This window comes from Pedobacter gandavensis (assembly GCF_014172405.1).
In the GTDB taxonomy this organism is placed as follows: Bacteria; Bacteroidota; Bacteroidia; order Sphingobacteriales; family Sphingobacteriaceae; genus Pedobacter; species Pedobacter gandavensis.
Genome location: NZ_WNXC01000001.1, coordinates 807399 through 1730144, shown reverse-complemented (window position 1 = coordinate 1730144; position 922746 = coordinate 807399). Strand labels below are relative to the sequence as shown.

Sequence of the window (922746 nt, the reverse complement as noted above, 5' to 3'; positions counted from 1 at the left end):
GCTTTCACCGCATCCTGCAAATTCACCAGAATCTTTTGCTGCTCTTCCGGGGTGAAATTTTCAGCATACAGTAGCTTCCAATCGGAAGTATATTGGTAGTATTTGGTGCCGCAAGTAGGTAAAATTGATAACTGTTGTAAATTGGTGCCAACAGGGAGATGAGAAAGTACCTGTTTTTGAAATTGAGGCCAATCCCCGCCAGAAATAATGGCCACATGAGCAACCTGAAGTAGATTGCTCAACAGTGTAGCCATTTCCGGATCAATAGCAGCCTTACTTTCCGCTAACGTTCCATCGAGATCAAAACTGATTAGTTTTTTCATGTTGGAGAATTTTAAACAGATGAAACTTTTTCTAGCGATGGATGGTATTCAGCCCTGCGTGCTGCACGGTTACAAGCTGCACGATGCGCCAGTGCTTTCTGTGCTGCAGAAACGTTTTTATCATTTCCTTTCCAGATTTCCAATGCAGGCTGTTGTATTGCTCTTGAAAATGAAAATGTCAATGGCCAGGGCAGCTGCGGCCCATATCTAAGCTGCATCATATTCAGTCGCTCAGTGGCTAAGACAGGAGATTGTCCTCCTGATAAAAAAGCAACCCCACCAACTGCAGCCGGTACAACTTTGAAAAACGAGCGGATGGTTTGTTGCGCAATCGTTTCTATGTCGCTCTGATCCGGACAGTTTAAGCCAGGTAAGATCATGTTGGGCTTTAAAATCATGCCCTCCAAACATACCTTTTGGTCATATAAGGCATTGAAAACTTCTTTTAAAACATCTTGGGTCACCGCTGCACAGGTCTGTAAGGTATGCTCACCCTCCATTAAGACTTCCGGTTCTACAATAGGTACTATTCCTGCCTGCTGGCAAATCGCAGCATATCGGGCCAGTGTAAAAGCATTTGCTGCAATGCAGGTCTTTGTAGGAAGGGCAGAGTCGATGTGGATCACTGCACGCCATTTTGCAAAGCGCAAGCCCATTAAATAGTAACCAATCATCCGTTCATTCAATCCGTCTAATCCTTCCGTAATCGTCTCTTCCGGGAAAAAGGAGAGTGGTATGGTGCCCTGATCGACTTTTATCCCCGGAATAATGTCCTTTTCCTTTAAAATGGTCAGAAATGATTGGCCATCATCCGTTTGCTGATGTAGGGTTTCTTCAAAAAGAATAGCACCGCTAATACTTTCTTCCAAATGAGGGGTCGTGACAATCATTTGGCGGTATTTCCGACGGTATTCTTCAGTTTGAGGAATGCCTAGGGCCTTAAATCTTCTGTTGCAGGTGCCTGTACTTTCGTCCATGGCCAATAAACCTTTGTCTGTAGCCATTAGCCTTTCAGCCAGGTTTTTAAGTTCTTGAGTGTTCATCATAAGAGAAGTAGTTTTAGCCTATCGCTTGATCTGAATTTAGGGCTCGTGTTAAAGGATGTTTATGGGATTCCAGAATCTCCCTCGTGGCTGAAAAACCCTGATGATGAAAGCTGCGGATGCCAAGTTTTTGAGCAGCCTGCATCAGCATCAACCGGTCATCAAAGTAGAGACATTCTTCAGGGGAGACTTGTGCAATCCCCATCGCCAGGTTAAAAATCCCCGGATCCGGCTTGCGCATACCCACTTCGCAAGAAGAAATAAACGCATCAAAACAGTCATGTAAGCCAAATTTCTGAATGCGGTAATTGTTGATTTCCCTACCTTCATTGTTGATCGAGATGAGCCTAAACCCACAGGTCTTTTTCCATTCTTTTAACCAGGGCAAAAAATCAGGGAGGGCCTGCGACTGTGCAAACATGAAATCCTTGAAATCTTGTTTACTGAATGATCTTGGATGATTAAACACCACAGTTTCCAGGTAATCATCTAAAGTGATTTTCCCAATCTCATATACATTGAAAATGAAATTGTGGAGCACCTCCATCTCCTCATGATTGAGGTTAAATCGCTCAGAAGCTAGCTGCCTGGACTGGTGTCCCCAGCCGTTATTCAACAGGACACCGCCAATGTCAAAAAAACACACTTTAATTTTGGAATCTTTCATACCTAAATTTTGATTATAACAATAAAATCAAACATTGGTTTGAACTTGGTTGCGCGGAAGAGCTACTTCTGTTCTGATAAAAGTCTTCTTTGCCAAGGATTAGAGCCAATTGTTTTATTTTCCCTGTAGCATAAGCAGGTAAGAAATAAGGGTAGGAGGTATCAGATAAAATTTGGGCTGTAAATTAAATCCGAATTAAGGCTTTTGTTTGGGTACTAAAAACAGGAGTAAAATAGAGGTGATTTTTAGGAAACCCGAAAACAGTTGTAAAGCGAAAGGCACGGTCATGGACTGATCCGGCATAACCAATAGCGGAATAGTACTCAAAACAGTCACAAATAAAACCACCCATTTTACCCAATGCTTTCCAATGAATGCAAAATATCCTAATGTCATGAACATCAATGAGGTTTCTATGCCAATACTAATGTCAAAATTTGCGTTTTCTCGACTGTGAATGACACCAACAATTAAGTCAATGAGGATGGCTGCGAAAATTAGGTAGGATGCTATTTTGAAACTCTTGTGGATCTGATTTTCCATTTCTATTTAAAAAAATGGCAAGGTACAATTTAAATAAGCAATTCTTAATGATGTGCCCGGTTCTTCTCCTAATTGATTTGAAAGGAATATAAAGCCGGTGACTTCATGGATAAGTCATCGGCTTTATGCATTAGTATTTCCAGTATATTAAACGTTCACAGTCAGGACAATCTTGCCCTGTGTTCTGCCAGTCTCCAAAGCTTTGTGGGCCTCTGCCATTTGATCAAAGTTAAAGATTTGAGAAACATGTGATTTTAGCTTTCCGTTTTTTAGTAATTCGGCAATATGAGGAATGTGGTGATCATCAGACTGTACCATCGTGAAATATCCATGGATACCCATGGCTTTCGCTTTTTCGGTTACTTCTTCCCGTAGTCCCGAAGGAATACTGATAATCGTTCCACCTTTTTTCATCACTTTTAAAGAGTGGTCAATATTATCTCCACCAATGGTGTCCAATACAAAATCAATGTTGTTGGTGAATTGCTCCAAAGGACCAGCAGTATAGTCAATATGTTCATCTGCACCCAAACTCATGATAAAATCTTTCTTTGCTGCGGAGGAAGTGCCAATCACATAAGCACCCAAATTTTTGGCAATCTGAACGGCATAATGACCAACTCCTCCTGCTGCCGCATGGATCAAGACGCGATCGCCAGCTTTAATTTTCATATGATCTACCAATACCTGCCAGGCCGTTAAAGCGGCTAGTGTAGCTGCTGCGGCATCAGTATGACTCACCTGACTGGGCTTTAAAGCCAATTGACTTGCCGGCGCAGCTACATATTCTGCATATCCTTTGCCATGGCCAGGAAAATTAACCATGCCAAATACTTCATCCCCAACTTTAAATTTTTCAGATCTTGATTCCTGCACAATTCCAGAAATGTCCCAACCGAGAATCATTGGCTTCTCGTCCTTTATCTTTCCATATACCCCTTTTCCTTCACGGGTTTTTATATCTACCGGATTAATACTGATTGCTTTTACCCGAACCAATACTTCAGCTTCTTTGATAACAGGGGGCTGTATTTCCTGGATCTGTAACTCATCTGCCGAGCCAAATTCCTTTAATATGATTGCTTTCATGAGGTCTTATTTTTTAATAAAATTAGCGCTATTGTGATTAAAATCTCTGTACATCTATTCGTTAAATCAGTAAATTCGTGCCATGCATAAGGAAAGTCTTTACGAGCCATTTGAGATCGTTTTTAAGGAATTGAATGAATGCCCTAAAAAAGCACATGAGCACAGTTTTTTTGAACTGGTTTACATTGTTTCCGGAACAGGAGAACAATGCATCAATAAGAATAGATTTAATTATCGCAAGGGACACCTGTTCCTGATCACTCCTGACGATTGTCATTCTTTTGATATTGAGGAGACTACTCAGTTTTTATTCATTCGTTTTAACAATATCTACATTAAAAACTCTGCAATACTTCAGGAAAATGTTCAAAAGCTGGAGTTTATTCTGCAGCATGCCAATCACCAGCCTGGTTGTATATTAAAAAATCAAGTAGATAAAACCTTGGTAGAGCCCATGATTAATGCCATTATCCGGGAATACGTGAATCGGGATCTTTACAATAAAGAGCTGATCCGCCAGCTGGTGAATACGTTGATTATTGTAGTAGCCAGGAATATCGCTAAATCCTTACCGGAACAGATCAATGAGCAATCGGAGGAAAAAGCACTGGACATTCTCGAATATATCCAGCGTCATATTTATAATCCTGAAAAATTGACCACCGAGCATTTGGGTGCAACATTCGGGATTTCGGAATCCTATATGGGGCGTTACTTTAAGAAGCATGCCAACGAAACCTTGCAGGACTACCTCATGCAGTATAAACTGAAACTTATTGAAAATAGGTTATTACATAGCAAACTTCGCATTGGTGAAATTGCCAGGGAGTTTAATTTTACGGATGAAAGCCATCTGAACAGGATGTTTAAAAAGTATAAGGGAGCCAGCCCTTCGGCATATCGTAAGGCAAGAATGAATGCTAGCTGAGCATTGGCACCTGCGTTAAAAACGTGGCAAATCGCGCGGGAACTTTTAGCAAAAGAAAAGGGAAATGATCAGATGACCATTTCCCTTATTCTAAATTAACGCTCTCCCATATAAGACGCTTATTGCGCTTAAATATTGTGTGGCAATTAAAATTTCTTAGAATATTTCAGTTCCAAATGATTGATCATCTCTTAAAACTAAGATTTTTTAGATAGTTTGATATCCATTAAATGAACCAGGTTTTATCATCCCTAAGTTGTTCCCATACACCAGAAAACACATCTCCAATTTCATTGAATCCGCCTTTAAATCTTAAACTATCTCCTGTAAAAGTCCAGGAATTATGATGAACAGTTGCAGTCATCAGTCCAGAGTTTCCCTGATTGTCATAATGTTGCATCGTGTAGTGCTGGTTTAAACTGTCATAACCAATAATTTCATGCGTTTTACTGGTATCCTTTCCTATGGTCACATCTGCCTGATGAAGTACAAAAAAACCGTCCACGATCCATTCATAAGTATCGGTTCCTATGATTTTTATTTCTGGAGCCTGACTGGAAGAAGGGATAGTTCCTTCTGTATCCCAGCTCCCAATGAACTTACTCAATTGATTGAAGGCTTCCTCGTTTTTTCTCATATGCTTGTTCAATTGGATTGTGGATTTTACAATTATTTCATCTCGATCAGTTGACTGGCAATTTTACCATTCCAAATGTATTTCTCTCGCTTCTTGGTTTCCTTGAAAGTTAATTCTTTCTGGTTAGGATCTATGACCTCTCCGTCAGTGATGTCCTTTATAATCAGCGCGGAATCAAGTTTATGCTCTGAGGGGAATATCAACTTTTCCTCATGGTAAAAAACACCAGCATCGCCAACATTACTCTTTTCAGGTAAGCGTAAAAACTCCGTACCTGTCCAGCCCACATAATAATGGTTCGTTGCTACGCCACAAGCTTCCCCTAAAAATCCGATACGGTAAATTGCTTGTAAACCCATTAAGCCCATATTATTCATGACTTTTGCTTCTGTAAAAGTTTGACCGCCTTTTTCTGTTAAAAATGAGGTTCGGCCAACTACATGTTGCGACGGATTCAAAATCTTAACTTCACAAAGCGCAAGATGAGCTTCATCATTAGATCGGTTCGGATATTTGTTGAAACCATACATCCAGAGTTGGTTTTCTTTGTCTTTATTTGTACCCAATGCAAGCAAGCCCAACCAGATAAATCCAGCACGTTTCTGCTTCCCAACGGTATATTCTACCTTATACCAAGGCGCATAAAAATCCTTGATCAAGGTATTGTTGTAAGCCTCACTTTTGATGACCACCTTGCTTCCGGCAGTCAAGGAGTCTAGAACACTCCCTTTTAAACTCGGGTTGTCTCGTAGATAGGCGATATCTGCAAAAACGTAGGCAGTGTCATTTAGCTTTTTATTCCAAAGATTAAATTCATCAGCAGCAGCATAAGCCGCAGGAGCCTCCTGTGCTTGAATATAAGAAGCATTAACGATCAATAATGCGACAAAAATATATTTTAACATAGTGCAAAGAAACAAAAAAACACTATAATTTAAAATTCAAATGATTATTCTCTAATGGGGAAAAATAGCTTGAGTATTGCCACAATCAATACTGCTTAAATTGCTAAAACTAAGAAAGCAGAAAAGCCCTTATGCTAGATTAGCAATAAGGGCTCTTTTATGTGGTGCTGATCTTTATGGAAAAGCGCTAATGTTTTACTATTTGTTTTCTTTAAACATGATGTTTAACACGTTTTGTACTTTAAGCGCGTCATCTTCAACTGTTTTTTGGATGGCTGCATTAAAGGATGAAGCAAACTCAGGGCTAATCAAGATTTGACCTTGCTCATTTGATACCGTAAGGTCAAATACATTACTTCCAAACTTCAAGGTGCTCTTAATTTTACTAACTTCTTTTTCAAGCGTTTTTACAAACTCATAGCTGTTGCTAATCTGGTCAAAGGCATCTTTTGCAGATTGGTATACCAGCTGCGTTTCTACATCTAGTCCATTGATGATAATGGTCGTTTTTTCTAATTCAGTTTTTAATGCTCCTTTAGCACTTTTATGTAGCTCCTGCAGATCTGGCAATAAGTCTTCACTGAGTATAATATCTTTCGGGTCTTTAATGTTGATTGTCAGATTTCCGTTGCTGTCAGATTGTTGCTCTAAAAGTATGCCTGCATTGCCATCTATCAGGGTTGCTTTGCTTTCAGAAGTGTAGTCAACTTTAATGCCGCTGATGACATCCTCGATGATGCTTACAACGCATTCCAGCACTGGATATGGAGTGATATTGTTCATTATGATAATTTTTCCGCAAAGGTAAGGCTTGCGTGCCATCGTTTACTCACAGAAAAGAAAAAAAGAATAGATTTTTATGGAATTATTCATTTTCAGAGCGGAATGGAACCCCCTGATACTTGCTAATCATGGGGTTTAAGAGGAGTAAAATCAATTGTAAACAGGTATCGCTAAATTGATTATAAAAAAAGGAATAAGCTCAGCTTATTCCTTTAATTCTTTAAGGTCGTTTTTGTTTAACCAACCCTTGGTCACTTGTCCGTCTTTGGCCGTATGCGTGACATAAATAAAACCTTTATCTTCCTCAATGACGTTAAACTTGGCATTGTTCCATAAACCCAGCACCCCATTTTTTTGAGAAGTAGGACTTGCTGCTTCATAAAAATAAATAGTTCCTTTAGGCAACTGGTATTTTTTACCCTCGCTCACAATCACAACTGCATTGTCTTTTGCCTTGGCTTCTGCTTCTGCACGCTTTGCTGCGGCAGCCATCTGCGCCTCATATTCTTTCTTCAAACTATCAATTTCAACTTTCTGAGCTGCGGTGTCAATGGCAACCGGCTGTACGGTAACTGCCGTCGTATCGGGCTCATCATGTGTTTCAGTGCTCGTGGTGTCCACTGCCGTAATTTTTGAAGAATCTATGGGTACGGTATGGACAGCTGGACCATCACCTTTCATGAAAAGGCCGTAAACAGCAAGCATACCTAAGATCAGAAGTGATAAAATCATGGTCGCAAAAACAGGCTTCGATACCATTACCTGATCGCCTGCTGGTGTTGCGGGAACGATTTCTTTCGGAGGTAGAGGAGCGGGCTTTGCTGGTAATTGAGCAACAGGTATTATCGTATCAGCACCCCTATGCATAATGGCATCCTGCAAAGCAGCACCATTCACATATCGATTTTCAGGGCGCTTTTCTAAACATTTTTTAATGACCTGCAACAGCCATATAGGCACATTGGCCTCCTTTTTTCGCTTCTCCGCATCCCAGCTTTCCGGTAATCGGTTGTTACGTAAAGTCACCGGGTCTGGCACCTCAGCTTCCATATGAGAAATCATGACCTGATTGCGCGAGCTTTCGTTCTTATTGATCAAAGGGAAAGGAACCGTTCCTGCAAGCAGTTCATAAAGGATAATGCCATAGCTGTATATATCCGTCTGAAAAAACATCTCGCCATCGTGCTGTTCCGGAGCCATAAACTCTACCGCACCGGCATGCCGCAGACTAGTTCTGCGTTGCTCGTCAGACATGATCGCCAAGCCAAAATCCAGCAATACATAGTTGCCGGTTTCCGTATTGAATTTTACGTTGTTACTTTTTACATCACCATGTTTAATACCTACACGGTGGCAATGAGCCAATGCATTGGCCAACTGCTCCGCCAGTTTAATCAACTCATTAATCGTGAATATTGGTGGGTGAGGAGGCATTAAAAGTTTCTCAAGATCAGGTCCTTCAATGTATTCCATCTCGATAAAAGGAAAGGAGCCACTTTCAGTAAGTCCGGATCCCAATATTTTTACCACATTGGGATTTGGTACTTCATTAACCTTCTTGAGCTTTTCTACCTCGTTTTTAAACCTGATGAAGTTCTTATCATCCTCACTTTCTGTATGTATCGGCGTAGGCATAATCTTCACTGCGGTGATGATGGTTCCTACCCGTTTACCTTTATATACAGAACCCTGGCCACCTGTACTTAAAGCACCCAGATTTTCTAATCCCTCTGTTATCGTAAAAACTTTACTCATTGTACAATATTAATAATTACTGTGTTCAATATAACTAAATTCCAAAACTGCAAGCTCACCTAAAATAATCTGATCGCCTTCTTGTAAGGTATGTCCAAGTTCAGCGACGTTTAGTTTTACGGGGGTATGGTCGCCTACCGACCGCATTCTTACCTTATTTCGTGGAGGAATCCCACCTTCATCGGCAAATAAAAGAAAAGATCCGGTATTGTTATCCCATTCTATATGCGCATGCTGTCTGCTGATGAATTTATTAGCCTCATTTGTGCTGGCATCAAGAAATGCAATGTGGTTGATCCTAAAAAAGCCATCACTCACCTGAACTTTTGGGGCTCTGCCGATATTGATCTTCCCATCTGTAGCACTGATCTTATATTCCGTTTTTTCCGACTCACCATTCAAGGTACGGATATAAGCTGTTTTAGATTTAGTCACCACCACATGCTCCGGCGTTCTGATGTAAAGTGCGGCATTGATGTTGGCTAACTTTATGGCATCTGCCGGCAATTCCGTAACGAAATTAACCTGCAATGTCCAGTCCGCCGGTAAATCTATCGCAAAATCATCAACGATGCGCTGGATTTCATTCTTAAATCGTATTTCATCATCCGCAAAAACAGCAGATTCATATAGGAAATTTTCAGCTGGCAAACAGGCCAGGAGTAGAGCGAGGCCTTTAATGTGCTTGCCTTCACCGCCTTCAAGTTTTTGAAGCTCCTGCTTTATAGCAGTCAGCAATGCCTCTCTGATGGCTTTTACATCCTGCAATGGCTCTGGTTTACGCTTATTAAATAGATTAAACATACAATCTCTTTTTTAAATGTCTTCGTTCTTTTGTTCTTTACTCAGGTAGCCTAGTTTGAGCAGGGCAGGGATCACATGCTGACCGGCAAGCCTTACCGCCCGACTTGAGCCACGTGTAGACTCAATTCTGATACAGACTACAATATGTCCTTTTCCATTGGCCTTAGGCGCATAAAAAGTATACCAGCCGTCGTTAATTTTTCCACCTTTCCAGACCCTTTCCGGTGTGCCTGTTTTTCCGGCTACCTTCAGGCCTAGCAAGTTGGTTTTATTTGCACTTTGCTTGAGCATGTAACCGCCTATGATATCCGCATATTCAGGGTTGTTGGCAATCTTAACGGCAGGGTTCACTGAAGTCGCCGAGTCACTAATTTTTAATACATAGCGGTTCGCAACGAGCTTGCCATGATTCGCCACCCCGGAAACCAATCGGGCTATCGAAGCAGGCGTAGCAATCAGCTCACCTTGTCCCCAGGCCATTCCTGAAATGCCTTTTGCCCTGGTCCGACGAATCCGCGCTGGATCATACTTCGGTTTGGTATTAAACTCTGTCTTCTCCCAAAGACTTCGCCATTTACTTTCTTGTTTGGTATTCGCGCTGTCTCTGCCATAGTAATACCCACCAACGCCATGTAAAAACATACCGGTTTTTAAATATAAGTTGGCCATTTCATCTTGCAGGTGTTCTTCATTCGCAATTTTTATGAAGTACACGTTGTTCGATTTTACGACTGCAGACTCCATGTCAATCCGCCCCGTTTCATCAGGCTCAATGCCTTTGGTTCGAATACGCTCCGCTGTAGTTACAGTATATGTTTTCTTCGCCGCATCAAGCCCCAGCTTGTTAAAAGCAGCCATAGCAGTTAATACTTTGGCTGTCGATCCAGGAGGGGTGGCGGTGGTAAAACCCAAATCTGAGGTCGTATACCATCCAACCAGTTTATTCTGTTCTGTGCTGCTCATGTTTAGCAAATCCCAGTTTTTAACCGGAGGGAGGGGGTAAACGGCTGATGTCAATACGTCACCAGTCGCATCTTCCATAATCACTACCGAAACCCGACTGTTTCTGATCGCCGTATCCTGAGCCATGGTATTTTGAATGGTCGTTTGTAAAGCCGCATCTAAAGTCAGCTTCACATTGCGATTCCGTTTTTTAAAGGCCTCAACTTCGTTGCTGTTAATACCAGATAATAAAAGTGGCGCTAATGCAGCATAATCTCTTTTGCTGACTGTCATTTCCTTTACGCCCCTTGGCAGGAATCTGTTCTCCCGATATTTATGCGCATGGGTATTGAAGGAAACCGTTGGCGTATGAAAGCCCCTGAGTTCTGCAGCATGCTCATACTCGGCAAAATAACCATTGGTGCTGCCGTTAAAAACATTCGTATTGTTATCACCAACCCAGAAAAACAACTGGTCTTCAAAAGGATAGTATCTGTCCATACGCTTGTGCGCCGCTGAATCCAGATTGTAACTGATCCCCGAGTTGTTAAGTTCCTGTTCTTGCTTTTTAATGTGTTCAGGGTTACTAGTAGCCAGAATCCGGCCATTTCGGTCGTAGAGGTCGCCAGCAGCCAGCTTGTTCATTAAAATGGCAATTCTCGGGTTATAACTGAACATACGTGAACCACTTTTATCCGCAACCAATGCCGGTTGAACCACCCATTTTTTATTGTGAATGATGTAACTACTTACCGTAACCCCCAGTGAAACTATGGCAACGCTCGCTGCAAGTAATGCCGGAACCAGGTTTTTATCTTGTTGTTTGGTGATGTAATTCATTTGTACATCGGTGCCTTTAACCAGGGAGACGGCCAGTAGGAAACCTGCTGCCAGCATATTGGCAACCAGTGAAGAACCGCCGTAACTGATAAATGGCAATGCAACTCCCGATAAGGGCAAGGCACCTGTAGAGCCTCCTGCGATGAGTAAAAATTGTATGAATAAGCTGATGCCCACTCCGGCAGACAAGTAAAACAGGAAGGGCATTCCCGTTTGCCGCCCAATAAGGATAGCCCGGTGTAAAAAGACCAGAAATAAAATAAATATGCCTATAATCCCGGCCAAGCCAAATTCTTCACCAATAGCTGGTAAAATCATGTCGGTATGCGCTTCAGGAATGGTTTTGGCAAAGCCCTGACCAATTCCCTGACCATTAATGCCACCGCTGGAAATCGCCCAGATTCCATTGGCAACCTGATCACCACCATATACTTCGTTGTTCCATGGATCCTGCCAGATCGATTTACGTTCACTAAGCCTGTTTACAGGCCCAGGAATAAGTTTGTCCAGGTAAGGAACCTGATCGATCAGTAAAAAGGCAGCCATCACCACCACAATCATGATGGCAGATTCACTGGTTTTTTTGTTGATCACCATAATCAATGAAACGAGTGCCGCCGTGACTAATGTCGCAATCCATACATTGAGTAACCATGCACTAAACACATAGATCATGATGGCAGTAAGCATCATCATAAAATCTCCACGTGAAAAAGAGAAGAGGATGATAAAGGTGAAACAAACCACCATGGCCGGGCCAAGATCACCCAGCAGCAAGTACAATAGTATGGCACCAAGAATGGCAATTAAAGCAAAAGAAAAGAAGAAATAACGTTTTTTCCAACTGCTGTATTCCGTAATGAATCGTTCATTGGTCGCAAAGAAACCTGCAAGAAACAGGATGATGGCGTATTTTACAATTTCACTGGGCTGTACACCAAATAAGTTGACCTTGACACCACTACCTTCCGGGCCGGTACCAAAAACGATGGTAAAGGCCAATAAACACAAGGCCAAAATTGCCCATTGCCAGCCCTTGGCCTTGCTGAATGCATTTTTAACCAGCAACATGCGGTATATGCGGGAGTCTACATTGAATTTGCGCATGTTTAAGGAGAGCATGATGCCCATACTTAAAATGCCCAAGCCATAAAAAATAAGACTATCCCGAGCCAGGAAACGATCACGTAGGGGATCTTGCAAACTCAATAAGGTAAGAAAAGATAGCCCCGTCATCAGCATGATAATGGGTAGTATCAATTGATCGGCCTTCGGATATTTGGCCTGTAGGAGTAAATGAAGTACGAAGAAGCCGCTAAAGAAACAAGCAACAATAATCCAATACCATTGGTTGTAATTTTCTGGTGTACGGACAATCAGCGACTTTTCCTTTTTAAGGATTTTGAAATCCCGTGTCGAAAAAAGCCTGATGCTATGTGGTGATTGTCTGAAATTAAGCGTAACCTCCTTGTCCAGCTCTTGCAGCCCCTGCGATTTTCCAAACTGAGCGCCTGGTTTTAGCGGAAGCACACTGTAAGCTTTATTGTCAGGGAGATGTTGGAAATGGTATTCGCCTTTGGCATCTGTTCTTAAATAGGCAATGAAATCATTGACCACCTCGTCCTCGGTATAAGCAGTGTCCTGAGGAAGGATCATTTGTAAGCGTACCAAAACTCCAGCAACGGCTCGATTCGCAGTGTCCGTGATTTTTCCACTTAGCCCATAGCTACCTTTTGCGAAGTCTTTTACCGCTGGTAATTGTTGAGGGTGCCGCTGTTCCTGAGTATATTTTAAGGAATCGGCTCCGGTAAAACCCAATAATAAGCGCGAAGCAAGTACCCGTTCTTTAAAGTTCTTCCCACCATTTGAAAAAGCAATATCTGCCGGAACAAAGAATTTGCGCTTGTTCAGCTCGCCGATATTGTCAATGGCCTCTTTATGTAGTAAAACCTGATTGGTCACCACTTCTTCAATCAGGTTGATGTCCTGCTTGTCCTCAAAGTAATAGCCTTTAATCAGGAGTTTTTTGATTCGTTTACCAGGCTCCGCATCATTTAAGTTAACCATGGTACCCTCCGTCAAACGCGGATGTACCTCCTTAAATGTTTGCTGCTGGATAAAATAAAGCGTCACAAATAAAGCACCCAATACAAGTGTGCTGAGCAATAAAAAGATACGCTCAACCTTTCTGTTTTGGAGGTTTGCTGTTTGTTTGGCCATAGGAGGATTAATTTGTTGAGATGGTTTAATTAACTTAATTATTTTTTGTTTGTAGCAGGTGGGTTTTTCTTGGCAACCGGCACATCAGTTCTGATGAATTGTACGTTTTTCAGTAGCACTCCCTTTTTCTGTAAAGCGCTGACATCATCAAAATTCTCAAAAGTAAAGTTCTCTAATAAGGTGCTTTTATTCACAGGCATGATCAGGAATGCCTGACCCTTGTATCCGGTATCACTTTTAATCACCAGGTTACTTTCTGCCTTTAAATATAAACTGTCTCTGTTAATCCGAATGGGTTCCGTAATCAGTATCGGTGATTTAAAAACTGCAGTATCCAATATCAGGATGTTTCCTTTCAGTTTGTTCAAGGTATCCTGTAGTTTAAAAGCTTGAGTAGGTTGAACAATTACGGAGTCAGGAACTGGATGAACGGGCCTTGGTGTATTGGACGTTTTCCACATAAAGAAAGCAATTGCAACAAACACAATAGCGGCCATAAGCAGCATGATGGTATTTATGGTACTGCCTTGCTTTTTCTTTGGACGATTAATCGAAACGACTTGATCCTCCTGGTTGGCCTGGTCTATAATAAGAGGCTCGGCCGCTAGAACAACAGTTTTCTCTTTCTTAGCCGGAGAGATTGGTTTTGTAGCCTCATGAACAAATGCCGCTTTATCATTTTTAACCAGAACTACCGTGATGTTATCGCGACCGCCATTGGCGTTGGCTGCCTCAATTAAGGCTGAACCCTTTTCGGCTAATGTCAGTTCTGTGGACAGTATATTGGTGATGCCTTCTTTATTCACCATGTCCGACAAGCCATCGCTGCAAAGCAGGATCAGATCACCCGGTAGGAAAGGAGAGTGCCCAGTTTCAATATAATCTTCCTGTTCCCTGATGTTATTTCCTGCAAACCCTAAGGCCTTGTTGATCTCGTTACGTTTAGGATGCTGCATGGCCTGTTCCTCGGTTAAGCGCCCCGAGTCTTCCAGGAAACCAACAAAAGATTGGTCCTTAGATATTTTTATTAAGGAATTGTCGCGCAACAAATAAAGTCTTGTATCGCCCACATGCGCATAGTAGAACTGGTTGTTTTTCAGATCTGCAATGGCGATGGTAAGCACACAAGCCATGTCTTCATGCTCCTTTTGCTGCTGTTTGGCAGCCAGAATCTGATCGTTTGCTTCGGCAATCGCATGTTGCATTAACTGACCGAGCGCTCCCGAAGGATTATCCAGGAGTCTTAAAATCGTGTCTCTGGCAATAGCGGCCGCAACTTCGCCGCCAGTATAACCTCCAACGCCATCTATGACGCAGGCAAGCACAAAATCTCCCCCGGCTATTTTTTCGGCAATAAAGGTATCTTCATTATTGCCCCGTACTTTTCCAGTATCTGTTATTCCAAAATAGTTGCTATCCATCATTCTTGTTGGTCGACTTTTTAATGGACACGAAATGTGCAATGAGTAATATTAAACATATAAGCAATAACGCTAAGGAAAGGATTTGCGACATAAATTAGGCTTTAAATATATTGATGCCAATAATTCCATTCAGGATGATTCTTGAATTTACAGGCAGTTCTACCCATTTCGGATCATCCGGATTACTGCGCTCGACCAGGTTTTCATTGAGGATAGTTTTTTCTCCGAAGGAAGCTAGGGAGAATTTTTCTTCAGTCTTACGGTATCTGATTTGTAAATGTGGCGAGTTTACCCATTCCGATGGAATTTTGAAAACATTCGAATCTGTTCTACTTTCCTCATTTCCGGAAACAATGATGTCATTAGACTTCATCAGGTATTCCAGCTTTTGTCCGGAGTAAGCCTTATCAGGTAGGGTAGTTTCAAATCTTGCCAATAATACATCTTCGGCTACCACTTCCGCTTTCGGGGCAAATTTTAAATTGGCCAGGTATGGGATCTCATAATAACCTTCGCTGTAAAATATAAAATCCTTTAAGATGTCGTTACTGATGTCGAATGTTTGAGCCAGTCCGGTTTGTCTAGGGATAAAAGTAACCCTCAGATTTTCTTGCTTCTGACCACTATCAGGCATTAATTTACCTATAAAACCTTTATCACCAGATTTGTAATCCGGATGCGAAACAAATCGAAACACCCATTTATTACTAGATGGCTCCACTCTTTTGCCAGTTGCGGCATAGTCGTTCAATATTTCATAAAATTTCTTTACAGATTCCTGGGCAATTAAGCCGAAGAGTCCGTTCTTGTTGTCCATAAACGCCCGGTAATCATCCGTGTTTAAGCAAATAATATATTCATGGTAAAAAACTACGCGTTCCGCAAAGGACAGCTCCCCAATAGATTCTTTGAATTTTTCTATGATATAGGCATAAACGGTATCGGGCGTAAGTGGCTGTGCTTTAGCTACCGGATCGGCATTGTTGTTACTTAAAAACCAATCTTGTATACCAATTCGCTGCCAAAAAGAAGGTTTTTCTTCCATTTCTAAACGTTTAATGATCTTGTAAATTTTATATAACGGTAAAGCTAGCCATTTCAATGTATAAACTAGCGATTCTTGTTTGTCAACAGCTCTTCAGGTATTTCTAAATCTGCTGCACGAGCTGCTTTAATATGTGCTTCTGCTTTCTTTTCGTCTTTAAATCCCACTTCATTCCTGTAAATTTTAGCGAGCTCTAGGTGTGCATGATGATACCCAAGGTCTAGCGAAAGTTCTAAGTATGCTATTGCCGATGCTATGTTTTTTTCGGTCCCCAGCCCATAGCAATATAAAATACCAAGATTATAGGCTGAAACCTCATTTCCTTGGTCAGCACCCAATTGATAATATTCAACCGCTTTTTCGTAGTCGCCTTTGGAATCGTGCAGATAACCCAGCCAGTTGTATTTGGGTTCTCCTTGCTTTGCTGCCGCTTGAAAGTGTTCCAGCGCTTTGCCTAGATTAAAAGGGATAAGTCCATCTTCTGCATAAATGTCTCCCAGGTTGTTATTGGCCAGAGCCAGTTGCGCATCAGCAGCTTTATTCAGCCAGTATAGTGCTTTATCAATATCCACCGGGCAGCCAATGCCCGATTTGTAGCACATACCCAGCCCGTTCATCGCATTTTCATTGTCTGCTAAAGCGCCTTTTTGATACCAAAAGAAGGCTTTTTGATCATCTTCATATCCCTTAACCATATAGTAAATGTGTGCAAGATTATTCATGGCAGGGGTATAGCCTTTCTCTGATGCGACCGTATAGAAACGGATGGCCTGGGCATAGTCTTCAAGGAGAAAAGCTTCTCCGGCAAGTTCGAATAAAGTATGTATATCGGTCAGTTCATCCTGGAGCTGCTGCTCCTCCATTTTTTTGCCTTTTCCATAAACTAACAGCCTTTTCCTACTTTCATATTCAAAATGGTACGCGTAATCATCGCCGGCATGTTCCAATGCAACTGCTTTTGGTGTTGGTCTAATCGCTGTCTCTGTAATGGTGTATACCTCGGCTGCTTTGAGAGCATAGGCAAAGCCCTCTTCACCTGGTTGTCGGATAACCAAGTCAAACGCAAAGTCGCTAAAATCATTGGTCGACAGATTTGCGATACACCAACTTTGATTTTTCTGCAAAGCGAAAACCATTTCATCGAGCCACATGATCTGCTGATAATTGTCCGGGGGAATAATCCAGGATAAACGTTCAGCGGTCCCATCATATATGCCTTTTTGATCCCCCTGCTGAACCAGTGCCATGTCTGTTTTGTAGCCTTTCATGGCAATTCCGATATCCAAAATTGCGTCGAACTCGCAGGGTAGTACAAAGTCTTCATTCTTTCTGCTGATGGCACCGTATTTTTTACCTTTTTTTAGGACCAGCAGATCCGGGAAATCGGTCTCCCGTCTTATTTTTTCAAACTCAGCAATGAGTGGTGTACCGTCCTTTTTATATATGGCGCTAAAATTGAAACCCTTGTGAGGTTTAATTAGTAACAGTCCATTTTCCAGGTTTTCTACAGTCTGAAGTGGGAATTCACCCAGATAATTGAAATACTGATTGAATATCTTTTGATTTTTCTGGTCTGTTACCTCAATATGGTAAAAGCCATAGCCCGCCTGGATTTCATTTTCATGTTCGAAATGAATAACGACCGCTCCTGAAGTATTGATGACACCCCAGAGTTCAGCTGTTTTTGCATTAAAATAGTCACCATCTTCAATGGCTTTAAGGTCATTGTAAATGAGCGGAGTAAGTTGGGTGCCATCAGTATTGATCAGCCCCATTTTTTCTTGCATGGCCACTACGGCGACTCCCGAATGTTCAAAGTCAAAAGCATCATCCCAGATTAATGGAAGTGCAATCCTTCCTGTAGTATCCACATACCCAAATTTGCCGTTTTTTGAAACTACTGCCAGGTCATGCGGACCAAAATTGTAAAATTCGTCGAACTGGGGATTTAACAATACCGCGCCATTTTTATCTTTTAGTCCCCAAAGTTGATTTTCTTCAAATATTTCAAATGCTGATTCTTCTTCATAAGGCTGCCAGATACAGGTCCAGCCATAATCATAGTCTTCATAATTTAATAGTTTTGGGAAGGAGGTAAAAGCAGGGCTGACATCTTTAAGCGCTTTATAGTTAAGGAGACTATGGTCTCCCGAGTCCATCGCCAAGGTGATGACTTGGTTGTTATGTGCGATGGTAGCCATCCAGTCCTTCGCCTGTTCAGCATGAGGCTTATCCTCCATATTTAATACATCCCACATATCGAGGTGGAGGTAACTTCCATCAAGTTGATCTAAATAATTGAATAGTTTGTCGCGGGCAGCTTTAAACTTTTCTATATTTTCGATGAGCTCAGGCTGGTCTTCCAAAAAATCATAAAACCGCTTCAGGTTCTCAATACCAGGTTTTGCATGATAGTACAGACCCGAGTCATTAAATTCCACGTGATTGTTGTAATTATTGCCAGAAATAAAGCCCCCTTCAATTAATAAAGGCTGAAGCATGAGCGGCATTTCATATCCCCATTCCATCATCATCGTATCGGCATTTTCTGCAATTGATGGGGTATTGATATTGTATAAATAGGTGCGGTGTGACAATTCAGCTTAAATTAAAAGGTTTTACAAATAGTTCAAAGCTTAGAGCCAATTTTATGCCATTTATTAAGAAAAACCTATTTCTTTCTCTTGCTGTAACGTTTGTGGTTAATGTGGTGTCTTACCACCATATAATTTTATATTTATACATGGCGCTTTCGATAACCAACCTTAGCAAACAATACAACGCAGAAAAGACCGCAGTTTCTAACTTTTCACTGACCATAAACAAGGGAGTTTTGGGTTTATTAGGGCCAAATGGCGCGGGTAAATCTACCTTAATGAAGATTATAGCTACCATTAGCAAACCTTCTGGAGGCAGCCTTCTTTTAGATGATATAGATATCGTCCAAAATCCCAATTCCATTCGCAAGGTGTTGGGTTATCTGCCACAAGATTTTGGGGTATACCCGAATCTCAACGCTTACGAGTTTCTGGAATATATTGCTGCCATGAAAGGGGTAGGCGGTAAAGGGCTTCGCCAACGAATTGACCTGCTGTTAGAAGGTGTTAACCTGACCGCGGATGCTAAACGTCCTATCGGGAGTTATTCTGGTGGAATGAAACAACGTATTGGTATCGCACAGGCCCTGCTGAATGATCCCAAGGTCTTGATTTTTGACGAACCTACCGTAGGGCTGGATCCTGAAGAGCGGATGCGGTTCCGACAATTGATTGCCGATTTAGCCCAGGATAGCATCATCATCCTTTCCTCACACATTGTTTCTGATATTGAAACCATTGCTGATGAAGTCGCGATTATGCAATCGGGTAAGCTGATCACGCATGCACCGCAACATGAGATCATTAAACAGGCAGAGGGACGCATCTTTGAAGTACTATTAAATAATAGCGAGCTTAACGCCTTCAAACATCAGCATAAAGTAATCGATACTGCACGTCAGGCAGACCAGATCAAGGTGCGCTATATCAGTACATCAGGGAGTGCTGCTCCATCATCCATTCCGGTTACTGCTACCTTAGAGGATGCCTACTTGTTCCTAACCCAAAACAATAGCTAAACGTATGCAATATATTTACCCGATCATCAAAGCTGATTACCTGCAACGTACCCGAAGCTATTCCTTTTTGATTACCCTGGCCATTACCATATTTATGGCCTATTCATTTATACCTGCCCAAGATGCGAGCTATACGACTTTAAGCGCCAATGGCTATAAGGGAGCCTACAATTCGGCCTGGGTAGGTTATGTATCAGGTATTATGACGACCATTATGTTGTCTTATTTTGGTTTTCTACTGATCAACAGTGGGATCAAAAAAGACATTGATACTGAAGTAGGGCTGATCATCGCCACTACACCCATTAGCAACTTTAAATACCTGTTGAGCAAACAGCTGAGTAATTATCTGGTATTGCTTACCATCGCTGGAATTACCTTCTGTGTCAGCATTGGGGTGTTTTTAATCCGTGGAACTGGCTATCCCTTTATTTTAAGCAATTTTATATTGCCCTATATGTTTTTTGCGGTGCCGGCATTGTTTGTCGTAGCCGCTCTGGCTGTAGTAGGAGAGGTGTTTTTAGGGAAGCGCAACATCCTTCAATATATTGTCTATTTCATGCTATGCGGTATTTGCATGGGCTTTATCAACAGCAAAAGCGAGGCTTCAGCCTCTGGTCTTTTTGACCCATTCGGCTTAAGTCTAATTACCAAAAGTGTAACCAATCACATCAATACCCATTATGCTGAAAACATCAAAGGGGTGTCCTTTGGTTTTATCTTTAATGGACAGAAAGTTTATAAGCCATTTGTTTGGGAAGGTTTGAATTGGTCAGCCCTATTTATTGGGAGTCGCCTGGTGTGGATGGCCATGGGTTTTGCATTGGTTTATATCTCTTCCCTGTTTTTTCATCGCTTCGATTTTAAGCAAGCGCTAAGCGCGAAAAAGAGTGAAAAGGAAGCCGCAAGTATCAGCCTGGCTCAACCGATGACCAAGCCAATCGGTATGAATAAGGCAGCGCTGCCCAGTCTAACTTTTAATTATGGTATCTATCCCTTAGTGAAGACAGAGTTCTTATTACTGATCAGGCAGGGCAACAAATGGTTGTGGCTGTTGAATTCGGGTCTATGGATCGCGATGTGTTTTGTGCCATTAAATATAGCACATGCCTATTTATTGCCCATCTTACTATTCTTACAGGTAACCCGTTGGTCGGAGTTGGCAACGAAAGAGAAGACTAACCGTGTCCATTATTTTGCCTATGCTTCCTATAAGCCCTTACAGCGAATGTTACCTGCACAGATTTTGGCCGGCATAGTTCTGGCAGTCAGTTTATGTTTGCCGGTGATTATTCGTTGCGCTTTAGCCGCTGGTATTTATGCGATCGTAGATGTGATCAATGGCGCAATATTTCTGGTGTTGTTAGCGGTCACCTTAGGGATATTAACCGGCGGTAAAAAGCTGTTCGAGGTGTTTTTCTTTTTGCTGACCTATAGCGTATTGAACAAGTTGCCTGTTACAGATTACTTAGGTAGCTTGCCCCATCAGAATATGAACTTGGGTCTGCTTTTGGTATTGGCTTTAAACCTGGTATTGTTACTTATTAGTTTCGTAGCGAGAAGATACCAGACCAGGCATTTGTAAGCCTGGCTGTTTCATTTCTGAAAATACGAATCATAAGAAATCTAAATTTATATGAACAAGCTGCTTTTATTTTTTTGCTTATTACTAATTTTTGCTTGTGGTGATGCCAGAAAAAAGCAGACTAACACAACAGCAGATACATTGGCCTCAAAGGCTAAGGGCCATGTTGAATCGGGGCAAAAAGATACCGTTCAATCTGGTCCAACTAAAAAGGAAAAACCTGAAGCGGAAGCTCCGGATCAGATTAATGATGAGATGATTCAAAAAGCGATTGTCTACAGGAGTGATAGCTCCTTGAATATGTTCGAAAATATTAGAGCAGATTATAGGATTTTTGGTTATCAAGCACCAGATACAAATTCAAGAAAACTGTTACTGGTATCTGTTTTTACAAAAGATGTAGAAGGGAATCCTTATCACTGCGATTATGGCTCCTATTACTATTCCGGGGCAATGGAGGATACCCAAATAAAATTTGTTAAACGTACTGGCGATTTTGTGGAGGCAAATTTAATAAAGGATAAGGTCATATTAACACCTATCTTTTTTCATAAAAGTTGGGTAGAATTTAAGGATTAAATGTTTCTTGAAGTGAATTTTGATATGAAAGTGGTGTAGTCCACTGTCACTTTAGATGTCTGGAAGTAGTATTATTCTCCGGCGTCTTTGATAATCTGAGTAGTCAACCACTCAGAAATTCTGAAGTTGGTTTGCTGTATCTTGATAATGTAGGGTTTAACTGAAGGAATAATACCATTAAGCTTGGCGTTGAGTATTACACCTATGGTTCCTATAATGTTTAGTTCAAGTTTCTTAGCAAATCTTCTGCCTCCTGCATCATCAATGATTAGAAGGTCGGCATGGATTTCTGCTGCAAGAGCCATCGCACTCGCCTCACCAATATCCACAATTTCAGCAAAATTATATAATAAGTCACGATTTCGTACTGCTATGACATCAACCCAACTAGGTAATCTTTTCCCATATTCAGCAGCGATCTCAGGGGTGGTAATTACTTGTTTGTACAAGGAGTGGAGCAAATGCATACCGTCTATTTTATCCAGCGTTATAAAACAGCTGGCATCGGTAATGACAATTTTATCCTGCATGAGCATGCCTGAATGTCTCAAGATCTTCAGATGCACTCTGGTCTAGGTAGTGTACGTCGTATTTGATCAGGATTTCAGCAAAATCCCATTTTTTCATCCCACACATTTCAGCGGCCTGTCTTAAGGTAAGCTTACCTGCTTCATACAACTTGGCTGCAATAAGGCGTATTGTTTCATCATGCTCTTTTTCAAGGGCATCTGGAACTTGTATAGTCATTGTAGTCATCTTATAAAGATACGTATTATTACAATTTAAAACAAAATATGTGCCTCTTATAGAGGCTTGGTAAAATTATAAGATATTGATTTTTTCTTTTCGGCTGACATGACCATTCTTATCAACTATTTGGAGGTAGTATTGCCCTTTTTCTAAAGCTAAACCATATTTTAAAGTATTTTTAGTTACTACAAACTGATCTACTGGGATGTCATTCTTTGGGTCCAAGGAAACAACCTGTACCAGGTTATCAATGTCTTTTTTGTTAACCGTTATCAAATGTAAATGCGTTCCCTTTTTTGATAGGGTATAATCTTTCCTTCCATATGCTTCTTGAGGGGATGGCCAGGCCACAAGTAGATCATAGGAACCTATTTCATCACCTGCGGATATCTTGGGTTTGTTGTTTTTATCTAAAACCACATATGGGATATTTATAGCTGAGTCTAATTTTTCTTTAAACTCATCCATACTATTGATCGACTGATTAATGGTTAGTGGATTGATACCCGAAAGAATTCTGAAATATTCAGCCATAAAAATGATATCTCCTCCTTTTTCCCAAATATGGCCATGACCAGCATGCACCAGGATCTTTGCCTGAGGATCTTTTTCTAAAATATGATACAAGTTCTTTGCCTGATTAACTTCCCTAATATTATCCAGATAGGATTCACTTTTGCCATCATACTCAGTTTCATCAGTACTTTCGTATGGAACAAGTTTAAAGCCAAGCTTTAATGCTTTTTTTAACAAATTGCCCATATTCGGTTCTTGTGTATAAAAACCAGATTTGATTTGAGGATATCCTAAATTGATACAGGAGGAATCATTCTCCAGAGCCTCTACGGCTAAGTATCTATAACCTAAAGCGTAAAAATCTTCCAATAAATTGTAACTCAGTAATCTATGCTTAGGTGTGTTGTGATCTTCATTGATCATCACGACTTGCTGATCTTTAGAAGCCTTGATAATATAGTCAATAGCCGGACTGAAATTAACTCCTTCACCTTTCATTGCCCGCAGTTTGCTTCTTTTCCAGTTTAGGGTATAAGTATCTCCAACTAATGATCCAAAGAATGCCAGCGCTTGATCTTCCAGGGTAGGTGGAGCAACATTTTCCTGGAGCTGATGCGCTAAATAATAAGCATTTTTAATTTTTAGCACAGTGTCCCGTGCGCCCAGATAGTTTCCGGCTTCTATCAATTTACCACCTATTTTAAACGGATCTGTGACCTGCTGTGAAAAAGTATATAATGGGAATAATAAAACGAAGTATAGTAACGTCTTTTTCATGAATGATCTGTTTACAATTTGGTATGTGTCCCCAATCTCCTCTGTCTCCTTTTTCGAAAACAAGATACAACTATATATTTAGTTTATGGAGTCTTGAACCCATCTTTTTATCATAACCCATACCTGTTTTATAATTTTCCCATGTGTGAAATATGGAACTGAATTTTCCAAAAGACGCATTGTTGTCACTGAAAATTATGAAAATAAAATCTCACAATATAAATCGACATTTAAACATCATAGTGATCAGCAATTAAATGAAAAGATTGTAAATAGGAAAACATACGATAAAGCTGCAGTTGAGGCTGCCAGGCGAGTGCTGGCTACTCGGGAACAAAGGTGATAATCATACAGATTAGACCATTTTTTTAAGCACCAACAGTCCCTGTCTTCACTTCTCCCGCCCGCTTATAATTGGCCATAATTACACCAGTTGGGGTAACAAAGCTCTCTACTAATTCAAATGCTGCAGGAATCGATTCACTGTCAAACAACTTCTTCCCTTTACCAAGAAGAACAGGATGAATATTGAGCCAGAATTCATCTACCAAATCATGCTTAAGTAATAGCTGGACGAGTTTGCTACTGCCCCAAATTTTGAGGTCAGGGCCATCAGAATTTTTTAGGTTTTCGATAGCCGACAGGCTGGAAAGGAACACAGAATTTTCCCAATCAGATTCATTCATGGTGTTGGACAACACGTATTTTTTGACCTCATTGATACCTGGCCAATGCTCAGCATGCTCAGGCCAGTAAGAAGCAAAAATCTCAAATGTTTTTCTGCCCAAAAGCAGGTCTGCAGGTTGCATCTGTTTTTGCATGACTTTTCCCGAAGTCTCATCAGCATAAGTTGCAGTCCAGCCGCCATATTTGAAGTCGTTTGATGGATCTTCCTCAGGTCCACCAGGTGCCTGCATGACGCCGTCTAATGTAATAAATGATAAAACAATAATTTTTCTCATCTCAACTAACCCTCATTTTAAAATTTGTCTAAAAAATTTTTCTAAATTCGGTCTCTTGCTTGTTTATCAGTAATATACCTTGTTTAAAGATACGCAAAATCAAGAACAGGTAGTTCATTTCTATAGAATAGACCCGCCTCTCAATTGAAAGTCTTTCTTAACACGTTCATATCTTTCCGGATCAATAGGCTTAGATGCTCGTTCTATAATACTTGATTTAAAGCCTAAGTCTAAAGCATCATTGGCGGTGTAATACACACAATAATCGGTAGCCAGTCCACAAACAGCTACCTCTGTAACGCCTCTTCCTTTAAGATAATCGGACATTCCTGTAGACTTTTTTCTGCCATTATCAAAAAAACCGCTGTAACTATCAATTTCTTTGTCCATCCCTTTTCTAAAAATAGCCTCAATAGCATTCGTTGAAAGTTCTGAAACCAATTCTGCTCCTTTTGTTCCCTGTATGCAATGCTCAGGCCATAGTACCTGATTTAATCCGTTTAACCATATTTCTTCAAATGGCTTTTTATTTGGGTGGGAAGTAAAGAAACTTTTATGACCTCTTGGATGCCAATCTTGAGTGGCTATTACCAGATCATATTTTGATTGTAGTTGGTTAATTGTTTGAACGATTTCATCACCATGGTTGACGGCTAAAGCGCCACCTGGTAAAAAATCATATTGCACATCGGTAATAATTAACGCGTTCATAAATAAAGTTTTGAGCTGATAACCGGCTTATATAGGACATAAACAATATCATCTTTTTTTTGTTACAAATGATTGATAACAGTACTGTTTAATAAGTAAAACATGATGGAAATTGGAATAGACAGTTTTGCTTCTGCGATGTACGGGAGCAACAGCCTTAGTAGCGTGGATGCGATGGAACAATTGTTAGATAGGATCGCTTTTGCTGATGAGGCAGGACTGGATGTTTTTGGCATTGGTGAGCATCATAAGAAGGGATATTTAGATTCTGCTACTGCTGTGATTCTGGGGGCTGCAGCTAGTCGCACTAAACGTATACGCTTAACCAGCGCAGTTACCGTGTTGAGTGCAGCGGATCCGGTAAGAACCTACCAGAGCTTTGCCACGCTTGATTTGATTTCAAAAGGGCGTGCTGAGTTGGTGGTTGGTCGCGGCTCGTCGGTAGAAGCTTATCCATTGTTTGGCTTTAGTCTGAACGATTATGATGCCCTGTTCAGAGAAAAGCTTGATTTGTTACTTAAAATACGTGATCAGGAGCTGGTAAGCTGGTCGGGTAAGTTTAGAGCCCCTCTGGATAATCAATCGGTTTATCCAAGGTCATTACAAGAAAAATTACCAGTTTGGCTAGGCGTGGGCGGTACACCGGAATCTTTTGTAAGGGCAGGTACATTGGGATTACCATTAATGGCTGCTGTTATCGGTGGTGAAACACATCGTTTTCGTCCATTGATCGACCTGTACCGCGAGGCAGGGCATAGGGCCGGATTTGCTGCGGATCAGCTAAAGGTAGGGTTACATTCACCAGGATATGTGGCATTAACCAATGAGCAGGCTGTTGCCGATTATTATCCCGGTTATGCAGAACTTTGGACAAAACTCGGCAGGGAACGAGGCTGGCCACCGGTAACCAAATCGCAGTTCGATACTTTGATCGCTCCAAAAGGCGTGCTTGTTGTTGGCGGACCTGAGCAAGTAGCAGATAAACTCTTGCGTCATAGTGAAGCACTAGGGGGTGTCGATCGGTTTACCTTTCAGATGGACAATGCCGGGCTAACTCATGCGCAATTATTAAGCTCAATTGAACTCATTGGCACTAAAGTGATGCCCCTTATCCAAAATGCTTAGCTGCCATTTCTACCAAAACTTCCACCATTGCTTTGATGAATCTGCGAGGGATCTATGGCCTCTAATATTTTTGTCGCCCAATCAGTTTTGTTGATCTGTGGCAGAATATAACTAATTTGTTTTAGTGTCAGGTAGAAATAGGGGTTGTAAGAACGCCATCTGTTTTCTTCAGCCAGGTATTCAAAAGTCTCTTTCAAGGGTGGATGCGCAGAGTATACATATAAGCGTTTCATGATTGCGAGCTTTACATGTAGATTTTTGTCATTGATTACGGCCTCGTTTAATAAGTTAAAGCTGAAATGATCTGAAACATCACAAAGAAACATTGCTAGTCTTATTCTATTGTCATCTGAACATGATTTAAAAGAAGCAGCTAACGCTTCTTGCTTTAAGGTAAACCGTTCCTTGATTTCGCTGATGTTTTTTTCGTTGAATGTCGGAATACCTTGAATTCTTTGTGGTCCAACATCAGTAGATTGAGTCATCATTGCCAAAATGGAACGGGGATATTCATTATTTGGGTCGATAGACAGGCTCTTCTTGATAAAAGAAACTCCGAGATCGTAAATTTCACCGGATTTTTGTTCATTGGCCAATTCGCAAATGGCATCTCCCAAACCATACCAGGCGTTTGAATGTTCTGGCTGAAGTTTAACACAAAATAAAAAGAAATGTACTGAAGCCGCGTAATTCTGCTCATGAAGGTAGGTAAGCGATATTTGTTCGTATAGGGTGTATTGTTCTTTTATGCTCATAAAATATCAGTTAATGGTGATGGCCAATTTCCGCTAAGCTTTGTCCTAATGCTGTGCGTGAATTTATAATTTAAAAACAGGATTTTTATCCTATTCTGAAATTAGATTGTAATCATCATATGTATTTTAAACATCTTTTATCTAGTAAATTAACTAACTTCAGGTTCTTGTAAATCAAAATCCTTTGAATCCCATGATAAACAGATTCGCGTTCTTAACAGTTATGCTGATTACACTATCGTATTTTAGTTCAGCGTCACCAATCTACAGCTATTCCAGACACAAAATAACAATGGATTATTCGGCTGCAGAGGAATTGATCAGATTAGTCGGCTTGAAAAGTGTGAGCGATGAAGAGTTGTCCAGGTTTGCATCGCTCTATGGGAATAAACTCTTGATCCAAAAAACCAGCAACTCGACTGGTGGTACTGAGCAAGTTTTTAAAAAGACCCTTAAAGAAATGATTACGACGGGTAAAGTTAATGGAGATGATCCCTACCAATGGGGGAAAGTGAGTATGGAGCTTCAGCATACAAAAAAGTTGATTGCAGGCTTAAAGCTAAATAAGGATTCATTTACTGTCGAAATACTAGAACGAATCAGTGCTTATACTCCGGCTATTCTCCCTCCACAAGAGCTTCGGGCCTATCTTCTGCTAGGCGGGACTGCTACAGGATTCGTTAGTGGTGATGAGGGGGCTTTTTGTGTTGCCTTACAGAATTTCGGGAGCGATTTTGAAGGTCTTAAAACAATTATGGTGCATGAGCTTTATCATGCTGTTCAGCAGGCTGGCCAAAATTCGAGAAAGAAGATGTTGGCAGATAAACCTACCTATAACACGAAGGCGACTTATTTTTTGATCTATAATCTTTGGTCGGAGGGGACTGCAGAAAGTTTAGGGGATTTTGGTCTGATTAAGAATCCAGGTAGATATTCGAAGATACAGCAAGAAAATCAACGAAAAAACGAGGAAAGGTTATTGGTGAATTTTAAATTGATCGAAATGATGCTATATAAAATGTATACCGACTCCAATGCTCGGTATGCAGCGGTCTATAATATTGGCTTCAGTCCGGTTTACGAGGAGGCTGCTTACTCCGTTGGTGCAGAGATGGCCAGAAAACTTGATCGCCTTCTGGGAAAAGAGGTGCTTGCAGAAATGGTCGTTCAGGATCCACTTGATTTTATCAGCAGTTACATTAAACTTTACCAAGATCAACCGAAAGAAGTGCCATACCAATTCGACAAAAGCACTGAGGCTATTGTTGAAAAACTACTGGCATGGAGGAACAGAATTTAAGTCTTTATACGGGTAATTTTCCACCAACCATGTCCGGCATGTCTTTTTTTACAGGTAAGGCGTAAATAACCCCTTAATTTGTCGTGATTGCACATTTTCACTTACATAGCTTTAGCGTAAATTTGAGTATACTAAATCAGGAAACACTTATGGCAACTCAAATTTTTGTGAACCTAGCGGTTAATGACCTCAACAGATCTGTAGATTTTTTTAGCAAACTTGGTTATACTTTTAACCCGAAATTTACCGATGAGAAAGCAACTTGCATGATCATCAGTGATACCATTTATGTAATGCTGCTGACAAAGCCGTTTTTTCAGACTTTTACTAAAAAGGAAATTGTAGATGCACACAAGGCGGTAGAGTGCTCTATCTGCTTATCTGCGGATAGTAAAGATGCTGTTAACGAAATGGTAGACAAAGCACAAGCAGCAGGTGCTACCATACCTAATCCGGCCAGCGACTACGGCTTTATGTACCAACATAGCTTTGAAGACCTGGATGGTCATCATTGGGAGTTTGTATGGATGGATCCTAATGGCGCACCAGAGCACCAGGGATAACAGCAATCTCCAGGTAAAAAAGAAAAGGGAAATCATCCTAAGACTATTTCCCTTTATCTAAATTAACGCTCTCATATATATAGACGCTCAATGTTGTTTTATATTGTATGGCTATTCCTTTTTCTTTGTTTACATAACAGTTGGAATATCCCGGTTTAGGATCTTTAATGCCGATTCCTTTTTTAACATGATGGCCTTCACTTCATTATATTCAAGTGGATAAAAATCATGGTTGTCCACCCCAATATCGAAGGACAATGAATTCATATCTTCTTCAAGTGTTCCGTGGGAGTGACCATACAAATGGAAACTGCCTCTACCTTTCCCATTCCAATTTCTGATGGCGTAATGAAACAGAATGATTTTTTGTTTCCCACCTTTTACGGTGTCGTCATTAATTTTCAGCTCATAATAATCCTTAACCCATTCAAATCTCTTTTTGCAGGCGAGTGCAGTCACTTCATGATTGCCCGTGATGAGGTAGGTACTTCCGTTTAAGCGTTTAAGGATTTCTTTTAGTCGTTCGGGGCGATTAAGAGCAAAATCTCCGAGGTAATAAACCGCATCTTTATCATTTACCTTTTCATTCCATTTCTGGATCATGATTTCATCCATTTCCTCTACACTTTTAAATGGCCTTCCGGCATATTCGATGATTCCGTTATGTCCGAAATGGTGATCAGAAGTAAACCAAATTTTATTCATTGAGCATTTTTTGTTGGAATCAAAACTAGTAAAAATTCAGCTGACCTATTTAGGTTGGTTGGCGCAAACCAAAGTTATTAAAACAGAGGTTGACGATTAGCCCATAAGCATCGGAAGTCCTGCGAAAATTGTAGCCGTTTAAAGCGAAAAAGCCTGCTGTCTTACGACTTGAATGATTTCCCGAGTCTTGATATGCTATTTTTTTAATGTGAAATATTTGTTTTGCATAGAGACAACTCCAAAGAGAATGACTGAAGCCAACAGAGCAAAAAGAATAATTTGTTTTGGTGCACTTGAATTGATTGCCTGAGGAATAAAAAATCCAGATGCTGTACATCCCAGTAAAATCCTTGCTTTTAAAAAAAGCACCAGTTTAGCTTCATTTTTAGTGAAATAACTGATTAGTAGGAAAAATCCTATCATCATTACTAATGCTACTATTACTTTTAATGTTTCCATATTAAAAAAAATGCTGGTGGAAGTGGTCTTGTTGTTTTATACAATTTATGCAAAATAATCCATTTCTATGTACCCTTTTTGATTTGACTGGACTAGTTGATGTCTTTCCGAAAGAAAGTGTAGCTGTTTTCTGCCTAATCAAAGAAAACTATATCGCTGAAGCCTTAAGGATTTCAATCGTCGACTGATGTCTTTGTCTTATATTAGCGACAACTGACAAAAACAAAAACGCTTACAAATTCATCATGCAGAATAACCTCAGATACATTATATTTACATTAAGTTTATTTGCCGCAAACTTTTCATATGCCCAAACTCAAAACCGTAATAACATTAAAATTGATAGCTTAACATTTGTTCAAACACGGGCAATATTGAACAATATTCCTACAGATAAGTTTCAAAAGCGAATCTATAAGCGAGACAATAAAGAATTACCTTATCGCCTTCTATTACCAAAGGACTATAAAAGCAATGAAAAATATCCATTGGTCATCACGCTGCATAACTCTACACGAATTGGAAAAGACAATGAAAAGCAATTAGAACCTTTATCACGTATCTGGATCAGAGACGAGATTTATGAAAGATATAAATGTATTGTTCTGGTTCCGCAGTTCAGTGAACGTTCTTCAAATTACGTAGAAAATGAAAATGGAGTGCTGATCTCAAAACCATCAGAAGAAGTCCGTGCGCTACTGGAACTGGTAAAGGATTTACAGAAAGAATACAGCAGCATAGACTCCAGAAGGGTTTACCTGATCGGTTATTCAATGGGAGCATCAACAGCACAGAATATGTTGAGTTTAGAACCAAATCGGTTTGCAGGTCTAGTTTCAGTGGCTGCGGTTCCAGATTTGTCAAATCTAAAGGCCTTAAAAAGCAAAAATATCTGGCTTATCCATGGGCAAAAAGATACGGAAAACCCATATATCGGAAGCAAAGCGCTTTTTGAAAATCTTGAGTACAGTAAAAAGATCATTTTTACCACATACTCAGAACTGAACCATGACAATATAACCATTCCATTGCTGCTGAATGAAACAGTGCCTAAGTGGTTATTTAAGCAATGGCGTAATTGAATTTGAAAATCTTTGTGAGATTCAGTAGTAACTTGCATTTTTTTTATGTTAAATTGATACTTTCTTATCGAGGTATTAATATGTTATTACTATAAATAAATTAACATGAAAAAAACATCTTTTTTTCTGCTACTTGTCGTGATAATGCTGCTGGCAACAGCTCAAACATATGCGCAGATCTCTTGGATAACAAAACAAATTGACGCCAGACTGTCTGTAAAGTTCCCGGGAGAGCCACAGAAAACGACAAAGAATGGCGTTGACAGTTATATCTTCTACGGAAAGGACAGTATTAGCTACAGCAGTACCTTGATAGATTATAAGGTCATGGCCCATCTGGACTCGGCCACTCTGGCGCCGATCAAGGACAGCCAGCGCTTTGCGGACAGAATGAGGGAGGTGACGCTTCGTAGTGAGTTGTCAATTAGATAGGTGATTTGTTTCTCATTTGTGCTATATGGATGCGTAATGTGCTTTTTTGATTTCCATCCTTAATTCCTTGTATATATCTTTGTCTCAGAGATGAAAAGCGAGTATATACAGAAAACCTTCGGAAATATTGATATTTATTTATTCGACCAATTGGCTAAAGGTACTTACGATGAGTGCAGTGCCATTCTAGATGCTGGTTGCGGAACAGGCAGAAACCTGCTTTACTTTTTAAAAAGTGGTGTAGAGGTTTTTGGCGTAGATCAAAACCCGGCAGCTATCTCACAGCTCAGAGGCCTTGCCAGTCAATTTTCTCATATCAATCCAGAAGCAAATTTCAAAGTATCAGCTGTAGAAAAGCTGCCCTTTGAACCAGAGCGGTTCGACCTGGTTATTAGTAGCGCCGTACTCCACTTCGCTGAGAATCTAAGCCACTTTAACGACATGCTGAATTCCATGTGGAGCGTCTTAAAGCCCGGAGGTTATTTTTTCTGCCGATTAGCATCAGATATAGGTATCGAATCGTTAGTTCAGTTCATTGGAAACGGTAGATATATACTTCCAGACGGATCGGAACGCTTTCTGGTCAATCAGGAAATGCTGCTTAGGCTTACCAGAAACCTTGGCGGGGAACTCCACGAGCCGATTAAAACCACTAACGTCCAGAACCTAAGAAGTATGACTACCTGGTGTGTGCGAAAAATGTTATAATCTTATGCGCTACTACCCGCTATTTTGGACACAACTAACCCTGATTTGGAAACAGCTAACATTTAACTTCTGCGGACTTTTGCATGATCAATTTTAAAACAAAGTAAAATGCAAAAGACACTTTTTATCACAGGTCAGTAAGTATTTCTGTTAAAAGCGGCAATAGCTTTCCGTTAAAGTCTTTATCAAATCTAGCCTTTCATTTATAAACCTAGTGTTAAAGAAAGGATTTGAAAAATCGTCAAAGTGTTCCTGATGGAAATTCATGAAAAATATCCAAAATCCAAAGCTTAAATATGGGATTGCGGCTAACTCATTTTCCTGAAGCTGTCTGATGTCCCTATAAGCTGCAACGAATACACTAAATTGGCGATCGGCCTCTTCCTGACTTATTTTTTTAAATGTAGCATGGAGCGAAAGGTCTAGCCAGAAAGTCATTAGATCATTAACTAAATGGCCCTTTCCAAGGAAATCAAAGTCAAAAAAAGTAACCTGATTTTCATTGTCAAAATGAAAGTTTTTTGGTAAAAGATCGTAGTGACAATAGCCATAGCTAAACTTAGATAAATCAAAAGTTTTAAGATTGCTGATCACCTTATTCATGGTATCATCGATCCATGCAGCCATAGGTGGATTTCTTTTGAGAATTGGCTCAAGTGCTTTTATGGGTTGTGTAATTGTTGTATTAACATCGTACTCTCGACGCTCAAATGGCAATGTAATTTCGGCCGAGACATTGTGGATCCTTGCGAGTTCTTTTCCAAGATGAGCAAGCTGGGGATCACTTAACATCCCGAATGATTCACCCTGGGCATAACTGAATAAGACACCGTATCTCGTGCCCTCGGCTGCATTAAACTTTAATATTTGTTCCTCATTTAAAGAACTTACAGGATATGAAACACGAATTCCTTTCTCCTTTAGTACATTCAAAAAGAATACTTCTGAGCTTATTTCTTCAAGTGATCTATGCGTATTTCTGTATATTCTAAAAATATACTTCTGATCTTTGGTTTCAACTTGGTAATGATCGTTCACACCACGCAACAAATACCTGCATTCAAGAACCTCAAATCCATATTCTTCTTGTAAAAAAATCTTTAATGCAGTTGATGATAACGTTGAATATTGAGTTTGAAAAATAGGCATAGGGGGCTAATATAAAACTTTTACCCTGACTTCGCAACGGGAAGAATAAAACCTATTCCATATGTTATGGAGTAGATAAATGTAGATGTTAAATGAAAAAACCTGCAAATCATACGATTTGCAGGTTTTTTCTAAATCTAGTCACTTAGTTGTGGAGGATGGGGGAGCTTGCCATGGATAATATCATTCTGATCCAATAGCGCATGTTGCCTACATAATCTCCTTCCTCATGAGCAGTGTAATCCGGAACTGCAGGAAGAGACCGGTGATTATATGCGTTTGGACGCTGCCATTTGTCTAGTTTGAATTCCAAAAGAACATGATAGTACTTCTGCTTGATGAGTCCGATATTTAAAATACCTATGGATTTGCGATTAAATGGGTTGTCTTTCAGGAAAAAAAGTATATGTTTAGAAGGGGCTATTTGATCAGCAAAGCGCTTTAATTCTTCATCATCCTTGCTGTCCAAAGCTTTAACAAGTGCGAATTTCAGCTCATCAAATGTTTCGTAGCCTTGGTGTGACGTCATTGCTGCCGGCTTGCCGATGAACTTGCCGTTCTGGTCAATGAGCCCCATTTGTCCATTGTAGAAGGAAAGGGAATATTCGTTGTATGCACGGTTCTTTTGTTAATTTATAATATTTCATACAAGTAGTGATTGTTTGTAGCTTACAAAAAAATGAATACATCCCTGTTTGAAAACTTTTCATTATTTTTATTGATTCCCCTGAATTATCTGACCATAAATTTAGCTTTCAAATATGCTCTTATTTCAAAATACACTTCGATCATTCACTTTTGTTATGTTCTTTTTTCTTCTTTATTCAGTTAATCTTGTGGCTCAGGTACCTGAAAAAAAAATCAGTGGAGACCCTCTGTTTTTCCTTGATGGAAGAGAAATGCTCAAATCCGAGTTAGGGAATGTTAATCCTAATGATATTGCATTGGTAACCGTGCTAAGGCAAGAAGCTTTTAAAAAGTACGGTGAAAAGGGTAAAAACGGAATTGTATTAATTGAAACAAAAGGTTACTGCCGAAAACTTTTTCAGGGGTACCTGTCTACAAAATCGGCGAAATACAAGATGTTACTTGGGGATAATGCTGATGACCAGAATATCCAGTATATTTTAAACGAAAAGGTCTTAAACAAAGATTATGAGGGCGATCTATCCAGCATTGCAGATAGTACATTTATTGATGTAAACATTATTAGTTCGGAAGCGCTTAAAGCTTATAAGGTAACAGATAAGCAGTATGGAGTGCTTATTAAAACAAAGGTGAAAGCTGAACCGGTGCGACAAGACGTTAAGCGACGTAAATTCGAACTACATCTTTAATTTAGTACCTTTAAAAATGAAAAAAGTACTCGTCTTCTTGTTTGCCTTTCTAGTTTGTCATCAACTGATTGCACAAGTGAAAATTACCCATTTGCATCAAAGAGCGGTAGCTGTGTTTGACAGTGTTATGGTGGCTCAGACTGGATTCGACTGTTTACAGTATAAGAACAAACTCTTAAGTGATGCTTATAAGTATAATAATTATCATGGCGGACCAATTTTTATGGGATCTGTAGTTACCGAAAAAGTGCCTGCAGTTACTGTCAATGGAGAATTTTTAATGCATATGACCCCGGAAAATATTTTTAAATATAAGCGTTTAATATCCTTTAAATATTACCCTAAAGGGAAGTCGCCTCTGGCTGCAGGGGTTACTGATCTGGGGCTACTTGCCTTTATTGCAGAATAGTTGCTGCTGACTTTTATTGCAGTTGCTAATCTCTAAGTTGGGTTTTTCTAAGCTCCGAAGTTCTGCTGCAATGAAATTTGAAAATGTGGGCTGACGTGAAAACGAAAGTGTATTGCTGGTATGGTTGTTTTTATTATGCTGTGGCAATGTTTTTCTGATATTCCTTGACAAGGACAATATCCAGGCGTGTTTCTTGCATAAAATCAAAATATATCGTTAACTTTATGTTGGCGATATCTCCCTGTATCATTTACTGAAGCATTTATAAACCTGAAGTTCAATAGCCATTTCTTCTGTTCAGGTATTAGCCGTTCCCAGAATCATCTTCCTATTTATTTCTGTTTTTTTTCTCTGTCACCCTTGATTTTTAAGGCGCTAAGGAGCCTGGTGTCACCAAAAATAATGAAATGTCAAGTTAATAGGACCGGCGAATGCCTCAAGCGGAGGGATCAGCCACAAATCAAAACAAAATGGAAACAACCAACCATCTGCCGGCAACATTATGCAGATTGGGTATCGAATCGTCAGTTCAGTTCATCGGAAACGGCAGATATATACTTCCAGACGGATCGGAACGCTTTCTGGTCAATCAGGAAATGTTGCTTAGGCTCACCAGAAGCCTTGGCGGGGAACTCCACGAACCTATCAAAACCACCAACGTCCAGCGCCTAAGAAGTATGACTACCTGGTGTGTGCGAAAAAAGTTATAATCTTATCTTCTTCGACTGCGAATTAATCTCTTTCACTCATACATAGGTAATTTGATAAGTAGAATGTGCATGCCTGTAACTCCTTTTAGAACGGATGATTGGGCGCTAAATCTAAACTAACAAAGAAATTGGTTCCTTTGTTTAATCCGCTTTCAAGCCAGATTTTTCCATTTTGTAATTCAACGTAGGTTTTAACTAGTTTTAGTCCTAAGCCTACACCTTTTTCTTTGTTGGTTCCATAAGTTCCATTACTCTTTAAAGAAAATATGAAGGGTTGCTGGTCTTCGGGAATACCAATACCGTTATCCTTTACAGATAGGATACATTTGCCATTTGCAGCCGATATGCTTAGTGTCACTGTTCCGCCTGGTAAAGAAAACTTTATGGCATTGTTTAATAAATTCCTAACAATGAGCTGTAGCATGTCAGGATCTGCTATTACCTTAAGGTTTTTATCTGCTAAAAAAATAAGATTGATATCTTTCTCCTGTGCTATGCTTTTTTGCAAACTGACAGTATGATTCAAAGTCTTATAAATAAAAATTGAACTTAGGGTTGCCTTAATTTCATCCATTTGATCCTTGGCCCATGACAATATGTTCTGAAGCATTTCGGAAGTTTGTCGGGTAGAAGATAGCAATTGCTTTTCCATTTCCATCTTTTCTTCATTGCTGAGATTTATTTTATTAAGTAGAGAAAGGTAGGCTTCTATAGAGGATAGTGGGGCGTTGAGATCATGGGCAACGATTGAAAATAATTTGTTTTTGGTTTGGTTGCTGTTTTCTAAAGCAACGAGGCGGTTTTTTGCAAGTTCTTTCTCTCTGTTGTAGTTCTTCTTTATATATACCGTAATGATGCATATAAGAACAACAACTTCTAAAAATGTTTGTGCTGTATCAATAAGTCTATGCTGTTCGTCAACATAAATTGATTTTACCATCTCAGGATGCAAGTATTCTACGGTTAAAAGAATGACCAGAAAAATGATGTTCAATGGTATCCATATCCAGAATTGCTTTTTGGGCGTTACCGTGCTGAGGATGAAAATGATGACGATAAATGTAAAAAGGTTGACCCCATTGGATCCATCAGCTGCAAAATAAGTCCCTCCGCAAAGTAGGTTAAATGAGATGGCAAATATTCCAATAGCTATATTTAATTTATCCTTATACCGAGACAAATAATAACCAAATAACAAAATGGCTATTAAAGGGAGCATCAGGTAGCCATATAAATCTAAGCCAAGTGCAAAATTTATTACGGCATTTATAGCAGCGATAGCAGTTGCAAAAATACTGACAGAATTGAAAATGCGTGATTCTATAGAATAATGCAATTCATCTCCAATTAATGCAGACCATTTTTTCTTTATTTGGTTTGGGGATTTCAATTTTGGGCCGTTAAATTCAAAGATAGAAAATAAACTCTTTTTACCTATAATCTTTGATTTACTTTACCCCTTGAATAATTAAAAGGTTACAACAACAACTGTATCCGTCGGGGTTGCAACTTTAACCCTAGTTCGGGCGATAAAAAGCATCCTGTTTGAAATCTTTTCATTATCATTACTTTTATTAATTCTCCTGAATTTTTTTGCCATAAATTAAGCTTTCAAATATGCTCTTGTTTCAAAATGCATTTCGATCATTCACTTTTGTTATTTTTATTTTTTTCTTTACTGCAGCTTGCTGTGTAAAGGTCCGGTAAAACTGCGGTATTCATTAGGTGTCATACCCGTTTTTTGCTTGAATAAACGTGTGAAATGTTGTTGGTATTTGAAGCCCAACTGAAAAGATATATCATTGATGGATTTACTGATATCGAATATTCTCAACTTAGCTTCCTCAATTAGTCTCGACTGGATATAATCCAACGCCGTATTTCCGGTTTCCTTTTTGATGAGGTCGCCGAAATAATTGGGCGAAAGGTGCAATTGTTCTGCACACCACGTCACGCTCGGTAAACCCAAATCCTGTCCCTTGGCAGAATGGAAATAATCATTCATCAGGTTTTCAAACCTCACTAAAATATCTTTATTGACATTGCTCCTTGTGATGAACTGGCGGTCATAGAACCGCATACAATAATTGAGCAATACCTCGATGTTGGAAACAATCAGCGTTTTGCTGTGCTTGTCAATATTCTGGTCAATTTCGGCAGCAATCTTTTCCAGGCAATCAATGATTGTCTTCCTTTCCTTTTTCGATAAGTGTAGTGCCTCATTTACTTCATATAAAAAGAAAGTATAGTCCTTTATATTCCTTCCCAATGAAGTGCCTGCAATCAGATCGGGATGAAAAAGCAATCCGTAGCCGGATGGCTTAATGGTCACGCCCTTGCTGTCAATCCCATAAATCTGTCCCGGAGATACAAATACTAATGTACCATCTTCATAGTCATAAGGCTGGCAGCCATAAGTTATATCTCCGCACTTAATATTTTTTAAGAATACTGCATAAAGTCCCATATATCGTCTGAACTGTTGTATGGTGGGTATCTCATTGAAGTTAACGACACTTATCAAGGGGTGTAGGGTATCTAAACCCGTAAACTGGTGGTATTGTCCTATCGTATCTATTCTATCTACCTGTTCCATAACGCAATATTTTATTGTACAAATTTAGCTAACCTAAACCCATATTGGCCGTATTATAGGTAAAATCAGTAAAAGTGGTAAAACAATCCGTGTCCTGTATAAGTATAAAAAGCAGTTGTTTACGAAATTTGCAGTGTACATTATTTGAGGGATAGGATGTGAAAAAATGTACAGAACTTTAAAGCTAGATAAAAAAATTATGAAAGATATAACGGATATATTCCACAGATTGAGAAACGGCCAAACAGTGTCCTTCCAGGACCCCGAAGCCTATAAATTGAGGGCAGCTTCGTTTGCCACGAAAAAACTGCTCAACACGATGAACAACTCGGCAGACCCGTCAGAAATCAGGGTTTTGTTGAGAGAGATTACAGGAAGTGAAATTGACGAAAGCGTTGCAGTCTTTACTCCGTTATACATCAATTACGGAAAACACACCAAGATTGGTAAAAATGTATTTATCAATTTCGACTGTGTGTTTTTGGATCTGGGAGGAATTACTATTGAAGATAATGTACAGATAGCACCTAAAGTCAGCTTACTGTCAGAGGGGCATCCCCTTAATCCCAAAGAAAGAAGCTCGCTGATGGTGGGGCATATCCTGATCAAAAAGAATGCGTGGATTGGGGCAAATGCAACCATATTGCCCGGAGTTACGATTGGCGAAAATGCCGTTGTAGCCGCAGGTGCTGTTGTTTCCAAAGACGTTCCCGACAATACTATAGTAGGTGGTGTTCCAGCAAAAATCATAAAAGGTATAGAATAAAAAAATGAAGTGTTATGAAAAAGCTGATGTACATCCTAATGCTCGTTACCACCTGCCTACAGAGTTATGCTTGTATCTCTTCGGGCAATACTCTGGTAAAAGACGAATCGCAAAATGACACCATTCAAAATATAAAAAATATGAGACTGAAAATAACCATAGGTAACAAAACGGCTACGACAGTTCTGTATGATAACCCTACCACAAGAGATTTTATAGCACAGCTTCCTTTAACGGTAGATATGGACGACTTCGCTGGAAAAGAAAAGATTTTCTACCCGGCCAAAAAGTTATCCACTGCCGAACGTAAAGCTGTCAGCGACCCCAAAATCGGAGATATAAACGTGTATGCCCCCTGGGGGAATATTGCAATTTTTTACGGCAGCTATTCCGGTTCCCCTGACCTTATCAGAATAGGTAGGATTACCGAGGGCATGGATGCTTTCTCTGTTTCCGGCACGATCAGCAAGGTAAAATTCGAGTTGGTAAAGTAATCCCAACTTTATTTTCTACAAATCATTTTCAACTTCTTATCATGTCATTGATATGAAAACTTTAAAATAAATACTTCAATTATGGAAAAAGATAACAATGAAACAGAAATGGGACGCAGAGATTTTCTTGCTACCTCCTCGTTGTCAGTAGCCGGATTGGTTGCAGGTTCAATTTTTACTCCTTCTGCTAACGCACAAACTAAAAATAATACAACAATGAAAAATAACAATATTATTGGGAGGGGGCCTTTCCCTGCAAAGGGTATGGCAGCCTATTCACCTGAAGGACCACTCAGATTAATGGATTTCCAACGCAGAGCAATAGGCCCAAAAGATGTGGCAATCAAGTTGCATTATTGTGGGGTATGTCATTCAGATATTCATACCATTCGACAGGATTGGGGAAAAATCACATTTCCTCAAATCGTAGGTCACGAATATACCGGTGTAGTGACAGGCGTAGGTTCCAGTGTAAGCAAATTTAAAGTTGGAGACCGAGTAGGTGTAGGTTGTATAGTTAATTCCTGTCGTCATTGTGCAGAATGTGAAGCCGGACACGAAAACTATTGCCTGAACGGTAATATCCAATCCTATGCATCGGTAGACCGTGATGGTACGATTACACAAGGCGGATATTCTACTTTTGCAGTAATTGATGAAGATTTTGTGATCAACATTCCCGATTCACTTGATCTAGCAGATGCAGGCCCACTTCTTTGTGCGGGAATTACAGTTTACTCGCCACTTCGCCATTGGGGTGTTACCGTGGGAAAAAAAATTGCAATATTGGGATTGGGTGGCTTAGGGCATATGGCTGTAAAACTTGCTAAAGCTTTAGGTGCTGAAGTGACAGTATTTACAACTTCAGCAGACAAGGAGGCCGATGCCAAACGCTTTGGTGCAACGAATGTGGTTCTCAATAAAGAAAAGGCCGATTATTCAGCCTACAAATTTGCTTTTGATTTTATCCTTGATACCATTCCTTACGAGCACAACATCAAACCATTTATCCCATTGTTAAAACGGGATGCTACTTTCTGCCGGGTTGGTGTTGGTAAAGTTCAGGACGATATTTCTACAGGACAGATGAGTCTGGTGATGTATAGAGCGGCTATTGCAGGGTCAAATACGGGAGGGATACAGGAAACTCAGGATATGATTAATTTTTGTGCACTTAACAAAATAACACCAGAAATTGTAAAAGTCCCAATGACTAGGGTAAATGATGCATGGAAAGATGTGTTTGAAAGAAAAGCCAGATACCGTTATGTATTAGACCTACAGACCATTTAAAAATATGCTTTAAAGTATGGAGTCATTGTCAATAACTCTTTAGTTGAATACTCATCACACGGAATACAGATTAACGCTGTCTGTCCCGGTACTATTGAAACCCCGATGGTTGATGATATGATTAAAAGTGGTAAATTTTCAGAAGAGGCTTTCAAAAGTGCTGCGCCTATCAAAAGGCTGGGTAAGGTTGAAGAAATCGCAGAAACCGTATTATTAATCCAACTGTATGTTGTGAAGATCTGAGGTATTTTTATAAACCACTTTTGCTTTGTCCTTTTGCCTGTATCGTTGAATACTGGTATAGATTTTCTTATCGATTGGATCTCCGAAATACACGCTCTTCTTTTTTGTAAGGGTAAGAATTTGTCTTTCAAAAAAGAAGATTGGACTCTAACCAATACTTGGTCAATTGATAATGGATAAGATTGGCCAATTTCTCAGTATTTAGCTATGGAATCGGTATAGATTAATTCTTTGATTGTAGTTTCTATTTTACGTTCAGCATTGGTGATTTTTTGTTTTTGTGCGTCATCAAACTAGTCAGGAACATAAAAGAACCCCAGATAAATGGTTACAACAAAGCCTAGAGATGTGATTAGATTAAAGAAGTTGACCAAAAGCCATTTCCAAATTGAGACCCATCATATGTATTGTGCTATATACATCAATATAGGATAGCTAGTTGGAATCTGATGTTCAGGACGAACTATATTAATATCCAAATGTTTTTTGATTTATTCAGTTCTCGAACATGCATAATTATCAATATAGCTTGTGTTGGAGCAATCAAATTGGTTTCTATATATCAGGCTTTAAAAAAAAGATTAGGATAAAAACTTCTAATTATTATATTTGTCCTACAAATAGGAATAACCAAATATATGAAAGACCTAAAAATTAATAATCAGCCAGTTACGCTGGTTGATCAGGTAGAAGCTAAATTACTTGAGTACATTAAAACGGAGGACTTAAATCCTGGATCACCTATGCCTAATGAGCAAACATTAGCAAAAGCTTTAGGAGTAGCCAGAGGAGTCTTAAGAGAAGCCCTAAGTAGGTTAAGGATGTTAGGCTTAATTGAAACCCGTACGCAAAGAGGAATGGTGCTGAAAGAGCCTTCTATTCTTGGGGGTATGCTTAGGGTTGCAGATCCCTTATTGTTAAGTGAGCTTTCTCTTTTAGATGTTTTGGAATTCAGGGTAGCATTAGAGCTCGGAATCTCAAGTGATATTTTTAGAAAAATCACTAAGAAAGATATAGAAGAATTAGAGGTCATTGTTGAAAAAGGAATCATTCTGGAACATAATGAATATGCGCTGGCTAGTGAGTACGCCTTTCACTCCAAATTATATGAAATTACCGGTAACCAAACCATTATTCAGTTTCAGAAAATCATCAATCCAATTATCACATTTGTGAAAGACAAGTTTGAAGAGAACTTTAAACCAATCAATATAGAATTGGAAAAAGAAAATAGGATTGTTACCCACGCTGACTTATTGGAGTGCATAAAAACAGGTGATGTAAATGCATATCGAGATAAACTGGATTGCCATTTTCTCATTTATAGTATCTTTTTAAATGAGAAAAGGAAACTGTCAAAAAAATAATTTCAATCAAATTATATACTTAAAAGCATGACACAACAACGATTTTTAAAAGGGTTGATTGCAGCCCCTTTCACACCAATGGACGAAGCCGGAAAGGTGAATCTTTCCGTTATTGAAACCTACGCAGGATTAATTGATAAAAATGAGGTTTCTGGAGTTTTTATCTGTGGTACAACAGGCGAGTCTATGTCGCTCACCACAGATGAACGAAAGCGCATCGCCGAGGCTTGGGTAGCGCAGGCCAATAAGCGTTTTAAAGTGATAGTTCATGTAGGTGGCACTAGTCAGCCGCAGTCAATTGAACTGGCAGCTCATGCTCAGGGGATAGGCGCAGATGCAATTTCTTTGATGGCCCCTGGTTTCTTTAAACCAGAGAAGGTAAAAGACCTGGTTGATTTTTTTGAACCTATCGCAGCAGCAGCAGCTTTATTACCCTTCTATTACTACAATATGCCATCCATTACAGGCGTTTTTTTGCCTGTAAATGAGTTTTTACTACAAGGAAAGGCGCGTATTCCTAATCTCAAAGGTGTAAAGTATACTCATAACAATCTTATGGAGATGCAACAATGCATCAACTTGAATGGTGGAGAATTTGAAGTACTGCATGGCTTTGATGAAATTTTATTAACTGGCCTGGCCATTGGTGCAACAGCAGCAGTAGGCAGTACTTATAATTATATCCCTGCACTGTATAACGAAATCATGGATTTGGTAAAACAGGGCAACCTTGAAAAAGCCAGAATACTGCAAAATGTTTCGGTAGATGTAATTAGTGTAGTCATCAAGCACGGAGGTGGGGTACGTGGAGGTAAGGCAATCATGAATTTGTTAGGACTTAACTGTGGCCCTTGCCGCTCACCAATAGCCGAATTTACTAAAGATGAGTATAAAGAACTAAAAGTCGATTTAGAAAAAATCGGTTTTTTTAACCTGGTGAATCAATTTTAATTAAATCAATGATAGAGGAGGGCTCATGATGACATAATCTAAATCTGGTTTGGATTTAAATAATCCGCAAACGTTGTTCATGCAATACATAAAGAGAGGTTATAATTTTCGACTCTTATAACCTCCCAAATTTAATCGAATGTTAAATTACAATTAACTTTTACAAAGATGAAAAAAAAAATTAGAACATTATGCGCTATTTTTTATCTATTTCTTGTTTCGCCACCTTTATTTGCACAAAATATAGGCGTTTCAGGTAGTGTTCTTGACGAAACTGGCGAAAGCTTAATAGGCGTCTCGGTTGTGTTGAAGGGGACCAAAAATGCAACGATAACCGATACACAAGGGAAATTCAGAATTCAAGCGCCAGAAGGCGCTATACTGGTGTTTTCTTACATCAGCTACCAAACGGAAGAGGTGGTGGTGAAGAACAATGTCCCTTTAAAGATCGTATTAAAGCCTGCTTCCAAAGGTTTGGACGAAGTGGTGGTGATTGGTTATGGAACACAATCAAAAAAAACAGTTACGTCAGCTATCAGTAAAGTAAGTGGAGATGTCCTGAAAGACATTCCCATTACTTCTGTAGGAGACGGACTTAAAGGGAAAGTTGCCGGGGCCCATTTTTATACCAGTAACAATAGCCCCGGTTCAGATCCGGTTATCCGTATTCGGGGTGGTTCTTCTATTAATAACAGCAATGAACCATTGGTGCTTGTAGATGGTGTAGAGAGAGGGTTAGGGGGGATAAATCCCAATGATATTGAATCGGTAGAGGTTTTAAAAGATGCGACATCCTCAGCTATTTACGGGGCCAGGGCATCCAATGGAGTAGTACTTATTACCACTAGAAAAGGGAGTAAAGGAAAGGAGCCGAGAATAACTTTCGAAGCTACCAATGCGATTCAGAATACGGAACGTACGTATGATTATATGAATGCAGCAGACTATATTAATACCGTGCGTCCTGCGGTGGCTGTCAGTAAGGCTGCTGCCACAAATTTTGCTTCAGGCTATTCTGCCAGCTCAGGTAACAATGAGTCTTCTGTTTACAGTTCCAGGTATCTGAATCCAGGAGAAACGGTTCCTGCCGGATATAAATCAATGGCAGATCCACTGGATCCTTCCAAAACACTCATTTTTCAAGATAATTCTTACGTAGACCAAATTTATCAACAAGCCTATTGGCAGAATTATTACCTCGGAATAGACGGTAGTTCCGAAAAGATTCAATACAATGCAAGTCTGGGGTATCTGGATGATGGTGGTGTGGCTATATCGACTGGTTTTAAGCGTTTTAGTGCACACGCGAATACCAGTGTTGAGCTCAGTAAAAAGTTAAAGTTTACCTCCGGTATTGATTTCTCCCAGGCATTAATGAAGGAATTCAGAAGTCAGTACCAGGTTATCACCAGGGGGCTCGCAACTCCGGCAACACAAAAGATTTATTTTGCCGACGGAACACCAACACCAGGATATAATGTGAGTTCTCCCAATCCTGTGTTTTATGACTATTACAACGATGATAATCAGAAAAGAAATTTGCTGACACTTAATGGAGCTTTAGATTATACCATTACAGAAGGTTTAAAAGCCAATGTACAAGCGTCCTTATTTACAAATACCTATCAGGCTGATTATTTTGAGAAAGCCAATATATTTAACGGTTCAAGAACAGCATCTACTAATCTTACAGACGTACAAAGAAAGCGTTTAGAAGGGTTCCTTTCGTATAATAAAACATTTCAGTCTACTCATAGTTTATCGGCTATGGCTGGCTATTCTTATCAGGATTATTATTATAAGTATGTTGGTGCCGCATCATCTGGTGCCAGTTCCGACAAAATTCCTAGTTTAAATGCCGGTCCCACAAAAACAGAAGCAACAAGTTTTTGGGAAAAAGAAGCATTAACAGGTTTTTTCGGTCGGTTCATGTACGACTATAGCAAAAAATATTTGTTTATGTTCACTTTCCGTGAAGATGGTTCATCACGCTTTGCTGCAGGTAAGCAATGGGGATTTTTTCCTGGGGTATCTGCCGGATGGGTATTAAGCGAAGAACAATTCCTGAAAAATTCCAAACAAATTTCAGAATTGAAAATAAGAACCAGCTACGGACAAACAGGAAACAATACGATTGGTTTGTATGATGCAGGAGGGAAATTTGCGGTGAATAGTAAGTACGATGGGGGCGCAGCGATTATACCATCGGCTATGCCGAATAGAAACCTGACCTGGGAAACGTCTACACAGCTGGATGTTGGGCTAGATGTTGGTTTATTTAATAACCGCATAAAAATTGCTGCCGACTATTTTAATAAAATCACCAATAATCTTTTATTTAACAAGGTATTGCCAAATACTTCTGGCTTTAGTTCTGTTCTCACCAATGTTGGTAAGGTGAAATTTGAAGGTTTCGAATTTGAAATTAATACTTCTAATATACGTAATGATAATTTTTCATGGGATTCCCGTTTGACCTGGAGTTTTGTGAAAAATAAGGTGCTTAAACTCCCTGCAAATGGAAATGACAAAAACCGCATCGGAGGTACTACCATAAAAATGCCTGATGGCTCTACTTATCAGATCGGAGGAATTGCGGAAGGTGAATCGCTATATGAATACTATGGATTTGTGACTGATGGCATACTTGAAACCCGGGAAGCCGCAGATAAGGCACGTTTTGATGAACAAGCGAGAGGTTATCGCTTTTCTGACGGATTAACAATTGCAGGCCGGAAAGAAGTAGGAGATTATGAATGGAAAGATAGAAATGGCGATGGAAGAATTAACGGTCAGGATATATTCAAATTAGGGTCAACCATGCCTACCATTACGGGAGGGCTAAACAATTCATTTTCTTATAAAAATTTCAGCCTCAATATTTTTGTTGACTGGGCATTGGGACATTCCATTAATGACAACGTAATGTCGAGATATTTTACAGGAATATTTGCGAATAACTTTCAACTGGTAAATGAGGTAAAGCAAGCCTGGAAGCAACCAGGAGACCAGACTATATATGCGAGATATACTGCCAATGATTCTGATGAAGGAAATAAAAATTTCCGGACAGCTTCCAATATTTTTAACTATAAAGCAGATTATTTGGCTATACGCGAATTGAGTCTTCAATATAAGTTTCCTGAAAATTTTGTAAAAAAACTTGGTGTTCAGGCTCTTAGTCTTTTAGTGGGAGGTAGCAATTTGCATTACTTTACTGCTGTGAAGGGGATTTCTCCCGAATTGGGGAGTGCAAGTCCATATGCTACTAATTTTAATACCTACCCACCAATCAGAAGAATTTCTTTTGGGGGAAAAGTGACTTTTTAAATAGTTGGTAAGAATATTTATCATTTAAGAAACTAAAATGAAAACAAGACATTACATCATTGTTCTATTTTTCGGCGGATGCATACTTAGTAGCTTAACCGCCTGCAAGAAAGCATTAGACATTACACAGGAGAGCGAGATCTCCTCCAACTCTATGTGGAAATCCCAGGGCGATGCAGAGGCTGCTGTAAATGGGATATATGTACAGCTTCGTGCCGCATTAGGTGCCAACTACGCAAATTGGGGAGATTACCGTTCCGGATTATATGGTCCAGGAAAAATCGCGGATGTGGGACAGGTAAATATTTTCAACAACACCATTTTCAGAGACAATGAAGGTACAGACTGGACGCTCCTCTATACCACCATCAACAATTGTAATCTGATACTTAAATATACTCCAGGTATCAGTTTCAGTTCTGATGCCGGGAAAAATGAAGTGATGGCCAATGCTTACTTCGTGAGGGCTTTTTGCTATTTCCAGATTGCGCGAATATGGGGAGATGCACCAGTTGTTACTTCGGGTTTTGAATCAGATAAACAAGACGATCTGTTGCCTTACAGGAAACCAGCGTTAGAAGTATTTGCTCAGGTAGAAACAGATGTGAATCAGGCCGTAAACCTAATGCCGCCAGGTGTTAATAAAAAGAAAAAGGCCTCTAAAGGATCAGTAAATATGCTTAAAGCGGATTACTACCTATGGAAAGCCAAAAGACTCAATGGTGGAAACTCAGCGCTTGAAATCGCAAATAAAGCCATTGATGAAGTATTCACTAGTGGCTATTCCTTAAGTCCTTCGTTCAGCTCTGTTTTCGGGGTAGCTAATGAATCGGGGCCGGAAATCATTTTCTCCATCAATTTGCTTAGAGATGAGTTTACTGGTGGGTACCCATCCTTGTATTTAATCCCAACACAATATGTGATTAACAAAGCATTGATAGAAAATCCGATTAAAATTGGAAGCGCACAGCAATACATTAGTGTAACTGATGCCTATGAAAACCTGATCTACGCCAATGCCAGTGACACGCGTTCTAAAACTAGTGTAATGATTTATCAGGAAGGTACTGAAAAGCATAGGTGGATCAATAAATTGTCAGGTGAGTGGGTAAATAATACCAGATTCTTTTCCTCTGATATCATCATTTACCGGCTATCTGAAGCTTACCTGATGAGGGCAGAAATATTAAATGCGTTGGATAAACCTCAGGAGGCTATGATTCCTTTAAATAGAATTGCAGAGCGGGCTTATGGTGTGCCTGATTTTTATCCTGCTGGTTTAGGTAAAACGGCTATTGATAATGCGATTATTAACGAAACATTGAAAGAGTTTGTGGCAGAAGGCAAGAGCTGGTGGGCCTTTGTACGCTTTGGCGTTGCATTTCAACGTGTTCCCGGACTGATCGGTAAGGAAACAAAAACCAATATCCTGCTTTGGCCAATTACTTCCGCCAGTATCAATAATAATCCAAATATTAAGCAAACGGAAGGTTTTAACTAGTTATTATGATAAAATTAATAAGATATATAGTTACGATTGCCGGAGTGTATGTAGCAACAAACTCAAATGCCCAGCAAAATCAGATAAAAGTAAATGTTGAACAACCCACTTTACCTGTCCTGACAGGTAAAGTGGTCAACCCTGTGTTAAAGTTTACACTCATAAAAGACAAGTCCTTAAAGACATTTGTTTTCAATCAGCTGGATGTTTCTTTGCAGGGTACGACAAATATTAGTGCTGTTCAAAGTTTGGCTTTAATACTCGACGATGGCTCAGGACAAAAGCCAGGGCCAGTTGAAATCGCGACATTGCTTAATCCTAAAAGCGTAAGCTCTTTTATACCAAAATATCTTGCAACTAAAGACACCACAATTGTCTGGTTGTCTGTTCGGTATAAAAACAATACAAATCTGAGTAACCGTTTTCGTGCAAATATCCTTTCGCTATCAACCAATTTTGGCAAGCTAAGTATTCCAGTGCAGGAATCTTCCTTTCAAAGGTTAGGATCAGCACTCAGGCAACACATGCAGGATGGGATAAATACTTCGAGAATCCCTGGAATTACTACTTCCAAAAAAGGGACATTGTTAGCGATTTATGACGGTAGGATTGAGAGTGACAGGGATTTACAGGGAGATATGGATATCTGTCTCAATCGTAGTTTAGATGGAGGAATCACCTGGAAACCTAAGCAGGTAATTATGGATATGAAAACCTGGGGTGGATTACCGCAAAAATACAATGGTGTTTCTGATGCTAATATCCTGGTTGATGAAAAGACAGGGGACATTTTTGTGATAGGCTTGTGGATGCATGGTATTCTTGATCCTGATAACGGGAAATGGGTAGAAGGTCTTAATGGGGGTAGTACACAATGGAATCACCAATGGCGTTCTTTTGGTTCACAACCAGGTTACGATGTGAAGCAATCTGCTCAGTTTTTGATCGTGAAAAGTACTGATGACGGTTTAACATGGTCAGCGCCTAAAAATATCACCAGACAGGTAAAAAAAGATTCCTGGTGGTTACTGGCACCTGCACCAGGACACGGCATCACTTTGACAGATGGTACATTGGTATTTCCCACGGAAGGAAGGGACGAAAAAGGAATACAGTTTTCAACCATCACCTGGAGCAAAGATGGTGGCGAAACCTGGAAAACAGGTAATCCCGCTTACACCAATACCAATGAATGTATGGCTGTTCAGCTTTCTGATGGGTCTATTATGTTAAACATGCGTGAACGGAGTAACAGGGGGAAAACCGCAGGTAACGGACGTGCCGTTGCCGTAAGTAAAGATCTTGGTCAGAGTTGGGTAGAACATCCCAGTTCAAGAAAAACCTTGATAGAACCAGCCTGTATGGCCAGCCTGCATAAACATAGCTACGTTGAAAATGGAAAGAAAAAGGAATTACTACTGTTTCTAAATCCAAATTCTACCACTAGCCGGAATCAGATGACACTTAAAGTGAGTTTTGACGATGGTAACACCTGGCCGGAATCGCACTGGATCTTACTGGATGCGTATAATGGCAATGGCTATTCCTGCATCACTTCAATAGACCAGAAAACCATAGGAGTAGTTTACGAAAGCAGTCAGGCAGACCTGGCCTTTCAGCAAATTACTCTTAAAGAAATCCTTAGAACCAAATAAAACCCAGATTAAGTTATGAAAAGAAGTGAAATCAACCAAATCATAAAAGACGCTTTAATGTTTTTTGAAAGTCAGCATTTTTTTCTTCCCCCATGGGCAAGATGGTCTCCCGAGGAATGGGAGACAAAAGGAGAAGAGTGTAACGAAATCCGCAACAATGGCTTAGGCTGGGACCTTACCGATTTTGGTTCAGGAGATTTTAACAGCAAAGGCCTTACCCTTTTTACCATTAGAAATGGTCATCTGGAAGGTGGAAAGAAAACCTATTGTGAAAAAATAATGTTGGTGCGCAACGAGCAGGTGACGCCGGCACATTTTCACTGGTATAAAACAGAAGATATTATCAACAGGGGCGGTGGGGTTCTTTGTATGCGCTTATGGCATTCAGATCAAAATGAAGCTCCTACCCAGGATGAAATATGGGTGCAAATGGATGGTATCACTAAACAGGTGATACCTGGTGACACTATTCGTTTACAGGTAGGAGAAAGTATCACCTTTGAACCCCTGTTATATCATTCTTTTTGGGCTGAAGAAGGCGATTGCATTGTTGGAGAAGTATCCACGGTGAATGATGATGCTAAAGACAATCGTTTTTGGGAGGAAGCCGGACGTTTTCCTGAAATTGAAGAAGATGTAGCCCCTGCCTATACCTTGTGTACAGAATACTTGAAATTCCAAAAAAACGCATAAGCCATGAATATAAAAAAAAGACTATTCGCCTTAATTTTCTTTAGCAGTACCGCCTTATTTTCTCCCGATCTATCTGCTCAAAAAAAAGCAGATCAGGTAGATTTGCTAGGTAAAGGTTCCTTCTCTATGGTCATTCTGCCAGACCCTCAGAACTATGTGAAATATGATTACAATCAACCTGTTTTTGAACTCATGACCGCTTGGGTAGCCGAAAATATCGAAAACCTAAACATCAATGCCGTAATCTGTACGGGGGATCTGGTAGACCAGAATGAATCATTGATCCCATTATATCCACGATATGCAAACATCAGCAGCACTGCCCAATGGGAATTTGTTTCAAAAGCTTTCAGCAGACTGGACCATAAAGTGCCCTATATCATTTCTCCGGGTAACCATGATTATGGCTATACCAGATCAGAAACAGATCACACCAATTTTCCTAAATATTTTCCTGTAGATCGAAATTCAGCATGGAAAAAGACCTTGGTCAGTGTTTGCAATAACCGTAAGGGCATGCCTACTTTAGAAAATTCAGCTTTTGAATTGCAAAATGAGAATTGGGGTAAGATACTGATCATTACTTCCGAATTTGCCCCTCGCGATGAGGTGTTAAACTGGGCCAAAGAACTGGCCGCCTCAACAACATACGCGAATCATAAAGTGATATTTTTAACACATTCCTATTTAACATGGGATGGTAAGCGGATTGAAAAAGAAAATTATAAAATCAGTCCCGCAAATGATGGACAACAAATATGGGATAAGCTGTTGTATACTTCTAAAAATATCCGCTTACTCATATCCGGTCATTTCGCAATTCCTGATGAGAATTTTGAACACAGTGTAGGACTGCGTACAGATAAAAATATAGCAGGCAAACAGGTTCATCAAATGATGTTCAATGCCCAGGCTTTAGGTGGTGGAATGAGTGGAAACGGCGGAGATGGGTGGTTACGTCTTCTTGAATTTCAACCAGATGGTAAAACCATAAAAATAAGAACTTATTCCCCTTTATTTGGCTTTTCGCCAACTACAAAACAATTTGCCTGGCGTAAAGCCCCATATGATCAGTTCACTTTAGTAATCGATTAATTATGATTAAGCATCATTTTCTATTGGCATTGCTTATCCTGTTTGGAATACAGGGATGTATTACTCAAAAAAATAAACAAATGAAAACCTACCAAATTATAAAAAGCTTATCTATCCAACCCCATCATAGTATCAATGCAAAAGAGTTTAAAATTCAATATAACGAGAATACAGAATTATGGGACAAATGCTTTCAGTTTATCAATGAAAATGATTTAGAGAAAATGGCACCGGGAAAATACCCCATTTCTGGAGAAAAGTGCTTTGCGGTAGTTAGTGAATATGAAACAAAAGCGCCTACTAAAACCAAGATTGAATCTCATAAAAAATATATTGACCTACAATACATCATTAAAGGAAAGGAACAGATTGGTGTAACGTCAGCCCTTTATGCCTCAGTGAAAGAGCCTTATGTTGCAAGCCGTGATGTTGCATTTTATCAAGCAGATCAACTCCATTATCATCAGGCAAAACCCTCTGAATTTTTTATTTTTTTTCCAGCCGACTATCACCAGCCCGGCGTGTGGCTTGACACTGCTACTCATGTGAAGAAACTAGTTATAAAAATAGAAAATCATGAGCATTAGTATCGTTAAAAGTAGTTACCACCCGCCTTTGGCAGGAGGCTGGCAGATAGTGGCCTTACTTAGTGTGGTTGGCTGTTTAAATTATCTGGATCGTACCATGATTACCACGATGAGAGAATCTATAACGCATGCATTGCCTATGAGCGACGCACAGTTTGGATTACTAACTTCAGTTTTTCTATGGACTTATGGGTTATTAAGTCCTTTTGCTGGCTTTCTGGCTGATAAATTTAATAGAAGCCGGGTAATTATAGTCAGCCTTTTCGTGTGGTCACTGGTGACCTGGTTAACTGCACATGTAACCAGTTTTGAACAATTGCTGGCTACCAGGGCATTGATGGGAATCAGTGAAGCTTGTTATATTCCTGCAGCATTGGCCATGATTACAGATTATCATCGTGGAAGTACAAGGTCTTTAGCCACCGGCCTTCATATGGGGGGGGTGATGTTCGGACAGAGCCTTGGCTTTCTAGGCGGTTGGATTGCCGAACGTTATTTATGGACTGATGCTTTTAATGTGTTTGGTTTAATTGGAGTAGGATATGCAGTCATTTTACTCTTTTTTCTTCGGGACTCGCCAGATAAAGAAAGAAATTCAGAATCAGGGCAAATAGAAGAAAAGGTGAATTTTTGGTCGGGGGTGTTTGGTTTATTTAAAAGACGGTCTTTTGTTCTTCTTTTAATATTCTGGGGTATGCTCGGCATTGTGGGCTGGATTATCATGGCATGGCTACCAACCTATTATCAGGAAAGTTTTAACTTGTCTCAAGCAACAGCAGGCTTGTATGCAACGGGATATGTTTATCCAGTATCCATGATTGGCGTTTTGGTAGGAGGTTTTCTATCCGACCGTTGGAGCAGAACAAATCCTTTAGCAAGAATTTATCTTCCTGCCATTGGCTTGTGTATTGCTGCAGCAGGTGTATTTTTTGCAGGAAGTACTGGAATGTTATACCTGGCTATAATAGGATTCATGCTATATGCTTTAACCCGGGTTTTTAGTGATACGAATTTAATGCCCATATTATGTATGATTTCAGATAGCCGTTATAGGGCCACGGGATACGGAGTGCTCAATATGTTTTCTTGCATTGTTGGTGGACTTGGAATTTATGTCAGTGGGGTATTGCGCGATGCTGATGTCAATTTAAGTATTATGTTTAAACTGGCAGCGGTTTCTATGCTGTTATGTGCTGCGGTATTACTACTGATTAAAGCAAAAATGGAACAAGTTAAATCATAAGTTGGTATATCAGAACCCGCTTATCAAATTTTAATCATGTTATGACTCCGGCACTGGGTACTGACCGGGATTGAATACTTCAATCCCGGTTTTTTATGGTTTTTCTGGGCTTAAATGTGCTTCAAAATGTCTCTTTATGCTAACGATTTTTCATTACAGGCTGTTCGCCGAAATTAGGGAGTCATTTACTATTCCTCTAATTCTTTTTTAAATCTAGAAGAAGCATTTTTTTAAGTTGAATATGTGTGAAATACCTTCAACACCGAATTACTCACCGTAACTATGCGAATTTAGGATGTTTTGAGGTTACCGGAAACGACAAAGCCTTAGAATCTATGATTCAAAGGCTTTTGTATGGTTTTGATTACCATTTTGGCGGAGAGTGGGGGATCGACAAAAACCGACTTTAAACACTCTTTATCCCGTATTTTATATCTTTTTTGCTCTTATGGCACCTAATTTGGGCACCACTAAAACAACACATAATCGCTATTCCTTGTATGCGTACAATTTATGTAAATTATTGAGTATTAAACAACAGCAGCGAATTATAACTGTTAAAGAGTTAAGCAAACGCGGAATAGTCCCAGATGCTGAAATTTTTATGAGATAGGAAAACAAGCTGCAGCTAATTTCTCTAGAGAAATGGAAAGATTGGCGATAAGAAAGGGCTTAGATCAAATGATCTTAAAAGTTACAATATTATTCACTAGCTATAATGCTATTGCATATATTTGAGCGTTGCCTTCAAGGCTGCAATAAACCACAAACTGAATAAATAACAGAGCCACAATTATGAGATTTTTATTAAAACTTTTTGTACAAAATCAAAATGATAAACCTAAACCACATATAGACATCCAAGAACATCTTGTTGCCGTAACGAAACATAAAATGATCAAAGCGGTTACGCTGCTCATCTGCCTGCTTGTTCAGTCGTCGCTATTTGCACAGGACAATCTTTCGGCACTTATACCCTTTCCGAATAAGATCGTACAAAAGGATATGCAAAGAAAATTTACGATTGCAGAGGGTACTTATATTGAACTAAGCTCGGATTCGTTAAGCTTCGAAGCAGAATATCTGCAAAAAATGCTGCGTGAACGCATGGGCGTTACGCTATCTATAAAGAAAGGTCCGGCAAAAAATGGCAAGGCAATAAAACTGGAGATAACTCCTTCTATAAAAGGCAGGGAACATTATGTTCTGAATATTTCGGACAGGGGAATCTCTGTTACAGGCGCCACCCGCGGTGCCGTCTTTTATGGGATCACTACATTGGACCAGATATTATTGGGAGACATTATTAATACGAAGCAACGTCGGGTTTCAGCACTGCTTATTGAAGATCAGCCCCGGATCGCTAGCAGAATGTTGATGCTTGACCCGGCACGTCACTTTTTACCAATAGACGATGTGAAGTTATTTGTAGCACAGATGGCGAAATACAAGTATAACGTTTTGCAGCTTCATTTAACGGATGATCAGGGCTGGCGAATTGAGATCAAGAAATATCCGATGCTCACAGATATTGGTGCCAGGCGTAACCCTAAAGGGGGCATGAAGGGACCGGACAACGGCTTTTATACGCAGGAGCAATTACGGGATCTGGTCAGGTATGCAGCCGATCGGAACGTTGAAATCATTCCCGAAATAGATATACCCGGACATACGTCGGCTATTATAGCCGCTTATCCGCAGCTGGGCTGTAAACATACGGATACCCTCACCAAGGTTATTGGTAAGAACATGAATCTTATGCTCTGCGCCAGCAACGACGCCGTCTATGAAATGTACAAGAACATTATCGGAGAGCTTGCAGCAGTTTTTCCTTCCAAACAGATCCATCTGGGCGGAGACGAATCTGTTATTGAAGAAAACTGGGCCAAATGCGACAGGTGTCAGTCGCTGAAGAAGCGCCTGAACTATGAGAAAGACAGCTCGTTGATGAATTATTTCTTTGGAAAGATGCTGTCCTTTGTACGTGAAGAAGGAAAGTTACCACTGCTGTGGTGTGAGCTGGATAACATCCGCCTGCCGGCTAGCAAATACCTGTTTTCTTATCCTAAAGATGCGACCCTTATTTCCTGGCGCAATGACCTTACACCTAAGTGTATTGAATTAACCAGGCAGTCGGGCAATCCGCTGATCCTGGCTCCCGGGGAGTTTACTTATTTCGATTATCCACAGTACACGAACGACCTGCCAGAAGAGAACAACTGGGGCATGCCCATCACAACGCTGAAGAAAGTTTACGCATTTGATCCGGGGTACGGACTTTCAGAACAAGATCAGGCACACATTGTTGGTGTTTGCGGAACTTTGTGGGGAGAGGCTATCAAAGATATCAATCGGGCCTTTTACATGACCTACCCCCGAGCTCTGGCGCTCGCAGAAGCCGGCTGGACTAACATGGAGCATAGAAGCTGGGACTCATTCAGGGACCGTATGTACTCCAATTTATCCTACCTTTTAAAGGCGGGTGTTTCCTTCAGAGTACCATTTGAACTGGCACAAAAAGAAGGGAACCGTGATGGTGTGGCTCATGGTCTTTTTGAAAATATTGGGCACATGATAGGTGCAACTGCAAAGACTGGTACCGATTTACTTAATGCGCTTATGGAACCTGTTTACGTGGCATCAGAAGTAAATCCAGTAGAAGAAGCGGAAAAACGTAGAGAGAAAAAGAGAGAAAACCTCGATCAAAGTCAAGGAATAGGCAGATGAAAAAATCTTTTTTAAAGAACAATGTTTTTTAAAAGAAAAACTAATATTAAATTGTAATCCATTGAATTAATATTAAGTTCAAAAAAAAACACCAAAATACATAAAGTTAAAATAGTTTCGCATATTTGAGAGTTGGTGGCAATATTACAAAACAACGTACAAAATGACAAAATACATAATAACATTATTTATAGTTTTTATCGGACAGACAAAACTTTTTTCTCAAAATCCTGAAAAAGTAACTATTGACAGCACACATTATTATTACAAACTTGTACCAAAGACAAAACCAGTCGGGACAATTATTATTCTTCACGGTGGTTCGGAAGATGCAAAAGGAGTAATGAACCAAATCACACTAGATGAAATTGCTCTTAAAAATAATTTCATTGTTGTTTTTCCCAATATTGAAGATGATGATTTTAAGATGACAATATCACAACAAATCATAGAAACTATTGCTAAGCAAATGGTTGAAAAACATAAAGTATCAAAAGACAAAATATTTCTTGGTGGACTTTCAGGCGGTGGAATGCAAACAATAACTTATACTGAAAGAGCGATTAGAGACAAAAATACTTACTTCACACCAAAAGCAATTTTTGCACTTGACCCACCACTTGACTATGAAAATATGTATTATCGTTATCAACGAGAAGTGGAAAGAAACTTTTCAGACGTTGGCGTAAACGAAGCAAAGTGGTTTTTGGAAGAAATGGAGAAAAATTTGGGAGGAACCCCTGAAACAGCGAAAGATGAATACATCAAAAATTCAATGTTTTCCTACAAACAAAAAGATGGTGGAAATGCAAAGTATTTAATTGATATTCCTATCAGAATTTATACAGAACCAGGAATAGAATGGCAATTAAAAAACAGACACCGAGATTTATACGACCTAAATTGTGCAGACATTTCAGCAATGATAAATTTTCTACAACTTAAAGGAAATAAAAATGCTGATATCGTGGTAACTCACGACAAAGGAGTAAGACCTGATGGAACAAAACACCCACATTCTTGGTCAATTATGGACGCGAAAAATTGTATGGCTTGGATTTTAAAACAAATGAAATAAAAAATACTGCCACCAACAAGGTATTGCCAAAAGCAGGGCTTTGTTTATACCAGTTGAATTATGTACCAGGAAAGATTTGTGGGTAAGCCTATCCAGTAGTGCCGCTGTCAGCACTGGATCCATACCGAAGATCTCATGCCATTTATCGAAGGATTTATTAGAAGTGATTGTGGATTTGATGCCGGTTCTTAAGGAAATGTGGTTGAAGAGCATTTCAGCACCTGGTTTATCAAATGAGATATAGCCTGATTCATCACAGATGACCAGATCATACTTTTCGAACTTTAGTTCCAGAGCACGTAGGGTTCTGGAAGAATGGCATTCCCTGATTTGCGTCAGCATTTTGGGGATAGAGGTAAACAGCACGCTTTTTCCCTGCTGACAAGCCTTGATTCCAAGTCCAATTGCGATATGCGTTTTGCCAGTTCCGGGGCTTCCACCCAGGATAACATTCTGTCCGGCATCAATAAAGTCCAGAGATAGATAGGGGAAATCGCGCCAATTTGATATTTTTTCTGTTTCTTCATGTAGAAGAGTAGGCTGAAATTAGTTTTCGTAATGTAGCACATTAAAATTTAAACAAATTTAGCTTTGCTACTACTATCAGTCAAGATGTTGATTTAGGTAACTGGTTCATTATTAATGAACTGAACCCTATTCGGTGAGTGCCTTAAATTGCCTTCAACTACTCACCGAATGACTCACCAACAATATGTGAATTGATGCTTTATTTGGCTTTGGTCTTAAATGAAAAAACCTGCAAATCGTATGATTTGCAGGTTTTTTCGAAATCTAGTCACCTAGTGGCGGAGAGTGGGGGATTCGAACCCGCGGACCCTTTGACAAGTCAACAGTTTTCAAGACTGCCGCAATCGACCACTCTGCCAACTCTCCGGCGCAAAAGTACAAATCTTAACTGGTTTTCCAAATTTAGATTGAAATATTTATCTATTTTTTTAAAAACAGCTATTTATGAGTAATGAGGGCTGATTCTTCCCGCTTTTTTATAAATAAGAATGATGGAGAAGATGCTGTTCCGACTCCTTTTCTGAAAAACAGCCAGCAATTTTAACCCTTATTTTTCCTGTTGCTGCTCAAATTTCTATTCTTTTACCCAAATGAACGTTCAAGGTGCTGAAAATACTGTCTTGTTCGCCCCCTCATTATGTCGTTTTTACACTGGTTTAAATTGCTTTTTCCCATCTAAATTTGAATAAGTAAAATTATTCTAAACCTAATAAGATGAAAAACACAATAATCAATCAAAGAATAACCACTAACTTATGGTTTGATAGGAATGCGGAAGAAGCGGTGAATTTTTACACAGCTATTTTTAAGAATTCTACTATTAAAGGAATGACCCATTATACGAAAGAAGGATTCGAAGTTCATCGTATGCCAGAAGGCACGGTGATGAACATTGTATTTGAACTGGATGGTCAGGAGTTTTTAGCTTTAAACGGAGGGCCGATTTTTAAATTTAATGAAGCAATCTCATTGGTTGTAAATTGTTCCGATCAAGAGGAAATAGACTATTACTGGGACAAGCTAGGTTCAGGTGGCGATCCAAATGCGCAAATATGTGGCTGGTTAAAAGACCAGTTTGGACTATCCTGGCAAATCGTTCCAACGTTATTATCCGACTTAATCACAAATAAAGACCAGGAAAAAACGAGTAGGGTAATGGCAGCAATGATGCAAATGAAAAAGATCGATGTCAGTCTGCTGGAAAAAGCTTTTGCTAAATAGAAAACCTTAATAATTTCATTAAAAACCAAACATAAAACCATAAACTGATGAAAAAGAACAAAATTATCTTCTGGGCGACAACCATTCTCATCTTCTTATTTGAAGGCGTGATGCCGGCACTTACTTCTCAAACTGAGATGGCAAAAGAGGGGATTCGACATCTCGGATATCCGGGGTATTTTGGTGTCGCACTTACTGTTTTTAAAATCCTGGGGGCACTGATTTTGATTATCCCTGCTGCACCAAAACGCGTTAAGGAATGGGCATACGCGGGTTTCGGATTCGATTTTATTTTTGCGTCCATTAGCCATGCTGCCGTAGACGGTTTCGGAATGGAGGCGATCTTTCCGCTAATTGTATTTGCAGTGTTGATTATTTCTTATGTGTATTATCATAAGGTCTATGATTCGGAAAGCCTTTAAACGAGTAAAGCCCAACTCAGTTGGGCTTTACCTTATATTTTTTGAATGGAGTAAATAATGATACTTCGCTCAATTATTACTTATTGTTCTCCAAATAATTTTCTAAAATACTTTTCAGATAAAGTTCTGGCTTAGGCATGATGATCACTGTGCCTGGCTCTTTATCTTGCGAATGCTTGATATAATTCGCTTTAATCTTTCCCCAGTCTTTCGAATAAAGCTGAATAAACATATCTACAAATTCTTTATCAGTATACTCTTTTGGAAGCTTACTTAATACAACTTCAATTTTCTCTTCTTTTCTATGTAATACTGCCATGGTAATTTCTTGATAATTTCTGCATCAAAGCTATGAAACTAAATTGAGTTAAGGCTTATGATTCTTCAGGATATCTACAGCAAAAGAATTTTTCGGGTAATCTTGTAGTTCGGACATGGTTCTGCAGCAACCAAGCCAGAGGTTGATTTCTTGATCTTGATTTCTAAAATAAAGCGTAAAATGAATCGATTTCTTACTTAACCAGGCTTCCCGGGCAGATGTTGCAGTTGATTTTTGAGGACTTTATATTCCTTTTCCAGACATTTAAATGCTTTGGTCTTGGGCTTCGTTCCGTAGTTATCTTTCAATTGACTTAAATAACTGCCTTCCACCTGATCAAATCTTGTTTTTACCTGCTGATATTTCTCTTTCGCCTCTTTTTCTTCCTTGTTTTTACCCAGTCCATTCAAATTACCCAGGTAAACACTGTCGGATATCCTTTCTCCATCCGCAGAAATAAAGGAAATATAAGGTTCTATCTGTTGATTCAGGGCCTCCTCATACATGGGAATAAAGCATTTCCCTTCAGATCTTCTGGCAACATTCAAGTAGTCCTGGTCACGTTTGGCTTCTGGAGTACAAATCATGACCATAACACTGTCGTTGTGCCTTAATTCGTCGTAATGCTTCGGATCCCAACTGATCTCTAATCCGCCATCAACTTTCTCGATCTTCAAATCTTTGGTTTCCGGCATCACACCTTTGCTCAGCATTACTTTGCTGTAATCGATGCTGATATTAGGATATTCCCCCTTTAAAGCCTCTTTTTTATGATAGGAGGTGGCCAGATTATGAGCATTATGAACCGTTCCTTTGGCCTGTAAACCATAGCCCAATTTAATAAAGCTACCCACTCTGTTGAGCAGTTTCATGGTCACTTCCATAGCCTGGTAATTGGCCAGTTGAAGTTTGCTGGGTTTACCTTTTCTCCCGATTAAACGGACTACAGGCTGCCCATTGAGCATATAGAAAACAAGATTGCCAACTTTTCCGTTGAGGTGACCCTGAGGGCCGTTTGAAGCGATAGCCATAGTTAAGAGGTTAATGGTTTGAGGTATAGTGTGGTTAAGTCGGGACTGAATAAGAGGAAGATACACATTTAATTCCAGGTAACACCTTATTGAGCTTTTATTTTATAAGCAATTAAATCAAAGTTATCTAGTGTTCTTCACGGGTTTGATGGGGCTATAAGCTTAGTTAGGCCCTATCAACCCCCAAATAAAGGAGCAGGAAAGCCCAGGTAAATGTAAGGTCAGTATAAGGCTACCTGCAGCTAACCATAAGGTAGCCTTCAGGAAATCCTCAAGGAAAAGAAGTCGGAATAAGGAGAAGTAGCGGAGCGGTACTTGAGAAGCTGAAATGTGGTGGTTAAATCAAGAATAAACCCCGATTTATTTGTGCTTAGTTGGCACTTTCTCGGGATGCAAGAATTTGTCAGTTTCGGCCCTCAATTCGTCTAACCGATGATTCACTAACTCAGTTTTTTTCTTGAGCTCTGCAGTGTGGGCTGCAAGGTTTTTAGTGATTTCTGCACTGCTTTGTGTGGTGTCTTTTTTATTTGATTGATCCATGACGATTGGAATTAATACTTAAATATACCAGAAAAAATAATTGCAAATATTAAAAACAGATTAAATTTTTATGCTCAAATCAAGGAGTATTTAGCTCCATTTTCATCTTCTTTTTTTACTTTTTTAAGGATTGATCAGTACGCGTTTTTTCGGTTTTTAAATCGTCGATTTCCTTGTTTAGAAAATACGATAAACCCGTTCTAATCACCACCGTGCCGGCTAATATGCCCAAATCTTGAAAAGTAGGATTAACAATGGTCTCAATAATATCCGAAGCAATTAAAAACTCTAGCCCCAGTAGTAAATAATAACCTACTTCAATCTTAATCTGAACGGTTCTATGTAAAGAAAAACCTTTACCTAAACGGTTGAATTCATTTTTCACAAAATGGAAAAGACCAATTGCGGCACCGTAACAGATGATCGCAATGCTGATATAACTGATGATATGAGAAGTGTAGATCAATATCTCATGCATCATAGTTACAATGTGTTTAAAATGTAATGAATTAACCCCCTTTTAATACAGGAAGTTACGAAAATATATTAAATTTTTATATCATTTTTAATTTCTTTCTTGCACTTGTAATCCTGCGGGGATATCCTCGTGATTTTGCTAGAGGTATACCATAAGATCTGAACCGATCAATCATAATATAGTCCATCAAAAGAACGGTTATATCCATTTTGGATTGCTCAAGTTCATTTATGTTTGCATCTGCTGATTATGAATTTGAAAATCAGTTGCGCACACAAATTTTAAAACGAATGAAGATTAGGTTTTTAGCAGTGATGGGGCTGCTGGTTATATTTATAAATAAAGGTGTTGCTCAGGAACAATTCTCCCTGGCCGGAACCTGGAAGTTTCAGTTAGACGAAGCCAATCATGGCGAAAAAGACAAATGGTTTGAAAAAGAATTAAAAGAAAGTATAGCGCTTCCTGGAACCACAGATCAGGCGAAAAAAGGCACAAAAACTGTAGGTGCTGATTACGGGATTTTATCCAGAGCCTATAAATATATCGGACCGGCATGGTACAGCAAAACCATCAATATCCCGGTATCCTGGAAAAACAAAGAAATTTCTCTGTTCCTGGAAAGGGTGATGTGGGAATCCAAAGTATGGGTAGACGGTAGGTTAATGACTACTCAGGATGGTCTTGGCGTTCCACACTTGCATACTTTAGGAAAACTGACACCAGGAAAACATCGCCTAACCATCCGCATCAATAATGAGCTGATTCATAATATTGGAGATAAGGGACATGCTTACACGGAATACACACAAAGTATCTGGAATGGAGCCGTAGGAAAAATAGAGTTGCGCACAACAGCAAGCACAGCTGTAGCCGATTTACAGGTTTATCCGGATGCAGAAAAGAGGGAAGTGAAACTGAAGATGACGGTTAAAAATCCACAGCAGATGAAGCTGAATTATCGCATCATAGACCTGCAAACAAATCAAACCGTTTTTAGTAAAGCCGGAGCTTTGTCGGCAGCAGGTTCAGAAACTCAGGTATTAAACCTGGATTTTCCCATTAAATTATGGGATGAGTTTAGTCCAAATCGATACCGAATGGAAGTTAAACTAGCCAACAAAAATGATAAATCTGTCGATTTTGGCTTCAGAAGTATCGGCCATACGAAATCGAAAGTTCTGATTAATAACCAACCGGTTTTTATGCGTGGTAACCTGGATTGTGTGCATTTTCCGATCACGGGATACCCTTCCTGCGAGGTCAAAGATTGGGAGCGTATTTTTAAGGTCTATAAATCTTATGGACTAAACCATGTGCGTTTCCATTCCTGGTGCCCTCCGGAAGCTGCTTTTGAAGCCGCAGATAAATTAGGAATTTACATTCAGGCGGAAGCCATCTGGATCGATTGGTGGATGACTGATCCGCCGAAAGACAGGCCGGACATGCTGACTAAAGGATTGCCTCCAGGCTTAGGGAAAAATCCTTCCGCAGATAAATATACCAAAGAAGAACTACAGCGAATGCTGGATGCTTATGGAAATCATCCTTCATTTACGATGATGTGTATCGGCAATGAACTCGGGAATTCTGATTTCAATGAGATGGCAAAATGGATCGAAAAGCTGAAAACGAACGACAATAGAAGGTTGTATGCCGTGTCTACAGCTAGAAAGATTATGCCGGTAGACGACTATTCTGCCACCCATAACATTCCAAATGTAGGCGGTACTTACGGTCTGCAAGGTGGAAGAAGTGATTACGACCTGGAGAAAAACTATTCGAAAAGTAACATCCCTATTTTCGCGCATGAGGTAGGACAGTTTCCAGTGTATCCATTATGGTCGGAGATTGATAAATACACAGGCGTTTTAAAAGCCAGAAACCTGGAAGTATGCAGGGCTTCAGCCATTGCCAATGGACTGGAAAATAAAGACCTGGCATTTCATCAAGCTTCAGGTGCTGTTCAAAAGATACTTTACAAGAGTTTAATTGAAAACTTTTACCGCACACCTTCCAGTGGAGGATTCCAGCTGTTGAGTATGCAGGATTACCAGGGACAGGGAGAAGCTTTAGTGGGATGGCTTGATGCTTTTTATGAAGATAAAGGAACCACGGATACGACCTATTTTAAGCAATACAACAATGAGGTAGTGCCTCTGGCCAGAATAAAGAAATTTGTATGGGAAAATACGGAGACTTTTACCGCTGCCTTAGAAGTAGCAAATTATGGAAGAGGAGACCTGAACACGGCGCTGGACTGGAAAATTATCGGAGCGAATCAGCAAGTATTAGGGCAAGGAACGCTACCTAAAACTTCGATCAAAAGAGGAGAAGTGAAAAGCTTCGGATCGATTGAAATGGCCTTGACGCAGGTTGCTAAAGCCACAAAAGCGAAACTGATGATCTCGCTACCAGGAACCAAATTCAGAAATGAATGGGACCTTTGGATTTATAATCCAGCAACAGTACAATTGGTTGCTACTGGAAGTGATCAGGCGCTAAATTCTGTAGTATTGGAAACCAGTGTGCTGGATGAAAATGCAATGAAGGCATTGGAAAATGGTAAAACGGTAATCCTTTTTGCAGCGAAGTTGGGAAATTCTGAGGTTTCCAGACCTTTATTCTTTACGCCGCTGTTTTGGTCAAATGTTTTCTTCCCAGGACAAGAGAACACTACTTTAGGAGCTTTGATCAATGATCAGCATCCCGCATTGAAAGGATTTCCAACGGAATCATTCTCGGATTGGCAATGGGAAAGCATCAGTAAAGGAAGGTCCTTTAAAATGAAAGACTGGCCTGAAAACCTAAATCCAATCGTACAGCCCATCAGTGATTTTCACCTGAATGAAAAACTGGCCGCGGTTTTTGAGTGTAAGGTTGGGAAAGGGAAATTATTAGTTTGTGGTTATGATATCGAAACACCAAAAAATCCAGTGGCAAAACAGTTGAAGTCTAGTTTGTTGACCTATGCGGCTGGTCCAGGTTTTAATCCTGAGGTTAAAGTAGATGCTGCACTGTTAAAGAAAACTTTTCCTTTCATAAAGGAGGCCGAATCAGCTGTCCCAGCTGCTTTTTCAGATGCTTTGGTGTATATGAAAACCGGTGATAAAGCACCCGTTTTGAAACGAAATACCACATATCAAATGAAAGGGGAAGAAGGAATCTGGGAATGGGAAGGGAAATCTGCCTGGTATGGTAAAAACCTCGAGATGACCATTAACCCACCGCAAGGCGTGATTGGCGAGTTATACCTACATTTTGAAGATTGGAACAATGAATCCAGATCTGCGAAAATATGGATCGATGGCAGGGAATTTATGACCGGTACGCTGGATAAAAAGGGAAAGTGGATCAAGCTGTTTGTGATGAGGGAAGATACGAATGATGGAAAACTCGGCATAAAAATTGAGTCAATGTCGGGCAGTAACGCAATGGTTAGTGAGGTGGTGTTTGTGGAGCAGAAATAGTTTTTAGCACTATTATGTTTATTTTTTTAGTAATAACTAAACCTTTATGCCGTTTCAATGTTATTGTTTTAGAATTATAAAATTATGAAAGTACCTATATTACCAGCTTTGTTGATTGCTGTGGCTTTATTAGGCCAGGGTTGCGTGAGCAATAAGAAGTTTGCAGATCTGCAATCCAGCTACAATCAATTACAAGAGAAAAATCAAGGTGTGAACCAGGAACTTGCGAGTTCTAACACACGCGTGAAAAGCTTAGAAGAGCAGATTGCTGCACAACGTGAGAACGTAAAAGCTTTGCAAATCGCATTGAACAAATGTTTAAATTCCAGTAGTCAGGGAAATACTAATATTTCGAAACTGGTAGATGAAATCAATGTCGCTAATAAGTACATCCAGCATTTGGTGAACACCAAAAATACCAGTGATTCTCTAAACCTGGTATTAACCACCAACCTGACCCGCTCTTTAAGCAGGGAAGAAATGAGTGATGTAGATATTAAAGTATTAAAAGGAGTAGTTTACATCTCGCTTGCCGATAATATGTTGTATAAATCAGGAAGCTATGAGATCTCTGATCAAGCAGGTGCAACTTTAAGTAAAATTGCAAAAATCATTAAAGATTACCAGAGTTATGATGTATTGATTGAAGGAAATACGGACAATGTACCTATTTCACAGGTTAATATTCGTAACAACTGGGATTTAAGTACGTTGAGAGCTTCCTCAGTAGTCATGTCTTTACAAAACAACTATGGCGTGATTCCTAAAAGGTTAACAGCTGCCGGAAGAGGGGAGTATAACCCGATTGCCAGCAATGATACCGCAGAGGGAAGAGCGAAAAACAGACGGACTGAAATCATCATTACTCCTAAGCTGGATCAGTTTATGGAGTTAATAGGAAAAGCCCCGGAACCAGTAAAAGAATAAATTTGTAATGCCCTGTTGATCTAAAGATCCTCAGGGCATTATTGTAAAATGACAAACTAAGCGTTCTCCAGCTCTTTTATGATCAGCTTTTTCATACCCATCATGGCTTTCATGGCCCGCTGACCGCGTTCCGGGTGACTGATTAATTGTACTATAGCTTTAGGAATGATCTGCCAGCTGATGCCAAACTGATCAATACACCAACCACAGGCGACTTCAAAGCCACCATTGGAGGTCAGTTGATCCCAATACTTATCAATTTCTTCCTGTGTTTCACATTCTACGACCAAGGAAATGGCGTCGTTAAATCCAAAAGCATGTGCTGCGGAACTGTCCATGGCCATCATCGTATAGTCATTCAGCTTATACTGTGCATGCTTGATGAAATCGGTACGGTCACCTTCACCTTCCGCGTATTTCTGGATACCCTGAATTACGGAATTCGGGAATAAACTAGTGTAAAAATTGATGGCAGTCTCTGCTTTACCAGCCCTGTCACCGGTAAACATTAAAGTCGGACAAAATTTCTGTGGCACATCTTCTTTTGTTCCGGTATACAGCTGCCAGGAGACGCCGTATTTGTCTTCAATCCAACCATATTTGGTGCTCCAGGGATAGCTGTCTAATGGCATCATAATTTTTCCGCCATCCTGTAGTTTGTTCCAGTATTTTTCTGTCTCTTCTGCATTTTCACCCAGAACCATAAAAGATATGGCGGGATTTGGATCAGTAGAAGGTCCTTCATTGAGCAACATAAATTTCTGTCCGCTCAGTTCTATTTGTATCACAAAAGGATGGGTCGTACCAATTTTACCTTCCCCAAAAGTCTGGGTATAAAATTCGGCTGCCTCTGTAATTTTTCCTCTGATGGTCAAGCAAGGATAAATGAAGTTTTTCATAATGATTAAGCTTTACAGTTATATAAACTAAGTTACAAAAAGACAAACTAGGAAAGGTGGGGCAGAAGAGACATTTTAATTGTTTATTAGTGCTCAGGTATTTCTAATTGGGGAAGGAATAGTTTTGCAATCGTTTGGGTTTTTATGTTTTCTGATTGAAATATAATGCGGCAGCGCCAAGGATGGGAATATGGTCAATTTCTGAAGCTGTGATCTGGATGTTTTTAACCACAGGCTGATACGGGAAATCTTGTAATTCTGCCCATAAAGTAGCTTCAAAAAATGGAAAGGATTTACTAACTGAGCCACCCAATACGATCATTTCCGGATCTACAGCATAGAGGATAGTTTTGATTAGCCAGCTGAGGTGTTTTCCGTATTCCTGGAAAATTTGTAAAGCTGCCGGATCTCCAGCCGCCGCTCTTTTGGAAACTTCCTCGCCAGAGCTTTGATGAAAATGACTAAAAAAACGACCACTACAATAGAATTCGTAATTGTGATCCAGGTAGGGGATCATGCCGAATTCGCCAGCTCCGCAATTGCGCCCTTCATAAAGGTGACCATCGCAGAGTAGCCCTGCAGCAACACCAGTGCCTAGAATTAAGCCTGTTAGGTTGTTTTTTCCTTTGCCTTTGCCATACTGAGATTCTCCGGCAGCAAAGCAATTGGCGTCATTGTTCATGAAAACGGGAACCTGGAAATGATGCTCCAAAATGGACCTTAATGGAACGGCCTTCCAGGAAGGGATATTCTGTACGTCATAAACAATGCCTTCTTTGGTATCCAGAATACCTGGAACACCAATTCCAATAGCTGCCACTTCAGGGTTGATCACCTTGCTGATGGAATTGATGACTTGATCAATAACAGTTTTTTCTTCGCTTTTGGATGAAATCCGATCGCTGTCGATTTTTATAATATCCTGTCCGTTTACTAATCCGGAGCGCACATTGGTACCCCCAAGGTCTACGCCAATCAGTGTTTTGTGGTTCATCAGCTACATTTTATTGTGGATACATTTCATTGCTTTTAGGGGAAATGACTTCCTGCTAATATAAACACGATTAGGCTAAAATGGTTTATTTTGTATATTTAAAACGAGAATAACCAAACCTAATAAAAGCTTTTTTAAGCAAGCCAACCAAATTTACTTAAATGAAGAGAATATTGTTAATGGGTGTATTGATGCTGGTGATGTTGACGCCACACTTAGCGAATGCACAATCAACTGATACTGACAAATTAATTATGCAAAGGATTGTACTGGATCTTAAAAAACCAGTGCAAGTTGTAGATAAATCCGCTGAAAAGAACCTGGCTTCCCTGGAAATCAATGGCAGCTGGAAAGACATTGATTATGGCGCTAAAACAATTACCAATTGGCAACCAGGACAACATTTAATCAGACTGGAGAACTTAATTCAGGCCTATGTGACAAAAGATAGCCGTTATTATGGTAAAGCTCAGCTGCTCGATGCGATTTCCCATGCTTTCAAATATTGGTACGATCAAGACCCAAAAAGCAGTAACTGGTGGCACAATGAAATTGCTACGCCTCAGGCTTTAGGAGAAATGCTAATCACCTTGCGCAGTGGTTCAGGCCGTATCCCTGCTGATCTGGAAGCACAATTGATCGAAAGAATGAAGCGTGGTAATCCTGAAAAACAAACAGGTGCCAATAAAACAGATATCGCCCTGCATTATTTTTATAGGGCATTGTTAACTAATGATCATGCTTTATTGGCGACTTCCACTGCGGAATTATTTGATCCAATTAAGTTGGTGCATTATAAAGAAGGGCTGCAGTATGATTTTTCTTATTTGCAGCATGGCCCGCAGCTACAAATATCAAGTTATGGCCTGGTGTTCATCACTGGGGTGCTGAAAATGATTAATTACGTACAAGGAACACCTTACGCAATTAGTAAGGAGAAATTACAGCTGTTTTCAAAGTATTACCGGGAGTCCTATTTAAAAGCCATCAGAGGCAGTTATATGGACTTTAACGTAGAAGGACGTGGGATCAGCCGCCCTGATATATTAAGCAAGCATACAGAGAAAACCAGGTTGCTGATTGCGGAGCAGATCGATCCAGAACACAAGGAGGAATGGCAAGCGGCAATTTCGCGAACAGACAGTACGAAGGCGCCTGATTATAAGATCGAGCCTATGCATAAACATTTTTGGAATGGAGATTATGTAATTCATGGCAGACCTGGCTACTCTTTTAATGTCAGAATGGTTAGCAATCGAACCAAACGCAGTGAGTCTGGAAACAAGGAGAACTTATATGGTAGATATTTGTCGGACGGCGCTACAAACATTCAGGTTAGGGGGCCAGAATATTTCAACATTATGCCCATTTGGGAGTGGGATAAGATTCCCGGTACCACAACCCGAGATTACCCTGCAGATCGCCTGACTTCAAAATTTTGGGGCGAAGATGGTAGCAATCCTTTTGCCGGTGGCGTGTCAGATGGTAAATATGGCGCAAGTGCTTATGCTTTGAATTATGACAGCCTTTCCGCAAAAAAAGCCTGGTTCTTTTTTGATCAGGAAGTAGTTTGCCTGGGCGCGGATATTCATAGCAATACACCAGAGTCAATCGTGACTACCCTTAACCAAAGCTGGTTAAATGGAGCGGTATTGGGTTCTGCTATAAAGGGTGATTTTGGAAAGGGAAAAATGGAAATGTTTAAAAATAATCAGAACAGCTGGATTTTGCATGATGGTATCGGTTACGTATTTCCTGAGTCCTCATCAGTAAGTTTGAGTAGCAATATCCAGACCGGAAGCTGGGCTCGAATTAACAATGCCCATCCAGATCAGGAGCTTTCCGGAAATGTTTTTAAGCTATGGATCAACCATGGTAAAAATCCGGAAAGTGCCAAATATGCTTATGTTGTAATTCCGGGGATTAAAAATGCGGAACCTTTGATAAATTTCAGCAAGTCCGGGATAAAGGTATTGTCTAACACTTCCGAAATTCAGGCGGTAGGCAATGAAAAACTAAATATGCTACAGGCAATATTCTATGCGCCTGGCGTGCTAAAAACATCAGAATATAGCATTAAGTCGGATAAGGCCTGTGCAGTTTTAATTAAATCGCTGAATGGGAAGATGCAGATTTCTGTTGCTGATCCATTGCAAACAGAAGTAAATGCCCTGATCAGTATTACGAATCTTAAGGATGGAAAAACTAAGGATTACCCGGTTAACTTTCCTCAGCAAGAATATGCCGGTTCTACCGTAACGCTTAAATAAATTGGAGATTATTTAACTGATATCGGGGATGAACTGATTATTACCCTCAAATAAATTAAATCGTCCCCCCTTTTTAATCCTGATGATGCTCAAATTTGGAAAACTACCTGTTTTGAGAATCCTGAATTAAACAGGAGCGATATCGAATAGACGAAGAATGATTTGAAACCTTTAATATCTAATAACCACAAATGAAATTGACCAATTTTAAAATGAAAAGAAACAGGCTGTTGCTGGTGTCAGCAGTAGCAGTTTCCGTAACCGCATCTTCTTTCTTGTTGCTTTCTCCAAAAACAGCGATGATTAAAAAGGATTTTGCTGTTGCGGAGCAGCAGTATGACCAATTGCTTAAAACCAGTAAAGACTTGACCCAGTTTCCCCGTACCACAAATAAAGATGGTTCGGTAAGATCAACAGATGTTTGGGATTGGACGGGCGGATTTTTCCCTGGAGGATTATGGTATTTGTATGAGTATACTCAAAAACCGGAGTGGAAAGCTGCTGCTACAGAATGGACGGAAGCACTTGAGAAAGGACAGTTTTTAACGCAACATCATGATGTAGGTTTTGTAATGTATTGTTCTTATGGTAATGCCTTGAGGTTTGAAAAGGATCCGGAGAAAATTGAAAAGTATCATAAGATATTGATCCAGTCGGCAGAGTCTGCATTGACGAGATTTGATCCAAAAGTAGGTCTGATTAAATCATGGAATGCTAAAAAATCATGGGATAAAAAGACGACCTGGCAATACCCGGTGATCATCGATAATATGATGAATTTAGAAATGCTTTGTTATGTTTCAAAACTAACAGGTAACCCTAAATATAAAGAGGTGGCGATGAGCCATGCTTTAAATACGATGAAGAACCATTTTAGACCAGATTTCAGCACGTATCATGTGGTAGATTACGATGCAAATGGCAATGTGATTCACCAGCAAACGAATCAGGGATATGCGGACAATTCGACCTGGTCAAGAGGACAAGGTTGGGCGATTTATGGTTTTACGATGATGTATAGAGAAACGAAAGACAAGCGTTTCCTGGAAGCAGCTCAAAAGGCAGCAGATTTTTACCTCAATCATCCTAATTTGCCAAAGGATAAAGTTCCTTACTGGGACTTTAATGTGAACCAGCCAGGTTATCAACCGGATTGGGCTTATGATGCGAAGAAATTGGATTACGTGCCAAGGGATGCTTCAGCCGCAGCATTGACCGCCTCTGGATTATTGGAGTTGAGCACGTTTGCGAGCAATGGCACTAAATACTTTAAGCAGGCAGAACTGATGTTGCAGTCTTTGTCGGGCACAGGTTATTTAGCCAAACCAGGTACCAATGCCGGATTTATTCTGAAACATTCTGTGGGGAGTTTCCCGCATAATTCTGAGATCGATGTGCCTTTAGTTTATGCAGATTATTACTTCTTAGAAGCCTTATTGAGGTATCAGAAGTTGTTGAAATAGTAGTACTATTAAAATTGAAACAGCCCTTAAATCTATTGATTTAAGGGCTGTTTTGTTGCATTTAGTTATACCAAATTCCCCATTAAAGGATCTGTAAAACTGTCTTTTGTATGTTCCGCATGTCCGGCAAATTGCTGGCTATACACTTGGTTTTTATCTGTGGATACGGTGAAATCATACCAACTGTGACTTGCTTTGAGGTCAATTGGAATAAATATTTCTTCCTGACCCTTATTTAAAACCGCATAGACCGCTGGTTTCTTATAACTGTTGTCTTTGACGGTTATTTTGATCGGATTTCCTTTGGCCAGTCTTCTGATGTGTAACAGCACATTCCCATTGGGTTTGCTGCCATCTTTTTCTGCCTGATACCTTAACGCGATTTCGATTTCAGGGTCATTGGCATTCCCTTTATATCGGCGGTAAAAACCATTGGCGCTGTAGACTTTTAAATCATAGGCTTCCTTATCGAAATCTGCTATTGGCCATTGGTAATCGATCGTATCACCGGCGTCGACTGTGAAATCCCAGTTTTTATCCCCTGCATAAACGATAAAACCAACGCCTTTTGCTTTATTGCCAAAGAACTTCTTGCCGGCAGTAAAATCGATCTTCAGTTGTTTGTTGGTTGGATCTAAAGCGGCATGCGCATAAAGCTCATAAGGGATGGCATTTGCCGGTTTGATACCTGGTTCTTGTTTCGGTAAATTCGGATTGCCTTTCGGGTTTTTTAGGATACCTGCAATGGCTGCTTTATCCAGGTTTTTGAAGTTGTCAGGTAGTTTTGCAAACTTAGCTTTGTGAATGCTTTCTAGGAAAGGCATTCTTTCAACTGCTTTTGGCAATGGAATATTTTCACCGTTGTAAGGTCTGAAAACAGAGGTTAAGTCGCCACAAAGGCTTCTTCTCCAGGAGCTGATGTTGTCTTCATGGATTTTCTGCCCGGTTTTATGAGAAAGGAAATGTTCCAGAAACTGGATCGAAGAGGTATGGTCGAAAGTTTGTGAGTTCACATATCCACCTCGTGACCATGGAGAAACCACTACCATCGGCACACGGAAACCTAATCCGATTGGACTTTCTCTTTTACTGTTGTCGCCAACATAAAGATATTCTGCACTGCTGTCTAATGATTTGGATACTTTTCCTTTGCGCTGGTCCTTTGGATCAGGAGCTACAAATGGAGGTAAATGGTCAAAATACCCATCATTCTCATCGTAAGTAAGGATAAAGATGGTTTTTTTCCATACTTCTGGGTTTTTCGTTAAAATGTCTATGGCTTCCGACAAGTACCAGGCTCCATACCAAGGGGCTCCTGGGTGATCTGAGAAGTTGGAAGGGGCAACCAGCCAGGAAACGGTAGGAAGTTTACCCGCATCAACATCTGCGCGAAATTGATGTAATACATCACCTTTCGGGATTTGTGCGGTTCTTTCCGTTCCATTGTCGTTATAGGTATGGGATTCCAGGGTATGGAAATCCGGGTCATTTCTATTGGTGACAAAAGCTCTTTTATGTAAATCCTGTTGTTCTGGACTTAGTTTTTCCAGCGGATTGAGTTCTAAAAATTCGATTTCTTTGGTGACAAACTGAAGGTTCTTTTGAAGTTTTGGATCTGCCTTTTCTTTCAATTTATTTTCCAGTTGAACTTTCGCTTTGCGGAGGTAAACCAAATGTTCCGGATGTCTTTTAACATGGTATTGCTTGAAAAACTCCATGTCGTTGTCGGTAAAGTTAGACAGCCAGCTGTCTTCTTCATCCTCCAGACCTACACCAACACTCAGTTCATTCTGATATATTTTCCAATCTACTTCATGTTTTGACAGACGTTCTGGAAAAGTGCTCCAGGATACGCGTTCTGAGCCATCAATGTAACCATTTGAATGGTGGGCTGTAGAGGTAGCGTTTTGTTCTTCCCTGATTTTGCCCGTCCAAAAGAAACAGCGGTTCGGACTTGTTCCTGTTAAAATAGAGCAAAAGTTATGGTCGCAAACGGTAAAAGCATCCGCCAAAGAGTAATAAAAAGGAATGTCTTCGCGGTTGTAATAACCCATGGTTAAGGGCATATCCGCATATTCTTTATTGCCGGATCTTTTCGCTTCTAACCAGCCGTCATAGCGGCCATTGTTGCGGGCATCCACCTGATTTTCCCAGGAATGGGGTAGGGCACTCATCCAGGTTGCTTTCGTGTCTTTAATATTTAAGCGGAAAGGGGCATAAGTTTCTCCCTTTTTGTTGCTTTGCAGCCATACCGGGTATTGATTGGGTAGGGTGATGGCTCTGGGATTGTTAAATCCTCTCACCCCTTTAAGTGTACCGAAGGCATGGTCAAAAGACCTGTTCTCTTGCATTAGAAATACGACATGTTCTGCATCTAAATACGTGCTTCCCAAGGTCGGGTTGATGGCCATTGCTCTTTGTATCGAGGCGGGTAATATGCCTGCAATACCCAGTGCGCCGGTCAGTAAGCTGGCTTTTTTAATGAAATCTCTTCTGCTTTCCATTTTTTGTGTGTGTAGTAATAAAAAGATTGATCAGCCTAAACTAAACATTCCTTTTAAAATTCTTATTGATGTGAGGTTAATTTTACCTACCAGGTCTGCTGGATGGCTTTTGCCCTTTCTTTCCTGGTGCTGGAGCTTCATTATTTCTGTTCCTTCTGGTTATTGTTTTGGAAAATTGTGATTCTTATTAGAAAATTAGGTTATTAAATGTATTTTAAGGCGAAAATTATCGCTTATGAAATTCCTGGCTCTAATCTTTTTTTTTCTGGTTCAAAGCACCTGCTTTGCACAAAATACAGTACGCTTGGAGATCGATGCACCAAAATTTAAGGACGGCACTAAAATGCAGATCTACCCAAATAATCCTTTAATCAGAAGGAGTGATAAAGTTGGGGAAGTTAGTTTGATTAATGGGAAAGCTACAGTAGAATTTGCAACTGGCAATGGAGACAGTTTTTCTCTTGCATTTAAGGAACAGCGTCTGGGTTTATATCTCGAACCAGGTACAGTAAAAGTCAATATACCGGATAGGGTACTTAAGGATGCTGGGGTAAGTGGTAGTAAATCTACTCAACAGATGGGCCAATGGTTCGCGGATTGGAAAAAGATGCCGATTTATGAAATCACGAGCAAGGCACAAGACAAATGGTTAGAAGCGACTACTGATGCGTTAAAAGCAGTAGCCAAGGAGGAGTATGATCCCATAAAAGCAATCTATGATCAGGAAAGAATGAGTTTCAATACCAAATGGATAATATCGAATCCTGATGCTGATGTGACTTCGGAAGTACTTAAATCCTGTAAAGGTTATATGCCAGATGATCAACTTGCAGCCTGGTATGAGGGGCTTAATGAAAGGGCGAAAGGTAATTTAGCTGGTAGATATATCAAGTATAATATAGATAGCCTTTTTGTCAATGGGACTGCGCCAGCATTTACACAAGCAGATACTGATGGCCACCTGGTAAAGCTTGCTGACTTTAGAGGTAAATACGTGTTGCTTGATTTTTGGGCTTCCTGGTGTCTGCCCCGAAGAGCGGAGAATCCATATCTACTTAAGCTCTACAATCGGTTTAAGGATCGCAACTTTACCATACTCGGAGTTTCATTGGATTCAGAAAGAAAACCCTGGTTAGAGGCAATAAAAAAAGATCAGGTTTTCTGGACGCAGGTATCTGAATTGAATGGGTTTGACAACTCGCTGATCACAAAGTATGCAATTAAAAGTGTGCCTGCGAATGTACTGATTGCCCCTGATGGGAAAATTATTGCGAAAAATATAGCTTTATGGTCATTGATGGAAATATTGGAGCGGCTGGATAAATAGTATTTAAAGATTTTAAAGGATATTAGTTAAATGAAGAAACGAATTGTAATTGCGGCGTTGCTGGTTTGTGCGTTTACCAAATTAACAGCACAAGATCATGGAGTTCATCAACAATCAACGGTTTACGAATGGCCAAAGGATCCGCTGGTAAAACAGAAACTGGATAAATGGCAGGATCAGAAATTTGGGATGATTGTTCATTGGGGATTGTATGCGGTTCCAGGAATCATTGAATCCTGGTCTATTTGTTCTGAAGACTGGATCGATAGAGATAGTACAAAAACCTATGGTGATTATAAAAAATGGTACTGGGGATTGAATAAAAGTTTTAACCCGGTGAATTTCAATCCGGAACAATGGGCTGCTGCAGGTAAAAATGCCGGTATGAAATACCTTGTTTTTACGACGAAACACCACGATGGTTTTGCGATGTTCGATACGAAGGAATCGGATTTTAGCATTGCTAAAGGTCCCTTTGCGGATAACCCAAAAGCGGATGTGGCAAAGTACGTCTTTGATGCATTTAGAAAACAGGGCTTTATGATTGGTGCTTATTTTTCTAAACCAGATTGGCATTCGCAATATTACTGGTGGTCTAAATATGCTACGGCAGATCGAAATAACAATTATGACATCAAAAAGAACCCATGGCGCTGGAATAAGTATAAATCATTCACTTATAACCAGCTGGAAGAACTGATGACAAATTACGGTAGCGTTGATATTTTATGGCTGGATGGCGGTTGGGTAAGGCCATTAGAAACGGTCAATGAAGAGGTGCTTTCCTGGGGTGCTAATATTCCAAAATGGAGCCAGGATATAGACATGCCTAAGATCGCCAGTATGGCAAGAAAAGCGCAGCCAGGTCTTTTGATGGTCGATAGAACGGTGCATGGTCCTTATGAAAACTATCAGACACCGGAACAAAAAATCCCGGATACCCAATTGAATTATCCATGGGAAAGCTGCATGACTTTAGGTGGGGCATGGGGATTTGTCAATAACGACCAGTATAAATCTGCAAATGTGGTGGTTCATAAGTTGGTAGAAATTGTAGCTAAAGGCGGAAGTTTGCTTTTAGGGATAGGACCCAAAGCCGATGGTACATTGCCAGATGAAGTGGTTCGTAAATTGAATGATATTGGAGAATGGACTGCTAAAAATGGAAAGGCCATTTATAACACGCGGATCACTAAAAACTACCACAGCGGACAAACTTGGTTTACCCAGAGTAAAGATGGAAAGAAACGTTATGCTATTTATTGCAAAACGGAGGGGGATAAACCTGCCGGTACCATTAGCTGGACTGGAAACTCACCGAAAAAAGGTACGGTAGTGACGATGCTTTCTAACGGTAAAAAACTAAAATGGACTAGTGTAAATGGGGAAACTACTGTAGTGCTTCCTGCGGGGCTTAAAGGTAATGAACCTGCTTTGTCCTTTGAATTTAGTCCGGCCGACTAAGGCTTTCTTTGTGTTCCTGAAATTTTAAAATGTGATTGATGAAGTTTATAATGATGAGAGTGGTTTTATTGTCTGCTCTGCTTGGAATTTTTAATGTAACAGTTGCAAGTGATACACTCGCTGTAGCTCATAAAAAAACAGTTAAACCTTTATATCAGAATCCCGCTGCTCCAATTGAAAAAAGGGTCAGTGATTTATTATCCCGGATGACTCCGGAAGAGAAATTCTGGCAGCTTTTTATGATACCCGGAGATCTGGATGGGGTAGATAAGAACCGCTACAAAAACGGTATTTTCGGATTGCAAGTCAGCGCAGTGACTCAAGGTGGCGGTGGGGCAGGACAAATGATGACTTACAATACGCAGGAAAATGCCTACACCCTTGCTAAAAAGATCAATGCGATACAACGCTATTTTATCAAAGAAACGCGTTTAGGGATTCCCATTATTGCATTTGATGAAGCGCTGCACGGGCTTGTTAGAAAAGGGGCTACTGCTTTTCCCCAGGCTATTGCGCTTGCTGCTAGTTTTAATACCGATATGATGGGGCAGGTGGCCGGCACGATTGCTCAGGAAACCAAACTAAGAGGAATAAGAGATATCTTAACACCGGTGATCAATATCGCATCAGATGTGCGCTGGGGTCGGACGGAGGAAACTTATGGAGAAGATCCTTTTCTTTCTACTCAAATGGGCCTGGCCTTTATTAGGGCATTTGAAAGCCAGAACATCATTACCACGCCTAAACATTTTGTAGCCAATGTTGGTGATGGTGGCCGTGATAGTTATCCCATTCATTTTAACGAACGCTTATTGGAGGAGGTTTATTTTCCACCCTTTAAGGCAGCGATACAACAGGGGCATAGTCGTTCACTCATGACTGCTTACAACACCGTTAATGGTACACCAGCTACTTCCAACAGTTATTTGCTGACTCAAAAATTAAAGACAGAATGGGGCTTTAAAGGCTTTGTGATTTCTGATGCCGGGGCGGTAGGCGGTGCAAATGTATTGCATTATACTGCTGCGGATTATAATGAGGCAACCAGACAAGCAATAATAGCTGGCCTGGATGTCATCTTTCAAACGGAGTTCGATCATTATAAATTGTTTATTACACCTTTTCTGGATGGATCAATTCCACAAAAACGGATAGATGATGCAGTTTCAAGAGTATTGACTGCCAAATTTGAATTGGGGCTTTTTGAAAATCCTTATGTTTCTGAAAAGGAAGCCCAGAAAGCTTTAACTGATCAAAGTCATAAAGCGATTGCGAAACAGGCAGCTTTACAGTCCTTTGTTTTACTGAAAAATGAAAACCATGTTTTACCGCTAAAAAATATTAGCAATATCCTGGTGCTTGGAGAGGATGCTATAGAGGGCCGTTTAGGTGGATATAGTGGAACGGGTAATGGTACGGTTAATATTGTGGAAGGCTTAAAGCAAAGAGCGGGCGACAAGATTAAGGTGACCTACAGTAAGGGGAGCAGCAGAAATCCGGTATCCTATGTGCCTGTTGCAAAGCAATTTTTAAAAGCGGGTACTGCACAAGGGCTTTTTGGGGAATATTTCGATAACCTTACTTTAAGCGGTGTACCTGTGCTTGCTAAAATAGATCCGCAAATAGATTTTATGTGGACGCTTTTTTCTCCGGACAAGCACTTGGCAACCGACCAATATTCCATTAGATGGAAGGGCAGTATTCAAGCTCCAAAATCAGGTACTTATCAGATCGGTCTGGAAGGAAATGATGGTTATAGGTTGTATCTGGACGGGAAGTTGTTGATTGATCAATGGGAAAAAAGATCCTATCATACACAACTGGTTCCTTTTTCTTTTGATCAGGATAAGTCGTACGAAATCCGCGTGGAGTTTAAAGAGCCTAAAGGGAATGCACATATTAAATTGATTTGGAATTATGAAGTAGCTGATCAGCAAGCGAAGGACTTGTCGGAGGCGATTAGATTGGCAGAAAATGCAGATGTGATTGTTGTTGCAGCAGGAATAAAAGAAGGGGAATTTCAAGATCGTGCTTTATTGAGCTTGCCAGGAAATCAGGAACAGCTGATTCAGGCGATGGAGAAATCCGGAAAACCAGTGGTGGTTTTATTGGTTGGCGGCAGTGCCATCACCATGGATTCCTGGCTTAAAGGTGCTGCGGCAGTGTTAAACGTTTGGTATCCTGGCGAAGAAGGTGGCCATGCCGTGGCGGAGACTTTATTTGGTGATTACAACCCGGCTGGACGTTTGCCGATTACTTATCCTATTCATGAATCGCAGTTGCCGCTGGTCTATAACCATAAGCCAACAGGTAGGGGCGATGATTATAATAACTTAAGTGGGGAGGCCCTTTTTCCTTTTGGTTTTGGACTGAGCTACACGACATTTGAGTATAAAGATTTGAAATTAAGTAAGCGCAATATTTCCCAAGCTGAGCGCATAACTGCAGACTTTACGTTACAAAATACAGGTCAGTATGATGGTGATGAAGTGGTTCAATTGTATGTTCGCGATCTGCTGAGTAGTGTTTCCAGACCAGTTTTGGAATTGAAAGCTTTTAAAAGGGTTCGTTTAAAAGCGGGAGAAGTTAAGCGGATTTCATTTGAAATTACACCGGATATGTTAAAGATGCTTGATGCAGAAATGAAGACAATTATTGAACCCGGAGATTTTAGAATAATGATTGGATCGTCCAGTAAAGAGCTGGTACTAAAAGAGAATTTGACAGTGGTAAAATAGGTTTATTTTGTGAGCCTACAATAGTTGTCGTTCCAATCGGTTAATACCTGAATAACCGGGAGTAAGGTGATCCCAATTTCTGTGAGTTTATATTCTACTCTTGGAGGTGATTCCGCGTATGCTTTTCTGCAAATGATCCCATCGCGCTCCAGTTCCCGGAGTTGTATGGTCAGTGTGGTCTGCGCAATATCATCCATTTTTCTTTTCAACTCTCCGAACCTGGAAACGCAATCATCAGCAATGATTTTTATCAGTAACATCTTCCATTTACCGCCCATAATTTTCAAGGCATTTGTCACGGCACAGTTATTTGTTGAATAATCGTCTTTTTCTGGTTTTGTAAGCCCTTGATTATGAATAATGGTATCGTTTTCCATACTAAGTATCGTTTTAATAACTACTTGTAGGTATTTACAAGTAGGGTAATATTTGTGGTGTGAACAGGGCCTGTTGTCTTGTTCAATTCCATTAAATTATGATCAAACAAATCGATAACAGAGGACCCTTATTTATTCTTTCCGCAGCAGCATTTCTATCCGTCCTGGATATTTTTATTGTAAATGTAGCACTTCCTACCATCAAAAAAGACATCAGTGCTACAGAAGCAGATATACAGATGGTGATCGCGGGGTATTTATTAGGCTATGCTGTTTTTTTGATTACCGGTGCCAGAGCAGGTGATTACTATGGGAAGAAAAGGGTTTATGTGATCTCCATGTGCTGTTTTACCCTGACTTCTTTGTTTTGTGGCATTGCGCAAACACCCATGCAACTTAACATTTCAAGGTCCTTACAAGGGATAAGTGCGGCATTTATGGTACCTCAAAGTCTGGCTTATATTCAGTTGCTTTTTCCTGATCAGGCAGCCAGAGTAAAGGCCTTGGGTTTTTATGGAAGTGTTGCCGGAATTGCATCGGTGATCGGGCAGTTTCTAGGTGGTTTTTTACCGGAGGTCCATTTTTCAAATGTGTTGTTTGCGCATATGGATGGCTGGCGACTGATTTTCTTAATCAATATTCCATTGGGAATTGCTGCGGCGACTACGGCATATCTGTATTTAAAGGAAAGCAAGGTCGCGCCGACTGGTAAGTTTGACTTTTCCGGTGTCGCATTGCTGAGCCTGGCGCTTTTATTTCTGGTGTATCCACTGATCAGGGGAAGAGAATTAGGTTGGCCTTTATGGAGTGTCGGACTGTTGGTCTCGTCTTTCCTATTGTTGTACGGCTTTGTGAAACATCAACAGGCTAAAATGAAAAGAGGTTTGAGCACCTTGATTAATGTTTATTTGTTTCGTTATCCGGATTTTAAGATGGGCCTTTTTATCGCGCTATTCTATTTCATCGCTCAGGATTCTTACTTTTTAATTACGGGATTGTTGTTGCAGGATGGCTTAAATGTCAGTTCCTCTGAAACGGGATTACTGTTTGTTTTTCAAGGGATAGGTTATGTTTTGGGGGCTGTAATTTCTGTTCATTTGATCGGGAAGTATGGCAGGAAAATCATCCAGCTGGCGGTGTTGTTGATGATGGGGTCTTTGGTTTTACATGGTATCTTGTTTAGTGTCTCCGGTTTGGATTGGTATTTATCTTATCCACTATTGCTGATGTATGGTGTTGGCTGCGGTTCGGTATTGCCCTCTATTATGTCCTTGGCCTTACAACGGATTCCTGGAGATTTAGCAGGATCTGCCTCGGGCTTATATTCAACGGTGCAACAAGCTGCAATTGCTTTGGGAATTGGGATAACCGGTGGTGTTTTCTTTTCTTTCCTGGAAGAACAAACGAACAAAGCGGCTTTTGTCAATGCGTATATCGGTGCAACCGGGGTAAATATCCTGGCCTTGGGGGCTGTGTTGTTTTTTCTGTATAGACTTCCAAAGGAGCTGAAACCGGAATTGCTACCGGAAAAAGCGTAACTGATGTAAAATGTTTGCCGGCCTATTTCTGATATTGTTTCGCATAAAAAAGGTTTAAACCTAAGCTTAAACCTTTTTTATAATTTGAGTATATGATACTGCTAAGGTGTTTTCTTTTGATTTGCTGCTGCCCAATCTTTGAATTGTCCAATCGCTTTGCTCAATACACCTGCAGAGCCTTTAAATTTACCTGATCCGCTAGGAACATCTCCCTGGCCGTACCACTCATAAAAACCTTGGTTTTTAACTACACGATCAATCATCGGGCGAACTTCTTCATAGGCTTCTTTTACAAAACCATTGGCGATAAGCTGCTGGATCATTCTGCCACCGAACCAGGTCCAGTCGCCACCATTTTGATAGACATAAGCTTTGCTCATTCCTCCTTTGAAAAATCCTTCAGGATAGGTCGGGTAAATGGTTAGCCCAATGCTGGGCATTCCGGAAAGTTTTACGTTTTCTACCATTTGCTTGTTGACCGTCGCTATTTCTTTTTTTGAAAGCAAGCCTGCTTCTATTGCAATTGCAGTGCCTCCATGGTAATAGATAGTGTTTTCATCAAATCCAGCAGGGATAGGTGATTTTCCCGGGTAAATATGTGGGATGAATTTTTGGTTTTTTGCATCCCAAAGGTACTTTCTTACCCGGTCATGGATTCCTTTTTCCAGTTTTTTCCATTGCGCTACTTTAGCGGGGTCAGGGACCACTTTTTCCAAATATTGCAAGGCAATTATGAACATGGCATTGTCGTAAACATCGATCGCTTCATTAGATAAGTTGTTCCAGTCGCAGCCAAAGGTATCGTTAGGTTGTACATCTCCCCAGTCGGCAGTCATTGCTCCCCACAGTAAACCGTATTGTTTGTTGTAACGCTCGCGCAACAAATAATCAATCATCTTTTCTATTCTGGCAAGGACGGTTACACCGGCTACCTTTTCATTTAATAGGCCAACATCTCCGGTTTTTTGAATGTATTTTCCTACGAGCTGGATCAATGAGGTTTCCTGATCGGTCTCTACTGTGTTCTTGAATCCTACATGAGCTGGTGCTGCATCTGAGTAATAGGGGGTGTCATCATTCCAGGTGAAATCTTTCTTGATGACATAACCATCTACCATCTCATCATTCTTCTGTTGGAGGGCAAAAAAGAGGAGGATGGCTCCACGAACGTCTGCTTTGGATTGAACATCTAAAGAAGTTTCAATCAGCGTATTGAAATCTCTGGCCCAGATCTGAGAGTAACCGCTTCCGGCATTGAAGCCTTCTTTGATCACGTTCTTTGCCAAACGATCAACGGTATTGAGTGAAGTATCTGCAAGAATTTTGGCGGCCAGTTCCTGTTGCTGAGTTTTTCCTTCAAAGTGGCAACCGATCACCAGGAAAGACAATAGACAGATGGTATATTTTTTCATAGGTTTTAAATTTGTTTGGTTAAATGGATGTTGTCAGATGCTGAACCGATCATGATGGTGAATGTACTGTTGGGTTCAAACACCTTTTTCATGTCCTTGTTGATGATGGAAAGTTCATCGGTGCTCAGTACAAACTCTACCAGTTTTGATGCTCCTGCTTTAAGTTTAACCCGTTCAAAATTCTTCAATTGTTTGATCGGTTGGGAGGTGGAAGCGAATTGGTTTTTTAGGTAGAGCTGTGCGACTTCCTCTCCATCCACTGTGCCGGTATTCTTCAGGGTAAAGGATACTTTGTAGCTTCCTTCGGTTTTGGAAATATTTAGTTGATCATAGGTAAAGGTGGTATAACTTTTTCCATAGCCAAATGGGTAGAGCGGAGTTGCTTCTTCTTCTACATAACGGTGGTCTAATGGACTTTTTCTATTGTAATGAATTGGGATTTGGCCTACACTTCTGGGTACAGAAATCGGGAGCCTGCCGGCAGGGTTATAGTCGCCGAACAATACATCTGCAATTGCAGAACCGCCTTCTTGTCCGGGGTACCAGGCGCAAATTAAAGCATCTGCATTTTCTTTTGCCCAGTTCATGTTGAGTGGTCTGCCTTGTATGTAGACCACAATTAGAGGTTTTCCTGTTTTCTTTAATGCACGTAATAAGTCCATTTGCTTGCCCAGGAGGTCAAGCGTAGCACGATCAAAACCTTCTCCACTTTCCATATCGGAGATCGTTGAAACAGTTGTAATTGCTGCGCCTGTTGCGGCATATTCCGTTTTAAAATCACGGGCACTTGATCCACCAACTACAGCGATGACTACATCTGCGGCTTCGGCTGCTGCGAGGGCTTGAGGAATGTTGGTATCAGTGGTATCACGGATCGCACAGCCTTTTACATAGCTGACTGCTGAAGCGGATAGTTTTGAGCGGATGCCTTGTAATACGGTGGTCACGCTTCCCTCGGGTTGCGGGGCAGTGTAATCACCCAGCATGTTGTATACATTGTCTGCATTAGGGCCTACCACGGCCACTTTAATCCCTTTTTTTAGTGGAAGGACGCTGTTTTTGTTTTCTAAGAGGATTATAGATTCCCTGGCCACCTGGCGAGATAGGTTGATGTTTTCTTTTGTTTTAATCTCCTTTTTAGCTTTTTGGGGAATGACAAATGGATGTTCAAATAAGCCCATTTCAAACTTTAGCCTAAGGATCCTGGATACGGCAGTATCAATTAGGCGTTCTTCTATTTTTCCTTGCGCTACCGCCGCGATCAGGTTGGGGTAGGCATTTCCTCCCAGATCTGCATCTAAACCTGCTGAAACCGCAAGTACGGCGGCTTCTGTATAATCTCTAGCGATGCGGTGACTTCCTTTGATACCTTCTATGCTTCCCAAATCAGAAACGGTAAACCCTTTAAAGCCCCATTCTTTTCTTAGAATATCCGTCAGTAAAAAGGAGTTGGAACTGCAAGGGATGCCATCAATGGAATTGTAAGCGGCCATAATCGATTTGGCTCCGGCGTTTATTGCAGATTGAAAAGGGGGTAGGAAGTATTCTCTAAGTTCTCTTTCGCCAACACTGGCAGCGGCACCATTGTGGCCTCCTTCAGGTATGGCATAGGCCACAAAATGTTTGAGAGTCGCTATTGTGCTATATGGATTTTCTAATTTGCCAGCACCTAAACCGGTGATGATGGAAGCGGCAAGTTTACCGGTTAGCACTGGATCTTCTCCGTAGCTTTCTTCTACACGGGACCAGCGCGGATCTCGCGATAAATCTAATACCGGACCGTAGCTGATGTGGCCGCCTTGCAGTCGGACTTCTTTGGCCACAGACTCCGCCATGTTTTTTAACAAGGCAGGGTTCCAGGTGGAAGCCTGACCAATACCCGTAGGGAATACCGTGGTGCCAATAGCCATGTGCCCATGAGGGGCTTCTTCTGCTAAAAATATAGGAATGCCAAGACGCGTGTTTGTAAGCATGTAGCGCTGTAATTCGTTTGCTGCTTGGGCAGACATTTCAGGGTTAAGACCATTGGCTAATGTTTTCTGCGTCCATGGATCGGCTCTGAATGTTGCCCAAAGCATGCCAATTTGCTTTTCTTTAACAAGTTCCTTGAATTTCTGAGATACTTTAACCTGGTTTCCTTGTCGCTCATACATTTCCCACCCAAGCGGACTTAACAATTGACCTACCTTTTCTTTTAGCGTCATTCGCTGAATCAAATCTTTAGTCCTTAGTGCGATAGGTTGATTGGCGTCTTTGTAAAGCGGTTGCTGGCAAAAGGCAGTCAGTGGAGCCGAAAGAAAAAAACAACAGGTCAATAGGCCAAGTCTATTCATGATGGTTTGGTTCTGGAATGTATGTACATACAAGTATAGCAAAATTTAAATGTCGTCAGTTAAAAATTGGAGATTTATCTTGAAATGCGGCTTGTTGATGATGTTAACTGGTTATTGTGTAATATATTTTAAAGTGTTGAGGAATTAAAATATATTTGACTAGTATGTGTATACATTCTCTTGGACTGCGTTTCTGTTTGTCTTTGCGAGCGTAAAACCTAAACCTTAAACCATGATGAGAAGGATTCTTTTAATATTATTAGTTAGTATTCAGGCGACGTTACTTTATGCACAAAAAGAGGCAGATCTGGTTCAATATGTGAAGCCGAATATTGGCTCTGCGCACAGTCGATATTTTTTCTATACGCCCGCAGCTGTTCCTTTTGGGATGGCCAAGCTGGCTCCGAGTACAAACGGTTCCGAAGGAAATCGCTCAGGATGGGAGGCTGTTGGTTATGATGACCGCCATCGTTCCATAGAAGGTTTCGCGAACTTTCATGAGTTTCAGATTGGAGGGGTTTTATTTGCCGCAACAGTAGGTAAGCTGAAAACCGTTCCAGGTAAACTGCAGGAGAAAAATTCCGGGTACAGGTCTTCTTTTGACAAGGCAGATGAGTATGCTACTGCGGGATATTATCGGGTACTATTAAAGGATTATCAAATAAAAGCGGAGCTCACTGCGACAGAGAGAGTGGGTTTTCATCAATATACATTTCCAGAAACGGACTCCGCAAATGTTATTTTTGATATTGGTCATAAGCTGGGAGAGAGCGGCCCGGTATTGGACGCTGAGGTGACTTATGATGGTCAGCATGTTTGGGGCTATGTGGTGACTAAGCCGGTCTATGTTCAGAAATATCAGGAGAAAGCAAATGTGACGATGTATTTTTATGCGGAGCTGGATAGAATTCCGGTTTCTTATGGTGCATTTATCGATAGTACGCAGTTTAATGGGCTTAAAACCATCAAAGGAAAAGGTGCGGGGATGTACCTGAGGTTTAAAACAAAAAAAGGAGATCAAATTGGAATTAAAACAGGTCTTTCTTATACTTCTGTAGAAAATGCAAAAGCGAATCTGGTCAAAGAAGCTTCCGGATTAAACTTTGAAAAAGCGAAGGTTAAAGCGATTCAGAATTGGAACCATTCTTTGGGCAGAATTGAAGTAAAAGGTGGACTTGTACAAGATCGCGTTAAGTTTTATACCGGGCTCTTTCATGCACTTTTAGGTAGAGGATTGGCGAATGATGTGAATGGTGCCTATCCGAAAAATGATGGTAGCATCGGTCAGATTCCGCTTTTGAAGAATGGTAAACTCTTACACAATCACTATAATACGGATGCAATTTGGGGCGCATTCTGGAACTTAACTCAGTTATGGGCTATTGCTTATCCAGAATATTACAATGATTGGGTACAAAGTCAATTGTTGGTGTATAAAGACGCAGGTTGGCTTGGCGATGGGATTGCAAATAGTAAATACGTATCTGGTGTAGGTACAAACTTCACAGGATTGGCCATTGCGGCGGCTTATAATGTAGGCATTCGGAATTATGATGTTCCCTTGGCTTATGCGGCGGTTCGGAAAAATGAATTGGAAGCGAAAGATCGGATTCCCGGAGCGGGAAAATTGGACGTCGGCGTTTTTGTAGCAAAGGGTTATTCTCCATTTGTAAAGGACCAGAGCGGTAATCCGGAATTAAACACACATGGTTCTCCTTTTGGGGCTTCTCATACCTTAGAATATTCATTCTCTTCATTTGCAGCTGCACAATTTGCTCATGCAGTTCATCAGCCTGAAGATTACAAACAGCTCATGAAACTTTCCGAGGGTTGGAAGTTACTTTATGATCCAGGTACGAAATTTATCAGGCCAAAAGATAGTCTAGGCAAATTTCTAGATCGCTTTAATCCTTTCGAATCCTGGCGCGGTTTTCAAGAAGGCAATGCCTGGCAATATACTTTTTATGTGCCTCATGCTCCAGAAGAACTGGTGGGGATGCTGGGCAAAGAGACATTTAGTCGCCGTTTAGACAGTATTTTTACGATTTCTCAGCAAAACTTATTTGGTGGAGGGAAGCATATTGATGCTTTTGCTGGAATTGAAGGGTTGTATAATCATGGGAATCAGCCGAACCTACATGTTTCCTGGTTGTTTCATTATGCAGGAAGGCCAGATCTGAGTCAAAAATGGGTAAGGGCAATCTGCAATGAGTTTTATGGAACCGATGGTATTCATGGTTATGGCTACGGTCAGGATGAGGATCAAGGACAGTTGGGTGCATGGTACGTATTGGCTGCCATGGGGCTTTTTGATGTCAAAGGGCTGACGGCACCGGAACCTTCTTTTTTAATTGGTGCGCCATTGTTTGAAAGTGTCAGGATCAAACTTCCTAAGGATATACAGAAAAAAGATTTTTTGATTCAGGTTTCTGAACAAGATCCAAATCATCCTTATATCCAGAGTGGCAAGCTCAATGGAAAGAACTTGACTGGGCTTAAGTTGAAGTTTGAGGATCTCCGTAAGGGTGGGGTACTTGAATTGGTACTTGGTGGCCAGGCTAAATCATTAAATACGGTTTCCCGTAATAAATAGAATTGTAGACTTCCTATTTTTGCAGTGTTGATCGGGATTGGTGACGTCTGAAAAATGATGATCACAGCACACCGATCAGCTCCCTAAAAATTTAATTAAGTCCCCCACCTTAATTAAGAACAGAAAAGCCCTTAAAATCTATGATTTAAGGGCTTTCTTATTAAGGCATAAATTCGGGCAGTTGTATAAAAATGAAAAGGGAAATAATCCTAAGACTATTTCCCTTTATCTAAATTAACGCTCTCACATATAAAGACGCTGAAACGATTGATATATTGTGCAGCATTTAAAATAAATGCTTGCCGCTGGACCGCGCTACATCAGTATTATAAAGAATAGCGTAAGGTAAGGCCATAAGTTCTTGGGTCACCAAGTACTCCGGCATATAAGCCAGAGTTACCTGCTGCGGCTTGTAATTGTTCGTAATAATGGGTATTTGTAATGTTTCTGCTCCAGGCGAAGATGGAGAACTTATCGGATTTAAATCCTAATCTCGCGTTTAGCAAGGAATAGCCCTCAACATTTAAAACACCTGAAGGTGTTGGGTTTGAAGAATATCCTGAACGGTAACTTGCATCAGCAGCAATAAAATACCTACCGAGTAAGCTAGACAAATTACCTGGGGTGCTAAATTCTGTACCGCCGGAAACATTCCATTTGGATATACCTGGCAGTCGTCCTCCTGAAGCATCTTTAAAAGCGACCTGAGTAGCAACACCGTTAACGAGTTCGGTATGTCCGGTTTCTTCTAAAGGTAGCGGGGCATTTGTGAATTTCACATATTTACCATCAAGATAAGCCAGGGCAGCATTTAAAGTCAAGAATCTTTTTACTTGATAAGTTGCATCTACTTCTAAGCCTTTTACATTCACCTTTTCTGCATTGGCAAGATAACCTCTGTTTACACCCAATTGTGGCGACTGTACATTGGTTTGGTAATCTTTAATGTCTGTATTAAAAGCACTAATGTTTACCAATGCACCTTTAAAAGGTTTGGTTTTAACACCTAATTCGTAATGTTGTACGTATTCTGGTTTTACAATCGCCAGAGATAAATCTGCTTCCCCAGTGGCAGTCGTTGGCAAGCCTCCTACGTTTACACCAACTGGTTTATAAGCGGTGGAGAAAGTTCCATAGGCATTTAGCTTAGGGCTAGGGCGGTAGGATAGGGTAAGGTTACCAGATAAGTTATTGTTGTCTGTACTGGTTTTGAATTGTTGGTTGCTGTAAACAGCTGTTTTGAGGGCAAGTAATGCTGCATCTGCGGTTTGCAGGCCTCCATAAGTTACGCGGTCATAATCCACATCTTTTTTATCATAGGTAAACCTTAAACCAGGTAAAATATGCAGTTTCGGAAGGAATTCCCAATCGGCTTGTGCAAATATGGCTGTACTTAATGATTTGATGCTGGAATTGGTTTTGATGCCATAGCCATCTAACAAGCCTGGTGTGGAATACAATGCCTGAGCTCCGGTATTCGCTGTTTGCACAAATCTCCACTGATCTTTACCGACCTCTTCGGTCTGTTCCAGTCCTTTCAAATTCTGGCCAAGGATAAATAGACCAATTACGCCACTTACTTTTTCAGCGATATTACCAGCATACCTAAGTTCTTGAGAATATTGATCATGGCGGGAGGTTCCCTGAGATTTGGTCAATGCAGACAATTCAGAAAAATCTCTGTCGTTTGTAGGATCCCAATTCCAGAATCTCCAGGCGGTAGTAGATGTCAGGGTTCCATTACCTAGTTTATAATCCAGGTTTACAGATAAGCCACCAATGGATTGGTTGTGCCTCCATGGTGTATTGGTATTGATTTCTCTTGAAAAAGGATCTATTTTAGGTTGTTGATAGCCCAGATCGGAAATGATTTTAGCATACTGGCGGTAAGCACTTCTTTCTGTGCTGGTTACTCCTGCAATCACCAATGGGTAACCTGCAGGATGTTGAATGCTGGCATCACCACTTAACAATACCTGTAATTTATCTGAGGGCGTAAAATACAACTGACCTTTAAAACCAAGGTTGTTTTGGCCACTATATTTGCGTTCTTCTCTGGTATTCCAAATTGTACCATCGCGTTGAGTTCCTGAGATGGACAATCTTGCGGCAAGATTTTTTGCTATACCTCCTGTAACGGAAGTTTTTGCTTGTATAAAATTATAGTTTCCAGCGCTCAGTTCTACTTTTGCACTTGGTGTCTGACTTGGTTTTGTGGTGCTGATGTTGAATGCACCGGCAGTCGTGTTTTTTCCGAACAAAGTACCTTGAGGGCCACGCAGAATCTCAATTTGATCTATGTCAAGGAAATCTGTAGAAGTAGCCGCAGGGCGGGCCTGATAAACGCCATCTACATAAAAGCCTACTCCAGGATCAATACCGTCGTTGGTTAAACCAAATGTGGAACCTAATCCTCTGATGTTAAGTGTGGTATTTCTCGCATTGGAGGCATACAGTTGTACGGAAGGAACGAGCTCTTTTAAACGGTTGACGTTAAAAGCTCCTGCGTTTTCTGCTGCTTGTCCGCCGATTACGGTAATGGCAATTGGTACATCTTGCAGCACTTCCGAGCGTCTCCTGGAGGTGACCACGATCTCATCGAGTAATTCGCTTTCAATCAGTGTCAATTCGAAGGGCGCTTCCTGAAACTTTAGAATTTGAAAATCCTGGGATTTGTAGCCAATTGAACTGACTCTGAGGTAAAATGGTAAATCTTGCTTGGAATCAATACTGAATTTTCCATCCTGATCTGCAGTTGTAGAAATCTTTGTGCCTCTGATGAGTACTGTGGCATGTGGTACCGGCGCGCCATTGCTACTTTTTATAACGCCTGTTGTCGCGGTTTGGGCAAAAACATAATTTACCAGGAGTATAAAGGAAAAGACGAGAAGTAATTTTTTTTTCATGATTTTAGTATGATATGGTTTGTTGGTTGATTATTGCAAAGCATGGCCATGGGGATGTTTTTAACATCCTTCATTTTAAAAAAATAGATAGGGGAATTTTATTCGCGCTTTAATTTGCGCAGCGATTATTTGTGCTGTATCAACAACAACAACAGGCTAAGCGGAAAGGGATTCCTGCTTCAAGGGTTTTTCTTTTTTTTCGTATAAAACGCAAATCTGTTTTCATTTGGTTGTATTGGTAATACTTTAATCGGTTATGCAAATATAGTACTCTTTTTGATTAATAGAATAAAATCTATGGATTTGGTAGTTTTTATTTGGAAGGACAATGGTAAACTGGGTTTTATATGGTCTATTTGGTTTATTACGTGTCTTTTAACAGTGTGTTTGTTCGCTCGGAAATTTGGATATTAAGAAAAATCAGGAAAAAATTGGGCTAGAAATTCGGTGAGCCTGGGAATGATTGGTGTTTATATTGGATGTTGTAGTAAACAAAAACATGTTATAGATATTTCTAATATCTGAGATGGAGCGTTTCACGCTGAATTTGAACGCAAGTAAGTATATCTATGCTTTAAGCACAACCGCTAAATTTAATATTGATGTGAACTTTTCGAATCAAAATATTCTGCAGAATGGTAACCTACAGGATTATAAAAACAATAATTACACCTTGAGTTTGGTGTTTGATAGTAAAATGTCAGAAAAATTTAATTTTAATCTGGAGGGCAGGGAAAGTTTTGGATCAGCAAAAACGACCAGTGCGTTGCAACCATTTCAGTCCTCATCAAGATCTGGACAATACAAAACCACTTTGGCTTACCAATTTCAAAAAACGATGATCGCGGAGACTAACTTCGAGTATCAATACTTTAGGGCAATCGGAGGAAAAACAAACTATTTCTTTAATGAGGCAAAGGTTACTTATACGCAACCGAAAAGTAAAACAGCCTATATTTTGGGGCTAAGTAATACCTTTAACGTGAGATCACTCATTTCACAATCCATAGATGCCAATTCAGATTTTTATCAAGAATATTTCTTGCGTCCACGAGTGATTTACCTGTCGGTCAAGTTCCTGTTGTAACATAATTGGTGTTTCCAATTGTCAATAAAAAGATTAACTTAGTTTTTAGTTTTAAGACAAATGAGTTGGTAATCTGCTGATTGTTGTTCTTTTCTTTCAGAGGGTAAATCAATTTACATGCTATGAACATTTTTATTTAATCTCTACTTAAGCACGATTAATTAAATGCATTCCTATGAAAAAAATAGTCTACATTTTATTTCCCCTGATGGTTTTGCTCGGGTGTAAAAAAAACAAGAATGAGGTCTACAGCGGTACTCTCCAAATTTTTGATCAGGGCTTGGTGTTTCAATCACCTATCAGAGTGATACAGGAGGGACAATCGGCTGCTTATAACCGACTGCTATTTACTCCTGTTCCAGGGCTTGCCACAAAAATAAGGTGGACGGTAGATGGTAAACAAGTATCGACGGACACCACCTTTACATTTACCCCAACTACAGGAGGTGAATTTGAGGTTAAATTGGAAGCCACATTTAATGGACAGACTGAAACACGTTTGTCTAGGGTTCTGGTAAATCCATCCAGCTATACACCCAAATTAAGCTCTTTTGTGCGCATGTCCTATCTTTCCGAAAATGGGATCTCTGCCCATGTGAACTGGTCCAATGTTTCTCATGTGGCTTTTAATGGCGCTCGGGTACTTGCCAATGGTAGTGTCGATTTTTCAAAAGGAGATCTGCATCAAAATGTAGATGAGTTGGTTGCCAGAGGCCATTTGAATGGTATTCCTGTGTTACTAGGTGTTACCGGCCGACTGCGGGGAATGGAAGGATGGACATTCCACGGTAATACGGATTTTGGTCGGAACATTAGTGATGTATCTCAAAGAGCTAAGTTGGTTAAAATCCTTGCTGAATATGTGCGGGAGCGGAAGCTAGATGGAATAGATGTGATGATGACAGACCTCAGTCACGAGTTATATGATATTCCTCGTAAAAGTGTTCAATCTGTTGGTCCTTTCTTGTCAGAGTTAAGGAAGGCATTACCTACAGGAAGTATGATTACTGCCACGGTAGCCATAGACTATTTGCACTGGGAATATACAGGGATGTCCACTGCTGATTGGATAAATGTTCGTGCATTTAATTATGAGAATCGTGTTGAGCCCGGAGCCCATCCAGGAAACCAATCTCCTCTTAGTTATATGATTCAAGGAGCAGAGCTCTGGCAAAATAAAGGTTTTCCGGCTAACAAAATTGTGATGGGAGTACCGGCTTTTGGTTTAAGGTATCTGGAATTAATAGGAGAGGGTGTAAATGCGACCTGGAAATCCTCTGATTACATCACCTATAGGGATATTTTGTTAAAAGATCCAACAGCTGCACAAAAAAACTTTACAGCTGCTGAAGCAAAAGGTGTTTATTATGATGGAATTCCACTGACTACTCAAAAAGCCAATTACATCAAGGAGAAGGGTTTTAAAGGAGTTTATCTTTGGGCTGGCGATTATGATGCAGTTGGTGAAAACTCCATGATGAAGACCATAAGTCAAATACTTCAATGACAGGTCCCAAACAAGGTGTTTAAGAAAGGGAGATTATTGCTCCTTTTCTTTCATGATGATGGATTGACCTTTAATAATGATGTTCAGTTGCTGAAGTGCAGAGATATTTTCCAATGGATTGGCATTCAATACCAATATATCTGAGTTTTTGCCCTGATGAAGGCTACCACTTTGATGAGTCATATTCATCATTTTTGCAGGTATGATGGTTGCCGATTGAAGTGCTTCCAAAGGACTAAATCCGAGGGATACGTAACTTTCCAGTTCTTGAATCAGACTTCCTTCATTGTCTGTGCCAGCAACAACGGGAATACCATAGGCATGAAGTTGTTTCAGGATTCTTTTATAATTCCCAATTTTCGGGTCTCCAGTTAAGGAATACACATTTAGTGTAGGGTCCAGATATATATTTTTCTCTTTAATGTGATCCAGTAAAACCTTATTGTCGGTGATCAGGTTATCTTTCCCCCATTTAAGACTATTCATGAAATAATGAATATGACTGATGCTTTTTATCCCGTTATCCACTACAGTACCCAGGAGGTAGCCGACAGGAAGATGACCAACCACATCCATATGGTAGCGGTTTGCTTCGGTTACAATTGCAGTTAAGACATTTTTCTTTACGTAAGAATATACTTTGATCTGGTCAAATCCAGTATCATAATATCTTTTTACTTCTTGTTTAGCCGTTTTATCATCTGTTGCGATAACAATGCCGAGGCTAAATTTTGAGTTCCCATCGATGACACCTGCGGTCATCAATCTTGGAGCGGGAAAATGGGGCTCGGCTATTGATTTCTTTAAGCGGGAAACAAAGTCAAATTCATTGGCCATATCCCTTACACTGGTTACTCCGGTCAGGAGTTCTTTTTTTAGGTAATCCGGATGGAAAATATGGACATGCATGTTCCATAAACCCGGAATCAAGAATTTATTGGTGACATCAATTACATGTGCTCCTTCCGGAATAAGCTGTCGATCTGTTTTTCCAATATATTCTATCTTTCCATTTTTAATCAACAGCATGTTGTCATATAGGATTTTTCCGCCATCGGCCAGGTCAATGACATTACCTCCAGTCAGCACGATGTTTTCGTAGGATACTGCCAGGCTTTTGTTTGCTTTCCTATAAGTTTCGATCAGATATTCATTTGATTTAATGTTGAAATTATTGAAAAAAGAAAGGTATTTGTTATCGATGATTTCTCTTTTGTCACCTTCTGTATCGCAACTGGCCAGGTATACCGCATGCCCCTCCGCATTGATCCAGAGTATTTCATTGTGCTGGTTTTTGAGTTCTATAACGCTTAATGTTTGTTGGGTTAAAGGGTCAGTTTCTTCTGCAATTTTCGTGATGGTGCTGAGTTCGCCATTCCAGGCAGATTTAATGGTTTTGGGCTTGCCATTTTTCAGCCAGAAGGAGAGGAGTTGCGATTTCATCCAGATAGAGCCGTTGTCACTTATCGGGAAGTTGGTACCTGTTATGAACGTAGTGTCAGCATGTTCTTTTTTAAATCTGGAGGTATGCCCTACAGAGCGATAGCTTGTCTTTTCGCTGTTGCTGGTAAACAAGCAATTTAAAGCCATATCAGCACCACGATCATTTGTGACGATGTTAATTTGGTCAGTTACCTGACCATTTGCTTGCGTACTGAGGACTTCTTCAGTACCGATTTTGCGTTCCATCTTATAGATAGAATAAATGATTTTATCCTGACTTAGACTGTGTTTAGGGAGTATCAATCCTCCCAGGATAGATAGGTAGATGAGCGCAATTTGTCTATTCACGATTGTATTTATTTGATTTCCTGACTCAATTCCTGAGCGATTTCCAGGTGCTTTCTCAATATAGGTAACTGTTTTAGTGTAAATAGCTTCAGTTCAGGATCTTTAGAATTACTGCCTACCGTATATAGCCTGAGGAGGTTTTGGTTGCTTTCCAGCATCATTTTAACAAAATCCTGATCTGTTTTAGGATTGCCACCCAATAATACCTGGTTCTCCAGTACCATGTTTTTCTGTGAACTGAGCTTTTTTAATTCCTTCTGAATCTCCGTATGATTGGCAGAAACCATGGAGGCGTAGTTTTTAATTTTGTCTTTGCTTGTGGTTCTACTGACCCTGTTGCTCGCTGTGATTTCCATTTGTTGAGCTGTGGCCATTCTATTGATCAACTCTTCGTCTGTCAGCATTTCCAGGTTCTGTGATTTCCCTTTTACTAGGTTATTGGCTCTTCCAATTGCACTGCTGGCTATGTTGGTTGCATTTTCCTTTGAACCCGGAGTTGCTGGTAGGCCGATTCCTGGGGTCAGTCCGTCGCCACTTGCATTAATTACAGATCTGGTCGGGTTTTTTAAACCGGGGGTAATGGTTGTAATTTTGCTGCGTTTTCTTTTTCCCTCATCAGGAGTGTTTTTGGAAGTCGAACAGGAATAGATCAGACAGGATAATAGGGCTGTAGCTGTGATTATGCGAAGTGTTTTCATAGATCGTGGTGATTAGATTGCCGAATCAAAATTATCGAATAATACAACGATAAGCTAAATTAAAATGTGTAAACTCTTATGTCCACCTGCTTTTGATCGATTCGGTTCTATGGAGCATCCCCCAGTCAATCATAGCGTCAATTACACTCGTTATTTGCTGACCAGATTCTGTGAGCAGGTATTCTATTAATACCGGAGTTTGATTGTACACTTTACGTTCTATAATTCCGTTGATTTCCAGTTCTTTCAATTCTTTTGATAACATTCTGGGAGTTATTTTATCGATGTTGTCTTGTAAATCTTTAAACCGGATTTTCCCGTGTAGTAACGAGGCAATTATCGGTAGCTTCCATTTACCATTTATGACATTTAAAGTGTCCGTTAAGGCCAGCACATAATGTCTTGGGCACTGTTGCACTTTATCTCTATCTAATAATTCCTTGAAATCACTCATATGATTATACTATTCTTAGTATACAAAAGTATAGACTAATCTTTAATAACAAAGTATACTTAGTATATTAATATGCCTAGGTTTACATCACAACAAAATATAGATTATGATTTTAGTAACAGGTGCCACAGGTCAATTCGGCTCGAAAGCCATAGACCATTTATTAAACAAAGGTGTTAGAACTTCGGAAATTTCCGCCTTAGTCAGAAACGCAGCAAATGCAGACCGTCTGAAAATCAGGGGAATTGAAGTAAAGGTTGGGGATTACACTGATTATGATTCGTTGGTTAAAGCATTTCAAGGAGTAGAGAAGCTATTATTGGTTTCCAGCAACGATAGACAAGCTGTCGAAAACAGGACCGCTCAGCACATAAACACCATAAAGGCTGCGAAAGAGGCCAATGTTAAACATATTGTTTATACCTCTTTTGTGAGGAAGACAAACTTTGAGAATTCGTCAATAGCCGCATTTCAGAATTCACATGCGCAAACAGAAGCATACCTGATGGCTAGTGGCATCGATTATACAATTCTTCAGAATGGTATTTATCTGGAAATGATCCCAGTTTTTGCTGGGGAAAAAGTAGCGGAGACTGGTGTTCTATTATTTCCTGCAAAGGAAGGTAAAGCAAGTTATGTGCTTCGCGAAGAGTTAGCAGAAGCTGCTGCGCAGGTATTAACTACAGAAGGACATGAAAATCAAATTTATAGTTTAACCAATTCTACTTCCGTCTCTTTTACTGAAATCGCGAAGGCTATAGCTGGTCAGTTGGGAAAAGAGGTTAAATATCAGTCCCTAGAAGTTGATCTATTTGAATCTAAAATGAAACAGCTTGAAGTTCCAGACCTGTATATTGGTATGTTTACCATGTGGGCGATGGCTCATGCAGAAGGCACAATGGATGTTTCAAATGATACGTTAGCAAGATTCTTAGGTAGAAAACCGACAACCATGACCCAGTTTATCGCTCAGATTTATTAGGTTGTTGTTTTCAAAATACACATCGTTTATATTTCAAAATTATGCATTTAATGGTGTAAGAAGGATAAAAGTTATTCGGTAGATAGAATGCTATTGCATATATTTGAGAGTTAGCTGTAATACCAACAGACCGCAGACCACGAAAAGGAATATAAATTGACGATATATTTTAACTGACTAATGACAAAAAACTGTTTAAATTGTAATGAGGTAATTGTAGAGAAATTTTGTAGTAATTGTAGCCAAGCAACATCCACACACAGAATTTCGTTACATCACGTTTTTCAACACGATTTTATTCACGGAATATTTCATTTTGACAAAGGCTTTTTCTACACCTTAAAAGAATTATTTACCAGACCAGGACATAGTATTAGAGAATATGTACAAGGAAAAAGATTAAAGCACTTTAATTCTTTTGCAACCATAATTCTTTTGATCACAATAGGTTATTTTATAAAAAAATGGACAAAATTTGATGCGTCTGTTTTGTATGAGGATAAAAAAACAGTAAAAGGTCTTTTGAAAGTACTAAAGGATTATTCAAAAATTACAGTTTTTCTGAACATACCAATTATTTCTTTGGTGAGTTATTGGTTTTTTAAGAAGAGTAAGCAAAATTATGCAGAAAACTTAATCCTCAATTTGTATTTGTTATGTGGAACATTAACCATTAGTCTTATCGCAACCATCTTTACGAATTTTAGTGATGACAAAGACTTCCTGGTTTCAGTAAACTATTTTGCGATTGCACTGACCTTGTTATATGTGATGATTTTCTATTGTCAATACTTTTCTGTTTTTGATTTTAAAAAATACCAACTAATAGGTCGAGTGGTAATTATTGCGGTTTTGTATTTAGGGACAAAATTTATGATAGATAATATTTTGAACATCATTGGACTTAGATATTTTCATTAAAACATAGGCAAACCGCAGTTTAGAATTTTTCAAGCCATCTCATTCGCAAGGGCTAACGTTTTGCTAGTATGTGATGATCGGGGTAAGAAAGTCTAAAGCCTCGATGATTACATACTAGCTGTTAGCTATAGCCCATTACTCATTTTTTGCAGCATTTATTAATTCTATAATCTTTAATGCTACACCGTTTGAGGATTGAAAATTTTGTCCAGTGACTATTCTTCCGTCCGTTTATACATGTGAGGCGTTACGAGCAGAAAACAAAAAAACTGCTCCTCCTTCTTCAATTGCCTTTTGAATTAAGAATGGAAAGTACTTAAAATAGTCTCCATCTTGCTTTTCGAATGAATCAGGGTAACCACTAATTTTGCGGTTCCATGACAAACAGAAGAGATGATCCCTTTATTTTCAGGCACATCATACATCGCAGATCCACCACCAATGTAATGAACAGCTTTATAATTTTTTGAATCAATTTCTGCAGGTTTTTTAGTGTTTTTTATGCCATACATAAAATCTGGGTCAAATAAATATTGCTTTTGCAAGGTGTCGGAAGTCAAAGTGTTTTTAAGAAGATGCAATGCTTAATATTTAACATCCGATTTCAGTTTAAAAGTATAGTCCTGCTATTAGTCCGATTATCCATTTTTTTTTCATTTGCTCTTACCATAGTTTTGTTAATGCGATAGTTTTTTTGACCTAAAACTTAACTATTCATTAACCTTATAGAATTCAATGAATCAAAAGATGTACTATTTACTCAGCGCCAACTGTAACCGTTACGGTAAAGGATCTGGGAAGTTCTAAATTATTGTATGCGCGGAGCGAATGGGGTGATCGCCGTGCAAACAAATAAAGCACAGGGTAAATTTGAAATTTCCTTTTCAGAGCAAGTCCAAATTACCAGTGCAAACATTTCACCGTTCCATCCATTAAATGCAAAACAGAAATTGGAGTGTTTTTCTGATATTCCTTGACAAGGACAATATCCACGTGTGTTCCTGGAATAAAATCAAAATATATCGTTATCTTTATGTTGGCGATATCTCCCTGCATCATTTAATGAAGCATTTATAAACCTGAAGTTCAATAGCTGTTTTTTCTGTTCAGGTATTAGCTGTTCCCATAATCATCTTCCTATTTATTTCTGTTTTTTTTCTCTGTCACCCTTGAATTTTAAGGTGCTAAGGAGCCTGGTGTCACCAAAAAATGAAATGTCAATTTAATAGGATCGGCCAATGCCTCAAGCGGAGGGATCAGCCACAAATCAAAACAAAATGGAAAAAGGGAACAACCAACCAACTGCCGCCAACATTATGCAGATTGGCACCGGATTCTGGGCTTCAAAAATTCTTTTGGCTGCAGTGAACTTTCAATTGTTCAGCCTCCTCGCAGAAAAGAAGACCATGTCAGCACAACAGATTAAAACTACGTTACAGCTTAAGTGTACAGACAGAAGTGTCTATGATTTTTTAGATGCATTGGCTGCATTTAAATTCCTGGATCGTGAAGGGCTTTTAGCAACCGCCCGTTACTCAAACAGTAGGGATTCAGATCTATTCCTGGATAAAAATAAACCCTCCTATATTGGCGGCATACTTGAAATGTTAAACAATCGTTTGTATCGCTTCTGGGGAAATCTGGAAGAAGGATTGCTTACCGGTTTACCACAGAATGAAGTTAAAGATGGGTTAGAGAGTCCTTTTGTAATGCTTTATAGAGATCCGGAAAAACTAAAGGAGTTTATTAATGCAATGGGCGGTATTCAGATGGGCAATTTTATAGCATTTGCGCAGCAATTTGATTTTTCAAAGTATAAAACACTGACAGACGCGGGAGGGGCAAGTGGCTTACTTTCTGTGATGGTTGCTAAGTATCAGGATCACATGACCTGTACAAGTTTTGATCTGCCAGCTGTGGAGTCAATGGCTAATGATAACATTCAACGTTTTCAATTGGCAGATAGGGTGAAAACAACGAGTGGAGATTTCTTTTCAGGACCCATACCAAATGGAGACGTTGTAGTTATGGGAAACATACTTCACGATTGGAATGAAGAGAAAAAACTGATTCTTATGAAAAAAGCATATGATGCGATTCCTTTTGGTGGTGCATTTGTCGCCATTGAAAATGTAATTGATGACGAAAGAAGACAAAATACCTTCGGACTGATGATGAGTTTAAATATGTTAATTGAAACAGGGGAGGGCTTTGATTACACATTCGCCGATTTTAACAGGTGGGCAAAGGTTGTGGGCTTCGACTCAACTTCAGTTGTTGCGCTGGCTGGATCAAGCAGCGCGGCAATAGCTTATAAATAAAAAATATTTTATATCATGGAACAAGAACTTGAAGTAATTCGCGACCAGCAAAAAGAATTATGGAATAAATTTTCACCTGGCTGGAAGAAATGGGACGAGCTTATGATGGATTTTTTAAAACCTATGGGTGATGAAATTGTCCGTGTGCTTAATCTCAAAAGTAATAATATGGTGCTTGATATTGCATCAGGCACGGGGGAGCCCGGATTAACAATAGCCTCCAGGTTGGATGCCGGAAAAGTTATACTGACCGACCTCGCAGAAGATATGTTGGAAATCGCTGCTGAAAATGCAGCAAGGAGAGGTATTACAAACATGGAAACACGGGTTTGTGATGTGAGCAATCTTCCATTTGCAGACAACTCTTTTGATGCCATAAGTTGCCGGTTTGGTTTCATGTTTTTCCCGGACATGCAGGTGGCAGCTAAGGAAATGGCAAGGGTGTTGAAGCCAGGAGGAAGAATTGCCACAGCAGTATGGAATATTCCTGAGAAGAATTTCTGGATTTCTGCAACTATGGGGGTGATTAATAAAAATATGGAACTACCCGCGGTCCCAGCCGGAGCCCCGGGGATGTTTCGCTGTGCCAAAACGGGTGTGATCTCTGACCTGTTTCTGGAATCGGGGTTGACCGACATTTCAGAAGTAGAAGTTGCAGGGAAATTGGATTGCAAGACAACAGACGTTTATTGGAAAATTATGAATGATGTGGCGGCCCCTGTTGTAGCAGCACTAAGTAAAGCAGATGAGGCTACGAAAGCTAAAATAAAGACAGAAGTTTTTGATTTACTGAACGAAAAATATCCTGATGGAAATGTGGTGATCGATTCCAGTGCTATTGTAATTTATGCGGAGAAAGGCTGAGTTCCTACTGACTCAAAATTTACTTACTGAACACTTACTAATTATCCTGCATAGTAGTATGACCGTATAGTCTCATATAATTGCAAAGGTATATCTACTCTTATTTTCTGTGGGACAATTCCTTTTCTAATCCAACAAAGCATTTGCAAAAACTGGCTGAGGAAATATAACATCAACTTTTATTCGCTATTTTGCTTCTCTTATCAGCTGACTGTTAAAAAAATAGCTGACGATCCATTTCCGCCAAGGCCGAGCCCTTGGTGTTTGCTGGAAAAAAATCATCCCTGCTCGCTGCGCTTGCGAGGTATTTTTTTCTGCAAAGCCTTGTCTTGAAAATGGATGGTGTTCAGGAGCGGTGGTTTACCAAAAAGACTGGAGTGGTTCTCTCGTTAGTTTGTGAAACCAAAGCTTGCATTACCTTCTCGACTATTTATTGATGCTTTCAATCTTTCAGTAAGTTCTAATTCCAAATCTTTATAATACCCATTATAAGATTGAGCTACTAATCCATTTTTATCCAATAAATAAAAGGAAGGATATCCATCATAGGGATATGCAACCTGTACAGCTTTTTCTGAAGTATAGCTTGGTGTTTTTACATTTTCCCTATGGTCAAATTTAATGATTGCCTCCTTTTGGTCTACAGGATAAATATTGACAATTACAAGTCCCTTTTCCTTGTATTTTTCATGAAGTCTGTTAAGCATCTGGGCAGCCCCGACACAATGCGGACAACCTATCAAACTAAAGTTTAGTAATACCAGTTTTCCTTTTAATTTTTTCAGATCAAAGGCATTGCCAGATAGATCGAAAGCTTTTATCGCAGGTGCAGGTGTTCCCTTTGGCAAAAACACAACAGGTTTACCTTTTGGTGGTATCCTAAAGTGGGTAGGGATCATAGCTATCGACAGGTCTGGAAAGTTCTTCTTGTCAAATTGATAATCGCTATAGGTATGGCTTTCGATGAGGGAAAAAATTGAACCATCATCTGCATTACCTTTCATTTGACGTGTAATATGTATGGGTAAATTGCTTTTTTTATCAATAATGAAGTGGGTTGCGTTATATTGACGGATATTATTTACAATAGTATCTGTTTTAATAGCGCTGATATTTGTATATGGAATATTGTTAATTACCGTATCTTGAAGCTGGCTGATTTTTGTTAGTGGCAGATGTGATAATTTATCCATACTTTGCGCCCAATACAGAAGTGTGCGGGTATTTTGCCCATCAACGCTTTCCTTCTGCACTGTATAGGTGCTATCCCTTAAGTTAAGTCTTACCATTTTATTTCCGTCAAAGGCATAAGAAGCATCACTACTCTTTAACAGATAATACCCGCCACCAACTGGCTCCGTGGGTAGGAGAAATAGCTGAGATTTCAGTGTATCCGCAGAAAAATCATCCTGAAAATGAAATTTAGTACGTACGATATCTGAATAGCTGAGGTTTTTAAAAGATCTAATTTTTAGCGCAGATTTTTGAAGTGTTTGCGCATTCGCCTCGACAAATCCCAGTAGGGAACAGAAGAGTATTGAGGAAAATTTGTTAGGCATAGATAATCTCATTTCTAAAAATAAGGTGAAAAATTAATATAGGCATTATTGTATTCAGTTAAAATATGTTAAAACCTCTCTAATGATTACAATTCATTGGGTTTATATCTAAGCCTTTTGGATGTGAGTTTCTTATTTTGCATCAGTGTTAGCTCCGCGGTTGTCAGGAACACCCTTTCGACCTTCTTAACTTTTGCCTTGTAATTTGCAAAGGGGGTTCTTCTCTATCCAGCCACTTGCCAGAGCAATGCGTATGATCTTGTTGAAGTTCTTTAAGTATTTGACGGTTGAATTATTGCCGCACCTGCGGACTGAACGGAGATGAAAATCGTATTCCATGATAAACTCGTGGTTGATTTTCTTAAGGTCGAGGTCGTCTACCCGATATTTCCATTGTATGAACCCAATGGTATGTTTGAGCGATGTCCGATAGCGTTCAGCGGTTCCCGAAGCACATTCCGTACCAACGAGCGCTTCGAGCTTCATGTTGTGATCACTGAACACGCCGACGATAGTTCTCTTGATAGTCCCCTTCCCGGTAAGCGCATCTCGCATCAACCTGGCCGTGATGGGTTCTTCGGTATCGGTGAGCCTTCTGTGAATCTCATAGAGCTTGTGCTGAAGGCTGTCAAGTAACTGGTTGAATGTACGCACCTCTTGGCGGTTGCCCTTCATCATCCCGGTCGATTGGTTCCAGTTTTCTGGTTCGCATGTGCGGCCTGCAGTTAATTCCTCACGTTTACCGTCTACAGTGATACGTAGGTATACAGGCAATGGGCCTTCCTGATAGTTTTTGGGCTTTTTTAGAAAAAAGCGCAACCCCTTTTTGATAGTTTTTCTGTTTCTTCATGTAGAAGAGTAGGCTGAAATTAGTTTTCATAATGTTGCACATTAAAATTTAAACAAATTTAGCTTTGCTACTACTGCCAGTCAAGATATTGGAATTTTCAACCTGTTCATTATCAATGAAATAAGGTCTATTCGGTGAGTACCTAAAAATACCTTCAACTACTCACCGAATGACTCACCAATTATATCTGAATTGATGCTTTATTTGGCTTTGGTTTTAAATGAAAAAACCCGCAAATCGTATGATTTGCAGGTTTTTTCGAAATCTAGTCACCTAGTGGCGGAGAGTGGGGGATTCCAATAAACCGAATTTAAATACTCTTGAGCCTGTATTTTATTCCTTTTTTGTTCATAGGACACCTTATTGGGGCACCATCAAAACAACACATAATCGCTATTCCTCGTTTACTTTCAATTTACGTAAATAATAGGAATAAATACAATAAAACACATTTAATTTATTGTATTTGTTGGCAGGTTTCTGTTTTTTTACTTAAGATACAATGTATCTGTTGGCTATGGATCGAGCTCTTCATAGTCTCTGTTTAAAAATTCGTTTTTCGATATTGTAGGTGTATTTTTTCTTTTGTAGCGTAATAAATTTACAAATGTTTTATGAAAACATTATGCTTAGGACAAGGAGATATACGCTAAGTTGGAAATTACACCAAAGCTCAGATCGATAAACACTATCCTAGAGATGAATATAGATCATTGATTTTCATATGAAGAAGACTGTATGGGAACATTCTGATGAATTAGTACTAGGAAGATAGGTATTCTTCTGTTCGATTGTATTTTATGCTTTGGTGTTTTTTTGTGTCAAATTGATGTTTGCTTATTGAAATAATATGATATCTTTACTGTATATAAAATAATATGAAAAAAACATCTTTTTTTCTGCTACTTGTATTGACAATGCTGGTTGGAACAGCTCAAATATATGCGCAGGCCTCCTGGGTAACAAAAAAAATTGACAATAGACTGTCTGTAAAATTTCCAGGAGAGCCACAGAAAACGATAAGAAACGGAGTTGACAGTTATATCTTCAAAGGAAATGACAGTATTAGTTACAGCAGTACCTTGATAGATTATAAGGTTTTGGCCCATTTGGACTCGGCCACTCTGGCGCCAATCAAGGACAGCCAGGGTTTTGTAGATAGAATGAAGGAGGGTATAGTTGCCCAAAAGGCCAATTATACCTTTGGAGATATCATTATTGGTACATGGAAAAACTATACTACTTATAATATCACGGGAGCTGACAATACCAACAAGAAAAAGCTTTTGATACACATGATATTGATCGGAAGTAAAATGTACATGCTTTCATACCTAGTGCCCGATGGACTGGTTACCAAAAACAATGAAATGTTTTTCGGTTCAGCCGAGCTATCAAAGATTTAGTGCTTAAAAAGCGGAAGGAGAGTTGTGTTATGATTCATTTGTTAGAAGCTTGGCAACTCATCCCATTTGATGGGAAGTGTCCAATTTGGTGGAGATAGCGGTAATAATTTTCCTCCATATTAAATATGGATGCCTCCTATCAGACCTAGACAGAGTCAATTGAGGGGAGATTCCATATCGGATAGGATTCGAATTATTGGCGCATTTTCGGACAGACCGTAAGTAAAAATCGTATCCATGGATAAAAGCATGGTCTACTTTTCTAATGTCTATATCACTGATGTTGTATTTCCATTGTAAAAAGTCCAGGGTGTGCTTTAAAGAGGTTCTGTAACGCTTCGCAGTGCCTTTAGAGAACCAGAGCCCACCAATGTTTCCATTTTGTGGTTATGGTCTTTAAATACGTCTATTAAGGTACATTGCTTTTCTATCTTTCCCTGAAACTGATCTCGTAATCTCTCGGCAGTGATGGAATCATCTTTTTCTGTTAATTGCCGATGTGCCTCGAATACCTTGTTTTTGCAAGTCGTCCAGATTAGCGTTAAAGGATTTTGCTTCTTCTTTTCTGCTATTACTACTACCTGATATCGTATTCCATTGTGAAGGTTCACAACTACGACCAGTGGTAACTTCCGCACGGTTGCCATTCACGGTAATGCGAAGATAGATAGGAGCAACCCCTTTTTGATAGTTTTTTGGCTTCTTCATATAGAAGAGCAAGCTGAAATTGGTTTTCATAATGTTAAACATTAATGGTGAACAAATTTAGCTTTGCAGTAATTAGAAATCAAGATGTTTAGTCTTGTAACCTGTTTATTGTCAGGTTTTTGATTGCTATTCGGTGAGTCTTTTGTGTTTTTAAATTTACTCACCGAATCACTCACCTATAGGATCGGAATTCGTGCGAAAATTGTAACCCTTTAAAATGCAAAAAGCCTGCTATCGTATGATTTGCAGGCTTTTTGTTGGTTTTGATACCATTGTGCGGAGAGTGGGGGATTCGAACCCGCGGACCCTTTGACAAGTCAACAGTTTTCAAGACTGCCGCAATCGACCACTCTGCCAACTCTCCGTCACAAAAGTACAAACTCCGATTGATTCTGCAAATTAAGAAATAGATAATTTAACGAAAACCTGATAAGCCCCTAAAAATGAGCCAGAATAATTTTCTGTCTTTCCGTTTAATCTGCCGTAGGACCCTGTTTTTTGAATAAATTGTAGCTGGGACGCAAGATTTTTACACTTCTTTTGGATAGATCGACACTCGCATTTAGCTCAAAACCGACTAATAGTATCAAAGAATTCAAATATAACCAGATCATCAAGACGATTAATGTGCTGATAGAGCCATAGATTTTATTGTAAGAGCTAAAATTATCTATGTAAAAGGAAAATCCCCAAATGGTTAGGAAGGCAAGTATCGTTGCCAGACAAGAGCCCGGACTAAAGAACTTCCATTTCTTCACATGGGAAGGACCGTATTTATACAGGATGGAAATGGTGACAAAATAAAGGATGCCTAATAGTGCCCATCTGGTGAGTTGAACCAGGTACACAATAAAGGAGCCTTTGATGTTTAATTTATTTAAAATGATCACCCCAATGGTCATTGCAACGATACAAATAATCACTGATAAAGCAATTGTAATCGTTAACAGCACTGCAATCAGCCGTTGCTTTAACCAGCTTCGATCTTCGATGATTAGGGAGGACTTGTTAAAGGCCATCATCAGACTATGCACCCCATTTGTGGCGAAAAATAGCGACAGGAAGAAACCAAATGAGAGTAAGCCTCCGTTCTGCTTATTCACAATCTCATTTAAGGTAGCCTCAAAGGCTTTGTAAGCATCTGCCGGCAATATGAGTACGATCAGTTCCATAAGTTGTTTCTGGAAGCCGATACGCTTTGGAATAAAGGGAATGAGGGTAAATAAAAAGATGATCGCTGGAAATAAGGCCAGCATAAAATTATAAGCGAGGGAAGAAGCTTTATTGACTAAAGAATCCTTCCCGATCTCTGTAAAGAAGAATGTGGCAACAGTATAGAGGGGTAGCGGACTGAAACCAGGAAGTATACATACTTTTGTCCAATCTATAAACAAAGCGTAAATCCTGATTTTTAGTAGTTGCTTATGTACCCACTCCATCTATCAAATTTAATTAAAAAATACCTTTAACTTCTCCATGAAATTTTCAGGAGGGGAGCAAGGTTTGTTCTTTGCCATGTCGACAAACACCAGGGTAGTTTTACCAATATTAATCAGCTCACCTGCCTCATTAAACAATTCGTATACAAAGTAGATACGAACACCTGGAAGTTCATGAATGGTAGTTTTGATCGTGATTTCCTGATCATAAAGGGCAGGTTTGATATACTTACAGTTCAGCTCTAAAACGGGCATCATGATGCCGCTGCTTTCCATACCCGCATAATCCATACCCAGGCTTCTCAACATTTCTACCCTTGCTACTTCATAATACTCCGCATAGTTGCCGTAATATACGTATCCCATCTGATCCGTCTCCCCGTATCGTACCCTTACTTTAGTGCTATGTGTAAACATCCTATTTGAAAATGTTGCGTTTGTTCAAGGCCTCTCTATATTTTTTCGCGTTGATCTCATGTTCCTGAACTGTAACTGCGAAATTATGGTAGCCAGAGAAGTCTTCTTTAGCACACATATAGATGTAATTGTTATTGTCTTTGTTCAATACGGCATCAATTGCATTGATACTTGGCATCATGATCGGCCCTGGAGGTAAACCTGCATATTTGTAGGTATTGTATCTCGAAGGTACTTGTAACAGTTTATTGGTTACCCTTTTTACTGTAAAGTCATCATTTGCAAAGATCACTGTTGGATCTGCCTGCAATAGAATTCCTTTTTTTAACCTGTTCAAGTATAAACCTGCAATGATAGGCATCTCTTTATCGTATAATGCCTCGGCATCTACAATAGAAGCCAATACCGAAACCTGAACCGGGCTTAGATTTAAAGCAGCAGCTTTACGTTTACGTTCATCATTCCAGAACTTGTCGTATTCCTTCTGCATTTTCTCGAAAAACTCCATTGGAGCAATGTTCCAGTACACCTCGTAAGTGTTTGGAATAAACATCGTATAAATGTTGTCTTTATTGAATCCGTATTTCTCAATTAATGCTGTAGAATCCAATACGCTGATGAAAGCTAAGGAATCGGCTTCCAGGTTTTTCGCAAGGTAACCTGCGAAATCTTCTTTCTTCCTGATGTTCTGGAATTTTAATTTAACTGGATCCTGGTTACCTGATTTCAGCATGTTGATCAACGTTCTGTTGTTCATTCCTTTGCTTACTTTATAGCGACCTGGTTTCAAGTTTTGTGCAAGATCCATTTTCGCTGCGGCCTGACTGAAAGACCCAATATCTGTCAATATATCTTTCTTGCGGATTTCCTCAAACAGGTCATCGAGGTGACTTCCAGTTCTTACATAGACAAATTTTTCATTGCCAGTGATGTTAGGGGCAAAGAAGACTTTGTAGAATTTCAATCCGAAATAACCACCAACCACTAACACGACCAGTATTGCGGCCAATATTACTTTAGTACTTTTTTTAAAGCTTTTCTCGTTTTCGTTTGACATATTATGATGGTAATAATTATTTTTTGTTAGACAAGGTAATGTTTACCGGCGTTCCGATTTTAACTTTTGTTACGGAATCCGTTAAGAAAGGATCTTGCTTTACAATCACCGCATTTGCAGTATCTGTAATTTCGCCCTCATAGAGCACGTTTCCTAAAGTTAACATGGCACCATTCTTTAAGGCGAACTTAGCTTCATCCATCGTTAAACCAATTAAAGATGGAATATCCACTTCTTCATTTCCTTTACCATCACCCAAAACCAAATCAATTCTAGATCCTTTAGGCATAGACTCTCCCGCTTTAATCGGTTGGCCGCCAAATAAAGCCTCTAACACCACATCTCTGGCTTGATCGGATTTATAAGTAGTATCTCCTACCTTTAGTCCGAAGCTTTCTATTAAAGCCTGTGCTTGTCTAAATGGTTTGAATTCGATATCCGGGAATTTAACGTTTGGAGCCATGGCTACATTTACCGTTAGATAGATGGTACGGTTGTCTTTTACAAAGGTATTGGCTTCAGGATCCTGATCAATGACAATGCCCGGAGGCGAATCCATGACAAACACAGAATCTACTTCGTAACGAAGGCCTAATGCCTCTAACTTGCTCACCGCTTGCGTGAAAGCAAGCCCTTTTACTTCAGGAACATTTAAGCCCTGACCGTGTTTGGTGTAATATCTTAAACTAAAGAAAGCCGCCAGGATGATGACCACCACCGTAGCTATCGCGGCAATGATGTTGGTTCTAAAGGATTTAGTCTTTAGGTAAGATATGAATTTGCTCATAGGAATTTTTTACTCATTAAGGTATAAAGCCCAAATTTAGGCTAAAAAAATATTTTATTGGAATTAAAATGACATCTGGGTCAACTAATTTATATTTGTGCTTACAATTGACTTATTACTTTGAATAGGTTTTAACACGCTTAAAAATGAAGAAAACATTAGCATTACTAACCGGTGGTACCACGGGTGAGTGGGTGATCTCGGTTAAAAGTGCAGCCACTATCGCTCAAAATCTGGATGCCGACAAGTTTGATGTTTATAAAATAATGCTAACCCAACAAGGTTGGTTTTATGAACCTGCAGACTCTGTAAGAATTGAGGTAGACAGAAATGACTTCTCCCTAAATATTAAAGGTAGAAAAGTCACTTTTGATGGCGTTTTTATAGCCATTCATGGCTCCCCGGGTGAGGATGGTAAATTACAAGGCTATTTCGATATGTTAAACCTGCCTTATACCACTTGTGATGCGCTGACTTCTGCGATCACGATGAATAAAGCATATACTAAAGCGATTGTTAAGGACATTGAAAACCTGCATGTAGCAAAGTCTGCGCAGATTTTTAAAAACATTCCTTACAGTGTGGAACAAATCAAAAAAGACCTTAAAGTACCTTATTTCGTAAAGCCAAATAGTGGTGGTAGTAGTATCGGAATGAGTAAGGTAAAGCATGGTGCTGATTTAGAAAAAGCGATTGAAAAAGCCTTTAAAGAAGATAATCAACTGCTGATTGAAGAGTTTATTTCCGGAAGGGAATTCACGGTAGGTGTAGTGAAACTGGATGGCAAGTTAGTGGTGCTTCCAGCTACAGAAGTGGAAACAGCAAAAGAGTTTTTTGATTTTGAAGCTAAATATACACCTGGAGTAGCCACAGAGACTACACCAGCAGCAATCAGACCAGAAACTAAGGCCAGAGTAGAGCAAATCGCTAAAGATGTATATTTGAATTTGAACTGTAGTGGGGTAGTCCGAATCGATTTTATCCTGACGGAAGATGAGGGTGATTTTTACTTTATTGAGGTCAATACCATCCCAGGACAAACAGCAACAAGTTTTATTCCACAACAAGTTGCCGCAATGGGCATGAAACTGAATGATTTTTACACCAAACTGGTTAAAGAAACCATTGGTTAAATAATGATATTAAAAAAAAAAAGCTCAGTCGTACTTTAGGTATGGCTGAGCTTTTTTTTGAGGCTGGCTTAATTAAAACCTGTATCCGATACTAAGTCCTGATCTCATTCCTGCCCATGGGCCCTTGAAATCAATTTTAGCACCTTCTGCGTCTACAGTAGATGTTGTTTTTACCAAAGGGATATTGTCAAGATCTGTTAATGCATCTCTTAATGCTTGTTGTTCATCAGAATTTAATTTCTTTTTCCCTGAGATACTGCCGGAGTTTGAACCATAGTTAGGACCTAAAATCCACCAGTCCAGATAAACCGCTTTGCTCAGTTTCCACTGTGCGCCAAAAAGTACACCACCAGTGATGGTATTCAGGCTACCCTTCATATCTATTTTATCCTTGATGGTAGTTGTGCCATCAGTTGCTTCAAAATTATATGGAAGGCTAACATCATACTTTGCATACCTTACAAATGGAGCAATGTAAAAACCACGGAATACACTTTGACCCAGATAAAACCTAACCTCCGGTGTGATGGCGAAGTTTCCGGTTTTGAAATCTTTAATGCTTTCCCAGGTTTGATCGTCATCAATCAAACTTTTAATCGTTGAACTGAATGGAACATGAGATTTTGGCATCATCCTGAACCCCATGGCTACCGAAATCTTATTGCTAACCGCGCGCTCATACTGGAAGGAATAGGTTTTTAAAGCCAAGGCAGCCACATTCCATTTAACCAGATTTTTTGCGTCACTATATTCATCTCCATAACTTGAATTGGCCTGTTGGGCAAAGCTGTTGGTAGCTGAAAAAGTTAACGCGGTTACTCCACATATCAACATTGTTTTAGTAAAGGTTTTTTTCATATAAATACAATTAGTTTTGAGCGGCCTAAATTATGTATTTAATAGTGTTAAACCTGTATGGTTTTCCATCTTCCTTTTTTAAACAAAATATATCCGGCAATGGCAATACCGATTTCGGCAACAGGAATCGCAATGAAGACACCAGTTGGGCCCATTTCAAAGTGTTTTGCCAGTATATAAGCCAATGGAATTTGAAATAACCAAAAGCCGAAAAAATTGACCCAGGTAGGCGTCCAGGTATCTCCGGCGCCGTTGAACGTGCTCACGAGTACCATTCCAATGCCGTAAAAGATGTAGCCAAGGCTCATAATCTGTAAGGCATGAAGCGCTACTTCCTGTACCAATTCATCATTGCTGAAAAAGGAAATGAAATAATATCCGCCAATAAAAGTAAAGGTCATCACCAGAAGCATATAGATGACAATGTATTTTGCGGTCTTCATCACGGAGTCCACGGCACGTTGCAAGTGTTTTGCACCTAGATTCTGGCCAACTAATGTGGCCGCAGCATTGCTCATTCCCCAGGCAGGAAGCATAAAGAACATCATCAGTCTTAATGCAGTTTGATAACCTGCTGAACCATGATCTCCACCAGTAGTTGCCACCAGTTGCGCTAGAAAAATCCAGCTGCAAGAAGCAATGATAAACTGGAAAATACCTGGTGTAGCAATTTTTAACAAGGCTTTCATTTGTTCAAAATGAGGCTTGAAGTAGGAGAGTTGTACTTTTAAAAGACCTTTGCCGCTTGCCAGGTGCCAAATCTGGTAGGCTACACCCATACTTCTTCCTATGGTGGTTGCAATTGCAGCTCCGGTTAGGCCAAAAGCAGGGATAGGACCAAAACCATTGATCAGAATTGGACATAAAATGATATTGGCAATGTTTGCGATCCATAGACTTTTCATCGCGATGGCTGCATTTCCAGCACCTCTGAAAATGCCATTGATCAGAAAAAGGAGCACAATAATGACACTGCCACCCATCATAATGCGGGTAAAAGTAGTGCCATGGGCAACGGTTTCATCGGATGCCCCCATTATTGATAAAATATCTGCAGCATAAATTACGCCTAAAACACTAATGATCAGGTTAAAGGCAACGGCAATAAGAATGGCCTGGACACCTGCTTTTGCTGCGGCTTCTGGATTTTTCTCGCCAATTCTTCTGGCAACAACTGCTGTTGCAGCCATGCTCATTCCTATAGCCAGGGAGTAAATAATAGTCAGGACAGATTCGGTTAATCCTACGGTTTGGATGGCGTGACTGCTATTCGGAAGGTGACCCACAAAATATAAATCGACCAATGCAAACACGGATTCCATTGCCATTTCCAACATCATTGGGATGGCCAGTAAGAGCACCCCTTTGCGGATGCTTCCTTGTGTAAAATCAAGGTCTTCGCCTTTTAGGGCTTGTTTTAAAAGAGATAATATTCTAGATAGCTTGCCCTGTGAAGCGGATTGGTGTGCTGTCATAAAAAAAGGAAAAAATTAGGAACTGAAATAATCAGCATAGAGGCGCTGATAAATATAGTTTTTTTATTCTGGAAGGCTTTCGGAAATTTTAATTAATCTTACGGTCATTATAGTTAATAAATCTAAAGCGCTATTGAAATGAAAATTACTGAGGTCAAAGTTTGGTTGGTTGAGGGGGTTAAATATAACTGGACACTTTTAAAAATATATACCGATACCGGGCATACAGGAGTTGGAGAAGCAACCAACTGGCCGGGAAGCCCAATCGTTTATCAGGCGGCAAAACATGTTGGCGAGCGCATCATTGGTTTAGATCCGATGAGAACTGATTTTATCTGGACAAAATTATACCGGGATCTTAACTGGATGGGGCCTTTTGGCGCAAGCATGTGTGCGATTTCTGCGATCGATATGGCCTTGCTTGACTTAAAAGGAAAAGTATTGAATACACCTTGCTATGAGCTGCTGGGTGGCGCTTTTCGTAAAGATATCTTGCTGTATGCGAACTACTGGTTTACTGGTGGCGGACATAATGCGGAAGATTATGCTGCTCAGGCATTAAAAGTAAAAGAAGCAGGATTCACCGGGTTGAAATTTGACCCTTTTGCACATACTAACTATTTATATGGAGAGGACCTTTCCAGTAATCTTCAATTGACCACAAAACAACAGGACCTTGCTTTTGAAGTAAGTAAGGCTGTTCGTGAAGCAGTAGGGCCTGATTTTGACATCATGATTGAAACCCATGCCATGCTCAATTACCGTGTGGCCGTAAAAATGGCGCAGCGTTTATCCGAATTGGACATTACCTGGTATGAGGAACCGGCTGGACCAGAAAGTGCAGATACTTTAAAAGCGATGAGAGATAGAATTCCTTCTAATGTATCGATTTGTGTGGGAGAACGCCATTATACACGCCATGGGATTCGTCCTTTATTGGAAAAGAATGTGTGCGACTTTATCATGCCAGACATTACCCGTTGTGGAGGTCCTTCAGAAATGAAGCGGATGGCGACAATGATGGAAGCTTACAATGTATTACTTGCACCACACAATCCGAATGGCCCATTGTCTACTTTGGCTTCTGCGCATGTTTGTGCTTCCGTACCAAACTTCTTCCGACAGGAGTTCATGTTTAACGATGTACCATGGAGGGATACCGTGATTACGCATCCAATTAAAGACATGATTAAAGATGGTCATTTGCATTTATCTGATCGTCCGGGTTTAGGCGTGGACCTGGTAGAAGAGGAAATGGAAAAACATCCTGGAATTGTAGTGCCAAGACCGGGGTTTTACGTATAAATCTGGCTTTAATTTATCAATCAAGTTTTTTAAGAAATAAGTATGTTCGAAATCAGTCTTCATGGGAAAGTAGCCTTAGTCACCGGTGTTACATCAGGTATAGGCTTAGGGGTGGCAAAGATGCTGGCAAAAGCCGGATGTGCCATTGCCGGTTGTGCCATGGATGAAGTTGATAGCCTAGCGGCAAAGCAATTTGTGACTACAATGGAAGGAGAAGGAGGGAGCGCATGGTATCAACAGGCAGACGTTACACAATCGGGCGAAATGGAGGTTTTCCTGGCTGGAGTTTTGGAGCGCTTCAATGGTCGGCTGGATATCCTGGTTTCCAATGCCGGAAGAAATTTCTTTCATGGGGCATTGGCTTGTGAGGAAAGCGAGTGGCAACAGAATATGGAGCTGAACCTATCCGCACATTGGCGATTGGCCAGGTTGTGTAAACCACATTTGGAACATTCGAAAGGGCTAATTATCATCATGACTTCAAATCATGCTTCGGCAACGATCCCCGGTTGCTTTCCTTATAATGTGAGCAAAACAGCTTTAACAGGTTTGGTGCGAAGTCTGGCAATAGAGTGGGGCCCAGCAATACGTACACTCGGAATTGCTCCCGGCTTTATCGACACACCCGGAAATCAAGATTGGTTCAATTCATTTGATCATCCTGATGAAGAAAAACAACGGACCATCAATTTACATCCGGTAAAGCGATTAGGGACACCAGAAGAGATTGGCGGTTGGTGTGTTTTTCTGGCCAGTGAATATGCAGCATTTGCCTCCGGGACTACTTATCTGATAGACGGCGGAAGAAGTGCATTAATGCAGGATAGCTGATGATCAATAAAATGGGCTTAGATTTTTAGGTTTCGTTTGAATTCTGAGGGACTAACTGTGGTATACTGCTTAAAATTCCTGTTGAAATTGGTCAGGTTATTAAAACCAGACTGAAAACAGATTTCGGTCATGCTGAGGTTGTCATCGAATAAAAGTTTACAGGCATGACCAATCCTTACCTCATTTACAAAGTGGGTAAATGTTTTCTGGGTGCGTCCTTTAAAATACTTGCAAAAGGCTGAAGTAGTCATGTTAGCCAGTGTTGCTGCGGTTTCCAGGGAAATGTCCTCGCTAAAGTTATCCATGATATACGTATAGATCCTACTGATTCGTTGCACATCTTTCTGGCTATGTGGGTTGGTGTAGCCAATACTAGATAGACATTTGTACTCTCGTGTTTCTGAAAGCAGGGTGATGATGCTCAATAAATGAAGAATTTTCCTTAGCCCGGTACTGAGCAATAATTGCTCTAATAACAAGACCACCTGTTTATGCGTCTCCCCATACACGCGAATCCCGCGGTTGATGTCTTTCAATAATTCGTGAAAATATGGGATTTCTTTTGAATTTATAAATTCCTCATTTAACCAATCCATTCTGAAGTAAGTGACAATGGCTGTCACCATTTGTTCGTTTCCAGGTTCATAGTACGATTTGTCGTTGTACATGACATGTGGAAGATTAGGGCCAATCAAAACCAAATCCCCTGCTTCAAAATTCTCAACACTATCGCCCACAATCCTTCTTCCCGTGCTTTTGGTGATGAGAACCATTTCATACTCTTTATGAAAATGAACCGGGTTACTGAGGTTTTTTACATTGATTTCTTTAACAAATATCGTGTTACGGTTTACGTTGTTGGTTTCAAGTAGAAGCGGTTGCATTTGTTGAATTTGCAACTTTTATTTCTAAATCTCCTATAATTAGACAATATAGTGTCAGTATTAGACAAATCTGGTATTGTAAAAGGGCTGGATTGGTGGTAATTTTATTTTACACAAATAAACCAAACCAAATTTAAGCAATGAAATTCCTGAGTAATAAGAAGCTATGGGTCCTATGCGTACTTTTTGTATTAGTCATTTCGGCTGTGCTGCTGATGCCCTATGAGAAAACGGTTGATTTTAATACGGAAGTAAAGCCGATTATCAATAAAAAATGTATCTCTTGTCACGGAGGCGTGAAAAAGCAAGGCGGATTTAGTTTCCTGTTTGAAAAGGAAGCTTTAGCAGCGACGAAAAGTGGCAAGCCGGCCATCATTCCTGGAAACCCGGAAGACAGTGAAATGATCAAAAGGTTGCTGACTAAAGATCCGGAGTTACGCATGCCTTATAAACATACTGCGCTGAGCGAAGAAGAGATTGATATTTTCACCAGATGGGTAAAACAAGGTGCCAAATGGGGAGACCACTGGGCTTATTTACCGGTTAAAGAAGTCGAAATTCCAGACGTTGATGAAGACTGGGGAAGAAATAACATTGACAAATTCATCCTTGCCAAGCTGGAGACTGAAAAACTAAAACCTTCAGCAGAAGCGGATAGGCCAACTTTATTGCGAAGACTTAGCCTGGATTTAATTGGAACGGTTCCTTCCGAATCCTTAATTAAACAATATTTCAAGAATAAAGATGCAGATAAAGCTTACGAAATTCTGGTAGATTCTTTATTGGCTTCCCCTCGTTTTGGCGAGAAGTGGGCCTCAATGTGGTTGGATGTAGCCCGTTATGCCGATACCAAAGGATATGAATCTGATGGCAATAGAAACATCTGGCAATACCGGGACTGGGTGATCCGCGCCTTTAATAAGGACAAACCTTACAATGAGTTTATCACCGAACAGATTGCGGGTGATTTCTTTGTGAATCCTACAGACGACCAATATATCGCGACTGCTTTCAACAGGAATACCATGACGAATGATGAAGGTGGGACAAATAATGAAGAGTTTAGGGTATCCGCAGTCATGGACCGGGTAAATACCACATGGGAAGGTTTGTTAAGTACCACTTTTGCTTGTGTACAATGCCATAGTCACCCTTATGATCCATTTAAAGACGATGAGTACTATAAATTCATGGCCTATTTTAACAATTCCAGGGATGAAGATTTAGCCTCTGAGTATCCTTTATTGAGACAGTATAATGATTCCCTGCAAAACAAGCTTACTTCTTTAACCACCTGGTTGAAGCAGAATGTTTCAGAAGGGAAATCAAAAGAGATACATAAATTCTTAAAAACGGGACAGCCGAGTATTAACTCTACCACGACTGATAAATTGGTGAATGCGGTTATCGGGAACAATAACATTGCGCTTTTCTTTAGAAACAATGCGGTGGCAAGAATTGAAAAGGTAGACCTGAGCCAGGTGGATCAATTGATCTATCGGTACAATTCCGGGAAAACCGGTGGTAAAATGCAATTGCGTTTAGACCAATCAGCCGGGCCTGTTATTGCCGAATGGAATGTTCCGGCAACAAAGGGGTACCAGAACCTACCGGTTGATTTTAAGACACAAACTGGAGTTCATGATGTCTACCTGAGTTATTATAATCCAACAGCAACGAACAAAGACGAGGTGGTGGTCACTTTCGATTGGTTTCATTTCGGTCAGCAATTTCCAGGAAAAAACAAGCCCAATTACGCAGAGAATAAGCAAACGTTCTGGGCGCTATTAAATGCGAATGTCAAAACGATCCCTGTGATGGTAGAAAATCCAAGTAACAGGTTGCGTAAGACTTACGTATTTGAACGTGGTGCATGGACTTCACATGGTAAGGAAGTGCAGCCGGGTGTGCCAAAAACATTGGCGTATGCGATGCCTGCAAATGCACCAAAAAACAGAATGGGACTGGCGATGTGGTTAACAGATGTGAAAAATCCGCTGCTTTCCAGAACTATGGCCAACCGTCTCTGGGAGCAGTTGTTTGGAACCGGGATCGTGGAAACGCTCGAGGATATGGGGACGCAAGGAATGAATCCTACCCACAAAGAGCTGTTAGACCATTTATCCTGGGAATTGATGCACGATTATAAATGGAGTGTGAAAAAGATGATCAAAGAGATGGTGATGAGCGCTACCTATAGACAAGATTCACGGATGACTGATCAGGTTAAAGAAAAAGATCCTTTCAATAAATTCTATGCACGCGGACCAAGAATGCGGTTATCGGCAGAACAATTACGCGACCAGCATTTGGCCATCAGCGGCATGCTTAGTAATAAAATGTATGGCGCAGGTGTTAAACCATGGCAACCAGAAGGCATTTGGAGTTCTCCTTACAATGGAGATCAGTGGAACAATTCAACCGGAGAAGATCAGTATAGAAGGGCGATTTATACCTATTGGAAAAGAACTTCTCCATATCCTTCCATGATTGCGTTTGATGGTGCGATGCGTGTAGCTTGTGCGCCACGAAGAATCCGTACCAACACACCATTGCAGGCATTGGTAACCCTTAATGACGGGGTGTACATTGATTTGGCCAAACATTTTGCCCTTAAGATGCAAAAGGAAGGGGGTAAGGAAATCCTGAAACAAATTGCCGCAGGGTATCAACAGATGTTGTATAAACCTATTCCGGCACAAAAACTGAAGATATTTGATGATTTATACCGTAAGGCATTGGCCGATTATAAGGTAAATCCTGCTAAAGTGAAGGAATTAATGGGTGACACCGTAAATAAAAGTCCGGAGACTGCTGCGCTGGTGATCGTAGCAAATGCAATGTTGAATCTTGACGAGGTGGTTACAAAAAATTAAATGATATGACTAGAGATGAATTAAACGCCTACCGCCTGGTTAAAGAAGCGAATGAGATCCAGGCCGCAGCTTATACACGTAGACATTTTTTAAAGGAAAGTGCAATGGGATTGGGGGCCCTCGCTATGGGTGCTTTATTTGGAAGCTGTAATTTTGGTGGGACTAAGGGAAATAACCCGGTTTTATATGATGCCGCCCATCCATTATTGCCAAAATCACCTCCGTTTTTAGGGAAGGCAAAGAGTGTGATTTATTTGCACATGGCTGGTGCACCTTCTCAATTGGAGCTGTTTGATTTTAAACCAGAACTGATGAAGATGAATGGACAGGATTGTCCGCCATCTTTACTGGCAGGGAAGAAATTTGCGTTTATTACCGGGGTGCCGAAGATGTTAGGGCCACAGGCAAATTTCGCGCAACATGGCCAAAGCAGGGCTTGGGTGAGTGACAATATGCCGCATTTCTCGACCATGACTGATGATGTGAGTTTCTTAAAAGCAGTGTCGACAGATCAGTTTAACCATGCACCCGCGCAATTGTTAATGCATACCGGAAGTGCCCGCTTGGGCAGACCAAGTATAGGCAGCTGGGTAACCTACGGACTGGGGACAGAGAATCAAAATCTGCCAGGTTTTGTAGTGCTCACCAGTGGAGGAAGTTTTCCTGATGCCGGTAAGAGCATCTGGGGAAGTGGATTTCTGCCTTCTGTTTATCAAGGCGTGCAATGTAGGAGTGAGGGAGACCCGGTATTGTTCATTAAAGATCCGCATGGCATGAGCAGGGATTTAAGAAAAGCCTCCATTGATGCCATCAATGCTTCAAATTTAGAAGAATATGCAACCTATAATGATCCGGAAATACAATCGCGCGTAGCGCAGTATGAAATGGCGTATCGCATGCAAATTTCTGCACCGGAAGTGATGAATATCAACAATGAACCACAATATATTCATGATATGTATGGCACGCAGCCGGGTAAAGCTTGCTTTGCCAATAATGTGTTGCTGGCGCGTAAATTAGTAGAGAAAGGTGTGCGCTTCGTACAGCTGTTCGACTGGGGCTGGGATGCGCATGGTGACGGACCAGCAAATTCTTTAAATATCGGTCTGAAGAACAAATGTCGCAGTACTGATAAGCCAATCACGGCGCTGCTGCTTGACCTTAAACAAAGAGGGATGTTGGAAGATACGCTTGTGGTTTGGGGTGGCGAATTTGGTCGGACGCCCATGATGGAGAACAGAAATGGTATACAAAATCCATACAATGGAAGAGATCACCATACAGAAGCTTTTACCATGTGGATGGCCGGTGGCGGTATCAAAAAAGGATATACACATGGTGAAACCGACGAAATTGGCTATAGTGCTGTTAGCGGAAAAGTAGATGCTTTTGATATACAGGCTACGATTTTAAATCAGCTGGGTTTCGACCATGAGCAGTTTACATTTCCCTTCCAGGGAAGGCCATTCCGATTGACGGATGTTGCAGGGAAAGTGATTAGAGATATCGTTGCTTAGCCTATTTATTAACCACCACATTTAATCACAATTACGACAAACTAAATGCATCAAAATAGAAGACATTTTTTGAAAACTACGGTAACGGCTGCTGCCGGAGGGATTCTTGCGCCTTATGCCGAAATTAAAGCTGCGGAACTCCCTTTTGTAAAGGCGAAAGCAGGTTATGAATTACTTTTTATGGCCACCTCATGGGGTTATGATGGCTCAACAGAAGATTTTTGCGCTTTGGCGAAAAAAGAGGGATATGAAGGGGTAGAAGTATGGTGGCCTGGCGATTTGGGCAGTCAGCAAGAGCTGTTTGCCGCTTTGAAAAAACACAATTTACAGGTCGGTTTTCTTTGTGGAGCTGGCGAAAATGATCCTGATCAGCACCTCAGCTCATTCATGAAAAATATAGATGCTGCAGTGGACAATAGTTTTCAGAAAGCGCTATACGTCAATTGTCATTCTGGAAGGGATTACTTTACTTATGAGCAGAATAAAAAAATCATTGATTACACTGTGAAAAAAACAAAGTCTTCAGGTATTCCAATTTATCATGAAACGCATCGAAGTAGGATGCTGTACGCTGCGCCAATTGCGAGGAACTTTGTAGAAAAGAACCCGGATTTGCGCATTACCCTGGACATTTCGCATTGGTGCGTGGTGCATGAAAGTTTGTTGGGCAATCAAAAAGAAACGATTGGGATGGTACTGGATCGGGTGGAGCATATCCATTCCAGAGTAGGCCATCCGGAAGGACCGCAAGTGAGCGATCCAAGGGCACCAGAATGGGGCGACGCCCTCAATGCACACCTGGCATGGTGGGATAAAGTGATTGAAAGGAAGAAAAGAAAAGGAGAGCGAATGACCATCCTTACGGAGTTTGGTCCGGCAGATTATATGCCTACTTTACCTTATACCCGGCAGCCAGTTGCTGATCAGTGGGGAATTAATGTATATATGATGAATTTATTACGCAAACGCTACCAATAAGAAGCATGATCATTTTAACTATACCTGAATTTATTGGCCGTTTTCATCCGATACTAGTCCACCTTCCTATAGGGATTTTATTACTGGGTTGTTTGTTTCAGCTGCTAACCTTGAATGCTAAGTTTGTTTTCCTGAAACCGGCCATTCCTATGATTTGCTTGTTAGGGGCCTTGGCTGCAATTTTTTCTTGCGCGAGCGGATATCTTTTGTCGGCCAGTGGGGATTATGATGGTAATCTGGTAGACCTCCATTTTTGGATGGGAATCAGTGTTTCGGTGATTTCATTACTACTTTATTTGATGTACTGGAAAGCAGTAAAGGAAATATTCTTGAATGTGACTTCCGCTGCTTTAATCATTTTGATTACCCTGACCGGGCATTATGGAGGTTCTCTTACCCATGGTTCTGATTACATGACTGCAGCATTAAAAGGAGAGGCGAGTAAGGTTGCAATTCCGCCAGTGCCCGATGTACAGAAAGCAATTGCCTATACGCATTTGGTTCAACCTCTGTTGCAAAACCGCTGTTATAGTTGCCATGGCTCCGAAAAACAAAAGGGGAAGCTGAGGATGGATAATATCAGTTTTATGCTGAAAGGTGGGGAAGATGGCGCGAGTCTGATTCCTGGTCGGGCGAATGAGAGTGATTTGATTAAAAGAATGCTGTTGCCGATTAGCAATGATGACCACATGCCGCCAAAAGAAAAGCCTCAGCTGACGGCCGAAGAGATTGCGATGTTGCAATGGTGGATCAATGAAGGGGCGACCGCTGATAAAAAAGTGTCGGATTTAAAGCAACCAGCAGAGATCAAACCGATATTACTGAGCTTTCAGACTGGAGCTGTGCTGGCTAAGAAAACTGTTGCTGCGGATATCCCGGAGGAAGAGGTAGAGAAAGCTGATGCTGCTGCAATTGAAAAATTAAAGAAGGTAGGCGTAGTGGTGATCCCGGTGTTGAGTAATAGCAATTATTTGTCGGCCAGCTTTGTAACGGCAAAGGCAGATCCAGCAGTTTTGAAGTTGTTGGAGGCTTTAAATAAACAGTTGATCTGGCTAAACTTGGCTAGCGCTTCGATCACCGATCAAACTATGGGGAATATTGTTAAACTGCAAAACCTGAGGAAAATTAACTTGAGTCATACCGCGATTACAGATCAGGGTTTAACCTTATTGAAAGACCTCAAAAAACTCCAGGTGATCAACCTGGTGGGGTCTAAAGTGACTGCCTTGGGTATTATCGCTCCGCTTACCGGGCTTAAAGAGTTGCAGCACCTTTATTTGTATCAGACTGGTGTGGAGCAGAAAGACCAGGCCAAATTGAAAGCTGCCTTTAAAAAGGTGAGTTTGGATTTCGGGAATTACACGTTGCCATTTTTAGCGCAAGACACGACGGTAGTTAAGTAATTATTTAAATAACAGGCCAGGGCTTGTTTCCTGTACTATTGTTTTGAACGATAGCACAGGAAACAAGCCTTTTTTTTACATGAAAAAATTTTAGCTTGGAATTATATATATTCGATATTAATATTTTAGTCTTAACGCGTTATAAGAATCCAGTCATGGCATTTCTACCCTATGAACAACTCAGTTATAAAAGTCCGCTTAAAATAGATGATGCAATAGAAAGACTAGGTGATAAAATTGATCCCTATCCTTCTTTGCTTAATTGGAAGTTTGGAAAGTTAGACCAACCATTTAAAGGAACAATGGATGGGAATGAGTTTGTGATTTCAAAGATTACATCTATAAATATGGGAATTCACCCCTATTTTTATGGAGAAATCAGGGAAAATGAAGCAGGAAGCATCATTCATATCGTCATAAGACCTTTCATTCCTATCATTGTATTTTCCGCATTATTTGGTGGTTTAGTCTTATTAATAGGCTTTTTAAATGATTTTATCTTGCCACGAATGCTTTTTCCCTTAGGGATCACCTTATTTATTTATACCGTGTTGACTGCGTCTTTCAAGTTTCAGGCTAGTTTTATAAAGGATGATCTTATGGAGATTTTTGAGGTGAAAGCAGTTTAATCTAGTATAAGAATAGGTAGCTGTCGTTTAGACTTATGTTTTTTTTTCTGAAAATAAAGGCCTTTATGCAAGTTTACTTGGGTTACAAATGGAAAAGAATGAAGTTCTTGCTGGAAAACGAGATCGGGTAGGCTCCTAAGATGTTTTTTCTTAAAAACTGACAAATTTTCATTTTATAGGTTACCGGAACTGAAATTCTTTCAGATAATAGTGCTTTTAAATAGCTTAAAACGCTGTTTTTTTGAATTGGCACAGGACTTGAAATATGCCTGGTGTATTTGATTTTTTTGAATTGATAGCTTAAGTTAAAAGTCTAAAAATAAAAGGAGGATTATATATGTCACTAGTAAAATTTAATAATGGAGCAAAAAACACTGGATTAATGAACGATTTCAATGATGTTTTCGGTTCAATATTTACCGATGCTTTATTGCCAAGTCACCTGATCACTAAAATACCTGCTGTAAATGTCAGCGAAACTAATGATCAGTACCACATTGAAATGGCTGTTCCAGGATTGAAAAAAGAAGATTTTAAAGTAAATCTTGAAGGAGATGTATTGACGATCTCTGCCGAGGTTAAAAAAGAAGATAAAAAAGAAGAAAAGCAATATAAGAAACAGGAGTTCAGTTACAGCTCATTCTTACGTTCCTTCACCTTGCCAGATTCAGTGGATCATGGCAGCATCGATGCAACCTATAAAGATGGTGTATTGGTGATTGAAGTTGCTAAAAAAGAAGAAGCTAAAAATTTAGTGCGTCAGATTGAAATTAAATAATTAGTAGCTCATCTGGCTTATTCAATCCGGCCGTCAGTTTTTAAAAGCTGACGGCTTTTTTTTGGTAATAATTAATAATTTATATGCTGTAAGCTTTGATCATTTCATCATTAACCTTGCAACCTTTACCGGTTTTTGTATCGATCATCACATAATCGAACCAACCATCAGAAGCAATTTTTTTTGTTCGCTTGTTTTCCATTTCAAATTGAACCCTGCAACCTTTTTCATTGATGGTTAAGATGCCGGTTCGAATTAAAATCACATCACCCAGAATCAAAGGTCGTTTGAAGTCAACATGAGCGGTACGTACCACCCAACCATAGCCACTCTCGAGGAAAGATTCCATAGACATGTTGTAAAACTCTTCCATCTGGTCGTAACGTGCAGAAAGTACATAGTCAAAATACTTGCTATTGTGTACATGCTGGAACATATCTATATCATCTGGGCGTACTTTTAATTCAGTTTCAAATATGCTGTATTCGTTCTTTTCCATGTTTTCCTCGTTTTACGGTCTGAAATTCTCGTTCGGGTTCAAAAATAAGGTTTAGATTTTGATATATTTAGCCCGGATGGCGTAAATTGAACCCGTATGACAATTGTTTTTTTTGCGATTCATTAAAACTTAAACTATCTTTGCACACAATTAATTAATCCATACACACTTTAGTATCATTCAAGAAATGTATTTAAGTAAAGAAAAGAAAGCCGAAATCTTCAAAACACACGGCGAAGTAGAAACTAACACTGGTTCTGCTGAAGGTCAAGTAGCATTGTTTACTTACCGTATTGCACATTTAACTGAGCACTTAAAGAAAAATCGTAAAGATTTCTCTACTCAGTTATCTCTACAAAAATTAGTAGGTAAACGCCGTGGTATTTTGGCATATCTATTTAAAAAAGATATCAATCGTTACCGTGCTGTTATCAAAGCTTTAGGCTTAAGGGACATTATCAAACCTTTAGGTTCAACTAGAGACAGCAAATAAGCGTTATAATATCAGGAAAAGCCATTCTTAGGGATGGCTTTTTTAATTGAATAATAAAATTAACATATATAAATCAGGTGTGTAGAAAGAGGAAAACACACCACAACACTCTTTAAATGAATGTAATAAAAAAATCGTTCGACCTTGGCGACGGACGAATTGTCGAAATTGAAACAGGAAAATTAGCGAAACAAGCTGATGGTTCTGTAGTTGTTAAAATGGGAGACACCATGCTATTGGCTACTGTAGTATCTTCAGTAGGTGCTAAAGCAGGTGTAGATTTCTTACCATTATCTGTAGATTATCAAGAGAAATATGCTGCCGCTGGCCGTATTCCTGGAGGTTTCTTACGTCGTGAGGCAAGATTATCAGACTATGAAGTTTTAATTTCTCGTTTGGTTGACCGTGCTTTACGCCCGATGTTCCCTGAAGATTACCACTCTGATACTCAGGTGATGATCACTTTGATCTCTTCTGACAAAAATATTATGCCAGACTGTTTAGCTGGATTAGCTGCTTCGGCTGCTATCGCGGTTTCAGATATTCCTTTCAACGGGCCAATCTCTGAAGTACGTGTTGCTAAAATCGACGGTAACTTTGTAATCAACCCTTATGTAAGCGATTTAGAGCGCGCAACAATGGAATTCCTTGTTGCCGGTACTGAAAGAGACATCGTAATGGTAGAAGGTGAAGCTGATGAGATTTCTGAAGCTGACATGGTGGAAGCTATTGAGTTCGCTCACAAAGCAATCATCGTGCAAGTTCAAGCTCAAAAAGAATTGGCTGAATTAGTAGGTAAGACGGTTAAACGTGCTTATTCTCATGAAAACAGCAATCCTGAATTAAGAGCAGATGTATTTGCTGCGACTTATGATAAAGTATATGCAGTTGCAAAAAGCAACACGAGCAAAGGTGAGCGTACTGATGCTTTCGCTGCTATCCTTGCTGAATTTGTACTTACTTTAGGTGAAGACATCGATGATGTAACTTCATTCTTAACTAAGAAATATTTCCATGATGTACAATATGATGCCATCCGTAACTTAGTATTAGATGAAGGAATTCGTTTAGACGGTCGTGATGTGCGCACTGTACGTCCTATCTGGTCTGAAGTAAGTTACCTTCCTTCTGCTCACGGTTCTGCAGTTTTCACTCGTGGTGAAACTCAAGCATTAACCACTGTTACTTTAGGTTCTAAAGATGACGAGCAAATGATTGATGGTGCATTCATCAATGGTTACAACAAATTCTTACTACACTATAACTTCCCTGGATTCTCTACTGGCGAGGTTCGCCCGAACAGAGGTGCTGGTCGTCGTGAAATTGGTCATGGTAACTTGGCTATGCGTTCATTGAAGAAAGTATTACCAGGATTAGAAGAAAACCCATACACGATTCGTATCGTTTCTGATATCTTAGAATCTAACGGTTCTTCATCAATGGCAACTGTTTGTGCTGGTACATTAGCATTAATGGATGCAGGTATTAAAATCAAAGCGCCAGTATCTGGTATTGCTATGGGATTAATCACTGATGAGAAAACTGGTAAATATGCGATCCTTTCAGATATCTTAGGTGATGAAGATCACTTAGGTGATATGGACTTTAAAGTAACTGGTACTGAAAAAGGTATTGTTGCTTGTCAGATGGACTTAAAAATCAATGGTTTGAAATGGGAAGTTTTAACTAACGCCCTTAACCAAGCTAAAGAAGCCCGTTTACACATCTTAAACGAAATGAAGAAAACGATTTCTGCACCACGTGAAGACTACAAAGATCACGCGCCACGTATCGTTTCTCTAACCATTGATAAAGAATTTATTGGTGCTGTAATCGGCCCAGGCGGTAAAATTATCCAGGAAATGCAACGCGAAACCGGCGCATCTATCTCTATTGAAGAAGTAGGTAACAAAGGTATCGTTGAAATCTTTGCGGATAACAAAGCTGCAATTGATGCTGCGGTAACCCGTATCAACGCGATTGCTGCTAAACCAGACATAGGTGCTACTTATGATGGTAAAGTGAAATCTATCATGCCATTTGGTGCATTCGTAGAAATCATGCCAGGAAAAGACGGATTATTACACATCTCTGAGATCGACTGGACTCGTTTAGAAACGATGGACGGTGTGTTCAAAGAAGGTGATAGAATTCAAGTGAAACTTTTGGATATTGACAAACAAGGAAAAATGAAACTTTCTAGAAAAGCTTTATTGCCTCGTCCAGCGAAACCAGAAGGAAACGCAGAAAACGCTCCTGCATAATTTCAAAACAATACTCAAAACCCCGCAATTCGCGGGGTTTTTTGGTTTAAAACAGCTTTATTTTATATATTTACCTAAGCATAAAACGATCCTATGAAACACCTCATCGCCCCCTCTGTACTCTCTGCTGATTTTGCAAACCTGCAACGTGATATTGAAATGATCAATTCTAGTGCGGCAGATTGGTTTCATGTAGATGTGATGGATGGCGTGTTTGTACCGAATATTTCTTTCGGATTTCCAGTGATGGAAGCCATTAATAAATATGCAACCAAACCATTGGACGTTCATTTGATGATTGTAAATCCAGATCAATATATCGAACGTTTCGCAGCAGCAGGAGCTGCTGTAATTACGGTTCATTATGAAGCTTGCGTGCATCTTCACCGCACTGTGCAGGCGATTCATGCGGCAGGATGTAAAGCTGGTGTGGCATTGAACCCACATACGCCTGTCGCTTTGTTAAAAGATATCCTTGCGGATTTGGACCTGGTATTGGTAATGTCTGTTAACCCTGGTTTCGGCGGACAAAAGTTTATTCCCAATACCCTAAATAAACTCAGAGAATTAAAGGCAATGGCTTTACAGATCAATCCGGACCTGATCATCGAAGTTGATGGTGGGGTAGGGATTCATAACCTGGAAGATTTAATCGATGCGGGTGCTATGGCATTCGTGGCTGGTAGTGCCATTTTTGCTGCTCCGGATCCAAAGGAAATGATTTCGGAGCTGAAAAACCTAAAAACAGGTACTTTAAACATCTAAGTTTCTTTTCAGCAAGCCAGCTAAATTCTTCCCATTCTCCCTTTAGGTTTAAACTCGTCCTGTAGGGCATTTAACCGCTGTTTTCTACGCAGCGTACCGGTGGGTGTTTGTCCTTTGTATCCCAATGATTTTCCCGCTAATGATTTAACTGGCAGGCCCATTCGGCCATAAATGTTCATTAATCTCAAAAATTAGAATCATTAAATCATATAAAATATTACATTTACAATCAATAAAAATAAACATAAAAATGAGACATAATTTCGGCGCTGGACCCTGTATCCTACCACAGGAAGTTTTCAAGCAAGCATCACAAGCAGTACTTGATTTTAAAGACGGCTTGTCTATTCTGGAGATCTCACACCGCACACCTGAATTCGAAGGTGTTGTGGAAGAGGCCGGGAAGTTGGTTAAAGAATTGTTAAATGTTCCTGCCGGTTATTCCGTTCTCTTTTTACAAGGTGGTGCGAGTTTGCAATTTGCAATGGTTCCTATGAACTTATTGCCTGAAGGCCAAACAGCCAGTTACCTGGAGACAGGAGTATGGGCAAACAAAGCGATTAAAGAAGTCGTTAATTTTGGAACTGCAAATATTGTAGCTTCATCAAAATCATCAAACTATACCTTTATTCCAAAAGGTTATAGCATCCCTGAAGATAGTGCTTATTTTCATTGTACCTCCAACAATACCATTTATGGAACGGAAATGTTCGACCTGCCGGAAACTAAAGTTCCTGTAGTTTGTGACATGTCCTCTGACATCATGAGCAGAGTGATTGACGTAGCTCAATACGACCTGATCTATGCTGGTGCACAGAAAAACATCGGCCCTGCCGGCTTAACTGTAGTGATCGTGAAAGACGAGATCTTAGGTAAAACAGGTAGAAAGATTCCTTCTATGTTAGACTATAAAGTGCATATCGAAGGTGGTTCTATGTACAATACTCCTCCGGTTTTCTCTATCTACGTGGCGATGTTAAACCTACGTTGGTTGAAATCTAAAGGTGGTGTTGCAGAAATTGAAAAAGAAAACATTGCAAAAGCAAGAGCTTTATACGCGGAAATCGATAGAAATCCATTGTTTAAAGGTACTTGTGCTGTAGAAGACCGTTCAAGAATGAACGTATGCTTCGTGATGGAAAATGCTGAATTAGAAAAACCATTCCTGAAATTTGCAGAAGAAAATGGGATTGAAGGCATCAAAGGACACAGAAGCGTAGGTGGTTTCAGAGCCTCTATGTACAATGCCTTGCCGATTACCAGTGTGCATACTTTAATTGAATTAATGCAGATTTTTGCAGAGAAACACCAATAAAATATATAATTGATGATTAAGATACTTGCCAACGATGGGATTGATCCTATCGGTAAATCCTTATTGGAACAAGCGGGTTTTGTAGTAGATACAGAGACCGTAGCTCAGGATAAATTAGCCGAAGCTTTACAGAATTACGATGCAATTACGGTACGTAGTGCCACAAAAGTTCGTCAGGAACTAATAGACCAATGCCCAAACCTTAAACTGATTGGTAGAGGTGGTGTAGGTATGGATAATATCGATGTAGATTACGCCAGAAGTAAAGGTCTTGCGGTAATCAATACACCAGCAGCATCTTCTTTATCAGTAGCGGAATTGGTATTCGCACACTTGTTTACAGGTGTACGTTTCCTACAAGAAGCGAACAGAAAAATGCCGGTAGAAGGTGATACTAAATTCAATGCCCTTAAAAAGGCTTATGCTAAAGGTGTAGAATTGAGAGGTAAAACCATCGGTATCATTGGATTCGGTAGAATCGGAAGAGAAACGGCTACGGTAGCTTTAGGCTTAGGTATGAACGTACTGGCTTATGACCTTTTCCCTTTCGAAGGAAACCTAACCTTGAATCTTCAAGGTGGTATTAAAGTTGATATTCCTGTGAAAACAGTATCCTTAGAAGAAGTGATCAGCAACAGTGATTTCATCAGTTTACATACGCCATTTGCAGACAAACCTATCTTAGGTGCTGCGGAGTTTGAGAAAATGAAACCAGGTGTTGGTGTGGTGAACTGTTCAAGAGGAGGTACCATTGACGAGGCAGCTTTAATTGCGGCTTTAGACAGTGGTAAACTTGCTTTCGCAGGCTTAGATGTGTTCGATAACGAACCAACTCCAGCAGCAGCTATTCTTCAACATGCTAAGATTTCTTTAACGCCACATATTGGTGCGGCTACTAATGAAGCACAAGAACGTATCGGTGTGGAATTAGCCAACCTCATTATTGCGCATTTTAATAAATAGTATCAATAGTATTTAATGAGGTATCCTAAATATTGGGTACCTCATTTCCTTCTCCTCCTATGCCAAATATAAAGCCTTTCTGTGGATTAAAACCTGCAGCACACCTGCAATCAAAGGTGGTTACCCGCCCATTGGAAAACTATGGCTCAGGAGAAGCGCGACTCATCGCTTCTGAGAATAGTTGTAGCTTTCTGCACCTGATCAATCCCGAATTAGATAATCCTTACCTTAGAGGAACCAGACAAGAGCTGATTTTTAAGAAAATTGCCGAGAATTTTGAAGGTTTCCTGGAGCATCATTATCTGGAGAGAGAAAAGTTGCCGGTGATTTATGTGTATCAGGTAATACACGATGGTTTGTGTCAGACCGGGATCTGGACTTTAACACACATCAACGATTACCTGGAAGGGCGAATCAAAAAACACGAATCTACCGTAGAGCGAAGAGAAAAGCTATTGGCTGATTATCTACAGCAAACCGGACTTGATGCTAATCCAGTCTTGATTACCTACCATCCTAATCCTACAATTGATGGTTTGATCAAAAAATACACCGCATTAAAACCCGAGCTCGATTTCATCTTTACCGATAAAAGTGAACATCGGATCTGGGCCATTGCTGATCCCGAAGATTTAAAGGAAATGGTTGCTGCTTTTGCGAAAATCCCTGCAGTTTACATTGCTGATGGCCACCATCGTGCGGCTTCCATGGCCAAAATGGGACTACAAAAACAAGCTTTAAACGAGGGAAAGCATAATGGATCTGAACTGTACAACTATTTTACTACGGTCTATATGAATACCGAAGAAGTCAAGGTGTTGGAGTTTAATAGATTGGTTAGAGATTTGGGTTCCATTACCGCAAAAGAGTTCATGGAAGATTTAAATAACTGTTTTGAAGTGGTTCCGGTAGCGGATGCCTTAAAGCCAAAACACCTCCATGAAATCGGGATGTATTTCCGCGGACAATGGTACGCGTTGAAACCTAAGCCGGCTATTTATGATGAGCATGATCCGGTAGGCGTATTAGATGTGAGTATTTTACAGAACTTTATACTGGAGCCAATTCTTGGCATCAAAGACCCGAGAACGGATGCCCGGATTACCTTTGAAGGTGGACGTACGAAGCTGAGCGAATTGCAGGAAAAAGTAGATAATGGCTTATTTGTCATCGCTTTTACTTTATTCCCAACCTCAGTAGCTCAGGTGATTGCAGTGGCAGAAGCTGATGGCGTCATGCCACCGAAATCAACATGGGTAGAGCCTAAGTTTTTAGTCGGACTCCTTACAAATTATTTTAACTAAGGTCGTTAAACAAACCTTTTTTATAACCAAACCAGACCATTCCAACAATCAGCAGACCTAGAAAAGCAATGACGTAATAATAAAAGGTCTTTCCCTTTTCTACCATTACAATTCTTTCTCTCAAGTTCTGATTCTGGTCTTGCAGTTTTTTGATAGACACCATGTAATTCTGGATTCGTCCATTCGTGGTATTGGAGTTGATGATCACGTTTTTTACCTCCTGGTCTTTGTAATCCATCAGTACTTTAAGCTCCTTAAAAACGTTATTGTCATTCAAGACAATTTGACGGAGGATCTCATTGGAATTCTTGATGTCCTTTTTAGTTTGAAAACCAAATATCCCCGTCCTGGCGTCCAGACTCTGGTCATATTGTCCGAATCTCACGCTGCGCTCTGCCAATAAGGCGTTGATTTTCAATCGTTGTAACTGATAAGCGCTCGTATCTACTCGTATAGCCGCGGCATTTAAGCTGAAAAATCCAACAAAAAGCAGCAGTAAGCAATTTTTAATCATTTGTGTGTGTTTCTTTCTATGGAGCAAGCAAACTCCATGCCTCAGCCTTAGCTGCGAAATTGGGTTTTACCTTAGCCCAGGTGTCTCGGAAGAGGGGAGAGCATCTGTAGGCTTCTAAATGGGCCTCATCCTTCCAGTGGCTGATCGTAAAGAAGAGGTTGTCTTGTTGATGGTCTTGGAGCAATTGAACACTGCTGCAGCCCTCAAATGCTGCGATCTGAGGTTGTAAAGTTTTAAAGTTCTCCTGGAACTCCGATACAAAATCAGCGTTAAATTGCATTTTTACCAGGCGAATCAACATAGATTTAAGGTTTAAGGATGAAACTCAACTCTGATGATGTCGTTGAGGTGTAAGCCCAATAAACCACTTGCTTTACCTTTGTTAATGGCAATTTCCAAGTGGTTACTAATGCCAAAAAGACAGAGCTTTTCGCCTTCTGGAACTTCATTATAATGCCAGCTGAGTTGGGTAATCGTTTCGCTTTTTCTGAAGTATAGCGTGAAGTCCCGGTTGCGCTGTATTTTGGTGAATAATTCTTTGGTAATGTTGGTGATCACATTGGAAAAAGTATCAATATAAATGACGCTTCCACGGATGATATCCCGTTCGATTACAGGGTTTAATAACATGCGTTCTTCCACGCTGTCCGTAGGCATGCCAATGTCTTTTAACCTGCCGCCTTTAGCCAGGTGAATGGCTGCTTTTACAAAGATATCTACGAGTGGGAAATGCAGGTATTTGAGATCTTGCATGATATTCAATTCCACGATCTCTTCCGGAAGGTCCTCAAACAATAAAGAAAAAATCCCATTGTCTGCACCTACAAAATAATGATCCCTGTATTTTAACGCAATGTATCTGGTGTTTTCACTAAACACAGAATCGATTCCAATTAAATGAACCGTGCCTTTAGGAAAATAAGGGTATACATTTTTTAAAACGAATGCCGCATAAGAGATATTGAAGGAAGGAACTTCATGCGTCACATCAACAATATTGGCTGTAGGCAAGATGCTCAGGATACTGCCTTTGAGGGCAGCCTGATAAAAATCTTTTGAACCTAAATCTGTTGTTAATGTAATTATGGCCATTAAAAATTGAATATTTATTCTTAATCTTGCGTAAGCGGCAAATCGCGTACAAATATTCAATTTTTATATCAAAATATACACCTCTTAAAAAAAACAATATTTTGAACGAACTTATTTTAACATTAGAATCGGTAGATCCGGTACAGTTTTGGGGAGCGAATAATGAGCACTATGAGCTGATTAAGAACGCTTTTCCTAAGCTTAAAGTGGTGGCAAGAGGAATTGAACTGAAAGTGTTTGGCGATGAAAAAGAACTTAAAGTTTTTGAGCAGAAGTATATTCTTTTGTTGGCCAGACTTGAAAATCACCTGGGTTTGAATGCAAGTGATGTGGAAACCATCCTGGATTCCAGCGGAAAAAGGACGGTTTCTGAAAAAGGAGCGGAAAAACCTGCAAGCCCAACTGGAGGCGGTGGAGAGGTCATCGTATTTGGAACGAATGGGTTAATGGTGAAAGCCAGAACAGCGAACCAGAGACGTATGGTAGACAGCATCGTGAAAAATGATGTATTATTTGCCATAGGCCCTGCAGGAACAGGAAAAACGTATACTGCAGTTGCACTTGCGGTGCGCGCACTGAAAAATAAAGAAATTAAAAGGATCATCCTGACCAGACCGGCGGTAGAAGCAGGTGAGAACCTGGGTTTTTTACCTGGCGATCTAAAGGAAAAAGTAGATCCTTACCTTAGACCATTATATGATGCCCTGGATGATATGATTCCAGCGGAAAAATTAAAGCAATATATTGAGAATAGAACCATAGAAATTGCCCCTTTGGCATTTATGCGTGGAAGAACACTCGATAACTGTTTTGTGATTCTGGATGAGGCTCAGAATTCAACTGACCTTCAGTTGAAGATGTTTCTCACCCGGATGGGCCCTTCTGCTAAGTTTATAGTGACGGGAGATGTGACGCAGATTGACTTGCCGAAAAAGACAATGTCTGGTCTGTTTAACGCCCTGCGTATCTTAGACGATATTCCTGGTATTGAAATTGTTTACCTGACGGGGGAAGATGTAGTGCGGCACAAACTGGTAAAAAGAATTTTACAAGCCTACGGCGATATCCAATAATTAAGAACAAATAACACAACAGCTCTTTGGCAAATACCATGACAGCAATTAAAGAAACCAATTTCAGCTTTCCAAAGCAAAGCAATTTTTACAAGGGAAAAGTGCGCGACGTATACACCATCAACAACCAGTTTATGGCGATGGTGGTGACCGATAGAATATCTGCATTCGATGTGGTATTACCCGAAGCAGTGCCTTTTAAAGGGCAGGTACTCAATCAGATTGCCGCTAAATTTTTAAATGCGACCAAAGATATCGTACAGAACTGGGTAATTGATGTACCGGACGAAATGGTAACCATCGGCCGCATTTGTGAGCCTTTCAAAGTAGAAATGGTTGTCCGCGGATACCTTGCAGGCCATGCCTGGAGAGAATATAGCGCCGGTAAACGCAGTGTTTGCGGAGTAGCTTTGCCAGAAGGATTGAAAGAAAATGATCAATTACCTCATCCGATCATCACCCCAACCACAAAGGCGGCTGTAGGTCATGATGAAGACATTTCAAGAGCAGATATCCTGGCTAAAGGAATTGTGTCTGTTGAAGATTATACACAATTAGAAGCTTACACTTTAGCACTATATGCACGTGGAACGGAAATGGCAGCAGAACGCGGCCTGATCCTCGTTGATACCAAATATGAATTCGGTAAAGTAGGCACAGCGATCTTTTTGATTGATGAAATCCATACGCCAGATTCTTCCCGTTATTTCTATGCGGAAGGGTATGCTGCACGTCAGGATGCGAATGAGCCTCAAAAGCAATTGTCAAAAGAATTTGTTCGTAAATGGCTAATTGAAAATGGTTTCCAGGGTAAGGACGGACAAGAAGTTCCGGTTATGACCCCAGAAATTGTAAACTCTATTTCTGAGCGTTACATCGAGCTTTATGAGCAAATTACAGGTGATGTTTTCGTGAAAAACGAAGCTTCCAATGTAATTCAACGCATTGAAGCGAATGTCACCAAATCTCTAAATCAACTTTTGGGAAATTAATTCCAAAGTTTCTATAATTTCAGACAGCCGCCGCTAGCCTTTATTTTGGTAGCGGCGGCTGTCTTTTTTTGTTAAAATCTGCTGATCTGGATTTTTCTTAGTGATTTATTAGGGTGATTGACACCAATACCAGATAAAATTAATTACTTTAGCAATAGAAATAAACAAAACAATATCATGAAATTTTCAGTTGACAAGCACGAAAAGTATGTGGTTCTTAAGCTTAGGGAATCTAAGTTTACCAATGACAATACGCCTAAGTTAAAATCTGAGTTCATTTTATTGAACGCAGAAGGATACCACAACATTGTACTGGATTTATCCGCCGTAAAAGAATGTAATGACTCACAGGATTTAAGCAGCCTGTTGGTGGGAGACCGCCTATGTAAAAAAGCAAATGGGTTGTTTATCGTTACCGGAATTAATCCTGAATTGGCTAAAATATTAGAAATGTCTAACCTGGACCAGTCGCTGGTGATCGTATCTAAATTAGATGAGGCAACAGACCTGATCTTTATGGAAGAGATTGAAAAGGAATTGTTGGGGAGTGTAGATAAAGGTTAATGAAATTTGAGGTTACCATTTTGGGTAGCAGTTCTGCTACTCCTGTATACAATAGAAATCCAAGTGCGCAGCTATTAAACTGTAATGAGAAGTTCTACCTGATCGACTGTGGGGAGGGAACTCAGCAGCAATTGATCAGATTTGGTTTTAAAGCCAGTAAAATAGATGTGATATTCATTAGCCATTTGCATGGAGATCATTATTTTGGATTAATTGGCCTGCTTTCTACCATGCACCTCAATGGAAGGATCAAACCAATTCATATTTATGGGCCACCAGCCTTAATGGAAATCCTGGAACTCCAGTTTAAGTATTCTGAAACCATCATCAAGTATCCTTTAGAATTTACGCCGATCAGCGCAGATGTACCCAAGGTTATTTTTGAAAATTCAGACCTGAGTGTTTCCACCATTATTCTCAACCATAGAATTCCATGTACCGGCTTTACCTTTACAGAGAAGAAAAGATTGCGTAAAGTGGTGATCGAAAAATTGGAGGCTGAAAACGTTCCATTGGAATACTATCCTTTGTTGAAAAGAGGCGTAGACCTTACTTTACCAGACGGAAGAACCTTACTAAATCTGGATTATACCGTGGATTCTGATCGTCCAAGAAAATATGCTTACTGTTCTGATACACTTTGTGATGGAAGCTATTTTGAAGAGATCAAGGATTGTGATACCCTGTATCATGAAGCGACTTTCTTACATGAGCTTTTGGAACGTGCCAATCAGACACACCATACCACTGCCTTACAAGCTGCTGAAACGGCCATAAAGACTGGGGCGCAAAAGTTACTCATCGGACATTTCTCCTCCAGATATAAAACCTTACAACCGCTATTGGAAGAAGCCGTTCAGGTTTTTGAAAATACACAGCTCGCTACCGAAGGCAGTACTTTCTCTATCTAATTTCCTGTTTACTAATCAATATTTCCCGAATGCACATTCGGGATTGTATTTTAATGCCTTAATTTTAAGCTGATTGCATAGGTATTGAGCATTATTCTTAAACTATGTGTGTACATACTGACATATATGATATATTTGTGTTTCATCAATTATTATGGACATCGCTAATAAAGAAAACCTCAACGAAAAAGACAGGAATACCCAGCAAGCGCTTTTACCTTTAATTAAGCCATGGGATAAAATGGTTACCTATGATATTTACCCAACAAGGGAAATTAGTCAGGGCAGCATCAATCCGGATTTAGAAGCATTATTTAGCTTGCTGCCTGCCGAAGGAAATCTGATCATCGATGGTGACGTGGGTATAGATTGGGAGACTTTTATTGGCCAGTCTAAAGCATTTCTCGCTCCTGATTGTTCCTGGTTCCATGTCCTAACAGCTTTAAAGCCGAGCACAGTAATTGAGCAGATGCTTCATCCATACCTACATAGCGATGGGGAAAATTCCATATTTGGTAAATCTTTTAGCGGGGAGCTTCAGGATTTTTTTGATCCAGAAAAGCTGAAAGAAATACAACCCACAACAGGAAGAAACATTGTTTATGGCACCGGAGCCAGTTTGGCCGGTTGGAAAGGGACACTGATTTACCTGGACCTTCCAAAGAATGAGCAGCAGTTTCGTTCCAGAGCCGGGCGTGTACTGAACATTGGTGCGAGAGAGATCGCAGATCCTAAAATACAATATAAACGGTTTTATTTTATAGACTGGCCGGTATTGAATCGCCATAAAGCAAAGTTGTTAGCTCAGATTGCGTATTTTATTGATGGACAACATAGCAAGGTTTACCCCTGGACTACCGGCGATACCTTTAGGGCCACACTTACCGAATTAAGTGAACATGCATTTCGTGCACGTCCCTGGTTTGAACCTGGGATCTGGGGGGGGAGCTGGATGATGGATCACATTCCACATTTGCCCAAGTCAGTACCAAATTATGCCTGGTCTTTTGAATTGATTAGTCCTGAAAACGGTATCCTTATCGCCGACAAAGGCAAGCTCCTGGAATTCTCTTTTGATTGGTTGATGTTTGCGCATTCCTCAGCCATATTGGGAAGCGCAGCACTAAAGTTTGGCACCTACTTCCCGATTCGTTTTGACTTCCTGGATACTTTTGATGGAGAGCACCTTTCAATTCAATGTCATCCTTCTTTAAAATACGCACAGGAAAATTTTGGCGAGCTCATCACACAGGATGAAACCTATTATATCCTGGATCAAAAAGGGGATTCTGGTGTTTATCTGGGCTTTACTGAGGAGAGTGATCCAGCATCATTTGAAAAGGATTTGAGACAAAGTTATGAAACCGGGCTAGCGCTACCAATTGAGCAACATGTGCAATTGATTCCTGCTAAAAAACATGATTTCTTCCTGATTCCTAACCGTACGGTACACAGTGCTGGGATCAATAACCTGGTGCTGGAAATCAGTAGTACACCTTATATTTTTACTTTCAAACTGTACGATTGGGTGCGGAAAGATTTGAATGGGATGCCAAGGCCGATCAATATAGACCACGGGATGAAGAACATCGATTTCTCTAGAAAAGGGAAGAAAGTTCATCAGGAACTCATTTCTAAGCCGGTCTTACTACAGCAAACGCCTACTATGGAACATTGGCATTTGCCCACACATGCCGAACATTTCTACGATGTAGAACGCTATGAATGGGAGGGGACGCTAGAAATCGAGTCTAAAGGTCATTGTCATATTTTGATGCTGGTAGAAGGAAATCAGGTCGAAATTAAAGGCAATGGCGAAAGTACCATTTATAATTATGCGGAAACGATTGTCCTACCCGCAGCAGTAAAGTCCTATACGATGACCTATTTGGGGGCTGGGAGAGGGAAATTGGTCAAGGCCTTCGTCAAAGACGAAGCGCTATAAGGCAGGAAAACCAAAATCAACCAATACCAAATATAAACCATATGACGAACCACAAAACTTTTCTTCTACTCATCACCATGATCGCTGCACTTGGGGGATTCCTCTTTGGCTTTGATATGGCGGTGGTGAGTGGAATCATTGAGCCCTTAAAACTACAATTTAACCTGACTTCCGCCCAGGAGGGATGGTTTGTTTCCAGCGCCCTGTTGGGTTGTATTGGAGGGGTCGCATTTTCCGGCTACCTGAGTGATCAGATTGGACGGAAAAAAGTACTTTTTATCGCTGCCTTGCTCTTCTTTATTAGTGCCGTAGGATTTGCGTCGAGTGGCAGTTACACCTTGCTGATCTTTTTTAGAATCCTTGCTGGAGTAGGGGTAGGTGTGGCTTCCAATATTTCGCCGCTGTATATTTCAGAAATGTCACCTGCAAAAAACAGGGGAAGTTTGGTTACTTATTATCAATTGGCCTTGACGATTGGAATTCTACTGGCCTATGTTAGCAATTACTGCTTACAAGGACATGCCAGTGCTGCTGGTATTGTTGCAAATCCTGCTGTGCTGGATTGGTTATTTGTTTCAGAAGTATGGAGAGGTATGTTTTTAGTAGGCGTAATTCCTGCGGTGTTGTTCTGTTTCCTGATCTTTTTTGTACCCGAAAGTCCGAGGTGGCTGTTGCAGAAGGGGAGAGTTGAGGAAGCAAAAACAATTTTGTCCAGCATTCATGGCGAGAAAGAGGGAGCAATCGAAATGGCAGGAATGAACACAGGTAATGTGCAGGTGCAGGGATCATTTAAGGCCTTGTTTAATGGGCCGGTAAGGAAAGTATTGATCCTGGTGATGGTGCTGACAGCGCTGGCACAATTTAGTGGCATCAATGGGGTGATCTTTTATGGACCAACAATTTTAAAGTCTGCAGGATTTGTGACCAATGATGCACTTTTATACCAGATGATTTTGGGCACGGCCAATGTGTTGTTCACTTTTATTGCCATTTGGAAAGTAGATACCTGGGGTCGCAGGCCATTGTACCTGACGGGCGCGATGATGGCAGCAGCGGCATTGGCACTTACCGGACTCTGTTTTCTGTTCGGAATTAAAGGGATGGCTTTGGTTTCCTGCATCATTACTTTCTTATTCGCCTTCGCATTCTCGCTTGGGCCTTTGAAATTTGTAATTGCGACAGAGCTTTTTCCAACCGCAGTTCGTGGCCGGGCCTTATCAATTTGTATCATGACGATGTGGATCGCAGATTGGCTGGTTAATTTAATGTTTCCATTGATGAGAGATGGACTTGGGATTCCGGCAACCTTCTTTATTTTCGCCTTCTTTTGCCTGTTCACCTTTTGGTATGTGAAGAGAAATCTGCCGGAAACAAAGGGGCAGTCGTTGGAAGAAATTGAAAAAGACCTGATACGTTAGGAGCGGAGAACCTGATCAAATTTAGCGGAGCAGCAGGAGACTGCTTTACCAAATGAAGCCAGATGACCAATGTCAGTCTGGATATAAACCAAAAAAAGCCTTTCAGTATGAACTGAAAGGCTTTTTGTAAATCAAATAGGAGTTGGCCAGTTTTAACCGGCTTCTATTTGATGCTTATTTATCTTTTTTAGCACCACCCCCAAAAACGGAGAAGTGTACATAACGTTTAGGATTTTCTTTTAAGTCGATAATCAGCTTATCCAAATTGCTGGAAGCATTAGTCAGATTGTCATACATTTTTGTATCGTTGATCAATAAGCCTAAAGTACCTTTTCCTTCATTGATCTTTCCAACAATACTTTGTAAGTCCGCCATAGATTTGTTGGCATTGTCAATGGTTTGTTTGAAGTTCGCAGCTGCTACCTGATCAGTCACGGTATTGATGTTGTTCAGGATGCCATTGATCTTTTCATTGTTATTTTTAAGGTTATTCGTGATCGCTTCTACATTGGATAGGATAGAGGAGATTCTTGAACCTTCAGAACCTACTAAATGGTCAACTTTCTTAGACGTTGCTTCCAAAGAAGTCAAGGTAGCTGCAATACTGTTAAAGCTTTTGTCTACGTTTTTCTGGAAGTTAGGGTTAAGAATGGAATTCACACTGGTTAAAATAGAATCCATTTTAGCAATGATCAACTCCGCTTTCTTTTGAACCGGTTGCACAGTTTCTAAAATTCCTTTAGCCACATTCGCATTCAGCGTATCTCCATCTTTGGCGAATACATTACCGGTTCCTAGTGCCATTACAATAGCTTTACCACCTAAAAGATCGATGCTTTCTAATCTGGCAATACTATTACTTGGAATTTCATATTTCCCTTTAATCTTTAAGGTAGCGATAATGGTACCATCAGGTTGCAGGGTTAAAGCATCTACACGGCCAATCTGGTAACCATTAATTAAGACAGGTTTAGAGACACCCAGACCATCTACATGAGAATATCTGGCATACAATACGGTTTCGCTGGAAAAGATGGCGTTGCCTTTTAAAAAGTTGTAGCCAATGATTAATAAGGCTATAGAAAAGGCTGCTAATATGCCTACTTTGGTTTCGTTTGCTATTTTCACGTATCTGTCTTTACTTAATTTACTTCTGTTTGTTTTTTATATTTCTTAACCGCATCGAAAATTGCATTTACAATCTCTGCCTGACCGCTTGCGGAGTTCATATAATTTTCCTCTGCGGGATTAGAGATAAATCCGATCTCTGTAAGTACAGCTGGCATTCCAACCCTTTGTAGGATTAAAATTCCCTGCTCTTTTACTCCTCTGTTTACTCTTCTATTCTCGTTTGTGTAGTTGTCTTGAATCAACCTGGCTAATTTTAGGCTCTTATCCCTAAATGTATTTTTAAACAAAGATAGTATAATAAATGTTTCAGGATCATTGGGATCGTATCCATCATAGTTTTGTTTATAATTTTTTTCCAGCTTAATGTCGGCATTTTCTCTGATGGCAACATCTTGTTCGTTAAGGCGATGCGTACCGGCAACGAAGGTTTCTGTTCCACTGGTACCTGTGTTTTTTACATAAGCATATTTTGGGATTCTTTTACCGTTTTTGCCTTTTGTATACCCGTCTACCACTCTGCGGTCTGGCATGGAATTACAGTGAATAGAAATAAAGATATCTGCTTTTGCATCATTGGCAATTTCGGCTCTTTTATAAAAGTCGACATCCACATCTGTTTTTCTGGTGTAAAGAATTTTTAGGTCTGGCATGTCCTCTTCAAATTTCTTACCCAGCTTAAGGGCTACCTGAAGGGCAACATTTTTTTCTACGGAATAGGATCCGGCAGCGCCTGGTTTACCACCACCGTGACCGGCATCGATGACAATGGTTTTAACTTTGTATCCTTGGGAAAAGGCAAACTCTGAACTTATAAATAATAAAACGGCAAATAAGAATACACTTCTTTTCAATCTCATCGGGCTTAACTCTTAATTTTTACTTGTAATCTAATTATCCTTCTACCTTGTGCTGATAGCTCACTATGGCCTTTAAAAGGCAATTGGTAATTTCTATTTGCCCGGCTTCAGAGTTCATATAATCCTCTTCGTCGGGGTTGCTAATAAATCCTATTTCTGTTAAAATTGCAGGCATACCTGCTCTTGCTAAAACGGCCAGACTTTTTTCCTGAACACCACGGTTTACTCTGCCTACATGTACATATTCATCCTGCACCAATTTCGCTAGTTTTAAGCTTTGGGTGCGGAAGGTGTTCTTCATCAAAGATAGGATAATATAATTCTCTGCATTATTTGGGTCAAAGCCTTCATAATTCTCTTTGTAGTTTTCCTCTAAAAAGATGGCTGCATTTTCTCTTTTGATCACCTCATCCTGCTCATTGATCCTACCCATACCTGATACAAAGGTTTCCACACCACGTGTCGAAGTACTTTTTCGATATACGGTTTCTGTAATCGGAATCCGTTTTCCATTCTTACCTTTACGAGAACCGGTTACCACACTGGAGCGGATCATAGGCATATCATTACAGTGAATCGAGATAAAAAGATCTGCTTTTGCATTATTGGCAATCGCAATGCGTTCATAAAGCGGAACAAATACGTCAGTTGACCGCGTATAAATTACTTTTACGTCTTTCATATTGGCCTCAATCGCAGCACCAAGACGTAAGGCCGTTTTTAAGGCAACATCTTTTTCAGTCGAATAAGCCCCTCTGGTAGAGCCGTCTTTCCCCCCGTGACCAGCGTCTAATACGATGGTTTTTATTTTATATTCTTGCGTAAATCCCTGATAACTAGTGGTTGTAGCTATTATCATGGAAATAAATACGATCAAAATTGCATTTGGTCTAAGCAATGGCATATTTTTCATTAATTTTGAACGTTTTGGATTAAACATCAATGCAAAAATAACATTCACACACGAATTTGAAACTTTTACGCGACATCATTTTTATTAAACGCCTTGTTTTATTGTCATTTGTTGGTATTCTGACATTTGTAGCTCCTGTTTTTGCCAGCCCTCAGCAGGTGACTCCGGTAAGGAGTAATACTAAAACTGCGCCTCTAGGGAAACCCAATAAAACTACAGCAATACCTGATGATGTCAAAAATGGCCCCATCAGTAGCAATAATAAAACTGCGCCGGCAAAGGGTAGTCCGCAGGATACCGCCAAAACCAGCGATAAACTCGAATATTCGGCAAAAGACTCTACCAAGGTAAATAAGAAGGATGGTACCGTATATCTATATGGTAGGGCCAGGGTGATTTATCAAGGTCTGGAACTTGACGCCGATTACATTACTTATAACGACAAAACCAAGAACATTTTCGCCAGCGGCGTTAAAAATTCTAAAGGTAAGTATGTGGGGAGACCCATTTTTAAGATGCCCGGACAAGGGAATTCTATTGCCGATTCCTTACGATACAATACCGAAACTGGTGCCGGAAAAATCTTTGGCGTTTTTACAGAGCAAGAAGGTGGATTTTTCTCCGGCGGGATTGCCAAGAAACAACCTGATGATGAGATTCACAGTAAAGGACAGCTTTATAGTACCTGTAATTTGCCGCATCCCCATTTTGGAATCCACATCACCAAGGGGATTGTGACCGAAAAGCAAATTATTACTGGTCCGGTGTATCTAGAAATAGAGGATATTCCATTGCCATTAGGTTTGCCTTTTGCCTTCTTTCCAAAACCGAATAAGAAATCTTCAGGGTTCATCTTACCCTCTCCTGGGGAGGATTATACCCGTGGGTTTTTCTTAAGAGAAGGTGGATATTATATTGGTCTTAATGATTATTGGGATGCTAAAATATTAGGAACGATCTATACCCGGGGTTCTCACCAACTAGACCTGACTTCTAACTATACCAAAAGATATAAGTACAATGGAAATGTCGCTTTAACTTATGGAAGTAACCGTTACGGAATTGAAGGAACACCTGGATATGCGCCGGTAAAAGACTTTAGTGTGCGTTGGTCTCATAGCCAGAATGCCAATGCAAATCCGGGGAGTACTTTTTCTGCCAGTGTAAACATTGCCAGTCGGGGATTTAACAAGCGTACCGCAGTGGGAGGATATTATGATCCTACCCAGTTATCGTCGAATAACTTAAACTCTTCGATCAGTTATTCTAAAATGCTTTTTGACGGCTTGTTTAACCTGTCCATGGCAGCCAGGGTAGATCAGGATATCTCCAGAGGGACTACTACACTACAATTGCCGGATATGAATTTGGGAATGACCAGAAACATTTATCCTTTTGCTTCAAAAAATACTATAGGTGATCCGAAATGGTATGAAAAGATTTCAGTGGGTTATACGATGCAAAGTTCTAACACCGTAACTGCTGGAGATAGTATTTTGTTCAAAAAAGACATTTTGAATAAATTCAGGAATGGGGTTCAGCATAATATTCCCATCGCCATGAACTTTAACGTGCTGAAATACTTTAATTTTAACACCAGTATCAATTATACAGAACGTTGGCATTTCCAGTCGATCAGAAAAACATTTTTGAGGCAAACGGCAGGTACGCCGGATTTGGTGAAAATAGACACTATACCAGGATTTAACCGATATGGTACCTATACCGTAGGAGGTGGTGTGACGACTAAAATCTATTCTACCGCACAATTTAAGAATTTGGGCAGGCTGAAAGCACTGAGACATGTGATGACGCCCAGTGTGAGTTTTGGCTATACACCTAATTTTGCAGATCCTAAATATGGTAATTATTTGCCGGCATTATATGGGGGGAATCCAAACGATCCTGTGAGAGATCAGAAAGGTGATCCAGTTTATTATGCTAAGCAAGAAGGTTTATTATATGGCCCTCCGGGAACCGGAAGTTCAGCGAATATCAGTTTTGGGATCCAGAATAATGTGGAAGCAAAGGTTTTGGTACCTAATGATACGACTGGAAAAGGTGAAAAGAAAGTACCGATCATCAATAACTTATCCATCACCTCTTCCTATAACCTCTTGGCAAAAAGTTTTAAACTGTCTCCTTTTAATGTTTCAGGAAGTACACCTTTTTCTGATAAGTTTCAGGTGAATTATCAAGCGGTATTGAATCCTTATGTTGTTGGGGACTCTATTAATAAATTTAATGGCAATAGAGATTATTTTCTGTTGGATAAATATACCTGGCAAAGAGGAAGAGCGCCACGCGTAACTTCCTTTGGTTTCTCTTTTGATTACAGTTTGAATCCGGAAGCTTTAAAGCGTAGAAATGATACGGAGCAAGACCGTAAGATGGATGCCATTCAAAAAGGACTTACTCCGGAGCAATCGGAGGCCCTGGCAAAAGTAAGCAGAGACCCGAATGCCTTTGTCGACTTTAACATTCCATGGAACTTTGCCTTCCGATATAGTTTCGACTACAGTACTGATGCGGTAGGTAGAAATAGAAGAATCACCAACAGTTTGTCTTTTAATGGAGATGCCAATATCACCCCTAAATGGAAGGTGACCTTCGACTCCGGATGGAACTTTGAAACCAATAGTTTTGCAATTACCAGGTTTGGAATCTATCGCGATTTACATTGCTGGGACATGAGTTTCAGTTGGATTCCTTTTGGAACACAACAAATGTATTCCGTAGATATTAAAGTAAAAGCTTCGGTATTACAAGATCTGAAATTGAGTAAAAGAAAGAACTACTACACGAGATATTAAACCCCTTAATATGCTGGCAGAAATTATTACCATAGGAGATGAAATTCTTATCGGTCAGATTGTGGATACGAATTCCGCCTGGATGGCCAAACAGCTGAACCAGATTGGGATGAAAGTGAAACAGATTACCTCTGTTTCCGATGATGCCGAGCACATTATGGAGGCGCTTCGGTTGGCCGAAAGTCGGGCGGATGTGATCTTAATGACCGGCGGATTGGGGCCTACCAAAGACGACATTACCAAGGTTACCCTCGCGAAATATTTCCATATGGGTTTCCGCAGAGATGAAGAAACCCTAAATCACGTGACCGAGATTTTTGCCCGTGTGAACCGGCCAATGATCGAACTCAACAGGAAGCAAGCAGATGTGCCCGATGGTTGTACCGTCATTAAGAATAAAAACGGAACCGCGCCTTGTATGTGGTTTGAAGAACGCGGAAAGATCTTTGTATCTATGCCAGGCGTTCCTTTCGAAATGATGTACCTGATGGATGATGAAATCATTCCAAGGATCAAAGCTGCATTTAAACTACCTGTCATTTACCATAAAACCATCCTGACTTCCGGTATTGGGGAATCCTTCCTCGCGATGGAGATTGAAGCTATAGAAAACAGTTTACCCGAAAGCATTAAATTGGCCTACCTGCCAAAATTGGGACAGGTGCGTTTGCGCTTGAGTACAACCGGAGCAGAGGAAGCGCCACTCAAAGCGGCAGTAGATTTTTATGCACAGCAGATCATTGCCAGAATAAAAACTCATGTGGTAGCAGAAGAAGATATTGCTTTGGAAAAGGCCATTCTGAACTTCATGGAAGAAAGAAAATTGACCCTTTCAACCGCAGAAAGTTGTACCGGCGGATACATTGCCCACCTGATTACCCAACATCCCGGATGTTCTTCTGTATATGAGGGTGGTGCGGTTACCTATTCCTACGACCTTAAGATGTCATTGCTTGGTGTTAAAGCCGAAACATTGGCCAATTATGGCGCGGTTAGTGAAGAAACGGTAAAAGAAATGGCTTTAGGTGCAATTAAAAATTTTAAAACAGACTATGCTGTCGCCGTAAGCGGGATCGCTGGTCCGGATGGGGGAATGCCAGATAAACCGGTTGGAACTGTCTGGATTGCAGTAGCTCATGCCAAAGGAGTCGTGTCAAAAGTTTTTAACTTCGGCAACAAAAGAACACAGAATATTGAGCGCTCAGCAGCAGCAGCCTTATCAATGATTTTGAATGAACTCAGGCAACATGAGGATTAAGTGTCCGAAATACTTTACTTTTGTACCTGTTACCAATTAGAAAATAAAAAATGGCTCAATACGAATTATTGTTACCTAAAATGGGGGAGAGCGTTGCAGAAGCAACCATTATCAAATGGCTTAAACAACCAGGTGATGTGATAGAATTGGACGATACGATTTTAGAAATAGCAACGGATAAGGTGGATTCTGAAGTTCCATCACCAATCGCCGGTAAGTTAATTAAGCAGTTATTTAAGGAAGATGAAGTAGTTCAGGTAGGTGCAGTTATTGCCATTATCGAAACAGATGTTCATGCAGCAGCTACACCAGCAGCAGCAAGTGTTGTGGAAACTGTGGTACCACAAGATCAAGCTGAGGCCATTTTAGCGGAAATTCCGGGAACAGCGCAACTGTTGTCAAATGATAAACAGGAAGAAGCGGGTACAGCAAGCTCAGATCGTTTTTATTCTCCATTGGTGAAGAACATTGCAGCCCAGGAAAATATTGAACTGACGGAGCTGGATCGCATCACAGGAACAGGAGCAGAAGGCCGCTTAACAAAAGACGATCTTTTAAATTATATACAACAAAAAGCCGGTGGTACAGCACATCAAACACCAACAGCTTCGGCAAATACAACAGCAGCAGTAAAAGCCAGTCAGCCAGCTGCAAAAGCAGCACCAGCGGTCAGTGTAAGTGGTGGTGATGAAATCATTGAGATGGACAGGATGCGTAGACTGATTGCCGATCATATGGTGATGAGCGTGCAAAATGCCCCACACGTGACTTCCTTCGTAGAAGCTGATGTGACCAATATGGTGATGTGGCGCGAGAAAGTGAAACGTAACTTTGAGAAACGTGAAAATGAAAAGATCACCTTTACGCCGATCTTTATTGAAGCGGTGACCAAAGCCATCAAAGATTTTCCAATGATCAATGTATCCGTTAATGGAACGCAGATCATCAAAAAAAGAGACATCAATATCGGGATGGCAGCAGCATTGCCAAGTGGCAACCTCATTGTGCCTGTCATCAAAAATGCAGATCAAATGAACCTTTTGGGTTTAACGAAATCTGTCAATGACCTGGCTGTACGTGCACGTAATTCTAAATTGAAACCAGACGAAACCCAAGGTGGTACATTCACCCTGACCAACGTAGGTTCTTTTGGAAACGTGATGGGAACACCGATTATTAACCAACCTCAGGTAGCTATTTTAGCGGTAGGTGCCATTAAAAAGAAGCCAGCAGTATTGGAAACAGAATATGGTGATGTGATTGCGATCCGTCACATGATGTTCCTTTCTCTGTCTTACGACCATAGGGTGGTAGATGGTTCATTAGGTGGATCATTTGTACGCCGCGTGGCTGATTACCTGGAAAACTGGGACGTCAACAGAGAGATTTAAACAAAAGAACGCAAGGAATATAAAAAGTTTGTTTTAGCAGCGCTTTAACGAAAAAGGCCCCGAAAAATTCGGGGCCTTTTTACGGTCAAAACAAAAAAACTAGTTAAAAAACACTTCTTCTTCAGTTACTGTTTGTACCTGTTGTTCCGTGTAAGTATATCTTCCGGTATGGGCAATGAATACATCTTCTTGCTCCAATATACTGCGGTTTTCCAATAAGGTTTTCAAGCTGATGCTACCGATTACATATTTGTAATCCTGACGTGAAAAGCGCTCCACAATGTTCTCAACCTTCAACTGATCCAGTGTATCTTCATTTGAATAACGCAGATACACTTCGATGTTTACATTGTCGGTATGAATTAAACCATTTTGCTGATGGAATTTTTTATACTCATAGCGATAATCATATCTTAAGGCTGCAATGTCGGAAAGTACTGCAGCACCTGTTGGGTGGCCACCAGCGCCTTTGCCGAAAAAGAACTGCTTGTCAGCGAAAGCTGCCTGAACAGTTACGCCATTATATTCATTTTCTACATTGAAAAGGAAATCATCAGATTTCACAAACTTTGGCAATACATAAGTAACGACTTGTTTTGTGCTGATTTTACGCGCTGTAGGAACCAGTTTAATCTTAAAGTTTTTCTCTTTTGCATACCTGATGTCATCATCATTCAGGTTTTGAATGCCTACATTCAGGATGTCGTCAGGGTTGATGAACAGACCATAAGCATGTGCCGTAGCGATGGCTAGTTTGAACTTCGGATCGTAACCACCAACATCCATAATTGGATTGGTTTCTGCGAAACCCAGGTCTTGTGCTTGTTTCAGAGCCACCCCATATTCCATATTTTCATTGAAAATTTTGGAAAGAATATAGTTCGAAGAACCGTTGAAGATTCCGCTGATGCCATGTAGCAATTCATTGTTGTAGTATTCTTCCAGGTTTCTAATGATTGGAATACTTCCGCATACAGCAGCTTCATAAAGTAAAGATGCGCCATATTTTTCCTGTAGTTCTACCAGTTCAGCAAGGTGATTGGCAATCATTTTTTTATTGGCGGAAACCACATTTTTACCGCTGATTAATGCGCGTTTTGTAATGGTATAAGCGGCTTCGGCATCATCGATCAATTCTACAATGGTATTGATTTCTTCGTTATTCAGGATTTCGTCGTGATCGGTAGTGAAGAGGTGCGCGTCTAAACTGCGTTTCTTTTCTGGATTTTTGATGGCGATTTTAATAATCTCCAGGTTTAGATCCTGACCACGGATAATATCGTGTAATCCCTGACCTACAACTCCAAATCCAAATAAACCAATTTTAAGTTTCTTGCTCATCTAAGTACTATGCTGTTTTATGTAATTTAATTATTTTCTTGTTTGTGCTTTCTTTAAGGAAGTTCCCGATCACATTGGTCAGGACATCCGTTTCAATAAGGAATCCATCATGACCATAAGCAGATTTTACACTGAAAAATTCTGCCTCAGGAATGTGTTTGCTCAGGAATTGTTGTTCAGAAATCGGGAACAATACATCGTTTTCTATCCCGATTACCAAAGTATTGGCTTTAATAGAAGCCAGGGCATCGGTAATGCTGCTTCTGTTTCTACCAACATTGTGGCTGTCCATCGCTTTGCTCAGGTACCAGTAGCTATAGGCATTGAAGCGTTTGCAAAGCTTTTCACCTTGATAGTTTTGGTAAGAGGAAGCGCGGAAGGAATCTGTTTTTTCATTTACACTCTCCAGTTGAGTAGCGGTATAGGCATCATAACTGCGGTACGACAACAATGCGATGCTACGGGCAGTTTTTAGACCTTTTAGTCCACCATCCGGTTTATTTGCGTAGAAACTTCTATCGGAACTGATGGCTAAGCGCTGGCTTTCATTGAAAGCGATTCCCCATGGGGAGTGTACTGCATTTGTGGCTACCAGAATCAGGTTTTGTATGGCTGAACTATCTTCAATAGCCCATTCTACGGCTTGCTGGCCACCTAATGATCCACCAATAAGTACTTTGATCTCTTCAATACCCAAATGCGCCGCTAATAAACGGTGTGCAGCGACCATATCCCGGATGGTTACTTCCGGGAAAGCCAGGTAGTAAGGTAATCCGGTGGTTGGATTTACACTTAGTGGATTGGTGCTGCCATAGTGGGAGCTCAATACATTGGCGCAAATGATGAAATGTTCTTCAGGATTAAACAGGTCATTGTTTCCAAACAGACCTTTCCACCAATCCAATACATCTGCATTGGCTGTCAGCGCGTGACAAGCCCAGATCACATTGTCTTTTTTGGCGTTTAATTTTCCATACGTCTGGTAAGCAAGCTCGATTTTGCGCAATTTCTTGCCGCTTTCAAGTTTGAAAACCTTAGTGTGGGTATATGTGGAGGTAGTACTCATTGTGATGCTTTGGTATAAGGTTATTATTTTGTGGAGATGATGGCAAATGCCTGTTCAAAATCCGCTTTGATATCGTCAATGTGCTCGATGCCTACAGAAACGCGCAATAAGTTCGGCGTCACACCTGCAGCGCGTTGTTCCGCTTCGTTTAACTGTTGGTGAGTGGTGGCAGATGGCTGAATAATCAGGGTTTTCGCGTCCCCAACATTGGCCAAATGGCTAACCAGTTTCAAGGAATCCACTAAAGTAGTGGCTTGACTTTTCTCTCCATGAAGTTCAAAAGAAAGCACGGCACCGAAACCATTTTGCAGGTATTTCTTTGCGTTGGCATGGTATGGGCTGCTTTCCAAACCTGGGTAGTTCACTTTTTTAACTGCTTCATGATTTTCTAACCAGGTGGCTAATGCCAAAGCATTGTCTACATGGCGTTGTACACGAAGGGAAAGTGTTTCTAATCCCTGGATCAACAAAAAGGAGTTGAAAGGGGAGAGTGCCGGACCGAAATCTCTAAGGCCTTCTACACGGGCACGGATGGCAAACTGTATGTTGCCAAATGGGCCACCAATACCAAAAACATCATTAAATACCAGTCCATTGTATCCTTCCGAAGGTTCTGTAAATTGTTTGAATTTACCATTCCCCCAGTTGTAATTTCCACCGTCAACGATTACGCCACCAACACTGGTACCATGGCCGCCGATCCATTTGGTAGCCGATTGAACGACAATATGTGCACCGTGCTCCAATGGACGGAATAAATAACCTGCTGCACCGAAGGTATTGTCTACAATTAATGGCAGGCCATGTTTGTTGGCAATGGCTGATATTTTTTCAAAGTCAGCAATGCTGAACGATGGATTACCAATACTTTCTAAATAGATTGCTTTGGTATTCGTATCGATTTTTGCTTCAAAATCTGAGGCATCATCACCATTTGCAAATTTCACTTCAATGCCTAAGCGTTTGAAAGCTACTTTGAACTGGTTGTAAGAACCACCATATAAATGTGAGGAAGACACAAAATTATCTCCGGCTTCCAGGATATTGTTTAATGCAATGAATTGAGCTGCCATTCCAGAGCCTACTGCCACTGCTGCTACACCACCTTCTAATGCCGCCACACGTTTCTCAAAAACGTCCGTCGTAGGGTTCATGATGCGGGTATATATGTTACCGAATTCTTTTAAAGCGAACAGGTTAGCGCCATGCTCAGAGCTTTTGAATCCATAAGAAGTAGTCTGGTATATAGGTACTGCTCTTGAGCCTGTTGTTGGATCAATTTCCTGACCTGCGTGTATCTGAAGGGTTTCGAATTTATGGTTGGTTGACATGTGTTTTCTTTTAAGTGGTTGATATCTAGGTTTTTTGTGGCTTTCCGATCCTGAATAAAAAACAGGATTGGATATAGGGGTATAGCGTACCTCGATGGAGGCCTTCCGGATGGATCAAGAATGCAAAAGGAAGATTTTTGAATTTATCGCATGCAACAGCACATACACATTGTACGCTGCTTACCACAATAATTAAAAGAATCGGATGTAATTTTTACTGTTTTCATTATCTTAATTTATCTTTCCAGAACGCACCATGCGAACCGGTCAGGAATTGGCACCTTCTCCATTTTGGGAGGGTTGCCAGTGGGTCAAAGAGCCTGTCTCTCGCCACTTCTTTATAAATCAAAACCAGCATTTAAGGAGGTGATGACTTGAATAGCTTTCGCTAAGAATAATCCAAATGTAAAGCTAAGTCACAAAATAACCAAAATATAATTCTGGTTATTTTGTAATCAACTGAAATACAGTAATATAAAATGAGATTTAACTGCTGTTTATTTAGTGTAGCATTGTATTTCTAACCTAAAGCTTGCTTGAAATCTTCGATTAGATCATCTATGTGTTCTAGTCCAACGGAGATCCGAATTAAATTTTGCGGCGTCTTCGTGTCCGGGCCTTCTACAGAAGCGCGGTGTTCAATCAGGCTTTCTACGCCACCAAGACTGGTTGCTTGCGCGAACAGTTTAACGGTGTTGACTACCCTTCGCGCTTCCTCAGCACCTCCATGTACTAAAATGGACAACATACCGCCAAAACCACTCATTTGTTGTTTTGCGATTTCATGTTGTGGATGTGCTGGTAATCCAGGATAATATACGGCTTCTACTTTAGGATGTTTTTCCAGGTAAGCTGCCAATGCCATCCCATTTTCGCAATGGCCACGCATGCGGTAAGGTAGGGTTTTAATACTTCTTAATAATAGATAGCAATCGAATGGGGAAGGTACTGCACCACCTATCTGTTGGATATTTCTAACTTTTTCCCAGAAAGGGGTCATTTTGGCTGTGATTAGCGCGCCTCCCAGCACATCACTATGTCCGCCGATATATTTAGTAGACGAATGCATGACGATATCTGCGCCTAAGGCAATCGGATTTTGTAAACAAGGAGAAGCAAAGGTGCTGTCGCATGCCAGTAAAAGGTTGTGCTTTTTAGCGATTGCGGAAATAGCCAGCAGGTCTGTGATCTTTAGTAATGGGTTTGAAGGTGTTTCTACCCAGATCATCACCGTATTTTCTTTAATATAGGAAGCGATCCCGGTAACATCAGTCAGGTCAATAAAATCAATGGTTAAAGTGTCTGCAAAGATCGATTGCAATTGCTTTTTAAAGCCCCAATACATATCATCAGGTGCGATAATGTGGCTACCAGGAGCTAAGGCCTGAAAAAGGGACATTCCTGCGGTGTTTCCTGAAGAAAATGCACAGGCATCTGCGCCATTTTCCAAATCAGTCAATACCTTTTCTAAAGAAGCGCGGTTTGGGTTACTGACACGGCTGTACATGTGTCCGCCAGAATAGCCACCATCTTCATCTCTAAAAAAGGTTGTGGACAAATTAATAGGCGGTGTGACATCACCTGTGGTTGATTTATACAAATTTCCGGAATGTATAGCTAAAGTTTCTGGTTTCATTTTCAGGAGGATAAATAGTTAATCAGGGATTTGAATCCCACAATGCTAAAGGTAAAAATTATTCTGTTGAAGTTTTGGCAAGATTTATGTAATTGAAAGGTCATTGTAGCTTATATGGTAAAAAGGACATTTTTGTCAGCCACTGTTACAATGGAGAGAAGAAATTAAACAAATAAAAAAAACAGATTGATATGAAAAGAATATTCCTGATCGCAGCCATTTTATGCAGTTCATTAATGGTATTGCAAAGTTGCTCTCCAAAAGGAGGAGCGGGTACCGAAGTTGTTAAGAGAGGTGATGTGACTGGTACATGGGTATTGAATGATATCACTTATGAAGGTATTCCTGAGGCTTCTGTAAAATCATTATTTGGCGAAGCGGCTCCTACATGCTTTGTAGGTGGTACCTGGAGATTAACAAACAGCGGTAACGGAAATTATAGCTTACCAGGTGGTGGCAATTGCGCAGCAAGAACACAGTCGATTTATTGGTCTGCAAGTGTACCTGATCAGACTTTCCAGTTTAAAAAGATATATGAAGGCGATAAAGCTAAAAACGTAACTGAAGGTTACCGTTTAGTACTTTCTACCGCTTCAAAAGAAACATTGGTGATCAAATCACCAGTAGAATATGGTAATTCAACGGCTTACATTGTATTACATTTCGCAAAGGCAGTAAAATAAATTTTTGGTTAAATTTGGTTTAGGTTGAAGGGACTCGTGGTTGGGTCCCTTTTTTGTGCTTAAAAAAGCCTAATTTTGCGGCATTAAGGGAATACTATGATGTCAGACCTGATTATACTCTGTATAGTCTCATTTTTTGCCGGTTTTATAGATGCGATTGTTGGTGGAGGTGGATTGTTGCAAACGCCGGCCATTATGATTGTGCTACCTCAGTATTCCGTGGCTACACTTTTTGGAACCACAAAAATCCCTTCTCTTTCCGGAACAGCTTTCGCCGCATGGAAGTATTCGCAAAATGTAAAATTGAACTGGCCATTACTCATTTACATTGCATTGGCTGCATTTATAGGGGCAGTGTTGGGTGCGCATAGCATTACGCTGATCGACAATACCATTGTTAAACCCATTGTTTTTGCCATCCTCATCCTGGTGGCCGTTTATACTTATTTCAATAAAAAATTCGGGGTTCATCAGGAAAAGGAGCATTCGGTATTGCAGCAAGTTCTGATCGGGCTGTTGTTTGGATTTGTCATCGGTTTTTATGATGGCTTAATTGGCCCGGGCACAGGCACCTTTTTTATCCTGGCATTCATTGCCTTAATGGGATATGACTTTTTACATGCTAGTGCCAGTGCAAAGCTGATCAATATGGCAACGAATATTGCTGCCATTTGCTATTTTGGAAGCACCGGACATATCCTTTATGAATTTGCCATTCCGATGGCTTTTTGCAACGTAGGAGGATCCTTTCTAGGAACTAAACTGGCCCTGTTAAAAGGCAATAAATTTATACGCATCTTTTTTTTACTGGTAGTTTTCGGGACGATCCTGAGGTTTGCTTATGATATTTTTATCAAAGCATAATTGTTGTTTTATGGTGTTGAGGATTGTTTATGAAGCGCTCAATACCCAATTGATATTTAATGAAGAAGAATAAAATTTTTGTATTTGCGATTTTGATTTTTGGCTTGTTGATTGCTGTTTTCGCCTTTGGCTTGTCGACCATTAAGACAGATGTTGCAGTAAGAAGACCGGTTAATTTTCCAGCAATTGTGCAGCAAGGACCTGCTTTAACCGTAGAAGGAGTCACACTGGGCCAAAAGTTGTTTGATGATGCCCTGCTTTCTAAAAATGGAAAAGTAGCTTGTGCTTCTTGCCACAATCAAACGGATGGCTATGCCAGTAAAGGAATAAAAATCAATCCAGGCGTAAATGAAGCTATTATGGGTACAAAAAATACCCCTGCTTTAATGAATTTACAATGGAAGACTTCTTTTTTTAGAGATGGCAGAGCAACGCATTTGCGCAGTACTGCGATTAACGCTTTAACCAGTCCGGCAGAAATGGGAGAAACCATGGAGAACGTGGTGAAAAAACTGAATGCTTCCCCAATTTATAAGCATTATTTTAAGTCGGTTTTAGGCGTAGACACCATCAAAGAAAGCGACATGACCGGGGTGATCGAACAGTATTTATTGTCGCTGGTCTCCGCAAATTCACGATATGATAAACTGGTCGTGAAGCAGGAAAATACTTTTACACCCGCTGAGTTGGATGGTATGAAGCTTTTCAAAGAGAAATGTGCGACCTGTCATTCCGGAGATTTGTTCAGTGATGAGTCTTTAAGGAATATTGGTACGGCTACCGCCAATGATCCGGTGCAGAAATTTAAAGTACCTTCCTTAAGAAATATTGAGGTAACCGCTCCATACTTTCATGATGGTCGTTTCCAGACCCTGGAAGAAGTGATGCAGCATTATGCGACTGGTGTACAGGAGGAAAAGCATTTAGATCCTTTGATGAAAACCAATGGGAAGGCTGGTATTCCCTTAACTGATCAGGAGCAGAAAAAGGTAATCGCCTTTTTGAAGACCTTAACTGACCATGCTTTTATCAATAAAATGACGCTTCAGTAGTGCGCTTGTGTTTTCTACTGCTAGGGCTTTGCTAGGGCCAGTGTAGGGCTGATTGCCGGCTTTGATATACCCGAAAGCCTTAGCGGAATCCTACATAAGCCGGCCCGATGCCTTTTCATTACTAAGCTACATCAAATTACTTCCAATTGTGTTCCGGGGATTTACTAAAGCTCCGGACTGCTCTTTTACATAATGCTGACAGCTAAAACCTGTTTAAAAAACGGGTTTATGATGATTTTATACTACTTTTGTTTGTCAGCAGGCCATTCTTTATATGCGCCTGTCTTTTTACATTTGTACCATTATCTCATTATACATGGATGCTAATTCAAAGCTGTCTTTAGTGCTGAACGACAATGATTTGTCTGCCGAACTTAAAGCGATCGCAAATAAAGTACAGAATCAGGAAAGAATCACCTTCGATGAAGGCGTATATCTTTATAAACATGCCGAACTAGGCTATTTAGGTGTTTTAGCCAATTATATCAGGGAGCAAAAACACGGTGATAAAACTTATTTTAACCGAAATTTCCATATTGAGCCGACCAATGTTTGCGTATACGACTGCAAATTTTGTTCTTATTCCCGTTTAATCAAACAACGGGAAGAAGGATGGGAGATGAGCGTAGAAGGAATGATGGATGTGCTGAAGAAATATGACAACGAGCCGGTTACTGAGGTTCATGTGACTGGTGGGGTAGTGCCAAAGCAAAATCTGGAATTCTACAGTGACTTCTTTAGAAAAGCAAAAGCACACCGTCCGGATTTGCACATTAAAGCATTGACTCCGGTAGAGTATTTTTACATCTTTAAAAAGGCAAAACTGACGCATTATGAAGGGATGAAATATCTGCAGGAAGCTGGTCTGGATTCTATGCCAGGCGGTGGTGCGGAGATTTTTCACCCGGAAGTAAGAGAAAAAATTGCACACGATAAATGCAATGCAGAACAATGGTTGGATATTCATGAGCAAGCACATAAGCTAGGTATGAAAACCAATGCGACGATGCTTTACGGACATATAGAAGAATTCTGGCATCGGGTTGATCATATGGAGCGCCTGCGTCAGCAACAAGATAAATCTGGAGGTTTTCAAGCCTTTATTCCATTGAAATTCAGAAATCAGAACAACCAAATGGACCATGTGCCAGAAGTTTCTGTCATTGAAGATTTAAGGAATTATGCCATTGCCAGGATTTACCTGGATAATTTTGACCATATCAAAGCCTACTGGGCGATGATTAGCCGTCAGACGGCACAGCTTTCACTCAACTTTGGGGTGGATGACATTGATGGTACCTTAGATGATACCACCAAAATTTATTCTATGGCGGGAGCTGAAGAGCAGCATCCGGCAATGAACACAGAAGAATTGGTGAACCTGATCAAACAAGTGAACCGTAAACCGATAGAAAGAGATACGCTTTACAATGTGGTAACCGATTATACGGACTTCGTATTTGAGGGAGAAGCGAAACCACAGTATTATAAATTACCGGTCATCAATTAATGGGGAAAGAACTATACATCATCAGACATGGTGAAACCGATTTAAATAAACAGGGAATTGTTCAGGGAAGAGGGATCAACAGCGATCTTAATGATACCGGAAGGGCTCAGGCAGCCGCATTTTATGCTACTTATCAGGATGTCCCTTTCGATAAAGTATACACTTCTACTTTAAAACGTACACATCAAACGGTTAAAGGTTTTATCGATGCAGGCTTACCTTGGGAGCAGTTGTCCGGTTTGGATGAGCTGGCCTGGGGTGTTTGGGAAGGTAAAGCGAATGATGAACACGCCATTGCTGCATTTAAAGGCATGATGGAAAAGTGGCAGTCGGGAGATTTCGATAGTCATTTTGAAGGTGGCGAAAGTCCAAATCAAGTGAAGACCCGTCTTCAGGAGGCTTTGGAGGTAATTGTTAAGGCGCCAAATGAGAAAAAGGTGTTGATCTGTATGCACGGCCGTGCCATGAGGTTATTCCTTTGCATACTAACCGGCAAACCTTTAAGCGAGATGACCGAATTCCCTCATCAGAATACGACGCTCTATAAAGTCGACTTGAACGATGGTCAGTTTACGATCATGGAGTTCAATAATACTGATCATTTAAAATTATTTCCAATTGACTAAGATTAAAATTTCCGCAGTTTCTTATACCAATACCAAGCCCTTTATGTATGGTATTGAGCATTCAGAACTGATCAATAAAATAGATTTAAGTTTAGATATCCCTACGGATTGTGCTGCAAAATTGATTAGTAATCAAGTGGACATTGGTTTGATTCCCGTTGCGGCAATTCCTCTGGTACCCAATGCAAATATTGTTGCCGATTATTGTATCGGCTCGGTAGGTGCGGTAAATTCCGTGTTTGTGTTTAGCAGTGTGCCTTTCTCGGAGATTAAAACGGTAAAGTTGGACAGCCATTCCCGCACTTCCAATAACCTCGCTAAAGTCTTGTTGAAATTCCATTGGAAACAATCAGTGACTTTTACCACTGACCCAGCGGCACAAACGGATGCAATGGTCTTAATTGGCGACCGTACCTTCGGTAAAAAATCCGACTATGCCTATGCCTATGACTTGGGTGAAGAGTGGATGAATTTTACTGGTTTACCATTTGTTTATGCAGCATGGGTTGCCAATAAAACAATTCCAGAGGCATTTATTGCAGAATTTAACCAGGCCTTAGCCTTTGGTCTTGCTCATCGTGGGGAATTGTTAAAGGAATTACCCGAAATCGCAAACTTTGATATGGAAGATTACCTATGTCATAAACTGGATTTTGAGTTGACCGATAAAAAACGTGAAGCATTGAACTTGTTCTTATCGTACATAGAACAATTGTAAAATTTATAGTTTTCAACAAAGCCTAAAGGTTAACCATTCAGGTGCTATCTTTACGGTTTTGTAAATAAGATACATTTTGGCTAAAGACAAGACTAAAGAGACACCTTTAATGCAGCAGTACAATGCTATTAAAGCAAAGTACCCCGGTGCATTATTATTGTTCAGAGTGGGCGACTTCTATGAAACATTTGGTGAAGATGCTGTGAAAACCTCCCAAATTTTGGGGATTGTATTGACAAGAAGGGGAAATGGACCTGGAGGTCATATTGAACTGGCTGGATTTCCACATCATTCTTTAGACAATTACCTTTCTAAATTGGTTAGGGCCGGACAAAGGGTGGCGATATGCGATCAGTTGGAAGATCCAAAAATGACCAAAACCATTGTAAAACGCGGGGTAACAGAGTTGATTACACCTGGTGTTGCTTACAGTGACAATATCCTGAGTCAGAAGTCTAACAATTACCTTGCTGCCGTTTATTTCGATAAAGCAGGATTAGGAGTATCCTTTCTGGATATTTCTACCGGGGAATTTTATGTGGCTCAGGGGAATGAAGAATACATTGACAAGCTGTTACAAGGCTTTAAACCTACGGAAGTTATTTTCCAGAAGAGTAAAAGGAAGGAATTCCTGGAGCTTTTTGGCGATAAGTTCTATACCTTCAGTTTAGACGACTGGGCTTTTACCACCGATTACGCAACAGAGACTTTACAGAAGCATTTTGAAGTCAATTCCTTAAAAGGATTTGGCGTAGATAAGCTGTCTATTGGTATCATTGCCTCCGGGGTAATTCTTCATTATCTGAATGAAACAGAGCATAAGAACTTAAAACACATCAGTGCTATTTCTCGCTTAGAGGAAGATAAATACATGTGGCTGGATCGTTTTACGATTCGAAACCTGGAATTGGTGAGTTCCAACAATGAAAATGCAGTAACGCTTTTTCAGATTTTGGACCAGACTTCTACGCCAATGGGTGCGCGTTTATTGCACCGTTGGATCATCATGCCGCTTAAGGAATTGAAACCGATTCAGGAACGACTGGGGATGGTAGAATACCTGGTTAAAGATGAAGAACTGGTAGAGAAATTCCTGGACCATATTAAACAGATCGGTGATCTGGAACGCCTGATTTCTAAGGTAGGCTTGTTGAAAGTTGGCCCAAGAGAATTGTGTCAGCTGAAAAAGGCATTGTACCATATTGAGTCGGTCAAAGATATTGCTAACGCCTCCGATAATCCATTCCTAATGGCTTTAGCGGCGCAGTTAGACCCATGTTTATCCATCCGGGAAAAGCTGGAAAGAGAATTACAACAAGATCCTCCTGCTTTACTGATCAAAGGAAATGTGATTGCAGACGGGGTTGATGAAGAATTAGACCGCTTGCGTAAGATCTCCTTTGGTGGAAAAGATTATTTAGTAGAAATTCAAAAAAGAGAAGCAGCTATTACTGGTATTCCTTCTCTTAAAGTGGCCTTTAATAACGTTTTCGGTTATTATTTAGAGGTTACACATACACATAAAGACAAGGTTCCTACCGAATGGATCAGGAAACAAACACTGGTCAGTGCGGAGCGTTACATCACTCCAGAGTTGAAAGAATATGAGGAGCAGATCCTGGGTGCGGAAGAGAAGATCATGCAGATCGAAATCCGCCTTTATGGAGAATTAATGCTACTGGTAAGTGCTTATATCAAACAGATCCAGCTGAATGCTTTTTGTATTGCACAACTAGATGTATTGCTGTGTTTCGCACAATTGGCGGTTAAAAATCACTATGTGAAACCAGCGATGAATAAAGGTAAAGGTTTAGATATCAAGGGTGGCAGACATCCGGTGATTGAAAAACGATTGCCTGTAGGCGAAGAGTACATTACGAATGATGTTTTTCTGGACAATGTGACGCAGCAAATTATCATCATTACCGGTCCCAATATGTCGGGTAAATCGGCAATTTTGAGACAAACCGGTTTGATCGTACTGATGGCACAAATGGGTTGTTTTGTTCCCGCTAAAGCAGCAACAATTGGCTTGGTGGACAAAATATTTACCAGAGTTGGTGCTTCAGATAACCTTTCTTCCGGAGAAAGTACGTTCATGGTAGAAATGAATGAGACGGCAAGTATCCTGAATAACATTTCGGAAAACAGCCTGATCTTACTGGACGAAATTGGTAGAGGTACCAGTACTTATGATGGGATTTCCATTGCCTGGGCCATCGCAGAATTTCTACATACCCATCCTACAGCCAAGCCTAAAACTTTATTTGCCACGCATTATCATGAATTGAATGAGTTGGCAAATACGATGAGCAGAATTAAAAACTTTAACGTTTCCATCAAAGAGGTGGGTAACAAGGTGATTTTCCTGCGTAAGTTGGTGCCAGGAGGTAGTGAGCATAGTTTCGGTATCCATGTGGCAAAGATGGCTGGTATGCCACCTAAGCTGATCAACAGGGCCAATGAGATCCTGAAGAAATTGGAAATTGATCGTACAGAAGGGCAGAGTATTAAAGATAGCATTAAGAAAGTTCAGAATCAGGCTTATCAGCTGCATATGTTTGCGATTGATGACCCGGTTTTAGTAAAAATAAGAGACACGTTAAATAACCTGGATGTGAATGTTTTGACCCCGGTAGAGGCTTTGCTGAAACTGGATGAAATTCAACGCATCATTAAACAATAAACGATATGACCATTAATCAGACCGCTCTTAAAGGAAGATTTAAGTTGTTGCTGTTGTTAATGGTATTGCTCGTTTTTTCTGCCTGTAGCACCAGAAAAAACACCAATGTGAACACGAGTGGTAACAGGGCCGCAGTAGTGATGGCTCATTTGAAAAGTAAGCCTTTGTACCGTTTTATCAACGATTGGACGGGTGTAAGGTACCGTTTAGGCGGATTGGATAAGCGGGGTATCGATTGCTCTGGTTTTGCCTTTTTATTACAAAAGAATATTTACGGAAATGAACTGCCAAGACGTTCAAGTGATCAGGCCGCGGTTATCCGCAGTAAAAGTGTTGGCCAATTGAAAGAAGGTGACCTGATATTCTTCTCTTTTGGTGGCAGAACCGTAGATCATGTTGGGGTATATCTGAGTGATAATTTCTTTGTTCATGCTTCAACTACCCGTGGGGTAGTGGTAGACGATCTGAGCTTGCCAGCCTATCAAAGGGCAATGGTAAAAGCCGGTTCCATCAAAAACTAATCCTTTCTTTTTTTTACGTAATAGGGTTGTTTTTATAGCGCTAATGGCTTGTTGCTGTGCTGGTTTAGCAATAAGCAGGAACAAATACGTCAAACTCCTGTTGTTATATTATACCAATTTAAATAATATATGACAGAGAGACACACTTATCAAACCGGAATCATTGGGAATTGCGCTTTCCTTGCTCACGTAAATAAAAACACCAATATCGATTGGCTATGCTGGCCTAGATTTGACAGCAGCTTTGTTTTTGGTGGTTTATTAGATCAGGAAAAAGGAGGTGAATTTTCTATCCTCCCGGCTGCTGAGTACCTATCAAAACAGTATTATCTGGAAAATACCAATATCATTTGCACGGAAATCAGCAATTCGGAAGGCAGTTATCGCGTCACAGATTTTGCGCCGCGTTTCCATCAGCATGAGCGCTATTTTAAGCCATTGATGCTGATCAGGAAAATAGAACCCATCACCGGAAATCCCAGGGTCAAAGTAACCTGTAAACCGGTATGTGAATATGGAGGTAAGAAACAAAATGCAAACCGGGGAAGTAACCATCTGGAATTTACGGGAGATACGGAAGACATGCAATTGAGCACCAATATCTCATTGAGTTATATTGAAGACGAAAAGTACTTTGCCTTGAATGAAACAAAGTACCTGATTTTAACCTATGGGATTGAACTGGATGCACCCATCATCAGCACTGCTGAACGCTTTTTAGTGGAAACTAAAAAGTATTGGCGTACCTGGATTAAGCACTCTACGATTGTCGGCTTTTATCAGTCGTATATTATCCGCTCCGCACTCACTTTAAAAATCCACCAGTACGAAGATACCGGCGCAATCATCGCGGCAAGTACCACCAGTTTGCCTGAATCTCAAGGGAGCGGCAGAAACTGGGATTACCGCTATTGCTGGATGAGGGATACCTATTATGTGATTACTTCTTTAAATCATATCGGCCATTTTGAAGAGATGGAAAGGTATTTTAATTACATCACTGATCTATCCTTCAGGGATGAGGAACGTTATCAGCCCTTATTTGGTATTGCCGGGGAAAGGGTGTTGACAGAGCACATCGTTACTGATTTAAAAGGTTATTTGGGTAATACGCCAATCCGAATCGGGAATCAGGCTTATGAACACATTCAGAATGACATCTATGGACAGGTATTGATTTCCATGTTACCTTTATATACAGACCGGCGTTTTATTTACTCGGAAAGAAAGGATTCTGAAAAATGGCTGGATTATTTGCTGAAAAAGATTGAACGTACTATTGATGAAAAAGATGCCGGTATATGGGAATTCAGAAACCTTCCGAATACCCATTGTTATACGAATCTATTCCAATGGGCTGGGGCAAATGCGGCCTTAAAAATGGCTAAAACTATCGAGAATAAACCCTTTCAGGAGCGCGCTCAGGTTTTAATTGATAAAGCCGCGCAGCATATTGAGGATTGTTATGATCCGCTGCGTAAAGTATACACGCATGCTGTGGGGAGTCCTTACCTGGATTCCAGTACGCTGCAATTGATCTTAATGAACTACCTGGATCCGAATTCGCAAAGGGCGAAAGATCATTTGATCGCTTTGGAATCAGAACTTAAAGCGGAAAATGGTTTGTTTTATCGCTACCTGCATACCGATGATTTTGGTAAACCGAAGACAACTTTCTTAATTTGTGCTTTTTGGTATGTGGAAGCATTGGCCTGTGTAGGCAGGTTAGATGATGCCATCAGGGAATTCGAATCCATCATTAAATATTCGAATCATTTGTTGCTGTTTAGTGAGGATGTAGATGAAGTTGACGGGGGCCAGTGGGGGAATTTTCCACAAGCTTATAGTCATGTTGGCTTGATGAATGCAGCGCATCGCATTGCGATAAAGCTGGATCTACCCTCATTTTTATAAATGATTTACTTGAAGCCCTGGTCCTTATTGGACCAGGGCTTGATTTTTAACCTTTATTTTGGCGTTATTGCAGCAGTTCTTTGAGAAGCTCCCTGACTTCTCTAAAATCTTTCAGGTAATACCGTGCTGCAGAAATGTTGCTGCCCACCTTGATGGTATAGGCTTCCGGTTCTAAAGCCTTAAAAATGTCCTCATCGGTATGGTCGTCGCCAAGGGCCAGGATAAAATCAGGGCTTTTCGCGTAAAGCCAATTTTGTGCTGCTTTTCCTTTGTTAACTTCAATGTTCTTGAATTCGATGACCTTGTTTCCTGGCATCATCTGTAATCCTTTGTCAGCAATAACCATACGGAGGTGGTTGATGATTTCGTTTGCTCTGAGGGCTCCTAAGCCTTCTTCTACTTTTCGGTAATGCCAAACCAGCGAATAACTCTTTTCTTCAATAAAAGATCCTGGCGTACGGTCTGTATAAGTATCTAAAACGGTCTTTACTTCCTGTTTCCACTTGTCGGTGAGTAGGGGCAAAGGCTTCCAGTCAGTATGCTTGTATTTTTGCCATGCGCCATGTTCTGCAATCATATCTACATCTAAATGGCCAAACCACTGTTCTAGCGTCTGGTAATTACGGCCACTGATAATGATGACTTGATTTGCAGGGTCACTGGTTAATTGCTTTAAGATCCCATAGAGTTCTTCATCAGGGGATGCCTGATTGATATCGGCATTAAAGCCAACCAGTGTTCCGTCATAATCCAGAAAGATATACCTGTCTTTTGCATTTTTGTAATCAGTAGTGATTTGATTTTTGATGGATGCGACGGCATGTTTGGTGTGTAATGATTCCTGCATGGTTTTGACTTCTCTTAATTTATCCATAAAGTTTTTCACCCAGAGGTGTATGTTGAATTTGCTGACCATTGCCCTCATGCTTTTCATTCTGATTTGTTGTTCTTCGGCTGGCATATTAATCGCCTGAATCATCGCTTTGACCATATCTCCGATATTATTCGGGTTTACGATCAGGGCATCATTCAATTCTTTGGAGGCACCAGCCATTTCACTTAAAATCAATACGCCATCCTCATTGAGCCTGGAGGCTACATATTCTTTACTCACCAGGTTCATTCCGTCCCGCATTGGCGTTACCAGGCAGATGTCTGCGGCGCTGTAAATTGCGGAAAGGAATTCTACAGAAAAGGAACGGTAGAAATAATGTACCGGGAGCCAGCTGATGGTTCTGAACCTTGCATTAATGTTCCCCACCAATTGGTCGATCTGGTCTTTTAACTCTTTATACTTAGGAACGGTATCTCTTGATGGCACTACAATCATGTAAAGCGCTAGTTTTCCCAGGTATTCCGGATGTTTTTCAAGTAAAAGCTCCAAAGCCTGAAGCCTTTGTAAAATCCCTTTACTGTAATCCAGGCGATCTATGGTTAGAATGGTCTTTATATTTTTTAAACTGTTTTTAATAGAAACAGTGAATTTTGCGACTTTTGGATCTCTGGTCAGGCGGTCAAATTTATCATTGTCAATCCCCATTGGAAATGCTTCCACAACGATTTGTCGGTTTTTATAAATCAGGATATTGTCTGAAGGATTACTGGAAGTTAACCTGGATGCTGCACTGATAAAATGTCTGGCATCATCGAAGGTATGGAAACCCAGCAGGTCTGCGCCAAGAATTCCTTCAATGATTTCTTCTCTCCAGGGGATGAGCCTGAAAATTTCGAAGGATGGAAATGGAATGTGCTGGAAAAATCCAATGGTGACGGATGGCTGCTCTTCCCGGATTAAATTTGGCAATAATAAGAGTTGGTAATCGTGTATCCAAATCTTATCGCCACTGGAAAGGTGCTGCGTTACTGCCCGCTTAAATTTTTCATTTACGTCCTGATAAGCATCCCAATAGGCTTGTTCAAAATTCGCATAAGTAACGAGGTAGTGAAATACCGGCCATAGAATCTCATTGGAAAATCCCTCGTAATAGCCGTTAATCTCTTCGCTGCTCAGGAATACAGGGATGAGGTTTAGCTCAGCAAGTTTTTTGGTCACTTCTTCCTGTCTTTCCTCTGGTACTTCCAGGCCTGGCCAGCCAATCCAGATGTTATTTCCTTCTTTATAGATAGAGCCAAGGCCTGTGGCTAATCCCCCTTCACTGGGACTCAATTGATAAACGCCGTTTTCTTCTGTTATTTTTACCGGTAACCGGTTGGAGATGATGATGGTTTTACTTTCTCTTATCATTATACTAAATAATAACGGAGTAAGTTGCTTATTGTTTTGATTTTTTAACTATTGGGTATTTAATGGGGCCGATTCCACCGAATCAGCCGGATGTTTTTGGGATAAGCGAAATTATCAGCCTATATTTGTAAGGACAATTGAGCAACAGCATTATGTCCCTACCAAAACAAGAAGATTCCTTTTGGAAAAAATACAAGAAATTTGCAACAACAGAAATCCTGATGTACCTGATTATGGTCATCGGAATTGCCTTAGGTATTCTAATTCTCAGTTAATTATAGCGTATATACGATCTTAGTTTGATCAGCAGTACTGATGTCATTGATGAAAGTACTGAACTCCTGATACTGCTCCGCAGGATAAGTGCCATCTTTTATGGTCATTTTCCTTTTGTAGATGATCGTTTTTCCTTCTATTTTAATGGTTGAGCTATAGCTCCCAAATGCGCTTATGATTTCTTTGTTCTTAGGTTGTAATTCCAATTTATACCCTTCTGGAAGTTGAAAAATTAATTCGTCTTCGTCCGTATATCCTCTATTGATATAAACTTTTAAGGTTCTATTTTTTACTTCCCGAATCGTCTGATTTTTATTGAATAGGTTGAGTTCAAGATAAAAGTGCTTGTTGTTATTTGCCACATATTTTGGGATCTCCAGGTTAAAGGAGGTGGTTGTGCTTGGTTTTAGACTTTTGTCCTGGCTGAGCTTAAAATCACTGAAATTAATGTTGTCGACATCATATTTGTCTTTTAACAACTTGAGCTGCTCGGTGTTTGGCTGGCCGATAAGCGGATTAAAACTGTCGTACTGGGCCCCAGTATAAACTGCTTTAAGATTACCCCTGATGTTGCCAAGGCTATCGACCTGAAGACTTACGTTTCTATTCAACTGGTTCATCTCCGTGGTTAGCTTGGGGGTATGGAGGATTTTTCCGCCATCGGGGCTACAGGCGAAAACGGTTCTGTCATCCGTAAAATCACCAAGAAAACCGAAAGGATTTTCTGAACTCGTACATTCCAACCAGATGGTATCGGCTTTTAGGGGAAGGGCTAAAATGATGTGGTTACCTTGCTCCATATCTGCAAAGTTGGGATCCATGTCTTTTTTCGCATCTCCGGCATTCACCACACAGTATAGCGAGGGGATACCCACACTTTTTAAAAGTGTTTGGGTATAATTTACGAGTGCTTTACAATCGCCATAAGACATTTGCTGAACTTCGGCTGCCGGCATGGGCTGAAAACCTCCAATGCCTATTTGTACACTGATGTACCTTGTTTTTTTCTGTACGTATTCATAAATTTTTTTGGCTTTTTCCCGATCGTCCTGGAGACCACTGACCAGTGCTTTGACCTCCTGTATGCTGGATTCCGGTAATTGCTGTCTGTCTTTGATCAGCTCTTCATAGACCCATTTTCCCAGTTCTTCCCAATTTTGATACTGACCCTTATGGCCATAATAACTAAATTGTTTGGCTGCAATTTTTACTGCGGTTGTATAATCCTCCGGATCGGGTGCAAAGGGCTCTTTTTTCGTTGCGGGCTTATTGCTCAGCTGCCAGGTATAACTTTTCGTTTTTTCAGTAGTTTGAACTTCTGCTTTTCCTGAATAATTGCTTTCCTTAATTCGGATTTCATCCGCGGGTTTGGTAATAAAAACATACTTATTGCTTTCTACAGATTGGTCCGGATAGGGATTACCATACCATTCTGGAAGGATGAGGTTTTGTTTATTCCGCAATTCATATTCATAAACAATGGTATAGGGATAGGTCATCACTCGGGGGCTGTAATATTTTACGCGGTAATCAACATACAGGCTTCCATTGCTGACTGCACTTTCATCATTGAAATCACTTTGTGAAAATTTATAAACGGGATTTCCGAAAGCATCGAGTAACTGACCTTTTATGCGTTGAATCACGGTGCTTTTGTTGTAATGTAAGGCCAGTTCTGCCCTGGGATCTCCATTTTTATTCCAGACGGTAATCACCTTTTTAACACTGACCATGACCTGATCTACGTCCCGCATTTCTACGGTAGTTAGCATATCGCGGATCACCGAATTGGCATTGACTTTCAGGTTTCCAGGTATTTTATCAACGGCATAATTGGACTGTGCAATACCGGAGATCGTCGTTCCTAAGGAAAGCAGGAGCAAAATCAGCTTCTTCATTTTATGGTGTTTTTTTAAGGATGATGTCTGTTTTTTGATTTTGAATGATCTGACTGTAAAATTCTTTTAAAGAAAGATATTCTGAAGGGTCATAGATTGGTTTACTCAATTGCAGGAGCTGAGTAAAGGTAATGACATGGTCGGCAACCTGGGTTTTAGTCAGGTAGCGGCCTCCGTTATCAGCTAAGCCAATGCTCATGTCTTTCGGCTGATCTACCAGCACGTAATCTTCTGGGATGGTCAATTGAATGTTTATGCGACATTCTGAGCTACCACCTAAATCTACCGGATAAGTTCGGTCATTCAGGTTAAATGGATTTTTGCTAATGTGCTCTATGAAAAAGGGACTGAAGAAGACCTTAGACATTTGCGCTGCATCGAAGGAGTTGATCAATAACTCGTATTTTTCTGTTAAGGGGAGTTGGAGACTATCCAGGTTAAGAATCTCATGCTGAGTAATACTGATTTTCGGCATTTTTTCATCCAGTTTCTCTACGTATTCAGCGATGGAATTGGCTTCTTCAATGGCCTTTCTTTTTTTTAGTGCGGTATAACCGGAAGAATAAGTAATCAGTTCTCCTTTGATCTTTCCATCTTTTGTTAAAGTGGCGTTAAAGTTATATCGGCTATAATCTTTTTGTCCAGCGCTGACATCATACCAATAGGAAGGTTTTTTTAAGCTAATGACTCTTCCCTGGCCGTTGATGCAATGTAGCGGAAGCATACCGAAAGGCAACAGGGGAACTGATGCGTCCAGTAAAAAACTTTGTTCCCCAATGTTTACTTTAACCACTACATAATTGAAATTAGTAATCACTGGAAACAATCGATTCAATTCGCCATTGTTACGTGTAGAGAGGATGAGGGCTTCCGCATCCAGATTTGCGGCAGTCAAGGCTGATATTAATCCAAGATTAATATCTCCCGTATTTCCAGAATGACTTGCTAATGCTTTTTTAACATCGTTTTCACTGTAAATGCCAATGTATCCATTGGATTTGATGTTCTTCGCGATGTAGGCATACACAGCCTTAGCTTTGGAGAGGTCATCGGTTGTGTTTTTTAAGATCTCTGGCATTAAATCTTTGAAGGCATCTTTCTTTTTCATTTGTGAACCAAAAGAACGATCCGATTTCAGCTCATAATCTATGTCTTTCCAGCTCTTGGTCAGGTTTACTTTACCACCTGTGATCATCACATAATCAGACAGCTCAAAGTTAATGGCAGATTTAAAATTCACCGGAGCAGTCATGTAATTTTCTTCTATAAAGGCTGGAATGTTCTTCATGATATACGTCATCTTGGAACAGTCTACATTAGTGCCGTTTAATCTCAAACATTCTTTGTTGAGTTCTGCTTTGGTGTCACTTAGTTTTAGAGCGCCTCTTAATACGACATTATAATTGTATAAACCAGGTATATAAGCCACATACTCACTATGAAGCTTTGGGATATCTGATTGGAAGTTCCAAGGTCTAAAGTTAAAGATATAAGGACTGCTGATTTGATAGCTATATTCTATAATGCTGCCATCCTGAAGGTTTGGTATTGTAAATTTTGTCTGCGCGGTATATTTGCTGCTTTTCTCATGAAAGATTTTCTTTGGATCAAGCGCAGTTTGTTTGAATTCGCCATCGATAAAGTTAACGGTGACTGCTTTGATGTTCGTAATCTGATCTTCTTTATCGCCATAAATGCGTTGCGGAATGGTAATATTCCCCTGTTCATATCCTTGTTTATTGAATATTTTAATGCGAACATGGTAGTTAAAAGTAACCACCAACCTACTGTCATCAGCATTTAACTGGATTCTGGCGGTTCCAAATTCCTTGAGGACAATGGCATTGGCATTGGAATCAATTACCGTGTTTTTGAGGTCTAGTTCCTCATGGGTAATTCCTGCAAAGGGAAAGTCCTGTGCCTGAGTAGTTAGCTGGACCAGCAGTAATAGAGAGAGCAATAAAAGGCGTTTCATAAGAGCAATTATTTGAGCCTGCAAGTTAAGTTACTTTACGCTAAATAAGAATTTTTAGCGTTGATTATCATGTAGGTCAATAAATAATCAGTTGTCATGGAATTCATCATCATGGTATTTAGTGGATTACTAAATAAGTTGAGGTTTAATGGATGATTTTTACGACTTTTGAAGAGCTACCAAAGTGTTAATCATGGATTCTTTAGGATTCAAACCTTTAAAAATAGCAATATATACGAATGAAATTAAATTTAAACCGCCCTCTTGCTTTTTTTGATCTGGAAACTACAGGTGTTAATGTAGGTGCAGATCGCATTGTTGAAATTGCCATTTTAAAAGCGATGCCCGATGGTACGGAGCAAATCAAAACGATGCGCATTAATCCAGAGATGCCGATTCCTTTAGCATCATCCCTGATTCATGGGATTTATGATAAAGATATCGCTAATGAACCAACCTTTAAAGAGGTGGCTGCAGAACTGGCTGATTTTATTGGAGACGCTGACCTTGCAGGTTACAATTCCAACAGATTTGACATTCCGGTATTGCTGGAAGAGTTTTTAAGAGCAGGAGTAGATTTTGATATGTCTGACAGGAAATTTGTAGACGTTCAGAATGTTTTTCACCAAATGGAACAACGCACTTTACGTGCTGCATATAAGTTTTATTGCGATAAAGATATTGTTAATGCGCATTCTGCTGAAGCAGATATTACCGCTACTTACCACGTGTTACTGGCGCAAATTGAGCGTTATAAGGATACCGAGTTTGAAGATAAACAAGGGAATATTTCTAAGCCGGTAAAGAATGATGTTGAGGCCTTGCATACTTTCACAAATATGAACAAACCAGTAGATTTTGCTGGCAGAATGGTATTTAATGAGCAGGGGCAGGAGATCTTTAATTTCGGTAAGCATAAAGGTAAAACTGTAGAGCAGGTATTTGATACTGAGCCAAGTTATTATGCCTGGATGAGACAAGGAGACTTCCCGTTATATACCAAGAAAAAACTGGAAGAGATTTGGGCAAGATGGAACAAGAAAAAGGAGCAGTTGAAACAAGAAAAACAACAGCAGACCATTGCGAGTAAACCAAAACCAATAGTAGGTTCTGGCGCGAGTAATGTAGTTAAGCCTGCAGTTCCTCAAGAGAAAAAGACAAAACCGGCTGTTGAGGTGACCAATGATATGTTGGAGCAACTAAAAATGAAGTTCGGTAAATAAAGAATATCAATAAAAATACAAAGAGGCTGCCGCAAAGTTAATTAACTTTAGGCAACCTCTTTTTTGTTTAAAAACAACATCTATATGCTGATTAAAAGAATCTCATTTCTTATCTTTTCTATTGGGCTATCCAGTATGGTATCTGCCCAGCAAAGTCTTCCGGTTCTTCCGGAAATTCAGGCAGCTTATGCTAAAGGTACCCGTTCTGTTTCTGGTAAACCAGGTCCGAAATACTGGCAGAATACAGCCAATTATGATTTAAAGGTGAATTTTAATCCGGAAACCAGAGCCTTGAAAGGGGTCGTGGAAGTGGTTTATTATAACAACAGTCCGGATACACTGAAGCAATTGTGGTTTAAATTATATCCAAACCTGTATAAAAAAGGGGTGGAGCGCAATACTAAATTCAATGACCGCGACTTGCATGAAGGGGTAAATATCGCTGCTATAGTGGCTGATGGCCGCGAGATTGCTCAGACCGCCATTACCATTGAAGGTACGAATATGAAGGCTACCATTGCGCCACTAGCTCCCGGAAAACAGATCAAATTAAAAATCGATTACCAATACGACCTGAACAAAGGTTCTCATATGCGTACCGGACAAGTAGATGAAGGCTCCCATTTTGTAGCCTATTTCTTCCCTCGTATTGCGGTTTATGATGATATTGACGGCTGGAATAAATTCCCTTATACGGGCGATGTAGAGTTTTACAATGACTTCTGCAATTTCAAAGGAGAAATCACCGTCCCAAAGAATTTTGTGGTATGGGCTACAGGAGATTTAATGAACGCGAAGCAAGTACTTCGTAAAGACATTGCTGCGCGCTTAGCGAAGGCAGAAAAGGTGGATGAAGTGATTGACGTGATCAATGATCAGGATTTGGCAAATAAAGCTGTTACTGCAGATCAGGCCTTTAATACCTGGAAGTTTGATGCGAAAAATGTGACGGATTTTGTTTTTGCACTGAGCGACCATTACCTGTGGAAATCAACCAGCTTGGTGGTAGATCCTAAGACAGGAAGAAGAACTCGTGTAGATGCTGCTTTTAATCCAATTCATAAGGATTATTATGAGGTGATTGATTTCGCCCGCCAGACGGTACATGCGATGAGCTATTCTTTTCCTAAATGGCCATATCCATATGCGCATGAGACGATCTTTGATGGCCTTGACCAGATGGAATATCCGATGATGGTAAACGACAATCCGGTAGAAAAAAGACAGGATGCAATCACGCTGACGATTCATGAAATTTTTCATACGATGTTCCCTTTCTATATGGGCATCAATGAAACCAAATACGCCTGGATGGATGAAGGTTGGGCAACGATCGGGGAATGGCTGATTGCTCCGATGATCGATACCACCATGGTGGATGAATATGGGATTGCAGCAACGGGAAACTCTTCAGGTACAAAAGATGATACCCCAATCGTGACTTTAAGTACGGAACTTAAAGGTGCTGGAACTTTTACAAATTCCTATCCAAAACCAGGATTAGGTTATTTGTTTGTGAAAGATTACCTGGGTGATGAAGTGTTTTTGAAAGCTTTGCACCATTATATCAAATTATGGAATGGTAAACATCCAACGCCTTATGATTTCTTCAACAGTATGAACGAAGGTTCTGGGAAAAACCTGAACTGGTTCTGGAAACGTTGGTTCTTTGAAGAAGGAGTAACCGATATGTCGATTGATGGTGTAAATAAAACAGCTGATGGTTACGCATTTGTGGTACGCAATAAAAGTAATAAACCTTTACCGATAGACTTAAAGATCACGTATGAAGATGGCTCTACTGCTGATGTGCATAAAAGTATAGGTGTATGGGAAAGTGGCGATAATAAGGTGATTGTCAATGTGGTTACGAACAAGAAATTTGTAAAAGTGGTCATGGGCAGTGCGCATGTACCTGATAAGGATAAAAGCGACAATGTTGGAAAAAACACAGTCGATAATTAACAAATCTTAAATAGATTAACGTAAAAAGGCACCATTTCTTAATGGTGCCTTTTTACGTTAAAACCGATCTGTTTGATTAGGTTTTTAATGTTTTTTGGTTGTTCAGCAACATGGTTAATGCTTTTTCTGCTCTGGTAGTCCTTGTTGCTTCCTGTTTTGCAGAGCCTACCCAGTCGCAGTAACCTTGTTTGTAGGATTTCGCCAGGCTTTCAAAGAAAGTGTTCGCAGTTGGGTTTTGGTCTAGTAGTAATTGAAGTTCTGCTGGAGTACCTTCAATGTGTTCACCTTTTTTAAGCATAGTTATCTGGTTGTTTTTATAAAGTCAATATTTCTGCTGAGCCCTTTATATTTAGTGCGTTTTACAGCGGAATTCTTAAAAATTGTCTTGAATACGTCTTCTGTAATGTCCATCCAATCTTCCTTTTTCATGTTCAAAAGCTGTGGGTTGGGTTGGAATTGTGGTTCTGTATTTGGAACGGAAAACCTGTTCCAGGGGCATACATCCTGACAAATGTCACAGCCAAACATCCAGTTTTCCATTTTATCATTAAATGATTTCGGGATTTCCTCCCGGAGTTCTATCGTCAGGTAAGAGATACATTTTTTAGCATCAATAATAAAAGGGTTCAGGATGGCATCGGTCGGACAGGCATCTATACATTTGGTACAAGTACCGCAATGGTCGGTTACAAAGGGCTGGTCATATTCCAAGTCGAGGTCTATAATCAGCTCTGCCAGAAAAAAGAAGGAGCCACTTTTTTTATTGATCAGGTTACTGTTTTTCCCGATCCAGCCAATTCCAGCTTTTTTCGCCCAGGCGCGATCTAAAACCGGTGCTGAATCTACAAAAGCCCGGCCTGATACCTCGCCGATTTCTTCATTGATGAAGTTCAGCAATTGAAAAAGCTTGTCTTTGATTACTAAATGGTAATCCATGCCATAGGCATACTTGGAGATTTTTGGCGCCTCAGGGTCTTGTTGTTGGCTTTCGGGGTAATAGTTGAGCGTAAGGGAGATGACCGATTTTGCATCATCAACCAATAACCTTGGATCCAGTCTTTTGTCGAAATGATTTTCCATATAATTCATTTCTCCATGGTGCTGGTTTTGCAGCCACTTTTCTAATCTTGGTGCTTCTTCTTCCAGAAAACCGGCTTTGGCAATCCCGCATTGCATGAAGCCCAAGCGGAGGGCTTCCGCTTTAATTAGCGCACTATATCTTGCTGGATTGTTCAACATCTGGTACAAAGATAAGGTTTAGCGATAAAACCTTTTAAAAGATGTACTGTTATTAAAGTACACCAAATGTAGAAATCATGGAAACTAAGCATGAAGAAGGGAATCAAGAACCATTAAAACCCCATAAACCGATAGAAACGGATTATGCGAAGCACCAGGAGGATCCGGGGCCATCACCTCAGGCGGTAAATGAATATGATAAAAATGGCGCTGCAGTAGCGTTAAAATGGATTATTCCGATACTGATCCTCGCCCTGTTGATTTATTGGTTGTTTTTTAAATAGTACCAAAGCCGTCAAAGCTTTGGTACTAAATAAGTGATTATTTAAGTAGACGTACTTCATAAAGATCTTTACGACGATCTTTCAGGATTCTTACGGTTCCAAAATGGTGGATTTCATCTAACAGGTGGAGGTCTACATCCACTACCAACATCATTTCTGTGTTTGGGGTAGTTTCTGCTTTTACCGCATTGGTTGGGAAGGCGAAATCTGAAGGCGTAAAGACAGCGGATTGTGCAAACTGGATATCCATATTGTTTACTTTCGGCAGATTACCTACGCAACCGGCGATTGCCACATAACATTCGTTTTCTATCGCTCTTGCCTGTGCACATCTTCTCACCCTGGTATACCCATTTTGAGTATCAGTAAGGAAAGGAACGAATAGAATCTGCATTCCTTGATCGGCATAAATTCTGCTCAGTTCAGGGAACTCCACATCGTAACAAATCAGGATCCCTACTTTACCACAATCGGTATCAAAAACCTGGATTTTATCTCCGCCCACCATACCATAATATTTCTGTTCATTTGGCGTGATGTGGATTTTTCTGAATTCATCTGTTTTACCACTTCGGTGACATAAGTAGGTTACATTGTACAGCTTATTGTCGTCTACTACCGGCATGCTTCCGGATACAATATTTACATTATATGATACGGCATACTCTTGCATTTTGGCTACAATTTCATCCGTAAACTCTGCTAATTTTCGCATGGCCTCCATCTCTGGAAGATCATTGTAAGGTTGTAATAGTGGCGTATTAAAGAATTCAGGGAACATGATAAAGTCCGACTGGTATCCACTAACTGCATCTACGAAAAACTTTACCTGTTCATAGAATCCTTCAATATCGGGGAAAAGGCGCATTTGCCATTGTACCAAGCCAATTCTGATGGTTTTCGCGGAGCGTGCTGAAGCATCAACACCTCTATAATAAATGTTATTCCATTCTAATAAGGTGGCATAGTCTTTAGATTCATGATCTCCGGGAAGGTAGTTCTTCAATACTTTTCTAACGTGAAAATCATTGGATAACTGGAAGGTCAGGGTAGGGTCGAAGATCTCCTTCGCTTTTACCTTATCGATATATTGTCTGGGGCTGAGGGTATCTGCGTATTGGTGGTAATTGGGGATTCTACCTCCGGCAACAATACTTTTAAGGTTTAAAGTTTCGCAAAGTTCTTTCCTGGCTTCATATAACCTGCGTCCTAATCTTAGTCCACGGTATTCCGGGTGTACAAAGATTTCTATGCCATAGAGTACATCACCTTCTCTATCATGCGTAGAGAAAGAGTAATCTCCGGTAATGTTCTTGTAAGTATGTTTATCACCATATTCATCGTAATCTACGATGATGGATAAGGAACAAGCCACCACTTTACCATCTACAGAGATACAGAGCTGACCTTCAGGGAATAACTTCAGCAATCTTTCGATGCTACTTTTACTCCATATTTGTCCGCCAAGTGTATCATAGGCCTGGCTCATGGATTCCTTTAAATCATTATAGTCTGCTAAAGTGAGTTTTCTTAATTCTATGTTCATATACCTAGGTTTAGGTGATCAACACAGAAATGATGCCTAAAGCAGGTAAATACTTAAAATAGTTTGCCTGTATGTCCTGGGAAGTTCTTTTGCAGGTGTTTGTAAGCGGCTTCAGTTACCTCTCTTCCACGGGAAGTACGCATCAGAAATCCTTCTTGAATTAAAAAGGGTTCATAAACCTCTTCGATGGTTCCTTCATCTTCTCCTACGGCGGTAGCAATGGTTTTTAAGCCTACAGGGCCACCTTTAAACTTGTCGATAATGGTGACCAGGATTCTGTTGTCCATTTCATCCAGACCGTGTTCATCTACATTTAAAGCTTTCAATGCATATCTGGAAATGGCGGTATCAATCTTCCCATTACCTTTGATCTGTGCGAAATCCCGGGTACGTCTGAGTAGGGCATTGGCAATACGAGGTGTTCCCCTGCTGCGGCGTGCAATCTCATAAGCACCTTCTTCGGTGATTGGTGTTTTTAGGATATCAGAGGAGCGGAGTACGATGGTGGTCAGTAGTTTCGCATCATAATAAGCCAGACGGGAATTGATCCCAAACCTGGCCCTTAATGGTGCGGTTAGTAATCCGGAGCGGGTAGTGGCTCCAACTAAGGTGAAAGGATTCAGACTGATTTGTACGGAACGGGCATTTGGGCCACTTTCCAGCATGATGTCGATCTTGAAATCCTCCATTGCAGAATACAAATATTCTTCTACCAATGGGCTTAGCCTGTGGATCTCATCGATAAACAAGATATCACCTTCATCCAGGCCGGTTAACAATCCGGCCAGGTCGCCTGGTTTATCCAGAACCGGACCTGAGGTTACTTTAATTCCTACACCCATTTCATTGGCAATGATATAGGAGAGGGTAGTTTTACCAAGTCCCGGAGGACCATGTAATAAAACATGGTCTAAAGGTTCTCCGCGTAACTTTGCAGCCTCTACAAAGATCTTTAAGTTCTCCATGATCTTTTCCTGACCTGTAAAGTCTTCAAATGCCTGCGGACGTAATACTTTTTCAATATCACGTTCGATAGGGGTTAAACTTTCAGCGTTCGGGTCCAGATTTTCATTCATGGGTGTAAAGTTAGTATAAAAGGCTTAAAATTGATATTATTTACTAAATTTATTAGCCACAACAGCGTCTTTTATGCCATTTGCATAGTTGTAAAAGCCTTCTCCGGATTTTACACCTTTGTTTCCGGCAGTCACCATATTGACCAGTAATGGGCATGGTGCATATTTAGGATTTCCAAAACCATCATGCAGCACGTTTAAGATCGCCAGGCAAACGTCAAGGCCAATAAAATCAGCCAGTTGAAGTGGTCCCATTGGATGTGCCATTCCCAGTTTCATCACCGTGTCAATTTCGGATACTCCTGCTACGTTTTCGTACAGGGTGTATATCGCTTCATTGATCATGGGCATTAAAATCCTGTTGGCTACAAAGCCCGGGTAGTCGTTTACTTCTACCGGGGTCTTAGCCAATTTTGTAGAAAGCTCCATGACGATTGCAGTGGTTTCATTGCTGGTTGCATAGCCTCTGATTACTTCTACGAGTTTCATCACAGGAACGGGATTCATGAAATGCATGCCAATCACTTTATCGCCGCGGTTGGTGACTGAAGCTATTTTGGTGATAGAGATGGAAGAAGTGTTGCTGGCCAGGATGGCAGCAGGCTTCGCAAAGCTATCCAGGTCTTTAAAGATTTTCAGTTTAAGGTCCAGGTTTTCCGTTGCAGCTTCAACAATCAAGTCAGCATCGGCAACGCCAGCCTTCATATCAGTGAAGTTAATGATGTTTTTAAGCGTGTTTGTTTTTTCGGTTTCCGTAATGGTACCCTTGCTCAGCTGACGGTCCAGATTTTTAGCAATGGTTGCGATGGCGCGATCCAAAGCCTCATTATTGACATCAATTAAGTTTACCTGATAACCAAACTGCGCAAAAGTATGCGCGATTCCATTGCCCATAGTTCCTGAGCCAATCACTGCGATGTTCTTCATTTATGTTTCTTTAAGGTAATAAGTTATGGCGCTAATCTATTGATAATCCATGAACCTTCCACTAAGTGATAATTTAAACGGTCGTGCAGGCGACTAGGGCGGCCTTGCCAGAACTCAATATGAGTAGGACTCAGTAAATATCCTCCCCAATGTAGCGGACGAGGGATTTCTTTGCCTTCAAATTCTGCAGTCAGTTGTTTTACCTTTTCTTCTAATATTTCCCGGTTTGGGATGACACTACTTTGTGCTGAAGCGCTTGCACCAATTTGGCTACCTATCGGGCGCGAATGAAAATAAGCAGTAGAATCTTCCGGAGCAATTTTGGTCACTGTGCCATCTATGCGTATTTGTCTTTCCAGTTCCGGCCAGAAGAATACCATGGAAGCATGTGGGTTTTCTGCGAGGTTTTTTCCTTTATCACTATTGTAATTCGTATAGAATACAAAACCATCTTCATCGAAGCCCTTTAGCAGGAGTATACGTGCAGAAGGTATGCCCTTGGCACTTGCTGTTGCCAGAGTCATGACGTTTGGTTCAAATAATTTCGAGTCTACCGCTTCGGTAAACCATTTTTTGAATTGCAGGATGGGATTGCTTTCCACATCAGTTTCGTTCAGTTGTGCTGAGCGATATTCCTGTCTTAAGTCGTGTAGATTTTGTTTATTTAGCTCCATATGCAAAAATAGGTTTTAGTTTATTTAATATTATCGCTAAATTTCCGAAATGTTAAGTCCTTTAGCGCCATCAGCAGGTAAATTATTAATCTCGGAGCCATTTTTAATGGACCCTAACTTCAAGCGTTCAGTAGTTTTGGTAACTGAACATCAGGAAGAGGGAACGGTTGGGTTTATTTTAAACCATAAAAGTACCTTGTTACTGAGTGACCTGGTGCCTGATTTTACGGGAGGAAATTTTCCGGTATATATCGGTGGGCCAGTTGCGGTAGATACCATCCATTTTATCCACCGTTGTTCCGATTTGCTAACTGACGCTGAGGAAGTTGCTAAAGGTGTGTATTGGGGTGGTAATTTTGAAGCGCTAAAGATATTGGTGAATAACCAACACATTAAACCAGAAGATATTAAGTTTTTTATCGGTTATTCGGGATGGTCCGGCGAGCAGTTACAGGACGAAATGAAGGAGAATACCTGGATTGTGTCCGATCAGTATGATGCTGATGTGGTATTTTCTCACAATGAAGAGGAATTATGGAAGGAAGTGATCATTAACCTTGGACCTAAATACGCCCATGTCAGTAATTTCCCTCAGAATCCCAATCTGAATTAATCAGGGATGATCATAAACGGTAATATCAGCGCTGAAAACACCCTGATATTACCGCGATTAAGATTAGTAATTTTCAAGATCGATTGCGCTTTCTTCAATCTTTTTCTTTAAATCATCTTTATACTGTTGCATTTTTACAGCAATTTCCGGACTTGCGGTACCTAAGATTTGCACGGCTAATAAACCGGCATTCTTTGCTGCATTTAACGCTACTGTGGCTACAGGGATACCATTTGGCATTTGAAGGATAGACAGGATAGAATCCCATCCATCAATAGAGTTAGATGATTTTACGGGTACACCGATTACCGGTAGGGTAGTGATGGAAGCCACCATTCCAGGTAAATGTGCTGCACCACCTGCACCGGCGATGATCACTTTTAATCCTCTTGATGCTGCAGTTTTCGCGTATTCATACATTTTTTCCGGAGTACGGTGAGCTGACACGACGGTCATTTCAAATTGTATACCGAACTCTTTCATGATATCGGCTGCGTCTTTCATGATATGGAGGTCAGACTTGCTGCCCATAATAATGCCTACTTGTATGCTCATTAGGAAATAACTTTTAATGTTTCTTTGATGTAATTGGCTTTTTCAATTGCTTTCTCGCGGTTTTGATCTACAATCGTAATGTGTCCCATTTTGCGGAAAGGCTTGGTATATTTTTTACCGTAAAGGTGTACGTAAACGCCATCGATGGCCATTACTTTTTCTAAGCCTTTGTATTTGGCTACACCGGTATGGTTTTTCTCTCCCAGAAGGTTGATCATCACCGCATTGTTTGTTGCACGGGTATCTCCTAAAGGAAGGTTGAAAATTGCACGTAAATGTTGGTTAAATTGAGATACGTAGTTTCCTTCAATGGTTTGGTGTCCGCTATTGTGTGGGCGTGGTGCCAATTCATTCACGAGAATTTCTCCTGTTTTGGTGACAAACATCTCTACGGCCAGCAGACCCGTAATATTTAAAGAGGTTGCAATGTTTTTTGCAATCACTTCTGCTCTTTCCTGAATGGATTCCGGGTAAGTAGAAGGAGAGATTAAAAACTCTACCAGATTTGCTTCCGCATTGAATTCCATTTCCACCATTGGGAAGGTCTTCATCTCACCATTAGGGTTTCTGGAAACGATGACTGCGATTTCTTTTTCAAAATCTACGAGTTCCTCAATTAAACATGGGGCATCAAATGCATTATCAATGTCCTCTATGTTGTTTATTTTCATGACCCCTTTACCGTCATAACCATCTTTACGCTGTTTAAGTATGTAAGGGAATGGAATGTAGCTATTGCGCATGTCTTCTTTGGTATTCACCAATTGGAAAGGCGCAGTAGGGATATTGTTTTCTTTAAAGAATTGTTTTTGAACACCTTTGTCTTGAATTAGTCGGATCACCCTGGATTGTGGGTATACTAGTTTTCCTTCTTTTTCCAGTTGTTCCAGTGCTTCAATATTTACCTTTTCTATTTCAATAGTAATGATGTCTGCTTTCTTGCCGAAATTATAAACGGTGTCGAAATCTGTGATAGAACCACATTCAAAGTAGTTTGCCAGGTGTTTACATGGAGCGTCAGTATCCGGATCTAAAATTAAAGTGGTTAAATTATAATTGATGGCTTCCTGTATCAACATCCTGCCCAATTGACCGCCACCTAATATGCCTAATTTTAAATCACTTATTTGTTTTGCCATATCGATATGAAAAAGTTATGCTTATTTTGCACAAAAATAACAATATAAACGGATTGATGGAGGCAGATGCTATAATTATTGGTGCTGGTGCATGTGGTTTAATGTGTGCAGTACAAGCGGGCTATTTGGGAAAGCGGGTGATATTGTTGGAAAAAAGCGATAAACCGGGTGCTAAGATTTTGATTTCCGGAGGGGGTAGGTGTAACTATACCAACCTGTTTGCCAGTGATGAACAATTTATTTCCAACAACAAACATTTCTTAAAATCTGCTTTTACGCAGTGGACAGTGGAGGATACGATTAGCTTTTTTGAAACGTACGGGATTCAAGGAAAAGAAAAAACTTTAGGGCAACTTTTTCCTGATGGCAAGAATGCGAAGGACATTGTGGGCGTATTTACAGAACTCTGCCATGATTTTGGTCAGCAGATTATATGTGATGCAGCAGTAACTGATATTGAACAAACGGCGGATGGTTTTTCGGTCAGCTTTGATAAAGGGAGTAAGTCGAGAACGTTGAAGGCGCCGAAATTGGTGATTGCAACTGGTGGCTTGCCAATTCCAAAAATGGGTGCTACAGATTTCGCCTTGCGGTTTGCGAGAAAGCATGGGTTAAATATCATAGAAACGGCTCCTGCATTGGTGCCCTTAACGATTACGGGAAAAGATGAAGACTGGTATGCGGCTTTGTCGGGGAACTCGGTTTTCTGCGAAGTGAGCAATGACCAAATCTCTTTTGAAGAGAACATTTTGTTTACACATTGGGGCCTAAGTGGCCCTGCAATCTTACAAATTTCTTCCTATTGGAGAAGAGGAGAGTCGATCAATATCGACCTGCTGCCGAGACAATCTGTGGTAGATTTAATCGAAGAAGAGCGCAAACATAATGGGAAATTATTGCTCTCTACCTTACTGAATCGTTATTATCCTAAGAAATTTACCGATGCGCTGGGCAAATTCCTTCCTTTAGAAAAGCAGGTTGCGGCCTTGACTAAAGTGGAATTGGAAACGATTCAACAGACAATTCATTTTTTCAAAGTGAAGCCAGCAGGAGATAAAGGTTATGATAAAGCGGAAGTCATGAGAGGTGGTATTGACACAAAGGAGCTGTCGTCGAAAACGTTGGAATGTAAAAGCATTCCGGGTTTATATTTCGGTGGGGAATGTGTGGATGTTACCGGATGGCTCGGCGGATATAATTTCCAGTGGGCTTGGGCAAATGGTTACGTAATTGCGCAGAATATTTAAAAAGATTTAAGCTTTTTGAAAATACGCCCACTCTTAGCCCAGTTTGTGGTTAATAATGCAAATAACAATTCGAGAAGAACTTCCATAGGATTTGATTTAAGATACTAATGTAAATAAACAAAGCTGTATGTCAATGGTTTGGCATACAGCTTTGTAGTTAAAATTTCATCCCCATCAGTTCTCCTAGTTTAAAGGCGTTACCGATCGCGGTTGCGGCGCCATAATCTAGTATTGCGCGGTATTTGTTGTGGTATTTCTTATATACATAAACGTCCCTTCTCCAGGCTTTATAATTAGAGCTGTTCACCTGATCGATGATGGTAGAAATGTTCTGACCATGGGCTTGAGTGGTGTGCCAGATGCCACTCGGGATGTAAAGCACTTCTCCAGCCTTTAAAGTAATGGTGGTAGGTGTGGCTTCTCTAAATCTTGGGTATTTTTCGTAATCTGGATTGGCAATGTCTATCGGAGATCTGGATTCTAATAAGCCACCCTTTCCAGGATACATTAACTCTTCCTGATCTCTTGGGAAAATGATGACATCTTTTTCGCCATACAGCTGGATGAGCCAGGCATGCACATCGTAAGCATCTTTATGTACCGAATAGCAATTCCCTGCACCACCGATATGTAAGTCCATGCCGTTTCCTAGTTTATTCTTCAGGATCTTATGGTTCAGCCAATTGGGCTTGACCAGGTTCATGTCCATCGGGTCCATAAATTCCCGGATTTCAGGTAACTGAGTTAGGATATTGAACTTAACAGGGTAGGGTGCCGGGTTCTCTTTTGTGCTGTTGGCTGTTAAATCCAGTAACTCAGATACGGTATATTCTTTATTAGAAAACCAAGTGGTTCGGTTACCAAACCGTTCTCTGAAGAATTCAGGTGTAAAAATCAGACTGGATTTCCAGGCCTGTGTTGCATTTTCAAGGATCACCGGAATACCGGGTTTTTGATACTTCTCTATGAATTCTTTGTAAGAGAGGTCTTTTCTTCTGTCAATTGTTATCATGCGTTCCCTATAAAAAATAGCTGTTATAGTCCTTCCCTAAAGTTAAGGTTTTTTTGGAAAAGTTAAAAAGAAGCTGGGAAATAAAAATGCCCCCATAAAGTGTCTAACTTTTTGGGGGCATTGCAAGATGTTGAAGGCATTTTTTTTAGAAATATTAATCAAGCCTAATCGCAGTTAGGGATGGTATATGTATAGGTTTCAGCCACACCAGTAGGGAAGGTGTAAATCATTCCTTTACCGGTTTCAAACCAGAATTTACCACGAAGTTTTTCTCTCGTCCCGAATTCATTCATCGAAAGACTATCGAAAATACGGCCGTTAATCATGACGTATTTAATTTTCTCCGAGTTTCTAATGTCATTCAATGGGTTGGCATCCATGATCACCAGGTCAGCTAGTTTTCCGGGCTCCAGGGATCCGATTTCTTTATCCATTCCCAGGTAAGCGGCACCATTTAAAGTACCGCTACGGATGGCCTGTAAAGGCGACATACCTCCTTGTACCAACATCCATAGTTCCCAATGTGCGCCAAGCCCCTGGATTTGACCATGAGCACCCAGGTTTACTTTCGTGCCTGCATCTGCAATTTGTTTGGTGGCTTTGGCCACTTCAATATGTCCGTAATCGCCGTATTCCGAGGTTGTTCTTCTTCTGGCACGTGCATCAATAATGGCACGCGGGGTGAAGGCCATCAGGCGTTCATTTTCCCAAACATTGGTCCTGTCGTACCAGTAGTTTTCACCCCACTGACTGCCATAACTCACAATCAGGGTAGGAGTATAACCTACTGCGGTATTGCCCCAGAAAGAGGTTACATCTTTGTAAACCGGTGCAACAGGAATACTGTGCTCAATTCCGGTATGCCCGTCAGCAATCATGTTCATATTGGTGAAAAACGTAGAACCACCTTCAGGAACCACTTCCATTTTTAACTGTCTGGCTGCTTCAATGATCTGTTGGCGCTGATCTCTTCTAGGTTGATTGTAAGATTTTACCGAAAATGCGCCTACTGCTTTTAACCTTTTCAAATGAGATAAGGCATCCTCAAGGCTGTTGATCACGACTTTAAAATCGCCATCGGCACCATAGAGAATCGAACCTGTTGAGTACAAACGAGGCCCCACCATTCGGCCAGCTTTTAACATTTCTGCCTGACTAAAAACCATTTCCGTATTGCTGGAAGGATCATGAGAAGAGGTCACACCGAAAGCGAGATTGGCCATATACGACCAATCCTGTTGTGGCGAGATTCCATCTGGACTCGTTCTCAGGTGGGCATGGACATCTACGATACCCGGCATAATTGTTTTACCGGTTACATCGATAACCTTAGCCTGTGTAGGAATCGTCATCTCTGCCGACTTTCCAACCGCAATGATTTTATTGTTTTCTACCAGAATAGTTCCTTCTTCAATCACTTCATCGCCTTTCATCGTGATGATTCTGGCGCCAGTTAAAGCAAGCAATCCGGTAGGCTGGTCGCTTTTTAATTTTAGTCCGATAGACAGACCTGATGCCTCTTGTTTTTCTGCAACCTGCTCACCTGCATCATTGAAATTGAAAGCAGACTTGATGTCTTTACTGTAGTATTTATCGCCCAGTGTCCAGAATAACTTCTGACTGTCGTTACTCCAATGGATATAAGTTCCGCCATCTTTGGTAATTTTTGTCAATGGGATTGCCTTATTACTCGCAGAGAGTTCTAATGGAGAACCTACGGTAATCATTGGGGTGATGTAGACATTGAACAACTCGGTGAAAGCCATCCATTTGCCATCCGGACTAGGGGTAAACTGCGTGACATAAGTAGAGGTGTAATGGGTTCTTTCATTTGCACCATAGATGTCCACACTTTTAAAAGCTTTTTTACCGCCTTCATAGCCCTGGAAATAAATTCTCGTATCGTCAATATTGAATTGTGGCTTGATCCCTTTGTCAGAAATCAGTGTTTTTGGTCCGCCATTGGCCGACATGGTAAAGATTCCTGTGCCTCTGCCATAAGCATAGCCCAATACATCATTCCCAACTCCTTTTCTGAAGACGATCTTATCTCCTTTATTAGAATAGGATGGAGAATAATAGAAACCTTTTTCATCCGTAAGGGTAACCGTTTTTCCAGATTTCAGATCCGTTCTTTTGATCGCACCTTTTAGCTCATCATTCCAGGTCGTATAGATGACATATTTACCATCATTACTGATTTTAGGTTCAAACTCAAAATCTATCCCATTGGTTACGCGTTCAGGCGTTCCATCAGGCAGGTCTTTTTTATATAGAAATCCTGCTGCATTGAAGATCACCATTTTTCCATCTGCGGAGGTGGTCAGTTGTCTGATCATCTTTACATCGAATTCATTACTGAAAACCTGATGCGGGAAATGGAGGGCTTGTTGAACCGTTTGTTTACTGGTCAGATGGAAAGGAATGTCATTGCTAATCAATGTAGACAGCTCCAGCCTTTTGATCTTTCCTTTGGAATAGAAGACCAGGTTCTTATTGTCAGGCGTCCAGGCAAAGTTCGGATAAACACCAAAGATTGCCCAGGTTTCCTGCTGGTCATGGGAAAGATCCTCATAAACCGGCCATTCTTCGGCAGTCCGTAGATTTTGTACATAAAGTACAGATTTTAAACGGACACGTTTTACATAAGCCATCATTTTTCCATCTGGGGAAACCTGTGGACGTGCTGCACCACCTTGTTGAGCAATAAGATCTGTGAACTTTCCAGTCACCATGTCCAGTTGACGGATGGCATAGATCATGCCGTTCGGATCTTTACTATATTCAAAATTTGGTCCCGGAGCCATGTCTTCACTAAAGTAAAGGTATCTGCCATTCGGGCTGATATTTGGCTCTCCGGCATCTTGCTGGTCATTTTTTCTTTTAGTCAACTGTACCCCTTCACCACCGTAAATGCTGTACATCCACATTTCTCCTGCACCAAGAGAACGGGAGCCCGTGTAGTGTTTGCGTGCCACAAGATACTCGCTGTTAGGCATCCAGGTTGCATTGTTCAGCAATCGGAAGGTTTCTTTCGTGATTTGTCTTTTTCCTGAACCATCACGGTTCATGATCCAGATGTTGTCTGCGCCATTCTTATCACTGGTATAAGAAATGTATTTCCCATTTGGGCTAAAGCGAGGCTGGATATCCCAAGGTACTCCGCCACTAAGCAGGGTCGCTGCACCACCAGAAATGGGCATGCTATAAATATCACCCAATAAGTCAAAAACGATATCTTTACCATCGGCACTGACGTCGAGGTTCATCCAGGTTCCTTCATCGGTATCAATGCTGAAGGTTTTTGTTGGGCCTTGATATTTTTCAATGTCCCACTTTTTTTCCTGGGAAAAGGCGGAATGGAAAATGAAAACAAAAGCCAGTGGTAGTAAAGATTTTTTCATCAGGTTATCGTGTTTTTTAAGCGATTATGAAGGATGGTCTCTTCTAATTGATCGGTGTAAATAGGCCTGCAATTTAATAATATCAGTTCATTTTTATAGTTTTGATCAGTAACCTTTTTATGAGCGAAACCGAGATATTAAAAAAATACTGGGGGTTTGATACTTTCAGGCCGCTACAATCAGACATCATCAGTTCCGTTTTAAATGGCCATGATACCTTAGCATTATTACCTACAGGTGGGGGTAAGTCCCTTTGTTTTCAGATACCTGCCTTGGTAAAGGAGGGGATTTGTATTGTCATTTCTCCATTAGTTGCCCTGATGAAAGATCAGGTGGAAAACCTGAAATCCAAAGGAATTGAAGCAGTCGCTATCTATGCAGGAATGGGAAAAAGAGAGATCGATATCCTGCTCGATAACTGTATTTATGGGAAGATTAAGTTTTTATATCTGTCTCCGGAAAGATTATTGTCAGAAATTGTTCGAATTCGTATTTCTTATATGAATGTGAATCTGATTGCGGTAGACGAAGCCCATTGTATTTCTCAATGGGGTTATGACTTCAGGCCGCCTTATCAGCAAATTGCCGAAATCAGGGATATTCATCCTAAAGTACCCATCCTTGCGCTTACCGCAACTGCGACTAAATTTGTCAGGGCTGATATCGTAGAGAAGCTAAAGGTCAAGGAGCCGAAGGTGTTTGTCCAGAGCTTTGAGCGTAAAAATCTGAGTTATGTGGTGATGGACAATGAAGATAAGTATAAGAAACTGATCGACATTGTGAAGAACGTAAAAGGGAGTGGTTTGGTTTATGTCCGTAACCGGAGAGAAACGGTTGAGATTGCTTCATTTTTAGTGAGAAATCAGATCGCTGCGGATTTTTACCATGCAGGAATTGAGAAGCTAGAGCGGTTCCGTAAACAGGACGACTGGAAAAAGAATAAAATCCAGGTGATGGTGGCCACCAATGCTTTCGGAATGGGAATCGATAAACCTGATGTTCGTTTTGTGGTACACCTGGATCTGCCGGAAAGTCTGGAAGCTTATTATCAGGAAGCTGGCCGTGCGGGTAGAGATGGACAAAAAGCTTATGCCGTTTTGTTGGCCAATAAATCAGATCAGCTGGATTTGAAAGCAAAATATACGAACCATTTTCCAAGTGTGGAGGATGTTAAAAAAGTATACCATTACCTTGGGAATTATTTCCAGCTTGCCTATGGTGCAGGGGAGGGCTTGACTTTCAACTTCGACCTGGCAGACTTTTGCAAGCGTTTTAATGTAGGCGTGATTAAGACCATGGCTGCGCTTAAATTCTTAGAGCATGATGGCTACCTGACACTTTCTGAAAATGTGTTTTTACCTTCCCGGGTATTGTTTACCGCTGCTCATGAAGATGTTTATCGTTTTCAAATTGAGAACGCCGGATATGATCCTTTAATTAAGGCCATATTAAGGTCTTATGGTGGGGCATTTGATCAATATGTGAAGATTGAAGAAAATGAGATTGCTAAAAAAGTAGGACTGTCTTTCAGTACGGCAAAGAAGATGATCAGTAATCTGGAGGAGCAGGGCTTACTTTCCTATCTCCCACAATCGGATCAGCCACAGCTACAATATATCCGCCCAAGGGTAGATTTTGTACATATGGATGTTGATGTGAAATACATGGAGCTGCGGAAGAAAATCCAATTGGATCAAATCAATGCGGTATTGAGCTATACTTCAGTAAAGAAATGTAGGAATATACAGTTGCTCAGGTATTTTGATGAGCCAGATGCCGATAAATGCGGTGTTTGCGATGTTTGTTTGGCAGAGAAAAGAGCGGACGATTATGAGGTGCGTGCCGATCGGATCGATTTTGAACTGGTCACCTTACTGCAGACGAAGATGCATTCGCTCGAAAGTCTGATTTCCGGACTTAAAACCGGTAATGAAGAAGAACGCATGGAACGCCTCCGCGAATTGATGGACGCGGGAAAGATTAAATCAGATGGTAAAAACTTTTACTTGTAGATTTGGGTTGATACCTTAGTTTTAAAAAATTAAATTGCAATAAATAAATCCCCTATGAAGAAATTACAACTTATCGCATTAGCTATCCCTGTACTTTTAGCAGGATGTACTTCTAAATGTATTGAAGATTCCGGAGTTCAGGTAACTAAAGTGGTGGAGCTGAAGAGTTATGATAAAATCAAAGTGAGTGGTACAATTAAGTTAATCTTAACTCAGGATAGCACCTACAATGTAAAAATTCAAGCGGATTCTAATGTGGTGCCATTGATCAGGTCAAGAGTAAGTGGTAGTGAATTGGAGCTTAAACTGGAAAACGGAAAATACTGTGGTACTGATTCAATCGTGGTTTATGCCGGAATTGGCGATCTGAAAGAATTGGAAACCAGTGGGATGGTACGTGTAATTGGCGAAAGTCCAATTTATGTGAAGGATTTGGACCTTGATTTACAAGGTGGTTCTGACGTGACACTGAATTTAAATGCCAGTAAGCTGAGTTCAAAAATTGATGGTGTAGGAAAACTGACTTTGACAGGCCAAACGGGTACACATATTGTGAAAACAAGTGGAAATGCTAAATTGGATGCTTTTAGTTTTGTAGCCGGGATTTATGACATCAATATAGAGGGTACTGGAAAAGCCAATATCAATGTACTGAACGACTTAAAAGTGAAGACCTCCGGAGTGAGTGAGGTGTTTTATAAAGGGAATCCTAAAAATGTAACTGAGAAAAAATCAGGAGTATCAAAACTAGAAAAAGTTAATTAGCCTGATTGTTGTTTTTTAGCTATTTTAGCGGCCTTATTTGATACATGGAACAAAAAAACGACAAGAAAGTCATCCGGTCATGGGCTTTTTTTGACTGGGCAAATTCTGCTTACAACTTAGTCATTACTTCAACCATTTTCCCCGCTTATTATACGATTATTACCACCACCGCCGAACATGGTGATCAGGTGAAATTTTTCGGGCATACTTTTACGAATACTGCCTTGTCAAATTATGCACTATCGGCTGCTTATTTAGTCATGGTGATATTGATGCCCTTACTTTCCGCGACTGCAGATTATCGTGGGAACAAGAAAATATTCATGAAAATTTTCACCTATATCGGCGGTTTCGCTTGTATGGGCTTGTTTTTCTTTAGACTGGAAAGTCTGGAGTTGGGTGTCATACTCTTTGCCATTGCAGCCATGGGCTATATAGGAGGGGTATTGTTTAACAATTCCTACCTTCCGGAAATTGCGAGCAAAGACCAGCAGGATCGGGTGAGTGCTCAAGGTTTTGCTTATGGTTATGTGGGGAGTGTGCTTTTGCAAATCATCTGCTTTGTGTTCGTTTTAAAACCGGAGCTTTTTGGCATTACAGATGCGTCGCTACCGGCAAGGCTGTCCTTCCTGCTCGTTGGAATCTGGTGGATTGGTTTTGCGCAAATTCCTTTTCGTAAATTGCCTGCCGGAAGCCCCAATTACACGGCCATCAACAAGAGTTTAGTGCATAGCGGGTTCGGAGAGCTGATGAAGGTGTGGAAGCAGCTAAAGCAAATGAAGTTTTTAAAGCACTACCTGATCGCATTTTTCTTCTACTCCATGGGCGTGCAAACCGTAATGTTGGCAGCGGCTGGTTTTGGAGAGAAAACCTTACATCTGGGGACTTCTAAATTAATTGCCGTAATTTTGATCATGCAGCTTGTTGCCATTTTAGGGGCGATGTGGATGTCAAAACTGGCGAAAAGAATTGGGAATGTGAATGTGTTGATTTTAGTGGTCGTGATCTGGGTAGGATCCTGTGTTTATGCTTATTTTATTACCAATGAATTTGAATTTTACGGCTTAGCAGCAGTAGTTGGCCTGATTATGGGTGGTATCCAATCCTTATCAAGGTCTACTTACTCTAAGTTTTTGCCAGAAAACACACCAGATACGGTATCCTTTTTTAGTTTTTACGATGTAACAGAAAAACTGGCTGTAGTGATTGGTCTTTTTAGTTTTGCTTATATTGAGGAACAAACGGGAAGCATCAGGAATTCTGTGCTGGCATTGGCCTCATTTTTTGTGATAGGTTTGATATTTTTGCTGCTGTTAAAAAAAGCAGAACCAAAATTGGTTAAAGGTTAACCATGATAGATTTTAATAAGAATTAGATACACATGAAGATAGAATTGTTTGTTCCTTGCTTTGTTGATCAGTTATATCCTGAGACTGCATTTAATACGATAAAGCTATTGGAGAAAGCGGGTTGTGAGGTGTTTTATAATTCTTCGCAAACCTGCTGCGGACAACCGGCTTATAACTCCGGATACTGGGAGCAGGCCAAAGAAACAGGAACGAAGTTTTTAAATGATTTTTCTGGCATAGATTATATTGTTGCTCCATCGGCATCCTGCGTTGGGATGGTGAAGAACGGGTATAGTGACTTGTTTACCAATACCAATCTTCATAATAAATGTCGGGGTATTCAACAGCATATTTTTGAGCTTTCTGATTTCCTGGTGAATGTATTGAAAAGAGATTATTTCGGTGCGGAACTAGATGGTAAAGCTGTTTACCATGATTCTTGTAGCGGATTGAGAGAGTGTAAAATTAAAGCAGAGCCTCGTCAGTTGCTGTCCAAAGTACATGGACTGGAAATGGTAGAGATGAAAGATACAGATATGTGCTGCGGTTTTGGCGGTACCTTTTCTGTGAAATTTGATGCGATTTCTTCCGCAATGGCTGAGCAAAAGGTGAACAATGCATTGGAACAAGGTGCGGAATATGTGATCTCTACTGATTTGTCCTGCCTGATGCATTTACAAGGTTACATCGACAAAAACAATATTCCTTTAAAAACCATGCATCTGGCTGATGTTTTAGCGAGCGGATGGCTGGAAAATGATGAGTTTTAGACTTGAATTGTTATATTTGTATCAATGGCGGATATAAACACCGTTATTATTTATACAATGTTTTATTACACGTAGAATAAGAGTTGTGTAAATCAGTTAAAACCAATTAATTAACTTAAATCATAGTTGTAGATGATTAACATTACACTGCCTGATGGTTCTAGCCGTCAGTATGAACAGGGCGTAACTGCCCATCAAATCGCACTCTCTATTTCAGAGGGATTAGCGCGCAACGTATTAGCTGCGGAAGTAAACGGCGAAATTTGGGATTCTTCCAGACCAATTGAAAGCGATTCAACTGTAAAGTTGCTGACTTGGAATGATGCTGCGGGTAAAGCTACTTTCTGGCATTCTTCTGCGCACATTATGGCGGAAGCATTGGAGGCTTTATATCCGGGTACAAAATTCGGTATTGGTCCTGCAATTGAAACTGGTTTCTACTATGATGTAGATTTCGGCGACAGGGAGTTTTCTTCGGACGACTTTAAAGCTATTGAAGCCAAAATGATTGAGCTGGCCAAGCAAAAACAAGTTTTTGTAAGGGAGAGCGTTTCTAAAGCGGATGCGATTAAATATTTTGAAGAAAAAGGTGATGAGTACAAACTAGACCTGTTAGAAGGACTGGAAGATGGAAAGATCACATTCTATAACCAAGGTGAGTTTACTGACCTTTGTCGTGGGCCACACATTCCAAATACCGGTTTTGTAAAAGCGGTAAAATTGATGAATGTTGCAGGTGCTTACTGGCGCGGTGATGAAACAAAAAAACAATTGACCCGTATTTATGGGGTAACTTTCCCTAAAGCGAGTGAGCTGACTGAGTACCTTCACATGATTGAAGAGGCGAAGAAAAGGGATCACCGCAAGTTGGGTAAGGAGCTGGAATTATTTGCTTTCTCTGAGAAAGTGGGTATGGGATTGCCATTGTGGTTACCGAAAGGTGCTGCTTTGCGTGAGCGTCTGGTTCAATTTTTAACAAAAGCACAATCAAAATCAGGCTATGAGCAGGTGGTTACCCCTCATATTGGCCATAAGAATTTGTACATTACTTCTGGTCACTATGAGAAGTATGGTAAAGATGCTTTTCAACCGATTAAAACCCCACAAGAAGGGGAGGAGTTTTTCCTTAAGCCGATGAACTGCCCTCACCATTGTGAGATTTATAAAGTAAAACCGCGTTCTTATAAAGACCTTCCTTTGCGTTTTGCAGAGTTTGGAACGGTATACCGTTACGAGCAAAGTGGAGAGCTTCATGGCTTAACCAGAGTTCGTGGGTTTACTCAGGATGATGCGCATTTGTTTTGTCGCCCGGATCAGGTAAAAGAAGAGTTCAAAAAAGTAATTGACCTGGTATTGTACGTATTTAAATCTCTTGGATTTAATGACTACGTTGCTCAGATTTCTTTAAGAGATCCAGAGAACAAAACGAAATACATCGGTACTGATGAGAACTGGGCTTTGGCTGAATCAGCAATTATCGAAGCTGCTGCAGAAAAGGGATTACCTACTGTAGTAGAATATGGTGAAGCAGCTTTCTACGGTCCTAAATTGGACTTTATGGTGAAGGATGCGCTGGGCAGAAAATGGCAATTGGGAACGATCCAGGTGGATTATAACTTACCTGAGCGTTTTGAATTGGAATATACTGGTAGCGACAACATGAAGCACCGTCCGGTCATGATCCATAGAGCTCCATTTGGCTCTCTAGAGCGTTTTATCGCGGTATTGATTGAACATTGTGCGGGTAATTTCCCATTATGGCTTTCACCTGAGCAATTTATTATCCTTCCGATCTCTGAAAAGTATGAAGATTATGCAAAAAAAGTTTCAGATGAACTAAATAATTCCGATATTCGCGGTTTGATTGACTTCCGGGACGAGAAGATTGGAAGAAAAATCAGAGACGCTGAGGTGAAAAAAATCCCTTATATGTTGATCATCGGAGAGAAGGAAATGGCGGAAGGAAAGGTGTCAGTAAGGAAACACGGAGAAGGAGATTTAGGTGAAATGACTCAGCAAGAGTTTAGTGAATTATTAATCAAAGAAATAACAATTTAAATAGTATATAAATTTGGCATTAGGCAGACCAGGATTTAACAGGGGACCACGTCCTCCTTTTAAGAAAAAAGAAGCAGAACATAATATTAATCAGTTTATCAGGGCTCAGGAGGTTAGATTAGCTGGAGATAATGTTGAACCGGGGATCTATCCTTTGGCAAAAGCTTTAGCCCTTGCCGACGAATTGGAATTGGATCTTGTTGAGATTTCTCCAAATGCAGTGCCTCCGGTATGTCGGATCATTGATTACAGTAAGTTTGTTTACGAGCAGAAGAAAAAACAGAAGGAGATTAAAGCAAACGCAAAACAGACTGTCATTAAGGAGATCCGTTTTGGTCCTAACACAAATGATCACGATTTTCAATTTAAGTTGAAGCACGCGGTTAGTTTCCTGGAAAATGGGGAGAAAGTTAGGGCGTACGTACACTTTAAAGGTAGAGCGATTGTTTACAAAGAACAAGGAGAGATCCTACTTCTTAAGTTTGCACAAGCGCTTGAAGATATCGGTAAAGTGGAGTTATTACCTAAGTTAGAGGGCAAGCGTATGTTCTTAACGCTAGCTCCAAAAGTTGCTAAGAAATAAATAAATTACATATTAATAAACACAGGTTATGCCAAAAATGAAAACCAATTCCAGTGCTAAAAAGCGTTTTAAGCTTACTGGAACAGGTAAAATTGCAAGGAAGAATGCCTACAAAAGCCACATCTTAACTAAGATGTCGACTAAACGTAAGCGTAATTTGGGTCACACTTCAATGGTGTCCGCAGCTGATATGGGCAACGTTAAGCGTATGCTTGCCATCGGTAAATAATTAAATTTTTAACCAGGTACCCGGTAGTAAGTTTGCTGTAATACGCAACACCGTTTATCAAAAAACAACACACTATGCCACGTTCGGTAAACGCAGTAGCTTCGAGAAGAAGAAGGAAAAAAGTCCTTAATATGGCCAAAGGCTATTGGGGATCAAGAAGTAAGGTTTTCACTATCGCTAAAAATACGGTAGAAAAAGGTTTGCAATATGCATACCGTGACCGTAAAGTTAAGAAAAGAGAATTCCGTGGATTATGGATTCAACGTATCAACGCTGGAGCTCGTCAACATGGTATTTCTTACTCTCAATTGATCGGTAAATTAGCGACTGCAAACATCGGTTTAAACCGTAAAGTTTTAGCTGATTTAGCTATGAATCACCCAGCAGCTTTCAAAGCAGTTATTGATGCAGTAAAATAGATCTAACGATCATTTTAATCATAGAAAAAGGGAGCCAAAAGCTCCCTTTTTTATTGGCTTATAATTTTTACAGCTGGATAAATTGTCCGGCTTCCGCAATAGACTGTTGATCTAAACTCAGCAGTTTTGGAATTTTCCCAAGGATAGGGATCCCCGTATAGTTGGCGATATAGCTTTCAGATTCTGCATTCGCCTCGCCATTAAAAATAATTCCTTCCACTTTTATATTTCTGGATTTCAATACCTCTAATGTCAGCAAAGTATGGTTGATGCTGCCCAGGTAATTCTGAGAGACGATGATCACCTTTGCTTTTAACACAGGGATCAGGTCTAGAATCAATTCCTTTTCATTGAGGGGTACCATTAATCCGCCTGCACCTTCAATAATCAGCTGGTTGTCTGTTTGAGGTACGATTAATGCAGAAGCTTGGATGGTTATGCCATCGAGTCTGGCGGATAAATGCGGCGATAAGGGCTGAGTTAACCGGTATTGCTCCGGATGGATGATTGTTTTTGTATTGCTGATCAGATCTTTGATCGATAAGCTATCGCTTTGTTCGAGATCTCCTGATTGTATAGGTTTCCAGTAATCTGCCTGGAGCTTTTGGGTAAGGATGGCACTGACAATCGTTTTTCCGATGCCTGTACCAATTCCGGTAATGAAATACGTATTATTCATGTTATTTTAATAAGACCAACGATTGGATCAGGGCGTTAATTTCTTCTTCTGTATTATAGGTATGCAGGCAAATCCTCAATCTTTCGGTTCCTATTGGAACTGTCGGACTCACAATCGCACGGATATCAAATCCTTTTTGCTGCAGGCTATGAGCTGCATTTTTTGCCGAAGTATTACTTTGGTAGCGGATCGTTTGAATGGTACTTTGGCTCGTTAGACCTCTGTAGCCAGCGGATTTTAGCGCATTGCTATATTGCGCGACGGTTTGCTGAATCCATGGCGTATGGTCTGCTGAGGCAAGGAGCTGATACGCGCAGTTGATACTTACGATACTATGGAGTGGTGCTGCGGTGGTATAAATAAAGGAGCGTGCGTAATTGATCAGGTATTCCTTTAATGGGGCATTTCCTAAGACAATTGCGCCATGACAACCGAGTGCTTTTCCAAAGGTAACCACGCGTGCGAAAACCTCCTTTTCCAGACCAAGTTCTTGCACTCTTCCTCTTCCATAAGCACCAAAAATACCGATTGCATGCGCTTCATCTACGATGAGGTTGGCTTCATATTTCTTACAGCAAGCATTGATTTCCTGAAGGGGGGCGAGGTCACCATCCATAGAATACACACTTTCTACAAGGACATAAATATGTCCGGTAGCCAGTTTGAGTTTAGCTTCCAGGGCTTCTATGTTATTGTGTTTAAAAGTGTATCGGTTGGCGTGACTGAGGCGTGCACCATCAATCATACTGGCATGTATCAGTTCATCGGAGATGATGGTATCTCCACGCTGCGCTAAACTGGAAATCAGTCCAACGTTGGCATCATAACCAGAATTAAAAATCAATCCGCTTTCTGCCTGGTGGAAATCAGCAATAAATGATTCGGTTTCTTCTGTATAGGCATGATTGCCACTGAGTAATCTTGAGCCACCAGAGCCGATGGCTGAGTGTGGGATCTGGCTAAGGGTAGCTGCGATATTTTCTTGCAGCTCGGCTGACCTGGAAAAACCCAAATAATCGTTTGAGCAGAAGTCGATAGGATAAGGAGTACTGGATAATTTTCTCAAAGATCCTTTTTCCTTTCTATCCTGTAACTTGTGCAATATAAACTGCCAGGTTTTGTTCATCGCCCAAAAATAAAGAAAGCAGGAGGAACCTGCTTTCTTTATTTGGTTTTTTTAATGTTTTTAGCGCGGTATTTTAGTTTTTATTGAGCTGAGAAATCGATTTCTGCATTTGTGCCATCATGCTGCTTAAGGTTTCTATGCTTGGTTCTGGTGTTGGCTCTGGCAAAGCAGAAGAGATAAATGCTTTTGCTTTCCATATTTCCAGGATATCATCCGAAGAAATGGTGTACGGATCGTACAGCTTATTGTCAGAGACTAACTTCAGTTCTTTGTTCTCTTTAAATTTATTGCCTGCTCTTTTGTAGACTACCCCTTCACTTTTGCTGATGACGATATAGGTTTCTCCCACTTTAATATCGTTCCAATTCTCCAGATATTCCGCAAGGATGATACTTCCGGATTGGATCGGTAACATGGAATCTCCCAAGATCTCAAAAGCTCTGAAAGTACCTTGCTTTAAGAAGGGTAGTGGCAGTTGGAATTTTGGCAATTCTTTGATGTATTCTGGGTCAGAGAATCCATTCAGGTAACCTGCACTTGCTTTTACCGGTACCATTTCTATGTTCTCTTTATCGTCTTTATCTACCGAGATACTGAGTATTCTTAGATTAGATCCCTGGCTTTTTAGCTTCGGTTTCCAGCTATCGTTTATCGTTTCGTTAATAAATTCATCTATGGTTAGTTCATAGTATTCTGCTATTTTTTTTAGCAAATCATATTTAGGTTCTGCGCGGTCTTCCTCATATGCGCCGATAAGTGATCTCTTAATCCCCATAGCATCAGCGAATTGTTGCTGTGTGAGGCCTTTTTTCTTTCTAAGGTATTTTAGGTTAGGGGAGATATTTGACATAAAATAAAAGTTTAGTATTTATTTGTTTTTACTAATATTGTTAGTATTATTGTACCAATAAAGTTAGTAATATTAATTTGAATCACCAAGCGCTATACTAACTTAATTAGTTTGTATCATTTAAACCTACAGTCATGAAGAAATTTGTATATATCGTAACCGATAGAAACCGCAAGAGTTTACATGTTGGAATAAGCTCTGATCTAATGAAAACGCTTGATTTTTATAAGCAGATGCCAAATCTGTTTTTTGATTGTGGGCAGCAGCTCACGAGGTTGGTATATTTCGAAGAATTCAAGACTGAGGCCCAGGCACTGGGAAGGTTTAAAGTGATCAGTCGTTTTACAAGAATGCAGAAGGAGCGGATGGTAAGGGCCTGTAATCCAAATTGGATAGACCTGACGATCGGTTTGGATTTTGAACACATCCTCAGCAGTAAGCCCTTGGTTAATCAGGTGAAACTGCCATTTCAGACTATGTCTTAGTCTTAGCGATACACTATGTCGTTATTTCTGGACAACCTGTTATACAAAAATGTCTTATGAAATAAGCTGGTTTCAGCATATTTCATAAGACAATATTTAAAGTCTATAAAGTTCGCTGAGGTTATTTCCCCAGCGGTTTATTCTTCTCTTGTTCTTTTTTGATTCGTTCTCTTTCCTTTTCTTCTTCACGCTCTTTTTTTCTCAGTTCTCTTTTTTCCTTTCTGGTTAAAGGAACTTCAGCAGCGGGTTGTTTTATAGGTTCTGGAGTTTTCTTTTCTTCAGTTTTGACGATTTCCTCTTCCTTTAATACTGGTTGTTGGTCATCAGCTATTGGAACATCTGTACTGGTTGAATCTACAGCAAGACTATCAGTGCTTGAAGTATCTACTCTTACCCTCGGACTAGGGCAATCAATCTGCCTCGTAATTTTAACTTTCGCTTTCGGGAAAGGGCCGTAGGTATAACCTGTACTTGGATCATGGTATACTTTCTCCATGAACTTAGCAAAGATTGGCAATGCTGTTCTGGAGCCTTCTCCTGTAGCACCATTGTTAAAGTGAGCGGTACGTTCATCACAACCTACCCAAACACCCGTTACGAGGTCTTTTGTTACGCCCATATACCAGGCATCCACATAATCAGAAGAAGTACCTGTTTTTCCACCAATCTGGTTGCCTTTTTTCCAAAGGTCCCATTCCCAAAGTGCTTGAGAAGTACCACCTGGTTCTTCCATACCTCCACGAAGCATGTATAACATCAGCCATGCAATCTCTTCAGAAAGCACTCTTTTTGTTTTCGCTTTAAAGTCTTCAATTACATTGTCATCCTGATCGGTGATTTTCTCCACTAAAATTGGATCTGTTCTCACGCCTTCATTTAAAAAGGTACTGTAAGCCCTAACCATTTCATAAACGGATACATCGTTTGGACCCAGACTTACTGAAGGCACTGCTTGCAGTGGGCTTTCTATCCCACATTCTTTTGCCCATTTGACTACATTATCAGCACCTACGGCTTCAGTTACCTGAGCGGTAATGGTATTTACAGATTTACCCATGGCCCAACGAAGGGACATTTCTCTGTAGCTATAATTCCAATCTGCATTTTTAGGTTCCCAATATTCTGTTTTTCCTTTTTCCTGGTAAGCGATTTTAACGGGCTTATCAGTGAACTTATCGCAAGGACTCATTCCTGCTTCCAGAGCTGCCAAGTAAGCAAAAGGCTTAAAGGTGGAACCTGCTTGTCTTTTACTTTGGTTGACGTGGTCATATTTGAAAAACTTATGGTCAATACCACCCACCCAAACTTTAATCTTGCCACTGAAAGGATCCATGGTCATCATTCCTGCGTTCATGATTTTTCCGTAGTAGCGGATAGAGTCCATGGTAGAGAAAAGCGTATCACGATCACCTTTCCAGGTAAAGATTTTCATCTTTTTCTTTTTGTTGAAATACGCTTTGATAGAGTCCGGGGTATTGCTGTATTTCTTTTCTAGCATTGCATATACCGGTAATTTGCGCATGGCGCGATCCGGGTAGTCTACTTTTTTCTTTTCAGAATCCTGCCAAGGATCTTCATTTCCCCAGACGCTGTAAAATCTCTTTTGGATGATTTTCATTTGATCAGCAACAGCTTCCTCAGCATATTTCTGCAGTTTTGAGTCGATGGTGGTGTAGATCTTTAAACCATCTTCATAAAGGTCATAATCATTATCATCCGCCCATTTCTCCAGGTATTTATCTACTGCAGCACGTAAATAAGAATCACCGTCACTTCCATCATCTACACTACCAACTTTTAATTGTATCGGCGTGTTTTTGTAAGTGTTTAATTGATCTTTTGTGATGTAGTTGTATTTATTCATTTGAGCCAGCACCACATTTCTACGTTCCAGTGCCTTTTCATGATTTTTTATTGGGTTATAAACAGAGGTTCCTTTTAACATACCTACGAGTAATGCAGATTCAGGAACTTGAAGATCGTTCGGGCCTTTATCAAAATAAACCCTTGCCGCTGTCTTGATACCGAAAGCATTGTTACCAAAGGATACGGTATTGAGGTACATCGTGATGATGTCATCTTTAGAATAGTTGGATTCAAGTTTTACGGCAGTCATCCATTCTTTTAACTTGGATACGATGGTACGTACTACAGGAATATGTTTAATAACGCCTTGTGACTTGTTGTATCTGGTTCTATATAAGTTTTTGGCTAATTGTTGTGTGATCGTACTGGCACCACGTTTATCACCGGTAGCAGTTGAGAGTCCGCTAGACAATAGTGAACGAAAATCTATACCCATGTGACTATAAAAACGAACATCTTCTGTCGCAATTAAGGCCTCAATCACGCTCGGGGAGATTTCTTTAAAGCTGACCGGAGTACGGTTCTCTTTATAATAGCGGCCGATCAACTTACCATCTGAAGTATAGAGTTCAGAGCCTACACTTTGCGTAGGTGCTTTGATGTCTTTATAAGATGGGGAGTACCCAAATAGCCATAAAAAGTTGAGCTGCAGTGCACAGAAGAATATAATTATACAATATAGGAATATGCTAATGTAGCGAATATACTTATTGCGAATTTCTTTAAACATGGATGTAAAGATCAAAAAAACGTAAAACAGTTCGTGTTAAATAGTGTTAAAATTGTTAACGCAAATTAACGTAAAAAAAATGCGAATGTTCTTATTTGTTGCTTAAAAGCAATTGTTGTTTGTCCAGCACTAAATTTATTTTAGGTGATGAATTTTAAAATGACTTACTTTTCATTTGTGTCGATATAGTTGGGCTTGGCCATTTGTTCTTCTTTAGTTGATGAGGTATGGATTGGTATCAGTTCTTGAAGTTTCTTTAGGAGCATATCACCCCGCAAGTTTGTTGCCACAATAATGCCGTCGCCATCCACCAGGTAATTTGTAGGGATGCTTACTATCTTTAACTCCCTGCCGAGACCACTTAAATCACCACCATTAAAAAGATTAGTGAATTTATCCATGTGATCAGTTTTTAGTGCTTCGATCCATTTTGACTTATCTTTCTCATCATCGATGGAGATGGTCATCACATTAAAGCCTTCCCGATGATAGGCTGTAAATGCTTTAATGATATTAGGAGTCTCTTTACGACAAGGGCCGCACCAGGTTGCCCAGAAATCAATTAAGGTGTATTTTGCAGGTTGGAATTCTCCTTTCAACAAATTGTCTCTTTCGTTTTTGAGTGAAAAGGCAGGCATTTTCATGCCTACGATATAAGCTGGCTTGGCCATGAGTTCTTCTGAGCGAATTTTATCCTTCACATCTTTAAAAACATATTGGCCAAATTCTGAATTTACTATTGAGGGGGAGAAAAGACTGAAAGCATCTAAAACTTCCATGCCCGATATTCCATTATTGTAGATGACGGATGGGAAATTAAACACGGCTGCTCTTGAATCTGGATGTTTTTTAATAATATTAATAAATCCATACATCGTTTGGGTGTACAACCTTTGCGTCTCTAATGACTTTTTATCTTCTTTTTTAGGGAGGTCTGTTTTATCTATGGCCAGGTAAATACTATCTCTTTTATTTCTGAAATTGGCCAGCGCGTTTTCAAAAAGATTTTGTACTTCATTTAACTCTCCACCAGAAAGGGAGAATGTTTTCTGATCAGTATTGTAAAGTAAGTTGATGTTTTTCTCCATTAATACCCTACAAATATCATGATCCCTCCTTGACAGGAGATTTAAATTTTCTAGCTCAACAGTGCTAAGCGGATTTTTTTCTAAAAGTATGATTGCATATGGTATTTGGCCAAATCGCTGTTTGTAATCAATTTCTCCATTAAATGAGTAGGAGCCATCAACAATTTTGGCCTTGTCAAGTAGTTTGTAGGAATTGTTAAAAACATAGGCATAATTGAAAGTTTCAGATCCGGTTACTTTGCCTTTTAAAGTAAAAGTGTCAGCAAATAGATTGAAAGTAAATAATACCTGTGCAAAGAAGAGTGTTAGGAATAACTTCATATAAGATGAATTGATTGGTAGTTACATTGAGTTAGTTTGAATTGCTGAGTCAAGTTCTTCAACTAATTTAAGTTTACCTAATTAACGAATATTAATTAGTTAATCCTATTGTAATTTGAGATGGGTTGTGGTCTTATTTTCCATAGGAGAAAGGAGTGTTGAATAATATCTTATTTTTTTCTTTATTAATCATCTAATATTTTTGTTAGCCCGACTATTGTGGTTATATTACCTATCGAGAAAACATCTAGCTTTTCTTTTTTTATCACCCGAATAATGGCTTCCTAAATCCAGTTTGTGTTGTTGAATTCCAGCACCTTTTTGGAAAGAATTCGCGCTGTTGCCAAAACCAGTTTTAAAACCATTTTTCCTAAAAAAAACCTTGCACAATTATTTTATTCCTACTACTATTTTGATTAATGGTTTTTGTTTGAATTGTTTTGATAATTAGTCGGTTCTATGTTGTGGTTTTGCGCCGATTTTTAGGATCTGTTATGCTGTTTTTTAAGCCCGTTAATCCTTTGTTTTAAGCTCAAACAAGTTGTTAAATACAACTTGAAACCTATGTAAAAAAAACAGTAAAAATTGTCAATTATGTATAAAAAACTCGTCCGTTGTTACTTATCGTCCAGATGCCTTAAACCTCCATAGAAAAAGCCTGAAAACAGTGTTTTATTCCTATTAAACGATGTTAATGTCTTAGTTATCTGTGTTTTGTGTCTAGAGGATTCAAAAAAACATTTACCCTAGACAAAACCGAACTCGTTTAGATTACGTAGATGCTAAAAACAGGCATAATCCTCTTAATTATAGCTGTTTGCTCTTTTTTTATGATGATTTGATTTCTTCCTTTCAGCGATTTTCCTTTAAAATGACTGTCAGGAGGCCTTGAGAAAAAACTTTGATCAAAAACGCATTTATAATGAATAAAATGAATAAAAACCAAGAGTTGTAAAATACAAAAGGGGCGTAATAATTGTAAACCCCGATAATCGATATTTCTAGGTTAAATTATATGGCATTAAGAGCTGATTATACTGAACTTCCCGACAGTCAACTTGTCCTTTTATTGAAAGAAAGCAATGCGATTGCTTTCACTGAGATGGTAAACCGCTATCACACTTTGTTGTTCTCATTTGCCTACAGGCGACTGGATGATAAAGAGCAGGCGCGAGATTTAGTCCACGATACATTTGCCAATATTTGGGAGAAGCGGGCTATGCTCATCATAGAGGGAATCCTCGAAGCCTATTTAGTACAGGTAGTTAAAAACAAGATACTGGATCACTTCAAACATCAACAGGTATCCAGGAAGTATATTGAGAATTTTGGGAAGTATTTAAATAATACACAAAACAATACAGATCATTTAGTTCGCCATAACGACCTGTCCACTTTGATTGAAAAAGAAATTGCTGCGCTCCCTGAGAAATTAAGGGTGGTGTTTGAGCTCAGCAGAAAGAAATCTATGAACCGTAAAGAGATCTCGGAGTATTTAGGGATTCCAGAGAATACAGTGAAAACCAATCTGCAGCGCTCGTTGAAAATTTTAAGAGTTAAACTACCTACCACCAATCTGTCTGTTCTTTTTCCGTTCCTATAGTTAATAGTAAATGATGATCGCGTGTTGTTCTTATGTTATAGAGCAGCACGCGATTTTTTTTATCCCAAAACTACCAGTTAACAATTTATTTACATTTTTTGAATACTAACCTAACGCTATGTCGTGTGGTAGTTGTAATTAATCAATCACATGAGCAATTTAAATCCTGAACAACTATTAAATAAATATCAAGCTGGTGAATGTACACCGGAAGAACTAATGCTTGTTGAGGATTACTTGATTAATGTTGAGATCACACCTCAGGAAATTGAAGCGCATGATGCGCTAAAATATAAAGAAGAAACTGCAGGTCTTCCATGGAAATCTAAAAGCAGAAAATGGCCGCTATATCTATTAACGATAGCTGCTACAATAATTGTTGTTTGTGGGTTATTCACTATACTCTACACTGAAGATCCCAATTCAATCAATTATGCAGGCGACATTAACCCTGGTGGTAATAAAGCCACACTAACCTTGGCAAATGGTCAGAAGATTCAACTGAGCGATGCAAAATCTGGAATTGTGGTTGATGAATCGAAATTGACTTATAACGATGGTACCATCATTAATAACGAACAAGCCAAATCTTTTACCATATCAACACCACGTGGCGGAACCTATCAGGTGCGTCTTCCTGATGGGTCCACTGCCTGGCTAAATTCAGCTTCAAGTTTAACCTATAGTCCGCCTATAAAAGAGGAGGGTGGTACTCGCCGAGTGAAGTTGAAAGGCGAGGCTTATTTTGAAGTCGCAAAAGACAAGGAACATCCTTTTGTTGTAAGTACCGGGTCAGAAAGCGTTACTGTTCTCGGTACTCATTTTAACATCAATAGTTATACAGATGAACATCTGGTTAAAACTACGCTCCTGGAGGGTAGTGTTCGTGTGGATCTTTTATCTGCAGCCGGTATCCCTATAGCAGGTAAAAATAAAATTCTTAAGCCAGGTATGCAGGCGATTACTTCTGCGAATAGGATAGAAACAAAGGAAATAGACCCTAGTTTGGCCGTTGCCTGGAAAAATGGAGAGTTCGTATTTAAGAATGAATCTCTCGAAGATATCATGAAAAATGTATCCCGATGGTATGATGTTGAAGTGGTATACGAAGACCCTAAGGCTAAAGAAAAGCTGTTTGGGGGATCTATTTCCAAGTTCGAGGCGATCTCAAAAGTGCTCAGTATGTTGGAGCTTACCGGAGATGTGAAATTTAAAATGGCCGATAAAAAAATTATAGTTAAACACTAGGGTTCTCACGTTTGATTAACGCTCTCAATTTATCATACCTATTCTGAAGACCGGATCTGATAAATGTTATAAGTAACAGTATGGAACAATTTAAATCAATTGAATGATGAAGAACGCAATAAGAAATTCAACTTAATCCCCCCCGGGAAAGAGGCATATAGAGACCAGGAGTGCTCGATACACTTCCTGGTCCAATGCCGGAAATAAGAGATAATGGAAGTAACCAATTAAACCAGACAAACAAACTTAGCTATTTTTCGTCAATAAGAAAAATAACGGTCTTATCAACCGCTAGGACTTGTCGTACCTGATAAAATCACCATGAACAGAGTACCTTTTAACCCGGACAGGCCTAAGTGGCATGTCTTAAAACTCCTACGGATAATGCGATTAACCACCGTTATTCTTATCGCTACACTAATGCAGGTCAGTGCTTCAGGTTTTAGCCAGAAGAAGATCACGTATGTGAAGAAAAAGACAACCTTATGGGATTTGTTTATTGCCATTAAAGCGCAAACGGGCTATAAAGTACTATGGTCTGATGAGGTGATCAAAACGTCGGAAGCTATTGAAGCTAATTTTACAAATGCAACTATTGACGAGGTTATGAAAGCAGTCCTCGTAGGCAAGCCATTAACCTATGTTGTACACGGTGAAATGGTGGTAATTAGGAGAGATAAGCCTTCCTTTCGTGTTATACCTGGTGTGGCTATTACTGCAATTGATGTTCGTGGCCGCGTTCTTGACGAAGAAGGAAAGCCACTGGTGGGAGCAATTGTAAGGGTCAAGGATACAAAGACAGTCATACTAACAGATAATAATGGGGAATTTTCGTTAAAAAATGTAGGCGATAAGGCGGTTTTGGTAATTTCATTTTTGGGCTATCAAACACGGGAAATTTTAGCTTCGGAGTCTTCAAATTCTATCAAATTAGCAATAAGTAATGATAAGCTCAATGAAGTGGAGATTGTGAGTACAGGTTATCAAAATATACCTAAGGATAGGGCCACGGGCTCGTTTGTACTTGTTGATAGTGCTTTATTGAATAGAAGAGTCGGCTCAAATATCTTAAATAGATTAGAAGGAATAACAAGTGGAGTCCTTTTTAATCGAAGTGGTCCTGCAGGATCAGCTCCAGAGGTTATCATTAGAGGGCGCAGTACTATATTTGCAAACACGAGCCCATTAATTGTACTGGATAACTTTCCATATGATGGTGATATAAATAACATAAATCCTAATGATATTGAGAGCGTAACTATTCTTAAAGATGCTGCTGCATCTAGTATTTGGGGAGTTAGAGCTGGGAATGGCGTTATCGTAATAAAAACTAAAAAGGGGAGGAATAATCAATCTTTGCGCTTTAATGTTAATGCAAATACGACAATATCAAATAGACCAGATTTGCATTATCTTCCACAAATGAGTTCTTCTGACTATATAGATCTTGAACAGTATTTATTTAATAAAGGATTTTACAATAGTACTATCGACGATAAATACAATGTAATTTCTCCTGCTGTGGCTATAATGTTACAAAAAAGAAAAGGTCAAATTTCTGGGATAGATTCGGCAACTAAGATAGATGCCCTAAAGTTGTTGGATGCTAGAAATGACGTACAGAAGTATTTTTATAGGCCAGCAATCAATCAACAATATTCTTTTAGTTTAAATGGTGGAAGTAAAAACAACATGTATTATGTATCATCGGGTTATGATAAAGAAAAACAGAATCAATCAATTAATAGTTATGACCGATTCACTATCACCGCCAATAATACTTATTTAGCATTGAAGGATAAACTTCAACTTTCAGTGAAAATTTTATTGACAAATAGCAATACCAGAGGGGCAATAAGTTCATACGGAAACCCATATACTCCGTACGATCAATTGATAGATGAAAATGGAAATCATTTAGCCGTTGTCGGTAATGCGCAGGGCCTAAGAAAGCAATATACAGATACAGCCGGTCATGGCGCTTTATTAAACTGGGATTTTAAACCATTAGATGAGAACCGAAAAAATAGCATAAATAAATTAACCGATTATACGGTGTCAACTGGTTTGAAATATATAATAGTAGATGGGTTAAGTGTCAATTTGAATTATCAGTATCAGAAAGGTGTTTCTGAGAATAGCCAGTTATATGAAGAAGGCTCTTTTTATACACGCAATTTAATAAATACGTATACGCAATTAAATCAAACGACACTTGTGCCTACACTACCAATACCACTTGGAGGAATACTAAGAAATTCAAATAGTAATTATTACTCAAATTATGGTAGAGGCCAAATTAACTATTCTCTAAAATTCAATGACAGAAATGAACTTAATCTATTAGCAGGTTTTGAAATAAAGGATTTTCAATTAAGTAATAATACCGGTACTCGTTATGGGTATAATAGTTCTAGCGCGACACATATTCCAGTAGATTATCTTAAAAACTTCACGCTCTATACTAGTGGTTTTTCTGGCTTTATTCCTGAAGGCGCGGGCCAATCTTATTCAATTGATAGATTTCGATCTCTGTTTTTTAATGGATCCTATACTTTTGATAAAAAGTATGTTGTTTCTGGTAGTGCTCGTCGTGATGAATCTAATTTATTTGGTGTTAAGACTAATCAGAAGGGGGTTCCATTGTGGTCTTCAGGTTTTATGTGGAATATTAGTATGGAAGAGTTCTATAATTTTAATTTGATACCAAATCTAAAAGTAAGAGTGACTTACGGTTATAATGGAAACCTAGATAAATCTACTTCCGCTTATTTAACAGTATCGAGGATGGGGGGATCTTTTAATCAGTTTAAGTCACCGATCAGTGAGTTTGTGAATCCACCTAATCCAGCCTTACGCTGGGAAAAAGTGAAGAATTTCAATGCAGGAGTCGACTTTATATCCAAGGCAAATTTGATTTCTGGAGGAATAGAGTTTTTTATTAAGCAGGGAGTAGATTTAATTGGGAATAGCCCCATAGCAGCCCAAACTGGAGTGATTGTTTTCAAAGGGAATTCTGCAGATACTAAAACTTCTGGAATAGATTTAAGCTTGACGAAAAATAGTATTAGCAATAGACATTTAAAATGGACTTCTAGTTTTTTGTTAAGCTATAATAGAGAGTTGGTTACAACTTACAAAGTTAAGATGCCAAATAATTTAAGTATTGTTCAAGGTAATTTTTCCAACCCAATAGAGGGTTATCCATATTCCGCATTATTTGGTCTTAAGTTTATGGGATTAGATAAAATGGGGCAACCGCTAGGTCTTTTAAACGGTGTTGTAAGTAAGAATTATTCAGCTATTAACGGTTCAAAGAATACTTCTGAATTGGTCTACAAGGGGGCAGGTACTCCAACTTTATACGGCTCTTTTCGTAATACTATTAATTATAAGGGATTTGACCTGTCAGTTAATATCATTTACAAATTCAATTATTGGTTTCGTAGACTTGATGTGTTTTCTGGTACATCATATGGCTATTTTAATTCTGGATATGATTTAAGGTGGAAAAAAGAAGGTGACGAAGAAAAAACATATATACCAGCTTTAACTTATCCATTGGATATGTCTCAAACCAGTTTCTTTCAAAACTCGGATGTCTTAATTGAAAAAGGAGATCATATAAGATTTCAGGATCTGAGACTAGGTTATAGTTTTAGTGGGCTAAAAACAACTGCATTACTCAGGAACATACAGGTCTACACCTATATTAATAATATTGGAATTATTTGGAAAGCAACGAAACAACCAATAGATCCAGATTATTCAAGAGGGGCAAACTACATTGCTCCAAGAACTTTTTCATTCGGATTAACGACTAATTTTTAAGATTGTAATTATGAAGTATTTAAGAATTTATTTTATCCTAATTGGTAGTGTCTTTTTTATTAGCTGTACTAAAAATTTTCTAGATGCCAAACCAAATTCGTTCATTGTCACTCCTAACACACTCCAAGAGCTACAAGTCTTTTTAGATAATGGTATTCTTAATAGATCTGGTGGACTGCCGCAAGTGTCTTCAGATGAGTTTTTTATTCCTAACAAGGTTGTCTATGATGCTCTAAATACTCAAACACAGAAAAATGGATATCTATGGAAACAAGATATTTACAAAGGAGAAAGAGTGCCCGATTGGAATGAACCTTATACAGCCGTTTTTTATGCGAACAGTGCATTGGATGAATTAAAGAAAATTGAGGCCAATGTGTCGAATCAAAAAGAATGGAATAATATTAAAGGCACTGCACTGTTCTTTAGGGCTTTTTCATATTTTGATTTGGCACGTAATTTCTGTCAAGTCTATAACGAGGCAAGCGCGAGTAATGATCTTGGATTGCCATTAAGAACTTCAGCAGGCATTGATAAAGTAAGCCAACGTTCTTCTTTGAGATCAACGTTTGACCTTATGATATCAGATCTTAATGAAGCAAAATTTTTATTAAATGATGATTCTCCATCTAAATACCGGAATCGCCCTTCTAAATCTGCTGTTTATGGACTATTGGCCAGAATTTATTTATATATGGGCAATTATGTTGAAGCGGAAAAGGCAGCTGATGAGTGTCTCTTGAAATATAGCACGCTTATTAATTTTAATAATATTAGCACTTCAGCTGTTCAGCCATTTTTAAACAATTACTCAGAGATTATTTTCTATTCAATTCAGGTAGTAGCCTATCCTATGACTGTGTGCGGGGGGAGGTCTAACCAGATAATTTGCATAACGCCAGATCTGATTAGTTTATATGAAGTAAACGATCTACGATTACCTGGTTTTTTTGCTAAAAATACGTTGAATAATTATGTTATGAAAACGGGTTATGGCATCGGCTTATATCCATTTACCGGCTTAACAACAGCTGAAGTTCTGCTCATAAAAGCTGAATGTGCTGCACGTCGTAACGATCCTCAAGATGCTTTAGGTGCTCTAAATCTTTTATTGTCAAATCGTTGTATTGCTTCTACTTATGTTGAGATAAGGTCTTTGAGTGCTGAGGAAACTCTCAAAAGAGTTTTATTAGAAAGAAGAAAAGAGTTGGTCTGGAGGAATTTACGTTGGTCAGATATAAAAAGATACAATAGGGATGGAGCAAATATTACTTTAAAGCGAAATTTGGATGGTGTTGAATATTCATTAGCTCCAAATTCCCCATTATACGTTTTTCCAATTCCAGATGAAGAACTTCTATATAGTGGAATAAAGCCTAATGTAAGATAGTTAACTACATGTAGAAATTAGCAAGGATAGTGATTTGATTGTCGTCATCAATAATAAAAAGCGCGACAGAATTTCAAAATGAAATTAAGCATTTATTTCAATTAAGAATTTTCAAGATGAAAAAAAGACTTTTTATTTGTATAGTATCATTAATATTGGCTTTTGCTTCAAAGGGACAAGGGCAATCCAAAATATACGATAGTATGCAAATCTCAGGATATATACCTGACTCATGCTTAGTATTACTGAAAGGTAATCGAATTATAAGAGTGAGTTATTATGATGATTTTGATAGGTTTTCTTATGGTAAGGCAAGGGTTTTTGAGGGGCCGTTGATCGGTAATAAATTTTCAATAACAATTACAGGTGTTAGTTCTTTGGGATGGTTTCGGTTTAATGGTTTTCCAACCGATGGGTGGCTGTATCCTTTCCTTGTCGAAGCCGGGGATAGTTTGTACTTAAAAGTCAAATCACAAAAAGAGATGAGGTTCTCTGGGAAGGGAGCTGAAAAAGCTAATTACCAATTAATGGTATACAACTTTTACAATAAACAGAGATTCGAATCCATAAATGATATTGAGAATATTTCATCTCAGAGAGCATGGAAAATAGAGAGTTTGTCATATTGTTTGGACTCGCTAGATAAAATTAGGAGGTATTTAGATAATAACATTTCTAATGTTCTTAAATCAAATGCAATAAACTATGTGAAATATATTTCTTTGCAAGGAATTTGTAGTCAAATGAAGCATCGTGATAGGGATTATGTTAATGCATTAAGAATAGAGGTGACTTCAGAATTTCGAAAACAAATATCAACATTGCCGGTAATAGATACTTTAGTGATAAATAACGTGTCTATGTATATTCAATACTTGTATTATTTAACAAAATACAATTCAGAATTATTAAATTATGATGGTAAGCCTTTGTTTGGTGTCGTTTATAGATCTATATTTAATAACTTTAAAGGGTTGTTAAGAGATAGGTTGATTTTATATCATTTCAATGCAATGTCAAATGATCCTCTCAATTTTAATTTTCTCAGTGATGCGATTACTCGTGTAGGGGATAATAAATCCAGAGACATTTTGGAACAAATAGCTAATGCTAAATTGAGGGGTGTAAAGGCATTTGATTTTAGTCTTGAGTCTTTAGATGGTAAGGTGTTAACTCTTAGTGATTTTAAGGGAAAGGTTCTTGTCGTAGATAGTTGGTTTAATGGATGCCCTGGATGTTTAAAATTGGCTAAAGATATGAAGCCTATCCAAGAATATTTTAAGGGAAATAAAAACGTGATTTTTTTAGGGCTCAATGTTGATAAAGATCGAAAAAGGTTTGAAGAAGGTGTTAAAAGTGGCTTGTATGGTACAAAAGAATCTATTAATGTATATACAAATGGATTAGGGATAGCTCATCCTATCGTGGCTCACTATAAGTATGTTGCTTTTCCCAATCTTTTACTTATAAATAAAAGAGGTTTAATAATCTCAACTTTACCCCCTTGGCCGAATAATCAAGTAGGAGAAAAAGACTTAATAAGTTTAATTGAAAAAAACCTTTAGAAAGTGTTTGATTTTTAGTGGATTAACTTGATCAGATTATTCTATGTCCACAATGTAACCCTTTGTGTTAAAATGATAAATTATAGGGTTGTTTATATATTGAAGTATTATAGGGTCAAAGCTAACTCCATTACGGTATTGGAGAATAATCATGCAATAATAAGGTTTATCTACATAACAAAAAGCTTCATCCGGCCATTCATTTGTGAGGTGATAATTGCCATCAAACTTTAATTCATAAATATAATAGTTAGACCATTTTGATTTAACTGTTTTAATGTTAGCTTGAGAACTTGCTACTAATGCGATCATGACAATTGTTAATCCAATTATTAATTTTTTCATAATGATTGTATTTAGTAAGTGATTTTAAGTAAAGGGGGGTAATTTAACCTCCCTCTACTTAAAAAATGGTCAGTCTTGATTAAGGAGTGATAACCCCTTGCGACATTGAACTATAAATAGCTGGATTTGTTGCAAGTGGAAATAGAGTAGCGCTGAAAGTAAGACCTTGATCATTTGTTAGTGAGATAACACATGGTTTAGAGTCTGGGACAGAGTTGCATAAATCTGGATCTGTTCTATCAACTGTTTTGTGGTAAAGGCCGTCAGCCTGAAGTTGATAATTAATTCCAGTTACTTTAGTTGCACTTGTAAATGCGCTTGCACCTAATGCAGTAGCAACTACCACAAGGCCAAAAAATACCTTTTTCATAATGTTATTAATTATTGGTTATAGTTTAAGGTTGCTATATTTCTTTTTACAGGGTATAGCATTTTACCTGCTTCACGCGCGTAAACTTTTTTTATTTAAGTAAAGACCTAGTATTGCTAGAATAATAAAGCTAATATTAAACCAAATATGCTGTTGCCAGGTCAAACTGCTAATTACTCCTCCACAGTGACAGGGTAGTTGACTTCCGGATAAAATACCATAGGTTAGAAAGCCAGTAAATAAGACCATCAAAAGTAGAGAAGCATATAATCCAATCCTTTTTGTAAAAGGAATAATAAGTAAAGCTGAAATTAAGGTTTCAACAATCGGAACTGCCCAGGCGATGAAATCGTGATATGGACCGGTTAATGGTGATCGCTCTAGGATTATCTTAAATGAATCAATTGTTTTGAATTTACTATAAGCTGTATAGACAAATAAAAGAATAAACAAATAGGTGATAATGTCAACTATAATCTCTTTAGCTTTTTCAGAAAGGTGAAATCTTGATGTTTTTCTTAGTGTCGTTTCCATTTTTTTATAATTTTTTGAGCGTACCTAATATTTTTTTGCAAGTCATATAGAGTTGATGACTAGGAGCAATCCATCTGTGCCATAAAACCCGCGAGTTTAGCGTGATCAGGATTTGGTAAGCTGGTGATCAACATGATCATCATGCTCTATATTCTTGCGGTATATAAAAACTACAATCGTCCTTGTAGCGTCTAATTTTCTTGAAAAGGACCGGAGCTTATTCCCGAATTTCAGCCCGCGGCCCTTTCAGATTAAAAACTGTGTAGAGTTTGGTTTAAGTGTGTTGTTTTCCTTTTTTATTCAATCGCGATAAGTGTAGTTTATGTTTTTCCCATGCCAGGTCCCATTCACCATTTACAATCGTTTCATTTCTAATGTCAATTACTTTTCTTAATGCCTGTTCTTCACTGTCTGCGAATACCTTAGAAATAAATAAACCATGACGACTTTCTGATCCGCCATAAAAGCAGATGTTATGCTCTTCATTTTTTGTTTCTTCTACCTCGCAATTCTGATCGCACATAAAAATATCTCTGGGTATGCTATTCGTTTGTTCAAGCGAGATATAGTAAGCACTCTGCTGTTGGTCAGAGATGAGATCCGGGTTTAGAATCCCATCAATGATTTCGAGACAAGCATCATTTTTAAAACCTCCTATGAACTGCTGTGTATACCTTTTAGGTTTTACGAAATAGATTTTTTTCTCAGCGTGCATGTTGGTTTTATTATTAGCGTTTTGTTATACCAAATGTAAGCAGGGTTTTAATCGGTTTTTGTTACATATGTAACAAACGCGTGTTGCAATTGGAACATATTTAGCAGGTTAACGCTCTCTATTGAGCTTGTACTGAGCGTATGCGGTACTCAACCTGGATCTGGATACATTTAGGTGTTGCGCAATACAATCCTTGTTTATTCTATTGATGATCGTTGGATTGTGCTTAAGGAAGAGGTTGAGTCTTTCTTCAACCGAAGATTTTAGCAGGTGCTGATAAAACTTATTATAGGTTTCTCTTTCTATTTGTAAATATGTGGACAGCGAAAGTAGCTTCGGAGAATTGTTGAGCAAGTTTTTTAAATGGTAATGACCAATAGAGATGAGCTCGCCATCTTCTAACATTTGGATATCTTCTTTTCTGTCTTCACAGTTCACAAAACTGTTTACATCAAATAGGATATCATCCTTTTTCCAGAGACGCGTTACAAATGTTCTGTCAGATTCATCATGGTAATAGAAACTATGGGCAATGCCGCTATACAAGAAATGCAAATGACCATCTTCATAAGCTCCGCTTTCTTCTATATATTGATCCTTGCTAACCTGTTTTAATCTGCAGCTTGAGATAATGTAGCGAATACATTCAGGTGTTAATGGGCCGACTAATAATTCCACTTTAGGAATTATCTCCTTGTACATGATTGTTTCTAATCGTGTTTTATTTGATTCATTTCCAAATACTTTCATAACTCTAATTAAAAAGATGACGTTATTCGTTTTTCGGAGGTTTTTTATAATCTGTTGATAATAATAAAGTTACGGTCAGTAATCTTCAGTTCAAACGGATTTTTCTTGCAAAATGAATGAAATAAACAAAAAAGTTGTAGAGGAAAAATCCACCTCCTTTAATTTAGACAACATAGGTCCTAACATCGTTAGGAGGCATTCCAAACGTTTTTTTAAACGCGCGACTAAAATATTTCGGGTCATCGTAGCCCACGCTAACAGAAATTTCCTGGATAGTGCTTTCCGTAGATAACAGCATTTTCAAGCCATGATGCATCCGCAGTTCAATCACTTGTTTGTGCAAAGGTTTGTCAAAAGCAAGCTTGGCCAGCCTGATCAACATGGTGGTAGAGATCATAAAATGATCGGCAAGTGCAACTTCATCACCAACGATTTTGCTGGCATAATAGGTCTTTACAAATTCTGCAATTTCCCCGGCTTTTTGCACATGGCTCTTTACAGTAGATTGGCCTTGACCTAACTTATGCAGATATTTGTTGATACAGTTGTTTAAAAAAATAAGTAAGTCAATTTCGACGTCTCTTCGTTTAGATAAGATATTTAGCTTCAAAAGGTTGTTAAAAATCTGTTTGGTGATATTAGCACTGGGTAAACTAAAGAATGATGCGGTGCCCTTGTTAAAACTATCAATCAATTCCTGAAACTGATCAAGTTTGCCATATTTGGAGATGAGCCATTCCGGACTAATGGTGAGCAATAGAATCTGGTAACTTCCGCCCATTAAGCTGCGCTTATATTTTCCTGCCTTGAGGTAAGCAAGCCGGCAAGAGTTACCGAATATCTCTGATAAAACTTCGCCCTGCTCATTGTACAATATAGAATTGTCGTCCTGAAGCACAATCATAAAAAAGGAATTCTCAGTAACCTCAAAATCTATAATGAAAAAAGATTTTACTTTGTAATCATACAAATGGATATGAACCAAATGATGGTCAATAGATTGTACCAAAATATTAGTTTCTTCTAAACTTGCATAGGTGGCCTCTGCGAGTTTTAAAGGGACTGAAGAAAACTCCAATCGTTGATGGAAAGGGCTGTTAATTACTGATAATGGTTTGTATATCAATTTAACATTCGCGTGCATATATTTGTCTTTGAATCAAATTTAAACACGTTAGCTCTAAATAAGAATGGCTAAAATTTACAATTTTTGTATAAAAAGGCCAATTTTTTGTGTAAAAAGTATAAATAATTGGGATTATTGGGGTTTGTGTTGTTTCCCTTGTTTTGGTGGAAAACCGTAATAACTTTTAAAGGCCTTGCTAAAATGAAAGATATTTTTGTAGCCAACTGCCAAAGCCACTTTTCCCACATTATAGGAGCCGCTCCTCAGCATTTCTTCCGCATCTTCCATTCGACGCTTCGTAATAAACTTAGGAACAGTACGTCCAAAATTCTTAATGAACATCCTGTTTAAGGTAACACTGGTCATGTTAAACATAGCCGAAATCTCATTTGCGTCCCCAATGTCTGGGTTAGTGTAATTGGCAATTAAATAGTTAATGATTTTGTAAGCAACATTACTGGATTTCTCCAGGTTGTTCAGGTGGGTATCCGCAGATTGCTTGACTATGATCTGATTCGAAGACAATAAGGTCTCCACCAGTGTTAAATAAAGGTCTAGCGTTAAATTAAGGAAAGATGCACATAGGGGAGCAGGTAAACCAGCCAGTGGGAAATTTTCCAAAAAGAACTTCACACGTTCTTCTTCAGGAAGTCGAAGCATTTGATTGTTTTCATCCGCCACTTTACTGTCTATAAAAGCAATGTGTTGAATGATCTTACTGGTTTCTGGATACTTTTCTAGCTTCGATAGGTCTGCTTTTTTGATCTCCAACACGGTAATGTCGCCTACACCTACGTGTTTAAAGCCAATAGGGAACCCTTCGAAGAAACTCCTTAAGTCTGTCACGATATCATTTGGGAAATAAATCCTGGCCACATTCTCTGCTCCATTATGGCCGGTTCTCATCACAACAATAAATCCGGAGACCAAATGCCAGGCTTTACCAGCAACATGACCTGGCTTTAAAAATAAATAACCATTTTTCCTTTGTCTCTCGACAAGTAGGGGCTGTATGTCATTCCAGAAATTCGCCGAAATCGGAGTTATTCCATTTAAATCATTCAGCAAATGAGTAATATTTTTCATATAGAAAGATATTCTTTGAAGTAAGAGCGTAGCGTATTAAAGTTCTTTATGTAAACTTAATTAAATAAAATACAATTGTTGTTGTTTTGCGATAGAATATTTTGTTCTTTTTTATTCATTTTAGCTAAATACGACTTAGCTTTGCCTTTGGAATAGCAGAAAATGGGCTTTTTGCCCAATAGGAATAGTTTACAGAAAAAATTGGAGGGTTTAGCGTAGACTGAAATGATTGGAGAATTCTGGATTTATGTGATTTAAATTTGCTTTTGAATCGGGAAAACTAAGGTCTACCAGCAAATCATTATACTTTTCTAGTAAATCAATATACTTAGTCATCCAATAATCAACCACATTGTCGAGCGCAATATCCTGATTTCCTACTTTAGCCGCCAGCTCCGTAGGTTTTTGATTTTGAGCATTAGCGAATTCCTCTGGAAACTCTTTGCTGAAATCATAATCTATAGCCTGGCCAATTTTACAGAGGGTTTCCAGGTTCACCTGGCCATTTTCAAACCAGTTATATATAGCTGTCCTACTCACATGAAGTTTTCTGGAAAGCTCGCTGATTCCGATGTTTTTACGTACTGCACGTTCAATAACATCTCCTTTATTAGGTATCATAGTTTGTAGATTAAAAAAAACATGAACTTGCCTACATCATGAAAAAATGATACCAGTTCTTCAAAATTTTTAGTTTACGGACTAGTTTGTAATCATTATGGCGAGAAATTTAAGGAATGATTCAATTTATGAAGCAGCTGAACATATATGAAGGGATATCACTTTTCGAACGTTTCCAGTCAATCTGAAAAATTCCCATCAATGAAAATGGTTTATTGTGTAAATATGGGGAATTGCAGATGCAGTAATGAGGCTTAATTTTCAACAGTGTAAACCAAAGTGTGAAAGTTATACAATTGGTCTACAACTTTTACAATCACGTTATTTTCTCCATAATTATTACCTAGCTTTAATCTATGAAATCACCCCTTAAAAGGTGAGCTCTAAAACCGAGTTGTTTTCCATTCAGCATTGTAACTGAAGTGGCGAAGCTGTAAAATACATAGTAGAAAATATCATCATCTTCGATGATTCCCAAAGCTTTTTAAGGAAAGCAACCATTCTAAAATCACCTGCTGATTCATCTATTTCTTAAAACCATTAATATGTTAGACTCGCGTACTAAAATTGGTATTATCGGCCTCGGATATGTCGGGCTGCCACTGGCTGTAGAATTTGCTAAGAAATATAAAGTGTTGGGTTTTGATATCAATGAGGAACGGATCTCCGAACTCAATTCAGGATTTGATCATACACTGGAAATTGATAGCGTAACGTTGAATAAAGTGCTGACCAAGGATTGTACAACCACCCAAGGTTTGTATTGTACCAATGATCCCGAAATCTTAAAAAATTGTAACGTCTTTATCGTGACCGTACCTACGCCGGTAGACAAAAATAATCGCCCGAACTTAATGCCTTTAATCAACGCCAGTATTACAGTTGGTAAGGTGCTTAAACCAGGTGATATTGTGATTTATGAATCAACTGTTTATCCTGGTGTTACGGAGGATGAATGCGTACCCGTTTTAGCCAGAACCTCAGGCCTTAAATTTAATGTTGATTTTTTTGCAGGCTATTCACCGGAAAGGATCAATCCCGGAGATAAAAAACATACCGTAGCTAATATCCTTAAAATAACTTCTGGCTCTACACCAGAGATTGCAGACATTGTAGATGATTTGTACAAGTCTATTATCGTTGCAGGTACACATAAAGCATCCTGTATTAAAGTGGCTGAAGCTGCGAAAATTATCGAGAATGCACAGCGTGATATTAATATCGCTTTTGTAAATGAGCTGGCCATGATTTTTAACCGCTTAGGTATCAATACAAATGAAGTATTAGATGCCGCAAGTACAAAATGGAACTTCTTAAATTTCAGACCAGGTCTTGTTGGTGGACATTGCATTGGGGTAGATCCTTATTATCTCGCACAAAAAGCACAAGAAGCAGGATACCATCCAGAAATTATCCTGGCAGGTAGAAGAGTTAATGATGGCATGGGCGCCTATGTTGCAGATCAGCTGGTTAAACAGATGATTCAAAAAGATACCCATATCGTTGGTGCAAGAGTACTGGTATTGGGCTTCACATTTAAGGAGAATTGTCCAGATGTGAGGAACACCAAGGTGATTGACATCATTAATAGGTTAAAAGAGTACAATGTGGTGGTAACAGTTCATGATCCCTGGGCAAATGTGGCCCATGCAAAACATGAATATGGAATTATATGTGAAAATGGGGAGTCTAAAACCAGGAAATACGATGGGATATTATTAGCAGTTGCCCACCAGGAGTTTAAAAGTATTGACCTGAGGAGCTTATGTAAAAAGAATTCAGTAGTCTACGATATCAAATCATTGCTTCCTAATGCATCAGTCGATTTCCGATTATAAAGGTGATGGATCTACAAGGGAAAACAGTTTATGGGGTACTTTGGTCAGTAGGACAGGAGCTCAGCTCCAAATTTATCGGCTTTTTTATCACCATTATACTGGCCAGAATCTTATCTCCGGCAGAATTTGGTCTGATCGCAATGTTGTCCATCTTTATTGCCGTAGGAAATTCATTACTTGATGGGGGATTAACCTCCTCCTTGATCAGAACAACAGAAGTGACACAAAAGGATTGCTCAACAGTCTTTTATTTTAATCTAATCGGAAGTATACTGATCTATGGAATCCTGTTTTTATCCGCCCCTTTTATCGCCAGGTTTTATGAGCAGCCAGTATTAACCAATGTCGTTCGCGTTTACGGAATCTCCCTAATTATAAATGCTTTTTTTGGAATTCAACAAACCCTCTTGGTTAAAGAGATGAAATTCAAAACAATGACCATGATACAGGTTCCATCAGTAATCGGTGGCGGTATGGTCGGGATTATCTTAGCGAAAATGGGTTATGGTGCCTGGAGCTTGGTTTGGATGAGCTTAATCACCTCTTTAATTTCTACAATTTTACATTGGTATTGTTCTTCCTGGCGGCCGATTTTGCTCTTTGATTCAGAGAGCTTTAAAAGTCATTTTCACTACGGATACAAACTGACCTTGTCCAGCCTGATTGATAAGCTGTACCAAAATATTTATACCATCATCATAGGTAAGTTTTATATGCCCGCTCAATTGGGTTTTTATTCCAGAGCCGATTCGATTAGCCAGCTGCCAATAGGCGTCATATCATCAGCCATTAATAAAGTCACTTTTCCGATGTTTGTGAATATTTCCCACGATAATGAACAGCTGGTATACGTTTATAGAAAGGTAATGTTACAAGTGCTTTTTTGGATGGCACCTACTTTAATTGCCCTTTGTGTGATCGCAGAACCCTTATTTCGACTGATGCTCACCGATAAATGGTTGCCAGCTGTGCCTTATTTTCAGATTTTATGTTTAGCAGGCATACCTTATCCAATACATGCTTACAACTTAAATATTCTAAAAGTAAAGGGACAAACACATTTGTTTTTAAGATTGGAAATGATCAAAAAAGTGCTTTGTGTAATTGGGATTCTCTGTGTGTTTCCATTTGGAATTTATGGCCTGCTTTATTTTCAATTGGTTTTTACCTTTGTTGGCCTCTACATCAATTCTATTTATACCACTAAATTTATCAACTACCCATTTGTCAGGCAAATAGGAGACATCATACCCACCTTGGTCATTTCAGGTTTAGTAGGTGTGGTTTGCTTCTTCATAGATAAACTATTGGTTGCCGCTAATTTCAATGATTTGTTTAGAATTATCGCCTTAGGTCTCCTTTATTTCATGGGCTACTTTACTGCAAGCTACCTCTTTAAACTATCCGCAATCATAGATTTTAAACAACTCGTCCTAAAAAGGTTGTACCAGTAAAAAAAGAATTCTTCGAGGTTTTTATTAAAAATTTATTATAGAATATGGAAGCAAATGATCAGGAAATTATGGTTAGTGTGAGCTGTCTAACCTATAATCATGAGCAATATATCGCTCAGGCAATTGAAGGTTTTCTAATGCAAAAAACAAAATTCAAATTTGAAGTCTTGATTGGTGAGGATTGCTCAACAGATGGGACCCGGAAAATTGTAGAGTCGTATCAGGAAAAACACCCGGAAATTATCAAAATGGTTACCTCTGAGCACAATGTCGGTCTAAAGGATAATTTCAATAGGATTGTGAAACGGGCCAAAGGGAAATACATGGCCATGTGTGAAGGAGATGATTTCTGGACAGACCCCTATAAACTTCAAAAGCAAATCGATTTCCTGGAAAATAATCCAGAATATATCATCTGCTGTCATTATTCGAAAATTATTGATCAGGAAGGGGAAACCTTGTATGTGCATCCCAATCCGGTAAGCCTGGAATTTGGTTACGAGGATGTGCTACAAGGAAATAAAGACGAAACTTTTACGGCTACACTAATCTATAGAACCAGCCTGGATGTGACCCATATGGGAAATCAGGACTGGTACCTGAAGTGTCATGCACCGGATAAGTTCTTGAAATTGTACGCAACAGCAGTGACCGGTAAGAAGATCTATGTGATGCCGGAAGTCATGAGCTGCTATAGAAAACATTTTGGCGGGGTTTGGAGTATGGTAGATCCACAGATCATCCGGGGTAGGATGTTGAGCGATTTTAATGTCATCATTAAAAATTTTAAATATCCTACCAACTTCAAGTGGAAACTGCTCAAGGTATATTCCAAAAATTACCTACGCCACGATATCAGGCATTTACAACTCAATAATGCGTTTAGTACCATCAAATATCTATTACTCTACTAAAGGATTTCTAAAGACCTTTCATCTAATTATCATCTTTTGGATATGGCAAAGCGCAAACTTTTTTTTGTAATAAATTCATTAACATCTGGGGGAGCAGAACGGGTGGTAACCAACCTGGCAAATTATTTTTGCCAGGAAGGTTTCCCGGTTACGATCGTTTGCCTCAGTTATAAGGAGCCTGTTTATGCGGTGGACAAAGACGTAAATATCCTTTACCTTACCAAGGGAGAGAAAAAAGAACAGCTGTTTTATCGGCTTTGGTATGCCATGCTGACGTTTTTTAAACTCCTGAAGTTGATGATCAAAGAAAAACCAGGCTGTGTGATTTCCTTCATGACCTCGGCTAACCTGTGGACAGGGATCACCTGTAGCTTAACCAGAACTCCTTTCATAGTTTCCGAGCGCACAACACCTGACAATACCATTAACAAGTTTAATTTTCTGTTGAAATCGGTGTGCTGCTTCGTGTACAGTAAATCCAAAGCGATCGTTGTACCCGCACAAGCAATGGAAGGTTGTCTGAAGAAAAACAAATCATTCCAAAAGCTAAATAACTTTCAGCTCATCAAAAATTATGTGAATGTTTTTGAGCCCGCAGGAATGGAACAGGTGCATTACAAAAAGTTTATACTGGGTGTTGGCCGGCTTTCTTATGAAAAAGGGTTTGACCAATTAGTAGAAGCTTACAGTAAAATTCAGACACCGGAAATTGATTTGATTATTGCTGGAGATGGAAATGAAAGGGATCAATTGATCAAAAGAATTAAGGAGTTGGGCTTGACAAACCAGGTGAGGTTAATCGGAGCAAAAGAGAATTTGCAAGACTATTACCTACAGGCGGAAATGTTTGTCCTCCCCTCCAGAAATGAAGGTTATCCAAATGCCTTAATTGAAGCGATGAGTATGGGATGCCCAAGCATCGCCATGGATTGCGAATTTGGCCCCAGAGAAATTATTGAAAATAGAAGAAATGGCCTGCTGGTAGAAGATAAAAATATTTTTATGCTTGCCGCGTCAATGTCTGAAGTTCTAAATGACGCCGCATTTAAAAAAAGACTTTCCCTAGGTGGGAAATTGATCGGTAAAACAAACGCACAGGAGGTAATCACCTCAAAATGGGAAGCGTTAATCTTGAGTTAGACACAGTTTAATAGATCAGAAGATGTACATTAAAAGAGGTTTTGATATTGCTTTGGCCCTGCTAGGAATGCTCTTCCTGGTAATTCCCTTCCTAATCGTGTCTATACTAATTTTGGTAGACTCAAAAGGAGGTGTTTTTTACAGACAAACCCGTGTTGGACGAAATATGATTGATTTTGAGCTGTTGAAATTCAGAACCATGTATACCAATTCGGATCAAGCAGGATTGCTCACCGTTGGCGACCATGATAAACGGATCACCAGACTGGGATACTGGCTGCGGAAGTATAAAATTGATGAACTGCCTCAACTGATCAATGTGTTAAAAGGAGATATGAGTTTTGTTGGCCCCAGACCGGAGGTTAATAAATATGTGGCACTTTACGATGCACAACAACAAAAGGTACTTTCTGTGAAACCAGGGATTACCGATTGGGCCTCAATCGCCTTTTCTGAAGAAAATGAGCTGTTGGCCAAATCAGACGATCCGGAAAGTTTTTATATCAACGAAATCATTCCCAGCAAAATCATCCAGAACTTAAAATATATCAACAAACATGACCTCTGGGTTGACCTGACCATCATTTTCCTGACGCTAAAAAAAATAATGATCCGATCATCTCATAGCTAACAAAATCGATATGTTACTTAGAAAGTTTTTAATTACAGGATTTATGGTCGCGTATATCTATACGTTGTCATTCGGGATATTCATGACGCAAATTTTCAGAATTCCTGCACCACTGGTATTGTGCCTACCATTGGTCCTATTTTTTAGAGAAGCAAAATCACCGTTTTTATATGGAAAAGAAGCAATGCTGTTTTTTTTCGCATTGTTCCTATATGATTATGTTGGGATGGCGGATCATCTGGGCTTTTTTGCCAGCCTCATTGTGGTGACTTGCTGCATCCTTTACTTTAATTATTTCGTAGGCGATAACATATTCAGGTTCAAACTATCCATGTGGATTTTTTATGCTCTGCTATTTTTCTCCGCAATCATCATGGTCCTGAATCATTTCTTGCCTGCCAGAATAGATCAATTGAGGGGAACCCTGCTGAATGATACCATTTTGCAAAGTCCGGCTGGACTGGCGCTGACGCAGTTCAACTACGGTTATCAACTGGCCGCTTTAGTATCCTTTCTCTTTGTAATTACGCAGGTATTCCGACTAAACATTGTCCTTAAAGTCCTCGCATTTATCGTATGTATCATTTTCATTTATCTGGGAATGAACAGATCCGTATTTGTTACCTTTTTAAGTTCAGCCTTTTTGTTCGTTGTTTTTTACTATAGATATAAGTCGATTTTTATCATCAGTGCAGCCGTATTAATTGGTTTCATTTCTTACTCCTTCATCATCAAAGAGAACTTCGATGCCAAGAATAATATCCTGGCTAAAAATGAAGGAAAAGGGGCAAACTATTACAATCGGGTAGGGATGTCTGAAGAGAATCTAAAAATATATGCAGATTACCCTTTTGGACTAATTTTCTATGGGAAAAACTGGAGGGATGTTACTTACAGAAATTCGACATTCAATACAGGATTAACCTCACATAATGCTTACCTGATGTTTTTCACGTATCTGGGGCCCTTTCTTGGACTAGGGCTGCTCTTGTTTCTCTATTATAGGGTCGGAAAAATATTCTTTGGCGTACTATTCAAAATCCGGCGAAAGGAAAATGCCTTGCTTATCGGTTTGTGCTTTTCCTTTTTAGGAGTCTCCATTAACGCGTTTTCTCATAATGGGTGGTTGGTGAGTGCAGATGGGCCTACTTTGTTCCTGTATTTCAGCATTCTCCACCTCGTGAAAATCCAGGAATTTAAACGTGTTCAGCAACCAATTGACATCACAGCCGAGCGGTATGATCCTGAACCAAATGGTTTGAGATATGATACCGGAGCAGCTGAAGGAAATTATCGATTGGGATATAGTAAATTGGGCTAAGGCCCTGGATTACTGGGAAGAAAATGTGGATATTAAAGACAAAGATTATCATTGTCTGGAATTGGGTGCCGCCAACGGAGGTCTGTCCTTATGGTTGTCGCTCCATAACAATAAGGTGCTTTGTACCGATTTAATGGAACCCAAAGAAAGCGCCAGGAATATCCACAAAAAATACGATTGCAATGCCAATATCGAATATGCAGCTATGGATGCCATGAATATTCCTTATGAGAGCTATTTTGATATTGTCGCCTTTAAATCCATACTTGGCGGGATTAGTCAGAAAGGCTGCAATGAAAACAAATTGAAAACATTGAACGAGATCCATAAAGCACTTAAACCAAGTGGCCGGTTGTTGTTCGCGGAAAATCTGGAAGCTTCTCTACTACATAAAGTGCTCAGAAAGAGGTTTGGTACACCAGATTGGAATTATGTTAAACTGGATGAAATTGATTACATCTTTCAGTCTTTCAAAAGTATCTCTTTTACCACTGCCGGTTTTTTAGGTTGTCTGGGAAGAACCGAAGGTCAAAGAAATTTCCTGGGTAGAATAGATGGACACCTCGAAAAATTGATTCCACAGAAAATGCATTATATCCTGATCGGCGTAGCTGAAAAATAATAGGTTAATCATGACGAAAATAGCACATATCATCGGAGTTTTGGGAAGGGGAGGAGCAGAACGTTTTGTCGTGGATTTATGCAATGAACTTGCCGGAAATGGACAAAATGAAGTGTATCTGATCTCCCTGTGCCACAATGATCCAGAGACTACCTTTAGGAATGAAATTAGTGCTCAGGTAAATTATATTTCCTTTGATAAAGGACCAGGGTTTAGCTTAAGGGTATTACTCGCCCTGACTTCCTGGTTGGTTGAGCAGAAAATAGAGGTGGTTCATTCCCATTTAAATGCCTTGGAATATTTAATGCTATACCGGCTTAAAAAAACGAATACCAGGTTTTTCCATACGATTCATTCCACTGCAGAAGCAGAATGCCCAGGTTTTTTGATCAAGTCATTAAGGAAAAACCTTTATAAAAGACATTTAATTACGCCTATAGTCGTATCCAATGATGGCAGTGATTCCTTCCGTAAGTATTATGGTTTAAATAATGATATGGTGATTGAAAACGGCAGGCCGTATTTATCCCTAACCAAGGAATACCCAGAATTGCGCCATAAATACAAAGACAATCAGACCGATTTTCTTTTAATTCATGTCGGCAGAATCATTAAAGTGAAAAATCAACAGCTGCTCATCGAAGCGGTACAAAAGTTCAATGCCAAGGAAAAACAGCAGTGTAAGTTGCTCATTATAGGGGAAGTTCGGGATGAGTCATTATATCAAAAACTCCATGAGCTCAGCAAAGATGATCCATCCATCGAATTTTTAGGAGGTAAGGACAACATTGCAGATTACCTGAGTATCGCCGATTTTTTCTGCCTGTCAAGTTTTTATGAAGGCATGCCGATCTCTTTAATCGAGGCCTTGTCTGTAGGTTGTATCTCGATCTGTACGCAGGTTGGTGGTATTAAGAACATGATTAACCATAAGGATAACGGTTTTTTAAGCAAGGACAATAGTGTAGATGGTTATTACCAGGCCATAAAGGAAGCGGTGTATTGCCAGGATAAGCCTACCATCAGGGAAAATAGTAAAAATGCATTTAGGTTAAAATACCATATCGGCGCTGCGGAAAGAAAACATAGCCAGGCCTATAACAGCTAATCAATGGTCTCAAAAAAAATCAAAGCATGAACAACATTATAGATAGGTATTTTGGTGCCGATAAATGGAATATTGGAACGTTAGAACAATCTGCCAGAGACCTGGTGCTTCGCAAAGGTTTCAATGGAAAGGTATCCTGGTTCAAAGAAGATAAAGCAGATTATTCCGCAGATCCTTTTGTACTGAGCATCAAATCAAACCTCTATATCTATTATGAAGAACTTAACTTTTGGAAAATTAAAGGTAAGATCGCACAGATTAAGAACTTTGATTTTAGTACTAAACAACAGGTGACAGGTATTTTACCAGCAAACATTCACCTTTCCTATCCCTATATATTTGAGGAAAAAGGAAGTTTTTACTGCATCCCCGAAACAGCAGACGCTGCTGAAGTGAGTCTTTACCAGGTAAACCAAGGGCAGCCAACAGTGTTGACAAAAAAAAGGAATTTGTTGGGAGGAGCACGTTTTGTAGATAGCTCTATCGTGAAATACCAGGGGAGATATTGGTTGTTTACCAACATCGATGGCGAGCTGAACGACTTATATATATATCATGCGGAACATTTGGGCGGGGAATTCATTCCCCATAAACTGAACCCAATTCCGGTAGTCATCAGAAATTGTAGAGGAGCAGGTAGTTTATTCATGGTTGATGATGTACTGTACCGCCCAACACAAAATCTTGAACTCAGGTATGGAGGTTCCATTATCATCAATAAGATTACCGAACTGACCGCAGATACCTTTAAGTCTGAACAGGATTTCGAGTTGTTGCCGGAAGCTCCATATCTGCAAGGGATGCACAACATCAGTTTTGGGAAAGATGTGATTGTGGTGGATGGAAAAAGAAGGAGACATTCTCCAATTACTCCGGTACATCGCCTGCTGAAAAAACTCTTATATCAAAGATCATAGCCTTTCCGATACCGCTTTTAATCATCAGATATTATGGTACAAAATGTTTTGTTCATCACCACTGGCCTTCGTAAAGGTGGCGCAGAAACGCAATTGATTAAAATTGCAAGGTTTTTAAAAAACAGGGAATACAGGGTGAGCATCGTGTCTTTAAAGCCAATAAATGATTTTAACATAGACTTTAAAGCGGAGGGATTGGAGCCGGTATTTCTTAAAAATTGGCTAACTAACCCTTTCTCCAATTGCTTGATGCTCTATAGAACAGTCCGCGCATTTAATCCGGATGTGGTCATCGCATTCATGTTTATCTCGATCATTTTTGCCCGTTTTCTGAAAATGTGGTTCCGGTTTAAACTCATTTCATCAATACGTACACCGGTAATAGCAAATAAATGGTACGGCCTGTTTAAAATAACGGCAGACTGGGACGATGTGGTAGTCTACAACTCCTTTAAGTCGAAATCAAATTTTGAGAAAAATAACCTGGTTAAAAAGACGGGTCTGGTGCTCAACAATGCCATCTCCATTCCGGATTTATCAGCCATAAAAAACACCGGTGTTCAACATCCTTTTGTTTGGATTTCAATGGCCCATTTTGTTCCTGAAAAAGATTATATGACGCTGTTTAAAGCGATAGCCCTGATTAAGGAGGAAAACTTTAGGATTGATATTTTGGGGAATTTGTTTGATCAGGAATGGCCTTTTCAGGTGATCAAAGAATTGCAGATCACAGATCATGTGAACCTCCTGGGCTTAAAAACCGATACCACCGGGTATCTGAAGGAAGCGGATGGCTTTGTGCTTTCCTCTTTTTTAGAAGGGATGCCAAATGCGCTGTTAGAAGCCATGGCTTACCATAAGCCGGTCATCGCCTCCGCTGTGGATGGTATTGAAGAGTTATTGGAAAACATTGATTGTGGCTTTTTATTTCAGCAAGGTGACGAAAAAGAACTCGCAGAAAAGATGTTGCAAGTCATGAATATGACTGCAGCAGAACGAGATGCACTTGGGCAAAATGGAAGAAAACACATTGAAAAACACTTTTCTGAAGATAAAGTCTTGCAGGATTGGCTTTCCTTAGTGGAGCAATTCGCGGATCATAAGAAGGTTTCCTTATCAGCATCCTGATCGCAAAATACCGGTCTTAAATAAATCAACGCTTAAAACTCAAAAAATTATGTGCGGAATATTTGGAACATTAAATTTTAACTCCAGGGAGAATGATGAGCATATTTTCCGCGATCTGTTCCATCGTGGGCCAGATGAACAACGTCATCTGCAACATGATAATTTAGAATTATACCATACCAGGTTGGCCATCCAGGACCTGACAGACCAAGGGCAGCAGCCGATGAAATACCAGGGACTTACTATTGTCTTTAATGGGGAGATTTATAATCACCTGGAAATCAGGGGAAAATTTGGATTGCTGGATTCCTCAAGCTCAGATACCAAAACCATTTTAATGTTGTACGAACAGATTGGGATGCGCATGCTGGAAGAATTTGATGGGATGTTTGCCTTCGCACTGTATGATTCGGTGAGAAAGAAATTATTCCTGGCCAGAGATCGTGCCGGTAAAAAACCATTGTATGTATATGTAAAAGGAGTAACCAGTGTGTTTTCTTCTGAACTGAATATTCTTTCTAAGGTGGTGCGCCCGGAAATTGACTATGCTTCCATCGCAGATTATCTATACCTCGGATACCATTATCGGAAAGCTACTCCTTACCAAAGGGTAACAGAACTGGAGAATGGATGTTACCTGGAGATCGATACCCATACCAACATGAGTAAAAAGGTGAAATGGTTTGATATTGCGAATTTCTATGAAAAGGACAATGAATTAAACTATGCCGATGCCATGGAGAAGTTAGACCATAACCTGCATTTGGCAGTTAAAAGGAGGATAGAGAGTTCAGATCTGGATGTAGGTGCGTTTTTAAGTGGTGGTATTGACAGTGGATTGGTTACTTCCATTGCAGCAGCACATACCAGTAATTTAAAAACCTTTACGGTGAAGGTAGAAGGCAGTTTTGATGAATCCCACCTGGCGAAAAAAGTAGCAGAAAAGTATGGGACAAATCATACAGAGGTAGACATTACTTTTTCAGATTTACAAAACGACATAGAAAAGATATTGATCAATCATGGAGAACCCAATTGTGATAATTCTGCAATTCCAAGTTACTATGTCGCTAAAGAAGCCAAAAAACACATCACCGTAGTCTTGAATGGAGATGGAGCAGATGAGTTGTTTGGTGGGTATCGACGATATGTGCCCTTTAAACACTTTGATTTTTTTAATCCAGGTAGGGTAAGCACCACCGCTGCGAGAATGCTCACCAGCATCATGCCTATTGCAAATGAAAAACAAAGCAATTATAACTATATATATAGGCTATTGAAATTGGCTGGTTATGATGACTTTCTGAAGATTTACAATTCCGCGTCCTGCGATTTGTTTGTCGGATTTGAAGATCAGTTTCTGCGCAAACCATTGATGACGGATATCTCCGCAGATCTGCTGAAGGTAAACAATATGCCAATATCCGCCTTAAAAAAGATCATCCTTACAGATTTTCAGTCGATGTTGTTCAGTCGCCTGCTCCCTAAAATGGATATCGCCACGATGGCGCATTCCTTAGAAGGTAGGAGCCCGTTTTTATCCAAAGAGATTTTGGAGTTCGCACCAGGTTTACAAGATCACTACAAAATAAATAAACTCACCACCAAACCCATTTTAAGAGATTTAGCAATCAAGTACTTGCCTCCAGAACTGATCCATCAACCTAAACGGGGTTTCGAAATCCCCCTGAAGTCTTGGGTAAACTCAGAGTTGAGGACGATTATAAATGATTACCTGCTCGCTCCGGATGCATTATACCCTAAAATTATTAAGAGAAGCTTTATTGAGGACCTGTTGGATTCAAAAGTTAAAATCTCCGATGAAAGAAGAGCAAAAATCCTCTTTTGCATTTTCGGACTGGAGGTCTGGTTCAAGGGCTGTTATCGCAAATAGGCTTTTACCCATGATGATTTAAAACCATATATAAACACTTAACCTAAACACTATGAAAATTTTAGTAACTGGTACAGCCGGATTTATTGGCTTTCATTTAGCAAAACGTTTATTGGAAAGAGGAGATGAAGTTGTTGGCGTAGACGTAATTAATGATTATTACGATGTGGAATTAAAATATGCCCGCCTGGAGGAAAGTGGCATTGCCCGGGAAAAGATTGTTTACGATCAGCCGGTTACCAGCACAAAGTATGAGCACTATGTATTCCTGAAATTGGACCTGAATGATAAAGATGGAATGATGGAGTTGTTCAATAACCATCATTTTGATGCAGTATGCAATTTGGCCGCACAAGCAGGGGTGAGATACAGCTTAACAAATCCAGAAGCTTATGTGGAATCAAATATTAGTGGATTCTTGAATGTACTGGAATGTTGCAGATATGCGAAAGTTAAACATTTGCTGTATGCAAGCTCCTCAAGTGTTTATGGGCTAAATACAAAAATGCCTTTTTCTGTACACCATAATGTAGATCATCCGGTCTCTCTATATGCCGCCTCTAAAAAATGTAATGAGTTAATGGCACATGCCTACAGCCATCTATTTGACTTACCCACTACTGCTTTACGCTTCTTTACCGTTTATGGTCCTTGGGGCAGACCGGATATGGCTTTGTTTATCTTTACGAAAGCCATCATGGAAGGTAAGCCAATCGAAGTTTTTAACAATGGGAACATGAGTAGAGATTTCACCTACATTGATGATATTGTGGAAGGAATTCTACGGTTGATCGATAAACCTGCCGCCGTGAATACCAATTGGGATTCGGAACAACCAGATCCTGCAAGTTCGAAAGTACCCTTCCGTTTGTTTAATATAGGAAGAGGAGCACCAGTAACACTTTTGGATTTTGTTAAAGAAATAGAAGAGAATATCGGCCTCCCAGCCATTAAAAACTTCCTTCCAATGCAATCTGGCGATGTAGCAGCCACTTGGGCAGACGTTTCAGGATTAGTAAATGAAATGGAGTATAAACCTAAAACCTCCATAAAAGAAGGAGTCCATGAGTTTATAGATTGGTACAAGATGTTTTATGGCTACAATAAAGAGGCTCATAAGCGTGCAAGAATCAGACCATCGAATCAGATTCACGTTTATGCAACTAAAATTTAACCAAAAACTCAGCTAGTTTGGTCATTTAAATGTCACTAAATAGAAATGTGCAATAACTGTAAAACTACTTTACACACTGTTACACAGTCTTATAATCTTTGTTAGGGTCACCCAAACCCAATTTTTCTACCCACACGAGGTCTCAATTCAGTTCTTCTTTGTAACATTTGAGATACAATTTTTTTACAACCACCCCGTTTAAAAGGGGTATTTAAAAAAAATTAGTGTGTTTAATGGAAAGATTGAAAGAAAAATTTAAAAAAGTGTTAGTACTAAGTTTATTGTTATCGACAATTTTAACGTTTAGTCAATGTAAGAAAGATGAGGTTGGGCCGCAAGGAAATGACAGCTCAATCACAAATGAAATTCCTGGTACAGTAGATTCACAAGCTGTGAATGGAGGAGGATCAGGAGGCGTGATGCAGGTTAATGTTTCAACCGGAACTTCTGATACTGGTTTTTCTCTAAGAATTCCAATGGATTCAAAATTAACCAGTGATTCTAATGAAAAACCTTCTGCTTCTACAGTAAGAGTTTTTGAAAATGGTGTGGAAATTGGGCCAGCTCACTCTTCACATGATGACATCAGAACTAAAGGAAAAGGCCGTTTCAGCCATAAATCTAATTTCCTTTACTTATCGGCTTCTGACAACTCAAATCCTAAAACCAATGGTAAGAAATATACTTACACGGTAAATGGACAAGGAGTAACCAACCCAGTACAGCCACCAGTTACAGAAACTCCGGTTCCACCAACAACGGAGACTCCTACTGCTCCGGTAAATGGAGATACGCCGATTGGCTATGCTTCAGTAAACGGTAAAACTACAGGTGGTGCAGGTGGACAAACAGTTACAGTAACTACTTTAGCAGCACTTACCAGTGCATTAAGTTCTAAATCGCCGATGATTATCAAGGTTTCTGGTACGATTACAGGTACAGGATTGCTACAAGTAGAATCAAACAAAACCATTTTAGGTCTTAGTGGATCTAAACTAATCGGTGCAGGTCTTTTGATCTACGGAAAAAACAACGTGATTGTTAGAAATATGACCATCAGTAAAGTGCGTACGTATTCAAACATTATTATTAAAGAAGGTTCTCACCACGTATGGGTAGACCACTGTGAACTATCTTCAGAGTTAGTGAGCGATTGGGATTATTATGATGGATTGTTAGACGTTGGAACAGGTGCAGACTATGTGACCCTATCATGGAACAAATTGCATGATAACCACAAAGCAATGCTTATCGGTTTTAGCTATACTCGTCCAGATGATGCGAACCACCTTAAAGTTACAGTACACCATAACTACTTCTATAACGTTTCGGAGCGTACTCCAGATGTGAGATACGGTAATGTACACGTATTCAATAACTACATGCAAAATGCAGGTTATGTAGGTTCATTAATGGGAGCAACAGTAAGAGTTGAAAACAACTATTTCAAAAACTCTTCTCTTCCAATCAGAACTGAAATTAGCCCTGTTGCAGGTGTAATCAGTGGTTTAAGTACCAACATCTTTGAAAGCTCTGGAAGTAACAAAATTACTTCGGCAGCCTCAAACTGGGTTCCAACTTATGAGTACAAATCAGCGCTGGATGCAGCTGCAAACGTACCAGCTATTTTAACTAAAGGTGCAGGTGCAACCTTGTAACCCATAATATCAATACCATTCCGCAAATAAGTAGACCTTAGAGCTGAAATAAACTGGTCGTATATTTCCGGACAAAAACCATTCAAGCTACCCGAAATTTAAGGTAGCTTGAATGGTTTTTAATCATTATCCCCTTTTTTTTCTTCCCCCGTATTCCTCGGAGTTTCTTACACTGCCTGATATCGAATTTGTATATAGTCTCAAATCGCATTAAATCGTAGTATATTATGGACAATAAAAGAAAAAATGTATTGATCGCCTGTGATTCTTCCCATACCTTATTGGAGTTCCGTGGTAAGCTCATTGAAGAGCTGGTGAAGGGAAACAATGTTTCGGTTTTTACACCGAAAATCTCCAGACAGCAGGTGAGAGATAAGTTGGAAAGCCTGAAGGTAACCGTATATGAGAATGATTTAAATGGAAGTAATGTTTCCATTTTTTCAGATCTTAAATACATCATTCAGCTGTATCAACTGATTAAAGAAACTAAACCTGATGTATTTTTCCCCTATACCTTTAAACCGGTAATCTACGGTACGATGGTGGCGAAACTATGTCGGATAGATTGTATTACCCCCATGCTGACCGGATTGGGTTATAATTTTACCGATAGCGGCAAAAAAAATAAGCTGGTCACCGCAATCACCAAGATGTTATTAAAGTTCAGTTTAAGAGGGAACAAAGGGATTCGTATCATTTTCCAAAACCAGGATGATTATCTGAAATTGCTGAAAACCGGAATCATCGGTCGGCAACAACAGGCTTTTGTAGTCAACGGCTCCGGTGTAGATTTAACGCATTATGATTACTCAATACCCGATACGCTAAACATTAGTTTTCTGATGATCTCCAGATTGATTAACGCAAAAGGAATCAGGGAGTATTATGAAGCCGCTAAATCAGTGCGCCATAAGTATCCTGAGATCAAATTCAAGCTGATCGGATCTTTTGATAACAACATCGATGCAATCACCCTGGATCTGTATTCCAAAATTCTTTTCGATGATACTTTAGAATATATTGGAAGTGTAGATGATGTAAGACCCTATATTAAAAATGCTTCAATTGTGGTATTGCCTTCCTATTATGGGGAAGGGGTGCCCAGATGTATATTGGAAGGGATGGCCATGGGCAGAGCAGTGATTACCTGTGATTCCGTAGGCTGTAGGGAAACCATCTATAATTCTGCTGAAGGACGCAATGGCTTTCTGGTTCCTGTCAGAAATGTATCCGCCCTTGCTTCAAAAATGGAGTATTACATTAACCACACCACAGACATCATCTCTTATGGAATTAATGGTAGACATTTTGCCAAAGAGAAATTTGATGTGAATCTGGTTAATGCCGAAATGCTCAAAATCATGAACGTAGTTTAAAAAGAGATTGGTATTTTAAAACTAATATTTATTATGGCGTATCACTTGATCAATATTGAACAATCAGCCAAATGGGATGCTTGTGTTCATGAGGCTGTAAACTACGATTTCTACCATACCTGGCACTATCACGCCTTGGAAAAAAATGGAGAGCCACTACTTTTTGTATACGAGGAAGCAGGTGTGTTTATCGCGCTTCCATTGTTGAAAAGAGAGATTAACAATTCTGGCTTATATGACCTGACCTCCGTTTATGGCTATTCCGGACCAATTTCTAACCGGAATTTTAAGGACATTAGCGATCAGATGCTGGACAATTTTAAACAGTCCTTTTTAACTTTCATGAAGACCAGTGGGTTCATTAGCCTTTTCTCCAGACTAAACCCCTTCATTGATCAAAAAGTGCTGATAGAGAAAATTGGAGGGCTCTATGACAATGGGAAAACCGTTTATATCGACCTGTCGGTTTCCATTGAAGACCAAAGAGCAGGTTATGAAAAAAGACTGGGTAGGCAAATCAGGCAGCTCAGAAAAATGCCCTTTCAGATTAAAGAAACTTCCAGTGCAAAGGAAATTCGGTTGTTCACTGCCATGTACACCGAAAATATGTTAAGACTCGGCGCTAGTCCACGTTACTTTTATGATGAATCCTATTTTATTCAACTCCTCACAAATAATGGGGAAGAATGCAAATTAATCGTCATCTATGACGGAGAAGAGATGATTTGTGGTGCGGTAATTATGTGCGCCGGAAATGTGATCCGGAATCACTTGTCTGCAACAGCCGATGGCTATGTTCACTATTCACCAAGCAAGCTGCTAACGGACGAGATTAGTGTGATCGGCCGACAACTTGGAAAGCGATATTTCCACCTTGGGGGCGGTCTGGAAGGAAAAGAAGACTCTTTATTCAAATTTAAAAATGCTTTCTCTACGCTTTTATTGCCAGATTCCACCTGGAGATTTGTATCTGACTCCAGTGTTTATAATGACTTGGTAAAGGAACGGAATAACACCAGTAATCTAAACTATTTCCCACTCTATCGCGTTCCAGCGGTAGCGCTTAAATAAGCGATTCAAGATAAATTAATTAAGGTTTAACCTCTAAATCTCTGTGCTTTGAAAAACAAATTTAATTATTCCGAAGCCACTCTAAGTGACTTTGAGAATGCAATGGATCAGTATGGTTGGGTCATCTATGAAGATGCGGTAGATGACAAAATGATTAATAAAATAATTAATGACCTCGAACCAGCCTACTTAAAAAGGAGAGAAATTCAAGTCCAAAATGGTATTGATACCGGTATGGAAGGAACGCTTCACCATTTGTTGGAAAAGGATAATTTCAGTATGCCCTTTTTATCGCAGCAGTATTGTGATAAAGAAATGAGACATTTCCTGGATGGTAATTACATCGTAAACGGGATAAGTGGCGTGCTTAATTTTAAAAACTTTAAAGCTTATGTGCATAATATTCATCGCGACATCAGGAGCTTTACCGGAGATTTTAAAATAGCCATTCAAATGATTGTTTTATTGGATGATTATACCCTTGAAAATGGGGCAACTTATTTTCTTTCAGGATCTCATAAGAAAGATGCGAAACCACAGGACGTATTTTTCTATGAGCAGGCAGATCGGGCGGTGGCGAAGAAAGGAAGCATTGTTTTATTTGATTCAAATATCTGGCATGCCGTAGGTAATAACAATACCGATGGACCAAGACGCGCACTCACCCTAACTTTTACCCGTCCATTTTTTAAACCTCAGTTTGACTTTCCAAGATTTCTGGGCTATGATTACGGAGCAGGTTTAAATGATCATTTAAGACAGGTAATCGGCTATAACGCCCGTATCTCAGCCAACCTTCAGGAGTTTTATCAACCTCCACATTTAAGAATGTATCAGCCTGGTCAGGGTTAAATCTTCTATTGTTTGTGTTTACCTCCTCATCTTAATTTAAATGATATGAATAATCCGATCTACTTAAGACCATTGAATGTAGCAGATGCTAAAATATCTTATCAATGGCGCAATGACCCTGAAGTATGGGTTTATACCGAATTTAAACCTAGTCAGCCTGGTATTACCATGGAAAAGGAAATGGAGTGGCTCCGGCATAAACTAGAAATAGAAACAGACAAGCGGTTTGCCATTTGTCTCAAAGATACCACCCAGTACATAGGTAATATACAACTGATCGATGTAAAGGATGGTCAGGCCGAGTTCCATCTGTTCATAGGAGAACGTCAATTTTGGGGAAAAGGAATCGGAAAGGCTGCAACTAAATTAATTCTTGAGCGTGCATTTGAAGAGATGAACCTGGATAGTGTATTTCTATTTGCACATGAAGACAATGCCGCTGGACTTTCTATCTATAAAAAACTGGGTTTTGTTCCGCAGAGCAAACACGGTAATCAAGTTAAGATGCTGTTGACAAAAGGTAGTTTTATGCCCGGTAATTAGCAGTTTTCGCAAATTCTTGAATTCTAAATTCATACGATTATGGGAAAATTAATCAGCCTCCAAGAGCGGGAGGAATGGACTGCATATGTTAATGGTGCAGCTGAATATGATTTTTATCATACCTGGCTCTATCATTCTTTAGATCTATCTGGAGATCCTTTCCTCTTTGTATACGAGGAAGATCACAATTATATTGCCTTTCCTTTACTCAAAAGAGCCATTTCTCAGACTTCTTTTTCTGATTTAGGCTCGGTTTATGGCTATACCGGTCCAATATCCAATCGGAAGTTCGAAGATATGGAGGATAGTTTTAGAGAGAAATTTATGATTTCATTTTTGGCTTTTCTGAAAAAGGAGCAAAACATTTCTGTCTTTTCCAGACTCCATCCACTTTTTAATCAATACCTGTTATTTGAGAAATTTGGTGGGATCCATGAAAATGGGAAAACAGTGGCGATAGACCTCAGCTTATCTATAGAGGAACAACGTAAAAAATATAGGAGAAACACACTCAAGAGTGTTAAGAAAGCTTGGCATGCTGGTTATTCCGTTAGGGAAAGCAAGACACAGGAAGATATTGACTTGTTCTATGAAATATATACCCACAATATGGAAAGGGTAGAAGCGACTGACTATTATTTTTTTAGTAAAGCATATTTTATGAATCTTGTTGGTAATGAGGATTTTGATTGTAGGTTGTTGTTGGTTTGCTTCAAAGATGAGGTGGTCTGCGGGATGATTACAACGTTTACAAACGGTATTATTCAAGGGCACCTGGTTGGAACAAAACATGCTTATTTAGTCAATTCCCCAGCTAAATTTTTGGTAGATGAAATCACCCTCATCGGCCGGAAAGAAGGAATGAAATACCTGCATTTAGGAGGTGGAGTAGGCTTTAAAATGGACACCTTATTCAATTGGAAAGCAGGTTTTTCAGACTTGTTTTTAGAGTATAAAAGTTGGCGGTACGTGGCCAACAATATGGTTTATCATGCATTGGTCAATAAGCGGAAAATCGATCAGCACAAAAAAGATATTGATTTCTTTCCGCTTTATCGCGCAATAGTTAATGGTCTTACCCTTGGCTACTTTCAAATGGTCATTTAAATCTTCACATTATGAAAATGCTCCTGTTTCGTGACAAAACGTATTCACGTTGGCTGATCTTATTTATTGATCAAGTTATCATTGCATGGACATTGTGTATGTCCTTTTTACTCCTCCATAAATTTGAATTTATACAACTGACGTATTCTCATTTTCTGATTTATACGGCTTTGTATAGTGTAATCTCGATTGGTGTATTTATCGGAATGCGCATCCATACCGGGATCATCAGGTATTCTAATACACAGGATATCATCCGGATATTTATGGCCGTATTGTTAACCAGTTTTATTTTTACGATTATCAGTAAGGTGTTTTTTGTCCCGCATTTCCAGATCTCCTCCAAATGGTTCCCAGAAATTCTAACGATGAATTTCTTTGTGTCTTCCTCCATGTTGATTATGCTGAGAATTGCAGTGAAAAGCCTGTTCTTTTATGTCAAAACAATGGAACCCGGAGATAAGAAAGAGAACATTCTCATTTATGGCTCAGGAAGAGAATCTATCCTGGTTAAAAAAGCCTTGGAAGGGGGAAATACCAATGATTTAAATGTGTTCGCTTTTGTTGATGACAATCCAAATACGCTCAATAAACACATTGAACAGAAAAATGTATACCACTCTAAATCAATTGAAACCTTACAGCAGAAATTTAACATTCAAAAGGTACTTTTTATTGGCGATGACCTCAATGTAAATGGAAAAAAAGTAACTATTGATAAGTGTATAGAATTGGGCATAAAAGTAGTGACGGTTCCACATTCCGATAAATGGTTGTATGGTAAACTCACCTTAAATCAAATCAAAGACCTGAAAATTGAGGATTTATTACATAGAGAACCGATCGTGCTCACCAAAAATAATATTCTTCGGGAAATGGAGGGTAAACGGATCCTGATCACTGGTGCTGCGGGCTCTATTGGTTCCGAGATTGTACGTCAGATTATAGGATTTAACCCCGAATTTGTGGTGCTGTGTGATCAGGCAGAAACACCTTTGCACGACTTACAACTGGAGATTGAGGATGATTTTAAAGGAGCCAAAACTCATATCGTGATGGCTAACATCCAAAATCGATGTCGGATGAAAACGATCTTTGAGGAATATAGACCTCAAATTGTATTTCATGCCGCAGCTTATAAACATGTGCCGATGATGGAAAATAATCCTTCTGAGGCCATTTTAACCAATGTGCTGGGTACTAAAAATATTGCCGATCTCGCCATAGAATATGGCGTGGAAAAATTTGTCATGATCTCTACAGATAAGGCAGTTAGGCCAACAAATATCATGGGGGCCTCTAAACGTCTCGCCGAAATGTACATTCAATCCTTAAACAATGAAAAAAATCTAACCATAGCAAAGGAAACGACCGTTATCCAGCAATTTGAAAACCATACTAAATTTATCACCACCAGATTTGGTAATGTGCTGGGCTCTAATGGTTCCGTAATCCCAAGGTTTAAAGCGCAAATTGCGCGTGGAGGACCCGTTGCAGTGACCCATCCGGAAATCACCAGATACTTTATGACGATCCCGGAAGCGGTACAACTGGTGCTCGAAGCTGCAGCCATGGGGAACGGTGGAGAGATCTATATCTTCGATATGGGCGAGCCGGTTAAAATTGTGGACTTAGCCATCAACATGATCAAATTGGCGGGGCTGGTGCCCGATAAGGACATTAAAATCATATTTACAGGGCTAAGACCCGGAGAAAAGTTATATGAAGAACTGCTGATGCTCGAAGAACAAACCATATCTACCTATCACCCTAAGATTAAAATATCGAAAATCATCAACCACAGTATTTTCTACGTGCAAAATGTAATTGAAGAGTTATTACTACTCAATAGCTGTAATAACGATTATGAAATGGTGAAGAAAATGAAAGAAATCATCCCTGATTTCAAGAGTAAAAACTCAAAATTTGAAAATATAGATCAGTATATGGTAGGTTGAGAAAAGAAATAACATTTATTCTTTTTCTTACTTTATTGTAGTGAACCCAATTTTCCAACCTTCACGAGGTCTCAACTTAGTTTTGCTTTGTAACATTTGAGATACAATTTTTTTGCAACTTCCCCGTTTAAAAGGGATATTTAAAAAAAAATTGGAGTGAATAAATGGAGAGATTGAAAGAAAAATTTAAAAAAGTGTGTGTATTAAGTTTATTGTTATCGACAATTCTAACGTTTAGTCAGTGTAAAAAAGAGGTTGTGGTGCCTCAGGATCCTGAGAATCCTATCACTAATGAAACCCCTGGTGTAGTAGACCCAACTCCGCCAAGCACGGAACAACCTACTGTTCCGCCAGCAACGGAGACCCCTACTGTTCCGCCAGCAACGGAGACTCCTACTGCTCCGGTAAATGGAGATACGCCGATTGGCTATGCTTCAGTGAATGGTAAAACCACAGGTGGTGCTGGTGGACAAACCGTTACCGTAACTACTTTAGCTGCGCTTACCAGTGCCTTAAGTTCTAAATCACCAATGATCATCCAGGTTTCCGGAACGATTACAGGTACAGGATTGCTACAAGTAGAATCGAACAAAACTATTCTAGGTATGAGCGGATCTAAACTAATTGGTGCAGGTCTTTTGATCTACGGAAAAAACAACGTGATTATTAGAAATATGACCATCAGTAAAGTGCTTACCTATTCAAACATCATTATTAAAGAAGGCGCTCACCACGTATGGGTAGACCACTGTGAGCTATCTTCAGAGCTAGTGAGCGACTGGGATTATTATGATGGATTGTTAGACGTTGGAACAGGTGCAGACTATGTGACCCTATCATGGAACAAATTGCATGATAACCACAAAGCAATGCTTATCGGTTTTAGCTATACTCGTCCAGATGATGCAAACCACCTTAAAGTTACAGTACACCATAACTACTTCTACAACATTTCGGAGCGTACTCCAGATGTAAGATACGGTAATGTACACGTATTCAATAACTACATGCAAAATGCAGGTTATGTAGGTTCATTAATGGGAGCAACAGTAAGAGTTGAAAACAACTATTTCAAAAACTCTTCTCTTCCAATCAGAACTGAAATTAGCCCTGTTGCAGGTGTGATTAGTGGTTTAAGTACCAACATCTTTGAAAGCTCTGGAAGTAACAAAATTACTTCGGCAGCCTCAAACTGGGTTCCAACTTATGAGTACAAATCAGCGCTGGATGCTGCTGCAAACGTACCAGCTATTTTAGCTAAAGGTGCAGGTGCAACCTTGTAACCCATAATATCAATACCATTCCGCAAATAAGTAGACCTCAGAGCTGAAATAAACTGGTCGTATATTTCCGGACAAAAAACCATTCAAGCTACCCGCAATTTAAGGTAGCCTGAATGGTTTTTAATCATTATCCCTTTTCTTTTTTCCGCCGTATTCTTCGGCGTTTCTAGACTGCCGGTTGAGGAAGGAAAACAGTTAATTTTTTTCTTGCTTTATTGTCATTATTTTGTTATATTTATATAGATCTCATCCCTCTAATTCTTGGTGTCATTATTAATCTTTTAACTATGAATTTAAATGTAGGTCAAGTAATTGAACATGTTGTAAGAAAGGATCATATGGGGATCACTGAACTTTCTAGGAAATTGCACGTTAGTAGACGAACTATTTATAATTGGTTCGATCAGGAGTCTTTAAGTTTTGATATTATTTTTAAAATTGGAAACGTCATTAACCATGATTTTTCCAAAGAATTTCCGGATGATTTTGCACGTTTACAGAATGAAGCCAGAGAGAAAAAGCAAGATCTAATGAGTAATGAAGATAACTCTACGGCGAACTACTCAACCGCTGTGAATTACTGGATGAACAAGTACATCAAATTATTAGAGAAATACAATGAGCTACTAACAGAACGAAATCCTAAACATTATTCAGAGATGCGATCTGATGAATAATTCCCTCCAGCGATTGTTGCAATCGTTAAGCTAAGCAAAAGCTAAAAAGGTGTCCATTGTTTTGGATACCTTTTTTTATGCCCTTTAATTTCTGCGGTCTCAAATGTTGAGCACAAAAAAAACGGATGCCTTTTGGGCATCCGTTTTTTAACGAGAGAAAGAAATACAGCGTTTTTTATCCAGGTAAATACGAAGTTTTTACCATAGCCAATTCTTTACGTTTGCTATGGAGCATTTGCGCTTGTACCGCTTTGATCACCGCATCAATAATATAATCTGTATCAGCATCAGATAACGTTGGGTAAATAGGTAAAGAGATTTCACAAGCATACTGTGTATAGCTGTTTGGATAATTCACGATATTATACCCTGTTTTTTTAAAATAACTCAACATAGGCATTGGAATAAAATGAACATTTACGATGACTCCAAAGGCCACAATATCTTCAATGATATGGTCTCTTTGCGCTTCTGTAATGTGTTTGATGCGCATTGGGAAGATATGGTAAGAAGACTCTCTTGAAAAATCTTTCAATGTTGGTGGAATAAACCACTCGTAATTACTTAAAATATTGCAATACTTTTCTGCGATTTTTTTGCGCTCTGGCATTAAGCTGCGCTTGTACTGTTTGATTTGCGCTAAGCCAATCGAGGCGCAGATATCAGGCATATTAATTTTTAACCCTTTATACAAAATGTCATACTTCCAGTTTGCTCCTTTTGACTTCGCATAAGCATCTTTATTTTGGCCATTTAAGGCAAATATTTTGAGAAACTTATACTCTTCCTCATGATTGAAATTACCCGGTAGGTTTAAACAAGCACAGCCCCCTTCAGCAGTCGTGACATTTTTCACAGCATGAAAAGAAAAGATGGTAATGTCGCTACTTAAAGCGGAGGAATGTCCCATATAGGTGGCGCCAATGGAATGTGCCGCATCTGAAATTAATAGAATCCTGCCGAGTTTTCGCTGTTCATCTGAATTTGGAACAAATAAGGCCCTGACCTTGGCGCTTCTGATTAAAGTTTTAATGGTATTGTAATCGCAAGGTAAACCAGCAATGTCTACTGCAATAATGGCTTTTGTTCTGGAAGTAATGGCCATTTTTACGCGTTGAGGATCTATGGTAAGGTCGTCAGCGATATCTACCATGACTGGAGTTGCACCACAATGCAATACACATAAAGCAGTAGCACAGTAAGAATATGCAGGGATGATGACTTCATCTCCTTCCTGCACACCAAACCATTTTAACATCATTATCGCAGCAGAAGTCCAGGAGTTCACACAAATGGCTGCCTTGGATCTGGTCAATCGAACCACCTCTTTCTCCAGCGCTATTACTTTTGGTCCGGAAGTGATCCAGCCAGATTTAAGGGTGTCCATTACTTCATTAATTACATTTTGGTCAATAAACGGAGGTGAGAATGGTATGTTCATGATGGTTTGTTTTAAAGGTTGATTACATGGGTGTGTTAGGCTTGTTTATAGCATTTAAATCGTTAATTTCTGTAGCGATTTTATCCGTGACGAGGATCCCAAAATTATCTGTGGCAACAGGAGAAACATCTGCATAATTCTGCGTTCTTAAAATGACACGGCAAATCATGTCCAGGTCTGGAAGTGTTAAAGTGTGATAAAGTGGCAAACAAACAATTCTGTTGGCAATGTCTTCACAAACAGGCATGGCCACCGGATCAACATAGGGTAGGGTAGATAGTGATGGAGAAAAGTATCTTCTGCAAAACACTTGTGACAATTCTAGTTTTTCCGTGCAACGCTTTCTTAATTCCTCCGTTTCAAACAGGACAGGGAAATAAGCATAATTGTAATCCTGGTCTTTATTTAGCTTTGGAAAACTACCTTTAATCTTACCTAAGCGCTCGTAGTAATGAAGGGATAGGAGCTTTCTCCTTTTCAGGATCTCATCTACATATTTTAAATTACACAAGCCCATGGCTGCATGGAATTCGCAGTTCTTACCATTTACACCTAGTCCGGCGAAACTATCAGGTGTGCTGTGACCAAAATTCCGAATGTATTGCATTTTCTTTAACAGATCCGGATCGCGGGTAAAAACAGCACCCCCTTCAATGGTATGGAACAATTTTGTAGCATGGAAACTCGTGGTGCTGATGTCGCCATAATCAAAAACAGACTTGTTTTTATACTGCGTACCAAAACAATGCGCCGCATCATAAATGACTTTTAAGCCGTGTTTATCAGCAATCGCCTGGATGGCATCAATGTCGCATGGATTCCCGTAAACATGGGTTGCCAGAATAGCCGAAGTATTTGGTGTAATCGCGGCCTCTATTTTGGTTGGATCTATGTTAAATGTCTCGCTATCGATATCAACGTAGACAGGTTTACAGCCTTCCCAAACAATACTACTGGTGGTGGCCACATAAGAAAAGGGCGTGGTAATAATTTCACCAGTCAGGTTTAATGCTTTAATGGCCAGTTGTAAGGCAAAAGTACCATTACAGACATATAGCATGTGATTTACATTCAGGTATTGCTTTAACTTGAGTTCCAGGTCATTCAGTAAAGGCCCATTGTTGGTCAGCCATTGACGTTCCCAAATGCTGTCAAGGTATTCTTTAAATTCATCTTCCTTTGGAAGAAAGGGTTTGGTTACAGGAATCATGTGCTTAATTTTAAAGGTGAATTTTTTATTGCATAAGACAGCTGCCATCGATTAGGGAGATCAATGGCTGTCGGAAATTCAGAAGAAAAAAAAGGGATGGTATTCTTGGAATGTTCCGGCTCAGGAGAGAGCCGGAACTCTATTATATAGCGGTATTCAACATCACATCAGTAATGGGGATACTGCTCACAACTGCACAGTTTAAATGATCGAGCAACATTAAAACATGTTTGCCCTGTACCTTGATGACGGTTCCTTCCTGGTTGTAAAAGATCCCCTGTTTGATTCGAATGCGGTCACCAAGATGGATTTCCTGGGAGTCAACAACTTCACATTCCACATTTTTACTCATCAGTTCTTCAATTTTCTCGATTACGTTATCTCTGATGACTGCAGGTTTCCCCATGTAATAAATGAAGTTTAATACCCCTAGCGTTTGTCGTACCTTATATTCTTCGCGCTCATTTACCCATACAAATACATAACCGCTAAAGAGGGGCAGGTCTACAATTTTCTTTCGGTCCGCCCATTGACTGGTTACGCTGCGAACTGGGCAATAGGACCTGATGTCCTGCAACTTTAGCAATTTGTCTACTTTTTTCTCCCACCTTGGGCGGGTGTAAATTACAAGCCAGTGCCTGCTCCAGGTGCTTCTGGAGCCGAATTGATTTTCCATATCGAGAATTTTAAGATTGTAAAGACTTTCATAATACTTTTTTAAAAAGGACAGAGCTTCGCTACATCACTTACATGATAGGGGGAAGGCAATACTTAAATGAGGGGTGATTTTGTTAGTTTTTGGAGACCTCAAAACCGTAGCCATAGCCAAAACCGCCATAGCCATAGGTGTTACTGGGCTCCACTTTTGCATCATTAAACACGACCATAGGGTTTGTCAGTTTTTTATAATACAAAATATCTTTTAGTATATTCAATTGTAATTTATCCGTGTAATTATAGCGGATCAGGTAAATGCTCAGGTCAGTATAGGCAGAGAGACTAAAAGCATCTGCAACCTGGCCAACAGGAGCGGTATCAATGATCACATAATCAAACCTTCTTTTCAATTCCTCGATCAGTTTTCCAATTTTTGGATGCATCATCAACTCCGAAGGATTTGTGGTAATGGGCCCGCAATCCACCACAATTAAGTCATGGTATTTTCTTGAATTCGACAGGAGCTCATCGATGGTCACATCAGGATTCAGCAGGTAATCGGTAATGCCAATTTTGGAATCTAAATGAAGTCTTTGAAGTAATTGCGGTTCCCGCATGTCGAATTCCAATAATACCACCCGTTTATTTACGGAAGCTAAAGTGAGCCCAAGATTGACAGAGAAGAATGTTTTTCCCTCAGATTTCATGCAGGAAGTAACCAACATGACCTGATCAGGCAAACCATTGTTCATGAAATTAAGGTTGCTTCGGATGTACCGGAACAGTTCAGTAATGGTAGACCTGCTGTTGTGGTCAATGAGCGCCGCCTCATTCTTGTTCACATGGTTGAGTACCCCAAGAACTGGTACACCAGTTAGTAACTCAATGTCTTTTATATCCCGGATTTTATTGTTTAACAATGATCTTCCATAGATGAATGCACCTGGGATTAGTAAGCCTGCAAAGCTCGCACAAAGGTAAATCAATTCTGTTTTTGGCGAAACTGGTACGCTGTTGTAAGCCGGTTTATCTATCGTTTGTGAGGTTGGGACAGTAGCTGATAAGGAAAGGGTGGTCTCTTCTCTTTTTTGAAGCAGGTAACGGTATAATCCTGATTTCACACTCTGCTCTCTGGTTCTTTCCAATAATCCACGCTCTACAGCCGGTACCGACCTTACCTTAGAATTAAACCTGGAACTCATGGCCTGCTGACTATTTCTTTCTATTTGCAAGCCTTTTTTGATGTTCTGAAGGTTCTCCTGGATATTTGATTTTAAGCTGACCAACTGAGCCGTCAGATTTTGAACCAATGGGTTACTTTCTTCAGAAGTCCGCAACATTTTAGCCCTTTCCTGCTGGGTGGCATTATACTTTGCCGTTAAGTCGGCTAAGGTCGCATTGTTGATGTTCAATGCACTGGGTACAACGTTTAAACTGCTATTTTGAAGGTATTTTTCCAGGGAAGACACCACATTAAGTTGTGAATTTGTGTTAGACAACATTTGGCCATATTCACCAGATTTAGCCACATTCATTTGTGCATCTGTATTGACATCAGTTACCATATTGTCCTGTTTGTAGTTTTCTACATCATGCTCTACACCGGTCAAATCTTTATTTAATGCATGTAATCTTTTATCAATAAAGTTGATGGTGTTTACGGCAATTAGATTTTTCCTGAGGACATCTTCTTCATTGTATTTTTTGATCAGTACATTTAGGATATCCAAACCTCTTTGCGGGACGTTATCTGTCAGACTAATCACGATCGTATTGGCGTCTTTAACCACTGGTAACACCACCAATCCTGTTAAGCTATAGGATTCAGCCATGCGCTGTAGGTTTTTGAATTTGAGTTCAACCGGATCGGTAAAATTTTGAAATGCCGGACCTTTGCTCACGATGATTTGATAACCCGGTTTCTGTACCGTTTTGTCGTATGGTAGTATCCATTTTTGGTCTTTATCTTTCAAAACATACTGATGGTCATTATAGGCACTTACCTCCGGACGCTTTAAGTAGCCACTGGCATTGACACTTAAGAGCGTCACTTTTATAGGTAAATTTTTTCCGTATAACTCTTCGTCCTTTAAGCTGCCCTTAACAAAGTATCCGGTTTCTAAAGACAGGTCTTTTAGTGTTTTATAAATCAGATCTCTGGAACGTAGTACTTCCATCTCATTGTCCGCTTTCCGATCGCTGCGGAACATGTTGAGGTCACTAAAGGCACTTTCTTTAACTTCTCCTTGTCCTTTTTGATCGTCCTGAACCAATAAAGTACTGCTTACTTTGTACCTGGGATTGATCGTTTGCAAGTAAATAAAGGCACCAAGTATACATAGCGCAAATGTTAGTATAAAAACATACCAATATTTTGTATACTTCTGTATGTTTTCTCGCAGGTCTCCCAGGTTGGAAGGCGCTTTTTGATAAAAAGATGAGTTCATGTTTTCTGAATTAAAATAGAACAGATTATCTCAGCACTATAGTTAATACTACAGCTGCTGCGGAAACAAGCGTAGATATGATTGGAATCAGGTGGTTGTTGGGATTGACCTGTTTTTCCTTAGATTTATCAGGCTCTACATACACGATGTCATTCTGTTTTAAATGGAAGTATGGAGAGTTGTAAACGTTCTTGTCATTGAGATTTAGTCGGGTCATGTTACGTATGCCATCTTCTTCCCGAATCACCAACACGTTTTCCCTTCTACCAAAAACAGTCATGTCTCCGGCCATACCTAAGGCTTCCAATAAGTTGATTTCTTCTCCAGGTACATTTAATGAGGCTGGATGATTCACCTCTCCAATAACAGTGATTTTGAAGTTGACCAGCTGTAAATCTACAAAAGGATCCTTGATTTGTTTTTTTAAGGCCTTGGTAATTACGCCTTGAGCTTCTTCCAAACTTAGTCCTTCCACTTTTACCTCGCCCACTAGTGGTAAAGCAATGTTTCCTGCACTGTTGATCCTGAAACCACCCTTACTATTGATGGGATTATTACTGTTGGTCGCATTTGCACTGGCAAACAGGACGTTGTATTCTGGGTTTAAACTAGTTAAGGAAATACTCAACTGGTCGTTCTTCTGGAGCTTTAAGTCCGCAGCCTTTGGAATTTGATCACTGGAAACATTGGTAAGGTTGCTGAAGTATACTAGATTTCTTTGTGGCGCACAGCCTAGTAAAATCAGCGAAACGAATAAAGCAAAGGTTAAATTTTTCATTTTGGTGGAGGTTAAATGATTTAACTAATTGATATTCCCTGGAATTCTTAGAATAAAGTTAGATAAATAATACCCCATAAAATGAGTAGCTGGGCAAGTTGTAATTCACATTGTAAAAGTGCACACTATTAGTTTACATTATTGAGAAAATAGAAGGATAATTTAGTCGATTTAGTGCTAGAATATAGATATGTTTTTACAATCATTTATTTTAAACATTATATTCGGAATAACGTTCTACCAATGTAAAGAACCAAAATGCCAATGAATAAGGAAATAGAAAATTCCCGGGTTAGCCCAGGAAAGAAATTTGTACTAAAAGATCAGGATACCAGCTATAATGGGGACCTGGAAAAAGAAGCTGGTAAGGCAGCACTGGATCTGGTTAAAGAGGCCTTAGATAAGTTGCAGGAAACACTTTACGCTGCGGATTCACACTCGGTTCTCATTTTGTTTCAGGCAATGGACGCCGCTGGAAAGGACAGTGCGATTGCACATGTGATGTCCGGATTAAATCCCCAGGGTTGTCAGGTGTATACCTTTAAAACGCCAACTTCTGAAGAATATGACCACGATTTTCTCTGGCGTCATTATAAAGCGCTACCAGAAAGAGGACGTATTGGGATTCACAACAGATCTCATTATGAGAATGTACTCGTTTGTAAAGTTCATCCGGAATATGTGTTGAATGAGAAAATTCCAGGATATGATACGGTAAAGAAAATTGATGATAAGTTCTGGAAAAGGAGATATGAAAGCATTCGGAATTTCGAAAAACACATCTCAGACAATGGAACTGTAGTCATCAAGTTCTTCCTGAATGTTTCTAAAGAGGAGCAGAAAGCCAGGTTTTTAGAAAGAATAGAGGATCCTGTTAAGAACTGGAAGTTCTCCTCCTCGGATATCACAGAGCGAGAGCGCTGGAAAGATTACATGGAGGCCTATGAACAGGCCATCAATGAGACTTCTACAGCACAAGCACCATGGTATATCATCCCTGCGGATAAGAAATGGTACGCAAGGTTGTTGATTAGTCAGATTTTAGAACATCATTTAAAAGGGATGAACCTGAAGTTTCCGGTGTTAGGAGAGGAGGAAATGGCGAAACTGGAAGAGATAAAAAGGAGTTTGCTCCTGGAAGGTTAAAGCCATCAAATTTTATATCAATGACTAAAGTTTGTCCTTGTGGGATAATTAAGTACATTTGCCACGCTTTTGGTTCCCGGTAATCTTTACCGGGATTAAAAGGGAATACGGTGTGAATCCGTAACTGTCCCGCAGCTGTAAGCTCTATAACGGTATTCAAATCAAGGCCACTTTTTTAACAAAAATGGGAAGGCAGGATCACCGGGAGTAAGTCAGAAGACCTGCCATAAGTATAATATTTCATAGCTTTCGGGGATTGAAGCTTGGAGTGAGTGCTTATTTACTGTATTTCATTTCCATGATCTAACTGTTTGCTGTGGGTAAATAACTCACAACAAAAATGAGAAGAAACAAATTTGCCTTTTCAGGCATCAACGCTTGTTTTTTTACTTTACTAACCTTAATCGGTGTTGGGGTAGCTGTGCCTTTAAATTCGCAAGCCCAAATCCATCCGGTTAAGCCAGCAAAACAGGATTCCCTGGAAAAAATAAATGCATTAAAGGAAGTACAGATCAAAACCATAAAACTCAGTAGACGCCAAACTTCCTCCACACCCTTACAAATCCTTTCTGGTGCCGAACTTGAAAAGCTGAACAGCCTTTCTGTTGCTGATGCGGTGCGTTATTTCTCCGGTGTTCAGCTAAAAGATTATGGTGGAATTGGCGGTTTAAAAACCATTAATGTGCGCAGTATGGGCAGTAACCATACCGCGGTATTTTACGATGGGGTACAATTGGGGAACGCACAAAATGGACAAGTAGACCTTGGGAAGTTTTCATTAGATAACATTGAAGAGATCGAACTGTATAACGGGCAGAAAAGTAGTATTTTACAATCGGCAAAAGGCTTTGCTTCCGCCAGTTCTCTATATCTGAAAGCCAGACAACCAAATTTTGAAGCGGGTAGGAGCAATCGGGTAAAAGCAGCATTCAGAACAGGCTCATTTGGTTTGTTGAATCCATCTGTTCTATGGCAAAGTAAACTGGGTGAGCATACCTATAGTACCCTAAGTGCAGAATTAAAAAAGGCAAACGGGTGCTATAAATACAGGATCACCAATGGGGTGTATGATACCACAGCGGTACGTACCGATGGTGATGTAGAAACGATGCGCCTGGAGCTGGGCTTAAATGGGATGTTGGCCGACAGTAGTAAATGGAGCGTGAAATTATATGGTTATAAAGACGATCAGGGATTACCTGGCGCAATTGTAGCCAATGTTTTCCGTTTTTCGCAGCGGATGTGGAACCGTAATTTCTTTGCACAATCAGCCTATGAAAAGAAGGTCGGGAAATACAGCCTGCTGGCTTCGGCGAAGTATTCAAATGATTATATGCGCTACCTGAACCCGGATATTGTAACGACCTCGGGTTTTCTGAACAATACCTACCATCAACAGGAATTCTATCTTTCTTTAGCGAATAAATTGAAAATCAATAAATACTGGGATCTGGTTTGGTCTGCCGACTATCAGCGGAACCATATGGATGCAAACCTGGATCGCTTTGCTTACCCAACCAGAAATACCTTGTTGAATGTGCTGGCCACACAACTGCATTTCGATAGGTTCGATATTCAGGCCAATGTATTGAGTACGCTGGTAAGTGATCAAGTGAAATCTGGCCCTTCTGCAGGTCGCAAAAATGAGCTTACCCCAACAGTAATGGTATCCTGGCAGCCTTTCGATCAAAAGGAATTCAGAGTGCGATCCTTTTATAAAAGCATTTTCCGAATGCCAACTTTCAATGACCTTTACTATACTTTTTACCAGTTTACGGTACTTCGTCCAGAATACACCAAACAATATGACCTGGGATTCACTTATATCAAAGGCTATGAAAACCGCGCATTATCACAATTCTCTATTCAGGCAGATGCCTATTTCAATCAGGTGAAAGATAAGATTGTGGCCGTTCCCGGAACCTCACAAGCCATGTGGAGCATGAGAAATTTAGGAAAAGTAGAAATCAAAGGGATTGATGTCAACATCCAATCTGCCTGGGAAGTAGCACAAGCACTTAATTTAAGTTTAGGGCTAAGCTATACTTACCAGCAGGCCATCGATGCAGATCCAAAATCTACGACTTATAAAGACCAGATCCCTTATGTCCCTTTACATAACGGCACCTTTCTGGCTGGCGCTTCCTACAAGAAATTTGCAATGAACTATAGCTTCCTATACACCGGCGAACGTTACGATCAAAGTGCCAATATCCCAAAGAATTACGTGCAACCTTTTTATACTCATGATCTGGCCATGCACTACAATATGCAAATTCAGAAAAGGAAATTGAGGCTTACAGCGGAAGTGAATAACTTGTTAAATCAGGCTTATGCCGTGATCACGAATTACCCCATGCCCGGCCGTTCCTATAGATTCAGCCTGACGTATGACTATTAACCAAACATTAAACGAATTAATTTTTTTAAACGATTATATAAACCGATGAAAAAAATGAAAGCCATTACTAGATATGCCTGTTTCCTGCTGATCTTGCTGAGCTCATTTTTAGGTGCTTGTCGCAAGGATTTACAAGTGATTCCAGAGGAACTGGTAGGTATACTGCCAGCCGATCCCTCACGCCAATTACAAGGTTTTTACCTGGTCAATGAAGGCAATATGGGGATGAACAAAGCCTCCTTAGACTACATGGATTTTTCTACCGGCGTGTACAGAAGAAACATGTACAACCAGATGAACCCAGCACAGGTAAACGGCCTGGGAGATGTGGCAAATGATGTGGGGATTTACGGATCTAAACTTTATGTGGTCGTTAATATTTCCAATAAAGTGGAGGTTATGGATGCAAAATCAGGTAAACGAATTCAGCAAATTAACGTGACCAATCCCCGTTACATTACCTTCAAGGATGGAAAGGCCTATGTGAGTGCTTACCTCGGACAAGTTGGCGTCCCTGATGCGCCAAATGGGGTAGTAGTCCAAATTGATACGGCATCCTTAAAAGAAGAGAAAAGAATAGAAGTAGGAAGGCAGCCAGAAGAAATGGCGGTTGTTGGACAGAAGTTATATGTCGCGAATTCTGGTGGCTATACCCCCTTGAATTATGATACCAGGGTTTCAGTGATTGATTTGAACTCGTTTAGCGTTGTCAAAAATATTGATGTTGCCATAAATCTGCACCGCCTGAAAGCAGATAAATACGGAGATATTTATGTGACCTCCAGAGGGAATTACCTGGATATTCATTCTAAAATTTATGTGATTGATACCAAGACTGATCTGATCAAAACGCGTTTTGATATTGGAGCCAGTAATCTGGTGATTGATGACGATATCGCTTATTTCTATGGCTCAGAATGGAGCAGCAATACCGGGAAGTTCAGCCTCAGCTATGGTATGCTGGATGTAAAACAAGAGAAAATCCTAAACACGAAATTCATTACCGATGGGACCGACGCAAAAATTATGATTCCATACGGTATTGCAGTTGATAAATATACTAAAGAAGTGTTCGTCACGGATGCAAGGGATTATGTCTCTCCAGGGGTCCTGTATTGCTTCGACCCGGCAGGGAAGAAGAAGTGGTCTGTTGTTACCGGGGATATCCCTGCACATTTCGCCATGGTATATAAGTAAAATAAGAAGCTACAATTAAATTCATCACATAAAGACAACAATAAATAATACAACTAAACAAAAAAAATATGAATACCTCAATGACCAAAAACGGAAAATTATTCTTGCTACTTGCTACTGCGGGTTTACTCTCTCTAAGTTCATGTAAAAAGGATGAATTACCTGTAATTGCCCCACAACCGCTAAATACAACAGGCGTATACGTACTTAACGAAGGTTCTTATTCCAGTGGTGGCGCAAGTTCTATCAGCTACTATAATGTGGCAAGTAAGAAAGTGGAAGTCGATTATTTTGCCAAACAAAACGGTAAAGCACTTGGCGCTAATGCGAATGACCTGAAGCAATATGGAAGTAAGATCTATTGCGTAATCACCGGAACAACTGTTAATGCAAAAGATTCTTATTTGGAAGTGATCAATATGGCAACTGGAAAATCTTTGAAACGCATTCCATTTTCTGATGAAAACGGAGGCTTTATGCCAAGAAATATTGTTTTCAATAAGAACAAAGCCTATATCTCTGGATATGATGGGAAATTGACTAAACTGGATACTACAAGTTTAACGATTGATAGCAGATTGCTTGTTGGTGGCGCTTTAGAGCAATTGGCCATTGTAAATAACAAGATTTATGTGACCAATTCTGTACATCAATTTTTCCCATCTGCTAACAATAGCTCCGTATCTGTAGTAGACCTAAATAACTTTACCAAGCTGAAGGAAATCCCTACCTCCCTAAATCCAAGGGTAATTTTTGCCACTCCTAGTGGTGATTTATTTGTGCAGACTTCTGGCAATTATAGCTCTATTCAGGGAACGCTTGAAAAATTGAGCAGTGTATCGGATACTAAAATTAGTTCTGGTCCTGATTTAGGTCTTTCGTTTTTGAGCATCACCGGTGCCAATGGTTATGCGATCGGTTACAGTACCGCTCCTTATTTGAAATCTTTCAATACCAGCACTGGCGCATTAGGAAATGACCTGATCAAAGATGGTACAGCTGCTGATATTACCTATCCTTACACGGTAAGCTTAAACACATTGGACAATAGTTTTTATGTGGCTGATGGGAAAGATTTCACCAATAATGGTAAAATGTTTAGCTACAGCAAAGATGGAAAACTGCAATTCGCTTTTGAGACTGGTGTTGCACCTAAAATGGCTGTATTCCAATACGGATTCTAATCATCAAGCTCCAATCTATAATTATCAATAAACATCATATCATGAAAACTAAGTACTATCTCGCTTTCCTAGGCATGGCCGCACTGGCTTCCTGCTCAAAAAACTCAGATCCAACACCGACTCCAGAACCTATTGTGGGCACAAGCTTTGTCTCTAAGTTAATAGAGTACCTTCCAGCACCAGGCCAGTTTATCAATACGGACCTTGGAAATACAGTAGGAGCCAATACAATTATCGGTAAAAAAGGAATGGTAAGTCTTGGCGCATGGGGCGGCTCAATTGTGCTTGGATTTGACCACTTGGTGATCAATCAACTGGATAAGGACGACATCATCATTTATGGAAATCCATTGCCAACTTTTTCTGAACCAGGGATTGTATGGGTGATGCAGGATACCAATGGCAATGGCCTGGCAGATGATACCTGGTATGAAGTTGCAGGTAGTGAGTTCAAAAATTTAGCCTACCAACGCAATTATGCGGTGACTTATACCAAGCCGGCAGCAGACACTGATCCTGTGCCTTGGAAAGATGTATATGGCAAGACCGGAGTGGTTGAAACCAACACTTTTCACAAACAAGCGTACTTTCCTGAAATGAAAGACAAAGCGGGAAAATTGATCACAGAATATACCCTTAAAGGTTCACTATTGTCAAATAGAAATATCGATATGTCTGATCCTGGAATGATCCTCAGTCAACCATATGATTGGGGTTACGCAGATAATTTGCTTGGTGGTGATAAAATCGACATCGCAAATGCGGTAGATCAAAATGGAAAGAAAGTGACTTTAAATGGCATTCATTTCATTAAAATCCAAACCGGCGTACAGGCAAATATGGGCTGGCTGGGAGAGTTGTCTACCGAAGTTACTGGTGTAGAAGACATCAGCTTAATGAAGTAAGCACTCCTTAAAATAAAGGCGACCAAACAATCATACAAACAAAATTCAATCCATTCAATGAAGTTCACAAGTTTTAAAGGATTAGCATTAGCAGCTGTTTTATCAGCTGCGCTATTCTCATGTAAGAAAGATACCCCAGAAGTTGGTGTAGACCCAACAGTAGTTGCCGGGAAATATGAAAAAGGATTTTTTATCATCAATGAAGGATGGTATGGTCACGGCACAGGATCAGTGTCATTTTATGATGCCGTAAGTGGTACGCTAAAAGACAGTGTTTTCCAAAAAGAGAACGATGGAAAAGGATTTGAACCTGCGAGTTCTACCGTGCAGTACGGTACCGTTTTCAATAACAATTTATATGTGATCAGTAAAGTAAAAGGACCAGTTGTAGTAGCTGATGCAAAAACGATGAAAGAAGTAGGTAGAATTCCTGGTTCCGGAGACTATGATTGGCGAGCCTTTGTTGGTATAGACGAAAACAATGGGCTTTTAAGCAGTAGCGATGGGATTTATCTGATCAACCTTAAGACCTTAAAACCAACATTTAAATTAATAGGTACTAAAGGTCAGATCGGCGATATGTTGAAAACAGATAAATACATCTATACCCTTTCTCAATCAGAAGGTGCAGTGATCTATAATGTTTCCGACCTTTCCGTTCAAAAGAAAATCGCTGGTGTAACCACCGGTTTCGTGAGAACACCAGATGGTAGTGTATGGTTTACTGGGGGTAAAAACCTGTATAAATCGAATCCGGTAACCTTAGAAACAGAAACAGTAGAATTGCCATTTACTACTTTTAGCACCTTTGGCGCCTGGTTCTCTTCAGCAATCGTTGCCTCTACGAAAGAAAATGCAGTATTTATGATTAAATCGTCAAATGGATGGGGTGGAGGTCAGGATATTTACAAATATGTATCCGGTGATAAAACTTCTCTGGATAAACCTTTCATTACTGCTGTGGATAAACAGGTTTATTATAAAAAGAACTTAGGTTATTATGCTCAGGCAGATCAGATTGTAACCACCACGATGTTGCCTGGTTTTGGCGTAAATTCTTACACCAACTTCTTGAATATCTATGATGCAAAAACAGGTACGCTGAGTAAAACAGTTCCTTTTTCAGGTTACTATTTCCCAGCAATGTTTGCCTTCCACTAAACGTTATGCCCATGGGCTTTTTAATGCCAAGGAAAAAATATAACTTTGTTATTATAATATAAAAGAATATGTCTGAATCTAAATTCAACCCGCGTTCGATAATCCTGTTAATGATTATCATCTTTGTAAGCATTATCCGTGTTGCAGCCCCTTTATCTAGCGACTTTAAAGAGATCGCTAATTTCTCAGCTGTAGGAGCAATTGCCTTATTTGGCGGCGCATATTTCAATAACAATGTGAAGGCATTTGCTTTCCCTATGTTGGTGTTGGTACTGAGCGATATCTTTATTGCTAAAATTTCTGGATATGGATTTTTCTATGCAGGATGGTACTGGACCTATATTGCAATTGTAGCAATGGTTGCCGTTGGTAAACTGATGATGAAAAAAGTGAATGTAGGAACCTTTATGGCTTCCACTTTCATTGGTGTTTTTCTACACTGGATCTTAAGTGATATCGGCCCAATGTATGCACCAAGTATTTACCCAGCTACTTTAGCCGGTTACGGTCAATGTTTGATCAATGCGATTCCTTTTGAATTGAACTTCCTTTATGGAACTGTAGCTTATGGAGCAGTAATGTTTGGCGCTTTTGAAGCCTTAAAAGCTAAATACCCATATTTAAGTTTAGCCAAAGCAGCATAAACAGCGTTTAAAAACAATAAGATAAACAATCCCGGGATTGTTGCGGAGGAAACTCTTCAACCAGCCGGGATTTTTTTATGCCCGGAAGAATTATTTACCTTTGAAGGAAGCTGCAGTCCTCAACGACAGCTGAATCGCCCCTTATGAAAAAGAAATTAGTTGTATTTACAGGTGCCGGAATAAGTGCGGAAAGCGGATTGAGAACCTTCCGGGATACGGACGGACTCTGGGAAGGTTACAATATCTATGATGTAGCCACACCTGAAGCCTGGCGTAAGAATCCGGTATTGGTTCAGAATTTTTATAATGAACGCAGAAAACAGGTGTTGGCAGCAGCGCCGAATGAAGCTCATAGGGCATTGGCAGCGTTGGAAGCAGATTATGATGTTCAGATCATCACTCAAAATGTGGATGATTTACACGAACGTGCTGGCTCCAGTAAGGTAACGCATTTACATGGTATCATCACGCGCTCACAATCTGATAGAGATCCTTGTTTAACTTATCCAATAGCAGGCTGGGAATTAAAGATGGGCGATCTTTGTGAATTGGGAACACAACTTCGGGCACATGTGGTCTGGTTTGGTGAGCCTGTACCCATGATCGACGAGGCGTCTATGATCTGTCGCTCAGCAGAAGTATTCGTGCTGGTAGGGAGTTCTTTGGCCGTGTATCCTGCTGCTGGGCTAATTGATTATGTTCCCGCAGACAGTCCAATCTATATCATCGATCCAGTAATTCCGAAAGTTAAAAATAACCATCAGCTGATCAAAATTGAAAAAAGAGCAGTGGAGGGGATGAGGGATTTGATGGCCTTGTTAACCTAGAATTTTGATTTTACCCGACAAGTAAATTTCTGTTCTATGTTATTGAGTGGTTTTAAGTACCCCTGCACTTCATATCTGATCCAGAAGCCCTTAACTGCTGCTTCCGGCTTAGTTACCCATCTGCTCTGAAATTAAGCTCATAAACCAGAGTAATGAGGCTTTACCCCTACGAACTTTTAAAATATTAATGAACAAAGGTTGTAGTATCCTTACTTTCTTCGATTTGAACTTTAATATTTCTTCTTCCAACGAGTAAAATCAGGAGGGCAATGATGGTTGTACCGGTCATAATGGCCACCATAGGAACTGCAGATTTTACCTCGAACATGCTGACGCCAAAAGAAGCCAATGCACCCAATCCCATTTGTACGGCACCCATTAAGGCCGATGCGCTGCCTGCGTTTTTGCTAAATGGCGCAAGAGATAAAGCAGAGGTGTTTGGATTGGTTAAGCCCAGACAAGAAAGGAATAAGAACAATAGTAATACGGTTTCTGTAAGGCCAAACCAGTTGTTGATGCTACCCAATAAGAAAAATAAGACCACTAAAACCTGTGTGCTTAAAGCGGCAAATATCACTTGCTCACTTCTGTATTTTCTTAGTAAAAAGGTGTTGATCTGGCTAGAGCCAATTAACCCTGTAGCCAGTAAGGCGAAGATCCAGCCATAACCTTCTTCGGATACTTGAAAAATATCGATGAAGACGAGTGGGGAACCAGAGATGTAGGCAAATAATCCGGAGAAAGCCAGTGCCCCAGTGAAAGCATAGGTATAAAACTGTGGCTCTTTGAGTACAGACAGAAAATTTTTGAGAATAGGGATGGGCTTCAGGGAAAGGCTGGTGTCTGGTTTATAGCCGTCCGGTAGCCAAAGCCAACTGGCGATCAGGTTTAAAATGCCCAGGCCCATCAAGATGATAAATACAGAATGCCATCCCCAGGCCACAGTGACATAACCGCCTAAAGTAGGGGCAATCATTGGAGAAACGCCTACTACAAGCATCAGCAAGGCGAAAACCTTCGCGTTTTCTTTTACCGGGAAAAGGTCTCTCACCATAGCTATAGAAGCAACTGCTGCGGCACAACTTCCTATGGCTTGCATGAAACGGAGAATGATCAAGGCATCCAGACTGGTGGCAAATACGCAAATCGCAGAGGCAATAATATAAACGACTAAACCAATATATAATGGTTTTTTCCTGCCAAAACGATCTAATAATGGTCCATAAAGCAGTTGTCCGGCAGAAATGCCTATGAAATAGCTGGAAAGTGATAACGATACTTTAAGTACAGTGGTGTTCAGGTCTTTTGCAATAGCCGGGAATCCCGGGAGGTACATGTCGATTGAAAAAGGGCCTAAAGCGGTTAGGGAGCCTAATAATACAATCAGGAGGAAGTATTTTTGTTTTGTCATTAGCCTTGCAAATATAGGTATTGTCGGCTTGGCATCCGCCAGAATCGGTTGTTTTATCCTAAGATAATGGAAGCTTTATCAAAACATAAATGATCCCATTTCGTTCTAATTATATAAGTTTTAAGCAGGATTCTGTAAGTATTCAGAAAGTAAATAAGTTATTTTTGTAATTTCGTTTTAACCTCCGGAGAGATAGAATTATGGTGTTATATGTAAAAAATATGGTTTGCGAGCGTTGTGTGATGATTGTACGTCAGCAATTGGAGCAACTTCACTTCGAGGTAAAGGACATCAGCTTAGGTAAAGTGGAGGTGGTACCAGACCCGAATCCCAATCAGCTGCAGGATATATCGGCAACGATGCAAATGCTGGGTTTTGAACTGATGGATAAGGAAAAAGATCAGCTGATTGAACAGGTTAAAAATAAGGTGATTGAACTGGTTCATTATTCTGATTTGAATGCGCTCAACCAGAGTCTGATCACCGTCATTGCGGACCGTTTGGATAAAGATTATGCCTACCTGAGTCGGTTGTTTTCTGACGTAGAAGGAATCACCATCGAAAAATATATCATTCAACAGAAAATTGAAAAGGTGAAGGAGTTGTTGGAATATGGAGAATTAAACCTCAATGAAATTGCCTATAAGATGGGATATAGCAGCAGCGCACATTTATCTGCGCAGTTTAAATCGATTACCGGCTTAAGTCCTAGCAAATACAGAGACTCCAACGCTAACCCGAGAAAACCATTGGATAAAATCAAATAGTCCGGCGAAATTTGTAACATTACCCTCCCTAATCTATTCTAAACACACAGATGCCCCTTTATAAACATTATTCATTTGATCTTTGGCTAACCTTGATCAAGTCCAATCCAGCCTTTAAAACGGAAAGGACAAAATATTTTCATGCCCATTTTAATTCCAAAAAGAAAACGATAGCGGAAGTTGCGTTCATATTTAGACAAGTCGACTTGATGGTGAATGCCATCAATGAGAAGACAGGAAAAAATATAGATGCCGATGAAATGTATCTGATGGTGATTAGCATCATCAATGATTATTCAACGGAATTCCAGGGATTGGATATGGAGGAGTTATATCTGGAAATGGAAAGCTTATTGTTGAATCATATGCCATTGCTATACAGTGAAGACTCTTTGAGGGTATTAACCGAGTTGAAGTCTACTGGATTAAGCACCGCAAATATTTTGAGTAATACCGGTTTTATCAGAGGAAAAACGCTAAGAAAAGTGCTGGATCATTTACAGCTGACCGACTTGTTGGATTTTCAATTGTACTCAGACGAAATGCGCCTGTCTAAACCCAACCCCAAATTCTTTCAGCTGATGCTGGATACAATCGATCAGGACAGACATCCTGAAATTGGACTCCATGAAATTATACATATCGGCGATAACCCGATTGCAGATGTGAAAGGGGCAAAGGCGATGGGAATCAACACCCTGCTCATCAATTCAAATCATTTATCAATTTTACAATTACGCTCATGATTCCATATACCTATTCCCTCCATAAAATAAATGATACCGTTAATTTCGGGTTTTCAGCAGATGATTATAGTCGCTTTAAATTTGGTGATGACCTGGTGTCTAAGTCTTTCGGAAAAGACCTGGCCGAGGGTTTTATCAAGTATTACCTGCAAGAGAATCTGATTACAGAACAGATTGTAGTGATTTCTAGTCCTTATTGTTTCATTCCAACAGCGACTTTTGCCATGAAAAATGCATTTGTAGCGCAATTGAACCGTTGGTTGGTGGAGCATGGTGGACTGGTGGTTCAGGAAGCAAAAGTCCACCGAACCATCACCTACAAAGAGGATTACGGCGGACTAAGTGCGGAAGAAAGGATGGAACTGATTGGAAATGATTCTTTTCATATTGACAAAGGCTTTCTGGAAGGTAAAACCTTGCTTTTCCTGGATGACATCAAAATTACTGGTAGTCATGAGCGAATGATCCTGAAAATGGTGAAAGAATATGGCTTGAAAAACGATATTCACATGCTCTATTTTGCAGAGCTAGTGAATAAAAATATACATCCAAATATTGAAAACCACCTGAACTATCATTTGGTGAAATCTATTTTTGACCTGGATGAAATCATTAAAAGCGGAAACTTTGCGATAAATACCCGGATTGTAAAATATATTTTGAACAGTGATTTTGAGAGTTTCAGTGTTTTCCTGGAACGACAAAATTCGGCGTTCATGAACAGCTTATATGATTTGTCATTGGGAAATAGTTATCATACGATCCCGTCGTATGAAGGGAATTTAAATCATTTGAAAAGTTACTTGAATCAACAGGCTTACAAATTAAGTTAAGACGATTTTTTAGTTTTAAACCAAAGACTCCTGCATGAAAATGCAGGAGTCTTTTTTTGGCTGTGTATTTAAAGGGAAGTCACAGGGTATACTCAGGGTATAATCAGGGCTTGCCATATACTTTCTATATAGTTGCTATGTAGTTGGTATATTCAGGAACACATCAACTACATTTAAATAGTATCTCAAGAATACCGCAATAACATGCCAAGGCCTGAGTATATCCTTAGTATATAGCTGTTTTATAACCTCATTCCTACTGAATAAGGAAGTCCGCAGGAGTTCAAATGCTTTGGCATTTTAAGCAAAACTATGGAATCTAACTCCTTACTAAGTCAACAGAATTGATTGGCCGGGAATAATTGTCATCAGATCTTCAAATCCGATGGTATCAGGTGCTGAAAAAGTTGTTTTTTACATTAAAAAGCTAGTTTTTTCAGTTAAAAAATGATATTTTGCAGGTACTGATAAAGCGCGGTAATTTTAGTATTGGAATTGGTAAATTACCCAAAATCAATGCTGAATTATCAGCTTAAAACAGTATTGTTAATTATTGATTATAATTTAAAAATTGATTAAATATGGCAATTAACTTGCAAAAAGGACAAAGGGAGAACATTGATGCTCCTAAATTTACGATCGGTCTTGGATGGGATACCAATAGTTCTACTACAGGTACAGCATTTGACTTAGATGCATCGATTTTTATGTTAGGTGATCAAAAAAAATTGGTGTCTGATCAAAACCTGGTATTTTACAATAACCTGGTTTCTCCAGATGGCGCTGTAGAACATACAGGTGATAACCTAACAGGTGATGGCGCTGGTGATGATGAGCAAATCAAAATTGATTTAACTAAAATTGATCCTAAAGTTAATGAGATCTGTGTTGTGGTAACGATCCATGATGCAGAAGGCAGAAAACAGAATTTTGGTCAGGTTAGAAACTCTTTCGTACGTATTTTTGATGCCGTTTCAAATGAGGTGATCTTAAAGTATGAACTGGAAGAAGATTTTTCAATTGAAACTGCTGTAGAATTCGGTAGAATTTACAAACGTGAAGGAAAATGGAAATTCGAAGCCGTAGGTATGGGCATGAAAGGTGGTTTACAAGATTATTTAAATAAATATCAATAAGAAATTATGGCAATCAATCTTCAAAAAGGACAGCGTATCAGTCTTGAAAAAAGTAACGGAAGCAAGCTTCAAAATATTTGTGTAGGAATTAACTGGGGTGCCATTGAGAAAAAAGGCATGTTTGGTTTTGGTAAAAGCAAAGAAGCAGTAGATTTGGACGCGAGTTGTGCTTTGTACAATGATAAAAAACAACTGGTAGATGTCATTTATTTCGGCAGTTTAAAATCGAAAGATGGTGCTGTAAAACATAGTGGTGACGACTTAACAGGTGATATGGGCGGTGATGATGGTCTGGATAATGAGGTGATTACCTTAGATTTCTCCCAACTTAATCCGGCTGTTGACTATGTCGCATTCGTATTGAATAGCTTTAGAGGTCATGATTTTGGAACGATTCCTTTTGCTTCAATTCGTATTTACGAAGGAAATCCAAAACAAGTAAGAGAGGTGTTTGCAACTTATGATATTGCAAATGGCGCAGGATTTGCTGGTCATGTTTCTATGGTATTGGGTGTATTCTACAAGAAAAACGGAGAATGGAAATTCAATGCCATCGGAGAGCCTACCAAAGACAAGAAATTAGAAGAAACTGTAAATACAGTAACACAAAGCTATTTATAACGTCTAAAAGGTAAAGGACATTTTATTGAATTATGGAAATAACCCCGATTACGACCGAAAGCCTTAGCCCGGTTCCTGTAAAACTGGATAAGGATGGAAATGTTGATTTGACAACCATCACTCCGGAAGAAGTGAAAAAGTATAATGAGATTAATAAATCATTACAGCCTTCTGATGTTAATTCTATCCTTAATTATGGGGTGGAAGCGCAGAATTCTATGGAGAAATACAGTAATGATTTTCTATCATCTGTAAGAACTCAGAATAGCGGAGAAGTAGGTGGATTGATTAATGAATTATTGAGCGAGCTTAATTATATTGATGTTTCTGAATTGGAACAGAGTGGTTTTAAATCTTTCATTTCAAAAATCCCTTTCCTTAAGAACCTGGTAGTTGATGTTAAAAAACTCTTCCAAAAATATGATGTGGTGGTCAATAACATTGACAAAATCACCAATAAGATTAAGGCTGGGCGATTAAATTCAATTAAGGACAATAGCTCGTTGCAAACTATGTTTGATAACAATGTGGCGTATATCCATCAGATGGAAGACCTGATCATTTCAGGACAACTTAAATATGAAGAACTGAAGCAGAAGTTAACGGAAATGGAAGCCAGTGCCGCTGATTATGAGGATTATGAGATCGCTGATTTAAGAGATTTCGTAACCCGATTAGACAGACGTTTGGCAGACATGAAAATTGTTCGCTTTATCATGTTACAATCTTTAGCTCAGATCAGAGTAGTGCAGAATAACAATACGTCTATCGCCGAAAAAGCGCAGTCGATTGTTTCTACCACGATTCCGGTATGGAAAAATCAGTTGACCATCGCTGTTGCACTACAAAGGCAAAAAGCCAATGTAGAAATGCAGAAGAAAATTTCTGACACCACCAATACGATTTTACAGAAGAATGCAGAAATGCTGAAACAGAATAGTATTGATGTAGCCAGAGAGAATGAAAAAACAGTGGTGTCTTTGGATACCCTGAAAATGACTACGCAATCGTTGATCGAAACCTTGAATGAGGTGAAGAAAATTCATGAGGCAGGAGAGCAGAGCAGAAGGGTGTTAGATGGAGAATTGAAAACGCTGGAAACTGAATTGAAAAAGAACGTGACGCGAGTTAATTAAAAAAATCGATGGATGACCGCCGTAATAATATTTTAAAAGAATCCCGCACAGAGATCAGCCGCTTGCAGCTGCTCTCTGTGTTTTTTGAAGAAGAAGCGGTTTATAAAATTTACCTGCGCAGTCAGGTGATTCATCAGTTATTTGAGCAGAATGAAGAATTGGATATCGATAAACTGGAGCTTTTTCATGTACAGTTTACATCCAGTGTGATTGAACTGCTCAGAAAGATTAAAAAGAATAATGAAAAGAATGTCAGCCTGATCTATGATGAAATAGAGCTGAATAAGGAACTGATAGAGCGGATGAGTAATTCCGTCTTTACCGATCGTAATTTCAATTTAGACAAGCAGAAGCAAGCCTTAAAGGTCAATTTGTCCCTAAGGAAGTTGTTTGAAGTGCTGTCGGAGTTGAGTACTGATTTTCCTTTTTCAAAAAACATCAATTCATTTAGCTCCAGGTATGCTAAAGACTTTTATTATAACATTACTCCTGATCAGTTGAGTGAACTGATTCAATACGATCCGAAAGATGTGTATTTGAACATCCACGCTACGATCGAAAGAAAATTAATGGGTACCCTATGTAAGTATGATTTTAAAACGGAGTTTTTCTGCGGATTAAAGTCAGGGCAAATGATCATTGAGGTCTATAAATTCGTAGAAGTAGACCGATACTTCCTCTTTTTCCCGAACAGGAATCTCTTCCTGTTTTGTGATATGGAGGTCTTGAAGGATGTGGATTGGACAAACAATCTGTCAGAAAAAGAAAAGATGATTCAGGAGCTTTCCTATAAGAACGATAAATTGGAAAGTAGTGCTGCGGCCCTTAAAACCTATATTCCGAAGGAAATTATTGACCTATTAGAGGAAAATTATCTGAAAATTTCAGACATAGATTTTCTGGATCATTTGAATAATTTCGATGTACAGGCGAATATTTTAAAAGCGATGCTTAAAACCGATCTTTTTTAGCATTTTTATCAAAGTAAATTAAAACAATAAAGTAAAACATGGATAATAATTTAATTAATCATCCTGGGGTAATCCTCGGGTTTGCAGTGCTGGTCGTCGTGATGCTACTGCTGGATTTGGGCGTTTTTAATAAAAAGGTTCATGCCGTAACCAGCAAAGAAGCTGCAATATGGTCTATAGTATGGATTACTTTATCTATGGCATTTAGTGGGGTAATTTACGTTACCTCAGGGTTTGAAAAGTTTACACAATTTCAATCGGCTTACTGGATTGAAAAGGCATTATCGGTAGATAACCTCTTTGTCTTTATCCTGGTATTCGGATTCTTTAAAGTGCCAAAAGAATTACACCATAAAGTGTTGTTCTGGGGTATTATTGGCGCGTTATTGTTCCGTGCGATCTTCATTTTTGCTGGCGTCGGACTGATTAACTTAACCTATTTACCTGAAATGACCCTGTTTGGTCATGTGATGCGCATCAATGTGATCTTGTTAATTTTTGGTCTCTTCTTAATCTATGCAGGTATCAAATCTTGGGTTGCAGATGACGATGATGATGAGGAAAAAGATTTTAGCAAAAGTGCCGGTGCACGTTTGATTTATAAGTTCTTTAAAGTAAGCAAGGAATTTGATGGTGCTAAATTTTTCACGGTAGAAAACGGAATTAGAGTAGCTACACCACTATTGGTAGTGGTTGCAGTAATCGAGTTTACGGATTTACTTTTCGCAGTAGATTCGATCCCTGCGATTTTTGCGATTGCTCCTGATGATCCACTGATTTTATATACTTCTAATATTTTTGCCATCCTGGGTTTAAGAGCCCTGTATTTCCTATTGGCGAATTTCATCCACATGTTCAGCTTGTTGAAATATGGTTTGGCAATCATCTTAACCTTCATTGGAGTTAAAATGGTGATCGCACCGTTCTATCATATTTCTTCACCGCTATCATTGTCGATTGTTGCAGGGGTATTGATTCTAGCAGTAATTGCTTCCATCATTTTTGTGCCGAAAGAAAAAGCAGCACAATAAGCCTTTTAAGGCTGATGAAACGGCACAATTGAGCAATCGGAAAAGGCTTGGGTTTAAAAACTCAGGCCTTTTCTGATGTATAGGAATCCAATTAAGCTTTAATCTGTATTTTAAACCTTAATTTTAGCTAACAATCAACCATTATGCAGCACTTTTTAAACATCAATCTCGGGGAAGATTTTTATGCTTTATATCAGAATGAACAAGAAAGGGCAGTACTTCAACTGTTGGAAGCACAGAAGGAACCCTTGGCGCTCATGATCCAGGGTTATCATACCAGAGAAAAGGTACGCCATGTGAACCTCATCGCCGACAGTCTGAAACTGGAAGCGGGAGGGAAGGGGAGCTTGGTCGTTACCTATCAGCTAGAAGAGTTTAATGTATGTAGTGCGATAGACCGTACGGATATCGAAAGTATGAAGTTGACATTTACGCTGCCTGATGGCAGTCAAACCATGAATGTAGCAGGTATATTTATCCCAGAGCGTGAGCCCGATTCCTTTTAGAATCACAGGGTTTTGCGCATAAAAAAAACCGGCAATTGCTTGCCGGTCTTCGTACTTATGAATTGATTAAACTAGAATAATGTAAATTCAACTCTACGGTTTTGTTGACGACCTTCAGCAGTTTTGTTGCTTGCAATTGGACGGTCTGGACCGTATCCTACTGCTTCAATACGTGAAGCGTCAGCACCTTGAGATACTAAATAAGCTTTTACTGATTCTGCTCTTTCTTTAGATAAACGTTTGTTTAAAGCTAAAGAGCCAGTGTTGTCTGTATAACCAGCTAATTTAAGGCTAAAGTTTTTCTCTACCAATAGTGCCGCAACACGGTTTAAAGTAGGGAATGATCTTTCGCGGATTGTCGCTTTTCCTAAATCAAATTCCAGGTTTTTGATGGCTTCAGCTACGACCTTACGGTCCGCTTCAGTTACAATAACTTTTTCTCTGATAATAGTTTTAGGTGCAGCTAATGGACATCCTGAACCATCAACAACTATTCCTGCTGGAGTACCAGGACATTTATCAAATTTGTTCGCTACACCATCTTGATCATCATCGCCCATTTCCTTAGCATAGATTTCTCTATCTCTCTCAATTTTTTGCTCTGCTGTAGACAATGCATTTCTTAAAGCTGCGCTTTCTTCTGCACTTTCATTGCGTAGGTTAGCCAATGAGCTGTAATTTTGTAATTGTGGTTTTGATTTGCTACCCAATGCAAATTCGATACCTGCATGACCGTAAGAGAATTTATCAAACTTACCAGTGTTGTAACCGTCAAATTCACCTGTTTTAGTAAAGTTTACATCATAACCAAAGTCTAGGTTAATACCTTTAGCGATACCAAGTTTGAAACCTGCACCAACTGGGATAAAATATCCGTCTTTGTAGTGGTTTTGTTCTGTAGTTACACCATCAGTAACTTTAGCACCTGATGACATGTAACCCACACCACCTTTTAAGTAGGGAATTAGAACGGCATTTTCATTATTGATGCTAATGTTAGCCAGATTGTAAACGGCTGTTAAAGCTGCGGACCATTCCAGGTGAGTTTCAAAAGCGTTCTCGTTACCTAAATATTTTGCTCCGGCAAATGGGTTTAAAGGTCCTGAACCTTTAATTTTTCCAGCAAGGAAATCAGCCTGAAGGCCTAAAGCTGGGAGAATTTGTTTTTTGATATACCCACCATAACCTAGTGCTTCTCTAGCGGTATTGAAATCACGGTCACTACCATTAAAAATTGTGTTTGAGCTAAGTACGCCGGCATGAGCACCAATTGACCAGGTGCGGAATTCTTTTTTTCCGAAGCGGCCTGTTGCGCCAGGGTTGGTATCTTGTGCGAATAATTGCGATGATGCGCCTAGTAGCGTCACTACCATTGCGGCTTTTGTAATTTTGGATTTCATATTCTTTTCAATTAGGTATTTGCGTTCATTGTCAATTGACGAACTACAATCCCCCCTTGAAATAATCCTGCCAAACACATTTTAGTGCTTAAAAACCATTGAATATCTTAGTAATGAGTTAGTTATTGTTTTTTTGAAAAATACGGAAATTTGGGATGATCAGGATTAAAGCCTGGATTTTGTGTATAGTATTTGCTACAAAATTTATAAATCGAAAACTTCGCCTAACTCCGGAATGCTGACTTTATAGTCGATTTCCCGTAGTGCTTCTGCCAAACTTTGGCTGCTTTTATCTTCCCCATGTACCAGGAATACCTGTTTTAATTTTGTAGGATCTTGTTGTTTTACGGTGTTCACCAAATCTTTATGGTCGCCGTGACCGCTTAAAAGATCCGTTTTTTGAATGCTCGCATACACCATCAAGTCCCGGTTTCTCAGTCGGACGATAGAATCTCCTCGAAGTAAACGGTGGCCCAATGTACCTTTCGAACAATACCCTATGAATAGAATAGTGCAGTAATAGTTCTGTATGTTATAGTAAAGGTGGTCTTGTATTCTTCCACCTTCCAGCATACCCGCCGACGAAATAATGATGCAAGGCTCATGGTAATTCGATATGGAAACGCTCTCGCGCTTATCATGAACATAGGAGAGACCTTCAAATTCAAATTGATCTCCCTGGTGTGTATAGAAATCCTGTGCCTCCTGATTTAACAACTGGTAATGTTTGCGGTAAATGGCGGTTGCAGATTCTGCCAAGGGGCTGTCCACAAATATTTTAACATAAGGAAGTAAGCCCTTACTGAAGATTTGATTTAAAGCAAATACGAGCGATTGGGTTCTGCCAATACTAAATGCTGGAATGATTAAGCGGCCCGGATTTTTGATACAGGATTCCTGAATAGTGCTGATCAGTTTCTGCTCCAATGTCATTTCTGAGCTGTGTAATCTTCCGCCATAAGTAGATTCAGAGACCAGGTAGTCTACCTGAGGGATGGGTTCCGGATCACCCAGTACAGGATAGTTGCTACGGCCAATATCACCCGTAAACGCAATTTTTTTAGTGATGCCTTGATCCTGTAGTGTTAAAACTACTGCTGCGGCGCCAAGAAGGTGGCCAATCGGAATGAATTCCAGGGCAACTTCGTTATTGATACGGAAGGTTTTATGGAAATTAATGGTCACAAAGCGGTCCACTGTATCCATAACGTGTTTATGCAAGTAAAGCGGCTGCGGACCAGGGCCTCTTTTTCTTCGACCCTTACTGGCTTTGCTTTGTTTGCTGATAAAAATGTTAACGGAATCGAGTAAGAGCAATTCGGTGAGGTCAGCAGTAGCTGGGGTACAAAGGATCTGTCCTTCAAAACCCATTCTGATTAAAGTAGGGAGATTTCCGGAATGATCAATATGTGCATGGGTAAGAATCACGACATCTATACTGCCAGGATCAAAAGGAAAGTGTTGATTCTCTTCCTGATAAGTGTCTTTTTCGTAATCCAGACCACAATCAATGAGTATTTTGTAGTCTTCTAATTCCAGCAAATGCATACTCCCTGTTACCTGTCTTGCTGCTCCCCAAATGGTCAATTTCATATTTCCGCTATTCCTTAAATGCAGCAATATATCAATTTATAAGCTATGAGTATCCATCCATTTTGAAAAATCAGCAATCCGGTATTGATAATTAAAGCTGGAATGGACAGGTTCTCCAGAAATGATTTTCCAGTTTAACAGCTCATCAATGAAAGATGGTAAAGGGAGTTTTGACTGCTCAGCTGCTTTGACATAGAAGGCCTGTCTGCTGGGATGATCAGGGCTACATACGTTGTAAATTACACCGAAGGCAGCCTGCTCGATTAGCGATAAGGTAAATGCTACGCAGTCCTCCTGATGTAGCAGGTTGACGGGTGCCTGTCCATTGGGGATGTCTTGTTTGCCAGCAAAGAATCGTCCTGGATTTCTTCCTGGTCCGATAAGTCCGGCAAAACGGAGAATAGTGGTATTGAAGGAGAGGCTTGCTAAGAATTGCTCCGTCTCCAGCATCGCTTTACCTGATGCGGTATCAGGCATAGGTGTACTTGAAGCTGTGATTTCGGAATTGCACTCCCCGTATACGGCTGTGGAGCTGATAAAGATAACCTGCGGAATTTGCTGTTCTTGTGCTAGAGCAGCAATCTTTTGAACTTTCCCTAAAAATGTCGACTGCTCAGCACTGCTTCTTTTTGGAGGGATCGCAATCACCAGGATATCTGTTTTGAAAAAATCAGGATCATTTGCCGTTTCCTCTTCCTGGAAATTTAGTAGATAGGGAAGGATGCCAAGGGAAGAAAGGATTTCCATTTTCTCCGGACTGGTGCTGGAGCCTTTTACCGTATAGCCTTCGGCCACCAGGCGTTTGGCCAATGCCAGTCCGTACCAACCACAACCAAGAATGCTGATCGTTTGTTTTTTTGTAGCTGTTGAATTGCTTTCCATTGCTGATGAAAATAAAAAAGGGGTAATGCTTGAGCATACCCCTTTAAGAAATGAATGTAAAGACTAAAGAACGGTTACGTTTGAAGCCTCAGGACCTTTTTTTCCTTCATTCAATTCGAATTCTACGCTGTCTCCTTCATTCAATTCTCTGAATGAATCTCCTGCAATCGCAGAAAAATGTACGAAAATATCTTTTCCTCCATCTTCTGGAGTTATAAATCCAAATCCTTTTGCAGAATTAAACCATTTAACTTTTCCTGTTGTACGCATATTATTATATATATATTTCGAGGTGAAAATAATGAATTGAACATTAATATCAAAATCTTAAAATAAGGGTGGAGTATATTTTAAATTTAGGAAATTTTATTTTGTTAAAACCTATATTAGAGCTACTTGTTAGGTTATCCAGGTCAATATCTGCCTTAAGGGTGTACCTCAAGCTTACCGGGCAAGAAGCAGCGCAGGGCTGAATTTAGATAGAGAAGCGCGATCTATTTGGAAAATATAAAGAATAATAAAAAAAATATAGTGATGAATACTAGGAAAAACAAGCTTAGCAACAGAATTTATGAAGAAAAAAATAACCTTGGTTTAGATGCAGATGGCTCTTCTGAGGATTTTTCGTTTAATGGCGATTTGAACAGTGATTATGAGCGTATCACCGGAAATCCTGATGGAGAAAACGACCTGAAATACCCAAAGCACTTTCCCGACTCAAATCCCCTAATGGATAAGTAATATGGCCTATTTGGTGGTGTAACACACATTATTCTGGCTTGAAAACTTGTAGAAAAATGCCCAAAATGGGGTCTTTATTGGGAAAATAAGCCACCTTTTTTTTATTTCATGAAATAATCAAGAAAATTTTTAGTCTTGAAAATAGGTCTCAGTTAGCTTGTGTCTAAGTTTATTGCTTTATTTTCTGGTGCATTTCCCCAAAATATAGGCTTGGCTTGGTTTTTTCCTATAATATCTCATTAAACTACAGGAATATGAGAGCACTATATCCATTGTTATTGTTTGCTGTTGTCTTTTTTGGCAGCTGTAAAAAAGACAATTCTTTGGAGGAGTCAATTCCTGCAATTGTGAAGCAAGCAGGGGTGTTGAGGGTAGAGTGCGCTAATTGTGTGGTGAACTATAAAATCAACTTTAAGAAATACAGTGTAAAAATTGATAAGGGAAGTAATGACATCGCTTTTTATTATTCAGGTAATTTTAATTTAGTTGCTGAGGTTGTTTCTAAAGAGGATCAGAAGATCAGGGTGTTAGTGATTGATGCCTTCGGTAGAGTGGTGTCTAATCAGTTGAAAAATTGGAATGAAGGAGAAAGTAGTTTGCAGACGTTCGTGATCAATATAAAATAATTGAGCCGAGCCGATATAAAATGTCTAATCATTCCTGCTTTTTTTTAAATCAAAAGAAGTTTAGTTAAGGGTTTAATTAGAAAAAGCATTATGTTTACAGATAAAATCAGTAACAAGAATAGTACAGCCAGGTCTCCTGAAACAGATCATTCTCCATATTTGGATAAATTTTTGTTGTGGAGTTCCAATAAGACGCACACTAAAGAATACATGGAAATCAAAAACGGGCACAAAAAAAGTATATTAATTGTAGATGACGAACTTAGTATTCTGAAGCTGTTGAGCTTTATATTAGCCGCAGATTATGATTTAATCATCAAGAAAAGTGGAATAGAGGCGATTGCCTGGTTGGAAGAAGGAAATGATCCTGATTTGATTATATCTGATTTGATGATGCCTTATTTTGATGGAAGTTCATTGATTAGAAACCTAAAAATCAGCGGATTTTATAGAAATACTCCGGTTATTTTATTATCGGGAGCAGAAGATCTTGCTGAAAAAGTAAAAAACATGCCGTTTAAGATAGACAGTTATATGGAAAAACCATTTAATCCGGCTACCTTAAAATCTCAAATTGCTCAACTCATCACATAATGAACACGTCTACAATTAATCGTCCTCAAATAAATGCTAAAATTGTGCATTTTGGAAAACTTCTCAAAAGTGTCATCTCTGAGGAGTTTGATGCCAATGTGGAGCAAATGGACGATCCTGAGGATTTTAAGCGGTACCTGGATCAACAATCTTTGTTGACTTTACCTGATATTATCTTAATTGAAGTGGACGACAATAAGAATTGTTTCGACCAAATCAGAGAAATTAAGAAAAATCCATTGCTGCAGGGATTGATTATTGTCTTGCTTGGAATCAAAGAAGATAAGAACTGGAGAAGGCAAGCATTGGATCTAAAAGTGAATGATTATTATACTTATCCATTTCCTTTAGAAGATTTTTGTGAAAGACTTAATTTTTTAGTTAAATTTAAGCTAATCAAACCTAAATTAATGGAACTCGCTCAACAGGTAGAAGTAGAATACCAAACACCTTTCGCAAAACGAGCGTTTGATGTGGTTGCCTCTGGTATTGCCCTATTGTTACTATTCCCCTTATTTATTGTGGTCGCAATCTTAGTTCGCCTGGAATCTAAAGGCCCGGTTATTTACAAAAGTAAACGGGTAGGTGCCGGGTATCGTATCTTCGACTTTTATAAATTCCGCTCGATGAGAAGCGATGCAGATAAAATGCTTGACTCTATTGCTGATCTCAATCAATACGCGAATGAGTCTGATAAAAAGAATAGCAAAGCTGCCTTCGTGAAATTTAAGGATGATCCAAGAATCACCAAACTTGGGGCATTCCTAAGGAAAACAAGTATTGATGAGCTTCCACAGTTGATCAATGTTTTCATCGGGGATATGTCGCTGGTAGGTAATCGTCCACTGCCTTTATATGAAGCAGAACAATTAACCACTAATGAATGGTCTACTCGGTTTCTGGGGCCTGCAGGTTTAACCGGCCTATGGCAAATTAGTAAAAGAGGGAAGAAAGATATGTCTGAAACGGAGCGTAAAGAGCTGGACAATTATTATGCTGACAATTACTCTATCCTACTAGACCTTAAAATTATATTAAAAACAATACCTGCGCTGATTCAAAAGGAAGAAGTGTAGTCCCAGATAATGATTAATTGAATATAAAATATAAACGCTTAAACAATCTCTTTTAACCTTAACCAAATCATGAAAAATCTATTTAAACTCGCATTAATTTTATTAATGTTTATAGGATTAGATACTTACGCCCAGGAATCAATTATTGGCGAAATTAAATACACTGATTTAGAGAAGTATATTTCCTTAGCTAAGCAGAATTATCCTCGAAGAAAGGCCTTAAATGAAACAGTAACTAAAGCAAAAGCTGAATTGCCAATCACTGCACTTTCTTATCTGGATATCTTCAATGGCTCTTATTTCTATAGACCTCAGCAAAAAACGGTAATAGATCCTGTAAATCCATATAACGTTAACGGATTCCAGTTTGGAATAAACCTGAACCTTGGTGCTTTTCTTCAAAAACCTTTTACTGCAAAAAAAGCAAAATCTGATTTGAAGATTGCACAATATCAAGCTGATGAATATGAACTTGCATTAGCTGTAGAAGTAAAAAGAAGATATTATGCGTATATTCAACAAATTAGCCAGTTGAAAATTAATACCCAAAGTGTTCAGGACAATAAGAATGTTGCGGATAATCAATTGTATAAATTTGAAAAAGGAGAGATTACTTTAGATACTTATAATCAGTCAAGAATTAACCTGACTAATGCAAGCACAGCGAAAATTCAATCTGAAGTTAATTTGCTGATGGCTAAAGATTCATTGGAAGAAATTATTGGTGTCAAACTTTCCGAAGTTAAATAGATAAATATTTTACAGCCTGATAATGGATATTAAAGCATTTTTAAAAGTTCTCAATAGATACAAATGGTTACTGATTCTGGTTCCGATTACGGCAGCAGTGATTACTTTCTTTTTGGTAAAGAACCTACCCAAGGAATATAGTTCTGAAGCGCAGATTGCAACTGGATTAGTAGATCAGTCTAAACAGGTTGTTGCTGTAGGAAATCAGAATGCTGATTTCTTTAAAATCAATCAGCAGTTTTCCAATATTATTGAAAGAATGAAAATGAGAAAGATTATGAGTATTCTTTCTTATCACTTGATTATTCATGATTTGGAAGACCCTAAGGATTCTTTTAAACCTTATAGCCCTAAGGTTGATTCTCTGAACCAAACGCAACGTCAGGAAGTGGTACAACTCTTCAAAGAAAAGTTGTCGAATAAAAGCGTGATCACACTTGCAGACAATAAAGGGAAGTACAAGTTGTATGATATCCTGGGCTCAATGGGCTATAGCAAGGAAGATATTGAGAAAAAACTATCCATTTACAGACCTGATAATAGTGATTTCATCAACATTTCTTACGTTTCTGACAATCCTAAGCTTTCTGCTTTTGTAGTGAATACCCTGGCCGTAGAATTCATTAAGAATTATGGCCAGGACGTTAATGTCAATCAAAATAACTCCATTGAACTGCTGGATTCTTTATTGAAGAAAAAAGAAGGATCGATGAATGAAAAGAATGCGGCATTAAAGGATTTCAAGATGAAAAATGGGGTGCTTAACCTCGACAAACAATCTGAAATTGTTTACACCCAAATCTCTCAGAATGAAGAGCGTAAAGCGCAAGCCATTAGAGATATTCAAGCCAATCAAAGGGCCATAGCAGATATTGATGCCAAATTGAGCGGTAGGAGTGGTGATGCTTTCTCACAAGGGAGTACCACGGTAGACAATAAGGCTATAGTTAACCTTAAAAACCAATTGAAAGCAGCAAATGACGCTTATATTGATGGTAACTTTAAAGTAAGCGATAAAAAAAGAATAGACTCTCTTACGAAGCTGATTGATCGTTTAAGTACCAGAATTTCTGATGATGATGTGACCAATCCAATTGCTTCTAAACAAGCGCTGATTCAACAAAAACAAGCCCTGGAAACTCAGGTGAGTATTGCAAAAGGTAGTATTCAGTCGATAGACAATGAATTGGCCATGCTTAAGGCAAAATACAATACGATGGTTCCATTTGATGCTGGAATTCAGAATTATGAACGTGATGCTGATTTGGCGACTAAGGATTACATGGCTTCCTTGGATTCTTACAATCAAACGCGTACGGAGCAAAATATCGCCCTGAAATTGCAGTTGGCTCAAGTAGGTTTGGAAGGACCTCCTTTACCTTCAAAAGGGATCATGTACATTGCTTTGGCAGGTATATCCAGCTTTTTCCTTTGCTTTGTTGCAGTGCTGATCATTTTCCTATTAGACAATACCATTCATGATTCAAGACAGTTGGAAGCAGCTACAAAGTCAAAAGTACTGGGTAGTTTAAACTACATGCATGATGCTGATCTAAGCATGAGGAATATCTGGAACGACAATAAAAACAATCCTGAATATACCGCATATAGAGATTTGTTGCGATCCTTGCGATTCGAGATTTCTAATGCCTTTGATAGAGATAATACCAAGATCTTAGGAGTAACGAGTTTAAATGATGGCGAAGGCAAATCTTTTATTGCAAGTAGCCTGGCTTATTCTTTCGCCATGATCGGTAAAAAGGTATTATTGATTGGTGGGGAAACAGAAGTTGTAAAATCAAATTCTAAGGAACTGTCCTTAAGTCAGGATTTTGAAACTTTCCTGGTGAAAAGACAAATTCAAACAGAAGATTTAATTACTGTTTTGAATAAAAACGACAACAATACTTCTCTTCTGGAAATGCAGAATGCTAATAATTTGCGTGCTGGATTTGAGGTGCTCAGAGAAGAGTTTGATGTGATTATTATTGATGTGAATAGCCTGCGTGATATTAATATTGCTAAGGAATGGTTACTGTTTACAGAAAATAACATAGCGATATTTGAATCGGGAAGGTCAATTGAAGATAGAGATAAAGAGCTGATTGACTATATTAAGGAACGGCCAGGTTTTGTAGGTTGGGTACTAAATAAGATTCAACTGAAGAAAATTAAATAGCGTTTAAATCGTATGGCCTAAATTAAAAATTAGGCCATACGAATAAAGAAAATTATAAAGATCACAATGATCCGATTTCTATCATCCCTATCACAAACGTGGCGGACAGTGATTATTTCTATTCTAGGGTTGCTACTGGCGGTTATCGTGAGTGTGTTAACCTTTGCATCCCCTATAGCCCCAATGATCTTAATTGTCGGGGCATTGGCCGTTGTATACATCATTTTTTTATTTCAAGACCCGGCTATCGGGCTGACTGCCTTAACCGTCTATTGTTTCTTGTTTGGAATATTGGCAAGGGAGGTTGGTGGGCTTGCTTACGGGATAGGAATTGAGCTATTTTTATTGCTGATCTGGATCGCAGTCATTATCCTCAACAAGCGTTATGATTGGAAGATACTCAATAATACGCTGACGAAGCTGATGCTGGCCTGGTTTATCATTAGTGTCGTAGAGATTATTAACCCAGCGGGAGCAAGTGTGAGGGGTTGGCTTCAGGAGATCAGGAGTACAGGTCTTTTTCCAATTCTAGTGATCCCTTTGGTTTTTCTGTTGTACAATTCTAAACAGAAACTGAACCTGTTTCTTATTTTAGTGCTGTCTTTGTCCTTACTCGCTACAATAAATGGCCTTAAGCAGCAATTTATTGGGCTTTCAGCAGGAGAAGAGCAATTTCTAAAAGATGGTGGGGAGATTACCCACGTACTTTGGGGTAGGCTTCGGGTGTTTTCATTTTACAGTGATGCCGGACAATTTGGTGCTTCTCAAGCCTCATTTGCTTTGTTGGCGATGGTATTGGCTGTAGGTCCTTATAAATGGTGGAAGCGTCTGATATTACTCATTATAGCTGGTTTGTCTTTCTATGGGATGTTAATCTCCGGAACCAGAGGTGCACTTTTTGCCTTGGTAGTAGGTGCTTTTTTCGCCATCTTCTTAACAAAAAACATAAAAGTATTGATCATCGGTGGAACACTAGCCCTAATGGCCTTGTTCTTTCTAAAATATACTTACATTGGTAATGGCAATTACCAGATCTACCGCCTTCGTACGGCTTTAGATCCCCAGGAGGCTTCGCTGAATGTTCGTTTTAACAATCAGAAGATCATTGGTCAGTACCTGGAATCCCGCCCATTTGGCGGTGGATTAGGGGTGATTGGAACCTGGGGAAAGGAATACAACAAAGATAAGTTCCTTTCTACAGTAGAACCGGATAGTTATTGGGTGAAGCTTTGGGCCATGTATGGCATTGTCGGCTTTACGGTCTGGTTCTGTATGATCCTATATATTTTTGGAAAGTGTTGCGGAATTATATGGAAGATACGAAATGAAGGCTTAAGGTATAAAGCGATTGCGATGATGTCCACTTGCGCAGGGATTTTCTTCTGTAGCTATGGAAACGAAGTAATGAACTCACAGCCTTCTTCATTGGTGGTCTCCGTTTTCCTTGCTTTTATTTTCCTATGTCCAAATTTTGACGATAAACCAGAAAGCTAATGCCATTTGAAATTTTTCTAATTCCGGGTCTCATCTGCTTTGCAATTGCTTTTTTCCAAGAAATTAAAAAGAAAAAGTAGTGACGGATAAAACACGTATAGATTTTAATTAGTATGTCCTTAGTCAATAAAATTAAACAAAATCCTAAGCTGAAAAAGATCGCACATCGCTTGTTGATCCCCGCCAATGACCATAGACCAAGGTTGTGGGTGAGGCTATTTCTCAACCCCTTTAAACATAAAAGAGGCAAAGGAAGTATTGTCAGATTTAACAGTAGGATGGACGTTTTTCCTTTCAATAATTTTGAATTGGGAGAAAGGTCTGTCATTGAGGATTTTGTGACCATTAATAATGGTGTTGGTGATGTGGTCATCGGTGCACATACCATGATCGGGATCGGAAGTGTGATTATTGGCCCGGTAAATATTGGGAAGCATGTGATGTTGGCTCAGAATATTGTGGTTTCTGGATTAAATCATGGCTATGAGGATGTAACGACCCCACCAAGCTTACAAAAGGAAATAAGGAAACAAATTACCATTTCTGATTCGGTATGGATCGGGGCTAATTGTGTGATCACCGCTGGGGTAACCATTGGGAAACACTCCGTTATTGGAGCTGGTAGTGTGGTCACGAAGGATGTTCCGGAGTTTTGTGTGGCGGTTGGAAATCCAGCCAGAGTAATAAAAAAATACGATGCCAAGGATAAGGTATGGCATAGCGTAAAAAATAATTAGCAAATGATCAGTAGAGATATCATCATTATAGGCCAGCAGGCATGGGATACAGATATAGGTAGTAATTGTAAAAACATTGCACTGGAGCTCTCTAAAAATAATAGGGTGCTCTACGTGAATTCTCCCCTGGATCGGATTACACTGTATAAAAAACGAGCAGAACCAAAAGTTCAGCAACGTATTGCGGTGATTAAGGGCAAGCAGTCTGGTTTGGTAAAGATTCAGGAGAATTTATGGAACTTTTATCCGGATTGTCTGGTGGAATCTATCAATTGGATCAAGAATGAACACTTGTTTAATTACCTGAATAAACGCAATAATATCAAATTCGCGGAGTCGATTGCAAAAGGTATTAAAGCCCTTGATTTTAAAGATTATTTGCTGTTCAACGACAATGAAATCTTTAAAGGGTTCTATTTAAATAAATTATTGAAGCCATTCCTGAGTATCTATTATTCGAGAGATTACATGCTTGCAGTTGATTATTGGAAAAGACATGGGGAACGTTTAGAGCCACTACTCATTGCCAGCAATGATATCTGTATGGCAAATTCGGTTTATTTGGCTGACTATTGCAAGCAGTACAATGAAAATTCTTATGATATTGGTCAGGGCTGTGACCTGGAGATTTTCAAAGAAGACCTTGCAGCGGAAAAACCGTTGGAGTTAAGGGCGATCAATACCCCAATCATTGGTTATGTAGGTGCCTTGCAGAGCATCCGACTGGATATCGAATTGATTACCTTTATTGCCAGAAAACGGAAAGACTGGACAATTGTTCTGGTTGGGCCAGAAGATGATCAGTTTAAAAATAGTGAGTTGCATCAACTTCCAAATGTGGTATTCACTGGGATTAAGCCAATGGAGTCTCTGCCTTTATATATGCAATATTTTGATGTGTGCATCAATCCGCAATTGGTGAACCAGGTTACTATTGGAAATTATCCCCGTAAAGTAGATGAATACCTGGCGATGGGTAAGCCAACTGTAGCTACGGAAACACGTGCGATGGAAATTTTTAAAGACCACGTATACCTTGCGCAATCTAAAGAGGATTATATCACACACATTGAAAAAGCTTTGACAACTGATACACCAGCTTTGCAAGAGGAGCGGAAATCTTTTGCCGCCAGCCATAGTTGGGAAAATTGCATCCTTAAAATGAACCAGGCCATTCAATTGACTATTGATAAAAAATAAAACCAGCACATGAACTTATTTTATACTCTTCTCGTAGTGTTACAGGTCTTATTTGGACTTCATTTTTTTATGCCACTGATTTTATCGATAGCCGGTCAATTTAGGAAGCCCAATCGGCTGTCTGCTCCTCCGGTGGAGGCAGATTATGCGGTAATCGTGACTGCTTATCAGCAGGTGAACCTCATCCCTATGGTGGTAGATTCTATTCTTAAAGCTGATTATTCAAACTATATCATTTATGTGGTTGCTGACAATTGCGATGTTAGTGAATTGCACTTTGAAGACCCAAAGGTAGTTGTCTTGAGACCAGCGGAAGTACTGGCCAGCAATACTAAATCGCATTTTTATGCCATAAATAACTTTAAGCGTAATCATGAGCGACTGACCATTATAGATAGTGATAATTTAGTCCATCCAGCTTATTTCAATGCCTTAAATGTGGTGTTCGATCAGGGCTATGAGGCAGTTCAAGGTGTTCGTGCGGCTAAGAACCTGGATTCAACATACGCTTGTTTGGATGAAGCAGGTGATATTTATTACCGTTTAGTAGATCGTAAGTTGATGTATGAAGCGGGATCTTCTGCAGCGCTTTCAGGATCTGGTATGGCATTTACATTAGCACTTTACCGTTCTTGTTTGGAGCATCTGGAGATCTCAGGCGCTGGTTTTGATAAGATTCTACAGTATGAGATCTTAAGCAGGGGAGAAAAGATTGCATTCGCCGAACAGGCGATTGTGTACGATGAGAAAACGGCAAAAACGGATCAGTTGGTTAATCAACGCTCCAGATGGATTAATACCTGGTTTAAATACTTGTACCTCGGTGCTAAATTGTTAATGAAATCGGTCTCCGGTTTAAACTGGAATCAATTTCTATTTAGCATCCTCTTGCTCAGACCACCGTTATTTATGTTGCTGATCGTTTCTTTCCTTTTCTTTGTGATGGACTTGTTGCTGATGCCTTTATTTGCGCTTTATTGGGTTCTTGCTGTCATCACTTTCTTTGTTTTTGTATTTAAGGCATTGTCGCACTTTAAAGCAGATGATAAGATTTATCATTCTTTAAAGAATGCGCCGAAGTTCATTTATTTTCAGTTACTGGCTTTACTGAAAGTACGCAAAGCAAATAAAATATCCGTAGCCACGGAGCATTATTATGAAGAAAAGATAAGTAAATAGAAGCTGTTTTTAATTGAAGACGAATGAAAGATAAACTCCGTATAGGCATAGAAGTACAACGTATTTTCAGAGAAAAGAAGCATGGGATGGAAGTGGTCGCACTCGAAATCATCCGTGAAATCCAAAAACTTGACCAACATAATGAATATATTCTATATGCAAGAAAAGATGTGGACGAGCAATGTCTGCAAGAAACGGCGAATTTTAAGATTAAATCTCTTCCTGCAAAATCCTATTTTACCTGGGAACAACTGACACTTCCTGCGGAGGTGAAAAAGGATAATCTTGATTTTCTACATTCTACCTGTAATACGTCTGCATTGCGTTTGTCTGTTCCCATGATGCTGACTTTACATGATATCATTTATTTGGAAAAGACGGATTTCAAAGGTACAGCTTATCAGAATTTTGGCAATTTATACAGAAGATTTGTTGTCCCGAAAATTGTAGATAAAAGTAAGTTGATCATTACGGTTTCAAATTTTGAAAGAAACGTGATTTTAAATAAGTTAGACCTGCCTAAGGATAAGGTTAAGGTGATTTATAATGCGGTGAGTCCGAAGTTCAATACTGATTATGCAGCAGAAAGGCTAGCAGAATTCAGAAAAGCACATCAACTTCCATCGGATTTTATCCTATTTCTGGGGAATACAGCCCCTAAAAAGAATACTTTAAATGTGATTAAGGCTTATGCAGAATATAAGGCTGAGGTGCCAGATGGTTTGCCAATTGTTATTCTGGATTATGATCAAAAACTAGTCTTTGAACTACTCATGAAGATGGGTAAGCAGGAGCTGGAAAAGGATTTCATCTTTCCAGGATACATCGCTTCTGAAGAAATGCCATTATTGTACAATATCAGCAGGCTTTTTCTTTATCCTTCGCTGAGGGAAAGTTTTGGTCTTCCACTATTGGAAGCTATGGCTTGTGGTGTACCTGTAATCACTTCTAATACTTCTTCTATGCCGGAAGTTGCTGGAGATGCTGCTCTATTTGTTGATCCCTTGGATTATCACCAGATAAAGGATAAAATAATCAAGATCTTAAACGACGCAACATTGGAAGCGCAATTGAAAGAAAAAGGCCTGAAAAGAGCTGCTGAATTTACCTGGAAGTCTGCCGCAATGCAATTGCTGGACTTGTACAAGAATTTTCATCATTTATCATCAAAAGGATAAGCGCATATGCCAATCAGACCCTTGATAATTCCTGCTTATCTGGAAGCACAACAATATGATGCCAAATGGTTCCTTGAGCATATCGCAGAAATCCGGGAGGGGATTCAGCGCCTTCAGTCAGATCAACCTGCGGTAACTGTGAGCATTCCTGCTTATAATGAGGAAGCTTCGATTTTGAAAACACTCTGGTCTTTGTCCAGAACAATTACCAACCAAAAAGTAGAAATACTGGTGGTGAACAACAATTCCAGTGATCGTACCCAAGAGCTGATTGAGCTCAGTGGAGCCAACTGGTTGATAGAAAAAAAACAAGGCGTTACGCATGCCAGAAATTCTGGCTTGCAGGCAGCTAAAGGAAAGATCATACTCAATGCAGATGCCGATTCATTTTATAGTCCATATTGGGTAGATTTATTGTCATTGCCTTTAAAAGACGAGACGATTGCCTGTACGTATGGTCGCTTTGCTTTCCTTTCCGAAAAGCCTGCTAACCGCTTGCCTTATTTTCTATATGAGACGCTTGGAGATGTCTTTAAAGCAGTGAAAAGAAGAAGTAATGACGAAGCAATGTATGTGTATGGCTGTAGTTCCGGATATCGGAAGGAGCAAGGGCTTTCAGTGGATGGGTATCATCATCCACCAGATACCAATGAGGATGGATACCTCGCACTTAAGTTAAGAACCAAATTTGGAAAACTTCATAAGGTAACAGAGAACCGTGCATTGGTGTGGACCTCTGATAGAAGGTTAATGGAACAAGGGGGATTGTTTAAAGCTTTCTTATCCAGAGTTAGGTTTTAATCATTTGAATTACAGCGTTTAAGTTAAGTTTATGTTGTTTTTCTTCTTTTTGTTAACGATTTGTTTTTTAGGTAGTTGACTGCTTTGGAACATGATTAGGCCTGAATGGTCGTGTAATTTGGATTATGTGGGGAATTGCATAGTCTTGTGAGATATTGAAATATTGTGGAACATATTCCTCATTATTAGCTTTTTGTAAATAATTTAACCTATGGGTTACTATACGAAAGCCAGTTTGTGCTTTTTAATGGTCGCTTTGTAATATTAATGTCACAAAGCACTTTATTTTAATTCCAAAAAAGTGTTGATAAACGAGGAAATTATTCCCCAACATAATAATTTGGCGGTTTTTGTTGAAAACGTCAATTTGACTGCCGAACAGGTGGCTGCTTTTATTTGTAGATTATTTGTTACAATTGTTTCGGTTGTTCAATGTATTAGTAAAAATTAAGTTATGGTAAACGCCCTTAGAGTGAATTTAGCATTGTGTGTATTAGTTGTTTTTTGTGCGTGTAAAAAGAATCCAAATATAGGGACAGACATTACAAAGCCTGAAACTGAGATTCCGGTTATACCGACGCCTCCAAAAGATTCTGTAGAAATTCCCGGAAATTCAAAAGTAATTGAAGTCGGGACGGGTTCAGGAAATCTATCCATTGACGGTAAGACATTAGGTATTACTGGTAATACGGTGATTAAGATTAAAGGTGGTTCTTATAGTGACATCCAGATCGCTAACATCGTTCTTGCAAATGGAACAGCATTTGTTTTAAATGACGGACTCGTTGAAATCGTTGGAAACAGACAAATGACTTTGTCTAATTTGAAAAATGTAACGATTTCTGGCAATGGAACCCCTGGAATTGATAAAGGCTTTGTTTTTAGAGACAAGAGTTCTGACGCAGCATCGATCCAGCTTAAAAATGACATCAATGATTTTACGCTAAAATATGTTTCATTCTCTAACGTAAACACCTATAACGCGATTCAATATAACTCCGAAAAAGTTTATAATGGTTCTGAAAGTTCTTACAGTAAAAACCTGAAATTCCTGTATATAGATGCGGTCAACACCGGTACTTTAATTAGGTTTAGAGGATCCGTTGAAAACGGTACCATCACTGGTCTTGTGAAAAATGTGGAAGTTGCTTACCTAAACTTTAGGGATTCAAGAGCTGTAGGAAGTGTGGTTGCATTGGAAAATGCAGAAGCCTACGACCTTCATAATAATACGGTGCAAGACATCAATCAGAGTAATGATAACCACAATGGGATCTTTTATGTGCAAGGAAATGGTAAGTTTTATAACAACCTGATCAAGAATCATCAAGGAAATGCAATCAGAGCCTGGGCTTATAGTATTGGTACTACACCTCAGGAAGTGTTGATCTTTAATAATATTGTGATCAACTCCAGAATGTACAGCGGATTTGAATTGCAGGCCTTCGAAAGAAATATGTTGCCAGGTAAGACTACTTTTGTAAATGCAAAAGTGTTTAACAATACGTGTGGAAACCTATTGCCTAAAGAACAATTCCCGGCGCAGATATTAGACCTTTATGGTTTGCAAGGTGGTAAAACAGATATCTTCAACAATTTAGGGTATAAGTTTACTCTAGTGGGGCAAAATAACACCAACTTCATTTATAATGATATGGGACCTACTCCGCCAAATGCTTTTAATAATAAATATTTCAAGACTGCTGCTGAAGCAGGAATTGTTGATGAGAATAAATTGATGCTTGGCGCCAACTCAGCAGCAAAAAATGCAGGAGCAGCACTAACGAGTCAGAATTTACAGATTTCTGCTACACCAGCGATCAGTTTCGATATTTACAATACACCAAGGTCTTTATCAAAACCATCAATAGGTGCAGTTGAGTAAATAATGTCAGTGTAAATATCACTTTAATGACAAGAGAAAATCCCCTTAATCAAGATATTGGTTAAGGGGATTTTTTATGAACTTGTTTTCTCCCTTTTTGGTCTGTTTATTGTGTAAAGGGGCATAGCTGATCCTTGGGTAACTTATGGTTTTTACCCGGGTTTTGTAGCCATTTAAGTATTTGTTCGGTTAAAGTTGATTATTTTTATATCTTTCCCTATCATTTGCTTATTTCAAATCTGACAACCTGTTATACATGCTCGAACGCCTAAAAAAACTGCTCTCCATCTTTAAAAATATGCATTTTCAATCTTTGCTCGGAAATGCAGTGATGGCAGGTTTTGGAATGATCACTTTGGCGCTTTTATATCGTGGACTTTCGGTAACCGATCTGGGTATTTATATTTTCTTCCTGGCCGCAATAGGACTTATTGATACCTTAAGAGCAGGATTTCTGACGATTACCTTCGTTAAATTTTATAGTGGGACAGAAAAGGAAAGGGCAGAAGTGGTTGCCGGTTCCGCATGGGTCATCGCATTATTAATCACTTTGTTGCTGGTGCTGCTTAATATCCCCGCTTATTTTATTGCAGATCATGTAAGTAATGAAGGTTTGGCTGTATTTCTCCGTTATTTTGCGCTGATTTCTGTCATCACCTTGCCTTCTTTTATGGCAAATTGTGTGGTGCAGGCCGACAAGCGTTTTGACCGTTTATTGTGGCTTAGAGTCATGACTCAGGGTAGTTTTACCCTGATTGTCTTTATCCTTTTTATCTTAGAAAAATTAAGCCTGGATTCGGTGCTATTGGGTTATTGTATTTCTTTTTTCGTTTCAGGGATTCTTGTCCTGATTTTGAAATGGACAATGATCAGATCTGTGGTTAACGCAGAACGGCCAACGGTTCTTGAATTGTTCCATTTTGGGAAGTATAGCATGGGCACCAACATCGGCTCCAATCTGTTTAATGTAACCAATACCTTTATCATCAATTTCTTTATTGGTCCTGCGGCGCTGGCCATGTACAACCTTGGCGGAAAGTTAATTCAGCTGATCGAAATTCCACTTTCTAGCTTTGCCGCTAGTGGAATGCCTATACTTTCTCTGCATTACAACAGAAATGAGAAGGAAGAAATGATGTATACCTTAAAAAAACTCATTGGGATGCTCACCATTGCCTTGGTGCCAATAGTGCTGTTTGCCTTGATCTTCGCCGAACCCATCATTAGTCTAATTGCAGGGAAAGGGTATGTTAACAATGAAGCACCCAACCTCTTCCGCATGTTTATGGTGATCGCCTTGCTGTATCCCGCAGATCGTTTCTTTGCATTGGCACTCGATGTGATTCATCAGCCTAAAGTGAATTTCTATAAAATTATCGTGATGTTGATTGTGAATGTGATCGCCGTTTTTATCGGAATGTCTATTTATCATTCAATTTATACCATCGCCATAGCTTCCGTATTCCCTACGGTAATCGCCATCCTCATGACCTATTACCCTTTATATAAATATGCTAAATTTAGTTTTTGGGGGATTTTTGTGATTGGCTATAAAGAAATAGTTGTATTTTTAAAACAACTTAAACGTTCATTTTTAACCAGAGGTTAGTGGTATTTCAATTCAAATATCAGATAATATATATAACATAATAATGAGTAAGAAGATCTCTATAATATTAGCTTGTGACAATCATTATGTGGTTTTACTGGCCGCACTATTGAAATCAATTGAAATGAACCACCAGACGGAAGAGTTAATTGATGTTTATTTGGTGGATGATCAGATATCTAAGCAGAATAAGCAAAAGTTAACCGCTTCTCTGACTATGGAGAAGATGAACATGATCTGGTTGAAAATGGATGAAATTATCCCGGAAGGGGTGACTTTACCATTGGTTAACAATACCTATCCTTTAAATACTTATATCAGATTGCTGATCCCTTACTTCATTCCAAAAGAAGTAAATAAGATCATCTTCCTGGATGTCGATATGATTATGCTCGATGACATCAGTAATTTATGGAAAATTGATATCGGTGATAAAGTAATTGGGGCTGTGAATGATACTGTAGGACCACAAGCGAAAACGATTGCTGAAGGGATTGAAAATTATCAGGAGTTAGGACTAGATCCAAATGAGAAATATTTTAATGCGGGAATGCAATTGATCAATATTGACAGATGGAGAGCACAGGACATTACGCAGAAGACTTTTGATGCCATCAATAACAACAAGAAATATGCAGCGTTGGGGGATCAGTATGGTTTAAATATCGCATTGGTAGGAAACTGGTATGAGATCGACAGAATGTGGAATTGTTTCTCTGTCTGCACAGACCCTCATCCTAAGTTGATTCATTATTTTCACCGTAAGCCAATTTATAAAACCTACGCCTATAATTATAAAAAGGAGTTTTTCTACTATCTGAATAAAACGAAATTTAGTGATTTCCAGCCTATTGGTGAAACGACAAGGTATTTGAAGAAAATCAATAACATGTTGGAGAAAATCAAGTTGTTTTTCAAATAGAACGTTTCTTATCGATAATTTTTTAGTTAGAACTTTTGAACAGAAGGAGTTATTTAAAACGCATTGTAGTTTTTGGTGCCGTAGGGGTGTCATCATTTTCCATTTTTAAATGGACGGAACTGACGCGAAAAGTCGATCCAGCTACCTTATGGAGTAAGAAAGACATGATCGCAGAACTTGCCGAAATTATTATTCCCGAAACGGAAACACCAGGGGCAAAGTCCGCTAATGTAGCAGATTATATTGTTAAAGTGTTGTTGAATTGTATGGACATCAAGAAACAAAACAAGTTTTGTGCCGGCCTTGATCGGGTAGAATCGTATGCTTTGGACAATTATGGAAAGCCATTTATGAACTGTACTGCTAATGAAAAACAAGCCGTTTTTGAATATATTGCCAGTCATTCCGGCTTCTCTTACCGCATTTTAAATAGAATTAACAAAAAGATTTTTGGGGAATCATTTTACCTGACACTAAGAGATCTAACTATTGAAGGGTATTGTATGTCGAAACCCGGGGCAACTCAGGGGCTGGCATATGACTACATTCCGGGCAATTTCGAAGCCTGTACCATCCTTAAACCAAACCAAAAATCCTGGGCGACCAAATAGTTATGTATAACAGCCAAAAAACTAAGGAACAAAATACTTACGATGCCATTGTCATCGGTTCAGGAATAAGTGGTGGATGGGCCGCAATGGAGCTTTGTAAAAAAGGGTTTAAAACCTTACTCCTGGAAAGGGGTAGGGATGTGAAGCATATCGCTGATTATCCCACAGCCAATCTGAATCCCTGGGATTTTAAATACGGACTCAACAATACGCTGAAAGATCAGGAAATGGATCCGGTTCAAAGTAATTCCTATAATCCTGGAACCAAACATTTTTATGTGAGTGATGCCGAACACCCTTATATACAAGATCAGCCGTTTCACTGGCTGAGAGGATATCAGGTGGGAGGCCGGTCGTTGGTTTGGGGCAGACAGTGTTATCGCATGAGTGATCTTGATTTTGAGGCTAATATCAAAGATGGGATAGCTGTGGATTGGCCGATAAGGTACAAGGATCTAGCACCATGGTATAGCCATGTGGAATCTTTTATCGGGGTAAGTGGACAGAAAGAAAATTTGCCGCATTTACCAGATGGAGAATTCTTACCCGCCATGGAGTTGAATTACATAGAAAAACACCTGGCAGATTCTTTGAAAAAAAATGAGGAAAACCGATTGCTCACGATCGCAAGAGTAGCCAATCTAACACGCGGATGGGACCATCGCGGACCTTGCCAGAACCGGAATTTGTGTGATCGTGGATGCCCTTTTGGCGGTTATTTCAGTAGCAACAGCTCTACTATTCCAGCGGCAATGGCGACAGGGAATTTAACACTTAGGCCTTTTTCTATTGTGACTGAGGTACTGTATGAGGAACAAAGTCACCGGGCAAAAGGTGTGCGAATAATCGATGCACTCAGTAACGAAGTTTATGAGTTCTATTCGAAAATCCTTTTTATCAATGCCTCAACTATCGCTACCGCAGGTTTATTGTTAAACTCGGTATCGTCCCGCTTTCCTAATGGTTTTGGTAATGATAGTGAGCAGATCGGCCATAATTTGATGGATCATCACTCTTCAGCAGGGGCTTATGGGCTCCATGACCAGTTTAAAGACTATTATTATAAAGGAAGAAGACCTTGTGGATTTCTAATTCCAAGATTTAGAAACCTCAAAGAAAATGAAGGCCTTAATTTTAAAAGAGGCTATAATATCCAGGGACATGGAGAAAGACAAGAGTGGACGGATCTTTCTCATAATTTAAATGGATTCGGAAAAGACTTCAAAAAACAATTGACCAGCCCTGGGGACTGGACAATCTGGATGGCAGGATGGGGAGAATGTTTGCCCTATTTTGAGAATCAAATTACACTAGATAATACGCAAAAGGATAAATGGGGGCAGCCATTAATCAAAATTGACTTTTCATTCAAAGACAATGAAAATAAAATGATGCAGGACATTCAGAAAACTTCTGCAGAAATGTTGGAGCATGCTGGGTTCAAAGGGGTAGAAGTTTTTAATTATAAAAAGGCTGGAGGAAGTACCGTTCATGAGATGGGAACCGCTCGTATGGGGCATGACGAGAAAACTTCTGTCTTAAATAAGTTCAATCAGATGCATAATGCTAAAAATGTTTTCATTACCGATGGAAGCGCAATGACCTCTTCAAGTTGTCAGAATCCTTCTTTAACCTATATGGCACTGACCGCTAGAGCCTGTGAATTCGCTTATCAGCAACTGAAAAAAGGGGACTTGTAAATATGGCTTACAATTTGACTATGATCAGAGCCTAACCTTTATTGAATGAACATTATACGCTTAGCTCCAGGACATGTTAAATAAAAATTTAGTCCTACTTTCCTATGGGAGGGAAACAGAATATCGTAGAGCTATTTTTTCTATTTTGAGTTTCTACTCCTGGTCAACCTCGGATCTTAAAGGTCTTAGGATTCTGATTTATACCGATCATCCTCAGTTTTTTGAACCCTATCTCGGGCACATTCCGATAGAATATGTGCTGCTAACCGAAGCACTGAGAAAGGAAATGTTAGGAGCACTAGACTTCATTCATCGGATCAAAGTTGGGGTCATTGACTTAACCTTTAAACAATATCCCAATGATCATCTATTGTTCATAGATTCAGATACTTTTTTTACCGAGGATCCGAAAATGCTATGGAATGGATTTAAAGCCGGGCAAAGCTTTATGCATACCAAAGAGCATACCCTGGAACAAGGTTTTCAGTTTTTTAACGCCATTAATATGGGGAAACATCCAAAAGATTTTTTGGACTACATCTCCAACCGGGATTTTACCGTTAAGGATAAGACCTTGCGTTTTGATAAAAACGACTATAGCTGGAATTCTGGTGTTCTAGGCTTGCATACCAGCTTTTCAACGGTGATGCCGGATGTCATCAAGCTCAGTGATGAGTTTTATGCAAACTCCAAATGGTTTGTCAGCGAGCAATTGGCATTTGCTTTAATCTTACAAAAAACTACGGATATTGTGCCAACGGAAGATTTTGTTGCTCATTACTGGGGCAAACGTCAAAAAGTAATGCTGGACAAATTTATTGCACAGCTGTTTAGCGATTCTAAAAATCGTTTGACTGAAAAAGAATTCATCATTAACTTGACACTGAAAATGAAAAGACTGTTGAAAGATGATTTAATATTGGAACAAGCGGTACTTGCCCTAGCACAACGACATTGGAAATATGGATTAAGGAAGAGTTTACAGGTTATTCTACGGAATCCTGTAAAGGTTAGAGCTTACAAAGAATTACTGCTTGCAGTGAAATAATTACGAAAAACTAAGAATACTCTTGATTGTTGCTATTTTTAATCTATATTAATTGATGATAAAGTACCAGGCCGTTCACCCATTTCTTCAGATGTTTTTAATTTATTAGTTATGCGCGTAGCTCACATTATAATCGCACATAAAAATCCTTTGCAACTAGAGCGATTGATTCGGAAAATGCAACATGAGCATTTCGATTTTTATATTCATATCGATAAAAAAGTCGAGATCGAAGACTTCTTATATCTTAAGGAGATCGCAGGAGTCTATTTTATAAAGGATAGGGTAGTTTGTAATTGGGGAGGTCACAGTACGTTAAAAGCGATGTTAAATTCTTTAAAAGAAGTTCTGAAGAATAAAACCAGTTATGGCTTTTATAACTTATTAAGCGCTCAGGATTATCCCTTAAAGACAAATGAAGAACTTTATGCTTTCCTTAAAAAACATGAGCATAATTCTTTCGTGTTTTACGAACCCGAAGAAGAATCCGATTGGTGGAAAATGGCCAAGCATAGGTATGAGCAATATCATTTGACCGATTTTAATTTCTTTGGGAAGTATTTTATGCAGGGCGTCATGAACAAGGTTCTTCCCCTTAGGAAGTTCCCGATGTCCTTGAAATTGTATGGTGGCCGAAAAGCAAGTTGGTGGACTTTAAACCATGAATGTGCCAGCTATTTATCTGGATTCTTTGATCAGAAAAGTAAACTAGATCAGTTTCTTAAGTTCTGTTGGGGTACGGATGAATTTGTTATTCCAACAATCTTGCTCAATTCCCCATTAAAGGATCAAATCATCAATGATAATTTACGATATATCTATTTTCCTGAAGGAAAAGCGAACCCCAGGATTCTGGAGTTGGAAGACATGTCATTAATGCTCAATTCAAATATGTTTTTTGCCAGAAAGTTCGATATGCCTATGAGCGCATCAGTTTTGGATTTAATTGATGAGCAGACCAGCTAGTTTAATCAGGTAATTCGAAAAGGTAAACACTGACGTCTTTGGTTACGTATTGGGCAATCGGTTTTCCTAGTTTATTGAATTGGCTGAGCAGGTGATCCATCGGTTTTATCGGGTCTTTGTAATACCAGGTAGGCTCATCAATGCCGTCACCTATGTCTGTCAGGAATTGTGTGTTAAAAACTAACCACACCCGCTTTTTGCCAGTAAATTTGCTGAAATCTGCTTTCAGTAATTGTTCGTAATCCCTATAATTTTTGGCGTATTTACGCTGGTTAGTTCCCTCGATGGCTTCGTATTTAAGTGGATACATCGTTTTATAGGCCCTGTATCCCGGTAAATTATTCCAATACACATAAACAGCATCACCTTTTTTATAGTGTAGATCCAGGAATTGTAAGGCTTCCCGTTGCTCAGATTTCTTGTGGACATAAAATTGATCAGGTTTCCAAAGAAAAATGGCCGATTGTACCAATGCAGGCATAATGACCAGCAATAAAAATAAGAGCCTAAGTTTTTTAGATTTTATCCTGCTCGATCCGCATTCGAAGCCCTTCGCAATCAGTAAGATGAAAATTGGGGAAATGAAAACCCAGAATCGCTCCGTAAGGGGGTAGAGCTCCAGTCCAGAGGCGAGAAGCGTCAGCAATATCGGACTGAAAAGTATCCATGCGAGCCCTGTTCTTTCTTTAAAAAAAGCATAGCTCCCATAAATCAGTAGAAATAATGGGATGAATGGTAATTTTACAAGGATGCTTAAAGCTCCAGAATTTTCAATCTGATTAAAGTTCCACAATAATCCTAAAGGATAATCCATCATTCTGTAAAGGTTCACAGCGAACCACTGCAAGTCTGACAAAGATTTTGGTGGGAAAGGCATAAAGTTACCATAGGATCTGAACCATAAAGCGATCCATTCAGATTCCGCATGTTTATGTGTGAATAGGAAATAGTTGGCTAAAAAACTGATTAGCCACAGTCCAAAAGGGAGGATGCTCCAGGCAAAGCGGTCCCATTTTTTTGTCAATAGGTAGGAGCTACTCAAACTGATGGCTATACCCCCAAGTATGAAGATGGCGGAGTAAGAAAACCAAAGGATCAATGCGCCACTTAGTCCCCAGAAGAGGAGGTCTTTAAATTGATTAGATGATCGATACTTAATATAAAGATAAAAGGAACAGAGGGTCGCTAATAACTCCGTTGAATATTGCTTAATTTCCACACTATGATAAACCAATGCCGGTGAAAGGCAAAGTATTCCAATAGCGAGTACTGCCGCAGGCTTCCTGAGAAAATAGTTCGCCACAGGAATAAAAAGGAATAGGGATGAAATTCCTGAAATTAGGGGAATCAATCTTAAGGCCATCTCTTTGTTTCCAAATAGCTGAACAGTATATTTTACAAATAATAAAAAGCCTATAGGTGCTTTTTGCTGATAATATAGTGGCTTAGTCAGGATCTCCAGCCCATCCATTCTTAAGAAGCTACTGGATAGATATACTTCATCCATCCATAAAGAGCGGTTGTATAAATAGTGATAAAGCCTGATGGCTATTCCAATGATTAAAAAAATGACCAATAAAATGTTCCATTTTTTCTTTTCTTCTAAGAAAGAGCTGTGGTTTATTGTGTTCATTTATAGCTAATAAGGTGTGCAATATCGAATTTTTTAATATTTTTACAACTAAATAGAGATAAAGAATTTGAAAGATATATCATGGGATAAGCTTGAGCTAATTATTTTCGACGTGGATGGCACACTTTACGACCAGTCTAAGTTAAGAAAGAAAATGTTTTTCGCGCTGATCAGATATTATATCATCAGGCCATGGAAGTATAATGACCTGTTGATTCTATATTATTTCAGAAAAGAAAGAGAGGCGCATGCCGGTTTGAAGGTGGATAATTTGGAGGAAGCGCAATATGAATGGTGCGCTAAGCAACTGAATTGCTCCATTGCGGAGGTAAAGCGGGTAGTGGAGCATTGGATTTTTAATTTCCCAAATCCTTATTTAGCCTCCTGCAAATATGCTGGACTAAACGCTTTCTTTAAGGAGCTGGAAAGGCTGAAAATTGCAAGAGCAGTTTATTCCGATTATGATGCCGCACAGAAACTAAGTCACATGAATATTCAGGTAGACCTGATGGTAAGCTCCACTCAGCCGGGGATCAATTCGCTGAAACCCTTACCCAATGGTTTGAATTATATTTTGTCGGAGATGAAAATTAAAGACAAAAGGAATTGTCTTTTTATTGGGGATAGAATGGAACTGGATGGCATCTGCGCAGATGCTGCAGGGATTCCATTCTTATTGGTCAGGAAACAGAATGCTGGATTTTATGAGGATCTGGCAATTAGCATAAAGAAATCAAAATTATAACTCTTGTATTTATGACCGACGAACAGCCTAGGAAAACGGCGACTTTAACAGACTATATCGCGATAGCCAGACCAGACAATTGGGTGAAGAATCTGTTTATGGTACCCGGGATGCTTTTTGCATTGTCTATTTTTCATACGCCTTTTGATTCTGAGCTGCTTTTTAAGATTGTCATCGGTATCATTAGCATTTGTTTGGTGGCTTCAGCAAATTACGTCATCAATGAATACCTAGATGCAGGCTTTGATCAGTTCCATCCTTTAAAGAAGAAAAGATCTTCTGTGGTGACCGCAATTAACCCAGTTATTGTTTATTTAGAATATGCCGTGCTTGCGGTTATCGGCCTCGCTTTGGCTTACCTGGTTTCCTTGAAATTCCTTTCTACAGCAGCGGTATTGTTATTTATGGGGGTAATTTACAATGTTCAACCATTTAGAAGCAAAGACCGGGTATTCCTGGACGTGCTGAGTGAATCGGTGAACAACCCGATTAGGTTTGCTGCAGGCTGGTTTATTTTTAGTCCGGCTTTAGGTGCACCGGATAGCAAATGGGATTTAGATTGGATCAATACTTTGCCTCCGGTGAGTATTATCATCGCTTACTGGATGGGGGGTGCCTTTTTGATGGCAACCAAACGTTTTGCAGAATATCGACTCATTGGAAACCCGGAAACTGCCGGGCAATACAGAAAGTCATTCCGCTTTTATACAGAGAATAGTTTATTGGTATCTATGTTTTTTTATGCCATTACCTGTGCTTTCTTTATGGGCATATTCCTGATTAAAGATCGGATAGAGCTTCTGTTTAGCTTTCCTTTTTTTGCATTGCTGTTTTCCTGGTACTTGCGGATTGGTCTGTTAAATGATTCCCCGGTGCAGGGTTCCGAGAAGTTATACACCAGAAAATGGTTTATGCTCTACCTCGTTTTATTCACTACTTTATTATGCGTGTTGATGTTTGTCGATATTCCATGGCTTCATTGGTTCTTGAAAAACGCTAATAATTACTAATTTAAACCATTATAATCTCGCTCATATTTTAAATGAAAAATAGCCATTATGATTTAATTGTAGTTGGGACAGGTTTTGCATCCAGTTTCTTCTTAAAGAAGTATTTAGCTAAGGTAAATGCTGATCAAAAAGTATTGGTTTTGGAGCGTGGACATTTTTACCCTCATGCCGAAAGGCTCAAAGTAAAGAGAGGGGAGCAATCCGACTTTCAGCAGTATGAAGAGCCTTGGGAACAGGCGATTCAGAATGTGAATACGAAGAAAAGATGGCCATTTACCACGGGTTACGGAGGTTGTTCAAATTGTTGGTGGGGTTGTACACCTAGGTTTATGCCTTCAGATTTCAAGATGAAAAGTCTTTTTGGAATAGGAGAGGACTGGCCGGTGGATTATGATGACCTTGATCCATATTATGATGAAGCGGAAACGCTGATGTCTGTTTCGGGCCCGGAAGAAACTCCTTTCCCGCGGAAAGGTAAATATCCTTTACCAGCACATGAATTTAGTATCGTCGATAAAATCCTGCATAAGACTTATGGTAACCAATACATCAGCCAGCCAACCGCCAGAGCGAGTCGAGCGGCCAATGGCAGAAACCGTTGCATGACTGCCAGTACTTGTGATACCTGCCCTGTAAACGCGAAATTCACTATAGAAAATGCCAACCTGGGTGTTTATGAGGATCAACGCGTAGAATTGGTGTATGGTGCTCAAGTGTACAGCCTGGAAATACAGAACGATGTGGTGAAAAAAGTACTATACGTACTTGAAGGGAAGGAGTATCAAGCTTCTGCTGAGGTGATTGCATTAGGTGCTAACCCGTTTTTTAATACCAATATTCTCTTGAATGCCGGAGATAAAAATCCATTGACAGGACGCGGGTTTGGAGAACAACTTGGGATGCAGGTCCTGATTTATCTTGATCAGATGAAAAATGTTGGTGGAAGTACCTGGGTAAATGCGAATGGATATATGTTGTATGATGGAGCGCACCGGAAAGATTTTGCTGCCTGTTTAATGGAGGTGAGCAATGCGCCATATTACCTCCGGATGGAGCGTGGAAAATGGCTAAATATTGCGAGTTTCCGGTTACTATTTGAAGACTTACCCCTTCATAACAACTACATCAGCAATTCGGCTGCGAATAAATTGGTACCAACAGTACATTTTACGGAACGTTCTGAGTATACCATGAAAGCAATTGAAAACATGAAGAAAGCCCTTCCCGGTATTTTATCTTGTTTGCCGGTAGAAAAATTAAAATACTTGGATCCTTTTCCAAATGAAGGACACATAATAGGGGGCACAAGAATGAGCAAAGACCCAAAATTGGGCGTCGTAGATCAGCATTTAATTCACCATCAATATAGAAATCTATTTGTGCTTGGCGCAGGTGCGTTTACAACATTTAGTGCCTCAAATCCAACACTAACTCTTTCTGCATTGTCTTTATATGCAGCCGACAAAGCTTTTTAAATATGAAACGTAGAAAATTCTTATTGCTAACAGGGTTGGCCACGGGGGGTGTATTGATTCCGACAACATTATATCTGGTATCTCCGGGTATCAAAGAATATGCGGTATTACTTCTTGAACGTGAGTTTAAGTATTTGAAACTGGAACCCGGAAGTGTTTCCAGATATGTAGATGATTATTTTGCTGCAGGAGGAAACGATATGATGGCTAAAATACGCTGGAAAACAATGTATTATCTGAATATCAATTGGGAGAAGTCCGATCAGATTTTTGAATTGATGAAATCATTTTTACTGTCCAGCGATTTCTTTATCCATAAAACAGACGAAACGAAAGTCGTTCGTTATTTGGGATTATATAGTCCATATAAAAGTCCCGTTCCCAATCCTTTTTCTTTTCTGCTTTATCCTCCGGATGAAATCGGGGAAGCTTAATCGGGCGGATGGTTATCTCGAGAAAATGGACTTGAAATCCTTAAGTGCAGTGATTGTTTTTTGAGGAAAAAGAGCCAGGTGAACCACTAAGATGATCCAGGCGTAGGGCTGTAGGAAAGCCGCAGTTATCAAAAGAGAAAGTGGGAAAAATACCTGGTAAAAATCTGCCATTAAGATGTGAAAAGGATGGTTTTCAGGACAAATGATCAGTACAGGCTTGTAAGAAAGATGGTTTGAACGGATCAGTGCCAATATCAGATACAGTAGTAAAAATAGAAAGGGTAGGATCAGATGAAGACTATATAACATGGTTGTCATCGCCATAAGTTCAATACAGAATAAGCTCAGTTCCTGTTTTCTGAAATGAGCGGGATCGATTTTGACTGCGTAAGTATTTAAGTCTGCCTGTAGGTCGTTTTCTCGATCATGGAACTGGTGCCATAGAATCCCCCTGGCGCCATAACACAGTGCCCATACACCAGTACTTCCAAACCAAATCCAGTCTATAGTTTGTCCGGTGACATGGCTAATACTGCTGATCATCAGTAAGCTCGTGAAAATATGTGAGCCTGATGCATCAGCCAATACTCCCCAAATACCTCGGTTTTTCAACCTTATCGGACGAAAAGAATAAAGACTAAAACTGATCCATGGGATTAGATATAAGAATATTGATAGTTGATCAGGATAGAGGAAAGCACAAAACCCCAGGCCTAAGATGAAGCATAGCGTTGGAAAGATCCAGCGAATTTCCGGACGGATACCTACCATTCTGTTTGCTTTTCCACTGGCCAGGTCTGCTTCAATATCCGTCATGTCATTGATAATACTAACATAAACGGCACCAATAACCAAGGCTAGCAGTAAGATAATCAACTGCGGAATGGCCAACATAAACACCCCATCAGTTTTCAGTGCCGTAGCATAGCCAATGGCAAGTAAGGGAGGTAATTTATATTCCCACCATTCTACGGATCTGATTATTCTAAAAAACTTCAATACCTTATTTTTCTATGGGTTCTTCAATGATTGCCTGAACAAGCGGCTATTTTTTGTTGAGTTTAGTGGTTATATCTTTTACTTTTCCTCCTAGTCCTTTCATTAGTATGTTGGGAATGGCTTTTAGGGTAAAAGGAATGTCGATAGCAAATGAGCGTTTTAATAAGCGCATAGAGTGAGGGAAATTAAACTCCCTGATCAAGTTATGTTTGGAGAGTTCCACCAGGCTGGCCATATATCTTTGTTGGAGTATTTTTAGCTCATCTTTATGAAGTAGGTGCTTAAACTTATCCATTTTAATCTTTAGGTCGGCGATGTGAAGGAATTCCAGGATTTCACTCCATTTTCTACCATCAAAGACATTAATTTCATCTACTCGCTTTCTCCATAATCGGTCTAGTGTATAGGCAGCTTTACATTTCTTGGTTAAGATCATTTCCAGGTACATACACCAGTCGTCTCCAATGTTAATCTGTTCATCCCAACCGGAGACAATCGAAGATTTACGAACCACCACGGAGGAAGAAGGCGAGGGGCAAGCTTTCAGGAATAGCGCTCTTAGTTCCTGATCATTCAAATTTGACCAATGGTCTTTTGCCGATTGGTGGTAAGGTTTTAAAAATGGATCATTTGATAAAAAATCCCAGCTTTCGCCAACTTTTACATCCTGATCCCAGTTCGCAAAAACAAAATCAAGCTGTTCAGCTTCTAGCTTTTCCACGCATCTCGTTAAAAAATCAGGATACCAGATATCATCTGAATCCAATGAAGCTAGAATAGGCCCTTTCGCATTTTTTAAGCCTTTATTTCTTGCCGAGGCTTGTCCACCATTTTTCTGCCAGTGATATTCCAGCTCTGGATAATTTTTAACCAAATCTGCAGTATTATCTGTTGAACCATCATCAATAACAATGATCTGAACATGCTTATAGGTCTGGTTGAGGACACTTTCAATGGCATCAGGAAGTTTGTCCGCCCTATTAAATGTGGGGATAATAACAGAGACTAATGGGTTATAACTCATCTAGTAGGTCGTTTAAGTGATTCGCGAAATCCGTTTCCGGAGAAATTGGGAGGTGATTTGTTATATGTAGTGAAGCTGCTGTTCCTATTTCAGGCCAACGGTCGCGCAGTTGCCAGGCGCGCTCCATAGCCGCTTCAAAATCTTTTTCTGTGGCTTCAGCGATGAATCCGTTTACGCCATCGTTAATGATATCAGCATTACCACCGGCATTGCTGACAATCACGGTACGTCCAACAGACATCGCTTCAATCATGGATAGCGGAAGGCCTTCGCTTCTTGAAGGTAACAATAGGGCGTGATAATTTCGCCATAAATTTTCAATATCATCATGAAAGCCAAGGAACTCCACATTGTCGAGTGCTAAAAGATTCGCCATATCTTTTATTCCTTGTTCATCCAGGCCGGTTCCAATAAGAGAAAGTGTGATTGGTCTTTCCCGCCACTTCTTTTTATTCATGATTCTCAGTAAAATATCCTGGGCCTTATCGATGATAAATAAGCGGGCTACACAAGCCAGTTTATACCCTTGACTTGTCTCTGGATGAGGCAATACATTTACCTTGGTTTTTATTGGGTTAAAGACCACCTGACTGTTTTCCAGGCGTAGGCCAAATTGTTCTTCAGTTAAGGTCTTATTGTGATGGGAAACAAAAAAGCATTGTTTTGCATGGAGTAGCGTTTTCTTCATATAGTCCCGATCGGTTGGATAGGGCCAATAAAAGTCCACTGCTTTTTGTGCAATAATTACGTAAGGGATTTTAAGCAAGTGACATTGATAGGCGTAAATTAAGCCGTCAAAATTTATTCCCTGTGCTACAATGACCAGATCCGGCTGCGCTTCTTTCAGTTGATCATGAAATCTATCCAAGCCATAATTTTGTCGGTAATCTCTTGACCTAAGCCTTTTGTATAGTTGCTTGATTTTTCGGTTAAACTGCTCCGGTATTGTAACATGAGGTTCTAATTCCACCAGCTTTACCTGCTGTTGGATGAGTTTAATGAACTCCGGATGAGAACTGTTGATGCGGTTTTTAAACAAAAGCACTGAAGTTCCTTTCTTTAACATAGGAATGCTTTTAGCCCAAAGTTCTTCACTTCCGCCCCAGTCGTCCATGCAACAGGTAATTATCGCTATTTTTTGATGAGTGTTATGCTTCAATTTTTCTTTTCCCCTATATAGAATGCCTAGAGTAGGTGGTCCGGGAGTTAAACAAATCTAAAGAAATTTACATTTATTTAAGCCTTCATTATTAACTTTTACAATTATTCATGAGAGAGGATAAGGGGGGGCTTAGGGCTTTAACTTATTTAACTGTTATGTATATAATTTTGGATATTGTATTATCTTAGTGTAAACAAAATAAGAGATGAAAAAAGTTTACCCATTGATAAGTCTCGTTCTATTTCTCTTCCTGAGCTCTCTAGCTGGTTGTACTCAAGATAAAAGAAATTACGGCGAGATCAAGCCGCTTAGAAGTAAGCAAGTTAAGATGAAGGATATGTTCGGTATAAATGGTTTCGAATGGGATTTTTATGATGCACATAACAATTTTGATTCGGCAAAATTTAACATCATTCGTAATTTTAGCGGCTTTAGACATTTCCTGGATTGGGAACGCGTTGAGCCACAAAAAGAGGTCTTCAGATTTAATCATAAGCCGGAAGGTGGTTGGAGTTATGATGAAATTTATGAGAAGTGTATGCGTGATAGCATCACTGTACTTGTGGATTTACAGGTAACACCAAATTGGCTGATCAACACCTATCCAGAGGGGCAAAGACAGCGGGACTTAAGTCCACTTCCTTATGGTGCAAAAAAAGACCTTCCCAAATCTTATATTGACATTGCGAAAGCTGGTTTTCAGCTCGCAGCGAGATATGGACGCAATAAGAATATTGATAAAAAATTAATCCTTGTTCCTAAAGAATCCGCTTCACCAGTTATTGGGTTAGGCTATGTGAAATACCTGGAAAGTAGTAATGAGCCAGATAAATGGTGGAGAGGGAAAGATGCAGAACAGAGTCCTGAGGAGTATGCAGCACAGTTATCTGCTTTTTATGATGGCCATAAAGGGAGCCTGGGAGCAGGTGTTGGGGTAAAAACAGCAGATCCTACGATGATGGTCGTGATGGGTGGAATAGCCAAACCTAATGTGGAGTATGTGAAAAGAATGGTAGAATGGTGCAAGAAAAACAGAGGGATGAAGAAGGATGGTAAAGTTGATTTGTGTTTTGACGTGATCAACTACCACATGTACTCAAATGACTATACCGGATGGTTTGCTAAGTTTAGAACCAAGAACAGAGGTGTTGCTCCAGAAACAAACGACATGACCGAGATTGCGAATTCTTTTGTTAATTATGCAGCAGAGCTGGGTAATATGCCAGTATGGTCTACAGAAACAGGTTATGATCTGGGGAATAAAAGCTCGCAAAGAGCCATTGCAATCGGTTCAAAATCAAAGGAAATTACGCAGGCAGATTGGTTGTTAAGATTGGGCCTACTTTATGCCAGACAAGGGCTGGACAGGGTTTTCTACTATCAATTATATGACAATAATGAACCAGGAGCAGATGATGGCGGTACTTTTGGTTTCTCTGGTCTGGTAGACAGAAGTAAACGCAGACCTGCTGCCGATTATATTCGTCAGGTGACCAAATTGATGGGAGATTATTACTATCTGAATACCATCAACAAAGATCCTATCGTAGATGTTTATCAATTGGGAAAAAAGAGAATGTTTGTATTGGCGGTTCCAGATGAAGTAGACCGTAAAGAGAAATATTCACTGGATTTGCAGCAAGCAAAAAAAGCGTTGATTTATACACTGCAACCAGGAAAAGATGCGATGTCTGTAAAAGAGGTGGCTATCCCTAATGGGATCCTGGAATTAGAGGTTTCAGAAACCCCAATTTTTGTGGAGGCTAAGCTGTAGTGCTTGATTTTTTTGTTTAGCTGAAAGCCTGATGACATTAAACCTTTAACAAGGCTTAATGTCATCAGGCTTTTTCTTGTAGTTTTATGCGGTACAAGGCCAGGGCTTCCAGACAAAATCCAGTGGTCATTTCTTCTGATCCATAACACAATTGCTTCTTAGGACCACCATAATAAACCGCCCATCGTGGCCATCCACCGGAACGTTTTTGCTGGCGGATTAAGTAGGCTATTGCAGCATCCAAGTTGGAGACAGCGACTTCCCAGTTGAGTAGGCTGATGATGGCCAGTGCGGTATCTAATACCCCTTCACCAAATGAGCCATCAGGCTTCGATGTTTTTAGTATCCTTTGAACTATCTTTTCTCGGGCTGGTTTCATTTGATATACGCCGGCGGTGTAGGGTCTTGAGAAAAAGTAATAGATGGTAAATGGATTGCGATACCAAAGGTCGCAATCGGCTTCTTTTCCTCTGTCAATGATGTCCAGAAGATAATCAACTATTGGTGCCGTTTCTGCCCGATAGCCAAAATAGAATAAGGCATTTGCATTGACCGCTGCATCGATATCATATCTTCCGGCCTCTGTTTTTTTCCAGAATAAAAAGGTGCTAATGGGATGTTTAAATGCCCGGAAATTGAGCATCCAAAAGTCTTTAATTGGTACAAGGCTTGGGCGCAGGGTAAACCAGGTGTAAAAGAGTCCTGAGGAATGCCTGTTGGCCATGATTAACGCTTCATTGGAAGGGTAGGTTTCTCCCATAGCTTGTAGAAACTTGGAGGCACAAACGGTATTGTCTACATCAGGTGGGCAAATCGGAAAGAGCGGGTTTAATATGGTGAAGTTATTCCATACGCCGCCACGCATCGTCTGGTATTGCAGAAAAGCAGCAGCCATATCCAGCATTTCGCTGACTTCAGGAAGTTCCTTTAAATGCAGTAGCGAATAAGCAATTAATGAAGTTGGAAAGACATTGCTGTGTGGAATACACATTTTCATTTCGTCCTCATCAGAGATATAGCAACAAAATTCCCCGTTTGGATATTGATGGTCATAAAGGTAGTTGACCCCTTTCACAATAGTTTGATCCAAATTTGCTGATTCGCTTAGCATGGTGATTACGAGTTGTGATGTAATGAATCTTTATTAAATAGCTTAAAGTAATGACCTTGTAATGCCATTAAGGCTTCATTTGTTCCGGCCTCGACTATCTTCCCATTGGAAAGCATATAAATGTAATCGGCGTGTTTTACTGCTGACTGTCTATGACTGATGATAATCGCGGCACGATTTCCAATCCTTTCCCGGAATGAGTCGAATAATATTTTCTCCGCATTGGCATCTAATGCACTGGTAGCCTCATCTAAAATGATAAAACGCGACTTGCTATAGAATGCTCTGGCAATGGCCAATTTTTGCCACTGACCAATGCTCACCTCATGTCCATCTTCAAAAATCCTGCCCATAATGGTTTGATAACCGGCAGGAAAGGTGTCAATAAATGAATCTGCTCCAGAGTTTTTTGCAGCTTCCTGAAGCTCTTCTTCGCTGCGTATGCCATCGATATCGCCAAATCTGATGTTATCAGCAGCCGAGACATTGTATTTTCCGAAATCTTGGAATACAGCGCAAATTTCTTTTCTATAGGCCCTGCTTTCAAAACGCCTAATGTCGGTTCCATTGAGCATAATCTGGCCGGAACTCGGATCATATAACCTACACATCAACTTAATTAAAGTCGATTTTCCAGCACCATTCATACCGACCACCGCTACAATTTTTCCCGCAGGCATTTTGATATTGATGTTTGTTAAGGTAGGACGTTTCGCATGGGGGTAGGTGAAATTCAAGTCTTTGATTTCCAAGTCAATCAGCGAGTCATCTGGAATAGGTATCGGATGCTCAGCCTCAGGTAAGCTACTTTTCAGGTCAAACAGTTCAAATACACTCTTAACAAAGATGTTGTTTTGGTAAAGTGTAGAAATGCTCGAAGATAATCCCTGTAAGATGTTAAAGGCTTGAGGGAAAGCGACAAGGAATAGCGTAATGTCACCTACGCTGGTACGGCCATGGATGCTGCCAATGGCGATATAAGCGATACAGGCAAAGAAACCTATAGCGGCAATTGTGGAAGTCAAAAGCTCTTTGTAGGTGCGTCTTTTGCTGATTTTTAACCTCCCGGATAATAAATCTAAGCGGATAGCTACATGGATCTTTCTCAAATAATCTCCCAATCCAAAGCTTCTGATCTCTTTAGCATGGGTATCTGCAGTTAATAAAGTGCTCAAATAATTAGATTTTCGCTCCAAAGCTGTTTGTGCAATCCGAAGTGCATTCTGACTGTCGGCGAAATTAATCCTTACCCATAAAGTGGGGATCACAAAAAGCGCCAGGATTGGGAAGAGTCTCCAGTCAATGGCTACCAGCATAGAGGCGATGACGATCAGGCTCATCGTGTTTTTGGCAATATCCACAATGCTGAACACGATCAGGTTAGGGCGGTCACTCCCCATATCTCTTGCTCTCTTGAGGATGTCAAAGTATTCAGGACTCTCATAAAAAGAAAGATCCAGACCAATGGCACTTTCATGGATCTTACTATCAATATATTCAGCGACTTCTCCGGATTGTTTTTCAGTTATGTAGCTGGAAATGGCTTTTATGGCAGCGTAGGAAATGGCAGATAGTGCAGCAAGTGACAGGTATTTTATGACTTCCGATTCATTTTGAAGGTTGTTGATGCCATATTTTGAAACCGTATCTATTAATTTCTTCAACATATATAGCGAAGAGAAAAATAGAACGCTTTCTACAATAATGAAGGCAATAGATACCGTTGTCCAAACTTTGGAGGCCGACCAAATCAACTTTAAAATCCTTAAAAGATTCAGGTTGGTACTTAGCTTATGGAGTTTATTTAGGAATGATTTAATCATTATAGGGAACAGGCAAAGTATAAATGGTCATGAGATTCTTTATTTTTTGATTTCCCAAAAGGAACCTTCATACCGAAAGGGTTTTAGCTGTAGGTAGTATTTTTCAGGAGCACAAAGGAAATCATACTTTTTTTCATAGTGGCTAGCCAGTGATAATTTCACGCGATTCCGGTCCGGGAAATAACAGGGGTAAGAAGCTTCAATTCCATAAAACACAGGCGGCACGTATTGTATCGTAATTCTATCACCCGCTTTATCATTATAGCCGATAAAATCAAGGAGTACATGTGGGATACCTGAATTTTTCACTTCCTCCAACAACTCATAAGGTTTTTCAAGATATTGAAGCACATTGCAGATCATGAACAGCTGAACCTTATTTTCTGCCAAACATGCGGAGATGGAGTCATAAAAGACAATGTGTTCATTTTCAAATGATGCTTTTCCTGCTTCAACAAATGAAGGTTGCTCAATAATGCACCATTTTAGTTTTTTTAAATGTTTTAAGTACTCATAATTTTGGTAGAACGTCGTTCCTAATGAGCCTCCAAAGTCAATTAGAACCAGTTCATTGTCATTTTTGGAGGCCACATATAACAGCACACTTAACATAGGAAAGTTCATTTGAACCTGATCGTAAGAGATACCATCACGTTCGTAAGCAATTTCCTTGTTCTTTACTTTCAAGGTACTCTCCTTGATCTTATTTAAAATAGCTTGCTCATCATAACCTGAGCATTTTTGTTTGGCCTCGTCATAATTCTTATAGTCACCTTTCCATCCATAATTAAAACTAAACCATCTTAAGCTATGGGCAACGGGGGGGATTAATTCTTTGACGAGGTAAAACATATTCGGTTAGGTGTTAAATTTATTTAAAATTTCTACTACCTGATAAATATCGGCTTTGGTATGCGCGAATGAGCAGGGTAAACTTAATGTTGTTTCGTGTATTTTAGTGGATATTGGATAATCAAATTTTGTCAGGTAATCTTTAAGGGCGAGCTGGTTTTGTGGGGCTACAGGATAATGTATTTCCGTAGCGATTCCCTGATCCAGTAAGTATTTTTTTAACCGATCTCTTTCCGGGTGTAAAATATTGAAAATATGGTAAACATGATGGAAGTCTGAACCAACATGAGGTTTAATAAAATCCCCATTCAATTCCTGAAAATAAATAGCTGCTAGTGCCCGCTTGTGGTTGTTGATCTCATCAAGGTAGGGAAGCTTCTCTCTCAGAAAAGAAGCTTGTAACTCATCTAATCTGGAATTATACCCCACCACACTGTTGTGGTATTTCTTCTCAGAACCATAATTCCTAAGCTGTCTGATCTGTGCTGCATCTGCTTCAGATTTGCAGATGATCGCACCTGCATCTCCCAAAGCACCTAAGTTCTTGGTCGGATAAAAGCTAAATGCAGCAAAATCTCCAAAAGTACCGGCAAGCTGGTTCTTGTATTTTGCACCATGAGCCTGTGCACAATCTTCAATAACCTTTAGCCCATGTTGAGTAGCAATTTCCATAATCGGATCCATTTCGCAGCACTGTCCATAAAGGTGCACCACCATAATGGCTGCCGTTTTATCAGTAATCGCTGACTGAATCTTAGCCGGGTCTATATTATATGTTTTTGAATCCGGCTCTACCAGTATTGGCGTTAAGCCGCAATGGATGATGGATAAAATGGTGGCAATGTAGGTGTTTGAAGGTACAATAACCTCTGCTCCTGGGCTGAATTTACAGCATTTTAAGGACAGGATGAGTGCATCCAGTCCATTCGCTACACCAACAACATGTTTTTCCTGGTGGTAAGCAGCAAATTCCTCTTCAAATAAGGATACTTCCTGGCCCAGTATATACCAGCCTTTATCTAAAAATAGGTCGAACTTTTTACGTAGTTTTTCTTCAAATGGTTTATTCAAAGTTTTCAGATTTTCATACGGTATCATACGGCTCATAAATATAGTCTTTAGGATCAAATGCAGTGGAAGCTAGTACTAGTAAAATTGCATCTGACGAAAAATCGTGCATAACGTGCCAGTCTTCCGGCAATAAAAATAGGCACTTTTCAGGACTATCTAAGTCGAATATTTCAGTTTTTGTACCGTTATTGTTGGTGATTTTGCAGGAACCTTTGATACAAATGGCGGCCTGTTGCGTTTCGTGATGTCTGTGGCCACCTCTGTCGGTATTGTCTACAGAATAGATGTAAAAAAGCCTCTTGATTTCAAATGGAACGACCTGGTCTAATACGGTCAGAACTCCTCTGGAATCTTTAAATGTTTGAATGTTAATAATGTGTGCCATCTTTTAATAGGTTGTTGTCAATTAAATCTAAAATCTCGGGTTTGTGGATCATGTCAAATTTTCTCGCGAATAGCATCTTAGTAGATTTTAAATGTTCAAAATCAGTTTCGTCTAATACTTTTGGATTAGCACCTCCGGCAGACCAATCAATATATCTATAATTATTATTTACTACTTTATCTTTATATTTTGAGTTCAGAATCATGGTTTGAAAAACAAATTCATCACTCGCCCAGCAGAAAGAAAAGAATTGCTTCAATTCGTTGTCTTTTTCTACTCTGGTTACCACATACATGGCTACTTCCGGGCTGAGCATCCAGAACATTGATTTTCCATAAGGGTGAAGTTTTTGTGGCAATTTCCTACGTGGAAGTACTTTATTAATCACCTTTTCTAATCTATGTTTACCTGGGAAATTATAACCAGACAGGAAATACTTCTCCATCCTAATTAAACCCTCTTTCCAGTCGTTTTTAATGTCCCTGTAACTTAAGAATTCTTTGCCAATATTCTTCTTGAAAAAATCATGAATATAGTTTGGTGATTTAAGTGGATAATCCTGTCCACTTAGGAAGTTAATAAAGTCATATTTGATTCCCGTACCCACAATTTCTTTGATACATTCGAAAGTAGCAATAACGGTACTAAAACCAGCCCATTTTACATCTACTCGATTATTTATGAAATAAACATTAGGTAATGACTTGAGGAATAAATGAGGGTTGACATCAAATTTTTTATCTACATGAATGTAAAAATCAAAATCAGGATGATACATGTTCCTGATCATTCTTTCAGTCTGTTGAGGATTGGTATAAGTTAATATCAGATGAGCGATACGCATGTTTAATTTAATAAATTGCTTGAAAATATAATGCCAATGTTTATAATTTCTACAACGTTTTGTTATGGTGTCTAAGAAATTATCAATTTTACTATCTGAAGATAGTCTCTTCTTAGCGTAAGTAGTTGAATACTTTTGTATTCTTAGGCTAAGATACTACTCCTTCGGGTAAAGGGTCATCGGAAAAACTAATATCACCACGCTGCATGCGGTAGCAGAAGAAAGGGGGAAGGTAAGTCTCATTTTGTCTGAGCAATTGCCATATCTTTCTCCCGGAGCTAGCCTCAAAGTTCTTATTTGTGCTTTCTCCATCAACTTGTTTTCTATTTTGGTAGATGGGTTTACTGTATAGAATCGCAACCCGGTTTTTTTTATAAAGTATCTTTAGCGTTTGAGTTGGTAGTTTATATTTAAAAATCCGTTTAGGGACTTCAGGGTTTGCGTATTCATAGACCAAGGTATGCGCTCGTATTAAATGTATTCCCGGAGCTAATTTGTGGTGATGAGTAAAAGACTGGTCTATGCTAGAAGTGATGGGCTGTAGGTATTCTCTTGATTTCAGCTCTTTTTGAAACCTGGTTGGAAGGACATGATAGCTCATAAAAGCAAACAACGCAATCAACAGGCATCTTAATGCCTTAGATATAAAACGTACGTCAAGCCTGTTTTTCATTCCTTGCTGATAAAAGCGTTCAAAATATTACTATCAAATTTCTACATTTATGATCTCGGAATGATTTTTTAAATCTGGCATATTTATAGCTTCTTTGCAAATTAAATCGCTAAAAAATGATCAATCAAAAACCTACTTTTACAGCAGATGAAACTGACCTCTATAATTTCCGTTAATTTTAACCAACCCGAGGTTACCATAGCGTTCCTACATTCAGTCAAGAATAATACCACAGGAATACCAGTAGAGCTGATTTTAGTAGACAATGGGAGCAGAGAAGACCATGAAGCTGAATTTATGGCTGCTTATCCGGGCTTAAAATACCTGCGTTCAGCACAGAATTTAGGCTTCGCCGGAGGAAACAATATAGGCATTAAAATAGCTACAGGCGAGTTTTTACTCTTATTGAATAACGATACTGAAATCAGTGCCAACCTCATTTCAACATTAACTGAAGCCATGGAGGAAAACCGGGAAATCGGGATTATTTCTCCATTATTATTATACTATGATCAACCAGATACGATACAGTATGCGGGATTTTCGGAGATGAATTACCTCACTGCGAGGAATAAAGGGATCGGTAATATGGAACATAATACTGGCCAATATGATCATGATAGTCGGGAAACCGCTTTTTGCCATGGGGCAGCCATGATGTGCAGGAGGGCAGATCTGGATCAGGTAGGCCTGATGGCAGAAAACTATTTCTTATATTATGAAGAGTTAGACTGGTGCGAACAATTCAAACGCGCAGGAAAGAAAATCTGGTTTACCGGGCAAACAAAGGTCTACCATAAAGAGTCGATGAGTGTCGGAAAAGAAAGTGCTATCAAAACCTATTTCATGACCAGAAATAGATTACTTTTCATCCGTAGGAATACCGGCCTTTTCAATACCCTTCTTTTTACTTGCTTTTACATCGGAATTGCTTGTCCGAAACAAATATTTATCTACCTTAAAAAGGGAAGAAAGGATTTGATAAAATGGGTGTTTAAAGGGTTATTCTGGAACTTTACCCATTCCAAAACCAGCAATAACTTAGGCTTTAAAATTTAATATTAATGATCATACTTTTCTGGATCAGCATTTTTCTGATCGTATATACGTTTGTTGGTTATGGCTTTGTCCTTTACCTGTTGCTGAAGCTCAAAAACCTCTTTGTGAAACCCTTTTCTTTTGAAAAAGGGAAGGATTTGCCTACCGTAACCTTGTTGGTAGCGGCCTATAATGAAGCCGAGCTGATTGAAGAGAAAATCAAAAATACCCTCGCTTTAAACTATCCTAAAGATAAAATCCAATTCATTTTTACCACTGATGGTTCTTCAGATAGTACTCCTGATCAGGTGCGGAAATATTCGGAAATTACCTTACTGCATATCGATGCAAGGGAGGGGAAAATGGCAGCAATTAAACGGGCAATCCCATTTATTACTGGGGAAGTTACCGTGTTTACCGATGCCAATACCTTTTTAAATAAGGACGCTATTGTAGAACTGGTTAAACACTATCAGAATCCGAAAGTAGGGGCAGTAGCTGGAGAAAAGAGAATACTGGTACCAGAAACAGCCGATGCCAGTTCTGCTGGAGAAGGGTTTTACTGGAAGTATGAATCTCTATTGAAAAAATGGGATTATAACTTGTATTCAGGAGTTGGTGCAGCGGGAGAGCTGTTTAGCATTCGAACCGCATTGTACCAGCCTGTAGAATCGGATACGATTATCGATGATCATATGATCGCCATGCGCATTGCTGAAAAGGGATACATCATTGCCTATGAACCCAATGCCTATGCTATGGAAACTGCTTCTGCAGATGTGAAAGAAGAATTGAAACGCAAAATAAGAATCGCCGCAGGAGGAATACAATCTATCTTAAGGTTGAAAAAAGCGGCAAATCCTTTTCACAATCCCATATTTACTTTTCAATACATTAGCCATAGGGTACTGAGATGGACCATCACGCCATTTCTGTTAATCCTTGCCTTTGTTTTAAACGGAATCATTGCATTTAAAACGGGCGATTTGTTTTATCAGGTGCTATTTGGACTGCAGGTATTCTTTTACTTGTTGAGTCTCATCGGACTCTATTTTGAAAATAGAAACATCAGAATCAAAGCCTTATTTATTCCTTATTATTTCTGCGTGATGAACTATGCCGTGATCGCTGGCATCATCAGGTACTATAAGAAGAACCAAAGTGCGGCTTGGGAAAAGTCTAAAAGAAAATAATGGAAAACTATAATCCAGCAATTGATCCTAAAGAAGCAATTGCTGGATTATGAATGGCTAAAAGAAATTAAGGCCATTACTCAATTCCCAGAATTTAACAGGCTTACTGTCAGTTGGAGTAGCCGTGCTGAGTAAATGAGTCTCCGTCGCAAAAAAACTAGCGATGTCATAGTCCAAGCCATTTCTAAATACCCGAATATCCTTGCAAGGGACCTCTTGAAGTTGTTCTACAATTCCCTCTCCGGTAGATTTAACGATCGCTTCTTTTCTGGTCCAAAGCAGGTAAAACGTAAGGATAGGGAGGGCTGAATTCCCCAGCATCGCTTTTTCTTCTGTACTAAAGCAAAGATCAACCACCTCTTGATATTGAAAATATGGATCCACATACTCGATGTCCACACCAATGGGACTTTCGCTGATGGCGATGGTGATCAGGTCTTTAGAATGGCTGACGTTGAAGGATAGTCCGTCAATTGCGGGCTTCTTATTGTCTTTCAATTGAAAAACAAGGCCTTCAGCTGGACTACCCAGGAAATGGGCAAGGAGTTTTCTCAGAAAATATTTGCGGACCGTATAATTCTCTCTGCTTTGTTGGTGTAGAAATCTACTTGCTTTAGCCAATTCTTCTGCAGATAATATTCCATTGGGGTTTATCTTTTTAAAATAGTCACTCGCTTTAATTTTAAAAACGTGGACAAAATCCTTTATAGAGAGGTCTTGTCCATCATAAAGAAGCCAGTTGATCTGGCCAATCATCAAATTATCAGCGGTTGGTTCCATTAGATATTGTTTAAAGCAGCCTGTAAAATCCGCGCAAATTCTTCATTATTTGGAGGGTATAAGAAAGTCTCATGATCGCCAGGTACATGATGACGTTCTATGCCTTTGTTTGCATATTTTGCCCAGCCAAGAGAATGGTTGTCATCCAGATAATACAACCTTTTCTTTACGGTAAACAGGCTGATTTTTAGGTCTTCCGGAACCATGGTGTAATGATTGTGTGCCTGGTCGTAACTTTTATAAATCTCCTTTTCATAAGGACTGAAATGCATGGTGTATTCCTGGCCTTGAGGTGTCAAAGTCTGATCCATGCGGCGCTTGATGATTTGTCGTTGATAATGTATGGTTTCTCCAGGGTGACGGAATAATGAGCCAATGATAAATGGAACTTTATAAAATTGCCTTTTAATCTTATTCAGCACTTTTACAGATTCAGGAACCGAGCTCCCCACATCTCCTGCATAAGTATCTAGAATTCCTAAAAACTTAACCTCTTTGCCCATTTTTGTCAGCTGTTTGGCCATCTCATAAACAATGAAACCACCCAGCGAATAGCCTGATAAATAGTACGGCCCATTTGGATGAACTTTCATGATTTCTGAAACATATACCGCAGCAATCTCTTCAATACTATTATAAAGTACTGTTTCTCGGTTCAGACCCAAAGCTTGCAAGCCATAAAGTGGTTGATCTTCATCCAGGTATTTGCTAATGGATTGGAAAACCAGTACGTTTAACCCACCACCATGAACCATAAATAATGGGTGCTTTGATCCGGAGGTTTTTATGGGTACCAAGGCTTCCCATTTTACCTCTTCTTCATCAGGGCGCAGTTTTTTTGCCAGCTTTTGAATGTTGGCATTTTCAAAAAGAGTGGCCAATGGCAGTCTCTTTCCGGTTTCTTTTTCAATAGCAGCCATTACTTTTACGGCAAGTAGGGAGTGGCCACCAAGCTCAAAAAAGTCGGCAGTCGTATCCATATATTCTAAACCCAGTACCGCCGACCAGATGTCAAAGATTAGCTGCTCATCTTTATTTTGCGGAAGCTCCCTTGATTGCCATTGGTTTTCAGCTTTTGGCTGTGGTTTAGGAAGTGCTTTCTTATCAATTTTATGGTTTGGTGTAAGCGGGAACATTTTTAAAGCGATAAAATCAGCTGGCACCATGTAATCTGGAAGCGCATGGCTCAAAACTTCTTTCCAGGCTGCTATCGTTTTTTTAGAAAGAAAAACCTCGTTGGTTGAAATTGGGGTTTTAGCAAAGTCTAATGGGTTGGCCGTTGTCATATCAACCCCTATAGAAGGGGCTTCCGGTATCACGTTTGCGATTCCATCTTTTATAAATATCACGTCATAATTGCCATCTGTGCCATCATTGCCCCAACGGATATGTGTTTGATAACCCATTTCCTTCCCTAAGTCCCAGAATTGATCAGGATGAACGCCATCTTCCAAATGTGCCAATTGCTGTTTAATATCCGCAACCAAGGCCGTTGGTTCCGCATGACTCATCCATTGCAACAATGCATAGTCCCTGGCAGTTCTGGAATTGAATACGCCATTGATGGCAATACAGTTTGCCGCTTCTTTTTTGATCAAATCTGCTACAGCAGCTACACTTTTGAGTTGTTGCCAATCCAGTGTTATATCTGGTTTTATAGATTTATGATCAGAATTGACATAGATCCAAACATCGTAATGGTATTTAGTGGTTTCATTTAATGAGGATCCTCTTCTTAACTGTACATCTACACCAGATATCTCTGGCATTAACTTCGGTAGCAAATAGAAAAACGTGGGATCAGCAACAAACTCATCTTCGATTCTTACCCGGTTACTCACTACCTCCTGGAAATCAGGAAGTGTGCTGCTGTCTTTTGCATTGGCCAAATAGTCCATCGCATGGTACATGGTTAAGCTATTCTTCCCTTGCATATCTCCGATAAACAAGCAGCCACCATTCTTCAATCGCTGCACCGCATTACCAATTACTTTAAGGAAATAAGCAGTATCGGGAAAATACTGAGCCACACTGTGGATCAGTATCAAGTCGAACGCCGGATTGGTAATTTTACTAAAATCATCTGCAGCATTGGCACTTGTCTTTACATGCTGCCACTTCTCCGGATGCGTGTCCAACTTTTCCTGTAGTTTTTCAATCGCTGTTTCTGCATAATCTGTAGCCAGATAGGAGCTGGCAAAAGGAGCCAGTTCAAACATCAGCTGGCCACCGCCACTACCAATTTCTAAAATATCTTGTGCATGGAGCGCCTTAATCCTTTCCGCGGAAACCTTCAGCCACTCTGCTGCCTGTTCTACCAGGCTGTCGCTATTTTTCCATTGTTCTAATAAAATTCCATCAATCTTCTGCTCGGACTCTTCTTTTCCTGAGGAAGATTGTGCTGCCATATCATAAATGGTGTCCCAACGGTCTTTCCAGGAAGGTGTGGTGTTTTTTTGTTCCAGGTCTTCAGGAATCACATAAGCAACGAGTCGTTGCCCAGTAGATTGGTCTGCGGTGGCTATAACGACTGCCTGCTTGACCGCTTCCAATTCGGCAATACAATTTTCAATTTCGCCAAGTTCTATCCGATGACCACGGATTTTTACTTGTTGATCAGATCTGCCCAGACAAATGATTTCCCCATCTTCGGTGAATTTCCCCAAGTCTCCGGTTTTGTAAAGCCTGCTATTTTCCAGACCACTAAAAGTATCTTTTATGAACTTTTCGGCGGTCAGTTCTGGTTGATTTAGGTAGCCTTCAGCCAATCCTTCCCCGCCAATTACAATCTCCCCGATATTTCCCGGAGGAACCAACTGGCCGTTCTCATTCAGCAGATAAATACTGGTATTAAAAATAGGCTTACCAATAGTAATCAGTTCATCTTCTTTTTTAACCTCTTTTATGGTCGACCAAATTGTGGTTTCTGTAGGGCCATACATATTCCATAAAGAGGAACATCGCTGTAAAAGTGCTGTAGCTAAATCTTTAGGTAAGCTTTCGCCACCACACAATACCTTTAAGGAAAGGTTATTGGTCCATCCCGATTCTATCATCATTCTCCAGGTAGAAGGGGTAGCCTGCATGATGGTGATCTGTTGTTCTTGGATCAGATCCAGTAATAAACGCCCGTCTCTGGCGTTTTCTGTGTCGCATAAAACCAATTCTGCCCCGGTAATGAGTGGTAAATATAACTCCAGTCCGGCAATGTCAAAAGAAATTGTGGTGATCGCCAATAAACGATCCGAAGGATCAATGCCTGGCTTAGATTGCATGCTGAACAAGAAATTTAGCAGGTTGGCATGCGTGATTTTAACCCCTTTAGGTTTTCCAGTTGAGCCTGACGTATATAATATATAGGCAAGGTTGCTACCTAAAACAGCAACTTCCGGTCTTTTCGCCGGGCGGTCATCCAGCAAAGTCCAAATTTCTTCGATCACCAATTCAACAGCTTCCCCAGTATATTTGCCCTGATGTGCTTTAGAAACCAATAATATTTTCGCTTTGGAATCGGCCAACATATATACGATACGGTCATGCGGAAAATCTGGATCTAATGGTAGGTATACCCCGCCAGCTTTAAGAATCCCCAATAAGCCAATCACCATCTCTATGGAACGCTCTGTTGCAATGGCAACAATATCTCCGGTTTTGATCCCTTTTTCCTGTAAATAAGTAGCAAACTGATTGACACGGTAATTGAGTTCCCGGTAAGTCAATTGTTCCTTTCTAAAGCTAATCGCTTTTTGATTGGGTTGTTTTAAAGAAACGTCTTCAATGAGCTGCGTTAAGGGGGTGTTTTTGTCGAAATCTACTGCGGTTTGATTCCATGCTTTCAACTGATCCAACCAAGGTTCCGAATTTGCCACACTATGGGCGCTGATGGTTTTCGTAGGATCTTCAATGATGCTTTTCAATAAACTTTCAAAATCCCCGGCCATTTTTTCAATGGTCGCAGCGCTGAAAAGCTGGGTGTTGTAAGTCCATTCTAAGGTAAGTCCGCGCTTAGAGCTGGTGGCATTTAAAAACAATTCAAAAGTCTCGTAGGCTCTGGGGTTAGAAATCAGTTCGTAATCTAAGCCATCAAATGAGACAGAATTGTCCATACCCATATCAATATTGAAAACCACAGGAACCAATGGTATTCTTGAAGGATCTCTTTTTAGGTTCAGTGCTTTCACCAATTGCCCAAAAGTGAACTTCTGGTGGTCATATGCATCAAAGAAAGCTTTTTTTCGTTGTTTCAGATACGTACTGAATGATAAGTTCGGATCGATCTTAGTTTTTAATGGAAGCAGATTTACACAGTGACCGATCAATCCGAATTTCTCCGTTGCCGCTTGTCCGGCTGCAGGAAGTCCGACCACCAATTCTTCCTGATGTGTTTGTAAGTATAAGAATACCTCAAATGCGCTCAGCAAAGTATTCACCAGGCTGGCTCCGGAGCTGGCCCCTGTCTTTTTTAACTGTGTCACGATTTCCGTCGAAAGATGCAAATCAAAGCGGGATGCCTCATAGGTTCTTAATGCTGGCCTTGGGAAATCTGTTGGAAGATTCAGTACCGGCACATGATCTTTGTACATATCCAGCCAGTAATCGAGCGTTTTCCGGTACTCCGGACTCTGCTCAAAAACCATCATATCATGGGCATAATCACTGATCTGTGGAGCAGGACTTAGGCTAATCGGTTTCCCTTGCACATTGGCATTGTAAATTGTACATAAGTCTTCCAGGAATACTCCCGTAGACCATCCGTCGCTGATAATATGGTGCTTAACAATGGTAAAGAAGTAGTGTGTTTCAGAAAGTTTATGTAAAAATAAACGCATTAAAGGGCCTTCCTGTAAGTCAAAAGGAGATTGCATTTCCTGTTTAATAAATGCATTCAACATGGCTTTCTGATCAATTTCCCTGGAAATATCCTGAAAATCAAGTGCAATATCTTGTTCATTATAAATGATCAGGCTTTCTCCATTCGGACTCACTGTAGCACGTAGCGCTTCGTGTCTGTCCAGTACGTCCAGTAAAGCAGTTGCAAAATGAGCAAACTGAATTTCACCTTTAAGTTCCAAAGAAACAGATTCATTGTAGGCCAGGTTGGCGGCCAATCCACCTATCATGCAAGACAGCCAGATTTCTTTCTGTGGTTCATTCGTGAATACAATCTTTTCAATCTCTTTTGTTTCTTCAAAAGGGTCAAAGTCGACTGGTGTTAGTATATGTTGAGACATTAATTTCTTGTTTAGTTTATTTGGAGGTATTTTCCCGGGTTTTGTTCATCTTCAATAAACCAGGCCGGATTCCCATCTTTATCCTTTCCTAATCGGGCATTGGTTAAGGGCGGGTTATTATATGTATTCATTTTTGTAGCGATATCCTCCTGAACTTCAGGGTGGATATAGGTTGGAATAAAATTAGCCGCTTTTAACTCTCTTAAGCAGGCTTCAAAAGTGTGGATGATCTTGTCAATATCTTCCTGGCTGTGCGCGGTGGTCAGGAAGCAAGAAAAGCCTTCTAAAATATGGATGCCTTTTAGCCGCATCAATGTAAAGAATAACTCGGTATAAGCATAGTCTTCTAAAAACTTAACACGCCATAGTGAACCAAATTGTGCAATAAACATCGGTACATCTAGCTGTTTGATGATCCCATTTAAAGTATCCGCAATGTACTTAGTTTTTTCATTTAATCCCGATTGTAAACCAGGGCCTTGTTCCTGCATGTAAGTTAAAGAAGCTTTTGCTGTGGCAAGTGCCAGGGGATGGCGAACAAAAGTACCTGCAAAGTAGGTCACCCCAATTTCAGGAACTGAATCATCGCCATACTGCCAGAAACCACCGTCCAATGCATCCATAAACTTCCTTTTTCCTGCGATTATGCCAATAGAAATTCCTGCACCAGCTACCTTTCCATAAGTCCCCATGTCAGCTTTAATGCCAAACATTCCCTGGGTGCCACGTGGATGAAAACGGAAACCAGAAATCACCTCGTCAAAAATTAGTGCCGTTCCAGATTGCTCCGTTACGACTCTTAATGCTTTCAAAAAGTCAATTGGCTGGAATTCTGGCCGGCGACTTTGAACAGGCTCAACCAATACTGCGGCAATCTCATGCGCACGTTCTTTGATGATTTTTAAAGATTCATCCGTTCCATAATCCAGGATCAGCATATTTTGTACAGCTTCCGGCATAATTCCCGGTGCCGCAGGGAATGATTTCAATTTTTTACTACCCCTTACGATCACTTCATCCACAATTCCATGGTAAGAGCCGGTAAAAGCAACAATCAAGGACCTACCAGTTACGGTACGTGCAATCCGCATGGCACCTAAAACGGCTTCTGAACCGGTATTACATAGGGCAGAACGGTCAAAATCAGTGAACTCACAAATCAATTTACTCACTTCTCCGGCAAGCTCATGCTGTGGGCCAATTTCATAACCCTTTTCAATCTGTGCTAATAATGCATTTTTAATCACATCAGGCTGATAACCCAACATATTTGAACCAAATCCATTTAGGGCGTCGATGTACTCATTTCCATCAAGATCCCAGAACTTACTGCCTTTGGATTTATTGATTACAATGGAGTAAACCAACTCTTTTGTCGCGGGTTTAAAGCCAGAAACAACCCTTGGGTCGGCCATGTGAGACCGGTTTTCCTGAGTATAGGTCTTGCTGGATTTCGTTTTTTCGGTATACCTTGCTGTTAATTCATCCAGATATTGTTGTTGCTCCTGATTCAAAGAAGCTGATTGTTTCTCTATTTTCGGACTGGCGCCAAAAGGTTTCTTAATCTCTACCAGCTCTTCCGGAGTTAAATCAGGTGTCTTTCCATTGGCTATAGGAGCTGGACTAGCTTCCCTTGGTGTTACTGCCGGGCTAACCCCAACACTGCCGTTTTGTAATGGAATAGAATTTCCTCCTTGCAACAAGGCAACTTGTTTGGCTAATAACTGTATCTGCTGACTGATTAAGTCGATTGCTGCCCCTGAATTTTGTGGGTGATATCCAATATTCGAATGGCCGTTTAGTGCGGGTGACGGTTCAGGAATAGCAGATGATCCTGGATTTGGAGCAGTCGTTGTTTCCGCAGGTAATTGTTGATCCAGGTAATTGGCTAACAAATCCAGATTGCTAAACTCCTCATTTAACTGTCTAAAAGTAATCGGCACATGGAAACTTTTCTTCAGGGCGATTGCAATTTGTGTTAACAATAGGGAATCAAGTCCCATTTCTATAAAGCTGATTTCCGCAGAAGCATCCTGCATATCTATTCCTGACGTGTTTTCCAGAATGTCTTTGATCTGACTAATTAAGGATTGCTTTCTCATTACGGGTGTAGTTTGTTGGTTTGATGAAATTAAGGTTTCTGCTGTAAAAACGGGTGCTGTAAAATCTGACAATAGTGCAGCGGGCGTAGAAACAGGTGGTTGAACCCAATATTTTGTTTTATTAAAGGCGTAAGTCGGTAGATCTGTTAGCTTATTGCGCTTTTCTTCCTTGTAAAATGCAGCCCAATTGGGTTGATATCCATTCAGCCACAACTGTCCATAGGCTTTTAAAATACTATGAAAAGCAGTTTCATCCGCTTTTGGCATTTCCAGGGAGCTCAGGATCAGGTTGTTTTTTCCTGCTGGTTGCTGACGTAAAAATGTAGCCGTAGCATTACCAGGCCCCATTTCAATAAATGCTTTTCCTTCGTTTTCTGCGAGCAGCAATGCTGCGGCATCGTCAAACAGCACAGTAGCACGTAGGTGCTTGGCCCAATACGAAGGGTCTGTAGCCTCCTGGTCAGTCATTTTGCGCCCTTTTACCGTGGAGTAAATCGGTAAACGAGGCGCATTAAATTTCAATTGTAACAGCTCCTTGGTAAAAGGTTCCAACACAGGATCCATCATATAAGAATGGAAAGCATGGCTGGTATGTAATAGCCTGTTGGCGATTTCTTTTTCGTTCAATATGGCAGTAAACGCAGTGATTGCATCATCATTTCCGGCCAGCACACAGAGGTCTGGGGAATTTATTGCCGCGATTGCTATTTGTTCTGAAAGTAGCGGCTTTAATATTTCTGCCTTTTCACGCACAGAAAGCATGCTGCCACCAGGAAGCTCACTCATCAGTTGTCCGCGGGTAGCAATGATATTTAAAGCATCTTGCAAGTCGAGTACACCTGCAAAATGTGCGGCTACAAATTCTCCGATGCTATGGCCGATGAAAGCGGAAGGATAAACGCCCCAGCTCATCCATAATTTCCCTAAAGCATAGCCAATCATGAACAAGGAGGGCTGACTATATTTCGTGTTTTTCAAACGTGCTTCTGCGGCGGCATTGATTTCCGATGGATAGATTACGTCTAACAGGCTTTCTTGCAGTTTAGGCATTAAAAGCGCATTACATTCGTCCATTGCCGCACGAAATACGGGTTCATGGTCATACAATGCCTTGCCCATACCCGGGAATTGCGCGCCCTGTCCGGGGAAGGTAAATACCGTTTCTCTAATGATGCCTGGGTTCTTTTTTGTTTGTCCAGGCGCTAAATTACCGCCTTTTAGTAAGGCTGTTTTAAGTGATTCCTGGTCGGAAGCCAGTATAAATCTTCGGAATGGAAAAGCTTGTCGGAATTGGTTTAGGGTATAAGCAATGTCGGGAACAGACACGGCCTTGGCATCTGTGACGTAAGCCGCCAATTTTTCGCCATATTGATTTAAACTCTGTTCGCTTTTTGCAGACCAGCTGATCAATTGTAAAGGACGCGAGGGTGCTGAAGGTGTTGTGTTTTTGGCAATTTGATCTGGAGTCCGATGCGGATAAGATTCCAGAATCAGGTGCACATTGGTGCCACCCACGCCAAAAGAACTGACTCCTGCAAGGCGATGATCGCCTTCCCAGCTTTTTAAACGTGTATTTACGATGAAAGGGCTGTTCTCAAAATCTATATTTGGGTTTGGCTGCTCATAATTTATACTCGCAGGGATTTGCTGATGATACATGGCTAGACTGGCCTTAATCAAACCAGTTACACCTGCGGCACAGGTCAGGTGTCCGAAATTACTTTTTACAGATCCAATGGCACAATACTGGTTTTTTTCTTGTTTTCCAAAGGCGAGTTTTAACCCTTCAATTTCTATCGGGTCACCAAGTGGGGTTGCAGTACCATGGGTTTCTATATAGCTGATCGCTGCGGGGTTTATGGCGGCATCATGAATTGCCATCCGAATTGCTGCGGCCTGGCCTTCGGCGCTAGGCGCGGTAAAACTACCTTTTCCACCACCATCATTGCTGATTCCTACTCCTTTAATCAGCGCATAAATCAGGTCTCCGTCTCTTAATGCAGCGGCTTTGTTTTTCAATAAGACCACTCCGGCACCATCACTAAAAACGGTACCTTCAGCAGCAGCATCAAATGGCCTGCAATGGCCATCATTGCTCATCATTGCACCTTCTTCATAAAGGTGTCCCACATTTACCGGGGCATTGATTGTTGCACCACCGGCAAGCGCCATATCACATTGACCAGCTCTAATGCTCTGTACGGCCTGTGCAATGGCCAGGAGCGAAGTGGAGCATGCCGACTGAACATTGACTGCCGGACCTTTTAAATTGAATGTATAAGCAGTCCTGGTGGATACATAATCTTTATCATTGACCGTCACCACCTGAAACCGACCTACATTGTCAATGAGCTCCGGATTGGGTAATACGTTATTGGCATAATAGGTATTTACGCGGACACCAGCAAAAACGCCGGTGGTCAGTTCATTATTTACGGTTGAATAACCAGTTTGCTCCAATACCTGCCAGGCAATTTCTAAAAAGATGCGTTGCTGAGGGTCCATTAACTCCGCAAGTTTTGGGGTAATGCCAAAGAATCCTGCATCAAAGCCTTGAACCTCTGCTACGATACCTCTTGCTTTTACATAATCAGGATTGTTCCTCACTGCTGCAGGCACACTCGGATCGAGCGCTTCGTCGCTAAAAAATGTCGTACTTTCTTTTCCTGCTTTTAATAGTTCCCAAAGTTCTGTTACGGAATCCGCACCTGGAAAACGACCACTCATGCCAATTATGGCTACATCCTGATCTTCGTTTTTAATTCTGCCGGGGTGGTTATAGGTTTTAACCACTTCCTTGCCATCCATAAAAGCAGCAAGGTCTTTAACTGTTGGGAACTGGTAAATCTTGGTCACCAGTAAATGCAAGCCATATCTGGTTTTTAATAAGGCAACAGATTTTTGTGCCAGTAAGGAGTTTCCGCCAAGCTCAAAAAAGTTGTCTTCAATACCCACTCTACTTACCCCAAGGATTTCTTTCCAGATTTCCGAAAGGTTGTTTTCTGTTTCATAATTTGGCGCCTCATACTGATTGGTTAAGAGGGTAGCAGCATCCGGATCAGGTAAAGCTTTTTTATCTACTTTTCCATTCGGACTAAAAGGTAAAGCCTCCAACTGAACAATCAGCTGAGGTACCATGTATTTGGGCAGTTTGCTTTCCAGATAGCTGACCAATGTTTTTTTATCGTAGTTTTCCTGTACCACTACATAAGCGATGAGCCTCTTGTCGCCAAGCTGATTCTCTCTTGCTAAAATTACACCCTGTTTGATTCCGGGAGCTGTTTGAAGGATACTTTCAATCTCTCCAAGCTCAATCCTATATCCACGAATTTTCACCTGATCATCAATTCGACCCAGGTATTCAATCTCCCCATCTTCACGTCTTTTGCCAAGATCACCGGTTAGGTATAAACGGGCTCCAGGTTCATCACTAAAGAAATCTTTCACAAAGCGTTCTTCCGTGAGGTCCGGACGGTTTAAATAACCACGTGCTAAACCCGCTCCACCGATATAGATTTCTCCGGGTTCATTTGTTCCAGCCTCCTGGACTGCAGTATTCAGGATATAAACCTTTGCCTTGGTAAAAGGTTTGCCAATGGGGATGGTATGGTCGTAAACGGTATTTTCATTGACCAAATGCAGCAGCTTTCCAATGGTGGTCTCTGTAGGGCCATAGTGGTTTACAATTTTGCAGGTGTTTGAAGCAGGACGATTGATTTCTTTGACCATGCTGGCACTCAGTGCTTCCCCTCCAAATATCAATAACTGTTGTGGCATCAGATCCTGGCCATCCAGGGCTAAGGACTTCCAATGGGAAGGTACAATCTTTAGACAGTCAATTTTATGATCCTCGAAATAAGGATGAATGTATTCCGGGCTATTAAAGTTTTCTTTACTGAACAGGTGTAATGTGCCTCCAAGAGCCAATGAACTAAATATAACCGTATTGCCAAGGTCGGTTGCCATAGTGGCACCTACTGCATAGTTTTTACAACTGGATAGGGGTAAATGAGCTGCTAAGCCCAGTACATAGTCTGTTAAAGAATGATGTTCAATCAAGACGCCTTTAGGCAATCCTGTAGAGCCAGAGGTGTAAATGACATAGGCAGCCTGATCAGGACCAATCGTGATGTCGACTGGAGTATCGGGTAATTCGGCGGTAATGCTCCAATCTTCATCCGCCAGAATGACCTGCAGGCCAGAGGCTGCGGTTAAAAAGGGCAAGGATTTCAAATCGGTAATCACCAGGGAAGCACCACTGTCCTGAGCCATGTATTTCATGCGGGCCAGGGGGAAATCTTCATCAACGGGTACATAGGCTGCTCCAGCTTTTAGGATGCCTAAAATACTGATCAACATGCTTTCAGGGCTATTCAAGCAAATGGGCACCAAAGTTTCCTGATGTATTCCTTTACCGATCAGGTAATGCGCAAGTCGGTTAGAAATCTGGTCTAATTCCTGATAGCTTAAGGCATGGCTTTCAAATAATACGGCAGTATGATGGGGTGTTTCTTTGACTTGTTCAGAGAACAAATCCAGAATGGTATTTCTATCCGAAAAATTGGAGAGGTTATTCATATTGATTAACGTTTAATCTCTTGTTTACTTTGTTGTTCAGCAAAAAACAGGCTTATTTTTCTAAAATTATATTGGTCAGGGGAAATTACATAATTTCCCCTGACCAAAAATACTAAAATCGCAGGTTTATTTTTAAGGAAATAAACAACAGGTATTTGAAATGGAGTGTAACCCGCTGTGTGTTAGTGTTCAACTTAACTTTGTAAACCTTTACAAGGATAGCTGTTGAGAGAAAATAAATGAAGAATATCATTGCTTTTTTTTTAAAAAAAAGAAAAAAAAATCCCGTTGAAGAAACGGGAAGGAGGGTCATAGGGGTTTAATGCCTGTAATTGTGGCGTTCTATACCCAATAGTGTACAAAAAAAGCCGCTTTGTAGCAGCTCTCTTGTTTTATTATTTCTTTTCTGGTCCTTTTTCTGGGGCCTTTTCCGGTGGAGTAGATACAATCTCCCCGAATTCATTCACATAAGCCATCATGCTTTCCAGATCACCACCAGTAGAATTTTGTTGACGCTCTTGCTTGCGATGTTCTTTATCTTCTTTTTTCTTCTGCCTGTTTTTTTCTAGTTGCTTCTTCATGAAGGTAGCCTGAGATTTAGCCATAAATTCAATGTATTAGTTAAAAAATAACCTTCTCCTCTGGTTTTACCTTATTCTATGGTGCTTAATTATTTGATTCCTCTATGAATCAATAATGGCTAGAATGTAATTTAATTCTCGGGAGGCAACGGATCAGCAACCTGGAGAAATTGAAACCTAATCAAAGATTGATCAGTGGGTAAGTAGTAAGAGAATAGTTGTAATGATATCCCGTTTCATGCAAATATAAACATTTTTAAGTTCATAATCAATTCTGAACATTGTTAAATCGTGGTTATTGAGGAAAGCTGATGTTTGAACGTCTTTTAGGGCTTAATGTGAATGAATCTAAATTGCAATCAGCCGCGGTGTTTGAGTTTGCAATTTCTATTTTTGTCAAAAATATTTAAAGATGTCAAAAACGAAATTAACCATAAATAACAACGGATCTGTAAAGATCGAAGGAGACTTTGAAATTGTAGATATGCAAGGAAATGAATATGGATTGCAAGGTAGAACAACCTTGTCGATCTGTCGTTGTGGATTGTCTGCTAACAAACCTTTCTGTGATGGCGCACACCGCGGTCATTTTGAGCATGAAGCCGTTGCTTTCGAACTTCCTCCAAGAAAAGTTTAAATCAGGCGATTGTCAGCCCATTAGAAAATAGGGTGTCCAATTAATTTTGGGCACCCTATTTTGTTTTATAGCTTCATGTTTCGCCGTCATTTCCGCAAAGCTCAGCGGACTTTTCTGCCTGGTATCTGAAACCCTGGTGTTGGCTTTGATTTTAGCAGGGTTATTAATTAGTAGTTAATTGCTGATTGCGTTAAATTTTACTTTTCTGTAGTCATGCAGCTCTTTTGTTGTGGTTTTGCTATTGTTTTGCTTGAGCAAAGGAAAAGCAAAACAATAGCAAAAGAAAAGCAAAACAATAGCAAAACAAATAGCCTTGTTTGGACGGTTAAAATACGGGTAGAAAACAGTCTTTTCTACCCGTATTTTATATTAAATAAGGAGGTGTTTAGGAGAGAAGTCTATAAAAAATCGATTCGAATGAGTTGGAAATAATATTTTCCCCGTAAGAGATTATTCTATTTTTTTTAGAAAACATGCGCTGAGCTGCTTGCTCAAGAAAAAGCTATTTTTTAAGTGTTAAGGTGTAGCTTGCACTGATCTTTGCTTTGATGGTATCTGTAGTTGGTTTTCTAAACTTAATTACCAGACTGTATTTTAAATTTCCTAAGTTAAGGTATTCTTTAAGGAGCTCTTCCTTCATCACCGGTGTTAGCGTGAAGATTCTGCTGACTGCATCTATTGAACCTGTATTCACAACCTTGGCCAAACTGTCTCTTTTTAGTCCGTTGTTGAGGTTGAGCATAATGGACCCAATATTGCTGAAGTTGTTTTTAGTGTCAACACTGTCTTTTGTTTTCGGCACATAGGTGATGCTGATATTCGAAAGTCGGACATTGGTAATGTTATCCAGGCCGAAGGTCTCTCCACCCAGGTTATTGATTTCGTTGATGATGTTTACGGTAGTAGGTAGGTCATTGATGATTGCCGAATCTTGACTTGATGCCTTAGGGGGGATGGAAAACAATATGGAGTCTGGCTTAATAATGACGTCGCGCTGGATGCTTTCTGAGATTTTATTGCAGGCAGATAAAGCCAGTAGAAGGGTAGCTGCTATTAAAAGTAAGTTCGCTTTCATAATAACAAAAGTACATATTAAGAGGCAGATTCATAAAGCAGATGATAAAGTTTTGATTTGCCTTAGATCAAGGGGCCAGCAGGTAAGAGAATTCAATCTGGCTGTGCACTTGGCCGATGGTTCCTGAGGCTGGTTCTGGGCTGCTGCAGACGCTGAATTTCTGACATTAAATTTCCCTTGATTCGCTTACTAAGCAAGAGTTGCACTGGTGGATTCTTTAAGTTGAAAGCAGCGTGCAGCATTGTTTTTTTTTGAGGAGAAATTTGGATCTCTCCTCAAGAATTGAAATCCTGAATCGAGCTGGGAATGGTTTGAATAGCGGGGGAGATGGGAGTGTGCACCAAGTGTAGAAAGCTGTTCCAATTAGCTAAGAAATGGGAGGGAAGACTGTGTTTTTGGAAGATAATAGTTACCTTTATTGCTGCCCTCTATTTGTGCTGCTGAAACCCCTTGAAACTCAAAACCTCCCTAATATTTGGCTAATTTAGCGCGCCATATAAAGTTTTGTATACTACATTAACTGTTTGTTTTTCAGTGTATTTAGTTGGTTTTTGTTAATGTATTACTGAATATAGGGTGAATTTTGAGTTCCTTTTTAAGGCTTTTTTTGCAGAATTAAATTCTGCTATGATGTTAAATCTATTGTTTTACAGATAGTTAGGTGTCTGGATGTCTACTAATATTGCTGGCGTTGATAAGCTGCTGAAAAATCAGCTCTCATGCCTTTGAATCTTGCCACGACAGTTGCGATGAACTCCTCGTCCAGGATCTGGAAAATCTCATTTGCTCCACCGCCCGTAAGGTCTAGTTCTGATAATTTGTAGCTCTGCTCCAGTCCACCTTGTTCGAATTTAATGATGTATTTCTGGTTCATGTTGAACAGGGTGATTTTGCATTCTGGATGCGGTAGTTCTGCGATTACTCTCATGTGATGTGGTTATAAAAAGGGCCGTCTTCAAGCGAGTTAAAGACGGCCCGATAGTTTAAAATTTGACTTATAATTTAACGCCCATTTCCTTGATCAGATAGTCGGCTTTGTCGATTTTTGAAGCTACCCATAATACGTAACGGATGTCTACTCCAATCGATCTGCTGTAGCTTTCGTTCCAGGCATAATCATTGATTGTTGCGCCATAAGCGCGGTCAAAGTTGACACCGATCAGTTCGCCATAAGCGTTCATGATTGGTGATCCTGAATTCCCTCCGGTGGTATCCATGTTGTATAAGAAAGCAACCGGAACATCGTTCAGGTCTTTTTTAGCATATGGACCGAAGTCTTTAGCGTCCCATAGGGCCTTGATTTGTGCAGGGTAACCGAAATCTGGGTTTCCGGTAGTTCCTTTCTCTAGAATGCCTTTAACGGTGGTGTATGGCCTCATGTAAGACGCGTCTGCAGCCCAGTATCCTCTTACGTATCCGTAGGTAAGTCGCAGGGTGCTGTTGGCATCAGGAATGAAGTCCTTTTTCATGAATTTCTCTTTTACGTTCACGTAATCCCCCATTAGCTTGTTTAGAAGGCCCTCTCTGCGGTCCTTCTCGGGCTTGATTTCAGTGATTTGTTTCGCAATGTCCCTTTCAAACAACAATAAGCCGTCGTTGTAATCAGCAATTGATTTAGGTGATTTTAATAGGGTATTCATCACGTAAGATTCGTCTTTAAGCTTGCTTAATCCGATGCTGTTGTCAATAAATTGGTCAATAACCGTGTTGCTATTGGTTCCTTTGCTGGTGATTTTGTTTACTGCAGTTACTTTTTGCATCGGATTGAACGCTGCGGCATCTGAAAGCATTCTTTTCAAGATCTTTTTGTCAACATCCAGGTCGTATGCTTCGTAATTTGCAGCCAGACTTTGTTTAAGTTTGTCGATGTTTTTGTCAAAGAAAGCTTGTTTCTGAGCTACTGGCTGAGCATCAAGCGCGGCTTTGAAGGTGTTGATGTTTCTGGATACACCCAATAAGCTGGTTGAATTGTAGATTTGAGAGAACCATAGATCTCTTTGTGCATCTCCGTTGATCAGTTTGTATAGGTTGTCAATATCTGTCATTAATGTGCCGTATTTTGCTTTAACGTCTACATTGTTGTTGATGAATTCGGCAAGTGCAGCGTCTTCTTGTTTTTTCTGAGCAATCAGGTCAATTCCTTTTAATCCTTGAAGTTTGCCTCTGTAGTTCTTTAGTACATTGGCATTTCTCTTGATTCTGGTAGCCAGCTTAATCTCTGTGGTTTTGTCTTTCTTACCTGCATTTTCCATGGTGGTATTCTGGAAATCATACAGTTCTGAGGTGTATGGCAATAAGAATTGTTGCTGGTATTGGATGAATTCAGCCGGACGGTGGCGGAAAGTTTTTCCGGGGTAGCCCAGAATGAATACAAAATCTTCCTCGTTTGTGCCTTTTGGATTCACTTTAAGGAATTTCTTAGGGCTGTAAGGAACATTATCTTTAGAATACTTTGCTGGAGAACCATCTTTAGCTACATAAGCACGCATAAAAGAGAAGTCTCCGGTATGACGTGGCCATACCCAATTGTCGGTTTCCCCTCCAAATTCGCCAATCTGACGGTTAGGTACGTATACGAGTCTAACGTCCTGGATGGTTTTGTAGCGGAAAAGTACATAGGTCTTTCCGATGAACATTTCCGATACTTCCGCTTTGATGCTTGGGTCTTTCTTTTCCGCTTCCAAAGCAATGTTTTTCATCGTATTGTTGATGATTTGTAGCCTTGAAGCTGGGTCTTCTATTTGTGCTACAGCACCTAGTACTTTGTCTGATACATCTTCGTAGCTGTCCGTGATGCGGCAGGTTAGTCCTTTTGCTTCAATTTCTTCTTCGTGTGATTTGGCTACAAATCCATTGGTCAGGTAATCGTGTTCTGGTGTACTGGCCAATTGTACAGCACTGAAAGCGCAGTGGTGGTTGGTGATGATCAGGCCTTCTCCGGAAACAAAGGATCCGGTGCATCCTCCTACGTTCACCAATGCGTCTACCAGACTGGTGCCGTTAGGATTGTAAATTTCATTTTGATTTATCTTTAAGCCTGCTTTCTTTAGGTCAAGTTTGCTAATCTCGCTTAAAGGAAACATCCCTTCGTCCCAAAGCTTATAGCTGGAGAAGACCGCGCCAAAAGCGAGCAGGGAAGTCATTAATAAGATTTTCTTATTCATTTCGTTGGTGTATGTGATTATAAAACCACAAACTTAGATAAAATTTCGCAATTGAATTTTATTGCTTTTACGTGCTGATGGCAACAATAGTATCAGGCTTTTGTATCTTTGGGTAGTAAAAAAGCAGATATGGCAGAAGATTTAAAGATAGTAACAGATATAAGTAAAGAGGCTCAATACCGCTCTTTGATTCCTCAGATTGAAGCATTGATTAGCGGGGAAACGGATCAAATCGCGAATTTGGCAAACATCGCTGCTGCCTTAAAAGAGCAGTTCAATTGGTTCTGGGTGGGTTTTTACCTGGTGAAAAATGATCAGTTGGTTTTAGGTCCGTTTCAGGGTCCGGTAGCCTGTACCAGAATTCACAAAGGAAAAGGAGTTTGTGGTGCTTCCTGGTTGCAAGAAGAAACCTTGATCGTGCCAGATGTGGATGCTTTTCCTGGGCATATTGCCTGTGCGAGTGCTTCCCGTTCAGAGATCGTTTTACCGATTTTCAAAGGGACTGAAGTGATCGGTGTGTTGGATGTTGATAGTGAGCATCTTGCTCATTTTGATGAAATTGATGCCAAATACCTAAAGGAAATAATTAACTTAATTCATGGCTAAATTACCTTTCTCTTTTTACCAGCGTGACGATGTAAATGCCTTGGCGATTTCGCTATTGGGTAAGCAACTTTTCACTTTTGTAGATGGGAAGCTGACTGCGGGTATAATTGTAGAAACGGAAGCTTATAAGGGAGTAGATGACAAAGCGTCTCATGCTTATGGTGGTCGTTTTACAGATCGCACTAAGGTGATGTATGAGCCCGGAGGCTTGTCTTATGTCTACCTTTGTTATGGGATTCATCATTTATTTAATGTGGTAACGGCTCAGAAAGGAACACCGCATGCGGTGTTGGTGCGTGGCTTAGAGCCGGTCATTGGAATAGATGTCATGTTGGAACGAAGAGGGATGGAGCAGTTGAAGCCTAACCTTACTGCAGGTCCCGGTGCCCTGGCGAAAGCAATGGGTATAGATCGTCGATTGAATGGTTTATCGCTTGATGGAGCAGAGATCTGGATAGAAGATGCGCCGGAAGACTGGCTTCCGGGGACGGTGGTTGCAAGTCACAGGGTGGGCGTCGCTTATGCAGATGACTATGCTTTTTTACCCTGGAGGTATTACCTGAAAGGAAATAAATATGTAAGTAAACCCAGGACCTGATTTAGCAAATTGGGGAAAGGTTGTGGATAACAAAAGGGCAGGTGTTTTATTTTATTTGCCTTTTTTATTGATATTTGAGACAATGAATTTTGACTATACTTTAGCGTTTGCAAAAGAACTGGATCAGGCAGATCCATTGGCCAGTCTTAGAAAAGATTTTCTATTTCCTAAGCAAAATGGTGAACAGTTTATATACTTGTGTGGTAATTCGTTAGGTTTGCAGCCTAAAGCGGCACGTGAGGTTTTAGAACAGCAGATGGCCAACTGGGAAAACCTTGCGGTAGAGGGGTGGTTTGAGGGAGAAGATCCCTGGATGTTCTACCATAAAGAATTGAAATCGTTGATGGCGCCCATCGTTGGAGCAAGTCCTTTAGAGGTTTGCCCGATGAACACGTTGACGGTAAATCTCCATTTGCTGATGGTGAGTTTTTATAAACCTCAGCCAGGTCGGTTCAAGATTATCATGGAGGCCGGTGCCTTTCCTTCCGATCAATATGCGATAGAGAGTCAGGTTCGTTTTCATGGGTATGATCCTAAAGAGGCCATTATTGAGGTGAGTCCAAGAGCAGGAGAATATACCTTGCATACCGAAGATATTATAGCGCAAATAGCAGAACATGGGGCAGAGATAGCCCTGGTACTGTTTGGCGGAGTCAATTACTTTACGGGCCAATGGTTCGATATGGAGGCGATCACGAAGGCAGGTCATGCGGCTGGTGCATTGGTTGGTTTTGATTTGGCTCATGCAGCAGGAAATGTGCCTTTGAAGTTGCACGACTGGGATATAGACTTTGCCTGTTGGTGCTCTTATAAATATCAGAACGCTGGACCAGGTGGAATCAGTGGTATTTTTGTCCATGAGAAACATTTTACTGATACAAGTTTGAATCGCTTTGCGGGCTGGTGGGGCTACCAGGAAGCGCAACGCTTTAAAATGGAGAAAGGCTTTGTGCCGGAGGCAGGTGCAGATGGATGGCAGGTGAGTTGTACACAGGTGATGCCTATGGCTTTGTACCATGCTTCGTTGAAAATCTTCGAGAAAGCAGGGTTCATGGAGACTTTGAGGATTAAGAGTGAAACTTTAACTGCTTATCTTATTTTTGCTGTTAATCAGGTGAATAAGGAATTGGGATTCGAGCAATTTAAGGTCATTACCCCAACTGAAGCTGCCGACCGTGGCGCCCAGGTTTCCATCATTGCAAAAGATAAGGGGAAGGAAATATTCCAACAACTGGTGGCACATCAGGTACTTGGCGACTGGCGGGAACCGAATGTGATTCGTCTTAGTCCGGTGCCTTTGTACAATTCTTTTGAAGATGTTTTTAAGACAGCTGAGCTGATGCTCAAAATTAGTAAGGAGATACTTATATGATCAATTATAACCCAAAAGATTGGGTAACCTTTATATTTCATATCGATCAGGCAGACGTTTTTAGAAAGCTATGGGCCTTGATGGTCAGTGTGGCACTCTTTTCTGCTGGTATTGCATTTTTAGAATTGAACTATCTGAAGCTTTCTGAAACACAATACGTAAAAAATATTGGGATGATGCACAGCTTACTGGGCTTTGTAATTTCCATGTTATTGGTGTTTAGAACGAATACTTCCTATGACAGGTGGTGGGAAGGCCGCCGGTTGTTAGGCGGATTGACCAACGTAAGTCGCAATTTTGCCATCAAAATCAAGTCTTTAAGGTTGAACAAGGAGGATGAGGAATTCTTTGAATATGCCATCCCCAAATTTGCCTTTGCACTGAAGGAACACCTGCGGGAAAAACAGTATTTCGGAAAGAATAGTTTGCTGATCGCAGTAGATGGTGGGAAGCATATTCCAATCCAGATTGCATCCAGTATATCTACCCGTGTTTACGATTTGTTAGCTGCCGGAAAGATCAGTAACGAACAGCTGATTATACTTAATGCAGATGTTGAGAAGTTCATGGATATCTGTGGTGGTTGTGAGCGAATTAGAAGAACGCCAATCCCATATTCTTACAGTGCTTTTATCAAGAAATTCATCTTCGTTTATGTGATTACTTTACCTATCGGATGGGTCTTCAGTTTGGGTTATTATGTGGTGCCGATTGTACCCTTTATCCTCTATGTTTTGGCTGGTTTGGAGCTGATCGCTGAAGAGATTGAGGATCCTTTTGGAGAGGATGCGAACGATCTTCCTGTGGATGATATTTGCAATAATATTGAGAAGCATGTGGGGGAGATTTTAAACTAAATGGGGAGAATCGCCTGGCATCCTTTATTTGCCCATCCCTTGCCTGAAGGCCATCGTTTTCCGATGTTAAAATATGAGTTGATTCCTGGACAATTGCTACATGAAGGCGTAATTAGTCCTAATGATCTTTTTGAACCAGAACCAGCCAATGAGGCAGCTGTATTGTTGGCACATGAGCCCGGCTATTGGGCGCAACTCAGGGATTTGACCTTAGCTCCAAGGGAACAAAGACGAATTGGATTTCCCTTAACGGCACAATTGCTGGAGCGGGAACTTCGGATCGCCCAGGGAACAATAGATACTGCAATCTACGCTCAGGAGAATGGAATTGCCTTTAATGTGGCTGGTGGTACGCACCATGCCGGAAGTAATTGGGGTGAAGGCTTCTGTTTATTGAACGATCAGGCGATCGCTGCAAGTTTCTTATTAAATAAAGGCTTGTCGCAACGCATCTTAATCATAGATTTGGATGTACATCAGGGAAATGGTACCGCAGAGATTTTTGAAAAGGAAGATCGGGTATTTACTTTTTCTATGCATGGGGAGAAGAATTTCCCCTTTAGAAAGGAGGTTTCAGACCTTGATATCCCGCTGGAAGATGGATTAAAGGATGATCAGTTTTTAAGGAAACTGGAAGCTGCTCTTCCGGAACTCTTAAAACATCAACCTGATTTTGTGTTTTACCTGTCTGGCGTAGATGTGCTGGAAAGTGATAAGCTGGGCAAACTGGCTTTATCAAAAGAAGGCTGTAAAACCCGGGACAAGATGGTTTTTACGTTTTGTAAAGAAAACAACCTGCCTGTACAGGTGAGCATGGGCGGGGGCTATTCCCCAAACATCCGGGACATTGTGGAGGCACATTGTCATACTTTTAAAATTGGTTTAGATATTTTTGAATAATTATGAAGATTGTAATTGCAGAAAAACCCTCCGTAGGGCGTGAGTTAGCTAAAGTCTTCGGTGCTACGACAAAAAAAGATGGTTACATTGAAGGAAAAGGGTATTCGTTTACCTGGGCCTTTGGTCATTTACTTCAATTGGCGCCACCGCAGGAATATGGTTTTATTGGCTGGAGAAGGCAGCACCTGCCGATGTTACCCAAAAAGTTTAAACTGGCGATTCGTAAAATCAAGACCAAAGATGGTTTGGTGGAAGATCCCGGAGTAAGAAAACAATTGGATACCATCAAAATGTTGTTTGATGAAGCCACAGAAATCATTGTTGCGACGGATGCCGGGCGGGAAGGTGAACTGATTTTCCGCTATATCTACTATTTTCTGAAATGTAAAAAGCCTTTTAAAAGGCTCTGGATCTCTTCGCAAACTGACGAAGCGATTAAAGAAGGGTTTAGAAACCTGAAACCAGGAACAGATTACGATACGTTATTCAATTCTGCACATTGCAGGTCAGAGTCTGATTGGTTGGTCGGGATGAACGCAACCCAGGCCTTGAGTATTTCCGCAGGAAACCGCTCTGTACTTTCGTTGGGAAGGGTGCAAACCCCAACATTGGCCATGATTTGTTCCCGTTATCTGGAAATCAAAAATTTTGTGCCCCAAACGTATTACCAGCTGGCCATCCAGCTGGATAAAGATGGACAGCTCTTTAGAGCGATGTCTATCGCCAATTTTAGTAAGAAAGAAGAAGCGCAGGAGTTATTCGATAAAATCGAAGATGTAGCCTCGGGTTTCCCCAATGGTGGAAAGATTCTCAGCGTTGAAGCGAAACCAAGAAAAGAACCACCTCCACTATTACATGATTTAAGTAGCCTACAACAAGAAGGAAATAAAAAGAAGGGATTTACTGCTGATCAGACTTTGAGTTTGTTACAGGGCTTGTATGAGAGTAAATTGATCACTTATCCCCGTACTGGGAGTAGGTTTATCGGTGATGATGTTTTTGCTGGCGTTCCTGCGCTCATTGAAAAACTAAAAGACCATAAAGATTTTGGTAAACAAGCGGAGTTTCTAAGTACCGCCAAGCTGAGCAAGCGTAGTGTGAATGCGAAGAAAGTAACGGATCACCATGCGATTTTACCTACAGGTGAATCTCCTTATCAGCTGACTGGGGATAAACAAGCCATTTATGACATGGTAGTTGGGCGGATGCTGGAAGCATTCCACCAGGAATGTGTGAAGGAAATTACCAAAATAACGGTAGAATCGGGATCTGTATTTATCGCTAATGGTACAGTGATTCGTTCTGCGGGATGGAGATCAGTATTCAATGAGTCTGATGAAGAAAAGAAAGATGAGGAAAATCCGGCATTACCGAAAGTGAAGACAGGAGAGTTGTTGCCGGTGGTAAACAAGGCCTTCATGGAGAAACAAACTAAGCCTAAACCGATGTACAATGAGGCTTCGCTGTTGAAAGCTTTAGAAACTTCAGGTAAGGATATCGAAGATGAAGAGTTGCGTTATGCCATGAAAGATAGTGGTTTGGGAACTCCGGCCACCAGGGCGGCAATTATCGAAACGCTGATCAATAGAGAATATATCATTCGTGAAAAGAGGAATTTAGTGCCTACACCAAAAGGACTTGCCGTATATGACGTGGTGAAAGACCAAAAAATTGCGCAGGCAGAATTGACGGGTCAATGGGAAAAACGATTGGAAGAAATCCGTTCCGGAGCTTCCGTGGCTGATTTCAAAGCGGAGATTACAGAATATACCAAAGAGATAACAAATGAGATGTTATTGGCTGGAAATGGGCTTGCGGCTAAATTAGCGCCGGCACCAGCACCGGTAACACCAGCACCAGTTCCGGAAGCTAAATAAAAAGCAAGGAATTAAATGAAGAAGTTTATGTATATTATATTAGTGCTGATCGTGTTAATCAGTGGTTTTGCCTTTTGGGTGATGAGTTTGCCAGTGTTCGGCAGCTTGTCGGAAGGGACACGACTGGAGCGCATCAAAGCGTTGCCAAATTATAAAAATGGTGCCTTGGAGAATAAATCGCCAACGCCCATGAAACCAGATGAAGTGAGTTATTTGGATATGGTGATCGCCATGATCAAGGGGAATGAAAATTCAAGCCCAAAAAAGGCGCTCCCTCATGTGAAACCTGATTTTTCTAAATTAAGTGGGCTTAAAGTGATCTGGTTTGGCCACTCTTCTTACTTATTGCAAGTAGATGGACTTCATGTTCTGGTAGACCCGGTATTTTCGCCACGCACTTCGCCATTCTCTTTTTTAGGAAATAAGAATTATGAGGGGACGGATTTTGTAAAGACAGAAGATTTTCCAGCTTTAGATATCGTATTGATTACGCATGATCATTATGACCATATGGATCATCAAACCATCCTCAGATTGAAAGATAAAACGAAGCATTTTGTAACTTCTTTAGGTGCCGGTGCCCATTTGGAGCGATGGGGAATTCCTGCCGATAAAATTACAGAACTGGCTTGGGGAGAAACTGTAGAAAAAGATGGCCTGAAATTTTTAGCCAGATCTGCCAGACATTTTACCGGTCGGCTTTTCAAAAGAAACCAAAGCTTATGGTCGGCTTTTATACTTCAAACGCCAAATCATAAGCTTTATCTAGGTGGTGATTCCGGTTATGATACCCATTTTAAACAAGATGGAGAAAGCTACGGTCCATTTGACCTCGCGATTTTGGAATGTGGGCAGTACAATGTGAATTGGCCACTCATTCACATGTTTCCGGAACAAACGGTTCAGGCGGCAATAGATTTAAAGGCAAAAGTATTGTTGCCTGTGCATTGGGGGAAATTTACCCTGGCTTTGCACGATTGGAATGAACCGGTAATCAGAGCGGTAAAAAAGGCCGAAGAAATGAACCTGAAGATTACCACTCCAATGTTAGGAGAGGCTATTGTATTAGATCAGGAGTATCCTGTGAAAAGATGGTATCTGGATTAGGAAACAATATCTGGTTAAATCATGTTACCCTATAAAACTGATAATCATGAAAACTGATTTTGTAGAAATTTTTCAAACGATTAGAGCAACCATGCAACAATATGAAGCTCTGGGTTTCAACGACAGGGTGAATAGTGAAACTGCCTATGAATTGTGGACCGAAAAAGAGGTGCAGGTTGATGGTAAGAAGAGATTAGGGTGGTTTTTCGGCAGTGTGGTCATTGCAAAGGGTTATGTTGGTTTTTATTTTATGCCGATATATGTAGAACCAGAAATGAAAACTACTTTTGATCCTAAACTATTGAAGCATTTAAAAGGGAAGTCTTGTTTCCATATCAAAAAACTGGATTTTGAGCTGCTTTCGATGATTGAAAGCGCCTTGGCAGAAGGATTCAAATTATATAAAGAAAAGGGTTGGGTAGATTAAGACCAGTTTGGCAATTAGATTTTATTACCGCATTAACGGATAAGGGCATTGCCTTTACTGAAATAGAGGGGAATGAGCTGGTCTTTCTGGATCAGCAGCAGGTAGCCATACATTTGGTGTCCTTAAGAGATGGGGGGAGTCCTGCCGATTTCATCGCGCTACAAAAGACTTATCAAGAGCAAAGCTGCTATCTGGTTCATTTATGGGAAGATATTTGGCACAGTCGCAGGGAACAGGTATTGGGCAGAATAGCCTCTATCCTGGGTCGGAATAAAACGCTCCATGGTCGTAAAGGCAAAATCATAGCCATAACCCAGCTGCAGGCTGATGAGTTTCTCTTGAACCATCATTTACAGGGTTCTGCAAAAACAAAATATAAATTCGCATTGCTGATTGGGGAGGAAATTGTAGCAGTTGCGTTATTTAGTGCCGCCAGGCCGATGACGCGTATTGCAGTAGATTACCGTTCCTACGAATTGGTTCGCTTCGCGAGTCAGATTGGTTTTACGGTGACTGGTGGTTTTAGCAAACTGCTCAAACATTTCATTACCCTGGTCCAACCCAATGACCTGATGAGTTATGCAGACAGAGACTGGTCGCTGGGCAATGCCTACGCTTCTTCTGGCTTTGAACTGGTCAATGCAACAGAACCTTTGGCCTTATGGCTGGATTTAAAGGATTACAACCGGAAAACTTTGCTTCGATTGCCTGCAACGTTGCAGGAGGAATTGAAGATTCTGGAGGAAACCGAACAACAACAATTTTTAATCGCACAGCATTATCTTCCTGTGTTCAATACAGGGAATTTAAAATACATTTTATACTTGTAAATGGAGCAGAACCCACTACTGGTCATACTAGGGCCTACGGCCTCCGGAAAAACGAAGCTTGCGGTAAAGCTCGCGGAAGCACTTCATGCGGAGATTATTAGTGCCGATAGCAGGCAAGTTTTCAGAAATATGGACATCGGTACCGGAAAGGACCTTCAAGAGTACCATGTCAATGGAAAAGATATTCCTTATCACCTGATCAATATTAAAGAGGCAGGAGATAAATACAACGTAAACGAGTTTAAAGAAGATTTTTACCGGACTTTTGAAGCACTTACTGCGAAAAGAGTATTGCCTATTCTTTGTGGTGGTACAGGCATGTACATGCACAGCATCCTGCAAGCGCAGGAGTATACGGCGATCCCAGTAAATGAGCGGCTAAGAGCGGAGTTGCTACCTAAGCAAAAAGAGGAGTTGAGCGCCATGCTGTTGAATTATCCGAAAGCTATCGTAGCCCATGCCGACCTTTCTTCTCACAAACGACTGATTCGTGCCCTTGAGATTGCAGATTACTTGCAACACCATGATTTTAATCCGGTAAAAAGGCCTTTAATAACTCCTTTTATTGTCGGATTGCAAATTGATGTCGCGCTGCGCAGGGAAAAAATCCTGACCAGAATGGAAGCCAGGTTCAAAGCTGGCATGATCGAAGAGGTGAAAATGCTGCTGGAAATGGGAGTGGATCGGGAAATTTTAATTTTTTACGGATTGGAGTACAAGTTTATCATCGCTTACCTGGATGGTGAATTGGATTATGAAACACTAAAAGTACGTCTTGGAACGGCAATATGCCAGTTTTCGAAGCGCCAGATGACTTTTTTTAGGAAAATGGAGAAAGATGGGCTGAAGATTCATTGGTTTGATGCCACAGAAAATGAAGCGGATTTATATGGAAAAGTAATGACCGCTTACCAGCAGGATTTGTCTTTTTAAAAAAAAATATTTCTGGTGGCATACATTTTGTAAATGTCTGTGTATATCAACGAAATTACAACATGAAAAAATCTACCACCTTTATAGCCTCGGCAGCAGCTGCTGTGGCTTTATTATTGAGTACGAATGTGAATGCGCAGAAACTTGGTGTAGGTGTTAATTTAGGTGTTCCTACTACAGATGGCTATAGCTTTGCCATAGGTGCAGATGCGAGAATGCAATTTGATGTTTCCAAACAAGTTTCGGTTCCAATCACCACAGGATACACGCATTTTATTGGTGAAAACAAAAATGGTATTGATGTGCCTGATTATGGATATATCCCATTGAAAGCAGGTTTGAAAGTGTTTTTTGATCCAAGTGGATCTGGGTTGTATGGGATGGGAGAACTTGGGGCAGCCTTTGGGGTGACCAAGAATTCCGGGACTTCATTTCTTTATTCTCCTGCTATTGGCTACGCTTGGAGCAGTGGTTTGGACTTGGGTGTGAAATATGAAGGTTTACCAAAGCGTGGTTTTAATACTGGCCAAGTCGCCTTACGTGTGGCTTATGGTTTTAAATTATAGGTCTGAAAAAGACTTAATTACACTAAGCCCCTGTTTTTTTAAGGGGCTTTTTTATTTATTTAAAATTAAAACTGTAATTTAACCAAAAAACAGAATATCATAGATCTGTTATTCATAAAAACAAAAAAACTTATATGAAAAGATACTTCGCTGTAGCGGCAATTATGATCGCTACATCTTGTACCAGCAACACGAATCAAAAAGTAGCTTTAAGTGCTACGGCTGATTCTACGGCTGCAACGGTGGCTGATCCCGCAACACCGGCAAGCGTAAAATTGAAGGACGCAAATGTACAGTCCATTTATAACGGATACCTTACTTTAAAAGATGCTTTGGTCAACTCTAAATTTGAAGACGCTAAAAAAGCGGCTGCGGAATTGAAAGTAAATCTTGCCGCTGAGAAGGGTTGTGAAAGTACTGCGGTTACTGCAGAGAAAATGGCTACAGCAAAAGATATCGCCGCACAAAGAAAAGACTTTACTGCGTTAAGTGCAGACCTGATTGCCTTATTCAAACATGCAGCTGTGGAAACAGGTACGATCTATGTACAACATTGCCCAATGGCCAATAAAGGCGATGGTGGCGACTGGTTGTCTTCAGAAAAGAAAATTCAGAATCCATATTATGGAGATGAAATGATGGAGTGTGGTCGTGTTGTGGAAGAAATTAAGGCAGCGAAGTAATTTCACAGATTCTTACTTACCCTTGACTCACATTTAATAATTATTTAACAGCTTTGTTAGCGCTGATCAAATGCTAATCAATATGGATTAGCTAATTTTGTTTATTATAAATTTAAGATATATATATGTCAGATATTGCAGAAATTAAGATTGACGGAAAAGTCTATGAATTTCCCGTTATTACCGGTACCGAAGGGGAGAAGTCTATAGATATTTCGAAACTTAGAGATTTAACCGGTCACATTACCTTAGACTTTGGTTACAAAAACACCGGATCCACGAAAAGTGCAATTACCTTTTTAGACGGAGAAAAAGGGATTTTAAAATACCGTGGTTATTCAATTGAAGAACTAGCGGAAAAATCTACCTTTTTAGAAGTAGCATACCTGCTTATATATGGCGATTTACCTACAACTGAGCAATTGTCTGATTTTCAGGTTTCGATCAGCCGTCATACGCTGATTCATGAAGACATGAAGAAGTTTTTAGATGGTTATCCTTCTAAATCACATCCGATGGCGCAACTGGCTTCATTGGTATGCTCATTGTCTACTTTCTATCCGGAGTCTTTAAATGCAAACTCTTCGCCAGAAACCATGGATCTGACCATGATTAAATTGCTGGCTAAGTTCCCAACGATTGTATCTTTCATCTATAAAAAATCTTTAGGTCACCCACTGATCTATCCAAAAAATAAATACGACTACGTTAGCAATTTCTTAAACATGATCTTCGGTCAGCGTACAGAAGAAATTGATATTGATCCGGTAGTAGTTAGTGCAATGAATACTTTATTGATCTTACATGCTGATCATGAGCAAAACTGCTCTGCATCGACAGTAAGAATGGTAGGTTCATCAGACTGTAACCTTTATGCTTCAGTTTCTGCAGGAATCGCTGCTTTATGGGGTCCACTTCATGGTGGTGCTAACCAGGCAGTAATCGAAATGCTGGAACGCATTAAAGAAGATGGTGGTGATACTGAAAAATGGATCAACAAAGCAAAAGATAAAAACGATCCTTTCCGTATGATGGGCTTCGGACATAGAGTTTATAAAAACTTCGATCCAAGAGCAAAAATCATTAAAAAAGCTTGTGATGATATTCTGGAAAAATTAGGCATCAATGATCCGGTATTGGAGATTGCTAAGAAACTGGAAGAAGCTGCATTAAGCGATCCTTACTTCGTAGAGCGTAAGCTTTATCCAAACGTAGATTTCTATTCTGGAATCATTTACAGAGCCTTAGGTTTCCCTACAGATATGTTCACTGTGTTGTTTGCTTTAGGTCGTTTACCAGGATGGATTGCACAATGGAAAGAAATGCATGAAAATAAAGAACCAATCGGTCGCCCACGTCAGGTGTATGTTGGACATACCAACAGAGAGTTTGTGCCTTTAGATAAGCGTTAATTCAATATAACCACATAAAAAAACCGCTTCGTCATTTGACGAAGCGGTTTTTTTATGTGGTTACTTTTTTGTTTATAACATAAAGATAGATGCAGAAGCACCTAATATCAAGGTTAACACCATCACAATGCTATAACAAACGATTAACAGGAAATACTTTAATATAGTTACCCATCTGCTGTTGCCATAGAAAGTCCGCAAAGACTTATAGATGTACCAGGTGATCCAAAAGAAGCTAAGGGTAAACATCAGTTCACTAATGTCGTAAAAATACCCCCCAAGCCAGGTAATCAGTGTACTGATCAGCACGATTAGAAATATTGCCGAATGAATATGGAAAGCGTAAATTAAATGCTCAAAATAGTATTTCTTTTTATTGAAATAGACAATTTTAAGTATCAGTGCAAAAAGAGGAAGTAGGAGAAACATCATTTTCGGGACGTTGTGCAACAGACTTTCTTCCAGCTTTTCTGATGAATCTTTAGTGTGCATTAATTCAATGTTCTTTTTCTGGATTACTGCCTTGATAAAGCCATCACGTTTTTCCTCCGGTAAACCGCTTTGCCTTTTCTCATAGGCTGCGATGGTACTGTCCACAACAGGGCCGATTGAGATGATGTTATTACTACCAGTACCGCCTGAGTCAGCTTGTCTTTTTGCTTTGTCTTTATTTTTTTTAATGGTTTCAAGAATGTTTGGCCCAACAAAATCTGAGGATTCCTTTTCTGAGGTATCTAATTGTGAGTTTGACTTACCCTTCTGTATGGTGGTACTTTCTTTTTTAGTTTCTGTTTCGTTCTTCTTGTTACCACTTAGGGCAACCAAAAAGAAAACAATGCTGATGAAAATATAGAGCTTAATGGGATGTAAATAGGAAGCTCTCTTACCTTCTACATATTTTTGTGTCAATACCCCCGGTTGGAATAACAAGGGTTTAATTGTCCCAAAAAACTTGGATTCAAAATGGAAATAATCGGATACAGCATGCACTACCATATGTAGTGCATCTTCTTTAACGATGATATTTTCTTGTCCGCAGTAGGAGCAGAAATGCGCTTCTACTTCATGACCGCAGTTTAAGCAGTCCTTCTCTTTACGGTATTTACCAGACATATAGTTTATTAGGTTGTTGGTTGGTTCGGTTGGTTTTTTAGTGGTTCATTGCGTTAATCGCATTTAACTCCGCTTTGTTGTGCTTGTATTTGAAGATGAAAGGGAAGGTAATTGCCAATAGCAGTGTGTAAGCAGCAAAGGTTAGCCAGATGCCGTGCCAGTCTTTACTTTGATTTGCTCCGGTAAAGAAATGTTCAATGATCATTCCACTGGTGAAACTGCCAAATAAAGCACCAAATCCGTTCACCATCATCATGAATAAACCTTGAGCACTTCCTCTGATTTTCTCGTCAATCTGGGTCTCTACGAATAAAGAACCGGAGATGTTAAAGAAGTCGAAAGCCATTCCGTAAACGATACAAGACAAAATGATCATCCATAATCCGCCGGCAGGATCGCCAAAGGCAAAAAGACCGAATCTCAATACCCAGGCCAGCATACTAAACAACATCACGTATTTAATACCAAATTTCCTTAAGAAAAATGGAATTGCCAGGATAAACAAGGTTTCAGAGATTTGAGAAATCGACATGATAATTGCTGGATACTTTACGGCAAGGAGGTTAGCGAATGCTGGATTTTCCTTGAAATCATGTAAGTAAGTGTCTCCATAAGCATTGGTGAGCTGTAAAGCCGCACCTAAGAACATAGAGAATAAGAAGAATGTGGCAAATTTCTTTTGCTTAAATAAGGTAAAAGCCCTTAATCCTAAGGCATCTACGAAAGATTTACTTTCCACTTTGTTAGCCAATGGTGGGCATTTCGGTAAGGTAAAGGCATAGATGCCTAGCGCCAGGGAAACGCCGGATGCGATGTAAAACTGGTTGGAAGAAGCTTCATTTCCGGTTAAACTTACTACCCATAAGGCCGCAATAAAACCAATTGTTCCCCAAATTCTGATGGGAGGATAGTCTTTTACAACGTCCTGTTTCGCATTCTTTAAAGCAGTATAAGCCACAGTAATCGATAAAGATAGGGTGGGCATATAAAAGATCATGTTGAGTAGGATCACCCAGAAAAAGGTGCTTGGGTTAGTCACCATAGGCAGGCAAAACAACACACATGCACCAAGGATGTGAAATGTGCCGTATAATTTTTCTGCATTGACAAAACGATCGCAAATAATTCCGGCAAGGGCAGGCATAAAGATAGAGGAGATTCCCATGGTGGAGAAGATCACACCGAATTCTGCACCTGACCATCCTTTATTCTGAAACCAATACACGCCAATCGTAATAAGCCATGAACCCCAGATAAAGAATTGCAAAAAATTCATCAGAGTTAAGCGTAACTTAACATTCATAATAATAATTTAGTTTTTTTTGAATTGATACTTCAAGATAGAATTAATTTGAATAGTTCTTCTAAATTGAGATAAGATATTTAAAATAATAAGTAGTAATGAGTTATGCGGAGTTTCTTCTGTTTAATTCATCCCGAATCCTTGCTGCTTTTTCATAGGCTTCTTCGGCAATGGCCTCCTGAAGTTTCTGATTTAACTCTTCTGTGCTGAGTGAGGCGTAATTGGAGCCTGGGATGGGAGGGCTCATGTCTTCAGAGCTGTGTTCTTTTGGAATTCCCTCCATGTTTTCTAAGAAAAGGAAGTCATTGCCTTCAATGACAATACCTGCAGAAGAAAGAATAAATTCGTAGGTGTAAATGGTGGCATTGAAACGAACCGCCAATGCAATCGCATCAGATGTTCTGGCATCAATTTCCTGGATGGTTTCTCCATCCGTACAAATAAGTTTGGCAAAAAATACGCCCTCTACCAGGTTGTAAATAAGTACCTCTGTGATTTGTACATGATAAGTCTGTGCAAAAGTCTTGAACAGGTCGTGAGTAAGGGGTCTGCTTGGGACCATCTTCTCAATTTCTATGGCAATAGCTTGTGCTTCAAACGCACCGATAATAATCGGTAAACGCCTTCTGCCGTTTACTTCACCAAGAACCAGGGCATAAGCGCCTGATTGGGTTTGGCTGTAAGACAAACCGATAATTTCGAGTTTTACTTTTTTCATCTTAAGTAATACCCGGCCAAAACAAGCGTTTCAGCCGGATATTTATTTAGCCTTTATGTGCTTTTAATGCTTCTATTAATTGAGGAACTACTTCAAAAGCATCACCTACGATGCCGTAATCCGCAACCTTAAAGAAAGGAGCTTCCGGATCTTTGTTAATCACTACGATTACTTTTGAAGAACTTACGCCTGCTAAATGCTGGATTGCTCCAGAAATACCAATGGCGATATATAGATTCGGACTGATGGCAATACCAGTTTGTCCAACGTGTTCTGAATGTGGTCTCCAATCTGCATCTGAGACTGGCTTAGAGCAGGCTGTAGCTGCGCCAAGTAGTCCGGCTAGCTCTTCGATCATCCCCCAGTTTTCAGGACCCTTAAGGCCACGTCCAGCGGAAACTACCAATTCTGCATCCGGTAAAGATATTTTGTCTGTCGCTCTAACGATTTCTTTCACAATTGCAGTCAGATCTGTTGATTTCAGTTCTGGAGCGAAAGTCTCAATTGTCGCCTCAACTGCAGCTTCTTTTACGCCAAAAGCATTCGGATTTAAAGCAATTACTTTGATTGGAGAGGTCAGTTCTGTGATCCCGAATGCTTTTCCTGAGAATGCATTTTTCTTTACGGAGAACTTACCGCCTTCTATTTTAGGCAATTCTACTGCACCGTCTACTAATCCTGCTGTTAATTTTACTGCAACACGTGGACCTAAACCTTTTCCAGAGAAAGAGTTTGACAATACCACTACTTCTGCATGCTCTTTTTTAGCGGCTTCTGCGATTACCGAAGCATAGGCTTGGTTTACGAAGTTTTTTAATTGGTCGTTGGCAACGTTTAACACTTTAGAAGCGCCATATTTGCCCAACGCTTTCAATTCGCTTTCTCCAACATTACCAATTGATATTGCGGTTAAATTACTTCCTTGTATATCTGCAATGGCTTTAGCATAAGAAACTGCTTCAAAAACAGACTTCTTAAATTTACCATCGACTTGTTCTACATATACTAAAACTGACATAAGATCTTTGTTAAATAATTTTATAAATGGAAATAGAACGGTTTAGATCACTTTAGCTTCTGTATGTAAAAGCTCGATCAGTTGTGCTGCAGATTCGGCAGGAATCAATTTCACTGCGCCACGTGGTGCAGGGGTTTCAAACTGAGTAACCTTGCTGATTTGCGCGATTTCTTTGGCTTCAATTACTTGTAGCGGTTTAGATCTGGCGGACATAATGCCTCTCATGTTTGGAATCGTTGGAACAGCAGTTCCTTCTGCACAACTCGCAATAAACCTGCCAGTTACAGAAACAACTTCTTTTCCACCTTCAATTTCACGTTCTATGGTAGCTGTCGTTCCATCATAATCCAATTTCTTGATGATAGAGATCGACGGGATATCTAAAAATTCGCCTACCATTGCAGCTACCTGAGATCCATTGTAATCAATAGATTCGCGACCGCAAAGGATCATGTCGTAGTCTGTGGTTTTAGCATACTCCGCAATCTGGTAAGCAGTGAAGTAAGCGTCTCTAGGTGCGGCGTTGATTCTGACAGCATCATCTGCTCCGATGGCAAGTGCTTTTCTTATGGTTGGGTCTGTGGTACTTTCTCCAACATTGATTACGGTAACGGTTCCTTTACCTCCCTCACACAGTTCAATTGCTCTAGATAAGGCAATTTCATCATAGGGATTTACAATAAATTGTACGCCTGATGTATTGAATTGTGTATTATCGTTAGTAAAAGTTATTTTTGTCGTTGTGTCGGGCACATTACTGATACAAACTAATATTTTCATAAAATTGTCTTTTTGCAAATCTAATTAAAAAAGCAGGGATTTAAAATGCAAAGTACCCGATTAGCAAAGTTATTGGAGTTTTTATCCAATGATCCTCATGATCCATTCGTTCTGTACGCTTTAGCTACAGAATACAACAATTCAAATGACGTAGAAAAGGCATTTGAATATTACTTAAAACTAACCCAGGATCATCCAGATTATGTAGGTACTTATTACCACCTCGGTAAACTATATGAGAAAGAACAGCAAAAAGATGCTGCCCTGGAAATCTATCAAAAAGGGATGTCCGTAGCCAGAAACAAAAGAGATATGCATGCATTTTCTGAGTTGCAGGGTGCTTATAATTCTGCTGCCGGTCTGGATTACGAAGACGATTAACCATGGGGATGGTGAACAAAAGACAACTGTTGTTTATCAGAGATGTGTTCCTCTTTACGTTTACTGCTTTTGGAGGGGCACAGGCACACCTGGCTTTATTGCTTAAATATTTTGTAAAAAACGTCAGGTATATTACGGAAGAGGAGCTCCTGGAGTTAAACGCACTGTCGCAGGTGCTACCAGGGCCGGCTTCTACCCAAACATTGGTCGGCATTGCGTATAAGGTAGGCGGTTTAAAACTGGCGCTGATTACTTTTCTCATTTGGATCATTCCTTCAGCAGCATTGATGACATTTGCTGCCATTAGTTTTGCGAAATGGGGTCAACAGCAAAAGTTTGGAGAAATTCTGGAATATATTCAACCCATCGCTTTGGGGATTGTCGCTTTTGGGGCCTATAATCTGGCAAAAAGGGTATTGGTTTCGCAACTGACCATTTTTCTGGCCGTTGCTGCTGTGGTGGGTACCATGGTATTGAGGAATGCTTATGTATTTCCGATTGCCATTTTAATAGGGGGGATGATTTCTTCCGCCATCGGTACACCAAAAGAGGAAAGTGAGCTTAGGGTGCGCTTGTTTTCAAATATCAACCCTAAAAAGCTGATCTACTTTATTGGCGTGTTACTTATTCTGGCAGCTTTGGGTGCCATCATTAACCGTACTTCTCTTTTTAGCTTACCAATCAGATTGTTCGAGAATTTCTACCGAAACGGGATTTTTATTTTTGGCGGCGGACAAGTTCTGGTGCCCTTGATGTTTACAGAGTTCGTAGAGATGAAACATTACCTGAACGGAACGGATTTTCTTTCTGGATTTGCTTTACAGCAGGCTTTGCCAGGCCCCACTTTTTCATTTACCAGTTATGTAGGCGCTTTAAGTATGAAAACCTTTGGCTATGGACTGACCGGTCAGATGCTGGGCGGTTTAGTCGCAGTTATGGGGATCAATTTGCCAGGCTTGATTCTGGTCTTGTTTATTGTGCCGTTTTGGGAAGATTTGAAAAAGATTTCCCGCATCAAGTATTCTATGGTGGGGATTAATGCCGTAAGTGTCGGCTTTATCATTGCAGCTTTCATATTGCTGGTACAGCCCATGGGCTTAAATCTGATGGCAATAGGCGTGATGGTTTGTACTTTTCTCGTGCTGAATTTTACAAAAATAAGCCCACCAATAATCGTATTGGCGGGCATTTTATTAGGTTATTTCGTATAGATTTTATCGTTTAAAAGGGAGCGTCATCGTCATGCATATCATCCATTCTTGATGGTTTGATGATGACGTTTCCTGCCGGACGGTCAAAGTCTTGTGAAGGGGCCATGCCTGCACTAGTGTCCATAGAGAAGGACGTTGGTGCAGCAAAATTATCCTCCAAATCTGTAAATTTAACGTATTTACCAATGAAGCGTAAAGGAACGATACCGGTTTCACCGTTACGGTGTTTCGCGATAATTACCTCTCCAATACCCGCTTGTGAACGTCCTTGCTCATCTTCCGTAATTCCGTAATATTCCGGTCGGTATAGGAAGAGTACCATATCCGCATCCTGCTCAATGGAACCAGATTCACGTAAATCCGATAGCATTGGGCGTTTACCATTCTGACCAGGTCTACTCTCCACCGCACGACTCAACTGAGAAAGTGCCAGTACAGGAACGTTTAATTCTTTGGCAACAGATTTTAGGGCTCTCGAAATACTACCGATTTCCTGCTCCCTGTTTCCACCACCACCTTCACCTTTACCATGCATCAGCTGCAAGTAATCGATGATGATCAGTTGTAGGTCGTATTGTGATTTCAACCTTCTGCACTTCGCTCTGAACTCAAAGATGTTCAGGGCAGGGGTATCGTCAATTAATAACGGCGCTTCCGTTAGGGTACCTATTTTGCTATGGAGTTGTTGCCATTCCCATTCTGCCAGGTTCCCTTTTCTGATTTTCTCTTGCTCAATTTCAGTTTCTCCGGAAATCAAACGATTCACCAACTGAACCGAGGACATCTCCAGGGAGAATACCACTACCGGACGTTTGAAATCTACTGCAGCATTTCTGGCGCAGGTCAGTACGAAGGCGGTTTTTCCCATCGCAGGACGTGCCGCGATGATGACTAAATCTGAAGGCTGCCATCCACCGGTAATGCGGTCAAGGTCTGTAAAGCCGGAAGGTACTCCCGTAAGTCCGTCGCTTTTTCCACGAAGGGCTTCTAAAGTGGCTAAGGATTGTTTGACAATCTCATCCATTTTCTGGGTATCTCTACGCAGGTTGTTCTGTGCAATGTCAAACAGGTTTTTCTCCGCATGATCCAACAGGTCGAAAATATCTGTGGTGTCTTCGTAAGCATTCTGGATGATCTCAGAAGAGATTCTAATCAACTCTCTTTGAATATATTTTTGAGAAATAATCCTCGAGTGGTATTCAATGTTCGCAGCAGAAGCAACCCTGTTGGTTAAATTGGTAATATAGTAAGCACCGCCTACCATCTCCAATAAACCCAGGTTTCTAAGTTCTGCAGTAACGGTTAATATATCAACAGGTTTTGATTTTTGGAATAATAAGGCAATGGCCTCGAAGATTTTCTTGTGCGCTTCCGCATAGAATACTTCAGGTTTTAAGATGTCAATTACCGTAGATAGGGCGTCCTTTTCTAACATTAAAGCACCTAAAACAGCTTCCTCAAGATCTAATGCTTGGGGAGGGATCTTTCCCATGGTGTTCATGGAATTGCTTAATCTGGTCTTTCTGGCAGTGAAGTTCGCTTTATCTGTTCCCTGATTTCCGTTGTCGTTACTCATGGCTACAAAAATATGGAAAAATTAGTGCCTTTGCTTAATTCTTTTATGAACATTTAAAAATGAGAAATACGAGGTTTGCGGTCATAGATTTCCAGAAGGGTTATTTTTATCAACCGAACTATGTGGAAAAGAGCAAGTTAGCTTCATCGTGAAATTGCTTTCCTTTAATCGCATTATTTCATCTATTTTTGCGCTTCAATTTTAAGAAAGATGGAACATTCGAGAAGACCTGCGAGAGCTAAAGAAAATAATGAATTCGTATTTGGTATACGAGCTGTAATAGAGGCTATTAAAGCTGGTAAGGATATTGAAAGTATTTATATTCAGCGTGGATTAGGCGGTGATTTGATCGTAGAGCTGAAAGGATTTTTGAAAGATGTAGATGCACCCGTTCATAATGTTCCGGTTGAAAAACTGAACAGAATGACCCTGAAAAATCATCAGGGTGTGATTGCGGTGATTTCTGCCATTACTTTCCAGAAAATTGAAGACATTATTCCTGCAGTTTATGAGAAAGGTGAAGTACCTCTGGTATTGATTCTGGATGGCATCACAGATGTGCGAAACATGGGCGCAATTGCGAGAACAGCAGCTTGTGCTGGTGCACATGCGATTATTGTGCCTACTAAAAACTCTGCACAGATCAACGCCGATGCGATTAAAACTTCGGCAGGTGCCTTGTTCAGTATTCCAGTGTGCAGACATCCGAATCTTCATAAAGTAGCCTTGTATTTGCAAGACTGTGGCTTGCAGATTGTAGCTTGTACTGAGAAAACTAACGATTTAATTTATGCCCCTGATTATACAGCACCTACGGCAATCGTAATGGGAGCAGAGGATGAAGGAATTTCAAATGATATCATGAGAATGGCCAATCATTTGGCTAAAATCCCTATGATTGGAGAGATCAGTTCACTGAATGTTTCTGTTTCGGCAGGAGTGATTCTTTACGAAGCCATTAGACAACGTCAGTCTTTATAATTTTTAAAAACTTTATATTTTGGGAGCCTGTGATACACAGGCTCCCTTTTTTTATGCGTTTTCAAATAGGTATCCGCTATAAGCCAGTCCTTTGGCTACACTAATGAAGTTGTCGCCTGAGTTGACAGGTACTTCTGGAAATCTGCTATTAAATAAATCCTTTACTGCAGCAACCATAGAGGTTCCGCCAGTCAGGAATAAACTGTCAATTTCTGCAGGGTTGATCTTGTTTTTCGTAAGAAACTCATCCAGATACATGCTGATTTTTCTTAAATCCTTTTGGATAATCTTGTTGTATTGCTCCAGTGTTACGTTTTGATCAATTTCTATGTCCATATTGCGGTATACAAATGGAGCATCGTCATTTTTGGATAAGGCAACTTTTGTTTTCTCAATAGATTGAAATACGGAATAACCCAGATTGTGATCCGTTAGGGTAATCAGGTTTTTGAACTTAGGATCTTGTTTCGAATAATGGTAATAGGTTTGGATGTCATTCCTTACTTTGATGCCATTAAAGAAGTTCATCTGCTCCCAGGAACAGATGTTACTGAAATAGGAATTAGGCACGGTCAGCATCTTGCCTGGCGAAGCCTCATAAAGCGTGTCTTTACCGAAATGCGGTGTTCCCTGATCCCACATGAAAGAAGAATCAAAACTGTCTCCACCAATATAAATACCACCAGTCGCTAAAATGTCATTTTTACGATCTTTGCTGCCTACCTTTGCCGGATCTAACTCCAGATAGGTGAAATCCGTTGTTCCACCTCCAAGATCGGCTACCAGTACTCTTTCTTTTTTGGTAATGGTCTGCTCGTAAGCAAAAGCAGCCCCAATGGGTTCAAACTGAAAACGAATGTCTGTGAAACCTGCGTTCTCTGCAGCCTTGTTCAAGCGTTTTTGGGCAAGTGCATCTTTTGCAGTGCTTTCATCATCAAAGAAAACGGGACGGCCAATAACGGCTTTCTGGCAGTCATAGCCAATAATTTTATCTGCTTTAAGCTTCAGGTCTTTTAAAATTAGGGTCACCAGGTCTGAGGCATTGTATTTCTTAGTGAATACCCGCGTTTCAATGAAGCTGGTTCTTGGGAGCACCCTTTTGACTGATTTCATGAAACGGCCTTTCATCCCGTCATTGATATAGGCGTTTATAGCCTCTTCCCCAACATAATGTGTAATAGATTCTGTTTCATTAGCCTCATCTTTGAAGTATAGAATGGAAGGAACAGTAATGGTTGCGATGATTTCTTTTTTCTCATCGTCATAAATGGATAGGGCAGAATTGGTAGTTCCAAAGTCAATTCCGTATAAATACTTAGTCATTGTAATGATAAATTTGGAGGCAAAAATTGTTAAAAACAATACATCCGGGTTCTGGTTATGCCAGAATCCGGATGTATCTTGTAAAATGGTAAAGTCTTGACTATATATATTTTGTGCCGAATTTTGATTTTACATCGGCAACAATCTGTTTAATGTTTTGTTCTTCTGTTCTTGGACAGATCATCAAGGTGTTGTTGGACTCTACCACAATGTAATCGTGGAGGCCTTGAAGGATGACTAATTTGTCTTTTGGTACGTTAACCATACAGTTCGAGGAATCGAACATCATTACTTTTTCCGCTGGAATTACCGCATTTCCTACATAATCATGCTCCGCAATTTCATAAATGGAAGCCCATGTTCCCAGGTCTGACCATCCGAAATCTGCAGGAAGAACATACACATTATCAGCTTTCTCCATAATGCCAAAATCAATAGAGATATTGGTGCATTGCTGATAAGCATCGCTAATGAAGTTGGCTTCTCTTTCTGTGTTGTATATCGGATTCCCTTGTAGGAAGATGTCATGCATGTCCGGAAGGTGCTTAGCGAAAGCTTTAGTAATTGACTTCGCTGACCAAATGAAGATCCCTGCATTCCATAAGAAATCACCACTCTGAATAAATGATTTGGCCAAATCCAGGTTGGGTTTTTCAGTGAAAATTTTCACCTTGTGAATCTGATCATCAGTAGGGAGTGTGTTTTCTACGTATTGAATATATCCGTAGCCGGTATCAGGTCTGCTCGGTTTAATGCCCAGGGTAATCAGGCAGTCGTTTTCCGATGCTGCTTTTAAAGATTGCTCAATAGCTGCGATAAAAGCATCCTGATTGGTAATGGTGTGGTCTGAAGGCGCTACAACAATGGTTGCATCGGGATTCAGGTTGAGGATTTTCATGGAGCCATAAGAAACGCATGGTGCCGTGTTTCTCATGATCGGTTCCGCAAGTATTTGATTTACTGCTAAATCCGGAAGTTGCTCTTTAACGATATCCGTGTAGATTTCATTGGTGACCACAAAAATATTCTCTGGTGGACAGACTTTTAAAAAACGCTCATAAGTGCTTTGAATCAGGGTTTTGCCGATCCCGAAGAAGTCGATAAACTGCTTTGGATATTCTGTTCTGCTGACTGGCCAAAATCTACTGCCAACGCCACCGGCCATTATTAATGCGTAATTATTTTTATTCATGCTAAATCGAAAGTATTAAATTATGCCTTCTTGTAGAAGGTCATGTAAATGGATCATCCCAAAGTACGCTCCGCCATCTGTCACTAGTAATTGAGTGATGTTATTCTCCTTAATTACTTCCAGTGCATTGATGGCTAAAAGATCTTTTTCAATAGTTTTAGGATGAGGATTCATGAGATCGCTTGCTTTAATGTCGGCTAAATTAGTATGTTTTTCTAACATTCTCCTGATATCTCCGTCAGTAATGATGCCTAAAATCGTATCCGCCTCAATAACAACGACTGCGCCTAAACGGTTTTGACTAATTTCAATAATGACATCTTTTACAGAAGCCGTTGGTGGAATAGCCGGTTTTTGGTTTTTAAGGGCGATATCACCGGATTTTAAATAAAGACGTTTTCCTAATGCCCCTCCAGGGTGGTATCTGCCGAAATCCGCTTCATTGAAATTTCTTGCATTCAGCAGACAAATGGCTAAGGCATCACCCATTGCCATTTGAGCAGTGGTACTTGTGGTAGGAGCCAGGTTGTGCGGACAAGCTTCTTTTGTGACTGTGGTATTCAGGATCAGATCTGCTTGTACGGCAAGATCAGAGTTCAGTTGCCCCACCATACCAATCATCAGATTCCCCGATTGTTTCAGTAAAGGAGCCAGCACTTTGATTTCAGGTGTGTTTCCGCTTTTGGAAATACAGATCACAATGTCATTTTTCTGGATCATTCCCAGGTCTCCATGTACCGCATCTGCAGCGTGCATAAAGCTGGATGGGGTGCCTGTAGAATTGAAAGTTGCCACTATTTTTTGTGCAATAATGGCGCTTTTGCCTATTCCAGTAACAATAACACGTCCGTTACATTGCAGAATATGGTCGATAATCTGGCAAAAATCATCATTTATATGGTCAATTAGTCCTAAAATGGATTGTGCTTCCAGTTGTAACGTGTTGACTGCGTCCTCGATAATAGCTTTTTTACTTTTCAAACAGAATTTATTAGTATATTGATGCTTTGAATTAGTGCAAAATTATGTTATTTTGAAGTAAATATAGCACTGAATATTTTATACGCGTAATGGATGTGAAAAAGTCGTTGTTTGATAACTTGCAAACCTTTTTTGGTTTTGATAATTTTAAAGGTGACCAGGAGTCTATCATCACCAATGTTCTCGAAGGAAAGAATACGTTTGTGATTATGCCTACAGGTGGAGGGAAGTCCATATGTTATCAGTTACCCGCGCTCATGAGCGAAGGTACTGCAATTGTTATATCGCCCCTGATTGCCTTGATGAAAAATCAGGTGGATCAGCTGAGGGCCTTTGGTGGAAGCGACAGCATCGCACACTTTTTAAACTCTTCTTTAAACAAAGCGGAAATTACCCAGGTAAAAAGTGATCTGCTAAGCGGACAAACCAAATTGTTATATGTTGCTCCGGAATCTCTTTCGAAGCCAGATAACATTGAATTCTTAAAGTTAATTAAGATTTCCTTTGTAGCTGTTGATGAAGCACACTGTATTTCGGAATGGGGACACGATTTTCGTCCTGAGTACCGAAAAATCAGACAAGTGATCAGCGGGCTGGGTGAGGATATCCCAATTATTGCTTTAACGGCTACGGCCACCCCGAAAGTTCAACAGGATATCATTAAGAATCTACAGATGTCTGATGCTACCTTGTTTAAATCATCCTTTAACAGGCCAAACTTATTTTATGAGATCCGCCCGAAAAGAGATGTGATCAAGGAAATGATTAGGTACATCAAGTACAATACCGGGAAATCAGGAATCATTTACTGTCTGAGCCGTAAAAAGGTGGAAGAGGTTGCGGAAGCGCTAAATCTGAATGGCATCAAGGCTTTGCCTTATCATGCCGGTTTGGAGCCTAAAGTACGTGCCGATACACAAGACAAATTCCTGATGGAAGATGTTGAGGTGATTGTAGCGACCATTGCTTTTGGGATGGGAATCGATAAGCCTGATGTGCGTTTTGTGATCCACCATGATATTCCTAAGAGTATGGAAGGTTATTATCAGGAAACTGGTAGAGCTGGAAGAGATGGCGGTGAAGGGGTATGTATTGCTTTTTATGCACAGAAAGATGTAGATAAGCTGGCGAAGTTCATGAAGGATAAGCCGGTGTCTGAGCGTGAAATTGGAACACAGATTCTGAAAGAAGTAATTGATTATGCCGAATCAGGCGTATGCCGTAGAAAACAGATCCTGCATTATTTTGGAGAAAACTTCAATGAAACAGGCTGTAACTGTATGTGCGACAACTGTAAAAAGCCTAAGAAACTTTTTGAAGCGGAAGAGAATTTATTGGTTTTACTGAAACTGATTCAACGTATTGGCGAGAAATTCGACGATGCACATATTCTGAATATCTTTACCGGATCCGAAACCGCACAAACTATCGCTTATGAGCATGGTAAGATTCCTGAATTCGGTTTAGGAATGGTTGAAGGAGAAAATTACTGGAAGTCCTTAATCCGCCAGTCGGTATTAAATAACTTCCTTTCTAAAGATATTGACAATTATGGCCTTTTAAGGCTAACCAATAACGGTAGAGATTTTATTGAAAATCCATATAGCCTTAAATTTGTACTCAACGAGCCGATAGAAAGTGCGGCAGATGATGATGAAGATGATGTGAAACATGGATCGGGGACTTTAGATACACAGTTGTTACAACTGCTAAAAGACCTGAGAAAGAAAATTGCGAAGCAAAAGAATGTACCACCATTTGTGGTGTTCCAGGATCCTTCGCTGGAAGAAATGTGTACGCATTATCCGATTGCAATGGATGAGCTGAAACAGATTTCGGGCGTTGGAAATGGTAAAGCAATGAAGTTCGGTTCACCATTTATCGAGCTGATTAAAAAATATGTGGAGGACAATGATATTGAACGCCCGATCGACCTGATCATTAAAACTCAGGCCAACAAATCGCAGCTGAAAGTATCCATCATCCAAAATGTAGACAGACAAATCAGTTTAGAAGATATCGCTAAATCTAAAGGCATCACTTATTTTGATATCTTAAAAGAGATTGAGGCAATCGTGAACTCGGGAACAAAGCTAAATCTGAACTATTTCGTAGATGAGTTAATTGATGAAGATCGTCAGGATGAAGTATTCGATTATTTCCAATCTGCGGAAAATGATTCCATTGATGAAGCACTCAAAGAATTAGGGGAGGCAGATTATTCCCGCGAAGAGATTCAATTGATGCGCATCAAGTTCATGTCTGAATTGGGTAATTAACAGGTTTGAATTCGTAATTATTACACACAAAAAAAATGATCAATTTTCCACTAGATAATTTAAAACACCAGGAATCAGGTAATTTCTTCTTAATGGCAGGACCATGTGCCATTGAAGGAGAAGATATTGCTATGCGTATCGCAGAGAAGATCGTCACGATTACTGATAAGTTAGAAATTCCATTCATTTTTAAAGGTTCCTACCGTAAAGCCAACCGCTCTAAAGGTGGTTCATTTACTGGAATCGGGGATGAGAAGGCTTTGAAGATTTTAGAAAAGATAGGTAAGACTTTCCAGGTGCCTACCGTAACTGATATCCATGAAAGTGCAGAAGCTGCAATGGCTGCTGCCTATGTAGATGTTTTGCAGATCCCAGCTTTTCTTTGTCGCCAGACAGACCTGCTGATCGCTGCTGCGAAAACAGGTAAGGTTGTCAACGTGAAAAAAGGACAGTTTTTATCTGCGGGTTCTATGAAATTCGCCGTAGAAAAGATTGTAGAATCGGGAAACAACAGGGTGATGCTGACAGATCGTGGCAATACTTTCGGTTATCAGGACCTGATTGTTGATTATCGTGGGTTACCGGAAATGCAAAGCTTCGGCGTACCAGTTATAATGGACTGCACGCATTCCCTACAACAGCCTAACCAAAGCTCTGGTGTTACCGGTGGTAAGCCAGAATTGATTGAAACCATTGCTAAAGCAGCAATTGCTGTGGGTGCTGATGGACTATTTATTGAAACACATCCTGATCCTGCAAATGCAAAATCAGATGGCGCAAATATGTTACACCTGGATTTACTGGAAGATTTACTGGTAAAACTAGTTAGAATAAGAAAAGCGGTTATTTAACCGCTTTTCTTATTTATTCCATATTTCCCAAGGCTGATACCTGATCTTTAGCGATGATTGCATTAGATTTTTGTAATTAGGAAGGAAGTTCTTCTGTTTTGCTTGCGTTTCTCTTCCGTGTCATTTCCTGCGATAGGTTTACTTTCTCCGTAACCTTTAAAGCTCAGTCTGGAAGGATCTATTTTCTGATTGATCAATTCATCATATACTGCCTTGGCGCGATTCAGTGATAGTTTTTCGTTCTGAAGATCGTTCCCTACATTGTCCGTATGCCCCTGGATTTCTATTTCCACCTGAGGGTTATTCTTCAACAAGGCTATCAAAGTGCTCAGTTCAGTAACAGAGGCGGGTAGCAGACGATATTCGTTGGTGTCAAAGAATATGTTTTTGAGTACCATGTTATTGCCTATTTTCAAGCGTTCCAGGTTAATTTCCAGTAGAAAAGGTTGTGTTCTGCTTCCTACACCAAGCTCATAGTTTTCCGAGTAAAATAAGTAACCATCTGCACTGGCATTAAAGGCGTAATTTGCACCTATCGGCATTACAGCCAGGAATTCTCCGTTTTCCTTAGCAGTGTAGTCGTTGTACACCGTATGTTTATTGAGGAGGTTGACCACCTGTACTTTTGCATCCAGGAACTGTCGACTTTCTTGATCACGAACAACTCCTTTTACATACGTAATCGGCATAGGTTGTTTATCAATTGGTAGTTTAAACTGATAAATGTCCATATCACCATAGCCCTCTTTTAGATTGGAAGAGAAATAGGCCGTGCTGCCATTCGGACTAACGATCATTCCCGTTTCTTCATTAAAGGTATTGATGGGATAGCCCATATTTAAAGGGAGACTCCAATGGCCGTTGTCTTGCATCCGACTGATGAAGATATCTTTGTTTCCCATTCCTGGCCATCCATCTGAAGAAAAGTAGAGTGTTTTCCCATCTGCATGTAAGAAAGGGGTGTTCTCGTCGTAAGGCGTGTTGATTTCCGGACCCAGATTAATAGGGGCAGACCATTCACCTGCTTCATTGAGGTTAGATTTCCATATGTCATATCCACCAATTCCACCAGGCCTGTTGCTCACAAAATAAAGGGTATTGCCATCCGGACTAATAGCCGGTTGGGATTCCCAATAAGCACTGTTTACCGGCGCCCCAAGGTTAAAGGGCTCAGCCCAGTTATTTCCTTCCTTGTGGCTCACATAGATGTCGCAGCGACCTAGTCCACCAGGACGGTTGCAGCCAGTGAAAAATAGGTACAGCCCATCTGGAGAGATGGATTGTGCACCTTCATTGAAATCTGAAGTATTGATTTTATTGCTCAATGGAACGGCTGTATCCCATTCGTTATTCGTCTTTTTAGAAATGAAGAAATCTTCGTTTCCATCTAAGTTGCGACTAAAAATCAGGGTCTCATTGTCGGCCGTAATTGCCGGAAAATAATCCCGGTAAGCGGTATTGATTTTAGGACCCAGATTTATAGGTTCATACTGTTGTGGTGTTTTTATAGCCAGCAGAGCAAATTCACAATCTTTCAGGTATTTTTTTGCCCTGGCGAGGAAAGCAGCGTCATTGCCATTGTATTTGCTGATAAATAAGCTTAGGTGTGTTGAGGCATTGGCGTATTCTCCGCTGTAAAGTTCACATTCTCCCAGTCCATAATATATTCGGGGTTCTGGCTGAGTATTCATCGCAATGGCTTTGCGGTAATAACTTTTTGCCTCTTCATAAGATTTGATTCTTCTGTTGAGTTCAGCGAGCTGGAGTATCGCATTTTGAAAACCTGGGTCAGCTTGTACGGCTTCTTTTAAAGCCGCAATCGCTTCTACATAATGGTTGTCATTTAAATGAACCTGCGCATCATTGAAGCTTGCCATTGCTTTCTTTACCGTAGAAGTCTGGGCGCTTACACTAACTATAAGCAGGAAATACAGAAAAAGCGCAACAGATATTTTTTTCAAAACGCTATTGTTAATGAAGTACAATTAAATATAGCTAAAAATCTGTGTTCGCGATTAAGGGATATTTAAATATTTATGCGTTTGTAAGGAAATTTCCCATTTAGGATTAGCCATCACATAGTCAATAATTAAAGGTGTAATCTCCTTTGACTTAGACCATTCCGGTTGTAAGTATAATTTGCAGGTATCAGAAACCGTTGCTGCATATTGCTCTGCCCATTCAAAATCACTCTTGTTAAATACAATGACTTTTAATTCATTGGCAAATGGAGTAATGTCTGGACGAGGAGCTTTGAATTTCTTTGGAGAAAGACAAATCCAGTCCCAAGTACCTGAAAGGGGGTAAGCGCCTGAAGTTTCGATAAAGGTCAGGATGTTTTTTTCCTTAAGTTTTTTGGTTAAATAATCCAGGTTATAGATTAAGGGTTCACCTCCAGTAATCACTACCGCTTTACCCGGGAAAGTATCCGCTTTGGCCACAATATCATCAGCTGAAGTTAAAGGGTGCAATTCTGCATCCCAGCTTTCTTTAACATCACACCAGTGGCAACCTACATCGCAGCCTCCTAAACGGATAAAATAAGCCGCCTTTCCTGTGTTAAATCCTTCGCCCTGTATGGTGTAAAACTCTTCCATTAAAGGAAGTAATGTGCCGTCTGCTGGTATATTGTGTGCCATATATTAAGGGGGCAAAGGTAAATAAAATAATCACGGGAAATGAGATTATATGTATATTGAAGCGATTTATATGACCAATCTGTGAAAAAAGAAGGTTCATTTTTAATCATTTATCTAATTAAGGTGTATGCTAAAGTGGTATAAATTGGAAGAGAACTTTCCCGAAGGTGATTTTGTAGAGCAGATTAAGGTAAATGGGAAGAAGTTATGCCTGGTTAGGCATCAGAACCATGTTTTTGTAGTTCAAAATAGTTGTCCCCATGCCGGAGGAATTTTAAGTGGCGGAACTTGTAAAAATGGTTATTTAATTTGTCCGATACACCGCTGGGAATACAACCTGGAAACGGGGAGAGGGGCAGAGGGGCAAGGTGATTATATTGATATTTATCCTGTAGAAACCAGACCTGATGGGATCTATGTGGGCCTAAAAGAAAGTTGGATAAAAAAGCTCTTTAGTTAAGGAACTAAAGAGCTTTTTTAATATTTTAAGAATTGACTGCTTAAGAATAGATCTCTTTCTTTGCAGAAGCAAGCGTATTTTTTAACAAGCCTACAATCGTCATCAGACCCACACCTCCGGGAACCGGAGTGATCCATGAAGCTTTAGGAGCTACATTTTCAAAGTCCACATCACCATATAGTTTAAATCCTGATTTGGTTTCTGTAGAAGTTTCTCTATTGATACCTACGTCAATGATGATCGCACCTGGCTTAACCATGTCAGCAGTTACAAAGTTCTTTTTACCGATTGCAGCAACGATAATATCAGCTTGTAATGCCAGCTCTTTTAAGTTCGCAGTCTTGCTATGTGTTAGTGTTACGGTACAGTTTCCTGGATTGGCATTGCGGGCCATCAGGATACTCATTGGGCTACCAACGATATTACTTCTGCCTACAACAACACAATGTTTTCCAGTAGTATCAATCTCATAAGCCTGAAGCATTAGCATGATGCCATAAGGTGTAGCAGGGATGAAACAAGGAAGGTTCCTCATCATACGTCCAAGGTTTACCGGATGAAATCCGTCTACATCTTTACGGTAATCAATGGTTTCAGTTACTTTTTCAGGATCGATGTGCTTAGGAAGTGGTAACTGAACAATAAGTCCATCTACACCAGCATCCTGGTTGATCTCTTCGATTTTTTGTAGCAACTCCGCTTCTGTTACCGAATTGTCGTATCTGATTAAGGAAGATTGAAAACCTACCTTTTCACAGTTTTTCATTTTACTGGCAACATAGGTTTCACTACCGCCATCATTACCCACCAATATTGCAACTAAGTGTGGTTTTCGGCCACTCTCTGCTAAAAACGAGGCAGCTTCAGCTGCGATTTCCTGTTTTATTTTTTCTGATGCGAATTTTCCGTCAAGTAACTGCATGTAAGTCTTATGATGTTGTTTATTAATCTAATTTAAGTACGGCCATGAAAGCAGATTGTGGAATTTCCACATTACCCACCTGACGCATACGTTTCTTTCCTGCTTTCTGTTTTTCAAGGAGCTTACGTTTACGGGAAATATCACCACCATAACATTTAGCGGTTACATCTTTACGAAGTGCGCTTAGTGTTTCTCTGGCAATAACTTTCGCACCAATAGAAGCCTGGATTTTAATCTCGAATTGCTGACGAGGAATTAGTTCTCTCAGTTTCTCACAAATTTTCTTTCCAAAATCATAAGCATTGCTACGGTGAATTAACGAAGATAAAGCATCTACAGGCTCTTCATTCAATAGCATATCTAATCTAACCAGGTCCGATTTACGGTAACCAATCTGATGATAGTCGAATGAAGCATAACCTTTAGAAATTGTTTTTAGCTTATCATAGAAGTCGAAAACGATCTCTCCCATAGGCATCTCAAAAACAAGCTCTACACGGTCTGAAGTTAGGTAAGACTGGTTGATGATTGTTCCTCTTTTCTGAATACAAAGGGACATTACCGGACCCACAAAGTCAGCTTTGGTAATGATGTTTGCTTTAATAAAAGGTTCTTCTACCGCATCCAGTTTACTTGGATCTGGTAAATCGGATGGATTATTTACAAAAATTACCTCACCCTTAGTGGTTTTTGCAATGTAAGATACGTTGGGTACAGTGGTGATCACTGTCATGTTGAACTCACGCTCTAAACGCTCCTGGATGATCTCCATGTGTAGCATACCCAGGAATCCGCAACGGAAACCAAAGCCTAATGCTGCAGAACTTTCAGGTTCGAAAACGATAGAGGCATCATTCAGCTGCAATTTGTGCATGGCCTCACGCAACTCCTCAAACTCATCGGTGTCAACCGGATAAATACCAGCGAAAACCATTGGTTTAACCTCTTCGAAACCTTGAATTGAATCCAGTGAAGGTCTGTCTACGGTGGTGATGGTATCTCCAACTTTCACCTCACGTGCTTCCTTAATTCCAGAAATGATATAACCTACATCACCGGTTTTAACAACGCTCCGTGGCGACATATCCAGTTTAAGGATCCCAACTTCGTCTGCTAAATATTGTTTACCTGTATTGATGAATTTAACTTTATCGCCTTTTTTAATCTGACCATTCACTACTTTATAGTAGGCAATGATTCCTCTGAATGGATTGAAAACAGAGTCAAAGATCAATGCTTGAAGTGGTGCTTCCGGATCACCAACCGGTGCTGGAACACGATCTACAATAGCTTGAATAATGTCAGGAATACCCATTCCAGTTTTACCTGAAGCAGGAATAATGTCCTCACGTTTACAGCCGATTAAGTCAATAATCTGATCTTTTACTTCCTCAGGCATTGCCCCAGGTAAATCCATTTTATTTAAAATAGGAATGATTTCAAGATCGTGCTCTAGCGCAAGGTATAAGTTTGAGATGGTCTGTGCCTGAATACCCTGAGATGCATCAACAATAAGTAGGGCACCTTCGCAAGCTGCGATAGAACGAGAAACCTCATAAGAAAAATCTACGTGTCCAGGAGTATCAATCAGGTTGAAATTGTATTCAATATCACCAACCTTATAGTTCATCTGAATGGCGTGGCTTTTTATCGTGATCCCACGTTCACGTTCTAAATCCATATTATCCAGCAATTGAGCTTGCGCCTCACGCTGGGTAATAGTTCCAGTATATTCTAATAGACGGTCAGCAAGTGTGCTTTTTCCGTGATCAATATGTGCAATTATGCAAAAATTACGTATGTGCTTCATCAGTGGCGCAAATATAGGATTTTGAGTCGATTAATTTATCGGAAATTAATCATAGTATGTTGTGCTGACAGAGCAGGATTAAGCGTTGGCCAGTTGAATCAGGTTTTTAACGGTATTCACATCAGTTAAGTCATAGCTAAATTCATCTTCACTGGTGCCCATACTTAGGTTCGGGTTTCTGAATTCCATCTTGCTTTTTACCGCATGTTTGGCCGAAGCATGGAATTCTGTTGCTCCGGTAATACGGATGATTTCTGCAATATTAGTTATTTTAACACCCGCTCCAGGCATAATGATAATTCTTCCTGCAGCTTGTTTAATTAAAGCCTTAATTTGCTGCGCACCAGCTAATGCAGAAGCAGCCGCACCAGAGGTTAATACGCGCTCACAGCCCAGTTCAATCAGGTCTTCTAAACCTTTTTCCAGGTCATTACACATGTCGAAAGCCCTGTGGAAAGTGATTTTCATTGGTTTTGCCAGGTTAATTAATTCTGCACAACGTGCTTTGTCGATGCTGCCATCAGCGTTAAGTATCCCAATGACTATACCGTCGCAGTTTAGAGATTTACACATTTTAATGTCTTCTTTCATTAAAAGGAACTCCAGATCTGAATACAAGAAATCACCACCCCTTGGGCGAATGATAGGGTACACTAAAATGTGTAGTAATTCTTTTGCCAGCTTCAGTTGTGCGTAACTAGGAGTGGTTCCTCCCTCTGGTAAATTGTCGCAAAATTCTACCCTTACTGCGCCACCTTCCTGTGCTGCCAGTGCAGAAGGAAGGGAGTTGGCGCATACTTCCATTTGAATCATTTCTTGTTTTTTGCAGTTAGTAATAGCTTTTACCAGGGATTAATAAATCGTTCTTGTTTTGGTCACAGACTGCATAACTGAAGCCTTTCTGGATCGCATAAGCACCATATTCTCCTTTTTTATTTAAGGCAAGGAAACCTACCTGAATATTTTTTGCAATGTCGGGTTTCTTCTTGATGATCCGCATTACTGCTTCTTTACAAGCAGCTTCAGGTGTATAACCTTGTCTCATCAGTTCTACGACTAAAAAGCTCCCTACATTACGGATTACTTCTTCGCCAACACCGGTAGAAGTGGCACCGCCAACCTCATTATCTACAAATAAACCAGCACCAATGATTGGGCTATCGCCCACACGGCCATGTAATTTATAGGCCATACCACTGGTGGTACAAGCGCCTGAAATATTTCCTTTGGCATCTATAGCAAGCATCCCAATAGTATCGTGGTTGTATTGATTTCCTGGTAGTCTAGTCGGAGCAGCTTTGTCGTAAAGTTTATTTTCTATGTTCATGACCGGGGCATACTTTGCCGTTTTCAGCCATTCTTTCCATGCTTTTTCACTTTCTTTAGTCAGGAGATTCACTTTCTTGAACCCATTTTCTAAAGCGAATTGAAGTGCACCATCACCTACAAGCATCACGTGAGGTGTTTTTTCCATCACCATTCTGGCTACAGAAATAGGGTGCATAATATGTTCTAAACCAGCAACAGCACCGCAGTTACCTAAGTCATCCATGATACAGGCATCCAGCGTTACATGACCATCTCTGTCCGGTAATCCACCATAGCCTACAGATTGATTCTTAGGGTCAGCTTCTGGTACATGAACGCCTTGTTCTACCGCATCTAATGCTCGTCCACCAGCGGATATAACCTTCCATGCCGCTTGATTGGCAGCAATTCCGAAATCCCAGGTAGAGATTACAATTGGTTTTACAGGTTCATTTGACAGACTTGGGATCATGGCAGCAGCACTGGTTCTATCAATAGCCAATAAAGAGGCCGAAAGCGCAGATGCTTTGATGAATTTTCTACGGTTAAACATTTTTGGTTTAGGAGCTTAGTTTAAAGGGAAATTAAATGATTTGAAATTTATCAGCGTCTTTTAAGAATGGGAAATCCTTACGGGTTTTAAGCAATTCTTCATAACCGATACTGAAGGTATAAAGATCTTCGTCTTCAGGTTTATAGTAAACAGTTTTACCCATTGGATCAATACACTGGGAATGTCCGCTATGGTATACTTCTTTGCCATCATGACCAACTCGGTTGGCCGCGATCACATAACTTTGGTTCTCAATGGCACGAGCAGGGATAAGCGCATTCCAATGAATGGCGCGTTTGTCCGGCCAACTGGCAATCAATAACAGGATGTCGTATTCTTCATTTTGATTGCGCAACCATACCGGGAAGCGGAGGTCGTAGCAAATCGCCAGGCGGATTTTCCAACCTTTTAATTCTACAATGACTTTATCTTGTCCTGGGGTATAGTTTTTATCCTCATCCCCTAGACCGAATAAGTGTCTTTTGTCATAATGACTGTATCCGCCATCAGGTAGCATCCAGATGAGGCGGTTATAGTAATGACCGTCTTCCTTGATGATTAAACTACCTGCAACCACACACTCATATTTTTGCGCAATATCATTCATCCATTGCATAGTTTTGCCATTCATCTCTTCAGCAAGTGCTGGAGCATTCATGCTAAAACCGGTATTGAACATCTCCGGGAGTACAATCAGGTCTGTTTTTTCTTTAACGCCTGAGGATAATCTTAAGGATAGATTTTGTAGGTTTTTGTCAATATTCTCCCAAAATAAATACGCCTGAAAAATCGTAATTTTCAGGTTTTTAATACTTAGGTAATCTGGACTTTCCATTATTGTAATTTAAAGGGATGTAAATTATAATTTAACTAGTCTTTCAACGGCTTTTTCTAAAGTTTCTTGCTTTTTGGCAAAACAAAACCTTAAAACGTGGTGGTCTGTATTCCTAATGTAGAAGGCTGAAACCGGGATGGAGGCAACTCCATATTCTTTGATTAACCTTTCGGCCATGGCGACATCTTTTTCATCGCTGAGGTGCTCATAGCTAACGCATTGAAAATAAGAACCATTGCAAGGTAATAATTTAAACTTAGTTTCAGCAAGCAGGCCGCGAAACAAATCACGCTTCTGTTGGAAGAAGGCGGATAAGCCAAGGTAAGATTGAGGATCTTTTAGATAACGTGCAATGCCTACCTGCATCGGGGTATTCACACTGAATACGTTAAACTGATGTACTTTTCTGAACTCTTTCATCAGCTGTTCCGGAGCAAGGCAGTAGCCTAATTTCCAGCCGGTGGTATGTAGTAATTTACCAAAGGAAGCCACGATAAAGCTTCTTTCACGCAGTTCCGGATATAAGGCGACACTATGGTGTTGTTTACCGTCAAATATAATATGTTCATAGACTTCATCACTTAAAATCATGATGTCCGTGTTTTTTGTTAATTTGATGAGCGCTTTGATGTCTTTTTCAGATAAAACACAGCCTGTAGGGTTCTGTGGGCTGTTTAAAATGATCATCTTGGTATTCGCTGAGAATAGTTTTTTGACCATTTCCCAGTCGATCTCATAATTTGGAGGAGCAAGTTCATAAGGTTTAACCAGGCCTCCTAATAATTTGATAGTTGGCGCATAAGCGTCGTACGCCGGTTCAAAAATAATGACCTCATCTCCGGGATGAATATAGGCGCTTAAGGCCGTAAATATTGCCTGAGTACCTCCTGCGGTAATATTGATCTCTGTTTCCGGGTGATAATTTGCACCATAAAGGGTGTTCATTTTTTCTGCGATGACTTCCCGCAATGCAGGTAAACCAGTCATAGGTGCATATTGATTGAAGCCCTGTCGCATGGCATCGGCTACATAGTCGATGAGTTTAGGGTCACAATCATAATCAGGAAATCCCTGAGAAAGATTAATGGCCTGATGTTCTTCTGCTAATTTGGACATGACCGAAAAGATGTTCGTTCCTGTGCCAGGTAGTTTTGATTGTGTAGCTATCATGTGGCAACGAAAATAGAAATAATATTTATCCTCTTATATCAGATTTATTTAATAATTTCATCGTCCTATGACTTTTAAAACCAAAGAAAGCAGATTATTACTGATTCTAGGCTCCTTTTTCGTAGCCAATGCCATCCTTTCAGAATTTATAGGTGTAAAAATATTTACAGTAGAGGGCACACTGGGCATCAAACCGTTTGACATCAACTTACTTGGAGTACCCAATCTTTCCTATAATATGTCTGCGGGGGTGTTGACCTGGCCCTTAATCTTTATCATGACGGATATCATCAATGAATATTTTGGGGTTAAGCAAGTTCGTTTCCTGTCAGTATTGGCGGCAATTTTAATCTCTTACGCGTTTTTTGTAGTCGCAGCGGCGATGAGACTTTCTCCATCTGACTTTTGGGTGAATCAAACGATTGATGGCCAACCACTCAATATGAATGTTGCTTTTGCTGGGATATTCGGACAAGGGATGTGGATTATTGTAGGTTCTGTGATTGCTTTTTTAGTTGGGCAGATTGCTGATGTGTTTATTTTTCACAAGATTAAGAAAGTAACGGGAGAGCGCGCATTATGGCTTCGGGCCACTGGTTCCACAGTGATTTCTCAATTCATAGATAGTTTTGTGGTGATCTTTATTGCTTTTTACCTGAATCCGCAATACCATTGGAGTTGGCAAATGGTTGCCGCAATCGGATTGGTGAATTACACCTATAAATTTGTAGTTGCTATTTTGATGACGCCTGTCTTATACCTGGTGCACGGGGTTATAGACCGATATCTCGGCAAGGACCTTTCGCAGCGTTTGATAAAAATGGCAGGGAGATAGTTTACATTTTAATCCTCTTGTCAAAGATAAACGGTTCGCATTTTAGCAGTTTAATGAATTTGAAATCCGGATGATTGGGATTGATGAGGTAGTTAGCTTCTGCTGAGATGATAGAAGAGGGGACTTTCATGATGGCTGTTTGTTCTTTTTTGATCCAGTTGTCGCCCATTTCTTGTGTGATGGACATGTTTTCAAAAGAAAACCAATCCTTGGGTAATGTTTTTAATAGGATCGTAGTTATAGGCAGGTCATCTGGAATCTCAATCGTCATCACCTGGAAAGCGTTATTAAGTCCAAATTGACTCCTGTGTACCACATTTTCCAGGCAGGCAAGAGAACGTGATTCTGCGCTATAAATGACAGAGGTTTCATTGGGATTCCATCTGGCGGCGCGGCCTGAGGCAACCAAAGATCCTGCATAATTACTTAAAGAAATACGGAATACATTCATAATTTCTAGGCCAGATCTCCGTAAGCGATCCTAATGAGTTCCTCTTCGATTAGGGTGATCCCAGTGAAGGTATCCATGATATCAAAAGGAATTTGGTGACCAAGACCATAAGAAGGTGTATTTAGCCATTGGTGGAAGGCTTTGGCTGAACCGAATATTTCTATTCCTTTTTCAAAAAGAGAGAAAGATTTTAGCAGTTTCTCGCTTAAAGAAGCATCTAATTTGGAGGAGTTGGAAGCATAATTCTGGATAGTTTTAACGTTAGTTTTAAAAGTATCCTGGAATTCTTCCCTGCTAAAACCGGAAAGGCTTAGAAAATCGAGTGCGGCTTTGGCAGATAAGCCAGATTTTGAGCTCATGAGCAAGCTGATGGAATCGTTATATAACGGTTGATAAGGTGCAATAAGTGCCGCTTCTGCAACCATAGGTAGGCTTGCTTTATTTTTGTAGGGTTTTGAAGTGGTTGCCATAATCATAAATTTTGATTCATTCGAATATACGGAATTTTTTCTGGAATTCCTGGAATTTTTTCCGAAAGATAAAACCGCATTCTAAGCTTGTTTACTTTTCAGGTAAAAAAGAGGAATGCGGTTTTTTAAGCTGATATCGGAAATTAGCTCATTTTTTTTACTTCCAGGATCTTAAACTCCTGAATGCCGTCGGGCATTTCCCAATTGATGATATCACCTGTTCTATAGCCAAATAATGCAATACTAATTGGTGCGAAAACAGATACCTTTTGTACTTTAATATTGGCTTCTTCTGGCATCACAATTTTAAATGTGAATTCTTTACCGGTTTTGGTATTGGCAATTCTGGCTTCAGACTTTAGACAAACTACGTCTCCTGGAAGGTCCTGATCTGCATATATAGTAGCTTCTTTGATTTCTTTTCTTAATTTTTCTTTATTATATGGACTCATGTTGGACTTGTCCAGGTGGTCTTTTAATAGTTTTAAGTCGCTTTTTGAAAGTGATAATGTTTTTGTTTCCATGCTTTAAATGTCTTAATGTGATGATTGAATAAATTAACTTCTTATAAGGATACAGGGAGGCACAACTGAAAAACTAATTTCATAGCTTACCTAAAGTAAGCTGTGTATATAATAAATGAAAAAAAACAATGTACTGCTTTTTCTTAAATTATAAAATAACGAAATTCATCAGAAGAAAAATGCCCCTGAACCGAAGAGTAGAATGAAATGATTCGGGGCCTAGTTAATAAAGTCTTTACTTGTAATTTGGGAAGTAAAGCCGAAGGGATAGTTCTCCCTGAAAAACCTTTTGAACAGTGCATATACCTGCAGCTGACTCTTATTATAAGTCATTAATGTTGCCTGATATCGATCTGTTCTTTGTTTCATTATTGCTAATCTCGGTAGGTTTTTTATTAAATCAAAGTAAAAGGAGATTTATATTAGTGATCATGGGTTTAATTGACATTGGTGTTATCGTTCCATGGGTTTAAATCGGGATAAGGGAGCTGGGCAGAGGGACATCGAACCCGCTTTTTGGCCTGTTCATAAGGGCTGCGGAGCAGGTAAATCGCCCTATATAAGCGCTAATAAGGATAAATAAAGGGAGATTTAGCAGAAAAAGCGCAATAGAAGGGAAGTTATGTACGTTTATTTCTAAAATAATATATATTTGGCCATAAATTAAAAATTTAAAACATGGAAAAATTTTCAAAAGTTAAAGAATTATTAGCTTCTATTGAAGCTGACGCTGAGAAGTTTTATAGTGCAGGAAACAGTGCTGCAGGAACTAGAGTACGTAAAGCTATGCAGGATTTAAAAGTTCTTGCTCAAGAAATCCGTACCGAAGTAACAGAGAAAAAAAACAGCGATAAATAATATCGATTTATTCGAGCACAGTAGCCCTTCCAGGAGGGCTACTGTTATTTAAAATCCCCAGCACATGCCTTATACTGCCGCCCCAAATAGATATACTCAAATGCAATACCGCAGATGCGGAAACAGTGGATTAAAGCTCCCGGCTATTTCCCTTGGTTTATGGCATAATTTCGGACATTTAGATCAACTGGAGAACTGTAGTAACATCTTAAAGCTGGCCTTTGATAATGGCATCACTCATTTTGACCTGGCCAATAATTATGGTCCGCCTCCAGGCTCTGCTGAAGAGAACTTTGGTCGCTTGTTGAAAAGAGACTTTGAAGGATATAGAGATGAAATGATCATTTCTTCTAAAGCAGGGTATACCATGTGGGATGGCCCATACGGAGATTGGGGTTCTAAGAAATACCTGGTGTCTAGTTTAGACCAGAGTCTGAAAAGAATGGGTTTGGAGTATGTAGATATTTTTTACCACCACCGTCCGGATCCGGAAACTCCACTATCGGAAACCATGGCTGCATTGGACCTGATTGTGCGTCAGGGAAAAGCATTATATGTTGGGATTTCTAATTATCAGGCTGAGGAGGCTGCAGAGGCAATGAAAATCCTTAAGCAATTGGGGACACCTTGTGTGATCCATCAGCCAAAATATTCGATGTACGAACGTTGGATTGAAGGTGGTTTGTTGGATTTATTAGGGAATGAAGGGGTGGGCTGTATTCCTTTTTCACCACTTGCCCAGGGGATGTTAACAGATAAGTATTTGAAAGGAATTCCTTCAGATTCCCGCGCAGCAAAGTCGCATGGAGCCCTGCAACAGGAGCAGTTAACTCCGGATAGAGTCAGACAGCTGAATGAATTGAATGTGCTTGCAGAAAGTCGCGGACAAAAATTGGCACAAATGGCCTTATCCTGGATTTTAAGAGATGACCGCGTAACTTCCGTATTGGTAGGTGCGAGTAAACCTGAGCAGCTTTCAGATTCTTTAAAATGTCTGAACAACCTTACTTTTAGCACTGAAGAACTGCAAAAAATTGATCAGATCTTAGCTTCATAAACAGAAAAAGATAAGAAGCTGTCTCAAATGATTATTTAAGACAGCCGCTTATGATGTTTATAGGGTGATTGCTGTACTCAGTTGAAGTTCTGCCTGTAAGTCCTGTACAAAATTATCAATCTGGCTTTTCGTTACACCAGGCATACAAATGATATGACTATTACCGTCTTCAGTCGCAATTTGCCATTTTTGTCTCAAAGCGATAGAGGGTGCTGGAAATACCACTGTTAATGCAGAAGGGTTTGTCCATGCCGGTACACCAATTTCATTTAAGCTTTTTACCGTATAGGCGGCCGTTTCCAGGCAAGCTAATGCACGTTGTTTCAATCCTTCTTTACCCATCTTTTTAAGGGCATACCAGATGAAAATTGGACTGTGTCCGTTTCTGCTACCGGTAATTGTGGTATCTACTGTGCCGATGTATGGAATTGCCTTTCCTATCCTGTCTTTATAGTTCTTTTTAACCAATACCAATCCGCAAGGAATAGGAGAGCCGATGAATTTATGCCCGCTAATGGCCATGCTGTCTGTCCCATGGTTAAAATCGAAGCCCGGTTTTAAATCCAGTAGGGCGCTATAAGTTCCTGCTAAAGCGGCATCACAATGGATGTAGTGATTTTTAATGGCTTGCTTGCGCAGGATTTGCTGGATTTGTTGCAAATCGTCTTTTGCTTCCATCATGGTTGTACCAATGTTAGCCAGGATAATTACAGGTTGATCTCTGTGCATCTGTACCATGGAATCTAAATCCTCATAATCCATTTCCCCATTTTTCTGGGTTCTGATTACAATACTGCGTAGGTTAAGGAGTTGAATGTTCTTTTGAACACTGTAATGTGTAGCCTCAGAATAGTAAACGATACCATTAGGATAAAGCTCTCTGGCAACATATAGTCCATATAAATTCCCTTCAGAACCGCCGTTGGTGACATATCCCCACCAATTATTGGCGGGTGCATTGAATAGCTCTGCGAAAAATTCCAATACTTCCAGTTCCAGGGAGCGGGAGTTTAGGTCGTACGTAGATTCTACCCATGGATCGCCTACATTGTTCAATGGTAATTTTAAAAGTGGATATAGTTCTGAATAGTCAAAATCTTGTGCAATTGGATAACCGATGAAGTGCTTGGCGCGCTCTTCAGCGAGTTTCATATAAGTGCTTAAACGCTCGTTGTCTTTGGTGTTTAATGGTGTCTTCATGGGTAGTGTAAATATTTGGTATTTAATTCTTCAAAATTAGATAAGTGCCATATTATTTCCTTTGATTATCTGATATTCAATAAAAAATCCTGTATGTGTTAATCATAACAGTAAAAACCACCATATTTGTGTCTTGCTGGATACTGTTTCAGCAAAATGCTATGATGGAGAAATTGGATAAGCTCGATACCAGGATTCTGAATATCCTACAAAAGGACGCTTCTTTAAGTACAAAAGATATTGCCGGAGAAATTGGTTTAAGTGTTTCCCCAACTCATGAACGCATCAAGCGACTTAAAGCGGAAGGATACATTGAGAAATATGTGGCTTTGGTAAATAGGGAAAAGTTGGGAAAGCACCTGTTGGTCTTGTGTACCGTCACCTTAAAGGAGCAATCTATTGCTACTTTGAAAAACTTTGAAGAATCTGTGGTGCAGTTCAAGGAAGTGCTGGAAGTGCTTTGTATTGCCGGCGGACAAGATTATTTACTAAAGATTGTGGTAGATGATGTGGATGATTACCACACCTTTGTAGTGACACATTTATCTTCACTTTCTAACATTTCTACGTTGAGCAGTAGTTTTGTGTTAAAAGAAATAAAAAGAGAAACGGCATTCCACCTTATTTTCTAACTTTAGGCATGGAATCTATACAATCTTTGCCAGAATTAAACGCAGAGGAGCTTCGTGTGCTAGGCGTTTTAATGGAGAAATCTAAAACTACCCCTGAATATTATCCAATGACGATCAACAGCCTTACGGCTGCCTGTAATCAGAAAACCTCCCGTAAACCGGTAGTTCAATATGACGAACAGACGGTGGTATTGGCCTTAGATACCCTCAAAAGAAAAGGGCTGATTTCTACAGCTACCGGTGGGTCTAGTCGGAGTATTAAATACAAGCATAATTTCGCTATTGTATTCCCTGTTACGCCTCAGGAAGTTGCAATTCTTTGTCTTTTGATGCTTAGGGGTGCCCAAACTCCAGGGGAACTGAATACCAACTCCGGAAGATTATATGAATTTGAATCCTTGGAAGAAGTACAATCGGTTTTGGAACGTCTTACAGATGCTGAGCCTCCTTTTGTGATTCAACTGCCTAGAAAAGCGGGACAAAAAGAGATGCGTTATGCGCATTTACTTTCTGGAACACCAGATTTAAATGCTGATGAACTTATGGAAGAACCAACTCATAAGCCCGCATCAGAGCTGGAAAATCGTGTGGTAAAGCTGGAAACCGAACTGGCAGAATTGAAAACTGCTTTTGATCAATTGATGAAAGAGCTGATGGGGTAAAAATCGAAACCGGCTAAAACTATCAACAAAACTTGGTGTTATCCTTTTATAGCATCCATTTCCTATTGATCTGCGGTGTTATGGTCCTAAAAAAATCATACTATGTCTAAAAAAGTAGCAGAACAATTGGTTGATATGCTGGTTCAAGCTGGTATCAAGCGCATCTATGCCGTAACAGGTGATAGTTTAAATGAGTTAAATGATGCGGTAAGACGCAATGAAAAGATCCGTTGGATTCATGTCAGACATGAGGAAGTCGGCGCTTATGCCGCTGCCGCAGAGGCAGAGTTACATGGCCTTGCCTGTTGTGCAGGCAGCAGTGGGCCTGGACATGTTCATTTGATTAACGGACTTTATGATGCCCATCGTGCTGGGGCTCCAGTATTGGCGATCGCTTCCACCTGTGCAACTACTGAATTTGGGTCTGGCTATTTCCAGGAAACCAATACCATCAAACTTTTTGATGATTGTAGTCATTACAATCAAATTGCAACCACTGCTGCTCAGCTACCAAGGATGACGCAGGCAGCTTTGCAACATGCATTCCACCACAAAGGGGTAGCCATACTCGGTTTACCCGGGGATGTGAGTAGTATGGATGCCGTTGATAACCTGTCCTCAGATAAAACCTATTTTTCTAAAGCAACCATTTGTCCGGCGGAGGAAGAATTATTAGCGCTTTCTCATTTGATCAATCAACATAACAAGATCGCTATTTTTTGTGGAATCGGTGCTTCGGAAGCACATGATGAGGTGGTTAAACTGGCGGAGATATTGAAAGCACCGGTAGGTTATTCTTTCCGTGGAAAGATGGGAATACAATATGACAATCCTTATGAAGTGGGCATGACCGGTCTCCTTGGGCTGCCTTCAGCTTACCATAGCATGCATGAAAGTGACCTGATCATTTTATTGGGTACAGATTTTCCTTACGTACCTTTTATTCCACAGGATAAAATTTTGGTGCAAATTGATAGCAAACCAGAAAGGTTGGGTAGAAGAGCAAAGTTGGAAATGGGACTCCATGGAGATATCAAGACCAGTCTAAAAGCTTTAATTCCGTTATTGGATAAACATACTGATGATAGTTTCCTGGATGCGCAATTGAAAGTCTATGAAAAAGTAAAAGAGCATTTGAATACTTACGTGGAAGATAAGGGCGAAAAGGATGCGATCCATCCGGAAGCCGTTGCTTTTCAGATCAATAAGTTGGCAACAAATGATGCCATATTTACGGTGGATACCGGGATGTGTTGCGTTTGGGGTTCCAGGTATATTGATGCCACAGGAAAACGGAGTATGTTGGGCTCTTTTAATCATGGCTCAATGGCGAATGCGATGCCTCATGCGATTGGTGCGGCTTTATCTTCTCCAGAGCGACAGGTAGTCGCAATGTGCGGAGACGGCGGCATTTCCATGCTGTTAGGTGATTTAGCGACCATCAAACAATATAACCTCCCAATAAAGGTGATTGTATTTAACAACCGCTCTCTGGGAATGGTCAAACTAGAGATGGAAGTTGCGGGGCTTCCAGACTCGGAAACTGATATGCTAAATCCGGATTTTGCCATGGTTGCAACTGCAATGGGCATTAAAGGAATGACGATTGATGATCCTGAATTGCTGGAAGAAGGGATGAAAGCTGCATTTCTTCACGAAGGGCCTATATTAGTCAATGTGATGACGGATCCAAATGCTTTGGCAATGCCTCCGAAAATCGAGTTTAAGATGATGAAAGGAATGGCCCTTACCATGACAAAGTTAATGTTAGGTGGTAAGTTTGATGAGGTGCTCGATACGGTGAAATCTAATTACAAACATATAAAGAGTATCATAGATTAATAAAAAATCGGATGGCTAATGCGCCATCCGATTTTTAAATTATTGCCGGGCAAAAAATCTTGTTTATCCTACTGTTTTTCGAGAATGACCTTCAAATCATTCAAACCTTTTTGTAGGTCTTTTCCTAACATCTCTTCCATGTTAAAAAATAATAACATCAGGTTCATTGGGTATTTCATGGCACCATTAAATCCCCACTTCACTTTGGTTTGTCCATCTGAAACCGCCTCAGTGATCATATAAGCACGGTCATTCGCTTCAAATGGTACTTTAAAACGTAGGTCCATGTCAATGCGCTCCCCATCGGTAATTTTAGTGATCTCCTGAGCTCCCGCACTTCCTTTGTCGTCCCAGGAATACACAAAACCTACGGTGCCATCAGTGCCCTTGTAATCTATTTTTTTATTCGGGTATTGACGGTTCCATACGCTATACTGGTCCTGGTTTTTGATCAGTTTAATGTAATCGAAAACCACTTGTTTTGGTTTGTTAATAATCACTTCACGCTCCACAGCGTAGTCCTTATTAATAAATAATGCAACGATTAAAGCCAGGACAATCAACCCTGCAATTAGGGCAAGGACAATTTTAAGAATTTTCATGGTGGGTTTGGTTTAGGTTAAATTTTTCGTTTGTTGGTTTTTCTTCTCAAAATTACATATTTTATCTGTTGTTCTGTTTTTAGGTACTTAAATTTCAAGCCCTGATTTTCTTAAATCAAGTCGTTAAAAATATTGAGCAATCTTATTAAAGGAGTTCAATAAAGCTTTTATAAGGAGAATTGAACGGAACATGGTACTTTTGGAATAAAATTGTCGACAGCTCATCATGCAAATACAACCAACTATCGCACTTACCTCTATTCTTGATAATGATTTTTATAAAATCACGATGCAGCAAGGGGTCATTCGCTTGTTTCCGGCTGCAAAAGCCCGGTATAAGTTCATCAATCGTGGAAAACATGCTTTTCCTGAAGGATTTGCTAAAGCATTAAGAGCTGCAGTAGATCAGATGGCATTGCTAAAACTGACTAAGGAGGAGAAACATTTCCTTCAGGTAACCTGTCCATATCTGGATCCGGTATACCTGGATTTCCTCGAAGGATACCGTTATCAGCCGGAAGAAGTACACATTGAGCAGTTTGGAGACCAGCTGGAAGTTCATGTGGAAGGCCTTTGGTACCGGACCATATTATGGGAAGTGCCCTTAATGTCATTGATTTGCGAATTGTATTATGTGATGAATGGCTCCCACAGAATCAGCAATGAAGAAGTGATGCAGCTGACCGCACAGAAAATAGAAAAGTACAAGGCGCTTGGGGTAACTGTTGCTGAGTTTGGTACCCGAAGAAGGTATTCTTATCAGGTGCACCGTTCGGTTTTACAAGCCTTAAATCAATATGGAGCGGGTTCATTTATTGGCACCAGTAACGTTCACATGGCCATGATTTATCAGACGAAACCCATCGGAACGCATGCGCATGAATGGTTTATGTTTCATGCGGCCAGGTATGGATTTAAGATGGCCAATGCGATGGGATTGGAACATTGGGTCAACGTATACCGTGGAGATTTAGGGATTGCCCTCTCTGATACCTATACCACAGAAGTGTTTTTTAGTCAGTTTGATAAGATGTTTTCCAAATTATTTGATGGTGTAAGACATGACAGTGGAGATCCCGTTTTATTTGCCGATAAAGTGATCAATCATTATCAGAAAATGGGAATTGATCCTAAATCAAAGACCATTATCTTCTCCGATGGTCTAAACTATGATAAAGTAGAAAGAATCGCAGCGCATTGCCAAGGTAAGATAGGGATGTCATTTGGAATAGGAACTAACCTAACCAATGATGCAGGTCCGGATCCTATGAATATTGTGATTAAAATGACCGCTGCACAACCTAAGGATGGGGAGTGGACTGAAGTCGTGAAGCTCTCCGATGAACATGGAAAGTATACGGGTACAGAAAGGATGATCAACCTTGCCAAAACGATCTTGCAGATCGATTAATCCCTTGATCTGTTTTGTTGATTACAAAAAATCGGGATGCAAAATTAATTGCATCCCGATTTTTATAATGGATTATTCTAGGTTTTTATGCACCTTGTTTTCTCGTATATTTTGTTAGGATGACAATTACTTGTCCTTCGATTTTTCCTTCAATCTGATCGGTATTGTTCTCTACCAGACGGATGTTTTTTACAACTGTCCCCATTTTAGCGTTTAAGGTAGAACCCTTTACGTCTAAAGATTTTGTCAATACAATAGAATCTCCAGCCTGAAGTACCGCACCGTTACAATCCTTGTGAACTTCAGCTACAGCATCATTGTCAAGGTCTGCGGCTTTAGCCCATGCCAAACGTTCGTCGTCCAGGTACATCATGTCCAGGTTGTCCATTGCCCAGCTTTCATTGCTTAGACGGTTCAACATGCGCCAAGAAACCACCTGTACACCAGGAACTTCAGACCACATGCTGCCACTCAAACATTGCCAGTGCTTGCTGTCCAATTCTTCCTTTTTTTCAATTTGAGCCAAACACTTATCGCAAATCAGGATACAGTTATCTGCAGTGTTTGCTGTTTGAGGAGGTACTTCATATACACTTAGCGTTCCCGCAGATTGGCATAATTCACATTTGTTTTCGCTTCTATTTAGCAATTGTTCTTCCAGTTTCATGGTCCTTATCTTAAAAATGTTCTCGTAATTGAATCAAAGGGGCGAAGGTAATTATTTTAGACGGCAAACTGGCTTTGTTCAAGCCATTGAAAAACAGTTTTCCGAATGAACGTGATTGCTGGATTATTACTTTGGCTTGAACTACCTGAAGTGATAGGGGCAGTTGAGATCAAATTGCCCCGGACCAATGTTCTCTAGTCGGGGGATTAGGCAATTACATTAAGATCAGTTATTGTAACCTCTGGACTGGAAAAATTGAAGAAGCATTGCGGCAATTGGGTCCTATGATTTATGCTAAAATTTAATAATACATAGGGTTGTTTAATACCTCTCGTTATTCTTGTCAATATTATGTATGTACATTTGTTTTTGGTTGGTCTTGCGTTTTGTTTCTGCTTAAACACTTTTTTTTGAGTTATTTTTGATTGTTTACGTCAAAGTGGCTATAAAAATAAATTTTTGTTTTAAAAATTAATGTGTAATTATGTACATACAATATGTTGTTTGAAATTTTTTTTATGCTAAAAGTTGATTGACATTACTTATTGTGTGCGGGAGAAAGTAGCAGGGGAAACCTATAAGATTAAACAGACCACATCATGAAAATAAAAACAGTAGTATTAGGTTGCCTAGGTGTTCTTGCCTTATGCGGCAATACCAATGCACAGCTGGTATCGAACAACAGTACCGGAAAGGAAGTTAAAGCGATCAAGCCTCTGACAGATTCAGTCAAGCGTATGGCTGAAAAACTAGTGAAATCTGGCTTTACGGCAGGGGACGGTTATGCTGAAGTATGGATTCGGGATCTAAATACTTTTGTTTCTATTGCTTGTGAAGTAAATGATAAAGCGTTGATCAAAAAGCATTTATTGACATTTTTTGATTTCCAGCAACCAGACGGGGCGATCCTGGATGGATATGTTCCGAAAAAACCGGGTGGTATTTCTTATAATTTCTACTATTCGAAGTTGGCTCCAAACTATGCCGGACACAAAAATACTGTGGAGACAGATCAGGAAACGTCTTTAGTACAGGCCGTTTCAAAGTATATCAAAGGAACAGGTGACCGATCCATTCTTGAAGAACAAATCGCCGGTCAGCCAGTGCAAAAGCATTTGGAGCGTGCAATGGAATTCTTGTTAAAAGAACGTTTTGTGAAAAAGTATGGGTTGATCTGGGGCGCTACTACGGTGGATTGGGGAGATGTACAGCCAGAACATAGTTGGGGTGTGGTACTAGACACTAACTCACATAGAACGATTGATATCTATGATAACGCAATGTTTATCATCGCTATTAACGATTTTCTGAATATGGCTGAATTGTTGCCTGCACAAAAGAAATATTGGACGGGAATCAGAAATAATATCGTTATCAATACCAGAAAGCACCTTTGGGATAAAAAGCAACAGAAATTTATTCCCCATATTTATTTGGAAGGCTCTCCATTTCCAGCTTCCTTCAATGAGTCGGAAATTTATTACCATGGCGGAACAGCAGTGGCCATAGAAGCAGGACTATTGAGTAAAGACGAAGTTCGTCATGCTTATAAAAGAATGCAGGAAAACGTAAAGAAAGCTAATGCAGCCACTATTGGGCTCAGCATTTATCCGGTATATCCTCAGGGTTTTTTCAAGAATAAAGGAATGGGACCGTATTCTTATCAGAATGGAGGCGACTGGACTTGGTTTGGCGGTAGAATGGTTAGTCAATTGATTCGTTATAACTTGATTGAAGAGGCTTGCGAAGCGATGAAACCAATGTTAGACCGAGTCGTTAAAAACAAGGGTTTTTATGAATGGTATACTCCAGATAATAAACCTCAGGGTTCTGCAAGTTTCAGAGGTGAAGCAGGGGTATTGTGGACTGCCATCACCGATCTAGAAGCAAAAGCCGGAAAATAAGCAAATGAAGAGGCTGTAGAAGGCTTAGTGCTACAGCCTCAATATTTTAATTTAAACGTGCTGGTCAATTAAAATAGGGTTGCCATCCGGATCGATCAGAATCAGACTTGCAGGTCCGTTTGTGTTTTCATCCGCTTCAGTTTCCAGATGCAGTCCGGCATTTTTCAATTGACGCTGAATGACTCTGATGTCATCAAATGAATCAAGTAGCTTCGCATTTTCATCCCATCCCGGATTGAATGTAATCATGTTTTTCTCGAACATTCCCTCAAATAGGCCAATTAAAGCATTCCCATTTTTCATAATGAGGTAATTCATATCCAGACTGCCAGCAAAAACACTGAACCCAAGGTTCTCATAAAACTGTTTTGAAACCTTAATGTCTTTTACGGTCAGACTGATAAAGCAGGCGCCTAATTTCATATGTTGTTAATTAAATTTGAACTTCATTTAATGCCAGGTCTTGATGCTATTTTAGTTGACAACAGACCTGTACCTTGCTATTAAAATTACTAAATGTTTTTGTGATCAGGTAATGTCTTATTGAAGTTCTGCGATTATAGTACAGGGCTTCCATATTTTAATTTTCTCCGATTTGTATTTCATAATAAATAAGCATAACTTGAACTAAATAATTAGTTCTCATGAAAAACATCAAGCCATTTATTCTGATCTTGCCTTTCGTTTTCTGTTTACAGTCTACTCAGGCCCAAATCACCGGAGTAATTCCAGGGTTTAAATCTACCGCCTTACTAGAAAATATAGAGGGTGTTAAAATTCCAGTTAAGGCCGATCAAGAAGGCCGGTTTAAAGTCAACACAGCTCAACTTAAGAAAGGGTTTTATACAATCACTGATATTGGAACAGTCTATTTAGAGCCATCCTATTCGGTTGCAATCAGTAAAGTTAATAAGGGGTATGTATTTACTGGAGTAGGGGCGGTTGAGAATAATTTAATACAGGAGTTTAATCAACCGATTCCGAATTTACAAACGAATAGCGGTTATGGGGTGTCAATGGCTATGCTGCTAACAGAACCTGATCAATTTATTCCGCTCTTGGATGCTTACGAAAAAGAGGCGAATTTGAAGTTGGAAAAGTCAAAGCGTATTTTTTTTAAAACCATTAAATCGCAAGATATCGCTTATGCCAAAAGATATTTTTTGTTTAATTACATCCGGTTTTACGGCTTAGACTCCACAAAGAAGGATTCCTTAAATAAGTATTTAAGAACACCCCTTGCACAAAGAACAAAAGACCACGCGCAGAAACAATACAAAGCCTATTTAGCTCAGTTTACAAAAAAATTCACAGCGGAAGAAAGAAAAAAAGTAAGCGAAATGGCCTTTACAGACTGGGATCCAAATAATGAGCTTTTATTTAAAAATTCTGGAGAATATAGAACGGCCATCAGTAACCGGTTGAACTTCTTAACTTATGCTAAAGAACGGGAAAAATTACGTGATTCTTTAAAGAGCGAAGAGCGGGTTAAGCTTTTAATCATTGAAAAGGAACTTACTAATCCCTATATAAACGAATACTTTACTGCTGAAAGCGTGATACTCTTGATTAAGAAATCAACAGAAACTTCGGCAATAAATGACGTGTATGCCGCCTTTATGAAGCGTCCAGGAAATCCTATGTATAAAGAGAAAGTTTCATTGGCTTATCAGTACTTAAAGGGGACGGAAAAAAATGCATTAGCTCCGGACTTTAGTTACCCGAACAGTAAAGGTACACTGGTTACCTTGAAAAGTATGCGCGGGAAATATGTATATATTGATTTGTGGGCTACCTGGTGTGTTCCTTGTATTGCAGAGCTACCAGATCTTAAAAAATTAGGTGTGCTTTACGGTGATAAGAAGATTAGTTTCGTGAGTATTTCCGTTAATGAGGCAAGCACCAAACAGGTTTGGTTAGATTTTCTGGAGAAGAATAATTTGCCGGGAATTCAATTGATGGCAGATCAGGATTTCAGTTCTGATTTTGTTAAAAAATTCGGCGTGAATTCAATACCAAGGTTTATTCTGATTGGTCCGGATGGTAGGGTGATTGATAACGATGCCAAAAGACCTTCAAATCCGGCTTTAGTAACTCAGTTAAATGGACTCTTTGAAGGGGATAATATGTAGTACAATATAAGTCCTTATTGCCCAGATTATTATTGTATGCACAATACGTTTTAACTCAATAGTTATTTTTATTGGATGTTTTTTACCTCCCAAAAGCCTCAATCGTCTTTTTTGACTTTTGAGGCTTCTTTTTAGGTAAGAAAACCAGAGGTTGCTATCTATTTTAATATTATATATATTCGCTTTATATAATTATTATGTCGTACAATATAACCGATGGGGATCAGGAATTATTGCAGCTACTTCAAGGGGGAAGTAGGGAGGCATATCTGCAGGTTTATAAAAAATATCAGCGTTTGTTGTTCCTTTATGCCTTTAGAAAACTAAACAACCAGGAGGAAGCGGAGGATGTGGTTCAGGAGGTATTCATTTCCTTCTGGGATAAATGCAGCAAGCTAAGCGCTGAGGTATCTATTGCCGGTTATTTATACCGTGCAGTACGAAACCGTGCCTTAAACATTTTTGCACACCGGGAGATCGAGAATAAATACCTGGAATCTTTAGATACTTTTTTAGAAAGTAACTATGAAAGCGCCGATACGCTGATCCGCGAGCGCCAGATTAGGGCATTGATTACTGCTGAAATCGAAAGGCTCCCTCCAAAGATGCGCGAGATCTTTGAACTGAGTAGAAATGGCCATCTATCCTATAAAGAGATCGCTTTAGAATTGGATATTTCTGAATATACCGTAGGCACTCAAATCAAAAGAGCACTCAAAGTATTGCGCACCAAACTGGGTGCTTGTATTTTTTTACATTTATTTTTCTAGCCTGTACCTGAAGGTCATAAGTTACCTGTTATTAATTACGAGAAGCGTCCTTATCGTTAATTAGAAAACGGATCAATGCGCAGATTCAAAGATTTTGAACCTATTACCTTATGCAGGCTAAAGAACTATTAGAGAAATATCGTGCTAATCAATGTAATGAAGAAGAGCGCATTCAACTTCAGAATTGGTTTCATCAACTGGACCTGGAAAAAGAGGCTGATTTCACGCTGGGTGAGCTGGATAGGATAGAAGAAGAGATGTGGGAAAGCATCCGAGCGCAGACCAGTCCAAAGAAAGTCAAACTCTGGCCATCCATTGCTGCTGCGGCAATATTGCTGATTGGAGTGGGGATCGGATATTATGTAAATCAGGAACAAGCGAATTCCGCAAAAGTTAAAATTGCTTTCCAGGACATTCCTCCAGGCGGAAATAAAGCATTTTTAATATTGGCCAATGGAAAGCGGATATCTTTAACCGATGCAAAAAATGGCACTGTTGCGAACCAGTCGGGCATTAACATTACTAAAACTGCAAATGGGAAACTGGTTTATACTGTAAAAGAAACTGAAGTTAACAGCAGCAATGTATCCAATACGATAGAAACTCCGGTAGGAGGGCAATATGAAGTCGTCCTTCCAGACGGAACCAAGGTCACCCTGAATACTTCCTCTTCGATTACATTCCCTACTTCATTCGCCTCAAAAAAGGAACGTAGCGTTATTTTAAAAGGGGAAGCCTATTTTGAAGTTGCTAAAAATATAAACCAACCATTTAAAGTCCTAACCACCTTACAGGAAGTGGTTGTTCTTGGGACACATTTTAACATCAATGCTTATACCGATGAGGACCTGACTTTAACCACTTTGCTGGAAGGAAGCGTAAGGGTGGCTGCTATCGGTAAGAAAGCGAAGTTGCTGGTTCCCGGAGAACAATCGGCGATCAATGAAGGGCAGTTTGAAGTTCAGCAAGTCGATGTGGAAAGTGCGGTAGCCTGGCAGAATGGAAATTTCTCTTTTGAAAATGAATCAGTGGAGGCGGTGATGCGTAAGATCGCCAGATGGTACAATGTAGAAGTGATTTATAAAGGCGATTTCAGCAATATCAAATTATTGGGTTCAGTTTCCCGTAAAAAGAAACTTTCAGAAGTGCTGCGGGTAATTCAGCTGAGCCGTAAAGTTAAATTTAAGGTAGAAGGAAGGAGGGTCACAGTGATGCCATAACGCTACACCTAACATGACCTTGTGAATGAACCGAAAGCGCGGGAACGCTTCCGGTTAAATGAGCTGGGTTATGGTTTCCATCGAAGTTTTCAAGCAATCAACTAAACCGGAAACAGGAGCTAAACCCCTGTTTCATTAAACCAACTAACCAAATGTATGAATTTTTGTAATATAAGTGCGTGCTGGAATTCCAGCGCAGCAATTAGGATAATACGCACTATGAAACTGATTATCTTATTGGCCACCACAGCCATCCTACAAGTCAGTGCGGCGGGTTATGCCCAGAAAAACATTACGCTTACCGCACATAATACTTCACTCGAAAATGTACTAAAAGCCCTGCGGAAACAAAGCGGTTTTGACCTTGTTGTAGTTTCCAATACACTAGGAAAGGCCGCTCCGGTAAATATCTCCGTAAATAAAGTTTCCCTTCAGGAAGCTTTGAAAATTTGTTTTCAAAATCAACCATTTGAATACTCCATTGATACTGAAACGATTATTGTTCAGGAAAAACAAGTTTCAATTCAAAAAACAAAAGCCGCATTCTCCTATAAAATAGCTGGGGAAGTACGCGATGAGTTGTCCAACCCAATTCCCGGGGTAAATGTGGTCGTTTCGCGTACCACACGTAAAACAAGTACCAATAATCAGGGTAAATACGCCATTGAAGTAGAACCCACTGATACTTTGGAGTTTTCTTATATCGGTTATAAGAAACAGCTAATTCCGGTACGCAACAGGATGGACATCAATGTGATCCTGGAACCTACTCAGGGAAGTCTGGATGAAGTATTGGTGGTCGGCTATGGTAAACAAAAAAGCTCCCAATTGGTGAGTTCTATCTCTACTATTAAAGGAGAACAACTTCAATTACCAGGTAGGAGTTTACAAAACGGCTTAGCCGGACAAGTGGCCGGTTTGTTTGCCGTTCAGCGTAGTGGAGAACCCGGATATGACAATGCTGAAATCTGGATTCGAGGAATCAGTTCCTTTGCCGGTGGTACGGGAGCCTTAGTTCTGGTAGATGGAGTACCCAGAAAAATCTCAGACATTAGTCCGGAAGAGGTAGAAACTTTTACCATTTTAAAAGACGCTTCAGCAACTGCTATATATGGTGCTGAAGGTGCAAATGGGGTAATCCTGGTGACTTCAAAAAGAGGTAAAAATCAAAAAACTACCATAGATTTTAGAGCAGATTACAATGTGAATCAACCCACAAGAAAAGTATCTTTTCTAGGTTCTGCTGATTTCCTGCGTCTTTACAATGAGGCAAAATGGAATACGGAAGGAAACCCGAATATGAGTTCTTTTATCCCTTATAAAACAGAGGCAGAAATTGCCAAATATGCGAGTGGTGAGGATCCGGATTTGTACCCGAATACCAATTGGATGGACCTGTTGAAGAAAGATGCAATCAGCCAAAGATATGCGCTAAACTTCCGCGGTGGAGGTGATAAACTGCGGTTTTTTGTAGCTACGTCTTATTATACCGAAGAAGGATTGTTCAAATCTAACCCGATAGATGCCAATGAATTTGCTAAAAAAGCCAAGTACAATACCAATATTGGTTTAGATCGCTACAATCTAAGGTCTAATGTGGATTTGGATATTAGTAAAACGACGCTGTTGCGTGTCGATATGAGCGGGCAATACCTGACCACCAATTATCCGGGAACAGGAACACAGACGATATTTGCGAACATGATGCGTAGTGCGCCTCATTTGATTCCAATGATTTACTCGAATAATTATCCATCCAGATATAGCGCTGCTGCAGGATATGAAAATCCTTACAACCAGTTGAATTTTGCTGGTTATACCAAAGAGTATCGTGTGGGGCTACAGACCAATGTAGGATTAGAGCAGAAACTACTGTTTTTGCCAGGTTTAATGGTGAAAGGAAATGTGAGTTTTGATACTGATTTTAACTCTTATGTTTCTCGTACCAGGACACCAAGTCAATACCTGGCTACCGGAAGAGATGCGGATGGTAACCTGATGTTCAGGAAAATCATAAACGGATTAAATACGGCTACTGAAGCTGCTGGTGGTGGGTTTTCGGAAGGAAACAAGCGAATCTACATGGAAACCTCATTGAATTATAACCGCGCTTTTTCCGGAGACCATTCTGTATCGGGTTTATTGCTGTACATGCAGAAAGAAAGTCAGCTGCAAAACAATCCATACCTGTATAAAAAACAAGGTATTGTGGGGCGTGGTAGCTATGGCTATAAAGACAAGTACTTTTTTGATGCCAGTTTCGGTTTTACGGGAAGTGAAAACTTTGCGGCCGGGAACAGATTTGGATTTTTTCCTGCCTTGGGCTTAGGTTATACCATATCTAATGAAAAAGCATTGAAAAGTATGTTCAGCGCTATCGGGGTGGATCGGTTAAAGTTAAGATTATCGATCGGACGTGCTGGAAACGATCAGATTTCGGATGTCAGATTCCCTTATAAAGAATCATTGACCTGGTCTAGTGAAAGCACCAATCTGGGCATGACTTCCGGTGGAGGAACCAACAGTACGGGTAGTATGATTTATGAAAACAAAGCATTTAACCCGAACATCAGCTGGGAGATCGAAGAAAAGCGAAACATAGGTATCGACCTTTTGGCATTTAAAGGAGCGCTTGATTTTACTATAGATTACTTTAACAACAGAAGACATGACATTCTTCTACAACGAAATACCGTAAATCAAGTTGCGGGTTTCATGAACAATCCATTTCAGAATTTTGGGGTGGTTACCAATAAAGGAATTGACGCCAGTATCAATGCAAACAGAAAGTTCGGCGAACTGGGCGTAAGTGTAAGGGGAACTTTTACCTATGCGCACAATAAAATCATTGAAATGGACGAAATTCCCAGAGCAAATCCTTATCAAAATTCTACAGGAACGAGTATCGGTCAGGTAGACGCATGGGTGGCAGAACGTTTGTATACCGACAATGATTTTAACATTACCACCAACCCTACAAATGGGGCTAAATCTTATGTGCTAAAACCAGGATTGCCTGTATCTAAATTTGGCCCGGTTTATCCTGGAAATATCAAGTATGAGGATTTAAATAATGATGGGGTGATTGACGATAACGATTGGACCAAAACACCTCCGGGCGCAAAAACCGGAAACCCGGAAATCATTTATGGCTTTGGGGTCAATTTCACTTTCAAAGGATTTTATGCCAGTGCATTTTTTCAAGGTGTAGGGAATACCAGTGTGTATTTAGAGCCTTCTTTAACAATGCCTTTCATCGGAGTCGATCCAATGACAACCTCAGCAAAGAGTTTTGCGACAGATCGTTGGTCGGTAGAAAACCCTAATCCATCAGCCATGTTGCCTCGTCTACAATTGAACAATACCAATCTGAATGACAATCGTCGGAGCACTTGGTTCCTTAGAAACGGAAGTTTCCTAAGGTTTAAAAATCTGGAACTGGGTTATGCCTTCAATAAAAAACAATTGGAGAAAATCGGTGTACAAGGATTGAGAATATATGCATTGGGACAAAATTTAGGCATCCTCTACGATGACATTAAATTTTATGATCCAGAACAAGGCAACGCCTCCTCAGGATTAAGGTATCCTATTCAACGCACAATTAATTTCGGAGTAGAATTAAAGTTTTAAAAGTTATGAGAAAATATACTTACCTAATCCTGATTGTAGAGCTGTTAGCGCTACTTACTTTCAGTTCCTGCAAAAAATATCTGGATGTTAGTGATGACTTCTCGGAGTCAGATAGTAAAGGATTTATCTTTACCAACCCTGGCCAGAGCAGGAGATTTCAACGTTACATCTATAAGGCTATGCCTGATTATTCAGACTATTCAGCCGCAAGTTCTAATGCCAATGGTATGGGTAATCCATGGGCCAGTATGAGTGATGAGCTTAAAAACAATGCGAATGGGGTACTCAGGAATATCCCTACTCAGGGTTACACAGCCAACACCGCATCAGGAAATACTTTCCACCGTTGGCAAACTTTGTATAAGGTGATTCGTCAAGCCACCATTTACATCGATTCAGGAAGGGTAATTGGTGCTCAGGGTGATCCGGATTTTATTGATGCAGCAGAGTTAAGGCAATTAAAAGCGGAAGCCTACTTTTTCAGAGCTTATTCACATTACCTCTTGTTTGAGCAATACGGACCTATTCCAATCATGACCACAGAAGCCGATCCTACAGATCCTAACGTAGATTTCTTCCGGAACTCTGTTGATGAAGTGGTTGCAGCAATCGATGCTGATTTGTTAAAAGCTAAGGAAGATTTATCAGAGAACCGTTTTTCAAGCTCCTTTGCCAGCGGCTTTGATGAGAACAAATTAGCGATTCCAACAAAAGGTGTGGCCCTGGCGATTCGTGCCAAGCTTTGGATGTATGCTGCCTCTCCATTATACAATGGCGGTTATTCGGAGGCTTTAGCACTGACCAATAGCGATGGAAAAAAATTGTTTCCAGCAAAAGATCCAAACAAATGGGTAAAGGCGAAAGATGCCGTAAAGGATTTTATTGATTTTGCCAACGCAGGTAATTATGAGCTGTATTACAGTGCCACGGCAAACAATCCACACCTCAATATTTATGAGTTGTTTCAACGGTATAATAAAGAAATTATCTGGGCCAATTCTATACAAAGTTTTGCTGCGGTGGAGGCTAATCAAACGCCAAGAGACATTTCCGTTACGGCAGGAGGGGGCATGGGTGCTAATCTTGGAGTCACACAAGAAATGGTAGATGCTTTCTTTACCAAAGATGGTTTGGATATCCATGACCCAGGTTCTCAATATACAGAAACCGGCTTTTCTAATGTGCCTAATCCAGCAACGAGATTTGTGAAAAGTGGAAATACTGTAATCCTGACGGATGCAAACATTTCAAACAGGTATGCGAACAGGGAGCCTCGTTTTTATGCTTCCGTAACCTATCAGGGAAAAAGCTGGCATGATGTGGTCTCCAATCCAGCTTTACAAGGGACTACCGCTGCCACTTCAAAAGCAACAAAAGTGTTGTTCGCCAGAGATGTTCCTTCTTCTGTTAATCCTTTACCAGGCTATGGTGGAATTGCAAATAATGACAATCGCACGGGAGGTTTTCCAAGCACAGGTTATCTGTGTTATAAACGAAGTAACAGAACGATTCACCCAACTGTGGGCTCTGGTATAAGATCGGTATTCAGACCATCGATTATATTTCGTCTGGCAGATTTTTACCTGTTGTATGCAGAAGCCTTAAATGAGCTGGACCCTGGTAATCCTGAAATTATCACGTACCTGGATAAGGTGCGTGTCAGGGCTGGTATTCCAGGATATTTAGATATGCAGACCAATGGTACTAAAACAGGTGTAATCGGTCAGTATTCTGCTCAGGCAAAAGCAATCAGACAAGAGCGTCAGGTGGAATTATTCACCGAAGGACAACGTTATTTTGATGTACGCAGATGGATGATCGCAGATAAACCGGAAGGCCGTCAAGGCGGGGTTTTTCATGGAATGAATATGGATGGAAGAGCCGATGATCAGAGTTTTTATCAGCTCAATGATTATGATCGTGCACCAAGACTGTTTTCGCGTTCCATGTATCTATACCCAATTCCTTTGAGTCAGATTACTGTAAGCAAGAAACTAATCCAGAATCCTGGCTGGTAGTAGGAGTCAATAACAACAAAGGTGGTCCTCAGAGACCACCTTTGTTGTTTCTATCTAAGTCCTTTTCGGACTCAAAAGCTATACCTTTAATCCTGATCGCTGAAAAGTTCAACTAAATATGGAAGTGCATTTTCTGCATGAAGGGCTTCGGTTTGTTCAAGTGTGAAAGCTGTTACCTCCGCTGAACGTTTACACATATACTGCTCAAAAGTCGATATGGCTTCCTTTAAACTGCTAAATCGAACATTTGTCAGGGAGTTTGACAATTCCAGGGCATCGAGCATGGCCATGTTTACACCTTCACCTGCATATGGAGGCATCAGATGTGCAGCATCGCCTAACATCGTCAGGTTCGACTGTGTTTCCCAACTTTGATCTAAAGGGAAATGGCGCATGGCTCTGGCTACAAAGTAAACCTCATCAGCAGTAAAAAGTTCTTCCCATAAAGGATTCCAATCGCTAAATGCGGTTTTAAACCAATTGAATACACTGCTCTTGTTGTTGAAATCAATGCCACTTTCTTCAATCCAGTTTGCTGTTGACTTTAGTCCGGCATAGAAAGATAGGGAACCATCTCCTTTGGCACTTAGGATGATGGATTTTTCTTTTCCGAGGGCGAAGATTTTTCCGTTTTGCAAGCGCATGTTCAGTTGTGGCGCGCTCTCTTGAGCATGGTGTATATGACCTTCAATTACGCTTAGACCGGAATGGATCGGTTTTATAGCGCTGAGGTAAGGTCGTATTTTTGAATTGGCACCATCGGCAGCAATGACCAAATCCGCTAAGTCCGTTTTTCCATTTTTGAAATGCATGAGCCATTGCTGGTTTAACTGTTCCATGGACACAAATTGACTGTTCCATTGCATGGTGTTTTCAGTTAAGGAGTTTATCAATAGCGATCTCAAAGGTCCACGGTCTATTTCTGGCCTGAAATGGGGATGACCAAAGTCATCCGCCAATTTTTCATCATGGTCACTGAAAACAACATTTCCCTGCTCATCCATCAGCTTCAGCCGATCAGCACCCGGTCTGTAATGTTTCTTAAATTCTCCGATTAAGCCTGCCGCTGTTAAAGCTTTTAGGCCGGATTCGTCATGAAGGTCTAAAGTTGCTCCTTGTTGGCGCTGGTGTTGGTCAATATCACGCTCATATACTTTTACAGATGCACCTTGTAATTGCAAGAGTCTGGCCAAGGTTAATCCGCCAGGTCCGCCGCCAATAATGGCTATTTTTATATCTTTAATGAGTAGATTATTCATTGTTTTTAGGATTGTTTATCAGCATTCAGGTTGTTCTTTTTATCGTGTCCTACAAAACTACGCTTCGTTATTTAGATAAAATAGCTACGTTTGACTTTAAAATAGTCCAAAACGGTATTATGGTCTTTAAGTTCGACGGAAAAAAAGGAGTAGGGTTTTTAACTGCATTTGCCGAAGCCATCGGTACTCAGGTTGAAGATGGTTATCTGTATTTCCCGCCAGAACTTGGCAAAGGATATTTCAGGGGAATTGATCTTCATCCGCAGTTAAAAATGATGATCCGTAAGTACGAGCTGTATGAAGATTTAATCCTCTCTCGTACCGCGATGGAAGATGGAGCGCATACCATCGTTCTGGCCTTCCATAATTTTTATACGGAAGCGGAGCTAAAGGCGGATCCAAGTATTCAGAACCAATTGCCCGCTGTTCAAATCACTTCAGCGGGAGTTAATTACGAGGATTTCTTTCCTATTCATGCTCATGTAAACACCGTATTGATTTCGATTCATACTGATTTCCTGAGCGCGCTGCTCAAACCAAAGGATGGTGATGACTTCTTGACGAATATTTTATCGGGCAACCAGGCGTTTTTGTATGAGGCTTTTATTTCTCCCGAAATGCAGGAGGTGGTGATCCAGGTTTTGAACGCTAAGGTGGCTCAAAATCTCTCCAATTTTTATTTCCGGATAAAAGCAGAAGAACTGGTTTACTTGTTTTTCTCGGAATTGTTAAAAAGGGAAGTGATATCGGGATACCCAATAAATGCGGAAGATGTAAAGCTCATCTACGGGATTCGTGATGGTCTGATGAAGGACTTAAGTCTTCCGCCAAAACTCCCTGAATTGGCACAAGCGAATGGCATGAGTGAGAGTAAAATGAAAAAGCTGTTTCTGCAGATCTTTGGTACGAGTATTTACCATTATTATCAGACTTTGAGAATGAAGGCGGCAGCCCGGTTATTGTCTGATAAGGGCCAGTCTGTAGGGGAGATCGGATACCTTCTGGGTTTTACCAACCTCAGTCACTTTTCCCGCCTATTTGAAAAGCATCATGGCATTAAACCCAAGCAATATTCAAAGCGCTAATCAAGTATGGAAACATTGACGTTTTCTGTCCTGAATATATTTATATTTGCGCCGAAATTCTGTGAATTAAAAAAATGAAAATAAAAGGGTATGCACTTGCCGCCATTTCGGCGATCTCCTACGGACTGATTCCGTTGTTTATTCTACCCGTAAAAGCAAGTCATTTTTCGTTGGATACCACTTTGTTCTATCGGTTTTTTATCGCCGCAATATTCCTTTTAGGTTACCTCCTGTATAAAAAAGAAAGCTTAAGGGTCAATAGATCAGAGTTTATGATCCTGGCCATACTCGGATTGTTTTATGCGCTTTCTGCTGAGTTTCTTTTTCTGGGTTATGATTATTTATCGCCGGGAATAGCCTCAACGATACTTTTCGTCTACCCGGTGATTGTAGCACTTGTCATGACGTTTTTCTTCAAGGAGAAAATCACGGTGTTAACGGTGCTTTCGCTGATCATTACCATTGTGGGTATTGTTGCGCTGAGTGCAAAAGGGGGCGTCTTAGATATCAATTTACCTGGACTTCTGATTACACTCTTGAGTGCAACTTTTTATGCCTTATACATGGTGGTGGTGAACAAGGCAAAGATTAATGCTTCTGGATTTAAAATCACCTTTTACTCTCTGGTGTTTTCTGCTATTTTTTACCTGGGTAAATCATTGCTATTGAAGGAATCTCTGGCGATTCCAAACCTGGAAATATTCTTCAACTTTACCGCCTTTGCTTTTGTCACTACGGTGCTTTCGATGTCCTCCCTGGTTTATGCCATTAAAACAATTGGCTCCACGCCAACTTCTATTGTTGGCGCCTTGGAACCAGTTGTGGCTGTAGCGATAAGTGTGGCACTATTTCATGAAAGTCTGAGTCTCAGTTTAATCATTGGAATTACACTGATCCTGACTGGTGTCATGATCAGTATCATTTCTGAAAGTGTAAAAGAAAAAGGGGTACAGCCTGATTTTATGGAAGGAAATGGTGGCTAGGAGGTCATAAGTTAATTTAAATTGTATGCTCTAATATCATTTGACTGAAGAAGTTGTCTCTGGATAGTAATTCTACTGGTGTTCCCCCATCCCTGATAATTCCATGTTCAATAATGTATATGCGGTCTGCAATTTTTGCGGTCATCACTTTATGTGTAACCATAATTATAGCCATTTTCTCTTTGTATTTTAACAGCAATTCAATAATAAATTTTTCGGTTCTTCGGTCCATAGCTGAAGTTGCTTCATCCAGAAGTAAAATTTGCGGATTTCGGTATAAAGCTCTAGCTAAGGCAACGAGCTGCTTTTGTCCTCCTGACAGATTTATACCTTCTTCTCCTACAAGGGTATGGTAACCTTGTGGCAAGCGGCTGAAAAATTCATCCAGTCCTGTTTCTTTGCAAAATTCAATTATTGAGCCAGACTTCTTGAGGGTATCTGAAATTGCAATATTGTCTAATAGTGATCCATTAAATAATTTAATTTCTTGAGGTACGGTTGCTAACGTTTCGCGCCATGATGGTGTATCGAATTCATCCAGGTTTTTTTTATTTACTAGAATGATACCCTGGGTTGGTTTATAGAACTGTTGTAATAGCGCTATGGTTGTGCTTTTTCCACAACCACTTTCTCCAAGGAGTGTAATTATCTCTCCTTTTTTAACCTCGAAATTGATATTTTTAAGCGTTGGACCTCTGCCAGGAAAGCCGAAAGTCAGGTCACAAACCTCTAGTTGATTGAACATGATTTCGGTTGCTCTATCTTTAGGATTATATTCAGGGAGGATAGAAGCAAAATCATACATTCGGTCAAAAGCAACTTTAGCCTCCTGTAATTGTAAATTTACTTGTGAAAGCCTCCCTACCGCTTGTATAAGAATATTGGATAAGGCAATGATGGCTATCATTTCTCCTAGTTCTATTTTTTTCTGCATCACCTGATAAGCGGATACGCTCATGATGGTGGTTGACAGCAGCATTGTGATCACCTCCGTAGAGAATTTGAATCTATTCCCGAGTCTACCGAGATCAAAAGTCTTTAATTGTAAGCCACCATAGGTAAGATTTACTTTTTCTATAAAGAACATTTCCTCATTTTGGGATTTTATAATCTCAATTCCCTGTATAGTGTCAATATAGTTGCTTTGATTTGTTGCCTGAGCAACCATAAGATTCTTCTGAAATGTTTTGATGGGTTTTGTGTAGCTTGTTATGAGCCAGATGATTACAGGGATGAAGCAAAAGGTGATCATTGATATCAATTGGGAGTAATTTATAAGAAAGAGAGCGGTGGTAATCACTACGACAATGTCAATGAAAACAGTGCCGGTAATAAAAGCTACATTTTGTTGTATTCTGCTGGTGTCATTCATTCGGGTAATCATGTCACCGGTGCTTCTTGTATCAAAAAATTGTTTTGGCAAATAAACTAAAGCGCTAAAGAAATTTCTAATAATCCTATGGCTAAAATCTCTATTTTGTAAGAGAGATAGATATTGTCTTACATAAGTTAATGCTGATTTTAGTAGTATTGCCAGCGCTAATAACGTCAGTGAAAAAATAAGTTTTTTTGTATCCCCTCCAGGGATGATCACGTCAATTAGCTTTTGGGAGAAGATTGCAGTTGAAAACCCAAGTATGGTGATTACTAAGCCCAATGCCATGGTAGTTAAGAGTATGTTTATGTCTTCATAGATTAAGTTTTTAAACCACTTCACTTTTGCTTTTTCCTTGTCTTTTACAATAGTAAATTGACTGTTTGGGGAAAGTTTTAAGAGCGCTTTACTTTTCCATATATTAGTTAATTCTTGTGCATCGAGTTCATAAATACCTTTTGCAGGATCCCCAATAATAAATTGTCCTGTAGCTGGGTTTTTTCCATAATAAATTACGAAATGTTGAATGGTTTTTTCCATAACAACATGAAGAATCAATGGTGAGGTTTCTAGTTCAAGATGAGTCAAATCAGCAGTAAAAGCATTTGCATCAAAGCCAATTTTTTCTGCACATTGGTATAGGCCAAGTAATGTGGTTCCCTGAGTGTTTGTTCCACTGATCTCACGTAGATTTTCTACTGTTTGGTGGCCTCCATGAAATTTTGTTATCGAGATCAGGCAGGCAATACCACAATCTGTTCTCTCCTGTTGGCGCTTGAAGGTTTTTCTTCTTAATTTGGATAAATTGTCATCCATGAGATTAAGGATTAAGGAAGGTCATTAAGGTGGCTGTATTTACGAAACCATTGTATGTTTTTTTAATCTTGTAATTCTGGTCTATGATTATCGTAGTTGGAATAGATAATGTTCCAAAAAATTTATAGAAATTAACGCTATTTACATGTGCATATTGAATATTTGGTTTATTGATCAAACCTTTTCTTTTTAAATTAATATCCATGATTTGACTTGATTCATTGGAAAGTAGTAAAATCTGTTGATTTGCAAAATCAGAACTACCAATGACCTTTAATTGTTGTGTACAGGATAAACAGTCCGTACTTAAAAAGTTGATAATTAGATTTTTTTTAATCGTTATATCACCAAGTTTCAGGTTGTCGTTTCCTCGGCTGATTTCCATTTCAGAAATATCCTTTCCTGTTTTTTCTTTATTAAGTTCAGTTTGATAATAAACTGCGAATCCAAGACCGAAGAACAAGATCACAAGGAAGCTAAGTAGAATTATCTTAATTGATTTTTTATGCATGTTTTCCCAAAATTGAGTTGATTAAGTAAGTTGCAATTAGATAGAGCAAGAAAAGTGTTACATATCCGGAGAATACAATTTTTTTTGCCTTAATCTTATCATTGTCAATAATATAGGTCATTCCGATACATAAAAGCCAAATAAATAGTGCCTGGAAAATATTAATGCTTTTTAAAACCGGATAAACTGGAGTATTAATTGTTTTTTGGAAAATACTGGCCAATGACCCTGCGGAGAAATTGTAGACATCCTTAATGGTGTATAGGGGGGCTTTTATAATAAAATAGAGCAGTCTAATGAGTTCAGGGATAATAAATACAAAATTGGCAACCGTAACGATCACCATAAATTGATTGAAACTTTTTTTTATTTCAAAAAATTGACAGGCTACGTATAGAGCGATTGATTCTATTACTATCGTAAAAATACTTAATACAGGGACTTGTAAAAGCTTCCATATCCATTGGGTTTTGTGCGATTGAACCGCATAATCTATAATTCTCGCTTCGTATTGTCCCTCCATAGAAAGCCTAATTTTATCTTCAGTTAAGATATAGGTGTCAAGAAATAGCGCAATTAAAGCCTGTGCCATGCACAAAATCAGGAAAAGCGGTAGGAAGTTGTTCTTATAAATGTTATTTGTCTTCATGGTTTAAAATGGCTCGATAGATCATAAATATAAGGGAACATGAAATTGTCATAGTGATCAGAAATAAACTATTGCTTTGTTGAAAATTGCTGCTTTCTTCGATTTTTAGCATATGTTTTAATGCTTTATAGCTTGTCGTATAATATTCGTAAGGGAGGGTGTATATAGAGGTTTTAGTGAAAAAACTATTTAGTAACCCTATAAGGGTTAAGACTATACAAAGTATGATGTTGATGATTAAACCGTGTCTGAATTTGATGCAGATTAAGTATGCGAATAGCATGGCAGGTATACTAAGTAGGCAGTATAAAATTTGAAGGTTAAACATCATTAAAAATGTTTTTCCTATTGAAAAAGTAATGATGTATTTGGCTAATATAGGTTTTAAGCAGAAAAGTGTTAATAGTGCTAATTGAGTTCCGGCAAAGAAGATCATTCCTGAAATAAAGCAGAGTGTGATCAGCGTTATAATTTTTGTTTGAGTTACAGCAATCGGTGATACCGGGTAGGTGCGCAAGGTGTTAAGTTCCTTGATTTTAAAATTGAAACGACCGTAAGATGAGGTCATTAATGTTGTTGTTATAGGCAGGATTATGATTACATAAACAAAATATATTTTTCTGAAATATAAAAAGTAGCTGTTTTCAAAATTGTTTATTCCAACATTTACCTGCGCTATTAATTGTGTTTCAGATTTTAAGGATTCCATAATTATGAAATACCATGGGAAAAGGATAGGTAAAAACAGAATTAGCAAGAACTCTTTATCATTAGTTATTTTAATCCATTCGTTTCGCAAAAGTTGTAAATACATATTTAACGGGAAAGCTTATGTTGTGGGAAATACTTATAAAAGGCAGTTGTAGCTAGAAGTAATAGCACCAGAAGTAGGTCATTCAGGTTATAGAGCATTAGACTGAATGTTTTTTCGAAGTTGAGTTGGCTATATTTTTCAATTAAATCGGGTTTCCAGCTCTGGTAACTGAAGAATGGTAGGGTAGATAAAATAACTACACATAGAATTGCGACAACCCAGTTTAGTTTAAAATAGAACAAACAGAAATTAGCAATCATAGAAAAAAGGATGTATTTCAATATTAGCTCTAGCGTTGCACAGATGATAATCGAATAGTTTAGAGAATAGTTTTGTAGAGAGAGCTCAGGGCGGATGATTAATAAAAGATGGTTAAATCCTATAATAGTAATTAGGCTGAAAAGTAGGGCAGCTATTAGATAGGTTAAAATCAGTAATAATTTTGAGATCAGTAGCAATCTAACAGATATAGGATAGGCGAATAACTTGTTCCAGGCATTTGATTGTTTTTCTATTTCGTAAATAAATGCAGAAAAGAATACTATAATTAATGGACCAAAAAGATGCAGCATATTTAGTGGGGTAACCTCAAGAAATACCCATGGGTTTTTAATGCCTGTTTTTAGCATTAAAAATGCTAGTTGATCTGTTGTTGTTGTATATGAAGCTATAAATGAAAGCATACAAAAGACGAGGGGAGTAAGAACAATGAGCCAGATGTAACGTAATCTGCTGAATTTGAAAAATTCATTTAAAAGTAAATTCCTCATGACAATGTATATCTTTTGTATAGATGCTCTATGTTACAGGGGGTCACTTTGTATTCAGAAAGGGTGTGCTTTAGAAGCATGGCTATGGTGTCTTGCTTTCCTTTTTCATCAACTAGGTAAATGATAGTTTGATTGTTTTGACTGAAATATTTCAGCCCTAGTTTGATGATGTCATTTTCTAAGTCTTTAGTGATGAGTTCGTTATTTATGAGGCATTCCATTTGTCCAAATGGATTTATGTCATTGTAAATCAAATTTCCTTTATGTAATATCCCAATATGAGTTGCTGTTAATTCTATTTCGGATAAAATATGACTTGAAATTAAAAAAGTAATGTTGAAATTTTTATTCAAATCGGTGATTATGTTGCGAATACAAAGGATCGCCTCCGGGTCTAGTCCATTTAATGGCTCATCTAAAAGAACAAAATCGGGCTGGGTAACTAAGGCCATAGCAATTCCAAGGCGTTGCTTCATACCGAGAGAATAGGTTTTAGTTTTTTGGTCAGCAACGGAAGTGAGGTTGACCAATTCCAAAGTCGAAACAATATGAACATCATCAGTTTCGTAGATGTTACATAGCATTTTTAAATGTTGCCTTGCCGTTAGGTAATCATAAATGGAAGGGGTTTCAATTAAACTTCCAAGGTGCTTGAGGATGGTACGATCCTCATTCCCTTTTCTTGAAAGTTGTTGCCCTTTAATAAAAATTTCGCCTTCTTGAGGTTGTGAAATACCAAATATCTGTTTGAACAATGTGGTTTTTCCACTCCCATTAGAGCCAAGTAAACCAAAGATTTCTCCTTGATTAATTTTAAGATTTAAGTTGTCGAAAATCAATTTTCCGCTCTTTGTTGTGAATTTGAGGTTTTTTACTTCAAGCATATTAAATATTTCTATTAGACTTAAAATTAATCATTGATCTAATATATAATTTATATTTGATAGTAAGCTTAGTGTGTCTAATTAATAAATTTTAAACAGAAAAGTGTCAAATATTCTTTATGACACCTTTCTGTTGTCTGATTTTAAGTTAGTTAATCTTTGTGTTGTTAAGCGGTTATTTCGTACTCATCAGCCAATCCACATAATATGTATGCTTCATAAAAACTCATGTGATCTGACATTGCCCAGATGCAATCAAGGTCCAAGCCTCCAATAAGGCTTTCCATTTCGTTAAAATCTAATTTTTTCATGATTTAGTTTTTTTTGTGTTTGTTTTTAATATTTAATAACTCAAAAAATCTTTATCAAATATTATTAATTATTAATTGTTAATTTAGGTTTTAATGAATAAATTTAGTTGTAAAGTTTAGGGTATTATTCGTGTTGTTATTCACATCGTTATTCAATGTTTTAAATTAGATATGAATGTTGTAGATCAAATAAGGAAGATACGTCTTGAGAAAGGAATTGCTCAGGAAGCTGTTGCAGAATATCTGAAGATTTCCCAATCAGCTTATTCCAGGTTAGAGTGCCAGGAAACAGTTAATGTGGATCAATTGTTACGAATAGCTGCTTTTTTAAATGTAAAACCTGGTGAATTGTTATTAGAGCTGAATATTGAACATAATAAAAAAAATCAACAGCATAGTTATGCTGCTGATCATCCAAGTAATGTTATTCTATTTGAAAGGATTTTAGCCGAAAAAGAGCTTTATATGGAATTGCTGGTAAAGCGTCTTAAAGAGCTTGAAGATAAAATCGAAAAAAAGGATAAGAAGATTAAATCCCTTAAAGAGAAGCTAACCATTAATAATATTAATTGATGGTTTCTTTAGGATTCGGCTGCCCTTTTCCTGTCGTAATTAGGTTGTATAAACTATTTTTAATGTACTTGCTCCAAGAATCAAAACAGATGTCATAGCATTCATAATCTGGAATTAAACCCCAATGCGTAAATTTGATTTCCGTTTTGTTGTCTTTTACAGCAATTTCAAAACTAATTTTATCGCCAACCCATTCCTTCTGGTCTTTAGTGAAATTAAAATAGTTTTCAAGGACATCCCAAACAATTCTTTCCTCAGGTATGACCTCGGTCAACCTCATTTTACAACGATGTACATCCTGAAAATGATAGGTAAACTCATCGTTTAACCTTTCCGTACCACCTTCAATTTCTTCAGACCACCATCCGCGTACATTCTTAACGGCATCGAATGCTTCCTGTGGCGTTTGTTCAACCAAAATACTCGTAGTAAAATTGTGATTACTCATGATTTATTTGTTTTAAAATTTGATATTTATTGCATCACACTAATTTAATGTAATCTGTCGATTAATAATGATCGTATTTAGGCCGATATGTGGGGGGAATCAGGACAGAAATTTGTTACTATCCATATAAAATGACCGCTAACTATGAATAAACACCTACTAATGATCTTTTGTTCGGCAATTTTGTTCGCTTCATGCAGCGTATTGCCTTACCGAAAGACAGACCATTATATCTACTTGCAGAAAGAGAAGCGCGGGAATCAGAACTGGAAATTGATCTGGCAGGATGATTTCAATGGCAAGTTGATTGATAGTACAAAATGGAGTAAAATTCCAAAAGGAACTGCAGACTGGAATAAACACATGAGCAGCAACCCGGCATGTTATGCACAGTCTGATGGTAAGTTGTATTTAAAGGGCATTAAGAATCCAGACACTTCAGCCGATTCCAGGCCTTACCTTACCGGTGGCTTATATACTAAAGGAAAGTTTGCCTATCAGTATGGTAAAATTGAAATCCATGCCAAGTTGGAGTGTGCTGAAGGCGCATGGCCGGCCATGTGGATGCTGGCAGAGCAAAACAAGTATGGTAAGTATCCTAACAACGGAGAGATAGATATTATGGAACATCTTAACAGGGATTCCATCATTTATCAAACCACGCATTCTTATTATACCCTCAATCTGAAACAAAAAGATAATCCTCCACATGGTGGTACGGCAAAAATAAACATCAATAATTACCATACTTTCGGACTAGAATGGTATCCTGATCGCCTGGTATTTACACTGGATGGTCTTGAAACTTTTCGGTATCCACGCATCAAAGGGGTAGACCCGAGTCAATGGCCATACGATCAACCATTTTATGTCATGATTGATCAGCAATTGGGAGGTAGCTGGGTTGGTAAAGTCAACAAAGATCAGTTACCCGTACAAATGATAGTGGATTGGGTTAAAGTTTATCAATAAGAGCGGAGCGCTTATCCTCAATTGAATGATCATTAAGGAGCGCATGCCCCATGCAGGCTTAAATTTTAATCTGGAAATATTGCTGGAGCTTCAATTCAAACTCTTGAGGGTCAAAGATTAAGATTTCTTCGTTTTCTTTTCTGCTGATTTTTACCTGTTGATCATTGAGGGTAATTCTGCCCTCATTTGTTAAAATTGAGATCATCTTTTTAATGGTAAAATGAGAATCCTTGCTGCTTTGATGGTAATTGCACATTCCTTCAAATTCAGAGAAAGCCCTAGGGCTCATTTGAAATAGGTATTGTGGGTATAGTATGCCATCCTTAACCGTATTTACACTGAGGTAACCGTCTTGTTCCTCCTCAAATTGAAACTGCCCATAGGGATCATGAAGTACAAGGCCTTTTTTGATTTCCAGGGGTTGAAAAGAGAACTTTCCAAAACCAACATCTACCAGGTATTGTCGGTGATCTATGGTGGCAATGATAGCCATGTGGTCATATTCCGGGCCATAATTCCCATCTTTTGTATGCACCCTTCCAGAGATCATCTTTACCTCAAATCCCAACTCTTTAAGTAACTGGTAAAACAATCCGTTCAATTCATAACAAAAACCTCCTCTTTGCTTTAAAACAATCTTTTTAAAAATAGCATCCAGCTCAAGTCTGATCACTATCCCATAATGGATATCCAGGTTTTCAAAAGGCACATTTAATAAATGTGCTTCTTGCATTGCAAAAAGCGTCTCCCTGTTGCATTCGATGCTTTGATGAAATTTGATTCGCTGAAGATAAGCGGAGCTAAAGTTTTCTGAATTCAACATCCCCAAACTTAAATATTTTGTGAACTTTACCTGATAATAATGGTTACCTAAATGCTGAATTTACACAAGTATGAAAATGACAACCCAAATACGACCATCAAACCTTGCTTTTTTAAATAAACTAAAGGACCATAATGATCGGGATTGGTTTAATGCCAATAAGGCGGAGTTCCTACAGGAACAGGATATGGTAGTAGGCTTTGCTGAAGCTTTATTACAAGATTTAAATACCCATGATGTGATTGAAACCGCTTCAGGAGCTAAAAGCGTGTACCGAATTTACAGGGATACCCGTTTTTCTAAAGACAAAACTCCGTATAAAACGCATTGGAGTGGTAGCTTTAAACGCGCTGGGAAAAACCGTAGGGGTGGTTATTATTTCCACATTGAACCTGGAAACAGCTTTATCGGCGGCGGCTTTTGGGGCCCAAATGCCAGTGATCTGAAATTAATCAGGGAAGACCTGGCTTTTGATCCAAGCCCATTGAGGAAGATATTAAGCACGGAATCATTTATTTCAAGTTTTGGAAGCTTAAAAGGGGAGCAGTTAAAAACGACACCCAAAGGTTTCGATGCTAATGATGAGGCCATAGACCTTTTACGTTATAAGCAGTATTTGCTACTCCGTAAGTTCTCTGATGAAGAAGTTTTAAGTGCGGATTTTATAAAACAAGTTGGTCAGACCTTTAAAAATATGCGTCCCTTTCTGGATTATATGACAGAAGTATTGACCACAGATATTAATGGATTGAGCGCATAAAACCAATTTGATAATATTTCTTTCCATCATTGTAAGTGGTAGTTCCAAAAGGTTTTATCTCTTCACCTGCTTTTAAATTTTTCTTTTCTACCTGAAGGTTTAGATATTTAGCCTTTGTAGGCAGGTAATAGGTGATCGTAGTGGTCTTTCCCGAATCTGTATAATTGATGAACAGGTATTCCTGCGCTTGCTTGTTGTGGTACAAGGAGAGAAAGCCACCTTGTTTTTTAGGACCGCTATATACTTCTGAAAATCCTTTTTTCTTTAACATTTGCGGATGAAGACTGCTCGAATCACTCCAAAAATCAAATATCTGCGGATATCGGAACGTTTGTGCCATCATTTCTTGAGGCACAAACGCTAAAATGCAAAGACATAAAAAGGGTAAATATTTTTTATAGCGCGCTTTATTCATCATGGCTAAAGGTAGTTTATTTATATTTACGTTATGAACATAGAAGAATTACGGGATTATTGTCTGCAAAAGCAGGGCGTAACAGAAGGTTTTCCTTTTGGGGAAGATACCCTGGTTTTTAAAGTCGGAGAGAAAATTTTTTTACTTTGTAGCCTGGATGCTGGCAATCGCTTTAATGCCAAATGTGATCCGGAACGTGCGATTGAATGGCGGGAGCAATATGAAGAAATCATCCCTGGTTATCACATGAATAAGAAACATTGGAATACAGTTTATATGGACGGTCGTTTAACAATGAGGCAATTGCAAGAGCTGATAACCGACTCTTATGATTTGATATTTAACAGCTTACCAAAGAAAAAACAGGAAGAAATTAAAGCCTAAGGCTAAACCTAATTATTGATCATCGGAGGTAAATTCTCGTCCTTATTTCTAAGGTCCAGTCCGCCTTCATAAACAGATTTTAGGTTTACTAAATAGAAAGCCCAACCACTGGCGCAACCTAGTCTGATGTGCTGTTTGGATTGATCATCTGTTGGGATTTGATGTTGTCTTAACTCCACAATGGTGCAACCTGCTTTTTCTGTTAATTTTACATCTACCAGGCACGCTCCTTCAAAGCTGAATTGTAAAAAATCTTTGCCATTTGCTGCTTTGATCAATCCAGACATCGCATCTTCATACAAAAACCAAAGCCAGTGATAAGAACTGCCTGCCGTAACATTGAGTTTCGGGCCAATCAAAGCACCTGATTCATCCTTGAAAATTACTTTTTTAAGAAACCACTTTTCTAATTCCTCAACTTGGGTCCAGGCATTATAAATGTCTGCTAAGGGAGCCTTAACAGCTATAGTTTTTGTAAATGAAGTCCAATCAAAATTTTTCATAAAGGGCTGCGAATTTGGTGTTCTAAAATTTAAGATCTTTTTTAAGTTACTTATATACAGTTGTGTAATTTAAAAATAACAATTATTTTCCCAGTTTCTGTTTTACATAATCGTTTAATTCCCCTATGGTTTTTAGCGTACTAAGTTCTCCATAGGTTTGTTTGTGCACATCGGATCCGTGTTCAGCTCCTGAAATAACCTGGGCGAGTATAGGGAGTATCATGTGTTGGAGGTCATTGAGCAGCTGGGGTTGCGATTTATCTAAAGCGCATACTACTGGATTCAAATCAACAGGTTCGATATTGACAACCTCCTCAGAAAGTACGCCTGAGAAGTCTGGTGCCTGCGCGGTACGGGCACCCATTACACCAGTACTTACGTCAATATTCTGCCAAGCCAATAAGGTTCTGATAATTGAAGTATGGTCGAAAGCGACAGGAGTTGGAGAACGGAAAACCGTGTTACTTTTAATCAAAGGGGAAATTAATAGCGTTGGAATTCTAATCCCCAATCGGTCAAATTGAAACCCTGACCAGTCGGTCTGCTCATCGGCTGCAATTGTAGCTCCCGGGGGCACATGGTCAAATGTTCCACCGTGCTCATCGAAAGTGATGATCAATAAAGTAGATTCCCATTTCCTATAATTTAGCAGGGCTTCATAGATCTTGGCAAGATTTTGTTCACCTGGACAAAGATTTGCGGGCGGATGATAATCGTTGCCATTTCCAATGATGGGGATATACCATGCGGGCTCCAGATAGGAGAATGCAGGTAGGGTATCCTGAGCCAGATCGGTTAGGAAGGTGCTGACTGTAGCGTCCTTAGAACAGAAAGGTCTGATATGGTCAGTTCCTTTGTACTGATGGAGCTGCTTAAAGAGGTGCTCGGTTAGGGAACAACCCAGTAAGCTATCCTGATAATAGATTGCCCAACTCTTATCCAGTCCGCAGTTGGAAAGTACGTTGAAAATGGTGTTGGAACCAAAGGAAACGACATTGGTCAAGAAGTTGAATGGAGTAATCGGCTTACCGTTTTTTGAATTGTCCACGTATCCGTTTGAGGTGCCAGTGAGAGAAAAGGCGCGGTTAGGATAGGTTTGAGATGGGATGGAAGCATGCCAGGCATCGCTTACCGCATAGTGCTTAGCCAATGAACTAATCACAGGTAAATCAGCAGAAGTATAATACTTCATGATCTGGTCCGGATCATTGATAGGCTGTCCAGGTTTTTCCTGTTGGAGATAATCAGCAAGAAAACCGCCCATATTGGCTGGACAATTGGGAGGAGTCTCGGTTGTATTAAACACTTGAAGATTGGTGTTGAGCCATCCTTCACCAGGATCAGGATTGGGGATGTCCATTGTACCAGATACCGCAGCAACGTTAACCGGAGGCCCGGAAGCTGGACGATTACTAAAGTCAGGATTGTTGAACAAGCCATCAAAATTTATAGGCTCAACATTGCTGGAATGCGCAGGAGGAGTGCTGCCGGCAGGATAGATGTTTTCCGGGTTTGTCGTATAGAGCATTCCTAAAAGATGGTCAAAGGAACGATTTTCTAACATCAGCATCACCACATTGGTGATCCCCGGTAAGAAATTTGTCGGTGCTTTTTCTATGGCAAAACTGTTATAAGCGACGGTAAAATTTGCATAAACAGAAGTGTCTGTGGCATCTGCAGATTTATTGATATAATCCCGACCCATTTGTACCTTTTCTCCACCTGCTGCGGCGTAAAAATAAGAAGTGCCATAAGCCAATAAGGCATTTTCACCTTTTGGTTGAACAGTTAATGCCACCACATGCTCTCCCAGGAAAACATTGGCAAAAGTCATCGTGATTTCAGCTTCCGACTGATCATCCGCATGACCTGTTGACCAGGTTAAGGTAGCTCCGGAATCAAAATCACTGGAGATGCTGAAGCTCAGGATTTGATTGCTGTTGGCAGGAATGATCAGGCCTTTAAATAAGGCGTTTTCAGGGCTGAAATCTCCTTTTGCATGCCCTGAACCTTTAGGTCCAGTGATACTTTGAAGTACCAGCGCATTGGGATTCTTAGCATTGTTGATGGTAATAATACACTGTTTCAGATCCATAAGATAAAATGTTTATAACTGTTTTTCATTTAAGCAGCTGAGGGTCATTTTTATAAACATCCTCGACATATTAAACTTTATGATTAACCTGCTTTTACTTGATTTTGTTTAAAGATGAATATCTATCGCATTTACCCAAACCGCTGATCTATCCAAATGATCAGTAAACTCCTTGATCAGGAAGTTTTTGTCATAGCTTACCTTTCCCTTAAAATAGACTTTATCATTAAGAATCACCGTTATTGGTTTCCCCATATCTACCATATCCGGAGAGATGTAGATTTTAAAAGACTTGACCCGCGAGGTGCTGATCCGAAAGGTATTGTCCGCATAATGAGCCTTTACAGCAGCTGAACGTTTCCGGTAATTGAACCCATTCTTAACGGTGTCTACAACTATTGCCTCATCGTCTTTATCCAACTTCACCCATTTGGTAATCTTAAAATTGACTGCTTTCTGCCAAGGGGCAAGGCTAGCTAAAGTATCCAGGCTGGTGATGTTGATCCAATCACAACGGCCATACTTTGTGTCATCAGTTTCCCATTGGATATTGGGTTGAAAAGCATTTCGCTTTCTTTTAATCAGGTCGGCAAATAGCAGCTGGTAAGCTGGTTCTGAGGCATTAAAAGCAGGAAACCAATGTGGAAAGCCATTGTAACGATGATCCTGGTAATCTGCATGTAATTCTTTCATCACCTTGTTGAGCGAATCATGTGCCGCTGGTGGGTAATAATAATCCTGATCTGTGGAAACGTTAAAGAACGACCTGTTTAATAGATTACGAATGTAAGTTCCACCAGTGAGTACTTCCGGTCGGGTATTAAAACCATAAAATCCCGTAAATGGACTGGGTTGTTTCATCGCATAAGAAAACGATCCTGTAGCGCCGTTCGAATGCCCTGATATAAACACCTTGTCGTCATCAACATTGATCAGATTTTTTATCTGTGTCAAGATGCCAGGAATCATGTAGAAGCCTTTATCAGGGAACATCCAGTTGTAATCTCTATTTCCCGAGGGATAAACCATAATTACTTTGTTTATCGCCGCATATTTGGTATAGAACCGGTTCCATCCTGTAGTGTCTCTGGTATCACTATAGTCAGTATAACGGGTATTTCCTTTTACAGCCCCATGAAGAAAAAACAATAAGGGATATTTTCTTTTTGGGTCATAATCCTTTGGCAGGATCACTGAAAATGAGTTATGGAGGGTGTCATTAAACTTAAACTGCATGGAAAGTAATTGTCTGTTGATTTTTGGGTAAGCGCTATAAGTTTTGAGCTGATGATAAACGGAAGCCACATTTCCACTAAAATTTAACTGATGGAGGATGCCCTGTTTTTCCAGTGCAGCTTGATAAGCAACAAGGGAATCAACCTTTTTTTGCTCTGCTTGTCTATATAAAGCTTCTTTTTCAAACACCCCGGCAATAATCTCCTTCCAGCGGGCATCATCTTTGAGCAGGTCGAATATGGGCTCTTTGGTCAGCTGATCACCAAAGATATGATAGCGGTTGATGTAATTATTAGCTACATATTTTTTTACTGCAACCAATGCCTTTTCTTTATTGCCCAGCAAGCTCCAGGATTTTGCTGCCCGGTAAGCAATAATATTGGAGCGACTTTCCACCTTTTCCAAAAAAAGCTCATAGTTTTCTGCGGCAGCCTGATAATTCTTTACTTGGAAACAGGAATCCCCCAAGAGGGCATAGTCTTGCGCATGGGCAAAAGTGGCCAAACAAATAAGCAAAATTATTAGCGAAAATCTTTTCAAAATCGGTCTTTTTTAGGCTAAAATGAGGGATAATAATTGCGAATGTTGCAGCAAAAAAGGGGGTAATCCACGGACTATCGAATTTCAATGACCAATCTCCAATATTTATTGATCAATGAAATTGGCTCGATGGTTAAAGAGGTATATATTTAGGCAATGGATAAGAGGAAGGTTATTTTATTACATGCAGCTGTTTGGTTGATATTCATTATCGGAAATATTTGCAGAGGCTATATTTCTGATAAGTTTGAAGGGGAGTCTCTCTTTAATTATGCTGTAATTGAATTTTGCTATGATATCGTTGCTGCAATCTGCTTCTATTGTAGCTATTTTTTGGTGGCCCCGCAACTGATTTTAAAACGGAAATATGCGCTTTCCCTGCTGCTGGCGCTCCTCACATTTGTCCTGATTGTCTTTGCCAGATATGCCCTGGAGTTTTGGTTCCTCAAGCCTGTGCTGCATTTTGACAATTACTTTGGCAGAATTCCAAAAGTAAATTACTACTTACCCAATGTATTTTATTTTTATTTCCCGAGTTACTTTGTCTATGGTTTGATGTATTTTTTCGCGGAAAGCTGGTATAAGAACAACCAAAAACAACAAGAAATGCAGAAGGAAACCTTGACTGCGGAGCTGGCGTTTTTACGCTCACAAGTCAACCCTCATTTTTTATTCAATACGATCAATGATATTTACACGCTGACCTATCAAAAATCCGAACAGGCACCGGAAGCATTGTTAAAATTATCGGTTATGCTGCGTTACATGCTGCGGGAGGGCAACGAAGAACTGATGCCACTCAACCGGGAGGTAGAATATTTAGAAAACGTAATTGCCTTACAAAGGATAGCCGCAAAAGGGGAGGCCTATGTGAATTTTGTTCAGGAGGGTTACATTGGGGAGCAGCCTGTAGCCTCTCTGTTGTTTATCGCATTTGTAGAGAATGCATTCAAGCATGGGGTCTTGGACGATCCGGAGCATCCGGTCTCGATTACCTTAAAAGCAGATAACAACAGCGTGGAAATGACCGTTCGCAACAAAAAAAGCAATGGTCTGGAAGATGAAACAGGAGGCATAGGGCTAACCAACGTCCGCCGTAGGTTAGATTTAATTTATCCTGGAAAACATGAACTCCGCATTGAAGACCGGGATAATTTCTTTACTGTTGTACTCAGCCTAAAACTTAATTAATGAAAATAAGATGTCTTGTTGTGGATGATAAGCCACTGGCCATAGATTTATTGGCTGATTATGTCAGCAAAATCCCTTTCCTTGAACTGGTAGCGAAAACAACAGATCCAGTTGAGGGACTAGAATTGTTGCGAACGCAGCAGATTGACCTGGTTTTTCTGGATATCCAAATGCCTCAACTTAGTGGATTACAGTTTATGAAGATCGCAGGGGATAAAGCCCGGGTGATTTTAACCACAGCATATGCGCAATACGCGCTGGACAGTTACGAACATGATGCCATAGACTACCTGCTTAAACCAATCGCATTCGATAGATTTTATCAAGCCGCAGAAAAGGCCAAGCGGAGCTTAGAGGCGAGCATCGCAATAGGACTGAACCAGCAACCAACAGAGCCGGCAAATACCTGGCTTTTCGTTAAAACAGAACACCGCATTCAAAAAATTAATCTTTCAGAGGTACTTTATGTAGAAGGCCTGGAAAATTATGTTTCCATTCAGACCAGTACAGAGCGGATTCTGAGTTTGCAAACCTTAAAGAGATTGGCGGAACAGTTACCACCAAGAGAGTTCGTTAGAGTGCACCGATCCTTCATCATTTCGATGCGCCATATCAGCTATGTGGAACGTAGTAGCATCTTCCTGAATAACGGTTTCTCTATCGCTATCGGAAATAGTTACCGTGGGAATTTCTATGAGATTTTAGAGAATAACTAAAAAATGGAGGTATCGCTAATGCAGTAACTCGGCTAATTTTGCCTGTAATTCTTCCCTTTTCAGATCTTTGGCAATCACAATTCCATCCGGAGAAATGAAGACGTTTGCGGGGATAACCGTGATTCCATACAAGACTTGCGCCTCATTTTTGCTCCCCTTCAGATCTGACAATTGTGGCCAAACCATTTTGTCCTCCTGAATGGCCTTCAACCAATCTGCTTTATCTTTTAAATCATCAATGGAAACACTGATCATGACCAGACCTTTGTCTTTATATTTTTGGTAGGCAAGCAGTAGATTTGGGTTTTCTGCTCTACATGGGCCACACCAGGATGCCCAGAAATCCAGGAGCACATACTTTCCCTTAAAATCAGAAAGGCTAACCAGCTTCCCGTTCACATCAGGTTGACTGAAATCTTTGGCGACCATACCAACCGTAATTTTCTTCCCTAAATGTATCTTCTCTTGTATCGATTTGCCCAAGGTTGACGATTGTAGTTCTGGACTGAGTTTAAAGAAGCTAGATTCTACCTTGGAAAGCCACCTGCTATCTCTTACCAGTTCTGAAAGGGTAACCAAGCTCACAAATGAGGAGGGATGGCTATTGATAAATTTGAATTTTCCGGGTACCATGAAGTCTAGATATTCATGGAGCTTCTTTTTGGTTTCGGCAACCAAAACCGGGTTTTTCAACTCTGCTTCAGTAAGCTCATCTGGATCCTTCAACATCCTTCTTTTTGAGGTAAAAGGGGCTAAGATGGCGCTAAGTTCTGAATTGTCATCATTTGATTTTGTACCAAATACCACTGCGTTTAGGAGCGTATCAGGGGAGGCTAATGTGATTTCTCCTTTTTCTAAATAGACATTCTTATAATCGAAAACGAGCAGGGCATATTTTGGATTTTGATTGCGGTAAAGACTGGCCCTAACCGGAGTTTCAACCTTTCCCTTAAATTGGAATTTGTGATTGCGAACGACTACCGAATCAGTAATGACGCCCTGAGGAGATTTGTACTGCAGGAAAATCTTGTCCCCATCTTTGAATCCTTGGCCTTCTGCTTTAATCGAGAACGGCTGTTGGGCAAAACCAAAGATTGGAAAAGAGAGTATTGCGCAGCGGAGGAAATGTTTCATACCTAAGGTCATGATCGTTTAGCGGTTCAATAATTAAAATTCAGACACCACAACATCGGCTTCCGGATTCACCTTGCTGCGGTGCATATTGCCCCAGTCAGACATCGCCTTCAGCATGGGCCTCATACTTAAACCAAGCTCGGTAAGTTCGTATTCCACTCTTGGTGGTACCACAGGGTATACCGTTCTCTTTACAACCAGATCGGCTTCCAGCTCCCGCAATTGGGAAACCAGCATCCTTTCAGAAATTTGGTCTATGGAGTTTTTTAAATCACTATAACGCATCGTTTGGTGCATTAGCCTACAGAGTATCGCAGGCTTCCACCTACCTCCCAATACGGATAACGAATAAGCCATACCGCAACTGTCGTTGATCTGCTTTTCATTAAAAGCATTCGTAGATGATTCCTTTCTCATTTCTTACCTTTTTGTTAGTACCTGACAATTTAGTGTTTACCCACGAAAATAATGATAACTGTCTACTTTTGAGCAGAAAACAATAAAAAAAACATCATGAAACGTTTAGAAAATAAGATTGCATTTGTCACAGGTGGAAGCCGTGGAATGGGAGCAGCCATCAGCAAAAGATTAGCTGCAGAAGGTGCGCATGTCGTATTCACTTATTCGAAATCCAAAGCGAAAGCCGAAGCTGTGGCCGCTGAAATTAATGTCAATGGCGGACAAGCACAGGCGGTCCAGGCAGACAGTATCGATCCAAAAGCTTTAACCGCTGCCATTCAGCAAACCATTGCTGAATTAGGGCCGATTGACATCCTGGTGAACAATGCCGGAATCTATATTGGCAAGGAATTCAAATCACATACCCTGGAGGATTACGAAGAGATTATGGCCATTAATGTCCGTGCAGTTTACGTAGCATCACTTGCTGTAGTACCACATATGTCAAACCATGGGAGAGTGATTACGATTGGAAGTAATATGGCAGAAAATTCCGTTAGTCCACAAACCACATTGTACACCATGAGTAAAGCTGCGCTTGCAGGTTTTACCCGTGGTTTAGCCAGAGATCTGGGCGCTAAAGGGATCACCGTAAATCTGGTACAGCCAGGTCCGATTAATACCGATATGAATCCCTCAGATTCGGATTTAGCGGATTTTTTGAGGAGCAGGATGGCACTTTCCGAATATGGAACAGGCGACGATGTTGCAGGCCTGGTTGCTTTTCTGGCGAGTACAGAAGGAAAGTACATTACAGGTACCGCCATTACGATTGATGGGGGTTTAAATGCCTAGTTATTAAAATTTGGGTGATTCCGTATAAACTGGCTTTCGGTGGGTAGTTTTCAAGATCTACTCAGCGAAAGCCAGTTTATATTTTAGAAAAATAAAAAATAACATGGTGTATTTTAAATTAAATATCTGCTATATTAGGGTAATTCATTTACTTTAATTTGATGTAACGTTCGTTTATTTAACATTCGTGATATGCTATTGTTTATTAAAAGAGGTTTAATTTTCACACTGGTTGCATTGTCTTTTATGGCAAAAGCACAAGATACACTAACCATTAACGGGAGTATTGATAAAGTTTTTGACGGTAGGACGCTTTGTCTTGAGCCGATTTATCCTTACCGATCAGACTCACCCGAGTTTAGCGAGGAAAGTGTCATTAAGGAAGGGAAATTCTCATTTTCTGTCCCTGTAAAGACGTTGGAGCGTTATAAGATCAAGTTTAAAGGAGATAGAGGTCCTAATGTTGGTAACACCTTCCTTTTATTGCCAAAAAAAACGGAGATCATCTTCCAAGATACCCTATCAACATATCAGGTGAAGGGTAATGATATTCATAAAGAATATTGGGATTCAATTGTACCTTTAAAGGATGGAAAAAAGTATGCGCCTTATGAGATCAATAAGCTTGTCACTTCTTGGCTTGAGGCACACCCCAATTCGCCTCTGAATACTTATGTTTTATATGGTCTGGTCGAGGAAGTTTCCGATAAGGAGATTTTGAGGTTATATAATTTAATCCCTGATTCGCTGACCACAAATTCTTATGGAAAGGAATTAAAATTCATAATGGATAATCTGTACGTAGGAAAAACTGCACCTGATTTTACTCAAGTAGATACTGCCGGGAATAAAGTTTCACTTTCTCAGTTCAGAGGGAAATATGTGTTAATTGATTTTTGGGCTTCCTGGTGTACCCCCTGCAGAGCGGAGAACCCCCATTTGGTAGAAGCGATGAAAAAATATGGCAACAAAAAAATTGAAATCATTAGTGTTTCCTTTGATGACAAGCGGGAGCCTTGGTTAGCGGCAATTAAAAAAGATGGGATAGGGATGTGGAAGCATGTTTCTGATTTAAAAGGTCGTGAAAATGAATTGTCTAAGATTTATAGGATTAGCCCAATTCCCCGCAATTTCCTGATAGATCCGGATGGGAAAATCATTGCAAAAAATCTAAGGGGGAAAAATTTTCTCACAGAATTATCTAAGCTGATTAATTAACAAATCCTAATTATCACCTTGTCCATTTAACTTATTCGATATGCGTTTCTTTCTTAAAGAATGTTTGATTTTTGCACTGGTTGCATTGTCTTTGATGGCAAAAGCACAAGATACACTAACGATTAACGGAAGTATCGATAAGGTTTTCAATGGTAGGGTATTGTGCATTAATCCGATGTATACTTATGGCTCAGATTTGCCAAATCCAAAAAATTATGTGGAGAGTATAGTTAAGGAAGGGAAATTTTCATTTTCTATTCCTGTAAAGGAATTGGAACTGTATCTTATCGTAATTAAAGATGATAGTGTTAAAAACCGTTTTGCAAGGTTTCTATTATTGCCAAAGAAAACAGAGATTGTTTTCCTGGATACACTATTAAAAAAATACCATTTAACTGGTAATGATATTGATAAAGAATATCACGATTCAATTGTACCAATATATAACACACGTAAATTTACCCCAGAGCAGATCCATAAATCCCTGACCTCCTGGATCGAGGGTCATCTTAATTCCCCATTGAATACTTTCCTTTTAAAGGAATCATTGCTTAAATATATTTCAGATGAGGAAGCTTTAAGGTTATATAATCTAATCCCTGATTCCCTAAAAGCAAATTCCTATGGAAAGGAACTAAAATCCATTATAGCGTTGTATGTAGGTAAAACCGCCCCGGATTTTAGTCAATTGGATACTGCGGGGGCCGAAATCTCTCTTTCGCAATTTAGAGGTAAGTATGTACTGATAGACTTTTGGGCTTCCTGGTGTGGACCTTGTAGAAAAGAAAACCCTAATCTGGTTGATGCAATAAAAAAGAACAGTCACAAAAACCTTGAAGTAATAAGTGTTTCATTAGATGACAAGCGGGAACCTTGGATAGCGGCCATTAAAAAAGATGGGCTTGGCAGCTGGAAACATATTTCTGATCTAAAAGGTTGGAAAAATCAAATCGCGAAGCGTTATAAGGTTCGTTCCATTCCCTGTAATTTTTTGATCGATCCAGATGGGAAGATCATCGCAAAAAATCTAAGGGGGGAGACCTTTCCAACAGAGTTGTCGAAGCTAATTCATTAACCTGAAATCTGAATCTATAAAATCTATAATACTCCTTTCCATATCCCATTCTTTCTGAAGAAGGTAAGATCGTATTGTCGATTATTCGCTTAATTATTAGATTATTTTGGATACATTTAGTCAATGAAAATCCTGAAGACCGGCCAATTTTATGGGCATACAAATGAAATCCAAACCCTAGGGAGTCTTACACTGACTGACACAGAATATACTCAGGAAAAGGTGGACTGGCATTATCATGAGAATGCTTATTTTACGTTCCTCATTGATGGTATGGTAGTCGAAGGGAATAAAAAAGAAATCTACCATTGTCCGGCTGGAACCTTATTATTTCATCATTGGCAAGAGCCCCATTACAATATTAAACCTAAAGGATTTACCAGAGGCTTTCATGTTGAACTTAAACCAGAATGGTTTCTCGATTTTGAGCTGGAGATTGGTAATTTACAAGGCAGCACCAACCTTTACAATCCACAACTAAAGGCTTTGATGTATAATATCTTCAAAGAAAGCAAACAAAACAATGGTTCCTTAGCTATAGATTCCTTACTTATAGAGCTATTCAGTAAGGCAGGTAAAAATGAAGATCAGCTATCTAGAAAAATCCCAGACTGGGTACCAAAGATACGGTCGGTGCTTCATGACGATTTATCTTATGAATGGTCCCTGCATAAACTGTCGAAACAGCTGGATATCCATCCAGTACATCTATCCCGGGATTTCCAGAAATACTTCGGTTGTAATATTGGCATGTACATTCGAACCATCAGGGTTCAGCGATCGCTTGCCATGATTGCCAAGGGAAGTACCTCGCTAACCTCTATTGCTTTAGATTGTGGTTTTGCTGATCAGAGCCATTTCATTCGATCCTTTAAATCATTACATAAAATCACACCACTGGCCTATAGGAAGCTTTTATTTTAACATCAACATGTTAATCCCATTCTATTTTTGAAACCAGATCCTAACTACTTTTGAAAGAAAAAACGATGAACCTATTCCCTTTACGACCAACGGCTTTAATGACCTGCGCCATGTTGTTCTTTTGCTGCGCAGTAAATGCGCAAGTTGCAATGGATAAAAAATCCCCTGTAATCACTGATCCTGTCCACAAATCAAACATTGGAAAAATTGTCTTTACAGATAAACCTGTTAAGGTAAGTCAACTGGCAGAGGCTAAGCCCTTGCAGCAGTACCGGATGACCAACAAAAGCGACCTGTTCCTGACCGTGTTTTTAGGCAACACGATGACGGGTTATTTGCAACAGCTTGCCCCCAAATTGGATTCGGAAGCGCTGGTAAAGTCGGGTAACTATCAATTTTCTTACTATGTAGATCACAAACTGATTTACCAAACAAACCTCATGCCTGGGGCACCTAGTCCCGAGCAGCAAAATACCCTGACTGTTTGGAGCAAACCATTAATAGATAATGCACATGAAGGCCAATACTGGAGTCAGTCTGCCTGGAACCGGTTTATGTACAATGGGGGAGATAAAGCGCTAACTGAAGGCAACCATACCTTGAAAATCGAGCTTAGACCCTATATTAATTCCGGGACTTTAACCATCGGAAATGTAATCGCTGCCGGAAGCTTAAATTTAACCGTAAATAAGAAGATCGTCGTAGATTTGAATAAAGTAAGTCTGAGCCCGGTAAAACCTTATGCTGGCTTAAAAGTATCCAATGAGTCTTTCGATCGGGATAAAATCAAGACTTTAAAAGCCAATATTGAAGCCGATGCATTCAGACACATCACCAGCGTGGTGGTGATTAAGAATGGAAAAATACTCATAGAAGAGTACTTTAATAAAGCAACTCGTGATAGTCTTCATGATGTCCGCTCCGTTGGTAAATCCTTTGCTTCCACTATGACTGGAATCGCCATAAATGATGGATTTCTTAAATCTGAAAACCAAAGCCTGGGTGAGTTTTATGACCTTAAATCTTATGAGCATTATTCTGCTAAAAAAGCAAATACAACGCTTAAAGAACTATTAACCATGAGTTCGGATTTTGATGGAAATGATGATGACGGAGATTCTCCTGGTAATGAAGAAAATATGTACCCAACTGCAGATTGGCTGAAATTCACGCTTGATCTTCCTATGGATACCTTGAAGTACAAAGGACAATGGCATTATTTTACCTGTGGCGCGATGTTAATGGGTAGTTTATTGGATAAGTTGGTTCCGGTAAGCCTGGAAAGCTATGCCGATGCTAAGCTTTTCAAACCTTTAAATATTAGCCGCTACGAGTGGCAGTATACGCCTCAAAAGGTGGCCAACACTGCCGGTGGAATTCGTATGAATGCACTTGATTTTGCCAAATATGGTCAGCTGTATAAAAATGATGGCCTTTGGAATGGGAAACAAGTACTTTCTAAAACCTGGGTTGATAAGACGTTGACCAAGCAAATCGAAATCCCTGGAAGACCAGAAGAATTTTATAGTTACTTATTTTGGAATAAAAAGTACCAGGTTAAAGGCAAGGAATATGAGACTTTTTATTGCTCAGGTAATGGAGGAAATAAGATCTTTGTTTTTAAAGACCAACCTTTGGTGGTGGTAATCACCGCTACAGCTTATGGCACGCCTTACGCGCACCCTCAGGTAGATAAAATCATGCAGGAGTACATCTTACCTGCTGTAATAAAATAGTAAGACTAAATGCAGAAAACAACGAATTATTAAAAGTACCTGCACGTTTTTTACAATTTTAAGCCATTCTGTTGGGCTTAATTTGTAATTCAAAGAAATTATGAAAATGAAACTGCTTGTATTGTTAATGATGATGATCAGTGCGAAGGCATCTTTTGCACAAGACCAATGTAATTGTGAAGAGAGCCTGACTAAATTGATCGGTAAAATAGAAACGGAGTACCCCGGATTTGCAGAGAAAACAAAAGATACGCTCCTTTATCATAGCTTAAAAAGAAGTTTGCTGTTGGAGTCTAAAAGCCTCAGTGATTCCCTTTGCCTGAACGTTTTGGAGCGGTACACTAAGTTTTTCAAGGATAGTCATATCTGGATTCTCCCGGCACAAAAAAAAGCATTAGGACAAGGACCAGGATTTAGTAAAAAGGCCTTGGAGATCAATATTAAAGATTTCGAAAAGAGAATCAGTAAAACGCAGGATCAATTAGAAGGAGTCTGGAAAACAGAAGGCTATACTATTGGAATCATCAAGACTGCCTCCAACGAATATACAGGATTTATCATGCAGGCGGATTCGAAGGTTTGGAAACCAAAAGATATCAAGTTTAAGCTGGCTGGAAAAAATCATTTTGAATACTTGATGCTAGACAAAAGCCTGCAACAAGGAACGTATAGTTTCCATGAAGGTGGCATCCTCTTTTTTAATGAGCTCAAATCTGTATTTGTCCGCCAGCAAGCCCATCCAGTTTTGAATGCCAGCCAGATTGCAGAGAAAATAGATGAAATTGAAGGGTTTTATGTCAAGAAGCTCAGTCCTAAAACGACGTTAATCAGACTTTCAAATTTCAGTTACGGATATGTAAACCGCATTGAACAACTGATAGAAAAAAATAAAGAGCTGCTTGGACAAACGGAGTACCTCATCATCGATTTACGGGGTAATGGAGGTGGTACTGACGATGCCTATGCTAAGCTCTTGCCTTTCATATTAACTAATCCTGTGAGAAGCATGGGTGTAGAATATCTGGCTACCCAAACCTTAATAGATGGATTGGAAACCTACAAAAATGGCCTCCAAGATGTAGAGAAAAATAAACCTGAAATAGAAAGGATCAATAGAAATGTTAAACTGTTTAAAGAGAACCTTGGGAAGTTTGTGAATACCTCCGGGAAATCGGTCGAGATAGATACCATACAATTAGCGGCACATAGCCCGAAACAAATTGTAATCCTCTCCAATGAACGAGTCGGAAGTGCCGCAGAAAATCTCCTGTTAATCGGAAAACAAAGTAAGAAAGTGAAAATATTGGGTACCCCGTCTTTCGGGGTGCTGGACTATGCATCTGCGCGGTTTTTTAAATTCGGATGTCCAAACTATCAACTCTTATTACCAACTTACCGTTCCCTAAGACTCCCAAAATATCCTATTGACAATATTGGTGTTCAGCCGGATACCTATCTGGATGAAACAGTTACAGATTGGACCGATTATGCCCTGAAGTATTTGGAAGATAATTAATCTAATCGGGGGAGAATTTATTCTCCCCCTTAACAATCACATAACCCCACATTAACTATAAGCTTATTTCTTCCTGCTAGGTTTACCACTGTTAAATTCAGGCAGACTATGAAGGAATTAAGTGAATTATCAGACCAGGAGCTATTGACAAATTGTCGGAATGGTACCGATAAAGCTTTTGACCTTATTTTTCAACGTTACTTTAAACCGCTCTATTCCCTGTCGCTGAAATATGTACGCGATACCGAAGTTGCCGAAGAATTGGTGATGGACCTGATGATGTGGGTCTGGGAAAAAAGAGCCATAGATTTCTGTCCGGACGGAAACCTTAAAGCCTATTTGTTTCGGGCGATCCGCAACAGCGTGATCAGCTTCTTCCGGAAAAAGACTTTAGCCACCCAACCATTGGAATTGTACCATGAGGAAACCATGCCCGATTCCAGACATGCCGATCACAACCAAAGCTATGCTGAAATTGAGGCCTGCTTTCAGGAAATGTTGAATGAACTGAGTCCACAGCGACGAAAAGTATATCAAATGAGTAGGGAAGAGGAGATGACCTATCCACAAATCGCAAATCAGCTTAATTTATCCGCCAACACCGTTAAAAGTCACATGGCTTTCTCTTTAAACCACCTGCGTAAAAGTTTACATGAGTACCTCGATGTAACCGCTACGATTGCAGTCTTTTGCTGGTTTATAAATTAATTCAATTATTTTTTCAAACGCGTTCACCCTACCCGTGTTTTTTTGCGCTATTCCTATTGAAGGATATCGCATATGCAGCAAGCCACAGATAAAGCACTACTAAAAAAATATTTAAACAATACTTGTACCCCCTCGGAACTGCAACTGGTTCGCAGTTATTTATTGAGGCCAGGTACCTGGGAGATTTTGAATGAGCTGATGGCGGAGGAATCAGCTGCAGAATGGGAACGTGAAACAAACCAACCTGTCGAGCTGGACGAGCAACTCCGCAATTGGCAGTCTAAGTTTGAACAACGTAAAGCCAATGCGGTACAGCCGGAGGAAATAAAACCGAGCCTCGTTCAGACTACACAGCCTAAAATAATACCAGGATTTTTCAAAAGAAACGATCTTTTTAAATATGCGGCTATACTTAGCACCATCATTTTGGGGATAGGCATTTATACTTTCAATAATTATAGGGGAAAGCAGGTTCAGCCGGCAACGCTTACCGCTAAAATATCGATGAAAGAATTTAGCACAGTAAGAGGACAACGCGCAAAAATAACCCTGACTGATGGTACGGTAGTTTATATGGGTGCGGCAAGTACCTTAAAATACCCGGAACAGTTTACTGGCGCCCAAAGAAACATCTCCCTGGAAGGAGAAGCATTTTTTGAGGTTGCAACTAATCCAAATCAGCCTTTCCTGATACAGACAGAAAATATTCGTACACAAGTATTGGGAACTTCCTTTAAAGTGAATGCCATTAAAGGCAGGCCATTTAAAGTACAGGTAGCAACCGGTAAAGTCAGAGTGGATCGCATCAAACCGGGATATCCCAAAGAGCAACTGGCTATCCTAAGCCCCGGACAACAGGTCACGCTAAAAACATCAGATGCCAGTACACTCACCGGCCAGGTCGCGATTAAAGAAATCGAGGGCTGGAAAAATTCAACCCTGGTGTTCAAAGATCAAACGATTGGGGAAATCGCCGCACAGCTAGAACGGGCATATGATGTTCAGTTCAGGTTTAAAAACGAAGAAAAGGCGAAGGAGGTAGTCACGGTGACGCTTCAGGACAATATCCCATTGAATCAAACCCTTCGTGCTTTAAGTGCCGGGGCACAATTCCAATACAATATAAAAGGCAAAAACATCACCATAAAATAAGGAAAGGCGGTTATGATCGATTAATTACTCAGAAAAAAAACGTTCCCAATGGCCTTGCAGGGCTAAAGGGAACGCTTAAGAATTCCATCGTGTCTGCATTGTTTTCGAAGACACCTAGACACGGGGAAAGAACAGCCGGAAACCGGCTCATTAACATATTGTTGCCCAAAGGGCATTTTAACACGTATAACATTCAAATATATGCAAAAAGGATCAATAGCTAATCCTTCACTTTTGGAGGAACCCGGTGGTTCCAGATTTTTAAGAATAATTTATTTGCTGATGAGATGTTCATTTGTCCTGTTATTTACCAAACTGACCATGGTTGGAATGCTGTACGCCAGCACCGTCACCGGTCAGGATCTTAGTCAAAAGCTGGATCTGAAATTAACAGCGATGGGGGTTAAAGAAAGTCTGCTTCACATCGAAGCCAGAACAGGTGTTAAGTTTCTGCTTCCACAGAAAGTATTAGACCTCAGTGATAAAAAGGTAAACCTAAACGCAACTGCCATTACCGTTGCTGAAGCCATCAATAAGGTGCTTTCCAATACGGGTTTAAGATATAAAGTGGTAGCCAAATATCTGGTCATAGAAGCTATCCCGGTTCGGCAACGCATGACGGGGCAGGTAATTGATGCGGCAAATAAAGAAAGTTTACCCGGTGTATCCATTCAGCTAAAAGGACAGGCTGGAGGGACTACAACCGATATGAACGGTAATTTCAGCATCATGCTCAATGAAGCGGAGGGCCTTTTGGTATTCAGCTATATGGGCTATAATACTAAAACGGTTAAAGTTGATAAAAATAGCATGAACCTGAGTGTAGCCATGACGGCATCCAGTAAAGCCTTGAACGAGGTCACGGTACAAGCCAGAAGGAAAACAAATACAGAAGTGGCCGTATTAGATGAAAGGAGAAAATCTTCCACCATTCAAGATGCGATTTCCTCTCAATTGATTGAACGTACAGGAAGCATCACGACCACACAAGCTTTACAGCGGGTTTCTGGGGTAACTGTAACCGATGATAAATATGTAGCCATCCGCGGATTGGGAGACAGGAGTGTCATCGGGCAGCTGAACGGTGTTCGCTTAGCCTCTTCAGATCCGGATCGGAGTACCATCCCATTGGATTTGGTACCCGCATCCTTACTGGATAACATCACCATTTATAAAACCGTAACACCAGATAAGCCTGCTGATGCCGCAGCTGGTATCGTGGAGTTAAAAACCAAATCCGTACCGGAGAAAGAGACTTTTGAAATCATGGCGCAAAGTGGTTTTAATTCCAATGTTGGTTTAGGTGGTCAATACAATAGTTTCTGGAACAGTGATATGGGGACTTTTGGAAGTAAAATCAACAACAAGAATCTAAGCGCGGATTTTAAGAATCTGGCCAAGCAATATCCCGATGGATTAGGTTCCATACAAAACATGATCGCGAATAGCAATTACAGTCCGACAGCCTATCAGGAAGTAAATCGGGTCAATAAAATCATGCAGTCTTTTGATCCGGTCTTGACCACCCAATATAAAAAGGCACCTTTAAATCAGTTGTATTCCGCAACTTATGGAAATAGCTACGACCTGTTTAAAAAACATAAACTGGGCGTAATCTTAGGGGGGAACTACTATCGCCGCATCACCGATATCAGCGGCGGCGATCTTACTCAATACAGCATTTATCAAGGTGTGGTGACCGGTAACCCGGACATCTACAGTCCAAGGAATATTCCAAACTACATTACCCCAAATAGTCTGTATATGGGTAAATACCAGACCTATAAAGAAAATACAGGTATAGAAACACTCAACTACGGGACTTTAGCGGGTTTAACTTACCGTTTCAACAGCCGTAATGAGATCAGTATGCAATATCTAGGCAGCTGGGGAGGCGAAAGTAAGGCCACAAACCTCTACGGTCGTTATGAATATACCGGCTTGCCAGGAGAAGTAAATACCACTACTTATTCCTTGAAACAAACCTTCCGTAACCTGAATACTTTCAATTTACAAGGCGAGCATAAATTTTTTGATACGGAATTGTCGCCGCGTTTAAGTTATAATGTAGCCAGTTCCAGATCCAAACAAAATGATCCCGATTTCCGCTTTGCGAGTTTGGTAGATTATATGCCAAGGGGCGGTGGCTGGTATAACAAGCCAGGTATTGGCGCTGGAAATACTGCTGGCGACCTTACCTATACTAAACATCTCTATGCCTTAACTTCAGGTTATGTGAATGGATTTGGTCCTTATGGCATCATGCAAGCGGAACCAAACGGACGTAGATGGCGTAACCTGGATGAGAAAAATTACAACTATAAAGCCGACCTGAATATTCCTTTTAAACTATTCGGACAAATCCAGCAATTCAAAACGGGCATAAATTACCTGTTCAGAGACCGGACTTTTGCCGAAAATCAGTTGTTCCTACCCGGATCAAACTTCACCACTTATAAAGCGGTACCACTGTATGGTGTAGAAGGCAATCTGAACCGACTGGTCAGCAATCAGGTGATTGGTGTGCAATTGCCTGCTGCCAATCAAGGCGAAGGGATGTTGCCTGTAGGTGGTTTTCTATACAACACCCAGAAATCACCAAATAACTATACCGGCTATTTTGAAACGAATGCCTTCTACGGAATGCTGGATTTGAAAATCACAGAAAAGCTCCGTATCGCTGGTGGGCTACGTTTCGAAATGACCAATATCGGGTCTAAAGTAGATACTGCAGGTGTGTTTTTAGATCCTTCTTTAACTGCAGGGGGTGTAAATGGTGGCCGGATTCCGCTAAATCCGATCAATCCGAATTCAGTATATAAAACAGGATACAAACCTTTTTATTCTGTTAATGCCACCTACACTTTAAATGATAACATGAATTTCCGTACGGCTTTCAATACCACTTTAGCCAGACCAGAATTAAGAGAAATTACCAATGTTTTTGAATTCGATGCCTTCCAGATGGGATTGGTAGTCGGCAATCCGAACCTGAAAAACCAATCTACACAAAACCTGGATTTCAGGTGGGAATGGTTCCCGGACAAAGGAGAGGTGATCGCGATCTCTGCATTCGGTAAACGCATAGAAAACCAACTTGTAAAGGTATTCAGCCTGCAAACTGCAGGTCTGGCAGCCACCTATCCTGAGTTTCCTACCATCCAGTTTCAGAATGATCCGAATATTGGTAGAGTCTGGGGATTGGAATTAGAACTGGTGAAAAGTTTAGGTTCTTTATTCGATCCGTTGAAGAATTTCTACCTCGGTTCTAATTTGTTGCTCGCACAAAGTGACATCAAGAAAACACCAGAACGTTATGAAGCGATTCGCTCATTAGATCGGTATACACCTAAAAATTCTCCGCTTTTTGAGCAAGCACCTTACTCGATCAACGCCTGGTTGAATTATGAAAACCCAAAATCAGGGACAGATTTAACCCTAACTTTTAACATGGTAGGAGAGCGATTGGTACAAATTAACCTTACCGGAGAACCTGACTTGTACACGCAACCAGTTCCGGTGTTGGATTTTGTATTCAGTCAGCGGATTACCAAAAATGTCAAGTTTAAAGGCTATGCCAAAAACATCCTGAATCCGGATATCAAAACCGTTTATGCAAATCCTCAAACCGGTGGTAAATGGTACGGCAATGAATACATCAACAGAAGCTTTAACCGTGGTGCTGAAATTATGCTGGGCTTCACCTATAATTTTCTCAAATAATGAATCAGATAAAATATAAATTTCTCCCCTTGTTTTGCCTGACTGCCATGCTCATCTTCCAGGCATGTAAAAAGGATAAGGTTAATTTTGAAGCAGACAACCGCGTTTTAACGGAGAACCGTGCCAATTCGACCGCCAGGGTGATCAATCTAGCGCTTTTTAATCAGGTCATCGCGAATGGCGATAGTCTGACCAGTTTTATAACGCCAACACCAACTGCTGGAACTCCGATTAAATTACCAGGAACAGCTTATTTTCCTATAAATGGATACCTGACTAAAACCTGGTATATTCCACAAAACCTTTTCAATGCACAGGAAATTGTAAAGCTGGATTTCATGACCAGGTCTTATCAGTCTACATTAGGCAATGACATCAATATTGAGATCAAAAATGATGACAACAATCCGACGGATTACTTCCTGATGCCAACTTTTGGGATGGAAGGACAGCCAGATGTTGTTGCCGTAAAACGTGGTGTCTCGGCACCATCAAAACCCGACCATTTTAAAATAAGAATCGTAAATCTTTCCGGAAAAATTAAAAATCCTGCCTTCAATAGCAGTGGTAGCCAGGAAGATTTAACAGGTAGTGTCTCCTTGGCTTATGCCGATGGTACTTTGGTGAATTCCCAAACCAATAACATCAGCTCCAGCAAACAAACTTCTGAATATATAGAGGTTCCTTATGGTACTTATCAGTTTAAGGTGCTCATGCAGGATGGCCGACAAATGCCGGCACTTGGTACGGAATTGAATCAATATACTTTGCTGGATCCGCCAACCTCTACAATTCCAAAGGATATCATGAATTCTACCGCTTTAACTTATGCGCCAATTCAAACCTATCAACCCGGTGGTATCTATACGATTCTAATCGCACCACAGCGTTTTAACTACCTGATTAACGAGAATTCGGAGACTGCTGATACCTATCAGAATTCCTTTCAGATCCTCAATGACAATACCGCTGCGGTGAACAATACCTATTTCAGGGTTCAAGCTGCGAACGCCTGGAATACAGGAGCTGTAAGTTTTAAAGTAGATGGCAAAACCATTGCAACAGATCTTGGGTTTGGCGCATCCGGTGCCTATAGTAATTTTATTCAGGGCACACATACTGTGGAAGCTCTGGATGGTTCTGGAAAGGTCATTGCCAGCGGATCACAAGTACTTCGCCCTGCACAAAATTATACCGCCTGGTTATACCCGGATGCTGCAGGTGCGGCGAAATTAATCCTGGTAGCCAACGATTTGAGCGGGGCAACTTATACCGGTGGCCCGGCACAAGAAGATGCGACCTATGCCAGAAATCAATACCGCTATTTCTTCTTTAAAAGGTTTTTGAACCTGTCCACCGGCAACCCATACCTCACGTTTACGCTGGATAATGGTCAGTCTATTGCCAGTGGCGATGATAACCCCAATGCCGGTGTCAACCTTCAACCGGGAATGCCATTGTTTGAACGTCCGTATGTGCGCAGTAATTATGAGGAAAGCTCCTACGAAGTGATGGCTTACCGTTCTAAACCTAATGTCGTTCCTGGCGTTTGGGCAAGCGATATAGCGGTGCTCAAAAGCAGTGATTTTATCGCCAATAAGGACCTGTATCTACGCCCGGGGAGAGCTTTACCCGTACATGAGCCGGGAATTTACACGGTTAGCTTAATTGGGCAATCGGGTACGGGAACTGCAGCCAACATGAAAGCAAAAATGATCATGATCAAACATAACAAATAATGAAAAAGAATAGATTATTTCAAATGAATACCTCATTTGTCTGGCTTGTAGCTTGTAACTTTCTACTGCTGACTTCTGGTTGTGTAAAGGTAGAGTACAGTAAAATTAAAGAGCCCGCTTACCTGCGCGTATTCAACAACCTTAACTATGTCCAAACCCTGGGTAGCAAGGACAATAAAGTGCCGTTTTTCTGTATGTTCATTAACCCGGTTGTAGATGCCAGCGGCATGCCGGTAAGTGCAGAAATTGTCGGTGATTTTCTAGATCAGCGGGACGCCTATGCTCCGCCATATCCATCGCATATCGGAAACAGTACTTCCGTAAATAACCCGGAGTATCCTGGAAAAGAAAATGTATTGGTAGGTTCGATCCTGAATGGTTTTGATTTGAGCAGCTGGGCACAGGTGCCATCGGGGAAAGTACGGATCATGTTCGCATACCGCCCTAAAAATACCGTACCCTTCTTTCAATTGGAAAGCCAGCTTAAAAAGGATATCCTCATCGATACCACCATCAATTTAACCAATAAGGAGGTCTATACCTTGCATCTGCTGCAGAAAGATTTTGTGACCAAAAAAACAGGTGTTTTACTGCGTCAGGAGATCTTCCATAAACTACCATTGTCTGACTCATTAACCTATGTGAATTTCTATAATATGAGCGCAAAAGGTTATTGGGAAGCCGACAAGTCGCTTAAGGAAGACAATTTCTTGCTGGCAAGTTTTCAGGGGGGAATGAAAGATGATATGAACATTTATCTTTCCCTTTTTGAAGATCAGAATCTATTGAGTAAGCAAGGGCCTACAATACCTGGTTTTAAAGGGAAATACTTCGCCAATGTGAAGCTAAATACCGAAAGCCCGGCGGTTAATCCCTATTCCAGCTTCCCGATCTGGGCCAGTAAATCATCCAATGGCATCACCACAAACATCTGGCAGCGCTTCGACTTTTTTGTACCGGGGATGGATATTACAACCAATCCATACTTTGGTGGCTCTACTGATAATGGAGGTAACTGGGTTTCTGTGAATTGCCTGCAAAACGGTAAAATCAGGATGGCGAGCAATGATAACGCAGCGATACTGCCTAATGTATTGGTCAATATCCACTCTGGTAAAAACAATCCAGCCACATTCGCTACCGTAAACACCATTGAGGTTGTAAATGGTAAGGTTTATTTAACCACCATTCAAAGGAAATATGCACCGCCAATTTATTAAGAATATGATTTTCATGGAAAAAATAAGATATAGGAGTAAAACGCTGATGATACTGGCCATAGGAATGCAAATCTTAGGTCTGGTTGCCTGTAAGCATGAGGATTTAACGATTGCTGTACCTAACGAGAACATCCGTCCGGCAGCTGATTTTGTGAAGAATAATTATGAAATGCGCTTGTTTTATGCAGCCATCAAAAAGGTGGGCTATGTAGATCAGCTCAATGGAACAGGCCCCTTTACCATATTGGCACCTACCGATGAGGCATTCAATAGGATGGGGGTTTATAACCCTTCAGATTTTGATAAAATGAACCAGGATAGCCTGAAAAAGGTAATCGGATACCATGTATTACCACGTAGATTAATGGTAAGTGACATTCCTAATAACGGGATCGATGTACGTTATGCTACTTTATCCGATGCGGAATTATATGTTTCCAGGGCATCTACCAACCCAAATGGAGGCGCTGAAAATGAACTGTATTTTTCCGGATCTGAGGTGATCCGACAAGATGTGGTGCTGGCCAATGGCAGCCTGCAGGTATTGGACAATGTAATGAAACCTAATTTCAATAAAACGGTACAAAGCTGGCTGGCCGGACAGCCGGAATACAGTGTGTTTGTAAGCGGTTTGAAGAAGTTTAACTTATGGGATCAGCTGGCTGGAAAATCGGAGTTTACCATTTTTGCGCCCAATAACGAAGCCCTTAAAAATGTAGGGATCACTTCGGCTTCTTTAAATGAAATGGATGCCAGTAAATACCAGGGAGATGTCCTTTTTGGGGTTTACCTCTTATACGACAGACACTTCTTTGTGTCCGATACTCAGGTATTCGCCAGGATCAATTCGAATAGCTCCTTTAATTATTTTCTAAAGAACAGTGGCTATTACATGACTTTCGGAGGCGGAAAAATATATCCCAGTTTTAAGCTCGGTTTTGGTTTGGTCCTGCGTCCAGGTAACGGACCTGCGGATAGTCCTATAAAATCAGCAACTGGCGACATCGTCGCAAAAAATGACAATTTATGTAGCAATGGGCTTGTACATCATTTAATGGATGGAATGGTAACACCAGAACAAGCGCTAAAAAAATAAGATATCATGATGAATATGAGAATTTTAAGGTCTGCGGTGCTATGGTCAAGTCTATTTCTTTTAGCGGCTTGTACCAAAAGCGAATTTTTGCCTGATCCGGAAGGAAGCCAGGTTCCTTTTCAACCTGAAGCCACACAAACTGTAGAAGAATTACTAGCCGCATCTCCGGCAAAACTTTACTACAACGCCTGGCAAAAAAGTAATATCAAGACAATCCTGAAAGCCAGGAGCAGCAAATTGGTATATACGGTTTTCGCCCCCAATGATGCGGCGATGCAAGCTGCGGGTTTAACCGCCAGCGCAATCGCTCAGATGCCTGTAGCAGAATTGGATAGCCTAATGATGTTTTATACCACGATTGGACTGGTTACGCAGACAGAATTGAAACAGCGAACCGACAATTTTGTGGTGAAGACCTTGTTGCAACGACCAGGGCTTTACCTTCCTTACTTTGAAAATACCGGAACAGGCGTAAATCAGTACGATCTCTATTTCTATAAAAACTATGTAGGGATAAAAGGAGAGTCAATACTGATCAATGGCAAGAACTCAGGTAAGCTGAACTATGTTCCAGCGGTTAACGGCGGACTGTATATCTTGGAAAAGGCCATAGAAAAGCCAAGCAAAACCATTTTAGAAGCTTTAACTGAGGATGGCAGATTTACGATGTTTTTAGAATCTCAGCGCCTCGCCGATGAAAGTTATATAGAGGCCATGATCAATGATATGGAGCCGCTTTTCGGTTATAGGCCTGAGCCGGAAGAGGTGTTACCTTATATCAGCAACCGAAAGCTTTATACCGTTGGATGGGGCATCAATGCGCCGACTTATTCAGGATATATAGGTCCAAATATTACGATATCTACACTGTTTGCACCTACGGATGAGGCTTTTAAGAAAGCTGGATTTCAAACGGTAGCCGATATAATGAGGTTTAATGAACGTAGTGCAGGTACGATCCATTTTGATGACTCCTCGTTCTCAGGAGTAGGTGGATATCCCATGGATACGGTTTACAACTTTCACCGCGACTGGGGAAGGATGTTCCAGCCAATGACGAGTGGTGGTGATAAAGCCTATGCCAATACGACGGTGTTTTATGGCAATGTGCTCCAAGCTGGGTTGAACGGTTACATGGTTAATGTAGGTGGAAATCCACCCTCAAATTTTGCCTATAAAATGCCCTTGGAATTTTCATCAGCAAATAACAGCATCCAGATGAAGGTAAAAGGTTCCGAGTATCCGGCAGCTGTGGTGACAGAGACGGATATAAACACACTCAACGGACCTATCCATGTTGTGGATCGACTGCTTTTTCCTAAAGGATTTAAATTAAACTAAAACATGACACAGCAAATTAATTTATATAAAAAGTACAGCCTGTTTTCTTTGATGCTGATGGTGGTATTGGCTACGTCATGCAAAAAAGATAAAGCAGCGTTGAAAGATTACGATAACAATAAAATCAACCTGGTGATTGCTGATAATTTCAACTTGTCGGCTTTTAGTGCAGCTTTAAAGCGTAGTGGATTAGATCAAACCTTACAACAGGGAGCGGGTCCTTATACCACTTTAGCTCCTTCGGATGCGGCTTTTTCTGATGCGGGATATGCTGGGGCAGTAGGGGTCATGACGGCAAATCCAACCACGATTTCGCGAATTGCCAATTACCATACTTTGGATGGTCGTTATGAACTGAATAAGTTGCCGTTTTTATTTAATCAGGAGTTGCGTTCCCGAGGAGGAAAACTGTATGCGACACATTGGATCAAAGGGCAGGATACGATACTTACCCTCAATGGTTCCCGAGTGATCTCGCAAAATATCCCCGCTTCAAATGGGCTGATCCAAGTGCTTAACCGGGTGCTCACACCTTACCTTCATGATTTACTTGGGGATGCAATCGCCGCAGAATCTAGTGTGACGCTGTTTACACAGGCGCTAAGGACTTCCGGTGTTTTACAGACCATCAACGATGCAGGGCCCTACACCATTTTTGCACCCGACAATACCGCAATGCAAACGATGGGGTATAATAGTATCGAGCAAATCAACAATACCGATCCGGAAATATTGAAGCGCCTGGTCAATTACCATATTGTGAAAGACCGCCGGTTTATCTACGATTATATTTTAAGTACTGGCCCTTCGAATACGAGTAGACAAGCCATGATGGATGGCAATTCGGTTACGATGACTTTAGTGCCGGACTATAATGCGGAAGGAAGCTTTACCGGGATCACCCTAAGGGGAATTGGCAATACGAACGAGCTGAATTTGGTTAAGCAAGATATCCTTGCCGGGAATGGTGTACTACATATTATTGATGGCGTTTTGCGAATTACCCAATAACAGGCTTCCTAAACTCAAATTAAAATTAGAAAATGAAGAAAATATATACAATCGTTATGCTTTGCGCCCTGATGATGGTGTCGTTTTATGGCCTGGCGCAAGAAACAAGTGGGTCTTTAACGGGACAGGTTAAGGATGCCAAGGGCTTAGCGATCCCCGGAGCCACTGTGGTGGCGGTTCATACGCCTTCTGGCACACGATACGCGATGTCTGCCGATAAGGATGGTCGTTATTTCCTGAATAACCTCCGGATTGGCGCACCTTATTTGGTGACCGTTTCTACGATGGGGATGAAAAATACAACACGTAATGACATTTCAGTTCGTTTGGGCGGCAGTCAGCAGCTCAACTTTGTCCTGGAAGAAAATGCACAGGAATTAAAAGGCGTAGAAGTTTCTGCGAAAAAAACAATCCGCCAAAAAGCTGATAGCTATGGAGTAGGGAAGAATATCAGTACTGAGCAGCTGAAGAACATGCCTACCATCAACAGAAGCATTACTGATATCACCCGGTTAACGCCGCAAGGTAGTCGCGATAACAGCTTTGGGGGCACTAACTTCAGGTATAATAACGTGACTATTGATGGTGCGGTAAATAACGATGCTATTGGTTTTAGTCCTTCTTTAGGTGGCCAAACAGGTACCTCAGGTATGAATGGTAGCAGTACCCGAACCAATCCGGTGTCCTTAGATGCGATCGAAGATATGCAGGTTTACCTGGCACCTTTTGATGTTAAAATAGGAAACTTTACTGGTGGATCGGTCAATGCGGTAACCCGTAGTGGTACCAATACTTTTACGGGTTCTGTATACGGACTAGGCAGAAATGCAGCAATTACGGGTCGCGATCGTGTAGGAGGTCTGGGGAAAATGAACAGCGATTTCTATGATTACCAAACTGGTTTTCGCCTGGGCTTTCCGATTCTGAAAAACAAACTGTTTTTCTTTACCAATGAAGAGATTACTAGGCGACAGGATCCCACACAGTTGAATGTAGGTTCAGCAGAAACGGATCCTATTTTTAGTGTAGCTGATGCAGAATCCATTGCAAACACCGTAAAAACCCGCTATGGGAGTGTTTTTGATGCCGGTACTGCCGGAGTTTATACGAACTGGAGTAAATCTCAAAAGTTTTTTAACCGTTTAGATTGGAACATCAATGATCAGCATCAGCTGACCCTTAGAAATAACACGATTTTCAGTAAAGCGACCCACATGGACCGCGATCAGCAGGATTTCCGCTTCAGCAGCATGGCTTTTCAACAGGAAAACAACCAGACGAGTACGGTGGCTGAGTTAAAAAGTAGGTTCAATAACGCGTTATCCGGCAATTTATTGGTCGGCTTTACCCATGTTAACGATAGCCGGGATCCATTAAGCGATCCCACTTTGCCACAAGTACAAATTATGGGCCGTACACCAGGAACCACCATTTACTTAGGGACAGACCGCGAAGCCAGTATCTTCAATATGAAACAGCAAACCTGGGAGTTTACCGCCAACTTAAACTGGACTAAAGGACGTCATAAGGTTTTAGTAGGTACACACAATGAGTTGTACCATATCACTTATGGCTTCGTCAATGCCTGGAATGGTCGTGTAGATTACCAGAGTATTGAAGATTTTACGAATAATAATCCTTATCGGGTAAGGGGTAGCTATAATTATTTAAATAACAATAGAGATTATCTATTGGCTAATCCGGCCGCGGATTTCAATGTCAACATGTATAGTTTATATGTGCAGGATGAAATCAGAATCAGTGATAAATTACGCATCACTCCAGGTTTACGTGCAGATTTTGTAAATCTACCGACCATGCCGGTTTTGAGTGATAAAGTTCGCGACATTATCGCTGATCCGTATTTTGGAAGTACTTATACCTATACGCCACTGAACCGGATCGACAATAAATTCTTAAACAAAGTACAGTTATCGCCGCGCCTTGGTTTTAGATACGATGCTCTGGGTGATCAGAAGTTGATTTTTAGAGGAGGTATAGGGATGTTTACCGGGCGGATTCCTTTTGCATGGTTGGCTTATGCCTATTACAATACCGGGAATACTTTTGGTGCTATTGATCAGAAAGCGGATCAACAACCCTTTTTACCAGGTACCGATCCGATTAGACCAAACCCAAATGGAATTGCTGGTTTTATTGAGCAAAACGGAACAGTGGTTAACAATCCAAACAGCGGTCGGACACAAGCAGATTTGGTAGATAACGGATTTGTGATGCCACAGGTATTGCGGGGAAGTTTAGGTATCGATTATGAAACGGAAAACGAATGGCGTTTTACACTGGAAGGAATGTATACGAAAAGCTTAAAAGACGTACTGTTTCAGCAGTTGAATACCAAGGATAATCCGCTGTATTATGGCTACGACAAGGAAAAACAACAACCGGTTTATGGTGGCACAGTTGATCCGCGTTTCTCCAATATTTACCTGCTGAGTAATACCAAAGAAGGTTATCGTTATAGCTTAACTGGTACCATCAACAAAACATTTGCAAAAGCATTAAATGTGAGCACTTCTTATACCTACGGACAATCCAAAGATTTAAGCAACGGGGTGCGTAATTCTATGGAGAGTAACTGGCAGCTTAATCAGGCTTTAATCCCAAATAACCCATCTTTAAGTTATAGTAATTTTGATATTCGTCACCGCATTATTTCGACGATCTCCTATAGTTATGCCTGGAGAAATGCAGGAAAAACAAGCATCAATCTGTTCTTTAGTGCGCAATCTGGTAGTCCATTTACCTATGGTATTGTCAACGGTAATATTCAGGGGTTGCCACAGCAAGTGAGTTTAACTTATATTCCTTTGCCTGAAGAAGCGATCCGCTATTTTAAAGATATTCCAACACAAACTGCCGGGCAACAAGCTGCGGCTTTTAATCAATTTATTGATGGAAATGAATACCTAAGTAGCAGAAGAGGGAAGTATACCGAGCGAAACAAAGGCAGGACGCCTTGGAATGTACAGGCCGATTTACACCTTGCCCATGAGTTATTTGTCTCTCCAAATAAGTCGCAATCGTTGAGCTTTACGGTAGATGTGATGAACATCACCAACCTGATCAGCAAGAGCTGGGGTGTGCAGTATTTTTCACCAAATACATTTAACTCGACAAGCAGTGTCGGTTTAACGCCATCGCTATTTCCGCCACAGCAAAACGCAGGTAATTATCCTGTTTTTACTTTTAACAACCCTGGACAGCCTTATAGCATCGATTATTTCGGGTCGAGAACGCAGATGCAACTGGGATTGAGGTATAGCTTTTAGTTTATTTTTTAGAAATTAAGTCATAGAAAAGATGAATATTCAACATAAATGGAATTTTAGTATCGGCATGATGCTGTTCTTCCTGCTGTTTATTGGCGCTTGTAAAAAGGATAAGGTGGAAATACCTGTTCTGGCATTTAAAATAGACAGTTATTACCCTAATAGTGGGAATGCAGGAACACTGGTTTCCATTGTTGGCGAAGGTTTTGGAACGGATCTTCCCAATTATTCGGCCACCATTTCCGGTAAAGTGGCGGAGGTGATCAGTGCTACTTCAAACACCATCGTTTTGCGTATGCCAGAAGGAGGGAGTACCGGGGCATTGTCTATAAAATATGGATCTCAAAATTTTGAGCTGGGACAATATATTTATCAGGATTTAAGTGTGAAAACGGTATTTCCTGCCAACGGACCTGCGGGTTCTCAAATTCGGATTACCGGGGAGGGCTTTAGCAGTACGGCAGGTCCGGCTACAGTTTTCATCAATGGAAAACCTGCATTGGTAGTCAGTGTTTCAGACCAGGTGATCGTGGCGGAAGTGCCATTGGATGCTGGATTTGGGCCAATCGTAGTGAAGGTTAATGGTAAAGAGGCTAAAGGTCAGAATTTCACTTATCAGGCTATTGCCAGTATCAAACCTTTAAGCGGTGGTAAAAATACAAAGGTGACCATCACAGGTACCGGCTTTGAAGCATTGGCAGTTGGTAATCTGGTAGATTTTAATGGAATCACAGCTACGGTACTGGAAGCCAGTAACGAAAAGTTGGTGGTGCTGGCTCCTGATGGGGTAACCACTGGTCCACTTTCCGTAAATATCAATGGACAGAAAACTGCAGGGCCAGTCTTTAAAGTAGTTGCTGCGCCATCGATTCAAATTGTAACGCCATTAAGTGGCCCGCAAGGTGCGGAAATGACCATTTCTGGAGCGTTGTTTAGTACGGTTCTGGATGAGAATAAGGTATTTATCAATGGCGTCTCAGTTCCTGTGCAATCGGTTAGCGAAAGCCAGATTAAATTGGTTTTGCCAGGTGGTACAGGAAGTGGATTGGTCAAAGTGGTAGTCAATGATCAGGCCACGGACGGGCCGCAATTTAAAGATCAAACGCTTGGAATACTTTCTGTAAGCCCGGATAATGGCTTAGCGGGGACAACCGTCACCATTAAAGGATCTGGTTTTAGCACCAACGCTTCGAATAACAAAGTATATTTTAATGGCTTGCTGACAACAGTGAAAACTGCTACAGAAAACACCTTGGTATTGGATGCGCCAGTAGGATTGAGTAGCGGTGATTTAAAAGTCGTAGTTGGTGGTCAGGAAGCACTGGCACCTCAGGATTTCAGAAGAGCAGGAATGCTGACCTTAGCTGGTGGACCAAATAGTGACACCTTTGGAGGTTTTATGGCCGGAATAGCCGTGGATAACAGTGGAAATATCTATGCAGCGGACAGAATGAATGGTGTCGTGAAAAAGATTACACCATCTGGAGTGGTTAGTATCTTACAGGCCAATGGGGCCAACATTACTTTTGATACGCCTTATGGAATTGCGATCGATAAACAGGATAATATTTATGTGTCAGATATTGGCCGTAATCACATCCGGAAAATCACGCCTTCCGGTCAGAATTCGGTCTATGTTTCTGGTTTCGCGCCAGGTTTGATGACATTTGACAATGCCGGAAACCTGTATGTGAATATTGTTGCTGCCTATGCGGGGATGAACAAGGTCAATACTGCCGGTAGTTTCACTAAAGTGAGTGGCCCATTTTGGCCTATGGCTAAGGCAGTGGTAGATGCAGATGGAAATTTATACTATGTAGATTCCAGTTCAAGTAGTAATAATGCTGTTGGACGTATTGCTGCCGGAGGTGGAAATGAAACCTATTTCACGGGTAGTTCTGATCCTGGATTCGAGGATGGAGTAGGATTCGCGGCAAGATTTAACAGTATTGGAGGTGGATTGGCTTTATATGGTCCTGGTAAATTAATTGCCGGCGACAAGTATAATTATGCGCTTAGAGAGATTGATATCGCCAGTAAAAAAGTCTCCACACTGGTTAAATTAACCTCAGGATTTGCAGATGGGGCATTCTCCAAGGCAAAAATAGGCTCAATGGATGATATGGCCGTTGATAAAGATGGAAATATTTACATTCTCGATGCCCAAAATAAGGCGATAAGAAAGATTTTCTTGAAATAAAGAAGGATTTAAATTAATCTGTATTAACAATTGCGCTCCAAGCCCCCATAAGTTTTAAACTTTTTGGGGGCTTGTTGTTTAGCAGGGATTCATGTTGGGGTAAATCAGGAACCAGCCTATGTCAGGACAATATATGGGCTATGATGACCTTTAAATTTTTACGGCTTTCTCAGTTTGTTTCCAGGAGGTTGCTAGGGCTATTACTCGTCAAGTTGCCTAATCAACTATGAAATAAAGCCGATTTAATCTACTATATTGTTACTATTAATTATAGACGCTATATAGATTTTCTACTGTGTATCTGGTTATTTATCAATACCTTGATTTATTCGTGTGGTACACACATTTAAAGCTCTTGATTATGGCAATATGCAGCGTAGGCCCTTATGGGCACCCTTCTGGGAAAATAGGAAACGTAGTTTTCTACATGCTAAACGGACAACCGATATGCCGCCTGGTCGGCAAACCTGGAAAACCGACTACAAAACAGTTGGGAAATCGACAGGCAATGGCTGTAACGATGGGATTGGTGGGACCAATGGCTGATTTTATCAATGTTAGTCTGAAGTTAGAGGCGGAAGGAACCCTTAAAAATTCACACAATCTGGCTGTCTCTTACATCAAAAAACAGGCTCTAACCGGTGAATATCCCAATATTAAGGTAGATTATAGCAAAGTAATTCTAAGCCGGGGATCATTGGACGCAGTAAAAGATTTGAAAATCAGCAAGGGCGAAAATGGACTGAATTTAAGTTGGGATAATAGCCTTTCTGCAAATGGGGCTAGTGATGATCTGGTCATGGTGCTGGTTAACCATCCGAGTAAAAAGAGGGCAAGTACTTATCTGAATGCCGCTAGAAGGGCAGATGGAAGCTGTTTTATTGCGCTTTCGGAGGAATGGATGCTGAATGAGCAAATGGAAGTTTATCTGTGCTTAAGGTCTTCAAATGAAAAATCAATTTCTGACAGTGTTTATGCAGGAAATCTGAATGGTGTTGCCGATAGTCAGGCGGAGAAAGCAAAAAAAGCTCATTTTACGACTATGAAAGCGCGTTTTGATCAGGTATCCCTTGCTTATCAAAAGCAAATGGAGGGGGAAAGTATTCCAGAAGGAAAGGCTTTCCGACATTTGGAAAGAGAATATCGGATGTTAAAGGAAAAACTGAAACACCTGCCGGGAAAACCTTCCTGAAATTCAAAGGTTAGCTTCAGTTGAAAGGATTATATGACTTGTTTTTTAACAATAATAGATGCGTTTTGCCTGAAAATTTTGTAAAATTATATCCGTATATTTTGTGCTATCATTGTTAGATTGATCTCTAATGTTGTTATTTGTTTATATTCACGAAATTAACGAATCTTAAATATGTCAATGTTGGATAGAAAATATCCGTTTATAAAGCTTAAGTTTTTGAGCCTGTGTATGGTTTTAGCTTTTACGGGTTGCACGCAACCTGAAGATCCGACTCCCAGAAAAGTACAGGTCAAAAAGATTGAAGGCAGTTATAAATTATATAAAGATGGTAAACCATATACCATAAAAGGCGCGGCCGGTAATACCCATTTCAAAACCTTAAAAGAAATGGGTGGAAATACGATTAGAGTTTGGGACACTACGCGGTTATCTGTTATTTTGGATAGTGCAAAAGCCAACCAGTTGGCTGTAATCGTTGGGTTGCCAATTTTTAATAGTGATTATCAGTCCTTCTATAATGACCCTGCAAAAGTGAATGGTCAGTACCGGGCATTTAAATCTGTTGTCAATAAATATAAGAACCATCCTTCGCTATTGATGTGGTGCCTGGGTAATGAACTTGATTTTCCTTTTAAGCCATCCTACAATGATTTTTATAGCGCTTTTAACGAGCTCACGAAGATGATTCATCAGGACGATCCTGATCATCCTGTGACCACAACAGTCTTGAATTTTAATAAGAAATACCTGTTTAATCTGAAGTTGCGCTGCGATATCGACTTGATATCTTTTAATATTTTTGGTAGAATAACCTATTTGAGGGATGACCTTAGCAGTGTTTCCTGGTTTTGGAAGGGACCATTTATGGTTACAGAATGGGGGATTGATGGCCCCTGGGATGGGACAGCCCAAACGGCCTGGGCTGCTTATATCGAGGATACCAGCACGAAGAAAGCAGAACAGTATCAGGATCGTTATGAAAAACATATGCCAATAGAAAAGCCAGGCTTTTTAGGAGCCTTTGCTTTTTTCTGGGGCAACAAACAGGAGGGGACTCAGTCCTGGTTTAGTATGTTTGATACGCAGGAAGGTAAATCCCAGGTGGTTGATGCCATGAAATATTTATGGACAGGGAAACATCTTGAATATTCCTTTCCTCAGGTGAATTACATGCTTTTAAATGAAAAGGGAGCTAGAGATAATATCTTTTTATCTCCTGGTCATACTTTTTCAGCCAAAGTTTTAATGTTGAATAAGGATCATATTAAGTCTGTGAAATGGGAAATATATCCCGAAGACTGGTACAAGAAGAATAACCTTCACAATGATAAAAAGCTCCAGCCATTAATGCAGGAAACTAAAACAGCTCAATTTTTGGAAGATAAGTTTATAGCCCCGAAGGCTGAAGGACCTTATCGGATTTTTGCGACCATTTATGATGATCATGGTAATTTTTCTACCTGCAATACACCCTTTTATGTTGTAACTGATAAATGAAAGTAGTTCCAGTACCATCACCCCCGACAAAAAAAGAGCGGTTTACGCTCAGACTGATGATTACCATCGGATTAATTTGTATTGGTTTTTTTCTGAAAAACATGCTGAATCCTGTTATTGTAGGATACCCTCCATTGTATGCACTGTTGCTGACTACATTTATATTTATGAGCCTTAAAACAGTTCATGAATGGATTCATTATTTTTTCATTACCATCCCTAAAACGCCTGAAACGACTAAAGTTTATACGGTTGATGTTTTTACTACATTTTGTGCGGGTGAACCCTATGAAATGATTGAAGAGACATTGATTGCCATTAAAGCGATCACTTATCCTCATGAAACCTATTTATGCGATGAGGCAAATGATCCTTATCTAAAGCGTTTTTGTGAAGAATTGGGCGTTCATCACATTACCAGAACGAAGAAGATCAATGCAAAAGCCGGAAATATTAACAATGCGCTAAGTTTTTCGTCCGGAGAGCTTTGTTTGGTTTTAGACCCGGATCATGTGCCTATGCCGAATTTTTTGGACCCTATTGTTACGCATTTCAATAATCCTGAGATTGGTTTTGTTCAAGTTGTACAGGCATATAGTAATAACGATGAAAATCTAATTGCTAAAGGAGCAGCGCAGCAAACCTATCAATTTTATGGGCCGATGATGATGACGATGAACAAATATGGGACTGTTCTTGCCATTGGTGCCAATTGTACCTTCAGACGGACTGCGTTAGAATCTATTGGCGGTCATGCAGCAGGGCTTGCAGAAGATATGCATACCGCAATGCAGCTTCATGCCAAAGGCTGGAAGTCGGTCTATGTGCCACATGTTTTGGCCAGGGGCTTGGTTCCTTCTACACTATCTGCTTATTATAAGCAACAGCTAAAATGGTCAAGGGGAGTTTTTGATTTACTGGTTACCGCTTATCCGAAACTTTTTAAAGGATTTACCTGGCAGCAGAAGTTGCACTACGCAGTTATCCCATTGCATTATTTCTCAGGGGTGATTTATTTAATTAATTTCTTGATTCCGATCATCGCATTGGTTTTCGATGCGAGCCCTATTAAGATGAGTATTACCACTTTTGGAATCACTGTGCTACCCTTAGTCACCATGACACTTTTGATCCGTCATTTTGTCCAAATGTGGGTGATGGAAGATGAGGAGCGGGGTTTTCATGTGGTTGGTGGACTCCTGATGATCGGGACCTGGTGGATCTTCATTTTAGGATTAGTCTATACCATCATTGGGAAAAAGGTGCCTTATGTTCCAACACCAAAAGATGGTAATGAAGCGAATAACTGGCCATTAAATGTTCCTAATCTGGTGATACTTTTCTTGTCTCTCGCAGCAATTGTTTATGGCTTGTATTATGACTGGAATCCATACAATATTATTATGGCTGGTTTTGCGGGTTTGAATAGTTTGATCATGTGTTTTAACATTATCGCCAGCAGACAACAACAATTTAGAGCTTATCAGGCCGGGCATTCTTCGGTAAAAGGCTTTATGAATAATTTGAAGCAAGTAAAAATCAAATTTTGGTTTTTAAGAAGGCGTATTTATGCAGGCGTGCGGAGTTCTGCTTTGATCATCACCATTTTTCTCTGTTTTTCAGTGCTTTATTATGCAAGTTCAGATGCCGAAACTAAGGATGGATTACCGGTTTTAAATCATAAAATGAATTATTTTCTAACAGGGGTATTTGCGCCAGGTAATGGGGATGGAATCTCCTCCTTAACTAAAGTTAACCAGCTTCAAAAAGCATTTGACACTCATTTTGATCTGGTGTCAATTTATATCCCCTGGGGAGAGCAAACGCAATGTTTCCTGCCTCAAAAAACGCTGGATTCGATCTATAATAATGGCTCCATTCCGATGGTGACCTGGGAACCCTGGCAGAATTTGTTTGCTCAAAATGAGATCAATGGGAAAGATAAAAAAGACTTGAAAGTCTTTAGGAAGGTGACGAATGGAAGGTACGATGCTTACCTTAAAAAGTTTTCTGACCAGGTTAAAGCACTAAACAGGCCTGTTTATTTACGTTTTGCTCATGAAATGGACAATCCATCTTATCCTTGGTCTCCTGTTGGTGATAATACACCAGAGGAATACAGATCGGCATGGAAATATATACATGATTACTTTGCTAAAAATGCGGTTTACAATGTGATTTGGGTTTGGAACCCATGGAACCCAGAAACTGTTGATGCTTATTTTCCAGGGAGCGCATATGTAGATTGGATAGGGGTCACAAACCTGAATTATGGGCCATTGAACTCCTCATCGGGATGGCAATCTATGGAGGATTTATATAAGTACTTTCATCAAAATCCAATTTTCCGTTCCGGATTACCAGTGATGTTGGCTGAAATGGGATCATTGGTTTCTGCCGGCCGACAAGAGGAATGGTTTAAATTGGCTTTCAAATCCAGGAATAAGTTTCCAGAAATCAAGGGCTTCCTGTTCTTTGACTCCGGCTATGATAAGAATGTGCCGAAAGGTGGTTTAGAAGGAGTATTGAACTGGAAGATACAACAACCGGAGCAAATGAAACGCTTGTTAAAGGAGTATCATAAAGGGATGACTCATGGGGCGATTGCCAAGGTTCCTTTCCTATTGACGAAAGTCGATAGTAATAAGGCAGTCGATTCCATGACTACAAAAGAACTGAATCAATTTGCCACCATAAAAGGAATAAATTACAACCGTGGACAGGATTGGACAAAAAACTATCAAACGGTTACGATGCGGGAGATGGTTGCTGATTTTGAGGAGATGAAGCAAATTGGAATCCATGCGATTAAGCGTTATGGTCCGGATATTTATGATGATAACATCTTGAAGCTCGCTAAAAAAACAGGCATGGACATCCATTATGGGTATTGGGTATCTGATGAGCTTAACTTTTCATCTGATACTAAAGGACTCGATTTGTTGAGTGCTAAGATCCTTGCTTCTATTGACGACCTGAAAGATGAGGAAAGTATCAAGTCATGGAATATTGGAAATGCAGTGTTTCAGAAATTGGACCTTTATTATTACAAACCTGAATTGTTATATCAGCAGGATGCTTATTTAGCCTGGCTTAAAAAGTTAATCGTCAATATCAAAAAAATAGACCCTAAAAGGCCGGTTAGTGTCGATGTTGAAGTTTCAGAAAATATGAATTCAACAATAGAAAGGTATAATAAGGTGATTCCTGAAATTGATCTATACGGACTTGTAGTTGGCCCTAAGGAATTAGATCCGAAATTCATTATGAATATGAAGGTTCCATATTTTTATAGTGAAATCCCAGTTCAGGCTTATCATGCGATGCATGATACTAAAGTGGGTACCTTCATAGCGAATTGGCAGGACGAGCGGAAAACGAATCGGGTAACACTTGATGGAATAAAAGATGATCTGGGAAGAAAGAAACTCAGCTTCAGTCAGCTTTTCTATAGCTGGAATAAAGGACCTTTACCAGCAGAGAAAGCTATGGTTAAGATCTTGAAGCCAGCATTAGGAACATTCCCTGGTCAGGAACTTACTTATCATGTGATTATCAAAAAGAATAACGAGTGGGTACTTGCTGATGCTACAGCTGCAGGAAACTTAACCTTCGAATGGAAGTTGGCTAAGGTAGACAGGTTTAACAAGCCCATATCCATGGTAGCAGTTGGGAATGGTGAAAATCTTAAACTAAAAATCCCTGAAAACCCGATGAGTTACCGGTTGTATCTGTATGTGGTTAAGGATGATGTAGTCTTGGATGTGATCGAGTCTAAACTCAATACTCCATTGTAGGTTATTATTTTTTTTGGGTGCTCATATCTATGCTTGGCTTAGTGTCTCTAATGAAAATTATGGCATCATAAGAGCCGCTAAGCTTATGTTGTAAATAGTATGGCGTTTGGCCTTTGTCAAAACCAGCGCCATAGGCAACGGATTGAATTTTGCCGTTTAAAAACTCGCTGACTATCGGATTTACTGAAGCTGTTTTGAAATCAAGAATGAAGTTGGGGACCTTGCATTTCGAAAATATCTCCGCACTGGATCCTATCTTTGCAGGTGGCAATTCTACATCCACTTTCTTCCTTAATTTCAGGTCGTACGATCTCATGGCACCACTATAAAAATCAAAACCCAGGGCATAGTATTTATCTTTAAAGGTTTCCGCTAGGAAATTGCCCATGCGGATCAAACCAGTGCTGCTTTTTGTTCTGGAGATGTGCTGATTGTGCTGCCAAAGCATCATCTTATTTTGCTTGGTATATTGGTAGATCCATTCACAATTTTCAGCCATGTATTGATCTCTTGCATCGCTCTGCTTGTAGGAGGATCCTTTTGATTGGGCGTCAGCAAATTGTTGCAGTGCTCTTAAATCACGTTTGTACAAGGCATTTTTTGCGGTATCCTGATCCTCAAATTTTAGGGAAGATAAGTTCGTAATGGTGGTTGAGATTGCTGTCTTTTCCTTTCCGGTTAAGCTTGGATAGTATTTGTTCATGGCCTCAAATCCTACACTTAATGCTGGTGTAATCAGGTTGTTCTGCACTAAATATTCCTTTATTTTTTTAGCAGCATACACAGGGTATTGCATGTCACAACCATAAAGGTTCACTTTGTTTTCAGGCAACTGGGTGTCATTGTAAGCTTTCAACCATTTCACCAGGTCAACAAACTCTTGCGTAATGCCATAGAATCCCATTTCCAGGATTGCTTGTTCGGCTGTCCCTTTACCATTTACAACGTAATCATTCATGGTTTGGCTTCCAGAGAAATCAGCTTCCAAAATAATAGTTTTGACGCCTATTTTTTTTACTAAATAGGCTAACATTTGGTGCTTGTACAAAAAGAATTCATGGGTGCCATGGGTAGCCTCGCCAAGGGCAATAATTTGCTTCTCTTTTAGCATGGAATTTAGGGGATCAAAATCCATGAAATCAAGATCTTCAGAAACCGTTTTTAAGGGAATAAGTTGCTCATTGAGGGCGTTAATTAGCTTAGGGTCTGATTGTGTAAAGGCCTTGTTAAGGTTGAAATTTAAGGCGAAGAAAGTGATGATAAGCCATTTGATTGGAGCAGCCATATTCTGAATTTGATGGCAACATAGGGTTTTATTTTTAACAATTGAAATATTGATGTTATTGTTCTTATATATAATTTTCTTAAGGTGAAAGCGCATTTATAAGCTATATTGCGAAAACATACCACGATCCAATTTCATGACGCTTATCAAAAAAATTCTCTTAGGAGCTTCGCTATTTTGCTCCATGAATGGAGCTGCTCAAAATGTCAATAGCTATCTTTCTAATCATGCGATTGACTTATCAAGAGGGATCACCAATCATCAGGATAAACTCGATCGTACATTTTTTAATCACCAGCTTTTTATTTTAGGCGAAATACACGGGATTCAAAAAGGGCAAGACATCGATTACGACATGATCACATTGTTAAATTCTGAGCGGAACATCAACACCTACATTGGAGAATTCGATTTTGCTAAAGCGTATCTACTGAACCAATACTTACAAACGGGAGATGAGCAGTTAATTGATGAGGTGTTTGAGGATTGGGTTGCTCAAAATTCACAATGGGGGAATCTGGATTTTAAAAATAAAATTAGAAGAATAAGGGTGTATAACCAGGGGCTCAAACCAAAGCAAAGGATCTATTTTGAAGGGATCGATGAAATACATAATCCTGTGCTGGTAGCAAGGTATTTTAAAGAGGTGTTGAAAGACCCTTCTTTAAAGGGCTGGAGGAGTTCATTTCAACCTTTAATCAATGCTTTATCAGCGAAAAATGATAGCTCGATTATCTCTATTGCTACCCAATTAAAAAAACAAGTTGAACTTAATACTGCACTGAAGGGCAGCAGTAAACTCGAAGACTTACGATTCGCCTTGAAAAATTGCAGCTTGAAAAATTCTAATCGGGAGCGCTTGCTGTACGATAATTTCGTTGACTTGTTTAAAATTAGAAATTGGAAGGATAAGAAATTATATGCGTTTTTTGGTTTCGGTCATGTCTATCAATCGCTAGGGAATCCAGGAAAATTTAAATCATTAGCGTATATGCTTGATCATGATGAAAACTTAGCGTTAAAGGGTAAAATCCTTACTATGGTTTTGCTCTATGTAGATTCAAAAATGATGATGCCTACTGCTTTTACACCGGAAGCCTGGCAAACTAAAGGAAAAACATATGGTAATCTAACCCAGTTTAACCATGATGGCAGACTGGTTAATTTTGATGGGATAGAAGATTTTAAATCGGTGACAAAAACAAATACCACCACTTTGTTCAATTTAGAAGCGGAAGGTTCGCCATTTTTACGGAAAAGCATAACGATTAATTATGGAGATATGATGCCAAAAGGCCAGCGGTTATTATTGAATGAGGAAGGGAAATATACCACAGACTATTTTCAATACATCGTGTTGGTTCGGAATTCAGAGGCAACCGTGCCCATTAAAAACGAATAAAATGTGATTGTGGTCGGAGCTGCATTTTAGATATACGTAATGGATTTGTTTTATGGTGTAGAATAAATACCGTAACTTTTAAAATCAATACTTATTCCTATTTATAAACCTTCAGAACCAATATGAACCAAGTCCCTGTTTATGCTCCACCTGCCGAAGAACCAACGGTAATAAGCGCTACTTCCATTCCAATTACAGATCATAAAGTTGAATACCTTCCTTCCTTAACAGCCTTACGCGGCATAGCGGCATTACTGGTGGCTGTATTTCATTTTGAAATGGCTGTTGCCCGATTTGTTCCTGCCTCAACCACGATGTTTTTTGAAAAAAGCTACCTGATGGTGGACTTGTTCTTTATCATGAGTGGCTTTATCATGATGCATGTCTATAGCAGTCATTTTAAAAACAGTATTCAGGCCGAATCATTGAAAAGCTTTCTTGTTGCCCGGTTTGCAAGGGTCTACCCGCTGCATTTGTTTTCGTTGCTGTTGCTGGTGGTCATTGTGCGTTGGCTTACCGACTGGGGTAATCCACCTATTCTTTTAGAGCAGCCATCTGATATTTTACCGAATATTTTTTTACTTCATTCCTTTGGCTTAACAAAGATTTATTCCTGGAATATACCTTCCTGGAGTATCAGTGCCGAATTTGCGGCTTACCTTCTGTTTCCGTTAATCGCACTGTTTATTAATAAGAAAAGGACTATTTCAGTGATACTTCTGGTGATTCTAGTCGTAGTGGCCTATTATTCAATCATGTATTTGCTGCCTCGAAAAAACCCTATTAATCCTGCTATACCAGTTCCTCACAATCTGAATACTACCTTCGATTTCGGATATATTCGCGGAATAGCCGGGTTTACGGCTGGTGTCCTGATTTATCTGCTCTATCAATTACAAGCTTTCAGGAAAGCATTTTCTTCTGATCTTGTCTCTCTGATTATAATTCTGGGGATCATGGTGTCTATGCACTTTTCCCTGAATGATGGCATAACCGTTTCTCTATTTGCAATTCTTGTACTCAGCTTTACGGCAAATAAGGGTAAGATTGCCGGTTTCTGTAATCGGAAGTTTATGCAATTCTTAGGGAATATCTCTTATTCCGTTTACCTGATGCAGATCTTTCTGCAAGAACCATTTTCGCATGGAGCCTTACTGCCGGGTACGGTAGGAATAGGAAGAGGTAAGCAGAATATTGATTTTTCTATTGGGCTTTTATATTGCCTGGTCTATCTAATTCTACTCATCCTCATCTCTTATATTACTTATCGCTGGGTGGAGGGTCCTAGTCGGAGATTTATAAACCGTATGTGGGGGAAATAAACTTTTTTATCTTCTAAATTTACGGGTCATGACCATGATTTTTATCCTTTGTCTTTTAAGAGAAAGGTTAATTCCTGCTTCTTGATTTTCTTTATGATAGAGCTCATAGGCATGGAGTACATCATTGTAGCTAAGTATACCGAATACCTCCTTAGAATTTTTGGAGGACATTATTGGTAAAACTTCTTCGCCATGGATGGCCATCAATTCTACAGCTTTGGAAAGTGGATCATTGGGGCTTAGTACAGGGACGTTTTTCAGCAATAATTCTTCAATGGTATGTGCTTGGGGATGCAGCCTTTTACCCTTTCCAAGAACCTGTGAAACAAGGATTCTTCTAAGAATGTCAGGTTCATAGGCATCCGGGGTATATATGCCACGGCGGGCTATTTTCTCCGTCATAATGGTGTTTTCCATAAAGAAAAAGGAAACCAGATAGGAAGCTGTACAGGCAGCCAACAAAGGGAGTAGGGCTTGCGATTGCATGGTAGACTCTAAAGCAAAAATAATACTGGTTAAATAGGCTCTGGAGGCTCCGGCAAACATGGATGACATGCCGATAAGTGCAGCCATTGGAATGCTAATTCCCGCTTCTGGAAAAAACATCAGAATGAGTGTCCCTAAAATTGCACCTGCTGCGCCGCCGATGGTTAGCAGCGGGGCGAGGGTACCTCCTGAAGTCCCGCTGCCAAGCGCAATTGCCCAGGAAAGAAATTTAAAAAAGCATAAGCTCAGCATGAGTGTAAGCGGAATTTTTCCGGAGAGCATGTTGACAATGTTATTGTAACCAACTCCAAGGGTATTTGGGAAAAAATATCCGATTATCCCTACTGCGAGTCCACCTAAGGCTGGCCACCACATCCAATGAATGGGAAGCTTTTCAAATACATCTTCCACCCAATAAACTACTTTTGTGAGCCCCAAAGAGATAAATCCAATAACGATACCAATGGCGCTGTAGATGGCCAAGGCAAAATTTGTTGGGCTTTCTAAGTTGGGCATTGGGAAAACCGGACCTGATTCAAAAAGGAGATGATGCCCTGCGGCTCCCGTAATACAGGCCAATGCTACGGGTAAGATTGCCTTAGGGGAGAACTCAAAAAGCAGCAATTCGATGGCGAGGAAAATCGCGGCAATAGGGGTGCCAAATATGGCAGACATACCTGCTGTAGCGCCAGCTGCCAGGATAATTTTACGTTCATTAGAGGTGATCTTAAAAAGCTGACCAATCGTTGAGCCCAATGCACCTCCGGTAGCAATAATTGGCCCTTCAGCACCAAAAGGTCCTCCTGATCCAATTGCAATTGCCGAAGAAATGGGTTTTAAAAAAGCAATGGCGGGTTTGATTTTACTGTGATTGGTTAAAATTTGCTCCATGGCTTCAGGGATTCCATGACCCCTGATTGCTTTAGAACCAAATAATGCCATCAGTCCGACTAAAACTCCTCCAATTACGGGCAGAATAATCACAAATAAGCCCAGGTTATTTTCAGCTGGACTGTGAAAACTGATGTCAAATGAACCATAGAAAAAGATATTGGTAACCAGGTTGATCAGTAAAACCAGGATTTTAGCAATCAAGCTAATTAAAATGGCTACGCCAATGGATAAAAGTGAGATTTGTAACAAGCGTTTTTTCAAAAAGTGGACTTTAAGTAACGTATTGTCTTTTTGTATCAGATTTGGCAAAGATGGAGCGATGGGAATTCCATTTTCAGGCCTGTTTTTTTTCATGGTTGTTTTAATTGATTTTTTTGAACGATCCGGGGTAAAGGTAGAGGTTGTAACTCACATTACGAAACTATAAATATTGTTTATGATATATTTTATTTGGTATTTGTTTTTGTTGATTGATTTTAAATATTGTTTTAACAATGTTTTATGGTTGTGGTCTCTATTTCTTGATATCCATTGGTTAAGGTATTCGTATAAATTTGCATATTTGAAGAATGAGGGAATGCGGTAATGTTTGTGATCTTAAAACCTGTCTACTATGTAAACTCTGTTTACCGGAATGGCTTCCTGCATTAGCGGTACAGAAAAGGAATTTTGAAGTGAAAAAGGGGGAGATGATCTTTAAAGAAGGGGATGCTGTTCATGGAATTTACTTTGTATACACGGGCAGTTTTAAAATCCACAAAAGATGGGATAAGGATAAGGAATTGATTATTCGTTTTGCAAGACCCTCAGACATTATTGGGCATATGGGGTTGGGTAAAAGACTGCTGTATCCGGTATCAGCAACAGCCCTGGAGCCATCCGTAGTTTGCTATCTGGACATGGCTTTTTTTGAAGCTACTTTGAAAGTAAATACCGAACTGGCTTATATGATGATCCGATTTTTGGCGAATGAACTGGATAATTCTCACAGGAGCATGAGGGATTTAGCTCATATGTCTGTTAAAGCGCGTATTGCGCAAGCATTTATTTCTCTTCACGAGCAGTTTGGAATTGATGAACAAGGCTTTATTGATGTGGAAATCAGTCGGCAAGACATTTCTTCATTTGCAGGTACGACTTATGAGACTTTGTTTAAGGTTTTGAATGAGTTTGCTAAACTGAATATATTAACCCTAACAGGGAGAAAAATTTTGATCACCGATCATTTAAAGCTGCAGGAAATTGTTAACCGTGATCCTATTTGATCCTTATTTCCGCACTTCGATGACTGTTCCTGCATTTACAACCTTAAATAACTGATCAATGTCGTAGTTCTGTAGGGCAATGCATCCGGCAGTCCAGTCTTTTGCATTAGTTTTTTCCGGGTAGGTACCATGAATCATGATGTTAGAACCAGGCTTTACCCCATTCTTTTGTGCGATGGCTTTGTCCTTTTCATTGGGATAGGAGATCCAGAAGCTTTTGTAAAATTTATCGCGTCTGTAATGTTTGATGTCAACATGGTAAATACCTTCTGGCGTTTTACCGTCTCCCTCAGTAATCTTATTACCATTAGGATTGAATCCAAGGTCTATGTTAAAGGTAAGTATTGGCTTGTTTTTTCGGCTAACAATCATTTTACGCTTCCCCTTGAAGACGACAATATGATCTGCGGCGGAAAGTGTATGTGCGATTTCCTGGAGCTTAAATTTCCAACTCCGTTCGGTGTCTTTGGTTCCATAAGCTGAGGCTCTTTCATATCTCGCGACGGCATCGTCATCTTTTGCTACCGAATCATAAGCTGCTTTAGTTAGACGTTGTAATCTCCATATGCCACGATCTTGAAAGATCATTGCTTCGTGGTTAAAAACGGGGATGAGGTACTGACGAAAACTCAAGGAGTTATCTTTGCTATCTTTAACAATAATAGTGGTGTCTATCCCCAAAGGAAGGTGTTTAAATAGAGAATCGTGCCATTTTACACCGGTAACTTCAATAACCGGTTCAATTACCTCAACCTTATGTGGCTTAGGCCAGAGGCAAAAGGTGATCACGCCCAGCCACAGCAATAGTAAACCGAAATACTTCGTAGATTGATTCATAACTAAATGTACAGTTATATTTTTAGGATTCAAATTAAACTTTGTTGAAAAAGTTTAATTTGGTAGGCTAGTTTTTGTTATTAGTTTATTATTTTAGTAATGCAGGAATATGGAATTAAGAAATTTAGAAAATATAGATCTTGAAAAATTGGTGTCGGTTATCAATTTATCATTTTCAGATTATTTGGTGCCGATGCAGTTGACTTTAGAAAAACTGGAATCTAAAATTGCTGCAGAGGATATTAAGCTAAAATTATCAACAGGAGTATTTGATGGAGATCAAATGGTTGGCTGTATGTTACATGCTTTACGAAGTACTGAGGAAGGGTTGGCGGTGTACAACGCATGTACTGGAGTAATTCCAGCCTATCGGGGGAGAGGTTTAGTGTCTGAAATGTATGGATATTTGCTGCCTGAATTGAGAAAAATACAGGTGAAGAAGATGGTTTTGGAAGTGCTGACAGGAAATCATGCTGCAATCAAAGCGTATGAGAAAATGGGATATACGAGGGATAGAAAACTGGATTGCTATAGCGGGAAGATACAGGTCAAAAAGGATAAGTCGGCAGCTTCATTGAAAGAAATTGACGGTTTGAACTGGAGGGAATTAATGACTTTTTGGGATGCCATTCCTTCCTGGCAAAATGCGAATCAGAGCTTGGAAAATAGTAAAGCACAGTGTCGCATTGTTGGGGCTTATCAGGATGATTTATTAGTGGGTTATGCCATCTTTAATCCAACATCAAGAAAAATAAATCAGTTTGCAGTTGCCGCTGAGTATAGGGATAAGGGGATTGGTAGCCAGTTGTTTTCCTATATTAATGAAGCCGTTGAACAACAGGAAGTTTATGTGTTTAATGTAGATCAATCGGCTGTATCTGTGTTGGGGTTTTTAAAAAGTGTCGGTCTTTCTGAGGTTATCGCACAGTTTGAGATGAGTAGAAGGGTCTAAATAGTTTATATTTTAGAGATTGAGGCTAGGAGTATTCAAATTTAATTAACATTTAAAAATTATGAAAAAAATGAAGTTAAATAAAGTGAAATTTACCGGAGCATTGCTGATCATGTTATCTGCTTTCCATCTTAGTGTCAATGCACAGCCATTAATTAATCTTGGTCTGAATATCGGTGATCCTGCACCTCCATTGAAAGTAAAAGAATGGGTTAAGGGGACGCCAATCCAAAATTTTGAAAAGGGTAAGATTTATGTGGTAGAGTTCTGGGCAAGTTGGTGTGTCCCATGTATGGATTCCATGCCTCGACTTTCTAAATTGGCACGTAAATATCAAGATAAAGCGACTTTTTTAGCTATTGACATCCTTGAAAAAAAGGATATGCCAGCAGCAGAAATAAGAAAAATAGTGGAAAAGATGGGAGACCGAATGGATTTTCCGGTAGGTATGGAAGAAGGTGAATTTATGGCTAAGAAATGGGTCGATACCTCCAGACAGCACTCGATTCCAAGTAGTTTTATCGTAAATGATGGGAAAATAGATTGGATTGGCCATCCGCAATATCTCGATAGTGTTTTAACACAAATATTAAATAAAACATGGAGGCGAGAGTTTGCGCTGTTAAAACGAAACCACCAATTATATTTAGATGACTTGGATTTTCAGGCTGCAGACGAATTAGTTTCAAGAATACAACGTTATGTGGTCAATATGGCTGGTAATACAAGAGATCGTGTCCAGATTAGCCCGGATTCTGTAATTTTAGTGATTGATGAAATGGTTAAACATATACCTGGTTTAGAATACTCATCGACTTTTATCGCATTTAAATTTGCGGCGCTATTAGAAACAGATTCACAAAAAGCTTATGACTATGGCCGAGCAGCAATGATGGATGGCAAGTATAGTGAAGATCCGTCTTATCCCGTGTTGATTGCTCAAATCGAAGAACATTCAGGAAAAATAAAGATCCCAGAAAATATATACGTTCTGGGTGCAGAATGTTATCAGGCGATAATTGATCGTAATCCCTATCCGGAGTTTGGTGAGATGCCCCTTAAATATGATAAAATGGCTAACCTATATCGACTAGCTGGAAATCAGGAAAAAGTAACAGAAACAGAACAAAAAAAGGAAAAATATCTGTTGAAGTATGGATCAGCTAAGGAGGTAGGCGCAGCTGAGTAAAGTACTGCAATATATGGATGACGCAATTGTGTGAATGGTTATGGATGTAGTTGTTTCAGGAAAAATAATTTAAAGAAAAATATAATTATTTCAAAATAGTATCTATATTCAGTAAATAAGTTCCAGTTTTTTTGTTTCTGTGAATTTATGTTAACTCGATTCAATCATTAACGCTTACCATTAAATCATGTTCAAATACATCTTATTGATCGTTGTTTTATTTAGTAGTTGTCACGCAAAAAATGAGTTCTCAAATGGTACAGTTGTATTTTCTGAATTTCCTAAAAGCGAAAATGTCACTTTTAATGAGGTGATAAAATTTGAATATGGGGATATAAGTAGAATGTTTTTAAGGGATACCTCCCTAATTGTTTACAATTGGAGGGCTAAGGGAGGCTGTTTTTTTTATGAGTATGGTTTAAATTCAAAACGAAATGTCGGGAAAGCTATACCGGCTGGCAGCGGCAAAGGAAAAGCCTTAGGATCGCTATCGGCGGGAGTTGATAACAATGAGGTATGGATGTATGACATCAGTTTAAATAAGATCATTTTTTCCGCACTGACTAATCCATCACTGCCTGCAGCTACTGCTAGCTATAGGGAATATCCATTTTCACCAGATTATTATAACATTCAATTTTTAGATAGCTCAAGAGTGATCGCTAATGGAAATTATAAAACGCCAAACAAGATCCAGGAAATTGATTTGCATTCCGGCAAAATTTTAGCTGACTATGGGGTGTTAGATAGTGTGCCGAAAGACATTCCCTTTTACGCATATAAGCGGGTTAAGGAAGCTTTTTTGGTGCTAAAGCCCACAAAGGATAAGGTGGTTTTAGCGCATCGCTTGAGTGATCAGATCGAGATTTTTGATTTGAAAAGCCATAAAAGCATCACAGTTAAAGGACCCGAAAATTTTAAAGTCGAGTTTAAATTTTTTAAATCAGTGGATCAAGAAGATGTAATTGGTCGGGATGAAGGAAGCAGGTATGCCTTTATTCAAGCAGCGGCAACAAATAAATTTATCTATGTTTTGTATTCGGGTTACAACATGTCTAGCCAATTTGTTAATTGTGCTAAAACTATATATGTGTATGATTGGGATGGAAAGCCGGTAAAAAAGATCAATTTAGATCGTGATGTGAGTAGCATAACTGTAGGCAATGATGATCAAACTTTATACGCTTTTGATATGATGTCAAAATTTATTGTGCACACTAAAATCTAGAATATGAAAATTGTATTTGCTTTATTCCTATCCCTATCTACATTTCAAGGATTTGCTCAAAAAGGGGAGCCGGTCATATTGAATGTGATCTATAAGTTTAAACATATCAATGATTTAAATAAACCGAACAAGCCGTTTGAACAAGAAATGATATTGCGATTGGGTAAAACCGAAAGCAGATATAATAGCTGGACGGATGAAGTTAATATGAAAACTGCTGTTAAAAATGCAAATAATTCGGGGAAAAGCAGCTCTTCAAGCGGCGGAGTCTTTGGCTTTGTGCCAACGGTGTTTGTAAAAAGTAAGGGTGTACAAGATTTTGATCTTTTACAGTATCCGGGTCTAGATAGATTAGTTAGGGTTGTGGTGATGGGTGACTCAAATTATTTGATAGAAACCAGCTTACCTGTAATCGATTGGAAAGTATCAGAAGAGAAAAAAGAAATAGGGGGTTATACTTGTCAAAAAGCTACTGGCACTTATGCTGGGCGAACTTATATTGCCTGGTTTGCTCCAAAATTGCCTTTCCGTTGTGGCCCCTGGAAGCTTTCGGGGTTGCCTGGACTGATTTTGGAGGCAAAAGATTTAACGAATGAGGTATCTTTCACGTTCAAAGAGCTGAGTCGGCCTGAAGGTATTGAAAGTACGGCTCCCAGAAAAAGCAGGGTCATCAAAGTTAGCGAAAAAGCATTCGATCGGGCATATACAGCTTTTGAAAAAGACCCTGTTTCTGTATACCAAAGTCAGTTGCCTATAGGTGCAGATAAGGCACAATTAGCCTATGTGGATGATAAAGGGGTTCCTTTTTATGCTGAAGAGGGAAAAAAAATGTATGAATCTCTAAAAACAGACTTAAAGAAAAGGAAGAGTAATCCTTTGGAGCTGAAAATCGATGCCAAAGGAACAGGACAGGTAATTAAATAAATACCCATAAATTGGAAGAAGCAATAGCCACAAAATTAGGTCGACGGTTACAAAACATTTGTAAATACAAGCTAAATATAATCCTGATCCTGTGCTTGAGTTCCGCTGTGGTCTGTGCTCAGAAAAAGCAAATTAATGGAGTTTTGAGAAATGGCAATGGTAGCGGTGTCGCCAATGCCAATATTGTGCTAAAAAACGCTAAAGATTATGTCATGAGCTTTACGCATAGCAATGCAAAGGGGGAGTATGCAATTGGATTGTCGGATACCAGTAGTATGGCTGCCTTGGTTATTGAGCTAAGCTGCATAGGCTATGAAACCATGCAACAACGATTGTCTGTGCATAAGTATACTTATGATTTTTCGCTGAAAGCGCAATCCATCGATTTAAAAGAAGTCAAAATAAGAAGCAGGCCAATCATTATATCCAAGGGTGATACCTTGAGTTACCATGTTGGCAGTTTTTCCAGGCCTGAAGATCGCAGTATCGGTGATGTGATGAAGCGTTTACCAGGAGTAAGCGTAGCAGAAAGCGGTCAGATATCATTTAATGGTAAAGTCATCAGCAATCTCTATATACATGGTGATGACCTCATGGACGGTCGTTATGGTTTGGCCACCAAAGCGATTGCTAAAGATATGATCAAGAGCATTGACGTGATGCAGCGTTTTCAGCCCATTAATGTGCTGAAAAATAAGGTTTTTACAGATGATGTAGCCATTAATCTTGTTTTAAAGGATGAGCATAGTTTAAAGCTTGCAGGACAAGTGATGCTCGGTGCGGGCTTACCGCATCAATATGATGCAGCTGTAAATACCATGATGTTTAATAAGAAAGTCAAGGTGTTAAATTCATTAAAAGCGAACAATAGTGGCATCGATATGCGGAATGATTTTTCTCAACTTGGTAGCTCAGGCTTTGTGAAGGATGTGGGGAGTTGGAAACCTAATGGCATCCTTTCCTTAGGTACAGTAGGAAATCCAGATTTACCAAAGGTTAACTACTATTTGAATCAGTCAAAATTATTAAATACGAACAACCTGTATAATTTTGACAATGGGTTACAGATTAAAGCGAACGTTCAATTATTTCTGGATCAAAACAAACTGAATTATACCAATAGCTTAGATAATTATTTGAATGGTGATACCTTAAGGTATAGGGAGAGGCAGGGGATAGCCAATAAACCCTATTCGCTGAATACTTCGTTAACTGCTACTTTAAACAAAAACACTTACTTTCTTAATAATAAGTTCAGTTTCAATCTTGATGGCAATCATGCCAGTGGTGATATGAGTTTTAATAATGAAAATTTCAATCAGCACATGAAGGAGAAAGCGCTAAATTTCTTTAACGATTTTAGTTACACACCAGCACTAAAGAATAAAAATGTGGTGGATATGAGGTGGTATGTTGGCTATTTTAATAATCCTCAGCAGTTAAATATTGACGCAGGACTTAATCCAGAATTATTAAACGGTGGGATACCCTATACTGGCATTCTTCAATCTTTAAGTACGCCAACTTTTTTTAGTAATGCTAAAGTAGCTTATCGTATTTTCAATGACCATCTTATTCAACAAAGTTATGAGTTAGGCCTAATTAACGAAAGACAGCAGTTTAATTCCAAGCTTAATTTAATTCAAAACAACAACAGTATAGCCGATTATAAAGGTGATGTTGGTAATGACCTGAGTTGGCAAAATGACAAGGTGTTTGGAAATGCAGAATACACTGTGAAAAAGAACAAGTGGAGGGCAGATTTATCTCTACCTTTAATCGGTCAGTTTATTCATTACAAACAATACGATTATGGATTAAACACCAGGAAAAATCAGGTTTTTCTTAATCCAAATGCAAATCTGACGGTATATCTGAATGCAGAAGATCAATTTACAGTTAACTATAACTTTAACAATAATTTCGGTAAGATATCCAATGTTTATAGCGGTGTTGTGCTGGCTAACTACCGCACAATCTCTGCAAATCATGCAGATTTACAAGAGCAGAAAGCTTCCAATTTAGCATTAGCCTATAATTTTAAAAGGTCAATTATTATGTTTTTTGCCACTGCGCGAGTTGATTATAAAAAAGCGAAGGCAAATACGATTGCCTCCACTGAACTTCTGGAAGATGTTCAGCGTACCATATTGTTGCCTTATCAGAATGATCAAAACACGATCAATTGTACCCTGGATATGAGTAAGTTTATTTTTGCTTTAAATACGACAATTTCTGCGCGTGCCGTTTTAGGGAGTAGTGATTACAATCAGCTAATAAACGATCAATTGTATCCTTTTAAAAACAAAGCTTTGACCCTCCAGGCAAAAATAGAAAGTAAGTTTTTTGGCGCGGTAACCTTAAGCTATAATGGCCTGGGATTATGGAATGAGAGTAAGCAAAAACCTACAGAAGGTGTGATTTTTAATATAAACAGTAAAACGAAGCGCTTTGACCAAAATCTAAACATCGGATTTGCTCCGGTTAATCGTCTCTTTGTTAATCTATTGGGGAGGCATATTTATGGCAGCCAATCCAGTGTGAACTATCTGTTTACGGATATACAGGCTCGATATAAATTGGTCAAATGGCGTACAGATCTCGAGCTAAATATCAGTAACCTGGGTAATTTAAAGACTTATGAAGTCTTTAGCTTGTCTTCAAACCAGTTTTTTCTTAGTCGTTATGAAATTAGGGGGAGAATGGGAATGATCAGGGCTACGTTTAATTTATAACAATTGAGCAACGTATGGCATTGCTACCATTAACTTTAAATCCAAGTTGCAATATCTTGTCTGTTTACGTTTTTGTTAAACCGCATAGTTATAGCTAAGTGGTTTTTCAGATTAAGTGTATTTCTTTTTAGATTTTCCCGGACTAATCTTTCTTCTTAGTGAAATAAATTCTATTGATAAATGTAAAATTCCTAACTTGTTTTTCTCAAAATTAATTGAATTAAAGTATAAAAAATATGAACCGTAAAAATTGGATGCTTGCAATGTTGCTCAGTTTATCAATAACCTGTTATAAGAGTAGTGTTAGCGCACAGAGTTCGATAAAAAGAGGTTATTTCAACAAAACCAAGGTCGGCTTTCTTCCAGGCTTGAATGATCAGGACCAAAGGGGGTTTAAACAGAGAGGTACTGAAATAACTAATGTCAATGGGTATTTTGTTAGCCCACAATTTACTGTAGGAATTGGGCTTGGGATTGTCGCTTATGTGAATCCGACAATTACAACGATACCAATATTTATACATGCTGAATACGATTTAAAAAATGGTAAATCTGTTCCTTACTTGTTTGGGGGGACTGGTTATTCATTTAGTACTGCTAATCTTACAACCGGTGGACTTATGGCTGAGAGTGGCCTTGGTTGGAGAATCCCGGCGTCAAACAGAACCTCAATCAGCCCTGAACTTGGTTATAGGTATCAGCGGGTAAAATACAAGTTTATAGGTAGTTCAGGATATGCCAAGGATAATATAAGTTCTCTGTCCATTGGTGCTAGTTTGCGTTTTTAAATATTAAATGATCAAATAGGCAGATATTGGTTATTATCCGGTTGCCAGCCTGGGATATTCAGTGTATAGGTAGTGATAATGATGATATAGTTAATCCTATTGATGGAATCTGGACTTCCGGGTTCTCAGGGTGATATTCACTCTTTTGGGTGATTGTGTAAGTAGAATTTAATTTTGATCTTGTACTAGATTTCATCCCTAGGTAAAGTCCTGGATAAAGGTGGAAGCAGTCAGGTTAGCATTGTATCAGACTGCAAATGAGCGTTTTCCTGAGTGCAATTTGTATTTTGGCAATGGCATCATCAGAGCTTTTGATTTTTCTAAGGTAGATAGCCTTAACAATCACCAGAATCTAAGGTTGGCCTTAAAAAAGCAGTCCAGAATAATTAAGCCTCTGTAAAATTGACCCCACTATTTACTTGATGAGATGAAAAAATCTAGTAATTATCTGTTTTTTCTTGCTTGTTGGAGAGTTTCGTCGCATACTGTGCTTTTTTACTTATAATTTTTTTATAAATGATATGAGTTTTTATGATTTTCTTGCTACCAACTACAAAGTTGAATCGGTAATTGGCTTATTGTCTTTTATTGTTTCTGCTATACTAGGGTTTATTGCCTACAACAACTCTGTGAAGATGAAAAGGATCGCTGAGATTGTTGCGTTAGCAAATACAAAAAGTAAAGCAAATTTGGCAACAGCCCTTATGGAAGTTATGCCTTCCTATGAAATACCGGATCTCAGTCAAGACCAGGGATTCAAGATCATCAAAATGCAAATGGAGCAGAAAAAGTTAGAGTTTGCTTCTAAGATGAATTTACTGAAAATTGGTATTATCTTATTCGCTTCAGTTGTGATGATCATTACGATAAGCACTTATCTTAATTTTTATAAAACAGAAGGTGATCAATCACCTATTGTCAAGGGTGATAGTGTCATTATCAATTATAACAATAAGGAAATTCAGGATAGTTTGAAGTTAAATAAATCCGCGGACAGCGTCAAAACCAAAACAGATTCAATATAGTTCCTAGCATAGATCTGTTTGTCTAAAAAATGCTCATATGAAATTGCAAACAACTTTTTTTTGTGTCATTTTATTTTGTGGAAAAGCACTTTCACAAGGCGTTTCTACGGCGAAGGATCAGTCACCGATTATCATTGGGACGAATGCAAAAATAAACTATGTGAAACAGCAGGTTTTAAGCCAGAAGGTTCCTGATGAACTTACCCCTTACCTTGCTGGTCTTTTATTTTCTAATAGTCGGATAGGTTCACATAAATCAGCTATAAACGAAGCTCTGATGGTTTGGTTCAAAAAATATAATTCTTTGAAAGCAAGTTTGGAGAAACATCCCGATCTTCAGGTAAAAAAACTGGCCCTAAAAAAACTCAATGAAGGTGATTTTACTGGGGTGGAGTCACTGATAAAGGTGAAAACCAATTATGATGCCTTGGTCAAAATGTTTCCTAAGTCATATCAGACTAATGGTAATTCCAGTCCAATAATTGTCGGTGACTTCGGAAGTGTTTCTTATGTGGTTAAAGAGATTATTACTTATCAACTTCCGGAAGGTTTAACAATCAATCTTTTAAATGAACTTCGATCCAAGGATAAGATTTTGGGTTTTCAAAATGCTAAATTAGGGGATTTAAAGAATAATCTGGAAAGCAGAGATGCTATCATAAAGGACTATATAAAAAGATATAATTTTATTAGGGAGCAACTGAAAAAGAGTCCTTTGGAGGTATACAAAAAGGCATATGCCTTTTTTAATAGGGGGGATCTGGAAGGTGCTCTTCGGGTTCTGGATTCTGGGTCGTCTAATGATAAATCTTATGGCGAGTCTAGAATGCTAAAAGCCAGGATATTGTTATTACAGCTTAACACTAATGCTTTAGATGCAACGTTAACGGAAATAGATAAATCCTTTAGTATCGGAGTTTCGCTTGCACCTACGGCAGATAACTACTTTGAATACTCAAGATTTCTAATCGATTATTTGAGCAATTATATGGGAGCTATTTCTTTTCTTGAAAAAGCAGAATCGTTAACTGAGGACAAGTTAGAAAAGATACAAATTTACAATTACCTAGGAATGGCCTACTATTCAACGGATAGGGTTAAGTCGAATGAAACGCATGAAAAAGCGATTGCACTGTTGGACAATCTAGAGCCTCTGAAGAGTCCAACTCTTATTGTGCTGAAAGCCCAATTGTTCTTTAATATTGCTTATGGTTATTCAACTCGTTTTTTTGATGTAGGGATTATAAACACTGCTATTTCTTATTCAAAAAAGGCTATTGTGCAAATGGAAAAACTGGAGGTTTTTTCCAAACAAGATCTATACAAAAGAGCGATGATGTATAATCAAAGCGGACAGTTATATGCAATGATTGCCGATTCGGTCAACTCTATTATTGCATACTCAAAAGCACTGTCAATCTTGGAAGGGGCTTATTTGAATGACCAGCAAATGTATGCTATTGGTCTGGTTACAGTTTATTACAATATCGCTGAATTATATTTCAATACTGGAAGAGCAGTTCAGGCAATAGAAATCTTGAAAAAATCGCTTGCAATTTTGGAACCAAAAATTTCGTTGAACAGTAGAGTTTATATAATTGCATATGAACAGGTTTATACAGCTCTGTTTAAGAACTATATGGCGTTAAATATGGTTCCTGATATTATTTCAGGACTTTATGCACTTAAAGCTAAAGTTAAACCTTTTGTGCTTGCGGATCCTAAAATATTTTTAGTTCACCAAGCCTGGACAGATACTGATCTGGGCAGCATTTATGTCGCTCAAAAACAACTTGATTCCGCGAGGAAATACTTGAAGCCTGCCTACGATTACTATCTGAATAATGTAAATATGGTTCAGTATGATAAAGCCAAATTTTCTACCTGTCTGATTCAAATGAATGAATTAATGTTGCAGTCAGGTGAAGCAGAAAGTGCCATTGAGGGAAACAGGAAACTATTGGGAAAGTTCAAGGCAATAGCATATATCAATAGAATGGCTTATGATGAACTTATTCCTCAGATGGAGAGGCAGTTGGCAAGGGTTTATACATTTATCGGTATTAGAGACAGTGCGTTTTATCATATCAAACTCGCGCTGGACCTGCTTGAGCCGAAGGTTAAGCAATATGGTACACTTTATCTGATGTCATATGGTGATTGCATGTTGCAGTCTTTTTTAATGAATTTGCATTTCCGGGACTTTAGTGGTGCTGATTCGGTAGTCTCCAAATTTAATTCAGATTGTAAGGTAATAATGGAGGTCGACCCTTTTGTAAAATCAAATATGCAGGCAAGTATTGGCGAAAGGCTGACAAGCTTTGCTGTTAATCTTTTTGGCTTTACTCAGGCGCCTGAAACCGGAATTCTTAGTGCGTTGGATTTGGAATTGCTATTTGGAATGGATGCAAAATACTTTGAATTGGCGGATGAATATTTTGTAGTTGCAGTCAGGAACAATCCTTTAGACGGAATTAAACATGCATTGTCCCTTTCCTCTGCAATGTATCTTCAGAATTTTTTGATACCCCGGACAAGCAATATGCAGGATAGGGCTGCTTATGTGAAAAAGAAGTGTGAAATCGCAAATAGGGCAAAATTGGTACTTTCAAAGCTGCCAGTTAACCCTTATATCGAGAGCATCAGACAAAAGGTTATTGCAATGAGTACAGATTGTAATTAAATTCTCCTTCAATCTTTCAAGCAATGTTAAACCCTCTCTACGAAGTAATGTAAAAATTCTTTCATTGCAATTTCCTTCATCCGCATTCTGATTATTTTGTCGTTATGGATTATCCTTTTGTAAAACTTCCAAATAGATTGTGATGCCTTTATGTCAAATAAATAGTTAATTTTGATGAAATAAAGCAAGAATTAATAAATCAAAATTTTACTATTCTTGATGTTCTGGTAAAGAAATGAAAAGACCTTTTTTAAAGATTCGACATTTCATGAAGCAGAACCTAAAAACACTTCATCAAACGTCTCCGGAATCTTGAAAAAAACGACTCGTCTCCTATTTATATTTTTACTCCTGTTAAGTAATCTAATCAGCGCCCAACAACCATTTAGTGTGATCAATGATATCCCTCATCTTGCCTTAAGAGCGCCTGATGCGGTTGTTAATCCAGAAGTTGGTATGTTGATTTACAGTACTGTAGATGATAAACCATTGATATATACTGGTGCAGTTTGGGAAGACTTATGTACCAGCAGGATGGGTGCCCTAAGCACAAATGATTATTTTACGGTTAAAAATGGGATTTCCTATTTAGCAGTATTAAGCGATAATCCAGCCAATTCCGACAAAGCGGGAACCATTTATTATTCCTCAGTTAAACAGTCCGCCATGATTAATAATGGAGGGGGTTGGATTAAAATCCGCGACATTGGCAACAGCACTTTTACCGAAAGTAAAGGCTTTTCTGCCGGTATTGATGTGAAAACATTTAAGCTTCCGGTCTTACAAAACAATCCGCCAACAGCTGGTTTGGCAAAAGGCGCATTTTATATCAATTCATTGTCCCGAAGCATCCGTTATTTCAACGGAGTAGCCTGGAAGGATTTAAACTGCACAGATCTTCCTACCATAATTACCCTTTCTGTGACTGATATCACCAGTATGACCGCGGTAAGTGGTGGAGATATTACCGCCGATGGAGGGAGTCCGATTACCGCCCGTGGGATAAGATGGAGTGTTAAAGGAGATCCTATTGATGACAAAGACGCAATTTTGACGAATGACGGTTCCGGGGTAGGTATATTTCCGAGTTCGCTGGCGGGACTATTGGGGAATACCAGTTATTATGTCCGCGCCTATGCGGTTAATAGTCAGGGGATCGCCTACGGTAACCTGTTGCAGTTTACGACTGCTCCTCCAGGACTACCGGTACTCAGCTTTGCGACCCTAAACATCACCGATATTACAGAGAAATCTGCCCAAGGATCTGTTAATATTCTGAGTAACGGTGGTGCCCTGGTAACTGATCGCGGATTCACCTGGAGTACCGACAGGATAAACTGGATTGTCGGTAAATCAACTGATGTAAATAAAACTGATATCGGGATATTCGGTAGTAACCTGGTAGACTTGTTACCGGGTACAACTTACTATGCGAAGGGATATGCCACAAATAGTGTGGGGACGATTTTCACCAGTGAAACGAGTTTTGTTACCAATTCTGCACCATTTATTGTCACGATTAAACCTGTAAATATTACCGGAAGTCAGGCTTATAGTGGCGGGCACATTAACAACAATGGAGGCTCTGCCATTACCCTGCGTGGCATTTGCTGGAGCACGGAAGCGCTGCCAACCATCTCATTGAGCACTAAAACAGAAGAGCCGGTCTACGGCGATGGGGTAGGAAGCTTTAGCAGCATGCTTTCCGGACTAAGTCCGGCAGTTAAATATTATGTACGTGCATATGCGGTAAATGATGCCGGACTAACCTACGGTAAACAGGAAACATTCAGCACACCAAATTATGCTACCGTTGCCACTTTATCAGCAGGGTCTTTCTTCAATAATACAGCCATGGCTGCCGGACAAGTGCTTGCCGATGGTGGTGCTGCGGTCATTGCCCGAGGTATTTGCTGGGGAACAACAGAAAATCCTGACATGCAGGGTGCTTATGTCTCTTCTGGTGGAGGAATCGGTATTTTTAGTGGTAAATTATCCCAGCTGTTACCTCATGTTACCTACCACATGAGGGCTTATGCCACTAATATTGTAGGTACTGTTTACGGAGCCGATAAAACTTTTATCATGATTCCGGAAATTCCGGAGGTCACTACACTTGCGCCTATTGCCATTACCAATATCTCGGCAACTGCCAGGGGGAATGTATCCAGTAATGGCACTGCAGATATTACTGCAAGAGGAATACGATGGAGTAGCCTAGGTGATCCGCTTGACGATGCCACAGCATTGGTAACCAGTAACGGCACCGGTACTGGTAGCTACGAAAGCGTATTGAGCCCATTAATGGGGAATACCAGCTATTACCTGCGCGCTTACGCTACAAACAGATTCGGAACGGCTTACGGTGAGCTTTTAGAATTTAAGACTTTAGCAGCTCAGGTACCTGTACTTGCTTCTGCAACCTTGAATTTGACAAATGTTACTTATACGGAAGCTTCAGGCAGCATATATATCCTCAATAATGGGGGAGCAGCAGTAGTTTCGAGAGGAATCATGTATAGTACGGACGGAATTAACTATCTGACACAGGAATCTCTGAGCCAGAATCCAACGGATTTAGGTATTTTTATGAGCAACCTTAAAAACTTATTACCAGGGACTACCTATTATGCGAAAGGGTTTGCAACCAATAGTGCTGGTACGGTTTATACCACAGAAACGCGTTTTACCACGCCTCTACAACTGAACTTAACCACTAATGTGGTAACGAAGATCACTAACAATTCTGCGGAGAGCGGAGGACATATCCTGAGCTCGGGAATTTCAGGTATAACCTTCACCGGAACTTGCTGGAGTAGTTCGCCGAATCCAACTGTAGCAGATGATTACATCAGCGGCCCTGTTTCAGAAAGCTTTGTCAGCAAAATTGGCGGACTCATGGGCGGTACCAAATACTATGTGAGGGCCTACGCGGGCAATAATTCTACCCTGGTGTATGGTAACGAACAAAGTTTTGTGACGGCGACCGCTGGACTGGCCTCAGTGACCACATTAGAAGTCCTGAACTTGCAGAGCAGCAAAGCAACAGTTAAAGGGAATGTACTGGATAACGGAGGAAGCTTGTTAACGAGTAGGGGAATATGCTGGAATACCACAGGTGATCCAACGACTGCGGATCAATACACCGCGGATGGTGATGACCTGGGCGACTTCCTCATTATCCTGAACGGTTTATCAGCGGAAACCAAATATTACGTTCGCGCCTATGCGATAAATGGGGTAGGCATTTCCTATGGCGATGAACTGGTTTTTAGCACAAAAGCTACTCCAACTATCCCTACATTGAAAACCTTAACGGCAAGTGGAATTACTGCCATTTCTGCAAATAGCGGTGGGGAAATTACCAGCGACGGCGGATCAGCGGTTAGTGAAAGAGGAATTTGCTGGAGTACTTCAGAATTGCCAACTCAAGCAGACCAGTTTAAAAATGCAGGCGCTGGAACCGGGAATTTTGTTCAGACATTGACCGGATTAAATGGAAATACCAGCTATTACATCAGGGCTTATGCCACAAATGAAATCGGTACTGCCTATGGTCAGGTAGAAGAATTCAAGACTGCTCCGGCAGTTTTAGCGACTTTAATCACCAAGCCAGCTAGCAGTGGGGCGCAAGGTATTACAGCTTCCAGCGGTGGTATCCTGTCTAACAATGGCGGCGCGGTGATTAACGAAACAGGTTTAGTTTGGGGTAGCAGTGCGGGCTTTAATCCGGATACAGTTTCCAGCACAAATCGCCTCAGTACGCAGGGTTCAGCAGAAAACTTTAACCTCCTGATGAGTGGTTTAAAACCAGGCACAACCTATTACATCAGGGCTTTTGCGGTCAATAGTCTGGGCGTAGCTTATGCGGCCAACGAAGAACGCCTGACTACCTTTAGCCAACCAGTGATTACCACCAATTTAATTGAAAACATCACAAACTCCACTGCAACAGCTGGCGGAAATATCACTTACAATGGCGGAACTCCTGTTGCTGCCAGTGGCGTATGCTGGAGTACCAGCAGTAACCCGGATTTAGATGACAACCATACCACAATCACGATAGGTACAGGTGCTTTTAGTCATGAAATCAAGGGATTACTGGCCAATACTACTTATTATGTCCGTGCTTATGCGACGAATAGTGTAGGGACAAGTTACGGTGCAGTACAAACTTTTACTACGCTTCCTCCAACGCTTGCTACCCTAACGACCATGGAGGCAACAGCTACTTCCGGAACAACGGCCAGCAGTGGTGGTGCGATCGAAGACAATGGCGGTGCAATGGTGACTACCAGAGGGATCTCTTGGAGCACACAACCTAATTTCAATCCGGATACAGTCTTAGTAAATAAAACAACAGAAAACGGCACATTTACCAACGGTAGCTTTGCCGCCCAAATGAGCGGATTGAAAATTCATACGGTTTATTATGTCCGTGCTTACGCGAAAAATATTGTAGGTATTGCTTATGGAAATCTGGTTAGTTTTATCAGTCCTCAGTTACCAGCATTGAGTACTTTAAATGCCAGTAGTATTGCAAGTACATCGGCCATGAGCGGAGGAGAGATTACAGACGATGGCGGTGCCGCAGTAGCTAAAAGGGGTGTTGTATGGGGAACGGAGGCTGATTTTAATCCAGATGCACAAACGCTGAACAGGACCAGTAATGGTGCTGGTACAGGGGTGTTTACTGCAACGCTTACTAATTTGAAACCCGCTACCAACTACTACGTCAGGGCTTATGCGACAAATGTGGCAGGAACCAATTATGGGAATTTATTAAGTTTCCTGACTAACCCACCCGTTCTGGCAACTTTAACCACAAAAGCGCCTGTAAATATCAGCGGATCTACTGCCACTTCAGGAGGTATCCTGATGGATGATGGCGGTGCAGCAGTAACCAGCCAGGGATTGGTATGGAGTATCTCCTCCGGATTCAGGCCTGATACGGTTCAGCATAATAAAACCACACAGGCGGGAACTGGTAACTTCGACAGTATGATCGCCGGTTTATTGCCGGGTAAAACCTATTATTTCAGGGCTTATGCCAGCAATAGTGTAGGGCTTGCCTATGGTAATGAGTTGAGCTTTATGACCCTTAACAGTCCTACATTAACCACAACTGAAATCGCGGTTTCTTCAACAGGCAGTACAGCTACCGGAGGAGGGACGATTCTTAATGATGGAGGTGCTGTGTTGAGTAATCAAGGGCTGGTATGGAGTAAAACAGCAAACCCGACGCTGCTGTCACCCATGAAAACCGATCATGATCCGCGCAGTGGGAATACCTTTAGAAGTATACTTAAAGGGCTGGAACCGGTTACTTTATACTACGTAAGAGCCTATGCGGTAAACAGCCAGGGAACAGCTTATGGTAATGAGGTCACTTTTACCACACCAGCGGTGTTGCCCACAATTACAACGGCTTACCTGACGGCCAGTTCTAAATCAAGCGCGACTTCAGGTGGCGAGATTACTAAAGATGGTGGGGCAGCCATCACTGCACGTGGAGTGATCTGGAGCAAGGACCGTAATTTTAATCCGGATACGGTCATGGTAAATAAAACAGAGAACGGAATCGGATCTGGGACATTTACCTCGGAAATTACCAATCTGGCTTTGAGCACCGCTTACTATGTTCGAGCGTATGCGAAAAACAGCATAGGTATTGCTTATGGAAATCAGGTGAGCATTACTTTGTTTCCTACAGCACCAATTCTAAAAACTACGGAAATTACCGGGCTTGGGGGCTATAGTGCCAATGCTGGCGGTGAATTTACGAGTGATGGCGGGGCAGATATTACCGGAAAAGGATTGTGTTGGAGCACAAAAACCAACCCTACTATAAATGATTACAGGACGCTAAATGGTTCTGGAATGGATGCTTATACAGGCACGATGAGCAATTTATTGCCAAATACCTTGTATTATGTGCGTGCTTATGCCCTTAATAAAATTGGGGTGGCTTATGGGATTGAGCTTAGTTTTCTAACGAATGCGCTTCCTACGCTTACGGTTACCAGCCCGGTAACCAATATCCGTGCAACGATCGCAACCAGCGGTGGAGAGATTACAAATGATGGTAGAACGCCAATCCTGGCCAGGGGAATAACCTGGAATACGACAGGCAATCCAACCATTGCACTAGCTTCTAAAACGGTAGACAATAGCAGTACCGGAACCGGCAGTTTTATTGCGCAGCTAACGGGCTTAACCCAAAACACAATTTACTACGTACGTTCTTATGCAACCAATGCAGTGGGTACTACTTATGGTAGTCAGGTATTGTTTAGTACAGAAGAAGTAGCACTTCCAACGATTGTGACCAATAGTACAACGTTAATCAGCAGCAGGTCTGCAACAAGTGGGGGAAACATTACTTATGATGGAGGTATGCCGGTGATCAGTCGAGGTATTTGCTGGAACACCAGTCCACAGCCAACTTCGGCTTTACCGACCAAAATTATTGACCCGGCCACTGGTTCAGGAAGTTTCGGCGCTAACATCAGCGGGTTACTTCCCGGTACCACCTATTACCTTCGTGCGTATGCGGTTAATAGTAAAGGAACCAGTTATGGGCAGGAAGAGATTTTCAGCACGCTGAAGGAGCTCCCTGTAGTTTCTGGAGTTACGGTAAGTGATATTACACTGGTTTCTGTGAAAGGTGTTGCGGTGGTAAGTGCCGATGGTGGTGCCGCGCTGACCGCAAAAGGATTGGTATGGAACACTACCGGCAACCCAACACTGGATGATCATGTAGTTTCCGCCGGACTTGGCATCGGTGCAATTTCGGAAACTGTAGCCGGATTAAATGACCAATCTACCTATTATATAAGGGCATTTGCGACCAATAGCGAAGGCACCAGTTACAGCGCGAATCACACTATTTTTACCACTAGAATCTGTCCGCCAACATTTGTGATATCCCATGTTGCAGGTGTCAACGGTGCTGCTGCTACTAAAACAGTTACCTATAATACGGTGAAGACGATGATCTCCGGATCACCAAGATGTTGGATTACGCAAAACCTGGGTGCAGATCATGAGGCGGCCTCCTATAATGATGCAACTGAAGCTTCTGCAGGATGGTATTGGCAGTTTAACAGATTGCAAGGTTATAAAATGGATGGGGTACGTACACCAGCAACGGCATGGACCTATTCGATTACTGAAAATGGAGACTGGGCGCCTGCCAATGACCCTTGTCTTCAGTTATTGGGTGGAGGATGGAGATTGCCAACCCAGGTAGAGCTGACAAATATTAAGACTGGTACGAAGACCTGGGTAAATGATCAGGATGTTTATAAATCCCCATTGAAATTACATAATGCAGGATTGATTAGTTACGATAGTAATTTTTATTACCGAGGATTACAAGGTTATATCTGGTCAGGGCAGGCAGTCAGTCCAGGTAAGGCTGGAGTGATGTATTACACGAGTACAGCATATGATGTCGTTCCATTAGAAAAAGCTTATGCCTGGTCTGTTCGTTGTATTAGTGATCAGGCCATTCAAATGCCCCCTGTAGTTACTGAGGTGACTATTCTTTCTGCCACTATGAAAAGCGATCGTGTTGATGCCCAGGCCATTGTTTTACAGGATGGTGCAGCTACGGTTACTGCGAAAGGATTTGTATGGAATAACACCGGCAATCCAACTTTGAAAGATCATGTAGTTTCCGCAGGATCCGGTACGGGTGCAATCTCGGCTACTTTAACAGGGCTTGATGAATCGCTGACTTATTACGTAAAGGCCTTTGCGACTAATATTGAGGGCAGTAGCTACAGTGTGGAAGAAACTGTTTTTACGACTAAAATTTGTCCGCCAACATTTATTGTATCCCATCGTGAAGGTATTAATGGTGCGCCAGTTACTAAAAAAGTGACTTACAATACGGTGAAGACTGCAGTTTCCGGAGCGTTAAAATGTTGGATTACTCAGAATCTTGGCGCCGATCATGAGGCTGTTTCCTTTAATGATGCAACCGAAGCTTCGGCAGGTTGGTATTGGAGGTTCAATCAATTGCAAGGTTATAAAATGGAGAGTACACGTATCCCAGCAACGCCATGGGGTTGGAGCATTTCTGAAAATAGCGACTGGGTTGCTGCTAATGATCCTTGCCTTCAGATGCTTGGTGCGGGTTGGAGAGTGCCAACGGCTACCGAATTGACAAATGTGAGGACAAGTCCGCAGAACTGGAAAATTGATCAGGATGCCTATAAATCACCATTGAAATTGCATAATGCAGGGCTATTTAGTTATGATGGTAATTTTTATTATCGAGGAACACAAGGTTATTACTGGTCCGGTACACAAACAAGTAATACGATGGGCTCAGTGATGTATTTCACAAACGCAACTACTGCAGTAATTTCGCTGGAGAAATCCTACGCCTGGTCTGTACGTTGTATCAGTGATCAGGTATTCAGATCTCCACCTGCAGTAACGGATGCGATTGTTCCTGCGGCGACTATAAAAGCCGATCGTGCCGAAGTTCAATCTACCATTATAGCGGATGGTGGTTCTACGATTACTGCTAAAGGATTGGTATGGAATACTACTGGCAATCCAACATTGGCTGATCAGGTCGTTTCTTCCGGATCTGGTACAGGGGCGATTACCGGGACTATAACCGGCTTAAATGAGGAGCTGATTTATTATGTAAGGGCATTTGCGACCAATGGTGAAGGCACTGGTTATAGCACTAAAACGACAAGCTTTAGTACTAAAGCTTGTCCGGCAACATTTACGGTGTCACATATTGCAGGTGTTAATGGTGCCGCAGTTACTAAAACAGTAACCTATAATACGGTGACCACGATGCTTTCCGGAGCAGCAAAATGCTGGATAACGCAGAATCTTGGCGCAGATAGGCAAGCTTTATCCGCCAATGATGCGAGCGAAGCTTCCGCAGGATGGTACTGGCAGTTCAACAGGCTACAAGGTTATAAAATGGAAGGAACTACGCGTACACCTGCTACGGCATGGAATAGAACCATTTCTGAAAATAGCGACTGGACTGCGGCCAATGATCCTTGTATTCAGTTGCTTGGAGGGGGATGGAGAATGCCTACCGCTACAGAATTGAAAAAGGTAGTGGGGGCTCCGCAAAGCTGGACTAGTATTAATGATGGATTTAATTCCGTGCTAAAAATACATACTGCGGGCTATATTAGTTATACCAGTGATTTCCAATTCCGTGGAACTTATGGTTACCTCTGGTCGAATACGCAAGAAAGTAATGCACTCGGATCGGTGTTGTGTTTTAGCTCGATTACCGGTGTAACAGGCCTTGAAAAAGGGTACGCCTGGTCTGTGCGTTGTTTGAGAGATTAGGTAGGGAGTGAAGATTGAAATGTTTACCTTCTTTTATTGCGAATTTAGATAAGTAAAAACCTTGTTAATCGTACGATTAACAGGGTTTAAAACGAAAAAGGCTTAGATTTCTCTAAGCCTTTTTTGTGATCCCGCTGGCATCAGAACCTAGTCCCGAAATCAACGTTTAAATAATATCTAGTGTGGTTTTTAAATTCGACTCACCGAATCACTCACCACTTTTTTTATACGTTTTAACTGCAATTGCATAAATATAATCATTTGTCGTTTTTTATTAAACCCTAGATATACATTGTGCTTGAATCACATTAGAAATATAGTCATTTATAATTTAATGGGTAAAAAGAAGTAATGGCGTTGAAGAGCAAAAAGTTATTGATATTTTGGCATTGGTGAATGGTAGCCTCCGCCTAAGATTAATTAGTTTCAAACCAGAAATTTCAGGAAATAAACTACATTTGCAACGGTTAGGAATTGGGTACGCTACAAGACGAGAGCTTTATGCTTGGCAGTCAGCCTAAAGATTAACTTTAGGTAATGACAGATCCTACTGCAATGTATCAACAGTTCCTAACCCTTGGTTTTATAGTGGCAGCTTAAAAAGGTTACTTTTCGAAAAATTCTTTGGGAAAGTTGACCTTCCAGAAACCAATTCTTAGGGTAGCGTATCTCCTCAATAACTCTTATTATCACTTTTTTGTTTTCCGATTTAATGCTAACATGATTCCATACCTTGGCTCTATCATAACTAAGTGCGTAGTGTATTTGTCTAATTACATAATCCCCATCCGTAAAATAGTTAGATTCAGTTGCAAACATTTCACTTGGCCTGTGCTGTAATAATCTTTTTAGATATGGAATAACTGTCAGACTGCTTTCCTTTCTTAGTTTTGATCGGTCTCTCCGGAACATGTGTTTCCATCCGATCCTCGTAAAGTTAATAATACCAACTGATGCGGATAAGATGCCTTCAGATGGAAGTGCGGCGTAAGCATTCTTGGCTAGTAGTCTCTTTTCCTGTAATGTACTTCCTTTAATAGATAGGATTATGCCTTCTCCACCATATAACGGCGTATAGTAGTTACTAGTAACCCGTGCTAGATCGTAACGAAGGGCAGGTGTAACCTGATGATGTTTTCCGTAAGTTGTGGAACCTTTAAGGGTTTTAGGATGGACATACGCCCAAAAAGCTTCGCTTGTAGCTTGGTCTATCCAGATGATACAGATGGCGTGACTTGTCCTTTGAGCAAGCCTCTTAGCTTCTGATTTCAGCTCGAATCCCTCCTTAAGCACTTTTCCATAAGAAACACCAGACTTTACTTGAACCAATGTTACCAATCGTTCAGAGGGTTGCCAAGGGTGTGGCTGAGAAAGAAATAGATCGATCTTGTTACCGTCTTCATTCCTCGATCCCCAGCTAATCTCTGCTCCACATGCAGTCAATATGCGTGCAGCTGCAAGTAGTTCAGCATCATTACCATTTATGGAATTAAACTGTTTGCTGTAATCGATTACTGGCAGCTTTGTCCTCATGATCATTTGTTGTTTCTGCATATCTCCTTTTATTCTTAGATAGTAAAAATCAAAATTTAATTTAATATTGTTCATGTATTTTTGAGATTCTTGCCACTATCTTTAGCAGTAATTCCAAATACACACAAAAATTAACACAGCTGCGGATACGATTCGTATAAATTAATTAAAAATTCGGCCGAGGTTAAAACAAAGAGCTAATCGATTAACCAGTAGAACTATGAAAAAGGAGCGGAGGGTGTAATTTCTTATCATTTTATATAGATACGGTCACATTGGGGCAGTATCGACAGTTATATATCGGTTGTCCTGTGCAACACGCCCAGATAATTTAAATTTGATCGAATGATTGCACAATGAGAGAAAAAAGCCGATATTAATATTTTACACGAATAGACAAACGCTTTAAGCCATATGACACCTACTTTTGAAAAATGGATCCAAAATGATCAAAAACTGAACGATCTACTAGTTAAAATACAATCAATGGAAAAATCCCCTTTCCAACAGGCTGAAGTGGCTTTCGATGAGTTGTCCGATCTATATGATTTACCCAAAATGCCAGAAGATTTAGATCGATACGAAGAATACTATGAAAGCAATGGAATCACTGATCCAAGATCTCTATATGAAGAAGCCGCTTTACTAAAATTTCTAGAGCCCAATGATGATCCTAGAGGTGTTGTTCTTCTTGCCGTATATCATGTTAAACATGCAATTGGCGTGGATCTACATCACGTGTTTAAGAAGAATTCCAGAAAACTTCCCAGAAATTCACGGTTAGGAATTAAAGGAGAAGGGATTAATACCTTTATTGTTTTTATAAAGGATAATGAAAGTTGGTACGATTTAGATTGCAAGGTGATGTTAAAACTGCTATAGATGTCCATTCATAAATGTCTGGTCAATGGATTTAATATTGACATCAGTTGTTTTTTTAATATCCCTGTGAAAACAAAAAACCTGCTAATCTTGCGATTGCAGGGTTTTGTACGTTTAGATATTGAATCTTTGATTACGCTGGGATTCGAACCTAGTCCTGAAATCAATGTTTAAATAGTACCTAATACGTTTTTTGAATTCGACTCACCGAATCACTCAGCAATTTTTTATATGTGTTAACTGCAATTGCTATTTAGTAGATACACAACTAAAAATTTCTTTCTTAAAAAACATAGAGTTCAATCCTAGCTTGTTCTTTGTTGTTAAGTTCTTTTATTATACATCGGTGTTAGTTCCTACGACAGTTTCTAGTGAAGATTAAGTTAAAACTTATATTTTCTCCAGTGTCCTGCTCACTATGTAGACAGTAGTTCAAAGTCGAACTGTGCGTTGAGCATACTTAGCCTTATGTTTGCCCACATTTCATAAACTTGACCGGTGATAATATAGACTAATATTCCATTTGGGACACAAAGGATTTGATCAGGTCTTCATACGAGATTAAAGTAATCTATTTTCCCTAACTAACAAGCTCCTTAATGTATTCCTAAGGTTGTTTTATGAAATGTTGATTTTTTTTTGATTATAAAATTTCTAATGGGTAACTGAATTTTTTTTCTGAAATATTTGGTTTACGAATAACGTTAAGTAACTTGTAGATTATAAGTATAAAGTAATTATGAAATCAACGCTCTCAAAAGGTTGTAAAACCATGGCTTACCTAGCATTATTATTCATCTTGTTTGCTACATCCTGCAAGAAAGACTCGCTGTCCATTGAACATAAGAAAAAGGTGGAACATCCTATTCCAAAAATAACATATGCGGAATTTCTCCGGTCTGTCGATCTCAGTTCTTTAGGAATTCTAGCCAAAAAATTTGAAGCTTCAGGTGCACAAGCGAAAACTATGTCTATTGGTGATCAAAATTTTATGGCTGAACTTGCAGTGTATACAGATTCTATTCAAAAGATTGTTAGTCCAGAAGGAATTAGTTATGTATTCATGATGCCACTTTCATCCCCGCATGCCATATCTTTTCGCAATCTTACTGTACAGGTCAAGGGAAATAAAACTACTGCATTTATTGCAACCTATACCCCTACAAAAAAGTGGATTAATGATCGGAAGAGTTCAAAACTAATTCCATATGAAGGAGATGTCTCATTTGCCCCAATGTACTTAGAAGGCTTAAGTCTTAAAGCTGCTTTAACTGAAACTAAAACAGGTGCTAACAATAAGTCTAGGTTAATGCCCAACAAGGTTATGATGCAGGAAGTTTGCATAGGATATACGATATATACTACAATTGCTTATAGCTGTTCACGCGGAGGTCACATGCCATGGGATGAAGGATGTGTATGGAATTTTGATGGAGCTCCAGATGGGGAAAGGGCAGCTGGATATACGATGAATGTTGAAATGTACGAAGTGTGCCAAATGATTGATACAGGAGGGGATGCTGGAGGTGGAGGTGGAGGTGGAGGTGGTGGCTCAACTCCAACACCACCACCTCCTTATAATCCCTGTGATGGGGGAATTCCAGTTGTTTCATCTACGTTTGTTGGCGGTACTACCCTGATGGCGTTACCTCCCAACCCTTGTGATGGACAAGTATTGCCACCAGTCGTGGATCCAGTTTATCGAATGGAAATACAAACACTTTTGAGTAATCGTTTGATCAATCAAGATCCCTCAATTGGCAGATACATAATAAATAATGAATCAAAGAGCGTTGAGTTGTTTGCTTTACTTGAGGAAAGTGATTTTTCTTATGAATCTCAACTAGCTGCAGCGATGATGATAAAAGCGTCAATTGCTAATCAATTGACTGTTTCCAATATAGCAGTGCATTACTCTGCAATAAATGGCCTTTTGCCATCTCAATATCAGGACGTTTTTGGTGACATGATTGCAAGACATATTATTATTCAAAGTATCCTTATTAGGCAGGAACATCCTGAATATTCAGAATGGCGTGTGTATTGGGAAGCTTCACAGGAAATAATTCATCTCCTCCTTGACGGTGTTGGACTTATTCCTGTTGGTGGAGAAATAGCGGATTTGGTTAATGGGGTTATTTATACAATTCAAGGGGATGGCACAAATGCCTCGCTCAGTTATGCGTCAGCCCTTCCTATAGCTGGATGGTGGGCTGCAGGGGTAAAGTTTGCGAAAAAAACAATTACCCTCACTAATGGGACTAAGACTACATTAAAATGGGTAGTAGTAGCAGGAGATGTGGTTCATTTTGGAAATAGATCGCAATTACGCAAAGTTTTGGGATTGGTAAACAATTTAAGTCAGGCTCATCATATCATTCCTTGGGGAAAATCCGGGCATAGGGCAATTCAGAAAGCAGCAAAATCCAAATTGGCATTACACATGAATTCTGCTCTGAATGGGATACCATTAAATACTTTAATTCATAATGGGAGTCATGCAGCATATGATGCAAGGGTAGCGCAGCGTTTAGAACTTATACCTTCTCATTTCAGTCCAGAACAAACTTATGATGAAGTTCTCATTATAATTAATGATATTAGAAATGCAATGAATAATTATCCTAATGTACACGTTAATCAATTGATTTTTTAATGTATTATAGAATTGAATGTAGCCTCAACATGAGAATTATTGGTTATTATTCTCAGATCGAACAAGCTGAACTCCCGGCAAATTGGGATGATGATCCTAATTTTGTAGGAAATATTGAATTTGCTAAAGCAGATTTTAGACCAAAAATGCCTAGGGGAATCCTGCATAAGAAGGCGAAATTGACAGATCTTTTGAGTGCATGCTCACCTGGCTTTGAACGACGGTTGTTGGTAAGTAAATTATTAAAAAACTTATGGGAGCTTTTTGATAATGAACACTTTCAGTTTTTTGACTGTGATGTTATCACTAAAAATTTAACATATGAATATTGGCTCATGAACCCTTTGATAAGTAATTTTGAGTTTGTAGACTTTCAACGTTCTACAGTTGTTATAAGAAAGGTTAAGCCAGATGGAGGATCTTTTCTGGAAGAGGTTCCGATTACCAGCTTAAAGGAATTTAAAGCTTTTTTGGAAATATTAGGAATCGTAGATCGAGGAAGGACGTTTATTTCCAGAGTTTGTCTTTTGGATAATATTCCAAAAGATGTTTTCGCGTTGAACCACGTGCATGGCGGTGTTGGATACTATGTTTCAGAAAAAGTGAAGAATGCTATTGAAGTTAGCGGAATCACGGGCATTGAATTCGCGCCGATTTCCCTGACATTTCATGAATGGAGTTATGAGTACAGAAATAGCATCTATGGTTAAAAAGAAAAACAGGTTCGTTCTATGATACGAAATTGTGGTATGCCATCCTTTTTTGGTAGAAAATATATTTAGGACAATTTAAACAGAAAAGCCTCACATTTCTGTGAGGCTTTCGTGATCCCGCTGGGATTCGAACCCAGGACCACTACATTAAAAGTGTAATGCTCTACCAGCTGAGCTACGGAATCATTTCCCTTTTTGAAGGAGTGCAAAAGTATTAAAATAATGCAGCTTTTCTGCATTAACAATGGCTTAATTTTAAGTTTACATCGTTTTTGCGTTTAATTCCTTGATTTGTAGGCCGAAAAAAAATATCTGATTCTGCCATTTTTATAAAGCAGGCAACCAAAAGCGATTATCGTGCAGGTCCACATCGTAAAAATCATCGGATAAGCGGTGTTATTGTGGAGTAAACTTAGTATGGAGGTAATCAGGAAAGCAGATAGGTAGCTAAGGGAGCCTATTAGTGCGGATGCTGAACCTGAAACTGTGGGCAGAGAAGCCAGGTATAGCGCGGTTGTATTTGGCAAAATCGGACCTAACATAGCGAGAAAAATAAAAGTAAATCCAAGCAACAGAGGGAATGGTCCATTAAAATAAATGATCAAAACCATTGTGGCCCCGGTAATTAGCTGACAGATCAATGCAAATTTTGTGATGACTTGGATTTCAAAATGTTTCAGTAACCTGGTATTGATCAGCCCTGCGCAGATAATGCCTACGGCAAACAAAGAAAAGGTAAATCCAAATTGTTTCTTCGTCAGGGAATAGATATTGGTGAATACGAATGGAGAACCGGTAATCATGGCAAAGGCCGCGCTATTACTAACGGCTCTTACTAAAGCATAATTTACAAAGGAAGGACTCTTAATGCATTGAAGGTATCCATTTCGGATGGTCTGAAAACTTAGTACTTTACTTTCAGTGCCAGGCTTCCCATCTGGCAGGACAGTTAAGCAGCCCAACAATCCAATCCCTGAAATTATGGCCATGATCAAAAACAAAAACTTCCAGGTCGATTCCTCTGCAAGCATACCGCCGATCATGGGGGCTAGAATAGGGGATACGCCCATCAATATTTGTAGCAGTGTAAAAACATGAGCCGCATTTCTACCTTTATAAAGATCATTTACCAATGCTCTCGATATGACTTGACAGGAGCTGCCTGCCAGACCTTGTAAGAACCTCAATCCTAATAGCAAGGTAAATGAGCTGGTCAGAATGCAACATACACTACAGATGATGTAAATCGCTAAACCTATTCTCAGTGGCATTTTTCTTCCCCAGACATCAGAAAGAGGGCCAATGAATAACTGACCAAAGGACATGCCGAAAAGGAATAACGTAATTGTGCTCTCTATCCTTACCATGGGTACTTTAAAATAGTCAGACATGACACCAAAGGCGGGCAGGTACATATCAATAGAGATAGAACCGATGGCAGTTAAAATACCTAAGGTAAGCGTGGTAAGGAGCGGATGCGGATTAATCTTTGACATGATCGGAACAGCAGATTTGTTATCTGCAAAACTAAGCTTACATTGGTTCTTTGTAAAGAGCCATTATATAAGGAATTAATAGAGCCAATTTATGAGTAAAATCTCTCCTGAAATCCTGTTGACTTTCATCAATCTGGACCGTTCCCTTAAAACACCGCTATATATTCAGTTGTATGATGCAATTAAGCAAAATGTGTTTGATGGGATGCTTAAGCATGGGGATCGGATGCCTTCCACTAGAAGTCTCGCCACGGAATTCAGTATTTCCAGAAACTGTGTGTTATTGGCTTTTGAGCAGTTGACATTGGAAGGTTTTTTAACCAGTAAAACCGGTGATGGGACCTATGTTTGTGAACAGGTCAATGAGTTGAAGCCCAGTGTTAGGGAATTAAAAAAGCGTTCTGCAGTCGAAGAACGGACTTTGATTGCTACCGAAACGGCAGAAGTTCCTTTGCATGCTAAATTTGTTTTGAATTATATCGGACAGGAAGCGATGTTGCCTTTTCAGCCATCGATACCTTCTTTGCCCGATTTTCCATTCCAGATATGGGCAAAAATAGCAGCTAATGTGTACCGAAATATTCATAAACTGCATCTCGGTTATGATAGTGCACAGGGCTTTCTTCCCTTAAGGGAAGCGCTTACAGATTACCTGAGGATTAACCGTTCTATCAGTTGTACTGCAGACCAAATTGTATTGGTCAATGGCTCTAGTCAGGCGATGCACCTGATCGCAGAATTGCTTTTAAAAAAAGAGGACCAATGCTGGATGGAGGACCCTGGTTTTCTTAGAGCAAAATCAGCTTTTGCCCGTTTCGGCGCGAAGATTTGCCCGGTTCCCATTGCTGCTTCAGGAATGGATTTGGATTATGCCAGGAAACACTTTCCTGCTGCAAAGCTCGCTTATGTAACGCCATCCCATCAATATCCATTGGGAGAAACGATGCCACTAATGGAAAGGATAAAACTGCTGAAATGGGCTGCACAACAAAATATGTGGGTCATAGAAGATGATTATGAAAGTGAGTTTCGTTATGTGAACCGGCCGATACCAGCCCTTAAAGGATTGGATACTTTTGGAAAGGTAATCTATGTAGGCACCTTTAATAAGACTTTATTTCCTGCCTTAAGAATTGGGTATATGGTGTTGCCTTCGGTAGCGCTTGCCCAACAATTTACAATTGCTAAAGCAGTGATAGATCGGCAGAGTCCGGTAATTGATCAGGCAATCTTAACTGAATTTATCCTCGAAGGGCATTTTTCCAGACACCTGCGTAGAATGAGGCTGGTGTACCGTAAAGCGCAGGAGGATTTGGTCGCTTTGTTGAAACAACATTTAGGCGATTTTCTTCGGGTGGAGACTACCGATGCTGGAATGCATCTGGTTGCTTGGCTATTAGACGATGAGGATGCTACAGCTGTCGCCAACAAGGCAAGAGCAAATGGTGTTTTCATATATGCTGTAGACGAGCTTTCTGTGGCATTTAAACATCCTGCGGCATTGATAATAGGTTTTACCGGCTTTAGTTTGAAGATGATGGAAGAGGCGGTACTAAAACTGAAAGAGATCCTGAAAATGAGCTGCTGATGCCTTGTCCGCGATTTTATCACCAAAAACTGATAATTTCTGTAGTTATAGGTTTTGCTGATTTGAAGATTATTGGTGTAAGAGGTAGTCAAACGTATATTTAGGCTGATAACCCAAGACTGCTTTGGCTTTTTCAGAAACATAGACACGGTCTATGGTTTTAGGGAATATCCAGTTGTTTTTCCTATAAATTTCTTCTGCCTCCGGAAAGTATTTTAAGATAGCTTCTAAAGGAGAATGCTTCAATAAAGCTAGGTCTTCTTTTCGAAATGGAGTCCCACTGGAGATGTTAAATATTTCAAATTGGTCAAAATTATGGAGTAAAGCCAGCCTGATTGCTTCTGCGCCATCCCTTTCGTCCAGGCCTCTATAAAGCCGGTGATTGATGGTCAGGTTTTCGGACTCAGGTAAAAATCTTGCCACCCTAAAAACGGTTGTTGCTAAGCCTTCCCGGTAAAAGAAATCTTTGCAAAGTTGTTCACAGCACTGCTTAGTAATGTCGTAAATGTCTCTGGGTTGTTCAGTTAAGGTTTCATCCACCCAAACGGCTTGCTTTTCATCCTGCATTGCAGTGCCATATATCGACGTTGTACTCAGGTATAAGAATTTCTTTATTCCATTCTTAACAGCAGCATTTAACAAATTAAGAGTTCCCTTGATATTTACTTCTATTAATGCTTCTCGGGAATAGTTGAGGTCGTAATGTTTACCATGAAGCGCTGCAGTATGGACGATGAAATCTACCCCCTGTAAGATATTTCCTACGTCTTCTTTGTTTTGAATATCGATCAAATGATCTGTAGATGGGTGTTTGATGAGGTCTATCCCAATAACTTGATGCCCTGAGTTTTTCAAGTGCTCAACGGTAACTGAACCTAGGCGTCCTGATGATCCTGTAACTAGAACTCTCATAATTATTTAATCTTTTTAAGTAGTGGCTAATGAAAAACGAAGTAAAATTAAGAGATTCGAATAACAAAGCGTTCATCACATGAGATATAAAATGACCATCCTATTCTTCTTTTTATCGTCTAATCTATGGGCGCAGAGCTTGTGTCGGACGGATATCATGAATAAGGAAGCGCTGGTTCCTGCGGATAGAACCGAACAATTCATTGGGTATAATTTTGCTAACCTTTGGCTAGTGACTGATGATAATTTGGTTTATGGAATAATCGGCGATGAACACCAACGACTTTTAATTAAGATTTTGACCGTCGTAAAGGACCAGAAGAATCCAAAAGAATACCTGATCAAAGGAAAATCATGGGTTAAAGGAAATGTTTGCGATTTCAATGGAAAGATCCTGATCAAGGAGATTAGAGTATCTAAAAGAACCAATTTTGGCGTTGATGATGAGTTTAAAGATAAAGGGATGAAAACTCAAGGACTGCTGACCGCTAGTTATGAGTTTTTTGAAGATAAAAATCAAAAGTATGCTGGCCGTTTTTATGGTGTCCTTAAAACAAAATGGTATGTGGACTAGAATAATAAAATGACTTATGATGATGTCAATATTGCTTCGGATGGTTATTTTAATAATGCTTTTGTGGGAATGTGGAGGGGTTACAAGTCTACAGTCGAGAAAAAATGTAACTGGGCTGATTATCGGGTGCCCAGCTCAAATTGTGACTTTGATATCGGCGCTGGCGAGTTCAATGTTGCTGAAAAATACATCAAAAATGGCTGGCTAGATATCGCACTAAAAAATATGGCTCCAAATCCCGCAATTATCAAAAACAAAACACCCGTATCCCAAAAGCTGTGGTGGCAATAAGAACTCCGGCCTAAAAGCGGACTTCAAAATCTCCATTGTATATGGTGACAGAATCTGTCATGTTTTTTACATTATACAAAACACCATACAACTTTCCACCAACAATTGGAACAAAACTGTCATTAAGCAATTCATATTTTGTGATTTTAATCTCGAAAGGCTTTTTTAAATTGTTTGTGGTATACAAGACTGTAGAATCGGTACCTGAATTCTTTGCTAAGAAAATATGTGTGCTTAAACGTTCTAAATATTTAGCTGCGTCATTTAAGTAATATGCCTTTTTTTTGATGTCAAATACCTGGAAATTCAATACAGAATTGCTGGGGAATTGGGCTTTTGGTAAAATTACTCTTACGGTGTACATATCAATCTGATCTCTGTTGTTCATGCCTACTCCAGTCCATGATCCTGTGAGATTTTCTCTGTCCTTAAACAGGTTGTTTTGAATTTGTATGGACTTATTGTTAATCTCCGCATTAAAATACTGCTTGTACTCAGGTTTTTTTAGCGGTTGTTCTTCTTGTTTTGTACAGGAAAGGACTGTGGGTATTGTTGATAAGGTAAATAATATTTTTAAATATTTATTCATTATAGTTCTGATCTTTGTTTTATTTAATTGTGAAAATTAATTTTAAATAAGCTGCTTGTTGATCGATATTTTTCAATAATAATAATTTTAATTTACTTAATATTTAATATTGTGTTTATTATCAATATTGATACATTTTTTTATCTTTTTAAGGGATATATTATTTTAATGGTTTGTTATTTTGCTACAATATGCCTTTCGGTGGTTTTACATGCAATGGGCTCGTTAATACGCCAAATGGTCTTTTTTAGGTAATAAAACTAAACCTGGCATAAATTAGGGAGTAAAATATTTTGATTAGATTTATATAGATCGTAATATTGCAATATAAAATATGGGACTTACTAAATCAGAAATATTCACCAAGGAACAAAATGAGCTTTCAACGCTGTTAAAAGCTTTGGCTCATCCAGCACGTATTGCTATCCTGCAAAGGATACTCATCTCTAATACCTGTATTTGTGGTGATCTGGTAGAAGAACTAGGGTTGGCTCAAGCCACCATTTCGCAACACTTGAAAGAACTTAAAAATGCGGGAATCATTCAGGGTACTATAGAAGGAGTGAGTATATGCTATTGTATTAATCCTACGACCTGGAGACTGCTAGAAAAACAATTAGGCGCATTTTTAGGATCGTACAAAGGGGAAACAACTTGTTGTTAGCCTTTTTTTGCTACTATCAATCGTTAAATTGCAATAATATAATTAATATAAAAAAAACAGTTATGAAACTATCAGAAATAAAAGAAATCCTAACCAAAGCGGAAGGAGTTAATTTTCAATTAGAAAATGGAAATATGGTACCAGAGCATTTCCATGTTACTGAAGTGGGTATTATTACCAAAGACTTTATTGATTGTGGTGGTACTGTACGTCATGAGAAGGTGGCAAACTTCCAAATTTGGGATGCTAATGATTATGAACACCGTTTAAAAGCAGGGAAATTATTGAGTATCATTTCACTCTCAGAAGAAGTACTAGGTATGGGTGATTATGAAATAGAGGTAGAGTATCAAGCCGAGACCATTGGTAAGTATGACCTTGGTTATGATGGAAAAAAATTCCTGTTAATTCCTAAAAAAACAGCCTGTCTTGCGATGGATAAGTGTGGTGTTCCAGAAGAGAAGAAAAAAATTGAACTGGTGAATTTTGCTTCTGGCTCGGTCTGCACTCCTGGAGGAGGCTGCTGCTAATTACTGTTGTTATAAAATAAATAGGTATGTCTGCAACAAATTGCGCTCCAGTAGCGGAAAGAAAAAAGATGAGTTTTTTAGACCGTTATCTCACCCTGTGGATATTTTTGGCAATGGCTACAGGAGTATCCATAGGGTTCTTTATTCCTTCATCATCGGGGTTTATTAATTCTTTCTCCAGTGGAACAACAAATATTCCATTGGCAATAGGGCTAATTTTAATGATGTACCCACCCTTGGCAAAAGTTAAATACGAGCAGATGGGTAAAGTATTTAAAGACACTAAGGTTTTAGGCGTTTCTTTAATACTCAACTGGGTAATTGGCCCCTTATTAATGTTCTTCCTCGCGATTACTTTTTTACGGGATTACCCGGAGTATATGGTGGGTCTAATCTTAATCGGTTTGGCCAGGTGTATCGCAATGGTGGTGGTTTGGAATGAGCTTGCTGAAGGAAATCGTGAATACGCTGCCGGTTTAATTGCCCTGAACAGTATTTTTCAAGTATTGCTGTACAGCGTGTTTGCCTATGTTTTTATTACTGTTCTTCCGCCATATTTTGGCCTCCAAAGTATCGACGTAAATATTACCATTTCAGAAATTGCTAAAAGTGTGGGGATTTATTTGGGTATTCCTTTCGCTATGGGAGTCATAAGTAGATACGGCTTAATTGCGCTAAAGGGAGAGGAGTGGTTTCAAAACAAGTTTGTACCGCTCATCTCGCCAATCACGTTAATCGCATTGCTATTTACGATCGTAGTGATGTTTAGTTTGAAAGGGGAATTAATCGTTCAGATTCCTATGGATGTACTTAGGATTGCTATTCCACTGGTGATCTATTTCTCTATCATGTTTGTGGTTAGCTTTTTTGCTGGACGATATTTTGGAGCAGATTACTCGAAGAGTACTTCCATCGCTTTTACGGCCACTGGAAATAATTTTGAATTGGCTATCGCTGTTGCAATTGGGGTATTTGGGATCAATTCCGGACAGGCATTTGCAGGGGTTATTGGACCTTTGGTAGAAGTTCCCGTTTTAATTGCCCTGGTAAACCTTGCTTTATGGTTTAGGAAAAAATATTTTAATCCAGTGCCAACTATTTTGTAGTGCGTATTTACGTCTCAACTGTTTATTGAAAACTTAAAACAAACCATATGAAAATTGCACTTTTCTCTGATATTCATGCCAATCTGCCGGCATTGGAAGCTTTTTTTAAAGATGTAGAAACACGGAATACAGATGCTATTTATTGCCTGGGCGATCTAGTCGGGTATAACATCTGGCCTAATGAGGTCATAGATGAGATCCGCAAACGTGGTATTCCTACCATTGCAGGTAATTATGACTGGGGGATAGGCAGGTCAAGCGATGATTGTGGATGTGCCTATAAAACAGAGGAGGAAAAGGCGATGGGGAAGGTTTCTATCTCTTATACAAATGACATTATAAAAGAGGAACAGCGGACCTATTTGCGAACACTTCCAGCACACATCAGACTGGAATATCAGTTAAATCATGACAAACGCAATGTGCTTTTCGTTCATGGGAGTCCTCGTAAAGTAAACGAATACCTGTTTGAAGATCGGGATGAGCATAGTATGCTTCGTATTATGGAGCAAGCAGAGGCCGATATCTTGTGCTTCGGCCATACCCATCAACCGTACCACCGGATTTTAAATTCAGGCATTGATGGAAAGGATCATTTCCGTCATGCAATCAATATTGGATCAGTAGGGAAACCAAAAGATAAAGATCCAAGAGGTGGATATGTGATCTTAACGATCAATCCCGATAGTACGGTAACCGATAAGGATAGTATTAAAGTGGAGTTTATCCGCTTTGAGTATGATATAGAAAAAGCGGCAAAAGCGGTTGAAGATAGCCCTTTGCCTAATGGATATGCGGAGATGTTGCGTAAAGGATAAAATTAAAAAGACGAGGATTTAAACTTTTCCTTTCATGATTTTGAGTAAGACTTCATCTCTTTTTTGTCTGGATATTGGAGCCTGACTACCATCGTCCATGGCAATGTATCCACCATCGGTTTTTACATAGGCAGAGATTTTTCGGAAGTTGATCAGGTGAGACTGGTGTGTCCTGATGAAATTATAATTTTCGAGTAATTCCTGATATTCCTTTAATGTTTTACAGACGAGATATTGTTTTTTATTGTCTAAATAAATATGTGTGTAATTGCCCTCAGCCTCGAGCCTGATGATTTTATTGATCGCTAAAAACTCTATTTTATCAGACAAGGGGATAGCAATTTTCTGCTCATTCTCTCCTCTGTCTATATTAGCAACCAACTCCTTTAACCTTTCATTTTCTTTTATGGGATTAATTTGGAGTGTTGCTTTTTCAACGGCATTGCTCAGTTCCAAAATATTAATCGGCTTAAGCAGGTAATCTATAGCGCATGCTTTAACTGCCTGTATCCCATATTTGTCAAAAGCGGTAACAAAAATAACTTCAAATTTCTGCTGACCATTTAATAATTTTAATAAGTCGAACCCAGAAACTTCTCCCATTTCTATATCTAGAAAAAGTAAATCAGGGTTTAATTCTCTAATTAATTTAATTGCTTCAACAGCGGAGCCCGCTTCGGCGATGATTTCTACATTTGGGCAATATTCCAGCAACAACTGACGTAAGTTAATTCTGCTTTTCAATTCATCGTCAATCAATATTGCTTTTAAGATTCTCATTAATCTATTGGAATAGTTAATACAGCAGTAACGCCGTTCTCATTTTCGGCTAAAATACTACTTAAATGTAAGTTTCCTACATTTCCATTGGCGCTGAGCAGGATTAGTCGTTCTTTTACCAGCTTTAATCCAAAGCTTTTATTGCCCTCAGCTTTATTTTCTTTTAAGCCAGTGCCATTGTCTGTGATTATAATCTTAAGGTATTTCTGATCACAACTAATATGAATAACAAGGCGTCCTGTATCTCCCTTTTGGGCCAAACCATGTAGTATTGAATTTTCTACAAGCGGTTGAATGATCATACCTGGAATTTCCAACAATTGGGTATTCACTTCAGGAGAGACTTCAATTTCGTATTTAAAGTTAAAGCGCAGCTGCTCCAGCTCGCAATAGAGTGTGATTGCATCTAGCTCATCTGATAGTGATACGAAGCTTTTCTCTGAATTGTTCAGAACCCTTCGCATCAGCAAGGAGAATTTCTCCAGATAAATATTAGCTTCTTTATACTGATGATTGTTAATCAGGGATTGTATGGAGTTTAAAGCATTGAACATGAAATGTGGGTTCATCTGTGAGCGTATTGCTTTGATTTCTAAATCCTTGATTTTGTTCTTTAGTAAGGTCTTCTTCTTTTGGCCGGAAATTCTTGCTCTATATACCGAAAATACGATTACTGAAGTAAGTAGAGCGGAGCAAATGCTCCACCCTAAAGTATTGATTAATGATGCCTTTTGCTCCTTGGTCATTACACTCGAATCTATTGCATTTTTTATCATTTCCTCTACAACTTGATGTTCATCGGGTGATTCATCAAACAAGTAACTGGATATAACCCTAAAGTCGGAAGTAAATGTAAATACCTTAGTCTGCAGATAATAAAGGTCAAAATTCTTTTGTTTGTTTCCGTCATCACTTAATACGACATAAGTGACGTTGGGTAGTTCCCTCAGTTTTTGATCAACGGTACTTTTCTCCACTGAGGACAAACTCTGTGCGATAACAAAATGAACCTGACTACCTTTTTGTTTTTTTATAAGCTCTATAAAGCCTTTTAAAACATCGGGATTATTATTGTTCACAATTAATACCAATGGCTTTCCTTTAAATTTGGCAAGCTCAAGAGCGCTTCCGTCTTGTAAAAAGAGTTTCTTAATCGGGCTTGGATTTCCGGGCAACCATTGTCTTGCTTGTGTCCAAATCTCTTTGAGTCGATTTGTAAGGGTAGAATCGCCACAATTATGGATGAAATCTTCATAATAACTTTTCAGCCTTTCTGTACTTTCCACTTCGCTTTTGTGAAGCTCTTTTTTTAAGGATTGATAAATGGAAAAATATAAGGGAAATCCTTCGAAAGAGGCCAAAGCGGTTGCAAAATCAGTATAGAAGCCATACTGGTCGGCATTGACCATACCTAATTTTGTTTTCTGATAGGAGAGTAACCAAGTTAGATAATAATTGTAATAAAGACCACCGTCTAAACCACTCATAAAAACCGGCAATGTATCAATACTTTTAAAGAACGCTTTAGGGAACTCATCAAAAGGGATTTTCGGTTTTAGTTGTTTACGGTATTCAGAGAGGTACATCAGTTTCGTCCCAGCCTGCACATACTTAAAGTCAGTTCTGCAATAGTTTAAAATTTCTGGAGAAACACGGTTCTTGTACTTGTTTATAATACCATCAAAATCTTTTTGCCCCTGTTTTTGAAAAGATAAAAATTCTTCTAGTGATTTTGAACGATAATTACTTTCATTAACCCATTGGTGGTTAAAAACAGATACCAAATCTTTACTTAGTGAGGCTTTAGCTGCTGCATTTCCTGCAAAAGAAAGGGTGTTGTCAAAATCTAGTGCATCCGCTTTAATGATCAGCGTGTCTAAGGGTTCCAAAAGGACACTGAAGGTTTTATAGTGATCAAACTCACCAAAAATAAACCTGCGCCTTGAATTTAAACCTGCCAAAATATTGGCACGAAAAGAACCATCATTATTAAACTTAAAAATCTCATGATGAATTTCGTAAATGCTATCTGCCTTAGGTAAATTGGTGATTATACCTTCGATAAGTGCATTTTTTGGAAATTTGAAAGAGGCCGATTCTAAAACCGGATTTGCAATGTCATTCGCGCCAGTGGAGTTAGGCAAGTCTAATGTTTTAGCCAGATCCTTACCGGCAATCAGCGAAATTATTATGGTCTCAGAAATTTGTTTTAAATGTGCAATTGGGAAAACCCTATCAGCTGACAATTCTGTTTTTGGAGTAGAAGACGTTGTTTTACCCTCAATTGATAAGAAGTTAATCTTTTGAGCAGTCGATAATGACTTCAGTGTTAATATTTTCCCATGGCTATCAGCTGTTATTTCATAAACTTGTTTAGTTAGATTTTTTTTTCTGTTTTCTAAATAGGGTGGGTAGTGAGAGTCATATCCCAACCAAGTATTTTTTGCATCAGCATATTTTAATCTCATTCGTTCAAGAGTGACTTTAAATACCAAATTCCCATTTGACATTTTACTTAAGAGCTCATACCTAACATTAAAGTTATAGTCGAAGGTCTGCGCTACATTACGAATTCGCATATCTGTTTCGAACCAATCTCCTGATTTGAGCGCCATTGTGGGATGTTGCTTTTGAGCGAAGAGTTGTGAAAGCGCGAGCAACAGTATTATTCCAAGGCTTAAAAGTTTTTTCTGTTTCATGTTTTTAAGATTTAAACAAAAGAACTTAAAGCGATCCATTGCGTTTGGCCTCATTGAGCAGATGACGTATATGACTTATTATTCTGCAATAATACCATTTCATCTTGTTGTTTACTGCGAAATAGCAGTTAGACTATGAAATAACCCTACCACGGAATGACTTACCAATTATCGTTGAATTATGGTTCTGCAGTAATTATGCCTGCATTATTAGCAATTGTAATTACTAATTTTTACACCTGGGTTAGAAAAAAAAGTCTTTAATGCCTGTTCTGTATCTAAAAGAATTTTTTGATGGCTTCTGCGCTTACCGGTGTGAAGAAGTTAATTAAATTACCGTCTGGGTCACGAAATAGTAATGACCGGTTACCCCAAGGCATTGTTGTGGGCTTTTGAACGACATCAGTAGTTAACACTTTGATTCTCCTGTAATCATCATCCACATTCTCAACGAGAAATTCTATGATTATACTTTTGTTAGCGGCTGGTTGAGCAACTCCTTCGCCAAAGAAAGCTAATGTTCGGGTGCTTCCAATTGCCAAGGTAAAAGAGCTCGTAATGAGCTCTGCAAAGTCGTCTGTTGACCATTTTGCAGTTACCCCTGTCGCCTTCTCAAAAAAATGAACTAATCGTTTAATGTCGGCCGTAATAATTCTTATAGATACCAGATTCATAATTTTAGGGTAGTTTGTTTAACTGTTTTCAAATTAATTTATAGCACAAAATTAAAACGGCGTTGTGACAACAGTATGTCAGGACTATTGTCGTTTGTTGTTTTTGTCCTAAAAATTACTGAAGGGTAAGGAGGTGCGGTTTGAAGGTGAATCGATTGATAATATTCTTTGGTGCTGGTTTATTTGCTGAGTAGAGGAAGCTTCAATTTAATCACCGAATCACTCAATTTATAGGATGATTTATGCAAATTTTGGTATCGCATGAAAAGAAAAAAGGCCTTCAATCATATGATTAAAGGCCTTTTGGTGATCCCGCTGGGATTCGAACCCAGGACCACTACATTAAAAGTGTAATGCTCTACCAGCTGAGCTACGGAATCATTCTCCTTTCGGAGGAGTGCAAAAGTATAAAAATTCTGCATACTTTTCATTTTAACAACAGATTAATTTTACTTTAATGCAATGATTGATCTTAACTGGTTGACTTACATGTAATAGAAGGCCGAATTATTATTCGTAATTTTTATCATCGATCAATCCAATAATTATAGCCGATTGCTACAATTCCTGGCTCATGTGATTTAAGGCGAACGAAATAGAAGAGGAACGGTTAAACTTGGATTTAAAATGGATCATGTTATAATCCAGAAATTCTCCAAAATTGACTTTTATCTTGGTGTAAAAATGTAATCATATGAAAAAAGTAATGATTTTAATTGCCGGGTTGGTCGGCTTAACAATTACCGCCAATGCGCAGCAGTTGGCTGCATCAAAGGTTCCATCTGCAGTGAAGACTGCATTCGCGAAGGCACATCCGGATCTGAAATCTGTATCCTGGGAGAAGGAAAAAACAAATTATGAAGCTGGCTTTAAGTTAAACGGTAAAAAAACTTCTGAGCTTTATACCCTTAATGGGATGATGACTGAATCTGAAGTCGCTATCATGCCCACAGAATTACCGGCTGAGGCTCGTAATTACATCGCCTCGCATTATAAAGGAGTAAAGATCAAAGAAGCCGCCAAAATCACCAGAACCAATGGAGAGATTACCTATGAAGCTGAGATAAACGGTAAGGATGTTATTTTTGATGCCAAAGGAAATCCCGTTAAATAAGGTGATTTTTAGAGGAGGTGATTTGTACCGTCGACATTTGCAAGGCGAATTTTGAGGGTACGATCATTTGTTCTTCTTTTCTAGAAATGGATGTTGAATAAGGGCTTTAAAATCGGAACTTGAATAGTTCTGGTAATTGTCTACTCCAAATTTAATATCTTCTTCAGGCATTTCTCGATAAGTCCCAAATAACCTATCCCATATGCAAAATACATCTCCATAATTGCAGTCAGTATAAGGTAATTCAAAGTGATGATGCACTTGATGAAGCCTTGGTGTGATAAATAACAATTGACAAATACGCTCAATTTTGACCGGGATTTTGTAGTTGGAATGCGCAGTTAGGTTTGCCACAGTTTGTATGGTTTGTCTTAGTAAAAGCACGCCTATTGATGCCCCTGACAAGAATACCCAGACCATTAGAAAACAGACCCGGATAAAAGTTTCGCATGGATGCTCACGTAATGTTGTAGATACATCTACTTCTTCATCAGAATGATGAATCAGATGAAAGTTCCAGAACTTGGGAGTCTTATGCATCAATACGTGATAAACATATTCGCAAAAATCTAGTAGGAGAAATGCGATGAGGTATTTCAGCCAGCCATAGGTAGTGCCAGGTAGTAAATACAACAGTCCCCAATGATGAATAGTTACCCAACCTGAAACCAATATGACTAAGGCCGATAGAGATAGTTGAATTGGAAGAGCAGTGGTGATAAAAAGGAGGTTTACACGACTATGGCGCCACTTTTCCTTTGCATCTACCAATGCATTATGTAATTCTGCGACCCATATCAGTATGATTACACCTAGAAATAAGAAAATTTGTAATAAGGTACTATGGTTATTCCATAAAGAATGAAGAAGTGCTTGCACGGTTTGGGTTGTTTATTTTATGCGATAGTACCATCCAAAACTGATTAATTTCTGTAGCGCTTAGTTAGTTCGCATTTTTACTTCCTACGATAGGATAACTTCAGAAAGAAAACAGCATTGCCTCTTATTTTGCCTATAGATGAAAATTTTAATTGTAGAAGATGAAAGGGAACTTTCAGAGAGTATTAGAAAATATCTGGGTTCTGAAAAGTTTATTTGCGAAATGGCCTATGATTATCATACGGCAATGGAGAAAATACATCTCAATGAATACTCCTGCATTCTATTGGATATTACGCTCCCAAATGGGAATGGCCTTGATATACTTAGAGAATTAAAACGTATGAATAAGGCAGAAGGTGTTTTGATTATAAGTGCCAGAAATTCAATGGATGATAAGGTGAATGGCTTGAATCTTGGAGCTGATGATTACCTTTCAAAGCCATTTCATTTACCGGAGTTAGCGGCAAGAGTTTCTGCAATTATCAGAAGAAAAAGCTTTAACGGCCGTAATCAGATTGTTGTTGATCAGCTGATACTTGATATCCAAGATAAAATGTTAATAGTTAGTGGTCATGAAATAGCATTAACCAGAAAAGAATATGAACTGCTTCTTTATTTATTGAGTAACCAAAATAAAGTAGTTACAAAAGCAGCAATCGTTGAGCACCTCTGGGGTGAAGATATTGATCTGGCAGATAATTACGATTTTATCTATTCACACATTAAGAACTTGAGAAAGAAAATTATACAGGCCGGATGCCCGGATTATATAAAAGTGATTTACGGCATGGGCTATAAGTTTAAAGTAACGCTCTAAAATCCAGTAAATGAAACTATTTACCAAATATAGTAGGCTGAACCTCGCGGTAATGAGCTTGGTATTCGTGATATCAGGTCTTATCTATTACTTATTAATCAGCAACATGCTGATTGCTGAGCTTGATGAAGCGCTTGGAGAATACGAAGTTAGGATGGAGAAATACTTGAGTATAAATGGCGCTTTGCCTGTCTTTGAAAATATTGAGGAAGTATTGGTCAGTTATCATAAAATTAATAAGGCTCAGGATAAAGTATACAGTACTGTTAAGCTTTATGATGCTGAAGAGCATGCTTATGGTGTTTTTCGGCAATTGTTATTTACACAAAAAGTTAAAGGACAACTATATCAGGTCAAGATCTGCATTCCTATTGAAGGTACTAAAATGCTCACCAATGTGATCGCATTCACTACATTGGGCATGTTGTTGCTGGTGATTGTATCTTCGCTAATTTTCAATTATTGGATATTGGGAAGGCTCTGGAGACCATTTTACACTGCAATGAGTGTGCTGAGAACGTATAAATTGGGGAGTAATGTTGTGCCGAAATTACCTGTTACTGAGATCGAAGAGTTCTCCTTTATGAATGCCAGTCTTACCAAATTGATGAGTAGCATAGGAGAGGATTATAACGTATTAAAGGAATTTACAGAGAATGCGGCCCATGAAATCCAGACTCCACTAGCCATCATCAGGTCTAAGCTGGATGTAATGATACAAGCGGAAAACCTATCAGAAAGCCAAAGTATGGAGATTTCAAGTATCTACACTGGAATTCGCAGACTTAGCAAGTTAAATCATTCCTTATTGTTGCTCGCGAAAATAGAAAATGATCAGTTCTCCGGGATTGAAAAGATTGATATGAAAGAGAAGCTACAGGAAAAGTTTTCACAATTTCATGAACTATGGGAAGGAAAGGCTTTACAAGTAGTAGTTGATTTAAATGACTCAACCCTTGAGGCTAATCATGATCTCGTAGATGTTTTGTTGAATAATCTTTTAAGTAATGCGGGGAATCATAATTATGATCGAGGCGATCTGAAAATCGCGCTACATGCAGACGTGTTGGAAATTACCAATTCTGGTAATGGAGCAAAACTTGAAGAGGCAGCGCTTTTTACCAGGTTTTATAAAGAAAATCAGCATAGTTCAAGCAATGGTCTCGGCCTCTCCATCATCAAGCAGATTTGCGATAGATCAGGGATTGATGTTCATTATCGTTTTACTGATGGGTACCATAGTTTCATTTTAACCTGGATAACTCCATAATTTTTAGGGATGACCGATATGGTCATCCTATTAGCCCGTATTTGTCAATGATTGGCTGCCTCTTCTCAGGGAAGGTCGTTACGCCAAACCGCTGATCCAGGTTTTTTAGCCGTTTAGCAATTTGTGGATCTGCAGGGCTCAGGTGTTTCCTCATCATTTCGGGGAAAATCTGGTGAAAGAGTTCTTCCAGGAAGTCTTCAAAGTTTTGGTTGAAGTACATGTCAATGAAGCGAAGTGGTTTTTCAGAGCTGTTCCAAAATGTATGTTCCATATTTCTCGGCCTGAAATGCCATCCACCAGTTTGAATTTCATCTACCTTGCCATTTACGATCACCGTAGCTGTTCCTTCCAGTACCAGCATCAACTCATCCAGGTCTTTGTGGATATGTGGAGTCGGCCCCATTTTTCGGGCTGCAACCGCTGTTTCTACGCAGGAGAACTGCCGGTTTGTTTGTGCACTCTTTACCCAGGTTCGTATATCAATCCCTCCTGGTCCAGGTTGTAGAGGAGGCTGTGGGGGAAGATAAAAGGGGGAGAGTGTGTTTTCTTCTATGCCAAAGTTAAACTTTGGAAGTCCGATACCAATTGTAGCCAATGCAATATGTTGAATTAGGCTGCGTCTTGAAATGCTTAGGTTATTTTCCATTGTTTTTGGGATTACTGATGGTTAATTACTCGATTTATTAAACAAAATACAGATAAAAAAGGTGTCGATCAATGTGCTTACCTAAAGGTAATTACCTTATCTTTAGGTAGGTAATAGAAATTATGTCCTCAGAAGCGCTATATGTCGGTTGTCCTGTACAACATGCCCGACAGTTTTTAAGTGGGAAGTGGCAGATTGCCATTATATGGCATCTAAAGACGCAGCCGTCAAGATTTGTCGACTTGAGAAACATATTGCCAGGGATTAGTGAAAAGGTACTGACACAAGAGTTGCGGTTTTTTGAAGAAAGCGGCATCGTTCAAAAGGAAGTATTTGTTTGCAGTCCAGCGAAGGTGGAATATAGGTTGACCACCCAAGGTCTAACCTTAATCCCGGTTATACAACATATTATCCAATGGGGCTACACCAATTTGCAGGAGGAAAAAGCAAAGCGTTCGATGAGTTCTACTCCAACTAGCGTTATCGATGAACTTGAAGCCATGCAAGTTCCGGAACGAAATCAGGAGTAGTCGCTTGATGTAAAAAAACTCATTTCGTATTAAAACTTACTACTCTTGCAGTTGTTATTGCATTGTAAATCAGTCGATCGCCTTAGTGTTGTGTTCAGAGAATTTTTATTAAATTTTAAAATAACTTTTATGAAAAAGCAACGAACTAACTTTCTTCAGAAACAATGTCTAAAGAAAGAAATTATTGAAAGTCCTGGCCATCATTCAATAAAGGAAAAGGTACGCCGAGGGAGTCAGATTCTGGTTAGACTTATGATACTATCCTTCATTTTCCTATTTACGGTTCCTACTGCTTTTGCCCAGGACACCAACTATTATACGAACGACCAAGCCACTGTTACCATAAAAACTCAGCAAGTGCCACCACCAATACCTGATTATGTTCAGCCTCCATGTCCAGGAGATGGGTATTACTGGACTCCTGGCTATTGGGCATGGGCATCAAATGATTATTATTGGGTACCTGGTGTTTGGGTTATGCCTCCAGCTGTTAATTTATTATGGACTCCGGGGTATTGGGCATTTATTGATGATTTTTATTGCTGGTATCCAGGTTACTGGGGGGCTCAGGTAGGCTATTATGGTGGCATTAATTATGGATTCGGTTATTTCGGTAATGGCTTTTTTGGAGGCCGTTGGGAAGGAGGCCGTTTTAGATATAACACTTCTGTATGGCGTGTAGGCAGAAATGTTCACAATACTTATGTCGAAAGAGTAAATATAGATAACAATAGGAATCGAGCCAGTTTCAATGGTGGAGGTGGAATAAACTACCGCCCAAATAGGGATGAAGTGAGAGGTATACAAAATCATACCCCTGCAAATGTAGAGCAAAGGAGTCATGAAATAAATATGAGCAATGAAAGAGGGCAGTTTCACAATACCAATCCAAAGCCAGCGGTACATAGTATGAGTGCACCTGGAGGTCAACGGTTTGATGATCGTGGCCGTCAAATGAGAATGGGAGGTGGTGGTGGCGGTCGCCGAGGAGGAAGAGGATAACACAGAATACCTAATCTATATCTGAATGAATGAAGTAATCCTACAGTCCCTAGGCGCCGCTGAAACAGTGACCGGATCAAAGCATTTATTGAAAACCCCTGAGCTAAATATTCTTATAGATTGTGGGTTGTTTCAAGGAATTAAATCATTGAGAGAACAAAATTGGCAACCTTTAAACTTCCCTGCCTATGAGATTGATTTGATCATTTTAACCCACGCACATCTTGACCATTGTGGTTACATTCCATTGTTGGTGAAAAAAGGGTTTAAAGGATTGATTTATATGATTACATGACTATAAGCCATGAAGAATTTTAGGAATTAAATAACAACATCACGATTAACGAAGATCATAATTGTACCATTGGTTTTATTAAAGATAAACGAAGTAAAATTATCATTGCAGCCAGTGGTATGATGACGGGAGGGCGGGTACTGGAATACTTGAAGCATTATGTTGTGAATGGCAGAAATACAGTGCTTATTGTTGGTTTTCAAGCAGGAGGTACCAGGGGAAGAGTACTGCTAAATAAAAACCATGAAGTTAAAATTCATGGCAGGTATTATCCCGTTAATGCTGGGATTCTTGAAATTCAAGGACTATCCGCTCATGCGGATCAATTGGAATTATTAAAGTGGATTCGAAAATTTAAAAAGCGTCCAAAACAAATATTCCTTGTTCATGGAGAGCCAGGTGCCCAAGATGCATTACGAGTTAAAATTCAAACAGAATTAAATCTGCCAGTGAAGATAATGAAACAGAATCAGGATGTTTTGCTTTTTACCTGTAATAGTTTGAAGAATTCAAATTTACCTTAAGACGATTGTCATGGCGTTTATTGGAATATTGTTTGCTCTGTTTTTTGCCATTATATTAACGGCTGTTTTTCGACTGTTTTTTCATAATTCCGGGTCATGGGCTGAATTTTGGTCTTTCTTTGTATTGTTGTTCTTTGTTTCACTCGCAGCCGGAGAATGGGCCGCTCCGCGTGGACCTTCTGTCTGGGGGTATTATTGGGTTCCAGGCTTAATTTCGGCTTTTGTGGTTGGGTTGGTTATTGTTGCTGTTTCTCCCCATTCCACTATGAAACGGACAAGGAGGTCAAAGAATAGGAAAGAGGATGCAGTTGAAGAAGAAATCAGAGAGTTTGAGGTTGGTGTAGCTGTGGTTGTATTTGGTGTTTTTTATTGTATCGTGATTGTTTTATTGGCGTTGATTGCACTTTCAGGTTTAGTGATTAAAATGTAAGGAGGAATGTAGGACAATATGAAGAAGAAGGCCGCATTAAAGTACCTTAAGAAGGAATGGAAAGTGATGAGGGTACATCTTCAATCTTTTTTGAAAAAAGAAGAGCAGGAGGACTTGCATCGGTTTAGGATACAGGCCAAAAGAATAGAAGCTTTTTTGATGCTGTTAGATCAGGTCGGTCATCATTCAAAACTTGTCAAATGTTTCAGTCCCGTTAAAAAAATGTTTAAAAAGACGGGAGCATTACGCAATAGATACATCATAAATGAGCTCATACCAGGGTATTTCTCTCCGAAAAAATCGCTCAGGAAGTTTCGGTCTTTAGTAGTTCGGTACCGGAAAAGAATTAAAAAAGCAAGACTCAAATTGCTGAGAAAAATAAGGCCTGTTAAACGAGCTCAAATCTTCTGCTTCTACCAAGATCATCTCCAGCAAATAACTCGATCTTTGAATGGAATAATTTCAGATGATGGGTTACATGAATTTCGTAAACAGATTAAAGTGTTGTTGTATAATTATAAGCCATTTTGCGAGAAACTAGATCTGCATTTGGATGTCGATTATTTGGAAAAGGTGGAAGAGGCTATAGGTAGATGGCATGACCAGTTGATGATTAGCTCGCTTTTTGGTAAGAATGTGCCTATCGTTAGCCATAGTGAAGATGATTCTCTGGAAAAGTTAAGATCCAATATCATCGACTTAACTCATAACTTCTATCAACGGGTAAATCACAACTAAATTAAGCTCAATGTTTATCTCAAATTTATTGGGCAACAAAGTTTCAGCTGGGCTTTTGTAATTGAGATAAGTAAAATATCACTTCTTCATCGCTGATCTGCTTGAAGTCTTCATAGAAAGCGCCTACGCCATAAAATGCCTCTGGGCTCAATAATACTACGACTTCGTTTACTTCTTTAGATAGCATTTCGACAGCCTCTTTCGATGATACTGGAACGCCTATAATTATTTTTCCAGGTTGCCCCTGACGAATTAGGTTTAATGTTCCCAACATGGTATTGCCGGTTGCCATTCCGTCATCTATAATAATAACTGTTTTTCCGGCTATGTTCTCAGGCGTTTTGTTGCCCATGAATTTTTTATACATTTCTTTTAGCCGTGTTCTGATTACGAAGAGTTCTTGTTGAATGTAATCTTCAGAAACAGCTCCGGGATGTATAATAAAATAGTCTGAAAGGTTAGCAGCACCAATGGCGTATTCTTTGTTCGTTGGGTGTCCAATTTTCTTTGTTAGGATTAGCTCTATGGGGTAACCTAGTTCTTTGGCGACAAAATAGGCCAGGGGAACACCACCTCTCGGCACAGCCAGGACAATACCAGGGTCGTTTCTGTATTTTTTTAGCCTTTCGGCCAATAACCGGCCAGCTTCTGTTCTATCTTTAAACATGATGCATGTGATGATATAAAAGTCGACTTACATTGATAAACCAAGTTACTGTTTATGAATAGCTTTTATGGTGTCGACGGTCATTTGAAGGAGTGATCTTGAACATCACTTGCATTGAGCAACAAAAAAAACATATTCAAGAGGAGTATTTGGTGGTGGTGACTTGAAAAGCCAAGAACTCCGTAAAAGAAAAACACCGTTAATCAGGTGATTAACGGTGTTTTTTGTGATCCCGCTGGGATTCGAACCCAGGACCACTACATTAAAAGTGTAATGCTCTACCAGCTGAGCTACGGAATCATTTATTCTCCCCTTGATTGGGAGTGCAAAGGTAGAAAATTTCTTTTAACTCGTATGTGTTTCGCCTATAAAAATGAACAATAATTAAATATTTATCGTAATGTATTGAGATACAGTTGAAATATTTTTGCAAAAAAAGACCGATTGTTTCATTAAGTACTGAAATGTGACATTTATACAGCCTGCAGAATGGTTTGGGTTGGGGCACTGTCTATTTATAAAACGGTGTTAGAAAATAATTTGCTACAAATACCCGCTTGTACCAAACAAATTGGCACTCTTCTTCATTATCCTCTTAACCAAGATTACAATTGATATTTATCTGGCTTCACCATTAGTGTAAAGCTCAGGTAATTTTTTATGCATTTTGTTCAATTCTATGTAATTAAACAATTCTTGCCCGAAAAAAACGAGATAATAATTTGGAATTTAAACGATAAAAAGACAAATTTGTGAAAGAAAACGAAACTAATTGAAAGTTTCATTTTGTTAAAAGCTTCTACTATGGACAGACTTAAATTGATACAAAATTTAGCAACCGGAGAAAAATGGGACGTAGTCATCATTGGCGGGGGAGCTACAGGTTTGGGGATTGCAATGGACGCAGCTACACGTGGTTATAAAACCTTATTAGTGGAACAGGCAGATTTTGCCAAAGGAACTTCCAGTAAGGCAACCAAGTTAGTGCATGGCGGTGTTCGCTATATGGCACAAGGCGATCTCGGCCTGGTGCGTGAAGCTTGTCATGAAAGAGGGCTTTTGCTGAAAAATGCGCCTCATCTGACAAAAAATGAGACATTTGTGATTCCAAACTATTCTTGGTTTGACAATGTGAAATATACCATAGGATTGAAATTCTATGATCTTTTAGCGGGTAAATTAAGCCTTGGTGCTTCAAAGTATATCAATAAAGAAAAGACAATCGCTGCATTGCCTTCTATTAAAAGAGAAGGATTGAAAGGCGGGGTAGTTTACCATGATGGGCAGTTTGATGATACCAGGCTGGCCTTAAATATCGCCCAGACCGCTATTGAAAACGGTGCTACTGTGCTAAACTACATGAAAGTTGAAGGTTTACTGAAAGATAGTAATAAGAAAGTAAACGGTGTCAAAGTGAAAGATATAGAAACCGGACAGGTTTATGATGTATTTGCTAAGGTAGTGATTAATGCAACCGGTGTATATGTAGATAATATCTTGCAAATGGATCAGCCGGAAGCACCACATATGGTACGCCCAAGTCAGGGAGTACACATTACGCTGGATCGTTCTTTTATGGAAGGGGATAATGCCTTGATGATTCCTGAAACAGACGATGGCAGGGTGTTATTTGCTGTGCCATGGCATGATAAACTGATTGTAGGAACAACCGATACCTTAAGAGATCATCCGGAACTAGAGCCTCAGGCATTAGATCAGGAAATCGAATTTATCCTTTCCACAGCAGCGAAGTATTTTAGAAAGAAACCAACAAGAGCAGATGTATTGGCTGTTTTCGCAGGCTTACGCCCATTGGCGGCCCCGAAACAGGAAGGTTCCAAAACCAAGGAGATTTCTAGAAGTCATAAGATCATCGTTTCAGATTCAGCAATGATCACGATTACGGGTGGTAAATGGACAACTTTTAGAAGGATGGCACAGGATACTGTAGATAAAGCCATTGAAAAAGGATATCTACCGGCAAAACCATGTAAAACCGAGCAACTGCACATTCATGGCTATGTGGCCACACCTGATCAATCAGATCCACTTCATTTCTATGGAACAGATCTTCAAGGTATTCAAAATCTGATTAAGGAAAACCCTTCGCTTCAGGAAAGGTTGGTTCCAGCTTATCCATATACCAAAGCAATGGTGGTATGGGCAGTTAGAAATGAATATGCCCGTAGGGTAGAAGATGTAGTGGGACGACGTTTCAGGTTGCTATTCCTGGATGTGAAAGCGGCAATTGAAGCTGCGCCAGAAGTAGCGAGAATTATTGCAGAAGAGCTGAAACGCGATCAGGCTTGGGTGGAAAAAGAAATTGAAGATTTCAAAACCCTTGCTAAAACCTATACCATATTTTAAATTGCTGCCACAAATAAAAAAAATGTTAATTCTAATCAATCAAATACAATGGAGCCAGACCAAAAATTCATTCTAGCCCTCGATCAGGGAACAACCAGTTCTCGTGCCATTATCTTTAACCATGATGGGGAGATCGTTGCCGTAGCGCAGAAACCATTTGAACAATTCTTTCCGCAACCAGGTTGGGTAGAACATGATGCAAATGAAATCTGGTATTCGCAGTCTTCTGTTGCGGCAGAAGTAATTGCTAAATCTGATTTAAACGGGTTGAACATCGCTGCAATTGGAATCACCAACCAAAGGGAAACTACGATTGTATGGGATAGAGAAACCGGTATTCCAGTTTATCACGCCATCGTTTGGCAAGATAGACGAACCTCAAAATATTGTGATGAACTGAAAGAACAAGGCTGGAAAGACAAGATAAAAGAAAAAACAGGTCTTGTCATTGATGCTTATTTCTCTGGAACAAAGGTGAAATGGATTCTTGACAATGTGAAAGGTGCTAGAGAAAGAGCAGAACGCGGAGAATTGTGTTTTGGTACGGTAGACAGTTGGTTGGTCTGGAAATTTACGCGTGGTGCCATGCACATTACCGACGTTTCCAATGCCAGCAGAACTTTGATGTTCAACATCAATACCATGGAGTGGGATAAAGAATTATTAGAACTGTTGACCATTCCTGAAAGTATGCTGCCTGAAGTTAGACAGAGTTCTGAGGTCTACGGAAATACAGTAACGACACTTTTCGCTTCTAAAATTCCCATCGCAGGGATTGCAGGAGATCAGCAGGCCGCACTTTTTGGCCAGATGTGTGTAGACGAGGGTATGACTAAAAACACCTACGGTACTGGTTGTTTTATGCTGATGAATACAGGTAATAAACCCGTGTTTTCAAAAAACAATTTGCTCACGACAGTGGCCTGGAAAATCAATGATAAAGTTACCTATGCTTTAGAAGGTAGTGTTTTTGTAGGTGGTGCAGCAATTCAATGGTTGCGTGATGGTCTTGGAATCATTAAAACCTCCGCAGAAAGTGAGAGCTTATCGGCTTCTGTAGAAGATAATGGTGGTGTGTATTTTGTACCCGCACTTACCGGTTTAGGTGCCCCTTATTGGGATCAATATGCTCGGGGAGCAATATTTGGTATCACCAGGGGAACAACCTCTGCACACATTACCCGTGCAGCATTGGAGGGGATCGCTTTCCAGGTAAACGATCTTTTGAAAAGTATGGAATCCGATTCCGGAAAAACCTCTACGGAATTAAGAGTAGATGGAGGAGCGGTAGAAAATAATGCACTAATGCAGTTTCAGGCAGATATTTTTGGTAGCGATGTAGTGAGACCTAAAATTTTGGAAACTACAGCGCTTGGTGCAGCTTACCTGGCAGGTCTTGCAGTTGGTTACTGGGATAGCGTGGAAGAGATTAAGAAACAATGGAACATAGAAAAGAAATTTGAGCCGTCAATGGAAAAAGATCAGGCTAAAAATTACCTTCACTACTGGAAAAAAGCAGTAGAAAGATCGAGAAATTGGTCTGAAGAATAAAAAGGTGAATTATTTACCAAAATTTAAAATCATGAAACATCAAATGTTAATGAAAACAGGGGCATTAGGACTTGCTTTTGCAGCTTGTACAATGACTGTGAGCGCACAGAAAATTAATGAAAAAGAACTGAAAGTGAATGTCGATAAGATCGCTAATTCTACACAACAATTGAAGAACTTAGAGCCGGTTACCTTTCAGTATGATACTAAGAAATTCAATTACCTGGAGCTTCCAACAGGAGCCCAATATGGTTTTTTGGTGAGCAATGTGCTCCCTGAATTTCCAGAAATGGTAGCTGAAGTATCTAAGCAATATAATGCTGGAAAAAACAATTCTAAAGTAGTAAAATACACTGAAGTGCAGACGGAAAGTCTGATTCCGGTATTGGTTGCTGCCATCAAAGAACAGCAAGCACAGATTGATCTTTTAAAGAAAGAACTTGATCTTTTGAAAGAAAAATCTAAATAGTGCGTTTTTAACGTTTTAAACAAAAAGACCGTCTTCCAGATGGTCTTTTTTGTTTAAAACGCCCTCCAGTAGAAAAATGGCTCTCCAAGAGCATGATTTTCTGCCCTGAAATATGATTAAACAAACAAGCCCCAGATTTCTCTGAGGCTTGTCTAATCCTTTAAAACCGATTAATTGGTTTGTTTTGTAACTTCAATGGTTTTATCCATCACACGTACAATCGTATCTTTATATTGAATGAAGTTTGCCTGACGCGCTTCATCTGTTTCACTTTCTTTCACAGCGTTTCTAACGCCTTTTAATTCCTGAAGTTCATTAGTATATAAATCCATAAACAATTCAGGTTCTTTGTTTTTTAGAATTCTGATTGTATGTGAGTATTTCTCATGGCCGTCAACGAGAATAGCGAAGTTTTTCTCATTATAAACATCCAGACCATTAATTTTTCCTGATAGCTTCTCCAGCTTTCCTCTTTCTTTTGCGTAACCCATAATTGCCACGAATATACCAGTTTTGTGGAATATAATATAATTCCTTTGAGCTCTCTGATGTTTTTATCTAATTCTTTTACTAATTGTCAATATCAAACGTTTGCGTTGTCTATTTTTAAACGAATATATATTTCCAAAACAAATAAGGGTAAAACTTACAATTAATTGTTTTTTTCGTAGTTATTTTTGGTGATTTTTATTCTAGTTATGGGCAAATTGTCAAGTGGTTTATGTGCTTTTTATCGTTTTAGCGCAAACGGTTGTGCTTTCAAATTATTTCAATCAACCGGAAATACGTATACCTTGCTTTTGGTGTTGACGCGGAGATTCTCAGCGCTAAACCGATAAAGAACCTAACCTAACCAAATTTCTATGAACAGAAAATTACCCATTCTAAAGGGTGCGGCATTGCTGATTGCAATGCAATTGTTAAATCAGCAGGCACATGCTGATTTATACCTCAGTAAACCACCCGGTTTTTCCCTCTTAAAGGGACCTCAAAAAAAAGTCTACCTTAATTTTGCAGCGGTACAAGGTATTGTGAAAGATGCCAATGGACAGCCTTTACCTGGTGTTTCAGTATCCGTAAAAAGCAAACCCGGTAATGGAACCAGTACCGATGGCAATGGAGCATTCAAACTAAACACTGCTCCAGGCGATATTCTTGTCTTTAAAATGGTAGGATATGCGACTAAAGAAGTCCCAGTTGGAGAGAAAACTACAATTAACGTGACTTTAGCCGAAGAAAACAACGAGCTTGGCGAAGTCGTTGTAGTGGGGTATGGCACCCAGAAAAAGGTATCCGTTACCGGATCTGTAGCCACAATTAAAGGTAAAGAACTGGTGAAATCGCCCGTGGCGAACATCAGTAACGCACTTGTAGGCCGTTTACCAGGTCTTAGAGCCACACAGCGAAGTGGAGAACCAGGTTATGATGGTAGCTCTATCGACATTAGAGGATTAGGAAATGCCCTTGTCATTGTGGATGGTGTACCTTCAGACTTTTCACAACTGGATCCAAATGAGATTGAAAGCTTTACCATCCTGAAGGATGCTTCTGCAGCGGTTTATGGAGTACGTGCCGCAAATGGAGTAGTCCTGGTGACCACCAAAAAAGGTACACCTGGGAAAACGAACATCAACTACAGCACTTACCAAGGAATTCAGCGTATTGCTACTTACCCGGAACTAGCCAATGCAGCTTTGTTTTCGGAGTTGTCTAATGAAGCGGCAGTCAACACCTGGATTAAAAACAACAACCCAAATACTGCACTTTCATTGCCTTTTTCTAAGGAAACAGTAGAGCAGTATAAAAATGGCACTTTACCAAGTACGGATTGGTTTGGAGCAACTGTACGTAAAAACTCACCGCAATCGTACCATAACGTAAACGTAGATGGTGGAACAGAAGAGGTGAAGTACTTTTTTAACATCGGTTATTTAAACCAGGGCGGGATCTGGAGAAGTGAAGATACCAACTATAAACGCTACAATTTCCGTAGTAACATCAATGCGAAAATCGGAAAAAACCTGACTGCTGAACTTAACCTTGGTGGTCGTTTAGAAGATCGTTCTTATCCGGGAGTAGGTGCAGGATTTTTAATTGGGGGGATTCAAAGAGCATTCCCAACTTTCCCAATCTACGCGAATAACAACAAAGACTATTTTGCACCACCTAACAATGCACACCAAAACTCGGTGTTCCTGATGGATAAAGACAATTCCGGTTACGCTTCCGACAAAAAGAAGGTGTTTTCAGGGATTTTATCCTTAATGTATGATATTCCTTTTATTCAAGGTTTAAGCGCGAAAGGATTGTTTTCTTATCAGAATCAAGACCGCGATGTTAAAAACTACACCAAAAAATATAACCTTTACAAGTACGATGAGGCTACTGATAAATACAATGTGGCTTACGTAGGTAACGATCCAAATAATCTTTACCAGTCAACCGCTCAGGATGATAAGCAGGTGTTTCAGTTTTCATTGAATTATAAGAAAACAATTGGAACTAAGCATAACCTTTCTGCGTTAGCGCTTTTTGAAAGTCAGGAGAATATTTTGTCAAATTTCAATGCTTCCCGTGAATTCTTGCTGGATAATATTGATGAGCTATTTGCCGGAGTATCGAAAAATCAAAACAATGGAGGCTCTTCTGCTCAAATCGCCAGAATAGGATATGTGGGTAAAGTGAATTACGACTTTGCCGGTAAATACTTAATGGAGTTCGGTTTTAGATATGATGGTACCTATAAATTTGCACCAGATCAACGTTATGGTTTCTTCCCTAATGTTTCTGCAGGATGGAGAATCAGTGAAGAGCCGTTCATGAAACAGTTTAAAGCGATTGATAACCTGAAGATCCGTGCCTCATGGGGTAAAGTAGGAGATGATGGTGGCGATGATAGTTCCGTTGCGAATTACATCAATCCGTTCCAGTACCTGACCGGATTTAATTATCCTAATGGAAAATACCTTTTTGGTACTGACCTGATTCCAGGATTATCGGATAAGGGCTTGGCAAATCCATTGTTAACCTGGTTTAATTCTACCACCATGAACTTGGGTTTGGATATTTCCTTATGGAAAGGCTTGTTGAGCGCAGAGGTGGATGTATTTTATCGTAAAAGAACTGGGTTACTAGCGCTACGTACTTCAAGCTTGCCAAATACCTTTGGTGCTACTTTGCCCCAGGAGAACCTAAACGGAGACAATACCCGTGGTTTTGAAATGATGATCTCCCATAAAAAAACGATTGGCGATTGGCAATATAAGGTCTCACCAAATGTATCATTTACACGTACAAAAAATGGATACCTGGAAAGAGGAGCTTCCACAAACGCTTTGCAGAACTGGAAAAGCAATGGTACCGATCGCTGGAACAATCTTTACCGCGGATATGTAGCGAGTGGTCAATTCCAATCTCAGGAAGAAATTAACAATGCCCCAGTACAAGACGATAAAGGAAATCAAACCCTGTTGCCAGGAGATATTCGTTACAAGGATGTGAATGGAGATGGTGTAATTGATGATTCCGACATTACCATTATTGGGCGAGGAACTACACCTGAAATTTTCTATGGTATGGATATCAGTGTAGCCTATAAGAACTTTGATTTCTCAGTTTTATTCCAGGGGGCCACTAATTTTAATGCCTATTTCGATGGGGAATTACAAAATCCAATGTTTAATAATGCGAATACTTACGCAATGTTCCAAGATCGCTGGCACCGGGCTGATATTTACGATCCTAATAGTGCATGGATTCCAGGAAAATATCCTTCTACCATCATTTCAGGAAGTACAAACAATCAAAAAACATCTACTTTCTGGCTTAAAGATGCCACTTATATCAGGTTGAAGAATTTTGATTTGGGCTATACCTTTGACAAGGAACTCATTGAAAGAATTGGAATTCGCAGAGCCAGAATTTATATATCCGGACAAAACATATTTACTGCGGATAAGATTAAGTACATAGATCCAGAAGCGCCAACCGGACGCGGAACTTATTACCCTCAACAAAAAGTGTGGACATTAGGCGTGAATATTGGCCTTTAATTGAAGAATAATGAAAAAGATAATATATTATGGCCTGTTTTCAGTAATGGTAACAGGAACAGTATCCTGTAAGAAGGATTTTTTAAGCAGACAACCTAAGGATCTGGTTTCAGAACTGGATGCTTATGGAAGTGTTAGTGGAATTGAAGCACTCACCGTTACCCTCTACAATGATATGCAGACGGAAGACCTAAATTCTACCGTGAACAATGAGGCAGGATATGCTTCAACCACTACAGACGAGGCAGTTAGATCTTATCCATGGGGTGATATCAATAATCCAGTGGTTGGTAATTGGTATGGTGGCTGGGACTATAAGATCATCCGCCGTGTGAATGATTTTATAGGAAAGATGCCATCAGCATTGGTAACCGAGGATCAGAAAAAACGCTTTATCGCAGAAGGTAAATTTATCCGTGCATTCCATTACTTTTCCTTAGTGAAACGTTACGGAGGAGTACCATTGGTGACGGTTGCACAGCAGTTTGCGCCTGGTGATGATATTGAGCTCCTAAAAGTTCAACGTTCAAAAGAACAGGAAATCTACGACTTTATCGCTAAAGAACTGGATGAAGCAATTGTGGATCTGCCAGAAACAAACACCGGACCAAATACTTACCGTGTAAACAAATTTGCGGCATTGGCATTAAAGTCAAGAGCGATGCTTTATGCAGCTTCAAGCGCGAAATATGCAACAGTACAAATTAATGGGCTGGTAGGGATTCCTGCGAATCTTGCAAATGCCTATTGGCAAAAAGCAATGGATGCCGCTCAACTGATTATGGAGTCTGGTAAGTATTCGCTTTATAAAGGAGATGCCGATAAAGCGACGAACTTTCAAAAGTTATTCTTAAATGCACCGGCAACAGAAGCAATCTTTACCAAAGCTTATCAATCACCAGATAAAGCCCACAGTTTTGATTTCTACAATGCGCCCCAAAGTTTCAGAGTAGATTATGGAAATGCCACAAACCCAACCCTGGAAATGGTGGAAGAGTTTGAATATACAGATGGTACTCCAGGTACTTTGAGAGTATTAGACGGAGCAGGAAATCCGATTGTTTACAATAAGCCAACCGATTTATTCCTAGGTAAAGATCCTCGGATGTTTGCTACCATACTTACGCCATTTGATGACTGGCAAGGGGGAGTTGTAGAGATTCGTCGCGGTGTAATTGATCAGGGTGTTAAATATACTTCGGAAGTTTTGAGTGATGGCTACCCAGAGGCAAAGTCTGAATTTAAAAAGGTGGGTAAAGATGGGCCACTAACCACAAATGACCCTACTAAAACGGGTTTTTACATTAAGAAGTTTATGGATCCTGTAAATAGGGTGCCTAGTGATCGTTCTACAACCCCATGGATGGTATTTAGATTTGGGGAAGTTTTACTAAACTATGCGGAAGCAGCTTTTGAATTAGGAAAAGATGGAGAAGCATTAACTGCCTTAAATCAGATCAGAGAAAGAGCTGGAATTGCCACGGTTGGGGTAGTAAGTCTGGAGAAAATCCGACATGAGAGAAAAGTAGAACTTGCTTTTGAAAATCATCGTGTTTGGGATTTGCGCAGGTGGAGAACTGCAACCAGCGTATTGAACAATACGCAGTTTCATGCTTTATACCCATGGATCATGTGGGAGGCAAACGGAGATCCTAAAACCATGAAATATACTTTTGAAAAAGCAATTGCGCCTAAGAATTCAAGAACTTTTCCAGAGAAACTATATTATGAGCCTGTACCACAAGGAACCCCTGTTTATGTTCAAAATCCTTTGTATTAATCGCGTATTAAAGAAAAACCAATGAGAAAACAATTTATATACCTTTCTTTAGCAGCTACACTCTTTTGTGGCGCCTGTAAGAAAGACAATTATGAAGCACCAGATGCCGGAATTTCCGGAAATATTGTAGATGCTTTAACCGGGAAAAATGTACCACAACAAACTTTAAATGGTGCGAAAATTCGTTTGTTTCAAACAGACTTTAGAAATCCTGAACCCATCAATTCTGCGATTAAAGCGGATGGCAGTTATGCGAATACATTCATTTTTAGTGGGAATTATAAGGTGGTGGCAGAAGGGCCATTCTTTTATAAAGACACCCTTAATTTAAATATTAAAGGAAATGTTCAGGCGGATCTTAAAGTTACACCATATATGGAAGTGACTTGCGAACTGGTTTCAAAAACATCAACCTCTATTACGGTAAGGGTGAAAGCAAACCGTACGCCGAATAATACGCAAAAAATAGCCAGAGTTGCGGTGGTTGCCGGGACTACAACTGGTGTAGATATTAACAATTATTATAACGTGAATGGTACAAGTAATGGTCGTGTTTTAGAGAATACGGAAGCCATTGCAGATGCCGTGGTAGAAGCTAAAACCTACGAGTTTACCTTGGCAAATTTAAAGCCGGGAACTTCGTATTATGTAAGGGGAGCTGCACGTACCATCAATAATGGTAATTTTTACAACTATGCGAGTATGCTGCAAATCAGCACAAATCCATAGTAGATTATATACCTGATCTTTTTAATTGAAAACCCAGCTTTAAGCTGGGTTTTTTGTTGATCTGTTTTCAATATAGCTTGTGTTAAATTAAGTTAAAATTACTTCGTTCATGAGAATGAATAATAACTTTAAATAAAACATTAACTGTCTCATGAAGTCATTTATAATCAATCGATTCCTTATTGGTGTTTTTGCAATATGGATGCCTGTCGAAGTCTTTTCGCAACAGAATAGTACAGCAATTGTCAACAGCTTAAACAAGGTAATCAGGCCGATTGAATCGCTAAATGCAGACAGTAATTTTAACGATCTGGATTTTCTTAAAGCTTCCTTAAGTGGTAAAGAAATAATTTCCCTTGGGGAGGTTACTCATGGAACTGCAGAGGTCTTCAAGCATAAAGATCGTTTAGTTCGGTTTTTAGTAACCCATATGGGTTATAAAGCGATTGCTTTTGAAAGCGATTATATCTCGATGGAAAACATTGACGATTATATCAATGGAAAGACGGATAGTTTAGTTTTTCTAGCGGGTACTCCTTTAATCGGAACGAACCGCCCTATGTTAGCATGGTTAAGAAAATATAATCATGAACAATCTGATGCCGGTAAAGTTCATGTTTATGGCTTGGAAGTAAGGAATTTCTCCAACATCATTACTAAGATTCTCGACGTGTATCCTGATATATCAACCGCAGATCAGGTGTTACTGGAAAGAATTAAAGGTACGGCCTATCAAAAGATCGAAAAAGAAGATGTCAAAGCAATGAAAGTTACTTTGAGTAACCTGGAAAAGATGGATGGAGCAGCATCGAATAAGATTTATCTTTCCTTATTTCAACAATTGATCAATGGCTATTATGAAACGAAAATTGGTTTCAGAGATCAGATCATGGCTACAAATGCAATTTGGCTGAAAGCGCAAGCAAAAAATCAGCAGTTAATTTTGTGGGCTCATAATGGACATATTGCAAAGGATGAATTGTATGGCCTTCCTACATTGGGTACTTACCTCGACAAACAATACGGTTCGAAGTATTTTGCAATTGGCACAGACTTCAATCAGGGAAAAGCTTATGTAAATGTTTTTGTTGCTAAAAATAAACCGATGTTAGGGTTCCAGGCTTATCACTTTCCAGAGGTTGAAAGCAATAAAGGATACGAATACTATTTTAAACAGGGCAAGTTCAGGAATTTCATTATGGAGGTAAGTGTCGCACTGAAAGACCCCATTTTAAAAGTGTTCTTAACTCAGCCACGTGAAATGAGAATGATAGGGTCATGGAGTAGTCCAGTCAATAAAAAATTGTCTATCGCTAAAAATTTCGACTTGATTGTGTTTTTTGACAAAGCAAGCAGTCAGTATAATTAAAAAAATATAACCATGCTACGTTATCTCAGCTGCTTTTTAATGGCTAATCTTTTGTTTAATGCCGCTTTGTATGCACAGGAGGTTAAAGGAACTGTGGCAGACTGGGAGAGCCGTGAGCCGCAGGAATATGTAGAGGTTTTCAATCTCAACAACCATCAAAAAACGGTAACCAACAAAAGGGGAGAATTTAAGATCGCAGCGGAAATAAATCATCTCCTCGTTTTTTTTCAGCCGGGTTATAAGCCCGATACGCTATTACTGATCAGCCTAAAACCGGTAAAACGATACCTTCAGCACAACCGATATGATTTAAGTACAGTGAAAATTCAAGGAAAGCTTTTTGATCCCAGAGTTCAATATGCGGATGCTTTTCGCGAAGCCAAGGCCTTTACTGCTGAGGTCAACCGTCCACTAACCTTTAGCCCATTCCGGTTTTTCAGTAAAAAAGGGAAATCTGGCCGGAAATTTAAACGAAGAATGGAAGTGGAAGTACTAGAACGAAAAGTGGACCAACGTTTTAATAATGCTGCAGTTCAGGCATTATGCCCTTTAGAAGGTGCAGAGCTGGATGGTTTTATGGTGTTGTATCGTCCTTCTTTTAAAGCACTCGAACGCTTAGATAACGCTGGTTTGAAGTTGTACATCATGGATGCTTATAAAGAATTCAAACAACTCCCTGAAGAGAAAAAGAAGATACCTTCCTTGAAATTGTAGTGCCTGTAATTCTTTTAATGCTAATTGCCTGTTTTCACCCTGTTTTGTTCTAATTCTGAACTGTTGGATCTTGCTCTGGCAGGCTTAATCACTGAGCTGCCAAAGTTGTAGCTAAACGTTAATCTGAAAATCCTGCTTTCCTGCTTTTGAGAAAGTTGGTAATCCTGTAAAGGGATGGCACTTTTAATCCTGATCTCTCTGGTATTGAATACATCATTGATGGCGAATTTAAGGTTGGCCCTTTCAGCAGCAAAAGATTTACTGATGCCAAGGTCTATCCCGTAGATTGGTTTTGCCACATAGGTGCCGTAAGCTTGTTCTGAGGTGTAATTGGCGGCCAATTCTGCATTCCAGGTTTTGTGAAGCTGGAATGTTTGTGTACTATTCAGGATAAAAGTTGTTTTCCCATTTTTGAAAGGGGCACCCATCAATTCCGGGGAAGAAAATTGGCTGTAATAGAGCGTAATGTCGTTGTTGCTGTTCCACCAGTCTGTTACTGCTATTGGTCTGTTGACGTTAAAGCTAATCGTACTTCTGGATGCCAGATTTTGCTCATATAACAATAGTGTTTTCTTGATGCTGTCGGTCAAAAGGGTGGTTGCAATGACATCTTTAGTTTTTATAAAGGCCAGTGTGAAATTTGTTTTCTTTTGATAGCCATAAGTCAATTCAAATGAATTGGCATATTCCGGTTTAAGTGCAGGATTGCCTTGAGATAGGGTGTATAAATCCGCATAATAAATAAAAGGATTCAGTGCCTGGTAGCCTGGGCGTTCAATTCTTCTGCTATAAGAAAAACCAAGGTCATGATCTTTTGATAGATTATGACTGATGGAAAAGTTAGGAAAGAAGTCGAGATAATTGCGTTTTAGTACGTTTTGTAGCGTGATGGAATTACCTTCAGAATGTGTGAGTTCTGTACGTAACCCAACTTGCATTGTTGTACCTTCTTCAAATGTTTTATGAAACGCAGCGTAGGCGGCATTGATGTATTCTTTATAGGTAAATCTGTTGCTTTTTGTGGGGTCATTACTCCAATTGTTATCTTGTAATAGTGCAGACTGGAAGTCATTATCGGTATTTACATAACTGCTTTTTATTCCGGTTTCCAGCTTTAGTTTATTGTTAAAAGGGTAGGAGTAGTCTATTTTTGCGGCAAGGATGTTGATTTTTGTAGGCGTAGCATTTCGGAAAATCAACGGCGTTTTATAAGCTGTACCATTGGCGTCTACAAACTGACTTTGGTAAACTGTTTGCTCCGCGTTTCTAATTCTTGAATAGTCAAGGTCAGCATTGAATTCCTGTCCGGAGGTATCTAAAACTGCTTTGTAGTTTAAATTGTAGCTTTGATTTTGGTATTTGCTTTTCCCCTTGTTATCACCATGAACGATAGAGTCAATGCCTCCTGATCGCTCCCCAATTTTGGTTAGAATTTGATCGGTTGATTTGGTGTTGTTTAGATAACCACTGGCCATAAACCCAATGATTTGACGGTCGTTTAAATAGTAATCGAGCCCCGCTTTGTAGTTATTATTTCTTTTAAAATAGGTCTGTTTAGCTTCCTGGTCGAAATAAGTGAGCTTTTCCTGAGCTTTCGTGCTTCTTTTTACAAACAGGTCTTCATAGTCTTTACTGTTGGCATAATTGTAATTTCCGAAAATGTTTACCTTTTTACTACTGTGGTTCAGGGTAATGCCGACATCCGATTTGTAATAGTTTCCATAGCCACCGCCAATCTGTAGCGTTCCATTGGTGCCATAACTACTGTTTTTCTTGAGGTTTATATTGATAATCCCCCCGGTTCCTGCGGCATCATATTTGGCCGATGGATTAGAAATGATCTCAATATTTTGAATAGAATTTCCAGAAGTAGCACGAAGTAAATTGCTGAGCTGAGCGGTCGATAAATAGGTCAGTTTACCATCTATCATGATGCTAACACCTGCTTTTCCCCTTAAACTTAAATTACCTTCATTGTCGGCCGTAACACCGGGTGCCTTGGATAGAATCTCCATGGCGGTATTACCTGATGCAATGGTGCTATTGGCAATGTTCAGGATAACTTTTCCGTTTTTTCTTTCTATCAAGGGTTTTTTAGCAAGAATACTCACCGTATTCAATTGCTTTGAGGCGACTTCCATCACTATGTTATCTATAGCGATCATTTGATGTTTGTCATCTACCAGGAAAGGGCCATGGAATCTCTTTTGATAACCCATGGATTCTACCTCAATCAAATAATTGCCTCCCAATGCTTTTGAAAAGCTGAATTCGCCTTGTTCATTTGTTAATGTTGCGGTCACCAGACTACTGTCTTTTGATTGATATAAATTAACTATCGCATAGATCAGCTCTTTTTGATTTTCATCCAATACCTTTCCTTTGATCTGATAGACCGGAGTTTTAGTTTGCGCTTGGACTTCCATATAAGAAAGTAAGAAGAAGGAAAACAGGAATAAATGTTTATGGAGCGTGATCATCTGAAGCGGTTTTGACTGGTTTACTGCGTCTAAATTAGTAGGATGGATAATCTTATTTTTTAATTTAACATAGTTTAACAAGACTGAGCCTTTAACCTAAAAATGGTGTGGTTCCGGGTTGAAGCTTCGGTGTTTTACGCGTCTTAAACGTCTTTTTTACTTGAGGACATATAGGCGGTAGCGGAACTGTGTTTAATAGCTCTCTAGGTGGCTTAAGGCCCTTAAATCAGTCCTGAAAATAGCTCAAGAATACCTTTGTTAGCCGGTTGTTTTTACCTAATTTCACGCCAGAAACAAGAAATAATTAATTAAAAACTACCTCTAATTCCGGAAATCAGAGGCTAAGTTTTAAGTACATAACCTGCATAATGTTGGCAATTGTTAGGAATCCCAACATGGGATCTGGCATCGCTATGAGCAAAAAACACACACATGACAGAGAAACCCTTATTCAAGGATGCATTAAGATTTTGGTTTAAATTGGGATGGATTAGCTTCGGCGGTACCGTTGGGCATATTAATATCATGCACGATTACCTCGTAGATAAAAAAAAATGGATTAGCAGTAGCCGCTTTTTTCATGCCTTAAATCTTTGTATGCTATTGCCCGGACCAGAAGCACAACAATTGGCCATATATATGGGCTGGCAACTTCATGGAAAAAAGGGAGGTTTAATCGCAGGGATACTTTTCGTTTTGCCCTCCATGTTTATCCTACTTCTATTGAGTGTCTGCTACGTTTACTTCGGAAATCAACCCTGGATGTTTGCGATGTTTAATGGCTTTAAGCCAGCTGTAATCTCTATTATCATCGTTGCATTGCTCGGAATTGGTAAAAAAGCACTCCATACGCCTTATCATGTGGTTCTTGCACTTCTTGCTTTTTCCTGCATTTTCTTTTTCAATATTTCGATGGTATTTATCATTCTCGGCACTATCGGAATGGCTATAATATTCAATTATCTGTGGCCATCATTAATTCATCAGGAAAAGCAAGTTAAGCAGCATACGCCGGTTTCCGAAAAAGAATATTATTTCAATAAAAATTCTGTTGCTGCGGGAACTGGAACTAACTGGAGAAGTTTCGGATTACAAATCTTTGTTTTTGTACTGCTCTGGCTAATCCCAATTGTTGCATTATATTACTTTAGTAATGATTTTTCCTTTTGGAGAGAACTGACTTTCTTTTTCTCTAAAACAGCCTTCCTTACCATTGGAGGCTCTTATACGGTATTGCCATACGTAGCGCAATTCACGGTTACGAAACTCAATTGGCTCAGTAAAATGCAAATGATCGATGGTTTTGCATTGGCAGAAACGACTCCAGGTCCACTAATTATTGTGGTTGCTTTTGTGGGATTTATGGCGGCTTATAATCACTTTGATGCCTCTATTCCAATGGGGGTATTGGGCTTGCTCCTTACTAGTTTTTATACTTTTTTGCCCTCATTTTTATTCATATTCGTTGGGGGCCCAATTATTGAAAAAGCACATGGAAATACCGCAATTACCAATGTTTTGGGCTTTGTGACTGCTGCGGTAGTCGGGGTTATTCTTAACCTGACTTTATTCCTGGGAAAAGACGTGCTCTTTCCAGGTGGCATTGGCTTTCATAACCTGGATTTTGCGGCACTGATATGGATTCTGATCACCTTGGTGTTCATGAAAAGATTTAGAGTCAATGTCCTATATATTATTGGGATCAGCTTAATCTTTGGTTTGTTGCATTATGGGCGGGTGTTTTAGGGTATTTGTATTGATTATGAGTGTGTTGCGTGTTTATTTTTAGGGTCTAAACATGGTGTTGAAACTCCCGGTTATTTTTTTTGGAATAATAAATGCTTATTAATAAATGATCAGGAATAATAAATAAATTCTTGTCTACAAAATTAATTAGCAGATATGGGAGTGAAAAAGAGAATTTTATTGACAGGAGCATCGGGAACGGTCGGTTTTGAAGTATTAAAACAGTTGATTCTGCAAGCTGATCAATTTGAGATTACTGCTTTCGATCAAAAGACAAAAAACGCCATCAAGTTATTGTCTCCCTTTGAGAAACAGTTGAACGTCGTTTATGGAGACCTGACCAATCCAGAAGAGGTGGCAAAGGTTTGTAAGGAACAGGATGATGTGATACATTTAGCGGCAATTATACCGCCTTTAGCAGACGAGAAACAGGAACTGGCTTATGCAGTAAATGTGAAGGGAACGGAGAACTTGGTTCTTGGTTTAAAAAAGCATTCGCCACAGGCATTCTTTATGTATAGCTCCTCAATTTCAGTGTATGGGGATCGCCTGCATACACCTTGGATTAACAGTACCGATGTTTTAGCCCCAAGTTTGGAAGACCATTACGCGGTCACCAAAATCGAGGCGGAACAACTGATCCGAAATAGCGGATTGGATTTTTGTATTTTCCGTTTGGCTGCAATTATGGGCTTAAGCAACCACAAACCTTCTGGAATTATGTTCCACATGCCTTTGGCTACTGCCATGGAAATTTTGACCCCTGAGGATACAGCCAGAGCCTTCGTCAATGCCATAGCGCATCGAACTTCTTTAACCGGTAAAACCTACAACCTTGGAGGTGGTGCCAGTTGTCGGACAACCTATGAAGAATTTCTATCCCAATCCTTTAAAGCTTTCGGCTTAGGGAAAATGGATTTTCCAACCCATGCCTTTGCGGAAAAGAACTTTCACTGCGGATATTATGCAGATGGTGATGAATTGGAAGACTTGTTGCATTTCAGAAGAGATACACTAGAGGACTACTTTGAAAAGCTCCACCATTCCGTATCCCCGGTAAAAAGAACTTTGGCATCGGTGTTTAGGGGCACTATTAAAAGTCATCTGTTGAGGAAATCAGAGCCTTTTAATGCGCTATTGCATAAGGATAAAAAAATGGCTTCCCGGTTCTTTAATGAACTGTAGTTTATTAGTTAAATAAAACATTATGAAAAAGATATTTGGAATAATAATAATGCTGTTTGGGCTTCAATTTGGGTATGCTCAGAATAGCCCTTTAAAAGTGACGGTAACTGATATTCATGAGTTGAAAGGGAAAATTCAGGTCAGTTTATACAATAGCGAAGCGTCATTTATAAAAAAAGGGAAAGAATATAAATCGATGGTCAGGGAGGTGAAATCCGGAACAGAGATTTTTACATTCAAAGACTTACCAAAAGGGGAGTATGCTGTGGCACTTTACCACGATGAAAACAGTGATGGAAAATGTAATACCAATATGCTTGGTATCCCAAAAGAAGGTTATGCTTTTTCTAGAAACTTTGTCCCTAAATTATCAGCACCAAAATTTGAAGACACCAAGTTTAGGCAGGAGCAGGGGAACAGCATCATCATCAAAATGCACTATTAACCTCATTCCGTATTTGCTCTTATTTTAAACAGTTCAACCTTGGAAATTAGGAATCTGTTTTGAAGTGCAATTCTCGATAATTGCGTGCTCACCAAGCTGTTTTCTCTGGAATTGAGCAAAAACACGGAGCTTTCCCCCATTAAAAATAACCTTTCTTCAGATTGCAACATCTTTTCATAATCGCTCACTAGCGAAGCGGTAATGAAAATTTGTTGCTGAATAGACTTGATCTCCGCTTGCTGTGCAGTAATTTTATTTTTCAACTGTAAACGCTCCAAGTTAAGGTCAAGCTGCTGATCTGTCATTTTCAATTTGGCTAATTTCAATGCTCCTCTTTCCTTTCTAAGGAAAAGCGGAACGCTGAATTTTAGTTCAAGCTTATAATTTCCGGTCTGGTAATCATTGAGGTAGGAAGCATCAGATAAGTAATGATAACCTACATCCAGTTTCGGTAATAACATATTGCGTTTTAACTTTTGTTCAATACCCAGTATTTCAATTTTATTCTGCATTGCCAACAGTTTCGGGTGACTGTCTAAATTTATTTGATCAACTCCTGTCTCTTCAAAATTTAGCGCTATTTTAATCGAATTCTCCAGGTCATCTTCAGGAATCATGCTTTCTCTCAGCTCCATCGGGATGTTCTCAATCCAAAGGTAATTGGAGAGTTCAAGCTTAGATTTTGTTAGTTTCAGTTGAGCTTCAGCCAAATTCAATTGCCTGTTCTTAATGACAATTCTTGCCTCAATACTATCTACAGCAGCCTTATCTCCGGCTTGGATTAACTTTTTTATATCCGCTGCTCGTTTTTCGGCGAAACTAAGATATTCCTGGTAAAGTGTAGCTTCATCATTAGCCCTTTTCCAGTTAATATAGGCTGTAGCGGCACTATAAATGACATTAACTGCTTGCAATTGGCGTTCGGATTTACTCATGTTTAACTGGATCTTTGCAATGCGTAAGTCGGCCATACGCTGATTGATGAGTAAGCCTTGTGCCAAAGGAACAGTAATCCCTAAGGAAGCCAAACCATTGTCCGGGGTCTTGTTTTGTGGATTTAGATAATACCCTTCATTGGTGTCAAAACCTGCTTTAACTTCTATGCCATACCAGGTTGGTATCTTGAAACTGCTGTTAAATAAGGAGTAATAATCTGTTCCTTTAAATTGTTTATTGTTGAAATCTACTTCCAGTTTCGGGTCAAAACCACCACGAGCCATCATTAAGGAAGTTTCCGCTTTACTGAGCATTAAATCTGCCTGACGCACTGCCGGATGATACTTTTTCACATAACCCAAAAACTCGTTAAAGCTCAGCACTTCTGGTTTATGCTGTTGGGCATTTACTGGGATACGGCATAAGATGAGGAATAGCAACACAAATAGTTTGATTTTCATGCCTTTATTTTTTAGCAGTAACAGGTTTTTCTGATTGATAATAATTAGGAGGGAAGCCGTTTAAGGTTCTCCATATTTCAAACCAAATCGGAACGGTTTCTAATAGCGCAATGGTTTCTGCGCCAGAGCCCATGCTCAATTGTTTTGGCCAGGGATCTTCGTCTTTATCTGGCGCAATTAATACCCTGTATTTACCATTTGGGCTGATGAAATTCTCGATGGCAACAATTCGTCCTCCAAAGGTACCATAAGACATATCAGGCCATCCTGAGAATACAATTGTTGGCCATCCATCAAACCAAACGCGGATTTTTTCGCCCTTTTTTAGTAGCGTCAGGTCAATAGGACTGACATAAGTCTCCACTGCCAGCTCGTAAACTGCTGGCATGATACTGACAATAGGCACTCCTTCTTTTACGGTTTCACCCAGACCAGATTGTAATGCACGGTTCACATAGCCATCTTGTGGCGCGGTGATGTAGTACATCCCATTGCGAATGCTGTAATTGGCATATTGATTTTCTAATTTGCTCAGCTGCGCTTCCGCATCAAACTGGCTACTCATTGCAGTATATTTATCGCTGCTGCTTTTAGAGATCTTTTCTTCGTACTCTGCGGAAAGGCGATCAAATTCCAATTTTGCATTGATCAATTCATTTCTTGAAGTCAAAAGTTTATTCTCCTGAGTGATCAATTTTGCCTGGGCATCTTGTAGTTTTAACCGCTTTTCTTCTACATCGGTTAATGGTTTTAGTCCTTCTTTTTGAAGTTGTATGGAGCGTTCCGATTGTGTAGCTGCAATCTTCACCTGAGTTTTTACAGCTTCAAAATCCATACTGTCACTTTTTATTTTTAAAAAGGACTGTTTGATTTTATTCTCTGCCTGCTGGTGTTTTAGAGATCTTTCACGCTCAAGCGCCGTAATCTGACTGTTTAATGCCTTTACCTTGTCGCCATAAGCGCCCAATGCCATCTTTTTGGCATCGACCTGGTTCTTGGTGTTTTGCAAAAGGTTGGGGTCAAAATATTCTTCCTTGACTTCTGAAAGAAAAATAATCGTATCTCCTTTTTTCACAAGATCACCTTCCTGCACGTACCATTTTTCAATTTTACCTGCGATGACGGTGTTTATGGTTTGTGGGCGTTGGTTAGGTTTTAGTGCTGTAACAGCCCCAGATCCGGATATGTTTTGTGTCCAGGGAAGGAAAAGCACAATAATCCCAATGATAAAAAGCGCTAGAATTATCCTGTTCAACACCTTGTAGTGCGATCGGTTGCCTAGGTTCCTGACTGCGCTATAGCGTTCCAGTATATGTGGTTGTGTATGTTTCTGATCAGATAGATGGAGCATGTCTTTATTTTTTTAAGTCGCTGATGATTTTTCCGTTTTCCATGGTAATGAATCTGCTGGATTTTAACTTCCAGGTTGGATGTGCAGAGGAGACAATAACGGTCCATTTATGATGCTCAGCGCAGATGAAACTGATGATGGCATCGGCAGTTTCCGGGTCTAATCTGTCTGTCGGATCCTCCAGGAGCAGGATTGATGGTTTGCGGATAATACTTCTTGCCAACAGGATTTTCTGGGAATTGGAAGAAGACATTTGCTTGCCTTCAGGAAGGATTTTAGTGTCCAGACCATCTGGAAGCGTTTTAATATAACTGCTTAACTGTACAGCATCTAAGGCCCAGCGGATATCTTGATCGCTAATTGCAGGGTCATTGAAGGTGATGTTTTCGAGTATAGTCCCTTCAAAAGGGCTTTCCCCTTGTATGATCGTGCCAATTTGTGAGCGGTATTGATTGATGTCAATTTTTCGGAAAGTATCATCATTGATGAAAAGTGCGCCACTGGTCGGTTTTAAAATTCCGGAAAGGGTCCTGATTAAAGTGGTTTTTCCAGCACCATTTCCGCCGGTCAGGATGATTTTTTCACCCTGTTCAATTTTCATCGAGATGTCTTTTAACATGTCTCTATTGGAATCCGGGAATCGAACAGATAACTGATCAGCTTCTAAGGTGATGCGATCAAAAAGCTGTTTCTGTTCCGTGTCCATGCCTTCTTCAATCTCCATATCCGTAACTTTTCCGATTTTCTCTACCGCAGTGAGCACATCATAAAAGCTTTCGAGGCCCAGTATGATTTTCTCTACCGAATTAATCACAAGGAGGATGATGATTTCTGAGGCCACAAACTGGCCGATATTCATTTGCTGATTCAAGACCAGGTAACCTCCAATCAGGAGCAGTCCGGCAGTAATGATCACTTTAAATATAATTAACTGTCCATATTGACGCTTGATGATGTTGAAGTGTTTCTCGCGGTAATCCAGGTAATTATTGGTTAAGGTATTGTTCTTTTGAAGCGCATAATCGAAATTCAGCGACTTTCTGAAACTGTGTTTATTGCGGGCAATCTCCTGTAACCATTCTGCCGCACGGTATTTATACTTGGACTCACTTAAACTGGTCTCAAGTCCGCCGGTATAAGAGAACTTATAGATCAGGTACAGCAAGACCAATAACAACAATCCAAATAAGATAAAAAACGGATGGTATAGCGAGAGCAGGATGATCCCAAAACCAATCTGAAGCAAAGCGGAAGAATAATCTAATAACAGCTTTGAAACACCTTTTTGGATGGTTAAAGTGTCAAAGAAACGATTGGCAATTTCAGGAGGATAGAGGCCCTGGTAGAACTCCTCGAATTTGATCTTCGGAAGTCGGTAAGCGAATTCAAAGGAAGACCTGACAAAGATTTTTTGCTGTAGATTTTCTGTAATTCGCAATTGCATAAGTGATAGGATCCCCACAAAAGCAACCCCGGTAACTACACCAATCACCAGCACAATCCAGGAAACACTTACCCGGCCGCTTTGCAGGAAATTCACAATGGCCTGAATCCCTAAGGGCAGAGAAAGGCTGATGAGCCCGGCAATGATCGCGTAGAAGAATATCTGGGAAACATCTTTTTTATCAAGTTTTAGCAGACTGAAAAATCTTTTTGCTGGACTCATGAGGTAGGGCTTAAAATGTGCTGAACTAGGTTTTTGTAGAAATCCGAAGGACTAACGGTTTCATTGCAATCTGTAATGGTTTTGAAATGGTCTTTTAGGAAATGTTGGTGTAATGCCCCCTCTACAATACTAGAAATTAAGCTTTTCGGATAAGGGTATTCCGGGCTGATCAAAACCACCATGGCAACCATCCTATTGATCACCCTTTTATAAATTAAGAAAAATCCTTCTTTATTCTCTTCATCAACTTCTTTCGTTAAAAAGGTCTTCGTGAACTCAGCAATGATGATTTTATTCAATAAGGCTTCATTAATGTAAGGGGTGTTCAGGTCATCCTCAATTTTTTCGGTAACAATTTCCAGGGCTTTTAACAATTGGTCTAATGGTACAGCAATATTGGCCGTCGCAAATACCATTTTGTACTCGATCCAACTCCAATACCAGGAGGATAAATAAACCAATAACTTATGCTTATTTTCAAAGTAACGGTAAATAGAACTTTCATTGGAACCGATCAGTTCGCCAAGCTTTTTGAAGGTGAAATTGTCAAAGCCGATTTCATCCATGATCACCAAACTATTCTTAATAATCTTCCTGCCAAGCGTAGTGGTTTCAGGGTCCTTGACATAAAATTTGTCGTTCACCTGTATTTTGATAGTGGAGAGTAATTGATCCATTTTAAACGTCTTTAATGCAAATGTAATAGTATTACTATTAATTTAAGGTATGATACTTTCTTTTTTTACCCGATCTGCTTTTAAATACTCCTACTGCGTGTTTTGGTGGGATGAAATACTTTGAGTATTTTACCTTCATTATGAACCTTTAAACAAAAACGATGCTCAACCGAAGAAACTTTATCCGCAATAGTGCTGGCGCAATTGGCAGTACTGTCTTACTTTCTGCACTCGACAATCCTGCTTATGCTTTGTATGAACGGACTATTGGTGCCAACGACCAGATTAATATCGGTGTAATTGGTGTGAATGGAATGGGTTGGTCGGATTTGGTAGCAGCGCTAAAAGTTCCTGGTGTTAATTTGTTGGCCATATGTGATTCAGATCAAAATGTACTGGATAAACGAATGAAGGACTTGAAAGGTTTGAATGTGGATGCTTCAAAAGTTAATGCTTATCAAGATTATCGTGCTTTGCTCGATCGTAAGGATATTGATGCGGTGATCATTGGAACGCCAGATCATTGGCATGCTTTAATGATGATCCATGCTTGTGAAGCCGGGAAGGATGTTTATGTGGAGAAGCCGGTTGGCAATTCCATTGTAGAATGCAGGACGATGGTCGCAGCCCAACAAAAATACAATAAGGTGGTGCAGGCCGGACAATGGCAGCGGAGTCAGCAGCATTTTAAGGATGCAGTAGATTTTGTGCAAAGCGGTCAACTGGGTAACATCAGGACCGTTAAAGTTTGGTGTTATCAGGGCTGGATGAAACCAGGGCCCGTAGTTCCAAATTCTGCAGTCCCTTCAGGTGTAGATTATAATTTATGGTTGGGACCAGCGCAAAAAAGAGCATTTAACTCGAGCAGATATCATTTCAATTTCCGCTGGTTTTGGGATTATGCAGGAGGCCTGATGACGGATTGGGGTGTCCATTTACTGGATTATGGTTTACTGGGGATGGGATCGCCAATTCCGAAAAGTATTTCTGCTTTAGGTGGACGTTTTGCTTATCCGGATCTATATGAGGAAACACCAGATACACTGACCACACTCTATGAATTTGATAAATTTAATTTGGTATGGGATTCCGCGATGGGAATCGACAATGGTTCTTACAATAGAGACCATGGGATCGCTTACATTGGCAACAACGGAACGCTGATCCTGAATAGAGGAGGATGGGAGGTCGTTGAAGAGCGACAAAGTGGAAATAAAGTGAGTAAGCCATTGGTGAAAGCCTCTGATAATGGGCTTAACAATCACATGCTCAATTTCTTTGCTTCGGTGAGGTCAAGAAAAAAAGAAGATTTAAATTGTTCGATCCAGGCGGGTGCTCATGTGGCCAGCATTGCGCAAATGGGAAATATAGCATACAAAAGTGGCGAAAAACTAACCTGGGATGCCCAGAAAAACCAATTTACCAATTCAAAGATTAATAAACAGTACTTAATGGCTCAGTACCATAACGGTTATAACTTACCAAAAATTTAATACATGAAATCTATTTTTACCACTTTAACATTTGTTCTAATTACCGTTGCTAGTTACGCTCAATCCCGATTTGTACGCTTGGAAACCAATAAAGGAAATATCACGTTGATGCTATATGATGAAACCCCTAAACATCGGGACGCATTTTTAAAAAGCATTAAAAAGGGGCTCTATGACCATGCTGCTTTTAATCGGGTGATCAAAGCTTTCGTGAGTCAGGGGGGAGAGTTGGATGAAACTATTCTTGACAGAGAAAAGCTAAGTCCTGAAAAACCTTTAGCACGGATCCCAGCAGAGATCGTTCCTGAGCTTTTTCATAAGAAAGGAGCATTGGGCGCAGGTAGAAATGACAATCTGGAGCACAGTTCCTACCTAACCCAAATCTACTTGTCTGTGGGTAAACCACAAACCGATGCAGAGCTGAATGCTATAGAAAAAAAGAAGGGTCATCAATATTCTCCGAAGCAAAGAGAAATTTACAAAACTCTTGGAGGAATTCCGCGTCTGGACCTGGACTATACCGTATTTGGCCAAATTGTGGAAGGGATGGAGGTAGCTGATGCCATCAATTCTGTGCCTACAGATAAGAATGACTTGCCTTTACAAGCCATCACATTTACGCCTAAAGTGCTGTCGAAAAAAGAATCCGCAAAGCTTCTGGAAAAACTACCTAAAAACTAAGTAAAATCACTGGCTATTTTCATTTTTTATGCCCTTCAACAGGGCATAAATTGCCATGCTATGGCCAGCACCAAGGTCAAAATCATTTTTTAGCCAAGCGGTAATTTCGCCTGCTTTTACCGTTAATTGGCCATCCTGCAGAAATTTCTTTTCTGTTGCAAGGGCTTTAAAGTCAGCCGGTCCTTTGCCGGTTTTTTCTTTGATCGTTTTAAGATACGCTTGAAATGACATGATGTATTTGTTTTATGATGATATCCAAAGTTAAGCCCGGTACATAAAATCGATACGGTGTGATTAGGACTTTATCAAGGGGTATTTACGACCTGGAATTTCATGTAGACAAAAAAAATGACCAGTTTATTTAACATATCGTAACTGGATGTTGGAGAATTTGACGCCAACATCAATCAATCCCATGTTTGAAGTTTAGAGAATGTTTATCTTAGGGGATAAATTATAATGATAAAATGATTGATGATAGCCCGAAGCGTTTTGATAGGATAGTAGCAATATTGATTCAGTTGCAATCTAGCCGTATGGTAAAAGCACAAGAACTGGCGGATCGTTTTCAGGTAAGCCTTCGCACAATTTACCGCGACATTCGTAGCTTGGAGAGCTCTGGTGTGCCTATTTTGTCCGAAGCTGGGGTTGGTTATTCTATTATGGAGGGCTATCGCTTGCCTCCGGTTATGTTTACGCGTGAGGAAGCCGGAAGTTTTGTAGCAGCAGAAAAACTCATGCAGCAAATGACCGATAAAACCTTAGGCGCCTACTTTTGCTCTGCCATGTTCAAAATTAAGTCGGTGCTGCGGAATAAAGATAAAGATTGGATTAGCGCTTTAGAATCACAAATCGTGGTAAACTCAGGTCAGGTGCTTTTTAATGAGCATGTACCCGATGCCTTAGAAATTATTATGCAAGGTATCGCAGAGCAAAAACAAGTGATGTTATGGTACCAGGCATTTGAAGCCAATGAACCAGGGCAAAGGACTATTGAACCTGTTGGTCTTTTTCACGAAAACAATTTTTGGTATATATTAGGTTTTTGTCATCTGCGACAAGATTACCGTCAGTTTCGTACAGATCGTATTGTGCAGATCAGGCGTACTACAGATCCTTACCTGAGTACGCATGGCCCATTGGAGCAATACCGAAATAAAGAAGTGATCTGTGAGGATAGAATTAAAGTGCGGATCTTAGTCGATAAGAAGGTAGTGAAATATCTTCAAGGTAGTTATAAGTATCATGGTTTTGTGGAAGAAGTGGATCGGGGCAGTCAGGTGGAAATGACTTTTATGGTTAACGAAACTAATGATGGATTCCCCCGCTGGTACCTCATGTTTGGCGATTATGCAGAAATTCTGGAGCCGGAACATATGAAATATCGTATCCATGATCTCGCGAAGAAAGTGATGGCTAATCTTGAGCTTCCTGAAGCGGTGTCCCTAGTTTAATAAAGTTTGCCTTGTTGGGTACAAGACAAACTTTTGATAGTTGAATCTAGGGCCTTTCATAAAAGAAAGGTGGGGTAATACCGAGGCTGCGCAGGTATACATAACCTTCTCCACGATGGTGGATTTCATTATCTATAAAATAGAAAATTGAAGACCAGGTTGTGCCTTCATATTGGCCAAAAATAGTGATGACCTTAGAAAATTGATCTTCAGAAATTTGTGGCCAATAAGTATTGATCTTTTCGGTCGCTTCATCCCATAATTTTAACAATTGTTCCTTTTGAGTGATACCTTCAAAGTGCTCATTCAGCGGATTAATCTGTCCGGTAGCGATTTCTTGTATTCCAGGAGCACCTATGCCAAGTAACTCCATCACCATTCCAGAAAAGCTGCGCATGCCACCAATAGAATAGTTGAAAAGTTCTTTTTCTGGGAAGGCCTCAATGACTCTTCTTGTTAAGGCACGGTGTCCTTGCCAATGCGCCAATAATTCTTCTGAAGTGATTAGACTTGCTGTAGTTGTATTCATGATCTCTAATTTTAGTATGTGTTTTTAATAAAACAAATCTATAACCGCCTAATGACAACAGTATGTCAACAGGTTTTTAAGTATTTTAGTTCCACTAATCAATTAAACCGACTGATGATGGATGCACAAATTAAATTTTATGAAAACAAATTGGCCTTCGAAATGGATCCTTCAGATTTGTTTAAGGCCTTAAATAATGGAGAAAAAGTGATTGCGCTTGATGCAAGAAAATTCTTTGGCTTTGAGGCCGAACATATTCCTACTGCCATCAATATCCCTCATTCCGAAATGAATCAAGAAAGTACAAGACATTTAGACAAAGATTTCACCTATGTTACCTACTGCGACGGTATTGGATGTAATGCTTCCACAAAAGGAGCTTTGAATATGTCAAAACTTGGTTTTAAGGTCAAAGAACTGATCGGTGGCCTGGAATGGTGGAAGTTTGATGGTTATGCAACTGAAGGGACTAAGGCCGGTCCAACCGGTGAAAAAATCCAATGTGCTTGCTGAAAGCAGCAGATCTCTTTTGAATAAATATCGCTGGTGGTTTAGCAAGTTTCGGGTTTCATCGCAATGCTAATTGTTTGATTTTTGACAATCAAACAGAAAATCATGGAAGAGAAAATAGCATCTGTAAATTGGAGTAAGGTAGTGGAGGCCATGCATGAAAAAGGTTTTGCCATTATCCCGGAATTCTTGTCAGCGGATCAATGCAGTGAATTGATAAATGGTTATGACCATCCCAACCTGTACAGAAAAACGGTTGTCATGGAACGCTACCGTTTTGGCTTAGGCGAATACAAATATTTCAACTATCCATTGCCAGATCCCATTCAAATTATTAGAACTGGGGTATACCCAAAACTTGCCACCATTGCAAATACCTGGATGAAAGTGCTAAATATCGCTACCCATTTTCCAGATACACATCAAGCGCTTTTACAGCAATGTCAGGAGAACGATCAAACCAAAGCAACAGTTCTCATTTTGAAATATAATGATGGTGGATACAATACTTTGCACCAGGATTTATATGGAGCTGTATATTTTCCGATTCAAATTGTTTTGTTCCTGAATGAGCCAGACGAGGATTTTACTGGGGGCGAATTTGTACTTACTGAACAAATCCCCAGAGCACAGCCAAAAGTCATCGTATTAAAACCCAAGAAAGGCGATATGCTAATATTCACAACCAATTTTAGACCTGTGAAAGGAAGCAAAGGTTATTATCGCGTAAATATGAAACACGGCGTAAGTGAGGTTCACACTGGAGTACGACATACACTAGGCATCATTTTTCACGATGCTTTATAAAACATTGGGAAATCTACGGCGGTTGCCATCAATCAGAACGGCGAGCTGATAATTTTCCTCTGAATCGATTGCTAAATTCTCGATATCATCGACACCGCAGACAAAAGGTGCTTTACCTACTTTTCGGTTTCCTGCTGCAAGGAATGTGCTGCGGTTAAATAGATGCAATATGCCGTCTTCTACAAAGGTGTTTGGGCGATCTTCGCGTATAAAATCCCTATCGCTGTCAAAATATCTACGGTTTAAAGTTTTAATGGTAAACACAGAGTCATGGCGACGGTCTTCAGGGTTAATCACGTATTTGTCGTAGGTTTCTATGACATAGTCGATGGTCCGTTGTCTTAAGAAGGGGAAAATTGGCCCTAGCTGTAGGAAGTGTTCAGCATCCACATGTGCTAACAATGCCGCTGTGGTTTTGTCTGAGGTAAGCTCCAATTCAATCTCATGTGGCTCTGCCTGATAAACGTTGATCACGTTCACCTTTTTTGAACGAGCGTAGCTGTTCTTAATCATGCTGGAGTCGGTGTTGACAATGATTTTCCCAATCTGTGGGATATCTTCGAGTTTCTTTATCATAACGTCGAAAAGTAAGTTACCGGAGATGTGTTGGAAATGTCTGTTAGGAAAAAAATATCCTGCTTCTTCAGGGATGGAGATGAGTGCGGTTAATAAGTTATGATTCATAGTTTGATAGTTTGAGTTTTATGGTTTGGTCAAACCAATTTACGAATCGGTAGGCTTGATTACTCAAAAGACAAAAAAAAAATGATGTTGATTCCCTAAATGATTTAATCAGACTGTCCGATCTCGCACAACGAAAGTTCGATAATGAACACTCTTAGATGTGTTTGTATTTTAAATATTTGATATGTAGTTGTTTGAATTGTATTTCTTCTTTTGGCACAAGCTTGGCGCAGAGGGATTGAACAATAAAGAAAACGTATGTCTATGTTTAAATTAAACTTGAAAATCGCGTTGCGAAATCTTTGGAAGAACAAAAGTATAACCTCAATTAATGTTGGTGGTTTAGCTATTGCATTGGCTGCTTTTATTTTGGTCATGATGTATTTTACTCATGAAACTGGTTTTGACAAAACAAATCCAAATTATAAGAATATCTATATTGTTGGAAGAATTTATCCCGAGTTTAAAACGAATTATACGTCACCACCATTGCTGAAAGCGATCATGCAAAACTTTCCTGAAGTGGAAAACGGTGGCTTGGTAAAGGAAGGATCTTATGAACTACCATTAAGAAATGGAAATAAAACAGTCATCACTAAGAGTTTTATGCAGATTGATTACAATGCGGCTAAAATTCTGAATATAAAACCCAATGGAGGTTTAGGAAAACCGGCTGGCGAAATGGATCGGCTCACTTATTTAAATGAGGCAGGCATGAAGACATTATTTCCAGATAAAAAGGATAATAAACCTGAGATGGTTGGCGTAGGAAGCAGTAATTCAGGTATAACCAGTAAAATAAACGGTGCTATCGCCAACAATCTACAGTCAAGCATAACCTTTGACGCCATCTCGCTGGCGAATGAATTGGGACAAGGGGAGTCTTATGGTTACAACAACTACTATACTTATATCCAGGTAAAACCAGGCACTGATATTGCCAGTCTGGAACAAAAAATAACCAAATTATATCAAGCTGAGGTTTCGAAAGGTGAAACGGATGAAAAGAGAATTGATGAAGTAAAAAAGGTGACTACATTCTTAGATCTACTAGGGAATCAACACCTAAGACCTAAAGCCGGGAATGATGCACCTTATAAAATCTTGATCGCCATTTCTATACTTGGAATCTTGATTTTAATAATTGCCAGTATCAATTTCACCAATTTAAGTATCGCTCAGGCAAGTAAAAGAGCGAAAGAGGTAGGGGTTAAAAAAGTGATGGGTGCTTATCGTTTTCAGCTGACCACTCAATTCCTAACGGAAATCTTTATACAATGCCTGGTCGCAACAGTTCTGGCCCTAATGTTAGCAGAATTATTGTTGCCAAGCTTTAACAATTTGTTCCAGGTAAACCTGTCCATCTGGTCTGTTAAGAACAACTTGATTTGGCAGCTGCCGTTAATCTTAGTACTGATTACCATGATTGCCGGCATCTATCCCGCTTTAGTGCTTTCTGGTTTTAAACCTGCCTTGGTATTAAAGGGGAATTTTTCTACAAGTAAACAGAATTATTGGCTGCAAAACAGTTTGCTGGTTTTTCAATTCTGCATTGCAGTAACCTTTATTATCGGCTTATTTGTGGTTAATTCGCAATTAAAATATATGCGTAGCCAGGATTTGGGTTTCAATGCAAATCAGGTCGTTTACATTAAGAACATTGCTATTTTCAACAATCCTGCTAAATTTGCGCCGGTTAGGGAAAAGATGCTGAAAATACCTGGCATAAAAGCAGCAACCGTTGCTACTGGTGTTCCGGATGGTTCTGGGAACGGAACTAACGGTTATACAGTCAATGGCACAAAATCCAGTATTGATTTTGTGGACGTAGATTTTGATTATTTCGAGACTTTAAATATTAAGTTAAAGGAAGGCCGTTTTTTCTCCCAAGCATTTAAAACCGATACTGCAAATTCAGCGGTAATCAATGAAAGTGCTGCTGCCAGGTTTGGAATAACAAATGCTGTCGGGCAAACGATTAGAGGTTGCGATATGGATTATAAAATCGTAGGTGTAGTTAAGGACTTTAAAGCGCAGGGATTTGAAAGTGCAGTTCAACCCACCATTTATGCGATTAAAAATCCTTGTGGTAATCAAAAACTTCAGATCATGTTAAAGATTGAAGAAAATAAAATGGCTGCTGCTTTAGCTGCTTTGAAAGCGCAATGGCCGGAAATTAATGCCAAAGACGGTGAAGATTTTCGCTACGAATTCTTAGATGAGCTTTATGGTAAGCTTTTTAAAAAACAGGAACAGTTACAATCCGTGTTTTTTGCAGCCGCAATGTTGACCATTTTTATTGCCATTTTGGGATTATTTGCCTTTGCGAAGTACATCACAAATGGCAGAACCAAGGAGATTGCAGTGCGTAAAATATTAGGAGCTAGTGACATCCAGATTTTGACATTAATCAATAGTTCATTTCTGGTGATGGTTGTTGTAGCCAACATCATCTCCTGGCCAATTGCCTATATTCTAACAAGTAAATGGCTGGAAACCTTTGCCTATAGAATTGATTTGCCAGTTTTTCCTTTTGTGATCAGCGCATTCATCACCATTTTTTTAGCCATATTCACAGTAAGCTTACAGGCCAGAAAATCCGTTAATGCCAAGCCCATTGATGCTTTGAAATATGAATAATAAGAAGGGAAAGGAATAAACAAAAAGCCGAATCAGTTATATAAAAACTGATTCGGCTTTTTGTTTTTGTATATCGGTCTTAAACCAGCTTGATTCGTATTTCTTAGGAATCAAATTCTTAATTACCACCTTCGAAATAGGCCTTTACATGAGCATGCATTTGGCTTTCGGTCATTTTATCCGCAGTTCTGATCTCAACTTTGATAGCGGAGTATAAATGATTATCCTTAAAGGTATTGTAAAGTTCAGTTTTTGCCTCAGTTGGGCCAAAAAGTAAAACTTCATCATACTCTCTGATAATTTCCGCTAATTCCTTGTAATAGGCTGCCTGATCGCCTTGTTCCAAATTGTGCATGGTGCTTTCACCATGTTGCAAGGTCTCTTTCCTGGCCTCCTGATTAAAGTTACATTCAATGGTTCTGGTCAGAATGGGATCTGCCGGATAGTCCATGAGGTGTGCCACTGAATGATCCATCCAAATGGCGATTTTTGTTTTTTCTATCATAGTAGTATATTTAAAAGGCGCGACCAACAGAAAGGAGTTCTCCAAAAAATGGCATCCTAAATGTGTCATGTACAATGATTTACAGATGGTAACAATCTGCGCTATATCTACAATTTTAAGCTCAACTTTGTTTTAGTAAACCCTGATGAACGCAACCAGGAGATTATCCTGCTAATTTTCTAAATAGAAATTTGTTTTGCTGCTATGATCTGGGAAATTTCTGCTATTATCTTAGCACTGAAAGTATGTCTGCCCATCAGCCATCTTTTTATTTCGTCTGGATTGATGTCAAGGGAGACCGCAAGTTCATTTTCTGAAATACCTTTATCGGCTAACATTTTCGCGATTTTACTGGCAACATCCAGATTCAGTTGCGCTAATTCCTCTATTGCGGGGTTTCCGCTCTCTTCCAGCCAGATGGATACAAAATCGTTCTCTTCCATTTATGTTATTCGTATTTGTTTAAAGTATTCCGGACATTCTACGTCCTTTCCTCATTAGGGCGACAAATTTAATGATATTAATTTTATTATTACAACTATAGGGGAGGCCAGGTAACTATTGGAGCGCGCTGGCGTCAAAATGTGCTAGTAATCCAGGACCAAACCTAAACCAATCGAAAAGAATGAATTCGGTCATTATTAAACCCGGGAACGAAATCTTAAAAAGGTATGTACAGTATTTTCTGTTTTTTAATAAAATGGACGAACGCATGGTGAATTATACCACTTTTCCCAACAATAATCTATGTCTTGCAATCTACAAGCAGAACGAAGTGCATTATGTTAACGATCAACAGTCGAACAGCTGCATCATCACAGTTGGGGATAGTAATTTTGTGAGCAGGTGTTACGGATTTCATAAAATGCCATTTCAAGTCAATGTAAACTCCCCACTTGATCAAGTTTGTATTGTCTTTTATCCGGCTGCTTTAGGGGCCTTCACTTCTGCATCCTACGAAGACTTGATGAGCTCAAATCATGTTTTTGAAACTGTTTTCCCCGACAAAAACACTTTCTTTTTAGAGCAACTCTTTGCGGAACAAAATTTTGCGAAACGTGCTCAAAGATTAGAATCTTTGTTATTGAATAATCTAAATGATTGCATCCCGAACAGGCTAAAAGATGCCTTACTGTTTATTTCAAATGGTCATCAAGAAAACCCAACTGTGGAGGACCTTGCCCGAAAACTGCGTCTAAGTGAAACCTCCGTTTTCCGTTTATTTAAGAACCATCTGGGGCAAAATCCCAAGTCATTTTTAAAAACAATCCGCTTCCGAACAGCTTTGGATAAAATGCTCAGTAAAGAGTGTTCTTTAACGGAAACGGCCTACCTCAATCAATATTACGACCAGGCACATTTAATTAAAGATTTCAGATCACTCTCCGGTCATTCCCCAAAACAACTGTTAGGCAAAGTTGCGCTTTCTCAAAATGACCTGGTCTGGATCTGCGATGGCAAATTCCCTGAATGATTTATACAATTTTTAACCTTCGGCTATAGTTTCCTTTGCTGTATAAATTTTCCATAGCCTTACTTGTTGTCAGCAATGTGATTTACGCACAAAACATATTTAGAGCAACAAGTATTTTATGTTAAATGATAAATTAGGTCTGAATATGGGTAAATTACTGCTGATGTTTACTGAAATTTAACATCAGTTTTATAAGAAATTAAATTGTTTTTCTTATGATACGTGCCATCATGAATACAGGGATTCCAAATAAAAAAAATATGCTCAAGACTGTATTAGCCGTAATGCTTTTGATACTATCCTCAAGAAGTACCGATGTAAAAGCATTAACCATTCAAATTGACTCCGCTACTAGTTATTTAATTACAGGTAAAATTCGTAATTATAACAATGGATTGGTTTACCTTCGACATGGTGATAATCTTAAGAATGGCTTGAGGGTTGACTCTGCCAAGGTCTTAAATGGGGAGTTTAGCTTTTCGGGGGAAATTTCGGGAATAGCTCCATTTCTTTTGGGTGTACATGGTAAGGATAATAAGGGAAGAATAATGCCTTCAATCATTTATCAGGAGCCATTTATTTTGTCTCCCGGGCACCTTTATTTTGAGGGTGATTTTGATGGGCGAGCCCCATTTATTGCTTTTGGAACGAAATCACAAGATGAGTATAATATTTTCAGAAGAAAAATAGACCCACTAAACAAGAAGAGAACAAATATTTCTGGAAAAAGAAATGGGCTAAAGTCATCGGCTACCAAAAAACTTGATAGCCTGAGTTTGCAGGAACGATTAGTGGAAAATCAGATTAAAGATGCGCTTCGTGATCATGCTATACGATTTCCAAATTCTTTAGTATCAGCCTATATTGCTAAATCAAACTTAGAAAATGCTGATGTCAGCACGATTAAACCCATATACGAGGCGTTAACAAGCGTAGTAAAAGAATCAGTATATGGTAAAGCATTACTCCAAATGTTGCAATTAAGCGAATTAACCGGTATCGATCATATTTTACCTTCATTTAAATTACCAGATTCAAAAGGTCAACTGGTTTCTCTAGAAGAACACAAGGGAAGCTATTCGCTTATTGATTTTTGGGCCAGCTGGTGTGGACCTTGTCGGCTGGAGCATCCAAACTTAATCAAAGCCTACAATGCTTATCAAGCTAAAGGCTTTAAAATCATCAGTATATCAATGGATACCAATAAGGCCAGGTGGTTAAAGGCAGTAACTGAAGATAAGTTATCCTGGCAACAGTTATCAGACTTGAAAGGAATGGAGAGTGAAACAAGGAAAATGTTTGGAATAACTACGATACCCATGAATTTTCTAATCGATAAAGAAGGGAAAATCATTGCCAGAAACTTAAGAGGAACGGAATTAATTAATAAATTAAAAGAGCTGCTTTGATTTTAATTTCATGGAGAGACTGTTTTTAAGTTATTACACCACTTCTCTCGCTTCGCGATTTGGGCGATCCATTCTGGCGCTGCGCGCGTTTCCATCGGTAACATTTTAGGAAGAAAACCATGGCCACTAATAGAAAAATTCCCGAGCAAATAGCGACCTGAAGTGGGTGGGACAACAGGTTGTTTTGGGAAGTAGTGCGGCCATCTCAGGAAATAGAATTTCCGAAATACCTACCATTAAGCCAATCATGAGGTGCGCAAAGAGCTATCGAACTAATTTAAGTCTATTCATTGCTTTTAAAACTTGTGTTTCTTCAAATGAAGAAAACAGGAATCGGTGTTTATAAGCAAAATTAATAAGACTCCAGTTTAGTTGGAATGGACAAATCTGCTACGATAGATACGCCAACCTGCTCCCGAAAAGCGGTAGGTGTAATTCCGGTGTGTTTCTTAAAATACCGGCTAAAGTAATTCTCATCGTCAAAATTGAGTTCGGCAGCTATTTCTTTCATGCTTTTATAGCTGAGGTGAATCAGCTTTTTGGACTCCAGGATTACCCGTTCATGTATGAGTCCAGAGGGCGTTCTCAAGAAATATTGTTTACATATTTTTGAGAAATTATTGGGCGAAATACCCATTTTTTCAGCATAAAAAGAAGGCTGTCTTTCTTTATGGAAATTACTTTCTAACAATGCTTTGAATTTCATGATGGGATGGTGCCTGTTCACTTCCTCATAAATGACATGATCATTCGATTTAATTTTACTACATAAGGCTAAAATCAACTGTAAATAAGCTCGAACTATAGCTATTGAATAACTATTGTTATGCGCCAATTCAGGAGTCAGTTTTCCTAGAATATGATTCAAGTCTGCATAAGCTTCCATTTCAAGATTCACATAAGGTTGTTGGTAGATGTTGTTAAACAAAAGACCATTGCAGGCAACTTCTTTTTTATGGTATTCTATGCAGTAAAAGTCTCCATGAAATTGAAGTCTTTTTGTTGGAATAGGATGTGCTGTGTCAAAGTAAATAATTTGATAGGGGGTAGTAAACAATGCAATTTTGCCTTCAAAAGAATATTCTACCAGATCGACGCTAACTTTACCGGCTCCATCTAAAAGGATGATATTATACATGGGAGAGCCTCCGGATTGATTGATGTCATCTGTGTCACATTCCTGTACGATACAATCCTTATGATTTACTTGTTCTTCTTTCATGTTGAAATATTAGAGTCTTAGGCATTGACTTTTGCCGTTGATGATGAACATTTGCAATATGCAAAATAACTTGATCAAAGGAAAACTCCGCTAAGGTGTGTTTGCTGAGTGTTTTTCTCAAAATTTTAGGATTTCTTATAATTTTTTGCGTACTAATATTATTAGTATAGCTTTGTGTGCCCGCTAGAATTTAATTAGCCCATTATGGATTTCAATACTTCTCTTTTTCCTGTGGACAATAGCCATGAACCTGATAATGGTCAGCAGCAACAGCCTATATTAAGGAGTTTTGGGGAAACACCCTGGCACCGCAACTGGAAGAAGGAATTCCCAGCTTCTTTTCGTGAAGTAAGTTTTTCAGATCAAGCTCTCGGGGAGCTGCATCGGGCCGATGTGCATACTTCATGTGGTACAACCATTGAATTTCAAAATTCGCCGATTTGCCTTCAGGAACTGGAAAGTAGGGAGGCCTATTATCCCAAATTAGTATGGGTATTGAATGGGAAAAAGTTCAAAGGTTTTCGGATTTTAAAACATTTGCCTGATGTGGATGATCCCAGGCTCTCAGGCTACGAGTTTTGCCATATGGATCACCTTTCTATGATTAGGAAGGCTGATCTCTTGCAGGCAAAAGGCACAACGAAAGTGTTAAATTTCCACCATCCAGAACTCAAAAACATCCCTTTAACCAGTCATTACTATTCTTTCTGCTGGAAGAATCCACACCGGGTTTGGTACCAAGCCAAATGTCCGCTAATTGTGGATTTGGGTGGGCATTTCTTATATCAATTGAAACAACGAAAGCAGTTGTCAGGGGATTATCCTTATTTACATATGATCCCCAGAAAGGATTTTCTCGCGCTGTACATCAGGTAGAAATGATTTTACTTCTGTGATTGTACTTTGTTAATTACCATGTTGACTGCCGCTGTCATATTACATGCACCAGTTTTAGCTATGATGTGTTTTCGATGGCTCTTTACGGTCTCAATAGCTAAATATAGCTGATAAGCGATTTCTTTGGTCGTATATCCAAATCTTACAAGTTCCAGCACCTGTTTTTCTCTTTCTGTGAGCTTCGTTTCAACTTCTGAAAATTCTTGCTCATGGCACAGTAGGTAAGTCTCGGAATCAGATAGTTGATGAATGGTCAGGTTGATGTTATTACTGAATTTAAAGCCTGTGATATCTGTACTGTGTACGGACTCAATAGTAGGTTTTCCATCTACTGTAAATTCAGTAAAAGTACTCTGTCTTAATATGTGAATATAGTCGTCATTTACTTTTTTTACTCTAAGGTTATAGCTGAACCTTAGTTTGGGACGTTGTTCCGGTGTTACACTGTAATAATAGTTAAAGATGGATTGATGGAGTTCTTTTAATCTCAACATGTCTTCTGGGTGAATAATACTCAGTGTAAAACTCAAGCCTTCCTCTAAAAATGCTTCGCTGGTATAGCCTAGAATACTCTTAACAGAATCACTCATAAAGAGATACTGCATAGAGGACCAATTGAAAATGCAGGAATAACCGTGGTTGAAGGTGTTGTCTAAATTCTCCGAAATAGAATAGCTGCGAGATAATGTAATCATTTCAACTTCTAATCTATCAGGATAACCTGCTAACTGATAAAGCTCGGTTGTTGTTGGTTTTTGAGATGCGTTCATATTTACCTTAGTTAGATAACTTAAATTTAAAGAAAATTTCGGCATTAATCAAGGGGCTTTTAATCCCTCTTTTGAGGGATTGTAAGGGGGAATTATGATTTGGAACTTGTATATGGTTTGTTTGTGGTTAAGAATTTTACCTTGTTTGTTGCGCTCCATAATGGAGTAAGGTTCTCCAATCCCTAAGTATTTCCAATTAATATTCACTCTTTTGGGTGATTGTATCTGGCGTGTTTAATCTCGATATTGTATTTGGATTTCATTTAAATAGGGGGGATACTATTACATGATTTTTTTTCTTAAAATTAATAGAAACCATTTACCCCATTAGGGACTATGGTATGGCCCTAATGGGGAGAAATGGTGTGCTAACGTTTAAAGCATTAGGTATTAGTGGGATTTAAAAATCACTAACGCGGTGCTACTTATGAAATGGATTAAAGTCATATCGGTTCTTAGTCATTGCAGGTTAATACTTACCGTAAGCATGACCAGCAAGAACCATCACCTACTTTTTTCGAAGTCAGCTCCAGCGGGAATTATTAGTCTGGAACTTACCCGGAATAACAGTACACAATATCAGGTTTTTACGGAATGGAACCGACCGGGGAATTATGTTTATGTGAGGGACTGGAGTAGTCCTTCAGTAAAATCATATGAGCATCCCATAGAAGAGAAAAATTTTTATGAAGTGGTCGCTCCGGCAGTAGCATTCATCAAACGATTAGTCGCAATTAGATCAAAGCTGACACTGTAAATCGGGTTGTCTCCGAGCGCAAGGGATGGAACTATCGAATAGTCGGGCCAACGGAGGAAATGATAGCCAACAACTGGCCTGTTTTACCATTGGGTTGGCAAATTTCAGACAACGCCCTTCTGGCGATGAGAAAAAGCATAAAAGATCAGTCACTCAAAATGGATACTGTGCTCATGCCGTTTGGTCATCTTTATGTTTCGCAAATATCTGTAAAATAGTATTTTGTGATTACTCGTACTTCTCTTTTTAATTACTCGTACTATTTTTTTTAAACAAATGCGTTCGACTACCTTTACTCGGTCGCCTAGTTTTAATTTCTTCCAGATGTTTGTATCGAACTAATTTTTAAACTAAATCACGATACAATGAAAACCTCCTTAAAGTTCTTCGCCGCGCTATTGTTAATCAGCAACATCTCTTTTGCACAAGAGATCCCAACAAGGATTGATTCCTTAATTAAGGCCAATTATAAAAAGAATCCTGAAATAGGTATCAGCCTTGGTTTTATCAAAAATAATGAAGAATTCTACACAGCCTACGGTAAGTTGAATGCACAAGGTCAAGATGAAATAAATAAAAACTCTATATTCGAAATCGCTTCAGTCACTAAAATTTTAACCACAAATTTAATTGCACAAGCGGTTCTTGAGCATAAAATAAAAATAGATGATTATATCGACGCCTACCTTCCTAAAGCGTATGTATTACAGGGAAATCTTAAAAACAAAATAAGAATTTCTGACCTGGCATCTCATCAATCAGGATTGCCTGATATAGACTTTGCCAAGTTAATAGAACTCGATCCGCAACAGCCTGTAAATAGTGTCACTGAAGAAACGTTGGCTACTATAATCAATAACTGTACTGAACTTAAAGATTATGGCAAATACCGTTATTCTACGATTGGAATTACTTTACTCGGACAAATATTGGAACAAGTCTATGGCAAGAGCTACGATGAAATTATTAGAAAGAAAATAATAAATCCCTTAAAAATGAAGAATACACTAACGATAGATTTTGATGTAAAAAACAAAACTCTTGGTCATAATCCGGATGGTGGTATTCAGGAATTCTTCAAATGGAATGTTACCGCACCTGCTGGTTTGGTGAAATCTAATGCTGCTGATATGGTAAAGTATTTAAAAGCAGTCTTAAACAACGATAATGCAATCGCCAAAGCAGCGCTAATTACAGAGAAAATCTTCTATAAGGACAAAAATAGAGAAATGGGATTGGGATTAAATATCATAACTGATGATAAAAATACAATCTATTTAAAAACGGGAGATTCTATGGGACAATCTTCGATTATCTGTTACAATAGGGCTAAAAACTGGGGCTTTATCATCCTTCTAGATCAAAGGAACTCAAAACTGAGACAGAATTTGTTAAATGGAATTAATGAGACCATCTTGAATTAAACAATTACCGGGCAAAATCGTGTACAAGCCCTTACTGTTAAGGCGTAAACCCCATGCAGACCTATTGCATGGGGTTTACGCCTTATTCAATACCATATGCTGACCCGCTTACGCGCTTTCAATATTTCTTTCAGGCGCTAATCTACTCTGACTGATATACCATTTGTCGTCAATAAGGGCATATTGGTCCGTATAAAAGCCTAAAAGTAGTAGTGTACTTTCATGCTTAGGTCTGGCAGTTACTATTCATAGCGATATTTATTCAATACATGAACTCAAGCATAAATTAAGCGCTTTTTGTCCATTGTTTTACCTGCTCAGCATAACTTTCGCCAATAGGCAGCATGACCTCATTTAAGCAGACTTTTTTATGTTGTACAGATTTCACCGCGGCAACAGACACAATATAGCTGCGGTGAATTCTCTTAAATTGCTCCTCCGGAAGTAATCCCAACATCTTTTTTAAGGTCATTAAGGTAAGTACTGTTTTGTTCGTTTTAAGGTGGATCTTGATGTAGTCTTCCATACTTTCAATGTATTCCACCTCATTGAAAATAATTTTGATCATCTGATAGGCGGAATGGACATAAATAAAGGCATCATCCTGCTCTGGAGGGGTACTCATTTTATATTTTTTCACCTCGATAGCCTTGTCCAGTGCTCTAGAGAACCTATCGTAGTCAATTGGCTTTAATAAGTAATCCAGGGCTTCCAGCTCGAAACCATCAAATGCGAACTGCTTGTGAGCGGTCGTGAAAATGAGCATAGGTTTGTTTTTTAGCGATTTCGCCAAATCAATTCCAGAAATATCTGGCATGTTGATATCCAGAAATATTAAATCTATCTGAGCTGTGGATAAATACTCAGCACCAGAAATGGCATCTTCAAACGTGTGGATGAGCTGGACATCTGGTCGGCGGCCAATATAGGTTTGGATCAGTTCCAGTGCTAAAGGCTCATCATCAATAGCGATACATTTTAAAAGCATGCAATTAGTTTAAGGGATTAAATATATAAATAAACAAGGATACCAGTAGGAGGAAAATTTTGTCGATACAAATGTCCTGTTTATCGGGACATATCCAGATAAAACCTGGAGTTTTAACACTTTTGACTCAACATCCCTTTTTATTAATCAAATGGAAAGAAATGTATGGTAGGAAAGGGGGGGCCTACCTACCACACATTTTAACTTCTCATGTTTTACGTTTTCAATTTCTGAATGAATGGCAAGCTGATTATCTCGTTAATAATCAGCTTGTTGTTTATCATTCTGTTGAAATGATGAATCATCAGAGGTCTAATTATTGTTTTTTATCAAGATCAATTATGTTAATCATCGGGGCTAAGGGATTTGCAAAAGATATTCTAGAAATTCTTCAACAGAATGATGAACTCAATCAACTGGTTTTTTATGATGATTTAAGTTCAGATGTTGAAGCGGAATTATTTGGAGAGTTTCCAATCCTCAAATCCATGGAGGAGGCTGAACAGTACTTTTTAAACGTGGATGCCAGATTTTCAATTGGTATTGGAAACCCTAATTTAAGGGCTGAAATGTACCATAAGTTTACAGCATTAGGCGGCTTATTTCATGCTACAATTAGTCCAAAAACAGAGATTGGTCACTACGGTGTGAGCATAGGTAAAGGCTGTAATATTTTATCTGGTGTCAAAATTTCTAATAGTGTCGAAATAGGGATGGGAACGATGATCTACTATAATTCTATCATAAACCATGATGTGGTGATTGGTGATTTTGTTGAAATATCACCCGGTGCTATGGTTTTAGGGAATTGTAAAATAGGGAGCTTTACCCATATCGGATCGGGCGCAATCATATTACCCGGGGTGATCATTGGTGATTATGTGAAAATAGCAGCAGGAGCTGTAGTAACTCATAATATGCCGGACAATGTCATGACTGCAGGTGTGCCAGCAATTATAAAGAAAATAAACTATTATAATTAGCGCAAAATAATCTTGCTATGGAAATCAATAAATTAGGATACCAGTAAGAGGTTGACGGTGAAAAGGTTGTTTTTATCGTCTATTTCTAGTTTGTATTTTCCCGGATAGAGATGCTCCAGTCGCTGTCTGGTATTGGAGATCCCAAGACCTTCCCGGTTGTTTAAATTTCTATTTTCAAATATGGTATTTTGGGCATAAAAGCTGATCAGCTTCGGCTCAATTCGGATTTTAATGACAATATTAGTCTCACTATGATTGCTTAAGCCATACTTAAAGACATTTTCAATGAAAGTCATCAAAATTAAAGGGGAGATCTGGTGTCCCTGAGGATTTCCAATTACCTCATAGGTCAAGGTGATTTTTTTTCCAAGACGGATTTTTTGCAGGGCTATAAAGTCATCAATGCAGTCTAATTCTCCTTCTAAGGAAACAAAGTCTGCTCCAGCTTCATCAGTTACATAACGCATGATATGAGACAACTTCAGAATACTTTCTGCAGCTTTTTCATTTCCAGTAATGCATAAAGTATAGATATTGTTGAGCGTATTGTATAAAAAGTGTGGATTGATCTGGGCCTTTAAAAAGGAAAGCTCCGCGTTCGTCTTTCCCGCTTCAGCAAGGATTGCCCGTTTTTCAGTAAGTTGCCACTCTTTTATGGTTCTCAATGCAATTCCTATACCTATGACCATCAAAAAAATAAACAGACTGTTGATGTCAAAAAAATAGCCTTTGTTCCGATCTCTTGCTCCAGGTAATGTTGTTGTTTTTACCACATCCGGTAAATGAGTTTTAGATATGGCTGAACGGGGTTTACGATTCAGTTGTATCAGTTGATCAAAGGGTTTGATCATGAAAACAAAAATGACTAATAAGGTGATAATCGAAAGACCATACATGAGGTACTTTTTATTGAAATACAGTTTTGGAAAGAGGTAATAGGCATTGAGGTAAAAAATGACCATATACAAGAGGCAGAATTTAATATAGGTCCAGACATGGTTCCCTGAAAAGGAATTCATCAAATTGTGTCGTTGATTAATGAAAATTATTGGGAAACTTATAAAAAGTATCCAGGCGGCAAAATGTATAATAATGTGCGATGTTCTTACTCTGCTCATATACAAATCAACCTAAATTAGGTGAAATTCTAATAATTTGTCGGCTAATACCATAATTGTATAGATGAATGATTCATGCCAGACTGTGTATACGTGAATATACAAAACTGAGGCTGTAATTACTTAATAGCGTATGTAATTTTGTCTCTACAGAAGGGGAAAACAGATGAATTACATAAGACTATGCAACTATTAAAAAAGAGCTGTGTATGCTATCCTGTTTGTGGAAAATACATTTGCCAAATTTGTTGATGATTTTCTAAAAGTTGCTGGATTTAAGCAAAAGAGTTTGTATTATCGTATTGATTAAGGTTGTTTGGATTAATCAATCGTGGAGAATGTTATCAAGGCACTATAAATAGAAAAATATGGGATTATTTGACTTGTTCAAAAAAAGAGAAAATAAGGAAACACTAAAATCAGAAACACCAAAAACTGAACTGTTTTTATCAATAAGTAGGTACAACGAATACATTGTCCGATTTGTAGGCATGCAACAACAGGGAAATTTTGCACCCATTTCAGCATACGAGAAACCAGATGGTGAAATTGTTGGTTTTCTGTATTTTTTTTCAGGAGATGATGAGTCCTATACGCTTTCTGCACAAGAAGTAATTGGTAAAATGGAAACTAATTTTGAACATAAATTAGCAAACAACAAAATTAAATCCTACACCATTTTCTATCATTCTCAGTTTGCAAACGACGACAATCATAAACTTGCGAATAGTGATGAGGAACTTAAAGCGATTAGTATTTCTTATCATTTTAAAAATGGGAAAAAGGGAAAAATCGGACTTCCTTATCACTATGAAAACGATGTTATAAAGTATCATGGATTTACAGATTTTAGTAAGGAAGAGAATGATGCCATTTTCAGCACTGAATTAAAAGACAATAAGAATTATTTCGAAGATAGGGAAGAGGTTAAATCACCAATAATTGAAAATGAAATTGGGTTAAAAATCAAGAAATCCAATAGCGCTGATTTGGATAATACTTGGGGTGGAATATTTGGCTTTGATCGTTATGAAAAACCAAATGGAGGTCAGGCATTAAGAGATCATTTTGTATTGGCTATTGAAAATGGTGTCGTTATGTCTAAGGATAATGTTTCTATTTCTCAATTAGAATACGAAGATGTGATTTTGAAAGGCATAACAGTCGATGAAAGACCGATAACAATTTTGCCGGTAATAAAAACTGATTACGTAGTTGATGTTGTGAATAAGGAAATAACTGAATGGGAGAATTTTGATAATCTAAAAGCGATAATAACAGGCAATAGTTGTGATGAATTTGGACTAATTTATTTTGCCACAGATTATGCAGAAAATAGAGAAATCTATCTTTCGAAAAAGGAACTGAATGTAAATATTAGCGGAATTGCTTTTGTTTTAGACATCAGTACACTTGATAATTTAGAAGGAGAGCCAAAATTTAGTGAAGACTTTACCATGTACATGCCCAGTAAAGATTTAACGAATTATGCTTGTTTCGACTTTATAGGTTTGTTACAAGATTTTAAAGCAACAGAGTTACTTGTAGACAGCAGTTTAAAAGGTTACCTGATGAAGGTTCAACTTGTTAATGCCCCAGGCATTAAAGACTTATTTACAATTGATATTTTTGTAGCGGAAGAGAATATGAGATTTACGGAATTAACAAAGGGGATGAAATTATCCGGAATGTTTCAAATGCAAGGACACATCGCAAAATAATAAACAGTTCAATGAAATTAATTATAGACGTAGCTTATGAGGGCAATCAAGCAAAAGTAGTTGGTGGTTTTTTTGAAAATTGGTTTGATGATTCTTTGGTAAAACAATCCATAAAAATCGTTGACAATGTACAGGATTATGTCTCTGGAGAATTTTACAAAAGGGAGTTACCTTGTATTTTAGAATTTCTAGATGAGGTCAATCTAAAAGAAATAGAACTCCTGATCATCGACGGCTTTATTTATTTAGATGACGAAAGAAAAAAGGGATTAGGAGCATATTTGTATGATAGTTTAGCTGAAAAAATCCCTATCATTGGCGCTGCCAAATCGAGATTCTACAACAATACAAAGTATGTACAAGAAATATTTAGAGGCGAGAGCAAAAAACCATTGTATATCTCTGCAATAGGAATTGAGCTGCCGGAAGCATCATTATTAATAGATAAAATGTTTGGGAAGTTTCGCTTGCCTAGCTTGATAAAACAAGTGGATACAGAAACAAAAAACAAATGGTAATTCAATAACTTCTTTATTGGGATTACATTAACCATTCATTTAAGTTTTTCCCTTTTGTTTTTTACTTAAACCGGATTATAAATAAGTAGGAGTTTTAAAACTTTTTTAGCTGTTTAATCGTAGTTGTATTTGTAATCATCTCATGATAAAAATATTATAAATTATGAAGAAGCTGTAAGGATTTGCTTTACAGCGCAACTATAATCATATGAGAAAGCTAAATTTTTTGATGATTCCACTTTTGGTACTTGCATTGAATGCTTGTAGCCAGAACCCAGCATCACAACGCCAAAAAGGGATGACTGACTATTCTGAGGATACAAAATTGTACCCTGATGCAAAACCAGCCCAATACTGGAAAAAGATTTTGTCTCCCCAAGCTTATGAGATCATGGTAAACAAGGGAACTGAAACCCCCTTTAAAAATCCCTATTGGGACAATCACAAAAAAGGAGTTTATGTAAGCGCGGCTACCGGCAAGGCATTATTCAGTTCAGATGCAAAATTTGAATCTGGAACGGGCTGGCCAAGTTTTTTCCAACCAATTGATGCCAAGTTGATCAGGGTGGTTAAAGATACCTCTGATGGGATGGTTAGAGATGAGGTTGTTGAGGCAAGTACAGGGCTACATTTGGGGCATGTTTTTGATGATGGACCTCAGCCAACCGGCAAGAGATATTGTATGAATTCTTATGCTTTTAAGTTTATTCCAGTTAAATAGGAAATTATGTTGTTTTTACTCCAAATATATAGCCGACTAATGCGGTCATCAACATGGCCGCGGTTCCCCAGAAACAAATCCTCAGTACAGCTTTTCCTCGGTTTGAGCCACCCGCCTTTGCCGCAACCATTGCTGACAGTGCTAAAAATAGGATGGCAAAGCCATACTGGTAAATGACCATTAGTTTTATTGGCGCAAATATGGAAACCAGTAGGGGAAGCAGGCCACCAATAATGAATGAGGCTGCGGAGGCGAATGCAGCCTGCATCGGTTTTGCCTGGGTGATTTCATTAACACCCAGCTCGTCCTTCGCATGTGCTGCCAGAGCATCATGGGCTGTAAGCTGGACGGCTACCTGCATGGCCAAATTTTCATCAAGACCTCTATGCTCGTAGATTTTTGCCAATTCTTGCAATTCTAGTTCAGGGCTTTCGGCCAGTTCCATTTTTTCTCTGCTCAGGTCAGCAGCTTCAAGATCTGATTGTGAACTTACAGAAACATACTCTCCGGCAGCCATGGATAAAGCTCCGGCAACCAGCCCAGCCACTGCAGCAAGGACAATAGGTTCACGGCTGGTACTGGCGGCGGCAATGCCTATAGCCAGACTTGTGGTCGAAAGGATCCCATCATTGGCTCCTAAGACCGCAGCCCTTAACCAGCCACTTCTGTTGGTATAATGCTCCTCAACTTCCATTTTATACTTTTCCTCCATTGATCATGTCAGATACAATTCCTTTGCTTTCTTTTCTTTCGGCAAGGAGAACACCAATGATGTGTATAGCAATAAAGGCAAGGATGAGGTACATACAAAAACCATGAAAATCTTTGATGCTGTGGCTCGTTGCATTGCTAATCCCTAATTCCTGGTCGAAAGCCATGGATAATCCAGTTAAGGCCATAATGGTCAGGAGTAGATAAAAGAATAGGTATAATGATTTAACGGTAAGGTCATGAAGGGCTAAGGTCGAATTTTTACTCCGTATCCGATAAGTACGATAAGCATCTTTTAGTCCGGAAAAAAAGCGCTGCCGACCAGGTTGAAAAAACTCAGCAATTAATCTGAACAGGAATAGCGTGGCAAGGGCATAGCCAAAATAGATATGTATAGCCCAAACTTTATCCTCCAATCCATGAGCTACACTTTTAGCTTGGGTAGTAGTGACAGATATACCAGATTCCTGCAATTGTTGTTGTACATAGCCAGTATTACTTTTGACATCAAACAAGGTGGAGTTTAACAGTACGGTTAACAATGAGCCGGTGATGACTAAGAGATTTAGCCAGTGCCATAATCTCACAGAAATATTATGTTTTTTAATTTCGCCCGGATGGTTAATGTCTTTTCTTAGCGGTTCAATGTTAGCCATATTGATTGTATGGGTTTTTATTTTACTTTTAAATTTAAGCTTATTATGTTAGAAATCAACTCTGTGGATCTACACCATACCGATTTTTCAGAAATCATTAGCTTTTTTCGCTCAATCCATTACTCAAAAGTGGAGGAGTTGTTATATTGACTTGGAGGTGTTCCAAATTGCTTTTTAAATTCTTTAGTGAAGTATTTTGTATCGATAAAGCCTACCATATATGAAATTTCTGATATAGAGTATTTTTTCTGACTGAGCATTTGAGCAGCTTTTTTCAACCGGATACTTTTCGAGAAATCATTTACGGTCATGTTTGTAAGCGCTTTAATCTTTTTATATAGAACAGATTGACTTATTCCCATTTTATCTGACAATATATCCACGCCAAATTCCCGATTTTCCATACTGTCTTCAATTATTCCGATAAGCTTTGATAAAAATTGCTCTTCCAGATTGTCTATAAGAATGTTTTTTGGTTCAAAAAGAAACTGTTGACGGTATTTAGCGGAAATTAGCGCTCTTGACTCCAGAATATTACGAACATTCAATAGCAAGACGTTTTTGCTAAAAGGTTTGGTTAAATAGAGATCGGCCCGCATCGCTAATCCACTGATCTGATCAGTCTGTGAGGTTTTTGCAGTAAGCAATATTACCGGAATATGGCTGGTTCTTTCGTCCGTTTTAATGTTTTGACAGAGTTCCAGTCCGTTTTTATTTGGCATCATGATGTCGCTGATAATCAGGTCTGGAATTTCATTTGTAGCCATTTCCAATCCTGCTAAACCATCCACACTTTCCAATATTTTATATTCTTTTTCGAGAATACTTCTTATTAATGCACGTAGCTTTTCATTATCTTCTACAATCAGGATTGTAAATTTTCCTATATCCTGAGCCAGGCTGCTGGACTGCAATGAGGTTTCATATACCTGTATATCATCAGATTTATTTTCCACTAGTTGTGGCTCACTAGAAATAGTCTGAGTATTGTGAATAGGTATTTTAATTGTAAAAACCGTATTTCCAGTTTCACTTTTAACAGCTATAGTTCCGTTGTGCAAATCAATGATGCGTTTACTTAAAGCAAGGCCAATACCATAGCCGTTGTTTTTATGCTGTCCATCTATCTGGTAGTAATTCGTGAATAACTTGTCATAATATTCAGCAGGAATTTCAGCTCCGGTATTCGCTACACTAATAATTACGGAATCTACTTCCTTATCAATGGTGAGTATGATACTCCCATTTTCTGGTGTAAACTTTACAGCATTGCTTAACAAGTTAAAAATGACTTTCTCCATTTGTCCCTTTTCTATAGCTACAAATAGTTCGTTTTCTGCATGAAAGAAGGATAAACTGATGTTTTTTATTGCACAGACCTCTTTAAAAGAACTATAAATCTCATCGAGAAAGCGAATGATATCATAATTCGAAAAGTTTAATTTTAAATTGTTTGTTTCCGCTCTTCTGAAGTCCATTAACTCGGTTACAAGTCTTACCAGTCTGTCTGTGTTCTTTTTAATATAAGTCAACTGTTTACTCACGATGTCGTTGTTTTTGGTTTCGTCGATAACTTTTTCGAGTGGCACCATAATTAAAGTCAGGTGAGACCTGATTTCATGAGAGACATTGGTGAAAAAATTCAGCTTTAACTGATGAAGCTCTTCATCTCTTTTTATAAGCTGTCTGAGGAAAAAAAAGCGCACAAAGAAGAAGGTGATTGTGCCGAGTATCATCATGTAAAGGGTGTATGCCCACCAGGTTTTCCATAGGGGGGGGAGGATCTTAATAGCGATATTGATAGGTTCACTCCATATACCATCATTATTTGCTCCTTTTACAGAAAACACATATTCTCCGGCTGGAAGATTGGTATAAGTTGCTTCCGGTATATAACTCTGATTCCAGTTTTTGTTAACTCCTTGTAGTTTGTAGGCGTATTTGTTCTTTCCTGGTTTGATATAATTTAGGAGTGCAAATTCTATGGTGAAAATATTCTGATTACTATTAAAGGTTAGTTTGGGACGTAGAATGATATTTTGTGGGAGAATCCCATTTTTTCCATTTGTTTTTTCAGCTTCATCATTAAATAGTCTTATACCTATAAAACTCAGGGGGGAATGGTCATTGTTTTGTTGAATCTCCAGGGGGCTAAAATAGGTTATGCCATTTAGTCCACCAATAAATATCGTTTCATCCGGAGCCTTATACAATGAATTGTAATGGAATTCATCTCCGGCAAGGCCATCAGCCATCGTATAAGTCTGAAATGTTTTTCGATCTGCTTTTAACCTTGATAAGCCATTTGTTGTACCAAACCACAAGTTTTTCTGCTGATCTTCCGTAATACTCAAAATGTTATTATTACAAAGTCCATCCTTCGTCGTGTACTTTGCTATAAATTTTCCCGTTTTCGGATTGTAAACCTGAATTCCTCCATAATTTAAGCCAATCCAGATATTACCATCATGGTCTTCTGTTACGATGTTGAATGTATTTATTTCCGGATCCTTCGGCCCGGAAGTAATGATGCTTAATGTTTTCTTATCCGGATGATATAGGAGGATTTCCTGATAGGTTACTATCCATATATGCTTGTTTCGGTCCTCATAGTACTTTTGGATACTCTTATTTTTAAAGTATTTCTTGAAAACCGGAGGTGTTATATCAGTAAGTGTTGTTCCTTCACGTTGGTATAAGGCATTAACCCCTGTTCCTCCAATCCATAATTTCTTTTGAGCATCTTCTAATATAGTAGTTACAGTTGCAGGTTTAGTTTCAGAATCGCTATTCCCGGAATAAAATCTTTTGAACTTTCCACTTGCGGGATCATACAAATTTAATCCTGTTCCACTGGTACCAATCCATAAATGATTATCTGTATCCAGATATACTTGTTTGATCAGATTTGAGCTCAGACTTCCAGGATCAGCTGAATTGTTAACAAAAGACTTAACCTGCTGCGTTTGCCTGTTAAAATAATTTAATCCTCCTCCTTCAGTTCCAATCCATAAATTTCCTTTTGCATCGCCAGCAATTGAACGGACAACATTGCTACTTAGACTGCCACTATTGCTGGAACTGCTTAATGTTTTGAATGTGGTTTTTACGCCATAGGAAATACTTACACCTCCAAAATAAGTGCCCACCCAAATGTTTTTTGCTTTATCCTCGAAAATGCTGTAAACAGAGTTTTGATTCAGACTTAATGGATTGTCAATCTGATTTTTGTAATTGTGGAAGTTATAATTTGCTGTATTGAAGACGCTGATTCCTTCTTGTGTCCCGATTATAATATTTCCTTCCTTATTCAGGATCATTTTCCTAATAGAATTATGACTAAGGCTATTTGGATTGTTATTCTGATGAACATAATGCTCAAATGTTTCGGATTTTTTGTTAAAACGGTTAAGCCCCCCGGTTCTCGTTCCAATCCAAAGATTTCCCTGTAGGTCCTCAACAATAGACTTAACCGGACCATCACTTATACTACTGTTATCGCCAGGTATATGTCTGAAGATCTTAACATCGGATATTTTTTTGTTGTACCGGCATCTGATCAGCTCCTTACTTGTGCCAATCCAAAAATATCCCTGCTTGTCTTTATAGGTAAATAGTACTTCTCCACTAACTAATGGGGAGATTTCTAATTGATTAGCGCTTACAAAGGAGTTTTTTTGTCGGTTGCTTACGAGATACAGCCCATTATCCGTACCAATCCATAGCTCATTCCCGTTTTCATAAATACAGGATACATTAGGTTTTATGGTTTTCTTTTGCTGGAAAAAAATGATGTGTTGAAAATTATCATTTACTGCATCATATTTGTTCAAACCTGTTGATGTACCAACCCATAAAGTTTTTTGATGATCACAATATATAGTGTTGATAAAACTGTTGCTCAAAGAAGTCGTATCATTTGGCAATGATTTATAGATTTTAAAACGTGTACCATCATAGCGATTCAAACCATATCGGGTAGCAAACCACATGAAACCATAACCATCCTGAGCAATATCAAGCACTGAACTCTGTGAAAGTCCGTCACTGACTTTAATTGAATTAAAACTTAGTTTTTGTGCTTTAACATTAAAAAACGGGTTAAAAATAAGCAGAATGAAAATTATTTTGCATAATCCGAACTTAAGATCGTTGTACATTTTTGTAAGTAAATATTTGGTTGGTTATGGTTCTAAATATAGAATTTTAGACCTAAAAAGAGGCTTGAAATAAAATTTTCCTCTATTTTAAGCAGGATTATCTCCACCCATTTTGAAGAGCTAGTTTCTTTTTGCTCTGGTCATGAACTCCTGGAATATCCTCCAGTATAGACTAATAATCTTCAAGGGCAACACATCCGGTTGTTTTGTCAAGTAGGGACATTCTTTCCAGGAAATCAAGCGGAATCTAATAAGTGCTTTACAGGAAATGAATACAAGTGTCGGGTTTTTAGCCCCTTATAGGGGCTTAAAATAAAATATTCCTCCATTTTAAACAGGATTACCCTCCATCAGTTTCAACTGATAAGTTCATTTTTGATTTTCAGGTGTTGCAAGCTTTTAGCAGACGCCTGGAAAAAATTCAAGGATTCTAATATCCCTGACAAGACACACAAAAAACCAAATTAAACTTAGTGATGCAAATGTACAAACGAACATTTTTATCCCTTTTGATCCTTTTCTGTTTTGAGACAGTTAAAGTGCAAGGACAAAATGGGATATCAAAAACCGACTCCTCTTATTTATTAATGAAAAAAGTTGCCGATTGGCAATGGAACACCCTCGATACTCATGGTTGGAAAAATCATAAAAAGGATTGGACCAATGGAGCCATGTATGCAGGCATGATGGCCTGGGCTAAACTGGCAAATGACGAGCGCTATTACAATAAATTAATACAGGTTAGTGTAGATAATAAATGGGATACCGGTAAATACAGACATTTTGCAGATGATTACTGTGTCGGACAACTTTATTCACAGTTATATACCATTTATAAAAAACCGGAATATATTCAGAAGTTTAAAGCCTTAGCGGATACCATTGTCACTTTGCCTCATACTGAAGGTCTGGAATGGAAAAACAGCATTTTTGTACGTGAATGGGCATGGTGTGATGCTTTGTTTATGGGGCCACCAGCATTAGGCTATTTAACCCAAGCTACCGGCGATTCCAGATACCTGGATAAATCAATTGCATTATGGTGGAAATCTACTGCATACTTATATGATAAGGAGGAGCACCTTTACTATAGAGACAGCCGTTACTTCAATAAAAAGGAAAAAAATGGAACTAAGGTATTCTGGAGTAGGGGCAATGGTTGGGTAATTGGCGGTTTAGCTCGTTTACTATCTGTAACGCCGGAAAATCATCCGGAGCGCAAAAAACTGGTTAAGCTATTTGTACAAATGTCGGAGAAGCTGGCCTCCTTGCAACAAGCAGATGGCAGCTGGCATGCCAGTTTGCTGGATCCGGAGACTTTTCCTGTAAAAGAAACCAGCGGTACCGGATTTATTTGTTACGCGATGGCCTGGGGCGTTAATAACGGCCTTATTCCTTATAAAAAATATGAGCCTGTTATTTCTAAAGCCTGGACTGCTTTAGCAACTTCCGTTCATCCTGATGGCAAGTTGGGGTTTGTACAAGCTCAAGGTGCAGCACCTGATAAAGTAGGTTATGACGATACCGATGTATACGGTGTGGGTGCTTTTTTATTGGCTGGCACTGAAGTGCTTCCGATGTACATAAACCATAGAAAAGATGTGTATGTAACTCAGGCTTATAATGAAACCGGAGTAGAAAAGGAGCAAACAATCGAGGTTAAATGGTCTGATCTATCTAAAAAGGTTAAGAAGCTTAGTCCTGATAAATTAGTGCTAAAGGATGCATCTTCTGGATTGTTGATTCCTTCAAAAGTAGAGTATACAAATGAAAAGCCACAATCGCTTCGCTTTACGGTAAAGGTTTCGCCTGGAACTCATAGAATTTTTGAAGTCACTAAATCATAATATCAGTCATAAAAAGAATCATGAAGAAAATAAAATATCTGTTTTTGATTGCGGTAATATCTTTTGCCGGCAATACAACAATTAATGCACAACAAAAGAAAAAGAAGCCATCTGTAGTAGTTAATGGTGCTCAGGATCGTGAGTATTGGGCGAATTTATTATATAAAATATCATCTCCGGTGATTCTTAATCTGGCTAATGGAACCTTAAAACAGAATATGCCAGTGGCAGTGCCTCCTGGCCAAAAGACAGACTTTTTTAAGAAAGTTACTTATCTGGAAGCTGTAGGACGCACCATGGCCGGTGTTGCTCCATGGCTTGCCTTACCTGATGATGAAACTAAAGAAGGAGAGATGCGTAAAAAACTTCGTACTGCTCTTTTAAAGGGAATAACAAACGCAGTAGATCCCGCCAACCCGGATTATCTCAATTTCAGAACAGAAAGTCAGCCAATAGTTGACGCAGCTTATATGGCTCAGGCTTTTTTAAGAGCTCCTAAAGCATTATGGGAACCGCTGGATGCAGTAACTAAAGCAAGGATCGCAGAAGAGTTTAAGACCTTACGTACAAGAACAGGTGCCTATAACAACTGGTTACTTTTTGCAGGTATTAACGAAGCCTTTTTAATGAGCATTGGACAGCAGGCAGATCCGGCGAGGATAGAGATTGCAAAAAGAAAAATTCAGGAATGGTATCAAGGCGATGGCTGGTATAGTGATGGACCAAGTTTAAGTATAGACTATTACAATTCGTATGTGATCCATCCAATGCTGGTTGATTTTTTTAAAGTTTTAGCTGATAAAAAACGACTGAATGTTGAATCCTATGACACCGCTGTGAAACGTATGGTTCGTTATTCAGAGTTTTCTGAACGAATTATTGGAACGGATGGAACTTATCCACCTTTAGGCAGGTCTGTAACTTATCGTACGGCAGCATTTCAGGCTTTAGGACAGGTTGCATTAATGGATAAGCTGCCTGCCGGAATTAGTCCGGCTCAAGTTCGCTGTGGCTTAACTGCGGTCATGCACCGAATGTTTGATCAGTATAACAATTTTGATAAAGACGGTTGGTTGGTTTTAGGTTTTTGTGGTGCTCAACCGGGTATTGCAGATGGCTACACCTCTACCGGAAGTTTATATATGGCAACGCTTGGGTTCTTACCTCTGGGATTACCTGCAGATCATAAATTCTGGACTGACCCTGCGGCAGACTGGACTTCCAAAAAAGCCTGGAGTGGACAGCCCTTCAAGAAAGATTATCACGTGGATTACTAATGGTATTTAAAAAAAATTAAAGACCATGTTTTAACTCATGGTCTTTAAAACAATAAAAATGGAAAAACACCTACCTGAAATTATGGACGAATAAAATTACCAGGATCATTATTGATCCTGATGTACTGCTTTTTGAAACCAAACTAAACCAAACCAAATATGACCAAAACAACTACTCCTTTCCTAAAAATGGGTCTCCATTTTTTCTATGAATCCAGTCTTCCTTTTGTAAGGGAGCATTCAGACTGGCAATCAACAGCATTCCAGAGTTGGATGCTATAAAATCTATAAACCTAAAAATACGAATGAAAATGATCCGAATTAATGCGTGTGCTTTGTGTACGGTATTACTTTCTGTTCTTTGCTCATCAAAGGTTGCAGCAAAAGTGTATCAAGACACGTTGCACCAGGACTCTGTCAAATTAAAACAGATAGATAAAAATATAGCCAAGAAAATCAGTAGTATTCCAAAATTAAAAGGCACCAGAGATACTGTAAATATTAAATTAGCGGCTTTAAGTCCTAATCTCTCCCTCCAGCAAATTGTTAAGGGGAACTTAGCCGGTGTATTTGTACAGGAGCCGAACGGTGAGCCTGGCACAGAACAAAGCATGATTGTACAGGGCGCATCTGGCCTGTTGTTTAACAAAAAAGATATATATGCACTTCAACCGGCAGTTTATTTAAACGGCGTTCCTCTGGTGCAGGATAATCCCTTTGCATTTGATGTTCAGAAGTATGATTACAATAGGATAGGGCCGGCCACAAACTTACTTGCGCAAATTGATATTGATAACATTGAATCGATATCGGTGATTAAGGATCCTTATGAGCTGGCAAAACTAGGTCCTAATGCTGCAAATGGTGCAATATATATTACGACCAAAAATGCCAAAGGAGGTTTAACGGACATCAGTTTAAATTCATACTTTGGATTTGTAACTGCTCCTAAAGTAAATACAGTGAATGGAGTTTATGAAAATAACTTCAGAAAGCCATTTTATGCAAAATATGCCAGCGCAGAAAATTACGCTGGTTATGCCTCTTATCTAAAAGATTCTACGAACACAGCTTATTATGGACCATCCAACTGGAATGACCTTTATTATCAGAATACGCCTACTTATTCGGTAAATTTAGGAATTACAGGGGGAGGGGACCGAGCCAATTTCAGGTTCTTTGGATCTGGAACAAAAAATGCCGGTAACGCTGATCACACTAGTCTTAACCGATATAACTTGTTTTTTGGCATTAATATGCTGCCTTTTAAATGGTTAACGGTATCAAGCGCCATAAACACCGCAAGATTAGATCGTTTTCGGAACAATAGCTTAAGAGATCGTTTCGCTGAGCAACGTTACATTCCCGATTTATCCAACCCATTATCCCCAAATGCAGCTATTTATCAAGGTTTCTTAAATGAAACTAAAAAAAATGTGGACAATAACAGGTCAACAATTCTAAATGGAAACTTAACGCTGGCTGCAAAAATCAATAAGTTAACCATAACTTCAAGCTTACTTTTTGATTATAACGAAGGTATCCGGGATTATTTTACGCCCTCAACTTTGTTGGATGGCGTGAGTTATATCTCAAATTATTTTGGCTATAGCCAGCGTATATTATTAAATAACAATGCTGCTTATAAATACGAAATCAATGAAGACCACACCGTTGATTTTGAGCTAGGCCAGAGTTTTCAAGGTGATACCTATAAGTATAATTATGCCCGGGCCTACAATGGACCAAATGACTTTGTGAAGCTGAATAAAGTACAAGGGGATGTGTTAAAGGATGACTATTTAAATACCCTTGCTGCCAGTGGTTTTTATGTTTTCAGATACATCGATAAAGAGCGGAATAATTTAATGTCTTTTTATGGTTCGGCTAAATATAGCTACAAAAAAATCCTGACTGTTAACGCCATCCTAAGAAGGGATGGTACTTCCAATGGGCAGCCTGATAGCAGGTGGGTAACCACACCGGCATTTAATGCGGATTGGGATATTAAAGAACAATTATTGAAAAATAATGAAACCTTTAATAGCCTACACTTAAGCGGAGGTTGGGGTAGGGTACTCCGGATATTTTTAGATGATCGTTTTGCCGCTGGTCCCCAATACAGATCTGAAAGTGGCTGGTATGAAGAACCAACAATTCCGGGGTATGGAAGCGCATTGGGTATCAACAGACCGTACGAAAGTGGTTTTATAGGATATGGTATTAAAGTCCCAACTTCCGACAGGACTAATCTGACCCTGAATGCCAGTTTCTTTAAAAATAGATTGAGCGCTGCTGTTACGGCCTATAATCGTAATGATAACAACCAGATCATTGGTCTGCCAGTCCCGTTTGAACTCGGATATAGTGCTAACTACAAATCCGGTATGAACATCAACAATAAAGGATTGGAATTGGTAGTTAATGGCTTGGTAACAGATCAATCTAAATCACTAAGCTGGACAACAGGTATTAACTTTAGCTACAACCAAAACAAGTTAAAAGCGCTCCCTGGAGGGGTAACTGAGCTCATTCTTAATGACAATAAACTTGAGGTAGGGAAATCAGCAGGTAGTTTTTGGTTATATACAAACCAGGGTATTTATAACACAAATGCTGAAATTCCTGAAGGCCTTACTTTCAATGGTATTCCAATTCAAGCAGGAGATCCTAAGTGGGTAGATTACAATGGCGATAACAGAATTGACAACAAGGATAAAGTAATGACAGGTGACCGCTTACCTAAATATGTAGGTGGCTGGAATAATACGTTGAGTTATAAAAATTTCGATTTAAACTTTAATGTAATTTTTGCCCTCGGACAAAAAGCCATTAACCAGTACGAAGCGAACCGTTATGGTTTTGTAAACGCGGAGACCGGTAATAGTATTAATTCTGTTAAAGAAATCTCCTCCTGGCAAATATTCGACAACGGAAAGAATTATCCCATTTATAATCCATTTAGCCCTGTTGATGCTTATCGCGTAGATCAGGATTTGTTTTTGGAAGATGCGTCTTATGCAAAATTAAGGTCGGTAACCTTAGGTTACGATTTTGGTAAAGCTAAATTCTTTAAAAAATCCGGATCAAATCTTAGGCGAGCTTATCTATATGTTACCGCCATGAATTTATTTACCATAAGCAAATTTAGTGGTCTTGATCCTGAGCTGATTAACTATAACGGATATTATGATGGTGCCAATTTAACGATTCCCCGAACTTTTGTATTGGGATTTAAATTGGATTTATAAAATATAGAACAAGAAGATATGAATTACACGATCAATAAAAGAAACAGTTTATACAAGGTTTCAATTGGAATTATTGTACTACTGATTGGTTTCGGTAACTTTTCCTGTAAAAAGATTGATAATCTTCAATCTAATAGATTGGCGACAGAAACGACCAATTGGAAAACTTTAGAAGACGCTAAAGCAAATTTACTGTCCATTTATGGGTTAATGCGTTCCGCATCCGTTTCTGATAACGGGCATTGGTTGATGGGCGATTTACGTCAGGGCGATTTTCAAATTACCAACCGTGCGGATTTAAAAGCAATTGTAAATGGCCAGTTAAATGCATCATACCCGGTAATTAATCGAATAACCAATTGGCGTCGGTTTTATGCAGCTATTAATGCAGCGAGCTTGTATATAGAAAGGTCTGGTGAAATCTTGAAATTAGATCCCCGCTATACCGAATTAAATAATAGGGTTGATATTGCCCAGGCAAGGATGATCAGGGCTTTTGCTTATTTCTATATGAGCAGAATTTGGGGGGATGTACCTTTGGTAACTTCTTCTCATGATGGCGACTTTGTACAGCTAAGTAGAACATCACAGGATAAGGTTTTGGCCTTTGCAACCAATGAGTTGTTAGCAGCGGGACAAGTGGTGCCATTTAGGTACGGCGGTACTGATCCAATATTGCCTGGTCTATATCATAGTAATTCCTGGACTGGATGGAATGGTATTTTGTTCACCAGATTATCCTGTTACGCCATGTTGGCTCATATTGCTGCCTGGCAGGGTAATTATCTGGACGCCGCTAACTATGCTAAATTTGTTTTAGAAAATCAGGCCACACAAAATAAAGATGGATCGTTCGGTTTAGCTTACCTAGATATGGCTAGCCTAACAGAAAACTCTTCCAATAGTCCTTTTGCTTTTAAAAGGGCAACTCTAATCGTAGGTTTTCCTTTTGAAGCAGGAAACGGATTGTTAACCGCCAATGGTCACCTGGAACAATTGACCTTAGCCTCACCATTTATTCCTAAAACACAGCCGGAAATGTTTGTCCCTAAGGATACCATTAACAAGGTATTTACTGATCCTTTTGATTTGCGTTTCGGTATTGATCCGGTGACAAGATCTTATAGAACAAATTACTTCTATAACTATCAGTCAGAACAGCCAATTTTCAACAAGGTAAAAGCTATTTATACAGGTCAAACGGCTAGTAATGTCGCTTTGTTCAGTTCATCAATGGTATTTAGCCGGCTGGAAGAAATTTCCTTACTAAGGGCGGAAGCATTAGCTGTACTTGGAGATAGGGAGGGCGCTATTACTGCTTTAAATCAGGCCACAAATTTAAGAGGAGTAACTTATTTATCATCTTCTAAAGTGCCTGTAATTGATGCGATTTTTGCGGAAAGAAGAAGAGAGTTAATGGGTGAAGGATGGAGATGGTATGATATCATCAGATACAATAAGATTAAAAATAGCAATAACATTTTTGCCAATAAAAACGGTGTAGCCATGACTTTCAAGCAATTTGAAGCTGCAGGTGGTATCTATTGGCCGGTTTCGCAAGATGTGATTAATGCAAATCCATCGATTACTCAGAATCCATATTGGAACTAATTTAATGATTCGTTATAAAATGAGAAATATCATATACAAATACAGCTTATTATTTTGCCTGGGTGTTTTTTTTCTGAACCTCAGTGCCTGTAAAAAAAGCGACTCGCCATATCATGATTATGAGAACACGGTACAAACATTTGAGGGTTCTGCTTATGATTATTTAAAGGCTCAGCCAAAAGGCACTTTCGATTCCTTATTGTTGGTTTTGGAGCGATATCCGACGCTTGTTGACTCGTTAAAAACTCAGGAATTAACCCTTTTTGCACCAGTAAATAAGAGTTTCGAAACTGCGGAAAAATACCTGAATCAAAAACGGGTTGCTGAGGGACATAGCTTAATTAATTTAAGCAATGCTGATCCCATCGGACTTGGCCTTATGATTTGCAAATACATCATCAGAGGCAATAGAACAACCGATGCTTACCTAAGTTCAGTTGATGGCACCTTCCAAAATTCAATCCTGATAGGTTATCCGATGCACATTAAAAATGTAAAACTAAGTTCATCCGGTTACCAGACTGGTGGCCCTACCCGGTTAAATTTCAGTGATCCTAAGGGGTTTATTTTTACGAAAGATTGGATAATTACCACAACTGATGCGGTTAATATCAAAACCAAAAATGCAACAGTTAACATCATTACGCCTCTGCATAGTTTTGGTTTTGATGAGTTCACTAAAAATTTAGATAAATAGTGTTAGAAAAATGATGAAAAATATTAAATATACTTTACAAATTGGATTGGCATTGCTGAGCAGTATTGTCTGTCTATCCTCCTGTAAAAAGAACCTGCCGGATGCCCGGTTATCTTTAGCCAACAATTCTCTGTACACGCAACTGATCTACCAACCGGTATTGGGAAGAAATACGCTATTTAGTAATAACTTTCAATTTGGAAGCTCCAGTCGTCCTTTAGATTTTAAGATCGTAAATATGAGGACATTTTCGGGTGAAGCAGCACCAGAAATGGAAGCCTTTTACCCGGTGATGACCTGGAAAACTGCTTACAATGGAACGGAAAGCTCCATTGCGGAGATTGAAGCCAAAAGAACGACAGAGAATCATCAATTGTTTGAAGTACGACCTCATTCCGGCGAATTTATTATGTGGGCGGCAGCCAATTCAAACCAGGTAAAGACGCAACCGGATTCAGGTTATGTGTTCGATGTTGAAATGTCTAACTCAGGCGGACGTAAATACTTTCAGAATTTCCGGTTGATGCCGATGAAGGAGCGCCCATATGAACCTTCAAATTTAGACCCGATCATTGGACAGGGCCCTCAGATTTCCGTATTGCCAAGTGGTGTAAATATCACAGGTGAGCGTACCGGACAACCCTTAAATGCAGGCTCTGATGTTCGTGTGCTTTTTAAAAGAAGTGGAAACGGTAACAGTTTAACTTTCAAATTCACAGATACCTTATCTAACCCAATTGATCCTAATAAGTTTTCAGCTACAGACTGGGGTAATCTGGTCCATGGGTTTAACATGGTTAAAACCAATACTTATGTAAAGTATGAAACGGCTTATCCAATTCCCCTAAGTGCCTACCCAACAAAATATACCACATTATCGGGCAACCAGGCCAGGGTGGTATTTAGGTTTAACAGGCAGGTTTTTGGGAATGTGTTACAGCAATGCTTTGTAGCCATGAATTTTAACATTTACCAACAAGGCGATTGGGAAATGACTTTTCAGTTTTTAAGGGATAGACCAAAATTTGACAATGACTAATGGAAGCAAATAGATTTAGTAAGAACATATTTCCGATGAAGTATTTCTACACCATAGCATTTTTATTGATTCTTGGTTTCCAACAGGTAGCACAGGCTCAACAAAAGATTAATGTAAAAGGTATTGTGTACGACGGGGATTCAAAATTAAAAGGACCCATCGCCGGAGCCAGCGTAATCCTTGCTGGTAAAGCGATTGGGCAATCAGATGGCAACGGTCATTATAGTGTTACCGTAAATAGCAATGCCGAATTGACCTTCAGATATATTGGTTATAAACCTGCAACGGTAAAGGTAAATAATAGAACTACTATTAATGTGACCTTAATTGAAGATGATAACAATGCGCTCAAAGAAGTGACCATCACCTCTGGATATCAAACTAAAACCAAAACATTAAGTACGGGTTCGGCAGTTACGATCTCTGGTAAAGAGTTACAAGGACAGCCTGCAGGTGATGTGATGTCTCTGCTGCAAGGTAAGGTTGCTGGTTTGAACATTCAAAATAGTACCGGTGCACCAGGTTTTAGGGGAAGTGTAACTATCCGCGGTATTTCTAATGTCAATATTTCAGGAGATGGTAACTCTAGTTTCCTCAGTCCAACCTCACCTTTATATGTAATTGATGGTGTACCCGTGGATGATAATACCGATTATTCTTATGGTTTTCAGCAAGCGGGGCCTGGCGTATCTCCTGCTTCTCAAATCCCACCCGAAGAGATTGAAAATATCACGGTGTTAAAAGATGCTGCTGCAACGGCACTTTATGGCTCCAGAGGTGCTTATGGAGTGATCTTAATTACCACCAAACGTGGTAACTCAAAAGTACCGGTAATCCGTTATAATGGAAGTGCATTTGTGTCTACTGTACCTCAGTTACGTGCGGTAATTGGTGGTAAAGGAGAGCGTTTATTAAGAATTGATCAGATTTTGCGTTACGATACGAGTAGGTATACCGCAATTGATTTGGTGAACAATACGCCCTTTCTTGCGGATAGTTTAAATGCTTATTACAATAACTCTACCGATTGGCAGTCTTATTTCTACAGGGCTACATTTAACCAAACACATAATTTAAATATTTCTGGTGGTGATGTCGGTTTTAATTATAAAGTAGCAGTAGGTGTTTTTGATGAAAAAGGGATTCAACAGGGTACGGGTTATTCCCGATACAATTTGAACATGAATATGGGGTACAGCCCAACCCGAAAGTTCAAATTAGAAGCACAATTAAACAACTCCATACAGAAACAACAAACCGGGAGCGGAAACGGCTTGCAAAATTCGGGCGTAGCAACCGGTGGAAGTTCTTCTTCATTATTGCCCTCACCATCATTGTATTCGTCTGTAAATTCTGTTCTGGGAGCACTAAGAACAGATAATGACAACAAAATTTTAAATACAACAGCTACGATTAATGCGGAATATGAGATTCTTAAAAACTTAAGGGTGGCGTCTTATTTGAATTATACCGGAGTATCGAGTACTAAAGATAACTTTTCACCAGCAATTTTAAATGCTAACCAGTCGCAATATTATACGTATAACGATAGGGCAACAACATTGTACAATCGAAACCAGTTTTCTTACGTTTATTCACTTCAGGAGAAAAATGAGGACGCACACAATTTCTCACTGTTTGCTTTCTCTGAGTTGAGGTCGTCGTTCTTTAAAGCAGATGCAATGTTGAACCAGAAAGGGGTAAACGATCAGTTAAGAGGGCCATTAACGAATATGACGAATTACACAACGTCATTAGGAGGGACTATCGGTTATACAGATTTGAGAACCATTGCTTTTGCCGGCGCCTTTTCTTATAACTATAAGCAGAAATATGTGTTGGATTTTAACTACCGTATTGATGGTTTATCTACCAGTGGCCCTAATGCTGGCTACAAGAAAAATCCTTCAGTTTCGCTGAAATGGAACTTTAACAAAGAAAAATTCTTAGAAAGTCTTAAATGGCTTGATTACGGTGATTTCCGTTTCAGTTATGGCTCAAACATTACACCAAATGGTGGTATTTATGATGCTTACGGTAAATATTATGGTGGCAGTCAGTATAATAACAGTCAGTCTGTTATTTTAGACCAGGCTTTATTACCTAACCTGAGTTTAGAACCTACCAAAGCGACTACTTATAACGCAGGTTTCGATATTGGTTTATTGAACAATAAATTCTCCCTGGCATTTGATACCTACTATAAACAAACGGATAATATTTTACAGTCTAAGCAGCTCTCCAGCTCTACCTCTTTTAAGGGGATTTCAGCAACGGAAATCAGTAACGTAAATTATGGTTGGGAGTTTCAGGTTACCGGTCGTCCTTTAAATACTACCAGTCCTTTTAAATTGAGTTTATCAGCTACATTGGCAATCAACAGAGAAGTTCTGGCACAGTTACCGGATGGTTTAAGGGAAAAAATCTATGACGATGCTTCTATTTTAGATCAGGATACTTATTACCGCCTTGGTTTAAATTCACTATCTAATTATTTGTACAATACCAAAGGGGTCTATCAAACTAATGGACAAGTACCAGTTGATCCGGTAACAGGTTTACCTTATCGTGTTGGCGGGACAAACATCTTAAATTACTTTAAAGCTGGTGATCCTATTTTTACCGATCTGGATGGTAACTATATCTTAAATGATAACGATAAAGTAATTGCTGGTAACTCACAGCCACAAATAACAGGTGGTTTTACCTCTTTGCTGCAATATAAAAGCTGGAGCTTAGAGATTAATACCTCTTTTACTTTTCAACGTGATATCTTAAATAATAGTTTAGCCGCTCAACTTTTAAACTTTAATAAACCTACGGTTTTGGGTAACCTGGTACCCCTTTCTCAATTTAATTATTGGGCAGCTCCTGGTGATGTGGCCAAATATGGTAATCCTTTAGATTTTATCAGATCATCCATCATTAATCCATTCAGGTATTCTCAAACGTTGTTTCAGGAAGATGGTTCTTATCTGAAACTAAATTCCGTAAAGGTTTACTACAGTCTACCACAAACATTTACAAAGCAATATGGAATGAATAGGGTTAGCGTGAATGCAACCGCTTCAAACTTAGGTTTTATTACCCGTTATTCTGGCCCTAACCCGGAAAACGTGACCGCTTTGGGTAGAGATTATCCTGGCGGATACCCCTTGTCAAAACAGTTTACCCTGGGCTTAAACATAGAGTTTTAATTTTTAAATGATGAAAATGAATAATGTAAAATATTTACTGTTGGTAGCCGCAATATTGTTTGTGATGCCAGGGTGTAAAAAGTTCTTAAATGTAACTCCCATAGATGCCCAATCTGGAAATAATTTTTGGAAAACGAAACAAGATGTGGAAGGTTTTACCATCGGAATCTATACCCGGTTGAGAAGTAAAATCGGAGGTGGAGCTTTTATGCCTGCTTTGGAGATGAGGGGTAATTTTGTGAGTGGTACTGCTGGTGTGGATTATAATAATCTAATTGCAAATAACCTGAAACTGGTTGGCAGCACAGCCTTTAGCAACATCCAGGACTGGAAAACCTGGTATGATGTGATTGCCAATTCAAATATTATGTATCAGGAAATAGATAGGGTACCTGGTACTGCTTTGTCTGATACAGACAGAAAGCGCTATAAAGCCGAGGCTGTTTTTTTACGCAACCTGAGTTATCTGTTCATCTGCAGGCTTTTTGGCGATGCCATTTATTATACAGATGCTTATCATAGTACTTCCTTACCCAGAACAGCCCAGTTAACGGTCTTAAAAAATTGTATCGCAGACATGACTGCGGCGAAGGATGATTTACCGACTGTAAATGCAGATGGATCTCAGGTAGGTTTCAGACCGACCAGGGGCAGTGCAATCGCCTTATTAATGCACTTAAATATGTGGGCGGCTGCCTGGGATAAAACAGATAAAAAGCCTTACTATACTTCAGTAGTTGCTTTAGGTCATGAGTTAGCTACCTATACCAATTATAAGTTGTTACCAGTAACGATAGAGAATACTAAAAAGATCTTTAAAGGTCGTTCTTCGGAGAATCTGTTTGGGATCTTACAGGAGTTTAATTACGGGGAAACTTTTAACCAGGCCGCAGGCTATTCCTATTTCTTTTCGCATTATCCGTATTACGGTTCCACAAGCACCGCTACCAGTCGCATGAACTATAAGAAAGATTACCTGACTAAGGTTTTTCCTTTGGGTGTGGCAGATGCAAGGTTGGCTATTTGGTTTGATAATTATGATGCGGATAATAATACTTTTCAGTTTAAAAAGTTTATCAACAATTATGCTACTGGCTCTGGTTCAGGTGTCACTATAAACAGTGATGACAGCGCCATTATTTTTAGGTTGCCAGATATGATATTGTTGGCAGCTCAGGCAGCAGCAGAGTTGGATAATGATGAAGAAGCAAAAGAATTCGCTAATCAGGTTCGGTTAATGGCGGGTGCACCTGTGTTTATTTCTACAGGAGATGAGCTTAAAACAGATCTTTATTTTGAGCGATGCCGGGAACTGATCGGAGAAGGACAATTCTTTTTTGATGCAGTACGTACCAAAAGGGTTCTCGATTCAAAATATTCAAGTAACCCAATTTCTGTAACAGATTTTAATGCTGGTGCCTGGACATGGCCTTTAGCCATTAGTTCTACAGAGCGCTTAGCAAATCCCTACCTGGTTGGAAATAATTTTTGGAATAAATAAATATGAAAATGCAACATAAAAATAGAATGATCCTTTTAATGCTCGCAGGTACATTATTGTTATTTGGCAGCTGTAAAAAATATTATTTCGATACAGGCTTACATGAAAGTAAGTTTGATGGTACAGTTTTAGAATACTTAAAATCGAAGCCGGCTTTTTTCGATAGTACCTTAAGGGTGATTGATCTGGCAGGGATGAACGATGTGGTTAACAAGGAAGAGATCACTTTTTTTGCTCCACCAAGTGGTACGATTTTTAAATCGATCAATCGTTTAAACCTCTATTTGAAATACAATGGTAAGGATACGGTTTCACAATTATCCCAAATTAAACCAGAGGTCTGGAAGAATACTTTGTCGCAGTATATTTTCAAAGGAAAGTATTTGCTAAAAGATTATCCCCAACGGGATACCGTATCGTATGTCACCTATCCGGGGAAGAATTATGCCTCCTACGGTGGTAGAGTAATGAATCTGGGTGTCCTGTTCAATGATGCTGGCGGTGTGATTTATGCCGGATACCGTCAGTTATATCTGGCTTATATTCCGGATTTATCTAACCCACAAGTTGCCCTAGTTAATGTTCCTATCGCTAGTTCAGATATTCAGCCGAGCAACGGTGTAGTTCATGTATTAAATAAAACTAAGCACAATTTCGGATTTAATACAAATTCGTTTATTGAGCAGGCCGTGGTAGCGGGGATTTTGCCTGCAACACCTTAATTATTATGTTATTATAATTAAAATTTAATCAGAGATGTTCAAAAATAAAATATATCAATTTATGCGCTTCAGTCTGGTCATTGTGGCCATGCTTTTGGTTGCTTGTAAAAAAGGGAAGGGAATTGCCGATGATCCTTATGCCGGAGGTAAAGTTTCATTAGATGTTAGTATTCTTTCCAAAAATACAGATCCGGATATTGTGGCGGCTGGTACAAGTTTAACAGTTAAGGTCAGGGGCTTAACCACTGATAAATATAAAGATACCGATTTTAAAATTTTTGTCAATGAAATCGAAGCAGCGTTAACCTCAAGGACAGATAGTACTATTTCTTTTAATGTGCCGCTCGAAGCCAGTACAGGTAGTATGTATATTACCCTTAACGGAGAAATATTTTTCGGCCCGATAGTGAAAGTAGGAGGGAAAGTTAGTGTCGATAATACATTTAAGATTGTAAATGGTGCCGGAACAGTAACGGGTAACGGAAACTCGGATGTGTACGCCATTCAAGCGTTGACTAACGGGAATATTTGGTTAGGCGGAGCTTTTAATAGCTTTGAACAAAAAGGGACCGCGGTACTGCCTAATGGAGGCATTGTTCAGACAGATGCAGATGGTGCTTACCTGACTTCCGGTATTAACTTTGGAAAAGGTGTTGTAGGGAACAATCAAACCATTTATTCCATTAACACGATCAATACAGGTTCGAACACAGGAAAAATGATTGTAGCAGGTAGTTTTAACGCTTATAATTCTACCCGTGTAAACAGGCAGACCCTGAACAATATCACGAGATTAAATGCCAATGGCAGTTTGGATAGTATGGTTGTTGATGTGGTCAATCCAAAACCAGCCGAAACCTATAAAAACAAAGACACCATTGCCTCGTTTAATGGCGGTGTGGATGGATCAATTAGAAAAACCTTTGTTTTTGGCGAACAAGTCTACATCGTAGGGAATTTTCAAAACTATAAGACGATTTATATTCCCAATTCCAGTTACGATGCAAAAGTTTATGATGTGACTAAAATGCGTCAACTGGTAAGGGTAAATAGTGATGGTTCCCTGGATCAGACTTTCCATTACAATAGCGTCACCAGACAGAGTGAAGCAGGCGCTAATGGAGGGATTACAGATGCCATGATGCAAGCCGACGGCAAATTAATTTTAGTAGGCAATTTCACGACGTTTAATCGTACCGCTGCAAACCATATCGTTAGGTTAAATCTTGATGGAAGTGTAGATAATACCTTTAACGTAGGTGCCGGAGCTGATGGAGATATTAATTCGATTCGTTACAATGCGACCACAAATAAGATAGTGATTGCGGGTTTATTTACCACGTTTAATGGAAAAACTGTTGGTGGTATCAATTTATTAAATGCCGATGGTTCTAATGTGAATACCTTTTCAAGTCTGGGCTACTCCGGTGGTGTGGCCACTTTTGCAGGGCAATTGTCTAACGGTAAAATAATAGTAGCCGGTTCCTTTAATAAGTATGGTACCTATTTGAGGCAGGGATTTTCTATACTGGAAGCGAACGGAACTCTCGCAGTCGGTTATAACAATACAGGTGGTTTTCAAGGTAGAATTTACGATTTAATGGAGAGCCCGGTAGCTAAGGGTACCAGGGTGACTTTGGTTGGTAATATTGTAAGATTTAACTCCATGTTCCCACATAACGTATTACGATTGATCATTGCTAACTAATAAATGGTTTAAAGGAAAGGAATATAGAAATGAAAAGAATTATTAATCCGGATCTTAAGCTTAAGATCTTCATCATGGCCGGCCTGATTGGCTTAATCGGGCTAAGTTTTGGCTGCAATAAAAATTTTGACAACGTATTACCGGAATCATTTAAAAATGATACTGCTGGATTGGGCAGTAACCGTAAAAAGGTATTGTATATTATTATGGATGGTGTTAAAGGTTCCGTATTGGAATCAATAACACCAGCAAATATCACCACAATAACCCAAAAAGCTATTTATAGCTATGATGGTTTAGCTGATTTTCAGAATAATCAATTGACCAATGCTGCTGCCTGGACCACCATGCTTACCGGTGTAGATTACACTAAACACAAGGTAATCAGCGAAAACTTCAATGGTCTGAACTTGCAGGCAACGCCAACTATTTTTACCAGGATAAAAGAAAGCTTAGGTAATGTTAGAGCGGTTTCAATCGCAGCGTCTGCTGGGTTTAATGATAATTTAGCCCTTGATGCTTCGGTAAAACAAACGGTAACTGACGATGCGGCTGTAAAAGCAGCAGTGGTTGAAGAATTAAGTACAAACGACCCTTCGTTACTCGTTGCCCAATTTCATAGTGCCGAAGTCGAGGGAGCCAGCGCTGGCTATACCACTACAACGCCAGGCTATACAGCTGCGATACAAAATATTGATGGCTATGTTGGCGAAATTATGAAAGCCTTGAAAGCCAGAAAAACGTATGCTACTGAAAATTGGCTGGTTGTGATCGCTTCTAATAAAGGTGGTGGGGCCTCTGCTGGCGGCAGTAATATTTATGATGATCTTTCGAGAAACACATTTGTTGCATTTTATAACCCCAAATTTGTGGTCACCGCCATCAGCCAACCAGACATCAGTAACCTGCCTTATTTTGGGACTGCGCCGCGTTTCACTTCAAATGCATCGATAAGCCCAAAAGCATTGTTAAACAGTAATACAAACATAGGCAACTTTGGTGTAAGTGGTAATTTCACCATGATGTTTAAAATGAGGGATGACCTTGGTACAGCAAGTGGCTTTCCTCCGTTCTTAGGTAAGCAGGTTACTTTTGGTTCCAGCGCAGGATGGGACTTTTTTAGGGGAAGTAACAACGTACAGCTAAGTTTTACCGGAGCCAGTACCCTGAATGGAACCCAGCAAATGAATGATAGTAAATGGCATACTTATGCAATTACCATAACTACCTCGGGGAGTACAAGAACGACTGCTTTTTATCTGGATGGCGTTGCTCGTAGCAGTACAAATATCGGAGTAACGAACAGGGACAACACAGCTCCATTAAGAATTGGTGCAGATTTGGGGAAAAACACCAATTTTATGATTAAAGATCTGGCGATCTTTAATGTAGCGATGAGCCCAGCTGAGGTCATCAAAAACATGCGTATTCAGATTAGACCTGAGAATACCTATTTTGGTAATTTAATAGGCTACTGGCCATTTGACGAAACCAGCGGAACCCTAGCCGCAGATGCCTCGGGTAAAGGTAATGACATGACCTATTCTGGTCCTGTTCAGTTTGTTCCATTCTCAGAGATTTCGCCAAATATTTCTCCGGAAATTTCAGCCGCTGCATATACTGCTGTACCTAACGGTGTAGATATTCCAATACTAATTTACAATTGGCTAAATATCGCCGTTCCATCGCAATGGGGCTTAATGGGTAAACTATATGTACCAACAGTTACTTTTCCAATCAATTAAAAATTGTAGCATGAAATTTAATCAACTCACTAAAATATTTGTGACCATTTTGTTATTGACAATGACGGCTTGCAAAAAATACGGGTACAATATCCCGGATGGATACCCAGACAATTCAGGCAATATAGCTACAGGTAGTATTGATACCAATATGAAGGTTATCGATAAATCAAAATACAGTCAGGCGAGAGTTTTTCCAGGTTTGGTTGATCCATCAGAACCCCGGGTACAAGATGCAAAGTTTACTTTAGATTTAAATTATACGGATCAAACAGCAGGTAATTTACGGATCTCTGTGGCTCCAGAACCGCAGTTTAGTACTGGATATTATGCTGCTCCAGGCGAACTGATCAAGATCGTAGTGCCTCAGGGTATCGAAGGGCTGGTTGTTCAAATCGGCGGACAAACTGACGATCTTTCTGGTAAATCTCCTTTATTGAGAGATCCCGTAATTTATATGCGCCAGCAACTTTATGCAGGTAATAATTTTGTCCGTAACCTGTATGGCGGTACCATTTATATTCGTGCCAGCCATGCTTATGCAGTTCCGGTAGAGTTCAGTATTTCTGGAGCTTGTGTTTCACCGGATTTTATTCTGGGGAAAAGTAACGATGCCGTCTGGATGGAGCAGGTTAAAGCTTCCAAAGTGCCATGGTTGGAATTAAGAAGCAATCGTGTTATCTTTTTAGTTCCCCGCGACAAGGTTGTAGCTGCATTTAATTCGCCAACTGAACCATATACTCAACCTGGGTTGGTGATGAGTAAATGGAATGATGTGTTTGAATTAGACTATAATGGCTGGATGGGCTTATCTGATAATGCTGTTGATGCAATAGACAGAAGCCCGCAAGGTGCCTGGCGCGGCGTATTGGATATACAGTTGAGCCTGGGTTATGGTCACAGTGGTTTTCCTTTTGTGGGGCAAAATGATAATGAATGGTTTGGTAGTTTTACCAGTTTAAAAAACCTTAGCAGCAACGGGACAGGAAATTGGGGCTCTTACCATGAATTTGGTCACAACTGTCAGCAAACAAGCGCCTGGAGCTGGAGCACCCTGGGCGAAACCACCAATAACCTTTTCAGTTTTAAAGTCGCCAATAGAATCGGAGCTAATTACAGTGGCCTGCACAGAGCGGTTAATAGTAATTTCCCATTGGCGATTACCTATGCAGGCACAGCTGGACTGAAGGACTTCGACCGGGATGTGGCAATGAACGACCCTTTTAGACGGATGACGCCTTTTGTGCAAATTCTGGAATTGTATGGTTACGGAGCAATGACCTATTTATACAAGGAGGCTCGCCATGCCGACCGCTTAAATTCATCGGATATTCTTAAGCACAATTTTGTTTATGAAAAACTATCAGATTATACTCAGACTGATTTGTCGCCATTTTTTGGTGCTTGGGGTATTCTGATTAGTGATGCTGTTGTGGCTAAAGTTTCGGCTAAATATCCGCCACTAACCAAAGCAATATGGACTTATAATCCTCTGACAAAAACCGGTGGAACCGGATCCATTATTTACACCACAACCGTAAGCGCGAGTTCTTCGCAATCAAACGACGGTAATGTAACTAATTTAATTGATGGTGTGGTTTCTACAAGTTCTTACTGGTCCTCGCAAACCAGCCCCGCACCAACGGCAGCACAAACTTTTCCCATTGCGATTACACTCGCAACTAATTCTCCGGCACCAATGCTAATTAAAGGGGTAACCTTTGCGCAGCGTCAGAATGTTAGTACAGGTTATGTGAAAGATGTAGAGATATTTACCAGTACGGATAATGTAAATTATACCAGTGTTGGCACGACTACCTTACCGCAAACAACGGCCGTATATAATTATAACTTCCCTGATGGCAAAATCAGCACTAAATATGTTAAAGTGGTCATAAAAAACGGGGCAAATGCAGTTTCCTGTAATTTATCAGAATGTAATCTTATTAAACCTTAATGAACTCAGAATATGAATAAGAATATAAAGAAATACAACATCCTATTTGTAGCCGGAGCGTTTTTATTGCTGGGATTCATGGGCTGTAAAAAATATGCTAACCCAGCACCAGTATATGAAGAATTAGTACGGACAACAACTTTGCAACGTAAGGTATTAGTGATCAGTATCGATGGTTTAACAGGTGCTGAATTACAAACTGTGGCACCGACCAATATTTCAGCACTTCAAAAAAGCTCAAAATATAGCTATAATGTACTCACTTCTTCGGTAGCTACCGATGCGGCGGCCTGGGCTTCTATATTAACAGGTGTTGGTTACAATAAACATTTAATCAGTCAAAATACCTTTGACAAAGATTTAAGTGCCGGGAACGGGGATTTTGAAGGTAGTATTACCTCCTACAGAAATGTGTTCGATTATATTACACAGTTTAAAAATGTGAAAACGGCATTGGTTACGCCTTGGGATCCTTTGCGTAACTATATGAAAAACACTGATTTTTCACCTATAGTCTCTACGGATCTGGCAGTAAAAGATTCTACCGTTAATATTTTGAATACCCAAAATTTGTTAGGGGCTATGATTGTTAACTTTAGGGATGTAGAAGCTGCAGGCGTAAACGGCGGTTACTTGTCAACAAATAGTAATTACAAGGATGCCATTGTTAAAACTGATGCCTATGTGGGTAATATTTTAACCGCATTAAAAGCCAGAAAAAATTATGCTAATGAAGATTGGCTGGTCATTGTGACTACAAATCATGGTGGAAGCAGTGTTGATCCAAAAAATGGATTTTTTATAGCTGCTCATCCAGCTTTTAAAGAAAAGGAATTGAAAAAAACGGGTTTTAATACCGTATTGTTTAAAGGTACAGATGTAATTGCAGAGGTTCCTAATGATAATGGTTTGTATAATTCTGGAAGTACACAAGATTTTACCGTGCAGATGCAGGTAAAGTTTAATGGACAAACTTCATATCCAGGTTTTCTTTCGAAGAGTACTGATGTTCTGGGTACTACCGGAACAGGATGGGTGCTTAGACAAGGAGGTAATTCGTATTTATGTGTTGTTGGTGGCTCGGCGAATGGTGGAGGTGCTACCTCAGAATTTACTGGTGGAACCGCGGCTGATGGATCCTGGCATACGATCGCCATTACTGTAAAATATGTGAATACAAGTACCAGAACACTGACCACCTTTTTGGATGGTGTTGCGGTAACCAGCACAAATATCAGTTCCAAGGGTAATTTGAGTACGCAGGAAAAATTAACTATTGGCTATAGAAGTGTATATGGTGTTAATACCGCACTAAATTTCCAGGCGGCAGACCTCTGTTATTTTAATGTAGCCCTGGATGCGGCAACTTTAGTGGCTAATAAAGGTTTAAAGGACATGAGACAGCACCCTAATTATGTAAACTTAACAGGTTATTGGCCGATAGATGAGGGAGGAGAGGGGATACTGACAAATAAGGCTCCGGGAGGATACAATATGGTGTTAAAAGGAAGCTACAAATGGATTGCAATGGGTACAGATGTGCCAGCCTCGGTAGTAGCTGATCCAAATGCAAAGGACAAGTCTATTATTGTAGCAAATTATTCAATAGGGGCGAACATTTTGTATTGGATGAACATTAAAAATTTAGCTTCTTTTGGTATTGATGGTGATCCGTTTTTGAACCAGTTTGAGTCAGAATTTTTATTGAATTAGTGGTTGTGTTTGATTCGCTGAGTAGAAGTTTATTGAATTCATTCAGCGGATCAATCATTACTTAAAACATACCCTAACATTTAGATACCAACAATTTGAACGATAAGAATAAAATGAAATACCATTTAAAAATAATCGCGGCCATTTTATTACTGATTCCAGGAGTAGCATCTGCGAAAAGCCAAATCAGTACAGCGAGCGCAAATACTGATTCCTCAACAATGGTAGCACCGATTAATTGGAGCAAGTTTCAAAAAAAAGTGCCTCGTAATAAAGTAACAAATGCAGTAAAAACGGCATTACTCAATGCCAATAAGTTTGCACTCACTGCCTGGTTTAACGATGTAAAAAGATATCAGATCGATTCCAGCGGTTATCTTGACTTGAAAAGTAAATCTAAGGTAAATGAATACCGATACCGTTTTCCTGCAGCAATGGCATTCGGTATCGGTATTGCCATTAAAACAGGGATATATGATCCCGCTGTAACAGGTGTGTCATTGAAAGAAGCTAAAGATAAAATGATGCTGATGATCCGTTCAGTGGCTTATGATCATAAAGTCAATGGTAAACGTAAAGTATGGGGTGGCGATTGGCAGGCAGCACATTGGGCCTATTATTCGGGATATACAGCTTGGCTCTTTTGGGATGAATTTTCAACCAAAGATCAAACTAATATCATGAAAATGATGGTTTCTGAAGCAAATCGTTTTCTTCCTACAGCACCGCTTTATTTTAAAGACAGCACAGGAAAAGTACTTTTCCCTGGTGACTCTAAAATCGAAGAGGACGCCTGGAACGCTGAATTGTTGTACCTGGCTGCAGTAATGTTACCGAATCATCCAAACTCGAACAAATGGTTATACAAGTCTGTTGAATATTTGATTGCATCTACCTCTTTGCCTTCTGATTTAAATAACCAAAGAATTATACATGGCCGGCCGGTTAGTAGCTGGGTTAATGGCTATAACATGGAGGAGCCTGGTTTTGTAATCAATCATGGTATAATTCATCCGCAATACAATGCCCTCGCCTCTATGATCAATGCGCCAATAATATTCTCATTGGCAGGTAAAGCAATACCAGAAGCCGCACGTTTTAACCTTGATAAAATTTACTACTCGGTAACGACACATTCATTTTCTGCGCCGCCTTATAAGGCTCCCGGTGGTACCATGTATCGTGAAGCAACAGCTGAGGTTTATTACCCTGAAGGTTCTGATTGGGGTTTCGGTGTTTATGATAATTTTGCCAATCTGGATATCGCTGCTTATACCTATGGCTGGGATAACCTTTCGCAAAAGCATAAAGGAGAATATTGGGCAAAACTGCATATCGATAAAGTATTGCAACAACAAAAACGGTTTGTCGACGGACATACCTATATTGGTGATTCTGAGAATAGTTATTTAGGTAGGGAAGAAGCAATTTCCAGTAGAATGGGCTCTGCCTGGATGACCATCTGGTTACAGCGACAGGTATCTGCTGTTTATGATAATAAACCAATTTTAAATTAATGTTTTGAAATTGGTGCTAACCGATTAGCTCATTTATGCGCTAATCGGTTTCATACTGTTTGGCGGATTCAACAAGTCTTTTTTGAATTCTGGAAGCGAGACTTCGAGGTGCCAATACTTTCATGCATTCACCGAAGCCAAGAATTTCCCTTTCCAGCTCAAAGTTTAAGACTACATCAACTCTAAAGATCAAGCCATCAGACTCCTCTTTCAAGACTTGCTGACTATGATGCCATGGCTTAGTTAGGATGTAGGAGATTTGGTTACCCCAAGCAGGTCTTCAAAATAACGGTCAAAATCTATGCCCTTATATTCAACATAGGGTTTATTTGGGAATTCCTGAAATTCGATGATCCGATCAAGAGCAAGGGGCAGCAATTTCGGACCCTTCTTTTTCTTGAAAAAAGAGATGAGGTCCTGAATATTGAAAAAGGTAGTTGTCTGGCTTTGCTTAGCCACTCTGGTTCCCGTGGATTGGGTGCAACTTTAGCTGACTATTACACCAAACTGGCTAAAGAAAACTGTAAATTGCCTGTTGAAGCTACTAACCTGGCATTAATTGGTGCAGGTTTAGACGAGGCTCCAATGGCTTACAAAGACATCAATCTGGTGATGGAAGCTCAAAAAGAGCTGATTGATGTGGTCGCTAAATTCACACCTAAAATGGTAAGAATGGCCCATGATGGTAGCCGGGAAGATTAATTGTATAAAAAAAGTATATTTGAGGTACCACCACCCATAGCCAATTTATGAACTTCGGTAAGGAATTCTTGTTTTTTTTCAGTGTATTAGGAGCCTTTAACGGGCTTATTCTAAGCTTATACTTTTCTTTTTTCACCAGAAAAAAGTACCTGAGCAATTATTTCCTGGGCGCCCTGCTGTTTGTCCTAAGTGTGCGGATTGGTAAATCAGTGTTTATATATTTTGATGGTAATCTGCCGAAAATATACCTGCAGATTGGTCTTTCCGCCTGCTTTTTTATCGGCCCTTTCCTTTATTGTTTTCTAAAATCTACAGTTAAGGGCTTGGAGTTAATTCCGGAATCCTGGAAATGGATGATAGCTTCCTTATTTCTGGTGGTACTTGTGACAGGTATATGCTATCCTTATGAAGATTATTCATTGCTTTGGAACCAATACTTTAGCAAGATTATTTATTTGCAATGGTTTGTTTATATCGTTATGTCGGCTTTTGTGATCAAAGGAATCCTGAAAAAAATGTTCAGTAAAGGGCAGCAGTTGACTCCTGCTGAAACCTGGTTGCTGATGATCTTTTTTGGGAATGTAGTGATTTTTATTGCCTTTTTCCTAAGCCTGATCCGGGCACCATTTACGTCCTATATCAGTGGTGCAATTGGTTTTTCCCTGATCTTATACCTGATTATTTCGGTGCTTTTGTATAGAAAGAAAACCGACGACCTGTTTCTGCTCAATCCAAATAAATATTCAGGCAAAAAAGTGAATGAAGAAGAAGTTGGAATTTTGCTAGGGAAACTGGAAAGGGTCATGACAGAACAGGAGATTTACAGAAATCCGGACTTAAAATTAAGTGATTTATCAAAAGGGATAAATGTAAGCAGTCATCAATTGTCACAGTTCTTGAATGATAATTTGGGAAAAAACTTTACAACCTTTGTCAATGAATTCAGGATTAATGAAGCTTGCAAGATCATCTCAACGGATCACCGCCTTACCTTGGAATCTATAGGTTATGAGGTGGGCTTTAACTCAAAGTCTACTTTCTTCGCTGCGTTTAAGAAACTGAAAGGGACTACACCCCTGAGCTATCAACAGCATACCCTACAAAAGTAATTACCGGTTTCTGAACCAGGTTCTTTGTGTTAATTTATAAATCCGTACTCCGGATTCCCGTTTCCGGAGCCTGCTGCAGGATTTTACTATTGATTTTTGTGAAAAAGAAAAACTAAATCCAATTCACAAATGAAAATCCTGCTGATCACATTCCTCAGTACATTGACTTTATTCTTCCATTCCCTAAAATTAAATGCCCAAAATATTCGGAGCATCTCCGCCAAGGTCACTGATGCAAATCATGAACCCCTCATGGGGAATGCACTGCTTTTTGCAGTTGCAGATCCTGCTTTTAAAAAGGGCATTAGCTTCTTGAATGGTCACTTTGAGCTCTCAGACATCAATCAGAAAGAAGTGACTTTGAAATTAACCTCCTTGCTTTTTGCTGATACCCTGATCCGGGTAAAGTATAACGGAACGGTAGCCATTGATTTGGGGACTATTGTGATTAAACAACGTTACGTTCAGTTGAATGAAGTTCAGGTTCGTGTTCAGGTGCCATTAACGCGGCATCTGGCGAATGGTAACCTGGAGGTGAAGGTTGCCAATACCATACTTGCGAATAGCAGTTCCTTAACTGAAATCCTTAGCAGGGCTCCAAATGTCATCATCAATGACGGACAGATTTCCGTAGCAGGTAGAGGCGAAGCTACGATTTATCTTAATGGAAGACTCATCACTGCAGAACGGATGTCTTCTATTCCCACATCGCAGATAGAGAAGATTGAAATCATTTCCAATCCATCATCAAAATATGATGCAGAAGGAAAAGCGGTTATTAATATCATTACCAAAGCTAATATAGCAGAAGGGATACTCGCCTCCGTCAGTCAACAGGTTACTGCATCTGAATTTGCAGGGAGGAATACCAATACCATGTTTGACTTTAATTACAATAAAGGAAAACTTTCTGTATTAGGTAATTATGGTCTGTTTCAGGGGAAGGATAGGGAGCAGCTGTATACCACCAGAACCCGGCCCTCAGAAGAAGATTATCTGCGATCTGAGGTAATCACGAACTGGAACCGAAAATTTCGTAACCGCTCGAATTATGGACTCGGCGTTCAATATAGTATCAATAAAAACAAAAGTCTTTCCCTGAGTTATAGCGGGAATTTGGAAAAACAGGGGGGAAGCCAGGACAGTAAGAACAACATTACAACGAATGAAGGAAATCGCTTTTATACCAGTGACACCAAGAAAAACGAACACCGGCTAAATCATTCCTTTAGTTTTAACTACAACCAATCTATAGATACACTAGGCTCGGTATTTTTTGTCGGAAGTCAGTATTCAGATTACCATGCCAACATCAATGACTTTATTGATGAGCAGAGTTATATCGATGGTAAAGATGCGTTCAGGTTCTTAAAAAATGATGTTCAACATAAGATTTTGATTTCCAGTACGCAGCTGGATTATACCAAAGTGTTCAATGCCAGAGAAAAGCTGGAGCTCGGACTTAAATTCAGCTATGTAAATACCAATTCTGGTACAGGTTTCCTGATCGCAGATAATGGGGGAGACTTTAGACCCGATGAAAACCTATCCAGTGATTTTGAATACAGGGAGAAAATACCGGCAGCCTATCTCAATTATAGCGGTCTGATCATGGGCAAGATCAACTTCGGACTAGGTCTTAGGGGAGAATGGACCAATTACCAGTTAAATACGAGTGTGGGCGGGGGACAAGTAATCCGCGATAATTATTTTAATCTTTTTCCAAACCTAATGTTCAGCAGGATGGTTTCCGGGCAATTTAAATTGAGTGCTTCCTACGTTTCGAGGATCACCAGGCCGAGGTATCAGGCCTTAAATCCATTTGTGATTTATCAGGATCCGTTTACAACCATAGAAGGGAATCCCAACCTTATCCCAGAGAAAGTCCATTCTTTTGAATTGGGCGCATATTACCGGAAAATTGACCTGAGGGTCGGTTATAACTATGTGAATAATCCGCTTAGTGCCGCCGCTTTGAGAGGGGATATACCAAATAGTTATGTCTTAAAGGGCCTTAATCTGGAAAAAAGTCATGCTTTTTTCGCTGCACTTTCTGCATCTACAGGTATCGGATTCTGGACAGCCATAAATACAGTAAACCTGAGCTATACCAAAATGATAGATGATCAGTTTTCCTTTGTATCCTTATCGCCAAGGCCGCAATGGTATTTATATTCCAGCAACACATTTAAGGTGAAAAACCTGTTTAAAGTTCAGCTGTTGGCTTGGTATCTTGGGGAAGGATCTTCAGGATTGTATCAAAATCGAAGCAGGTCTTCAGTGACCATAGGAATTGATAAAGAATTTTTTAAAGATGCACTGAAGTTGAAGTTTATGGCAAACGATATCTTCAATAAAACAAATAATTCCGGCGATTATAGCGTTGGGCAAACCGATATATTTTTCGACAGGAGATTTAACAACAATTATTTTCGGGTGATGGCCATCTATAGTTTTGGTAAATTGAAAAACAGCACTTACAAAAATAAGGCAACAGGACAGACAGAAAATAGCAGAGCAAATTAATATTAAAACCGTTTAAAAAAAATCCTTACCTGCTTATCCAGGTAGGGATTTTTTTGCTGTGCTTCGGTTTAATAATTAAAAGCCCATTTGTACTTGGTCAAGTAATATTGGGACATAACGATCTTGACGAAAGTCGGTTATGCCTGATGTTTTTCTGGAAGATAGATTGATGATCTCTAACTGCGGATTATTTAACCATTTCTCTCTGTCTCCTGAGGTAATACCCATTGCGACTAGGTCTTCCAAGGTTGATGGTATTATAAATTTAACCGCAGTAAATTTTCCTACTTCGCCCACAGGAGCCGTCAGTGATACAATTTTGTAAAAGTCGACTGCTCCTTTTGGTTTAACTACTTTTCCGGGAATTGGTTCACCTGTAGATTCAATGGGTATTCTTATGCCTATGCTCAGTTCATCAACACCCGTATTGAAAGGTAAGAGCGCTACACGAATATATTCATCAGGGATACTGATCTCTGAAAAGAGGGTGTAACCAACACTCTTACTTCCAGCAAATGTAATGTTTAAAAATTTTAGCCCTTTCAAATTCAGTTTTTCAGAAGGAAAGAGTTGCATATAACCACGAGTGGAGTCTTTCGGTAAATAGGGGTATATCTTCCCTAATTTCGTAAAACTGCCATCCGCTGCAGTTGCCAGCTGTTTGACGGGTCCTTCGTATATATTTCCATTCCAATTCGCATATTCAGTTTGTAACGTAAATCTCGGAAGGATAGAACTATGGTTCCAGGTTGTATTTGTCCATTTTGTAAATTCATCAATAACATATTTTAATGGACGAATCTCTAAGGTGTTGCGGGGTATTAGCTGGACTTCATTTCCTTCTAAGTGTACTATCCCCACTATGCTACTTACATCCTTAGGAAGCTCCTGTCCAATGAAACTCGCATCTTTCATTATTCTTGAATTAAGGATAGCCTTTCCATCCTTAATTTTCATGTTGTCTGAATATTTTCCGTTATCTGAAATCAGTTGGCAGATTCCAATGCGTATTAAACTGCCTTCCCAATCTTTTTTATTTGCTTCAAGCGCTCTAACACTGGTTTCACGGGGAAAAATTTTTCCAACACCCACGTTTTTCACCAAATTATTAGGTAAATCCTGTAAGACGACTGCGCCATTCAGCCTGGTTATGGTCTGATCGAAAATTTCTATTTCCAGACTGTCATTTAATGCGAAATTATGATCTTTTTGCAACTGTACTTTAATCCCTTTCTGGTTGGTGCCTTCTTGTAGAAATAAGGTTTTATTATTCTCCACATTTTTTGAACTGGCATCAGAGATCACGACTCCTCTTATTACACTATGGTCTTTGATTTTTACAGGTAGCTCTGTGATTAAATCTTTTAAGTAGGTAATCGAAACTTGTTTTGAGAATGGCTTCGTCTCTTGGCCCTTTGTTTTATCCTTCTTGCAAGAGATCATACTGCATATGAAGAACAAAAGAATTAATGTTGTTAAAGGATGACCTGCGTGTATTTTTTTCATAACTGTTTTTAGTTTGATTTAAAACAATAGAGTCGAGTTCTTTGGTTAGGTAAAACAGGGCCCTTAATCTTCATTAATTTGTAGTTGCAAGAAATGATTTTTAAATGTTAACTATGATTCTTTCAGTAGGTGATTTAATCAATAATGTATATCATTCTAATTATTATGAATTAATTATATTAGTGATATTTTTATTTAAGTTACATTATTAAGCATATTTATTAGGTAACATTTTTGTTTTAAATAGAAATTGTCACGTGAATCGTTGTTTATGATCATGTCAGTTGAGGTTTATTGAAAATTATTATTTATAAAAAGAATGATTTTGTCTTATTTGCTGATTAGCAGTGGTTTAGTTATTGTTTTTTTTGTAAAACTTTAAGCTCATTCAAACCCAGTTTTCCCAATAATTCTGCAGGGGGCTATCATCACGATATCGGTCTAAATACCTGGCATAGTAAAAATTATCCGCCTGCAACTAAAGGTGGTGTTGGACTTTATCATACTGAAATCTTGTATTCTGGAAAGATCGAATCTAATGTTAGGTGTTGCGCGAATGAATGGGCTGAGATTTGATTAGGAAGTTATTACGCTTAATTTCATCCGCACTTAAGGATATAATCTGTAGTTTTAATAACGAGTTATTCCAATTATTCCAATGTTATGTTCAGGTTGGAAGTTTAATTTACGAATATTGGTTAGTAAGCGCGCTCAAAACAGGTTGGGAATTTGATGATTTTAAAAATACAGAAACATTAATCAGAATAAGGAAGGAAGAGGGAGGAACATCACAACTACTTAATAAAATAGGCACAATTGTAAGATTTTTTTAGTCACAGAAGATCTTGAAGATTTAAATTATCTAAGTCAGAATTTGCTACCGGATATATCATATTGAAACGGGAACTCAGCCATTAAGTTTCTATACAGCTATAGAAAATAAGACTAATGAAACATGTAAACATAATACTCCGGCCATTATTGCATGTATAAATGAAAAACTGGAAATTGAAAAGCTCAAATAAAGAATAACATAACTGATGATACAAAAAACACTGATCATAATCCTCCTCGGTATATTTGCCACTCGGTACCTATTTCGTTTAATAGATTACTTCGAAACCAAAAAAATGGCTAAAGACAAGAAGCTCGTTGATAAAGTTTACGTAAATGATGTGGAAGCTGATTTGGTAGCAGATGAACAGTTTTCAATTGAAAACAACACAGGAAACGATCTTGTTGAAGATAGATTTAAAGATTTTGAGTTTGTTAACAAGCACACGAAGACCTTGAAGGAGTTTATTGTCAATGATGAAATAAATATAGTCGACATTAACAAACTCGCAGAATTGAACGGAATTAGCTTTTTTATTCCCATAGGCTGGCGCTCTTTACTCATATCTTTGGTGAAGGAGCTTGATGAAAGCGGCTGGGACAGAGAGGTATCGTGTATAAAAGAGAAATTTGCACAGCTGAGATTTCACGCAGATCAGGCTGATGAGGATATCATAGAAAAATATGAACAATTATCAGAGATCACTTGTGAAACCTGTGGAGGGAAAGGCAAAATCAGGTATGATACCTGGAACTATGTAGCATGTAGAGCACATTATCTGGAAAATAGAGGGCTAGTCCTGGTAGAAGCAGGAGGATTCCGTATTTCCGAAACTTACTTTCAATGGAGCGATGTGGTATCCATGGAATTTGAAGGACTTGATTTAAAAGAGGACTTTCATAGATATTTGAAAATAAAAGTCAAAAATGAGGTTCAGATTCAATGTAATTTGGCTTATAATCCGTTCAATATTTATAAGGAGTCTATAGGGTATGGTGAATTTTTAAAACAGATCCCCGGAAACTATAGGGAACTAAATTACGAATACATTAATAGGTACTATTCGGAAGCAGCGTATTGTGAGATCTGTGGCTATAAGGCGGTATATAATCAGCAATGTGAATGCTGTGAAGCTGAAACTTGGTTGAGCTACAGCAAAGGATCCGTATATAGAGAAAAAGTGGAATATCTGACCTATGCGCAGGGTAATTGGGTAAAAGATAATGGTGAATTTTATGCATCAAAACAAGATCAATATCCCAAAAATCCAGATCATCGAATTCTGTAATTACAGTTTTGCCTAATATATAGCACTCATTCATTCTCCAGGTATGCTGGAGATTGTCTCTCTTTGGGTTAAGTTCTGGGTTTGTATGAACCTTTGTCGGTGTTTAGCTGTAATATGGCCTATATGACACTTTGTCGTTGTAATCTTTAAGTCGCTTTTATCAGTAGGTTGCTAGGGCCTATGGTGGTTAAATTGGCTAACAACCAATTAATAAGCTTGCTTTAAGCTATTGGTGAGCCATCCCAACCAAAGGTCGGGCATCCAGCTTTCTGAATGCTGCTAAAAGGTCTGATGGTACCTGTTTTCTCCCGCTTCAGGAAGAATGGATGATGAGTGAGCAGATGGAAGTTTATGTCTGTTTAAAATCTGCTAATGAAAAGTCAATTTCTGATAGTATCTACGCAGGCTTTCCGACACATCGAAAAAGAATACCAGGTGCTAAAGGAGAAACTGAGGCATCTGCCGGGCAAACCATAGTTGACAATTTAGTATTGACCATCAGTCATCGCTAAAATGTCAAAATATTAGTTTAAATTCATGTAATGAATAAACGCTTAGAGATCAGTATACCAAAAAGCTGCCCAGGACATTGGTCTGGCATGCAACAGGTAGCGGGAGGGAGTTATTGCTTATCCTGCCAAAAAGGTCACTGACTTTACTACTTTCAACCAGGAAGCGCTACAAGGCTGCTCCGGTAACTGACCGTAGCTCACACAGCCAGCGCTTTAATGACTGGGATATGAGACTTTGGAAAAGGAAGTACGTATCAAGGCCGGTAAGCCCGTTATAGGCAATAGATAAAACTTGAAAAAGAATAGGTTATGAATACTCACACTGACAAAGCCCAACCTAACAAAAGCCAATCAGTTGCGAATGAGGTTACTCAAAAAAAGAGTGGTAGTGAACCCATTTTTCAATTTGTAGACAATCGACCTGAAGCGGTTGCACAGGGAAAACTGCAAGAGATGGCGAATAACAGCCTTCAGGCTAAACAAGCAGCTCAGTTGCAGGTAATGACGGATAATTTTATTGCACAGCAACAGGACGCTACGAACAAAGGTAACCATACAGTTGCTCAACGAGTAATTGATTTTTCCAAGAAATCATCAACTGTACCCGTTTCCAACATAGATGAGTTAATCGATTTTTTTGTAGCTAAATATGGGAGGTCCAATGAGGAGGTTATCAGAGAAAAGATAGGCAAAATTAATGAGGATAAAGAGGTGTGGTCAGTCTTCGATGTATATCGTTTATTTAAAGATGAGAAACTTCCCGTATATACGGAAGTAGAGTTTAGCCATCATTCATCAAGGCCTACTTTACCAGGGGGAAGTTTGTCGGATAAAGGACGATACGCAGCAATTAATCAGTTCTCATTCAACACTGTGACAAGGCTTGTTGGACTTGTTGGAAAAAAACGATTCGAAACCAGGAACGATTCCAATGATGATCTACATGCTGAACAGATTTTCATGCGTCAAGTTGAGAGTAGCGGTATTCCTTTAAATGCACATACCGTAATTCAAATTACCATCAACAATAGTCCTTGTCATGAAAAATGCGCTACACTATTAGCCAACTGGGTTAAAAATCATAAATTAAAAAAGGTTACTATATTTTTTGCAAACCCATACGGTACTGATGAAGAATTCACTAATGCAATAGGAATTCTAAAAGAAGCGGGAATCATGATTCATGGATTCGTACCCTTAGATGAAGTTGGACCTGATACTGATGAGGAAATTGATGACGATTATCGAGTTCGGTTTACAAATATGAGAGATCGACTTAAATCCGCAAAAGGAAAAAAACTCTACACTTCAGATGATGAATCAAGTTCTTCAGATGACGACTCAATCTACGCTGAGGAGGAAGAAGAAGAAGGACTCACGTTTAAAGAATGGATGAAGGCAATAGAAATCCTTGCCTGGACTGAGTATGGTCTGAAATTGGAAGATTTACCTGACGAAATGTTTATGGTGGCTTATGAGGATGGAGATTCACCATTAGAATTTTATAACCAACGAATGAGCAAGGGAAAGTCTGCAGGGCCTTATGCTCCAACTTATAACATTGGCGGAGAAGGAGAATTAGAACCTGTGATGATCAGTTCCGTAGCAGAATTCTTAAATGATCGTGGTGTTCATCCCGGCTCAAGTATATTTGTTGTAAGTGGAAAGAATTGGGAGTGTTATATCCGCTGCGTATTGCATCATTTTGGGAAAATTGGTCTTTTGGGCACCGTTGTCGAAGCGTTAAGAAATAAAGGAATTGACATCAGCAACGGGGTAGCCATCAATACAATCCAAGAAGATGGCATTAGAGAGATTTTAGCTGCCTATGTAGGTGCATTTCATGTCACAGCAACGGATTATAATCAAAATATTATGGAGAGCTCCAGAACCACTGTAGGAACCAAAGTGAGGATTATATTAACAGGCGCTCATTTTAGTTTATTGAAATAGTATCAAAAAAGAGAAAAGGCACCAATTCTATAAGCGCTTTGTGCTGAGAAAGATATTATTGCCATGTACTATAGTTATCTTACCGAAATAATGGCCAATATTCATTTTCGAAATAAGCTTATAGTTTGTTTATCCTTGATCATATTTTCATCTTGTAAGCATGAAAAAGTATATCAAGCTACACTTTTTGATGTAAAAGTTAATTTAAATGAACTCCCTAATGGTGAAAAACCTATATTTTTACAGCGGCATCTAAAAAGCAAGAAACAAAAATGGGTAGGGGGGATATTCGGATCTAACCAATTCCTGGAGTGGAATGAGGTGCTTTATAACAGTGCAGTTATTAGGATAAATCCCCAGGTGGCGCCTCCCTATGATTCCGAATTTTCAGACTATCCTTCCCAGGAGCGTTCACAATACAATTTTGATGACGTTACTTACATTAATCCAGTCAAAACAAGTTTTATTGCGCGTATTTCTGGTCCAAATAGTATAGGAAATAGATTTTATTTATTCAGCGCACAAAAATCTGGTTTAAAGGTCTATAGTATAGACAGACCTACAGTGATAGAGGGCGACAGACAATGGGAGAACCGTGATATGCTGAAGATTGGACCTAACTTGTTAATGGTAGATAATGACTATGTTTTTAACCAGAAAACCGGTAAAGCTTATGAAATAACCCGGCCAGGAAAAGACAGAATTCGGGGGGAATTCGCAGCATTGTCGCCAGATGGGCAAACTATAGCCTTCACAACAAGTCAACAGTTATACCAATGCCATTATCCTAGTGGTAAAGTCTATGTCGAACCAATAGACGATCAGCAATTGTCTAAAATTGTTAATAATAAAACAAAAGAGTGGCCATACAATTATTTTAGTTGGATTACTGTGAATGGTAAAATGTTTCTGCATCCAATAATCTAATCATATTTCTATTCAGTATCATTGTCTGGTTGGTTTTTTAAATTAAAATGCAGAATGGAAATATTAGTTTTTATTGTGGAGTATAGAGAAATCTCCGTGATATACATTTTTTGTTTGCAACAATATTGACCACCTATTTCTGAAAGAACCAAAAGGAGGTTTTGAGGCCATAAAGCTGATGTCATCAAAAGGCCAATCGATTAAGGAAGCTGTTTCTGGCTGCAACAATTCATCCTCAAATAAATTAATAGGCGGTCCAATTGTATTCATCATTTTTCTCAATGTTCCGTTATCCAAATAGACATTAAAATAAAGGGCGAATTTGTCGCTAGCTATTTCATATGCATAGAGGTTGGTAACGCTCAATCCAAAGAATGTGTACTTTTTTGATTTAGAAATAATCTCTTTATTTAATTTATAACCGTCAAAAGGGTGATCTCCTTCCAAATAATCTCTTTCAAATCTTGCTTCGCCTCCAATTGGGGTAAATGACTTGAAATCACTTACCAGAAAATCGGATAACTTTTTTACATCAAAAATAATATCCTCTAATTCAACAGTGCTACTTGATGTTACCTGACCTCTGCTCATAATGAAACAATTGTAAAAAAAAAGATTTAGATTTCACTTTAAAATCAGACAATGGTTATTTATTTGCTACGTTCAGCATACTTCGTCTGGAGCTCTAAATTGCCTTTTAAAGTTGTAATGACTTCTGCATCATTAATCTCAAAAGTTAGTTCAATTGATTCTCCTTTTAGTTAATTACAATTTACGCTTTATTGATGCTGTAACTGAGCGACACCAAACCAGTTTCATAAGTTTTGCTATTCAATAGCGTCAGTTTCGTACGACTATTCTGCTCACAAAATAGGGGCTTGCCACGACCAAGAATAATGGGATGCACTGACAGCCATAATTCATCTACAAGGCCTTCTTTCATCAAGGTATCGCTGAGTTCAGCGCCGCCATATAGCCATATGTCTTTACCGGGCTGTTCCTTTATCCTTCGTGCTTCGGCCATGCTATCTTCCGCTATGAGTACAGCACCTTCTTTTACTGTTTTCAATGTTTTAGAAAACACATATTCAGTCATACCAGGAACGATCTCTCCATTATTGCTATCTGCATGCTTTTGTGCGATCTCGTAACTTTTACGACCAATAAATATCGCATCAATACGAGTAAAGAACTCATTTAGACCATAGTCCTGATCTGTAAAGCACCAATCATATTCGCCGTTTGGCCCTTCAATATATCCATCCAGTGTTGCTGCCAATCCTAATATTAATTTTCTCATATTGTCAATGTTTTTATACTACAAAATTGCAATGATTTATTGATTTAAAATTGTACTAAACGGACATTAATACAGCGTGTCATGCGCTTGATACAACTGACCAGGAGCATAGCCCGATTAAAATGTTCCTGGTCATAATATACTTTTACAGGTACAAAATCCTGCTACAAAGTTGAAACAAGATATTAAAATTTAGTCCCACTTATGAGTTATTGATAATGAATAATCCGTCCCCGGTTTTTCGCCTTCATCAAAGGTGCATAATGCCTCGAGAGCCTGACTCCAATTCGGTAATACCATTTATTGTTGAGAAACTGTTCTTCGCTCTTCTGAAGACTGACTCTCAGATTGCCCCAGTTTCCAATAGGAGTATGCCTTCCATTCATTTCTTTTTAACTCTTTATTTTCTCTAAGAACACCCTGAATTTCTATTATGGCCTGCGATTCGGCAGCTGCAAAAAGGAATCTGGTTCCCTGACTAGGAATTTTTACCCTGCGGAATCTCTCAGGAAGACTGGAGTTAAGACCTGGTGTCTGGTTGAAGAGCCAAATCACGTTTACACCTGCCGGGGAGTTCAATTCAATCACGTCTTCAGGTCCATAGACTTCGATCATTACTTCGCCACAGGCATCTTCTTGCATTGCTTCAAGTAGCACACTAATTACAGGTAAGGCGGTGTGATCTCCGGTAAAAAAGTACCAATCAGCGGGCTGAAAGATCTTTTTATCCTTTTTTTTCATTACTACACCTAGCTGGTCACCTATTTCGGCTAAAATTGCCCAGGAAGAGGCAGGTCCCTCATCACCATGTGCAACAAATTCAATTGTCATTTCCTGCTTTTTCAGGTCAAGTTTTCGTAAGGTATAAGTCCTCATGATCGCGGCTTTCTCATCAGCCCTTGTGCTATCATATGCTTTTTTCTCAGGAATAATAACGGTTTTTGAACCTTTAGCCGGGATCAATAGTTTGTTATTATCGCCGATATCAGCGTCTCTGAAGTTTTTCAAGTCTTCACCCTCTAAAACCACACTGATGTAGTGTGGGCTAAGAAAAGTATTTGACTTTATGGTCAGTAGACCCCTCATCATTTCAGGCTTCATTTTTTCGTGCTTCATATTGTCATTCATATGAGGCAAAGGTAGCTGGCGCAAAATCGATGCCTTTGTACATTTCTGATAAACATTTGTACTTTTCAAATCATTTTATGGTTTAAAACTTTGTTATATATACCTTTAATGCATGGGGTCTTTAAAGCAGTTCAGTGCGGTAAATGTGCAACGCGTTATCATCAATGAGGGGACAGAGAAGGATATAGTCAATGACTTTTATGAATTCCTCTATATTTGTTCGGGGGATGGTAAATTCAGAAAAGAGGGGCAAGAAGTAAGCTTTGAAAATGGCGATATCTTTTTTATCAGGCGTTTAAAGCAATACCATATTCTCGCTGTCACTGCTGTAGAAGTGATCACGATCCGATTTACTGAGGCTGGAAAAAGTGTACTAAGGGGGTTGATAGATAAAAATAGCAATATCGTTGTTTCACTTTCTAAGGCACAGTCCCCATTAAACTTAAAAATTAGACTGAAAAACGATGACCTCGCATTTGCCGAAAAGGTAATACTCTTGATGCTAGATATGAATCAACATCCCGAAAAAAATGAGAACTTATTTTATTTCCAACTGCTGACTCTTGTTTCTGTCATTGAACGTAACCTGTCTTTCGGGGAAAATAAAAATTCCAGAAGAACGGGAGGGAAGTCTATTGATAAAATATTAAAACATATCCATAAAAATTTAAAAGATCCACAAATGCTAAGCCTTACGGGACTGGCTGAAACCTTCCGAATGACATTGCACCAGTTGAGCATTTACTTTAAACAAGAGATGGGGGTTTCCATTAAGGGCTATATAGGTCGCGAGAGATTAAGGGCAACAGCCCATTTGTTAATTCATTCCGCCGATACCATTTCCCAAATTTGTCGCTCCTTTGGGTATGCCGATGAAAGCCACTTTTATAAGCGCTTCAAAAAGGAGTACGGTTTAAGTCCATCCGATTATCGGGTTAAGGCCTTCAGAAAAAATCCTTCAGAGAAGTAAGTAGTTAATTGTTAAATGAGTTTAGATGGTAAAAAAGGAATAGAATTGATTAATATATTATGCTGTTTTAACGCCAAACATATAACCTACTCCGGCGGCCATTGATAAGGCTCCTGCGACAAGACCTGCTGCTGCTGCAAGCACAATTGGCTCACGGGTAGTGCTGGCTGCCGCAATCCCTATGGCCAGACTCGTTGTGGAAAGAATGCCATCATTGGCGCCCAAAACTGCAGCTCTTAACCAACCACTTCTAGTGGTGTAATGTTCTTCAGGAATTGTTTTTTTTATGGTCTCCATTGATCAGTCTGGTTGCATTGTTCCACTTTGTTTTGGGCACACTTACCTCAATTAAAAGCTAAGTAATCATGCATATTAGCGCTATTATTTCGTTTGATCCAGTTGCTCAAAGCTTACCGTTATTCTAAACCCTCAATTGTCGTTATATACTTTTAATAGTTTTTGCAGGGACGCCTCCAACTATGGTGTTGTCTGGAACGTCTTTGGAAACGACGGCTCCTGCGGCAACCACTGCGTTTTCACCAATGGTTACTCCTGGTAATATAGTGGCATTGGCGCCAATCCAAGCTCCTTTTTTAATGTGGATATGTCCTGGAACTAGTGATTGTCTTTCTGCGGGCAATATGGGATGTCCTTCGGATAATAGGCTGACTTTTGGTGCTAGGAGCACATTGTCTTCTATAGTTATGCCTCCAAGGTCAAGAAATACACAGTCGAAATTGATAAATACATTCTTGCCAATTTTAGTGTGTTTACCATAATTGATATATAGTGGTGTGAAGATGGCAACACTTTCATCAATTTCTGTCCCGGTAATCTGGCTCATTAAACGTCTTATTTCAGTAGGGTCGGATGCATTGTTCATTTCTAGAAGCAATACTTTGGTTGCATATGACGCATCACGCATTTTATAAGCTTCTGGATCGCCCGATCGTATGGTTTCTCCAGCTCGAAGACGTGTAAAGATATCTTTTGTGTTTTCCATCACTCTTAATTTATTGATTACCGATGAAGGGATTCTTTTTATCTTGTTTCACCCATATTAATTTGGAAGTGTCGTATCCAAGGTCCCTGGCAATCTTAAGATAGTTATTCTTTACATCATCTGGGATGCTTTTTTCTCGGGATAAGATCCAAAGGTAATCTAAATTTTTCCCGGCAATTAAGGCATATTGATAATTACTGTCAATCGCTAGTACATTGTAACCTGCGTAAAATGGCCCGAAAAAACTTACTTTTAAAGCAGCGATGTTTTTATCGCCCCTGAATTTAGCAATTCCATTTGCTGACTTCCATTCTTTTTTTTTATAATTATAGCCACTATTTAGGACTTTTACATTTCCGTTTTCGTCTAAACTGTATTGTGCGATTGTATTATCCATATCCTTCTCAAAGCGAAAGTCAAAACGGGCAATTTCATACCAGGTACCTAAATAGCGTTTTACTTCAAAATTGGCTACGGGTTTTGCTTTTTTAGGCATGGATGCACAGGAACTTAAAACCACTATTGCTGCAATTGTAAGGATGGTAGGGATGATGATTTTATTTTTCATAATTATCTACGGGCTTTTGAAATATTTTAAATAAATGTTGAGTAAAAACTGTATTTAAATCCATTGTAATTCAGGTTTTTAGTTTCCTCTGTAAGTAGAATAACCGTAAGGACTCAAGGTAATGGGTACATGATAGTGCTGATCATCTTTTATTTCAAAAACCACTTCAATGAAAGGATAAAAAGAATTCTGTTTTAAGCTTTTGAAATAAGGCTCGATAAAATATGTCAGCTTAAAAATTCCTTTATTACCCTTATTCCCATAGGGGAGAAAGTCTTGTATTCGTCCTTGCTGGTTAGTTTTATTTTCGGCGATAAATGTCCATTGCTTATTGCCGTTTTGTTTTTCGAGCCTAATCAACACCCCTTGTGCAGGTAGCCCCCTTGAGATATCTAGTATGTGGCTTGAGAGTTGAAATTTTTGACTTTGAGCAATACCAGAGAATGTAAAGCCAACTAATAGAATTAATATTGAAAGTTTTTTAAGCATAATTTATAGTTTAATTTTTTTGTAATAAAAATTCATTAAACGCGATATTGACAAGTTCAGCAGGCGCTATACTTTTTTCGTATATAGCTTGATGGAAGTGATCCAATTTCTGAAGTAGTTTAATCAGTTGCATTTTTTCAGTAGTACTGAGGTTTCCAGTCACAATTTGACTGGCTTGCCTTATTTTTTTCATAATATCTTCTAAGGCTGTTAGTCCTTTGGCGGTAATCGAAATGATTTTACTTCTTTTATCAACTATAGAATCGTTCTGCTGTATCCAACCTTGTCCAACCAATCTGTTGATAGTTTGCATTCCTACAGGTTTTTCCTGAAGATTCCTTTTTATCAATTCTGTTTTTGTCATTGATCCAAAAGCTTTCAAGTTAATTAAGTATATAAACTCTTCTTGAGTGCTAAACTCCGAATCGTATATTGCTGATTTGGAGTAGGTTTTTGCATACCTGTTAAGGTGAACAATTAAGGTGCTGATCTCGCTCTCCGGACTCCTTCCATTTTCTTTTCCCTCCCAATTGAGCTCATTATACAAATGGTCTGTCTCTCTTTGGTCATCGTAAATCCAACGTTTGAAGCCAATCAGGTCTTTTGTGTAAGATTTGGAATCTTCAGTTGTGTCAAACTTTTCAATTAGGCCTATAACTTGATTTATGAGTTTATAGTTCATGATTAATTGCATTAAATTAGTATACAAATATACTATAATTATAAAACATAGTATTATTTAAAACTAAATAAATACTTTTGTAGACTAATATTGAAGTCTATTAAAGCTTGCATTATCATGTAGGAATACCCTTCAATTTGTAAAATGAGTTTTTATTAAATAAACAGGATGATGAACTTTGAGGGTAAAAACATATTGGTAGTCGGAGGAAGTTCGGGTATTGGGCTTTCGCTGGTAAGGTTGCTGGCTTTAAATGGGGCAACTGTTTATAATATATCCAGAACTGAGCATGCGGATTGGCCACAAGGTATCAGGCACCTGTCTATGGATGTTCTTGATGAGGTGAGCAACATGGCAGACTTTCTTCCTGAGCAGTTACATGGTTTGGTGTATTCAGTGGGTAGTATTACCCTTAAGCCTTTCAACAGGCTTACCGAAGAAGATTTCTTAAACGACTATCGAATAAACGTTTTGGGTGCCGCACGTACTATTCAGCAATCTGTTAAAAATTTGAAAAATGCTGGTGCATCATCTATAGTTTTGATTAGTTCTGTTGCCGCTAAAACCGGAATGCCTTACCATGCCAGTGTCGCTGCAGCAAAAGCGGCATTAGAGGGCATGGGATTATCATTGGCAGCGGAATTTACTGCGCAACAGATACGGGTAAATGTGGTAGCTCCATCCCTTACTGATACCCCACTTTCACAATATCTATTAAGCTCTCCAGAAAAACGTGAAGCGTCTGCGAAACGTCACCCTTTAGGAAAGATTGGGCAACCAGAAGATATCAGTAGTTTGATCGCTTTTTTACTGTCGGAACAAAGTAACTGGATAACAGGGCAAGTTATTAGTGTAGATGGTGGATTAGGAAAATTAAAAACAAGTTAATATGGTGAATATTAAGAGTGAGGAGATCTATCAGTTAGAAAAGCAGTACAGGATAAGCCTGATTAATAGTTTAGTTGGCTATAAATCCCTGAATCTTTTAGGAACTGCCAGCATTGAAGGGATTACTAACTTATGCGTGATTAGTTCGGCCTTTCACTTAGGCGCTAATCCACCGCTTTTGGGTATTGTGATCAGACCCGAACGTGAGCAGAATAGTACGCTTTCAAATATTAAAACCACAGGCCAGTATACATTAAATAATGTATTGCCAGAATGGTATATGCAGGCACACCAAACCAGCGCCTATTATCCATCTAATGTATCCGAATTTGATACTTGTGGATTTCAAAAGTTATATGTTGATCGTTTTAAAGCACCTTTTGTAAAGCAATCCACGATTTGTATCGGATTAGAGCTAAGGGAAATTATTGATGTAGAAATTAACGGTACAACTATTCTGATCGGAGAAATCGTTCAAATTCTAGCGGATGATGATCTGATAGCAGCAGATGGTACTGTTGATCATGTAAAAGCAAAGACCATGACTGTTGCCGGCTTGGATGCTTATTTTTTGCCGCAGGCTGTTGGCCGTTTGGCTTATGCCAAGCCAGGGGTTGAGCCTCATGAATTAAATAATCCTGTTAATTCTTGACGTGTGATAAGCTGCCGATCGAAAAGCAGGAACTTCATCTGATCCATGCAGAAAATTTTTCAAAAAACAAGACTTACCATCCAAAATCTGCAGGGTTTGCAATAGGTATTTTACCTGGCGTAAAAAGTGAGAAAAGAATTGGAATGATGGTAAATAACCCCATAATCTTTATATTATATAGCCATTTTAGTAACCCTTAAAAACTTTGGAATTGATAATTAGATACTTCATAATAATAGCAGCATTGTTTACTTTTAGTCCAGTGTTTTCCCAGCAAAGAGGATTGTTGACAGGAGTTGTACAAAATATTAACACTGGTAAAGCCCTTTCTGGAGTTACACTTACGGTTGATGGTTTATCAATTTCGACCATGAGTGATAGTTCAGGCCGTTTCCGTATGAGTGTTCCGGTAGGGACCTATAAAGTTTCTGCTAGTCTTGTTGGATATATTGCTCAGCTGAAGTACAATATAGTGGTGGGTAGTGGAAATCCGCAATTGGTCAATTTTGAGTTGCAGCCTCAATTGAATAATTTAAAAGAGGTTAACATCAGTTTTAGTAAAGGAAAGTCGGCGGTTGCCACTGATATGGTTACTCCTATATCTGTGCAGCAATTAACAGCAGAAGAAATAAAAAGCAGTCCGGGTGGCAATTTTGATGTTTCTAAGGTAGTTCAGACACTTCCGGGAGTGGGCATAAGTAATGGTGTTGGTGAACGGAACGATATTATCATAAGGGGCGGAGCTCCAAATGAAAATGTATATTACCTGGATGGGATAGAGATTCCAGTATTGAATCACTTTCAAACCCAGGGCAGTTCCGGAGGTGCTCAGGGTATACTTAATGTTTCTTTTATTGAGAGTTTAAAGCTGAGCTCTTCGGCTTTTGATTCCAGATACGACAATCCTTTGGCTTCGACTTTTGTGATCAGGCAAAGAGAAGGAAATTCGGAAAGATTATCCGGTAATGCCAGGGTTAGTTTTACTGAAACGGCACTAACTTTAGAAGGACCATTGTCGAAAAATACTACATTTCTAGCCTCGGCTCGGAAGTCTTATCTCAGTTTTTTATTTAAACTGATTGATTTACCCATCAGACCCGATTTTGATGATTTTCAATATAAGGTCACTCATAAATTTAATGCTAAAACCAAACTTACGGCTATAGGTCTGGGTGCGATCGATCGTTTTAGTTTTGCAGCAACTAAAAAGTCGACCTTGGAAAATACATATGTACTACGTTCTACACCTTATATCAATCAGTGGAACTATACTGCTGGTTTTAACTTGAACCATCAGATTGAAAATGGCTATTTGAATTTTACACTCAGCCGAAATGTATTTGATAATAATCTGGATAAATTCGAGGATGAACTAAAAGAGGAAAGTAAAAGGAGTCTGAAAGTTCAATCTCGTGAAACCGAAAATAAGTTTAGATTTGACATCAATAAATTCCTAAATGGTTGGAAGCTGTCTGCGGGATTAATGGCCCAACTGGTTGCCTACAAAGCAGATTTGTTTAATAAAGTGTCTAATGAAATCACCAATTCAGAGGGGGCAGTAATTGTGCCGGAAAAGGTAGTCAGGTTCAATAATGACATGGAATTTTGGAAATATGGTGCGTTTTTCCAGGCGTCAAAAAATCTTTTTAATGAAAAGTTATTGTTTTCTGCAGGTATCCGTACTGACCTGAATAGTTTTACTGTTGCTGGGAATGATCCGTTAAAAACACTTTCTCCTAGGTTGTCTTTGGCCTATCACCTCAGTTCAAAATGGGATGTAAGTGCTTCAGTGGGGACTTATTTCAAAATTCCTACTTATACCATGCTTGGTTATCTAGATAATAATGGCGCAGCACTGAATAAAAATATGGATTATATCCAATCGACGCATTATGTGCTTGGTACCCAGTTTTTGCCAAGAAATGATTCGAGATTTACTGTGGAGACTTTTTACAAGCAGTACAGCAATTATCCGGTCTCTGTAGCGAACGGGACTTCTCTTGCTAATCAGGGCGCAGAATATGCTTCTGTTGGCAGTGAGCAGGTACTCAGTATAGGAGAGGGGGAAACCTATGGTGTGGAACTATTTGTGCAACAAAAGCTGGTTCATAATTTTTTTTATGTAGCAAGTTATTCCTATGTGGTCAGTAAATTTTCTGGATTGAATCAGAAACTGGTCTCATCATCATGGGATAACAGACATCTATTGTCACTTACATTGGGCTATAAATTAAAACGCAACTGGGATTTGGGGTTGAAATACCGGTATGCGGGAGGATCGCCCTACACACCATTTGATTTGCAGGCATCCCAGCAAAACTATTTAACATTGGGCACAGGAATAGCAGATTACAGCCGGTTAAATACGGAAAGGTTATCATCATTCAGTCAATTAGATTTTCGTATGGATAAGCGCCTGAATTTTAGAAAGACAGCTTTGAATTTTTATATAGATATACAAAATATTCTTAAAAATGAAAATGACAATTTTCCAAAATATACGTTTAAAAGAACAGAAGATAATACCGGTTTTTTAACAACTGACGGGCAGCCTTTACAAGCCAATGGTTCGAACGGAATTCCATTTATCTTAAATACTAGATCAGGGAATCTGATACCTTCATTTGGCTGTATATTTGAATTCTAGGAAGCTAATTTAGCTCTTGGACCTACTAATTCATAGTATGAATGAACTTTCTGTTATTCAATTTATTAAGATTTTATTTGGTGAGTCGGGAGGAGTCTCAATTGACTCACCAGATTACTCAGCGAGTATTTTTGGATTTACGGTGTATTTAAGTAATCACTAAATTTAGAAAACGCTATTAATCTGGAATAAACAGCATTTAAACAGAAAAGCCTCACATTTCTGTTAGGCTTTTGTGATCCCGCTGGGATTCGAACCCAGGACCACTACATTAAAAGTGTAATGCTCTACCAGCTGAGCTACGGAATCAATTATGTTCCCTTGTTTCGGGATTGCAAAGATAGAAAAAAATATTAAAAAACAATTATGTAAACATAAAATTATCAGCATCAGCCACATTGATATGCGGTTTTTGATCGATTTTATGTATTATCTATTTGATGATCAGTTGTTTGATCTTACGATAAATATTGAATAAAATATTCCAATTCATTAAAAAAAGCAACGATTTCTTGTTTAGGTCTCCAATGAATCCCCAGAAATAGGTCAGACTTTCCAAAATTTCAGAAATATTACCCAACTTACGGCTCAATTGCTGCCACAAATAAAGAACACCGCTTTAGGTATTTCAAAATCCCAAAGAGTATTTAAATCACAGCAGCAATTCTGTACAACATACAGATTTGTCCAATTTTTAGAACCCTTAGCTACAAGGTCTCAACTTCAAAATCAGCGCAGGGAAGAGGAGCTGCCCTCGATCTCCCTTGTAGATCATTCCAAATTCCTCTTTAATCTAATTCAACTTTAATAGATATCAAATAGGTAGTTGATAGGTCCTTATTAGGTCAAAAAGACCTAATAAGGACGATTTTATATCGTATTAATAATTAATTTATTTAATCATCAATTTGAACTTATCTCGGGATAATCCTGTATCTTACAAATGCAAGTTGTTGTAAATCAATTAAAAAACGCGATCATGGGAAGGTTAAATAATGGATTGTTCGGAGGATTTAATGGCCGTGTGGGTAACCTGGTCGGTTATATGTTAAACGGGAAGTCAATTGTCAGAACAATTGGACACAGTACAAAGCCCTTAACTCCTGCAAGGAAATCCAATTGTGAAGAAATGACGGTCGTAAATGCCTTTCTGAGGCCAAATTTAACCTTTATCAAGTCTGGGTTCCGCTTAATTACCGTCGGAACAGACAGGAATTTTTACAATGAAGCCGTTTCTTATAATAAAAAAAACGCTTTGCAGGGAGAATATCCAAATATAAGCATGGATTATACTAAAGCCCTTTTAAGCATGGGAAGCCTCTTAAAAGCGGGTAAAACCACGATTTCTAAACATGCAGACGGTATAGAATTCAAATGGGAGGTTCCTGGAGACCTACCCTGGAGAAATAGAAACGATCGGGCCATGTTATTGATTTATTTTCCTGATGCTGGGGTATCCACTTATGTGCTCAGCGGATCCAGAAGACATGTAGGAGAAGAACTGGTTGCGATCGATCCAAACCTTGCTGAAAGCAGGATGGAGGCCTATATTTCTTTTATAGATGAAGATGCATCAACCATTTCCGACAGTGTACATGCCGGTTCTTTAAATGTAAAACCCATTGAACCGGAAGAGTTTGCCGAAAAACCTCAAGAGAACGAAGAGGAGCTCAGTGTTAAGGCGGTAAAACCCATTATCCATAAGAAACCGCTTAAAAACCAAGTTTTTAAAACACCACAGAGCAAAAAAATAAGACAGCAACTGATTTCATCAGCTGGTTTTTCAGCACATACAGGCCAACGAATCTTTCCTTCGCCCTCCTGATGCTGAAATATTGAGGAGCTTCTTTTAATTTGGGTGTTCTTTTTCGTCCATTAGGCAATCCTTATGACCTGAATCCAATAATATCGCCATTGCGAAATAAATCCGGCTAGATTTCCATACCCAAGGCATAAAAAAAGGAGAGAAGGGCAAAGCTTCATCTCCTTTCAGTTCAGTAATTGAACATTTTATCCCCCCCAAGGGATAATCGTTAAACAGTAGGGCTTGTCGCTCTATCTTTCTGCATCGGTTTTAATCCTAACAATTCGAACATCTTGCGATCATCGTCTAGTTTTGGATTAGGCGTCACCAACATCTCTTCGCTTTCACTCGTGAAAATTGAATTGGCACCTGCCATAAAACACCAGCTCTGCTCTTCAGTAGTCATTTCTGCTCTTCCTGCACTCAATCTCACCATCGCTTTAGGCATCAAAATTCTTGCAGTAGCAATCATTCTCACCATTTCCCAGGTATCTACTTTCGGCAAATCTGCCAACGGAGTTCCTTTAACCCTGGCTAAAGCATTAACAGGCACTGATTCCGGATGCTGTTCTAAATTTGATAAGGTATGGAGCATACGGATCCGGTCTTCATGAGTCTCTCCAAGTCCAATAATACCACCTGAACATACTGAAATCCCTGCTTTACGCACATTGTTCAAGGTATTCAAACGATCATCATAAGTTCTGGTGCTGATAATTTCCTCATAATATTCTTTTGATGAATCCAGGTTGTGGTTGTAAGCATACAATCCAGCTTCCTGCAACCTTTCTGCCTGCGCCTCATTGATCATCCCTAAAGTACAGCAAACCTCCAGTCCGATTTCATTTACACCTTTTACCATTTCAATAATTTTATCGAAATCGCGGTTATCACGCACTTCACGCCATGCTGCAGCCATACAAAAACGGGAAGATCCAGCGTCTTTAGCTCTTTGAGCGATGGCAACTACATCATCTTTATCCATCAATGCCTTTACCGTGATGCCAGTATGATAACGCGCCGCCTGACCGCAGTAGGAACAGTCTTCCGGACATCCGCCAGTTTTCACAGAAAGCAGTGTGCAGACCTGAACTTCATTTGCTTTATGCGATTTGCGGTGTACCGTGGCAGCTTGATAAACAAGCTCCAATAAAGGTTGGTGGTAAATGTTCTCTATTTCCTGGATAGTCCAGTCATTTCGTAAAGTAGTACTCATTTGATATATTTTTCTTTGGTTGTCGATAAGGATAGGGCTGTTATGCGGATATGGTTTTGGAAAGATCAGCGATCCAGTCCTGATACAATTGGCTTTCTATGGCAATGATTTGTTGCGCATGTTCTTCCCAGGAAGGTGAGAAGGTTTTCAGTTGTACAATCATCTCTTCCAAATGTCCTTGCTCTTCTAAAATGATCGATCGCACACTGACTTTGCTGTTGTTTTTGCTTAAAATACCCTGGTAAATCGGGTAAATCTCATCCGCGCGGACTTCAATCGCATACGTGACTAATAGGTATGCAGCAAATTTTAGTGCAGATCCATGCAGTTGTAGCGTGTTTTTTAAGTAGCGGCTGGTCAGTAAATCCAGTTTGTTTAAGTAGTATTTACTGCTGTATGGTGCCAACAGGTAGTCCGGCTCATAGGTAGGGCAGGGCGTCGTATTTAATCGGGTAATTTGTTTTTTCAGATAGAAGGCATGGCGGTGTTCTTCGGCCGCATGCTTCAATACCATATAAGTGGATGTTTCCGGCTGTTCGTTCGCAGAGATCTTTCTAGCCCCTATATTTTCCTGTAAAGAGAGGGTATTGAGAAAGCGGGCATGCACCTCGTCATTGTTCACGATCTGTTGCAGCAATTCTTCTAATTCCATTGATTTCATTTGTTTCGGTCAAAAGTATTACCTTGCCGGATAGTTAATAGGTACCAGTTTTAAGTTTATGAGTAGTCCGGTTCAAATTCCCTTTCAAAGTGTAATCCGTATAGATCGGTTATTAGATCGTCCGGTTTACCTTCAAATTGCCCATCAAATGATCAATGCCATCCAGAGAGGGGTGCTTTTGCCAGGGATTCAGTTGCCGGGCACCAGAAGTTTAGCAGATGATTTGGAAGTCCACCGAAAAACCATTATTGCGGCCTATGATGAGTTGGATGCCCAAGGCTGGACGGAAATCAGGCCAAATAAAGGGACTTTTGTGAGAAATAAAGGGCCACAGGAAAATACCGCATTACAACCTTATGATGAAAAATTCTTGACCAGCTATCCAGCTGAAACCGGTTACCGCTTTAAGCAAAGCATTTTATTGGATGTGCTCCCGGTAACTGCTTCTGCCGGACTGGAGTTTAATGATGGTTTGCCTGACATCAGGCTTTTGCCCTTAGAAAGATTGTCTAAGGTGTATGGAGGGATTCTAAAGAGTAAAACCAATTACAAACATTTCGGCTATTCTCACGTAGAAGGAAATGAATATTTTAGAGAAACTTTGGCGCAGTACCTCAACAATACCAGAGGTTTACACATCAATAAGAACAATATCCTAACCACCAGAGGGATTCACATGAGTATTTATATGGCTTCCAGTATGTTAATCGAGCCTGGCGACCTGGTTATTGTAGGTGACCTCAGTTATTATCTGGCCAATATGTGCTTTCAACAATCTGGGGGGAAGATCATTGCTGTGCCTGTAGATGCAGATGGGATTTCCGTGGATGCCATCCGGGAGCTCTGCAAAACTAAGAAAATCAGGATGTTGTATTTAACGCCACATCACCATTATCCAACCACCGTTACCCTGAGTGCGGAAAGACGGGTGGAGTTATTGCAACTGGCTCAAATGCATGGTTTCATCATCCTGGAAGATGATTATGACTACGATTTTCACTACAATGGAAATTCGGTGCTGCCCCTGGCCAGTGCAGATACCAATGGGATGGTGGTATATATTGGCTCTTTCTGCAAATCATTAGCGCCAGGATTCAGGTCTGGTTATTTGATCGCTCCAGAAAATCTGATCCGGGAAATGGCGAAATTCCGCAGATTGGTAGACAGACAAGGAGATATGTTAATGGAACAAGCCTTGGCAGAATTGCTGGAAGAAAAGGAAATCCAGCGGCACCTCAAAAAAGCAGTGAAAATTTACCAGGAAAGGAGAGATGTGTTCACGGAACTCCTGAAAAACGAACTTGGAGAGGAACTGAGCTTCGCCTCGCCGCCAGGTGGCTTATCAGTCTGGACAAAATGGAATCCACAGTTAAACCTGATGCGGATCAGCAAAAACTGTTTAAAGAGAAATCTTCATCTACCTCAGGAATTGCTATATCAAACTGATAACTTCACCGCAATGAGGTTGGGTTTCGGAAACCTAAGTACTCAGGAATTGGAAGAAGCAGTTCATATCTTGTCCCTTGCGGTAAAAGAATCATGATCCTCTCCTGATAATATAGTAGAGTTGCCTGATGGAAACCAGATGGCCAAACAAAACCAGGGGTACAATGAATGTTGGTAGCCATACATAAGGGAAGTTAGGAAGGGCAATGTTGGGTTGCTCAAATGCGAACTTTTGAAAAGGAGAAGGAGCAGAAAAAAGCGCAAGAAATACGATGTTGATCAAGAGCCCCAGACAAATGAGATTCCAGATCAAAAGTATGGTAGGGCTTATTTTACCATTCTTAATGCCAAACCAGGCTATATTAAAAGAATCGTAATGATACCGGCTTTTTTCTGTACGAACCTGTAAGGAGAGCAACTGATGGTCCATTGAAATAAGGCTAAGGTGGCTAGAGTGGTCAGACCAAACAGAATAGATAAATATACCGGCAGAGATTGAATCATGATCATCAGTTTTTAGCGTATGTACTAATATACTCATTCTTGTTCTGTGCTCCAATCCAAATAATGTGGCTTTAATTGGAAATAATCATAAATTCGTAATAGAAAATAACGGGTATGACTTTACAAGAAATTATGGAGGAGCTGCAATCCAAAGGCAGCGATCAAATCAAAAATATTCTATTGAAACATGGGGTAAGAGAACCGTTTTTTGGCGTTAGAGTGGGGGATATGAAACCCATTCAGAAGAAAGTAAAAATGGATTACCAGTTGGCAAAAGATTTATATGCAACTGGCAATGCAGATGCGATGTACCTGGCTGGCTTAATTGCTGACGATAAGAAAATGACAAAGGAGGATTTGCAACGCTGGGCAGCGCAAGCCTTGTCTTCCAATATTAGTGAATACACCGTTCCATGGGTAACTGCCGGCAGCCGGTTCGGCTGGGAATTGGGAAATGAATGGATCAATCATGAGGAAGAACATATCGTTGCAGCAGGTTGGGCAACGCTTAGTAATCTTGTTGCATTGCTCCCAGATGAGGAATTAGACCTGACCGCGATAAGGGCTTTATTGGATCGGGTAGTTCTGGAGATGCCCAATGCTAAAAATCGGGTTCGTTATCAGATGAATAGTTTTGTCATTTCTGTAGGTGCTTATATAGCCGCCTTAACTGCTGCTGCAATTGAAGCGGCTAATAAACTGGGTGTCATAACGATTGAGATGAATGGTACTGCTTGTAAAGTTCCTTCTGCCGCTGATTATATTTTGAAAATAAAAGATAAAGGCGCAATTGGGAAAAAGAAGAAAACAGTGAAGTGTTAGCCTAAACGGAATAGGTTAAAGGCTTAATTCCGGTTTCCAGACTTTGCCTGGCGTACAGATTGCCCCTCCTTATGGTTAAATTTATAAACGAAACTAATGCGGTAACGGTCGGCATTTGGGTTGTTCATTTGGTTCAGCAGGTAATTACTGCCAGTCGTTATTGTCCTGAATTTTCGGGAATTCAAAACATTGATGCCATCGATTACTACAGTCGCGCTGTTCTTAAACAGGTTTTTACTGATCCCCAGATCTAAAGCATGGATCGCCGCAGTCTTACTTTGCGCATTTCTTTCTGCACTACTGTAATTATAGCGTCCCTGAAAACTAAAATTCATCGGTAGTTTCATTTGCGCAGAAAATCGACTCGTGAAGGTCTGCGCAGAAAAATTGAAATCCTGCGCTTGATAATATCCCCGCTGTTTAAATGCATAATAATTAAATTCCGCATTCAGCTGCAAGGATGTTACTGGCTGATAGAGGATGGAGAGTTCCATACCCCGACGGGTTTCCTGGTCGATGTTAATGGGGCTGGTAATGAACGTATTTCCATCCTTTAAATAGGTGTAGTCCTGGATTGGATGCGCAATGTATTGGTAGTACAAGGATGGGTTTATGGTAATCTTTCCCCAGTTCTGTAAAAAACCGAGTTCAAAAATATCAGCATAGGAAGGGTTTAGTTCAGGGTTACCTCTATATTGCGCATTGAAATCCGTGATTTCATTAAAAGGGTATAACAGGTAAAGCGAAGGTCTGTTGATTCGTTTGCTGTAACTCAGTTGTAAACTTGTTCCTTCTTGAATTTGATAGCCTAAATGAGCTGTAGGAAATAATTTGGTGTAGTGCTTCCGACTATCAAAGCTGTGTTCCGCATCCTCCACACGAACTTTAGTTAACTCCGCACGTAAGCCCAATAAGTAAGAAAACTGCTTCCATTTACTGCTAAATTGCGCATATCCACTGCCAATCAGTTCTTTATAATCTAGCTTGTTGTCGATTTGGTCGAAAATTATCCATTCGTTTCCTGCTTGTTCCTCCGCTTTATAATCACTGCTAACTCGTCTGTTTTCTAGCTTTAATCCAAATTCCATGATAGAATTGGCGGCAACTGGCTGGATGAAATCTGTCTGTAAAAGAAAATCTTTACTTGCACCAGCAGCACTTGTTCTGATCCCCGGCAATGTTTCTGCGGTGGGAGTGATCCTGCTGGTGTTCAGGTTCCAATCCTTTTCACTGTTCCAGAAGTCATATTGTAAATCCAGACTGAATTTTTTCTTAGGACTCTTAAATGTTCGTGTGTAGTTGAATTCTAGCTGGTTATAAGATCTTTTCTCCCAGGATTCTCCCTTGCGAAGGAATGCGCTATCTACAAGTTGATTGCTGTAATCATAGTTTAAACTTGTTTTGTCATGGTCTTTAGTCGCGTTTTTAAAAAATGCGGCAGTGATGGTATTGTGATCATTCAGGAAATAATCGGCACCCAGGTAAAGGAGTTTCCCATCATCATGTCGGTTTTCTTTTTTTAGTTGCTGGTATTGTGCTGTGCCCAGATCCTGCTGCTCAACCAATTGCTCAGAACGGTACAGGCCAACGTAATCGGTGCTGCGGAAACCAAAAGTCGAAAACAAGTTGATTTTATCGGATTTGTAGTTCAAGCTAGGGTTCAATCGGGTATCATTTGGAAGACCGCCAACCAGCTTAACCTGCCCTGTAAATCCTCCTTTGTTGTTTTTTTTCAGGATGATGTTGATGATGCCTGCATTGCCTGCAGCATCGTAACGGGCAGAAGGGTTGGTGATGATCTCCACCCGGTCAATCTGTCCGGCAGGAATCTGATCGAGCGCATTACTCTGGGTTAATCCGGTTTTGCGACCGTTAATGAGGATGAGCACATTGCTGTTTCCTCTTAAACTAACTGTGCCTGTTGGACTGACGGCAACTGCAGGAAGGTTGTTGAGTAGGTCGTTGGCAGAACCATTTTGTGATAAGAGGTCTTTCCCGACCACAAAGATTTTTTTGTCTAACTTCAGGCTAACCCCTGGTTTTTCAGCAGTAATGGCCACTTCTTTTAAAATGGTTTGTTTTTCTGTGCTTTGCTCTTGTGCGCTTGTGGTTAATGAGCAGCAAATGGTAAAAAGTAAAAATATCGGTAGTTTCATGCTGGTTTGTTTTATCAATGCCACAAGATTAGGGGTATAAATATTTATCTATTGAAAAAACGGGTCAACTGCTCTATATTCTTTTGAATGACATTTTTCTCCCTTATCTTCCGCCTAACTTTACCTTATGAATCGCTTTCTATTATTTGTAGTCCTGTTACTCTCTTTTTCTTCCTGTCATGGAGCACAGGATGCCACGATCACTGAGGTGGTTTATCAGGTAGGAGATGAGCCCATTTGGGCATCTCCAACTTTTGACGATCGGAACTGGTCAAAAGCGCGTGCGTATATTCAGGATCGGATTTTTTGGGTTCGTGCCCATGTTGATTTGGAGAAAGCTGGTCGTGTTGAGGAGCATTTAGGGCTGAGAATTAATGCATTTGGAGCTTTTGAAGTGTATTGGGATGGTCAGCTGATCGGACGAAACGGACAGAATAAACAGGGCGGTAAATCAGAGATTCCCGGGACCGAGACGAGCTGTTTTGTGATCCCAGATACGCTGGCGACCAAAGGAGCGCATGTATTGGCCATCAGGGCTTCGCAAGCTTATTTAAGCAGCGACCTGCGCGATGTAATTGTCTCCATAGACGCTTATCGTCAGCTGATTAAAAGTCCGTTCATTGGTGCTTCCTTGATGAATATGGTTGCTGGTGTATTTCTAGTTGCTGCAGTGTACTATTTCTTTATTTTCATCAACAGCAGAAAAAGAGATTATGCCGTGCTGATATTCTGTATCACCTGTTTTCTTTTCTTTATCCTTCAGCTCACAGAATACCTAAAGGTTTATGTCGAAATTCCCTACGCTCAGTTTTACCTGAGGCTCAAGCTGATCGGTTTGCTCACTTTTGTGATTGCCTTCCTGATTCCCTGGTATTTTAGCATTCAATTTAACTTCAAAAGAAAAGGCCTGCTCCTTGGAATCTTAGGCCTGTCGCTGCTCCTGATTTTTAGCTACAATTATGGCCATTATGACCTTACGGCTTGGTATTATGGCCGTGCAATGTGGTGTGCAGCCTTCCTGATCGTAGGGAATGCCATTCTTCAAAAAGAAAAGGGGGCAGGGATTGTGATGACCGGATTATTGGTCTCCGCTTTGGTTGATTACTTTTTAAATTATGATCTCAGTCTGTTCATTAGTTTCAATATCATCGTGATGTGTATGCTTTACCTGCATACCATCAGAACCAGAGATGCTGAAAACGAATACAGCTCCGCTTTGTTGCTTTCCGCCAGATTGAAAACGGAATTGCTTAAGAAAAATATTCAACCTCATTTTATTAAAAACACACTCACTTCCTTAATGGATTGGATTGAGGAGTCGCCAAAACAAGGGTTAGTCTTCATTCAGGCACTTTCAGCAGAGTTTGACTTGTTGAATGAGATGGCTGATGAGACTTTAATCCCCATTCAAAAAGAGATTGAGCTGTGTAAAGTTCACCTTAAAGTGATGCAGTTTCGAAAAGAGGTAACCTATCATTGGTCGGACACTGGAATTGATCAAAAAGAAACCATTCCGCCGGCCATCTTCCATACCATATTGGAAAATGGAATCACCCATAGCAAACCCTTGCCAGACGGATGTGTCAGTTTTTGCTTAAATTTTATAAAACAACCCGATTGTAAACAATATACCTTATTAACGATTGCTGAAAATCGGAAAAGTGTGTCTAGAAAGGAAGCTGGGACTGGTTTTCGATACATTACCGCCCGATTGAGGGAGAGTTATGGCGAGAATTGGACTTTTACTTCTGAAGCCAGACCGGAAGGTTGGATGACCACCATAAAAATTTACAACCAGAAATGAGAATATTAATTATAGAAGACGAAACCAGGATCGCCGCAAGGATTGAAAGGATGACCCGTAGCTTTTTTGCAGAAAAATTGAAACGCCTGGACCGATTTGAGTCTATTGAGGAGGGTTTGTCTTTTTTAGCAGATCATGAGATTGATTTGCTCTTGTTGGACCTCAATTTAAATGGAGAAAATGGTTTTTCGCTATTAGAATCGGTGCTGTCCAGGTCTTTTCATACGATTGTGATTTCTGCCTATACCGAAAAGGCAATTACCGCATTTGAGTATGGGGTGCTTGATTTTGTGGCTAAACCATTTGATGAAAATAGATTATTACAGGCTTTTTTACGGATCTCCAGTCCAGGGCAGGGGAAGGGATTGAGGTTCCTGGCAGTAAAGAAAGCAGGGGAGATCTCCATGATTGAGGTACAGGACTTGATTTATATTAAAGGTGCAGGGATTTATACAGAGCTTCATTTGAACAATGGGAAGCTGGAGCTGCACGATAAGTCATTGGAAAAACTGGAACAGCTACTTCCTCCAACTTTTGAACGGGTTCATAAATCGTATATCGTAGCCATGGATCACTGCGAAAAGATTATGGTCAACTCCGGAAGCAAATACGAATTGATGTTGAAAAACGGGGAGCTGCTTCCTATTGGCAGAACCCGTTATTCACAATTGAAGGAAAAATTATTTGGGCAGTAAATGAGGTTTAATCATAAGCAATTCGGTATTTAAAGCCAACTTTTAAACCTGGGATGGTCTTATGTACATCCGGACCATTCTTGTAATTTTCCTGTATCAGCATTAAACTCGGTGCGGTGGAGATGGTAATTTCTTTACTTAGCGTGTATTCCAGTTCAGTAACAAAGTTTTGTGAAGAATAACTAGAGGTATTTCCGTTCCAAGTGTTTATAAAACGGCCATTGTAATGCGCTTCAAACATGAATTTATTGGAGATGTTTAACTCAGCATTTCCATTTACGCCAGCACCGGCACCATAATCATAAGGTCTACCATTATAAATACCATTCTCTCCGAAAGCAGCGAGCATGATGGGCCCCATGCCTAGGGAAGTTTTTATCCTGGTTGAAGTATTCAGCCCAAATTCTGAAAACAGGTTGATATTGAGACTTTGGCTGCCATAATAATAAGCCTGGTTGTTTAGGTAATCGTAATTTGAAGTGATAGACAACAGGTTTCTATTGCGGCTATTTTTATTCAGTAGCCAACCATGAACCGTTCCAACGATGTTTACTGAGTTTACAAAGGAACTGTCGTCCTGTCCAACTTCCGCATTTAAGATGAAGCTGCTAAATGGAATTTTATAGTTGTCAAAAGGGTTTCCATAGATTAATTTTAATCTTGCATAAACGCCAAAATTTGCTTGATCATCTCTCATATTGAACTTTCTGATCCCACTTTCTGCTTCCACCTGTAAGAGTGTAGTATCTAGCTTCTCCGTTCTGGAAGGCACTTTTCCCCATTCCCCATCTGCGATTCTCCTGAAGCCATTGGTTGGGTTGATCGCGAGACTGATGGTTTCGTTCAGGTATCTTCTAAATCCTCTTCTCCGGGTCTGTAAGATCTTCCTGGTTAAACGGTGAACGGTTTCACCTATGGTAATTCCTCCGAAAGTTGTGTTGATGATGTCGTTTTTAGAAGGTGCCTGATTTTCTCCGGCAGTTTCCCATATATAGCTACCCACTAATGCTGCAGGGGCTGATTGCCAAAAGCTAAAACCGTTAGAACGGAAGGAATTGAAGAACACACTGCCATGGTAGGGATGGTCAATTTGATTGGTTGGAAAGGCATCGTCATCCCAATTCCAGCTACTAAACTTCAGGTTGTGTTTAATGGAGTTCAAGCTGATATTAGAAAACTCCGCATGCGTAATGAATTTGCTGAAAGACCAGGGGATAAGCTCTGCTATTAGCAATGATGATGCAGCTCTTGCGAATCGTTTTTTCGCGGGAATTTCAATGATTGGGCTGGCAAGGCTGTCGGGCTCGATTTCCTGAGCGGGACTTTGAGCATAAATTGGGATAGAAATGCTAAGAAAAAGGAGGGACAGTGTCGTTCTGAAGCCAGAGATTATGCTCATATATGTAATTACCTTCAAGTAAAAACACCTTTATCTACCCTAAAAGTAAGATAAAGATGTATTAATTGGGTAACACTAAAATCTCCGTAATGTTTCTTAATCAGGTTGTTTTTTTTAAAAATGAACCCAATTAATCTCTTTTAAGAATCTGGTTATTTCAGCTGTTGAATAAGCTTCAGTAAATCTTTTTCGGATTGGAATCCGGTAACACGTTTGATTTCAACGCCATTCTGGTAGATTGCCACCACAGGAAGCCCCTCAATCTTGATGGATTTACTTAATGATTTTGCTTCATCAACATTTACTCTTTCAATAGAAACCTTACCTTTAAACTGATTTTTTAGCTTTTCCAGTACAGGTTCCATCTGTTTGCAAGGGAGACACCATTCTGCGTAGAAGTCGACCAGTACATTTTTATTTGCTTTCAACATTTTATCAAAATCAGTACTCGTAAAGCGATCTGTTTTCGGTTTTTCGGCATTACTAAGTGGTAAGCCACCTTGTTCCCAGGCCATTATACCTCCTTTAAGCTCGTAAACTGAGGTAAAACCAAGCTCCTGCATTTGTTTTACCGCATTTGCACTTCTACCGCCACCTTTGCAATACACGTATACAGGTTGCGTCTTGTCCATTTTGGAAAGCTCCTCCTTAAAAGATTGATCGTAAATATTCAGGTTTTTTGCCTGCTCAAGGTGCCCTGAATTGTACTCTTCTGAAGTCCTCACATCAAGTAAGACCGCTTTATTGTCGGTTTTTAGCTGATTTTGGAATTCCACAGCAGGAATTGTTTGTGCGAAAGTAGCCGAGCTGATGCTGAAAAGGAAGCATCCGATAACAAGCGTTAGAAAGGAAAAGGTATTGGTTTTTTTATGTTGTTGAACTTTCATGTATGTTTTTTGTAATGGTGATGCTCAAAATTAGGAAATACTATTGAGTTCTTTGCGGGCAGATTGTCATTGCTCCATCATTCTAGGAATAAGGTTTTTTAGTAAATTTACCGCCCTATGGTAATTAGACAAGCAATTTTAAAAGATATCCCCGCGATAATGGAGCTGGTAAAAGCGGTAGTGCCCTTAATGAATGCTGCTGGAAACTGGCAATGGGACCATACTTATCCGAATCCTGCTGTTTTTGAAAAGGACATTAGCCTTCAGCAGCTATGGCTGGCTGATATGGAGGGGGAAATTGCCGGAGTTGCAGCGATCACTACGGATCAGGACGCCGAATATGCGCAGGTAGGTTGGGATCTTCAGGAAACCGCGATCGTGACACACCGACTGGCTGTTAGTCCTAACCACCAGGGGAAAGGGATTGCCGTAGCCTTATTGCAGCAAGCGGAAAAGGTAGCAGTTGATCGTAAGATTCCCATTTTACGAATTGATACCAATTCTAAGAACGAGGCCACGCAGAAGCTGTTTCCAAAATTAGGTTATACTTATGCTGGAGAGATCGATTTGGCTTTCAGACCTGGTTTGAGGTTCTTTTGCTATGAAAAACGGCTCCATTAATTTGGTTAAATTAATTCCGGTTCTTAAAACCTTGTGCGGTAAATGTTTGTTGTTATTTTAGATATTTCTATTTTCCGCTGGTTTTCAATTCTGATTTTTCTACGCTCTGATACACGATTGCTTTAGCAAAGGGAGAGGAGATGGATGATTAAAAGGAGGTTATAACATGGAAACATTTTTTATTAAATTCAAAGCTGGAAGCTTGGATTTAAGTGCGATCATTACTACCGCAGAACAATATCGAAGATTTAAGGTAGAAATGGTGACCAATGAAAAAGATCCCATTATACTGGATCGCTCTTCAAAAGGCAATTGGGAAATTGTAGAACGTGGAGAACGAACCTTGTCTGATGCCGATTTCCAGGAGCTTGAGCGGGCTATTGACCATCAATTGTATAAGTTTTACAGCGGCAAGCATATTTTGGTGCCGACTGATTTTTCTGAATCCGCCAATAATGCGGCTCTATATGCTGCCGGACTGAGCAAGCAATTAAAAAGCACCAAGATCACTTTATATCATTCTTTTGAATCTATTTTAATCCCAGTTTCCACAGGATTTGCTCCCGTAGGGCCTGGATTTACGGAGTCGGCGGAAGGGAGCTCGACGAAAATTAATGCTTTAAAAGAAGAGTTGGAGAAAGAAGTTTTACCGGAAACTAAGGTAGAAGCTAGAAATGACGATAGAACCCTGGTTCCAGCCATAAACATGTTGGTTCAGCAATTGCGAGCGGGTATGGTGGTGGTCGGGATGACAGGGAAAGGCAAGCTGGCGAGGGCTATTGTAGGAAGTAATACCATCGATCTGGCGAAAAACTGCCTGGCTCCGCTATTGGTTGTTCCTGCCGGACTAACTTTCAAAAAAATAGAAAAAGTAGTTTTTGCCTGCGATTTGAAAGAGGTGCTGGCCTTTACTCCGGTTCATGCCATCAAAACTTTTGTAAATGCATTGAATGCCTCGCTGTTAATCTTTAATGTAGATCCCAGGAAAGGGGATTTTGATCCGGATGAAATGAAGCAGTTGACAGCCTTACATGAGTTGTGGGACGATCAGAAGCCGGAATACCATTATATAGATCATGAGGATGTGGTGAAAGGGATTATTGCCTTTGCAGATGAGAAAGGAGCACAACTGGTGGTTACTATCCCAAGAGTTTATGGTTTTATAGAAGGTCTTTTTCATCAAAGTGTCTCAAAAAGGCTGGCTTATCATACTCATTTGCCATTAATGTTCTTTAGGAGCGGTTTCTAACCCATTAAAAATTAGCTTTTATGGATTTCTCTTTCGAAAGCATGGATATTTTACGCTTTGCCTAATTATGCTTTGTGTTATTTTGATTATTTAATTTTATTTTTCGAAAATTAGGCTATTTTTGTTTTCGGAGCCAAATGAAACGTATTAATGTTTTTCATATCCTGATAATTCAAATAACTAACTTATTTTTTCCTGAAAATTCTGATGAACTCCAAGACCAAAGGTCTGCATTTTAGGTGCACGGACTTTTTGTTGCCAATTTTTTAACCTAACACACACAAATGAACCAAACGATCAATGAATTTATGAGTAAAGTAGCGTCCCGCAATACTCATGAACCAGAATTTTTACAAGCAGTATATGAAGTAGCAGAATCCATTATCCCTTTTACAGAAGAAAACCTGAAATATAAGGTGAATAAGGTTTTGGAGCGTATCGTTGAGCCTGAACGTGTGGTTATTTTTAGAGTACCTTGGTTAAACGACAAAGGTGAGGTAGAAGTAAACCGTGGTTTCAGGGTGCAGATGAACAGCGCCATTGGTCCTTATAAAGGTGGTTTGCGTTTCCATCCATCGGTAACCCTAAGTGTCCTTAAATTCCTTGCCTTTGAACAGGTATTTAAAAATAGCCTGACTGGCCTCCCTATGGGTGGTGGTAAAGGTGGTGCAGATTTCGACCCTAAAGGGAAGTCTGATGCAGAAGTCATGAAGTTCTGCCAGAGTTTCATGACGGAATTATACCGCCATGTAGGTGCAGATGTGGATGTTCCTGCCGGAGACATCGGTGTGGGTGCAAGAGAAATTGGTTATTTATTTGGTCAATATAAACGCATTAAAGGCGAGTTTACAGGGGTGTTAACCGGTAAAGGCTTTGAATGGGGTGGTAGTTTGATCCGCCAGGAAGCTACCGGTTACGGCGTAGTTTATTTCGTAGAAGAAATGCTAAACGTGAAAAATGACTCGCTTAAAGGTAAAACGGTGGTCATCTCCGGTTCTGGAAATGTAGCCCAGTTTACGGTAGAAAAATGTATCCAGGTTGGTGCTAAGGTCTTGACGATGTCGGATTCTGAGGGTTTTGTTTATGATCCTGCAGGAATTGATGCGGAGAAGCTGAAGTTCATTATGGAGCTGAAAAATGTGCGCAGAGGAAGAATTAAGGAGTATGCTGATGCGTTCAACTGCCAGTTTTTCCCGAATGAAAAGCCTTGGGGCATTAAATGTGACATTGCTTTCCCAAATGCAACACAGAATGAACTGGATGAAAGCGATGCCGAATTATTGGTAAGTAATGGTTGTATTTGTGTGGCAGAAGGGGCTAATATGCCAACCACGCCGCAAGCCATTCATGTTTTTGAACGCGCTAAGATTTTATATGCACCAGGGAAAGCTGCAAATGCAGGTGGAGTAGCAGTTTCCGGCTTGGAAATGTCTCAAAACTCTCAGCGCTATTCCTGGGATCGTGAAGAAATTGATGGTAAATTGAAAGTGATCATCTCTCAGATTCATAAAACTTGTATGAAGTATGGGGAAGAAGCTGATGGATACATCAATTATGGTAAAGGAGCAAACATTGCAGGTTTTGTGAAAGTTGCAGACGCCATGATTGCACAAGGCATCGTTTAGAACATCGTATTCGTTTTGATATAGGCCGGATAAATACCCGTTAAAGGTGTTTGTCCGGCTTTTTCTTTGAAGTTTTAAACCTGATTTCTGTTTTTTGTACCAGATATCCGGTGTCTATCCCATATTTTGTAGGCAATTAGCTCCGGTTCGTATCCTTGTATCAGATCCTGAACTAAAAAAGATCTTGAACCTGTATGAAAAACAAACTCATCAACCATGAAATTCTGTTCTTTGTGTTGTTGGCTGCCATGTCGACCATCAAAGTGTCCCTGTCGGTGGGAATTACGGAGCGTATGGCCGCGCTTGTATTGCCCACTTTGTTGCCAAGAATTGGGGTGATCCTGCTTTTTTTAATGGTGTATTTATGGATCAATTTATTCACTATTCCTCGTTTCAAGCGGATTGAAAAGAAGGGCTATCTGGACTATCTCTACTTAGTTGCTCAGTTGTTGGCCTTAAGTTTTTTGCTGGCCTTCGGGGTAAATGTGGCCAGTTATTATGCAAATCCAGCAATTTACAATTATGGCGGATATCAGCTGTTTGCCTTGTTTGGGTATAACGATCAGCCCCTAAAATCAATTTGGATGGGCTGGGAGCGAGGTTTACTGATCCTGACTTTGTATGGGGTTTATGCTGCTTTAAGAGAATATTTGTGTTATAGGATTGAGAATTCAGGCTCAAAAAAAGGTTATTATACCTTGATCGTCAACCAGATTTCGGGTCTTTTAGTGATCTATTTAATTATCCCTATATTCTTGTCTACTTTCAATCTCTTTGCCAATGATCTATATTATCTGGTGTATTTTATGGTGGCTACTTCTGTTGTTTTTATTTATGTAAGTAGTGTTTATTGGTTGTTTCCTAGTTTTTTAAGTGGGAATAAATTGAATATTGGTTTTGTTCTTAGGTTACTCTTATCTACGTTTGTCTTTGCTTGTCCGTTATTGTTTTTTTTGCCTGATTTCAATTTGTTCCGGACCTTATGGTTAGAGAATTGGGTATTCCAATTGGTATTTACAGTGCCTTGCACCTGGCTGCTTTATCGTCAGCAAAAAGATCGGCTGTTGGAGTTGAAGCAAGCAGCGATGGAGTTGACACGTTCCAAAGCAGACTTACAATTTTTACGTGCGCAGATCAACCCACACTTCTTGTTTAATGCACTGAACACTTTGTATGGGATCGCATTGATAGATGGTTCCAAAAGAACCGCGAATGGCATCCAGATGTTGGGAGATATGATGCGCTTTATGTTGGAGGATAATCAGCAAGATTTTATTCCAATGAAGGATGAGCTTGCTTACCTGGAAAACTACATCGCCTTGCAAAAGCTGCGGATCCTGCCTTCCGACCAGATCAGGCTGGAAACTAACCTGGAAGTGGCGTATTGTGATCATTTGATTGTGCCCATGCTGTTGATCCCTTTTGTGGAGAACGCTTTTAAGCATGGCATAGCTGCCGATGAAAAATCCTGGATTGTACTGGAGCTGACCTGTACAGCGGATTGCATCCATTTTAAAGTGCGTAATGGCGTTCCTAAAGCGATTTATATTGATCCGGAAAGAAAATCATCAGGGATAGGGTTGAATAACGTTAGAGAGCGTCTAATGCTGTTCTACGAGGGCAGATATCAGTTGAATTGCCATACTGTTGAGGATGAATACCTCGCTGAACTCACTATTCTATTTCCAAATTAATCCTCAAAGCATATGATGAGCACTAGAACCACAGCTGTTTTAAAGGCGATAGCGATTGATGATGAGCCGATTGCCCTGGAAGTGATTAAGAATCTGGCTTCGGAAGTGGCCTGTATAACACTTGATGCTTGTTTTACCAGGACTAAAGAGGCCATGGTGTACCTGCAACAGGAGGCGGTGGACTTGATCTTTCTAGACATCAAGATGCCTGGTTTGTCTGGGATTGAGTTTTTGAAGGCGCTTCCAAATCCACCCATGGTGATCTTCACGACGGCCTATTCAGAACATGCCGTTCAGAGTTTTGAACTGGATGCCATAGATTATCTTTTGAAACCATTCTCTTTTCCCAGGTTTTTGAAGGCCTGTAACAAGGCTTTCGAACAGCAGCAACTGCGTCTTCCTGGAACGGCGGTCGGGCAGGATTTAGACAAAAAAGGAGCAAGCGCAATTTTCATCAAAAGCGGATATGAGCTGGTTAAAATTGAACTGGATGATTTGCTATATGTGGAGAGTATTGGCAATTATGTGCAGTTTGTTTTAACAGATGGATTGCTGCGGTCGCGCTTAACAATGGTAGAGGCAGAGGGCTTATTGTCGGCGCATTCTTTTGTTCGGGTCCACCGGTCTTTCCTGGTTTCCAGCTCCAGAATTACGAAGCTGGATAAACGGAATGTATGGTTAGTGGATAGGCCTGTTCCTGTTGGAATGATGTACAGATCAGCGCTGGAAAAAATGGTTTTTGAATCACCGGAAAGCCGATAAACTCCTAAAATAATCACTCATGTTGTTCAAGATTTTGATGACAATTTCATTGTCAATAGGGGCTTTTGTGCCCGTGTTTTCTCAATATTCAGTTAAAGGTGTAGTTCGCTTTATTGACTCTAACTAATTGAATTTAAATGTTAATTTCGTTTTAAGAAAACAAGATGTTGTCCAAAGCCAGGGTAGCTTGTCTGGGGGTGGTCGGTTTGAATGGAAGGGCTTAACTCCCGGTAAGTTTTTCTTGTTGCTAAGCGCGCTGGGCTATGCAAATCACCGTTCAGAATTTGATTTGGATTTGAAAAATCCGAGCCTGGATCTTGGCAAAATTACCCTGCTGCTGAAAGCTCAATTGTTGGAAGAAGTAAAGATTTTTGCCACAGTCCAGCCCATCACCATCAAGGGAGATACTACAGAATATCATGCGCGGGCATTCCAATCTAACCCCAATGATAAAGTTGAAAATCTGCTAAAACAGCTCCCTGGAATTTCGATTGATAAAGCAGGGAAGCTGAGTGCGCAAGGACAGACGATTACCAAAATATTGGTGGATGGGATGGAGTTTTTTGGTGACGATCCGACTTTAGTGACCAAAAATATCAGGGCAGATATGGTGGATAAATTGCAGGTCTTTGAGAAACAAAATGACCTCGCCACATTGACCGGTGTGAAAGACGGGAAGGGTGCTCGGACGCTTAATATCACACTCAAGGCTGATAGGAAGAAGGGGTATTTTGGAAAAGTAGAACTGGGGATGGGAACGGACGGCTATTACGGGTCTCAGTTGATGTTGAATTTATTTAATGGCCAACAAAGGATTGCGGTGTATGGGGTAGCTGGTAATAATGGTACGACGAGCTTGAGTTGGCAGGATGAGGTCAAATACGCCTCTTCAAGCGTCGATCTTTCCGTTCCGGGATATCAGTTAGATTTGGGCGGATACGACGAACTGGAGTCTCGCAGTGGGCGTTATGAGGGACAAGGGCTTCCTGTGGCCAGAACGTCCGGACTGCATTACGAGGACAAATGGAATAAAGATAAAAACAGCCTGAATTTTAATTATAAAATTGGATCGTTAAAGACGATTGGGGAGCGAGGAATGAGTAGTCAAAATAGTCTGCCTTCAGAAATCGTCAATACGCATACGGATCAGGTATTCGAGAATGAGGTGTTTCGACAGAAGCTGGACGGGCTGTTAGATTTTAAGCTGGACAGTATTGCCAGCTTGAAAATCGTAATCAATGCTGGGCTTAAAAACATCCATGCCAGTACGGAAGCGCTTTCCACTGTGGCTGTAATTGGGCCTGCTCAAGGATTGATTGTTGAGCAGGAAAACTTAAGGTATTCGATAGAAAAGTCAAGTTTACAGGAAATTATGTCGTCAATTTTGTATTTGAGGAAGTTAGAGAAGAAGGGGCGGACTGTTAGCCTGGGGCTAAAGAGCGCTTTAGTGCAGCGCCAGATGGAAGGGCAACTCAACTCCGACACCAGAATAGCTTCAGCCGGTGTAGCCAACCGTCATGAGTTGATTGATCAAGATAAAACCAGTGCAGTTTCCAGTAAGAGCCTGCACACAAATGTTGCTTATTCAGAACCGCTATCAACGTCAATGCTACTGCTGGTTAACTATGGGCTAGGGTTCAGTAAGAACAGCATCAGTAGGTTTTCATTTGATCGTAGGAAGGAACTGCAATTTGAAACTCCAGATCCCTTGTATAGCAATGATTTTGAGCTGAAAGAGTTTGCCCAGGAGGCAGGTCTTAATTTTAACCTGGCCAAAAATAAAACCCTGCTTAATTTTGGGTCAAAACTGACTGCAGTCGGGTTAAAGCAGTTGGATTATTTTTCTAATAAACCAACCGATCAACAATTTTTGCTCTGGAATCGGCAATTGAACTTTCAATATAGCCTCTCTCCGCAATCCAATATTCGTTTCAACTACGAGGGGATTGCAATTGCGCCGCCTATTGCGAAGTTGCAACCGGTTCTGATCAACGACGATCCGCTTCATATTACGCAAGGGAATCCGTTCCTGAAACCTTCTTTTAGCAACAGGTTTTTTGTCGGATATCAGTCCTACAACGAAAGCAACGGGCAGTTAATAGGCGTATTTGTGAATTATGGAAGGGTATCCAGTCCAATTGTCAACAAGATGCAGGTGGATACACTGGGAAAAATATTTACGCAATTCAGGAACCTTTTTGATCAGCAAAGCAAGAGTCTAAACCTTTCCTTGTTTTTCGACCGTAAGCTTAAAAAGCTAGACCTCAGTGCAGGAATCAATTTCAATGTAAATGGCAATACGGGTTATAACATATCAAATGATTCGCTTAATAGACTCCATGATTATACCTACAAATTGCAAATGAGGTTTTCAAAATTGATCCTTAATGTCTATGAATTTAACCTGAGTTTCGGACCCACTTATACGGTTAGCGGTAGTTCTTTGCAAGCAAAATATCCCAATAATGGAAGCGGTTTTCTGCTGGACGGTGATTTCAGGGTTGACCTGCCTTTGAAATTTCAGCTGACAGCAACAGGAGCTTATCAGTATCTTGGGAAAACAGCAGCTTTCAACCAGCGTTTTTCCAGATTGATGCTGAATGCGGCGATTAGCAAAGTGTTTTTGAAGGAAAATGCATTGAAGGTTTCATTTGCAGGTACGGATTTATTGAACCAGAATGTAGGGTTTTATCGAAGTATAGCAGGGAGTTTAATCACACAACAAATCTCTACAGTGATCAGGCGCTATTTTATGTGGGCTGTGGCTTATGATCTGCATAAAATGAGATCCAATTCCAGATGATGGATCTTTCCCTCAAACAGTTATCAATTCTCAACTGTTTTTGATCATGTAGTTACAATGAAGTGGCTATTCTATATTGATGACAATGGATAACGTAGTTCAGAAACAATGGGAAGAGGTAGATAAAAAACTGTATAAGGTATTGATATTTAAAGATTTCCAGGAAGCATTTGCTTTTATGGTTCGGGTAGCCTTTCTAGCGGAGCAACACAATCATCATCCAAAATGGACAAATGAATGGAATAAGGTAGAGATCTGGCTCAGTACGCATGATGCCGGAGGTGTGGTCACTGAAAAAGACAGAAGCCTGGCTAGAGAGATTAATGAACTCTTGTTGGTTGAAGCGAACTGAAACTAAAAATTATGCGAATTGTTATAGCTGATTTAAATCTAAGAATATGGAAAAGATAATGGTTTAATTCGATATGCCAGGTGTATCGGCAGAGCAGTATGAACAGGTTTGGAAAGACCTGCAGGCAGCTGGCCAGTCCAGACCAAACGGTTTGATACATCATGCAGGAGCACCTACAGTCAGCGGCTGGTTGGTTGTGGACATTTGGGAATCTGAAGATCATTTTAAGAAATTTGGGGAGATACTGATGCCCATTCTTAGTAAAAATGGGCTTTCAAAAAATGACCCGGTGGTTTTACCGCTCCATCATATGTATTCAATGGACAAGTCGCCAGCTTATGAATCAAAACTCTAAGACACAGAAAGGTGTCCATCATAACTGTATACCTTTTTTTATGGGGATATAGCGTTGATTAGGATTCAATTTTGTGTTTTACAAAGAGTAAACAGGCATTGCTCTCCAGGTAGAGCACCTCATTTGCTACACTGCCCATAAATAGTGTGGTGACTGAGGTAACTCCTTGAACACCCATGATCAATAGGTCGGCCTTTTCCTTTTTTACATACTGAATCAATGCAGAAGCAATATTCTTGTCTTCCGCAGGAACGACTTTTAAAGGGTTGGCGTTGGGGTAAAGCTTGGCCCACTTTTCTGATTTCATCTTAATATCTTCCTGAGTATTCTTTCTGATCTCGGCATTGGAAAGGCCAGGGAAGAACTTCCAGGACAATTTGGAGATGTTTATAGGCTCAAATGTCAAGTCTGCTTGTTGATGGTGGTTTTTAATGAGTTTACCCCATTGCATCACCGTAGGCGTGTATTTGGAGAAATCTATGGCCTCGATGATCTTTTTAGGCGCCGGATTGTAGGTTTCAGGTACGAGTAAGGTCTCAAAAGGAAGCATCCGGATTAACTTATGAGCCAATCCACCATTGCCTTCCAGGTTTTGCTTGTTGCCCAGTACGGCCAGGTTAATTTGTTTCTTTTTGGCCATTTTACTGAAAGACAGTTCCGTATAATCCTCAAAGCTGACTTCTATGTCATAAGGGAGCTGATCGCCCAGGAGTGCAGGAATAGTGGCCTCTAGCTTCTTTTTAATCGTGTTGGCGATGGTATTTAGTTGCTCAGGGCTTTTGAATGATTCAGGAAGCTCCGATTGCTTGATGTTATGAAAGAAAGTCACCTTGTTGAGGGGTAATAGTTCTGAAAGTAGCTTAAGGTATTTGATCAGTGGCTGATCCATTTCAGAAAGATCAAGACCTGCAAGTACTTTTATGTTTGGGGTTGATGCCATATCTTCTTGTTATTTTTGCTCAGACATTAGGTCTGAAATGGTGTCTCTATAGCTTTTCTCCTGTTTAGAACGGAGTTTCTTTTTATGCTTGTTCAGTTCTTCCTGGAGTCCTTTTTTCAGGCTGTAGCACATGAGTAAAATGATGACTGCAAAAGGGAGCCCGGCAATGATCACGGCAGTTTGTAAGGCTTCCAATCCGCCACCCCAAAGTAAGACGATGGCCACGATGGCCTGTGTGAATGCCCAGAAAACACGCTGTAATGGTGGGGTATAGGAGGCGTTACCTGAAGTAATATTGTCGATTACTAAGGATCCTGAATCAGAAGAAGTGATAAAGAAAAATGCCACAAGTAATACCGCAAGGCCGGATAAGATGGGTGTAAAAGGGATTTTTTGCAGGAAGACAAACAGCGCTGTGGAGATGTCGGTATTCACTGCATCAATCAAGGTATGGTCTCCTTCCAGAATAAAATGAAGGGCAGTGCCGCCAAAAACAGTCATCCACAATAGGGTGATGATGGCCGGGGCAATCAATACGCCAAGGATAAACTCTTTGACGGTTCTTCCTTTCGAGATTTTCGCAATAAAGCTGCCCACAAAAGGCGACCAGGCAATCCACCATGCCCAGTAAAATACGGTCCAGGAGTTTTGCCAGCCTGATTGCCGGTAACTGTCGTTCCAGGTGCTGATTTCTATGAAATCGGCCAGGTAAGACCCGGTGTTCTGAATGAAGCTTTTTAACAGGTAGATGGATGGTCCAAATGCAAACACGAGCAGCATTAAGGCGAAAGCCATGATCATATTTCCTTGGCTCAGTAATTTAACACCTTTATCTAAGCCCGAAACAACGGATATGGTGGCTATGGAAGTTACAATGACGATGATAAAGGATTGTAGTGTGGTAGACATTCCCCAGCCAAATAGGAAGTTTAAGCCGGCGTTCATTTGTTGTACCCCCAGTCCGAGGGAAGTGGAAAGGCCAAACAATGTGGCGATTACAGAAAGGATGTCTATTGAATGCCCCCACCAGCCATGAATGCGTTCCCCCAAAAATGGATAAAATAACGAACGGAAGCTGAGCGGAAGTTTTTTATTAAAAGAGAAGAAGGCGAGTGCTAATCCTACTACTGCATAAATCGCCCAGGCATGTAATCCCCAGTGTAGGGCGGTAAATTCCATCGCCTGAATGGCGAGCTCCGGAGCCGAACCCGCAGGGCGAGGGGGCTGTGCGAAATGAGAAACAGGTTCAGCAATACTGAAAAACATAATTCCTATCCCCATTCCCGCACTGAATAACATGGCAAACCAGGATATATTGCTGAATTCCGGCGTTGCATCTTCTCCGCCAAGACGAATCCTGCCAAACTTCCCAAAAGCTAAATATAGACAGAAACCGAGGATGAAGTTGACGGTCAGGATTAAGAACCAGCCGAGGTTCGCGGTGATCAAAAGCTTGGTGCTGTTAAACCAGGCATCCAGGGATTCTTGAAAGAGCAGGCAGAGTACAAGGCTAAATACGATCAAAAATATCGAGCTGTAAAAGACCGGCTTATTGATGATAAATTTAAAATTTGGCTGGTAATTTTTAAGCATGATCGCTGGTTTATGAAGGCATAACATTTTTTTTCTCATTAAGTTTCTGATTCTGGCGCAATTGCCCCTTTTTATTGACGTTTTACTCCCCTTTATTTCAGCAGAATCTACTTAACTTTAATAGCAGGTAACCATAATTAGTTGGACCATAAAATCATAATGTTATGGAAGTAAATACAGTTAGTGTCAGAATGCAAGGGTTATTGTCGTTGTTTGACCTTCATACTGGTTTTTTTGCGAAGGCGCTTGTAGGTGTTTCAGAAGAAGATATGTACAACCGTTTAAATACACAGGCGAACCATATGGCTTGGCTGACAGGTTCTTTAGTAGGGCAGCGTTTTTGGATGACTGCGGAGACTAACCCTGGACTTAAACAGACAGGTTTTGAGTTGTTTAGTGAGCACAAAGGGATCCAGGAAGGAGTGAAATATCCAACTAAAGAAGAATATTTGAAAGATTGGGAGATGATTAGCCCGATTGCCCGAAAGGCTTTAATAAATATCGAAGATGAAAAGCTGGACAGTGAAATCGATATGGGTTTTATGAAAATGACTTATTATGAGATGATTAGTTTTTCGATTTATCGGGAAGCGAGTATCATTGGCCAATTGGCACTATGGAGAAGGTTGTTAGGTTACCCAGGATTGAAGTACGATTAGTCATTTCTTTGATGGCATAACATACACCCCTTGATGTTCCGGTTAAAAGCGGATTGTCAAGGGTATTTTACTTTATTTGTTGCCTTGTGAATCCTATATTTATCTGTTTAAATCCTATGATCACAAACGAAAACAAATTAGATAACCCGGTTTGGTTTTCACTAACCGAAAGCCATGAAAAATTCTCAGTCAACTATGGTGATGTCAAGTTTTATCACCCAGACTATTGCCCATTTGGAGGTTTTATCACACTGGATTCCACAGCAAAACCCCTGGAGGAGTATTCAAATTTAGCCAGTAGCTTTTATGTGGTTGGTAAACAACCCAATTATCATCCTTCATTAACTTTAAACAAAGAACTCATTTGCCTTCAAATGGTGCTGGATACTCCGATTAATATGGAGATCAGCGAGGATATTATTCCTTTGAAGGCCGAGCATAAAGCAGATTTACTCAGACTTGTGAATCTGGTGCAACCAGGCTATTTCAAGAACAATACACCCGAATTGGGTAATTACTACGGGATTTACAAGGAAAAGGAACTGGTTGCGGTTACGGGAGAGCGTATGAAAATGAACGATTATACCGAAGTGAGTGCGGTAATAACGCATCCAGATCATACTGGCAAAGGATACGCCAGGCAATTGGTTGCCCATACTTCCAATCAGGTATTTCTGGAAGGTAAAACTCCTTATCTGCATGTCGCCGAAATCAATGTTGGCGCAATAAAGCTTTATGAAAAGCTGGGCTTTGTAACCAGAAGAAAAATCAGCTTCTGGAACTTCATTACCTCTTAAAAGCTGTTTTCTGTGTGCTATTTTTCAAGGTCGTTATGCCGACCTTGAAAAATTAGCTTTGATTTTGTGATTTTTAGCAGGCTTCCTATACTAATAGCTTGTAGTTCATTTTTCTATGGAAAATAAAAAGGAGTTTGTAGAAATTATTAAAGATAACCAGGCGCTTATTTATAAGGTGGTGAAAGTGTATACTGATGGCAAAGCGGAGGAACAGGATTTGTATCAGGAGATCATCTATCAGCTATGGAAATCATTTGCTTCTTTTAGAAATGAATCAAAATTGACCACCTGGATGTATCGTATCGCATTAAATACGGCAATTGTTCATTTGAAAAAGGAGCAGAGAAAGGGGAGTCAGGTGTCTATTGATGAGCAGGTCTTGAATCAACCAGATACCAGTGATACACTGAAAGAAGAACAATTTGCTCTTTTATATGCACAGATCAGAAAACTGAATAGCATTGATAAAGCAATTGTACTGCTTTATCTGGAAGGCAAAACGCATCAGGAAATCTCCGCAATAACGGGCTTCAGTACTACTAATGTTGCTACGCGTCTCAGTCGGATTAAACAAAAAATCATTGCTCAAATCAAATAAAACCTCGGTTATGGAACTAGAAGAAATGAAATCCCTTTGGGAAGAAATGTCCAGTAAAATTGAAAAACAAAGTAAAATCACGGATTCTTTAATCCTTAAAATGACAAATCAAAACTATAGGCGTAAAGTTAATAAGCTGATGGTTTATGAAGTGATCGGTGCTTTAGTTTGTCTGCTGGGCTTGTTATTTATGGCAGTCAATTTTTATAAGTTAGACACCTGGTACTTGCAGGTCTGTGGCCTTGTTTCTGCTTTAATCCTTATTTTATTGCCTGTTTTTTCTATCAAAGCACTTTGCAGGATGAGCAGGATCAACATCTCCGAGAATAATTACCAGCAGACTTTGAAGGCGTATTCGAAAGGAAAAGTTCAGTTTCTTATGGTTCAGAAGGCCAGTTTTTATGCTGGAGCCATTCTTTTGGTCAGTTTACTCCCTGTGATGGGCAAGCTGATTGCTGGGCATGATTTCTTCAAGGTCAGCAATATTTGGCTCGTTTATGCGATAAGCTTTCCTTTTTTCTATTATTATGCGGTTTGGGTCTCGAATAATTATACGAAGTCGGTGCTGGAGGCAGAAAATATGCTTAAAGAGCTGGCGGAAGTTGCTTAAGTACGGAGGCTAATGGTTTTCTGTTTTTAACTATTTTTAGTTAAGCTCTTGTGTAACAGAAAGCTAAAATCGTTTAATCATATGGCATTATCACAGAATTGTGAATGCCCATTATTGCTTTCTTTGTGATAACCAAATCACACAAGTATGAAAAAGAGCTATCTGCTGATCGCCGGATTAATGTTATCCAGTCCGGTTTTTGCACAAAAGAATTACTTAGAAGAATCGAAATCTGCCAAAACACAGCGCATGCAGTGGTGGCATGACGATACTTTCGGAATGTTTATTCATTGGGGCTTATATGCGATTCCTGCTGGAACTTACAACGGAAAGGATGGCGGCGCAGAATGGATTATGGAAACGCATAAGATTCCGACTGCGGAGTATGAAAAATATGCCGCGCAATTTAATCCTCAAAAATTTGATGCTAAAAAATGGGTAAGTATTGCTAAAGCTGCAGGAGCGAAGTATATCGTGTTCACTTCCAAACATCATGATGGTTTCAGTATGTGGGATAGCAAAGTGACGAAATATGATGTTATGGATGCGACACCCTTTAAGAGAGACATCATCAAGGAGTTAGCAGATGCCTGTAAGGCGGAAGGAATCAAATTTGGTTTGTACCATTCGATTATGGACTGGCATCAGCCAAATGCCAACCCAAAGCAAAAACCTGCAGAAAAACCTGATTTTGCTAAATATAGAGAGGAATATTTAAAACCTCAATTGGCCGAATTGATCAAAAAATACAATCCAGACATTTTGTGGTTTGATGGAGAATGGATTTCGGAATGGACAGAAGCTCAGGGAAAAGACTTGTACAATTATTTACGCGGTCTTAAGCCATCTTTAGTGATCAATAACCGAATCAGTAAGGCTCGTGGTGGTATGGAGGGCATGAATAAGTATGAAAATGCAGCAGGTGATTTCGGTACCCCGGAACAGGAGATTTTAAAGACCAATTCTCAGGATTATTGGGAAAGTTGCATGACCATCAACAACAACTGGGGTTTTGTAAAGAACGACCAGAATTGGAAATCAGCAGAAATGTTGATCAACAACCTGGTAGATGTGGCTGCAAAAGGTGGGAATTACCTGTTAAATGTTGGTCCAACAGCGGAAGGTGAAATTCCAGCGCCAAGTGTAGAACGCCTGGCTGAAATGGGTGCCTGGTTGAAAGTGAATAAACAGGCCATTTATGCCACAAATAGCCTGGAGAATTATAAAGAGGGGGATAACCTACGTTTTACGCAAAGTAAGGATGGGAAAACGACCTATGCAATCTTTAATAAACAGGATAATAATGAGCTGTCTATTGCTTCAGTTCAGCCTAAAGCAGGCTCAAAGATTTATATGTTGGGCGTAAATAAGCCATTAACATGGACTAATAATAATGGGAAGATCCTGGTGAAATTGCCGGAAACATTGCCCTGCAAATATGCCTGGGTGTTGAAAATAGAAACGGCCTCGAGGAATTCTAAGTAAAGTAATTCTATTTAATAAGTGTTTTGCGGCAGGTGTTTTCATTTTGAAATACTGCCGCTTTTCTTTTATACTCAACCCTTTCAGAAAAGGATAGAAACAAAAAAAGCATCTCTTTTGGAGATGCTTTAGATAAATCATCTATAAATTAGATGGCTTTAACATTTGTTGCATTTAGGCCTTTTTTGCCGTTTTCAACTTCATAAGTAACTTTGTCATTTTCCCTTACAGGTCCTGCTAATCCAGTTACATGTACAAAGATTTCTGCATCTCCGTTTTCTGGTACGATAAAGCCAAATCCTTTTGACTCGTTAAAAAATTTTACTGTTCCTTCTGGCATTGTATTTTATTTAATAATTAAAGATAAGTGTTATTGTTCCAAAAAACAAGCTGCTCATCGGAAATCAATAACAAGTGTAAAATAAGGATTGTTTAAAAGAATTCTAAGTTTTTTTGATAAAAAATTTAATAATTGTGGTTTTTCTGCTTAAATGATGGTTTAAGTACTGTTTTTTGATAAAAAAATTAATTTAATAAGAACTGTTTTGAAGCTACCATCAGTTCATTTATTGCATTTTTGAGGCCATAATGATTGATTTTACGGGATTCAATTTTTTTTTCTGGGGCGAGCTCTGCTTTCTCCAACGGAAATCATCAAGTAAAGACGTAGATGGTGTATCCAGCAATGATTTTTTTACATCTTCAAGCGGGTTTCCATCTAATATGGTCTGTTTTCTGACAATTGGTATTCAAGCTGTTTCTTGAATTGTCTTGACTATACTTTTTGAAGATAGAATTTTTGTATATTTACTTAATCGATTGTATTCATTTACAGTTGGATAGACCTGAATATTGTAACCTGAAATAAATGAAAAAGATAAGTTATATCGCTACTATGCAGAAGTGTCTGCTACTTTTTGTGGTTTTAAATTTGTTCACAGCGCTGGTGTTTTATTTTATTAAGGATGGATTTGAAATAAAAAAACAGCTTGCAAGTATTCCTGCATTGCTGTTCTTTTATTATTACCTGGCTTTCTTAAAAAAGATAAACTTAAGAAAAGCAAGGAAAGCCAAGCTGTCGATTTAAAGGATTTTATCCAATGCATCTAACATTTTTGTCCAGGACTCTTCTGCGCTTCCAACGAAATGTTCCCAATTTTCGGGCATTTTTTGCACTAACGTTAGCTCAGCACCTGTAGCACTAGGCACAATATCAACCTCTATTTCTGAATGATCAGCGGAATCTTTGCCTACAGCCCAGGTGAATGCAAGGCGAAGGGGGCGGTTAATCTCCAGATATTCACCTACATGGTCAATTTCTTCCGAATTTCTCAGGACGATAAATGAAAAGGCTCCTCCAACTTTAGGATCTGACGTTAGACTCACAATCTTTTCATCCCTGACATCGGGACCGAACATAAATCTTCCAATCATTGAGGTGTTCAACCAGGCATCAAAAACATCTTCAGCAGTTACCGAAAAATGGCGGGTTACAGTTGCATGAGCAGAGAGTTTATCATTCATGATCTTTAGTTTAAATTAGGTTTTTCTGTTGTTATTTTGGTATAACTGATTAGCACATCATAATGTTTTAGGATCCTGCTATTTTTTCAAATACTTATGGGCAGCGGCCTTGTACCTGATTCGATCTAAGCCATAATCATTCTTTTAATGAGGGTTAATTTCTTTAGCTAATGGCTAGGATAGTTATTGTCTGGTTTGTTTTTAATGCCTATTTTTAAAACCGAACCATTAATGAAATTATGAAACTAAAAATCAACTTATTACTTTTTGCATCCTTGACTTTTCTATCTATTAACCAGGCATCTGCCCAAAATGGCTGGATCAATCTTTTTAACGGAAAAGACTTGAAAGACTGGAACATTAAAATCGCCAAGCACGACTATAATGATAATTATGCCAACACGTTTCGTGTGGAAGGTGGCCTGATCAAGGTAAATTATGATGGATATGAAAATTTTGATCAGCAGTATGGTCATATCTTTTACAAGAAGCCTTTTTCTTATTACCTCTTAAAAGTAACTTATCGCTTTGTTGGCGATCAGGCAAAAGGAGGAGAAGGATGGGCGATACGAAATAGTGGTGCCATGTTGCACTGTCAGGCACCAGAAACGATGCTGAAGAACCAGGATTTCCCGATTTCCGTGGAAGGACAGATCTTAGGGGGTGATGGAGAGCATATTCGTCATACCAGTAATGTCTGTACTCCTGGTACACAAATCGTGTATGATGGAAAGCTGTTTACGCCTCATTGTCTGGATTCTAAGTCGAAAACTTATGCTGGTGATCAATGGGTGACTGCTGAATTCTTAGTGTTAGGAGATTCTGTGATTAAACACATCATTGATAAAGAAGTGGTATTGGAATATTCAAAACCTCAAATTGGTGGTGGTAATGTTTCCAACTACGACCCAAAAATCAAACAAGATGGCAAAGCTTTAACCGGTGGTTATATCTCTTTACAGAGCGAAAGTCACCCGATAGAATTTAAAGAAGTAAAACTTTTTAATTTGGAGCGCTATTCAAAAGATAAAGCAAAGCTGGATAAAGTACTGGCGAAGTTGTTAAATTAAGAAAGCCATCAAACAATAAACCTAAGCACAGGTATCATTTATTGAGCTGAAAAGCAGTAAATGATACCTGTTTTGCTTTAATCAAGGGTTTGTACCCCACCGCCATTAACGAACAGGATCTGTCCGCTAACCCATTCTGAAATTGGTGCAGCGAAATACAAGACCGCTCCTGAAATATCTGATGGGTTACCCAATCGCTTTATTGGAGTATGTGACAACATTTTTTCCTCTATTTCTGGTGTGAGTACGGATGCCAATGCCGCAGTTTTTGTAGCGCCCGGCCCAACGGCATTGACGCGTACTTCCGGTCCGAAATCCATGGCCAGGTTTGCCGTCATATGGTTCATTGCCGCTTTAGAAGATGCATAAGCACTCATATTTGGACTTTTATTGACGCTGCTCATGGAGGTGATGTTAATGATACTTCCATAACCATCCGCTTTCATTAAAGGAACACAGAGTTGTGAAAGTCTCCAGGCACTGAAAACATTGAGTTTAAAAACCCGTGCAAAGTCATCCACCGTAATTTTAAAGGGATTTTCGCGGCCACCACCACCACCGCCGGCATTATTGACCAGGATATGTACGCCGCCTAATTCCTGGCGACAGGTTTCCACCAGTTTGACCAGATCTTCATCATTCATCACATTGCATTCCACTGCAATTGCTTTCCCGCCATTACTAATGATTTCTGCAACCACTGCTTCTGCATCTTTAAGTTTAAGATCTGCAACGGCAATTGCCGCTCCAGCTTCCGCAAGCGTTTCGCAGCAGGCTTTTCCAATTCCATTACCACCGCCGGTTACAATGGCAACTCTCCCCGTCAAGTCAAAAAGTTCGTTTATAATCATATATGTAGATTTAATTTAATCTGAAAGGTGTTTTCTCTTACTCTTGTTGTAAGATTATAGCCGTTTTTCCAGCTTCCGTTTTGGAAATAACCCATTGTTTCTGACCGTTTTTGGTCATTTTGTATTTGTTGTCCTTAGCAATGTAGCTTTCTGCACCTTCCGCATCCAGCACAATCGATGGTTTAAACTCAACCGCAAAGACCTCCGCCTGTTTGTTATCCGAAGAAAACAACAGGTAACCGGCATAATTACTGTTCTGTAAGTCTTTCAATTTGGTTTTTAATTCAAAAGGACGGATACAATCCTGTTTCAATACCGACCAGCTATAGCCTGCCGCGATTAAACAGCCATGCTCGTCTTTATCACCACCAATCATTTTCTTCTCCGTGGTGGTATCGGTTGTAGCCATTTTTGCGGTGTCCTGTTTTTCAGTAGCGGTACTTGCTTTTTGAGGGGTACAACTAAATAAAGCAAGGGTAAAGAATGAAATTCCAAAGGTGTAAATTGTTTTCATAAAGCGTTTTTAGGGATTAGATTTTTAGTAAACAGCAATACGGTGAATTTGTTTGGAGGCCATTCGCTTGGCATCTTGAATTTGTGTATCTTCTGGACTCTTTGATTGCCAAATATTTATCAGAAAAACGCTTATGAAATACCTGCTGAAATTAAGCTGCCTTATTATTGTCGTCAATAGCACTTTGATGAACCTCAGTAGTCAGGCCCAGGTTAAACAGGTTCAGATTTCGCGTGTAGCGGAGATGGCCAACCTACCTCAACCTTTAAATATTATTGACTGGAGGGAGATGGCGCTTCGTTTCGATAGTACCGTTTATGATTTTAAGGCAAGCGGGCAATACTGGCCATTGGTGTGGATGGATAGCACACGTAAAAACTTCGATCAACCGGTGATGGGCATGTATACCGCGATTGGGGATGTCCGGCAAGGGCCAAACCACAATAAAGGAATGTTTCATGAAGCACTTGCAAATATGGGCGCTGTTTTAGGAGCCTCGCTGGTAGGGATAAATAAGGGAAACCAACAGGGGATGAACTATGTATCCATGCTGAAGAACTACTTTAACAGGGATACGGGCTGGAACATCATGATGAACAATACCGCTCCGGAAGTGGCCTTATTGGGTGGTGGTTATGGGCGCGATTGGTGGTACGATGTTTATCCGAATGTGCTCTTTTATGCCATCTATGAAAAGTATCCATCAGAACCGGATTTTGATCAAATGGCGAAACAGATTGCGGAGAAGTTCTTCAAAGCGGATTCCATATTGAATGGCAATTACCACTATTCTTATTTTGATTACGCTGCAATGCTTCCTAAAACGAATACCATTTGTGTGCAACCGGATGCTGCTGCCGGGCATGCCTATGTTTTATATGCAGCCTATAAAAAGTTTGGTGATCCGCGTTATTTACAGGGCGCAATCAGCGCGATGAAGGCATTGGATGCAGAGAAAATAAACCCCACTTACGAGTTGTTAATGCCTTTTGGGGCCTACTTAGCGGCGAGAATGAATGCAGAATCAGGGACAAATTTTGACCTGGCTAAAATGCTGGACTGGACTTTTTCCGGTACTGCAGTCTGTAGGGAAGGTTGGGGCTTTCTTGTCGGAAATTGGAATGGAATCGACATTTCAGGCACAGTAGGAAGCACGGTGGACCATGGGGGCTACAGTTTTCTCATGAATACTTTTGATGCAGCATGGCCCTTAGTACCTTTAGTGAAGTATCAACCTGCTTATGCTACGGCCATCGGAAAATGGATGTTAAATGCGGTAAATGCCTCCAGGTTATTTTACCCTCAATATATGCCGGCAGCCCATCAGACTTTAGCAGAACTCGCTGCGGTAACTAAAGGTGTCATTGCTTATGAAGGAATGGCAAAAGCCTCTACTTTTGAAGATCGGTATTTGGATCTGAAAGCACCAGTTGCACAAGGGGATGGGCCGAAATGGGTGCCGGGTAAAAATCCGGAAGTCTCCCAGTTTAGTGTTTATGGAAGTGGCCATGTGGGAATCTTTGGAAGTATTGTCCAAAAAACCAATGTGGAGGGCGTTTTACAGCTGGACCTGAATGCCACAGATTTTTATGGGGCTAAAAGTTTCCCTTCCTGGTTGTATTATAATCCGCATCAGGAGGACAAAACGGTTCGCTTTGAGCCACTTGATCAAGTAGATGTTTATAACCTGCTGACGCAAAGGTTTATCGCCAGGAATGTGAGGGCTCCAATTGAATTTACGATTCCTGCCTTAGCATCGGCGGTGTTGGTGGTGCTGCCTGCTGGCACCAAAACCCGGGTAAAAAACAACCAGCTACTGGGGGCTGGTCGCGTGATTGATTATCATTATAGCCGCAAAAACTAATTTTTGTATTGTGTTTTATTTATGCTGAGTTTATAGCCAATGTATACGAATGGTATGGTGCAGGTCATCACAATGGTGGTGGTTAACAAGGCATCTTTTGAAAACAGGGAAACCACTCCACTGGCAATAAAACAGATGCCCAACTGAATGGTGTTTTGCATCGCCGCTGCTTTTCCTACGTTATGTGTAGCTGATTTTAACGCTTCCGCTACAACGATAGGGTAACAGGCACCATTTGCCAAAGCCATTAAACAAAATGGGATTAATAATAGGGTTAATGTAGGAGTGATGCTGATGGTAATTAAATAAAGTGCCAGGCAACTGATCGAGTAAATGATCAGTAAATAAGGGAGCAATTTCTTTCCTTCTATTCTACTGGTCAGACTTCTATAGCCATATCCACCGATTAAAAAGGCAATGGTTTGTGGGAAAAAGCTCAGTCCGATCTGACTTTCGTTGTAGCCCAATTCTTTCAAAAAGAATGGAGAACCGGTAAGCCAGGCGAAAAAAGCAGCAGAACACAGGGCATAGAGCAATACATTTCCGATGAATTTTTTTGACTTTAGGAGCGATAAATAAGATTTATCTAAGGCTGAATCCTCTGGTTTTGCAGTTTCAGTTTGGCCATTTTTCTCTTCTTTTATGGTTAAGGTATACAAGATAAGCAGCGCCGCAATAATGGCGAGTGCGATAAATATAGACCTCCAACCGAAGTAATTGAGCAGGAAAGCACCCATTAGTGGGGCCAGGGCAGGTGATAATGCTACCAAAGGCATAATAGAAGCAAATATCTTATTGGTTTCTTCTTTTGGATATCGCTCGATCACCAAAGCCTGCCAACTTACAGCAGCAGCACAAACACCGATTGCCTGTATTAATCTGAGGCTTAATAAAATGCCAACATGGTGTGTGAAATATATCCCTAGGGAAGCAATGGTGAAGATGCTTAAGCCCATCAGCACTGTTTTCGGCTTGCCGAACTTGTCGGATATTGGACCCCATAACAGTTGTGCGATGCCATATCCTGCTAAGAATAAACTCAATGTTGCACTGATATTGCTTTTGGATGTGCCCAGATCTATGCGCATTTTGTCGAATGCGGGTAAATACATGTCTGTGGCTAAAAAACCTATAATACTAAGACCTACTAAGTAAAGAAAGAACAGGAAACTATTTTTTTTATGATTTGACGTAATCTCATTTTTCATGATTACGCAAAGATAACCAAAGATCTGCTATCTGAATGTCTATTTTAACTGCTGAGCTGTTTGTCCCATTCTTCTTCAAGAATGGAGTATAACACTAAATCAAGAAACTCCTCGTTAACCAGCTCCGCTTGCCTCAATATACCCTCTTTTGTAAAACCTAGTTTTTCTGGTACTGCCAGACTTCTATGGTTTGCTATTGCGGCCTTTATTTCAATTCTTTTGAGTTTCAACTCCTGAAATCCGTAGCTGATTAGTTCTTTGCAGGATTTTAGGATTAAACCATTTCCTTCGGCAGCCCTGGTTAGCCAATAGCCAATGGATGCATTTCTATGCTGGCTATTTATGTTGTGTAATCCTATTCTTCCTACCGGAATCTGATCAAACACAATGGCATAGCTGAGCTCTTTTCCCGCGGCGGCAAGTTGTCTGGAGGCGACGATGTAGTTTGTGAAATCATCGGGAACCTTCATATTGTCAACCCAGGGGAGAAAGGCGGAAAGGTGCGCTCTGTTACCATCTATGGCCTGGAATAGCAGTTCAGCAATCGGATCGCTGATCAGCTCGAGACTCAATCTTTCGTTAATTTTAATCATGAACACGGTTTAAATTTCTAAGATAGGGTACTTGTCACTGAATTTAAAAGAACGCGCTCAGTTTTTACTGAAATTGATAATATTCTAATTTGATGTAACATTCCTGTTTATCAGGAACTCTAAAATCCAATCTGTATTAAATTATGAATAATCACACAAAAACACTTCGTCCAGGCTTCCTTTTATTAGTCTTATCCCTTAGTTTCTTCTTCTGTTTAATTCAAACTGAAGTCGCCCGTAGCCAAAATTTAATCAATAATCCAATTACAGTACCCATGCAGGTTACTGCTGGAGGGCACTTGGTGATCAAAGCCACTATAAATGGAGTTGAGGGTAATTTTATATTTGATACTGGCGCTGGACTGAACCTGCTGACGAAGAAATTTGCAGATAAAGTAAGTGGTTTGAATAAATTGGATGGATCATATACCGGGCATAGAGCCACCGGGGAGGCCATGGATTTAGAATTGTGGAATGTGAAATCCATGAAAATAGGAGGCCTTGATTATTCGAATCAATTGTTTTCTGTACTGGACCTTGATTTTCCTTTAGATGGCTTGATCTCCTTACTGCCGTTCAGAAATACTCCATTGACGATCAACTATAAAACAAAATCACTCGTATTTGAATCTGCAAGCTCCTTAAAACGTTTGGCAAAATCGGGCAAAAGCACAGCATTACAGCTCGCAGATGATCGCGGGAAAGCATTGGATATTTTCGCTAATGTGCGGGTAAATGATACGTTAACCCTGCAGGTTGGTTTCGACAGTGGGGCGGGGGCCAATGTCTATCGATTCAATTCGAAATTTATGAATGCCTTAGGGGTAGACAGCACTAAAACCGACATCAGTTATAGAAAAAGCAGCTTTGATCCAAAAATGGGCAATAAGTTTTACAACACTAAGCTAGGTAAAATTGCACTTGCAGATGCGGATGTCAAGTTGAATGAGGTGAAGGTATCCTTTATCCAAGGTTTGATCTATGATGGCATCATGGCGATGAATTGGCTTGGAGAACAACTTACGATTGATATTCCTGGTAAGCAGTTGTTGATCAATTAATTAAATATTGAAACTATTTGCTGCCTTTTACGTCTTTTAAAAAAAGAACCTTATGAAATCTTCATTTTTACTCCCTTTATTCCTGATCGCTTCCCTAAGTAATCAGCATTTGTTTGCTCAATCTGGCAACGATACCAAAGTAATGATCAAGAAAGTGGAGTCAGGATTAGTTCCTGTACTTCGTTTTGCAGGGGATTCGGTGTGGACTATGGAATCAAGAATGAAACATTATGGGGTTCCCGGATTGACTATTGCAGTAATCAAAAATTCCAAAATTTCCTATGTCAAAAGCTATGGGATCATGGATAAAACCAGTAAGCAGCCTGTAACCGACCAAACGCTTTTTCAGGCAGCCTCAATTAGCAAGCCCGTAAGTGCTTATGCTGCATTGAAGTTGGTGGAGCAGGGGAGGATCAATCCGGAGGAGAATGTAAATCTTTACCTTAAAACCTGGAAGCTACCAGATAATGAGTTCACCAGTACAAAAAAGGTAAATCTTAAACACTTGTTGAGCCATAGCGGCGGACTTACAGTGGGCGGTTTTGGAGGTTATACACCTGGAGATTCTATTCCGACACTTGTTCAAATACTCAATGGAGAAAAACCGGCAAACTCACCGGAAATCAGGGTAGATAAAGTCCCAGGTGGATCCTTGCGCTACGCAGGAGGAGGTTATTGCGTGATGCAGCAAATGATGATAGATCTGGAAGGAAAGCCTTATCCGCAAATCATGAATGAACTTGTTCTGGCTCCGCTGGACATGAAAAATAGTACTTACAATCAGCCTTTGACTGCCGAACAATTGAAATTCGCGGCAACAGGTTATTTACCCAACAACACAGAAGTTCCCGGGAAAAGACATATTTACCCTGAAATGGCACCTGCAGGGCTTTGGACAACAGCAACAGATCTTGCGAAATTTATCATTGACCTGCAGGCTACTTTAAAAGGGGAAAGCCAGAAAGTGATCTCTCAAAACATGGCTAAACAAATGGTCAATCCATTTTTGGAGCCTTTTGAAGGGCTCGGTATTTTCCTTGAGAAAAGAAATGAAACTCAGTATTTTAACCATGGTGGCTGGAATGAGGGTTTCTCCAGTTTTATTATTGGAAATACAAAGAATGGCGATGGGGTAGTGATCTTAACCAATGGAAATCAGCCTCCGCTAATTAATGAGGTGATGCGTGCAGTTGCAGTTACCTATAACTGGCCGGATTATCAGTTCCCGATCTATAAGAAATTAGCCTTGAATGCCATGGATCGTAAAAAGCTGGTAGGCCGTTATCGGACGGATACCTATGGGCAGACAAAGGTTTACGAACAACAGGGGAAACTGTTTATTCAAAATAATATCGAAGAACCTACTGAATTGTTTAAAGTAGCAACAGATACTTATGTGATGCAGGGCTGGGAAAGAAAGTTGAAGTTTCTGGTGAATCCTGCAGATCAGAAAACGTATATGGTTTTCTCGATGCTCAATGAGCCAGCTCGCTATGAGAATCCGAAACTGTCAAAAGAAGAGCATACTCCTTATGGCTTGATCAATGAGGGGCGCTTTGAGGAAGGTTTAGCGGCATTTAAAAAAGGGAAAATCGATCACCCAAATCACGGGATGTTAAATGAATCTTATATCAATGGCCAGGGCTACCAACTGCTAAACGCAAAGGCCTATAAAAAAGCGATCGATATTTTTAGATTAAATACGATGCTCTATCCAGAAAGTGGTAATGCATATGATAGCTTGGGAGAAGCATATCTTGCCAATGGTGATAAATCCTTAGCCAAAGAAAACTATCAAAAAGCATTGAAGCTTAATCCGGGAAATGTAAATGCCGCCAAAATCTTAAAGTCATTAACAGCTGAATAAAAATAATACCCGGGCTTGCTCTATAATTATCATATGGGTAATTTTATGGAGCAAGCCTCGATTCTGATAATATATTGCCAAATTATTTATAATATTGAATTCCCGGAACTCAACAAAAACGGTAATTCAATAATGGCAGTCACACCACTGGAAAATGAAATTTATATTCTAAAAAAAATAGCGGAAGGCGACGAGCGTTCATTTGCTGAATTATTTCATTGGTATGCCAAACCCCTTGCTGAGTTTGTTTTTAAGCTCACAGATTCTATTGATATCACAGAGGAGATCATTCAGGATTCCTTTATCAAGATCTGGGTAAGGCGGGAAACGCTGACAGATATCTCCAATTTTAGCGGTTACTTATATATCCTATGTAGGAATGAAACATTTTTAGTGCTTAAAAAAATGGCCGCTAAAAGCGTTGTTCATGCTGCATTTGAAAAAGAGGCTTTAACGGAATTTGCCTTAGATGAACTCGATAACCCAGCTGATGGCTACCGGAGGTTGATAGAAATGGCAGTTGATAAATTACCTGAGCAGCAGCAAAAGGTCTATAAGATGAGCCGTTACGACCGGTTAAAGCATGATGAAATTGCAAAAGCGCTTCAATTATCCCCCGAAACTGTCAAAAAACACATTCAATTAGCGGTTCAGTTTATCCGGAAAGATGTCAATGGTAGGATCGATTTGAGTGTCATTCTGGTACTGACATCTGCAGTGATCATCCGCTAAAAAAAATATTTTAATTTCATTACCCCCTTTTTCCTGAGTTTTTACTCTTTAGTGTAGATGAGGCAGATTTCTATGGCCTGCATCTATTTAATTTATGCTAGAAGAACGATTTTCCTATTTATTCGAACAGTATTTCAGTAAGCAAGGCAGTCCTGCTGAAACGGAAGAACTGTTGCGCCTCATTGATTCTGGCGATTATGATCAGCAGTTAAAAACGATCATAGACCAGCACTACGATAATTTTGAGCCCTATCAAAGTCCATTTTCTTTGGAGCAGGAAGATCAGATCTTAAATGAGGTGCTGAGCGTTAAAAATCCAGGGACGAAACTGAAAATAGCCTGGCGCAAAAGATTATGGGTTAAGATTTCCATTGCGGCCTCTATTGTGCTTTGCCTGGGAACGGCCTTCTTTGCCTACCATCACTATACTTATACAAAGCGCCAGGAATTAGCGGCAAGTTTGATTGGCCCCGGTTCCAATAAAGCACGTTTAGTATTGAGTAATGGCAAAGTGATCTTATTGGATACCCTTAAAAATGGCAGCGGGGTTTTTGAAGATGGCGTACAGATTACGAAGACAAAAGACGGACAGCTGATTTATAAGATTAGCGATCAGAACGCTGAAAATGCAAATTTGATCAATACCATCGAAACTCCAAAAGGTGGCCAGTACCAGGTACAACTGCCGGATGGAACGGACGTTTGGCTAAATGCGGCTTCCTCTTTAAAATATTCAAGTGATTTTACAGACAAAAAAAGGGAAGTGACCCTGAGTGGTGAAGCTTATTTTGAGGTTGCACATCGTGCAAATCAACCTTTTCTGGTACATACACCAAACCAGGTGGTAGAAGTATTGGGCACGCATTTTAATATCAATGCTTATCCGGATGAAGAAACACAGGTGACCACATTATTAGAAGGTCAGGTGAAAACCAGGAGCAAAGAACAGACCATATTGCTGAAACCCGGGCAGCAGTCTATACTTAACCTGAACAACGACCGGTTGAAAATGATGGCGGCAGATTTGGAAACGGTAATGGCCTGGAAAAACGGAGACTTTATTTTCAAAGATGAAGACCTGGCAAGCGTCATGAAAAAAGTGGAACGCTGGTATGATGTGGATGTCGTTTATGATGGCGTAGATCCAAATACCATTAAGTTGGGCGGTTGGGTGTCTCGTTCAAAAAATATCTCCGCAGTGATTAAAATTATTGAACCAATTGCAGGTATAAAGATTAAAATCGATGGAAGGAGGATCACTGTGATGAAGTAACTCTACTTATCTCAGGGGATCTTAAAGATTCAGGAGTGCGCTAACACTCCTGAAATGAATTGGATTATCCTTGATTAATATTTATGCGAACAAACAATTAAACCAATAACCCAAACAACTCAAATGTATGAATTTTAGTAGTAATTTCTCATGCGGGATAAAACCCTGCGTGCAGAAGTTGAGTGTATGCCCGGATATGAAGCCTAACCGACTCAGTCCATCTTTAATGCGATTGATTATTATGCGTATTCAACTTGTTTTTTTTATTGTATTTATGGCCATGTTGCAGGTCAGTGCCAGTAGCTTTGCACAGAAAATCAATATCAACCAAACCAACATCAGCTTAGAAAAAGCTTTAAAATTAATTCGTCAGCAAAGCGGCTACGATATCTTGTACGACGCGAATGTAATACGGAAACCAACAGTTGTCCAGCTGAATGTGAAGAACGGAAGTCTTACTGATGCACTAAATCAGTGTTTAACAGGGAGTCATTTTATGTACCAGATTGAAGAAAATACGATTTTAATCCGGGAGAAATCTTTTTTGGAGGACCTGAAAGAAAAGATCAGTCATCATTTCGATGGCACTACCATCTATGGTACCGTTACCACCATAAAAAATGATGAAGCCCTGGCTGGTGCGACAATTATGGTTAAACGGACAAAAAAAGCAGTTTATGCAGATGCTAAGGGTATTTTTATCATTAAAGATGTGCTACCAACAGACACCTTGGTTTTTAGCTATATCGGCTATGTAACCCAGAATGTTGCGGTAGGAAAAGAGAGCACTTATTTTATGAAAATGGTTGAAACTACCAATGCATTGGATGCAGTAGTGGTACAGGCTTATGGTAGAACCACACAGCGCTTAACAACGGGGAATATTGTTAGGGTAAGCGCTGCTGATATTGACAGACAATTGGTTACCGATCCATTGCTTGCGCTTCAGGGGATGGTACCGGGTTTGGAAATTAGTGCGACTAATGGTCTGGAATCCAGTGTGCCAAAAGTAGAACTCCGGGGAAGAAGTTCCATCAATTCTGGGTACAGTTCAGAGCCACTATATATTATTGATGGTGTTCCTTTGACTGTTTTGAAAACCAAGTCTTTAAGTTATGGTGTGAATGCCCAGGCAGAACTTTCTTCGGGATTGGATCAAAGTGGGATCACTGCTGGAATCAGCCCATTATCGACCTTAAACCCTAAGGATATTGAATCTATAGAAGTATTAAAAGATGCTGATGCTACTGCTATCTATGGAAGCCGTGGTGGAAATGGAGTGATTTTAATTACCACGAAAAGAGGACAGGCAGGTAAAACTAAGCTTCAGGCAGGTTTTCAACAGGGTGTTCAGATTGTGGCAACGCGCTGGGATATGCTCAATACGGAGCAATATTTGGCGGCCAGGACTGAGGCCTTTAAAAATGATGGAATCACACCAACAAGTATCAATTCGCCTGAATTGTTGAAATACGATCAAAACAGATATACGGACTGGCAGGAATATGCCTGGGGTAATACTGGAAAATGGACAAGTTTTGATGCAGGTTTATCTGGTGGTGATAGCAAAACGAATTTCAGGATCTCCACAGGATTAAGACGAACTAAAAATATCACTCAGGTGAGTGGTGTAAATCAGTCGCTATCATTCTCCTCTAATTTATCTCATAAAAGTGCCGATCAGCGCTTTAAGATAGATTTTTCCAGTCAGTTTTCAGCTGCCGAAAACAACACGAGAAACTTAGATAATGTGGCATTGTTACCCCCTAATGCCCCTGAAGTATATGATGAAAAGGGAGGGTTAAACTTCATACCCTGGCAAACAGATATGTCCGAGTTTACTTCCACGAAAAAGGAATCTAAGAACAACATGAATCTGTTAAACGCTAGTTTGAACCTCGGTTATTCACTATTGAAGAACCTAAACTTCAATTTAAGCATGGGCTATAATTCTACGGGTTCAAATGTCCGTCTGATTACGCCGCTTACCGCTTATAGCCCTAAGGTATTGGCAAGTTCGGAGTCCTCAATTTATACCGGGGTTACAGCTGTTAAAAACATAATTATAGAACCTCAGGCAGAGTACAATACTTTTATTGGGAAAGGAAAATTAAACGTACTCATTGGGGGAACATTGCAAAACAACAATACCAATGTACAAAATATACGAGCCTCTGGATTTGAATCAGATGAAATGCTGAAAAGTATCAATTCCGCAAAAACATATGTTGCATCGGAAAGGGTATTACAATATAAGTATGCCGGGGTATTTGGCAGATTAAACTACAATTTGGAGAATAAATATATTCTGAACTTAAATGGAAGACGCGATGGCAGTAGCCGTTTTGGAGCCGGAAATCGTTTCGGGAATTTTGGTTCCATAGGAGTAGCATGGATTGCCAGTGAAGAGTCCTGGATAAAAAACAACCTCCCTAATGCCATTAGCCTGATTAAGTTTAGAGGGAGTTACGGAATAGTGGGGAAAGACAATGTAGGAGACTACCAGTACTTAACCCAATGGGGGACTGAAAGCAACGGATCAAAACTTCCGGTTTACGAGGGAGTGAGTCCCATGGTTCCTCAGATCCAACCCAATGCAGACTTTAGATGGCAGCGGGATGAGAAATCAGAAATAGCCATGAACCTCTCTTTTTTTAAAGACGCACTGAGTATGGATGCTGCTCTTTACAGTAACTATTCCAATAATCAGCTCTTAGCTTATCCCATACCCGGTTATACTGGATTTACTACCGTGGTTTTCAACTCTCCGGCAGAAGTAAAAAACAGCGGGATTGAGTTGAGTTTATCTGCCAGAATTATAGATAAGAAAAACTTCTCCTGGAGTACGAGATTTAACTTTTCGAAAAATAAAAATGTATTGGTTGGTTATCCGAATTTTGAACAATCACCTTATTATGCGGAATATAAAATTGGACAATCGCTGAATAATATTTATGTGTTTAAAAATACAGGGGTAGACCCTCAAACAGGGGAATATACTTATTATGATTATAGTGGTGATGGGCAGATTAAGTCTGTCAATTATGCGCCAAAAGGTACAGGAGATGACGATAGAGGACTGGCGATCAATACCAACCCAGATTTTTTCGGTGGTATGAGCCACCTGTTCAGATATAAAGACTTCTCTCTGAGTGCCGATTTTTATTATGCTAAGCAAAAGGGGATGCTGACGATCAGTCCATCTGGTAATAAAAACATGAGTTTATACAGTTATGAAAATACCTGGCATCATCCAGGTGATCAAGCAATGTATGCGAAGTTAACCACGCAAAATAAAACCACAAATAATTATTCTTCAGCTTCAGACCTGGTGTATACTGATGCGGATTATATCCGCCTTAGAAATCTTCAGTTTGCCTATGCTTTGCCAGCCAATAAATTAAAATCATTGGGCCTGAGTGCTTTGTCGCTGAATGCAACTGCCAGTAACCTTTTTGTAATTACGAACTACAAAGGAATGGATCCTGCGACACCACAATTTGGAATGATCCCACAGGCAAGAACCATCACTCTGGGCTTAAATTGTACATTTTAAAGATCAAGGAATTATGAAATTGAGTAATAGATATTTGATATACACATTGCTTGCGACTGTATTTTTAAGCACAGGATGTAAGAAACTGGTTGACATTGATGAACCTATAAATACCGTAACGAGTGTCAGGATTTTTGCTTCCGATGCTCAGGCCGATCAAACATTGGCAGGTATGTACAGTCAGATGGTAGGTAATGATAATACTACAACGCTGATACAGGGTGGTGCAACAATTTACGGTGGACTGGCTGCCGATGAGTTTAATGTCACTAACAGTGTAAACTATCCTGAAGATTATGATGTTTTTCGAAATAACATCATGACGAAAAATAGTATTTCTGAGACTGTGTTATGGCTGCCTGCTTACAAAGTAATTAATACGGCCAATGCCATTTTAGATGGAGAAGCCGCTTCTGTATCGTCAAACCTTACGAAAGGCAAACGCATAGAAATGAAGGCTTCTGCAAAATTCATCAGGGCTTATTGTTATTTCTACCTGAGCAATTTCTTTGGTGAGATCCCTTTGGTACTGACCAGCGATTTTACAAAGAACCTCAGGTTAAAAAGAGTAGCTCAAGAGGAAGTTTATCAACAGATGATCACTGATTTAAAGGAGGCATTAGCACTCCTTTCTGATCCGGATGCAGTAGCTTTAAAGGCTAAAAGCCGGGTAACTAAGGCAGCGGTACAGGCTTTGTTGGCAAGAACCTATTTATACCTTAAGGATTGGGAAAATGCGGAAAAATATGCAACTGAGGTCATAGGCAGCAATGCTTTTCAGCTGGAAACCTTAGCTAAAACATTTGATGCCACGAGTAAAGAGACGATCTTTCAACTTTACGTAAATCCTGGGGTTGTTTTTGGGCTTGGGGAAACCATTAATCTCTCACCTGCTGCGCCATTATCTCTTTTTCCTCCTGCTGATCAGGCTATGTTTTTAGACCCGGATAATTATGATGGATTTGCAGAAGTACTGCAACCTAGAATTGGCCTGAATGAGGGGCTGGTGAATGCCTTCGAAGACGGCGACAAAAGGAAAACCACCTGGGTGAATTACAACGGAACGCCTAATGTTTCGCCGTATTTCGCTAAGCGGTTCTACTTCGCTGATAAATATCCTATGAGCGACACGGAAAGAACCAATTACGTTTTGATGAGACTGGCAGAAGTTTATCTGATCCGGGCAGAGGCCAGGGCCATGCAAAACAAAATTTCTTTAGTTGCCGGAGATCTCAATCTCATCAGGAACAGAGCCGGACTTGGAAATACCACAGCTACAAATCAGACAGCGCTGCTAGAGGCTATCGCTCAGGAGCGGAGAACCGAGTTGTTTGCAGAGTGGGGGCATCGGTTTTTTGACCTTAAAAGGACGGGGAAAGCATTGTCTGTCTTGGCTACAATTCCCGAAAAACAAGGAGTTACCGCAAACAGGTTATTGTTTCCTATTCCATCAAAAGAAATTTTAGCGAATTCTAATCTCACACAAAACCCAGGTTACTAAACCCTAATATAATATATAAAAACAAATGAAACCTTACTTAATTAGCAAGGGATGGAAGGGCTATGCCCTGTTCGCCCTGAGTATTTCCCTTTTTTCCTGTGAAGGAGCGGGGGATCTCCCGATAGAACGGAAAAGAATGCCGCGCTTTAGCAATTCCGGTTTAGACCAGGAGTTTGCCGGACGAAAGGCTTACACCTCTTGCGGGATGACTTTTGAAACAGATCTGGTGAACCTTGGATCGGCTGGAAATCGTAGTGAATATCTCTGTATTCCACTCGCTGATGCTAATGCCGATTCTTCCGCTTTTGCAGTCATCAATATGTTCAAACCCTTTGCCTCAATTTATTTATCCCAATGGGCTAAAATGGGAAACAAAGGGATCATGATTGATCTCCGCAACGACCGTCAGCAGCAGGGATCCAGAGTAGATTATCACCTCACAAAGGAAGCCTCTTTCTCTATTCCTGTGGTCCTCCTATGGGATGTGAAATCTGCATTAAGAGCCAACGAATTTAAACAGGTAATGAATAGCCTGCCAGGAATAAACAGTATAAAATCAAATGCTCCATCGGCTAATGATTATCAAATCTCCAATGAAAACTCATTTTAACTAAAACAATGAAATTTAATAAGTATAGTAAATATATATTGCTTGGCTTTTTTGTCAGTACTTCTTTTCTGGGTATGGCTCAGGATAAAAAAAGTAAGCGTTCAAAACATAACAAGAGTGCAGTTTCGGATACGACCAAAAAGGTTGCCCCAAAGCCAAAAATTAATCCCTTAAAAAAGATAAAACCTTACGAAACGGTCATTAACAAAAATTTTAAAACGCAGAAAGGCATGTTTGGGGTACACCGTTATAGAGATACGATCTATTTCGAAATCTCCGATACGCTGTTGAAAAGGAATGTGATGGTGATTAACCGCTTGTCGAAAGCACCTGGCGGTTATGGCATGTATGCAGGAGAGCAATTGGACGAAAAAACAATTCAGTTTGAAAAGGGAGCCGATTCTTCGATTCTTATCCGTTTTAATGAACTGATTAATGAGGCTGAACCAAACAGTGCAATCAGCAAGGCAGTATTGCGTTCAAACTTGAATCCACTGGCAGCGTCTTTTCCAATCGTTGCTTATTCTAAAGACTCCAGCTCCTGTATTATTGATGTTTCCAAATTCTTGTTGGAAGCAAATTTTGTCAATAGTATTGATCCTGGTTCTGGTCTGGATAAAAGTGTGCAATCGAATCTCCTGAGAAATGTGACGGTGGAATCTATTCGCACTTATCCGATAAATGTGGAGCTGACCATTAGTAAAACGATGACGTCTAAAGCGCGTCAGGGTGTTTCCGGAACGCCACCAGTGAGTATGGAAACCAATACTTCCTTTGTTTTATTACCTGTAGTACCGATGCAAAGAAGGTTTTTTGACAAAAGGGTGGGTTATTTTGCCGCTGATTATAATGCTTTTGCGGATGGACAACAACGTGCAGAGGTTAAAAAGTTCATTAGCCGCTGGAGATTGGAACCCAAAGATGCAGATATTGAAAAATGGAAAAAGGGAATATTGGTGGAGCCGAAAAAACAAATCGTCATTTACATTGATCCGGCTACGCCAAAACAATGGGTGCAACCGCTGATTGATGGAGTTTCTGATTGGCAGGTCGCTTTTGAAAAAGCTGGTTTTAAAAATGCAATCATTGGAAAAGCATGGCCAGAAAATGATAGTACGATGCATATGGATGATGCCAGATATTCTATGATCAACTACTTCCCTTCAGAAGTTGCCAATGCTTACGGTCCGCATGTTGCTGATCCAAGGAGTGGGGAGATCATACAAACACATATCGGCTGGTACCATAACGTGATGGACTTGTTGAACAGATGGTACCTTGTTCAGGCAGGTGCAACTGATCCGGAAGCCAGAAAAGCAAAATTCGACGATAAACTGATGGGGCAGCTGGTCCGTTTTGTGGCCAGTCATGAGGTAGGTCATACCTTAGGTTTACGCCATAACTTTGGATCCAGCAGTAAAACACCAGTAGATAGTTTAAGAAACTTAAATTACCTGAAAAAGTATGGACATACTGCCAGTATTATGGATTATGCCCGTTTTAATTATGTGGCTCAGCCCGAAGATCATATCCCACAACAATATCTGTTCCCAAGAATTGGTGACTATGACAAATGGGCGATCGAATGGGGTTATAAAAGTAGCTTTGCTGCCGATGCCGACGAAGATCAGAAAATCGTAAAACAATGGATTGTAGACTGTGTAGGCAAAAACCCTAGACTTTGGTTTGGAGATGGGGAATCATCTTCTGGCGATCCACGTGTGCAGACCGAGGATCTTGGAGATAATTCCATGAAGGCAAGCAGCTATGGCATTAAAAACCTGAAACGCATCTTACCCAACTTAAAAACATGGACCTACGAAAAAGGTGGTTTATATGGCAATACCGGCAGAAGCCATTCCGCTTTATTACAACAGTATTACCGATATCTCAATCACGTATTAATGAATATAGGTGGCATTTATAGAAACTACAGCAGTGAGGATGAGAAACGTCCTGTTTATAGCGCCACCCCAAGAAAACTGCAGATAGAAGCCATTCAGTTTTTTGATAAAGAGCTATTTACTACACCGATGTGGTTGTTGAATTCCGATATTCAGAACAGCGATATGGATCCTCAATACGATCCAATGGGAAATGCTACAGGTTCAAACTTTGTAGAAAATATGCAGATTAAAACCCTGAATACCTTATTGGATTTGGATGTGCTGCATCAAATTATGGCCAATAACCTGCGTTTTGGAAAAGGTACGTATACAGTTGTAGAACATATCAATGGGCTGCATAAGAGCATCTGGAAAGAGCTAAAATCACCAACCATAAAAATGGATAGCTACCGTAGAAACCTACAGAAAAGCTATGTAGGGGCATTGTTGGATGTGTTGATGCCCAAAAAAGTTGGGGCGAATGAAACCGATGTTTATTCAATTGTCATGATGGAATTAAAGACGTTAAAACAATCCATAAAACAAGCTATTCCTAAAGCAAATGGACTGGATAAATACCACCTTGTGGATTTGGAGAGTAGAATCACTAAAGCCATGAATGTAAAAAGTTAATTCCTACGCGCTTAATTTCAACGCTACAGCCTCCTGGTACAACACCCTGGAGGCTGTTTTTCAATCCAAATTTTTGATTTTTCATGATGCTGAACAAGAAAATATCCCTGTTTTTGGGCTTTATGTTATGCCATTTTTTTAATTACGGACAAACGGTGCTGTCCGGAAAAGTTCAGTCTGCCGACGGTTTACCCATGCCAGGGGTGAGCATAAGGCTAAAAAATTTGGCATTAGGAACTTCTACTGACGCCAATGGACAGTTTCGCTTTACGGCCAATGTTTCAGGGAACCAGCTGATACGTGCTTCTGCGGTTGGTTACCAGACCGATAGTCTTCAGATGATGATCAAAGGAGACAGTCTTCTTTTCAATTTTACACTTCATGAAGACAGCCACAATCTTGCTGGAATTCAGATTTTGAATAAACGTACGTTGACTGAGGTTAATCCCGATTATACCCTTGGCCCAATCGCCTTGGTGCTCACTGCCGGAGCGGCTGCGGATGTCACCGCCGCGCTTCAAACCTATCCCGGTGCTGCTCCTGCGGGAAATGAAACTGGTTTTTTTGTGCGCGGGGGCACAGCAGCAGAAACCGTAGTGCTATTTGACGGGATGCTCGTGAAAAATGCTTTTGGCAGCAGGCTACCCGATCTTGCGAACAGAAGTAGATTTTCGCCTTTCCTGTTCGACAAAACCACGTTTAGTACCAACGGTTACGGGGCTGGTGCAGGGCAGGCTTTATCTTCTATTTTAACCATGGACACCAGGGGCCTTGCTCCTAAATCATCGACAGAATTTTCGCTAATTAGTCTGGGATTAGGTGCTGCACATACCCATCGCTTTAAAAACAGTTCTTTGACACTGGGCGGAAATTATTACAATTTTTCGCCTTACAATTCGCTCGTCCCACAATATACTTTATGGGAAAAGGATCCTGAACAAAAACAATTGTCGCTGGATTATAAATTAAAAACCTCGGCAAAAGGAATGTTCAAGGTATATACAGATTATAGCGACACCAAACTTTCCTTTAAAATCAATAATCCAAATTATGCCAGTCCAGATCTGCTTTATAACCGGAATAAGAATTTATATTTCAATTCGAATTATCAGGATTTTGTTGGTCGCGACTGGAAAATGTTTGCTGGTGTTTCCTACAATAAAACACAGGAATCCGGGCAGGTAAATGCCGAAGCATATCATCAAAATGATGAAGTATGGCATCAAAAGTTGTTCTTTACGAGGAAGTTCAGGGGGAGTTCGCTGCTCAATATCGGGGGGGAGTTATTTGAGAACACGAGGGGAGAAGGCTATGCCGGAATGTCCAGGAAATATAGCGATGTTCTTGCTGCTGGTTTTGCAGAATCGGAACTCTATTTTACGGATCAACTGAACTTAAAATCAGGGCTCCGCCTGGAATCATCTTCCTACCTTAAAAAGATGAATCTGGCACCACGTACGGCTTTATATTATCAGCCAGACCTTAAAAATAAGCTTGTCGCCTCCTATGGTATTTACTATCAAAAACCTGATGATAGTTTCCTTACACAAACCGCTTCACTGGATTATGAAAAATCTATTCAATATGCGCTGGAATATGAATTGAAAATCCTGTTCAGAATATTGAGAGTCTCCGCTTATCTGAAAGATTACCAGCAGTTGGTAAAGATTAAAACGCCGGTGTTTTCTGGATTTCAGGCTTACGGACCGCCATTGGAGATTTATGATTTCAATAATAACGGTAAAGGATATGCAAAAGGATTTGAGGTGTTCTGGAAAGATAAGCAAAGTGTTAAACTAACTGAGTATTATGTTTCCTATTCTTACCTCGATACTAAAAGAGATTACCTTGATTTTGAAACTTCAGCAAGGCCATCATTTGCACCGAAGCATACCTTTAACCTGGTTGCGATGCGGGGTACAGCAGATGTCCATTGGCAATTTTCAGCAACCTATACGTTTAGTAGTGGCAGGAGTTATTACAACCCTTTAAACAAGGTTTTTATGGGCGACAAAACTCAGCATAACCACAATTTAAGCCTCGGAATTACGCACCTTCCAGGATGGATAAAAGGGTTCTCCGCCTTCAACCTCAATGTCAATAATATACTGGGCTTAAAAAATGTATATGGTTACCGTTATGCTTATGATGGAAGCCGCAGGGAAGCTATTTTTCCTCCAGCAAAACGAAGTGTTTTATTGAGCTTTTTGATGAATATTAATGGGGATGGCTTTAATCATTAAAATATAATTTCCATTACCCCCTTTTCCTGAGTTTTTAACTCTTTACTGTAAATGAGACTGATACGCTTAGAAAAATTTTCTTATTTAAAATCAATGGAAGGAGGAGGTATTATGATGAAGTAACTAAATACCTCAGGGGAATTAAAATGATTCAGGAAGCGCTAACACTCCTGAAATGGATTAACCCTGCTGATTAATATTTATGCGAACAACCAATTAAACCAAACAACCAAAAAGTATGAAATTTAGTACTAATTTCTCATGCGGGATAAAATCCGGTATGCAGAAGTTGAATACATACCAGGACATGAAGCCTAACCAACTCAGTCCAGCCTTAAGACGAACGATTATCAGGCGTATTCAACTCATTTTTTTTATTGTATTCATCGCCATGCTGCAGGTCAGTGCCAGCAGCTTTGCACAGAAAATCAATATCAACCAAACCAACATCAGCTTAGAAAAAGCTTTAAAGTTAATTCGTCAGCAAGCTGGTTATGACTTTCTATTTGATGCTAAAGTAATTCAGAAAGCTGCAGCATTCAATATCAATATTAAAAATGCAGATATAAATGAGGCTTTAAAGCAATGTTTAAAAGGGCAAAAATTAACCTATAGCCTCGAAGAACATACGGTTCTCATTAAGGAAAAATCATTATTAGAAAGCCTGAAAGAAAACCTGAATTTTCAGTTAAATGATAAGGACGTTACGGGTTATGTTTTTATGGAAAAAACCAGTACGCCCTTGATTGGCGCCACCGTCATGGTTAAAAGAACTAAAAAAGCAGTATTTACAGACAATAAAGGTGTTTTTATTTTAAAAGGGGTATTGCCAACAGACACCTTGGTCTGTAGTTATATTGGTTATATTAATAAAGAGGTTCCAGTTAAAAATAACTATCAATCTATAATTTATTTAGCGGAAACTACGAATGCCTTAGATGCGATCGTAGTCCAGGGTTATGGTAAAACTACACAGCGATTGGCTACAGGTAACATTGTCCGCGTTACTGCCAGCGATATTGGAAAGCAACTCTTGGATAACCCAATTATGGCTTTGCAAGGTGCAGTACCTGGTTTAGAAATTACGAGTATAGATGGCCGGGATGCCGGCCTTAAAAAAATTGAATTAAGAGGCCGAAAATCAATTAATTCTAATTTTAGCTCAGAGCCATTATACATTATTGATGGTGTGCCACTAACCATATTAAACCCGGTACCTAATTATTCAGGTGGACAAACGCAAAGTACGATCGCCGCCGGGCTAAATGGTAATAGTCCATTGTATAACATTAACCCGGGTGATATCGAGTCGATTGAAGTATTAAAAGATGCAGATGCTACAGCTATTTATGGAAGTAGAGGTGGAAACGGCGTCATTTTAATTACGACAAAAAAAGGTAAAGCAGGCAAAACAACCTTTGCTATTAATGGTCAGCAAGGCGTTAAAATGATCATTAAAAAATGGGACTTATTAAATACCGAACAGTACCTGGATATGCGCAGGCAGGCTTTCAAAAATGATGGCACCACACCTACCGCACTAACTGCACCCGAATTATTAAAATATGACCAAAACAGCTATACTGATTGGCAGGAGATGGCTTACGGAAACTTAGGTAAATGGACCAATTTTGATGCGAACCTCAGTGGTGGAGACGCGCAAACTACCTTTAGATTATCATCAGGAATAAACCGGACTAAAGATATTAGTACATACAGCGGTCTAAACCAGCGTATTTCTGCTAATGCTTCTTTATCACACAACAGTTTAGACCAGCGATTTAAAATAGATTTCATGGCGAGTTATAGCTCAACAGAAAATAATAGTATTTCAGTAGGAGATGTCGCTACAGCACCAACCAATGCGCCTGATATTTTTGATGCAAAAGGCGACTTTAATTTTGGGGAATGGGCCAATGAAATGGATTCATTTACCTCCTTAAAAAGACCAAAAAAAAACACTAACGACTATTTAAATTCTAGTATAAGTATTGGCTATAGCTTTTTTAATAACTTTAATTTTAAGGTAAACGCTGGTTATAACAGTAATCATTCAGATTCGAGATACATTGTACCTCTTGCTAGCTATAATGTAGCCTTAAGTCCAGATTCTAAAGCGACCATTGCCACCTACAACATGAGCGCTAAAAACTTTTTAGTAGAGCCTCAGGCAACTTACAATAGTTTTATTGGAAAAGGAAAATTAGCGCTACTACTAGGAGGAACTTTCCAAAACAACGCCACAAATTCCCACCAGTTAACTGCTTCAGGTTTCGATTCCGATGAACAATTAACCAGCATTAACGCGGCAACCACCTATGTGAATAAGGAGTCGGTTTTAGCTTATAAATACGCTGGTATTTTTGCCAGGATAAATTACAACTTGGAAGATAAATACATTTTAAACTTAAATGCCAGAAGAGATGGAAGCAGCCGTTTTGGTACGGATAACCGTTATGGTAATTTTGGTTCTTTTGGTGCCGCCTGGATTGTATCTGAAGAAAAATGGGTGCAAAAATACCTTCCAAAGGCGATCAGCTTAATTAAATTAAGGGGTAGTTATGGAATTTTAGGGAGCGATGGTGTTGGCGATTATAAATATTTAACACAGTATGGAAGCGAGTATTTAGGCAGTAAATTGTGGCCCTACGATGGAATCAATGCTCTTGTCCCACAGATACAACCCAATAGCGATTTTAAATGGCAGCAAAACAAAAAAACAGAAATTGGTTTAAGCTTAGCCTTCTTTAAAGATATCATGAACTTAGATTTAGCCTGGTATTCTGATTATACGAACAACCAGTTGTTAGAATTTCCAACGCCCGTCTATACTGGTTTCAAGACAATTGTAATGAACTCTCCAGCTGAAGTTGAAAATAAAGGATTTGAATTCATGCTTTCAGCCCGAATCCTCAACACTAAAAACTTCAGTTGGAGCAGCAGTTTCAATTTTTCTAAGAACGACAACAAATTAGTGGGTTACAAAAATATTGAAGAATCTCCATATTACAATTTTTATAAAGTTGGCCAATCCTTGAATAACAGTTATGTGTTCAAGAGTTTAGGCGTAGACCCTAATACAGGGGAGTACACTTATTATGATTTTGGTGGAGATGGAAAAGTATCCTATCGCGGCGATGTTCCGGCCGGCACCTTAGGAGATGACCGGGGTGTAGCGATCAATACCTCCCCTGAATTTTTTGGTGGAATGACCCAAAGTTTCAGATTCAAAAATATGAGTCTGTCTACTCAATTTTATTACAGCAAAATCAAAACAACGTTCAACAGCAACCCTGCCGGTAATAGAAATAGAACAAAATTCGTATATGAAAATACCTGGCGCCAACCTGGCGATCAGGCACTTTATGCCAAATTCACAAACTTACAAACTCCGGAAGGGGACAATTTTGGTAGCTCTGACGCCAATTTTGTAGATGGAGATTTTATCAGGCTAAAAAATATACAACTGGCTTATAGCTTGCCTGCCAATGCAGTCAGATTTTTAGGAATCACTGCATTATCAGTGAATGTTACCGGGCAAAATATTTTTGTGATTACCAAATATCCAGGATTGGATCCGGAAACCACACAATCTACTGGAATGCCACCAACAAGAGTCTTTACCATGGGTTTAAATTGTACTTTTTAGAGAAATATACTATGAAATTAAATACTAGTTATATCAAATGTCTGCTGTTATTAGCAGTGGTATTTTCTGTGGCTTGCAAAAAACTGGTGGATATAGACGAACCAATAGACACCGTAACCAGTGTTAAGATTTTTAATTCTGATGATCAGGCGAGCCAAACTTTAGCCGGATTATATAGCCAAATGGTTGGTACTGATGGAGCTCCTCTTTTAACTTTTGGTGGCGCAAGCATATATGGGGGCTTAGCATCGGATGAATTGGTACCCAGTAACCCTGTTGACTATTCCGAAGAAAATGAGTTCTTTACCAATTCCATACTTATAGGAAATACACAATCTGAGAATGTGTTGTGGACAGCTGCTTATAAAACTATTTATGCTGCAAATGCAATATTAGATGGAGAGCAAGCTTCAACATCTGCTCAGTTCACGCCAGGGAAGAGAAACGAATTGAAAGCATCGGCAAAGTTTATCAGGGCCTTTGGCTTTTTTTATCTGACCAATTTTTATGGAGAAATTCCATTGCCTTTAAGTAGTAAATATAGTGAGACTATAAAATTGACACGGGTTTCACAGCAAGCTGTTTATGAACAAATTATTAAAGACCTAACGGAGGCTATTGCATTATTTCCACAAAGTACCGCAAGCAGCACCGTTAAATCAAAAGCCAACCAACTCAGCGCCGAAGCACTTTTAGCCAGAACCTATTTGTATGCTAAAAATTGGGAACAAGCGGCCTTACATGCCAATAATGTAATGAACAGTGGCCAATTTAGCTTAGGTACCTTAGCGAATACTTTTGAGAAAAATAGTACGGAAACCATTTTTGAATTAAACGTGAATAGAAGCATTCTTACAGGACGGTTGAATGAAACTGTTTATTTAGCCCCTTATTTATCACTGTATTTACTACCAGAAGCAGATCAGGAAATCTTTTTAGATCCTTCTGCGTATGCAGAATTTCAGCCATACCTGGTTCCGCTCTTTTACTTGAATGAAAATTTAGTGAATGCCTTCGAAAGCGGAGATCAGCGTAAAACAACCTGGGTAAACTATAATGGAAGTCCAACGGATGCACCCTATAATGGCAAAAAATACTACTTCTCAAATAAATATCCCAATGATGAGCAAGAAAGAACGAGTTATATCGTAATTAGATTGGCCGAAATGTATTTAATACGCGCAGAAGCATTGGCTATGCAAAATAAAACAGATTTGGCTTTAGCAGATCTGAATAAAATTAGAAACCGCGCTGGTTTGGGTAATAGTTTAGCGACAGATCAGTCCAGTATTTTAGTTGCCATTGCACAGGAACGCCGTTCCGAACTTTTTACAGAATGGGGGCACCGCTTTTTCGACCTGAAAAGAACAGGCAAAGCAATAAGTGAATTGGCAAAAACACCTGAAAAAAGTGCCATTAACACCAATAAATTACTGTTCCCAATTCCATCAAAAGAAATTATAGCAAACCCTAGATTAACACAAAACCCGGGATATTAATCCATAAAACGACTAATACTCATTTCATGACGCCTACTCAAGCCTCCTCGCTAAATTTAGCCTGGAGGCTGTTTTTTAATCCTTAATTTCAATTCTTTATCAACTCCAGATTTTACCATAATCATCAATTGTATCATTTTCCCAAACGTCTGTTTAAAACTATTAGTCGCCTTGGTTGTTTTGAATCCATTGCAGCTCGTTTGATTGATCGTAAAAATAGGAGTATGACATTTTCAGAAAAAACACCTGTCAGCTCCACGAATTATCGTGGAACAGACAGACTCATTTTAGGGATTGTATTAGCGGTCATCACCTTTTGGCTATTTGCCCAAACTACACTCAACATTGCACCCACGATGAGTGCGGATTTAAACATCAGTAACAACATCAACAGTATCGCTGTTAGCATTACCGCCTTGTTTTCTGGAATATTTATCGTGGTAGCCGGCGGACTGGCGGACCGGATAGGCAGGCTGAAGATCACGAACATTGGCCTGCTGCTCAGCATCATTGGTTCCTTATTAATTGTGGTATCGCCCTCAGGAACAGCTGTGTTTCTATTGGCAGGACGTATTTTTCAAGGACTCTCGGCTGCCTGTATTATGCCAGCAACTTTAGCCTTGATGAAAACTTACTTTGATGGTAAAGAAAGGCAACGTGCTTTAAGCTTTTGGTCTATTGGTTCTTGGGGTGGCTCTGGGCTATGCTCATTATTTGGTGGATTTGTCGCCTCTACAATTGGCTGGCGCTGGATTTTTATCATCTCCATTGTGGTGGCGATCATCAGCTATTTGATCTTGCGGGGTACACCGGAAAGTAAAGTGGTCAGTACCGAAAAAAAAGCTTTTGACTGGCCTGGCCTCATCGCCTTTATAATAGCCATGCTTGCTTTAAATATTGTGATTGGACAAGGTTCAGGGCTGGGATGGTTAAGTTCGCCAATATTAGTTGGAGTTGCAGTTTTTATCATTTCAGCTATTGCTTTCTTTATCATTGATGGCAGAAGTAGCAATGGCTTTGTAGACCTTTCGCTTTTTAAAAATAAAACGTACTCAGGAGCTACATTGTCTAACTTTCTGCTCAATGGTGCTGCAGGAACCTTATTGGTCTCTCTAACATTGGTACAAGAGGAAGCGGGTCTTTCTTCCTTGCAATCGGGACTGATTACTGTGGGTTACTTGGTGGCTATTTTGAGTACGATTAGGGTAGGAGAAAAGTTACTTCAAAAATTAGGACCAAGGAAACCGATGTTACTGGGCTGCCTGATCACTGGTTTTGGTATTCTGCTGACGAGTCTTACCTTTCTCCTGGCTAAGGAATACATCATTACAGCATTTATCGGTTTCACCTTTTTTGGGATAGGACTGGGTTTCTATGCCACTCCTTCGACGGATGCGGCTTTAAGTAGTATCCCGGATAGTAAGGCCGGTACGGCATCCGGGATCTATAAAATGGCTTCCTCGCTTGGAGCTGCCTTTGGTGTAGCCATATCAGCCGCCATTTTTTATGGACTTAGCCATAGTAAAGGCATTTCACCTATGGCAGAAATTGCGCTGGGAAGAACGGATAACGTAAATGTAAGGTATGCAGCAGCGATCGCCTTATTGTTTAATGTTTTTATGGTTGCTGTGGCCATTATTGCCATTCTGTATACCGTTCCGAAATCCGATTCAAAAACCGCAGTTAAATAACATACAGTAGGAAATCCAAAATATAATCTTAAAAAAACCATGGAAAACACGCAGATTAAGACCTTTAATGATCGTATGGAAAATTTTATTGATCAAATGCTTCCAGAATTGGAAACGATTTATAAAGACATCCATCAAAATCCGGAATTATCAATGCAGGAATTTCGAACCGCTAAAATTGCTGCGGATTATCTAAGCAAATATCAGTTTGAGGTTTCAACGGGTGTTGGGGTAACTGGTGTGGTGGGCTTGATGAAGAATGGAGATGGTCCAACCGTGATGCTTCGTGCGGATATGGATGCCCTTCCGGTTAAGGAAGCTACCGGATTACCCTATTCCAGTACTAAAGTGGCCAGAGATGAAGAAGGCCTAGAAGTTGGGGTGTCGCATGTATGTGGTCATGATTTGCATGTCACCTGGCTCATGGGTGCGATAAGGCTATTTTCAGAACACCTGGATCAATGGAAAGGAACATTAATGGCGGTTTTTCAGCCGGGTGAGGAGGTGAGTCGCGGGGCGCAGGCGATGATCGATGACGGGATGATGGACCGTTTTCCTAAGCCGGATATTATTCTCGGGCAGCATGTTATGGTTGGGGAGGCGGGTACCGTTGGTTATCGCAGTGGTCCAATCTTATCGGCAGGTAACAGCATTAAGGTGAAGATTTTTGGTCGTGGTGCACATGGTTCACAGCCACAAACTTCCATAGATCCGGTGATCATGGCGGCGGCAACCACGATGCGTTTACAAACCATCATTTCCCGCGAGGTCGCACCAATAGAAAATGCGGTGCTCACTATTGGCTCTTTGCAAGCCGGGGTAAAGGAAAACATCATTCCTGAGGATGCTACCCTAAAATTGAACATTAGAACTTTTAATGATGGCGTACGAGACCACATCCTTTCCGCAGTTAAGCGTATTTGTTGTGCGGAATGTGCGGCTTCTAATGCGCCAAGGGATCCAGAATTTACCATGCTGGACAGCTATCCGATCACGGAAAACGACGCCATCGCTACAGCGAAAGTAGCCGAGGCCTTCCATACTCAGTTTGGAGATAGGTCTTATGAAACGCAACCCGCTTCAGCCAGCGAAGATTTTAGTGTTTTTGGTAGGAATTGGAAGGTGCCTTATGTTTTTTGGTTCGTTGGTGGAACCGAGCCTCAGGTTTATCTGGAAGCTAAAAAGAACAACAGCTTAAACACGATCCCTAGTAATCACTCTCCCAAATTTGCGCCGGTAATTCACCCAACTTTGAAGACTGGTTTGCAGACCATGATGACTGCTGCAGCGGCTTGGTTGAATGTTGGCTAATTAATTTTACGAAATATCATTCCAATGAAAGCAATTGAACAGCATTATCAGAATTTAATAATAGGCTTTGGAAAGGGCGGTAAAACACTCGCCGCCTATTTGGCCAAACACGGGGAAAAGGTTGCCTTGATTGAAAAATCTGAAAAAATGTATGGTGGATCCTGCATCAACATCGCTTGTATTCCTACAAAATCGTTGATTGTAAATGCCGAAAAGCATGTTCCTTATGCCATTGCTCATCAAAAGAAAGATGAGCTTACTGCATTTTTAAGGGCGAAAAACTTTGATAACATTGATGGGCTGGAACTCGCGACTGTAATCACCGGAGAAGCCTCATTTGTTGGCCCCAATCAGGTGCTTGTCAAACAAAATGATGCCACCGAAATAAACATCCTGGCCGATCGGATCTTCATCAATACCGGATCTCTGCCATTTATACCCAACATCCCAGGAATTGAAGCTTCCAACAAGGTGTTTACCAGTACTTCTTTAATGGAACAAGCTGGCTTGCCAGAGAAGCTGGTGGTGATTGGCGCAGGCTTTATCGGCTTAGAATTTGCAATGATGTATGCTAATTTTGGTGCCCATGTGACCTTATTAAATAGAGGCGCGGAATTCCTTCCTAAAGAGGATCAGGATGTTGCGGATGAAATTTCCAAGGTAATCACTGCAAAAGGAATTCACCTCCTCAATGAGGTCAACATTATAGGTGTTGAGGATATTGCTGAGGATCAGGTTCAAATCAGTTTTAAAGATAAGGAAGGTGAGGTTATACAGTTGGAGTCAAATGCAGTGCTTTTGGCTACCGGTAGAAAACCCAATATTGAGCACTTAAACCTCGCAGCAGCCGGAGTGGAATTGGATGATAGAGGCTACATCAAGGTGGATGAAGCTTTGAAAACCAGTCAGCCACACATTTGGGCAATTGGTGATGTTAATGGCGGTCCCCAGTTCACTTACATTTCCCTGGATGATTTTCGAATCATCAAAGATCAGTTGTTTGGCGGAGATTATAATTCCCTGTCTAAAAGAAAACAAGTTGCTTTTTCTGTGTTTATCAGCCCAGCTTTAGCGCATATCGGTTTACGGGAGAAGGAAGCGATTGAAAAAGGCTATCAGATCAAAGTCGCGACGCTTCCGGTAGGGGCCATACCCAGAGCCAGACTTATGGAGGAAACCAAGGGGCTGCTAAAGACAGTTGTAGATGCGAAAACCAATAAAATATTAGGATGTACGCTATTCTGTGTCAATTCAAGTGAGATGATCAATACGGTTCAAATCGCCATGAATGCAGGGCTTGATTTTCAGACTTTACGAGATACCATATATACCCATCCTTCGATGACCGAGGCATTGAATGATTTGTATGCTTTGATTTAGTGCGCGTGTTATGGATTTCTAAAATAATTAATTCGAATATCTTAATCGATTGAAATTCTTTTGAATACGGCTGTTATCTGTTGTGTCTCTTCTGGATTGAATGTCTTTTTTTATCCTGATAAAAACTCAGACGATCATTTTTCACTAAATTTGTAATTCCAGTTTGACAATAGCTAAAATAAGGGGTTTATATGAAGGTACTTTTAATAGAGGATGAAATAGCAGTGGTTTCTTTGATAAAAAGAGGCCTGATGGACGATAATAGTGAGTTGGATATCAGCGTGGCTATGGATGGGCTTACCGGACTAAAAATGGCTGGAATGAATCAGTTTGACCTGATTATTCTGGATGTCATGCTACCTGGAATGGATGGTTTGGAGGTTTGTAGAAACATCAGATTAACAGATCCTGATGTACCCATTATTATCCTTTCTGCCTTGAATCAAACGGAAGATATTGTGGCGGCCTTTAATCAGGATGCCGATGAGTACATGACCAAGCCCTTTAAAATTGATGAATTGAAGGCTCGCGTGTACCGAAAATCCCGTAAAACAGGAACCCTGCGTGCCACACCGGCAAACATCCTTTCTATCGCAGACCTGGTGCTGGACAAAGACAGTAAGACCGTAACCCGGGCGGGGAAAGTGATCGTGCTGACCGCTACAGAGTATAGATTACTCGAATATCTGATGCAGAATATGAATCGAATCATTACCCGTGTTGATATTCTGGAAGAAGTATGGGGAATGGATTTCAACCTCAGTACCAATGTAGTGGATGTGTACCTGAACTACCTGAGGAAAAAAATAGATAAGAACTTTAGTCCGAAATTAATTCATACGGTGATTGGTATGGGCTATGTATTGAGAGTACAGGATAATTATGAGAATTAAAACTAAAATCATCCTGCTATGCTCCGCCATAGGGAGTTTAATCCTGTTGTCTTTTGCCGTATATGTTTCTTATTTCACGGCGAAAACCCTGGAAAGTAAATTCTATATCAGGTTAGAAGAAAATGCCCGAATGTTGGGGACTCATGTTTTTAATTCTAAAAGTTACAAAGACAAAGGGTATTATGAATTGAGCAATCAGTTTATCAATCAGTTCTCTTTTGGTAGAAATTTCCTGGTACGTGTTTCAAAACATGAGAAACAACCCCGTTATGAGCCGCTTTTACCGATGGACAATTCTTTTTTTGAAGAAGCAATTCAAAAGGGGAAGTCTGAGTTGATGATCAATGATACCGCTTATGTGGCGCTGTTTTTTGAAGATAAGGACCATGATAAGAACTTGGTGGTGGTCTCTTCAGCAGTCGACGAATTTGGAGAGGCAGAGCATGCTGATCTTAACCGTGCACTCATTTCCGGCGTAATTATATTTTTATGCCTCATCATTCTCCTTTCCTTTTATTTTGCGGAGAAACTCTTGAATCCGATCGCGTCGATCAATAAACGAATCGGTTTGATCAACATCAGTAACCTTAACCTCCGGCTACCGACCAAGAAAACAAAGGAAAAAGACGAAATTGAAGTGTTGATTTCTAACATCAACGATATGTTGAGCCGATTGGAAATTGCCGTAAAATCTCAGCGTAGTTTTATCAGCAATGCTTCCCATTCCTTAAGGACACCGATGACGATCATCAGTGGGGAATCAGAACTGGCCTTGAACAGCCTGGATCCTAAACATCCTGCACATTATTCCCTGGAGATGGTCAGCAGAGAGGTGGATCGAATGAACTTAATTGTGAATAATCTGCTCTTGCTTTCGAGAACCGGTTATGATGGAAAAGTGCAGAACATGAGCCATGTCAGGATTGATGAATTGCTTTATAAAGTGAAAGAATCTGAAGGCTACCTGAACGATAACCATCGGATATTCCTGGATTTCTCTAATATTCCGGAAGATAGTAACCTGTTGAGCGTTTACGTGAACGAGGATCTGTTCTTTATCGGGCTTTCTAATATCATTTCCAATGCCTGTAAATATGGCAACGACAAGGAAGTGAAAGTTAGTATTGAAGTAGAGCATTCTAAAATTGTGATCCGGGTAATGGACCAGGGGATCGGTATTCCTGACCAGGACAAACCGCACATCTTTGAATCTTTTTTCAGGGCTTCAAATGTGGGCAGTATTTATGGAAATGGACTGGGTCTGGTACTCGCGAAGAATATCTTTGAACTTCATGACGCTACCCTGACTATTGATTCTAAGGAGGGTAAAGGCACAATAGTGACCATAACCTGTCCAATCGCCGATTTCTAATCTCACACTTATTTCCTCCTAATTATGCGTTAATCCTCGGTTTAACGCATTTTTAGGTCTGTATCCTATACTTGTATCCATAAGTCTAGCGATATGAAAATAAGAACCAGTGTAGGTGTAGTTTTATGTGCAGTTTGTCCGGCAATTACCTGGGCACAAACGCCAGTTGACAGTGTAAAACAATCCAGTAAAATCATCCAGCCTACTAAAACAGTAGCTAAGGATTCCTCGATATTTAACCTCAATGTACTAGGTCGTACTTCATTGAACATCGGTCAGCATAAAGACCGTCATTTGAATGCCGGTTTCCGATTGGATGAAACCAGGTTATTGCTGACTGGGAATGTTCATCCCGACCTATCTTATAAAGTTCGTTTCCGTCTCAACAGAGCATTTGCGACGACCACGCAGGACAATGGGTCCAGAGCGCTTGATTTTGCCCAGGTCAACTATAGATTTGGAAAGCAGAAGGAATGGGAGGTGATCCTGGGTAAACAAGCTGCTGCGGTAGGGAGTTATGAGTTTGTCAACAATCCCGTTTATGAATATATTTTCACCGATTATGTAGATCGTATTCTAAATCTATTCGTAGTAGGAGCTACCTTTTCCTACAAAGTAAACCCGAATCATAACTTTCAATTACAAGTCTATAACACTTCCACGGAGACTTTAGATCAACTGATCAAAACCGCTGGATATGCTGCCGGCGATTTCAAACAATCAGAACGTCCAATGGGTGCTTATTTAACCTGGGAAGGTAATTTCCTGGATAAAGCATTCCATACCAAATGGTCTTACAACTACAATCAGCTGATCGCTGGTGCAGACAATCATTCAGTTTCCCTGGCCAATATGTATAAGGTAGGGCGTACAAAAATTTACTTAGACCTTCAGTATTCTGATTATGGTGTAGACCATACCATGTTGGCATCCAATCCAATTCATTCCTTTTACGGAAGTGTTGGTGCAGATAGGGTTATGCGTAAAGATGTGGTTTATAAATCTGCCGTACTGCGTTTTGACCAACAGTTTAGCCATCATTGGGGCATCTCCTTAAAGGGGGCTTATGAAACGGCTTCTGCTGCGAAGGACAAGCAGATCGGTCAGGATTTTAGAAGAAACTGGACGGGCTATGCGGCATTGGAATTTAAGCCATTGGTAAATCAAGACTGGAAACTTTTCGGAGGATACATTGACAATAAAATCAGTTATACAAACCGGATCGGTTTACCTACCGAAAAGAACAATCGCTTTATCCTGGGTACCTATTTTAACCTAAAAGCGATTTAAGAAAAGCAAATTGAGAATCCTACAGATAATAAATTTAATACTATAAAATTTTATGCGTTTAACACCCAGAGAAACCGAAAAATTGATGCTGCATCTTGCAGGTGAGCTTGCGAGCAAGCGCCTCAAAAGAGGCGTGAAGCTGAACTATCCAGAGTGCATCGCTTACATCAGTGCAGAAATCATGGAGAAAGCAAGAGATGGAAGAACGGTTGCCGCATTAATGGATTACGGAACCAAGCTGTTGAGTAGAAAACAGGTGATGGAAGGCGTTCCTGAAATGATCCATGATGTGCAGATTGAAGTCACATTCCCGGATGGAACAAAGCTGGTTACCATTCACAATCCTATCCGTTAATCTTTAAAATCATAAGAAATGATACCAGGAGAATACATTATTAGAAAAGAAGACATCCAGGCCAATGTAGGTTATGAAACTATGCATTTGTCAGTGACCAATACCGGAGACAGGCCGATACAGGTAGGTTCCCATTATCATTTTTTTGAGGTGAATCGTCATTTGCAATTCGATAGAGAACGTGCATTTGGAAAACGACTGAACATTCCGGCAAGTACCGCAATCCGCTTTGAGCCAGGAGAAAGCAAAGACATCATCTTGGTGGAGATTGGTGGCAACAAAGAAATTCACGGATTTAACGGCCTTACCAGTGGTAAGTATACCGATGAAAAAGTGAAAGTAGCGGCGATCGAAAAAATGAATGCAGAAAAGTATAAAACCGTAAAATTAAGATAGAATATTATGGCAGAATGGAATAGAAGAGAATGGATTAAGGTAGTCGGGATGACTGCAATGGGCAGTGTAGTTGGTTTAAGGTCATTAGGACTAGACAAACTTGGCCTGGAAGCAGGATCCGTTAAATATATAGATGGAGACCTTTACATTCCAAGAGCAAAATACGTGGCGCTTTTTGGCCCTACTACAGGTGATAAAGTAAGGTTGGCCGATACGGAATTGTTCATTGAGATCGAAAAAGATTTCGCGGTATATGGTGAAGAAAACAAATTCGGTGGTGGTAAAACCATCCGTGATGGTATGGGCCAGTCGGCTCGTGCATTAGAAGACGAAGGTGTACTGGATTTCTGTATCACGAACGTCATGGTGATCGACCATTGGGGTATTGTAAAAGGTGATGTTGGGATTAAAGATGGTAAAATTGTTGGGGTAGGTAAAGCGGGTAACCCTGACGTACAGGACGGTGTAACTCCAAATATGATCATCGGTGCTGCTACAGAAGTACACAGTGGTGTTGGAATGATCCTTACAGCAGGTGGTATTGATACCCACATTCACTTTATCAGTCCGACGCAAATAGAAACGGCACTTTATAGTGGGGTAACTACTTTCATCGGTGGTGGTACCGGACCAGCAGATGGTACACATGCCACTACAGTAACTTCTGGTAAATGGTATATCGAAAAAATGCTACAGGCATTTGAGACTTTACCAATTAACGTAGGGTTATTTGGTAAAGGAAACGTGTCTACGATGGCACCGATTGAAGAGATGGTAGAAGCTGGGGCTCTTGGTGTTAAAATTCATGAAGACTGGGGTGCAAATCCGGTAACGATTGATATGGCACTAAGGGTTGCAGATAAATATGATGTTCAAGTAGCGATTCACTCGGATACACTTAATGAGGCTGGTTTCCTGGAAGATACGGTTCGTGCAATTGACGGTCGTGTGATCCATACTTTCCACACGGAAGGTGCTGGTGGTGGTCACGCCCCGGACATTATGAAGATCGCGATGTATCCTAATATTTTGCCTGCATCCACCAATCCAACCAAGCCTTACACCGTGAATACGGCAGAAGAGCATTTGGATATGTTGATGGTATGCCATCACTTAGACAAGAACGTAAAAGAAGATGTGGCTTTCGCAGATTCAAGAATTCGTCCTCAGACAATCGCTGCGGAAGATATTCTTCAGGATATGGGGGTATTCAGCATCATGAGTTCTGATAGCCAGGCGATGGGTAGAGTTGGTGAAGTGATTTCCCGTACTTTCCAGACTGCGCACAAGATGAGAATCCAAAGAGGACCATTAAAAGAAGATGAAGGAAAAGGTAATGATAACTTCAGGGTGAAACGTTACATCTCTAAATATACGATCAACCCGGCTAAAGCGCATGGAATTGACAGTTATGTGGGTTCTATTGAACCGGGTAAAATCGCCGATTTGATTTTATGGAAAGCAGAGATGTTTGGTGTAAAACCAGAACTGATCATCAAGGCAGGTATGATCCTGGGTGCTAAAATGGGAGATGCGAATGCTTCTATTCCAACACCACAGCCTATTGTTTATAGAATGATGTTCGGTAACCATGGAAAAGCATTGTCTAATATCTGTTTCAACTTTGTTTCTAAAGTTTCTTTAGAGAATGGAAGCATTGCGAAATACGGATTGGCACGTACCAGCTTACCGGTAAAAGGATGTAGAACGGTGATGAAGAAAGACATGGTTCACAACGATGCCATGCCGAATATCACGGTAGATCCGGAAACTTATGATGTACGTGTAGATGGCGTAATTGCTACTTGCGAGCCTTTGGCAGTACTTCCTATGGCACAACGTTATTTCCTTTTCTAGTATGATAAAAGTAGATCGGGTTATTGCTAATCTATATGACGATGCGAAGCGTTACTCCAACTGTAAGATTGATATTTTACAATTGGAGTGGTATGATACCACAAAGAGAATCCTGCGCATGCTAACAGATACTGGCCGCGAAATCGCGATCCATCATCTGGAACAGGAGCAACTGTATCATGGTGATATCATTTACCAGGAGGGTAAAGATATCATCGTGGTACAAATTATCCCTAGCGCCTGTATTGTGTTTCAGCCGGCTACCTTTCGAGATATGGCCATCGTATGTTTTGAAATTGGTAATAAGCATATCCCGGTCTTTATTAATAAAGACAAAGAAGTCATTATCGCATTTGAATCCCCCCTTTATCGGTTCTTAAAAAGGGGTGGGTTCGAACCGCGAAAAGAGATTCGAATCATAGAAAGAACCTCCACTTTGATGATCCACAAATGGAGCAGCTCGGGGCAGGTAATTTCTTTAGCAAGCAAGTAAGATGAATGCATTACTGACACTATTACAGATTAATGATTCTGCATTTCCGATCGGCAGCTTTACCCAGTCCTATGGATTGGAAACGTATGTGAGCAAGGGAATTGTGAACAATAGCAAAGCCGTGAAAGTATATGCGGAAACCATGCTGCAACACAACTTCTATTATAATGATGCTGCATTTTTTATGCTGGCCTGGAAGATGTGTGATGGCCATGCGACGAAGGCGAAAGTCCAGGAACTCGATGAGCTGATCAGCGCCTATAAAGCGCCATTTGAAATCAGAGATGCCAGCAAGAAACTGGGGATCCGATTTTTAAAAGTAACCGAGAACCTGAAACCGGTAGCGCGTTGTACAAAATACCTTCAGGCGATCAAACAAGGGGAGGTACACGGACATTATGCGATGGCTTTTGCCATGTATGCGCATGCGGCTAAAATACCATTGAAGGATGCTTTGCATGCCTTTTATTACAACACCTTAAACGGGATTGTAACCAATTGTGCGAAGCTGGTACCGATCAGTCAGATGGATGCGCAAAAGATTTTGTACAACCTTCATGATTTGATTGATCAGTTGGTAGCCTCACAGGAGGAAATGCCTGAGGAAATGTTAGGGAGCTGCTGTATTGCACAGGACATCAGATGTATGCAGCATGAAAAATTATATACACGGATTTATATTTCATAAGAAATGGCGAAGAGAAAATATGTAAAAATAGGGGTCGCAGGACCCGTAGGTTCAGGTAAAACCGCATTAATCGAAAGGTTGACCAGAGCAATGTGTGACTCATACAGTATTTGTGTGGTGACGAATGATATTTATACACGTGAAGATGCTGAATTCCTTCAGAAGAATTCTTCACTACCAGCAGAACGTATTGCTGGTGTAGAAACCGGCGGTTGTCCGCATACTGCCATTCGGGAAGATTGTTCCATGAATATTGAAGCAGTAGAGGAACTGGCAGAGAAATTCCCCGATGTGGAGCTGATTTTTGTGGAGAGTGGCGGGGATAACCTAACGGCTACCTTCAGTCCGGATCTGGCCGATGTGACCATTTTCGTGATTGATGTAGCTGAAGGGGAAAAGATCCCTAGAAAAGGTGGTCCTGGAATTACCAGATCAGACTTGCTATTGATCAACAAAATTGACCTTGCGCCATATGTTGGTGCAGATCTTTCAGTGATGCAAAGTGATGCGACACGCATGCGTGGAGAGCGTCCTTTTATTCTGACCAATATGATGACCCTACAGGGTTTAGATGAAGTACAGAATTGGATTAAGAAATATGCCTTGTTAGAAGGATAAACGAAAATATCATGGATAGTGCAATAAAGATAAGTGTATGTGTAGAAGAGGAAAAGACGGTCATGAAGGACAGTTTTTACAATATGCCGTACAAAATAGTGCCTTATGGTTCTCAGCGTGAAAATCAGCATCTGGAGTTAATCATTATGAGTTCTTCTCCAGGAATTATGGATGAGGATCATTTGAAAATTGATATTCAGATCGCTGAAAAGGCCAATCTTCATCTGTACTCCCAGTCTTACAATAAGCTACATCCGATGAAAACCGGTGCTACACAGCAAACGATGGTGAATGTCGGAGCGGATGCTTTTTTTCAGTATATCCCATATCCAATCACGCCTTTTAAAGATTCCATATTCCATACGGTGAATGAGGTGCGTATGGAAAAGGGATCGACATTGCTTTGGGGGGATATCATTTGTGCAGGAAGGGTACAGCGTGAAGAGATTTTTCAATTTGAAAAGCTGCACAGTACCACTAAAATATACAAAGAAGGTAAAATCGTTTACATAGACAATCAGGTCTTGAAACCTAAGGAGCAGCCGATTGATCAAATGCTGTTTCATGAGGGATATACCCATCAGGCGACCTTGATTATCGCTTCAGATTTCGCAGTAGCCTTTAAAAAGGAACTGGATGAAATCTTCAGGGGAGAATATGAGGACATCACTTTTGGATTTACGATGTGTAGCAAGGACATGGTTCTTGTCCGCGCTTTAGGAAACAATGGCGACTTACTTTACAATTTCCTGAAAACAGTGGCCAGTATGTGTACGGATTTTATGGAACATCAAACACCAATAGCGGAACTTATCGAAAGCTAATTATTATGCACGAAATCGCAATAGTAAAGGATATTTTTAAAACGCTGGAGCAAGCGTATCCAGAAACCTATGAAAATATCGCCAAAATAACCATAGAGGCAGGCTTACTCTGTAATGTCCAGCCGATTCTAATTCAAAATGCCTTCGAAGCATTTGTTTTGGAAGAAACGAGGTTCAGGGAAACGGAACTGGAGATTGAACTGCTGCCCATTATCGCCTACTGTAAACAGTGTACTTCTCAATTCGAGGTTCGCTTTCACAAATTTGTATGCGTATGTGGACAGCCTTCAGATCAGATTGTGCAGGGGGAAGAACTTCGAATCAGTCAAGTAATTTTTAAAGATTAACATAACAATATAAACATGACAGCAACACCGAAAAGTAATCAAATGCCGGTAGGGTCGGTACAATGTGACAATACAACTTTGAATTTGTTAAAAGCTAACGATTATGTAGCGAAAGCGGTTCGAGATAAAATTCCCGGGATCTGTGTGATCAATATCTGTTCTTCTCCGGGTTCTGGAAAGACCACATTGATGCAGGAAACGGGTAAGCGCTTAGGCAAGGACCTGAACATTGCCGTGTTGGTAGGAGACCCTGAAACAGAACGTGATGCCATTCGCATGCGCGATGTTGGGATCAATGCCTTACAAATTGTAACCGGTGGTATGTGCCACATTGAAGCACAAATGATTTTACAGGCTTTAGATCATATCGATCTGACGGACTGTGACCTTTTATTTATTGAAAACGTAGGAAACCTGGTGTGCCCAGCTGCTTTTGACCTTGGCGAAGATTACCGGGTAACGGTACTGGCTTCGACTGAAGGCGACGATAAACCTAAAAAATACCCGCGTATGTTCTTAACGAGTGAATTGATGTTGGTTTCTAAAGCAGATTTACTACCATACGTTCCTTTTTCGGTAGAGGCAGCAGCGAAGGATGCGAGAGAAGTGAATCCTAACCTGGATGTCATTTCTATCAGCAGCTTGCAGGATACAGGAATGGAAGAATGGTGTAACTGGTTAAAAGCTAAAGTAGCAGAAAAAAAAGCAAAGTATGCTAAATAATGAAGTCATCAGGATAGACAGATTGCCTGTCGTACAGCCTTTGAATAATCAGGAAGAAGATAGTCTGATCCTGGAATGGTATGAAGTAAACCGTACCATTATCAAAAGAGAGAGTGCGGCAGGCAGGATGATCCACCTGGATAAACCTTCATCAGCAGTACTTAAACAGGGTTTAGTAATTTATCAGGATGAGATCTGTGTGATTCGGATTTTCATCAAACCTTGTACCTGTATGGTGCTGCAGAGCAGTAATATGGAAATGGTAGGCTTGTTTTGCTTTGACGTAGGAAATAGGCATTTGCCGATTTACATGATCGATGACCATAAGATTGCCATTGCTTATGATGGACGGTTGTTTCCTGCGCTTCAGCAAAAGTATGGTGCATCGGTTACTTTGGCCAATTATAGACTAGATCCATCTCAAATTATCAATTGTTATGGGAATATCTATGAACAAAACATCAAAACGAAAAAGTAATTAGATTTAAGGAGCAGGCAAATGGTATACATTTGCCTTTTTTTTAGTTGTAACATTGACTGTGTCTTAAGCTCTAAATTTAAACCAGCAAACCAGTTGTTATGACCAGACACCAATCTAAATATCAGGGCCGTTTCCTGAGTACATTGTTCCTTTTTTCCTTTTTTGGCATCACAGCTGTTCATGCGCAGGAACAAAAAATAAACGCTTTTGTAAGTACATTGCATGAACAAAAGCTATTTAATGGAAGTCTGATGATCGCGGAAAAAGACAGGGTTTTGTTTCAGGGCCAGACTGGGCAGTCTAATGCCGGAACCCAGGAAGAAATCTCCTCCAGATCACAATTCCCGATTGCTTCTGTCACCAAAACTTTCACCGCAACTGCAATATTACAACTCAAAGCAAAAGGCCTTCTGGATCTGGACCAACCAGTCAAAAAGTACCTGCCTGAATTTCCATATGGAAATGTGACCATACGCCATCTGTTAAGCAATACCTCTGGTCTTAGTCAATATTACAGCCTGTTTGACCAGGAAATTGAGGCAGATGGAAATAGGGTGATTACTAATCAAGACATCATTCCTGTTTTAAAACAGAAAAACATCCCACCCAGTTTTACGCCTGGAGATCGGTGGGAGTATAATAATGTTAACTTCTGTTTGGCTGCATTAATTGTAGAGAAAGTTAGTGGAAAGACTTTTCATAACTACATGAATACATTCGTTTTCCGTCCGTCAGGAATGAAAGACACTTTTGTGCCAGTAGATAGAAGGGTTAAGTCCAAATCACAGGTGCAGCTTTATGGCTATCCTAATCTATATTCTACTGCTCTAAAAAATGTGGACAGTCTTCCTTTGCCATTTAAAATAGAGGGGCATAGTAATTTTTATGGAAATGGCGGGATTGTGAGTACTGCAGCGGACCTGATTAAGTTTAACCTTGCCCTGCAAAGTGGTAAATTGCTACCAAAAAAAGAACTGGCAGAGGCCTTTAATCCAACGATACTCAACAATGGAAAAACGGTTAGTTATAAACTGGATGAGAAAGAAGTGAGTTATGGCCTGGGTTGGGAAATGTATACGGATACTACCCATGGTAAAGTGGTTTTTCATGACGGTTCCTTATCGGGCTTAACCAGTATTCTGATCTATAATTTGTCTACAAAACAGGCTATTGTGATGTTGGACAACACTGGAAGTAATGCTGTTTTTGCCAGTGTTAATGCCCTGATGGAATTACTTGGAAATCGGGCATATGTGATTCCTGGAAAGAATCTCCCACGCGAGTACGCCAATGCAGTTGTTAAGGGGGATATCCATAAAGGGAATGATTTCATTCGTAATTATGAGTCGAATCCGAGCAGTTTTCGCAGTTCTGAAAGAGATTTTATCCGTGTAGGATATGATTTGTTGCGCAATAACCTGATCAAGGAATCCTTAACCGTTTTTGACACGGCTTCAAAACTATATCCTGAGAGCTGGAATGTTTATGACAGTTTTGGGGAAGCGCTATTGAAGGCAGGGGATAAACCCAAAGCTCAGGAAATGTATCAGAAATCTATAAAATTAAACCCTGAAAATAAGAACGCAGTTGAAATTCTGCAGAAATTACAAAAGATTTAAATAATTATTCGCGAGGAACAGGATATATCGTGACCTGTTAAAATTGCGGGATAATAATCGTTTTGTCTTTCACTTGAACTTGCATCAATGGCATTTCATAAAGTGCTTCATAGATATTCGCAAAAGGATCTTCTGCTATCAATAAGCTACTGTCATAGGCCTTTTGGTCTTTGATAAAATAGGTATGGTCGGCATAGATGCTGGCCATGTTGGGATCGTGCATGATACAGATCACGGTGTGACCACTGCGGGAATACAGTTTTAGCTTATCTAAAACTAAGACCTGGAAATGGAGGTCCAAATGATTGGTTGGTTCATCCAGGACAAGGATATCCGGGCCCTGAGCCATTACGCGACTGATGAGAACCAATTGCCTTTCTCCACCTGAAAGATCGGTATAGGATTTATCTTTCAAATGCGAAATCCCCATGTTTAACAAGGTCTGCTCCACGATTTCATGATCGCGACCTGAAGGGCCAAATCTGTAAAAGGCCGCCCTTCCAGTGAGAATGACATCATATACTGAAAATGGAAAGACACTCTGGTGAAACTGTGGAAGGAATCCAATGGTTTTAGCCAAACTCTTCTGCGGTATACTGGAACGTTCTTTTCCCAAGAGCTCAACTACTCCTGAAGAATAAGGATACTTACCAGTAATCAGGTTGAATAGCGTAGATTTTCCACTTCCATTTCTCCCAAGGATGACGCTAAACTGGTTGGCTGCCAGGGAAAGGGAAACATTGTCAAGTATCGTTTTCCCTGGTATGGAATAGGACAGATTTTCTATTTTAATTGCAGCTAAACTCATGACCAGTTGATTTTTCGTTTCTTGATGAGGAATATAAAAAAGGGCGCACCGATGATCATCGTAAAGATTCCAATCGGAATTTCGTAGGGGAATACTGTTCTACAGAAGTTGTCGATGATCAAAAGAAAAGTGCCTCCAAAGAAGATGTTTGCGGGGGTGGTTTTGGTATTACTAGCACCAACAAGCATCCGCGTAATGTGTGGCACAAAAAGTCCGTATAGGCTGATAATCCCTGCGCTCGCCACTGCAACCGCGGTCACGATTGTGGCCAATAAAACCGCAATGATTTTAATATAGGTCGGATTGACCCCAACCGCCCTTGCTTCATCATCTCCCAGAGATAATAGATTGAGCTTCCAGCGGATGAAGTATAATCCAAGCAGTCCGAGGGAAATCGGAATCCAGCTTTGCTGGACTTTATGCCAGGAACTCAGGTGCAAACTTCCCATAGTCCATTGGATGATTGCTTGTAATTTGAAGGGATCACTCAGGTATTGCACTAAGGCCAGACTCGCGGAAAATAAGCCGGATACAATCATCCCCGCCAGGATAATGGTGATTGAGGAAGAGTTTTTAGTGTATCCGAATACATAAGTCAGGGAAACCGCTGCCGCCCCGAAAACAAATGCAGAGATATGAATGGACAATAAGGGGACTAAGATGGCTAAGGAAGCCCCAAATGCTGCGCCTGAGGAGATCCCCAGGATATATGGATCTACCAAGGGGTTTCTAAAGATGGCTTGCAGTACACCGCCTGCTGTGGCCAATGCCGCGCCGACAAGAAAGGTCATCAATGCCCTGGGTAACCGGATGTTGAAAATGACATTTTCAACAAGTACCGGGCTTGGATGACTGCTATCTACCAGGCTCCTGATCCAATCCCAAAAAGCAGCTAAGCCAATGTTGTCTGAAGAACCAATCAGTAAGGAAATGATAATTACAGGAATGGGCAGCCCATAAATGATGGTATTGATGAGTAGACTACGCATTGTTGTAATACTGAAATATGGTGTTTTCATATTACAATTATATAATTAGTATATGTGAGGAGGATAAGGAGAAGATTAGAATAGCTTTAGAATCCGCTTTACTTAGTTCTGGTTGAGTGTTTTATGGTGTTTTTTTTGGGTGTTAATAATAAATGACAAAAAAAACCGACTATTATATTATAATAGTCGGCCTGTTATGTAGATCAATTGAATTGATTTATTCGCCGAAGTTTTTCATTTTTGTCAGGTTCGGAATGAAGATTAAATAATCATTACCTTTTATAAATCTGTCCAGCCCTAAATCATCTATTTTAAGTTGCTTTTTATAAATAGCTTGATGTAAAGGCCTTAAATCATAAGCATACCATTGGTCATCTTTTACAACTGTTAAGAAAGATTTAAACTGCACTAAATCTTCTAGTTTCCCCCCTTCATCTTTTCCAATAATCATTAGGTGTAATGATTTCCTGTAATTTGCCTCTTCAAGATTAGAAACAAAGTTACCGATATCATACACTTGGCTTATGCTCTCACCTTTAGGGGTATGGAGCGAGCCAAATTTAAAAAGATTCTTTTTATTTCCCCATTCAGGTAGTTTTTGAAGCATCAGGTGTTTCAATAATTGAACCCTTAAAACGTGTTTCCTATTTAAATATAATTCCCTACTTGCTTTTAGTGCTTCCACTTGCTCTTTCTCATTAGCGGATAAATTTAGGGCAGTCAATGCGTTAAGTTTGGCTAAAAAATCTTCTGTAAGTAAATAGAATTGTGTGTCGTTTTTCCGATCAAAAGCTTTGGAATCACCAATCATTTGCTTGTAAATTTCTTTTGCTTTAGCATTTTTCGAATGTTTACTCAATTCTGAGAGGATGACCTGATCCGAAAATAGGCTGATTTGCTCAATCCCGTAAGGTTTTATATGGTGCTTGAGGGTGTTTTTGAAAAAATCAAATTCTACTTCCTGACTTAAAAATGAAAAACTCTCATTTTGACCATAATCTGTTATGAATTTGTTGAGTTGCTCAGGTGATAATGTGTTGATTTTTTCTTCTAATATCTTTACGAGATAGGGATCTACTTCCAGGAAATAATTGTCAAACTTAATGCTGTTGATGGTTGCGTTCATAAAGTAAGGAACTTCATTTCGAAAATGTAGTTCACCCACTACAACAGAGTTGCTATTGGTCATTTCCTCCTGTAAGGCAGTCCAGCCTTTACCTGTGAAAGAATTTTTGTCGTTTTTTTGAAAGGTAGTATAGTTTTTTTGGATTAAACTATCCATCAGCGTGCTTTGTGCGTAACTGTAATTGGCAATAAATAGGGTTAGAAAAAGTAGTTTGGTTTTCTTCATTTCTTTTTTTTTAGAAAGGTATAATTTATTTGTAGAATAAATTACATTTTTCAATATGCTTGTTGTTTAATGTATTATTAATGAGGCTGTTTTTCGGGAAGTTATCACTAATAAATAGCTAAAAAAAAGCCGGCTATTATACATAATAGCCGGCCTGTTATATAGATCAATTGAATTGATTTATTCACCAAAGTTTTTCATTTTAGTCAGGTTGGGGATGTAAACTAAATAGTCGTAACCTTTGATAATTCTTTCCAGCTCTAAGTTGTCTACTTTCAGTTTGTTTTTAGAGATAGCTTCTTTTAAAGGTCTTAAATCATAATTATACCAATTGTTGTCTTTTACAACCGTTAAGAAAGATTTATACATTTCCAAATCTGCTAATGTTTCACCTTCTTCCTTGCCCATTACCATGACATGTAATGATTTTCTGTAATTTCCATCTTCAATATTGGAAACAAGATTACCGATATCATATACCTCTAATAAACTCTCACCTTTAGGGGAGTGGCCGGCACCAAATTTGAACAGGTTCTTTTTATCTTTCCATTCAGGTAGTTTTTGAAGAGTCAGGTGTTTCAGTAATTGAACTCTTAAACGGTGAATTCGGTTTAAATACAATTCCTGACTTAATTTTATGGCTTCAATTTGTTCTTTTTCATTGGCTGATAAATTTAAGGCAGTTAAGGCGTTCAGCTTTTCTGAAAAGTCCTTCGAAAAGAAATAGAACTCGGTGTTCTTTTTCCTGTCGAATGCTTTAGAATTATCCATCATTTGTTTATAGATAACCTTCGCTTTCGCATTTTTGGAATGTTTATTCAACTCTGAAATGATTACCCGATCAGAAAATAAGCTGACCTGCTCAACTCCATAAGGTTTTATTTGATGCTTAATGATGTTCTTGAGTAGGTCAAATTCAGCCTCCTGACTTAAAAAAGAGAAGCTTCTTTGGTTACCATACTCTTTTATGAATTTATTGAGTTCGTCTGGGGATAACGTTTTGATTTTTTCCTCCAGAATTTTCACCAGATATGGGTCTACCTCCAGAAAATAGTTGTCAAATTTTATGCTGTTAATGATTGCGTTAGTGAAGTAAGGGATTTCATTTTGAAAATGAAATTCACCAAGCACAACAGAGTTGCTTTTAGTCATTTCATCTTTTAGGTTGGTCCAACCTTTACCTTCAAATGAGTTGTTGTTATTTTTTTGAAATGTTGTATAGTTTTTCTGAATTAAACTATCCATTAAGGTGCTTTGTGCGTAACTGTAATTGGCAATAAATAAGGTTAGAAAAAGTAGTTTGGTTTTCTTCATTTCTTTTTTTTTCAGAAAGGTATAATTTATTTGTAGAATAAATTACATTTTTCAATATGCTTGTTGTTTAATGCCTTATTAATGAGGGTAATATTGTATATTACTATTCGTAAAGGCTTTGAATTGATCAAAATTTCTAAACGCTAACCATTATGCAAGATTACGAGAACCATATCCGTTTTTATCCTCCGCATCACTTTGTTTTTTATCCGGTAGTTATAGCTGGATTTGTGGTCTGTGTCACCAAGGCTTTTGGGGAAAGTGCCAACTTTTGGTTATGGATTTTTCTTGCTGTTCTTTTTGTGATTATAGGATGGCTATCTTTTATGTTACGCCAACATTATGCCTTGATTCTTCAAAATCGGGTGGTGATGTTGGAAATGAAATTCCGCTATTTTGTGCTGACTGGTAAGCGACTTGATTTGTTAGCAGATCGTTTGAGTTTTGGGCAGATTGCAGCACTTCGCTTTGCCTCGGATGCAGAACTTCCAGCCTTAGTTGAGCGGGCTGTGTTAACAGGACTGAGCCCTGATGAAATTAAAAAATCAATAAAGGAATGGTTGCCAGACCATAATAGGGTATAAGTAGATGTGCTATTTTCTGATCCATAGTAATTTCCTGTAGATAAGCTTGTTGTGGATTTTCTTTTGTATTTATAACAAAGTACATTGTATTGCTATGTGATTTGCTATATATTTACTTTATGAATGAAACCTTTGTATCAAATTGGAAGTCACAGGTTAAGAAAGGGACACTTACTTTTATTATCCTGAATATCCTTAAGGAAAACGAGTATTACGGTTATGAGCTTATCGAGCAAATCAGAAAACATACGGAAATAGAGATTGCCGAGGGGACATTGTATCCGCTGATGAACAGGTTGAAAACTGAAAATCTCGTGGATTCAAAATGGGTGGAGCAGGAAACGGGTATTCCCAGAAAATATTATTGCCTGACGGAAATGGGCACAAAGACCCTGGTTCAAATGAATGAATATTGGAAAAATTTAGAAAATGCTATCCAGAAAATAATCAAATGAAAATAGAGCAGATAAAATTCAAACAAGAGGCATCGAAAAGAGTGTACAATGATTACATGAAGCGTGTTAAGAAAGTAACGAATTCACTTTCAAAAGAAAGCCAGGATGATATCTACATGGAAATAAACAGTCATATTTTTGAGGCGATTCAACAAAGTACTGAAGGAAACGAAATTGATGCCTTACTGGATATTATTGAAAAACTGGGTAGCCCTGAGGAGGTTTTAAAGCCTTTGGTGGCGGATAAGAAATTGGAGCAAGCGACAACAACTTTCAATCCAATCCACATATTAAAAGCATTGGCATTAAACTTTACCAATGGTTTCTCGTACATCATTTTCTTTGTTTCCTACCTGCTACTGCTCGGATTTGTGTTTCTAATTTTTGCTAAAATTCTACATCCAAACGAAACTGGTTTATTCTTGAAAGATGGCCAGTTCAAGGTTTTAGGAATCAGTAGTGGGACAGAGCAAGATGGCTTCACTGAAGTCTTGGGGTCTTGGTTTATACCAGCTATGTTCTTCATCACCTTGTTTTTCTATATGTTGATCACTTTCACCTTAAAAGTCAAAAAACACCTAAATAAAAAATAACCATGAGAAAAAAACTACTATGTATCAGTATGATGACTGCAATTGCGACGACTTGTTTCTCGCAAACATTCAATCAGCAGCGTTTAGATAGCCTATTTAAGATTCTAGAAGAAAAAGACCAGTTTATGGGGAGCATTGCAGTTTCTCAAAATGGTAAATTGCTATACACCAAGGCGATTGGTTATGGTGATGTCGCATCTTCAAAAAAAGCAGATACGAAGACCAAGTATAGAATTGGATCTATTTCTAAGATGTTTACCGCAGTGCTCACTTTTAAAGCAATTGAAGAAGGTAAGCTATCGCTAGACCAGACCCTGGATAAGTATTTCCCAAAAGTTGAAAACGCCAGTAAGATCACTATTGGAAACCTGCTGAACCACCGTAGCGGTATTCATAATTTCACAAATGATGCAGTCTATATGGAATACCATACACAGGCTAAGTCAGCAGCGGAAATGATGGATATTATTGTTAAAGGGAAAAGTGATTTCGAACCTAACAGCAAAGGAGAGTACAGTAATTCTAATTACGTTATCTTAAGCTATATACTGGAGAAAATTTACAATAAACCATATGCTACGCTACTAAACAACAAAATTATCAGCCCATTACATTTGGCAAATACCTATTTTGGAACTAAAACTGACCTTCAAAAAAACGAATCTTATTCTTACCTCAATAAAGGTAAATGGGCTAAAGAAGCGGAAACAGATTTGTCTATCCCAATGGGTGCAGGGGCGATTGTCTCCAATCCATCAGATTTAACGGTTTTTATCACACAACTCTTTGCAGGTAAACTCATTTCGGAAAAATCATTGGCATTGATGCAAACCATCAATGGAAACTATGGAATGGGGATGTTTCAATTTCCATATTTTCAAGAGAAAAGTTTTGGACATACCGGAGGAATTGATGGATTTCAATCCGTTTTGAGTTATTTTCCGGAACATAAATTGGCTGTAGCATTAACTGCTAATGGATTGAATTATTCAAATAACAATGTATTGCTATGTGCTTTAAGTAGCTATTTCAATAAACCGTTTAAATTGCCGTCATTTAATTTTGTAGCTTTAAAACCAGAAGATTTGTCCGCATTCTTGGGTAATTATGCCAGTGCTGCAATTCCGGTGAAAATCTCCATCACGAATAATGAAGCCAAATTAGTTGCGCAGGCAACCGGACAACCTGCTTTTCAATTGGACGCGACCTCTCCAAATAGCTTTGAATTTGAGAAAGCTGGAATTGTATTGGTGTTTAACAGTGACAAGAATGAAATGACCTTGAAGCAAGGGGGAAAAGAATTCCTTTTTACTAAAGAATAAAAACGATCAGGTGTAACCTGACCCTATTGTATTGCGAAAGAATTCAATTTAAAGATCGAAACAGATGCTAAAATTTATGTGTTTACACAGGAAACAACTCCTAACGGTTTTTTTATTTATTTCTTCAATTGCAATAGGGAAGGCTGCCCTGCTGGACAAAAAGATTTCCATCAAGATAGACACCACAGAAGTACTGAAAATAGGGGGAATCAAGCAATTTATTAAGCTACAGGGCGCAGATCAGACAAAACCATTACTGTTATTTCTTCATGGCGGACCGGGAACATCATTGATTCCAGTGGCTGATACCTTCACGGATAAGCTAAAAGCGGAATTTGTAGTGGTTCAATGGGACCAAAGGGAAGCGGGAGAGACTTTAAAACTGAATCCTTCTCCTGAAAAATTATCACTGGTTTTGTTGCAGAATGATACAGATGAGTTAATCAAATACTTGTTAAAGAAGTTCAATCGTAAAAAGTTATTCCTGGTTTCTCATTCTTTTGGTTCGATGTTGGGCTTTAATTTTGCGGTTAAACATCCAGAATTGCTCTATGCTTATATCCCAATAAGTGGTATTGTAGACCAAAGGAAAAGTGAGCAATTGACCATGGAAATGTTAAACAAATGGGCACAAGAAACCAAAAATGATACCGCTGTAAAAGAGCTGGCACTGGTGAAGCTTCCATTTGAAAATGAGGACGACTTATTCTATTCTCAAAAATGGTTGTTCATTCACAATGGCGTTGATTTTGCCAAGGAGGCCAGTTTCAAAGTAAAGTATCATGATTGGCTGGCGATTTGGTTTCCAATGTGGAAGCAATCTGTAAAGAACAACCTGTTCAAAACCTTGCCGGTATTAAAATGTCCGGTCTATTTTATAGAAGGAATTGGAGACCAGCAAAAATCACACTATATCGTAGAAGATTATTATCGCTTTTTAAAAGCACCAAAGAAAAATATGTTTTGGTTTGAAAAATCAGGACATACTGTTTTTAACAGTGAACCAGAAAAGCTGCAGCAGGTCATCATTGATGAGATCCTGCCGGCAGCTTTTCAGTAATAAATGGAAGAAATTAGTTGTCTTTTCGCATTGCTTTGAATGACCCATTAGGCTGAATAAACAACATGGATTCCGCCTTTTTTCTATCCTTTACATCGAACTTTACGCTAAAGCCATTTAATGCTTTTAATTTAAAAGTATGGTCTCCTAAAGCAAGCGTTTCGTATTCTGGTTGCCCTGGGACATATACATACAAGGTATTTCCTTTAATAGATACTGTGGTTTTTACAGTTCCAAGCATATATGTTCCAACATATTGTTCCAGGGTTTTAAGGTCCAGGTTAACCAATCTAGGTGTGGCAGTAAAGATTGTTGGCTTCATACCAGGCTCTAATGAACTGGATAGGCTGCTTATTTTTCCATCCAGATCTCCAATGAAATTTAGGTTGATGTTGCTTTTGGAAGTATCCGTTTTTCCGTCCTCGATCTGCCTCAAGTTAAATACATCATAGTAGTTATGTTTTAACCAAAAGCTATATTTTCCCATTTGCGCAAATAAGGAGTCATTTTTGACCGTGACATCCATTTGTCCATACCCAGGGTTTGCAAATAAACCGGTGTACTCTTTTAATGGACGTGATGGTTTGGTATTTAGAATCTCCTTTACTACTGCCGATTTTTTAGCCAGTGCTTCCTTTTTCTTACTGTTTTCTCTTGCCTGAATGGCTTTGCCATTCCAGTCTATTGTTTTTAATTTGAAAAACCTATCGGCAATGCTATTGAGTACAATTTCCGGAACCTCAGAACCATTCTGATTGGTCAATACCACTACACCAAGTTTATCACTTGGAAAAAAGGAGACGCTGGCACTGAAGCCATCAATATTTCCGCCATGTTCTACCTGGTAATGCCCCCGATAAGAGCTGATCATCCAGCCTAAACCATAGCCATTCATATAGATGTCCGGATTTTCATCAGGCAATCCGCCTCCTCTGGCCATTTGGACACTCGATGCTTCGGTAATATAGGCTGGTGGCAACAACTCTTTCCCTTTAAAATTACCTTTAGAGATCCATAATTTCAGCCAGTTGGCCATGTCGTTTGCGCTACTGTTTATGCTGCCCGCGGGTCCCATACCATCAATATTATAATAGTCTATTTTTTTTATTTCATTACCCTCAGTTTTATAGGGTAGGGAAGCGTCCGCATCTTTCTCAAACTCAACAATAGAGGTTGTGGAACGGTTCATATCTAGTGGTAAAAAGAAACGTTCTTTGATGTTTTGTTCCCATGATTTTCCCGTTAATTTTTCTGCAATCATGCCTTGAGCCAAAAACATATAATTATTGTATTGCCATTTTTCCCTTAAACCAGCATTAGGTTCCATGTAACGCACTCTGTTAATAATGCTATCGCGGTTACTGGTATTAAATATATACCAGGAAAGGTCATAACGAGATAAGCCAGTACGATGCGTCATCAGGTCACGCACAGTGACCTGGTTGTTCAAATTGTCATTTGAAAAACGCAATTGTGGAAGATAAGATACTGCATTGCCATCAAGGGAAAGCTTGCCTTCCTTTTGCAGCATGCCTAATAAGCCAGATGTAAAAGCCTTAGTACTTGAACCAATTGCAAAAAGGGTATTTGAGGTCACTGGTTTCTTGTTTTTAAGGTCTCTGTATCCAAAGCCTTTGCTATAAAGAACTTGATCTCCATCTACGATCGCCACCGAAAAACCGGCTACATTTTGATCTTTTAAGATTTTATTGAGTAAAGAGTCCATTCCCTGCAGACGGACATCTGTTGGTTTTTGGTGCTCCTGTGCAATGCCTGTAAAGTTAATGGCTGCTAAAAAGCATAAAGTAAATGTGTATTTCATCCTTGAATATTAAAAAATGGAAGATTGTGATGCTTATCATTGATAAGACACCTGTAAATGAACTAAAGTTACAATCTATTTTATCCGGAGTGGTTCTAGGAGAAGCGAGATAGGCTGTAATATGAAATTATTGAATGGTGATTTTTATGGAGATGCTATTTGTGGGTTGCTAGGGCTATGCTTGCTTAAATTGCCAGAAAAGGAGGGTTAATCGCCGGTTTAGGTTGGGAAGGGGTTACTAAATATTTTAGTATTCTTGTAGGGAATTCGTAGGATATCTCTTTGTTTATGGCTAGCTTGGTTACCGTCAATTCAGACGAATTAATCAATTTTATCATGGCAATATGCAAAGTAGGCCCTTTTGGGCACCCTTCCGGAAAAATAGGAAATATGGTTTTTTATATGTTAAAAGGGCAACCGGTATGCCGTAGCAAGGGAAAACCAGGGAAACCAAGTTTAAAACAAAAGGCCAATCAAGAGAAGATGAAGGTGACAATGCAGCTCTTGAAACCGATGAAGGACTTTATCAACGTTAGTTTTAAGTTGGAATCGGAAGGGTCACTTAAAAATCCACACAATCTGGCGACTTCCTACAACAAGAAACAGGCTTTAACCGGGGAGTATCCTAATGTTAAGGTCGATTATAGCAAAGTGATGCTGAGTTATGGGGCATTGGAAATGGCTGCAGCTATGAAAGTCAGCAAGGGAGCTTCTGGTCTCAATTTAAGCTGGGATTCGGGTATAGTAGAGAACGGTGAACTGGATGATATCCTAATGGTCATGGTCAGTCATCCGACGAAAAAACGTGCAAGTAGCTTTCTGAATGCGGCTAAAAGGGGGGATGGTAGTTGTTTTATCCCCTTGGATAAGGAATGGATGATGGCGGAGCAAATGGAGGTTTATGTCTGCTTAAAATCTTCAAACGAGAAATTAATCTCTGACAGTATTTACGCGGGAAATTTGAATGGAGCTCCGGAAAGCCCGCTTGAAAAAGCAGAAAAGGAACATTACAAGGCCACAAAAGCTCGTTTTGATCAGGTTGCCGCGGATTATGAGCATAAAAGAATGGACTACGCGGAGGGAGTCATCGGAACTAAAGCATTCCGATACCTGGAAAAAGAATATCAGGTTTTAAAAGAGCGGCTAAAACATTTGCCTGGAAAACCCTCCTGAAATCAGGAATAAGTTTTAGGTTAAACGCTTTTAGAATGTGCTTTTGGGTATGTTAATGGGAGTGGTTTGTCGAAATTATAGGGAATAAAAGGTTCAGAATTTATTATTTATATTGCGCTATGGAATTGGCCTTTCAGGACATTTTTTAATAAATTATGAATACAAAACAAGTCTATATTATCCATGGTTACATGGCAAGTGTTAAAGATCATTGGTTTGATTGGATAAAAGCTGAACTTGAAAAGGAGGAAATTCGTGTCCATATTTTAGCGATGCCAGATTCTAGTAAACCACAGCCAGAGGCATGGATCAATCATTTAAAGGAGAATGTGGTACTTCATGAGCACACTTATTTTGTAGGTCATAGTTTGGGCTGTATTTCCTTGCTGTTATTTTTGAACCGGTATCAATTGAAAGCTAATGGGATGGTCTTGGTTGCTGGGTTTTTGGAAAAGTTAAAAGATATTCCTGAGCTGGATGGATTTTTAGTTGAGCAGATTTCTATCCCATTACTGATGAATAATGTACCGAAACGATTGGTGCTAGGGGCCGTGGATGATTATATTGTTCCGTTTGACTTGACAAAGAAATTAGCGGAGGCACTTGAAGCACCACTAATTACCGTTCCTAATGGCGGTCATTTTCTGGGGAAAGATGATTTTAAGGAATTTCCGGCGCTGCTGGAGGAGTTAAAAAAAATGGTTTGATAGGGACATTTATAGCTGATTCTTGCGGTATTGGCTATCCCATTTTTTTTCTGAATTTATACTAGATTTTGGGTAGCTTAGTATCAAGCAAATACGGCTAAGCTAAACATTCAAATCATCATGGATTTTCAGACTTTCCCACCTTCCGAAATACTAAGACCTTATGTCAGGTATTTTTATCGATTGGAAACAAAGGTAGGACTTCCATGTGATCAAAAAATGCTGAGGACAATTGCCGATGGTTGTCCAGGGATCATTTTTCAGGAAGACAGCAAAGGTAAATTGGTTCGTGATCAAAAAGTATTGCCTTCTGTGTTTTTGTTTGGACAATCCACCAAACCTTCAGATATATTGCTGACCGGTAGTTTTGATACCTTGGGTGTCTGTCTTCATCCTAATGCCTTAAATTCCTTGTTTGGATTGAATGCGGAATTACTCACAGATTCCTGCCTTGAACTCGATGAACTCTCTCCGAAAAACCAATCTTTTGTATCAGAAAGACTTAATCATACTCATTCCACAGCAGAGAAAATAGAAGTCCTAAGTCATTTTCTGCTCGGAAAAATTAAGCACAGACCTTTAGGGAGTCAATCTGAAATGCAATTTGCCATGAATAAGATGATGTGCTCGAATGGTGCTGTGTCTTTGAAAATGTTGCAGCAGGAACTCTTTTTTACGGAGCGGAGTTTTGAAAGAAAGTTTAAGCAATATGTAGGAATAACGCCTAAGTTGTTCTCCAGGATATGTCGTTTTCAATCTTCACTAAAACAGCTCAATAACCATCAATTTGATAAGCTTTCAGATCTTGCTTATGAAAGTAATTATGCGGATCAATCCCATTTTATCCGTTCTTTTAAGGAATTTACAGGATTATCACCTCATCAATATCGGAAGCGCTCCACTGAGTTGGCAGAGAACCTTTCTGAGCTGACCTTATAAATTTGTCGGGTTTGTTCTATTTTCTGTATTGCTGGGACCATAGTTTTGGTAAAAAAAAGCAATGGAAAATAATTCAAATATGATATTGGTTTTAGGAGCCAATGGTAAGACAGGCAGTCGGGTTGCAAAAAAACTGGAAGCCTTAAACCTATCTGTAAGAAAAGGCTCTCGTACTGCTCAGCCAAAATTTGATTGGGAAGATCAAAATACCTGGGCGGCTGCCCTTGATGGGATCAAGCGTGTTTACATCACTTTTCAGCCAGACCTGGCAGTTAAAGGGGCGGAAGCATGCATTGCTGCATTTGTGGAAACTGCGAGGAAGGCAGGTGTTCAACAACTGGTGCTATTATCTGGACGTGCTGAACCAGAAGCACAACGGTGTGAGCAAATCGTGATGGAAAGCGGTTTGAACTGGACCATAGTTAGGGCAAGCTGGTTTAATCAAAATTTTAGTGAAAGCTTTTTAATGGAACCCATTGCAGCTGGATACGTTGCATTACCTGTATCTGGAGTAAAAGAGCCATTTATTGATGCGGATGACATTGCTGATGTAGTGGTTGCCGCGCTTACAGCGGAAGGACATGACCGTAAAATATATGAAGTTACAGGCCCAAGGTTGATTAGTTTCAAGGAGGCGATCGATGAAATTGCTCAAGCTACAAATCGCAGTATTGAATATGTTGAACTCCCGCTATCTGATTATATCTCACAAATGAGGGCATATCAGGTCCCTGAAGCATCTATTGAGTTAATCTCTTATTTGTTTAGGGAAGTGCTGGACGGACGTAATGAGTCTATGACAACAGGAGTGGAGGAGGCCTTGGGAAGAAAGCCAAAAGATTTCAGTCAGTATGTAAAAGATAGCATAGCGGATCAGGTGTGGCTGGGCTAAAATTAACCTATAAATGCCCCAAGTTTTTGGTTGGGGCATTTAGATGATTTAATAATCGTTAATTACTAGTTATCGGGTTCAATATGAATCATAATGTCGTTGAACTTTGGTAAATTAAAGGTAATGTGGTCTTTAACGCGATGTGCAATATCATGTCCCTGATTTACAGTGATGTCCTTATTGACCCAGATGTGAAGATCAGCATGGTTCATGATCCCCATTTTTCTGATATGACATTTTTCGACATATTGAACTCCAGCTACCTCAGCTGCCAGTACTCTTACCGATTGGTTTAATTCCGGGTCAAGTTCTTCATCTAATAACTCACCGATTGCGGGGCGAAATATGCGGTAGGCATTGATGACGATGATCAGCGCTGCAAGTAGTGCCGCCCAGTCATCTGCAGATTCATATCCTTTGCCAGCAACTAATCCTATGGTTATCCCGATAAATGCTGCTGCTGAAGTGATCGCATCGCTTCGGTGGTGAAAAGCATCCGCCTTGACAGCTCCGCTTCCCAATTCATCAGCCGTTTTTAAAACATATCTAAACAATAGTTCTTTTGTTGCGATCACAAGCGCAAGAATGATTAAGGTATATGCTTTAGGTGTTTCGTGCGGTGTTCTAATATTGTGAATGCTCTCCACAGCAATGACATAAGCAGCTATAATAAGGGCAACTGCAATGCCTACAGCAGTAAGTGCTTCGGCTTTTCCATGCCCATAGGGGTGTTCTTTATCGGCGGGTTTAGCGGACCATTTTAGCCCAAACCACAACATTGCAGAGGTAAAAATATCTGCTGTTGATTCAATGGCATCAGCAATCAGTGCGTAAGAATTACCAAAAATGCCTCCTAAGGCCTTTACAACGGCAAGAATGGCACTGATAATAATCCCTATCAATGTAGTTTTTAGCCCTTTATTTGAAGTTGCAACTTCAACAGGGCTTTTATTTTCCTGAAATTTCATTTAAAATAAGTATTTGATGACAGCTTTATGCTGAATTGATATGATCTGTTTGGAGTAGATCATCTAAAAAGGAAGAAAAGAGTTAGATCCAGGGTGGCCTGAAAGTGGAAGCTAAGGCCGGGTTCGGATGGAATTTGTAGCCTGAGATTTTATTCGAAGCGGGTAAAAGTTTGCTGGAAACCGTAAGTTCAATATCGCTCACGTTACAGAATAATGTATGTGAATTGTGCGTGTTTATTTGCTTGAATGGTAGTTTCATATCCTCTACAGTATCATCATCATTTAAGTCCTGCCCGAAATAATGCATGGAAATAAAGGAAGACAGACTTAAAGTAGGATCTGACTGGGTATGAACTTTAAAGTGGTGTAAAAACAAAGGCAATTTATCAAACTGGTCCAATGTCAAAGCATCTGTGCTGATAAATAAAAGTAGGATGTAGATAAATAGCCTTTTCACGGCGCAAAAGTAGAATTTATTCCGCTGATATCAGGCTATTTTATCCGAATACACCATAAAAATATGGAATGGGTGTTCAGCTTACTTGTAAAAAACGAGCACCTTCATTGCTTTAGTCTTTTTTACCAAATCCAGGCCGATGTCATGAATTGATTTCAGTATGCCATTTCTATCTCTCAAGATTACATTTGTTTTGATATCATATCTTTTTGTCAAGCCCGTTTCATCCACAACGGGTAGCTCAAACTCATTACTTAAATAATCATTGGCAAATTCTTCCAGGCTTGCACCTTCACTTTCATAGCCTTTTCCACTAAAACTGTAACTCAAAGCTGTTTTTGCAGATTCTTCCTGATGGAATCCTTTATTTACTAAAGCATAAACGGGCATTTCCCGAAATTCTATTCTAGCCTTTACGGGCATCAATAATGGAAGTTTTTGTTGTAGTATTTGATATAAACTGTCTTTTGAATTTGGCTTAATCAAGAGGTCTAGACAATACAAACTTTGTTTGTTATTATAGTCTGAGACTTCCTTTTCGGGTATTTCATAGGCTATCTGTTGAGGGGAAACAATATGGTAAGCCTGTCGGTAGATTGACAATATGGTACTATTTATGAAAGTGATCCGCCTATTGTTATAGATACTGTTTAGGCTATAACGCTTACTCATGGCTTGTTGGCCAATCATGTAACTTCTGATACTGAAACTTTCCTGAACTGTACTGTCGACGGCAAAAAGATCCTCCTGATTGCTTACTGGTTTTTCTTTTAATTCGGCAGTTGATTTAACGGTTATGCCTTTAGCTAATTGATCAATCATCGCCTGATTAATCGAATCTGTTTTAACCAGGGCGATTACCTTTCCCTTGGCATTTACCACCGCACTTTGTCCTACATAAGCAAATCCAAATAGTTGATAAAGCGTAGCCGAAGTATCACTTGCGAGCCAGAGCTTAGATGGTTTCTTCTTTAGATAGTTGAGGAGTCTATTTGGTTCATCATCAGCAATGGCGATGACCTGCATTTTGCTCATATTCTTATTTTGCAACTTGGCTAAGTTGTCCATCTCGGGGATACAAGGGCTACACCAAGTGCCCCAAAAGTTCAAAATATAAAACTTGTTTTCTCCTTTGTTGGTCAGGCTGAAAGATTTTGTAGGCGCGTTTAATAAATTTTGGATGGGGATATTTGGAAATTGGTCGCCATTTTTAATTTGTAGACCCTGAGCAGCAACACGGATCGACAGCGTCAATAAAAAGAAATAGAAGAATACGGTTTTCATGATTTTGTTGGTTTGGACAAAGTTGAAGAACAGGATGATGGAAATGAGTTATCTGCCAGGTTATTTTAGGTTATACTATGTTAACGGCGCTTTGAAATTAATGGATTAAGCATACATTTGGATATGCGTAAAAGTGCCAATCGGTTTGTTGTTATCTGTTTTACCGCAATGATAGCGCTGTTATTGTTACAGGTTTATTGGATCGTGAGGCACTATAGAAACACAGCGTCTGATTTTGTAAAAGAGGTGAATCTGGCTTTTGAAGATGGCATTAAAAAGGAATCGAGTCTACGTTGTGATACCATCCAAAAAATCATCGAAAACAAGATTCTGGATACCAATGCTTTTGTGATCAGCGCCAAGCTTGATGAAACGAAGAAAAAGTATGTGTACACGGTTAGTGATAAGGGAAAAGAGAAAGACCGGTTTTCTTCGTCTTTTTCTCTGGCTGAATATAGCAAAGCTTTACCTAAAGACAAGGCAGATACCAGTGTGAGAAGACATGTTGCTGCTTCACTCGCAGAGTTATTGAGGGAAGAAGATCTGGAAAATCATGTCGTTTACTACAGAACACAAAAACTTGGAGCCTTTATGTCTGAGCAGGCTAAAAGGTATCAATTCGATACTGTCAGACTTAGATCGGCTTTTAATATTTATCTGCAACAAAGGAATATCAATAGCCCCTATCATTTTGTCGTAAAGAAGAATGACAGTACCACCAACAGCAAGGGGATTGAGAAAACATCAAAAGATCAATCTGTTTATACAAAAGCATTTGCTACCTATCGCTATACTGATAACCAACGATTTGTTCGGGCAGTATTTGAAAGTCCATTTTCCTATGTGCTTTCTCGGATGTGGCTGATGTTATTATCCTCATTGTCTATCATGTTGATTGTTTCGGCTTGCATGATCTTTATCTTAAAAAACTTGTTTAAAGAAAAACGGCTGTCTGCGATAAAGAATGATTTCATTAGCAACATTACGCATGAGTTTAAAACCCCAATTGCTACGGTAGCTGTTGCGATTGAAGCTTTAACTAACCCCTTGATCAGAAGCGATGATGATAAATATAAGCGGTATTTATTACATGCAAAGACCGAGATTGAAAGGTTAAATGTTCTGGTAGATAAAGTATTAAATATCTCTATATACGAGGATGGAAAATCATCCCTGCTTAAAGAGGAAATCATTTTTGATGAAAAGATCACTGAATTGATCAGCTTACATGAGCTATCCGCTGATAAAAGAGTCAGGATTCATTATGAAAATAATAGCAGTTTAAAGTCTATAAAAGTGGATAAGACACAATTTCAGCATGCGCTGAATAATATTATAGACAATGCGGTTAAATATTCTCTCCATGAGCCGCTGATTCGGATCACTTCCGTAGAAGATCGTCATTTCCTGGCTATAAAAATTGAGGACAATGGGATTGGGATTGCAGAAAAGGATGTCGAGGCAGTTTTCGAGAAATTCTATCGGGTGAGTACCGGAGATAGCCACCCGGTAAAGGGTTATGGCTTAGGGCTAAATTATGTGAAGCAAATCATGAATCAGCACAATGGCTGGTGTAAAATTGAGAGCAAGTTAACAGTAGGAACCACAATTACCTTAGGATGGCCAGTTTAAACAAGATTCTTTTTACGGAAGATGAACCGGCACTCGCCGAAATAGTTAGGGAAACCTTGATGATGAAAGGTTTTGAAGTAGTTCATGTCAGCACAGCAAAAGAAACCATCCGTCAGTATCAGGAGTGGAAACCAGATATATTGGTCTTAGACGTCATGCTTCCCGACGGGAATGGTTTTTCAGTTGCCAGACAGATCAGGGAGTCGGATACTTATACCCCAATTATTTTCCTTACTTCAAAGTCTCTCCCTGCTGATGTTGTAACGGGATTTGAGAGTGGAGGAAATGACTACCTGAAGAAACCATTCAGTATGGAGGAACTTGTGATCAGAATGAAGGCCTTACTCAGTCAAAACCGCCTGGTGGTTAAGGTAGAGGATGAACGGAAAGTAGCGATTAATATCGGGAACTATAAGTTCCAGTATCCTGAAGGCGTACTTTCATTTGCGGATCAGCAAAAAACACTAACAAATCGGGAAGCGGAGATATTGCAAATGTTATTGTTAAATAAGGGGCAAATGTTGGAGAGAAACATTATTTTAAATACCCTATGGCACAATAATGATTATTTCTCGGGAAGAAGTTTGGACGTGTTTATTGCTAAATTAAGGAAATACTTAAAGGACGATGCTGGTGTCGTTATTATCAATATTAGGGGACAAGGTTATAAATTGATTTATTAAAAAAAAATATCCATAATTAAGTATGAACATTGAACATCTTTTAGATACGCCAATTTTGCTTCCCAAGGACTTAAAAATCGCGAAGGAATTAGTCTATGATCCGGGCAATATTGAGCTGGTTAATCTAGAACTAAGTGCTGAAAGTAAGGAGTATGGTGCCTGTTCTTTTGAGCTTAATGGAAAGAAAGTTCAGCATCGGATTTCTAAAATTACCCCAAAAAAAATTGGTCAGTTTGTAACGATCTGGAAAAGAAACAAGGAGGGAATAACTGCGCCTTTTGATATTTCTGATCCACTGGATTTTATAATAATTACCATACGTTGTGAAGATCATCTCGGGCAGTTTGTTTTCCCAAAGTCGATTTTGGTAGCGCAAGGGATTATATCGAACAATGGTCAGGGGGGAAAGCGTGGGATTAGAATTTACCCACCATGGGATATGGTCACAAATAAACAAGCACAGCATACTCAAAGATGGCAGGAGCCCTATTTTTTTGCAATTAATCCTGATGCTGGAGTAGGGCATGATCCCGAGGAAAACGCATTTGAGCGGTTTGGTCACCTTTTAGGTCTCTAATTATATTGGTTAACATTGATTTATGCGTAAATTTAGGAAAGCATCTCGGAGTTGTAATGTTCTGGTAGTTTCTAGAACCTCATGACCAGGAGATTTAGTTGATGACAACCTAAATTCAAGTATTATGGAGCGTGCTCATGAGGTTTTTAAAACTCAGGTGATCATTGTTGGGGCAGGTCCGACCGGCTTGAGTATGGCAGCACAGCTACTCCGATATGGTATCGATTTCATCATCATAGAAAAAAAAGTAAGTACTACTGTATTTTCAAAAGCCCTTGTTGTACAGGCTAGAACACTAGAAATCTTTCAGGAATTAGGCATAGCCAAGAAAGCGGTTGCGGAAGGTGCAATAACGACTGCTTTGAACTTATTTTATAGGGGGAAGCGAAAAGCAGCTTTAAATTTTGCAGGCCTGGGCGAGGGTTTGAGCTCATTTCCTTTTCCGTTATCTTTAGAGCAAAGTAAAACCGAATCGCTGCTGGTTGACCACCTTTCGGCCAATGGGATAAATATTCAGTGGCAATCGGAACTCCTAAATTTTGAGCAAAACGAAGCTGGCGTTACTGCTTTTTATAAGGACAATAGTGGAAAAGCGCAGCAGGTTGTAGCTCAATACTTAGTAGGTTGTGACGGCGCAAGCAGTTTGATCAGACATCAGTTGGGCTTGTCATTTGATGGTGATACGGTACCCAAATTGTTTTATGTGGCAGATGTTAAACTAAACAGTAGGGTCATCCATAAGAATGAACTCTTTATGTTCCTGATTAAAAAAGGGTTTATTCTCTTTTTTCCTATGGAGGGTCATGGACATTACCGTATCGTAGGGGTTTTACCAAAATCAGAAGGGATGGATGTGGAATTTAAATTTGCTGACATTCAAAATTCCATCATCGAACAGGTGAATGTTCCATTGGCTTTTGAAGAAGTAATGTGGTATTCCAGTTACAAAGTCCATAGCCGAAAAGCGAGTTCTTTTGAAAATGGAAGGTGTTATATCGCTGGTGATGCTGCTCATATTCATACACCAGCAGGAGGACAGGGGATGAATACGGGAATACAGGATGCTTATAATTTAGCTTGGAAAATGGCTTTTACCATAAAAGGAGTGGTAAATGCTCAGGTTCTAAGTAGCTATAATACAGAAAGGATCGACAATGCAAAGCACTTACTGCAAACCACAGACCGGCTTTTTGACATCATGTCTGGTACAAACCCGATCTGGAACTTTTTCCGTTTAAATTTTATGCCTCCAATCCTGGGTTTGGTAACTAAAAGTGCCATGGTAAAGAAACGCTTTTTCCCTTTGATCTCACAAACTGCAATTTCCTACCCCAATAGTTTCCTGACTGTGGAGAGTCAGGTAGGGAAGGTTAAAGCTGGAGTCAGAATGCCTTATTTTACATTTTCTGATGGCAAAGATATATTCTCGTATTTATCCGACCCTGCTTTTAAAGTGTTGTTTTTTGGTACATCCGATAGGAATAATTTCAAGCAAGACCCTGGTGGGAAAATGACCATACTCGAATGTGTTTTTAATGAAATTCCTGCCGCTATATTTGGAAAGGAAAAAGATTTTTATGTGCTCCTACGCCCTGATAACCACATTTCATACCTCGGTAAAGATTTAAATCGCTGCTATCAGATTTTAGACAGTTTAAAATTGTAATTCTTGGTGTTGCGCTTGAGTGGCCAAGTTACTCTTTAAAGCCTGTTATTTCTGGTTTGCTAACCAAATGGCATAGGTTAATTGTACGTCTTTCCTTTCAATGAGATCTTGAATTGTGGAGATTACCTTATGCTGAGGAACAATACCTTTTCCTGGTTCAGCTACACTGTTTACAGCCATTTCGTATTTTATGGTACCAAAGGAAACCTGAATTTTCGTGTTTGGTAGTGTAAACTCAGACTGTACACCAGAGGTGTTGCCTTCGTAAGTTCCACCTGTTTCTTCCCCAATAAAATCACCACGCTTATGGCTGTAGGCTATGGCACAGAACTCGGAGGTCGTAGAAAAGGATAACCCGTCAATTAGAAATAGTACTTTACCATTATAGTGGTAATTATTCGGTTGGAACAATTGCAAATTTGGATGCGCTTCTTTCCCTAATTGATATTGATTATTCTTGACTCTCCTTAACATGGAAGGTTGTAAATCATTATAGGAGGAAACTGTGCTTTTGAATTGATTAAAGTCCAGGTTGTTAGTCGCAGTCTGAAGGTTTTTGTAATATCTAAAAGGCTTATTCGCTAAATATGAATACAATAAGCTGCCATAGGTATCCTTTCCGCCACTATTTCCGCGTAAATCGATGATTAGCTTATTAAGCTTTAAGTCCTTGATTTGCTTAAAACTCGTTTCTAGAAAGTCACTGAAATTTCCTTTCAACGCTGATGGATCAAAAGTTTTTATAGTAATTAAAGCAGTCTGATCAGGTTCAATAGAAAAGTCAAGAAGAGATTGAGGAGGAGCAGCGATTTCAGGTCCAATGATGTTTTGTTCTAAATCCGCCTTGATTTTTGAATTTTTTAATTGTCCATCTGGTGATTTGAATTGGATATCAAAGGTAGGGGATTCATCAAATGCAATGAAGTAATAGAAGTAGAAAAAGTTATTGAGTATGTGGTATTTTTTAGTTTGGATATTTCCATCAGCAGGGATATACTTCAGGAGTTCAGTTATAATGGTGTCGATTGGTTTTTCGTTAATGGATTTGATTTCAGATCCGGCAGGAATTTGGGCGTTTGTGGCTGATATTACATAAACTTTACGCGCTATAAATTGTAGTTTTAGCGGAAAGAACAAAGTCTTTTCATTCCTGTCTGTTTCTAAGCCAGGAGGTAAACTACAGTATAAATGCCCATCCTTCATTTCACTTAAGAGCATTTTAAGCTGTTTGTAAAATGTTAAATCAGTTGTCTTTTCATTTATTGAAGCATAGCTGCTGTCAAATAAGGTTTCCATTTTGTTGCCATCTGAATAGCGGTCGAGTGACGGATAACTTTTTTGAATATTATTTCTAAAAAGCCTAAAATCTTGTTTTAAGGCCTCAATGTGGCTAATATTAAGGATTCTATTTGTGGTTTGACCGTTGGAAACTATTGAAAAGCAAACCAGGAAAAGGAAATAAATGGTTTGATGAATTTTATCAACAGTCATGGGCAGAGGCTTCTTTAGACGGCTAATATAGTCATCAGAATTATTATCATTTATAAAATAAAATAGCGTTATTGATGAATGATGATTAGCCGTTAAAATTGATAATGAAGCATAACACAAAAAACAACTACTCCTTACACCGTATGCTCCCAACAGAATGGGAAGCTTATAAGTCAATTAGGTTAGAAGCATTGCAAACTAACCCTGAGATGTTTGGTAGCAACTACCAGAAAGAAGCTGCATATAGTCAGAATGACTGGGTTGCATTTTTGGAAAATGATGCGCGCGCCATTTTTGGTTTATATGATATGGAATCCTTAATAGGGCTGACTGGTGTAGCCATCAAAAAGGAAGATGCGACAAAGGCGATTCTATTTGCTTCTTTTATTAAGCCTTTGTATCGTGGAAAAGGACTGTCTAAATTATTTTATGAAGCGCGAATTGACTGGGCAAAGGAGAAAAAATGCCATATCATTGTGGTTTCTCACAGAGCTGGTAATGAAATCTCCAGAGCTGCAAATCAAAGGTTCGGTTTCAAATTTTTACAGGCGAAAAAAATTGCCTGGCCAGATGGCGAATTTGCAGATGAACTTATTTATGCTTTGCAACTGTAAAGCTAATTCGGTGGGGATTAGAAAATTGTTGAATAAAAAACTAAGACAAATAATAGTCAGATGCAGGAAGCAATTAATGCAACCAATATATTAAATCTAAGTGATCAAATGGTAGCCATACCCGGCGGTGTAATTGAACTTAGAGACGATCGGATAAAGCAGCAATGGAAGGTAGAAGTTCAACCATTTTTGCTGGCAAAGTTTCCTGTAACACAGGAACTGTATTTTGAAGTTATAAAAGAGCGGCCAAGTACTTTTATAGGTGATAAACTACCTGTGGAGACTGTAACCTGGAAAGATGCGGTTATTTTTTGTAACACATTATCTAGTCTGAAAGGGCTAAAACCTTGTTATACTATTCATGATAAAAACGAAGAGATTAGCCTTGATATCACCGCAGATGGATATCGTTTGCCAACGGAAACAGAATGGGAGTATGCTTGTAAAGCGAACACAACAGCGATAAGATATGGAGAATTAGATCGCATTGCCTGGTTCAAATCCAATTCTGAAAAGAAAACACATGTGGTTGGAGAGAAGGAGCCTAACCAATGGGGACTCTATGATATGTTAGGTAACGTTTGGGAATGGTGTTCCGATATTTATGATGAAACGGTTTATGGTTCGTATCGGATTTTTAGAGGGGGCGGTTGGTGTGATGAAGAACGGAGCGTCATGGCGACGACGAGGAGAAGAAGTCACCCTTTAAAATTTAAGATTGACGATCTGGGATTTAGAATTGCAAAAAACAGTGGTAAAGATGAATCCCTTAAAGGTTAATTATTCGCTCTCACTGCTGTAATTGTCAATAAACCATTGCAATGCAGGATGCTGAGCGTTGGGTTTATAGGCGACAACAACTTCCGTATTTACGGGGATATCGATCAGTTCAACAAAAGAAACTTTTAAATGGTCATATTGCTTTTTTAGAGATAAAGGTAATATCGATACGCCCAGACCTGCTTCCACCAACTGTAATATGGAATGTACATTATTGGCCTCATGGGTAATATCAGGAGTAAACTGAAGGCGTTTACAGATTTCCATGAGCTTATCGTTGTAATGTGGTGCAAACTCCTTGTTGAAAAATATAAATGGATTCTTTTTTAAAAAATCAGCCAGTTCCTTATTCGTGTCGAATTTTTGCTCGGAATAGGGAATGACCACTACAAAAGGATCAAAAAATAAAGTTTTAACCAATAGTTTCTCGGAAAGAACCGGTGCTCTTAAAATACCTACATCTAATTTTCCTTGTTCCAATGCTTCTATTTGGCTGACTGTTGGCATTTCAAATAAGCCCGTTTTAATATAGGGAAATTCTACACGCATGGCCTTTAGGATTTCTGCCAGATGGGATTGATAAACAGAACTGATATAGCCAATCTTTAATTCGCCGCTGGTATTTAAATGAATTTGGAGCGCCATATTTTTACTCTCTTCCAGCTTTGCGAAAATTTCATCCACCTCCTTTTTGAAGTATTTTCCAGCGTCCGTTAGGCTCACTTGTTTGTTGTTACGTGTAAACAACTGTACGGCTAACTCTTCTTCCAATTCTTTAATCTGCCGACTCAATGGTGGTTGAGAAATGAAAAGCCTGGCTGCAGCTTTTGTAAAATGCAGTTCCTCTGCAACGGTTTTGAAATATAAAAGATGCCTGAGTTCCATAGCTTGATACCTAAAAGGTATTATAGATTGATAAAATTGGTATTTTTCAAATATGATCAAAGCCTTTAGTTTTGGCAAATAAAAAATGAATTATGAAAACAGAATATTCAGAAAAGGCGACTAACGAAGAAATAAAAGCGAGGTTTGATCAGGATGTAGAACGCTTTTCAAACCTTGAAGCAGGGCAACAAACCACGATTGATGCCCCATTAACCATGGAATTATGCACAGAGGCCGCGAAATACATCAGCCCAAATGCTAAAGAATTACTAGACATCGGTTGCGGTGCCGGTAATTATACCTTGAAAATGTTAAGCAAAATTCCTGATTTGAATTGTACACTGAATGATTTGAGTATGCCAATGCTCGAAAGAGCAAAAGAAAGGACTTCCGCAGCAACTCGTGGACATGTAAACGTAATACAAGACGACATGCGTAATCTTGATTTACCTGATCAACATTTTGATATTGTATTGGCGGCAGCTACCTTCCATCATTTACGTACCGATGCGGATTGGGAGCTCATGTTTGGCAAGGTGTATCGCGCAATTAAGCCCGGAGGGAGCTTTTGGATATCTGATTTAATTGCGCATGACTCGGAGTTGATTTCCTTGCTTTTCCAGGATAAATACAGAACGTATCTGGAAACATTGGGTGGCCCGGAATATGGACAAAAGGTATTTGAATATATCGCTTATGAGGATACGCCACGTTCTTTAAATTATCAGCTGAATTTGCTGCGCCAAGTGGGGTTCAAAAATGTCGAAATACTACATAAGAATTCCTGTTTCGCTGCTTTTGGCGGAATCAAGTAAGGTTAAAGAGAAGCTGAAACGCGGAAAGTATTAAGCTTGTGCTTTCCAGTGTTTCAACTCCTCATTGATGAAGTATTGCACAAGATCAGTATATAGTTTTTCAATAACATCTGGATCAATATTTTGCAGTTCAGCCCATTTTCTTCTTTCTAAGAGCATTGCGGCAAATCTCTCAGGTGCTTTTACCGATGTTTCATCCGTTTTGAATTTAGAAGCGGATTTTACGTATTGGTAACGCTTAGCGATGAGGTCAATGATTTGCTGATCAATGCAATCTATTTCCTGACGGATGTCGATCATGTTCTTGCACTCTTCTGGTTGTTTTTTACAGCATTCAATTGGTTTATCTGACATGGTTTTTTTTCAAATCTACGATTTGAATGGCTTAATTTTTCTGACTTCCTGCATACCAGTAATAAATAGTGGCAATGTGTTGAGCCAGTTCGCCCATGGTTCAGGAGATTTCTGAAGGTTTATAACCTAGGTTTTTTACCGGCACTGCCTGTAACAATTTACCGGTGTTGTTTACTTCATTCTCGAATTCAGTAGTCAGGTATTGCAGTATCATAAGACAATATTTAAGTTAAATAATAATAACAAATACCAAACAGCCCAGGATTGGAATAAGTTTCGTTTGATCGTGTTAATTTAACTGCAGCTTTTTGTTAGGTAGTTTGCTGAATTATAGTGTTTTGTTGGTTTTTTTCTGAAGTGTTGTTAATACATAATGAAGTTTTTGTAACCATCTTCCTTCTGTAATCGTTAGCTGGATTATTCGTTTTTCTTTGCCTAAAATTTAGATATATGCAAAGACCTTTACTCGTATTTTTATTCTTTTTTACCTTTTGTTTTTCTGTAAGAAGTCAGACGCTTTACTCCATAAAAGGAGTAGTGCTGGATGCGGAAAATAAGGAGCAATTAATTGGGGCTACCGTTTCTATTGAAGCCATAAACAGAAATACCCAGGCTGGTTTGGATGGCTCTTATTCTTTAGCCAATCTTAAGTCTGGTACTTATAAACTCCGCTGCCGTTTTCTGGGCAACCAAACTAAGGATACTACTATTGTACTGAATGGTCATATACGCTTGAATTTCTTGCTTAAAAACACAGCTGCCGTGCTTAATAATGTAGAGATCGCTGGTAAAACGAACAGAGAAACCGATGCTTCGGTACGTAAACATGAACAGAACGCGGATAATGTGGTCAATCTAATTTCCGCCAGAGCAATCCAGTTGTCACCAGACATTACAGTCGCCAATGTGATACAACGGGTATCAGGTGTTTCCCTGGAAAGGAGTGGTAATGGTGAGGGACGTTATGCCATCATCAGGGGCATGGATAAAAGGTATAACTATACGCTGATCAATGGCATCAAAGTGCCAAGTCCGGATAATAAAAATAGATATGTACCCTTAGATATTTTTCCTTCCGATCTGGTTGAACGTATTGAAATCAGTAAAACACTCACACCTGATATGGAAGGTGATGCTATTGGAGGTGTGGTAAATATGGTGATGAAAAATGCACCTGAGCACCAGTATTTGAATGCCAGCATTTCTACGGGTGCAAATCAGCATGTGTTTAATCATGGATTTAATGCTTTTCCGGTCAATGCCATCAACAGAAAATCACCTTATGAAATTAATGGGCCATCTTATCTGGCAAAACCGGAGGATTTTACCCGTGATAATTTAAACTATACCGGGAAAAGTTTCAGGCCAAATTTATTGGCGAACCTTTCCATAGGTAATCGTTTCTTAGGTCAAAAACTCGGGGTAATGTTGGGTGGTTCTTATCAGAATACCTACCGTAGCTATACGAATATTTTTGTACCCGGGGATCAATACCTGGATCAGGCGAATGCACCTGGTGTGCTGTTGATCAAACATGCCAGTTCCAGAGATTATTCTACTCAGGTAACACGCATCGGTTTAAATGCAAAAGTGGACTATCGTTTTAATGATAAAAACAAGATCAGTGCTTATGCTTTTCATGCCATTCTGGATGATGCACAGGCGCGTCTGACAAGGGATAGTATCCAAACGCCTCCACGTGAGGGTTACGGAACTGCTCAGGTTTCGTATTTTGGGCGTTCAAAATATCAGCATCAATCTATAACCAATACGACGATTGATGGACAACATACTTTAATTCCGGGCTTAAAATTCAACTGGATAGGGGCCTATTCCATTGCTAAAAGTAACATCCCAGACCTGGCTGAATACGGCTATGATACCGGGTTTTATGCAGATGGAACAAATCCAAATCCATACCAACATCCAAACAAAGCAGTAGATTATCATCGCATTTGGGAGAACAATAGCGATAAAGATCTGTCGGGATATGCGAATCTGGCCTATACCAATAAGCTGATGAATATTCCTTTCACCTTGACCGGTGGGGCGATGTACCGAAATAAAAAGAGAAACAATCTTTATCAGGATTATCTGTTGAAGACGGTTCCAAATAATGATGGAACATTTCAGGAGTGGACCAATATCTACGACTTCAAATGGTCTGTAAGCAATCCGGATGGTTCTCCTGAGAATGCCAATACTTATCGCGCTACGGAAGATGTGACGGCTGGCTTTGGGATGCTGAAGTTTAAGCTGAACAAATTCGAGACCTTGCTTGGCTTAAGGGTTGAAAATACAAAGCAACATTATGATAATGATTTGCCGGTAACACAGGCAGGTAAAACCGGTGATAAAAGCTATTCGGATCTGTTGCCAAGCATCAACATCAAGTACATCTTAAATCAGAAGACCAATTTAAGGTTATCTTATTTCGCTTCCATCAACAGGCCAAGTTTTTATGAATTGGTACCTGCTCCAAGAAAAGGGGATGAGTATAATGAAACGGGTAATCCAGAGCTGAAACATGCAACTGCTGATAATTTTGACATTCGTTATGAGCTTTTTCCTAAATCAAACGAACAAATCCTGATCGGGGCTTTCTATAAAAAAATCCACAACCCTATTGAGTTTGGTTTTATCAACGATAAGTTTGATACCTATGCGCCACAAAATTTTGGCGATGCTACGAATTTTGGTTTTGAACTGGTGTATGAAAAATACATCCGAAACTTCGGTTTCAGGGCCAATTATACTTATACGAACTCCGCTATAACGACTACTAAATTCCAAACCATTAACAAACAAATTGTAGCGCCTTTGCAAAAAAGACCTTTGCAGGGACAATCGAAAAATATTGCCAATGCGGCCTTACTGTACAAAAGTGTTAAACAGGGTATTGATGTGCAACTGGCCTGGCAATATACGGGCGAGCGTATAGCGGTAGTCTCTCCATACTATGAACTTGACCAATGGCAGAAAGGTGCCAGTACCTTTGATTTCTCGGCTGAAAAAAGATTCAAAAACCACCTAGCCGTTTTTGTGAAGGTTCAGAATCTATTAAATACCCCTGATGAGATGTACATCAAACAACCTCCAACGGGAAATGCTGCACCTGTATCCTATCAAACTGTAGGAAGTAACCAAACCTTGGCGAGTAAAAGTAGCTACGGACAAAATTATCAGTTAGGACTACGCTACACCTTATAATAAGCAACCATAAAATCTATAAAAAATCAAATTCATGAAAAAATCTTTATCTAAAATTGCTTTCCTCGCTGTGATGTCAATTGCGCTTGCTGCGTGTAAGAAAAATGGCGACAATGAAAAGACGGTCATCTCAGCGCCCTTGAGGGTTGTTGGTCAGCCGATCACAGGTACAACCTTGCCCTTAAAAGATGCGCAAGGCAATGCGATTCCGTTAAAGGGGACCATGTTAGCGGGTAAAACCTATGACATTACAGGAGATGTAACCGTTAATGCTGGTGACACTTTATACATCCAACCTGGTGTAATGATTCAAGTGCATGGTGACGGACTTACTGCGGCAAGCAGTCCAACTTTTTATGTGAATGGTACCTTAGTTAGTGATGGTACAAAAGAGGCTCCTAATACTTTTACTGTTTTTGAAACGGCTACTGTAAAAAAATCTGTTGGTTTTAAAGATGATGTTCCGAATGATCCGGCTTTTAAAGGTTATTGGGGAGGTATTCAATGTGGTCCTACTGCAAAATTATTGTTTTTACGCTGGACACGTTTAGAATACCTGGGTGCTCCATGGGGTTCCAATGCAGGAGATTACGGCGCTACTGCCGGCGATGCGAAATTTGGAATTTACATGAACAGTGGCGCTAATAGTGCCGGCAAACTGATCGTTGAAGATTCCTGGTTTTATGGTTCCAAAGACGATTGTATCGGTAAGTGTGCCAACATTTTTGTGAGTATTATGCGCAATACCTTTATCAAAACCGGTGGTACTGGTGGGGAAGGGGTCAACTTCAAGGACAATGTATTTGGCGATATGGCTTACAATTTGTCGTTTGGTGGTGCTACAAACGGTTTAAAAACAGCCTCTGTTAATGGTAAGAGTACGATTGTTAACATTTACAACAATACCCTGGTACAATGTGGTTTCAGACAAACGAAAGCGACTCGTAATGGGTCAATCAATACGGAAACCAATACCGGAGGTTATATCTATAACAACATTGTGGTGAACTGTAAATCTGGTTTAAGGATCACTTATCAGTCAGAAAAAGGCAAGGCTAGTGACACTTTAAATACTTCTTATGGCAACAGTTTAACTTGTATCGGTCGAGGTACGCCAATGGGTGGTACAGAACAATATATGGTGTTTATCGAACCTGGTCAATTTACCTTAAAAAGATCAACAGATTTAAACGGTTATGTGAATGGTCAGATCCTGACTACTGGTTCTGCAGCAGGCACCAATATCGGTACCAATACGGCCAGTGACTCCTTAAAATATGATCCACTTTTTGTGAACTATGATGTTAAAGCAAATAGTACAGGTAGAAATTATAGGGTAAGTGAAATACCAGCAGGAACTGATTTTCACTTGAAAACAGGCTCTCCAGCAATTGGAGCAGGTGTATATCCTGGAGGTACTGGTAAAAATGCCATGCCAAATAAGGCAACCGCTCCTTTATTGGCTCAATATGGTTTCCCAATGAAAGTGGCTTCAACCGGTGGAACTTTCAACCCTACGATTACTCCTCCAAATAAAGACCTTGGGGCTTTCCCAACAGATGGCTCTGGGAATCAACATCGTTATTAGTTTTTAAAATCAAAAAAGGGCGGCTTCGGTCGCCCTTTTTAATCTTCACAAAAATGAAAATAACTTTATTTTTAACGCTATTGGTTGCAGGCTTACAGAGCTGTACTAAGGAAAAGACGGAAAGTCCGGCTCAAGATACTGTCGTAGTGGTTAAGCCCCCAATAACCGATGAAATTCCGAAAGCTAATTATGACCTCTCCCTATTGGATAAGAACAATCTCTTTAGTAATTCTGCGTTGGTCGGCGCTTTCAATAGACAAGATTATAGAGAACTGTCTGGCATCGCTTCCAGTCAGCAATACCCTGGGGTAGTCTATGTGCATGAGGATAGTGGAAATGGCAATGAGGTTTACATCAGCAATACCAAAGGGGAGGATCTTGGTAAGCTGATTCTCGATGGTGTGTCCAATAGAGACTGGGAAGATATTGCTTATGGTCCAGGTCCTGATCCAACAAAGAAATACATTTATGTTGCTGAAATCGGGGACAATGACGCAAAATATTCCAGTGTTTTTGTATACCGTTTTGCGGAACCAGCAATAGTATTGAATTCTTCCCAGAATGCAGTTCATGTGACGCCTGATAAATTACAATTTACCTATCCTAAAGGGGCTGTTAATGCGGAATCTTTATTGCTTGATCCGGTAACGAAAGACTTGTACATCGCGACAAAGGAAGAAGCAAGAAGCACATTATACGTAGCCAGGTACCCTCAGTCTTCCAGTTCAACGACAGTTTTAATACCATTGGCCTTGTTGCCTTTTGACCTTTTAACTGCCGCTGATATTTCTGCTGATGGCAATGAGATCTTGATGCGCAATACCGGTCAGATCTGGTACTGGAAACGTGGCTTGAATGAAAGTATTGCACAGACGATTCTTCGCAAACCTCAGGATGCGCCATATTCCGGCAATGAACATCAGGGGGAGGCCCTTTGCTTTGCTGCAGATGGATCAGGCTATCTTTCTACCTCTGAAACTAAAAAATACCCCTCAAGTATTTCTGCTATTTCCTTTTATCAAAGAATTAAAACCAATTAAGAGATGACTAACAAATTATTGCTTTCTATATCATTTGCTGCAATTACCATTCTTTCGGCCTGCCATAAAAATGCGGCAGAGGTGGTTCCGGAGGACCTTTCCCCAGTGCAATTTATCCTGACTTCTGATGCACATTATGGAATTACCAGGGCCTCTTTTCGTGGTGCTGCCAATGTAGATGCCCATGTGGTGAATGCGGCTATGGTGTCTAAAATGAATAGGTTACCCGGTTTTACCTTACCCAATGATGGAGGCGTAAATGCAGGTAAAGTTATCGGGTCTGTTGATTATGTATTGGAGGCTGGAGATATCGCCAACCGGATGGAAACGAGTGCTTCGGTACAAACAGCTGCTCAATCCTGGGCGCAATTTAGAATGGATTACCTGGACAACCTGACTTTAAAGAACAAGAGAAATGAAAAAGCAGCTCTGTTTATGGTACCGGGTAACCACGATGTATCCAACACCATCGGCTACTATGCGAATATGGCGCCTTTAAAAGATGCGAGTTCCATGGCTCAGATCTATAACCTCATGGTTAAACCGGGTACTTTAAGAACAGCAACGACTTTCAATTATGCCAATGATCGGATTAACTATTCAAAAGATATTGCCGGAGCACATTTTTGTTTTATCCAAATGTGGCCTGATTCTGCGGTAAGGATCTGGTTGAATAAAGACTTACAAAGCGTATCCAGTACAACGCCAGTAATTATTGTGGCGCATGATCAACCGGCTGTAGTTTCAAATCACTTTACAAATCCGAACGGTGATCATGGGATTAACAATACGGATAAATTTGACAATGTGTTGGATGAACATTTTAAAGATGGCAAATCTGCTGCTGTTGCAGGCTTGATAGAACAACGTGCTTTCGCTGCTTTCTTAAAGCAACATCCAAATGTGAAGGCTTATTTACATGGCCATGTTCATGAAAGTAAATACTATACCTGGACTGGTCCGGATAATGATGTGCAGTTGAGTGCAGTCAGTACGGATTCCCCGATGAAGGGCTTAGTGTCTGGACCTGATGAAACCAAACTAAGTTTTCATTTTTGCGTGTTAGATCCTAAGACCGAAACTTTAACCGTTAGGGAATGTCTTTGGAATCCAGAACCCTCAAATCCTGCTGCTGCAGTCAAATGGGGCAATACGGTTACTATAAAACTCAAGTAATTGAATAGGTCAGCAGTACTTTTAGCGAAGTGCTGCTGATTTTTCTGTAGCTCAACCTTCCTGTCGTTGGCTCGACGAAACCCAGTTTTTTCACGATGAAGCGCTTTGGACTTCTTTTGATCCGGGAGATCGCTTTATTGGTCGAATTAAAAGTATGAAGCTTAATGTTTCCCCTTTATTTGTGGAAACATTAAGCTTTTGAACATGAAAAACCAGACTTTCTTATTCTCTTTTCTTTTAATGGTATTTTTCTATACCAGTACTACTGCACAAGAGACCGTTAACGGCGGATTTGAACTTTCTAACCAAACTGGTATGGCCAGAAATTGGATTACTGATGATGGAGCTGGGAATTTTTCGATCAGTCTGGATCAGAAAGTGTTTCGTTCTGGCCATCAGTCGCTACAAGTAACTGGGCTAAATAAAAACTTAAATAAAGAAAGTGTCGGTATTGCGGCCAATGTATTTGGCAGTATGAGTGCTACAAAAATCAATACCATACAAGTTAGCGGATGGATCAAGAGTCGCGAAGAATTGGATTCCACGGTGTCTGTTTTTGTCCAGAGTGGGGCGAGAATTATACGAAGCCAGCAACAAGAACGCAATGAAAAGGGCTGGACTAAAGTTATACTCAACTACAATACCTTGCCTACTGAATCATGGTACATGGTTTATTATGGCGTTGAGCTGAGGTCAAATCGCAGCGTTTGGCTTGACGACCTAAGTCTGACGGTGAATGGGAAGAAAATCAATGATCCGGAAAGCCTGTATCAGGAACCGAATCCAAAAAGCCTAAAATGGCTTCAGGATAATCTTTCTGTGTTGACCTCCGTTGATACTGCTCATGCTTTCGAAGATCTAAACGCAATCGGTAATGCCATCAAGAACGCAAAGATTGTGGGCATTGGTGAGGCTACCCATGGAACCAGTGAGTTCAGTAGATTTAAAATACGTTTGCTGGAATACCTGGTAAAGGAGAAAGGTTTTACCACTTTGGCGCTGGAAGAGTCCATCGCTACTTGTGATCAAATGAACCGCCTTTTGAATTTACCATCCGCTGCTTTAAGGGGTAGTTTGCTAAGTATGCCATTTTACAAAACATGGAAAACAGAAGAGATGCTTGGACTTTTCACCTGGTTAAACCATTATAATTTATCACAACAGAAAAAGATTCGTTTTATCGGTGTAGACATGGAGGATTTAGGACTTAAGAATTCACGTAAAATGCTTAGGGAGTATGGTAGATCACATAACGAGAAAATTCTGGCACAGACGATTGTTGTTGATCAACACCTGGATAGCCTGCTTCAGTTGAGTAAACTTAGTATGAGTAATCGCAAGACCCTGGATGCTGCCAATAAATTGAAGCAAAAAATTGCTTCCCTGGATTCGCTGATTGTAGCGGAGGGGAAAATGACTGGAGATGAACAGCGCTTGTTTCAATTGAGGAGTTATGCCAGAGTTTGCAAACAATGGCTGGACAGTCGGTTTTTCGCTGGCAGCAGAGATGAGTTTATGGCAGACAATATGCTGAATTTCCTAAAAGCCAATCCGGAGGATAAGATTTTGCTTTGGGCGCATAACTTTCATATCGCCAATACCAATGCAGGTGGTCAGAAGACCATGGGTGCTTATTTGAAAGAAAGGTTAGCTGGTCATTATTTTCCAATAGCCATGACTTCTGATGCCGGGACTTATATGGCGGCCGAGAATTATTCACAAAAAAAATGGGTATCTTTTCCAATGCAAAAGGCATATAAAGGCACTTACGAATATTATTTAGGCCAGGTTAAGCCCAATAATTATTTTCTAAGCCTTTTAAAGGTAGATCAAAAACCAAATTCTTTCTGGCTGGATCAGCCGATGAGGCAGCTGAACCTGGCTTACATTTATTCAGGTGAGGATGAATACAGTTATCATGGGACACTAAAATCAAGTTTCGACGGCCTGGTGTTTTTAGGTCAGACTTCCGCAAGTAAATCTCTTTTGAACTGATCTTTAAACCTGCTTTATTTTAGAAATTCATACCTTCATAAAATAACTATGGGAAATCTCTTTTTTAAACTCAACTGTACCTTTATTTTTCTTTGCCTGGGTACCACGCTTTTTGCACAACTACCAGAAGAAATCAACTGGAAACATCTGATGAAAACCTATAATAAAGACAGCACTGAAATGGTACTTTCTCTGAATGGTAAGTTATTGGAGGGCAAGTATAAAATTCCTTTAGAGGAAGGTTTTGCTTTGTACAATATTAAAAAGGGGCTGATCACAGGGGAGGCGTTCTGGTACACCCAAGGGGGAAGAATGGAATGTAAACTATATTATAAAAATGGGGTACGTAATGGCTTAAAAGAAAACTATGACCATCAGGATCAGGTATGGTTGCGTCAGGAATACAGGGATGGGAAGCAAGATGGCATCAGCGAAATGTATACCAATGGCAAAATCGTTAATAAATCTTCCTATAAAGCGGGTAAAAAGGATGGTTTATCCTTAACCTATTCGGGCGATCAACTGAGTACTGAGGCGAATTACGAAAATGATCAGCGAAATGGGCTGTATCGTGTTTATAATGGAGGCAAAATCGTGACTGAAAACAATTATAAGAACGATTTGCAAAACGGATTATCTACCACGTATTTAGCTGGCAGGAAAAGTATGGACTCCACTTATGAGAACGGAAAAAGACATGGTGTTTCACATATGTACAAGCCAGATGGGAGCACTCTTTTCGAAAATTATTACCTGTTTGGGGAAAAAGTAAGCAAGGCCGCTTTTGAAGAATATCAGCAGCGCGATAAAAAATGATATCACAATAGAACGGGCGACAAAAATTGTCGCCCGTTTTGATTAGAATTAGTTTGACTATTTGGCTTCAGATTTAGCCGTTTGAAAAAAAGGGTAATAATTAGCGCCCCAAAGTTTGTAACGGTCAAATTGACGTTTCAGTCGCTTTTCAAATGCATTCCAATTTCTACTTTCTTTGCTACTCCATAAGACCTCACTTAACGCTGACATGCGCGGAAAGATCATGTACTCTACTTTTGCTGGCGAACTCATATATTCTGTCCACACATTCGCTTGTGCTCCTAAAATATATTTTGTTAATTCTTTAGGAAGATGCTGCGGAACAGGCTCATAGCTGTAAACCTTTTGTAAGGTGGTTAAGCCCGGCATGGTAAGCGAATCTCTTTTTGCAGTTTGTGCATAATCAAAATACATATAATTGCCAGGCGTCATGATTGCATCGTGCTTTTGTTTTGCAGCCTCAATACCTCCTTCTTCACCATTCCAGCTCATTACAGTCGCATTTTGCGCCAGTCCACCTTCCAGAATTTCGTCCCATCCAATAATGCTTTTACCTTTTGAATTTACATACTTCTCCATGCGTTGTACAAAATAGCTTTGTAGTTCATGCTCATTTTTAAGCTGATGATCTTTCATACGTTGCTGGCATTTTGGACATTTTTTCCAGCTGGTTTTCGGGCATTCGTCACCTCCGATATGGATATATTTGGCGGGGAAAAGCGCAATGACTTCATCTATTACTCCTTGAAGAAAGGCAAAGGTCTGCTCATTTCCCGCGCAAAAAACGTCATCAAAAACACCCCAGGTTTCTTGAACCTTGTAAGGTCCTCCGGTACATCCTAAAAAGCTATAGGCAGTTAAGGCAGCAGAACCATGGCCAGGCATTTCAATCTCTGGAATTACGGTAATGTACCGATCGGAAGCATATTTTACCAGCTCCCTGATCTCATCCTGAGTATAAAAGCCACCGTGAGGCGTATTGGTGTTTCCAGTACCGGGTAGAAAACCGGTGATGGTTCCTTTCCTGGTGGAGCCGAGTTCAGTAAGTTTTGGGTATTTTTTGATTTCAATTCTCCAGCCCTGGTCGTCTGTAAGGTGCCAGTGAAAATAATTCATTTTATGGAGTGCGAGGTAATCTATATATTTCTTAACAAATGCGAGCGGAAAAAAATGTCGCGTTACATCAAGGTGCATACCACGGTATTGGAATCGAGGTTCGTCCTTAATCAGTACAAAAGGAATCTGTACTGTTTTTTCTGTGGGATCCAGGAGTTGAATCAGGGTTTGGATGCCGTAAAAAACACCTTCCTCAGTTGCCGCTGTAATGAAAATCCCTTCTTTTTTTACCTCCAGCGCATAGTTTCCCGCAACCTTTTCTGCTTTGTTTCCAATTTTAAGATAGATACCTGTTGTTGCCTTTATGTTGCCTTGCTTCAAACTAAAGCCATAAAACTGACTCAGATAGCCATTCAGAAACGCGGCTGATTTTTCTAAGCCTTTCTGCTTATAAATAATCGGGGTTTTGTCTGACAGGCTAAAGGTTCCTTTGGAAGGGCTGGTTACTTCAAGGGGTTGAGGAATGACATTAACCTGGGCATGAAGATCTGCTTTGACCAGAAGTAAAGTGAAAATACAAAGGAAGAGTTTGTTCATTGTGTGTGTTGTTTAGATATAAAGTACTATAGTTTATTTAGGTAAAAATCGTCGCCGTAAGCGGTTCCTGAAATGGGCTTGTACATATAGACGGTAACGGAAGAATTGTTTGGTCCTGTGGTAAATGTAACTGCTGAATTTTTGTAGTTGGTATCATCGACGGCTGCATTTACGGCTGGACCGCCATAATTTTTAACACCAAACATTGCGGTTTGACCAGCTGCGCTTACTTTCCCATACCCCCCAAAAACATAGGTTGTATTTGGACTCAGGCCGGTAACGACCTGCTCTAATGAAGTCTCGCCACCTTGTTGTCTGATCGCTTTTGTCCCAGATCTGACATTTGTAGTGACGATAGCTGTGTTTCCTGCAGGATTCCAGGCAGCCCATGGCGCCAATGCGGCGGCTTCGAAATCTGGATTTCCCAAGACAGGGATTTCTTTATATACCCGGATGTAATCCACATTCATATTAAAAGGGAGGTCGGCATTGTTAATGGCTCCTGGCCATCCTGCTCCGCCAGACTGGTTTAGAATGAGGTAAAAAGGTTTGTCGAATGGCCATTGTGAAGATGTTGCATTGGTTGCTCGGGTATAGGTATACTGGAGTACATTGTTCACATAAAACTTAATGGCTTCCGGGTTCCAAATGATTCCATAGATATTGTAATCTGCGGTATTGTAAGCTGTTGCTTTTGTTGCAGAACTTCCACCGGAGGCATTGGTTACTGTGCCATTGTGAATCGTTTGGTGTACGGAGTTTTCATAGTTTACCTGCTCCATGATATCTATTTCTCCACTATTTGGCCAGTCGCCATAAGCTACAGGAACTTCTGGCATCATCCAGATGGCAGGCCATGAACCCTGTCCTTGTTTAAATTTGGCCCTTACTTCAACTTTTCCATATAAGAAATTGAATTTGGTAGAAGTTTGAATTCCTCCGGAATGGTAGGGTACAGGATCTCCAGGAATTACGGCATTGTCCATTTTCAACACGAGGTCAGTTCCATTTTGAGCCACATAATCCGTGCTGGCTGTCAGGTATTTCGCCCATGCTGGAGACCACCTTGGACAATAGGTCCATTTGGCAGTGTCGAATCCTCCGGTTGTGTTGAACTCATCCGAGAAAATAAGGTCCCAGCTGGAGGTCAGGGTAGCGCTTGTTGCAGCGGTCTGGACTACTTCAAGTTTAGCCGTGGTTTTATTAGCCGCCAGTTCCGGATTTGACTGAATGGCTTTTGAACAAGAAAACAGGAGGATGGAGCAACCCATCAGTAAGTTCATGATTTTCATATTTTCGTTGGTTTAGGTGATTATTTATTCCTTATTTGATGATGGGAATTGGCGCCCAGTAAAACTCATGAGTACCATCATTCGGTTTACCTTTTAATGGAAGTTCAGCTGGGTCACGATCCGCATTCGCTTTTGCTACGGTTTCTGTTCGGATTAAATCAAACCATCTTGCAGCAGGCTCAGGGCCAGCAAATTCCCATCCTCTTTCTGCAACTACAGCATTTCTAAAATCAGTTGGTGTTAAATTTTTAGCTAGCTCAGGTAATCCGGCTCTGTTTCTTACCTCATTAATGGCCTGATAAGCCGTTGCATCGGGTCCAGAGGAAGACATTGCTTTTGCTTCTGCATAGGTAAGTAGCACTTCTGCATAACGAATCATGTAAACCGTTGCACTTCCCCACCAGTCGTTTAATTTATGGGTAGCCGGATCATAGGATTCATCATCCCTATATTTTAAGAAGTAAGGATGTTTATGCGTAAGTTTTGTATAATCAACGGCTTTTAAGGGGTCATTATTCAAGAAATAAACGGTCTGGTAAGTGGCATCTTTTCGTGGACCTGCAGGAAATTTATTGTAAAATGCAATCTCAGCAAAAGCTTCATCCCATCCACCTTCTTCACCGGGAGCAAAATTGGGAGGGCCCATTTGGCTTCCATTCCCCCAGTTGTCTGCATAATCCCAGATACTTGGCATATTCTTGTTATAATAGCAAGCAAATACAGCTTCTTTATTTAACCTGGAATCCTTATCCCAAAGATCTGCATAGCTGTTAACCAGGCCATAGCCCCAGGTACTTTTATTATCTATGACTTCTTTCGCTTTAATCGCTGCCAGCTCATATTTATCGGTTTGTTTTAGTGGCCATCCAGCCATTGTCAGGTACACATTGGCCAGAAGCGCTTTTGCTGAACCCCTTGTTGGAAGTATATCCGTATTGCTTTGTCGTCTGGGACCTGACCAGGCATCGGGCAGCATCGTTTCCGCTTTTTGAAGATCTGCTATTACGGTTTCATAAATTTGTTGTGGTGTAGCATTTGTTTTTGACTCCAAAGAAGCTTCAAGTGGCATTGGTACAGCGCCCCAGGTTCTGGTCAGAAAGAAATAAGACATGGCCCGATAGAAATAGCCCACTCCAGCTGAATTATTCCGTTCCAGCTCCGTAGCTTCTGTTGCTTTTTGGTAGTTTCCAATTAAGGAATTTGAAGATTTAATGGTTTTATAGAAGTAGTTCCACCAAATAGACATCCTGTCATTGGAGGAATTGGCTTGAAAGGTATCGAAGTTAGAAAAGCCGATTTTATTTCCTCCGGCATGTGTGGTGATGTCATCCGAGCCAAAAGTGGTGGCTAAACCACCGGTTTGATTCCAGGCTAAATTATAAGTTAAGGAAATGCCAAGGGTTGCCGCATTTAAGTCCTCAGCACTCTTATAAAAGGTTTGTGTAGTGATGCTGCCTTTAGGATCTTCTTCGAGGAAGCTCTTTTTACAAGCGGAGACAAATACGGCAGTGATTAGGAGGGGAGTAAGGTATTTTTTCATTTGAATGGTTTTAGATCGGTTGGCCATTAAGCTCAATGGACAGCGTAAGGTTAAAAGTTTAAATTAAGCATCAGGGTGAACGTTTTTGGAGAGGGGTAGGCTCCCAAATCAATGCCTGCATCTGCATCACTATTGGAAGCAGTTGAAGTCGCTTCCGGGTCAAATCCCTTGTATTTTGTGATGGTAAATAAATTCTGGCCACTTACAGTGAGTTTGGCATTTCCAAACTTCAGCATGCTTTTAGGTAGTTTATAGGATAAGCTGATGTTCTTAACTCTGGCATAACCAGCGTTTTGTAGAAACTGTGTAGACTCAATGTATTGTTTTGCTTTACTTGTTGGACTTGCCCATAGGGAGCCTGAGTTTTGAGGGGTCCAATAATTGGCTGCTGCGGCAAGTGTTGGATAAGCGACATCGCTACTGGCAATTGCAGCAGCTGCATAGGTTGCATTAAAGACTTTATGTCCATAAGCACCTTGAACAAATACATTGAATTCAAAAGTCTTATATTCAAAATTATTGTTGAAGCCCCATTGTACTTTTGGTGTTGCGTTTCCTGAGATCACCATGTCCTCATATCCGATCACACCATTTCCGCTCACATCAGTGTATTTATAATCACCTGCTTTATGTCCATTCTGGTCCGTTTGGTAAACTCCTTCCCATGGAATCAGGTAAAATGCACCCAGTGATTGTCCAACCTGGATGACCTGTATATCTGAATTGATTAAACCTCCGCCGATATGTGCTCTTTTAATCATGGTTTGATCACCGAGGCTAACTACCTTATTCTTGTTGAAAGCGGCATTAAAACTGGTGTTCCATTTAAAATCTTCATGGTTAAGTGCAAGGACATCGATTAAAAATTCAAAACCTTTATTGTTGACTGCTCCAATGTTTTTTAACAGCTGGCCACCACCAAGATAATTCTCAATCTGGGTAAACAACAGCATATCCGTCGTGTTCTTGTTGTAATAATCGGCCGTGATGTTTAGTCGTCTGTTAAAGAAACTCATATCCAGACCTACATCAGTTTGTTTTGTGGTTTCCCATTTGATATCTGGTGTATTTGGATTACCCAGCGTATAGCCCTGGAAAGAGGAAGTTGTTCCATAAGAATAATTTACCGGGCTCAATAAGCCAAGCGTGCTATATGGGGCGATAGATTGGTTACCGGTTACACCCCAACCTGCTCTAAGTTTAAGTGCTGAAAAAACATTTAGCTTTTTGATAAAGGACTCTTCATTAAGGTTCCAGCCTACGCTTGCTGAAGGGAAATTGCTCCATTTATTCTTTCCTTGAAACTTTGAAGAACCATCTCTTCTTACAGTTACGGTAGCTAAGTATTTGCCATTGTAACTGTAAGCAGCTCTACCCATAAAAGACAAGATGGACCACTGTGAGTAGCCAGATGAGATACTTTGAGCGGAGTTGAGGCCTAAATTATAATAGCCATTAGAAGTGGTGCTTAAGCCTGATCCATTTGCACTAAAGCTATTTGATGTGTTTACTGTACTTTCTTCCACAGCAGTTACGGTTAAATCATGCTGCTCATTGATCAGCTTATGAAAGGTCAGCACATTACTGTTCTGGAAATTGTAATTTTCGGAAGAACTTTGTGCGGATTTCATATTTCCCGGAGAGATCCAATTGTTGGAAAGGGAAGCTGCTTTTGAAAGGTTAAGGTCTAATCCAACATTTGAGGTAAAGGTAAGCCAGTCGGTAATGTTATACTTCAGGTTACTATTGAGTACGGCAACATTAGCAAAAACATTATTGTCGCTTTCCATACTGGTCATATAAGGGTTTGGCCAAATAGGGGATATTCCGTTGCGGTTGTATTGTTTGGTTGCTTCATTGTCATAGACTGGTTCTGTTGGTGCCCATGCGATGGATGCCATTACCGGGTTTGCTTTGGAAGTTTGTACGCCATTATTCAATGAATTGATTCTTTGTGCAAAAAGGTTAACTCCTAAAGATAGCTTCTTGGTTATTTTCACATCTAGATTTGAGCGCAATCCAAACTTCTTTTGGTTGGTGTTTACCAGTAGGCCGTCCTGATCGGTATAGAAACCGGAAACATAATATTTTACATTTTCTGATCCGCCATTCACCGAAAGCTGGTGATTTTGTGTGGTTGCATTTTTAAAAAGCAAGTCCTGCCAGTCGGTCGTTTTACCTGCATAGGATTCTGGATTGGGGATTACCGTAGCACCAGCAGATAGATTCGCCATGTTTGCATAGGTTACCGCGTCCATTAATTTGTATCTTTTCATTGGACTGTTGAAGCTAACAAAGCTGTTATACGTCACTTTTGCCGCTCCTGATTTTCCAGTTTTAGTCGTGATGATAATTACACCGTTTGCGCCTCTGGAACCATAAACGGCAGTAGCAGATGCATCTTTTAATACATCCATAGATTCAATGTCGTTCACATTGATGTCCTGAATTCCTATACTGCCCAATGCTAATCCGTCTACAATGTATAAAGGTTCATTGCTACCACTCACAGAATTGGCTCCTCTAATCCTGATTTTAGCTTGTCCGCCGGGTGCACCAGAACTTTGGGTTACGGAAACTCCGGCTACTCGTCCCTGTAATGCTGTTGAAGCATTGAGCACGGGTTGATCTTTATAAGTATCCGCCTTTAGTGTGGAAACAGATCCGGTGAGGTCTTTACGTTTTTGTGTGCCATAACCAATTACAGCAACTGCCTCCAGGGTTTTAACATCTGATTCTAAGGATACATTTAGAAATTTTTGGTTATTTACTAATATTTCTTTTTGTTTAAGCCCAACATAGTTGAATGTCAGTGTGGCATCTGGTGGGGTATTTATGGAGAATTTACCCTCCTTATCTGTTTGAGTTGTTAATGATCCTCCTTTTATTCTTACAATAACTCCAGGTAAGGGAGTACCTTCCTCAGTCACTTTCCCGGTTACCATTTGTTGTGCAAATGTGATGAATCCGGAAAAAACTAGGAGTACGAGCAGCAGCATTCGGAGTGCCAGTGGATGTTTAAAAAAAGGGAAATGAAGTAATCGATTGGTCATAATTGATGGATATTTGGTTTTGATTGAATGGCTAAGATATATAGGAATAGCAGCCTGAATAGGGGGTGAAATGGTTAAAAAAGGGGGGTAAATACCGACTACTTCATGTTAAAAAGGCAAATAATGTCTACATTCAGCCCTAGATCTCAACACTAACCAAATTCATGTTTCCTCAACTTAGAAGTCTTGCCATTACCGTTTCATTGATATGGATTAGCTTACCTTTGTATGCAATTGACTTTTCGTCGGTGTTTTATCTGGGGATTGAACATGGTCTTTCCAACAATGAGGTGAATTGTATTTTTCAGAGCAAGAATGGATTCATGTGGATTGGTACTTTTGATGGGTTAAACCGTTATGATGGTTATGGTTTTAGCATTTTCAGAAAGCAGCTGAATGATAGAAATTCGCTCCTCAACAATAGGGTTCAATGTATTGCGGAAGATGAAGCTGCCAATCTTTGGATTGGTACTATGGGAGGCGTGTCCATCTATAATCCTGCTCAGGAAAAATTTAGCACCCTTTATTTTAACTCTGCTTCAAAACCGGGAAAGCAAAGGGTGGACAATACCACTTTTTTAAAAAAAGACTTCAATCATGATATGCTGATCGGGACGGCTAAAGATGGTCTGTTACGCTATAGCAAGGAAAGCGGTAAGACGACCCAGATACCGCTTTTAACTTCTTTCGCTCCCCGAACTTCCTATCAGGTGACTGCCATAGAAATTGACAAGAAAAATCAGGTATGGCTCTTTATTGATGGCATCGGTTTGTGCAAGTATGATCGAAATACGTCTAGTGTTGCTCTGGTCGATAAAACTTTAAAATATGCTTCCTGCATTAAGGTCGATCGTTCGGGGAATCTATGGCTGGGCTCCAGTTCAGGGATCTATAAATACATGATAGCTAATGGGAAATACTCCTTTAAACCCATATCCCGGGCAGTAACCAGTTTGTATTTCGATCAGCCGGATACTTTATGCATCACTACAGATGGTGGAGGTGTTTTTTTGATGAGCATCAAGGATGAAAAGATGACGCACCCGCTAACGGTTAATGGAGAAGAGATTTTTACAAGCACCGCGATCAAAGGAATGCTAAAAGATGCAGAAGGTCGGGTTTGGGTGGCCACTTTGCGGGGTGGTATAAATATCATCGATGATCAGCGATACCGCTTTAAAACGCTGACACCTGATCCCTTTCAAAGAAATAATTACCATAACTATTTTATCTCTTCCTTTGCCCAGGATGCTTCAGATAACATTTGGATAGGGACAGATGGGAATGGTGTGAATCGTTGGAACCGAACAAAGAACGTTTATGTAAACTATAAAAAAGAGGCTGGAAATGGGTTAAGTAGTAATAACATTACGACCATTTTGAATGACCATCAGCACAACATCTGGTTGGCCACCTGGGGCGGCGGGATCAATCGCTTCAATAAATCAACAGGTTATTTTGAGCACTTTAGCTGTATAAATCCTGCTAATGGCTTAGAATTTAAAAATGTTTGGAAATTGTATGAGGACGCAGCACAAACCTTATGGGCAAGTACATTTGACAACGGAGGATTATACCGGTTTAATACGAGGCTTAAACGCTTTGAATTGTTTGATGCTACCATCGGGAACATCCTTTGCTTTGTGGAGGATAGCAAGGGTAATTTATGGGCTGGTACAGATAATAAATTAATCCGTATTGACCGAAAATCCAAAAGACACCTCGTTTACAATATCGGTTATCGGCTGAGATCTATCCTTGAAGATAAAGGAGATGGCCTTTGGCTGGGAACGGAGGGAGGAGGATTACTTTTACTGAATACCAGGAACCATCGTCTTACCCGATATACGGAAAGCGAGGGATTACCAAATAATTCGGTGTTGAATATTTTGCGCGATAATGACGGTGCACTTTGGTTGAGCACCTTTTATGGCCTTTCGAAATTCAGTCCGGCCAATAAAAAGTTTCAGAATTTCTTTGCTTCTGATGGGCTACAAAGTAACCAGTTCAGTTATCTCGCTGCTGCTAAATTAAAAACAGGTGAACTTATGTTTGGGGGGATCAAAGGGTTTAATTTGTTCTCACCAGAGAAAGTGAGTTTCTCTAAGGGGAAACAGCAGATTTTGCTTACTGCCGTAAAGATTGATAATGCGCCTTCAAATGATCAGGTAAACCTCGGTTTTATTCAAAAAAGCAAGGATGGGGTAGTTGAAAAGTTAGTTGTTCCTTATCATAAAGCATCCTTATCGTTCGAGTATATCACACTTGAATACTCCAAACCAGATAAAATTAATTATGCTTATTTTCTTGAAGGATGGGACAACGACTGGATTTATGCCGGCAAAATAAGAACTGCAAATTATAGCCGATTAAAAGAAGGAACGTATACGTTACACCTAAAAGCAAGCAATAGTGAAGGTGAATGGGGTGATGAAAAGTTAGTCAATATCGTTGTGTTAGCCCCTTGGCAGCGTACCTGGTGGGCTTATGGGCTCTATACTTTAACTATTTTTATGCTGATTTATTTGTACGTTCGTTATAAGCGACAACAGATTGGTTTGGCATTTAAAGTGCGTCTGGCTCAAATGGAGACAGAAAAGGAAAAGGAGCTCAATGAAAAAAAGCTGTCCTTTTTTACGAATATTACCCATGAACTGAGAACTCCGCTGACGCTGATTGTTAATCCTGTGAAAGAGCTTATTGAAAAAACGGAAGATACTTTAAAGCAGGAACTCAGTATCATCTATCGGAATGCCAGTCGACTGTTGACTTTGGTAGACCAGTTGATGCTTTTCAGAACAGCTGACCATGATACAGCAAAGCTTCAGGTTCGTGAATTAAATTTATACCAATTGTGTAAGGATATCTTTGACAGCTATGTTAAGATTGCGCTCAGCAAAAATATTAAGTATGAATTTGAATGTGCCAATCATGATCTGAAAATTTTTGGTGATGAGGAGAAGCTGGAAATCATCTTTTTCAATCTCCTTTCAAATGCCTTTAAGTTTACGCCTCAAAATGGTCAGATTTTGTTTAGGCTGGAGGAGAATGAATCGGATATTGACATTTTCATTAATGACAGCGGTTGTGGGATTGATAAGGATGTTAAGGATAAACTATTTGAAAAATATTATCAGGGAAAGGATACCTCAAAACATCCTGAAATCGGTTTTGGCATTGGTTTATATCTCGCAAAACAGTTTATCGATAGTCATAAGGGAAAATTAGGTTATTCCAGCAAGCCGGGTATTGGGACTTCTTTTCATATCAAATTGAATAAAGGACCCTGGTTTGATCCAGAGATCAGATTGGCGGCACAACAAGAGAAGTTGATGAGTAGAGTAGAACAAATCCCAGAGGAAGAAATCATTCAGGTTCCCAGGATTAATATCTTGGAAATCACGGAAAAGAAATCCCTGCTTATCGTAGACGACCATGTGGAACTTAGACAGTATTTGAAGAAAATTTTCATCAAAGACTTTGTTGTTTATGAAGCTTCTGATGGTAATTATGGGTTCGAGTTGGCGCAGAAACACTTGCCTGATATTATTATAAGTGATGTGTTGATGGAGCGGGGAAATGGAGTTGAGCTTTGTAAGAAGATAAAAAGTGATCCTATGCTGAACCATATTCCTGTAATTCTCTTAAGTGGTCTAAGTTCTTCGGAGAGTAAATTGAAAGGGATTGAAAGTGGGGCAGATGATTATATCATTAAGCCCTTTGATAAAGACCTGTTATTGGCTAAGATAAATGCGGTTCTGGACAACAGAGATACTTTACATCAATATTTTAAAGACAACATTACACTCCGTAACAATAACCAGAAAATATCTGCAGCTTATAAGGATTTTCTGGAGAAATGCATAAAGATTGTAGAGGAGAACTTAAGCAATGAAGATTTTAATGGCCAATCGTTGGCCAGTTCCTGTAATTTAAGTTATTCTATCCTGTATAAAAAAGTAAAGTCAATTTCCGGCCTGTCATTAAACGCGTTTATAAGGTCTATCCGGTTGCGCAAAGCTGCATTATTGATGCTCAGCACCAATACCAATATTAATGAAGCTGCCTTTAAAGTTGGGATTTATGATATTAAGTTTTTTAGGACTCAATTCAAGAAATTATATGGTATGAATCCTTCGGAGTATATTAAAAAATATCGGAATTCCTTTAGTAAAGAGTTCAATTTGATAAAACATCAAGAGGGCTAGGATGTTGCCTTCCAACCTCGGCTTAATTATGGATGCTTGCATTGCCGATCGGTATTCTCCTTTTGCCTGGCTGGGGATACTGGATCATTGATTTTTAATGCTATACTTCTGATTTTGATATCCATTTGCCAACAGTTGGCGCTTCATAACTTGCCATTTTGTTCAATAGATCGTCAATGTGATCACTGGTTAGCAGCATATTCTTGTTTTCTGATTTTAGGAAACCTTTTTTTACCATGGTCTCCACTAAAGCCAGAAGTTCATTATAAAAACCGTTGATGTTTAGAATCCCAATTGGTTTTTTATGCAGGCCAAGCTGTGCCCAGGTTAGCATTTCAAAAAACTCTTCTAAAGTCCCAAATCCTCCGGGTAAAGTGATTACCCCGTCAGAAAGGTCGTTCATTTTGGTTTTTCGCTCATGCATGGTTTCCACCACAATTAATTCTGTTAATCGGGCATGAGCAATTTCCTTTTTCTGCAAAAACTGAGGCAAAACACCAATTGCTTCTCCTTTATTATCGATTACTCCATTTGCAACAGCACCCATTAATCCAACATCTGCTCCGCCATACACCAGGCCAATATTTCTTTCCGCTAAGGTTTTTCCCAATAAATAAGCTTGTGCTTCATATTCCTTTTCAGTTCCAAAGCTAGAACCACAAAATACAGTTATCCTTTTCATCCATTTTTAAATTTATGTTTCAGCATAGGGTCAATATGCTCCAAAAGTAAATATTTCAATGCTATGGATGTATTCATCCTACAAATGATTATACAAAATATGTTGCTTATTTTAACATTTAGTTATAAAATCTCTTAATTCATAATCATCTATTGATCTAAAAATACCCTTCAATTAATATCTGTATAACACCTTCGTACCATAAAAATCTTAAAAATATTATGGTAAAAAAATTACTATTTGGAGTACTATTGCTATGTTTTTGTATTAAGATCCCGCTTTTCGCACAAACAACACAAGCATCTATATTCGGTACCGTTACAGATCAACAAAAGAAGCCAATTCCAGGTGCTTCTGTACAAGTGAGGAACAACTCAACAGGTTTTACAAGTAGAACAGCAACCAATGCTAAAGGAGAATACACCTTTAAGGAGCTTCCATTGGGTGGCCCATATTCAATAAAGGCTACGTTTATGGGCTTTGGTGAACAAACCAGAACACTCGCAGCCTTGAATTTTGGTGATGCTGCAAGAGTGCCGATTGAAATGCAGGAGGCCTCACAAAATTTACAGGCGGTTAACGTGGTGGCCTCAGGCCTGAAAAACAAGGTTCAGAATTTTGGCGCTTCCACAGAAATATCAGCTAAAACGATGAACCAATTGCCAGTAAATGGGCGTAATTTTTCCAATTTAATGGATTTATCCCCTTTAAGTCGTGGAGGTAGTATTGCCGGACAATTGGCTTCCTCCACCAATTATACCATTGATGGAATGAGTGCCAAAAATCCAACTTCTTCAGGTAGTACAACCAGTCGTAGTGGTGCACCTTACTCGATATCAATTGAGGCGGTTCGTGAATTTAAAGTCGTTACCAATCAATACGATGTAACTTTAGGTAGAGCTGGTGGAGGTACGGTTACCGCGGTAACGAAATCTGGAACAAACACAGTTACCGGTAGTGCGTTCATGTATGGAAGGGCCGATTGGTTATCGAGTCCTTATGATATCAGAGGTGTTAAACGTAAGAATGACTTCTCTACTTACCAATACGGATTTACTTTAGGTGGGCCAATTATTAAGGATAAGTTGCATTATTTTGTAGGCTTAGATCATCAGAAAGACTCAAGACCTTTAATTATTGCAGATATCAATGGTCCTGCAGACGAGGCGAGGTTTAGAATTACCAATGCGACACTGTCTGAGTTTTTGGATGTTGCACGTTCTAAATATGGCGTCGCAAATACGCCACAGTATGGCACTTTTGACAGAACTCGTGGTTCTGATGCTGCTTTTGCCCGTTTAGACTGGCAAATTAATGAAGGAAACTTATTAACCATTCGTGACAACTATACCAACGACAGGAATCCTTTGGGTTTAGCAGACAATACGGCGATTAACTTTTTCGAGAGTTATGGTAATGATAAAAACGTAGACAACAGTTTATTGGCCACTTTACGTTCTACGATTAGCAGCAAGGTTACCAATGAGTTGAAAGCACAACATTTGTATACTTACCAGGCCAGTACCCAAAATGATCAGCTTGGTTTTTCTATTCCAAGGGCAGTTGTTGGAAACTTAGCCTCTGTACTTTCAGATGGTACCAGCGCAAACACGGCAATTCAAATCGGTGGTCACCGTTTTGGACAGGAGGGCTTTACCAATAATGTATTCCAATTGGTTGATAACTTGTATTACAATACAGATAAAGTGAAGTATACTTTCGGTTTTGATGTAATGTATACGCATGCAAAATCACTTTATGGTAGTGAAGTGAACGGAAGATTTGAGTATACCAATACAACTGCAGGTACCTCTATGCAGAATTTTAGAAACTTGCTTCCCAACAGGTATTATCGTGAAGTACCTTTGGTTGAAGACCCAACGGTAAAAGCGGGGATCTGGAATACTGCTGTATATGGTCAGATGCAAACCAAACTAGCACGCGGTCTGGATTTTGTTGGAGGCTTGCGATTGGACTACAGCGCCTATCCAACTTCACCATTGAACCAAACTTTATTTGATGAGCTGGGTGTAAGAACAGACCATAAGCTGAAACAATTCTTAATTCAACCAAGAATTCAATTCAACTGGGATATCAACGAAAACAGAACTGATTTTCTGCGTTTCGGAGCAGGGATATTTGGTTCTGATGTGAACAATTATGTGACCATTAATAACCTAACTTTTGATGGTAAACATTTAGCAACGGTGGATGTAATCAACGAAAATGTTCCCAGGCCTGATTTTATTGGGTACAGAAACGGAACAGCTTCTGCGCCAACCTTATCGAATTTGCAATTGCCAACAATCAATACCTATGGGAAAGATGCTAAAATCCCGGTGGTTTATAAAGCCAACTTATCTTATAGTAAGTTGATTACGGATGGGCTGAAAGTAGGCATCACCGGTTATGCAAGTTTAGGTCGCCATAACTATATGTATGTAGACAGAAATATGGTCGCGAAACCATTCTTTACTTTACCTAATGAAGATAATCGCGGGGTTTTTGTACCTGAGATGCCAAGTAATGGTACCCCAGATTGGAAGCTAGGCCGTATCAGCAATAAATTTGGCCGCGTATTGGAGCTAAACAGCGAAGGTAAAGTGAACCAGTTTGCGGTAGTTCTTGATGCCACATGGAGATACTTCAAAGACGGTGAAATATCTGCAAGTTATACCTGGAATGATACAAAAGACAATACCTCTTATAATGGTAACGTCGCAAACTCTGCAACTTTATCACTGCCAGTTAAAGATGATCCAAGAGATTTAAGTCATATGACTTATTCTGATGGACAGTTTAGAAATAAGCTTGTAATTTATGGTACACTGCCAACTTTTTATGGGGTTACCGTTGGTGTTCGTTATTCAGGAATTGGTGGTACACGTTATAGTCTATTGTCTGGCACAAACAACAATGGTGATTTTGTAGCCACCAATGATTTGGCTTTTGTTTTCGACAGAAACAACCCTTCAGTTCCTCAAAATGTTCGCACAGGTTTACAAGCGATTTTAGATAACCCACTTGCCAGCCAAAGCTTAAAAGATTACATCATTGATTATTCCGGAAAAATCGCTCAGCGTAATGGTGGTGTCAATGATTTCTTCGGCGTAGTTGACGTAAGGGTAAGTAAGAAATTTAAAGTCTATAAAACACATCATATCGATGTTTCTTGCGATATCTTCAATTTTGCCAATTTACTGAAGAAAACATGGGGTGTAAATGAGTCTTTAGGAAATCAGTCATTATATGCTTTAAACGGACGTGCTAAAGTAGAGGCTACGGCTACAAGCCCAGAAATCCCTGCAGTTCCAAACTATGATTCGGCAACAAAATCATTCAATTACAAGGTGAATAATTCTGGTATTGTGAATCCTTCCGGAAATCCTTACCAATTTCAAATCGGGTTGAGGTATGGATTTTAAGCGCTGAAGTTCGCTTTACTTAAAGGTTTATATCAATGAGGAATGAGTCCGATCTTGTATCGGGCTCATTTTTTTTGAATTCAAAATGATGCACCTCTGGTGATAAATAACGTTTTAGTGTATCTGGATTATTTAAGCCGATTTGTATCTTACACCTGGTAAAAATCAAAAATAACCGTTTATGAATTGCTTTAAAAAAGACTTCCTGTTTGCCGCTTTTTTCCTTGCTTCCTGTGCTTCCTTTGCTCAAAATAAAGGAGCTAAACCTGACGTAAAACCTAATGTCATTTTCATTATGGCCGATGACCATACCGCTCAATCCTGGGGTATTTACGGTGGCGTATTGAAAGATTATGTGGTCAATAAAAACATCAAAAGACTGGCGGCTGAAGGGGCAGTTTTGAATAATGCTTTTTGTACCAATTCCATATGTGTACCAAGTAGGGCGACGATCATGACCGGGCAATACAGTCAGAAAAACAACGTGTATACCTTGGGCGATGCTTTAAGTCCGGAACATCCAAATATTGCAAAGGTTTTGCAAGGGGCCGGTTATCAGACTGCTTTAATCGGGAAGTGGCACTTGAAGAAACAGCCAACAGGCTTTGATCATTTCATGGTCATGGACGATCAAGGGGTGTATTTTAATCCGACATTTAAGACTGAGCTAGATTGGAAGGATGATGGGCAAAAGGCTGGTGTAGTGCACAAAGGTTACAATACGGATCTGGTTACCGATTATTCTATAGATTGGTTGGAGCAGCGTGATAAAAACAAACCATTCTTTATGATGACTCATTTTAAGGCTACACATGAGCCTTGGGAGTATCCGGAACGGTACAATGATTTATATGCAGGGCAGACGCTACCTGAGCCGGTATCTATACTCGATTTTGGTCCGGAGACTAATGGGCGGAGCTTTAAAGGGCAGGATTTAGAAGATCTGGAAAGTCGGTGGGCGCAATATCAGAAGAACCCAAAAGGATATTGGACTACTTATCCGGGAATGCCTTTTAGCATCAATGGCCTGGATAGTATTCAAGCCCGTAAGAAAATCTACCAGAAGTTTGTGAAAGATTACCTGAGATGTGCTGCTGCGATTGATGACAATATCGGGCGGCTGCTGGATTATTTGAAGCGCAATGGCTTAGCCGAAAATACCGTTGTGATTTATACTTCAGATCAAGGTTACTTTTTGGGGGAGCATGGCTTTTTTGATAAAAGAATGATGTATGAAGAGTCTTCAAGAATGCCTTTTGTGATCTGTTACCCCAAAGAAATTAAAGGCGGTACCCGTATAAATGATATCATTTTAAATATAGATTTTGCCGCACTTTTTGCAGATTATGCAGGGATTAAAAAGCCTGATTTCATACAAGGGGAGAGCTTTAGGAATAATTTAAAAGGAAAAACAGCCAAATCATGGCGTAAATCTATGTACTACCGTTATTGGGAGCATAGTAAAGATAGACCAGCACATTTTGGAATTAGAGATCAACGGTATAAATTGATTTTTTATTACGGGCAAGGCCTTGGAATGAAGGATGCTTCGAATGTGGCTACGCCAGCAGCTTGGGAGTTTTATGACCTTTTAAAAGACCCAAAAGAGTTGCGCAATGCATTCCATGATCCAGCTTATAAACAGCGGATTGCTGCGATGAAAAAGGAGTTGTTGAAGCAGAAGGAGTTGACTGGTGATGATGATTCCGGAAGACCGGAAATGAAGGCGATTTTGGATAGTTCATTTTAATAAATTGGCTTTGGCTTCTGGTAAAGTAATTATCTATTCATGCAACGTTCTCTAAAAAGATAACGTCTTATGTACTGAATAACCGTTACCTTAATTTTTGAATCAACCAATATGAAAATCAAACTCTCCACCATTTTACTACTGCCTTTTGTGGTAAACATAGCCTTAGCCCAAAAGAAAGTACCCATTATCAAAGCAAGTTCCTTGCAAGTGGATATTAAAGACGACAATAATCCTGTCCGAAAAAATGCCTGGACGGTTACGCCAAATGAAAAATTGGACGTTTATAATACTGATGCAAAAAAAGTGACCTTTTACACTGATCTCGAATCAATTTCATTCAAAGTTGACCCGAAAGTAGGGGAATATAATTTTATCATCTTGGTTAATGGAAAGGATACTGCGAGAACACAAGTGAAATATGATGCAAAAGCACCTAGAAGAACACAACCTGCTTATCTGGATACCCTTCGCAAAGCTGAAAAATACAGTTTTTCAGATCAGCGTGAAATCCCTGTCTTCAGTTATCAGGCAATGGATGATCCTAACCTTGTTCGGATTAGGAAGGATCTTAATTTGGATTCTGTTGCAGGTAAAGGAAATGAGCTTTCGAAAGTATTTAACCTTTTGCATTGGGTACATAATCTTGTCAGACATGATGGTAGTAGTAACAATCCGACATTAAAAAATGCGATTGAACTCATTAAGGTTTGCAAGCAAGAAAACCGTGGGGTAAACTGCAGGATGCTGGCCACCATACTAAACGAATGTTATCTATCTATGGGCATAACATCCAGATACATTACCTGTATGCCAAAAGAAACAAAATTTGACGACTGCCATGTGATCAATATGGTGTACATCAAAGATTTGAAAAAGTGGATATGGATCGATCCTACATTTGATGCTTATGTGATGGATGAAAAGGGGGGGCTTCTGGGCATACAAGAAGTGAGAGAACGTTTGATTAAAGGCATGCCATTGGTGCTTAATGCCGATGCGAACTGGAATCGGTCATCATTGCAGACCAAAGAGGCCTACCTGCAAACCTATATGGCAAAGAATCTTTATCGCCTGGAAACTCCATTGGTAAGCCAATATGATACGGAAACTCTAACCAGCGGAAAGGAAATAACTTATGTCGAATTGCTACCCTTAGATGGTCTGGTTCAAGCGCCACAAAAGAAGGAGACGATTGTTCAAGAGAAGGGGGTGAAACTTATAAACTACAAAACAAACAATCCTAATCTATTCTGGACTGTTCCTAAATAGTCAGGATAGTTGTAATTAACACTGCCCCAAAATTCAGGAAATTTTGGGGCAGTGTTATATTATTTGTTAATTTTTTATCCCTAATGACTTTTTACGAATAAGCCATAGTTTTGTTAAAACTAAAGCAAGCAATAGACAAAAGGTTAAATTGATCAGCATTGATTCCAACACAAACGAATAGATTTCTGCTTTACCCAAATCAGCATTTGTAGTTGTCAGTTTAAAAAAGGGCTTAGGGAAACCTATGGCATTCGAAATGACAAAGACTAAGACAAAAATTCCAAAAAATATCTTCATAGATTAGGTTTTAGATAGTTGAATTCAGAGGGGATGCTGGTCAAACATCAAACCCAATATATGAAATCTTAATACGTACCCCGCTAAAAACTTTTTGTAATTCTGGATTGTTATGAACCAATATTGTTTAAAAACAAAGCATTATGAAAAACTTCCTTTTGGCTTTCGTCCTTGCGGCAGCAGTATTACCTGCTACCGCCCAAACAGCTGCTCCTCTGGCTACATCAAAACAACAACCTGCTAAAAAAATGCAGGCAGCCCCTCAATCTGCAGAGCAGCGTGCGGTTGCCTATTCCAAAGAATTAAAGCAGAAGCTTAACCTAGATGATAACCAATATGCAAAGGTTCTGGCGGTTAATACGGAGTGTATTCGACGTAAGGATGCACTAAAGCTCACTAAACCACAAGATCCAAAGGCATCAAAAGCTATCGCTGATTACCGTATGCAAGAATATCAATCTATACTTAAGCCAGATCAGCTTACCAAATTGAAAGCAATGAATGCTCAAGGAGGTAAAAATGTGAAAGGAAAAATGGCTCCAGTAGCTTATTAAATTGTAAAATAGAACATTATGGAACAGAAATGGCCAATACTTTCTTATGAAAGGGGGAGTTCTACCTATGAAACTTTACAACTATGGACACAGATTGTAGGAAAAATAAAACTTGCAGTTCTGCCCTGGGTAAACCATTCCTGGCACATTACGCTGCATGTTACAGCTACTGGCTTAACGACGCAATCTATGCGCTATAAAGACCTGGATTTTCAGATAGATTTTGATTTTATAGCCCATTTGTTAAAAATTACAACCAGCAGTGGGGAAGTCAGGCAATTTGACTTGCATGGAATCTCTGTTGCTGATTTCTACCAGAAAATTTTCAAGTTGTTAAACGACTTAAAAATCAACCTGTTGATTAAAGCTACGCCTGTAGAGCTACTTCATCCAATTCCTTTTGAATTAGATACCATCCATGCTAGTTATGAGGAAGAGGAGGTTATTGCTTTCCATAAGGCCTTGCTGCACATACAAGCTGTTTTCTTGAAGTTTAGAGCTGAATTTAAGGGTAAGTGTAGCCCTATTCATTTCTTTTGGGGAAGTTTTGATTTAGCATTGTCCTTTTTCTCTGGTTCTGAGGCACCCAAACATCCTGGGGGAGTGCCTGGTATGCCCAATTGGGTTGCAGAGGATGCTTATTGTAAGGAGGTAAGCAGCTGTGGATTTTGGACAGGTGGAGCAGATTTAAAAGAAGCCGTATTTTATGGTTACCTGTATCCAGAACCGGAAGGATATAAAACAGCAAAAGTTCAACCGGACGAGGCCTATTATCATCCTAAATTAGGTGAATTCATTTTGCCATATTCCGCTGTACAAAACGCAACAAACGCTGAAGATAAACTACTTGAATTTTTACGAAGTACGTATGCTATTGGTGCTGATTTGGCCAAATGGGATAGGGTATCACTGGAATATTAATACTCACTAAAAATCTCGTCTTTATAACACCATAACCACCTTTCACCAGGGACAGCAGAGATGACAACCGGGTGAGCGGTGCTGTGATAATGTTTTGTCATATGCGTATTGGGGGAGTCATCACAGCAAAGCGTCATCCCACAAGTCTGACAAGTCCGCAAATGAACCCATTGACCACCTATTTTAACGCATTCTTCACAGACGAGCTCTTTAGGGAGTTTTAGCTCTTGTAAGTTTTTGATATGCTCGCAAATTTGTTCGTTTTCCATCACAAGAAGATTTGGTTTGATTTAAGCCAAATAATGTGCCATAAAATTATTATCCAAACTTCATCCATGTTTTTTTTGTTTACGTTGTAGCTAATTAAAACCCAAATGCTTATGAAGTATTTTTTCTCTTTTATTTTTGTAGCATTTCTTCTGGTTCAGAAGGAATCTTTAGCCTGTACACGAGTGGTGTATAAAGGCCCGAATGGTACAGTGATCACAGCCCGCAGTATGGATTGGAAAGATGAAATTTCGGCTAATCTTTGGGTATTCCCTAGAGGAATCGACAGGACTGGAGAAGTTGGCCGACAATCCTTGAAATGGAAATCCAAGTATGGTAGTGTCATCTCCAGTGCCTGGGATATTGCTACTGTGGACGGTTTGAATGAAAAGGGTTTGGTAGCCAATGTGTTGTGGTTGGTAGAATCTAGCTATCCAAAATTTGATCCGGAAGGTAAAAAGAAGGGCATTAGCATTTCCGCATGGGCGCAATATGTATTGGATAATTTTGCCAGTGTAAACGAAGCAGTAAATGCATTAAAGGACGAATCATTTGTAGTGGTTAGTGATTATGTTCCTGGTACTAAAAAATTCACCACCCTTCATTTGTCAATTTCTGATGCTTCTGGGGACAATGCAATATTTGAATACATCAATGGGAAATTGGTGATTCATCATGATCCTGCTTATACCGTGATGACAAATTCGCCAGTATTTGGAGAACAACTTGCCTTAAATAATTATTGGGCGGGTATTCCTGGGACAATTATGCTACCAGGGACCAACCGTGCAGCCGATCGCTTTGTGAGAGCATCTTATTATATCAAGGCCATTCCACAAACAGATGATACGAGGATTGCTGTAGCAAGCGTGTTTAGTGTGATCAGAAATTGTTCGGTCCCTTTCGGAATCAGCTCAGAAACAGAGCCGAATATCTCCTCAACCCGATGGAGGTCTGTTGCAGATCAAAAAAATAAAGTCTATTATTTTGAAAATGTTTTGACCCCTGGAACTTTTTGGGTAGACCTCAATAAATTTGACCTGAAGGAAGGCTCAAAAGCGATGAAATTAGCTTTGAAGCCGGATCTCGCTTTGAATGGGTTGTCAAATTCAAATTTTAAAGCAGCAGAACCTTTTAAGTTTTTGGGGATCTAATCTTCTTTTCATTATTTTGCTGTTATGGAATCACTGATGCTTAGTAAAGCTCAAGCCAGAAAGATCATCCTCCATGCAGCGGGATTGGCCAAGCGGGCACAGTTTGGAATGGGCCGGGAAGCGGTTTGTCAATTGATTGATCAACTGGGTTTTGTGCAGTTAGATACGAATTTTGTAGTCGAGCGGGCGCATCACCATGTGATGGCTGCACGTGTGCCTGATTATAGGCCGGAGTGGTTGGAAGAACTATCGGCTGATGGTTTAATTTTTGAGTACCTCAGCTCAGATGCAGGTTACCTGCCAATGCATGACTTTCGTTTTTCACTGGTATTGAAGCAAGCATTTGCTGCTCAGCGGAAAGCATTAACTAAAGCTGAAGAAAGTTTGATGAAGGAGATACTTGACCGGGTGCAACGCGAAGGTCAGTTGATGGTTGGAGATTTTGACAATGATCGATTAGAACCTAGCTCAGGATGGTGGGACTGGCGGCCGTCTAAAGTCGCATTGGAAAGGTTGTATCTGGAGGGTGATTTAATGATCACGCGTACCAGCGGCTTTAAGAAAATCTATGATGTGCCGATGAATTTGATTCCGGAGGAAACAGATCAGATTTTACCAACGGAGGAAGAATTTGCTCAATATGTCATCAGACGCACACTGGGTGCATTGGGAATTGCCACTGTCAAGGAAATGGCTTGGCGGGCACGTCGTGTAAAAGGTAACCTGGTCAAAAAGGAGTTGGAGAAAATGGTTAATGGTGGGCAGCTGAAGCCAGTTTCAGTAGAAGGGATGAAAAGTGCATTTTATATGTTGCCTCATCAAAAAACGGATATCTTGTTGTCCGGTGACGCCTTTATCCTCTCTCCATTTGATATCCTTAATGTTTTCCGGTACCGATTGAAAGATTTTTTCAATTTCGATTATCAAGTAGAGTGTTTTGTACCGGCGCCCAACAGGAAGTACGGTTATTTTTCTCTGCCCATTTTGATTGGGGATGCTTTTGTAGCGCGGATGGATGCCAAAGCTGACCGGAAACAAAAGCTATTGATTGTCCATAACTTGCATTTTGAAGCCATAGTACTAAGCGATATTCAGATCGCAGGGATGATTGATGCCATAAAAGCATTCGTAGATTTCAATCAGTGCCGGGATATCGTCTTTAAAAAATCAAATCAAGAAGATTACCTAAGTTCCATCATTGAGGGATTCTCCTAGTATTGAATTGGCTATATGACAAGATCTGGAACTCCTGGACTAAAGGTTACAGGGGCTGTAATCGCCGAGATCAGTTCCTGTCTAAAATCATTTTTTGTGACATTAACTGCTCCAAATTGTGCAAACCAACTATCAGCATCGCCGGTGAGGTGCAGTTTAAATCCATCTTCTTTAAGTTTGGTTAACAGATAACAAAAAGCAACTTTACTCGCGTTATCCACAGTTCTAAAGAGGCTTAAAGTTATAAAATAACCATTTAAAGCGACTCCGAAAACACCACCTACAAGCGCTCCATTTTGATAGGTTTCAAAGCTATGGGCAATTCCCATTTTATGGAGCTCCAGCATCACTTTAATGTATTCATCGGTTATCCAGGTGTTGCCTTTATTCCCCCTTGATTTCGAGCAATTGATTACGGTTTGTTCAAAATTAGTATTCATCTTGATTTCAAATCGTTTGTCTAATTCTTGCAGCCTGTTTTTTTTTAAGCAACGCATTACATCATTCCTTATTTTAAAATCAGCAACGGGGATAATTGCTCTGGGATCGGGATCATACCAAACAAATATTTTATTATTATCTACTTTCGGCATAGGGAAAGTACCTTGTAAAAAAGCCTGGATCATTATATATGGGCTTAGTTTAACTTGTGCGGAAGTCCATAATAAAGCTTCTTCCTGACTTCCAGATACCTTTACCAAACCAGAATGAAAGAACTGTTGCAGTGATCTTTTTGTTGGAGCCTTAAAACTTGCAGGAACTATGGCAGATAGTATTAGTGGCAAAAATCCCATATTTTATAATATTTTAAATGAACAATAAACTGCTAATAAATTTAAACATTTCGTTTAAAAAAAAACACGCTAAAATGTGTTTTTACGGTTGTGTAAACCCTGTTGAGACTCCAGCTTAAAGATTGAGTTTCGCAAATTCAGTTTTCTTTAGATCTGGATCGGTTTTCGTGGCATTTAATAAGGCAGGGAGCTCGAAGCTAATTTGTTTCGCCACCTGGGTATGTCCGTAACAAGACCAATGGCCATCATTGGCATTTAAGGCCCAATCTCTATCATCCTTTTCTGAATTTAATACAATATGTTTGATGTGGTATTGATTGGCCAATTTAATAATGGCCGGTTCAGTTCCTGGATGAAAAACTAGGGTTACTTTGTCCATATCATAATTTTCAATGCAGTAGGCAAACAATTTATTGACAAGGGTATCATCGAATTCGGGCTTTATTTTAACGAACTTTTCTGTGGTTCCTTTGTGATCTTCTTTGTTTTTTGCGTCCACAAATAATGGAAATCTTAAGTATAAATAATAGGCGAGTTTAATGTTGTAAAGTATTTTTTTTACACCTGGACTTTTGAGATTCCCATGGAGAATGGTTTTATTACTTAAATCAATTTGCACCCGATCCGTATATCGTTGATTGAGGGAGGAACTCTCCGGAAAATCATTGGTACTTACATAAATGAGGTGCATCTTGGGTTGGATCGTAGAGTCTAGTAATTTACTGATTTGCATGGCTTCAATAAAGGTGACACCAGACCTTCCTGCTTCGAAAAAACTATAATCTTTAAATCTGGATTTAAGTTTATTTCCTTGATTACAAGTGATTGGATTCATGATGTTTTCAATATAGGAATCACCAATAATAGAGAGCACGGTGTCTTTGCTGGTATCGGATGTGCCAAGCCAACCATATTTGTTCACGACCCATTTGGTTTTTGCTTTCGTATAGTATCCAGTCTGGCCGGGTACGTATCGCTGTATCCCTGTATTGTCAACATACAATCTTGGAATATCCGGGACAAGCTTGTACATTCTAATGATGAGCTCACCGGCAACTCCAATCACAAATGTAAATACGAATAATCTGATCAAGAATTTTTTCATAATTATGTGCCTTTTTATTTGGTGATGATGCTAGTTAAAATTGGAAATATATAAAGGTTTGAGCTTCTCCTTGATAAATAAACATGAGCAGTATCAGGGAGAAATAGAAGGACCATCTCAGTGGTACTGGTAGTTTAGTGATATTACTTAAAGAGAATTGGCCTGCTCTGCCAATCCATTCTACGGTCAGAAATCCCAAAACAAGGAAGGAAATGACGATCATAGATTCGGAGAAATCAGGTTTTACAAACAAGGAGGGGGATAATATGCCCTTGATGTATTGTATCGCGTCGGATACACTTTTAGCTCTGAAAAATATCCATGCCAATACTGTTAAGCTAAAGGTGAGTGCAATTTTCAGAAAATCACGGAGGCCTGGTAGGTATTTGCCTTCTGCCACAATATTCAAATTATCTCTATTGGTATTAAAAAGGATAGATGGCATAATGAACAATGCATTTAATGCTCCCCAAATAATAAATGTCCAGTTGGCACCATGCCAAAAGCCACTGACAATAAAAATAATAAAGGTGTTCCTGACTTTCTTCCAGAGGCCACCTTTACTTCCGCCTAATGGAATGTATAAGTAATCACGAAACCAAGTGGATAGGGAGATGTGCCATCGCCTCCAGAACTCGGCGATGTCACGAGAAAAATAGGGAAAAGAGAAGTTCTTTAAGAGTTCAATTCCAAAGAGTCGGGCTGTCCCTAGTGCGATGTCAGAATAGCCGGAAAAGTCTCCGTAAATCTGAAAAGCAAAGAACACTGCTCCTAAAACCAGCATGCTTCCTGGCTGACCGACAGGGTTGTCAAATACCCTATTGGCGATATCAGCACAGTTATCTGCAATGACTATTTTCTTAAAGAGTCCCCATAAAATCTGGCGTAGACCGTCAATTGCATTGGTGTAATTAAACTGTCTTTTGCGCTGTATTTGTGGCAACAGGTGGGTTGCTCGCTCTATTGGACCAGCAACGAGAAGCGGAAAGAAACTAACGAATACGCCGTAGTCGATAAAATTCCTTTCGGGTTGGATTTTACCCTTGTATATATCTATTACATAAGATAAACCATGGAAGGTATAAAAGGAAATTCCAACAGGGAGTATGATATTTAATGTGGATGGATTTACTTGAAGGCCTACATTCCCCAGGGCTTCTGCAAATGAGCTTGCAAAGAAATTATAATATTTAAACACGGCAAGGAATCCCAGGTTGATGCAAACACTTAACCAGAACCAGAATTTTTTCATCTTTTGGCTTTTGGATTCAAACATTTTTATTCCGGTAAAGTAGTCCAAAAGAGTAGAAAAGATTAATAGAAACATAAAGCGCCAGTCCCAACAGGCGTAAAAAAAATAACTCGTTGAAAGCAATAAGATATTCTGGAATTTTAAACTTTTATTGGCGACAAACCAATAGAAGAAAAAAACTATGGGTAAGAATAGTGCGAAGTTAAGAGAATTGAAAAGCATGGGCCTGAAGATTAGAAGTATCTAAGACTCTTTTCAGGGTAGGGAATCCCAATATTATTAGAGCCTTAAACTAAAGGTATAATAAAATCAAATGATTTTAAGTAACTGTGAATCAAGTTGTCAGGTTTTACGTTTTTTAGTTTACACTTTTGTGAAACGTATGGATTAAGGAATGAGGGGGAGGTGTATTATTTTAAAAGGATTGTTCGTACTTTGATCACTGTATAAATCCCCAAATGAATCCAAATATTACTTGCAATAGTGTATAGGAGAGAATTACTAAAATGCTCCTGAAAATCAGTGCTTTTTTACTATAACCATAGCACGAGTAAAATTGAGCGTAGAACCAAATTCCGTATATGAATATAGCAGGGGTTATTACATATAAGTAAAGAAATATAAGTGTGTTGGTATTTGTAAACACGATCGCAAAAACAGCAAAGAAAAGCCCAATAATTAGTTCTGAAGCAGTTTTGTAAGAATTCAAAACCAAATTTTCTGAATAGTTTAGCTTTGCTTTTTTAAACCAAATGAAGCTAAATAGTGAATTAATAGGTATGGTAATCACCAGTAATACTTTTGGATATTTTGTAGCAAATTCTTCGAAAGAGTTCATTGCACGTTCAGCGCTAGGAGACATCAGGTCTGACAGTTTGAAGTGTACATATGGGTTTAACAGACTAGAAACCGTTAGGATTAAAAGTATGAGCGTGACGAAATTAAAATAGTTAGCCCTTTTACCTTGGGTAAACTCACGAACACTATGGCCAGGTCTTGTAAAAAGCTCTTTTATGGTAAAAAGAATTCCTTTATCAACATGCCATACTCCATGTATAAAATCATGTTCAAGGAAGTGTTTAATTGAATATCGGTGAGTACTTGATTTTTGTCCACATTTTTGACAATAATGATCAATTACTTGTTGACTACAATTTAGACAATTATGCTCCATAGATAAGGCTAGATTTATTATTTATTTACTTTTTTTCCTTTTACAAGGACGAAGATCATAAAGAGAAAACATAGGGAATAAATAATTCCCATGCCCATATGTTTAAAGGTTAAGTTTTCGAAATCTATTTGTTTATAGGTGGCGGTCCCTAAAATAATGGTTAAAATCCAAAAGGGTATCGAGTCTAAATTCGTCTTGTTTTTCATGGTTCTACTTTTAAAGAAAATGTAATGGTTTAAATCTTCTCTTAACCATACGATCATTATTCCCGTAAAATTGGGTACAAAAATTTTTTCAAAACCTACACTAAAGTGTAGATTTGCTTTAAGCCATTGCTCGTAATGAAAAATAAAATAAATTCAAGTCTGCTAACCAAGAATAGGGTAGGTAAAATATCAGAAGCGGATCATTTTCAACAGCAACAATATCTTGAAGTTGTTCAATCTTTTGCAAGGTTAACGTATGAGAGTATTTATGTTATTGATTATGAAAAGATGGCGTTTGAATATGTTTCAGACAATCCCTTATTTTTATGTGGACATACTTCTGAGGAGGTTTTAAATATGGGCTATGATTTCTACTTCAAAAATGTCCCGGAAGATGATTTACAATTGTTAAATCTGATTAATGAAGCAGGATTTGATTTCTTTGAAAAATTACCTGGGAATACAAAGAAAATGTATAGTATAACTTATGATTTTCATTTGGTTAACGAGGATGGTAAACATATTCTAATCAATCATAAGCTTACGCCATTGTTTTTGACGAGTGATAAAAAACTTTGGAAAGCGATGTGCATTGTTTCTATTTCGCACCATAAAAATGCAGGTAACATCTGTATTCATAAACAAGGCACTAATGATGTCTGGGAATTAAATATTAAGCATATGGTTTGGCGCAAAATTGAAAAGCCAAAACTCAGCAAAAGAGAGCTAGAAATATTACGATTGCACGCACAAGGATTAACAATTAACCAAATTGCAGAAAAGATATTTGTCGCTCCTGATACTGTGAAGTATTACAGGAGGCGTATTTTTGATCGTTTAGGCGTTAGTAACATAGTTGAAGCACTTTCTTATGCCGTTCACAACAAAATTATTTAATTCTGATGACTGTCTATTTCAAAATAATTATCTTCTCTAGGCATTTGTTTTGAATCCTGTGGCAAAAATAATAGCTATCTTATCGGCAACAATAGTCAGGATCTCACAGAGATCGTTTTAACAAATTCAGATTTATGAAAATTGCAGTTTTTAGTACGAGTCAATATGATGAAGATTTTTTGAGCCAGCACAACACCGGCCACCAAATCGTTTTTTTTAAAGCATCACTTTCTGAAGAATCGGCTGTTTTGGCGGCTGGGTTTGATGCGGTTTGTATTTTCGTTAACGATATCATGAACAAGCAAGTGCTGGATAAACTCTATCAATCTGGTCTTAAGTTAGTAGTGTTGCGCTGCGCTGGATTTAACAATGTTGATGTTGATTATGCGGATCAATTGAAAGTGCCGGTTTTGCGCGTACCTGCCTATTCCCCGGAAGCTGTTGCGGAGCATGCGATGGCTCTAATTTTAACGCTGAATCGAAAAACACATAAAGCATACAACCGCGTTAGAGAGGGGAATTTTTCCCTTGAAAAACTAATGGGCATAAATTTAAATCAACGGAAGGTAGCTGTTATTGGAACAGGTCATATTGGACAGGCCTTTTGTAGAATATTGAAGGGTTTTGGTTGCCATATCAAAGCCCATGATCCTTTTCCATCAGCGGAGATGCGGGAGTTGGGTGTGGAATATGGGACTCTGGATGCTACTTTGCAGGATGTTGATATTATTTCATTGCATTGCCCGCTTACTGTTGATACGCAATATTTGATTAACGCAGATCGCCTTCAAATGATTAAACCGGGTACGATGCTGATCAATACCAGTAGAGGTGGATTAGTTGATACCAAAGCCATCATTTCAGCCTTAAAATCTGGCTTAATCGGTTCCCTTGGGCTGGATGTTTATGAACAGGAATCGGGCTTCTTTTTCCATGATTTTTCTGAATTGATTATTCAGGACGAACAACTTAGTCAGTTAATCTCTTTTCCAAATGTACTGATTACCGGGCATCAAGGGTTCCTGACCCAGGAAGCCATGACGGAAATTGCCAAAGTAACTTTTGATAATATTGATGCCTTCGAGGCCGGATCCCCGTTGGTGAACCGTGTTGAAATACCGCATTAAGTCGTTGATATACTTTCTTAATCCTGAAATTTTGAGCCAATCAGATAGTTTTTTGCTGAGTTGTAACAATCAATAAGTTACCTGATCAAATCAATCTCTATCTAGTATGTAGATATGAATGATATGATCACTCTTTAAATAACTGTTTTTCAATGAAACATAAGTTTTTTAGTCTATTCATCCTTGTAGGGATACTCCTAAGTCAAGGGAATCTGGTTCAGGCACAAGATACTGTGAGGAATGTAATCGAAGTTGGAAAGCTTGACTCCTTAAATTCTATCGTATTAAAACAAAAAAGGCTGATTCAGGTATTTGTTCCTAAAGACTATAAACCTGGGAGTACCAGTAAATATGATGTGCTTTATGTCCTGGATGGCGGAAATTGGAATACAGGATTAATCTCCAGGACCCTGGGATTTCTGGAGGCAGAGCAGTACATACCTTCCACCATAATTGTAAGTGTATTAGGGATCGATCGGAACAAAGACCTTACTCCAACACATATAGACAATTGGAAGACTTCAGGCGGGGCAGAGAATTTCCTCGGCTTTATTAAAGATGAACTGATTCCTTATATCAATCAAAAATACCCTTCAAATGGTGATAATACGCTCTGGGGACACTCCTTCGGTGGATTATTTGTGGTGAATGCGCTTTTGACTGCGCCAAAAACATTTAAGTCTTATATCGCCGTAGATCCAAGTTTGTGGTGGGATAATTCTTATATACCGAGAATTGCATCTGAGAAATTATCAGCTTTGAAGGATTCAAATATTACCTTGTTTATGAGCGGAAGGGAAGGAAAGGAGGGAGAGACCATGAAGATTGATACTATGGATTTAATTCTGAAGAAGTTTGCTCCTGAAGGACTAACCTGGAAAAGTATCCGATACCCTGATGAAACGCATAGTTCTGTAAGATTTAAAAGTACTTACGATGCACTAAAATTTTCTTATGGCTGGCAGAATAATGGAATCGATTTTCATCCAATGAATGGTATTGTTTTAAAAAACAAACCGCTTACAGTATGGTATTTTGGCGATACAACAAGAGTTCGTTACACTATGGATGGCATTGACCCTACGCTGAAGTCTACAAAAATATGGTCCGAGATTGTGGTAAACGATGCAGCTAAAATTACGGTAAAGCAGTTTACCAATCGAGCAAGATACGATAAGATTAATACAGGTAATTTTATCAAAGGAAAAACCTTATCACCTGTATCAAAACAAAACAACCTGCAGCCAGGTGGTTTTCATTATGATTATTATGAAGGGGAATTCGATAAAGCCGAGGATCTTAAAGCGAAGACACCACAGAAAACAGGAATAACAAATGCTGATTTTGATGTTAATAAACTACCACGGAAAAACAACTATGCTTTAGTAATTGAGGGATTAATGGAAACAAAAGAAGAAGGTTACTATGCATTTGTTCTTGATGCGGATAAGGATTCAAAATTATACCTTAACAATCAGTTACTCATACGCTGGGAGGATGCTAACAACAATCGGAACTCTCCATACACTTATATTTTGCCATTGACCAAAGGATTTTATACGCTTCGTTTGGAGTATTTACATAAGAACGAAAAGAATAAGCTAAAACTTGGCTATTTAACACCAAGTATCATGAAGACTAAACAAGCGATCCCGATTCCTTTGAGTCTTCAATATGGACGCCAATAGCTAAGTAGAAACAATTAGGATATGGCAATAGCTTTTAAATTTTCCGAATTCATTTTTACGATGATAAAAAGGATCAGCATGCTCAATATCGACCCAAAGAAGCACCATACCGAAGTTAGATAAGTTGTATAGATGATTGCTGTGAGTACATAGGAAAGTACCAGCGCCCAGCCCAACATTCTGAGCAACTTGTGACTAGAAACAAATGGTGAAATGGCCGTAGCCAACATATAGGGAATGCCTCGGAGCAGTCTGCTCTGGAAAGGGAATCCTAGTGAATATCTGATATGGTGCTCCTCTATTCTAGCCGAGGCATGATAGTTTAATAGCGAATAGCCAAGGTATAGGGCTGAGAGTACACCTGTCCCTAATAGACCGAGCAAAATTTTCTTCCTAACAGGATCCTTCTCGAACAACAACATGGATAATGGGACCATTATGGGCCAGACAGTCTGGGCAAATGCCAGAAACAGGTACATTGCGAGCTCGCTCCAGCGGGCATATGCCGCATGGGAAAGCGCCAGCCATAAGAGCCCCTCGATCAGTTGTTGTGCGGCAAAAAGGATAGGAATGCAGGCCAATACATACTGTGACGTAGTTTTAGCCTTGACCAAGGAAATACTGCCTACCAATAGCAGACCGGCACCTGCCGTAAAACTTGCCGTAGTGGAAAAACACATCAGCCATTTCTTAATACCCGATGAAAATTCATCAGGTATTAAACAAACGATCCAGCGTAATAAAAGTTTAGCTATTTTTAAATGTTGTTTAGTGTTTCTGTCCTTTATTTACTTTAAAAAGATGCAGTATTTGTGGGAACAGTGCGTTAATATATTCTTCTACTCCCTGCTTTGATCCTGGAAAGGTAAGTACCAAAGTCTCACCAATAAATCCAGCTACACCTCTGGATAACATGGCATAAGGCATGCGCTGTTGCCCATAATTTCTTGCAGTTTCCATAATACCATCAATACGGCGTTCAATTAATGGTGAAATGGCATCAGGGGTAACATCTCTTGGAGAAAGACCCGTTCCACCGGTAAAAATCAGCAATTGATATTCGGATCCGCAGAGTTCAAGGGTTTTTGCACTGATCGCACTGGCCTCATCGGGCAAAATTTCATACTTCAGTGTTTCAATATCAAGTTTTTCCAGTAAACTAATGATGCATTTTCCTGAAGTATCCTGGCTTTTACCAGAAAAAACAGAATCAGAACAAACCACTACCGCCGCTTTTATTTCAGGAAATTGTAGCGCTTTAAAGTCCGATTTGCCACCTGATTTTTTTAATAACCTGATGTTTTGAATTTCTACTCCTTTGTCTATCGGCTTAAGCATGTCATACATGGTCAGGGCCGTAATCGAGGCACCGTGCATGGCTTCAACTTCTACACCGGTTTTGTATATGGTATGAACTTCTACTGTAATGTGGATTTCAAGGCCGTCAATAGCGTAAGTTATAGCGGTGTATTCTATGGGCAGGGGGTGACAATCGGGGATGAGGTCACTTGTTTTTTTTACCCCTAATAAGCCTGCAGCGCGGGCAAATTCGAAAACATCTCCCTTTGGTATTTTTCTTTGTTCAATAGCCTGGATTGTTTCTGGTTTTGAAACTTTAACAGTGGCCATTGCAATGGCAATTCTTAGCGTACTTGATTTATGTGTAATGTTTACCATTTTAGTTGTTCTCTTTCCATTGATGTGTGTGGTCTTCAAATATTTCTTTGCCCCAGATCGGAAGCTCTGCTTTTAACCGTTCTACGATTTCTGCGCAGGCATCAATTGCTGGCTTACGATGTGCAGAAGAGCAGAATACAAAAAGGCAGATCTCACCAGCATTGACAAGGCCAAGACTATGATGGACATGAAGACAATTTAGTGGGTATTTGTCAAAAATCTCCTCCCTGATCAAATTCATTTTTTCTAAAGCAATAGCTTCATAGGAAGTGAATTCTATAGCAGATACAAATTTGCCATCCAGCTCATCTCTTCTTACTTGCCCCATAAATATACTGTGACCGCCAATCGCTGTTTTGGAACTGTGTTTGGCAATGCTGTCTCCTATAAAAGCAGGGTCAATCTTGCCGGTTACAAATATGTTTTTTATTTTTCTCTGACTCATTTCGTAGCTTCTAAAAAGTAATTTTTCCAATTGGCAATACCTCCAATTAGACTGTAAATGTTTTTACTGGTACCATATTTTTCCTGTGCAGCTTGAGCAGCAAGAATACTACGTATGCCGTGTTGGCAAATGAATACCATATTTTCCTCTTCAATATCACTGTCCAAAAATGTTGGGAATTCAGTCATAGGTGCCTTTTTGTAGATTTGTTCATTGAGAATTGGAAGCTCATGTCGCTCTCTGACATCTACAATTATTGTGGATTGTTTTTGAAGGCTGAGCAATTGTTCCGCGTCAATTTCAGTATAACCAACTTCTAGCGCACAAAAAACGGGATCAGTCATCTTTAGAAAATCATCTTCATTTTGAGCTATTGCATAATCGTCTCCCGGACTAATGTTCATTTTGTATTGATCCTGGCTGAGCAGGTTATACTGTAAGAGTTGATTAATTAAGGGCCGGCCAATTCCGGTAATTAGCTTGATGGTTTCCGCTGCAGCCATCGTGCCAATAATTCCTGGCAACACACCCAAAACGCCATTTTCAGCGCAACCTGCAATTTCTCCCGGCTGAGGAGGTATAGGGAAAATATCCCTATAATTACAGCGCTGACCTTGTTTGTCAGCAACATTAAATATGGCCAATTGCCCTTCAAATCCGGATACGGCAGCAAATATTAGTGGTTTCCCAAGTAAGACACAAGCGTCGTTAATGAGATATCTGGATTCAAAATTATCGGTTCCATCCAATACATAATCATAGTCTTTTAATAAAGCAATGATATGCGCTCTTTCAAGACGTACAGGATGGGAAATGATTTCAATCTCCGGGTTCATCTTTTCAAGTCTTTTTTTTGCAATCCGGACTTTCGGTTTGTCTATGTCCTCAGTATTAAAAAGAACCTGACGATGAAGATTAGATAGCGCAACCGTATCATCATCTGCAATCCCAATACATCCAACCCCAGCTGCAGCAAGATATTGCAGGGCTGGACAGCCAATTCCTCCAGCGCCAATCACCAGAACCCTGGCTTTTGATAATAAAAGTTGGGCAGTTTCCCCAAAACCATGGAGAATAACTTGCCTGTGGTATCTTTCTGTTGCCATTCTTTTTAACCTCCGGAAAAAGGGGGCATAATTGCGACCAGATCATTCCCTGAAATTTGGGTATTCTGCTGAATAAGATTTTCATTTAAGGCCAGCTTATATTTCATCTGACTAATCTCGGGGAAAGTCTTTTCCAGGTATATTTTTAAGGCATCTGTATCACTGATACCAGTAATGTCTACTCTCTGGTTCTTTATAAATTCGGATATCTTTCCAAAACTGATGATGTCAATTTCCATAATACTAATTTAACCTTAAAATGCTGATTTTGCTCAGTCCTTTTACGAATCTTCTACCTGTTGCCTGGTCTGTAGTCACAATCATCGCAATATTCCCATTTTCTTTTTTTGTCGGATCGACATCAAAACTGCTTAGAATCAAGACGCTGTCATTCTTAGAATTGAAGACCTCATTCCAGGAAAGGACAACTTTGTAATTATCGGTAGCGGTACAAACAAGGTAATACTCGCTCAGTTCTTTTGGGTGACCAGCAGTAATTTCTACACCAGCCAATACATCTTTCAATAGTGCCGCTTTTATGTTTTTAACACTACTTTTTCTTTGCATCAGGTGGTTGTAAATGGTCAGACTATCAAGACTGATCATTTTATGTTGCTGGATTGCATCCAGACTGATGGTGAGTGTTTTTTTTACTTGACCATCAACAATAAACTGCTTGCTTTCCTGCGCATTGGCAGACAAGCAGAAAAACAATAAAAAGGGAACCAGGTATTTCATATTAAGCATGGGTAAATATTAACTTATAAGCAGCTAAGGCAAGGACGCCAGCCAGTACATTTTTTAAAACATTTTGTGGGAATTTTAAAGCACCGAAATAGGCACCACATATTCCTCCAGCAAAAGCAACCCCTACATAGGCCAACATAGCACTGTTAAATTCAAAACCTTTGATCAGTTGACCACCCAGACCAGCAACAGAGTTTACAAAAATAAAGGCAGCACTGATGGCAGCGGTTTGCTTCTGATCGGTCCATTTTAGCAGCAGCAAAATGGGAGAGAGGATGATGCCACCACCAATACCAATCATGCCAGAGAGGAGTCCAATAACACCGCCAATGAGTAGAGAAAGCGGAATATTTGAAGGCTTGAAATCTTTAGGGTCTGTGTTCTTAAAAAAGAGAAAACGGATCACTGGAATCAGTAATAAAATACCCAGAATTTTTTTGTAGATAGAACTCTCAATCGCCATCATTCCCCCTACAAAAGACAGTGGGATCGAGGAGAGTGCAAATGGCCAGAATGTTTTCCATTTGAAATAACCGCCTCTGTAAAACTGAATAAATGAGGTGGAGGATACAAATAGATTTAAAAGTAAGGCCGTCGGTTTCATAATTGTTGGTGAGACGGCAAAAATGGCCATGAGTGCTAAATAACCGCTAGCTCCTCCATGTCCTACAGAGGCATATAAAAAGGCTACTATAAATAGTAAGCCGTAAAAAAGGATAAAGTTTTCTTCCATAAAATTATTGGGGTAGCATCATTATAGTTACGGTTTCACCAGTCAGGAATTCTTCCTTAGCTTCCTCCAGGCAAATGAGACAGTTTGCCAGCGCAAAGGAACTGAGGCGAAAAGATTCTTGTGCATTTAGTGGACTTACCTGCCCATTTTCATAGCTTCCCTTCAGGAAATGGCTCAGACCGGCTGGTTTTTGATAAGCTTTAGTCAGTTTTGCCTGGATATAGCTTACACTGTCTGCTTGCTGCGACAACTGCTTAATTCCAGGAAGTACGTAATTGTAATAGCAACTCAAAACTGAGGAAGGATTTCCGGGTAAACCAAAGATCAGTTTAGGTCCTTTTTTACCAAAAAACAAGGGTTTTCCAGGCTTCTGTTTTACCTTGTGGAACACCTGTTTTATCGCACAATTTCTGGATGCTTCCAAAACAAAATCGTAATCTCCAACACTGACGCCGCCGGTAAGTAACACCACATCACTAATTTGAAGTGCTTCCTCCAATACTTGAGTCAACACCGTTAATTCATCATCTGCCTGAAAAATATTTATTGGCGTGATGCCTTCTATTTTTAATGCCGAAGAAAGAGAATAGGAGTTGGATTCATACACCTGGCCAAAACCAAGCGCAAGTCCGGGTTGCTGTAACTCTTTTCCGGTGACAATGATCGAGATTCTTGGCAATGGAAAAACCTGCAAATGGAGGATGCCAATTCCAGCAAGAAATCCTACTGCGGCAGGGCTCAACAAGGTTCCTTTTTTCATTGCCAATTCACCGGATCTGATTTCCGCACCCTGATCACGGACATTGGTTCCAGGTTGCATGTGTTCGCCTTGAAACCGGATTTTGCCATTGCTTAAAGTTACTTTTTCCTGCATCACCACCGTATCTGCAGCAACAGGTAATGGAGCGCCAGTAAATATCCGACTGGCTTCTCCTTCTTTTAAGGTAAATGACTGATCTGTTCCTGCAGCCATTTCTCCGGCCAGAATAAGTTCCTTTCCCAGGTCAGTAAATCTAAAGGCATAACCGTCCATGGATGACTGTTTGAAGGCTGGTATATCGCAACCTGCATAAATATCTTGTGCTAGAATTAATCCGGATGCTTTATCTAAGCTAACCAAGGTAGGATCTAATGGGCTAATGTGGCTTGAAATGAGTGTTTTTGCTGCTGTGACTGTAATCATGTTAAAGACTTATCCTCCTATGGTAATCATGCTTCTGTTGTGAATTGCAGCAGCATCTAGTTTTTCAAAATGGGTATTTAATTGTCCGCCGAGTTCCTTCTTCTTAGCCCATATAGAAGCTTGAATCAAGGGGAGTATATCTTCATTATTTCTGAGTGCACTCAGTAAATCGGTCTCCCCGTCACTAAAAAGACAGTTTTTAAGTTTCCCATCTGCTGTCAAACGCATCCTGTTACAAGTACTGCAAAAAGGAGCTGTCATCGTGCTGATCACGGCAAAAGAGCCCTCATGGCCTGGAATCATAAAATGTTTAGCCGTGTCATGAACTTCCCCTTTAACGGGCATGTAGGCGAAATCTTTAGCGATGCTGGCCAGGATTTCATCGAGAGAAAACATTTTGTTACTGGTCCATTTGTTCCCGCTAAAAGGCATGAATTCTATGAATCGGATCTGAATCGGGTGATGTTTTGTCCAGCGTATAAAATCTTTAATCTCCTCGTCATTGAGGCCTTTCATCACTACCATATTGATTTTTACGGTAAGCTTATGCTGTAAAAGCAGTTCTATGTTGCTGCGGACCTGATGAAAAAGATCTCTCCGGGTAATGAGCAGGAATTTTTCAGGTTGTAGCGTATCCAGACTGATGTTTACCGTTTTTATGCCAGCTTCTAATAGCGTGGGCAGCATTTCTGCAATCCGTGTTCCATTGGTGGTGATGACCAATTCTACCGGAAGCTGACCTAATGCCAGGATAATCTCCGCGGCATCCTTACGTACCAGCGGTTCTCCACCCGTTAACCGAATTTTTTTAACGCCCTGCCCGACGAATATTTTCGCAAGTTGAACAATCTCATCCGTTTGCATCAACCTCGATGCAGGAGTAAAGTCGTATTCTTCTTCCGGCATGCAATAAAAACAGCGGAAATTGCAGTTATCGGTAAGCGATATCCGCAGGTAATCATGTACTCGTCCAAAAGAATCCGCTATCATCGCTGAAGTTTTAAGTTGTTATAATCTGATTCCGTGTCAATATCGATATAACCAAGTTCAAAAACCAGGCTACTGCTATCTTCGGGATATTGTTTCAAAAGCTGTTTTGCTCCTTGATTTCCATGGAGTGACAAAAGCTGAGGAAAGTACTTTTTACGAAACAGGACGGGTGTACCCGAAGTTTGGGCATAGCTGCATGAGACGATTCCTTTCCGGCTCTCTTGTTGTCTTTTGATTAGGTTCTCTATGATTTCTGAACTGATAAAAGGCTGATCTGATACTGAAATGATCACTTGATCTAAATCTTTAGTATGGGCTAAAGCCGCAGACATTCCAACTGCAATGCTGGATGACATACCTTTTTCCCAATTGTAATTGACCACATAAGTAGGCCCATTAAGTCTATGTGCTGCTGAAATCTCCTTGGCATATGCACCAAGAACGATGATAATGGGATTACAGGACGATTGAATTGCTGCTTTGCTCACAATTTCCAGCAGGCTTTCTCCTTGATAGTGTAGCAATTGCTTTGGTTTTCCCAATCGACTGGAGTTGCCTGCTGCCAATATGATGATTCCAGTTTTCATAACTCGATTTTCTTTTCCTGATGGTGAATTGGACTACTTTTCGCTTTCAGGGAACTTGCAGAAGCTCCTGAAAAAACAGCTTTAATCTCTGCAAGGATAGAGATGGCGATTTCTTCTGCCGTTTCTGCACCAATATCAAGGCCTACAGGACCATGAACCCTTAATTGGTTAACGCTGATGTTGCGATCTAACTCATCGAGCATCCGGATCAGTTTCTTTTTAGGTCCTAGACTCCCAATATATGGGGTATTTGTATCTAAAAGTATGTTGAGTAAGGCGAGGTCATAATTGTAATTGTGTGTCATCAGCACAAATGCCGTTTGTTCATCTATATTTATCTGAGATAAAACCTGTTCTGGTTTAGCAATGATGACACGTGTTGCGTTTGGAAAGCGTAAACTTGAGGCATGAGTAGGTCTTCCATCTACCACCATAACTTCCCAGCCCAGTAAATAAGCCATTTCTGACAAAGGTTGAGCATCATTTCCTGCCCCGGCAATGACCAGGGAGATAGCCGGCCGGATGAATTCAAAAAAGACATCGATAGGAGATGCTCCTTGCTCATCATGTTTAAATGATGATGTTTTCTGTTGTAAAGCAAGCCCGGCACCTTCGATCAGCGCTTTATTTAAAGTACCAGAAATGCGGGACTTTATATTTCCGGCTCGGTATAGCATACTACTACCTGGTTGATTCTTTTCTGTCAATGAAAATAAGGTAACTATCACTGCATCTTCCCGTACAGCGATTAACGCTTCTAAAAGTGCGATGGGGTTCAGCGGATCCTGATCTTTTATGGGTTCAAAAAGAATATGGACAATGCCATTGCAACCCAGCTGAACGCCAATTTTTGCATCTTCTTCATCGGTAGTATCGTAAGTAATCAGTTTGTTTTCTTGTTGTACGATAGCCGAGAGTGCTTTTCTTAGGGCGTCTCCTTCCAAACATCCGCCACTGATGGCACCCGTTAGCTGACCATCTTCAGTGATCAGCATCCTGGCACCTGGTCGGCGATAGGAAGATCCTTCCACCTTAACAACAGTAGCCAGCGCAGTTTTCTGCTGCGCTTTTACTGCCTTTTTGTAAGCTTTAAGTATGTCGCTGATTTCTTTCATGGGGATATTTAAACTGCGCTCAAATCAAAAGGAAGTTTGCGAATCCGCTTTCCTGTTAAATCAAATATGGCATTAGTCAGGGCGGGAGCGAAGGCTGGTAAACCTGGCTCTCCAACACCACCAGCATTGGCCTCATTTTCCATGATGTATACCTCAATTGGCGGAATGTCTGTAATTCTTGGCATTTTATAGTTATAGAAATTACTTTGTTCTACGAGCCCATCTTTAAAAGTGATTTCATGAATGGTAGCTGCGCCCAGGGCCATGACGATACTGCCTTCTACCTGTGCCTTGATGATGTCAGGGTTTACATACCAGCCGCAATCCATTACTGCCCAGACCTGATCAATTTTAATTTTTCCATTTTCAGCTCTGGAGACTTTGACAATCTGGCCAACAGTACTGGCAAAACACTCGGTAATCGCCACACCAAAACCTTCATTTTTCTTTCTCTGCTTCCAGCCGGAAACCGCTTCCATTTTGTCAATCAGCAGTTGGGAACGTTCCTCTTGTAAATATTGTCTGCGGAGTGCTAAAGGATCTTTTCCGGCTGCTAATGCAATTTCATCCAAAAAACTTTCATAAGCAAAGCCGTTGGTTGAAGCATACACTGACCTCCACCACATCGTCGGTATTGGTGTTTCGAATTGCACCTCAGCAAAGCTGATATTTTTGATGCTATCATAATATGGTTTTAGAAAACCTTCTGCTGTACTGCGGTTGGCCTGATCAGTTTTACCAGCCCTCCAGTGGTCGTTGTTTTGACCTGCCATGCGGAATTTTAATGCAGTAATCTCTCCATCTTTAATTGCTCCCTGGCACCTGTAGGAAATTCCAGGACGATAGGGCCCCTGCGTAGCATCATCTTCTCTGGTCCATACCACCTGAACAGGAGCGCTCATTTCTTTGGAAATCATGGTGGCCTCATGGGGATAATCCATAAATGCTTTTCTTCCAAAACCACCACCTAAGAAGGTCATGTTTACAATAACTTTCTCTTTAGCAAGGCCCAATTGCTCACTTATGTAATCCTGCACCCATTCCGGAGCCTGAATAGGCCCCCAAATTTCTACTTTGTCGCCCTGATAATGGGCAACACAGTTTACAGGTTCCATACAACTATGGGATTGGTACGGAGTCTGGTATACCACATCTACAGTTTTTTCTGCCTGTTTAAGTATGGCATCGGGCTCTCCTTGTTTTTTTGCGAATAAGCCTTCCTGGGTTTGAAGACTATCTTGCTGACGTTTGTAAATGTCAGCAGTATTGATGTGTTCAAAGCCAGTATCGTCCCATGCTACTTTTAACGCTTTTTTCCCCTGCATAGCTGCCCAGGTAGAATTGGCTACTACGGCTACACCTTCACGGAAAGTTTTGAAAACACCCATGCGAACTTTGAATACCTTGATGACCCCCGGTACTTTCAATGCAGCGCTGGCGTCAAAACTTTTTACCACACCCCGTAGTCTGGGGTTACGCTCTACAGTAGCATACAGCATGCCGGGTAACTTTTTGTCCAGGCCAAATATGGCAGTACCATTTGTTTTTAATGGAGTATCCTGTCTGAGCAGGGGTTTCCGAATCAGTTTATATTCCGATGTTTTTTTAAGGATTACTTCTTTTGGTGTGGCTAGTTTAGAAGCATCTACAACAAGTTCTCCATAGTGGAATTTATTGCCGGAAGTTTTATGGAATACATGACCAGACGCTGCATAGCAGTCTGCCAGACTGACCGCCCATTTCTGTGCAGCAACACTGATCAGCATCACGCGGGCAGTGGCACTTAATTTTAATAGGTTCTTATAGGAACTCCGTATTGTTGAACTTCCTCCAGTTACCTGATTGCCGTATTTTTCGCGGTTACCTTGTGCGAAAACAATATTTACATCTTTCAGATCAACTTCGAGTTCTTCAGCTATAATTTGTGGAACCGATTGAAAAGAACCCTGGCCCATTTCGGCACGGTGGTTGAAAATCGTTACTTTGCCATTGGTATCAATATGAATCCAGGCATTAAGTTCTATTTCTGAACTTGCTGTTCCTGTAGTATTTATGATCTCTGCTTCCTTAGCGCTGGAAGGGAAATAGAAACCTAGACACAATGCTGTGCCTGCCAGACCTGAAACTCTGAGGAAATCTCTTCTGGATACCTGATTAGTGTTCATCTTGTTGGTTTTTATTGATTTGATTTAGGAGCGTAGGCGCCGTTATTTATCCAGGTTTCCCAGGCTTTTTTGAATTCTGCATGGCTCATAGGCGGTAAGGTTCTACCTTCTCCAGGCTTCCAACCCCAACGTACTAAACCATCCTCGGAATGTGCTAACAATTGCTTCATAGACTTATTGCCATTTTGCTTAGGATCAATGAGTTGTTTAGCGAGTTCAGCCGCGCTTTTACCTTGAAAAACCATTTTCATATTTGCTGGTGGTAAATGCCATTCCGCATTTCCGGGAGGACTGTGTTTACCGGGCGTATTTGAGGGCTGATGGCAGTTTCCACATTTCATGGCAAAGAGTCCTTTACCATCTTTCCCTCTCTTTGGAAACATTTCATGTAAATGACTATCATCTCCTTGTAAAGGGATATCTCCTGATGGATGACAGTTCATACAACGTGGACTCATCAATACACGGTAAACTTTTTCAAAAGCTTTAACAGAAGCGATGCTGTCTTTCTTTAAGGGCAGTGCAGATAATGGGAGCATAGCTTCTTTTTTACTTCCGCTGCGCCAAGCGAAAGCCATCACCCCAACCATAGTAAGGATGATGGACATGATCATGATTGATTTTTTCATTTCGCTTCCCCTTCCTTTTTTTGTAATTCTGCAGCCAGATGTATGGCTTTGCGAATGCGTGGGTATGTACCGCAACGACATATATTTCCTGCCATGGCATTGTCTATATCCTGATCTGTAGGGTTTGGGTTTTCTCGTAGCAATACTGCTGCAGACATGAGTTGTCCGGAATGACAATAACCGCATTGGGGTACACTCACCTCATTCCATGCCAGCTGAAGGGGATGGTCATTGTTTTTTGAAAGTCCTTCAATGGTGACTATTTTTTGTCCTGCTGCACGGCTCAGTTTGGTGACACATGACCGCACTGCTTCGCCGTTTAAATGCACTACACATGCGCCACATTGAGCAACGCCACATCCATATTTGGTGCCAGTGAGTCCAATAAGATCTCGCAATGCCCATAACAATGGCATATCTGGATCTGCCTCTATTTGATAGGGTTGCTGATTGATAGTTAAGGTGATCATACTGCTTGGTTTATAGTTAATGTTTTTGGTGTGTTTTTTTTAGGCGTTTTATTCAGTTTTTAATTGAAAAGGCATTTTTCTAAAGCGTGTTCCGGTAGCGGCAAAAATTGCATTGGCTAAAGCAGGAGCAAAGGGAGGCAGGCCAGGTTCTCCCACACCCTTTATTTTTCCACCATCGGCTAAAATATGAACCTCAATTTTTGGAGATTCATGAATCCGGAGCAAAGGATTGTCATAAAAATTATGTTCTGCTACTTCACCATTTTTGAACGTAATTCCAGGTTTTATAGCTGCAGTGAGCCCCATGATAATGGAACCCTCCACCTGGTTTTTTACATTGTCAGGATTGACCACTTCTCCCAAATCAATAAGGGCAATTACCCGGTCAATGGTGATGGATTTATCTTTGTGATGGCTAACCTCCACGACTTGACCACACAGCCCGGCAAAAAAATCCCAGATGGCTACGCCTCTGCCTGTTCCCTGCGGTAAAGGGGTATCCCAGCTGGAGAGTTCTTTAAGTTTTAGCAAAACTTTCTTGCTGTCAGAGGGCTTGGATAGCAATTCTAAACGAAAGTTCATTGGATCTTTCCCAGCTTTATAAGCCAATTCATCGATAAAACATTCATGAGCGAAAGCCAATGTGGAGCTGGTCACAGACCGCCATGCCGCAACAGGCACATGGCATTCTGCCCGCACATAGGTGGTCTTTAAATTTGGGACCTCATAGGCTTGTTCTCCAATACCCTCTACCATAATTGAATCCACTTTGGACTGATCATAGTCCGCCTGGAAGGACTCAAAATAAGAAGGACTGATTACTTTATGTTGAAAGGTCATCAGTTTACCTGCTGTAGAAAACCCAGCTTTCATCTTTGAAAATGTCATTGGCCTGAATGGGCCTTGTTGCGTGGTTTCTTCCCTTGACCAGATTACTTTCACTGGCTTATCCGTAAGTCTGGCAACGTTAACCGCTTCAATGATATAATCCATATAAAGCCTCCGTCCGAAGCCACCGCCGATAAATTTAGCATGGAGCTTGATGTTTTCTGGTGTAAAGCCTACATATTTATGTAAATCATTTGCACCAGTTCCGGTAACTGAACTTGGGACCTGTGTGGATGTCCATATCTCCAGCTTATTGTCTTTGATCTGAGCCACGCAATTCATGGGCTCTAAAGTATGGTGGGCAATCATCGGTGTTTCATAAAATGCCTCCAGCTCATTTTCCGGTAAAATCTGGGCGGTTTCAACCGATCCTATATTTTTGTCCGTTAATCCTTCCTCATCCCCAAGCTTACGTAGCTGTGCTTCATATTCCACAGAATTGAAAGTTTCATATCCTTTGGTGTCCCACTGAACCCTGAGTTTTTTGCGACCTTGAAGGGCATTCCAATAAGAATCTGCGATGATGGCGACTCCGGTATAGTGATATTTCCCTACAATTCTCTCGACGGCCGCCACTTTTTTTACTCCCGGAACCTTTAAAGCCTCCTTGGCATCAAAGGTTTTTAGTGTACCTCCAATCACCGGACACCTTACCACCAAAGCATATAACATTTCAGGTAAGCGGACATCTATTCCAAATTCGGCTTTACCGCAAGTTTTAAGCGGTACGTCAGGTCTTTTACTGGATTTTCCAAGAATATTGAAGTTTTTTGGATCCTTAAGTTTTGGCTCTTTTGGCAATTCCAACTTGCTTGCGTCTTCCACCAGCGCTCCATAAGTAAATGATTTGTTGGATGGTTTATGAATCACTTTAGCCCGATCTGCATAACAACTTTCGGGTGTAACGTTCCATTTATTTGCTGCGGCCAGAATCAGAACTTCCCTTGCTGCAGCACCGACTTTTCTCATGGCAAGATAGCTGGTTCTGATCGAGGCGCTTCCGCCTGCTCTTTGTCCGGTACCCAATTCTTTTTCTCCATTGGATTGCAAAATCGTCACCTGATCAAGCGTTACTTCCAGTTCTTCCGCAATTAATGAAGGGAAAGACTGGAAAGTTCCCTGACCCATTTCAGGCTTCGTATTGTAGATCGTGATCTTCCCATTCGCTTCAATTCGGATAAAGGGAGAAAAGTGCTGTAGGGCAGAACCAGCAGTGTGTTTTTGGGGCAGCCCCTTTGCCGATAGACCCAGCCATAGCGCAAAGCCTGCTGTTCCGGTACTCTTAATAAAATGACGTCTGCTGATTTTCATTGGTTTGGAGTTAAGGAATTGGTTAGGGTCTTTTCTTGTTCTAATCGTATAACCGATTGAAAACAATGTGTTTAAAATATAAGTTACGATTTTGGCCTTAAATATTAAAGTTATGCGAACAAAGATGTCAGCTATTTTTTACTCGCATATGATATCAATTACTGCTTTCGCTACCAATATCACTGATTACTGGTTTAATTAAATATTCTACTACTTTCTTAAGGTAAACATCATGAAATTATTCCGTGTTTTTTGAATATCAGGATCAACACGAAAATCAGGTGCTTTAAGACGAAAAGATAATCGTTGGCAAGATCAATGATCCGCTCATGTTCTTAGTCGGTTGTGCTTTCTATTAAAACAATATCCTTAAAGATGGAGTTATCTGTAGCAACAGCCATTCCGGCCTTTATTGGCTTTACTGAAAAAGCGGAATGGAAAGGGAGATTCGTTTACAGGATTTGTTGGCCAAATTTGGACAATTCATGTCCAATGAGCGATCAGCTTGGTTTATATCGAATTTTGCGAACTTCTCCTTTGACAGAAGTTCCATTTATATGTTGCACATAATAGCAGATTAATCAAAAAAGATTAAAATGGAAGCGCCATATACAAAGCCGTTCTACATGTTTTTCCTCATTATGCCTATGGGGATTAGCCAGGGCTTTGTAACGGTAGCATTGCCTTTTTTGCTAACGCGTAACGGATTTCCTGTAGCATTAACAGCAGGGATTGTTGCCATAGGAATTTCGGCTAACTTATGGCGTTTCGTTTGGGGACCGATAGTAGATTTATCACTTAGTTTACATAAGTGGTATTGGCTAGGTTTATTGGCCTGCGTTGCTTCATTGTTAATACTTAGTTTTATTCCCTTTACCCTAAAAGACGCTCCTTTACTTTCAGCAGTTGTTTTTGTATCGCAAGTGACGGCTACGTTTACGGTACTGCCTGTTAATGGCTTTATGGCAAAGCGAATTAAAGAAAATAGAAAAGGAAGGGCTTCCGGATGGTATCAGGCAGGTAGTCTTGCCAGCACGGGCTTGGGCGGAGGTGCCGGTTTGTGGCTTGCTACGCATTACAACCTGAAGCTTGCAAGTATCGTTTTAGGTATAGCCTCCCTTTTATTTGCAATGGTTATCCTGCTGATCAAAGACATTCCGCATGTTAAAGAGCAAACCCTAGCACAGGAAATAAAGGGAATGGGCAAAGATATGTTATCCATGATAAAATTACCCGTTGCACTATTTGTCATGATACTAATTGTTATGCCGATTGGAACTGGTGCTATGGCAAATTTATGGTCGGCGGTGGCAAAAGACTGGAATACTGATGCAGATACCGTTGTACTTGTTACTGGATTATTGTGTGGCGGTGTGAGTGCCATAGGTTGCCTGGCAGGTGGTGTGATTACAGACCGATGGGGTGTTTGGAATGCCTATTTGGGTAGTGGCGTTGTTTGTGCCCTGGTTACTATTTTGATAGCGGTGTTTCCTTATTATCCGGCAACTTATATTGTGGGTGTGCTCGCTTATGGGCTTTGTACGGGATTGATGTATACTGCTTTTACCGCGATTATATTTTTTGTAATTGGCAAAAAAAATGTAGCCACCAAATATTCTTTAATGTCCTCTTTGGGTAATTTGCCAGTGGTATATATGACTACTTTCAATGGCTGGACACATGATATGTTCGGTAGCAGGTACATGCTTTCCGCAGAGGCGATAGCAGGGTTAATATTTGTAATTATTTTCTTCCTTATTCTAAAGCGTATGAGGAAGAATAATTTAATTCCGGTGGTTGTTGAATCAAATAATCAGTTCGTTGCGGATAAAAATTAAATTCCTTAATCTACTTAGTATCGGTATCTGGCAAATAGTCAATAGGCAGCAGATCACCGAGACGCAGTTTGGCCCAGCGTTGCTCCAATTTTAAATTCATAGGGTTAAGGATGTTCCCATTCCGGTCAAAGAAAACATGGTCATCAAAAATGGAAATCAAACTAGCCATTTTATTCATCTCAGCTGTAGGCTTGAAAGATTCTTCTATATGGGAATTATCTTTCCCCAGCTTATGGGGGATATCTTTAATATAAGTTATATATAACGAGTTTTTAAATTCGCTGGTATCAGCTTTGATCCTTTCTAAGCCTTTTGCACCGTGTATAATTATATTTTTCCACTTTTTAATATAGTTGACATCGTTGTTTATTAGAAGCGCATATAAGCCCTTTTGATCGGTTACCTGCGCGATCTGTTCTGCTGTCCACTTTGTCGTATCTAATACTTCAATATAGCGAGGTTGCCGAGGTATCTTGTTCCAAAGCCTATTGGGTGATCGGGTGCCTGCAGCGACTAAAAAACCAGGTTCTCCTGCTCTGTTAATATTCTCTCCGATCACAGATCTAAGAAAGTGTTGCAATGAACCAGTATATACTTCAAGACGATTTTTATTCCAGTCCCGGCGTTCCTGATCATTGCCCTCCATCGTTTCAAATAAAACGTAGCCTACATAGGATATAATTTCCGTTTTTTCATTCCGTTCAAAATCTTCAACCAAATACTTCAAACGATATCCAAGGGCTTTATTCTCAATTACCATAAAATCCGTTGTGTAGGCCCTGAGGTTATTTTCTTTTCGATCGAAGTTAAGTTGGATCACTCCCGGATTAATGATGCGACATTGTCTGCCTAATTTTGAATTACCTAATAGCTCTCGCTTAAACATATCCATGTATTTACTACCTGGCTTTTTAGCGCTCATGATCACAACTTCATTTAATTGATTTCTTTTCTCCTCTATGGCAATCGTTGGTACTTTTGTATCAGACTGCACCGATATTGGAACACTATAAGTTTTGAAGCTTATCATGGAAACCATAAGCTCATAATGACCAGGTTGAACATTATAAATTGTGAAACTACCGTCCTTAGCTGTTTTTGTTCCATAATTCGTTTTATTTAAAAACACGGTGGCACTTTCCAGAGGTTTTCTATCTACCACATTTATTACTTTGCCAGTTATCGTAAACTGTGCAAGAGCTGCAATTGAAGTAGATAAAAAGAATAAGATTAAGAATATACTTCTCATAAGTTGGGCGTTAAAGGTTTCATAAGTTAATAAATTTTCCTGGTAATTTTTTTTAAACGGAGTGCCGTCTAAAAATATCCTTCTTCAATGATTGAAGTATTTGAAAACAGTTCTCTATTGCAATCTGTTATCAGTTAAAAATTGGTCAAATTTTTGTGTTTAATCATCATTAACTATTGAGTGAATGTCTGATAAATTATTTCATGCTGGATCTATGATTACAGATGAAGAAATGCGGGAACTAATTTTATTTAATAATACGATCACTCCTTATCCTAAACTTAAAACGCTTCATGTCCTGTTTGAAGAGCAAGTTTTGAGAACTCCGGATCATGTAGCTTTGATGCTAGGAGATGAGTCATTAACTTATAGAGCGGTTAATGAAAAGTCCAATCAGCTGGCAAGGAGGATTATCGAATTGGGTGTCAAACCCGGTGATAATGTAGGACTGCTGACCGAACGAAATTTTGACATGATTATTGGCATGTATGCCATACTTAAAGCCGGTGGAGCCTACGTACCTGTTGATCCCCACTATCCAATCGAAAGACAACACTACATCCTTTCAAACTCTGCAGTAAGCTTATTGGTGTCTGGTGGTACTGATCAAGTAAGTGTGCTGATGCCAGATTTAAAAATATTAAATGTTCGTGATTTAGTCTTAAATGAGTACAGTGCGCACAATCTCGACTTATCTATCGATAGTCAGCAATTGGCTTATACCATTTATACCTCCGGCTCAACCGGTAAACCTAAAGGTGTAATGATCGCGCATCATTCTGCCGTAAACCTGATTCAATGGGTAAATAACAGCTTTCATGTTGGAGTAAATGATCGTTTACTTTTCGTCACTTCCATGTGTTTTGACCTTTCTGTGTATGATATATTTGGAATTTTATCTGCTGGTGGATCATTAGTGATTGCAGCACAGGAACAGGTAAATGATCTTAATAAATTGTTGCAGATGCTCCAGGATTATGAGATTACTTTTTGGGATTCGGTACCCTCTACATTTGACTACCTGATTAGAGAACTGGAGTCAACTGATGTTGACTATAAACAGCATCATTTAAGGTTGGTGTTTTTGAGTGGGGATTGGATTCCAGTGAGCCTACCGGATAGAATTAAGCATTTTTTTCCGGCAGCTGCGGTAATCAGTCTGGGCGGGGCTACAGAAGCAACGGTATGGTCGAATTATTTCCCCATTGAAAAAATAGAATCCAGCTGGATTAGCATTCCGTATGGTAAACCTATTGCCAATAATTTCTTTTACATACTTAATGACCAACTGCAACCTGTGCCAATTGGTGAGATAGGAGAACTATTTATCGGTGGTGTAGGGGTAGCGCGAGGTTATGCAAACAATGCAGAAAAAACAAAGGCTTCTTTTGTGCCAGATCCCTTCAATAAGGATTATGGTGGGATAATGTACCGAACAGGGGATCATGGCCGAATGTTGCCTGGAATGAACATGGAGTTTATTGGCAGAAAAGATGATCAGGTTAAAATTCACGGATTTAGAGTTGAGCTTGGAGAAATTGAGCACTTATTGAATCAATCAGCGAATTTAAAAGCTGCTGTAGTGCTTGCAAAAATGAATAAAACTGGTCAGAAGGACTTGATCTGTTATGTCGTTCCTGCCGGGAAATTCGATAAGCATGCCAATGTCGATTATTTAAAGCAAAGATTGCCAGATTATATGGTTCCTGCGATATGGCTGGAGCTACAAAGTCTTCCCCTAAATATTAATGGTAAGGTGGATAGAAAAGCTTTATTGGATCTGGAAATTCCAACTGAGGTTTCCAAATCACATAAGGAGGCCGTTACTCCTCAGGAGAAAATAATGGTTGCCATTTGGCAAGACGTGTTTAGCCTTGAAAATATTGGTATTGAAGATGACTTTTTTGAACTAGGTGGACATTCTCTTATGGGCCTGCATATTATGTCTCAATTTGAATGGAAAACCGGTATAAAACTTCCCCTGGAAAGTCTATTTAAAACGCCAACTATTGCAGGCTTATTGGCATCTATAAGTGATAAAGAGGAAGAGAAGAAGTCGCATTCACTGATTCCCATTAAAGCCACAGGAAGTAAAATGCCTTTATACATCATACATGGGGATGGTCTCTATGTTTTGAGTTTTAAAGACCTTGCAAAATATGTAGATGCGGAACAGCCACTTTATGGCCTTCAGCCTGCAGACCTGAATGGAACTAATCAGCATACTGAAACTCTGGCTGATATTGCCAGTCATTATGTTAGTGAAATTATAGCACATAATCCCAATGGTCCTTATGCCGTAGCAGGTTATTCTTTTGGCGGGTATGTAGCGATAGAGATGGCTAAACAATTTGCTTCCCTTGGAAAGGAGCTGAAGATGCTTGGGATTTTTGATACAGATGCAGAGAATGTCTTTTATGCTAAGTCATGGCGGGTAAAATTACCAAGGAAAATTAAACGACAATTTCCTAAACTGCTCTGGATTTTTAAATCCTTTCTTAAGGATCCTTCAAGTACCTTAAATTACCAATATAACTTATTCACAAAAGGGCTGCGTAAATTGATATATCGGGTCGGTTTACGAAAAGATCCAAAGAAGGAGGGGGTCTACAGTCAAATCAATGCGATTAATCAAAAACACCAGGAAGCTTTTAAAGCGTATAACCTGGAGCCATTTAATAATTTTGTTTACCTTTTTAAAGCTAAAAATAGGGTTTATTTTGTAGACGATATAAAATCTTTAAGTTGGAATAAATATGCCATAAAAGGAGTAAAGGTCTATGATGTTCCGGGAGATCATGCTACGATGCTACATGATCCTCATGCTCAGGAATTTGGGCAGAAATTACAAGAAGCTTTAAATAACTGTTAATGTTGTGCTAAATCTGAGGCCATGACCATTCAACCAGTAACCGAAAACGATATTGAAAATTGTGCGCAAATATTTGTGCAAACCTACAATCAGGCCCCATGGAACTATCAATGGGATCTTAAAGATGCTTTAAATTATTTAGCTGAGTACTATTCTTCAGCCCAATTTAAAGGCTTTATTTTATATGATAATGATGTTTTTTCAGGTGCTATGTTTGCGCATACGAAGACCTGGTGGACAGGGCGACAACTTTATATTGATGAGTTATTTATCGTCCCTAATTCTCAAGGTAAGGGCTACGGAAAAGCTTTAATGAACTATGCAGAACAGTACGCCCTTGAAAATGGTTTAAGCACCATCACGCTAATGACCCATAAGTATATGCCATCGATGAAATTCTATGAAAAGCTTGACTATGTGCATGCGCTACCCTTTGTTATTTTATTCAAACAAATGGGAGGTAAGGGGTAAAATAGATGATTTAAAAGGCCATTAATCATGCGATTAATGGCCTTCTTTGCATTTTGATTTTAAATTTTGTTTAATTATGTTTCTTAAAAAAAGCAGTTAATGACTGATATAATTCTTCAGGAGCTTCGGCTGGTACGTTGTGAGAAGCATTTTTGATATAAACCAGTTGTTTATCTTTCTTAGGAATATTTTTCAGTGCTTTATAAATCATTTTGCCCGATTCTACGCCAATGGCATAGTCAAATTCTCCTTGAATCACTAAGACAGGAGTTTTAACAATGGCAAGTTCGTTTAATATATTAAGGTTATTGTAGGCTTCCTGACCGTGAAAAGCTTCATTGACGTATTCAAATCTTGACATAACTTTTTCTAAAAGCTCTGGTGTATATTTATTTCTGGTATAGAAACCTGGGTCTTTCAGCAACGCATCAATTTTTGCTTTCTTTTTAGGTTGAGCCCAATAAACATCAAATCCCAGTTCTTTTGGAAATTCATATCTAATCGTATTCATATCAACAAAGAAAGTTTCTTTAAACCCACTTTTTTCTATGGTGTCCAACTTTTTCAGAATTTCATTATATCTGTTTATTTTGGTAGAATCATTGGTTTTCTTGAGGAGTGTATTCGCTAATTGTTTTTCGTGTTTGATTAAAGCAAGCGTATTGTGTTGGATATTTGCAGTACCTGAATTGCTAATAAAAGAATTGATTTTTTCTTGATGTTTTATCAAATACAAAAAACCGTACATTCCACCCCAAGAAGAACCTAAAAGGTTTATCTTTTTGTTTGGATACTTATTTTTCACATAATCTACCACATGGTCTAAATCTTTCACAAATTGCGTGGTTGTGAGCATCGTTTTATCTTTCCATTCCTCAGATTTACCACATCCTCTTTGGTCAAAATAGACCATCAAATAATCTTTTTCAAAAACGTCTCTATAAAATTCGTGGTCTACGTTAAAAGCACCTGGTCCACCGTGAAGTGTTATAATTATAGGTTTGTCAGGATTACCAACAACTCTTGTATATAGGTTTGACTTTTCAATAGGTATGAAAAACTCGGTGTCTATTTGCTCGCTTTGGATTGGATTTTGTGCATCACAAAAATTTGAGAATACAAAAGAGAATATTAGGGAAAGTAATAGGATTTTTTTCATTATAGCTTGTTGTAGTTTATGTTTGATGGTTTTTATTAGATTGTTGGAACAATAGGATTGATGTCCATTGTATCGAAATTGGTGTTTTATTTATCGTTAGATTTTAGCCAATTAACAAGTGCATCAATGTCTACTAAATTATTTTTTGCAAGTAATTCTGTTGCGCTTTGGAGCTGTCCATTTTGTAAATGAAGAATAATATTTTCGTGTTGATTGTAATAGCAAACGTAATGATTTTTAGTAGTACTATACTGTTTCAATTGATTTTATTTGACTTTATGTGTGGTTTTTTGTTGATCCTTTTTAATTTCATTTTAAATTTTGAAATAATTTTTCTCTCATTGTCTGAAACCTATATTGCAGCCTTATCATCAATCCATCATCTAGATCTCGATTTTTCAATAATTGAAGCAACCACATTTTCTGTAGGTTGCTTTAGTTTTGTAGATTGCTGCATCTAGTACACTAGATTGAATTTTTATGAAGAGAATAATTGAAAGAAATCCCGTTATAATCCTTGCTATTCCGCTTATCATTTTCTTTCTAATAGGATGTGCGTTACTTTATTTCGCAGTTCATAAAATTGAAATCATTCCATTTTATGGCTGGATCGTCATTGGAGCTTTTATCATCATTCCGCTACTATTGACCTATGGGTACTTCTTTGGTTTCAGTCCTCGTAGTGATGTAGCACCTAATGGAAACCAATTGATTTTTAACTCAGATGGAATTAATTTTGAAAGGGCTTTATTTGACTGTTCTTGTTTCATCAAATGGAATAGCATTGATACCATTATTTATTCAGACTCCAGAAATGAGGATTACGCTGAGTATATCATTTTTGTAAATGAATTACCAATATGTACTCAAAAGGAAAACCCATGGAGGCTAAATAGGTTATTTCCCTTCAAGCAGAAAAACTTTAAAATAAGAATAAAAAGTGATGCTATAGGCTTTAAAGCGCTACCAGATCTGGTTGAAAAGTATTTACGATCAAAAGTTGATTTTGAATTTAAAGACAGTAGGAAAGGGGCTTTAATAGATTCCAAAACGTTTATGAAAGGAAATACGCATACCGTAATAGAAAAATGGAAGCCAGCCAGCAATTATGAACCTTTTGAAATGATATTCGACAAGTATAGCCGAACAGTTCATGATATTGAAAAACGGGATGGTGGAATATAGAACTAAAGGTGTAAATCACAGAGCGGCTTAGATTTCTCTAAGCCGCTCTGTGATCCGTTGGGATTCGAACTTTGTTCGTTATTTTCCTTTGTTATCAATTTGAATTTCAGTTTTCAGGTGATCTCTTGTCAAGATGACAGTACTTACCTTTCCATTGCTGAATTCGAACTTTAATAAGTTGGGATAATCCATGATTTTAAAAAATCCGTTTTTCAGATATACCAACTCATTGTCGTTTTTACTTCTAAAATGATCCAATATTGCAGATTCTACAAAAAGGCGGTTGTTTCTTTCCACTATTTTAGTTTCTGCTCCTTGTTCGTAAAGGAAATCGTTGTAGGTTTCGATGAGTTTTTGTTTTAAACTAGTTGGTATTTCCTGAACTCCTTCATTATGGAACTGTCCATTCCAATTCATTAAGGAAAGGATTGTGTTTTGTGTTTGTCCCATTACAGGAAAACGATTGGGCTTTTCTCCATTGGCAAGATAAGCAAAGCCGTTTCCATCTTTCATTGTCCCCATCACATTACCACCAACTCCAGTGTTGGAACCGTTGCAGGCAAACCAGTCATAATTATTGTAAGCAAAGGATTTTTGCCAACCGTAGCTCCATCCGCCTACAGCCTTTTTTAAAGCCGATACATCCGTCATGTTTTTTGCCACATGGTGAGAAATTACTTTGTTGTTTTTATTGCGCAAAGCATTTTGAATTTCTATTGCGATCTCAGCTAATTCTGTGGGTGTTGACCACAGTCCGGATGGGCCAACTTGAGGTGTGATTGGCAGGCCGGTTTTGATTACTTTTCCATCTTTGTCGTGAACCAAAGCTACATTGGTCAAAAATCCTTTTTCATTGGGCTGGATCATCGTAGTGTATTTTAAGCCAAGTGGAGAAAATATGTATTGTTTTGCGAGGGCTGCGATTGGTTTGTTGAAAGTGTCTTCCAAAGCCATTTGGATGATCGTGTAACCGCCGCCACTGTATTGCCAACTGGTTCCTGGCTCGAATAGAAAATCGATTTCTTTGTCATATCTCGGTATTTTTCCCAAAAGACTTTCTTCTAAAGTAGGGAGTTTGTCGCCTTCATAATAATCTTCAAAACCTTCCTGCGTGGTTCCAGCAGTATGATTTAAGAATTGTCTCCAGGTTGGACTATTACTTTCCGTAAACTTGCTCTTTGGCAGGTGCCATCTTTTTAAAGACTTATCAATTGGCTCATTTAGATCGATTAAGCCTTTTTCTTCCAAGATAAAACAAAGAAGTGCCGTGATTGGCTTGGCGATAGAAGCTGTAGAAAAAGCGGTGTTTTCATCTATCTTTTCTGGAGAATCCATCGACTTCAGTCCGAATTGTTTGGAATAAACAATCTTATAATTTTCAAAAACAACAAGGCTAAATCCCGGGAGCTTGTATTTTTCTAATTGTTGATCAATATGTAAGCTGTCCGTTAGAAAACTATAGTCTCTTTTTTTCGAGGAAACTTTGTTACGGATTTGGCAGCCTGAAATTGTTAGTAGAAGAATTAGTAAATACAGTGTGCGTTTCATGGTATCGAATTTTATGTTAAAAATCATTTCGATACAAACATGGGGAAGAAACTGGCGCTGTGCGACCGAATAAAAATAGTCGTACGCATTTGTTTCAAAAAACAAGTTCGAATAGTTACAAAGATAAGTACGAGTAATTGCAAAGTGTTGTTTTTCAATTATTTGCAGGGTGGTGTTGGCTTGCTTTTTATAACATTCTTTTAAAAGTACAAAAGCCGTTTGTCTTTCGATTAACGGCCTTTTTCTCTGTTTTGATTTTAGATCATGTGAAGTTGCTGATTAGCTCAGACTCATAAATTTAAGCGCTGTAAAATTATCCTTTTCCAAGACGATAGGCTGATAGAACTCCAAAATGTTTTTTTCAAATTCTTTAAAATCAGAATCCAGTTTTTCCAGTAGCTGGGTCTTTATTTTCCCATCTTCGAGATTGGAATAAGTAATGGAGTTGGTGACAACTTCTTTGATTTCATCATAACTAAGTTTGTACCGGTGGGCAAGCAGAACGTATTGCTCGGTAATACTTGTACGAAGTACTCCCTCATCATCAGTGCAAATTACGATTGGAATATGGTTTCTATAATAGATTTCCACCGGGTGTAAATCATTGGCAACACCAAGGATAAATTCGTTGCTCGACAAGTTGATTTCAATCACTGTTTTTTTCGCCTGTAGCTTTCGAATGGTGTTAATGAAATCATTATCATAGATGATATCGACTGCATGACCAATACGGGTAAGATTATCAAGGATTAGAGTCTGCCTGATGTGGGTACCCAAGTTTTCCGGTTGTACCATTCCACCAACCAATTCCCCAGCATGGACTGCATATCTTACTTTGGGGTATTTACCTTCCAAAAATTTGAAGAACATTGTATGCAGCCAATAATCTCTCATGGAAGTCTCTCCATTTTCAGCTGCGACAATATTGACACCTGAAATCAGGTTTGAGTTATCACTGGAGTGAAAACAGGCAAATAGTTCAATAAAAACATCTATAGGCTGCTTATACCTGGCTACATAGTTCTGGAAACGAAGTACAAAACCGTTGGTCTCTACTTGACTGTCTGCATGGAGCTTTTCAACCTTCCTAGTATGTTCATTTGCGGCGGTCGTAACTGGCTGTAGATATTCCTTAAAGATTTTTTCGAGTTCTAGGTTTAGGGCGCCAGTGTCTTTTGTTTTTTGAATGTCCAGGAACTGTTTGTCGAGTTCTGTTTCGTTTGGCAGTTGTATGTCTTTTGTGCTTAGTGTGATGAATATGGTTTCGAGGTAAGAAATTTTCTGATTCAGCGCACGTCGCTTAAGCTCATTTAAGCCATTAATATAATCTTCCTTACTGGGAAGGTTAAACTGGGTGAATGTGGCAAAAAAATGTTCGTCACCAGACTGGCTTCCTTTCACAAAATCTTTAATAGACCAAGCACGTAAAAGACTTAACTTGAGCTTTTCTTTGTTGATAACCTGGCTGATTTTTTTCCATTCTTTTTGAATCTCTGCTGGTAAGGTGGAAATATCTTTGGCTAGTTCCAGCGTTACTTCATTAATGAAAAAGTCTTTTTGGAAAACATAATCGATATAACTTTCTGTATAAATCGATCCGGAATAGTGGTGGTGAAGGTCTCCGCCTTTTGGCATCATACTGAAAAAACCAAATAAAGCGCTTCTGTTCGGGCGGATGGTTTCCAAGATTTCGTTAATTGTGTTCATTGTAGGTCTGGTTGGTTATTGAGATAAACTTAGGTTGAATTTTGTAATCATTAAATATGATATTCTGGTGCTATGTTATCCGTCAAATAGGTCTACAATATCGCTTTACCTTTACTTTCGGATTCACTGAAAAGATAAGACTTTAAAGTATCAAGTTCAAAGAAATTATTCAAAGAATGTCCTTCAGTTAGGATAAGGTTTATAGGATGGCAATTGCTTGTATTTAAAATAGATACATAGTGTTGGACTGGAGAAGGTTCATTATCTTTATTTTGCATAATTGATAAAGGTAATTTTAGAAAGACAATACTAATGAACAGTTACGCCGACAAAAACAACGTAAACAAAAGTCATGCGGTTGCCAACAATTTGACACCCCATAATGGTGCTAGTAAACCTACTTTTCAGTTTGTGGATAATCGACCTGAAGCTATTGCACAAAGAAAATTACAAGAGTTGGCTAACAACAGATTGCATGCATTTCCTCTGAAATCGACAGAAGGTGGTACATCAAAATCAGTTTCTGCAATTGACAATAAAATAGTTCAGCTAAAGGAAATTAAAATTAACGGAAATACTGTTGATACAGATAAACTAACCGAAGAAGAGCTGTCAAAACTACTTGATGAAAAAGATTTATCTGAAGAGGTTAAAGCCGATCTAATTATTGCACTCTATAAGACAAGGGGAATCACTTTTCCTATTGTTATTCCTAACGGTCATGATCACCAAGACAAAAAGTTCGAAGAAGAATTCAAATCGGGAGATTTGATATATGGTAGAAGCGAAAATAGAGCAGAATTTTACGATGTAATACCTGTGAGTGAAAGTAAATATGAAGATAATATAATTGATACCGCTAATGATCTGATTGGATTTGCAGATCCATTAAACTATAAGGATGAAAGTGATTTTAATAATAATCTCGACAAAAAAAGAGATGTATTGTTAAAAGAAATTGGAGACAAGAAAAAAGACTTAGAATCAAAGGAATCAGTCATCTCACAAGCAAATCAGTTTATGGGTAGAAGAAATGATTTAGCAAATAAAATCCTTCAATCTCAAGGGGTATTTCAATTACAAGGAGAATTAAAAAATTTAGAATTTACCTTGCTACACCTAGAAAAATCAAGCCCATATATTGTTGAAGTCTTTAAATGGTCAAATGACAAACTTTTCAAAGGCCTCGAATCGCAAGACCCTGCCATAGATTTGAAAAATCCAACCCAAGAATTAATTATTCAGGCTCGAACATATAGAGGATGTGTACGAGCATGTAAAAATGGTCTTACTTTAGCTCCGAATTCAACTACAAAGAGGATTCATTTTACTCTAGATGATTTGGACTCTTCAAAGGTAGTTGGTAAAGAAGTAAAAGTTCCTCTTTCCTTTTTTGGTAATAAACTCAAAGGAGAACCTGTGACATCCAAAGAAGTAAGAGCTGTTTCCAGATTTTTATCAGACAATGACTCAAGGGTGGCCTTAAACGTTATTCCATACAAGAGTAGAGAAGGTGTAAAATGGCCTTGGGAAGATCCCTCGACAAAAATGCTTTGGGGTAAATATATTGAACAAAGAAAACTGGCGAAAGAATTGGATTAAGAAAGGCCCAAAATTACTATGATAAAACCAAAACAGCATTCAATAGAGTAACGGCCTAGAACATCAAAAGAATAAATGTAGGTTAGCTCTAAAATTGAAAAACCCTGTTTATCGCACTGAAAATAGAGTTATAACAGAAAAGCCTCAGATTTCTCTAAGGCTTTTTGTGATCCCGCTGGGATTCGAACCCAGGACCACTACATTAAAAGTGTAATGCTCTACCAGCTGAGCTACGGAATCAATTATTATTTCGTTGTTTGGTATTGCAAAGATAGAAATTATTATGTAAAAACTGCCCTGGTGCTATTAAAAAGATGGTTTTCTCTGTTAATGCGCTGTAGCTGAGTTAAATAATTTTCCAATTATTTTAGCTCCCTTTAAATAATTTCAATTTCCTAAGAAAACCTTGTTTACAGCCCTAAAACAAGGTTTTTGAGTAAATCATTTGATGGTAAGTACTTTATCTCATTTTTCATGAAATTACACGGATATGTATATTATTTTCCTAGAAATATCATACTTCCCATATCTTTGTATTTCTAAACATAAAAAACAAATCTTCTGAATAGGCGAAAGGTTATTCAGTACAAAATAACAAAATGAGTATGTATAAGACGGATGAAGAAGTTGAGATTCAACGTGAAAGTTGTTTACTAGTAAGTGCTACAATTACAGAAGTGGCAAAGATTCTTAAACCAGGAATCACCACACTATCACTTGATGTAATGGCGGAGCAGTTTATCAGGGACAATGGGGCGATTCCATCTTGTAAAGGTTATCACGGTTTTCCTTACACCCTGTGTATTTCTATAAATGAACAGGTTGTTCATGGTTTCCCGAGTGAATATATTATAAAAGAAGGTGATGTAGTATCAATTGATACTGTTGTTGCGAAAAATGGTTTCCATGGCGATCATGCTTACACCTTTATCATGGGTGAGGTAGATCAGAAAGTATTGGATCTGGTTAGAATTACCAAAGAATCACTTTATATCGGAATCGAGCAGGCAGTAGTGGGCAACCGTACCGGCGACATCGGTTATGCGATAGAACAATATACCAACGGCAAACATGGTTACGGCGTAGTGCGTGAAATGGTTGGACATGGGGTAGGTAGAGAGATGCATGAAGATCCTCAGGTTCCAAATTACGGTAGAAAAGGAAGTGGTAAAAAACTAACTGAAAACATGGTATTGGCAATTGAGCCGATGATCACTATGGGTAGTCGCCATATCTTTACTGAAGAAGATGGTTGGACGATCTCTACAGAAGATGGTTTACCAGCAGTTCACTTCGAACACAATGTATGCGTTAAGAAAGGTGCTCCCATCATACTTTCCGACTATACACCAATTGAAGCAGCAGAAAAGGCAAATACAAATCTAAACAGCAGCTATTACAACTAATAGCTAGCATAGATCTAAAATCATTCACAGGCCGATCCTTTAACCAGGATCGGCCTGTTTTGTTTAAATATTTAGTACTCATTGTTTGTAATTAATCTAAATAACATATATTTGCCGCAAGTAGTCAACTCCAATTTTGCCAGAAAAAACAAACATAACCGCCACTGATACGACCACACGTATCAACCGACAAACTTTTGAAACCATCTACAATATGTACTGGGACAAGGTTTATGCGGTATGTTACAACAATATCAGAGACATTGAATCGGCAAAAGAAATGGTTCAGGATATTTTCAAGTCACTATGGGAAAGGAGAGCAGAGCTGGAATTAGAGCATGTAAGTAACTACCTCATCCGATCTGCTAAGTTTAAAACTTTCGAATACATCCGTAATAAAGTGAGCCGTGAGAAGCACATCTGTCTTAAATACCAGGATTGTAGCCACTCTTCCAATTGTACAGAAGAACATATTAATTACAATAACCTCAAGGAAAGTGTCAATCTGCTGGTCGATACGCTACCTTGTCAGTGTAAAAAAGTCTATCGGATGAGTCGGGAGCAAGGCATGAGTAACAAAGAAATTGCGGTTGCCTTATTGATCTCTGAACGCGCCGTAGAATACCACATTACCAAAAGCTTAGCTGCCCTAAGAACCCGCCTTGCCAATTATTCTGAATAAATATAACTTTGCTATTACGGAAAGTCCGTTGTTATGCTACTTATATTTTATATAAGTTTGTAATCCATTTAAGCAGGCTTTAAACACCGAAATGAACATCAACAAAGACCTCATAGAAAAATACCACCGAAATGCATGCAGCACAGAAGAACGTGATGCTGTGGAGGCCTGGTTATTTTCCAACCATACGGATGAAGGGCTTCAGTTGCCATTGGGCGAGTCTAAAGCAGCACATAAAGCGGATATCTGGAAAGGAATCGAGGATTTTCTTCCATCAGAAGAGCTTTCTACGGCCCAAGAGGCTAAAACGGTATCGATAAAAATACCAGCTACAGAAAAACCTAGGCTAAACTTTTGGATGGGAGCGGTAGCGGCTACCCTGGTGATCGGACTATCGGGATTAGGTATGGTGCAATTGCAGAAAAACAGTGCACAAAATGAGCCTGCATTGGTATCGGTGAACAACACTTCTGCCATAAAAGTTCATCACCTGGAAGTAAGCGATTATGCCCTTTCGGTGGGCACCAACACTTCTGCTAAAATTGACAACCTCACTGGGGTGGTCAATCTGGCTGGAAGCATACTTTTCTCTCCTAAAAAAGACATCACGCTTAGTTTTGAAGGTAGCCCTAAAAAGGTCACTTTCAAAAAAGATCAAACTTATATCATACTCAAAGGCAAAGAAGGAACTGAGCAGATTATTGTTAGCGAAAAAAACCTGATGGATCTTCCTCCGGTACTTCAAAAGCAAATTATCAATGAATTCAAGATCTAAGCGTTCCCTGTTTTTTCTATTGATAGCACTGTCTGGTCTTTTTGGATGTAGGGAAAAGTCTTTAATATCAGGGGAGGAAGGACAGCATAAATACAGCATTTATATCCTGGGAAAAGACGGGAAGGAATACCTCCTGGAGACCAATCAGCTGGATTCAGGCCGCTTAACACCTGATCGCGATGGTGCTGAGTTGAATACCAGAGAGATGGATCGCAGTGTGATGGTGAAAAACGGCTACTATTACTACCTCAACAGGAAAAAGACGTCATTGATCAAATACGCAATCAAAGAACATCAACTTCAGGAAATTCAATCTATGCCTTTAGCACAGTTTTCAATTGAAAACTACCAATGGCTGGGAGGAGATACTTTATTGCTTACCGGTTTAGCGAATCCGGATTTTAAGCAAGTCAGGTATACCATGATTCAAACCAATGCGATGAAGCCAATTCGCGCAGGAAATATGGAAATCCCGGTACCTACCGGACGATTCGATAACATGTCGGTTGGCTTTGTCAAAAGACAGGGTGCTCAGCTATTGCTGGGATACACTTACCATCAGCAAATCGGCGTATCTAATTATACAACCAGCGATACCACCTACATTACAACACTGAACTATCCGGAAATGACAGCGGTAAAGACAGTCAAGGATACGCGTTCTACCTATCCAGGAGGAGTAAATACCGTGCAAACTTCCGCTTTTCAGGATGCGCAGGGAGATTTCTATTTCATGGATTGCCCAGGGATTGCTTTGGGTAATCGCCCGGAATTGTCTACCGCGATCATGAGAATCAACAAGAATTCCACAGTAGCTGATCCTCATTATTTTTTCAATTTATCATCCGCAATCGGAAATCATGCCTATGGAATGTGGTCTGTCGGAGCTGACAAAGCAATCGTTAGAGCAGAGCGAAAAGACTTGTTCAAAGGTCTTGGAGATCATTACAGCACTCCTCATTTCGAGTTTTACCTGGTCGATGTGAAAAATAATCAAGTGCTTCAGAAACTAGCACTTCCTTTAGATAAAGGGACAAGAAGGGAATGTGTACTCTTAAAGGATAACATCGCTTACATCTCGGTAAACTCATCATCAGAAGGGAATTACATTTGGAAGTACGACCTTAAAACTGCTGCCTTAACGAAGGGGATGCAGCTTGCTGGAAATACAGATTTCATCCTTAGAATCGACAAGCTTAGATAATTCTCTATATTTTTTTCTCAGTCACCTTCGGGAATATTGTGGTTATGCTACTAACAGGTATAAATGCACAATATAAAAATAATGACCTACGGAAAAACTCTACTACTCATTCTCTTCAGCACTTTTTCAATTGGTGCTTTTTCACAACAAAATACTTCGAGCATTTCAGGAAATGTAAAAGATGGCAACGAACTGATTATCGGGGCTTCCATTTTTTTGAAAGGCACTAAACAAGGCGTAGTTTCAGACCATCAGGGGAACTATCAATTGAAAAACCTCTCAGCAGGGACTTATACGGTCAGCATTTCTTATATAGGCTTCGAAAAGGACAGTAAACAGGTCGTGCTGAAAGCGAATCAGCAGCTGATCCTTAATTTTTCTTTAAAAAAGGACCAGCAACAACTTCATGACGTAAACATCAGCGGAAAAACGAAAACCCAGCAGGTAAAAGAATCTGGATTTTCAGTAAATGCAATCGAAACGAAGAAATATGCGAATACAACTGCCGATTTGAACCAGATCTTAAACAGAAGTACCGGGGTCAGGATTCGCGAACAAGGCGGATTGGGCTCTGATTTTAAGTTCTCGATCAATGGTTTATCAGGAAAACAAGTGAAATTTTTTATCGATGGCATTCCGATGGATGTGATGGGCAGCGCAATGTCCCTGAACAATATCCCGGTAAATATGGCAGAGCGTTTAGAGGTCTATAAAGGGGTAGTGCCCGTACAATTGGGCGCTGATGCGATGGGGGGTGCAGTAAATGTGATTACCAATCAGAAAGCAAGTAATTACCTGGATCTGAGCCATAGCTACGGTTCATTTCAAACCAACAGGTCTTCTTTAACTGGCCAGTTTGTAGAGCAGAAAACCGGTCTGATCATTAAAGGAAGTGGTTTCTTTAATTCTTCGGAGAACAATTACAAGATGAAAAACGTGGATCTTGTAGTAGGAGGAACCAGAGTAGGAAATCACATTACCGATGTAGATGGAGCTGAATATGTGAAAGGTGACGCCAAGCGTTTCCACGACAATTACCTTTCTGCCCTCGGACAAGTGGAAGTTGGGTTAACCAATAAAAGCTGGGCAGATGTGCTGTTTATTGGCGGAGGCTACAATGAAGGTCACCAGGACTTACAAACCGGTTTTGATCAAAACACCGTTTACGGTAAAGTTAGACGTACCAATTTCGCTAAAAGTGCCACTTTACGCTATAAAAAGAACAACCTGTTCACAGAAGGACTGACCCTAAGCGCTTTTGCAGCACGATCAAAAGATACCTATAAAACTACCGATACTGTATTTCGCAATTACAATTGGGATGGTAGTTATTATGATAAAGGTTACACAGAAATGGGGAACAGTATCAAAACCATTAACAACATTGTTAGGCCGCGGACCTATGCCATGGGGAACCTGAGTTATGTGATCAATAATCAACATTCCTTAAATCTGAATTACACCATTGATCATTTGAAAAATGAGAACTACAATCAGCTTCAAGTGGGACGTGATAGCTTACCAGGTACCGTAAACAAGCAAATTATCGGATTTGCGTATCAACAAAACTTGCTGGACAATAAATTATCAAATACCATTTTTGGTAAATACTACCACCTTGGCTTAGCGCGGGCAAAATACATCAACGGCCGATATGTTAAACAAGATACCACTTTCTCCAACTTCGGTTATGGGATCGCTTCCAGGTATAAAATCACAGAAGGGCTAGGTGTAAAAGCTTCTTATGAGCATAGCTATAGGCTTCAGGAAGCAGAAGAGCTATTTGGCGATGGATTAAACCTGCAGGGAAATCCAGATTTGAAACCGGAAAGTAGTCACAATCTAAACCTGGGTGCCTATTACAGTTTCCAGATCAATAAAAGTGCTTTCTTCTTTGAGGCTTCTGGTTTTTACCGCAATGCCAAAGATTTCATCTTTCCTGTGCCTGATGTACGTTCCAAGTTGCTGAAAAATGAAAACCAAAGCAGTGTACGCATCACCGGTTTTGAATCGGAAGCCAGATACAGCTATGCTCAATTGTTGTCATTATCACTGAACCTGACTTATCAAAGTGCGGTAAATACGACCAAAAACGGGCAGACTGAATCCTATAATGTAGAAGGAACGTACCTGAACAAAATCCCCAATCAACCTTGGTTATTTGGTAATGCAGACTTTACCATCGGACAAGATAACTTATTAGGAAAGGATACCCGATTACAATTCAACTGGTTCACACAATACGTAAACTGGTTCTACCTGACCTGGGAAAGTAAAGGAAATCCAAACGGAAAATCCGATATCCCAACCCAGTTTATTCACAATGCTTCCCTGAGTTACTCCCTGCAAAAAGGAAAATATAACATCTCCGCAGAATGTAGAAACTTAACGGATCACCTGGCATATGATAATTTCAAACTTCAAAAACCGGGCAGATCTTTCTCTGTGAAATTCAGATACTTTATTCAGTAGTAATTATATTAAAAATCAGATTATCAAAATATTACCACCATGTATATGAATACATTATTTAAATATTCGACAAAGCTATTTCTGTTCGTCATGTTGATGCTCAGCATCATTGGATGCGAAAAGAGAAACATCGGAAATGTAGAACAAGGCACCAAATATGCGGCAGTTCTTTGTGTGGGTAGCTGGCCAAATACAGCCTATTATATTTCCAGCATTCCTTCCTTAACTAGTGGAACAATCAGTCTGAAGGGAAACGGAGCAGAGATGACCGGTAAGGTTTACGCGCAGGATGTGGTTCAAAGGGACGGCTTCTATTACCATATGAATTCTACCAGCGGACGTTTCGGTAAATACCATGTCGAGAACGGTGCTTTAATCATTGATAAAGAGATTCCTTTCGCTTACCTCAGCTGGAGTTCTTATGCCTGGGCCGATAACAATACCCTGGTTATTTTTGGAGAAGGGAATGGTGAGGCGCGTTACGCAGTGGTTAAAGTGGATGTGATGACGGTTAAAACGGGTAAACTGAACCTTAACGCCATCCCTAAGGGATTTCAACAATATAGTTTCGGATTTGCGCAATACAGAGACAGTAAGCTGTTTCTTGGATATGGATTTGCTTCGAGCGACTGGAGTTTGTTTCCGAACATGCCGGTTTATCCGAAATCATATGTCGCCGTAATTGATTACCATACGATGGCTGTGGAAAAAAGCCTGGAAGAGCACCGTACCACTGGATTGGGCAGTCTAAATGTCTATGCACCATCTTCCTTTGTAGATGAAAATAACGACTTGTATTTCATCAGTGACCCGGTATCTGGTTATGATTACCAAGCTCCATCTGCCATGTTCCGCATTAAAAGCGGGTCCACAGAGATCGACCCGGGCTATTTCTTCAATTATTCTGCATCTGCGGATCAGGAAAAAGCACCAGCCATGTGGTACATCGGAAGCGGAAAGGCCATTGTCCGTTCCAGACTGAATGGCGAAAGTATTGATGCCGATCATTATTACCGACTAATTGACGTTAAATCCGGCACGATGATTAAGAAACTAGACCTTCCTGCGGATAAAGGGGAGCGGATGGTCAATGCAGTCATTGTAGAAGATGGGAAGGCCTTTATCGCTGTAAATGCTGCCGACAGAGATTACATCTGGCAATACAACCCTGCAACAGATCAATTGACAAAAGGAGTGGAGTTTATAGGCGGTATCGACTATATCTTACGCATTGAGAAACTGAAATAACACACCATTCTACAGACCTTAAATGACTTTTAAAAAGATAAATGCCTGGATTCACCTATGGTTCGGAATTGCTTCCGGGATCGTAGTTGTGATTCTGGGCATCACCGGTTGTATCCTTGTTTTTGAACAGGAAATCAGAAGCATTTCTTCACCATGGTTGCATGCAGCCTCAGAAGGCAGACCTTTATTACCTCCATCAAAACTTTATGAAGCGGTGTCTACTGCTTTGCCTGATAAGAAAGTAGCCTCCGTCTGGTATCATGGAGAAGCGCATACCGCCCATGTAACCGTAAACTCGGATTCTACCATTTTTGTAGATCCCTATACCGCCAAAATAGTGGCCATGGTAGACCATGAAGACTTCTTTCATATCGTGGAAGAAGGTCATTTTTACCTTTGGTTGCCCAAATCCATCGGGGAGCAAATTGTAGGTTGGGGTACCTTCATCTTTTTCTTCTTGCTGATTAGTGGCCTCATCTTATGGTGGCCAAAAAGATGGAATAAGAGAAGTCGGGATCAGAGTTTTAAAATCAAATGGAAGGCTAAGTTTAAACGCCTAAACTATGATTTACACAATGTACTGGGCTTCTATTCCATGATTATTGCCATGCTGTTGGCCTTTACAGGTTTGATGATGAGCTTCCAATGGTTCAATAAAGGGGTGTTCTGGGTGACCGGAGGCACAGATAAGCCTAGAGTTGAAGCACTTTCTGATACGCTCCAGAATCCTCAGACTAAAATGCTCGTGCAGGTGGATAAGGCTTGGTCTAAGGGCATTCATGAACTCGCGGAACACAATCCCAAAGATATCATTGTGAGCTTCCCGGAAAAAGCCTCAGAAGCGATTTATGTCTGTACCGATATGTTTAGTGGAACCTGGCGCGACCTCTATCTGGATCAACATACTTTGAAAGTATTACCAGCTTCCAATAAGAAGCTGCTGGATGAAAATGTTGCAGATCTGATCCGAAGGGTAAATTATGGCATTCACGTGGGTACGATCGGAGAATTACCGACTAAAATCCTGTTTTTTATCGTCAGTCTGATTTGTGCTTCGCTGCCGATAACCGGATTTATCATCTGGTGGGGAAAAAAGAGTAAGTCCCGGAAAAAAGCAACCCGCTTGATTTAAATCAAGCGGGTTTTATGTATTTAAATGAGTGGAATAATTGCTTTGGCCTTCTCTCCGTATAGCTTTAGGATGATTTTTTCTACTTGCTGCTTCACATCAACATCCGGATTTGGATAGGCCCAATTGTGAATGCTGACGGCTGCACTCAGCGACTTTAGCGTATGTGGGTTGTAGAAGAACATCGGCAACAGGTTATAGATTTGCTTGTTTTTAATCGCTGCTACTTCCCCCAGTTCTGTTCTCTTGTAAAATTCCTCAGGACTGTCATTCCACATAATGATGATGTCTGGATTCCAACCAACCAAAGTCTCCGGATTGATATTGGGTTGATCTAATTCAAACGTACATGCGTTTTCTACACCAGCTGCTTCAAGGCAGAAGTTCATCATGCTATTTCGCCCTGCAGTGGCAAAGATGCGGCCATGTGCCCAGGAGAAATAAGCCTTTTTCTTAGTCTGAATGGTAGCAGACCTGTCTTTCATACGGGCTAATTCAGCTTTCACATAGGAAACTAATTCCTCGGCTCTTTCCTTGGTCCCTGTTAAGATCGCCAGGTCATTCATCGTTTGAAATACCTCCTGATACTGTTCTACTTTAGTGGTATACACCTTTACACCAACAGATCTTAAAGCTTGCGCGAGTTCTTGTTGGGCAGATTGCAGGATCACCAGATCAGGATTGAGCATCATGATACTCTCGATATTGCCATCGCCATTACTACCGGGAACGGCTAGTTTTTTTTGCTGAATCCGATCATCTAGTTTAGCGTAAAAAGGGAATAGCTCGTCACTGGTGTAGATGTTGTTAAAAATACCTACGATGCTTTTTTCTGCATTTAACATGTAAAGCGCATCTAAGGCAGGCTCATACAGCACTACGATTCTCTCCACGGGCTTGTCGAGCTCAATGGTATGTCCTACAGCATCCATTACCCTAATCGATTTCTTTTTTTCAGGATTCTCCTTGGTGCCATTTGCACAGCCGAAGAGGAGCATCGTCCCTGCGATGCCTAATATTGCGATAATTTTGTTCATTGTCATTTTATTTAAAGATTCACACGAAAGGAGAGTCTGGCATTGATAGGTGCCTGTTGTACCCAGTAGTACATATCTCCGGTTTTATTTCTCCAGGCTGTGGAGTAGATTTTTGAATTCAGGACATTGTTAACCAGGAAGTTGATGTTGTATTTTGCGTTGCTCCAACCTAAGCCAGCATCAAGTCTGAAGATATCATCCAATTTATCAGGGGTAGTAGTTGGGATGCGCTCCGTTCTTCCCATCAATAACTGGTAGCCAAGGGAAACGGTAAACCCTTCCACTTTTTCTATAGGTAACAAGTAGTTGATCCATGTATTTTGGATATGTTTCACCCGATTAGGTGTAGCCATACCGATATTTGCAGGGTATAAATCATCTTTGATAATTTTTGAATCTGTAAAGGCATAATTGAAAATTACATTTGTACCCTTGGCGATTCTGCCTTTTAAATCGAATTCTATTCCCCTCGACTGGCTTTCTCCGGTTTGATACAATAAGTTTGAGGTTGGATCTGGCGTGATCAATCTGTTTCTATAGATATTATAGAGCGATAAGGTGGTATTCCAACCGCCATTTGCCCAATCTTTCTTCATTCCAACTTCATAGCTGGTTCCTTTTAAGGGCTTTAGTGTTTTCCCTTCAACGGAGGTTCCGGCTTGTGGAAGAAAGGTCTGATCGTACAAAAAGTACAGGGAAGAGTTGTTGTTCAGGGAATAGTTTATCCCCAATCGTGGGGTAAGTGCCCAGTCTTTGGATTGACTTTCTTGTCCATAATCGTTTGTCAGGCCATCAGATGCCGTTAAACGTAAACCCATGGATACGCGTAGTTTTTCATCTAACAGCGATACCTCATCCATGGCATAAAGCGAAGTGTAATTGAGTGTTCTGTGGATTTTGTTGGCCGAAGTAAAGGCATTGTTCTCTGATTCAAAACTACCCCCAATGCCATTGTTTAGGATCACTTCGGAATAGATCGGGTTGGAAATGCTGAGTGGGTAAATGGTGCTTGCAGTTCCCCAGGTATCCCAGCTTCGCGATGATTTTCTATTTACATCAATTCCTGCAATAAAATGGTGACCGATATTTCCGGTCTTGAAGGCACCATTCAGGTAAGCTTGCGTAGAAAAAACGGTGTATTTGTTGGAATCGTAAACCAGATTTCTATCCAAAATATCCTTATCTGTAGGATTAACGCCATTTACCCAGAATAACGTACCATCATAAGCACTGTTCACATAGGAAACTTTAGCGGTTACCTGCCAGTCTTTCTTAAACTTGTGCTGGAAAGTAAGGAAGGCATTGTGGTCTTTTCCGATGAAAGGTCTGGTAGCAGGATCTGTCAGCGTAAAATCTCCTGGCAGCGTGCCATAGCCATATGGAGAGACCTGTGCTTCACTTAGCATTTTGTAATTCAGGTGTTGAAAAATGTATTCCCCTGTTAAAGAGGTATTGTCGTTAAACTTGTACTTTAAAGCAGGAGCAAAGAGAAATTTACTGCTCTTATCGTGCTTTAAAAAACCATTGGCGCCCATTCCCATGACATTAAGCCTGTATTGAAGCTTATTGCCCTTGTCTAACTGGCCATCCAGATCTATGGCAGCACGAAGCATATTAAAGCTACCGAATAGCAAATCCGCTGTCTTTTTAGTTTGTCCGGTTGGCTTTTTTGTGACGATGTTGTAAGAACCGGAAGGGTCACTCATCGCATGCATAAAATTACTTGGGCCTTTTAGAAACTCTACACTTTCAATGATAGAGACATCGTCAGCTAAAGGGCCCTTGCCTAGTGGACGTAGATCTACACCATTTCGCTGTGGACTAATGTATCCTCCACGGGAATAAATATCCGGTGATATTCCATTGTGGAGCTCTTCGCGCAGTGTTCCGCTAACATTGCGGGTCACGCTTTCATTTAGATTGTAAACACCTTGATCTCTGAGGATTTCAGCACTTAGGATCTGAATATTTTGAGGTAATTTCAGTAGGGGTGTTGGTAAGCGCAACATTTCAGACAATTGGGAAGATTTGTATCGCTTAAAATACTTGGAGAAGATGGAGATCTCGTCTAAGCTCAGATTTTTTAAACTGTCTGGCTTGGTTTGTTGTGCATTTGCTGAAAATGAAATGCTTAAAATAACTGCCAGAGTAATACGCTTTCTATGTCTTGTCATGTTCCTTTATTCTTTATTACAAAGAAAAAAGAAAGAGATTAGGCTGAGATAAGAGCGATATTAAGGGGTTATGAGAGGTTACAAAGCCTCCCATGAAACAGGTTTCTTAGGAGGCTTATATTAATGGTATTAGATTTCTTATTTTGAGAGATCTAATTGAAGTACATTAGCATTTAAAGGTTGTTCCGGCATTGTTTTTTCTTGCGCGTCTGAATTCGTAAATAACAGCATAGCGCTGAATAATAATGGGATTTTCTTTATGTTAGAGAATTAATGGATGGCCACTGGATTAATGTTGACTTGTGTAGAGCCTTTATATAGCGGTTGACCGAGGACGAAAAGGAATTCCCAAACCTTGTCTTGCACTAAGGCCCGACTGTCTATCAATTCTAAATTATATATCCCGCGTTTAGCAAGCATGTACTGATTGATAGGGAATTCCTCGTCACTTTTAGGATTTGGATATACCTCGGAAGCCCAAGTGTCTCCTCCAAATGCAACAATACTTTGATCAGCAAGCCATTTTGCAGCTTCCATGCCAATCCCTGGTTCTGTTTCCAGGAACTGTTTGTTGTCTTTTCCGATGAGTTCCAGCCAGCCTGTGTTAAACAACACGACATCACCTTTGCGAATTGCTAAGCCTTGTTTCTTAAGTACTGCTTTGATATCGGCAATTGTAAACTCTGTACCACCGGGTACGATGGGTTTGCCATAATGTTCGGTCATGTCTAATACCAGACCACGGGTAACTATAGGAGGTACTTTTTCTATGCCCAACTTATTTACGCCCTCAACAGTTACAAAGTCGGTCGCTTTGTTACCATTGTAATAAACATTGTCGATACCGATATGTCCGATACCATTTAGCTGCGTACCTACACCTGTCCATCCATTTACAAGTTCGTCATTGAAGCTGAACTTATTGGGACCCATAGTTTTTCCGGCTTGCTCTCCTGGCTGAATGTTGTATAGATTGAAACTGCGGTGGCGAAATGCTGGTAAGTTTTTATCTACAGGAACCGCCAGAGGATATGTTTTTCCTGTTTTCACAAGTTTCACTGCTTGCAGAACTAATTCTGGACTTAGTAAATTGGCCGTACCGATTTCGTCTTTTGCACCATAAGCGGATGGAAACCAATCCATAGGTGTGTTCGTGTTTTGGGTTTGGGCCTGCAACTGGATTCCATTTGTTAATAATAATCCCGCTATTGTAGCTGTTTTTAATAAGTTTTTAGTCTTTATGGCTCTACCAGCTAAGCCTGATTTTGTGTATTCCATTTTGATATTTTTATAGCGATCAGAACATCAATGATTTGATGTTTCAGATCTTTTTTGAATTGTACGGGGCAAAGCTCGCTCGTTTTAATTCATTATAAAAATAACTTAATTCATAGGATTGTATCATAATTATGATACCTTGACGGTTGTTTACATCGTTCTTACAAGCCATGGATGGTATGTTCCAGGTAAAGAAAGCCTTAACAAATAAGACTTTCTTGTACTTTAAAAAGCGGGTAACATCAATTCTTAGTTTTGATGGTTTTTAGTTCTGTTACAATCAGTTTAACAGTAGCATCGCCCATGTTTTTAGCCATGTGTGTTGTGGCCACCATATACATCGCATCTCCTGCTTTAAATTCCGCAACAACTGGTGCTTTTCCTTTGTCGGTAATCTCCAGCTTTCCATCTGTTAAGGCATAAACTATATGATCTGGATGGCTATGCCAAGGCACAGAATCCATAGGCGCTATTTCAACCTGCATTACACGTACCTTATCATTTTCCAGGATTACTTTTTTATATGCATTTGGAGCCACTTTAATGGGGTCTTGTGCACGCACATTTGCACTTAGGGTCAGAAATAATCCCAAAAGCAAAGACATTGAAATCATTTTAATCGTTTTCATAAGATTGTGGATTTAAGTAAACAATTCGGAGCGAATCTAGATTTTAGTAAAAACAATTGGCTATCGTAATGGTTTCATTTGGTCAACGGTCGCAAAGTGTAAGCTTAGCCAAAAACTAACCTTCAAAAGTAGAATTCTCGACCATGCTTAGCGCGGACGATAAAAAGAATTTTTAAAGGCCGAAGAATGGATGTATGATTACAATAATCATAGGCCACACAAAGCTTTAGGCTTCAAAATACCTACAGATTTGTTTCTAGAAATTCGCAGCTAAATTCTACTTTTGAAAATTAATTAATTGGCAACCGATAAGATAAATTTGATGGATTTTTACCAAAAAACATATACTGTCATTATAGCAGAACCTTGGGATTTTGAAAGTCCTGATGGAAAGAATATTATTCGGGGAATTATATTGTCAATTATTAATTGTTCTCTTCTGATTTTTAAGGCTAACTATAAGCTGAATTTTGATGGAGTAAGTGGGGATATTCTAATTCTATCTCCCCGTTTTAAGGAGGGAGATTTTGAAAATGGAACTAATAAAGAAGTACATGTAAATGGTGGTCTTTTTTTAGATGATTATAATGATGAATCTGAAAAAAGCAAATTAAATGAAAATTGTAAGTTTGTTTTAATAGGAACATTAAATGGTAAAAGTAATACCATACTTCCGGGGATATTGGGTAAAGTATACTGGTAAGGCGTTGGTTTAAAGCTGGTTGTTGAGATTAATTCCCGATAAATAATAGGTTTGTCATATTAATCTAATCTGGTTATCTTGGTTATGAACTAAATTATTTGCTATGCGATATAGAAAAATAATTACTTTTTCTCTGTTATTAGGTGCGGTTGTGATGTTAAGTGCTTTTATGCAACAAGAGGAACCCAAAGCAAAAAACCTAAAAGTACTTCCTAAAAACATCAGTCATGATGATCTCGATAAAGTTATGGACGGATTTAAACTTGCATTAGGCGTAAAATGTAATTTTTGTCATGCTCCGCGTAAGGACGATCCTAAAAAGCTTGACTTTGCCAGTGATGAAAATCCTAAAAAAGAGATTGCAAGGAATATGATACGCATGACTAACAAGATTAATAAGAAGTATTTCCACGAAAAAAACAAAGAAGGGAAATTAACGAATATATCTTGTGTAAGCTGTCATAATGGAAAAGAAGAACCGATAACGATAAAACTGTAATTACACTACTTTTATTATTGATCATTTAATTTGCAGGATCTACTGGCTTTAATGGCGGCATTATTAAAGGTCATTAAGGGGGAGTTTTAACTCTTGTCACCTCAAAGGGCGGAAGTGGAGGGATACGGTATATGCCTTTCAGCTTTAACGAACAGGTTGAAAAGTATTTGATGAAGCATGATTAGAAGATTTAACTTTTATTCACCTCAGTATATTCCTTGAAAAGGAGGATCAGCCCAAAACAGAGATTGGCTTTAAGCGAAGAGGGTAAGGGGGAACTGACTAAAGATGAGTTTGTAGACTTGATGTCGCATTTTGCGACTTCAAATTGAACGGAGTGAAGGATGCTACGATTATTAACCAATATACTTATGGAGTTCCTGGATCTGGTTCGGCTGCTCGTTCTGCGGCATCAGTTGTATCTGCAATACTATTTTTAATACCTGTTGTATCCATACCTGATGAATCTGTATAGTTGGCGGCATTCGTATCTGCTTCTTTTTTCGCATGTTGTTCCGGAGAGCCGCAGGCCATTAGAAATCCCGCTCCTAACGCAACCAATATTAGTTTATTTTTCATGATAGTAAGATTTTAAGTATAACCATTGGTTCGCTAAATGGTTTTTATTTCCTTAGTAGGTTGTGGATCATTGATTTGTAGTTATTTAGGAAAGATTTGGTCACTCTGAATTGCTCTGTGTCTTCATAACTAACTTCGCTTATTCCTATTTCATCGAATTGATAAATTTTTGCATTCGGATAGGACAATAGGATGGGAGAATGTGTAGCAATGATAAATTGTGAATTCATATTTACGAGATTATCGATAAGACTCAAAGCTGTTAACTGTCTAGTTGGAGAAAGTGCCGCTTCAGGCTCGTCAAAAAGGTACAAGCCGTTACCTCCTAATCTATTTGCCATTATAGCCAAAAATGATTCTCCGTGGGAGCATTCGTGCAGGGAATTGACCCCATAATTCTCAGCTAATTTCTCGCGGTCCAAGTAAGTCTCATCTAGATAAGTCGCAACATTGAATAGGCTTTCTGCACGCAAAAAGAAATAATCCGAAGGTCTACGATGGCCCCTTGTTCCTTTAAAGTGATCGGAAAGTGATAAATCAGGTCTTTCTTCCACCTGGCTTTGGTTGGAGCCTCCTGCTCTTGAAATTCCCAGATATTGTGCTAAAGATTCGATAAATGTAGATTTCCCGGAGCCATTTTCGCCAACAATAAACGTCACATCTGCGTGGAATTTAATCGTAGGCATATTTTTTATTGCGGGAATATTAAATGGGTAATGATCAAAGGATTTGATACTCCCTTCTCTAAGCCCGATTTCTTGTAAGTAAGGCTTGAAATCCATACGTCATAGGTTAAATACAAATCTTAATTCTTCATAAAGGTACGTCATTTGAGTCCTCTTAGTTCATGAACATCGATTAGTTTATTTGATTATATAATTTCGTTATTGTTCATTTTTTATAGATGTTTTACCTACTTTGCGGTAACATACAAACTAGCCGACACCACATTTGCCATTTTATACGATTTTGTACAGGGGAAATAGCGTCTTTTTTGTGATGGACCTATTTTTAGAAATTTAATCAAATATATAATATGGAAAAAAAAGTGCAGGGAGAGATGGGATGGGTGAATCTATTACGCGTTATTGCTTGTTTTTTAGTGGTGGTATCCCACAGTTGTGACCCTTTTGTCTCACAATTCGATTCCAATCGGGGTGCTTTTCTTACCGGAGTATTTACCGGAAGTTTTGTTCGGTCTTGTGTGCCCTTATTCGTGATGATGTCGGGTGTGTTATTGTTGCCGATCAATATGAGTATGGCGGATTTCTACAAGAAACGAATTGTCAGGATTCTTATTCCACTGGTATTCTGGTCACTTGCCTTACCCATATTATTCTATGTTTACTTGAATCATATTAACCCTGGCACTCAAAATCCAGCATTAACTTTGGCGAATCATACTTATGATGCAACTCTAGGTAATCTGTATCTGTTTATTTTCAATTTCAGCTTTGCAACCATTCCATTGTGGTATATGTACATGCTGGTTGGACTTTACCTGATTATGCCGGTTTTTAGTGGCTGGTTAAAGCAAGCAACCAAAAAGGATATCGAGATCTTCTTGTGCGTTTGGGGAATTGCGCTGGTATTGCCTTATATCAAAATGTTAGCGCCAGTATTGGGTTACAAAGGTAACTATGGCAATATGGGACTTTTTGGTGTGTGCGACTGGAATGATTATGGTACATTTTATTACATTTCTGGATTCACTGGTTATTTAGTATTGGCCTATTATTTAGTGAAATACCCATTGGATTGGAGCTGGAACAAAATGTTGAGCATCACTATTCCAATGTTTTTAGTCGGATATTTCATCACCTCATTTGGATTTATTGAGACTCAGAAACACTTCCCTGGAAACTATGCCAACCTGGAAATCGTATGGTATTTTGCCGGTATCAATGTCTTCATGATGACTTTCCCTGTGTTCGTGATCGTTCAGAAAATGAATATCGCCTCTACTGCAGGATTGTCGAAACTGGCTTCTCTAACGTTTGGAATCTACCTTTGTCATTTTGTATTTGTAGAAGTGAGTTATGATGTGATCGAGAAGATTGCCGGACCACTTCCTGTTCTAATTAAAATCTTAGGTATTGCTTGTTTCACCTTTGGCATCAGTGCTTTATTGGTGTTGTTGATGAGAGCATTTAAACCAACACGTCGTTTTGTGATGTAAAATAAAGCAATTGCTTTGATATAAAAAGAGGATTAAACCGGCATTTTAACGCCGGTTTAATCCTCTTTTTGTTTACTGAGCTTATTTAGATTTCTTGTAGAAGTAATCCCAAACTAGTTTGGATATGTCTGAAATGATCTTGTCATTGGTTGCTTCATTCTCCTTGGTATTACACACAAAGACAGCAATCGCATAGTGTTTCCCATTAGGTAGGCGTACAATGCCCATGTCATTGATCGCTGCTGTAATACCTTGTTTATTAGTATCTGAAGTGCCTGTTTTATGGCCAACAATGGTTCCTTTTGGAAGTTGTCCTTTCAGTCTGTTCACACCTGTAGTTGTTTCTACCATGGTGGTCCATAAGAAATTGAAACTGTCTTTCGACAACAGGTTTTTCGTATAGAATTTCACTAAAAGATCGGTAATGGCTTTCGGAGTACTCCAGTTGGAGAATTGCACATTCCATTCTTTATGCATTTCTTCCTCATTGGCTTTAATAGACACATCTTTAACTCCTAAACTATGGATGTAATCATTGATGGGTTTTGGGCCTCCAAGTAGTCTCATTAGGATATCACAACCGTTATTGTCGCTAAGTGCAACGGTATATTTGATGATTTCGGAAAGCGGTAAGTCCACCTCGCCATTGGGATGTGCCTCGCGAATAGGACTCCAGGTATTAGGTAATAAATCACTTTTCTTGATGTGGATTTTCTGAGAAAGACTAAATCTGCCTTTATCTACTTGATTTAAAACCGCCATAGCGATGTGGAACTTGAAAACACTCTGCATGGGATAATGCTTGTCTCCATTAAAACTAAGGGTATCCTTACTTTCTATGCCATAGACTGATACACCTACATCGGCTTTTTTATGCGCAAGAACTTGCTTTATCTGATCTCTTAATTGTTTTTTCTGCGCCATACTATAGAAAGAAACTGAAAGTAGGATCAGACAGGAAAGGTATATTTTTTTATTCATTCGGGTGTTTTTTAAGGTAACGCAAAAATGAACATTAAAGTTGTCATTTGTCCAGCTAATTTGTTTTTGGGGTGATTACCCAAGCCCAATAAATCAAAAGAAATTGAATGGGTAGCCTGATGTAAGCCAATAAATGAGAACCTATTGCCGGATGTGATTTAAAAACATCAGCAAGGTGAAAAGGGAGGAAAAACAACATCAATATCAAATTGGCAATTGCCGCAGCTCTTCTAAATTTTGGCAGGAGTAAGCCGAGGCCAATAGATGCTTCCAATAATCCTACAATATAATTAACCGCTAGGCTGGGCATCCAGGCTGGAATAAATGGATTGTAAAAGGCCGGTTTTACCAAGTGATTGATTCCGGCAGCCAGCATAAATATGCCAAATAACCAGGTCAGGTAAAGCTTTGTTTTGCTCATGGTTTTCATTTGATTAGCGTGATGCAGCTTATACTAAAGATAAGCATATTGAATGGCTAGTATTTCAGAATTTTTAAAAGCCCAAAGAAAGCGGTTTGATTTTAAGCAGCCAGATAATGAGCGGAATAGATTTTAATCCCAGATTATGATTCACAATGGCTTAGTCTTTGCAATAATAATGTATAATCAAATTATTACCGTTTAATTGAATTTAATGAACCATTTCTCCCTGAAATCTCTTCCTAAACTAGCCATTATAGCCGCAACCACTGTGTTTTTTTCTTGTAATTTGAATACTTCACCGGATAAGTTTTTTGGTGTTGCAGTGCTAAATACCAATTTCGTCAATGATTTTGGAACCGATAGATTGGCAAAACATATTCAATTGGAAACATTGGAATTCGCCGATAGACCTTCTACTAAGAAAAAAGGGGATGAGGCTCAGAACGCGATCAATAACAAGATCCTTTACATGGAAAAAGTGGTGAAAGATGTAATGGAGCTTCCAGAGAACGACGACACCAGAGAAATTAAAGCATTGTCTTTAAGTATTTTCGAATATGTGATCCCTGTTTATAAAAATGAATACACCGCTTACGCAAAACTTTGTGATGAGAAAGGACCTGAGGATCAAAAAGAACTGATCATTCAAAATATTGAAAAGAAATATGTTCCGCATTTTGAAGAGAAGCTTGCTTTGTTGCTTGATAAAGGAAAAGCTTACGCTCAAAAGCATGATTTGAATGTAAAGTGGGACTAGCTTCTTTATTTATGGACATTTGTCCGATGTAGGCCTGGTTTTTTGAAACAACTTTGCCATCTAAATTTATCATATTAAGATGCAAAGATTAAAAAACAGGATACTCGTAGTAGGCGGAAAAGGATTGGTTGGGAATAAGCTCGTTAAGCTGTTAAAAGCAAGAAATCCAGCAGTTGAAATCTTCGTAGGGAGTCGCAATTTGAGCCCTGGATTGACCAACGGACTGCATATCGATGTGAACAATCCGGCGAGTTTTTCTGCTATTGCTGAGCATAACATCCAATTGATTGTGTTGTGTGCCAATGACAATTCGAACCATATGCTGAACTATTGCATTGAAAATAGTCTCGATTATATTGACATCACAAAACCTACCCCGGATCTTGAAAAGGCCTTGATGTTTACTGAAGATAAGTCCATCAATAGCCAGATTGTATTCAGCTCTGGTTGGATGGGTGGTTTGGTGAGTAGTTTGGTGTTTCTTCTAGAGCCTCAAAGAGAAAGCATTCAGGAGGTGAAACTATTTGTTTACTATTCCGTAAATGACCAGGCAGGCGTTAGCTCCGCACATTTTATGGCAGCGCATGTAGCAAATCCCTTTAAAGGATATGTGAAGAACAAGTTGGTATGGCTCAAGCATTTCCTGGATTCAGAAAACTACTCGTATTCTTTTGGAATAGGGAAGAGACAGTCTTATAATTTTGATACACCAGATTTATATATACTCCATAAAGCGGAAGGAATCCCTACAGTACAGGTGAAAATGACGTACAACTCCAAGTTTGTCACCTGGTTATTGGGCGCCTTTCAAAGCATTAAGTTGTTCGATGTGCTTTCCTTATCGATGAGAAGGTTGATTTTTAGCGCAAATGGGAAAGGTGATCAAACTGTCTTTGAGGTGTTGGTAGATAATGGAAAGGAGAGTAAGACGGTCGCTATTCAGGATACCTTAGGGCAAGCGCACCTAACGGCCTTCAGTACGGTATTACATATTGAGTCGGTGTTAAAAACAGGTCAAAAGAAAGGGGTTTTCTTTAGTCACCAATTACATCAACCTAAAGATTTTATGAATCAGCTGAAGTCAGCGGAGACAATTAAAATAACGATGTGTTAATTTCCTAATTAGTATTCTTGTTCTGAAGATTTCCCCTAAACTATTGCTTTCTGAGTACCTGAAACAAAACGTGCTATCAAATTCTTAATATAATTATGGATATTGGAAATACATTGAATAATTGTCTTAATGTAAATGCTAACCAATTGATATTTTGATGTATTATAGAATTGAATCCAGCCTCGATATGAAAATTATTGGGCATTCCTCCCAGATTGAACATGCCGAACTTCCAGCAGACTGGGATACGGATCCGACTTTTGTAGGAAACATCGAATTTGTTAAAGCAGATTTTAGGCCAAAAATGCCACGAGGAATCCTGCATAAGAAGGCTAAATTGACAGATCTTTTGACTGCATGCTCTCCTGGGTTTGAACGAAGGTTATTGGTCAGTAAATCATTAAAGGACTTATGGGAGCTTTTTGATCATGAACATTTTCAGTTTTTTGACTGCGATGTTATCACTAAAAATTTGATATATGAATATTGGCTCATGAACCCTTTGGTAACTAATTTTGAGTTTGTAGATTTTCAGAATTCTACAGTGGTTACAAGAAAGAGGAAACTAGAGGGTGGGACTTTTCTAGAGGAAGTTCCGGTTACCAGCTTAAATGAATTTAATGTTTTCTTGGAAACCTTAGATATCGTAGATCGTGGAATGACGTTTATTTCCAGAGTAAGTCTTTTAGATGATATACCTAATGATGTTTTTGTGTTAAGTCATGTTGATGGCGGTGTTGGATACTATGTCTCTGAAAAAGTTAAAAAAGCAATTGAAGTTAGCAATATCACAGGAATTGAGTTCGCACCAATTTCGTTGACATTTCATGAATGGACTCATGAGCACAGAAATAGTATTTATGGTTAAAGTCAAGATACGCCTAGTAGGGGGAAATTTCAGGAGAAAAAGAAGACTGCTACATAATGAGGTGTTCAAAAAATTGGATGCAGAATCGAAGTTATTCAAGGTGCTGGTGATCAAAACCAATGAAGTGATCCCTTACACTTCTGTGTTTTTACAGTTGGATTGTGGCTACTGGAATGGGGAAAAGGAACAACAGTTGCGCGATGAAATGCGGGTTAAGAAATAAGTAATTCTAAATGAAAATGTTGACTCATTTTGATATGTTTGTTCTACAAGTTGAATTCATGTAACGCGCTCAAATGAAATTAAGAATCAAGAACACAAGGCTGACCCTGAAGCTGATTAGTTGGATACAAATAATCGGTGGGATTATGGGAATCTGTTTAATGACCTTTTATGCGTTGAAAACACCTGAAATTAATGGGCCGCTATTACTTATCTTTTTATTTGGATTTAGCTTGTTTATCTTTTCAATTTTTGCAGGTTATAAACTGTCTTTTGGGCAAGATCCGAAGAGCGGGGTAATTTATTCCTTAGTCAATCATGGATTACAACTTTTCCAATGGAGTTTGTTTGGTTATAGTTTCTGTTATTTTTCAGGAATAGCCATACTTATAGGCATGGAAGAATTTTCATTTAAAGCGAATTTTAATATAGCTTCGAATTTTCAATTATATTTCAACACTAATCTGTATTATTTTTTCAAGATAAACCTTTTTGCAGTGTTGATGATTGTCGTTTTATTGGACCTGAGGAAGGAACTTGTAATACAACATTCAACTGATCCTGAAAGAAATCGTGAAATAGATAGGATCAATGCGATAAAGGGTTTGGAAAAGATGACTATCAATCAAAGACTGGAAATAAGTGGACTACTGGATGAATTCACCGAGACAGCAGCTCAAAATAAAACGAGAGCAAGGGAAATCCTGGTGCTACTGCGGGTTGACGAGGAGTTTATAGAGGAGTTGGTCCCGGAATAATTAACCAAAAAAGCGGTTATGATTTATAATCATAACCGCTTTTTTGAATATTAATAATTGATCTATTTCCAACCGCCACCTAAGGCTTTGTAAATAGAAATCTGGTTCAACACCTGTTGTTTCTTAGCTTGAACCTCATTAAGTTCCGCATCCAAAACATTTCTCTGTGTAGTAATGATGTCCAGGTAGGTCACTCTTCCTGCCAGGAACAATGCGTTAGCCGCTTTTACCGAAGCATTTAAAGCTTTCACTTCTTCAGAGATGAAATCTCGCTTTGCTTTGATAAAGGCTTGTGATTTCAGCGCATCCTGTACTTCGTTATAAGCCTTGAGAACGATCTTCTCATAATTCTGGAAGGCAATCCCATAAGTTGCTTTGTAACTCTCGTATTCCGCGCGTATGCGGTGCTGATTGAAAATAGGAGCGGTTAAGCCACCCATCAAGCCATAAGCCAAAGCAGTTTGCGGTTGGAACAACTTACCCAGGTCAAAAGACTGCAAACCGATCTGCGGTGCTAACACAATTGCAGGTAAGAATGCCGCAGATGCAGCCTTAGTTTCTTTCTGCGAAGCGATCAATTCCAGTCCGGCTTGCCTGATGTCTGGTCTCAAAGCAATCATCTGTAATGGGGTTCCTGAAGCTAAAGTGATATTGGAGCTGAATTCATTTAATCCATTATCTTTTAGGGTAATAGTAGATTCGAATCTGCCGGTTAGGAAGTTCAGGTGGTTTTGCATCAGGCTAACCTGTTGCAAGACTTCCTGTTCTTTCGCTTTAGAATTGGCAAGCACCGCTTTGAACTGCTGCACACCCAATTCTGTCGCCACACCTGCTTCTTTTTGCACCTGAATCAGTTTCAATCCATTCTGCTGAAGTTGGATGTTTCTGCTTAAAATCTTAAGCTCCTCATCCAGGGTTAGCAATTCAAAATAGGCCGCGGATACATTACTGATCAGTTCCGTTTGTACCAGTTTCTGTCCCTCGTAAGAAGCCATAAACTTGTTCACTGCTGCTTGCTTTTTGTTTTTCAATTTGCCCCATAGGTCCAGTTCCCAGGAGGTTCTGATCCCTACAAAATAGTCGGGTAGTGGATTGGGTACCTGCTCACCGGGTTTTAGATTAGGAGAGAAATTGGTGTCGTAATTACCAATTCCATCGGCAGTGTGAAATCCGTATCTTCTTAATCCTCCTTCGATTGCGAGGTCTATATTAGGTAAAGCTGCACCTTTGCGCATTCTTAAATTTGCTTTAGCAATTTCAATATGATGCAAAGTTTGCTTCATATCGGTATTGTTTGCCAGGGCAGTTTCAATTAAGGCAATCAGTTGCTCATCTTTAAAGAATTCTTTCCAGGTGGTATTGGCTACCGTATTGGTATCTGTACTTTTCTGGAAACTTTCCGGAAGAGTACGGTGCTCATAAACTGGAATGTCTTTTTTCATCGAACAGCTGCTGATCAGCATCACCGATGTAATCGCTACAATCACCTTAGCACTAGTACTTGTTTTTTTCTTCATCATGGAGGAGAAAAGCACATATAAACCTGGGATCACAATAACGCCCACAACCGTACCGATGATCATCCCACCTACAGCGGCCGTTCCAATCGAGCGATTTCCAAGCGCACCTGCGCCAGTAGCCATCATTAAAGGAACCAATCCTGCCGCAAATGCGAAGGAGGTCATCAAAATTGGGCGCAAACGGGCAACAGAGCCTTCAATTGCTGCAGCTAAGAAACTCATACCTTGTTCTTGTTTTATAATGGCATATTCGACGATCAGGATCGCATTTTTCCCAAGTAAACCGATGAGCATCACCAAGGCTACCTGCGCATAAATGTTGTTTTCCAGGCCAAACATCCATAAGAATAGGAAGGCTCCGAAAATACCTGCCGGTAAAGAAAGTAGTACTGGCAATGGGAGCAGGAAGCTCTCATATTGTGCGGCAAGGATCAGGTATACAAACAATAAACAAAGTGCAAAGATGTATAAAGCCTGATTTCCGGAAAGGATCTGCTCGCGGGTCATACCAGACCATTCGATTTCATATCCTGCCGGAAGCTTATTGGCAACAGCTTCTACCGCTTCAATCGCCTGTCCGCTACTGAAACCGGCAGCTGCATCACCGTTCAACATCGCCGAAGAGAACATGTTGTAACGGGTGATTTGCTCAGGACCATAAACACGCTCCATATGGATGAACGTAGAGAAAGGCATCATTTCGCCCTGATCATTTTTGATGAAAAGATTCAGTACATCCTCTGGTTTTTCACGGTAATTAGGGCCAGCTTGTACCATCACCTTATACATTTGTCCGTAACGAATGAAGTTGGTCGCATAATAACTTCCCATTAAAGTCTGCAAGGTGTTCATGGCATTCTCCACGCTGATGCCTTTTTTTGCCGCCAAATCATGATCTACTTTGATCAGGTATTGCGGAAAACTGACGTCGAATGTGGTAAACACATTGCCGATTTCAGGGGTTGCCTTTAAATCTTCAATAAACTTCTTCATCACTTCAGAAGTTTTGTTCAGGTCGTCTGCACCCGTTTTATCTAAAAGACGCAATTCAAAGCCTGAAGAGTTACCAAAACCAGGTACGGTAGGCGGAGGGAAGAACTCAATATCCGCGTCCATGATGTGTGAAGTGGCTTTCTTAAGGTTTTCGATCATGTCAGTTACAGACTCTTCGCGGTCTTTCCAGGCCACAAGATTGATCATCCCCATACCATAAGAGGCACCAGATACCTCGTTCACTAAACTATAACCGGCAAGGGTAGAAACCGTTTCTACGGCCTGCATTTTTCTGCTGATCGCATCAATTTCATTCAGTACGCTTTCTGTTCGGTCTACCGTAGCACCAGGAGGCGTAGTCACGTTTACGTAAATCATCCCCTGATCTTCTGTAGGGATAAAGCCGGAAGGTAGGATGCTGCTCATGCCCCAGGTGGTGATAAAGAAAGCGACCAGTAGCCCGAAAGTTAAGATTCTACGGCCTGCAATTCTCGTTAATAAGCCTTTGTAGCCACCTGCCATGCCGTTGTAAGCCCTGTTGAAGCCAGCAAAGAACCTGGACATCCAGCCTTTTGCTTCTGGTTTATTGTGCGGAGAACGCAGAATGATGGCACATAGCGCCGGTGTTAAGGTTAAAGCATTAATTCCAGAAATGATAATTGCCGAAGCTAAGGTTAATGAGAACTGGCGATAGAAAATACCCACCGGACCAGATAGGAAAGCCACCGGGATAAACACCGCTGACATCACCAGGGTAATGGCCACAACCGGTTTACCAACTTCTTTCATGGCAGCGATTGTTGCTTCCATCGGTTCCAGGTGTTCTTCTTCCATTTTTGAGTAGACGGCTTCGACTACTACAATGGCATTATCTACCACAATACCGATCGCAAGTACCAGGGCAAATAGGGTAAGTAAGTTGATGGAGAAGCCCAACATCTGCATGAAAAACAAGGCGCCAATTAAACATACCGGAACAGCCAATGCCGGAATTAACGTAGAACGGAAGTCTTGTAAGAAGATAAATACGACAATAAATACCAGAATAAATGCTTCAAGTAACGTAATCAATACACTTGATATTGAGGCGTCAAGGAATCTGGATACGTCGTATCCCATGGTGTATTTCATACCCGGAGGGAATGAGTTGGCCTGTAAGCTGGCCATACGCTCCTTGACATTCTTGATGACTTCCTGAGCGTTAGAGCCCGGTAGCTGTTTCAGCATGATGGAAGCTGAAGGGCGTCCGTCAGTTTTAGAAACCATCTCGTAATCTAAGGAACCAAATTCTACATCTGCAACGTCTTTAATCCGGATGATTGAACCATCAGCATTGGCCCTGATCGGGATGTTTTTATATTCTTCCGCATCCGAAAACTTACCAGGATAACGCAATACATATTGCTGCATGTTGATCGATTTGTCTGAACCAATTCCCGTTTGTCCGGGAGCAGCTTCCACATTTTGCCTTCTCAATGCAGCAATGACATCATCCGATGAGATATTGTAAGAAGCCAGGCGGTCTGGTTTTAGCCATACACGCATCGCATAGTCCCTTAAACCCATGATCTGCGCAAAACCCACACCTTCAATTCTTTTCAACTCTTTTAAGATGTTGATGTCGGTGAAGTTGTAGATAAAGCGCTCATCTGCAGTTTTATCGTCGCTGTAGATGTTCAAATACATCAGCATACTGTTCACTTCTTTTTCAGTAGTTACCCCGGCCTTAATTACCTCTTCTGGTAATTCATCGAGTACCGTGGTTACCCTGTTTTGCACGTTTACCGCGGCAATGTCCGGGTCTGTACCTACTTTAAAGAATACCTGGATGAGCGTAGTTCCGTTGTTGGTGGATACCGAACTCATATAGGTCATCCCGGCTACACCATTAATGGCTCTTTCCAATGGAATGGCCACGGCATTGGTACTCACTTCGGCATTTGCACCGGTATAATTTGCGGTCACCACCACGGATGGTGGCACGATGTCCGGGAATTGGGTAACTGGCAGGGTAAATAGCGCCAGCAAGCCCAGGAGGGTGATAAATAAGGAAATAACCAGTGATAATACCGGTCGTTTTATAAATTGTTCAAACATAATTGTGTTGATTTATGCGCTGGATTTAGTTTTTGGCAATCGGGTTAGTTTTGGCTTCCATTGGTTTCACCGTTAAACCGTCGCGCAGACTTTGTGTGCCTTCAAAAACGATCTTATCAGATTTCTTTAGTCCGGAGTTGACCATGTAATAGTGGCCAATACGTTGACCAGCTTCAAACGGAGTCATTTTGATGGTGTTGTTTTCATTGAGCACATACACATAGGTTCTGTCCTGGATTTCAAATACAGATTTCTGGTGTACGGCTAAAATCTCCCCGGTTTCTACAGGAACACTGATTTTACCCGATGCACCGTGCTTTAAAAGTCCTTCAGCATTAGGGAAGTTGGCTTTTAAGGATAAGGAGCCGGTCTGACTGGCGAATTCGCTTTCTGCAAATCTTGCTGTACCTTCAAATGGGTAGACTGTGCCATTGGCAAGGGTCAGTTTAACACGCTTTTTGAAGTTGTTTTTCGAATATGCGGTGTCGCTGGCAATGTTCAGGTATTCCTTTTCTGAGATTGAAAAGTAAACGTTTACGGCGCTTAAATCAGATACTGTGGTTAGGAGGGAGCCTTCTTCCAACAAACTTCCTGCTTTTAAAGGCATCCTGTCAATGCGGCCAGTGAATGGTGATTTGATCAATGTGTGGGAAAGTCTTGATTTCGCATAACGCAATACAGACCTGGCTTCTGCCACACGAGATTCTGCCGCTTTTAATTTGGCAGCGCCTAAATCAAGTTCAGTTTTAGAAACGATGTTACTTTGTACCAGTACTTTGGTTCTTTCCTGCTCTAAATCTACCGTTTTCGCGTCTGCGATGGCATTGTTCAATACGGCCTCGGCCTTGCTTAAGTCGGCTTTGTACTCTTCATCGTTGATTTTAAAGAGGATTTGTCCGGCTTTAACCGCTGAACCTTCTTCCACATAGATTTTCTCTAAGAACCCAGACAACCTGGACCTTACTTCTACGTTTTTTACAGCCTGTATGTCGGCAATGTATTCCTTGAAAATAATGGTGTCTAATACGCTGACTGTGGCGATAGGGACTGTTTTGGCCTGGTCTGTAGTGTTCTGCTCTTTGCTTTGAGAAGAGGTACAGCCGACAATGGTAACGGCAGCTAAAATTGGGAAATAAGCTAAATACTTAACTTTCATGGTCATAATGATTTTTAGGGACGCGTCAATGCCTCCCGTGATATGGAATGTTTAAAAAAGGAAATGCACTAAAATGGATGTTCTAAAGGGCTTAAGCGCTCAGAACAAATGCCCGGAAAGGCAATAAAGTATAACCAACCTGTTGGAATCAGACAAAAGCATAGATAGGCCCAGACATTACGTCGGACAACTCCATAGAAATCTGGTTTTCACCGTCAGAAATACTAAATGATAAAATGAATGCCTAGAATGGCTTCAACCTAAAAAGGTGGGTGTAATAACTGGGTAAGCAAGTGCTTTTCGTTTTGTAAAAGGGGTGGATGGGGTTAACTACTTTTCCAATCTGCTTAAAAATAAAGAAAGAAAATAGGATCAGAATAGCCGGTAGGATGTAAATCCCCGTTTGGAAAAGGCGGTAGTTTTCATTTGGGATTTCAATGCCATCTTCGTAATTGTGCATTGGAATGTCAAGAATGTCATCAAGTACAATTTCAAGTAAAGAGTCGCCGGCAAACGAATATTGCTTAACAGAAGCGTCTCCTGCTTCATAAGCAATAATGTTCAGGTAGGCGAACAGCGATAAAAAATGAAAAAACTTGATAAACATATGGAATCAAAGATAGAATTTTAGCTACCTGTATTCTTTAGAGAAAATTGTCTTTACAATTTTATGATAAAGCCCATTCCAGCTGATCGAACCGGAATGGGCTTGTTCAATGGAGATGGGCTTGGAGATTAAATTCTTCTTTTCGCTTCTTCAGCACCTGTATCCCGGTCTCTCTTATCTTTAACCGTCATTTTACCAAAGTTGAAACTTAAGGAAAGGGCCACACTTTGCGTGTCATAATAATTTTCATCCACAATCCTTAACTCATTCACAACCACCTTGTATCGGTCTTTGTTACTCTTAAAGAAGTCCTGGCCGGATAAGGTGATGTTCCAGGCGCCAATCGCTTTTCTTAACCTCAGCTCTGTTTCCAATCGGTTGCCGATTTCTGTATTTACAATGGTGGCAGGGAAAGTGTTATTGGCTATTACGGTGCAGGAAAGGCCATCTTTCTTGGAAATGTTGAAGGTTTGATTGGTCGAAATACTCAGCAAAAAGGTTTTGTTGTCGATCAAGATGTTGTTCGCATAATTGCCTTTAGACAGGATATAACCGGTTAATCCGGTGCCGGAGAACCTCCACCAAGGTTGAATTTGCTGGTAGTAAGTGATGGTACCGGAATAACCATATTTGTTGCCATAGTTAACTTTCTTGTTGGCAATCACGTTTTCCGAAGGATTGCTGGGTAAGGCATAGATCTCATCCAGCGATTGGCTCGCAGCCAATTGGAAGGTGAATGTCCCTGATTTGCTCATTAGGGTATGGCTCAATTCTTCTCTATAATATTTAGAAGGCATTAGAAATGGATTTCCTTCAAAATAGGTTTGGTCAGTGGTATAGGTTCTGAACGGATTCACATCCCAGAAACCCGGTCTATTGATCCTGCTGGAAACGGCCAATACGTAGGATTTATCCTTGCTGCTGGTGAATTTCAAAAATGCAGTCGGGAATAGATTGGTGTAGTTTCTGTTGACTACCTGATTACCTTCCAGCCAGCCTTTGGCAATGGTGTTTTCTACACGTAGTCCCAATTGATAAGACCATTTCGCGTTCACTTTCGCATTCAAAATGCCATATGCCGAGTTTATAAGTTCATTGTATTGGAAGATATTGCTTCTATTCCCGTCATTTACCCATAGCTCATCGGTTACCCTGTTTTCAAAAAGGAGATCATTATTGATCTTAGAGAAGGCGGTTTTTAGTCCGAAATCTAAAGACAGGTTCTTACGAATAGGCCATTCAAAATCAGCTTTAACAGATTGATTGCTGATTTTCTGTGGCGCCGAACTTCTAAACCAATCCTTTACAAATAGGATTTGCTCGTTGTTCAGGTCTAAAGCTTCTGTTTTACTGATGGATTTGTTCTTTGAATCGTATTGCAGGGCATCTGCATCCACACTCAGGCTTAAACCTTTCTCATTCAATTTACCTTGGTAGTTCAGGTTCAGCGAATAGGTGTTTGAGCTGGTATTATCCCTGTTGTCCGTTAAACTTAGGGAGTCTGTGTTTTTATAAAAATCCCGACTTCTGGCCATCCTGCTTTCCTCATTGTGCATCCCGGAATAGTCAAAAAGAAGGCCTACCACATGATTGGCGTTGATTTGATGGTCGATACCCAGATTAGCACCTGGCGACAACACCTGGTAATCGTTTAATGAACGGATGCTTCTGTGCAGCAAATCATCCGGACTTTCCGCTGGAAAATAGATGTCTTTCTTAAACTCCGGCTTCCTGCTTCGGTTGTTCAGGTAAAGACTGGAGTAAACATTCCATTTTCCGGAACGGTTGTTTCCATAAATGCTTCCTGCCTGGGAGTTTACAGCGGTCTGCCTGGCACTCAAACTCGCATTACCAATAAAACCTTCTTCTTTGTTCTTTTTGGTGATGATATTTAAAATCCCAGCTCCGCCTTCGGCATCATATTTACTGGATGGGGTAGTCATGACTTCAATGGCCTCGAGATTCTCCGAAGGAATGCTGCTCAGGTAGTTCTTTAATGCATTTCCAGTTAATACTTTCCTTTTATTATTGAGGTAAACCACAGCACCGGTAGTCCCGCTAATTTGAATGGCACCATCTGCAGAAACATTAACCAAGGGTGTTTTTTCAATGACATCCCAAATGTTATTCCCGAAAACCAGGTCTGTTTCTCCTACATTAAAGCGAAGACGGTCAATTTGTCGCTGGAAGATGGGCTTCTTTGCAGTTACTGCTACTTCAGCTAAGGTATGAGCACCTTGATACTGCAAATGGAGCAGGGTATCTTTTTGGATATTGGCCAATAAGGCGGTATCCTTGTAAGCAATGTACTTAAACAGAAATTTATAATCTCCCTTTTTTACCGTCTTAAACTGATAGTTTCCTTTAGGATCGGTGATGGAGTTGGCGATAACTTTACCACCTTGTTGCAGGCTAACCACTACAAGGCTCAATGGTAATTTGTTTTCATCGGTTACGGTGCCGGTAACGGCAATCTGCGCAGAAGCTAGCTGGCATCCAAAAAGTAGAAACGCAGAGAGCGTAATTTTTTTCATAATCTAAGATGAAGACAATTACCGAATTTTCCAAAAAACACAAAAAAGCGGCTACCTGATTAGGGTAACCGCTGGATATTTATGGAATGAGATCTTTTAATGGTTTATATCAATTCGAAATAATTGCTTTTCCATAGGATTCCGTTTTTGCTTTCCATTTTTTTCAGGAAGCCCTGATCAAATAGATCTTCTAATTTAACTGCCGCTTCTTCCATGGATATATCACTCAAATAAGCAAATTCCTTATCTGCCATGGTAGGGAAGTGGCTAAACAGGTTCTTCGGATCGGTATCTATTTCTTCTTTTACCGCATTTGGTAAACGCTTCAGAATGATGTCTACAAAATGATCGTAAGTCTGATGTCCTTTAATGGTCACATGATCATTTGATGGGTCTGAAAAGATCAAGGTAGGAAAACTGGTGACGCCATGCGTTTTGCCGGTGTTCAGGTCTTCTTTAAACAGCTCTTTCGCACGTCCTTCATAATCTCTCAATAGCCTTGCCGAATCTAGTCCAACTTCCAAAGCCGCCTTTTCCAGAAACTCCCATTTGATGATGTTTTTCTTCTCTACAAAAACCATCTCATTGATGCGTCTTAAGAAAAGCGGAGCAAGGTCATTGTCTTGCATCTGTGCCGCTTTAAATGCAATGGATGGCGGATAAGAGGAGTTCATCGGATCCTCAATCCATAAATCACCATCAATAGGCATTTCATGAATCGCGCAAACTTCATCCCAATGTTTTGCCACCTCAGTGGGTCCGTTTACTTTTCCTTTCGGATACTCTCCCCAGGAAGGAAGCATGCCACCCATACAGTATTTAATGTTCAGGTAGCTGCCGTATTCCAGTTTAAGTTTCCTTAGCAAAGGTTGAATGGTCCAGCAAGTAGAGCAGATCGGATCAGTAAAGTACAACACCTCAATTTGCATACTGGCGTTTACTTCATCCAATTCTTCTTTGTTGGCGATCAATGGTACAGGAATGTCATCATCATTCTGATCTGTAGGGTTTAGAAAGATATGTTTTAAATCTCTACCCAACTGGATGTGTTTCCCTATTTGTGGTGCCCTTGCCGCGTAATAATTTTCAAAAGCAGTTTGAATATCGTCCTGTTGCATCAATTCATCTACCAATGTTCTGGCATCCACAATGGCATTGGTGGTTCCTGCACTGGTAAATGGTAGGGAAAGGTGTGCCGCATCGCCAATTAATACCACATTTTGATGGTGGAAAGTAGGTAACAGGTCAAAATCACGCGTATTCCAGATGTAACTGCTGGTAAAGTCGTTGGTCGACAATAATTCTCCGACTTCCGCCGGGAAATCTTTTAACAATTCTGCACAGAATTCTTTGATTCCTTCCGGGCTTTCATCTTTAACCTGATTTGCATTCGCATCAAACTGCACAAACCAAACGAATTCATTTTTAGCTGTAGGTATCATCCCAAAAGCCAAACCTTTGGTGTTGTCCTGGAACTTGGTAAAGTTCTCAGCATGGGTTTTTCCAAGTTTCTCATTATAGGATACACCTACAACCTCTTTTACAGCTACTGGACTGAAAGTAACGTCACCCATGATTTGCTGCCTTACTTTGGAGTTTCCGCCATCAGCCCCGACAAATATATCGCCGTATTCTACTTCTCCATTACGGAATGCAGCAGCAACAACTTTGTCATTTTCGTAAATGAAATGGGAAAATTCCCGTCCTTCGTGGACAAGTTCCTTGGGGATAGAATGTTTCAGAAATCGGATCAGATCGCCACGCTTGATGCATTTCCAGGAATCCAGGTGTAAATGCTTGATCTCCTTTCCTGATGGGCGTTTTAAAATGAAATCATCCACTGTTTTTCCAGGGATCGCAGTATGGTCATCCGGACTAAGTTCCTTCAGTTTACTGAGTCCATCGCTATGCATTAAAAATGCATGACCACGCTCTGGCATATTGACCAACCTTTCATTGATGGTAGTTTCTATATTTTGTTTTCGTAAAAATATACCAAGTGTGAGTCCGGCAATGCCGCCTCCAATGATGACAACTTTCATATTGATTTTATGGTGTTCTTGATGCGAGAGAGCGCATCTGTAAGTATTCCTTCTGAAGTGGCGAAACTGAGGCGAATGTAGCCCTCAGCACCTTCTCCAAACCATTGTTTTAAACCAGGTACTACCGCAACTTTAGCCTCATTGAAGAGTAAATCCCGGACCTCCTGACTGGTTTTATGTGTTCCGGTAATATTGACAAAAGCCACGTAACAGCCTTCCGGTGCAATGCAATGGAAGCCATCAACACTGTTGAGTTCTTTCACAATGATTTCCCGCATCTGATGCAGGTGTGTTTTAAATGCATCCAGGTAATATCCTGCTTCGTCTAATGCAGCTGTTGCAGCAATCTGTGACAAGACATTGGCGCCATGGATGGTTGAGCTGTGTAGAGAAGCTTCAAATAGCCGACTGTAATGCGTTGGATTCGAAGCCATCACCGTACCGATTCTTAAGCCAGCCAAACCGTAAGATTTGCTGAATCCGGTAATCGTAATCGTTCTATCACGAATCTCTTCATCCAGTGAAGCGATACTGGTGAACACATGTGGTGCATAAATGATGTCACTCCAGATTTCATCAGACAGGATAATCAAGTCATGCTTGCAAGCGATTTCTCCAAACTGAAGTAATTCTGCCTTACTGAAAACCTTTCCTGTTGGATTTAACGGATTACAGATGCAAATCATCTTGGTGTTCTTGTTGATCAAACTTTCCAGTCTTTCAAAATCCACAGGCTGATCTCCAGGAGGGATAGCAAAAGGAATGGCAGTAGCACCAACAGCCTCAATAGAATATCGAAATAGGAAGTCTACCGGATCAAAAATTATAGCCTCATCGGATGTCGTTAAAAATGCCTTACAAGTTAACCAGATGCCAAAAGCGGCACTGTCTACCGGAAAAAGAAGCGCAGGGTCTGCTGGAATATTTCGTTTTTCTTCAAAGAAACCCGCCATGCTGGTTTTGAATTGTGGTAAGCCTTCCGGCGGACCATAGCATAGGTAGCGGTCTTTTGTGAAACGGATAATTGCGTCGGAGATTTCCGGGGCACAAGGGAAATCTGGATCAGCAGCTGTTAATGGAATGACACCGTCTGGAACGGTTGCCCACCTTAAATTATAAGCCCTTTTTTTTAGAACATCAAGGTTTACTGTAGGAGAGGAGAACATGTTATGGTGATTAATTGAATGCTTAAGAGTGGTTCTTGCAATAAATTAGCATGGGAGCTTAAGATAAATCTCCCATGATCTGGATAAATCTTTCTTTGTTCAATGGTTTAATGATAAAATCAGAAACTACACTGAAATTTCTAGACCTTTCAAAGTCATGAGGGGAAATGGAAGAAGATACAATATATAGGATGATGCTTTTTCTGATGCTTGGTTCTACCTCCGTATACTCTTCTAAAAACTCCCAGCCATCCATGATGGGCATGCTGAGGTCCAGAAATATCACATCAGGCAATACTTCGGCATTGTTTTGGTTCGCTTTCAGGAAATTGAGCGCTTGTAGACCATCATGGAATTCATCAATTTGAGTGGAGATATTAGCCGACTTGATCATTCTTTTTGTTAAAAAGACATAAGTGCTGTCGTCATCAATGAGCGCTATTTTTTTTAATGAATTCATGCTTTTTGATTTATAAATTCAATAAAAAAAGTAGAACCAATATCGATTTTACTTTCTACCCATATTTTACCTTTCATGGCTTCTACTTGTGTTTTAGTCATATATAAACCAAATCCTTTTGAATTCGGGTGGTGGTGAAATACCTTTCCGATCTTGAAACAATTGTCTTTATGTTTATCCATATCGATGCCAAGACCATTGTCTGTAAAAGACAGCAGTACTTTTCCATCCACTTTCTCACTTTTAACCTGGATTAAAAGTTTTCTTTTTGGACTCTGGTATTTTAAGCAATTGCTGAAAAGGTTGTGAAAAATGCTGTATAGGTATTTTGCAGGAAAATAAACCGATGGCGCGTCTTCAAAATCTGTTTCTATAACGGCTTCGGATTTATTAACCTCCGACTGTAGTCCTTCGAAAGTTCTGCGAATACAGTCCGTCAATAGGATGTCTTCCGATTTTACCTCCAGGTCTTGTTTGATTTGGATAGATTCTACAAGTTCATTAAAAGTCGTATGTAGGTTTTCAATAACTGGTTTTAATTTAGAAATCAGTGTTTTCTGTTCTTCAGGATTGTTGGTTTCTTCAATAAATTCGACCAACATAGACATGTTCACCAATGGAGCCCGCAGGTTATGAGAGACGATGTTACAGAAGTCAATTAACTGTGTGTTCTGTGAAGACAACTGCTGTACCAATGCGGCCTGCTTTTCTTCCATAACTTTACGGTCGGTAATGTCGATGCCGAAACCAATCACCATGGATAACTCGCCATTTTCATCATGAACCGGATACATCCGACGTAAATGGGTGATGCTATTGCCCTGCGGATCTTTCAGACTGTCTTCCCAACGGATTTCCTTGCCGCTGTCTTTCACTTGTTGAAATTGTACTCTTCTTAAATCCGCTGTAGTGGTATCTCTATTGCGATAAGTCGCATACTGATAATCGTCCTTGCCAACAATAAAATCCCGGTATTCTTTAACACTAATTGCTCCTGGGTTTACAAACAGGTATTTATGATTGGCATCAAAAACCGCAATGTCCGTAGGTAGCTTGTTTAATATGTTTTCATAGAACTTCTGTTGTTTATCCAGCTTCTGAGAAATTTGATTCCGACTGGTGATGTCACTCACAAAACATATGTAAAGGTGCTTTCCCTGTATGGTTGCCGGAGAAATACTCAATGCAACATCAAAGGTCGTTTGGTCTTTTCTAACCGCAGAAATTTCTACAGTAGCATTGGGGTGGTTTTTTTCAGTATCATAATTGAAGTTCTCCAGAAGTTGAAGGTACTGTTGATGATACTGTTCCGGAAAGGCAACTTCATGGAAGTATCGTCCGGTAACCTCTGTTTTTTGCCAACCAAAGATGTTTTCAGCCTTAGGGTTCCATAGGGAAATGATGCCTTTATCGTCAACTACAATAACGGCGTCGATTGCATTGTGAAAAATAGTGTCTATTTCTTGAGCTGGTGTCGCATTTTCATCTGTTAGATTCTTAAGGTCTAGGTTCTCCAGTTTAGTCTTGATGATTTCAAATGCCTGCTGAGCCAAAAGTTCCAGTCCACCGATTTGCTTGCTACTCAGATTGCCTGGTTGATGATCCGTCACACATAGATAGGCCAAAGGATGGCTCTCCGCAGTCAGGATCGGGACACAGGCAAAAAAATGAATACCTGATTTTAGTAATTGATGGTTAGAAAAACGATCGTCAACACTGATATCCGGGATAACGACAGGTATGTTGGACGTAAATGGGACAACACTTTTTTCACCTTCAATAGCAATAAACGCTTTTGGCACTTCACACAAAAGTTCTGCTAATGATGTAATGAGACTAAAGTTAGTTTTATTTTCCTCATCAAACAGGCGCTGTAGATGAGTGAAGCTTACTTTTTCAATCCCCGGATAGGAGCCTAATCTCATATTTTGGTTTAAAATTAGAATGGCGTTAAGAGTAAAGGTTAAAGTTAGTATTCGAAATCTTTCGCAAGAATCCAACACTGTAATATTAAATAAAATTATTGATTTGACCCTAATCCGTATGATTTTTTTGAAGGCTATTTTTTTTTGCGTTCTGTGCTCTTAAATTAAGATCGTTTTCTTTGGAAAAATCTGTGGAATCGGGCGCTATGGCAATGGCCTGACTGTCTCCTTAAGGGTATTCGTAGAGGTTCCCAATGCCAATTCTTGATTCAGCCGGAACAACTCAAAATCTAAATGTCTCATGGTTCCAGAAGGATAGCTTATAAATAGCGCAATAGAATTGGATGGCTTGGTTTTTGAAACAAAACTTAATATGGAATTTTATAGAAATCAAAAGAAATCAAATCAACTGGTTTTAATTTATGTCGGAATGATCGTCATTTTCCTAGGTATGTTATTGTATAGTGCCGGAGTACTTTCAGATCGGTATTTGCCTAAAGCGGCGGTGATATCCGGGGTAGGCCTAATCGTTCTTACCTACTGTCTGATTAAATCATTAGCAGCAGCGAAAGATAAATCACCAATGATTGCGCTTAAACCAGATGGGATTGTTTCCAGGGTGACTCCGGTAAGTAAAGCTGCCGGACTGATCAGGTGGAGAGATATTGAGGAGTTGAGCTTAACAGAAATGGGAGCGGATGTATTGGTGACAATCCACCTGAGTAATGTAGACCATTACAAAGCAATCATCAGTAAAAAGTTATCAAAGATGGCGGTTAGTGGTGGCTTAGATGAAAACGGACATTATATGGTATACCTGACAGCCTCTCATATTGATTGCAATGCGGAAGAATTATTGGCTAAAATCAATGCATACGGTCCAAAAAACAAATAACACAAGCGTTTTTAACGCCCTAAACGCAAAAAACCGGATTTCTAAATCAAGAAATCCGGTTTTTGTTTATATCCAGGTGATCATGATGGCTGTTAATCCTGATCTAGTACTTGCAGCAGCTTTTGGAGATCGGCCTCCGTATTGAAAAAATGGAAGGATAGCCTTAATCCATCTCCTCTTGGAGTAACAATGATGTTGGCTGCCTGTAATTTCTTGAAAAGTTCAGCGCTGGTAGGTATGTTGAAAATTGTGGAGTGTGCTTCGCGTCCCACAACTGAAGGGGTCAGTAAGCCACGTTCTGTTAAAGCTTTTTTCGCCATTCCGCCAATCAATTGGAGTCTTTCGGCTATAAAATCATTACCCACAGACTCAAGAAGTAGTATAGACTGCTTGAGTGTACCAAAACTTAAGGTATCCAGATGTCCAGGTTCAAAGCAGAGCGACAAAAAGCTTCGGTCTTTCAAAAAGGATTCTGTAGGAAGTGGGTATGAAATTCTTTCTTGATATAGGTGTTGTGAAACCTGATCCTTTAAAAGCACAAAGCCATTGCCATAGCCGGAAAGCATCCATTTATAGCCGCTACTGATCAGCACATCTAAGCCTGAGGTTTCAAAGTTAAAAGCGCTGGTGCCACAGAATTGTGTGCCATCTCCAACAATCAGTAGATTTGGATAGCTTTCTTTTAGCCTTTTCAGGAAATTGAGGTCGATCTTAATCCCATTGGTATATTGAACCAGACTGAGGGCCAGTATAGTGGGTTTAAACTCAGCCATTTTCGCAAGTATGTTTTGTTCAAGCTGGGCGTCGGCAAGGGCGTAATCGCAGCTAAAGCCTCTGCTTTCTACCGGATAATTTACCGAAGGATAATCGCTGGCAACCAGCAGAAATTTATGATCGGCTGATAATCCATCAAGAAAGGTGTTGAAACCTATAGATAGATTCTGAACTAAAAAGGTGTTATCGACTTTACTATGGAAAAATCTGGCCACATGTTCCCTGACATCCTGTAAGAATTCCCTTTGTTGCAAGCGGAAATTACTTCCCCCATGGAAAAAATCTTCATCATGTAACTTTCTCCAGGCGAGTATGGAGGTAGACAATAGGCCTGAACTGGCCGTATTTAGATAGGTGCAATCCTCTAGTAAGGGAAACGCTGCAGTGAAACTCATAGCGTAAATATACAGATTACCCGAAAATCCAGGAGGCATCCATTGGATAATCCATTAAAATAATACTTTAATCTATTTATTGATGATGTTGATGCGGTTAGCTTTGCTTCTAACCACAAATGAAACCAACCAAAACTGAATATCAAACACACGATGTATAAAACCAAGATCTTTAAAGCCAGCTTTCTCTTTTTAAATATTTGCGTAGCTGTATCCAGCTATGCGCAACAAGTTAGACTGCCCGACCCAGCCTACAATTTAGTACTTAAAGCCCCTGTTAAAACATGGGATGAAGCACTGCCATTGGGCAATGGCTTAATGGGAGGCTTATTATGGGGCGAACAAAACACCATCAGGCTGTCTTTAGACAGGGGGGATTTATGGGATGAGCGTACGCATGGAGAGAAGGAATGGTGGAAAAAATACACCTATCAAAAGGGCGCAGATTTGATCGCTAAAAAGGAGTTTAATACCGTTAATAGTTGGTGGGATCAGGCATACAATGGCGTAAGCCCAACGAAACTCCCGGCTGGTCGAATAGAACTTAAGTTTCCAGATGGGGAAGTGGTTAGGGAATTTGAATTGATGGAAGCTACAGCAGAAGGAATCACGAGGTTTAACTCAGGCGCAACCATCAATACTTTTTACAGTGCTAAAAACCCGGTAGCCATGCTTTCCATCAAAGGAACTGCTGCGGATTCGGTAATGTTGTTTAGTCCGATGGATGTGTATCGTAAAAACGCCAAAGGAGATGGCGGCCCAAGTAGCGGTGGATCGGTTAGCAAACTCGGTTACCCGGAAGCAATCAAAGGAAAAACTGCCACTGCCGAATGGTACATCCAGGAAGCCGCAGAAGGACTTAAATATTGTGTATACCTGGAAACAAAGAAAAGTGCTAAGGAAACACTGATCGCATTCACAATTACCTCAACAGTTGATGGGAAAGATCCTTTGTCGCTGGCACGTGAACGAGTGGCTCAGGCATTAAATAAAGGATATGCTGGCATGCTTAAACCTCATGCAAAATGGTGGGCAGAATTCTGGAAGAAATCAAGTGTAAGTATTCCGGATACAGCAGTTCAAAAGCAATACAATCTAGTACAGTATTTTTATGGTGCAGCTTCTAGGCTAAAGGCTCCACCGATGCCATTGCAGGGAGTATGGACGGCAGATAATGGTGCTTTACCACCATGGAAGGGTGATTATCACAATGATTTGAATACACAGATGACCTATATGGCTTATCAACAATCAGGCAGATATGAGGAAGGGGAATCCTACCTGAATTTCCTTTGGGATCGCCGTGATTTTTTCAAAGATTTTGCCAGAGATTTTTATGGTACCGGTGGTTTAGCTTGCCCGGGTGTGATGTCTTATTCCGGACAACCTTTGGGCGGCTGGGGACAATATAGTATGTCGCCAACCATGAGTGCCTGGAGCGCGCATTTGTTTTACCTGCACTGGTTGTATACCGCAGATGATACTTTTTTGAGAGAAAAAGCTTACCCTTGGAGTTCAGGCGTTGGGGAGTGTATGTTAGGAATATTGAAAAAAGATCAAAATGGTCTTTTGAAATTGCCGCTTTCATCCTCTCCGGAGATTTTCGACAATAGTCCTAAGGCCTGGTTGGAGCCCAATAGTAATTATGACCTGATGAGCTTAAAAATGTTGTTCCTTTCCCTAAAGGAAATGGCGGCGCAAATGGGTAAAACTGCTGATGAAAAGAAATGGGCAGATGCTGCAGTGGCCCTTGGTGATTTCCATACGAAAGCAGATGGGACGCTACTTTTAGACGCGAAATATGAATTGACCAATAGCCATAGACACCTATCAAACATTATTGGGATCTATCCTTTTAACCTGATCAACAATGAATCCGGTAAAACCGATGAGAAAATGATTGAAGCTAGTTTGCAGAATTGGGATAAATTAGGCACCAATCAATGGGTAGGTTATACTTTCTCCTGGATGAGCTGTCTGCGGGCAAGAGTAGGAGATGGAGAAGCCGCAGTTAAAAACCTGGATATTTTCGTGAAAGCCTTTGTATTGCGCAATGGTTTCCATGTGAATGGCGATCAGACTAAAAGCGGTTATTCAGGCTTTACTTATAGGCCTTTTACTTTAGAAGGGAATTTCCTGGCCTCACAAGCAGTACATGAAATGTTGATGCAAAGTTGGAGTGCAAAACCTGGAGAACTTAACACCGGGTTGATTCGTATTTTTCCTGCAATGCCTAAAAAATGGGCAGATGCATCATTTACAAATCTTAGAGCTGAAGGGGGATCTTTGGTTTCTGGCGCCCGCAAAAACAATCAGACTGTCAGTTTTAGCATTACTGCCGGCAGAAAAGGAAAGTTGCGTATCAAAGATAACTTCGATGGCCGTGTGCCGAAATGGAATGTTAAAAAGGTCCTAAAAACAGGCGATGTATATGAAGTTAATTTGGAAAAAGGACAAAAGTTGAAAGCTGTTTTTTAGTAGATTATTCAAAGGTATTGTTAGTTTTACCCCATCAAGAAAAAATGGGGTAAAACTTAAACTGATATGAGGAAAATAAAGGTTAGAGATGGATTTGAAGGCCAGAAATTGATTAGTCTACCAGGAATGGTCTACAAAAATACCGCTGCTTCAAATTTGTTAAACCAGATTTTTATTACACATATCGGTTATTTTCCAAAAGCATCACATCATTTTAGAGAGCGGAGAAAGGGTTGTGAAGATAATATTCTCATCTATTGCCTACAAGGGAAGGGTTGGTATGAAATAGAAGGGAAGCTTTATGAGGTTAAACCCGGTCAGTTTTTTCATATACCGGCCACGACAAAGTTCATGAGGTATGGTGCCGATGAGGAATTGCCATGGACGATATCCTGGCTTCACTATTCCGGGGCAGATATGGCTGCTTTTAATGCCAAGCTCAATATTTCTATCAATGATGGTCCTAAAGATATTCCTTACAATGAAAAAGGACTGCAAATATGGGATGAAATGTATGCTTCGCTGGAAATGGGTTACAGTAGGGACAACCTGAACAATGCCAATATGTGTCTTTACCATTTTCTATCTACCTTTCTTTTTCCAACGCAACATTTTTCAGGTACTGATGATAAAGATATGATGCGGGAAACGATTGTCTTTATGAAGGATAGCCTGGAAGAAAGGTTTACTGTGGAGGATTTTGCAGCCCGTTACAAATTGTCTTCTTCTCATTTTTCAAGTTTATTTAAACAGTCGACAGGCACTTCTCCAATGGATTATTTTATTCAGATGAAGGTTCAAAAGTCATGTGCGATGTTGTATGGTTCCCATAGTAAGATTAAAGATATCGCGCAATACCTTGGTTACGATGACCCTTATTATTTTTCTCGTCTTTTTAAGAAACTAATGGGAATGTCGCCGGAGCACTATCGATTGGCCAATAAAATAAATGCACTCCCATAAAAATTCACCATGGGTTTTACAAAAAACTGGAATACTCCTGTTTTTATTTCTTTTTATCCTTTTTTAAATTTTCCTGCTTTCTAAAGGCCACGATTTCTCGGATTAGCGCTAAGGGTAAGGGTTGGTCAATTGGGAATTTAACAGATCCTTTAGCCATCTCGTAGGCCGATAATTCCTGCTTAAAGGATTCGATTCCTGCAGGTGTAGGGTAAAATCCAATGTGATTTTTATAAGCGGCAAAATGAACAAGATTGCCATTCAGCGTAAAAGTTGGAATGCCGTAGTTGATCGTTTCTGCTGCTTCCGGAGCCGCTTCTTTTATGGCTGTTCTAACTGATTCCAACAGCAATTGTACCTGAGCTGGAAAGGCAGAGATATACTCCGTTATGGTTGTTGGTTTAGCGGTATTTGAGGTGTCTTTCATTTGAAGGTAGTTTTAAGGACTTCTGAATTTGTTGGTTATCTCCTTTTGGGGGACGCATTGGGTTTACATTTAACATGCCAGCAATGATCAGTCCAGTGGAACTTAGCAATAGTAAAGCTAAGCTGATTTTTCCTTTCCAACTTTTTATCCGGGGCGGCAGGTTCATCAATAAACAAGCATAGCTGAAAGCCCAAATGGCAAACACAAGCAGTATAATCCATTCCATTTTCTCCAGGGAATACTCCTTAGTCCCCCATAAGGGAAGATCAAGGATAGATTTTGTAAATTGGACTAATAGCATACTTAAACAAATATATCCTTCTGAGTTACCGGATCTGCTGTGATATCATGACATATTTAGGGGGGATATGCGACATCCTCGTAGAAAATTCTTTTGACCCGCCGTCCTGATTCTTTCTCCATAGCAATTTGCGCAAACGTTTGTGTGATTTGAGTGCATTCATTTGTCTTCTTCTTGGTTGGTAATTTATTAAAATTGTGTTAATGGAACTGTGCTGAATTGATGATTTTGTGCCGTTTTCCATCTGAACCTAAAATATGAAGATGAAAAAATTATACGCAATGGTTTCCTGCGCCCTTTTGTGTGGTGGACAGGGATTTGCCCAGCAGCCCGATAGTGTGCTGTTTGGAGAAATCGGAAAACAGGTGGCCTTTTCAGGCACTTTAAAACCTGGAGATCTTTCAATCCCTAATTTAAAAGTCCCTAAGGGCTTTCGCGCGCTATTAAAAGGCACAGACCGGTTAACAGTCATCAATGCCGATGGAAAGGTTTTTAGTCCGCTGGAAAATGTCGATGTTTCTTTGTTTTATCAGCTACAACGTGAATCTGACCAAGTCACGATGGATATGCAGACGCTTAAGTTGAAGGTACCAGGTCAGTTTAATGACCAGGATAAAGCGATCAATCCTAAGCCTTTTGTAATCCCTGCCTTAAGAGAGTGGCATGGGGCAACCGGTACATTTCAATTGAAAAAGAAAAGTAAGCTTGTTTTGGCAGAGAAAAGCCCGGTCTTACAAGAGATCGCTAATTTGCTTCAAAAGGACCTTAAGGCCATGAATCTGTCCTTAGAAATCAGCTCAGGGAAACCTGCTGCAGGTGACATTTTACTTTCCCTGAATTCTTCAGACAAAGGATTGGCAGAGGAAGGATATGAATTGATCATCGGGGATTACCTGCAGATTAAAGCACTACACAAGAAAGGTGCAATTTGGGGAACAAGAACATTGCTGCAACTACTGGAGCAAGATCCTTTAAACCATCGCATCGTAAAAGGAGAGAGTCGCGATTATCCCAAATATGCGGTAAGAGGATTGGTATTGGATGTAGCCAGGAAGTTCTTTACCATAGATTTCCTGAGGGATTACGTGAAAATGATGTCTTATTATAAAATGAGTGAGTTTCACATCCATTTAAATGACAATGGTTTCCCTATCTATTTCAAGAACAATTGGGATGATGTACCTGCGGCTTTCCGTTTAGAGAATACGACTTATCCTACGCTGACGGCAAAAGATGGTCACTATACCAAGAAAGAGTTTATCGCACTTCAGGAAATGGCCAGCAGTTATGGTGTGGACATTATTCCAGAAATTGATGTGCCGGCACATTCTTTATCAATCACCAGAATTCTACCTGAAATAGGAAGCAAGAAATATGGACCAGACCATTTAGATCTGTATAACCCAAAAACCTATGAGATTGTAAGTAATATATTTAAAGAATACCTGGAAGGTCCGAATCCTGTTTTTCAAGGAAAAGTAGTTCATATTGGTACGGATGAGTATGCTAAAGCAGAAGCGGAGAAGTTTAGGTATTTCACCGATTACTTTATCAAATATGTACAAGGATTTGGAAAAGAAGCGCGCGTTTGGGGTGCTTTGACTCATGCAAAAGGAACTACGCCTGTCGTTTCTAAAGGAGTCACCATGAATGCCTGGTACAATGGCTATGGTGAACCCAGAGAAATGAAGAAATTAGGTTATAATCAAATCAGTACTCCAGATGGTTGGTTGTATATTGTTCCTGCAGCAGGATATTATTACGATTACCTGAATTTAAAGAATCTATACAGAAAATGGGAGCCGATTAATATTGGTAATGTAACTTTTCAGGCGGGTGACCCTTCTATTATAGGAGGAATGTTTGCGGTTTGGAATGATAAATCGCCGGCAAAGAACGGAATCACAGAAAAAGATGTTCATGATAGGGTATTTCCTGCCTTGCAGGTTTTATCTCAAAAGATGTGGGCAGGTACGGATAGCATTCCTTTTAAAGATTTCCTGGTTAAAGGAAAAGGTGTTAAAGAGGGGCCTGGTGTAAACGTAGCCGGTTATGTTTTAGGAAAGGATTCACTGGTGTTGAACTATACATTTGATCAATCAAGTTTGAAGGATCAATCTAGTTACCAACGCGCTGCTGCTGTTAAACACAATGTTCGTTTCGACAAAGGGAAGACTGGGAATGCATTAGTTTTATCCGCTGAAAATAGTCTTTTAGAGCTTCCGCTTAAGGAGATTGGTTACGGATATACGGTTTCATTCTGGTTAAAACCAGACCCGAAGTCTGTAGGAGAGCGGATTTTATTTAGTTCAGAAAATGGGGTGTTTAAATCTTCTACTAAATCTCAAAAAATAGGATTCTCCAGAGAAGGGATCGATTATGAGTTTAACTATCAGTTGCCGCTAAACGACTGGACGCAGGTAGTGATTACCGGTAATCATAAAGGAACTTCCTTGTACATCAATGGAAAACTTCAGGAAAAAATGATGGGTAAAGAGATTTTGTACCCGGATACGAAAGCTAACATGTTCAAGGTAGAAACTTTGGTGTTTCCGCTAAAAACGCTAGGAAGTAAAACCAATGGCTATTGTGGTGCAGTGGACGACCTGAAAGTGTTCAATAAGATCCTTTCCGATGAGGAAATTAATAAAGGATTTGTCAATAAAGGAGCGGTTTCAAAATAATAATAATCCTTCTTCAAGGATCTAAAAAAGAATTCGCCGGAATCATAAAGATTCTGGCGAATTCATCCATACTTGTTTTCTTTTAAAGTCAATTGTAAATACAAATTTTGCCATTGAATCCCAGTTCAAGACGCCCTCATAAATGATGTCTCTGAAAAAAGGAACAGCCCTGAAGTTGGATTTACCAAGCAGGATATTAACGGAAGATTTATTAATAGTGGAGTCCAGTTTGCTCTTTCTCAAGCCCCATTGCAATGCAGTTTCATTGGATAAGAGGAGCGGGCCACTATTTCCAGAATCAAAAAGGAACCAGTAACTGAAGTTGTTTTTTGGAATACCAATAAAGATATTGAGTTCCGTTCCTGTTAAACCATTCGCAAATCGACTTTCGATTGGTTGCTTCCCCTTTATCCTGTTTACCGCTGATTTTTCACTTTCTATGTACAAGGTATTCCTGGCAAGATCTAGGGTTAAAATTTGGTTTTCAAATGTCTTGAGCGAAATGAGGCCGTCAATTCTTGGGAATTCTTTCGGTAAAAGACTCATGATGTCTAAAACAGCCACTGATGGATGGAAAATCTCTGTATGACCAATTTTCATGGTTATTCCATTTGCTTTAACCGTCTTAATGATATCACCACTCATTCGAAAACCGGTTAAACTCCCATAAGTATTTTTGTTTAATACCCGGGCAATTTCTGGCGAAATGGTCGTTTCTCCTCCGCCAGTATCGAAGAGAAAACTATATTTTTTTCCCTGAATATAAACATCAATGGTTTTGAGATTTTCTTCATAAGCCTGGAGTGATAGGCTATCCTGGGAATAAACAGAGCCTATATTTAGGCAGAATAACAGTAAGAAGTACAGTTGCTTAGCGCGCATGTTAAATAGGTTTTTGTTAATACGAATCTTTTCGTAGTTAAACATACGAATAATTAACCTCAGCGACCAGATATTCACCTGGATTTATATCTTTGCAGCGCTTTTGGTTCCCGGATTCGCAATCGGGATTAAAAGGGAATCTGGTGTAAATCCAGAACTGTCCCGCAGCTGTAAGCTCCTTAACCGAGGTACATTCAAAAGGTCACTGTTTCGAAAAAATGGGAAGACCGTACTTAGGGGAGTAAGTCAGAAGACCTGCCTTTAGCATTTATGATTCATAGCTTTCGGGGATTGAAGCTGGAATGAGGATACATATCGCGTATAACCATTTTTAATAATTCCGTTTGCTGTGGTTTAAAGCAGAAGATGAAAATAAAACAAACTATAGTCGCAATGTTTTGCGTAGGGATGCTTGCTGTATCCTGCAAAAAAGAACAAACAGAAATCGCAAAACTAGCTTATCAGACTGCTAGCGATAGCTTGATTACTGTTAAGATGGACAAGGAGCTGACCCTGGCACCACTGATCACAGGGAAAAAAAACCGATATCAATGGCTGGAAAATGGTAAAGAAGTAGCCAATACCGCAACATATACCTTTAAAAAAGTAGATCCAGGTGCTTATAATATTGATTTTGTAGTAGAAAACGATAAAGGTAAAACGACCTTAAATTACCGTATAAAAGTACTCGGGCCTTATGGCGATGGAGTTCTATTGTTAAGTTACACAGATGAAAGCGGATTGGGAAATTCAGAATTATCACATCTGGATGAGGATGGAACAATTCAGTTGAACATCTTTTCGCGCGCTAACCCAGGTGCATTCTTATCACCGGAAGCAAATAACTTATACCAGTTTAATAACCAATATTACATTACGTCCTCTTCAGGGCCTAATTCCTTATCCGTTGTCGATGCACAAACCATGAAGTTAAACTACGTGGTCAAACAATCCAGTATAAGTAATGTGACTTATTTTGCGACAACGGATGGAAAGACCGGATATGTAAATGTGACGAATCGTAAAAAATCTGGTCTTTATCCCGTCGACCTGACGAACAAAACAATCAGCTCTACCATTCTAGAGGGGAGTAAAGACGTAACTTTGATTCCAATAAATACCGCCAATCAGGGTATTGTTACTGGAGCAGGAAAGCAACTGATCAAAGTAGAAAACGGTAAGGTGATCGTCCTGAATACTTATAAGGAAAACGTATCAGGAGTGGTTAAAAGTTCGGATAACAGCTACTGGTTAGGTGTTCAGGGGAGTGCCAGCAATAAGGCTAAATTTGTGAAATTGGATCAGCGTAATAAAGGAATAGATTCGGTTGAACTGGCCACGAATTTCAAGGTGCCTGCAAATGGGGTGCTTACCTCCAGCGGAAAAGATGAATATTTATATTGGCAAGAAACTTCTCGAGGAGTGATTTGCAGATTCAATACCCTGACTAAAAAAGCAGAGGAATTTGTTGACCATGCGAATGCAGGGATCCTATTTGCTACCTGCTGGAAAGTAAATCCTAAAAATGGGGAGCTCTATATTGCGGATAGTCCGGAGATATTCTCTGGAGGGGAACCTTTCAGTAATCTTTTCATATTTGATAAAAGCGGTAAGCTTAAAAAAGAAGTTAAAAAGGCCGGATATCAGATCACAGATATCGTGTTTCCACAGTGAATAATAAGAACAGATTTTTAACAGATAGGAAAGCCTCAGCTAATAACTGAGGCTTTTCTGCTAAAAAGACAGGGATAATTAAGGAAACTTTAAAAGAATTTAGGTGTTAAATATAAAATACTTATTTATCCCTGTTATGACCCATACTTATAAAATAACTGGAAAGCATCAACCATCTGCTCATGTTCATCATCAACCCAATCATCTGCAATCAAAACCAATAGCCCATCATCATGAGCCAGGTGGAGGCATTTATTATTGCCCCATGCATTGCGAGGGGGATAAAACTTATGATAAACCAGGCAACTGTCCGGTATGCGGTATGGACCTCTTGAAACAACCGGTATTACATAGGGCCACCCAATTCACTTGTCCGATGCACCCGGAAATTATAAAAGATCAACCAGGTGCTTGTCCTATCTGTGGGATGGATTTGGTTCCTTTGGGTGTCGATCTTGACGCGGAGAATCATACTTATGAAGACTTGTTGCGTAAGTTTAAGGTCGCTGCGGTTTTTACGATTCCAATTTTTATCATTGCGATGACTGAAATGGTTCCCAATAATCCATTATTCAAACTCATGGAGCTTAAATATTGGAACTGGGTTCAATTTGTTTTTTCTTTACCAGTAGTCTTTTATGCAACCTGGATGTTTTTTGAGCGTGCTTGGAAATCTATAATCACCTGGAACCTGAATATGTTTACCTTGATTGGCATTGGGGCAGGGGTAGCCTGGCTATTTAGTATTGTCTCCTTGTTATTTCCTGCTGCTTTCCCTGATCAGTTCAAAACCCATCATGGCACTGTGTACGTATATTTTGAAGCGGCAACAGTGATTCTAACCCTGGTTTTACTGGGACAGCTTTTAGAGGCCAGAGCGCATGGGAAAACCAATAGTGCCATCAAGGAACTCTTGAAATTAGCCCCAAATACGGCGACCAGGATTTCAGCTGACAAAGCGCAGACGGTTTCGATTGATGACATTCAAAAAGGAGATTTATTGAGGGTGAAACCTGGAGAGAAAATCCCCGTAGATAGCAGTATAAAAACTGGAGAAGTTACTATTGATGAGTCCATGATTACCGGCGAACCAGTACCAGTGGAAAAGAAACCGGGGGATAAAGTGAGTTCAGGTACGATCAATGGCAATAAAACATTTGTAATGGTAGCTGAAAAGCTGGGCTCAGAAACCCTTTTGTCTCAGATCATCGAGATGGTGAATACTGCAAGTCGCTCAAAAGCACCCATTCAAAAATTGGCGGATAAAATTTCTGGATATTTCGTGCCAGTAGTGGTATTGATTGCCTTACTTACTTTCTCTGTATGGGCGAAATATGGACCAGATCCGGCCTATGTTTACGCCTTTGTAAATGCCATTGCTGTACTCATTATCGCCTGTCCATGTGCACTTGGCCTGGCAACGCCAATGTCTGTAATGGTTGGGGTAGGAAAAGGTGCAAAATCGGGCATCCTGATCAAAAATGCGGAATCACTGGAGAAGATGAATAAAATTGATGTGGTGATCATTGATAAAACAGGGACGGTTACCGAAGGAAAGCCTTCCGTTGAAAAAATAGGGAGTGTAAATCAGGATTTCACTGAAAAGGATGTCCTGGAAAGAATTGTTGCTTTAAACAGCAGCAGTGAGCACCCTTTGGCAGAAGCAACCATTCGATATGGGGAAGAGAATCAGGTTAAGGTACATCCCGTTTCAGACTTTGAAGCAATAACGGGTAAAGGTGTGATTGGCAAATTAGAGGGAGCGAAACTCGCTTTAGGAAATCAAAAATTAATGGAGCATGTAGGAGCGGAAATCAGTGCTGACTTAGCTGAGCAGGTGAAGTCTGCACAGAAATTAGGTAAAACGGTTTCTTACTTGTCTGTCGGAAAGCTTGCCGTTGGATATGTTGTTATTTCTGATAAAATTAAAGCCTCCAGTGCAGGAGCAATTCGTAAACTTCAGGAAGAGGGCTTGCAGGTGATGATGTTTACCGGCGACAATGAAGATACGGCCAGGGCTGTTAGTGATAGTTTGAATCTGAATGGTTTCAAAGCTCAAATGCTACCGGAAGATAAATTAAATGAAATTAAAAAGCTACAGGCAGAAGGTAAAATGGTAGCCATGGCCGGTGACGGGATAAACGATGCTCCTGCATTGTCTCAGGCAGATATCGGCATTGCCATGGGTACAGGAACCGATGTTGCAATTGAAAGCGCTGCAATTACCTTGGTAAAAGGTGATCTGAATGGGATTGCAAAAGCTCGATTGCTGAGTCACAAGGTCATGGGTAATATCAAAGGAAACCTATTTTTTGCTTTAGGTTATAATGTATTGGGTATTCCGCTGGCCGCGGGTCTTTTATACCCGTTTTTTGGCATATTGCTTTCTCCAATGATCGCTGCGTTAGCGATGAGCTTTAGCTCAGTGTCTGTTATTTTGAATTCATTGAGATTAAGAGCGGCTAAAATAGATTAATGCAATTAAGTTTACTTAACTGTTATTGTCTATTTTGTGGAAATAAAAAATTAGTAGCCATGGAATTTATACTTAAAGCCGCTTCAACACCGCAAGAATTCGAGCAGATTCTCGACCTTCAAAGACAAAATTTATATACTTTGCTCAGTAAAGAAGATCAGGAAAAACAAGGATTCGTTTTTGCTGAGCATACCATGGAGCTTTTGCAAACATTGGCACTAGATTTACCTCAAATAGTTGCAGTACATGATGAAAAAGTGGTCGGTTATAATTTAGCCATGACTGCTTCGATGAAAGAGGTTTTGCCATCGATAACACCGATGTTTAATGCTTTTGAAACTTGTATTTTTAACAATAAACCTTTAACTGATTACCAGTATATAGTAGGAGGACAGGTGTGTGTAGATAAGGACTTTAGAGGACATGGTTTGTTAAGTAGGTTATATAGTGAAACGAAAAATCAGGTATCCATAGCTTATGAAGCCTGTGTTACTGAAATTTCAACTAGAAACATAAGATCCTTAAAAGTGCACCAACGACTGGGATTTGAGGTCATAGGAACCTATCATGATGGAGTAGAGCAATGGAACATCGTTGCCTGGGATTTTAAAAGAGTTTAACCAGGCTTATAATGTTTACGGCCAATATTAATAATGGGATCTTCATAAACTCTTTTGGTAGGGAGAATTACTGGTTGCGATCATGTAGTTAATCTGTTTTTTGGAAGAATTGTACCAAGAGGAGGAGGACTGGTGATTGATACTGGTATTAAATATTTGTGGATGATCTGTTGTATCCGGGATTTGCGCATTTACAGGCGATTTTTGTTGAGGTTCTTTATAGCCGGCTCCACCCTCTTTTTTAGGGAACTCTGTTTGCGCTACTCCTGGTAATTCCAGCTCATTTTTTTGCTCCAGGCTGCCTGCATAGACACTGTCCGAAATTTCGGATGCATCATCAGAAATAAAAGAGATATAGGCCTCTACACGTTCGTTGGCAAGGGATGGGTCAATCTCCAGCCTATGTTTTCCATCTATTCTATGGGATCCACTAAGGCAATGCGTTTGCTGGTTTTGATCAGGCCAATAGAGTAATAACATGGCCCGGTCGTTTCTGTTGCGCCATGGCAGATCAGCAGGGACATCCCAGCTAAATTCAATTGCTGTGCCCATAAGCTGGATTTGAGGTTTTTCTGCTTTTAACAGTGTCCCCATACTCAGCATCGCTTTAGGATAATCCATGAAGGCATTTGGATATTCACCGGTAACGGCATGTTTCTTATTATAAGAAACGGCTTCGTTATAGTAGTTCCTATCAGTGCCTAAGACTTTGAGCTTAAAACCTAGCTTAATAAAAGTATTGATGGGACGTAGAAATTCGTTAACGATGGTCATGCGATTACAATTGATCTTTCTGGCTGGACTGAGGGGCTTGGTGCTATGCCCAATTGTCCTGATGACGTTTTTTCCGTTCAGCTCATAACCTACTAAATTGCCTACCCGGCCATGAAACCCACCAAATAATCCGTTTTTTAAACTTCCCATAGTGTTGTTGTTTATTGGTAAGCAATGTGTTATGAGGAGTAAGGTATACAATAAATTCGGCATCCGCTCAGGATCCTCTTAAAGTATTGTCATAATAAAAGCATAGTTACGAGGTCATTACAACGTGGTTAAATGGTCATTTAGACCTTGCAGGGATTAATCAACCATTAATGAAAGACTAATAGAAGACGGACTGTATTAAAGTTCAGATGAGATGAAATGTTTACTCAAACCAATTCTCAGGTTTATCACAGACGTTTTACGGTAAGTCTGAATTACCGTTTTGGTAAGCTTAAGGATGAGGTCACAAAGAATAAACAAACTGCCTTGTGAATCGGCTAATTAGAGAAACCAATGATTTTTTTTTAACTTGGGATTTATATTTTTGACGACGATATGGATGTTCCTGCTTTAACGAAAACCGTAGATTTCTTATACACTCCTTCTATAAATTTTGCACTTCAGCAAAACCATGTTGCGAGTATCAGGGAACTGACCATTACCAATACTACTGAACATCCCTGGGAAGATCTGCGTATAGAGATCATTGCCGAACCAGAATTTGCAGCAATTTGGTCTCATCAAATTGGAGCGCTTCAGGTGGGAGAGGTTTTTCAAATCAGCTCCAGGCAGCTTGATATTTCTCCCAAGTTCCTGGCTGATCTTAGCGAAAAGATGACAGGTAAGCTGATTTTAAGGTTATTTGATCATCAACATAAGGTATTTGAAGCATCTTATCCTATTGAACTCCTGGCTTACGATCAATGGCCAGGTGCAGGAATGTTACCTGAAATGCTGGCGGCCTTCATTATGCCTAACCATCCGGATATCCCAAAGATCATTAGACGGGCTTCCCAATTATTGGACCAATGGACCGGCAATCCTTCATTTGATGGATACCAGAGTAAAAATCCTAATCGGGTAAGAAATCAAATGGCAGCCATCTACGAGGCCATTTCAGAATTGCAAATTGTCTATTGTTCGGTGCCTGCGAGTTTTGAACAACAGGGCCAACGTGTACGATTGTTAGATACCATATTTCTAAATAAATTAGCCAATTGCCTGGATTTAAGTCTGCTATTTGCAGCTTGCCTGGAGGCAGTTGGGATACACCCCATAATCGTGGTGATTAAAGGCCACGCTTTTACAGGTGCTTGGTTGATTGATGAGTCTTTTGCTGATGCAGTGAACGATGATCCTTCATTATTGACCAAAAGAGCGGCAGAAGGAATCACAGAAATCGCATTATTGGAGGCTACTTGTATGAATGCAGGAAGCGAAACCACTTTCGATCAGGCGGTATCATCTGCAGATCAAAAGATGCTGAATACAGACGAATTTCTTTTCTTTATTGATGTGAAACGAGCCAGATTTGGCGGCGTTCGCCCCTTGCCTTTAAGGATTGCCACTTCCTCCGGTTGGGAAGTTGAAGAAGTGCTGCCGAAGGAACGTCAAAGCCATAGTCCAGCAGCAAAAGCCGTTGGAAAGAAAATAGTTGAAGTAACCTGGATGGAGGTTTCTAAACAGCAGATGTGGGAGCGAAAGTTATTAGATCTTACCCTGCGTAATAGCCTGTTAAATGTGAGAATGACCAAGAGTGTCATTCAGTTTATTACCGTAGATACCGGGAAACTGGAAGATGCCCTGGCAAATGGGGAAGAATTTCAAGTTCTGGGGAAACCTTCAGATTGGGATAATTCCGCGAGAGATTCAGGTATTTATCAATCGATTCACCATTCTGATCCCATCGCGGATCTTGTTGGACACGAGCTTTCACACAAAAGACTAAGAGCTTACCTGTCTGATCTGGAGCTTGGCGACAGTATGACCCATTTATACCGCTCTTCCAGAACTGCAATGGAAGAAAACGGGGCAAATACCTTGTTTATTGGCTTGGGAATGTTGAAGTGGTATGAGACCGACGCGAGTGAAAGAGCCAGATATGCGCCTTTACTTTTGTTGCCGGTAGAAATAATCAGGAAATCAGCCCAGAAGGGATATGTGATTCGAAGCAGAGAAGAGGAAACGATTGTGAACATTACGCTGCTGGAGATGATCAGGCAGGATTTTGGAATTAACATAGGCGGATTAGAGACCTTGCCAAAGGATGAAAACGGGGTAGATGTAAAGGCTATTTTTAATGTCATTAGACAAGCCATCATGTCTAAGTCGAGATGGGATGTAGAGGAACAGGCACTCCTTGGAACCTTTTCTTTCAGCAAGTTTATCCTCTGGAATGATATTCACAACAATGCAGCTCAACTTTGTCGAAATAAAGTAGTGGCAAGTTTGGTTTCGGGTAAACTGGAATGGCAACCGGAGGACAATGCAACCTTAGCGGAAATCTCCGATAGCTTGCTGCATCCTGCTGGGGTGGCACTTCCGATCAGCACTGACTCCTCCCAACTTCAAGCGATCATATCTTCCGCACAAGGAAAAAGTTTTGTTTTGCACGGTCCTCCGGGAACGGGTAAATCGCAAACCATTACCAATATCATTGCAAATGCGCTTTATGCCGGTAAAAAAGTACTTTTTGTCGCCGCCAAAAAAGCCGCTTTGGAAGTGGTCGAAAAACGATTAGAATCCATAGGGATTGGTGATTTTTGCTTAGAACTACATTCTAATAAATCAAAGAAAACTGCAGTTTTAGAACAGTTAAAAGCGGCTACAGAAATTGTCCGCTCAAACGCCCCGGAACATTTCTCTTTAGAAGCCGACCGTCTGTTTGAACTTCGCAATGAAATCAATGTTTATGTGGAAGCGCTACATAGAAAATATCCTTTCGGTTTCTCCTTATATGAACTTTTTAGCGCTTATGCTCAGCTAGAGCAGCAGGAGCAACGTGTGTCTTTTAGCCATGTGGAAATTGAAGGGGTTACACCACAACGCTTTAGTAAATGGAAGGATGTGCTGGAAGAAATTCAGGCTGCGGGGAACCTGATCAGACATCCTAAAGGTCATGCATTAGAACTAATTGACCTGATGTCCTATTCTCCTGGGTTTAAACTAGAGCTTAAGGAATTGTTGAGTAAATATCTGGAAGAGCTTAAGCTTTTGTTGATTAAGAAAGAAGAATCTGCTCAGGTGCTGATGCTTGCCGGACAAGTGAAAACAGCAGCACAAGAGGATGCCTTTGCTGATCTTTTGACGATTCTTCTGGACTTGCCAGATTTTCCTGCTTCGCTTTTAGAAACGGACGCTTTTGAACAGACACTGGCACAGGTTGTCGGGATAATTGAACATGGTGTAAAAAGAGATTTTGTAAGCGCAGAACTGTTGCGTGATTTTTCCAGGGATGTATTGACCATTCCAGCTTCAAAATTGCTTACCGATTGGAACATCGCAGATGAAAAATGGTTCCTTCCAAGATGGTTGGCGCAGCGCAAAATGCTAAAACTTCTGAAAGGGTATTCTTTATCAGCTAAGCTGGATAAGGCAGAAGTGCCAAATCTGCTAATTAAAGTGAATGAATACCAGCAGGAGCAGGGAGTTATTGACTCTGCCGTTTACCTGGAGAAACTTTTGGGTTTTCTATGGTTGAACGGAAATCCGGATTGGAGCGCCTTAGAGGTGATTTGTAAGGGATTGATTCAGTTGAATAAATTGGCTGCTAAACTCAGCGGAGCTGCAGAACTTAAGTTTTGGCGGGAGCAGTTGGCCAATGCTTTTACCGAAGGTAGTCAGTTGTTTTTTACAACCCATAAAAAAACATTTAAGGACTATGTACTTCAACTTAGGCAAGTTCGAATTACGGAGAGCTCTACTCAAGAAAAACTTGGGGTAAATCTGTTAATCCTTAAAGAATCAGTACCTGTATGGAATAAATATATCAGTCTAAAAGCAAACAGTTGGCTGGAAAATATAGATGATTTGAAGGATTGGTACAATTGGTGTGTGGTTCGCAAGCATGCCATCGATGAAGGCTTACAGCCTGTAGTAGCAGCTTATGACAATGGGTCTATTCCAACCAGCGACCTCATGACACAGTTCTATACTGGCTTTTATCGTTCTGCAGCAGAATATATCATTGAGCAAAATCCGGCGTTAGCGACATTTAACGGTGGACTTTTCGAAGAGAAGATCAAAAGATTCCGGGCATTGTCTCGTAGTTTTGAGGAGCTGACGAAAAAGGAACTCTATGCGAGGCTTGCAGCTAAAATCCCATCTTTTACGCAAGAGGCGGCTCAGAGTTCTGAGATAGGTTTACTTCAACGCGCCATACGAAACAATGGAAGGGCTCAGTCGATTCGGAAAATCTTTGATTCGATTCCGAACTTACTCCATAGAATCAGCCCATGTATGTTGATGAGTCCGATATCAGTAGCTCAGTATTTTGATGCCGACAGTGTGAAATTTGATTTGGTGATCTTCGATGAGGCCTCTCAAATGCCTACATGTGAAGCAGTCGGCGCCATTGCCCGTGCAACAAATGTCATCGTGGTAGGTGACCCGAAACAGATGCCCCCAACTAATTTCTTTTCGACTAATAATGTGGATGAGGATAACATCGAAAAAGAAGATCTGGAAAGCATCTTAGATGACTGTCTGGCATTATCTATTCCATCCCAACATTTATTGTGGCATTATCGCAGTAAGCATGAAAGTTTGATCGCTTTTAGTAATGCAAAATACTATGAAAACAAGTTGCTCACTTTTCCTTCTACTGATGATATTGTCAGTAAGGTGCAGTTTGTTCCCGTTAAAGGCTTTTATGACAAAGGAAAAACAAGACAAAATGCAGCCGAAGCAAAGGCAATTGTGGAAGAAGTAGTTGCCCGTTTATCTGATGCGTATTTGAGCCGTAAAAGTATTGGGATCGTCACCTTTAGTGCGGTTCAGCAGTCTTTAATTGAGGATCTTTTGACAGATGTTTACAGGCTCCGTCCTGATCTGGAAAAGATTGCACTGGAATGTGAAGAGCCGATCTTTATCAAAAACCTGGAGAATGTTCAGGGAGATGAGCGTGATGTGATTCTTTTCTCCGTGGGTTATGGTCCGGATGAAAACAATAGGGTAAGCTTGAATTTCGGCCCAATCAATAGAGAAGGAGGCTGGCGTAGACTTAATGTAGCGGTATCCAGAGCCAGATATGAAATGAAGGTGTTTTCGACGCTTACTGCTGATCGGATCGATCTTAACCGTACTTCATCTGAAGGTGTGGCGGGGCTAAAAGCATTTTTGGCCTATGCAGAAAAGGGGAAAACGGTCCTGCCAATCCGAAGTAGAGTTAATTTGGAACAAGCATTTTCTTTTGAAGGTGTCATCGCTGCTGAAATTGCCAAACACGGATTCATGGTGCATACTGAGGTTGGATGTTCGGAGTATAAGATTGATTTAGCCGTTGTAGATCCTGATCACCCGGAAGAATATATGCTGGCTATTCTTACCGATGGTAGGAATTATCATCAAGCCAATACCGCTAAGGATAGAGAAATTATTCAGGTGGAAGTTCTAGCTTCGCTGGGTTGGAATATCCACAAAATCTGGTCGGCCGAATGGTGGGAGAAGCCGGAAAGGGTAATCAATGGAATTTTAGAGGCGATTAGATTGGCTACCGAGAAAAGGAAAAACAAAGTAGTTGAGTCTATAGTTGCTACAGCAGTAATCCAGGCAGCAGTGGTAGAGCAGCCTGTCCAGTCGGTTGATGCAGCGCATTTAATTGCGGAACCAATCCCCCTTGCTTCAGCTGTTTCAGCTTATGAAGTTGCAGAAATAGCGCTTAGTGGTCTTTCTCCTGATGAATTCTTCGGGCAAGGAAGTAGAGAAAAGATTAAGTCACAGATTCTAAAAGTAGTGGAAGTTGAATCCCCGATTAGCAGGAATTTGCTGAGTAAACGGATCACAAGTTCCTGGGGTATTGGAAGAATGAGTAGTAAATACAGTGATTATCTTCAGACTTTGTTCCTTGAACTGGGCTTAGTTTTATCTTCTGATTTGGGAAGGGATATTTTCTGGAAAAAGGACCATAATCTTCAAGAATACAGCACATATAGAACTGCCAGTACTGATTTTCAGAAACGTGATGCAGAAGATCTGCCCGTTTCGGAAGTTGCCAATGGCATTCAGGCCATTTTAAGGAATCAAATCAGCCTTCCTGAGGCCGAATTGGTGAGGGAAGGTGCTAAGTTGTTTGGCTATTCCAGAGTTGGTGCCAATGTGGAGATGGTTATGCATTTAGGAATAAAAAGAGCAATTGAAAAAGGCTACGCTTATGAGCAAGATGATCGGATTGTTTTTAAAGAAAAAGTGTAATTCCGATCATGAAATAGAAGAAGAAATGGACATCCAATCAAAATTGGAAAAGAAGCAGATTAACCCGATATTTTTTCCGATTTTAGTTTAAACTAAAAACTATGCCTCCCTCAAAGCTCGCTGTTTATCGTCGAAAAAAAGGATTGACTCAGGAAAATCTGGCGGAATTATCAGGTGTGACTACCCGTACCATCCAACGGATAGAAAAAGGCAGTGTGGTACCGCATATCCAAACTTTAAAAATATTGGCAGATTGCCTGGAAATAGATCCAGAGCTGTTGATGGATGCAGCAGAGGGGACTGCCAGTCTGCAAGAACAGCCGGTAGTTGAACAATCTTCCATCACGCCATTATTTCACCTTTCTGCGCTGATTGGCATGTGCCTTCCCATTTTAAACATCGTCTTTCCTTTCGTATTATGGCTACTCAAAGGAAAGAAGCATCCCGAAGATGATGAGCAAGGAAAACAAGTGCTTAATTTCCACCTCAGTATGAGTATTTTGTTATTTCCGGCCATTGCTTTGATGGTTTTCTATTTTCCAATTGGCTTTCCACTTGTAGTGCTGATCTATGTTTTTATGGTTTGCATGACCCTGCTGAACCTCTATCGTTCCATCAAATTGCTACCAATAAAATATCCATTCTCCTTTGCATTTTTCTAAACCTGGCTGTCCTATAAAATGTAAAAGACGCTTTCTAGTTTAATAGAGGCTGATTTGTCGGGTAACTGACGTGTGTATGTCGTTGTATGCAATTGGATTTAGTCGGAGATTTAGTAAAAAAAAACGCAATATGAAAAAGCTAATTCTCCTAATCGCTTGTAGTTTGATATTCACAGTAAGTGATGCCCAACAAGCCAAAAAGATTAAACAGTTAAATGGCCGATCTATTCCTACAGCTGTATTGATCGCCAGATTGAATCATATCCTGGATAGTGCCAAGGTTACCGGATTGCAGCTGGCCATTATCAATCACAATAAAACAGTATGGAGCCATAGTTTCGGACTGAAGGATGTAGAAAGGCAAGTACCACTCAACGACAGTACAGTCATGTATGCTGCCTCCCTCACTAAAGTTGTTTTCAGCTATTTATTCCTACGTTTGGTAGATCAGGGGGGTTTCGATCTTGATAAACCAATCCATAGTTACCTGAAATTACCAATAGCTGAGTATCCGAAATGGAAAGATCTGGCTGAAGACACGGCTGCATTCAATAAGATTACGCCAAGAATGATCCTTAGCCATAGTTCAGGGATGCCTGTCTTACGGAGCATCTATCAAAATAGCCCCCGTTTAATTGCTAAACCCGGTGAAAAGTTTTATTACTCTAACGAAGGGATGAATCTTTTGGGATTTATTGTGGAGGAATATACGGGTAAAGGACTCAATGTATTGGCGAAAGAAGAGGTTTTTACACCCCTTCAAATGAAATATACCAGTATGATTTGGGAGCCGGAGTTTGAAAAGAATTTCTCTTTTGCCTATTTTAAAGATGGCAAAAAATATGGATCAGAAAGAAGGAGTAGTTCTCGTGGAGCTGGGTCAATGACCACTACAGCCAGTGATTATGCGAGATTTATTGCCAATTTAATGAACAAGAAAGGGCTGTCTAAAAGGTGCTATGAAGAAATGTTATCCCCACAAATTCGTGTGCTTAGTCAACGGGGCTTTGGTCCGAAAAAAGACAGCCTGACCACTGATAATGACCAAATGAATTTATCCTGGGGTTTAGGTACAGGACTTTTTAAAAGTATCCAGGGACCAGCATTTTTCCATACTGGCCAAGGAGAAGCGAATCAAAATTATTTCGTTGCCTTTCCAAATAAAGGGATTTCAGTAGTATTATTGAGCAACAGTGAAAACTTTGATGGTGTATCCAATGCCATTCTGGAAGCATGTATTGCCGATCGATACTCGCCACTGGCTTGGTTGGGGCATCTGGATCACTAAACTATCTGGAATTAACGTACAATCAGTCCTTGTTCAGCCTGATATTTATCATATTCCATATGTGCAGCGATTCTTTTTGCTTCATCTTTTCCTTTCAATTTAGCGACCAGGTGGAGCGCACCATCTATTCCTGCAGAAATCCCGGCAGTGGTTATGATTCTTCCATTGTCAACATACCTTACATTGGAAAGTACTTTTGCCGATGGCACGGCGCTTTGTAAGTTCGCAATACTGCGATGAAAAGTAGTTACCTGTAGGTGATCCAGGAGACCAGCTTTACCCAGAATAAAAGCACCTGTACAAACGGAGAAGTAACTCTGAGTCGCTTTGTCGCGGGATTTAATCCAGGCAATTACTTCCGGATCATTCGTAGTTACATTGTCGTCGCCTCCGAATACGGCGAAAATATCAGCAGGTGGAGCATCTGCAATGCTATAATCAGGGTTGATTTTTAGGATGCCCTGTGAAGTTAAAGGAGCCTTAGTCTTGGCCACAGTAAAAACGTTAAAACCAGCATAGGAGAAGACTTCCATAGGCCCTGCAAAGTCAAGCACTTCAACGCCGTCATATAAGTAGAAACAAATGGATATCTTTTTCTGAGCGGTAATGCTATCCTTTTCTTGCTTAGAGACTAGGGTCATACCACAATGAGCACAAGTTCCAGCTTTGCTGAAACTTACATTGTCGCAAGTATTGCCGCAAGGCGGACAGCGGTAGGTCGTATCTGTTTGGGGTTTCGCTGACACAAGGAAAGGAAACAGGAGTAATAGCATCCATAATTTTTTCATCACCAGAATTTAGATGAGCAAAACTAAAGGGAAAAGAAATATAAATTCGGCCAAACAGGATCTAGATTGGGACAAATTGCTAATCCTCGAGTTTTAACATTTGCCGAAGTTGGTTTGGGCTTTTAAATCCACATTCCAAAGCAATCCAGGCAATCTTGTAATTCTCTTTTAGTAAATGAAGTGCCTTTTCCCTGCGCAATTGATGTATATACTGGCCAATAGTGATACCAGTAGCTGATTTAAATAATCGGGTGAGCGACCTCGGGCTAATATGGACCATTTCTGCTAAGTCTGGAATACTAAGTTTTTGTCGGAGGTTTTGGGAGATGTAATCTTGCACCTGATGAACCTGATGATTGATGTGTTGTCTGTTTTGAATGTAAATGCTATCCTGCTGATCTTTCCCTTCTCGCCTTACATAGACAACCATATCTTTAGCCACTTGACAGGCAAAGGCGACTCCATGTTGCTCTTCCAGTAGAAAAAGAGCTAAATCAATACCAGTAGCGATACCAGCACTCGTATAAATCCGGTCACTTTTTACATACAGCAAATTCTCCTGTACTTTAATTCCAGGATATGCTTGTTGTAATGCAGCTGTCCAGGCCCAATGCGTTGTACACTGACGTCCTTCCAGCAAGCCAGCAGCAGCCAAAGCAAATGCAGCGGTACAAACTGAGCAGACTTTAGCACCAGTAGCTGTAGCATTTTGTAACCAGGGGATCCACAATGCATCATCAGCACGGTTCCATTTGGCAATTTCCATTCCAGCCACAATAATCAGATCATCTTCATTAATGGTGATTTCCTCCAGGGGTTTTATATTATGGAAACCCAGTCCACTCGAGGAAATCGGCTGAGGATAGGGGGATACATAGCAGAGTTCATAAGGTTTTCCAAGGCAACCGGCTTCATAAAATACAGTTACCGCTCCAGCAAGATCTAATAAATGTACGCCCTCAAAGAGAAAAAATATGATGCGATTTCCTTCCATGATGCGAATTTAAATGATTGCTATGGATTCCTGTTAAATAATTTAAGTACGGCTTGTGGAACAAACAATTATCAGCTATTTTTAAAGAAGGAAAGCGATCGACTTGATTGCGTTAGTTAAAAAGTTTAAACCTTTTAACCTCTAAAATATGATGAAATATAAACGGTTCTCTCTTCTGTTCTTGATTTTTGCTACAAGTGTTGGCGCCTGTTATGCGCAAGAATCCGGAAAGAACACTCCGATGGCTCAGGAACTACGAGACAAGCTTAATAATGGGCAAGCTGAATTATCAAATTACAATACTGCCTGTTATTTTGCACTGGCTGGGGATCAAGTACTCGCATTTACCTATCTTAAAAAGGCAATTTACGATGATAATTTTTCGGATGTTAAGGGTGTTGAAAAGGATACAGATCTGACCTCCTTACATGATGACATTCGCTGGAAGGAGGTCCTGAAGCAGGTAGAATCTAATGCCCTCAGGAAGAAAAAACAAAATAAAGCATTTTATAACCAAGCTGGTTTTTGGGATTCCAAGGCATTGAAAAGCCCATATCAGAAGAATATTTCTACGGATGAGAAAGTAGCAGGGCTATCAAAATTCTGGTCGGAAGCAAAATACAATTTTGTCAACTTTGATTTGGTACCTGAATTAAACTTTGATTCTCTTTACTTTGCTTATCTGCCAAAAGTGAAGGAAACCAAATCTACCGCGGCCTATTTTAAAGTGATGACTGAGTTTTGTGCGTATTTAAATGATGGGCATACCAATGTCAATGTTCCAGAAGAGTTATATGATGAATTTTATGGGAGACCTTTGATCCGCACGAGATTAGTGGAGGAAAGGGTACTAATTGTGGGTGTTTTTGATCCCAATGCGGAGAAGGATGGTATTAAAGCAGGGCAGGAGGTTATTGCTGTTAACGGTCTGCCTGTTAAGGAATATGCAGCCCGTTTTGTCACTCCGTATCAAAGTGCTTCTACTCCTCAAGACAGAGAAGTCCGTGCCTACGAATATGGACTGCTTTCCGGATCTGTTAATGAGCCTATTGAACTGCAATTACGAGATGAAAAGGGCCAGATAAAGAAACATACCATTGTGCGCTTAAAGCCAGCTGCGCGTTCTGCGAAAATGAATACACCACCCTTTGAGTATAAGATGCTAACGGGAAATATTGCTTTTGTTTCCTTGAATAGCTTTGGTACGGACTCTGCTGCAAAGGCTTTTGCGATTCATTATCCAGAAATTTCTAAGGCTGATGCGATTATTTTTGATGTGCGAAATAATGGAGGAGGTAATTCATCTGTTGGCTGGGAGATTCTGAGCTATTTAGTTAAAAAGCCAGAACTGATACATTCCTGGTATACCCGGGATTATAAACCTAGTTACAGGCCATGGGGAGTCAATCAAGAAGTTTATGGAACTAAGAGCTTTTTAAGACCTAACGGTAAATTCTTTTATGATAAACCGGTTATCGTATTGACTAGTGCCAGGACCTATTCAGCAGCAGAGGACTTTGCCGGTGCCTTCAAATCTCTCCATCGTGGATTGATTATCGGGGAAGCAAGTGGCGGTAGTTCCGGACAACCCTTGATGATTAGCTTGCCTGGTAATGGATCTGCACGTATTTGTACCAAAAGGGATATGTTGGCCAATGGAGATGATTTCGTGGGAAAAGGGATTTGGCCAGATAAATTGGTAAAACCCACAGTGCTGGATTTTAGAAAAGGGGTTGATACAGAATTAGCCGCTGCCATTAAAGAATTGAAAAAATAAGTGATATACCTCAAGGTGTTATACAGATTACTGCATCTCTTACCAATGTTACTGATTGGGAACAGGACTAGATTATACCTGCTATGGAATGCGTAAATTTGTAGGAGTAAAACCTTGCATTATGGAAGAAATCATAAAACTAGACAGTATTGCAGCCTACAATAGAATGCGTGGGGTAGAAACCTTACATCCTTTAATTACCGTGATTGACTTGTCAAAAGCCAATCCTATGGCTGCCCAAACCTTTAACTTTGGTTTGTATGCTATTTATTTAAAAGACCTGTTGTGTGGTGAGTTGAAATATGGTCGTAACAATTATGATTATCAGGAAGGTACATTGGTTTTTATTGCCCCCGGACAAGTTGTAGGTGTACAACCAAACCTGAAAACATTTGAGCCAAAAGGTTGGGCATTAGTGTTTGATCCTGAACTGATAAGGGGTACTGCATTAGGAAAGCATATTTCTGATTATTCTTTCTTCTCTTACGATGTAAATGAAGCGCTACATCTCTCCGAAAAGGAGCGACAAATTGTATTGGATTGTTTCGGGAAAATTGAATATGAATTGAGGCAGTCAATTGATAAACATAGTAGAACATTGATCGCATCTAATATTGAACTGTTTTTAAATTATTGCACCCGATTCTACGACCGTCAATTTATTACCAGGGATACGCCTCATAAAGGTATAATAGAACGATTTGAAGATTTATTGATCGGGTATTATGCTTCCGATAAACCAAAAAACACCGGACTACCTTCTGTGGCTTATTGTGCTGCTGAATTGAACTTGTCTTCCAATTACTTCGGTGATTTGATCAAAAAAGAAACCGGAAAATCTGCACAAGAATACATCCAGTCGAAAGTAATCGATGTGGCTAAAGAAAGGATTTTTGACTTAGGGAAGTCCATTAGTGAAGTCGCTTATGATCTTGGTTTTAAATATCCGCAACATTTCAGCAGGGTGTTCAAACAAAGAGTCGGTTTATCTCCAAATGAATACCGGAATTTGAATTAACACCAGATGGCAGAGCTAGACTGGATGCCTTATCATACATCGGTATTTATTCGTCTTTAATCCTCAGCTCTGGCTTTGTGATCCTTTATTTCATATTTTTTCTTTTGTGTAAGGTTGCTTTTTGAAAAAACATTAGTATCTATGTATATACAAACTATTTTAAATAGCTTTATTGCTAAGATAAAGGAGTTTGTGGGGGAGATGACCACCCTCAATAATTAATACCTAAAACCAAATATACTATGATACACTTTTTTCAAGCAATTTATGATTGGATGATCGGTTTTTTCGGTGTCGGAAATTTCATCAAAATTATCAATTCTGGCGATTACAGCTCTTTTTTAACCTATGATGGTTTTACTTCTATTATTGGCCCGCTTTTTCCAATCGTATTAGTCATTGAGATTCTAGTGGCTTTAGTATTGCGAAAGTTCAATGCGATCGACTATAAGATTTCTTTCTTTTCCTATGTCTTGAATGCTTTTATTGGCCGATTTATCTCTATAGCTGCAATTATATTTTGTATTGGGCTGTTTGAAAAATATGCGATCTTTAAAACTACTTTTACCTGGTACTGGTTTATTTACGGATATATTGTATGGGAATTTGCACATTTTATCTACCACTATCTGGGGCATAAAGTCCGCCTCTTCTGGTGTCTGCATTCTACCCACCATGCCCCACAAACCATGAATCTTTCCGTTTCTTATGCCCACTTTTTTCTGGAAGGAACATATGCTGACATTATCAGAACTACCGTTTGTATTTTACTGGGAGTCAATCCGCCAATGCTATTTGTGATCATGTTTATTGATGGTTTTTATGGTGGTTTTATTCACATTGGGGAGCACCTGATGAAAGATGGGAAATTAGGTTTTCTATATAAATACATCCTGACTCCTTCACACCATAGGGTTCATCATGCTAAGAATCCATTGTACATGGATACAAATTTCTGTAATTTGTTGAATATCTGGGATCGTATTTTTGGTACTTATCAGCCCGAAGAGAAAGGTCTTGCAATCGAATATGGTATCACCAGAGAAATGAAACCCAATAGTTTCCTGGATAGTTATTTTGGAGAATTTGCCTGTTTGCTAAAAGATGTTTATAAGGCGCCGGGTCTTAAAAATAAGTTTCTATATATTTTTATGCCACCAGGATGGAGCCATACCGGCGATCATAAAACTGCCAGTGTAACAAGGACTGAGTTTATGGAATCGCAGCGCCAATTCAATCAAAATGAGTTTGAAACACTTGAAAAAGAAGCGGTGGTGTAGTTTTGCCAATCTGGAGAACCTGAGAAAATGAATTTGAGCGAATAGGATACAAAGGTAATTGATCAACTTTGTATCCCATTTGCCCTAATTATTTGATATTTTGACGCTTAACTGCTTCTTCAATCATTGGAAGATCCTTTTTGTAATTCTGTAAATCCCAACCTTTACTATATTCCTGCATTTGTGGCATCCCCATGGCCTTCCGTCGCGCCTCAAGGTTGTCGACATCAATTATTGGATAAATGTATTTCTTTCCTGTCTCTTTATCAGTGAAGAACTGACTGCCATAAATTTGGGGTTTAGAGTTACGCACATTGATCCTGTCTTCAAAAATAGCCAGATTGCTGGAGAGCGTTTCTCCATTTTTCTCCGCAGTCCTGATCATAGGTAAGTAGTGTTCTTGTGTTTTTAGGTTTGCGTGTTGTATCACCAAAAACAAAGCCTGACTAGCTTGCATTCCCACCTTTTGAGGACCTAACCAGCCATGTTTCTCAAGGATTGCTTTCACCTTTTCCAAGTTTTGTATATCTCCAATGCGCATATTGTTGCTCAGGCTGTCTATGCGAGCAGGACTTTCATTACGCTCTCTGGCCTGTATTAATGCTATCCTGTTCGACTGGTCCTTAATGTAAATGGAATCCAAGGTCTTCATCAAGGAAATGTCGAATTTCGAGCTGTCAATATTGAATGATGTCACCTGCGCTAAGGCGGCATGGCCGGTAGAAAAGGCTAGCAAAGCTAAAAGGAAGATACGTCTCATGAGATTAAAGATAACTTTTTCAAAGAAATTATTATTGTTATTTATCATAAATACGGTAGGTTAGAGAAACCAAGAAAATGAAACCCAATATTGGCTAGGCAGTTTTTCTAATAGCGGGCAGAATGGGTAGGAATATCTTCTTTTGTCGAAATATTACCAGCGGCGATTGGTAGTCGTTTTATTTTTAATTTCAAATGTATAATGTTTAAAAAGCTCATTTTTACCCTGCTAACCCTTTGCCTCATTGGAGTAGCGAAAGCTCAGATACAAAAAGGAAATTTAATCTCCATTCTTAATCCAACAAAGAAACAGATACATTTCGAATTTTTTAATGAGTTTAATGATATGATGAGCTTAAGCATTCATCCTGGAAAAACGGGCATAATCACCTCTGAATTACCTATTGTAGTGTATAATGGCAGTATCTTTAATAAAAAGTTGTTTTTGTTATATCCTGATGATAGTCTTAAGGTTTCGGAGATCAATGAGGGTGTACTTAACTTAGTCAGTCCATTGAAGCGGCGAAATCAAGAACTTTTATTGTTAAATGCCTCTAATCATGACCTTAATAACAATGCGCTCCTTAAATTACCTTCCTCTTTCACAAATTTAAAGAGCAGGGATTCTCTTCTGTATAAACGTTATATAGCATCTGTTTCTTTTTTAGATGATTTTGTTTCAAAACACCCCATTCTTCCGCTTACCGAAAAGTACATTCGATCCTTTAATCGCTATGATTATCTAAAGTCAAGGGTAGAAGGTTTAAATAGCAAAGCCTTTTATTCAAAGAGCACGAGTGCTACTCAGATAGATAGCTTAGTGAATCTTAAAAGGTATTTGAATTGTGATGATTGCTTGAATCTTTATTCCTACAGACAATTTGCGCTTGCTTATTTGTACTATCTTGAAAGAAGTGCTGGCGACGAGAAAATATTCACTGAGTTTAGGGACAATTTTAGCGGGGAAACAAAAGAATTTATGATGTTTAATCTCATGAAAGGTTATGCGAATAAAAAACGTCAAACCTTTAATAAGTATTATGATTATTTTTTAAAGGAATGCAGCAATGAGAAGTATAAAAACTATGTCAAAAATCTGAAAATTGAGGATATAAAACCAGGTGAGGAACAATTGTTGGTTAATTCTAAAGGCATAAAAATCAGTCTATCAGACCTGCTAAAGGTCTATAAAGGTAAAGCTATATATATTGACTTCTGGGCAAGTTGGTGTGTGCCATGTATCGAAGAGTTACCCGCCTCTAAATTATTAGCTTCATCTTTATCAGATCAGATTACTTTCCTTTATTTCTCCCTCGATAAAAACAAAAATCTTTGGGATGCTGCTATTAAAAATCTTGATTTGGATCCATCTCGTCACTTTTTAGTGGAGGGAGATTTTAATTCTCAGCTCGCCAAAAAATTGGGAATTAAAACCATACCGAGATACATTATTATTGATCGTTTAGGAAAAGTAATATCCGAAGATGCAGCCCGGCCAAGCAGTAAAGAAATTAAAGGAATCTTAAAAAATGTAATGCAGTAAACCTTTGTTTTCCTTGGCGAACAAGTAATATCGAACTCAGCTTAGTGATGATGTCAGGAGTTAAAAGGGCTGTTTACGCTTGGAAAAACGATAAAAATAACTTTGTTTTACCCAGACAAGAATTCCTTTCTCAATGAAAATATCAGTAGCACAAATAAAAGCAGTTAAAGGTGATATCATTGCAAATGTAGCGCGACATAAGAAATGTATTGACCTTGCGGTTTCCCAACACGCGGCGGCTATCTTTTTTCCAGAATTGTCTTTAACGGGTTATGAACCGGAGCTTGCCGCTGAACTGGCTACTGATCAGGACGACAAAAGGTTGGATGAATTCCAGGAAATCAGTAACCATCAGAACATTACTATTGGGTTAGGGATGCCAACACAAACAAATGTTGGAATACAAATCAGTATGGTGATTTTTCAACCCAATGCCCATCGTCAAACTTATTCAAAGCAACAATTACATCCCGATGAATTCCCATATTTTGTAAATGGGGAAGCGCAAGTCATTTTAACCGCTGATGTTAAGAAAATTGCACCTGCCATCTGTTATGAAAGCTTACAAGAGGAACATGCTGGCCATGCCCATCAGCTTGGCGCAGATATATACCTTACGAGCGTGGCAAAATCACAGAATGGATTGGACAAAGCATGGCTGCATTATCCTACGATCGCCAGGAAATATGCGATGCCGGTGTTAATGGCCAATTGTACCGGCCCATGCGACAACTATCAAAGTGCTGGACAAAGTGCGGTCTGGTCTAAAGAAGGGCATTTAGTAGGGCAGCTTGACGATAAGCAGGAAGGAATCTTAATCTTTGATACAGAAACCGAAGAGCTCATTAAACTAAACTTCTAAAAAGGGATAGTTTTTTGGTTTAGATATGTTTTTCAATCAGAGGTTTCAGCTTTTTTAGGTCAAAATTGCCAGCATAAATCACTTTCCCAGACTGATCAATCAATACGACCTGAGGAAATGCACTGATTCCATAGTCTTTATTGATTTTGCTTTCTTCTCCATACAATACCGTGTATTTAACCTTGTTTTTATTTGCAAATAGCTCAATAGATTTTTTGTTATCCTCTGTATTGATGGCCAGTATTTTAAAGTCTTCCGGCTTGAAACTGTTATGTAGATCATTCAGTCCAGGGACAGCCTCAATACAGTATCCGCAGTTTTTTATCCAAAACTCCAGTAAAGTTAAGCGCCTTTTGTAAGCAGACAACTGTTCTGTTGTATCCGTTGACAAACTCTTTAATGCCCAACTTGGAGCCATCTCGCCAACCTTGATCATCGTTACAGGCTTTTTGTCTTCGATTTTGTAATCATTGAGGTAGCTGGAATAATACCAGGAGCTTTCCTTAGGTGGTAGTGGCTGAGTCTCTATTTTAGTAAAATCTGTTCGGTTTAAATCTTCACTATTTTTTTTGGTTTGCAAAAGGGTTAAGGGTAATAAGGTTTTCTTATCCACGATCAGTTTATGGTAGAAATACAATGGGACGGTAGTTGAGGTAAAAGCGGTTCCCAAATAATTTGGGAGCTTATTTTGTAAGTCAAATCGGAGGAGATAATAGCTCTTTTTATCAATTAGCGTATCCGTTACGGATTTAGGGATATGCTGATCGGAAATAATTTGAGGTAACAGGTTCCGTAAAGTGATGAGTGAGTTATACAATGCCGATTTTCCTTCCAAACTAGATTTTTGGAGCTGATTGGTCATCGTCATGGTTTTACTTTTTACATCGCCATTAAATATTTCTGAATTGTTAAAAATGGAGAATCCATCAGGCTGTATAAATTGATATCTGAAACCTACCAGATCATTTTCTTTGCCAAATTCCACAAACAGGTCGCCTTCAGACTTGTTCCGGTAATTGTCTGAAGGATAGCTGAATTCCCTGGAATAATGGTATTTTACTTTGGTTAAGGTGTTCAAGCGTTCAGATACCTGTTTAAATATTTTAAGGTCATCCTTGTTAGATGCAGGTTTGCCACTGATCAATAGGAGTGGTATTAGTATAAAAAGGCCATGGCGCAAATAGCTACTTAAGTTTTTCATTTTATGGTTTTTGTTGTTTACGGGCGTTGATGATCAAATCAAAATACTCCTCTAGAGGTTCAAGCCCCACTGCTTTTCTTCGCTCATTCACCTTTTCCGGGTCTATTAGTTTCTTAGGAAAAGGGCTGCCATCTGCTGTATAGTCGACTTGGGTTCCATAAATTTGAGCTTTCCCTGAATTTACATTCACGCGGTCTGTTAAAAAAGCAAATTTACCTGGATCAGCTTTTTTTTGCTGTACCGCTAATTTCATTTTCTTTAACACCGCGCGCTGAAATTTCAGGTCAGTGTCGGAATGTTGTACACCCAGGAAAAAATTATCTGAAGCTGCTTTACCGACCATATCATAATTTGGGAAACCATATTTTTTAAATATTTGCTTCAACACCAGGGTGTTTGCATTCGCAATCTTTTTAAATTCTTTATTTAGGGAATCTCTGGTACCTGGCTTTGCCGCCATCGTTTTTTGACCCGCTTTTTTATCCATTGCGATTAGGCTATCAATTTGCTGCTTTAGCGCCGGATAACGCAGCGCCTCCTGGGCGTAGCCTATGATAGTCGTACAGAGAAAAATAACAATTACAGGAAAGCGTTTTCTTTTCATAGGATGAATTTTACGTTAATTAAAACTAATGTTTTTAAGTTTTCCTGGTCATTATTTAACATATTTTAACCTATATATAAGTAGGTTCCTTAATCAAAGGAAATTACGAATTTAACAGAACAATTTTTAGGAATGGACTGTTGGTTTGCTGATTGTCAGTGTTTTATCTTTTGTTTTTGGCGAGTATTTGCGAAGGCAAGCCATTGTAGTCCTCTAATTTAAAAAGAATCAAATATGAAAGCAAAATTAAGTATCATCCTTGTACATGGTTTTTGGGGTGGAGCCGCATTGGAGTAAAGTTATCGTTGAGCTTGTAAACAAAGGGTATGAAATCATTCGTGCCGTAGAAATGCCGCTGACTTCCTTAGCAGATGATTTAAAGTGCTGCCAATCACCTTAGATTATAAATAGGATGAAGCGCATCAGTTTAGTATTAGGTTGTTTATTGCTGATGGTTTTTATGAGCAATTGTAGCAAGGAGAAGACAGAACCTATTGATACCATTTACCCAGAGATTAATATGAATTTTTCAGACACTTTTCCTAAGCAATGTAGTGTAATCAAAAGAGGAGAAAAGTTCTTGTTTAAGGTAGCCCTGAGTGACAATAAAGAATTGGGTTCTTTAAACCTGGATATTCACCATAATTTTGATCACCATACACACAGTACGGAATTGGAAGCATGCGAAATGTCGCCTGTTAAACAAGCTGTAAAACCATTTTTGCTTATTAAGAACATCGCGATTCCGGCAGGAATGAAGACGTATGAGGTAAGTGCAGAGATTGAGGTTCCGGCAGATGTAGACGCTGGAGATTATCATTTTATGATTAGACTGACCGATAAGGAAGGCTGGCAGACGATTAAAGGGCTGAGTATTAAAATTAATTAAAATTGTAAATTACCCTCCAGGAAGCTTTGGAGGGTAATTTGCTTAGGCTTCAATTGAGTCCATGATAGCAGGTATGGAGGAGCGGAACTAATTTGAATTTCTAGGCATCTGCTAGGGCCTTGCTAGGCCCTTTCTAGTCCATTGAAAGGATATCTTGCCCTAGCCAGGCCGGAGTAAGGCTGCTTCAATGGGCTAATGGATTACATGGAATTAGCCGCACTATGGCGTGTCTTCTTGTCTGATAACGGGGAATAGAAATAAGCGCATGAGTAGGATCCCCAATGCAATTCCGGTAAGTATGATCAAATATAATATCAAAAAAGGCATGTCTATACACTTTTTGTCAAGTCCAAACCAAGGAATGTCATTGTCCAGGTATAGCCATGCAAAACTGCAGGTAATGAGTGTGAAAGTCATGGTACCCATGATGATGAGCATTGGTGTTCTATTTGTCCATTCGTCTCCTTTTGTTCTTATTTTGGAGTAACAGAAGTAACCTAGTCCTAAACAGATAATCAATAAAATGATATTTATATAGGTTAAAAGGGTACGATCTAAAATAGATTGACTCGGGTGACAGGGGTGTCCAAGAAGAAAATAATACGTTTTTAGATTTCTAACGATATAAGCCCATCCGAATTTCTGGTTTTCAAGTTCAAGATTGGTCAGTTTGGTTGTTAGGGTATCTGGCAAAAGAAATTTATAAGCAAGCTCATCTGCGAGTTCTCCGTAGCCTATATCTGCGGTCATGTCGTGTATGGCAACCCCTGCAAGTCCAGCCTTAAGGGCGAAATCAAACTTTTTGTCTAAAGTATGTTCATTGTCAAACCATATCTTTTCCCGCGTTTTTCCTGCGGTATCTACCACTTCAATGATTGCTGTGGCAGTTTGTTCATCATAATTTACCGGGAGATATTGATAGTTTGCCCGGATTCTGCTATAAGAAAGCAGCATGGGGTTTTCTGGCTTTCCTTTGGCATCTATCGTTCTTCTTATGCCATAATATGGGAGTAAAAGAATCAATTTTGAGGGCGCAAGATGAGATAAGTTGAGGTAGCGGGACACGCAAGTCTCGATACTATAGTCGCTTTGTTGCTTTAATGGGGCAAGTGGACCAGGACGATTTTTGAAGTCTTGCTGGCTAAAATCAACTAGAAAGCGATCGGTAAATGGACTAAGCTCAGGAAGTAAATAGCCTTCTTTGATGTCAAAGTCAGGGATGGTGATGCTGAGTATAAACTGTTTATTTCCCTTGCGGCATGCTTTGGAAAGATTGTCAATAAAAGCCAACATGGGTCTGGAAAGTTTAGCATTCAGTCCTTTGAATTGGATATTTAGTCCTTCCATGTTGTTTTCAGCAAGTGCAGTGGCGATTTCTGAAATAAATTGGTTTTGGGCAAAGTCATGCAGCAGAAAATTACTGGTGTTTTTCGCATCAGCAGTAACCCCCATAATCAGTTTACTGCCAATTACCTTTGCGCGACGGGTAACTTCAAAATTCTTTAAATCTAAATCTCTCATGCTTCTTCCTGTATTCCCATTGAGTTCGTAGGCGTTAATCACCAGGGTATTAAAAAGCCTGTAGTTGAGGTCTATTTCTCTATTGGTATAGGGAAAAAATCCCCAGACTTCAGCAGCATGTTTGAGTTTAACGCTGCGTTCTCTTTTGAATATCTGATCAACAGTATCCTTAAGTACGATTGGCTCCAGAATTAAGTTCTTAATCAGGGCAAGTCTTTCCTGTTTTGGAAGGGAAATAGTTTCTACGGGAGGCTTATCCTGAGCGTAAATCGCTTTGATCAAATCATCGATGTATTTGTCGTTATTTGGGGGGCCGGAATCCGGAGCAGGTTCAGGTGTAATGGGGTCGGAGGGATCGGTGTCTACCGGAAATGGAGCCACTGGTCTGATGGTTTCTATATCCGATTGAATTTTGTTGATAATAGATTGTAGGTCGGCTAACTTAGTGTTCATCGAATTCAGGGCGAAGTCTGTATAGTTAGGCGCTGAAGCCGCCGCTTTTACATAATCATCAATAATTTTAATGACCCTTTTCTTTTCCCTTTCATGGGCATTCTTTCTAAATTTTAAAGCCTCTGATAGTTTCTTTAGAAGACTTAGTTTGTTTTTACTAGTGTCTTGCTGAAGCAATAATGTTGTGTTCTTGTCAATATTGCTTTTTCCTTTCAGCGTAAAAGTAGAAGTGATTAGAAATGTTGCAAGGAAAATCAAGATTATTGCTCTCATTTTGCGTATGGATAAGTCTAACCGAAAATATTACTTTTTTTCTTGAAATTATTTTAAAAAAGTAAAATACTTTTAAATATTTAATTTTTTTTTCTTAATGTTACATTACGAAACGCTACTATCTTTAAGTGTACAATAACTGTTGAATTTTTAATTAATTCCACTAGGAAGTGTACGATGTATCTATTATTTTACATTATTTAGAATAAATGATTTTTGAGGCGCTATCTTTCTTATCTGAGGAAATAAATGAATATTTTCGAAATAAACTTCGGATTAAGGAGGATAAGGTGGTATTGTCTGGGATTGTTGATGCAAGAGGGGAGATTGCCATTGATGGTTCTAATAAAATCATCGTTACTTTAATCAATATAGAGAAGGAAACTACACAGACCACTGTCCTTGGTCAGCATGCTGCAAACACTGCTGCCAGCCCTTTACAACTGAACTTATATGTGATGTTTTCCGCTTATTTTAACAGAGGGAATTATGGGGAATCACTTCGGTTTATTTCTTTTATTCTGGCTTATTTTCAGCATAAAAATGTGTTCAATTCGCAGAATTCTCCTGGATTGGACGAACGTATTGATAAGCTTATTTTTGAACTTCAGGTCCTTTCTCAGGATCAACTGAATAACATCTGGGCCAGTTTAGGGGCCAAGTATATGCCTTGTGTAGTTTATAAGGTTCGCATGCTAAATATTGACGAATCTATTGTTCGGGAGTATAGGCCGGAGATTACTACTATTGAAAACAATTCTTCGCTAAAATCATGAAAATCAGCTATGAAATATTGACCGAGGTTCAGTTTGAACATGAATATTTCAAAGGTATATTTTCCGTTTTTAAAATTAGACCAACCACAGCTTCGAGCAAAATATTACTGAATTTTGGAATGGAATTCCGGGAGCAGTATGGTCGGTTTTATATTTATTTTGATATTTTTCATGCTGGAGTCAAACGGTCCAGGGAGGAATTACTCCTGAAGCGCATGAATTTGATTTTTACAATTGAACTTGTTGATTCGCAGTTTTTCAACTATACAGCGCGATTTGAAACCAAGCTAAGTCAAGAACTCTTTTATTTTAGTAACCCAAAAAGGGACAATGAATTCCTTCATAAGAAAAGTTTGGTTTCTAATGATGATCTCTACAAATATACTTCCCGCTTTTTCCGGGAACCCGGTCTGGTTAAACCTTTTGGTATCCTCGCGCTAAAGCTAAGTACTGATTTGCGCAAGGTGTATGTGATTCGGTTTGAAGCCATGGCCACCTATTGGCGGTATGTTCTGGTAAGTGATTACCTGAAAGCGATCCCCAATGCAATCGTGATTGATAAAGAAAAACAGCAGGTCTTTATTGGACCTAAGTCCATTACACTTCCTTCCGGAGCAATTTATAATTGTTTTGTTTCTCCTGAACCGATCAAACTTTCCTGTAAGGCGCTGAACAGGTATCAGCTACTGGAAAGTTCAGCAGAGCGTCCGCTGAATGGACGGGTAATTATTCGTGCACTTCAAAATCCAAATCATACTTATCTGTCTCTGCTGCCTCCGGAAGAGGATGCGGAGCCGAACCGTAATTATTCAGAAATCATCATTTAAACCAAAACGCTCTTATGGCAAATTACAGATCACCAGGTGTTTACATCGTAGAAGAAAATGCTTTTCCCAATTCCGCAGTAGCAGTTGAAACGGCTATTCCTGCATTTATTGGCTACACGTTTAAAGCAGAAAGAGATGGGAAATCCCTTCACCGAGTTCCCACAAAGATTAATTCATTCGCAGAATACATTGAAAGTTTCGGCGGAGCATTTAAACCTAGTTTTTTAGTATCAAAGGGGGCAGTAGAAGAAGGTCTAACAAATACTGGTAAGGCTGTACGGGTACAGTCTTTTAAGATTGATGATCAGGATTTTACGTTGCGTTATGCTGATGGTAATGAGCTCTATTTATTCAATAGTATTCGCTTATTTTATGCGAATGGTGGCGGTTCCTGCGTGATATTATCTGTAGGTACTTATGAAGGTGTTAAATCTAAAGAAGTCTCGCTATCAGATTTTAAGGCTACTGAGGCCTTACCAGAAGGGCCTTTGGATATCCTCAAAAATGAGCAGGAACCTACACTGATTGTGATACCTGATATTGCGGCACTTGGTAAGGGGGCTTATTCGATTTACAAAGATGTGTTAACCCATTGTTCAAATATGCAGAGCCGTTTTGGGGTGTTTGACCTGAGAAATCAAAAGACTATCGAAAAGCCAGATGATGTGGTTGATGAATTCAGAACAGAGATTGGTACCAATTTTCTAAATTATGGTGCAGCCTATTACCCATGGCTGAATACTGGAATTGTGGATGCGGATGAATTGACTTACGAAAATCTGCCTGACAACCTAAGTACATTGCTGGAACCAGAGGTAAAGCAAATATTCGATGGTTATCAGAAAAGCTATACTAAACTTAATAATACCCTGGACCTCGTGTCGAATTCGATTGCAGCACGTAGAGCGGCAGAAGTAGCGGTTCAGAAAGCCGCAGATGCTAAAAAGGCATCTGATGATGCAGTTACTGCAGCCCCAATAGCAGAAACAGCATTAACGGAAGCCACAACCAAGGTTAATAATGTAACCACGGATTTAGAAAAAGCGACCAAGGCGGTTAAAGATGTTGATCCTACAAAGACCGATGTTTTGGAAAACCTAAATAAAGAGGTAAATAAACAAAATGATGCCCTTAAAATAGTAAATCAGCAGTTAGATCAGGTTAAGCAATTATCCGATAAAGCAAAGCAGGCTGTGACAGATACAGCTGCAGCGCTGGTAGCCGCAAATAAAGCGGTGTTAGATCGTGCTGGAGAGGCTAAAGTGGCCGCTACCGCCGCTACCAGTGTAACCGACGGTGCGACAAAGGTAGATGGTGATCCTATAGAGGCCGATAAAGCCGAAAAGAAGCTTAAAGCCGCAACATTGATCGAACTTCAAAACCTAAAAAAGAACCACAATTTAGCCTTAAAATCTTCCAGCGCATATTATCGATCGTTCTTAAACCAGGCCAGAAATCTTTTCAATGAAATGCCACCAAGCGCAGCTATGGTTGGATTGTATACGATGGTAGACAATACAAGAGGAGTTTGGAAAGCACCGGCAAATTATTCGTTAAATAGTGTAAACAGTCCTATAGTGAATATTTCCAGTGAAGCTCAGCAGGGATTTAATGTAGACCCTTACACTGGTAAATCTGTCAATGTAATCCGCCCATTTCAAGGTCTTGGGACATTGGTATGGGGTGGTAGAACTTTAGATGGAAATAGCTCGGATTGGAAATATATCAATGTAAGAAGGACGCTGATTATGATAGAACAGTCTTTAAAGGCTGCAACAAGAGCTTATGTTTTTGAACCAAATAATGCCAATACCTGGTTAACGGTGAAGTCCATGTTCAATAACTTCCTAACCAATCTTTGGAAACAAGGAGCTTTAGCAGGTGCAGCGCCAGAGCAGGCTTTTGAAGTTAACATCGGCTTGGGTTCTACCATGACCCCAACGGATATTTTGGACGGAAAAATGCTGATTACGGTAAAAGTAGCAATTGTAAGACCTGCTGAGTTTATCGTGATTACTTTCCAACAGCAATTGCAACAATCATAATTAACAATCAAACATTTATTTAAAGAAATTAAAAATATATAATCATGGCAGAAGATGGATCAACCCAATCGGCAATAACCTACGCTTTAGTTAAGTTTGCTTTCCAGGTCAAGTGGGAAGATGCTGAGTTTGTGTTTTCGGAAGTAACTGGTTTAACTGCAGAGGCTCAAGTGATTGAGTATCGCGGAGGGAGTAGTAAAGTGAATTCTACGGTAAAAATGCCGGGCTTACTCAAATACGGTAATGTCACCTTGAAAAAGGGGATGTTTAAAGGGGACAACGCAATGTGGGAGAAGTTTAAAGCACTGAAGATGAATACCTATAAAAGAGCAACTATATTGATCAGTCTGTTAGATGAGAGCAATGAAGTGGCGATGAGTTGGACGCTTTTAAATGCTTTCCCTGTAAAGCTGACGGTAACAGATATGAAGTCAGATGCGAATGAGGTGGCATTGGAAAGTATAGAACTGGCACATGAAGGACTATCACTGGCAGAAAAGAAATAACGGATGGAGATGTTTACTTATTTCCCGCCTGTAGCCTTTAAATTCCATGTATTTGTTGATGATATGGACGGAGATAAAGAAGGCAGCTTTCAGGAAGTAGTAGGTTTGAACGTTAAATTGGAAACAGAGGATATTCAGGAAGGAGGAGAGAATAGGTTTATTCACAAATTCCCTAAAGCACCAAAATTTCCTAACCTGATTTTAAAGAGGGGGATGCTCATTGGTTCCCCTCTTATGGAATGGGCTTACAGTTCCATTGGTAGATTTTCATTTAAACCGAAAACGATCCTGGTGACTTTATTAGATCAGCACCAGGTTCCGCTGCTGGGTTGGAATGTGATCAATGCCATTCCTGTTGGCCTGCAGCTATCCGACTTAAAAGCCGAAGAAAATAAGATCATGGTGGAAAGCATTGAGCTTGCCTATGATTATTTTGAAAAAATTAGCCTATAAATATGCCTATTGAAATCAGAGAACTGGTGATCAGAGTAGCGATCGAAAAAGAGCAATTTTCCGATTCCCTTGATCCCTTAGCCTTGCAACAGCTAAAAAGCGAAATCGTTAAAGCGTGTACGACTAAAATTATACAGAAGATCAACAAAAATAAGGAACGCTAATGCTGGTTAAATTAAAAATTGAAGCCTATGAAGATTCGGCCTGTAAAGGACATAAAAAAGGCCAGATTTTTGCCTTTTTGAATCCTGCGAATTATCAGCGGTCTTTCAGTGTGAATTATAGTAGTGATATGACCATTGGTTCTAGTAATATCACCAAAACCTTTCAAAGTATCGGTCTCAGTGATTTGAACCTAAGTTTATTTGTGGATGGTACCGGAAGGACTCCGCTAGCCTCCAGCTATAAAGATATTGACGACTATATTGATAAATTCAACAAGTTGGTCTGTGGTTTTCATGGAGAAGTCCATCGCCCATATTATCTCCTGATCACTTGGGGAAAGCTCATATTTACAGGTGTATGTGTTAAGAATAATATAAAATACACGCTGTTTTCGCCTGAAGGAAAAGCTTTAAGAGCGGTGATGGACTTGTCTTTTTCGGAGAGTGTGGATTATAAAACAAAGGTGAAAGAGGCGGCAATGTCTTCTCCAGATCTTACTCATGTTCGGACGGTTAAATCAGGGGATACGCTTCCCTTGATGGCTTTTCGGATTTATGGCAGTAAAGGGCATCATATTGAGGTGGCGAAACATAATAAATTAAGCAGTTTTTTTGCAATTAAACCTGGGGATCAAATTTTATTCCCGCCAATAGATAAATTAAATGGCAATTAAATCACCGGCTGACGTCGTAGATCTTACGCTTTCCTTGGTGATAAAAGTTTCAGGCAGTATTATTCCTGATTATTATCCCCAAATTTCCGTAGAAATCCATCATCAGGTAAATCGCATCTCGCATGCGGAACTGATCTTTGCTGATGGCACAGTAGACACCAGAACTTTCCCAATCAGTGATAGTGATAGTTTTGTGCCCGGAAATGAGATTGAAATTCTTGCCGGTTACGGGGGAGAAGATAAAGTTTCTATATTTAGTGGTGTCATTGTTAAACAAAGTATTGAGGTTAATAACACGGACGCTTTTAGCTTAATTGTGAGTTGTAAACACAAGGCGATCGGCATGACTTTTAACCGAAAAGACGTGGAGTTCACGAGCTTGTCGGATGCAGATATTCTGTCTAAAATTATTAAAAATAATCAGTTGAAGGCGGAGGTAACCAGCACTTCTGTGGTTCAGGAAACAGTGATCCAAAAAGGAGCTACGGATTGGGATTTCATCCTTTCCAGAGCAGAATTCTATGGGTTTTTAGTCAACTGTTTAAAAGGCAATACCATAGAGATTGCTGCGCCTAAACTAAGTACTGAGCCGGTCCTGCGGCTTGCTTTTGGTGATAGTATCCTGAGTTTTAATGCAGAATTGGATGCACAAATGCAGTCGCCAGCATTGGAGGCCTCTGCCTGGGACATTAAAACATTGACTATACTGAAAGCTAGTGCCACAGAGCCCTCACTTCAGGCGCAAGGCAATATCTCGGCAAAGAAACTTTCTGGAACACTGAGTCAAACCAAGCGCAATATATTTACCGGGGCACCGATGGAAAAGGCCGAAATCGAGACCTGGGCAAATGCGTCCTTACTAAAAATGCGTCTTTCCGCATTGAAAGGGAGTGTCAGTTTCCAGGGGAACGGCTTGGTGATGCCGGGGAAATTAGTTTTATTGGAGGGCGTAGGTGCAAGATATAGCGGCAAAGCCTTCGTTTCTTCGGTTAGCCATTACCTGGAGGAGGGCGTCTGGAAGACAACTGTCGGCTTTGGTTTGGATGATACCCCCATAGCAGCACAGGAGAATTTTAACGTGTTGCCAGCCGCAGGACAGCTGCCTGCAATAAGTGGTTTGCAGATCGCCACCGTAAAAAACCTTTTTGAAGACCCGCAATCTTTGCATCGGATTCAATTGACTTTAAATTCTAGTGCCGATAACCAAACTGGCACCTGGGCGAGGGTATCTAATTTCTATGCTACGGCAAACGCTGGTTCAGGATTTCTTCCTGAGATTGGTGATGAGGTGGTAGTGGGTTTTTTGGATTCAAACCCCCGTTATCCTGTGGTATTAGGCTCACTTTATAGCAGTTCAAAAGCACCTGTTTATCCAGCGAAAGACAATAAGAATTTCATCAAGTCGATCATTACCAAAGGGAATCTTAAGATTTCTTTTGATGATGAAAAGAAAGTAACCAAGCTGGAAACTCCGGCAGGAAATGCTTTTTCGTTGGATGACGAAAATAAAAAGATCGTAATTACGGATCAACATGGCAATGTGATCACGATGGATAGTAAGGGAATTAGCCTGGCGAGCGATAAAGATATTACCCTTAAAGCTTCAGGAGATATTAGCCTGAATGCCATGGGAAAAATAGAATTAACTGCAAAAAAAGATGCCGCTATTTCGGGCATGAATGTGAGTAATAAGGCTCAGGTTGGATTTACAGCCAAAGGAGGTGCGACCGCTGAAATAAGTTCTTCTGGCCAGACGGCTGTTAAAGGAGGTATTGTAATGATTAATTAAAAGATTATGGGAATGATGGCTGCCAGAATAACAGATATGCACGTTTGTCCGATGCTAACTCCAGGAATAGTACCCATTCCACATGTAGGAGGACCATTGATTGGACCTGGGGCACCTACAGTTTTGATTGGTGGCTTACCGGCTGCAGTAATGGGAGACATGGCCGTTTGTGTGGGACCTCCTGATTCTCTGGTCAAAGGTTCTGCAACCGTCTTAATTTGTGGGAAACCAGCAGTAAGGATGGGGGACTCAACGGCTCATGGTGGTACCGTCATTTTAGGATTTCCAACAGTATTAATTGGAGGATAGCATGGACGAAGATTCAATTTTAGGAACAGGATGGAACTTTCCGGTATCTTTTGACAACCTGAATCACCGCACGGTGATGGTTTCAGGAATTGAAGATGTGAAGCAGAGTATTTATATCATTCTGCATACCACGCCTGGTGAAAGGATTATGGAACCTGAGTTTGGTTGTAATTTGAAACAGCTGGTTTTCGAAAACATTGACGAGTCACTTCATAGTAAGTTGAATCATGTTGTTTACCATGCGCTACTCAATTATGAGCCCAGGGTGAAGTTTATAGGAACGGAAATCTTAGAAAAAGTTGAGGCTGCAGGTATTTTACACATCAGTATTGAGTTTTCACTAATTATTACCAATACCCGTCATAACCTGGTGTTTCCTTTTTACTTTAAAGAAGGAACAAATATTTAAATAAAACATGTTCTATGGGTAAAGAAATGGGGTATTTAATGGATGGTTTGAGCAGGGATGAACGCCTGATCAAAGAACTTCTGCCCGAATTTATAAAAATCGAAGATCGTGATATTGTTGATCAGCTGAAGATCATGTCGAACTTATCCAGGCATTTAATTTATTTTAATGATGGCAATAAGGCAGATGGAGATTGGGAAGAGTTTTTTAAAACGGACTACAACCTGTTGAACAATCTCCTCGTTAAGTTTGATCTCCAGGTATATCTGAAATATTTTACACTGTTAGAGATTAAATTAGAAAGAGCCGTAAGTGATGAGGCTGTGATGAGTGCTTTAAAGAAGGTTTTTCTTTTCATTCTTGCTTCTGGATTAAAAATGCACGATCTCGGTAAACGGTTATTGGCAGTACAAAAAACGCACGTCTTTGACAAAAGACTCAAGGAAATAATTGGGAACTTGGAGCAAGTTGTTGAAACGTTATGGGCTTATAACGATCAGATACACCAGGCTTTCGATGTGGTGTTTATTGCGGATGAAATTTTTGAAGTAAAGAAATTTAAGCGCTCCAACAATGTAGAAAATATATTCCCAGCTGACAAAGGGATTAGTGAAAGTACAGGGGAGGCATTTATAGTTATAAAAGCACTCTTTGAAACGCTAAGAACTAGTTTTAATAGGTTGCTCAACGCTTGTATCTTTTATGTGAAAGAAAATCCTATTCTGGAACAAAGCTACAGTCCACATTTGGCACTGGTAATTACTTTTTTAGATCTTTATGGGCATCTTAAAACGGATATTAATGAAGTGACCGTTAGACATCTGGATTTTTATTATCAACGGATACTAGGCTTTAGCCAATTTCCTGCGCTTCCAAATAAGGTGAATCTGCTTTTTGAACCACTTCCAGATGTGAAACAGGTGGCCCTGGAAAAAGGGGAATTGGTAAGTGGCAACCTGCCCGAATTTGAAGATGGGTTATTTTATGAACTAGATCGGCGTATTGTATTGAGTGATGCCCACATTTCCGCTTTAAAAACATTGTTTGCAGTTCGTACAGATTGGTTGAATTTAAGGGAAACGGAGGCGGAGGATACGAAGATTGGTCTTTCAGAATTGCAGTTGTTTAAGGGGGAATATGAAAATCCTGATCCTGCATTTTTTGTTAAAAATGCAGATTTGATGCCTTCATGGCCAATATTTGGAGATGATATCAATGAATTGACCGAGAAACAACGTCAGCATGCAATGGCAGAAACCGGTCTTTTAATATCTTCTCCGGTGCTTTATCAGCAATCTGGGCTGCGTAAGATTGAAATCAGGCTGTTTATAACCGCAGATTCGTACACGCAGTTTATTGAATACCTAAATAATTACCAGGGAAATACAGATCAGATGGACAATGTAAAGTATCTATTGCTGGAAAATGCATTTGTGATAGAGTTTACAGGACCAGCGGGTTGGGAAAAGGCGAGACTGACCAGAATTAGCTTAGATGAAGGAGAAAAATCATTGGTATTGGAGTTGCAGCAGGGAAAAATGGACTTGCCTTTTGCAATTTATTCGCCCTTACATGGTGCTTTACCGGGATTAATATGGCCTGCTGTTCGATTAATAGTTAACAATGAGGCAAATTTTAATCCTTTGGCCTATTTGCAAAACCTCAATATAGAAAGGATCAGTATTCAGGCTGAGGTGAGCGGTTTAACAGATTATATGCTTCAAAACAACATTGGAAACCTGAGTAATGCGACAGTTTTCCAGCCATTTGGGCCTGTTTCGCCTGTTAAAAGTTATCTTGATATTGTGAACCCCAATGTGTTTAATAAGTTCTTATCTAAATTGGAGTTGAGGATGGAATGGGCTGGGCTTCCTGATGTGAGTGGTGGATTTGAAACCTATTACCAGGACTACGGGGCTAATATTAAAAATAGCTCCTTCCGGGCGAGGCTCTTAAGCCATAAATATAATCCTTTTGCAGCAGCAAGTCTTAAGAATGATTTTCCATTGTTTGAATCAGATTTTGATGCCAATTATGAACCCGTGTTGAAACAGAACACCACGTTTAAAAAGGAAGCCCTGGATGTGAAAGAATTGGGCTTTACTAATAATGCAATATTGGGAGAAGAGGTTCAATTATTACCTGGGGAAATGACGGAGGGTACATTGAGAATTGAATTTAGCAGTCCGGCATTTGGTTTTGGCCACAGTTCCTTTCCTGCTATTTTCTCCGACGCAGCCTTGCACAATTCCAAGCGGTTTGTTAAGAAAAGGCCATTGCCAGAACAGCCTTATACGCCATTGCTCAATAATGTATTTATTGATTATACGCAGCGTATTTCAGAACAATTAAACAATGCCACAGGAAATATCCCTGCGTTCAATAACATCACACTTTTCTATTTGGAGCCATTTGGCTATGAACAGGTATTTCCTGGGAAAATAAGATCTGAATATCCGCTGATCCCTGCGGAAGAGTATGATAGCAATTTCTATATCGGCTTTGACAAAATTACCCCTGGAGAAGCGCTTTCCATTCTTTTTCATCTGGAAGAAAAGACCGCTCATGAGTCTGCAGTTAAGGTGGAGCCATTACAGTGGAGCTACCTTTATCACAATTCCTGGATCCGGATGAATGAGAAATATGTGCTTTCGGATACGACGGAGAGTTTTATTACCAGCGGAATAGTTCAGTTGATTGTTCCGGAGGACATTAAGTTGGGCAACACCAGGATGCCTGGGGAGCTTTACTGGATGAAGATTGCTGTGGCGGGGAGGAATGTGGTGAAGTCAAAGATTAAAGCCTTGTTTGTGAATGTGGTGCCTGCGACACACTTGGTTGGAATGGATGATCCTGACTTGTTGATTTTACCTCCTGCTGTACTCAAAACCATTGTGAATCCAGTGAAAGGGATCCAAAATATCTGGCAATTATTTCCATCCTTTGGAGGGAAACCCGCAGAGAATAAGGTTGATTTCTACATTCGGGTCAGTCAGCGGTTGCGGCATAAAAACAGGTTGCTGATGGCCAGAGATATTGAACAAACGGTACTGGAGAATTTTCCCGAAATCATTATTGCTAAATGCCTAAGGACGGATGAAGAGGAGATCGGGTCGATACCTGATTTTTCCGGGCTTAGGATTATTCTGGTTGCCCTAACGGAAAATTCCTTTCCGGTTAATATGAAGCCCATGGTTTCATTGGATACACTCTGTAAGGTGAAGGATTTTCTTCAACCCAAACTTTCACCACAGGTGGATATAAGTATTGAAAACCCAGTTTATGAGCGCGTGAAGGTGGTGTGTAAGGTGAAGCTTGTCTCTGGTAATCATGCAGAGCAGTTGTTTTATACCAAACAACTTGAAAAAGACATCAATGAGTTTATCAGTCCCTGGTATTTCCGAAGGGATACAAATTACGGTATAGGAAGGAAGCTTTTTGTGGAGGAGATGCGGAATTTTATAAAATCGAAGCCTTATATCCTGACTATTGAGCATTTCGGTTTGGGGCATTTTTACCATAGCATGGATGGTACAGGCATGAATGACTCCAAATCAGTTAAAATAAGCGGGTACCTGGTTGGATCAGTACCGGAAGCGATTTTTATCCCTGCTGAAACTCATTTTATTGAAATTTCTGAGTCTACAGAAGCGTCTCATGAAACGCTGGATATTGGATTAAATTACCTGAGGGTAGGAGACGAACTGCTGATCGGGGAGGCTGCGAAGCCAGAACATGAGGAGACAAAAGAAGAAAATAAACAATTTTATAACTGGGTGATATCGACAAATAAATAAAAGATTATGACGTTCTCCAATAAAATAAATCAGACCAGAGCGCAATTGAAGGGGTATTTCCGAAAAGGGAAGATCCCAACAGAAACTCAATATGCCGCACTCATAGATTCTGTGGTGAATAAAGTGGATGATGGTTTTCTAAAGGATGAAGAGTTTGGGTTTCATATTCAATCTACTGGAAAGTCTAAAACATTCGCATCTCTTTTCCCGGATAACAACGCGATCGATCCATTTTTCGTCATTTCAAAAGATCAGGCGAAGCCAAAAAACTTAAAATTGCAGCCCTATGTAAAGGGAGACGACAATGAGAACTTTAGTTTTTATTTTGGTGCAAACGGAAACTTAGGGCTGGGCAAACCTGCAGCGGATAAAATCAAACTTGAAGTGGCCGGGTTTGTTGGGATGCAAGGCCGGGCCGGGACTTTTAGGGCAGGTAAATTTCCTGCCGATGGCCAGTGGCATACTATAGTGAAGGACCTTAATAATTGTCATGCTTATGAAGTCATGGCCAGAGCCGGAGCAAAAGGTAAAGGCAAGTTTGCTTTAATGCAGGCTACTGCATTGGGTGTGTATGGGAAAAGAGGTAGTAAAATAAAGAAAACCAGAACCTGTTATGGTTTTTGTTGGAATCACCTGAACCTGAGGTGGATCGGTACAACGCATAACTATGCCTTACAGATTCGTACCAACAGTAATTATGGGCATCATGCGCAGATCTTTTTTAAGGTAAGCCAGCTCTGGAATGATCATGAATTTTTGGACGAGGGTTATTTTCATAAAAATGATTGATACGCAGCAGAGTTCTACTTCCAAGGCAATGGATTATGATTTTCTTCGAAAAGAAGGGATTCGCCTATTGCAAAAAATGTCCGGTAAAGACTGGACGGATTATAATTTACATGACCCTGGTGTCACAATTCTAGAATATTTATGTTATGCAATCACCGACCTTGCTTACCGCACCAATTTTGACATTGAAGATCTCCTGACTCAAAAGGATGGCACCATAGATTATAAAGCGCAGTCCTTTGTTAAACCTGCAGCAGCGCTGAGTTCTAATGCGGTGACGATAAATGATTTCAGAAAGATACTGCTCGATAAGATCGATGCAATTGGAAATGTATGGATTGAACCCGTAGGTTCCAACTATGCGCCTAATGCCTTAAAAGGGTTGTATACTTTTTTTGTACAACTGAACAAGGAGGCTATGAAGGGTTCAGGCGATGTGTTAGAGATAGACCCGGAGACCAAAGCGCTGGTTAAACTGCAGGTACAAAAAAAATTCACAGGGCACCGTAACCTCTGTGAAGATGCCAGTACGGAAATTCACATTCTGGAGCCTCAACAGGTCTTCTTAAGCGCCAATATCATCATTAGTCAGAATGAACTACCGGAAAATATCATGGCTCTGGTTTATTTTGCAGTTTATAAATATCTAAACCCTCAAGTACGGTATTATACAGAAAAGGAACTTTTAAGTAGAGGCTACACGACCGAAGAAATCTATTCTGGTCCAAAATTGACTAATGGCTTCATTCTTGACGAGGAATTGAAGCCCAGGAATCTTAGGATTGACCGTTCCGAATTGTATCAAGTGATTTCGGCTGTAAAAGGAGTGATGGTGGTTTCCGGGCTCAAAATAAATGGGCAGATAGATCCTGTTTTGGAAATTGATCCGTTGAAATTCCCCTATTTTAACATTAAAAAATCCAGCTTTAGTATTCATGATTATAGTGACGCCAATGTAATCTCGGTAAGAGAATCCTTAGCACTGGATATATTATACAACCTGCAAGAGCGGGCTGAAAGACGCTTTATACATGATTTTCATCTGGTTCAACAAAAAGAGATTAGAGGAACCTATATGGATGGTTCTTACTATTCTATCCAGAAGCATTTTCCAGCCGTTTATGGGATTTCGGAAGAAGGTTTCTCGAAATCTGAAGACGGTTTGCGATTAGCACGTGCCAAACAACTGAAGGCATATTTGATGTTTTTTGAGCAAATCATGGCGAATTATCTGGCACAGCTTAAAGGCATCAATGGACTTTTCTCCAATAACTTCGTTTCAACAACTGCAAAGAGTTACTTTACACAACCATTAACTAGTGTTCCTAACTTTTCAGCAATGGTTAGTGAGGAACAGCACGGAGACTGGGAAAATTATTTATACTCGGTATCTTATTCGGACTTTTTAAACAAGGGTATAGAGAGTGAGGACCAGTGTTTTAAACGGAAAAACAGGATGCTGGATCATTTGCTGGCCAGGTTTAATGAATCTATCTCCAGTTATCCAATACAGTTATTTGATAAAATCTACGGTAAGACCGAGGAGAATCAAGTGGCTGAGGAAGAATTGAAATGGAAAAGTTTTCTGCTCCGGAAAGTGACTACACTTTCACATACCAGATCACTTGGTTTTAATTACCTCGGAAAGCAGAAAGCAGGCTTGGGTAATGACTTTAGGAAAAAGATGTATTATCTTTTGTACATCCGTAATTTGCCAGGTACCAGCTTATTGCAGCCATTTTCAAATCGGCTGAGGGCTGAGAAAATCAGGGGGCTTGGAGGGCCATTAAACGGAAACGTTGGTAGTCCTGAGGTATCAAATGAACCTGAGTTAAGTAAGGTCATCAGTTTTACTCCTGCACAGTTTATGGAGGAGAAGAAAAAAGGCAATGTTAAATCCTACCCGGCAAACCATGCTCCAGGGGAGACGGTATTCCAAAACCAGCCGGTTTCTTTCCTTAAGCATGCATTGAATATTGATAACTACCGTTTGGCAGTGGATCCCGCTGAGCCTAACCTTCATTTGTTACTATATCAAGCGCCAGGAACGGAGGTATGGGTAACTGTAAATCATTATGAGCGCAGTATAGATGCTATCGTAGCCCTGGATGAGCTTATTGATCTTCTGATTAAAACCAGTACCAGATCTGAAGGGTTTTACCTCCTGGAACACATCCTATTAAGACCTCGGATTAGTTCCGAAAACTTTGGCTTTAGGTTTTATAATCAGGAGGGAGAAATTCTGTTGGAAAGTCGCACCTGGACTTCATTCAAGCAACGTGAGCAGCAGATTGAGGAGCTAATCCGTTTGTTAACTTCTGATGTGTCAACAGATTTGGAAATCAATGATTTATTGAGTGGTTATAAGTTGACTAAATCGGACAATCAGCCCCTTCCCGAAGTGGTAAAAGATTTGATCGCTAGTGTTAATTGGCATGTTAAAAACAAAGAAAGGGAGGATAGCCGCTTCGAAATGCTGGTAAAGCATGTAGAGAAAGTCAAGAATGAAGATTATTTTAATTTTAGGATGAGTATTGTCTTACCAGAGTGGCCAGCCAGATTTCAGGATAATGTTTTTAAAGAATTTCTTAAAGACCTTTTCCGTGTACAGGCACCCGTCCATTTGAGGTTAAAGTTCTATTGGTTAAATATGGAGCAGATGACCATATTTGAACGCTTGTATGCCAGCTGGCTCCATGAACTCAAATTAAATAGTGATACTGAAGAGCGGATGGCCGCTTCAAATTTATCTGTTTTTCTAGAAACAATTCAATAGGATGGAGATTCACAATCAGCCTCATGTGATAGAACGCCAGGTGTTTGAGGTCGAGTATTTTTCGAGAGCAGAAGCGCATGGCTTACAGGACAGGTTGATTAAACTGTTCAATGATCGGATTATGGGCGCATTGGAGGAGTTATTTAACCGCATGGTACTTCCTAATGAGCATTTTAATTTAAGTGATTTGATTGTAGATATTGGGAAGTTCAGCGAAAATTGGGATGAAGAGGAATTGGTTGAACGAATTATTATGGGTGTTGAGCAGGAGTTGTCCATGTTGTTGAATAGGTCTTTAAAGCATGGAATTGCTACACCAGATCCGGATCTGTTACTGGATAGTCGGCATAAGCCACTTCATCTGTTGGATCATTTTCTTTTACATGGCAGTCTACCTTGGTGGGTTGCCGCTGCCGAAAGACCAAAGTGGTCCGAGATATTGACTGAATTGTATGCTGCTAACAAGTCACAGCTTAGAACCCGCATTTTGAATGCGGGAAAGTTGGCTCATGTGCGGTCGAGAATTGTACATCAGTTTAATGATCCGGATATTTATTTACTGCTGCAATTGATTGAGCCTGATTATGCAGATTATATCAAGTTATTTCATTCCGATCTGCTCCAGATTCAACAAGAAGAACAGGTCGTTAAAAGCGATTCCAAATCTTTTAAGGAAGCAGTTTGGGAATTTATTCTGGATTATTTATTGGTCGAGAATCAGGCTTTTTTTAGTAAAATTCATTTTGTGGAAGCTACATTAATGCGTTTTGCAGCACATTTTAACCTTAGTTATGCAACAGTATTGGCTTTGTTTGTGAAAGCAGTGCCTGTCGCCAGCAGACAATTAACTACAGATTTACCGAAGTTATTATTACTGCTTTCCCTAAAGAACGGTCAGCAATCTGGCTTGCTAATTTCTGGTCCGACTAAGGCTGCAGCTGTTGTTTTTGGAAATTTCAAACCGTTCAAGGAGGTTCCAATAAACGATCCCTTGAACTTCGGATTGATCGGTTATTATCTGTTTCATGGCCGGATGCCTGCCTGGGCGGAAGAAGACCATATACAGTTATCAGATCTCGCTAGTCTTTTTGAGGTGATGATCAACACTTCAGCAGATCTTGCAATAAAATTGATCAAGTATTTGGCTGTAAGTGAGCAAGCCAGGTACAGATTTCTGATCTTGTTATCTGGGGAAGCGCTTATTGCGGGACTTGCTAAGCTTTTCCCTGAATCAGGAAAGGGATATGTTGCATTTCGTTACCTGATCGAGAAATTTTCAAAAGTGTTCTCAAGTCATGATCTTTTAAGGATAGAAAAAACGCTTGCCAGCGTGTTCTTGACGGAATTCGAGGCCGCTGGTTATGCTGGTTTGAGGGTGGACCGTTTTTTTGAAGCTTCGATTCATTATGTTTCGGCATTTGCTGGACTAAGTCCGGTTCAATTGATCAGACAATTACTTTCTGTAATGGCTAAGGCTCCTAAAGCTCGGGTAATAGAATTCGATAATTTACTGCGTAATTTTCTGGGCGATAAAGAGTTTCTTGCCAAAAGGATTTTACCGGATTTTGATTATCATGAACGCTTACAACAATCTGATCAGCTAATGTTTATTGATGCTTGGTTGAATGATCAGTTAATATATAAAAGCAAGGATTCCAATGCAGAGAGCTTTAAAGTTTTACATTATTTCTTGCAGTTTGGGCATTTACCTGATCAGTATGGTTTTACTGAAAATGAGAGTCAGCAGCTGCGTCTCAATTTAAGTGATTATATCAGGAAGTATTGGTTTTCATTGAATAGTTCCGCCTGGGTGTCGGATCTACCACCATTGGTATCTGAGCAACAAGCATTAGAAATTCTGGAAGCAATTTTATATAAGTCAGGCCAGAAACAATGGCAAACTTTTTCAACAGGGGATGCAGTCAAGGCGTTGGAGATACTTAATCATATTTTCAAGAATACTCAAAACTTACCTGATGGCTGGATTATAAATGATAGTCAGCTGGCTTTAAGGGCGATCAGACATTTCATGTCTACTGGCTCATTGCCCTCACATTATGCTTTTAGCAACGCAAGAGCGGAGCTTGCGCTTTTAAGACAATTGATCAAGATCGCCAATAAAGGACATCAGTTAAGTCTTTCGGAGATATTTCAAAAGGCAGCTTTCCAAGGACAAGCAATTGTTAAATTATTGAAATTAGTTTACTTGCCAGAGGAGGATGTGGAGATTTCAAAAATTCTGGAGCGTTTTGTCGACAAACAGCTGTTGAATGCTTTTACAGATTGGGGATTTCATCGCGCGTTTAGCCATAAGGAGCTCAATATACTTGCCGTTTTCTCGGAAGTAAAGGAGAATCGCACTAAAATTTTTCTTGAGCTATTGGCAAATACACAGCTGAGAAGCTACATGGCTAAAAGAAGCGCCATCGAAGATATTATGAAAATCATGGACCAGGAGTATGCAAGTTGGAATGCCGAAGAACTGGTAGCGAGTAAAGGGGCATATCACTGGATGGTAGCGCAGATGAACGATAGTTTGGAGAAAGAGCATTTGGCAATTTTGTTCAAAGAGTTTTTCTTGTTGCAGCTGACGAGCCAGGAACGTTTTACTGATGCAGCTGGCTTTTTTAGTGGATTATTAAAATTTCTGGCATCAAAACGCAATGTCATCTTCCGACAGCTTTTAAAAGCAATTTCTTCTGAAGTACCAAACAAGGTATTATTTCAAGCGGTACCAAAATTGATTAGAACTGAAATTACCAGGTTTTCAGTTGGATTTCTAGCGCGTGATCAGGTTGAAAAACAGTTTCTTGAAGCTGATTTAGAGTTTTTTAATGCAAACCATCCTTCGTCATTTGAAGTCGCAGATAGCTCGCCTAAGTATACTTCTTTTGAAAATGATTTTGAACTTTCTGGAGTATCATTTTTAGTCCATAATGCGGGATTGGTATTGCTGCATCCATACCTTAAAACCTTTTTCGCTAACCTTGGGCTCTTGAAAGAAGGGAAGTTTATTTCAAAAAAAGCAAGATTTAAGGCCATACACGCTTTACAGTTTTTGATTGATGGGGAGCTGGAGCATGCTGAAGATATGTTGATCCTTAGTAAGATTCTTTGTGGCTGGCCCGTAAAAGCCCCAGTCCCTTTATCTGTGTCGCTTAGCACTGCTCAATTGCAGCATTGTGAAGATTTTATTTCCGCAGTGCTCTCCATGTGGGCGCAAATGAAAAATTCATCTCATAGTAATTTCAGAGGCTCATTTTTAAAACGCGATGGCTTGTTGAGGAATGAAGCCGGGGATTGGAGTTTGCGGGTGGAACCAAGGGGCTATGATGTGCTGCTCCAAACTTTGCCTTGGGGCTATAGTGTGGTTAAAACCTCGTTAATGGAAACAATAATATATGTAGAATGGATATAGTACAGAGAGACAGAAATGCGGTAGTGATCGAACAGGAAATGAAATGGCTATCCAAAGTAATTGAATCCAGAATGCAGTTGCATTGGGCTGCTGATGGTGAAGCGCCGGATGTTTTAGTTGTTGAGCCGGATGATTTAAATGGAGATATTTCGCAGTATGCCAAATTAATTAAGGATTTAAATATGAATACAATGCAGCGTATTTGCCTTTTGTTAGCCTTGGCCCCCCATTTCAAACCGCATATATTGGATGTTTTCTTTATCAAGAATACCTATAATGATAGAGGCTTTACTGAATTTGGTGGTATTAAGGGCAATAATCATGGAGGTTTTTTGCCTACTGGGGAAACAGCGGCATTTGTTATTGCTGGAAACGACATGGAAAAGCGATTCGAACTGCTAAGTTCTTTTATGCAGGATGCCATATTCAATGAGCTGAATATACTCAATATACAGCGTACTGCGATGAATGAACCTTTCCTGAGCGGCTTCCTGACCATAGCAGAGGAATACCTGATTCATTTCGTGACTGGTGTTAACCATAGGCCTTCCTACAGTACCGTTTTTCCTGCAAAATTGTTAGGTACTGCATTAGAATGGGAACACCTGGTGCTGGAAGATAGTGTAATGGACGAGGTTTTGGAGATTTGCGATTGGCTGCAATTTAAGGATAAGCTGATGGGGGATTGGGAGATGGCAGGGAAGTTGAAACCAGGTTTTCGTGGCTTGTTCTATGGCCCTCCTGGAACTGGAAAGACCCTTACAGCAAGCCTGCTTGGTAAAAAAACAAAACTTGATGTATATCGTATCGACTTGTCAATGGTGGTTTCCAAGTTCATCGGTGAGACAGAAAAAAACCTCTCCAATATTTTTGACCAGGCCATGAATAAGAACTGGATTCTATTTTTTGATGAAGCAGATGCACTTTTTGGTAAGCGTACTCAAACTTCCAGTTCAAATGACCGGCATGCCAATCAAGAGGTTTCCTATCTTTTGCAAAGGATTGAGGAGTTTCCCGGGATGGTTATTCTGGCGACTAATTTTGAGACCAATATCGATGAAGCTTTCAGCCGGAGGTTTCAGGCGATGATACATTTTCCTTTGCCCGGACCAGACGAGCGTTTCAAGTTATGGCAACAGTCTTTTTCGGCTAAGGCAGTGCTTGAGGATAAAATTAATCTTCGGGACATATCGGAAAAATACGAGCTATCTGGAGGCTCATTGATCAATATTGTACGCTATTGTTCGCTCAGAGCGCTTAAAAGGGATTCAAATGTCATTTTGCTTGATGATATGATCAATGGACTCAGAAGAGAGTTTAATAAAGATGGTAAGACGATAAATATTTAATCGTATATTGTAATATAATTTCTTTCTGAAATGGCAAACCACAGCGATCAAATACCGGAACCCAAAATACATACCAGAGCAACTGCGTTTGTTCAGAAGAAGGCTGATACCAACTTAGGTGCTAAATTTGTTGAGCCTCAGCCATTGGCAATTGTACAAATGCGGTTGGCGGAAGTGATGAATAGCAGCCCGGCTATCCAGCAATTGAAAGCCATCCAGCTGATGGCCGATGGTGCTATGGCTAGTAAAACAGCGCAACGGGAAGCCTTGGAAGAGGAGGAACCTATCCAGGGGAAATTTGAAGTTGTACAAAAGAAAGACAACAATACCGGCTTGCCAGATAACCTGAAAGCAGGTGTTGAAAACCTCTCTGGCTTTTCTTTGGATGATGTGAAGGTGCATTATAACTCCGATAGACCTGCTCAATTACAGGCGCATGCCTATGCCCAAGGCACAGACATACACCTGGCACCCGGTCAGGAACAACATTTGCCCCATGAGGCCTGGCATGTAGTCCAGCAAAAACAAGGGAGGGTTCAGCCTACCATGCAGATGAAGGGCAAGCTGAACATTAATGATGATGCGGGCCTAGAAAACGAGGCGGATGTGATGGGCGCCAAAGCTTTCAGTTTATAGAAAATAATCTGAAATCCTAGTGATTTACTTTCCTATCTCGGTTAGCGCCAATGCCGCAATGTCTCTGGTAATCTGTGTTGGCGAATGACAGTCACAATTACTAAATCCTATGACATAGATGTCAACTGAAGGAATGTACACGCCCATACTTTTAAACCCAAATATACTGCCGCCATGTTCCCTGGTTGGTATGCCGTTTATGTCTTTAATGTGCCAACCGTAGCCATAAGTAAACGCTTCTCCATTATTCAATTTGTATTTACTAAATGCTTTTCTTGTCTTATCAGTACTGAGAAATAGATGCTGATTTAATGCGTTTTGCCATTTTAGCATATCACTTACAGTCGACATTAACGAGCCCGATGAAAAAGGAACACTAAAACTGATCATCGTTTTATTTACATATCCGTATTCTTTTCTATGGTAGCCATAAGCTCTTTTGTTGATGATTTTTCTATCACTGGCGTAGTAAGATTGATTCATTCCAGCCTTATCAAAAATGTGCTTCTTAATAAAATCTTCGTACTGTTCCCCAGAAACCAATTCAATCAGGTAGCCTAAAAGCACATAACCGGAGTTGTTGTATTCAAATTTTTCGCCAGGATCAAAATCCATTGGTTCATCTTTAAAAAAGTCTACCATCATTTTGGGTGTCATCTCTTTTTGGGCAATAGTCGAAAGCGACTTCATTTTAGTGAAATCCTTAATGCCTGACGTATGGGTTAGTAAATGATGAATGGTGATTTTATCTCCCTTTGGGTAATCAGGTAGGTATTTTGAGATGGGGTCATTGGTGTTTAATTTCCCTTGTTCTTCTAGCATCAGTACTGAGATGGCAGTAAATTGTTTGGTCATAGAGCCAATTTGGAATACAGACTCAGGACTTAAGTTGTTATCCAACTCCAGATTGGCTTTACCAAAAGCCTTCCTATATATCGGTTTTCCATATTGAGCCACCATAAAGACTCCACCAGGGCCATTGCTATCACTGAATTCTGTTTGAATTAATTGGTCTACTTTGCTTTCAAAACTTTGTGCAACAGCGGTGTTAAATGGATAACAAATGGTAATAAACAGGATTGTTAATAAAAAACCTAGCCTTGTCTTTTTCATGCTATTTTATGTTTGGTTATAGTATGAGACGCTTTAGAAAAAGATTGGGTTACATGGCTCAGGCCTAACTTCCAAGGTTACCTTGGCTTTTGCCTTAAGGTAATTTATAAAAGTAGCTCCTTTTATTTTTTTGTCTGTTTGGAGAATTTTTTATTAGTTTAGGTAACAATCTAATTTCTAACCAAAGTTAATGTATGGGCCGGAGACGCTACTTTTTGATTTTTTGTATTCTGGCAATTTTCGTGTTTGCGGCTGTGCAGTGCACACAGGAAAAAAGTATAAATAACGACAGTAGGGGGCCAGCCTATGCGGGGAGTGCTAGCTGCGTAAGCTGTCATAAAGATCTTTCTGAATCTGCGGTCCATAATTCCCATTTTAATGCTTCAAAAATGCTGACTGGTTCTGCCGACAGCCTGCATATCCCTGATGGAGATTTTATTTTTAATGAAAAGACAAAAATGCTGGTTAGAAATCGTGCAGACGGACTTTATCAGTCTGCAATAATCAATGGAATTGATAAAAAAACGGAACGCACAGATATGGTTTTTGGCGCAGGAAACAGGGCGTATACCTTCGCTTTTTGGTATGGCAATCAATTGATGCAGATGCCATTAAACTACCTAACGAAAGAACATCAATGGGTAAATAGTCCAGGTTTCCCTGAAGAACAGATTTATTTTGGCAGACCCATCGTTGCGCGTTGTTTGGATTGTCATAGTTCCTTCGCAGATGTAAATCTGGTCCAGGGTGATAATTTTTCGATAAAGGAGGAATACGTTAAAAACTCCATTATTGCTGGAATAGATTGTGAGCGTTGCCATGGCCCTGCGGCAGAGCACGTCAATTTTCATCAAGAAAATCCTACGGTGAAAACGGCCAATGCTATGGTGAGTTATAAAAAACTGGCCTTAACACAAAGGGTGGATGTTTGTGGCGTATGTCATTCAGGAGCAGGGATACAAACATTGAGTTCTACGTTTAATTTTAAACCTGGTGATACCTTAAAAATACTCCCTCAGTACAGTGCCTATAGGGGGGAAGATCCTGATGTACATGGTAAACAGAAGCAACTGCTAGAGGCTAGTGCGTGTTATAAAGTGGGTAAGGCTGAATGTATTAGCTGCCACGATGTGCATGAGCAGCAGAAGCCTACTATGGCTATTTATTCCGCTAAATGCATCAGTTGTCACCAGGATGTGAAACATGAAACATTGAAGGAGAAAAATAAAGCGATACTGGCCAATAACTGTGTCGACTGCCACATGCCAATCAAGGAATCTCATGCTATTGATTTCCAAATCAGCAATAGTAAAAAGAAGATACCCTATAAGCTTCGTACACATCGTATTGCGATTTACAAAGATCTGGTTAAGGGTAAATAATTTCTTGATTTTTTTTAGCGTTTTACCCTTAAATATCTAATAAGTATGCGTATCAGGCGTTGTTTTCATTTCAGCTATTTAATGGCCTTTTGTTTGATTTTAACTGGTAGTTCGGCACATTCACAAGAAAGTCTGACCATTCAAGGCTATGCGCCAAAATTGAAAGATGGTACCTTACTATATCTTAGACCTTTTTATCCAAGACGCTTTTCAAAAGATCAGAAAGAGGATGCTGATGCACTTCGTAAAGATCTGGGACTAATTGTTAAAAAGGGGTTTTTTAGTGGGAAGTTAAAAGTGAGAAGTGGAGATCTGTACACTTTATCATTAAATAAGACAAGCTCTGATTTTATTTGCCTATCTCCAGGGAAACTCATGATTAACCTTCCAGATTCAAGTTTAAATGGACTAAAGGTCGATGGCAATAAAACTAGTGTAGAATATCAATTGTTTAGAGCGGATTTGACTGGTAGTAAAGCAAATCAAGACTTTCGAAAGGCATGGGTTGATTGGTCGAAGTCAAGGATAACCAAAGATACTTCAACCACCAGAAGAATGAAGCGGGTGTATGATTCCTTAGCAATACCAAGTAAACTTTTGACTGTCAAATCTACTTTGAGTGCTATAGAAAAGAATCCTTCATCTTTTATTAATTCTACGATACTATATTCACTATTGGATAACTTACCAGATGCAGAAATAAAAAATATATTCTTATCTCTCCCTAAAAAGGGGAAGCGTAATCGGTATGCTGAAGAACTACAATATCTGGTTGACAGCCTTTTTGTAGGTGGGTATGCTCCAATCTTTACACAAACAAACACTAATGGTGTACCTGTGAATTTGGAGAGTTATAAAGGTAAATACGTGCTAATTGATTTTTGGGCCTCCTGGTGCGTTCCGTGTCGTGCTGATAATCCAAATCTTGTTAAGGCTATGAATAAATATAAAAATAGAAACTTTACGATTTTAAGCATTTCTCTAGATGTCAAGAAGGAGTTGTGGCTCGATGCAATTAAAAAAGACGGATTGGAATGGGATCATGTTTCTGATCTTAAAGAATTTCGGAATGAGGTCTCGATGAGGTATAATGTATATTCAATTCCTGATAATTTCTTAATAGATCCCAATGGAAAAATTATTGCCAAACATTTGCATGGAACGGAACTCCTGAATTTGCTTGGGAAATTGCTTAATTAGCTGTTGTTAGGCCTCTTAATCACTGTGGGCTAGCTCATTTTTCTATACTGGAAAAATTCAGGGTTCAATTTTCCTAAAAATTGACCTATATTTGAGAAAAGCGATGTGCTGGTTAAGTTTAAATGCAAAACTCTGCCCTTATGAAAATCTTTGTATACCTCGTCATATTCTTCATTACTACTGGTTTTATCCCAGCGAACGCACAATCTGTTAAGCTTTATTTGGCAATCATTAAAGCCAAAAATAATATCAGTCATAAAGGGATATTGCAAAGAGTTGATTCTAATAATGTAATTCTTAATTCTGAAAATGGGATTGAAACTATTCCTTTTCAGCTGATAAAATCAATCAAAATTCGGGTACCTAAGAAAAGCTACAATTTAAAGAATTTCACCCCTGATACGGATAAAAACAAAGTATACAGGCAAAACGCTGCAGGTAAATTTGTTGATGAATGGGGTAATGAAGAACCTTCCTTAACAGACATAAAAGATGGAGTTATTGCTTCAGTGATTGGTAATGTACTGATCAATAGCGTTGCGCTGCCTGTTAGTAAGATCAATCCAAGTATAAGTAATTTTAAAATAGATTATGATCAGTCGAGGTATATCAGTCAGTTGAATGAATTGTCTTATTATTCGATTTATTATCAAGCTAACCCGGATATAGCAGCTGAATTGCGCAAACTAAAAGAAATATCATTAAAACCTTCTAATTGAATTTCTATTTGGGTGTCAACTGATTTTAGGACGGACAGTTGGTAAATTTAAAAAGCGTAATTGAAGGTGAAGTTACCCCAGGTGAGATTATACAAATCCCTCATCAAAGGGGTTGTACTCGTCATAGTTGAGGATATGCTGAACCTGTTGATCACAATAACAGGTCCATAAGAATAGCTGGCAATGAAATTTTTGATCGGGTGATAATATTCCAGGCTTGGGGTAGTCCCAGTTTCTCCCGAAACTAGGATCGGAGCTGGTCGGGAAGCGTTGATTCCTCCTTGTAGCAGTATATTACTCAGTACCCATTGCACTTTGGGTTTGAAAATGAAATAAATCTGTATTTTATTTCTTGCCCCTGAGCGACTGTATTGTGATATTAAACCCTGAAAATAGGGGTTCATTTTTCCTATCCGGATTAGAGAATAGGCTGCAGCAGCGTTTATTCCTGTCCCTGCCTGCAGCTCTCCGCCACCAATCACTTCCAGGAAATTGCTGTGGTGTAGCAATTGTTTCTCAGCTCTGAAATTTAGGTTCAGTATCAGGCTATTCCCAAACTGATTAGACCATCCCTTTGGTTTCTGATAACTGACAAGACCGTGCGCTATTTCCTGGGCTTGCCTGGCCAATGAGGCGGGCCCGTTCACACCGAGATCCAATTCTGATTGGAAACTATATTTCTGCTGCTCATTATACGAATAAAGACTACGAGTAAGGTATAAGGACCCAGACCAGGGATAATCGCCTGGCTGGAAGTTAGGGTTGGCAATAATATTGGGGGTAAAAATCAATTGTGTCAGCCCAAAACCAAGTACGTTCAGACTGCTGTCGCCCGCTTTTGGCATAAATCGGTCTATTAAAAAGTTGGAAGACTTGTTTTTGATGTAAAACAGGTTGAATTTGTTACCATTGGTATATGCCCTGTCTGTACCATGCCCATAAAAACTTATATAATCATCATCCCAATAAGCCTGGACCAAATGCTTGGGGATTTCTTGCTGTGCAAAGGAGGAGTTGACAGCATTGAACCAGAGAAGGAATAATAAATGCAAAAGCTTTTTCATAATCCATGGCGCTGAAACTGAATTTATAACCAACGTCTGCCAAAATAGTTTTGTAAATAATCAGGGACTCTGAAGGTAAAGTTTTATGTAAAAACCAGATGTTAGTTTCATTTACTAAAATGCTAATTTTTGTACTTGGTGATACCCTATCTTTCACATATTAAGAATTTTTAAAATGAATAAACTAATAGTAGCTATTCTCTTCGTTGCACAACTAATTACCTATAACACTTTTGCTATTCCGCTTAGTTCAAGTACTACCATTGGTTATGGTATTAAGAATATACACATTGCTCAAATCAACACCAATCAAATTGTGTTGGTTACTGGAAGCACGTATCGCTTTACGGTAGATACACCAGAGGATAAAGGTTTGGTTGCTACACAAGCAACAGTTAGTGAACTGATCAGTGAAATTAAATCGGCTGATGGTTCAAGGCAGCATTATCAGGTTATATCTAAGGATGGAACTGTTAAAAGTGCTGGTCTTGTGCAAGAAGGAGATGTATTAAAGGTTACGGCACAAGATGGAAACACTACAAAAAAGTATTTAATTTTATTAAGAGCAGGGGCTTTAGGTGGAAAGTTGAGCTTAACGCAATCTCAAATTACTCAACAGACTACTAAAACCATCACCATTGCCTACACAGCGGGAGTAAGAAGTCCAGATGCAACTGTTCAATTGTTTTTACCGAAAGGAATTGAGCCTTCATTAGAAAACACAAGTATTAACGTGATAGGCAGAGGTTTTGTAAAGCTAAGCGAATTGTCAAGTCAGTCAATTGGTAGAGTGGGCTCAGGTTATTCATATACACAGGTTGGAAATGTAGTTCTTTCTAAATCTGCAGATGGCACAGCGCTGATCACTCTTAAACATTTAGATTTTAGACCTGCAAACGGAGCCGACTTAATTATCAACATAAATGGAGTAAGGTTAAAAGATAGTGGGAACCTTACTTTTAAAGCTATTTACACAACGGATCAACCAAATGTTTTAAGTAGCGCTGGAACAGGAAATGAAACAGCGGTTTTAAAAGTAACCAAAACCATTGCAGATTTTGAACGTGTGGTTAATCGTAACTTAGCCTATCAAGAATCTCAACAAACATATACTTCAACAAGCTTTAAATGGGCGTTAATTAGCGATACTAAAAACATACAATTACAATCATCTATAAATGAAGGCAAAACTTGGTCTACTATTGCTGCAGTTATCGATGCTAAAAAGGGAACGGCAAAAGTGATTAACCTAAAGCCTAATCTGCTGTATAGTTTTAGGTTATTGGTAAAAGATGGTGAGCACAAAGGGTTTTCTAATCAGGCTCAATTTTATACCGGAAAATTAGCTATTAAAAAGTTTGGTGTCAATGCCGATGATCAATTAGATGATACTCAAAAAATTGATGAGGCAATAGCTTATTTGAATAAGATTGGGGGAGGCACGCTGTGGTTTAGCAAAGGAACATATTTAGTTAAAACGGTTCATTTGCAAAGCAATGTTTACTTGTTTATAGATAAGGAAGCTACCATAAAAGCTGTAAAAGGGGCTGATGCACCTGAAACTACTTGGTTTAGTGATAAAAAATATCGCTCAGGCTTATCACCAACTGCCATTGGTCCTTATGCTGATCCAGAAAATTACCTAACTAAACAAGATGTAGGTCATCATTATTTTAGAAACACTATGTTTTTTGGCGAACGCCTGGATAATATTAAAATTATTGGAAATGGTAGAATTACAGGTGATGGCAATTTAGTAAATGGTGATAATGTAATGAACAATGCGGCCGATAATAGAGCCGATAAAATGTTTACATTAAAACTTTGCACCAATATAGAAATAGGAGGTCTAGCTAAAGCTAACGACCTATGGTATGATCCAATTAAAGATGAGCCTTATTATATCGCTAAGGATGGTACAAAGGATTTTAACGTAGAAAACATGCTGAATATTGATAGGGCAGGGCATTTTGCGTTGTTGGCAACTGGTTCTGATTCAATCCATGTTCACAATACCTATTTTGGAAAAAATAGCACTTCCAATGTTCGTGATATTTACGATTTTATGGCCTGCAATGAAGTTACTGTTACCAATATTTATTGTAAGGTAAGCTCTGATGATATTGTTAAACCAGGTTCAGATTGTTCATTGGGTTTTACAAGACCTGCACATAATTATAAAGTGCGCAACATTATAGGCGATACCAATTGTAATTTATTTCAAATTGGGTCAGAAACTGCTGATGATATCATGGATATCTGTGTAGACAATATTTATGTTCTGGGAGCAAATAAAGCAGGTTTCTCTATCTCCACCAATGATGGAGCGCACATTAAAAATATCCATCTTAATTGTGGGCACACCGGATCTCTTCACTCCAGGTCTAAAATGTTTCGTTCTACAACACCATTTTTTATCTCTATCTCTAACCGTGGTCGGATTTTAGGTGCCGAAGTAGGTAAATATGCCTTTACTGATAATGGAGTAAAACATGATGAACTGCTGGTTAAGAATGTGAACATTGGCTTGGTAGAAAATATTATAATTAACGGAGTTGATATAGCAGAGGTTTATGGTGGAAGTTCTTATGGCGACGCAAATATCCGTTGGAAGCCTTATGATGGTAAACAACGTAAAGCTAGTCCGATCATAGCGGGTTATAAGCTGCCTGATAGTTCAGAAGTAGTAGGCGGACTAGATTTTAAACTCCCTAATGGTAAACATACTGGTTATATCAAAAACGTATCCTTTACAGATGTACACGTTTTAGTGAAAGGGGGAAATGTAGTTGCTGATACTTTACAAGTATCTCCAGAATTGGGTGTTGGGCAGTATAATGTCTCCAATTTAAAAGTGCAGCCTTCTTATGGTTTATGGGCCAGGCATGTAATGGGCTTAACGGTTAAAAAAAGCTCATTTAATTACGAGAAAAGGGACAGTCGTTATGTGATGTTTTTAGATGATGTAATTGGTGCAGAGCTTTCGGAATTGAAAATGGTAAAACCGATGGATAACCCTACGGTGATTGGTTTAAAAAATGCATCTCAAGTTAAAATAGATAAAATATTTTATGATGATGATGTGCAGGGTAAAAATCCTAGCGCATTATTAAAACTCAATTAATTGTATTTATTGCCTCAAGGATTTGAAACATTTTTAAATGAATGCATTGATATATAAACAATTATCACGTGGTTGCATTATCAAATATAAACGACAAATCGGTTTAATACTTTTCTTTTAAAGGTAAATTTTATGAAAAAATTAAGTGCATTACTGTTTTTCCTATTCATTCTGAACCATGCAGAGGCAGTAGATTTTGACATCACAAAATATGGCGCAATTGGTGATGGGACTACTTTAAACTCGCAAGCTATCCAAAAAGCTATTGATGCTTGTCATAAAAATGGAGGTGGTAGGGTAATCATCCCTGCGGGTAAATTCTTATCCGGTACCATAGCCATGAAAGATAACGTTATCCTCTATTTAAAGAAAGATGGTGTTTTATTGGGTAGCATAGATTTAAAAGATTATCAAAATTTAGATCCATTTACTGAAGGTTTAGGGATAGATGTTGGTTGGGCCTTACTGGTTGCTGTTGATGCAAAAAATATAGGCATTGAAGGTGAAGGGACAATAGACGGACAAGGTTCTGCAATAAAAGCAAAACACATATTAACAGATACTCGCCCAGAAGGACAAAGATGGGGATTAAGACCATTTTTAGTACGAATTGTAAGGTGTACAGGTGTAACTATAAAAGGAGTGACTTTAAAATATGCAGGTGCCTGGACCTCACATTATTTTCAAAGTAAACAGATTGTAATTGAAAATGTAAAAATTCAAAGTGTAGGCGTTGCACATAATGATGGGATTGGAATTGACGGATGCCAACAAGTACGCATTAAAGATTGTGATGTGGTAAGTGGAGATGATGCATTGGTATTTAAAACTACATCAATTAAAATGGCTTGTAAAGATATTGAAGTATCTGGTTTAAGGTTAAAAAGTAGTCAAGCCGGTATAAAAATGGGTACAGAGTCTATGGCACCCTTTGAAAATATTAAGATTACCAATTGCCATATTTATGATACCAAAAACGGAGGTATTAAATTGTTAACCGTTGATGGTGCTGACCTCAGAAATATACTTATTTCAGATATAACAATGGATGAAGTACGTACACCTATGTTGTTTAGGTTAGGTTCAAGATTAAGTGTTTTTCGTAAGGATACAGAAACCAAACAAGCCACAGGAACTTTTGAAAATGTAGTGATTAGAAACGTGAAAGCCAAAGCCGCTGATGCAGCACAATTAACCCCACCATCTGGTGTGTTAATTACAGGTGTACCTGGCCATGATATTACCAATTTAACCTTAGAAAATATAGAAATCACCCTTGCTGGAGGAGGTAATAAAGCAGACGCAGGTGTGGTAGTTCCTGAAGCAATAGATCAATATCCAGAAGTTAAAACCTTTGGTCCAAAAATACCAGCTTATGGAGTTTGGGCTCGTCATGTAAAAGGCCTTAAATTGATTAATGTGAAATTTAATTTAGGCAGTAATGATGTACGCCCTGCTTTAGTTTGTGAAGATGGTAAAGATATTACCATTAGCAATTGGAATTTACCAGAAACAAAGGGTGCTGAAGCAATTATCCGCCTGGAAAATGTAATTGGAGCTAATGTTAATGCTATCGCTGTAAAGGCTGAGGCACAAGCTTTAGTAAGCGTTGAAGGTGCCCATAGTAAAAGTATTATTGTTGACAAGAATAATGCTCCCTCCATTAAAAAACAATTAGCGTTTGCAAGTGACGCTAAATCAAATTAACTAAAAATAAAAAAAGTAATATGATCAAATCTCTTTAGAACAGGATACATGGGGGGTGGTGGAAGCACAGCAATGCCAGAGGTAAAAATAACATTGAACTATGCAAGAGCTGTATATTTTGTTGTTGGGCTAACATTTAAAGTGGTTCTAATGACACTTTAAGATACACAAAAGGAGTAGAAAACGTTAGTTTTTCTACTCCTTTTGTGACCTCTAAAACCTAAAGGGCTTTTTCAGTGCCTTCCTTTCCAGGGCAGCCTTTTTTAGTTATTTCCGAGATTTATTTAGTCTTCGAAGCCCTAATCACTTTAACTTGAGCAGGACTAATTATACTTGCCTTATTCCCGAAATTGTTACGGATATAACTTAACACATCTGCTACTTCTTGATCGCTTAGATGGCTTAGTCCGGGCATAGGGTTTGCGTAAGTTTCGCCATCAATTTCAATTTCTTTATCCAGGCCTTTTAATATTATATTGATCAATCTTTTTTGGTCGCCTAAAACATAATCGGTTTTAATTAATGGTGGGTTTAAACCCATTACTCCGCCACCATCAGCCTGATGGCAAACTACACAATGTTTGGCATACAATATCTTTCCTTTTGCCAATTGGTTTGTAGGGGTTTTAGCTACTATATCCTTTTTTTTGATTTGTGCCTTTGAATTTGATAAAAATCCAATTATTAAAATGGCAGCACATATTATTTTCTTCATTTAATTTATTTATTAATATTATATCCAATTCTATAAACAGTTCCTTTAACATCATCTGTAACATATAATGAGCCATCTGGTCCTTGGGCTAAACCACAAGGTCTATGTAATGCCTCTCTTGGCGCCATTACCTCATTTAAACCAGAGAAACCATCAGCAAATACTTCCCATTCGCCAGCGGGTTTTCCATCTTTAAATGGAACAAAAGCAACAAAATAACCAGCCTGTTTTTCTGGTGCTCTATTCCATGAGCCATGAAAAGCAACAAATGCACCTTGTTTATATCTTTCAGGAAACATATTACCTGTATAAAATAATAAGGCATTTGGTGCCATGTGTGCTGGAAATGCCACTATAGGATTGATGAACTCTTTACTGCCTTCTTTTTTTCCATCTCCGCCATATTCTGGGGCAAGGATATTTTTATGCTGATAAGTATCATAATAAACATACGGCCAACCTGCATTATCTCCTTTTTTAATCATATACATAGCTTCAGCCGGAATTTCGGCAGATTGTTTTGTGTTAAAAAGCTTGGGCCATGAAGAGTTTAAATTGTCTCGACCATGTTGCATTACATAAAGTGTGTTGTTTTGTGTATTCCAATCTAAGCCCATTACGTTTCTAATTCCTGTAGCATATCTTAAGCCGTCAGCATAAGATTGATTTAGCTTATTAGCCTTAAATTGCCATATTCCGCCGGCCGAATCTAAAATGGGACAACCAACTTTGCCTTTAGACTCCAATCCTCTATCATTTTCTTGACAAGAATTAGTAGGGGCACCAATGTTTACATAGATGTTATCTTCATTATCTAATAAAATAGATTTGGTTTGATGTTGCCTGCGAGCTAATAATCCAGTAATGATTTTCTCTGGGTTTGCAGGATCAATTACTTGTTCGTTTTCATCTAATTTATAACGAAATACTTCTTTATCGGATGAGGCATATAGATAGCCATTCTTAATGGTAACACCTGTTCCACCGTAATTGCAAAATGCAGTTTGAACTTCATATTTTCCATCTTTATCCTTATCCTGAAGAAACAAAATACCTTTTCCATCTACTACTTTCATTAGTTTAATATATATGCTACCATCTTTGGTAATCACTATATGGCGTGCTTTACCCAAATTGTCTGCAACTTTATTTGCTCCAAAACCAACTGGCAACTTTAGTCCAGCGTTATCGGCATCGGGTTTAAATGGAGTAACATCATTCTTATGTTTGTTCATAAAGGAGAATGATATGCCTACAATTACAAGGCAGGCAATAAACAGTGGTATAATTGTTTTTTTTCTCATTTTGTTATTGAATTATTTATGAAGTTTTATTTTTTTTTTTAATACTTTCCGTAAAAACATCTCGTTTCGAAACATATAAAATATTAAGCTATAATTACCTGGTTGTTTTGTTCCCATAAACTAGTGGTGTAAAACAAGGAAATGGTAAAGAGAATAATTTTTGAATTCATGTGTTTTTTTTGTGATATGAAATAAGCAAATCAAAGGAGTATTTGAATAGCCTTTATTATCCAGTTACTCAATTATGTTGGCAAGTTGAAATAAAAAAGCTCATAGGTTGTTCTTCTTTTGTTCCGATTAATCGGCTGGATCTTTTACTCCAAGGACTTGGGTTACAATCCCTACTGGTCGCAATTTCTGCACGTTTACCGCCTACCGTAATTTTCATGTAAATAGGGGTGTTGCCACTGATGTCGTTCTTTTGCTTTTTCAGATAGAAAAGCAAGCTAAAGAACGCCTACAAGTTGTTCAGTTTGTAACTAGCTGTTCAGTAGTTGAATATGTGCTATTTGAGAATTGGTGTAGGTTTTGGTTTTTCCTAAAAGGAAAAAGCCCTCTAATCATATGATTAGAGGGCTTTTTTGTGATCCCGCTGGGATTCGAACCCAGGACCACTACATTAAAAGTGTAATGCTCTACCAGCTGAGCTACGGAATCATTTATGTTCCCTTGTTTCGGGAGTGCAAAGGTAGAAAAATAATATTAAGTTGCTAATTAATTTTAAAAAAAGTTGTGTTAATTTTTAGCTGATTCTTATATCATTTTGTATAAAATTGCGTATCGGTTTAATAATCAAATATTTCTGACGACTTCAGTACTAACGTTATTGTGATGTTTTTGTTCAGGTTTAATGGAGAAATAATGATAAGCCACATCAACTACCCCATATCTTATTTTTAAAGATGTCAAAGGATTGCCTCAAGTGACGATTAAAAATCAATAAAACCACTAAAACAACCAATCCTAGCCCAATTGCGGTAAAAATCTCCATATTAGAAAGCAAGGTTCCTTGTTTCCTCAGGTTACTGGTAATTTGTTGCATGGCTAGCTTAGCAGACTCATCTAAGCTAAAACCTTTACTTTGAAATTTTTGAATGTAACCGTTTACCTGCTCCTGGATCTCTGGTCGCTCCGCAACGATTGTTTCACTGAATTTGCTATAATGTTTTTGTTCTAAAAATACCTGTGCATTTTGCATCAGGCAAAAACCGATCGTGCTGCCCCAGAATCTACCAGTTACGCCAACAGTACCTGAAAAGGGGGCAAGCTGAGCTGGAACTGCAGAAACTGTAAAAAGCACCAGAGGAACGAACAATATGCCTACCGCGATTCCTTGAAGTAGGTATGGTATCATGATATCCTGCAAAGTCACATCAGGAACAAAAAGAAAAGTAAACCATAAATGGTAAATCGCCATCAGACTAAATCCGAGAATAAAAATATACCTTGTTGCCACCGCACGGGAAAGTAGGATAGCTGCAATAAAAATCCCAATGAGATCACCCAAAGCATTGATGTATTGAATGTTTGCGACTCTTACAGGTTCCCAATTCCAGACTTTACTCATCGTGGTGTGACAAATATTTAAACTTGCTCTGGAAATATAAAAAAGCACAAATAATACTAAGCCTGTGCGCAAGTTTGCATAACGGAAAACTTTCAAATCGAAACATGGGCGCTTTACCAAGAGTTGCCTCACCAGGAACAGGCCGGAACTGACCGCTGTAAGGGCTGAAGCAAGAACAATCTGAGAAGACTGGAACCAGTATTTCTTTTCTCCATAAACCAATACAAATGCGCCGCAAAGAATGGCGGTATGCACCAGTACAAAACTTGCCCAATCAACTTGATAAAGTGGTGTTTTTTTATGAAAACGATGTCCATTGAAAGTGATCAATACCAAGGCTACGCACAGAAATTGAAAAAATGCAGAGCCATAAGCCATATATTTCCAATCGTAATTTTCTAACAGCCAGACCACAATATTCATGATAAAAGGGGAGGCGATGAGCAATGTCCCATAAGTGAGTGAAAAGACTACAATGGTGGCATTTTTAGATTTAAACCTGCTGAGAAGTAAAAGTCTTAAAGGAATCCAGGGCAAAGCCATTAACACACCTTCCACCATTCTTAAAATGATAAATAAGACGTAATCATGGGTATAAGCTGAAATGATGAAAGTAACTGCGGCAAGAAAATAGATGGCGATGAAGTAATTTCGGGTAGGAAAGAACTTAAAGATTCTACTTTCAATCAGTATGGTGGCTAAAAAAGTACCATAGGTGATGCTCATCGCATATTGTAAATCCTCGACTTCCACATCCAGAAAACTTGCTGAATAAGTGGTATTGGAAGTGTACAATCCCAGGAGCACCATGGAATGCAGCATACAAAAGATCAGTACAGCTTTTACGGCCCAATCGGGCACCCAAGGCTTAAATACAGTTTGACTGGCCATTGTTATTTCTGATGATTAGCAACAACAATCACGTTCATTCCTGCGCGTAAAAATTCAGTTTCTTTTTCAGGATCTGATAACTTAATACGCACAGGAATGCGTTGTTCAATTTTGACAAAATTCCCTGTTGCATTGTCCGGCGGAAGCATAGAAAATCTTGCGCCACTTGCCGGAGAGAAGGACTCTACGACCCCGTTAAACACCTGGTCGCCGCTAGCATCTGCTTTAAAAGTAACGCGCTGGCCGATTACAATTCTTCCTACCTGCGTTTCCTTGTAATTTGCCGTAATCCATTTCTCCTGGCTCACCACAGAAACCAGTGTTTGTCCTTCTTTGACCAATTGGCCAGGTTGAATGGTTTTCTTACCCACCCAACCATCGTAGGGAGCGGTTAAGATGGTATAAGAAAGGTACAGTGCCGCGTTGTCAACTGCTGCTTTCTTCCCACTAATCACGGTTTTTGCCACTGGAACGCGGGAAGAAGCCTCCGAAGTACTCAAGGCTGTGGATTGTAAAGCATGTGAGATTTCTTCATAATGCGCTTTAGCGGAATCGTAATTTGACTTCATGGTTTCCAGCTGCTGTTTGGTTGCCGCATCCTCTTTCAATAGGGCTAGATATCGCTTATATTCTTCTTCCGCTTTCCATACTTGTGATTTAGCCGCATCCAGTTGAGACTGCTGAACCGCGGTATTACTTTTGGTAGTCGCCACGTTTCTTTGCAACACGCCAACACTCTCTTTTGCATTTTCAATTTCTGATAATGCCAGGTCTAAATGGGACTTATATTCTCTGTTGTCGATGATAATAAGGGTATCACCTTTATGTACAAATTGGTTTTCTTTGTATTTGACGTCCTGGACATAACCAGTGATACGTGTCACCACTGGGGTCACATATTGATCAATCTGTGCATCATTGGTTTCCTCATTGTTGTTGTAAAATATGAAAAACCAGACGCCCATAATCAAACCTCCTGCGGCAATTAAGCTGGCTAGAATTGTAAATAACGTGTGGAAGGGGCCGTGTACTGCAGGCGCTTTAGTAGTATTCATTGTAATTTATTGGGCTGATTTATAATTGTCCTGCTGCGTAACGCAATTCGTAATGTTTCATTAAAGCGTCAATCTGGGTGGATACCACATTGTATTTGGCCTGGAGTAGTGCATTGTCGGCATCCAGCATATCGGTAACCAAAGCCAGTTGATTCAGGTATTTTAATTTGATGATCCTGTAGTTTTCTGTCGCTTGTTTCTTCGCCTTTTCCGTTACCGGTAGCTGATCCATGATTTCTTGATACTTTGTATACTGCTTAAATACCTCATTACTAATCTGGTTCTTAAGAATTTCAGTATTCGCTTTTTCTTCTTCAATCCTTTTCTCTGCCAACTTCACTTTACTTCTGTTCTTGTACAAATTGGACAGGCTGAAATTAGCTTCTATACCAACTTTACCTAAAGTGTAGCCATTTTTGTTGGGGGGAAAGAACATGTAGTTGGGATAATTGTATCCATAAGAACCGAATAATGCTAGTTTTGGATAGTAACTACTTTTCGCAAGACGCTGTTCAGTCTGGCTGATGGCCTCCTGTTTTTTCGCAATACCCATGTCTTCCTTTTGAAAACCTGACTGCAGGTAATAAGGATAGGGCTGAAGCCTCAATGTATTATTGATTAGGGAATTAGTATCAAGGGTTAAGACATCTTCTTCAGGTAACTCCAATAATGTTTGTAAGTTATGTAAACCAATAGCGATGTTTCTTTTGTTCGATAAAAGGCGTAACTGCATGTCTGATAATTGCAGTTCTGCCCTCAATACCTCATTGCCCGTCACTGTTCCATGCGCTTTAAAGGCACGAACTTCTTTTAAACGATCTTCTTCTTCCTTGATGTTTTCCAGGATGAGCTTCTGAAGTTCCATAAGCTTAAACACACCTAAATAGGTAGCTACCACCTCAATTTGAATGTCGTTTACGGTTTTCTGGACTTTTAATGCACTGATTTCCTCTTCCTGTTTGGCTTTTTTGATACTGTACTTAATTTGTCCGCCATTATAAATGGGCATTCTAGCAGAGGACGTTACATCAGCCCATTCAGGAATCGTAGAAGTGACTACTTTATCACTCAAGCCATGGTTGTACTCGGTAAGGTCTGTGATTCTTGCATAAGATGCATGGAAATCCACGTCGGGAAGCCTCATTTCTTTCTTTTCTTTCCATTCTTCTTCTGAAATTTCCTGCTGTACTCTGGATTTATGAACCTCTTTATTGTGTTCTGCAGCCAGACTCAAGGCTTGGGGTAAACTTAAAGACTGTTGCTGTTGTGCTTGAACAGGGAGCATCATCGTCCCGGTTAATAGTAATGTGCCAAGAATAATTCTCTGTTGATTTCTTAAGGCACTTAATGATTCCCTTGCAATAAGGGGGAGCTTTTTCATTGTGTAGAATTTTCATTACAAAGTTGCAATGATTTCAGTTGGCTTGATTATCTTTGTTGGTCAAATGTTTATTCATTTCCGCCATGGCTAATATTCATAAAGATTACTACCTAACTGAGGTTGATAAAAACCCGAATACCATCTATTGTATGCATGACCTCATGGGTGAACAGGATATTTCTGCCCATCAGCATGAGAAAGGACAATTTCTATATACAGAAGGTGGGGTGGTTCACGTGAGTACGGAACAAAAGACCTATTTTTTGCCTGCCAGACATTACATGTGGATTCCACCAGGCGTGGTTCATAGTATCCACCCGAGTTCTGCTGATGTGACCATGAGAAACCTTTATTTCCCTGTGGAGGCTAATGAAAACCCTTTCTATGCGCAGAAAGGAATTTATCCGGTTAATGATTTATTGTTGCAAATGATCATTTTCAGCAACCGCTGGAGTGGAGATATCGACCAGACCGAACAAAGCTCTTATCGCTTTGCATTGGCATTAAAAGCAATTTTACCAGAGGTGAGCTTATATAAGTTACCACTGGCATTGCCTTACGCGAAAGATAAGCGACTGGCATCAGTGATTAAATATATGGGAGAAAATCTATCAGAAGCCATCGTTTTCCCCGCCATGGCCAGCCAATTTGGCCTCAGCGAAAGAAGCCTTTCCCGTCTTTTTCAGGGTGATGTTGGCATGTCGTTTATCCAGTACCTCACCATACAAAGAATGATGTTGGCGGTGCAACTGCTATTAGAGGATAAAATGTCAGTGAAAGAAGTTGCATCCATGGTCGGCTATAATAGCATTCCGACTTTTAGCACTACATTTTACAAAACCTTGGGCGTTAGGCCATCGGAATACGTGAAGATGAAAGGGGCATTGGGCTTAGATGTTATGCTGGCATAATAAGATATGCAATTGGCCGGAAAGGATACCATTCCGCTGATTATTGCAGATAGATTTGTGTTCTAAACCAAATGTATGTACGCAGATAGAATACTGAGGGAGGAATTAATTTCCAGAATAATGACCTCAGAAGAAGCCGCACAGCTCTTTAAAGATAAGATGGTCGTGGCCTCTAGTGGCTTCACTAAGGCCGGCGATAGTAAAGCTGTATTAGCTGCTCTGGCAGAACGAGCAAAGACTGAACCACTTAAAATCACATTAATGACAGGCGCTTCTCTGGGGCATGGTACCGATGGTGCTTTGGCCGAAGCAGATGCCCTTTCTTTACGACTTCCCTTTCAGGTAGATCCTATTTTGCGAAAGGCCATTAATAAAGGAGAGGTCTTGTTTATAGACCAGCATTTGGGAGAAACAGTGACGCTTTTAAAATCAAACCACTTTCCTAAAATCAACATTGCAGTGCTGGAAGCCTCAAGGATTGAAGCAGATGGAAGTATCATACCGACCACATCTGTAGGTAATTCTGCTTCCTTTGCTGCACTAGCAGATCAGGTAATTATTGAACTAAACCTAGCCGTACCTTTATCAGTTTGTGGGATTCATGATATATTTTCTGCGGGTGAATATCCGAACCGCTGCGAGATTCCAATTGTATCAGTTGATGATCGTGTAGGGCGAAACTCCATCTATATCAACCCTAAAAAGATTGTAGGTGTGGTAATCACGAATAAGACGGATAGTCCGGCAGAAATTGCTGCTCCAGATGCGTCCACTTCAGCAATCGCCAGGCATTTGGTCAGGTTCTTTTCAGCAGAGGTAGAACAAGGTAATCTGACTAAATCATTACTTCCTTTGCAAGCAGGTATTGGCAAGGTAGCCAATGCAGTACTTCATGGATTTATGGATGGTGATTTTGAAAACCTGATCATGTATTCAGAAGTTTTACAAGACAGTACATTCGATCTATTAGACTCTGGAAAGATGACTTTTGCATCCGGTTCATCCATCACAGTCTCTGAAGAATATTATCTTAAGATATTCCATGATTTTGAAAAATATAAAGATAAAATAGTCTTACGTCCACAAGAAATCAGCAATGCCGGAGAAGTGATTCGTCGTCTCGGAATTATAGCCATCAATACGGCGTTAGAATGTGACATCTATGGTAATGTAAACTCCACACATGTGGCTGGAACAAATATGATGAACGGAATAGGGGGTTCAGGCGATTTCGCCCGTAATGCTTATTTAAGTGTTTTTGTAACACAATCTTCTGCAAAAGGAGATGCCATCTCACGGATTGTTCCGATGGTTTCCCATGTTGACCATACGGAGCATGACGTGGATGTGATCGTTACGGAGCAAGGCTTGGCTGACTTACGGGGTTTAGCACCTAGACAACGCGCTAAAGTGATCATAGAAAACTGTGCACACCCGGATTACAAAGCAGAATTACTAGATTATTATGAGAGAGCCTGTGTGCGAGGTGGACAAACGCCTCATCTTTTAGAAGAGGCGTTTTCCTGGTATGGCCGATTGCGTGAAAATGGTACCATGAAGAAGTTTGCAGATTAAAGATCTGCAAACTCCCATGCGCTTTGATAAGCGTTGATTTCTTCTGCATAGCTGATGAAATCGGAGTAGAATGGAAGGCGGGATAAAGTTGCACTGTCGCCAATGACCACGAGTTTTTTCCTGGCTCTGGTCATGGCTACATTCATCCTTCGGATGTCCGAAAGGAAACCAATACTGCCTTCATTATTGCTCCTGGTCATGCTAATATAAACGATGTCGCGTTCCTGTCCCTGGAAACTATCAATGGTATTTACCGAAATTTTAGCGGCATAAGCCATAAGTTCCGGGGAATGTAATATCAATTCCTTCATCAATAAAACCTGCTGTTTATAAGGAGAGATCACTGCGATGGTAGGGAAATTATCTGCGGTATAATGATGGCCGGCTGTGTTTACGAGTTGTGTAAGGTGTTTGAATAGGAATGCCGCTTCTTCTGGATTGGTACTACTGGTCCCTTCATATTTCTCTTCAAAACCACAACCAGCTGTATCCACGAATGCCAATGGCGCATCTTCTGAAAACAACACATGTTTCGCAACAGAATCGTGGGCTTTCAATTTATGCTCATAAAATACTTTTGAAGAATAACTCATGATGGCCTCATTCATGCGGTATTGCTCCTCTAGAAGCGTCACAGCTTCCGGGTGTATTTGCGTGGCTTTCTCTAATAAAGTCGTGCTAAGACCAGCTTTTGCAGCTTCATTAGACTTTATCGTTGGGGACAGCTGACAATGATCTCCTGCAAAGATAACTTTCTGTGCTTTAAGAATCGGAATCCAGCAGGCAGGCTCTAAAGCCTGACCAGCTTCATCAATGACCACCGTGTGGAATTTTACTCCGCGAATGGTGTAATGGTTGGCGCCAACAAGTGTAGCGGTTACCACCTGCGCTTTACTGAGCAGATCATCAATCATGTATTGCTCCGTATTGCCCACTTCTTTCATGAGCTTATGTGCTTCATCAAACAAAGCTTTACGTTGCTCTTTCTCCGCACGTCCGAAATTTCGCTTGTACTTATGGGCCATGTTTTTATATTCATTGGCCTGTTTCTTTAATGCACGGATTTGCTTCATGCTGTCGTGTTCAGACAGTTTTCCATCGAGGGTTAAAGACTGTAGTCTTTCCGATACCCTGGCTGGATTTCCAATACGCAATACATTTAAACCTTCTTCGTCCAGCTTTTCTGTAAGTAGATCTACAGCTGTATTACTTGGTGCTACAACAAGGATTTGTTGATGATCTTGCTTGATTAATGCTTTAATCGCCTGTACCAGGGTGGTCGTTTTTCCAGTTCCCGGAGGGCCATGAACAATGGCCAGCTCTTGTGCTGCAAGGATTTTATCTACAGCCTGCTGTTGTACCCGGTTTAATTTTGGAATGGTGTAATGAGGAATTTCATTAGAAAAAGTTGGACTGGTCTGACCGGTTAAGATCTTAATCAGTCTGTTCCCTTCAGATTTTTCCAATGCTGTTGAGGCCTGTTTCAGCGCGTTTTGCATCTCATCGTAACTGTTGTTATCGAACAATACATCTATACCCAATTTGCCATCACGGGTCCAATCCGGTAGTTCATCCGTCTTTAGCGTGATTTTTAAACGGTTGCCGCTTTGATGAGTAATGGTGCCTTCTACACGATCTTTAGGATCATGATTAGAGAACAATACTGCCGATGCACCAAAACGAAGTTGGTGCGCAAGTTCTTGATGCGTAGTGCGTTCTATCTCTACCGTTAAATAATCACCACGGCTCATCTCTGAACCTCTGATGGCTATCGGATACCAGGATAATCCATTTGCTCTACGGCTGGCTACAGAAGAGGATTCTGTTAATTGTTGGTAAGACCTTAAGTCTTCTTCGCGTTCAATCTTTAATAACTCAAGGAGTTTTTTGAAATATTCCAAAAGGGATAGGGGTTATGCTAATTGTTTTTCCATGATATAATCTTCCATTAAGAAGCCATCGCCAATGTCGATATTCTCTTCGCCGACTTGTTCAAAGCCTATGTTTTTGTAAAAGAGAAATGCGGAATTATCACGGTTTACGTTTAAGGACAAAATCGTATTCTTATTGTCTTTGGCAATTTCTGAGATGGTTTTCATCAGAAGTTTACCGACACCTTTGCCTTGTGCCTCAGGAAGTAAATAGATTTTATGGATTTTTGTTTTTGGTAAGCCTTTGTAATTTAGCTCATAAGAGGCATAGCCTAAATCATTTGTTTCATCTTTCACCAATAAGAAATGATGGCCTTTTCCTGCCACCTGCTCTGTTAAGGCTGCTGTACTGTACATCATTTCCAGCATGTAGCTGATTTGTTGAGGGGACAAGATGGCGCCAAATGTGGCTGGCCATGTTTTATGGGCGATCTTCTGGATCACCGGGAAATCATTTGCTGTAGCGGTATAAATGTTAAGCATAGGTCTTAATGTGAGCTCTTTATGCTGAGCTCTGGGCGTTAAAAAAATAGGAAAGCCTATAAATGTATTTAGAAAGAGTTAGCTTAACAAGTAATCGTTCAAAAATGATAGAAGGTTAACAATGGCTGAATTGGGTAGCTGAAAAAAATGATACCTTTATACCATTAAAAAGAGAATGATATGAATACTGAAAAAGCCATTTTAGCAGGGGGTTGCTTTTGGGGAGTAGAAGAACTGTTTCGCCACCATCCAGGTGTGATTTCAACGGTAGTAGGGTACACCGGGGGCGATGTTCCCAATGCAACATACCGAAATCATGGAACACATGCGGAAGGAATTGAGATTGTATTTGACCCAACAGTATTAACGTACCGTGGCCTTCTGGAGTATTTCTTTCAGATTCACGACCCTACAACCAAAAACAGACAAGGAAACGATATTGGAACTTCTTACCGCTCTGCGATCTTCTTTGTAAATGAAGCGCAGCAGGAAACAGCCTTAGCTTTAATTGCAGAACTGGAAGCAACGGGTAAGTGGCCTGGAAAATTTGTAACGGAAGTTGTTCCGGAAACAGATTTTTGGAATGCAGAAGAAGATCATCAGGATTATTTGCAAAAGGTTCCTTATGGTTATACTTGCCACTTTGAACGTCCGGATTGGAAATTAGGTTAATTCTGTTTTTTGATCAGTGGGACCAGGGAATAGGGTTTGCAGCGTTTTGCTAAGGGCAGGTTTGCTGATATCATCCAGCGTGTATTGATCCAGGTATTGGTATAAGGCATTTTGCGCCCCATTCAAGATACCCTTCAGTCCGCAGTTTCCAGCAAGGATACAAAGCGGGCTTTCACAATTGATCAGTTCTTCATCTTGTTCCAACAGCCGAACGAGCTTTCCAATCCTATAGCTTTCCGCAGAATCGAAAAGGCGTAAACCGCCACCTCGGCCTCTTTGGGCATCAATAATGTTTTGATTAGAGAGAAACTGAACCACTTTAACCAGGTGATTTCTAGAGATTCCGAACTGGTCGGCCAGCTCAGTAATGGTCGTTGCCGGCAGGTGTGCTGGCTTGCGACTCATATACATCAGGATTCTCAATCCATAATCGGTAAATTGGTTCAGTTTCATCTTATAGCAATTAATTCATTTGAATCGTTTGTGGGCCAAACTCTTCAAAGAATAACTTTTTATGATCTATGCCTAAGGCGGATAGGTCTTTCATTGTTTTTTCGATAAAAGGCTTGGGTCCGCAAAGATAGTATTCTGCTTCCGGTATCAGGAGCATTTCGCTGATTTCAGCAACATCCATCCGTCCTGTGCGGGTATCTTTTGACAATGAATTTTCTTTTGATGCCAAATCTGTATTTTCATAGAACACGATATGCTCAAACCAATCGTGTTCGGATTGCCATGCGTTGATTTGTTCGCGGAAGGCATGAACACTTTCCGAGCGACAAGCGTGTGCCCATTTTACCTGGCGTTGTTGGTCTGATTTTGTGAGGAAATCCAAAATAGAAACAAATGGCGTTTGACCTACGCCACCACTTAAAAGAACCAGCGGTGTAGTCTGATTGATATTCAAGACAAAATCACCGGCAGGAGTGGTCGCTTCAATCACATCACCCTCCAGCAGTTGATCATGCAGGTAATTTGAGACTGTTCCACTTTCTTTTTGCTCGTTTCCAGGCTCTCTTTTTACCGAAATCCGGTAATACTCAGCACTTGGTGCAGAAGAGATGCTGTATTGACGAGGCTGATAAATGCCTAAAGCAGGCACAAATACCTTAATGCTTAAATATTGACCCGGTTGGTGCGCTGATACTTCAAGTCCATCTTCCGGACGCAGATAAAAGGAAGTGATCTCCTCAGATTCCTGTACTTTTTTATCGATGATGAACTTTCTCCAGCCAGTCCAGGCACCTTTTACAGCAGCCTTTTGCAGATATATTGACTTTTCAAGATTGATCATTAAGTCGGCCAGTTGACCATAAGCTTTAGCCCATGCGGTAATCAAATCAGCTGTTGCTGCATCACCAAGCACTTCTCCAATGGAAGCCAATAGGTGTTTTCCAACAATGTCATACTGCTCGGCTGTGATTTGTAAACTGGTATGTTTATCACCGATTCTTTGAAGTACAGGCAGGAGTACTCCTGGATTTTCAATGTTCTCCGCATAAGCAAGAACAGCAAGCGCCAATGCCGTTTGTTGTGTGCCATTTTGCTGATTCCCCATGTTGAAGGTATTCCTTAATTCCGGGTTATGTTGGAACATTCTTTTATAAAAATGTTGCGTTAACAATAGACCCTGTTCTCTTAAAATTGGGACTGTGGCTTTGATCAAGCCTATTTCTGTTGTACTAAGCATAGTGGTTTATTAAAGTTGTATCAAAAATACAACTTTAAATAGGAAGGCCTAAATTATACCAGATTTTCTTAGGAAATTACATTTTACTGATAATAGGGAAGGCTGAAATTCATGGGGCATTTACCCCCTATAAATTTCCCTTAAGCCACTCTTCAGCACCTTCAAAACACCTCAATTTGAATTGTAAAATTAACTGAATATATTTAGGTCTGCATTTCAATGCAGCGCACCAAACCTTAAAAACAAAACCATGGCTACTATTAATCCTTATTTAAACTTCCTGGGAAATACGGAAGAAGCATTCAATTTTTATAAATCTGTATTCGGCGGGGAGTTTGTCGTGTTTCAACGATTTAAAGACAGTCCACATGGCGATAATATGTCTGCAGAAGATAAAGAAAAGATCATGCATGTTGCATTGCCAATTGGTAATGGGAATGTACTTATGGGTACTGATGCACTTGACTCGATGGGACAGAAGCTGAATATCGGTGATAACTTTTCCATCAGTATCAGTGCAGATAGCGAAGCAGAAGCTGACCAACTGTTTGCAGCACTTTCACCAGGTGCGCATGTCGTAATGCCTTTAGAGAAAACTTTTTGGGGCGCTTATTTTGGAATGTTGACAGATAAATTTGGCATTCAATGGATGGTGAATTTTGATTACGACCAGAAGTAAGTATAATGTTCTATCCAGATCGCTAATTTAAAGATTAGCGATCTGGATATTGTTTTGGTCCTCAAAAATTTGACAAGGCCTCAGGGAAATCAGTTTAATTGTATTTTACAGGGCTACATTGAGCAAAGTTCTCCTTTGCTTTCATCGGGAACTTATAGTCCTTAATAAACACATTAAGTAATCTTTGAAATTCCTTTTCTTTTTCAGCCGCAATCATGTCCTTTGGAAAATTAAACAAGAAGTAGTCAATTTTACCACCAGGGTTAAAATAAATTCTGTTAAAACATCTTGTTGGTTTTTCCCAATTAAAGTCATTAGCCTTCAGGAAGACACCCAGGTCTTGTATCAATGCGCTATATGATTTTTGAAGTTCTGCTTGTTCCTGCGGAGTTTTAAAAACCGCTCGTTTTGGATCTGCATCAACCGCGCTTTTATATAAGCTATCTAAATGTTGAAATGATCTTCCACGAACTTCTGCCTCTTGAAAAGTCATCGCTTTTTGTCCATATGAGTTAAAAAACACAATCATGAGGACTAGAAGTGTTAAGAATTGTTTTGTTTTCATGTTGATGGTTATATTACGGTTGTTTTTAATACTCTTATCTTTCGGCTTAGCCATGTTCTTTAGGGAAATCCTATAAAGCAATTTCTTTTTCTAAATGCCTCTTGATCTGGTCAGCATCTTCCGATATAAATATGATTTTTCCTGTTTTGTTTATCAGAAAATGAGTGGGATAAGCAGCCACGTTTAGTTGTTTACGCATGTATGATTCTTGTGCAGGAATTGTTGCATAATCAAATTTTGTTTTACTTAAAAAACGCTGTAATTCCTTCTTGTCATTGATCGCAAGGCTGATGAAGAGGATATCTGTTCTGTTTTTATATTTTTTTACAAGTTTGTTTAATTCAGGCATTTCTGCTATGCAAGCTGTGCAAGTGGTAAACCAACACTTAAATAACACTATTTTTCCTTTGGTATTTTCTGAAGTATAAGTCTTTCCATTTACATCTGTGAAATTAAAAGCGGGTGCTTTTTTTCCTTTCATTTGAGAGAAAATAAGCTGTTTTTTTCCAAAATCACGCATATAACCAACAATTGCAGGATCGGCAGTAGCTGGTATCTTGTGAAGTTTATAGGCTAGCGATGAAGTAGCTGTGTAGACCTGCAAAGCAATGTATTTTCCAGTTTTTAACTGGTTTAAGAATTTAGTTTTACTGATTTTTTTGCCGGCCAAATCATAAGCTAAGAAATCCTCATTGAGCGTTACATTCTTATAATGGTAATCCCAAAAAGTTGGAAAATCTTTTAGGACCCTCTTTGCATCATATATCGGTTTACCTGCATTTGATAGGCTTGATACCGTAACCTCAGTTCTGGAAACCTTCGTAGCTGAGGGTTTTACCTGATTTACGTTTTTCTGCTGTGCCAGAACCTGATTGTTTAGCGTAATCAATAAAAAACTAAAGAGGATAAATGCGTTAGTAGTTTTCATATTAAACAAACTAAGTGTATAGTTGATCTAATCTAGTGTAAAAAAATGAATTTATACGCTAGTGATTATTAATTGTCTTTTTTCTCTTGTTGGGTAGCATTGCTTATTTTAGGCCATTGAATTAGAGCAAACCTCATGAGTAGATTAAAATTAGGCTGGATAGGTCTTGGAAATATGGGAACCCCAATGGTAAAGAACTTACTTAAAGCGGGTTTTGAAGTTGTCGTTTTTAACAGAACGAGACAAAAAGAAGAAGAATTAATCGCCAGTGGCGCTACAAGTGCAATAAATCCCCAATCTCTAATCGAGACTTGCGATATCGTATTCACGATGTTAGCGGATGATCAAGCCGTGAAAGCCGTCTATGAGGGGAATGAAGGCCTGCTGACAAAACCTTCGGAAGGTAAAATGATTATTGATATGAGTACGGTTTCCCCGGATACCTCCAGATATTTGTCAGGAGCTTGCCAAGCGAAAGGGATTGATTTTCTGGAAGCACCGGTATCAGGGAGTGTTAAGCCTGCACAAGATGGCACCTTGATTATCCTTGTTGGTGGAGCGGCTACAGCTTACGAAAAAGCAAAACCTGCTTTTGAAGCCTTAGGGAAATTGTCCGTTCATGTTGGAGGGGCAGGAGTAGGTAGTTCTGCCAAGCTGGCCATCAATTACCTATTGGGGCTGAACTTACAGGGGCTGGCTGAAACGGTATTATTTGCAGAAAAGAATGGCGTTAGCAAGAGTGATATGCTGACCATAATCAATGAAGGAGCTTGTGGTAATGGTATTACAAAACTTAAAACGCCATCCATTCTAAACGAGGAATATCCCGCAGCTTTTGCATTGAAACATTTGGTTAAAGACCTTAGACTGGCTAAAGAAGCCGGACTAGATGCGCCATTAATTAACCCGTTATTCCATAGCTTTCAGGAGGCACAACAAGAAGGTCTTGGAGATGAAGATGTCATGGCGGTAATCAAATCCTTGGCTAAGAGATAATATACGATTAGCATAACGGATGATGATTAGAAAGAAAATTGAACTGTCCTTAGTTAAAGCAACGCTTGATGATTATCAGCAAAGTTGGAATTTGCAATTAGATGGAGCAGCTTTTTCGACAAATTCAAGTATACTGCAGCCGGTACGTTATGAGGGGATTCCCGCAATGCTCAAAATTGCTTTAGTAGAGGAGGAGCGTAGGGGCTCCAAATTGATGGTTCATTGGGCTGGGAATGGTGCGGTAAAAGTTTTAAGGCATTCCTCAGCGGCTTTGTTGATGGAAAGAGCCTCAGGCCAAGGGTCTTTGAGGGATATGGTGTGGAATGGCGCGGATGATGAAGCCAGTAAGATCATTTGTCAGGTTGCGGCTAAGCTACATACCGCAAAAGCCTCAGCATCGCTAAAACTCATTCCTTTATCAGAATGGTTTTATGCTCTTTTCTTTGCTGCCAATCAACTTGATGGGGTTTTCAGTCAATGTGCGGAGATTGCCAGATTCCTGTTAAATGATCCAATAGATGAGGTTGTCTTACATGGAGATATTCATCATGGAAATATACTGGACGCCGGTGATTCGGGTTGGTTGGCTATAGATCCGAAAGCGCTGTATGGAGAACGGGGATTTGATTTTGCCAATCTTTTCTGTAATCCGGAAATGACTATAGCCATTCAGAATGGGCGCCTGGCTCAGCAAGTAGGTGTAGTATCCAAAGCTGCAAATTTGGATTCAAAGCGACTTTTGCAATGGATCGTGGCCTGGTCAGGGCTTTCTGCATCTTGGATGTTAGCAGATGCCATGCCAATTGATCAAAAACTGAAGCTTATTGAAATCGCTTTATCAGAGCTGAATTCCTAAAACAAAAAAGGAAGGGCCTCTTCATTGCCCTTCCTTTTTCAAATTATCTGAACATAATCCAGTAATTTTTATATTATGATTAGTTAAGTACTAGTTTTTAGGTTGTACTCTACCTGATTTTCTATCCTGGGCTCTACCAATCACATATCCTGTTCCTGCACCAACAACACCACCGATGATGGCACCTCTAGCATTGTTTTTGTCTACCAAAATACCTCCGATTGCACCAGCACCAGCACCAATTGCAGCACCTTTAGCAGCCTGGCTCCATCCTTTTTTCTTAGCAGGTGTAGCTACTGTGTTTGAAGACGAAGACGATGAGTGAGACCTTCTTTCGGCCGCATCATTGCGTTCCGCTAAAAGAAGTGTTCTTTTCTCTTCTCTGATGCGTGCAGTTTTGATTTCTTCATCTTTTACTTTCGCAATTCTCTCTTTTTCTAAAGCATCTGCTCTTTTGAAACTATCCAATCTCAGACTATCTTTTACAGCAACAATCGCTTGTTGTTTGATCATCGCTTCCTCTTTAGCATTATTTGAACAGGCAGATAATAAAATCGCTAATGCCGCTACTGAAAATATCTTTTTCATAATTTTGAATATTGTTTACACTTGGTAACCTGTAAAAATGATGCCAAACTCTTTATTTATAGCTTCCATTTGAATATAAAGTAGCTAAAATGTTACGAACAAATGTAGCTTTTAAGCTCCGTTTTGCGTATAAATGATTGATTATCAAAACAGATTTTACTCCGGAATTAAATTTGATTTTTTTTAAACAAAAAGAATGGAAGGATGTTTCTTTCCACCAAAAAGCCCTGTTTTTAGGTCTATTTGTCATGGTTACTTTCTTATGGAGTGCTTAGGATAACGCTGTTCCAAATATATTATTACGCGATCAAATCCATAAAAGCATTGGCGCCATTCCCCAATAGATCAACATTCCAACCCACTGGATGGAAAAGATTAGCGCCAGGCTGGTCAACCCATTTGATCTTTCTTCTTTTTTAATATTTATCGATCGCCACAATCCAAACAACAAACCTATTGGAAGTAATGTGGTCACTAGGGCCAACGCAATACTGGCTGCAGTTATATCCCCCAGTGCAGTAAAATGCTGCATCATAAACAAGGGTATAGGAAGTAGTAATGCGAGGATGCAAAGGAATGGAACCCCAATGGCTTGGTGTAAAAAGCGCTTTCTATTGGATAACAATTTGACCCAGCCCAAGACAAAAAGGTAGCTCAAACCCAGTAAACCGAAGATTAAACTCATATACATCGTCCATAAATAGAGAGAACTGATCTTTTTATAGGTTTTAAAGCCATCTGTAATCCGTCTGTTTTGCATTGAGTCTGTATAGATCACATGAGAACTACTGATTTTATCATCCACTTTAAACAAGTGGTAACGGGTAGGTTTCAAGATTTTATCTTCTTTCTGTAGCTGGCTGAATACCAGATGGTCATTTCCAGGGATCAGGGTCACAAATCCTGCAAGGAGATCCACATAAGCAAACATTTTAAACTGATCCCTGACTGCCACATAGTTTCCTGCCCAATTTTTAATGTCCACTGGCATCACAGCCCTGGGATCAGGTTCTTGTTTTTTAAGGTTTAATGACTCCAGTAAAATCTTGTTGAAAACCTCATAATCTGCAGTTTCACTATCCATATTATGCGATATGAAGAAAGCCTTTTTTTCCTTAGGAAAAAGATAGATCATCGCATGGTAGCCCACAATACTCCCTGCATGAGCCAGACCAATTACCTGGTGACGGTCTCTTTTCATTAAACCCGCTGCATAGCCGGCTTCTAAGCCATGTTGCTTAGATTCGGTTTCCGCATCGGGATTACCCATAGTAGCCAATAGATCCTTACGGATAAATGAATAGCCTCTAAGATTGCCATTGGTCATTAGAAACTTTAAGAAAATACCCATATCATAAGCGGTAGTGGTAAATTGGCCTGCAGGTCTGAGGTACATCGGGCTGGCAGGTTGTGTTTGCATGTGGTCAAGATGTCCCATCGCTAATCTTGGGTCAGCATTTTTGCCTAACTGAGATACAAATCCGAAGGTACTCTCTGCCATACCAATTGGCTTTAAGACATAAGTATCCAGATATTCCTCATAACGCTGCCTGGTAATGGCCTCTATCACCATTCCTAACAGGGTGTAACCCATATTAGAATAGGCAAACTGAGTACCCGGACGACTATGAATCTGCAAAGTAGAAGGGTGTTTACTGAAATTTTCGACCAGTGGTGTATTTGGTGTTACCTGTTCGCTAAACATTTGCCATAAGCGAAGGTTTTCTAGACCAGCAGTATGGTCTAATAGATGTCTAACGGTTACGGGATGGCTGGCTGACCAGGGATTTTTGAACTTAATATTGGTTAAAATTTCCTCAACAGGTGTATCCAGACTCATTTTATTCATGGTAACGAGCCTGAAAATACCAGTAGCAATTAATGTTTTTGTGATAGAACCGACCTGAACTTTGTCTGAGGTTGACAAAACTTGTTTCGTATCCGCATTTTTAACTCCGCTGGCACCTGTGGAAATGTTGCCAAGGGAATCTACTGTAGACCAGACCGCTCCGGCTAATTTTTCTTTTGCCAGAGCGGTAGTTATATTTTGATATAAGGTTGTTTTTGAATCTTGAGCGGTAATGGATAGGCTAAAAAGGCACAATAGAACGCTGAGTGCAGGTATTTTGATCATATTTTGCAAAGCTATCCATAATTATGAAAATCACAGCGTGTCACCAAAGAAAGGCTTATTGCTTATACAACCTTGCTTCTTCTAAGTCCAGACTGCTTTCCAGATCTCTGATTACTTCATCATCATATTGCTTTGTTGCACGCAATTTATTCAGCTCGATTCTTCTCATGGTGATTAAGTCCAGCATGATCTTCCCGTAAAGCTTTCTTACAGAAGCAACCTGTTCTTTTTGCTCAGATAAAGTCTGTTCTGTTGCATGGATACTACGTTCGAGTTGCTCTTTGATTCTCGCAATGGTTTCAAATTCCTTCATTTCCTGATTGTACTTATTGTTAAGGAAGGTGACAGATTCTTTAGCCAACTGTAATCTGATCGCTTCTTTTTGCTGATCATAAGGAATATGGTCGTCAACTTCTTCTACTTTTAATAACCTCAGGAAAATAGGAAGGGTAAGCCCCTGAAATACCAGTGTCACCAAAATAACGATGAAGGTGATAAACAAGATCAGGTTTCGATGTGGAAAAGCTTCTCCGTTGGCTAAAGTCAAAGGAATGGCTAAGGCCGAAGCCAAAGAAACGACCCCACGCATGCCTGCCCAACCAATGATAAATGGGAGCTTTAAGCCTGGGCTTTTCTCGGATTTGCGAATTTTAGGGCTTAATAATCTAGGCAGATAAGAAACTACATATACCAGGATAATCCTGGCAACAATCACAATCGCACTAATGATCAATCCATAATGGATGGCCTCTTTAATTGAATATCCGTCTAGGGCGGCTACGATTACAGGGAGTTCCAATCCAATAAGGATGAAAACAAAACCATTCAATAGAAAACCTACAGTTGCCCATACTTCCTTCGTTTGTATTCTGGTATGGTAATTTAAAAAGTCGTTGGAGCGGAAGGATAGAAATAACCCACCACTAACTACGGCTAAAACGCCGGACCAATGGAATTCCTCTGCAACAATATACATCAGATATGGGGCAATTAGTGTGATTGGGGTAGTAATGCTGGATGATTTAGCCCAATACCTCAGTACGAGATACAAAATGTGTGCAATCGCCAGACCAACAAATACGCCCATTACTGCCAGTACTAAAAAGTCTGTTGCTGCTTTCTGGAAAACAAATTGACCAGTCAAGATCGAAGCTAATGCAAACCTAAATACGGTTAGCGAGGCTGCATCGTTGACCAAACTTTCACCTTCCAACATCGTTAAGCCTCTTTTTGGCATATCCACGCCTTTTAATACAGAGGTGGCCGCTACCGCATCTGGAGGAGAGATAATCCCGCCTAATAAAAAGCCTAAGGCAAGGGTAAAGCCGGGAATGATACTCACTGAAAAGTAGGCAATGGCTACTGAAGTGATCAATACCAATCCAAAACCCAACAATAAGATGGATCTTTTCCATTTCCAAAACTCATTCCAGGAAGTATACCATGCGGCTTCAAATAGCAATGGTGGTAAAAAAATAAGAAATACGATATCAGGATCGATACTAATTGCGGGGATTCCAGGGATAAAACTTATTCCCAATCCTCCAATAACCAGAAAAATAGGATAGGAGATTTTCCAACGTTGACTCAATAAATAAAGAAGTGCCATGGCAAAAAACAAGGCGAGGATCAGCAGTAAATTGGCGTGTATCATAAACAAAAGTAAAAAAATATCACTTTCTTTCGCCAACTTGTTGGCGCCACATGGCATAATATAATCCTTTTTGCTCCAGCAGTTCAGCATGAGAACCTGACTCAGAAATCTTCCCTTTCTCCAAAACATAGATCACATCGGCATGCATAATCGTAGAAAGCCGATGGGCAATTACCACAGTAATCCGCTCCCTGCTCATAGAGAGGTCACGTATGGTAGAAGTAATCTCTTCCTCCGTAAGGGAATCCAGGGCGGAGGTGGCCTCGTCAAAAATGAGTAATCTTGGATTTCTTAATAAAGCCCGCGCAATAGAGATTCTTTGTTTTTCTCCTCCGGAAAGTTTTAATCCGCCTTCCCCCAATAGCGTATCCATCCCTTTTTCAGATTTTGCCAGGAGATTGGTGCAGGAGGCCTTATCCAGTGCCAAGCGTAATTCTTCGTCCGTTGCATCTCCTTTGACAAATAAAAGATTCTCTCTGATCGTGCCTGCGAAAAGCTGAGTGTCTTGTGTGACGAAACCGATTTGTCGGCGAAGTTCATTGTAACGGATTTCCGTTGAAGGGATCTGGTTAAATAAAATTGCTCCGGAAACGGGTCGGTACAAACCAACCAGTAACTTGACCAGCGTAGATTTACCAGATCCTGAAGGGCCAACAAAAGCAATGGTTTCTCCGGTATTGACATGGAAAGAAATGTCGTCAATTGCATTGCTCTGTGCTGTTTTATGGCGAAAAACGACTTGGTCAAAAGATAGATTTTGCAAAGGGCCAGTTTGCCTCGGTGATTCTGGCTTACGTTCCACAGGCTTACGCATCAATTGATCAAAACTATGAACGGAAGCCTCAACTTCCCGATAGCTCAGTATGATGCTTCCAAGATCCTGTAATGGCCCAAAAATGGAAGTGGAGATAAATTGCATCGTAATTAACTCGCCGGTGCTTAATTTATTCCGAAAAATCAGCCAGAGTAAGATGAATAAAATTGATTGCTTGAGTACGTTGAGGGTGGTTCCCTGTAAAAAGGAAAGGGTTCTAACTCTCCTGGTTTTTGTCATCTCCAGGTCGTAGATCTTTTGAGTCTGTAATTTTAACCTTCGGATTTCTGGGAAAGTCAATCCAAGACTTTTGACCAGTTCTATATTTCTGAGCGATTCGGTAATGACTCCTGCCATTTTATTGGTTTCTCTATTGATGGAGCGCTGTACCATTTTGATTTTCTTACTCAATAATCCGGTAAGTGAGCCTAATACCAGGATTCCAATAACAAATACTGGTACGAGCATCCAGTTCTTGGTAATAGAATACCAAACGAGAAAACCCATTCCAACAAATGAAGAAAAGAGAATGTTAATGAATGAATTGACGAAGCGCTCGGTATCGGTTTTTACTTTTTGAAGAATGGATAAAGTTTCACCACTATGACTTTCCTCGAACTCCTGAAAGGAGAGCCGCAGTGTTTGCCGGATGCCATCATTGAAAATCTGCATCCCAAACTGCTGAACGGCCAATCTGGTGTAATACTCCTGAAAAGCCTTAGCAATCCTTGCTGCGATAGCAATAGCAATAGCGATGCTCAGCCAATAAAGCACTCCTTTTACCAATTCATCCTGACTTTTATTCCCCGGATTACTTGCATACTCGTCTATGATCTTTCCAAAAATAATTGGATCTGTTAGACTTAGGAGTTGGGCAATTGCGGCCAGGAAAAGTGCCAACAGCACCCACCATTTTTGTTCTTTAAAGTATTTCCAAAGGATAGGCATAGGTTAAAAGATCAACATTAAAAGGGTCTGTATGACTCAAATTACTAAAAATAAAGCGGTTTTATCATTTGTAGGTCAGCTTTTTCGTTTCTTTGTATCGTGAATAATCCTTTTTAGACTTGTCTAGTCCAACTGTTAAAATTTGATAATATATGAAAAGTTCATGGTTTAAATCGTTTGTCGTTGCAGGAGCCGTTTTATTAACTAGCGGAATCACTACAACAGATGTTTCTGCCCAAAGAGGCGAGAGGCCATCAGGTGGAGGCGGTAGCAGACCATCAGTGAGTAGGCCATCAAATGGAGGTAGCAGACCATCAATAAATAGACCTTCAGGAGGAAACAGGCCTTCTATAGGTACCCCATCTGGAGGCAATAGACCTTCGGTTGGTAACAGGCCTTCAGTAGGTGACAGACCTTCTGTGGGTGATAGACCTTCAGTAGGAAACAGACCTAGCTATAGGCCGGATTACAGGCCAAATAGACCTGGATACCGTCCAGGAAATAACTACAGACCAGGCTATAGGCCAGATTACAGACCCGGTTACAGACCAGGTTATAGACCTCATTACAGGCCGTATTATAGACCTCATTATGGTTATTATAATTACTACAGACCTTATCTTGGTTTAAGTATTAACGTCTTGCCTTTTGGCTATTACCCGCTTTATTTTGGTTCTGACCGTTTTTACTATTCTGATGGATTGTTTTACAAACAATACGATAAGGAATATAAAGTGGTTGTACCTCCGGTAGGTGCAGAAGTTCCTACACTTCCTAATGATTCAAAAGAAGTGGTGATTAATGGACAAACCTATTATGAAAGTAAAGGCGTTTATTACTCATCTGTTCAGAATGCAGACGGAAAACAGGTTTATGTGGTAGCTGGTAAAGATGGTGTTCTGAATACTGATGGAAAAACAATATATGTGAATCCTTCAGCTCAAATTGGTGATATTGTAGATCAATTGCCTGAGGATTCAAGAGAAATACTAATTAAAGGTGCGGTTTATTACGTAAGCCCTGATGGTGTTTACTATGAAAAATTGGTTGATGGCAATAAAGTCAGCTTTAAAGTAATCGGATTGGATAATGAGCCGCTTGAAATAGAGAAATAAAACGCGGTTTAAAATCACAAAAAGAAACCCTTTTGATACTTTCAAAAGGGTTTCTTTTTATATCAACTTTATGTAGTCGCTTGTCTGTTTTTATGATAGGTGACCAACATAAATGCCGTGGCTACCATTGCTCCTAAGATAGAAGGTAAAAATTGACTATATGGATGGTATTGAGCGAATACAGTTCCGGTAAAAGCTGATAAAATAGCACTGAAGGCACTGATCATTTTTAAGATATGCTCATAAAGCCATAATTTGCCATATCTAGACTTAGGGATAAAATACCTGCCCAGGTCATAGGAGACAATTAGGATGAGATAGCCCATGGTGCTATAGATGATCATCGGATCCCAGATCATACCAGAACGCTTAAAATAATATAAGAAATAACCAAGGCTAGCTAAGGAGAGTAGTGCAATTACAATGTCAGGGGTTTTCGGAAGGTTGGATTTTGTCTGTAAGGTACGATAACCAGAATAACCAAGATAACCACTGAGGACTGTAATGACTAGCAAAAATGTATTCCTTTGAAAAAAAAAGACCGCAATTAAGCCTGTTAAAATCACGACCAGAAGAAAGCAAAGAAACAATTTGCCACTCTTTTGATGAAGGGTACTTCTTTTACTTATTAAGATTGCAAAGCATCCAAAGAGTAATGCCAAACATCCACAGGCGATGTGGATGGAAATGTTGATTTGATGAAGCCAATTAGTAAGTGTGATCGTCATTTGTTTTATAGTTTAATGACGCAAATGAAAGCCTAATTTGGTCGCCTGACGTCCTGAAAGGTAGGCTCGGACTCCTTGAGAAGCGTTTTTGATAACTTTTGGTATTCTGAAGGAGTGGTATTGGTCTGCTCTTTAAAGAGCTTGTTAAATGAAGATTTGGAACGAAAGCCACAGTCATAGGCAATACCAAGAATGGAAAAGTGTGTAAAGGCAGGGTCTGCTAATCGCTGTTTTGCCATGGCAATTCGATACCCGTTTACATAATTAAAAAAGTTAGTACCTGCCTGTTGATTGATGACCTGGGAGAGTTGATTTGCGGTTACCTCCAACTGTTCTGCGAGTATGCTTAGACTTAGTGCTTCATCTAAAAAAGGTTTTTGATTTTCCATATGAACGCTAAGTTGCTTAAAAAGCTGATCAGATTGCAGCTCAGTAATTCCTGACTTTTTATAGCTCTCTTTTGTGGTTAATTCGTTCGTTATGCTGTTTTTTATGCCAATATTTGAAAGATTGGTCGTTTGCCTTAGGCCCGCATAACCAATAAAAAAAACATAAAAGGAAAGCACACTCCCTACCACCGCAAATAAATTCTCTGGTTGAAGTAGGCCCAGAACTATCCCATATTTTATAACCAAAAAGAGAACAACAAAAAGAATAACCAGGGAAAGCATAATCCATTTAAGCCAAGTCAGATTAATCTTTTCTGTATAGGAATAATGATCAGGAAGTAGTTTTTGATACCTTTTTACGGCCTGAAAACTCTTGTATATATAATATGCTGGTACTAAGGCCATCATCATAGTCACTGTTTGACCCAAGATTGGTGGTATGGCAGTGCTAAAACGCGGAAATCCATAATGTATCTCAATTCCTCCCGGCCATAAGAAATAAATGGAGAAACTGAGGGCATTAAAAAATAGGTAAGGTAAAACATGAATCCAGGTTTTTTTTTCGAATTCCCAACCAAAAGCCAGCGATTTGATGTAAAGATAAAAGATTGCCGAGTTAAGAAGCGGAAGAGAAAAGGCTAGTATTTTCAATAATCCAGGCGTTAAGGGATCATTTGATAAACTATCATAATAGAACATCAATTGAATAGAAATAATGGCAAGCCATAGCATCAGAATCCTATCTGGGTAGGAGTTTGCTTTTTTTGTTTTTAATAGAAGGATTAAAAATAATCCTTGAATACTGCCTGTGAAAATGATGGATTTAAGAAGCATCAAGCGTTATTGGTCATGAATACCAATATAAAACATTAAATGTGATAAGCAAGTAAAAGCTTTAATACGCTTTCATTTTTGGCTCAATTTCTGTAATGTTTCTTACATTGTCCGATCAGACCATTTCGATCCGCCGGCGTCTGTATAATTATGAATATCACCACCTTTAACGCGTTCAAAAGTCGTAACTATAGATTGTATTTTACAGGACAGTCCGTTTCTTTAATTGGGACATGGATGCAAAAAACCGCTGTTAGCTGGGTAATTTATGAGAAAACTCATTCTAACTTTATGTTGGGACTGACGCTTTTTGCCAGTCTGTTTCCTTCCTTTGTTTTTTCTTTTATTGGAGGGGTAGCTGCCGACAGGTACAATCGCTATAAACTGCTGCTGATCACGCAAGTCGCTTCCATGATCCAGGCCATACTCCTCACTTTACTGATCTTCTTTAAACATTATTCTGTGTGGGAAATTATTGCCTTAAGTGCTTTATTGGGGTTGATTAATGCTTTTGATGTTCCTGCCAGACAATCATTGGTCTATGAAATGGTGGAGGATAAATCCGATTTACCCAATGCCCTTGCCTTAAATTCCTCAATGGTTAACCTTTCCAGACTGATAGGTCCGGGTCTCGCAGGTTTAGCACTGGAAAAGTTCGGAGAAGACATTTGTTTTGGTATGAATGCGCTTAGTTTTATCGCCGTGATCGGTTCCTTACTGATGATGCGCTTGCCGAAATTTACCGTTGTTGCACATACAAAGAATATATTTGGAGAGCTAAAAGAAGGGTTCCAGTATATCAAAAGAACACCGTCAATTTTATTGGTGTTGATCATGTTGGCCTTGATTAGTTTGCTTGTTTTGCCATTCAGCACGTTGATCCCGGTCTATGCCAAGGATATTTTTAAAGGAACCGCCTCTACCTTTGGGGTGATTGATAGTGTGATTGGTCTCGGGGCATTTTGTGGAGCAATCTTTCTAGCCTCTCTGAAACCCGGGAGAAACTTAAGAAAGATTTTGGCGATCAGCACACTTGTTTTTGGCGCCGGACTGGTTTTGTTCTCTCATACGACCTATTATCCTATAGCTTTAGTTTTTGCAGCAGTTTCCGGCTTTGGTATGATGGCACAAATCACCATAAGCAATACGCTGATTCAGACTACGGTAGATCCAGCGATGCGTGGTCGGGTGATTAGTTTTTATGCAATGGCATTTTTTGGAATGCAACCACTGGGAGGCCTGCTGATCGGATACCTTTCTCAATTGATTGGTACACCAGATACAGTGATGATCCAGGGATTTATTGCTTTGTTGATTGGCCTGCTGCTTTTGCGTTTCCTGAGAAAAGCAAAAGAAAGGAAAGCCCAGCTCCAAGTCAGCATTAAAGCCAACGCTATTTCTACCTAAGCGCATCCATGGGATTTGCTTACGCATCAGGTTTTTTCATACCAGCTTAGCGGGAATATTGTCCTTTGATCCGCTTTTTAAAATAAGTAGTTTTAAAACCTGATCCCATTAATATGAAACATTTATTTTCCGTACTCTGTATTTCCGCAGGTTCCATATTGTCCTTATCGGCACAACAAACTCAAAAACCGATCTTGTATGGACGGAACTGGATGGCGATTACCGGGAAGCCATTAGCCGCAACGGCTGGCGCAATGACTTTTCAAAAAGGAGGAAATGCAGTTGATGCCGCTTGTGCGATGCTGGCTGCTACTTGTACCATGTGGGACACACTCAGCTGGGGAGGGGAAACACAAGCCCTGATTTACAATCCCAAAACGAAAAAAGTGATCGCAATAAATGCGATGGGTGTAGCGCCAACAGGGGCAACCATAGAATTCTTTAAAAGTAAGGGCTATAATTTCCCCCCGGAATATGGGCCTTTAGCTGCAACAACTCCAGGAACACCAGGTGGGTTAATCTATATGTTGGTCAATTATGGAAAACTCAGCTTAAAACAGGTGCTGGAACCAGCCATGAAAATGGCTGCCGGTTACCCCATAGAGGCACAGGCAGCAAATAGCATAGAAAAAGGGAAAGAACACATCAACCAATGGCCATATAGTAAAAAGGTATTTCTTACACATCCAGGGGAGAAAAGAGAAGCACCAGAAGCAGGGGAGATCTTTGTCCAAAAGGATCTTTTAGCCACATTAACGAAGATGGTAGAGGCGGAAAGTAAAGCTTTGAAGCAAGGAAAAACCAGGAAAGAAGCTTTAATGGCAGCTTATGACCGTTTTTATAAAGGTGACATCGCAAAGGAGTTTGTACGTGGCGCTCAGGAACAAGGCGGGCTGATTACCATGAAGGATCTGGCGAACTGGAAACCATTACAAGAAGAACCACTACAAGTCAATTATAAAGGCATTGATGTATTCAAATTGCAGCAATGGACACAAGGGCCGGTGATGTTACAGGCTTTAAATATTTTGGAGAATTTTGACCTGAAAGGGATGGGCTATAACAGTCCGAAATATATCCACACCCTCTATCAAGCCATGAATCTTTCCTTTGCCGACCGTGATTTCTATTACGGAGATCCTACAACTATGCCCAAAGGGCCAATTCAAGGATTGTTGAGCAAGGATTATGCAAAAGAACGTGCTAAACTGATCCAATACGATAAAAATAACACGAACATAGGACCGGGGAACCCATATCCCTTTGAAGGCAAAACAAATCCTTACCTAAATCTCCTTCAACAAAGAGGCTACGAAATGGATACGACAAAAAGAAATTTTGCACCAAAGCATGACTTGGGGAAAATCAACACTTCTTCAGATGACGTTTATCAAGAACGATTGCTGCTGGGGACAACCTCTATTGAAGCTGCAGATAAAGAAGGTTGGGTGGTTTCCGTTACACCTAGTGGCGGATGGCTTCCGGCTTGTATTGCTGGTGAAACAGGGATTGGGATGAGCCAAAGAATGCAAAGCTTTGTGCTAGATAGTGCATTGAACCCTTTTAATGTGCTGGCACCTGGTAAAAGACCAAGGGTAACTTTGTCGCCATCCATGGCGCTAAAAGATGGGAAACCGTTTTTGGCATCTGCTGTACAGGGTGGGGATACACAGGATCAAAACCTCCTGCAGTTTTTCTTAAATGTGACGGAGTTTGGAATGAATGTTCAGCAGGCTACAGAAGCAGCAAATATCAATACGAACCAACTCTGGCTATCTTTAGGAGGAACAAAAACTGAAGACCGGATGCCAAAACCCGGACAGATTTTACTAAACAACAATACCCCATCAGCTACAAGAGAAGCACTGCAGGAGATGGGTTATATATTGAGCTTTGGGGCGCGAACCAGTGGCCCAATTAATGCTATTTATTTCGACTGGAAACATGGCAGTCTTTGGGGCGGATCTAGCAATCACGGTGAAGATTACGGTATAGGCTGGTAGCCCAATCAGGAGTTAGTAGTTCAAGACCAGGTTGTCTACAACCAATGTGCTATTGACTCCTCCTTCATATTTCGCTCCGGCAGCACTAGAAGAAAATATAATACTGATATGAGTAATTGCTTCATTTGCAGTTGCAAACTGACCGTTTTCAGGGAGCTGGTATGCAGGACTGCCAGTAGGTAAAGCACCATATACCAATGGAATGGTGATTTTGCTGAATTCATTTACCATTTCCCCAGACCTAAACCAAGCTGTAGCAGCTCTTTTTACGACTTGTCCGGTTCTATTTTCCAATAACAGATAGATATCACAGCTATCTAGTTTACTCAACGTTTGTCCAGCGCCATTTTTGTAAGGGGTACCAGGCGCGTATTTATAGCTTACTGTAAAACTCTTCGGTCTTGAGGTATAAGCAATTCCAAATTTCGCAGAATTTATAGGATTGGCAAGGTCTAGCTTAAACGTACCGGTGAACAGTGTTCCTGCACCCATGCGCTGGCCGGTTAACTGGGCTAAAACTCCTAGATCTTTAGTGATCATTTGCGCGGCAAAGTCTCCTGGAGCAATTTCAATAGGCGTGGTATTGGCGCTGGAAAGACTCACTACTCCATCATTTCCGGTAGCCCACTCTGAACTTGCATCTAATCCTGGCTGTTTATAGTTTTTTCCGGAAGGGGTATACCATTCGTTAAAATTAGAATTGCTGATCTGTGGATTTGCAGATTGTTTGTTGACAATCACCGTATAAACCGACCTACTGCCATCTTCTGCGATACCCGTGTAAGGAACAGGTTTACTAAAGTCCTGTGGAACCCGAACGCCCGGACTAAGCTGTGCATAGGTGGAAAGTCTGACCGAATCTGGGAATAACTTTGTTAAATCGGCATTTCCATCCACATTCAGACGGATGATCAGGCTATCCTGGTTAATAGACGTAGTTCCAGTTTCATTGGAAAGGGTAAAATAAAGGATTTTCTTGAATGTAGATTTTCCAAAATACGTTTCTTTTACGCATCCTGATGACAGTAACATTGTTCCGGCAAATACAAAAAAGAGTGATCTATAATTTAACATGTTCGTTTTAATCATGAGGATACCAATTAGAAATAAGTAGAAAAACCGAAACCAATTTTCAGAATGTTGATCTTAAAGTTCATATCTGTAGTGGTTACCCTGGAATCCGGCATTCCTGTGCTACGCCCTCGTTCTATGCTCGTATTGATCCCAAAGATATCTACCGTGGTCTCAAATGCGAAGTTCTTCACAATAAAGATCATTAATCCTGGTCTTAGTCCAACGCCATAAGTATCTTTTGAAGTATAGGTTCTGGTCAGTATTTCATCCACTACCTTTTCTTTGATAGAACGGTCGAATAACAATTGGATTTCTGTTTGATTGACGATGTAAAATCTATTTTTACGATCTAAGGGGATGAAATTTTTAATAAAAGGCCTAACGCCGTAATTGTTTGAAAAGCTCTTGTTGCTGGTTAAATTGCCATCAGCGCCTTTAATCAGGTTGTTGTCTTTTGATTGTCCATAGGAGAGACCTAAACCTACTCCTAAATTCTTTTTTATAATATAACCGCCATCGGCACGGACTGTCCAACTGGTTTTCTTTTGATCTAGGTAATTGACAAAAATGTTATTGTCATTCACCGCATTTCTATTACTCAATGAAAAGGTGAGGATATTGAATTTTAATCCTTTTTCTATAATTAAGCCAGCTGGTTTTTCCTCTTCTGAAAGACTTTGTTTTTCAGTTGCGCTGTTGGATTGTTGTTCCTGAGCAAATAGCGTAGGGCTGGAGATAGCTATTAAAAATAGAATTAAGACTGTAGATCTTAGTTTTGAAGGGAATACCAGCAAGCGCCCAGGGCTTAAGGATGGGAAAGGCATTAATGTAATTTGAGAATTCATTCAATAGGTTTATTCCAAAATAAGGATATTTTCATAAAAGAAAGGGCGTTAATCAAATTAATTTGAAAGCCCCTTGGTATCTCCTAACACATTTGACACTATAATGTTTTCGAAATTATCAGGAATACTGATGGTATAAGGCGGCTAAAAAATAAAGCGCTTGTTTTTAGGCTCAAATGACATAGCGAAACAAAAAAAAGGGATATTTCAATAAGAAAGATCTTATCAAAATATCCCGGTAAAGAGAACGAATTAAATTTCTACCAGAAAATACTGTAAAGAGCAATGATGATTCCAATAATGATCAGTGCTCCGGCGGTAAAACCAGCATTGGTTTTAAACATACCACGATCTACATCCAATCCTTTAGGATTCAACCCTTTTCTATTTTCGAATAAACTAATGATCACCATCGCGACCACGCAAATGATAAACACAAAACCCATTCTATCTAGGAAAGGGATTTCATATAGCATACTGCCATCTTTTTGAACCGCTAATTTTGAGAAGCCAAATTGACTTAATCCTTCCAGATTACAGAAGTTAGGTAAGGCTTTGAATCCTACGGAGAGTAAAAAACCTCCAATTGTAGCAAAGAGCGCTGCATTAGAAGTAGTTCTTTTCCAGAAAAACCCAAGTAAGAACATGGCAAAAATACCTGGTGAAACAAAGCCGGTATATTCCTGAATGAACTGGAAACCTCCTTTTTTGTCAATTCCCAATTGTGGCGCAATAACAATGGCCAATAACATGGCTACAATGACCGTAATTCTTCCCACGATCACTTGTTTATGTTCATTTGCATCCTTCCGGATCACTTTTTTGTAGATATCTAAGGTGAAAATAGTGGCAATACTATTTGCTTTTCCAGCCAATGAAGCCACAATTGCAGCGGTTAAAGCGGCAAATGAGAGTCCTTTTAGTCCGGCAGGAAGCAAATTAAGCAATACCGGATAGGCAGAATCTGCATTTAGTTCCCCATTTTTCAACATCGCAGTATGGAAATTACCATAGCCTTCTTTGTACAATACATAAGCGGCAATACCAGGCAATACCACGATAATTGGCATCAATAATTTTAAGAAAGCGGCAAATAATAAACCCGATCTGGCTGTTTTCAAATCAGCACCTAAGGCTCTTTGTGTGATGTATTGATTGCAACCCCAGTAGTTCAGGTTCACAATCCACATCCCACCAATCAATACCGTTAAGCCGGGAAGATCCATGTAGTGTGGGTTTTCCTGTTTAAAAATCATATGAAAATGATCCGAAGCCTTCTCTTTGACCATAGCTAAGCCATTTAATACGCCGGAACTGCCAAAATGTGTGGCTACCAATTCCAGGGCTAAATAAGTTGTAGCTAAACCACCCAGGATTAAAAAGAAAACCTGTATCACATCTGTGTAGCCAATTACTTTCATCCCACCGAGCGTAATGATAATCGCAAATACAGCGAGTACATACATACAAGCGGTAGTATTGATACCAGAAATGCTGTTGATGGCCAATGCACCAAGGTAGAGGATAGACGTGAGGTTGACCACCACATAAAGCAACAGCCAGAACACCGCCATAATCATGGCCACCGTACTGTTGTAACGTTGCCCAAGGAACTGCGGCATGGTGTAAATTTTGTTTTTTAAATACACCGGAATGAAAAATACAGCAACAATGATGAGGGTAGCAGCAGCCATCCATTCATAAGTAGCGATTGCAAGGCCCATAGTGAAGCCTGAGCCACTCATTCCGATAAATTGCTCGGCAGAAATGTTTGAGGCGATTAGAGAGGCTCCAATTGCCCACCAGGTAAGAGAGTCTTTCGCTAAAAAGAAATCTTTTGAATTCTCTTTATGCGCTTGTTTTTTCTTGTAAACCGACCAGCCATAAACCGAAACAATCAGAAAATAAACCAGAAAAACGACATAGTCGTACGTACTCAATGAGTTCATGTAGATTGGGTTATTTAATTTTAAATGAATCTGTTAATGATATTTTCCAATAATTCTTGCTGACCGCTTATGGTTTTTGGTTCTCCTTTTTCAATGGCATAGTTTCGGAGCTCTTCCAAGCTCAGTTTACCGTTTTCAAAATCTTTTCCGGCACCTTGATCAAATGAAGCGTAACGGTTGGCTCTGATCTTCAGGTAATCAGAGTTTTGAAGTACCTGATCCGCGGTAATTAAGGCTCTGGCAAAAGTGTCCATTCCTCCGATGTGTGCATAAAATAAATCAGCAGGGTCGGTAGAGTTTCTTCTGATTTTCGCATCAAAGTTGATCCCGCCGCCTTGTAATCCATTTGCTTCCAATACAATTAGCATGGCTTCTGTCAATTCGTTGATGTTGTTTGGGAATTGATCGGTATCCCATCCGTTCTGGTAATCCCCTCTATTGGCATCCATAGAACCCAATAAACCTGCATCAGCGGCAACCTGTAGTTCATGTTGGAAAGTATGACCGGCAAGTGTGGCATGATTCACTTCAATATTCAGTTTAAAATCGTCCATTAAACCGTATTGACGAAGGAAATTGCTGACTGTTGCCGCATCGTAATCGTATTGATGTTTTGAGGGTTCACATGGTTTCGGCTCAATAAAAAAAGTCCCTTTAAAACCTTGTTTTTTAGCATAATCCTTAGCCGCATGGAGGAATTTTGCCAGGTGTTCCTGCTCACGTTTCATATTGGTGTTCAGCAGGCTCATATAGCCTTCACGACCACCCCAGAATACATAATTCTCGCCACCCAGCGCTATTGTGGCGTCTAAAGCAGATTTCACCTGTGCTGCGCCATGTGCCAATACCTGGAAATCCGGGTTGGTGGCAGCACCATTCATATAGCGACGATGAGAGAATAGATTGGCGGTTCCCCATAACAACTTAACCCCACTAGCTGCTTGTTTTTGCTGAGCATAGGCTACAATGGCCTGTAAACGTCTTTCATTTTCATGAATATCATTGGTGTAATCTACCAGATCCACATCATGAAAGCAGTAATAGGGCAGGTTCATCTTGGTGATGAATTCAAAAGCAGCATCCATTTTATCTTTTGCACGTTCAACGGCATCTGTTTTCAAATTCCATGGATGAAGAATGGTAGGTTCACCAAATGGGTCTCCACCAGTAGCTACAAAAGAATGCCAATAAGCACAAGCAAAGCGCAAATGGTCTTTCATTGTTTTTCCTGCAATGATTCTATTTTCGTCATACCAGCGAAATGCCAGTGGGTTGTCTGAGTTTAATCCTTCGAATTTTACTTGTTCTATGCCTTTAAAAAATTCCTTTTCTCCTGTCGTTACTGTTGTCATTGTGGTTCTTGGTTTTTGTTAGATTTATTATGATTTTATGAGAATTGTTTATTGTTATACCTAATTGATATACTGAATTTTATGAGTTTTGTTTAATTTTTAAATTTAACTCGGACGACCAGCGCTGATAGACCGGTTCATAGGCTAGGGTAGCATTTGGTTCCACCAGTTGGATGGGTTTGATATTGCTAAAAGCGGCTGCAGAATCAAGGTAAATTCCGGCACCAATACCAGCGCCTAAAGCTGCACCTACACTACCATCATTGTCGTAGAGTTCTACGGGGACACCGGTACTGTTCACGAAAGCTTCCAGGAATAGTTCGCTTAGAAAAAGATTCGCTTTTCCTGCTCTGATCACTTTTGGTTGAAGGCCATTACTGCGCATAATATCTAGTCCATAGCGAAAAGCAAAAGCGATTCCTTCCTGTACTGCTCTAAAAATATGAGCTGAGCTGTGCAGGTTGAAATCTATGTTTTCTAAATGTCCTCCAATAATCTTGTTGTTGAGCATACGTTCTGCGCCATTACCGAATGGCAGGATGGTCAATCCCTCTGCGCCAACAGGGATTTTCATTGCGGTGGTATTGATTTCCTGGTAAGATTTTCCTGGAGCAAATAAGCTTTTTGCCCAACGGTTCATACTTCCTGTTCCATTGATGCAGAGTAGGATACCTAGTCTTTTTTTGTTTTCGGCATAGTTGACATGGGCAAAGGTATTCACCCTGGATTGCGGATCATAAGCCAATTGGTCACTGACGCCATAGATCACACCAGAAGTACCTGCAGTAGCAGCCACTTCTCCGGGCTCTAATACGTTTAATGACAGCGCGTTATTTGGTTGGTCACCAGATTTGTAGCTCACTGGGATACCAGGCTTCAAGCCGAGCAACTGTGCGGAATGGGCACTTACTTGACCGTGTTCAGAGAATACCGGCTTAATTTCCGGGATCAGCTTTCGGTCAAAACCATAGTGATCCATCAAAGCCTCTGATAGGCTGTCTGATTGAAAGTCCCAGAAAACGCCTTCTGATAGGGCGGAAATACTGGTCGTGATGCTCGAACATAGTTTCATGGCAATAAAATCACCTGGAAGCATCACTTTGTCGATTTTAGCATAGCATGCAGGTTCATTTTCCTTCACCCAGGCCAACTTTGAGGCGGTAAAATTACCCGGGGAATTGAGCAGGTGGCTTAGGCAATACTCATGTCCCAATTCATCATAAGCGTTTTGACCGATAGAAACGGCTCTGCTATCGCACCAAATAATGCTGTTTCTTAGGAGGTTCTGGTCTTTGTCTACCAGCACTAGTCCATGCATCTGGTAGGCTATCCCAATGGCCCCGATGTCCAAAGATTGGAAATTCACTTTCTTTTTGCAAAGGGCAAGAGCTTCTTGGGTATGGCTCCACCAAAGCTCCGGATCCTGTTCTGCCCATCCAGGATGGGGGGCATGAATCGTTGCCTCGTCCTCCGGATATTGCGCGGTAACAATGCTCTTTTGTGTTTGCGCGTCTACGATGGCCATTTTAATGGAAGAAGTGCCAATGTCTATTCCCAGTAATAACATATAGTGTTGTTTTATTGGAGTTTATGGAATTTATATTTGGTTATCAGGAAACGAATTTAGTAGAAAGTTTTATAATTGCAATCGATTGCCTAAAATATTTTTGTATTTTTACTTTCCTTATGAAGCAGCAGAAAAGAACAACTATATACGATATCGCCCAAAAACTTAATTTGGCGGCATCTTCTGTATCCAGAGCATTGAGTAATAGTGATAAAATCAATGCGGAGACGAAAGCCTTGGTGCTTAAAACTGCTGCTGAGATGAATTACCAGCAAAATGCAATGGCTTCAAACCTTAGGAAGGGTAATAATCCAACAATCGGCGTGGTGGTTCCCCGCATTAATCAGTATTTCTTTTCGAATATCATAGCTGGCCTGGAAGAAGTGACTTTTAACAAAGGATATAACCTGGTCATTTGTCAATCCAATGAACTTCATTCGCGTGAAGTAGCCGGTGTTAATGCCTTAGTGAATCAGAATGTAAGTGGAATTGTGATTTCTATTGCTGCAGAACAAGGAAGTTCTGACCACCTGCAGCAGGTTTTAGACCGCAACATTCAATTGATACAATTTGACCGTGTGCTGGAAGAATTGGAAACCTTTAAAGTGGTGAACGACAACCATAAGGCTTCTTATGAAGCCGTAAAGCATTTAATTGATCAAGGTTACCGGAGGATTGCGCTTTTGGAAGGTCCTCAGGAGCTCCATATTTTCAGAGAACGAAAGGAAGGCTACCTGGCTGCGCTTAGAGACCATGGTTTTCCGGTCCAAGAAGAATTAATGTATGCGAATGCCTGGACTAAAGAGCTCGGTGCTGTAGCTACCGCGAGGTTGTTGGATATGGCCATTCCACCTGATGCCATTTTTGCTTCTACCTCTGATTTTGCTGCTTTAGGGGTATTGGAAGTCGCTTCTGCGAAAGGAATCCGCATTCCGGAAGAACTAGGCATCTGCGGCTATTCAAATGAGCCATTTACAGAGATCACCAGTCCTTCAATCAGCACCATTGATCAGTTTAGTATTGAGATGGGGAAGACCATTGGTAACCTCCATTTCCAGGAGATGGAGAATTCAGGAATGGTGATCAAGAAAACGGTAAACATCAAACCGAAATTAATCATCAGAAAGTCTAGTCAACGGCTTTAAATTTGCTTACGCATATTATTGATCTAATACATTATATGGTAGTATAATTATCATTGATTATTAGTGATTTACAAAATAGGATCAGACACAATGACAGGTTTGAAATGAAAAAATGAATAGGTTAGATACCTTACAGAAAATCCCGGATGAGCACCGGGATTTTCATTTTTAAGGTGTCCTATTTCATGCGATTATGAATCATGTTGATCATGTCCAAATGCTTTTGTACGACCATTTCAGTGTTTGTTGCAAATGATTTTAGGTCCACATCAGAACCATTTTTTGCTTCGTTTTTCATCAGGTCAAGTGTAGATTTATGTCCTTCAACCATCGCATCGGTATATGCTTTATCGAAATCCTTACCTGTTTTTTGAGTCAGCTCAGTCATTTTCTTCTGATGTGCTTCATCAAGTCCCATAGGTAGGGTAATGTTTTTGATCTTTGCAATCGCGATCAACTCCTCATTGGCTTTACCGTGGTCGGTCACCATCATGGTTGCAAATTCTTTGAGCTGTGGATCACTGGTTTTGGTCAAGGCGAGTTTAGCAAATTCTACTTCAGCCATGCCACCAACCGCAGCTTTGGTTGCAAATTCAGAATCTGTAGGCTCAACTGCGATTCCACCTGTTTTACTTGCATTGGAGGTGGTGTCTTTCACCATATTTAAACTATCCGCAGTTTGTCTGGCATCTTTTGTACTACTGTTGCATCCTTGAAATGCAAATGCAGTGGCAAAAATTGCACATAAATAAATTAGTTTTTTCATAACGTAAGATTTTGTTTCCCTTTATAACAAGTGTTTATTATTTATTGTTTTACAGGGCTTTACGCTTACTCAGCTAAATATTGCTATGAAGATAAATTGATCCAATGGAGGCCGGGTGATGGATTTGACTAGATTGCCTTGTACCGGAATGAACTGTTGCTTGTTGAAAATGAATAAATATAAAGGCATACAAAGCACCTTTTAAAGCAAGCCTCAAAACTTTAAGCGCCTGGGTGAGTTGGTTTTCTACACTACGTTTGGAGATGCCCAGTTTACAGGCAATCTCATCATTAGTAAAGTTCTTCATCCTGCTGAGGACAAAAACCTCCTTGCAACGCTTCGGTAGGGTATTGAGCACCTCCTCCAGGTTTCTACCTATTTCTTCATCACGCATTTTTTCTTCGCCTTGATTGCGAACCCAGTCCAGATGGGGTACCAGGCTATAATCTTCGATCAGCTGAATCGGATTTAGTTTTTCTTTCCTAATCACCTTGTATACCTGATATCTTGCTGCAGAAGTCAGGTAATGTTTAAAAGAAATGACCTCAAGCGTTTCCCGCTTTTGCCAGATGTCTAGAAAAATATTGTGTACAATCTCTTTACAGGCTTCTTCGTTTTTCAAATAGCCATAGCAAGTACTGTAGATTTTTTCCCAATACCTTTCAAACAGTAAATCGAAAGCTTTACTGTTATCCTGCTGAATTGCACCCCATAGTTCCTGATCAGAAGGTAGCCGTCTTGTCATACATAATAATCCCCGTTTTAAAAGTAATAATTTTTTAACAGGGACATTGATAATGTATATTTTATTTTTTTTTAACATTAGTAGGTGTGTGCCTTACAGAATATGGCACTATATAGATAACACCAAGTATAAACATATGTCCGAAAAAGAGTTTTTAGCACTTTACGAACAATATCTGCAGGGCAATTGTACGCCTGAAGAAATCCTCCTGTTGGAAAACTATCAGGATGATTTTAAATGGAAGACATGGACTGCAGATCTCGGCGATAAAGAAAGAATTCATGATGAAATTTACCAGAGGTTGCATCAGGAAGTTCAGCCTGTCCTCCAAAATTCTGGATCTTTCCGCAATCGTTGGATGGCGGCAGCGGCCGCTGTACTGATCACGGCTGCTGGAGGTCTTCTGTTTTTTAACACCCAGAAACTGAATCTATTTAATGAATCATCCTTGAATGCCTCCGTATTTGAAACCAGAACTGGCGAAAAGAAGCAAATTCGACTGCAGGACGGTACCATTGTATGGTTAAATGCGGAGAGTAAATTAGTTCTGGCAAAAGATTACAATCAAGAGCGCCGGGAGGTTGACTTAACTGGGGAAGCTTATTTTGATGTTGTACATTCAAAGACTAAACCCTTCAAAGTACACACCAAAGTGTTTAACATCAACGTATTGGGTACTGCATTTAATGTGAAGGCCTATCCAACGGACTTCAATGCGACTGCAACGCTTATCCGCGGTTCTATTTCTATGTGCGGACTAAGTCCGGATTCAAAACAGATCATTTTAAAACCTAGTGAGAAAGTAGTCTTCTTGAATCCTGAAAAGTTATTGAATACCCCCGGTAAGCAACAACTTAAATCAAGTCCAAATGTTCGCATCCAGCACTATACACAAAGAACTGACACCGTTGTGGTAGAGACTGCATGGAAGAATAACAGTCTGGAAATTTACGATCAGACTTTTGCAGAAATAAAAGATATCCTGGAAAGATGGTATGACATAGAAATCCAATTCAAATCCAAAACGGTTGAAAACTACCGTTTCAGAGCAAATTACAACAATGAAAGTATCGTAGATGTATTACAATCCTTACAAGAAGCCCATAAATTTAAATATGAGATGAAAGATAGAACCGTGACGATCTCTGAATAAAAAAGGGCGGTGTTGAAGCACCGCCCTGAGTACATTCTGATCCTCAATTTCTGACAGTTGCCAACGCAATATCGGCTGTCAAAAAACCTGCAAACCAAAAACCAAAAATATGATAATTTATTACTTCCACAAACAGCGGTCTTGGCCTAGACCGCTCATCAAACTCATTATGCTCATGAAGCTCACTTTTTTTATGGTGTTGATCACATGCCTTAATGTTTCTGCGAAGGTTTTTTCACAAGAAAAAGTCTCTATTGATGTAAAAAACACCAGTATTGAAAATGTCTTGAAAACCATCGAGAAACAAAGTAGTTACCACTTTGTGTACAGTCCGAACTTTGTTCCTGCTTCAAAAAATATCAGTTTAACCGTTAAGGATGCACTGGTTGGAGACATTTTGAAACAGATCCTTAAGGAAAGCGGACTAAATTTCTCCATATCTGGAACAGGCCTGGTGGTCATTTCTAACCAAAACTCGGCGATGAATGAGGTCGTCATTACCGGTTCTGTAAAAGACAGCGCAGGTGTAGCAATGCCTGGCGTATCTGTTATCGTTAAAGGAAGCAAGAAAGGGACTTCTACAGATGCCTTGGGGAAATACGCCATAAGCGCAGCCGAAAAATCGGTATTGGTGTTCTCGCTGGTCGGTTATCAAACCGTAGAAAGATCTGTTTCTGCCAACACTAAAATCATCAATGTGATCCTTGGAGAAAGTCAGAATATCCTGGATAATATCGTGGTAGTAGGGTATGGAACTTCCACCAAAAGGAAAATCAACAGTGCCATTAGTAGTTTAGCGATGGACAAGGTAGCACCCTTGCCAGTTCAGTCTATCAATGATGCTGTTGCGGGTAGAGTACCAGGCTTAATTGTAACCAGTGCTGCCGGTTCGCCAGGAACGAAAAGTACCATCTCCATTCGTGGTGGAGGAACACCTTTATACGTAATCGACAATCAGGTGCGCAGCCAAAATGACTTTGAAAACCTAAACCCGAATGATATAGAATCCTATTCTGTATTGAAAGATGTAGGGGCTACCGCATTATACGGTCAGCAAGGTGCAAACGGGATCATCATGGTGACCACCAAAAAAGGAAAGGATGGTAAGGTAGACATCAACTATTCCTTCAACCAGATTTTTTCTTCTCCAACCTTGTTTCCAAAGAAATTAAGTTCTTATGAGAATTTAAATTCCATCAACGAAGTCTATAGGGCAGAAGGTCGGACTCAACCAATCACAGACGCAATTTTGGGGCTGTATAAAGACCAGTCTCAACCATTCTTATACCCAAATACAGATTGGCAGAAATTGGCTTTGAAAAAATATGGCTTAGAGAACCGTCATGACCTTTCTGTTACTTCAGGAACAAAAGAGTTAACTTACTATGCTTCAGGTTCTTATTTTAGACAAGGGACCAACCTTAAAACGGATAACAATTACAATGAGCGCTATACCTACCGTTTAAATACCGTGAGTGAATTTGATAAAATCCACTTAAAAGTAACCACAGGTTTGGATGGCTATGTAGAAAACAATAGGGTTCCAAATTCTAACACTGCAGGTTCTTATGCTGGTATTTATCAACACATTCAGCAAAAAGCATCTAAAGATCTAGCTGTTAATGAATTTGGTTTGCCTTATTCTGGCACAACCGATAATCCTGTAGTCGAGTTATCGCCATTATCCGGATACAATAAAAACTCCTCACGGATTTTCAATAGTATTTTAGGCTTAGATTACGCAGCCCCCTTTCTTCCTGGATTAAACCTGAAAGCTACCGGTAGTTATAACATGTGGAACTCTATCGGTAAATCATGGAATGTTTCTGCGCCTAGTTATTTACTCAATAGCACAGTCGCCATTCCAGCTGGTGCGCCTTCTTTAAGTGGTACAAGAGGTGATGGTACGACTTTCAATTTGCAAGGTTTTGTGACTTACAATAAGACTTTCGGTGATCATAGCATTGATTTTACCGGAGTTTATGAGCAGTCAAAAACAACGAGTAATTCTCTTTCTGCAGTTAGAAGAAACTATCAGATTATTTATGATCAGTTTAATGCCGGACCAACGGTAGACCAGCAAGCTAATGGCTCTGAATATGAAACGGCTAGAGCGGGTTATGTAGGTCGATTATCTTACAACTATAAGTCTAAGTATTTTGTAGACGGAACCATTCGATACGATGGAAATAGCGCCTTTCCAAAACACAAACGTTGGGGAACTTTTTACTCTTTATCCGGTGGTTATACACTTTCAGAAGAGAATTTCATGAAAGGCCTGAAAGAGCAACACATCCTGGATTACCTAAAAATCCGCGGATCTTTTGGATTGGTAGGACAATTGGGTGGATCTGCGGTGTCTAATGGAGTCAACTTATATGCGTATGTACCAGGGTATTCTGTAGATGCAAATGCATGGGTAGTGAATGGAAACCTGGTACAAGGCACCTCTGAGCCTGGATCTTTAGCCAGTAATAATTTCTCCTGGTATAGCGACAGAGAACGAAACATCGGGATAGACCTGGCTTCATTAAATAGCCGTTTAACTGCTTCTATGGATTATTTCTATAAACGTACTACGGGTTATGTAACCGCAGATCCGAGGTTCTCTTCTACTTTAGGGATTGGCTTGCCGCCGATAAACTTTAAAGAAGCTGCATTGCGTAGAGAAGGTGCAGAGCTTGGTCTGGCATGGGATGATAAAGTAAGTGACTTCAGTTATAAAGTAGGCTTAAACTTCACTTATTTCAATGAAGTTTGGGAACGTACCACGAATGAAGATGAGAATGCACTTAAAAATCCATATTCCAGAATTTCAGGTACAGACTTAGGCTTTTTACAACAAGGATACAACAACTTGGGCTTTTATACCAATAACGCAGATTTGTTAACCGGTCCTAGAAGAATCACCTCGGTGAATGTGGTGGCTGGAGATTTAAGGTATGCAGATAACAATGGTGATGGTAAAATTGATGGTTCAGATTTTAGAAATGTAGGGAGCAATACCAAGCCTCGTATCAATTATGGACTAACCATGGATTTTGGCTACAAAGGATTCTTCTTAAGCGCTGTGGTGATGGGTTCTGGTAACCGTGACCGTTATTTAGGTTCGATCATTCAGGGTACATCTTCTCAGGGGATTTTAATTTATGGATTTCAACAGGATTACTGGAAACCGGACAACACCGATGCTTTATTCCCACGTCAGGTTTCTTCTGCAGGGGTAAACGGTGGTAACAACGGCGTAGGTAGTGATTTCTGGGTGTTAAAATCAAAGTTCCTGCGACTTAAATACTTGCAGTTCGGCTACGATTTCAAGCACTCATTGTTGAAAAGATCAGTATTGAAAAACTGTAAGTTGTTTTTCTCAGGAACCAATTTGCTAACCTCTTCTAAGAGCATGGATTACTTTATTGATCCGGAATCAGATCAGAATAACGAGAACTACCCAATTCAGCGTACCGTTTCTTTTGGTTTAAACATAGGTTTTTAATCTCCCAATAAATATAATATTCGATGAAAATAAATATAAAATTAATGGTATCCCTGGCTGTTGCAGGCGCTGTGTTTTTCAGCTCATGCAAGAAAAGCGTTTTAGATACCGAACCATTTAACAAAATCTCTGAAGAGACCGTATGGAATAACAAAGCCAATGCGGAAACCTTTATCTTTTCTACTTATGGCATCATGTATGATTATGCCAGTGGGCCACAAACGGATCCATATACTTTAAATACCTTAGGTTTTGACGACATCTATAATGGCGCAGCTCCGGTTTTTAATGAGCGTTTAGATCGTAACTCAGGTGGAAATTTCAATAACTGGTCTACCATACGTCGTTGCAACCAGATCATTACCAAGGTGGGCGCATCTGTTGGCATTTCTGAGGCAGATAAAAAAGCGCTAATCGCAGAAGGTAAGTTCTTAAGAGCAATGTCTTATTATTCTGTCGCCCGCCGTACTGGCCGAATTGTATGGATTGATGGTGTGCTGAATCCGGATGATGATTTATTCTTGCCTGCTACGGCCAATCCAACAGCATCGTACCAATTGATTATTAAAGACCTGGAAGATGCGGTAGCAGATTTACCAGCGACAAAAGTTTCTGGTCGGGCAAATAAATATACTGCTGCTTCATTTTTAACAGAAGTTTGTTTAAGCGCCCTGGCCTACAAAAACTATCCAGCTGCTGCAAGTGTATCAGCCTCAGATCCATTACTGGATAAGGTAATTGCAAATGCCCAGATCGTTATTTCAGGAGGTTATGCCTTGGAAAATAATTACGGGGCGATGTTCAATAGTGAAAACCCACTTTCTTCGGAAACGGTATTTGGCATTTATCGTAAAGCAGCCAATACCTTTTTGTCTAGTACGCCAATGCAGTTAATGGTTCCAAATATGAACAACGACCGTGTCAGGCAAAATCAAGGTAGCCCATTGTTTGCCGCCACAAATACGGTGTTTGAAGCTTGGGTTCAACATGGTCCATCACAGAATATGGCAGATGATTATCTGGTGATTGATCAGGCAAATCCTACAAAAGCACTACCTTGGAACCAAACCTCTCAATACCTTGCTGCAGTAGATGAAACTGCGGTAATTCCAACTACTGCCATTCGTAAAGCAGGGGGCGAAACCTCTATCAAAAGAGGTATGATCAGACCGGGAAGCACAGAGAGTATCTGGACACTAACCAACAAAGGTCGGGATGCCAGATGGGCAGCTTCCATCATCAGTGATTCTACAAAATTCTATGGGGAGACGATTACTACGGGATTAAGAGGTAATGCAGACCGTTGGATTAAGATTGACGGTGTAGGTTATTACCTAAGCTTATCTAACTTGTACTGGAAAAAAGGGGTGTACGAAAATATTTCTCCAAGATATATCAATTCGACGCCTACCGACTATCACTTTGTAGTAAGCAGATTAGGACGTGTTTATTTAAATATGGCTGAAGCTTATTTGCTAAAAGGAGATGTGGCAAACGCGGTAGCTATGTTCAATAAAACCCGGGTAACGCATGGTAAACTGCCAGCTTCCCAAGCAGCAACCAGCGCAGAAGCCTGGACAGATTACAAACGCGAAAGAAGAATTGATCTGGTATTAGAGAATGATTATTACTGGAGTTTGTTGCGTTGGGGACGTTATGGTGGTGATGCCAACTATGGTAAGCCTTCTGGCGATAAAATCCCTGAACTTGAACAATTGCCAACAGTAATGGACATCAGTAAAGACAGAAAGTCCTTTTCTATTGTTCAAGGATCGTTTTTCTCTTCAAATAACATCCGTGTATTTGACAATAGCAGAAGGTATCTATTCCCAATCACACAAGGTCTGATTGATCAAAACCCTAAATTTGGCCCGCAAAACCCGGGTTGGTAACCTTAACTCTTTATTAGCTATAAAATCATGAATAAAAATATAAAAACTCTGCTCTGCCTAAGTTTACTCTTAGTAACTACCGTGATGACTTCCTGTTTGAAAAAGGGGCTTCCTGATTATCCGGAATGGGATGGTACCAATATAGACAATGTATATGTGGAGTACCGGTTCAATGGACCAGATCAATATGGCGGGCAATCCATTGTGGCCATTAAAAAACTGGATGTGGTCAAGACAGTGGACGCCCCAAACTCGACCATTAAATTGGCAGTTACAGTCCCAGCTGCCAGTGGTAGTTTCAGTATTGCAGAACGCGCAAAAGTGGCACAAAATAACCTTTGGGTATACCTGGATATCTCTACTGCTGCTACAATTAAACCTTTAGCAGGAACACCAAAATTAGGCGATCCTACCAATCTGACGGTTCCACAACAGTATGAAGTCACTGCTGCCAACGGAACAAAAAAGACCTGGACGATTGTTGTAACTTCCTTTAATAAACCTTAATTTACTCTCCATAAAAAAGGGGTTGGATTTGATCCAATCCCTTTTTTTTTTGACCGAAATTTAAAATTAACCACTTAAACCAAATGAACCAAACCACTGTTGTGCCATCCGGACGCTTGCTGTCTCTTGATTTTATGAGAGGCTTGATCATGGTCCTGCTGGCTTTAGAAAGCACTGAATTTTACGTTTATCTTCATGAATTATGCAATCGAGACAGCTTTTCTGCAGCTGTAATGAGCCAGTTTTTTCACAATGACTGGAGGGGACTGCATTTCTGGGACCTGATTCAGCCTGCTTTTATGTTCATGGCTGGTATCGCCATGACTTATTCCTTAACCCGACAAAAGGAGCAGGGGATATCCTGGAATGAACGCTTTTTGAAAATCCTGAAGCGCAGTAGCTTGCTGCTGTTCTGGGGAATTATAAAAAGAGTCCATACCCCAGACTGGCTATCCTTAAATGCATTAGACCTTACGGATATACTCACGCAGCTTGCTTTTACCACGATCATTGCCTTTCTGCTATTTGATTTTAAAATCAAGTATCAGATCCTCGCAGCAGTAGGTATTTTACTACTCACCGAATTCCTTTACCGTTTCTGGTCTATTCCCGGATTTGTAGCAGGTTTTACCGATGGCCGTAATATCGGTAGTTATCTGGATTACCTTTGGTTTCAGCAAAAAGGAAACCACTATGTATTCATCAATTGGTTGCCTACTGCAGTGCACACGCTTGCAGGTGTAATTGTTGGAAAACTATTCAT

766 protein-coding genes, 8 tRNA genes, 2 pseudogenes and 3 riboswitches (2 of these 779 running past the window's edge) are annotated in these 922746 nt (G+C 39.7%); of the genes and pseudogenes, 460 read left to right on the top strand and 316 right to left on the bottom strand.

Annotated elements, in window-relative coordinates; all coding sequences use genetic code 11:
- The 5 genes from GM920_RS07035 to GM920_RS07015 form a co-directional block, all read right to left on the bottom strand.
- A protein-coding gene (locus GM920_RS07035; RefSeq protein WP_182954862.1) for an HAD-IIB family hydrolase crosses the window boundary here: on the bottom strand, positions 1-323 show its beginning. It extends 439 nt beyond the left edge of the window; only the first 323 of its 762 coding nucleotides appear in the window; it begins with the start codon at positions 321-323; its stop codon lies off the left edge, out of view.
- Between the two features lie 11 nt (positions 324-334).
- Entirely contained in the window at positions 335-1369 is a 1035-nt protein-coding gene (locus GM920_RS07030) for a class I fructose-bisphosphate aldolase (protein ID WP_235964459.1), read from the bottom strand.
- Between the two features lie 13 nt (positions 1370-1382).
- Entirely contained in the window at positions 1383-2033 is a 651-nt protein-coding gene (locus tag GM920_RS07025) for an HAD family hydrolase (protein WP_182954861.1), read from the bottom strand.
- 195 nt (positions 2034-2228) lie between these two features.
- Positions 2229-2576: a hypothetical protein gene (locus GM920_RS07020; protein WP_182954859.1), complete on the bottom strand. Its 348-nt coding sequence runs from the start codon at positions 2574-2576 to the stop codon at positions 2229-2231.
- A gap of 147 nt (positions 2577-2723) precedes the next feature.
- Positions 2724-3665 carry an NADP-dependent oxidoreductase gene (locus tag GM920_RS07015; RefSeq protein WP_182954858.1) on the bottom strand — a complete coding sequence of 314 codons (942 nt, stop codon included), beginning with the start codon at positions 3663-3665 and terminating at the stop codon, positions 2724-2726.
- 82 nt (positions 3666-3747) lie between these two features.
- Here GM920_RS07015 and GM920_RS07010 point away from each other — a divergent pair, with 82 nt between their 5' ends.
- On the top strand, positions 3748-4593 hold the full coding sequence (locus GM920_RS07010; protein WP_182954856.1) for an AraC family transcriptional regulator: 846 nt from the start codon (positions 3748-3750) through the stop codon (positions 4591-4593).
- 226 nt (positions 4594-4819) lie between these two features.
- On the opposite strand, the gene GM920_RS07005 is transcribed toward GM920_RS07010, so the two are convergent.
- The 9 genes from GM920_RS07005 to GM920_RS06965 form a co-directional block, all read right to left on the bottom strand.
- A complete protein-coding gene (locus tag GM920_RS07005) occupies positions 4820-5230 on the bottom strand; it encodes a DUF1579 family protein (protein ID WP_182954854.1) in 411 nt (136 codons plus the stop codon).
- A 32-nt stretch (positions 5231-5262) separates the two neighbouring features.
- Positions 5263-6135 carry an SH3 domain-containing protein gene (locus GM920_RS07000; RefSeq protein ID WP_182954853.1) on the bottom strand — a complete coding sequence of 291 codons (873 nt, stop codon included), beginning with the start codon at positions 6133-6135 and terminating at the stop codon, positions 5263-5265.
- Between the two features lie 198 nt (positions 6136-6333).
- Positions 6334-6918 carry a hypothetical protein gene (locus GM920_RS06995; RefSeq protein ID WP_182954851.1) on the bottom strand — a complete coding sequence of 195 codons (585 nt, stop codon included), beginning with the start codon at positions 6916-6918 and terminating at the stop codon, positions 6334-6336.
- 204 nt (positions 6919-7122) lie between these two features.
- Positions 7123-8673: a serine/threonine protein kinase gene (locus GM920_RS06990; protein ID WP_182954848.1), complete on the bottom strand. Its 1551-nt coding sequence runs from the start codon at positions 8671-8673 to the stop codon at positions 7123-7125.
- Between the two features lie 9 nt (positions 8674-8682).
- The gene (locus GM920_RS06985; protein ID WP_182954846.1) at positions 8683-9477 is read right to left on the bottom strand and encodes an FHA domain-containing protein; all 795 of its coding nucleotides are present in this window, start codon (positions 9475-9477) and stop codon (positions 8683-8685) included.
- Positions 9478-9489: 12 nt separating this feature from the next.
- The gene (locus GM920_RS06980; RefSeq protein WP_182954843.1) at positions 9490-13479 is read right to left on the bottom strand and encodes an FtsW/RodA/SpoVE family cell cycle protein; all 3990 of its coding nucleotides are present in this window, start codon (positions 13477-13479) and stop codon (positions 9490-9492) included.
- Positions 13480-13517: 38 nt separating this feature from the next.
- A complete protein-coding gene (locus GM920_RS06975; protein WP_182954841.1) occupies positions 13518-14903 on the bottom strand; it encodes a PP2C family protein-serine/threonine phosphatase in 1386 nt (461 codons plus the stop codon).
- 94 nt (positions 14904-14997) lie between these two features.
- The gene (locus GM920_RS06970) at positions 14998-15948 is read right to left on the bottom strand and encodes a hypothetical protein (RefSeq protein ID WP_182954840.1); all 951 of its coding nucleotides are present in this window, start codon (positions 15946-15948) and stop codon (positions 14998-15000) included.
- A gap of 65 nt (positions 15949-16013) precedes the next feature.
- The gene (locus tag GM920_RS06965; RefSeq protein ID WP_182954838.1) at positions 16014-18545 is read right to left on the bottom strand and encodes an SEL1-like repeat protein; all 2532 of its coding nucleotides are present in this window, start codon (positions 18543-18545) and stop codon (positions 16014-16016) included.
- A 146-nt stretch (positions 18546-18691) separates the two neighbouring features.
- Between GM920_RS06965 and GM920_RS06960 the strand changes: the two genes are divergently transcribed.
- The 3 genes from GM920_RS06960 to GM920_RS06950 are packed head-to-tail and all read left to right on the top strand — an operon-like array spanning position 18692 to position 21728.
- Positions 18692-19564, top strand: coding sequence for an ABC transporter ATP-binding protein (locus tag GM920_RS06960; RefSeq protein WP_182954836.1), 873 nt, complete (start codon positions 18692-18694; stop codon positions 19562-19564).
- A 4-nt stretch (positions 19565-19568) separates the two neighbouring features.
- Complete coding sequence (locus tag GM920_RS06955) at positions 19569-21149, top strand: hypothetical protein (RefSeq protein ID WP_182954834.1); 1581 nt, start codon at positions 19569-19571, stop codon at positions 21147-21149.
- Positions 21150-21200: 51 nt separating this feature from the next.
- A complete protein-coding gene (locus GM920_RS06950; protein WP_182954832.1) occupies positions 21201-21728 on the top strand; it encodes a hypothetical protein in 528 nt (175 codons plus the stop codon).
- A gap of 71 nt (positions 21729-21799) precedes the next feature.
- Here GM920_RS06950 and GM920_RS06945 read toward each other — a convergent pair whose 3' ends face one another.
- The 5 genes from GM920_RS06945 to pncA form a co-directional block, all read right to left on the bottom strand.
- Entirely contained in the window at positions 21800-22258 is a 459-nt protein-coding gene (locus GM920_RS06945; RefSeq protein WP_182954829.1) for a DUF3368 domain-containing protein, read from the bottom strand.
- Positions 22248-22475 (bottom strand): UPF0175 family protein, encoded by a 228-nt coding sequence (locus GM920_RS06940; RefSeq protein WP_235964458.1) that lies wholly within the window; start codon positions 22473-22475, stop codon positions 22248-22250. Before GM920_RS06940 ends, GM920_RS06945 begins: the two co-directional genes overlap by 11 nt.
- 75 nt (positions 22476-22550) lie before the next feature.
- On the bottom strand, positions 22551-23771 hold the full coding sequence (locus GM920_RS06935; protein ID WP_182954824.1) for a hypothetical protein: 1221 nt from the start codon (positions 23769-23771) through the stop codon (positions 22551-22553).
- 368 nt (positions 23772-24139) lie between these two features.
- The gene (locus GM920_RS06930; protein WP_182954821.1) at positions 24140-24733 is read right to left on the bottom strand and encodes a dihydrofolate reductase family protein; all 594 of its coding nucleotides are present in this window, start codon (positions 24731-24733) and stop codon (positions 24140-24142) included.
- A gap of 120 nt (positions 24734-24853) precedes the next feature.
- Positions 24854-25444, bottom strand: a complete 591-nt coding sequence (pncA, locus tag GM920_RS06925; protein WP_182954818.1) for a bifunctional nicotinamidase/pyrazinamidase — start codon at positions 25442-25444, stop codon at positions 24854-24856.
- A 102-nt stretch (positions 25445-25546) separates the two neighbouring features.
- Here pncA and GM920_RS06920 point away from each other — a divergent pair, with 102 nt between their 5' ends.
- Entirely contained in the window at positions 25547-26569 is a 1023-nt protein-coding gene (locus GM920_RS06920; RefSeq protein WP_235964457.1) for an LLM class flavin-dependent oxidoreductase, read from the top strand.
- Here the strand turns inward: GM920_RS06920 and GM920_RS06915 are convergent.
- Positions 26566-27324: a tetratricopeptide repeat protein gene (locus GM920_RS06915; RefSeq protein ID WP_182954815.1), complete on the bottom strand. Its 759-nt coding sequence runs from the start codon at positions 27322-27324 to the stop codon at positions 26566-26568. The two genes, GM920_RS06920 and GM920_RS06915, sit on opposite strands and share 4 nt — an antisense overlap.
- A 223-nt stretch (positions 27325-27547) precedes the next feature.
- Here GM920_RS06915 and GM920_RS06910 point away from each other — a divergent pair, with 223 nt between their 5' ends.
- Both GM920_RS06910 and GM920_RS06905 read left to right on the top strand, forming a co-directional pair.
- The gene (locus GM920_RS06910) at positions 27548-28624 is read left to right on the top strand and encodes a DUF5700 domain-containing putative Zn-dependent protease (RefSeq protein WP_182954812.1); all 1077 of its coding nucleotides are present in this window, start codon (positions 27548-27550) and stop codon (positions 28622-28624) included.
- Between the two features lie 149 nt (positions 28625-28773).
- Positions 28774-29187, top strand: a complete 414-nt coding sequence (locus tag GM920_RS06905; protein WP_182954810.1) for a VOC family protein — start codon at positions 28774-28776, stop codon at positions 29185-29187.
- 129 nt (positions 29188-29316) lie between these two features.
- Here GM920_RS06905 and GM920_RS06900 read toward each other — a convergent pair whose 3' ends face one another.
- Positions 29317-29892, bottom strand: a complete 576-nt coding sequence (locus GM920_RS06900; RefSeq protein ID WP_182954808.1) for a metallophosphoesterase family protein — start codon at positions 29890-29892, stop codon at positions 29317-29319.
- Positions 29893-30087: 195 nt separating this feature from the next.
- Complete coding sequence (locus GM920_RS06895) at positions 30088-30351, bottom strand: hypothetical protein (RefSeq protein WP_182954806.1); 264 nt, start codon at positions 30349-30351, stop codon at positions 30088-30090.
- 245 nt (positions 30352-30596) lie between these two features.
- Here GM920_RS06895 and GM920_RS06890 point away from each other — a divergent pair, with 245 nt between their 5' ends.
- The 3 genes from GM920_RS06890 (at position 30597) to GM920_RS06880 (ending at position 32573) form a co-directional block, all read left to right on the top strand.
- A complete protein-coding gene (locus GM920_RS06890; protein ID WP_182954804.1) occupies positions 30597-31433 on the top strand; it encodes a carboxylesterase family protein in 837 nt (278 codons plus the stop codon).
- Between the two features lie 105 nt (positions 31434-31538).
- Positions 31539-31865, top strand: coding sequence for a hypothetical protein (locus GM920_RS06885; RefSeq protein ID WP_182954802.1), 327 nt, complete (start codon positions 31539-31541; stop codon positions 31863-31865).
- A 90-nt stretch (positions 31866-31955) separates the two neighbouring features.
- Positions 31956-32573 (top strand): class I SAM-dependent methyltransferase, encoded by a 618-nt coding sequence (locus GM920_RS06880; RefSeq protein WP_182954800.1) that lies wholly within the window; start codon positions 31956-31958, stop codon positions 32571-32573.
- 150 nt (positions 32574-32723) lie between these two features.
- Here GM920_RS06880 and GM920_RS06875 read toward each other — a convergent pair whose 3' ends face one another.
- Positions 32724-33722 carry a phosphotransferase enzyme family protein gene (locus GM920_RS06875; RefSeq protein ID WP_182954798.1) on the bottom strand — a complete coding sequence of 333 codons (999 nt, stop codon included), beginning with the start codon at positions 33720-33722 and terminating at the stop codon, positions 32724-32726.
- 145 nt (positions 33723-33867) lie between these two features.
- Positions 33868-34299, bottom strand: a complete 432-nt coding sequence (locus GM920_RS06870; protein ID WP_182954796.1) for a hypothetical protein — start codon at positions 34297-34299, stop codon at positions 33868-33870.
- A gap of 184 nt (positions 34300-34483) precedes the next feature.
- Here GM920_RS06870 and GM920_RS06865 point away from each other — a divergent pair, with 184 nt between their 5' ends.
- The 3 genes from GM920_RS06865 to GM920_RS06855 all read left to right on the top strand — a co-directional run bounded on the left by GM920_RS06865 (position 34484) and on the right by GM920_RS06855 (position 36178).
- Positions 34484-35059: a hypothetical protein gene (locus GM920_RS06865; RefSeq protein WP_182954793.1), complete on the top strand. Its 576-nt coding sequence runs from the start codon at positions 34484-34486 to the stop codon at positions 35057-35059.
- Between the two features lie 16 nt (positions 35060-35075).
- Positions 35076-35468: a hypothetical protein gene (locus GM920_RS06860; RefSeq protein WP_182954790.1), complete on the top strand. Its 393-nt coding sequence runs from the start codon at positions 35076-35078 to the stop codon at positions 35466-35468.
- A gap of 431 nt (positions 35469-35899) precedes the next feature.
- Positions 35900-36178 carry a hypothetical protein gene (locus GM920_RS06855; protein ID WP_235964456.1) on the top strand — a complete coding sequence of 93 codons (279 nt, stop codon included), beginning with the start codon at positions 35900-35902 and terminating at the stop codon, positions 36176-36178.
- An 85-nt stretch (positions 36179-36263) separates the two neighbouring features.
- On the opposite strand, the gene GM920_RS06850 is transcribed toward GM920_RS06855, so the two are convergent.
- Positions 36264-37568 (bottom strand): sensor histidine kinase, encoded by a 1305-nt coding sequence (locus tag GM920_RS06850; protein WP_182954787.1) that lies wholly within the window; start codon positions 37566-37568, stop codon positions 36264-36266.
- A gap of 285 nt (positions 37569-37853) precedes the next feature.
- Positions 37854-38774 carry a helix-turn-helix domain-containing protein gene (locus GM920_RS06845; protein ID WP_182954785.1) on the bottom strand — a complete coding sequence of 307 codons (921 nt, stop codon included), beginning with the start codon at positions 38772-38774 and terminating at the stop codon, positions 37854-37856.
- A gap of 199 nt (positions 38775-38973) precedes the next feature.
- On the opposite strand from GM920_RS06845, the gene GM920_RS06840 reads away from it, so the two are divergent.
- The 16 genes from GM920_RS06840 (at position 38974) to GM920_RS06765 (ending at position 57797) form a co-directional block, all read left to right on the top strand.
- Positions 38974-39540 carry a DapH/DapD/GlmU-related protein gene (locus tag GM920_RS06840; protein ID WP_182954783.1) on the top strand — a complete coding sequence of 189 codons (567 nt, stop codon included), beginning with the start codon at positions 38974-38976 and terminating at the stop codon, positions 39538-39540.
- Positions 39541-39554: 14 nt separating this feature from the next.
- Positions 39555-40034, top strand: coding sequence for a cyclophilin-like fold protein (locus GM920_RS06835; RefSeq protein ID WP_182954781.1), 480 nt, complete (start codon positions 39555-39557; stop codon positions 40032-40034).
- An 81-nt stretch (positions 40035-40115) separates the two neighbouring features.
- On the top strand, positions 40116-41327 hold the full coding sequence (locus GM920_RS06830) for an NAD(P)-dependent alcohol dehydrogenase (RefSeq protein ID WP_202986047.1): 1212 nt from the start codon (positions 40116-40118) through the stop codon (positions 41325-41327).
- A gap of 24 nt (positions 41328-41351) precedes the next feature.
- A complete protein-coding gene (locus GM920_RS23980) occupies positions 41352-41570 on the top strand; it encodes an SDR family oxidoreductase (protein ID WP_182955450.1) in 219 nt (72 codons plus the stop codon).
- A gap of 638 nt (positions 41571-42208) precedes the next feature.
- On the top strand, positions 42209-42937 hold the full coding sequence (locus tag GM920_RS06820; protein ID WP_182954780.1) for a FadR/GntR family transcriptional regulator: 729 nt from the start codon (positions 42209-42211) through the stop codon (positions 42935-42937).
- 27 nt (positions 42938-42964) lie between these two features.
- Positions 42965-43888, top strand: coding sequence for a dihydrodipicolinate synthase family protein (locus tag GM920_RS06815; protein WP_182954778.1), 924 nt, complete (start codon positions 42965-42967; stop codon positions 43886-43888).
- Between the two features lie 168 nt (positions 43889-44056).
- Positions 44057-47218, top strand: a complete 3162-nt coding sequence (locus tag GM920_RS06810) for a SusC/RagA family TonB-linked outer membrane protein (RefSeq protein ID WP_182954776.1) — start codon at positions 44057-44059, stop codon at positions 47216-47218.
- Positions 47219-47255: 37 nt separating this feature from the next.
- Entirely contained in the window at positions 47256-48719 is a 1464-nt protein-coding gene (locus tag GM920_RS06805) for a RagB/SusD family nutrient uptake outer membrane protein (protein WP_182954773.1), read from the top strand.
- Positions 48720-48724: 5 nt separating this feature from the next.
- Entirely contained in the window at positions 48725-50374 is a 1650-nt protein-coding gene (locus GM920_RS06800; protein WP_182954771.1) for a sialidase family protein, read from the top strand.
- Between the two features lie 15 nt (positions 50375-50389).
- Positions 50390-51067 (top strand): D-lyxose/D-mannose family sugar isomerase, encoded by a 678-nt coding sequence (locus tag GM920_RS06795; protein WP_182954768.1) that lies wholly within the window; start codon positions 50390-50392, stop codon positions 51065-51067.
- Between the two features lie 3 nt (positions 51068-51070).
- Positions 51071-52162 (top strand): metallophosphoesterase, encoded by a 1092-nt coding sequence (locus GM920_RS06790; protein ID WP_202986046.1) that lies wholly within the window; start codon positions 51071-51073, stop codon positions 52160-52162.
- 2 nt (positions 52163-52164) lie between these two features.
- Positions 52165-52749, top strand: coding sequence for a YhcH/YjgK/YiaL family protein (locus GM920_RS06785; protein WP_182954766.1), 585 nt, complete (start codon positions 52165-52167; stop codon positions 52747-52749).
- A complete protein-coding gene (locus tag GM920_RS06780) occupies positions 52739-53992 on the top strand; it encodes an MFS transporter (RefSeq protein ID WP_182954763.1) in 1254 nt (417 codons plus the stop codon). The genes GM920_RS06785 and GM920_RS06780 overlap by 11 nt, the downstream gene beginning before the upstream one ends.
- Positions 53993-54237: 245 nt before the next feature.
- Entirely contained in the window at positions 54238-54402 is a 165-nt protein-coding gene (locus GM920_RS06775; RefSeq protein ID WP_182954760.1) for a hypothetical protein, read from the top strand.
- Positions 54403-54787: 385 nt separating this feature from the next.
- On the top strand, positions 54788-56719 hold the full coding sequence (locus GM920_RS06770) for a beta-N-acetylhexosaminidase (protein ID WP_202986045.1): 1932 nt from the start codon (positions 54788-54790) through the stop codon (positions 56717-56719).
- Between the two features lie 163 nt (positions 56720-56882).
- Positions 56883-57797, top strand: coding sequence for an alpha/beta hydrolase family protein (locus GM920_RS06765; RefSeq protein WP_182954758.1), 915 nt, complete (start codon positions 56883-56885; stop codon positions 57795-57797).
- Here the strand turns inward: GM920_RS06765 and GM920_RS06760 are convergent.
- Both GM920_RS06760 and GM920_RS06755 read right to left on the bottom strand, forming a co-directional pair.
- On the bottom strand, positions 57780-58274 hold the full coding sequence (locus GM920_RS06760) for an ATP-binding protein (protein ID WP_202986073.1): 495 nt from the start codon (positions 58272-58274) through the stop codon (positions 57780-57782). The two genes, GM920_RS06765 and GM920_RS06760, sit on opposite strands and share 18 nt — an antisense overlap.
- Before the next feature lie 327 nt (positions 58275-58601).
- Positions 58602-58691, bottom strand: a tRNA-Ser gene (locus GM920_RS06755).
- 348 nt (positions 58692-59039) lie between these two features.
- Here GM920_RS06755 and GM920_RS06750 point away from each other — a divergent pair.
- Together GM920_RS06750 and GM920_RS06745 are read left to right on the top strand one after the other, a co-directional pair.
- The gene (locus tag GM920_RS06750) at positions 59040-59546 is read left to right on the top strand and encodes a VOC family protein (protein ID WP_182954755.1); all 507 of its coding nucleotides are present in this window, start codon (positions 59040-59042) and stop codon (positions 59544-59546) included.
- Between the two features lie 47 nt (positions 59547-59593).
- Positions 59594-59968: a DoxX family protein gene (locus tag GM920_RS06745; RefSeq protein WP_182954752.1), complete on the top strand. Its 375-nt coding sequence runs from the start codon at positions 59594-59596 to the stop codon at positions 59966-59968.
- 76 nt (positions 59969-60044) lie between these two features.
- Here the strand turns inward: GM920_RS06745 and GM920_RS06740 are convergent, their stop codons facing one another.
- The 4 genes from GM920_RS06740 to GM920_RS06725 form a co-directional block, all read right to left on the bottom strand.
- A complete protein-coding gene (locus tag GM920_RS06740) occupies positions 60045-60287 on the bottom strand; it encodes a hypothetical protein (RefSeq protein ID WP_182954750.1) in 243 nt (80 codons plus the stop codon).
- A gap of 197 nt (positions 60288-60484) precedes the next feature.
- Entirely contained in the window at positions 60485-61318 is an 834-nt protein-coding gene (locus GM920_RS06735) for a DUF6266 family protein (RefSeq protein WP_182954748.1), read from the bottom strand.
- 360 nt (positions 61319-61678) lie between these two features.
- Entirely contained in the window at positions 61679-61858 is a 180-nt protein-coding gene (locus tag GM920_RS06730) for a hypothetical protein (protein ID WP_182954745.1), read from the bottom strand.
- Positions 61859-61973: 115 nt separating this feature from the next.
- A complete protein-coding gene (locus GM920_RS06725; protein ID WP_182954743.1) occupies positions 61974-62339 on the bottom strand; it encodes a DUF1622 domain-containing protein in 366 nt (121 codons plus the stop codon).
- Between the two features lie 287 nt (positions 62340-62626).
- On the opposite strand from GM920_RS06725, the gene GM920_RS06720 reads away from it, so the two are divergent.
- Complete coding sequence (locus GM920_RS06720) at positions 62627-65803, top strand: sugar-binding domain-containing protein (RefSeq protein ID WP_182954741.1); 3177 nt, start codon at positions 62627-62629, stop codon at positions 65801-65803.
- A gap of 84 nt (positions 65804-65887) precedes the next feature.
- Positions 65888-66730: an OmpA family protein gene (locus GM920_RS06715; protein WP_182954738.1), complete on the top strand. Its 843-nt coding sequence runs from the start codon at positions 65888-65890 to the stop codon at positions 66728-66730.
- 56 nt (positions 66731-66786) lie between these two features.
- On the opposite strand, the gene GM920_RS06710 is transcribed toward GM920_RS06715, so the two are convergent.
- Both GM920_RS06710 and GM920_RS06705 read right to left on the bottom strand, forming a co-directional pair.
- Positions 66787-67629, bottom strand: coding sequence for a VOC family protein (locus GM920_RS06710; protein WP_182954735.1), 843 nt, complete (start codon positions 67627-67629; stop codon positions 66787-66789).
- 142 nt (positions 67630-67771) lie between these two features.
- Positions 67772-68623 carry an ROK family protein gene (locus tag GM920_RS06705; RefSeq protein WP_182954733.1) on the bottom strand — a complete coding sequence of 284 codons (852 nt, stop codon included), beginning with the start codon at positions 68621-68623 and terminating at the stop codon, positions 67772-67774.
- Positions 68624-68784: 161 nt separating this feature from the next.
- On the opposite strand from GM920_RS06705, the gene cslA reads away from it, so the two are divergent.
- Together cslA and GM920_RS06695 are read left to right on the top strand one after the other, a co-directional pair.
- Entirely contained in the window at positions 68785-70893 is a 2109-nt protein-coding gene (cslA, locus tag GM920_RS06700; protein ID WP_182954731.1) for a chondroitinase-AC, read from the top strand.
- 212 nt (positions 70894-71105) lie between these two features.
- On the top strand, positions 71106-72356 hold the full coding sequence (locus tag GM920_RS06695) for a glycoside hydrolase family 88 protein (protein WP_182954728.1): 1251 nt from the start codon (positions 71106-71108) through the stop codon (positions 72354-72356).
- A 65-nt stretch (positions 72357-72421) separates the two neighbouring features.
- On the opposite strand, the gene GM920_RS06690 is transcribed toward GM920_RS06695, so the two are convergent.
- Positions 72422-74860 (bottom strand): phosphocholine-specific phospholipase C, encoded by a 2439-nt coding sequence (locus GM920_RS06690; RefSeq protein WP_182954726.1) that lies wholly within the window; start codon positions 74858-74860, stop codon positions 72422-72424.
- Between the two features lie 235 nt (positions 74861-75095).
- On the opposite strand from GM920_RS06690, the gene GM920_RS06685 reads away from it, so the two are divergent.
- The 3 genes from GM920_RS06685 to GM920_RS06675 are packed head-to-tail and all read left to right on the top strand — an operon-like array spanning position 75096 to position 80389.
- Positions 75096-76187 carry a peroxiredoxin family protein gene (locus GM920_RS06685; RefSeq protein WP_202986043.1) on the top strand — a complete coding sequence of 364 codons (1092 nt, stop codon included), beginning with the start codon at positions 75096-75098 and terminating at the stop codon, positions 76185-76187.
- Positions 76188-76217: 30 nt separating this feature from the next.
- Complete coding sequence (locus GM920_RS06680; protein ID WP_182954723.1) at positions 76218-77651, top strand: alpha-L-fucosidase; 1434 nt, start codon at positions 76218-76220, stop codon at positions 77649-77651.
- Between the two features lie 38 nt (positions 77652-77689).
- Positions 77690-80389: a glycoside hydrolase family 3 N-terminal domain-containing protein gene (locus GM920_RS06675; RefSeq protein WP_235964455.1), complete on the top strand. Its 2700-nt coding sequence runs from the start codon at positions 77690-77692 to the stop codon at positions 80387-80389.
- Between the two features lie 2 nt (positions 80390-80391).
- Here GM920_RS06675 and GM920_RS06670 read toward each other — a convergent pair whose 3' ends face one another.
- Positions 80392-80766 carry a winged helix-turn-helix transcriptional regulator gene (locus GM920_RS06670; RefSeq protein ID WP_182954721.1) on the bottom strand — a complete coding sequence of 125 codons (375 nt, stop codon included), beginning with the start codon at positions 80764-80766 and terminating at the stop codon, positions 80392-80394.
- A 98-nt stretch (positions 80767-80864) separates the two neighbouring features.
- Between GM920_RS06670 and GM920_RS06665 the strand changes: the two genes are divergently transcribed.
- Positions 80865-82304, top strand: coding sequence for an MFS transporter (locus GM920_RS06665; RefSeq protein ID WP_182954719.1), 1440 nt, complete (start codon positions 80865-80867; stop codon positions 82302-82304).
- 101 nt (positions 82305-82405) lie between these two features.
- On the opposite strand, the gene GM920_RS06660 is transcribed toward GM920_RS06665, so the two are convergent.
- Positions 82406-83716 carry a glucosidase family protein gene (locus GM920_RS06660; protein ID WP_182954716.1) on the bottom strand — a complete coding sequence of 437 codons (1311 nt, stop codon included), beginning with the start codon at positions 83714-83716 and terminating at the stop codon, positions 82406-82408.
- Positions 83717-83721: 5 nt separating this feature from the next.
- Positions 83722-86049: a glycoside hydrolase family 3 N-terminal domain-containing protein gene (locus GM920_RS06655; protein ID WP_182954713.1), complete on the bottom strand. Its 2328-nt coding sequence runs from the start codon at positions 86047-86049 to the stop codon at positions 83722-83724.
- Between the two features lie 232 nt (positions 86050-86281).
- Between GM920_RS06655 and GM920_RS06650 the strand changes: the two genes are divergently transcribed.
- Positions 86282-88642, top strand: a complete 2361-nt coding sequence (locus GM920_RS06650; protein ID WP_235964454.1) for a GH92 family glycosyl hydrolase — start codon at positions 86282-86284, stop codon at positions 88640-88642.
- 326 nt (positions 88643-88968) lie between these two features.
- On the opposite strand, the gene GM920_RS06645 is transcribed toward GM920_RS06650, so the two are convergent.
- Complete coding sequence (locus GM920_RS06645) at positions 88969-91548, bottom strand: TonB-dependent receptor (RefSeq protein WP_182954711.1); 2580 nt, start codon at positions 91546-91548, stop codon at positions 88969-88971.
- 526 nt (positions 91549-92074) lie between these two features.
- On the opposite strand from GM920_RS06645, the gene GM920_RS06640 reads away from it, so the two are divergent.
- Both GM920_RS06640 and GM920_RS06635 read left to right on the top strand, forming a co-directional pair.
- A complete protein-coding gene (locus GM920_RS06640; protein WP_182954709.1) occupies positions 92075-92635 on the top strand; it encodes a hypothetical protein in 561 nt (186 codons plus the stop codon).
- A 175-nt stretch (positions 92636-92810) separates the two neighbouring features.
- Positions 92811-94142 carry a glycoside hydrolase family 18 protein gene (locus GM920_RS06635; protein WP_182954707.1) on the top strand — a complete coding sequence of 444 codons (1332 nt, stop codon included), beginning with the start codon at positions 92811-92813 and terminating at the stop codon, positions 94140-94142.
- 33 nt (positions 94143-94175) lie between these two features.
- Here the strand turns inward: GM920_RS06635 and GM920_RS23920 are convergent, their stop codons facing one another.
- The 3 genes from GM920_RS23920 to GM920_RS06620 all read right to left on the bottom strand — a co-directional run bounded on the left by GM920_RS23920 (position 94176) and on the right by GM920_RS06620 (position 97085).
- Entirely contained in the window at positions 94176-95933 is a 1758-nt protein-coding gene (locus tag GM920_RS23920; protein ID WP_182954705.1) for an amidohydrolase family protein, read from the bottom strand.
- 8 nt (positions 95934-95941) lie between these two features.
- Complete coding sequence (locus GM920_RS06625; protein WP_182954702.1) at positions 95942-96631, bottom strand: DUF4142 domain-containing protein; 690 nt, start codon at positions 96629-96631, stop codon at positions 95942-95944.
- A 76-nt stretch (positions 96632-96707) separates the two neighbouring features.
- Positions 96708-97085, bottom strand: coding sequence for a winged helix-turn-helix transcriptional regulator (locus tag GM920_RS06620; protein WP_182954699.1), 378 nt, complete (start codon positions 97083-97085; stop codon positions 96708-96710).
- Positions 97086-97191: 106 nt separating this feature from the next.
- Between GM920_RS06620 and GM920_RS06615 the strand changes: the two genes are divergently transcribed.
- Positions 97192-98067, top strand: coding sequence for an SDR family oxidoreductase (locus tag GM920_RS06615; protein ID WP_182954697.1), 876 nt, complete (start codon positions 97192-97194; stop codon positions 98065-98067).
- Between the two features lie 180 nt (positions 98068-98247).
- Positions 98248-98988: a DUF3667 domain-containing protein gene (locus GM920_RS06610; protein WP_182954694.1), complete on the top strand. Its 741-nt coding sequence runs from the start codon at positions 98248-98250 to the stop codon at positions 98986-98988.
- Between the two features lie 299 nt (positions 98989-99287).
- Here GM920_RS06610 and GM920_RS06605 read toward each other — a convergent pair whose 3' ends face one another.
- Positions 99288-99548 (bottom strand): type 1 glutamine amidotransferase family protein, encoded by a 261-nt coding sequence (locus GM920_RS06605; protein ID WP_182954691.1) that lies wholly within the window; start codon positions 99546-99548, stop codon positions 99288-99290.
- A 717-nt stretch (positions 99549-100265) separates the two neighbouring features.
- Between GM920_RS06605 and GM920_RS06600 the strand changes: the two genes are divergently transcribed.
- Both GM920_RS06600 and GM920_RS06595 read left to right on the top strand, forming a co-directional pair.
- Positions 100266-101309 (top strand): methyltransferase, encoded by a 1044-nt coding sequence (locus GM920_RS06600; protein ID WP_182954688.1) that lies wholly within the window; start codon positions 100266-100268, stop codon positions 101307-101309.
- Between the two features lie 15 nt (positions 101310-101324).
- On the top strand, positions 101325-102173 hold the full coding sequence (locus GM920_RS06595) for a class I SAM-dependent methyltransferase (protein WP_182954685.1): 849 nt from the start codon (positions 101325-101327) through the stop codon (positions 102171-102173).
- A gap of 389 nt (positions 102174-102562) precedes the next feature.
- On the opposite strand, the gene GM920_RS06590 is transcribed toward GM920_RS06595, so the two are convergent.
- On the bottom strand, positions 102563-103744 hold the full coding sequence (locus GM920_RS06590) for a TlpA family protein disulfide reductase (RefSeq protein WP_182954682.1): 1182 nt from the start codon (positions 103742-103744) through the stop codon (positions 102563-102565).
- A gap of 174 nt (positions 103745-103918) precedes the next feature.
- The gene (locus GM920_RS06585) at positions 103919-104551 is read right to left on the bottom strand and encodes a phage integrase SAM-like domain and Arm DNA-binding domain-containing protein (protein WP_182954680.1); all 633 of its coding nucleotides are present in this window, start codon (positions 104549-104551) and stop codon (positions 103919-103921) included.
- A 909-nt stretch (positions 104552-105460) separates the two neighbouring features.
- Here GM920_RS06585 and GM920_RS06580 point away from each other — a divergent pair.
- Entirely contained in the window at positions 105461-105988 is a 528-nt protein-coding gene (locus GM920_RS06580) for a hypothetical protein (protein WP_182954678.1), read from the top strand.
- Positions 105989-106045: 57 nt separating this feature from the next.
- Here the strand turns inward: GM920_RS06580 and GM920_RS23975 are convergent, their stop codons facing one another.
- The 7 genes from GM920_RS23975 to GM920_RS06545 form a co-directional block, all read right to left on the bottom strand.
- Positions 106046-106360, bottom strand: coding sequence for a phage integrase SAM-like domain-containing protein (locus GM920_RS23975; RefSeq protein ID WP_182955430.1), 315 nt, complete (start codon positions 106358-106360; stop codon positions 106046-106048).
- A 102-nt stretch (positions 106361-106462) separates the two neighbouring features.
- Positions 106463-106696 carry an Arm DNA-binding domain-containing protein gene (locus tag GM920_RS06570; protein WP_182954676.1) on the bottom strand — a complete coding sequence of 78 codons (234 nt, stop codon included), beginning with the start codon at positions 106694-106696 and terminating at the stop codon, positions 106463-106465.
- Positions 106697-106973: 277 nt separating this feature from the next.
- Positions 106974-107060, bottom strand: a tRNA-Ser gene (locus GM920_RS06565).
- 109 nt (positions 107061-107169) lie between these two features.
- Positions 107170-108135 carry a YihY/virulence factor BrkB family protein gene (locus tag GM920_RS06560; RefSeq protein ID WP_182954673.1) on the bottom strand — a complete coding sequence of 322 codons (966 nt, stop codon included), beginning with the start codon at positions 108133-108135 and terminating at the stop codon, positions 107170-107172.
- A gap of 9 nt (positions 108136-108144) precedes the next feature.
- A complete protein-coding gene (locus GM920_RS06555) occupies positions 108145-108552 on the bottom strand; it encodes an acyl-CoA thioesterase (protein WP_182954671.1) in 408 nt (135 codons plus the stop codon).
- 1 nt (position 108553) lies between these two features.
- The gene (gene mltG / locus GM920_RS06550; protein WP_182954668.1) at positions 108554-109609 is read right to left on the bottom strand and encodes an endolytic transglycosylase MltG; all 1056 of its coding nucleotides are present in this window, start codon (positions 109607-109609) and stop codon (positions 108554-108556) included.
- Between the two features lie 16 nt (positions 109610-109625).
- Complete coding sequence (locus tag GM920_RS06545; RefSeq protein WP_182954666.1) at positions 109626-110396, bottom strand: PASTA domain-containing protein; 771 nt, start codon at positions 110394-110396, stop codon at positions 109626-109628.
- A 146-nt stretch (positions 110397-110542) separates the two neighbouring features.
- Here GM920_RS06545 and GM920_RS06540 point away from each other — a divergent pair, with 146 nt between their 5' ends.
- Positions 110543-111529, top strand: coding sequence for a D-alanine--D-alanine ligase (locus GM920_RS06540; protein WP_182954664.1), 987 nt, complete (start codon positions 110543-110545; stop codon positions 111527-111529).
- Positions 111530-111601: 72 nt separating this feature from the next.
- On the opposite strand, the gene GM920_RS06535 is transcribed toward GM920_RS06540, so the two are convergent.
- Together GM920_RS06535 and GM920_RS06530 are read right to left on the bottom strand one after the other, a co-directional pair.
- Positions 111602-112387 carry a DUF3575 domain-containing protein gene (locus GM920_RS06535; RefSeq protein ID WP_182954661.1) on the bottom strand — a complete coding sequence of 262 codons (786 nt, stop codon included), beginning with the start codon at positions 112385-112387 and terminating at the stop codon, positions 111602-111604.
- A 47-nt stretch (positions 112388-112434) separates the two neighbouring features.
- The gene (locus tag GM920_RS06530; protein WP_182954659.1) at positions 112435-113862 is read right to left on the bottom strand and encodes an MATE family efflux transporter; all 1428 of its coding nucleotides are present in this window, start codon (positions 113860-113862) and stop codon (positions 112435-112437) included.
- Between the two features lie 138 nt (positions 113863-114000).
- On the opposite strand from GM920_RS06530, the gene GM920_RS06525 reads away from it, so the two are divergent.
- Positions 114001-115167, top strand: a complete 1167-nt coding sequence (locus GM920_RS06525) for a mandelate racemase/muconate lactonizing enzyme family protein (RefSeq protein WP_182954657.1) — start codon at positions 114001-114003, stop codon at positions 115165-115167.
- 42 nt (positions 115168-115209) lie between these two features.
- Positions 115210-115998, top strand: a complete 789-nt coding sequence (locus GM920_RS06520; protein ID WP_182954655.1) for an SDR family oxidoreductase — start codon at positions 115210-115212, stop codon at positions 115996-115998.
- Positions 115999-116015: 17 nt separating this feature from the next.
- Here GM920_RS06520 and GM920_RS06515 read toward each other — a convergent pair whose 3' ends face one another.
- Positions 116016-116882 (bottom strand): AraC family transcriptional regulator, encoded by an 867-nt coding sequence (locus GM920_RS06515; RefSeq protein ID WP_182954653.1) that lies wholly within the window; start codon positions 116880-116882, stop codon positions 116016-116018.
- 140 nt (positions 116883-117022) lie between these two features.
- On the opposite strand from GM920_RS06515, the gene GM920_RS06510 reads away from it, so the two are divergent.
- The 6 genes from GM920_RS06510 to GM920_RS06485 all read left to right on the top strand — a co-directional run bounded on the left by GM920_RS06510 (position 117023) and on the right by GM920_RS06485 (position 125063).
- Positions 117023-119758: a DUF1553 domain-containing protein gene (locus GM920_RS06510; RefSeq protein ID WP_182954650.1), complete on the top strand. Its 2736-nt coding sequence runs from the start codon at positions 117023-117025 to the stop codon at positions 119756-119758.
- A 5-nt stretch (positions 119759-119763) separates the two neighbouring features.
- Entirely contained in the window at positions 119764-121275 is a 1512-nt protein-coding gene (locus GM920_RS06505; RefSeq protein WP_182954647.1) for a DUF1501 domain-containing protein, read from the top strand.
- Between the two features lie 69 nt (positions 121276-121344).
- Positions 121345-122253: a sugar phosphate isomerase/epimerase family protein gene (locus GM920_RS06500; protein WP_235964453.1), complete on the top strand. Its 909-nt coding sequence runs from the start codon at positions 121345-121347 to the stop codon at positions 122251-122253.
- A gap of 5 nt (positions 122254-122258) precedes the next feature.
- Positions 122259-123656 carry a c-type cytochrome domain-containing protein gene (locus GM920_RS06495; RefSeq protein ID WP_182954643.1) on the top strand — a complete coding sequence of 466 codons (1398 nt, stop codon included), beginning with the start codon at positions 122259-122261 and terminating at the stop codon, positions 123654-123656.
- A gap of 95 nt (positions 123657-123751) precedes the next feature.
- Positions 123752-124285, top strand: a complete 534-nt coding sequence (locus GM920_RS06490; RefSeq protein ID WP_235964452.1) for a hypothetical protein — start codon at positions 123752-123754, stop codon at positions 124283-124285.
- 337 nt (positions 124286-124622) lie between these two features.
- The gene (locus GM920_RS06485) at positions 124623-125063 is read left to right on the top strand and encodes an Hsp20/alpha crystallin family protein (RefSeq protein ID WP_182954639.1); all 441 of its coding nucleotides are present in this window, start codon (positions 124623-124625) and stop codon (positions 125061-125063) included.
- A gap of 79 nt (positions 125064-125142) precedes the next feature.
- On the opposite strand, the gene GM920_RS06480 is transcribed toward GM920_RS06485, so the two are convergent.
- Positions 125143-125562: an acyl-CoA thioesterase gene (locus GM920_RS06480; protein ID WP_182954637.1), complete on the bottom strand. Its 420-nt coding sequence runs from the start codon at positions 125560-125562 to the stop codon at positions 125143-125145.
- A gap of 187 nt (positions 125563-125749) precedes the next feature.
- Here GM920_RS06480 and rpsO point away from each other — a divergent pair, with 187 nt between their 5' ends.
- The 3 genes from rpsO to rpe all read left to right on the top strand — a co-directional run bounded on the left by rpsO (position 125750) and on the right by rpe (position 129084).
- Positions 125750-126055, top strand: coding sequence for a 30S ribosomal protein S15 (rpsO, locus tag GM920_RS06475; RefSeq protein WP_062547894.1), 306 nt, complete (start codon positions 125750-125752; stop codon positions 126053-126055).
- A gap of 116 nt (positions 126056-126171) precedes the next feature.
- Positions 126172-128319: a polyribonucleotide nucleotidyltransferase gene (pnp, locus tag GM920_RS06470; protein WP_182954636.1), complete on the top strand. Its 2148-nt coding sequence runs from the start codon at positions 126172-126174 to the stop codon at positions 128317-128319.
- Between the two features lie 93 nt (positions 128320-128412).
- Positions 128413-129084 (top strand): ribulose-phosphate 3-epimerase, encoded by a 672-nt coding sequence (rpe, locus tag GM920_RS06465; protein ID WP_182954633.1) that lies wholly within the window; start codon positions 128413-128415, stop codon positions 129082-129084.
- A gap of 20 nt (positions 129085-129104) precedes the next feature.
- Here the strand turns inward: rpe and GM920_RS06460 are convergent, their stop codons facing one another.
- On the bottom strand, positions 129105-129263 hold the full coding sequence (locus GM920_RS06460) for a hypothetical protein (protein ID WP_182954631.1): 159 nt from the start codon (positions 129261-129263) through the stop codon (positions 129105-129107).
- A 71-nt stretch (positions 129264-129334) separates the two neighbouring features.
- Between GM920_RS06460 and serC the strand changes: the two genes are divergently transcribed.
- The 3 genes from serC to GM920_RS06445 are packed head-to-tail and all read left to right on the top strand — an operon-like array spanning position 129335 to position 132666.
- Positions 129335-130399: a 3-phosphoserine/phosphohydroxythreonine transaminase gene (gene serC, locus GM920_RS06455; protein ID WP_182954629.1), complete on the top strand. Its 1065-nt coding sequence runs from the start codon at positions 129335-129337 to the stop codon at positions 130397-130399.
- 12 nt (positions 130400-130411) lie between these two features.
- Positions 130412-131362 carry a D-2-hydroxyacid dehydrogenase gene (locus GM920_RS06450; RefSeq protein ID WP_182954627.1) on the top strand — a complete coding sequence of 317 codons (951 nt, stop codon included), beginning with the start codon at positions 130412-130414 and terminating at the stop codon, positions 131360-131362.
- 59 nt (positions 131363-131421) lie between these two features.
- Positions 131422-132666, top strand: coding sequence for a DUF1015 domain-containing protein (locus GM920_RS06445; RefSeq protein ID WP_182954625.1), 1245 nt, complete (start codon positions 131422-131424; stop codon positions 132664-132666).
- Here GM920_RS06445 and GM920_RS06440 read toward each other — a convergent pair.
- From GM920_RS06440 to GM920_RS06430, 3 genes are read right to left on the bottom strand one after another with little or no spacing between them, the layout of a single operon-like run.
- The gene (locus GM920_RS06440; RefSeq protein ID WP_182954622.1) at positions 132659-133180 is read right to left on the bottom strand and encodes a hypothetical protein; all 522 of its coding nucleotides are present in this window, start codon (positions 133178-133180) and stop codon (positions 132659-132661) included. The two genes, GM920_RS06445 and GM920_RS06440, sit on opposite strands and share 8 nt — an antisense overlap.
- A 16-nt stretch (positions 133181-133196) precedes the next feature.
- A complete protein-coding gene (locus GM920_RS06435) occupies positions 133197-133481 on the bottom strand; it encodes a putative quinol monooxygenase (RefSeq protein ID WP_182954619.1) in 285 nt (94 codons plus the stop codon).
- Between the two features lie 11 nt (positions 133482-133492).
- The gene (locus GM920_RS06430; protein WP_182954617.1) at positions 133493-134272 is read right to left on the bottom strand and encodes an SAM hydrolase/SAM-dependent halogenase family protein; all 780 of its coding nucleotides are present in this window, start codon (positions 134270-134272) and stop codon (positions 133493-133495) included.
- A 101-nt stretch (positions 134273-134373) separates the two neighbouring features.
- Here GM920_RS06430 and GM920_RS06425 point away from each other — a divergent pair, with 101 nt between their 5' ends.
- The 6 genes from GM920_RS06425 (at position 134374) to GM920_RS06400 (ending at position 141175) form a co-directional block, all read left to right on the top strand.
- Positions 134374-135345 carry a PhoH family protein gene (locus tag GM920_RS06425; RefSeq protein WP_182954615.1) on the top strand — a complete coding sequence of 324 codons (972 nt, stop codon included), beginning with the start codon at positions 134374-134376 and terminating at the stop codon, positions 135343-135345.
- A gap of 38 nt (positions 135346-135383) precedes the next feature.
- On the top strand, positions 135384-136337 hold the full coding sequence (locus GM920_RS06420; RefSeq protein WP_182954612.1) for a phosphoribosylaminoimidazolesuccinocarboxamide synthase: 954 nt from the start codon (positions 135384-135386) through the stop codon (positions 136335-136337).
- Positions 136338-136514: 177 nt separating this feature from the next.
- Entirely contained in the window at positions 136515-136901 is a 387-nt protein-coding gene (locus tag GM920_RS06415) for an STAS domain-containing protein (RefSeq protein WP_182954610.1), read from the top strand.
- A complete protein-coding gene (locus GM920_RS06410) occupies positions 136901-137812 on the top strand; it encodes a ribonuclease Z (RefSeq protein ID WP_182954608.1) in 912 nt (303 codons plus the stop codon). Before GM920_RS06415 ends, GM920_RS06410 begins: the two co-directional genes overlap by 1 nt.
- 154 nt (positions 137813-137966) lie before the next feature.
- A complete protein-coding gene (locus GM920_RS06405) occupies positions 137967-139757 on the top strand; it encodes a class I mannose-6-phosphate isomerase (RefSeq protein ID WP_235964451.1) in 1791 nt (596 codons plus the stop codon).
- The gene (locus tag GM920_RS06400; protein ID WP_317171511.1) at positions 139721-141175 is read left to right on the top strand and encodes a sugar porter family MFS transporter; all 1455 of its coding nucleotides are present in this window, start codon (positions 139721-139723) and stop codon (positions 141173-141175) included. The genes GM920_RS06405 and GM920_RS06400 overlap by 37 nt, the downstream gene beginning before the upstream one ends.
- A gap of 174 nt (positions 141176-141349) precedes the next feature.
- Here GM920_RS06400 and GM920_RS06395 read toward each other — a convergent pair whose 3' ends face one another.
- Genes GM920_RS06395 through GM920_RS06385 form a run of 3 tightly spaced genes read right to left on the bottom strand, consistent with a single transcriptional unit; the run spans position 141350 to position 144076 of the window.
- Positions 141350-142303, bottom strand: coding sequence for an MlaD family protein (locus GM920_RS06395; RefSeq protein ID WP_182954603.1), 954 nt, complete (start codon positions 142301-142303; stop codon positions 141350-141352).
- Positions 142304-142317: 14 nt separating this feature from the next.
- Positions 142318-143163 (bottom strand): N-acetylmuramoyl-L-alanine amidase family protein, encoded by an 846-nt coding sequence (locus tag GM920_RS06390; RefSeq protein WP_182954601.1) that lies wholly within the window; start codon positions 143161-143163, stop codon positions 142318-142320.
- 34 nt (positions 143164-143197) lie between these two features.
- A complete protein-coding gene (locus GM920_RS06385) occupies positions 143198-144076 on the bottom strand; it encodes an N-acetylmuramoyl-L-alanine amidase family protein (RefSeq protein WP_394367951.1) in 879 nt (292 codons plus the stop codon).
- 56 nt (positions 144077-144132) lie between these two features.
- On the opposite strand from GM920_RS06385, the gene GM920_RS06380 reads away from it, so the two are divergent.
- The 3 genes from GM920_RS06380 to GM920_RS06370 are packed head-to-tail and all read left to right on the top strand — an operon-like array spanning position 144133 to position 149538.
- Positions 144133-146889: a putative LPS assembly protein LptD gene (locus GM920_RS06380; RefSeq protein ID WP_182954599.1), complete on the top strand. Its 2757-nt coding sequence runs from the start codon at positions 144133-144135 to the stop codon at positions 146887-146889.
- Positions 146890-146899: 10 nt separating this feature from the next.
- Positions 146900-148147, top strand: coding sequence for a competence/damage-inducible protein A (locus tag GM920_RS06375; protein WP_182954598.1), 1248 nt, complete (start codon positions 146900-146902; stop codon positions 148145-148147).
- Between the two features lie 50 nt (positions 148148-148197).
- Positions 148198-149538: a dihydrolipoamide acetyltransferase family protein gene (locus tag GM920_RS06370; RefSeq protein ID WP_182954595.1), complete on the top strand. Its 1341-nt coding sequence runs from the start codon at positions 148198-148200 to the stop codon at positions 149536-149538.
- A gap of 99 nt (positions 149539-149637) precedes the next feature.
- On the opposite strand, the gene GM920_RS06365 is transcribed toward GM920_RS06370, so the two are convergent.
- From GM920_RS06365 to GM920_RS06350, 4 genes are all read right to left on the bottom strand, one after another.
- Positions 149638-150879: a homoserine dehydrogenase gene (locus GM920_RS06365; protein ID WP_182954593.1), complete on the bottom strand. Its 1242-nt coding sequence runs from the start codon at positions 150877-150879 to the stop codon at positions 149638-149640.
- A 7-nt stretch (positions 150880-150886) separates the two neighbouring features.
- Positions 150887-151945: a homoserine O-acetyltransferase family protein gene (locus GM920_RS06360; protein WP_182954591.1), complete on the bottom strand. Its 1059-nt coding sequence runs from the start codon at positions 151943-151945 to the stop codon at positions 150887-150889.
- A 23-nt stretch (positions 151946-151968) separates the two neighbouring features.
- Positions 151969-153276, bottom strand: a complete 1308-nt coding sequence (locus tag GM920_RS06355) for an O-acetylhomoserine aminocarboxypropyltransferase/cysteine synthase family protein (RefSeq protein WP_182954589.1) — start codon at positions 153274-153276, stop codon at positions 151969-151971.
- Between the two features lie 233 nt (positions 153277-153509).
- Positions 153510-153623: riboswitch (SAM riboswitch) on the bottom strand.
- A gap of 173 nt (positions 153624-153796) precedes the next feature.
- A complete protein-coding gene (locus GM920_RS06350) occupies positions 153797-154912 on the bottom strand; it encodes a trans-sulfuration enzyme family protein (protein ID WP_182954587.1) in 1116 nt (371 codons plus the stop codon).
- 191 nt (positions 154913-155103) lie between these two features.
- On the opposite strand from GM920_RS06350, the gene GM920_RS06345 reads away from it, so the two are divergent.
- The 9 genes from GM920_RS06345 to GM920_RS06305 all read left to right on the top strand — a co-directional run bounded on the left by GM920_RS06345 (position 155104) and on the right by GM920_RS06305 (position 165486).
- Complete coding sequence (locus GM920_RS06345) at positions 155104-155595, top strand: lipocalin family protein (protein WP_182954584.1); 492 nt, start codon at positions 155104-155106, stop codon at positions 155593-155595.
- 96 nt (positions 155596-155691) lie between these two features.
- Positions 155692-156459, top strand: a complete 768-nt coding sequence (locus GM920_RS06340; protein WP_182954582.1) for a sulfite exporter TauE/SafE family protein — start codon at positions 155692-155694, stop codon at positions 156457-156459.
- A 59-nt stretch (positions 156460-156518) separates the two neighbouring features.
- On the top strand, positions 156519-157511 hold the full coding sequence (locus tag GM920_RS06335) for a cytochrome-c peroxidase (RefSeq protein WP_182954580.1): 993 nt from the start codon (positions 156519-156521) through the stop codon (positions 157509-157511).
- 316 nt (positions 157512-157827) lie between these two features.
- Positions 157828-159021 (top strand): aminofutalosine synthase MqnE, encoded by a 1194-nt coding sequence (mqnE, locus tag GM920_RS06330; RefSeq protein WP_182954577.1) that lies wholly within the window; start codon positions 157828-157830, stop codon positions 159019-159021.
- The gene (locus tag GM920_RS06325; RefSeq protein WP_182954575.1) at positions 159021-159647 is read left to right on the top strand and encodes a histidine phosphatase family protein; all 627 of its coding nucleotides are present in this window, start codon (positions 159021-159023) and stop codon (positions 159645-159647) included. The genes mqnE and GM920_RS06325 overlap by 1 nt, the downstream gene beginning before the upstream one ends.
- Positions 159640-160365, top strand: coding sequence for a menaquinone biosynthetic enzyme MqnA/MqnD family protein (locus tag GM920_RS06320; protein WP_182954573.1), 726 nt, complete (start codon positions 159640-159642; stop codon positions 160363-160365). The genes GM920_RS06325 and GM920_RS06320 overlap by 8 nt, the downstream gene beginning before the upstream one ends.
- A gap of 76 nt (positions 160366-160441) precedes the next feature.
- Positions 160442-163051, top strand: a complete 2610-nt coding sequence (gene mutS / locus GM920_RS06315; RefSeq protein WP_235964450.1) for a DNA mismatch repair protein MutS — start codon at positions 160442-160444, stop codon at positions 163049-163051.
- Between the two features lie 5 nt (positions 163052-163056).
- Complete coding sequence (locus GM920_RS06310) at positions 163057-163572, top strand: C40 family peptidase (RefSeq protein ID WP_182954570.1); 516 nt, start codon at positions 163057-163059, stop codon at positions 163570-163572.
- Positions 163573-163701: 129 nt separating this feature from the next.
- A complete protein-coding gene (locus GM920_RS06305) occupies positions 163702-165486 on the top strand; it encodes a glycoside hydrolase family 15 protein (RefSeq protein WP_182954568.1) in 1785 nt (594 codons plus the stop codon).
- 64 nt (positions 165487-165550) lie between these two features.
- On the opposite strand, the gene GM920_RS06300 is transcribed toward GM920_RS06305, so the two are convergent.
- The 3 genes from GM920_RS06300 to GM920_RS06290 all read right to left on the bottom strand — a co-directional run bounded on the left by GM920_RS06300 (position 165551) and on the right by GM920_RS06290 (position 171880).
- On the bottom strand, positions 165551-167731 hold the full coding sequence (locus GM920_RS06300) for a bifunctional alpha,alpha-trehalose-phosphate synthase (UDP-forming)/trehalose-phosphatase (protein WP_182954566.1): 2181 nt from the start codon (positions 167729-167731) through the stop codon (positions 165551-165553).
- A 275-nt stretch (positions 167732-168006) separates the two neighbouring features.
- Entirely contained in the window at positions 168007-169905 is a 1899-nt protein-coding gene (locus tag GM920_RS06295) for a DUF3857 domain-containing protein (protein WP_182954563.1), read from the bottom strand.
- A 1-nt stretch (position 169906) separates the two neighbouring features.
- Positions 169907-171880 carry a DUF3857 domain-containing protein gene (locus tag GM920_RS06290; protein ID WP_182954560.1) on the bottom strand — a complete coding sequence of 658 codons (1974 nt, stop codon included), beginning with the start codon at positions 171878-171880 and terminating at the stop codon, positions 169907-169909.
- Between the two features lie 239 nt (positions 171881-172119).
- Here GM920_RS06290 and GM920_RS06285 point away from each other — a divergent pair, with 239 nt between their 5' ends.
- Together GM920_RS06285 and GM920_RS06280 are read left to right on the top strand one after the other, a co-directional pair.
- Positions 172120-173103, top strand: a complete 984-nt coding sequence (locus GM920_RS06285) for a 3'-5' exonuclease (RefSeq protein WP_182954557.1) — start codon at positions 172120-172122, stop codon at positions 173101-173103.
- Between the two features lie 84 nt (positions 173104-173187).
- Positions 173188-175068 carry a M1 family metallopeptidase gene (locus tag GM920_RS06280; protein ID WP_182954556.1) on the top strand — a complete coding sequence of 627 codons (1881 nt, stop codon included), beginning with the start codon at positions 173188-173190 and terminating at the stop codon, positions 175066-175068.
- A gap of 76 nt (positions 175069-175144) precedes the next feature.
- Here GM920_RS06280 and GM920_RS06275 read toward each other — a convergent pair whose 3' ends face one another.
- A complete protein-coding gene (locus tag GM920_RS06275; protein ID WP_182954553.1) occupies positions 175145-175366 on the bottom strand; it encodes a YdeI/OmpD-associated family protein in 222 nt (73 codons plus the stop codon).
- A gap of 2 nt (positions 175367-175368) precedes the next feature.
- Complete coding sequence (gene queG / locus GM920_RS06270; protein ID WP_182954551.1) at positions 175369-176307, bottom strand: tRNA epoxyqueuosine(34) reductase QueG; 939 nt, start codon at positions 176305-176307, stop codon at positions 175369-175371.
- Positions 176308-176384: 77 nt separating this feature from the next.
- On the opposite strand from queG, the gene GM920_RS06265 reads away from it, so the two are divergent.
- A complete protein-coding gene (locus GM920_RS06265) occupies positions 176385-176591 on the top strand; it encodes a hypothetical protein (RefSeq protein WP_182954549.1) in 207 nt (68 codons plus the stop codon).
- A gap of 37 nt (positions 176592-176628) precedes the next feature.
- Here GM920_RS06265 and GM920_RS06260 read toward each other — a convergent pair whose 3' ends face one another.
- From GM920_RS06260 to pdxH, 4 genes are read right to left on the bottom strand one after another with little or no spacing between them, the layout of a single operon-like run.
- Positions 176629-178137 carry a carbon-nitrogen hydrolase family protein gene (locus GM920_RS06260; RefSeq protein WP_182954546.1) on the bottom strand — a complete coding sequence of 503 codons (1509 nt, stop codon included), beginning with the start codon at positions 178135-178137 and terminating at the stop codon, positions 176629-176631.
- A 53-nt stretch (positions 178138-178190) separates the two neighbouring features.
- Entirely contained in the window at positions 178191-179213 is a 1023-nt protein-coding gene (gene ruvB / locus GM920_RS06255; protein WP_182954544.1) for a Holliday junction branch migration DNA helicase RuvB, read from the bottom strand.
- A gap of 36 nt (positions 179214-179249) precedes the next feature.
- The gene (locus GM920_RS06250; protein WP_182954541.1) at positions 179250-180140 is read right to left on the bottom strand and encodes a 3-hydroxybutyryl-CoA dehydrogenase; all 891 of its coding nucleotides are present in this window, start codon (positions 180138-180140) and stop codon (positions 179250-179252) included.
- Between the two features lie 23 nt (positions 180141-180163).
- On the bottom strand, positions 180164-180814 hold the full coding sequence (pdxH, locus tag GM920_RS06245; protein WP_182954539.1) for a pyridoxamine 5'-phosphate oxidase: 651 nt from the start codon (positions 180812-180814) through the stop codon (positions 180164-180166).
- 49 nt (positions 180815-180863) lie between these two features.
- Between pdxH and GM920_RS06240 the strand changes: the two genes are divergently transcribed.
- Positions 180864-181427, top strand: a complete 564-nt coding sequence (locus GM920_RS06240) for a YqgE/AlgH family protein (RefSeq protein WP_182954536.1) — start codon at positions 180864-180866, stop codon at positions 181425-181427.
- 63 nt (positions 181428-181490) lie between these two features.
- Here the strand turns inward: GM920_RS06240 and purE are convergent, their stop codons facing one another.
- A complete protein-coding gene (gene purE, locus GM920_RS06235) occupies positions 181491-181982 on the bottom strand; it encodes a 5-(carboxyamino)imidazole ribonucleotide mutase (protein ID WP_182954533.1) in 492 nt (163 codons plus the stop codon).
- A complete protein-coding gene (locus GM920_RS06230) occupies positions 181982-183121 on the bottom strand; it encodes a 5-(carboxyamino)imidazole ribonucleotide synthase (protein ID WP_182954531.1) in 1140 nt (379 codons plus the stop codon). The genes purE and GM920_RS06230 overlap by 1 nt, the downstream gene beginning before the upstream one ends.
- A gap of 17 nt (positions 183122-183138) precedes the next feature.
- On the opposite strand from GM920_RS06230, the gene GM920_RS06225 reads away from it, so the two are divergent.
- On the top strand, positions 183139-184368 hold the full coding sequence (locus tag GM920_RS06225; protein WP_235964449.1) for a BaiN/RdsA family NAD(P)/FAD-dependent oxidoreductase: 1230 nt from the start codon (positions 183139-183141) through the stop codon (positions 184366-184368).
- 157 nt (positions 184369-184525) lie between these two features.
- On the opposite strand, the gene GM920_RS06220 is transcribed toward GM920_RS06225, so the two are convergent.
- Together GM920_RS06220 and GM920_RS06215 are read right to left on the bottom strand one after the other, a co-directional pair.
- Entirely contained in the window at positions 184526-185380 is an 855-nt protein-coding gene (locus GM920_RS06220; protein WP_182954528.1) for a cupin-like domain-containing protein, read from the bottom strand.
- Positions 185381-185544: 164 nt separating this feature from the next.
- The gene (locus GM920_RS06215) at positions 185545-188784 is read right to left on the bottom strand and encodes an amidohydrolase family protein (protein ID WP_182954526.1); all 3240 of its coding nucleotides are present in this window, start codon (positions 188782-188784) and stop codon (positions 185545-185547) included.
- Positions 188785-188903: 119 nt separating this feature from the next.
- On the opposite strand from GM920_RS06215, the gene GM920_RS06210 reads away from it, so the two are divergent.
- From GM920_RS06210 to rplT, 8 genes are all read left to right on the top strand, one after another.
- On the top strand, positions 188904-190796 hold the full coding sequence (locus GM920_RS06210; protein WP_182954524.1) for a RecQ family ATP-dependent DNA helicase: 1893 nt from the start codon (positions 188904-188906) through the stop codon (positions 190794-190796).
- Between the two features lie 54 nt (positions 190797-190850).
- On the top strand, positions 190851-191561 hold the full coding sequence (locus GM920_RS06205; RefSeq protein WP_182954521.1) for a head GIN domain-containing protein: 711 nt from the start codon (positions 190851-190853) through the stop codon (positions 191559-191561).
- 44 nt (positions 191562-191605) lie between these two features.
- Complete coding sequence (locus GM920_RS06200; protein ID WP_182954519.1) at positions 191606-192910, top strand: MFS transporter; 1305 nt, start codon at positions 191606-191608, stop codon at positions 192908-192910.
- Between the two features lie 32 nt (positions 192911-192942).
- Complete coding sequence (locus GM920_RS06195) at positions 192943-193680, top strand: (Fe-S)-binding protein (RefSeq protein WP_182954516.1); 738 nt, start codon at positions 192943-192945, stop codon at positions 193678-193680.
- A 132-nt stretch (positions 193681-193812) separates the two neighbouring features.
- Positions 193813-195738, top strand: a complete 1926-nt coding sequence (gene thrS / locus GM920_RS06190) for a threonine--tRNA ligase (RefSeq protein WP_182954514.1) — start codon at positions 193813-193815, stop codon at positions 195736-195738.
- A gap of 13 nt (positions 195739-195751) precedes the next feature.
- The gene (infC, locus tag GM920_RS06185) at positions 195752-196321 is read left to right on the top strand and encodes a translation initiation factor IF-3 (RefSeq protein ID WP_008238148.1); all 570 of its coding nucleotides are present in this window, start codon (positions 195752-195754) and stop codon (positions 196319-196321) included.
- Between the two features lie 28 nt (positions 196322-196349).
- Positions 196350-196550 (top strand): 50S ribosomal protein L35, encoded by a 201-nt coding sequence (gene rpmI, locus GM920_RS06180; protein ID WP_062547998.1) that lies wholly within the window; start codon positions 196350-196352, stop codon positions 196548-196550.
- A gap of 74 nt (positions 196551-196624) precedes the next feature.
- A complete protein-coding gene (gene rplT, locus GM920_RS06175; protein WP_062547999.1) occupies positions 196625-196969 on the top strand; it encodes a 50S ribosomal protein L20 in 345 nt (114 codons plus the stop codon).
- A gap of 67 nt (positions 196970-197036) precedes the next feature.
- Here rplT and bioD read toward each other — a convergent pair whose 3' ends face one another.
- The 3 genes from bioD to GM920_RS06160 form a co-directional block, all read right to left on the bottom strand.
- Positions 197037-197648 carry a dethiobiotin synthase gene (bioD, locus tag GM920_RS06170; protein WP_182954511.1) on the bottom strand — a complete coding sequence of 204 codons (612 nt, stop codon included), beginning with the start codon at positions 197646-197648 and terminating at the stop codon, positions 197037-197039.
- A gap of 1 nt (position 197649) precedes the next feature.
- The gene (locus GM920_RS06165) at positions 197650-198774 is read right to left on the bottom strand and encodes an aminotransferase class I/II-fold pyridoxal phosphate-dependent enzyme (protein ID WP_182954508.1); all 1125 of its coding nucleotides are present in this window, start codon (positions 198772-198774) and stop codon (positions 197650-197652) included.
- 73 nt (positions 198775-198847) lie between these two features.
- Complete coding sequence (locus GM920_RS06160) at positions 198848-199624, bottom strand: XRE family transcriptional regulator (protein WP_182954505.1); 777 nt, start codon at positions 199622-199624, stop codon at positions 198848-198850.
- A 134-nt stretch (positions 199625-199758) separates the two neighbouring features.
- On the opposite strand from GM920_RS06160, the gene GM920_RS06155 reads away from it, so the two are divergent.
- Positions 199759-200109: a GIY-YIG nuclease family protein gene (locus GM920_RS06155; RefSeq protein ID WP_182954503.1), complete on the top strand. Its 351-nt coding sequence runs from the start codon at positions 199759-199761 to the stop codon at positions 200107-200109.
- A gap of 121 nt (positions 200110-200230) precedes the next feature.
- Here GM920_RS06155 and GM920_RS06150 read toward each other — a convergent pair whose 3' ends face one another.
- Positions 200231-202705, bottom strand: a complete 2475-nt coding sequence (locus GM920_RS06150; RefSeq protein WP_182954501.1) for a penicillin-binding protein 1A — start codon at positions 202703-202705, stop codon at positions 200231-200233.
- 164 nt (positions 202706-202869) lie between these two features.
- A complete protein-coding gene (locus GM920_RS06145; protein ID WP_182954498.1) occupies positions 202870-204114 on the bottom strand; it encodes a TlpA disulfide reductase family protein in 1245 nt (414 codons plus the stop codon).
- Between the two features lie 1015 nt (positions 204115-205129).
- Here GM920_RS06145 and GM920_RS06140 point away from each other — a divergent pair.
- From GM920_RS06140 to GM920_RS06120, 5 genes are all read left to right on the top strand, one after another.
- Entirely contained in the window at positions 205130-205717 is a 588-nt protein-coding gene (locus GM920_RS06140; protein ID WP_182954496.1) for an RNA polymerase sigma factor, read from the top strand.
- A 150-nt stretch (positions 205718-205867) separates the two neighbouring features.
- A complete protein-coding gene (locus GM920_RS06135; protein WP_182954494.1) occupies positions 205868-206965 on the top strand; it encodes a FecR family protein in 1098 nt (365 codons plus the stop codon).
- A gap of 384 nt (positions 206966-207349) precedes the next feature.
- The gene (locus GM920_RS06130) at positions 207350-210796 is read left to right on the top strand and encodes a SusC/RagA family TonB-linked outer membrane protein (RefSeq protein ID WP_182954492.1); all 3447 of its coding nucleotides are present in this window, start codon (positions 207350-207352) and stop codon (positions 210794-210796) included.
- Between the two features lie 10 nt (positions 210797-210806).
- Complete coding sequence (locus GM920_RS06125; RefSeq protein ID WP_182954490.1) at positions 210807-212186, top strand: RagB/SusD family nutrient uptake outer membrane protein; 1380 nt, start codon at positions 210807-210809, stop codon at positions 212184-212186.
- Positions 212187-212302: 116 nt separating this feature from the next.
- Positions 212303-213751, top strand: coding sequence for a TlpA family protein disulfide reductase (locus GM920_RS06120; protein WP_182954487.1), 1449 nt, complete (start codon positions 212303-212305; stop codon positions 213749-213751).
- 36 nt (positions 213752-213787) lie between these two features.
- On the opposite strand, the gene GM920_RS06115 is transcribed toward GM920_RS06120, so the two are convergent.
- From GM920_RS06115 to GM920_RS06080, 8 genes are all read right to left on the bottom strand, one after another.
- Positions 213788-214096, bottom strand: coding sequence for a hypothetical protein (locus GM920_RS06115; protein ID WP_182954485.1), 309 nt, complete (start codon positions 214094-214096; stop codon positions 213788-213790).
- Between the two features lie 79 nt (positions 214097-214175).
- Positions 214176-214466, bottom strand: coding sequence for a hypothetical protein (locus GM920_RS06110; protein WP_182954483.1), 291 nt, complete (start codon positions 214464-214466; stop codon positions 214176-214178).
- A gap of 72 nt (positions 214467-214538) precedes the next feature.
- Positions 214539-215000, bottom strand: coding sequence for a MauE/DoxX family redox-associated membrane protein (locus GM920_RS06105; protein ID WP_182954480.1), 462 nt, complete (start codon positions 214998-215000; stop codon positions 214539-214541).
- 274 nt (positions 215001-215274) lie between these two features.
- Entirely contained in the window at positions 215275-215715 is a 441-nt protein-coding gene (locus tag GM920_RS06100) for a hypothetical protein (RefSeq protein ID WP_182954478.1), read from the bottom strand.
- 108 nt (positions 215716-215823) lie between these two features.
- Positions 215824-216465, bottom strand: coding sequence for a Crp/Fnr family transcriptional regulator (locus GM920_RS06095; RefSeq protein WP_182954475.1), 642 nt, complete (start codon positions 216463-216465; stop codon positions 215824-215826).
- Positions 216466-216628: 163 nt separating this feature from the next.
- Complete coding sequence (locus tag GM920_RS06090; RefSeq protein ID WP_182954474.1) at positions 216629-217609, bottom strand: helix-turn-helix transcriptional regulator; 981 nt, start codon at positions 217607-217609, stop codon at positions 216629-216631.
- A gap of 114 nt (positions 217610-217723) precedes the next feature.
- The gene (locus tag GM920_RS06085) at positions 217724-218677 is read right to left on the bottom strand and encodes a helix-turn-helix domain-containing protein (protein ID WP_182954472.1); all 954 of its coding nucleotides are present in this window, start codon (positions 218675-218677) and stop codon (positions 217724-217726) included.
- A 210-nt stretch (positions 218678-218887) separates the two neighbouring features.
- Complete coding sequence (locus GM920_RS06080) at positions 218888-219298, bottom strand: helix-turn-helix domain-containing protein (protein WP_182954469.1); 411 nt, start codon at positions 219296-219298, stop codon at positions 218888-218890.
- A 545-nt stretch (positions 219299-219843) separates the two neighbouring features.
- Here GM920_RS06080 and GM920_RS06075 point away from each other — a divergent pair.
- The 21 genes from GM920_RS06075 to GM920_RS05975 all read left to right on the top strand — a co-directional run bounded on the left by GM920_RS06075 (position 219844) and on the right by GM920_RS05975 (position 243964).
- Positions 219844-221136, top strand: coding sequence for a nucleotide sugar dehydrogenase (locus GM920_RS06075; protein ID WP_182954467.1), 1293 nt, complete (start codon positions 219844-219846; stop codon positions 221134-221136).
- Between the two features lie 5 nt (positions 221137-221141).
- A complete protein-coding gene (locus tag GM920_RS06070; RefSeq protein WP_182955415.1) occupies positions 221142-222590 on the top strand; it encodes a lipopolysaccharide biosynthesis protein in 1449 nt (482 codons plus the stop codon).
- Positions 222591-222634: 44 nt separating this feature from the next.
- A complete protein-coding gene (locus GM920_RS06065; RefSeq protein WP_182954455.1) occupies positions 222635-223504 on the top strand; it encodes a glycosyltransferase family 2 protein in 870 nt (289 codons plus the stop codon).
- Positions 223505-223546: 42 nt separating this feature from the next.
- Complete coding sequence (locus GM920_RS06060; protein WP_182954453.1) at positions 223547-224644, top strand: glycosyltransferase; 1098 nt, start codon at positions 223547-223549, stop codon at positions 224642-224644.
- A 22-nt stretch (positions 224645-224666) separates the two neighbouring features.
- Positions 224667-225275 carry a sugar transferase gene (locus GM920_RS06055; protein WP_202986042.1) on the top strand — a complete coding sequence of 203 codons (609 nt, stop codon included), beginning with the start codon at positions 224667-224669 and terminating at the stop codon, positions 225273-225275.
- A gap of 10 nt (positions 225276-225285) precedes the next feature.
- Positions 225286-226596 (top strand): hypothetical protein, encoded by a 1311-nt coding sequence (locus GM920_RS06050; RefSeq protein WP_182954450.1) that lies wholly within the window; start codon positions 225286-225288, stop codon positions 226594-226596.
- On the top strand, positions 226541-227218 hold the full coding sequence (locus GM920_RS06045; RefSeq protein WP_182954448.1) for a class I SAM-dependent methyltransferase: 678 nt from the start codon (positions 226541-226543) through the stop codon (positions 227216-227218). The genes GM920_RS06050 and GM920_RS06045 overlap by 56 nt, the downstream gene beginning before the upstream one ends.
- A gap of 10 nt (positions 227219-227228) precedes the next feature.
- On the top strand, positions 227229-228326 hold the full coding sequence (locus GM920_RS06040) for a glycosyltransferase family 4 protein (RefSeq protein WP_182954446.1): 1098 nt from the start codon (positions 227229-227231) through the stop codon (positions 228324-228326).
- A 26-nt stretch (positions 228327-228352) separates the two neighbouring features.
- Positions 228353-229243, top strand: a complete 891-nt coding sequence (locus tag GM920_RS06035; protein ID WP_182954443.1) for a glucosamine inositolphosphorylceramide transferase family protein — start codon at positions 228353-228355, stop codon at positions 229241-229243.
- Between the two features lie 33 nt (positions 229244-229276).
- Complete coding sequence (locus GM920_RS06030) at positions 229277-230371, top strand: glycosyltransferase (protein ID WP_182954440.1); 1095 nt, start codon at positions 229277-229279, stop codon at positions 230369-230371.
- 49 nt (positions 230372-230420) lie between these two features.
- Entirely contained in the window at positions 230421-232265 is a 1845-nt protein-coding gene (gene asnB, locus GM920_RS06025) for an asparagine synthase (glutamine-hydrolyzing) (protein WP_182954422.1), read from the top strand.
- 52 nt (positions 232266-232317) lie between these two features.
- Positions 232318-233439, top strand: coding sequence for an NAD-dependent epimerase (locus GM920_RS06020; protein WP_182954420.1), 1122 nt, complete (start codon positions 232318-232320; stop codon positions 233437-233439).
- A gap of 233 nt (positions 233440-233672) precedes the next feature.
- Positions 233673-235097: a pectate lyase family protein gene (locus tag GM920_RS06015; protein WP_182954418.1), complete on the top strand. Its 1425-nt coding sequence runs from the start codon at positions 233673-233675 to the stop codon at positions 235095-235097.
- A 227-nt stretch (positions 235098-235324) separates the two neighbouring features.
- On the top strand, positions 235325-236473 hold the full coding sequence (locus GM920_RS06010) for a glycosyltransferase family 4 protein (RefSeq protein ID WP_182954416.1): 1149 nt from the start codon (positions 235325-235327) through the stop codon (positions 236471-236473).
- Between the two features lie 33 nt (positions 236474-236506).
- Complete coding sequence (locus GM920_RS06005; RefSeq protein WP_182954415.1) at positions 236507-237544, top strand: GNAT family N-acetyltransferase; 1038 nt, start codon at positions 236507-236509, stop codon at positions 237542-237544.
- Between the two features lie 48 nt (positions 237545-237592).
- A complete protein-coding gene (locus GM920_RS06000) occupies positions 237593-238396 on the top strand; it encodes a phytanoyl-CoA dioxygenase family protein (RefSeq protein ID WP_182954413.1) in 804 nt (267 codons plus the stop codon).
- Positions 238397-238441: 45 nt separating this feature from the next.
- Positions 238442-238939, top strand: coding sequence for a GNAT family N-acetyltransferase (locus GM920_RS05995; protein ID WP_182954411.1), 498 nt, complete (start codon positions 238442-238444; stop codon positions 238937-238939).
- A gap of 39 nt (positions 238940-238978) precedes the next feature.
- A complete protein-coding gene (locus GM920_RS05990) occupies positions 238979-240046 on the top strand; it encodes a GNAT family N-acetyltransferase (RefSeq protein ID WP_182954410.1) in 1068 nt (355 codons plus the stop codon).
- Positions 240047-240057: 11 nt separating this feature from the next.
- Positions 240058-242004 (top strand): polysaccharide biosynthesis protein, encoded by a 1947-nt coding sequence (locus GM920_RS05985; protein WP_182954407.1) that lies wholly within the window; start codon positions 240058-240060, stop codon positions 242002-242004.
- Between the two features lie 164 nt (positions 242005-242168).
- Positions 242169-243287, top strand: coding sequence for a pectate lyase family protein (locus GM920_RS05980; RefSeq protein WP_182954406.1), 1119 nt, complete (start codon positions 242169-242171; stop codon positions 243285-243287).
- Positions 243288-243625: 338 nt separating this feature from the next.
- Complete coding sequence (locus GM920_RS05975; protein ID WP_182954403.1) at positions 243626-243964, top strand: hypothetical protein; 339 nt, start codon at positions 243626-243628, stop codon at positions 243962-243964.
- 175 nt (positions 243965-244139) lie between these two features.
- Here the strand turns inward: GM920_RS05975 and GM920_RS05970 are convergent, their stop codons facing one another.
- From GM920_RS05970 to GM920_RS05950, 5 genes are all read right to left on the bottom strand, one after another.
- The gene (locus GM920_RS05970) at positions 244140-245405 is read right to left on the bottom strand and encodes a DegT/DnrJ/EryC1/StrS family aminotransferase (RefSeq protein WP_182954401.1); all 1266 of its coding nucleotides are present in this window, start codon (positions 245403-245405) and stop codon (positions 244140-244142) included.
- A gap of 22 nt (positions 245406-245427) precedes the next feature.
- Positions 245428-246615 carry a DegT/DnrJ/EryC1/StrS family aminotransferase gene (locus GM920_RS05965; protein WP_182954399.1) on the bottom strand — a complete coding sequence of 396 codons (1188 nt, stop codon included), beginning with the start codon at positions 246613-246615 and terminating at the stop codon, positions 245428-245430.
- A gap of 142 nt (positions 246616-246757) precedes the next feature.
- Positions 246758-247291, bottom strand: coding sequence for a UpxY family transcription antiterminator (locus tag GM920_RS05960; protein ID WP_182954398.1), 534 nt, complete (start codon positions 247289-247291; stop codon positions 246758-246760).
- A 115-nt stretch (positions 247292-247406) separates the two neighbouring features.
- Positions 247407-249719: a GumC family protein gene (locus GM920_RS05955; protein ID WP_182954396.1), complete on the bottom strand. Its 2313-nt coding sequence runs from the start codon at positions 249717-249719 to the stop codon at positions 247407-247409.
- Between the two features lie 25 nt (positions 249720-249744).
- Positions 249745-250497, bottom strand: coding sequence for a polysaccharide biosynthesis/export family protein (locus tag GM920_RS05950; protein ID WP_182954395.1), 753 nt, complete (start codon positions 250495-250497; stop codon positions 249745-249747).
- A 264-nt stretch (positions 250498-250761) separates the two neighbouring features.
- Between GM920_RS05950 and GM920_RS05945 the strand changes: the two genes are divergently transcribed.
- From GM920_RS05945 to GM920_RS05910, 8 genes are all read left to right on the top strand, one after another.
- On the top strand, positions 250762-251643 hold the full coding sequence (locus GM920_RS05945; protein WP_182954393.1) for a polyphosphate kinase 2 family protein: 882 nt from the start codon (positions 250762-250764) through the stop codon (positions 251641-251643).
- 53 nt (positions 251644-251696) lie between these two features.
- Positions 251697-251886, top strand: a riboswitch (cobalamin riboswitch).
- Positions 251887-251983: 97 nt separating this feature from the next.
- On the top strand, positions 251984-254044 hold the full coding sequence (locus GM920_RS05940; RefSeq protein ID WP_182954392.1) for a TonB-dependent receptor: 2061 nt from the start codon (positions 251984-251986) through the stop codon (positions 254042-254044).
- 45 nt (positions 254045-254089) lie between these two features.
- The gene (locus GM920_RS05935; RefSeq protein ID WP_235964448.1) at positions 254090-255241 is read left to right on the top strand and encodes a YncE family protein; all 1152 of its coding nucleotides are present in this window, start codon (positions 254090-254092) and stop codon (positions 255239-255241) included.
- Between the two features lie 68 nt (positions 255242-255309).
- Positions 255310-256425, top strand: coding sequence for a YncE family protein (locus GM920_RS05930; protein WP_182954390.1), 1116 nt, complete (start codon positions 255310-255312; stop codon positions 256423-256425).
- Between the two features lie 41 nt (positions 256426-256466).
- On the top strand, positions 256467-257330 hold the full coding sequence (locus tag GM920_RS05925) for a cell surface protein (protein ID WP_182954389.1): 864 nt from the start codon (positions 256467-256469) through the stop codon (positions 257328-257330).
- A 57-nt stretch (positions 257331-257387) separates the two neighbouring features.
- Positions 257388-258491, top strand: coding sequence for a DUF5074 domain-containing protein (locus tag GM920_RS05920; protein ID WP_182954387.1), 1104 nt, complete (start codon positions 257388-257390; stop codon positions 258489-258491).
- Positions 258492-258559: 68 nt separating this feature from the next.
- Entirely contained in the window at positions 258560-259135 is a 576-nt protein-coding gene (locus GM920_RS05915) for a DUF6580 family putative transport protein (RefSeq protein ID WP_182954386.1), read from the top strand.
- Between the two features lie 143 nt (positions 259136-259278).
- The gene (locus tag GM920_RS05910; protein ID WP_182954383.1) at positions 259279-259962 is read left to right on the top strand and encodes an SIR2 family NAD-dependent protein deacylase; all 684 of its coding nucleotides are present in this window, start codon (positions 259279-259281) and stop codon (positions 259960-259962) included.
- 184 nt (positions 259963-260146) lie between these two features.
- Here GM920_RS05910 and GM920_RS05905 read toward each other — a convergent pair whose 3' ends face one another.
- Positions 260147-261373 (bottom strand): multidrug effflux MFS transporter, encoded by a 1227-nt coding sequence (locus tag GM920_RS05905; RefSeq protein WP_182954380.1) that lies wholly within the window; start codon positions 261371-261373, stop codon positions 260147-260149.
- A 200-nt stretch (positions 261374-261573) separates the two neighbouring features.
- On the opposite strand from GM920_RS05905, the gene GM920_RS05900 reads away from it, so the two are divergent.
- The 9 genes from GM920_RS05900 (at position 261574) to GM920_RS05860 (ending at position 269120) form a co-directional block, all read left to right on the top strand.
- On the top strand, positions 261574-262140 hold the full coding sequence (locus GM920_RS05900; RefSeq protein WP_182954378.1) for a helix-turn-helix domain-containing protein: 567 nt from the start codon (positions 261574-261576) through the stop codon (positions 262138-262140).
- A gap of 50 nt (positions 262141-262190) precedes the next feature.
- A complete protein-coding gene (locus GM920_RS05895; RefSeq protein ID WP_182954375.1) occupies positions 262191-262886 on the top strand; it encodes an HAD family hydrolase in 696 nt (231 codons plus the stop codon).
- On the top strand, positions 262883-263719 hold the full coding sequence (locus tag GM920_RS05890) for a phosphoribosyltransferase family protein (protein ID WP_182954373.1): 837 nt from the start codon (positions 262883-262885) through the stop codon (positions 263717-263719). The genes GM920_RS05895 and GM920_RS05890 overlap by 4 nt, the downstream gene beginning before the upstream one ends.
- Before the next feature lie 581 nt (positions 263720-264300).
- Entirely contained in the window at positions 264301-264855 is a 555-nt protein-coding gene (locus GM920_RS05885; RefSeq protein ID WP_182954370.1) for a TerD family protein, read from the top strand.
- Positions 264856-264861: 6 nt separating this feature from the next.
- A complete protein-coding gene (locus GM920_RS05880) occupies positions 264862-265476 on the top strand; it encodes a TerD family protein (RefSeq protein WP_182954368.1) in 615 nt (204 codons plus the stop codon).
- Between the two features lie 32 nt (positions 265477-265508).
- Positions 265509-266612 carry a toxic anion resistance protein gene (locus GM920_RS05875; protein WP_182954366.1) on the top strand — a complete coding sequence of 368 codons (1104 nt, stop codon included), beginning with the start codon at positions 265509-265511 and terminating at the stop codon, positions 266610-266612.
- Positions 266613-266620: 8 nt separating this feature from the next.
- A complete protein-coding gene (locus GM920_RS05870) occupies positions 266621-267583 on the top strand; it encodes a hypothetical protein (RefSeq protein WP_182954363.1) in 963 nt (320 codons plus the stop codon).
- A gap of 38 nt (positions 267584-267621) precedes the next feature.
- Positions 267622-268614, top strand: a complete 993-nt coding sequence (locus GM920_RS05865) for a TerC/Alx family metal homeostasis membrane protein (protein WP_182954361.1) — start codon at positions 267622-267624, stop codon at positions 268612-268614.
- Between the two features lie 143 nt (positions 268615-268757).
- Positions 268758-269120, top strand: coding sequence for a hypothetical protein (locus GM920_RS05860; protein ID WP_182954359.1), 363 nt, complete (start codon positions 268758-268760; stop codon positions 269118-269120).
- 71 nt (positions 269121-269191) lie between these two features.
- Here GM920_RS05860 and GM920_RS05855 read toward each other — a convergent pair whose 3' ends face one another.
- The 4 genes from GM920_RS05855 to GM920_RS05840 all read right to left on the bottom strand — a co-directional run bounded on the left by GM920_RS05855 (position 269192) and on the right by GM920_RS05840 (position 273265).
- Entirely contained in the window at positions 269192-270520 is a 1329-nt protein-coding gene (locus GM920_RS05855; RefSeq protein WP_182954356.1) for an OmpA family protein, read from the bottom strand.
- Positions 270521-270724: 204 nt separating this feature from the next.
- Positions 270725-272113, bottom strand: a complete 1389-nt coding sequence (locus GM920_RS05850) for an MBL fold metallo-hydrolase RNA specificity domain-containing protein (protein ID WP_182954355.1) — start codon at positions 272111-272113, stop codon at positions 270725-270727.
- Between the two features lie 36 nt (positions 272114-272149).
- Entirely contained in the window at positions 272150-272995 is an 846-nt protein-coding gene (locus GM920_RS05845) for an SDR family oxidoreductase (RefSeq protein WP_182954353.1), read from the bottom strand.
- 63 nt (positions 272996-273058) lie between these two features.
- Positions 273059-273265 carry a cold-shock protein gene (locus GM920_RS05840; RefSeq protein ID WP_062548063.1) on the bottom strand — a complete coding sequence of 69 codons (207 nt, stop codon included), beginning with the start codon at positions 273263-273265 and terminating at the stop codon, positions 273059-273061.
- Positions 273266-273529: 264 nt separating this feature from the next.
- On the opposite strand from GM920_RS05840, the gene GM920_RS05835 reads away from it, so the two are divergent.
- The 19 genes from GM920_RS05835 (at position 273530) to GM920_RS05745 (ending at position 294291) form a co-directional block, all read left to right on the top strand.
- Entirely contained in the window at positions 273530-273736 is a 207-nt protein-coding gene (locus GM920_RS05835) for a hypothetical protein (protein ID WP_182954352.1), read from the top strand.
- A gap of 254 nt (positions 273737-273990) precedes the next feature.
- On the top strand, positions 273991-274362 hold the full coding sequence (locus GM920_RS05830) for a hypothetical protein (RefSeq protein ID WP_182954350.1): 372 nt from the start codon (positions 273991-273993) through the stop codon (positions 274360-274362).
- Between the two features lie 90 nt (positions 274363-274452).
- Positions 274453-274956: a response regulator gene (locus tag GM920_RS05825; protein ID WP_235964446.1), complete on the top strand. Its 504-nt coding sequence runs from the start codon at positions 274453-274455 to the stop codon at positions 274954-274956.
- The gene (locus GM920_RS05820) at positions 274956-276032 is read left to right on the top strand and encodes a sugar transferase (RefSeq protein ID WP_202986041.1); all 1077 of its coding nucleotides are present in this window, start codon (positions 274956-274958) and stop codon (positions 276030-276032) included. Before GM920_RS05825 ends, GM920_RS05820 begins: the two co-directional genes overlap by 1 nt.
- A gap of 69 nt (positions 276033-276101) precedes the next feature.
- Positions 276102-276782, top strand: coding sequence for a TolC family protein (locus GM920_RS05815; protein WP_182954347.1), 681 nt, complete (start codon positions 276102-276104; stop codon positions 276780-276782).
- 22 nt (positions 276783-276804) lie between these two features.
- Positions 276805-278961: a GumC family protein gene (locus tag GM920_RS05810; RefSeq protein ID WP_182954345.1), complete on the top strand. Its 2157-nt coding sequence runs from the start codon at positions 276805-276807 to the stop codon at positions 278959-278961.
- Positions 278962-279144: 183 nt separating this feature from the next.
- Positions 279145-280455: an O-antigen ligase family protein gene (locus GM920_RS05805; RefSeq protein ID WP_235964445.1), complete on the top strand. Its 1311-nt coding sequence runs from the start codon at positions 279145-279147 to the stop codon at positions 280453-280455.
- A gap of 113 nt (positions 280456-280568) precedes the next feature.
- Positions 280569-281192, top strand: coding sequence for an acyltransferase (locus GM920_RS05800; protein ID WP_182954340.1), 624 nt, complete (start codon positions 280569-280571; stop codon positions 281190-281192).
- Positions 281193-281195: 3 nt separating this feature from the next.
- The gene (locus GM920_RS05795; protein WP_182954337.1) at positions 281196-282392 is read left to right on the top strand and encodes a glycosyltransferase; all 1197 of its coding nucleotides are present in this window, start codon (positions 281196-281198) and stop codon (positions 282390-282392) included.
- Positions 282393-282401: 9 nt separating this feature from the next.
- The gene (locus GM920_RS05790; protein WP_182954335.1) at positions 282402-283571 is read left to right on the top strand and encodes a glycosyltransferase; all 1170 of its coding nucleotides are present in this window, start codon (positions 282402-282404) and stop codon (positions 283569-283571) included.
- Positions 283572-283594: 23 nt separating this feature from the next.
- Positions 283595-284749 carry a glycosyltransferase family 4 protein gene (locus tag GM920_RS05785; protein ID WP_182954333.1) on the top strand — a complete coding sequence of 385 codons (1155 nt, stop codon included), beginning with the start codon at positions 283595-283597 and terminating at the stop codon, positions 284747-284749.
- Between the two features lie 6 nt (positions 284750-284755).
- Positions 284756-285550: a glycosyltransferase gene (locus tag GM920_RS05780; RefSeq protein WP_182954330.1), complete on the top strand. Its 795-nt coding sequence runs from the start codon at positions 284756-284758 to the stop codon at positions 285548-285550.
- A 454-nt stretch (positions 285551-286004) separates the two neighbouring features.
- Positions 286005-287435: a hypothetical protein gene (locus tag GM920_RS05775; RefSeq protein ID WP_182954328.1), complete on the top strand. Its 1431-nt coding sequence runs from the start codon at positions 286005-286007 to the stop codon at positions 287433-287435.
- A gap of 256 nt (positions 287436-287691) precedes the next feature.
- Positions 287692-289044: a lipopolysaccharide biosynthesis protein gene (locus GM920_RS05770; RefSeq protein ID WP_182954326.1), complete on the top strand. Its 1353-nt coding sequence runs from the start codon at positions 287692-287694 to the stop codon at positions 289042-289044.
- 43 nt (positions 289045-289087) lie between these two features.
- Complete coding sequence (locus GM920_RS05765) at positions 289088-289966, top strand: glycosyltransferase family 8 protein (protein WP_182954323.1); 879 nt, start codon at positions 289088-289090, stop codon at positions 289964-289966.
- Positions 289967-290001: 35 nt separating this feature from the next.
- A complete protein-coding gene (locus GM920_RS05760) occupies positions 290002-290577 on the top strand; it encodes a gluconate 2-dehydrogenase subunit 3 family protein (protein WP_182954321.1) in 576 nt (191 codons plus the stop codon).
- 2 nt (positions 290578-290579) lie between these two features.
- Positions 290580-292277, top strand: coding sequence for a GMC oxidoreductase (locus GM920_RS05755; protein ID WP_182954318.1), 1698 nt, complete (start codon positions 290580-290582; stop codon positions 292275-292277).
- Positions 292278-292350: 73 nt separating this feature from the next.
- Complete coding sequence (locus GM920_RS05750) at positions 292351-293325, top strand: hypothetical protein (protein WP_182954316.1); 975 nt, start codon at positions 292351-292353, stop codon at positions 293323-293325.
- Positions 293326-293436: 111 nt separating this feature from the next.
- The gene (locus GM920_RS05745; protein WP_182954314.1) at positions 293437-294291 is read left to right on the top strand and encodes a beta-1,6-N-acetylglucosaminyltransferase; all 855 of its coding nucleotides are present in this window, start codon (positions 293437-293439) and stop codon (positions 294289-294291) included.
- A 1-nt stretch (position 294292) separates the two neighbouring features.
- Here the strand turns inward: GM920_RS05745 and GM920_RS05740 are convergent, their stop codons facing one another.
- The gene (locus GM920_RS05740) at positions 294293-295924 is read right to left on the bottom strand and encodes a glycosyltransferase family 39 protein (protein ID WP_182954312.1); all 1632 of its coding nucleotides are present in this window, start codon (positions 295922-295924) and stop codon (positions 294293-294295) included.
- Positions 295925-295991: 67 nt separating this feature from the next.
- Between GM920_RS05740 and GM920_RS05735 the strand changes: the two genes are divergently transcribed.
- Genes GM920_RS05735 through GM920_RS05720 form a run of 4 tightly spaced genes read left to right on the top strand, consistent with a single transcriptional unit; the run spans position 295992 to position 299588 of the window.
- Positions 295992-296669 (top strand): HAD family hydrolase, encoded by a 678-nt coding sequence (locus tag GM920_RS05735; protein WP_182954309.1) that lies wholly within the window; start codon positions 295992-295994, stop codon positions 296667-296669.
- A gap of 11 nt (positions 296670-296680) precedes the next feature.
- Positions 296681-297679 (top strand): UbiA prenyltransferase family protein, encoded by a 999-nt coding sequence (locus GM920_RS05730; RefSeq protein ID WP_182954307.1) that lies wholly within the window; start codon positions 296681-296683, stop codon positions 297677-297679.
- Between the two features lie 32 nt (positions 297680-297711).
- Complete coding sequence (locus GM920_RS05725) at positions 297712-299154, top strand: GMC oxidoreductase (RefSeq protein WP_182954305.1); 1443 nt, start codon at positions 297712-297714, stop codon at positions 299152-299154.
- 2 nt (positions 299155-299156) lie between these two features.
- A complete protein-coding gene (locus tag GM920_RS05720; RefSeq protein WP_182954303.1) occupies positions 299157-299588 on the top strand; it encodes a hypothetical protein in 432 nt (143 codons plus the stop codon).
- Between the two features lie 12 nt (positions 299589-299600).
- Here GM920_RS05720 and GM920_RS05715 read toward each other — a convergent pair whose 3' ends face one another.
- Genes GM920_RS05715 through GM920_RS05705 form a run of 3 tightly spaced genes read right to left on the bottom strand, consistent with a single transcriptional unit; the run spans position 299601 to position 302725 of the window.
- On the bottom strand, positions 299601-300587 hold the full coding sequence (locus GM920_RS05715; protein ID WP_182954300.1) for a UbiA family prenyltransferase: 987 nt from the start codon (positions 300585-300587) through the stop codon (positions 299601-299603).
- Between the two features lie 46 nt (positions 300588-300633).
- Positions 300634-301611 (bottom strand): glycosyltransferase family 2 protein, encoded by a 978-nt coding sequence (locus tag GM920_RS05710; RefSeq protein ID WP_182954298.1) that lies wholly within the window; start codon positions 301609-301611, stop codon positions 300634-300636.
- Complete coding sequence (locus GM920_RS05705) at positions 301601-302725, bottom strand: glycosyltransferase (protein ID WP_182954296.1); 1125 nt, start codon at positions 302723-302725, stop codon at positions 301601-301603. Before GM920_RS05705 ends, GM920_RS05710 begins: the two co-directional genes overlap by 11 nt.
- Positions 302726-302978: 253 nt before the next feature.
- Here GM920_RS05705 and GM920_RS05700 point away from each other — a divergent pair, with 253 nt between their 5' ends.
- Entirely contained in the window at positions 302979-304547 is a 1569-nt protein-coding gene (locus tag GM920_RS05700; RefSeq protein ID WP_182954294.1) for a hypothetical protein, read from the top strand.
- 64 nt (positions 304548-304611) lie between these two features.
- On the opposite strand, the gene GM920_RS05695 is transcribed toward GM920_RS05700, so the two are convergent.
- The 7 genes from GM920_RS05695 to GM920_RS05665 all read right to left on the bottom strand — a co-directional run bounded on the left by GM920_RS05695 (position 304612) and on the right by GM920_RS05665 (position 311306).
- Positions 304612-305658, bottom strand: a complete 1047-nt coding sequence (locus GM920_RS05695; protein ID WP_182954291.1) for a prenyltransferase/squalene oxidase repeat-containing protein — start codon at positions 305656-305658, stop codon at positions 304612-304614.
- A 5-nt stretch (positions 305659-305663) separates the two neighbouring features.
- Positions 305664-307481, bottom strand: coding sequence for an ABC transporter ATP-binding protein (locus GM920_RS05690; RefSeq protein WP_182954290.1), 1818 nt, complete (start codon positions 307479-307481; stop codon positions 305664-305666).
- A 39-nt stretch (positions 307482-307520) separates the two neighbouring features.
- The gene (locus tag GM920_RS05685; RefSeq protein ID WP_182954287.1) at positions 307521-308333 is read right to left on the bottom strand and encodes a methyltransferase, TIGR04325 family; all 813 of its coding nucleotides are present in this window, start codon (positions 308331-308333) and stop codon (positions 307521-307523) included.
- A gap of 6 nt (positions 308334-308339) precedes the next feature.
- Positions 308340-309440: a DegT/DnrJ/EryC1/StrS family aminotransferase gene (locus tag GM920_RS05680; RefSeq protein WP_202986040.1), complete on the bottom strand. Its 1101-nt coding sequence runs from the start codon at positions 309438-309440 to the stop codon at positions 308340-308342.
- Complete coding sequence (locus GM920_RS05675) at positions 309418-309789, bottom strand: sugar 3,4-ketoisomerase (RefSeq protein WP_182954286.1); 372 nt, start codon at positions 309787-309789, stop codon at positions 309418-309420. Before GM920_RS05675 ends, GM920_RS05680 begins: the two co-directional genes overlap by 23 nt.
- Complete coding sequence (locus GM920_RS05670) at positions 309773-310633, bottom strand: beta-1,6-N-acetylglucosaminyltransferase (protein WP_182954284.1); 861 nt, start codon at positions 310631-310633, stop codon at positions 309773-309775. Before GM920_RS05670 ends, GM920_RS05675 begins: the two co-directional genes overlap by 17 nt.
- 148 nt (positions 310634-310781) lie before the next feature.
- Positions 310782-311306 (bottom strand): hypothetical protein, encoded by a 525-nt coding sequence (locus GM920_RS05665; RefSeq protein WP_182954281.1) that lies wholly within the window; start codon positions 311304-311306, stop codon positions 310782-310784.
- 147 nt (positions 311307-311453) lie between these two features.
- Here GM920_RS05665 and GM920_RS05660 point away from each other — a divergent pair, with 147 nt between their 5' ends.
- Together GM920_RS05660 and GM920_RS05655 are read left to right on the top strand one after the other, a co-directional pair.
- Positions 311454-312365 carry a glycosyltransferase family 2 protein gene (locus GM920_RS05660; RefSeq protein WP_182954280.1) on the top strand — a complete coding sequence of 304 codons (912 nt, stop codon included), beginning with the start codon at positions 311454-311456 and terminating at the stop codon, positions 312363-312365.
- A gap of 5 nt (positions 312366-312370) precedes the next feature.
- Positions 312371-313537, top strand: a complete 1167-nt coding sequence (locus GM920_RS05655; RefSeq protein ID WP_182954278.1) for a glycosyltransferase family 2 protein — start codon at positions 312371-312373, stop codon at positions 313535-313537.
- 57 nt (positions 313538-313594) lie between these two features.
- On the opposite strand, the gene GM920_RS05650 is transcribed toward GM920_RS05655, so the two are convergent.
- From GM920_RS05650 to GM920_RS05635, 4 genes are all read right to left on the bottom strand, one after another.
- Positions 313595-314317 carry a 4'-phosphopantetheinyl transferase family protein gene (locus GM920_RS05650; RefSeq protein WP_182954277.1) on the bottom strand — a complete coding sequence of 241 codons (723 nt, stop codon included), beginning with the start codon at positions 314315-314317 and terminating at the stop codon, positions 313595-313597.
- Entirely contained in the window at positions 314317-319548 is a 5232-nt protein-coding gene (locus tag GM920_RS05645; protein WP_182954276.1) for a non-ribosomal peptide synthetase, read from the bottom strand. The genes GM920_RS05650 and GM920_RS05645 overlap by 1 nt, the downstream gene beginning before the upstream one ends.
- An 11-nt stretch (positions 319549-319559) precedes the next feature.
- Positions 319560-326228 (bottom strand): polyketide synthase, encoded by a 6669-nt coding sequence (locus tag GM920_RS05640; RefSeq protein ID WP_182954274.1) that lies wholly within the window; start codon positions 326226-326228, stop codon positions 319560-319562.
- Positions 326229-326623: 395 nt separating this feature from the next.
- Positions 326624-326809 (bottom strand): hypothetical protein, encoded by a 186-nt coding sequence (locus GM920_RS05635; protein WP_231635066.1) that lies wholly within the window; start codon positions 326807-326809, stop codon positions 326624-326626.
- 412 nt (positions 326810-327221) lie between these two features.
- Between GM920_RS05635 and GM920_RS05630 the strand changes: the two genes are divergently transcribed.
- Positions 327222-327446, top strand: a complete 225-nt coding sequence (locus tag GM920_RS05630; RefSeq protein WP_182954273.1) for a CDGSH iron-sulfur domain-containing protein — start codon at positions 327222-327224, stop codon at positions 327444-327446.
- A 502-nt stretch (positions 327447-327948) separates the two neighbouring features.
- On the opposite strand, the gene GM920_RS05625 is transcribed toward GM920_RS05630, so the two are convergent.
- From GM920_RS05625 to GM920_RS05615, 3 genes are all read right to left on the bottom strand, one after another.
- Positions 327949-328521, bottom strand: coding sequence for a hypothetical protein (locus GM920_RS05625; RefSeq protein ID WP_182954271.1), 573 nt, complete (start codon positions 328519-328521; stop codon positions 327949-327951).
- Positions 328522-329197: 676 nt separating this feature from the next.
- The gene (locus GM920_RS05620; protein ID WP_182954269.1) at positions 329198-329449 is read right to left on the bottom strand and encodes a hypothetical protein; all 252 of its coding nucleotides are present in this window, start codon (positions 329447-329449) and stop codon (positions 329198-329200) included.
- Between the two features lie 67 nt (positions 329450-329516).
- Positions 329517-331685, bottom strand: coding sequence for a S46 family peptidase (locus GM920_RS05615; RefSeq protein ID WP_182954266.1), 2169 nt, complete (start codon positions 331683-331685; stop codon positions 329517-329519).
- Positions 331686-331814: 129 nt separating this feature from the next.
- Here GM920_RS05615 and GM920_RS05610 point away from each other — a divergent pair, with 129 nt between their 5' ends.
- The 13 genes from GM920_RS05610 to GM920_RS05550 all read left to right on the top strand — a co-directional run bounded on the left by GM920_RS05610 (position 331815) and on the right by GM920_RS05550 (position 343853).
- The gene (locus GM920_RS05610) at positions 331815-332291 is read left to right on the top strand and encodes a GAF domain-containing protein (RefSeq protein WP_182954264.1); all 477 of its coding nucleotides are present in this window, start codon (positions 331815-331817) and stop codon (positions 332289-332291) included.
- A complete protein-coding gene (locus GM920_RS05605; RefSeq protein WP_182954262.1) occupies positions 332284-332889 on the top strand; it encodes a DNA-3-methyladenine glycosylase in 606 nt (201 codons plus the stop codon). The genes GM920_RS05610 and GM920_RS05605 overlap by 8 nt, the downstream gene beginning before the upstream one ends.
- A gap of 82 nt (positions 332890-332971) precedes the next feature.
- The gene (gene kynU, locus GM920_RS05600; protein WP_182954260.1) at positions 332972-334261 is read left to right on the top strand and encodes a kynureninase; all 1290 of its coding nucleotides are present in this window, start codon (positions 332972-332974) and stop codon (positions 334259-334261) included.
- Positions 334258-335118, top strand: coding sequence for a bestrophin family protein (locus GM920_RS05595; protein WP_182954257.1), 861 nt, complete (start codon positions 334258-334260; stop codon positions 335116-335118). Before kynU ends, GM920_RS05595 begins: the two co-directional genes overlap by 4 nt.
- Positions 335119-336018: a histone deacetylase family protein gene (locus GM920_RS05590; RefSeq protein ID WP_182954255.1), complete on the top strand. Its 900-nt coding sequence runs from the start codon at positions 335119-335121 to the stop codon at positions 336016-336018.
- A gap of 2 nt (positions 336019-336020) precedes the next feature.
- On the top strand, positions 336021-337895 hold the full coding sequence (topB, locus tag GM920_RS05585; protein ID WP_182954253.1) for a DNA topoisomerase III: 1875 nt from the start codon (positions 336021-336023) through the stop codon (positions 337893-337895).
- Positions 337896-337922: 27 nt separating this feature from the next.
- Positions 337923-339002: an MBL fold metallo-hydrolase gene (locus GM920_RS05580; protein WP_235964444.1), complete on the top strand. Its 1080-nt coding sequence runs from the start codon at positions 337923-337925 to the stop codon at positions 339000-339002.
- Positions 339003-339048: 46 nt separating this feature from the next.
- Positions 339049-339429 carry a DUF1801 domain-containing protein gene (locus GM920_RS05575; RefSeq protein ID WP_182954248.1) on the top strand — a complete coding sequence of 127 codons (381 nt, stop codon included), beginning with the start codon at positions 339049-339051 and terminating at the stop codon, positions 339427-339429.
- Positions 339417-340259 (top strand): hypothetical protein, encoded by an 843-nt coding sequence (locus GM920_RS05570; RefSeq protein ID WP_182954247.1) that lies wholly within the window; start codon positions 339417-339419, stop codon positions 340257-340259. Before GM920_RS05575 ends, GM920_RS05570 begins: the two co-directional genes overlap by 13 nt.
- Positions 340260-341192: a tRNA (adenosine(37)-N6)-dimethylallyltransferase MiaA gene (miaA, locus tag GM920_RS05565; protein ID WP_182954245.1), complete on the top strand. Its 933-nt coding sequence runs from the start codon at positions 340260-340262 to the stop codon at positions 341190-341192. It abuts the gene before it with no gap.
- Positions 341193-341254: 62 nt separating this feature from the next.
- Positions 341255-341758, top strand: coding sequence for a hypothetical protein (locus GM920_RS05560; RefSeq protein WP_182954243.1), 504 nt, complete (start codon positions 341255-341257; stop codon positions 341756-341758).
- A gap of 134 nt (positions 341759-341892) precedes the next feature.
- Positions 341893-342441 (top strand): DUF3347 domain-containing protein, encoded by a 549-nt coding sequence (locus GM920_RS05555; protein ID WP_182954241.1) that lies wholly within the window; start codon positions 341893-341895, stop codon positions 342439-342441.
- A gap of 125 nt (positions 342442-342566) precedes the next feature.
- Complete coding sequence (locus GM920_RS05550) at positions 342567-343853, top strand: citrate synthase (RefSeq protein WP_182954238.1); 1287 nt, start codon at positions 342567-342569, stop codon at positions 343851-343853.
- Between the two features lie 72 nt (positions 343854-343925).
- Here GM920_RS05550 and GM920_RS05545 read toward each other — a convergent pair whose 3' ends face one another.
- The 5 genes from GM920_RS05545 to GM920_RS05525 form a co-directional block, all read right to left on the bottom strand.
- Positions 343926-344966, bottom strand: a complete 1041-nt coding sequence (locus GM920_RS05545; RefSeq protein WP_182954236.1) for a DUF3667 domain-containing protein — start codon at positions 344964-344966, stop codon at positions 343926-343928.
- Between the two features lie 37 nt (positions 344967-345003).
- Positions 345004-346269: a nucleoside permease gene (locus GM920_RS05540; RefSeq protein ID WP_182954233.1), complete on the bottom strand. Its 1266-nt coding sequence runs from the start codon at positions 346267-346269 to the stop codon at positions 345004-345006.
- A 103-nt stretch (positions 346270-346372) separates the two neighbouring features.
- The gene (locus GM920_RS05535) at positions 346373-346987 is read right to left on the bottom strand and encodes a bifunctional nuclease family protein (protein WP_182954230.1); all 615 of its coding nucleotides are present in this window, start codon (positions 346985-346987) and stop codon (positions 346373-346375) included.
- Positions 346988-347033: 46 nt separating this feature from the next.
- Entirely contained in the window at positions 347034-348005 is a 972-nt protein-coding gene (locus tag GM920_RS05530; RefSeq protein WP_182954228.1) for an electron transfer flavoprotein subunit alpha/FixB family protein, read from the bottom strand.
- Between the two features lie 42 nt (positions 348006-348047).
- Complete coding sequence (locus GM920_RS05525; RefSeq protein WP_182954226.1) at positions 348048-348785, bottom strand: electron transfer flavoprotein subunit beta/FixA family protein; 738 nt, start codon at positions 348783-348785, stop codon at positions 348048-348050.
- A 45-nt stretch (positions 348786-348830) separates the two neighbouring features.
- Here GM920_RS05525 and GM920_RS05520 point away from each other — a divergent pair, with 45 nt between their 5' ends.
- Both GM920_RS05520 and chrA (GM920_RS05515) read left to right on the top strand, forming a co-directional pair.
- Positions 348831-349166, top strand: a complete 336-nt coding sequence (locus GM920_RS05520) for a tetratricopeptide repeat protein (RefSeq protein WP_182954223.1) — start codon at positions 348831-348833, stop codon at positions 349164-349166.
- 8 nt (positions 349167-349174) lie between these two features.
- Entirely contained in the window at positions 349175-350377 is a 1203-nt protein-coding gene (gene chrA, locus GM920_RS05515; protein WP_182954220.1) for a chromate efflux transporter, read from the top strand.
- 10 nt (positions 350378-350387) lie between these two features.
- Here the strand turns inward: chrA (GM920_RS05515) and dnaB are convergent, their stop codons facing one another.
- Positions 350388-351953: a replicative DNA helicase gene (gene dnaB / locus GM920_RS05510; RefSeq protein WP_182954218.1), complete on the bottom strand. Its 1566-nt coding sequence runs from the start codon at positions 351951-351953 to the stop codon at positions 350388-350390.
- 210 nt (positions 351954-352163) lie between these two features.
- Here dnaB and rlmB point away from each other — a divergent pair, with 210 nt between their 5' ends.
- Positions 352164-352934 (top strand): 23S rRNA (guanosine(2251)-2'-O)-methyltransferase RlmB, encoded by a 771-nt coding sequence (rlmB, locus tag GM920_RS05505; RefSeq protein ID WP_182954215.1) that lies wholly within the window; start codon positions 352164-352166, stop codon positions 352932-352934.
- Between the two features lie 51 nt (positions 352935-352985).
- Here the strand turns inward: rlmB and GM920_RS05500 are convergent, their stop codons facing one another.
- The 3 genes from GM920_RS05500 to GM920_RS05490 all read right to left on the bottom strand — a co-directional run bounded on the left by GM920_RS05500 (position 352986) and on the right by GM920_RS05490 (position 356430).
- Complete coding sequence (locus GM920_RS05500) at positions 352986-354257, bottom strand: Hsp70 family protein (RefSeq protein WP_182954214.1); 1272 nt, start codon at positions 354255-354257, stop codon at positions 352986-352988.
- A gap of 100 nt (positions 354258-354357) precedes the next feature.
- A complete protein-coding gene (locus GM920_RS05495; RefSeq protein WP_182954213.1) occupies positions 354358-355449 on the bottom strand; it encodes a mannose-1-phosphate guanylyltransferase in 1092 nt (363 codons plus the stop codon).
- Positions 355450-355464: 15 nt separating this feature from the next.
- On the bottom strand, positions 355465-356430 hold the full coding sequence (locus tag GM920_RS05490; RefSeq protein WP_182954211.1) for a KpsF/GutQ family sugar-phosphate isomerase: 966 nt from the start codon (positions 356428-356430) through the stop codon (positions 355465-355467).
- An 89-nt stretch (positions 356431-356519) separates the two neighbouring features.
- On the opposite strand from GM920_RS05490, the gene recQ reads away from it, so the two are divergent.
- Positions 356520-358709 (top strand): DNA helicase RecQ, encoded by a 2190-nt coding sequence (gene recQ / locus GM920_RS05485; protein WP_182954208.1) that lies wholly within the window; start codon positions 356520-356522, stop codon positions 358707-358709.
- A 35-nt stretch (positions 358710-358744) separates the two neighbouring features.
- Positions 358745-359560 carry a 3-deoxy-8-phosphooctulonate synthase gene (gene kdsA / locus GM920_RS05480; RefSeq protein WP_182954207.1) on the top strand — a complete coding sequence of 272 codons (816 nt, stop codon included), beginning with the start codon at positions 358745-358747 and terminating at the stop codon, positions 359558-359560.
- Positions 359561-359622: 62 nt separating this feature from the next.
- Here kdsA and GM920_RS05475 read toward each other — a convergent pair whose 3' ends face one another.
- Together GM920_RS05475 and GM920_RS05470 are read right to left on the bottom strand one after the other, a co-directional pair.
- Positions 359623-361521, bottom strand: a complete 1899-nt coding sequence (locus tag GM920_RS05475) for an OmpA family protein (RefSeq protein ID WP_235964443.1) — start codon at positions 361519-361521, stop codon at positions 359623-359625.
- A gap of 54 nt (positions 361522-361575) precedes the next feature.
- Positions 361576-362199, bottom strand: a complete 624-nt coding sequence (locus GM920_RS05470; protein WP_182954204.1) for a 7-carboxy-7-deazaguanine synthase QueE — start codon at positions 362197-362199, stop codon at positions 361576-361578.
- A 127-nt stretch (positions 362200-362326) separates the two neighbouring features.
- Between GM920_RS05470 and GM920_RS05465 the strand changes: the two genes are divergently transcribed.
- A complete protein-coding gene (locus GM920_RS05465) occupies positions 362327-362659 on the top strand; it encodes a Rieske (2Fe-2S) protein (RefSeq protein ID WP_182954202.1) in 333 nt (110 codons plus the stop codon).
- Positions 362660-362699: 40 nt separating this feature from the next.
- Here GM920_RS05465 and GM920_RS05460 read toward each other — a convergent pair whose 3' ends face one another.
- From GM920_RS05460 to GM920_RS05435, 6 genes are all read right to left on the bottom strand, one after another.
- Entirely contained in the window at positions 362700-363581 is an 882-nt protein-coding gene (locus GM920_RS05460) for a bifunctional 5,10-methylenetetrahydrofolate dehydrogenase/5,10-methenyltetrahydrofolate cyclohydrolase (protein WP_182954201.1), read from the bottom strand.
- Positions 363582-363603: 22 nt separating this feature from the next.
- On the bottom strand, positions 363604-365391 hold the full coding sequence (lepA, locus tag GM920_RS05455; protein ID WP_182954198.1) for a translation elongation factor 4: 1788 nt from the start codon (positions 365389-365391) through the stop codon (positions 363604-363606).
- A gap of 78 nt (positions 365392-365469) precedes the next feature.
- The gene (locus GM920_RS05450; protein ID WP_235964442.1) at positions 365470-366195 is read right to left on the bottom strand and encodes a copper homeostasis protein CutC; all 726 of its coding nucleotides are present in this window, start codon (positions 366193-366195) and stop codon (positions 365470-365472) included.
- Between the two features lie 25 nt (positions 366196-366220).
- Positions 366221-367252 carry a N(4)-(beta-N-acetylglucosaminyl)-L-asparaginase gene (locus tag GM920_RS05445; RefSeq protein ID WP_182954195.1) on the bottom strand — a complete coding sequence of 344 codons (1032 nt, stop codon included), beginning with the start codon at positions 367250-367252 and terminating at the stop codon, positions 366221-366223.
- A gap of 31 nt (positions 367253-367283) precedes the next feature.
- The gene (locus tag GM920_RS05440) at positions 367284-368087 is read right to left on the bottom strand and encodes a nitrilase family protein (RefSeq protein WP_182954192.1); all 804 of its coding nucleotides are present in this window, start codon (positions 368085-368087) and stop codon (positions 367284-367286) included.
- A 24-nt stretch (positions 368088-368111) separates the two neighbouring features.
- Positions 368112-369257 (bottom strand): methionine aminotransferase, encoded by a 1146-nt coding sequence (locus GM920_RS05435; protein ID WP_182954191.1) that lies wholly within the window; start codon positions 369255-369257, stop codon positions 368112-368114.
- A gap of 67 nt (positions 369258-369324) precedes the next feature.
- Here GM920_RS05435 and GM920_RS05430 point away from each other — a divergent pair, with 67 nt between their 5' ends.
- Complete coding sequence (locus tag GM920_RS05430; protein WP_182954189.1) at positions 369325-370092, top strand: queuosine precursor transporter; 768 nt, start codon at positions 369325-369327, stop codon at positions 370090-370092.
- A gap of 1 nt (position 370093) precedes the next feature.
- Here the strand turns inward: GM920_RS05430 and GM920_RS05425 are convergent, their stop codons facing one another.
- From GM920_RS05425 to GM920_RS05415, 3 genes are all read right to left on the bottom strand, one after another.
- A complete protein-coding gene (locus tag GM920_RS05425; RefSeq protein WP_182954187.1) occupies positions 370094-370543 on the bottom strand; it encodes an RES family NAD+ phosphorylase in 450 nt (149 codons plus the stop codon).
- 5 nt (positions 370544-370548) lie between these two features.
- A complete protein-coding gene (gene parS / locus GM920_RS05420; protein WP_182954185.1) occupies positions 370549-371013 on the bottom strand; it encodes a type II RES/Xre toxin-antitoxin system antitoxin in 465 nt (154 codons plus the stop codon).
- A 143-nt stretch (positions 371014-371156) separates the two neighbouring features.
- A complete protein-coding gene (locus GM920_RS05415) occupies positions 371157-371537 on the bottom strand; it encodes a GreA/GreB family elongation factor (RefSeq protein WP_182954183.1) in 381 nt (126 codons plus the stop codon).
- 678 nt (positions 371538-372215) lie between these two features.
- Here GM920_RS05415 and GM920_RS05410 point away from each other — a divergent pair.
- Together GM920_RS05410 and mgrA are read left to right on the top strand one after the other, a co-directional pair.
- Positions 372216-372395 carry a histone H1 gene (locus tag GM920_RS05410; protein ID WP_182954181.1) on the top strand — a complete coding sequence of 60 codons (180 nt, stop codon included), beginning with the start codon at positions 372216-372218 and terminating at the stop codon, positions 372393-372395.
- Positions 372396-372459: 64 nt separating this feature from the next.
- Complete coding sequence (gene mgrA, locus GM920_RS05405; protein ID WP_182954179.1) at positions 372460-373452, top strand: L-glyceraldehyde 3-phosphate reductase; 993 nt, start codon at positions 372460-372462, stop codon at positions 373450-373452.
- Positions 373453-373509: 57 nt separating this feature from the next.
- On the opposite strand, the gene GM920_RS05400 is transcribed toward mgrA, so the two are convergent.
- Positions 373510-374652: a histidine decarboxylase gene (locus GM920_RS05400; RefSeq protein WP_182954177.1), complete on the bottom strand. Its 1143-nt coding sequence runs from the start codon at positions 374650-374652 to the stop codon at positions 373510-373512.
- 161 nt (positions 374653-374813) lie between these two features.
- Here GM920_RS05400 and GM920_RS05395 point away from each other — a divergent pair, with 161 nt between their 5' ends.
- The 3 genes from GM920_RS05395 to GM920_RS05385 all read left to right on the top strand — a co-directional run bounded on the left by GM920_RS05395 (position 374814) and on the right by GM920_RS05385 (position 377788).
- Positions 374814-375284: an Lrp/AsnC family transcriptional regulator gene (locus GM920_RS05395; RefSeq protein ID WP_235964441.1), complete on the top strand. Its 471-nt coding sequence runs from the start codon at positions 374814-374816 to the stop codon at positions 375282-375284.
- Positions 375285-375292: 8 nt separating this feature from the next.
- The gene (locus tag GM920_RS05390; RefSeq protein WP_182954175.1) at positions 375293-375946 is read left to right on the top strand and encodes a YceH family protein; all 654 of its coding nucleotides are present in this window, start codon (positions 375293-375295) and stop codon (positions 375944-375946) included.
- 102 nt (positions 375947-376048) lie between these two features.
- Positions 376049-377788 carry a thiamine pyrophosphate-dependent enzyme gene (locus tag GM920_RS05385; RefSeq protein WP_182954172.1) on the top strand — a complete coding sequence of 580 codons (1740 nt, stop codon included), beginning with the start codon at positions 376049-376051 and terminating at the stop codon, positions 377786-377788.
- Between the two features lie 68 nt (positions 377789-377856).
- Here the strand turns inward: GM920_RS05385 and GM920_RS05380 are convergent, their stop codons facing one another.
- Positions 377857-378390: an SRPBCC family protein gene (locus tag GM920_RS05380; protein ID WP_182954170.1), complete on the bottom strand. Its 534-nt coding sequence runs from the start codon at positions 378388-378390 to the stop codon at positions 377857-377859.
- Between the two features lie 226 nt (positions 378391-378616).
- On the opposite strand from GM920_RS05380, the gene pncB reads away from it, so the two are divergent.
- Complete coding sequence (gene pncB, locus GM920_RS05375; protein ID WP_182954168.1) at positions 378617-379801, top strand: nicotinate phosphoribosyltransferase; 1185 nt, start codon at positions 378617-378619, stop codon at positions 379799-379801.
- 85 nt (positions 379802-379886) lie between these two features.
- On the opposite strand, the gene GM920_RS05370 is transcribed toward pncB, so the two are convergent.
- Positions 379887-380468 (bottom strand): PhnA domain-containing protein, encoded by a 582-nt coding sequence (locus GM920_RS05370; RefSeq protein WP_182954166.1) that lies wholly within the window; start codon positions 380466-380468, stop codon positions 379887-379889.
- 599 nt (positions 380469-381067) lie between these two features.
- Between GM920_RS05370 and GM920_RS05365 the strand changes: the two genes are divergently transcribed.
- A complete protein-coding gene (locus GM920_RS05365) occupies positions 381068-382372 on the top strand; it encodes a GH36-type glycosyl hydrolase domain-containing protein (protein WP_182954164.1) in 1305 nt (434 codons plus the stop codon).
- Between the two features lie 51 nt (positions 382373-382423).
- Here the strand turns inward: GM920_RS05365 and GM920_RS05360 are convergent, their stop codons facing one another.
- Positions 382424-382795 (bottom strand): VOC family protein, encoded by a 372-nt coding sequence (locus tag GM920_RS05360; protein ID WP_182954161.1) that lies wholly within the window; start codon positions 382793-382795, stop codon positions 382424-382426.
- Between the two features lie 221 nt (positions 382796-383016).
- On the opposite strand from GM920_RS05360, the gene GM920_RS05355 reads away from it, so the two are divergent.
- The 5 genes from GM920_RS05355 to GM920_RS05335 all read left to right on the top strand — a co-directional run bounded on the left by GM920_RS05355 (position 383017) and on the right by GM920_RS05335 (position 392145).
- A complete protein-coding gene (locus tag GM920_RS05355) occupies positions 383017-384504 on the top strand; it encodes a TlpA family protein disulfide reductase (RefSeq protein WP_182954159.1) in 1488 nt (495 codons plus the stop codon).
- A 197-nt stretch (positions 384505-384701) separates the two neighbouring features.
- Entirely contained in the window at positions 384702-385274 is a 573-nt protein-coding gene (locus tag GM920_RS05350; RefSeq protein ID WP_182954157.1) for an RNA polymerase sigma factor, read from the top strand.
- Between the two features lie 110 nt (positions 385275-385384).
- Positions 385385-386494, top strand: a complete 1110-nt coding sequence (locus tag GM920_RS05345; protein ID WP_182954155.1) for a FecR domain-containing protein — start codon at positions 385385-385387, stop codon at positions 386492-386494.
- 219 nt (positions 386495-386713) lie between these two features.
- Positions 386714-390127, top strand: a complete 3414-nt coding sequence (locus GM920_RS05340; RefSeq protein WP_235964440.1) for a SusC/RagA family TonB-linked outer membrane protein — start codon at positions 386714-386716, stop codon at positions 390125-390127.
- Between the two features lie 5 nt (positions 390128-390132).
- Positions 390133-392145 (top strand): RagB/SusD family nutrient uptake outer membrane protein, encoded by a 2013-nt coding sequence (locus GM920_RS05335; RefSeq protein ID WP_182954151.1) that lies wholly within the window; start codon positions 390133-390135, stop codon positions 392143-392145.
- A gap of 86 nt (positions 392146-392231) precedes the next feature.
- Here GM920_RS05335 and GM920_RS05330 read toward each other — a convergent pair whose 3' ends face one another.
- Positions 392232-393404, bottom strand: a complete 1173-nt coding sequence (locus GM920_RS05330) for an FAD-dependent oxidoreductase (RefSeq protein ID WP_182954149.1) — start codon at positions 393402-393404, stop codon at positions 392232-392234.
- A 119-nt stretch (positions 393405-393523) separates the two neighbouring features.
- Here GM920_RS05330 and GM920_RS05325 point away from each other — a divergent pair, with 119 nt between their 5' ends.
- Both GM920_RS05325 and GM920_RS05320 read left to right on the top strand, forming a co-directional pair.
- Entirely contained in the window at positions 393524-394489 is a 966-nt protein-coding gene (locus GM920_RS05325) for a helix-turn-helix transcriptional regulator (protein ID WP_182954147.1), read from the top strand.
- Positions 394490-394563: 74 nt separating this feature from the next.
- Entirely contained in the window at positions 394564-395472 is a 909-nt protein-coding gene (locus GM920_RS05320) for a DMT family transporter (protein ID WP_182954144.1), read from the top strand.
- A gap of 16 nt (positions 395473-395488) precedes the next feature.
- Here GM920_RS05320 and GM920_RS05315 read toward each other — a convergent pair whose 3' ends face one another.
- From GM920_RS05315 to GM920_RS05290, 6 genes are all read right to left on the bottom strand, one after another.
- Positions 395489-397663, bottom strand: a complete 2175-nt coding sequence (locus GM920_RS05315) for a peptidase domain-containing ABC transporter (protein ID WP_182954142.1) — start codon at positions 397661-397663, stop codon at positions 395489-395491.
- 4 nt (positions 397664-397667) lie between these two features.
- On the bottom strand, positions 397668-398174 hold the full coding sequence (locus GM920_RS05310; protein WP_182954140.1) for a TlpA family protein disulfide reductase: 507 nt from the start codon (positions 398172-398174) through the stop codon (positions 397668-397670).
- Complete coding sequence (locus tag GM920_RS05305; protein WP_182954138.1) at positions 398167-398766, bottom strand: hypothetical protein; 600 nt, start codon at positions 398764-398766, stop codon at positions 398167-398169. The genes GM920_RS05310 and GM920_RS05305 overlap by 8 nt, the downstream gene beginning before the upstream one ends.
- Positions 398767-399639: 873 nt before the next feature.
- Positions 399640-400407, bottom strand: a complete 768-nt coding sequence (locus tag GM920_RS05300) for an ABC transporter permease (protein ID WP_182954136.1) — start codon at positions 400405-400407, stop codon at positions 399640-399642.
- A complete protein-coding gene (locus GM920_RS05295) occupies positions 400404-401291 on the bottom strand; it encodes an ATP-binding cassette domain-containing protein (protein WP_182954133.1) in 888 nt (295 codons plus the stop codon). The genes GM920_RS05300 and GM920_RS05295 overlap by 4 nt, the downstream gene beginning before the upstream one ends.
- Before the next feature lie 167 nt (positions 401292-401458).
- Complete coding sequence (locus GM920_RS05290; RefSeq protein WP_182954131.1) at positions 401459-401602, bottom strand: hypothetical protein; 144 nt, start codon at positions 401600-401602, stop codon at positions 401459-401461.
- A gap of 171 nt (positions 401603-401773) precedes the next feature.
- Here GM920_RS05290 and GM920_RS05285 point away from each other — a divergent pair, with 171 nt between their 5' ends.
- Positions 401774-402175, top strand: coding sequence for a helix-turn-helix domain-containing protein (locus GM920_RS05285; protein ID WP_182954128.1), 402 nt, complete (start codon positions 401774-401776; stop codon positions 402173-402175).
- On the opposite strand, the gene GM920_RS05280 is transcribed toward GM920_RS05285, so the two are convergent.
- Positions 402168-402623, bottom strand: coding sequence for an SRPBCC family protein (locus GM920_RS05280; protein ID WP_182954125.1), 456 nt, complete (start codon positions 402621-402623; stop codon positions 402168-402170). The two genes, GM920_RS05285 and GM920_RS05280, sit on opposite strands and share 8 nt — an antisense overlap.
- Before the next feature lie 144 nt (positions 402624-402767).
- Between GM920_RS05280 and GM920_RS05275 the strand changes: the two genes are divergently transcribed.
- A complete protein-coding gene (locus GM920_RS05275; RefSeq protein ID WP_202986039.1) occupies positions 402768-403595 on the top strand; it encodes a glycoside hydrolase family 16 protein in 828 nt (275 codons plus the stop codon).
- A gap of 58 nt (positions 403596-403653) precedes the next feature.
- Here the strand turns inward: GM920_RS05275 and GM920_RS05270 are convergent, their stop codons facing one another.
- Positions 403654-404418, bottom strand: a complete 765-nt coding sequence (locus GM920_RS05270; RefSeq protein ID WP_182954122.1) for an arylamine N-acetyltransferase family protein — start codon at positions 404416-404418, stop codon at positions 403654-403656.
- Between the two features lie 70 nt (positions 404419-404488).
- Between GM920_RS05270 and GM920_RS05265 the strand changes: the two genes are divergently transcribed.
- Complete coding sequence (locus GM920_RS05265; RefSeq protein WP_182954120.1) at positions 404489-405178, top strand: DUF2461 domain-containing protein; 690 nt, start codon at positions 404489-404491, stop codon at positions 405176-405178.
- On the opposite strand, the gene GM920_RS05260 is transcribed toward GM920_RS05265, so the two are convergent.
- Complete coding sequence (locus GM920_RS05260; RefSeq protein WP_182954118.1) at positions 405159-405596, bottom strand: hypothetical protein; 438 nt, start codon at positions 405594-405596, stop codon at positions 405159-405161. The genes GM920_RS05265 and GM920_RS05260 overlap by 20 nt on opposite strands.
- Positions 405597-405626: 30 nt before the next feature.
- Here GM920_RS05260 and GM920_RS05255 point away from each other — a divergent pair, with 30 nt between their 5' ends.
- Positions 405627-405977, top strand: coding sequence for an MmcQ/YjbR family DNA-binding protein (locus GM920_RS05255; protein WP_182954116.1), 351 nt, complete (start codon positions 405627-405629; stop codon positions 405975-405977).
- A gap of 8 nt (positions 405978-405985) precedes the next feature.
- On the opposite strand, the gene GM920_RS05250 is transcribed toward GM920_RS05255, so the two are convergent.
- The 3 genes from GM920_RS05250 to GM920_RS05240 all read right to left on the bottom strand — a co-directional run bounded on the left by GM920_RS05250 (position 405986) and on the right by GM920_RS05240 (position 410315).
- Positions 405986-406480 carry an SRPBCC family protein gene (locus GM920_RS05250; RefSeq protein ID WP_182954115.1) on the bottom strand — a complete coding sequence of 165 codons (495 nt, stop codon included), beginning with the start codon at positions 406478-406480 and terminating at the stop codon, positions 405986-405988.
- A gap of 82 nt (positions 406481-406562) precedes the next feature.
- On the bottom strand, positions 406563-408575 hold the full coding sequence (locus GM920_RS05245; protein ID WP_182954113.1) for an alkaline phosphatase family protein: 2013 nt from the start codon (positions 408573-408575) through the stop codon (positions 406563-406565).
- Between the two features lie 108 nt (positions 408576-408683).
- Positions 408684-410315, bottom strand: coding sequence for an alpha/beta hydrolase-fold protein (locus GM920_RS05240; protein ID WP_182954111.1), 1632 nt, complete (start codon positions 410313-410315; stop codon positions 408684-408686).
- A gap of 192 nt (positions 410316-410507) precedes the next feature.
- Between GM920_RS05240 and GM920_RS05235 the strand changes: the two genes are divergently transcribed.
- Both GM920_RS05235 and GM920_RS05230 read left to right on the top strand, forming a co-directional pair.
- Positions 410508-411542, top strand: a complete 1035-nt coding sequence (locus GM920_RS05235) for a sensor histidine kinase (RefSeq protein ID WP_182954110.1) — start codon at positions 410508-410510, stop codon at positions 411540-411542.
- The gene (locus GM920_RS05230; RefSeq protein WP_182954107.1) at positions 411542-412258 is read left to right on the top strand and encodes a LytR/AlgR family response regulator transcription factor; all 717 of its coding nucleotides are present in this window, start codon (positions 411542-411544) and stop codon (positions 412256-412258) included. Before GM920_RS05235 ends, GM920_RS05230 begins: the two co-directional genes overlap by 1 nt.
- A 15-nt stretch (positions 412259-412273) precedes the next feature.
- Here the strand turns inward: GM920_RS05230 and GM920_RS05225 are convergent, their stop codons facing one another.
- On the bottom strand, positions 412274-413392 hold the full coding sequence (locus GM920_RS05225; RefSeq protein WP_182954106.1) for an AhpC/TSA family protein: 1119 nt from the start codon (positions 413390-413392) through the stop codon (positions 412274-412276).
- Positions 413393-413425: 33 nt separating this feature from the next.
- On the bottom strand, positions 413426-413809 hold the full coding sequence (locus GM920_RS05220) for a winged helix-turn-helix transcriptional regulator (RefSeq protein WP_182954103.1): 384 nt from the start codon (positions 413807-413809) through the stop codon (positions 413426-413428).
- Between the two features lie 96 nt (positions 413810-413905).
- On the opposite strand from GM920_RS05220, the gene GM920_RS05215 reads away from it, so the two are divergent.
- The 19 genes from GM920_RS05215 to GM920_RS05125 all read left to right on the top strand — a co-directional run bounded on the left by GM920_RS05215 (position 413906) and on the right by GM920_RS05125 (position 445084).
- Complete coding sequence (locus GM920_RS05215) at positions 413906-414646, top strand: SDR family NAD(P)-dependent oxidoreductase (RefSeq protein WP_182954100.1); 741 nt, start codon at positions 413906-413908, stop codon at positions 414644-414646.
- Between the two features lie 192 nt (positions 414647-414838).
- The gene (locus tag GM920_RS05210; protein ID WP_182954098.1) at positions 414839-415864 is read left to right on the top strand and encodes a TlpA disulfide reductase family protein; all 1026 of its coding nucleotides are present in this window, start codon (positions 414839-414841) and stop codon (positions 415862-415864) included.
- 40 nt (positions 415865-415904) lie between these two features.
- Positions 415905-416939 (top strand): TlpA disulfide reductase family protein, encoded by a 1035-nt coding sequence (locus GM920_RS05205; RefSeq protein ID WP_202986038.1) that lies wholly within the window; start codon positions 415905-415907, stop codon positions 416937-416939.
- Between the two features lie 123 nt (positions 416940-417062).
- The gene (locus GM920_RS05200; RefSeq protein WP_182954095.1) at positions 417063-417863 is read left to right on the top strand and encodes a helix-turn-helix transcriptional regulator; all 801 of its coding nucleotides are present in this window, start codon (positions 417063-417065) and stop codon (positions 417861-417863) included.
- A 65-nt stretch (positions 417864-417928) separates the two neighbouring features.
- A complete protein-coding gene (locus tag GM920_RS05195) occupies positions 417929-419599 on the top strand; it encodes a serine hydrolase domain-containing protein (protein WP_182954092.1) in 1671 nt (556 codons plus the stop codon).
- 100 nt (positions 419600-419699) lie between these two features.
- The gene (locus tag GM920_RS23590; RefSeq protein WP_235964439.1) at positions 419700-421115 is read left to right on the top strand and encodes a S41 family peptidase; all 1416 of its coding nucleotides are present in this window, start codon (positions 419700-419702) and stop codon (positions 421113-421115) included.
- A 108-nt stretch (positions 421116-421223) separates the two neighbouring features.
- On the top strand, positions 421224-421823 hold the full coding sequence (locus GM920_RS05185) for an RNA polymerase sigma factor (protein WP_182954090.1): 600 nt from the start codon (positions 421224-421226) through the stop codon (positions 421821-421823).
- Positions 421824-421895: 72 nt separating this feature from the next.
- Entirely contained in the window at positions 421896-422975 is a 1080-nt protein-coding gene (locus tag GM920_RS05180) for a FecR family protein (RefSeq protein ID WP_182954087.1), read from the top strand.
- A 282-nt stretch (positions 422976-423257) separates the two neighbouring features.
- Positions 423258-426698 (top strand): TonB-dependent receptor, encoded by a 3441-nt coding sequence (locus GM920_RS05175; protein ID WP_182954085.1) that lies wholly within the window; start codon positions 423258-423260, stop codon positions 426696-426698.
- A complete protein-coding gene (locus tag GM920_RS05170) occupies positions 426698-428437 on the top strand; it encodes a DUF4397 domain-containing protein (protein WP_182954082.1) in 1740 nt (579 codons plus the stop codon). The genes GM920_RS05175 and GM920_RS05170 overlap by 1 nt, the downstream gene beginning before the upstream one ends.
- On the top strand, positions 428437-429657 hold the full coding sequence (locus GM920_RS05165) for a hypothetical protein (protein WP_235964438.1): 1221 nt from the start codon (positions 428437-428439) through the stop codon (positions 429655-429657). Before GM920_RS05170 ends, GM920_RS05165 begins: the two co-directional genes overlap by 1 nt.
- A 13-nt stretch (positions 429658-429670) precedes the next feature.
- The gene (locus tag GM920_RS05160) at positions 429671-430753 is read left to right on the top strand and encodes a fasciclin domain-containing protein (RefSeq protein ID WP_182954080.1); all 1083 of its coding nucleotides are present in this window, start codon (positions 429671-429673) and stop codon (positions 430751-430753) included.
- A 6-nt stretch (positions 430754-430759) separates the two neighbouring features.
- Entirely contained in the window at positions 430760-432094 is a 1335-nt protein-coding gene (locus GM920_RS05155; protein ID WP_182954078.1) for a fasciclin domain-containing protein, read from the top strand.
- 3 nt (positions 432095-432097) lie between these two features.
- Entirely contained in the window at positions 432098-433105 is a 1008-nt protein-coding gene (locus GM920_RS05150; RefSeq protein WP_235964437.1) for a fasciclin domain-containing protein, read from the top strand.
- 32 nt (positions 433106-433137) lie between these two features.
- Positions 433138-436395, top strand: a complete 3258-nt coding sequence (locus GM920_RS05145; protein ID WP_182954075.1) for a TonB-dependent receptor — start codon at positions 433138-433140, stop codon at positions 436393-436395.
- Between the two features lie 31 nt (positions 436396-436426).
- Complete coding sequence (locus GM920_RS05140) at positions 436427-438595, top strand: IPT/TIG domain-containing protein (RefSeq protein ID WP_182954073.1); 2169 nt, start codon at positions 436427-436429, stop codon at positions 438593-438595.
- Between the two features lie 361 nt (positions 438596-438956).
- Positions 438957-439787 (top strand): DUF6266 family protein, encoded by an 831-nt coding sequence (locus tag GM920_RS05135; protein WP_182954070.1) that lies wholly within the window; start codon positions 438957-438959, stop codon positions 439785-439787.
- A 231-nt stretch (positions 439788-440018) separates the two neighbouring features.
- Positions 440019-441287, top strand: a complete 1269-nt coding sequence (locus GM920_RS05130; RefSeq protein ID WP_182954067.1) for a glycoside hydrolase family 2 TIM barrel-domain containing protein — start codon at positions 440019-440021, stop codon at positions 441285-441287.
- On the top strand, positions 441284-445084 hold the full coding sequence (locus GM920_RS05125) for a glycosyltransferase (RefSeq protein ID WP_182954066.1): 3801 nt from the start codon (positions 441284-441286) through the stop codon (positions 445082-445084). The genes GM920_RS05130 and GM920_RS05125 overlap by 4 nt, the downstream gene beginning before the upstream one ends.
- 4 nt (positions 445085-445088) lie before the next feature.
- On the opposite strand, the gene GM920_RS05120 is transcribed toward GM920_RS05125, so the two are convergent.
- On the bottom strand, positions 445089-446369 hold the full coding sequence (locus GM920_RS05120) for an erythromycin esterase family protein (RefSeq protein WP_182954063.1): 1281 nt from the start codon (positions 446367-446369) through the stop codon (positions 445089-445091).
- Between the two features lie 136 nt (positions 446370-446505).
- Here GM920_RS05120 and GM920_RS05115 point away from each other — a divergent pair, with 136 nt between their 5' ends.
- Both GM920_RS05115 and GM920_RS05110 read left to right on the top strand, forming a co-directional pair.
- On the top strand, positions 446506-447771 hold the full coding sequence (locus GM920_RS05115) for a hypothetical protein (RefSeq protein WP_182954062.1): 1266 nt from the start codon (positions 446506-446508) through the stop codon (positions 447769-447771).
- Between the two features lie 122 nt (positions 447772-447893).
- A complete protein-coding gene (locus GM920_RS05110) occupies positions 447894-449093 on the top strand; it encodes an acyltransferase family protein (protein WP_182954059.1) in 1200 nt (399 codons plus the stop codon).
- 6 nt (positions 449094-449099) lie between these two features.
- Here GM920_RS05110 and GM920_RS05105 read toward each other — a convergent pair whose 3' ends face one another.
- Complete coding sequence (locus GM920_RS05105; RefSeq protein ID WP_182954058.1) at positions 449100-450827, bottom strand: chloride channel protein; 1728 nt, start codon at positions 450825-450827, stop codon at positions 449100-449102.
- 215 nt (positions 450828-451042) lie between these two features.
- Here GM920_RS05105 and GM920_RS05100 point away from each other — a divergent pair, with 215 nt between their 5' ends.
- The gene (locus tag GM920_RS05100; RefSeq protein WP_182954056.1) at positions 451043-451738 is read left to right on the top strand and encodes a Crp/Fnr family transcriptional regulator; all 696 of its coding nucleotides are present in this window, start codon (positions 451043-451045) and stop codon (positions 451736-451738) included.
- A gap of 3 nt (positions 451739-451741) precedes the next feature.
- Here the strand turns inward: GM920_RS05100 and GM920_RS05095 are convergent, their stop codons facing one another.
- A complete protein-coding gene (locus GM920_RS05095; RefSeq protein ID WP_182954055.1) occupies positions 451742-452575 on the bottom strand; it encodes a L,D-transpeptidase family protein in 834 nt (277 codons plus the stop codon).
- A 109-nt stretch (positions 452576-452684) separates the two neighbouring features.
- On the opposite strand from GM920_RS05095, the gene GM920_RS05090 reads away from it, so the two are divergent.
- The 9 genes from GM920_RS05090 to GM920_RS05050 all read left to right on the top strand — a co-directional run bounded on the left by GM920_RS05090 (position 452685) and on the right by GM920_RS05050 (position 473438).
- Complete coding sequence (locus tag GM920_RS05090) at positions 452685-453527, top strand: GNAT family N-acetyltransferase (RefSeq protein WP_182954053.1); 843 nt, start codon at positions 452685-452687, stop codon at positions 453525-453527.
- Between the two features lie 61 nt (positions 453528-453588).
- Positions 453589-454716, top strand: a complete 1128-nt coding sequence (locus GM920_RS05085) for a TlpA family protein disulfide reductase (protein WP_182954050.1) — start codon at positions 453589-453591, stop codon at positions 454714-454716.
- Positions 454717-454921: 205 nt separating this feature from the next.
- On the top strand, positions 454922-455944 hold the full coding sequence (locus GM920_RS05080; RefSeq protein ID WP_182954048.1) for a BF3164 family lipoprotein: 1023 nt from the start codon (positions 454922-454924) through the stop codon (positions 455942-455944).
- A gap of 3 nt (positions 455945-455947) precedes the next feature.
- Positions 455948-456868 (top strand): GLPGLI family protein, encoded by a 921-nt coding sequence (locus tag GM920_RS05075; protein WP_182954045.1) that lies wholly within the window; start codon positions 455948-455950, stop codon positions 456866-456868.
- 11 nt (positions 456869-456879) lie between these two features.
- Entirely contained in the window at positions 456880-459603 is a 2724-nt protein-coding gene (locus GM920_RS05070; protein WP_182954043.1) for a carboxypeptidase-like regulatory domain-containing protein, read from the top strand.
- Between the two features lie 236 nt (positions 459604-459839).
- Entirely contained in the window at positions 459840-460391 is a 552-nt protein-coding gene (locus tag GM920_RS05065) for a hypothetical protein (RefSeq protein WP_182954041.1), read from the top strand.
- Between the two features lie 521 nt (positions 460392-460912).
- The gene (locus GM920_RS05060; RefSeq protein ID WP_182954039.1) at positions 460913-461416 is read left to right on the top strand and encodes a hypothetical protein; all 504 of its coding nucleotides are present in this window, start codon (positions 460913-460915) and stop codon (positions 461414-461416) included.
- 37 nt (positions 461417-461453) lie between these two features.
- Entirely contained in the window at positions 461454-464099 is a 2646-nt protein-coding gene (locus GM920_RS05055) for a tetratricopeptide repeat protein (protein ID WP_182954036.1), read from the top strand.
- 312 nt (positions 464100-464411) lie between these two features.
- Complete coding sequence (locus GM920_RS05050) at positions 464412-473438, top strand: hypothetical protein (RefSeq protein WP_182954033.1); 9027 nt, start codon at positions 464412-464414, stop codon at positions 473436-473438.
- 570 nt (positions 473439-474008) lie between these two features.
- Here GM920_RS05050 and GM920_RS05045 read toward each other — a convergent pair.
- Complete coding sequence (locus tag GM920_RS05045) at positions 474009-475046, bottom strand: hypothetical protein (RefSeq protein ID WP_182954031.1); 1038 nt, start codon at positions 475044-475046, stop codon at positions 474009-474011.
- Positions 475047-475457: 411 nt separating this feature from the next.
- On the opposite strand from GM920_RS05045, the gene GM920_RS05040 reads away from it, so the two are divergent.
- The 3 genes from GM920_RS05040 to GM920_RS05030 all read left to right on the top strand — a co-directional run bounded on the left by GM920_RS05040 (position 475458) and on the right by GM920_RS05030 (position 479219).
- Entirely contained in the window at positions 475458-475853 is a 396-nt protein-coding gene (locus GM920_RS05040) for a hypothetical protein (protein ID WP_182954029.1), read from the top strand.
- Between the two features lie 739 nt (positions 475854-476592).
- Positions 476593-478509: an AHH domain-containing protein gene (locus GM920_RS05035; protein WP_182954026.1), complete on the top strand. Its 1917-nt coding sequence runs from the start codon at positions 476593-476595 to the stop codon at positions 478507-478509.
- Between the two features lie 29 nt (positions 478510-478538).
- Complete coding sequence (locus tag GM920_RS05030) at positions 478539-479219, top strand: imm11 family protein (RefSeq protein ID WP_182954025.1); 681 nt, start codon at positions 478539-478541, stop codon at positions 479217-479219.
- A gap of 115 nt (positions 479220-479334) precedes the next feature.
- Here GM920_RS05030 and GM920_RS05025 read toward each other — a convergent pair.
- Both GM920_RS05025 and GM920_RS05020 read right to left on the bottom strand, forming a co-directional pair.
- A tRNA-Lys gene (locus tag GM920_RS05025) sits at positions 479335-479407 on the bottom strand.
- Between the two features lie 93 nt (positions 479408-479500).
- Positions 479501-480718 carry a multidrug effflux MFS transporter gene (locus GM920_RS05020; RefSeq protein WP_182954022.1) on the bottom strand — a complete coding sequence of 406 codons (1218 nt, stop codon included), beginning with the start codon at positions 480716-480718 and terminating at the stop codon, positions 479501-479503.
- 91 nt (positions 480719-480809) lie between these two features.
- Here GM920_RS05020 and pdxR (GM920_RS05015) point away from each other — a divergent pair, with 91 nt between their 5' ends.
- Complete coding sequence (gene pdxR / locus GM920_RS05015) at positions 480810-482306, top strand: MocR-like pyridoxine biosynthesis transcription factor PdxR (RefSeq protein ID WP_182954020.1); 1497 nt, start codon at positions 480810-480812, stop codon at positions 482304-482306.
- A gap of 69 nt (positions 482307-482375) precedes the next feature.
- Here the strand turns inward: pdxR (GM920_RS05015) and GM920_RS05010 are convergent, their stop codons facing one another.
- A complete protein-coding gene (locus tag GM920_RS05010; protein ID WP_182954018.1) occupies positions 482376-483218 on the bottom strand; it encodes an NAD-dependent epimerase/dehydratase family protein in 843 nt (280 codons plus the stop codon).
- Positions 483219-483297: 79 nt separating this feature from the next.
- Between GM920_RS05010 and GM920_RS05005 the strand changes: the two genes are divergently transcribed.
- Together GM920_RS05005 and GM920_RS05000 are read left to right on the top strand one after the other, a co-directional pair.
- Entirely contained in the window at positions 483298-483792 is a 495-nt protein-coding gene (locus GM920_RS05005; RefSeq protein WP_182954016.1) for a hypothetical protein, read from the top strand.
- Between the two features lie 9 nt (positions 483793-483801).
- Positions 483802-484083, top strand: coding sequence for a hypothetical protein (locus tag GM920_RS05000; protein WP_182954014.1), 282 nt, complete (start codon positions 483802-483804; stop codon positions 484081-484083).
- Between the two features lie 10 nt (positions 484084-484093).
- On the opposite strand, the gene GM920_RS04995 is transcribed toward GM920_RS05000, so the two are convergent.
- Positions 484094-484672 carry a DUF5025 domain-containing protein gene (locus tag GM920_RS04995; RefSeq protein ID WP_182954012.1) on the bottom strand — a complete coding sequence of 193 codons (579 nt, stop codon included), beginning with the start codon at positions 484670-484672 and terminating at the stop codon, positions 484094-484096.
- Between the two features lie 334 nt (positions 484673-485006).
- Between GM920_RS04995 and GM920_RS04990 the strand changes: the two genes are divergently transcribed.
- From GM920_RS04990 to GM920_RS04975, 4 genes are all read left to right on the top strand, one after another.
- Positions 485007-485336, top strand: coding sequence for an ArsR/SmtB family transcription factor (locus GM920_RS04990; protein ID WP_182954009.1), 330 nt, complete (start codon positions 485007-485009; stop codon positions 485334-485336).
- Between the two features lie 62 nt (positions 485337-485398).
- Positions 485399-485866, top strand: a complete 468-nt coding sequence (locus GM920_RS04985) for a DUF6428 family protein (RefSeq protein WP_182954006.1) — start codon at positions 485399-485401, stop codon at positions 485864-485866.
- Positions 485867-485892: 26 nt separating this feature from the next.
- Positions 485893-486972: an ACR3 family arsenite efflux transporter gene (gene arsB / locus GM920_RS04980; RefSeq protein ID WP_182954004.1), complete on the top strand. Its 1080-nt coding sequence runs from the start codon at positions 485893-485895 to the stop codon at positions 486970-486972.
- Positions 486973-487019: 47 nt separating this feature from the next.
- Positions 487020-487790, top strand: a complete 771-nt coding sequence (locus GM920_RS04975) for a metallophosphoesterase family protein (RefSeq protein WP_182954002.1) — start codon at positions 487020-487022, stop codon at positions 487788-487790.
- A gap of 18 nt (positions 487791-487808) precedes the next feature.
- On the opposite strand, the gene GM920_RS04970 is transcribed toward GM920_RS04975, so the two are convergent.
- The 4 genes from GM920_RS04970 to GM920_RS04955 form a co-directional block, all read right to left on the bottom strand.
- Positions 487809-488570 (bottom strand): LytR/AlgR family response regulator transcription factor, encoded by a 762-nt coding sequence (locus tag GM920_RS04970; RefSeq protein WP_182953999.1) that lies wholly within the window; start codon positions 488568-488570, stop codon positions 487809-487811.
- Complete coding sequence (locus GM920_RS04965) at positions 488570-491269, bottom strand: sensor histidine kinase (RefSeq protein ID WP_182953998.1); 2700 nt, start codon at positions 491267-491269, stop codon at positions 488570-488572. The genes GM920_RS04970 and GM920_RS04965 overlap by 1 nt, the downstream gene beginning before the upstream one ends.
- 278 nt (positions 491270-491547) lie before the next feature.
- Positions 491548-491943, bottom strand: a complete 396-nt coding sequence (locus GM920_RS04960) for a VOC family protein (protein WP_182953996.1) — start codon at positions 491941-491943, stop codon at positions 491548-491550.
- 304 nt (positions 491944-492247) lie between these two features.
- A tRNA-Lys gene (locus tag GM920_RS04955) sits at positions 492248-492323 on the bottom strand.
- Positions 492324-492637: 314 nt separating this feature from the next.
- Between GM920_RS04955 and GM920_RS04950 the strand changes: the two genes are divergently transcribed.
- Complete coding sequence (locus tag GM920_RS04950; protein WP_182953994.1) at positions 492638-493057, top strand: PepSY-like domain-containing protein; 420 nt, start codon at positions 492638-492640, stop codon at positions 493055-493057.
- Positions 493058-493120: 63 nt separating this feature from the next.
- Here the strand turns inward: GM920_RS04950 and GM920_RS23685 are convergent, their stop codons facing one another.
- Positions 493121-493936 (bottom strand): sterol desaturase family protein, encoded by an 816-nt coding sequence (locus tag GM920_RS23685; protein WP_182953991.1) that lies wholly within the window; start codon positions 493934-493936, stop codon positions 493121-493123.
- A 139-nt stretch (positions 493937-494075) separates the two neighbouring features.
- On the opposite strand from GM920_RS23685, the gene GM920_RS04940 reads away from it, so the two are divergent.
- Both GM920_RS04940 and GM920_RS04935 read left to right on the top strand, forming a co-directional pair.
- Entirely contained in the window at positions 494076-494756 is a 681-nt protein-coding gene (locus GM920_RS04940) for a response regulator transcription factor (RefSeq protein ID WP_182953988.1), read from the top strand.
- A gap of 10 nt (positions 494757-494766) precedes the next feature.
- Positions 494767-496026 carry a sensor histidine kinase gene (locus GM920_RS04935; RefSeq protein ID WP_182953986.1) on the top strand — a complete coding sequence of 420 codons (1260 nt, stop codon included), beginning with the start codon at positions 494767-494769 and terminating at the stop codon, positions 496024-496026.
- Positions 496027-496048: 22 nt separating this feature from the next.
- On the opposite strand, the gene GM920_RS04930 is transcribed toward GM920_RS04935, so the two are convergent.
- A complete protein-coding gene (locus GM920_RS04930; protein ID WP_182953984.1) occupies positions 496049-496672 on the bottom strand; it encodes a cupin domain-containing protein in 624 nt (207 codons plus the stop codon).
- A 122-nt stretch (positions 496673-496794) separates the two neighbouring features.
- Here GM920_RS04930 and GM920_RS04925 point away from each other — a divergent pair, with 122 nt between their 5' ends.
- The 6 genes from GM920_RS04925 to GM920_RS23970 all read left to right on the top strand — a co-directional run bounded on the left by GM920_RS04925 (position 496795) and on the right by GM920_RS23970 (position 500191).
- A complete protein-coding gene (locus tag GM920_RS04925) occupies positions 496795-497202 on the top strand; it encodes a winged helix-turn-helix transcriptional regulator (protein WP_182953981.1) in 408 nt (135 codons plus the stop codon).
- 129 nt (positions 497203-497331) lie between these two features.
- Entirely contained in the window at positions 497332-498204 is an 873-nt protein-coding gene (locus GM920_RS04920; RefSeq protein WP_202986036.1) for a YXWGXW repeat-containing protein, read from the top strand.
- A 25-nt stretch (positions 498205-498229) separates the two neighbouring features.
- Positions 498230-498499 (top strand): MBL fold metallo-hydrolase, encoded by a 270-nt coding sequence (locus tag GM920_RS04915; protein ID WP_182953980.1) that lies wholly within the window; start codon positions 498230-498232, stop codon positions 498497-498499.
- A gap of 38 nt (positions 498500-498537) precedes the next feature.
- A complete protein-coding gene (locus GM920_RS23915) occupies positions 498538-499023 on the top strand; it encodes an MBL fold metallo-hydrolase RNA specificity domain-containing protein (RefSeq protein ID WP_317171510.1) in 486 nt (161 codons plus the stop codon).
- A gap of 10 nt (positions 499024-499033) precedes the next feature.
- Positions 499034-499453 (top strand): hypothetical protein, encoded by a 420-nt coding sequence (locus GM920_RS04905; protein WP_182953976.1) that lies wholly within the window; start codon positions 499034-499036, stop codon positions 499451-499453.
- A gap of 447 nt (positions 499454-499900) precedes the next feature.
- Positions 499901-500191, top strand: a complete 291-nt coding sequence (locus GM920_RS23970) for a hypothetical protein (RefSeq protein WP_394367950.1) — start codon at positions 499901-499903, stop codon at positions 500189-500191.
- Positions 500192-500234: 43 nt separating this feature from the next.
- Here GM920_RS23970 and GM920_RS04895 read toward each other — a convergent pair whose 3' ends face one another.
- Together GM920_RS04895 and GM920_RS04890 are read right to left on the bottom strand one after the other, a co-directional pair.
- Positions 500235-500858, bottom strand: coding sequence for a phosphoribosyltransferase (locus tag GM920_RS04895; RefSeq protein WP_182953972.1), 624 nt, complete (start codon positions 500856-500858; stop codon positions 500235-500237).
- Positions 500859-501085: 227 nt separating this feature from the next.
- Positions 501086-501158, bottom strand: a tRNA-Lys gene (locus GM920_RS04890).
- A 504-nt stretch (positions 501159-501662) separates the two neighbouring features.
- Between GM920_RS04890 and GM920_RS04885 the strand changes: the two genes are divergently transcribed.
- From GM920_RS04885 to GM920_RS04875, 3 genes are read left to right on the top strand one after another with little or no spacing between them, the layout of a single operon-like run.
- The gene (locus tag GM920_RS04885; RefSeq protein ID WP_182953970.1) at positions 501663-503225 is read left to right on the top strand and encodes a glycerol-3-phosphate dehydrogenase/oxidase; all 1563 of its coding nucleotides are present in this window, start codon (positions 501663-501665) and stop codon (positions 503223-503225) included.
- A gap of 48 nt (positions 503226-503273) precedes the next feature.
- Positions 503274-504776: a glycerol kinase GlpK gene (gene glpK / locus GM920_RS04880; protein WP_182953968.1), complete on the top strand. Its 1503-nt coding sequence runs from the start codon at positions 503274-503276 to the stop codon at positions 504774-504776.
- Between the two features lie 31 nt (positions 504777-504807).
- A complete protein-coding gene (locus GM920_RS04875; RefSeq protein WP_235964436.1) occupies positions 504808-505245 on the top strand; it encodes a tail fiber domain-containing protein in 438 nt (145 codons plus the stop codon).
- Between the two features lie 170 nt (positions 505246-505415).
- Here GM920_RS04875 and GM920_RS04870 read toward each other — a convergent pair whose 3' ends face one another.
- Positions 505416-505736: a hypothetical protein gene (locus GM920_RS04870; RefSeq protein WP_182953966.1), complete on the bottom strand. Its 321-nt coding sequence runs from the start codon at positions 505734-505736 to the stop codon at positions 505416-505418.
- A 372-nt stretch (positions 505737-506108) separates the two neighbouring features.
- Here GM920_RS04870 and GM920_RS04865 point away from each other — a divergent pair, with 372 nt between their 5' ends.
- The 5 genes from GM920_RS04865 (at position 506109) to GM920_RS04845 (ending at position 513889) form a co-directional block, all read left to right on the top strand.
- A complete protein-coding gene (locus tag GM920_RS04865) occupies positions 506109-509297 on the top strand; it encodes a SusC/RagA family TonB-linked outer membrane protein (protein ID WP_182953965.1) in 3189 nt (1062 codons plus the stop codon).
- 10 nt (positions 509298-509307) lie between these two features.
- The gene (locus tag GM920_RS04860) at positions 509308-511077 is read left to right on the top strand and encodes a RagB/SusD family nutrient uptake outer membrane protein (RefSeq protein ID WP_182953964.1); all 1770 of its coding nucleotides are present in this window, start codon (positions 509308-509310) and stop codon (positions 511075-511077) included.
- Between the two features lie 21 nt (positions 511078-511098).
- Positions 511099-511806 carry a DUF3823 domain-containing protein gene (locus tag GM920_RS04855; protein WP_182953961.1) on the top strand — a complete coding sequence of 236 codons (708 nt, stop codon included), beginning with the start codon at positions 511099-511101 and terminating at the stop codon, positions 511804-511806.
- Between the two features lie 151 nt (positions 511807-511957).
- Entirely contained in the window at positions 511958-513175 is a 1218-nt protein-coding gene (locus GM920_RS04850) for an erythromycin esterase family protein (protein ID WP_182953958.1), read from the top strand.
- A gap of 12 nt (positions 513176-513187) precedes the next feature.
- Positions 513188-513889, top strand: coding sequence for a peptidase associated/transthyretin-like domain-containing protein (locus GM920_RS04845; RefSeq protein WP_182953957.1), 702 nt, complete (start codon positions 513188-513190; stop codon positions 513887-513889).
- A gap of 20 nt (positions 513890-513909) precedes the next feature.
- Here GM920_RS04845 and GM920_RS04840 read toward each other — a convergent pair whose 3' ends face one another.
- Positions 513910-516369: an outer membrane beta-barrel family protein gene (locus tag GM920_RS04840; RefSeq protein ID WP_182953955.1), complete on the bottom strand. Its 2460-nt coding sequence runs from the start codon at positions 516367-516369 to the stop codon at positions 513910-513912.
- 432 nt (positions 516370-516801) lie between these two features.
- Between GM920_RS04840 and chrA (GM920_RS04835) the strand changes: the two genes are divergently transcribed.
- The 3 genes from chrA (GM920_RS04835) to GM920_RS04825 all read left to right on the top strand — a co-directional run bounded on the left by chrA (GM920_RS04835) (position 516802) and on the right by GM920_RS04825 (position 519745).
- Complete coding sequence (chrA, locus tag GM920_RS04835; RefSeq protein WP_182953953.1) at positions 516802-518115, top strand: chromate efflux transporter; 1314 nt, start codon at positions 516802-516804, stop codon at positions 518113-518115.
- Between the two features lie 156 nt (positions 518116-518271).
- Positions 518272-519300, top strand: a complete 1029-nt coding sequence (locus GM920_RS04830) for an NAD-dependent epimerase/dehydratase family protein (RefSeq protein ID WP_202986035.1) — start codon at positions 518272-518274, stop codon at positions 519298-519300.
- 22 nt (positions 519301-519322) lie between these two features.
- Complete coding sequence (locus GM920_RS04825; protein WP_182953952.1) at positions 519323-519745, top strand: DUF2141 domain-containing protein; 423 nt, start codon at positions 519323-519325, stop codon at positions 519743-519745.
- A 2-nt stretch (positions 519746-519747) separates the two neighbouring features.
- Here the strand turns inward: GM920_RS04825 and GM920_RS04820 are convergent, their stop codons facing one another.
- From GM920_RS04820 to GM920_RS04805, 4 genes are read right to left on the bottom strand one after another with little or no spacing between them, the layout of a single operon-like run.
- On the bottom strand, positions 519748-521142 hold the full coding sequence (locus GM920_RS04820; RefSeq protein WP_182953949.1) for a TolC family protein: 1395 nt from the start codon (positions 521140-521142) through the stop codon (positions 519748-519750).
- Between the two features lie 4 nt (positions 521143-521146).
- The gene (locus GM920_RS04815) at positions 521147-522493 is read right to left on the bottom strand and encodes an HlyD family secretion protein (protein ID WP_182953947.1); all 1347 of its coding nucleotides are present in this window, start codon (positions 522491-522493) and stop codon (positions 521147-521149) included.
- Positions 522494-522497: 4 nt separating this feature from the next.
- Positions 522498-524159 carry a peptidase domain-containing ABC transporter gene (locus GM920_RS04810; RefSeq protein WP_182953944.1) on the bottom strand — a complete coding sequence of 554 codons (1662 nt, stop codon included), beginning with the start codon at positions 524157-524159 and terminating at the stop codon, positions 522498-522500.
- On the bottom strand, positions 524156-524836 hold the full coding sequence (locus GM920_RS04805; RefSeq protein ID WP_182953943.1) for a TetR/AcrR family transcriptional regulator: 681 nt from the start codon (positions 524834-524836) through the stop codon (positions 524156-524158). The genes GM920_RS04810 and GM920_RS04805 overlap by 4 nt, the downstream gene beginning before the upstream one ends.
- Before the next feature lie 161 nt (positions 524837-524997).
- Here GM920_RS04805 and GM920_RS04800 point away from each other — a divergent pair, with 161 nt between their 5' ends.
- Positions 524998-526329 carry a Gfo/Idh/MocA family protein gene (locus GM920_RS04800; protein ID WP_182953940.1) on the top strand — a complete coding sequence of 444 codons (1332 nt, stop codon included), beginning with the start codon at positions 524998-525000 and terminating at the stop codon, positions 526327-526329.
- A gap of 3 nt (positions 526330-526332) precedes the next feature.
- Positions 526333-527010: a peptidylprolyl isomerase gene (locus GM920_RS04795; RefSeq protein ID WP_182953939.1), complete on the top strand. Its 678-nt coding sequence runs from the start codon at positions 526333-526335 to the stop codon at positions 527008-527010.
- A 6-nt stretch (positions 527011-527016) separates the two neighbouring features.
- Here the strand turns inward: GM920_RS04795 and GM920_RS04790 are convergent, their stop codons facing one another.
- Positions 527017-527241 carry a DUF4287 domain-containing protein gene (locus tag GM920_RS04790; protein ID WP_182953938.1) on the bottom strand — a complete coding sequence of 75 codons (225 nt, stop codon included), beginning with the start codon at positions 527239-527241 and terminating at the stop codon, positions 527017-527019.
- A 236-nt stretch (positions 527242-527477) separates the two neighbouring features.
- Here GM920_RS04790 and GM920_RS04785 point away from each other — a divergent pair, with 236 nt between their 5' ends.
- A complete protein-coding gene (locus GM920_RS04785; RefSeq protein ID WP_182953935.1) occupies positions 527478-528464 on the top strand; it encodes a helix-turn-helix transcriptional regulator in 987 nt (328 codons plus the stop codon).
- Between the two features lie 46 nt (positions 528465-528510).
- On the opposite strand, the gene GM920_RS04780 is transcribed toward GM920_RS04785, so the two are convergent.
- Entirely contained in the window at positions 528511-528993 is a 483-nt protein-coding gene (locus tag GM920_RS04780; RefSeq protein ID WP_182953933.1) for a DinB family protein, read from the bottom strand.
- A gap of 51 nt (positions 528994-529044) precedes the next feature.
- Here GM920_RS04780 and GM920_RS04775 point away from each other — a divergent pair, with 51 nt between their 5' ends.
- Both GM920_RS04775 and GM920_RS04770 read left to right on the top strand, forming a co-directional pair.
- A complete protein-coding gene (locus GM920_RS04775; protein WP_202986034.1) occupies positions 529045-529506 on the top strand; it encodes a rhodanese-like domain-containing protein in 462 nt (153 codons plus the stop codon).
- A 102-nt stretch (positions 529507-529608) separates the two neighbouring features.
- Positions 529609-530310, top strand: a complete 702-nt coding sequence (locus GM920_RS04770; RefSeq protein ID WP_182953930.1) for a 2OG-Fe(II) oxygenase — start codon at positions 529609-529611, stop codon at positions 530308-530310.
- Here the strand turns inward: GM920_RS04770 and GM920_RS04765 are convergent.
- Entirely contained in the window at positions 530305-530994 is a 690-nt protein-coding gene (locus GM920_RS04765) for a glycosyltransferase family protein (protein ID WP_182953929.1), read from the bottom strand. The genes GM920_RS04770 and GM920_RS04765 overlap by 6 nt on opposite strands.
- Positions 530995-531258: 264 nt before the next feature.
- Here GM920_RS04765 and GM920_RS04760 point away from each other — a divergent pair, with 264 nt between their 5' ends.
- On the top strand, positions 531259-533634 hold the full coding sequence (locus tag GM920_RS04760; protein WP_182953928.1) for an ABC transporter permease: 2376 nt from the start codon (positions 531259-531261) through the stop codon (positions 533632-533634).
- Positions 533635-533752: 118 nt separating this feature from the next.
- On the opposite strand, the gene GM920_RS04755 is transcribed toward GM920_RS04760, so the two are convergent.
- Together GM920_RS04755 and GM920_RS04750 are read right to left on the bottom strand one after the other, a co-directional pair.
- The gene (locus GM920_RS04755; RefSeq protein WP_182953926.1) at positions 533753-534139 is read right to left on the bottom strand and encodes a hypothetical protein; all 387 of its coding nucleotides are present in this window, start codon (positions 534137-534139) and stop codon (positions 533753-533755) included.
- Between the two features lie 179 nt (positions 534140-534318).
- Positions 534319-534582, bottom strand: coding sequence for a helix-turn-helix domain-containing protein (locus GM920_RS04750; protein WP_182953924.1), 264 nt, complete (start codon positions 534580-534582; stop codon positions 534319-534321).
- Positions 534583-534764: 182 nt separating this feature from the next.
- On the opposite strand from GM920_RS04750, the gene GM920_RS04745 reads away from it, so the two are divergent.
- Entirely contained in the window at positions 534765-535613 is an 849-nt protein-coding gene (locus GM920_RS04745) for a helix-turn-helix domain-containing protein (protein WP_182953921.1), read from the top strand.
- A 230-nt stretch (positions 535614-535843) separates the two neighbouring features.
- A complete protein-coding gene (locus tag GM920_RS04740) occupies positions 535844-537022 on the top strand; it encodes a TlpA disulfide reductase family protein (RefSeq protein ID WP_182953918.1) in 1179 nt (392 codons plus the stop codon).
- Between the two features lie 352 nt (positions 537023-537374).
- On the opposite strand, the gene GM920_RS04735 is transcribed toward GM920_RS04740, so the two are convergent.
- The gene (locus GM920_RS04735; protein WP_202986033.1) at positions 537375-538244 is read right to left on the bottom strand and encodes a helix-turn-helix transcriptional regulator; all 870 of its coding nucleotides are present in this window, start codon (positions 538242-538244) and stop codon (positions 537375-537377) included.
- Between the two features lie 204 nt (positions 538245-538448).
- Here GM920_RS04735 and GM920_RS04730 point away from each other — a divergent pair, with 204 nt between their 5' ends.
- Positions 538449-539120, top strand: a complete 672-nt coding sequence (locus tag GM920_RS04730; protein WP_182953916.1) for a competence protein CoiA family protein — start codon at positions 538449-538451, stop codon at positions 539118-539120.
- 8 nt (positions 539121-539128) lie between these two features.
- On the opposite strand, the gene GM920_RS04725 is transcribed toward GM920_RS04730, so the two are convergent.
- The gene (locus GM920_RS04725) at positions 539129-539836 is read right to left on the bottom strand and encodes a LuxR C-terminal-related transcriptional regulator (RefSeq protein ID WP_182953913.1); all 708 of its coding nucleotides are present in this window, start codon (positions 539834-539836) and stop codon (positions 539129-539131) included.
- 562 nt (positions 539837-540398) lie between these two features.
- On the opposite strand from GM920_RS04725, the gene GM920_RS04720 reads away from it, so the two are divergent.
- Both GM920_RS04720 and GM920_RS04715 read left to right on the top strand, forming a co-directional pair.
- Entirely contained in the window at positions 540399-540668 is a 270-nt protein-coding gene (locus GM920_RS04720; protein ID WP_182953910.1) for a hypothetical protein, read from the top strand.
- A 365-nt stretch (positions 540669-541033) separates the two neighbouring features.
- The gene (locus GM920_RS04715; RefSeq protein WP_182953908.1) at positions 541034-542092 is read left to right on the top strand and encodes a serine hydrolase domain-containing protein; all 1059 of its coding nucleotides are present in this window, start codon (positions 541034-541036) and stop codon (positions 542090-542092) included.
- Positions 542093-542378: 286 nt separating this feature from the next.
- Here the strand turns inward: GM920_RS04715 and GM920_RS04710 are convergent, their stop codons facing one another.
- Positions 542379-543080, bottom strand: coding sequence for a LytR/AlgR family response regulator transcription factor (locus tag GM920_RS04710; RefSeq protein ID WP_182953905.1), 702 nt, complete (start codon positions 543078-543080; stop codon positions 542379-542381).
- 71 nt (positions 543081-543151) lie between these two features.
- Between GM920_RS04710 and GM920_RS04705 the strand changes: the two genes are divergently transcribed.
- Entirely contained in the window at positions 543152-544063 is a 912-nt protein-coding gene (locus GM920_RS04705) for a NeuD/PglB/VioB family sugar acetyltransferase (protein ID WP_202986032.1), read from the top strand.
- 32 nt (positions 544064-544095) lie between these two features.
- Here the strand turns inward: GM920_RS04705 and GM920_RS04700 are convergent, their stop codons facing one another.
- A complete protein-coding gene (locus tag GM920_RS04700) occupies positions 544096-545082 on the bottom strand; it encodes a sensor histidine kinase (protein WP_182953903.1) in 987 nt (328 codons plus the stop codon).
- A gap of 467 nt (positions 545083-545549) precedes the next feature.
- Here GM920_RS04700 and GM920_RS04695 point away from each other — a divergent pair, with 467 nt between their 5' ends.
- From GM920_RS04695 to msrB, 3 genes are all read left to right on the top strand, one after another.
- Positions 545550-546902, top strand: a complete 1353-nt coding sequence (locus tag GM920_RS04695; RefSeq protein WP_182953900.1) for a hypothetical protein — start codon at positions 545550-545552, stop codon at positions 546900-546902.
- A gap of 11 nt (positions 546903-546913) precedes the next feature.
- Positions 546914-547420, top strand: coding sequence for an endonuclease V (locus tag GM920_RS04690; RefSeq protein ID WP_182953898.1), 507 nt, complete (start codon positions 546914-546916; stop codon positions 547418-547420).
- A 208-nt stretch (positions 547421-547628) separates the two neighbouring features.
- On the top strand, positions 547629-548141 hold the full coding sequence (gene msrB / locus GM920_RS04685) for a peptide-methionine (R)-S-oxide reductase MsrB (RefSeq protein ID WP_182953896.1): 513 nt from the start codon (positions 547629-547631) through the stop codon (positions 548139-548141).
- Between the two features lie 4 nt (positions 548142-548145).
- On the opposite strand, the gene GM920_RS04680 is transcribed toward msrB, so the two are convergent.
- The 3 genes from GM920_RS04680 to GM920_RS04670 form a co-directional block, all read right to left on the bottom strand.
- The gene (locus GM920_RS04680) at positions 548146-548853 is read right to left on the bottom strand and encodes a VIT1/CCC1 transporter family protein (RefSeq protein WP_235964435.1); all 708 of its coding nucleotides are present in this window, start codon (positions 548851-548853) and stop codon (positions 548146-548148) included.
- Positions 548837-549508, bottom strand: coding sequence for a cytochrome b/b6 domain-containing protein (locus tag GM920_RS04675; protein WP_182953893.1), 672 nt, complete (start codon positions 549506-549508; stop codon positions 548837-548839). Before GM920_RS04675 ends, GM920_RS04680 begins: the two co-directional genes overlap by 17 nt.
- Before the next feature lie 119 nt (positions 549509-549627).
- Entirely contained in the window at positions 549628-553668 is a 4041-nt protein-coding gene (locus GM920_RS04670; RefSeq protein ID WP_182953892.1) for a hybrid sensor histidine kinase/response regulator transcription factor, read from the bottom strand.
- Between the two features lie 587 nt (positions 553669-554255).
- Here GM920_RS04670 and GM920_RS04665 point away from each other — a divergent pair.
- From GM920_RS04665 to GM920_RS04600, 14 genes are all read left to right on the top strand, one after another.
- Positions 554256-555515 carry a glycoside hydrolase family 88/105 protein gene (locus GM920_RS04665; RefSeq protein ID WP_235964434.1) on the top strand — a complete coding sequence of 420 codons (1260 nt, stop codon included), beginning with the start codon at positions 554256-554258 and terminating at the stop codon, positions 555513-555515.
- A gap of 20 nt (positions 555516-555535) precedes the next feature.
- Positions 555536-556792 carry a DUF2264 domain-containing protein gene (locus tag GM920_RS04660; RefSeq protein WP_182953886.1) on the top strand — a complete coding sequence of 419 codons (1257 nt, stop codon included), beginning with the start codon at positions 555536-555538 and terminating at the stop codon, positions 556790-556792.
- A gap of 305 nt (positions 556793-557097) precedes the next feature.
- Positions 557098-560043, top strand: a complete 2946-nt coding sequence (locus GM920_RS04655) for a SusC/RagA family TonB-linked outer membrane protein (RefSeq protein WP_182953884.1) — start codon at positions 557098-557100, stop codon at positions 560041-560043.
- A gap of 18 nt (positions 560044-560061) precedes the next feature.
- Positions 560062-561654: a RagB/SusD family nutrient uptake outer membrane protein gene (locus GM920_RS04650; RefSeq protein ID WP_182953882.1), complete on the top strand. Its 1593-nt coding sequence runs from the start codon at positions 560062-560064 to the stop codon at positions 561652-561654.
- A 19-nt stretch (positions 561655-561673) separates the two neighbouring features.
- Positions 561674-562351, top strand: coding sequence for a calponin homology domain-containing protein (locus GM920_RS04645; protein WP_182953879.1), 678 nt, complete (start codon positions 561674-561676; stop codon positions 562349-562351).
- Between the two features lie 10 nt (positions 562352-562361).
- Positions 562362-563390, top strand: coding sequence for a DUF5007 domain-containing protein (locus GM920_RS04640; protein ID WP_182953877.1), 1029 nt, complete (start codon positions 562362-562364; stop codon positions 563388-563390).
- Positions 563390-566587 (top strand): SusC/RagA family TonB-linked outer membrane protein, encoded by a 3198-nt coding sequence (locus GM920_RS04635; protein WP_182953874.1) that lies wholly within the window; start codon positions 563390-563392, stop codon positions 566585-566587. The genes GM920_RS04640 and GM920_RS04635 overlap by 1 nt, the downstream gene beginning before the upstream one ends.
- Before the next feature lie 16 nt (positions 566588-566603).
- Positions 566604-568088, top strand: coding sequence for a RagB/SusD family nutrient uptake outer membrane protein (locus GM920_RS04630; protein ID WP_182953872.1), 1485 nt, complete (start codon positions 566604-566606; stop codon positions 568086-568088).
- 8 nt (positions 568089-568096) lie between these two features.
- Positions 568097-568810, top strand: coding sequence for a hypothetical protein (locus tag GM920_RS04625; RefSeq protein ID WP_235964433.1), 714 nt, complete (start codon positions 568097-568099; stop codon positions 568808-568810).
- 34 nt (positions 568811-568844) lie between these two features.
- Positions 568845-570518 (top strand): DUF5008 domain-containing protein, encoded by a 1674-nt coding sequence (locus GM920_RS04620; RefSeq protein ID WP_182953867.1) that lies wholly within the window; start codon positions 568845-568847, stop codon positions 570516-570518.
- A gap of 29 nt (positions 570519-570547) precedes the next feature.
- The gene (locus GM920_RS04615) at positions 570548-572263 is read left to right on the top strand and encodes a LamG-like jellyroll fold domain-containing protein (protein ID WP_182953864.1); all 1716 of its coding nucleotides are present in this window, start codon (positions 570548-570550) and stop codon (positions 572261-572263) included.
- 10 nt (positions 572264-572273) lie between these two features.
- Positions 572274-574220, top strand: coding sequence for a M60 family metallopeptidase (locus GM920_RS04610; RefSeq protein ID WP_182953862.1), 1947 nt, complete (start codon positions 572274-572276; stop codon positions 574218-574220).
- A 12-nt stretch (positions 574221-574232) separates the two neighbouring features.
- The gene (locus GM920_RS04605) at positions 574233-575933 is read left to right on the top strand and encodes an alkaline phosphatase family protein (RefSeq protein ID WP_182953859.1); all 1701 of its coding nucleotides are present in this window, start codon (positions 574233-574235) and stop codon (positions 575931-575933) included.
- 113 nt (positions 575934-576046) lie between these two features.
- Positions 576047-577450 (top strand): hypothetical protein, encoded by a 1404-nt coding sequence (locus tag GM920_RS04600; protein WP_182953857.1) that lies wholly within the window; start codon positions 576047-576049, stop codon positions 577448-577450.
- 40 nt (positions 577451-577490) lie between these two features.
- Here GM920_RS04600 and GM920_RS23680 read toward each other — a convergent pair whose 3' ends face one another.
- Positions 577491-577664 carry a WYL domain-containing protein gene (locus GM920_RS23680; protein WP_235964432.1) on the bottom strand — a complete coding sequence of 58 codons (174 nt, stop codon included), beginning with the start codon at positions 577662-577664 and terminating at the stop codon, positions 577491-577493.
- 233 nt (positions 577665-577897) lie between these two features.
- Here GM920_RS23680 and GM920_RS04590 point away from each other — a divergent pair, with 233 nt between their 5' ends.
- The 3 genes from GM920_RS04590 to GM920_RS04580 all read left to right on the top strand — a co-directional run bounded on the left by GM920_RS04590 (position 577898) and on the right by GM920_RS04580 (position 581787).
- Positions 577898-578152: an RtcB family protein gene (locus tag GM920_RS04590; RefSeq protein WP_235964431.1), complete on the top strand. Its 255-nt coding sequence runs from the start codon at positions 577898-577900 to the stop codon at positions 578150-578152.
- Positions 578153-578199: 47 nt separating this feature from the next.
- Positions 578200-579261, top strand: coding sequence for a helix-turn-helix domain-containing protein (locus tag GM920_RS04585; RefSeq protein ID WP_182953854.1), 1062 nt, complete (start codon positions 578200-578202; stop codon positions 579259-579261).
- Positions 579262-579390: 129 nt separating this feature from the next.
- The gene (locus GM920_RS04580) at positions 579391-581787 is read left to right on the top strand and encodes an outer membrane beta-barrel family protein (RefSeq protein WP_182953853.1); all 2397 of its coding nucleotides are present in this window, start codon (positions 579391-579393) and stop codon (positions 581785-581787) included.
- 75 nt (positions 581788-581862) lie between these two features.
- Here GM920_RS04580 and GM920_RS04575 read toward each other — a convergent pair whose 3' ends face one another.
- On the bottom strand, positions 581863-583293 hold the full coding sequence (locus GM920_RS04575; RefSeq protein WP_182953850.1) for a DUF5689 domain-containing protein: 1431 nt from the start codon (positions 583291-583293) through the stop codon (positions 581863-581865).
- A gap of 1130 nt (positions 583294-584423) precedes the next feature.
- Here GM920_RS04575 and GM920_RS04570 point away from each other — a divergent pair.
- The 3 genes from GM920_RS04570 to GM920_RS04560 all read left to right on the top strand — a co-directional run bounded on the left by GM920_RS04570 (position 584424) and on the right by GM920_RS04560 (position 588808).
- Positions 584424-585416 carry a hypothetical protein gene (locus GM920_RS04570; RefSeq protein ID WP_182953848.1) on the top strand — a complete coding sequence of 331 codons (993 nt, stop codon included), beginning with the start codon at positions 584424-584426 and terminating at the stop codon, positions 585414-585416.
- Between the two features lie 965 nt (positions 585417-586381).
- On the top strand, positions 586382-587881 hold the full coding sequence (locus GM920_RS04565) for a hypothetical protein (RefSeq protein WP_182953846.1): 1500 nt from the start codon (positions 586382-586384) through the stop codon (positions 587879-587881).
- 90 nt (positions 587882-587971) lie between these two features.
- Complete coding sequence (locus tag GM920_RS04560) at positions 587972-588808, top strand: TolB-like translocation protein (RefSeq protein WP_182953843.1); 837 nt, start codon at positions 587972-587974, stop codon at positions 588806-588808.
- 63 nt (positions 588809-588871) lie between these two features.
- On the opposite strand, the gene GM920_RS04555 is transcribed toward GM920_RS04560, so the two are convergent.
- From GM920_RS04555 to GM920_RS04545, 3 genes are all read right to left on the bottom strand, one after another.
- Positions 588872-589399: a hypothetical protein gene (locus tag GM920_RS04555; protein ID WP_182953841.1), complete on the bottom strand. Its 528-nt coding sequence runs from the start codon at positions 589397-589399 to the stop codon at positions 588872-588874.
- A 181-nt stretch (positions 589400-589580) separates the two neighbouring features.
- Positions 589581-590108 carry a dihydrofolate reductase family protein gene (locus GM920_RS04550; RefSeq protein ID WP_182953839.1) on the bottom strand — a complete coding sequence of 176 codons (528 nt, stop codon included), beginning with the start codon at positions 590106-590108 and terminating at the stop codon, positions 589581-589583.
- Between the two features lie 300 nt (positions 590109-590408).
- Positions 590409-591224: a siderophore-interacting protein gene (locus tag GM920_RS04545; protein ID WP_182953838.1), complete on the bottom strand. Its 816-nt coding sequence runs from the start codon at positions 591222-591224 to the stop codon at positions 590409-590411.
- Positions 591225-591348: 124 nt separating this feature from the next.
- Here GM920_RS04545 and GM920_RS04540 point away from each other — a divergent pair, with 124 nt between their 5' ends.
- Entirely contained in the window at positions 591349-592206 is an 858-nt protein-coding gene (locus tag GM920_RS04540; RefSeq protein ID WP_182953836.1) for an AraC family transcriptional regulator, read from the top strand.
- Between the two features lie 57 nt (positions 592207-592263).
- Here the strand turns inward: GM920_RS04540 and GM920_RS04535 are convergent, their stop codons facing one another.
- The 5 genes from GM920_RS04535 to GM920_RS04515 form a co-directional block, all read right to left on the bottom strand.
- Entirely contained in the window at positions 592264-592503 is a 240-nt protein-coding gene (locus GM920_RS04535) for a VIT1/CCC1 transporter family protein (RefSeq protein ID WP_235964430.1), read from the bottom strand.
- A gap of 142 nt (positions 592504-592645) precedes the next feature.
- Positions 592646-593131: a DapH/DapD/GlmU-related protein gene (locus tag GM920_RS04530; protein WP_317171493.1), complete on the bottom strand. Its 486-nt coding sequence runs from the start codon at positions 593129-593131 to the stop codon at positions 592646-592648.
- 88 nt (positions 593132-593219) lie between these two features.
- The gene (locus GM920_RS04525; RefSeq protein ID WP_182953832.1) at positions 593220-593777 is read right to left on the bottom strand and encodes a lipocalin family protein; all 558 of its coding nucleotides are present in this window, start codon (positions 593775-593777) and stop codon (positions 593220-593222) included.
- A gap of 78 nt (positions 593778-593855) precedes the next feature.
- Positions 593856-594266 carry a hydroxyisourate hydrolase gene (gene uraH / locus GM920_RS04520; protein WP_182953831.1) on the bottom strand — a complete coding sequence of 137 codons (411 nt, stop codon included), beginning with the start codon at positions 594264-594266 and terminating at the stop codon, positions 593856-593858.
- A 10-nt stretch (positions 594267-594276) separates the two neighbouring features.
- Entirely contained in the window at positions 594277-594948 is a 672-nt protein-coding gene (locus tag GM920_RS04515; protein ID WP_182953829.1) for a MarR family winged helix-turn-helix transcriptional regulator, read from the bottom strand.
- A gap of 168 nt (positions 594949-595116) precedes the next feature.
- Here GM920_RS04515 and GM920_RS04510 point away from each other — a divergent pair, with 168 nt between their 5' ends.
- The 4 genes and pseudogenes from GM920_RS04510 (at position 595117) to GM920_RS04495 (ending at position 599135) form a co-directional block, all read left to right on the top strand.
- On the top strand, positions 595117-595836 hold the full coding sequence (locus tag GM920_RS04510; protein ID WP_235964429.1) for an SDR family NAD(P)-dependent oxidoreductase: 720 nt from the start codon (positions 595117-595119) through the stop codon (positions 595834-595836).
- Position 595837: 1 nt separating this feature from the next.
- Positions 595838-596488, top strand: a complete 651-nt coding sequence (locus GM920_RS04505; RefSeq protein WP_182953826.1) for a flavin reductase family protein — start codon at positions 595838-595840, stop codon at positions 596486-596488.
- Positions 596489-596555: 67 nt separating this feature from the next.
- Positions 596556-596618, top strand: a pseudogene (locus GM920_RS23810) (DUF2256 domain-containing protein); the annotation flags it as partial.
- A 132-nt stretch (positions 596619-596750) separates the two neighbouring features.
- Positions 596751-599135: a TonB-dependent receptor gene (locus GM920_RS04495; protein ID WP_317171509.1), complete on the top strand. Its 2385-nt coding sequence runs from the start codon at positions 596751-596753 to the stop codon at positions 599133-599135.
- 236 nt (positions 599136-599371) lie between these two features.
- Here the strand turns inward: GM920_RS04495 and GM920_RS04490 are convergent.
- Positions 599372-599444: transfer RNA gene (locus GM920_RS04490), tRNA-Lys, on the bottom strand.
- A gap of 670 nt (positions 599445-600114) precedes the next feature.
- On the opposite strand from GM920_RS04490, the gene GM920_RS04485 reads away from it, so the two are divergent.
- Entirely contained in the window at positions 600115-600960 is an 846-nt protein-coding gene (locus GM920_RS04485) for a DUF6266 family protein (RefSeq protein WP_182953821.1), read from the top strand.
- Positions 600961-601168: 208 nt separating this feature from the next.
- On the opposite strand, the gene bioB is transcribed toward GM920_RS04485, so the two are convergent.
- A complete protein-coding gene (gene bioB, locus GM920_RS04480; RefSeq protein ID WP_182953819.1) occupies positions 601169-602155 on the bottom strand; it encodes a biotin synthase BioB in 987 nt (328 codons plus the stop codon).
- Positions 602156-602195: 40 nt separating this feature from the next.
- Positions 602196-602807 carry a hypothetical protein gene (locus tag GM920_RS04475; protein ID WP_182953817.1) on the bottom strand — a complete coding sequence of 204 codons (612 nt, stop codon included), beginning with the start codon at positions 602805-602807 and terminating at the stop codon, positions 602196-602198.
- 67 nt (positions 602808-602874) lie between these two features.
- On the opposite strand from GM920_RS04475, the gene pdxR (GM920_RS04470) reads away from it, so the two are divergent.
- Entirely contained in the window at positions 602875-604359 is a 1485-nt protein-coding gene (gene pdxR, locus GM920_RS04470) for a MocR-like pyridoxine biosynthesis transcription factor PdxR (protein WP_182953815.1), read from the top strand.
- On the opposite strand, the gene GM920_RS04465 is transcribed toward pdxR (GM920_RS04470), so the two are convergent.
- A complete protein-coding gene (locus GM920_RS04465; RefSeq protein WP_182953813.1) occupies positions 604354-604803 on the bottom strand; it encodes a hypothetical protein in 450 nt (149 codons plus the stop codon). The genes pdxR (GM920_RS04470) and GM920_RS04465 overlap by 6 nt on opposite strands.
- A 77-nt stretch (positions 604804-604880) precedes the next feature.
- On the opposite strand from GM920_RS04465, the gene GM920_RS04460 reads away from it, so the two are divergent.
- Positions 604881-605588 (top strand): DNA alkylation repair protein, encoded by a 708-nt coding sequence (locus GM920_RS04460; protein WP_182953811.1) that lies wholly within the window; start codon positions 604881-604883, stop codon positions 605586-605588.
- Between the two features lie 23 nt (positions 605589-605611).
- On the opposite strand, the gene GM920_RS04455 is transcribed toward GM920_RS04460, so the two are convergent.
- On the bottom strand, positions 605612-607744 hold the full coding sequence (locus GM920_RS04455) for an outer membrane beta-barrel family protein (RefSeq protein ID WP_182953809.1): 2133 nt from the start codon (positions 607742-607744) through the stop codon (positions 605612-605614).
- 127 nt (positions 607745-607871) lie between these two features.
- Here GM920_RS04455 and GM920_RS04450 point away from each other — a divergent pair, with 127 nt between their 5' ends.
- A complete protein-coding gene (locus GM920_RS04450; RefSeq protein ID WP_182953807.1) occupies positions 607872-609548 on the top strand; it encodes a histidine kinase in 1677 nt (558 codons plus the stop codon).
- Positions 609545-610243 (top strand): LytR/AlgR family response regulator transcription factor, encoded by a 699-nt coding sequence (locus tag GM920_RS04445; protein ID WP_182953805.1) that lies wholly within the window; start codon positions 609545-609547, stop codon positions 610241-610243. The genes GM920_RS04450 and GM920_RS04445 overlap by 4 nt, the downstream gene beginning before the upstream one ends.
- A 7-nt stretch (positions 610244-610250) precedes the next feature.
- Here the strand turns inward: GM920_RS04445 and GM920_RS04440 are convergent, their stop codons facing one another.
- A complete protein-coding gene (locus GM920_RS04440; protein ID WP_182953803.1) occupies positions 610251-611642 on the bottom strand; it encodes a DUF3943 domain-containing protein in 1392 nt (463 codons plus the stop codon).
- A gap of 152 nt (positions 611643-611794) precedes the next feature.
- A complete protein-coding gene (locus GM920_RS04435; protein ID WP_182953800.1) occupies positions 611795-612529 on the bottom strand; it encodes a thioredoxin domain-containing protein in 735 nt (244 codons plus the stop codon).
- Positions 612530-612646: 117 nt separating this feature from the next.
- On the opposite strand from GM920_RS04435, the gene GM920_RS04430 reads away from it, so the two are divergent.
- The 8 genes from GM920_RS04430 (at position 612647) to GM920_RS04395 (ending at position 621990) form a co-directional block, all read left to right on the top strand.
- Positions 612647-613150, top strand: a complete 504-nt coding sequence (locus GM920_RS04430; protein WP_182953798.1) for a GNAT family N-acetyltransferase — start codon at positions 612647-612649, stop codon at positions 613148-613150.
- A 166-nt stretch (positions 613151-613316) separates the two neighbouring features.
- The gene (locus tag GM920_RS04425) at positions 613317-614399 is read left to right on the top strand and encodes a universal stress protein (protein ID WP_182953796.1); all 1083 of its coding nucleotides are present in this window, start codon (positions 613317-613319) and stop codon (positions 614397-614399) included.
- Between the two features lie 284 nt (positions 614400-614683).
- A complete protein-coding gene (gene gdhA / locus GM920_RS04420; RefSeq protein ID WP_182953794.1) occupies positions 614684-616024 on the top strand; it encodes an NADP-specific glutamate dehydrogenase in 1341 nt (446 codons plus the stop codon).
- Positions 616025-616218: 194 nt separating this feature from the next.
- A complete protein-coding gene (locus GM920_RS04415) occupies positions 616219-617718 on the top strand; it encodes a sensor histidine kinase (protein ID WP_182953791.1) in 1500 nt (499 codons plus the stop codon).
- A 12-nt stretch (positions 617719-617730) separates the two neighbouring features.
- A complete protein-coding gene (locus GM920_RS04410; RefSeq protein ID WP_235964428.1) occupies positions 617731-618480 on the top strand; it encodes a LytR/AlgR family response regulator transcription factor in 750 nt (249 codons plus the stop codon).
- A gap of 127 nt (positions 618481-618607) precedes the next feature.
- Positions 618608-621283: an outer membrane beta-barrel protein gene (locus tag GM920_RS04405; RefSeq protein WP_182953789.1), complete on the top strand. Its 2676-nt coding sequence runs from the start codon at positions 618608-618610 to the stop codon at positions 621281-621283.
- A gap of 85 nt (positions 621284-621368) precedes the next feature.
- On the top strand, positions 621369-621635 hold the full coding sequence (locus GM920_RS04400; RefSeq protein WP_182953787.1) for a 4a-hydroxytetrahydrobiopterin dehydratase: 267 nt from the start codon (positions 621369-621371) through the stop codon (positions 621633-621635).
- A 73-nt stretch (positions 621636-621708) separates the two neighbouring features.
- Positions 621709-621990, top strand: a complete 282-nt coding sequence (locus GM920_RS04395; protein WP_182953784.1) for a hypothetical protein — start codon at positions 621709-621711, stop codon at positions 621988-621990.
- A 58-nt stretch (positions 621991-622048) separates the two neighbouring features.
- Here the strand turns inward: GM920_RS04395 and GM920_RS04390 are convergent, their stop codons facing one another.
- A complete protein-coding gene (locus tag GM920_RS04390; protein WP_182953783.1) occupies positions 622049-622930 on the bottom strand; it encodes a universal stress protein in 882 nt (293 codons plus the stop codon).
- A gap of 9 nt (positions 622931-622939) precedes the next feature.
- A complete protein-coding gene (locus GM920_RS04385) occupies positions 622940-624523 on the bottom strand; it encodes a BCCT family transporter (protein WP_182953781.1) in 1584 nt (527 codons plus the stop codon).
- A 164-nt stretch (positions 624524-624687) separates the two neighbouring features.
- Here GM920_RS04385 and GM920_RS04380 point away from each other — a divergent pair, with 164 nt between their 5' ends.
- The 5 genes from GM920_RS04380 (at position 624688) to GM920_RS04360 (ending at position 628672) form a co-directional block, all read left to right on the top strand.
- Positions 624688-625182: a DinB family protein gene (locus GM920_RS04380; RefSeq protein WP_182953779.1), complete on the top strand. Its 495-nt coding sequence runs from the start codon at positions 624688-624690 to the stop codon at positions 625180-625182.
- A gap of 116 nt (positions 625183-625298) precedes the next feature.
- On the top strand, positions 625299-625979 hold the full coding sequence (locus GM920_RS04375; RefSeq protein ID WP_182953776.1) for a GNAT family N-acetyltransferase: 681 nt from the start codon (positions 625299-625301) through the stop codon (positions 625977-625979).
- A 115-nt stretch (positions 625980-626094) separates the two neighbouring features.
- A complete protein-coding gene (locus tag GM920_RS04370) occupies positions 626095-626577 on the top strand; it encodes an RNA polymerase sigma factor (protein ID WP_182953774.1) in 483 nt (160 codons plus the stop codon).
- 10 nt (positions 626578-626587) lie between these two features.
- On the top strand, positions 626588-627187 hold the full coding sequence (locus tag GM920_RS04365; RefSeq protein ID WP_182953772.1) for a hypothetical protein: 600 nt from the start codon (positions 626588-626590) through the stop codon (positions 627185-627187).
- A gap of 147 nt (positions 627188-627334) precedes the next feature.
- Positions 627335-628672, top strand: coding sequence for an alpha-L-fucosidase (locus GM920_RS04360; protein WP_182953770.1), 1338 nt, complete (start codon positions 627335-627337; stop codon positions 628670-628672).
- A gap of 145 nt (positions 628673-628817) precedes the next feature.
- Here GM920_RS04360 and GM920_RS04355 read toward each other — a convergent pair whose 3' ends face one another.
- Positions 628818-629009, bottom strand: a complete 192-nt coding sequence (locus GM920_RS04355; protein ID WP_062548246.1) for a cold-shock protein — start codon at positions 629007-629009, stop codon at positions 628818-628820.
- Positions 629010-629537: 528 nt separating this feature from the next.
- Between GM920_RS04355 and GM920_RS04350 the strand changes: the two genes are divergently transcribed.
- Positions 629538-629756, top strand: coding sequence for a hypothetical protein (locus GM920_RS04350; RefSeq protein WP_182953768.1), 219 nt, complete (start codon positions 629538-629540; stop codon positions 629754-629756).
- On the opposite strand, the gene GM920_RS04345 is transcribed toward GM920_RS04350, so the two are convergent.
- Entirely contained in the window at positions 629753-630193 is a 441-nt protein-coding gene (locus GM920_RS04345; protein WP_182953766.1) for an SRPBCC family protein, read from the bottom strand. The two genes, GM920_RS04350 and GM920_RS04345, sit on opposite strands and share 4 nt — an antisense overlap.
- 239 nt (positions 630194-630432) lie before the next feature.
- Here GM920_RS04345 and GM920_RS04340 point away from each other — a divergent pair, with 239 nt between their 5' ends.
- Positions 630433-631263, top strand: coding sequence for a 3-keto-disaccharide hydrolase (locus GM920_RS04340; RefSeq protein ID WP_182953764.1), 831 nt, complete (start codon positions 630433-630435; stop codon positions 631261-631263).
- A 77-nt stretch (positions 631264-631340) separates the two neighbouring features.
- Here GM920_RS04340 and GM920_RS04335 read toward each other — a convergent pair whose 3' ends face one another.
- Positions 631341-632114 (bottom strand): glucose 1-dehydrogenase, encoded by a 774-nt coding sequence (locus tag GM920_RS04335; RefSeq protein ID WP_182953762.1) that lies wholly within the window; start codon positions 632112-632114, stop codon positions 631341-631343.
- A gap of 37 nt (positions 632115-632151) precedes the next feature.
- On the bottom strand, positions 632152-632628 hold the full coding sequence (locus GM920_RS04330; protein WP_182953759.1) for a hypothetical protein: 477 nt from the start codon (positions 632626-632628) through the stop codon (positions 632152-632154).
- A 133-nt stretch (positions 632629-632761) separates the two neighbouring features.
- Here GM920_RS04330 and GM920_RS04325 point away from each other — a divergent pair, with 133 nt between their 5' ends.
- Positions 632762-634492 (top strand): hypothetical protein, encoded by a 1731-nt coding sequence (locus tag GM920_RS04325; RefSeq protein WP_235964427.1) that lies wholly within the window; start codon positions 632762-632764, stop codon positions 634490-634492.
- On the opposite strand, the gene punC is transcribed toward GM920_RS04325, so the two are convergent.
- Together punC and GM920_RS04315 are read right to left on the bottom strand one after the other, a co-directional pair.
- Positions 634489-635700, bottom strand: a complete 1212-nt coding sequence (gene punC / locus GM920_RS04320; protein WP_182953758.1) for a purine nucleoside transporter PunC — start codon at positions 635698-635700, stop codon at positions 634489-634491. The two genes, GM920_RS04325 and punC, sit on opposite strands and share 4 nt — an antisense overlap.
- A gap of 44 nt (positions 635701-635744) precedes the next feature.
- Positions 635745-636293 (bottom strand): GNAT family N-acetyltransferase, encoded by a 549-nt coding sequence (locus tag GM920_RS04315; RefSeq protein ID WP_182953755.1) that lies wholly within the window; start codon positions 636291-636293, stop codon positions 635745-635747.
- A 143-nt stretch (positions 636294-636436) separates the two neighbouring features.
- Between GM920_RS04315 and GM920_RS04310 the strand changes: the two genes are divergently transcribed.
- From GM920_RS04310 to GM920_RS04175, 28 genes are all read left to right on the top strand, one after another.
- Positions 636437-637354 (top strand): retropepsin-like aspartic protease, encoded by a 918-nt coding sequence (locus tag GM920_RS04310; protein WP_182953753.1) that lies wholly within the window; start codon positions 636437-636439, stop codon positions 637352-637354.
- Positions 637355-637406: 52 nt separating this feature from the next.
- Positions 637407-639221 carry a serine hydrolase gene (locus tag GM920_RS04305; RefSeq protein WP_182953750.1) on the top strand — a complete coding sequence of 605 codons (1815 nt, stop codon included), beginning with the start codon at positions 637407-637409 and terminating at the stop codon, positions 639219-639221.
- Between the two features lie 132 nt (positions 639222-639353).
- Complete coding sequence (locus GM920_RS04300) at positions 639354-639953, top strand: RNA polymerase sigma-70 factor (RefSeq protein WP_182953748.1); 600 nt, start codon at positions 639354-639356, stop codon at positions 639951-639953.
- A 94-nt stretch (positions 639954-640047) separates the two neighbouring features.
- On the top strand, positions 640048-641226 hold the full coding sequence (locus GM920_RS04295; protein ID WP_182953745.1) for a FecR family protein: 1179 nt from the start codon (positions 640048-640050) through the stop codon (positions 641224-641226).
- Between the two features lie 127 nt (positions 641227-641353).
- Positions 641354-644782: a SusC/RagA family TonB-linked outer membrane protein gene (locus GM920_RS04290; protein WP_182953743.1), complete on the top strand. Its 3429-nt coding sequence runs from the start codon at positions 641354-641356 to the stop codon at positions 644780-644782.
- A gap of 13 nt (positions 644783-644795) precedes the next feature.
- The gene (locus tag GM920_RS04285; RefSeq protein WP_182953740.1) at positions 644796-646283 is read left to right on the top strand and encodes a RagB/SusD family nutrient uptake outer membrane protein; all 1488 of its coding nucleotides are present in this window, start codon (positions 644796-644798) and stop codon (positions 646281-646283) included.
- 25 nt (positions 646284-646308) lie between these two features.
- Positions 646309-646893 carry a hypothetical protein gene (locus GM920_RS04280; protein WP_182953738.1) on the top strand — a complete coding sequence of 195 codons (585 nt, stop codon included), beginning with the start codon at positions 646309-646311 and terminating at the stop codon, positions 646891-646893.
- An 8-nt stretch (positions 646894-646901) separates the two neighbouring features.
- The gene (locus tag GM920_RS04275; protein WP_182953736.1) at positions 646902-649412 is read left to right on the top strand and encodes a zinc-dependent metalloprotease; all 2511 of its coding nucleotides are present in this window, start codon (positions 646902-646904) and stop codon (positions 649410-649412) included.
- Between the two features lie 83 nt (positions 649413-649495).
- Positions 649496-651655 carry a TonB-dependent receptor gene (locus GM920_RS04270; protein ID WP_182953734.1) on the top strand — a complete coding sequence of 720 codons (2160 nt, stop codon included), beginning with the start codon at positions 649496-649498 and terminating at the stop codon, positions 651653-651655.
- 280 nt (positions 651656-651935) lie between these two features.
- Positions 651936-655304, top strand: a complete 3369-nt coding sequence (locus GM920_RS04265) for a SusC/RagA family TonB-linked outer membrane protein (RefSeq protein WP_235964426.1) — start codon at positions 651936-651938, stop codon at positions 655302-655304.
- 11 nt (positions 655305-655315) lie between these two features.
- A complete protein-coding gene (locus GM920_RS04260) occupies positions 655316-656803 on the top strand; it encodes a RagB/SusD family nutrient uptake outer membrane protein (RefSeq protein WP_182953729.1) in 1488 nt (495 codons plus the stop codon).
- Between the two features lie 224 nt (positions 656804-657027).
- On the top strand, positions 657028-658494 hold the full coding sequence (locus GM920_RS04255; RefSeq protein WP_182953727.1) for an MFS transporter: 1467 nt from the start codon (positions 657028-657030) through the stop codon (positions 658492-658494).
- A 39-nt stretch (positions 658495-658533) separates the two neighbouring features.
- Positions 658534-659805: an amidohydrolase gene (locus GM920_RS04250; RefSeq protein WP_182953724.1), complete on the top strand. Its 1272-nt coding sequence runs from the start codon at positions 658534-658536 to the stop codon at positions 659803-659805.
- Positions 659806-659829: 24 nt separating this feature from the next.
- Positions 659830-661185 carry an FAD-dependent oxidoreductase gene (locus tag GM920_RS04245; protein ID WP_182953722.1) on the top strand — a complete coding sequence of 452 codons (1356 nt, stop codon included), beginning with the start codon at positions 659830-659832 and terminating at the stop codon, positions 661183-661185.
- A gap of 191 nt (positions 661186-661376) precedes the next feature.
- Positions 661377-662078 (top strand): response regulator transcription factor, encoded by a 702-nt coding sequence (locus GM920_RS04240; RefSeq protein ID WP_182953720.1) that lies wholly within the window; start codon positions 661377-661379, stop codon positions 662076-662078.
- Entirely contained in the window at positions 662068-663450 is a 1383-nt protein-coding gene (locus GM920_RS04235; protein ID WP_182953718.1) for a sensor histidine kinase, read from the top strand. Before GM920_RS04240 ends, GM920_RS04235 begins: the two co-directional genes overlap by 11 nt.
- Before the next feature lie 93 nt (positions 663451-663543).
- Positions 663544-664740 (top strand): porin, encoded by a 1197-nt coding sequence (locus GM920_RS04230; RefSeq protein WP_182953715.1) that lies wholly within the window; start codon positions 663544-663546, stop codon positions 664738-664740.
- Between the two features lie 52 nt (positions 664741-664792).
- Positions 664793-665095 carry an urease subunit gamma gene (gene ureA, locus GM920_RS04225; RefSeq protein ID WP_182953713.1) on the top strand — a complete coding sequence of 101 codons (303 nt, stop codon included), beginning with the start codon at positions 664793-664795 and terminating at the stop codon, positions 665093-665095.
- 18 nt (positions 665096-665113) lie between these two features.
- Positions 665114-665491, top strand: coding sequence for an urease subunit beta (gene ureB, locus GM920_RS04220; RefSeq protein ID WP_182953711.1), 378 nt, complete (start codon positions 665114-665116; stop codon positions 665489-665491).
- A gap of 6 nt (positions 665492-665497) precedes the next feature.
- Positions 665498-667348 (top strand): urease subunit alpha, encoded by a 1851-nt coding sequence (gene ureC, locus GM920_RS04215; protein WP_182953709.1) that lies wholly within the window; start codon positions 665498-665500, stop codon positions 667346-667348.
- Position 667349: 1 nt separating this feature from the next.
- Entirely contained in the window at positions 667350-667841 is a 492-nt protein-coding gene (locus tag GM920_RS04210) for an urease accessory protein UreE (RefSeq protein WP_182953706.1), read from the top strand.
- 1 nt (position 667842) lies between these two features.
- Positions 667843-668529 carry an urease accessory protein UreF gene (locus tag GM920_RS04205; protein WP_182953704.1) on the top strand — a complete coding sequence of 229 codons (687 nt, stop codon included), beginning with the start codon at positions 667843-667845 and terminating at the stop codon, positions 668527-668529.
- Positions 668530-668532: 3 nt separating this feature from the next.
- Positions 668533-669147, top strand: coding sequence for an urease accessory protein UreG (gene ureG, locus GM920_RS04200; RefSeq protein ID WP_182953702.1), 615 nt, complete (start codon positions 668533-668535; stop codon positions 669145-669147).
- Positions 669148-669158: 11 nt separating this feature from the next.
- Complete coding sequence (locus tag GM920_RS04195; protein WP_182953700.1) at positions 669159-669971, top strand: urease accessory protein UreD; 813 nt, start codon at positions 669159-669161, stop codon at positions 669969-669971.
- Positions 669972-669976: 5 nt separating this feature from the next.
- A complete protein-coding gene (locus tag GM920_RS04190; RefSeq protein ID WP_182953698.1) occupies positions 669977-670318 on the top strand; it encodes a hydrogenase maturation nickel metallochaperone HypA/HybF in 342 nt (113 codons plus the stop codon).
- Between the two features lie 15 nt (positions 670319-670333).
- Complete coding sequence (gene hypB / locus GM920_RS04185) at positions 670334-671041, top strand: hydrogenase nickel incorporation protein HypB (protein WP_182953696.1); 708 nt, start codon at positions 670334-670336, stop codon at positions 671039-671041.
- Entirely contained in the window at positions 671031-671519 is a 489-nt protein-coding gene (locus GM920_RS04180) for an urease accessory protein UreE (protein WP_182953693.1), read from the top strand. Before hypB ends, GM920_RS04180 begins: the two co-directional genes overlap by 11 nt.
- Positions 671520-671620: 101 nt before the next feature.
- Positions 671621-673141: a serine hydrolase domain-containing protein gene (locus GM920_RS04175; RefSeq protein ID WP_182953691.1), complete on the top strand. Its 1521-nt coding sequence runs from the start codon at positions 671621-671623 to the stop codon at positions 673139-673141.
- 37 nt (positions 673142-673178) lie between these two features.
- On the opposite strand, the gene GM920_RS04170 is transcribed toward GM920_RS04175, so the two are convergent.
- The 4 genes from GM920_RS04170 to GM920_RS04155 form a co-directional block, all read right to left on the bottom strand.
- Positions 673179-673949 carry an ABC transporter ATP-binding protein gene (locus GM920_RS04170; RefSeq protein ID WP_182953688.1) on the bottom strand — a complete coding sequence of 257 codons (771 nt, stop codon included), beginning with the start codon at positions 673947-673949 and terminating at the stop codon, positions 673179-673181.
- Positions 673946-674968, bottom strand: a complete 1023-nt coding sequence (locus tag GM920_RS04165) for a FecCD family ABC transporter permease (protein WP_202986030.1) — start codon at positions 674966-674968, stop codon at positions 673946-673948. Before GM920_RS04165 ends, GM920_RS04170 begins: the two co-directional genes overlap by 4 nt.
- 187 nt (positions 674969-675155) lie before the next feature.
- Positions 675156-676289, bottom strand: a complete 1134-nt coding sequence (locus GM920_RS04160) for a hypothetical protein (RefSeq protein WP_182953686.1) — start codon at positions 676287-676289, stop codon at positions 675156-675158.
- A gap of 180 nt (positions 676290-676469) precedes the next feature.
- Entirely contained in the window at positions 676470-677603 is a 1134-nt protein-coding gene (locus tag GM920_RS04155) for a hypothetical protein (protein ID WP_182953684.1), read from the bottom strand.
- A 152-nt stretch (positions 677604-677755) separates the two neighbouring features.
- Here GM920_RS04155 and GM920_RS04150 point away from each other — a divergent pair, with 152 nt between their 5' ends.
- The 5 genes from GM920_RS04150 (at position 677756) to GM920_RS04130 (ending at position 681617) form a co-directional block, all read left to right on the top strand.
- Positions 677756-678187, top strand: coding sequence for a DUF6526 family protein (locus GM920_RS04150; protein ID WP_182953682.1), 432 nt, complete (start codon positions 677756-677758; stop codon positions 678185-678187).
- A gap of 119 nt (positions 678188-678306) precedes the next feature.
- The gene (locus tag GM920_RS04145) at positions 678307-678642 is read left to right on the top strand and encodes a PadR family transcriptional regulator (RefSeq protein ID WP_182953680.1); all 336 of its coding nucleotides are present in this window, start codon (positions 678307-678309) and stop codon (positions 678640-678642) included.
- A complete protein-coding gene (locus tag GM920_RS04140; protein ID WP_182953677.1) occupies positions 678639-679235 on the top strand; it encodes an HAAS signaling domain-containing protein in 597 nt (198 codons plus the stop codon). Before GM920_RS04145 ends, GM920_RS04140 begins: the two co-directional genes overlap by 4 nt.
- 2 nt (positions 679236-679237) lie before the next feature.
- Complete coding sequence (locus GM920_RS04135) at positions 679238-680557, top strand: serine hydrolase domain-containing protein (protein WP_182953675.1); 1320 nt, start codon at positions 679238-679240, stop codon at positions 680555-680557.
- Positions 680558-680633: 76 nt separating this feature from the next.
- On the top strand, positions 680634-681617 hold the full coding sequence (locus GM920_RS04130; RefSeq protein ID WP_182955352.1) for an alpha/beta fold hydrolase: 984 nt from the start codon (positions 680634-680636) through the stop codon (positions 681615-681617).
- Between the two features lie 13 nt (positions 681618-681630).
- On the opposite strand, the gene GM920_RS04125 is transcribed toward GM920_RS04130, so the two are convergent.
- Positions 681631-683439, bottom strand: coding sequence for a serine hydrolase (locus GM920_RS04125; RefSeq protein WP_182953673.1), 1809 nt, complete (start codon positions 683437-683439; stop codon positions 681631-681633).
- 336 nt (positions 683440-683775) lie between these two features.
- Here GM920_RS04125 and GM920_RS04120 point away from each other — a divergent pair, with 336 nt between their 5' ends.
- From GM920_RS04120 to GM920_RS04105, 4 genes are all read left to right on the top strand, one after another.
- A complete protein-coding gene (locus GM920_RS04120) occupies positions 683776-684612 on the top strand; it encodes a DUF6266 family protein (protein WP_182953672.1) in 837 nt (278 codons plus the stop codon).
- Positions 684613-684767: 155 nt separating this feature from the next.
- Positions 684768-685319 (top strand): RBBP9/YdeN family alpha/beta hydrolase, encoded by a 552-nt coding sequence (locus GM920_RS04115; RefSeq protein WP_182953670.1) that lies wholly within the window; start codon positions 684768-684770, stop codon positions 685317-685319.
- 120 nt (positions 685320-685439) lie between these two features.
- Positions 685440-686258 (top strand): AraC family transcriptional regulator, encoded by an 819-nt coding sequence (locus tag GM920_RS04110; protein WP_182953668.1) that lies wholly within the window; start codon positions 685440-685442, stop codon positions 686256-686258.
- A gap of 61 nt (positions 686259-686319) precedes the next feature.
- Positions 686320-687150 carry an NAD(P)H-binding protein gene (locus GM920_RS04105; protein ID WP_182953666.1) on the top strand — a complete coding sequence of 277 codons (831 nt, stop codon included), beginning with the start codon at positions 686320-686322 and terminating at the stop codon, positions 687148-687150.
- 65 nt (positions 687151-687215) lie between these two features.
- Here the strand turns inward: GM920_RS04105 and GM920_RS04100 are convergent, their stop codons facing one another.
- The 3 genes from GM920_RS04100 to GM920_RS04090 form a co-directional block, all read right to left on the bottom strand.
- Positions 687216-688118 (bottom strand): cation diffusion facilitator family transporter, encoded by a 903-nt coding sequence (locus GM920_RS04100; RefSeq protein ID WP_182953665.1) that lies wholly within the window; start codon positions 688116-688118, stop codon positions 687216-687218.
- Between the two features lie 82 nt (positions 688119-688200).
- Positions 688201-688575, bottom strand: a complete 375-nt coding sequence (locus tag GM920_RS04095) for a hypothetical protein (RefSeq protein WP_182953663.1) — start codon at positions 688573-688575, stop codon at positions 688201-688203.
- 81 nt (positions 688576-688656) lie between these two features.
- A complete protein-coding gene (locus tag GM920_RS04090; protein ID WP_182953661.1) occupies positions 688657-689859 on the bottom strand; it encodes a redoxin family protein in 1203 nt (400 codons plus the stop codon).
- Between the two features lie 168 nt (positions 689860-690027).
- On the opposite strand from GM920_RS04090, the gene GM920_RS04085 reads away from it, so the two are divergent.
- The 4 genes from GM920_RS04085 (at position 690028) to GM920_RS04070 (ending at position 694417) form a co-directional block, all read left to right on the top strand.
- The gene (locus tag GM920_RS04085; protein WP_182953659.1) at positions 690028-691491 is read left to right on the top strand and encodes a sensor histidine kinase; all 1464 of its coding nucleotides are present in this window, start codon (positions 690028-690030) and stop codon (positions 691489-691491) included.
- Complete coding sequence (locus GM920_RS04080) at positions 691479-692174, top strand: response regulator transcription factor (RefSeq protein ID WP_182953657.1); 696 nt, start codon at positions 691479-691481, stop codon at positions 692172-692174. The genes GM920_RS04085 and GM920_RS04080 overlap by 13 nt, the downstream gene beginning before the upstream one ends.
- Before the next feature lie 22 nt (positions 692175-692196).
- Positions 692197-692751 (top strand): MepB family protein, encoded by a 555-nt coding sequence (locus tag GM920_RS04075; RefSeq protein ID WP_182953654.1) that lies wholly within the window; start codon positions 692197-692199, stop codon positions 692749-692751.
- A gap of 124 nt (positions 692752-692875) precedes the next feature.
- Entirely contained in the window at positions 692876-694417 is a 1542-nt protein-coding gene (locus GM920_RS04070; protein ID WP_182953652.1) for an FAD-dependent monooxygenase, read from the top strand.
- A gap of 45 nt (positions 694418-694462) precedes the next feature.
- Here the strand turns inward: GM920_RS04070 and GM920_RS04065 are convergent, their stop codons facing one another.
- Positions 694463-695713, bottom strand: a complete 1251-nt coding sequence (locus GM920_RS04065; protein ID WP_182953650.1) for a S41 family peptidase — start codon at positions 695711-695713, stop codon at positions 694463-694465.
- A 299-nt stretch (positions 695714-696012) separates the two neighbouring features.
- Between GM920_RS04065 and GM920_RS04060 the strand changes: the two genes are divergently transcribed.
- Positions 696013-696522: a GNAT family N-acetyltransferase gene (locus GM920_RS04060; RefSeq protein WP_182953649.1), complete on the top strand. Its 510-nt coding sequence runs from the start codon at positions 696013-696015 to the stop codon at positions 696520-696522.
- Positions 696523-696582: 60 nt separating this feature from the next.
- A complete protein-coding gene (locus tag GM920_RS04055; RefSeq protein WP_202986028.1) occupies positions 696583-697302 on the top strand; it encodes a formylglycine-generating enzyme family protein in 720 nt (239 codons plus the stop codon).
- Here the strand turns inward: GM920_RS04055 and GM920_RS04050 are convergent, their stop codons facing one another.
- The gene (locus tag GM920_RS04050) at positions 697303-698187 is read right to left on the bottom strand and encodes a LysR family transcriptional regulator (protein ID WP_182953645.1); all 885 of its coding nucleotides are present in this window, start codon (positions 698185-698187) and stop codon (positions 697303-697305) included. It lies immediately after the preceding gene.
- A gap of 92 nt (positions 698188-698279) precedes the next feature.
- Between GM920_RS04050 and GM920_RS04045 the strand changes: the two genes are divergently transcribed.
- Positions 698280-699002 carry a class I SAM-dependent methyltransferase gene (locus tag GM920_RS04045; protein WP_182953642.1) on the top strand — a complete coding sequence of 241 codons (723 nt, stop codon included), beginning with the start codon at positions 698280-698282 and terminating at the stop codon, positions 699000-699002.
- Positions 699003-699032: 30 nt separating this feature from the next.
- On the opposite strand, the gene GM920_RS04040 is transcribed toward GM920_RS04045, so the two are convergent.
- Positions 699033-699356 (bottom strand): isochorismate lyase, encoded by a 324-nt coding sequence (locus GM920_RS04040; RefSeq protein WP_182953640.1) that lies wholly within the window; start codon positions 699354-699356, stop codon positions 699033-699035.
- A gap of 450 nt (positions 699357-699806) precedes the next feature.
- On the opposite strand from GM920_RS04040, the gene GM920_RS04035 reads away from it, so the two are divergent.
- From GM920_RS04035 to GM920_RS04010, 6 genes are all read left to right on the top strand, one after another.
- Positions 699807-702566: a TonB-dependent receptor gene (locus tag GM920_RS04035; RefSeq protein WP_182953638.1), complete on the top strand. Its 2760-nt coding sequence runs from the start codon at positions 699807-699809 to the stop codon at positions 702564-702566.
- Between the two features lie 34 nt (positions 702567-702600).
- Positions 702601-704154 (top strand): hypothetical protein, encoded by a 1554-nt coding sequence (locus tag GM920_RS04030; protein ID WP_182953636.1) that lies wholly within the window; start codon positions 702601-702603, stop codon positions 704152-704154.
- Positions 704155-704207: 53 nt separating this feature from the next.
- Entirely contained in the window at positions 704208-705194 is a 987-nt protein-coding gene (locus GM920_RS04025; protein ID WP_182953634.1) for a YncE family protein, read from the top strand.
- Positions 705195-705197: 3 nt separating this feature from the next.
- Positions 705198-706370, top strand: a complete 1173-nt coding sequence (locus tag GM920_RS04020) for a metallophosphoesterase family protein (protein ID WP_182953632.1) — start codon at positions 705198-705200, stop codon at positions 706368-706370.
- 204 nt (positions 706371-706574) lie between these two features.
- Positions 706575-708365, top strand: a complete 1791-nt coding sequence (locus GM920_RS04015; RefSeq protein ID WP_182953630.1) for an erythromycin esterase family protein — start codon at positions 706575-706577, stop codon at positions 708363-708365.
- Positions 708366-708413: 48 nt separating this feature from the next.
- Positions 708414-709181, top strand: coding sequence for a toxin-antitoxin system YwqK family antitoxin (locus GM920_RS04010; RefSeq protein ID WP_182953628.1), 768 nt, complete (start codon positions 708414-708416; stop codon positions 709179-709181).
- A 57-nt stretch (positions 709182-709238) separates the two neighbouring features.
- On the opposite strand, the gene GM920_RS04005 is transcribed toward GM920_RS04010, so the two are convergent.
- The 4 genes from GM920_RS04005 to GM920_RS03990 are packed head-to-tail and all read right to left on the bottom strand — an operon-like array spanning position 709239 to position 716719.
- On the bottom strand, positions 709239-710834 hold the full coding sequence (locus GM920_RS04005; RefSeq protein WP_182953625.1) for a beta-N-acetylhexosaminidase: 1596 nt from the start codon (positions 710832-710834) through the stop codon (positions 709239-709241).
- 26 nt (positions 710835-710860) lie between these two features.
- On the bottom strand, positions 710861-712126 hold the full coding sequence (locus GM920_RS04000; protein WP_182953623.1) for a family 16 glycosylhydrolase: 1266 nt from the start codon (positions 712124-712126) through the stop codon (positions 710861-710863).
- A gap of 31 nt (positions 712127-712157) precedes the next feature.
- Positions 712158-713666, bottom strand: coding sequence for a RagB/SusD family nutrient uptake outer membrane protein (locus GM920_RS03995; protein ID WP_182953621.1), 1509 nt, complete (start codon positions 713664-713666; stop codon positions 712158-712160).
- Between the two features lie 50 nt (positions 713667-713716).
- Entirely contained in the window at positions 713717-716719 is a 3003-nt protein-coding gene (locus GM920_RS03990) for a SusC/RagA family TonB-linked outer membrane protein (protein ID WP_182953618.1), read from the bottom strand.
- Positions 716720-716883: 164 nt separating this feature from the next.
- Here GM920_RS03990 and GM920_RS03985 point away from each other — a divergent pair, with 164 nt between their 5' ends.
- Positions 716884-720927, top strand: a complete 4044-nt coding sequence (locus GM920_RS03985; RefSeq protein ID WP_182953616.1) for a hybrid sensor histidine kinase/response regulator transcription factor — start codon at positions 716884-716886, stop codon at positions 720925-720927.
- 100 nt (positions 720928-721027) lie between these two features.
- Here the strand turns inward: GM920_RS03985 and GM920_RS03980 are convergent, their stop codons facing one another.
- A complete protein-coding gene (locus GM920_RS03980) occupies positions 721028-721609 on the bottom strand; it encodes an LOG family protein (protein ID WP_182953615.1) in 582 nt (193 codons plus the stop codon).
- A gap of 221 nt (positions 721610-721830) precedes the next feature.
- Between GM920_RS03980 and GM920_RS03975 the strand changes: the two genes are divergently transcribed.
- From GM920_RS03975 to GM920_RS03965, 3 genes are all read left to right on the top strand, one after another.
- Positions 721831-725034, top strand: coding sequence for a TonB-dependent receptor (locus tag GM920_RS03975; protein WP_182953613.1), 3204 nt, complete (start codon positions 721831-721833; stop codon positions 725032-725034).
- Positions 725035-725215: 181 nt separating this feature from the next.
- Complete coding sequence (locus tag GM920_RS03970; protein ID WP_182953611.1) at positions 725216-726784, top strand: sulfatase family protein; 1569 nt, start codon at positions 725216-725218, stop codon at positions 726782-726784.
- A gap of 111 nt (positions 726785-726895) precedes the next feature.
- The gene (locus tag GM920_RS03965) at positions 726896-728056 is read left to right on the top strand and encodes a transglutaminase domain-containing protein (RefSeq protein WP_182953610.1); all 1161 of its coding nucleotides are present in this window, start codon (positions 726896-726898) and stop codon (positions 728054-728056) included.
- A 66-nt stretch (positions 728057-728122) separates the two neighbouring features.
- Here GM920_RS03965 and GM920_RS03960 read toward each other — a convergent pair whose 3' ends face one another.
- Positions 728123-728353 carry a hypothetical protein gene (locus GM920_RS03960; RefSeq protein ID WP_182953608.1) on the bottom strand — a complete coding sequence of 77 codons (231 nt, stop codon included), beginning with the start codon at positions 728351-728353 and terminating at the stop codon, positions 728123-728125.
- Positions 728354-728496: 143 nt separating this feature from the next.
- Between GM920_RS03960 and GM920_RS03955 the strand changes: the two genes are divergently transcribed.
- Positions 728497-728907 (top strand): hypothetical protein, encoded by a 411-nt coding sequence (locus GM920_RS03955; protein ID WP_182953606.1) that lies wholly within the window; start codon positions 728497-728499, stop codon positions 728905-728907.
- A gap of 18 nt (positions 728908-728925) precedes the next feature.
- On the top strand, positions 728926-729828 hold the full coding sequence (locus GM920_RS03950; protein ID WP_182953604.1) for a DUF5996 family protein: 903 nt from the start codon (positions 728926-728928) through the stop codon (positions 729826-729828).
- Here GM920_RS03950 and GM920_RS03945 read toward each other — a convergent pair.
- A complete protein-coding gene (locus GM920_RS03945) occupies positions 729825-730097 on the bottom strand; it encodes a UBP-type zinc finger domain-containing protein (protein WP_182953602.1) in 273 nt (90 codons plus the stop codon). The two genes, GM920_RS03950 and GM920_RS03945, sit on opposite strands and share 4 nt — an antisense overlap.
- Positions 730098-730208: 111 nt before the next feature.
- On the opposite strand from GM920_RS03945, the gene GM920_RS03940 reads away from it, so the two are divergent.
- Positions 730209-731249: a linear amide C-N hydrolase gene (locus GM920_RS03940; protein WP_182953601.1), complete on the top strand. Its 1041-nt coding sequence runs from the start codon at positions 730209-730211 to the stop codon at positions 731247-731249.
- Positions 731250-731273: 24 nt separating this feature from the next.
- Entirely contained in the window at positions 731274-732464 is a 1191-nt protein-coding gene (locus GM920_RS03935; RefSeq protein ID WP_182953599.1) for a winged helix-turn-helix domain-containing protein, read from the top strand.
- 11 nt (positions 732465-732475) lie between these two features.
- Here GM920_RS03935 and GM920_RS03930 read toward each other — a convergent pair whose 3' ends face one another.
- From GM920_RS03930 to GM920_RS03920, 3 genes are all read right to left on the bottom strand, one after another.
- Positions 732476-733249: a leucyl/phenylalanyl-tRNA--protein transferase gene (locus GM920_RS03930; protein WP_235964425.1), complete on the bottom strand. Its 774-nt coding sequence runs from the start codon at positions 733247-733249 to the stop codon at positions 732476-732478.
- Between the two features lie 124 nt (positions 733250-733373).
- Positions 733374-734363, bottom strand: a complete 990-nt coding sequence (locus tag GM920_RS03925; RefSeq protein ID WP_182953596.1) for a hypothetical protein — start codon at positions 734361-734363, stop codon at positions 733374-733376.
- 34 nt (positions 734364-734397) lie between these two features.
- Entirely contained in the window at positions 734398-735615 is a 1218-nt protein-coding gene (locus GM920_RS03920) for an MBOAT family O-acyltransferase (protein WP_235964424.1), read from the bottom strand.
- A 752-nt stretch (positions 735616-736367) separates the two neighbouring features.
- Between GM920_RS03920 and GM920_RS23670 the strand changes: the two genes are divergently transcribed.
- Positions 736368-736565 (top strand): hypothetical protein, encoded by a 198-nt coding sequence (locus GM920_RS23670; protein ID WP_235964481.1) that lies wholly within the window; start codon positions 736368-736370, stop codon positions 736563-736565.
- A 17-nt stretch (positions 736566-736582) separates the two neighbouring features.
- Here the strand turns inward: GM920_RS23670 and GM920_RS23665 are convergent.
- Positions 736583-736789 (bottom strand): annotated as a pseudogene (locus GM920_RS23665) (DUF3667 domain-containing protein); the annotation flags it as partial.
- Between the two features lie 341 nt (positions 736790-737130).
- Here GM920_RS23665 and GM920_RS03910 point away from each other — a divergent pair.
- From GM920_RS03910 to GM920_RS03900, 3 genes are all read left to right on the top strand, one after another.
- The gene (locus GM920_RS03910; protein WP_182953591.1) at positions 737131-737892 is read left to right on the top strand and encodes a response regulator transcription factor; all 762 of its coding nucleotides are present in this window, start codon (positions 737131-737133) and stop codon (positions 737890-737892) included.
- Positions 737893-738026: 134 nt separating this feature from the next.
- The gene (locus GM920_RS03905; RefSeq protein WP_182953589.1) at positions 738027-739019 is read left to right on the top strand and encodes a 2-hydroxyacid dehydrogenase; all 993 of its coding nucleotides are present in this window, start codon (positions 738027-738029) and stop codon (positions 739017-739019) included.
- Positions 739020-739171: 152 nt separating this feature from the next.
- Positions 739172-740707 (top strand): alpha/beta hydrolase-fold protein, encoded by a 1536-nt coding sequence (locus tag GM920_RS03900; protein ID WP_182953587.1) that lies wholly within the window; start codon positions 739172-739174, stop codon positions 740705-740707.
- A gap of 14 nt (positions 740708-740721) precedes the next feature.
- Here GM920_RS03900 and GM920_RS03895 read toward each other — a convergent pair whose 3' ends face one another.
- The 15 genes from GM920_RS03895 to GM920_RS03825 form a co-directional block, all read right to left on the bottom strand.
- Positions 740722-741387: a DUF6629 family protein gene (locus tag GM920_RS03895; RefSeq protein ID WP_182953586.1), complete on the bottom strand. Its 666-nt coding sequence runs from the start codon at positions 741385-741387 to the stop codon at positions 740722-740724.
- 88 nt (positions 741388-741475) lie between these two features.
- Entirely contained in the window at positions 741476-742423 is a 948-nt protein-coding gene (gene moaCB / locus GM920_RS03890) for a bifunctional molybdenum cofactor biosynthesis protein MoaC/MoaB (protein WP_235964423.1), read from the bottom strand.
- Entirely contained in the window at positions 742386-742829 is a 444-nt protein-coding gene (locus GM920_RS03885; RefSeq protein WP_182953584.1) for a molybdenum cofactor biosynthesis protein MoaE, read from the bottom strand. The genes moaCB and GM920_RS03885 overlap by 38 nt, the downstream gene beginning before the upstream one ends.
- Positions 742826-743935: a HesA/MoeB/ThiF family protein gene (locus tag GM920_RS03880; protein WP_182953582.1), complete on the bottom strand. Its 1110-nt coding sequence runs from the start codon at positions 743933-743935 to the stop codon at positions 742826-742828. The genes GM920_RS03885 and GM920_RS03880 overlap by 4 nt, the downstream gene beginning before the upstream one ends.
- A 5-nt stretch (positions 743936-743940) precedes the next feature.
- A complete protein-coding gene (locus GM920_RS03875; RefSeq protein WP_182953580.1) occupies positions 743941-744174 on the bottom strand; it encodes a MoaD/ThiS family protein in 234 nt (77 codons plus the stop codon).
- 4 nt (positions 744175-744178) lie between these two features.
- Positions 744179-744673, bottom strand: a complete 495-nt coding sequence (locus GM920_RS03870; protein ID WP_182953578.1) for a molybdopterin-binding protein — start codon at positions 744671-744673, stop codon at positions 744179-744181.
- 1 nt (position 744674) lies between these two features.
- A complete protein-coding gene (locus GM920_RS03865) occupies positions 744675-745415 on the bottom strand; it encodes a sulfite exporter TauE/SafE family protein (RefSeq protein ID WP_182953576.1) in 741 nt (246 codons plus the stop codon).
- Positions 745416-745419: 4 nt separating this feature from the next.
- Positions 745420-746598: a molybdopterin molybdotransferase MoeA gene (locus GM920_RS03860; RefSeq protein ID WP_182953575.1), complete on the bottom strand. Its 1179-nt coding sequence runs from the start codon at positions 746596-746598 to the stop codon at positions 745420-745422.
- A gap of 9 nt (positions 746599-746607) precedes the next feature.
- Positions 746608-747588 (bottom strand): GTP 3',8-cyclase MoaA, encoded by a 981-nt coding sequence (gene moaA / locus GM920_RS03855; protein WP_182953573.1) that lies wholly within the window; start codon positions 747586-747588, stop codon positions 746608-746610.
- A complete protein-coding gene (locus GM920_RS03850) occupies positions 747585-748175 on the bottom strand; it encodes a nucleotidyltransferase family protein (protein WP_182953571.1) in 591 nt (196 codons plus the stop codon). Before GM920_RS03850 ends, moaA begins: the two co-directional genes overlap by 4 nt.
- The gene (locus GM920_RS03845; RefSeq protein WP_182953570.1) at positions 748172-749290 is read right to left on the bottom strand and encodes an XdhC family protein; all 1119 of its coding nucleotides are present in this window, start codon (positions 749288-749290) and stop codon (positions 748172-748174) included. Before GM920_RS03845 ends, GM920_RS03850 begins: the two co-directional genes overlap by 4 nt.
- A gap of 8 nt (positions 749291-749298) precedes the next feature.
- Complete coding sequence (locus tag GM920_RS03840; RefSeq protein WP_182953568.1) at positions 749299-751455, bottom strand: xanthine dehydrogenase family protein molybdopterin-binding subunit; 2157 nt, start codon at positions 751453-751455, stop codon at positions 749299-749301.
- An 11-nt stretch (positions 751456-751466) separates the two neighbouring features.
- Positions 751467-752084, bottom strand: a complete 618-nt coding sequence (locus tag GM920_RS03835) for a hypothetical protein (protein WP_182953566.1) — start codon at positions 752082-752084, stop codon at positions 751467-751469.
- Entirely contained in the window at positions 752081-752554 is a 474-nt protein-coding gene (locus GM920_RS03830) for a (2Fe-2S)-binding protein (protein ID WP_182953564.1), read from the bottom strand. Before GM920_RS03830 ends, GM920_RS03835 begins: the two co-directional genes overlap by 4 nt.
- 48 nt (positions 752555-752602) lie before the next feature.
- Entirely contained in the window at positions 752603-754753 is a 2151-nt protein-coding gene (locus GM920_RS03825; protein WP_182953562.1) for a xanthine dehydrogenase family protein molybdopterin-binding subunit, read from the bottom strand.
- A gap of 626 nt (positions 754754-755379) precedes the next feature.
- On the opposite strand from GM920_RS03825, the gene GM920_RS03820 reads away from it, so the two are divergent.
- Positions 755380-756591, top strand: a complete 1212-nt coding sequence (locus GM920_RS03820) for an MFS transporter (protein WP_182953560.1) — start codon at positions 755380-755382, stop codon at positions 756589-756591.
- 10 nt (positions 756592-756601) lie between these two features.
- Here GM920_RS03820 and GM920_RS03815 read toward each other — a convergent pair whose 3' ends face one another.
- Positions 756602-757840 carry a carboxypeptidase-like regulatory domain-containing protein gene (locus tag GM920_RS03815; RefSeq protein WP_182953558.1) on the bottom strand — a complete coding sequence of 413 codons (1239 nt, stop codon included), beginning with the start codon at positions 757838-757840 and terminating at the stop codon, positions 756602-756604.
- A 184-nt stretch (positions 757841-758024) separates the two neighbouring features.
- Between GM920_RS03815 and GM920_RS03810 the strand changes: the two genes are divergently transcribed.
- The gene (locus tag GM920_RS03810) at positions 758025-760712 is read left to right on the top strand and encodes a non-ribosomal peptide synthetase (protein ID WP_182953557.1); all 2688 of its coding nucleotides are present in this window, start codon (positions 758025-758027) and stop codon (positions 760710-760712) included.
- A 21-nt stretch (positions 760713-760733) separates the two neighbouring features.
- Positions 760734-761183 carry a GNAT family N-acetyltransferase gene (locus GM920_RS03805; RefSeq protein ID WP_182953555.1) on the top strand — a complete coding sequence of 150 codons (450 nt, stop codon included), beginning with the start codon at positions 760734-760736 and terminating at the stop codon, positions 761181-761183.
- A 70-nt stretch (positions 761184-761253) separates the two neighbouring features.
- Here GM920_RS03805 and GM920_RS03800 read toward each other — a convergent pair whose 3' ends face one another.
- Complete coding sequence (locus GM920_RS03800) at positions 761254-762342, bottom strand: alpha/beta fold hydrolase (protein ID WP_182953553.1); 1089 nt, start codon at positions 762340-762342, stop codon at positions 761254-761256.
- A 480-nt stretch (positions 762343-762822) separates the two neighbouring features.
- Between GM920_RS03800 and GM920_RS03795 the strand changes: the two genes are divergently transcribed.
- On the top strand, positions 762823-763527 hold the full coding sequence (locus tag GM920_RS03795; protein WP_182953551.1) for a hypothetical protein: 705 nt from the start codon (positions 762823-762825) through the stop codon (positions 763525-763527).
- Positions 763528-763605: 78 nt separating this feature from the next.
- Here the strand turns inward: GM920_RS03795 and GM920_RS03790 are convergent, their stop codons facing one another.
- Both GM920_RS03790 and GM920_RS03785 read right to left on the bottom strand, forming a co-directional pair.
- Entirely contained in the window at positions 763606-765075 is a 1470-nt protein-coding gene (locus tag GM920_RS03790; protein WP_182953549.1) for a serine hydrolase domain-containing protein, read from the bottom strand.
- A gap of 279 nt (positions 765076-765354) precedes the next feature.
- The gene (locus GM920_RS03785; RefSeq protein ID WP_182953547.1) at positions 765355-766782 is read right to left on the bottom strand and encodes an amidohydrolase family protein; all 1428 of its coding nucleotides are present in this window, start codon (positions 766780-766782) and stop codon (positions 765355-765357) included.
- A 312-nt stretch (positions 766783-767094) separates the two neighbouring features.
- Here GM920_RS03785 and GM920_RS03780 point away from each other — a divergent pair, with 312 nt between their 5' ends.
- Positions 767095-768384 (top strand): hypothetical protein, encoded by a 1290-nt coding sequence (locus GM920_RS03780; protein ID WP_182953545.1) that lies wholly within the window; start codon positions 767095-767097, stop codon positions 768382-768384.
- 167 nt (positions 768385-768551) lie between these two features.
- On the opposite strand, the gene GM920_RS03775 is transcribed toward GM920_RS03780, so the two are convergent.
- A tRNA-Lys gene (locus GM920_RS03775) sits at positions 768552-768624 on the bottom strand.
- 359 nt (positions 768625-768983) lie between these two features.
- Here GM920_RS03775 and map point away from each other — a divergent pair.
- From map to GM920_RS03740, 7 genes are all read left to right on the top strand, one after another.
- Positions 768984-769790 carry a type I methionyl aminopeptidase gene (map, locus tag GM920_RS03770; protein WP_182953544.1) on the top strand — a complete coding sequence of 269 codons (807 nt, stop codon included), beginning with the start codon at positions 768984-768986 and terminating at the stop codon, positions 769788-769790.
- 136 nt (positions 769791-769926) lie between these two features.
- The gene (locus GM920_RS03765; protein ID WP_235964422.1) at positions 769927-770472 is read left to right on the top strand and encodes an RNA polymerase sigma-70 factor; all 546 of its coding nucleotides are present in this window, start codon (positions 769927-769929) and stop codon (positions 770470-770472) included.
- Positions 770473-770563: 91 nt separating this feature from the next.
- A complete protein-coding gene (locus tag GM920_RS03760; protein ID WP_182953542.1) occupies positions 770564-771247 on the top strand; it encodes a hypothetical protein in 684 nt (227 codons plus the stop codon).
- Entirely contained in the window at positions 771231-772451 is a 1221-nt protein-coding gene (locus GM920_RS03755; protein WP_182953540.1) for a hypothetical protein, read from the top strand. Before GM920_RS03760 ends, GM920_RS03755 begins: the two co-directional genes overlap by 17 nt.
- Positions 772452-772532: 81 nt before the next feature.
- Entirely contained in the window at positions 772533-774923 is a 2391-nt protein-coding gene (locus GM920_RS03750; RefSeq protein WP_182953538.1) for a TonB-dependent receptor, read from the top strand.
- Positions 774924-774968: 45 nt separating this feature from the next.
- Positions 774969-776171, top strand: a complete 1203-nt coding sequence (locus tag GM920_RS03745; RefSeq protein WP_235964421.1) for a DUF4374 domain-containing protein — start codon at positions 774969-774971, stop codon at positions 776169-776171.
- A gap of 22 nt (positions 776172-776193) precedes the next feature.
- Positions 776194-777303 carry a PepSY-associated TM helix domain-containing protein gene (locus GM920_RS03740; RefSeq protein ID WP_182953534.1) on the top strand — a complete coding sequence of 370 codons (1110 nt, stop codon included), beginning with the start codon at positions 776194-776196 and terminating at the stop codon, positions 777301-777303.
- A 20-nt stretch (positions 777304-777323) separates the two neighbouring features.
- On the opposite strand, the gene GM920_RS03735 is transcribed toward GM920_RS03740, so the two are convergent.
- The 4 genes from GM920_RS03735 to GM920_RS03720 form a co-directional block, all read right to left on the bottom strand.
- Positions 777324-778337 carry an ABC transporter substrate-binding protein gene (locus GM920_RS03735; protein WP_182953532.1) on the bottom strand — a complete coding sequence of 338 codons (1014 nt, stop codon included), beginning with the start codon at positions 778335-778337 and terminating at the stop codon, positions 777324-777326.
- An 11-nt stretch (positions 778338-778348) separates the two neighbouring features.
- Entirely contained in the window at positions 778349-780511 is a 2163-nt protein-coding gene (locus tag GM920_RS03730; RefSeq protein WP_182953531.1) for a TonB-dependent siderophore receptor, read from the bottom strand.
- Between the two features lie 270 nt (positions 780512-780781).
- Positions 780782-781789 carry a cyclase family protein gene (locus tag GM920_RS03725; protein WP_182953529.1) on the bottom strand — a complete coding sequence of 336 codons (1008 nt, stop codon included), beginning with the start codon at positions 781787-781789 and terminating at the stop codon, positions 780782-780784.
- 242 nt (positions 781790-782031) lie between these two features.
- Positions 782032-782418: a cupin domain-containing protein gene (locus tag GM920_RS03720; protein ID WP_182953527.1), complete on the bottom strand. Its 387-nt coding sequence runs from the start codon at positions 782416-782418 to the stop codon at positions 782032-782034.
- Positions 782419-782716: 298 nt separating this feature from the next.
- Between GM920_RS03720 and GM920_RS03710 the strand changes: the two genes are divergently transcribed.
- Both GM920_RS03710 and GM920_RS03705 read left to right on the top strand, forming a co-directional pair.
- Positions 782717-783121 carry a hypothetical protein gene (locus GM920_RS03710; RefSeq protein ID WP_182953525.1) on the top strand — a complete coding sequence of 135 codons (405 nt, stop codon included), beginning with the start codon at positions 782717-782719 and terminating at the stop codon, positions 783119-783121.
- 103 nt (positions 783122-783224) lie between these two features.
- Positions 783225-783620, top strand: a complete 396-nt coding sequence (locus GM920_RS03705; protein WP_182953523.1) for a c-type cytochrome — start codon at positions 783225-783227, stop codon at positions 783618-783620.
- A gap of 369 nt (positions 783621-783989) precedes the next feature.
- Here GM920_RS03705 and GM920_RS03700 read toward each other — a convergent pair whose 3' ends face one another.
- Together GM920_RS03700 and GM920_RS03695 are read right to left on the bottom strand one after the other, a co-directional pair.
- Positions 783990-784199 (bottom strand): hypothetical protein, encoded by a 210-nt coding sequence (locus GM920_RS03700; RefSeq protein WP_182953522.1) that lies wholly within the window; start codon positions 784197-784199, stop codon positions 783990-783992.
- A 44-nt stretch (positions 784200-784243) separates the two neighbouring features.
- Positions 784244-784981, bottom strand: a complete 738-nt coding sequence (locus GM920_RS03695) for an AAA family ATPase (RefSeq protein WP_182953520.1) — start codon at positions 784979-784981, stop codon at positions 784244-784246.
- A 254-nt stretch (positions 784982-785235) separates the two neighbouring features.
- On the opposite strand from GM920_RS03695, the gene GM920_RS03690 reads away from it, so the two are divergent.
- Positions 785236-786378 (top strand): acyltransferase, encoded by a 1143-nt coding sequence (locus tag GM920_RS03690; RefSeq protein WP_182953518.1) that lies wholly within the window; start codon positions 785236-785238, stop codon positions 786376-786378.
- Positions 786379-786459: 81 nt separating this feature from the next.
- Here the strand turns inward: GM920_RS03690 and bla are convergent, their stop codons facing one another.
- Entirely contained in the window at positions 786460-787359 is a 900-nt protein-coding gene (gene bla / locus GM920_RS03685; RefSeq protein ID WP_202986027.1) for a class A beta-lactamase, subclass A2, read from the bottom strand.
- A gap of 55 nt (positions 787360-787414) precedes the next feature.
- Positions 787415-787780, bottom strand: a complete 366-nt coding sequence (locus GM920_RS03680; protein ID WP_182953516.1) for a DoxX family protein — start codon at positions 787778-787780, stop codon at positions 787415-787417.
- A 214-nt stretch (positions 787781-787994) separates the two neighbouring features.
- Here GM920_RS03680 and GM920_RS03675 point away from each other — a divergent pair, with 214 nt between their 5' ends.
- The 5 genes from GM920_RS03675 to GM920_RS03655 all read left to right on the top strand — a co-directional run bounded on the left by GM920_RS03675 (position 787995) and on the right by GM920_RS03655 (position 791502).
- The gene (locus tag GM920_RS03675) at positions 787995-788540 is read left to right on the top strand and encodes a hypothetical protein (protein WP_182953514.1); all 546 of its coding nucleotides are present in this window, start codon (positions 787995-787997) and stop codon (positions 788538-788540) included.
- Positions 788541-788619: 79 nt separating this feature from the next.
- Positions 788620-789654, top strand: coding sequence for a saccharopine dehydrogenase family protein (locus tag GM920_RS03670; protein ID WP_182953512.1), 1035 nt, complete (start codon positions 788620-788622; stop codon positions 789652-789654).
- A gap of 157 nt (positions 789655-789811) precedes the next feature.
- On the top strand, positions 789812-790522 hold the full coding sequence (locus GM920_RS03665; RefSeq protein ID WP_235964420.1) for an imm11 family protein: 711 nt from the start codon (positions 789812-789814) through the stop codon (positions 790520-790522).
- Positions 790515-790745, top strand: coding sequence for a hypothetical protein (locus GM920_RS03660; protein ID WP_182953509.1), 231 nt, complete (start codon positions 790515-790517; stop codon positions 790743-790745). Before GM920_RS03665 ends, GM920_RS03660 begins: the two co-directional genes overlap by 8 nt.
- Before the next feature lie 175 nt (positions 790746-790920).
- Positions 790921-791502: a hypothetical protein gene (locus tag GM920_RS03655; protein WP_182955485.1), complete on the top strand. Its 582-nt coding sequence runs from the start codon at positions 790921-790923 to the stop codon at positions 791500-791502.
- Positions 791503-791564: 62 nt separating this feature from the next.
- Here the strand turns inward: GM920_RS03655 and GM920_RS03650 are convergent, their stop codons facing one another.
- The 8 genes from GM920_RS03650 to GM920_RS03615 form a co-directional block, all read right to left on the bottom strand.
- A complete protein-coding gene (locus GM920_RS03650) occupies positions 791565-796112 on the bottom strand; it encodes an efflux RND transporter permease subunit (protein ID WP_182953507.1) in 4548 nt (1515 codons plus the stop codon).
- Between the two features lie 25 nt (positions 796113-796137).
- Positions 796138-797268 carry an efflux RND transporter periplasmic adaptor subunit gene (locus GM920_RS03645; protein WP_235964419.1) on the bottom strand — a complete coding sequence of 377 codons (1131 nt, stop codon included), beginning with the start codon at positions 797266-797268 and terminating at the stop codon, positions 796138-796140.
- Between the two features lie 244 nt (positions 797269-797512).
- On the bottom strand, positions 797513-797875 hold the full coding sequence (locus GM920_RS03640; RefSeq protein WP_182953503.1) for a hypothetical protein: 363 nt from the start codon (positions 797873-797875) through the stop codon (positions 797513-797515).
- A 128-nt stretch (positions 797876-798003) separates the two neighbouring features.
- Positions 798004-800409 carry an outer membrane beta-barrel protein gene (locus GM920_RS03635; RefSeq protein ID WP_182953501.1) on the bottom strand — a complete coding sequence of 802 codons (2406 nt, stop codon included), beginning with the start codon at positions 800407-800409 and terminating at the stop codon, positions 798004-798006.
- A gap of 104 nt (positions 800410-800513) precedes the next feature.
- Positions 800514-802451, bottom strand: coding sequence for a DsbA family protein (locus GM920_RS03630; protein WP_182953500.1), 1938 nt, complete (start codon positions 802449-802451; stop codon positions 800514-800516).
- Positions 802448-803617 (bottom strand): pyridoxal phosphate-dependent aminotransferase, encoded by a 1170-nt coding sequence (locus tag GM920_RS03625; RefSeq protein ID WP_182953498.1) that lies wholly within the window; start codon positions 803615-803617, stop codon positions 802448-802450. Before GM920_RS03625 ends, GM920_RS03630 begins: the two co-directional genes overlap by 4 nt.
- 58 nt (positions 803618-803675) lie before the next feature.
- Positions 803676-804077, bottom strand: coding sequence for a response regulator (locus tag GM920_RS03620; protein WP_182953496.1), 402 nt, complete (start codon positions 804075-804077; stop codon positions 803676-803678).
- Positions 804074-806002 (bottom strand): PAS domain S-box protein, encoded by a 1929-nt coding sequence (locus tag GM920_RS03615; RefSeq protein WP_182953494.1) that lies wholly within the window; start codon positions 806000-806002, stop codon positions 804074-804076. The genes GM920_RS03620 and GM920_RS03615 overlap by 4 nt, the downstream gene beginning before the upstream one ends.
- Before the next feature lie 373 nt (positions 806003-806375).
- Here GM920_RS03615 and GM920_RS03610 point away from each other — a divergent pair, with 373 nt between their 5' ends.
- Positions 806376-806897 carry an STM3941 family protein gene (locus tag GM920_RS03610; RefSeq protein WP_182953492.1) on the top strand — a complete coding sequence of 174 codons (522 nt, stop codon included), beginning with the start codon at positions 806376-806378 and terminating at the stop codon, positions 806895-806897.
- Positions 806898-806989: 92 nt separating this feature from the next.
- Here the strand turns inward: GM920_RS03610 and GM920_RS03605 are convergent, their stop codons facing one another.
- Positions 806990-808066 carry an aminotransferase class V-fold PLP-dependent enzyme gene (locus GM920_RS03605; RefSeq protein WP_182953490.1) on the bottom strand — a complete coding sequence of 359 codons (1077 nt, stop codon included), beginning with the start codon at positions 808064-808066 and terminating at the stop codon, positions 806990-806992.
- A 153-nt stretch (positions 808067-808219) separates the two neighbouring features.
- On the opposite strand from GM920_RS03605, the gene GM920_RS03600 reads away from it, so the two are divergent.
- Both GM920_RS03600 and GM920_RS03595 read left to right on the top strand, forming a co-directional pair.
- Positions 808220-810544 carry a glycosyl hydrolase family 95 catalytic domain-containing protein gene (locus tag GM920_RS03600; protein WP_182953488.1) on the top strand — a complete coding sequence of 775 codons (2325 nt, stop codon included), beginning with the start codon at positions 808220-808222 and terminating at the stop codon, positions 810542-810544.
- A gap of 66 nt (positions 810545-810610) precedes the next feature.
- A complete protein-coding gene (locus tag GM920_RS03595) occupies positions 810611-811507 on the top strand; it encodes an AraC family transcriptional regulator (protein ID WP_182953486.1) in 897 nt (298 codons plus the stop codon).
- Between the two features lie 43 nt (positions 811508-811550).
- Here the strand turns inward: GM920_RS03595 and GM920_RS03590 are convergent, their stop codons facing one another.
- Positions 811551-811931, bottom strand: a complete 381-nt coding sequence (locus GM920_RS03590; protein ID WP_182953484.1) for an iron chaperone — start codon at positions 811929-811931, stop codon at positions 811551-811553.
- Positions 811906-812232: a hypothetical protein gene (locus tag GM920_RS03585; RefSeq protein ID WP_182953482.1), complete on the bottom strand. Its 327-nt coding sequence runs from the start codon at positions 812230-812232 to the stop codon at positions 811906-811908. Before GM920_RS03585 ends, GM920_RS03590 begins: the two co-directional genes overlap by 26 nt.
- 263 nt (positions 812233-812495) lie before the next feature.
- Here GM920_RS03585 and GM920_RS03580 point away from each other — a divergent pair, with 263 nt between their 5' ends.
- Positions 812496-814916, top strand: coding sequence for a family 20 glycosylhydrolase (locus tag GM920_RS03580; protein WP_182953480.1), 2421 nt, complete (start codon positions 812496-812498; stop codon positions 814914-814916).
- Positions 814917-814958: 42 nt separating this feature from the next.
- Here GM920_RS03580 and GM920_RS03575 read toward each other — a convergent pair whose 3' ends face one another.
- A complete protein-coding gene (locus GM920_RS03575) occupies positions 814959-815798 on the bottom strand; it encodes an aspartyl protease family protein (RefSeq protein WP_235964418.1) in 840 nt (279 codons plus the stop codon).
- Positions 815799-815885: 87 nt separating this feature from the next.
- Positions 815886-816075: riboswitch (cobalamin riboswitch) on the top strand.
- An 89-nt stretch (positions 816076-816164) separates the two neighbouring features.
- Here GM920_RS03575 and GM920_RS03570 point away from each other — a divergent pair.
- The 3 genes from GM920_RS03570 (at position 816165) to GM920_RS03560 (ending at position 820568) form a co-directional block, all read left to right on the top strand.
- Positions 816165-817472, top strand: coding sequence for a DUF5074 domain-containing protein (locus GM920_RS03570; RefSeq protein ID WP_182953476.1), 1308 nt, complete (start codon positions 816165-816167; stop codon positions 817470-817472).
- Between the two features lie 136 nt (positions 817473-817608).
- Complete coding sequence (locus tag GM920_RS03565; RefSeq protein ID WP_182953474.1) at positions 817609-819948, top strand: copper-transporting P-type ATPase; 2340 nt, start codon at positions 817609-817611, stop codon at positions 819946-819948.
- Between the two features lie 59 nt (positions 819949-820007).
- Positions 820008-820568: a GNAT family N-acetyltransferase gene (locus tag GM920_RS03560; protein ID WP_182953472.1), complete on the top strand. Its 561-nt coding sequence runs from the start codon at positions 820008-820010 to the stop codon at positions 820566-820568.
- Between the two features lie 42 nt (positions 820569-820610).
- Here GM920_RS03560 and GM920_RS03555 read toward each other — a convergent pair whose 3' ends face one another.
- Positions 820611-821492, bottom strand: a complete 882-nt coding sequence (locus tag GM920_RS03555; protein ID WP_182953470.1) for a DUF6266 family protein — start codon at positions 821490-821492, stop codon at positions 820611-820613.
- Positions 821493-821888: 396 nt separating this feature from the next.
- Here GM920_RS03555 and GM920_RS03550 point away from each other — a divergent pair, with 396 nt between their 5' ends.
- From GM920_RS03550 to GM920_RS03540, 3 genes are all read left to right on the top strand, one after another.
- Positions 821889-827744: a DUF3320 domain-containing protein gene (locus GM920_RS03550; protein WP_182953468.1), complete on the top strand. Its 5856-nt coding sequence runs from the start codon at positions 821889-821891 to the stop codon at positions 827742-827744.
- Between the two features lie 101 nt (positions 827745-827845).
- Positions 827846-828406, top strand: coding sequence for a helix-turn-helix domain-containing protein (locus GM920_RS03545; protein ID WP_182953466.1), 561 nt, complete (start codon positions 827846-827848; stop codon positions 828404-828406).
- A gap of 130 nt (positions 828407-828536) precedes the next feature.
- Positions 828537-829694, top strand: coding sequence for a serine hydrolase domain-containing protein (locus tag GM920_RS03540; RefSeq protein ID WP_182953464.1), 1158 nt, complete (start codon positions 828537-828539; stop codon positions 829692-829694).
- Positions 829695-829705: 11 nt separating this feature from the next.
- On the opposite strand, the gene GM920_RS03535 is transcribed toward GM920_RS03540, so the two are convergent.
- Positions 829706-830482, bottom strand: coding sequence for a DJ-1/PfpI family protein (locus GM920_RS03535; RefSeq protein WP_182953463.1), 777 nt, complete (start codon positions 830480-830482; stop codon positions 829706-829708).
- Positions 830483-830561: 79 nt separating this feature from the next.
- Complete coding sequence (locus tag GM920_RS03530; protein WP_182953461.1) at positions 830562-831476, bottom strand: GlxA family transcriptional regulator; 915 nt, start codon at positions 831474-831476, stop codon at positions 830562-830564.
- Between the two features lie 148 nt (positions 831477-831624).
- Here GM920_RS03530 and GM920_RS03525 point away from each other — a divergent pair, with 148 nt between their 5' ends.
- The 3 genes from GM920_RS03525 (at position 831625) to GM920_RS03515 (ending at position 835551) form a co-directional block, all read left to right on the top strand.
- A complete protein-coding gene (locus GM920_RS03525; RefSeq protein ID WP_182953459.1) occupies positions 831625-833253 on the top strand; it encodes a S41 family peptidase in 1629 nt (542 codons plus the stop codon).
- Positions 833254-833374: 121 nt separating this feature from the next.
- Positions 833375-834271 carry a helix-turn-helix domain-containing protein gene (locus GM920_RS03520; protein WP_182953457.1) on the top strand — a complete coding sequence of 299 codons (897 nt, stop codon included), beginning with the start codon at positions 833375-833377 and terminating at the stop codon, positions 834269-834271.
- 242 nt (positions 834272-834513) lie between these two features.
- Positions 834514-835551, top strand: a complete 1038-nt coding sequence (locus GM920_RS03515; RefSeq protein WP_182953455.1) for a sterol desaturase family protein — start codon at positions 834514-834516, stop codon at positions 835549-835551.
- Between the two features lie 88 nt (positions 835552-835639).
- Here the strand turns inward: GM920_RS03515 and GM920_RS03510 are convergent, their stop codons facing one another.
- On the bottom strand, positions 835640-836311 hold the full coding sequence (locus tag GM920_RS03510) for a DUF6624 domain-containing protein (protein WP_182953454.1): 672 nt from the start codon (positions 836309-836311) through the stop codon (positions 835640-835642).
- A gap of 201 nt (positions 836312-836512) precedes the next feature.
- Here GM920_RS03510 and GM920_RS03505 point away from each other — a divergent pair, with 201 nt between their 5' ends.
- Entirely contained in the window at positions 836513-837853 is a 1341-nt protein-coding gene (locus GM920_RS03505; RefSeq protein ID WP_182953452.1) for a TlpA family protein disulfide reductase, read from the top strand.
- 133 nt (positions 837854-837986) lie between these two features.
- Complete coding sequence (locus GM920_RS03500; protein WP_182953450.1) at positions 837987-838715, top strand: carbon-nitrogen hydrolase family protein; 729 nt, start codon at positions 837987-837989, stop codon at positions 838713-838715.
- 19 nt (positions 838716-838734) lie between these two features.
- Here GM920_RS03500 and GM920_RS03495 read toward each other — a convergent pair whose 3' ends face one another.
- Complete coding sequence (locus tag GM920_RS03495) at positions 838735-839916, bottom strand: TlpA family protein disulfide reductase (RefSeq protein ID WP_182953448.1); 1182 nt, start codon at positions 839914-839916, stop codon at positions 838735-838737.
- Between the two features lies 1 nt (position 839917).
- On the bottom strand, positions 839918-840520 hold the full coding sequence (locus GM920_RS03490) for a DUF6624 domain-containing protein (protein ID WP_182953446.1): 603 nt from the start codon (positions 840518-840520) through the stop codon (positions 839918-839920).
- Between the two features lie 412 nt (positions 840521-840932).
- Between GM920_RS03490 and GM920_RS03485 the strand changes: the two genes are divergently transcribed.
- A complete protein-coding gene (locus tag GM920_RS03485) occupies positions 840933-841409 on the top strand; it encodes a DUF4625 domain-containing protein (RefSeq protein WP_182953444.1) in 477 nt (158 codons plus the stop codon).
- Positions 841410-841628: 219 nt separating this feature from the next.
- On the opposite strand, the gene GM920_RS03480 is transcribed toward GM920_RS03485, so the two are convergent.
- Entirely contained in the window at positions 841629-843656 is a 2028-nt protein-coding gene (locus GM920_RS03480) for a glycoside hydrolase family 18 protein (RefSeq protein ID WP_182953442.1), read from the bottom strand.
- Positions 843657-843865: 209 nt separating this feature from the next.
- On the opposite strand from GM920_RS03480, the gene GM920_RS03475 reads away from it, so the two are divergent.
- Genes GM920_RS03475 through GM920_RS03400 form a run of 16 tightly spaced genes read left to right on the top strand, consistent with a single transcriptional unit; the run spans position 843866 to position 864373 of the window.
- Positions 843866-844432: a DUF4255 domain-containing protein gene (locus tag GM920_RS03475; RefSeq protein ID WP_182953441.1), complete on the top strand. Its 567-nt coding sequence runs from the start codon at positions 843866-843868 to the stop codon at positions 844430-844432.
- A complete protein-coding gene (locus tag GM920_RS03470; protein WP_182953439.1) occupies positions 844429-845259 on the top strand; it encodes a hypothetical protein in 831 nt (276 codons plus the stop codon). The genes GM920_RS03475 and GM920_RS03470 overlap by 4 nt, the downstream gene beginning before the upstream one ends.
- 14 nt (positions 845260-845273) lie before the next feature.
- Positions 845274-847304 (top strand): phage tail sheath family protein, encoded by a 2031-nt coding sequence (locus tag GM920_RS03465; protein WP_182953437.1) that lies wholly within the window; start codon positions 845274-845276, stop codon positions 847302-847304.
- Positions 847305-847348: 44 nt separating this feature from the next.
- On the top strand, positions 847349-847810 hold the full coding sequence (locus GM920_RS03460; RefSeq protein ID WP_182953435.1) for a phage tail protein: 462 nt from the start codon (positions 847349-847351) through the stop codon (positions 847808-847810).
- A 9-nt stretch (positions 847811-847819) separates the two neighbouring features.
- The gene (locus GM920_RS03455; protein WP_182953434.1) at positions 847820-848263 is read left to right on the top strand and encodes a phage tail protein; all 444 of its coding nucleotides are present in this window, start codon (positions 847820-847822) and stop codon (positions 848261-848263) included.
- A 2-nt stretch (positions 848264-848265) separates the two neighbouring features.
- A complete protein-coding gene (locus GM920_RS03450) occupies positions 848266-848427 on the top strand; it encodes a DUF5908 family protein (RefSeq protein WP_182953432.1) in 162 nt (53 codons plus the stop codon).
- Positions 848427-849101, top strand: a complete 675-nt coding sequence (locus tag GM920_RS03445) for a CIS tube protein (protein ID WP_182953430.1) — start codon at positions 848427-848429, stop codon at positions 849099-849101. Before GM920_RS03450 ends, GM920_RS03445 begins: the two co-directional genes overlap by 1 nt.
- Positions 849091-850890 (top strand): type VI secretion system tip protein VgrG, encoded by a 1800-nt coding sequence (gene vgrG, locus GM920_RS03440; protein ID WP_182953428.1) that lies wholly within the window; start codon positions 849091-849093, stop codon positions 850888-850890. Before GM920_RS03445 ends, vgrG begins: the two co-directional genes overlap by 11 nt.
- A gap of 6 nt (positions 850891-850896) precedes the next feature.
- Positions 850897-851199: a PAAR domain-containing protein gene (locus GM920_RS03435; protein ID WP_182953426.1), complete on the top strand. Its 303-nt coding sequence runs from the start codon at positions 850897-850899 to the stop codon at positions 851197-851199.
- Position 851200: 1 nt separating this feature from the next.
- A complete protein-coding gene (locus GM920_RS03430) occupies positions 851201-851608 on the top strand; it encodes a GPW/gp25 family protein (RefSeq protein WP_182953425.1) in 408 nt (135 codons plus the stop codon).
- A 14-nt stretch (positions 851609-851622) separates the two neighbouring features.
- The gene (locus GM920_RS03425; RefSeq protein ID WP_182953423.1) at positions 851623-855405 is read left to right on the top strand and encodes a hypothetical protein; all 3783 of its coding nucleotides are present in this window, start codon (positions 851623-851625) and stop codon (positions 855403-855405) included.
- Between the two features lie 6 nt (positions 855406-855411).
- Positions 855412-856194: a hypothetical protein gene (locus tag GM920_RS03420; RefSeq protein WP_182953421.1), complete on the top strand. Its 783-nt coding sequence runs from the start codon at positions 855412-855414 to the stop codon at positions 856192-856194.
- Entirely contained in the window at positions 856187-858970 is a 2784-nt protein-coding gene (locus tag GM920_RS03415; RefSeq protein ID WP_182953419.1) for a hypothetical protein, read from the top strand. Before GM920_RS03420 ends, GM920_RS03415 begins: the two co-directional genes overlap by 8 nt.
- 1 nt (position 858971) lies before the next feature.
- Positions 858972-862388 (top strand): contractile injection system tape measure protein, encoded by a 3417-nt coding sequence (locus GM920_RS03410; RefSeq protein WP_182953417.1) that lies wholly within the window; start codon positions 858972-858974, stop codon positions 862386-862388.
- A complete protein-coding gene (locus tag GM920_RS03405) occupies positions 862379-863737 on the top strand; it encodes an ATP-binding protein (protein WP_182953415.1) in 1359 nt (452 codons plus the stop codon). The genes GM920_RS03410 and GM920_RS03405 overlap by 10 nt, the downstream gene beginning before the upstream one ends.
- A gap of 30 nt (positions 863738-863767) precedes the next feature.
- Positions 863768-864373 (top strand): eCIS core domain-containing protein, encoded by a 606-nt coding sequence (locus tag GM920_RS03400; RefSeq protein ID WP_202986026.1) that lies wholly within the window; start codon positions 863768-863770, stop codon positions 864371-864373.
- 24 nt (positions 864374-864397) lie between these two features.
- Here GM920_RS03400 and GM920_RS03395 read toward each other — a convergent pair whose 3' ends face one another.
- Positions 864398-865486 carry a serine hydrolase domain-containing protein gene (locus tag GM920_RS03395; RefSeq protein WP_182953413.1) on the bottom strand — a complete coding sequence of 363 codons (1089 nt, stop codon included), beginning with the start codon at positions 865484-865486 and terminating at the stop codon, positions 864398-864400.
- Between the two features lie 254 nt (positions 865487-865740).
- Between GM920_RS03395 and GM920_RS03390 the strand changes: the two genes are divergently transcribed.
- From GM920_RS03390 to GM920_RS03380, 3 genes are all read left to right on the top strand, one after another.
- Positions 865741-866868 (top strand): multiheme c-type cytochrome, encoded by a 1128-nt coding sequence (locus GM920_RS03390; protein ID WP_182953411.1) that lies wholly within the window; start codon positions 865741-865743, stop codon positions 866866-866868.
- Positions 866869-866913: 45 nt separating this feature from the next.
- Positions 866914-868068: a TlpA disulfide reductase family protein gene (locus tag GM920_RS03385; RefSeq protein WP_182953410.1), complete on the top strand. Its 1155-nt coding sequence runs from the start codon at positions 866914-866916 to the stop codon at positions 868066-868068.
- A 140-nt stretch (positions 868069-868208) separates the two neighbouring features.
- Positions 868209-868787 carry an LSm family protein gene (locus GM920_RS03380; RefSeq protein ID WP_182953408.1) on the top strand — a complete coding sequence of 193 codons (579 nt, stop codon included), beginning with the start codon at positions 868209-868211 and terminating at the stop codon, positions 868785-868787.
- 47 nt (positions 868788-868834) lie between these two features.
- On the opposite strand, the gene GM920_RS03375 is transcribed toward GM920_RS03380, so the two are convergent.
- A complete protein-coding gene (locus tag GM920_RS03375) occupies positions 868835-869851 on the bottom strand; it encodes a lipid A-modifier LpxR family protein (RefSeq protein WP_182953406.1) in 1017 nt (338 codons plus the stop codon).
- Positions 869852-870026: 175 nt separating this feature from the next.
- Here GM920_RS03375 and GM920_RS03370 point away from each other — a divergent pair, with 175 nt between their 5' ends.
- Together GM920_RS03370 and GM920_RS03365 are read left to right on the top strand one after the other, a co-directional pair.
- Complete coding sequence (locus tag GM920_RS03370; RefSeq protein ID WP_182953404.1) at positions 870027-872975, top strand: glycosyl hydrolase family 28-related protein; 2949 nt, start codon at positions 870027-870029, stop codon at positions 872973-872975.
- Positions 872976-873107: 132 nt separating this feature from the next.
- Entirely contained in the window at positions 873108-874682 is a 1575-nt protein-coding gene (locus GM920_RS03365) for a glycoside hydrolase family 28 protein (RefSeq protein WP_182953403.1), read from the top strand.
- 280 nt (positions 874683-874962) lie between these two features.
- Here the strand turns inward: GM920_RS03365 and GM920_RS03360 are convergent, their stop codons facing one another.
- From GM920_RS03360 to GM920_RS03330, 7 genes are all read right to left on the bottom strand, one after another.
- Entirely contained in the window at positions 874963-875397 is a 435-nt protein-coding gene (locus tag GM920_RS03360; RefSeq protein ID WP_182953401.1) for a c-type cytochrome, read from the bottom strand.
- Between the two features lie 5 nt (positions 875398-875402).
- On the bottom strand, positions 875403-876701 hold the full coding sequence (locus GM920_RS03355) for a PQQ-dependent sugar dehydrogenase (RefSeq protein WP_182953400.1): 1299 nt from the start codon (positions 876699-876701) through the stop codon (positions 875403-875405).
- 238 nt (positions 876702-876939) lie between these two features.
- The gene (locus tag GM920_RS23965; RefSeq protein ID WP_182953398.1) at positions 876940-877146 is read right to left on the bottom strand and encodes an Arm DNA-binding domain-containing protein; all 207 of its coding nucleotides are present in this window, start codon (positions 877144-877146) and stop codon (positions 876940-876942) included.
- A 139-nt stretch (positions 877147-877285) separates the two neighbouring features.
- A tRNA-Lys gene (locus tag GM920_RS03345) sits at positions 877286-877358 on the bottom strand.
- A 217-nt stretch (positions 877359-877575) separates the two neighbouring features.
- Entirely contained in the window at positions 877576-879159 is a 1584-nt protein-coding gene (locus GM920_RS03340; RefSeq protein WP_182953396.1) for an MFS transporter, read from the bottom strand.
- Positions 879160-879161: 2 nt separating this feature from the next.
- Positions 879162-880214: an HlyD family secretion protein gene (locus GM920_RS03335; protein WP_182953395.1), complete on the bottom strand. Its 1053-nt coding sequence runs from the start codon at positions 880212-880214 to the stop codon at positions 879162-879164.
- A 19-nt stretch (positions 880215-880233) separates the two neighbouring features.
- Positions 880234-881595, bottom strand: a complete 1362-nt coding sequence (locus tag GM920_RS03330) for a TolC family protein (RefSeq protein WP_182953393.1) — start codon at positions 881593-881595, stop codon at positions 880234-880236.
- An 83-nt stretch (positions 881596-881678) separates the two neighbouring features.
- On the opposite strand from GM920_RS03330, the gene GM920_RS03325 reads away from it, so the two are divergent.
- A complete protein-coding gene (locus GM920_RS03325; protein ID WP_182953391.1) occupies positions 881679-882506 on the top strand; it encodes an AraC family transcriptional regulator in 828 nt (275 codons plus the stop codon).
- Positions 882507-882581: 75 nt separating this feature from the next.
- Positions 882582-884081 (top strand): acetyl-CoA hydrolase/transferase family protein, encoded by a 1500-nt coding sequence (locus GM920_RS03320; protein ID WP_182953389.1) that lies wholly within the window; start codon positions 882582-882584, stop codon positions 884079-884081.
- On the opposite strand, the gene GM920_RS03315 is transcribed toward GM920_RS03320, so the two are convergent.
- Complete coding sequence (locus GM920_RS03315) at positions 884078-885982, bottom strand: AAA domain-containing protein (protein ID WP_182953387.1); 1905 nt, start codon at positions 885980-885982, stop codon at positions 884078-884080. The two genes, GM920_RS03320 and GM920_RS03315, sit on opposite strands and share 4 nt — an antisense overlap.
- 12 nt (positions 885983-885994) lie before the next feature.
- Positions 885995-886495: a GNAT family N-acetyltransferase gene (locus GM920_RS03310; protein ID WP_182953385.1), complete on the bottom strand. Its 501-nt coding sequence runs from the start codon at positions 886493-886495 to the stop codon at positions 885995-885997.
- A gap of 180 nt (positions 886496-886675) precedes the next feature.
- On the opposite strand from GM920_RS03310, the gene msrA reads away from it, so the two are divergent.
- Positions 886676-887167, top strand: coding sequence for a peptide-methionine (S)-S-oxide reductase MsrA (msrA, locus tag GM920_RS03305; RefSeq protein WP_182953384.1), 492 nt, complete (start codon positions 886676-886678; stop codon positions 887165-887167).
- Here the strand turns inward: msrA and GM920_RS03300 are convergent.
- Together GM920_RS03300 and hmpA are read right to left on the bottom strand one after the other, a co-directional pair.
- The gene (locus GM920_RS03300) at positions 887159-887620 is read right to left on the bottom strand and encodes an RrF2 family transcriptional regulator (RefSeq protein ID WP_182953382.1); all 462 of its coding nucleotides are present in this window, start codon (positions 887618-887620) and stop codon (positions 887159-887161) included. The two genes, msrA and GM920_RS03300, sit on opposite strands and share 9 nt — an antisense overlap.
- A gap of 10 nt (positions 887621-887630) precedes the next feature.
- Positions 887631-888857, bottom strand: coding sequence for an NO-inducible flavohemoprotein (hmpA, locus tag GM920_RS03295; RefSeq protein ID WP_182953380.1), 1227 nt, complete (start codon positions 888855-888857; stop codon positions 887631-887633).
- Between the two features lie 250 nt (positions 888858-889107).
- On the opposite strand from hmpA, the gene GM920_RS03290 reads away from it, so the two are divergent.
- A complete protein-coding gene (locus tag GM920_RS03290) occupies positions 889108-889536 on the top strand; it encodes a VOC family protein (RefSeq protein WP_182953378.1) in 429 nt (142 codons plus the stop codon).
- Positions 889537-889630: 94 nt separating this feature from the next.
- Here the strand turns inward: GM920_RS03290 and GM920_RS03285 are convergent, their stop codons facing one another.
- Both GM920_RS03285 and GM920_RS03280 read right to left on the bottom strand, forming a co-directional pair.
- Positions 889631-890101 carry a hypothetical protein gene (locus GM920_RS03285; RefSeq protein WP_182953377.1) on the bottom strand — a complete coding sequence of 157 codons (471 nt, stop codon included), beginning with the start codon at positions 890099-890101 and terminating at the stop codon, positions 889631-889633.
- A 70-nt stretch (positions 890102-890171) separates the two neighbouring features.
- Entirely contained in the window at positions 890172-891029 is an 858-nt protein-coding gene (locus GM920_RS03280) for a TlpA family protein disulfide reductase (protein WP_182953375.1), read from the bottom strand.
- Positions 891030-891164: 135 nt separating this feature from the next.
- Here GM920_RS03280 and GM920_RS03275 point away from each other — a divergent pair, with 135 nt between their 5' ends.
- Both GM920_RS03275 and GM920_RS03270 read left to right on the top strand, forming a co-directional pair.
- On the top strand, positions 891165-892025 hold the full coding sequence (locus GM920_RS03275) for an NAD(P)-dependent oxidoreductase (RefSeq protein WP_182953373.1): 861 nt from the start codon (positions 891165-891167) through the stop codon (positions 892023-892025).
- A gap of 19 nt (positions 892026-892044) precedes the next feature.
- Positions 892045-892881 (top strand): aminoglycoside phosphotransferase family protein, encoded by an 837-nt coding sequence (locus GM920_RS03270; RefSeq protein WP_202986025.1) that lies wholly within the window; start codon positions 892045-892047, stop codon positions 892879-892881.
- Between the two features lie 90 nt (positions 892882-892971).
- On the opposite strand, the gene GM920_RS03265 is transcribed toward GM920_RS03270, so the two are convergent.
- The 4 genes from GM920_RS03265 to GM920_RS03250 all read right to left on the bottom strand — a co-directional run bounded on the left by GM920_RS03265 (position 892972) and on the right by GM920_RS03250 (position 899019).
- Entirely contained in the window at positions 892972-893469 is a 498-nt protein-coding gene (locus tag GM920_RS03265; RefSeq protein ID WP_182953371.1) for a YMGG-like glycine zipper-containing protein, read from the bottom strand.
- Between the two features lie 307 nt (positions 893470-893776).
- A complete protein-coding gene (locus GM920_RS03260) occupies positions 893777-895603 on the bottom strand; it encodes a serine hydrolase domain-containing protein (RefSeq protein ID WP_182953369.1) in 1827 nt (608 codons plus the stop codon).
- Between the two features lie 55 nt (positions 895604-895658).
- On the bottom strand, positions 895659-897257 hold the full coding sequence (locus GM920_RS03255) for a Na+/H+ antiporter (protein WP_182953368.1): 1599 nt from the start codon (positions 897255-897257) through the stop codon (positions 895659-895661).
- A gap of 19 nt (positions 897258-897276) precedes the next feature.
- Positions 897277-899019: an ABC transporter ATP-binding protein gene (locus GM920_RS03250; protein WP_182953366.1), complete on the bottom strand. Its 1743-nt coding sequence runs from the start codon at positions 899017-899019 to the stop codon at positions 897277-897279.
- Between the two features lie 152 nt (positions 899020-899171).
- On the opposite strand from GM920_RS03250, the gene GM920_RS03245 reads away from it, so the two are divergent.
- On the top strand, positions 899172-900134 hold the full coding sequence (locus GM920_RS03245; protein ID WP_202986024.1) for a DUF6515 family protein: 963 nt from the start codon (positions 899172-899174) through the stop codon (positions 900132-900134).
- 68 nt (positions 900135-900202) lie between these two features.
- Here GM920_RS03245 and GM920_RS03240 read toward each other — a convergent pair whose 3' ends face one another.
- Positions 900203-900862 carry a hypothetical protein gene (locus GM920_RS03240; protein WP_182953364.1) on the bottom strand — a complete coding sequence of 220 codons (660 nt, stop codon included), beginning with the start codon at positions 900860-900862 and terminating at the stop codon, positions 900203-900205.
- Positions 900863-900894: 32 nt separating this feature from the next.
- A complete protein-coding gene (locus GM920_RS03235; protein WP_235964475.1) occupies positions 900895-902085 on the bottom strand; it encodes a helix-turn-helix domain-containing protein in 1191 nt (396 codons plus the stop codon).
- 150 nt (positions 902086-902235) lie between these two features.
- Between GM920_RS03235 and GM920_RS03230 the strand changes: the two genes are divergently transcribed.
- Positions 902236-903492 carry an MFS transporter gene (locus tag GM920_RS03230; protein WP_182953360.1) on the top strand — a complete coding sequence of 419 codons (1257 nt, stop codon included), beginning with the start codon at positions 902236-902238 and terminating at the stop codon, positions 903490-903492.
- Positions 903493-903605: 113 nt separating this feature from the next.
- Complete coding sequence (locus GM920_RS03225; protein WP_182953358.1) at positions 903606-905495, top strand: gamma-glutamyltransferase family protein; 1890 nt, start codon at positions 903606-903608, stop codon at positions 905493-905495.
- Between the two features lie 12 nt (positions 905496-905507).
- On the opposite strand, the gene GM920_RS03220 is transcribed toward GM920_RS03225, so the two are convergent.
- The 5 genes from GM920_RS03220 to GM920_RS03200 all read right to left on the bottom strand — a co-directional run bounded on the left by GM920_RS03220 (position 905508) and on the right by GM920_RS03200 (position 912282).
- The gene (locus GM920_RS03220; RefSeq protein ID WP_182953356.1) at positions 905508-906584 is read right to left on the bottom strand and encodes a PCMD domain-containing protein; all 1077 of its coding nucleotides are present in this window, start codon (positions 906582-906584) and stop codon (positions 905508-905510) included.
- 11 nt (positions 906585-906595) lie between these two features.
- Complete coding sequence (locus GM920_RS03215) at positions 906596-907414, bottom strand: hypothetical protein (protein WP_182953354.1); 819 nt, start codon at positions 907412-907414, stop codon at positions 906596-906598.
- Positions 907415-907674: 260 nt separating this feature from the next.
- A complete protein-coding gene (locus GM920_RS03210; protein ID WP_182953352.1) occupies positions 907675-909363 on the bottom strand; it encodes a sodium/sugar symporter in 1689 nt (562 codons plus the stop codon).
- A gap of 20 nt (positions 909364-909383) precedes the next feature.
- Positions 909384-910715 (bottom strand): xylose isomerase, encoded by a 1332-nt coding sequence (gene xylA, locus GM920_RS03205; protein ID WP_182953350.1) that lies wholly within the window; start codon positions 910713-910715, stop codon positions 909384-909386.
- Between the two features lie 79 nt (positions 910716-910794).
- Complete coding sequence (locus tag GM920_RS03200; protein WP_182953349.1) at positions 910795-912282, bottom strand: xylulokinase; 1488 nt, start codon at positions 912280-912282, stop codon at positions 910795-910797.
- A gap of 119 nt (positions 912283-912401) precedes the next feature.
- Between GM920_RS03200 and GM920_RS03195 the strand changes: the two genes are divergently transcribed.
- Positions 912402-913427, top strand: a complete 1026-nt coding sequence (locus GM920_RS03195; protein WP_182953347.1) for a LacI family DNA-binding transcriptional regulator — start codon at positions 912402-912404, stop codon at positions 913425-913427.
- 178 nt (positions 913428-913605) lie between these two features.
- Here GM920_RS03195 and GM920_RS03190 read toward each other — a convergent pair whose 3' ends face one another.
- Both GM920_RS03190 and GM920_RS03185 read right to left on the bottom strand, forming a co-directional pair.
- Positions 913606-914193 carry a DUF4142 domain-containing protein gene (locus GM920_RS03190; RefSeq protein ID WP_182953345.1) on the bottom strand — a complete coding sequence of 196 codons (588 nt, stop codon included), beginning with the start codon at positions 914191-914193 and terminating at the stop codon, positions 913606-913608.
- A gap of 73 nt (positions 914194-914266) precedes the next feature.
- Entirely contained in the window at positions 914267-914938 is a 672-nt protein-coding gene (locus GM920_RS03185; protein ID WP_182953343.1) for an RNA polymerase sigma factor, read from the bottom strand.
- Positions 914939-915074: 136 nt separating this feature from the next.
- On the opposite strand from GM920_RS03185, the gene GM920_RS03180 reads away from it, so the two are divergent.
- From GM920_RS03180 to GM920_RS03160, 5 genes are all read left to right on the top strand, one after another.
- Positions 915075-916091 (top strand): FecR family protein, encoded by a 1017-nt coding sequence (locus tag GM920_RS03180; RefSeq protein ID WP_182953341.1) that lies wholly within the window; start codon positions 915075-915077, stop codon positions 916089-916091.
- 175 nt (positions 916092-916266) lie between these two features.
- Entirely contained in the window at positions 916267-919584 is a 3318-nt protein-coding gene (locus GM920_RS03175) for a SusC/RagA family TonB-linked outer membrane protein (protein WP_182953339.1), read from the top strand.
- Between the two features lie 23 nt (positions 919585-919607).
- Positions 919608-921476 (top strand): RagB/SusD family nutrient uptake outer membrane protein, encoded by a 1869-nt coding sequence (locus GM920_RS03170; protein WP_182953337.1) that lies wholly within the window; start codon positions 919608-919610, stop codon positions 921474-921476.
- 27 nt (positions 921477-921503) lie between these two features.
- Complete coding sequence (locus tag GM920_RS03165; RefSeq protein ID WP_182953335.1) at positions 921504-921983, top strand: DUF5018-related domain-containing protein; 480 nt, start codon at positions 921504-921506, stop codon at positions 921981-921983.
- Positions 921984-922066: 83 nt separating this feature from the next.
- On the top strand, positions 922067-922746 hold the 5' portion of the coding sequence (locus GM920_RS03160; RefSeq protein WP_202986023.1) for an acyltransferase family protein. It continues 433 nt past the right edge of the window; only the first 680 of its 1113 coding nucleotides appear in the window; it begins with the start codon at positions 922067-922069; the stop codon falls past the right edge of the window.

Bases quoted from the DNA above. Each gene is read 5' to 3' on its own strand.
- GM920_RS07030 (WP_235964459.1), bottom strand. From the start codon at position 1,369: ATGATGAACACTCAAGAACTTAAAAACCTGGCTGAAAGGCTAATGGCT.
- GM920_RS07025 (WP_182954861.1), bottom strand. From the start codon at position 2,033: ATGAAAGATTCCAAAATTAAAGTGTGTTTTTTTGACATTGGCGGTGTC.
- GM920_RS07020 (WP_182954859.1), bottom strand. From the start codon at position 2,576: ATGGAAAATCAGATCCACAAGAGTTTCAAAATAGCATCCTACCTAATT.
- GM920_RS07015 (WP_182954858.1), bottom strand. From the start codon at position 3,665: ATGAAAGCAATCATATTAAAGGAATTTGGCTCGGCAGATGAGTTACAG.
- GM920_RS07010 (WP_182954856.1), top strand. From the start codon at position 3,748: ATGCATAAGGAAAGTCTTTACGAGCCATTTGAGATCGTTTTTAAGGAA.
- GM920_RS07005 (WP_182954854.1), bottom strand. From the start codon at position 5,230: ATGAGAAAAAACGAGGAAGCCTTCAATCAATTGAGTAAGTTCATTGGG.
- GM920_RS07000 (WP_182954853.1), bottom strand. From the start codon at position 6,135: ATGTTAAAATATATTTTTGTCGCATTATTGATCGTTAATGCTTCTTAT.
- GM920_RS06995 (WP_182954851.1), bottom strand. From the start codon at position 6,918: ATGAACAATATCACTCCATATCCAGTGCTGGAATGCGTTGTAAGCATC.
- GM920_RS06990 (WP_182954848.1), bottom strand. From the start codon at position 8,673: ATGAGTAAAGTTTTTACGATAACAGAGGGATTAGAAAATCTGGGTGCT.
- GM920_RS06985 (WP_182954846.1), bottom strand. From the start codon at position 9,477: ATGTTTAATCTATTTAATAAGCGTAAACCAGAGCCATTGCAGGATGTA.
- GM920_RS06980 (WP_182954843.1), bottom strand. From the start codon at position 13,479: ATGGCCAAACAAACAGCAAACCTCCAAAACAGAAAGGTTGAGCGTATC.
- GM920_RS06975 (WP_182954841.1), bottom strand. From the start codon at position 14,903: ATGATGGATAGCAACTATTTTGGAATAACAGATACTGGAAAAGTACGG.
- GM920_RS06970 (WP_182954840.1), bottom strand. From the start codon at position 15,948: ATGGAAGAAAAACCTTCTTTTTGGCAGCGAATTGGTATACAAGATTGG.
- GM920_RS06960 (WP_182954836.1), top strand. From the start codon at position 18,692: ATGGCGCTTTCGATAACCAACCTTAGCAAACAATACAACGCAGAAAAG.
- GM920_RS06955 (WP_182954834.1), top strand. From the start codon at position 19,569: ATGCAATATATTTACCCGATCATCAAAGCTGATTACCTGCAACGTACC.
- GM920_RS06950 (WP_182954832.1), top strand. From the start codon at position 21,201: ATGAACAAGCTGCTTTTATTTTTTTGCTTATTACTAATTTTTGCTTGT.
- GM920_RS06945 (WP_182954829.1), bottom strand. From the start codon at position 22,258: ATGCAGGATAAAATTGTCATTACCGATGCCAGCTGTTTTATAACGCTG.
- GM920_RS06940 (WP_235964458.1), bottom strand. From the start codon at position 22,475: ATGACTATACAAGTTCCAGATGCCCTTGAAAAAGAGCATGATGAAACA.
- GM920_RS06935 (WP_182954824.1), bottom strand. From the start codon at position 23,771: ATGAAAAAGACGTTACTATACTTCGTTTTATTATTCCCATTATATACT.
- GM920_RS06930 (WP_182954821.1), bottom strand. From the start codon at position 24,733: ATGAGAAAAATTATTGTTTTATCATTTATTACATTAGACGGCGTCATG.
- pncA (WP_182954818.1), bottom strand. From the start codon at position 25,444: ATGAACGCGTTAATTATTACCGATGTGCAATATGATTTTTTACCAGGT.
- GM920_RS06920 (WP_235964457.1), top strand. From the start codon at position 25,547: ATGATGGAAATTGGAATAGACAGTTTTGCTTCTGCGATGTACGGGAGC.
- GM920_RS06915 (WP_182954815.1), bottom strand. From the start codon at position 27,324: ATGAGCATAAAAGAACAATACACCCTATACGAACAAATATCGCTTACC.
- GM920_RS06910 (WP_182954812.1), top strand. From the start codon at position 27,548: ATGCTGATTACACTATCGTATTTTAGTTCAGCGTCACCAATCTACAGC.
- GM920_RS06905 (WP_182954810.1), top strand. From the start codon at position 28,774: ATGGCAACTCAAATTTTTGTGAACCTAGCGGTTAATGACCTCAACAGA.
- GM920_RS06900 (WP_182954808.1), bottom strand. From the start codon at position 29,892: ATGAATAAAATTTGGTTTACTTCTGATCACCATTTCGGACATAACGGA.
- GM920_RS06895 (WP_182954806.1), bottom strand. From the start codon at position 30,351: ATGGAAACATTAAAAGTAATAGTAGCATTAGTAATGATGATAGGATTT.
- GM920_RS06890 (WP_182954804.1), top strand. From the start codon at position 30,597: ATGCAGAATAACCTCAGATACATTATATTTACATTAAGTTTATTTGCC.
- GM920_RS06885 (WP_182954802.1), top strand. From the start codon at position 31,539: ATGAAAAAAACATCTTTTTTTCTGCTACTTGTCGTGATAATGCTGCTG.
- GM920_RS06880 (WP_182954800.1), top strand. From the start codon at position 31,956: ATGAAAAGCGAGTATATACAGAAAACCTTCGGAAATATTGATATTTAT.
- GM920_RS06875 (WP_182954798.1), bottom strand. From the start codon at position 33,722: ATGCCTATTTTTCAAACTCAATATTCAACGTTATCATCAACTGCATTA.
- GM920_RS06870 (WP_182954796.1), bottom strand. From the start codon at position 34,299: ATGGGGCTCATTGACCAGAACGGCAAGTTCATCGGCAAGCCGGCAGCA.
- GM920_RS06865 (WP_182954793.1), top strand. From the start codon at position 34,484: ATGCTCTTATTTCAAAATACACTTCGATCATTCACTTTTGTTATGTTC.
- GM920_RS06860 (WP_182954790.1), top strand. From the start codon at position 35,076: ATGAAAAAAGTACTCGTCTTCTTGTTTGCCTTTCTAGTTTGTCATCAA.
- GM920_RS06855 (WP_235964456.1), top strand. From the start codon at position 35,900: ATGCCTCAAGCGGAGGGATCAGCCACAAATCAAAACAAAATGGAAACA.
- GM920_RS06845 (WP_182954785.1), bottom strand. From the start codon at position 38,774: ATGGAACAGGTAGATAGAATAGATACGATAGGACAATACCACCAGTTT.
- GM920_RS06840 (WP_182954783.1), top strand. From the start codon at position 38,974: ATGAAAGATATAACGGATATATTCCACAGATTGAGAAACGGCCAAACA.
- GM920_RS06835 (WP_182954781.1), top strand. From the start codon at position 39,555: ATGAAAAAGCTGATGTACATCCTAATGCTCGTTACCACCTGCCTACAG.
- GM920_RS06830 (WP_202986047.1), top strand. From the start codon at position 40,116: ATGGAAAAAGATAACAATGAAACAGAAATGGGACGCAGAGATTTTCTT.
- GM920_RS06820 (WP_182954780.1), top strand. From the start codon at position 42,209: ATGAAAGACCTAAAAATTAATAATCAGCCAGTTACGCTGGTTGATCAG.
- GM920_RS06815 (WP_182954778.1), top strand. From the start codon at position 42,965: ATGACACAACAACGATTTTTAAAAGGGTTGATTGCAGCCCCTTTCACA.
- GM920_RS06810 (WP_182954776.1), top strand. From the start codon at position 44,057: ATGAAAAAAAAAATTAGAACATTATGCGCTATTTTTTATCTATTTCTT.
- GM920_RS06805 (WP_182954773.1), top strand. From the start codon at position 47,256: ATGAAAACAAGACATTACATCATTGTTCTATTTTTCGGCGGATGCATA.
- GM920_RS06800 (WP_182954771.1), top strand. From the start codon at position 48,725: ATGATAAAATTAATAAGATATATAGTTACGATTGCCGGAGTGTATGTA.
- GM920_RS06795 (WP_182954768.1), top strand. From the start codon at position 50,390: ATGAAAAGAAGTGAAATCAACCAAATCATAAAAGACGCTTTAATGTTT.
- GM920_RS06790 (WP_202986046.1), top strand. From the start codon at position 51,071: ATGAATATAAAAAAAAGACTATTCGCCTTAATTTTCTTTAGCAGTACC.
- GM920_RS06785 (WP_182954766.1), top strand. From the start codon at position 52,165: ATGATTAAGCATCATTTTCTATTGGCATTGCTTATCCTGTTTGGAATA.
- GM920_RS06780 (WP_182954763.1), top strand. From the start codon at position 52,739: ATGAGCATTAGTATCGTTAAAAGTAGTTACCACCCGCCTTTGGCAGGA.
- GM920_RS06770 (WP_202986045.1), top strand. From the start codon at position 54,788: ATGAGATTTTTATTAAAACTTTTTGTACAAAATCAAAATGATAAACCT.
- GM920_RS06765 (WP_182954758.1), top strand. From the start codon at position 56,883: ATGACAAAATACATAATAACATTATTTATAGTTTTTATCGGACAGACA.
- GM920_RS06750 (WP_182954755.1), top strand. From the start codon at position 59,040: ATGAAAAACACAATAATCAATCAAAGAATAACCACTAACTTATGGTTT.
- GM920_RS06745 (WP_182954752.1), top strand. From the start codon at position 59,594: ATGAAAAAGAACAAAATTATCTTCTGGGCGACAACCATTCTCATCTTC.
- GM920_RS06740 (WP_182954750.1), bottom strand. From the start codon at position 60,287: ATGGCAGTATTACATAGAAAAGAAGAGAAAATTGAAGTTGTATTAAGT.
- GM920_RS06735 (WP_182954748.1), bottom strand. From the start codon at position 61,318: ATGGCTATCGCTTCAAACGGCCCTCAGGGTCACCTCAACGGAAAAGTT.
- GM920_RS06730 (WP_182954745.1), bottom strand. From the start codon at position 61,858: ATGGATCAATCAAATAAAAAAGACACCACACAAAGCAGTGCAGAAATC.
- GM920_RS06725 (WP_182954743.1), bottom strand. From the start codon at position 62,339: ATGATGCATGAGATATTGATCTACACTTCTCATATCATCAGTTATATC.
- GM920_RS06720 (WP_182954741.1), top strand. From the start codon at position 62,627: ATGAAGATTAGGTTTTTAGCAGTGATGGGGCTGCTGGTTATATTTATA.
- GM920_RS06715 (WP_182954738.1), top strand. From the start codon at position 65,888: ATGAAAGTACCTATATTACCAGCTTTGTTGATTGCTGTGGCTTTATTA.
- GM920_RS06710 (WP_182954735.1), bottom strand. From the start codon at position 67,629: ATGAAAAACTTCATTTATCCTTGCTTGACCATCAGAGGAAAAATTACA.
- GM920_RS06705 (WP_182954733.1), bottom strand. From the start codon at position 68,623: ATGAACCACAAAACACTGATTGGCGTAGACCTTGGGGGTACCAATGTG.
- cslA (WP_182954731.1), top strand. From the start codon at position 68,785: ATGAAGAGAATATTGTTAATGGGTGTATTGATGCTGGTGATGTTGACG.
- GM920_RS06695 (WP_182954728.1), top strand. From the start codon at position 71,106: ATGAAAAGAAACAGGCTGTTGCTGGTGTCAGCAGTAGCAGTTTCCGTA.
- GM920_RS06690 (WP_182954726.1), bottom strand. From the start codon at position 74,860: ATGGAAAGCAGAAGAGATTTCATTAAAAAAGCCAGCTTACTGACCGGC.
- GM920_RS06685 (WP_202986043.1), top strand. From the start codon at position 75,096: ATGAAATTCCTGGCTCTAATCTTTTTTTTTCTGGTTCAAAGCACCTGC.
- GM920_RS06680 (WP_182954723.1), top strand. From the start codon at position 76,218: ATGAAGAAACGAATTGTAATTGCGGCGTTGCTGGTTTGTGCGTTTACC.
- GM920_RS06675 (WP_235964455.1), top strand. From the start codon at position 77,690: ATGAAGTTTATAATGATGAGAGTGGTTTTATTGTCTGCTCTGCTTGGA.
- GM920_RS06670 (WP_182954721.1), bottom strand. From the start codon at position 80,766: ATGGAAAACGATACCATTATTCATAATCAAGGGCTTACAAAACCAGAA.
- GM920_RS06665 (WP_182954719.1), top strand. From the start codon at position 80,865: ATGATCAAACAAATCGATAACAGAGGACCCTTATTTATTCTTTCCGCA.
- GM920_RS06660 (WP_182954716.1), bottom strand. From the start codon at position 83,716: ATGAAAAAATATACCATCTGTCTATTGTCTTTCCTGGTGATCGGTTGC.
- GM920_RS06655 (WP_182954713.1), bottom strand. From the start codon at position 86,049: ATGAATAGACTTGGCCTATTGACCTGTTGTTTTTTTCTTTCGGCTCCA.
- GM920_RS06650 (WP_235964454.1), top strand. From the start codon at position 86,282: ATGATGAGAAGGATTCTTTTAATATTATTAGTTAGTATTCAGGCGACG.
- GM920_RS06645 (WP_182954711.1), bottom strand. From the start codon at position 91,548: ATGAAAAAAAAATTACTTCTCGTCTTTTCCTTTATACTCCTGGTAAAT.
- GM920_RS06640 (WP_182954709.1), top strand. From the start codon at position 92,075: ATGGAGCGTTTCACGCTGAATTTGAACGCAAGTAAGTATATCTATGCT.
- GM920_RS06635 (WP_182954707.1), top strand. From the start codon at position 92,811: ATGAAAAAAATAGTCTACATTTTATTTCCCCTGATGGTTTTGCTCGGG.
- GM920_RS06625 (WP_182954702.1), bottom strand. From the start codon at position 96,631: ATGAAAACACTTCGCATAATCACAGCTACAGCCCTATTATCCTGTCTG.
- GM920_RS06620 (WP_182954699.1), bottom strand. From the start codon at position 97,085: ATGAGTGATTTCAAGGAATTATTAGATAGAGATAAAGTGCAACAGTGC.
- GM920_RS06615 (WP_182954697.1), top strand. From the start codon at position 97,192: ATGATTTTAGTAACAGGTGCCACAGGTCAATTCGGCTCGAAAGCCATA.
- GM920_RS06610 (WP_182954694.1), top strand. From the start codon at position 98,248: ATGACAAAAAACTGTTTAAATTGTAATGAGGTAATTGTAGAGAAATTT.
- GM920_RS06600 (WP_182954688.1), top strand. From the start codon at position 100,266: ATGGAAAAAGGGAACAACCAACCAACTGCCGCCAACATTATGCAGATT.
- GM920_RS06595 (WP_182954685.1), top strand. From the start codon at position 101,325: ATGGAACAAGAACTTGAAGTAATTCGCGACCAGCAAAAAGAATTATGG.
- GM920_RS06590 (WP_182954682.1), bottom strand. From the start codon at position 103,744: ATGAGATTATCTATGCCTAACAAATTTTCCTCAATACTCTTCTGTTCC.
- GM920_RS06580 (WP_182954678.1), top strand. From the start codon at position 105,461: ATGAAAAAAACATCTTTTTTTCTGCTACTTGTATTGACAATGCTGGTT.
- GM920_RS06570 (WP_182954676.1), bottom strand. From the start codon at position 106,696: ATGAAGAAGCCAAAAAACTATCAAAAAGGGGTTGCTCCTATCTATCTT.
- GM920_RS06560 (WP_182954673.1), bottom strand. From the start codon at position 108,135: ATGGAGTGGGTACATAAGCAACTACTAAAAATCAGGATTTACGCTTTG.
- GM920_RS06555 (WP_182954671.1), bottom strand. From the start codon at position 108,552: ATGTTTACACATAGCACTAAAGTAAGGGTACGATACGGGGAGACGGAT.
- mltG (WP_182954668.1), bottom strand. From the start codon at position 109,609: ATGTCAAACGAAAACGAGAAAAGCTTTAAAAAAAGTACTAAAGTAATA.
- GM920_RS06545 (WP_182954666.1), bottom strand. From the start codon at position 110,396: ATGAGCAAATTCATATCTTACCTAAAGACTAAATCCTTTAGAACCAAC.
- GM920_RS06540 (WP_182954664.1), top strand. From the start codon at position 110,543: ATGAAGAAAACATTAGCATTACTAACCGGTGGTACCACGGGTGAGTGG.
- GM920_RS06535 (WP_182954661.1), bottom strand. From the start codon at position 112,387: ATGAAAAAAACCTTTACTAAAACAATGTTGATATGTGGAGTAACCGCG.
- GM920_RS06530 (WP_182954659.1), bottom strand. From the start codon at position 113,862: ATGACAGCACACCAATCCGCTTCACAGGGCAAGCTATCTAGAATATTA.
- GM920_RS06525 (WP_182954657.1), top strand. From the start codon at position 114,001: ATGAAAATTACTGAGGTCAAAGTTTGGTTGGTTGAGGGGGTTAAATAT.
- GM920_RS06520 (WP_182954655.1), top strand. From the start codon at position 115,210: ATGTTCGAAATCAGTCTTCATGGGAAAGTAGCCTTAGTCACCGGTGTT.
- GM920_RS06515 (WP_182954653.1), bottom strand. From the start codon at position 116,882: ATGCAACCGCTTCTACTTGAAACCAACAACGTAAACCGTAACACGATA.
- GM920_RS06510 (WP_182954650.1), top strand. From the start codon at position 117,023: ATGAAATTCCTGAGTAATAAGAAGCTATGGGTCCTATGCGTACTTTTT.
- GM920_RS06505 (WP_182954647.1), top strand. From the start codon at position 119,764: ATGACTAGAGATGAATTAAACGCCTACCGCCTGGTTAAAGAAGCGAAT.
- GM920_RS06495 (WP_182954643.1), top strand. From the start codon at position 122,259: ATGATCATTTTAACTATACCTGAATTTATTGGCCGTTTTCATCCGATA.
- GM920_RS06485 (WP_182954639.1), top strand. From the start codon at position 124,623: ATGTCACTAGTAAAATTTAATAATGGAGCAAAAAACACTGGATTAATG.
- GM920_RS06480 (WP_182954637.1), bottom strand. From the start codon at position 125,562: ATGGAAAAGAACGAATACAGCATATTTGAAACTGAATTAAAAGTACGC.
- rpsO (WP_062547894.1), top strand. From the start codon at position 125,750: ATGTATTTAAGTAAAGAAAAGAAAGCCGAAATCTTCAAAACACACGGC.
- pnp (WP_182954636.1), top strand. From the start codon at position 126,172: ATGAATGTAATAAAAAAATCGTTCGACCTTGGCGACGGACGAATTGTC.
- rpe (WP_182954633.1), top strand. From the start codon at position 128,413: ATGAAACACCTCATCGCCCCCTCTGTACTCTCTGCTGATTTTGCAAAC.
- GM920_RS06460 (WP_182954631.1), bottom strand. From the start codon at position 129,263: ATGAACATTTATGGCCGAATGGGCCTGCCAGTTAAATCATTAGCGGGA.
- serC (WP_182954629.1), top strand. From the start codon at position 129,335: ATGAGACATAATTTCGGCGCTGGACCCTGTATCCTACCACAGGAAGTT.
- GM920_RS06450 (WP_182954627.1), top strand. From the start codon at position 130,412: ATGATTAAGATACTTGCCAACGATGGGATTGATCCTATCGGTAAATCC.
- GM920_RS06445 (WP_182954625.1), top strand. From the start codon at position 131,422: ATGCCAAATATAAAGCCTTTCTGTGGATTAAAACCTGCAGCACACCTG.
- GM920_RS06440 (WP_182954622.1), bottom strand. From the start codon at position 133,180: ATGATTAAAAATTGCTTACTGCTGCTTTTTGTTGGATTTTTCAGCTTA.
- GM920_RS06435 (WP_182954619.1), bottom strand. From the start codon at position 133,481: ATGTTGATTCGCCTGGTAAAAATGCAATTTAACGCTGATTTTGTATCG.
- GM920_RS06430 (WP_182954617.1), bottom strand. From the start codon at position 134,272: ATGGCCATAATTACATTAACAACAGATTTAGGTTCAAAAGATTTTTAT.
- GM920_RS06420 (WP_182954612.1), top strand. From the start codon at position 135,384: ATGACAGCAATTAAAGAAACCAATTTCAGCTTTCCAAAGCAAAGCAAT.
- GM920_RS06415 (WP_182954610.1), top strand. From the start codon at position 136,515: ATGAAATTTTCAGTTGACAAGCACGAAAAGTATGTGGTTCTTAAGCTT.
- GM920_RS06410 (WP_182954608.1), top strand. From the start codon at position 136,901: ATGAAATTTGAGGTTACCATTTTGGGTAGCAGTTCTGCTACTCCTGTA.
- GM920_RS06405 (WP_235964451.1), top strand. From the start codon at position 137,967: ATGGACATCGCTAATAAAGAAAACCTCAACGAAAAAGACAGGAATACC.
- GM920_RS06390 (WP_182954601.1), bottom strand. From the start codon at position 143,163: ATGAGATTGAAAAGAAGTGTATTCTTATTTGCCGTTTTATTATTTATA.
- GM920_RS06385 (WP_394367951.1), bottom strand. From the start codon at position 144,076: ATGAAAAATATGCCATTGCTTAGACCAAATGCAATTTTGATCGTATTT.
- GM920_RS06375 (WP_182954598.1), top strand. From the start codon at position 146,900: ATGCTGGCAGAAATTATTACCATAGGAGATGAAATTCTTATCGGTCAG.
- GM920_RS06370 (WP_182954595.1), top strand. From the start codon at position 148,198: ATGGCTCAATACGAATTATTGTTACCTAAAATGGGGGAGAGCGTTGCA.
- GM920_RS06365 (WP_182954593.1), bottom strand. From the start codon at position 150,879: ATGAGCAAGAAACTTAAAATTGGTTTATTTGGATTTGGAGTTGTAGGT.
- GM920_RS06360 (WP_182954591.1), bottom strand. From the start codon at position 151,945: ATGAGTACTACCTCCACATATACCCACACTAAGGTTTTCAAACTTGAA.
- GM920_RS06355 (WP_182954589.1), bottom strand. From the start codon at position 153,276: ATGTCAACCAACCATAAATTCGAAACCCTTCAGATACACGCAGGTCAG.
- GM920_RS06350 (WP_182954587.1), bottom strand. From the start codon at position 154,912: ATGAAACCAGAAACTTTAGCTATACATTCCGGAAATTTGTATAAATCA.
- GM920_RS06345 (WP_182954584.1), top strand. From the start codon at position 155,104: ATGAAAAGAATATTCCTGATCGCAGCCATTTTATGCAGTTCATTAATG.
- GM920_RS06340 (WP_182954582.1), top strand. From the start codon at position 155,692: ATGATGTCAGACCTGATTATACTCTGTATAGTCTCATTTTTTGCCGGT.
- GM920_RS06335 (WP_182954580.1), top strand. From the start codon at position 156,519: ATGAAGAAGAATAAAATTTTTGTATTTGCGATTTTGATTTTTGGCTTG.
- mqnE (WP_182954577.1), top strand. From the start codon at position 157,828: ATGGATGCTAATTCAAAGCTGTCTTTAGTGCTGAACGACAATGATTTG.
- GM920_RS06325 (WP_182954575.1), top strand. From the start codon at position 159,021: ATGGGGAAAGAACTATACATCATCAGACATGGTGAAACCGATTTAAAT.
- GM920_RS06310 (WP_182954570.1), top strand. From the start codon at position 163,057: ATGACCATTAATCAGACCGCTCTTAAAGGAAGATTTAAGTTGTTGCTG.
- GM920_RS06305 (WP_182954568.1), top strand. From the start codon at position 163,702: ATGACAGAGAGACACACTTATCAAACCGGAATCATTGGGAATTGCGCT.
- GM920_RS06300 (WP_182954566.1), bottom strand. From the start codon at position 167,731: ATGATAAGAGAAAGTAAAACCATCATCATCTCCAACCGGTTACCGGTA.
- GM920_RS06295 (WP_182954563.1), bottom strand. From the start codon at position 169,905: ATGAAGAAGCTGATTTTGCTCCTGCTTTCCTTAGGAACGACGATCTCC.
- GM920_RS06290 (WP_182954560.1), bottom strand. From the start codon at position 171,880: ATGAAACGCCTTTTATTGCTCTCTCTATTACTGCTGGTCCAGCTAACT.
- GM920_RS06285 (WP_182954557.1), top strand. From the start codon at position 172,120: ATGAAATTAAATTTAAACCGCCCTCTTGCTTTTTTTGATCTGGAAACT.
- GM920_RS06280 (WP_182954556.1), top strand. From the start codon at position 173,188: ATGCTGATTAAAAGAATCTCATTTCTTATCTTTTCTATTGGGCTATCC.
- GM920_RS06275 (WP_182954553.1), bottom strand. From the start codon at position 175,366: ATGCTTAAAAAAGGTGAACACATTGAAGGTACTCCAGCAGAACTTCAA.
- queG (WP_182954551.1), bottom strand. From the start codon at position 176,307: ATGTTGAACAATCCAGCAAGATATAGTGCGCTAATTAAAGCGGAAGCC.
- GM920_RS06265 (WP_182954549.1), top strand. From the start codon at position 176,385: ATGGAAACTAAGCATGAAGAAGGGAATCAAGAACCATTAAAACCCCAT.
- GM920_RS06260 (WP_182954546.1), bottom strand. From the start codon at position 178,137: ATGAACATAGAATTAAGAAAACTCACTTTAGCAGACTATAATGATTTA.
- ruvB (WP_182954544.1), bottom strand. From the start codon at position 179,213: ATGAATGAAAATCTGGACCCGAACGCTGAAAGTTTAACCCCTATCGAA.
- GM920_RS06250 (WP_182954541.1), bottom strand. From the start codon at position 180,140: ATGAAGAACATCGCAGTGATTGGCTCAGGAACTATGGGCAATGGAATC.
- pdxH (WP_182954539.1), bottom strand. From the start codon at position 180,814: ATGGAGCTAAATAAACAAAATCTACACGACTTAAGACAGGAATATCGC.
- GM920_RS06240 (WP_182954536.1), top strand. From the start codon at position 180,864: ATGTTAAGTCCTTTAGCGCCATCAGCAGGTAAATTATTAATCTCGGAG.
- purE (WP_182954533.1), bottom strand. From the start codon at position 181,982: ATGAGCATACAAGTAGGCATTATTATGGGCAGCAAGTCTGACCTCCAT.
- GM920_RS06230 (WP_182954531.1), bottom strand. From the start codon at position 183,121: ATGGCAAAACAAATAAGTGATTTAAAATTAGGCATATTAGGTGGCGGT.
- GM920_RS06225 (WP_235964449.1), top strand. From the start codon at position 183,139: ATGCTTATTTTGCACAAAAATAACAATATAAACGGATTGATGGAGGCA.
- GM920_RS06220 (WP_182954528.1), bottom strand. From the start codon at position 185,380: ATGATAACAATTGACAGAAGAAAAGACCTCTCTTACAAAGAATTCATA.
- GM920_RS06215 (WP_182954526.1), bottom strand. From the start codon at position 188,784: ATGAAAAAATCTTTACTACCACTGGCTTTTGTTTTCATTTTCCATTCC.
- GM920_RS06210 (WP_182954524.1), top strand. From the start codon at position 188,904: ATGAGCGAAACCGAGATATTAAAAAAATACTGGGGGTTTGATACTTTC.
- GM920_RS06205 (WP_182954521.1), top strand. From the start codon at position 190,851: ATGAAGAAATTACAACTTATCGCATTAGCTATCCCTGTACTTTTAGCA.
- GM920_RS06200 (WP_182954519.1), top strand. From the start codon at position 191,606: ATGGAACAAAAAAACGACAAGAAAGTCATCCGGTCATGGGCTTTTTTT.
- GM920_RS06195 (WP_182954516.1), top strand. From the start codon at position 192,943: ATGAAGATAGAATTGTTTGTTCCTTGCTTTGTTGATCAGTTATATCCT.
- thrS (WP_182954514.1), top strand. From the start codon at position 193,813: ATGATTAACATTACACTGCCTGATGGTTCTAGCCGTCAGTATGAACAG.
- rpmI (WP_062547998.1), top strand. From the start codon at position 196,350: ATGCCAAAAATGAAAACCAATTCCAGTGCTAAAAAGCGTTTTAAGCTT.
- rplT (WP_062547999.1), top strand. From the start codon at position 196,625: ATGCCACGTTCGGTAAACGCAGTAGCTTCGAGAAGAAGAAGGAAAAAA.
- bioD (WP_182954511.1), bottom strand. From the start codon at position 197,648: ATGAATAATACGTATTTCATTACCGGAATTGGTACAGGCATCGGAAAA.
- GM920_RS06165 (WP_182954508.1), bottom strand. From the start codon at position 198,774: ATGAACAAAACCTGGCAGTTTATATTGCACAAGTTACAGGATAGAAAG.
- GM920_RS06160 (WP_182954505.1), bottom strand. From the start codon at position 199,624: ATGTCAAATATCTCCCCTAACCTAAAATACCTTAGAAAGAAAAAAGGC.
- GM920_RS06155 (WP_182954503.1), top strand. From the start codon at position 199,759: ATGAAGAAATTTGTATATATCGTAACCGATAGAAACCGCAAGAGTTTA.
- GM920_RS06150 (WP_182954501.1), bottom strand. From the start codon at position 202,705: ATGTTTAAAGAAATTCGCAATAAGTATATTCGCTACATTAGCATATTC.
- GM920_RS06145 (WP_182954498.1), bottom strand. From the start codon at position 204,114: ATGAAGTTATTCCTAACACTCTTCTTTGCACAGGTATTATTTACTTTC.
- GM920_RS06140 (WP_182954496.1), top strand. From the start codon at position 205,130: ATGGCATTAAGAGCTGATTATACTGAACTTCCCGACAGTCAACTTGTC.
- GM920_RS06135 (WP_182954494.1), top strand. From the start codon at position 205,868: ATGAGCAATTTAAATCCTGAACAACTATTAAATAAATATCAAGCTGGT.
- GM920_RS06130 (WP_182954492.1), top strand. From the start codon at position 207,350: ATGCGATTAACCACCGTTATTCTTATCGCTACACTAATGCAGGTCAGT.
- GM920_RS06125 (WP_182954490.1), top strand. From the start codon at position 210,807: ATGAAGTATTTAAGAATTTATTTTATCCTAATTGGTAGTGTCTTTTTT.
- GM920_RS06120 (WP_182954487.1), top strand. From the start codon at position 212,303: ATGAAAAAAAGACTTTTTATTTGTATAGTATCATTAATATTGGCTTTT.
- GM920_RS06115 (WP_182954485.1), bottom strand. From the start codon at position 214,096: ATGAAAAAATTAATAATTGGATTAACAATTGTCATGATCGCATTAGTA.
- GM920_RS06110 (WP_182954483.1), bottom strand. From the start codon at position 214,466: ATGAAAAAGGTATTTTTTGGCCTTGTGGTAGTTGCTACTGCATTAGGT.
- GM920_RS06105 (WP_182954480.1), bottom strand. From the start codon at position 215,000: ATGGAAACGACACTAAGAAAAACATCAAGATTTCACCTTTCTGAAAAA.
- GM920_RS06100 (WP_182954478.1), bottom strand. From the start codon at position 215,715: ATGCACGCTGAGAAAAAAATCTATTTCGTAAAACCTAAAAGGTATACA.
- GM920_RS06095 (WP_182954475.1), bottom strand. From the start codon at position 216,465: ATGAAAGTATTTGGAAATGAATCAAATAAAACACGATTAGAAACAATC.
- GM920_RS06090 (WP_182954474.1), bottom strand. From the start codon at position 217,609: ATGCACGCGAATGTTAAATTGATATACAAACCATTATCAGTAATTAAC.
- GM920_RS06085 (WP_182954472.1), bottom strand. From the start codon at position 218,677: ATGAAAAATATTACTCATTTGCTGAATGATTTAAATGGAATAACTCCG.
- GM920_RS06080 (WP_182954469.1), bottom strand. From the start codon at position 219,298: ATGATACCTAATAAAGGAGATGTTATTGAACGTGCAGTACGTAAAAAC.
- GM920_RS06075 (WP_182954467.1), top strand. From the start codon at position 219,844: ATGTTAGACTCGCGTACTAAAATTGGTATTATCGGCCTCGGATATGTC.
- GM920_RS06070 (WP_182955415.1), top strand. From the start codon at position 221,142: ATGGATCTACAAGGGAAAACAGTTTATGGGGTACTTTGGTCAGTAGGA.
- GM920_RS06065 (WP_182954455.1), top strand. From the start codon at position 222,635: ATGGAAGCAAATGATCAGGAAATTATGGTTAGTGTGAGCTGTCTAACC.
- GM920_RS06060 (WP_182954453.1), top strand. From the start codon at position 223,547: ATGGCAAAGCGCAAACTTTTTTTTGTAATAAATTCATTAACATCTGGG.
- GM920_RS06055 (WP_202986042.1), top strand. From the start codon at position 224,667: ATGTACATTAAAAGAGGTTTTGATATTGCTTTGGCCCTGCTAGGAATG.
- GM920_RS06050 (WP_182954450.1), top strand. From the start codon at position 225,286: ATGTTACTTAGAAAGTTTTTAATTACAGGATTTATGGTCGCGTATATC.
- GM920_RS06045 (WP_182954448.1), top strand. From the start codon at position 226,541: ATGATACCGGAGCAGCTGAAGGAAATTATCGATTGGGATATAGTAAAT.
- GM920_RS06040 (WP_182954446.1), top strand. From the start codon at position 227,229: ATGACGAAAATAGCACATATCATCGGAGTTTTGGGAAGGGGAGGAGCA.
- GM920_RS06035 (WP_182954443.1), top strand. From the start codon at position 228,353: ATGAACAACATTATAGATAGGTATTTTGGTGCCGATAAATGGAATATT.
- GM920_RS06030 (WP_182954440.1), top strand. From the start codon at position 229,277: ATGGTACAAAATGTTTTGTTCATCACCACTGGCCTTCGTAAAGGTGGC.
- asnB (WP_182954422.1), top strand. From the start codon at position 230,421: ATGTGCGGAATATTTGGAACATTAAATTTTAACTCCAGGGAGAATGAT.
- GM920_RS06020 (WP_182954420.1), top strand. From the start codon at position 232,318: ATGAAAATTTTAGTAACTGGTACAGCCGGATTTATTGGCTTTCATTTA.
- GM920_RS06015 (WP_182954418.1), top strand. From the start codon at position 233,673: ATGGAAAGATTGAAAGAAAAATTTAAAAAAGTGTTAGTACTAAGTTTA.
- GM920_RS06010 (WP_182954416.1), top strand. From the start codon at position 235,325: ATGGACAATAAAAGAAAAAATGTATTGATCGCCTGTGATTCTTCCCAT.
- GM920_RS06005 (WP_182954415.1), top strand. From the start codon at position 236,507: ATGGCGTATCACTTGATCAATATTGAACAATCAGCCAAATGGGATGCT.
- GM920_RS05995 (WP_182954411.1), top strand. From the start codon at position 238,442: ATGAATAATCCGATCTACTTAAGACCATTGAATGTAGCAGATGCTAAA.
- GM920_RS05990 (WP_182954410.1), top strand. From the start codon at position 238,979: ATGGGAAAATTAATCAGCCTCCAAGAGCGGGAGGAATGGACTGCATAT.
- GM920_RS05985 (WP_182954407.1), top strand. From the start codon at position 240,058: ATGAAAATGCTCCTGTTTCGTGACAAAACGTATTCACGTTGGCTGATC.
- GM920_RS05980 (WP_182954406.1), top strand. From the start codon at position 242,169: ATGGAGAGATTGAAAGAAAAATTTAAAAAAGTGTGTGTATTAAGTTTA.
- GM920_RS05975 (WP_182954403.1), top strand. From the start codon at position 243,626: ATGGGGATCACTGAACTTTCTAGGAAATTGCACGTTAGTAGACGAACT.
- GM920_RS05970 (WP_182954401.1), bottom strand. From the start codon at position 245,405: ATGAACATACCATTCTCACCTCCGTTTATTGACCAAAATGTAATTAAT.
- GM920_RS05965 (WP_182954399.1), bottom strand. From the start codon at position 246,615: ATGATTCCTGTAACCAAACCCTTTCTTCCAAAGGAAGATGAATTTAAA.
- GM920_RS05960 (WP_182954398.1), bottom strand. From the start codon at position 247,291: ATGGAAAATCAATTCGGCTCCAGAAGCACCTGGAGCAGGCACTGGCTT.
- GM920_RS05955 (WP_182954396.1), bottom strand. From the start codon at position 249,719: ATGAACTCATCTTTTTATCAAAAAGCGCCTTCCAACCTGGGAGACCTG.
- GM920_RS05950 (WP_182954395.1), bottom strand. From the start codon at position 250,497: ATGAAAAATTTAACCTTTGCTTTATTCGTTTCGCTGATTTTACTAGGC.
- GM920_RS05945 (WP_182954393.1), top strand. From the start codon at position 250,762: ATGAATAAGGAAATAGAAAATTCCCGGGTTAGCCCAGGAAAGAAATTT.
- GM920_RS05940 (WP_182954392.1), top strand. From the start codon at position 251,984: ATGAGAAGAAACAAATTTGCCTTTTCAGGCATCAACGCTTGTTTTTTT.
- GM920_RS05935 (WP_235964448.1), top strand. From the start codon at position 254,090: ATGAAAAAAATGAAAGCCATTACTAGATATGCCTGTTTCCTGCTGATC.
- GM920_RS05930 (WP_182954390.1), top strand. From the start codon at position 255,310: ATGAATACCTCAATGACCAAAAACGGAAAATTATTCTTGCTACTTGCT.
- GM920_RS05925 (WP_182954389.1), top strand. From the start codon at position 256,467: ATGAAAACTAAGTACTATCTCGCTTTCCTAGGCATGGCCGCACTGGCT.
- GM920_RS05920 (WP_182954387.1), top strand. From the start codon at position 257,388: ATGAAGTTCACAAGTTTTAAAGGATTAGCATTAGCAGCTGTTTTATCA.
- GM920_RS05915 (WP_182954386.1), top strand. From the start codon at position 258,560: ATGTCTGAATCTAAATTCAACCCGCGTTCGATAATCCTGTTAATGATT.
- GM920_RS05910 (WP_182954383.1), top strand. From the start codon at position 259,279: ATGAAAAAGAAATTAGTTGTATTTACAGGTGCCGGAATAAGTGCGGAA.
- GM920_RS05905 (WP_182954380.1), bottom strand. From the start codon at position 261,373: ATGACAAAACAAAAATACTTCCTCCTGATTGTATTATTAGGCTCCCTA.
- GM920_RS05900 (WP_182954378.1), top strand. From the start codon at position 261,574: ATGGTGTTATATGTAAAAAATATGGTTTGCGAGCGTTGTGTGATGATT.
- GM920_RS05895 (WP_182954375.1), top strand. From the start codon at position 262,191: ATGCCCCTTTATAAACATTATTCATTTGATCTTTGGCTAACCTTGATC.
- GM920_RS05890 (WP_182954373.1), top strand. From the start codon at position 262,883: ATGATTCCATATACCTATTCCCTCCATAAAATAAATGATACCGTTAAT.
- GM920_RS05885 (WP_182954370.1), top strand. From the start codon at position 264,301: ATGGCAATTAACTTGCAAAAAGGACAAAGGGAGAACATTGATGCTCCT.
- GM920_RS05880 (WP_182954368.1), top strand. From the start codon at position 264,862: ATGGCAATCAATCTTCAAAAAGGACAGCGTATCAGTCTTGAAAAAAGT.
- GM920_RS05875 (WP_182954366.1), top strand. From the start codon at position 265,509: ATGGAAATAACCCCGATTACGACCGAAAGCCTTAGCCCGGTTCCTGTA.
- GM920_RS05870 (WP_182954363.1), top strand. From the start codon at position 266,621: ATGGATGACCGCCGTAATAATATTTTAAAAGAATCCCGCACAGAGATC.
- GM920_RS05865 (WP_182954361.1), top strand. From the start codon at position 267,622: ATGGATAATAATTTAATTAATCATCCTGGGGTAATCCTCGGGTTTGCA.
- GM920_RS05860 (WP_182954359.1), top strand. From the start codon at position 268,758: ATGCAGCACTTTTTAAACATCAATCTCGGGGAAGATTTTTATGCTTTA.
- GM920_RS05855 (WP_182954356.1), bottom strand. From the start codon at position 270,520: ATGAAATCCAAAATTACAAAAGCCGCAATGGTAGTGACGCTACTAGGC.
- GM920_RS05850 (WP_182954355.1), bottom strand. From the start codon at position 272,113: ATGAAATTGACCATTTGGGGAGCAGCAAGACAGGTAACAGGGAGTATG.
- GM920_RS05845 (WP_182954353.1), bottom strand. From the start codon at position 272,995: ATGGAAAGCAATTCAACAGCTACAAAAAAACAAACGATCAGCATTCTT.
- GM920_RS05840 (WP_062548063.1), bottom strand. From the start codon at position 273,265: ATGCGTACAACAGGAAAAGTTAAATGGTTTAATTCTGCAAAAGGATTT.
- GM920_RS05835 (WP_182954352.1), top strand. From the start codon at position 273,530: ATGAATACTAGGAAAAACAAGCTTAGCAACAGAATTTATGAAGAAAAA.
- GM920_RS05830 (WP_182954350.1), top strand. From the start codon at position 273,991: ATGAGAGCACTATATCCATTGTTATTGTTTGCTGTTGTCTTTTTTGGC.
- GM920_RS05825 (WP_235964446.1), top strand. From the start codon at position 274,453: ATGTTTACAGATAAAATCAGTAACAAGAATAGTACAGCCAGGTCTCCT.
- GM920_RS05820 (WP_202986041.1), top strand. From the start codon at position 274,956: ATGAACACGTCTACAATTAATCGTCCTCAAATAAATGCTAAAATTGTG.
- GM920_RS05815 (WP_182954347.1), top strand. From the start codon at position 276,102: ATGAAAAATCTATTTAAACTCGCATTAATTTTATTAATGTTTATAGGA.
- GM920_RS05810 (WP_182954345.1), top strand. From the start codon at position 276,805: ATGGATATTAAAGCATTTTTAAAAGTTCTCAATAGATACAAATGGTTA.
- GM920_RS05805 (WP_235964445.1), top strand. From the start codon at position 279,145: ATGATCTTAATTGTCGGGGCATTGGCCGTTGTATACATCATTTTTTTA.
- GM920_RS05800 (WP_182954340.1), top strand. From the start codon at position 280,569: ATGTCCTTAGTCAATAAAATTAAACAAAATCCTAAGCTGAAAAAGATC.
- GM920_RS05795 (WP_182954337.1), top strand. From the start codon at position 281,196: ATGATCAGTAGAGATATCATCATTATAGGCCAGCAGGCATGGGATACA.
- GM920_RS05790 (WP_182954335.1), top strand. From the start codon at position 282,402: ATGAACTTATTTTATACTCTTCTCGTAGTGTTACAGGTCTTATTTGGA.
- GM920_RS05785 (WP_182954333.1), top strand. From the start codon at position 283,595: ATGAAAGATAAACTCCGTATAGGCATAGAAGTACAACGTATTTTCAGA.
- GM920_RS05780 (WP_182954330.1), top strand. From the start codon at position 284,756: ATGCCAATCAGACCCTTGATAATTCCTGCTTATCTGGAAGCACAACAA.
- GM920_RS05775 (WP_182954328.1), top strand. From the start codon at position 286,005: ATGGTAAACGCCCTTAGAGTGAATTTAGCATTGTGTGTATTAGTTGTT.
- GM920_RS05770 (WP_182954326.1), top strand. From the start codon at position 287,692: ATGCTCGAACGCCTAAAAAAACTGCTCTCCATCTTTAAAAATATGCAT.
- GM920_RS05765 (WP_182954323.1), top strand. From the start codon at position 289,088: ATGAGTAAGAAGATCTCTATAATATTAGCTTGTGACAATCATTATGTG.
- GM920_RS05755 (WP_182954318.1), top strand. From the start codon at position 290,580: ATGTATAACAGCCAAAAAACTAAGGAACAAAATACTTACGATGCCATT.
- GM920_RS05750 (WP_182954316.1), top strand. From the start codon at position 292,351: ATGTTAAATAAAAATTTAGTCCTACTTTCCTATGGGAGGGAAACAGAA.
- GM920_RS05745 (WP_182954314.1), top strand. From the start codon at position 293,437: ATGCGCGTAGCTCACATTATAATCGCACATAAAAATCCTTTGCAACTA.
- GM920_RS05740 (WP_182954312.1), bottom strand. From the start codon at position 295,924: ATGAACACAATAAACCACAGCTCTTTCTTAGAAGAAAAGAAAAAATGG.
- GM920_RS05730 (WP_182954307.1), top strand. From the start codon at position 296,681: ATGACCGACGAACAGCCTAGGAAAACGGCGACTTTAACAGACTATATC.
- GM920_RS05725 (WP_182954305.1), top strand. From the start codon at position 297,712: ATGAAAAATAGCCATTATGATTTAATTGTAGTTGGGACAGGTTTTGCA.
- GM920_RS05720 (WP_182954303.1), top strand. From the start codon at position 299,157: ATGAAACGTAGAAAATTCTTATTGCTAACAGGGTTGGCCACGGGGGGT.
- GM920_RS05710 (WP_182954298.1), bottom strand. From the start codon at position 301,611: ATGAGTTATAACCCATTAGTCTCTGTTATTATCCCCACATTTAATAGG.
- GM920_RS05705 (WP_182954296.1), bottom strand. From the start codon at position 302,725: ATGGACGACTGGGGCGGAAGTGAAGAACTTTGGGCTAAAAGCATTCCT.
- GM920_RS05700 (WP_182954294.1), top strand. From the start codon at position 302,979: ATGAAAAAAGTTTACCCATTGATAAGTCTCGTTCTATTTCTCTTCCTG.
- GM920_RS05695 (WP_182954291.1), bottom strand. From the start codon at position 305,658: ATGCTAAGCGAATCAGCAAATTTGGATCAAACTATTGTGAAAGGGGTC.
- GM920_RS05690 (WP_182954290.1), bottom strand. From the start codon at position 307,481: ATGATTAAATCATTCCTAAATAAACTCCATAAGCTAAGTACCAACCTG.
- GM920_RS05685 (WP_182954287.1), bottom strand. From the start codon at position 308,333: ATGTTTTACCTCGTCAAAGAATTAATCCCCCCCGTTGCCCATAGCTTA.
- GM920_RS05680 (WP_202986040.1), bottom strand. From the start codon at position 309,440: ATGAGCCGTATGATACCGTATGAAAATCTGAAAACTTTGAATAAACCA.
- GM920_RS05675 (WP_182954286.1), bottom strand. From the start codon at position 309,789: ATGGCACACATTATTAACATTCAAACATTTAAAGATTCCAGAGGAGTT.
- GM920_RS05670 (WP_182954284.1), bottom strand. From the start codon at position 310,633: ATGCGTATCGCTCATCTGATATTAACTTATACCAATCCTCAACAGACT.
- GM920_RS05665 (WP_182954281.1), bottom strand. From the start codon at position 311,306: ATGAAAAACAGGCTTGACGTACGTTTTATATCTAAGGCATTAAGATGC.
- GM920_RS05660 (WP_182954280.1), top strand. From the start codon at position 311,454: ATGAAACTGACCTCTATAATTTCCGTTAATTTTAACCAACCCGAGGTT.
- GM920_RS05655 (WP_182954278.1), top strand. From the start codon at position 312,371: ATGATCATACTTTTCTGGATCAGCATTTTTCTGATCGTATATACGTTT.
- GM920_RS05650 (WP_182954277.1), bottom strand. From the start codon at position 314,317: ATGGAACCAACCGCTGATAATTTGATGATTGGCCAGATCAACTGGCTT.
- GM920_RS05645 (WP_182954276.1), bottom strand. From the start codon at position 319,548: ATGTCTCAACATATACTAACACCAGTCGACTTTGACCCTTTTGAAGAA.
- GM920_RS05640 (WP_182954274.1), bottom strand. From the start codon at position 326,228: ATGAATAACCTCTCCAATTTTTCGGATAGAAATACCATTCTGGATTTG.
- GM920_RS05635 (WP_231635066.1), bottom strand. From the start codon at position 326,809: ATGAAGAAGCAACTAGAAAAAAACAGGCAGAAGAAAAAAGAAGATAAA.
- GM920_RS05630 (WP_182954273.1), top strand. From the start codon at position 327,222: ATGTCAAAAACGAAATTAACCATAAATAACAACGGATCTGTAAAGATC.
- GM920_RS05625 (WP_182954271.1), bottom strand. From the start codon at position 328,521: ATGAAAGCGAACTTACTTTTAATAGCAGCTACCCTTCTACTGGCTTTA.
- GM920_RS05620 (WP_182954269.1), bottom strand. From the start codon at position 329,449: ATGAGAGTAATCGCAGAACTACCGCATCCAGAATGCAAAATCACCCTG.
- GM920_RS05615 (WP_182954266.1), bottom strand. From the start codon at position 331,685: ATGAATAAGAAAATCTTATTAATGACTTCCCTGCTCGCTTTTGGCGCG.
- GM920_RS05610 (WP_182954264.1), top strand. From the start codon at position 331,815: ATGGCAGAAGATTTAAAGATAGTAACAGATATAAGTAAAGAGGCTCAA.
- GM920_RS05605 (WP_182954262.1), top strand. From the start codon at position 332,284: ATGGCTAAATTACCTTTCTCTTTTTACCAGCGTGACGATGTAAATGCC.
- kynU (WP_182954260.1), top strand. From the start codon at position 332,972: ATGAATTTTGACTATACTTTAGCGTTTGCAAAAGAACTGGATCAGGCA.
- GM920_RS05595 (WP_182954257.1), top strand. From the start codon at position 334,258: ATGATCAATTATAACCCAAAAGATTGGGTAACCTTTATATTTCATATC.
- GM920_RS05590 (WP_182954255.1), top strand. From the start codon at position 335,119: ATGGGGAGAATCGCCTGGCATCCTTTATTTGCCCATCCCTTGCCTGAA.
- topB (WP_182954253.1), top strand. From the start codon at position 336,021: ATGAAGATTGTAATTGCAGAAAAACCCTCCGTAGGGCGTGAGTTAGCT.
- GM920_RS05580 (WP_235964444.1), top strand. From the start codon at position 337,923: ATGTATATTATATTAGTGCTGATCGTGTTAATCAGTGGTTTTGCCTTT.
- GM920_RS05575 (WP_182954248.1), top strand. From the start codon at position 339,049: ATGAAAACTGATTTTGTAGAAATTTTTCAAACGATTAGAGCAACCATG.
- miaA (WP_182954245.1), top strand. From the start codon at position 340,260: ATGGAGCAGAACCCACTACTGGTCATACTAGGGCCTACGGCCTCCGGA.
- GM920_RS05560 (WP_182954243.1), top strand. From the start codon at position 341,255: ATGAAAAAATCTACCACCTTTATAGCCTCGGCAGCAGCTGCTGTGGCT.
- GM920_RS05555 (WP_182954241.1), top strand. From the start codon at position 341,893: ATGAAAAGATACTTCGCTGTAGCGGCAATTATGATCGCTACATCTTGT.
- GM920_RS05550 (WP_182954238.1), top strand. From the start codon at position 342,567: ATGTCAGATATTGCAGAAATTAAGATTGACGGAAAAGTCTATGAATTT.
- GM920_RS05545 (WP_182954236.1), bottom strand. From the start codon at position 344,966: ATGTCTGGTAAATACCGTAAAGAGAAGGACTGCTTAAACTGCGGTCAT.
- GM920_RS05540 (WP_182954233.1), bottom strand. From the start codon at position 346,269: ATGAATGTTAAGTTACGCTTAACTCTGATGAATTTTTTGCAATTCTTT.
- GM920_RS05535 (WP_182954230.1), bottom strand. From the start codon at position 346,987: ATGAAAAAAGTAAAACTCGAAATTATCGGTTTGTCTTACAGCCAAACC.
- GM920_RS05530 (WP_182954228.1), bottom strand. From the start codon at position 348,005: ATGTCAGTTTTAGTATATGTAGAACAAGTCGATGGTAAATTTAAGAAG.
- GM920_RS05525 (WP_182954226.1), bottom strand. From the start codon at position 348,785: ATGAAAATATTAGTTTGTATCAGTAATGTGCCCGACACAACGACAAAA.
- GM920_RS05520 (WP_182954223.1), top strand. From the start codon at position 348,831: ATGCAAAGTACCCGATTAGCAAAGTTATTGGAGTTTTTATCCAATGAT.
- chrA (WP_182954220.1), top strand. From the start codon at position 349,175: ATGGTGAACAAAAGACAACTGTTGTTTATCAGAGATGTGTTCCTCTTT.
- dnaB (WP_182954218.1), bottom strand. From the start codon at position 351,953: ATGAGTAACGACAACGGAAATCAGGGAACAGATAAAGCGAACTTCACT.
- rlmB (WP_182954215.1), top strand. From the start codon at position 352,164: ATGGAACATTCGAGAAGACCTGCGAGAGCTAAAGAAAATAATGAATTC.
- GM920_RS05500 (WP_182954214.1), bottom strand. From the start codon at position 354,257: ATGACTAAGTATTTATACGGAATTGACTTTGGAACTACCAATTCTGCC.
- GM920_RS05495 (WP_182954213.1), bottom strand. From the start codon at position 355,449: ATGAATAAAAATAATTACGCATTAATAATGGCCGGTGGCGTTGGCAGT.
- recQ (WP_182954208.1), top strand. From the start codon at position 356,520: ATGGATGTGAAAAAGTCGTTGTTTGATAACTTGCAAACCTTTTTTGGT.
- kdsA (WP_182954207.1), top strand. From the start codon at position 358,745: ATGATCAATTTTCCACTAGATAATTTAAAACACCAGGAATCAGGTAAT.
- GM920_RS05470 (WP_182954204.1), bottom strand. From the start codon at position 362,199: ATGGCACACAATATACCAGCAGACGGCACATTACTTCCTTTAATGGAA.
- GM920_RS05465 (WP_182954202.1), top strand. From the start codon at position 362,327: ATGCTAAAGTGGTATAAATTGGAAGAGAACTTTCCCGAAGGTGATTTT.
- GM920_RS05460 (WP_182954201.1), bottom strand. From the start codon at position 363,581: ATGCAGTTACTTGACGGAAAATTCGCATCAGAAAAAATAAAACAGGAA.
- lepA (WP_182954198.1), bottom strand. From the start codon at position 365,391: ATGAAGCACATACGTAATTTTTGCATAATTGCACATATTGATCACGGA.
- GM920_RS05450 (WP_235964442.1), bottom strand. From the start codon at position 366,195: ATGGAAGTATGCGCCAACTCCCTTCCTTCTGCACTGGCAGCACAGGAA.
- GM920_RS05445 (WP_182954195.1), bottom strand. From the start codon at position 367,252: ATGTTTAACCGTAGAAAATTCATCAAAGCATCTGCGCTTTCGGCCTCT.
- GM920_RS05440 (WP_182954192.1), bottom strand. From the start codon at position 368,087: ATGGAAAGTCCAGATTACCTAAGTATTAAAAACCTGAAAATTACGATT.
- GM920_RS05435 (WP_182954191.1), bottom strand. From the start codon at position 369,257: ATGATAGCTACACAATCAAAACTACCTGGCACAGGAACGAACATCTTT.
- GM920_RS05430 (WP_182954189.1), top strand. From the start codon at position 369,325: ATGACTTTTAAAACCAAAGAAAGCAGATTATTACTGATTCTAGGCTCC.
- GM920_RS05425 (WP_182954187.1), bottom strand. From the start codon at position 370,543: ATGAATGTATTCCGTATTTCTTTAAGTAATTATGCAGGATCTTTGGTT.
- parS (WP_182954185.1), bottom strand. From the start codon at position 371,013: ATGGCAACCACTTCAAAACCCTACAAAAATAAAGCAAGCCTACCTATG.
- GM920_RS05415 (WP_182954183.1), bottom strand. From the start codon at position 371,537: ATGGAAACAAAAACATTATCACTTTCAAAAAGCGACTTAAAACTATTA.
- GM920_RS05410 (WP_182954181.1), top strand. From the start codon at position 372,216: ATGGAAAAATTTTCAAAAGTTAAAGAATTATTAGCTTCTATTGAAGCT.
- mgrA (WP_182954179.1), top strand. From the start codon at position 372,460: ATGCCTTATACTGCCGCCCCAAATAGATATACTCAAATGCAATACCGC.
- GM920_RS05400 (WP_182954177.1), bottom strand. From the start codon at position 374,652: ATGAAGACACCATTAAACACCAAAGACAACGAGCGTTTAAGCACTTAT.
- GM920_RS05395 (WP_235964441.1), top strand. From the start codon at position 374,814: ATGATGGAGAAATTGGATAAGCTCGATACCAGGATTCTGAATATCCTA.
- GM920_RS05390 (WP_182954175.1), top strand. From the start codon at position 375,293: ATGGAATCTATACAATCTTTGCCAGAATTAAACGCAGAGGAGCTTCGT.
- GM920_RS05385 (WP_182954172.1), top strand. From the start codon at position 376,049: ATGTCTAAAAAAGTAGCAGAACAATTGGTTGATATGCTGGTTCAAGCT.
- GM920_RS05380 (WP_182954170.1), bottom strand. From the start codon at position 378,390: ATGAAAATTCTTAAAATTGTCCTTGCCCTAATTGCAGGGTTGATTGTC.
- pncB (WP_182954168.1), top strand. From the start codon at position 378,617: ATGCAAATACAACCAACTATCGCACTTACCTCTATTCTTGATAATGAT.
- GM920_RS05370 (WP_182954166.1), bottom strand. From the start codon at position 380,468: ATGAAACTGGAAGAACAATTGCTAAATAGAAGCGAAAACAAATGTGAA.
- GM920_RS05365 (WP_182954164.1), top strand. From the start codon at position 381,068: ATGAAAATAAAAACAGTAGTATTAGGTTGCCTAGGTGTTCTTGCCTTA.
- GM920_RS05360 (WP_182954161.1), bottom strand. From the start codon at position 382,795: ATGAAATTAGGCGCCTGCTTTATCAGTCTGACCGTAAAAGACATTAAG.
- GM920_RS05355 (WP_182954159.1), top strand. From the start codon at position 383,017: ATGAAAAACATCAAGCCATTTATTCTGATCTTGCCTTTCGTTTTCTGT.
- GM920_RS05350 (WP_182954157.1), top strand. From the start codon at position 384,702: ATGTCGTACAATATAACCGATGGGGATCAGGAATTATTGCAGCTACTT.
- GM920_RS05345 (WP_182954155.1), top strand. From the start codon at position 385,385: ATGCAGGCTAAAGAACTATTAGAGAAATATCGTGCTAATCAATGTAAT.
- GM920_RS05340 (WP_235964440.1), top strand. From the start codon at position 386,714: ATGAAACTGATTATCTTATTGGCCACCACAGCCATCCTACAAGTCAGT.
- GM920_RS05335 (WP_182954151.1), top strand. From the start codon at position 390,133: ATGAGAAAATATACTTACCTAATCCTGATTGTAGAGCTGTTAGCGCTA.
- GM920_RS05330 (WP_182954149.1), bottom strand. From the start codon at position 393,404: ATGAATAATCTACTCATTAAAGATATAAAAATAGCCATTATTGGCGGC.
- GM920_RS05325 (WP_182954147.1), top strand. From the start codon at position 393,524: ATGGTCTTTAAGTTCGACGGAAAAAAAGGAGTAGGGTTTTTAACTGCA.
- GM920_RS05320 (WP_182954144.1), top strand. From the start codon at position 394,564: ATGAAAATAAAAGGGTATGCACTTGCCGCCATTTCGGCGATCTCCTAC.
- GM920_RS05315 (WP_182954142.1), bottom strand. From the start codon at position 397,663: ATGGATGACAATTTATCCAAATTAAGAAGAAAAACCTTCAAGCGCCAA.
- GM920_RS05310 (WP_182954140.1), bottom strand. From the start codon at position 398,174: ATGCATAAAAAATCAATTAAGATAATTCTACTTAGCTTCCTTGTGATC.
- GM920_RS05305 (WP_182954138.1), bottom strand. From the start codon at position 398,766: ATGGCACAGGCTTTAATTGCGCTATTTCTTGACACCTATATCTTAACT.
- GM920_RS05300 (WP_182954136.1), bottom strand. From the start codon at position 400,407: ATGAGGAATTTACTTTTAAATGAATTTTTCAAATTCAGCAGATTACGT.
- GM920_RS05295 (WP_182954133.1), bottom strand. From the start codon at position 401,291: ATGCTTGAAGTAAAAAACCTCAAATTCACAACAAAGAGCGGAAAATTG.
- GM920_RS05290 (WP_182954131.1), bottom strand. From the start codon at position 401,602: ATGAAAAAATTAGATTTTAACGAAATGGAAAGCCTTATTGGAGGCTTG.
- GM920_RS05285 (WP_182954128.1), top strand. From the start codon at position 401,774: ATGAATGTTGTAGATCAAATAAGGAAGATACGTCTTGAGAAAGGAATT.
- GM920_RS05280 (WP_182954125.1), bottom strand. From the start codon at position 402,623: ATGAGTAATCACAATTTTACTACGAGTATTTTGGTTGAACAAACGCCA.
- GM920_RS05275 (WP_202986039.1), top strand. From the start codon at position 402,768: ATGAATAAACACCTACTAATGATCTTTTGTTCGGCAATTTTGTTCGCT.
- GM920_RS05270 (WP_182954122.1), bottom strand. From the start codon at position 404,418: ATGTTGAATTCAGAAAACTTTAGCTCCGCTTATCTTCAGCGAATCAAA.
- GM920_RS05265 (WP_182954120.1), top strand. From the start codon at position 404,489: ATGAAAATGACAACCCAAATACGACCATCAAACCTTGCTTTTTTAAAT.
- GM920_RS05260 (WP_182954118.1), bottom strand. From the start codon at position 405,596: ATGATGAATAAAGCGCGCTATAAAAAATATTTACCCTTTTTATGTCTT.
- GM920_RS05255 (WP_182954116.1), top strand. From the start codon at position 405,627: ATGAACATAGAAGAATTACGGGATTATTGTCTGCAAAAGCAGGGCGTA.
- GM920_RS05250 (WP_182954115.1), bottom strand. From the start codon at position 406,480: ATGAAAAATTTTGATTGGACTTCATTTACAAAAACTATAGCTGTTAAG.
- GM920_RS05245 (WP_182954113.1), bottom strand. From the start codon at position 408,575: ATGGATCTGAAACAGTGTATTATTACCATCAACAATGCTAAGAATCCC.
- GM920_RS05235 (WP_182954110.1), top strand. From the start codon at position 410,508: ATGGATAAGAGGAAGGTTATTTTATTACATGCAGCTGTTTGGTTGATA.
- GM920_RS05230 (WP_182954107.1), top strand. From the start codon at position 411,542: ATGAAAATAAGATGTCTTGTTGTGGATGATAAGCCACTGGCCATAGAT.
- GM920_RS05225 (WP_182954106.1), bottom strand. From the start codon at position 413,392: ATGAAACATTTCCTCCGCTGCGCAATACTCTCTTTTCCAATCTTTGGT.
- GM920_RS05220 (WP_182954103.1), bottom strand. From the start codon at position 413,809: ATGAGAAAGGAATCATCTACGAATGCTTTTAATGAAAAGCAGATCAAC.
- GM920_RS05215 (WP_182954100.1), top strand. From the start codon at position 413,906: ATGAAACGTTTAGAAAATAAGATTGCATTTGTCACAGGTGGAAGCCGT.
- GM920_RS05210 (WP_182954098.1), top strand. From the start codon at position 414,839: ATGCTATTGTTTATTAAAAGAGGTTTAATTTTCACACTGGTTGCATTG.
- GM920_RS05205 (WP_202986038.1), top strand. From the start codon at position 415,905: ATGCGTTTCTTTCTTAAAGAATGTTTGATTTTTGCACTGGTTGCATTG.
- GM920_RS05200 (WP_182954095.1), top strand. From the start codon at position 417,063: ATGAAAATCCTGAAGACCGGCCAATTTTATGGGCATACAAATGAAATC.
- GM920_RS05195 (WP_182954092.1), top strand. From the start codon at position 417,929: ATGAACCTATTCCCTTTACGACCAACGGCTTTAATGACCTGCGCCATG.
- GM920_RS23590 (WP_235964439.1), top strand. From the start codon at position 419,700: ATGAAAATGAAACTGCTTGTATTGTTAATGATGATGATCAGTGCGAAG.
- GM920_RS05185 (WP_182954090.1), top strand. From the start codon at position 421,224: ATGAAGGAATTAAGTGAATTATCAGACCAGGAGCTATTGACAAATTGT.
- GM920_RS05180 (WP_182954087.1), top strand. From the start codon at position 421,896: ATGCAGCAAGCCACAGATAAAGCACTACTAAAAAAATATTTAAACAAT.
- GM920_RS05175 (WP_182954085.1), top strand. From the start codon at position 423,258: ATGAGATGTTCATTTGTCCTGTTATTTACCAAACTGACCATGGTTGGA.
- GM920_RS05170 (WP_182954082.1), top strand. From the start codon at position 426,698: ATGAATCAGATAAAATATAAATTTCTCCCCTTGTTTTGCCTGACTGCC.
- GM920_RS05165 (WP_235964438.1), top strand. From the start codon at position 428,437: ATGAAAAAGAATAGATTATTTCAAATGAATACCTCATTTGTCTGGCTT.
- GM920_RS05160 (WP_182954080.1), top strand. From the start codon at position 429,671: ATGGAAAAAATAAGATATAGGAGTAAAACGCTGATGATACTGGCCATA.
- GM920_RS05155 (WP_182954078.1), top strand. From the start codon at position 430,760: ATGATGAATATGAGAATTTTAAGGTCTGCGGTGCTATGGTCAAGTCTA.
- GM920_RS05150 (WP_235964437.1), top strand. From the start codon at position 432,098: ATGACACAGCAAATTAATTTATATAAAAAGTACAGCCTGTTTTCTTTG.
- GM920_RS05145 (WP_182954075.1), top strand. From the start codon at position 433,138: ATGAAGAAAATATATACAATCGTTATGCTTTGCGCCCTGATGATGGTG.
- GM920_RS05140 (WP_182954073.1), top strand. From the start codon at position 436,427: ATGAATATTCAACATAAATGGAATTTTAGTATCGGCATGATGCTGTTC.
- GM920_RS05135 (WP_182954070.1), top strand. From the start codon at position 438,957: ATGGCAATATGCAGCGTAGGCCCTTATGGGCACCCTTCTGGGAAAATA.
- GM920_RS05130 (WP_182954067.1), top strand. From the start codon at position 440,019: ATGGTTTTAGCTTTTACGGGTTGCACGCAACCTGAAGATCCGACTCCC.
- GM920_RS05125 (WP_182954066.1), top strand. From the start codon at position 441,284: ATGAAAGTAGTTCCAGTACCATCACCCCCGACAAAAAAAGAGCGGTTT.
- GM920_RS05120 (WP_182954063.1), bottom strand. From the start codon at position 446,369: ATGGCTGCTCCAATCAAATGGCTTATCATCACTTTCTTCGCCTTAAAT.
- GM920_RS05115 (WP_182954062.1), top strand. From the start codon at position 446,506: ATGACGCTTATCAAAAAAATTCTCTTAGGAGCTTCGCTATTTTGCTCC.
- GM920_RS05110 (WP_182954059.1), top strand. From the start codon at position 447,894: ATGAACCAAGTCCCTGTTTATGCTCCACCTGCCGAAGAACCAACGGTA.
- GM920_RS05105 (WP_182954058.1), bottom strand. From the start codon at position 450,827: ATGAAAAAAAACAGGCCTGAAAATGGAATTCCCATCGCTCCATCTTTG.
- GM920_RS05100 (WP_182954056.1), top strand. From the start codon at position 451,043: ATGAGGGAATGCGGTAATGTTTGTGATCTTAAAACCTGTCTACTATGT.
- GM920_RS05095 (WP_182954055.1), bottom strand. From the start codon at position 452,575: ATGAATCAATCTACGAAGTATTTCGGTTTACTATTGCTGTGGCTGGGC.
- GM920_RS05090 (WP_182954053.1), top strand. From the start codon at position 452,685: ATGGAATTAAGAAATTTAGAAAATATAGATCTTGAAAAATTGGTGTCG.
- GM920_RS05085 (WP_182954050.1), top strand. From the start codon at position 453,589: ATGAAAAAAATGAAGTTAAATAAAGTGAAATTTACCGGAGCATTGCTG.
- GM920_RS05075 (WP_182954045.1), top strand. From the start codon at position 455,948: ATGAAAATTGTATTTGCTTTATTCCTATCCCTATCTACATTTCAAGGA.
- GM920_RS05065 (WP_182954041.1), top strand. From the start codon at position 459,840: ATGAACCGTAAAAATTGGATGCTTGCAATGTTGCTCAGTTTATCAATA.
- GM920_RS05060 (WP_182954039.1), top strand. From the start codon at position 460,913: ATGAGTTTTTATGATTTTCTTGCTACCAACTACAAAGTTGAATCGGTA.
- GM920_RS05055 (WP_182954036.1), top strand. From the start codon at position 461,454: ATGAAATTGCAAACAACTTTTTTTTGTGTCATTTTATTTTGTGGAAAA.
- GM920_RS05045 (WP_182954031.1), bottom strand. From the start codon at position 475,046: ATGAACAATATTAAATTAAATTTTGATTTTTACTATCTAAGAATAAAA.
- GM920_RS05040 (WP_182954029.1), top strand. From the start codon at position 475,458: ATGGAAAAATCCCCTTTCCAACAGGCTGAAGTGGCTTTCGATGAGTTG.
- GM920_RS05035 (WP_182954026.1), top strand. From the start codon at position 476,593: ATGAAATCAACGCTCTCAAAAGGTTGTAAAACCATGGCTTACCTAGCA.
- GM920_RS05030 (WP_182954025.1), top strand. From the start codon at position 478,539: ATGAGAATTATTGGTTATTATTCTCAGATCGAACAAGCTGAACTCCCG.
- GM920_RS05020 (WP_182954022.1), bottom strand. From the start codon at position 480,718: ATGTCAAAGATTAATCCGCATCCGCTCCTTACCACGCTTACCTTAGGT.
- pdxR (WP_182954020.1), top strand. From the start codon at position 480,810: ATGAGTAAAATCTCTCCTGAAATCCTGTTGACTTTCATCAATCTGGAC.
- GM920_RS05010 (WP_182954018.1), bottom strand. From the start codon at position 483,218: ATGAGAGTTCTAGTTACAGGATCATCAGGACGCCTAGGTTCAGTTACC.
- GM920_RS05005 (WP_182954016.1), top strand. From the start codon at position 483,298: ATGAGATATAAAATGACCATCCTATTCTTCTTTTTATCGTCTAATCTA.
- GM920_RS05000 (WP_182954014.1), top strand. From the start codon at position 483,802: ATGACTTATGATGATGTCAATATTGCTTCGGATGGTTATTTTAATAAT.
- GM920_RS04995 (WP_182954012.1), bottom strand. From the start codon at position 484,672: ATGAATAAATATTTAAAAATATTATTTACCTTATCAACAATACCCACA.
- GM920_RS04990 (WP_182954009.1), top strand. From the start codon at position 485,007: ATGGGACTTACTAAATCAGAAATATTCACCAAGGAACAAAATGAGCTT.
- GM920_RS04985 (WP_182954006.1), top strand. From the start codon at position 485,399: ATGAAACTATCAGAAATAAAAGAAATCCTAACCAAAGCGGAAGGAGTT.
- arsB (WP_182954004.1), top strand. From the start codon at position 485,893: ATGTCTGCAACAAATTGCGCTCCAGTAGCGGAAAGAAAAAAGATGAGT.
- GM920_RS04975 (WP_182954002.1), top strand. From the start codon at position 487,020: ATGAAAATTGCACTTTTCTCTGATATTCATGCCAATCTGCCGGCATTG.
- GM920_RS04970 (WP_182953999.1), bottom strand. From the start codon at position 488,570: ATGAGAATCTTAAAAGCAATATTGATTGACGATGAATTGAAAAGCAGA.
- GM920_RS04965 (WP_182953998.1), bottom strand. From the start codon at position 491,269: ATGAAACAGAAAAAACTTTTAAGCCTTGGAATAATACTGTTGCTCGCG.
- GM920_RS04960 (WP_182953996.1), bottom strand. From the start codon at position 491,943: ATGAATCTGGTATCTATAAGAATTATTACGGCCGACATTAAACGATTA.
- GM920_RS04950 (WP_182953994.1), top strand. From the start codon at position 492,638: ATGAAAAAAGTAATGATTTTAATTGCCGGGTTGGTCGGCTTAACAATT.
- GM920_RS04940 (WP_182953988.1), top strand. From the start codon at position 494,076: ATGAAAATTTTAATTGTAGAAGATGAAAGGGAACTTTCAGAGAGTATT.
- GM920_RS04935 (WP_182953986.1), top strand. From the start codon at position 494,767: ATGAAACTATTTACCAAATATAGTAGGCTGAACCTCGCGGTAATGAGC.
- GM920_RS04930 (WP_182953984.1), bottom strand. From the start codon at position 496,672: ATGGAAAATAACCTAAGCATTTCAAGACGCAGCCTAATTCAACATATT.
- GM920_RS04925 (WP_182953981.1), top strand. From the start codon at position 496,795: ATGTCCTCAGAAGCGCTATATGTCGGTTGTCCTGTACAACATGCCCGA.
- GM920_RS04920 (WP_202986036.1), top strand. From the start codon at position 497,332: ATGAAAAAGCAACGAACTAACTTTCTTCAGAAACAATGTCTAAAGAAA.
- GM920_RS04915 (WP_182953980.1), top strand. From the start codon at position 498,230: ATGAATGAAGTAATCCTACAGTCCCTAGGCGCCGCTGAAACAGTGACC.
- GM920_RS04905 (WP_182953976.1), top strand. From the start codon at position 499,034: ATGGCGTTTATTGGAATATTGTTTGCTCTGTTTTTTGCCATTATATTA.
- GM920_RS04895 (WP_182953972.1), bottom strand. From the start codon at position 500,858: ATGTTTAAAGATAGAACAGAAGCTGGCCGGTTATTGGCCGAAAGGCTA.
- GM920_RS04885 (WP_182953970.1), top strand. From the start codon at position 501,663: ATGGACAGACTTAAATTGATACAAAATTTAGCAACCGGAGAAAAATGG.
- glpK (WP_182953968.1), top strand. From the start codon at position 503,274: ATGGAGCCAGACCAAAAATTCATTCTAGCCCTCGATCAGGGAACAACC.
- GM920_RS04875 (WP_235964436.1), top strand. From the start codon at position 504,808: ATGAAACATCAAATGTTAATGAAAACAGGGGCATTAGGACTTGCTTTT.
- GM920_RS04870 (WP_182953966.1), bottom strand. From the start codon at position 505,736: ATGGGTTACGCAAAAGAAAGAGGAAAGCTGGAGAAGCTATCAGGAAAA.
- GM920_RS04865 (WP_182953965.1), top strand. From the start codon at position 506,109: ATGAACAGAAAATTACCCATTCTAAAGGGTGCGGCATTGCTGATTGCA.
- GM920_RS04860 (WP_182953964.1), top strand. From the start codon at position 509,308: ATGAAAAAGATAATATATTATGGCCTGTTTTCAGTAATGGTAACAGGA.
- GM920_RS04855 (WP_182953961.1), top strand. From the start codon at position 511,099: ATGAGAAAACAATTTATATACCTTTCTTTAGCAGCTACACTCTTTTGT.
- GM920_RS04850 (WP_182953958.1), top strand. From the start codon at position 511,958: ATGAAGTCATTTATAATCAATCGATTCCTTATTGGTGTTTTTGCAATA.
- GM920_RS04845 (WP_182953957.1), top strand. From the start codon at position 513,188: ATGCTACGTTATCTCAGCTGCTTTTTAATGGCTAATCTTTTGTTTAAT.
- GM920_RS04840 (WP_182953955.1), bottom strand. From the start codon at position 516,369: ATGATCACGCTCCATAAACATTTATTCCTGTTTTCCTTCTTCTTACTT.
- chrA (WP_182953953.1), top strand. From the start codon at position 516,802: ATGACAGAGAAACCCTTATTCAAGGATGCATTAAGATTTTGGTTTAAA.
- GM920_RS04830 (WP_202986035.1), top strand. From the start codon at position 518,272: ATGGGAGTGAAAAAGAGAATTTTATTGACAGGAGCATCGGGAACGGTC.
- GM920_RS04825 (WP_182953952.1), top strand. From the start codon at position 519,323: ATGAAAAAGATATTTGGAATAATAATAATGCTGTTTGGGCTTCAATTT.
- GM920_RS04820 (WP_182953949.1), bottom strand. From the start codon at position 521,142: ATGAAAATCAAACTATTTGTGTTGCTATTCCTCATCTTATGCCGTATC.
- GM920_RS04815 (WP_182953947.1), bottom strand. From the start codon at position 522,493: ATGCTCCATCTATCTGATCAGAAACATACACAACCACATATACTGGAA.
- GM920_RS04810 (WP_182953944.1), bottom strand. From the start codon at position 524,159: ATGAGTCCAGCAAAAAGATTTTTCAGTCTGCTAAAACTTGATAAAAAA.
- GM920_RS04805 (WP_182953943.1), bottom strand. From the start codon at position 524,836: ATGGATCAATTACTCTCCACTATCAAAATACAGGTGAACGACAAATTT.
- GM920_RS04800 (WP_182953940.1), top strand. From the start codon at position 524,998: ATGCTCAACCGAAGAAACTTTATCCGCAATAGTGCTGGCGCAATTGGC.
- GM920_RS04795 (WP_182953939.1), top strand. From the start codon at position 526,333: ATGAAATCTATTTTTACCACTTTAACATTTGTTCTAATTACCGTTGCT.
- GM920_RS04790 (WP_182953938.1), bottom strand. From the start codon at position 527,241: ATGTCATTTCAAGCGTATCTTAAAACGATCAAAGAAAAAACCGGCAAA.
- GM920_RS04785 (WP_182953935.1), top strand. From the start codon at position 527,478: ATGATTGATGATAGCCCGAAGCGTTTTGATAGGATAGTAGCAATATTG.
- GM920_RS04780 (WP_182953933.1), bottom strand. From the start codon at position 528,993: ATGAATACAACTACAGCAAGTCTAATCACTTCAGAAGAATTATTGGCG.
- GM920_RS04775 (WP_202986034.1), top strand. From the start codon at position 529,045: ATGACAACAGTATGTCAACAGGTTTTTAAGTATTTTAGTTCCACTAAT.
- GM920_RS04770 (WP_182953930.1), top strand. From the start codon at position 529,609: ATGGAAGAGAAAATAGCATCTGTAAATTGGAGTAAGGTAGTGGAGGCC.
- GM920_RS04765 (WP_182953929.1), bottom strand. From the start codon at position 530,994: ATGAATCATAACTTATTAACCGCACTCATCTCCATCCCTGAAGAAGCA.
- GM920_RS04760 (WP_182953928.1), top strand. From the start codon at position 531,259: ATGTTTAAATTAAACTTGAAAATCGCGTTGCGAAATCTTTGGAAGAAC.
- GM920_RS04755 (WP_182953926.1), bottom strand. From the start codon at position 534,139: ATGATAGAAAAAACAAAAATCGCCATTTGGATGGATCATTCAGTGGCA.
- GM920_RS04750 (WP_182953924.1), bottom strand. From the start codon at position 534,582: ATGGAAGAGAACGATTTTGTATCCATCTGGCTGGAAGAGAGCGGAAAC.
- GM920_RS04745 (WP_182953921.1), top strand. From the start codon at position 534,765: ATGAATTCGGTCATTATTAAACCCGGGAACGAAATCTTAAAAAGGTAT.
- GM920_RS04740 (WP_182953918.1), top strand. From the start codon at position 535,844: ATGAATACAGGGATTCCAAATAAAAAAAATATGCTCAAGACTGTATTA.
- GM920_RS04735 (WP_202986033.1), bottom strand. From the start codon at position 538,244: ATGAAAGAAGAACAAGTAAATCATAAGGATTGTATCGTACAGGAATGT.
- GM920_RS04730 (WP_182953916.1), top strand. From the start codon at position 538,449: ATGGATTTCAATACTTCTCTTTTTCCTGTGGACAATAGCCATGAACCT.
- GM920_RS04725 (WP_182953913.1), bottom strand. From the start codon at position 539,836: ATGATTACATTATCTCGCAGCTATTCTATTTCGGAGAATTTAGACAAC.
- GM920_RS04720 (WP_182953910.1), top strand. From the start codon at position 540,399: ATGACCAGCAAGAACCATCACCTACTTTTTTCGAAGTCAGCTCCAGCG.
- GM920_RS04715 (WP_182953908.1), top strand. From the start codon at position 541,034: ATGAAAACCTCCTTAAAGTTCTTCGCCGCGCTATTGTTAATCAGCAAC.
- GM920_RS04710 (WP_182953905.1), bottom strand. From the start codon at position 543,080: ATGCTTTTAAAATGTATCGCTATTGATGATGAGCCTTTAGCACTGGAA.
- GM920_RS04705 (WP_202986032.1), top strand. From the start codon at position 543,152: ATGTCCTGTTTATCGGGACATATCCAGATAAAACCTGGAGTTTTAACA.
- GM920_RS04700 (WP_182953903.1), bottom strand. From the start codon at position 545,082: ATGAATTCCTTTTCAGGGAACCATGTCTGGACCTATATTAAATTCTGC.
- GM920_RS04695 (WP_182953900.1), top strand. From the start codon at position 545,550: ATGGGATTATTTGACTTGTTCAAAAAAAGAGAAAATAAGGAAACACTA.
- GM920_RS04690 (WP_182953898.1), top strand. From the start codon at position 546,914: ATGAAATTAATTATAGACGTAGCTTATGAGGGCAATCAAGCAAAAGTA.
- msrB (WP_182953896.1), top strand. From the start codon at position 547,629: ATGAGAAAGCTAAATTTTTTGATGATTCCACTTTTGGTACTTGCATTG.
- GM920_RS04680 (WP_235964435.1), bottom strand. From the start codon at position 548,853: ATGGAGGAAAAGTATAAAATGGAAGTTGAGGAGCATTATACCAACAGA.
- GM920_RS04675 (WP_182953893.1), bottom strand. From the start codon at position 549,508: ATGGCTAACATTGAACCGCTAAGAAAAGACATTAACCATCCGGGCGAA.
- GM920_RS04670 (WP_182953892.1), bottom strand. From the start codon at position 553,668: ATGTACAACGATCTTAAGTTCGGATTATGCAAAATAATTTTCATTCTG.
- GM920_RS04665 (WP_235964434.1), top strand. From the start codon at position 554,256: ATGAAAAAAGTTGCCGATTGGCAATGGAACACCCTCGATACTCATGGT.
- GM920_RS04660 (WP_182953886.1), top strand. From the start codon at position 555,536: ATGAAGAAAATAAAATATCTGTTTTTGATTGCGGTAATATCTTTTGCC.
- GM920_RS04655 (WP_182953884.1), top strand. From the start codon at position 557,098: ATGAAAATGATCCGAATTAATGCGTGTGCTTTGTGTACGGTATTACTT.
- GM920_RS04650 (WP_182953882.1), top strand. From the start codon at position 560,062: ATGAATTACACGATCAATAAAAGAAACAGTTTATACAAGGTTTCAATT.
- GM920_RS04645 (WP_182953879.1), top strand. From the start codon at position 561,674: ATGAGAAATATCATATACAAATACAGCTTATTATTTTGCCTGGGTGTT.
- GM920_RS04640 (WP_182953877.1), top strand. From the start codon at position 562,362: ATGATGAAAAATATTAAATATACTTTACAAATTGGATTGGCATTGCTG.
- GM920_RS04635 (WP_182953874.1), top strand. From the start codon at position 563,390: ATGGAAGCAAATAGATTTAGTAAGAACATATTTCCGATGAAGTATTTC.
- GM920_RS04630 (WP_182953872.1), top strand. From the start codon at position 566,604: ATGAATAATGTAAAATATTTACTGTTGGTAGCCGCAATATTGTTTGTG.
- GM920_RS04625 (WP_235964433.1), top strand. From the start codon at position 568,097: ATGCAACATAAAAATAGAATGATCCTTTTAATGCTCGCAGGTACATTA.
- GM920_RS04620 (WP_182953867.1), top strand. From the start codon at position 568,845: ATGTTCAAAAATAAAATATATCAATTTATGCGCTTCAGTCTGGTCATT.
- GM920_RS04615 (WP_182953864.1), top strand. From the start codon at position 570,548: ATGAAAAGAATTATTAATCCGGATCTTAAGCTTAAGATCTTCATCATG.
- GM920_RS04610 (WP_182953862.1), top strand. From the start codon at position 572,274: ATGAAATTTAATCAACTCACTAAAATATTTGTGACCATTTTGTTATTG.
- GM920_RS04605 (WP_182953859.1), top strand. From the start codon at position 574,233: ATGAATAAGAATATAAAGAAATACAACATCCTATTTGTAGCCGGAGCG.
- GM920_RS04600 (WP_182953857.1), top strand. From the start codon at position 576,047: ATGAAATACCATTTAAAAATAATCGCGGCCATTTTATTACTGATTCCA.
- GM920_RS04585 (WP_182953854.1), top strand. From the start codon at position 578,200: ATGAACTTCGGTAAGGAATTCTTGTTTTTTTTCAGTGTATTAGGAGCC.
- GM920_RS04580 (WP_182953853.1), top strand. From the start codon at position 579,391: ATGAAAATCCTGCTGATCACATTCCTCAGTACATTGACTTTATTCTTC.
- GM920_RS04575 (WP_182953850.1), bottom strand. From the start codon at position 583,293: ATGAAAAAAATACACGCAGGTCATCCTTTAACAACATTAATTCTTTTG.
- GM920_RS04570 (WP_182953848.1), top strand. From the start codon at position 584,424: ATGGCTAAAGACAAGAAGCTCGTTGATAAAGTTTACGTAAATGATGTG.
- GM920_RS04565 (WP_182953846.1), top strand. From the start codon at position 586,382: ATGGCGAATAACAGCCTTCAGGCTAAACAAGCAGCTCAGTTGCAGGTA.
- GM920_RS04560 (WP_182953843.1), top strand. From the start codon at position 587,972: ATGGCCAATATTCATTTTCGAAATAAGCTTATAGTTTGTTTATCCTTG.
- GM920_RS04555 (WP_182953841.1), bottom strand. From the start codon at position 589,399: ATGAGCAGAGGTCAGGTAACATCAAGTAGCACTGTTGAATTAGAGGAT.
- GM920_RS04550 (WP_182953839.1), bottom strand. From the start codon at position 590,108: ATGAGAAAATTAATATTAGGATTGGCAGCAACACTGGATGGATATATT.
- GM920_RS04545 (WP_182953838.1), bottom strand. From the start codon at position 591,224: ATGAAGCACGAAAAAATGAAGCCTGAAATGATGAGGGGTCTACTGACC.
- GM920_RS04540 (WP_182953836.1), top strand. From the start codon at position 591,349: ATGGGGTCTTTAAAGCAGTTCAGTGCGGTAAATGTGCAACGCGTTATC.
- GM920_RS04535 (WP_235964430.1), bottom strand. From the start codon at position 592,503: ATGGAGACCATAAAAAAAACAATTCCTGAAGAACATTACACCACTAGA.
- GM920_RS04530 (WP_317171493.1), bottom strand. From the start codon at position 593,131: ATGCGTGATGCGTCATATGCAACCAAAGTATTGCTTCTAGAAATGAAC.
- GM920_RS04525 (WP_182953832.1), bottom strand. From the start codon at position 593,777: ATGAAAAATAAAATCATCATCCCTACCATCCTTACAATTGCAGCAATA.
- uraH (WP_182953831.1), bottom strand. From the start codon at position 594,266: ATGCTTAAAAAACTTTCAATATTAATTCTATTAGTTGGCTTTACATTC.
- GM920_RS04515 (WP_182953829.1), bottom strand. From the start codon at position 594,948: ATGAACTATAAACTCATAAATCAAGTTATAGGCCTAATTGAAAAGTTT.
- GM920_RS04510 (WP_235964429.1), top strand. From the start codon at position 595,117: ATGATGAACTTTGAGGGTAAAAACATATTGGTAGTCGGAGGAAGTTCG.
- GM920_RS04505 (WP_182953826.1), top strand. From the start codon at position 595,838: ATGGTGAATATTAAGAGTGAGGAGATCTATCAGTTAGAAAAGCAGTAC.
- GM920_RS04485 (WP_182953821.1), top strand. From the start codon at position 600,115: ATGGGAAGGTTAAATAATGGATTGTTCGGAGGATTTAATGGCCGTGTG.
- bioB (WP_182953819.1), bottom strand. From the start codon at position 602,155: ATGAGTACTACTTTACGAAATGACTGGACTATCCAGGAAATAGAGAAC.
- GM920_RS04475 (WP_182953817.1), bottom strand. From the start codon at position 602,807: ATGGAATTAGAAGAATTGCTGCAACAGATCGTGAACAATGACGAGGTG.
- pdxR (WP_182953815.1), top strand. From the start codon at position 602,875: ATGAGTAGTCCGGTTCAAATTCCCTTTCAAAGTGTAATCCGTATAGAT.
- GM920_RS04465 (WP_182953813.1), bottom strand. From the start codon at position 604,803: ATGAGTATATTAGTACATACGCTAAAAACTGATGATCATGATTCAATC.
- GM920_RS04460 (WP_182953811.1), top strand. From the start codon at position 604,881: ATGACTTTACAAGAAATTATGGAGGAGCTGCAATCCAAAGGCAGCGAT.
- GM920_RS04455 (WP_182953809.1), bottom strand. From the start codon at position 607,744: ATGAAACTACCGATATTTTTACTTTTTACCATTTGCTGCTCATTAACC.
- GM920_RS04450 (WP_182953807.1), top strand. From the start codon at position 607,872: ATGAATCGCTTTCTATTATTTGTAGTCCTGTTACTCTCTTTTTCTTCC.
- GM920_RS04445 (WP_182953805.1), top strand. From the start codon at position 609,545: ATGAGAATATTAATTATAGAAGACGAAACCAGGATCGCCGCAAGGATT.
- GM920_RS04440 (WP_182953803.1), bottom strand. From the start codon at position 611,642: ATGAGCATAATCTCTGGCTTCAGAACGACACTGTCCCTCCTTTTTCTT.
- GM920_RS04435 (WP_182953800.1), bottom strand. From the start codon at position 612,529: ATGAAAGTTCAACAACATAAAAAAACCAATACCTTTTCCTTTCTAACG.
- GM920_RS04430 (WP_182953798.1), top strand. From the start codon at position 612,647: ATGGTAATTAGACAAGCAATTTTAAAAGATATCCCCGCGATAATGGAG.
- GM920_RS04425 (WP_182953796.1), top strand. From the start codon at position 613,317: ATGGAAACATTTTTTATTAAATTCAAAGCTGGAAGCTTGGATTTAAGT.
- gdhA (WP_182953794.1), top strand. From the start codon at position 614,684: ATGAACCAAACGATCAATGAATTTATGAGTAAAGTAGCGTCCCGCAAT.
- GM920_RS04415 (WP_182953791.1), top strand. From the start codon at position 616,219: ATGAAAAACAAACTCATCAACCATGAAATTCTGTTCTTTGTGTTGTTG.
- GM920_RS04410 (WP_235964428.1), top strand. From the start codon at position 617,731: ATGATGAGCACTAGAACCACAGCTGTTTTAAAGGCGATAGCGATTGAT.
- GM920_RS04400 (WP_182953787.1), top strand. From the start codon at position 621,369: ATGGATAACGTAGTTCAGAAACAATGGGAAGAGGTAGATAAAAAACTG.
- GM920_RS04395 (WP_182953784.1), top strand. From the start codon at position 621,709: ATGCCAGGTGTATCGGCAGAGCAGTATGAACAGGTTTGGAAAGACCTG.
- GM920_RS04390 (WP_182953783.1), bottom strand. From the start codon at position 622,930: ATGGCATCAACCCCAAACATAAAAGTACTTGCAGGTCTTGATCTTTCT.
- GM920_RS04385 (WP_182953781.1), bottom strand. From the start codon at position 624,523: ATGCTTAAAAATTACCAGCCAAATTTTAAATTTATCATCAATAAGCCG.
- GM920_RS04380 (WP_182953779.1), top strand. From the start codon at position 624,688: ATGGAAGTAAATACAGTTAGTGTCAGAATGCAAGGGTTATTGTCGTTG.
- GM920_RS04375 (WP_182953776.1), top strand. From the start codon at position 625,299: ATGATCACAAACGAAAACAAATTAGATAACCCGGTTTGGTTTTCACTA.
- GM920_RS04370 (WP_182953774.1), top strand. From the start codon at position 626,095: ATGGAAAATAAAAAGGAGTTTGTAGAAATTATTAAAGATAACCAGGCG.
- GM920_RS04365 (WP_182953772.1), top strand. From the start codon at position 626,588: ATGGAACTAGAAGAAATGAAATCCCTTTGGGAAGAAATGTCCAGTAAA.
- GM920_RS04360 (WP_182953770.1), top strand. From the start codon at position 627,335: ATGAAAAAGAGCTATCTGCTGATCGCCGGATTAATGTTATCCAGTCCG.
- GM920_RS04355 (WP_062548246.1), bottom strand. From the start codon at position 629,009: ATGCCAGAAGGAACAGTAAAATTTTTTAACGAGTCAAAAGGATTTGGC.
- GM920_RS04350 (WP_182953768.1), top strand. From the start codon at position 629,538: ATGAAAAAGATAAGTTATATCGCTACTATGCAGAAGTGTCTGCTACTT.
- GM920_RS04345 (WP_182953766.1), bottom strand. From the start codon at position 630,193: ATGAATGATAAACTCTCTGCTCATGCAACTGTAACCCGCCATTTTTCG.
- GM920_RS04340 (WP_182953764.1), top strand. From the start codon at position 630,433: ATGAAACTAAAAATCAACTTATTACTTTTTGCATCCTTGACTTTTCTA.
- GM920_RS04335 (WP_182953762.1), bottom strand. From the start codon at position 632,114: ATGATTATAAACGAACTTTTTGACTTGACGGGGAGAGTTGCCATTGTA.
- GM920_RS04330 (WP_182953759.1), bottom strand. From the start codon at position 632,628: ATGAAAACAATTTACACCTTTGGAATTTCATTCTTTACCCTTGCTTTA.
- GM920_RS04325 (WP_235964427.1), top strand. From the start codon at position 632,762: ATGAAATACCTGCTGAAATTAAGCTGCCTTATTATTGTCGTCAATAGC.
- punC (WP_182953758.1), bottom strand. From the start codon at position 635,700: ATGAAAAATGAGATTACGTCAAATCATAAAAAAAATAGTTTCCTGTTC.
- GM920_RS04315 (WP_182953755.1), bottom strand. From the start codon at position 636,293: ATGATTAAAATTAACGAAAGATTGAGTCTCGAGCTGATCAGCGATCCG.
- GM920_RS04310 (WP_182953753.1), top strand. From the start codon at position 636,437: ATGAATAATCACACAAAAACACTTCGTCCAGGCTTCCTTTTATTAGTC.
- GM920_RS04305 (WP_182953750.1), top strand. From the start codon at position 637,407: ATGAAATCTTCATTTTTACTCCCTTTATTCCTGATCGCTTCCCTAAGT.
- GM920_RS04300 (WP_182953748.1), top strand. From the start codon at position 639,354: ATGGCAGTCACACCACTGGAAAATGAAATTTATATTCTAAAAAAAATA.
- GM920_RS04295 (WP_182953745.1), top strand. From the start codon at position 640,048: ATGCTAGAAGAACGATTTTCCTATTTATTCGAACAGTATTTCAGTAAG.
- GM920_RS04290 (WP_182953743.1), top strand. From the start codon at position 641,354: ATGAATTTTAGTAGTAATTTCTCATGCGGGATAAAACCCTGCGTGCAG.
- GM920_RS04285 (WP_182953740.1), top strand. From the start codon at position 644,796: ATGAAATTGAGTAATAGATATTTGATATACACATTGCTTGCGACTGTA.
- GM920_RS04280 (WP_182953738.1), top strand. From the start codon at position 646,309: ATGAAACCTTACTTAATTAGCAAGGGATGGAAGGGCTATGCCCTGTTC.
- GM920_RS04275 (WP_182953736.1), top strand. From the start codon at position 646,902: ATGAAATTTAATAAGTATAGTAAATATATATTGCTTGGCTTTTTTGTC.
- GM920_RS04270 (WP_182953734.1), top strand. From the start codon at position 649,496: ATGATGCTGAACAAGAAAATATCCCTGTTTTTGGGCTTTATGTTATGC.
- GM920_RS04265 (WP_235964426.1), top strand. From the start codon at position 651,936: ATGCAGAAGTTGAATACATACCAGGACATGAAGCCTAACCAACTCAGT.
- GM920_RS04260 (WP_182953729.1), top strand. From the start codon at position 655,316: ATGAAATTAAATACTAGTTATATCAAATGTCTGCTGTTATTAGCAGTG.
- GM920_RS04255 (WP_182953727.1), top strand. From the start codon at position 657,028: ATGACATTTTCAGAAAAAACACCTGTCAGCTCCACGAATTATCGTGGA.
- GM920_RS04250 (WP_182953724.1), top strand. From the start codon at position 658,534: ATGGAAAACACGCAGATTAAGACCTTTAATGATCGTATGGAAAATTTT.
- GM920_RS04245 (WP_182953722.1), top strand. From the start codon at position 659,830: ATGAAAGCAATTGAACAGCATTATCAGAATTTAATAATAGGCTTTGGA.
- GM920_RS04240 (WP_182953720.1), top strand. From the start codon at position 661,377: ATGAAGGTACTTTTAATAGAGGATGAAATAGCAGTGGTTTCTTTGATA.
- GM920_RS04235 (WP_182953718.1), top strand. From the start codon at position 662,068: ATGAGAATTAAAACTAAAATCATCCTGCTATGCTCCGCCATAGGGAGT.
- GM920_RS04230 (WP_182953715.1), top strand. From the start codon at position 663,544: ATGAAAATAAGAACCAGTGTAGGTGTAGTTTTATGTGCAGTTTGTCCG.
- ureA (WP_182953713.1), top strand. From the start codon at position 664,793: ATGCGTTTAACACCCAGAGAAACCGAAAAATTGATGCTGCATCTTGCA.
- ureB (WP_182953711.1), top strand. From the start codon at position 665,114: ATGATACCAGGAGAATACATTATTAGAAAAGAAGACATCCAGGCCAAT.
- ureC (WP_182953709.1), top strand. From the start codon at position 665,498: ATGGCAGAATGGAATAGAAGAGAATGGATTAAGGTAGTCGGGATGACT.
- GM920_RS04210 (WP_182953706.1), top strand. From the start codon at position 667,350: ATGATAAAAGTAGATCGGGTTATTGCTAATCTATATGACGATGCGAAG.
- GM920_RS04205 (WP_182953704.1), top strand. From the start codon at position 667,843: ATGAATGCATTACTGACACTATTACAGATTAATGATTCTGCATTTCCG.
- ureG (WP_182953702.1), top strand. From the start codon at position 668,533: ATGGCGAAGAGAAAATATGTAAAAATAGGGGTCGCAGGACCCGTAGGT.
- GM920_RS04195 (WP_182953700.1), top strand. From the start codon at position 669,159: ATGGATAGTGCAATAAAGATAAGTGTATGTGTAGAAGAGGAAAAGACG.
- GM920_RS04190 (WP_182953698.1), top strand. From the start codon at position 669,977: ATGCACGAAATCGCAATAGTAAAGGATATTTTTAAAACGCTGGAGCAA.
- hypB (WP_182953696.1), top strand. From the start codon at position 670,334: ATGACAGCAACACCGAAAAGTAATCAAATGCCGGTAGGGTCGGTACAA.
- GM920_RS04180 (WP_182953693.1), top strand. From the start codon at position 671,031: ATGCTAAATAATGAAGTCATCAGGATAGACAGATTGCCTGTCGTACAG.
- GM920_RS04175 (WP_182953691.1), top strand. From the start codon at position 671,621: ATGACCAGACACCAATCTAAATATCAGGGCCGTTTCCTGAGTACATTG.
- GM920_RS04170 (WP_182953688.1), bottom strand. From the start codon at position 673,949: ATGAGTTTAGCTGCAATTAAAATAGAAAATCTGTCCTATTCCATACCA.
- GM920_RS04165 (WP_202986030.1), bottom strand. From the start codon at position 674,968: ATGAAAACACCATATTTCAGTATTACAACAATGCGTAGTCTACTCATC.
- GM920_RS04160 (WP_182953686.1), bottom strand. From the start codon at position 676,289: ATGAAGAAAACCAAACTACTTTTTCTAACCCTATTTATTGCCAATTAC.
- GM920_RS04155 (WP_182953684.1), bottom strand. From the start codon at position 677,603: ATGAAGAAAACCAAACTACTTTTTCTAACCTTATTTATTGCCAATTAC.
- GM920_RS04150 (WP_182953682.1), top strand. From the start codon at position 677,756: ATGCAAGATTACGAGAACCATATCCGTTTTTATCCTCCGCATCACTTT.
- GM920_RS04145 (WP_182953680.1), top strand. From the start codon at position 678,307: ATGAATGAAACCTTTGTATCAAATTGGAAGTCACAGGTTAAGAAAGGG.
- GM920_RS04140 (WP_182953677.1), top strand. From the start codon at position 678,639: ATGAAAATAGAGCAGATAAAATTCAAACAAGAGGCATCGAAAAGAGTG.
- GM920_RS04135 (WP_182953675.1), top strand. From the start codon at position 679,238: ATGAGAAAAAAACTACTATGTATCAGTATGATGACTGCAATTGCGACG.
- GM920_RS04130 (WP_182955352.1), top strand. From the start codon at position 680,634: ATGTGTTTACACAGGAAACAACTCCTAACGGTTTTTTTATTTATTTCT.
- GM920_RS04125 (WP_182953673.1), bottom strand. From the start codon at position 683,439: ATGAAATACACATTTACTTTATGCTTTTTAGCAGCCATTAACTTTACA.
- GM920_RS04120 (WP_182953672.1), top strand. From the start codon at position 683,776: ATGGCAATATGCAAAGTAGGCCCTTTTGGGCACCCTTCCGGAAAAATA.
- GM920_RS04115 (WP_182953670.1), top strand. From the start codon at position 684,768: ATGAATACAAAACAAGTCTATATTATCCATGGTTACATGGCAAGTGTT.
- GM920_RS04110 (WP_182953668.1), top strand. From the start codon at position 685,440: ATGGATTTTCAGACTTTCCCACCTTCCGAAATACTAAGACCTTATGTC.
- GM920_RS04105 (WP_182953666.1), top strand. From the start codon at position 686,320: ATGGAAAATAATTCAAATATGATATTGGTTTTAGGAGCCAATGGTAAG.
- GM920_RS04100 (WP_182953665.1), bottom strand. From the start codon at position 688,118: ATGAAATTTCAGGAAAATAAAAGCCCTGTTGAAGTTGCAACTTCAAAT.
- GM920_RS04090 (WP_182953661.1), bottom strand. From the start codon at position 689,859: ATGAAAACCGTATTCTTCTATTTCTTTTTATTGACGCTGTCGATCCGT.
- GM920_RS04085 (WP_182953659.1), top strand. From the start codon at position 690,028: ATGATAGCGCTGTTATTGTTACAGGTTTATTGGATCGTGAGGCACTAT.
- GM920_RS04080 (WP_182953657.1), top strand. From the start codon at position 691,479: ATGGCCAGTTTAAACAAGATTCTTTTTACGGAAGATGAACCGGCACTC.
- GM920_RS04075 (WP_182953654.1), top strand. From the start codon at position 692,197: ATGAACATTGAACATCTTTTAGATACGCCAATTTTGCTTCCCAAGGAC.
- GM920_RS04070 (WP_182953652.1), top strand. From the start codon at position 692,876: ATGGAGCGTGCTCATGAGGTTTTTAAAACTCAGGTGATCATTGTTGGG.
- GM920_RS04065 (WP_182953650.1), bottom strand. From the start codon at position 695,713: ATGGAAACCTTATTTGACAGCAGCTATGCTTCAATAAATGAAAAGACA.
- GM920_RS04060 (WP_182953649.1), top strand. From the start codon at position 696,013: ATGAAGCATAACACAAAAAACAACTACTCCTTACACCGTATGCTCCCA.
- GM920_RS04055 (WP_202986028.1), top strand. From the start codon at position 696,583: ATGCAGGAAGCAATTAATGCAACCAATATATTAAATCTAAGTGATCAA.
- GM920_RS04050 (WP_182953645.1), bottom strand. From the start codon at position 698,187: ATGGAACTCAGGCATCTTTTATATTTCAAAACCGTTGCAGAGGAACTG.
- GM920_RS04045 (WP_182953642.1), top strand. From the start codon at position 698,280: ATGAAAACAGAATATTCAGAAAAGGCGACTAACGAAGAAATAAAAGCG.
- GM920_RS04040 (WP_182953640.1), bottom strand. From the start codon at position 699,356: ATGTCAGATAAACCAATTGAATGCTGTAAAAAACAACCAGAAGAGTGC.
- GM920_RS04035 (WP_182953638.1), top strand. From the start codon at position 699,807: ATGCAAAGACCTTTACTCGTATTTTTATTCTTTTTTACCTTTTGTTTT.
- GM920_RS04030 (WP_182953636.1), top strand. From the start codon at position 702,601: ATGAAAAAATCTTTATCTAAAATTGCTTTCCTCGCTGTGATGTCAATT.
- GM920_RS04025 (WP_182953634.1), top strand. From the start codon at position 704,208: ATGAAAATAACTTTATTTTTAACGCTATTGGTTGCAGGCTTACAGAGC.
- GM920_RS04020 (WP_182953632.1), top strand. From the start codon at position 705,198: ATGACTAACAAATTATTGCTTTCTATATCATTTGCTGCAATTACCATT.
- GM920_RS04015 (WP_182953630.1), top strand. From the start codon at position 706,575: ATGAAAAACCAGACTTTCTTATTCTCTTTTCTTTTAATGGTATTTTTC.
- GM920_RS04010 (WP_182953628.1), top strand. From the start codon at position 708,414: ATGGGAAATCTCTTTTTTAAACTCAACTGTACCTTTATTTTTCTTTGC.
- GM920_RS04005 (WP_182953625.1), bottom strand. From the start codon at position 710,834: ATGAACAAACTCTTCCTTTGTATTTTCACTTTACTTCTGGTCAAAGCA.
- GM920_RS04000 (WP_182953623.1), bottom strand. From the start codon at position 712,126: ATGAAAATCATGAACTTACTGATGGGTTGCTCCATCCTCCTGTTTTCT.
- GM920_RS03995 (WP_182953621.1), bottom strand. From the start codon at position 713,666: ATGAAAAAATACCTTACTCCCCTCCTAATCACTGCCGTATTTGTCTCC.
- GM920_RS03990 (WP_182953618.1), bottom strand. From the start codon at position 716,719: ATGACCAATCGATTACTTCATTTCCCTTTTTTTAAACATCCACTGGCA.
- GM920_RS03985 (WP_182953616.1), top strand. From the start codon at position 716,884: ATGTTTCCTCAACTTAGAAGTCTTGCCATTACCGTTTCATTGATATGG.
- GM920_RS03980 (WP_182953615.1), bottom strand. From the start codon at position 721,609: ATGAAAAGGATAACTGTATTTTGTGGTTCTAGCTTTGGAACTGAAAAG.
- GM920_RS03975 (WP_182953613.1), top strand. From the start codon at position 721,831: ATGGTAAAAAAATTACTATTTGGAGTACTATTGCTATGTTTTTGTATT.
- GM920_RS03970 (WP_182953611.1), top strand. From the start codon at position 725,216: ATGAATTGCTTTAAAAAAGACTTCCTGTTTGCCGCTTTTTTCCTTGCT.
- GM920_RS03965 (WP_182953610.1), top strand. From the start codon at position 726,896: ATGAAAATCAAACTCTCCACCATTTTACTACTGCCTTTTGTGGTAAAC.
- GM920_RS03960 (WP_182953608.1), bottom strand. From the start codon at position 728,353: ATGAAGATATTTTTTGGAATTTTTGTCTTAGTCTTTGTCATTTCGAAT.
- GM920_RS03955 (WP_182953606.1), top strand. From the start codon at position 728,497: ATGAAAAACTTCCTTTTGGCTTTCGTCCTTGCGGCAGCAGTATTACCT.
- GM920_RS03950 (WP_182953604.1), top strand. From the start codon at position 728,926: ATGGAACAGAAATGGCCAATACTTTCTTATGAAAGGGGGAGTTCTACC.
- GM920_RS03945 (WP_182953602.1), bottom strand. From the start codon at position 730,097: ATGGAAAACGAACAAATTTGCGAGCATATCAAAAACTTACAAGAGCTA.
- GM920_RS03940 (WP_182953601.1), top strand. From the start codon at position 730,209: ATGAAGTATTTTTTCTCTTTTATTTTTGTAGCATTTCTTCTGGTTCAG.
- GM920_RS03935 (WP_182953599.1), top strand. From the start codon at position 731,274: ATGGAATCACTGATGCTTAGTAAAGCTCAAGCCAGAAAGATCATCCTC.
- GM920_RS03925 (WP_182953596.1), bottom strand. From the start codon at position 734,363: ATGAAAAAATTCTTGATCAGATTATTCGTATTTACATTTGTGATTGGA.
- GM920_RS03920 (WP_235964424.1), bottom strand. From the start codon at position 735,615: ATGAAAAAATTCTGGTTCTGGTTAAGTGTTTGCATCAACCTGGGATTC.
- GM920_RS23670 (WP_235964481.1), top strand. From the start codon at position 736,368: ATGAAGCTAAATAGTGAATTAATAGGTATGGTAATCACCAGTAATACT.
- GM920_RS03910 (WP_182953591.1), top strand. From the start codon at position 737,131: ATGAAAAATAAAATAAATTCAAGTCTGCTAACCAAGAATAGGGTAGGT.
- GM920_RS03905 (WP_182953589.1), top strand. From the start codon at position 738,027: ATGAAAATTGCAGTTTTTAGTACGAGTCAATATGATGAAGATTTTTTG.
- GM920_RS03900 (WP_182953587.1), top strand. From the start codon at position 739,172: ATGAAACATAAGTTTTTTAGTCTATTCATCCTTGTAGGGATACTCCTA.
- GM920_RS03895 (WP_182953586.1), bottom strand. From the start codon at position 741,387: ATGTGTTTTTCCACTACGGCAAGTTTTACGGCAGGTGCCGGTCTGCTA.
- GM920_RS03885 (WP_182953584.1), bottom strand. From the start codon at position 742,829: ATGAGTCAGAGAAAAATAAAAAACATATTTGTAACCGGCAAGATTGAC.
- GM920_RS03880 (WP_182953582.1), bottom strand. From the start codon at position 743,935: ATGGCAACAGAAAGATACCACAGGCAAGTTATTCTCCATGGTTTTGGG.
- GM920_RS03875 (WP_182953580.1), bottom strand. From the start codon at position 744,174: ATGGAAATTGACATCATCAGTTTTGGAAAGATATCCGAATTTATAAAG.
- GM920_RS03870 (WP_182953578.1), bottom strand. From the start codon at position 744,673: ATGAAATACCTGGTTCCCTTTTTATTGTTTTTCTGCTTGTCTGCCAAT.
- GM920_RS03865 (WP_182953576.1), bottom strand. From the start codon at position 745,415: ATGGAAGAAAACTTTATCCTTTTTTACGGCTTACTATTTATAGTAGCC.
- GM920_RS03860 (WP_182953575.1), bottom strand. From the start codon at position 746,598: ATGATTACAGTCACAGCAGCAAAAACACTCATTTCAAGCCACATTAGC.
- moaA (WP_182953573.1), bottom strand. From the start codon at position 747,588: ATGATAGCGGATTCTTTTGGACGAGTACATGATTACCTGCGGATATCG.
- GM920_RS03850 (WP_182953571.1), bottom strand. From the start codon at position 748,175: ATGAAAACTGGAATCATCATATTGGCAGCAGGCAACTCCAGTCGATTG.
- GM920_RS03845 (WP_182953570.1), bottom strand. From the start codon at position 749,290: ATGAAAGAAATCAGCGACATACTTAAAGCTTACAAAAAGGCAGTAAAA.
- GM920_RS03840 (WP_182953568.1), bottom strand. From the start codon at position 751,455: ATGAACACTAATCAGGTATCCAGAAGAGATTTCCTCAGAGTTTCAGGT.
- GM920_RS03835 (WP_182953566.1), bottom strand. From the start codon at position 752,084: ATGAAAAAATCAATCATGATCATGTCCATCATCCTTACTATGGTTGGG.
- GM920_RS03830 (WP_182953564.1), bottom strand. From the start codon at position 752,554: ATGATCACCTTAACTATCAATCAGCAACCCTATCAAATAGAGGCAGAT.
- GM920_RS03825 (WP_182953562.1), bottom strand. From the start codon at position 754,753: ATGAAAATCAGCAGACGTCATTTTATTAAGAGTACCGGAACAGCAGGC.
- GM920_RS03820 (WP_182953560.1), top strand. From the start codon at position 755,380: ATGTTTTTCCTCATTATGCCTATGGGGATTAGCCAGGGCTTTGTAACG.
- GM920_RS03815 (WP_182953558.1), bottom strand. From the start codon at position 757,840: ATGAGAAGTATATTCTTAATCTTATTCTTTTTATCTACTTCAATTGCA.
- GM920_RS03810 (WP_182953557.1), top strand. From the start codon at position 758,025: ATGTCTGATAAATTATTTCATGCTGGATCTATGATTACAGATGAAGAA.
- GM920_RS03805 (WP_182953555.1), top strand. From the start codon at position 760,734: ATGACCATTCAACCAGTAACCGAAAACGATATTGAAAATTGTGCGCAA.
- GM920_RS03800 (WP_182953553.1), bottom strand. From the start codon at position 762,342: ATGAAAAAAATCCTATTACTTTCCCTAATATTCTCTTTTGTATTCTCA.
- GM920_RS03795 (WP_182953551.1), top strand. From the start codon at position 762,823: ATGAAGAGAATAATTGAAAGAAATCCCGTTATAATCCTTGCTATTCCG.
- GM920_RS03790 (WP_182953549.1), bottom strand. From the start codon at position 765,075: ATGAAACGCACACTGTATTTACTAATTCTTCTACTAACAATTTCAGGC.
- GM920_RS03785 (WP_182953547.1), bottom strand. From the start codon at position 766,782: ATGAACACAATTAACGAAATCTTGGAAACCATCCGCCCGAACAGAAGC.
- GM920_RS03780 (WP_182953545.1), top strand. From the start codon at position 767,095: ATGAACAGTTACGCCGACAAAAACAACGTAAACAAAAGTCATGCGGTT.
- map (WP_182953544.1), top strand. From the start codon at position 768,984: ATGAGTATGTATAAGACGGATGAAGAAGTTGAGATTCAACGTGAAAGT.
- GM920_RS03760 (WP_182953542.1), top strand. From the start codon at position 770,564: ATGAACATCAACAAAGACCTCATAGAAAAATACCACCGAAATGCATGC.
- GM920_RS03755 (WP_182953540.1), top strand. From the start codon at position 771,231: ATGAATTCAAGATCTAAGCGTTCCCTGTTTTTTCTATTGATAGCACTG.
- GM920_RS03750 (WP_182953538.1), top strand. From the start codon at position 772,533: ATGACCTACGGAAAAACTCTACTACTCATTCTCTTCAGCACTTTTTCA.
- GM920_RS03745 (WP_235964421.1), top strand. From the start codon at position 774,969: ATGAATACATTATTTAAATATTCGACAAAGCTATTTCTGTTCGTCATG.
- GM920_RS03740 (WP_182953534.1), top strand. From the start codon at position 776,194: ATGACTTTTAAAAAGATAAATGCCTGGATTCACCTATGGTTCGGAATT.
- GM920_RS03735 (WP_182953532.1), bottom strand. From the start codon at position 778,337: ATGAACAAAATTATCGCAATATTAGGCATCGCAGGGACGATGCTCCTC.
- GM920_RS03730 (WP_182953531.1), bottom strand. From the start codon at position 780,511: ATGACAAGACATAGAAAGCGTATTACTCTGGCAGTTATTTTAAGCATT.
- GM920_RS03725 (WP_182953529.1), bottom strand. From the start codon at position 781,789: ATGGAATACACAAAATCAGGCTTAGCTGGTAGAGCCATAAAGACTAAA.
- GM920_RS03720 (WP_182953527.1), bottom strand. From the start codon at position 782,418: ATGAAAACGATTAAAATGATTTCAATGTCTTTGCTTTTGGGATTATTT.
- GM920_RS03705 (WP_182953523.1), top strand. From the start codon at position 783,225: ATGCGATATAGAAAAATAATTACTTTTTCTCTGTTATTAGGTGCGGTT.
- GM920_RS03700 (WP_182953522.1), bottom strand. From the start codon at position 784,199: ATGAAAAATAAACTAATATTGGTTGCGTTAGGAGCGGGATTTCTAATG.
- GM920_RS03695 (WP_182953520.1), bottom strand. From the start codon at position 784,981: ATGGATTTCAAGCCTTACTTACAAGAAATCGGGCTTAGAGAAGGGAGT.
- GM920_RS03690 (WP_182953518.1), top strand. From the start codon at position 785,236: ATGGAAAAAAAAGTGCAGGGAGAGATGGGATGGGTGAATCTATTACGC.
- bla (WP_202986027.1), bottom strand. From the start codon at position 787,359: ATGAATAAAAAAATATACCTTTCCTGTCTGATCCTACTTTCAGTTTCT.
- GM920_RS03680 (WP_182953516.1), bottom strand. From the start codon at position 787,780: ATGAGCAAAACAAAGCTTTACCTGACCTGGTTATTTGGCATATTTATG.
- GM920_RS03675 (WP_182953514.1), top strand. From the start codon at position 787,995: ATGAACCATTTCTCCCTGAAATCTCTTCCTAAACTAGCCATTATAGCC.
- GM920_RS03670 (WP_182953512.1), top strand. From the start codon at position 788,620: ATGCAAAGATTAAAAAACAGGATACTCGTAGTAGGCGGAAAAGGATTG.
- GM920_RS03665 (WP_235964420.1), top strand. From the start codon at position 789,812: ATGTATTATAGAATTGAATCCAGCCTCGATATGAAAATTATTGGGCAT.
- GM920_RS03660 (WP_182953509.1), top strand. From the start codon at position 790,515: ATGGTTAAAGTCAAGATACGCCTAGTAGGGGGAAATTTCAGGAGAAAA.
- GM920_RS03650 (WP_182953507.1), bottom strand. From the start codon at position 796,112: ATGTTTGAACAATTTATAAAACGACCGGTATTATCACTGGTTATTTCC.
- GM920_RS03645 (WP_235964419.1), bottom strand. From the start codon at position 797,268: ATGAAAGTTAAGTATTTAGCTTATTTCCCAATTTTAGCTGCCGTTACC.
- GM920_RS03640 (WP_182953503.1), bottom strand. From the start codon at position 797,875: ATGTTTATCAAGTTTTTTCATTTTTTATCGCTGTTCGCCTACCTGAAC.
- GM920_RS03635 (WP_182953501.1), bottom strand. From the start codon at position 800,409: ATGAAAAAAATTACGCTCTCTGCGTTTCTACTTTTTGGATGCCAGCTA.
- GM920_RS03630 (WP_182953500.1), bottom strand. From the start codon at position 802,451: ATGAAAGTTGTCATCATTGGAGGCGGCATTGCCGGACTCACACTTGGT.
- GM920_RS03625 (WP_182953498.1), bottom strand. From the start codon at position 803,617: ATGTTCTCCTCTCCTACAGTAAACCTTGATGTTCTAAAAAAAAGGGCT.
- GM920_RS03620 (WP_182953496.1), bottom strand. From the start codon at position 804,077: ATGAATTCATTAAAAAAAATAGCGCTCATTGATGACGACAGCACTTAT.
- GM920_RS03615 (WP_182953494.1), bottom strand. From the start codon at position 806,002: ATGAGATTAGGCTCCTATCCGGGGATTGAAAAAGTAAGCTTCACTCAT.
- GM920_RS03610 (WP_182953492.1), top strand. From the start codon at position 806,376: ATGGAATTTTATAGAAATCAAAAGAAATCAAATCAACTGGTTTTAATT.
- GM920_RS03605 (WP_182953490.1), bottom strand. From the start codon at position 808,066: ATGAGTTTCACTGCAGCGTTTCCCTTACTAGAGGATTGCACCTATCTA.
- GM920_RS03600 (WP_182953488.1), top strand. From the start codon at position 808,220: ATGTATAAAACCAAGATCTTTAAAGCCAGCTTTCTCTTTTTAAATATT.
- GM920_RS03595 (WP_182953486.1), top strand. From the start codon at position 810,611: ATGAGGAAAATAAAGGTTAGAGATGGATTTGAAGGCCAGAAATTGATT.
- GM920_RS03590 (WP_182953484.1), bottom strand. From the start codon at position 811,931: ATGAAAGACACCTCAAATACCGCTAAACCAACAACCATAACGGAGTAT.
- GM920_RS03585 (WP_182953482.1), bottom strand. From the start codon at position 812,232: ATGCTATTAGTCCAATTTACAAAATCTATCCTTGATCTTCCCTTATGG.
- GM920_RS03580 (WP_182953480.1), top strand. From the start codon at position 812,496: ATGAAAAAATTATACGCAATGGTTTCCTGCGCCCTTTTGTGTGGTGGA.
- GM920_RS03575 (WP_235964418.1), bottom strand. From the start codon at position 815,798: ATGCGCGCTAAGCAACTGTACTTCTTACTGTTATTCTGCCTAAATATA.
- GM920_RS03570 (WP_182953476.1), top strand. From the start codon at position 816,165: ATGAAAATAAAACAAACTATAGTCGCAATGTTTTGCGTAGGGATGCTT.
- GM920_RS03565 (WP_182953474.1), top strand. From the start codon at position 817,609: ATGACCCATACTTATAAAATAACTGGAAAGCATCAACCATCTGCTCAT.
- GM920_RS03560 (WP_182953472.1), top strand. From the start codon at position 820,008: ATGGAATTTATACTTAAAGCCGCTTCAACACCGCAAGAATTCGAGCAG.
- GM920_RS03555 (WP_182953470.1), bottom strand. From the start codon at position 821,492: ATGGGAAGTTTAAAAAACGGATTATTTGGTGGGTTTCATGGCCGGGTA.
- GM920_RS03550 (WP_182953468.1), top strand. From the start codon at position 821,889: ATGGATGTTCCTGCTTTAACGAAAACCGTAGATTTCTTATACACTCCT.
- GM920_RS03545 (WP_182953466.1), top strand. From the start codon at position 827,846: ATGCCTCCCTCAAAGCTCGCTGTTTATCGTCGAAAAAAAGGATTGACT.
- GM920_RS03540 (WP_182953464.1), top strand. From the start codon at position 828,537: ATGAAAAAGCTAATTCTCCTAATCGCTTGTAGTTTGATATTCACAGTA.
- GM920_RS03535 (WP_182953463.1), bottom strand. From the start codon at position 830,482: ATGAAAAAATTATGGATGCTATTACTCCTGTTTCCTTTCCTTGTGTCA.
- GM920_RS03530 (WP_182953461.1), bottom strand. From the start codon at position 831,476: ATGGAAGGAAATCGCATCATATTTTTTCTCTTTGAGGGCGTACATTTA.
- GM920_RS03525 (WP_182953459.1), top strand. From the start codon at position 831,625: ATGATGAAATATAAACGGTTCTCTCTTCTGTTCTTGATTTTTGCTACA.
- GM920_RS03520 (WP_182953457.1), top strand. From the start codon at position 833,375: ATGGAAGAAATCATAAAACTAGACAGTATTGCAGCCTACAATAGAATG.
- GM920_RS03515 (WP_182953455.1), top strand. From the start codon at position 834,514: ATGATACACTTTTTTCAAGCAATTTATGATTGGATGATCGGTTTTTTC.
- GM920_RS03510 (WP_182953454.1), bottom strand. From the start codon at position 836,311: ATGAGACGTATCTTCCTTTTAGCTTTGCTAGCCTTTTCTACCGGCCAT.
- GM920_RS03505 (WP_182953452.1), top strand. From the start codon at position 836,513: ATGTTTAAAAAGCTCATTTTTACCCTGCTAACCCTTTGCCTCATTGGA.
- GM920_RS03500 (WP_182953450.1), top strand. From the start codon at position 837,987: ATGAAAATATCAGTAGCACAAATAAAAGCAGTTAAAGGTGATATCATT.
- GM920_RS03495 (WP_182953448.1), bottom strand. From the start codon at position 839,916: ATGAAAAACTTAAGTAGCTATTTGCGCCATGGCCTTTTTATACTAATA.
- GM920_RS03490 (WP_182953446.1), bottom strand. From the start codon at position 840,520: ATGAAAAGAAAACGCTTTCCTGTAATTGTTATTTTTCTCTGTACGACT.
- GM920_RS03485 (WP_182953444.1), top strand. From the start codon at position 840,933: ATGAAGCGCATCAGTTTAGTATTAGGTTGTTTATTGCTGATGGTTTTT.
- GM920_RS03480 (WP_182953442.1), bottom strand. From the start codon at position 843,656: ATGAGAGCAATAATCTTGATTTTCCTTGCAACATTTCTAATCACTTCT.
- GM920_RS03475 (WP_182953441.1), top strand. From the start codon at position 843,866: ATGATTTTTGAGGCGCTATCTTTCTTATCTGAGGAAATAAATGAATAT.
- GM920_RS03470 (WP_182953439.1), top strand. From the start codon at position 844,429: ATGAAAATCAGCTATGAAATATTGACCGAGGTTCAGTTTGAACATGAA.
- GM920_RS03465 (WP_182953437.1), top strand. From the start codon at position 845,274: ATGGCAAATTACAGATCACCAGGTGTTTACATCGTAGAAGAAAATGCT.
- GM920_RS03460 (WP_182953435.1), top strand. From the start codon at position 847,349: ATGGCAGAAGATGGATCAACCCAATCGGCAATAACCTACGCTTTAGTT.
- GM920_RS03455 (WP_182953434.1), top strand. From the start codon at position 847,820: ATGTTTACTTATTTCCCGCCTGTAGCCTTTAAATTCCATGTATTTGTT.
- GM920_RS03450 (WP_182953432.1), top strand. From the start codon at position 848,266: ATGCCTATTGAAATCAGAGAACTGGTGATCAGAGTAGCGATCGAAAAA.
- GM920_RS03445 (WP_182953430.1), top strand. From the start codon at position 848,427: ATGCTGGTTAAATTAAAAATTGAAGCCTATGAAGATTCGGCCTGTAAA.
- vgrG (WP_182953428.1), top strand. From the start codon at position 849,091: ATGGCAATTAAATCACCGGCTGACGTCGTAGATCTTACGCTTTCCTTG.
- GM920_RS03435 (WP_182953426.1), top strand. From the start codon at position 850,897: ATGGGAATGATGGCTGCCAGAATAACAGATATGCACGTTTGTCCGATG.
- GM920_RS03430 (WP_182953425.1), top strand. From the start codon at position 851,201: ATGGACGAAGATTCAATTTTAGGAACAGGATGGAACTTTCCGGTATCT.
- GM920_RS03425 (WP_182953423.1), top strand. From the start codon at position 851,623: ATGGGTAAAGAAATGGGGTATTTAATGGATGGTTTGAGCAGGGATGAA.
- GM920_RS03420 (WP_182953421.1), top strand. From the start codon at position 855,412: ATGACGTTCTCCAATAAAATAAATCAGACCAGAGCGCAATTGAAGGGG.
- GM920_RS03415 (WP_182953419.1), top strand. From the start codon at position 856,187: ATGATTGATACGCAGCAGAGTTCTACTTCCAAGGCAATGGATTATGAT.
- GM920_RS03410 (WP_182953417.1), top strand. From the start codon at position 858,972: ATGGAGATTCACAATCAGCCTCATGTGATAGAACGCCAGGTGTTTGAG.
- GM920_RS03405 (WP_182953415.1), top strand. From the start codon at position 862,379: ATGGATATAGTACAGAGAGACAGAAATGCGGTAGTGATCGAACAGGAA.
- GM920_RS03400 (WP_202986026.1), top strand. From the start codon at position 863,768: ATGGCAAACCACAGCGATCAAATACCGGAACCCAAAATACATACCAGA.
- GM920_RS03395 (WP_182953413.1), bottom strand. From the start codon at position 865,486: ATGAAAAAGACAAGGCTAGGTTTTTTATTAACAATCCTGTTTATTACC.
- GM920_RS03385 (WP_182953410.1), top strand. From the start codon at position 866,914: ATGCGTATCAGGCGTTGTTTTCATTTCAGCTATTTAATGGCCTTTTGT.
- GM920_RS03380 (WP_182953408.1), top strand. From the start codon at position 868,209: ATGAAAATCTTTGTATACCTCGTCATATTCTTCATTACTACTGGTTTT.
- GM920_RS03375 (WP_182953406.1), bottom strand. From the start codon at position 869,851: ATGAAAAAGCTTTTGCATTTATTATTCCTTCTCTGGTTCAATGCTGTC.
- GM920_RS03370 (WP_182953404.1), top strand. From the start codon at position 870,027: ATGAATAAACTAATAGTAGCTATTCTCTTCGTTGCACAACTAATTACC.
- GM920_RS03365 (WP_182953403.1), top strand. From the start codon at position 873,108: ATGAAAAAATTAAGTGCATTACTGTTTTTCCTATTCATTCTGAACCAT.
- GM920_RS03360 (WP_182953401.1), bottom strand. From the start codon at position 875,397: ATGAAGAAAATAATATGTGCTGCCATTTTAATAATTGGATTTTTATCA.
- GM920_RS03355 (WP_182953400.1), bottom strand. From the start codon at position 876,701: ATGAGAAAAAAAACAATTATACCACTGTTTATTGCCTGCCTTGTAATT.
- GM920_RS03340 (WP_182953396.1), bottom strand. From the start codon at position 879,159: ATGGCCAGTCAAACTGTATTTAAGCCTTGGGTGCCCGATTGGGCCGTA.
- GM920_RS03335 (WP_182953395.1), bottom strand. From the start codon at position 880,214: ATGAATACTACTAAAGCGCCTGCAGTACACGGCCCCTTCCACACGTTA.
- GM920_RS03330 (WP_182953393.1), bottom strand. From the start codon at position 881,595: ATGAAAAAGCTCCCCCTTATTGCAAGGGAATCATTAAGTGCCTTAAGA.
- GM920_RS03325 (WP_182953391.1), top strand. From the start codon at position 881,679: ATGGCTAATATTCATAAAGATTACTACCTAACTGAGGTTGATAAAAAC.
- GM920_RS03320 (WP_182953389.1), top strand. From the start codon at position 882,582: ATGTACGCAGATAGAATACTGAGGGAGGAATTAATTTCCAGAATAATG.
- GM920_RS03310 (WP_182953385.1), bottom strand. From the start codon at position 886,495: ATGCTTAACATTTATACCGCTACAGCAAATGATTTCCCGGTGATCCAG.
- msrA (WP_182953384.1), top strand. From the start codon at position 886,676: ATGAATACTGAAAAAGCCATTTTAGCAGGGGGTTGCTTTTGGGGAGTA.
- GM920_RS03300 (WP_182953382.1), bottom strand. From the start codon at position 887,620: ATGAAACTGAACCAATTTACCGATTATGGATTGAGAATCCTGATGTAT.
- hmpA (WP_182953380.1), bottom strand. From the start codon at position 888,857: ATGCTTAGTACAACAGAAATAGGCTTGATCAAAGCCACAGTCCCAATT.
- GM920_RS03290 (WP_182953378.1), top strand. From the start codon at position 889,108: ATGGCTACTATTAATCCTTATTTAAACTTCCTGGGAAATACGGAAGAA.
- GM920_RS03285 (WP_182953377.1), bottom strand. From the start codon at position 890,101: ATGAAAACAAAACAATTCTTAACACTTCTAGTCCTCATGATTGTGTTT.
- GM920_RS03280 (WP_182953375.1), bottom strand. From the start codon at position 891,029: ATGAAAACTACTAACGCATTTATCCTCTTTAGTTTTTTATTGATTACG.
- GM920_RS03275 (WP_182953373.1), top strand. From the start codon at position 891,165: ATGAGTAGATTAAAATTAGGCTGGATAGGTCTTGGAAATATGGGAACC.
- GM920_RS03270 (WP_202986025.1), top strand. From the start codon at position 892,045: ATGATGATTAGAAAGAAAATTGAACTGTCCTTAGTTAAAGCAACGCTT.
- GM920_RS03265 (WP_182953371.1), bottom strand. From the start codon at position 893,469: ATGAAAAAGATATTTTCAGTAGCGGCATTAGCGATTTTATTATCTGCC.
- GM920_RS03260 (WP_182953369.1), bottom strand. From the start codon at position 895,603: ATGATCAAAATACCTGCACTCAGCGTTCTATTGTGCCTTTTTAGCCTA.
- GM920_RS03255 (WP_182953368.1), bottom strand. From the start codon at position 897,257: ATGATACACGCCAATTTACTGCTGATCCTCGCCTTGTTTTTTGCCATG.
- GM920_RS03250 (WP_182953366.1), bottom strand. From the start codon at position 899,019: ATGCCTATCCTTTGGAAATACTTTAAAGAACAAAAATGGTGGGTGCTG.
- GM920_RS03245 (WP_202986024.1), top strand. From the start codon at position 899,172: ATGAAAAGTTCATGGTTTAAATCGTTTGTCGTTGCAGGAGCCGTTTTA.
- GM920_RS03240 (WP_182953364.1), bottom strand. From the start codon at position 900,862: ATGACGATCACACTTACTAATTGGCTTCATCAAATCAACATTTCCATC.
- GM920_RS03235 (WP_235964475.1), bottom strand. From the start codon at position 902,085: ATGCTTCTTAAATCCATCATTTTCACAGGCAGTATTCAAGGATTATTT.
- GM920_RS03230 (WP_182953360.1), top strand. From the start codon at position 902,236: ATGAATATCACCACCTTTAACGCGTTCAAAAGTCGTAACTATAGATTG.
- GM920_RS03225 (WP_182953358.1), top strand. From the start codon at position 903,606: ATGAAACATTTATTTTCCGTACTCTGTATTTCCGCAGGTTCCATATTG.
- GM920_RS03220 (WP_182953356.1), bottom strand. From the start codon at position 906,584: ATGATTAAAACGAACATGTTAAATTATAGATCACTCTTTTTTGTATTT.
- GM920_RS03215 (WP_182953354.1), bottom strand. From the start codon at position 907,414: ATGAATTCTCAAATTACATTAATGCCTTTCCCATCCTTAAGCCCTGGG.
- GM920_RS03210 (WP_182953352.1), bottom strand. From the start codon at position 909,363: ATGAACTCATTGAGTACGTACGACTATGTCGTTTTTCTGGTTTATTTT.
- xylA (WP_182953350.1), bottom strand. From the start codon at position 910,715: ATGACAACAGTAACGACAGGAGAAAAGGAATTTTTTAAAGGCATAGAA.
- GM920_RS03200 (WP_182953349.1), bottom strand. From the start codon at position 912,282: ATGTTATTACTGGGAATAGACATTGGCACTTCTTCCATTAAAATGGCC.
- GM920_RS03195 (WP_182953347.1), top strand. From the start codon at position 912,402: ATGAAGCAGCAGAAAAGAACAACTATATACGATATCGCCCAAAAACTT.
- GM920_RS03190 (WP_182953345.1), bottom strand. From the start codon at position 914,193: ATGAAAAAACTAATTTATTTATGTGCAATTTTTGCCACTGCATTTGCA.
- GM920_RS03185 (WP_182953343.1), bottom strand. From the start codon at position 914,938: ATGACAAGACGGCTACCTTCTGATCAGGAACTATGGGGTGCAATTCAG.
- GM920_RS03180 (WP_182953341.1), top strand. From the start codon at position 915,075: ATGTCCGAAAAAGAGTTTTTAGCACTTTACGAACAATATCTGCAGGGC.
- GM920_RS03175 (WP_182953339.1), top strand. From the start codon at position 916,267: ATGAAGCTCACTTTTTTTATGGTGTTGATCACATGCCTTAATGTTTCT.
- GM920_RS03170 (WP_182953337.1), top strand. From the start codon at position 919,608: ATGAAAATAAATATAAAATTAATGGTATCCCTGGCTGTTGCAGGCGCT.
- GM920_RS03165 (WP_182953335.1), top strand. From the start codon at position 921,504: ATGAATAAAAATATAAAAACTCTGCTCTGCCTAAGTTTACTCTTAGTA.